At 71.3% G+C, this 911,292-nt stretch carries 838 protein-coding genes, 9 tRNA genes, 1 other RNA gene, 3 pseudogenes and 6 riboswitches (2 of these 857 running past the window's edge); of the genes and pseudogenes, 467 read left to right on the forward strand and 384 right to left on the reverse strand.

Annotated features, from left to right (window positions below; translation table 11 throughout):
• Window positions 1–1,287: the 3' portion of an FAD/NAD(P)-binding protein gene (locus NYF13_RS06975; protein ID WP_315655000.1), read on the forward strand. 612 nt of this gene lie to the left of the window's left edge; only the last 1,287 of its 1,899 coding nucleotides appear in the window; its start codon lies off the left edge, out of view; the stop codon is at window positions 1,285–1,287.
• A gap of 40 nt (window positions 1,288–1,327) precedes the next feature.
• On the opposite strand, the gene NYF13_RS06980 is transcribed toward NYF13_RS06975, so the two are convergent.
• The 3 genes from NYF13_RS06980 to NYF13_RS06990 form a co-directional block, all read right to left on the reverse strand.
• Window positions 1,328–2,227, reverse strand: coding sequence for a glycosyl hydrolase family 18 protein (locus NYF13_RS06980; protein ID WP_315655001.1), 900 nt, complete (start codon window positions 2,225–2,227; stop codon window positions 1,328–1,330).
• A gap of 127 nt (window positions 2,228–2,354) precedes the next feature.
• Complete coding sequence (locus tag NYF13_RS06985; RefSeq protein WP_315655005.1) at window positions 2,355–2,993, reverse strand: HNH endonuclease family protein; 639 nt, start codon at window positions 2,991–2,993, stop codon at window positions 2,355–2,357.
• A 108-nt stretch (window positions 2,994–3,101) separates the two neighbouring features.
• A complete protein-coding gene (locus NYF13_RS06990; RefSeq protein ID WP_315655008.1) occupies window positions 3,102–3,779 on the reverse strand; it encodes a hypothetical protein in 678 nt (225 codons plus the stop codon).
• 75 nt (window positions 3,780–3,854) lie between these two features.
• Between NYF13_RS06990 and NYF13_RS06995 the strand changes: the two genes are divergently transcribed.
• Window positions 3,855–5,141, forward strand: coding sequence for an adenylosuccinate synthase (locus NYF13_RS06995; RefSeq protein ID WP_315655010.1), 1,287 nt, complete (start codon window positions 3,855–3,857; stop codon window positions 5,139–5,141).
• A gap of 32 nt (window positions 5,142–5,173) precedes the next feature.
• On the opposite strand, the gene NYF13_RS07000 is transcribed toward NYF13_RS06995, so the two are convergent.
• A complete protein-coding gene (locus NYF13_RS07000; RefSeq protein ID WP_315655012.1) occupies window positions 5,174–5,743 on the reverse strand; it encodes a TetR family transcriptional regulator in 570 nt (189 codons plus the stop codon).
• A gap of 118 nt (window positions 5,744–5,861) precedes the next feature.
• Here NYF13_RS07000 and NYF13_RS07005 point away from each other — a divergent pair, with 118 nt between their 5' ends.
• The gene (locus NYF13_RS07005) at window positions 5,862–6,851 is read left to right on the forward strand and encodes an NADP-dependent oxidoreductase (protein WP_315657243.1); all 990 of its coding nucleotides are present in this window, start codon (window positions 5,862–5,864) and stop codon (window positions 6,849–6,851) included.
• A 46-nt stretch (window positions 6,852–6,897) separates the two neighbouring features.
• On the opposite strand, the gene NYF13_RS07010 is transcribed toward NYF13_RS07005, so the two are convergent.
• The 3 genes from NYF13_RS07010 to NYF13_RS07020 all read right to left on the reverse strand — a co-directional run bounded on the left by NYF13_RS07010 (window position 6,898) and on the right by NYF13_RS07020 (window position 11,458).
• Window positions 6,898–8,532, reverse strand: a complete 1,635-nt coding sequence (locus NYF13_RS07010; protein ID WP_315655013.1) for a Na+/H+ antiporter — start codon at window positions 8,530–8,532, stop codon at window positions 6,898–6,900.
• A gap of 141 nt (window positions 8,533–8,673) precedes the next feature.
• Entirely contained in the window at window positions 8,674–10,218 is a 1,545-nt protein-coding gene (locus NYF13_RS07015; protein ID WP_315655015.1) for an amino acid permease, read from the reverse strand.
• A gap of 103 nt (window positions 10,219–10,321) precedes the next feature.
• Complete coding sequence (locus NYF13_RS07020; RefSeq protein ID WP_315655016.1) at window positions 10,322–11,458, reverse strand: glycerophosphodiester phosphodiesterase; 1,137 nt, start codon at window positions 11,456–11,458, stop codon at window positions 10,322–10,324.
• Window positions 11,459–11,668: 210 nt separating this feature from the next.
• On the opposite strand from NYF13_RS07020, the gene purD reads away from it, so the two are divergent.
• The 9 genes from purD to NYF13_RS07065 all read left to right on the forward strand — a co-directional run bounded on the left by purD (window position 11,669) and on the right by NYF13_RS07065 (window position 19,833).
• Window positions 11,669–12,934, forward strand: coding sequence for a phosphoribosylamine--glycine ligase (gene purD, locus NYF13_RS07025; protein ID WP_315655018.1), 1,266 nt, complete (start codon window positions 11,669–11,671; stop codon window positions 12,932–12,934).
• A gap of 123 nt (window positions 12,935–13,057) precedes the next feature.
• Window positions 13,058–13,447, forward strand: a complete 390-nt coding sequence (locus NYF13_RS07030) for a PE domain-containing protein (RefSeq protein ID WP_315655019.1) — start codon at window positions 13,058–13,060, stop codon at window positions 13,445–13,447.
• A gap of 13 nt (window positions 13,448–13,460) precedes the next feature.
• Window positions 13,461–14,081 carry a DUF3558 domain-containing protein gene (locus tag NYF13_RS07035; protein WP_315655022.1) on the forward strand — a complete coding sequence of 207 codons (621 nt, stop codon included), beginning with the start codon at window positions 13,461–13,463 and terminating at the stop codon, window positions 14,079–14,081.
• A 9-nt stretch (window positions 14,082–14,090) separates the two neighbouring features.
• Window positions 14,091–15,728 (forward strand): hypothetical protein, encoded by a 1,638-nt coding sequence (locus tag NYF13_RS07040; RefSeq protein WP_315655023.1) that lies wholly within the window; start codon window positions 14,091–14,093, stop codon window positions 15,726–15,728.
• A gap of 2 nt (window positions 15,729–15,730) precedes the next feature.
• Window positions 15,731–16,489 (forward strand): ESX secretion-associated protein EspG, encoded by a 759-nt coding sequence (locus NYF13_RS07045; protein ID WP_315655025.1) that lies wholly within the window; start codon window positions 15,731–15,733, stop codon window positions 16,487–16,489.
• Between the two features lie 221 nt (window positions 16,490–16,710).
• Complete coding sequence (locus NYF13_RS07050) at window positions 16,711–17,028, forward strand: hypothetical protein (protein WP_315657244.1); 318 nt, start codon at window positions 16,711–16,713, stop codon at window positions 17,026–17,028.
• 34 nt (window positions 17,029–17,062) lie between these two features.
• A complete protein-coding gene (locus NYF13_RS07055) occupies window positions 17,063–18,205 on the forward strand; it encodes a WXG100 family type VII secretion target (RefSeq protein WP_315655027.1) in 1,143 nt (380 codons plus the stop codon).
• A gap of 149 nt (window positions 18,206–18,354) precedes the next feature.
• Window positions 18,355–19,521, forward strand: coding sequence for a pyridoxal phosphate-dependent aminotransferase (locus NYF13_RS07060; RefSeq protein ID WP_315655029.1), 1,167 nt, complete (start codon window positions 18,355–18,357; stop codon window positions 19,519–19,521).
• A gap of 126 nt (window positions 19,522–19,647) precedes the next feature.
• A complete protein-coding gene (locus NYF13_RS07065) occupies window positions 19,648–19,833 on the forward strand; it encodes a hypothetical protein (RefSeq protein WP_315655030.1) in 186 nt (61 codons plus the stop codon).
• 52 nt (window positions 19,834–19,885) lie between these two features.
• On the opposite strand, the gene NYF13_RS07070 is transcribed toward NYF13_RS07065, so the two are convergent.
• Together NYF13_RS07070 and NYF13_RS07075 are read right to left on the reverse strand one after the other, a co-directional pair.
• Entirely contained in the window at window positions 19,886–20,410 is a 525-nt protein-coding gene (locus NYF13_RS07070; RefSeq protein WP_315657245.1) for an HAD-IA family hydrolase, read from the reverse strand.
• A gap of 71 nt (window positions 20,411–20,481) precedes the next feature.
• Window positions 20,482–21,504 carry a GntG family PLP-dependent aldolase gene (locus NYF13_RS07075; RefSeq protein WP_315655033.1) on the reverse strand — a complete coding sequence of 341 codons (1,023 nt, stop codon included), beginning with the start codon at window positions 21,502–21,504 and terminating at the stop codon, window positions 20,482–20,484.
• Between the two features lie 136 nt (window positions 21,505–21,640).
• On the opposite strand from NYF13_RS07075, the gene NYF13_RS07080 reads away from it, so the two are divergent.
• The 3 genes from NYF13_RS07080 (at window position 21,641) to NYF13_RS07090 (ending at window position 23,522) form a co-directional block, all read left to right on the forward strand.
• Complete coding sequence (locus NYF13_RS07080; protein WP_315655035.1) at window positions 21,641–22,150, forward strand: SigE family RNA polymerase sigma factor; 510 nt, start codon at window positions 21,641–21,643, stop codon at window positions 22,148–22,150.
• Window positions 22,143–22,835, forward strand: coding sequence for a hypothetical protein (locus NYF13_RS07085; RefSeq protein WP_315655037.1), 693 nt, complete (start codon window positions 22,143–22,145; stop codon window positions 22,833–22,835). Before NYF13_RS07080 ends, NYF13_RS07085 begins: the two co-directional genes overlap by 8 nt.
• Before the next feature lie 78 nt (window positions 22,836–22,913).
• Window positions 22,914–23,522: a TetR family transcriptional regulator gene (locus NYF13_RS07090; protein WP_315655038.1), complete on the forward strand. Its 609-nt coding sequence runs from the start codon at window positions 22,914–22,916 to the stop codon at window positions 23,520–23,522.
• Window positions 23,523–23,640: 118 nt separating this feature from the next.
• Here NYF13_RS07090 and NYF13_RS07095 read toward each other — a convergent pair whose 3' ends face one another.
• Complete coding sequence (locus NYF13_RS07095) at window positions 23,641–24,645, reverse strand: beta-propeller fold lactonase family protein (RefSeq protein ID WP_315655040.1); 1,005 nt, start codon at window positions 24,643–24,645, stop codon at window positions 23,641–23,643.
• Window positions 24,642–25,259 (reverse strand): bifunctional 4-hydroxy-2-oxoglutarate aldolase/2-dehydro-3-deoxy-phosphogluconate aldolase, encoded by a 618-nt coding sequence (locus NYF13_RS07100; RefSeq protein WP_315655041.1) that lies wholly within the window; start codon window positions 25,257–25,259, stop codon window positions 24,642–24,644. The genes NYF13_RS07095 and NYF13_RS07100 overlap by 4 nt, the downstream gene beginning before the upstream one ends.
• Before the next feature lie 225 nt (window positions 25,260–25,484).
• Between NYF13_RS07100 and NYF13_RS07105 the strand changes: the two genes are divergently transcribed.
• From NYF13_RS07105 to NYF13_RS07135, 7 genes are all read left to right on the forward strand, one after another.
• Window positions 25,485–26,174 carry an SDR family oxidoreductase gene (locus NYF13_RS07105; RefSeq protein WP_315657246.1) on the forward strand — a complete coding sequence of 230 codons (690 nt, stop codon included), beginning with the start codon at window positions 25,485–25,487 and terminating at the stop codon, window positions 26,172–26,174.
• 10 nt (window positions 26,175–26,184) lie between these two features.
• Window positions 26,185–27,333 carry a galactonate dehydratase gene (gene dgoD / locus NYF13_RS07110; RefSeq protein ID WP_315655043.1) on the forward strand — a complete coding sequence of 383 codons (1,149 nt, stop codon included), beginning with the start codon at window positions 26,185–26,187 and terminating at the stop codon, window positions 27,331–27,333.
• Window positions 27,334–27,580: 247 nt separating this feature from the next.
• Window positions 27,581–29,008, forward strand: coding sequence for an adenylosuccinate lyase (purB, locus tag NYF13_RS07115; RefSeq protein ID WP_315655045.1), 1,428 nt, complete (start codon window positions 27,581–27,583; stop codon window positions 29,006–29,008).
• Window positions 29,009–29,147: 139 nt separating this feature from the next.
• A complete protein-coding gene (locus NYF13_RS07120; protein ID WP_315655047.1) occupies window positions 29,148–29,948 on the forward strand; it encodes a transporter substrate-binding domain-containing protein in 801 nt (266 codons plus the stop codon).
• A gap of 110 nt (window positions 29,949–30,058) precedes the next feature.
• A complete protein-coding gene (locus NYF13_RS07125; protein ID WP_315655049.1) occupies window positions 30,059–30,832 on the forward strand; it encodes an ABC transporter substrate-binding protein in 774 nt (257 codons plus the stop codon).
• Window positions 30,833–30,876: 44 nt separating this feature from the next.
• Window positions 30,877–31,635 (forward strand): amino acid ABC transporter permease, encoded by a 759-nt coding sequence (locus NYF13_RS07130; RefSeq protein WP_315655052.1) that lies wholly within the window; start codon window positions 30,877–30,879, stop codon window positions 31,633–31,635.
• Window positions 31,632–32,378 carry an amino acid ABC transporter ATP-binding protein gene (locus tag NYF13_RS07135; RefSeq protein ID WP_315655053.1) on the forward strand — a complete coding sequence of 249 codons (747 nt, stop codon included), beginning with the start codon at window positions 31,632–31,634 and terminating at the stop codon, window positions 32,376–32,378. The genes NYF13_RS07130 and NYF13_RS07135 overlap by 4 nt, the downstream gene beginning before the upstream one ends.
• Window positions 32,379–32,402: 24 nt before the next feature.
• Here the strand turns inward: NYF13_RS07135 and NYF13_RS07140 are convergent, their stop codons facing one another.
• On the reverse strand, window positions 32,403–33,191 hold the full coding sequence (locus NYF13_RS07140) for an SAM-dependent chlorinase/fluorinase (RefSeq protein WP_315655055.1): 789 nt from the start codon (window positions 33,189–33,191) through the stop codon (window positions 32,403–32,405).
• Window positions 33,192–33,239: 48 nt separating this feature from the next.
• On the opposite strand from NYF13_RS07140, the gene NYF13_RS07145 reads away from it, so the two are divergent.
• From NYF13_RS07145 to NYF13_RS07165, 5 genes are all read left to right on the forward strand, one after another.
• Window positions 33,240–34,130 carry a phosphoribosylaminoimidazolesuccinocarboxamide synthase gene (locus tag NYF13_RS07145; protein ID WP_315655057.1) on the forward strand — a complete coding sequence of 297 codons (891 nt, stop codon included), beginning with the start codon at window positions 33,240–33,242 and terminating at the stop codon, window positions 34,128–34,130.
• A gap of 64 nt (window positions 34,131–34,194) precedes the next feature.
• Complete coding sequence (locus NYF13_RS07150; RefSeq protein WP_315655059.1) at window positions 34,195–35,016, forward strand: helix-turn-helix transcriptional regulator; 822 nt, start codon at window positions 34,195–34,197, stop codon at window positions 35,014–35,016.
• A gap of 82 nt (window positions 35,017–35,098) precedes the next feature.
• On the forward strand, window positions 35,099–35,935 hold the full coding sequence (locus NYF13_RS07155) for a patatin-like phospholipase family protein (protein ID WP_315655061.1): 837 nt from the start codon (window positions 35,099–35,101) through the stop codon (window positions 35,933–35,935).
• 632 nt (window positions 35,936–36,567) lie between these two features.
• Complete coding sequence (locus NYF13_RS07160; protein WP_315657247.1) at window positions 36,568–37,035, forward strand: NAD(P)H-dependent oxidoreductase; 468 nt, start codon at window positions 36,568–36,570, stop codon at window positions 37,033–37,035.
• Window positions 37,036–37,354: 319 nt separating this feature from the next.
• A complete protein-coding gene (locus NYF13_RS07165; RefSeq protein ID WP_315655063.1) occupies window positions 37,355–38,062 on the forward strand; it encodes a DUF2334 domain-containing protein in 708 nt (235 codons plus the stop codon).
• Between the two features lie 43 nt (window positions 38,063–38,105).
• Here the strand turns inward: NYF13_RS07165 and NYF13_RS07170 are convergent, their stop codons facing one another.
• Window positions 38,106–38,741 (reverse strand): MBL fold metallo-hydrolase, encoded by a 636-nt coding sequence (locus NYF13_RS07170; RefSeq protein WP_315655065.1) that lies wholly within the window; start codon window positions 38,739–38,741, stop codon window positions 38,106–38,108.
• A gap of 266 nt (window positions 38,742–39,007) precedes the next feature.
• Between NYF13_RS07170 and NYF13_RS07175 the strand changes: the two genes are divergently transcribed.
• Window positions 39,008–40,510, forward strand: coding sequence for an aldehyde dehydrogenase family protein (locus NYF13_RS07175; RefSeq protein ID WP_315655067.1), 1,503 nt, complete (start codon window positions 39,008–39,010; stop codon window positions 40,508–40,510).
• 29 nt (window positions 40,511–40,539) lie between these two features.
• Window positions 40,540–41,718, forward strand: coding sequence for an alpha-hydroxy-acid oxidizing protein (locus tag NYF13_RS07180; protein WP_315655070.1), 1,179 nt, complete (start codon window positions 40,540–40,542; stop codon window positions 41,716–41,718).
• Here the strand turns inward: NYF13_RS07180 and NYF13_RS07185 are convergent.
• A complete protein-coding gene (locus NYF13_RS07185; protein WP_315655072.1) occupies window positions 41,658–42,569 on the reverse strand; it encodes a LysR family transcriptional regulator in 912 nt (303 codons plus the stop codon). The two genes, NYF13_RS07180 and NYF13_RS07185, sit on opposite strands and share 61 nt — an antisense overlap.
• A 116-nt stretch (window positions 42,570–42,685) precedes the next feature.
• Here NYF13_RS07185 and NYF13_RS07190 point away from each other — a divergent pair, with 116 nt between their 5' ends.
• Window positions 42,686–43,609 (forward strand): MBL fold metallo-hydrolase, encoded by a 924-nt coding sequence (locus NYF13_RS07190; RefSeq protein WP_315655074.1) that lies wholly within the window; start codon window positions 42,686–42,688, stop codon window positions 43,607–43,609.
• Here NYF13_RS07190 and NYF13_RS07195 read toward each other — a convergent pair.
• Window positions 43,606–45,174 (reverse strand): GMC family oxidoreductase N-terminal domain-containing protein, encoded by a 1,569-nt coding sequence (locus NYF13_RS07195; RefSeq protein ID WP_315655076.1) that lies wholly within the window; start codon window positions 45,172–45,174, stop codon window positions 43,606–43,608. The two genes, NYF13_RS07190 and NYF13_RS07195, sit on opposite strands and share 4 nt — an antisense overlap.
• Before the next feature lie 196 nt (window positions 45,175–45,370).
• Here NYF13_RS07195 and purS point away from each other — a divergent pair, with 196 nt between their 5' ends.
• Both purS and purQ read left to right on the forward strand, forming a co-directional pair.
• A complete protein-coding gene (purS, locus tag NYF13_RS07200) occupies window positions 45,371–45,610 on the forward strand; it encodes a phosphoribosylformylglycinamidine synthase subunit PurS (protein ID WP_091625235.1) in 240 nt (79 codons plus the stop codon).
• On the forward strand, window positions 45,607–46,284 hold the full coding sequence (gene purQ, locus NYF13_RS07205; RefSeq protein WP_315655080.1) for a phosphoribosylformylglycinamidine synthase subunit PurQ: 678 nt from the start codon (window positions 45,607–45,609) through the stop codon (window positions 46,282–46,284). The genes purS and purQ overlap by 4 nt, the downstream gene beginning before the upstream one ends.
• 87 nt (window positions 46,285–46,371) lie before the next feature.
• Here the strand turns inward: purQ and NYF13_RS07210 are convergent, their stop codons facing one another.
• Entirely contained in the window at window positions 46,372–48,114 is a 1,743-nt protein-coding gene (locus NYF13_RS07210) for an ABC transporter ATP-binding protein (protein ID WP_315655081.1), read from the reverse strand.
• Window positions 48,111–49,745, reverse strand: coding sequence for an ABC transporter ATP-binding protein (locus tag NYF13_RS07215; RefSeq protein ID WP_315655083.1), 1,635 nt, complete (start codon window positions 49,743–49,745; stop codon window positions 48,111–48,113). Before NYF13_RS07215 ends, NYF13_RS07210 begins: the two co-directional genes overlap by 4 nt.
• A 134-nt stretch (window positions 49,746–49,879) precedes the next feature.
• Between NYF13_RS07215 and purL the strand changes: the two genes are divergently transcribed.
• Window positions 49,880–52,183, forward strand: coding sequence for a phosphoribosylformylglycinamidine synthase subunit PurL (gene purL / locus NYF13_RS07220; protein ID WP_315657248.1), 2,304 nt, complete (start codon window positions 49,880–49,882; stop codon window positions 52,181–52,183).
• A 103-nt stretch (window positions 52,184–52,286) separates the two neighbouring features.
• Here the strand turns inward: purL and NYF13_RS07225 are convergent, their stop codons facing one another.
• From NYF13_RS07225 to NYF13_RS07240, 4 genes are all read right to left on the reverse strand, one after another.
• Window positions 52,287–53,207 carry a hypothetical protein gene (locus tag NYF13_RS07225; RefSeq protein WP_315655086.1) on the reverse strand — a complete coding sequence of 307 codons (921 nt, stop codon included), beginning with the start codon at window positions 53,205–53,207 and terminating at the stop codon, window positions 52,287–52,289.
• A 177-nt stretch (window positions 53,208–53,384) separates the two neighbouring features.
• Window positions 53,385–54,242, reverse strand: a complete 858-nt coding sequence (locus tag NYF13_RS07230) for a lysozyme (RefSeq protein ID WP_315655088.1) — start codon at window positions 54,240–54,242, stop codon at window positions 53,385–53,387.
• A 174-nt stretch (window positions 54,243–54,416) separates the two neighbouring features.
• Window positions 54,417–55,229 (reverse strand): lysozyme, encoded by an 813-nt coding sequence (locus tag NYF13_RS07235; protein WP_315655089.1) that lies wholly within the window; start codon window positions 55,227–55,229, stop codon window positions 54,417–54,419.
• Window positions 55,230–55,913: 684 nt separating this feature from the next.
• Entirely contained in the window at window positions 55,914–56,585 is a 672-nt protein-coding gene (locus NYF13_RS07240) for a type VII secretion system-associated protein (protein ID WP_315655091.1), read from the reverse strand.
• A gap of 54 nt (window positions 56,586–56,639) precedes the next feature.
• On the opposite strand from NYF13_RS07240, the gene NYF13_RS07245 reads away from it, so the two are divergent.
• The 7 genes from NYF13_RS07245 to arfB all read left to right on the forward strand — a co-directional run bounded on the left by NYF13_RS07245 (window position 56,640) and on the right by arfB (window position 62,329).
• Window positions 56,640–57,020, forward strand: a complete 381-nt coding sequence (locus NYF13_RS07245; protein WP_315655093.1) for a sterol carrier family protein — start codon at window positions 56,640–56,642, stop codon at window positions 57,018–57,020.
• A gap of 172 nt (window positions 57,021–57,192) precedes the next feature.
• On the forward strand, window positions 57,193–58,074 hold the full coding sequence (locus NYF13_RS07250) for a helix-turn-helix transcriptional regulator (RefSeq protein WP_315655095.1): 882 nt from the start codon (window positions 57,193–57,195) through the stop codon (window positions 58,072–58,074).
• Between the two features lie 322 nt (window positions 58,075–58,396).
• Window positions 58,397–58,636, forward strand: coding sequence for a DUF397 domain-containing protein (locus tag NYF13_RS07255; protein ID WP_315655097.1), 240 nt, complete (start codon window positions 58,397–58,399; stop codon window positions 58,634–58,636).
• Window positions 58,623–59,024: a hypothetical protein gene (locus NYF13_RS07260; RefSeq protein ID WP_315655099.1), complete on the forward strand. Its 402-nt coding sequence runs from the start codon at window positions 58,623–58,625 to the stop codon at window positions 59,022–59,024. The genes NYF13_RS07255 and NYF13_RS07260 overlap by 14 nt, the downstream gene beginning before the upstream one ends.
• 181 nt (window positions 59,025–59,205) lie before the next feature.
• Complete coding sequence (purF, locus tag NYF13_RS07265; RefSeq protein WP_315655101.1) at window positions 59,206–60,738, forward strand: amidophosphoribosyltransferase; 1,533 nt, start codon at window positions 59,206–59,208, stop codon at window positions 60,736–60,738.
• A 31-nt stretch (window positions 60,739–60,769) separates the two neighbouring features.
• On the forward strand, window positions 60,770–61,840 hold the full coding sequence (gene purM, locus NYF13_RS07270) for a phosphoribosylformylglycinamidine cyclo-ligase (RefSeq protein ID WP_315655103.1): 1,071 nt from the start codon (window positions 60,770–60,772) through the stop codon (window positions 61,838–61,840).
• Between the two features lie 60 nt (window positions 61,841–61,900).
• On the forward strand, window positions 61,901–62,329 hold the full coding sequence (gene arfB, locus NYF13_RS07275) for an alternative ribosome rescue aminoacyl-tRNA hydrolase ArfB (RefSeq protein WP_315655105.1): 429 nt from the start codon (window positions 61,901–61,903) through the stop codon (window positions 62,327–62,329).
• 15 nt (window positions 62,330–62,344) lie between these two features.
• On the opposite strand, the gene NYF13_RS07280 is transcribed toward arfB, so the two are convergent.
• A complete protein-coding gene (locus NYF13_RS07280; RefSeq protein WP_315655107.1) occupies window positions 62,345–63,088 on the reverse strand; it encodes a GNAT family N-acetyltransferase in 744 nt (247 codons plus the stop codon).
• Between the two features lie 329 nt (window positions 63,089–63,417).
• A complete protein-coding gene (locus tag NYF13_RS07285) occupies window positions 63,418–64,314 on the reverse strand; it encodes a Gfo/Idh/MocA family oxidoreductase (RefSeq protein WP_315655109.1) in 897 nt (298 codons plus the stop codon).
• Between the two features lie 43 nt (window positions 64,315–64,357).
• Window positions 64,358–64,493, forward strand: a riboswitch (cobalamin riboswitch).
• 14 nt (window positions 64,494–64,507) lie between these two features.
• Between NYF13_RS07285 and NYF13_RS07290 the strand changes: the two genes are divergently transcribed.
• From NYF13_RS07290 to NYF13_RS07305, 4 genes are all read left to right on the forward strand, one after another.
• Complete coding sequence (locus NYF13_RS07290) at window positions 64,508–65,167, forward strand: hypothetical protein (protein ID WP_315655112.1); 660 nt, start codon at window positions 64,508–64,510, stop codon at window positions 65,165–65,167.
• The gene (locus NYF13_RS07295; protein WP_315655114.1) at window positions 65,148–66,254 is read left to right on the forward strand and encodes a CbiQ family ECF transporter T component; all 1,107 of its coding nucleotides are present in this window, start codon (window positions 65,148–65,150) and stop codon (window positions 66,252–66,254) included. The genes NYF13_RS07290 and NYF13_RS07295 overlap by 20 nt, the downstream gene beginning before the upstream one ends.
• A complete protein-coding gene (locus NYF13_RS07300) occupies window positions 66,251–67,852 on the forward strand; it encodes an ATP-binding cassette domain-containing protein (RefSeq protein ID WP_315655116.1) in 1,602 nt (533 codons plus the stop codon). The genes NYF13_RS07295 and NYF13_RS07300 overlap by 4 nt, the downstream gene beginning before the upstream one ends.
• Window positions 67,853–68,009: 157 nt before the next feature.
• On the forward strand, window positions 68,010–68,816 hold the full coding sequence (locus NYF13_RS07305) for an ECF transporter S component (protein ID WP_315655118.1): 807 nt from the start codon (window positions 68,010–68,012) through the stop codon (window positions 68,814–68,816).
• 48 nt (window positions 68,817–68,864) lie between these two features.
• Here NYF13_RS07305 and NYF13_RS07310 read toward each other — a convergent pair whose 3' ends face one another.
• Window positions 68,865–69,725, reverse strand: coding sequence for a 3-hydroxybutyryl-CoA dehydrogenase (locus NYF13_RS07310; protein ID WP_315655120.1), 861 nt, complete (start codon window positions 69,723–69,725; stop codon window positions 68,865–68,867).
• A gap of 106 nt (window positions 69,726–69,831) precedes the next feature.
• Window positions 69,832–70,017, reverse strand: coding sequence for a DUF3073 domain-containing protein (locus NYF13_RS07315; RefSeq protein WP_315657250.1), 186 nt, complete (start codon window positions 70,015–70,017; stop codon window positions 69,832–69,834).
• Window positions 70,018–70,224: 207 nt separating this feature from the next.
• On the opposite strand from NYF13_RS07315, the gene NYF13_RS07320 reads away from it, so the two are divergent.
• On the forward strand, window positions 70,225–71,121 hold the full coding sequence (locus NYF13_RS07320; protein ID WP_315655123.1) for a hypothetical protein: 897 nt from the start codon (window positions 70,225–70,227) through the stop codon (window positions 71,119–71,121).
• On the opposite strand, the gene NYF13_RS07325 is transcribed toward NYF13_RS07320, so the two are convergent.
• From NYF13_RS07325 to NYF13_RS07335, 3 genes are read right to left on the reverse strand one after another with little or no spacing between them, the layout of a single operon-like run.
• Window positions 71,102–72,040: an asparaginase gene (locus tag NYF13_RS07325; protein ID WP_315655126.1), complete on the reverse strand. Its 939-nt coding sequence runs from the start codon at window positions 72,038–72,040 to the stop codon at window positions 71,102–71,104. The two genes, NYF13_RS07320 and NYF13_RS07325, sit on opposite strands and share 20 nt — an antisense overlap.
• Complete coding sequence (locus NYF13_RS07330) at window positions 72,037–72,624, reverse strand: aerial mycelium formation protein (protein WP_315655128.1); 588 nt, start codon at window positions 72,622–72,624, stop codon at window positions 72,037–72,039. The genes NYF13_RS07325 and NYF13_RS07330 overlap by 4 nt, the downstream gene beginning before the upstream one ends.
• Before the next feature lie 49 nt (window positions 72,625–72,673).
• The gene (locus tag NYF13_RS07335; protein WP_315655131.1) at window positions 72,674–73,822 is read right to left on the reverse strand and encodes a folate-binding protein; all 1,149 of its coding nucleotides are present in this window, start codon (window positions 73,820–73,822) and stop codon (window positions 72,674–72,676) included.
• Window positions 73,823–73,932: 110 nt separating this feature from the next.
• On the opposite strand from NYF13_RS07335, the gene NYF13_RS07340 reads away from it, so the two are divergent.
• Window positions 73,933–74,778: an aminodeoxychorismate lyase gene (locus tag NYF13_RS07340; protein WP_315655134.1), complete on the forward strand. Its 846-nt coding sequence runs from the start codon at window positions 73,933–73,935 to the stop codon at window positions 74,776–74,778.
• Between the two features lie 163 nt (window positions 74,779–74,941).
• Here NYF13_RS07340 and NYF13_RS07345 read toward each other — a convergent pair whose 3' ends face one another.
• From NYF13_RS07345 to NYF13_RS07380, 8 genes are all read right to left on the reverse strand, one after another.
• Complete coding sequence (locus NYF13_RS07345) at window positions 74,942–75,790, reverse strand: biotin-dependent carboxyltransferase family protein (protein ID WP_315655136.1); 849 nt, start codon at window positions 75,788–75,790, stop codon at window positions 74,942–74,944.
• Complete coding sequence (gene pxpB, locus NYF13_RS07350) at window positions 75,790–76,392, reverse strand: 5-oxoprolinase subunit PxpB (RefSeq protein ID WP_315655139.1); 603 nt, start codon at window positions 76,390–76,392, stop codon at window positions 75,790–75,792. Before pxpB ends, NYF13_RS07345 begins: the two co-directional genes overlap by 1 nt.
• A gap of 29 nt (window positions 76,393–76,421) precedes the next feature.
• Window positions 76,422–77,039, reverse strand: a complete 618-nt coding sequence (locus NYF13_RS07355) for an FABP family protein (RefSeq protein ID WP_315655141.1) — start codon at window positions 77,037–77,039, stop codon at window positions 76,422–76,424.
• A 277-nt stretch (window positions 77,040–77,316) separates the two neighbouring features.
• Entirely contained in the window at window positions 77,317–77,634 is a 318-nt protein-coding gene (locus NYF13_RS07360; RefSeq protein WP_315655143.1) for a DUF1416 domain-containing protein, read from the reverse strand.
• Window positions 77,634–78,470 (reverse strand): sulfurtransferase, encoded by an 837-nt coding sequence (locus tag NYF13_RS07365; RefSeq protein ID WP_315655144.1) that lies wholly within the window; start codon window positions 78,468–78,470, stop codon window positions 77,634–77,636. Before NYF13_RS07365 ends, NYF13_RS07360 begins: the two co-directional genes overlap by 1 nt.
• A 30-nt stretch (window positions 78,471–78,500) precedes the next feature.
• Window positions 78,501–78,935, reverse strand: coding sequence for a DUF4395 domain-containing protein (locus NYF13_RS07370; protein ID WP_315655146.1), 435 nt, complete (start codon window positions 78,933–78,935; stop codon window positions 78,501–78,503).
• Between the two features lie 293 nt (window positions 78,936–79,228).
• Window positions 79,229–79,750 (reverse strand): thioredoxin family protein, encoded by a 522-nt coding sequence (locus NYF13_RS07375; RefSeq protein WP_315655148.1) that lies wholly within the window; start codon window positions 79,748–79,750, stop codon window positions 79,229–79,231.
• 7 nt (window positions 79,751–79,757) lie between these two features.
• On the reverse strand, window positions 79,758–80,657 hold the full coding sequence (locus tag NYF13_RS07380; RefSeq protein WP_315655150.1) for a DUF2993 domain-containing protein: 900 nt from the start codon (window positions 80,655–80,657) through the stop codon (window positions 79,758–79,760).
• A 152-nt stretch (window positions 80,658–80,809) separates the two neighbouring features.
• Here NYF13_RS07380 and NYF13_RS07385 point away from each other — a divergent pair, with 152 nt between their 5' ends.
• From NYF13_RS07385 to pstB, 6 genes are all read left to right on the forward strand, one after another.
• Entirely contained in the window at window positions 80,810–81,574 is a 765-nt protein-coding gene (locus NYF13_RS07385; protein ID WP_315655152.1) for a response regulator transcription factor, read from the forward strand.
• Window positions 81,575–81,649: 75 nt separating this feature from the next.
• Window positions 81,650–82,546 carry a mycothiol synthase gene (mshD, locus tag NYF13_RS07390; RefSeq protein WP_315655154.1) on the forward strand — a complete coding sequence of 299 codons (897 nt, stop codon included), beginning with the start codon at window positions 81,650–81,652 and terminating at the stop codon, window positions 82,544–82,546.
• A 243-nt stretch (window positions 82,547–82,789) separates the two neighbouring features.
• Window positions 82,790–83,914, forward strand: a complete 1,125-nt coding sequence (gene pstS / locus NYF13_RS07395; RefSeq protein ID WP_315655156.1) for a phosphate ABC transporter substrate-binding protein PstS — start codon at window positions 82,790–82,792, stop codon at window positions 83,912–83,914.
• A 200-nt stretch (window positions 83,915–84,114) separates the two neighbouring features.
• Window positions 84,115–85,035 (forward strand): phosphate ABC transporter permease subunit PstC, encoded by a 921-nt coding sequence (gene pstC, locus NYF13_RS07400; protein WP_315657251.1) that lies wholly within the window; start codon window positions 84,115–84,117, stop codon window positions 85,033–85,035.
• A gap of 2 nt (window positions 85,036–85,037) precedes the next feature.
• Entirely contained in the window at window positions 85,038–85,952 is a 915-nt protein-coding gene (gene pstA / locus NYF13_RS07405) for a phosphate ABC transporter permease PstA (protein WP_315655158.1), read from the forward strand.
• Window positions 85,953–85,955: 3 nt separating this feature from the next.
• On the forward strand, window positions 85,956–86,732 hold the full coding sequence (pstB, locus tag NYF13_RS07410; protein WP_315655161.1) for a phosphate ABC transporter ATP-binding protein PstB: 777 nt from the start codon (window positions 85,956–85,958) through the stop codon (window positions 86,730–86,732).
• 150 nt (window positions 86,733–86,882) lie between these two features.
• Here pstB and phoU read toward each other — a convergent pair whose 3' ends face one another.
• The 5 genes from phoU to NYF13_RS07435 all read right to left on the reverse strand — a co-directional run bounded on the left by phoU (window position 86,883) and on the right by NYF13_RS07435 (window position 93,682).
• Window positions 86,883–87,554: a phosphate signaling complex protein PhoU gene (phoU, locus tag NYF13_RS07415; protein ID WP_315655163.1), complete on the reverse strand. Its 672-nt coding sequence runs from the start codon at window positions 87,552–87,554 to the stop codon at window positions 86,883–86,885.
• A gap of 83 nt (window positions 87,555–87,637) precedes the next feature.
• Window positions 87,638–89,503 (reverse strand): LCP family protein, encoded by a 1,866-nt coding sequence (locus NYF13_RS07420; protein ID WP_315655166.1) that lies wholly within the window; start codon window positions 89,501–89,503, stop codon window positions 87,638–87,640.
• A 1,837-nt stretch (window positions 89,504–91,340) separates the two neighbouring features.
• Entirely contained in the window at window positions 91,341–92,021 is a 681-nt protein-coding gene (locus NYF13_RS07425; protein WP_315655169.1) for a GGDEF domain-containing protein, read from the reverse strand.
• A gap of 93 nt (window positions 92,022–92,114) precedes the next feature.
• Window positions 92,115–92,699: an isopentenyl-diphosphate Delta-isomerase gene (idi, locus tag NYF13_RS07430; protein ID WP_315655172.1), complete on the reverse strand. Its 585-nt coding sequence runs from the start codon at window positions 92,697–92,699 to the stop codon at window positions 92,115–92,117.
• Between the two features lie 149 nt (window positions 92,700–92,848).
• On the reverse strand, window positions 92,849–93,682 hold the full coding sequence (locus NYF13_RS07435) for an alpha/beta hydrolase (RefSeq protein ID WP_315655174.1): 834 nt from the start codon (window positions 93,680–93,682) through the stop codon (window positions 92,849–92,851).
• A gap of 376 nt (window positions 93,683–94,058) precedes the next feature.
• Here NYF13_RS07435 and NYF13_RS07440 point away from each other — a divergent pair, with 376 nt between their 5' ends.
• The 14 genes from NYF13_RS07440 (at window position 94,059) to NYF13_RS07505 (ending at window position 133,244) form a co-directional block, all read left to right on the forward strand.
• Window positions 94,059–94,397 (forward strand): WXG100 family type VII secretion target, encoded by a 339-nt coding sequence (locus NYF13_RS07440; RefSeq protein ID WP_315655176.1) that lies wholly within the window; start codon window positions 94,059–94,061, stop codon window positions 94,395–94,397.
• 36 nt (window positions 94,398–94,433) lie between these two features.
• Window positions 94,434–94,733, forward strand: a complete 300-nt coding sequence (locus NYF13_RS07445; RefSeq protein WP_315655177.1) for a WXG100 family type VII secretion target — start codon at window positions 94,434–94,436, stop codon at window positions 94,731–94,733.
• 90 nt (window positions 94,734–94,823) lie between these two features.
• Complete coding sequence (locus NYF13_RS07450) at window positions 94,824–95,363, forward strand: type VII secretion target (RefSeq protein ID WP_315655178.1); 540 nt, start codon at window positions 94,824–94,826, stop codon at window positions 95,361–95,363.
• Window positions 95,364–95,419: 56 nt separating this feature from the next.
• Window positions 95,420–96,352 (forward strand): hypothetical protein, encoded by a 933-nt coding sequence (locus NYF13_RS07455; protein ID WP_315655179.1) that lies wholly within the window; start codon window positions 95,420–95,422, stop codon window positions 96,350–96,352.
• Entirely contained in the window at window positions 96,274–99,549 is a 3,276-nt protein-coding gene (locus tag NYF13_RS07460) for a hypothetical protein (protein ID WP_315655181.1), read from the forward strand. The genes NYF13_RS07455 and NYF13_RS07460 overlap by 79 nt, the downstream gene beginning before the upstream one ends.
• A 31-nt stretch (window positions 99,550–99,580) precedes the next feature.
• On the forward strand, window positions 99,581–103,582 hold the full coding sequence (gene eccCa / locus NYF13_RS07465) for a type VII secretion protein EccCa (RefSeq protein WP_315655182.1): 4,002 nt from the start codon (window positions 99,581–99,583) through the stop codon (window positions 103,580–103,582).
• 40 nt (window positions 103,583–103,622) lie between these two features.
• Window positions 103,623–105,011, forward strand: coding sequence for a type VII secretion integral membrane protein EccD (gene eccD / locus NYF13_RS07470; protein WP_315655183.1), 1,389 nt, complete (start codon window positions 103,623–103,625; stop codon window positions 105,009–105,011).
• 16 nt (window positions 105,012–105,027) lie between these two features.
• The gene (locus NYF13_RS07475) at window positions 105,028–105,297 is read left to right on the forward strand and encodes a type VII secretion protein EccB (protein ID WP_315655185.1); all 270 of its coding nucleotides are present in this window, start codon (window positions 105,028–105,030) and stop codon (window positions 105,295–105,297) included.
• Window positions 105,298–105,361: 64 nt separating this feature from the next.
• Entirely contained in the window at window positions 105,362–108,544 is a 3,183-nt protein-coding gene (locus NYF13_RS07480; RefSeq protein ID WP_315655186.1) for a hypothetical protein, read from the forward strand.
• 31 nt (window positions 108,545–108,575) lie between these two features.
• Window positions 108,576–111,896: a right-handed parallel beta-helix repeat-containing protein gene (locus NYF13_RS07485; RefSeq protein WP_315655188.1), complete on the forward strand. Its 3,321-nt coding sequence runs from the start codon at window positions 108,576–108,578 to the stop codon at window positions 111,894–111,896.
• Between the two features lie 19 nt (window positions 111,897–111,915).
• Window positions 111,916–112,314, forward strand: coding sequence for a YbaB/EbfC family nucleoid-associated protein (locus tag NYF13_RS07490; protein WP_315655189.1), 399 nt, complete (start codon window positions 111,916–111,918; stop codon window positions 112,312–112,314).
• Window positions 112,311–113,378, forward strand: a complete 1,068-nt coding sequence (locus NYF13_RS07495) for a hypothetical protein (RefSeq protein ID WP_315655190.1) — start codon at window positions 112,311–112,313, stop codon at window positions 113,376–113,378. Before NYF13_RS07490 ends, NYF13_RS07495 begins: the two co-directional genes overlap by 4 nt.
• A gap of 41 nt (window positions 113,379–113,419) precedes the next feature.
• Window positions 113,420–132,106, forward strand: coding sequence for a hypothetical protein (locus tag NYF13_RS07500; RefSeq protein ID WP_315655191.1), 18,687 nt, complete (start codon window positions 113,420–113,422; stop codon window positions 132,104–132,106).
• Window positions 132,107–132,749: 643 nt separating this feature from the next.
• Entirely contained in the window at window positions 132,750–133,244 is a 495-nt protein-coding gene (locus NYF13_RS07505) for a type VII secretion system-associated protein (protein WP_315655192.1), read from the forward strand.
• A gap of 358 nt (window positions 133,245–133,602) precedes the next feature.
• On the opposite strand, the gene NYF13_RS07510 is transcribed toward NYF13_RS07505, so the two are convergent.
• Both NYF13_RS07510 and dusB read right to left on the reverse strand, forming a co-directional pair.
• Window positions 133,603–134,433, reverse strand: a complete 831-nt coding sequence (locus tag NYF13_RS07510; RefSeq protein WP_315655193.1) for a hypothetical protein — start codon at window positions 134,431–134,433, stop codon at window positions 133,603–133,605.
• Window positions 134,434–135,474: 1,041 nt separating this feature from the next.
• On the reverse strand, window positions 135,475–136,611 hold the full coding sequence (gene dusB / locus NYF13_RS07515) for a tRNA dihydrouridine synthase DusB (RefSeq protein ID WP_315655194.1): 1,137 nt from the start codon (window positions 136,609–136,611) through the stop codon (window positions 135,475–135,477).
• A 173-nt stretch (window positions 136,612–136,784) separates the two neighbouring features.
• On the opposite strand from dusB, the gene NYF13_RS07520 reads away from it, so the two are divergent.
• Both NYF13_RS07520 and NYF13_RS07525 read left to right on the forward strand, forming a co-directional pair.
• Window positions 136,785–137,750, forward strand: a complete 966-nt coding sequence (locus NYF13_RS07520; RefSeq protein ID WP_315655195.1) for a Gfo/Idh/MocA family oxidoreductase — start codon at window positions 136,785–136,787, stop codon at window positions 137,748–137,750.
• A 127-nt stretch (window positions 137,751–137,877) separates the two neighbouring features.
• Complete coding sequence (locus NYF13_RS07525; protein ID WP_315655197.1) at window positions 137,878–139,911, forward strand: DUF2339 domain-containing protein; 2,034 nt, start codon at window positions 137,878–137,880, stop codon at window positions 139,909–139,911.
• A gap of 43 nt (window positions 139,912–139,954) precedes the next feature.
• Here NYF13_RS07525 and NYF13_RS07530 read toward each other — a convergent pair whose 3' ends face one another.
• Complete coding sequence (locus tag NYF13_RS07530; protein ID WP_315655199.1) at window positions 139,955–140,452, reverse strand: Lrp/AsnC family transcriptional regulator; 498 nt, start codon at window positions 140,450–140,452, stop codon at window positions 139,955–139,957.
• Window positions 140,453–140,690: 238 nt separating this feature from the next.
• Between NYF13_RS07530 and NYF13_RS07535 the strand changes: the two genes are divergently transcribed.
• Entirely contained in the window at window positions 140,691–142,211 is a 1,521-nt protein-coding gene (locus tag NYF13_RS07535; protein WP_315655201.1) for an APC family permease, read from the forward strand.
• Here NYF13_RS07535 and lysA read toward each other — a convergent pair.
• The 6 genes from lysA to NYF13_RS07565 form a co-directional block, all read right to left on the reverse strand.
• Complete coding sequence (lysA, locus tag NYF13_RS07540) at window positions 142,208–143,545, reverse strand: diaminopimelate decarboxylase (RefSeq protein ID WP_315655203.1); 1,338 nt, start codon at window positions 143,543–143,545, stop codon at window positions 142,208–142,210. The two genes, NYF13_RS07535 and lysA, sit on opposite strands and share 4 nt — an antisense overlap.
• Before the next feature lie 274 nt (window positions 143,546–143,819).
• Complete coding sequence (locus NYF13_RS07545; protein ID WP_315655205.1) at window positions 143,820–144,014, reverse strand: RGCVC family protein; 195 nt, start codon at window positions 144,012–144,014, stop codon at window positions 143,820–143,822.
• On the reverse strand, window positions 144,011–145,060 hold the full coding sequence (locus NYF13_RS07550) for an acyl-CoA desaturase (protein WP_315655207.1): 1,050 nt from the start codon (window positions 145,058–145,060) through the stop codon (window positions 144,011–144,013). The genes NYF13_RS07545 and NYF13_RS07550 overlap by 4 nt, the downstream gene beginning before the upstream one ends.
• Before the next feature lie 216 nt (window positions 145,061–145,276).
• Window positions 145,277–146,179, reverse strand: coding sequence for a dihydrodipicolinate synthase family protein (locus NYF13_RS07555; RefSeq protein WP_315655209.1), 903 nt, complete (start codon window positions 146,177–146,179; stop codon window positions 145,277–145,279).
• Between the two features lie 100 nt (window positions 146,180–146,279).
• On the reverse strand, window positions 146,280–146,738 hold the full coding sequence (locus NYF13_RS07560) for a heme-degrading domain-containing protein (protein WP_315655210.1): 459 nt from the start codon (window positions 146,736–146,738) through the stop codon (window positions 146,280–146,282).
• Window positions 146,739–146,776: 38 nt separating this feature from the next.
• Window positions 146,777–148,009 carry a M20 family metallopeptidase gene (locus NYF13_RS07565; protein ID WP_315655212.1) on the reverse strand — a complete coding sequence of 411 codons (1,233 nt, stop codon included), beginning with the start codon at window positions 148,007–148,009 and terminating at the stop codon, window positions 146,777–146,779.
• A 72-nt stretch (window positions 148,010–148,081) separates the two neighbouring features.
• Between NYF13_RS07565 and NYF13_RS07570 the strand changes: the two genes are divergently transcribed.
• The 4 genes from NYF13_RS07570 (at window position 148,082) to NYF13_RS07585 (ending at window position 150,109) form a co-directional block, all read left to right on the forward strand.
• Complete coding sequence (locus NYF13_RS07570) at window positions 148,082–148,564, forward strand: tRNA adenosine deaminase-associated protein (RefSeq protein ID WP_315655214.1); 483 nt, start codon at window positions 148,082–148,084, stop codon at window positions 148,562–148,564.
• Window positions 148,565–148,587: 23 nt separating this feature from the next.
• Complete coding sequence (locus NYF13_RS07575; RefSeq protein WP_315655216.1) at window positions 148,588–149,028, forward strand: nucleoside deaminase; 441 nt, start codon at window positions 148,588–148,590, stop codon at window positions 149,026–149,028.
• A gap of 43 nt (window positions 149,029–149,071) precedes the next feature.
• Window positions 149,072–149,159: transfer RNA gene (locus tag NYF13_RS07580), tRNA-Ser, on the forward strand.
• A 146-nt stretch (window positions 149,160–149,305) separates the two neighbouring features.
• Window positions 149,306–150,109, forward strand: coding sequence for an SAM-dependent methyltransferase (locus NYF13_RS07585; protein ID WP_315655217.1), 804 nt, complete (start codon window positions 149,306–149,308; stop codon window positions 150,107–150,109).
• A 26-nt stretch (window positions 150,110–150,135) separates the two neighbouring features.
• Here the strand turns inward: NYF13_RS07585 and NYF13_RS07590 are convergent, their stop codons facing one another.
• Together NYF13_RS07590 and NYF13_RS07595 are read right to left on the reverse strand one after the other, a co-directional pair.
• The gene (locus NYF13_RS07590; protein ID WP_315655218.1) at window positions 150,136–150,705 is read right to left on the reverse strand and encodes a hypothetical protein; all 570 of its coding nucleotides are present in this window, start codon (window positions 150,703–150,705) and stop codon (window positions 150,136–150,138) included.
• 866 nt (window positions 150,706–151,571) lie between these two features.
• Window positions 151,572–151,871 (reverse strand): hypothetical protein, encoded by a 300-nt coding sequence (locus NYF13_RS07595; RefSeq protein ID WP_315655219.1) that lies wholly within the window; start codon window positions 151,869–151,871, stop codon window positions 151,572–151,574.
• Between the two features lie 348 nt (window positions 151,872–152,219).
• Between NYF13_RS07595 and NYF13_RS07600 the strand changes: the two genes are divergently transcribed.
• Both NYF13_RS07600 and NYF13_RS07605 read left to right on the forward strand, forming a co-directional pair.
• On the forward strand, window positions 152,220–153,146 hold the full coding sequence (locus NYF13_RS07600) for a TauD/TfdA family dioxygenase (RefSeq protein WP_315655221.1): 927 nt from the start codon (window positions 152,220–152,222) through the stop codon (window positions 153,144–153,146).
• 23 nt (window positions 153,147–153,169) lie between these two features.
• Complete coding sequence (locus NYF13_RS07605; RefSeq protein WP_315655222.1) at window positions 153,170–153,616, forward strand: limonene-1,2-epoxide hydrolase family protein; 447 nt, start codon at window positions 153,170–153,172, stop codon at window positions 153,614–153,616.
• A 654-nt stretch (window positions 153,617–154,270) separates the two neighbouring features.
• Here the strand turns inward: NYF13_RS07605 and NYF13_RS07610 are convergent.
• From NYF13_RS07610 to NYF13_RS07620, 3 genes are all read right to left on the reverse strand, one after another.
• Window positions 154,271–154,879 (reverse strand): DUF3558 domain-containing protein, encoded by a 609-nt coding sequence (locus NYF13_RS07610; RefSeq protein WP_315655223.1) that lies wholly within the window; start codon window positions 154,877–154,879, stop codon window positions 154,271–154,273.
• The gene (locus tag NYF13_RS07615) at window positions 154,880–155,023 is read right to left on the reverse strand and encodes a hypothetical protein (protein ID WP_315655224.1); all 144 of its coding nucleotides are present in this window, start codon (window positions 155,021–155,023) and stop codon (window positions 154,880–154,882) included.
• A 453-nt stretch (window positions 155,024–155,476) separates the two neighbouring features.
• Window positions 155,477–156,514 (reverse strand): CapA family protein, encoded by a 1,038-nt coding sequence (locus tag NYF13_RS07620; protein WP_315655226.1) that lies wholly within the window; start codon window positions 156,512–156,514, stop codon window positions 155,477–155,479.
• A gap of 182 nt (window positions 156,515–156,696) precedes the next feature.
• Here NYF13_RS07620 and NYF13_RS07625 point away from each other — a divergent pair, with 182 nt between their 5' ends.
• Window positions 156,697–159,147 (forward strand): endonuclease/exonuclease/phosphatase family protein, encoded by a 2,451-nt coding sequence (locus tag NYF13_RS07625; protein ID WP_315655228.1) that lies wholly within the window; start codon window positions 156,697–156,699, stop codon window positions 159,145–159,147.
• 103 nt (window positions 159,148–159,250) lie between these two features.
• Window positions 159,251–159,829 (forward strand): hypothetical protein, encoded by a 579-nt coding sequence (locus tag NYF13_RS07630; protein ID WP_315655230.1) that lies wholly within the window; start codon window positions 159,251–159,253, stop codon window positions 159,827–159,829.
• Here the strand turns inward: NYF13_RS07630 and NYF13_RS07635 are convergent, their stop codons facing one another.
• The 6 genes from NYF13_RS07635 to NYF13_RS07660 form a co-directional block, all read right to left on the reverse strand.
• Complete coding sequence (locus tag NYF13_RS07635) at window positions 159,830–160,201, reverse strand: hypothetical protein (RefSeq protein ID WP_315655231.1); 372 nt, start codon at window positions 160,199–160,201, stop codon at window positions 159,830–159,832.
• Entirely contained in the window at window positions 160,198–162,960 is a 2,763-nt protein-coding gene (locus NYF13_RS07640; protein ID WP_315655232.1) for an FtsK/SpoIIIE domain-containing protein, read from the reverse strand. The genes NYF13_RS07635 and NYF13_RS07640 overlap by 4 nt, the downstream gene beginning before the upstream one ends.
• Before the next feature lie 26 nt (window positions 162,961–162,986).
• Entirely contained in the window at window positions 162,987–163,235 is a 249-nt protein-coding gene (locus tag NYF13_RS07645) for a hypothetical protein (RefSeq protein ID WP_315655234.1), read from the reverse strand.
• Between the two features lie 7 nt (window positions 163,236–163,242).
• Window positions 163,243–163,503, reverse strand: a complete 261-nt coding sequence (locus tag NYF13_RS07650; protein WP_315655236.1) for a hypothetical protein — start codon at window positions 163,501–163,503, stop codon at window positions 163,243–163,245.
• A 494-nt stretch (window positions 163,504–163,997) separates the two neighbouring features.
• Window positions 163,998–164,082: transfer RNA gene (locus NYF13_RS07655), tRNA-Ser, on the reverse strand.
• A 50-nt stretch (window positions 164,083–164,132) separates the two neighbouring features.
• Window positions 164,133–164,885 carry a protein phosphatase 2C domain-containing protein gene (locus NYF13_RS07660; protein WP_315655238.1) on the reverse strand — a complete coding sequence of 251 codons (753 nt, stop codon included), beginning with the start codon at window positions 164,883–164,885 and terminating at the stop codon, window positions 164,133–164,135.
• Window positions 164,886–164,962: 77 nt separating this feature from the next.
• Here NYF13_RS07660 and NYF13_RS07665 point away from each other — a divergent pair, with 77 nt between their 5' ends.
• Together NYF13_RS07665 and NYF13_RS07670 are read left to right on the forward strand one after the other, a co-directional pair.
• Window positions 164,963–166,717, forward strand: a complete 1,755-nt coding sequence (locus tag NYF13_RS07665) for an N-6 DNA methylase (protein WP_315655239.1) — start codon at window positions 164,963–164,965, stop codon at window positions 166,715–166,717.
• A gap of 25 nt (window positions 166,718–166,742) precedes the next feature.
• Window positions 166,743–167,633 (forward strand): serine/threonine-protein kinase, encoded by an 891-nt coding sequence (locus tag NYF13_RS07670; protein ID WP_315655240.1) that lies wholly within the window; start codon window positions 166,743–166,745, stop codon window positions 167,631–167,633.
• On the opposite strand, the gene NYF13_RS07675 is transcribed toward NYF13_RS07670, so the two are convergent.
• A complete protein-coding gene (locus NYF13_RS07675; RefSeq protein ID WP_315655241.1) occupies window positions 167,630–168,136 on the reverse strand; it encodes a hypothetical protein in 507 nt (168 codons plus the stop codon). The two genes, NYF13_RS07670 and NYF13_RS07675, sit on opposite strands and share 4 nt — an antisense overlap.
• Window positions 168,137–168,373: 237 nt before the next feature.
• On the opposite strand from NYF13_RS07675, the gene NYF13_RS07680 reads away from it, so the two are divergent.
• Window positions 168,374–169,057, forward strand: coding sequence for a L,D-transpeptidase (locus tag NYF13_RS07680; protein WP_315655242.1), 684 nt, complete (start codon window positions 168,374–168,376; stop codon window positions 169,055–169,057).
• Window positions 169,058–169,175: 118 nt separating this feature from the next.
• On the forward strand, window positions 169,176–169,748 hold the full coding sequence (locus NYF13_RS07685; protein ID WP_315655243.1) for a L,D-transpeptidase: 573 nt from the start codon (window positions 169,176–169,178) through the stop codon (window positions 169,746–169,748).
• On the opposite strand, the gene NYF13_RS07690 is transcribed toward NYF13_RS07685, so the two are convergent.
• From NYF13_RS07690 to NYF13_RS07700, 3 genes are all read right to left on the reverse strand, one after another.
• On the reverse strand, window positions 169,741–171,261 hold the full coding sequence (locus NYF13_RS07690; protein WP_315655244.1) for a 3-hydroxyacyl-CoA dehydrogenase: 1,521 nt from the start codon (window positions 171,259–171,261) through the stop codon (window positions 169,741–169,743). The genes NYF13_RS07685 and NYF13_RS07690 overlap by 8 nt on opposite strands.
• Before the next feature lie 176 nt (window positions 171,262–171,437).
• Window positions 171,438–171,638, reverse strand: a complete 201-nt coding sequence (locus tag NYF13_RS07695) for a hypothetical protein (RefSeq protein WP_315655245.1) — start codon at window positions 171,636–171,638, stop codon at window positions 171,438–171,440.
• Between the two features lie 215 nt (window positions 171,639–171,853).
• Window positions 171,854–172,468 carry a hypothetical protein gene (locus tag NYF13_RS07700; RefSeq protein WP_315655246.1) on the reverse strand — a complete coding sequence of 205 codons (615 nt, stop codon included), beginning with the start codon at window positions 172,466–172,468 and terminating at the stop codon, window positions 171,854–171,856.
• 186 nt (window positions 172,469–172,654) lie between these two features.
• On the opposite strand from NYF13_RS07700, the gene NYF13_RS07705 reads away from it, so the two are divergent.
• The 3 genes from NYF13_RS07705 to NYF13_RS07715 all read left to right on the forward strand — a co-directional run bounded on the left by NYF13_RS07705 (window position 172,655) and on the right by NYF13_RS07715 (window position 176,895).
• Complete coding sequence (locus NYF13_RS07705; protein WP_315655247.1) at window positions 172,655–173,404, forward strand: response regulator transcription factor; 750 nt, start codon at window positions 172,655–172,657, stop codon at window positions 173,402–173,404.
• The gene (locus tag NYF13_RS07710) at window positions 173,382–174,896 is read left to right on the forward strand and encodes a HAMP domain-containing sensor histidine kinase (RefSeq protein WP_315655248.1); all 1,515 of its coding nucleotides are present in this window, start codon (window positions 173,382–173,384) and stop codon (window positions 174,894–174,896) included. The genes NYF13_RS07705 and NYF13_RS07710 overlap by 23 nt, the downstream gene beginning before the upstream one ends.
• A gap of 121 nt (window positions 174,897–175,017) precedes the next feature.
• Window positions 175,018–176,895 (forward strand): glycosyltransferase family 39 protein, encoded by a 1,878-nt coding sequence (locus tag NYF13_RS07715; protein WP_315655249.1) that lies wholly within the window; start codon window positions 175,018–175,020, stop codon window positions 176,893–176,895.
• Here NYF13_RS07715 and NYF13_RS07720 read toward each other — a convergent pair.
• Window positions 176,879–177,805 carry a serine/threonine dehydratase gene (locus NYF13_RS07720; protein WP_315655250.1) on the reverse strand — a complete coding sequence of 309 codons (927 nt, stop codon included), beginning with the start codon at window positions 177,803–177,805 and terminating at the stop codon, window positions 176,879–176,881. The two genes, NYF13_RS07715 and NYF13_RS07720, sit on opposite strands and share 17 nt — an antisense overlap.
• Before the next feature lie 52 nt (window positions 177,806–177,857).
• On the opposite strand from NYF13_RS07720, the gene ffs reads away from it, so the two are divergent.
• Window positions 177,858–177,952, forward strand: an RNA gene (gene ffs, locus NYF13_RS07725) — signal recognition particle sRNA small type.
• A gap of 23 nt (window positions 177,953–177,975) precedes the next feature.
• On the opposite strand, the gene NYF13_RS07730 is transcribed toward ffs, so the two are convergent.
• Window positions 177,976–178,848, reverse strand: coding sequence for a fused MFS/spermidine synthase (locus NYF13_RS07730; RefSeq protein ID WP_315655251.1), 873 nt, complete (start codon window positions 178,846–178,848; stop codon window positions 177,976–177,978).
• A gap of 148 nt (window positions 178,849–178,996) precedes the next feature.
• On the opposite strand from NYF13_RS07730, the gene NYF13_RS07735 reads away from it, so the two are divergent.
• Window positions 178,997–181,261 (forward strand): DNA polymerase III subunit gamma and tau, encoded by a 2,265-nt coding sequence (locus NYF13_RS07735; RefSeq protein WP_315655252.1) that lies wholly within the window; start codon window positions 178,997–178,999, stop codon window positions 181,259–181,261.
• 94 nt (window positions 181,262–181,355) lie between these two features.
• On the opposite strand, the gene NYF13_RS07740 is transcribed toward NYF13_RS07735, so the two are convergent.
• Complete coding sequence (locus NYF13_RS07740; protein ID WP_396286736.1) at window positions 181,356–182,198, reverse strand: N-acetylmuramoyl-L-alanine amidase; 843 nt, start codon at window positions 182,196–182,198, stop codon at window positions 181,356–181,358.
• Between the two features lie 131 nt (window positions 182,199–182,329).
• On the opposite strand from NYF13_RS07740, the gene NYF13_RS07745 reads away from it, so the two are divergent.
• Together NYF13_RS07745 and recR are read left to right on the forward strand one after the other, a co-directional pair.
• Window positions 182,330–182,692, forward strand: coding sequence for a YbaB/EbfC family nucleoid-associated protein (locus NYF13_RS07745; RefSeq protein ID WP_315655254.1), 363 nt, complete (start codon window positions 182,330–182,332; stop codon window positions 182,690–182,692).
• 3 nt (window positions 182,693–182,695) lie between these two features.
• The gene (gene recR / locus NYF13_RS07750) at window positions 182,696–183,292 is read left to right on the forward strand and encodes a recombination mediator RecR (protein WP_315655255.1); all 597 of its coding nucleotides are present in this window, start codon (window positions 182,696–182,698) and stop codon (window positions 183,290–183,292) included.
• A 56-nt stretch (window positions 183,293–183,348) separates the two neighbouring features.
• Here the strand turns inward: recR and NYF13_RS07755 are convergent, their stop codons facing one another.
• A complete protein-coding gene (locus NYF13_RS07755) occupies window positions 183,349–184,458 on the reverse strand; it encodes a UDP-N-acetylglucosamine 2-epimerase (RefSeq protein ID WP_315655257.1) in 1,110 nt (369 codons plus the stop codon).
• A 72-nt stretch (window positions 184,459–184,530) separates the two neighbouring features.
• Between NYF13_RS07755 and NYF13_RS07760 the strand changes: the two genes are divergently transcribed.
• The 12 genes from NYF13_RS07760 to NYF13_RS07815 all read left to right on the forward strand — a co-directional run bounded on the left by NYF13_RS07760 (window position 184,531) and on the right by NYF13_RS07815 (window position 197,772).
• Entirely contained in the window at window positions 184,531–185,547 is a 1,017-nt protein-coding gene (locus tag NYF13_RS07760) for a glycosyltransferase family 2 protein (RefSeq protein ID WP_315655258.1), read from the forward strand.
• An 8-nt stretch (window positions 185,548–185,555) separates the two neighbouring features.
• Window positions 185,556–186,842, forward strand: a complete 1,287-nt coding sequence (locus NYF13_RS07765; protein ID WP_396286739.1) for a lipopolysaccharide biosynthesis protein — start codon at window positions 185,556–185,558, stop codon at window positions 186,840–186,842.
• A 69-nt stretch (window positions 186,843–186,911) separates the two neighbouring features.
• Window positions 186,912–188,888: a DUF6541 family protein gene (locus NYF13_RS07770; RefSeq protein WP_315655261.1), complete on the forward strand. Its 1,977-nt coding sequence runs from the start codon at window positions 186,912–186,914 to the stop codon at window positions 188,886–188,888.
• 10 nt (window positions 188,889–188,898) lie between these two features.
• Window positions 188,899–189,651, forward strand: a complete 753-nt coding sequence (locus NYF13_RS07775) for a glycosyltransferase family 2 protein (protein ID WP_315655262.1) — start codon at window positions 188,899–188,901, stop codon at window positions 189,649–189,651.
• A gap of 9 nt (window positions 189,652–189,660) precedes the next feature.
• Window positions 189,661–190,098, forward strand: a complete 438-nt coding sequence (locus tag NYF13_RS07780) for a DUF2304 domain-containing protein (protein WP_315655263.1) — start codon at window positions 189,661–189,663, stop codon at window positions 190,096–190,098.
• 44 nt (window positions 190,099–190,142) lie between these two features.
• Window positions 190,143–190,655, forward strand: a complete 513-nt coding sequence (locus NYF13_RS07785) for a uridine kinase (RefSeq protein ID WP_315655264.1) — start codon at window positions 190,143–190,145, stop codon at window positions 190,653–190,655.
• A 320-nt stretch (window positions 190,656–190,975) separates the two neighbouring features.
• Window positions 190,976–192,646: an ABC transporter substrate-binding protein gene (locus tag NYF13_RS07790; RefSeq protein ID WP_315655265.1), complete on the forward strand. Its 1,671-nt coding sequence runs from the start codon at window positions 190,976–190,978 to the stop codon at window positions 192,644–192,646.
• A gap of 91 nt (window positions 192,647–192,737) precedes the next feature.
• Complete coding sequence (locus NYF13_RS07795) at window positions 192,738–193,739, forward strand: ABC transporter permease (protein WP_315655267.1); 1,002 nt, start codon at window positions 192,738–192,740, stop codon at window positions 193,737–193,739.
• A complete protein-coding gene (locus tag NYF13_RS07800; protein WP_315655269.1) occupies window positions 193,736–194,671 on the forward strand; it encodes an ABC transporter permease in 936 nt (311 codons plus the stop codon). Before NYF13_RS07795 ends, NYF13_RS07800 begins: the two co-directional genes overlap by 4 nt.
• 5 nt (window positions 194,672–194,676) lie before the next feature.
• Window positions 194,677–195,672, forward strand: coding sequence for an ABC transporter ATP-binding protein (locus NYF13_RS07805; protein WP_315657255.1), 996 nt, complete (start codon window positions 194,677–194,679; stop codon window positions 195,670–195,672).
• On the forward strand, window positions 195,669–196,796 hold the full coding sequence (locus tag NYF13_RS07810) for an ABC transporter ATP-binding protein (protein WP_315655271.1): 1,128 nt from the start codon (window positions 195,669–195,671) through the stop codon (window positions 196,794–196,796). Before NYF13_RS07805 ends, NYF13_RS07810 begins: the two co-directional genes overlap by 4 nt.
• A gap of 334 nt (window positions 196,797–197,130) precedes the next feature.
• Window positions 197,131–197,772, forward strand: a complete 642-nt coding sequence (locus NYF13_RS07815) for a DedA family protein (protein ID WP_315655272.1) — start codon at window positions 197,131–197,133, stop codon at window positions 197,770–197,772.
• Window positions 197,773–197,824: 52 nt separating this feature from the next.
• Here the strand turns inward: NYF13_RS07815 and NYF13_RS07820 are convergent, their stop codons facing one another.
• Complete coding sequence (locus NYF13_RS07820; protein WP_315655273.1) at window positions 197,825–198,727, reverse strand: EamA family transporter; 903 nt, start codon at window positions 198,725–198,727, stop codon at window positions 197,825–197,827.
• An 88-nt stretch (window positions 198,728–198,815) separates the two neighbouring features.
• Between NYF13_RS07820 and NYF13_RS07825 the strand changes: the two genes are divergently transcribed.
• Window positions 198,816–199,721, forward strand: coding sequence for a LysR family transcriptional regulator (locus NYF13_RS07825; RefSeq protein WP_315655274.1), 906 nt, complete (start codon window positions 198,816–198,818; stop codon window positions 199,719–199,721).
• Window positions 199,722–199,787: 66 nt separating this feature from the next.
• Here NYF13_RS07825 and leuA read toward each other — a convergent pair whose 3' ends face one another.
• The gene (gene leuA / locus NYF13_RS07830) at window positions 199,788–201,575 is read right to left on the reverse strand and encodes a 2-isopropylmalate synthase (RefSeq protein ID WP_315655275.1); all 1,788 of its coding nucleotides are present in this window, start codon (window positions 201,573–201,575) and stop codon (window positions 199,788–199,790) included.
• A 241-nt stretch (window positions 201,576–201,816) separates the two neighbouring features.
• Here leuA and NYF13_RS07835 point away from each other — a divergent pair, with 241 nt between their 5' ends.
• Entirely contained in the window at window positions 201,817–202,197 is a 381-nt protein-coding gene (locus NYF13_RS07835; RefSeq protein WP_315655277.1) for a hypothetical protein, read from the forward strand.
• Between the two features lie 15 nt (window positions 202,198–202,212).
• Here the strand turns inward: NYF13_RS07835 and NYF13_RS07840 are convergent, their stop codons facing one another.
• Window positions 202,213–202,806, reverse strand: a complete 594-nt coding sequence (locus NYF13_RS07840; RefSeq protein WP_315655278.1) for a nitroreductase family protein — start codon at window positions 202,804–202,806, stop codon at window positions 202,213–202,215.
• A gap of 248 nt (window positions 202,807–203,054) precedes the next feature.
• Here NYF13_RS07840 and NYF13_RS07845 point away from each other — a divergent pair, with 248 nt between their 5' ends.
• The 4 genes from NYF13_RS07845 (at window position 203,055) to NYF13_RS07860 (ending at window position 207,118) form a co-directional block, all read left to right on the forward strand.
• Entirely contained in the window at window positions 203,055–204,320 is a 1,266-nt protein-coding gene (locus NYF13_RS07845; protein WP_315655279.1) for an aspartate kinase, read from the forward strand.
• Window positions 204,320–205,360, forward strand: coding sequence for an aspartate-semialdehyde dehydrogenase (locus NYF13_RS07850; RefSeq protein WP_315655280.1), 1,041 nt, complete (start codon window positions 204,320–204,322; stop codon window positions 205,358–205,360). The genes NYF13_RS07845 and NYF13_RS07850 overlap by 1 nt, the downstream gene beginning before the upstream one ends.
• Window positions 205,361–205,533: 173 nt before the next feature.
• Window positions 205,534–206,724: an RtcB family protein gene (locus NYF13_RS07855; protein WP_315655281.1), complete on the forward strand. Its 1,191-nt coding sequence runs from the start codon at window positions 205,534–205,536 to the stop codon at window positions 206,722–206,724.
• A 16-nt stretch (window positions 206,725–206,740) separates the two neighbouring features.
• Entirely contained in the window at window positions 206,741–207,118 is a 378-nt protein-coding gene (locus NYF13_RS07860) for a hypothetical protein (protein ID WP_315655283.1), read from the forward strand.
• A 28-nt stretch (window positions 207,119–207,146) separates the two neighbouring features.
• On the opposite strand, the gene NYF13_RS07865 is transcribed toward NYF13_RS07860, so the two are convergent.
• Window positions 207,147–208,304: an MFS transporter gene (locus NYF13_RS07865; protein ID WP_315657257.1), complete on the reverse strand. Its 1,158-nt coding sequence runs from the start codon at window positions 208,302–208,304 to the stop codon at window positions 207,147–207,149.
• Window positions 208,305–208,488: 184 nt separating this feature from the next.
• Here NYF13_RS07865 and NYF13_RS07870 point away from each other — a divergent pair.
• Window positions 208,489–208,920: pseudogene (locus NYF13_RS07870) on the forward strand (catalase); the annotation flags it as partial.
• A gap of 140 nt (window positions 208,921–209,060) precedes the next feature.
• On the opposite strand, the gene NYF13_RS07875 reads toward NYF13_RS07870, so the two are convergent.
• Window positions 209,061–210,140 (reverse strand): alpha/beta hydrolase, encoded by a 1,080-nt coding sequence (locus NYF13_RS07875; protein ID WP_315655284.1) that lies wholly within the window; start codon window positions 210,138–210,140, stop codon window positions 209,061–209,063.
• 167 nt (window positions 210,141–210,307) lie between these two features.
• Between NYF13_RS07875 and NYF13_RS07880 the strand changes: the two genes are divergently transcribed.
• The 4 genes from NYF13_RS07880 (at window position 210,308) to NYF13_RS07895 (ending at window position 213,496) form a co-directional block, all read left to right on the forward strand.
• Window positions 210,308–210,880 carry an NAD(P)H-dependent oxidoreductase gene (locus NYF13_RS07880; protein ID WP_315655285.1) on the forward strand — a complete coding sequence of 191 codons (573 nt, stop codon included), beginning with the start codon at window positions 210,308–210,310 and terminating at the stop codon, window positions 210,878–210,880.
• Window positions 210,881–210,987: 107 nt separating this feature from the next.
• Window positions 210,988–211,410, forward strand: a complete 423-nt coding sequence (locus NYF13_RS07885; RefSeq protein WP_315655286.1) for an organic hydroperoxide resistance protein — start codon at window positions 210,988–210,990, stop codon at window positions 211,408–211,410.
• Window positions 211,411–211,456: 46 nt separating this feature from the next.
• The gene (locus NYF13_RS07890; protein ID WP_315655287.1) at window positions 211,457–212,848 is read left to right on the forward strand and encodes a glutamate decarboxylase; all 1,392 of its coding nucleotides are present in this window, start codon (window positions 211,457–211,459) and stop codon (window positions 212,846–212,848) included.
• Between the two features lie 21 nt (window positions 212,849–212,869).
• Entirely contained in the window at window positions 212,870–213,496 is a 627-nt protein-coding gene (locus NYF13_RS07895) for a TIGR03085 family metal-binding protein (protein WP_315655288.1), read from the forward strand.
• 62 nt (window positions 213,497–213,558) lie between these two features.
• Here the strand turns inward: NYF13_RS07895 and NYF13_RS07900 are convergent, their stop codons facing one another.
• Window positions 213,559–215,406 (reverse strand): prolyl oligopeptidase family serine peptidase, encoded by a 1,848-nt coding sequence (locus NYF13_RS07900; protein ID WP_315655289.1) that lies wholly within the window; start codon window positions 215,404–215,406, stop codon window positions 213,559–213,561.
• Window positions 215,407–215,445: 39 nt separating this feature from the next.
• Here NYF13_RS07900 and NYF13_RS07905 point away from each other — a divergent pair, with 39 nt between their 5' ends.
• Window positions 215,446–216,135, forward strand: coding sequence for a methyltransferase domain-containing protein (locus NYF13_RS07905; protein WP_315655291.1), 690 nt, complete (start codon window positions 215,446–215,448; stop codon window positions 216,133–216,135).
• A 201-nt stretch (window positions 216,136–216,336) separates the two neighbouring features.
• Here NYF13_RS07905 and NYF13_RS07910 read toward each other — a convergent pair.
• The 3 genes from NYF13_RS07910 to NYF13_RS07920 all read right to left on the reverse strand — a co-directional run bounded on the left by NYF13_RS07910 (window position 216,337) and on the right by NYF13_RS07920 (window position 219,666).
• Window positions 216,337–216,410, reverse strand: a tRNA-Pro gene (locus tag NYF13_RS07910).
• A gap of 29 nt (window positions 216,411–216,439) precedes the next feature.
• On the reverse strand, window positions 216,440–217,420 hold the full coding sequence (locus NYF13_RS07915) for a metallophosphoesterase (protein WP_315655292.1): 981 nt from the start codon (window positions 217,418–217,420) through the stop codon (window positions 216,440–216,442).
• Window positions 217,421–217,524: 104 nt separating this feature from the next.
• Window positions 217,525–219,666 (reverse strand): transglycosylase domain-containing protein, encoded by a 2,142-nt coding sequence (locus NYF13_RS07920; RefSeq protein WP_315655294.1) that lies wholly within the window; start codon window positions 219,664–219,666, stop codon window positions 217,525–217,527.
• 341 nt (window positions 219,667–220,007) lie between these two features.
• Here NYF13_RS07920 and NYF13_RS07925 point away from each other — a divergent pair, with 341 nt between their 5' ends.
• Window positions 220,008–220,304 carry a WhiB family transcriptional regulator gene (locus NYF13_RS07925; protein WP_315655295.1) on the forward strand — a complete coding sequence of 99 codons (297 nt, stop codon included), beginning with the start codon at window positions 220,008–220,010 and terminating at the stop codon, window positions 220,302–220,304.
• A gap of 32 nt (window positions 220,305–220,336) precedes the next feature.
• On the opposite strand, the gene NYF13_RS07930 is transcribed toward NYF13_RS07925, so the two are convergent.
• Genes NYF13_RS07930 through NYF13_RS07940 form a run of 3 tightly spaced genes read right to left on the reverse strand, consistent with a single transcriptional unit; the run spans window position 220,337 to window position 222,739 of the window.
• Window positions 220,337–221,464 carry an ArsA family ATPase gene (locus NYF13_RS07930; protein ID WP_315655296.1) on the reverse strand — a complete coding sequence of 376 codons (1,128 nt, stop codon included), beginning with the start codon at window positions 221,462–221,464 and terminating at the stop codon, window positions 220,337–220,339.
• Window positions 221,464–222,468 (reverse strand): ArsA-related P-loop ATPase, encoded by a 1,005-nt coding sequence (locus NYF13_RS07935; RefSeq protein ID WP_315655298.1) that lies wholly within the window; start codon window positions 222,466–222,468, stop codon window positions 221,464–221,466. The genes NYF13_RS07930 and NYF13_RS07935 overlap by 1 nt, the downstream gene beginning before the upstream one ends.
• A 22-nt stretch (window positions 222,469–222,490) precedes the next feature.
• Complete coding sequence (locus NYF13_RS07940; protein WP_315655300.1) at window positions 222,491–222,739, reverse strand: hypothetical protein; 249 nt, start codon at window positions 222,737–222,739, stop codon at window positions 222,491–222,493.
• 189 nt (window positions 222,740–222,928) lie between these two features.
• On the opposite strand from NYF13_RS07940, the gene NYF13_RS07945 reads away from it, so the two are divergent.
• The 7 genes from NYF13_RS07945 (at window position 222,929) to NYF13_RS07975 (ending at window position 227,337) form a co-directional block, all read left to right on the forward strand.
• Complete coding sequence (locus NYF13_RS07945) at window positions 222,929–223,096, forward strand: hypothetical protein (protein ID WP_315655301.1); 168 nt, start codon at window positions 222,929–222,931, stop codon at window positions 223,094–223,096.
• Window positions 223,097–223,107: 11 nt separating this feature from the next.
• A complete protein-coding gene (locus tag NYF13_RS07950; RefSeq protein WP_315655302.1) occupies window positions 223,108–223,563 on the forward strand; it encodes a RidA family protein in 456 nt (151 codons plus the stop codon).
• The gene (locus NYF13_RS07955) at window positions 223,563–224,192 is read left to right on the forward strand and encodes a hypothetical protein (RefSeq protein WP_315655303.1); all 630 of its coding nucleotides are present in this window, start codon (window positions 223,563–223,565) and stop codon (window positions 224,190–224,192) included. The genes NYF13_RS07950 and NYF13_RS07955 overlap by 1 nt, the downstream gene beginning before the upstream one ends.
• 38 nt (window positions 224,193–224,230) lie before the next feature.
• A complete protein-coding gene (locus NYF13_RS07960; protein WP_315655304.1) occupies window positions 224,231–225,376 on the forward strand; it encodes a hypothetical protein in 1,146 nt (381 codons plus the stop codon).
• A gap of 109 nt (window positions 225,377–225,485) precedes the next feature.
• Window positions 225,486–226,310 (forward strand): NUDIX domain-containing protein, encoded by an 825-nt coding sequence (locus NYF13_RS07965; RefSeq protein ID WP_315655305.1) that lies wholly within the window; start codon window positions 225,486–225,488, stop codon window positions 226,308–226,310.
• Between the two features lie 2 nt (window positions 226,311–226,312).
• Entirely contained in the window at window positions 226,313–227,086 is a 774-nt protein-coding gene (locus NYF13_RS07970) for an MBL fold metallo-hydrolase (RefSeq protein WP_315655306.1), read from the forward strand.
• The gene (locus NYF13_RS07975) at window positions 227,083–227,337 is read left to right on the forward strand and encodes a glutaredoxin domain-containing protein (protein ID WP_315655307.1); all 255 of its coding nucleotides are present in this window, start codon (window positions 227,083–227,085) and stop codon (window positions 227,335–227,337) included. The genes NYF13_RS07970 and NYF13_RS07975 overlap by 4 nt, the downstream gene beginning before the upstream one ends.
• Window positions 227,338–227,392: 55 nt before the next feature.
• On the opposite strand, the gene NYF13_RS07980 is transcribed toward NYF13_RS07975, so the two are convergent.
• Complete coding sequence (locus NYF13_RS07980) at window positions 227,393–227,728, reverse strand: hypothetical protein (protein WP_315655309.1); 336 nt, start codon at window positions 227,726–227,728, stop codon at window positions 227,393–227,395.
• Window positions 227,729–227,871: 143 nt separating this feature from the next.
• On the opposite strand from NYF13_RS07980, the gene NYF13_RS07985 reads away from it, so the two are divergent.
• Window positions 227,872–228,006 carry a hypothetical protein gene (locus NYF13_RS07985; protein ID WP_315655311.1) on the forward strand — a complete coding sequence of 45 codons (135 nt, stop codon included), beginning with the start codon at window positions 227,872–227,874 and terminating at the stop codon, window positions 228,004–228,006.
• A 110-nt stretch (window positions 228,007–228,116) separates the two neighbouring features.
• On the opposite strand, the gene NYF13_RS07990 is transcribed toward NYF13_RS07985, so the two are convergent.
• The 4 genes from NYF13_RS07990 to NYF13_RS08005 all read right to left on the reverse strand — a co-directional run bounded on the left by NYF13_RS07990 (window position 228,117) and on the right by NYF13_RS08005 (window position 232,155).
• The gene (locus tag NYF13_RS07990; RefSeq protein WP_315655313.1) at window positions 228,117–229,184 is read right to left on the reverse strand and encodes a DNA polymerase III subunit beta; all 1,068 of its coding nucleotides are present in this window, start codon (window positions 229,182–229,184) and stop codon (window positions 228,117–228,119) included.
• Window positions 229,185–229,349: 165 nt separating this feature from the next.
• On the reverse strand, window positions 229,350–230,606 hold the full coding sequence (locus NYF13_RS07995; protein ID WP_315655314.1) for an MFS transporter: 1,257 nt from the start codon (window positions 230,604–230,606) through the stop codon (window positions 229,350–229,352).
• Window positions 230,607–231,068: 462 nt separating this feature from the next.
• Window positions 231,069–231,743: a Crp/Fnr family transcriptional regulator gene (locus NYF13_RS08000; protein ID WP_003081747.1), complete on the reverse strand. Its 675-nt coding sequence runs from the start codon at window positions 231,741–231,743 to the stop codon at window positions 231,069–231,071.
• Between the two features lie 160 nt (window positions 231,744–231,903).
• Window positions 231,904–232,155 carry a hypothetical protein gene (locus NYF13_RS08005; RefSeq protein WP_037369289.1) on the reverse strand — a complete coding sequence of 84 codons (252 nt, stop codon included), beginning with the start codon at window positions 232,153–232,155 and terminating at the stop codon, window positions 231,904–231,906.
• A 235-nt stretch (window positions 232,156–232,390) separates the two neighbouring features.
• Between NYF13_RS08005 and nth the strand changes: the two genes are divergently transcribed.
• The 4 genes from nth to NYF13_RS08025 are packed head-to-tail and all read left to right on the forward strand — an operon-like array spanning window position 232,391 to window position 235,560.
• Window positions 232,391–233,074, forward strand: a complete 684-nt coding sequence (gene nth / locus NYF13_RS08010; protein WP_315657258.1) for an endonuclease III — start codon at window positions 232,391–232,393, stop codon at window positions 233,072–233,074.
• Window positions 233,071–233,676 carry a TlpA disulfide reductase family protein gene (locus NYF13_RS08015; RefSeq protein ID WP_315655329.1) on the forward strand — a complete coding sequence of 202 codons (606 nt, stop codon included), beginning with the start codon at window positions 233,071–233,073 and terminating at the stop codon, window positions 233,674–233,676. Before nth ends, NYF13_RS08015 begins: the two co-directional genes overlap by 4 nt.
• Complete coding sequence (locus NYF13_RS08020; protein WP_315655330.1) at window positions 233,673–234,389, forward strand: CoA pyrophosphatase; 717 nt, start codon at window positions 233,673–233,675, stop codon at window positions 234,387–234,389. The genes NYF13_RS08015 and NYF13_RS08020 overlap by 4 nt, the downstream gene beginning before the upstream one ends.
• Entirely contained in the window at window positions 234,376–235,560 is a 1,185-nt protein-coding gene (locus NYF13_RS08025; protein WP_315655331.1) for a MarP family serine protease, read from the forward strand. Before NYF13_RS08020 ends, NYF13_RS08025 begins: the two co-directional genes overlap by 14 nt.
• A 68-nt stretch (window positions 235,561–235,628) precedes the next feature.
• Here the strand turns inward: NYF13_RS08025 and NYF13_RS08030 are convergent, their stop codons facing one another.
• The 3 genes from NYF13_RS08030 to nhaA form a co-directional block, all read right to left on the reverse strand.
• Entirely contained in the window at window positions 235,629–236,561 is a 933-nt protein-coding gene (locus NYF13_RS08030; RefSeq protein WP_315655332.1) for an alpha/beta hydrolase, read from the reverse strand.
• 38 nt (window positions 236,562–236,599) lie between these two features.
• A complete protein-coding gene (locus tag NYF13_RS08035) occupies window positions 236,600–237,097 on the reverse strand; it encodes a phage holin family protein (RefSeq protein WP_315655333.1) in 498 nt (165 codons plus the stop codon).
• 68 nt (window positions 237,098–237,165) lie between these two features.
• Window positions 237,166–238,371, reverse strand: a complete 1,206-nt coding sequence (gene nhaA / locus NYF13_RS08040; RefSeq protein WP_315655335.1) for a Na+/H+ antiporter NhaA — start codon at window positions 238,369–238,371, stop codon at window positions 237,166–237,168.
• Between the two features lie 210 nt (window positions 238,372–238,581).
• On the opposite strand from nhaA, the gene NYF13_RS08045 reads away from it, so the two are divergent.
• A complete protein-coding gene (locus tag NYF13_RS08045) occupies window positions 238,582–240,036 on the forward strand; it encodes a peptide MFS transporter (protein ID WP_315655337.1) in 1,455 nt (484 codons plus the stop codon).
• 74 nt (window positions 240,037–240,110) lie between these two features.
• Here the strand turns inward: NYF13_RS08045 and NYF13_RS08050 are convergent, their stop codons facing one another.
• On the reverse strand, window positions 240,111–240,776 hold the full coding sequence (locus NYF13_RS08050) for a DUF2848 domain-containing protein (RefSeq protein ID WP_315655338.1): 666 nt from the start codon (window positions 240,774–240,776) through the stop codon (window positions 240,111–240,113).
• A 56-nt stretch (window positions 240,777–240,832) separates the two neighbouring features.
• Between NYF13_RS08050 and NYF13_RS08055 the strand changes: the two genes are divergently transcribed.
• Window positions 240,833–242,119, forward strand: a complete 1,287-nt coding sequence (locus NYF13_RS08055) for an MFS transporter (protein ID WP_315655339.1) — start codon at window positions 240,833–240,835, stop codon at window positions 242,117–242,119.
• Window positions 242,120–242,371: 252 nt separating this feature from the next.
• On the opposite strand, the gene NYF13_RS08060 is transcribed toward NYF13_RS08055, so the two are convergent.
• From NYF13_RS08060 to NYF13_RS08070, 3 genes are all read right to left on the reverse strand, one after another.
• The gene (locus NYF13_RS08060) at window positions 242,372–242,899 is read right to left on the reverse strand and encodes a DUF6319 family protein (RefSeq protein WP_315655340.1); all 528 of its coding nucleotides are present in this window, start codon (window positions 242,897–242,899) and stop codon (window positions 242,372–242,374) included.
• Between the two features lie 138 nt (window positions 242,900–243,037).
• Complete coding sequence (gene acs, locus NYF13_RS08065; RefSeq protein ID WP_315655341.1) at window positions 243,038–245,017, reverse strand: acetate--CoA ligase; 1,980 nt, start codon at window positions 245,015–245,017, stop codon at window positions 243,038–243,040.
• 97 nt (window positions 245,018–245,114) lie between these two features.
• A complete protein-coding gene (locus NYF13_RS08070; RefSeq protein WP_315655342.1) occupies window positions 245,115–245,696 on the reverse strand; it encodes a GNAT family protein in 582 nt (193 codons plus the stop codon).
• Window positions 245,697–245,812: 116 nt separating this feature from the next.
• On the opposite strand from NYF13_RS08070, the gene NYF13_RS08075 reads away from it, so the two are divergent.
• The gene (locus tag NYF13_RS08075; protein ID WP_315655343.1) at window positions 245,813–246,310 is read left to right on the forward strand and encodes a phosphoribosyltransferase; all 498 of its coding nucleotides are present in this window, start codon (window positions 245,813–245,815) and stop codon (window positions 246,308–246,310) included.
• A complete protein-coding gene (locus NYF13_RS08080; RefSeq protein ID WP_315655344.1) occupies window positions 246,307–247,029 on the forward strand; it encodes an oxidoreductase in 723 nt (240 codons plus the stop codon). The genes NYF13_RS08075 and NYF13_RS08080 overlap by 4 nt, the downstream gene beginning before the upstream one ends.
• 16 nt (window positions 247,030–247,045) lie before the next feature.
• Here NYF13_RS08080 and NYF13_RS08085 read toward each other — a convergent pair whose 3' ends face one another.
• The 7 genes from NYF13_RS08085 to NYF13_RS08115 form a co-directional block, all read right to left on the reverse strand.
• The gene (locus tag NYF13_RS08085) at window positions 247,046–248,140 is read right to left on the reverse strand and encodes a HoxN/HupN/NixA family nickel/cobalt transporter (protein ID WP_315655345.1); all 1,095 of its coding nucleotides are present in this window, start codon (window positions 248,138–248,140) and stop codon (window positions 247,046–247,048) included.
• A 176-nt stretch (window positions 248,141–248,316) separates the two neighbouring features.
• On the reverse strand, window positions 248,317–249,246 hold the full coding sequence (locus NYF13_RS08090) for an N-acetylmuramic acid 6-phosphate etherase (protein WP_315655346.1): 930 nt from the start codon (window positions 249,244–249,246) through the stop codon (window positions 248,317–248,319).
• A 17-nt stretch (window positions 249,247–249,263) separates the two neighbouring features.
• Window positions 249,264–250,175, reverse strand: coding sequence for a MurR/RpiR family transcriptional regulator (locus NYF13_RS08095; RefSeq protein WP_396287253.1), 912 nt, complete (start codon window positions 250,173–250,175; stop codon window positions 249,264–249,266).
• Between the two features lie 301 nt (window positions 250,176–250,476).
• The gene (locus NYF13_RS08100) at window positions 250,477–252,243 is read right to left on the reverse strand and encodes a serine hydrolase (RefSeq protein WP_315655349.1); all 1,767 of its coding nucleotides are present in this window, start codon (window positions 252,241–252,243) and stop codon (window positions 250,477–250,479) included.
• Window positions 252,244–252,253: 10 nt separating this feature from the next.
• Complete coding sequence (locus NYF13_RS08105) at window positions 252,254–253,534, reverse strand: exo-beta-N-acetylmuramidase NamZ domain-containing protein (RefSeq protein ID WP_396287255.1); 1,281 nt, start codon at window positions 253,532–253,534, stop codon at window positions 252,254–252,256.
• Entirely contained in the window at window positions 253,528–255,351 is a 1,824-nt protein-coding gene (locus NYF13_RS08110; protein ID WP_315655351.1) for a glycoside hydrolase family 3 N-terminal domain-containing protein, read from the reverse strand. Before NYF13_RS08110 ends, NYF13_RS08105 begins: the two co-directional genes overlap by 7 nt.
• A 1,130-nt stretch (window positions 255,352–256,481) precedes the next feature.
• Window positions 256,482–257,327: an HAD-IB family hydrolase gene (locus NYF13_RS08115; protein WP_315655352.1), complete on the reverse strand. Its 846-nt coding sequence runs from the start codon at window positions 257,325–257,327 to the stop codon at window positions 256,482–256,484.
• 921 nt (window positions 257,328–258,248) lie between these two features.
• Here NYF13_RS08115 and ssd point away from each other — a divergent pair.
• The 4 genes from ssd (at window position 258,249) to NYF13_RS08135 (ending at window position 262,723) form a co-directional block, all read left to right on the forward strand.
• Complete coding sequence (gene ssd, locus NYF13_RS08120; RefSeq protein WP_315655354.1) at window positions 258,249–259,319, forward strand: septum site-determining protein Ssd; 1,071 nt, start codon at window positions 258,249–258,251, stop codon at window positions 259,317–259,319.
• Window positions 259,320–259,479: 160 nt separating this feature from the next.
• Complete coding sequence (locus NYF13_RS08125; RefSeq protein ID WP_315655355.1) at window positions 259,480–260,616, forward strand: TadA family conjugal transfer-associated ATPase; 1,137 nt, start codon at window positions 259,480–259,482, stop codon at window positions 260,614–260,616.
• The gene (locus NYF13_RS08130; protein WP_315655357.1) at window positions 260,613–260,984 is read left to right on the forward strand and encodes a hypothetical protein; all 372 of its coding nucleotides are present in this window, start codon (window positions 260,613–260,615) and stop codon (window positions 260,982–260,984) included. Before NYF13_RS08125 ends, NYF13_RS08130 begins: the two co-directional genes overlap by 4 nt.
• Window positions 260,981–262,723, forward strand: coding sequence for a recombinase family protein (locus NYF13_RS08135; protein WP_315655358.1), 1,743 nt, complete (start codon window positions 260,981–260,983; stop codon window positions 262,721–262,723). Before NYF13_RS08130 ends, NYF13_RS08135 begins: the two co-directional genes overlap by 4 nt.
• Window positions 262,724–262,995: 272 nt before the next feature.
• On the opposite strand, the gene NYF13_RS08140 is transcribed toward NYF13_RS08135, so the two are convergent.
• The 8 genes from NYF13_RS08140 to NYF13_RS08175 form a co-directional block, all read right to left on the reverse strand.
• Window positions 262,996–263,259, reverse strand: coding sequence for a hypothetical protein (locus NYF13_RS08140; RefSeq protein WP_315655360.1), 264 nt, complete (start codon window positions 263,257–263,259; stop codon window positions 262,996–262,998).
• A gap of 148 nt (window positions 263,260–263,407) precedes the next feature.
• Window positions 263,408–264,364 carry a LysM peptidoglycan-binding domain-containing protein gene (locus NYF13_RS08145; RefSeq protein ID WP_315655361.1) on the reverse strand — a complete coding sequence of 319 codons (957 nt, stop codon included), beginning with the start codon at window positions 264,362–264,364 and terminating at the stop codon, window positions 263,408–263,410.
• A complete protein-coding gene (locus NYF13_RS08150; protein WP_315655362.1) occupies window positions 264,361–264,678 on the reverse strand; it encodes a hypothetical protein in 318 nt (105 codons plus the stop codon). The genes NYF13_RS08145 and NYF13_RS08150 overlap by 4 nt, the downstream gene beginning before the upstream one ends.
• 13 nt (window positions 264,679–264,691) lie before the next feature.
• Window positions 264,692–265,102 carry a hypothetical protein gene (locus tag NYF13_RS08155; protein ID WP_315655364.1) on the reverse strand — a complete coding sequence of 137 codons (411 nt, stop codon included), beginning with the start codon at window positions 265,100–265,102 and terminating at the stop codon, window positions 264,692–264,694.
• Window positions 265,103–265,183: 81 nt separating this feature from the next.
• Window positions 265,184–267,985: a hypothetical protein gene (locus NYF13_RS08160; RefSeq protein ID WP_315655366.1), complete on the reverse strand. Its 2,802-nt coding sequence runs from the start codon at window positions 267,983–267,985 to the stop codon at window positions 265,184–265,186.
• A 28-nt stretch (window positions 267,986–268,013) separates the two neighbouring features.
• A complete protein-coding gene (locus NYF13_RS08165; protein WP_315655367.1) occupies window positions 268,014–270,935 on the reverse strand; it encodes a hypothetical protein in 2,922 nt (973 codons plus the stop codon).
• A 32-nt stretch (window positions 270,936–270,967) separates the two neighbouring features.
• Entirely contained in the window at window positions 270,968–271,276 is a 309-nt protein-coding gene (locus NYF13_RS08170) for a hypothetical protein (RefSeq protein ID WP_315655368.1), read from the reverse strand.
• Between the two features lie 113 nt (window positions 271,277–271,389).
• Window positions 271,390–271,668 (reverse strand): hypothetical protein, encoded by a 279-nt coding sequence (locus NYF13_RS08175; protein WP_315655369.1) that lies wholly within the window; start codon window positions 271,666–271,668, stop codon window positions 271,390–271,392.
• Window positions 271,669–271,766: 98 nt separating this feature from the next.
• On the opposite strand from NYF13_RS08175, the gene NYF13_RS08180 reads away from it, so the two are divergent.
• On the forward strand, window positions 271,767–272,234 hold the full coding sequence (locus NYF13_RS08180) for a hypothetical protein (protein WP_315655370.1): 468 nt from the start codon (window positions 271,767–271,769) through the stop codon (window positions 272,232–272,234).
• A 3-nt stretch (window positions 272,235–272,237) separates the two neighbouring features.
• Here NYF13_RS08180 and NYF13_RS08185 read toward each other — a convergent pair whose 3' ends face one another.
• The 9 genes from NYF13_RS08185 to NYF13_RS08225 all read right to left on the reverse strand — a co-directional run bounded on the left by NYF13_RS08185 (window position 272,238) and on the right by NYF13_RS08225 (window position 278,158).
• A complete protein-coding gene (locus NYF13_RS08185; protein ID WP_315655371.1) occupies window positions 272,238–272,888 on the reverse strand; it encodes a hypothetical protein in 651 nt (216 codons plus the stop codon).
• 23 nt (window positions 272,889–272,911) lie between these two features.
• Window positions 272,912–273,337: a hypothetical protein gene (locus NYF13_RS08190; protein ID WP_315655372.1), complete on the reverse strand. Its 426-nt coding sequence runs from the start codon at window positions 273,335–273,337 to the stop codon at window positions 272,912–272,914.
• The gene (locus tag NYF13_RS08195) at window positions 273,334–273,657 is read right to left on the reverse strand and encodes a hypothetical protein (RefSeq protein WP_315655374.1); all 324 of its coding nucleotides are present in this window, start codon (window positions 273,655–273,657) and stop codon (window positions 273,334–273,336) included. The genes NYF13_RS08190 and NYF13_RS08195 overlap by 4 nt, the downstream gene beginning before the upstream one ends.
• Before the next feature lie 3 nt (window positions 273,658–273,660).
• Window positions 273,661–274,005 carry a hypothetical protein gene (locus tag NYF13_RS08200; RefSeq protein ID WP_315655376.1) on the reverse strand — a complete coding sequence of 115 codons (345 nt, stop codon included), beginning with the start codon at window positions 274,003–274,005 and terminating at the stop codon, window positions 273,661–273,663.
• Window positions 274,002–274,475 carry a hypothetical protein gene (locus tag NYF13_RS08205; protein WP_315655377.1) on the reverse strand — a complete coding sequence of 158 codons (474 nt, stop codon included), beginning with the start codon at window positions 274,473–274,475 and terminating at the stop codon, window positions 274,002–274,004. Before NYF13_RS08205 ends, NYF13_RS08200 begins: the two co-directional genes overlap by 4 nt.
• Window positions 274,472–275,368, reverse strand: coding sequence for a P22 phage major capsid protein family protein (locus NYF13_RS08210; RefSeq protein WP_315655378.1), 897 nt, complete (start codon window positions 275,366–275,368; stop codon window positions 274,472–274,474). The genes NYF13_RS08205 and NYF13_RS08210 overlap by 4 nt, the downstream gene beginning before the upstream one ends.
• Window positions 275,369–275,419: 51 nt before the next feature.
• Entirely contained in the window at window positions 275,420–275,887 is a 468-nt protein-coding gene (locus NYF13_RS08215) for a hypothetical protein (RefSeq protein WP_315655379.1), read from the reverse strand.
• 140 nt (window positions 275,888–276,027) lie between these two features.
• The gene (locus NYF13_RS08220) at window positions 276,028–276,807 is read right to left on the reverse strand and encodes a hypothetical protein (protein ID WP_315655380.1); all 780 of its coding nucleotides are present in this window, start codon (window positions 276,805–276,807) and stop codon (window positions 276,028–276,030) included.
• Window positions 276,808–276,811: 4 nt separating this feature from the next.
• A complete protein-coding gene (locus tag NYF13_RS08225) occupies window positions 276,812–278,158 on the reverse strand; it encodes a phage portal protein (RefSeq protein ID WP_315655381.1) in 1,347 nt (448 codons plus the stop codon).
• Between NYF13_RS08225 and NYF13_RS08230 the strand changes: the two genes are divergently transcribed.
• Both NYF13_RS08230 and NYF13_RS08235 read left to right on the forward strand, forming a co-directional pair.
• Window positions 278,127–278,372, forward strand: coding sequence for a hypothetical protein (locus tag NYF13_RS08230; protein ID WP_315657354.1), 246 nt, complete (start codon window positions 278,127–278,129; stop codon window positions 278,370–278,372). The genes NYF13_RS08225 and NYF13_RS08230 overlap by 32 nt on opposite strands.
• Before the next feature lie 65 nt (window positions 278,373–278,437).
• Window positions 278,438–278,656, forward strand: a complete 219-nt coding sequence (locus NYF13_RS08235) for a hypothetical protein (protein ID WP_315655382.1) — start codon at window positions 278,438–278,440, stop codon at window positions 278,654–278,656.
• Window positions 278,657–278,677: 21 nt separating this feature from the next.
• On the opposite strand, the gene NYF13_RS08240 is transcribed toward NYF13_RS08235, so the two are convergent.
• From NYF13_RS08240 to NYF13_RS08320, 17 genes are all read right to left on the reverse strand, one after another.
• Window positions 278,678–280,354, reverse strand: a complete 1,677-nt coding sequence (locus NYF13_RS08240) for a Terminase (protein ID WP_315655384.1) — start codon at window positions 280,352–280,354, stop codon at window positions 278,678–278,680.
• Entirely contained in the window at window positions 280,344–280,787 is a 444-nt protein-coding gene (locus NYF13_RS08245) for a hypothetical protein (RefSeq protein ID WP_315655385.1), read from the reverse strand. The genes NYF13_RS08240 and NYF13_RS08245 overlap by 11 nt, the downstream gene beginning before the upstream one ends.
• An 18-nt stretch (window positions 280,788–280,805) precedes the next feature.
• A complete protein-coding gene (locus tag NYF13_RS08250) occupies window positions 280,806–281,966 on the reverse strand; it encodes an ABC transporter ATP-binding protein (RefSeq protein ID WP_315655386.1) in 1,161 nt (386 codons plus the stop codon).
• Window positions 281,963–282,145, reverse strand: a complete 183-nt coding sequence (locus tag NYF13_RS08255; protein WP_315655387.1) for a hypothetical protein — start codon at window positions 282,143–282,145, stop codon at window positions 281,963–281,965. The genes NYF13_RS08250 and NYF13_RS08255 overlap by 4 nt, the downstream gene beginning before the upstream one ends.
• A complete protein-coding gene (locus NYF13_RS08260) occupies window positions 282,129–282,737 on the reverse strand; it encodes a protein Mom (protein ID WP_315655389.1) in 609 nt (202 codons plus the stop codon). The genes NYF13_RS08255 and NYF13_RS08260 overlap by 17 nt, the downstream gene beginning before the upstream one ends.
• An 82-nt stretch (window positions 282,738–282,819) precedes the next feature.
• Window positions 282,820–282,975 (reverse strand): hypothetical protein, encoded by a 156-nt coding sequence (locus NYF13_RS08265; RefSeq protein WP_315655390.1) that lies wholly within the window; start codon window positions 282,973–282,975, stop codon window positions 282,820–282,822.
• Between the two features lie 142 nt (window positions 282,976–283,117).
• The gene (locus NYF13_RS08270) at window positions 283,118–283,336 is read right to left on the reverse strand and encodes a hypothetical protein (RefSeq protein WP_315655391.1); all 219 of its coding nucleotides are present in this window, start codon (window positions 283,334–283,336) and stop codon (window positions 283,118–283,120) included.
• 451 nt (window positions 283,337–283,787) lie between these two features.
• Window positions 283,788–284,399 (reverse strand): hypothetical protein, encoded by a 612-nt coding sequence (locus NYF13_RS08275; protein ID WP_315655392.1) that lies wholly within the window; start codon window positions 284,397–284,399, stop codon window positions 283,788–283,790.
• A 151-nt stretch (window positions 284,400–284,550) separates the two neighbouring features.
• Entirely contained in the window at window positions 284,551–285,318 is a 768-nt protein-coding gene (locus NYF13_RS08280) for a DUF2786 domain-containing protein (protein ID WP_315655394.1), read from the reverse strand.
• Between the two features lie 165 nt (window positions 285,319–285,483).
• Entirely contained in the window at window positions 285,484–285,852 is a 369-nt protein-coding gene (locus NYF13_RS08285) for a hypothetical protein (protein ID WP_315655397.1), read from the reverse strand.
• Complete coding sequence (locus tag NYF13_RS08290; protein WP_315655399.1) at window positions 285,845–286,558, reverse strand: hypothetical protein; 714 nt, start codon at window positions 286,556–286,558, stop codon at window positions 285,845–285,847. The genes NYF13_RS08285 and NYF13_RS08290 overlap by 8 nt, the downstream gene beginning before the upstream one ends.
• Window positions 286,559–286,636: 78 nt before the next feature.
• Window positions 286,637–287,014: a hypothetical protein gene (locus NYF13_RS08295; protein WP_315655401.1), complete on the reverse strand. Its 378-nt coding sequence runs from the start codon at window positions 287,012–287,014 to the stop codon at window positions 286,637–286,639.
• Window positions 287,015–287,243: 229 nt separating this feature from the next.
• Entirely contained in the window at window positions 287,244–288,236 is a 993-nt protein-coding gene (locus tag NYF13_RS08300) for a hypothetical protein (protein ID WP_315655403.1), read from the reverse strand.
• Window positions 288,233–288,811 carry a hypothetical protein gene (locus NYF13_RS08305; protein ID WP_315655404.1) on the reverse strand — a complete coding sequence of 193 codons (579 nt, stop codon included), beginning with the start codon at window positions 288,809–288,811 and terminating at the stop codon, window positions 288,233–288,235. Before NYF13_RS08305 ends, NYF13_RS08300 begins: the two co-directional genes overlap by 4 nt.
• Window positions 288,811–290,043, reverse strand: a complete 1,233-nt coding sequence (locus NYF13_RS08310) for a hypothetical protein (RefSeq protein ID WP_315655405.1) — start codon at window positions 290,041–290,043, stop codon at window positions 288,811–288,813. The genes NYF13_RS08305 and NYF13_RS08310 overlap by 1 nt, the downstream gene beginning before the upstream one ends.
• A 95-nt stretch (window positions 290,044–290,138) precedes the next feature.
• The gene (locus tag NYF13_RS08315; RefSeq protein WP_315655406.1) at window positions 290,139–290,564 is read right to left on the reverse strand and encodes a hypothetical protein; all 426 of its coding nucleotides are present in this window, start codon (window positions 290,562–290,564) and stop codon (window positions 290,139–290,141) included.
• The gene (locus NYF13_RS08320) at window positions 290,561–290,752 is read right to left on the reverse strand and encodes a hypothetical protein (protein ID WP_315655407.1); all 192 of its coding nucleotides are present in this window, start codon (window positions 290,750–290,752) and stop codon (window positions 290,561–290,563) included. The genes NYF13_RS08315 and NYF13_RS08320 overlap by 4 nt, the downstream gene beginning before the upstream one ends.
• 435 nt (window positions 290,753–291,187) lie before the next feature.
• Between NYF13_RS08320 and NYF13_RS08325 the strand changes: the two genes are divergently transcribed.
• From NYF13_RS08325 to NYF13_RS08345, 5 genes are read left to right on the forward strand one after another with little or no spacing between them, the layout of a single operon-like run.
• On the forward strand, window positions 291,188–291,604 hold the full coding sequence (locus NYF13_RS08325; protein ID WP_315655408.1) for a hypothetical protein: 417 nt from the start codon (window positions 291,188–291,190) through the stop codon (window positions 291,602–291,604).
• A 58-nt stretch (window positions 291,605–291,662) separates the two neighbouring features.
• Window positions 291,663–292,181, forward strand: a complete 519-nt coding sequence (locus NYF13_RS08330; RefSeq protein WP_315655410.1) for a hypothetical protein — start codon at window positions 291,663–291,665, stop codon at window positions 292,179–292,181.
• Between the two features lies 1 nt (window position 292,182).
• Window positions 292,183–293,361, forward strand: a complete 1,179-nt coding sequence (locus NYF13_RS08335; RefSeq protein WP_315655412.1) for an MAB_1171c family putative transporter — start codon at window positions 292,183–292,185, stop codon at window positions 293,359–293,361.
• Window positions 293,339–293,977 (forward strand): hypothetical protein, encoded by a 639-nt coding sequence (locus NYF13_RS08340; RefSeq protein WP_315655413.1) that lies wholly within the window; start codon window positions 293,339–293,341, stop codon window positions 293,975–293,977. Before NYF13_RS08335 ends, NYF13_RS08340 begins: the two co-directional genes overlap by 23 nt.
• Before the next feature lie 51 nt (window positions 293,978–294,028).
• On the forward strand, window positions 294,029–295,060 hold the full coding sequence (locus tag NYF13_RS08345) for an NAD-dependent epimerase/dehydratase family protein (protein WP_315655414.1): 1,032 nt from the start codon (window positions 294,029–294,031) through the stop codon (window positions 295,058–295,060).
• Between the two features lie 3 nt (window positions 295,061–295,063).
• On the opposite strand, the gene NYF13_RS08350 is transcribed toward NYF13_RS08345, so the two are convergent.
• The gene (locus NYF13_RS08350) at window positions 295,064–296,368 is read right to left on the reverse strand and encodes a hypothetical protein (protein ID WP_315655416.1); all 1,305 of its coding nucleotides are present in this window, start codon (window positions 296,366–296,368) and stop codon (window positions 295,064–295,066) included.
• 570 nt (window positions 296,369–296,938) lie between these two features.
• Here NYF13_RS08350 and NYF13_RS08355 point away from each other — a divergent pair.
• From NYF13_RS08355 to NYF13_RS08395, 9 genes are all read left to right on the forward strand, one after another.
• Window positions 296,939–297,538: a hypothetical protein gene (locus tag NYF13_RS08355; protein WP_315655417.1), complete on the forward strand. Its 600-nt coding sequence runs from the start codon at window positions 296,939–296,941 to the stop codon at window positions 297,536–297,538.
• Window positions 297,539–298,017: 479 nt separating this feature from the next.
• Window positions 298,018–299,073 (forward strand): radical SAM protein, encoded by a 1,056-nt coding sequence (locus NYF13_RS08360; RefSeq protein ID WP_315657260.1) that lies wholly within the window; start codon window positions 298,018–298,020, stop codon window positions 299,071–299,073.
• A gap of 35 nt (window positions 299,074–299,108) precedes the next feature.
• Entirely contained in the window at window positions 299,109–299,639 is a 531-nt protein-coding gene (locus NYF13_RS08365) for a CYTH domain-containing protein (RefSeq protein WP_315655418.1), read from the forward strand.
• Between the two features lie 123 nt (window positions 299,640–299,762).
• A complete protein-coding gene (locus NYF13_RS08370) occupies window positions 299,763–300,191 on the forward strand; it encodes a hypothetical protein (RefSeq protein WP_315655420.1) in 429 nt (142 codons plus the stop codon).
• A gap of 256 nt (window positions 300,192–300,447) precedes the next feature.
• Entirely contained in the window at window positions 300,448–301,134 is a 687-nt protein-coding gene (locus NYF13_RS08375; protein ID WP_315655422.1) for a type II secretion system F family protein, read from the forward strand.
• 33 nt (window positions 301,135–301,167) lie between these two features.
• Window positions 301,168–301,332 (forward strand): DUF4244 domain-containing protein, encoded by a 165-nt coding sequence (locus NYF13_RS08380; protein ID WP_315655424.1) that lies wholly within the window; start codon window positions 301,168–301,170, stop codon window positions 301,330–301,332.
• On the forward strand, window positions 301,332–301,772 hold the full coding sequence (locus NYF13_RS08385) for a TadE family type IV pilus minor pilin (RefSeq protein WP_315655425.1): 441 nt from the start codon (window positions 301,332–301,334) through the stop codon (window positions 301,770–301,772). The genes NYF13_RS08380 and NYF13_RS08385 overlap by 1 nt, the downstream gene beginning before the upstream one ends.
• 95 nt (window positions 301,773–301,867) lie before the next feature.
• The gene (locus NYF13_RS08390; RefSeq protein ID WP_315657262.1) at window positions 301,868–302,251 is read left to right on the forward strand and encodes an Rv3654c family TadE-like protein; all 384 of its coding nucleotides are present in this window, start codon (window positions 301,868–301,870) and stop codon (window positions 302,249–302,251) included.
• A 531-nt stretch (window positions 302,252–302,782) separates the two neighbouring features.
• On the forward strand, window positions 302,783–303,403 hold the full coding sequence (locus NYF13_RS08395) for a bifunctional DNA primase/polymerase (protein WP_315655426.1): 621 nt from the start codon (window positions 302,783–302,785) through the stop codon (window positions 303,401–303,403).
• Between the two features lie 40 nt (window positions 303,404–303,443).
• On the opposite strand, the gene NYF13_RS08400 is transcribed toward NYF13_RS08395, so the two are convergent.
• The gene (locus NYF13_RS08400; protein WP_315655428.1) at window positions 303,444–306,365 is read right to left on the reverse strand and encodes a DEAD/DEAH box helicase; all 2,922 of its coding nucleotides are present in this window, start codon (window positions 306,363–306,365) and stop codon (window positions 303,444–303,446) included.
• Between the two features lie 283 nt (window positions 306,366–306,648).
• Here NYF13_RS08400 and NYF13_RS08405 point away from each other — a divergent pair, with 283 nt between their 5' ends.
• The 3 genes and pseudogenes from NYF13_RS08405 to NYF13_RS08415 form a co-directional block, all read left to right on the forward strand.
• On the forward strand, window positions 306,649–308,910 hold the full coding sequence (locus NYF13_RS08405; RefSeq protein WP_315655429.1) for a sodium-translocating pyrophosphatase: 2,262 nt from the start codon (window positions 306,649–306,651) through the stop codon (window positions 308,908–308,910).
• 160 nt (window positions 308,911–309,070) lie between these two features.
• On the forward strand, window positions 309,071–309,655 hold the full coding sequence (locus NYF13_RS08410) for a hypothetical protein (RefSeq protein ID WP_315655430.1): 585 nt from the start codon (window positions 309,071–309,073) through the stop codon (window positions 309,653–309,655).
• Between the two features lie 87 nt (window positions 309,656–309,742).
• A pseudogene (locus tag NYF13_RS08415) lies at window positions 309,743–310,339 on the forward strand (hypothetical protein); the annotation flags it as partial.
• 395 nt (window positions 310,340–310,734) lie between these two features.
• Here the strand turns inward: NYF13_RS08415 and NYF13_RS08420 are convergent.
• On the reverse strand, window positions 310,735–311,550 hold the full coding sequence (locus NYF13_RS08420; RefSeq protein WP_315655431.1) for a serine protease: 816 nt from the start codon (window positions 311,548–311,550) through the stop codon (window positions 310,735–310,737).
• A 317-nt stretch (window positions 311,551–311,867) separates the two neighbouring features.
• On the opposite strand from NYF13_RS08420, the gene topA reads away from it, so the two are divergent.
• The 6 genes from topA to NYF13_RS08450 all read left to right on the forward strand — a co-directional run bounded on the left by topA (window position 311,868) and on the right by NYF13_RS08450 (window position 321,576).
• The gene (gene topA, locus NYF13_RS08425) at window positions 311,868–314,768 is read left to right on the forward strand and encodes a type I DNA topoisomerase (protein WP_315655432.1); all 2,901 of its coding nucleotides are present in this window, start codon (window positions 311,868–311,870) and stop codon (window positions 314,766–314,768) included.
• 67 nt (window positions 314,769–314,835) lie between these two features.
• A complete protein-coding gene (locus NYF13_RS08430) occupies window positions 314,836–315,990 on the forward strand; it encodes an MFS transporter (RefSeq protein ID WP_315655433.1) in 1,155 nt (384 codons plus the stop codon).
• A 64-nt stretch (window positions 315,991–316,054) separates the two neighbouring features.
• Complete coding sequence (locus tag NYF13_RS08435; RefSeq protein WP_315655435.1) at window positions 316,055–316,900, forward strand: ESX secretion-associated protein EspG; 846 nt, start codon at window positions 316,055–316,057, stop codon at window positions 316,898–316,900.
• A gap of 570 nt (window positions 316,901–317,470) precedes the next feature.
• Window positions 317,471–318,070, forward strand: a complete 600-nt coding sequence (locus tag NYF13_RS08440; RefSeq protein WP_315655437.1) for a hypothetical protein — start codon at window positions 317,471–317,473, stop codon at window positions 318,068–318,070.
• A gap of 195 nt (window positions 318,071–318,265) precedes the next feature.
• Complete coding sequence (locus NYF13_RS08445; protein ID WP_315655438.1) at window positions 318,266–320,380, forward strand: dTMP kinase; 2,115 nt, start codon at window positions 318,266–318,268, stop codon at window positions 320,378–320,380.
• A complete protein-coding gene (locus tag NYF13_RS08450) occupies window positions 320,377–321,576 on the forward strand; it encodes a DNA polymerase III subunit delta' (protein WP_315655439.1) in 1,200 nt (399 codons plus the stop codon). Before NYF13_RS08445 ends, NYF13_RS08450 begins: the two co-directional genes overlap by 4 nt.
• A gap of 60 nt (window positions 321,577–321,636) precedes the next feature.
• Here the strand turns inward: NYF13_RS08450 and NYF13_RS08455 are convergent, their stop codons facing one another.
• Complete coding sequence (locus tag NYF13_RS08455; protein WP_315655440.1) at window positions 321,637–323,340, reverse strand: hypothetical protein; 1,704 nt, start codon at window positions 323,338–323,340, stop codon at window positions 321,637–321,639.
• A 138-nt stretch (window positions 323,341–323,478) separates the two neighbouring features.
• On the opposite strand from NYF13_RS08455, the gene NYF13_RS08460 reads away from it, so the two are divergent.
• A tRNA-Thr gene (locus NYF13_RS08460) sits at window positions 323,479–323,555 on the forward strand.
• 277 nt (window positions 323,556–323,832) lie between these two features.
• The gene (locus tag NYF13_RS08465) at window positions 323,833–324,603 is read left to right on the forward strand and encodes a serine protease (RefSeq protein ID WP_315655442.1); all 771 of its coding nucleotides are present in this window, start codon (window positions 323,833–323,835) and stop codon (window positions 324,601–324,603) included.
• Between the two features lie 77 nt (window positions 324,604–324,680).
• Here the strand turns inward: NYF13_RS08465 and NYF13_RS08470 are convergent, their stop codons facing one another.
• Entirely contained in the window at window positions 324,681–325,139 is a 459-nt protein-coding gene (locus NYF13_RS08470; RefSeq protein ID WP_315655444.1) for a GreA/GreB family elongation factor, read from the reverse strand.
• 122 nt (window positions 325,140–325,261) lie between these two features.
• Here NYF13_RS08470 and NYF13_RS08475 point away from each other — a divergent pair, with 122 nt between their 5' ends.
• From NYF13_RS08475 to NYF13_RS08490, 4 genes are all read left to right on the forward strand, one after another.
• The gene (locus NYF13_RS08475; protein WP_315655446.1) at window positions 325,262–325,849 is read left to right on the forward strand and encodes a TetR family transcriptional regulator; all 588 of its coding nucleotides are present in this window, start codon (window positions 325,262–325,264) and stop codon (window positions 325,847–325,849) included.
• Between the two features lie 19 nt (window positions 325,850–325,868).
• Entirely contained in the window at window positions 325,869–326,390 is a 522-nt protein-coding gene (locus NYF13_RS08480; protein WP_315655447.1) for a gamma carbonic anhydrase family protein, read from the forward strand.
• Between the two features lie 147 nt (window positions 326,391–326,537).
• Window positions 326,538–327,806 (forward strand): serine hydroxymethyltransferase, encoded by a 1,269-nt coding sequence (gene glyA / locus NYF13_RS08485; protein ID WP_315655448.1) that lies wholly within the window; start codon window positions 326,538–326,540, stop codon window positions 327,804–327,806.
• Between the two features lie 142 nt (window positions 327,807–327,948).
• On the forward strand, window positions 327,949–329,595 hold the full coding sequence (locus NYF13_RS08490) for an MDR family MFS transporter (protein ID WP_315655449.1): 1,647 nt from the start codon (window positions 327,949–327,951) through the stop codon (window positions 329,593–329,595).
• 67 nt (window positions 329,596–329,662) lie between these two features.
• On the opposite strand, the gene NYF13_RS08495 is transcribed toward NYF13_RS08490, so the two are convergent.
• Entirely contained in the window at window positions 329,663–330,178 is a 516-nt protein-coding gene (locus NYF13_RS08495) for an inorganic diphosphatase (RefSeq protein ID WP_315655450.1), read from the reverse strand.
• 680 nt (window positions 330,179–330,858) lie between these two features.
• A complete protein-coding gene (locus NYF13_RS08500) occupies window positions 330,859–331,785 on the reverse strand; it encodes a hypothetical protein (RefSeq protein WP_315655452.1) in 927 nt (308 codons plus the stop codon).
• Window positions 331,786–332,037: 252 nt separating this feature from the next.
• On the opposite strand from NYF13_RS08500, the gene dacB reads away from it, so the two are divergent.
• The 20 genes from dacB to NYF13_RS08600 all read left to right on the forward strand — a co-directional run bounded on the left by dacB (window position 332,038) and on the right by NYF13_RS08600 (window position 352,487).
• On the forward strand, window positions 332,038–333,741 hold the full coding sequence (dacB, locus tag NYF13_RS08505) for a D-alanyl-D-alanine carboxypeptidase/D-alanyl-D-alanine-endopeptidase (RefSeq protein WP_315655454.1): 1,704 nt from the start codon (window positions 332,038–332,040) through the stop codon (window positions 333,739–333,741).
• A 249-nt stretch (window positions 333,742–333,990) separates the two neighbouring features.
• On the forward strand, window positions 333,991–335,007 hold the full coding sequence (locus NYF13_RS08510; protein WP_315657263.1) for a zinc-dependent metalloprotease: 1,017 nt from the start codon (window positions 333,991–333,993) through the stop codon (window positions 335,005–335,007).
• Window positions 335,004–335,969, forward strand: a complete 966-nt coding sequence (tilS, locus tag NYF13_RS08515; RefSeq protein WP_315655455.1) for a tRNA lysidine(34) synthetase TilS — start codon at window positions 335,004–335,006, stop codon at window positions 335,967–335,969. Before NYF13_RS08510 ends, tilS begins: the two co-directional genes overlap by 4 nt.
• Before the next feature lie 3 nt (window positions 335,970–335,972).
• Window positions 335,973–336,524, forward strand: a complete 552-nt coding sequence (gene hpt, locus NYF13_RS08520) for a hypoxanthine phosphoribosyltransferase (RefSeq protein WP_315655456.1) — start codon at window positions 335,973–335,975, stop codon at window positions 336,522–336,524.
• 218 nt (window positions 336,525–336,742) lie between these two features.
• Window positions 336,743–337,108 carry a hypothetical protein gene (locus NYF13_RS08525; RefSeq protein WP_315655457.1) on the forward strand — a complete coding sequence of 122 codons (366 nt, stop codon included), beginning with the start codon at window positions 336,743–336,745 and terminating at the stop codon, window positions 337,106–337,108.
• A gap of 22 nt (window positions 337,109–337,130) precedes the next feature.
• Window positions 337,131–338,549 carry a hypothetical protein gene (locus tag NYF13_RS08530; protein ID WP_396286781.1) on the forward strand — a complete coding sequence of 473 codons (1,419 nt, stop codon included), beginning with the start codon at window positions 337,131–337,133 and terminating at the stop codon, window positions 338,547–338,549.
• A gap of 83 nt (window positions 338,550–338,632) precedes the next feature.
• The gene (locus tag NYF13_RS08535) at window positions 338,633–339,433 is read left to right on the forward strand and encodes an ESX secretion-associated protein EspG (RefSeq protein WP_315655458.1); all 801 of its coding nucleotides are present in this window, start codon (window positions 338,633–338,635) and stop codon (window positions 339,431–339,433) included.
• A 212-nt stretch (window positions 339,434–339,645) separates the two neighbouring features.
• Entirely contained in the window at window positions 339,646–340,470 is an 825-nt protein-coding gene (locus NYF13_RS08540) for an ESX secretion-associated protein EspG (RefSeq protein ID WP_315655459.1), read from the forward strand.
• A 202-nt stretch (window positions 340,471–340,672) separates the two neighbouring features.
• Window positions 340,673–343,087, forward strand: coding sequence for an ATP-dependent zinc metalloprotease FtsH (gene ftsH, locus NYF13_RS08545; protein ID WP_315655460.1), 2,415 nt, complete (start codon window positions 340,673–340,675; stop codon window positions 343,085–343,087).
• Entirely contained in the window at window positions 343,059–343,676 is a 618-nt protein-coding gene (gene folE, locus NYF13_RS08550; protein WP_315655461.1) for a GTP cyclohydrolase I FolE, read from the forward strand. The genes ftsH and folE overlap by 29 nt, the downstream gene beginning before the upstream one ends.
• 32 nt (window positions 343,677–343,708) lie before the next feature.
• Window positions 343,709–344,515, forward strand: coding sequence for a dihydropteroate synthase (gene folP, locus NYF13_RS08555; protein WP_315657267.1), 807 nt, complete (start codon window positions 343,709–343,711; stop codon window positions 344,513–344,515).
• The gene (gene folB / locus NYF13_RS08560; RefSeq protein WP_315655462.1) at window positions 344,508–344,867 is read left to right on the forward strand and encodes a dihydroneopterin aldolase; all 360 of its coding nucleotides are present in this window, start codon (window positions 344,508–344,510) and stop codon (window positions 344,865–344,867) included. The genes folP and folB overlap by 8 nt, the downstream gene beginning before the upstream one ends.
• On the forward strand, window positions 344,864–345,358 hold the full coding sequence (folK, locus tag NYF13_RS08565; RefSeq protein ID WP_315655463.1) for a 2-amino-4-hydroxy-6-hydroxymethyldihydropteridine diphosphokinase: 495 nt from the start codon (window positions 344,864–344,866) through the stop codon (window positions 345,356–345,358). Before folB ends, folK begins: the two co-directional genes overlap by 4 nt.
• Before the next feature lie 47 nt (window positions 345,359–345,405).
• A complete protein-coding gene (locus NYF13_RS08570) occupies window positions 345,406–345,867 on the forward strand; it encodes a DUF3180 domain-containing protein (protein ID WP_315655464.1) in 462 nt (153 codons plus the stop codon).
• Window positions 345,868–345,936: 69 nt separating this feature from the next.
• Complete coding sequence (locus NYF13_RS08575) at window positions 345,937–347,817, forward strand: DUF6779 domain-containing protein (protein ID WP_315655466.1); 1,881 nt, start codon at window positions 345,937–345,939, stop codon at window positions 347,815–347,817.
• A 198-nt stretch (window positions 347,818–348,015) separates the two neighbouring features.
• Window positions 348,016–349,137, forward strand: coding sequence for a PrsW family intramembrane metalloprotease (locus tag NYF13_RS08580; RefSeq protein ID WP_396287258.1), 1,122 nt, complete (start codon window positions 348,016–348,018; stop codon window positions 349,135–349,137).
• 217 nt (window positions 349,138–349,354) lie between these two features.
• Window positions 349,355–350,257, forward strand: a complete 903-nt coding sequence (locus tag NYF13_RS08585) for a DUF2520 domain-containing protein (RefSeq protein WP_315655469.1) — start codon at window positions 349,355–349,357, stop codon at window positions 350,255–350,257.
• Entirely contained in the window at window positions 350,254–351,162 is a 909-nt protein-coding gene (gene panC / locus NYF13_RS08590) for a pantoate--beta-alanine ligase (protein ID WP_315655470.1), read from the forward strand. Before NYF13_RS08585 ends, panC begins: the two co-directional genes overlap by 4 nt.
• A gap of 13 nt (window positions 351,163–351,175) precedes the next feature.
• The gene (panD, locus tag NYF13_RS08595) at window positions 351,176–351,670 is read left to right on the forward strand and encodes an aspartate 1-decarboxylase (RefSeq protein ID WP_315655472.1); all 495 of its coding nucleotides are present in this window, start codon (window positions 351,176–351,178) and stop codon (window positions 351,668–351,670) included.
• 43 nt (window positions 351,671–351,713) lie between these two features.
• Window positions 351,714–352,487 (forward strand): type III pantothenate kinase, encoded by a 774-nt coding sequence (locus NYF13_RS08600; protein WP_315655473.1) that lies wholly within the window; start codon window positions 351,714–351,716, stop codon window positions 352,485–352,487.
• A gap of 26 nt (window positions 352,488–352,513) precedes the next feature.
• On the opposite strand, the gene NYF13_RS08605 is transcribed toward NYF13_RS08600, so the two are convergent.
• On the reverse strand, window positions 352,514–352,828 hold the full coding sequence (locus tag NYF13_RS08605; protein WP_315655474.1) for an SMR family transporter: 315 nt from the start codon (window positions 352,826–352,828) through the stop codon (window positions 352,514–352,516).
• Window positions 352,829–352,859: 31 nt separating this feature from the next.
• A riboswitch (guanidine-III (ykkC-III) riboswitch) is annotated at window positions 352,860–352,921 on the reverse strand.
• A 29-nt stretch (window positions 352,922–352,950) separates the two neighbouring features.
• Complete coding sequence (locus NYF13_RS08610) at window positions 352,951–353,718, reverse strand: class I SAM-dependent methyltransferase (protein WP_315655475.1); 768 nt, start codon at window positions 353,716–353,718, stop codon at window positions 352,951–352,953.
• A 93-nt stretch (window positions 353,719–353,811) separates the two neighbouring features.
• Here NYF13_RS08610 and lysS point away from each other — a divergent pair, with 93 nt between their 5' ends.
• Window positions 353,812–355,320 (forward strand): lysine--tRNA ligase, encoded by a 1,509-nt coding sequence (gene lysS / locus NYF13_RS08615; RefSeq protein ID WP_315655476.1) that lies wholly within the window; start codon window positions 353,812–353,814, stop codon window positions 355,318–355,320.
• A gap of 146 nt (window positions 355,321–355,466) precedes the next feature.
• Window positions 355,467–355,820 (forward strand): Lsr2 family protein, encoded by a 354-nt coding sequence (locus tag NYF13_RS08620; protein WP_315655477.1) that lies wholly within the window; start codon window positions 355,467–355,469, stop codon window positions 355,818–355,820.
• 419 nt (window positions 355,821–356,239) lie between these two features.
• Here NYF13_RS08620 and NYF13_RS08625 read toward each other — a convergent pair whose 3' ends face one another.
• Entirely contained in the window at window positions 356,240–357,064 is an 825-nt protein-coding gene (locus NYF13_RS08625) for a (2Fe-2S)-binding protein (protein WP_315655478.1), read from the reverse strand.
• Between the two features lie 368 nt (window positions 357,065–357,432).
• Between NYF13_RS08625 and NYF13_RS08630 the strand changes: the two genes are divergently transcribed.
• On the forward strand, window positions 357,433–359,991 hold the full coding sequence (locus tag NYF13_RS08630; protein ID WP_315655479.1) for an ATP-dependent Clp protease ATP-binding subunit: 2,559 nt from the start codon (window positions 357,433–357,435) through the stop codon (window positions 359,989–359,991).
• A gap of 151 nt (window positions 359,992–360,142) precedes the next feature.
• Here the strand turns inward: NYF13_RS08630 and pcp are convergent, their stop codons facing one another.
• Together pcp and NYF13_RS08640 are read right to left on the reverse strand one after the other, a co-directional pair.
• Window positions 360,143–360,772 carry a pyroglutamyl-peptidase I gene (pcp, locus tag NYF13_RS08635; RefSeq protein WP_315655481.1) on the reverse strand — a complete coding sequence of 210 codons (630 nt, stop codon included), beginning with the start codon at window positions 360,770–360,772 and terminating at the stop codon, window positions 360,143–360,145.
• 68 nt (window positions 360,773–360,840) lie between these two features.
• Window positions 360,841–362,283, reverse strand: a complete 1,443-nt coding sequence (locus NYF13_RS08640) for a M1 family metallopeptidase (protein ID WP_315655483.1) — start codon at window positions 362,281–362,283, stop codon at window positions 360,841–360,843.
• Between the two features lie 164 nt (window positions 362,284–362,447).
• On the opposite strand from NYF13_RS08640, the gene NYF13_RS08645 reads away from it, so the two are divergent.
• Window positions 362,448–365,624 (forward strand): BTAD domain-containing putative transcriptional regulator, encoded by a 3,177-nt coding sequence (locus NYF13_RS08645; protein WP_315655485.1) that lies wholly within the window; start codon window positions 362,448–362,450, stop codon window positions 365,622–365,624.
• Between the two features lie 97 nt (window positions 365,625–365,721).
• Here the strand turns inward: NYF13_RS08645 and NYF13_RS08650 are convergent, their stop codons facing one another.
• Window positions 365,722–366,519: an ABC transporter permease gene (locus NYF13_RS08650; RefSeq protein ID WP_315655486.1), complete on the reverse strand. Its 798-nt coding sequence runs from the start codon at window positions 366,517–366,519 to the stop codon at window positions 365,722–365,724.
• Window positions 366,516–367,493 (reverse strand): ATP-binding cassette domain-containing protein, encoded by a 978-nt coding sequence (locus tag NYF13_RS08655; RefSeq protein WP_315655487.1) that lies wholly within the window; start codon window positions 367,491–367,493, stop codon window positions 366,516–366,518. Before NYF13_RS08655 ends, NYF13_RS08650 begins: the two co-directional genes overlap by 4 nt.
• A gap of 182 nt (window positions 367,494–367,675) precedes the next feature.
• On the opposite strand from NYF13_RS08655, the gene NYF13_RS08660 reads away from it, so the two are divergent.
• On the forward strand, window positions 367,676–368,641 hold the full coding sequence (locus NYF13_RS08660) for an endonuclease/exonuclease/phosphatase family protein (protein WP_315655489.1): 966 nt from the start codon (window positions 367,676–367,678) through the stop codon (window positions 368,639–368,641).
• An 85-nt stretch (window positions 368,642–368,726) separates the two neighbouring features.
• Here NYF13_RS08660 and NYF13_RS08665 read toward each other — a convergent pair whose 3' ends face one another.
• The 3 genes from NYF13_RS08665 to NYF13_RS08675 are packed head-to-tail and all read right to left on the reverse strand — an operon-like array spanning window position 368,727 to window position 371,333.
• Window positions 368,727–369,557: a Sir2 family NAD-dependent protein deacetylase gene (locus tag NYF13_RS08665; RefSeq protein WP_315655490.1), complete on the reverse strand. Its 831-nt coding sequence runs from the start codon at window positions 369,555–369,557 to the stop codon at window positions 368,727–368,729.
• Window positions 369,550–369,858, reverse strand: a complete 309-nt coding sequence (locus tag NYF13_RS08670) for an antibiotic biosynthesis monooxygenase (protein WP_315655491.1) — start codon at window positions 369,856–369,858, stop codon at window positions 369,550–369,552. Before NYF13_RS08670 ends, NYF13_RS08665 begins: the two co-directional genes overlap by 8 nt.
• A gap of 56 nt (window positions 369,859–369,914) precedes the next feature.
• Window positions 369,915–371,333, reverse strand: a complete 1,419-nt coding sequence (locus NYF13_RS08675) for a M1 family metallopeptidase (protein ID WP_315655492.1) — start codon at window positions 371,331–371,333, stop codon at window positions 369,915–369,917.
• 55 nt (window positions 371,334–371,388) lie between these two features.
• On the opposite strand from NYF13_RS08675, the gene NYF13_RS08680 reads away from it, so the two are divergent.
• A complete protein-coding gene (locus NYF13_RS08680) occupies window positions 371,389–372,150 on the forward strand; it encodes an alpha/beta hydrolase (protein ID WP_315655493.1) in 762 nt (253 codons plus the stop codon).
• A gap of 28 nt (window positions 372,151–372,178) precedes the next feature.
• Here NYF13_RS08680 and NYF13_RS08685 read toward each other — a convergent pair whose 3' ends face one another.
• The 4 genes from NYF13_RS08685 to NYF13_RS08700 all read right to left on the reverse strand — a co-directional run bounded on the left by NYF13_RS08685 (window position 372,179) and on the right by NYF13_RS08700 (window position 375,825).
• Entirely contained in the window at window positions 372,179–373,132 is a 954-nt protein-coding gene (locus tag NYF13_RS08685) for an N-acetylmuramoyl-L-alanine amidase (protein ID WP_315655494.1), read from the reverse strand.
• Window positions 373,133–373,185: 53 nt separating this feature from the next.
• Window positions 373,186–374,097 carry an A/G-specific adenine glycosylase gene (locus NYF13_RS08690; protein WP_315655495.1) on the reverse strand — a complete coding sequence of 304 codons (912 nt, stop codon included), beginning with the start codon at window positions 374,095–374,097 and terminating at the stop codon, window positions 373,186–373,188.
• Window positions 374,098–374,120: 23 nt separating this feature from the next.
• The gene (locus NYF13_RS08695) at window positions 374,121–374,612 is read right to left on the reverse strand and encodes a carbonic anhydrase (RefSeq protein WP_315655496.1); all 492 of its coding nucleotides are present in this window, start codon (window positions 374,610–374,612) and stop codon (window positions 374,121–374,123) included.
• A gap of 112 nt (window positions 374,613–374,724) precedes the next feature.
• Window positions 374,725–375,825: a LacI family DNA-binding transcriptional regulator gene (locus NYF13_RS08700; RefSeq protein ID WP_315655497.1), complete on the reverse strand. Its 1,101-nt coding sequence runs from the start codon at window positions 375,823–375,825 to the stop codon at window positions 374,725–374,727.
• Between the two features lie 183 nt (window positions 375,826–376,008).
• Here NYF13_RS08700 and NYF13_RS08705 point away from each other — a divergent pair, with 183 nt between their 5' ends.
• From NYF13_RS08705 to NYF13_RS08715, 3 genes are read left to right on the forward strand one after another with little or no spacing between them, the layout of a single operon-like run.
• The gene (locus NYF13_RS08705; RefSeq protein WP_315655498.1) at window positions 376,009–376,929 is read left to right on the forward strand and encodes a metal ABC transporter solute-binding protein, Zn/Mn family; all 921 of its coding nucleotides are present in this window, start codon (window positions 376,009–376,011) and stop codon (window positions 376,927–376,929) included.
• A gap of 20 nt (window positions 376,930–376,949) precedes the next feature.
• A complete protein-coding gene (locus NYF13_RS08710; RefSeq protein ID WP_396287260.1) occupies window positions 376,950–377,765 on the forward strand; it encodes a metal ABC transporter ATP-binding protein in 816 nt (271 codons plus the stop codon).
• Window positions 377,766–377,768: 3 nt separating this feature from the next.
• Complete coding sequence (locus NYF13_RS08715; protein WP_315655500.1) at window positions 377,769–378,653, forward strand: metal ABC transporter permease; 885 nt, start codon at window positions 377,769–377,771, stop codon at window positions 378,651–378,653.
• A gap of 7 nt (window positions 378,654–378,660) precedes the next feature.
• On the opposite strand, the gene NYF13_RS08720 is transcribed toward NYF13_RS08715, so the two are convergent.
• Both NYF13_RS08720 and NYF13_RS08725 read right to left on the reverse strand, forming a co-directional pair.
• A complete protein-coding gene (locus NYF13_RS08720) occupies window positions 378,661–379,977 on the reverse strand; it encodes an alginate O-acetyltransferase AlgX-related protein (RefSeq protein WP_315655501.1) in 1,317 nt (438 codons plus the stop codon).
• A gap of 52 nt (window positions 379,978–380,029) precedes the next feature.
• The gene (locus NYF13_RS08725) at window positions 380,030–381,253 is read right to left on the reverse strand and encodes a DUF445 domain-containing protein (RefSeq protein WP_315655502.1); all 1,224 of its coding nucleotides are present in this window, start codon (window positions 381,251–381,253) and stop codon (window positions 380,030–380,032) included.
• Window positions 381,254–381,557: 304 nt separating this feature from the next.
• Between NYF13_RS08725 and NYF13_RS08730 the strand changes: the two genes are divergently transcribed.
• Window positions 381,558–382,505 (forward strand): hypothetical protein, encoded by a 948-nt coding sequence (locus NYF13_RS08730; protein WP_315655503.1) that lies wholly within the window; start codon window positions 381,558–381,560, stop codon window positions 382,503–382,505.
• A gap of 49 nt (window positions 382,506–382,554) precedes the next feature.
• The gene (locus NYF13_RS08735; protein ID WP_315655504.1) at window positions 382,555–383,205 is read left to right on the forward strand and encodes a class II aldolase/adducin family protein; all 651 of its coding nucleotides are present in this window, start codon (window positions 382,555–382,557) and stop codon (window positions 383,203–383,205) included.
• A 6-nt stretch (window positions 383,206–383,211) separates the two neighbouring features.
• Here NYF13_RS08735 and NYF13_RS08740 read toward each other — a convergent pair whose 3' ends face one another.
• From NYF13_RS08740 to NYF13_RS08785, 10 genes are all read right to left on the reverse strand, one after another.
• Window positions 383,212–383,916 (reverse strand): HD family phosphohydrolase, encoded by a 705-nt coding sequence (locus NYF13_RS08740; RefSeq protein ID WP_315655505.1) that lies wholly within the window; start codon window positions 383,914–383,916, stop codon window positions 383,212–383,214.
• A 73-nt stretch (window positions 383,917–383,989) separates the two neighbouring features.
• Window positions 383,990–384,628 (reverse strand): hypothetical protein, encoded by a 639-nt coding sequence (locus NYF13_RS08745; RefSeq protein WP_315655506.1) that lies wholly within the window; start codon window positions 384,626–384,628, stop codon window positions 383,990–383,992.
• 6 nt (window positions 384,629–384,634) lie between these two features.
• Window positions 384,635–385,573, reverse strand: a complete 939-nt coding sequence (locus NYF13_RS08750) for a hypothetical protein (RefSeq protein ID WP_315657268.1) — start codon at window positions 385,571–385,573, stop codon at window positions 384,635–384,637.
• A gap of 389 nt (window positions 385,574–385,962) precedes the next feature.
• The gene (locus tag NYF13_RS08755) at window positions 385,963–387,396 is read right to left on the reverse strand and encodes an MBOAT family protein (protein WP_315655507.1); all 1,434 of its coding nucleotides are present in this window, start codon (window positions 387,394–387,396) and stop codon (window positions 385,963–385,965) included.
• Window positions 387,397–387,723: 327 nt separating this feature from the next.
• Window positions 387,724–388,680, reverse strand: a complete 957-nt coding sequence (rlmB, locus tag NYF13_RS08760; RefSeq protein WP_315655508.1) for a 23S rRNA (guanosine(2251)-2'-O)-methyltransferase RlmB — start codon at window positions 388,678–388,680, stop codon at window positions 387,724–387,726.
• Window positions 388,681–388,711: 31 nt separating this feature from the next.
• Complete coding sequence (gene cysS, locus NYF13_RS08765; RefSeq protein ID WP_315655510.1) at window positions 388,712–390,097, reverse strand: cysteine--tRNA ligase; 1,386 nt, start codon at window positions 390,095–390,097, stop codon at window positions 388,712–388,714.
• A gap of 141 nt (window positions 390,098–390,238) precedes the next feature.
• On the reverse strand, window positions 390,239–390,925 hold the full coding sequence (locus NYF13_RS08770; protein ID WP_315655511.1) for an HAD family hydrolase: 687 nt from the start codon (window positions 390,923–390,925) through the stop codon (window positions 390,239–390,241).
• Between the two features lie 94 nt (window positions 390,926–391,019).
• Window positions 391,020–391,493, reverse strand: coding sequence for a 2-C-methyl-D-erythritol 2,4-cyclodiphosphate synthase (ispF, locus tag NYF13_RS08775; protein ID WP_315655513.1), 474 nt, complete (start codon window positions 391,491–391,493; stop codon window positions 391,020–391,022).
• Window positions 391,490–392,119 (reverse strand): 2-C-methyl-D-erythritol 4-phosphate cytidylyltransferase, encoded by a 630-nt coding sequence (locus NYF13_RS08780; RefSeq protein WP_315655514.1) that lies wholly within the window; start codon window positions 392,117–392,119, stop codon window positions 391,490–391,492. Before NYF13_RS08780 ends, ispF begins: the two co-directional genes overlap by 4 nt.
• A gap of 95 nt (window positions 392,120–392,214) precedes the next feature.
• Window positions 392,215–392,706 (reverse strand): CarD family transcriptional regulator, encoded by a 492-nt coding sequence (locus NYF13_RS08785; protein WP_004559016.1) that lies wholly within the window; start codon window positions 392,704–392,706, stop codon window positions 392,215–392,217.
• A gap of 285 nt (window positions 392,707–392,991) precedes the next feature.
• Between NYF13_RS08785 and NYF13_RS08790 the strand changes: the two genes are divergently transcribed.
• Both NYF13_RS08790 and radA read left to right on the forward strand, forming a co-directional pair.
• Window positions 392,992–393,696, forward strand: coding sequence for a hypothetical protein (locus NYF13_RS08790; protein ID WP_315655517.1), 705 nt, complete (start codon window positions 392,992–392,994; stop codon window positions 393,694–393,696).
• A 32-nt stretch (window positions 393,697–393,728) separates the two neighbouring features.
• Entirely contained in the window at window positions 393,729–395,090 is a 1,362-nt protein-coding gene (gene radA / locus NYF13_RS08795) for a DNA repair protein RadA (protein WP_315655519.1), read from the forward strand.
• A gap of 123 nt (window positions 395,091–395,213) precedes the next feature.
• Here radA and NYF13_RS08800 read toward each other — a convergent pair whose 3' ends face one another.
• The 4 genes from NYF13_RS08800 to NYF13_RS08815 all read right to left on the reverse strand — a co-directional run bounded on the left by NYF13_RS08800 (window position 395,214) and on the right by NYF13_RS08815 (window position 401,532).
• Window positions 395,214–395,747, reverse strand: a complete 534-nt coding sequence (locus NYF13_RS08800) for a hypothetical protein (RefSeq protein ID WP_315655521.1) — start codon at window positions 395,745–395,747, stop codon at window positions 395,214–395,216.
• A gap of 162 nt (window positions 395,748–395,909) precedes the next feature.
• Window positions 395,910–398,444: a trehalose-phosphatase gene (gene otsB / locus NYF13_RS08805; protein ID WP_315655523.1), complete on the reverse strand. Its 2,535-nt coding sequence runs from the start codon at window positions 398,442–398,444 to the stop codon at window positions 395,910–395,912.
• Between the two features lie 40 nt (window positions 398,445–398,484).
• A complete protein-coding gene (locus NYF13_RS08810) occupies window positions 398,485–399,924 on the reverse strand; it encodes a trehalose-6-phosphate synthase (RefSeq protein WP_315657270.1) in 1,440 nt (479 codons plus the stop codon).
• 96 nt (window positions 399,925–400,020) lie between these two features.
• Window positions 400,021–401,532 carry a threonine/serine exporter ThrE family protein gene (locus NYF13_RS08815; protein WP_396287262.1) on the reverse strand — a complete coding sequence of 504 codons (1,512 nt, stop codon included), beginning with the start codon at window positions 401,530–401,532 and terminating at the stop codon, window positions 400,021–400,023.
• A gap of 199 nt (window positions 401,533–401,731) precedes the next feature.
• Between NYF13_RS08815 and NYF13_RS08820 the strand changes: the two genes are divergently transcribed.
• From NYF13_RS08820 to NYF13_RS08830, 3 genes are all read left to right on the forward strand, one after another.
• Window positions 401,732–401,804: transfer RNA gene (locus NYF13_RS08820), tRNA-Thr, on the forward strand.
• A gap of 149 nt (window positions 401,805–401,953) precedes the next feature.
• On the forward strand, window positions 401,954–402,325 hold the full coding sequence (locus NYF13_RS08825; RefSeq protein ID WP_315655525.1) for a hypothetical protein: 372 nt from the start codon (window positions 401,954–401,956) through the stop codon (window positions 402,323–402,325).
• On the forward strand, window positions 402,326–402,949 hold the full coding sequence (locus tag NYF13_RS08830; RefSeq protein WP_315655526.1) for a DUF3558 domain-containing protein: 624 nt from the start codon (window positions 402,326–402,328) through the stop codon (window positions 402,947–402,949).
• Window positions 402,950–403,207: 258 nt separating this feature from the next.
• Here NYF13_RS08830 and NYF13_RS08835 read toward each other — a convergent pair whose 3' ends face one another.
• Entirely contained in the window at window positions 403,208–403,912 is a 705-nt protein-coding gene (locus NYF13_RS08835; protein ID WP_315655527.1) for a hypothetical protein, read from the reverse strand.
• A 214-nt stretch (window positions 403,913–404,126) separates the two neighbouring features.
• Here NYF13_RS08835 and shbA point away from each other — a divergent pair, with 214 nt between their 5' ends.
• Window positions 404,127–404,774, forward strand: coding sequence for an RNA polymerase sigma factor ShbA (gene shbA, locus NYF13_RS08840; protein ID WP_396286802.1), 648 nt, complete (start codon window positions 404,127–404,129; stop codon window positions 404,772–404,774).
• A 78-nt stretch (window positions 404,775–404,852) separates the two neighbouring features.
• Here the strand turns inward: shbA and NYF13_RS08845 are convergent, their stop codons facing one another.
• Complete coding sequence (locus NYF13_RS08845) at window positions 404,853–405,272, reverse strand: MarR family transcriptional regulator (protein ID WP_315655528.1); 420 nt, start codon at window positions 405,270–405,272, stop codon at window positions 404,853–404,855.
• A gap of 58 nt (window positions 405,273–405,330) precedes the next feature.
• Between NYF13_RS08845 and NYF13_RS08850 the strand changes: the two genes are divergently transcribed.
• The gene (locus NYF13_RS08850; RefSeq protein ID WP_315655529.1) at window positions 405,331–405,888 is read left to right on the forward strand and encodes a DUF6790 family protein; all 558 of its coding nucleotides are present in this window, start codon (window positions 405,331–405,333) and stop codon (window positions 405,886–405,888) included.
• Window positions 405,889–406,077: 189 nt separating this feature from the next.
• On the opposite strand, the gene NYF13_RS08855 is transcribed toward NYF13_RS08850, so the two are convergent.
• Window positions 406,078–406,305, reverse strand: coding sequence for a hypothetical protein (locus NYF13_RS08855; RefSeq protein ID WP_315655530.1), 228 nt, complete (start codon window positions 406,303–406,305; stop codon window positions 406,078–406,080).
• 227 nt (window positions 406,306–406,532) lie between these two features.
• Between NYF13_RS08855 and NYF13_RS08860 the strand changes: the two genes are divergently transcribed.
• A complete protein-coding gene (locus NYF13_RS08860; protein WP_315655531.1) occupies window positions 406,533–407,093 on the forward strand; it encodes a hypothetical protein in 561 nt (186 codons plus the stop codon).
• 19 nt (window positions 407,094–407,112) lie between these two features.
• On the opposite strand, the gene NYF13_RS08865 is transcribed toward NYF13_RS08860, so the two are convergent.
• On the reverse strand, window positions 407,113–407,946 hold the full coding sequence (locus NYF13_RS08865) for an acyl-CoA thioesterase II (protein WP_315655532.1): 834 nt from the start codon (window positions 407,944–407,946) through the stop codon (window positions 407,113–407,115).
• A 202-nt stretch (window positions 407,947–408,148) separates the two neighbouring features.
• Window positions 408,149–409,843 (reverse strand): alpha/beta fold hydrolase, encoded by a 1,695-nt coding sequence (locus NYF13_RS08870; protein ID WP_315655533.1) that lies wholly within the window; start codon window positions 409,841–409,843, stop codon window positions 408,149–408,151.
• 153 nt (window positions 409,844–409,996) lie between these two features.
• Between NYF13_RS08870 and NYF13_RS08875 the strand changes: the two genes are divergently transcribed.
• Window positions 409,997–410,560, forward strand: coding sequence for an RDD family protein (locus NYF13_RS08875; protein WP_315655534.1), 564 nt, complete (start codon window positions 409,997–409,999; stop codon window positions 410,558–410,560).
• On the opposite strand, the gene NYF13_RS08880 is transcribed toward NYF13_RS08875, so the two are convergent.
• The 3 genes from NYF13_RS08880 to NYF13_RS08890 form a co-directional block, all read right to left on the reverse strand.
• On the reverse strand, window positions 410,498–411,148 hold the full coding sequence (locus tag NYF13_RS08880; RefSeq protein ID WP_315655535.1) for a response regulator transcription factor: 651 nt from the start codon (window positions 411,146–411,148) through the stop codon (window positions 410,498–410,500). The two genes, NYF13_RS08875 and NYF13_RS08880, sit on opposite strands and share 63 nt — an antisense overlap.
• 22 nt (window positions 411,149–411,170) lie before the next feature.
• Window positions 411,171–412,340, reverse strand: a complete 1,170-nt coding sequence (locus NYF13_RS08885; RefSeq protein ID WP_315655536.1) for a histidine kinase — start codon at window positions 412,338–412,340, stop codon at window positions 411,171–411,173.
• A 240-nt stretch (window positions 412,341–412,580) separates the two neighbouring features.
• Window positions 412,581–413,567: a small ribosomal subunit Rsm22 family protein gene (locus tag NYF13_RS08890; protein WP_315655538.1), complete on the reverse strand. Its 987-nt coding sequence runs from the start codon at window positions 413,565–413,567 to the stop codon at window positions 412,581–412,583.
• A 149-nt stretch (window positions 413,568–413,716) separates the two neighbouring features.
• Between NYF13_RS08890 and NYF13_RS08895 the strand changes: the two genes are divergently transcribed.
• The 4 genes from NYF13_RS08895 to NYF13_RS08910 are packed head-to-tail and all read left to right on the forward strand — an operon-like array spanning window position 413,717 to window position 416,410.
• Window positions 413,717–414,142 (forward strand): YciI family protein, encoded by a 426-nt coding sequence (locus NYF13_RS08895; protein ID WP_315655540.1) that lies wholly within the window; start codon window positions 413,717–413,719, stop codon window positions 414,140–414,142.
• Entirely contained in the window at window positions 414,142–414,495 is a 354-nt protein-coding gene (locus tag NYF13_RS08900; protein WP_315655541.1) for a YciI family protein, read from the forward strand. Before NYF13_RS08895 ends, NYF13_RS08900 begins: the two co-directional genes overlap by 1 nt.
• A 54-nt stretch (window positions 414,496–414,549) precedes the next feature.
• Window positions 414,550–415,809, forward strand: a complete 1,260-nt coding sequence (locus NYF13_RS08905) for an RNA polymerase sigma factor (RefSeq protein WP_315655542.1) — start codon at window positions 414,550–414,552, stop codon at window positions 415,807–415,809.
• A 16-nt stretch (window positions 415,810–415,825) separates the two neighbouring features.
• The gene (locus NYF13_RS08910; protein WP_315655543.1) at window positions 415,826–416,410 is read left to right on the forward strand and encodes a dienelactone hydrolase family protein; all 585 of its coding nucleotides are present in this window, start codon (window positions 415,826–415,828) and stop codon (window positions 416,408–416,410) included.
• 68 nt (window positions 416,411–416,478) lie between these two features.
• Here NYF13_RS08910 and NYF13_RS08915 read toward each other — a convergent pair whose 3' ends face one another.
• The gene (locus NYF13_RS08915) at window positions 416,479–417,255 is read right to left on the reverse strand and encodes an IclR family transcriptional regulator (protein ID WP_315655544.1); all 777 of its coding nucleotides are present in this window, start codon (window positions 417,253–417,255) and stop codon (window positions 416,479–416,481) included.
• Window positions 417,256–417,494: 239 nt separating this feature from the next.
• On the opposite strand from NYF13_RS08915, the gene NYF13_RS08920 reads away from it, so the two are divergent.
• The 4 genes from NYF13_RS08920 to NYF13_RS08935 all read left to right on the forward strand — a co-directional run bounded on the left by NYF13_RS08920 (window position 417,495) and on the right by NYF13_RS08935 (window position 422,226).
• Entirely contained in the window at window positions 417,495–418,721 is a 1,227-nt protein-coding gene (locus tag NYF13_RS08920) for a MurT ligase domain-containing protein (RefSeq protein ID WP_315655546.1), read from the forward strand.
• The gene (locus NYF13_RS08925; protein ID WP_315655547.1) at window positions 418,714–419,427 is read left to right on the forward strand and encodes a glutamine amidotransferase-related protein; all 714 of its coding nucleotides are present in this window, start codon (window positions 418,714–418,716) and stop codon (window positions 419,425–419,427) included. Before NYF13_RS08920 ends, NYF13_RS08925 begins: the two co-directional genes overlap by 8 nt.
• Before the next feature lie 676 nt (window positions 419,428–420,103).
• Window positions 420,104–421,555 (forward strand): ATP-binding protein, encoded by a 1,452-nt coding sequence (locus NYF13_RS08930; RefSeq protein WP_315655548.1) that lies wholly within the window; start codon window positions 420,104–420,106, stop codon window positions 421,553–421,555.
• 2 nt (window positions 421,556–421,557) lie between these two features.
• Window positions 421,558–422,226, forward strand: a complete 669-nt coding sequence (locus NYF13_RS08935; RefSeq protein WP_315655549.1) for a response regulator transcription factor — start codon at window positions 421,558–421,560, stop codon at window positions 422,224–422,226.
• A 490-nt stretch (window positions 422,227–422,716) separates the two neighbouring features.
• On the opposite strand, the gene NYF13_RS08940 is transcribed toward NYF13_RS08935, so the two are convergent.
• Together NYF13_RS08940 and NYF13_RS08945 are read right to left on the reverse strand one after the other, a co-directional pair.
• A complete protein-coding gene (locus NYF13_RS08940) occupies window positions 422,717–423,118 on the reverse strand; it encodes a CoA-binding protein (RefSeq protein ID WP_315655550.1) in 402 nt (133 codons plus the stop codon).
• A 320-nt stretch (window positions 423,119–423,438) separates the two neighbouring features.
• A complete protein-coding gene (locus NYF13_RS08945) occupies window positions 423,439–423,942 on the reverse strand; it encodes a VOC family protein (RefSeq protein ID WP_315655551.1) in 504 nt (167 codons plus the stop codon).
• A gap of 90 nt (window positions 423,943–424,032) precedes the next feature.
• Between NYF13_RS08945 and NYF13_RS08950 the strand changes: the two are divergent.
• Window positions 424,033–424,335: pseudogene (locus NYF13_RS08950) on the forward strand (4-oxalocrotonate decarboxylase); the annotation flags it as partial.
• 525 nt (window positions 424,336–424,860) lie between these two features.
• Here the strand turns inward: NYF13_RS08950 and NYF13_RS08955 are convergent.
• Window positions 424,861–425,730 (reverse strand): alpha/beta hydrolase, encoded by an 870-nt coding sequence (locus NYF13_RS08955; protein WP_315655552.1) that lies wholly within the window; start codon window positions 425,728–425,730, stop codon window positions 424,861–424,863.
• Between the two features lie 75 nt (window positions 425,731–425,805).
• The gene (locus tag NYF13_RS08960; RefSeq protein WP_315655553.1) at window positions 425,806–426,270 is read right to left on the reverse strand and encodes a DUF1579 family protein; all 465 of its coding nucleotides are present in this window, start codon (window positions 426,268–426,270) and stop codon (window positions 425,806–425,808) included.
• A 53-nt stretch (window positions 426,271–426,323) separates the two neighbouring features.
• On the opposite strand from NYF13_RS08960, the gene NYF13_RS08965 reads away from it, so the two are divergent.
• The 7 genes from NYF13_RS08965 to NYF13_RS08995 all read left to right on the forward strand — a co-directional run bounded on the left by NYF13_RS08965 (window position 426,324) and on the right by NYF13_RS08995 (window position 436,358).
• Entirely contained in the window at window positions 426,324–426,782 is a 459-nt protein-coding gene (locus NYF13_RS08965; protein WP_315655555.1) for a MarR family transcriptional regulator, read from the forward strand.
• Window positions 426,783–427,723: 941 nt separating this feature from the next.
• Window positions 427,724–430,144 carry a glycoside hydrolase family 3 C-terminal domain-containing protein gene (locus NYF13_RS08970; RefSeq protein WP_315655557.1) on the forward strand — a complete coding sequence of 807 codons (2,421 nt, stop codon included), beginning with the start codon at window positions 427,724–427,726 and terminating at the stop codon, window positions 430,142–430,144.
• Between the two features lie 207 nt (window positions 430,145–430,351).
• Window positions 430,352–430,801 (forward strand): hypothetical protein, encoded by a 450-nt coding sequence (locus NYF13_RS08975; RefSeq protein ID WP_315655559.1) that lies wholly within the window; start codon window positions 430,352–430,354, stop codon window positions 430,799–430,801.
• Window positions 430,802–430,820: 19 nt separating this feature from the next.
• Window positions 430,821–432,476 carry a 2,3-epoxybenzoyl-CoA dihydrolase gene (boxC, locus tag NYF13_RS08980; RefSeq protein ID WP_315655561.1) on the forward strand — a complete coding sequence of 552 codons (1,656 nt, stop codon included), beginning with the start codon at window positions 430,821–430,823 and terminating at the stop codon, window positions 432,474–432,476.
• Between the two features lie 4 nt (window positions 432,477–432,480).
• Window positions 432,481–433,902, forward strand: coding sequence for a benzoyl-CoA 2,3-epoxidase subunit BoxB (boxB, locus tag NYF13_RS08985; RefSeq protein WP_315655562.1), 1,422 nt, complete (start codon window positions 432,481–432,483; stop codon window positions 433,900–433,902).
• Window positions 433,903–433,911: 9 nt separating this feature from the next.
• A complete protein-coding gene (locus tag NYF13_RS08990) occupies window positions 433,912–435,507 on the forward strand; it encodes a benzoate-CoA ligase family protein (protein ID WP_315655563.1) in 1,596 nt (531 codons plus the stop codon).
• Window positions 435,504–436,358, forward strand: a complete 855-nt coding sequence (locus tag NYF13_RS08995) for an amidohydrolase family protein (RefSeq protein WP_315655564.1) — start codon at window positions 435,504–435,506, stop codon at window positions 436,356–436,358. Before NYF13_RS08990 ends, NYF13_RS08995 begins: the two co-directional genes overlap by 4 nt.
• A 4-nt stretch (window positions 436,359–436,362) precedes the next feature.
• On the opposite strand, the gene NYF13_RS09000 is transcribed toward NYF13_RS08995, so the two are convergent.
• Window positions 436,363–436,851, reverse strand: coding sequence for a sigma-70 family RNA polymerase sigma factor (locus NYF13_RS09000; protein ID WP_315655566.1), 489 nt, complete (start codon window positions 436,849–436,851; stop codon window positions 436,363–436,365).
• Between the two features lie 102 nt (window positions 436,852–436,953).
• Window positions 436,954–437,406, reverse strand: a complete 453-nt coding sequence (locus NYF13_RS09005) for a MarR family transcriptional regulator (RefSeq protein ID WP_315655567.1) — start codon at window positions 437,404–437,406, stop codon at window positions 436,954–436,956.
• 109 nt (window positions 437,407–437,515) lie between these two features.
• Here NYF13_RS09005 and NYF13_RS09010 point away from each other — a divergent pair, with 109 nt between their 5' ends.
• Together NYF13_RS09010 and NYF13_RS09015 are read left to right on the forward strand one after the other, a co-directional pair.
• A complete protein-coding gene (locus tag NYF13_RS09010) occupies window positions 437,516–438,652 on the forward strand; it encodes a dipeptidase (protein ID WP_315655568.1) in 1,137 nt (378 codons plus the stop codon).
• A gap of 45 nt (window positions 438,653–438,697) precedes the next feature.
• On the forward strand, window positions 438,698–439,132 hold the full coding sequence (locus NYF13_RS09015; protein WP_315655570.1) for a lipopolysaccharide assembly protein LapA domain-containing protein: 435 nt from the start codon (window positions 438,698–438,700) through the stop codon (window positions 439,130–439,132).
• Between the two features lie 30 nt (window positions 439,133–439,162).
• Here NYF13_RS09015 and NYF13_RS09020 read toward each other — a convergent pair whose 3' ends face one another.
• On the reverse strand, window positions 439,163–440,014 hold the full coding sequence (locus NYF13_RS09020; RefSeq protein WP_396286815.1) for a maleylpyruvate isomerase family mycothiol-dependent enzyme: 852 nt from the start codon (window positions 440,012–440,014) through the stop codon (window positions 439,163–439,165).
• 87 nt (window positions 440,015–440,101) lie between these two features.
• On the opposite strand from NYF13_RS09020, the gene NYF13_RS09025 reads away from it, so the two are divergent.
• The 7 genes from NYF13_RS09025 (at window position 440,102) to NYF13_RS09055 (ending at window position 448,798) form a co-directional block, all read left to right on the forward strand.
• Window positions 440,102–440,875: an Abi-alpha family protein gene (locus NYF13_RS09025; protein ID WP_315655572.1), complete on the forward strand. Its 774-nt coding sequence runs from the start codon at window positions 440,102–440,104 to the stop codon at window positions 440,873–440,875.
• Window positions 440,875–442,119: a DUF445 domain-containing protein gene (locus NYF13_RS09030; RefSeq protein WP_315655574.1), complete on the forward strand. Its 1,245-nt coding sequence runs from the start codon at window positions 440,875–440,877 to the stop codon at window positions 442,117–442,119. Before NYF13_RS09025 ends, NYF13_RS09030 begins: the two co-directional genes overlap by 1 nt.
• A 176-nt stretch (window positions 442,120–442,295) precedes the next feature.
• Window positions 442,296–442,799, forward strand: coding sequence for a diaminobutyrate acetyltransferase (gene ectA / locus NYF13_RS09035; protein WP_315657273.1), 504 nt, complete (start codon window positions 442,296–442,298; stop codon window positions 442,797–442,799).
• Between the two features lie 39 nt (window positions 442,800–442,838).
• Window positions 442,839–444,092, forward strand: a complete 1,254-nt coding sequence (gene ectB / locus NYF13_RS09040; RefSeq protein WP_315655577.1) for a diaminobutyrate--2-oxoglutarate transaminase — start codon at window positions 442,839–442,841, stop codon at window positions 444,090–444,092.
• A gap of 30 nt (window positions 444,093–444,122) precedes the next feature.
• Entirely contained in the window at window positions 444,123–444,512 is a 390-nt protein-coding gene (locus NYF13_RS09045) for an ectoine synthase (protein WP_315655578.1), read from the forward strand.
• Between the two features lie 80 nt (window positions 444,513–444,592).
• On the forward strand, window positions 444,593–445,486 hold the full coding sequence (gene thpD, locus NYF13_RS09050) for an ectoine hydroxylase (RefSeq protein ID WP_315655579.1): 894 nt from the start codon (window positions 444,593–444,595) through the stop codon (window positions 445,484–445,486).
• A gap of 531 nt (window positions 445,487–446,017) precedes the next feature.
• The gene (locus NYF13_RS09055; protein WP_315655581.1) at window positions 446,018–448,798 is read left to right on the forward strand and encodes a BTAD domain-containing putative transcriptional regulator; all 2,781 of its coding nucleotides are present in this window, start codon (window positions 446,018–446,020) and stop codon (window positions 448,796–448,798) included.
• Between the two features lie 64 nt (window positions 448,799–448,862).
• Here NYF13_RS09055 and NYF13_RS09060 read toward each other — a convergent pair whose 3' ends face one another.
• From NYF13_RS09060 to NYF13_RS09090, 7 genes are all read right to left on the reverse strand, one after another.
• A complete protein-coding gene (locus tag NYF13_RS09060) occupies window positions 448,863–449,693 on the reverse strand; it encodes a bifunctional 5,10-methylenetetrahydrofolate dehydrogenase/5,10-methenyltetrahydrofolate cyclohydrolase (RefSeq protein ID WP_315657274.1) in 831 nt (276 codons plus the stop codon).
• A 92-nt stretch (window positions 449,694–449,785) separates the two neighbouring features.
• Window positions 449,786–449,873: riboswitch (ZMP/ZTP riboswitch) on the reverse strand.
• A gap of 470 nt (window positions 449,874–450,343) precedes the next feature.
• On the reverse strand, window positions 450,344–451,009 hold the full coding sequence (locus NYF13_RS09065) for a DUF4190 domain-containing protein (RefSeq protein WP_315655582.1): 666 nt from the start codon (window positions 451,007–451,009) through the stop codon (window positions 450,344–450,346).
• A 252-nt stretch (window positions 451,010–451,261) separates the two neighbouring features.
• Complete coding sequence (locus NYF13_RS09070; RefSeq protein WP_315655583.1) at window positions 451,262–452,146, reverse strand: hypothetical protein; 885 nt, start codon at window positions 452,144–452,146, stop codon at window positions 451,262–451,264.
• Window positions 452,143–452,622 (reverse strand): DUF6932 family protein, encoded by a 480-nt coding sequence (locus NYF13_RS09075; RefSeq protein WP_315655585.1) that lies wholly within the window; start codon window positions 452,620–452,622, stop codon window positions 452,143–452,145. Before NYF13_RS09075 ends, NYF13_RS09070 begins: the two co-directional genes overlap by 4 nt.
• Window positions 452,623–452,694: 72 nt before the next feature.
• Window positions 452,695–453,120, reverse strand: coding sequence for a LapA family protein (locus tag NYF13_RS09080; RefSeq protein WP_315655586.1), 426 nt, complete (start codon window positions 453,118–453,120; stop codon window positions 452,695–452,697).
• A 6-nt stretch (window positions 453,121–453,126) separates the two neighbouring features.
• Window positions 453,127–453,885, reverse strand: coding sequence for an OmpA family protein (locus NYF13_RS09085; RefSeq protein ID WP_315655587.1), 759 nt, complete (start codon window positions 453,883–453,885; stop codon window positions 453,127–453,129).
• A 143-nt stretch (window positions 453,886–454,028) separates the two neighbouring features.
• Window positions 454,029–454,856, reverse strand: a complete 828-nt coding sequence (locus NYF13_RS09090; protein ID WP_315655589.1) for an SGNH/GDSL hydrolase family protein — start codon at window positions 454,854–454,856, stop codon at window positions 454,029–454,031.
• A 288-nt stretch (window positions 454,857–455,144) separates the two neighbouring features.
• On the opposite strand from NYF13_RS09090, the gene NYF13_RS09095 reads away from it, so the two are divergent.
• Window positions 455,145–455,813 carry a DUF3159 domain-containing protein gene (locus NYF13_RS09095; RefSeq protein WP_315655591.1) on the forward strand — a complete coding sequence of 223 codons (669 nt, stop codon included), beginning with the start codon at window positions 455,145–455,147 and terminating at the stop codon, window positions 455,811–455,813.
• Between the two features lie 107 nt (window positions 455,814–455,920).
• On the opposite strand, the gene NYF13_RS09100 is transcribed toward NYF13_RS09095, so the two are convergent.
• Window positions 455,921–457,024, reverse strand: coding sequence for a BadF/BadG/BcrA/BcrD ATPase family protein (locus NYF13_RS09100; protein ID WP_315655592.1), 1,104 nt, complete (start codon window positions 457,022–457,024; stop codon window positions 455,921–455,923).
• On the reverse strand, window positions 457,021–458,064 hold the full coding sequence (locus NYF13_RS09105) for an SIS domain-containing protein (protein WP_315655593.1): 1,044 nt from the start codon (window positions 458,062–458,064) through the stop codon (window positions 457,021–457,023). Before NYF13_RS09105 ends, NYF13_RS09100 begins: the two co-directional genes overlap by 4 nt.
• A 145-nt stretch (window positions 458,065–458,209) precedes the next feature.
• Here NYF13_RS09105 and NYF13_RS09110 point away from each other — a divergent pair, with 145 nt between their 5' ends.
• Together NYF13_RS09110 and NYF13_RS09115 are read left to right on the forward strand one after the other, a co-directional pair.
• Window positions 458,210–458,965: a GntR family transcriptional regulator gene (locus NYF13_RS09110; RefSeq protein ID WP_315655594.1), complete on the forward strand. Its 756-nt coding sequence runs from the start codon at window positions 458,210–458,212 to the stop codon at window positions 458,963–458,965.
• A 70-nt stretch (window positions 458,966–459,035) separates the two neighbouring features.
• Entirely contained in the window at window positions 459,036–460,592 is a 1,557-nt protein-coding gene (locus tag NYF13_RS09115; protein WP_315655595.1) for an MFS transporter, read from the forward strand.
• A gap of 17 nt (window positions 460,593–460,609) precedes the next feature.
• Here the strand turns inward: NYF13_RS09115 and NYF13_RS09120 are convergent, their stop codons facing one another.
• Window positions 460,610–461,554 carry a threonine/serine dehydratase gene (locus NYF13_RS09120; RefSeq protein ID WP_315655597.1) on the reverse strand — a complete coding sequence of 315 codons (945 nt, stop codon included), beginning with the start codon at window positions 461,552–461,554 and terminating at the stop codon, window positions 460,610–460,612.
• A 154-nt stretch (window positions 461,555–461,708) separates the two neighbouring features.
• Here NYF13_RS09120 and NYF13_RS09125 point away from each other — a divergent pair, with 154 nt between their 5' ends.
• The gene (locus NYF13_RS09125; protein WP_315655598.1) at window positions 461,709–462,521 is read left to right on the forward strand and encodes a hypothetical protein; all 813 of its coding nucleotides are present in this window, start codon (window positions 461,709–461,711) and stop codon (window positions 462,519–462,521) included.
• 19 nt (window positions 462,522–462,540) lie between these two features.
• Here the strand turns inward: NYF13_RS09125 and thiE are convergent, their stop codons facing one another.
• Window positions 462,541–463,206 carry a thiamine phosphate synthase gene (thiE, locus tag NYF13_RS09130; protein ID WP_315655599.1) on the reverse strand — a complete coding sequence of 222 codons (666 nt, stop codon included), beginning with the start codon at window positions 463,204–463,206 and terminating at the stop codon, window positions 462,541–462,543.
• A 30-nt stretch (window positions 463,207–463,236) separates the two neighbouring features.
• Window positions 463,237–463,342, forward strand: a riboswitch (TPP riboswitch).
• Between thiE and thiO the strand changes: the two genes are divergently transcribed.
• The 4 genes from thiO (at window position 463,336) to NYF13_RS09150 (ending at window position 465,989) form a co-directional block, all read left to right on the forward strand.
• Entirely contained in the window at window positions 463,336–464,412 is a 1,077-nt protein-coding gene (thiO, locus tag NYF13_RS09135; protein ID WP_315655600.1) for a glycine oxidase ThiO, read from the forward strand. (Overlaps the previous riboswitch by 7 nt.)
• Window positions 464,412–464,612, forward strand: a complete 201-nt coding sequence (thiS, locus tag NYF13_RS09140; protein WP_315655601.1) for a sulfur carrier protein ThiS — start codon at window positions 464,412–464,414, stop codon at window positions 464,610–464,612. The genes thiO and thiS overlap by 1 nt, the downstream gene beginning before the upstream one ends.
• Complete coding sequence (locus NYF13_RS09145; protein ID WP_315655602.1) at window positions 464,609–465,376, forward strand: thiazole synthase; 768 nt, start codon at window positions 464,609–464,611, stop codon at window positions 465,374–465,376. Before thiS ends, NYF13_RS09145 begins: the two co-directional genes overlap by 4 nt.
• Before the next feature lie 181 nt (window positions 465,377–465,557).
• Window positions 465,558–465,989, forward strand: coding sequence for a MarR family transcriptional regulator (locus tag NYF13_RS09150; RefSeq protein WP_315655604.1), 432 nt, complete (start codon window positions 465,558–465,560; stop codon window positions 465,987–465,989).
• 13 nt (window positions 465,990–466,002) lie between these two features.
• On the opposite strand, the gene thiD (NYF13_RS09155) is transcribed toward NYF13_RS09150, so the two are convergent.
• A complete protein-coding gene (gene thiD / locus NYF13_RS09155) occupies window positions 466,003–466,839 on the reverse strand; it encodes a bifunctional hydroxymethylpyrimidine kinase/phosphomethylpyrimidine kinase (protein ID WP_315655605.1) in 837 nt (278 codons plus the stop codon).
• A gap of 113 nt (window positions 466,840–466,952) precedes the next feature.
• On the opposite strand from thiD (NYF13_RS09155), the gene NYF13_RS09160 reads away from it, so the two are divergent.
• Window positions 466,953–467,972 carry a phosphatidylinositol-specific phospholipase C domain-containing protein gene (locus NYF13_RS09160; protein WP_315655606.1) on the forward strand — a complete coding sequence of 340 codons (1,020 nt, stop codon included), beginning with the start codon at window positions 466,953–466,955 and terminating at the stop codon, window positions 467,970–467,972.
• A 126-nt stretch (window positions 467,973–468,098) separates the two neighbouring features.
• On the opposite strand, the gene NYF13_RS09165 is transcribed toward NYF13_RS09160, so the two are convergent.
• From NYF13_RS09165 to thiC, 3 genes are all read right to left on the reverse strand, one after another.
• Entirely contained in the window at window positions 468,099–468,311 is a 213-nt protein-coding gene (locus NYF13_RS09165; protein WP_315655607.1) for a hypothetical protein, read from the reverse strand.
• Between the two features lie 17 nt (window positions 468,312–468,328).
• Window positions 468,329–469,147: a bifunctional hydroxymethylpyrimidine kinase/phosphomethylpyrimidine kinase gene (thiD, locus tag NYF13_RS09170; protein ID WP_315655608.1), complete on the reverse strand. Its 819-nt coding sequence runs from the start codon at window positions 469,145–469,147 to the stop codon at window positions 468,329–468,331.
• Window positions 469,144–470,787 carry a phosphomethylpyrimidine synthase ThiC gene (thiC, locus tag NYF13_RS09175; protein ID WP_315655609.1) on the reverse strand — a complete coding sequence of 548 codons (1,644 nt, stop codon included), beginning with the start codon at window positions 470,785–470,787 and terminating at the stop codon, window positions 469,144–469,146. The genes thiD (NYF13_RS09170) and thiC overlap by 4 nt, the downstream gene beginning before the upstream one ends.
• A riboswitch (TPP riboswitch) is annotated at window positions 470,781–470,912 on the reverse strand. (Overlaps the previous gene by 7 nt.)
• Before the next feature lie 170 nt (window positions 470,913–471,082).
• Between thiC and NYF13_RS09180 the strand changes: the two genes are divergently transcribed.
• Window positions 471,083–473,251 (forward strand): glycoside hydrolase family 15 protein, encoded by a 2,169-nt coding sequence (locus NYF13_RS09180; protein ID WP_315655611.1) that lies wholly within the window; start codon window positions 471,083–471,085, stop codon window positions 473,249–473,251.
• Window positions 473,252–473,367: 116 nt separating this feature from the next.
• Here NYF13_RS09180 and NYF13_RS09185 read toward each other — a convergent pair whose 3' ends face one another.
• Entirely contained in the window at window positions 473,368–473,934 is a 567-nt protein-coding gene (locus NYF13_RS09185) for a peptide deformylase (RefSeq protein WP_315655612.1), read from the reverse strand.
• 140 nt (window positions 473,935–474,074) lie between these two features.
• On the opposite strand from NYF13_RS09185, the gene NYF13_RS09190 reads away from it, so the two are divergent.
• Both NYF13_RS09190 and NYF13_RS09195 read left to right on the forward strand, forming a co-directional pair.
• Complete coding sequence (locus tag NYF13_RS09190; RefSeq protein ID WP_315655613.1) at window positions 474,075–474,383, forward strand: DUF3263 domain-containing protein; 309 nt, start codon at window positions 474,075–474,077, stop codon at window positions 474,381–474,383.
• A complete protein-coding gene (locus NYF13_RS09195) occupies window positions 474,380–475,051 on the forward strand; it encodes a LytR C-terminal domain-containing protein (protein WP_315655614.1) in 672 nt (223 codons plus the stop codon). The genes NYF13_RS09190 and NYF13_RS09195 overlap by 4 nt, the downstream gene beginning before the upstream one ends.
• A 54-nt stretch (window positions 475,052–475,105) precedes the next feature.
• Here the strand turns inward: NYF13_RS09195 and NYF13_RS09200 are convergent, their stop codons facing one another.
• From NYF13_RS09200 to NYF13_RS09210, 3 genes are all read right to left on the reverse strand, one after another.
• Window positions 475,106–477,385 (reverse strand): AAA family ATPase, encoded by a 2,280-nt coding sequence (locus NYF13_RS09200; protein WP_315655615.1) that lies wholly within the window; start codon window positions 477,383–477,385, stop codon window positions 475,106–475,108.
• Between the two features lie 68 nt (window positions 477,386–477,453).
• Window positions 477,454–478,440: a CDP-diacylglycerol--serine O-phosphatidyltransferase gene (pssA, locus tag NYF13_RS09205; RefSeq protein ID WP_315655616.1), complete on the reverse strand. Its 987-nt coding sequence runs from the start codon at window positions 478,438–478,440 to the stop codon at window positions 477,454–477,456.
• A gap of 2 nt (window positions 478,441–478,442) precedes the next feature.
• Entirely contained in the window at window positions 478,443–479,156 is a 714-nt protein-coding gene (locus NYF13_RS09210) for a phosphatidylserine decarboxylase (protein ID WP_315655617.1), read from the reverse strand.
• Window positions 479,157–479,408: 252 nt separating this feature from the next.
• On the opposite strand from NYF13_RS09210, the gene NYF13_RS09215 reads away from it, so the two are divergent.
• Window positions 479,409–479,579 carry a hypothetical protein gene (locus NYF13_RS09215; RefSeq protein ID WP_315655618.1) on the forward strand — a complete coding sequence of 57 codons (171 nt, stop codon included), beginning with the start codon at window positions 479,409–479,411 and terminating at the stop codon, window positions 479,577–479,579.
• Between the two features lie 44 nt (window positions 479,580–479,623).
• On the opposite strand, the gene NYF13_RS09220 is transcribed toward NYF13_RS09215, so the two are convergent.
• Window positions 479,624–479,911, reverse strand: a complete 288-nt coding sequence (locus tag NYF13_RS09220; RefSeq protein WP_315655619.1) for a GlsB/YeaQ/YmgE family stress response membrane protein — start codon at window positions 479,909–479,911, stop codon at window positions 479,624–479,626.
• A 73-nt stretch (window positions 479,912–479,984) separates the two neighbouring features.
• Here NYF13_RS09220 and NYF13_RS09225 point away from each other — a divergent pair, with 73 nt between their 5' ends.
• Window positions 479,985–480,548 carry a winged helix-turn-helix domain-containing protein gene (locus NYF13_RS09225; RefSeq protein ID WP_315655620.1) on the forward strand — a complete coding sequence of 188 codons (564 nt, stop codon included), beginning with the start codon at window positions 479,985–479,987 and terminating at the stop codon, window positions 480,546–480,548.
• A gap of 68 nt (window positions 480,549–480,616) precedes the next feature.
• Window positions 480,617–481,786 carry an MFS transporter gene (locus NYF13_RS09230; RefSeq protein ID WP_396287265.1) on the forward strand — a complete coding sequence of 390 codons (1,170 nt, stop codon included), beginning with the start codon at window positions 480,617–480,619 and terminating at the stop codon, window positions 481,784–481,786.
• Between the two features lie 6 nt (window positions 481,787–481,792).
• Here the strand turns inward: NYF13_RS09230 and glp (NYF13_RS09235) are convergent, their stop codons facing one another.
• On the reverse strand, window positions 481,793–482,998 hold the full coding sequence (gene glp, locus NYF13_RS09235; RefSeq protein ID WP_315655623.1) for a gephyrin-like molybdotransferase Glp: 1,206 nt from the start codon (window positions 482,996–482,998) through the stop codon (window positions 481,793–481,795).
• A gap of 75 nt (window positions 482,999–483,073) precedes the next feature.
• Here glp (NYF13_RS09235) and NYF13_RS09240 point away from each other — a divergent pair, with 75 nt between their 5' ends.
• The 5 genes from NYF13_RS09240 to groL all read left to right on the forward strand — a co-directional run bounded on the left by NYF13_RS09240 (window position 483,074) and on the right by groL (window position 488,144).
• On the forward strand, window positions 483,074–483,754 hold the full coding sequence (locus tag NYF13_RS09240; protein ID WP_315655625.1) for a TIGR00266 family protein: 681 nt from the start codon (window positions 483,074–483,076) through the stop codon (window positions 483,752–483,754).
• 1 nt (window position 483,755) lies between these two features.
• Window positions 483,756–484,373 (forward strand): AIM24 family protein, encoded by a 618-nt coding sequence (locus NYF13_RS09245; RefSeq protein WP_315655626.1) that lies wholly within the window; start codon window positions 483,756–483,758, stop codon window positions 484,371–484,373.
• Window positions 484,374–484,452: 79 nt separating this feature from the next.
• Window positions 484,453–484,662 carry a cold shock domain-containing protein gene (locus tag NYF13_RS09250; RefSeq protein WP_315655627.1) on the forward strand — a complete coding sequence of 70 codons (210 nt, stop codon included), beginning with the start codon at window positions 484,453–484,455 and terminating at the stop codon, window positions 484,660–484,662.
• A 55-nt stretch (window positions 484,663–484,717) separates the two neighbouring features.
• Window positions 484,718–486,271, forward strand: a complete 1,554-nt coding sequence (locus NYF13_RS09255; RefSeq protein WP_315655628.1) for a serine/threonine-protein kinase — start codon at window positions 484,718–484,720, stop codon at window positions 486,269–486,271.
• A gap of 244 nt (window positions 486,272–486,515) precedes the next feature.
• Complete coding sequence (groL, locus tag NYF13_RS09260) at window positions 486,516–488,144, forward strand: chaperonin GroEL (RefSeq protein WP_315655629.1); 1,629 nt, start codon at window positions 486,516–486,518, stop codon at window positions 488,142–488,144.
• Between the two features lie 56 nt (window positions 488,145–488,200).
• Here groL and NYF13_RS09265 read toward each other — a convergent pair whose 3' ends face one another.
• Complete coding sequence (locus tag NYF13_RS09265) at window positions 488,201–488,530, reverse strand: hypothetical protein (protein WP_315655631.1); 330 nt, start codon at window positions 488,528–488,530, stop codon at window positions 488,201–488,203.
• Window positions 488,531–488,790: 260 nt separating this feature from the next.
• Complete coding sequence (locus NYF13_RS09270) at window positions 488,791–489,051, reverse strand: PspC domain-containing protein (RefSeq protein ID WP_315655632.1); 261 nt, start codon at window positions 489,049–489,051, stop codon at window positions 488,791–488,793.
• 303 nt (window positions 489,052–489,354) lie between these two features.
• Between NYF13_RS09270 and NYF13_RS09275 the strand changes: the two genes are divergently transcribed.
• The 5 genes from NYF13_RS09275 to NYF13_RS09295 all read left to right on the forward strand — a co-directional run bounded on the left by NYF13_RS09275 (window position 489,355) and on the right by NYF13_RS09295 (window position 492,930).
• Window positions 489,355–489,753: a hypothetical protein gene (locus tag NYF13_RS09275; RefSeq protein WP_315655633.1), complete on the forward strand. Its 399-nt coding sequence runs from the start codon at window positions 489,355–489,357 to the stop codon at window positions 489,751–489,753.
• Between the two features lie 50 nt (window positions 489,754–489,803).
• Entirely contained in the window at window positions 489,804–490,142 is a 339-nt protein-coding gene (locus NYF13_RS09280; RefSeq protein WP_315655634.1) for a hypothetical protein, read from the forward strand.
• Complete coding sequence (locus tag NYF13_RS09285) at window positions 490,142–491,359, forward strand: putative T7SS-secreted protein (protein WP_315655635.1); 1,218 nt, start codon at window positions 490,142–490,144, stop codon at window positions 491,357–491,359. Before NYF13_RS09280 ends, NYF13_RS09285 begins: the two co-directional genes overlap by 1 nt.
• Entirely contained in the window at window positions 491,356–491,703 is a 348-nt protein-coding gene (locus NYF13_RS09290; protein ID WP_315655637.1) for a hypothetical protein, read from the forward strand. Before NYF13_RS09285 ends, NYF13_RS09290 begins: the two co-directional genes overlap by 4 nt.
• 624 nt (window positions 491,704–492,327) lie before the next feature.
• Window positions 492,328–492,930: a transporter substrate-binding domain-containing protein gene (locus NYF13_RS09295; RefSeq protein ID WP_315655639.1), complete on the forward strand. Its 603-nt coding sequence runs from the start codon at window positions 492,328–492,330 to the stop codon at window positions 492,928–492,930.
• Window positions 492,931–492,936: 6 nt separating this feature from the next.
• Here NYF13_RS09295 and NYF13_RS09300 read toward each other — a convergent pair whose 3' ends face one another.
• Window positions 492,937–493,872 (reverse strand): o-succinylbenzoate synthase, encoded by a 936-nt coding sequence (locus NYF13_RS09300; protein WP_315655640.1) that lies wholly within the window; start codon window positions 493,870–493,872, stop codon window positions 492,937–492,939.
• Window positions 493,873–493,955: 83 nt separating this feature from the next.
• Here NYF13_RS09300 and NYF13_RS09305 point away from each other — a divergent pair, with 83 nt between their 5' ends.
• Window positions 493,956–496,733, forward strand: coding sequence for a BTAD domain-containing putative transcriptional regulator (locus tag NYF13_RS09305; protein WP_315655642.1), 2,778 nt, complete (start codon window positions 493,956–493,958; stop codon window positions 496,731–496,733).
• Between the two features lie 1,006 nt (window positions 496,734–497,739).
• Here the strand turns inward: NYF13_RS09305 and NYF13_RS09310 are convergent.
• The 3 genes from NYF13_RS09310 to NYF13_RS09320 form a co-directional block, all read right to left on the reverse strand.
• Window positions 497,740–498,600, reverse strand: a complete 861-nt coding sequence (locus tag NYF13_RS09310) for a DUF72 domain-containing protein (RefSeq protein WP_315655643.1) — start codon at window positions 498,598–498,600, stop codon at window positions 497,740–497,742.
• Window positions 498,601–499,408: 808 nt separating this feature from the next.
• On the reverse strand, window positions 499,409–500,170 hold the full coding sequence (locus tag NYF13_RS09315; protein ID WP_315655644.1) for a DUF4253 domain-containing protein: 762 nt from the start codon (window positions 500,168–500,170) through the stop codon (window positions 499,409–499,411).
• A 210-nt stretch (window positions 500,171–500,380) separates the two neighbouring features.
• Window positions 500,381–501,118 carry a TetR/AcrR family transcriptional regulator gene (locus NYF13_RS09320; RefSeq protein ID WP_315655645.1) on the reverse strand — a complete coding sequence of 246 codons (738 nt, stop codon included), beginning with the start codon at window positions 501,116–501,118 and terminating at the stop codon, window positions 500,381–500,383.
• Between the two features lie 82 nt (window positions 501,119–501,200).
• Here NYF13_RS09320 and NYF13_RS09325 point away from each other — a divergent pair, with 82 nt between their 5' ends.
• Window positions 501,201–502,667 (forward strand): MFS transporter, encoded by a 1,467-nt coding sequence (locus NYF13_RS09325; protein ID WP_315655647.1) that lies wholly within the window; start codon window positions 501,201–501,203, stop codon window positions 502,665–502,667.
• 1 nt (window position 502,668) lies between these two features.
• Here NYF13_RS09325 and NYF13_RS09330 read toward each other — a convergent pair whose 3' ends face one another.
• Complete coding sequence (locus NYF13_RS09330) at window positions 502,669–504,315, reverse strand: DNA repair helicase XPB (protein ID WP_315655648.1); 1,647 nt, start codon at window positions 504,313–504,315, stop codon at window positions 502,669–502,671.
• Between the two features lie 89 nt (window positions 504,316–504,404).
• Between NYF13_RS09330 and NYF13_RS09335 the strand changes: the two genes are divergently transcribed.
• Entirely contained in the window at window positions 504,405–505,007 is a 603-nt protein-coding gene (locus tag NYF13_RS09335; RefSeq protein ID WP_315655649.1) for a hypothetical protein, read from the forward strand.
• A gap of 11 nt (window positions 505,008–505,018) precedes the next feature.
• Here NYF13_RS09335 and NYF13_RS09340 read toward each other — a convergent pair whose 3' ends face one another.
• A complete protein-coding gene (locus NYF13_RS09340) occupies window positions 505,019–505,984 on the reverse strand; it encodes an ABC transporter substrate-binding protein (RefSeq protein WP_315655651.1) in 966 nt (321 codons plus the stop codon).
• Between the two features lie 210 nt (window positions 505,985–506,194).
• Between NYF13_RS09340 and NYF13_RS09345 the strand changes: the two genes are divergently transcribed.
• The 5 genes from NYF13_RS09345 (at window position 506,195) to NYF13_RS09365 (ending at window position 514,711) form a co-directional block, all read left to right on the forward strand.
• Window positions 506,195–509,104, forward strand: coding sequence for a nitrate- and nitrite sensing domain-containing protein (locus NYF13_RS09345; RefSeq protein ID WP_315655652.1), 2,910 nt, complete (start codon window positions 506,195–506,197; stop codon window positions 509,102–509,104).
• Window positions 509,105–509,116: 12 nt separating this feature from the next.
• Complete coding sequence (locus NYF13_RS09350) at window positions 509,117–509,794, forward strand: copper homeostasis protein CutC (protein ID WP_315655653.1); 678 nt, start codon at window positions 509,117–509,119, stop codon at window positions 509,792–509,794.
• Window positions 509,795–510,057: 263 nt separating this feature from the next.
• Window positions 510,058–511,695, forward strand: coding sequence for a S53 family serine peptidase (locus NYF13_RS09355; protein ID WP_315655654.1), 1,638 nt, complete (start codon window positions 510,058–510,060; stop codon window positions 511,693–511,695).
• Window positions 511,696–511,840: 145 nt separating this feature from the next.
• The gene (gene mdlC, locus NYF13_RS09360; RefSeq protein ID WP_315655655.1) at window positions 511,841–513,430 is read left to right on the forward strand and encodes a benzoylformate decarboxylase; all 1,590 of its coding nucleotides are present in this window, start codon (window positions 511,841–511,843) and stop codon (window positions 513,428–513,430) included.
• A 63-nt stretch (window positions 513,431–513,493) separates the two neighbouring features.
• Complete coding sequence (locus NYF13_RS09365) at window positions 513,494–514,711, forward strand: acyl-CoA dehydrogenase family protein (protein ID WP_315655657.1); 1,218 nt, start codon at window positions 513,494–513,496, stop codon at window positions 514,709–514,711.
• Window positions 514,712–514,749: 38 nt separating this feature from the next.
• Here the strand turns inward: NYF13_RS09365 and NYF13_RS09370 are convergent, their stop codons facing one another.
• From NYF13_RS09370 to NYF13_RS09385, 4 genes are read right to left on the reverse strand one after another with little or no spacing between them, the layout of a single operon-like run.
• Window positions 514,750–515,604 carry an ABC transporter ATP-binding protein gene (locus NYF13_RS09370; protein ID WP_315655658.1) on the reverse strand — a complete coding sequence of 285 codons (855 nt, stop codon included), beginning with the start codon at window positions 515,602–515,604 and terminating at the stop codon, window positions 514,750–514,752.
• Window positions 515,605–515,623: 19 nt separating this feature from the next.
• A complete protein-coding gene (locus NYF13_RS09375; protein WP_315655659.1) occupies window positions 515,624–516,454 on the reverse strand; it encodes an ABC transporter permease in 831 nt (276 codons plus the stop codon).
• Complete coding sequence (locus tag NYF13_RS09380; RefSeq protein ID WP_315655660.1) at window positions 516,451–517,218, reverse strand: ABC transporter permease; 768 nt, start codon at window positions 517,216–517,218, stop codon at window positions 516,451–516,453. The genes NYF13_RS09375 and NYF13_RS09380 overlap by 4 nt, the downstream gene beginning before the upstream one ends.
• Before the next feature lies 1 nt (window position 517,219).
• Complete coding sequence (locus NYF13_RS09385) at window positions 517,220–518,182, reverse strand: ABC transporter substrate-binding protein (protein ID WP_315657275.1); 963 nt, start codon at window positions 518,180–518,182, stop codon at window positions 517,220–517,222.
• A 711-nt stretch (window positions 518,183–518,893) separates the two neighbouring features.
• Here NYF13_RS09385 and NYF13_RS09390 point away from each other — a divergent pair.
• The 6 genes from NYF13_RS09390 (at window position 518,894) to NYF13_RS09415 (ending at window position 526,036) form a co-directional block, all read left to right on the forward strand.
• On the forward strand, window positions 518,894–521,986 hold the full coding sequence (locus tag NYF13_RS09390) for a nitrate- and nitrite sensing domain-containing protein (protein ID WP_315655661.1): 3,093 nt from the start codon (window positions 518,894–518,896) through the stop codon (window positions 521,984–521,986).
• Entirely contained in the window at window positions 521,983–522,459 is a 477-nt protein-coding gene (locus tag NYF13_RS09395; protein WP_396286839.1) for a roadblock/LC7 domain-containing protein, read from the forward strand. Before NYF13_RS09390 ends, NYF13_RS09395 begins: the two co-directional genes overlap by 4 nt.
• Window positions 522,460–522,486: 27 nt before the next feature.
• Window positions 522,487–523,248: a DUF742 domain-containing protein gene (locus NYF13_RS09400; protein ID WP_315655663.1), complete on the forward strand. Its 762-nt coding sequence runs from the start codon at window positions 522,487–522,489 to the stop codon at window positions 523,246–523,248.
• Window positions 523,229–523,837 carry an ATP/GTP-binding protein gene (locus NYF13_RS09405; RefSeq protein WP_091617305.1) on the forward strand — a complete coding sequence of 203 codons (609 nt, stop codon included), beginning with the start codon at window positions 523,229–523,231 and terminating at the stop codon, window positions 523,835–523,837. The genes NYF13_RS09400 and NYF13_RS09405 overlap by 20 nt, the downstream gene beginning before the upstream one ends.
• A gap of 405 nt (window positions 523,838–524,242) precedes the next feature.
• Window positions 524,243–524,671, forward strand: coding sequence for a roadblock/LC7 domain-containing protein (locus NYF13_RS09410; RefSeq protein ID WP_315655665.1), 429 nt, complete (start codon window positions 524,243–524,245; stop codon window positions 524,669–524,671).
• 3 nt (window positions 524,672–524,674) lie between these two features.
• Entirely contained in the window at window positions 524,675–526,036 is a 1,362-nt protein-coding gene (locus NYF13_RS09415; RefSeq protein WP_315655667.1) for a DUF742 domain-containing protein, read from the forward strand.
• An 86-nt stretch (window positions 526,037–526,122) separates the two neighbouring features.
• Here the strand turns inward: NYF13_RS09415 and NYF13_RS09420 are convergent, their stop codons facing one another.
• On the reverse strand, window positions 526,123–528,363 hold the full coding sequence (locus tag NYF13_RS09420; protein WP_315655668.1) for a helicase-associated domain-containing protein: 2,241 nt from the start codon (window positions 528,361–528,363) through the stop codon (window positions 526,123–526,125).
• Window positions 528,364–528,491: 128 nt separating this feature from the next.
• On the opposite strand from NYF13_RS09420, the gene NYF13_RS09425 reads away from it, so the two are divergent.
• The 4 genes from NYF13_RS09425 (at window position 528,492) to NYF13_RS09440 (ending at window position 531,763) form a co-directional block, all read left to right on the forward strand.
• Entirely contained in the window at window positions 528,492–528,674 is a 183-nt protein-coding gene (locus NYF13_RS09425; protein ID WP_315655670.1) for a hypothetical protein, read from the forward strand.
• Between the two features lie 141 nt (window positions 528,675–528,815).
• A complete protein-coding gene (locus tag NYF13_RS09430) occupies window positions 528,816–530,207 on the forward strand; it encodes an NAD-dependent malic enzyme (RefSeq protein WP_315655672.1) in 1,392 nt (463 codons plus the stop codon).
• A 162-nt stretch (window positions 530,208–530,369) separates the two neighbouring features.
• Window positions 530,370–530,843 carry a cyclic pyranopterin monophosphate synthase MoaC gene (moaC, locus tag NYF13_RS09435; RefSeq protein ID WP_315655673.1) on the forward strand — a complete coding sequence of 158 codons (474 nt, stop codon included), beginning with the start codon at window positions 530,370–530,372 and terminating at the stop codon, window positions 530,841–530,843.
• Window positions 530,840–531,763 carry a molybdenum cofactor biosynthesis protein MoaE gene (locus NYF13_RS09440; RefSeq protein WP_315655674.1) on the forward strand — a complete coding sequence of 308 codons (924 nt, stop codon included), beginning with the start codon at window positions 530,840–530,842 and terminating at the stop codon, window positions 531,761–531,763. Before moaC ends, NYF13_RS09440 begins: the two co-directional genes overlap by 4 nt.
• Before the next feature lie 224 nt (window positions 531,764–531,987).
• Here the strand turns inward: NYF13_RS09440 and NYF13_RS09445 are convergent, their stop codons facing one another.
• From NYF13_RS09445 to moaA, 3 genes are all read right to left on the reverse strand, one after another.
• Window positions 531,988–532,632, reverse strand: a complete 645-nt coding sequence (locus NYF13_RS09445) for a transglycosylase family protein (RefSeq protein ID WP_315655675.1) — start codon at window positions 532,630–532,632, stop codon at window positions 531,988–531,990.
• 755 nt (window positions 532,633–533,387) lie between these two features.
• Complete coding sequence (locus tag NYF13_RS09450; RefSeq protein WP_315655676.1) at window positions 533,388–533,639, reverse strand: MoaD/ThiS family protein; 252 nt, start codon at window positions 533,637–533,639, stop codon at window positions 533,388–533,390.
• A 25-nt stretch (window positions 533,640–533,664) separates the two neighbouring features.
• Window positions 533,665–534,738 carry a GTP 3',8-cyclase MoaA gene (gene moaA, locus NYF13_RS09455; protein WP_315655678.1) on the reverse strand — a complete coding sequence of 358 codons (1,074 nt, stop codon included), beginning with the start codon at window positions 534,736–534,738 and terminating at the stop codon, window positions 533,665–533,667.
• Window positions 534,739–534,905: 167 nt separating this feature from the next.
• Between moaA and NYF13_RS09460 the strand changes: the two genes are divergently transcribed.
• The 7 genes from NYF13_RS09460 (at window position 534,906) to NYF13_RS09490 (ending at window position 540,206) form a co-directional block, all read left to right on the forward strand.
• Window positions 534,906–535,364, forward strand: coding sequence for a MarR family winged helix-turn-helix transcriptional regulator (locus NYF13_RS09460; RefSeq protein WP_396287267.1), 459 nt, complete (start codon window positions 534,906–534,908; stop codon window positions 535,362–535,364).
• 33 nt (window positions 535,365–535,397) lie between these two features.
• Window positions 535,398–535,802: a helix-turn-helix transcriptional regulator gene (locus tag NYF13_RS09465; protein ID WP_315655680.1), complete on the forward strand. Its 405-nt coding sequence runs from the start codon at window positions 535,398–535,400 to the stop codon at window positions 535,800–535,802.
• Window positions 535,799–536,602: a molybdate ABC transporter substrate-binding protein gene (modA, locus tag NYF13_RS09470; protein ID WP_315655681.1), complete on the forward strand. Its 804-nt coding sequence runs from the start codon at window positions 535,799–535,801 to the stop codon at window positions 536,600–536,602. Before NYF13_RS09465 ends, modA begins: the two co-directional genes overlap by 4 nt.
• A 55-nt stretch (window positions 536,603–536,657) precedes the next feature.
• The gene (locus NYF13_RS09475; RefSeq protein ID WP_315655683.1) at window positions 536,658–537,425 is read left to right on the forward strand and encodes an ABC transporter permease; all 768 of its coding nucleotides are present in this window, start codon (window positions 536,658–536,660) and stop codon (window positions 537,423–537,425) included.
• Window positions 537,422–538,501 carry an ABC transporter ATP-binding protein gene (locus NYF13_RS09480; protein ID WP_315655684.1) on the forward strand — a complete coding sequence of 360 codons (1,080 nt, stop codon included), beginning with the start codon at window positions 537,422–537,424 and terminating at the stop codon, window positions 538,499–538,501. Before NYF13_RS09475 ends, NYF13_RS09480 begins: the two co-directional genes overlap by 4 nt.
• Before the next feature lie 78 nt (window positions 538,502–538,579).
• Window positions 538,580–539,374, forward strand: coding sequence for an HAD-IIA family hydrolase (locus tag NYF13_RS09485; RefSeq protein ID WP_315655685.1), 795 nt, complete (start codon window positions 538,580–538,582; stop codon window positions 539,372–539,374).
• A gap of 37 nt (window positions 539,375–539,411) precedes the next feature.
• Complete coding sequence (locus NYF13_RS09490; RefSeq protein WP_315655686.1) at window positions 539,412–540,206, forward strand: metallophosphoesterase family protein; 795 nt, start codon at window positions 539,412–539,414, stop codon at window positions 540,204–540,206.
• A 493-nt stretch (window positions 540,207–540,699) separates the two neighbouring features.
• Here the strand turns inward: NYF13_RS09490 and NYF13_RS09495 are convergent, their stop codons facing one another.
• The 6 genes from NYF13_RS09495 to NYF13_RS09520 all read right to left on the reverse strand — a co-directional run bounded on the left by NYF13_RS09495 (window position 540,700) and on the right by NYF13_RS09520 (window position 545,523).
• Window positions 540,700–541,074, reverse strand: a complete 375-nt coding sequence (locus tag NYF13_RS09495) for a YccF domain-containing protein (protein ID WP_315655687.1) — start codon at window positions 541,072–541,074, stop codon at window positions 540,700–540,702.
• Window positions 541,074–541,829, reverse strand: coding sequence for a PhzF family phenazine biosynthesis protein (locus NYF13_RS09500; protein WP_315655688.1), 756 nt, complete (start codon window positions 541,827–541,829; stop codon window positions 541,074–541,076). The genes NYF13_RS09495 and NYF13_RS09500 overlap by 1 nt, the downstream gene beginning before the upstream one ends.
• A gap of 184 nt (window positions 541,830–542,013) precedes the next feature.
• Window positions 542,014–543,495: a hypothetical protein gene (locus NYF13_RS09505; RefSeq protein WP_315655689.1), complete on the reverse strand. Its 1,482-nt coding sequence runs from the start codon at window positions 543,493–543,495 to the stop codon at window positions 542,014–542,016.
• Window positions 543,496–543,497: 2 nt separating this feature from the next.
• A complete protein-coding gene (locus NYF13_RS09510; protein WP_315655691.1) occupies window positions 543,498–543,980 on the reverse strand; it encodes a hypothetical protein in 483 nt (160 codons plus the stop codon).
• A gap of 106 nt (window positions 543,981–544,086) precedes the next feature.
• Window positions 544,087–544,632, reverse strand: coding sequence for a hypothetical protein (locus tag NYF13_RS09515; RefSeq protein ID WP_315655692.1), 546 nt, complete (start codon window positions 544,630–544,632; stop codon window positions 544,087–544,089).
• A gap of 123 nt (window positions 544,633–544,755) precedes the next feature.
• Entirely contained in the window at window positions 544,756–545,523 is a 768-nt protein-coding gene (locus tag NYF13_RS09520; RefSeq protein WP_315655693.1) for an ESX secretion-associated protein EspG, read from the reverse strand.
• Window positions 545,524–545,657: 134 nt separating this feature from the next.
• On the opposite strand from NYF13_RS09520, the gene NYF13_RS09525 reads away from it, so the two are divergent.
• Complete coding sequence (locus NYF13_RS09525; protein WP_315655694.1) at window positions 545,658–547,316, forward strand: AMP-binding protein; 1,659 nt, start codon at window positions 545,658–545,660, stop codon at window positions 547,314–547,316.
• A 47-nt stretch (window positions 547,317–547,363) separates the two neighbouring features.
• Here NYF13_RS09525 and NYF13_RS09530 read toward each other — a convergent pair whose 3' ends face one another.
• Window positions 547,364–548,335 (reverse strand): R2-like ligand-binding oxidase, encoded by a 972-nt coding sequence (locus tag NYF13_RS09530; RefSeq protein ID WP_315655695.1) that lies wholly within the window; start codon window positions 548,333–548,335, stop codon window positions 547,364–547,366.
• Between the two features lie 16 nt (window positions 548,336–548,351).
• A complete protein-coding gene (locus tag NYF13_RS09535) occupies window positions 548,352–548,954 on the reverse strand; it encodes a TetR family transcriptional regulator (RefSeq protein ID WP_315655697.1) in 603 nt (200 codons plus the stop codon).
• Between the two features lie 107 nt (window positions 548,955–549,061).
• On the opposite strand from NYF13_RS09535, the gene NYF13_RS09540 reads away from it, so the two are divergent.
• Window positions 549,062–549,682, forward strand: coding sequence for an HAD family hydrolase (locus NYF13_RS09540; RefSeq protein WP_315655699.1), 621 nt, complete (start codon window positions 549,062–549,064; stop codon window positions 549,680–549,682).
• Between the two features lie 476 nt (window positions 549,683–550,158).
• Here NYF13_RS09540 and NYF13_RS09545 read toward each other — a convergent pair whose 3' ends face one another.
• Window positions 550,159–550,401 (reverse strand): hypothetical protein, encoded by a 243-nt coding sequence (locus NYF13_RS09545; protein WP_315655700.1) that lies wholly within the window; start codon window positions 550,399–550,401, stop codon window positions 550,159–550,161.
• Window positions 550,402–550,532: 131 nt separating this feature from the next.
• Between NYF13_RS09545 and NYF13_RS09550 the strand changes: the two genes are divergently transcribed.
• Window positions 550,533–550,919 carry a cold-shock protein gene (locus tag NYF13_RS09550; protein WP_315657278.1) on the forward strand — a complete coding sequence of 129 codons (387 nt, stop codon included), beginning with the start codon at window positions 550,533–550,535 and terminating at the stop codon, window positions 550,917–550,919.
• A 135-nt stretch (window positions 550,920–551,054) separates the two neighbouring features.
• On the opposite strand, the gene NYF13_RS09555 is transcribed toward NYF13_RS09550, so the two are convergent.
• The 3 genes from NYF13_RS09555 to NYF13_RS09565 are packed head-to-tail and all read right to left on the reverse strand — an operon-like array spanning window position 551,055 to window position 554,399.
• A complete protein-coding gene (locus tag NYF13_RS09555; protein ID WP_315655703.1) occupies window positions 551,055–551,531 on the reverse strand; it encodes a DUF2771 family protein in 477 nt (158 codons plus the stop codon).
• Window positions 551,532–551,541: 10 nt separating this feature from the next.
• Complete coding sequence (locus NYF13_RS09560) at window positions 551,542–553,587, reverse strand: MFS transporter (protein ID WP_315655704.1); 2,046 nt, start codon at window positions 553,585–553,587, stop codon at window positions 551,542–551,544.
• A 14-nt stretch (window positions 553,588–553,601) separates the two neighbouring features.
• On the reverse strand, window positions 553,602–554,399 hold the full coding sequence (locus tag NYF13_RS09565; protein ID WP_315655705.1) for a glutaminyl-peptide cyclotransferase: 798 nt from the start codon (window positions 554,397–554,399) through the stop codon (window positions 553,602–553,604).
• 50 nt (window positions 554,400–554,449) lie between these two features.
• Here NYF13_RS09565 and NYF13_RS09570 point away from each other — a divergent pair, with 50 nt between their 5' ends.
• A complete protein-coding gene (locus NYF13_RS09570; RefSeq protein ID WP_315655706.1) occupies window positions 554,450–555,754 on the forward strand; it encodes a DUF3027 domain-containing protein in 1,305 nt (434 codons plus the stop codon).
• A 50-nt stretch (window positions 555,755–555,804) separates the two neighbouring features.
• Window positions 555,805–558,570: a sacsin N-terminal ATP-binding-like domain-containing protein gene (locus tag NYF13_RS09575; protein ID WP_315657279.1), complete on the forward strand. Its 2,766-nt coding sequence runs from the start codon at window positions 555,805–555,807 to the stop codon at window positions 558,568–558,570.
• Here NYF13_RS09575 and NYF13_RS09580 read toward each other — a convergent pair.
• Both NYF13_RS09580 and NYF13_RS09585 read right to left on the reverse strand, forming a co-directional pair.
• Complete coding sequence (locus tag NYF13_RS09580) at window positions 558,567–559,526, reverse strand: aldo/keto reductase (RefSeq protein WP_315655707.1); 960 nt, start codon at window positions 559,524–559,526, stop codon at window positions 558,567–558,569. The two genes, NYF13_RS09575 and NYF13_RS09580, sit on opposite strands and share 4 nt — an antisense overlap.
• A 99-nt stretch (window positions 559,527–559,625) precedes the next feature.
• Window positions 559,626–559,853 (reverse strand): DUF2530 domain-containing protein, encoded by a 228-nt coding sequence (locus NYF13_RS09585; protein ID WP_315657281.1) that lies wholly within the window; start codon window positions 559,851–559,853, stop codon window positions 559,626–559,628.
• 113 nt (window positions 559,854–559,966) lie between these two features.
• Here NYF13_RS09585 and NYF13_RS09590 point away from each other — a divergent pair, with 113 nt between their 5' ends.
• The 3 genes from NYF13_RS09590 (at window position 559,967) to NYF13_RS09600 (ending at window position 563,320) form a co-directional block, all read left to right on the forward strand.
• Window positions 559,967–561,436 (forward strand): NCS2 family permease, encoded by a 1,470-nt coding sequence (locus tag NYF13_RS09590; protein ID WP_315655709.1) that lies wholly within the window; start codon window positions 559,967–559,969, stop codon window positions 561,434–561,436.
• A 64-nt stretch (window positions 561,437–561,500) separates the two neighbouring features.
• Window positions 561,501–561,932, forward strand: coding sequence for a MarR family transcriptional regulator (locus NYF13_RS09595; protein ID WP_315655710.1), 432 nt, complete (start codon window positions 561,501–561,503; stop codon window positions 561,930–561,932).
• Between the two features lie 128 nt (window positions 561,933–562,060).
• Window positions 562,061–563,320: an MFS transporter gene (locus NYF13_RS09600; RefSeq protein ID WP_315655711.1), complete on the forward strand. Its 1,260-nt coding sequence runs from the start codon at window positions 562,061–562,063 to the stop codon at window positions 563,318–563,320.
• A gap of 250 nt (window positions 563,321–563,570) precedes the next feature.
• Here NYF13_RS09600 and NYF13_RS09605 read toward each other — a convergent pair whose 3' ends face one another.
• The 5 genes from NYF13_RS09605 to NYF13_RS09625 form a co-directional block, all read right to left on the reverse strand.
• A complete protein-coding gene (locus NYF13_RS09605; RefSeq protein WP_315655712.1) occupies window positions 563,571–564,398 on the reverse strand; it encodes an arylamine N-acetyltransferase in 828 nt (275 codons plus the stop codon).
• 97 nt (window positions 564,399–564,495) lie between these two features.
• Window positions 564,496–565,119 carry a superoxide dismutase gene (locus NYF13_RS09610; RefSeq protein WP_315655713.1) on the reverse strand — a complete coding sequence of 208 codons (624 nt, stop codon included), beginning with the start codon at window positions 565,117–565,119 and terminating at the stop codon, window positions 564,496–564,498.
• A gap of 208 nt (window positions 565,120–565,327) precedes the next feature.
• The gene (locus NYF13_RS09615; protein WP_315655714.1) at window positions 565,328–565,996 is read right to left on the reverse strand and encodes a biliverdin-producing heme oxygenase; all 669 of its coding nucleotides are present in this window, start codon (window positions 565,994–565,996) and stop codon (window positions 565,328–565,330) included.
• 72 nt (window positions 565,997–566,068) lie between these two features.
• Window positions 566,069–566,686, reverse strand: a complete 618-nt coding sequence (locus tag NYF13_RS09620) for a TetR/AcrR family transcriptional regulator (RefSeq protein ID WP_315655716.1) — start codon at window positions 566,684–566,686, stop codon at window positions 566,069–566,071.
• Between the two features lie 54 nt (window positions 566,687–566,740).
• Complete coding sequence (locus tag NYF13_RS09625) at window positions 566,741–568,240, reverse strand: glutamate-cysteine ligase family protein (RefSeq protein ID WP_315655717.1); 1,500 nt, start codon at window positions 568,238–568,240, stop codon at window positions 566,741–566,743.
• A gap of 211 nt (window positions 568,241–568,451) precedes the next feature.
• On the opposite strand from NYF13_RS09625, the gene NYF13_RS09630 reads away from it, so the two are divergent.
• From NYF13_RS09630 to NYF13_RS09640, 3 genes are all read left to right on the forward strand, one after another.
• Entirely contained in the window at window positions 568,452–569,258 is an 807-nt protein-coding gene (locus NYF13_RS09630) for an RNA methyltransferase (protein ID WP_315655718.1), read from the forward strand.
• An 84-nt stretch (window positions 569,259–569,342) separates the two neighbouring features.
• On the forward strand, window positions 569,343–569,957 hold the full coding sequence (locus NYF13_RS09635) for a DUF2537 domain-containing protein (RefSeq protein ID WP_315655719.1): 615 nt from the start codon (window positions 569,343–569,345) through the stop codon (window positions 569,955–569,957).
• Window positions 569,958–570,021: 64 nt separating this feature from the next.
• Entirely contained in the window at window positions 570,022–570,378 is a 357-nt protein-coding gene (locus tag NYF13_RS09640) for an MmcQ/YjbR family DNA-binding protein (protein WP_315655721.1), read from the forward strand.
• Here the strand turns inward: NYF13_RS09640 and sepH are convergent.
• The gene (gene sepH, locus NYF13_RS09645) at window positions 570,375–571,241 is read right to left on the reverse strand and encodes a septation protein SepH (RefSeq protein ID WP_315655722.1); all 867 of its coding nucleotides are present in this window, start codon (window positions 571,239–571,241) and stop codon (window positions 570,375–570,377) included. The two genes, NYF13_RS09640 and sepH, sit on opposite strands and share 4 nt — an antisense overlap.
• A gap of 267 nt (window positions 571,242–571,508) precedes the next feature.
• Window positions 571,509–572,645 (reverse strand): phosphoserine transaminase, encoded by a 1,137-nt coding sequence (gene serC / locus NYF13_RS09650; RefSeq protein WP_315655723.1) that lies wholly within the window; start codon window positions 572,643–572,645, stop codon window positions 571,509–571,511.
• Between the two features lie 67 nt (window positions 572,646–572,712).
• Here serC and NYF13_RS09655 point away from each other — a divergent pair, with 67 nt between their 5' ends.
• Window positions 572,713–574,011, forward strand: coding sequence for a hypothetical protein (locus NYF13_RS09655; RefSeq protein WP_315655724.1), 1,299 nt, complete (start codon window positions 572,713–572,715; stop codon window positions 574,009–574,011).
• Here NYF13_RS09655 and NYF13_RS09660 read toward each other — a convergent pair.
• Genes NYF13_RS09660 through NYF13_RS09680 form a run of 5 tightly spaced genes read right to left on the reverse strand, consistent with a single transcriptional unit; the run spans window position 574,008 to window position 578,813 of the window.
• Complete coding sequence (locus tag NYF13_RS09660) at window positions 574,008–575,354, reverse strand: serine hydrolase domain-containing protein (RefSeq protein ID WP_315655726.1); 1,347 nt, start codon at window positions 575,352–575,354, stop codon at window positions 574,008–574,010. The genes NYF13_RS09655 and NYF13_RS09660 overlap by 4 nt on opposite strands.
• A 27-nt stretch (window positions 575,355–575,381) precedes the next feature.
• Window positions 575,382–576,005 (reverse strand): response regulator transcription factor, encoded by a 624-nt coding sequence (locus tag NYF13_RS09665; protein WP_315655728.1) that lies wholly within the window; start codon window positions 576,003–576,005, stop codon window positions 575,382–575,384.
• Window positions 576,002–577,165: a sensor histidine kinase gene (locus NYF13_RS09670; RefSeq protein WP_315655729.1), complete on the reverse strand. Its 1,164-nt coding sequence runs from the start codon at window positions 577,163–577,165 to the stop codon at window positions 576,002–576,004. The genes NYF13_RS09665 and NYF13_RS09670 overlap by 4 nt, the downstream gene beginning before the upstream one ends.
• Window positions 577,162–577,977 (reverse strand): ABC transporter permease, encoded by an 816-nt coding sequence (locus NYF13_RS09675; RefSeq protein ID WP_315655730.1) that lies wholly within the window; start codon window positions 577,975–577,977, stop codon window positions 577,162–577,164. Before NYF13_RS09675 ends, NYF13_RS09670 begins: the two co-directional genes overlap by 4 nt.
• On the reverse strand, window positions 577,974–578,813 hold the full coding sequence (locus NYF13_RS09680) for an ABC transporter ATP-binding protein (RefSeq protein ID WP_315655732.1): 840 nt from the start codon (window positions 578,811–578,813) through the stop codon (window positions 577,974–577,976). The genes NYF13_RS09675 and NYF13_RS09680 overlap by 4 nt, the downstream gene beginning before the upstream one ends.
• Before the next feature lie 230 nt (window positions 578,814–579,043).
• Here NYF13_RS09680 and NYF13_RS09685 point away from each other — a divergent pair, with 230 nt between their 5' ends.
• Entirely contained in the window at window positions 579,044–580,750 is a 1,707-nt protein-coding gene (locus NYF13_RS09685) for an SDR family oxidoreductase (protein ID WP_315657282.1), read from the forward strand.
• A gap of 14 nt (window positions 580,751–580,764) precedes the next feature.
• Window positions 580,765–581,373 (forward strand): TetR/AcrR family transcriptional regulator, encoded by a 609-nt coding sequence (locus NYF13_RS09690; RefSeq protein WP_315657284.1) that lies wholly within the window; start codon window positions 580,765–580,767, stop codon window positions 581,371–581,373.
• Between the two features lie 31 nt (window positions 581,374–581,404).
• Here the strand turns inward: NYF13_RS09690 and NYF13_RS09695 are convergent, their stop codons facing one another.
• Window positions 581,405–582,550 (reverse strand): citrate synthase 2, encoded by a 1,146-nt coding sequence (locus NYF13_RS09695; protein WP_315655735.1) that lies wholly within the window; start codon window positions 582,548–582,550, stop codon window positions 581,405–581,407.
• Between the two features lie 304 nt (window positions 582,551–582,854).
• On the opposite strand from NYF13_RS09695, the gene NYF13_RS09700 reads away from it, so the two are divergent.
• From NYF13_RS09700 to NYF13_RS09765, 13 genes are all read left to right on the forward strand, one after another.
• The gene (locus NYF13_RS09700; RefSeq protein WP_315655736.1) at window positions 582,855–583,157 is read left to right on the forward strand and encodes an urease subunit gamma; all 303 of its coding nucleotides are present in this window, start codon (window positions 582,855–582,857) and stop codon (window positions 583,155–583,157) included.
• 11 nt (window positions 583,158–583,168) lie between these two features.
• Window positions 583,169–583,474, forward strand: coding sequence for an urease subunit beta (locus NYF13_RS09705; protein ID WP_315655737.1), 306 nt, complete (start codon window positions 583,169–583,171; stop codon window positions 583,472–583,474).
• A gap of 2 nt (window positions 583,475–583,476) precedes the next feature.
• Complete coding sequence (locus tag NYF13_RS09710) at window positions 583,477–585,198, forward strand: urease subunit alpha (RefSeq protein WP_315655738.1); 1,722 nt, start codon at window positions 583,477–583,479, stop codon at window positions 585,196–585,198.
• A gap of 14 nt (window positions 585,199–585,212) precedes the next feature.
• Window positions 585,213–585,899: an urease accessory UreF family protein gene (locus tag NYF13_RS09715; RefSeq protein ID WP_315655740.1), complete on the forward strand. Its 687-nt coding sequence runs from the start codon at window positions 585,213–585,215 to the stop codon at window positions 585,897–585,899.
• Between the two features lie 37 nt (window positions 585,900–585,936).
• Window positions 585,937–586,620 carry an urease accessory protein UreG gene (ureG, locus tag NYF13_RS09720; RefSeq protein ID WP_315657286.1) on the forward strand — a complete coding sequence of 228 codons (684 nt, stop codon included), beginning with the start codon at window positions 585,937–585,939 and terminating at the stop codon, window positions 586,618–586,620.
• Window positions 586,617–587,318 (forward strand): urease accessory protein UreD, encoded by a 702-nt coding sequence (locus tag NYF13_RS09725; protein ID WP_315655742.1) that lies wholly within the window; start codon window positions 586,617–586,619, stop codon window positions 587,316–587,318. The genes ureG and NYF13_RS09725 overlap by 4 nt, the downstream gene beginning before the upstream one ends.
• 355 nt (window positions 587,319–587,673) lie before the next feature.
• A complete protein-coding gene (locus tag NYF13_RS09730; RefSeq protein ID WP_315655744.1) occupies window positions 587,674–588,294 on the forward strand; it encodes a TetR/AcrR family transcriptional regulator in 621 nt (206 codons plus the stop codon).
• A gap of 245 nt (window positions 588,295–588,539) precedes the next feature.
• On the forward strand, window positions 588,540–589,223 hold the full coding sequence (pdxH, locus tag NYF13_RS09735) for a pyridoxamine 5'-phosphate oxidase (RefSeq protein WP_315655745.1): 684 nt from the start codon (window positions 588,540–588,542) through the stop codon (window positions 589,221–589,223).
• Between the two features lie 153 nt (window positions 589,224–589,376).
• The gene (locus tag NYF13_RS09740) at window positions 589,377–590,642 is read left to right on the forward strand and encodes an MFS transporter (protein WP_315657288.1); all 1,266 of its coding nucleotides are present in this window, start codon (window positions 589,377–589,379) and stop codon (window positions 590,640–590,642) included.
• Between the two features lie 23 nt (window positions 590,643–590,665).
• Window positions 590,666–591,220 (forward strand): DUF3558 family protein, encoded by a 555-nt coding sequence (locus NYF13_RS09745; RefSeq protein WP_315655747.1) that lies wholly within the window; start codon window positions 590,666–590,668, stop codon window positions 591,218–591,220.
• A gap of 623 nt (window positions 591,221–591,843) precedes the next feature.
• Window positions 591,844–592,749, forward strand: coding sequence for an aldose 1-epimerase family protein (locus tag NYF13_RS09755; RefSeq protein WP_315655748.1), 906 nt, complete (start codon window positions 591,844–591,846; stop codon window positions 592,747–592,749).
• Window positions 592,716–593,228: a GNAT family N-acetyltransferase gene (locus NYF13_RS09760; RefSeq protein WP_315655749.1), complete on the forward strand. Its 513-nt coding sequence runs from the start codon at window positions 592,716–592,718 to the stop codon at window positions 593,226–593,228. The genes NYF13_RS09755 and NYF13_RS09760 overlap by 34 nt, the downstream gene beginning before the upstream one ends.
• 11 nt (window positions 593,229–593,239) lie before the next feature.
• Window positions 593,240–594,460 carry an amidohydrolase gene (locus NYF13_RS09765; RefSeq protein WP_315655750.1) on the forward strand — a complete coding sequence of 407 codons (1,221 nt, stop codon included), beginning with the start codon at window positions 593,240–593,242 and terminating at the stop codon, window positions 594,458–594,460.
• Window positions 594,461–594,491: 31 nt separating this feature from the next.
• Here NYF13_RS09765 and NYF13_RS09770 read toward each other — a convergent pair whose 3' ends face one another.
• Entirely contained in the window at window positions 594,492–595,100 is a 609-nt protein-coding gene (locus tag NYF13_RS09770; RefSeq protein ID WP_315655751.1) for a Uma2 family endonuclease, read from the reverse strand.
• A gap of 90 nt (window positions 595,101–595,190) precedes the next feature.
• A complete protein-coding gene (locus NYF13_RS09775; RefSeq protein ID WP_315655752.1) occupies window positions 595,191–596,336 on the reverse strand; it encodes an acyl-CoA dehydrogenase family protein in 1,146 nt (381 codons plus the stop codon).
• A gap of 97 nt (window positions 596,337–596,433) precedes the next feature.
• Here NYF13_RS09775 and NYF13_RS09780 point away from each other — a divergent pair, with 97 nt between their 5' ends.
• From NYF13_RS09780 to NYF13_RS09795, 4 genes are all read left to right on the forward strand, one after another.
• Entirely contained in the window at window positions 596,434–597,039 is a 606-nt protein-coding gene (locus tag NYF13_RS09780; RefSeq protein ID WP_315655753.1) for a TetR/AcrR family transcriptional regulator, read from the forward strand.
• 59 nt (window positions 597,040–597,098) lie between these two features.
• Complete coding sequence (locus NYF13_RS09785) at window positions 597,099–598,070, forward strand: carbohydrate kinase (protein ID WP_315655754.1); 972 nt, start codon at window positions 597,099–597,101, stop codon at window positions 598,068–598,070.
• Window positions 598,071–598,262: 192 nt separating this feature from the next.
• On the forward strand, window positions 598,263–599,579 hold the full coding sequence (locus tag NYF13_RS09790) for a citrate synthase (RefSeq protein ID WP_315655755.1): 1,317 nt from the start codon (window positions 598,263–598,265) through the stop codon (window positions 599,577–599,579).
• Window positions 599,580–599,646: 67 nt separating this feature from the next.
• Window positions 599,647–601,008, forward strand: a complete 1,362-nt coding sequence (locus NYF13_RS09795; RefSeq protein ID WP_315655756.1) for a deoxyribodipyrimidine photo-lyase — start codon at window positions 599,647–599,649, stop codon at window positions 601,006–601,008.
• 93 nt (window positions 601,009–601,101) lie between these two features.
• On the opposite strand, the gene NYF13_RS09800 is transcribed toward NYF13_RS09795, so the two are convergent.
• The 5 genes from NYF13_RS09800 to NYF13_RS09820 form a co-directional block, all read right to left on the reverse strand.
• A complete protein-coding gene (locus NYF13_RS09800) occupies window positions 601,102–602,283 on the reverse strand; it encodes an ABC transporter permease (protein ID WP_315655757.1) in 1,182 nt (393 codons plus the stop codon).
• Window positions 602,280–603,194: an ATP-binding cassette domain-containing protein gene (locus tag NYF13_RS09805; RefSeq protein ID WP_315655759.1), complete on the reverse strand. Its 915-nt coding sequence runs from the start codon at window positions 603,192–603,194 to the stop codon at window positions 602,280–602,282. Before NYF13_RS09805 ends, NYF13_RS09800 begins: the two co-directional genes overlap by 4 nt.
• A 73-nt stretch (window positions 603,195–603,267) precedes the next feature.
• Window positions 603,268–603,537: a helix-turn-helix transcriptional regulator gene (locus NYF13_RS09810; RefSeq protein WP_315655761.1), complete on the reverse strand. Its 270-nt coding sequence runs from the start codon at window positions 603,535–603,537 to the stop codon at window positions 603,268–603,270.
• A 107-nt stretch (window positions 603,538–603,644) separates the two neighbouring features.
• Complete coding sequence (locus NYF13_RS09815; RefSeq protein ID WP_315655762.1) at window positions 603,645–605,255, reverse strand: glycerol-3-phosphate dehydrogenase/oxidase; 1,611 nt, start codon at window positions 605,253–605,255, stop codon at window positions 603,645–603,647.
• Window positions 605,252–605,815, reverse strand: a complete 564-nt coding sequence (locus tag NYF13_RS09820) for a TetR/AcrR family transcriptional regulator (RefSeq protein WP_315657289.1) — start codon at window positions 605,813–605,815, stop codon at window positions 605,252–605,254. The genes NYF13_RS09815 and NYF13_RS09820 overlap by 4 nt, the downstream gene beginning before the upstream one ends.
• 97 nt (window positions 605,816–605,912) lie before the next feature.
• Here NYF13_RS09820 and NYF13_RS09825 point away from each other — a divergent pair, with 97 nt between their 5' ends.
• Window positions 605,913–607,523, forward strand: coding sequence for an FAD-binding oxidoreductase (locus tag NYF13_RS09825; RefSeq protein ID WP_315655763.1), 1,611 nt, complete (start codon window positions 605,913–605,915; stop codon window positions 607,521–607,523).
• A gap of 57 nt (window positions 607,524–607,580) precedes the next feature.
• Here the strand turns inward: NYF13_RS09825 and NYF13_RS09830 are convergent, their stop codons facing one another.
• From NYF13_RS09830 to NYF13_RS09865, 8 genes are all read right to left on the reverse strand, one after another.
• Window positions 607,581–608,141: a gamma-glutamylcyclotransferase gene (locus NYF13_RS09830; protein ID WP_315655764.1), complete on the reverse strand. Its 561-nt coding sequence runs from the start codon at window positions 608,139–608,141 to the stop codon at window positions 607,581–607,583.
• Window positions 608,142–608,206: 65 nt separating this feature from the next.
• Window positions 608,207–609,304, reverse strand: a complete 1,098-nt coding sequence (locus NYF13_RS09835; RefSeq protein ID WP_315655765.1) for an S-(hydroxymethyl)mycothiol dehydrogenase — start codon at window positions 609,302–609,304, stop codon at window positions 608,207–608,209.
• An 84-nt stretch (window positions 609,305–609,388) separates the two neighbouring features.
• Entirely contained in the window at window positions 609,389–610,651 is a 1,263-nt protein-coding gene (locus tag NYF13_RS09840; RefSeq protein WP_315655766.1) for a peptidase C39 family protein, read from the reverse strand.
• A 127-nt stretch (window positions 610,652–610,778) separates the two neighbouring features.
• The gene (locus NYF13_RS09845; protein ID WP_315655768.1) at window positions 610,779–612,506 is read right to left on the reverse strand and encodes a TIGR03767 family metallophosphoesterase; all 1,728 of its coding nucleotides are present in this window, start codon (window positions 612,504–612,506) and stop codon (window positions 610,779–610,781) included.
• A 185-nt stretch (window positions 612,507–612,691) separates the two neighbouring features.
• Window positions 612,692–613,507 (reverse strand): carbohydrate ABC transporter permease, encoded by an 816-nt coding sequence (locus NYF13_RS09850; RefSeq protein WP_315655769.1) that lies wholly within the window; start codon window positions 613,505–613,507, stop codon window positions 612,692–612,694.
• Window positions 613,504–614,415 (reverse strand): sugar ABC transporter permease, encoded by a 912-nt coding sequence (locus tag NYF13_RS09855; protein WP_315655771.1) that lies wholly within the window; start codon window positions 614,413–614,415, stop codon window positions 613,504–613,506. Before NYF13_RS09855 ends, NYF13_RS09850 begins: the two co-directional genes overlap by 4 nt.
• A complete protein-coding gene (locus tag NYF13_RS09860) occupies window positions 614,412–615,716 on the reverse strand; it encodes a sugar ABC transporter substrate-binding protein (RefSeq protein WP_315655772.1) in 1,305 nt (434 codons plus the stop codon). The genes NYF13_RS09855 and NYF13_RS09860 overlap by 4 nt, the downstream gene beginning before the upstream one ends.
• A 99-nt stretch (window positions 615,717–615,815) precedes the next feature.
• A complete protein-coding gene (locus NYF13_RS09865) occupies window positions 615,816–617,456 on the reverse strand; it encodes a long-chain fatty acid--CoA ligase (protein WP_315655773.1) in 1,641 nt (546 codons plus the stop codon).
• 460 nt (window positions 617,457–617,916) lie between these two features.
• Between NYF13_RS09865 and mihF the strand changes: the two genes are divergently transcribed.
• Both mihF and NYF13_RS09875 read left to right on the forward strand, forming a co-directional pair.
• On the forward strand, window positions 617,917–618,228 hold the full coding sequence (gene mihF, locus NYF13_RS09870; RefSeq protein ID WP_026468624.1) for an integration host factor, actinobacterial type: 312 nt from the start codon (window positions 617,917–617,919) through the stop codon (window positions 618,226–618,228).
• Between the two features lie 103 nt (window positions 618,229–618,331).
• A complete protein-coding gene (locus tag NYF13_RS09875; RefSeq protein WP_315655776.1) occupies window positions 618,332–619,489 on the forward strand; it encodes an isochorismate synthase in 1,158 nt (385 codons plus the stop codon).
• A 48-nt stretch (window positions 619,490–619,537) separates the two neighbouring features.
• On the opposite strand, the gene NYF13_RS09880 is transcribed toward NYF13_RS09875, so the two are convergent.
• From NYF13_RS09880 to NYF13_RS09900, 5 genes are all read right to left on the reverse strand, one after another.
• Complete coding sequence (locus tag NYF13_RS09880) at window positions 619,538–620,227, reverse strand: 4'-phosphopantetheinyl transferase superfamily protein (RefSeq protein WP_315655777.1); 690 nt, start codon at window positions 620,225–620,227, stop codon at window positions 619,538–619,540.
• 149 nt (window positions 620,228–620,376) lie between these two features.
• The gene (locus NYF13_RS09885) at window positions 620,377–620,700 is read right to left on the reverse strand and encodes a hypothetical protein (RefSeq protein ID WP_315655778.1); all 324 of its coding nucleotides are present in this window, start codon (window positions 620,698–620,700) and stop codon (window positions 620,377–620,379) included.
• Window positions 620,701–620,758: 58 nt separating this feature from the next.
• Window positions 620,759–621,394 carry a TetR/AcrR family transcriptional regulator gene (locus tag NYF13_RS09890; RefSeq protein WP_315655779.1) on the reverse strand — a complete coding sequence of 212 codons (636 nt, stop codon included), beginning with the start codon at window positions 621,392–621,394 and terminating at the stop codon, window positions 620,759–620,761.
• The gene (locus NYF13_RS09895) at window positions 621,391–622,923 is read right to left on the reverse strand and encodes an ATP-dependent acyl-CoA ligase (protein ID WP_315657291.1); all 1,533 of its coding nucleotides are present in this window, start codon (window positions 622,921–622,923) and stop codon (window positions 621,391–621,393) included. Before NYF13_RS09895 ends, NYF13_RS09890 begins: the two co-directional genes overlap by 4 nt.
• A 14-nt stretch (window positions 622,924–622,937) precedes the next feature.
• Window positions 622,938–623,681, reverse strand: a complete 744-nt coding sequence (locus NYF13_RS09900; protein WP_315655780.1) for an enoyl-CoA hydratase/isomerase family protein — start codon at window positions 623,679–623,681, stop codon at window positions 622,938–622,940.
• Between the two features lie 47 nt (window positions 623,682–623,728).
• Here NYF13_RS09900 and NYF13_RS09905 point away from each other — a divergent pair, with 47 nt between their 5' ends.
• The 6 genes from NYF13_RS09905 (at window position 623,729) to NYF13_RS09930 (ending at window position 628,971) form a co-directional block, all read left to right on the forward strand.
• Entirely contained in the window at window positions 623,729–625,309 is a 1,581-nt protein-coding gene (locus NYF13_RS09905) for an amidohydrolase (RefSeq protein ID WP_315655781.1), read from the forward strand.
• A 61-nt stretch (window positions 625,310–625,370) separates the two neighbouring features.
• Window positions 625,371–625,811 carry a GNAT family N-acetyltransferase gene (locus NYF13_RS09910; protein ID WP_315655782.1) on the forward strand — a complete coding sequence of 147 codons (441 nt, stop codon included), beginning with the start codon at window positions 625,371–625,373 and terminating at the stop codon, window positions 625,809–625,811.
• Between the two features lie 28 nt (window positions 625,812–625,839).
• The gene (locus tag NYF13_RS09915) at window positions 625,840–626,523 is read left to right on the forward strand and encodes a metal-dependent transcriptional regulator (protein ID WP_315655783.1); all 684 of its coding nucleotides are present in this window, start codon (window positions 625,840–625,842) and stop codon (window positions 626,521–626,523) included.
• A gap of 337 nt (window positions 626,524–626,860) precedes the next feature.
• Complete coding sequence (locus NYF13_RS09920) at window positions 626,861–627,199, forward strand: transcriptional regulator (protein WP_315655785.1); 339 nt, start codon at window positions 626,861–626,863, stop codon at window positions 627,197–627,199.
• A gap of 51 nt (window positions 627,200–627,250) precedes the next feature.
• Entirely contained in the window at window positions 627,251–628,348 is a 1,098-nt protein-coding gene (locus NYF13_RS09925) for an alcohol dehydrogenase catalytic domain-containing protein (protein ID WP_315655786.1), read from the forward strand.
• A complete protein-coding gene (locus NYF13_RS09930; RefSeq protein WP_396286872.1) occupies window positions 628,348–628,971 on the forward strand; it encodes an alpha-ketoglutarate-dependent dioxygenase AlkB family protein in 624 nt (207 codons plus the stop codon). Before NYF13_RS09925 ends, NYF13_RS09930 begins: the two co-directional genes overlap by 1 nt.
• 24 nt (window positions 628,972–628,995) lie before the next feature.
• Here the strand turns inward: NYF13_RS09930 and NYF13_RS09935 are convergent, their stop codons facing one another.
• The 3 genes from NYF13_RS09935 to NYF13_RS09945 are packed head-to-tail and all read right to left on the reverse strand — an operon-like array spanning window position 628,996 to window position 631,812.
• Window positions 628,996–629,745, reverse strand: a complete 750-nt coding sequence (locus tag NYF13_RS09935) for a 5-oxoprolinase subunit PxpA (RefSeq protein ID WP_315655788.1) — start codon at window positions 629,743–629,745, stop codon at window positions 628,996–628,998.
• Between the two features lies 1 nt (window position 629,746).
• Window positions 629,747–630,541, reverse strand: a complete 795-nt coding sequence (locus tag NYF13_RS09940; RefSeq protein ID WP_315655789.1) for a putative hydro-lyase — start codon at window positions 630,539–630,541, stop codon at window positions 629,747–629,749.
• Complete coding sequence (locus NYF13_RS09945; protein WP_315655790.1) at window positions 630,538–631,812, reverse strand: MFS transporter; 1,275 nt, start codon at window positions 631,810–631,812, stop codon at window positions 630,538–630,540. Before NYF13_RS09945 ends, NYF13_RS09940 begins: the two co-directional genes overlap by 4 nt.
• Before the next feature lie 121 nt (window positions 631,813–631,933).
• Between NYF13_RS09945 and NYF13_RS09950 the strand changes: the two genes are divergently transcribed.
• Window positions 631,934–632,635 carry a GntR family transcriptional regulator gene (locus NYF13_RS09950; protein ID WP_315655791.1) on the forward strand — a complete coding sequence of 234 codons (702 nt, stop codon included), beginning with the start codon at window positions 631,934–631,936 and terminating at the stop codon, window positions 632,633–632,635.
• 366 nt (window positions 632,636–633,001) lie between these two features.
• Here the strand turns inward: NYF13_RS09950 and NYF13_RS09955 are convergent, their stop codons facing one another.
• The 3 genes from NYF13_RS09955 to NYF13_RS09965 form a co-directional block, all read right to left on the reverse strand.
• Window positions 633,002–634,360, reverse strand: a complete 1,359-nt coding sequence (locus NYF13_RS09955) for a ricin-type beta-trefoil lectin domain protein (protein WP_315655792.1) — start codon at window positions 634,358–634,360, stop codon at window positions 633,002–633,004.
• 28 nt (window positions 634,361–634,388) lie between these two features.
• Complete coding sequence (locus NYF13_RS09960; RefSeq protein WP_315655793.1) at window positions 634,389–635,627, reverse strand: family 16 glycosylhydrolase; 1,239 nt, start codon at window positions 635,625–635,627, stop codon at window positions 634,389–634,391.
• 297 nt (window positions 635,628–635,924) lie between these two features.
• Window positions 635,925–637,163 carry an ROK family protein gene (locus NYF13_RS09965; RefSeq protein WP_315655794.1) on the reverse strand — a complete coding sequence of 413 codons (1,239 nt, stop codon included), beginning with the start codon at window positions 637,161–637,163 and terminating at the stop codon, window positions 635,925–635,927.
• A 120-nt stretch (window positions 637,164–637,283) separates the two neighbouring features.
• Between NYF13_RS09965 and NYF13_RS09970 the strand changes: the two genes are divergently transcribed.
• The 8 genes from NYF13_RS09970 (at window position 637,284) to NYF13_RS10010 (ending at window position 646,940) form a co-directional block, all read left to right on the forward strand.
• On the forward strand, window positions 637,284–638,489 hold the full coding sequence (locus NYF13_RS09970; RefSeq protein WP_315655796.1) for an ROK family protein: 1,206 nt from the start codon (window positions 637,284–637,286) through the stop codon (window positions 638,487–638,489).
• A gap of 217 nt (window positions 638,490–638,706) precedes the next feature.
• Entirely contained in the window at window positions 638,707–640,374 is a 1,668-nt protein-coding gene (locus NYF13_RS09975) for an ABC transporter substrate-binding protein (RefSeq protein WP_315655798.1), read from the forward strand.
• A gap of 21 nt (window positions 640,375–640,395) precedes the next feature.
• The gene (locus NYF13_RS36670; protein WP_396286876.1) at window positions 640,396–641,511 is read left to right on the forward strand and encodes an ABC transporter ATP-binding protein; all 1,116 of its coding nucleotides are present in this window, start codon (window positions 640,396–640,398) and stop codon (window positions 641,509–641,511) included.
• Entirely contained in the window at window positions 641,508–642,488 is a 981-nt protein-coding gene (locus tag NYF13_RS09990) for an ABC transporter permease (protein ID WP_315655799.1), read from the forward strand. Before NYF13_RS36670 ends, NYF13_RS09990 begins: the two co-directional genes overlap by 4 nt.
• Window positions 642,489–643,481: an ABC transporter permease gene (locus NYF13_RS09995; RefSeq protein ID WP_315655800.1), complete on the forward strand. Its 993-nt coding sequence runs from the start codon at window positions 642,489–642,491 to the stop codon at window positions 643,479–643,481.
• The gene (locus NYF13_RS10000; RefSeq protein ID WP_315655801.1) at window positions 643,478–644,524 is read left to right on the forward strand and encodes an ABC transporter ATP-binding protein; all 1,047 of its coding nucleotides are present in this window, start codon (window positions 643,478–643,480) and stop codon (window positions 644,522–644,524) included. The genes NYF13_RS09995 and NYF13_RS10000 overlap by 4 nt, the downstream gene beginning before the upstream one ends.
• Before the next feature lie 23 nt (window positions 644,525–644,547).
• Entirely contained in the window at window positions 644,548–645,954 is a 1,407-nt protein-coding gene (locus NYF13_RS10005) for a GH1 family beta-glucosidase (RefSeq protein WP_315655802.1), read from the forward strand.
• Window positions 645,955–646,181: 227 nt separating this feature from the next.
• A complete protein-coding gene (locus NYF13_RS10010) occupies window positions 646,182–646,940 on the forward strand; it encodes a DUF2306 domain-containing protein (protein ID WP_315655804.1) in 759 nt (252 codons plus the stop codon).
• A 3-nt stretch (window positions 646,941–646,943) separates the two neighbouring features.
• Here NYF13_RS10010 and NYF13_RS10015 read toward each other — a convergent pair whose 3' ends face one another.
• The 3 genes from NYF13_RS10015 to NYF13_RS10025 are packed head-to-tail and all read right to left on the reverse strand — an operon-like array spanning window position 646,944 to window position 651,236.
• On the reverse strand, window positions 646,944–647,681 hold the full coding sequence (locus tag NYF13_RS10015) for a dienelactone hydrolase family protein (RefSeq protein ID WP_315655806.1): 738 nt from the start codon (window positions 647,679–647,681) through the stop codon (window positions 646,944–646,946).
• A 10-nt stretch (window positions 647,682–647,691) separates the two neighbouring features.
• On the reverse strand, window positions 647,692–648,888 hold the full coding sequence (locus NYF13_RS10020; RefSeq protein ID WP_315655807.1) for an acyl-CoA dehydrogenase family protein: 1,197 nt from the start codon (window positions 648,886–648,888) through the stop codon (window positions 647,692–647,694).
• On the reverse strand, window positions 648,885–651,236 hold the full coding sequence (locus tag NYF13_RS10025) for a bifunctional salicylyl-CoA 5-hydroxylase/oxidoreductase (RefSeq protein WP_315655808.1): 2,352 nt from the start codon (window positions 651,234–651,236) through the stop codon (window positions 648,885–648,887). The genes NYF13_RS10020 and NYF13_RS10025 overlap by 4 nt, the downstream gene beginning before the upstream one ends.
• Window positions 651,237–651,303: 67 nt before the next feature.
• Between NYF13_RS10025 and NYF13_RS10030 the strand changes: the two genes are divergently transcribed.
• A complete protein-coding gene (locus NYF13_RS10030; RefSeq protein WP_315655809.1) occupies window positions 651,304–651,696 on the forward strand; it encodes a RidA family protein in 393 nt (130 codons plus the stop codon).
• Here NYF13_RS10030 and NYF13_RS10035 read toward each other — a convergent pair.
• The gene (locus NYF13_RS10035; RefSeq protein WP_315655810.1) at window positions 651,686–652,564 is read right to left on the reverse strand and encodes a PaaX family transcriptional regulator C-terminal domain-containing protein; all 879 of its coding nucleotides are present in this window, start codon (window positions 652,562–652,564) and stop codon (window positions 651,686–651,688) included. The genes NYF13_RS10030 and NYF13_RS10035 overlap by 11 nt on opposite strands.
• 252 nt (window positions 652,565–652,816) lie before the next feature.
• Between NYF13_RS10035 and NYF13_RS10040 the strand changes: the two genes are divergently transcribed.
• Entirely contained in the window at window positions 652,817–653,428 is a 612-nt protein-coding gene (locus NYF13_RS10040; protein ID WP_315655811.1) for a GNAT family protein, read from the forward strand.
• Window positions 653,429–653,441: 13 nt separating this feature from the next.
• Here the strand turns inward: NYF13_RS10040 and NYF13_RS10045 are convergent, their stop codons facing one another.
• Window positions 653,442–653,909: a MarR family winged helix-turn-helix transcriptional regulator gene (locus NYF13_RS10045; RefSeq protein ID WP_315655812.1), complete on the reverse strand. Its 468-nt coding sequence runs from the start codon at window positions 653,907–653,909 to the stop codon at window positions 653,442–653,444.
• A 140-nt stretch (window positions 653,910–654,049) separates the two neighbouring features.
• Here NYF13_RS10045 and NYF13_RS10050 point away from each other — a divergent pair, with 140 nt between their 5' ends.
• From NYF13_RS10050 to NYF13_RS10060, 3 genes are all read left to right on the forward strand, one after another.
• A complete protein-coding gene (locus NYF13_RS10050) occupies window positions 654,050–654,454 on the forward strand; it encodes a nitroreductase family deazaflavin-dependent oxidoreductase (protein ID WP_315655813.1) in 405 nt (134 codons plus the stop codon).
• Between the two features lie 243 nt (window positions 654,455–654,697).
• Complete coding sequence (locus NYF13_RS10055; protein WP_315655814.1) at window positions 654,698–655,243, forward strand: DUF4232 domain-containing protein; 546 nt, start codon at window positions 654,698–654,700, stop codon at window positions 655,241–655,243.
• A gap of 232 nt (window positions 655,244–655,475) precedes the next feature.
• The gene (locus NYF13_RS10060) at window positions 655,476–656,438 is read left to right on the forward strand and encodes an ATP-dependent DNA ligase (protein WP_315655816.1); all 963 of its coding nucleotides are present in this window, start codon (window positions 655,476–655,478) and stop codon (window positions 656,436–656,438) included.
• 10 nt (window positions 656,439–656,448) lie between these two features.
• Here NYF13_RS10060 and NYF13_RS10065 read toward each other — a convergent pair whose 3' ends face one another.
• Window positions 656,449–657,054 carry a TetR/AcrR family transcriptional regulator gene (locus tag NYF13_RS10065; RefSeq protein ID WP_315655817.1) on the reverse strand — a complete coding sequence of 202 codons (606 nt, stop codon included), beginning with the start codon at window positions 657,052–657,054 and terminating at the stop codon, window positions 656,449–656,451.
• 411 nt (window positions 657,055–657,465) lie between these two features.
• Here NYF13_RS10065 and NYF13_RS10070 point away from each other — a divergent pair, with 411 nt between their 5' ends.
• From NYF13_RS10070 to NYF13_RS10090, 5 genes are read left to right on the forward strand one after another with little or no spacing between them, the layout of a single operon-like run.
• A complete protein-coding gene (locus NYF13_RS10070; protein WP_315655819.1) occupies window positions 657,466–659,121 on the forward strand; it encodes a fatty acyl-AMP ligase in 1,656 nt (551 codons plus the stop codon).
• Window positions 659,114–659,374 carry an acyl carrier protein gene (locus NYF13_RS10075; protein WP_315655820.1) on the forward strand — a complete coding sequence of 87 codons (261 nt, stop codon included), beginning with the start codon at window positions 659,114–659,116 and terminating at the stop codon, window positions 659,372–659,374. The genes NYF13_RS10070 and NYF13_RS10075 overlap by 8 nt, the downstream gene beginning before the upstream one ends.
• Before the next feature lie 14 nt (window positions 659,375–659,388).
• Window positions 659,389–659,709, forward strand: a complete 321-nt coding sequence (locus tag NYF13_RS10080) for a hypothetical protein (RefSeq protein WP_315655821.1) — start codon at window positions 659,389–659,391, stop codon at window positions 659,707–659,709.
• Window positions 659,709–663,023, forward strand: a complete 3,315-nt coding sequence (locus NYF13_RS10085; RefSeq protein ID WP_315655822.1) for a WXG100 family type VII secretion target — start codon at window positions 659,709–659,711, stop codon at window positions 663,021–663,023. Before NYF13_RS10080 ends, NYF13_RS10085 begins: the two co-directional genes overlap by 1 nt.
• A 7-nt stretch (window positions 663,024–663,030) precedes the next feature.
• On the forward strand, window positions 663,031–663,507 hold the full coding sequence (locus NYF13_RS10090; RefSeq protein ID WP_315655823.1) for a hypothetical protein: 477 nt from the start codon (window positions 663,031–663,033) through the stop codon (window positions 663,505–663,507).
• Between the two features lie 174 nt (window positions 663,508–663,681).
• On the opposite strand, the gene NYF13_RS10095 is transcribed toward NYF13_RS10090, so the two are convergent.
• The 14 genes from NYF13_RS10095 to NYF13_RS10155 all read right to left on the reverse strand — a co-directional run bounded on the left by NYF13_RS10095 (window position 663,682) and on the right by NYF13_RS10155 (window position 687,618).
• Window positions 663,682–665,076: a hypothetical protein gene (locus tag NYF13_RS10095; protein WP_315655824.1), complete on the reverse strand. Its 1,395-nt coding sequence runs from the start codon at window positions 665,074–665,076 to the stop codon at window positions 663,682–663,684.
• Between the two features lie 654 nt (window positions 665,077–665,730).
• A complete protein-coding gene (locus NYF13_RS10100) occupies window positions 665,731–667,854 on the reverse strand; it encodes a DEAD/DEAH box helicase (RefSeq protein WP_315655826.1) in 2,124 nt (707 codons plus the stop codon).
• A 33-nt stretch (window positions 667,855–667,887) separates the two neighbouring features.
• Window positions 667,888–668,157: a hypothetical protein gene (locus NYF13_RS10105; RefSeq protein ID WP_315655827.1), complete on the reverse strand. Its 270-nt coding sequence runs from the start codon at window positions 668,155–668,157 to the stop codon at window positions 667,888–667,890.
• Window positions 668,154–668,663 (reverse strand): hypothetical protein, encoded by a 510-nt coding sequence (locus NYF13_RS10110; RefSeq protein ID WP_315655829.1) that lies wholly within the window; start codon window positions 668,661–668,663, stop codon window positions 668,154–668,156. Before NYF13_RS10110 ends, NYF13_RS10105 begins: the two co-directional genes overlap by 4 nt.
• Complete coding sequence (locus NYF13_RS10115; protein ID WP_315655830.1) at window positions 668,660–669,307, reverse strand: putative T7SS-secreted protein; 648 nt, start codon at window positions 669,305–669,307, stop codon at window positions 668,660–668,662. The genes NYF13_RS10110 and NYF13_RS10115 overlap by 4 nt, the downstream gene beginning before the upstream one ends.
• Complete coding sequence (locus NYF13_RS10120) at window positions 669,300–669,620, reverse strand: hypothetical protein (protein ID WP_315655832.1); 321 nt, start codon at window positions 669,618–669,620, stop codon at window positions 669,300–669,302. The genes NYF13_RS10115 and NYF13_RS10120 overlap by 8 nt, the downstream gene beginning before the upstream one ends.
• 16 nt (window positions 669,621–669,636) lie before the next feature.
• Window positions 669,637–670,851, reverse strand: a complete 1,215-nt coding sequence (locus NYF13_RS10125; RefSeq protein ID WP_315655833.1) for a 5-methylcytosine restriction system specificity protein McrC — start codon at window positions 670,849–670,851, stop codon at window positions 669,637–669,639.
• On the reverse strand, window positions 670,848–672,650 hold the full coding sequence (locus NYF13_RS10130; protein ID WP_315655834.1) for a DUF4357 domain-containing protein: 1,803 nt from the start codon (window positions 672,648–672,650) through the stop codon (window positions 670,848–670,850). The genes NYF13_RS10125 and NYF13_RS10130 overlap by 4 nt, the downstream gene beginning before the upstream one ends.
• Window positions 672,650–676,699 carry an Eco57I restriction-modification methylase domain-containing protein gene (locus NYF13_RS10135; RefSeq protein ID WP_315655835.1) on the reverse strand — a complete coding sequence of 1,350 codons (4,050 nt, stop codon included), beginning with the start codon at window positions 676,697–676,699 and terminating at the stop codon, window positions 672,650–672,652. The genes NYF13_RS10130 and NYF13_RS10135 overlap by 1 nt, the downstream gene beginning before the upstream one ends.
• A complete protein-coding gene (locus NYF13_RS10140) occupies window positions 676,699–679,590 on the reverse strand; it encodes a DEAD/DEAH box helicase (protein WP_315655836.1) in 2,892 nt (963 codons plus the stop codon). The genes NYF13_RS10135 and NYF13_RS10140 overlap by 1 nt, the downstream gene beginning before the upstream one ends.
• Window positions 679,591–679,612: 22 nt before the next feature.
• Window positions 679,613–683,023, reverse strand: a complete 3,411-nt coding sequence (locus NYF13_RS10145; protein ID WP_315655837.1) for a helicase-related protein — start codon at window positions 683,021–683,023, stop codon at window positions 679,613–679,615.
• A 78-nt stretch (window positions 683,024–683,101) separates the two neighbouring features.
• On the reverse strand, window positions 683,102–685,837 hold the full coding sequence (locus NYF13_RS10150) for a protein kinase domain-containing protein (RefSeq protein WP_315655839.1): 2,736 nt from the start codon (window positions 685,835–685,837) through the stop codon (window positions 683,102–683,104).
• Window positions 685,838–686,626: 789 nt separating this feature from the next.
• On the reverse strand, window positions 686,627–686,890 hold the full coding sequence (locus NYF13_RS36675; RefSeq protein ID WP_396286888.1) for a WhiB family transcriptional regulator: 264 nt from the start codon (window positions 686,888–686,890) through the stop codon (window positions 686,627–686,629).
• Window positions 686,887–687,618, reverse strand: coding sequence for a hypothetical protein (locus tag NYF13_RS10155; protein ID WP_315655841.1), 732 nt, complete (start codon window positions 687,616–687,618; stop codon window positions 686,887–686,889). Before NYF13_RS10155 ends, NYF13_RS36675 begins: the two co-directional genes overlap by 4 nt.
• Window positions 687,619–687,759: 141 nt before the next feature.
• Between NYF13_RS10155 and NYF13_RS10160 the strand changes: the two genes are divergently transcribed.
• The 6 genes from NYF13_RS10160 to NYF13_RS10185 all read left to right on the forward strand — a co-directional run bounded on the left by NYF13_RS10160 (window position 687,760) and on the right by NYF13_RS10185 (window position 696,565).
• Window positions 687,760–689,292 (forward strand): DUF2397 domain-containing protein, encoded by a 1,533-nt coding sequence (locus tag NYF13_RS10160; protein WP_315655843.1) that lies wholly within the window; start codon window positions 687,760–687,762, stop codon window positions 689,290–689,292.
• The gene (gene hsdR, locus NYF13_RS10165; RefSeq protein WP_315655845.1) at window positions 689,289–692,342 is read left to right on the forward strand and encodes an EcoAI/FtnUII family type I restriction enzme subunit R; all 3,054 of its coding nucleotides are present in this window, start codon (window positions 689,289–689,291) and stop codon (window positions 692,340–692,342) included. The genes NYF13_RS10160 and hsdR overlap by 4 nt, the downstream gene beginning before the upstream one ends.
• An 83-nt stretch (window positions 692,343–692,425) precedes the next feature.
• On the forward strand, window positions 692,426–693,025 hold the full coding sequence (locus tag NYF13_RS10170; protein ID WP_315655847.1) for a hypothetical protein: 600 nt from the start codon (window positions 692,426–692,428) through the stop codon (window positions 693,023–693,025).
• On the forward strand, window positions 693,022–693,900 hold the full coding sequence (locus NYF13_RS10175) for a nucleotidyl transferase AbiEii/AbiGii toxin family protein (RefSeq protein WP_315655849.1): 879 nt from the start codon (window positions 693,022–693,024) through the stop codon (window positions 693,898–693,900). The genes NYF13_RS10170 and NYF13_RS10175 overlap by 4 nt, the downstream gene beginning before the upstream one ends.
• Window positions 693,900–695,420, forward strand: coding sequence for a class I SAM-dependent DNA methyltransferase (locus NYF13_RS10180; RefSeq protein ID WP_315655850.1), 1,521 nt, complete (start codon window positions 693,900–693,902; stop codon window positions 695,418–695,420). Before NYF13_RS10175 ends, NYF13_RS10180 begins: the two co-directional genes overlap by 1 nt.
• A 26-nt stretch (window positions 695,421–695,446) precedes the next feature.
• Entirely contained in the window at window positions 695,447–696,565 is a 1,119-nt protein-coding gene (locus NYF13_RS10185; RefSeq protein WP_315655851.1) for a restriction endonuclease subunit S, read from the forward strand.
• Here the strand turns inward: NYF13_RS10185 and NYF13_RS10190 are convergent.
• Together NYF13_RS10190 and NYF13_RS10195 are read right to left on the reverse strand one after the other, a co-directional pair.
• A complete protein-coding gene (locus NYF13_RS10190) occupies window positions 696,549–697,217 on the reverse strand; it encodes a DNA repair protein RadC (protein WP_315655852.1) in 669 nt (222 codons plus the stop codon). The two genes, NYF13_RS10185 and NYF13_RS10190, sit on opposite strands and share 17 nt — an antisense overlap.
• 13 nt (window positions 697,218–697,230) lie before the next feature.
• Complete coding sequence (locus NYF13_RS10195) at window positions 697,231–698,961, reverse strand: DUF262 domain-containing protein (protein WP_315655854.1); 1,731 nt, start codon at window positions 698,959–698,961, stop codon at window positions 697,231–697,233.
• 134 nt (window positions 698,962–699,095) lie between these two features.
• Between NYF13_RS10195 and NYF13_RS10200 the strand changes: the two genes are divergently transcribed.
• Window positions 699,096–699,260, forward strand: coding sequence for a hypothetical protein (locus NYF13_RS10200; RefSeq protein WP_315655855.1), 165 nt, complete (start codon window positions 699,096–699,098; stop codon window positions 699,258–699,260).
• A gap of 206 nt (window positions 699,261–699,466) precedes the next feature.
• On the opposite strand, the gene NYF13_RS10205 is transcribed toward NYF13_RS10200, so the two are convergent.
• Window positions 699,467–699,542: transfer RNA gene (locus NYF13_RS10205), tRNA-Arg, on the reverse strand.
• Between the two features lie 239 nt (window positions 699,543–699,781).
• Here NYF13_RS10205 and NYF13_RS10210 point away from each other — a divergent pair.
• The 7 genes from NYF13_RS10210 to NYF13_RS10240 all read left to right on the forward strand — a co-directional run bounded on the left by NYF13_RS10210 (window position 699,782) and on the right by NYF13_RS10240 (window position 706,955).
• A complete protein-coding gene (locus tag NYF13_RS10210; protein ID WP_315657296.1) occupies window positions 699,782–700,435 on the forward strand; it encodes a response regulator transcription factor in 654 nt (217 codons plus the stop codon).
• Entirely contained in the window at window positions 700,436–701,062 is a 627-nt protein-coding gene (locus NYF13_RS10215; protein WP_315655856.1) for a TRIC cation channel family protein, read from the forward strand. It abuts the gene before it with no gap.
• Window positions 701,063–701,124: 62 nt separating this feature from the next.
• Window positions 701,125–701,817 (forward strand): response regulator transcription factor, encoded by a 693-nt coding sequence (locus tag NYF13_RS10220; protein ID WP_315655858.1) that lies wholly within the window; start codon window positions 701,125–701,127, stop codon window positions 701,815–701,817.
• Window positions 701,814–703,229: a HAMP domain-containing sensor histidine kinase gene (locus NYF13_RS10225; protein WP_315655861.1), complete on the forward strand. Its 1,416-nt coding sequence runs from the start codon at window positions 701,814–701,816 to the stop codon at window positions 703,227–703,229. Before NYF13_RS10220 ends, NYF13_RS10225 begins: the two co-directional genes overlap by 4 nt.
• Before the next feature lie 189 nt (window positions 703,230–703,418).
• The gene (locus NYF13_RS10230; protein WP_315655863.1) at window positions 703,419–704,219 is read left to right on the forward strand and encodes a DeoR/GlpR family DNA-binding transcription regulator; all 801 of its coding nucleotides are present in this window, start codon (window positions 703,419–703,421) and stop codon (window positions 704,217–704,219) included.
• A complete protein-coding gene (gene galT, locus NYF13_RS10235) occupies window positions 704,216–705,298 on the forward strand; it encodes a galactose-1-phosphate uridylyltransferase (protein WP_315655865.1) in 1,083 nt (360 codons plus the stop codon). The genes NYF13_RS10230 and galT overlap by 4 nt, the downstream gene beginning before the upstream one ends.
• 82 nt (window positions 705,299–705,380) lie before the next feature.
• Window positions 705,381–706,955, forward strand: a complete 1,575-nt coding sequence (locus NYF13_RS10240; protein ID WP_315655867.1) for a trypsin-like peptidase domain-containing protein — start codon at window positions 705,381–705,383, stop codon at window positions 706,953–706,955.
• Between the two features lie 220 nt (window positions 706,956–707,175).
• Here NYF13_RS10240 and NYF13_RS10245 read toward each other — a convergent pair whose 3' ends face one another.
• From NYF13_RS10245 to NYF13_RS10265, 5 genes are all read right to left on the reverse strand, one after another.
• Window positions 707,176–707,664, reverse strand: coding sequence for a hypothetical protein (locus NYF13_RS10245; RefSeq protein ID WP_315655869.1), 489 nt, complete (start codon window positions 707,662–707,664; stop codon window positions 707,176–707,178).
• On the reverse strand, window positions 707,661–708,833 hold the full coding sequence (locus NYF13_RS10250; protein ID WP_315657297.1) for a molybdopterin-dependent oxidoreductase: 1,173 nt from the start codon (window positions 708,831–708,833) through the stop codon (window positions 707,661–707,663). The genes NYF13_RS10245 and NYF13_RS10250 overlap by 4 nt, the downstream gene beginning before the upstream one ends.
• A 401-nt stretch (window positions 708,834–709,234) precedes the next feature.
• Window positions 709,235–709,867, reverse strand: a complete 633-nt coding sequence (locus NYF13_RS10255; protein ID WP_315655871.1) for a class I SAM-dependent methyltransferase — start codon at window positions 709,865–709,867, stop codon at window positions 709,235–709,237.
• On the reverse strand, window positions 709,864–710,550 hold the full coding sequence (locus tag NYF13_RS10260) for a DUF2064 domain-containing protein (protein WP_315655874.1): 687 nt from the start codon (window positions 710,548–710,550) through the stop codon (window positions 709,864–709,866). The genes NYF13_RS10255 and NYF13_RS10260 overlap by 4 nt, the downstream gene beginning before the upstream one ends.
• Window positions 710,547–711,206: a glycosyltransferase family 2 protein gene (locus tag NYF13_RS10265; protein WP_315655876.1), complete on the reverse strand. Its 660-nt coding sequence runs from the start codon at window positions 711,204–711,206 to the stop codon at window positions 710,547–710,549. The genes NYF13_RS10260 and NYF13_RS10265 overlap by 4 nt, the downstream gene beginning before the upstream one ends.
• A gap of 154 nt (window positions 711,207–711,360) precedes the next feature.
• Between NYF13_RS10265 and NYF13_RS10270 the strand changes: the two genes are divergently transcribed.
• From NYF13_RS10270 to NYF13_RS10280, 3 genes are read left to right on the forward strand one after another with little or no spacing between them, the layout of a single operon-like run.
• The gene (locus NYF13_RS10270; RefSeq protein ID WP_315655878.1) at window positions 711,361–712,773 is read left to right on the forward strand and encodes a hypothetical protein; all 1,413 of its coding nucleotides are present in this window, start codon (window positions 711,361–711,363) and stop codon (window positions 712,771–712,773) included.
• Between the two features lie 7 nt (window positions 712,774–712,780).
• Window positions 712,781–713,479 carry a response regulator transcription factor gene (locus NYF13_RS10275; RefSeq protein WP_315655880.1) on the forward strand — a complete coding sequence of 233 codons (699 nt, stop codon included), beginning with the start codon at window positions 712,781–712,783 and terminating at the stop codon, window positions 713,477–713,479.
• The gene (locus NYF13_RS10280) at window positions 713,479–714,528 is read left to right on the forward strand and encodes a HAMP domain-containing sensor histidine kinase (protein ID WP_315657298.1); all 1,050 of its coding nucleotides are present in this window, start codon (window positions 713,479–713,481) and stop codon (window positions 714,526–714,528) included. Before NYF13_RS10275 ends, NYF13_RS10280 begins: the two co-directional genes overlap by 1 nt.
• Before the next feature lie 8 nt (window positions 714,529–714,536).
• Here the strand turns inward: NYF13_RS10280 and NYF13_RS10285 are convergent, their stop codons facing one another.
• Window positions 714,537–715,370 carry an MBL fold metallo-hydrolase gene (locus tag NYF13_RS10285; protein ID WP_315655882.1) on the reverse strand — a complete coding sequence of 278 codons (834 nt, stop codon included), beginning with the start codon at window positions 715,368–715,370 and terminating at the stop codon, window positions 714,537–714,539.
• 53 nt (window positions 715,371–715,423) lie between these two features.
• Window positions 715,424–716,485: an NAD-dependent epimerase/dehydratase family protein gene (locus NYF13_RS10290; RefSeq protein WP_315655884.1), complete on the reverse strand. Its 1,062-nt coding sequence runs from the start codon at window positions 716,483–716,485 to the stop codon at window positions 715,424–715,426.
• 124 nt (window positions 716,486–716,609) lie between these two features.
• Here NYF13_RS10290 and NYF13_RS10295 point away from each other — a divergent pair, with 124 nt between their 5' ends.
• Both NYF13_RS10295 and NYF13_RS10300 read left to right on the forward strand, forming a co-directional pair.
• Window positions 716,610–717,110, forward strand: coding sequence for a MogA/MoaB family molybdenum cofactor biosynthesis protein (locus tag NYF13_RS10295; RefSeq protein ID WP_315655886.1), 501 nt, complete (start codon window positions 716,610–716,612; stop codon window positions 717,108–717,110).
• 48 nt (window positions 717,111–717,158) lie between these two features.
• Window positions 717,159–717,326, forward strand: coding sequence for a hypothetical protein (locus NYF13_RS10300; protein ID WP_315655888.1), 168 nt, complete (start codon window positions 717,159–717,161; stop codon window positions 717,324–717,326).
• A 3-nt stretch (window positions 717,327–717,329) separates the two neighbouring features.
• Here the strand turns inward: NYF13_RS10300 and mscL are convergent, their stop codons facing one another.
• The 4 genes from mscL to NYF13_RS10320 all read right to left on the reverse strand — a co-directional run bounded on the left by mscL (window position 717,330) and on the right by NYF13_RS10320 (window position 719,808).
• Window positions 717,330–717,743, reverse strand: coding sequence for a large-conductance mechanosensitive channel protein MscL (gene mscL / locus NYF13_RS10305; protein ID WP_315655890.1), 414 nt, complete (start codon window positions 717,741–717,743; stop codon window positions 717,330–717,332).
• 80 nt (window positions 717,744–717,823) lie between these two features.
• On the reverse strand, window positions 717,824–718,492 hold the full coding sequence (locus tag NYF13_RS10310) for an SAF domain-containing protein (RefSeq protein ID WP_315655891.1): 669 nt from the start codon (window positions 718,490–718,492) through the stop codon (window positions 717,824–717,826).
• Window positions 718,493–718,609: 117 nt separating this feature from the next.
• Window positions 718,610–718,960 carry an FmdB family zinc ribbon protein gene (locus NYF13_RS10315; protein ID WP_315655893.1) on the reverse strand — a complete coding sequence of 117 codons (351 nt, stop codon included), beginning with the start codon at window positions 718,958–718,960 and terminating at the stop codon, window positions 718,610–718,612.
• 221 nt (window positions 718,961–719,181) lie between these two features.
• A complete protein-coding gene (locus NYF13_RS10320) occupies window positions 719,182–719,808 on the reverse strand; it encodes a 5-formyltetrahydrofolate cyclo-ligase (RefSeq protein WP_315655895.1) in 627 nt (208 codons plus the stop codon).
• A gap of 24 nt (window positions 719,809–719,832) precedes the next feature.
• On the opposite strand from NYF13_RS10320, the gene NYF13_RS10325 reads away from it, so the two are divergent.
• The 5 genes from NYF13_RS10325 (at window position 719,833) to NYF13_RS10345 (ending at window position 723,872) form a co-directional block, all read left to right on the forward strand.
• Window positions 719,833–720,738: a UTP--glucose-1-phosphate uridylyltransferase gene (locus NYF13_RS10325; protein ID WP_315655897.1), complete on the forward strand. Its 906-nt coding sequence runs from the start codon at window positions 719,833–719,835 to the stop codon at window positions 720,736–720,738.
• A complete protein-coding gene (gene glp, locus NYF13_RS10330; protein ID WP_315655899.1) occupies window positions 720,735–722,024 on the forward strand; it encodes a gephyrin-like molybdotransferase Glp in 1,290 nt (429 codons plus the stop codon). The genes NYF13_RS10325 and glp (NYF13_RS10330) overlap by 4 nt, the downstream gene beginning before the upstream one ends.
• A 12-nt stretch (window positions 722,025–722,036) precedes the next feature.
• Window positions 722,037–722,696 carry a GNAT family protein gene (locus tag NYF13_RS10335; protein ID WP_315655901.1) on the forward strand — a complete coding sequence of 220 codons (660 nt, stop codon included), beginning with the start codon at window positions 722,037–722,039 and terminating at the stop codon, window positions 722,694–722,696.
• A gap of 175 nt (window positions 722,697–722,871) precedes the next feature.
• Window positions 722,872–723,726 (forward strand): gephyrin-like molybdotransferase receptor GlpR, encoded by an 855-nt coding sequence (gene glpR / locus NYF13_RS10340; protein ID WP_315655903.1) that lies wholly within the window; start codon window positions 722,872–722,874, stop codon window positions 723,724–723,726.
• Window positions 723,727–723,799: 73 nt separating this feature from the next.
• Window positions 723,800–723,872 (forward strand) — tRNA-Ala (locus NYF13_RS10345).
• 115 nt (window positions 723,873–723,987) lie between these two features.
• Here NYF13_RS10345 and NYF13_RS10350 read toward each other — a convergent pair.
• Window positions 723,988–724,590, reverse strand: coding sequence for a hypothetical protein (locus NYF13_RS10350; RefSeq protein ID WP_315655905.1), 603 nt, complete (start codon window positions 724,588–724,590; stop codon window positions 723,988–723,990).
• A 212-nt stretch (window positions 724,591–724,802) separates the two neighbouring features.
• On the opposite strand from NYF13_RS10350, the gene NYF13_RS10355 reads away from it, so the two are divergent.
• From NYF13_RS10355 to NYF13_RS10375, 5 genes are all read left to right on the forward strand, one after another.
• Window positions 724,803–725,324 (forward strand): hypothetical protein, encoded by a 522-nt coding sequence (locus tag NYF13_RS10355; RefSeq protein WP_315655907.1) that lies wholly within the window; start codon window positions 724,803–724,805, stop codon window positions 725,322–725,324.
• Window positions 725,321–725,911: a DUF3558 domain-containing protein gene (locus NYF13_RS10360; protein ID WP_315655909.1), complete on the forward strand. Its 591-nt coding sequence runs from the start codon at window positions 725,321–725,323 to the stop codon at window positions 725,909–725,911. The genes NYF13_RS10355 and NYF13_RS10360 overlap by 4 nt, the downstream gene beginning before the upstream one ends.
• Before the next feature lie 1,199 nt (window positions 725,912–727,110).
• The gene (locus tag NYF13_RS10365; RefSeq protein ID WP_315655911.1) at window positions 727,111–727,260 is read left to right on the forward strand and encodes a hypothetical protein; all 150 of its coding nucleotides are present in this window, start codon (window positions 727,111–727,113) and stop codon (window positions 727,258–727,260) included.
• 9 nt (window positions 727,261–727,269) lie between these two features.
• Complete coding sequence (locus tag NYF13_RS10370; protein ID WP_315655912.1) at window positions 727,270–728,016, forward strand: ESX secretion-associated protein EspG; 747 nt, start codon at window positions 727,270–727,272, stop codon at window positions 728,014–728,016.
• A gap of 94 nt (window positions 728,017–728,110) precedes the next feature.
• A complete protein-coding gene (locus NYF13_RS10375; RefSeq protein WP_315655913.1) occupies window positions 728,111–729,010 on the forward strand; it encodes an oxidoreductase in 900 nt (299 codons plus the stop codon).
• A gap of 39 nt (window positions 729,011–729,049) precedes the next feature.
• On the opposite strand, the gene NYF13_RS10380 is transcribed toward NYF13_RS10375, so the two are convergent.
• Both NYF13_RS10380 and NYF13_RS10385 read right to left on the reverse strand, forming a co-directional pair.
• Window positions 729,050–729,553: a VOC family protein gene (locus tag NYF13_RS10380; protein WP_315655914.1), complete on the reverse strand. Its 504-nt coding sequence runs from the start codon at window positions 729,551–729,553 to the stop codon at window positions 729,050–729,052.
• A gap of 16 nt (window positions 729,554–729,569) precedes the next feature.
• Entirely contained in the window at window positions 729,570–730,532 is a 963-nt protein-coding gene (locus tag NYF13_RS10385) for a LysR family transcriptional regulator (RefSeq protein WP_315655915.1), read from the reverse strand.
• Between the two features lie 84 nt (window positions 730,533–730,616).
• Here NYF13_RS10385 and NYF13_RS10390 point away from each other — a divergent pair, with 84 nt between their 5' ends.
• The 3 genes from NYF13_RS10390 to NYF13_RS10400 are packed head-to-tail and all read left to right on the forward strand — an operon-like array spanning window position 730,617 to window position 731,952.
• Window positions 730,617–731,228: a hypothetical protein gene (locus tag NYF13_RS10390; RefSeq protein ID WP_315655917.1), complete on the forward strand. Its 612-nt coding sequence runs from the start codon at window positions 730,617–730,619 to the stop codon at window positions 731,226–731,228.
• A complete protein-coding gene (locus tag NYF13_RS10395) occupies window positions 731,225–731,575 on the forward strand; it encodes an SgcJ/EcaC family oxidoreductase (protein ID WP_315655919.1) in 351 nt (116 codons plus the stop codon). Before NYF13_RS10390 ends, NYF13_RS10395 begins: the two co-directional genes overlap by 4 nt.
• Complete coding sequence (locus tag NYF13_RS10400; protein WP_315655921.1) at window positions 731,572–731,952, forward strand: VOC family protein; 381 nt, start codon at window positions 731,572–731,574, stop codon at window positions 731,950–731,952. Before NYF13_RS10395 ends, NYF13_RS10400 begins: the two co-directional genes overlap by 4 nt.
• Window positions 731,953–732,324: 372 nt before the next feature.
• Here the strand turns inward: NYF13_RS10400 and NYF13_RS10405 are convergent, their stop codons facing one another.
• Window positions 732,325–733,059, reverse strand: a complete 735-nt coding sequence (locus tag NYF13_RS10405; RefSeq protein WP_315655923.1) for a DUF2786 domain-containing protein — start codon at window positions 733,057–733,059, stop codon at window positions 732,325–732,327.
• A 195-nt stretch (window positions 733,060–733,254) separates the two neighbouring features.
• Here NYF13_RS10405 and NYF13_RS10410 point away from each other — a divergent pair, with 195 nt between their 5' ends.
• A complete protein-coding gene (locus NYF13_RS10410; protein WP_315655925.1) occupies window positions 733,255–734,682 on the forward strand; it encodes an NAD(P)/FAD-dependent oxidoreductase in 1,428 nt (475 codons plus the stop codon).
• 166 nt (window positions 734,683–734,848) lie between these two features.
• On the opposite strand, the gene NYF13_RS10415 is transcribed toward NYF13_RS10410, so the two are convergent.
• The 3 genes from NYF13_RS10415 to NYF13_RS10425 all read right to left on the reverse strand — a co-directional run bounded on the left by NYF13_RS10415 (window position 734,849) and on the right by NYF13_RS10425 (window position 737,331).
• A complete protein-coding gene (locus tag NYF13_RS10415) occupies window positions 734,849–735,412 on the reverse strand; it encodes a TetR/AcrR family transcriptional regulator (RefSeq protein WP_315655927.1) in 564 nt (187 codons plus the stop codon).
• Window positions 735,409–736,194: an SGNH/GDSL hydrolase family protein gene (locus NYF13_RS10420; protein ID WP_315655929.1), complete on the reverse strand. Its 786-nt coding sequence runs from the start codon at window positions 736,192–736,194 to the stop codon at window positions 735,409–735,411. The genes NYF13_RS10415 and NYF13_RS10420 overlap by 4 nt, the downstream gene beginning before the upstream one ends.
• Before the next feature lie 84 nt (window positions 736,195–736,278).
• Window positions 736,279–737,331, reverse strand: coding sequence for an aldo/keto reductase (locus tag NYF13_RS10425; protein ID WP_315655931.1), 1,053 nt, complete (start codon window positions 737,329–737,331; stop codon window positions 736,279–736,281).
• A gap of 71 nt (window positions 737,332–737,402) precedes the next feature.
• On the opposite strand from NYF13_RS10425, the gene NYF13_RS10430 reads away from it, so the two are divergent.
• Window positions 737,403–737,939 (forward strand): TetR family transcriptional regulator, encoded by a 537-nt coding sequence (locus NYF13_RS10430; protein ID WP_315655933.1) that lies wholly within the window; start codon window positions 737,403–737,405, stop codon window positions 737,937–737,939.
• A 145-nt stretch (window positions 737,940–738,084) separates the two neighbouring features.
• On the opposite strand, the gene NYF13_RS10435 is transcribed toward NYF13_RS10430, so the two are convergent.
• Complete coding sequence (locus NYF13_RS10435) at window positions 738,085–739,557, reverse strand: GAF domain-containing protein (protein ID WP_315655935.1); 1,473 nt, start codon at window positions 739,555–739,557, stop codon at window positions 738,085–738,087.
• A 104-nt stretch (window positions 739,558–739,661) separates the two neighbouring features.
• Here NYF13_RS10435 and NYF13_RS10440 point away from each other — a divergent pair, with 104 nt between their 5' ends.
• From NYF13_RS10440 to NYF13_RS10450, 3 genes are all read left to right on the forward strand, one after another.
• On the forward strand, window positions 739,662–741,185 hold the full coding sequence (locus NYF13_RS10440; protein ID WP_315655937.1) for an aldehyde dehydrogenase family protein: 1,524 nt from the start codon (window positions 739,662–739,664) through the stop codon (window positions 741,183–741,185).
• The gene (locus tag NYF13_RS10445; RefSeq protein WP_315655940.1) at window positions 741,185–741,571 is read left to right on the forward strand and encodes a DUF779 domain-containing protein; all 387 of its coding nucleotides are present in this window, start codon (window positions 741,185–741,187) and stop codon (window positions 741,569–741,571) included. Before NYF13_RS10440 ends, NYF13_RS10445 begins: the two co-directional genes overlap by 1 nt.
• Before the next feature lie 110 nt (window positions 741,572–741,681).
• Window positions 741,682–742,377 (forward strand): MOSC domain-containing protein, encoded by a 696-nt coding sequence (locus NYF13_RS10450; RefSeq protein ID WP_315655942.1) that lies wholly within the window; start codon window positions 741,682–741,684, stop codon window positions 742,375–742,377.
• Window positions 742,378–742,381: 4 nt separating this feature from the next.
• Here the strand turns inward: NYF13_RS10450 and NYF13_RS10455 are convergent, their stop codons facing one another.
• Window positions 742,382–743,959, reverse strand: coding sequence for a family 20 glycosylhydrolase (locus tag NYF13_RS10455; RefSeq protein WP_315655943.1), 1,578 nt, complete (start codon window positions 743,957–743,959; stop codon window positions 742,382–742,384).
• A 151-nt stretch (window positions 743,960–744,110) separates the two neighbouring features.
• Window positions 744,111–745,031 carry an NADP-dependent oxidoreductase gene (locus tag NYF13_RS10460; RefSeq protein WP_315655944.1) on the reverse strand — a complete coding sequence of 307 codons (921 nt, stop codon included), beginning with the start codon at window positions 745,029–745,031 and terminating at the stop codon, window positions 744,111–744,113.
• Window positions 745,032–745,111: 80 nt separating this feature from the next.
• Here NYF13_RS10460 and NYF13_RS10465 point away from each other — a divergent pair, with 80 nt between their 5' ends.
• Window positions 745,112–745,690: a helix-turn-helix domain-containing protein gene (locus NYF13_RS10465; RefSeq protein ID WP_315655946.1), complete on the forward strand. Its 579-nt coding sequence runs from the start codon at window positions 745,112–745,114 to the stop codon at window positions 745,688–745,690.
• A gap of 181 nt (window positions 745,691–745,871) precedes the next feature.
• Here NYF13_RS10465 and NYF13_RS10470 read toward each other — a convergent pair whose 3' ends face one another.
• Entirely contained in the window at window positions 745,872–747,746 is a 1,875-nt protein-coding gene (locus tag NYF13_RS10470; RefSeq protein WP_315655949.1) for a propionyl-CoA synthetase, read from the reverse strand.
• A gap of 192 nt (window positions 747,747–747,938) precedes the next feature.
• On the opposite strand from NYF13_RS10470, the gene NYF13_RS10475 reads away from it, so the two are divergent.
• The gene (locus tag NYF13_RS10475) at window positions 747,939–749,738 is read left to right on the forward strand and encodes a serine/threonine-protein kinase (protein WP_315655951.1); all 1,800 of its coding nucleotides are present in this window, start codon (window positions 747,939–747,941) and stop codon (window positions 749,736–749,738) included.
• Between the two features lie 18 nt (window positions 749,739–749,756).
• Here the strand turns inward: NYF13_RS10475 and NYF13_RS10480 are convergent, their stop codons facing one another.
• Window positions 749,757–750,314, reverse strand: coding sequence for a TetR family transcriptional regulator (locus tag NYF13_RS10480; RefSeq protein WP_315655953.1), 558 nt, complete (start codon window positions 750,312–750,314; stop codon window positions 749,757–749,759).
• Window positions 750,315–750,429: 115 nt separating this feature from the next.
• Here NYF13_RS10480 and NYF13_RS10485 point away from each other — a divergent pair, with 115 nt between their 5' ends.
• On the forward strand, window positions 750,430–750,759 hold the full coding sequence (locus NYF13_RS10485) for a muconolactone Delta-isomerase family protein (protein WP_315655955.1): 330 nt from the start codon (window positions 750,430–750,432) through the stop codon (window positions 750,757–750,759).
• A 50-nt stretch (window positions 750,760–750,809) separates the two neighbouring features.
• On the opposite strand, the gene NYF13_RS10490 is transcribed toward NYF13_RS10485, so the two are convergent.
• Window positions 750,810–751,400 carry a class I SAM-dependent methyltransferase gene (locus NYF13_RS10490; RefSeq protein WP_315655957.1) on the reverse strand — a complete coding sequence of 197 codons (591 nt, stop codon included), beginning with the start codon at window positions 751,398–751,400 and terminating at the stop codon, window positions 750,810–750,812.
• Between the two features lie 82 nt (window positions 751,401–751,482).
• Between NYF13_RS10490 and NYF13_RS10495 the strand changes: the two genes are divergently transcribed.
• The gene (locus NYF13_RS10495) at window positions 751,483–752,196 is read left to right on the forward strand and encodes a helix-turn-helix transcriptional regulator (RefSeq protein WP_315657299.1); all 714 of its coding nucleotides are present in this window, start codon (window positions 751,483–751,485) and stop codon (window positions 752,194–752,196) included.
• A gap of 10 nt (window positions 752,197–752,206) precedes the next feature.
• Here NYF13_RS10495 and NYF13_RS10500 read toward each other — a convergent pair whose 3' ends face one another.
• Window positions 752,207–753,775, reverse strand: a complete 1,569-nt coding sequence (locus NYF13_RS10500) for a phospholipid carrier-dependent glycosyltransferase (protein WP_315655959.1) — start codon at window positions 753,773–753,775, stop codon at window positions 752,207–752,209.
• Window positions 753,776–753,838: 63 nt separating this feature from the next.
• Between NYF13_RS10500 and rsmI the strand changes: the two genes are divergently transcribed.
• Window positions 753,839–754,678 carry a 16S rRNA (cytidine(1402)-2'-O)-methyltransferase gene (rsmI, locus tag NYF13_RS10505; protein ID WP_315655961.1) on the forward strand — a complete coding sequence of 280 codons (840 nt, stop codon included), beginning with the start codon at window positions 753,839–753,841 and terminating at the stop codon, window positions 754,676–754,678.
• On the opposite strand, the gene NYF13_RS10510 is transcribed toward rsmI, so the two are convergent.
• Window positions 754,648–755,199 carry a QsdR family transcriptional regulator gene (locus NYF13_RS10510; RefSeq protein WP_315655964.1) on the reverse strand — a complete coding sequence of 184 codons (552 nt, stop codon included), beginning with the start codon at window positions 755,197–755,199 and terminating at the stop codon, window positions 754,648–754,650. The two genes, rsmI and NYF13_RS10510, sit on opposite strands and share 31 nt — an antisense overlap.
• Before the next feature lie 131 nt (window positions 755,200–755,330).
• On the opposite strand from NYF13_RS10510, the gene NYF13_RS10515 reads away from it, so the two are divergent.
• The gene (locus NYF13_RS10515; protein ID WP_315655966.1) at window positions 755,331–756,290 is read left to right on the forward strand and encodes an NADPH:quinone oxidoreductase family protein; all 960 of its coding nucleotides are present in this window, start codon (window positions 755,331–755,333) and stop codon (window positions 756,288–756,290) included.
• A gap of 88 nt (window positions 756,291–756,378) precedes the next feature.
• Here NYF13_RS10515 and NYF13_RS10520 read toward each other — a convergent pair whose 3' ends face one another.
• Window positions 756,379–756,993, reverse strand: coding sequence for a GH25 family lysozyme (locus NYF13_RS10520; RefSeq protein WP_315655969.1), 615 nt, complete (start codon window positions 756,991–756,993; stop codon window positions 756,379–756,381).
• Between the two features lie 253 nt (window positions 756,994–757,246).
• On the opposite strand from NYF13_RS10520, the gene metG reads away from it, so the two are divergent.
• The 8 genes from metG (at window position 757,247) to NYF13_RS10560 (ending at window position 768,753) form a co-directional block, all read left to right on the forward strand.
• Window positions 757,247–759,040, forward strand: coding sequence for a methionine--tRNA ligase (gene metG, locus NYF13_RS10525; protein WP_315655971.1), 1,794 nt, complete (start codon window positions 757,247–757,249; stop codon window positions 759,038–759,040).
• Between the two features lie 57 nt (window positions 759,041–759,097).
• Window positions 759,098–759,931: a TatD family hydrolase gene (locus NYF13_RS10530; RefSeq protein ID WP_315655972.1), complete on the forward strand. Its 834-nt coding sequence runs from the start codon at window positions 759,098–759,100 to the stop codon at window positions 759,929–759,931.
• Between the two features lie 418 nt (window positions 759,932–760,349).
• Window positions 760,350–761,732, forward strand: a complete 1,383-nt coding sequence (locus NYF13_RS10535) for a transglycosylase family protein (RefSeq protein ID WP_315657300.1) — start codon at window positions 760,350–760,352, stop codon at window positions 761,730–761,732.
• Between the two features lie 23 nt (window positions 761,733–761,755).
• Window positions 761,756–762,598, forward strand: a complete 843-nt coding sequence (rsmA, locus tag NYF13_RS10540; protein ID WP_315655974.1) for a 16S rRNA (adenine(1518)-N(6)/adenine(1519)-N(6))-dimethyltransferase RsmA — start codon at window positions 761,756–761,758, stop codon at window positions 762,596–762,598.
• A gap of 111 nt (window positions 762,599–762,709) precedes the next feature.
• Window positions 762,710–762,816: riboswitch (SAM riboswitch) on the forward strand.
• Window positions 762,817–763,011: 195 nt separating this feature from the next.
• Window positions 763,012–764,025 (forward strand): ATP-binding cassette domain-containing protein, encoded by a 1,014-nt coding sequence (locus NYF13_RS10545; protein WP_315655976.1) that lies wholly within the window; start codon window positions 763,012–763,014, stop codon window positions 764,023–764,025.
• A gap of 205 nt (window positions 764,026–764,230) precedes the next feature.
• On the forward strand, window positions 764,231–765,199 hold the full coding sequence (locus NYF13_RS10550; protein WP_315655979.1) for a 4-(cytidine 5'-diphospho)-2-C-methyl-D-erythritol kinase: 969 nt from the start codon (window positions 764,231–764,233) through the stop codon (window positions 765,197–765,199).
• A 34-nt stretch (window positions 765,200–765,233) separates the two neighbouring features.
• Window positions 765,234–767,009: an ABC-F family ATP-binding cassette domain-containing protein gene (locus NYF13_RS10555; RefSeq protein ID WP_315655980.1), complete on the forward strand. Its 1,776-nt coding sequence runs from the start codon at window positions 765,234–765,236 to the stop codon at window positions 767,007–767,009.
• A gap of 55 nt (window positions 767,010–767,064) precedes the next feature.
• Window positions 767,065–768,753, forward strand: a complete 1,689-nt coding sequence (locus tag NYF13_RS10560; RefSeq protein WP_315655982.1) for a fatty acyl-AMP ligase — start codon at window positions 767,065–767,067, stop codon at window positions 768,751–768,753.
• Window positions 768,754–768,888: 135 nt separating this feature from the next.
• Here NYF13_RS10560 and NYF13_RS10565 read toward each other — a convergent pair whose 3' ends face one another.
• The 3 genes from NYF13_RS10565 to NYF13_RS10575 form a co-directional block, all read right to left on the reverse strand.
• A complete protein-coding gene (locus NYF13_RS10565) occupies window positions 768,889–769,251 on the reverse strand; it encodes a DivIVA domain-containing protein (protein WP_315655984.1) in 363 nt (120 codons plus the stop codon).
• A gap of 191 nt (window positions 769,252–769,442) precedes the next feature.
• On the reverse strand, window positions 769,443–770,036 hold the full coding sequence (gene pth / locus NYF13_RS10570; protein WP_315655986.1) for an aminoacyl-tRNA hydrolase: 594 nt from the start codon (window positions 770,034–770,036) through the stop codon (window positions 769,443–769,445).
• A gap of 10 nt (window positions 770,037–770,046) precedes the next feature.
• Window positions 770,047–770,667: a 50S ribosomal protein L25/general stress protein Ctc gene (locus tag NYF13_RS10575; RefSeq protein WP_315655987.1), complete on the reverse strand. Its 621-nt coding sequence runs from the start codon at window positions 770,665–770,667 to the stop codon at window positions 770,047–770,049.
• Window positions 770,668–771,000: 333 nt separating this feature from the next.
• Here NYF13_RS10575 and NYF13_RS10580 point away from each other — a divergent pair, with 333 nt between their 5' ends.
• Complete coding sequence (locus NYF13_RS10580) at window positions 771,001–772,128, forward strand: hypothetical protein (protein WP_315655989.1); 1,128 nt, start codon at window positions 771,001–771,003, stop codon at window positions 772,126–772,128.
• Between the two features lie 102 nt (window positions 772,129–772,230).
• Window positions 772,231–772,875: an NAD(P)H-binding protein gene (locus NYF13_RS10585; RefSeq protein WP_315655991.1), complete on the forward strand. Its 645-nt coding sequence runs from the start codon at window positions 772,231–772,233 to the stop codon at window positions 772,873–772,875.
• Window positions 772,876–772,953: 78 nt separating this feature from the next.
• On the opposite strand, the gene NYF13_RS10590 is transcribed toward NYF13_RS10585, so the two are convergent.
• Together NYF13_RS10590 and NYF13_RS10595 are read right to left on the reverse strand one after the other, a co-directional pair.
• Window positions 772,954–773,820, reverse strand: coding sequence for an alpha/beta fold hydrolase (locus tag NYF13_RS10590; protein WP_315655993.1), 867 nt, complete (start codon window positions 773,818–773,820; stop codon window positions 772,954–772,956).
• A 58-nt stretch (window positions 773,821–773,878) separates the two neighbouring features.
• Entirely contained in the window at window positions 773,879–775,600 is a 1,722-nt protein-coding gene (locus NYF13_RS10595) for an AMP-dependent synthetase/ligase (RefSeq protein ID WP_315655994.1), read from the reverse strand.
• An 82-nt stretch (window positions 775,601–775,682) separates the two neighbouring features.
• Here NYF13_RS10595 and NYF13_RS10600 point away from each other — a divergent pair, with 82 nt between their 5' ends.
• Window positions 775,683–776,336 (forward strand): TetR family transcriptional regulator, encoded by a 654-nt coding sequence (locus NYF13_RS10600; RefSeq protein WP_315655995.1) that lies wholly within the window; start codon window positions 775,683–775,685, stop codon window positions 776,334–776,336.
• A gap of 63 nt (window positions 776,337–776,399) precedes the next feature.
• Here NYF13_RS10600 and NYF13_RS10605 read toward each other — a convergent pair whose 3' ends face one another.
• The 4 genes from NYF13_RS10605 to NYF13_RS10620 all read right to left on the reverse strand — a co-directional run bounded on the left by NYF13_RS10605 (window position 776,400) and on the right by NYF13_RS10620 (window position 780,787).
• Window positions 776,400–777,380: a ribose-phosphate diphosphokinase gene (locus NYF13_RS10605; RefSeq protein WP_315655997.1), complete on the reverse strand. Its 981-nt coding sequence runs from the start codon at window positions 777,378–777,380 to the stop codon at window positions 776,400–776,402.
• Window positions 777,377–778,870: a bifunctional UDP-N-acetylglucosamine diphosphorylase/glucosamine-1-phosphate N-acetyltransferase GlmU gene (gene glmU / locus NYF13_RS10610; RefSeq protein ID WP_315656000.1), complete on the reverse strand. Its 1,494-nt coding sequence runs from the start codon at window positions 778,868–778,870 to the stop codon at window positions 777,377–777,379. Before glmU ends, NYF13_RS10605 begins: the two co-directional genes overlap by 4 nt.
• A gap of 49 nt (window positions 778,871–778,919) precedes the next feature.
• Window positions 778,920–780,602, reverse strand: coding sequence for a diguanylate cyclase domain-containing protein (locus tag NYF13_RS10615; protein ID WP_396287273.1), 1,683 nt, complete (start codon window positions 780,600–780,602; stop codon window positions 778,920–778,922).
• 113 nt (window positions 780,603–780,715) lie between these two features.
• Window positions 780,716–780,787: transfer RNA gene (locus NYF13_RS10620), tRNA-Gln, on the reverse strand.
• A 205-nt stretch (window positions 780,788–780,992) separates the two neighbouring features.
• Between NYF13_RS10620 and NYF13_RS10625 the strand changes: the two genes are divergently transcribed.
• Both NYF13_RS10625 and NYF13_RS10630 read left to right on the forward strand, forming a co-directional pair.
• On the forward strand, window positions 780,993–781,958 hold the full coding sequence (locus NYF13_RS10625; RefSeq protein WP_315656002.1) for an acyl-CoA desaturase: 966 nt from the start codon (window positions 780,993–780,995) through the stop codon (window positions 781,956–781,958).
• Window positions 781,959–782,064: 106 nt separating this feature from the next.
• On the forward strand, window positions 782,065–782,655 hold the full coding sequence (locus tag NYF13_RS10630; RefSeq protein WP_315656003.1) for a TetR/AcrR family transcriptional regulator: 591 nt from the start codon (window positions 782,065–782,067) through the stop codon (window positions 782,653–782,655).
• 136 nt (window positions 782,656–782,791) lie between these two features.
• Here NYF13_RS10630 and NYF13_RS10635 read toward each other — a convergent pair whose 3' ends face one another.
• From NYF13_RS10635 to NYF13_RS10650, 4 genes are all read right to left on the reverse strand, one after another.
• Window positions 782,792–783,184, reverse strand: coding sequence for an NUDIX domain-containing protein (locus tag NYF13_RS10635; RefSeq protein WP_315656004.1), 393 nt, complete (start codon window positions 783,182–783,184; stop codon window positions 782,792–782,794).
• Window positions 783,181–783,696 (reverse strand): isochorismatase family protein, encoded by a 516-nt coding sequence (locus NYF13_RS10640; protein ID WP_315656005.1) that lies wholly within the window; start codon window positions 783,694–783,696, stop codon window positions 783,181–783,183. The genes NYF13_RS10635 and NYF13_RS10640 overlap by 4 nt, the downstream gene beginning before the upstream one ends.
• Window positions 783,697–783,893: 197 nt before the next feature.
• Window positions 783,894–785,060, reverse strand: coding sequence for a PQQ-dependent sugar dehydrogenase (locus tag NYF13_RS10645; protein ID WP_315656006.1), 1,167 nt, complete (start codon window positions 785,058–785,060; stop codon window positions 783,894–783,896).
• A gap of 84 nt (window positions 785,061–785,144) precedes the next feature.
• Window positions 785,145–786,140, reverse strand: a complete 996-nt coding sequence (locus NYF13_RS10650; protein ID WP_315656007.1) for a cyclase family protein — start codon at window positions 786,138–786,140, stop codon at window positions 785,145–785,147.
• 139 nt (window positions 786,141–786,279) lie between these two features.
• Here NYF13_RS10650 and mfd point away from each other — a divergent pair, with 139 nt between their 5' ends.
• From mfd to NYF13_RS10690, 8 genes are all read left to right on the forward strand, one after another.
• Complete coding sequence (gene mfd / locus NYF13_RS10655) at window positions 786,280–789,876, forward strand: transcription-repair coupling factor (RefSeq protein ID WP_315656008.1); 3,597 nt, start codon at window positions 786,280–786,282, stop codon at window positions 789,874–789,876.
• Window positions 789,877–790,745: 869 nt separating this feature from the next.
• On the forward strand, window positions 790,746–791,753 hold the full coding sequence (locus tag NYF13_RS10660) for a hypothetical protein (RefSeq protein WP_315656009.1): 1,008 nt from the start codon (window positions 790,746–790,748) through the stop codon (window positions 791,751–791,753).
• 11 nt (window positions 791,754–791,764) lie between these two features.
• Window positions 791,765–792,703, forward strand: a complete 939-nt coding sequence (locus tag NYF13_RS10665; protein ID WP_315656010.1) for a MazG family protein — start codon at window positions 791,765–791,767, stop codon at window positions 792,701–792,703.
• A 61-nt stretch (window positions 792,704–792,764) separates the two neighbouring features.
• Window positions 792,765–793,322 carry an RNA polymerase sigma factor gene (locus tag NYF13_RS10670; RefSeq protein ID WP_315656011.1) on the forward strand — a complete coding sequence of 186 codons (558 nt, stop codon included), beginning with the start codon at window positions 792,765–792,767 and terminating at the stop codon, window positions 793,320–793,322.
• On the forward strand, window positions 793,319–794,107 hold the full coding sequence (locus NYF13_RS10675) for a zf-HC2 domain-containing protein (RefSeq protein WP_315656013.1): 789 nt from the start codon (window positions 793,319–793,321) through the stop codon (window positions 794,105–794,107). The genes NYF13_RS10670 and NYF13_RS10675 overlap by 4 nt, the downstream gene beginning before the upstream one ends.
• 19 nt (window positions 794,108–794,126) lie before the next feature.
• Entirely contained in the window at window positions 794,127–794,930 is an 804-nt protein-coding gene (locus tag NYF13_RS10680; protein ID WP_315656015.1) for an ABC transporter ATP-binding protein, read from the forward strand.
• Complete coding sequence (locus NYF13_RS10685; protein WP_315656016.1) at window positions 794,924–796,306, forward strand: hypothetical protein; 1,383 nt, start codon at window positions 794,924–794,926, stop codon at window positions 796,304–796,306. Before NYF13_RS10680 ends, NYF13_RS10685 begins: the two co-directional genes overlap by 7 nt.
• Window positions 796,303–796,869, forward strand: a complete 567-nt coding sequence (locus NYF13_RS10690) for a hypothetical protein (RefSeq protein WP_315656018.1) — start codon at window positions 796,303–796,305, stop codon at window positions 796,867–796,869. Before NYF13_RS10685 ends, NYF13_RS10690 begins: the two co-directional genes overlap by 4 nt.
• A 58-nt stretch (window positions 796,870–796,927) precedes the next feature.
• Here the strand turns inward: NYF13_RS10690 and NYF13_RS10695 are convergent, their stop codons facing one another.
• The 4 genes from NYF13_RS10695 to efeU form a co-directional block, all read right to left on the reverse strand.
• Window positions 796,928–797,338 carry a PPOX class F420-dependent oxidoreductase gene (locus NYF13_RS10695; RefSeq protein ID WP_315656020.1) on the reverse strand — a complete coding sequence of 137 codons (411 nt, stop codon included), beginning with the start codon at window positions 797,336–797,338 and terminating at the stop codon, window positions 796,928–796,930.
• 84 nt (window positions 797,339–797,422) lie between these two features.
• Window positions 797,423–798,688 carry an iron uptake transporter deferrochelatase/peroxidase subunit gene (gene efeB / locus NYF13_RS10700; protein WP_315656021.1) on the reverse strand — a complete coding sequence of 422 codons (1,266 nt, stop codon included), beginning with the start codon at window positions 798,686–798,688 and terminating at the stop codon, window positions 797,423–797,425.
• Window positions 798,685–799,827, reverse strand: coding sequence for an iron uptake system protein EfeO (efeO, locus tag NYF13_RS10705; protein WP_315656022.1), 1,143 nt, complete (start codon window positions 799,825–799,827; stop codon window positions 798,685–798,687). The genes efeB and efeO overlap by 4 nt, the downstream gene beginning before the upstream one ends.
• Window positions 799,824–800,666, reverse strand: coding sequence for an iron uptake transporter permease EfeU (gene efeU, locus NYF13_RS10710; RefSeq protein ID WP_315656024.1), 843 nt, complete (start codon window positions 800,664–800,666; stop codon window positions 799,824–799,826). The genes efeO and efeU overlap by 4 nt, the downstream gene beginning before the upstream one ends.
• A gap of 255 nt (window positions 800,667–800,921) precedes the next feature.
• Between efeU and NYF13_RS10715 the strand changes: the two genes are divergently transcribed.
• Window positions 800,922–801,737, forward strand: coding sequence for a murein transglycosylase (locus NYF13_RS10715; protein WP_315656026.1), 816 nt, complete (start codon window positions 800,922–800,924; stop codon window positions 801,735–801,737).
• 224 nt (window positions 801,738–801,961) lie between these two features.
• Here NYF13_RS10715 and NYF13_RS10720 read toward each other — a convergent pair whose 3' ends face one another.
• Window positions 801,962–802,177 (reverse strand): hypothetical protein, encoded by a 216-nt coding sequence (locus tag NYF13_RS10720; RefSeq protein ID WP_315656027.1) that lies wholly within the window; start codon window positions 802,175–802,177, stop codon window positions 801,962–801,964.
• 173 nt (window positions 802,178–802,350) lie between these two features.
• Window positions 802,351–802,962, reverse strand: coding sequence for a TetR/AcrR family transcriptional regulator (locus NYF13_RS10725; protein WP_315656028.1), 612 nt, complete (start codon window positions 802,960–802,962; stop codon window positions 802,351–802,353).
• 124 nt (window positions 802,963–803,086) lie between these two features.
• Between NYF13_RS10725 and NYF13_RS10730 the strand changes: the two genes are divergently transcribed.
• Both NYF13_RS10730 and NYF13_RS10735 read left to right on the forward strand, forming a co-directional pair.
• A complete protein-coding gene (locus tag NYF13_RS10730) occupies window positions 803,087–804,493 on the forward strand; it encodes an amidohydrolase family protein (protein ID WP_315656029.1) in 1,407 nt (468 codons plus the stop codon).
• Between the two features lie 25 nt (window positions 804,494–804,518).
• Window positions 804,519–805,103 (forward strand): nuclear transport factor 2 family protein, encoded by a 585-nt coding sequence (locus NYF13_RS10735; RefSeq protein ID WP_315656031.1) that lies wholly within the window; start codon window positions 804,519–804,521, stop codon window positions 805,101–805,103.
• A 65-nt stretch (window positions 805,104–805,168) separates the two neighbouring features.
• On the opposite strand, the gene NYF13_RS10740 is transcribed toward NYF13_RS10735, so the two are convergent.
• Window positions 805,169–805,573, reverse strand: a complete 405-nt coding sequence (locus NYF13_RS10740; protein WP_315656033.1) for a tetratricopeptide repeat protein — start codon at window positions 805,571–805,573, stop codon at window positions 805,169–805,171.
• 72 nt (window positions 805,574–805,645) lie between these two features.
• On the opposite strand from NYF13_RS10740, the gene NYF13_RS10745 reads away from it, so the two are divergent.
• From NYF13_RS10745 to NYF13_RS10795, 11 genes are all read left to right on the forward strand, one after another.
• Window positions 805,646–806,128: a VOC family protein gene (locus tag NYF13_RS10745; RefSeq protein ID WP_315656035.1), complete on the forward strand. Its 483-nt coding sequence runs from the start codon at window positions 805,646–805,648 to the stop codon at window positions 806,126–806,128.
• Window positions 806,129–806,229: 101 nt separating this feature from the next.
• Window positions 806,230–807,516 carry a phosphopyruvate hydratase gene (gene eno / locus NYF13_RS10750; RefSeq protein ID WP_315656038.1) on the forward strand — a complete coding sequence of 429 codons (1,287 nt, stop codon included), beginning with the start codon at window positions 806,230–806,232 and terminating at the stop codon, window positions 807,514–807,516.
• A 192-nt stretch (window positions 807,517–807,708) separates the two neighbouring features.
• Window positions 807,709–808,071 carry a septum formation initiator family protein gene (locus NYF13_RS10755; protein WP_315656039.1) on the forward strand — a complete coding sequence of 121 codons (363 nt, stop codon included), beginning with the start codon at window positions 807,709–807,711 and terminating at the stop codon, window positions 808,069–808,071.
• Window positions 808,072–808,311: 240 nt separating this feature from the next.
• The gene (locus NYF13_RS10760; protein WP_315657302.1) at window positions 808,312–808,833 is read left to right on the forward strand and encodes a DUF501 domain-containing protein; all 522 of its coding nucleotides are present in this window, start codon (window positions 808,312–808,314) and stop codon (window positions 808,831–808,833) included.
• Window positions 808,834–809,721: 888 nt separating this feature from the next.
• Window positions 809,722–810,792: a lytic transglycosylase domain-containing protein gene (locus NYF13_RS10765; protein ID WP_315656040.1), complete on the forward strand. Its 1,071-nt coding sequence runs from the start codon at window positions 809,722–809,724 to the stop codon at window positions 810,790–810,792.
• Between the two features lie 18 nt (window positions 810,793–810,810).
• The gene (locus NYF13_RS10770) at window positions 810,811–811,764 is read left to right on the forward strand and encodes a Ppx/GppA phosphatase family protein (protein ID WP_315656042.1); all 954 of its coding nucleotides are present in this window, start codon (window positions 810,811–810,813) and stop codon (window positions 811,762–811,764) included.
• A gap of 164 nt (window positions 811,765–811,928) precedes the next feature.
• The gene (locus NYF13_RS10775; RefSeq protein WP_315656044.1) at window positions 811,929–813,548 is read left to right on the forward strand and encodes an ABC transporter substrate-binding protein; all 1,620 of its coding nucleotides are present in this window, start codon (window positions 811,929–811,931) and stop codon (window positions 813,546–813,548) included.
• A 106-nt stretch (window positions 813,549–813,654) separates the two neighbouring features.
• Window positions 813,655–814,581, forward strand: coding sequence for an ABC transporter permease (locus tag NYF13_RS10780; RefSeq protein ID WP_315656045.1), 927 nt, complete (start codon window positions 813,655–813,657; stop codon window positions 814,579–814,581).
• Window positions 814,574–815,527: an ABC transporter permease gene (locus tag NYF13_RS10785; protein WP_315656046.1), complete on the forward strand. Its 954-nt coding sequence runs from the start codon at window positions 814,574–814,576 to the stop codon at window positions 815,525–815,527. The genes NYF13_RS10780 and NYF13_RS10785 overlap by 8 nt, the downstream gene beginning before the upstream one ends.
• 6 nt (window positions 815,528–815,533) lie before the next feature.
• The gene (locus tag NYF13_RS10790) at window positions 815,534–816,535 is read left to right on the forward strand and encodes an ABC transporter ATP-binding protein (RefSeq protein ID WP_315656047.1); all 1,002 of its coding nucleotides are present in this window, start codon (window positions 815,534–815,536) and stop codon (window positions 816,533–816,535) included.
• Entirely contained in the window at window positions 816,528–817,526 is a 999-nt protein-coding gene (locus NYF13_RS10795) for a dipeptide ABC transporter ATP-binding protein (protein WP_315656048.1), read from the forward strand. Before NYF13_RS10790 ends, NYF13_RS10795 begins: the two co-directional genes overlap by 8 nt.
• Window positions 817,527–817,583: 57 nt before the next feature.
• Here NYF13_RS10795 and NYF13_RS10800 read toward each other — a convergent pair whose 3' ends face one another.
• A complete protein-coding gene (locus tag NYF13_RS10800; RefSeq protein WP_315656050.1) occupies window positions 817,584–819,080 on the reverse strand; it encodes a S10 family serine carboxypeptidase-like protein in 1,497 nt (498 codons plus the stop codon).
• Between the two features lie 287 nt (window positions 819,081–819,367).
• Here NYF13_RS10800 and NYF13_RS10805 point away from each other — a divergent pair, with 287 nt between their 5' ends.
• The 3 genes from NYF13_RS10805 to NYF13_RS10815 all read left to right on the forward strand — a co-directional run bounded on the left by NYF13_RS10805 (window position 819,368) and on the right by NYF13_RS10815 (window position 821,589).
• Window positions 819,368–820,696: an NAD(P)/FAD-dependent oxidoreductase gene (locus NYF13_RS10805; RefSeq protein WP_315656052.1), complete on the forward strand. Its 1,329-nt coding sequence runs from the start codon at window positions 819,368–819,370 to the stop codon at window positions 820,694–820,696.
• 89 nt (window positions 820,697–820,785) lie between these two features.
• Window positions 820,786–820,862, forward strand: a tRNA-Leu gene (locus NYF13_RS10810).
• 322 nt (window positions 820,863–821,184) lie between these two features.
• The gene (locus NYF13_RS10815) at window positions 821,185–821,589 is read left to right on the forward strand and encodes a hypothetical protein (protein ID WP_315656053.1); all 405 of its coding nucleotides are present in this window, start codon (window positions 821,185–821,187) and stop codon (window positions 821,587–821,589) included.
• Between the two features lie 128 nt (window positions 821,590–821,717).
• Here the strand turns inward: NYF13_RS10815 and NYF13_RS10820 are convergent, their stop codons facing one another.
• Window positions 821,718–823,145, reverse strand: coding sequence for an FAD-dependent monooxygenase (locus NYF13_RS10820; protein ID WP_315656054.1), 1,428 nt, complete (start codon window positions 823,143–823,145; stop codon window positions 821,718–821,720).
• Between the two features lie 84 nt (window positions 823,146–823,229).
• Between NYF13_RS10820 and NYF13_RS10825 the strand changes: the two genes are divergently transcribed.
• On the forward strand, window positions 823,230–823,835 hold the full coding sequence (locus NYF13_RS10825) for a TetR family transcriptional regulator (RefSeq protein ID WP_315656055.1): 606 nt from the start codon (window positions 823,230–823,232) through the stop codon (window positions 823,833–823,835).
• Window positions 823,836–823,884: 49 nt separating this feature from the next.
• On the opposite strand, the gene NYF13_RS10830 is transcribed toward NYF13_RS10825, so the two are convergent.
• Genes NYF13_RS10830 through NYF13_RS10840 form a run of 3 tightly spaced genes read right to left on the reverse strand, consistent with a single transcriptional unit; the run spans window position 823,885 to window position 827,229 of the window.
• On the reverse strand, window positions 823,885–824,640 hold the full coding sequence (locus NYF13_RS10830) for an SDR family NAD(P)-dependent oxidoreductase (RefSeq protein WP_315656056.1): 756 nt from the start codon (window positions 824,638–824,640) through the stop codon (window positions 823,885–823,887).
• A 32-nt stretch (window positions 824,641–824,672) separates the two neighbouring features.
• Window positions 824,673–825,665, reverse strand: coding sequence for an LLM class flavin-dependent oxidoreductase (locus NYF13_RS10835; protein WP_315656057.1), 993 nt, complete (start codon window positions 825,663–825,665; stop codon window positions 824,673–824,675).
• A 31-nt stretch (window positions 825,666–825,696) separates the two neighbouring features.
• Entirely contained in the window at window positions 825,697–827,229 is a 1,533-nt protein-coding gene (locus tag NYF13_RS10840) for a long-chain fatty acid--CoA ligase (RefSeq protein ID WP_315656058.1), read from the reverse strand.
• Between the two features lie 262 nt (window positions 827,230–827,491).
• Here NYF13_RS10840 and NYF13_RS10845 point away from each other — a divergent pair, with 262 nt between their 5' ends.
• Window positions 827,492–829,276: a glycoside hydrolase family 76 protein gene (locus NYF13_RS10845; RefSeq protein ID WP_315656059.1), complete on the forward strand. Its 1,785-nt coding sequence runs from the start codon at window positions 827,492–827,494 to the stop codon at window positions 829,274–829,276.
• A 26-nt stretch (window positions 829,277–829,302) separates the two neighbouring features.
• Here NYF13_RS10845 and NYF13_RS10850 read toward each other — a convergent pair whose 3' ends face one another.
• A complete protein-coding gene (locus tag NYF13_RS10850) occupies window positions 829,303–829,890 on the reverse strand; it encodes a TetR family transcriptional regulator (RefSeq protein WP_315656060.1) in 588 nt (195 codons plus the stop codon).
• 136 nt (window positions 829,891–830,026) lie between these two features.
• Here NYF13_RS10850 and NYF13_RS10855 point away from each other — a divergent pair, with 136 nt between their 5' ends.
• Both NYF13_RS10855 and NYF13_RS10860 read left to right on the forward strand, forming a co-directional pair.
• On the forward strand, window positions 830,027–830,905 hold the full coding sequence (locus tag NYF13_RS10855) for a cyclase family protein (RefSeq protein WP_315656061.1): 879 nt from the start codon (window positions 830,027–830,029) through the stop codon (window positions 830,903–830,905).
• Window positions 830,906–830,923: 18 nt separating this feature from the next.
• Window positions 830,924–831,811, forward strand: coding sequence for an aldo/keto reductase (locus NYF13_RS10860; protein ID WP_315656062.1), 888 nt, complete (start codon window positions 830,924–830,926; stop codon window positions 831,809–831,811).
• Window positions 831,812–831,820: 9 nt separating this feature from the next.
• Here NYF13_RS10860 and NYF13_RS10865 read toward each other — a convergent pair whose 3' ends face one another.
• A complete protein-coding gene (locus NYF13_RS10865) occupies window positions 831,821–832,186 on the reverse strand; it encodes a helix-turn-helix domain-containing protein (RefSeq protein ID WP_315656064.1) in 366 nt (121 codons plus the stop codon).
• A 138-nt stretch (window positions 832,187–832,324) separates the two neighbouring features.
• Here NYF13_RS10865 and NYF13_RS10870 point away from each other — a divergent pair, with 138 nt between their 5' ends.
• On the forward strand, window positions 832,325–833,050 hold the full coding sequence (locus NYF13_RS10870; RefSeq protein ID WP_315656065.1) for an alpha/beta hydrolase: 726 nt from the start codon (window positions 832,325–832,327) through the stop codon (window positions 833,048–833,050).
• Here NYF13_RS10870 and NYF13_RS10875 read toward each other — a convergent pair.
• Window positions 833,040–833,579, reverse strand: a complete 540-nt coding sequence (locus NYF13_RS10875) for a TetR family transcriptional regulator (RefSeq protein ID WP_315656066.1) — start codon at window positions 833,577–833,579, stop codon at window positions 833,040–833,042. The genes NYF13_RS10870 and NYF13_RS10875 overlap by 11 nt on opposite strands.
• 69 nt (window positions 833,580–833,648) lie before the next feature.
• On the opposite strand from NYF13_RS10875, the gene NYF13_RS10880 reads away from it, so the two are divergent.
• A complete protein-coding gene (locus NYF13_RS10880) occupies window positions 833,649–834,650 on the forward strand; it encodes an amidohydrolase family protein (protein ID WP_315656068.1) in 1,002 nt (333 codons plus the stop codon).
• Window positions 834,647–835,330: an SDR family NAD(P)-dependent oxidoreductase gene (locus NYF13_RS10885; protein WP_315656069.1), complete on the forward strand. Its 684-nt coding sequence runs from the start codon at window positions 834,647–834,649 to the stop codon at window positions 835,328–835,330. The genes NYF13_RS10880 and NYF13_RS10885 overlap by 4 nt, the downstream gene beginning before the upstream one ends.
• Before the next feature lie 32 nt (window positions 835,331–835,362).
• Here the strand turns inward: NYF13_RS10885 and NYF13_RS10890 are convergent, their stop codons facing one another.
• The gene (locus NYF13_RS10890; RefSeq protein WP_315656070.1) at window positions 835,363–836,469 is read right to left on the reverse strand and encodes an NAD(P)/FAD-dependent oxidoreductase; all 1,107 of its coding nucleotides are present in this window, start codon (window positions 836,467–836,469) and stop codon (window positions 835,363–835,365) included.
• Window positions 836,470–836,615: 146 nt separating this feature from the next.
• Window positions 836,616–837,206 (reverse strand): class I SAM-dependent methyltransferase, encoded by a 591-nt coding sequence (locus tag NYF13_RS10895; RefSeq protein WP_315656071.1) that lies wholly within the window; start codon window positions 837,204–837,206, stop codon window positions 836,616–836,618.
• Window positions 837,207–837,263: 57 nt separating this feature from the next.
• On the opposite strand from NYF13_RS10895, the gene NYF13_RS10900 reads away from it, so the two are divergent.
• Window positions 837,264–837,908, forward strand: a complete 645-nt coding sequence (locus NYF13_RS10900; RefSeq protein WP_315656073.1) for an XRE family transcriptional regulator — start codon at window positions 837,264–837,266, stop codon at window positions 837,906–837,908.
• Window positions 837,909–837,926: 18 nt separating this feature from the next.
• On the opposite strand, the gene NYF13_RS10905 is transcribed toward NYF13_RS10900, so the two are convergent.
• Window positions 837,927–838,490 carry a carbonic anhydrase gene (locus tag NYF13_RS10905; RefSeq protein ID WP_315656074.1) on the reverse strand — a complete coding sequence of 188 codons (564 nt, stop codon included), beginning with the start codon at window positions 838,488–838,490 and terminating at the stop codon, window positions 837,927–837,929.
• A 52-nt stretch (window positions 838,491–838,542) separates the two neighbouring features.
• Complete coding sequence (locus NYF13_RS10910) at window positions 838,543–839,259, reverse strand: alpha/beta hydrolase (RefSeq protein WP_315656075.1); 717 nt, start codon at window positions 839,257–839,259, stop codon at window positions 838,543–838,545.
• A 99-nt stretch (window positions 839,260–839,358) separates the two neighbouring features.
• Between NYF13_RS10910 and NYF13_RS10915 the strand changes: the two genes are divergently transcribed.
• Together NYF13_RS10915 and NYF13_RS10920 are read left to right on the forward strand one after the other, a co-directional pair.
• Window positions 839,359–840,327: a helix-turn-helix domain-containing protein gene (locus tag NYF13_RS10915; protein WP_315656076.1), complete on the forward strand. Its 969-nt coding sequence runs from the start codon at window positions 839,359–839,361 to the stop codon at window positions 840,325–840,327.
• Between the two features lie 434 nt (window positions 840,328–840,761).
• Complete coding sequence (locus NYF13_RS10920) at window positions 840,762–841,904, forward strand: thioester domain-containing protein (protein WP_315656077.1); 1,143 nt, start codon at window positions 840,762–840,764, stop codon at window positions 841,902–841,904.
• 142 nt (window positions 841,905–842,046) lie between these two features.
• On the opposite strand, the gene NYF13_RS10925 is transcribed toward NYF13_RS10920, so the two are convergent.
• A complete protein-coding gene (locus NYF13_RS10925; RefSeq protein ID WP_315656078.1) occupies window positions 842,047–842,949 on the reverse strand; it encodes a M56 family metallopeptidase in 903 nt (300 codons plus the stop codon).
• The gene (locus NYF13_RS10930) at window positions 842,946–843,317 is read right to left on the reverse strand and encodes a BlaI/MecI/CopY family transcriptional regulator (protein WP_315656079.1); all 372 of its coding nucleotides are present in this window, start codon (window positions 843,315–843,317) and stop codon (window positions 842,946–842,948) included. Before NYF13_RS10930 ends, NYF13_RS10925 begins: the two co-directional genes overlap by 4 nt.
• Before the next feature lie 106 nt (window positions 843,318–843,423).
• Between NYF13_RS10930 and NYF13_RS10935 the strand changes: the two genes are divergently transcribed.
• From NYF13_RS10935 to NYF13_RS10945, 3 genes are all read left to right on the forward strand, one after another.
• Window positions 843,424–844,059: a TetR/AcrR family transcriptional regulator gene (locus tag NYF13_RS10935; protein WP_315656080.1), complete on the forward strand. Its 636-nt coding sequence runs from the start codon at window positions 843,424–843,426 to the stop codon at window positions 844,057–844,059.
• A gap of 115 nt (window positions 844,060–844,174) precedes the next feature.
• Window positions 844,175–845,191, forward strand: coding sequence for a Dyp-type peroxidase (locus NYF13_RS10940; RefSeq protein WP_315656081.1), 1,017 nt, complete (start codon window positions 844,175–844,177; stop codon window positions 845,189–845,191).
• Window positions 845,188–845,985, forward strand: coding sequence for a family 1 encapsulin nanocompartment shell protein (locus NYF13_RS10945; protein ID WP_315656082.1), 798 nt, complete (start codon window positions 845,188–845,190; stop codon window positions 845,983–845,985). Before NYF13_RS10940 ends, NYF13_RS10945 begins: the two co-directional genes overlap by 4 nt.
• Here NYF13_RS10945 and NYF13_RS10950 read toward each other — a convergent pair.
• Both NYF13_RS10950 and NYF13_RS10955 read right to left on the reverse strand, forming a co-directional pair.
• Window positions 845,969–847,426: an FAD-dependent monooxygenase gene (locus NYF13_RS10950; protein WP_315656083.1), complete on the reverse strand. Its 1,458-nt coding sequence runs from the start codon at window positions 847,424–847,426 to the stop codon at window positions 845,969–845,971. The two genes, NYF13_RS10945 and NYF13_RS10950, sit on opposite strands and share 17 nt — an antisense overlap.
• A 55-nt stretch (window positions 847,427–847,481) precedes the next feature.
• Window positions 847,482–848,678: an MFS transporter gene (locus tag NYF13_RS10955; protein ID WP_315656084.1), complete on the reverse strand. Its 1,197-nt coding sequence runs from the start codon at window positions 848,676–848,678 to the stop codon at window positions 847,482–847,484.
• 66 nt (window positions 848,679–848,744) lie between these two features.
• Between NYF13_RS10955 and NYF13_RS10960 the strand changes: the two genes are divergently transcribed.
• The 3 genes from NYF13_RS10960 (at window position 848,745) to NYF13_RS10970 (ending at window position 851,622) form a co-directional block, all read left to right on the forward strand.
• Window positions 848,745–849,716, forward strand: coding sequence for a helix-turn-helix domain-containing protein (locus NYF13_RS10960; protein WP_315656085.1), 972 nt, complete (start codon window positions 848,745–848,747; stop codon window positions 849,714–849,716).
• A gap of 291 nt (window positions 849,717–850,007) precedes the next feature.
• Window positions 850,008–850,538 (forward strand): DUF4232 domain-containing protein, encoded by a 531-nt coding sequence (locus tag NYF13_RS10965; RefSeq protein WP_315656086.1) that lies wholly within the window; start codon window positions 850,008–850,010, stop codon window positions 850,536–850,538.
• A 232-nt stretch (window positions 850,539–850,770) separates the two neighbouring features.
• Complete coding sequence (locus tag NYF13_RS10970) at window positions 850,771–851,622, forward strand: ion transporter (protein WP_315656087.1); 852 nt, start codon at window positions 850,771–850,773, stop codon at window positions 851,620–851,622.
• 6 nt (window positions 851,623–851,628) lie between these two features.
• Here NYF13_RS10970 and NYF13_RS10975 read toward each other — a convergent pair whose 3' ends face one another.
• The gene (locus NYF13_RS10975; RefSeq protein ID WP_315656088.1) at window positions 851,629–852,210 is read right to left on the reverse strand and encodes a helix-turn-helix domain-containing protein; all 582 of its coding nucleotides are present in this window, start codon (window positions 852,208–852,210) and stop codon (window positions 851,629–851,631) included.
• A 53-nt stretch (window positions 852,211–852,263) separates the two neighbouring features.
• On the opposite strand from NYF13_RS10975, the gene NYF13_RS10980 reads away from it, so the two are divergent.
• Entirely contained in the window at window positions 852,264–853,157 is an 894-nt protein-coding gene (locus NYF13_RS10980) for an NADP-dependent oxidoreductase (RefSeq protein WP_315656090.1), read from the forward strand.
• Between the two features lie 126 nt (window positions 853,158–853,283).
• Here the strand turns inward: NYF13_RS10980 and NYF13_RS10985 are convergent, their stop codons facing one another.
• A complete protein-coding gene (locus NYF13_RS10985; protein WP_315656092.1) occupies window positions 853,284–854,246 on the reverse strand; it encodes a helix-turn-helix domain-containing protein in 963 nt (320 codons plus the stop codon).
• 259 nt (window positions 854,247–854,505) lie between these two features.
• On the opposite strand from NYF13_RS10985, the gene NYF13_RS10990 reads away from it, so the two are divergent.
• A complete protein-coding gene (locus NYF13_RS10990) occupies window positions 854,506–855,210 on the forward strand; it encodes a GAF and ANTAR domain-containing protein (RefSeq protein ID WP_315657304.1) in 705 nt (234 codons plus the stop codon).
• Window positions 855,211–855,394: 184 nt separating this feature from the next.
• Complete coding sequence (locus NYF13_RS10995) at window positions 855,395–855,649, forward strand: hypothetical protein (protein WP_315656093.1); 255 nt, start codon at window positions 855,395–855,397, stop codon at window positions 855,647–855,649.
• Window positions 855,650–855,689: 40 nt separating this feature from the next.
• Here the strand turns inward: NYF13_RS10995 and NYF13_RS11000 are convergent, their stop codons facing one another.
• From NYF13_RS11000 to NYF13_RS11025, 6 genes are all read right to left on the reverse strand, one after another.
• Complete coding sequence (locus tag NYF13_RS11000; RefSeq protein WP_315656094.1) at window positions 855,690–855,929, reverse strand: hypothetical protein; 240 nt, start codon at window positions 855,927–855,929, stop codon at window positions 855,690–855,692.
• 146 nt (window positions 855,930–856,075) lie between these two features.
• Entirely contained in the window at window positions 856,076–857,410 is a 1,335-nt protein-coding gene (locus NYF13_RS11005; RefSeq protein ID WP_315656095.1) for a ricin-type beta-trefoil lectin domain protein, read from the reverse strand.
• A 490-nt stretch (window positions 857,411–857,900) separates the two neighbouring features.
• Window positions 857,901–858,785 carry an alpha/beta hydrolase family esterase gene (locus NYF13_RS11010; protein WP_396286940.1) on the reverse strand — a complete coding sequence of 295 codons (885 nt, stop codon included), beginning with the start codon at window positions 858,783–858,785 and terminating at the stop codon, window positions 857,901–857,903.
• A gap of 204 nt (window positions 858,786–858,989) precedes the next feature.
• Window positions 858,990–859,586: a DUF3558 domain-containing protein gene (locus NYF13_RS11015; RefSeq protein WP_315656097.1), complete on the reverse strand. Its 597-nt coding sequence runs from the start codon at window positions 859,584–859,586 to the stop codon at window positions 858,990–858,992.
• Complete coding sequence (locus NYF13_RS11020; RefSeq protein ID WP_315656098.1) at window positions 859,583–860,089, reverse strand: hypothetical protein; 507 nt, start codon at window positions 860,087–860,089, stop codon at window positions 859,583–859,585. Before NYF13_RS11020 ends, NYF13_RS11015 begins: the two co-directional genes overlap by 4 nt.
• A gap of 144 nt (window positions 860,090–860,233) precedes the next feature.
• Window positions 860,234–861,418, reverse strand: coding sequence for a glycoside hydrolase family 3 N-terminal domain-containing protein (locus NYF13_RS11025; RefSeq protein ID WP_315656099.1), 1,185 nt, complete (start codon window positions 861,416–861,418; stop codon window positions 860,234–860,236).
• A gap of 168 nt (window positions 861,419–861,586) precedes the next feature.
• On the opposite strand from NYF13_RS11025, the gene NYF13_RS11030 reads away from it, so the two are divergent.
• Genes NYF13_RS11030 through NYF13_RS11045 form a run of 4 tightly spaced genes read left to right on the forward strand, consistent with a single transcriptional unit; the run spans window position 861,587 to window position 865,213 of the window.
• Window positions 861,587–862,180, forward strand: coding sequence for a LuxR C-terminal-related transcriptional regulator (locus NYF13_RS11030; protein WP_315656100.1), 594 nt, complete (start codon window positions 861,587–861,589; stop codon window positions 862,178–862,180).
• Between the two features lie 14 nt (window positions 862,181–862,194).
• Entirely contained in the window at window positions 862,195–863,463 is a 1,269-nt protein-coding gene (locus tag NYF13_RS11035) for an extracellular solute-binding protein (protein WP_315656101.1), read from the forward strand.
• A gap of 5 nt (window positions 863,464–863,468) precedes the next feature.
• Window positions 863,469–864,389 carry a sugar ABC transporter permease gene (locus NYF13_RS11040; RefSeq protein WP_315656102.1) on the forward strand — a complete coding sequence of 307 codons (921 nt, stop codon included), beginning with the start codon at window positions 863,469–863,471 and terminating at the stop codon, window positions 864,387–864,389.
• The gene (locus NYF13_RS11045; protein ID WP_315656103.1) at window positions 864,386–865,213 is read left to right on the forward strand and encodes a carbohydrate ABC transporter permease; all 828 of its coding nucleotides are present in this window, start codon (window positions 864,386–864,388) and stop codon (window positions 865,211–865,213) included. Before NYF13_RS11040 ends, NYF13_RS11045 begins: the two co-directional genes overlap by 4 nt.
• Before the next feature lie 61 nt (window positions 865,214–865,274).
• Here NYF13_RS11045 and NYF13_RS11050 read toward each other — a convergent pair whose 3' ends face one another.
• Together NYF13_RS11050 and NYF13_RS11055 are read right to left on the reverse strand one after the other, a co-directional pair.
• Window positions 865,275–868,961 (reverse strand): BTAD domain-containing putative transcriptional regulator, encoded by a 3,687-nt coding sequence (locus tag NYF13_RS11050; RefSeq protein ID WP_315656104.1) that lies wholly within the window; start codon window positions 868,959–868,961, stop codon window positions 865,275–865,277.
• A gap of 195 nt (window positions 868,962–869,156) precedes the next feature.
• Window positions 869,157–872,426: a BTAD domain-containing putative transcriptional regulator gene (locus tag NYF13_RS11055; protein WP_315656105.1), complete on the reverse strand. Its 3,270-nt coding sequence runs from the start codon at window positions 872,424–872,426 to the stop codon at window positions 869,157–869,159.
• A 258-nt stretch (window positions 872,427–872,684) separates the two neighbouring features.
• On the opposite strand from NYF13_RS11055, the gene NYF13_RS11060 reads away from it, so the two are divergent.
• The 4 genes from NYF13_RS11060 (at window position 872,685) to NYF13_RS11075 (ending at window position 875,456) form a co-directional block, all read left to right on the forward strand.
• Window positions 872,685–872,924 (forward strand): WXG100 family type VII secretion target, encoded by a 240-nt coding sequence (locus NYF13_RS11060; RefSeq protein WP_315656106.1) that lies wholly within the window; start codon window positions 872,685–872,687, stop codon window positions 872,922–872,924.
• Between the two features lie 2 nt (window positions 872,925–872,926).
• Window positions 872,927–873,244, forward strand: a complete 318-nt coding sequence (locus tag NYF13_RS11065) for a hypothetical protein (protein ID WP_315656107.1) — start codon at window positions 872,927–872,929, stop codon at window positions 873,242–873,244.
• Between the two features lie 153 nt (window positions 873,245–873,397).
• Window positions 873,398–874,033, forward strand: a complete 636-nt coding sequence (locus NYF13_RS11070) for a response regulator transcription factor (protein WP_315656108.1) — start codon at window positions 873,398–873,400, stop codon at window positions 874,031–874,033.
• A gap of 97 nt (window positions 874,034–874,130) precedes the next feature.
• Window positions 874,131–875,456 carry an amidase family protein gene (locus NYF13_RS11075; protein ID WP_315656109.1) on the forward strand — a complete coding sequence of 442 codons (1,326 nt, stop codon included), beginning with the start codon at window positions 874,131–874,133 and terminating at the stop codon, window positions 875,454–875,456.
• 121 nt (window positions 875,457–875,577) lie between these two features.
• On the opposite strand, the gene NYF13_RS36680 is transcribed toward NYF13_RS11075, so the two are convergent.
• The 4 genes from NYF13_RS36680 to NYF13_RS11095 all read right to left on the reverse strand — a co-directional run bounded on the left by NYF13_RS36680 (window position 875,578) and on the right by NYF13_RS11095 (window position 882,340).
• Window positions 875,578–877,446: a cell division protein DivIVA gene (locus NYF13_RS36680; RefSeq protein WP_396286945.1), complete on the reverse strand. Its 1,869-nt coding sequence runs from the start codon at window positions 877,444–877,446 to the stop codon at window positions 875,578–875,580.
• A 120-nt stretch (window positions 877,447–877,566) separates the two neighbouring features.
• Entirely contained in the window at window positions 877,567–879,558 is a 1,992-nt protein-coding gene (locus tag NYF13_RS11085; RefSeq protein WP_315656110.1) for an SDR family oxidoreductase, read from the reverse strand.
• Between the two features lie 510 nt (window positions 879,559–880,068).
• Window positions 880,069–880,770 carry a class F sortase gene (locus NYF13_RS11090; RefSeq protein WP_315656111.1) on the reverse strand — a complete coding sequence of 234 codons (702 nt, stop codon included), beginning with the start codon at window positions 880,768–880,770 and terminating at the stop codon, window positions 880,069–880,071.
• 16 nt (window positions 880,771–880,786) lie between these two features.
• A complete protein-coding gene (locus NYF13_RS11095) occupies window positions 880,787–882,340 on the reverse strand; it encodes a hypothetical protein (protein WP_315656112.1) in 1,554 nt (517 codons plus the stop codon).
• 323 nt (window positions 882,341–882,663) lie between these two features.
• On the opposite strand from NYF13_RS11095, the gene NYF13_RS11100 reads away from it, so the two are divergent.
• The 3 genes from NYF13_RS11100 (at window position 882,664) to NYF13_RS11110 (ending at window position 885,960) form a co-directional block, all read left to right on the forward strand.
• Window positions 882,664–883,527 carry a Bax inhibitor-1/YccA family protein gene (locus tag NYF13_RS11100; protein WP_315656114.1) on the forward strand — a complete coding sequence of 288 codons (864 nt, stop codon included), beginning with the start codon at window positions 882,664–882,666 and terminating at the stop codon, window positions 883,525–883,527.
• 400 nt (window positions 883,528–883,927) lie between these two features.
• A complete protein-coding gene (locus NYF13_RS11105; RefSeq protein WP_315656115.1) occupies window positions 883,928–884,536 on the forward strand; it encodes a hypothetical protein in 609 nt (202 codons plus the stop codon).
• Window positions 884,537–884,685: 149 nt separating this feature from the next.
• The gene (locus tag NYF13_RS11110; RefSeq protein ID WP_315656117.1) at window positions 884,686–885,960 is read left to right on the forward strand and encodes a YeeE/YedE family protein; all 1,275 of its coding nucleotides are present in this window, start codon (window positions 884,686–884,688) and stop codon (window positions 885,958–885,960) included.
• 303 nt (window positions 885,961–886,263) lie between these two features.
• Here NYF13_RS11110 and NYF13_RS11115 read toward each other — a convergent pair whose 3' ends face one another.
• Window positions 886,264–887,484, reverse strand: a complete 1,221-nt coding sequence (locus NYF13_RS11115; RefSeq protein ID WP_315656119.1) for an acetyl-CoA C-acetyltransferase — start codon at window positions 887,482–887,484, stop codon at window positions 886,264–886,266.
• Window positions 887,485–887,605: 121 nt separating this feature from the next.
• On the opposite strand from NYF13_RS11115, the gene NYF13_RS11120 reads away from it, so the two are divergent.
• The 6 genes from NYF13_RS11120 to NYF13_RS11145 all read left to right on the forward strand — a co-directional run bounded on the left by NYF13_RS11120 (window position 887,606) and on the right by NYF13_RS11145 (window position 894,500).
• Window positions 887,606–888,373 (forward strand): pentapeptide repeat-containing protein, encoded by a 768-nt coding sequence (locus NYF13_RS11120; protein ID WP_315656120.1) that lies wholly within the window; start codon window positions 887,606–887,608, stop codon window positions 888,371–888,373.
• 49 nt (window positions 888,374–888,422) lie between these two features.
• The gene (locus tag NYF13_RS11125; RefSeq protein ID WP_315656121.1) at window positions 888,423–889,793 is read left to right on the forward strand and encodes a cystathionine beta-synthase; all 1,371 of its coding nucleotides are present in this window, start codon (window positions 888,423–888,425) and stop codon (window positions 889,791–889,793) included.
• A gap of 233 nt (window positions 889,794–890,026) precedes the next feature.
• Entirely contained in the window at window positions 890,027–891,541 is a 1,515-nt protein-coding gene (locus tag NYF13_RS11130; RefSeq protein ID WP_396286949.1) for a hypothetical protein, read from the forward strand.
• A 317-nt stretch (window positions 891,542–891,858) separates the two neighbouring features.
• On the forward strand, window positions 891,859–892,350 hold the full coding sequence (locus NYF13_RS11135; RefSeq protein ID WP_315656125.1) for a hypothetical protein: 492 nt from the start codon (window positions 891,859–891,861) through the stop codon (window positions 892,348–892,350).
• Between the two features lie 74 nt (window positions 892,351–892,424).
• Window positions 892,425–893,243, forward strand: a complete 819-nt coding sequence (locus NYF13_RS11140; protein WP_315656127.1) for a hypothetical protein — start codon at window positions 892,425–892,427, stop codon at window positions 893,241–893,243.
• A 99-nt stretch (window positions 893,244–893,342) separates the two neighbouring features.
• On the forward strand, window positions 893,343–894,500 hold the full coding sequence (locus tag NYF13_RS11145; RefSeq protein WP_315656128.1) for a cystathionine gamma-synthase: 1,158 nt from the start codon (window positions 893,343–893,345) through the stop codon (window positions 894,498–894,500).
• Window positions 894,501–894,621: 121 nt separating this feature from the next.
• On the opposite strand, the gene NYF13_RS11150 is transcribed toward NYF13_RS11145, so the two are convergent.
• Entirely contained in the window at window positions 894,622–894,912 is a 291-nt protein-coding gene (locus tag NYF13_RS11150) for a hypothetical protein (protein ID WP_315656129.1), read from the reverse strand.
• A 95-nt stretch (window positions 894,913–895,007) separates the two neighbouring features.
• Between NYF13_RS11150 and ilvA the strand changes: the two genes are divergently transcribed.
• Window positions 895,008–896,210 carry a threonine ammonia-lyase gene (ilvA, locus tag NYF13_RS11155; protein ID WP_315656130.1) on the forward strand — a complete coding sequence of 401 codons (1,203 nt, stop codon included), beginning with the start codon at window positions 895,008–895,010 and terminating at the stop codon, window positions 896,208–896,210.
• A 155-nt stretch (window positions 896,211–896,365) separates the two neighbouring features.
• On the opposite strand, the gene hppD is transcribed toward ilvA, so the two are convergent.
• Window positions 896,366–897,565, reverse strand: a complete 1,200-nt coding sequence (gene hppD, locus NYF13_RS11160; protein ID WP_315656131.1) for a 4-hydroxyphenylpyruvate dioxygenase — start codon at window positions 897,563–897,565, stop codon at window positions 896,366–896,368.
• A gap of 121 nt (window positions 897,566–897,686) precedes the next feature.
• Between hppD and NYF13_RS11165 the strand changes: the two genes are divergently transcribed.
• Entirely contained in the window at window positions 897,687–898,160 is a 474-nt protein-coding gene (locus NYF13_RS11165) for an Lrp/AsnC family transcriptional regulator (protein ID WP_315657306.1), read from the forward strand.
• A 188-nt stretch (window positions 898,161–898,348) separates the two neighbouring features.
• Here the strand turns inward: NYF13_RS11165 and greA are convergent, their stop codons facing one another.
• Both greA and NYF13_RS11175 read right to left on the reverse strand, forming a co-directional pair.
• Window positions 898,349–898,849, reverse strand: coding sequence for a transcription elongation factor GreA (gene greA / locus NYF13_RS11170; protein ID WP_315656132.1), 501 nt, complete (start codon window positions 898,847–898,849; stop codon window positions 898,349–898,351).
• 200 nt (window positions 898,850–899,049) lie between these two features.
• Window positions 899,050–899,487, reverse strand: coding sequence for a DUF4307 domain-containing protein (locus NYF13_RS11175; RefSeq protein ID WP_315656133.1), 438 nt, complete (start codon window positions 899,485–899,487; stop codon window positions 899,050–899,052).
• 178 nt (window positions 899,488–899,665) lie between these two features.
• Here NYF13_RS11175 and mca point away from each other — a divergent pair, with 178 nt between their 5' ends.
• The 6 genes from mca to NYF13_RS11205 all read left to right on the forward strand — a co-directional run bounded on the left by mca (window position 899,666) and on the right by NYF13_RS11205 (window position 908,442).
• On the forward strand, window positions 899,666–900,577 hold the full coding sequence (gene mca, locus NYF13_RS11180) for a mycothiol conjugate amidase Mca (protein WP_315656134.1): 912 nt from the start codon (window positions 899,666–899,668) through the stop codon (window positions 900,575–900,577).
• A complete protein-coding gene (locus tag NYF13_RS11185) occupies window positions 900,574–900,894 on the forward strand; it encodes a hypothetical protein (protein WP_315656135.1) in 321 nt (106 codons plus the stop codon). The genes mca and NYF13_RS11185 overlap by 4 nt, the downstream gene beginning before the upstream one ends.
• A 54-nt stretch (window positions 900,895–900,948) precedes the next feature.
• Window positions 900,949–902,943 (forward strand): thioredoxin domain-containing protein, encoded by a 1,995-nt coding sequence (locus tag NYF13_RS11190; RefSeq protein WP_315656136.1) that lies wholly within the window; start codon window positions 900,949–900,951, stop codon window positions 902,941–902,943.
• Between the two features lie 93 nt (window positions 902,944–903,036).
• Window positions 903,037–903,591 (forward strand): hypothetical protein, encoded by a 555-nt coding sequence (locus tag NYF13_RS11195; RefSeq protein ID WP_315656137.1) that lies wholly within the window; start codon window positions 903,037–903,039, stop codon window positions 903,589–903,591.
• 202 nt (window positions 903,592–903,793) lie between these two features.
• Entirely contained in the window at window positions 903,794–905,689 is a 1,896-nt protein-coding gene (locus tag NYF13_RS11200; RefSeq protein WP_315656138.1) for an acyl-CoA dehydrogenase, read from the forward strand.
• A gap of 635 nt (window positions 905,690–906,324) precedes the next feature.
• Window positions 906,325–908,442 (forward strand): hypothetical protein, encoded by a 2,118-nt coding sequence (locus NYF13_RS11205; protein ID WP_315656139.1) that lies wholly within the window; start codon window positions 906,325–906,327, stop codon window positions 908,440–908,442.
• A gap of 19 nt (window positions 908,443–908,461) precedes the next feature.
• Here NYF13_RS11205 and NYF13_RS11210 read toward each other — a convergent pair whose 3' ends face one another.
• Together NYF13_RS11210 and NYF13_RS11215 are read right to left on the reverse strand one after the other, a co-directional pair.
• Window positions 908,462–908,932, reverse strand: coding sequence for an NUDIX domain-containing protein (locus tag NYF13_RS11210; protein ID WP_315656140.1), 471 nt, complete (start codon window positions 908,930–908,932; stop codon window positions 908,462–908,464).
• An 8-nt stretch (window positions 908,933–908,940) separates the two neighbouring features.
• Window positions 908,941–909,684 (reverse strand): DUF5919 domain-containing protein, encoded by a 744-nt coding sequence (locus NYF13_RS11215; protein ID WP_315656141.1) that lies wholly within the window; start codon window positions 909,682–909,684, stop codon window positions 908,941–908,943.
• A gap of 236 nt (window positions 909,685–909,920) precedes the next feature.
• Between NYF13_RS11215 and NYF13_RS11220 the strand changes: the two genes are divergently transcribed.
• From NYF13_RS11220 to NYF13_RS11230, 3 genes are all read left to right on the forward strand, one after another.
• Window positions 909,921–910,145: a hypothetical protein gene (locus NYF13_RS11220; protein ID WP_315656144.1), complete on the forward strand. Its 225-nt coding sequence runs from the start codon at window positions 909,921–909,923 to the stop codon at window positions 910,143–910,145.
• 22 nt (window positions 910,146–910,167) lie between these two features.
• Window positions 910,168–910,638, forward strand: a complete 471-nt coding sequence (locus tag NYF13_RS11225; protein ID WP_315656145.1) for a hypothetical protein — start codon at window positions 910,168–910,170, stop codon at window positions 910,636–910,638.
• Window positions 910,639–910,735: 97 nt separating this feature from the next.
• A protein-coding gene (locus tag NYF13_RS11230) for a helix-turn-helix transcriptional regulator (protein WP_315656146.1) crosses the window boundary here: on the forward strand, window positions 910,736–911,292 show its 5' portion. 361 nt of this gene lie beyond the right edge of the window; only the first 557 of its 918 coding nucleotides appear in the window; the start codon lies at window positions 910,736–910,738; its stop codon lies off the right edge, out of view.

The raw sequence follows: 911,292 nt of genomic DNA on the forward strand, positions 1-911,292 counted from the left end.
GGACGCCACGGTCTGGCCTACTACCCGGCCGGCTACACCGCCGACGTGGACTACTCCGCCGTGCCGGCGGGCGAGCCCGTGCTGGTGCGCGGGCTCGGGCTGGCGTTCGTCGACCTCATGCTGCTGCTGACCGAGGGCCGCGGCGGCCGGTTCGAGGAACGGCCGGGCGGCGGCCTGCGCTACCACCCGAGCGGCGCGGAGCCGGTGCTGCACGTCGGCTCACGGCGCGGCGTGCCGTACCACGCCAAGACGGGCTACCGGTTGCGCGGGAAACCCCTGCTGCTGCCCCGGTTCTTCGACGCCCACGCGATCGGGGAGCTCGCCGGGCGCCCCGGTCCGCTCGACTTCCGCGCGGACGTGTGGCCGCTGATCGCCAAGGAACTGGCCTGGGCGTACTACACCGAGCTGTTCACCGGGCACCCGGACCGGGTGCGGGTGGAGCACGAGGTGTTCGCCGACGCCTTCGCCGGCACCGCCTGGGGAACGTCCGCAATGGACGATCTGATCGCCGCCGCCGTGCCGGCCGCCGAGGACCGGCTCGACCTGGAGCGGCTCGACCGCCCGCTGGCCGGGCGGCGCTACGATTCGGCCGAGGAGTTCGGCAAGGCCGTGCGCGAGTACGTGGAGGCCGACCTGGCGCGGCGCGCGGACGTCCGGCACAGTGCCGACCTGGGCGCGTTCATGGCTCTGCTCTCGGTGGTCGGCCAGCTGCCCGCGCTGCTGGCCACCGGACGGCTGTCCGCTGCTTCGCAGGTGTCGGAAATGGATGGGTGGTTCCACGGGTTCTTCTCCTACTACGCCAGCGGGCCGCCGCCGCGCCGGCTGGAAGAACTGCTCGCGCTGGCCGACGCCGGGCTGATTTCCTTCCTGGGCACGGAAACCCTGGTCGCCGCCGACGAGCAGACCGGCCGGTTCACCGCGTCCAGCGCGAGTTTCCCGGAGACCGTGACCGCGCGGACCCTGATCGAGGCCCGCCTGCCGGAGCCGAGCATCCCCCGCGCCGCCGACCGCCTGCTGCGGCAGATGCGGGCCGCGGGCCAACTGGCCGAGGAGACCGTGCCCGACCCCGCCGGTGCCCCCCTGCCCTCGGGCCGGATCGCCACCCGCATCCAGGATTCGCGCCTGCTCGACGCCGCGGGCGAGCCGCACCCGCACCGGTTCGCGATGGGCCCGCACACCAGCATCCGCTCGGCCGGCGCGTTCACCCGGCCGCGGACCAACGCCATCTCGTTCCGGCAGAACGACGCCCTGGCCCGGAAGATCCTGCAACTCGCTGCGGACGGGTGAGGGGAACCTCCACGCTTCGGCGAAAGTCCCCCTCGCCGCCTCAGCCCTTGACCGCCGGCGAGATCTGCTGCGCCCACTGCCACGGCGCGCTCGTGCCACCGGGCAGGGAGTTGAAGTACTCCCAGCCGCCGACGCCACCGAAGTCCGGGTACTCCCGCACGAGGCTGCCGACGGTCGACTTCAGCGTCGGCAGGTCGACGTAACCACTGCAGTTGGCCGGGTTCGTCACCGTCCCCGCGACGACCTTGCTCGCCGGGATCACCCCGCGGCCGATGATGCCCTGGTAGCCGCCGGGGCCCGAGAGCGAGCCCCAGCCGCAGTAGAACTGCGCGTTGAACCAGGAGATCTGCGCACCGCGGTCGCGGTAGAGCCGGTCGTAGTCCATTCCGGACAGTCCGCCGCCGCCGCTCAGCTCGGTGGCCACCGGGGCGAGGGTGATCAGGAAGCCCGCGCCGAAGTCCGCGCGCAGGGCGTCGATCAGCCGGTTCGCCGCCGCGTTGGACAGGTGCTCCTCGACGTCGAGGTCGAGGCCCGAGAGCGAGTGGTCCTCGATCAGCCCGCGCAGCAACGGGTAGTAGGTGCCGAAGTCGTTTTCCAGCCGCTGGAAGCTGCCCTGCGCGGCGCCGCCGAGGAAAGCGAGCGTGGGCACGCCCTGGCCGCGCAGCGTGCCCAGGTCCTTCCACAGCGGCGTGAACTTCGCCGCGCCGGGCGGATCGTCGTTGAGGTGCACGACGCCGCCGTCGTCGAGGTGGATCGCGCCGACGATCAGGTCGGTCACGCCGGTGGTGTTCCGGGTCAGCTCCAGCGGGGAGACGTAGGTGCTGCCGTTGTAGACGGTCTGGTAGTAGACGATCACCCTGCGCCCGGTGGCGGCCGAGGCCGGCACCGCACCGAGGAGCACCAGGAGCACGGCCAGGCCGGCCGCCGCGAGCTTCTTCATGGTTCAGACCATAGGTTCACTTCCGGTGCCCGCGGTACCACTGTCGGTGGGACTCGGGCCCCCGGGGCGGGACGGGTTCAACCCCGGCTCCGCCGGAACGATCCCGTCCCGTCCGCGAGAGCGCAGGTCAGCAGCGGCCGAGCATGTCGGTCAGCGCGGACTTCTCGGCGGTGTTCACGGTGAGGTCGAACTTCGCCTTCACGGCCACCCACATCTCCGCGTAGGTGCACCAGTAGCCGGTCAGCGGCGGCTTCCACTGGTCGGGCGACTTGTCGCCCTTCTGCTGGTTGACGTTGTCGGTCACGGCGATCAGCTGCGGGTCGCTCAGGTCGTTGGCGTAGGCCTGCCGCTGCGCCGTGGTCCAGGCCGAGGCGCCGGTGCGCCAGGCGTCGGCCAGCGGGACGACGTGGTCGATGTCCACATCGGACGCCGCGGTCCAGGTGGCGCCGTCGTAGGGCGAGAACCAGCTGCCGGAGGTGGGCGCGCAGTCCGAGCCGGTCTTGACGTTCGTGCCGTCGCGCTTGAGCACGACTTCGCGGGTGTTGCAGTTGTTGCCCTGGTCGATCCAGTGCGGGAACTTCGCCCGGCTGTAACCGTCGAGCGAGCCGTCGGCCTTCACGGTCAGCCCGGCGAGGTCGCTCTTGGCCGTCGCCGCGGACGGGATGCCGGGCGGGGTCGCGCCGGCCACGCCGACGAGCGTTCCGGCGAGGACGGCGGCACCGGCCAGCACGGTCAAGGAGTTGCGAACAGTACGCGTTGTGGGCATATTGCTGCCTCCGGGTCAGGTGGGGGGACGGATTCACCTTCGACCACGGAAGTGGCGTACGCAACACCTATGGGTGACATGTAACCGACCTTTACGAGGCGGCTGCGGTCACCTTCCGGCTGGTCGCACCAGGCGCAGGTCCTCGACGTGGCGGTACCAGGTCCACTTCGTCACCTCGCGCGGATGGCGGACACCATCGCTGACCAGCGACACCGGGTGGCAGCCGAGCTGGAACGCCCGCCCGCGCAGGGTGGTGGTCCGGTTCAGCAGCTGGCCCCGGGTGACGCGGGCGGCGATGCCCTCGGGATCGGGCGAGACCTCGATGGCCCGCACGGTGCCGTCGAAGGCGACCTCCTCGTCGCAGTAGCCCTGGCCGTGGACCTTCCGCAGGGTCGCGCGGCCGACGAGCACCCCGCCGTTGTCCTCGCGCACGAGGGGGACCGCCGCGGCCTCGCCCGTCCGGGCGAGTTCGAGGGCCTCGGCCGGGTCGGTGGGCAGCTTCCAGAGCGCGGCGACGGCCGAACCGGCCTTCGACGGCACGAAGCCGACCGACACGCCGGAGACGAGGTCCTTTCGCAGCAGCCGCAGCACCACGGCGGCGAGGTCGGCGTCGGTGCCCATGATCACCAACCGGTCGTATTCCCCCAGCAAGGGGTCGATTTCCGCCCGGCCCGGCCGGCTCGGGACGCGGATCACGGGCCCGCCGCCGAAGCCGGTTCCGGTGTGCTGATCAGCACCGCAGGCCACCACGATTCCGCGCACCCCGGCGACCTCCGTTACAGTCATGCACCGGCATTTACCAGCGCCACCCGTGTCCCACCGGGGACACTTTTCCCTGTTGCCGAACACCTGGAGTGTCACATGCCGGCCATCGTGCTCATCGGTGCCCAGTGGGGGGACGAAGGCAAGGGCAAGGCCACCGACCTGATGGGTGACCGAGTCCAGTGGGTCGTCCGCTACCAGGGCGGCAACAACGCCGGTCACACCGTCGTCCTGCCCAACGGTGAGAACTTCGCCCTGCACCTCATCCCGTCGGGCATCCTGACCCCCGGGGTCACCAACGTCATCGGCAACGGTGTGGTGGTCGACCCGGGCGTCCTGCTCGACGAGCTCGCGGGTCTGGAGGAGCGCGGGGTCGACACCGGCAAGCTGCTCATCTCGGCCGACGCGCACCTGATCATGCCCTACCACGTCGCGATCGATAAGGTCACCGAGCGTTACCTCGGGAGCCGCAAGATCGGCACCACCGGCCGCGGGATCGGGCCCTGCTACCAGGACAAGATCGCCCGCGTCGGCGTCCGCGCGCAGGACCTGCTGGACGAGAAGATCTTCCGGCAGAAGGTCGAGGCCGCGCTGGAGTTCAAGAACCAGGTGCTGGTCAAGGTCTACAACCGCAAGGCCCTCGACGCCGACCAGGTCGCCGACGAGGTGCTCGCCGCGGGCGAGAAGTTCGCGCACCGCATCGCCGACACCCGGCTGCAGCTGAACCGGGCGCTGGAGCGCGGCGAAACCGTGCTGCTGGAGGGCTCGCAGGGCACGCTGCTCGACGTCGACCACGGCACGTACCCGTTCGTCACCTCGTCGAACCCGACCTCCGGCGGCGCCAGCGCGGGATCGGGCATCGGCCCGGGCCGGATCACCACCGTGCTGGGCATCCTGAAGGCGTACACCACCCGTGTCGGCTCCGGCCCGTTCCCGACCGAGCTGGACGACGAGTCCGGCGAGTACCTGCGCAAGCAGGGCGGCGAGTTCGGCGTCACCACCGGCCGCTCGCGGCGCACCGGCTGGTTCGACGCGGTGATCGCCCGCTACGCCGTGCGCGTGAACGGGATCACCGACTACTTCCTGACCAAGCTCGACGTGCTCTCGGGACTGGAGAAGGTGCCGGTCTGCGTGGGCTACGAGGTGGACGGCTTCCGCACCTCCGACATGCCGATGACGCAGACCGACGTGCACCACGCCATCCCGATCTACGAAGAGCTGCCGGGCTGGTCCGAGGACATCTCGGCCTGCAAAACCTTCGAGGAGCTGCCGGCCCAGGCGAAGTCCTATGTGGAGCGTCTGGAGGAGCTTTCGGGCGCCCGCATCTCGGCCATCGGCGTCGGCCCGGGGCGTGAGCAGACGATCGTGCGGCACCAGTTCGTCTGAGGTCTCGGCCCCCGGAGGCCCGCCGGCCCGCGTCAGGGACGGCGGGCCGCTTCTTCCGGCCCGGCCAGCACCGCGCTCATCACCACGTCGAAGAGGTGCCCGGCCCGTGGCCGGAGTGCGGGCTGGTCGCCGAGCCAGGCCAGGGAGGCGCCCAGCGCGAACAGGTCCGCGCCGTCGAGGTCGGTCCTCGCCACGCCCTCGGCCTGCGCGCGGGTGAGCAGCCGGGTGCCGGCCGCGCGCATCGCCACGCAGGAGGAGTGCAGTGCGGACTCCGGGTCCTCGATGGCGCTGACCATGGAATTGACCACGCCGCGGTAGTCGGTCGTGCAGGCGACGAAGGCACGCAGCCAGTCCAGGAGGGCCTCCTCGGCCGTTTTCGCGGTCTCGACCTCGGCCGCCCGGTCGGTGAGCTCGTCGAACTGCGAGCGGAGCAGGGCTTCCAGCAGTGATTCCCGGGTCGGGAAGTGCCGCAGCAGCGTCGCCAGCCCGACGCCGGCCTGCCGGGCGATGTCCCGCATCGAAGCGTCCACGCCCCGTTCGGCGATCACCGGCCCGGCGACGGCGAGCAGGTGGTCGTGGTTCGCCCTGGCGTCCGCCCTCATCCACGTCCTCCTTTGACATCCGGATCACTGATCCATATTATCGGATCAGTGATCCGGATAACCGGACCATTGATCCGTTCAGGGTACCCGGGAGGAGAAAGCGGTGTCCGCACCGACGATGGGGGCGATCCGGCTGCACGAGTTCGGCGGCCCGGAGGTCCTGCGTTACGAAGAGCTGCCGGTCCCCGTGCCGGGTCCGGGCGAAGTGCTGGTCCGGGTGCACGCGGCCGGGGTCAACCCGCCCGACTGGTACGCCCGCGAGGGCATGCCGGATGTGCCGCCCGAGCTGAAGCCGCCGTTCGACCTGCCGCTGATCCCCGGCACGGACGTCTCCGGCGTGGTCGAGGCGGTCGCGGACGGGGTGACCGATTTCGGTGTCGGCGACGAAGTCCTCGGCCTGCTGCGGTTCCCGGACCGCCTCCAGGGCGGCGCGTACGCCGAATACGTGACGGCGCCGGTCACCGACCTGGCCCGCAAACCGGCCGGACTCGACCACGTCAGCGCCGCCGGCCTGCCGATGGCCGGGCTGACCGCGTGGCAGTTCCTGATCGAACTCGGGCACGACCACCCCTCGCCGTTCCAAGCGGCGCGGCACAGTCCGAGGCCGCTCGACGCGAACACCACGGTGCTGGTCAACGGGGCCGCGGGCGGGGTCGGCCACCTCGGCGTGCAACTGGCGAAGGGGAAGGGTGCGCGCGTCGTCGCCGTGGCTTCGGGCTCGCACGAGGCGTTCCTGCGCGAGCTGGGCGCCGACGAGTTCATCGACTACACGAAGGAGCGCCCGGAGGAGGTCGCGCACCACGTCGACCTGGTGCTGGACACCGTCGGCGGCCCGGGCAGCCGACGCTTCCTACGCACCCTCAACCGCGGTGGCGCCCTGTACCCGGTCTACTTCGGCGAGTTCGACGAAGCGGAGAACGAGCGCCTGGGCGTCACGGTCACGGCCACCCAGGTCCGTTCGAACGGCGCCCAGCTCGCACGGTTGCTCGAAACCGGCGCCCTCCGCGTCGCGATCGACAGCACGTTCCCCCTCGCGGAGGCCGCCGCGGCTCACGAGCGGGCGGCGCGGGGGCACCTGCGAGGCAAGATCGTGCTGACCGTGGCCTGATCCGCCCGGGGTCTCGCCGCGGAGCAGGCCCGGCGCCGGGCCGGTTTCAGCTCAACCGGTTCGTGAGCGAGTTCGTCACCGACAGCTCCTCCAGGTCCAGCTCGCGCAGCACCTTGCGCAGCACGTCGTCGTCGAGCCGGCCCGCGCGGTTCTCCGCGATGATGGCCGCGCGCTGGGTGAGCAGCAGCTCCTTGCGGGCCTTCGCGAACTGGGCCTGCGGGCTGGCGCCGCGCTCCTCGCCGGACAGGGTGATGGCGGCCTTCGCGAAGCGGTAGCGGGTGTCGATCACCCGTTCCAGCCGCTGCCGCATCCGCGCGGCCTTCTCCTCCGGTATGTCCATTGTGGCCAGTCGTTCGGTGGTGATCTCCCGTAGCCGTTCGTGGGCGGCCGTCTGCGCGACCTCGCGCGCGGCCAGCTCCTCGGCCTCGTCCCGGGCGGCCTCGCCCGGGTCCTGCACCTTGAGCAGCCGGATCAGCGGCGGCAGGGTCAGCCCCTGGACCAGCACCGTGCCGATCGCCACGGTGAAGGCGAACAGCTGGATCTCCTCACGCCCCGGCGTCCCGATCGGCACCCCGGAGGCCGCCGCGAGCGTGACCACCCCGCGCATGCCCGTCCAGGAAACCACGGCCAGCGCCCGCCACGACGTGCCCTCTCGGGCGCGGCCGAACAACCGCAGCGTCCGGGGCAGGTAGCTCGACAGGAAGACGGCCGGGATCCGCACCAGCATGGTCACCGCCAGCACCGCGAGCGCGACCAGCGCGAGCGTCCCGTCGTCGCGGGCCGCGTGGTGCGCGCCGTCGAGCACGAACGGCAGCTGCAGGCCCATCAGCGCGAACACCAGCGCCTCCAGCAGCACGTCGATCGACGCCCAGACCGAGCGGTCCTGCATGCGCGTGGCCGGCGACGCGGTCAACGCCCGGTGCCCGAGGTAGAGCCCCGCGGTGACCACGGCCAGGACCCCGGAGCCGCTGAACTCCGGGCCGAACGGGTGCAGGTGCTCCGCCGTGACGTAGGCCGCGAACGGGACGATGATGCCGAACGCCGACTCCAGCAGCGGGTCGTCGAGCCGGCCGCGGAGGAACACCACCACGAACCCCGCGGCCAGCCCGACGGCGATGCCCAGCCCGGTCGCCACGGCGAACACGGCGAACCCGTGCCCGATCGACCCCGCGGTCCCGGCGACGGCGGCCAGCGCGACCTTGTACAGCGTCAGCGCGGCGGCGTCGTTGACCAGGCTCTCCCCGGTCAGCACGGTCATGATCCCCCGCGGCAGGCCGAGCTTGCGCCCGATCGCCACCGCCGTCACCGCGTCCGGCGGCGAGACCACGGCGCCGAGCACCAGCGCGGACGCCCAGGGCAGATCCGGCAGCAGCAGGTGCACGACCACCGCCACCACCACCGCCGTCAGCGCCACCAGCAGCACGCCGAGCGAGACGATCGGGCGCAGGCTGGCGCGGAAGTGCGTCAACGAGCTTTCCAGCGAAGTCGAGTACAGCAGCGGCGGCAGGACGACGGTGAGGATCAGCTCGGGCTCCAGCTCGATCCGCGGCATCCCGGGGATCAGGGCGACCCCGAGCGCGACGACCACGATCAGCAGCGGCGCGGACAGGTTGTACCGGCGGGCCAGCGCCGTCAGCCCGAGCGCTCCCGCGAGGACGCCCACCAGCGTCAAGGTCTCCATACCCCGCATCTTCACCCAAGCGCCGGGCTCGCGCTCGGCCCGGCCGCCCGCGAACCGGCCCGGGAGCGCCCGGCCGGCCGCGGGAAGTCCACAGTGGATCCGCGAACCCGATCCGCTCGCGGCCCCTCGGACCCCGATGGGTCAGCCGAGTTCCTTCAGCTCCTGCTCGACCGCTTCGAGTTCCGCGGCGGAACCCTGGACCTTCGGGCCGGTGAACCACTTCCGGGCCGAGAGCACCCACCACAGGCCGGCGCCGCCGAGGACGACCAGGAAGGCGATCGGCGTGTAGTTGAACGAGTCGACCGTGACCGGGTAGGCCTGCGGCAGCATGAACAGCACGAAGATCACCACGACCCACGCCGTGGCGATGATGCCGATCGGCTTGCCCCAGCGACCGAGGTTCCAGGGGCCCTTCTCGAAGCTGTCGCCGCGACGTACGCGGAGGAACACGGGGATCACGTACGCCACGTACAGGCCGACTGTCGCGATCGACGTCACTGCCGCGTACGCCGTGGCGCTCCAGAGGTACGGCAGCGCCAGGATCAGCGCACCGCCCGCGGCCAGCCACACGGCGTTGGTCGGCGTCTGGGTGCGCTGGTTGATGCGGTGCCAGAACTTCGAGCCGGGGACGGCGCCGTCGCGGGCGAAGGCGTAGATCATCCGGGAATTGGCCGTCACCGACGCCATCCCGCAGAACAGTTGCGCGCCGATGCAGATCAGCAGCAGGAACTTGCCGGTGACGGCCCCGGTCGCGTCGATGAAGATCTGCGCCGGCGGCACGCCCGTGGCCGAGGTGACCGCGCCGCCGTAGTCCTGGATCGCGAAGGTCAGCCCGATCAGCAGGATCCACCCGGCGACCAGTGAAACCAGGATCGAATTGATGATCCCGCGCGGACCGGCCTTCGCGGCGTTCTTGGTCTCCTCGGTCATGTGCGCCGACGCGTCGTACCCGGTCAGCGTGTACTGCGCCAGCAGCAGCCCGAGCGCGAACACGTAGATCGAGGAGCCCCAGCCCGTCTGGTTCACGAAACTGCCGAACACGAACGACGCTTCCTGGTGCTTGCCGGGCACGAAGACCAGCACGCCCACGATCACCAGCACCCCCGCCAGGTGCCACCAGACGCTGACGCTGTTGAGGACCGCCACCACCCGCACGCCGAAGGTGTTCAGCGCACCGTGCACCACCAGGATGATCGCCAGCAGCAGGATCGTGTGCCCCGGCGTCGCGCCGAAGCCCCACTGCAGGTCCAGGAACGCGTTCAGGAACAGCGCCGCGCCGAAGTCGATGCCCGCGGTGACGGCGATCTGGCCGATCAGGTTGAACCAGCCGGTGAACCACGACCAGGCCGGACCGTTGCGCGTCGCCAGCCGGGCGGCCCAGTAGTACAGACCGCCCGCCGTCGGGTAGCTGGAGCACACCTCGGCCATGCCGAGCCCGACCAGGACCACGAACACCCCGACCAGCGGCCAGCCCCAGATCATCGCCGCCGGCCCACCGGTCTTCAGGCCGAACCCGTAGAGGGTCAGGCACCCCGACAGCACCGAGATGATGGTGAACGACACCGCGAAGTTCGAGAACGAGGACATCGTCCGCTTGAGTTCCTGCGCGTAACCGAGCGCGTGCAGGCGTGCGCTGTCCTCATCGGTTTCGTCGGGCTCGGCGGTCTGCTGGTCGGAGACATCCATCGGGCACCCACCTGAAAGGTATGTGGACAGACCATTGAAGTTCCGGAGAAGCTAGCCCGGTCGCTCGACGGGTGTCAAGGTCGTGTCCCGGCCGTGCGAGGAGTCAGCGACCGAGGAAGTCGTGCAGCGACTCCAGCGCCGTGTCCGGCTGATCCGCGAAGAACCCGTCGACCCCGGCCTTCAGGAACGCGGCCTCCTCGGCGAACACGTTGCCGAACGCGGTGGGATCGGCCGAAGAGCGCAGGTTGGCCGGCAGGAACGGGTTCTCGTTGCGGAAGGTGTACGGCTGCACCTCGAGGCCCGCCCGGTGCGCGTCGGCGACCAGCGCGCTCGGCTCGGTCAGGTTGCCGGCCGCGTCGAGCGGGATCACCTGCGACTTGTCCGGCCCCAGGTACTTCGCGTACTTCGCCACCTCGCGCAGGCCCGCGGGCGTCACGAGGTCGGCGTAGGTGCGCTTGTCCCCGGACGCGACGAAGTCGGCCGGTGCGCCCGTCGCCGAGGTGAGCTGGAGCAACGGCACCCGGACCTGCCGGTGCAGCGCGATCAGGTTCGACACCTCGAACGACTGGATGGCCACCGGCGCGTCCGGCCGGTTCAGGCCGTTGCGGTTGAGGATGGCCACCAGCTTCGGTTCGATCGGGTTGCCGAGCTGCCGGAAGTGCGTCGAGTGCTTGACCTCGGGATAGGTGCCCAGCGTCCGGTGCAGTTCGCGGCCCAGCCGGCGGGTCAGGTCCAGCACCTGCTGGTACGTCGGCACCTCGAACCGCCCGTCGTAGAGCCGGTTGTTCGGCCGGTTGCCCGGGATCCGCTCCTTCGCGCGCAACGTCTTCAGCTCGGCCAGGGTGAAGTCCTCGGTGAACCACCCGGTCAGCGAAACGCCGTCGATCACCTCGGTCTTCTTGCGCGAGGCGAACTCGGGGTGGTCGGCGACGTCGGTCGTGCCGCCGATCTCGGGCTCGTGCCGGGCGACGAGCTGCCCGTCCTTCGTCGGCACGAGGTCGACGTCGACGAAGCCGACGCCCATCCGGAAGGCGAGCTCGTAGGAGGCGAGCGTGTGCTCGGGGCGGTAGCCGGGCGCACCCCGGTGGCCGATGATCACGGGGTCATCGTGCCCGCGGCCCTGGGCCACCGCACCCGCTGCGACCGGCTCGCTCGCCGCGGCGGGGCCGATGGCCAGTCCCGCCACGCCGAGCAGGGCCAGTCCGGACAGGGCGAGCACGCCCACGCGTTTGCGCTTCATGGGAAACCTCTCTTCACCCGGCACCCCGCCTGGACGACGGGCCGCTCACGACATACCGCGCCACCCTCACAGCCGCAAGCGTCGGGAGCGAGGTGGAGGAGGGGACGATGGGTCGACAACCGGGTAAACGACGCATGGAATCCCGTTCGGGGCCGGGCCGGGCGGACGGCGGCATGGTCGGCCCGAGGGCACCCGGTTACCCTGTTCGGCGTGCGCGTACTGGTAATCGGGTCCGGCGCCCGTGAGCATGCACTCGTCCTCGCGGTGTCCGGCGATCCCGCCGTCACCGCGCTCGCCTGCGCGCCCGGCAACGCCGGCACCGCCGCGGTCGCCGAGCAGATGGGTGTCGAAGCGGCCGAGCCCGAGGCGGTCGCCGCCCTGGCCAAGGAGTGGCAGGCCGACCTGGTGGTCGTCGGCCCCGAGGTGCCGCTGGTCGCGGGAGTCGCGGACGCGGTGCGCAAGGCCGGTATCGCCTGCTTCGGCCCGTCCGCGGCGGCGGCCCGGATCGAGGGCTCCAAGGCGTTCGCCAAGGACGTGATGGCCGCCGCCGGGGTCCCCACCGCCCGCAGCGAGGTGGTCGACACCCCGGCCCGCCTCGACGCCGCGCTCAACCGCTTCGGCCCGACCTGGGTGGTGAAGGACGACGGGCTGGCCGCGGGCAAGGGGGTGGTCGTCACCGAGGACATCGAGGTGGCGCGCAAGCACGCGCTGATGCTGCTCGACGGCGGTCACCCGGTGCTGCTGGAGTCCTTTTTGGACGGCCCGGAGGCCTCGCTGTTCTGCTTCGTCGACGGCCGCACCGTGGTACCGCTGCTGCCGGCGCAGGACTTCAAGCGCCTCGGCGACGACGACAAGGGGCCGAACACCGGTGGCATGGGCGCCTACGCGCCGCTGCCGTGGGCTCCGGGGAACCTGGTGGCCGAGGTCGTCGAGAAGGTCGTGCAGCCCGTGGTCGACGAGCTCGACGAGCGCGGTGCCCCCTTCTCCGGCCTGCTCTACGCGGGCCTGGCGCTGACCTCGCGGGGCCCGCAGGTGATCGAGTTCAACTGCCGCTTCGGCGACCCGGAGACGCAGGTCGTGCTGGCCCTGCTGCGCTCGCCGCTCGCGGCGCTGCTGCACGCCACGGCCACCGGCAAGCTGGCCGAGCACCCGCCGCTGGAGTGGTCGGGCGGCGCGGCGGTCACCGTGGTCATCGCCGCCGACGGCTACCCCGGCAAGCCCCGCACCGGCGACGTGATCAGCGGCGGCGAGGTCGAAGGCGTGCTGCACGCCGGCACGCGGCGGCGGGACGACGGCGCGGTGGTCTCCTCCGGCGGCCGGGTGCTCTCCGTGGTCGGCACGGGCAAGTCGCTGAAGTCGGCGCGCAAGCACGCGTACGAGGCGGTGGACCGCGTGCGCCTCGCGGGCTCGCACCACCGCACCGACATCGCGCTGAAGGCCGCGAGCGGCGAGGTCGACACACCCGTCGGGGCCTGAACTCCCCGGGCCCGAACTTCCCCGGGCCCGAACTTTGCGGCGGACTTCGCCTCGGCGGTACGCGGTCGTTGGTAGCCTCTTACCGGGTCCGTCCGATCACCGTCCGTGGGTGAGGGGTAGCGCATGGCAGGAAGCAGTCCGCTGTCCGACCTCGCGTCGTCCGTGCCGGCGGCGCCGGGGGTCGCGGACATCGTCGTCGCGCCCGGCAAGCTGCTGGACGTCGCGCGCGTGGTCGAAGAGCAGGTCAGCGCGTTGGAGGACAAGCTGCTGACCCGCCTCGGCGAGTTGCGGATCGACACCCCGGCGGCCGACGCGGTGAGCGTGAACGCCACCGCGGCCTGGAACACCGTCGTCGCCGAGGGCGACCAGTCGTACGTGGCCCAGGTGCGCCAGTACGTCGCCAACCTGCACCAGCTCGTCGCCCAGCTTCGGGACGCGGCCGAGAACTACCAGGCCAGTGACGCGGACAAGGCCGCGGCGTTCGGGGATCGCGGTGCCCACGGCATCCACTAGGCGGTCATCCACCGTGCGGGCATCCACCGGGCGGTCATCCGGGCGATGGGCCGCGGCGGCCGTGGTCCTGGGCTCGCTCGGCGTGGCCGGTTGCTCCGCCGGCGACTCCGGCACGGCCTTCCCGGTGGAGACGGCCGCGACCGCGATGTCGCAGGCGGCCAAGGCCTCCGAGCTGCCCCCGCGCCCGGCCGAGCTGTCCTTCACCGGCCTCGACCCCTGCGATCTGCTGGCCCAGGTGCAGCTCGACGAGCTGGAGGTCACCGGCGTCCCGCGCCGGGCCGCCGACCCACCGGACGGGCCGACCTGCGTGTTCGACGTCGGCAAGACCCCGCCGTTCCGCGCCTACCACCTGCGGACGGTCGGCGCCGACCTGCAGCAGTGGCTGACCGGGGCGCGGCGGAAGAGCAGCATGACCACGACGCCGGTGACCGTCGCCGGCTACCCGGCGCTGACGAACTACCGCGCGGGTGGCGACCCTTCGGACTGCGAGACTCTCGTCGGGGTCGCGAAGGGGCAGACTTTGGCCGCGCAAGCGTTTGCGATCAGCGCCGGCGCGGACAATCAGCAGCAGTTGTGCACCATGTCCACCCACGCCGCCGAGCTGGCGGTGCAGAACCTGAAGTCACGGAGCTAGGGAGGGCGTGTGGAGATCTCCGACCTCGCGGGCAGGATCCGCGACCACCGTTTCGACGGCTGGACCGACACCGCCATCGCCACCGAGATCGAGCGGTTCGGCACCGGCGACGGGATCGGCAGCATCGGCACCGCGGTCGACGCGCTGAAGGCCGTCGCGACCGCGCTCGCCGACACCGACCACACGTTGCGCACGCAGCTGACCCAGCTCGGCGTCGAGTGGCAGAGCGAGGCGGGCGGCGCGGCCGGGCAGGTGTTCACCGAGCAGGCCGGTTTTTCCCACGACGCCACGACGAAGGTTTCGCACACCGCGGAGATGCTGTTCGCGCAGGGCGAGGCCTTCAACCGCACCAAGTACAAGCTGCCGGACGCCGACACCGTGCTGAAGGGTGCGGGCGGGTACACCGTCGGAGATTCGCTGGCCAGCCTGATCGGCTTCGAGACCGACCACGCGGCGCAGGTGGACGCGGCGCAGGACGCGCGCAGCCAGGCGCTCGAAGCGTTGAACGCGTACGCCCAGCAGAGCGGCGAAAACCTGCTCTCGACCGAGACGCTCAACCCCCCGCAGGCCCTGACCATGACCGATCCGGGTGCGCGGCGGAGCGTGACCGACCTGGCCGGGTCCGTGGTCGACGTGACCCCGGACGGGAGCGTCAAGCCGGCCTCGGCCTCGGTGCGGTCACGCCACGTCGAGCCGCCGGTGGTGCAGCCGGTCGGCAATTCGCCGGTCGACCCGCCGACGCCCGCGTACGGGATCGCGGTACCGCGGCCGGCTACCCGGCCCGGAGCCGGACCTGGTGGCGGTGCCGGTGCCGGGTCGGGCTCTAGCTCGGGTTCCGGCTCGAGTTCGGGTTCCGGCTGTGGTGATCGCACGAGGCCGTCTTCGACCCCGGACCCCGGAGGGCGGGGGCCGGTTCGGCCGCCGTCGTCCGGCGGCGGGGCCGAGCCGTCGCCGGGACGCGGGACGGCGCACGAGCCCAGCAGCGGTCCGGGCCGCTCCGGCGGTCATTCCGGTCCGCTGTCCTCCGGCGAGCCCGGCCCCGGCTTCCCCGGCTCGGGTCCCCGCTCCAGCGCCGGTGGCGCCGTCGGCCGTCCGCCGATGAGCGGTTCGGCCGCGCCCGGCGGGTCCGGGACCGCCGCGGACGAGGTGTTCGGCCGGGCTCCGGCGGGCGGGACCGGCGGGGGCGGCTCCCCGCTCGGGCGCGGCCGGATCGTCGGCAGCGGGCCGGAGTCGGCGATGCCGTCCGCCGCGAGCGTGAGCCCGCCGGCGGTGCCCGAAGGCGGCGAATCGGCGGGTGAGCTGGGCGCGGGCGCCGCGGTGCTGGGCGCGGGCGCGGTGGGCGGCGCGCTGAGCGGTGAGCCGGAGCGGCCGGGCCGTGGCTTCGGCGGACCGCCGGGCAAGGGCCCGGTGCGGCCGCTGCCCGTCGACGACCTGCCGGAGGAGGAGGCGATCGCGCTGCGCAAGACCGAGCAGATCACGCCCGGGCCGCCGCGAGGCGACGCGAGGTTCCTCGCCCCGGCCGCCACGAAGGGCGAAGAGGACGAAGAGCACGTGCGCCGGTTCGGGGTCGAGGACAAGGACCTGTTCGACGACCGGCGGATGGTCCCGCGCCACATCATCGGGGACAAGCAGGGGGATGGGCACTGACCGTGAGCCTGGTGCTGTCGGCGCTCGAGTTCGAGGTGTTGTGGGAATCGCTGGAGCTGCCCCGGCGCCCGGCCGCGCTGAGCGTGCCGTCGCCGGGGCGGGCGCACTCCGAGCGGGCCGAGCTGGTCGATTCGGCGTGGCGTTCGCTGGCCTCGCGCCGGCTGGCCCGCGGCCGTCGCGCCTCGGGTGAGCTGATCGACCAGCTGCACCTGCTGGCGCGTCCGCAGTACGCGGTGGACGCCTGGGTGTGGGCCGAGCGGGAGATCCACGGGCGCGCGGTGAGCCAGGGCAGCCAGGCCGTGCTGGCCGTGGTGGACGCCGACCAGGTCTGGCTGATCCCCGCGCGCGAAGGCGCCCTGGCCGAGGCCGCGGTCCCGGTGGCGGGCGAGCTGGCCCCGGGGGTCGGCCAGTCCATCTCCGTCCCCCACGACCTGCTGGTCGCCGCGGACGCCAAGGCCCAGGGTGACCCGAAATCCCTGGTCACGGCGTTGGAAGACCGTGGGCTGGCGCTGTGGGAAGCCCAGGAGCTGGCCGGCATGCTGATGGGCCAGGAGGCCCGCGGCCAGTTCTGCGCGGAGCGCACCCTGCGCGACGGCACGGTGCGCCGCTCCCCGGAGGTGGCGGCGTTCTTCGACACGGACGCGGGGCGCTACCTGTTCCAGCTCACCGCCGACGCCGACGGCCGCCACTGGGCGACGGTGGCGCCCGCGGACAACGCGTTGCTGGTGGCCCGGGTGCGGGAGTTGCAGGCCGGTCTGTGAACGGCCGTTCGCCGGGGCCGGCCCCGAATTTCGCCGAGGCCCGTTCGACCCGCGGAGCTGCGGTTGCGCGCTTGTCCACCGCCGATCGCACTCGGGGGTGGAAGTTGCGGGAGATCCGTACCCCGGGCGGGATCGAGGTCCTAGAGTAATCGGGGGAACCGGCCTGGTTGCGCCCACGTCCGAGCAGCCGGGGAGAAGACTTTCAGAAGGGGATGACAACCGTGCCTGTCTACGACGCCGATTCGATGGCCATCGCGGCCCGGCAGGTGGAAAAGCTGAAGGACGAGTTCGAAAAGTCCAAGCGCCACCTCACCGGTGTCGACGACGAGCCGGACAGCCCGTTCGGCACCATGGGCGGTTCGAAGGACGTGCACGGCGCGGTCGGTTCGTTCAAGTACGGTGTGCACACGGAGTTCGACGCGGCCGGAAAGCTGATGGAGGCGACCAGCTTCGTGCTGCGCAAGGCCGCGGGCCTGGTCGAGGACATGGACCAGGTGGCGAAGAGCGACGTCACGCTGCACGTGACCGGGAACCAGTGAGGGCAGGCGGAATCGTGGTTGAGGGGGGAGCAGGGTGGCGCTGATCGATTTCCCGCCGAACTGGCCGACGGTGATCCAGGAGACGGCCAAGGTCGACGGGATCAAACCCGAAGCGATCGACAAGGCGGCGCAGCAGTTCAAGGACTCGGCCGGGCAGGCGGGCGATCACAGCGCCGCGCTGAAATCGTCCACCGATTCGCTGGCCGGCGGGGTGTGGAAGGGCGAAGCGGCGGACGCGTTCGTCGCGTACGTCCGGCAGATCACCACCGCCGGTGACCAGGTGCAGTCGCACCTCAAGGAGGTCGGCGACGACCTCAGCAACCTGTCCTCGGACCTCGGCACGCTCAAGACCAAGGTGACCGGCGCGCGCGACGACGCGCAGAAGGCGATCCAGAAGGTCATCGACAACACCACGCCGAAGATCCAGGCCGCGCAGAGCGCCGAAGCCGCGTACGCGAAGTCGGACAAGAAGGGCCCCGCGCCCAGCCCCACCGCGCAGTCGCTGATCGACCAGGCCAACACGGCCAACCAGAAGACCGCGGCCGACGCGGCGGCGACGATCAGCCCGTTGCTGGAGCAGGCCGACACCCTGGTCAAGAAGTCGCAGACGCTGATGCAGACCCAGATCAGCGGCGGGTACAAGGACGTTCCGCTGCCCGCCGGGGACGGCACCGTCCCGCAGAGCACCGGCGGCATCCACAGCAACGGCTCCTCCGGCCACCACGGCGGTGGGGGCGGCGCAAGTGGCGGTGGTGGTGGTGGCGGGGCCGGTGGGGGTGGCCTCGGCCCGAGCGGCGGTCCGCCGTCCTCCCCGCCGCCGGGGAACGTGCAGCAGTGGATCGAGGAAGCGATCAAGGAGCTGCAGGCCGCCGGGGTGAACGTGACCGAGGCCGACATCCCCAACATCTGGGCGATCATCCAGCACGAGTCCGGCGGCAATCCCAACGCGATCAACAACTGGGACTCCAACGCCGCCGCCGGTCACCCGTCCAAGGGCCTGATGCAGTGCATCGACTCGACGTTCACCTCGAACAAGCTGCCGGGGCACGACAACATCTACAACCCGGTCGACAACATCATCGCCGGGGTGCAGTACTCGATCCACCGCTACGGCTCGGTCGGGAACGTGCCCGGGATCCAGGCCATGGCGCACGGCGGCGCGTACCGCGGCTACTGAGCGACCACGGCGAACCCCCGGCCCGGGCGAACTGGCCGGGGGTTTCCCTTGTCCCCCTTCGCGAAGGGCCAGGCGGGCTACCGCCACCGCACGCATCCCGTTCGACGAGGACGCCCGGACCGCTCGCCCGGGTTGTTAGCCTGACGGGCATGGTCGACCTCGCCGGTTTCGCCGGTCCCGCGCAACGCTCCGGCGTGCCGCCCTTCCACGTGATGGACGTGCTGTCCGCGGCGCAGGCCCGGCAGCGCAGCCACGGTGACCTGGTCTCGCTCGCGGCCGGGCAGCCCTCGGCCCCGGCGCCGGCCGCGGTCCGGCGGGCGGCGGCCGAAGCGCTGGGCCGCCACCACCTCGGCTACACCGAGCAGCTCGGGCTGCCCGAGCTGCGAGAGGCCGTCGCGGGGCACTACCGGCGGACCTACGAACTGGAGCTCAGCGGGCAGGACGTGGTGCTGACCACCGGCTCCTCCGGTGGTTTCCTGCTCTCGTTCCTCAGCGCGTTCGACCCCGGCGCGCGGGTCGCGATGGCGCGGCCCGGCTACCCGGCCTACCGGAACCTGCTGAAGGTGCTCGGCTGCGAGGTGGTCGAGTTCGAAACCGGACCGGAGACCGGCTTCCAGCCCACCGTGGCCCAGCTGGACCGGCTCGGGCCGCTGGACGGGCTGATCGTCGCGAGCCCCGGCAACCCCACCGGCACCGTACTGGCGCCGGGTGAGCTGGCGGCCATCAGCGGGTGGTGCGCGGCCCACGGCGTCCAGCTGATCAGCGACGAGATCTACCACGGCATCTCCTACGGCGGCGGCCTCGACTGCGCCTGGCAGTACGGCCGTGAGGCGCTGGTGCTCGGCTCGTTCTCCAAGTACTTCGCGATGACCGGCTGGCGGCTCGGCTGGATGCTGGTGCCGCCGCGGCTGCACCGCGCGGTCGACGTGCTGACCGGCAACTTCACCATCTGCCCGCCCGCGCTGTCGCAGTACGCGGCTCTCGCGGCCTTCACCCCCGAGTCCTACGCGGAGGCCGACGCGCACGTCGAGCACTACCGCCGCAACCGCGACCGGCTCTTCACCGGGTTGAAGAGCATCGGCATCCAACGGCTCGCGCCCGCCGAAGGCGCCTTCTACGCCTACGCCGACGTCTCCGAGTACACCTCCGACAGCCTCAGGTGGTGCCAGCGCCTGCTGGCCGAAACCGGGGTCGCGATCGCGCCCGGCATCGACTTCGACCCGGTCGACGGTGGCCGTCACGTGCGGTTCTCCTTCGCCGGCGCGGCCGAGGACATCGACGAGTGCGTGCGCCGCCTCGGGGCCTGGCTGCCGTGACGGCGGTCAGGGGGAACCCCGATATCCCCCTGAAGTCCGGCCGGGAAGCGAGAGTTTTCGCCGCGACGGTGGCAGGCTGGAGTTCACCGGGCCGAGAGCGGCTGCGGAAACGGCATCGGAGGAGCCATGTTCTGGAAGATCGTCGGAGGGCTCATCGTCGCCTGGATCGCCTTCATGGTGCTCGGCGCGGTGATCGGCTTCCTGTTCAAGGCCGTCCTGTGGATCGCCGTGATCGCCGGTGCGGTTTTCCTGGGCACCGCGGCCTACGGCGCGATCAGCGGCAAGAAGAACGCCAAGCAGGTGGGCCGGTAGTCCCCAGCTTTCGGTGAGGGCCTGGCCGGAAGGCCCTCACCGCGTCGGAGACTCAGCCCAGGGCCGCGCGGGCGGCTTCGGCCCCGTCCCACCGGTGCGCCTGGATGCCGACCGACCGGGCACCGTCCACATTGGTCTGACGGTCGTCGAAGAACAGGCACTGGCCCGGCTCGGCCCCGAGCTTTTCCAGCAGCAGGAGGAAGATCTTCGGGTCCGGCTTCGCGCAGTGGACGTCGCCGGAGAACAGGGTCTCGCGGAACACCCGGGACCAGTCCTGCGCCCGCACCCAGCGGCCGAACGAGGTGGGCGCGTTCGAGAGCAGGGCCAGGTTCGCGCCCGCTTCCGAAAGCGATTCCAGCAGCTCCAGCGAAGACGGCGCCAGGTTCGACCAGCCCGCCACGTCGATGCCGGTCAGCTCGTCCGAAAGCGCTTCGTCCACCTTCGCGCCGAACCGCGCGCCGACGGCCGTCCAGTACCCGAGGTCGGCTTGGCCGCGGTCGTACGCGTCGCGCTCGGCCCAGTACGCGGCTTCGAACGCGTCCACGGCCACGCCCATCGTCGCCGCCAGCTTCGGCATGGCCGTGGTGCGGGTGGAGAGCACCTCGCCGTAGTCGAACACGATCCAGTTCGTCACTTCGCCCCCAGTTCTCACACGCCGGTCCTGATCCGGCGCACCGCTTCTTCGACGTCGGCGGCCGAGACGTCCCGGTGCGTCACGAACCGCACCTTGCCCGCCATCGGAACGACCCGGATGCCCAGCGACTCCAGCCACTCCAGCGCCGTGCGCAGATCCGGGACGTCGGCCAGCACGATGTTGGTGTCCGGGGTCTCGACGCCCCAGCCGTGCTCGGCCAGCCCGACGGCCAGCCGCCGCGCCAGCTCGTGGGTCTCGGCCAGCTCGTCGATCCGGCCCAGCGCGACCAGGCACGCCGCGGCGAGCACCCCGCCCTGGCGGACGCCACCGCCGAGCATCTGGCGCATCCGGCGGGCGCGCTCCACGAACTCGACGCTGCCCGCGACGACCGAGCCGACCGGCGCGCCGAGGCCCTTGCTGAAGCAGGCCGAAACGCTGTCGACGCCGACGGTCAACGCGGCCGGAGGCACCTCCAGCGCCACCGCCGCGTGCCAGATCCGCGCGCCGTCGAGGTGCACGGTGAGCCCGGCCTGCTTCGCGACCGACATCAGCTGCGCGTGCTCGTCGGGTGGGGTCACCGCGCCACCGGCCGAGTTGTGGGTGTTCTCCAGGCACAGCAGCCTGGTCCGGAGCGTGTAGTACGGACCGTCGGGGCTGATCGCGGCGGACAGCGCGTCCGGCGTGCAGCGGCCGGGGCCGGCGTCGTGCTCCAGGATGTCCGGCATGCCACCGGCCAGCCAGGCGGCCGAGCCCAGCTCGCTGGTCAGCACGTGGGCGCCGCGCATCGCGAGGAAGCGGTCGCCGCGCTCCAGGTGGAGGCTCAGCGCGATCAGGTTGGCCATCGTCCCGCTGGGCGTCCACAACGCGGCCGGCATGCCCAGCACCTGGGCGGCGCGCTGCTCCAGCTCGGCGACGGTGGGGTCGGTGCCGATCACGTTGTCGTCGACCTCGGCCTCGGTCATGGCCCGGCGCACGACGTCGTCCGGGCGGGTGACGGTGTCGGAGCGGAAGTCGAGGGGCTGCGGAGTCCAGGTCACGTTCCGATCACATCACACCTGCGGCCCGGCGATCAACGTGAGGCGGGGGTGGAGGGAATCCGGGGACTAGTGCAACCTGGGACGCCCCCGGTTCCGTCCTCCAGGGCGGACAGAGAAGAGCGGAGCGCGAAACCGCGTGGACCAGCGCGACGAACAGGAGTTCGCGGAGTACTTCGCCGCGAGGCGGGACGCCGTGCGCCGGACCGCGTACATGCTCTGCGGTGACTGGCACAAAGCGGACGACCTGGCCCAGACGGCCTTCGTCGCGCTGCACCGGAGGTGGAAGAAGATCAGGGATCGCGCGGCGACCGACGCGTACGTGCGCAAGACGCTCGTGCGGGCGGTCATCGACGAGTCGAGGCGGCCGTGGCGCCGGGAGTGGCAGACCGAAGTGCTGCCCGAACCGCGGCCGGACGAACCCGGGCTCGACGAGCGGGTCGCGGACCGGGAAGCGCTGCACACGGCATTGCGGGAGGTCCCGCCGAAACAGCGCGCGGTGCTGGTGTTGCGGTTCTTCGAGGGACTGGACGTCACCGGCGCGGCGAAGGTGCTGGGCTGCAGCGAAGGCAACGTGAAGAGCCAGACCGCCCGCGGGCTGGCCAACCTGCGTCAGGTCCTGGACCGGGAGGTGGAGGCCAATGGATGAGCGGGACATCGCGAAGGTGTTCTCCGGCGCTCCCGACGACGCGCCGCCCGCCACGTTCACCAAGGAGGACGTGGTCCGCGAGTCGCAGCGCCAGACCCGGCGCCGGCGCACCCGCATCACGGCCGGGGCCGGGGCGTTCGTGCTGGTCGCCGTGGGATTCGGCGGTTACGGCCTGTTCTCCGGGCCCGGGGGCGGCGAGAGGGTGAACTCGGCCGTGGGACCCGCGCAACCTGGCGTGTCGGCCGCACGTCCTCTGGGTACTGGGGAAGCACCAAGCTTCCCGGCCCAGCCGTCTCAGCAGGGAGACAGCGGGGTCGCGAAGACCGGCCCTCGGGTCGAAGGCGCCTCCGGGTGCGAAAGGGTGGACTGGGAGCTCGCCACAGCCCTCGCTGGCGAGCTCCCAGGCCACTTCGCCGCCGGTCAGGCTTCTCCGGGCAGCGTCTGTACGACGGCGACGCGCGCGGCTGGGTTCCCCCTGCCGGACGGCATGGTTTCCGCGGCGGTGTTCGCCCGCGGCGCTCCGGTGGCCGTGCCCGAGCAGCCCGCGGACGCGGTGACCGTGCGTCAGCCCACGGCTTCGGGGGGGACTCTCGTGCTGGTCGGGGTGCCCGGGACGACCGGCCACCCGGCCCCGTACGCCGATCGGCTGGGCACGATGGCGGCGGCGCTGGCGGCCCGCTTCTGATCGAGGCTCGTGGGCGACTGCGGTGGTGAAGGCCGTACCGGCCCCTCGCGGGTGCTCGAACTGGCAGAATTCACCGCCATGACGGCAGCAGCGACCACCCCCAAGGGCGAGCGGCGACGGGCCGCGCTCGTCGAGGCCGCGGCGGGTCTGCTCGCCGAGGGCGGGTTCGACGCCGTGCGCCACCGGGCCGTGGCCGAGCGCGCGGGGCTGCCGCTGGCGTCCACCACCTACTACTTCGACTCGCTGGAAGACCTGGTCACGGCCGCGGTCGAGCACCATTCGACCGTCGAGCTGGCGAACGGGCAGCGCCAGCTCGAGGAGCTGGCCACCCGCAACCGCGGGGTCCAGGCGACCGTGGAGCTGGTGCTGGACCTGCTGCTCGGCCCGTCGAGCGGCGATCCGGAGGCCGACGCCGAGGCCGTGCTCCTGCGGTACGAGCGGCTGGTCGCCACCGGTCGGCGGCCCTACCTGCGGCCGTTGATGCGCACGCTGTCCGCCCGGCTCAACGAGCTGCTGACGGCGATCTTCGCCCGCTCCGGCACCCCGGTCGGCGAGGCGGAGCTGGAGAAGCTGGTCGCGCTGGTGGACGGTGCCGTGGTGAACGCGCTGATCGCCGTCGACCCGGCCCCGCGCGCGGCGGCCGCCCGCATGTTGCAGACGGCGCTGGCCGAGTCCGGCCAGGACTGAGACGGGCCTGAGACGGGACTGGGGTTCACCGGTCCGCAATCCGGTTCTGAGTCCACTCAGGACAGTCGTTGGGAACGACGCGGGCCCGGGAGCCTGACCCGGGCTCGGGGGAGCGCGCTCACACCGTTGCCGCCAGTACGAAGCTGGGCGAGCCGGAGGGGTAACGCTCCGGTTCCGCTTCTCCCAGTTCGGACAGGGGGAACGCGATGATCGCGTCCTCGTCCTGCGCCGCGACGTAACACCGGCCGTCCACCAGGGCGAAGTGGCGCGGCCCCGCTCCGCACGCCTGGTCGGCCACCGCCGACGGCGTCGTGCCGGTGAAGGCGGTGACGCAGTCCGGCCCGCGGTTGGACAGGTAGAGCGCGTCTTCGACGATTTCCAGGTGCGCCGCCAGATTCTTCACCTCGGGCTCGGCCCAGCTCGACCGCACGGAGTCCGTCACCTCGAACGCGCCCGGCGCGGTCTCACGCAGGGTCAGCAGCGTGCCGGCCAGCTCGCCGACGACGTACGCGGTCGTGGTTCCCGGCCGGCGCACGAGCTGGCGCGGTCCGGTGCCCGGCGGCAGGGCGGTGACGGCCAGCGGGGTGAGGCGGCCTTCGGTGGAAAGCGCGTAGCTGCGGATCTCGTCGGTGCCCAGGTCCACGGCGCTGACCACGGAGCCGTCCGGGGACGGCACCGCCATGTGCACGTGGGCGGCCGCCTGGCGTTCGGCGTCCGGACCGTGGCCTTGGTGCCGAACGAGGTCGGTGCGTTCGTCGATGCGGCCGTCCGGGCTCAGCGCGAACACGGCCAGGCTGCCGCCGGTGTAGTTGGCGCAGACCAGGAACCGGCCGCCGGGCGTGACCGCGAGGTGGCACGGGTCCGCGCCGCCGGTGCCCACGACGTCCAGCGCCTCCAGTTCCCCGCCGGCGAGGGAGACCGAGGTGACCTCGCCGCTTCCGGTCTCGTTGGCGGCGTAGACCATCGGCACCGTCGGGTGCTTGACCAGCCAGGACGGCGAAACCATCGGCAGCGTCGTTTCGAGGGTCAGCGCGCCGCCGATGCCACGGCGGAAAGCGGAGATTCCGTCGCCGTTCCCACCCGTTTCCGCGGTGTAACAGCCGACCAGCACGAGTTCGGTCATTCCGGTTCCTTCCTGACCAGTGCGGCGACCCGCGCGCGGATGTCCTCCGCGGTGCCGCGGGTCAGCGCGGAGCCGAGGCCGCACGCGACCGCGCCGGCCGCGAGCCAGCTCGGCACGGCTTCGAGCGCGACCCCACCCGTCGGCACCAGCGGCGCCTGCGGCAGCGCGGCCCGGACGTCGGTCACCCACTGCGGTCCCAGCGCGGACGCGGGGAAGACCTTGACCGCGTCGGCCCCTTCCTCCAGCGCGCGCACGATCTCCGTCACCGAGCCCGCGCCCGGCAGCGCGGCCGCGCCGTACCGGCGCGCGGCGCGGATGACCCCGGTGTCGACGGATGGCGACACCAGGAACCGGGCCCCCGCGCGGATGGCGAGCACCGCGGCGGTCTCGTCGAGCACGGTGCCGGCGCCGATGATCGCGTCCGGGTAGGCCGCCGTCAGCTCCTCGATCGCGGCCAGCGCGCCGGGGTTCGTCAGCGGGAGCTCGACCGAGTGCAACCCCGCGTCCAGCACGGAACGGGCGGCGGCCACCGCCGAAGCCGCGTCGGGGGTCCGCACGATGCCGACGACTCCCTGCCGCAGCATCGCGTGGGTGATCTCCCAGCGGTAGCTCATCGTGGTGCCTCCAGTGCGGTTCGTCCGACCGGGGCCGGCTCTCGCGCGGCCTCGTCGCGTTGCTACACCACCACTGTGGCCACCCCGCTGTCCACCTCGGCGGTCGCGGCACGGCGGGGGGAGAACGTGCGCCAGGGCACATGCCGGCCTGCTGGTCCGAATCCCCGGGTGCCCGTCCGGCAGGGTGGTCGGGGGTTCGGAGCGAAAGGCGGGATGGCGATGTCCATGCGGACGGCGGTGGTGACCGGGGCGGCTTCCGGGATCGGGGCGGCGACGGCCCGGCGGCTGGTCACGGACGGGTACCGCGTGATCGGCGTGGATCTCGCCCCGCTGCCCGAGGGCCTGGGCAGCATCCAGGGCGACGTGACCTCCGACGACACCTGGCAGCACGTGATCGACGTGGCCGGCCCGGTGGACGCGCTGGTCAGCAACGCCTACGCCCCCGCCACCGGCCCGCTGCACGAGCTGACCCGCGAGCAGTGGCAGCACCAGATCGACGTGAACCTGACCGGCTCGTACCTCGCGATGAAGGCCTGCCTGCCGTCGTTGCGGAAGCGGCGCGGGTCGGCGGTGCTGGTCTCCTCGGTGCACGCGAGGTTCGGCCTGCCCGGGCATCCGGCGTACGCGGCGAGCAAGGGCGCGCTGGTTTCCCTGGCCCGCCAGCTCGCCGTCGAGTACGCCCCCGACGTGCGGGTGAACGCGGTGCTACCCGGCCCGGTGCTGACCCCGGCGTGGGACGCGATCAGTCCCGAGGACCGCGAGCGCAGCGCGCGGGCGACCCCGGCCGGGCGGCTCGGTGACCCGGCCGAGGTCGCCGCCGCGATAGCGTTCCTGCTCTCCCCGGCGGCCTCGTTCGTCACGGGCGCCGACCTGACCGTCGACGGCGGCTGGTCGGCCGCCAAGGACTCCGCCTGAAGGGGGCAGCGTGAAGATCACCGGTGTCGAGACGTTCCTGGTCGCGCCGCGCTGGCTGTTCCTCAAGGTCAGCACCGACGAGGGGATCAGCGGCTGGGGCGAGCCCGTGGTGGAGGGCCGCGCCGGTACCGTGCGCGCGGCCGTGCACGAGCTGGCCGAGCTGGTCCTCGGGCGGGACCCGCTGCGCATCGAGGACCACTGGCAGGTGTTGCGCCGCGGCGGTTTCTACCGCGGCGGACCGGTGCTCTCCAGCGCGCTCGCCGGCTTCGACCAGGCCCTGTGGGACATCGCGGGCAAGGTCCGCCAGGCCCCGGTGCACGAGCTGCTCGGCGGGCCGGTGCGCGACCGCGTGCGGGTGTACTCCTGGGTCGGCGGCGATCGCCCGTCCGGCCTCTTCGACGCGGTGTCCGCGCAGGTGGAAGCCGGTTTCACCGCGGTCAAGATGAACGTCGCGGGCCCGCTCACGCCCATCGCGTCACCGGCGGAGGCGAACGCCGCGCTGGCCCGCGCGCGGGAGGCCCGCGAGGCGCTGGGCCCCGAGCGGGACCTGGCCATCGACTTCCACGGCCGGGTCTCGCCCGCGATGGCGCGGCGGCTGGTGCGGATGCTCGAAGAGGTGCAGCCGATGTTCGTCGAGGAGCCGGTGCTGCCCGAGACCCAGGGCGGCGCGCTCGCCTCGGTGGTGGCCGCTTCGACCGTGCCCGTCGCGGTCGGCGAACGGCTCTACTCACGCTGGGAGTTCAAGCCGGTGCTCGACGCGGGGGTCGCCGTGGTCCAGCCGGACCCCTCGCACGCGGGCGGAATCTCGGAGCTGCGGCGGATCGCTTCGCTCGCGGAGGTCTACGGCGCCCACCTCGCGCCGCACTGCCCGCTGGGGCCGATCTCCCTGGCCGCCGCGCTGCAGGTCGCGTTCGCCACGCCGAACTTCCTGATCCAGGAGCAGAGCGTCGGCATGCACTACCACGACGGGCTGGAGCCGCTGCGCTACCTGATCGATGCCGAGCTGTTCCGGTTCACCGACGGTCACGCCGCGCGCCCGACCGGTCCCGGCCTCGGCATCGAGGTCGACGAGGCGGCCGTGCGCCGCGCCGACGAGACCGGCCACACCTGGCGCTCCCCGGTCTGGCGCCACGAAGACGGCGGCCTGGCCGAGTGGTGAGCAGCGCCCGACCGCCCGGGCCGCTCCGAGTACACAATGGACGGTAATCGGCCGCGTGTGCCGCACCGGCACTGTGAGCGTCGACACCCGGGCGCCGATGCGAGCAGGGCGTCCGCGAAGAAATGCTTCGCGCCCGGACCTGGTTCGGCGTCCGGGGTGGGCGAGGCTTGCACGAGGCCGGGCCGGTCAGGGGCGCGCCGCTCCCACCGGCCCCGCCCCCGCTGACCTGCACGGGTATCGTGGGCTCGTGACGGACAAGCCCCGCATTCCGAACGTGCTCGCCGCCCGCTACGCCTCGCCCGAGCTGGTCCTGCTGTGGTCGCCCGAGCGCAAGGTCGTGCTGGAGCGACAGCTGTGGCTCGCCGTGCTCCGCGCGCAGGCCGAGCTCGGCGTCGAAGTCCCCGAAGGCGTGGTCGCCGACTACGAGCGGGTGATCGACCAGGTCGACCTCGAGTCCATCGCCGCGCGCGAGCGCGTGACGCGCCACGACGTGAAGGCGCGCATCGAGGAGTTCAACGCGCTGGCCGGCCACGAGCACGTGCACAAGGGCATGACCTCGCGCGATCTCACGGAGAACGTCGAGCAGTTGCAGCTGCTGCGGTCCCTGGAGCTGATGCGCAACCGCGTCGCCGCGGTGCTCGCCCGGCTGGCCGCGCTGGCCGTGGAGCACTCGGACCTGGTGATGGCCGGCCGTTCGCACAACGTCGCCGCGCAGGCCACCACGCTGGGCAAGCGGTTCGCCAGCGCGGCCGACGAGCTGCTGGTCGCGTTCGCCCGGCTGGGCGAGCTGATCGAGCGGTACCCGTTGCGCGGGATCAAGGGCCCGGTCGGCACCGCGCAGGACATGCTCGACCTGCTGGGGGACAAGTCCACTTTGGATGAGCTGGAGTCGCGGATCGCCGCGCACCTCGGCTTCGGCCACCACTTCGTCAGCGTCGGCCAGGTGTACCCGCGTTCGCTCGACTTCGACGTGCTGTCCACTGTGGTCCAGCTCGCCGCGGCGCCCTCCAGCCTGGCCAAGACGATCCGGCTGATGGCGGGCAACGAGCTGGTCACCGAGGGCTTCAAGCCCGGCCAGGTCGGCTCGTCCGCGATGCCGCACAAGATGAACACCCGCTCGTGCGAGCGGGTGAACGGGCTGGCCGTCGTGCTGCGCGGCTACCTGTCGATGATCGGCGAGCTGGCCGGCGACCAGTGGAACGAGGGCGACGTCTCCGACTCGGTGGTGCGCCGCGTCGCCCTGCCGGATTCGTTCTTCGCGCTCGACGGGCTGCTGGAGACCTTCCTCACGGTGCTGGACGAGTTCGGTGCCTTCCCCGCGGTCGTCGAGCGTGAGCTGGATCGCTATCTGCCGTTCCTGGCCACCACCAAGGTGCTGATGGCCTTGGTGCGCCGGGGCGTCGGGCGGGAGTCGGCCCACGAGGCGATCAAGGAGAACGCCGTGGCCGTGGCGCTGGCGATGCGCGAGCGCGGCGCGGAGAACGACCTGCTCGACCGGCTGGCCGCCGACGAGCGCCTGCCGCTCGACCGTGGTGACCTGGACGAACTGCTCGCCGACCGGGTGTCGTTCACCGGTGTGGCCCCCCAGCAGGTCGAGGCGGTCGCCCGCCGGGTCGAGGACGTGCTGGAGCGGTTCCCGGAGGCCTCGACCTACGCGCCGCAGCCCATTCTGTGACCCCGCGCACGAAGTCCACGCATTGGGACGAAGTTACTCGATCGGGCGACTTGCCTAATCTCTGACGCTGTACCCGGAAAGCGCCAGGCCGCACCCCGCGGCCTGGCGCTTTCTTGTCATGAGCAGCCAGGAAGAAGCGATGAGAAAGCTCCTCAGCACCTTTGCCGTACTGGTCACCGCCGCGGTCACGCTCACCGCCTGCGGTTCGTCCTCGTCCGCCGACACCCTGCGCGTCGGCACCCTCACGGACGCGCCGCCGAGCATCTACGTCGACCACGGCCGGTTCACCGGTTACGACAACGAGCTGCTGCGGGACATCGCCAAGCGCGAGGGCTTCGAGGTCGAGTTCGTCGGCACCGAGTTCGCCGGACTCCTGGCCCAGGTCGCGGGCGGCCAGCTCGACATCGGCAGTTCGACGATCTCCGCGACCGTCGCCCGCAAGCAGACCGTGGCGTTCACCAACGGCTACGACACCAGCTACACCAGCGTCGTCACGAAGAAGGGCGCGAACCTGAACGGACCCGGCTCGTTCGGGGGCAAGCGGATCGGCGTCGTCCAGGGTTCGGTGCAGGACGAGTTCGCGGGCAAGCTGGCCGGTGCGGCGGTGGTGCGCTTCCCCGACTACAACGCCGGGTTCGGGCAGTTGAAGACCGGCGGCCTCGACGGCTGGGTGGTGCCCAAGGACATCGGCCGCAAGTACCTGGACCAGAACCCGGACGTGCCGCTGGAGTTCGGCTACACGGTGCTGGACAAGGACACGCCCTCGGCCTACGTGGTGGCGAAGTCCAACCGGGACCTGCTGGGCAAGCTGAACGACGGACTGGCGAAGGCCATCGCCGACGGCACCGCCGCGCGCCTGCACGCCCAGTTCTTCAAGCAGGCTCCGGTGGCGAAGGAGCTTTCGCAGGGCGGACCGGGCCTTCCGGTGACGAACCCCTGATGCGCGCCACGCCGTTCAGGGTGAGCAGGGGCCGTGACTGGCCTAAGCTGCACCGGCAGTTCCCGCCGACCGCTCCGGTGCCGGCCGGGCCCGGAAGCTGAGGAGTGACCATGAACCGGACGAGGACCACCGCCGTCGCCGCTGTGGCCGTCGCGCTGATCGGCGCGCTCACCGCGTGCGGCGGGGACAGCACGGACACCCTGCGGGTCGGCACGCTGACCGACTCCAGGCCCAACGCCTACCAGGAGAACGGCCAGTTCACCGGCTTCGACAACGAGCTCCTGCGCGACATCGCGGCCAAGGAGGGCCTGAAGCTCGAATTCGTGGGCGTCGACTTCTCGGCGCTGCTCGGCCAGGTCGCGGGCGGCCAGTTCGACATCGGCAGCGCGGCGATCGCGCAGACGGACGCGCGCAAGCAGACGGCGGACTTCTCCGACCCGTACAACTACCAGTCGCTCGGCCTCGAGACGACCGGCGCCGGCGGGGTCACCGACGAGAACTCGTTGGCGGGCAAGCGGATCGGCGTGGTCCAGGGCACGGTCTCGGACACCTGGCTGGCCGCCAACGCGCCCGCGGCGCAGGCCGTCCGGTTCCCCAACGACGCGGCGGTGCTGAGCGCGCTCAAGAGCTCGGCCATCGCGGGCGCGGTGTTCGACCAGGCTTCGGCCGAGGACTACGCGAAGAAGAACCCGGGCCTGAAGGTCACCAAGGAGATCACCACCACGATCCCGCACGGGTACGCGGTGAAGAAGGGCAATTCCGAGCTGCTGGCCAAGCTGAACGACGGGATCAAGAAGACCGTCGCCGACGGGAGCTGGGAGCGGGTGCACCAGCGGTTCGAGCCGAACGCGCCGGTGCCCGCGGACTTCAAGGCGGGCCGGTGAACGAGCTTCCCGGCGCTTCGAGGCCCGGCGGGGGTGCATGAGCGGTGGACCAGTTCTTCACCACCTTCCTCAACTGGCCGATCATCTGGCAGGTCTTCCCCGACCTGCTCAAGACCGGCCTGGTCAACACACTGATCCTGGCCGTGGTCTCGTTCGTGATCGGCACCGTGCTGGCCGTGCCGCTGGCCCTGATGGGGCTCTCGGCCAAACGCTGGCTGCGGTGGCCGGCGCGGGTGTACACCGACATCTTCCGCGGTCTGCCCGCGATCCTGACCATCCTGGTGATCGGCCAGGGCCTGTACGCGCTGGTCAAGCCGATCGTCGGCAGCAGCCCGTACCCGCTGGGCATCCTGGCGCTGAGCCTGATCGCCGCCTCCTACATCGGCGAGATCTTCCGCTCCGGCATCCAGAGCGTCGAGAAGGGACAGCTGGAGGCCAGCCGTGCGCTCGGCATGAGCTACCGCCGGGCGATGCTGCTGGTGGTCATCCCGCAGGGCGTGCGGCGGGTGCTGCCGGCGCTGGTGAACCAGTTCATCGCGGTGGTCAAGGACACCCCGCTGGTGTACTTCCTCGGCTTCGTGATCGACCAGCGCGAGCTGTTCCGGATCGGGCAGGACCTGGCCGCCAACACCGGCAACCAGTCGCCGCTGGTCGCCGCCGGGTTCGTCTACCTGGTGATCACCGTGCCGCTCACGCACCTGGTGAACTTCATCGACAAGCGGCTTCAGACCGGGCGCAAGGTGCGGCCCGTGGACAACGGCGGTGAGCCGGCCCCGGCGGCCGGCGGGAAGGTGGCCGCGTGACCACGGCGTCGCCGGTGCGCTCCTCCAGCGTGGAGCTGCGCGACATCCACGTCAGCTTCGGCACCCTGGAGGTGCTGCGCGGGGTGGACCTCGAGGTCGGGAGCGGGAGGACGACCTGCGTGATCGGGCCGTCCGGCTCGGGCAAGTCGACCCTGCTGCGCTGCGTCAACCGGCTCCAGGAGCCCGCGAGCGGCGACCTGCTGCTCGACGGCGAGAGCGTGATCCGCTCGGACCCGGACGCCCTGCGCCGGCGCGTGGGCATGGTGTTCCAGCACTTCAACCTGTTCGGCCACCGGACGGTGCTGGACAACATCGTGCTGCCGCTGCGCAGCGTGCGCCGGCTGTCCAAAGAGGACGCGATCGAGGTCGCCCGGGCCCGGCTGGCCGAGGTCGGCCTCGCGGACAAGGCGCCGTACCGCCCGGCCGCGCTCTCGGGCGGCCAGCAGCAGCGCGTGGCCATCGCGCGGGCGCTGGCGATGGACCCCGAGGTGATGCTGTTCGATGAGGCGACCAGCGCGCTGGACCCGGAGCTGGTCAAGGGCGTGCTGGACCTGATGGCGGGCCTGGCCGCGCGCGGGCTGACCCTGATCGTGGTGACCCACGAGATGGGCTTCGCCCGCAACGTCGCCGACGAGGTCGCGTTCATGGACGCCGGCCGCATCGTCGAGCAGGGCAGCCCGGACGCGATCTTCGACGCCCCCCGGAACCCGCGGCTCCAGCACTTCCTTTCGCAGGTGCTCTGAGGTCCCGTCCGCACGCCGTTGCGGTCACGAGGGCGAGGTCGTGATCGTGCACTCCTGCCCGGAGTCCAGGTCCAGGGCCGCGGCCGCCGAGCCGCCGTTCACCGCGATGGCCAGCCGGCCCGCGGAGTCGGGGTAGAGCAGGGCCGCGCCCGGGGCCACGTCGCCGAAGGTGCGCCCGATCGTGGCGGGCACGGCGAGCCGCGCGCTGTGCACCGTGACCTCGGCGGCCAGCCCGGTCAGCTCCAGGTCGGCGGGGGTGGCGGCGAGCTGGACGTTGCCGAAGTGGTCGACCGTGACCACATCGGCCACCAGCTTGCCCGGGAACGCCGCCACCAGCGGGTCCGGCAGCCGGACCGGGTCGGTGACCGGTGGGCCGAACGACGCCGGGTCCGCACCCAGCGCCAGCTGCGCGGCGACAGGCGCGAAGACGTCTCGCCCGTGGAAGGTCGCGTACGTCGGCTCCGGACCTTCGATCGCGTACGCCGCCTCCACCCCGCCTAGCGCCTCCGCCGCGGGCAGCAGCAGGCCGTTGTCCGGGCCGACCAGCACGCCGAGCCCGGCCACCACGACCAGCCCGCGTCTCCCGGTGCCGACACCCGGGTCCACCACGGCCAGGTGCACCGATTCGGGCAGTGAGGACACGGTCTGCGCGAGCACCGCCGCGCCCGGCCGCACCTGCTGCGGCGGTACGAGGTGGGTGACGTCGACGACCCGCACGTCCGGCGCGATCCGCGCGATCACGCCGTGGCAGGCCGCCACGAACCCGTCGCGCAGTCCGTAGTCGGTGGTGAACGAGATCCAGCGATAGGGCATGACCGGCATCATCCTCGCTCCGGGGCGCGCACGGGTTAGGGTGCTGCCGTGACGACGCTCGCCGAATACCCGAAGATCGCCGCCGGCAAGGTCCGTGAGTTGTACGCCGTCGGCGACGACCACCTGCTGCTGGTCGCGTCCGACCGCATCTCCGCGTACGACTTCGTGCTGGACACCCCGATCCCGGACAAGGGCCGCGTGCTCACCGCGATGAGCGTGTTCTGGTTCGGGCAGCTCGCCGACGTGCTGCCCAACCACCTGCTCGCCCACGACGACCCGCGCATCCCGGCCGAGGTGCGCGGCCGCGCGCTGCTGGTGCGGCGCCTGGACATGCTGCCGGTCGAGGCCGTCGCGCGCGGTTACCTGACCGGCTCCGGCTACTCGGACTACCGGCGCACCGGCGCGGTCTGCGGGGTCGAGCTGCCCGCCGGTCTGCTGGAATCGGCGAAACTGCCGTCGCCGATCTTCACTCCGGCGACGAAGGCCGAACTGGGGGAGCACGACGAGAACGTCAGCTTCGAGGCCGTCGCGGCCGTCCTCGGGCGTGCGCGCGCCGAAGAGGTCCGTGAAGCCACGCTGGCCGTCTACCGCCGTGGGGCCGAGCTCGCCGCCGAGCGGGGAATCCTGTTGGCGGACACCAAGTTCGAGTTCGGTCTCGACGATTCGGGCGCGCTCGTGCTGGCCGACGAAGTGCTCACGCCGGACTCTTCGCGCTACTGGCCCGCCGAAGGCTACGAAGCGGGCCGCGCACAGCCTTCCTTCGACAAGCAGTACGTGCGAGACTGGCTCACCGGACCGGAGTCCGGTTGGGACCGGGCCTCGAACACCCAGCCGCCGCCCCTGCCGGATGCCGTGGTTTCCGCCACCAGGGCCCGTTATGTGGAGGCCTACGAACGAATTTCGGGACTGTCCTTGAAGGACTGGCCGACCCCGGGGTGAGGCGTTTGCAGGACGCAACGGTCCACCCCCGAAAAGTGTCAGATCCCCGTGACACACTGCACACATGGTCGTACCCTACGCAACACCCCGGGCCAGAGCGCTCGGCCTGGAACTTCGCGCTGCCAGGGAAAAACGCAAACTCGGCGTGCGCGAACTGGCCCGGTTGCTCGGCATCGCACCGGGCTTCCTGTCCAACTGGGAGCGCGGTGTCCGGCTGCCCAAGCTCGAGGACGTCGGCGCCGTGCTCGCCCACTGCCGCGTCATCGGTGAAGAGCGCGGCCGCATCGTCGAGATGGCCAAGGGCGCCCAGGAGTCCAACTGGCTCGACACCGGCACCACCGGCGCGTACCTGGAGTGGGAGAAGACGGCGACGACCCTGTTCGCCTGGGAACCGCTGCGGGTGCACGATCTGCTGCAGACCAGCTCGTACTCGCGGGTAGTGCTGCGCAGCCCCGGCGTGGAGAACGTCGAGCGGCTGGTGGCCGCTCGGCTGGCCCGCCGGGAGGTCTTCGAGCGCGGCCGCCTCACCGAATGCGTGATCGTGCTGGGGGAGTCCGCGCTGCGCAAACGCGTCGGCGGCCGCGAGGTGATGGCCGACCAGTTGCGGTACCTGCGCTCGGTGCTGGAGTACGACCACATCGACCTGCGGATCATGCCGATCGACACCGACCACCACCCGGGCCTCAGCGGCGCGTTCTCGATCCTCGACTTCGCCGACCTGCCCACGATCGTCTACGAGGAGCTGTCCAAGGAGAGCGCGCACAGTTCGAGCGCGGTGCGGGTGCGGCACTACAAGTCCGCCGCGAAGTCCATTGAGGACCTTTCCCTGTGCGGCGACCGGGCCCGCGAGCTGATCGACGGGATCTTGGATGAACTGGCCGGTTGAGCGCCGCCGGGCGCCCGCGTGGCCGAAAATTGTCGGTGCCCGCCGGCACACTGGACGCCGTGGAAAGCCGGAAGGAGCGGACATGAGCGAGGCGTTGGTACTGGGTGGCGGCGGAGTGGCCGGGATCGCGTGGATCACCGGGCTGCTCGCCGGGCTGGCCGAAGCGGGCCGGGACGTCAGCGGTGCGGGCCTGCTGGTGGGCACGTCCGCGGGCGCCACCGTGGCCGCGCAGCTGGGTAGCGGGATGGGACTGGAGGAGTTGTACGCGCGCCAGGCGGAGCCGGGCCGGCAGAATGCCGAGCTGATGGCCGAACTGGACCTGGAGGACTTCGGCCGGCAGATGGCCGCCGCGATGCCGGACGCCGCCACCCCGGGCGAGTTGCGCCGCGCGGTCGGTGGGTTCGCGCTCACCGCGGCCACGGTGCCGGAGCCGCAGCGCCGGGCGGTGATCGAGGCGAGGCTGCCGTCGCACGAGTGGCCGGCCCGGGCCGTGAAGCTGCTCGCGGTGGACGCCGAAACCGGCGAACCGCGGGTGTTCGAGCGCGCGTCCGGGGTGAGCCTGGTCGACGCGGTCGCGGCGAGCTGCGCCGTGCCGGGCATCTGGCCCCCCGTCACGATCGAAGGCCGCCGCTACGTCGACGGCGGCGTCCGTTCCGGGGTGAACGCCGACTACGCGAACGGCGCGTCGCGGGTGCTGCTGATCGTGCCGATGGGCCAGACCGACCTGTTCCCGGTCGAGAAGTCCTTACCGGACACCATCGCCGCACTGCGCGCGTCCGGCGCCGAAGTCGCCGTCCTGGAACCGGACGAGGCCGCCCTGACGGCCATCGGCACCAACCCCCTGGACCCCGCGACCCGCACCCCGGCCGCAGCGGGCGGCCGCGCACAGGGCCGGACGACGAGGATCGACTGGGCCTGAGCCCACCCGAGCTTGCGCCGGGGTTTCGCCAGCCCGCCCGAGCTTGCGCCGCCGGGCTTTCGCCAGGCCGCCCGAGCTTGCGCCGGATTTTCGCCAGGCCATCTGAGCTTGCGCCGGACTTTCGTCAGGCCGTCCGAGCTTGCGCCAGACTTTCGTCAGGCCGTCCGAGCTTGCGCCGGGGTTTCGCTAGCCCGCCCGAGCTTGCGCCAGACTTTCGCCAGGCCGTCCGAGTTTGCGCCGGGGTTTCGTCAGGCCGTCCGAGCTTGCGCCGGACTTTCGCCCTCCGCGCCGCCACCTTGTTTCTTCTCGCTGTCGCCCGGCGGTTCTTCTTGCTGGTGCCCGGGGCTCCCGGTGTTGTCCGGCTGTCGCCCAGCGCGCTTGGCTTGCCTTTCCCGATCATCCGCCTGTCGCCTGTCGCCCGACGAATTTGACTTGGCTTGAGGTTGGCTGGCTTCGCCGCTCGGTTGACCCCGCCTCCTTCGCCCACCCAGGGCATCCCACCCGTTGCACCCCGCCCGGATTTCCACGGGCTCCCAGCCGGATCGGCCTCAAGCGTCTTCGCTGGCACACTGGCCTTCGTGATCCTGCTCATCAGCGGCAGTCTGCGCTCGGGTTCGGGCAACGCGGCGGTTTTGGCGACCGCCGGGTGCTTCGCCGAGTCGAAGCTCTACACCGGACTGGCCGAACTCCCCCACTTCAACCCCGACGACGACACCGAGCCCCTGCCCCCGGCCGTCGTCACCCTCCGTGCCGAACTGGCCGCCGCCGAAGCCGTGCTGATCTGCACCCCCGAATACGCCGGCGGCCTGCCCGGCTCGTTCAAGAACCTCCTGGACTGGACCGTCGGCGGCGGCGAGGTCTACGGCAAACCGGTCGCCTGGATCAACGCCTCCTCCGTCGCCGCCCCCACCGGCGGCGCCGACGCCCACGACTCCCTTCGCAAAGTCCTCACCTACGCCGGCGCCCGCATCGTCACCAAGGCCTGCATCCGCCTCCCCGTTCCCCGCGACGTGGTGAACAACGGCGAAGTAGCCGACCCCGACCTTCGCGCCCGCATCGCCACCGCCGTGCAGCACCTGCTGGAGGGTGCGAGGGCTTGATCATTGGCCCGTCCTGCAGCGCCCTCCGCCCAAGCCTCCCGCCCGCCGCTTCGTCGACCCGGCCCGGCCCGGCCCCCAGCGCTTCGCCGAGCCAGCCCTTCGCCCAGACCGCCCCGCACCCGACGTCGTCGCCGAGTCGACCCGCCGCTCGGCCGGCGTTTCGCCAAGGCAGCCAACCGCCCTGCTCTCCGCTTCGCCCGGACACCTGCACTCACCCACCGCGCGCCCGTCACCCACCCCGGCGGTGGGGTAAAGCCTCACGTGGCCTTTCTGCGCAGTTCACGAGGTGGCCAGTCGGGCGCCACCGACGTCCGGCTCAATGGTGGTCGTGGAAGCACGCCTGCTGGTATCGCTGTCCGGGACCACCCCGCGCACGCTGCACCGCTGCGCCGACCTCGCGGCCGAGTTGGAGCGGCGCCGCGTGCCGCTGTCGATCCTGCACGTCGCCCGGACTGAGGACGGGCCCGTCACGGCCTGGGTCCGCGGCCGGGGCGCCGCCGGGGATTCGGTGCTGCTGCACGGTTACGACCACCGCGTCGCACCGACGCACCGCGCCGTGCAGCTGGGGCGGAGGGCCGAGTTCGCCGCCCTGCCCGCGCACGAGGCGCGCCTGCGGCTGATCGCCGCGAAAGCCGCGTTGGCCGCCACCGGCGTGACCGTCGACGGGTTCGCGCCGCCGCGCTGGCTCGCGTCCCCGGGCACCCTGCAGGCCCTGCGCGAGCACGGGTTCACCCTCTGCGCGGACCTGGTCTCGGTGCGCGACCTGGTGACCGGGGAGGTTCGCCGGGCCCGCGTCCAGGAGTTCACCAGCCAGTCCCACCGCACCGAAACGGTGCGCTGCTTCGCCCTGGTGCTGGCCGCCGCCCGCGCGGCCCGCCGAGGCGGGCTGGTGCGCCTGGACATCGACGCCCTGGACCTCGCCCGCCCGGGTCTGCGCCAGGCCTTCCTGGACGCGATCGACGTCGCGCTGGAAAACCACGCCTTCGGCAGCACCTACGGCTCGCTGCGCCACCCCGCCGCGGCCTGAACGGCTCTCCTCGCGGTCCCGGCGCCCGAGGGGAACCGCCGGATCAGACCTGGGTGAGCCCGCCGCGTTCCAGCACCTTCACCTCGGTGCCCTCGGGCGAGAGGCGGCCGAACAGCCCGTAGTGCATGGCCGGATCGGCGAGCACCGCCTCGTGGATCGGCACCGCCCGCCGCGGCGCGACGGCGCGCAGGAAGTCCACGGCCTCCCCGGCCTTGAGCCAGGGCGCCCCGGTCGGCAGCCCGAGCACGTCGATCTTCTGCTCGGGGACGAAGAACGAGTCACCCGGGTGGTAGAACGCCCCGTGGTCCACCACGTAACCGATGTTCGGGATCTGGGGAAGGTCGCCGTGGATCACGGCGTGCTGCCCGCCCACGACGTTCACCGCGGTCGAGCCGACCTCGAACGCGTCACCGGGGTGGGCGACCTCGAACCGCAGCCCCAGCTTCTCCGCCGTCTCGACCGACCCCGGGTCGACGATCAGCTTCGCGTCCGGATTCGCCGCCAGCACCTTCGGCAGCCGCTCCTCGTCGAGGTGGTCGAAGTGCTGGTGGGTGATGAACACGGCCGACAGCTCGCGCTCGCCTTCGAAGCCGGTCGAGAAGGTACCCGGATCGATCAGAATCCGCTCACCGTCGGTCTCGAGCAGTACACAGGCGTGTCCGAAATGGACGATCTGCATCAGGATTCTCCTCCGCGCATGGTCACTTTCAGCTTAGGCCCGGGCCCCGGGCGTCGCCACGCCCTCCCGCCCCGCCGGAGGAACGACGGGCCGCGCCGGCGGCTCACGGCTCATACCTGACAATCAGGACGAAAACCCAACGGGCGATCACCCTTTCCCCCGGCGTCCCGCGGTGCGATGCTGGCCGGAAGTGTCCGGGCAACCATTGGCACTGCGTCAGCAACCTCGTAGCCTGGGTATCAGCCGAGACGCAAGGGGAGACGCCGATGACCGCCGTCCAGCCGAAGCCGGAGCCGACCGCGGTCGGTGAGACCTTCGATTCGCTCAGCCCGGCGACCGACGAGGTGGTGGGCACCTACCCGGTGCACAGCGCCGAGGACGTGTGCGCCGCCGTCGAGCGGGGGCGGGTCGCGAGCGAGTGGTGGGACGGGCTCGGGTTCGCCGGGCGCGCGGAGCGGCTCCGGCAGTGGAAGGGCGTGCTGACCCGGCGTCTGCCGCAGCTGTGCCAGGTGGTGCGCGACGAGACCGGCAAACCGGTGGCCGACGCCCAGCTCGAGTGCGTCCTGGCCATCGAGCACATCGCGTGGGCGGGCAAGCACGCGCGCAAGGTCCTCGGCCGGCAACGCCGCTCGGCCGGCCTGCTGATGTCGAACCAGGCGGCGACGGTGGAGTACCGGCCGCTCGGCGTCGTCGGCGTGATCGGACCGTGGAACTACCCGGTGTTCACCCCGCTCGGCTCGATCGTCTACGCGCTCGCGGCCGGCAACGCCGTGGTGTTCAAGCCCAGCGAGTACACCCCGGGCGTGGGCCGGTGGCTGGTGGACGCGTTCGCCGAGATCGTGCCGGAGCAGCCGGTCCTCCAGCTGGTCACCGGCTTCGGCGAGACCGGCGCGGCGCTGGTCGGCGCGGGGGTGGACAAGATCGCGTTCACCGGGTCCGCCGCCACCGGCAAGAAGATCATGGCCGCCGCGGCCCGGACGCTCACCCCGGTCGTGATCGAGGCCGGCGGCAAGGACCCGGTGCTGGTCGACGCGGACGCCGACCTCGACGCCGCCGCCGACGCCACCGTGTGGGGTGCCTTCTCGAACTCGGGCCAGACCTGCGTCGGCGTCGAGCGCGCGTACGTCCACGAGCGGGTGCACGACGAGTTCGTGGCCAAGGTGGTGGAGAAGTCGCGCGACGTCCGCGCGGGCTCGGACGAGGACGCGCAGTACGGCCCGATCACCATGCCCTCGCAGCTCGGGGTGATCCGGCGTCACATCACCGACGCCATCGAGCGCGGCGGCCGCGCGGTCCTCGGCGGTGTCGACGCGGTCGGTGACCGGTACGTCCAGCCCACCGTGCTGGTGGACGTCCCCGAGGACGCCGAGGCGGTGCGCGAGGAGACCTTCGGCCCGACCGTGACCATCACCAAGGTCCGCGACATGGACGAAGCAGTGGACAAGGCCAACGCCTCCAAGTACGGCCTGGGCTCGACCGTTTTCTCCAAGGCGCGCGGCATGGAGCTCGCGGCCCGCCTCCGGACGGGCATGACGTCCATCAACGCGCCGCTCTCCTTCGCCGGAATCGCCTCGCTGCCCTTCGGCGGCGTCGGCGACTCGGGCTTCGGCCGCATCCACGGCCCGGAGGGGCTGCGCGAGTTCGCCCGGTCGAAGGCCATCGCCCGGCAGTGGTTCACCGCGCCGATCGCGTTGACCACCTTCAACCGCAAGGAATCCACCGACAAGCTGGTGGCCAAGCTGATCACCGTCCTGCACGGCAAGCGCTGAGCGCACCCGGACCGAGCGGAAAGACCACGATGACCCGCCCCGACTTCGGCGACTTCCAGAACGAGATCTACTTCGCCGGGCTCACCGGCCGGCTCCCCGCCCTGCCGATGGTGTACCGGGAGCTGGAAACCCGGGCGGCGCAGGCCCTTCCGCCGTCGGTGCTGTCCTACGTGGCCGGAGGGGCCGGGGACGAGGCCACCCAGCGCGGCAACGCCGAGGCCTTCGGCGACTGGGGGCTCGTCCCGCGGATGTTCGTCGGGGCCAAGGAGCGGGACCTCTCGGTCGACCTGTTCGGGCTGAAGCTGCCGACCCCGCTGTTCCTCGCGCCGATCGGGGTCATCGGGATCTGCTCGCAGGACGGCCACGGCGACCTCGCGACCGCCCGGGCCGCGGCGCGGACCGGCGTGCCGATGGTCGCGTCGACCCTCACCGCCGACCCGCTCGAACAGATCGTCCCCGAACTGGGCGAAACCCCCGGGTTCTTCCAGCTCTACACGCCGACCGACCGGGACCTGGCCGCGTCGCTGGTCCAGCGCGCCGAGGCGGCGGGGTTCAAGGGCATCGTGGTCACGCTCGACACCTGGGTCACCGGCTGGCGCCCACGCGACCTGTCCACCGCCAACTTCCCCCAGCTGCGTGGCCACTGCCTGGCCAACTACACCTCCGACCCGGTCTTCCGCAAGCTGCTCGGCCCGGCGCCGGAGGACGACGTCATGGCGGTGGTCGGCCTGTGGGCGCAGGTCTTCGGCAACCCGCTGACCTGGGAAGACCTGCCCTGGCTGCGCTCGCTGACCAAGCTCCCGCTGATCGTGAAGGGCATCCAGCACCCCGACGACGCCCGCCGGGCCATCGACGGCGGCGCGGACGGCATCTACTGCTCCAACCACGGTGGCCGCCAGGCCAACGGCGGCCTCCCGGCGCTGGCCTGCCTGCCCGGGGTGGTCGAGGCGGCCGGCGAGGTCCCGGTCCTGTTCGACTCCGGGATCCGCTCGGGTGCCGACGTGGTCAAGGCGCTGGCCCTGGGCGCCACCGCGGTCGGCATCGGACGCCCGTACGCCTGGGGCCTGGCGCTGGCCGGGGCGGACGGGGTCGTCCACGTCCTGCGCACCCTGCTGGCCGAGGCCGACCTGATCATGGCCGTCGACGGCTACCCGACGCTGGCCGACCTGACCCCCGACGCGCTGCGGAGGCTCCGTCCGGCGCCGTAGACGGACGCGGCGACCTCGGCGAAGGAGCGGATGAGCGGGCCGGGGTCGGTGCCGCACCAGGCGACCACCAGCGGGCTCGGCGGCATGTCCGGTAGTGCCACCGCGACGAGCCCTTGGGGCAGCGCGTGCGAGAGCGGCGCCACCCCCACGCTGCCGTTCCACAGCACGGCCTGGAGGCATTCGTGGGCGGTCCGCACGACCGGGCCCTCCGGGTTCGCGCCGGGCCCGCGCCAGTACGCGCGCCAGATCGGGTCCGTGCCTTCCGGCAGCCGGAACCACGGGCGGTCGGCGAGGTCGTCCGGGTGCAGGCTTTCCCGGTCCGCCAGGGGATCGTCGGCGCGCAGGACCACGCCGACCGGATCGGTGCGGAGCACGTGCGTGACGATGCCGGTCTGGTCGAACGGGGCGCGGGTGAGGGCCACGTCCACCTGCCCGGTGCGGAGCCCGGCGGTCGGGTCGGTCAGGTCGGCCTCGCGGATCCGGACGGCCAGCCCCGGGTGTCGCGCGCGGTACGCCTCGGCCAGGCGGGGGCCGGACCGGCCGGCTTCCCCGGTGCCCTCGGCGAGGGTGCCGATGGTGATGGTGGCCGCGCCGGCGGCCGAGGCCACCCGGGTGCGGACCTGGTCGGCCCGGGCCAGCAGGGCGCGGGCCTCTTCGTAGAGCGAGGAGCCGGCCGCGGTGAGGGTCACCCCGCCGGGGGAGCGGTCGAGCAGGACGTGGCCCAGCTCGGTCTCCAGCCGCTTGATGGCCCGGCTCAGCGGCGGCTGCGTCATGTGCAACCGCGCGGCGGCCCGGCCGAAGTGCCGCTCGTCCACGACCGTCACGAAGTACCGCAGCTCACGCAAGTCCATCACCAGTGACGATACCCGGAAAGTATCGGCAGTGCGGGATCGGACTTGGACGCGTCGGCGGACGAGGCGGTGGACTGGACCCGAGGCAGTCCCCCCGGTCGTGGAGAGAAGTGATCATGGTGGAGCGCGTGCAGGCCGACCCGGTCGTGCAGATTTCCGGAGCGCGGGAAATCGCCCGGGACCTCCTGGTCGTCCCGGACCGGAACGTGGAACTGGTCCCGAACATCGGCCTGATCGGCGGTCGTGAAGCGGTGCTGGTCGTCGAAACGGGGATGGGCCCGCGCAACGCCGAAACCGTGCTGGAGTTCGCGGAAGAGTACGCGCGGGGGCGCAGGTTGTACCTGACCACCACGCATTTCCACCCGGAACACTCGTTCGGCGCGCAGGTCTTCGCGGGTTCGGCGACCTACCTGGTGAACCAGGCCCAGGCCGAGGACCTGAGCCGGAAGGGCCCCGGCTACCTGGAGATGTTCCGCGGTCTCGGCCAAGCCGTCGCCCGCCGGCTGGAGGGGGTCGAGCTGGTGCGGCCCGACGTGGTCTACCCGCGGGAGCACCACCTGGACCTGGGCGGGCGGGTGGTGCGGCTCCGGGCCACCGGACGCGCGCACAGCCGCGGTGACCAGGTGATCCAGGTGCTCGACGCGGACGTCCTGTTCACCGGGGACCTGGTGGAGACGGGCCGGTTCGCGATCTTCCCGTGGTTCCCGCCGCACGACACCGACGTCTCGGGCCCGCGCTGGCTCGCGGTGCTGGAACGCCTGGCCGCCGAGCCCCCGCGGGTCGTCGTCCCCGGGCACGGTGCCGTCGGCGACGCCGGGCTGCTGGCCGACGTCCGCGACTACCTCGCCCTGCTCCGCGACGAAACCTGGCGCCGCCGGGCTTCGGCGATGTCCGAAGAGTCGATCGTCGCGGAGATCTCGGCCTTGATGATCCAGCGCCACCCCGAGTGGGCCGGCCGGGAATGGCTCGAGCGCGGCGTGCGGTGCCTGTGCGCCGAGCCCACCGAGCCCACCGAGCCCCCCGAACGCGCCGGATCCTAAGCCGACCGGATCGCCTCCGCCGCCTTCTCCGCCACCATGATCGTCGGGGCGTTGGTGTTCCCGCGCGGGACCACCGGCATCACCGAAGCATCCACCACCCGCAAGTTGTCCACACCCAGCACCCGCAGCGACGGGTCGACCACCGTGCCGATCGCGCAGGTGCCGACCGGGTGGTACAGCGTCTGGGTGTTCTCGCGGACGTGCTCGGCCAGGGCCTCTTCGCTCAGCTCGTGGGTCGAGGGGAGGAAGGGCCGGTCCAGGAACCGCGCCAGCGGGCCCGAGCGGCCGATCTCGATCAGCGAGCGCAGGGCGGACTTGACCGCGTCCAGGTCGACCGGGTCCGAGTAGTACGCCGGGTCGATTTCCGGCTTCCACAGCGGGTTCGCCGACTTCAGCCGCAGCCGGCCGCGGCTGGCGACGTCCACCAGGGTGGCCGCGGAGGTGAAGCCGGCGACGGTGGGCTCGCGCAGACCGTTGTCGTGGAACAGCGTCGGGGCCACGTGCACCTGCATGTCCGGCGCGGCCAGGCCGTCGCGGGTGGAGAAGAACGCGCCGGACTCGCCGATGTTCGACGCCAGCGGGCCGCGCCGGGTCAGCTGGTACCGCACGAGCCCGGCCGGGGTGGCCCCGTCGACCAGGTCGGTGGTCCCCCTGGTGGACCAGATGATCCCGGCCGCCGGGTGGTCGTGCAGGTTCTCGCCGACCTCGGCCAGCCCGGCCACCACGTCGATCCCCAGCTCACGCAGGTGCTCGGCCGGGCCGACCCCGGAGAGCATCAGCAGTTGCGGCGAGTTCACCGCGCCGCCGGACAGCAGCACCTCGGCCGAGGCGCGCACCGTCACCTCCCGGCCTTTGTCCTGATAGGACACACCGACCGCGCGCTGGCCCTCGAAGACCACGCGGGTGGCCGGCGCGTGGGTGCGCACGGTCAGGTTGGGCCGCGAGAGCGCGGGCCGCAGGTAGGCGTCGGCGGTCGACCAGCGGCGGCCGCGTTTGCAGGTGACCTGGTAGAGCCCCGCGCCCTCCTGCGATTCGCCGTTGAAGTCCTCGTTGCGCTCGAGGCCCCAGTCCACGGCGCTGTCGACCCAGGCGCTCGACAGCTCGTGGGTGAAGCGGCGGTCCTCGACCAGCAGCGGGCCGTCGGTGCCGTGCAGGGGCCCGCCGAAGCGCTGGTTGCCCTCGGCGCGCTTGAAGTACGGCAGCACGTCGTCCCAGCCCCAGCCGGTGGCGCCGTGGGAATCGCGCCAGCCGTCGTAGTCGGCGCGGTTGCCGCGGATGTAGATCATCGCGTTCATGGACGAGCTGCCGCCCAGCATCTTGCCGCGCGGCCAGTAGGCGGACCGTCCGGTGTGCTTCTGCTCGACCGTCTCGTAGTTCCAGTCCCAGCGCGTCTTGAACAGCGACGCGAACGCGGCCGGGATGTGGATCTCGTCGGCCGAGTCCTCACCGCCGGCTTCGAGCAGCAGCACCTGCGCCGACGGGTCCTCGCTCAGCCGGGCGGCCAGCACGCACCCGGCGCTGCCCGCTCCGACGATGACGTAGTCGAAGGACTCCTGACCGGCCACGATGCCTCCAGCTGGTTGTGTTGGCGTACCGCCAATGGGCTCATCATGGCCCAGCCCACGGCCCGGGGAAAGACCTTGTCCGCAGCATCCTCCGGATACCGGCCCGGGGCCAGTCGCACCGGTCGGGCAGTCGCCGCCCCCGGTCGAGTAGGCTCAGGCGGTACCCACGACCTGCGTGAATAAGGAGCAGCCAGCCGTGGCCCGAGTCGTCGTCGACGTCATGCCGAAACCCGAAATCCTCGACCCGCAGGGCCAGGCGGTGGCCCGCGCGCTGCCGCGGCTGGGCTTCAGCGGGGTAGCGGACGTGCGCCAGGGCAAGCACTTCGAGCTCGAGGTCGACGATTCCGTCGACGACGAGACCCTGGCCAAGATCGCCGAGGGGTTCCTGGCCAACCCCGTGATCGAGCAGTGGACGATCCGGCGGGTGGACGCGTGAGCGCACGGATCGGCGTCGTCACCTTCCCGGGCACGCTGGACGACGGTGACGCCGCGCGCGCGGTCCGCTACGCCGACGCCGAGGCCGTGCCCCTGTGGCACGCCGATGAGGACCTGCGCGGCGTCGACGGCGTGGTCGTCCCCGGCGGCTTCTCCTACGGCGACTACCTGCGGGCCGGCGTGATCGCGCGCTACGCCCCGGTGATGACGTCCGTGATCGAGGCCGCCCGCAAGGGCCTGCCCGTGCTCGGCATCTGCAACGGCTTCCAGATCCTCTGCGAGGCCGGCCTGCTGCCCGGCGCGATGATCCGCAACGTCGGCCTGCACTTCGTTTGCCGCGACCAGTGGCTCCGCGTCGAGAACAACGAGACGGCCTGGACCACGCGCTACGACCGGGGCGCGGAGATCCTCATCCCGCTGAAGAACATCGACGGCTGCTACATGGCCGAGCAGTCCACTCTGGACATGCTGGAGGCCGAGAACCGCGTCGCGTTCCGCTACGTGGGCGGCAATCCCAACGGCTCCCGCAACGACATCGCGGGCGTCCGCAGCGAGAACGGCCGCGTGGTCGGCCTGATGCCGCACCCCGAGCACGCGATCGACGCGCTCACCGGCCCTTCGGACGACGGCCTCGGCCTGTTCTACAGCGCGGTGGACGCGCTCGCGAAGGTCTGAGCCACCCGGTGGGCGGCCTCGCGCGAGGCCGCCCACTTCGGGTTTCCCGGGTCAGCCACTTCCTCCGGCGGCCCGGCCGGGCTCGCCTCAGCCCGCGGCCGACACCAGCCGGGCGTAGGGCCCACCCGCGGCCAGCAGTTCCGCGTGCGAGCCGAGCTCGGTGATGCGCCCGCCTTCGACCACGGCGACCCGGTCCGCGGCGGCCGCCGTGTGCAGCCGGTGGGCGATCGCGATCACCGTGCGGCCCGCGAGCACCGCGTTCAGCGAACGCTCCAGCTCCCGCGCCGAGCCCGTGTCCAGCAGCGACGTGGCCTCGTCCAGGACCAGCGTGTGCGGGTCGGCCAGCACGACGCGGGCCAGGGCCAGCTGCTGCGCCAGGCCCGCGGGCACGGCGTAGGCACCGGAACCCAGCTTCGTGTCCAGCCCGTCCGGCAGCGCGGCGGCCCACTCGGCCGCCCCGGCCGAGGCCAGCGCGGCGGTCAGCTCCTCGTCGGTCCAGTCGCCCCCGCCGCGGCGGGCGGGCAGCGCCAGGTTCTCCCGCAGCGTGCCGGAGAACGTGTGGTGCTCCTGCGTGAGCAGCAGGACCTCGCCGCGCAGGACGTCGTCCGCCAGGGTCGACACCTCGGTGCCGCCCACCCGGATGGAGCCCGCGGTCGGCGCCGAGATGCCCGCCAGCAGCCGCCCGAGGGTCGACTTGCCCGCGCCCGAGGGCCCGACGATCGCCAGCCGCTCACCGCGCGGCACGCGCAGGTCGATGCCGTGCAGCACCTCGCGGTCCTCGGTGTAGCCGAAGCGGACGTCCTCCACGGTGAGATCCCGCCCGCGCGGCACCGACGAGTCCTTCTCGACGCTCGGCGAAGCCGGCTGCACGCCGAGGATCCGGCGCAGGGCGGCCATCGCCACCTGGAGGTCCTCCAGCCAGAACAGCGCCTCGTTCAGCGGCGCGATCATGGCCTGGGCGTAGGCGAGCATGGTCGTGATGGTGCCCAGCCCGGCCCAGCCCCGGCTGTAGGCGAAGGCGCCGATCAGCAGCATCACCGCGATCGGCAGCACGTAGCTGATCTCCAGCGACGGCAGCCAGCGCAGTTGCAGTGCCCGCATCCGCCGTTCGCCGAGCACGGCCTGCTCCAGCGCGGCGGTGCCGGTGCGGATGCGCCGCTCGGTCAGCCCCAGGGCCTCCGTGGTCCGCGCGCCCTCGACCGTCTCGTGGGTGGCCGACTGCAGGTCGCCCCAGCGGTCGAGCATCCACGCCATCCGCGAAGGGATCCGCCGCTGGTACCAGACGTTCACCGGCACCAGCAGCGGCAGGGCGACCAGCAGGCCCAGCGCGAGCGGCGGCGACGTGACGATCATCGCCACGGTGGTGAGCAGCACCGTGACCGCGGCGATCAGGATCTCCGGCGCGGCGAAGCGCACGGCGTGGTCCAACCGGCTGATGTCGCTGGTCGCGCGGCTGAGCAGGTCGCCGGTGCCGGCCGCCTCGACGGTGCCGAGCGGCAGGTCCAGCGCGCGGGTCACGAACCGTTCGCGGGTCTGGGCGAGCACGCGCTCGCCGAACACCCGCGCCCGCAGCCGCGCCGCCTTCTTGGCCAGCGCCTGCAGCACGAGCGCCACGACGAAGCCGGCCGCGAGCAGGTCCACCCGGGTCGTGCCGCTGCCGCGGACCACGCCGTCGACCAGCAGGCCGAGCAACTGCGGGCCGGCCAGCCCGATCAGCGTGGCCAGGAAGAACAGGCCGAGCATCACGGTGAACTCGCGCCGGTGCTCGGCCGCCGTGCGCAGCGCCCAGCGCCGGACCTCGCGCCGCGAGGCCAGGGGAAGCCGCTTCACACCGTCACCGCTTTCGCTCGTACCACTTCGTCCGCCACGTGTATCCACAGTGGACTCTGACTGAAGACCACGGTGGTCCGCCCGCGCCGCAGCTCGGCGACGCGTTCGGTGATCCGGGCCTCCGTGTGCGCGTCGACGGCCGAGGTCGGCTCGTCGAGCAGCAGCACGTCGGCGTCCACGGCCAGGGCCCGCGCCAGGCTCAGCCGTTGCCGCTGGCCCCCGGAGACCTCCCGCCCGCGTTCGCCGATCAGCTCGTCGACGCCTTCGGGCAGGGCCTCGATGATGTCGTCGGCGTCGGCCGCGTAGAGCGCCTCGGTGAGCCCGACCCCGCCGGGCCGGGCCGGGGCGAGCTGGTCGCGCAGCACCCCGGAGAACCAGATGTCCTGGTTGTGCGCGAACACCACGCGAGCGCGCAACTCGGCCAGCGCGACCTGGTCCGCGGGCACGCCGCCGACCAGCACGCGCTCACCCTCGCCGGCATCGGTGAAGCGCGCCATCCGCTCGGCGATCGCCTCCGCCTCGGCGCCCAGGTCGACCACGGTCAGCCGGCCGGGCGCGGCGCGGACCCCGCTCTCGGTGTCGACCAGGTCCAGCCGCCCCTCGGGCAGCGGCACCGGCGACGCGGGCTCGGCCAGCTTCGGCCGCAGGGCCAGCAGGCCGCAGACCTTCCGCGCGGCCACCGTGCCCGAGCTGAGCGAGCTGACCGCCTCCGTCGCGGTGTCCACCGGCACCACCAGGAACGCCGAGACCCCGTAGAACGCCACCAGCTCGCCGACGCCGATGGTGCCGTCGAGCGCGAGCCGCGCGCCCAGCCAGGTGATGGCCACGGTGACCAGTCCCGGCAGCACGATCGCCGCGGCCGCCAGCCACGCCTCGCTGCGCCCGACCTCGACCCCGGACCGGCGCACCACCTGGCTGGCCGTGCGGAACCGCTGGAGGAACCGGCGTTCACCACCGACCCCGCGCAGGATCCGCAGCCCGGACACGATGTCCGCGCCCAGCGCGTTGACCTCGCTCAGGTTCTCGCGCTGCACGGCCTTGCGCTTCTGCAGCGGGCGCAGCAGGGGACCGATGCCGAGCACGGCCAGCGGCACGCCGACCAGCGCGACGACGCCGAGCAGCGGGGAGGAGGACAGCATCGCGACGCCGACCACCACGAACGCGACCACCGAGCCCACCGTGCGGCCGATCACCTCGAAGGTGTTGCCGATCCAGTTGATGTCCGAGGAGGTGACCGCGACCACGTTGCCGGTGGTGGTCGCCTCCCGCAGCACCGCGCCGAGCCGGGTGGTGTGCGAGGTCACCAGCCGCTGCGTGCTGCCCGCGCCGTGGATCCACAGTCCGTAGGAGGCGAAGTGCAGCCAGGTGCCGAAGCCCGCTTGCACCACGCCGAGCCCGGCCGCGACCAGCGCCCACTTCCACAGCGCGCCGGTGTCGCCCGCGGCGATCGCGTCCACGCCCCGCCCGACCACCAGGGGCAGCAGCGCGCTCGGCAGCGTCCACAACGTGCCGGTCACGGCCGCGACGGCCACCAGCCAGGGCCGCGCGCGCAGCATCGAGAGCAGGAGGCGGCCGGCGGTCAGCCGCTCGGGCAGTCGCAGGTCCGGGAACGGGTACGGGGCGGAGAGCACGGTCGCCAACGGTAAGCGGCCCGACACCGGCAGCGCGACCGATTTATCCCCTGGCGAACGCCGAGCCACCTGCGGGGGTGACCGGCCCGGCCCGTACTCTTGGACCCGTGGCGAACCCTGACCCCGATACTGGGATGAACACGGTGACCAGCAACTCTGTCGTCGAGACGGACACCACCGCGCGGGCCGCGGCGACCCCGGGGACGGCGCAGCCCTACGTCGAGCTCGGCCTCGCCGAGGACGAGTACGCGCGGATCCGCGAGATCCTCGGCCGCCGCCCGACCGACGCCGAGCTGGCGATGTACTCGGTGATGTGGAGCGAGCACTGCTCGTACAAGTCCTCGAAGAAGCACCTGCGCTACTTCGGCGAGACGGCCACGGACGAGATGAAGTCGAAGATGCTCGCGGGCATCGGCGAGAACGCCGGCGTGGTCGACATCGGCGAGGGCTGGGCCGTCACGTTCAAGGTGGAGAGCCACAACCACCCGTCCTATGTGGAGCCGTACCAGGGCGCGGCCACCGGCGTCGGCGGCATCGTGCGCGACATCATGGCGATGGGCGCCCGTCCGCTCGCGGTGGCCGATGCGCTGCGCTTCGGACCGGCCGACGCGCCCGACACCAAGCGCGTGCTGCCCGGGGTCGTCGCGGGGGTCGGCGGCTACGGCAACTGCCTCGGCCTGCCCAACATCGGCGGCGAGCTGGTGTTCGACCCCTCCTACGCGGGCAACCCGCTGGTGAACGCCCTGTGCGTGGGCGCGATGCGGGTCGAGGACCTGCACCTGGCCTTCGCCTCGGGGGCCGGCAACAAGATCATCCTGTTCGGCGCGCGCACCGGCCTCGACGGCATCGGCGGCGTCTCGGTGCTGGCCAGCGACACCTTCTCCGGCGACGAGTCGGCGGCCGGGCGCCGGAAGCTGCCGAGCGTGCAGGTCGGCGACCCGTTCACCGAGAAGGTGCTGATCGAGTGCTGCCTCGACCTGTTCGCCGACGACCTGGTCGTCGGCATCCAGGACCTCGGCGGCGCCGGGCTGTCCTGCGCGACCTCGGAGCTGGCGGCCGCGGGGGACGGCGGCATGCAGATCCACCTCGAACGCGTTCCGCTGCGCGCCACCGGCATGACCCCGGCCGAGGTGCTCTCCAGCGAATCGCAGGAGCGCATGTGCGCGGTGGTCGCGCCGGAGAACGTCGAGGCGTTCATGGCCGTGTGCCGCAAGTGGGACGTGATCGCCACCGACATCGGCGAGGTCACCGACGGCGAGCACCTGGTGATCACCTGGCACGGCGAGGTCGTGGTCGACGTCCCGGCGCACACCGTGGCGCACCAGGGCCCGGTGTACGACCGGCCGGTCCAGCGTCCGTCCACTCAGGACGCCCTGATCGCCGACACCTCGGCCGGCCTGCCGCGTCCGTCCACTTCGGACGAGCTGCGCGCCGACCTGCTGAAGCTGATCTCCTCGCCGAACCAGGCGTCGAAGGAATGGGTCACCTCGCAGTACGACCGCTACGTGCGCGGCAATTCGGTGCTGGCCCAGCCCTCGGACTCCGGCATGATCCGGATCGACGAGTCCAGCGGCCGCGGCGTCTCGGTGGCCACGGACTGCAACTCGAAGTTCGTCTACCTCGACCCGTACCGCGGGGCCCAGCTCGCGCTGGCCGAGGCGTACCGCAACGTGGTGACCGGCGGTGCGACCCCGGTGGCGGTTTCGGACTGCCTGAACTTCGGCGCCCCGACCGACCCGGCCGTGATGTGGCAGTTCGAGCAGGCCGTGCACGGCATCGCCGACGGCTGCGTGGAGCTGGGCATCCCGGTCACCGGCGGCAACGTGAGCTTCTTCAACCAGACCGGCTCCACCGCCATCCTGCCCACCCCGGTGATCGGCGTGCTCGGCGTGATCGACGACGTCACCCGCCGCATCCCGACCGGCATCGGCGCGGAGGCCGGCGAAACCCTGCTGCTGCTCGGCGACACCCACGACGAGCTGGACGGCTCGGCCTGGGCTCGCGAACTGCACGGCCACCTCGGCGGCGTCCCCCCGCGCGTCGACCTGGCCCGCGAAAAGCTGCTGGGCGAGATCCTGGTGGCCGGCTCCCGAGACGGCATGATCTCCGCCGCCCACGACCTCTCCGACGGCGGACTGGCCCAAGCCCTGGTCGAAACGGTGCTGATCGGCCAGTGCGGCGCCCGGATCTTCCTCGACACCGAGCAGGATCCGTTCGTGCAGCTGTTCTCGGAATCCTCGGGCCGGGTGCTGGTGGCCGTGCCGCGGACCGAGGAGCTGCGGTTCACCGAGATGTGCACCGCGCGGGGCCTGCCCTGGCGCAAGACCGGGGTGGTCGACCCGGAATCCGGGGCGCTGGAGCTGCAGGGGATCACGGAGTTCACCCTGGACGAGCTGCGGACGGCCTTCGAGAGCACGCTGCCGGCGCTGTTCGGCTGAGGTTCCGGCCGAAAGAAGAGGGGCCGTTCCCGGGTGTTCCGGGAACGGCCCCTCTTCTCTGGCCGTACGGTGCTGCCGCTCTCGCGGAACGGGACGCGCCCGGTCAGAAGGCGATGACGAAGAACCCGCCGATGCACCACTTGCCCTGGAACGAACTCGCGATCACCGAGCCGTTGGCGTCCTTGCCGGAGACCGAGCCGCCGATCGAGGCGGTCACGAGGGCGGTGCCGGAGTACTCCCCGGCCTTCAGCGCCGGGGTACCGCCGGTGGTCTCGCTGATGCTGTCCTTCGAGAAGGACTCGCTGCCCTGGCAGACCATCGAGGTCGCGCCGGCGGCGTCCTTGGCGTTGATCTTCGCGATGAACTCGTCGATGGTCGTCTTGCCCGCGCCCGGGTCGCTGCTGCCGCCGGGGCCGGGCGGCAGGGTGGACTCGCCGGTCGGCGGCGCGGGCTCGTCCGACGGCAGTCCGGCGCCCGTCGACGGGCGGGGCCCGCCGGTCGACGGGCTCTGGGCGGCGGTGGTGGTGTCGTCCTTGCTCAGGAAGAACCCGGGCGCGACGAAGCCGGTGATGCCGAGCGCGACGACCAGCACCACCGCCACGGCGATCCCGATCCACAGCGCGGTCTTGTTCTTCTGCGGCCCCGGTCCACCCGGTCCGCCCGGTCCGCCGTAACCCTGGCCGTACTGCTGCTGGTTCGGGTCCCAGCCCGGCTGCGGGTACTGCTGGGTCGGGTGGGGCTGGCCGTACGGCTGCGCGTTCGGGTCCCACCCCGGCTGCGGCTGGTTCGGATCCCAGGCCGGCTGCTGCTGATGGGGGTCCCAGCCCTGCTGCTGCTGGGCGTTCGGGTCCCAGCCCTGCGGCTGTTGCTGTTGCGCGTTCGGGTCCCAGCCGTGATGCTGCTGTTGCGCGTTCGGGTCCCAGCCCGGGTGGGGCTGGGGGACCCCGCCCGACGGCGGCTGCTGCCAGCCCTGGCCGTACGGGTCCGGCTGGCCGCCCTGCCCGGGCTGCGGTGGGTAGGTCATCTACGGTTCCGCCTTCCTGCTGCACCGATTCGCGCCGCGGTCTGACGCCCGGTGAGCGCCGGCGGTTCCTCCGCCCCACAGGCCTGCATTCTGCAAGGTCGGGCGGCCCGGCACAAAAGCGGCTCCCGGCCCGCCCGGCCTCGATGGGCGGGACGGGCCGGCAGCCGACTGCTGCGTTCAGCCGTTGGCGAGAGCCTGCACCCGGTCCAGGCCACCGTTGAAGGTGTCCTGGTCGAGCGGGCTCGAGGTGTACTGCCACACGGTGTAGTAGCCCCAGCCGTTCGGCAGGGCGCCGACCGTCGAGGCGTAGCGCGCGACCCAGAGCGGGACGGTGTCGCCGAAGCTCTGCGACGTGCCCACGCACTGGCCCCACCAGTTGGCCGAGGTGTAGATCACGGGCCAGCGGCCGGTCCTGGCGTGGTAGGTGTCGTGGAAGTCGCGGATCCACGCACCCATCGACGACTGGCTCAACCCGTAACAGGTGTCGCCGTAGGGGTTGTACTCCATGTCCAGTGCACCCGGCAGGGTCTTGCCGTCCCCCGACCAGCCACCGCCGTGCGCCACGAAGTACGTGGCCTGCGTGGCGCCGCTGGAGGTGTTCGGGGTGGCGAAGTGGTACGCGCCGCGGAGGAAGCCCTGGTTGTACGAGCCGTTGTACTGCTGGGCGAAGTACGGGTTGGTGTAGTTGGTGCTTTCGGTCGCCTTGGTCCAGACGAACCGCTTGCCCTGGCCCCACCAGTTCGCCCAGTCGACGTTGCCCTGGTAACTGGCGACGTCCATGCCGGCGGTGGTCGCCAGCGCCTGGTCCGGGGCGGCGACCGCGGCGGAGGCATCGCCTTCGACCCGCCGGATCTGGGAGCCCAGCTCGTGGTTGTGGATCAGGATGTCGGCGTTGATCGCGTCGACCTCACTGGCCGACGCCGGGTTCGACCGCGCGGCCATCGCCGGGGCCGTGGTGCCGAGCAGGAGCGCCACGGTGGGAATGGCCAGGACGGAAAGCAGAGTCGAGCGCCGTCCTCTTCGGGAAGTGGACATCGTTGAATCCCTTCACAGATACCCTCGCTGAGAGCGGCTATGTGCAGGTAGCCGCCCGTGGGGAGATTCTTGAGGACGGACTCGCGTTTGTCACCAAGTTCCGCGAAGTTAAAATTTCACGTGGGTGATTTTCCTCAGTGGACGTTCGTCAATTCGTTATCCGATAACAAAAGTTCACCCGATTGCCAGATCGCGCAGGAGCGTGAGCGGGCCGTTCAGCCAGTTCTGGTCGCCCGGCAGCACCCCCTGGTCCGCGAACTGCCAGATGGATTGGCGGGGCCAGCCGGCGGGCAGCTCCCCGACCTGGCTGTTGTAGCGCGCGAGCCACAGCGGGTTGGCGCCGAACGCCGGGCTGTTGCCGAGGCACTTCTTCCACCAGCTCGTGGACGTGTAGATGGTCGGCAGCCGTCCGGTGCGCGCGCGGTAGGTGTCGGAGAAAGATCGGATCCACGCGACGAGCGTGGCCGAATCCTTGCCGTAACAGGTGTCGCCGTAGGGGTTGTACTCCGCGTCGAGCGCGCCGGGCAGGGTCCGGCCGTCGTTGCTCCAGCCGCCGCCGTGCGCGAGGAAGTACTCGGCCTGCGAAGCGCCATCCGAGACGTCGGGCCGGGCGAAGTGGTACGCGCCGCGCACGAGCCCGGCGGAATAGGACCCGTTGTACTGCTGGGCGAACTGCGGATTGACGAAGCCGGTGCCCTCGGTCGCTTTGACGTACACGAACTTCGCGCCCGCGCCCGCCGTCGACGGCCAGTCGACCGCGCCCTGGTGCCCGCTCACGTCGTGACCGAGCACCTGGTCTTCGGCCGAATACCGGATGTGCGGCACCCCGCCGACGCCCTCGTGCTTAGCGATCTGCGAACCGGCGTAGTTGTCCTCGGCCCCGGCGTAACTCGGCGCCGCTTGGGCGGTCGGCCCGCACAGGGCCACCGCGGCCACTCCGGCGAAGAGAACGGCGCTGCCGCGCAGCAACGGATGACGACGCTTCACCCTGCACTCCCAACCGGACGCGTGTACTCCATTACCGGGGCCACGATGCCCGCCTACCGCCGTTCCGGCGAATCGGTGATCACTCGACCGGGTTGTTCGCCCTGGTCAGAGTGGGGTCTGGGGTTGGCGGTGTTCCTGTGGGTGAGTCGGACGGACGGATCGCGACCGCCCGAAAAAGCCCCCGCCCCCGGCGAACCGGGACGGGCAGGGTCACCCGAGCAGTCCGGTAACCCGAGCGAGGGGCCACCTACTCCGAGCAGAGCCACTCACCCCGGCAGGACGCTGCCTCGAGCGGAAGGTCACTCACCGGAGCAAGCCCACCGTCGCCGAGCAGGAGGTCACTCACCTCAGCGAGAGGTCACTCACCCGGGCAAGCCCACCGACCCAAGCGATGAGCCATCGACCCGGGCGGGGCTGCTCAGCCGGGCAAGCCATCGACCCGAGCGGCACCGCTCACCCGGGCAAGCCCGCCGACCCAAGCGATGAGCCACCGACCCGGGCGGAGCTGCTCAGCCGGGCAAGCCATCGACCCGAGCGGCACCGCTCACCCGGGCAAGCCCAGCGACCCAAGCGATGAGCCACCGACCCGAGCGCGAGGTCACTAACCCCGCCGACCCGAGCGGCGCCGCTCAGCCGGACAAGGCACTCGCCCGAGCAGCGTCACCGGCTCGGGCGCCTGGGAGTTCAGCGCCGCTCGTCCGCCAGCGCTTTGATCAGGTGCTCGGCCGGCACCACCGCCGTGATCCGGTCGTGCGGGTTGACCGCCACCGGGTGGCCGGCCAGCAGTTCCACGATGTCGCGGCCCAGGACGGCGCGGGCGTGCGGCCATTCGGCCGGGACCAGTGACTTGCGGGTGTAGGCCGGCACCATCACGCGGCCGTCGGTGTTGTGGAAGCCGATGATCGTGCGCTGGACCGGGGACATCGCGTAGACGAACAGCGTCGCGTCCAGGATGACCGACGGCAGGTCCTCGGCCGGGCGGTGGTCGGTGCGCACGAGTTGCAGCAGCCGCTCCAGGTCGTTGCCGGGCTCGGGGAAGCCGAGCGCCCGGGGGCTGGGCCGGTAGCGGTCGTTGGGGTGGAAGTCCTCGACCACCTCACCCGCGCCGCTCACCGGGTACGCGCCCACCACGGCCCACGACGGGACCGGGCCGTGGGGGTCGAAGGCCTCGTCGATGACGTAGAGCCAGCTGTTGGGGTTCGCCCGCGCGTTGGCCCGCATCTCCTCGGTGATCTCCGGCTTGCCCTGCGGTCCGCGCCGGCCGTGCCGCCCGCCCGATGACTGTTTTCCGCGACGTCCCGCAGGGGTGGTCCGGGAAGCCATCCGGTCTGCCTCGTCCCGCTGCGCCATCGCCATCCCATCGGTGCCGGGTGCCTGAAATCTGGTGTGCGGCCACTCTACTGTTCTCCCATGGCCCCATCGCGTTCGGTCGACCCCGCTGAGTTACGAGCCGCGGTGCGGGCCGTTTCCGGCTGGCTGCGCGGTGAGGGCCCCGATCCGGCCCGGTCCGAGCTGGCCGCGGCGGTCCGGCTCAGCCTGCGGACGCTGGCCCAGGACGCGCCCGGGCACACCGTCGAGGTCCGGGTCCCGCCGTTCGCGGCCGTGCAGTGCGTCGAGGGTCCGCGCCACACCCGCGGCACGCCGCCGAACGTGATCGAGACCGATCCCCGGACCTGGCTGGAACTGGCCACCGGCCGGCTCGCCTGGGAGGACGCGGTGTCGGACGGCCGGGTGACCGCTTCGGGCACCCGGGCCGATCTCGCCCACTGGCTCCCGGTAGTCCGAATTTGATCCACTCGGGTCAGGACCAGCCAATACTCACCTGACTGTGTCTTTCGGGGCCAACTCTCCGTAGAATGGCCGCACGGAGCTTGAGCCTTTCTCCACGGCGAGGCTCCGGGCGTGTACTTTGGGTAGTCGGGCTGAATTCCAGGTCAACCAGCGGAGCACGGAAGGTCCGGTCATGAACGCGGTGAGCGCGTCCGGCAGTGGCGAGCAGAGTCTCGGACCCACCGCGCGTCGCATGATCCTGGGTTCCCAGCTGCGCCGCCTGCGTGAGGACGCGGGCATCACCCGCCAGCAGGCCGGCTACAACATCCGTGGCTCGGAGTCCAAGATCTCGCGGCTGGAGCTGGGCCGCGTCGGTTTCAAGGAACGCGACGTCACCGACCTGCTGACCATGTACGGCGTTTCGGACGCCGACGAGCGCAGGTCGTTCCTCGAGATGGTCAAGCAGTCGAACGAGGCCGGCTGGTGGCGGAAGTTCGGCGAGACGGTGCCGAGCTGGTTCACCGACCTGGTCGGCCTGGAGGAGGCCGCGTCGCGGATCCAGATCTGGGAGCCGCTGTTCGTCTCCGGGCTGCTGCAGATCGAGCCGTACGCGCGGGCGATCTTCAGCCACGGCCGACTGGAGATGGCCGACGAGCGGGTCGACCAGCTGGTGGCCCTGCGGATGCGGCGGCAGAAGATGCTGGCCCGCCCGGACGCGCCGCGCATCTGGGCCGTGCTCGACGAATCGGTGCTGTACCGGCCGATCGGCGGGACGAAGGTGCTCAAGCAGCAGCTGGAGTACCTGCTCGAGATGACCACGCTGCCGCACGTGTCGGTGCAGATCCTGCCTTACGAGCGCAGTGGCCTGTCGGCCGAGCACGCCTTCTCCCTGCTGCGCTTCGCCGAGACCGAGCTGCCGAACATCGCGTACGTCGAGTACCTGACCGGCGGTCACTACCTCGACAAGCGCGACGAGATCGAGAAGTACGGCCGCGCCCTCGACCTGCTGGCCGTCGACGCCGAGACCCCGGAACGCAGCCGGGCCCGTCTGGGCAAGCGCCGCCAGGAGATCTGACCGGCGGTTGCGTCCCACGGTGCGACCCGCGTCCGCCTGGACGTCTGCGCCGTGCCCGATCCATCGGGGCCTTCTTCGCCCCCAGCGTCGGTGAACGCGGCGCGACCGCTGGCCACCACTCACCGTCACTATTCACCTCATCGGGTAGAGGTGTAATCGCCTGGTCGGGATTTTCTACTGAACTGTGTCGTCACGTAGCGAGAAACTTACCAAAGTTTCTGCACGTGCATTTACCGCTGCAGCCGCGCGTGCTAGCGTCGATCTCACAGGCAGATGCACATGCATATTCCTGAGCTTTTCACCGTCCTGGAAGGTGGGGATCATGGCTGAGCGGTTCGAGAACGGTGTTCCGGCCGATCGTCTGACCGGCGCCGCATGGCGCAAGGCGAGCTACAGCGGCTCGGTCGGCAACTGCGTGGAGGTCGCCCCACTCGCGTCCGGCGAGATCGCGATGCGCAACTCCCGCTTCCCGACCGGTCCGGCGCTGGTGTACACCCAGGCCGAGATGGCTGCCTTCCTCGCGGGAGCGAAGGACGGGGAATTCGACGATGTCCTCCAGTGACGTCCTCGACTCCCATCGCGACTCCGAGCCCGCGCTGCTCGACCTGGAAACCGGTCTGCAAGAGCTGATCGCCCGCGGGTACCAGTTCGTGCACCCGGCGGACGAGCGCGGCGAAGTGCTCGCGGTGGTCGGGGTCCGCGTCCACGACGACGTGGTCGACGTGGTCCGGCTCAACGGCGAGGACGACGTGGTCGCGCTGCGCGTGCCCGGTACCGAGGAGAACATCCTCGACCCCGAGACCTGGCTGTGGCGCTCCGAAGGTGCGGCCACGGAGGTTCTCGTCGAGGTCCTGGCCCTGCCCGACGAATCCGCGGCGGCCGAAGCCCGCGTCAAGGGCTGCTGGGTCCCCGGCCGGGGCGGCACGTCGAAGTGGCTCGCCGCCCGCTGAGCCGTCCGGCCAAGAGTTTCAGGCTCCGCACGAAGTGTCCCAATGCACTTCGTGCGGGGCCTGTTTCACGTCCGCGGCCAGGCCGGCGGAGTGGGCAGAACCACTTTCCGCCCGCCGTTTATCGGCTTGACACCGTTTACACTTGCGTCTGGCCTGACCACGTCTTCCTGGGAGCACCTCGGTGGTTTCCGACCCGTCCAGTCCTGATCAGCCCGAACCGGAACCCCGCGAGGAGTGTGGCGTCTTCGGCGTCTGGGCTCCCGGGGAAGAAGTCGCCAAGCTGACCTACTACGGCCTCTACGCCCTGCAGCACCGCGGGCAGGAGGCAGCGGGCATCTCGGTGTCCGACGGCTCGCAGATCGTGGTCTTCAAGGACCTCGGCCTGGTCAGTCAGGTGTTCGACGAGCAGGTGCTGCAGTCGTTGCAGGGCCACATCGCCGTCGGGCACTGCCGCTACTCGACCACCGGCGCGACCATCTGGGAGAACGCGCAGCCGATCTTCCGCACCACCCCCACCGGCAGTGGCCTGTCCTTCGCGCACAACGGCAACCTGGTGAACACCTCGGAGCTGCGTGAGCGGACCGTCGCCGCGGGCCTGAAGCCGCACGCCGGGCTCACCGGCTCGTCGAGCGACTCGGACCTGGTCTGCGGGCTGCTCGCCGCGAACGCCGCCGACAAGGGCATCGAGGCGGCCGCCCTGGAGCTGCTGCCGACCCTCGTCGGCGCGTTCTGCCTGGTCTTCGCCGACGAGAACACGCTGTACGCCGCCCGCGACCCGCACGGCGTGCACCCGCTCGTGCTCGGCCGCCTGGAGCGCGGCTGGGTCGTGGCGAGCGAGACGGCCGCGCTGGACATCTGCGGTGCCTCCTTCGTGCGCGAGGTCGAGCCCGGTGAGCTGATTGCGATCGACGCCTCGGGCCTGCGCTCCTCGCGGTTCGCCAACCCCGAGCCCAAGGGCTGCGTGTTCGAGTACGTCTACCTGGCCCGCCCGGACACCTCCATCGCCGGTCGCAGCGTGCACGCCACCCGTGTGGAGATCGGCCGCCGGCTGGCCGGTGAGCACCCGGCCGACGGTGACCTGGTGATGCCGGTGCCGGAGTCCGGCACGCCCGCCGCGATCGGCTACGCGCAGGGCTCGGGCATCCCGTACGGCACCGGCCTGGTGAAGAACGCCTACGTCGGGCGTACGTTCATCCAGCCCTCGCAGACCATCCGCCAGCTGGGCATCCGGCTCAAGCTGAACCCGCTGCGCGACGTCATCCGCGGCAAGCGCCTGGTCGTGGTGGACGACTCGATCGTCCGCGGCAACACCCAGCGCGCGCTGGTGCGCATGCTGCGGGAGGCCGGCGCGCTGGAGGTCCACGTCCGGATCGCCTCGCCGCCGGTGCGCTGGCCGTGCTTCTACGGCATCGACTTCGCCTCCCGGGCCGAGCTGGTGGCCAACGGCGTCGACCTCGACGGCATCCGCCGCTCCATCGGGGCCGACTCACTGGGCTACATCTCGCTCGAAGGTCTGGTCGCGGCGTCGGAGCAGCCGAAGACCCGTCTGTGCACGGCGTGCTTCTCCGGCGAGTACCCGATTCCGCTGCCCGACGACGCGCTCATCGGCAAGCACCTGCTGGAGAGCATGGGTTCGGCGGACGGCGCGACGGTGTCTCCACTCGCAGTCAGCCCCGCGGGGTACGGTGCCGAAGACGCCGTCCGGCGTCCCTAGTCGCAGCTTGTCCAAGAGGGAGTCCGCTTCCGTGAGCGAGTCCACGAGCGCCACGTACGCCGCCGCCGGAGTCAGCATCGACGCCGGTGACCAAGCCGTCGAGCTGCTCAAGCCCCATGCCGAGCGCGCCACGCGACCCGAGGTCCGCGGTGGGGTCGGTGGCTTCGCCGGGCTCTTCTCGCTGAAGCTCGACCGGTGGAAGGAGCCGGTGCTCGCCTCGTCCACCGACGGGGTCGGCACCAAGATCGCCGTCGCCCAGATGCTGGACAAGCACGACACCGTCGGTATCGACCTGGTCGCCATGGTGGTCGACGACCTGGTGGTCACCGGGGCCGAGCCGCTGTTCCTGCAGGACTACATCGCCGTGGGCAAGGTGGTGCCGGAGAAGATCGCGGCGCTGGTCGGCGGCATCGCCGAGGGCTGCGTGCAGGCCGGCTGCGCGCTGCTGGGCGGCGAGACGGCCGAGCACCCCGGGCTGATGGGCGAGCACGACTACGACATGTCGGCCACCGGCGTCGGCGTGGTCGAGGCGGCCTCGCTGCTCGGTCCGGATCGCGTGCGCCCCGGCGACGTGGTGCTGGCCATGGGCTCCTCCGGACTGCACTCCAACGGCTATTCGCTGGCCCGGCACGTGCTGCTGGACATCGCGCGCATGCCGCTGGACGGGCCGGTCGAGGAGTTCGGCCGCACGCTCGGTGAGGAGCTGCTGGAGCCGACCCGGATCTACGCCAAGGACTGCCTGGCGCTGGCCGCCGAGACCGAGGTGCGCACGTTCGCGCACATCACCGGCGGCGGCCTGGAGGCCAACCTCGCGCGCGTGATGCCGCGCGGGCTCATCGCCCGGCTGGAGCGCGGGTCCTGGACCCCGGCGCCGGTGTTCGCGCTGGTCGGGCAGCGGGGCAAGGTCGAGCGGGCCGAGCTGGAGAAGACGTTCAACATGGGCGTCGGCATGGTCGCGATCGTCTCGGCCGAGGACGTGGACCGGGCGCTGGCCGTGCTGACCGCGCGGCACGTGCCGGCCTGGATCCTCGGTGACGTGCGGCCGACCGAGTCCCCGGACGGCCCGCGCGCCGTGCTGTCGGGCGACCACCCGAGGTTCTAGCCCCGGTCCCCGGGCCACACAGCCGGAAACGCGGTTGCCGCCTGCTGCCAGACTGGACGGGTGGCAGAGGACGTGGTGATCGGCACCCGGTTCGTGGTGCCCGGGGCCGAGCTGAGCGAGCGCTTCTCCCGGTCGTCCGGACCGGGTGGGCAGGGCGTGAACACCACGGACTCCCGGGTCGAGCTGTCGTTCGACGTGGCCCGGTCGGCCGCGATCCCGCCGCCGCTGAAGGAGCGCATCCTGGCGCGGCTGGCGGGGCGGCTGGTCGACGGGGTGCTGACCATCGCCGCCAGCGAGCACCGCTCCCAGCTGATGAACCGCGACGCGGCCCGTGAACGGCTTGCCTCGGCGTTGCTGGCCGCCTCCGCGCCGCCGCCGGCCAAGCGGCGTCCGACCAAGCCCTCCCGGGGCTCGAAGGAACGCCGCTTGGCCGCGAAGAAGCGCCGTGGCGACGTCAAGCGCGGCCGCGGCGGCCGGTTCGACGACTGAAGCGCTCCGTACTGCTCAGCCCAGGCAGAAGTGCACGCACTCGCCGGCCCGCTGGTAGCCGACGCGGCGGTACACGGTGGCGATCCCCTCGTCGCCGGGAGTGAGGAAGACCGTGTGCGCGCCCCGGTCGTGCCCCAGCCGCGTGAGGTGCGCGGTGATGGCCGACGCGATGCCGCGGTGGCGGTGGGTCGCCGCGACGCCGATGCCCGCGATCTCGGCGGTGCCGTTCTCGATCTCCAACGCCACGCCGCCGCCGACGATTTCGCCGGTCACCGTGTCCTCGACGAGCACGGCCCGCTCTCCGTGGGCCAGCGTGCCGGCCAGCTCGGCGTCGGACACGTCGGGGGACTCGCCGAAGGCCACGTTCTGCGCCGCGCGCAGGCCGCGCGCTTCGGACTCGTTCGACGGCGCGCGCAGCCCGATGCCGGCGGGCGCCGGGCGGTCCACGAAGTCGGCCGGGGTGCAGGTCATCAGCGGGATGCGCCGCTCCACGGCGTAACCCTGGTCGATCAGGCGCTCTTCGAGGTCCGGGGCGGCCTCGGTGAAGAACTCGAGCCGCGGCAGCAGGCCGCGGCGACGGTAGGCCGCGGTCAGCCGCACGATCTCGGCGGCCGAGGGCACGGCGTCGTCGTCGGGGATCGCGTAGTTGAGCATCGGGTGGCCGGTGTCCCGCGCGAAGGTGGCGAGGAACGGGCCTACGCGTTCGGTGTCCCGGCCGCGGGGCGCGGTCGTGCGGACATAAGCCTGGATGACGGACATGAGCCGGGTGAACCCTTTCGGGGTCGAGGGAGGAGCGCGTGCGCGGAGCACGCGCCGGGGGCGACGCGGAGGTGCTCGCGTCCGGCCTGGCTTCGGCCGACGCGGGCAGCGGCGGCGAACATAGGCGTTCCTTCGTCCGAAACGGGTTTGGCCCGAGTCTCGCACCTGGGGCAAGGGGTTTTCCGGCGCGGCGCCGAGGGGCGGGCAAGATCCCTCCGACCGGCCTCGACCGTCCACAGTGGATGCTGTGGACAACCCTGTGGAAGGATTTCCACGACTTGGCCGGAAGCCTTATTTCACAACGAAAAGTAGTGGGACTGCCCTGTGTACTACTTGGCCAGCTCGCGGGCCCGTTCGATGATCCAGGACAGGTGCAGGCCACGCCGGACGTCGCACGGGTGCGTGGTGGTGCCGCTCGCGATCATCGCGGCGAAATCGTCGAGCAGGGCGGTGTAGGACGCCCCGGCCGTGCCCGCTCTGCGGCCGAGCGCGCGGTACCCGTGCTCGCCGTAGACGGCGACCTCCACGACGGTGGGCTGGATCGGCAGGTGCAGGGAGAGCGTCGCGGTGCTGATCGCGCCCCCCTCGTGGGCCAGCATCAGCTGCCAGAGGTCGCCTTCCCCGTGGTGCGCCGCGAGCACCTCGGTGATCCGGCCGAGGGCGGCGTCGAGCAGGTCGAACGCGTGCGGGCCGAGGTCGGAGATCGAGCCGCCGGCGTCGTCGCGGCGCCAGGGCGAAGCCGCGTACTGGCCGCCGAGCAGGGCGCCCGAGAGCCAGCGGGCGCCGCCGCCGCGCCAGCCACCCGCGCGGGTGATGTCGTCGAGCCATTCGCGGGTCGGCGTGGCGAACCGCAGGGTGAGCACGACCAGCGACGCCACCTCGTTCGAGGTCACGGCGTCGGCGAGCCGCTGCGCGCCGGCCAGGTCGGCGGCGATCGGCTTCTCCAGGATCACGTGCTTGCCCGCTTCGGCCGCCTTGACCGCCAGCTCGGCCTGCACGGCGGGTGGCACGGCGAAAGCCACCGCGTCGACCTGCGAAAGCAGCTCGTCGAAGTCGCCGGTGCCGATCGCCCCGTGCGCGTCGGCCAGCTCCGAGGCGGCGCCGGGACGACGGGCCCAGACGGCGGTGAGGGTGGTCCCGGGGTGGTCGGCCAGCCCGGGCGCGTGCACCGTGGTCGCCCACGGACCGGTTCCGACGAGTCCGACGCGCAGCTGTCCGATTCCCACGCCCGGAAGTGTAGGTGTGGCCGGTCTCGCTTCCGGCGGCTCCCTCCGGTGGGTTAACGTCGGTGGGTTCTTCGCCACGAACGGGGGAATCCGGTGCGAGTCCGGCGCTGGCCCGCAACCGTGATCGGCCCTGGCCGGGGCCGTGAGCCGGATCGCCCGCCGTGGTCCGATCCGATGCGAGGTTCGTCGACCGATGTCTGTTCCACCGCCCGCCTGGGGGCGCGTGCTCGCCGCGTGCGCGCTGCTGTTCACCTTCGGCCTGGCCGGGGCCGGCCCCGCCGCCGCGACCGTGCCCGGGAAGGGCGCCGCGGGCTACTGCCCGGACGCCACCGGGGTCACCGTGGTCGTCGACTTCCAGGACCTCGGCGGCGAACCGCTGATCCGGTGCGCGCCCGGGCCGCAGGAGAACGGCGTCACGGCCATGCAGAACGCGGGCCTGGACCTGGTCGGCGCCGGCAAGTACGGGCTGGCGCTGATCTGCCGGATCGAGGGCCGGCCCGCCGACCAGTCGTGCACCGGGCTGCCGCCGGAGAGCGCGTCGTGGAGCTTCTGGACCGCGGCCGACGGAGGCCGGTGGGAGTCGAGCCAGGTCGGCGTGCAGGGCTGGAAGCCGCCGGCGGGCAGCTTCGAGGGCTGGTCGTTCGCGCACAACAAGGCGTTCGCGGACTACCCGCCGCCGCGGACCGCACCCGTGCGAAAGGCGAACGCGCCGGCCGCACCGTCTGAGCCGACTGCCTCGTCCGACGGAGGTTTCCCCTGGGGTCTGGTGATCGGCATCGCGGTGATCGTGGTGATCGCGGCCGCCGGGATCGTGACCGGGCTTCGGCGACGGCGTGGCGCGGACCGCTCGTGAGCCGCGCGGCCGGCCGTTGACCGGTGTCCCGAGAGCGCTGCACCCGGGTGCGTGGTGGGTCTGGGCGCTCGCGCTCGCCGTCGCGGCCAGCCGGACCACGAACCCGCTGCTGCTCGGACTGGTGATCGCGGTGGCCGGGTTCGTGGTCGCCCACCGGCGCACGGACGCGCCGTGGGCGCTCTCCTTCCGGATGTACGCCTACGTCGGCGCGGTGATCGTGGTGTCGCGCGTGCTGTTCCGGATCCTCATCGGCGGCGAGGACGGCGGGCACGTGCTGTTCACGCTGCCGGCCATCCCGCTGCCCCGGGGCGCCGCCGGGATCACCCTGCTCGGCCCGACGTCGGCGGAGGAACTGCTGGGCGGGTTCTACGACGGGCTCCGGCTGGCCGCGATCGTGCTCTGCGTCGGCGCCGCGAACGCCCTGGCGAATCCGAAACGCCTGCTCAAAGCGGTTCCCGGGGCGTTGTACGAGGTGGGCACGGCCGTCACGGTCGCGCTCTCGGTGGCCCCGCAACTGGTGGAGAGCGTGCAGCGGGTGCGGCGCGCGCGACGGTTGCGAGCGGGCCGTTCGCGCGGCCTCCGGGCCGTGAAGGGGATCTTCGTGCCGGTGCTCGCGGACGCGGTGGACCGCTCGCTCCTGCTGGCCGCGGCGATGGACTCGCGGGGCTACGGGCGGCGGGGCTACCTCGCGCCGCGGGTGCGCGTGCTGATCGCGGTGTGCGTGCTCACCGGGATGATCGGGGTGGCCGTGGGCGTGTACGGAGTGCTCGACGGGACGTCGGCCTGGCTCGGCGTGCCGATGCTGGCGGTGGGGCTGGTGGTGGCGGGGGCCGGGTTCGTGCTCGGCGGCCGTCGCGTCCAGCGCACGGCGTACCGGCCCGACCGGTGGCGACGGCCGGAGACCCTGGTGGCGCTGTGCGGCGTCGGCGGGTGCGCGCTGCTGTTCGCGGCCGGGCCTTCGGGGTTGTACCCGTCCGCGCTGGAATGGCCCTCGCTGCCGGTCCTGCCCGTGTTGTCCGTGCTGATCGGGGCGCTGCCCGCGTGGCTGGCGCCGCGCCCCGCACCAGTGCCGGAGGTCGCCCGGTGATCAGGTTCTCCCGCGTCGGGGTGGCCTACGACGGGGCCGCGCGGCCGGTGCTGTCCGAGGTGGACCTCGTGGTCGAGGAGGGCGAGCTGTGCCTGGTGGCCGGCCGGACGGGGGTCGGCAAGTCGACTTTCCTCGGCGCGATCAACGGGCTGGTCCCGCACTTCACCGGCGGCCGGCTGACCGGCCGGGTGCTCGTGGCCGGACGGGACACCCGCACGCACCCGCCGCGTGAGCTGGCGTCCGTGGTCGGGGTGGTCGGCCAGGACCCGCTGGCCGGGTTCGTCACGGACACCGTCGAGGAGGAGCTGGCCTACGGCATGGAGCAGCTGGCTGTGGCGCCGGAGGTGATGCGCAAGCGGGTCGAGGAGACGCTGGACCTGCTGGGCGTCGCCGACCTGCGTCACCGTCCACTTCGGACGCTTTCCGGCGGCCAGCAGCAGCGCGTGGCGATCGGCTCGGTGCTCACGGCGCACCCGCGCGTGCTGGTCCTGGACGAGCCGACCTCGGCCCTCGACCCGACGGCGGCCGAGGAGGTGCTGGCCGCGATCACCCGCCTGGTGCACGACCTGGGGACGACGGTGGTGGTGGCGGAGCACCGGATGGAGCGCGTCGCGCAGTACGCCGACCGGGTGCTGTACCTGCCGGGCGACGGCTCGGTGGCTTCGGGCTCGCCCGCGGAGGTGTTCGCATACGCGGACGTCGCCCCGCCGATCGTCGAACTGGGCCGGCTGGCGGGCTGGTCGCCGCTACCGCTCTCGGTGCGCGACGCGCGCCGTCAGGCGGGGCCCTTGCGGGCGCGATTGGCGGCTCACCCACGTCCTTCCACCGCGGTCGAGCCTGGCGCTTCGGTGGTGCGGGCGGCGGGGGTGCAGGTCCGCTACGGCGACGTCCTGGCCGTGCGCGGGGTGGACCTGCGGCTGGCGCGGGGCGAGGTGGTGGCGCTGATGGGGCGCAACGGATCGGGCAAGTCTTCGCTGCTGTGGGCCGTGCAGGGCAGTGGCCCCCGCTCGGGTGGCACGGTGGAGGTGCTGGGTGAGGACCCGGCCCGCCTGAAGCCCCGGGCGGCCCGGGCACTGGTCGGCCTGGTGCCGCAGAGCCCGGCGGACCTGCTGTACCTGGAGACGGTGGACGCCGAGTGCGCCCAGGCGGACGAGGAATCGGCGGCCGCGGCGGGCACGACGCGTTCGCTGCTGGACCGCCTGGTGCCGGGGATCGAGGGGAAGCTGAACCCGCGCGACCTGTCGGAGGGTCAGCGCCTGGCGTTGGTCCTGGCCGTGCAGCTCGCGGCCGCGCCCCCGGCTCTGCTGCTCGATGAGCCGACCCGGGGCCTGGATTACCCGGCCAAACGCCACTTCGCGTCGGTGCTCGCTTCCCTCGCGGCCTCGGGTCACACGATCCTGCTGGCCACCCACGACGTGGAGTTCGTCGCCGTGGCGGCCCACCGGGTGGTGGTGCTGGCCGAGGGCGAGGTGGTGGCGAACGGCCCCACCGCGGAGGTCGTGGTGTCGTCCCCGGCGTTCGCGCCGCAGGTGGCCAAGATCCTGGCTCCGGAGCCGTGGCTGACGGTGGACGAGGTCGCCGGAGCGCTGGGCCCATGAGCGTGGTGCTGGATCTCCGCCCGTGGGCGAGGGGGGCGAGCGGCCCGGTCGCGACCGAATCGGCCGGGAGCGGTCCCCGCGTGACCGAGCCACCGGTGGTGACGGGCCGTGGGGTCAGCGCGGACCCGCTCGCCGGAGCCACCGGGGCGGTGAGCCGGTGACCGACTTCCTCGGGCCCGCCGTGCGCATCCGGTGGCGGACCGGCCTGATCCTGGGGGCGGCGGTGGTCCTCGGGGTGGTGATGTTCTGCTGGCCCCTGCTCGTCCGCACCACCCCCGGTACCGGGGCGACCGCCGCCGGGCACGGTGTCGACGCTCCGTTCGTGTTCATGGCCACCCTCCCCGTGCTCATCCTGATCGTGCTGGCCGAGTTGTCCAGCGGGGGACTGGACGCCAAAGCCCTCGCCCTCCTCGGCGTCCTCTCCGCCGTCGACGCCGCCCTGCGTCCGCTCGGCGCCGGGACCGGCGGGATCGAGCTCGTCTTCTTCCTGCTGGTCCTCGCCGGACGGGTGTTCGGGGCCGGGTTCGGCTTCGTGCTCGGGGCGACGTCGCTGTTCGCCTCGGCGTTGCTCACCGGCGGGGTCGGGCCGTGGCTGCCGTTCCAGATGCTCGCGTCCTCGCTGGTGGGGATGGGGGCCGGGCTGCTGCCGAAGCGGGTCCGCGGGCGGTGGGAGATCGCCGTGCTCTCCGGCTACGGAGTGCTGGCCGCGTACTTCTACGGGCTCGCCATGAGCATGTTCACCTGGCCGTTCCTCGCCGGGGGCTCCGCGCTCGACTTCGTGCCGGGGGCGCCGCTCGGGGAGAACCTGCACCGCTTCCTGGTCTTCACCGTGCTGACCTCCACGCTCGGCTGGGACACCGGGCGCGCGCTGACCAACCTCGCCGCCATCCTGCTGCTCGGGCCGGCGATCCTGGTGGTCCTGCGCCGTGCCGCACGGCGGGCCGCGTTCGAGCCGGACCGCTGAGGCCACGGGTCACGGTCGCCGACCGGGGGCTGGGGGCGGCGGAAGTTCTCAGGAGTACGAGTAGAACCCGCGGCCGGTCTTCTTGCCCAGCAGGCCCGCGTCGACCATGCGCAGCAGCAGCGGCGGCGAGGAGTACAGCGGCTCCTTGAACTCCGCGTACATCGAGTCCGCGATGGCCTTGATCGTGTCCAGCCCGATCAGGTCGGACAGCCGCAGCGGGCCCATCGGGTGCGCGGTGCCCAGCTCCATGCCGCGGTCGATGTCCTCGGCCGAGGCGAAGCCGGACTCGATCATGCGGATCGCGGACAGCAGGTACGGCACCAGCAGCGAGTTCACGATGAACCCGGCGCGGTCCTGCGACCGGATCACGGTCTTGCTCAACGCCTCGGTGGCGTGCTCCTCGGCCCGGCGCGCGGTCCCTTCACTGGTCAGCAGTGAGGGCACCAGCTCCACCAGCGGCAGCACGGGCACGGGGTTGAAGAAGTGGATTCCGACCACCTGCTGCGGGCGGGCCGTGGCCATGCCGAGCTTCATGATCGGGATGGACGAGGTGTTGGACGCGAACAGCGCGTCCTCGCGCTCGACGATCTTGTCCAGCCGGCGGAAGACCTCGACCTTGGCCTGCTCCTGTTCGAGGATCGCCTCGATCACCAGGTCGCGGTCGGCGAACTCGTCGATCTCGGTGCTGAACCGCAGCCGGCCGAGCGCCGCTTCGGCGTCCTCGGTCGAGAGCTTGCCGTTCTTCACCCCGCGTTGCAGCGACTTCTCGATGCGAGCCCGGCCGGCGTCCAGCGCGGGCCGGCTCACCTCCGTGACGATCACGTCCAGGCCGCACCTCGCGTGCACCTCGGCGATCCCGGACCCCATCAGGCCAGCACCCACCACGCCCACCCGCTGGATGTCGCTCACCGGTTCGCTCCTTCACACCTTCGTGAGTACGAAAAATGGGCAGCACGCGACGCGCGAGGGCGGGCCCGGGTTCGCACCCGGAACCACCCTCGCGCGTCACGCCTGCTCAACGACGGTATTCGTCGTACCCGTCGTCGTACGGGTCCTCGTACCGTGTGTCGTCCTCGTGGCTGTTCTCCGAGGAACTACTCGACAGCTCGCGCTGCAAAGCATCGAAATCGGTGTCGTGGGAGCTGTACTTGAGCTCGCGCGCCACCTTCGTCTGCTTGGCCTTAGCCCGGCCGCGCCCCATGGCTCGACCCCCTCGCACAGGGGCGGGGCGGCCGGGGGAATCGGCGGCCCCGCATCGTCTCGACAGTTCTTTCCTGGTCACACCGTACCGTGTCCCGGGGGGTCGATGCGACGTGGCACGGTGTGCCGGTGGCGACAGTGTCCGCCGGACGCCGGTTACCGGCCTGTCGATGGCGATCCGCGCAGGTGGGCGTGCCACGATGCACTCGTGCTCCGTCCCTTCGTGGCCTATCTGCGGGTGTACGAACCCCTGCTCGCCTTGGGTGACCCGCCGGACGACCGGCTGCGCGCCGCGGTCGCCGCGGCGAAGCTGCGCCGGTCCGCCATCGGCGAACGGGAGCAGCGCATGTGGCTCAAGTCACAGGTGGCCGCGCCCGTGCGGCTGCTGCCCGCTGAGCTGTCCGACGGCCGCCCCGCGCCCAGCCTGCTCGACGACGTCCTGGTGCTCGACGCGGCCGAAGTGCCGTCCGGGCACCCGGTGGAGGGCCCGTTCGTCTGCCCGCTCGAACTGCGCGCCCGCTCGGCCGCCGCGCTGGTGACCTTCCTCGGCGACGCGCACCCGGCGTTGAAGAGCGCGGTGCTCGACGCCGGCGGGGTCTCCGCCGATCGGGCCCGGTCCCGCACCAAGGCCGCGATGGCCGACCTGACCACCGTGGCCGCGCACACCCTGACCACCACGTGGACGGTGCCGCTGCCGTGGTTCGTGCTGGTGGACCCGGACGAGCGGCGGCTGGTCCTCGGCGACGGTCCGGACGACCCGGTGCGCGAGCTGTCCTGGCGCACGTCCATGTCCGACGCCCTCACGCGGGCGGCGGAAGCGGGCGAGCTGATCGAGGCCGCCTTCGGCGAGTCCGGACCGGCTCGGGTGCTCTCGCAGACCCGCCAGTGGCTGGAGAGCTTCAACCCGTCCTCGGTCGTCGAACTCGACTACGGCGGCTTGGTCCAGCTGTTCGCCGATTCGATCATGGAGGCCGACACCACGGCCGAAGAGGTGCACGACATCGTGGACGCGCTGCGCACCGGCAACGTCGAGGAGCTGGCCGAGCTGTTCTCCGAGCTCCGCGAGTTCTGGGGCGGCCTGGCGGCTAGGGAGCGCTCCAACTGACCCGCAGCCGGCCGACCGGCTCGCCGCCGCCCAGCACGGCGGGCGCGGACAGCTCAGCCAGCTCGGAGACGTCGACGCCGAGGTGGCGCAGCACGGCCACGCCCACCGGGCCACGGCCGCGCTGGTTCCCGTCGTCCAGCTTCAGCGCCAGCGCGGTCCCGTCCGGCAGCGCCACGGCCCAGACCCCCTCGGCCCCCACCTTCGACAGCAGGCCGGGTCCGGCTTTCATCAGCTCGGTGTCTTCCCGGTCGGTGCCGGCGACCAGCCACGGGTGGACGCGCATCGCGTCGGCCACCCGCCGCTCGGGCGAACCCGGCTCGGCCTGCACCAGGCGGCCGAACGAGCGCGCCAGCCCGGTCAGGGAGAAGGCGAACAGCGGGGCGCCGCAACCGTCGACGCCGGTGGCGGCGATCGGCTCGCCGGTGAGCGAGACCACGGTGTCCGCGAGCGCCTGCTGCAGCGGGTGCGCCGGGTCCACGTAGCCGTCGGCCGGCCAGCCCGCCGCCACGCAGGTGGCGAGCATGGCCGCGTGCTTGCCGGAGCAGTTCATGGTGATCCGCAGCGGGCCGGCCGCCGCGCGCATCGACGCCTCGTCCAGCGCGTACTGGGGCGGGCAGGCCAGCGCGGTCTCGTCCAGGCCCACGGCCGCCAGCATCGCCGCGACGCGCTCGGTGTGGCCGGGCTCGCCGGAGTGGGAGCCGCAGGCCAGAGCCAGGTCGGCGCCCTCGTAGGACAGTCCGGAGTGGAGCATCCCGGCGGCCTGCAGCGGCTTGTTCGCCGAACGGGGGAAGATCGGGCTGGTGACGTCGCCGGTGGCCAGCACCACCGAGCCGTCCGGCGCGGTGACCACCACGGCGCCGCGGTGCGCGCTCTCCGTGAAACCGGAACGGACCACCTCGACCAGGACCGGGTTGGTCACCGCGGGGGGCCCTCGGTACCGGGGTCGGACCGGCCGCGCTCCGAGTCGAGCAGTTCGTCGACCGTCGCCGCGCCGCGCTGGTAGCGGGCGGCGATCTCGGCGTTGAGCGCGTCCATCACACCCTGCACCTGCCGGCGGAACGTCGACACGGACGTCTCCTCCGCGGCGTAGGTGTCCAGCGCGGCGGCGAGCTTGCTCTCGGACAGCGAGCCGACGTCGGTCAGGTCGGTGTCGCCGATCAGGGCCTCGGCGTGCCGCCGGTGCTCGCCCGCGCGTGACGGTTCGAGCCCCTGGTGGCGGCCGGAGCCCATGGCCGGGCCGATGGCGTTGTCGGCCAGGATGCTGGCCAGCTGGTCGACGATGCTGCGCTCACCGCCGGAGGACCGGCGCTGCTGCTCGGCGCGCACGATGTCGATCCGGGCGTGCAGCAGCCGCCGCAGGTAGGACAGGTCGGTTTCCTCCTGCGCGGCCTCGTCCCGGCGTTCGCGCAGCACCGGAAGCGGCAGGTCGCCGAGGCCGGTGAGGTATCCCGGGGCGAGGACGCGGTCGATCCGCCTTCGCCCGCCGGGACGAACTTCGATCACGGGCACATCCTGCTCTACATTCCCCGCCGACGCTACCGTCGAGTTCACTTCAGCCCCGAAGCCGCGAAGCGGCCTCTCGACCGGGGGCGGCGTGCTCGCCGGGTACCGAATCGGGGTCGACGGTGGCCTGGACCACCCGGTCGATGCCGGCTTCCTCGTCACGGGCACCGGCCAGCAGCTCCGCCCCCGCCGGGGTGGAGCGCTTCACCAGCGCCAGCGCGATCGGCCCCAGCTCGTGGTGCTGCACCACACTGCCGACCCGACCGACCACCCGCTCGCCCAGCCGCACCGGGTCACCGGTCTCGGGGGTGATCTCCGGGGAGCCGTCTAGGTGCAGCAGCGCGAGGTAGCGCGGCGGGCGGCCGACGTTGTGCACCTTCGAGACCGTCTCCTGGCCGCGGTAGCAGCCCTTCGCCACGTGCGCGGCGGAGCCGACCCAGCCCAGCTCGTGCGGGATCGAACGCTCGTCGGTGTCCGTGCCCAGCCTCGGGCGCAGCGACTCCACCCGCAGCGCGTCGAAGGCCCAGCTCCCGGCCGGGCGCGCGCCCGCGTCGGTGAGCCACCGCCACCAGTCCGCGAGCTGCCCGCGCGGCACCGCGAGGTCCACACTGGACCGGGTCGGCCACGGCATCCGGCGGGCGAAACCGCCGCCGGGCAAGGCGGCCACGGTGTACGGCGCGGGCCCGACCTCGGCGCCGGCCGCGGCCAGCACCCGCTCGGCGTCCGGGCCGAGCACGGTCAGCAGTGCCAGTTCCGTTGTGGCGTCGCGGATTTCCACTTTCGACCAGAACTTCATCGCCTCGAAGTACTCGAGCAGCGTCTGCTGGCCGCCCTTGGGCAGCGCACTGGTCGCGACCGGCTCCGGGTCGCTGTCGATCCAGACGGTGCCGTCGAGGTGCGCCAGCACGAAGTGGGTGTCGATGTGGCCCTGGCTGTCCAGCACCAGCGCCTCGGTGCCGGTGCCCTCGGCGAGCCCGGTCACGTGCTGGGAGATCACCAGGTGCAGCCAGGACAGCCGGTCCGCACCGGTCACGGCCAGCACCTCGCGGTGCGAACGGTCGATCACGACCACGCTGCGCGCGGCGGTGCGTTGCTCGGCGAACGGATCCCCCCAGTGCCACGGCACACCCGATTCCGGGTGTCCTTCGGGCGGGGCGATCGCGCGGGGGGCTTCCAGCAACGGCGAGCGATACGGCATGAGCACCAGACTAGCTCCGCTTCGCCACCTCGCAGCGCGCTCAGCGGTCTCACCCGGCGTGCCGGTGCGGGCACTCCCGGGTACTCACTGCCGGGTACTACGGTGTGCTCATGCGCGTTCTCGCCTTCCTCGACGGAAAACTGGCCGACCCCGAAGCCGCCCACCTCCGGGTGGACGATCTCGGGCTGCTGCGCGGCGACGGGGTGTTCGAGACCATCCTCGTGACCGGGGAGAAGCCGCGTGAGCTGCGTCCGCACCTCGACCGCCTGGCCCGCTCGGCCGCCATGCTGGAGCTGCCGGAACCGGACCTCGAAGGGTTCGAGCGTGCGGCGCGCGCGGTGATCGACCACTGGACCGGCGGCCGGGAGATCGCCCTGAAACTGGTGTACACCAGGGGAATCGACGGCGATCCGGCCGGTGGGCCGACCGCGTTCGCGGTGGGCCTGGAGATCGACGAGAAGGTCCAGCGCGCCCGCGCCGAGGGCGTGGCCGCCGTGCTGCTGGAGCGCGGCTTCGCCCCCGACGTCGCCGAGCGCGCCCCGTGGCTGCTGCTGGGTGCGAAGACGGTGTCGTACGCGGTGAACATGGCGGCCCTGCGCGAGGCCGGCCGCCGCGGCGCCGACGATGTGATCTTCACCGCCGCGGACGGCTCGGTGCTGGAGGGGCCGACTTCCACAGTGGTCATCGCGAAGGGCCGCACGCTGTACACCCCGCCCTCGTCGGTCGGCATCCTGCCCGGCACCACGCAGCACGCGCTGTTCCGCGGGGCCGAGAAGGCCGGCTGGACGGTGAAGGTCGAGCCGCTGGAGGCGGCCGACCTGACCACGGCCGACGGGGTGTTCCTCGCCTCCTCGGTCCGGCTGGTCACCCGCGTGCACACCCTCGACGGCGCACCGCTGCCGGATTCGGCCGCCCTGCACCGCGAGCTGGTCGAGATCTACGAGTCGGAGTACTGAGCTTTCGCCGGAGCACCGGGCTCGGCCGGTCCGCTCGATCGAAACGGCCGCCCGGGCGGTGCCCAGGACTGGGTGGCGCTAAGCCCCGGCGTCCGGCTGGGTCATCCGGCGTCCGGCGCCAGGAAGCTCTTGCCGCCGATGACCGTCGGCGGTTCCACGGTGGTCAGGCCGGGTGGAGTCGCACCTGGGTTCCGGGCCGGGCCTGCGCGAGGGCGTCAAGCGATTCGCGTCTCACCACCGCGACCACGGGATAACCGCCCGTGGTCGGGTGATCGGCGAGGAACACCACGGGCCGGCCGTTCGGCGGGACCTGGACCGCGCCGGTCACGATCCCTTCGCTGGCCAGCTCGCCCGGACGCGAGCGGCGCAGCGGCGGCCCGTCGAGCCGCAGGCCGACGCGGTTGGAATCCGCGGTCACCGTCCACCACCGGTCCAGCCCGGCCCCGGCACCGGCCAGCCAGTCGTCCCTCGGACCGAGGGTGACCCCGGCGATCAGCCGATCCGGTGCGGGCGGCGCGAAGACCACGTCGGCTCCCGCCGGCACGCCGGTCACCGGTCCGAGCGGGACCTTCGCGCCGGGCGTGAGCGGCTCCGGGCCGATCCCGGACAGCACGTCACGCGATCGGCTGCCCAGCTCCGGCGCCACGGCGATGCCGCCGGAGACCGCCAGGTAGCACCGCAGTCCCCGGACCGGCGTGCCGATTTCCAGCGTCTGGCCGGCGCGCAGCGCGACGGCGGCGTGGGACCCGGCGTCGCGCCCGTCCACGCTCACCTCGACCACCGGCCCGGTCACCGCCACCGTGCACGATGCGGTCGCGCGCACCGACAGCCCGCCCAGCAGGGCTTCGATCCCGGCGGCCTCCTCGGGGTTGCCGGCGAGCCGGTTCGCCAGCCGCAGCGCGCCGACGTCCAGTGCGCCCGAAGGCGGGACGCCCAGGTGCGCGTACCCGGGGCGGCCGAGGTCCTGGACCAGGGCGAGCGCGCCCGTGGTGAGCACTTCGAGCGCTCGCATCACACGCTCCGGAACCGGACGTGGTCACCGGGCGCGAGCAGGGCCGGCGGGTCCGCGGCCGGGTCGAACAGCGTCGCCGAAGTGCGCCCGAGCAGCCGCCAGCCGCCGGGCGACGCACGCGGGTAGACGCCGGTGAACTCGCCGGCGATCCCCACCGCGCCGGCCGGCACCCGGGTGCGGGGGGACTCCAGGCGCGGCTGCCGCAGTGCTTCGGGCAGCCCGGTCAGGTAACCGAAGCCGGGCGCGAAACCGGTGAACGCGACCGCGTAGACGGTGCCGGTGTGGAGTCCGACAACGTCCTGTTCGGACAGTCCGGCCGCGTGCGCGACCATGGCCAGGTCCTCGCCGTCGTACTGCACGTCGAGCGTCACCTCGCGCGGTGAGCCGGCCGGCGGACGGGCCAGGTCGGCCCGGTCGAGCAGTGCGCGCACCCGGTCGAGCACGGCCGGCTCGGCCACCACCAGCAGGCTCCGCGCCCCCGGCACCAGCTCGATCAGGCCCGGGACCGCGGCGGCCTCGACCGTGGCGCGCGCGGCGCTCATCTGGTCGAGCGAATCGCAGTCGAGCAGGGCGGCCTGCTCGCCGTACCGCCGCCAGTGCACGGCGTCGCCGTCCTCAGCCGCTCGGTCGCTCAGCCGGCGACGCGGTGCAACAACGCCGAAGCGTGCGGTTGCAGCTCGTGGCCCACCATCGCGCGCTCTTCGACGTAGCCGAGGTCGCCGTTGATCAGGCCGTACAGCCGCTTCGCGCCGGTGACGTCCTTCGCGGTGGCCGTGCGGATGACCGCGTCGGTGCCCAGCTCCCAGGACGTCTGGTTCAGCGGCTTGCCGTAGTACAGCTCGACCACCCCGGAGCTGTGCGTGAGCAGCAGTTCGAGGGTGTCGTCGGCCTGCGGGCGCCAGAAGCCGGTCTCGCGGGCGGCCGGGCGGAGGATCGAGCCGTCCTCGTTCAGCAGCCAGGAGCGGGCTTCGTGGTAGAGGAACGGCCGCCCGTCGTGCGCGACCGTGAGCTGCTGCGCGAACTTGCGCGGGCCGTCCTCGATCGTCGGGTAGTCGATCTCGCCCTCGCCCCGCCACACCCCGACGAGCGGCAGCAGCGCGAGGCAGGCCTCGTTGAGGTCCGGGCCCTCACGCAGGTTCGCCGTGTCGTTCGGGATCGGCAGGTCGTCCCAGACCGGCAGATTGCGCGTGCGGGTGCTCGCGGCCCGCTCCTCGGCGGCCGCGATGGCCTCGTCCCCGCTGGAAGTCATCGCTGGTCGGCGTACAGCCGGTAGACGACGTAGCAGGCGAACCACACGATGGCGACGGCCGCGAGGGCCAGCAGGATCGTAAACAGGGTCTCCACGCGAAGCAGAATAGTCCGGCCCCGCTGATCCGGCCCTGCGCAGGGTCGCCGCGGTGAGGACGGTCACCGCGGCAGCGTCGCGCCGGGTCACGGGGTCGGGCGGTGGCCGAAACGCGTGAAGACCTCCTTCGCCGCGGGTGAACGCGGGTCAGGAGGTCTTCACGGGTGCGGCCGGAAGAGCGTCAGGCGACCGAGATCGCCAGCCGGTGCAGGCCGGGGCCCTCCGCGGTGACGGTGGCTTCGCCGTTGCCGGTGCGGTGCAGGGCGCGAACGGTCCAGTGGCCCGGTGCCGCGTAGAAGCGGAAGTCACCGTCGGCCGAGGAGACGACCTCGCCGGTGAAGTCGCCGCCACCGTCGAGCAGGCGGACGAACGCGCCGCCGACCGGCCCCGCGTCGCCGGTCACCTTGCCGGCCAGCACGACCTGTCCCGAGGTGTCGAAGTCGGCGGGGGTGGCCTCCTGCGCAGGGGCGCCGCAGCCGTCGTCCGGGGTGGCCCCCATCACTTCGCTCCCAACTCGACCGGCACGCCGACCAGCGAGCCGTATTCGGTCCACGAACCGTCGTAGTTCTTCACGTCGCGGTAGCCGAGCAGTTCGTGCAGCGCGAACCACGCGATGGACGAGCGCTCGCCGATCCGGCAGTAGGCGATGGTGGCCTTCGACTCGTCGATGCCCGCGTCGGCGTACAGCTCCTTGATCTCTTCTTCGGACTTGAAGGTGCCGTCCTCGTTCGCCACCTTGGCCCACGGCACGTTCAACGCACCCGGGATGTGGCCCGGAACCTGCGCGACCTCCTGCGGGAGGTGGGCCGGGGCGAGCAGCTTGCCGGCGAACTCGTCGGGCGAGCGCACGTCCACGTAGTTCTTCGCGCCGATCGACTGCACCACCTCGTCGCGGAACGCGCGGATCGAGGTGTCCGGGTCCTGCGCCCGGTAGTCGGCGGCCTCGCGCTTGACCTCGTCGGCGTTCAGCTCACGACCGTCGAGCTCCCACTTCTTGCGGCCCCCGTCGAGCAGCTGCACGTTCTGGTGGCCGTAGAGCTTGAAGTACCAGTACGCGTACGCGGCGAACCAGTTGTTGTTGCCGCCGTAGAGGATCACGCGGTCGTTGTTCGAGATGCCCTTCCCGGCGAGCAGCTTCTCGAAGTCCTCCTTGCCCACGAAGTCGCGGCGCACCTTGTCCTGCAGGTCGTTGCGCCAGTCAAGCTTCACCGCGCCGCGGATGTGCCCGGCGTCGTAGGCGGTCGTGTCCTCGTCGACCTCGGCGAACACCACACCGGGGGTGTCCAGGTTCTCCTCGGCCCACTGGGTGGTGACCAGGACGTCTTCACGGCTCATGGAGCGAACTCTCTTTCTGGGGTGGGTGGTTCAGGATGCGCGCGGGCTGGGGCCGAACCGTTTGAACAGCAGGAACATCTCGCAACCGAGGCAGAAGTCGAACGCCGCGTTGAGGAAGGCGGCGAACAGCGCGAACGCCGTCGCCACGATGGCCAGCGGTGCCACCCCGGCGGCGAAGCCGATCGTGCCGACGAGGGCGAACACGAACCCCACGGTCTGCGCGAACCGCAGCGGCGCCGCGTCCTCGCGTGCACTGGCCGGGCCGAGCCGCGGCGCCACGAAGGCCCGGTAGAGGATCGAGTACGGCGCCGGCCGCAAGCCGATGAACGCACCGATCGCGAACACCACGGTCTGCGCGGCCAGCAACGGCCACCACTGCGTGAGCAGCACGACGGCGAGCACCACCGTGGTCACGATCGCGGCGAACCGCGGCCCACGCGGGTCGACGGCTTCTCCGGCGGACATGGTTCCTCCTGCTGCGGCTGGTGCCCGAGGCGGGCGAACACCACGCCGCGGGGGCTTACCTCGAGCTGGGGCCTGGGCGCGAGACGGGCTTCAGCGCCGACCGGGAGAACGCGGACACAAGCTGCTGCGCACGCGGCACAGGTCCACTGCGCGGCGCTGCGTCAGGAGGGTGATGGGCAGCTCGTCCACGCCGCCGAGGGTACCGATGCTCCCTGGGGGTGGGAACTGGTTTCATCCCTTGGGACAGGTCTCGGCGGCTGGGAATCAACGCGGTGAGCTGCGGTGGGCGCAGGTCAGCTTCGGGGGCCGGGATCGCCTCGGCGCGCGGCGGTCCCGGGCAGGTGCGGCTCCAGCGCCGTCAGCAGCTCGGCGCCCTTCGGCACCCCGCCGACCCGCAGCAGTTCGCGGCCGTCCGGGGTCAGGGCCAGCGTGGTCGGCGTGCGGAGCACCGACAGCGCCTGAGCCACCTCGGGCTGCTCGGTGACGTCGAGGTCCACGTGGTGCAGCCCTTCGGTCTTCCCGGCCAGCGCGGACAGGATCGCGCGGGTGTGGCGGCACGGGGCGCAGAACGTGGTGGAGATCTGGACCAGCGTCACGGCGGACGCCGGGTCGAGCGCCCCGGCGACCGGAGCGGGCAGGGCGCGGGCGGGGACGGACCGGCCGGCCTCGTCGGCGAGAGCCCCGGTCCGGACTCCCGCCCCCGCCGGAGCACCGGCACCGGTGGGAACCCGGATGCGGCCGTCGCGCGACTTCAGCAGCAGTCCGACGGCGGCGGCGAGCACCAGCGTCCCCAGCAGCACCCAGGCTCCGATCACCGGCGGCTCACCCCTTGTTCGTCTTCAGGTCCGAGAACTTCACGTCGTCGGCCTCGCCCTTGATGGTCACCGAGCCGCTGTTCACGTGCACCGCGGTCGGGGTCACCGACAGCGGCAGGCGCGAGGTGTCGATCTTCGCGCTGAAGTTCGGCAGCAGGACCTTCTGCACCGAGGCCGGGACGATGGTGGTCTCGTGGTCGTTCCCGAACTGCAGCCGGTTGGGCACGATGGTGATGGTCTTGGCCTGCAGCTCGATCAGCGCGAAGCAGAACAGCTCCACCTTCTGCCCGGCGATCTGGACGTTGCCGGACAGCCGGATGCCGGCCGTGTTGCCGTCCTGCGGCTCGCCGTTGGCGTTGTTCGTCGTCGGGTCGGGCTGCTTGCCCTGGTCGGTGTCGCCGTACTTGACGTAGGCCACGGTGGACTGGTCGATCTTGAGGTTCTGCACCTTGTCCAGCGGCGAGATGTGCGCGATGTCGCTGGCCTTGATCGTCACGGCGCCGGTCAGCTTGCCGACCTCGACCGCGGCCATTCGACCGGCGACGAGGTCGGAGAGCGGGGCGGTGACGTCCTCCAGCTCCGCGCTCACGCCGAGGTCGCGGAGGTCTTCGCCGACCGGAACCCCGTCGGCCGAGACGCTGATGTGACTGTAGTCACCGGCGAGGGCCTGGGTGAGGAACGGGAAGCCGTGGATCTGCACCGAGGGGTCGTCGGTCAGGCCGAGCTGGTCGCGGGCCTTCTGGGAGATCGTGTGCTCGGCGAAGGCGGCCGCGCCGAAATCGGCCCCGACCAGCACGATCGCGATCACTCCGAGCACGATCACCCAGCGGCGGATCCGCCGTCCGCGCGTCCGGTGGTCCGGCCGCGGGGCCGGTCGGTCGTCCCGCGTCACGGGCCTGCTCACCATCGCTTCGGTTCTCCTGTCGGTCGGGGCCGGGTGTTTGCCCAGGTGTGATCGATCCAGCACGCACTAGGTACCGGGGGTGCGCACCCGCTATTCTCACTTAGCACCGACCGAAGCCCTGTTCGAGGCGACGATTTGTGAAGGCGGTGCGGCTCATGAGCCTGGACCTTCTCGTACTGACTGCGGAAGCCGACCCCACCTCGGTACTGCCCGCGCTGGACTTGCTCCCCCACACCGTACGCGTTCGGGCCCCCGAGGTGACCGCGCTGCTCGACGCCGGGCACCGCGACGTCATCCTGCTCGACGCGCGCAGTGACCTCGCGTCCGCGAAGAGCCTTTGCCGGCTGCTCAAGGGGGCCGGCGAGGACGAGGCGACCACCCCGATCGTCGCGGTGGTCGGCGAGGGCGGCCTGGTCGCGGTGAGCGCCGAATGGCGCACCGACGACATCCTCCTGCCCACCGCCGGCCCGGCCGAGGTGGACGCGCGGCTGCGCCTGGTCACCACCCGCGACGGCAGCTCCGCCCAGGTGGACGCCGAACTGCGCGTGGGCGAGCTGGTGATCGACGAGGCCACCTACACCGCGCGGCTGCGCCGCCGCACGCTCGAACTCACGTACAAGGAGTTCGAGCTGCTCAAGTACCTCGCGCAGCACGCGGGCCGGGTCTTCACCCGTGCCCAGCTACTCCAGGAGGTCTGGGGTTACGACTTCTTCGGCGGCACGCGCACGGTGGACGTCCACGTGCGGCGGCTGCGCGCGAAGCTCGGCCCCGAGCACGAGCAGATGATCGGCACCGTGCGCAACGTCGGCTACAAGTTCGAGCGCCCGGCGAAGTCCGGTGGCGGTCCCGCGGTCAAGCCGCCGCCTTCGGCCGGGCCCGTGGTGGCGCCGGTCGAGGCGCCGGAGCTTTCGACTCGCTGACCACCGGGGCTCGTGGGTGCGCCCGGCGGTTCCGACCGGCCCGGGCCCGCACGAGCCCCCACTAGGCTGGACCGCATGGAGCCGGCTGACTGGACGAGCGAACCCGACGTCGAAGCGATCCGCGCGATCCTGCTCGCCGCCAAGGCGGTAGACGGGCGGCCCGAGGTGTCCGGGTCCGGCCCGTTGCCGCGCGAGTTCGGCGGCGGGCTGCACCTGCTCGCCGCCGGATCGGACGCGCCGCGGGGTTACCTCCACCTCGATCTCGACGGCGATTCCCACGGCCGCCAGGTCGCGGAGCTGGTGGTGCACCCGGAGCACCGGCGGCAGGGCGTCGGCACGGCCTTGGCGCGCGCGCTGGCCAAGCGGGCTTCCGCGGGTTACCGCGTCTGGTCCCACGGCGACCACCCCGGTGCGGCCGCCCTCGCCGCGAAGCTCGGCCTCGAACGGCGGCGCGAGCTGTTGATCCTGCACGTCGACGTCGAAGGGGCCGACTGGCCGGAACCCGTGCTGCGAGACGGCGTCCGGCTGCGCACCTTCGTGCCGGGCCAGGACGAGGCCGCGATGATCGCGGTCAACGCGAGTGCATTCGACTGGCATCCCGAGCAGGGGGCGCTGACGGTCGAGGACCTGCTCGAAGAGGAACGACAGGGCTGGTTCGACCCGGAGGGCTTCTTCCTCGCGCAGGACGCCGGCGGCGAAGTCGTCGGTTTCCACTGGACGAAGGTGCACGAACCGGTGCCCGGCCGCTTCGGTGGCGAGGCGGTCGGCGAGGTTTACGTCGTCGGAGTTAACCCGGCTACGCAGGGTGGCGGCCTGGGCCGGGCCCTGACCCTCGCCGGACTCCGTCATCTACGGGCGAAGGGCTTGCGCCAAGTGATCCTTTACGTCGAAGGGGACAACGCTCCGGCACTGGCGGTCTACGGCAAGCTGGGGTTTACCCGTTTCGAGACCGACGTTCAGTACGGTGAGTGATCACCGTGGACTCTTGATCCCACGCTGTGTTACGTTTTGCGCACCGGCTGGTCACGACGGGGACACGACCCCCGTTCGGAGTAGTCGCCCTCCTCACAACCGGGCCCTTGTTCACCTCGCGTTCAACTGGACAAGGGGGACCGTCCACCGTGGCTGCCTAATGTCCGGATCCGGCACGGCGCGAAAGCGTGTCATCCGGCGAAGGTCTCTTCTCGACTTGAGAAAGCCAGTGGAGGAAATGCAGTGAAGATCATGCGGCCCTTGGGCGCCGTGGGCGTCGCGGCGAGTGCGCTCCTGCTCGCCGCCTGTGGCTCCGACCCCGCGGCGAGCAACAGCAGCGCCGGCTCGTCGGCCGCGCCGGCCGCCTCCGGCACCGCGCAGGTCGACTGCGGGGGCAAGAACCCGCTCTCGGGCGAGGGCTCGACGGCGCAGAAGAACGCCATCGACGTGTTCACCCTGGCCTACGGCAAGCAGTGCAGCGGCCAGCAGGTGAACTACACCGCCAGCGGCTCCGGCGCGGGGGTCAAGCAGTTCAACGCCAACCAGGTCGACTTCGGCGGCTCGGACTCGCCGATCACCGGCGCCGACCTCGAAGCCGCGACCAAGCGCTGCGCTTCCCCGGCGTGGAACATCCCGATGGTGGTCGGTCCGATCGCGGTCGGCTACAAGCTCCAGGGCGTCGACAAGCTGACCCTGACCCCGACCGTGATCGCGAAGATCTTCAACGGCGGCATCAAGAAGTGGAACGACCCGGCCATCAAGGCGGTCAAGGGCAACGAGGCCGTCTCGCTGCCGGACAAGCCGATCCAGGTCGTCTCCCGCTCGGACGAGTCGGGCACCACCGACAACTTCCAGAAGTACCTCGGCGCGGCCGCCAAGGGCGTCTGGACCCAGGGCGCGGGCAAGAAGTTCAACGGCGGTGTCGGCAACGGCGCCGCGGGCTCCAACGGGGTCGCGGGCGCGGTCAAGGCCGCCGACGGCGCGATCACCTACGTCGAGGGCGCGTTCGCCAAGGACGGCATCACCCCGGCCCTGATCGACAGCGGCTCCGGCGGCGTCGAGCTGAGCGCGCAGAACGTGGCCAAGTCGCTCGACACGGCCAAGTTCCTGCACGAGGGCTCGAACGACCTCGCGCTGGACCTCAACGGCATCTACGCCAGCAACACCCCGGGTGCGTACCCGCTGCTGCTGACCACCTACGAGATCGTCTGCTCGAAGTACGCGAGCCCGGACACCTCGAAGGCCGTCAAGGCGTTCCTGAACACCGCCGCGACCTCCGGCCAGCAGCAGCTGTCCAGCAAGGGCTACGTGCCGATCCCGCAGAGCCTGCAGGACAAGGTGCTGACCGCCGTCAAGGCGATTTCCTGACCGCACGCCCGCTGGAAGAAGAGTCAAGACCGACTGGATAAGCAACCACCTCGATGAGCGAGTCACCCTCGACGCGAACGCCCACCGGCGACCCCGGTGGGCGTTCGTCGTCCGCCCGAGCGTTCCCGGAGGATCCGATTTCGGACACACCAGCCGCGCCGGCGCCCGAGTCGCCGCCCGCGAGCAACCAGCCGAAGAAGGTGCGGGCCGGTGACCGCATCTTCCAGAACCTGACCACCGGGGCCGGCCTGTTCATCGTCGCCCTGATCGCCCTGATCGGGATCTTCCTGATCGTGCAGGCCATTCCGGCGCTGCGGGCGGACAAGGTGAACTTCCTGTTCAACCACGGGTGGTCCACCAACGATCCGGCGAACATGGCGTTCGGCATCCTCGACCTGCTCGAGGTGACCGTCGCGACCTCGCTGGTCGCGCTGGTGATCGCGATGCCGGTTTCGCTGGGCATCGCGCTGTTCCTCACCCAGTACGCGCCGAAGCGGCTGGCCCGCCCGTTCGCCTACGTCATCGACCTGCTCGCGGCGGTCCCGTCGATCATCTTCGGCCTGTGGGGCATCCTCGTGTTCGCGCCCGCGATCGAGCCGTTCGCGCAGTGGGTGAACGACACGTTCTCGTGGATCCCGATCTTCGCGCCCGGCAACGTCGCGCCCAGCGTGCGCGGCACCATCTTCACCGCGGGCATCGTGCTCGCCGTGATGATCCTGCCGATCATCACCTCGCTCTCGCGCGAGATCTTCGAGCGCACGCCGACCACGCACATCGAGGGCGCGCTGGCGCTCGGCGCCACGCGCTGGGAGGTCATCCGCACCACGGTGCTGCCCTTCGGCAAGGCGGGGTACATCGGCGCGTCGATGCTGGGCCTCGGCCGGGCGCTCGGCGAGACGATCGCCCTCGCCGTGATCCTGCTGATCCCGGTCGGCCGGAACTTCGACTGGAGCGTGTTCGACGGCGGCGCGACCTTCGCCTCGAAGATCGCCGCCAACTACAGCGAATTCAACAACGCGACCTCGGCCGGCGCGTACATCGCGGCCGGGCTGGTGCTGTTCGTGCTGACCTTCCTGGTCAACTTCGCCGCCCGGTCCATCATCGGCAAGAAGGGGGACTGAGCATGTCCACGACGCTCGAACGCCCCGCCACCGCGCCGGCCTTCCAGCAGGTCAGCCTGGCCCGCAAGGCGAAGAACACCCTCGCCACCGTGCTGGTCTGGCTGTCGTTCCTGGTCGCCGTGGTGCCGCTGGTCTGGGTGCTCTACACGGTGATCGCGAACGGCGTGAAGCGGATCCCCTACTCGAACTGGTGGACCCAGGACTTCGGCGCCGTGCTGAGCGACGAGGTCGGCGGGGGCGTGCTGCACGCCATCATCGGCACGCTGCTGCAGGGCCTGGTGTGCGCGGTGATCGCCGTGCCGATCGGCATGCTGGTCGCGATCTACCTGGTCGAGTACGGCCGCGGGAAGCTCGCCAAGGCCACCACGTTCATGGTGGACATCCTCTCCGGCGTTCCGTCCATCGTGGCCGCGCTGTTCATCTACGCGCTGTGGATCACCACGCTGGGTCTGCCGCGCAGCGGTTTCGCGGTTTCGCTGGCGTTGGTGCTGCTGATGATCCCGGTGGTCGTGCGGTCCTCGGAGGAGATGCTCCGGATCGTGCCCGACGACCTGCGTGAAGCCTCCTACGCGCTGGGCGTGCCGAAGTGGAAGACGATCGTGAAGATCGTGCTGCCGACGGCGATGTCCGGCATCATCGGCGGCATCATGATGGCCCTGGCCCGCGTGATGGGCGAGACCGCGCCGCTGCTGGTGCTGGTGGGCTACTCGTCCTTCGTGCACTGGAACATCTTCAGCGGCGAGCAGGCCGCCCTGCCGCTGGTGATGAACAACGAGCGCGTCACGAACTCGATGGACCCCGGCAGCGTCGGCTTCGACCGGATCTGGGGCGCGGCCCTGACCCTGGTGCTGATCATCGCCGTGATCAACCTGCTCGCCACCCTGATCTCCCGCATCGTCGCCCCGAAGAAGAAGTGAGTCATGGCCAAGCGAATCGACGTCAAGGACGTAGACATCTACTACGGCAAGTTCCACGCCGTGGACGGCGTCACCCTCCAGGTGCCGCCGCGCAACGTCACCGCGTTCATCGGGCCGTCCGGCTGCGGCAAGTCGACCGTGCTGCGCACGCTGAACCGGATGCACGAGGTCATCCCGGGTGCGCGGGTGGACGGTCAGGTGCTGCTCGACGGCGAGGACATCTACTCGTCCACTGTGGACCCGGTCTCGGTCCGCCGCACGATCGGCATGGTGTTCCAGCGGCCCAACCCGTTCCCCACGATGTCCATCAAGGACAACGTGGTGGCCGGACTGCGCCTGGGCGGCACCAAGAACCGCAAGCAGCTCGACGAGATCGCCGAGCGCGCGCTGCGCGGGGCCAACCTGTGGAACGAGGTCAAGGACCGGCTGGCCAAGCCGGGCGGCGGCCTCTCCGGCGGCCAGCAGCAGCGGCTCTGCATCGCCCGCGCCATCGCGGTGCAGCCCGACGTGCTCCTGATGGACGAGCCCTGTTCCGCGCTCGACCCCATCTCCACGCTCGCGATCGAGGACCTGATCAGCGAGCTGAAGAAGGAGTTCACGATCGTCATCGTGACGCACAACATGCAGCAGGCCGCCCGGGTCTCGGACCAGACGGCGTTCTTCAACCTGGCCGGCGTCGGCCAGCCCGGCCGGCTGATCGAGCTGAACGAGACGGAGAAGATCTTCTCCAACCCTGACCAGAAGGCGACCGAGGACTACATCTCGGGCCGCTTCGGCTGAGCCCCCGGCACCGGTGGCGCAACGGCTCCTCTGTCCTTCGTGGACGGAGGAGCCGTTGTGCGGTCTCGGCCGGGGGAACACGAACGAGGGCCGCCGGGGAAGGTGCTCTCCCGGCGGCCCTCGTTCAGCCGGCCCTCGTCCGGCCCCGGCTCAGAGGTTCAGGTCCTCGTCCGTGCCGTAGCCCGGCATCCGGCCGGTGACCACGAAGATCATCCGCTTGGCCACGGAGACCGCGTGGTCGGCGTAACGCTCGTAGAAGCGGCCCAGCAGGGTGACGTCCACCGCGGCGGCGACGCCGTGCGGCCACTCGCGGTCCATCAGCACCGTGAACAGGTGGCGGTGGATGTCGTCGACCTGGTCGTCCTCGGCCTCGAGGTCCTTGGCCGCGTCCACGTCCTTGGTCTTGATGACCACCTCGGCCTGGCGCGCCAGCTTGACCGCGACGCGGCCCATCTCGGCGAAGTCCGGCTTCACCGCGTCCGGCAGCACCGGCTCCGGGTGGCGGCGCCGCGCGGCCTTGGCGACGTGCAGGGCCAGATCGCCCATCCGCTCCAGGCTTTCCGCGGCGTGGATGGCGGCCAGCACGGTCCGCAGATCGGTGGCGACGGGGGCCTGGAGGGCGAGCAGCGCGTACGCCTGCTCCTCGCATTCGGCGCGCGCGTCGTCGACCTTCTGGTCGTCGCTGATCACCTGCTCGGCGAGCCCGAGGTCGACCTCGAGCAACGCCCTGGTCGCACGCTCCATCGCATCGGCGACCTGCACCGACATGGCCGCCAGGTTGACGGCGAGCTGGTCGAGTTCGACATGGTAGGCCTCACGCATGGGCTCAACCCTACGGCGCGCGCGGTTCGAACACCGCATCGCCGGGTGAACCCGAAGTGAACCCGGCCTAACGAATTCGCAGGTCAGCCGGAGTTGCCGGCCTGGTTCGAAGCGGACTGCGGTGCACCGGCGTTCGAGGCGGCCGAAGGGGGCGCGGCGGCGGTCTTTTCGCCGGGCAGCGCGGTGTTGTCGCGCAGCGCGGCGAACAACGCGTCGTTCTGGCTCTTGAGGAGCACCTCGTTGCCACGCTTGTTCGCGATGCCCACGGTGGGCGCGGTCAGGAAGTTGATCTTCGACGGATCGAGGCCGCGCATCGACTGCGCGAGCGTCATCATCTGCTGCACCCCGAGGTTGTCGCCGAAGGTGGCGCCCGCGAACGCGGTGATGAAGCTGGACAGCTTTCCCGGGTCCAGCACCACGTCGGAGGACATCACCTTCTTGAGCAGCGCGCCGATGAACTGCTGCTGGCGCTTGATCCGGCCGTAGTCCGAGGTCGGGTCGCCGATGACGTGGCGGGCGCGCACGTAGCTCAGCGCCTGGTCGCCGGAGATGGTGACGTCGCCGGTCTCCAGCAGGACCTTCCCGAGCGTCGTGTCGTCGATCGGCTTCTCGTTGTGCACGGTGACGCCGTGCACCGCGTCGACCATGGCCTTGAACCCGTTGAAGTCGATGCCGATGAAGTGGTTGATCCGCAGCCCGGTGAGCTTCTGGATCACCTTGGTCATGCACTGCGGGCCGCCGACGCCGAACGCGGTGTTCAGCTTCGCGATCTTCTGCTCCTTCACCACTTCGTCGGTGGTGGCGGATTTGGCCGGGTCCCAGCGGTTGCAGTCCGGGCGGTCGATTTCGAGGTCGCGCGGGAAGGAGACGACGACCACGCGCTTCCGGTCGGCGGGCACGTGCGCGACCATGACCGTGTCGGACCGCGCGCCGGGCACGCCGTCGGCGCTGCCGACGTTCTCCTCGGACGACGCGCCGTCGCGGCTGTCGGAGCCGACCATCAGGAAGTTCTCGTCGTTGGCCTGCGCGGCGGCGTTCTGGATGTCCGAGGAGTTCTCGTCGAGCGCGGAGACCTGGGTGAACTTGGCGTCGAACCAGTTGATCGCACCCCAGGCCGCCCCGGTGCCGACGAACACCAGCACGGACAGCACGATCAGCGCGATCCGCCCGATGCGCGCCGTCCGATCGTTGTGGCGCTGCTTCTTCTCCTGCAACCGGGTCTGCGGCGCTTGCTCGGCCTCGTCCTCTTCGGGCCGGTCGCCGGTCGTGACCACGCGTTGCAACGCGGTCCGCGTCTGCTCCAGCAGCGCCACCGGCCGCGAGGTCAGCCGTTCCCGCCGCTCGCGCCGCTTCGCCTCCTCCGCCGCCATCTCGTCGTGAGCGGCGGAGAACCGGGCGAGCGTGTGGTCGATCTTCCGCCGCGACTGCGTCGCCTCGTCGATGACCTCCATCTCGTCGGTCATGGTGAGCGGGTCCATTTCGGACCGCGGCGGCACCCCCTTCGCCGGCCGCGCCGGCGCCCGCCGAGTCCGGGGCCGGCCGTCGGCCGGGGCTTCGGCACCGACCGCGGGGGTGACCTGGGTGTGCTCGGCCGGGTCGGCGGGTGTGACGGCCGGGGTGAGCTGGGTGCGGTCGGCCGGGGCGCCGCCGGTGACCGGACGCTCGACCGCGGGGGTGAGCTGGGTGCGGTCGGCCGGGGCGCCGCCTGTGACCGGACGCTCGACCGCGGGGGTGACCTGGGTGTGCTCGGCGGGCTTGCCGCGGGGACCGGGGCGTTCGGCGGGACTGCCGTTGCGTTCGAGCGGTTTCCCGGGGGGGCCGGGGGTGAGCTGGGTGCGCTCACCGTTCGCCCCGGCGCCGGGCTCGGGCCGGCCGGGGGACGGGTCCGGACCACCGGCGGCCGGGGCGAGCACCGTCCGCTCACCGGTCTGGCCCGGGCCCCGCTCCATCGCCCGGTCACCGGTCCCCGGGCGCGGACGGTCACCCGCGGCGCGCTCGGCCGGTGTCCCCTGAGGACTGGGCCGACCGCGTCCGGCCGGAGGTGCGCCGTGGGAACCGAGGACAGCGCGGTCGGCGCGGTCAGCGGGCGGGGCTCCGTTCAGCGCCTCGGGGGCGCCGTTTCGGGGTTTGCGGGGGCGGTCGGCGGCGGGGTGGCCGTTCGGGGCCGGGGGTGGTCCGCCGACGGTGGCACCGGTTCGGGGACGTCCGGGCGAGCCGTTGAGAGGGCCGAGTCCGGAGCGGTCCGGCTGGTCGCCGCGGTCCGTGGAAGCCGAGCCGGTGGTGGTCCGGTCCAGGGCGGCGGGCGAGCCGCCGGGGTCCGGGGTCGCGTGGGCGCCGGTGGACTGGACCGGTCCCGGCGAATCCGGCAACGCCCGGCGACGGCCGGGGCGTGCGCCCACCGGACCCGGTGCTGCTGAGCCCGGACCGGCTGCGCCTGGGCCCGCTAAGCCCGGACCGGATGAGCCGGGTGCTGCCGAACCTGGACCTGCTGGGCCCGCCCCGGCCAAGCCTGGACCGGCTAGGCCCAGACCTGCTAAGCCCGGACCGGCCGAGCTTGGACCCGCTGAGCCAAGACCTGCTGCGCCCGGACCGACTGGGCCTGGACCGGTCGAGCCTGGACCTGCTGGGCCTGGGCCGGCCGAGCCTGGGCCTGCTGGGCCCGGACCGGCCAAGCCTGGACCGGCCAAGCCTGGGCCTGCTGGGCCTGGACCGGCTGAGCTCAGACCCGCTGAACCAGGACCGGCCGAACCCGGGCTCGCCGGGGCGGTCGAGGTGTGTCGTTGCGGCGGAGGGCCCGGAACCGGCGAAGCCGAGGTCGAGCGGCGGGGGCGTGGGGGGCGGGGTGGGACCTCGGCCACCGGCTGGATCGGTGCCGGGCGGGTTCGTCGGGCGGGTGCTTCCGCGCGGTCGGTGGAGTAGGGCTGCTCGTCCGCGTGAACGGGCGAGTGTCCCGGTTCCTCTGCGTGAGCACCGCGACGTCCGGACCGCTCCGCCGGAACGGAGCGGGGCCCGGTCGGCTCGGCCTGGTGGCTGCCCGTGTTCCGCGGTCGGGCGCGGCGTCCGGATCGCTCGCCGGCCGGATGAGCGCCGGAGTCCGCCGCGCTGAGGTGGTGGCCGTTGGTGGCGGCCGGCAGGTCGGGTGCGACCGGGAGGTGGGCGGCGTCGGCCGCTCGGTGGCCGTTGGTTGCGCCGTTCGGGTCCGGCCGGCTGGAGCGGCGCCCCGAAGTCCTCTCCGGGAGATCGGTGTACCGGTGGCCGTTGATTGCGCCGTTCGGCGCCGTTCGGCTCGGGCGGCGGGTCGTCGGCTCGGGGGGTGCGTGACCGCCGACCGTCTCGCCCGAGCGGGGGCCGGACCCGGCTTCGGTGTCGGGGGCTTCGGTGTCCGGGCCGGTTTCGAAGATCGGACGTTCGCCGGTGTGCCGGGCGACCACGTCGGACACGCTGATGCCGCCGTGGGTGTCCATCGAGCGGCGCCGGCCGGGGCGGGAGGGGGTACCGCCGTCCGAGTGGCGACCGGTGCCGTGGGTGTGGTGCTCGTCGGGCACTCGGTCTCCTTTCGCACTTCAGCACTGGTCAAGCGGTTCCCGTACTGGGCGACGCCGGCTCCAGTACGCGCCCTCCCCGGACATGTCGCACCTCGGCGGGCTTTCGTTATCGTACGGATACCCAGCGTTCGTGACGACACCCTCCCGCGATTTTCTTCACCATGCGTCTATCTGGCCCGGGCTGAAGCGGACGAACAGGTGAAGCTGGCGTTCGGTGAACGGAAGTGACCCCGGCTTTACGTTACTCAGAGTGGGTAATTACTCGAGCCGTCCCACGGTCGTGATAGGCGATCCGATTGCGTCCGGCGCGCTTGGCCGCGTAGAGCAGGTTGTCCGCGCGCACGAGCTGCCGCTGGACCGCCTCCTGATCGGCGGACGCATACGCCACCCCCACGCTTATGGTGACCCGCAGCCCGGGCTGGAGTTCTGACCAGGGGTGACGCGCGACGCGCACGCGGGTCGCTTCGACCAGGCGGATCGCGCTGGGCGCATCGATGCCCGGCAGCACGAGCGCGAACTCCTCGCCGCCGTAGCGCGCGCAGAAGCCGTCCGGCGGCAGGTCCTCCTGGAGCAGGTCCGCGACGCGGCACAGGACCCGGTCGCCCAGCAGGTGACCGTACGTGTCGTTGACGTGCTTGAACCGGTCCAGGTCGATCAGCGCCAGCGCGAGCCCGCGGCCGGAGGGCAGTCCCGGCAGCCGCTGGTCGAGGTAGCGCCGGTTGTAGCTGGAGGTCAGGGTGTCCCGCAGACTGCCGGCCCGGGCGATGTCCAGCGCGGAGCGCAGGTGCTGGTAGGCGCGCTGCCACTCCCCCTGGGTGGCGAACATCCCGGCGATGGATTCGTGCAGGGTCAGCAGGTCCGGCGGGACCACCGTGGGCCACGCCTGGAGCTCGTCCTCGGCCGCCACACCCACCTCCGCCACCTCATGGTTGTCGACCTACAGGAGCGGTCGCTTGAGGTATCGGTACGGGCGAAGGCGAATATCGCTCAAGTGGACGACGCCGGAACGAGGTGATCACGCACCGAAGTTCTGCGGTCCCAGCGACGAGAACGGTTCCTCGGCCTGGAGCTGCGCGTACTGGTCCTGGGCCCAGTAACTCACACCAGCCCCAGGATCTTGCAGCAACTGTGCGTAGTCGGCCCAGGAAATCCAGCGCCAGCCGCCGACTTCGGCCGGGTTGGGCTCCGGATCGCGGTCGGCCCAGGCGACGAACACCGGGCAGAACTCGTTCTCCACGATCCCCTCGAACGGCGGGGTCCGGTAGCGGTAGGACGGCAGCACGCAGCGCAGGTCCGCGAGCTCGGAGAGCCCGATCTCGTAGGCCGCCCGCCGCCGCACGGCGTCTTCCAGCGCCTCGCCCGGCGCCGGGTGCCCGCACACGCTGTTGGTCCAGACCCCCGGCCACACCTTCTTGTCGAGCGCCCGCTGCGTGATCAGCAGGGCCTGGTCGGATCGGCGCAGCACGTAGCAGGAGAACGCGAGGTGCAGCCGGGTGTCGGCGTGGTGGCTCGCGAGCTTCGGCCCGGTTTCGCCGGTGGGCACGCCGTCCTCGGTGACGAAGACGACGCGTTCGGACTCGGTTTCGGTCATGGTGTCCACCCCGAAACTGAACACCAGAGCGGACGGGCGGCGGTACCGCGATGCGGGTGGCCGCGGTTTCCCCTCTCCGGGGGCCGACCGGGAACTGTGCGTGACCATCCGGCGTGAATGTCCACAGTGTACACAGCAAATTGGACGTACATAGTGGACTAGAGCGCCGAGAGGTGCTCGACGATCAGGGTGGTGAGGGCCTCCGGGGCCTCCTCCGCCACCCAGTGCGAAACGTCCTCGAGCATCTCGAACCGGTACGGACCGGCCACCCACTTCTCCGTGCCGAATGCCGCCACCGAGCCGAAAGCCACGTCTTCGGTGGACCAGACGTACATGGTCGGCACGGAGATCTCGCCGATCTTCCCGCCCGGCCTCCCGGCCCGGTACCAGTTGAGCGCGGCGGTGAGCGCACCCGGCTCGGACAACCGCTGCACGTACTCGTCGATCTTGCTCGGCGGGACGCGGCGGTCGAAGACGTCCCGCAGGGCCCGGGCCCCGTCGGCCAGCATGCGCTGCTCGGTGACGCGGGTCTGGCGCCATTCGGTCAGGTAACCCGAGCGCAGGTGCTGGTCCTCGTCGGTCTTCATCGCCGCCGCGAGCGCCGCCGGGTGCGGGGTGGAGACGACGGTGAGGCTGCGCAGGCGCTCCGGGTGCGCGTCGGCCGCCCACCACGCGACGGCGCCGCCCCAGTCGTGGCCGACGAGGTCGAACTCGCGCCACCCCAACCGGTCGGCCATCGCGACCACGTCCTCGACCAGGGTGGTGATGCCGTACTCGGCCGGCTGCTCCGGGCGGACCGACGGCGAGTAGCCCCGCTGGTCGGGGGCCACCGCGCGGTAGCCGAGCACGCCGAGGGTGGCCACCTGGTGCTCCCACTCGACGGCCGCCTCGGGGAAGCCGTGCAGGAGCAGAACGGGGCGGCCGTCCTCGGGCCCGGCGGCGATCGCGTCGAAGACGCCGGCTTCGGTCGGGATGCTGAGCTGCTCGATCACGACTGGCACTCTATCGCCCGGCCCCGGCCGGCCCGGTCGAGTCCGGGCAGGCAGACCTCGGCGGACAAAGGGGCAGCCAGGCGGTCCGGGAGGCCCGGCGTGACCACCCTGGTCAGGGAGAACCCCTATCTTGTCCGGTTTTGTCGGCGTTTGCCCCGGCAACCGCGCAGACGTGTTCAGAAGGGAACAGAGTGGCGACAAGCAGCCGGGGTCTCACTTACCGTCACCCTCGTCGTCTCCGACCGGTTCTCCCAGGGAGAGTCCACGCCGGTCACGACAACGCAGGAAGCCGCCCTGGCGGGCCAGCCCGTGTGGACGGTGCACGGTTTCGGCTACAAGTCGACAAATCTGGATCAGATCGAACCGAGGAGACAATATGGCTTCGCAGAACGGCGCAAAGGTCGACTCAGGCGTAATGCGCCAGGGTGCGGCCGTCATCACCAGCACGGGTGACGGCATCACGAGGGTCAACGGCCAGGTCGACTCGACCATGCACAGCCTGCGCGCGACCTGGCAGTCGGACGCCGCCCTGGTGTTCGACCAGGCGATGGCCTCCTTCGACCAGACCGTGAAGACGATCGTGCAGCGGCTCGGCACGCTGTCCGAGCACGTCACCACGGGTGCGGCCCAGTACGACTCCCGGGACGAGGACAACACCTCGCAGGCCAAGGCCCAGGCCGCGGTCATCGGCGGCGGCGGCCTCGCCGGCTTCTGACCGTCCTCCCACCCGTTTTCAGGAAAGGAAATCCCCATGGCTCTGGGCCAGTTCACGATCAGCTTCACCGAGATGCAGAGCACCGTCGAGCAGGCGAAGCAGCAGTCCAACCAGATCACCGACCTGCTCGACGAGATGCGCAACAAGATCATGGCGCAGCGTGAGCACTGGACCGGTGCCGCGGCCGACGAGTTCCAGTCGACCTACGAGTGGTGCCACCAGCAGGCGCTGACCCTGCCGCAGGCCCTCGACGCCGCGGGCCGCACGCTCGCCACGATCAACGAAGGCACCTCCTCGACCGAGGGCAGCAACGCGCAGCGGTTCGCCCAGCGCTGATGCCGGCGGCGCGGGCCCCGGGGGCGCGGCGCACGCTTGGCCGCGCCCCCGGGGCTTCGGCCTTCAGACCCGAAAGGACAGTGAGCAGCCATGACCTACGGCACTCTGGACGGGACGCTCCCACCCCCGGCCGACACCAAGCCGAAGGGCCCGTTCACCAGCCCGGGGGACCAGACTCCCCCGGACCCGGGCAAGCAGTGGATCCCGACCGGCGACGTCGGCAACGCGCCGCCCGTGCCGGGCGGTTCCGAGCACCCCGGCAAGGGCGTGACCGCGGTCAACACCGCGGCGATGCGCACGTTCGCGGCGAACATGCGGACGCTGGCGGAGGGCCCGTTGTCCAAGCTCCCCGCGGACCTGGACACGGTGAACGTCAAGCCGGGCGTGTTCGCCACGGCGCACGACAAGCTCATCCAGCCGATCGTGGGCACGGGTGGCCTGCGGGACACCACCCGGTCCACGGTGCAGGACCTGGTGACCGCGCTGAACGACGTCGCGGACGCGGTGACCAAGGCGGCGAACGCGTATGACAACGCGGACGAGGCCAACAAGATGACCACCGATGAGTACAACCAGTACTTCGGTCAGCTCAGCTCGGAGATCACCGGGGCGGGGCAGAAGCGCAGCTGATCCGTCCAGCGGCTGGACGGTGAGTTTCCAGGTTGTTTCGAGGCTGACGAGGGACAATGGGCGACGACAACAACAACCACGGGTTCACCAGCGACGACAACGGTGTCTGGCCGGACTCCAGCACCACGCCGACGAACTCGACCGGTGATCCGAGCAAGGACTTCGCCGGCATGACCTGGAAGCAGATCGAGGCGGCAATCCTCGGCGGCGGCTCGATGGCGCCCGGCCAGGAGCAGGCCGACCAGGCCTACTCCAACGTGAACTGGCAGTCGTTGCAGGCCGCCGCCGGGGTTTTCCAGACCACCCAGCTCAACCTGGCCATGGTCTCCCAGGCGATCAAGGACCAGGCCCTGGCCCTGGCCGGCGGGGACGGCCCGTGGAAGGGCACCGCGGCCAAGAACTTCAAGTCCATGATGGACAACATGGCCGCCAAGTTCGACGGCCTGGTGCACCAGATCACCGACGGTGGCAATGGCGGGCGCAACGTCCCGAACCAGCTCGTCAACTCGGCCGCGTACCTGCAGTGGGCCCAGAACACCCTGCGCTACATCGACAGCTACTACGCCCAGCAGGTCATCGAGCGCGGCAAGGTCCTCAACGACGGGCGCGCGTACATCTCGCAGTTCCCCGACGCCGTCGAGATGATGACCAACGACATGCGCAAGGTCGGCAACCAGCTCTCCGGCAAGTACCACTCGTTCAGCACGGCCAGCAACACCTCCTCGACCCCGCCGCCCAGCACTGGTGGCGGGGACGTGCCGCCTCCGCAGGTGCCCCCGCCGCCGGCGGTCCCGCCGCCGCCCGCCGTGCCGCCGCCCCCGCGGTGCCGCCGCCGACCACCCCGCCGCCGGCCGCCCCGCCGCCACCCGCCGTGCCGCCGCCCGCCGTGCCCCCGCCCGGCGGGGGCAAGGTGCCGCCCCCGAACGTCCCGCCGCCGCCCGGTGGCACCGGTGGCGGCCCCGGCGGCACCGGCAACCCGCCGCCGTTGAAGAGCGCCGCCGTGCCGCCGCCGCCCGGTGGCGCCGGAAGCGGCCCGGGCAGCGGCAACGGCTCGCCGCCGCCGTTCAAGAACCTCGCCCTCGCGTCCCCGCCGGGGTCGAACGGTGGGAACGACCCGGGCACCAACCCGCCGTCGATCCCGCCGCCGCCCGGTGGCACCGGCAGCGGGCCCGGCTCCGGTCCGGGCGCGATCCCGCCGCTGAGCTCGCCGAACATCCCGTCGCCGCCCGGTGGCAGCAACGGCAGCGGTAAGGACAACGCCAAGAACCTCGGCTCCATCAAGCCGCCCGCGCTGGACGGTCCTCCCGGCGACAGCACCGGTACCGGTGGTCCCGGTGGTGTCGGTGGCCTCGGCGACATCAAGTCGCCCTCGCTCGGCGGTGCCCCCGGCGACGCCAACGGGCTCGGGGGTGCGAACGGCCTCGGGAACCTCAAGTCGCCGTCCCTGGGCGGTGCCCCGGGTGACACCAACGGCCTCACCAACAACGCGCTCAACCCGGCCCAGCTCCCGCCGAGCCTGCAGGCCCCGCCCGGGGACACCAAGGGCGGCGGCCTCCCGATGATGCCCCCGGGTGGCATGGGCACCGGCGGCGCGGGCGGGGCGAACGGCTCCGGCGCCGAGCGGCCCGACTCCTCGGGCCTGCTGGGCGGTATCGACAAGCCGTGGATCCCGGACCCGCCGCAGGGCATCGGCGACCCGAACGCGCTGGCGCAGACCCCGCCGCTCACCTCGGCTTCGTGGGCTCCGCCGCCGGGTGACGTCGGCACGGGCGGCAGCGGTTCCAGCGTCCCGGGCCTGGACTCGAGCGGGATCGGTGGCCCCGGCGGTACCGGCTCCGACCCGTCCGGCCTCGGCGACATCAAGGGTCTCGACCCGAGTCAGTTCGTGGCTCCGCCGGGGTTGTCGGCGCAGAATCCGGGTGGGTCGCAGGTGCCGGGGGTTCAGCAGCCGGGTTCGCCGATGATGCCCCCGGGTGGTATGGGTACCGGTGGTGCGGGTGGCGCGAACGGCTCCGGGGCCGAGCGTCCGGATTCCGCCGGTCTGCTGGGCGGGGTGAACGAGCCGTGGAACGGCAGCACCCCGGACGGCATCGGCGACCCGAGTTCGCTCGGCGAGACTCCGGCGTTGAACCCGGCTTCGTGGGCTCCGCCGCCGGGTGACATCGGTGGCGTGGACCTCAACGGTGCGGGTACCGAAGGACTGGGTGGGGCCGGCGGCGAAGGCCCGTCGAGCCTCGGCGGTGTCGGCGGTGTCGATGGTTCCGGGGGCCTTGGCGACATCAAGGGTCTCGACCCGAGTCAGTTCGTGGCTCCGCCGGGGTTGTCGGCGCCGAACCCGGGTGGGTCGCAGGTGCCGGGTGCTCAGCAGCCGGGTTCGCCGATGATGCCCCCCGGTGGTATGGGTACCGGTGGTGCGGGTGGGGCGAACGGCTCCGGTGCCGAGCGGCCGGATTCGGCCGGTCTGCTGGGTGGCGTGGGTGAGCCGTGGACTGCGAGCACTCCGGATGGCGTCGGGGATCCGAGTTCGTTTGGGGAGACTCCGGCGTTGAGTCCGGCTTCGTGGGCTCCGCCGCCGGGTAGTTCCGGTGCGGATCTGACGGGTGCTGGTGGTGCGGATCCGGGTGAGATCCAGGGCTTGGATCCGAACCAGTTCGTGGCTCCGCCGGAACTGTCGGCCCCCAACTCGAACGGGTCGCAGGTGCCGGGTGTTCAGCAGTCGGGTTCGCCGATGATGCCCCCGGGTGGTATGGGTACCGGTGGTGCGGGTGGGGCGAACGGTTCGGGGGCCGAGCGGCCGGATTCCGCGGGTCTGCTGGGCGGGGTGGGTGAGCCGTGGACTGCGAGCACTCCGGATGGCGTCGGGGATCCGAGTTCGTTTGGGGAGACTCCGGCGTTGAGTCCGGCTTCGTGGGCTCCGCCGCCGGGCAGCTCGGGTGCGGATCTGACGGGTGCTGGTGGTGCGGATCCGGGTGAGATCCAGGGCTTGGACCCGAACCAGTTCGTGGCTCCGCCGGAACTGTCGGCGCCGAACGCCAATGGGCAGCAGGTGCCGGGCGGTCAGGCCCCCGGCTCGCCGATGATGCCTCCGGGCGGCATGGGCGCGGGTGGCGCGGGCGCCGGGGCGAACGGGGCCGAGCGGCCGGATTCGGCCGGTTTGCTGGGCGGGGTGGGTGAGCCGTGGACCGCGAGTACTCCGGACGGCGTCGGGGACCCGAGTTCGTTCGGGGAGACACCGTCCTCGCCGGCCACGTCGTGGTCCTCGGGCGGCTCGCCGAGTGAGCTGACCGCGCTGCCGGACGGCCCCACCAGCACGAACGGGACGGCGACGGCCCCGGGCGGGATGCCGATGACCCCGCCTCCGGGTGGGGCGGGCACTCCGCCGGTGGCGGCCGAGCGGCCGGATTCGGCGGGGCTGCTCAACGGCGGCTCCGAGCCGTGGTCGGGCGGGTCGGTCCCGGCCGGGGTCGGTGACCCGGACGTGGTGTCCGAGACGCCGTCCGCGGCGCCGGCTTCGTGGGCGACCGCGCCGGCCGAGACGCCCGCCGAGGCTCCGGCCTCGTGGGCCACGTCGTCGGCCGAGGCGCCCGGATGGTCCACTCAGGACTCGGGTGGAACTGCGGCACAGTCCACTTCGGACGTTCCCGCAGTGCCGTTCGGGCCGACCGGGTGGGGTGTGGCGGATCCGGGGCAGCCCACGCGAGAGCGGGAGAAGGACAAGGCCGCGCCAGGGGCGACGCCCTTCGCCGACCAGCCCGACGACAGCGTGCGGATCGCCGTGGTCGAGCCCGCGGAGGCGGCGGACACCTCGGCGTGGGACGTCGGCACGGCGGCGTTCCTGCCCGGTCTGCTGCCGGTGACGGCGCCGGCGCAGGAGCGCGAAGAGGACCTCACCACCGATCTGGTGGAGCGCACGGACGAGCCGTGGCGGCCCGTCGAAGACCCGGACGAACCGCGGCGCGCGACCTACCAGCGGCTGCGCTCGGGCCAGGGCGAGTTCATCCCGGATGAGCTGCCCACCTGCGGTGACGGCCCGCCGCCGGAGCCGGAAGCGGCCGAAGAGGACACCTCCGCCACCGAAGACGGCGAGGAGGAGGAAGAAGAGGAACGCACCATGGCCGACCTGCTGAGCCAGGACGGCACCGCGTGGGGCGGTCCGGTGAACCGGCCGTCCGGCGTGCTGGAGTGACGGTTCGAGTGATGACGGAGGAGGTGCACCGGTGAGCACGGAGACGGTCAAGCGCGGCCCGCGGACCGCGGGTCCTGAGCTGCCCGAGGGAACCGAGGAGCTGCAGGAGCCGCCGGTGCTGGCCGAGCCGGCCGCGCGGGACTTCAACTCGCTGCTGATGATGCTGCCGATGGGCATCGGTTCGATGGTCATGGTGCTGTCGTTCTCGGGGGTCGGCGGCAGCTCGCCGATGACCTACGTGCTCGGTGGCGGCATGGGCGTGTCGATGATGGCGATGAGCCTCGGGCAGCTGACCCGGTCGGCCGGTGAGCGCAAGCGCAAGATGCGGGCCGAGCGCCGGGACTACCTCCGTTACATCACTCAGGTGCGCGGCCGGGCGCGGTCGACGGCCGAGCAGCAGCGGCGGGCGGTGGCGTGGAACAACCCGTCGCCGGACTCGTTGTGGTCGCTGGCGATGGGGCCGCGGCTGTGGGAGCGGCGGGTTTCGCACGACGACTTCGGCCGGGTGCGGATCGGGCTCGGCTCGCAGCAGTCGGCGCTGGAGCTGGTTCCGCCGGTGACCAAGCCGATCGAGGACCTGGAGCCGCTGTCGGCCATTTCCCTGCGGCGGTTCACCGAGACCTACCGGACGTTGTCGGGGATTCCGACGGCGGTGGGGCTGCGCAGCTTCACCAGCGTGGAGTTCGACGGTGACCCCGAGGCCGCGGTGGGCCTGGTGCGGGCCATGCTGGCGCAGCTGGTGACGTTCCAGTCGCCGGACGAGCTGCGGGTGGCGGTGCTGACCACGGAGGCGGCGCAGTCGCAGTGGGACTGGGTGAAGTGGCTGCCGCACAACAACCACCCGACGCTGCGGGACGCGGCGGGCCCGCTGCGGCTGCTGGCGGCGGACCACGACGAGCTGATGGACATCCTGGGCGAGGAGGTCGCCGACCGCGACGACCACGACAAGTCCGTCGGCCCGACCACGACCGAGCCGATGGTGGTGATCGTGGCGCACCTGGCGACGTTGCCGGAGTCCTCGCGGCTGCTCGGCGCGGGCCTGCGCAACGTGGTGCTGCTGGACGTGACCGGTGCGCTGCCCGGTGGCCCGAAGGTGCTGCGGCTGACCACCAAGGACGATCGGGTCGAGTTCCCGGCCGGCACCGGGGTCGGCTCGGCGGTGCGGGACGAGCTGTCGGTGATCCAGGCCGAAGGGCTGGCGCGGTTGCTGGCGCCGAAGCGCACGAGCGGCACGCTGGAGATCGCGGACCAGCCGTTGGAGAGCGACTTCGGCCTGACCGCCCTGCTGAACATCCGGGACGTGCACTCGTTCGACGTGCCGGCGCAGTGGCGGCCGCGGGCGGTGCAGCGGGCGCGGATGTCGGTGCCGATCGGGGTGACCGAAGAGGGCGAGATCGTCGAGCTGGACCTGAAGGAATCGGCGCAGGGCGGGATGGGCCCGCACGGCATGCTGATCGGCGCGACCGGCTCGGGCAAGTCCGAGCTGCTGCGGACGCTGGTGCTGGGGCTGGCGGCGACGCACTCGTCGGAGATCCTGAACTTCGTGCTGGTCGACTTCAAGGGCGGCGCGACCTTCCTGGGCATGGACCGGCTGCCGCACACCTCGGCGATGATCACCAACCTGGCCGACGAGCTGCCGCTGGTCGACCGGATGCAGGACTCGCTCAACGGTGAGATGGTGCGGCGCCAGGAGCAGTTGCGCGCGAGCGGGCACCCGTCGTTGTACGAGTACGAGAAGGCGCGCGCGGCCGGTGAGCAACTGGCGCCGATGCCGACGTTGTTCCTGGTGGTGGACGAGTTCTCCGAGCTGCTGAGCGCGAAGCCGGAGTTCATGGAGCTGTTCGTCTCGGTCGGGCGGCTGGGCCGCAGCCTCGGGGTGCACCTGCTGCTCGCCTCGCAGCGGCTGGACGAGGGCCGGATCCACCGGGTCGAGGGCCACCTCTCCTACCGGATCGCGCTGCGCACGTTCTCCTCGATGGAGTCCCGCAGCGTGATCGGGGTGGGCAGCGCCTACGAGCTGCCGTCCGAGCCGGGCAACGGCTACCTCAAGATCGACACCACGAACCTGGTCCGCTTCAAGGCCGCTTACGTCTCCGGCCCGGTCCCCGCGGGCGGCGGCGAGGGCGGGCTGGTGGACGCCGCGCGGGTCAGCCGCGAGGTCGTGCCGTTCTTCACCCAGGCGCGCCCGGTCCGGCTGATCGTCCGCGACGACCAGGTCGACGACACCGCCGAGCAGGCGCCGGAGGACGTCCACGAGAACACCGGGCCGACCGGTCCGACCCTGGCCGACGTGTTCGTCGAGCGCCTCGCCGGGGCCGGCCCGGCCGCGCGCCAGGTGTGGCTGCCGCCGCTGGCGGAGTCGCCCTCGCTGGATTCGCTGCTGCCGAGCGTGCTGCCGGACCCGGTGCGCGGCATGACCGTGCAGGACCCGGCGCACCACGGTCGGCTGCGCGTGCCGATGGGCATGATCGACCGGCCGTTCGAGCAGGTGCGCGAGCTGCTGCTGGCCGACCTGTCCGGCGCGGCCGGGCACGTGGCCGTGGTCGGCGGTCCGCAGACCGGCAAGTCGACGCTGGTGCGCACCCTGGTGCTGGCGCTGGCGATGACCCACACCCCGGACGAGATCCAGTTCTACGGACTGGACTTCGGCGGCGGCGGGATCATGTCGATCAGCGGGCTGCCGCACGTCGGCTCGGTCGCCACGCGGCTGGAGCGCGACCGCGTGGTGCGGACCATCGAAGAGATCTCGCAGATCATGGAGTACCGCGAGAACGTCTTCTCCGAGCGCGGCATCGAGTCGATGGAGGTCTACCGGCAGCTACGCCGCCGCGGCCAGCTCGAAGACGCGTTCGGCGACGTCTTCCTGGTGATCGACGGCTGGTTCTCGCTGAAGAACGACTACAACGAGCTGGAAGCGAAGATCGGCGAGCTGGCCTCGCGCGGGCTGTCGTTCGGCATCCACGTGGTGATCGCCTCGACCCGCTGGTCGGAGATCCGGCCGTACCTGCGCGACCTGCTCCAGACCCGGTTCGAGCTGCGCCTGGGCGACCCGATGGAGTCGGAGATCGGCTCCCGCAAGGCCAAGACCGTGCCGAACCAGCCGGGCCGCGGCATGACCCCGGACGGGCTGCACTTCCTGGCCGGACTGCCGCGGATGGACGGCAGCTCGGCCACCGACGACCTCGCGGCCGCGACCAAGGCCGTCGCCGAGGAGGTGCACACGTTCTGGCCCGGCCGCCGGGCCCCGGCCGTGCGGATGCTGCCCTCGACGCTGCCGATCGGCGAGCTGCCGCGCCCGGACGGCGACCTGCGGATCGCGCTGGGCCAGGACGAGCAGCGGCTGCTGCCGGTGTGGCAGAACTTCGAGGCCACCCCGCACCTGCTGGTGTTCGGCGACAACGAGACCGGCAAGACCAACCTGCTGCGGCTGTCCCTGCGCTCGATCCTCGCGCGGTACTCCCCGGCCGAGGCGAAGGTCGTGCTGGCCGACCCGAGCCGCACGCTCGACGCCGAAGTCCCGGAGGCCTACCGCGTCGGCTACGCGACCACTTCGGAGTCGTTGCAGGAGCTGGCGACGCAGGCCGGCGTCTCGCTCTCGCCGCGGGTGCCCGACCAGAGCATCACCGCCGACCGGCTCAAGCGCCGCGACTGGTGGACCGGCCCGCGCCTGTTCTTCGTGGTCGACGACTACCAGCTGCTCACCACGGGCATGGGCTCGCCGCTGGAGCCGCTGCTCTCGCTGCTGGCCCAGGGCTCCTACATCGGCTTCCACCTGATCGTCGCGCGCAGCACCTCGGGGGCGATGCGGGCGCTGAGCGACCCGGTGATCCGCCGGATCTGGGAGCTGGGCAGCCCGGGCGTCGTGTTCTCCTACCCCAAGGAAGAGGGCAAGTTCCTCGGCGAGGCCGCCCCGCGCAAGCTGCCCGCCGGTCGCGCCCAGCTCGTCACCCGCCGCGGCGTGAAGCTCATGCAGACCGGTTACGTGCCGACCGGGGCCGACGCCGAGCAGCAACTGGTCGGTGGTCTCCGGTGACGGCTTCCCCCCACCCCCCAAGCGAAGGAAGGAGCGGACGTTGACCACCACGCAACAGGGCGAACTGTGCCGGATCACCGTGTACGGCCCCCAGGGCCGCGCCGACCTGGCCGTGCCGATGGCGGTGCCGGTCACCAGCCTGCTGCCGGTGCTGCTGCGGCACACCGGCGGCCGGGAGGAACTGCGCGAGTCGTGGGTCCTGCAGCGGCTCGGCGACGCGCCGCTCGACCCCGCGGGCACGCCGGAGTCGCTGGACTGGAAGGAGGGTGAGGAGTTCCACCTCCGCCCCCGCCAGGACCCGCTGCCGGAGCTGGACTTCGACGACATCGCCGACGGCATGGCCACGGCCGTGAGCCGTCAGCCGGGACGCTGGCGGCCGGAGTTCAACCGGTTCCTGTTCCTCGGGTTCGCCATCTTCGCGCTGGTCGTGCTGGCCCGCGTGCTGCTCTACCCGGACCTTTCGGTGTTCCCGGCCGCGAGCGCGGGGGTCGTGGCGCTCGGGCTGCTGGTGGCCGCGGTGGCCACCGGCGTGCGGTCGGAGGACCGGGCGCTGCTGGTGCTGCTGGGCCTGGGCGGCTGCGGGTTCGCCGCAGTGGCCGGCGCGGTCGGCGTGGCCGGCCTCGGACCGGCGTTCGACCTGCAGGGCGCGCCGGTGCTGGTCGGCTGCCTGACCTTCGCGCTGGCGGGCGGGCTGGTGATCGGCGGCCGGGCCGCGTGGTCGCCGTCGATCCCGTTCGTGCCCTTCGGCGCGGTGGTCGCGACCGGCGCGCTGGGTGCGCTCACGCTCTGGCTGCACCTGGGCCCGGGGTTCTCCACGGTGCAGGCGGCCGGACTGGTCTCCACTGTCCTCATCGGACTGCTGGTGTTCGCGCCGCGGATCGGCATCCGCTTCGCCCGCATCCGGGGCCCGCAGCTCCCGCGCACGGCCGACGAGCTGCAGTACGACATCGAGCCGGCGCCGGCCGAGCAGATGGTGCGCCAGACCGCGTACGCCGACGGCTACCTCACCATCGCCTCGATCGCCACCGCCGTCACGTTCACCGTGTGCTTCCCGTTCCTGATCGGCGAGGGCCTGTACCCGGGGCTGCTGGCCGGGCTGGTCTCCGCGGCGGTGCTGATGCGCTCGCGCAGCCTGCTCGGCGCGTGGCAGCGGGTGCCGCTGGCGGTCGCGGGCTCGATCGGGCTGGTGCTCCTCGCGCTGTCGCTGATCGAGCCGCTCGCGACGGACTGGCGCGGCGCCAGCGCGTTCGGCCTGGCCCTGGTGTTCTTCCTGTTGGTGCTGGCCATGCTGCGACCGCCGCCGCGGCGACTGCTGCCGATCTGGGGCCACCTGGCCAACTGGCTGGAGACGCTCAGCGCGGTCGCCGTGGTGCCGATCCTGCTGGAGCTGTTCGGGGTCTACTCCTGGGCCGTCGGGCTCACGGCGTGAACGGGGCGAGCTGAGCATGGTGCAGACGCAGAAGGACCACGTCGAGGCGTATTCGTTCCTGATCGGGCGGATGACCTCGGCCCTGGTGCTGGGCGACGCGAGCCACCTCGACGTGCCGGCCAAGCGGGCGTGGACGGGACTGCTCGTCGGCGTCGCGCTCGGCGTGCTGATCGCGGTCGGGTTCTTCGTCTACGGGCTGATCGTGCATCACACCGGCGGCGCCGCGCCGTCACCACCCGTGGGAGGGACGGGCGGGCCGTCGCACACGGTCCGCCAGGCCACCTGAGCTCGAACCACCACCACGGCACCGCGGTGCCGGGCCGGTGCCGGCAGGAAGGACGAAGGGGATCATGGACCTCTCGCTGACGCGTCGCGGGCACGGTGCCTCCGGCGCCCCCCTCGACAAGCAGACGATCGGCAACGCTCTGGTCGTCCACCCCGCCGACGGGATGACCGAGCAGGCCCAGGCGCTCGCGCTGGGCGTCGCGGCCGACACCGAGCACGACCTCGTGGTGGTCGACCTGCCGGTGGACTCGCCGATCTCGATGTGGGAGTCGGTGGCCAAGGTGCTGCCGCGCCGCCGCCGGGGGGTCCGGCTGGTGATCGGCGGCCGCTCGCGCGAGACGACGGCGCTGGCCGGGCAGTGGCTGGCCGAGCGGATCAACCGCACGGTGCTGGCCCCGGACGGCTCCGTGATCCCGAACGCCGGCGGCACCCTGTTCGTCCACTCCGGACGCGGCAGCGGCTGGGTCAAGTTCCAGCCCGGCCGCACGCCGAAGTGGGAGGCCAAGCGCTTCCCCCGCCCGTCGTGGGACTCCGGGCTGACCGCGGAGCTGACCTCCACCAGCTCACGCGGCGTCGCGGAGCCGCTGCCGGGCGGGCTCTGGGTGCGCCCGGTCGGCTTCGACCAGCAACAGCGTGAGCACCGCGTCGCGCTGGCCCACGGTCTGCCCGCGCTGCCGGACGCCATGACCATCGTGCTGGGCTGCCCCGGCTGCCCGCCGCTCACCCTCGACGACGTCGCCCGCCTGTGGGCCCGCCTGCCGGAGAACGTCCGGGCCGGGACCCGGTTCGTGCAGTACGGCCCGATGTCCATGCCGGGCGGCACGACCCTGGGCCAGGCGATCGCGGACCTGCTCGGGCGGGAGATCGCGTTCTACCCCGGACTGCCCGTCCTGGCCGCCCGCGCCCTCGACGTCCGCACGGTGCTGTTCGACGGCCGCCTCGGCTGGTCCACCTTCGTCCGCGAGATCGGCTACCGCCCGCGCGCCGCGCAGGACTCGCCCACCTCGCCCCGGCTGCTCAGCCACCGCACCCCGATCACCGGCCTGGACGAGATCGCCCCGGCCGTGTACTGGTACGCCCCCGACGCCGTGATCGAGGTCGTGCAGTCGGGCCTGCTGGTCCGCCCGCCGAAGGACGGCCCCGACACCCCGGCGGTCCGCGCGATCACCCTGGACCATTCGATCAACAACCTGACGTTCGACGCCCCGAGCGCGGACGCGGTCGACCGCATGCGCCTGCTGGCCGAGGACGTCCTGGCCCGCCTGGACGAGCACACCCGCGCGATGAGCCGGGTGCTGCCGGCGGCCGCGTTGCTGGCCGAGCGCTCCCGGGGGCAGATCCGCACCCGGGCGCTGGGGGAGATCGAGGCGGGGGGCCCGGAGTTCTCGGGTTCGGCGGCCCTGGGTTCGGTGTCCCTGGGTTCGGTGGCCGCGGACACCAGCGCGATCCCGGCCTACCAGCCGGCCACGGACCTGGGCTTGGACGCGGCCTCGGAACCTTCGTTCCTGCGCTCGGAGCCGACGATCACGCAGCGGCTCGACCCCGGGCTGAGGGCTTCACTGGCCGCCGCCGGCGCGCCGATCACCATCACCTCGGCCCGGCTGCCGATGACGGGGATCGAGGACGAGCCGGCCGGGGAGGCCGACCCGGTCCCGGCTCCTCCGGTGCCGGTCTCCGGCCCCACCGCGGTGCCGGCCGTGGGCTCGGCCGCGGCGCCGACCACGGTCTCCACCGCCGCGTCGACCCCGGGCCCGGCCCCGGTCGTCGGCGCCACCACGGCTCCCACCGGCTCGGCCTCCGCCGCCTGGACCCCGCCGCGGCTTCCGCCGTCGAACTTCACCCCGCCCAGCTTCACCCCGCCGGACTTCTCCACGCCCCCGGCGCCGCCCTCCTCGTCCGCGCCGGTGTTCCCGGTGACGCGGCCCGCCCCGATCCCCCCGGCCCTGCCACCGGCCGGGATGCCGATGACTTCGGCGCCGGTCGCGGTTCCGCCGGCCACCCCGCCCGCGGGGATGCCGTCGACCCCGACCCCGCCGGCTGAGGGACCGTCCGCCTCCGCGTCGGTTGCGATGCCGCCCGCTACTCCGCTGTCGGGCATGCCGATGGCCTCGGCGCCGGTTGCGGTTCCGCCGGCCACCCCGCCCGCGGGGATGCCGTCGACTCCGACCCCGCCCGCCACTCCGCCCGCGGGCCTGCCTTCGGTGACCGCCGTCCCGCCCGCGGCGCCGTCCCCGGTGGCCCCGCCCGTCCCGCCTGCGGTCGCCCCGCCGTCCCTGCCGGTCGCCGACGAGCCCGAGCCCGTCGCCGAGGCGGCCACGCCCACCTCCGTCCCGCCCGCAACCCCGGCCACGGCCGGCACCGACCACCCCACCGGCACCACTGCGGACCCCGTCACCAGCAGCGGCGAAGCCACCAGCACCGGCAGACCCGCCACCACCCACCGTCCCGCGGCCCTCCAGCCCACCCCCGGCCCCGAGTCCACCGCCCTGCTCCCCAAGCGGGGCGTGGACAAGGAGCGCGAGTGGCTCCGCAAGTCCCTCGGCGCCGAGTACGGCCTGATGTCCAACTCGATCGCGCGCATCCTTTCCGAGCACCCCGGCTTCCAAGGGGCGCTGTCGACTTCGTCGGTGGAGGTCCTCACCGACGCCGTCGCCGTGCAGCTCTACCTCTCGGCCAAGGGCACCGCGATCGACGCCGGGCTGCGCAGCGGGGTCAACGGGCCGCACGTGCCCATCGCGCGCTGCGTGGTCGCCGGGTTGGCCCGGCTGCCCTCGCACCGCGGGCCCGCGACGTTCGCGACCTCGCTTTCGAGCGCCGCCACCGCGCTCTACCGGTCGCAGAAGGTCCTCACCGAGTGGGGTTTCCTGAACACCCTGACCCAGCCGTCGTCCACCCTCGACGGGGACACCGACGTGCTGGTCTGGTCGATCACCGCGCGGCGCACGAAGCTGCTGGAGCCCGCCGACGCCGGGGTGGACAACCGGGTGCTGTTCGTGCCCGGCACCAGCTTCAAGGTGCTGGAGCTGCGCGAGCCCGCCGACGGCGCGCGCGGCTTGGTCCTGCTGCGCGAGCTGACCTCGAGCGAGGTCGACGAGACGGGCAAGGTCGCCTCCGATCGGATCTCGCTGGACGAGCTGGCGCTGGTCTCGCTGCGCCGCGAACTCGAGGTGCAGGCCGAGGCCGAGGGGCGCAAACCGATGGACAAAAAGGCAGCGGAACGGTTCAACGCGCTCCCGGGGCTGGTGTGAGTGCGATGTTGAGCCGGGAGAGGCGGATTCGATGAACCGACAGTTGCTCGTGGTCGCCGGAGACCGGCAAGGTGCGTTCCCGACCATCGGCGCGGCGCTGGCGCAGGCCCAGCCCGGCGCGACGATCAGCGTGTACCCGGGCCGCTACGAGGAGAACCTCGTGGTGGACCGCATGGTGTCGCTGGTCGCCGAGGAGGGGGCCGGCACGGTCGAGGTGGTCGCGCGTGAGGGCAGTGTGCTCGTCGCGAACTCCGAGGCCGTGCAGCTGCGCGGGTTCACCCTGATCAGCGAGGACGACAAACTGGTGGCCGTGGACGTGGTCCGCGGTGAGGCGGCGCTCGACGGCTGCCGCGTCGTCGGTGCGTCCTGGGCGACGCTGCTCGCGCGGCTCCAGGGCTCGCTCGCGGTGCGTGGCTGTAGCGTCACCAGCAGTGCCGGTGCGGGCGTGGTCATCGCCTCGCCCTCGCAGAGCACGATCGAAGACACCGAGATCTCCGACGCCGCTTCGTCGGGGGTCGTGGTGGCCGAGGTCGGGTCGGTGGTGCTGCGCCGGTGCCGGGTGACCCGCCCCCAGGGCAACGGCATCTGCGTCAACGGCGAGGCGGTCGCCGTGGTCGAGCAGTGCGAGATCTCCGGCGCGCAGAAGCCCGCCATGGTGGTGGAGCAGCAGGGGCAGGCCACCGTCACCGGCTTGACCGTGCGGGAGAGCGCGAACGTCGACCTGTACCTGACCAGCCAGGGCCGCATCTCCGTGGCCGGCTCGCACTTCCTGAACGCGCCGATGCAGGCCGCGCACGTGGCGGCCTCGTCCGCGCCGCTGCTGCGCGAGTGCGTGTTCTCCGGGGCCGAGCGCAACGCCGTGCAGGCGACGGGGAACGCGGCCCCGCAGTTCGTGGACTGCACGTTCGAAGGCTCTCCGGTCGCGATCATGGCCGACGGGGAGGCCGCGCCGCGGTTCGAGCGCGCGACCGTGCGGGGCTCGTCGCAGACCGCCGTGCTGGTGACGGCCGAGTCGGCGGCGAAGATCACCGGGCTGCGGCTGTCCACGGACTCCGGTCCCGGGATCGTCCTGACCGGACAGTCGCGATTGGACCTGGCCGACGCCTCGATCGAGACCGGCCGCGAGGTCGGCATCGAGGTCACGGAGTCGGCGCGGATCACGGTCACCGACATCCGGGTGGGCTCCACCGCCGAGCACGCGGTGAAGCTCGGCGGGAGCACGCCGGCCTCGCTGAAGTCCGTGCTGGTGCGCGGCGGTGGCGTCCAGGTGGCCGGTGAGGTCGAGATCTCGCTCCAGGACTGCGAGATCGCCGACGCGAAAGCGGACGGCATCACCGTCGCGCCGGGTGCGGTGCTCACCGCTTCCCGCTGCCGGGTGCGCAACGCGGGTCGCAACGGTGTCGCGGTCGAGGAGCGCGCGCGGGTGTCGCTGGTCGAGTGCGAGGTGCTGGGCGCGGGTGAGGACGGCTTCCGGCTCGACACGCGCGAAGCCGTCACGATCCGCGACTGCGTGGTCAACGACGCGTCCGGCGAGCCGGTGCACCGCTTCGGCGAGGACCAGGTGACGGTGGACAACCTGAGCACCGATCAGGCGCGCGCCACCGCGGAGCCGATGATGCCGGCCGGCTCCTTCCCCGAGCCCGGCGAGCCCGTCGCGGAGACGACCGTGAGCGAGGCGGCGGGCGAGGTGGTCGACGGTCCGCTGGGCGAGCTGGAGTCGCTGGTCGGGCTGGCCGGGGTGAAGAAGGAGGTCACCGGCCTGATCAACCTGATCAAGATGTCCCAGATGCGTGAGCGGATGGGGCTGCCGATGCCGCCGATGAGCCGCCACCTGGTGTTCGCGGGCCCGCCCGGTACCGGTAAGACCACGGTCGCGCGGCTGTACGGCACGGTGCTGGCCGAGCTGGGCATCCTGTCCAAGGGCCACATGATCGAGGTCGCGCGGGCGGACCTGGTCGGGCAGTACATCGGCTCGACGGCGATCAAGACCACCGAGGTGGTCGAGAAGGCCATCGGCGGGGTGCTGTTCATCGACGAGGCGTACACGCTGGCGGCGGGCTCGGGCGGCTCCGGGCCGGACTTCGGCCAGGAGGCCATCGACGCGCTGATGAAGATCATGGAGGACCAGCGCGACTCGCTGGTGGTCATCGTCGCCGGCTACTCCGAGCAGATGGTGCAGTTCCTCGACTCGAACCCCGGTCTGGCCTCGCGGTTCACCCGCACGATCGAGTTCCCGAACTACAGCGTCGACGAGCTGGTCACCATCACCACCGGGCTGACCCGCAAGCACTACTACGAGCTGACCGACGACGCGATGGCCACGCTGCGCGAGTACTTCGAGCGGGTGCCGAAGAACTCGACCTTCGGCAACGGCCGGGTGGCGCGCAAGCTGTTCGAGGCCATGGTGAACAACCAGGCGTCACGGCTGGCGCTGCAACCGCCGTCGAAGGACTCGGAGCTCAACCGGCTCACCGCCGAAGACCTGCGCGCGGAGCTGGCGCTGCTGCCTTCGGCCGCCGCGGCGGCGGTGTCGGTCGGCTCGGACCCGGCCGCGGCCGTCGGCGCGAGCGCGGGCTGGAACCGGCTGCGCACCCTGGTCGGCCAGTCCACCGTGCGCCAGCACGCGCAGAACCAGCTGGTCCGCCTCGGCGGCCTCAAGCAGACTCGCCAGCCACTGGGCCAGCTCGCGAACGTCGTGATCGGCGGCCCGCGCGGGTCCGGCCGGGCCGAGTTCGCCAAGCTCTACGCGCAGACCCTGGCCGAGCTGGGACTGGTCGGCGTCGGTCATCTGGTCCGCTGTTCGGTGGCCGAGGACCTGTTCCCGCGCTGGCCCGGGCAGGCCGAGGCCCTCGTGCGCACGGCCATGGACGACGCGAGCGGCGGCGTGCTGGTCCTCGACCTCGACGGCGACTGGGAGGCTTCGACCCACACCCCCGGCGTCGAGGTGGTCGAGGCGGTGGCCGAAGCCGTTTCGCGCCGCCCGGCCGACCCGGTGGTCGTGCTGACCGGCGAGGCCCGGCGCGTGTCGGCGCTGCTGGGCCTGGTGCCGACCCTGCGCGGGTTGTTCACCGTCGGCTGGGAGCTCGGCGAGTACACAGTGGACGAACTGACCGAGGTCGCGGTGCGGCAGCTGGCTCGGCGCGGCCACGACGTGCCCGACGAAGTCCGCGACGCGCTGGCCCACGAGCTGGCCGCGGCCTCCGAGCACACGGTGCACGCGGCGCACGAGCTGGCGCGCACGCTCTCGGCCACCGCGGCGTCGCGCACGCTCGCGGCGGCGGACCTGCGCGGCCTTCGCCCGCTGGACACCGGGGCGCTGGCGCTGGGACCGGGATTGGCGTCGGTGGGATGACGGACCAGGGAGGTTCCTGATGGCTTCGCCGTACGAGAAGATGCTCGAGGACGCACTCGGCGCCTACCAGCGTCAACGCGAGCACCTGACCGAGACCAAGGAGCGGATGGACTCGCTCACCAGCACCGCCACCTCGGCGCGGCGCGAGGTGACGGCCACCGTCGGGCGCACCGGTGAGCTGACCGAGCTGTCGTTCCCGACCAGCGCGTACAAGCGGATGGCCCCGGCCGAGCTGGCCTCGGTGATCGTGCGGACCATCTCGGAGGCGCGGCAGGCTTCGATCGCCGCCTCGGCCGAGGAGCTGGCGCCGATGCTGCCGCCCGGGTTCTCCGCGCAGGACATGATGAGCGGCCAGGTGGACGTGCGGGCGCTGATCGCCGCGCGGATGCCGGGCCTCGAAGAAGGGAACCGGTCATGAGTGAGTTCTTCGTCGACGCCGACGGCCTCGACACCGGTCGCAACGGTTTCGGGGAGAAGGCGTCCGAAATCGAGAGCCTGGCCCAGCTCATCTCCTCGCTGGGTGATCCCGGCCGGGTCGCCGCCGCGGCCGGGAACGACAAGAACGGCACCAACTTCACCCAGACCCACGTCAAGTCGGTCGGCGAGATCCACGACGGGATCAAGGCGTGGTCGCGCGCGGTCGAGGGCACCAAGGAGGCGATCGGCGACATGGCCGGCTCGTTCCGCGAGGCCGACGCCGGCGCGTTCGACATGACCACCCAGCTGCGCGACAACTTCGACCAGCTCAGGGACGGCTCCGGCGGTTCCGGCGGGGACGGCTCGAACCCGCCGTTGCAGCGGACGCAGTCGTTGCGGGCCGAGCGCCGCGAGGTGGAGCCGTCCAAGACCGCGGAGCGGGGCACGCTGACGCACCGGATGCTGGGGGAGTCGGTCCAGCCGGCGCGGTTCGACGGCATGGTCTCGGCGAAGCGGATGGAGGCGCTGCCGGCCGAGCCCGGGGTGCCGCTGATGTCGGCCGAGCGGGGGGCGCCGGTGGAGCAGAGGGCGCTGACGGAGCGGATGCTGGGGGAGCCGGTGCAGCCGGCGCGGTTCGACGGCATGGTCTCGGCGAAGCGGATGGAGGCGTTGCCGGCCGAGCCTGGGGTGCCGCTGATGCCGGCCGAGCGGGGGGTGCCGGCGGAGCAGGGGACGCTGACGGAGACCATGCCGGGCGAGCCGGTGCAGCCGAGCCGGCCGGCGGAGTTCGTCCGCAGCGAACGCGCGGAGCGGATCCCGGCCGAACCGGTCGAGCCGAGGCAGTTCGACGGAATGGTTCCGGCCGAGCGGATGGACGCGTTGCCCGCGGACCGCGGGGTGGCGCCGACGTGGGACGGCGAGCAGGCCCCGTTGCTGCCCGAGGTCGGCTCGGGCGAGGTGGCGCCGCTGCAGCCGACCCAGGTGTGGGCGCGCGCGGACCGGGCGGAGCCGGCCCCGGGCGTGGTGACCGAGGGCGTGACGACCAAGCCGGTGCCGACCGACTGAGTTTCACGCCGTACCGCCAGTGGAAGTGAGGTGAACCCGCGATGAGCCTGATGGTCGATCCCAGTCTGAACTGGATCTTCTACATCATCGCGGGTGACGCCTGGCCGCAGGGCGACGAGGACGCGTTGCGCGAGCTGGCCGCCGAATGGGACGAGGTCGCGCAGCGGATCGCGTCCGCGGGCCAGGGCTTCAACCAGCTTTCGCAGCACGTGACGGCCAACGTCGGCGGCGACGTGCAGACGAACTTCATCGGCTTCGCGAACAACCTGAGCACGATGGGCGCGACGTTCGTCGCGCGGGCGCAGCAGCAGGCCGCCTCGCTGCGTGAGCAGGCGCTGAACATCGAAAACGCCAAGTACGGCATGTTGATCTCGATCGCGGTCACCGCGGCCGAGGTGCTGTGGGCGCTGTCGAACCCGTTCACCGCGGCGCTGGCCCCGGAGATCATGGCGGTCGGGCGTGAGGTCGTCAACGAGGTCGAGCGGACCCTGATCCAGCGCCTGATGAACCTGCTCTCGCGCATCGCGCGCGAGGCGGCGGAGGAAGCGGCCGAAGAGGTCGCGGAGGACATGCTCGCCCAGGGCATCCAGATCGCGCAGGGAAACCGCAACGGCTTCGACTGGAACTCGATCAAGCAGTCCGCCATCCTCGGCGGCGCGGGCGGCGCGTTCGCCCACGTCGCGGGCAAGGGCCTGGGCCGGTTCGACAACAAGTTCGGCACGAACTTCGCGAAGAACGTCTTCGGCGAGGCCGGCATCGAAGCCGCCACGGAGGTGGTGGTCGGCGGACTGGGCGCAGTCGCCTTCGGCGGTGACACGGACAGCCTGGGCTGGGCCGCCCTCAACGGCGGTCTGAGCGGCGCCGCCACCCACGGCGCCCACCACGCCGGCGAGTCGCTGGCGGACAAGATGAAGGACGGCGGCGACAGCGGCAGCAAGGGCGGCGGCCCGAACGATGTGGGGGACACCGGGTTCCACGGCGGCGAAGTCGGGAACATCAAGGGCCCGGGCGGCGCCGGCGGGGGCTCGGGTGTGTCCACAACGGACGGTTTCGGCAGCGGTTCCGGCGCCGGTTCCGACACCGGCGGGAGCCAGGGCTCGGGTGGGCATTCGAGTGCCTCCGGCGGCGGCCCGACGGGTACCACCGGCACGGGGCCGTCCGGTGCGGGTTCCCCGGGGAACGGCTCCTCCGGCTCGGGTGCGGGTTCCCCCGGCAACAGCTTCTCTGGCTCGGGCGCGGGTTCTTCTGGGAACGGTTCCTCCGGCTCGGGTGCGGGTTCTTCCGGAAACGGCGCTTCCGGCACCGGTTCGGATGCGCACGGCAGTGGCTCCTCCGGCACCAGCCAGCCGAGTCCGGGTGGCCACGACAATGGCCAGTCCGACACCCGTTCGGTCGACGCCCCCACGAACCAGAGCCCCGGCAACTCGACCTCGCCGGACACCCACCAGACCGGCGCTCCCAACGGCCACCCAACCGGCACCGCCGCTCCGAACCCCGGCGGTACGAACAGCGGCGGCTCCGCCAGCGCAACCCCCGGCGCCGCGAACACCGACTCCACCGCGGGCGGCACCCACAGCAGCGCAACCCCCGGCGCCGCGAACACCGACTCCACCGCGGGCGGCACCCACAGCAGCACGAACACCGGCGCCGCGAACACCGACTCCACCGCAGGCGGCACCCACAGCAGCACGAACACCGGCGCCTCTGACACCGCGAACGGCCCCGGCCCTGGCTCTGCCAACTCCGGTGCTGTCAACCCCGGCGGTTCCAACCCGAGTTCCGCGCAGGGAAGCCCGAGCACCGGCACCGCCAACCTCGGCGCCACGAATTCCAGCGGCGCGCATCCAGTCGGCACCAACCCCGGCGGCACGAATTCCAGCGGCGCGCATCCAGTCGGCACCAACCCCAGCGGCGCGAATCCGGGTGGCACGCCCACCAGCGGCGCGAACCCGGTTGGCACGAACCCAGGCGATTCGCACACCGGCGCCCCGAACACCGATGGCTCCACCTCCGGCGGCACGAACATCGCTGGCTCTACCTCTGGCGCCTCGAACATCGCTGGCTCCACCTCCGGCGGCCCAAACACCTCCGGCGGTACGAACGTCGCCGCATCCACCGCAGGCTCCACCACCGGTGGTCCGAACACCGCAGGCTCCACCCCCGGCGGCCCCCACTCCAGCCCCGGCGGCGCCACAACTGGCCCCACCAACCCGGGCGGTTCCAACTCCGGCGTCACCAACCCGGGCAGCCCCAGTTCCGGCGGTACCAACTCCGGTCCCACCAACCCCAGCAGTTCGACCTCGAGCGGCACCAACCCCGGCAATTCGACTCCTGGCGGCGGCAACTCCGCCAACTCGACTTCCGGCACCACCAACCCCAGCGGCCCGAATTCCGGCACCACCAACCCCAGCGGCTCGAATTCCGGCACCACCAGCTCCGGCACCAGCCCCGGCAGCAATTCGGGACCCCGAGAGCCCGGCTCGACCACCTCCGGCCCCGGCACCACCAGCACCGGCTCCCCCAACGCCAACGGCCTCGGTACCCCGAACACGTCCACCCCGCCACCGGTCACTCCTGGCCACTCCGGCAGCGTTACGACCGGCAACCCGGTCCCCCCACCGGCCACGCCGGGCAGCCCGAACGCAGGCTCGGTCGACCCGGGCCACACAGCCCCACCGCCCGCCACGGTCGGTGGCCCGACGTCCACCCCGCCGCCGGTGACCACTGGTAGCTCCACCTCGACTCCGCCTCCGGCCACGGTTGGCGGCGCCTCACCCACTCCGTCACCGGTGACCACCAGTGGCACGGCGTCGCCTCCCTCGCACGTGAGCACCGGTGGCACGACGTCTCCCACCTCGCACGTGACCACCGGGGATACGACGACCACTCCGCCGCCGGCGACCACTGGTGGCTCCACCTCGCCGTCATCCGTTACCCCTGGTGGCGCCAAAGTCTCTCCGTCGCCCGTGACCACTGGGGATGCGACGCCGACTCCGCCGCCAGCGATGACCGGTGGCCTGACCTCGACCCCCTCGCCCGTTACCCCTGGTGGCACTGCGTCGACCCCGTCGCCGGTGACTACCGAGGGTGCGACGTCGACGCCGTCGCCGGTGACCACCACGGTTACCCCGTCGCCCGAGAACACCGGGGGTGCGACGCCGAGTCCGCCGCCTGCGTCCGTCGGGGGTCCCGCGTCGACCCTTTCGCCCGTTGCCCGTGGCGGCACCACGTCGACCCCGTCTTCGGCGACGGTCGGTGGCACGACGCCGAGCCCGTCGCCGGGGAACACCGGGGGCGCCACAGTCACCCCGCCCGGGCGCGCCGGCTCGTCGGTGGACGTGGGCTCGACTCCGTCCTCGTCGCCGGTTGATGCTGGTCCGGCCACGTCGGCGAATACCGGGATCGCCACTTCGACTCCGCCGCCGAACCACACCGGGATCGCGACCCCGCCGCCGGTGCGTGGTGGCGGGAATTCCTCGCCCTCGGTGGAGGGCGGGGTCAACTCGGCGGGGAACGGGAACGTCGGGGCGAACCGCAACGACAGTGGTCTGCCTGGGCCGGTGGGCCGTCCGAGCAACGGTTCGCCGAGCACATCACCGAGCCCGGGGGCCAACTCCACTCCCGCGCCGAGCGCGAACCCCAGAACGAATCCCAGCACGAATCCCACCGACGTCGCCAAGCCGGTGCCCGCGGCCGGGGTGGGGAGCGTCGGCGGGGTCAAGCCGACGGCCGGGCCCGGCGTCACGGCGACGAACGCAGGTGCCAACGTCAAGGGTGACCCGAACGCCGGCGCCACCACTGAGCACGACCCCCGCCCGGACAGCAGTGGAAAGACCGCCACCGACGGGCCCGCCAAGAACCTCCACACGCCGGCGCGGGCGCTTCAGCCTCAGCCGGCGGCCAAACCCGGGAACGAGACCGGTCCGCAGCCCGAGAAATCCACAAAGGACAACAACGGCCGGCGTGATTCCGCGCCCCCGGCCCGGCTTTCTTCGGAACGGTTCGATCCGGCCAAGACGGTGGCCGACCAGTTCAGGGGCGATCGCAAGGGACTGCAGGGCGGCCAGCTCGCCGGGGCGATCACGCAGATCCGCTACGACGTCCGGCGGTTCGAGGAGTCGCGGGGGAACTGGGTGCGGGAGTTCACCGTGCCGCTGGACCTCACCTCGAACTCCGGCTCCGTCTCGATCGACGCGCGTGATCGGCTGACGGCCGACCTGCAGAGCCACCTCGACGCCACGATCAACCACCAGCAGTACCGGCTGCCGGGCGGCGACCGGCTCCAGGTCCGGGTGGACGCCCGCGCCACCGACGACCTCAAGCCGGACGACGACCGCTGGCAGTTTGACCAGTCCCGCAACGTGCCGGTCAACGTGCACGACTCCACTGTGGACAAGGACGCGCCGCCGACCAACCAGGTCAACTGGGACCTCCACGACCCCCGGGGTGGCCTCGCCCACGAGGTGATGCACTTCGTCGGGCTGAGCGAGGGGTACCACGATCCGCGGCTGTTGTTCCAGCGGCCGGAGACCCCCGGGGTGATGGGGCCCCACGCCTGGACCGACTCCTCGTTGACCCCGCAGAACCTGAACCAGATCGAAGAGATCTCCACCACCGCGAACATCCACGACCACCACCTCGGCGACCCGGGCACGAACCACACGCCCACCCCCGCCCCGGGCACCCACCCCACCCCGAACGGCGACCACACCCCCGGCACCGGTCACGATCAGCACAACGGCCAGCACACCGGCCACCCCCCCGGCACCGATCACGACCAGCCCACCGGCCACACCCGAACCGAGTCCCCCAACCTCCACTTCCCCGTCTCCGCTCCCACGCGCGTCACCGTCAACGGCAGCCGCACGGTCGACGCCAGGCCGGGCACCGTCGTCCGCCGGGACGCGTTCGACCCGGACCAGCACACCATCCTCGGGGTCCACGGCCTGGACGCCGTCGTCGCCGGCGGCGAGACCCCGCACGACAACTTCCGCCAGGCCGTGATCAAGAGCCTCCCGGACAACACGCCCCGTGAGACCGCCCGTATCACCTCGCAGCTGGAGAGCAACCCGAACCTCACCGACCCCGGCCAGATCGCGCAGGCCGGTGGTGTGCGGGTGCACGTGCTCGAACCGGGCGGGGGCTGGACCAGCCACGGCCCCGAGAACGGCCGGCCCGTCCACATAGTCCAGTCCACGGTGGACGGCAAGGAGACCTACCTCGGCACCCGGGAAAACGTCCACATCGGACGCCAGGGGGTCAGCTACCCCGGCTCCACCGTGCTCGGCGGCGATCGCAAGGTCGTCCACCGCGGCGAGTTCGAGGTGGAGACGGTGCGCGGCGAGCACTACGTCCGGATGTACACCGCCGTCCTCGATCCGGCTGTGCGGTCTTCGGACTTCAAGGACGTGCACCAGAACCCCGACGGCACCGTGGAGGTGTTCGCCGGCCGGAGCGGGCAGACGTTCTGGGTCGGTGGCGGACGGCCGATGCGCGCCGTGCAGTGGGCCGCCAAGTACGAGCACGACACCAACCGCACCGGCGACATGCAGCCCGTGCTGCGCTCCTTCCTGGTTCCGCTCAAGACGTTCAACCAGGTCAGCCGCGAGGCCACCGTCGAGGCGCTGTCCAAGGACAACTCGCTGGCGGTCAACGTCGACCAGGCCGGTGACACCAACCAGTTCGGCCTTCGCGGCGAGCACTTCGAGCAGATGCGCGTCAACGCGCTCAAGGGCTCGCTCGTCACCTACGCCCCCGGCGGCAAGGACTACAAGCTCCCCGACCTGGCCGGCCGTCGTGAGGACATCTCCGACCTCTACGTCCGTCTCGGGCTCAGCCCCGACTTCGACTCCTCCGCCCTCGGCCGCGAGAACGACCCCTGGTTCACCTGGAGCAAGGACGGCAAGTACTTCCGCAACGACCCCGGTCAGCTTCGGGCGCTGGCCAAGACCCTGGGCGAGCACTACCACACGTGGAAGGGCTCACCCGAGGCGTTCTTCAACCCGCGCACCGATTCCGTCCCGGGCACCAGCAGCCGCCCGGTCACCGGCTCGCCGGAGCAGCGGCAGCAGGACCTCAACGTCTTCCTCAACACCCACGGCCCCTCCGGCCAGGTGGTCAGCCAGCTCACCGACGGCATCGGCCACGCGCTGACCACCGCCGTCGACGCCGGGCCGCACACCGTGCCGCTGGACGGCCGCGCGGTCCGCGACCACGTGGTCACCGAGGCGAAGAACCTCAACAACGCGCTGACCACCGCGGTGCACGACGTCGTGCGCGAGCGCGCCGCCGGGCCGGACGGCACCATCCCGCCCACCGCCAAGATCGACACCATCCAGAAGCTGCGCGACGCGATGAGCGATCCGTCCGTTGTGGACGAAGTGGCCAGGCGATCCGCTGAGCAGATGGTGGACAACGTGGTCAGCTCCATCGGGGCGACCCACGGCACCTTCGATTTCCGCGCCGGGCTCAGCACCATCGTGCAGGACGCGGTGAAGCACCAGTTCTCCCTCGATGACGGGAAGTTCAGCCCACAGGTCGAGCAGGGTTTCCAGAACAAAACCGGTTCGAAGCGGGGCTACTTCACCGGCCCGCGCGTCGACGTCATCGGTGGCGAGGTCGCCAAGCACCTGAAGAACGGTGGCGAGATCGAGAGCCTGGTCCACCACAGCGGCCTCGGCCTCGACCGCGACACGGTCAAGCAGCGCCTGACCGACGGCGTGGTCCCGTCTTCGGTATCGGAGGTGACCAAGCAGAACCTCGTCGACGTCGGTCCGGACCAGCTCAAGACCACCTTCCACAACGCTCTGCGGGGTGGCGCCGACCGGCTGCGGCGTGGCCTCGACGCGGACCCCGTGCTCAAGTTCGTCCAGTCCGGCGAGCGCGCCCGTCTGGGCGACGCGGCGGCCCAGGTGATCGACGACCCGCACACCGTCGACCGGATCACCTTCACCCCGGTCACGCACGAGCAGGCCGACGCGTTCATGGAGAAGGTGCCCGACTACGCCACCCAGGCGGAGATCGGCGCGGCCATCGCCACCGACGAGCGCCGGGTCAAGGCCGACTTCAACACCCGGGAGAACCAGCTCGACCCGTCGAACACCACGGTCGAGTCGAAGACGTTCGAGAACGAGTACGGCCGCTGGGGCCAGGGCGCGGTCGACGGCCACACCCGGCAGCACCCGGCCGGCGTGTTCGAGCGCCACCAGCAGATCGGCCACGCGCTCGACACCACGATCGGCGACCGGCTGTCCCGGCCGGACGAGCGCTCGGCCAAGGCCATCCTCGACCAGCTGATCCACGAGTCCGACCAGGCTGGTCAGGACCAGCACGACACCCTGCGCCGCAAGTTCGACGAGGTGGTCAAGGCCGATCCGAAGAACCCGCGTTACCGGACCGGTGACACCGCCAACCCCAACACCTTCGGCGAGCACGCGCAGATGGTGCTCAACCAGTACCTGCGCCTCACCCAGGGGCAGAACGACAACGGCCGCTTCGTTCCGAGGAACGCGCTGGCCAAGGCGATCCTGTTCCACGACATGGAGAAGGTGAACTCCAAGAACCAGTTCGGCGACGGGCAGGGCCGCCACGACCAGGAGCCCGAGCACCGCGGCGCGGTCGACCAGATGAACCGGCACGAGGGGCTGTGGGACACCAGCCGCGACTTCGAGATCGCGCGGGCCGTGGTGGACGCCGACCCGTTCGGCTTCTACTTCCGCCCCGGCAAGGGCCTCGACGTCGAGGGGGTGCACGGGTTCATCAAGGGCCTGGCCCACCAGGTCGGCAGCCCGCGCGGCGGCACCCCGACCGCGGTGGACGTGCGCAACCTGTTCGACGAGTTCCACGAGTACTACCAGGCGGACTTCTCCTCCTACTTCTCCGACAGCCACTTCGTGCACGAGCAGCACGGCGACGTCCGCTCGTTCGGCAAGTCCGCGCTGTCCGGCCTGCAGACCGATGCCGACGGCAAGCTGGTCACCACCGACGGCGGCCGCCGGTTCGCCTACCTCGACGACCCCAAGGGCAAGTCCACCAAGCCTTCGTACGAGCAGAAGTACCGTGACCTGCGGGCCCGCTTCGACCAGGACGTGGCGAAGGAGGAGCGCGAGCGCGTCGTCTACGTGAACGACGACTCGGACACCGGAGTCCACCACGATTCCGACCGCGGCGTGCAGGCGGTCCGGGAAAGCAACCCCAACGGGAAGCCGTCCGCGGTCGCCCGGGTGCGCAAGCGCGACTTCACCGAGGACGAGAAGGGCGCGATCGACGACGCGCTGGCCCACTACGCGCCGATCATCGGCGACCAGCGGGCCCACTCCAGCCGGGCCGGTGTCGAGCAGGAGGTGCAGCACATCGGCGCGGTCAACCTCGGGCTGGAGCGCGGTGAGCTCTCCTACGGCATGGGCGGGGAGTACATCGCTTCGCACCGGACGGTCAACCTCTACGCGCCCGCGACGCTCAGCCGGGAGTTCGGCGGCGGCCGGCGCGGCCTCGAGGGCACGGTCACCCACGAGCTCTCCCACGGCCTGCTCAAGTACGCGCTCGACGACTACGGCAAGCACGTCGGCTCCTGGAACGAGGACGGCTCCCCGAACCGCGGCCCCGGCGCCGAGCCGCCGAGCGACGGCAAGGCCCGCAGCGCCCAGGCCGACTTCAAGGCCGCGATCAAGTCGCACCTGCTCGGCCGGGCCGGGCTGGAGCAGAAGGCCCCGCGCCGCGCCGAGTTCGTCGCGCAGCTGGAGCAGCAGCACCCGGAGGTGTTCGCGCGGCAGGAGAACGAGCTGTCCGGACCACGCTCCGAGCGCATCTACCAGGCGGTGAAGGACCGGCAGGGCGATTTCAACGAGCACAGCGGTTACTGGGACCGCGACGGCTTCCCCTCGTTCACCGGCGAGCGGCCGATCACCCAGTACGGCGCCACCAACGTCAACGAGGACATGGCCGAGACGGCCAAGTACTACTTCCTGGACCCGGACGGGCTCCGCGCGCAGGCGCCGCACCGGGCCGAGTTCTTCGACCGGCTGGTGGCCGGCTGGAAGAAGCCCGGCGAAGACACCGTGCTGGTCGCCGACCCCGCCACCGACACCGAGCCCGACGACCGGCCGTTGCGCGACCGGCTGCCGGAGTACGCGCGGGACGGCCAGGCGCTCGGTGCGCTGGTGCCGGTCGACGTGCAGGGCAGCCGGGACGTCGGCACCACCATCGAGCGGCTGATCCACAACCTCGACCCCGGCCGGGTAAACCCGCCGAAACCGGTCGGGATCGACGCCATCACCGGCACGCTCGACGGCCCCGGTTTCGAATCGTTCCTCGGCCAGGGCCGCCGCTCCATGGTGCGGGTCGGCGAGAAGTGGTACGAGGTGCACGTCAAGGCCGAACCGGACCTCGCCTCGGTCGGGGCCGACCAGGTGACCAAGCAGCCGCAGCCGAGCACCGGCGACGTCAACGACCAGAACCAGGTCACGCACGCCCAGCCGCAGACCGACTCGACCACCGGCACGGTCGGCACCTCGTACTTCGGGCTCTTCCCGGCCGGGCCGTACGCCTCGGTCGGGGCCACCGGGCAGCTCGCGCTGCCCTCGGCGGAGCACACGTCCACCGTCACCAGCACCGAGCAGCGGGTGATCCGCTCGGCCGGGGACAACGACCGCGCCGACGTCCCGGTCAAGTACACCGTCACCGTCACCGACCAGAGCGGCGGGCTCACCGGGGCCACAGTGGACGGACGGGTCTCGCTGCTGGTGTCCCAGGACCTGGCCAACCTGAAGCCGCACGTGGCGCCGGAGGTCCAGGCCCCGCCGAAGCCGGACTGGTCCGAGCAGATCGAGTTCCTCACCCCCGAGGCCGTGGTGCTCGACGAGCACGCCCTGTTCAAGCAGGTCAGCGGTCTGCTGCACCCGTCGGTCACGAAGTTCGGCGCACCCGGGCGGGACGCGCTGGGGGAGTTCGTCAGCCGCGGCGGTATCCGCAGCGTGCTGGGCTCGGCCCTGCAGGGCAGCCCGGTCGTGTCGAACGACCTGCTCAGCCCGCACGGAACCCACCGCGACGCCGTCCAGTTGCAGGCGCGGCCGACGGAGGTCGAGCTGCTCGGGGTCGTGCCGGGGGACTCGGAGCTGCGGTTCAACGACTCCTCGGTGAACGGCGGCAGCACCGCGGCGAACTCGAAGTCCGGACTGGACGTGAACGGCATCTTCGGCGGCGGCGCGACCGTTCCGGGCGCCGTCGGCGGGGTCGGCGGCGTGAGCGTCAGCGGATCGGCGAAGGTCACCCAGACCTCGACCAGCGGGACCAGCGTCACGGCGAAGTCCACGGTGAACGCGAAGGGCGACGTCGGGCTGTACAAGGTCAAGGTCGACGTCGACGTCACCACCGCCAGCGGTGAGAAGGCGACCGTCGAGGCGACCGCGTACGTCCGAATGGGACTGCCCGAGGCGAAGGCCCAGGGCCTGCCGGTGCCCGAAGGCACGAAGGACAAGTTCACCGACGTCGGACGGCGGTACGAGCCGCCGTACCTGGCCTCGGCCGTCGCCGCCGGTCAGGCCCGCCCCGGCTCGTTCAGCGCGGCCGCGAAGGTGCAGCCCCAGGTCGAAAACGCGCTGCGCGACCGGCCCGGGTTCGCGAAGTTCCTGCCGCGCTGGGACAAGTTCCAGCGCGACCCGAACCGCTCCAGCCGTGACGTGGCGGAGCGGCTGGCGAACCTGCGCAAGCTCACCTCGGCCTTCTCCCCGGCCGCACTGAAGTCCAAGATGGACAGTCTGGTCGGCCCCGGGGTCTCGGTGCAGCTCAAGCGGCGCGGGCTGTTCACCGACGAGTACATCAACGTGACGGTGAAGGCCAAGCTCGGCCCGGGCCGGCACCTCGGGCAGGCCACCGGGCGCTCGGTCAAGGGTTCGGTCGCCACCAGCCCGGCGCTCAACAGCAGCACGACCACGGAGAAGGGCTGGTCCGTCGGACTCGAAGGCCGGGTCATCGTCCCGGTCTCGACCGCGGTCACCTCACTGGGGATCAGCCCGACCGTCACCCCGGTGCAGTACTCCGACGCCACCACCCGGAAGAACACCGGCGGCCCGACCGTCACGACCACCACGTCGGCGGGGGGCAGCCCGGACGCGCAGGTCTTCCAGCACGACGTCGAGTTCGAGGTCGAGGTCACCAGCTACACCCGCAACCGCCCGTGGGTGAAGCGGCTGACGCCGGGCTCGCCGTTCCGCGTCACGCCGACGGTGTCCACAGTGGCCAAGACCGGCGACCCCGGCCGTACCTCCCTGCCGAAGATCTCCGGACAGCTCGACCTGTGGGTCAACGACGGCTCGGCGTTGAAGAAGGACCCCACTGAGTTCGCCCCGGGCCGATCGGGCACGGTCGCGCTCACCCCGTCCGAGACCCCGCGCATCGACGAGCTCACCGGCTCGCGGCAGCCGAACCAGCCGAAGTTCCTGCACGTCGAGGCGGTCGCCAACACCGAGGTGCTGCGGGACGAGGCGTTGCGGCAGTTGCAGCGCGCGGCCGGGGGCGACGGGGTGCTCGGCCTGCCCGGCGGGGAGGCCCGCAAGCGCGTGGACCGGATGTTCGCCCCGGAGACGTTCCGAAGTGGACTGCCGAGGCTCCTGAGCCAGGGCGTGCGCTCGGGCGGGTTCCGGTACGAGCGCCGGGTGGCGAACCGGGTCGGCGGTCTCGGGATGGGCCTGGGCCTGAGCAACCCGAAGCTGGTCGTCACGTCCGATGCGGGCGGCAGCGACACGACGTACGCGGGTGGCGGCAAGGCCGGCTACGAGAAGTCGCGCAAGCAGGCCGTCGAGGCGAACGCGCAGCTCGGCCTCACCGTCCGGCCGGACGGCAGCGACACCCACGGCCAGGGGCAGCTCTACGGTTCGCTCAAGTGGAGTCCGTGGACCCGTACCTCGGGCGGTTCCCGAGAACTGAGCGCGAGCGTCGACCACGTCAACCGCGCGCCGTCGGGGAGCCGGACCGTGCTCGTGCAGTACGACGCCGACGTGCGGCTGGTGGCCGAGAGCCGTCAGGAGTCGCTGGTCAACGGCTCGACCTCGCGCTCCGGCGCCGACGTCAAGCTGCCCGGCGCGGTGTTCGTGCGGATGACCGAGGACCAGGCCCGCGAACAGGGCCTGCTGCCGCCGCTGGAGCCGCGGACGGCCCCGCCCGGCGATCTGACCAGCCCGGCGCTGGTCGGCGCGCAGTCCAGCTCGCTCGGTGCGGCCGTGGTCGAAGACGCCCCGGACCTCTCGCGGCTGATCCGCGACGCCCGCGCGCAGCTCGGCCGGACCGGCGACAAGCTGCTGCCCAAATCGGTGCTCGACGACTCGATGAACAACCTGCAGCGCTCGCTCGACCTCACCACGCCGGAGAGCATCACCTCCCTGGTGGACGGTGCCCTCGACGGCGGGGTGCCGCTGGTCCTGCACGACGCGGGGATCGTCTCCACCGACAGCTACCAGGTGCTGCTCCGGGCGTCGGTCACCAGCAGCGAATTCCTCGATGTGGTGCACGACGGCGGCGAAGTCGACCACGTGGTCAACACCGGCGGCACGGCCAAGGAGAACTCCGGGCACGGCTCCTCCTACGGCGGCCAGTTCCGCGGCGCCGGGCGCGGCCTGTTCCAGAGCAACCCGTCGAAGGTCAGCGGTTACGACGGCGCGTACGCCGGGATCACCGGGAGCAAGTCCAAAACGGACCAGACGGTCACCACCGACACCAAGACCACCGCGCGCACGGCCTCGGCCGGCGGCCCGGCCGTGCGCCACCGCCACGACGTGCGGTTCGAGCTGGTGGTGCAGCGCGGCGGTCGCACTTACCCGATCGTGCACCAGGACACCCGGCTGACCGTGCGCTCCTCGGCCGACGACCAGAAGATCAGCTTCGAGAACCAGCCGGCGCGGCCCGCGTACGCGCCGCGCACCAGCGAGCTGACGCCCGCCCAGTCCACTCCGGAACGGATCGGCGAATGGCAGCGGCAGGGCACGGGCCCGCTGCCGCCTTCGGCCCTCACCGAGGGACTGCGCGGGGCGGGCGCCGTCCGGGCCGGAGCCGTGCGCGCGCTGCGGCTCGCGGGCGCGGGCGACGGGCTGACCGGCCCGGGCACCGGCGCGCACAACACCCTCGTCTCCTCGGTGACCAACGAAATGCTGCAGGGCAACCTGCCCGGCATGCTCTCCGGCCCGCTCGACGCGCCGGAGCTGCACGAGTCCGCGGTGCTGAAGAACGGGCACGGCAGCGTGAAGGTGTACGCGCGGCTGGTCAACCCGGACCTCACCGGGCTGAGCGATTCGGTCAAACTGGAGCACTCCGACCAGTCGAGCAGCACGTTCACCGGCGAGGCCAAGCAGACGGTCAGCGGGGAGAACCAGTACAACCTGGGCAACGGCGGCCTCACCGACCCGGACAAGAACTCGCACTCGTGGGGCGGGGTCGACGGCCGTTCGCCGGTCGGCATCTCCGACGCGACGTCGAGCGCCGCCGGCGGCCAGCGGTCGGTGACCGACAAGCCGAAGGGCCGCACCGGGCTGGTCGGGTTCGACGTCGAGTACCGGGTGGTGGCCGACCTGGGCCACGGCCGGACCGCCGCGGTCGAGGTGCGGGTGCCGGCCTCGACGCTGGTCCGGATGTCGGACGCGGACCTCGAGCGGCTGCTGGGCGAGGCGCTGCCGGACGACCTCACCCGGGCGCAGGACGCGGTGAAGGACGCGGCCACCGGGTGGCGCACCGCGGAGGAGGCCGTGGAGACGGCCCAGCGCGAGGCCGACGACCGGTGGCTCGACCAGCGCGACGACGAGAAGAACCTGGCCAAGGGCGCCGGTGACCTGAAGGTCGACGTGGCCACCGACCCGGCGCGCGAGCTGCGCCGGGCGCTGTCGGACGCCGAGCACGACGCCCGGGAGGCGGGCCGGGAGCTGCGGGACGGCAACGCCGAGATCACCCGCCGGCAGGACCGCGCCGGCCAGGCCCTGGCCATGGCCGCCGCGACCGACGAGGGTTCGCCGGAGCGGCAGAGCCTGCTGGACCAGGTCACCCGGGCCGAGCAGCGGATCCAGGACATCCGTGACGCCCAGCCCGCGCTCGTCCGGCGGCGTTCGGAGGCGCAGGACCGCGCCGCGCGCCTGGCTGGGGTGCTCGACGAGTACCGCAACGACCACTCCGACCACACGGCCCGGCGCGACAGCGCGCTGGAGGAGGTCCGGCAGGCCCGGGCGAAGGCCGACGAGGCGCGGCAGAAGTGGTGGAACGCCAAGCAGCGGGCCGACCAGCAGCTCGGCGCGCACCGGTGGCCCCGCCCGGCGTCGGCTCTGGACCCGAATTCACGGCCGCCGCGGCCGGTGATCCGCCGGAAGCCGGTGCCCTCTTCCGCGACGACGGTCCGGCAGTCCCCGACCCCGTTGCCGGTCATCCCGCGCAAGGCCGTGCCGACGAGCCCGCAGCCCAGCACCGCGGCGGGACCGTCGATCGAGCCGAATCGCGACGGAATCGTCGAGGCGCGCGACACCGGCCCCGCCACGGTCTCCGGCTGGGACGCGAGTTCCGGCCGTCCGTACGACTTCGACGTCTCCGAGATCGAGCTGCGCCCGGTCACCGACCAGTCGGGCCGGGTCGTGGCGGTCTCCTTCCTGCCCGCTTCGGAGCAGACCTCGGGCGTGGAGCGGGACTGGGTGACCACCAACTCCGGCACGGTCAGCTCGCTCGACCAGGGCGTGACGCCGAAGGGGTTCGACCCGCAGCTGCGGCAGGCGCGGGAAGACGGGTCCACTCCGGACCTGGGCGGTCGCCGTTTCGGCGAGTGGGCTTCGAATTCGCCGGCGCCGTGGAGCACCGATGCCGGGGACTCGTTCTTCGTGTTCGCCCACGGCCGTCCGCAGTCGGTGAAGCTGACGCTGCTCGGCGGGCGGACCGTGCGGGTGGACGGCGCCGCGTTCGCGCGGATCGTGGCGCAGTCCGGTCCGTTCGTGCAGGCCGGACGCAAGTCCTCGGTCACGCTCATCGCCTGCAGCACCGGCCGGACCGAGGGCCCCGGCGGGGTGGCGCACGACTTCCAGCGCGCGTTGAGCGAGCTCGACGGTCCGACGACCGTGCACGCGCCGACCGAACCGGCGCTGTTCGGCCGGGACACCTCGACCCTCGGCCAGGCCGTGGGCGCGCGGGGCGGCTTCACCGCGGTCACCGACGGCGGTCACTTCCGGACCTTCGGCGAGTCCGGCGAGCCCACCCCGACGCACCCGTCGCCGTCGCCGCCGGCGCACACGCCCGTGACCGGTCAGCCCGATGACCACGTCCTGACCCAGGACGGCACCTACGAATCGGCGCCCGAGCTGGTCCAGGACCTGCACACGGCCGCCGCGGACCGCGGACCCGCGCCCGCGCCGTTGCTCGGCCCGGACCTGTTCGGTCTCTACCGCGCGCCGCAGCCGCCGGAGTTCCTGCGCGGCCACGACTTCAGCCGCCTGAGCGCGGGCCAGGGCCTCGAACTGCTCTCCGTGCTCGACCTGGCCAAGGGCTACCAGCTCGGCCCCGAGCACACCGACCCGGCGAACCTGCCGGACAATCGCGAGTGGACGATCGAGACCGAGCGAGCCGACGAGAAGCGGTCCACCTGGGCGCCCGGTGACGTCGAGCCGCTCGCGCAGGTCACCGCCACCCCGTTGCTGATGCACGCCATCTGGCTCGGCGGCCCGCTGCGCGACGCGGGCACCATGCACGCGTTCCGGCAGAACTTCGGCGGCGCGGCCGACCGGCTGCACGAAAGCATCGTCCCGGTGCTGTGGACGGACGTGCCGCGGTGGCAGACCGACCTGGCCTTCACCACCGAGCCGCCGGCCGACGGCCCGGACCCGCTGGCCGACGTGCGTGACTTCGTGGCCTGGGCCCGGGAGCACGGGATCGGGCTGGTCAACATCGACGAGGTGTTCACCAGCGAGCACCCGATGCTGCTGCAGGAGTTCTACAACTCCGAGGCGGCCAAGCAGGCCGGCCCGGGTTACGCCGCGGCCAGCGACATCCTGCGCATGGAGCTGATGCACCGCTTCGGCGGCCTGTACACCGACGGCGACAACGTGGTGCACAACCTCAACGACGTGATCCTGGCCGCGCGGTCCGACGAGGGATACGCCACCCACCGCGTCGGGACCAAGATCGCCAACTCGGCCTTCACCATGTCGAAGGGGCACCCGTTCGCCCGCGCCTACCTCGACCAGCAGCGGGAGAACTACGGTCAGACGCAGAAGAACCTGATGCCGGCCGCGGTCAACGCGCTCGGCCAGGAGTTCTTCGCCACCCCGCTCGGCCGGGTGCACCGGAACTCGATCATGCACCGCACCGGGCCCGAAGCCCTCTCGCGCACCGCGCGCCGGATCGGGCTGCCGTCCGCGCAGCACCTGCCGGGGATGTCGGAAATCCGGATGAACAGCGACGCCAGCTGGCTCAAGCCGCCGCCCGCGGGCGAGTCCGCACCGCCGTCACCGGACCGCGGAGAGACCCTGGAGCTGACCAAGCGCGTGGTGCAGACGCTGGTGCGCGGGCTGTACAACCGCGAGGGCGACCTGCACCTGACCGCGGTCGAGTCCGTGGTGGAACGGCACCCGGAGCCGGACCTGATCTGGCACGCGGCCCTGTCCTACCTGGCCGCGGACCCGACGCTGGCTCCGCTGGTGCGGACGGTCACCGATCAGCGCGGGTACACCGGCGAGCTCCACGACGTGCGGCTGCCGGCCGCCGCGCGCGCTCTGCTGGACATCGACCCCAGCCGGGTGCACCGCAACCTCGGCGAGGTGCAACGGGTCGCGACGATGCGTGACCCGGGCACCGTGCTGGTCTCCGACGAGGACACGACGATCGAGGCCGTGGCCGAACGGCTGGCCCACGCGCTCGTCGAAGCCGGGGAGCGGGGTCCGGCGCTCGCCCCGATCCAGGTCACCGGCACCGGTCCGGAGGCCCGGGTCCGGGCCGCGGAGGCCGCGAAGGAGCTGGCCGGGCACCTGGGCCGGGAGCTCGGCTCCGAGCGCCGCGAACTGCTCGCGCGGGTGCCGGTGAAGATCCGCGCGAACGAGGGCCCTTCGGCCGGGGTCACCGTGTCGTTCCGGCCGGAGCACGGCGCCGCGGTCGAGGTCGGCCTGGACCGGCCGCCCGCCGTTGCGCCTCGGCCTTCGGTCTTCCACGGTCTCAGCTCGGCGGTCGAGTCGGAGTCCCGCTCGTGGTCGCACGAGGGGCGGACGATCGGCGCGTTCTACGGTCCGAGGGCCCTGTTCGCCCGTCCGGAGTCCGTTGTGGACTCTCGGCCGGATTTCGCCGAGCAGGTCCGCGCCAACGGCTTCGATCTTCCGCTGTCGGTGGATCCCCTCGACGGGGAAACCGCCCCCGGCGTCGCGTACCTGGTGTCCGGCGACCACCCGGTGTCCGCTGAGGACGGTCGGATGCTGACGGAGCTGGCGCGCTCGGCGGAGCTGGACTGGTGGTACCGCCCGCCGTCGCCCTCGGGCCCGGTGCGGCTCGAGGACCGCGAGGGCACGCTCAAGCTGCTGAGCGGGGTGCTCGGCCGGTTGCGTCACTCGGGCCCGGCGCTCGACCTGACGGCGGTGGCCGAGGACGTGGCCCGCCACGAGCGGCCCGAGCTGGTCTGGACCGCCGTGCTGGAGCTGGCCACGGCGTCGAAGACCATCAGCGGGGGCACGACCCACGTCGTCGACCGCCGGCTGGACCCGGCCACCGGCCGGTGGGCGCAGGTGGAGCTGCCCGAGGCCGCGCGCGAGCGGTTCACCGTCACCGGCAAGGCCACCTGGCGCGACGGAGCCGTGTACCGCCCGGTGCGGCTGCACGCGGAGCCCGGCCGCCTGCGCGACCTCGACGAGCCGCCGCCCGGCCCGTGGCCGCGCACCGACGAGCCAGCCCTCGCCCGGTGGGTCGCGGAGTCCACTGTGGAGCGAATGGCCGACGGCCTGCCCGCCCCGCGCGTGGCCGTGAGCGGATCGCCGGACCGGCTCGTCGCGCTGATCCAGGCGGAGCTGACCGCGGTGGGTGCCACCGGGGTGGCGGCGGCCGAACTGGTGACCGTCGCGCCGGGTGACGAGGGCGTGGCCACGATTTCGCTGCCGCTCACGCCCCCGCCAGCCACGTTGTCGCCCGCCTCGGCCGCGGAGGCCATGGGCTTGGGTGAGGAGTTCACCCGGCTCCAGTTGCACGGCGTGACCGACACCCTGCTCGGCAAGGACAACCCGGCCGCGGTCGGCGCGTTGCTGGACGTGGCCGCCGAGGTCGCGCGCGGTGCCGACGTCGGCCAGGCCGCGGACGCCGTCGAGGTGCTCGACCGGCACGGCGCTCTTGACGCGGCGCTGTCCGCACCCGGAGGGCGTTCGTTGCTGCTCGGGCACTTCCGCGGAATCCTGGGGCGTTCCGACGTCGAGGGCTATGCGCGCGACCTCGCCACGGCGATCCGCAGACTGGCCCCGGGCTCGCTCTCGCCGGACGTCGTGCGCGAAGCGGTTCGCGGCGCGATGAACGGCTGGCGCGGCGACGAAGTCGGAGAGAACGGAACGCTCGAACAGCGCGTGGAGCGCACGCGCGAGACGCTCTGGCTGATGCGGCGCTTCCGCGTCACGAACCTCGCGTGGCTCTACCGGTGGCGCATCGCCGCAGCCGTGCGACGCTACCAAGAGCAGGAGAAAGCCGCTTCGGCCCACCAGGCGGCCCAACTCGCGACCCTGACCGGAGGAGGCACCGGCGATGACCGATGACCAGTGGGTGCTGCTCGTCGACCCGGTGTGGCAGGCCTCTGCCGGCCCGGCCGCCGCGGCCGGCCCGAACCCGGCCGGCGCGGAGGAACCACGCCCGGCCGCGGGTTCCAGCACGACTGGACCGGGTTCGGTGGCGGATGCTGGGGCTGTAGCCGGATCGGGTCTGTCGGCGGATGCTGGGGTTGTGGCTGGATCGGGTTCGGTGGCGGATGCTGGGGCTGTGGCCGGATCGGGTGCGGCGGTGGACGCGAGCCCGGCGATTGGAGCGGGTTCGGCGGCGGATGCCGGGGTTGTGGCCGGATCGGGTCTGTCGGCGGACGTTGGGGCTGCGACTGGATCGGGTTCGGCGGCGGATGCTGGGGCTGTGGCCGGATCGGGTCCAGCGGCGGACGCGAGCCCCGCGACTGGGCCGGGTTCGGCGGCGGATGCCGGGGTTGTGGCCGGATCGGGTCAGGCGGCGGCGGCCGCGAGCCTTGCGACCGGATCGGGTTCGGTGGCGGACGCTGGGGCTGCGACTGGATCGGGTTCTGCGGCGGACGCTGGGGCTGTAGCCGGACCGGGTCCAGCGGCGGAGGCGAGCCCTGCGGCCGGACCGGACTCGGGCTCTGCCGGGCCTGGCTTGGGCGGCGGCTCAGGCGCTGTCGTGGACGAGGACCCGGCCTCGCCCGGCTACGGCACCGAGGTGGCGACCCCGCCGCTGACCGCCGTGGTCGGGGGCTGGCTGGCGCGGGCGGACGGTTCCGTCGGCCGGTTCGAGGCGAATCCCGCCTACGAGCCTACGGGCCCCGGCTCGCCGACCGATCCGCTGGACGCCGCGCTGCGCCTGGCCGCGCGGGCGGAGGCGGACTTCGACCAGGTCGCGGCGGTGCTGCGGGAGTCGGCGTTCTCGGTGGCGCTGGACGTCGACCAGGAGCCGCTGGTCGCCCAGTCGCCGGACAACGTGCCGTGCCTGCTCGTGGTGACCGCGCCGGCGCACCGCAATCGCGTCCGGGCGGCCGGCTGGCAGCCCGCCTCGGCCGAGGACCTGCTCCCGCTGCTGTCCGCGCACGAGGGCACGGATCTGCTGCTGAACCCAGGCGCGCCTGGCTGCACCCGGCTGCTGGCCGACACCGTCCGCGCGGCCGTGGTGGAGGGCTAGTCCTCCCGCGAGCGGCTGAACACCGGCGTCACCGCGAAACCGAGCACCAGCACCCCGAGGTTGGCGAACGCCCAGGATCCACCGAGGCCGAACGGTTCCAGGGTCTCGCCGACGCTCTGGTCACCAGTCCTCAGCCCAGCGCCGTCCCGACGGCGACCAGCGTGATCGGGCCGAGCCGGACGTCGGCGAGCGCCACGCCGCACCAAGCGGCCGCCGGTACGCCGAGCGTGGTCAGTAAGCCCCGAAACGGGCTGAGGAAGGCGCCCCCTCGGAATCACCCGGCGTGCTGTCCGTGTGCGGGAGCGCCGGGAAGGACAGCTACGCGCGCACCGATGCCATTCGGAGTGTCACCTCGGGGTCAGCTCGACGATGTGCCGTCCGAGCTGCCGATCCAGCCCGTCTCCACCAGGCCGCCGACCAGTTCACCGGCGTCGGCGGCCTGCTTCAGCAGCGTGGTGAGCCAGGTGAACGGGCGTTCGTCGGATTCGGGGTAGAGGCCGATCGCGCCGATCAGCACGACGCATCGGCGGGTGCGGGTGATCAGCCTGCGCCACTGACCGGGTTGGTCTTGGTCCTGGCCCCAGATGAGCGACCCGTCCGGGGCGGTCAGTCGTTGAATACGGCGCCCGGCCAGCTCGAATCGCCATCCGGCGGCCGACGGAACGTCCCAAGGCTCGGGGTCGCCTGGCTGGTTGTCCAAGGCGTCGGCGAGCTGCTGGCTGATTGTGGTGATCGGGGTTAGACCGCTGTCACGCAGGGCGGAGATCGAGCGGGTCACGTGCTCGTCGGGGCCACCGCGCACGGCCATGGTGGGCCGCAGGTCGAGGATCAGCAGTGGTAGGAACCCGTTCTGGACAGGAAGGTCCGCCCGCATGGGGCGCCAGTGCACCGCGCCGTCCACTCCGGCAGTTGCTGCACCGGCCTTCAGCTCGGGCAATGCCGCCAGTGCCGCGGCGCCGGTGTCGACCACCTGAGACGGTGAGCACTCGGCATGCGCGAGGGCCGTCCGGACGGGCCCGTCGACAGGACCTGCTTCGGCGATCACTGTGGCGGCCTCGGTGTTCGCATCGGCTCGCAGACCGCAGTGCCAGCAGTTGAAGGTGCTGTTTCCCGGACTGTGCCGCAGGCGGTCCAGCTTCTCGGTGCCGATCAAGGCGGCCACCTTTGCGCTGGCCTGGATGTCGCTCATCAGAGTCAGCTCCTCCCGACGATCCGTCGCATGCGTTCCTCGGCACGCGCATACCGTCGAACCTACCGGCTGGGCGGAGGCCGAAGCCCGACCTTGCGCTCCCACGACCACGAGTCAGGTTCGGTCGGGTTTGTCCCAGCTGGGCCCGCTCAACTCTTTCTCAGCCAAGCTGGTCGGCTCGCTCAGTTTGGCTTCGCCCGGCATCGTTGGTTGCAGTCAGCCTCGTTCGTCCACTGTGTTCTGTCCACTGTGGTCAATTTGCATCCAGATCGGCCACGGGTAACTCGTCTGGCATCCCTAGAGCCGGGTCGTCCACATCTTGTCCCCAGGTTATCCACAGGGCCCTGTGGATAACCTGGGGACAAGATGTGGAGGGATCTCACCCTTTCGAGTGTCCACACCTGGGGATCGGCGGCAGGTGGACAACTCATTGATCCACATATGCACATCACCCACAAGGGGTGGTTCCACAGGTAGCGTGCGTCGTTCACCGTGGGTGGTGCCCCGTGCGCGGAGGGCAGTGCACCTCGTGCAGCGGGCGGTGCATCGCGCGCGGTGGTTGCGGTGCTCGAAGGGCGCGGGAGCGGCGTTGATACCCCCATGCGCCGCCACGAACAAATCTCCGCTCGATCCCGAGTGGGGGAAGAAATCCTTTGAGGCAGGGAAAAGTCATCAAAGTAGGCACCGCCGACGACTGGGTCTCGTTTCTCGTTGAAGCACCTGGGCGGTGGAACCGGCTAGGGGAGAACGAGACAGTTTCACGTCTCGGTCGCCGTCGTGGAGGCCGGTGGCGACGTCTGCGAGACGGGGGCAGGGTGGGTGCGGGAGCAACCCGGGAGCGGCGGGCGAGGCCGGGAGTGGCGGGCGAGGTTGGAGGACGAGAGGTCCGAAGGCCGTACGGAGCAGCCCGCCGACCAGCGCCGCGGGCACTAGGCCGACCAGCACCGGCGGGTACCGGGATGGCACCGGGGAGGCCAGCTAACGGCCAGCCCTCGGAGTTATCCACAAGGCCCGATCAAGGCTGTGGGCAACTTCGGTGGATCAGCCGCCGGAGTGCATGTCCTCGGTTTCGGGGACGCAGTCGTCGTCGGGGTCGTTGAGCCAGCCGTGGGGGAGGGTGACCTTGCCGGGGGAGCCCTGGCGACCGCGGGGGCCGTCGGCGTTGGGGGGGAACGGGGTGTCGTGGTCGAGGCGGGCGAGGAGGTCGTCCAGCTCGTCCAGGCTCGACACCATGGCGAAGCCGCGGCGCAGTTCGGAGCCGACCGGGAAGCCCATGAAGTACCAGGCCATGTGCTTGCGCAGGTCGCGCATCGCCTTGACCGGGCCGTCGTGGGCGACGAGCAGTTCGGCGTGCCGGCGCAGCACGCGCGCCACCTCGCCCAGGTTCGGCGGTGTCGGCAGCGGGCGGCCCGCGAAGGCGGCCTCCAGCTCGCCGAACAGCCACGGCCGGCCGAGGCAGCCGCGGCCGACGACCACGCCGTCGCAGCCGGTTTCCGCGACCATCCGGAGTGCGTCGGCGGCGGAGAAGATGTCACCGTTGCCGAGGACCGGGATGCTGGTGACGGCCTCCTTGAGGGCCGCGACCTTCGACCAGTCGGCCTGTCCGGAGTAGCGCTGCGCGGCCGTGCGGGCGTGCAGGCTGACCGCCGCAGCGCCTTCGGCCTCGGCGATGCGCCCGGCGTCGAGGTAGGTCAGGTGGTCGTCGTCGATCCCGACGCGGAACTTCACCGTGAACGGCACCCCGGCCTCCGCCGCGGCCGAGGCCGACTCGCGCACGATGTCGGCGAACAGCCGCCGCTTGAACGGCAGCGCCGCGCCCCCGCCCTTCCGCGTCACCTTGGCGACGGGGCAGCCGAAGTTGGAGTCGATGTGGTCGGCCAGTCCCTCGCCGATGATGATCTTCACGGCCTCGCGCATGGTCTTCGGGTCCACCCCGTAGAGCTGCATGGACCTGGGCTTTTCGTGCTCGCCGAAGGTCATCATGTGCATGGTCCCGGGATGCCGCTCGACCACCGCGCGGGCGGTGATCATCTCGCACACGTAGATCCCGGCGCCGTACTCCGCGCAGAGCTGGCGGAACGCGACGTTGGTGATCCCGGCCATCGGCGCGAGCACCACCGGCGGATCGACCTCGTAGGGGCCGATCTTCAGGGCGGGCTTGCTCAGGGTCGCGGTCACCTCTCCATTGTCACCTGTGTCGGAGACCACGTCGACCAGGGGCTCATCAAGGCGGCAGCGTCGGGGAGGAGGTCGGCATGATGGCCGCGTCTTCGCGTAGGTCCGAGGTAAGTGACTTCTAAGATCGCGTTGCTGTCCAATACGGGCACAGCCGGAAGAGCGAGGAGTTCGACGTGGCCGAGAAGCCGGTGCGGTGGGGGATCATGGGCACGGGCGGTATCGCCGGGGCGTTCGCGGAGGATCTCGGGCTCACCGATTCCGGGGTGATCTCCGCCGTCGGCTCGCGGAATCGGGAAAGTGCTGACCGGTTCGCGGATCGTTTCGGGGTCGGTGTGCGGCACGGTAGTTACGCGGACCTGGCGAACGACCCGGATGTCGACGTCGTCTACGTCGCCACGCCGCACCCGATGCACCACGCCAACGCCCTGCTGGCGCTGGACGCGGGCAAGGCGGTGCTGGTGGAGAAGGCGTTCACGATGAACGCCGGGGAGGCCCGCGAACTGGTCGCCGTCGCGCGCGAGCGGGGGCTGTTCCTGATGGAGGCGATGTGGACGCGGTTCCTGCCGCACGTCCGGCGCATCCGGGAACTGCTCGGGGACCTCGGCGACCTCGTCACGGTCCTGGCGGACCACGGGCAGTGGTTCGCCGAAGACCCCGCGTTCCGGTTGTTCGCGCCGGAGCTGGGCGGGGGCGCGCTGCTCGACCTCGGCGTCTACCCGGTGTCCTTCGCTTCGATGGTGCTCGGCGCGCCGAACCGGGTGCTCAGCCTGTCCGACCCAGCGTTCACCGGCGTGGACGCGCAGACGTCGATGCTGCTCGGCCACGCGAGCGGCGCGCAGGCCGTGCTCAGCTGCACGCTGCGCGCGGTCGGCCCGACCACGGCGACGATCGTGGGCACCGAAGCCCGTCTCGAGATCGAGGGCGCGTTCTACGCGCCGACGTCGTTCACGCTGATCCCGCGGCGCGGCGAGCGAACCCGGTTCGAATACACCGACGAGGGCAGCGGCCTGCGTCACGAGGCCGACGAGGTCGCGCTGCGCCTGCGCGCCGGCGAGACCGAGAGCCCGCACATGCCGCTGGACGAGACCGTCTCGATCATGGAGACCATGGACGAGGTGCTCGCGCAGTCCGCGGGCTGACCGGCGGCGGCCGGGGTGGCTGAACGGGGCCCGGCCGGCGTGGTCAGCCGGGATCGCAACTCTCCTGTGTCCACGGTTGAGTAGTGCTACGGATCCGATCATGGCCGTTGTGCCCGAATCTGGCCGCATGACAACCGAAGGCGAAACCCTCCACCGCCTGGCCGACGAGATCAACGCCCTCGGCCGGCGCCTGACCGTGGTCGGGGCCGAGTTGCGTGGCGTCGAGGCCGCGCTCGGCGGTGGGGAGGCCGCGGAACCGGACGCTTCGGCGGAGAACGTCGGCGTCCGGCCCGAGGTGGCATCGCCGCGGGACTCCGCCACGCCCGGGAATTCGGATGCGCCGCCGCGGGAGCCGCACGTCGATCCGCGAGTACCGGCCGCCGGGCCGGGTCAACCGTGGGTGCCCCCGCAGGAGGCGGTTGCCGTGCCGGGGGACCCGCGATTCGCCGGGGCGGCGGCGTTCGGTTCGGCGGCCGCTGGTTACGGGGCGGGCTATCCGTATCGCCATCCCGGCGCGCAGTCTCCGTACCACCAGTCCCCGTACCGCCAGACCCACTCGCAACCCTCGTACGGTCCGCAGCCCTTCGCGATGCCGCAGCCGCCCTCCGTGCCGCGGACGACGTTGGGGGAACGGCTGCGGAGAGAAGGCGCCGGGGCTCGGGTGCTCGCGTGGGTCGGAGGTGCGGTCACCCTGCTGGGGATGGTGCTGTTGCTGGTGCTCGCGGTGCAGCGGGGGTGGCTCGGGCCGCTGCCGCGGGTGCTGCTGGGGGCGGCGTTCGGGGCGGGGCTCGTCGGGATGGGGGCGGGGCTGCACCGCCGGCCGGCCGCGCGCACGGGCGCGTTCGCGCTCGCCGCCACGGGCCTCGCGACGCTCTACCTCGACGCTGTCGCCGCGACCTCGCTCTACGACTTCCTGCCCACTCCCGCGGGGCTCGGCGCCGGGCTGGCCATCGCGGTGGGCGGCCTGCTGCTCGCAGTCAACTGGGACTCCTCTCTGCTCGCGACCGCGGTGGTGGTCGGATGCGGGGTGTGCGCACCCCTGACCGCCGGGGGCTTCACCTCGGAACTGGTGCTGTTCCTGCTCATGCTCCAGATCGCGACCACGCCGGTCCAGTTCCGGCGGCGGTGGTGGGCCCTTTCGCTCGCCGCGGCCCTGCCGCCCTTGACCACGTCGCTCATCGGCAGCGCGCTGCACCCGCAAAACGTCCCGGTCGCCGTGGCGGCCAGTGTCGTGAGTGCGGCGCTCGCATTGATTTCCTTGCGGCGCAAAGAGAACGAACCGTTCTCGATGGCTGTGCTCGCTTCCGCGGCTTTGCCCGTCCTGGTGGCCGCCGCGCTGCTGCCGAAGACCGAGTCGGCGCTGCTGGCGGGAGGCGCGGCCCTGGTTCTCGTCGCGACTGGGCTCCTCGTGCGGGGCCACGCCGGCAACGTCGCGGTGATTGCCGGACTGGTGGCCGCGTTGCAGGCCACCGTCACGCAGTTCGACGGCGGCGCGGTACTGCTCGGCGAGGCCGTGGTGCTCGCCTTCGCCGCACGGTGGACGCGAAGCCGCTTCGTGCTCGGCGGCGCGCTGGTGTTCGCCGTGATCGGCTGGCTGTACACGCTCGTCGCGGACGTCACGCCGTCGCTACTGATCGTCGCCCGTCCGCGCACAACGGCGGACCTGTCGACCGCCCTCGCCGCGGCCGTCCTGCTGCTGGCCGTGGCGGTCGCGCTGCCGTGGGCCGCGGTTCGGCTGAACGTGCTGAAACCCGCCGGCCTCACGCCGTGGCTGCCGGCGGGACTGGCCGCGCTGCACGGGGCCGCCGGAGTGGTGCTCTGCGCGTCACTGCTGGCCATCCCCGGCCGGCCCGGCTTCCTCACCGGTCACGCGCTGATCACCGTGTCCTGGACAGTGGCCGCGCTCGTCCTGCTCCTGCGCGGAATCGACGTCGTCGCGCTGCGCGTGGTCGGGCTGGTGCTGGTGGCGGCGGCGGTGCTGAAGCTGGTGCTGTTCGACCTCGCCGCGCTGGACGGCCTCGCGCGGGTCGCCGCGTTCCTCGGCGCCGGGCTGGTGCTGCTGATCGCGGGCGCTCGTTACGCGCGGGTGGTGGCTTCGCGTCAGCCCGCGGCGGTGGCCGTCGGTCCGGCGGGGCCGGCCGCGCCCGATCGAGCCCGGTGAGCCCCGGGGGCCGCCCGGACCGTGGGCGGCCTCCGAGGCGAAGTCACGCCGTCAGGTTTCCCCAGGCGTAGCTCTGCTTCGCCCGCTTCAGATACACGAACAGCTCCGTCGACGTCACCCCGGGAATGGCGCGGACCTCTTCGCCCAGCACCTCCAGCAGGTGCTCGTCGTCGCGGCAGATCAGCTCGGCCAGCAGGTCGAAGCGGCCGGCGCAGAGGACCACCTGGTGGACGTTGGCCAGGCCGGACAGGCGCTTCGCGATCTCCCGCGGGTCGCCGTTCACCGTGAGGCCGATCATGGCTTGGCGGCTGAGGTCCACATTCTCCGGGGCGGTCACCGCGACTATCTGCATCATGTCGTCGCGCAGCAGCCGCTGGACGCGTTGCCGCACGGCCCCCTCCGAGAGCCCGACCGCCTTGGCCAGCGCCGTGAACGACGCCCTCCCGTCGTGCTGCAACAAGGCGATCAAGGTTCTGTCGGTGCCGTCCAGTGCCTTCGGCGCACGCTGGTCTTCGACCTTCGTGCGGTTTTCGTCACCCATGCCGTCCCTCCCTGTGTTTCGGCATGTGATTCCTTGGATGCGCAGCGTATCGGCCATTGGGCCCGAGCAGGAGGGAGTTCGAGCCAAAAATGCCGGTCAAGCCGCTGGTCCGGTGAATTCACCCGGACGCCGCGGGTGTGCGCCCGGGCACAGCCGCTGCCGCCGCGACCCGGTTCCCGGGTACCGTCGCCCCGGCCCGCCACCGGCGGAAAACCCACGCTGAGAAGGAGAAACGGTGATGTCCTCAGCCGTCGCGGCCGTTCCGGCCAAGGGCCTGCGCGGCGGGGCGCTCGGCACGGTGTCGTCGACGGTGATCGGGATGTCCTCGACCGCACCCGCATATTCCATTGCCGCGACACTCGGGTTCATCGTGCTCGCGGGCCCGGGGTTCAAGGCCGCCGCTTTCGTCCTGTTTTCGTTCGTTCCGGTGCTGTTCGTGGCTTTCGCGTTCCGCGAGCTGAATGCCGCGGAGCCGGACTGCGGCACCAACTTCACCTGGGCGACCCGCGCGTTCGGCAGCCGCGCCGGCTGGATGACCGGGTGGGTGGTCACCGTCGCGCAACTGCTGGTGATGAGCAGCCAGTCGGCGCTCACCGGCCGGTACACCCTGCTGCTCCTCGGCGCCGACGGGCTCGCGGGCAACCGCGCCGTGACGACCGCGATCGGCGGCGGGTGGCTGCTGGCACTGTGCTGGCTCTGCTACCGCGGCATCGAGGTGTCCGCGCGGGTGCAGTGGATCCTGCTCGGCATCGAGCTGGCCGTCCTGATCGTGTTCTCCGTGGTCGCGCTCGGCCGGGTCTACCGCGGCAGCGCCGGTCCGCAGTCGAGCCCGCCGCAGTGGAGCTGGCTGTGGCCGAACGGGGTGAGCTCCGGGGCGGCCGTCTCCGCGGTGCTGCTGGCCGTGTTCATCTACTGGGGCTGGGAAAGCTCGCTTTCGGTGAACGAGGAGTCCGCGGACCCGAGGCACGCCCCGGGCCGCGCCGCCGTGCTCTCGACCGTGCTGCTGGTGTTGAACTACCTGCTCGTGACGGTCGCCGCGCTCGCCTTCGCCGGCGTCGGCGCGCACGGGATCGGGCTGGGCAACGAGGCCAACTCCGGCGACGTGCTGGCCGGGCTCGGCGGCGCGGTGTTCGGCTCCTCCGGGCTGGGGCGGGCGTTCGGGCTGCTGCTGATCGTCTCGGTCCTCACCAGCGGCGCCGCGACCAGTCAGGCCACGATCATGCCCGCCGCGCGGACCACCCTGTCGATGGCGACGCACGGCGCGCTCCCGAAGGCGTTCGCCCGCGTGCACCCGAGGTACCGGACACCGACGGTGGCGACTTGGACCTTCGGGCTGGTCTCGCTCGCGTTGTACGTGCTGCTGGCGGTGTGGAGCGACAACGTGCTGTCGGATTCGGTGGACGCCGTCGGGCTCACGATCGCGATCGAGTACACGATGACGGCCCTCGCGTGCGTCTGGGTGTTTCGCCGGACGTTGCTCACGAGCGTGCGCAACTTCTTCTTGCGGGGACTGCTCCCGCTCGCCGGCGGGCTGTTCTTCCTGGCCGTGCTGGTGCTGGCGGTGCGCGAGTACGCCGAGCCGAGTGCCGGGGAGACCACGGTCTTCGGCATCGGCGGCGTCGCGGTGATCGGCGTGGTGTCGATCGTGCTCGGAGTTCCGCTGATGTTCGCGGTGGGGCACTGGTGCCGTGACTTCTTCGACGGCCGCCGCCTGCCGCGCGGTTCGGTGCCGCGCGGCGGCGACGTGATCGAGGTCTAACAGCGCCGCAGCAGGTCTTCCTCGGTCTCCCGCGGGACCAGCAGCGTTGCCACGCCCTCGCGGACGCCGACCAGCGGCGGGCGGCCCACGAGGTTGTAGTTCGAGGCCAGCGAATGGTGGTACGCGCCGGTGCACGGCACGGCCAGCAGGTCGCCCGCGTGGACGTCGCCGGGCAGGCAGACGTCGGTGGCCAGCACGTCGCCGGACTCGCAGTGCCGCCCGACGACGGTCACCGGCCGCCGCGCCGCCTTCGAGTGCCGTCCGACCAGGCGCGCGGTGTAGCGGGCGCCGTACAGCGCGGGGCGCGCGTTGTCGCTCATCCCGCCGTCGACGGCGACGAACGTGCGGCTGCCGCGCTTCACCGCGCACACCCGGTACACCGTGATGCCGGAGGGCCCGACGATCGCCCGGCCGGGCTCGATCGTCAACCGGGGCAAGGGAAATCCGTGTGACGAGCACTCGTACCCCAGGGCGACCCGCAGCCGGCGCGCGTACCCGTCGAGGTCGAACGCCGCCTCCCGGTCGAGGTAGGGCACGGCGTGGCCGCCGCCCAGGTCCAGTTCGCGCAGGGTGACGCCGTGGGTGTCGCGGATGCGCACGAGCACCTCGACCATCCGGCGCGCGGCCTCCTCGTACCGGTCCACGCGCGAGACCTGCGAGCCGATGTGGCAGTGCAGGCCGACCAGCCGCAGACCGGGCTGGGCGAGCACGGCGGCGACGGCGCGGTCCACGTTGTCGTGGACGTCGTCGCGGAGCGAGAAGCCGAACTTCTGCCCCTCGGTGCCGGTCGTGATGGCCGCGTGGGTGTCTCCGGTGACGCCGGGCGTCACGCGGATCATCACCTGCTGCGCGCCGTGCGCGAGGGCGCCGAGCTGCTCGACCTCGTCGAGCGAGTCGAGCACGATGCGGCGGACGCCGTACTCCAGCGCGGCCTTGAGGTCTTCGGGGGTCTTTGCGTTGCCGTGCAGGAGGATTCGCTCAGCGGGGAAGCCGATCGAGCGGGCGACGGCGATCTCGCCCGCGGAGCAGGTGTCGAGCGACAGCCCCTCCTCGGCGACCCATCGCAGCACGGCGCGGGTGCACAGCGCTTTGCTCGCGAAGGCGACTTCGGCCTCCGGCAGCGCACGACGGTAGGCGCGGGCCGTGTCGCGGACCTGGGCTTCGTCCAGCAGGTACGCAGGCGTCCCGAAGCGAGCGGCCAGGTGGCTCACCGGCGCTCCGGCGAAGATCAGCTCACCGCCTTCGCCGAGGGAAGTGCTCCGCGGCCAGAGCCCCGGTTCGAGGTGGTCGGCGGCCTCACAACCGAGGCTGGGCAGGAGCTCGCTGAGCGTCACGGTTACCTCCGTGAGTGGGTCATTCGGACCCGTTCAGCAGACTTCCGGGCCGATCGTTCCGGCTCGGCCGTGCACACCACGCTGACGCCGCCGGGCCGGTCGCTGACGGGTTGTTAACGCGCGGGTAACTTGCGCCACACCCCGGCTGACCTGCGTTGCGCTCAGTTCTCCTGCCTGCGTGACCCGGACGTCGCGGCGGTCTCGCGCGAACGGCAGTGGATTTCCGGCCGGTGACCCCCGTCCCGCGCCGGCCGACTCCGTGAACGGTGCGCGGTCAGGTCGCCGTGGTCGCGGTCGTGGCTTCTTTCGGCTTGGGCGGTGCGGCGGGCCCGCCGCAGACGCAGCCGCGTTCGAGGTGGCCGGTCGAGGTCGCGGCGCAGAAGCGGCGCGCGATCACGTCGTGCGAGTCCAGCGGGTGCGGGCAGCAGGGGCAGGCGTTCTCCGGCTCGGTCTCCGGCCCGGTGGTCATGCCGCGACCCGTACGGGATTGCGCAACGGCTCACCCACGGAGTGCAGGTGTTCCAGCACGTAGCCGTAGGAGCGGGCCCAGCCGCATTCCGCGTAGGAGATCCCGCGCTCGGCGCAGAACTCCCGCACGATCACCTGCGCGTGTCTGAGGTTGGGCCGGGCCATGCTCGGGAACAGGTGGTGCTCGATCTGGTAGTTGAGCCCGCCGAGGACGAAGTCGACCACCGGGCCGCCGCGGATGTTGCGCGAGGTCAGCACCTGCTTGCGCAGGAAGTCGAGCTCGTGCCCGCTGGTCAGCATCGCCATGCCCTTGTGGTTGGGCGCGAAGGAGGAGCCCATGTACAGGCCCCAGAGGCACTGGTGCACCGCGATGAACACGAGTCCGGTCAACGGGGTCAGCACGATGAACACCGCGGCCACGTAGGCCACCAGGTGACCGATCAGGAGTGCGGACTCCAGTTTGTGCCGGCGGACGTCACCCGCCCACACCGCCTTCACGCTCGACACGTGCAGGTTCAGCCCCTCCAGCAACAGCAGCGGGAAGAACAGGAAGGCCTGGTACTTGGCCACCCAGCGCAGGAAACCGCGCTTCTGACCACTCTGCGCCCGGCTGAAGGCGAGGGCGGCGATGTCGACGTCGGGGTCCTCGTCCTCGTGGTTCGGGTTGGCGTGGTGCCGGTTGTGGGTGCCGATCCACCAGCCGTAGCTGAGGCCGGTCAGTCCACCGTGGACGAGACCGGCGGCGTCGTTCGTCCTGCGGGTGCGGAAGATCTGACGATGCCCGGCGTCGTGGCCGATGAAGGCCAGCTGCGCGAACATCATCGCGAAGAACGCGGCTAGCAGCAACTGCCACCACGAGTCCCCGAGGAACACGAAGGCCACCCAGCCGGCCGCGAAAGCCGTCAGGTTGAGCACGATGCGCGTGGTGTAGCTGCCGCGACGACGGTCGAGCAGGCCGGCCGCCTTGATCAGGCGTGACAGCTCCGCGAATTCACTTCCCTTGGGGGGTCGGGGATCCGGTGCATCGGAAATACGGGACGAGGTCATGACGACACCGCTCTGGTTCAGGCGAGATGCTTGTCCAGCGACGGTGTCCGGCCACGACGGGTCCGGGTCCAGTCCGGGAGAAGGGCTCTGGAGCCTGGTCGCGGTGGCACCGCGGCCTGACCCCAGCCTCCCACTCCTGTGCGGCGATGGCAATTCCCCGCCGGAGCCGGGATCGGCGGGGACTTGATCGAGAACGCCGGTTCATACCCGGCAGTTTCAGGAAAGTCCCCACGAGGACAGCAACCCGAACAGCCGCTCGCGCTCGGCCGCGGTGAGCAGGCGGCTCGGCGGCCGGACGTCGGGGCGGCACAGACCCAGTTGCGAGAGCGCGTCCTTCACCACGCTGACGTTGTTGGCGTTCCCGTCGGCCGCACGCAGCTGTTCGAACGGCCGGATCCGCTCCCAGATCACCATCGCGCCCGGGAAATCCCGGTGGCTGAGCCGGTTGAACAGGTTCAGCGAGGTCCGCGGGTCGACGTTCACCAGTCCGGAGGTGAATCCGGTCGCGCCGACGGCGAAGTAGCCGGGCGCGGACAGCTCCGCCAGGCCGGCGATCCACACGAAGCGTTCGTAGCCTGCTTCGCGCGCGACAGTGGCGAACTGCACGGGGTCGGGCACCGCGTACTTCACGCCGATGACGTTTGGCGCCGCTTCGCCGAGGCGCGCGATGTCTTCGCCCTTGATGGCGGGGTTGCGGACGTACAGGACCACGCCGAGTTCGGGCACCGCGTCGGCGATCACCCGGTGGTATTCGATCCAGCCCTCGCGGGAGACATACGGGTGCACGGGCTGGTGGATCATGATCATGTCCGCCCCGGTGTCGCGGGCGTGTCGCGCGGCTTTGACCGCAGAGCGCGCGTCGTGCCCGACGCCCGCCAGCACGCTCGCACCGTGCGCCCGCTTCACGGTCAGCTCGACGCACAGCCGCGTCTCGTGCCCGTCGAGCGCGTAGAACTCTCCGGTGTTGCCGTTGGGGGTGATCACCTCGATGCCGCTGGTGGTCAGCCGCTCGACCAGCCGGCCGTAGGTCTCCCCGTCGATCCCGCCGCCGCGGCCGAACGGCGTCACCGGGATCGCGACCACGCCGGCGAGCCGCCGTCGTTGGGCTTCGAACCGCACTGGCCTGTCCGATCTGATATATGATGTGCTTCGACGTGGGCAGGTTAGCACGGGGCGGTTGTCCTGAGGGTTGGGTCGTCCGACCTGATTTCGCCGGAGGTCAGCCGGCCAGGAACGAAGTCAGGTGCTCGACGACGAAGGCGTGGTCCTCGGCCTGCGGCAGTCCCGAAACGCCGACGGTGCCGACCGGCCCGACCCCCGCCACGATCACCGGGAACACGCCTCCGTGGGCCGCGTACCGGTCCGGGTCCAGCCGGGAATCGGCCTCGAACGAGCCGCCCTTCTCGCGAAAGCGCGTGCCGACCAGGAACGAGCTGTGCCCGTAGCGGTCGACGACGCGGCTCTTGCGCTCGATCCACGCGTCGTTGTCGGCGGACGTGCCGGGCAGTGCGGCGTGGAACAGGCGCTGGCCGTTCCGGCGCACCGAGATGGTCAAGGGCAGCGCCCGGGCGCGGGCCCCGGCCAGCAGGTGCTCGCCGAGCGCCAGCGCTGTCTCGTTGTCGAACCGGGTGAAGGTGAGCCGGTTTTCCTGCTCCAGGAGCTCGGTCGTGGTGGTCATGCCGTCATTGAATCAACACGGTGGGGCAACAGCGAGCCTCAGCTTCCGAGCGCGGCCAGCGCGAAGGCCGTGTGCATCGCCACCCCGCTGGGCATCGCGGCCTCGTCGAACACGACGCGGTTGGAGTGGTTGTTCGGGGCCGTCTCGGCGGGCACGCCCGGCGGCCGGGCGCCGAGGAACGCAAACGCCCCCGGAACCCGTTGCAGCACATAGGAGAAGTCCTCGGCCACCATCCCCGGCACGGCGAGCTCTTCGGCGTTGTGCGGGCCCAGCACCTCGGCGGCGAGCGCCAGCACGTGGGCGGCGACGGCCTCGTCGTTCACCGTCACCGGGTAGCCCGGGTCGACGTCGGCCAGCACCCGGCAGCCGTGCGCCTCGCCGATCGCCTGGCAGACCTTCGGCAGCTCCTCGCGGATCAGCGCGCGCGTGGGCTCCGACAGGGCGCGGATGGTCCCCTCGAGCACGGCCGACTCGGGGATGATGTTGGTGGTCGTGCCGGCCTCGAGGCGGGTCACCGAGAGCACCGCCGGGTCGAACACCGGGACGCGGCGCGTGACCATCGTCTGCAGGGCGCCGACCATCGCGGCCGCCGCCGGCACCGGGTCGATCGCCTCGTGCGGCATCGAGCCGTGGCCGCCGCGGCCGGTCACCTCGACCCGGAACGTGTCGGCCGAGGCCATCGTCGTCCCACCGCGCACCCGCAGCACGCCGCTGGGCACCGTCGCCATCGAGTGCAGGGCGAAGGCGCGCGACACCCGCGGGCCGGCCGCGTCCAGCACGCCCTCGTGGATCATGTGGCGCGCGCCGTGGTCGCCCTCCTCGCCGGGCTGGAACATGAACACCACCGAGCCGGCCAGCTCGCCGGCGCGGGCGGCCAGCAGCCGCGCGGCCGAGGCCAGCATCGCCACGTGCGTGTCGTGCCCGCAGGCGTGCATCGAGCCCTCGACCTCGGAGGCGAACTCCAGGCCGGTGTCCTCGGGCACCGGCAGCGCGTCCATGTCGCCGCGCAGCAGCACGGCCGGGCCCGGTCGGGCGCCGCGCAGGACGCCGGTGAGCGACGTCGTCGCGCGGCCCTCGGTGAATTCGATCGGCAGGTCGGCCAGCGCGGCGCGGACGGCCTGCTGGGTCCGCGGCAGGTGCAGACCCCGTTCCGGACGGCGGTGCAGGGCGCGGCGGAGGTCGACGGTGCGGTCCTGCAGGGCCCGCGCGTCGGCGAGCAACCCGGCGAACGGGGCGCCGGGGAGCGTGGGCAGGTCGGTGGGTCCGGTCATGATTCGATAGTGGCACGCTCCTTCGGGTGCACCGTGCGTGCGCGCGTTTCCCCGGCGGAATACGGTGTGCCCATGGCGGTGCAAGAGCCGGTCACGGGCTTCGCGGTAGCTGTGGTCCGAGAAGACGGTCGGTGGCGGTGCAGTGCGCTGGATTCCGCGGCGCTGACGGAGCTGGACGCGGCGATCACCGAGCTGGGGAAACTCCGCTCGACCGGGGCCGCGTTCGGGCTGCTGGCCGTGGACGACGAGTTCTTCGTGATCGTCCGGCCGAGCCCGCGGGGCCCCGCGCTGCTGCTCTCGGACGCGGCCGCGGCGCTGGACTACGACATCGCGGCCGACGTGCTCGACGTGCTGCGCGTCGACCCGCCGGACGAGGACGACGAGGCCGTGTGGCCCGAGGGTGACCTCGAGATCCTCACCGATCTCGGGCTGCCGGGCGTCGAGCTGGAAGTTATCGTCGGAGAGGTGGACCTCTACCCCGACGAGCAGCTGCAGATGGTGGCCCAGAGATGCGGGTTCGCACCCGAGTTCACGAAACTGCTGGACGAGCTCTGAGACGCCCGGCCGACACCGAAGCCGTGCAGGCCGCCCTCGAAGCGGCCCGCGGTCCCGGCGCCGATGTGCCCATCGGCGCCGTGGTGTTCGGCCCCGACGGCCGCCCCCTCGCGGCGGCCCGCAACGCCCGCGTGGAGCTGGGCGACCCCACCGCCCACGCGGAGATCCTGGCCTTGCGCGCCGCCGCCCGGGTCCACGGCGACGGCTGGCGCCTGGAGGACTGCACCCTCGCCGTGACCCTGGAGCCCTGCACGATGTGCGCGGGCGCCCTGGTGCTGGCCCGGGTCGCCCGCCTGGTGTTCGGCGCCTGGGAGCCGAAGACGGGCGCCGTGTCCTCCCTCTGGGACGTCGTGCGCGACCGCCGGCTCAACCACCGCCCGGAAGTCCGCGGGGGCATCCTGGCCGAGGAGTGCGCCGGAGTGCTGGAAACCTACTTCGCGACCCGCCGCCCGCAGCTGTCCTGAACCCCCTGCGGACGGCGGATGGCGGTCCGGTATATTCCTCGGCGGTGGCGTGTCCGAGCGGCCGAAGGAGCACGACTCGAAATCGTGTGACGGCTAATAACCGTCCGTGGGTTCAAATCCCACCGCCACCGCTCAGCCGAGGCGCAGTGGTCCCGTGGAAATCGCGGGCTGCTGCGCCTCGCTGCTTTTCCGGGGTGCGACCCCGAGTCGGCCCGGGGGCCTCCGCTTCCCCGCCGGTGGTCGCCACGGTGTCGAGGTGCGGCCTAGGCTGACGCTCATGAGCAGTTCACCGGAAGCGCTGCCGCCGGTCAGCCGGACGGCTGTGGGAGTGGCCGGGTTGCGGGCGGTGGAGAGCGGGCGGCCCGACCGGCTGTTCGAGGATCCCTACGCCGGTGCGTTCTTCCAGGCGGGGCAGGCGTTGTTCCCGGCCGAGGCGCGCGGCGGCGGGCTCGGCCGGGTGTTCGCCGAGCAGGTGGCGATCCGGACCCGGTTCTTCGACGAATTCCTCGAAGGTGCGGACCAGGTGGTGCTGCTCGCGGCGGGGCTCGACGCGCGGGCGTTCCGGCTGGACTGGCCCGAAGGCGCGCGGGTGTTCGAGCTCGACCTGCCCGAGGTGCTGGAGTTCAAGGACGCCGTGCTGGCCGCCCGGTCCGCCCGGCCGCGGTGCGAGCGCGTGGTGGTCCCGGTGGACCTGCGCGAGGACTGGCCCACGGCGTTGCGCGAATCCGGGTTCGCACCCGAGCGGCCGACGGCGTGGCTCGCCGAGGGGCTGCTCGTGTACCTCGACCACGACGAGGCGGCGCGGCTGCTCACGGACGTCACTGCGTTGTCCGCGCCCGGCAGCCGGATCTCCTTCGAACACCGGTCCGAGGACGACGAGCTCCTCCGACGCGCCCGCGCGGTGCCGAACAGCGCGGACGTCACCGGTCTGTGGAAGGGCGGTCTCGGCCGCACCGCGCCGGAATGGCTGACCGAGCACGGCTGGCGGCCCGAGACGCACTCGCGCACGGAACTCGCCGCGGGGTACGGACGGCCGTCGGAGGAGACGACCAGCGGCGGGTTCCTCGTCGGGACCCGCTGATCGTCCTCAGTGGACGATCGGGGGGCTCAGCCCGGGATCACCGGCGTGCCGAACGGCTCCAGGACCGGGATGGTCTCGACGATGGTCGAGACGCCCGTCGCCACGGCGCGCGCGATCGAAGCGCAGGCCGCGGTCACGGGGTAGACGACGTCGGTCGAACGGTCTCCTGCCAGGACGGCTTCGGCCGCTGCGCGCGCGGTCGCCCCGATCGCCGTGACCTGCTCGGCGGTCTGGACGGCGAGCCGGTCCAGGAGATCGGCCAGGTCGAGCCCGACGGCCGCGGTCCGGGCTGCGGCCTCCGCGGCTTGCCGATAGTGGGCGTCCAGCTCGTCGGCTCGGCCGCGGAAGAGTGCGGCGGGTTCACCGCCCCAGCGCCGTTCCGCGCGGTGCGCCCCGCGCTCGAACTGCAACCGCGCGGTGACCAGCACGTCACGGCCGCTGGAGAGCTTGCGCGCGGATTCGCGGATGGCCTGCGGTGAACAGTCGATCTGCCGCAACGCCGCGACCGGATTGGGCGCCCCGAGCCGCGCCCCCGCGCCCCGCAACGGCTCCAACGCCGCGGCGGCCCGCTCCAGCGCCGGGTGGAGGAACGGCATCAGGAAGCCTCCGCTCGGGGCTTCTTCGCCGTGGACGAGACCGACCCGGCCGACACTACGGGTGAAGCGGGCTTGACTGTCCTCGCACGCTTCTCCCGCGAAGGCGATTTGGCCGACGTCGCGCGGGTAGGGGGGAGACGCGGCTCGGCTGCCCCTGGGCGTGACGCAGGTGCGATCGGCCTGCTCGCTGCCACGCGTGTCGTGGGCGAAGCAGTCGCAACCGCTGCCATGCGCGTCGCGGACGAAGCAGTCCTAACCGCGGTCACGCCTGTCGCGGGTGAAGCAGCCGTAACCACGGCTACACGCGTCGTGGGTGAAGCAGTCGTAACCGCGGTCACGCCTGTCGCGGATGAAGCAGCCCTGACCGCGGCTACGCGCGTCGCGGGTGAAGCAGCTGTAACCGCGGCTACATGCGTCGTGGGTGAAGCAGCCGTAACCACGGCCAGGTGCGTCGCGGGTGCGATCGTTTTGCTCGCCGCAGCGCGTGTCGCGGGTGAACCAGCCCTGACCGTGGCTATGCGTGTGGTGGGTGAAGCAGCCGTAACCACGGCCACGCGCGTCGCGGGTGCGATCGTTTTGCTCGCTGCCGCACCTGCTGCGGGTGAAGCAGCCCTGACCGCGGCTATGCGTGTGGTGGGTGAAGCAGGTCCGGCCGCGGCTAGGTGCGTCGCGGGTGTAATCGGCCTGCTCGCCGCAGTGCGTGCCGTGGGCGAAGCAGCTCCGACCGTGGCCACGCGCGAAGCAATCGAGCCTGGCCCAGGCACCGCCGCACGTGTCGTGGGCGAGGTAGCCCTGACCGCGGCCACGCGCGTCGCGGGTCTGAGCGGTTCAGCCGGCTCCGGGCGTGGGAACGGCATCGGTGCCTCTCAGCTGAACAGTGCGGTGGCCGTGATCGGGCGGAGGCGGTCGGCGTGGCCGCCTGCGGCCATGCGGAGCAGGCCGGCCAGGTCGGAGGTGGCGTCGCCGAGGACGCGGGCGTCCACGTCGCGGGCGGCGAGGGCGGCTTCCCAGCGGGCGGCGAGCTCGCGGGCGGGCGCGGAGATGCCGAAGGGCGTCGACTCGATGCGGGCTTCGGCGAAGCGTCCCGCGGCCTGGTCGGCGTCGGCGGCGGCGTGGTCCAGTGCGTCAGCGGCGGTGCGCAGCCGTTCACTCGTCGAGCCTGGCATGGGACTCCCCTCCCTGGGCGCCGCTCCCGACGAGCGGCCGGTCACCGGGCCGGCCCCCCACCCGTCACCCTGTAGGGGGAGATCTAACCCCATCACCTCCTGTGTGGTCACCCGGCCGGGCGGTGGCCGGTTCCACATCGTGAAGCGGCTTGACCGCCCGAGCGGGGCGTGACGATCATCGGGCCATGTCAGTGACCCGGGATCTGCCGTCGGCCGGACGGGCCCCGGCCCGGTCGGCCGACGAGGGCGTGACGGCTCTCCTGCGGCGCCGCGGCCGGCTCGGCTCCCCGCCCGCGTAGGCGAATTTCCGCTCAACCAAGCCGAATTCTCCGAGCATCGGGAGTGACCGTGTCGATCGAGCTTCCTACCCGCCTCCGCTCCGCCCCAGTGCCCGCAGACGGCATCGTCGAGGGTCCGCGCACCCTGCGCCGCCTCCCCGAAGGTGCCGAGGACCGGTCGTACGAGCTGTTCGGGCTGCGGCCGCTCAGCCGGGTGATCGGGGCCGAAATCTCCGGCGTCGACCTCGGAGCGTCATCGGCCCCCGCGCTGCGCGCCGAGCTGAACCGCGCGCTGCTGGAGTGGAAGGTGCTGTTCTTCCGCGACCAGCGCATCACCTCGGCGCAGCAGCGCGCGTTCGCCGCGAACTGGGGCGAGCTGGAGACCAACCCGTTCCTCGAGCGCGGCGAAACCGATGAGGTCGTCCGGTTCACCCGCAGCGCGGGCCTGCCGGGGTACGAGAACATCTGGCACACCGACGTCACCTGGCGCCCGAACCCGGCGCTCGGCTCCGTGCTCCGCCTGGTCGAGGTCCCACCGGTCGGCGGCGACACGATGTGGGCCGACATGGCCGCGGCCTACGACAACCTCCCGGCCGACGTCCGCGAGCGCATCGACGGCCTCACCGCCGTGCACGACTTCATCCCCGGCTTCGACCGCTTCACCGACCCCGACCTGCTGGCCCGCTGGCAGGAGCGGTTCCCGCCGGTCGAGCACCCCGTGGTCCGCACCCACCCGGAGACCGGGCGGCGCACGCTGTTCGTGAACCAGTCGTTCACCACGCACATCACCGGGCTCGACCGCGCGGACAGCGACCGGCTGCTGCGCTACCTCTTCCAGCAGGCGCACACCCCGGAGTTCCAGGTCCGCTTCCGCTGGGAACGCGATTCGGTGGCGTTCTGGGACAACCGCGCCACCCAGCACTACGCGGTCAACGACTACCACCCGCACGCCCGGGTGGCCGAGCGCGTCGCGATCGTCGGGGACAAGCCGTTCTGAGCCCGACGGCCTAGCCTGGGGGCATGACTGAACCGAAGGCCGTGGTCACCGGTTTCCTGCAGGCACTCGAAGAACTCGACATCGACCGCGCGCTCGGCTACGCGGCCGTCGACATCACCTACCAGAACGTGCCGCTGCCGCCCGCCCGCGGGCTCACGGCCGTGGAGAAGCAACTGCGGACGATGGCCCGGTTCGGGTCCGGGTTCGAGGCGCGGACCCACCACATCGCCGCGGACGGCGACGTGGTGCTCACCGAGCGCACCGACGTGCTGCGCAAGGGCTCGTGGGAAGCGGAGTTCTGGGTGTGCGGCACGTTCGAGGTCCGCGACGGCCGCATCGTGCTCTGGCGCGACTACTTCGACTGGACGACGGTGCTCGCGGCCGGGGCGAAGGGCGCGGGCCGGGCGGCGATCGCCGGCGCGCGCACGCTGATCGGGAAGTACCGCCCGGTCAACGAGATCGGCCGCTGAACCGGCCGGGCCCGGTCCGAAGTGGACGGACCGGGCCCCACCGCACCCCCCGGGGCGGGCTCAGGTGCCGCGGTCGCGGACTGCGCGGGAAGAGCCCGCGCCCGCGGCGTTTCCCGAACCGCACGGACACGCAAGCCGAGCACGATCAACCCCCACATGATCGTGTCGCCTCCCCCCGCGCCGAGCGGCCGGTGAGCGCCGGCGCGATCCGGACGAATGTGGTCTGGGCCACTTTCCGGCCGCTCGCAAGTAAGGTACCTCCGCCCTCACCCGCCCGGACCCGGGCTTGAGCTGCATTTAACGCAGATGGGCCGGATGGGGGATAGGACCGAACCATGCCACCTGGTCCCGTCTGGCCCAGTTCAGACGTGCGGACCCGGTTCACCCCGATCCAGGTGGGGCGGTGACCGGCACGGTCACCGCCCGTCACGACGGCTGTGGTCACGCCCCGAAACCGCCAGAACCTCATCCGGCTGAGACCGCAGTGGCGCATCACCAGCCACACCACGCCCACAGACGGGCCCGGAACTTCCGGTTACCGCACCCGGGCGGCCGGGTTGCGCGTTCACCTTCGGGTGATGGGTTGGCACCCAGGCGATTTCCCGGACGCCATGGCGTCCGGTTAGCCGTTGCGAGGGTAAGGACGAGGGAGGGTCAGGCGGCGCCCTTCAAGTGCTCGATGACCGCTTCCCCCACGTGCTGTGCGCTCGTGCAGGAGTTCGCTTTGTTCTCCCCGGTCGTGATGCTGGTCGCGACGGCGAAAGCGAGCTGGTCCGTGATTCCGACCCACAGCGTGCAACTGCCGGATGCGCGGCCATCCTGAGTGTCCGCGAGGACCCCGGGATATCCACCGACGGTGACCGGCTGGAAGTACGCCTGCCTGGACTTCTGGTCGTAGATGTCGCTGATACCGCGGTTGTTCTGCGGCACTGCCCCTACGTTCACGTGGTTTTCCTGAATTTCACCACTCCACCCGCACAGAGCAGGCTGTCCCTGTGTGGCCTTGCCCGGGGAGACCAGCCCGAGGTCCTTCAGCTGCGCATCGGTCAACGCGCTGCAAGGATTCTCCAGCAGTCCTTGCGTCGGCAGCGGGGCGGCCACTTTCAACGACGGATCGACCGATGGCGACGCATTGGGTGTGTAGGACGAGTTGTCGCTGGCTGAGCCACCACCCCCACCACAGCCGGCAAGCAACCCTGCGGCGACGGCCGTCAAGATCAACACAGCACCGGTTCGATGCGGGTACGAGCTGTATGCAGGCACTCAGAAGTCACCTTTCTTCTTGACGGCGTCGTGGGCTTCCTGCTCCGCTACCGTGATCTTGTTCTTGGCGTATTCGTCGGACGGCGCTTTGACGTTCGCGATGATGCGCGCTTGCCCGAGATCGTTTTGCAGTTCGGACAGCAACTCCTCCCACTGCTTGATGACCCCGTCGACTTCATCGATGCTTAATTCGCGAGATCAGCGGTCCTGATGCTAACGCAACAGTCCATGTCCACCCCGAAACGAAAGAGGGAGCTCCGCCGCCCACGCGACGCAGACAACGAAGGCTCGATCGTTGACCAGTGTTGTGAACTCAGGAAGGGTGCTCAACCTGGCTTGCGAGCCTGGTGGTCCAGGTGGGTTCGCAGATCTGGACAGCGTGCTGGCCGGTCATTGACAGTCCGCCATCGCGGCCGTGTCGAGGGTCGGATACGCGGCCATCCGGTAGGTCAACTCAGCAGACCGCCGAGGGCACTTTCGATCGATGTCGTGGGTATGAGGCTGCGGAAAAAATCGGCACCGGCGTCCCACCGGACATGCGCCGGTAGGCCGAGCTGCATTTGACGCAGATGGGCCGTCCGGGTGACGAACCGGATTTCAGCGTCGGGGGGCGCTCAATCCCGGCACTGAGCCGATGCCGTCGCGCACGGTGATTCGCGTCGAGCGGGCTGCGGACAGCGCCGCGACGTGGTGCAGTGCCGCGTCTGCCGGTGCTGCGGCCAGCGGTGCGCACGTGTTGTCCTCGCCGCGGCGCACCGGGATCAGCTCCAGCCGCGGTTCGGCGCCGAGCACGCAGCCCGCCATCAGCCCGTCGAGGTGCCGCCCGCGCATGGGCGGCCAGTCGAAGACGAGGTTGCCCAGGCTGTAGAGGATGCCGCGGCCGCGGTAGACCTCGACCGCCTGCACGGTGTGCGGCCCGTGGCCCACCACGAGGTCGGCGCCCGCGTCGACCAGCGCGTGCGCGTACGTGACCTGGTACTCGGCGAGTTCGTCGCCCGGCAGCCCCCAGTGCATCGAGACGACCACGTGGTCGGCCGCGGCCCGGGCCCGGTGCACGTCGGCGACCACGCGCTCCAGGTGCTCCTGCACGGGGGTGGTGCGGACGATCGGGGGACGGCCGGGCACCTCGGACACCCGTGGGTCGGGCTGGTACGAGGTCAGCGCGCCGGCCACCGCGACCCCCGGCGAGTCCGCCGTCGCCGCCTGCCCGACCGGCCAGCAGATCGAGGTGTAGGCCAGGAAAGCGACCCGGCGCCCGGACCGTTCGAGCATCGCCGGGGTGTGGGCGCCGGTCAGGTTCGCGCCCGCGCCGCAGTGCGCGATGCCGGCGCGGTCGAGCACGGACAGACTGGCCATCGCCGCCGCCGGTGGGTAAGTCACGTTGTTGGCCGAGGAAACGACATCGATTCCCGCGGCGGTCAGCGCGCCGACCATTTCGGGCGCGGAATGCCGCCAGTTCGGTTTGTGCGGGATGTCCGCCCCGTCGCGGTCACCGGCCGAGCCGGACAACGGCCCTTCGAGGTTGACGAACCGCAGGTCCGCGCCCTTGAGCAGCGGCGCGAGCGCGTCGAACGCCCGGGCGGGCTCGGTTCGGCCCTGGAGGTTCACGTCGCCGCCGAGAACCAGAGTGATCACCGAGTCAACCCGTCCAAAGGAGGAATTCCCTCACGTCCGTCACGAATTGTTGCCTTATCGTCTTCCTCCCCTTCGCTTGTCCGGGGGACGATGCGTCGACCGTTCAGTTGCAGAGGGGACTCAGGGTGACCATATCCCGCCGCTCGGCCGGGGGTAGCACCACCGGCGCCAGAAGAGCCACGTTGTCCGTGGCGGTAGTAACGGGTGTTGTGCTGAGCGGCGTCGCCGCACCGGCCGCGCTCGCCGCGCCCAGCGCGGACGCGGTCATCGCCGAGGTCTACGGCGGTGGCGGGAACTCGGGGGCCACGCTCACCAACGACTTCGTCGAGCTCGGGAACCGTGGGGGCACGGCGTTCCCGCTCGACGGCTACAGCGTGCAGTACCTGCCCGGCTCGGCGTCGCCGAGCAGCACCTGGCAGGTCACCGGACTGACCGGCAGCATCGGCGCCGGGTCGCGTTACCTGGTCGCCGAGGGCAAGGGGGCCGGCGGCACGGTGGCGCTGCCGACGCCGGACGCGACCGGCACGATCGCGCTGTCCGCGACCGCGGGCACCGTCGCGCTGGTCAGCGGCACCACGGCGTTGACCTGCAAGACCTCCGCCGACTGCGCGGCCGACCCGCGGGTCAAGGACCTGGTCGGCTTCGGCGCCGCGACCGTCCGCGAGGGCAGCCCGACCGCCGCCACGGCGAACGGGACCTCCGCCGCGCGGGCCGCGTCGCTCGCCGACACCGACGACAACAGCGCCGACTTCACCGTCGGTGAGCCGACGCCCACCAACTCGAAGGGCGAGACCACCGGCGGCGATCCGGGCCAGCCGCCGGTCGATGCGAAGATCCACGACATCCAGGGGATCACGCGGATCTCGCCGTTCAAGGACAAGAAGGTCGGCGACGTCACCGGCATCGTCACGGCGGTCCGGGCCTTCGGCTCCTCGCGCGGGTTCTGGATGACCGACCCGAAGCCGGACAGCGATCCGCGCACGAGCGAGGGCCTGTTCGTGTTCACCGGTTCGACCACCCCCGCGGTGGCGGTCGGCGACGCGATCACCGCGACCGGCACGGTCAAGGAGTACTACCCGGACGCCCCGGCGACCTCGAACTACCAGTCGCTGACCGAGCTCGGCAGTGCACAGTGGACGGTCGACTCGCACGGGAACCCGCTGCCCGCCCCGACCGTCATCACGCCCGACCAGGTGCCGGACGTGCTGGCGCCGAACGCGGGCGGCAACATCGAGCCACTGCCGCTGGAGCCGGCCAAGTACTCGCTGGACTTCTGGGAGTCGCACGAAAGCGAGATCGTCAGCGTCTCGGACGCGCGCGTCGTCGGCCCGAGCAACGACTACGACGAGCTGTACGTGACCACGAAGCCGCAGCAGAACCCGACGCCGCGCGGCGGCACGGTCTACACGGGCTACGACAAGATCAACACGGGCGTGCTGAAGGTCCAGTCGATCATCCCGTTCGGCCAGCAGCCGTTCCCGAAGGTCAACACCGGCGACGTGATCACCGGGGTGACCTCCGGCCCGCTGGAGTACAGCAGCTTCGGCGGCTACACGCTGTTCGCGTCGCAGCTCGGCGCGGCGAAGGACAACAGGCTGCAGAAGGAGGTCACGCGGCGGCAGCGCCCGGGTGAGCTCGCGGTGGCGACGTACAACGTGGAGAACCTCTCGCCGGCCGACCCGGACACGAAGTTCGCGCAGCTGGCGCACGGCATCGTGGACAACCTGGCCGCGCCGGACGTGGTGAACCTGGAGGAGATCCAGGACAACGACGGTCCCACCGACGACGGCGTGGTCGCGGCCGACGTGACCCTCAAGAAGTTCACCGACGCCATCGTCGCGGCGGGCGGTCCGCGCTACCAGTCGCGCGAGATCGACCCGGTGAACGACCAGGACGGCGGCCAGCCGGGCGGCAACATCCGGGTGGGCTTCCTGTTCAACCCGGCTCGCGTGTCCTTTGTGGATCGGCCCGGCGGTGGCGCGCTGTCCGCGGTGGACGTGGTCACCGACCACGGCAAGGTGCACCTGACCCAGTCGCCGGGCCGGGTGGACCCGACGAACGAGGCCTGGACCACCAGCCGCAAACCCCTGGCCGGCGAGTTCGTCTTCCAGGGCCGCACGGTGTTCGTGATCGCCAACCACTTCAACTCGAAGGGCGGCGACCAGCCCACGCACGGCCGCTACCAGCCGCCGACGCGCAGCTCGGAGGTCCAGCGGCAGAAGCAGGCCACCGTCTTGCAGGCTTTCGTGGGCAAGCTGCTGACCGCGGATCCCGGCGCCAACGTGGTGGTGGCGGGTGACCTGAATGACTACCAGTTCTCGCCGGCGTTGGCGAAGCTGACTTCGGGCGGGTACCTGAAGGACCTGATCTCGACGTTGCCCGTCGCGGAGCGGTACAGCTACGTGTTCGAGGGCCAGTCGCAGGTGCTGGACCACATTCTGGCTTCGGCCGCCCCGCGGGGGGTGGACTACGACGTGGTGCACATCAACGCGGAGTTCGCGGACCAGGCCAGCGACCACGATCCGCAGATCGTCCGGTTCCGGCCCTCGACGGGGAACAAGCTGGCCGATTTCGGGTACGACCTGCTGGACTACGTGGATCAACTGCTGGGGAGAACCGCGCCGCGCAAGTAACTGCTCGTCGCAGACGTCGGAGGCCGCCACGGATTTGCCCGTGGTGGCCTCCGACGTGTGGGTGGTGGTCTAAGCTCGGGCGCTCACGAGGAATGGGGGCGGGGTGACGGAACAGGGTGGCACCGGGAAGAAGGCTGGCTGGGGAGCACTCGGTCACCAGTGGATCACCGCGATCGCCGCATTGATCACCGCGCTGACCGGAGCCGGGTTCTTCATCGGCCGGGCCAGCGTCCCGAGCGGCGGGGTGCAACCGGCCCCGGTCACGACCACGGTCACGGTCCGGGCCCCATCTGGAGACGGACCTGTCGCACTGCCATCGAGCAGCAAGGTTCAACCGGATGCTGATCCGAATGTCTATTACTCCGGCCCGTTCACCTGGGGCACCGCCAACATGGACCTGAGCCCACCAGCGGCCACGGGCAGTGGTGACATCCAGGCGATCGGCGCTGATGATCTTTATACGACCGGCGGTAGCGTGTTGAAAGTCTGGGCGGACAGCGGTACTCCGGGAAAGGACGATTGTAAGAATCTCGCTCTTTCGGAGGGCACCAGCGAAGCCTCCAAACTCCACCCGGGCAGCCTGGTCTGCGGAGTCACCGTGAAGGGCCGCCCATTCAGGCTGACCGTGAGCGTCGCGGGCAGCAATGGCATCATCACCGATGTCACCGTCTGGAACAAGTAGTCAGCGCTTGGCCCGCCACCCCAGCCCCAGCACCGCCTGCACCAGCTCCTGGTAACTGGGCTTCACTTCCTCCAGGTACCGCTCCAGGTACTGCGGCCGAGCCGTGGTGACCGCCCGCGGTTCCTCGGAAGTGTCCACAAAGGTCAGACGAGAAACGTTGTGCAGGGCCATTTTCCACCAGCGCGAGGCGCGTTCCGCGGCCTTCTGCTCGCGTTCGGCCGCGGCGGCGACGGCGGCGTGGGCTTCGGCCAGCTGGCGCTCGATCTCGTCCGCTCGGGCGAGTTCCCAGGCGCGCAGGTTTTCCGCCGAACCGCGGGCCATGCCCACGACCTCCTTGTAGCGCATGGCCGCGCCGGGGTTCTCGCCGGTCATGGGGTGCCTCCCGCGGGGTCGGGGTCGGGGCGCTGGAACGGGATGATGACCTCGGGTGCCCCGTGCGTCGTGCGGTCGAAGAACAGGGCGCGGCCGGGGCGCGGGGACCAGTGCACCACCAGGCCCGCGGCGAACGGGGAGAGCTCGTTGCCCTGCACGTCCAGCGCGGCCCAGGTGCCGATGTCGTCCGTGCCGCCGAAGCCGAGGGTGTCCTTCAACCGCGCGATGCTGCGCCACCAGCCGATGGTGTGCACGCCGTGGCCGGGGCCCTGCTTCAGCACCGCGCGCAGGTGGTCCAAGCCGCTCTTGAGCTGGCCGGCCGCCTTGGCCTCCAGGGCCGGTAGCGCCGCGTCCACTCCGTAGAGCAGCAGGATTTTCGTAGCTACGTCCGAAGTGGACATCGATTCCGCCACCGACTCCAGGGTGGCCGCCAGATCGCCCAGTTCTTCCGTGAGGGTGGCGACGTGGCCTTCGGCGCGTAACCGTTCGGTCAGCTCCAGCACGGCGGGCGCGCAGGCGTCGATGGGGCAGCTCAGCACGAACTCCACCTCGCCCACGTCGAACTGGCGGCTCAGCGACCGGGCCGCCGAGTCCATGATGGACAGGGCCTCCGCCGTCGCGCCGCCCAGGACCGCGACGTTGCGGCCCGGGGCGCGCGGCAGCTCCACGCCGCAGGCCGCCTCCGTGACGTCGATGGACTGGCCCAGCAGCGCGCGCGGCTTCGAACTCGGCTTGAGCTCGGTGTAGGCCGGGAACTGCTCCAGCACCGGCGAGTGCGCGCCGTCGAACAGGCGCGGGCGCGCGAACCGACCGGAATAGCGCTCCCACAACTGGTGCTGCAGGTTCACGAACACGTTGCGACTGCTGGAATCCGGCACGTGCGCGAGCATGTTGCCGTGCGCGACGCCGGAATCGTGGTTGATCACCGCGTGCCACTTGGGCGCCGAGACCGCCGCGTTGTTGGTCTCCGCCAGCACGCGCCGCGCCTTCGGCATCGCGATGCGCAGCGTGCACTGCTCGAACACGGCCGGCTTGCCCCAGAACGCCTCGATGCCCGCGACGTCCTGGCTGGCCAGCACCAGGTGGATGCCCTGCGAACGCCCGCGCCGTGCGATGTCCTCGAGCAGTTGCGTCGCCTGGGCGGTCACCTGGTCACGGCCCGCGAACAGGTACTGGAACTCGTCGATCACGGCCACGATCCGCGGCCAGTGCCCGCCCGGGTCCTGCTCGCGCAGGTCGGCCAGGTTGGTCACCTCGTGCTCCTTGGCCGCGGCCGAGCGCCGGCGCAGCTCGTCGGCCAGGAACCGCAGCAGGGCCAGGCCGAACTCGCGGTCGGTGTTCACGTTGACGCCGACCAGTTTCGCGTGCGGCAGCCAGCTGGCGTCCTTGCGGCCGGGCGCCAGCCCCGCGAACGAGACGCCCTCCTTGAAGTCCAGCAGGTACAGCGCCAGCTCGTCGGGGGTGTAGCGCGCGGCCAGGCTGCCCAGCAGCGCGTAGAGGAAGTTGGTCTTGCCCGACCCGCTCGGCCCGCCGATCAGGGCGTGCGGGCTGGCGTCGCCGATCACCACCTCCACGCCGTCGCCCTCGTAGAACCCGACGGGCGCGCGCAGCTCCCGCGCCGAGCTCTCCCGGCCCAGCTCGGTGGGCAGCAGGTCGGCGAACGAGCGCGGCCCGCCCTGCTTGGCGATCAGCGCCTCCGCGATCCGCCCGGCCGCGCGGATGACCTGACCCGAGGGCAGGGCCGGGTCGAGATCCACGACCAGGTCGGAGCCGGTCATGCTGCTGACCGCGCGCCGCTCGTCGAGCAGGCTCAGCGTTTCGATGGACGCGCTGACGGCCGTCGGCACGTCGACCAGGATCAGGCAGATCCCGGCGTCGAGCGCGCCGCTGGCCACGCGCTTGAGGTCCCGCGCGCGCTCGGGCTCCAGCGTCTCGCCGTTGCCGTACAGCACCGCGATCCGGTACGGCTCCACGCGCTGGCCGGTGGCTTTCCTCAGCTCCCGCAACGAGGTGTGCCCGGCCTGCATGCCGGTCGCGTGGATGCGGCGGATGTGGCCGGCCAGCTCGTCGAGCAGGTCTTCCAGCCGCGTCGGGTCGTAGAGCGACAGCGCGCTGGTGCGGCTGAGCGGGTAGAGGTCGGGCAGGATCGCGGTGAGCTGCCCGACGTCCCACAGGTGCACCTTCACCGCACCCGGCTCGAGCGTGGAGAGCACCCGCATCAGCAGGTTCTGCACGATCCCGTCGACGACCGGCCGCGTCTTGGGCGCCGAGGAGATGGCCAGGTGGGACTCGTCCAGCAGGGGGACGGCCACGTCGAAGGTGCGGGAGATGTCGCGTCCCGCCGCCGTCGCCGAGCCGACCCGCCAGAGCCCCGGGGCACTCACGCCGGGGTTGGTGCCGACGCGTCCGAGCCATTCACCGGGCGGGCGCCCGGCGGGGCCCGGAGCGTTCGCCGCGACCAGCTCGCGCAGGGCGTTCGGCCCCTCGCTCCAGTCGGTGTAGAACGCGTTGCGGACCCCGCCGAGCGACGCGAACACCTCGTGCGCGGCCGGGTGCCGCGCCCACTCGGTCTGCTGCTCGGCGTCGGCGTGGTTCATGCCGATCCGGACGATTTCCTGCTCCAGCGTCAGCCGGGACAGCTCGGCCTCCGCCATCTCCCGCGCGCCCGCCGCCGCGCCGAGCACGAGCCCGATCTGGTGGCGGACCCGCTCCAGCGCGGTCTGGACGCGGTTGCGCTGCTCGGTTGCCTTGTTAGCCATCGGTTTCGCTCATGACGCGGTCGTCCCTACAGGCGTGACTGGTATCCGCCCACCAGTTCGTCGGCGGCGGCTAGACGGGTGAGCAGGTGGTCGAGTCCCTCGACGGCCACCGCCAGTTGCTGCGGCAGCCACGGATCGGCCTTCGCCTGCGCATCGACGAGCGCCTGCCGGGCGTCGCCGAGCAGGCTCTTCGCCCGCTCGGCCTGTGCGCGCCCGGCAACGAGGCCCGCCCGTGCGGCGCTGAGCAACTGGTGGATCTCGCCGAGTCCCGACACGGTGGGGTCAGAGCCGGGCCGAGTAGGAGTCGGCCGAGGAGATCCCGGCCTGGATCGTGCTCTGCATCCCGCTGATCCCGTTCAGCGCTTCGGCGAGCAGGCCGTGGGCCTGGTTGACCTCGTGCTGGCTGCTGCCCTGCGTCGCCTGCGAGAGCGACATCTGGGCCTCCTCGAGAGCTTGCGCGGCCTGCTGTAGTGCGGCGATGCTCGCGGAAGCCTTCTCGTTCGCGACGGCGATACCAGCGCGGATTTCTTCCACTCCGGCCATGTGGGCGGACTCCTCGGGATGTCGGGGGTGAAACGACCACACACAAACTTAGCGTGATCAGGTGTTTTCGGTAAGTGAGTGAGAACAGAAGAATCGACAAGGCCCCGGACGTGGTGACGTCCGGGGCCTCGCGGGCGGCGGCGGACCGGGTCCGGAAACGGCCGGCCCGACCCCGCGCACCAGCTTGTCTACCTGCGTGAATCGAGCCGGTCGCGCTCTGCCGCGCCCAGGTCAAGCCGGTATTCGTGACACCGAAGAACCTCTCCGAGCGGGTACGAACAAGTCTGTCGCGAAGCCTAGCGGGTGCCTGCGGATAGCCGAGTCCTGACCCGTCCGGACGCCGCGAATTCGGGTATCGGGGTTTTCGGAACGGGCTTTTGCGTATGCGTGGGCGGCGATGGGTCGGCTTCGCGGCCCGCATTGACTTCTCCGGCCCGGAACGACCGAACGCCGGACTGCTCACGAAGAGCAGCCCGGCGTTCGGGGTAATGCGGCGGAGGATACAGGATTCGAACCTGCGAGGGCGTGAACCCAACACGCTTTCCAAGCGTGCGCCTTAGGCCGCTCGGCCAATCCTCCGTGGAGAAGGGTACCGGACGGGGTGTCGCGGTCCGGCAGGTGGTCCGGTGTCAGGGGGCTTCGAGGACGTCGGCGACGACGACGGTGATGTTGTCCGGGCCGCCGCCCTCGTTGGCCAGCGCGATCAGGGCCGGGACGACCTCGGCGGGGGTGCCGGGTTCCAGCACGTCCCGGATGGCGGGCTCGCCGGCGCCGGCGGTGAGCCCGTCGGAGCAGAGCAGGTAGCGGTCCCCAGCCTGGGGGGTGAACGTCCAGAGGTCAGGTTCGCCCGAGCCGGTGCTCAGCAGGGCCTTCATCAGCAGGGAGCGGCGCGGGTGGTCGGCCGCGTCGGCCTGGGAGATGCGGCCGTCTTCGACCAGCGCCTGGACCAGGGTGTGGTCGTGGGTGAGGCGGTGCAGGTCGCCGTCGCGCAGGAGGTAGGCGCGCGAGTCGCCGATGTGGGCGGCGGCGAAGCGGGTGCCGTCGAACAGGAACGCGGTCATGGTGGTGCCCATGCCCTGGGTGGCCGGATCGGCCTCGGCCACCTCGGCCAGGCGCGCGTCGATGCGCCGCACGGCGTCGGACAGGGTTGCGCCGAGATCGAGGGTGGCCAGTTCGAGTCCGGCCAGCTCCGCGTCCAGGCTCGCGAGCACCCCGACCGCCGTCGCGCTGGCCACCTCTCCGTGGGGCTGGCCGCCGATGCCGTCGGCGACGGCGAGCAGGCGCTCGCTGGCGTAGACGGAATCCTCGTTGATCCGGCGTCGTCGTCCGGTGTCGGAGCCCGCGGCGTACCGCAGGGTGAACCGGGACTGCTCGTTAACCATGACTCCATGAAACCATTGGTTGATTGAGTTAACAAGCAAGATGATGGAAACCACGGTCATCAGCTAGGGTGCTGGCCATGGAAGACGACGCGGCAGTCAGCGCCGCTGACATCGCCCGGCTGGCGGGTGTGCGCCGGGCCGCGGTGAGCAACTGGCGGCGGCGCCACGGCGACTTCCCCCGCCCGGTGGGCGGCACCGCCTCCAGTCCGCTGTTCTCCCTGCCCGAGGTCCAGACCTGGCTGCGCGGCCGCGGCCGCCCGTTCGAACTCGCCCCGATCGACCGCGCCTGGCAGCAGCTTCGCGCGCTCGGCGACGACCTGGAGCTGGGTGCCCGGGTCGCCTCCGCCGGAGATTACCTGGTGCACGCCGCCCCCGGGCCCGGCGACGATGCCGACCTGATCACGATGCTGGCCGGGCTGGCCGGGGACCAGGGCGCGGCGTGGACGTTCGAGCAGCTCTGCGAGCGTTACTTCGAGGCCCACTCCCGACGGCTTTCGCCCACACCGCCCGAATACGCCGACCTGATGGCCCGGCTCACCGGGGCCAGGGGGACCACCGTGCTGGACCCCGCGTGCGGCTTCGGCTCGCTCCTGCTCGCCAGCGGCGCCGCCCGCGCGCGCGGCCAGGACAGCGACGTCACCACGGCGAAGATCGCCGCGCTCCGGCTGCGGCTGCGCGGCGTCGACACCGAGGTCCACGCCACCGACGCGCTCCGGGACGACGCCTTCACCGGCCAGGAGGCCGACGTCGTGCTCTGCGACCCGCCGTTCAACGAGCGCGCGTGGGGCCAGGAGGAGCTGGTCGGCGACCCGCGCTGGGAGTACGGCCTGCCGCCGCGCGGCGAGCCCGAGCTGGCGTGGGTCCAGCACTGCCTGGCGCACGCGAAGCCCGGCGGCACGGTCGCGATCCTGATGCCGGGCGCCGCCGCGGGACGGCGCAGCGGCAAGCGGATCCGCGCGAACCTGCTGCGGGCCGGGGCCCTGCGCGCGGTGGTCACCCTCGCGTCCGGCGGCCCGGACCTGTGGCTGCTGACGCGTCCGGCCGCCGGGCAGCGCCCGCCGGCCACCGCGCTGATCGCCGAGGCCGAGGTCGCCGAGGTCGAACCGCTGTGGCGCGCGTACACCGAGAAGCCGGACGTCACCGGTGAGCGGATCATCGACCTGCTCGACGACGACGTGGACCTCACACCCGCGCTGCGCCGCACCGTGCGCGAGGACGTGGGCCAGGCTTTCCTGGCTGCGCAAAAGCTTTTCGACAACGCCGGGTTGCGGCTGCCGCCGCTGGAGCCGGCCTCGGCGGAACTCGCGCACACCACCGTCGGCGAGCTGGTGAAGTCCGGCGCGCTCGAGATCTGGCACGCCCCGCCGCGGACCGCCGAGGGGGACGAGCCCCTGCTCACCGCCGACGACGTGCTGGCCGGGGGGCCGCCCACCGGTCGCGCGGCGCCCGACGAGGCGGCCGTGACCGCGCACCCGGGTGACGTCGTCGCATCCGTCACCGGAGCCGTCGGGGTCCACGACGGACCGCCGGTGCGGCTGGGCCCGTCGCTGTCCCTGTACCGGGTGGACCCGCAGCGGCTCGACGCCGAGTTTCTGGCCGGCTGCCTGCGCGCGGCCGACTTCCCCGTGCACAGCGCCTCCACCCGCATCGACGCGCGCCGGCTGAAGGTGCCGCGGTACCCGCTGGAGACGCAGCGGGCGTACGGGGCCGCCTTCCGTTCGCTCGCGGAATTCGACCGGGCGCTGCGGACGACGGCGGAAATCGGCCGTGACCTGGTCCGGCTAGGCTTTGCCGCGCTCGCCGAAGGACGGCTCCGGCCCGGTGCCGGGTGAGCGCCGCGACGCCGTGAGGGGACCCATGCTCATCGCCGATCGTTACGAGGTCGACGAGCTGCCGCTGGGCCGCGGCGGGATGGGCGCCGTGCACCGCGGGCACGATCGTCGGCTCGGCCGGCGCGTCGCGATCAAGCTGTTGAGGCTGCCGGGGCGCGACGAAGAGCTTGAAGAACGCTTCGCGCGCGAAGCCCGGATCCTCGCGACGCTCGATCACCCGGGCGTCCCGGCGCTTTACGACTTCGGCACTTACGACGACCGATTGTTCCAGGTCATGCAGTTCGTCGAAGGCGCGACGGTGGCCGACCTGCTGGCCGAGCACGGTCCGCTGCCGGTCCCGTGGGCGGCGGCGATCGCGGCCCAGACCGCCGCCGTGCTGTCCGCGGCGCACGCGCGCTCGGTCTGCCACCGGGACCTGAAACCGGCCAACCTGATGCTCGGCCCCGACGGCAGCGTGAAGGTGATGGACTTCGGCCTGGCTGTGCTGCGTGAGACCGACGTCGCCCGCTTCACGCGCGCGGGGCAACTGCTGGGCACGCCGTCCTACATGGCGCCGGAGCAGATCCAGCGCGGGCTGGCGGAGCCTCGAAGCGACCTGTACGCGCTGGGCTGTGTCCTACACGAGATGCTCACCGGCTCCCCGCTCTTCACCGGCCCCACGGCGTACGCGGTCTTCGACAAGCAGGTGAAGGACGCGCCGTCAGCCGTGCAGGGGGTGCCGTCCGCGCTGAACGCCGTGCTCTCCGCGACGCTGGCGAAGGATCCTGAAGAACGGCCTGCCGGCGCGGACGTGTTGTACGCGCGCCTCACGCCGTTCGTCCGCGATCTGCCGCCGTTGCCCGGTTTCCTCCAGCCGGCGGCCGGGCCGAGCCCGGCCCGGATGTACGCGCGGGTGGTCGGGCGGATGCCGTCCTAGGCCCGGACCGGACGGCGGTCCTGCTCGGCCAGCGGCAGGCCGAGGCGCTGGATCCGCAGGTAGGTCAGCGCGTTCTGCACGCCGATGCTGATGCCGAGGGTGAGCATGATCGTCGACGAGGTCAGGGTGCCGCTCACCCCCAGGGCGAGGCCGAGGAAGCCGAAGCCGACGCGGACGGCGATCGTGGCCAGCCACAGGACCAGGGTGAGGGCCGAGCCCTGCTGGAAGGTCGTGCCGTCCCGGCGGGTCAGGGTCGTGGTCGAGCTGCGCAGCGCCCCGAGCGCGCCCAGCACCACGATGTCGACCGCGAGCAGCGCGAGTTCGCCGGCGCTCGCCTGCGGCAGGGCCTTGAGCGCGGTGAAGAAGCCGATGGCGACCAGGATGGCCGGCAGCACCAGCAACCCCCGGCGGCTCAGCAGCGTGCCGCGCAGCTGGCGGTAGATCACGCGGTAGAAGACCAGCGCGGCGAGGGCGACGTAGAGCAGGATCGTGGCCGGGTTCATCGGGGCTCCTTGATTTCCGTGGTGGGTCCAGCTTCGGCCGGACGGCCCCGGATCTCATCGGCGCTCGGGCTGGTACCGGGTGGATCTGCCGCCTCCACCCACGGGTGGAGGCTCACCCACGAGGGGGAGTGGCTACCCGATCGTGACCTTCCGTTCGCAACCGGTGGTGGGTGACGATCGTCTTTTCCGGTGACAGCGGTCGCCTGACCGTTCGACGGACTTCGGGGGTGCCGGATCGTGAAGAGGATCTTGATGGGTGCGGTGGTGCTGGCCGGCGCCTTCGCACTGGCCGCGTGTTCCGGTTCGCCCGGCGCCGGGTCCACGACCGGCGGCGGCGCGGTGGCCGCGGGGGCGGGTGGCGGGGCGCCCTCGGCCACGGCCGTCACGCCCTCGGCCACGGCCGTCACGCCCTCGGCCACGGCCGTCACGACCCCGGCCACGAGCAGTTCGCCGAGCCCGGTTTCGAGCCCGCCGTCGAGCCCGGCCGGCTCGCCGAAAACCACCCCGGCCACCAAGACGACGCCGCCGAAGCCCAAGCCGGCGGCGAGCACCGCGAACGTGCCGTGCGCGAAGGCCGCTTCGGCCGGCGGTACCAGCGCCTGCGTGGACCTGTCCGCGCACCGCGCGTGGCTGCTGCAGGACGGAAAGATCGTCTACGGGCCGGTCTCGATGCTGCCCGGCCAGAAGGCGAACCCGACCCCGACCGGCACGTTCCACGTCCTTTCGCGGGAGAAGATGCACTACAGCCGCGAATTCGACGACGCGAAGATGCCGAACTCGGTGTTCTTCTACCCCGGCGACGCCTTCCACACCGGCAGCCTGAAGGCGTACTCCCACGGCTGCGTGCACCTGTCGGCGACGTCCTCGCTGAAGTTCTTCAACACCCTGGCCGTCGGCGACCTGGTCCAGGTCGTGCCGTAAGGGGACGCGCGGGCCGGGTCGAGGTTGCGGTGAGGTTCACCGCCCCGGCGAAGTCAACCTCGGCCGGGCCCGGCACGTCTTGATCCCGTAAGGCGAAACCGAGCTTCGGGGGTACGACGTGCGGGTCAAGAAGATCCTGATGGGACTGTCCACTGTGGCCGCCGCCGCGCTGGTGGGCGCGTGCTCGGCCGCGGGCGCGACGACGGCGGGGACCGCTCTCCCGTCCGCTCCGGCCACCCCGGCGACCTCGTCGGCCGCGCCCTCGACTCCGCAGAGCCCGCCGGCGCCGCCGAAGTCCTCTTCGGCCGCCCCGGTCAAGGAGAAGAAGGAGATGGCGCCGGGGGTCCCGTGCACCGTCACCGCGAAGGCGTGCGTGGACCTCTCCAGCCACCAGGCCTGGCTGCTCGAGGACGGCAAGATCACCTACGGCCCGGTGAAGACCATGCCCGGCAAGGCGGGCAGCACGACCCCGCTCGGCACGTGGAAGGTGCTGTACAAGGAGAAGATGCACCTGAGCCGCGAGTTCGACAACGCGCCGATGCCGAACTCCGTGTTCTTCTACAACGGCGTCGCGTTCCACCAGGGCTCACTCAGCCGCTATTCGAACGGCTGCGTGCACCTCTCGCCGAGCGCTTCGCTGAAGTTCTTCACCACCCTCGACCGGGGCGACGAGGTCCAGGTGGTCAAATGAGGTCGGCCGGCCGGGTCCCCACGCTGGTCAGCGGCAGTCCCAGCGCCACGCGCTCGGTCAGCCAGCGGCTCGGCCGGTACCGGGGGTCCCCGGTGGACTCGGTCAGGCCGGTGAGCACGCGAAGCACCTTCTCGGGGCCGACGAGGTCGCCCCACTCCAGCGGGCCGCGCGGGTAGCCGAGGCCGAGGCGCACGGCGGTGTCGATGTCCGACGGTGCGGCCAGGCCCTGGTCCGCGAGGTAGCAGGCGGTGTTGACGATGGACGCGAGCAGCCGCTGGGCGATGGGGGCCGGGCCGTCGCGCACGATGGTCACCGGGCGGCCGGTCGCGGACAGCGCGCCCCAGGCGGCCCGGCCCGCCGCCGGTTCGAGCCCGGGGTGCACGGACAGGGTGAAGCGGCGTTCGCAGACGCCGAGCGCGTCGACCCCGGCCACGCGGCCGGCGGGCAGGCCCGCCCGCGCGGCAGCCTCCACAGTGGACTCACCGCGCAGCGTCAGCAGCAGCACGGCGTCGGGGTGGGCGTCGGAGACGACCTGCACCCCGGCGCCGGCCAGCTCCCGGCCCAGCCGCTCGTCCGAGGTGAACACCGGCCGGTCCGGGACCGGCGGCGCGGCCGGCTCCGGCGGGACCTCCTGCTTCCCGTCCGCGTAGCGGTAGAAGCCCTCGCCGTTCTTGCGGCCGAACAGCCCGGCCGCCACCCGCGGGCGGGTCAGCCAGGACGGGCGCAGCCGCGGCTCGGAGTGGAAGCCGCTCCAGATGCTCTCCAGCACGGCGTGCGAGACGTCCAGGCCGGTCAGGTCCAGCAACTCGAACGGGCCGAGTTTCAGCCCCAGCACGTCGCGCGCGACGCGGTCGACGTCCGCCGGCTCGGCCAGCGACTCCGAAAGGATCTGTAGCGCTTCGGTGTTCAGCCCCCGGCCGGCGTGGTTGACCAGGAACCCCGGAGCGTCCCGCGCGAGCACCGGCTCGTGGCCCCAGCGGCGGACCAGCTCCAGGGCCTCGCCGGGCAGCCAGTCGTGCGTGCGCACCCCCGGCACGACCTCGACCAGCCGCATCAGCGGGACCGGGTTGAAGAAGTGCAGCCCGATCACCCGACCCGGGTCCGCCAGTCCGGCCGCGATCGCGGTGACGGACAGGGAGCTGGTGTTGGTGGCGAACACGGTTTCCGGTGCGCAGACCCGTTCCAGGCCGCCGAACAGCGCGCGCTTGGTCTCCAGGTCCTCGCGGACGGCCTCGATCACCAGGTCCACGTCCTCGGCGGGCGCGTCCGGCGCGGACACGGGCACCAGCCGCGCCTTGGCCGCCCGGGCCTGCTCGGCGGTCAGCCTGCCCTTCGCCGTGAGCCGGTCGAGCATGCCGCCGACGAACTCGATCGCCTCCGGCACGGCCTCCGCCCGCAGGTCCGCGAGCTCGACGGTGACCCCGCCGACCGCGGCCAGCTGGACGATCCCGCGGCCCATGACCCCGGTCCCGATCACCCGGATCCGGCCGACCCGCCCGGCCCATCCCGTCACGTCGAACCCGCCTTCCCGCGATTTCCACCCTCGGCAAACCTACCCGGTTCGCCCGGCTTCAGCGGGGCCGACGAGTTCTCCCGGGCGGGCGCCGCGCCGTGGCCGCGGCGCCGAACAGCAGCGCGACGACGCCGGGTGGGTGCCGCAGGGCCGAGGCCGACCCAGCGGGCCACGCCTCAGTCCGTCTTCTTCCTCGACCGGCGCACGCCCGTGACCAGGAGAGCGAGGCCCACCACGATCGCGGCCAGGCCGATCAGGAACCACAGCTTCTGCCCGGACATGCCGCTGCCGGTGATCACGTTGGACCCCTGCAGGGTCCACAGCACTCCGATCAGCAGCACGACCACTCCGGCCACCGGTGAAATCCAGCGTGGCATCGGTATCCCCATTCCAGGTCCGGGCGAGCGTGCGCAGGCCGAGCCTCGCCGGCACGCGGGAGACGTGCGTCTTCACAGTCTCCTCCTCGACCTGCTCCCGGGCACCGCAGGTCCCGATAGCCAGGTCCCGATGGCCGCTTCGCGGGGTGCCGAGGACCACGGGGAAAGCGGCGGCACGACGTGAGGGGAACGCCGTGCCGCCGCCGGGAGCCGGGTCAGCTGCCGTAGCGGCGGCGGCCCTGGCCCGGCTGGCCTTGCCCGCCGCCGGGGCCCTCACCGGGCTGGACGGCGGCGGCTTCGCCGAGGGTGGTGGCGGTGGCCGTCGTTCCGTCGACCTTGGCCACGACGGTGAGGTCGGCGCCCGACTCCACCTCGCCCGTCTTCCGGGTGGAGGAATCGATGGTGTAGGTCTGCTTGTAGCCGTCCTTGCTGGTCAGCGTCACGGAAGTGGCGCTGAGCTCGGAGGCGGCGCCGGTCTGCAGGCGTTCGGTCACGTAGCCCCCGGACGGGTCGGCGACCACGAAGTCGCCGTGCAGGGCGCCGCGGAGGGCGGCCGCGCCGCCGAAACCGCCCGCCCGGCCGCCGAAACCACCCTGGCCGCCCGGTCCACCGGGAGCCCCGGGGCCGCCGGGCCCGGACCGGGTCGAAGTGTCGCCGGAGCTGGTGCCCGCCCAGATGGCCAGGCCGCCGCCGGCGGCGATCACCACGGCGACTCCCGCGGCGATCGCGGTCTTGCGGCCGGACCAGGGCTTCTTCTCCGTGGGGGCGGGGGTACCGGGCGCGGCGCCCCAGGTGGGGCCCGGTGCTGGGTCGGTGGGCTGGGTCGTCATGGTTCCTCCGGTGCTGCGGACTCGTCCGCACCGAGGTTCGGCCGCCTCGCTGTGCCGGAGCTGTGCCCGGAGTGGGTGGGTGCTGTGCGGTCCGACCGGCGGCCCCGGCTCCGGCCGGGTGATTCGCACAGGAAACCCACAGCCGCGCCACAGCTCGTGCTGACCCCGGCCCCCGAAGATGTCACCATGAGCAGTGTGAACGCCACGTCGCCGGGCCGGGGTAAGGCCGATCTGCGCCGGGCCGACGGCAGTCCGGTCCGGGTACTGGTGGTCGACGACGAGTCCACCCTGGCCGAGCTGGTCTCGATGGCCCTGCGGATGGAGGGCTGGGAGGTCCGCAGCGCGGGTGACGGCTCCGAGGCCGTGCGCGTCGCGCGCGAGTTCCGGCCCGACGCCGTGGTCCTCGACGTGATGCTGCCCGACTTCGACGGGCTCGAAGTGCTGCGCCGCATGCGCGCGGAAGCGCCGTACCTGCCGGTCCTGTTCCTCACCGCGAAGGACGCCGTGGAGGACCGGATCGCCGGGCTCACCGCGGGCGGCGACGACTACGTGACCAAGCCGTTCAGCCTGGAGGAGGTCGCGCTCCGGCTGCGCGCGCTGCTGCGCCGGGCCAGCGGGGTGACCGGTGCGAGCGGCTCGCAGCTCGTGGTCGGCGACCTGACGCTGGACGAGGACAGCCGCGAGGTGCACCGCGGCGGCGACCTCGTGCCGCTGACCGCCACCGAGTTCGAGCTGCTGCGCTACCTGATGCGCAACCCCAAGCGCGTGCTGTCGAAGGCGCAGATCCTCGACCGCGTCTGGAGCTACGACTTCGGCGGCCAGGCCAACATCGTCGAGCTCTACATCTCCTACCTGCGGAAGAAGATCGACGCCGACCGCGAGCCGATGATCCACACGATGCGCGGCGCGGGGTATGTCCTCAAGCCCGCCGGCTGAGCCCGCCGCGCCGCGGGCGAGGCGACGGCCGTGGTCGCTGCGCCGCCGGCTGATCGTGCAGCTCGCCGCCCTGCTGGCGCTGGTCTGCCTGGTCGTCGGCGTGGTGACCGAGCTGGCGTTGCACGACTTCCTGGTCAGCCAGGTCGACAAGCGGCTTTCGGCGACCAGCGACCGCGGCTTCCGCCACGGTGGCGGGCCGCCGCCGTGGAACTGCGGCGGCAAACCACCACCGGATCCGCTGGGGGTGCTCGGCCAGGGCGAGGGCACGCTCGCCGTGCAGGTGCACAAGAACGGCGTGGTGAGCGCGAACGTGCTCAACTTCGAGTCGGGCCCGCCCTCGTCGCGGTGCCGCTCGCCGTTGCAGAGCATCACGCCGACGCAGCAGGACGTCCTGCTCGGACTGCCGCCGGACGGACGGCGCCGCACCGTCGACCTCGGCGGGACGCTCGGCGACTACCGCGTGGTGTCCTCGTTCTCCCCGGCCGGTGAGTTCTCGGTGGTCGGGCTGCCGCTCGCGGACGTGACGGAAACCTTGTGGCGCTTGGGTTTCATCTTCGGCGGGGTGGCGCTCGGCGGGCTGCTGATCGCGGGCTTCGCGGGCGCGGTGACGATCCGGCGGACGATGGCGCCGCTCGACCGGCTGGCGGCCACGGCGTCCCGCGTCTCGGAACTGAAGCTCGATCGCGGGGAGGTCGCGCTGTCCGAGCGGGTGGACGAGGTGGACACCGACCCGCACACCGAGGTCGGCAAGGTCGGTTTCGCGCTCAACCGGATGCTCGGCCACATCGCGAACGCGCTCTCGGCCCGGCAGGCCAGCGAGAGCCGGGTCCGCCAGTTCGTCGCCGACGCCAGCCACGAGCTGCGCACCCCGCTGGCCGCCATCCGCGGCTACGCCGAGCTGACCCGGCGCAGCGGTGAGCAGGTGCCGCCGGACGTCGCGTTCGCCATGAGCCGCGTCGAGTCCGAATCGGCGCGGATGACCACGCTGGTCGAGGACCTGCTGCTGCTCGCGCGGCTCGACTCGGGCCGCGCGCGGGTGCACGAGCGGGTCGACCTCTCGCGCCTGGTGGCCGACGCCGTCGCGGACTCCCACGTCGCGGGCCCCGGCCACAAGTGGCGGCTGGAGGCGCCGGGCGAGCCGCTGAGCGTGCTCGGCGACAGCGGCCAGCTGCACCAGGTCGTGCTGAACCTGCTGGGCAACGCCCGCACCCACACCCCGCCCGGCACCACGGTGACCACCACCCTGTCCACCCGCGACGGCTGGGTGACGCTGTCCGTGCTCGACGACGGCCCCGGCATCCCGCCGGAGATCCTGCCGGAGGTCTTCGAACGGTTCGCCCGCGGGGACAACTCCCGCTCCCGCGCGGCCGGCAGCACCGGCCTGGGACTGGCCATCGTCGCCGCCGTGGTGGGCGCGCACCAGGGCCGGGTGATGGTGACGAGCCGGCCGGGCCGCACGGAGTTCACCGCGGCTTTCCCCCAGGTGCGGTGATCGCTTTCGCGCGGTGTGTCCGTTGTGGAGCGGTTTCCGGTGACCCGAGCACGGGTTTCTCACAGCCCGCGCACAGCGGGCGCACATCCACGCCACACGCGGCGCCGAAACCATGGAGCCCATGTCGACCGCCGTTGTCACGCCCGCGAACACCACCGGCGAACCCGGCCCGCCGGGCGAGCGGCCGCGGTGGGTGCGCCCCGCCGTGGCGCTGCTGCTCGCCGCGACGGCCGCGCTGTACCTGATCGATGTGGCGATTTCGGGGTGGGGCAACAGCTTCTACGCCATGGCGGTGCAGGCCGGCACGCAGAGCTGGAAGGCCTGGTTCTTCGGCTCGCTCGACCCGGGCAACGTCGTCACCGTCGACAAACCGCCGTTTTCGCTGTGGATGATGGGGCTTTCGGGGCGGATCTTCGGTTTCGGAAGCTGGAGCCTGCTGGTGCCGGACGCGCTCGCGGGCGTCGCCTCGGTCGGGCTGCTGTACCTGGCGGTGCGGCGGCTCTCCGGTCCCGGCGCGGGGCTGCTGGCGGGCACCGCGCTCGCGCTGACGCCCGTGGCGGCGCTGATGTTCCGCTTCGACAACCCCGACGCGTTCCTCGTGCTGCTCATGGTTGCCGCCGCGTACTTCCTGGTCCGCGCGCTGGAGCGGGCGGGCACGGGCTGGCTGCTGCTTTCGGGCGTGGCGCTCGGGTTCGGGTTCCTGGACAAGATGCTGCAGGCGTTCCTCGTGCTGCCCGCGTTCGTGCTCGTGTACCTGGTGGCGGCGCCGACCCCGTTCGGCCGCCGAGTCGGGCAGCTGCTCGCCGCGGCGGGCGCAGTGGTGGTGTCGGCGGGCTGGTGGGTGGCCGTGGTGGCGATCTGGCCCGCGGCCGACCGGCCCTACATCAGCGGCTCGACCGACAACAGCGTGCTGGAGCTGGCCTTCGGCTACAACGGGCTCGGCCGCATCTTCGGCGAAGGCCACGGCGGCGGTGCCCGGCCGGAACTGCGCCTCCCGGCGGGCGGACACGGTGGCTCTCCCGGCTTCGGTGGTTTCGGTGGGCAGACCGGCTTGACCCGGCTGTTCACCCAGCAGTTCGGCGGCGAGGCGTCCTGGCTGCTGCCCGCCGCGCTGATCGGGCTGGTCGCGGGGCTGTGGTTCACCCGTCGCGCGCCGCGCACGGACCGGACTCGCGCGGCGCTGCTGCTGTGGGGTGCCTGGACGGTCGTGACCGTGGTGGTGTTCAGCTACATGAGCGGGATCATCCACCCGTACTACACGGTGGCGCTCGTGCCGGGCATCGCGGCGACGCTGGGGGTTTCCGGGCGTGAGCTGTGGCGGGGCCGGGCCTACCCCGCGCCGCGCGCCGTGCTCGCGCTGATGCTGGCCGCCACGGTGGTCTGGGGCTTCATCCTGCTCGGCCGTGCGCCGCAGTGGCAGCCGTGGGTGCGGTACACCGCCCTCGGACTCGGCGCGATCGGTGTGCTCGTGCTGCTCCTCGGCTCGGAGCGGCTGCGGCGGATCGCGCCGCTGGCCGCCGCGCTCGGGCTGGTGGCGGCCCTGCTGGGCACGGCCACCGCCACGATCGCGACGGCCGCCACCGCGCACACCGGGGGCCAGCCTTCGTCCTCGCCTTCGGACAGCCGTGGCGGTCGCGGTGGCCGAAGCGGCTTCGGCCGGACCACGCAGTCCAATGTGGAGGTCGACCGGCTGTTGCAGGCCACCACGAACCGGTGGGCCGCCGCGCAGACCGGCGCGATGCAGTCCGCCGGGCTGGCGCTGGGCAGCGGGAAACCGGTGATGGCCATCGGCGGGTTCAGCGGCAGCGACCCGGCGCCGACGCTGCGGCAGTTCCAGCAGTACGTCGGCGCCGGCGAGGTGCACTACTTCGTCGCCGGGGGCCGCGGCTTCGGTGGCGGCCGTGGCTCCGCGGGCGAGATCACCACGTGGGTGGAGCGGAACTTCCGGTCCGAGATCGTCGGCGGGACCACCGTTTACGACCTCACGAAGGGAAGGTGACGGCGGCGTTCGCTCCACAAAGGACCAGAGCGGGTAACTCGGCCTCGATCCGCCCGGCGAGCCACGCGGCCAGCGGGACGGCCGCGGCCGGCTCCACGACCAGCCGGAACCCGTCCCACAGCCGGTCGCGCGCGGCGAGCAGCTCGGCGTCGCTGACCAGCACGGACGTCACGGCGGGCGAGTTCAGGAGCCGGAACGGCAGCTGACCGATCCGCGTCGCGCCCAGCGCCGAGGAGGCGACGGAGCCGAGGGCGACGTCCACCGGTTCACCGGCTTCGAGGGCGGCGTTGAGCGCTCGGCAGCGCTCCGGCTCCGCGGCGAACACGCGCCGTCCGCCGGACGCGAGCGCGGCACCGGAAGCGAGGCCGCCCCCGCCGACGGCCACCACCACGGCGTCCACGTCGGGGCTGTCCTCGACGATCTCGGCCGTCACCGTGCCCTGACCGGCGATCACGTCCGGATCGTCGTAGGCGTGCAGGTAGCGCGTGCCCTCCTCCTGCGCGACGCCCAGCGCGGCGGCGGCCGCCTCGGCGTACGTCGCGCCGTGGCGGACCAGCTTCACCCCCGTCGCTTCGATACCCGCGGCCTTCGCCTCCGGCACCGACTCGGGCACGTAGACCACCGCGGGCACGCCGAGCAACTGCGCCGCGGTGGCGACGCCGAGTCCGTGGTTGCCGCCGGACGCCGTGACCACCCGTGCGGGCATCGGGCCGGCCAGCAGCGCGTTCACCGCTCCGCGGAGCTTGAACGAACCGCTCCGCTGCAGGTGCTCCAGCTTCAGCACCACCGGACGCCCGTCGATCTCCGCCCGCAGCAGCGGGGTGCGCCGGACGTGGGCCCGGATGCGCTCGGACGCGGCTTCGACGTCGGCCGGAACGGGGGTGCGCGGCGGGGTGCTCATGCCGTCCATTGTGCTGAACCCCCGGCGCCTCGGCGGTGGCCGACCACCCGCTACACTGGTCCACGGACCCCGCGCGGCGTCCACCCTGTGAACTTCCCCAGGGCCGGAAGGCAGCAAGGATAAGCAGGCTCTGACGGGTGCGCGGGGTCCCCTTTTTTTGGCCGGAGACGGCCAGTCGCTCAGAACACCCCGAGCACGTCCTCCGGCGGGTTCGGCGAGGCCAGCGGCGCCGCGTCGTACACCGGTTGGGCCTTCCCCCGCAGCGCTCGCAGGTCATCGCCGTGCACGCAGCGCGCCGGGTAGGCCGAGGACGCCGCCCGCCGGGTCAGCTCGGCCGTGGGCAGCTCGTCGGCCGAGGCGGCCAGCACCAGGTTGCCGAAGCGGCGCCCGCGCAGCACCCCCGGCTCGGCCAGCAGCACGACCTGCGGGAACACCTCGGCCAGGGTGGCCAGGAACCGGCGCGCGAACGGCAGCCCCGGCCCGTCGGTGATGTTGGCCAGCATGGTGCCGGTGGCCTTGAGGACCCGGCGGACGTCGGCGGCGAACTCCACCGTGGCCAGCCCGCCGGCCAGCGTCGCGCGTTCGAAGGCGTCGACCACGACCAGGTCCGCCGTCGCGTCGTGCCGGCTGCGCACCCCCTCACGACCGCCTTCGATGCGCACCCGCAGCTTGGGCACGCCACGCAGGTCCAGTTGCTCGCGGACCAGGTCGATCAGGGGCGCGTCGGCGTCGAAGACCAGCTGCCGGGAACCGGGGCGCTCAGCCGCGATGTAGCGGGGGAGAGTGCACCCGGCGCCGCCGACGTGCAGCGCGTCGAGCGGGCCCGCGGGCAGACCGTCGACGACGTCGCCGAGCCGCCGCACGTAGTCGAATTCGAGGTGGGTGGGATCGTCGAGGTCGACGTAGGACTGGGCCACGCCGTCGACCGAGATCAGCCAGGCGTTCGGGCGGTCGGCGTCGCGCAGCAGCTCGGCGGTCCCGAACCGCACCGGGTAGCGGCCCGGCCGGGGGCCGTCCTGGGCCCGGGCGCGACCGGAGCGGGCGTGGCTCACCAGGGGCTCCCCTTCTCTTCGCGGACCGGGCCGAGGCTACCGGTGCGGGTGCCCGCCGGGGCGGCTGACCAGCCGCGCTTCCCGGGGCGGGCGGTGACGGGGACACGGCACCGGCGAGGTTGTCGGCGGGTGCCGGTAGTCTCGCTGCGTGGCTCTCGCGCTGTACCGAAAGTACCGTCCGGCGACCTTCGCCGAGGTCGTCGGCCAGGAGCATGTGACCGAACCGCTGCGCACCGCGCTGGCCGCGGGCCGGATCAACCACGCGTACCTGTTCTCCGGGCCGCGCGGCTGCGGCAAGACCTCCAGCGCGCGCATCATGGCGCGCTCGCTCAACTGCGTGGAGGGCCCGACCCCCGATCCGTGCGGCCAGTGCAACTCCTGCCGCGCGCTGGCGCCCGAGGGCTCGGGCAGCGTCGACGTCACCGAGCTGGACGCCGCGAGCCACGGCGGCGTGGACGACGCCCGCGAGCTGCGCGACAAGGCGTTCTACGCGCCCGCCGAGTCCCGCTACCGCGTGTTCATCATCGACGAGGCGCACATGGTCACCACGCAGGGCTTCAACGCCCTGCTGAAGATCGTGGAAGAGCCGCCGGAACACCTGATCTTCATCTTCGCCACGACCGAGCCGGACAAGGTGCTCACCACCATCCGCTCGCGCACGCACCACTACCCGTTCCGGCTGATCCCGCCGGGTTCGATGCGGGCGCTGCTGGAGCGCAACGTCGCGGCCGAGGGCGCCGAGGTCGAGCCGGCCGTGTACCCGCTGGTGATCCGCGCGGGCGGTGGCTCGGCGCGGGACACGCAGTCGGTGCTCGACCAGCTGCTGGCCGGTTCCGGGCCCGAGGGCGTCACCTACGCGCGCGCGGTCTCGCTGCTGGGCGTCACCGACGTCGCGCTGATCGACGACATGGTCGACGCCCTCTCGGCCGAGGACGCGGCCACGGTGTTCAGCACGGTCGAGCGCCTGGCCGACGCCGGCCACGACCCGCGCCGCTTCGCCACCGACCTGCTCGACCGGCTGCGCGACCTGGTCATGCTGCGCTCCGTGCCCGAGGCGGGCGAGCGCGGTCTGGTGGCCGCGCCGGAGGAGGAGCTGGGCCGGATGAGCGCGCAGTCCGAGCGCATCGGCCTCGGCACGCTGTCCCGCTACGCCGATATCGTCCACAGTGGACTCCTGGAGATGCGCGGCGCCACCTCGCCCCGGCTCGTGCTGGAGCTGCTGTGCGCGCGGATGCTGCTGCCCTCGGTCACCGACGGGGAAAAGGCCCTGCTGGCCCGCCTCGAACGCTTGGAGCGCCGGGCTTCCCTGGCCGGCGGGGGCGGCGGCGAGGCCGGGGTCGAGCCGCCCGTTCGCGGGGCTCAGGAGCGTGAGTTCCAGCGGCCTTCGCTGCGCCCGGCCGGGGCGACCCCGGTCGCGCCGGTCCGCTCGGAGGGCACGGGGGCCCAGGCCGCACCTGCCCCGGACGCGCCGGTCCGGGCCGAAGCCCCGCCCGCGCCAGCGCGGGCCGAAGCCGCTCCGTCCGTGCCCGCCCCGGCCGGTTCGGCAGCCGCGCCGGTTCCGGCCGCCCCGGCTCGTGCGGAAGCTGCCCCGGCTCGAGCCGAGACGGCGACCGCCCACTCGGCCGCGCCGACTTCCTCGGAGGCCACGCCCGCACCCGCCCGTCCGGAAGCCGCGCCGCCCGCTCGCCCTGAGCCCGCGCCGACGCCGGAGCCGGTCGCGGCCGAGCCTCCGGAAGCGGCGGCCGGATCCGAAACGCCGTCCGAGACCGGCGGGATCGACGCCGCGGCCATCCGGACCGTCTGGCCGCAGCTCCTGATCTCCCTGCGGAAGTTCTCCGGCGGCCGAAGCCTGGAGGCCATGCTCACGCAGGCGACGGTGGTCGAGGTCGAGGGCTCGGCCGTGACCCTGACGCACAAGTCCGAACCGCTGGCCCGCCGCCTCGGCGACCAGGACAACGCCCGCAAGATCGCCGGCGCCCTCTCCGACGTGCTGGGCGGCGAATGGCAGGTCCGCTGCGTCTACGGCGCCGTGCCCGCCGTGACCGCCCCCCGGGCGGCGGCAGCGGCTCCGGCCGCCGCACCGGCCCCGGAGCGCTCGTTCACCCGCCGCTCGGCCTCCGCCCCCGCCGAACCACCGGCAGCCCCGGCCGAGCGCCCGGCCCCCGAACGTCCCGCGATCGAGCGCCCGCCCGAGCCTTCCCGCCCGCCGGAGCCCCCGTCCCGCCCGAAGGTGGCCACGTCGGAGCCGGACATCCCGCTCCCGCCGGAACCCAGTGACGAGGAAGACGACGACATCTACTCGGAGGATTCGAGCCCCGCGCCGCCTCCGCCGCCGCTGCCCCCGGACCAGGACCCGGACGAGATCGCCCGGAAACTGCTCTCCGACCACCTGGGCGCCCGGCCGCTGGAATGAGCCTCCCGGCCGCACCGGGGCGAACGTCCCAGGGCCGTGCGGCGCGTCGTGGCCTCGGAGGCGAGGTGACCGGCGGTGGGGTGGGAAACAGCCGTCAGCCCAGGTACGCCTCGATGGCCGCCGCGATGGCGGTCGCGTAGTGGGCCCGGCCCGCGGCCGAGGACATCGCCGCGGCCTCGGCGGTGTTGCGCATGTTGCCGCACTCCACGAGGACCGTCGGGCGGGTCGAGAGGTTCAGGCCGCCCAGATCGGAGCGGGCGGACAGGCCGGCGGAACCGATGTAGGTCGAAGTGGTGAAGCCGTCGGAGCGCAGTCCGTCGCGCAGGGCCCGGGCCAAGGCCATCGAGGGGGCACCTTGGGCTTTGTTCAGCGGCGGTGACGAGTAGGCCACGTGGAAGCCGTGGGCGCCCTCGGCCGTCGAGCCGTCGGCGTGGATGGAGACCACCGCGTCGGCTTTCGCCTCGTTGCCGATCTCGGCGCGGCGATCCACGCACGGGCCGACGCCGGAGTCGTCGGAGCGCGTGTAGACGACCTTGATCCCCTTGGCGGACAACGCTTCCCCGACCTGCCGGGCCACGTCGAAGTTGAACGCGTGCTCGGTGTAGCCGGCATTGGTCGAGGTGCCGGTGGTGTTGCACGGCTTCATCTCGCCGCGTCCGGCGGGCACGCTGCGGTTGATCTCCTTCGGGTGGGCGCCGTTTCCGCCGTTGTGCCCGGGGTCCAGCACCACGACCTTGCCCGCGGCCGAAGTGGAAGGCGGCGGCGAAACCGGGGAAGAGACCGGAGCGGTCGAGGAAGACGGCGGAGCCGAAGATGGCGGCATCACTGAAGAAGGCGGAGCGGGCGAAGACACCGAAGAGGCCGCGGGCGCCGCCGTGCCACCGCATCCCGTGAGCAGGAAGGCGCCGGCCAGCAGCAGGAGAGGGTTCACGCGCACGTCGACCACGGTGCCACAGCCGGGCCGTCATCCGGCGCCACGGCGCGCCACGGCCCGCCGCCTGACCGGGCGAACCACCCACGCGGCTACGCTGGTGGAGACCCACATCAGCGGAAGGATCGAGTGCGATCATGGTGCAACCCGGCGGCGGCTTCGATCTGTCGCAGATCATGCAGCAGGCGCAGCAGATGCAGCAGAAACTGGTCGAGGCCCAGGAGGAGCTGCAGTCGACCGAGGTGACCGGCTCCGCGGGCGGCGGACTGGTCACGGCGACGGTGTCCGGCGACAGCCAGCTGAAGGGCCTGGTCATCGACCCGAAGGTGGTCGACCCCGAGGACGTCGAGACGCTGGCCGACCTCGTGGTCGCGGCGGTGCGCGACGCGTCGGCGAACGCGCAGAAGCTCACCGAGCAGAAGCTCGGTCCGCTCGCGGGCGGCCTCGGCGGTGGCGGCGGCGCGATGCCCGACCTGGGCGCACTCGGCTTCGGCGGCTGACCCTTGTACGAGGGTGTGGTCCAGGACCTGATCGACGAACTCGGGCGGCTGCCCGGGGTCGGCCCCAAGAGCGCGCAGCGCATCGCGTTCCACCTGCTCGCGACCGACCCGGTCGACATCGGGCGGCTGCAGGACGTGCTCGGCAAGGTGGCCGACGGCGTGCAGTTCTGCGAGATCTGCGGCAACGTCTCCGAGCAGCCGAACTGCCGCATCTGCCGCGACGAGCGCCGCGACCTCACGGTGATCTGCGTGGTCGAGGAGCCCAAGGACGTGCTCGCGGTCGAGCGCACGCGGGAGTTCAAGGGCCGCTACCACGTGCTGGGCGGCGCGCTGGACCCGCTCTCGGGCATCGGCCCGGAGCAACTGCGGATGCGGGAGCTGCTCAAGCGCATCGGCGAGGCGGACGTCAGCGAGATCATCATCGCCACCGACCCCAACACCGAGGGCGAGGCCACGGCCACCTACCTGGTCCGCATGCTGCGGGACTTCCCGGGGCTGACCGTGACGCGGCTCGCGTCCGGCCTGCCCATGGGCGGCGACCTGGAGTTCGCCGACGAGCTGACCCTCGGCCGGGCGCTGTCCGGCCGTCGCGCGCTCTAGCCCCGGTGGGTGTGCCGGAAACGGCGGGAACCGTTTCCGGCACACCCACGGGACTTTCAGCAGTAACCGAGCTGGGCCAGCGAGTTCACCACGATGTCGGCCGGGTGGTACTTGTCCATCCAGGACTCCCCGCGCCGGTTCGGGTAGGTGGCCAGGAAGTCCTGCAGCTTGTCCGCGCGCATTTCGGTGAGCACGACGGTCTCGCCGAGGTGCTGCGGGGTCTCGGTGCGCTCGCGGTGCACCGCGCAGGGCAGGCCGAGGTAGTAGCACTCGGCGGCCAGCCCGCCCGAGTCGGTGACCACGTACTCCGCGCGCGCCACCAGCGGCAGGAACTTCAGGTACCGCATCTTGGGCCGCACGATGAACCGGTCGTCGAACAGGTGGTCCAGGCCCAGCGAGCGGATCTTCTCGCGCTCCGGCGCCCCGGCCATGTACAGGATCGGCATCTCGCGGCTCTGCTCGCGCAGGATCTCCAGCGCCTCGCGGTACTTGTCCGGCCGCGAGAGCAGCTCGAAGCGGTGCAGCGTGGCCAGGCCGAACTTCTCCGGCAGGTCCGGCACGTCCAGCGGCTGGTTGATGGCCAGGCGCATCGCGTCGATCGCCGTGTTCGCCTCGGTGTTGACCACCACGCCGCGCGCGTGGCGCAGATTGCCCACCTCGAGCTCGGTCGGCGCGAAGTGCAGGTCCGCGATCTTCGCCGTGAGCTTGCGGTTCAGCTCCTCCGGCAACGGTGACATGATGCTGCCCGAACGCTGCCCGGCCTCGATGTGCCCCACGCGCGCCTTGAGGATCCGCTTGCCGATCAGGGAGCCGTACGGCGTGGTGAACGTGTCGCCGTGCACCAGCACCAGCGGGGGGCGCCCGTCCTCGGCCAGCGCGGCGCGCAGCTCGTGCCGGCGGCTCCACGCGGTGCGCAGCACCTGGGCGCCCCAGCCGGGCACCTGCGCCGGGGACTCCAGGTTGCGCGCCTGGTCCTTCGGCACCAGCCAGACGTCGGGCTCCGGCAGGTTCAGATCGGCGAGCGCGTCCGCGACCTCGTCCACGTGCTGAGCGGTGAACCAGATCTTCGGTCGTACCCCGCGTTCGGCTATCCCGTGGTAGACCGGCGCGATCTTGATCAGTTCCGCCGTGGTGCCGAGAATGAAGGAAATCACCGTGAGGCCCATTTCTGCTCGGATAACGGTGCCCAAAGGATACTGGGGACCTCTGGCCGGGGGGCACAGGGTAGCCTCGGCCCGGTGAGTGCGAACCCGCTCCTCCCTTCGCTCAGCGTCGTCATTCCGGTCTACAACGAGCAGGACTGGATCGCCCGCAGCGTCGGCGCACTGGTCGCGGCCTGCGCCGCCGCGGACTGGCCGGCCGAGATCGTCGTGGTCGACGACGGCAGCACGGACGGCACGCCGGAAACCCTGTCCCGCCTGGCCGAGGCCCACGGGATCACCGTGCTCAGCCAGCCCAACGGCGGCCGGTTCGAGGCGCGCCGCGCGGGCCTGGCCAAGGCGTCCGGACAGCAGGTCCTGCTGCTGGACAGCCGCGTGATCCTCGACGAGGGTTCGCTCGTCTTCCTGCGTGACCAGTTGCTCGCGCACCCCGAGCGCACGGTCTGGAACGGCCACGTCGACGTCGCCTCCGAGAACAACCCGTACGCGGGTTTCCTGGCCGGACTGGTGAAGATCCCGTGGCGCCGCTACTGCGCCGATCCGCGGCTGATGTCCTTCGGAATCGAAGAATTCGACGTGTTTCCCAAGGGCACCGGATTCTTTTCCGCGCCGCGTGACGTTCTCGAGCCGGCCTGCGCGGCGTTCAAGTCGTTGTTCGACGACCCCCGCTACGCCAGCGACGACACCGGCGTGCTGCGCTGGGTCGCCGAACGCCACCGGATCTTCCTGGCCCCCGGGCTGTCCGCGACCTACCACGGGCGCGATTCGTTCCGGAAGTTCGCCGCCCACTCCTACTTCCGCGGCACCACGTTCGTCGACTCCTACCTCGCCTCACCCGGCCCGGCGCGCAACGGACTGTTCGCGGCGTTCGCGGTGGGCGCCCTCGGTCTCGGCCTCGCCGTCCGCCGGCCGAAGACCGCCGTCGCGCTCGCCGCCGCGGGCTCGGCCGCCGCCGGGGCCGCGGTGACGCGCTTCGGCGCCACGAAGTCCGAGGCCCGCGCGGTCGCCCTGCTCGCGCCGGTGTTCGGCGCCGGGTTCGGCGCGGGCGCCATCCGCGGGCTGATCCTGGCCCTGCGCGCCCGGTCGGGCCGATGAGCGCGTCCGTGACCGACGAGGATCGGCGCGGGCTGGCCAAGGAGACCGGCCGCTCGGCGGGCAAGATCGGCCTGTCGCTGCTGGTCGCGATCGGTCTCGGGTACGTGCTGACGCTGCTGATCGGGCGCTGGCTCGGACCGGCCGACAACAAGGTCTTCCTTTCCTTCTGGGGCATCCTGATGGGGTTGGGCAGCGCCCTGTCCCCGCTGGAGCAGGAGCTCTCGCGCCAGTCGGCGGTCGCCGCGCTGGAGGGCCGCAAGCCCGGGCGGGCGGCGCTGCGGGCGCTGACCGTCGGCGCCGCGATCGTCGCGGTGATCGCCGGGCTCACGCTGGTGGTGCCGGTGCTCGACGAGCGCCTGTACTCGGGCCGCACCGAACTCGGGGTCATCGTGTTCTGCGGCGCGCTGTCGTTCGCCTTCCAGTTCGCGGCCCGGGGGCTGCTGGTTGGGGCGCAGCGGATCACCCAGTACTCGTGGCTGGTGTTCACCGAGGCCGCGGTCCGCGTGCTGGTGCTCGCCGGGGTGTTCGTGGCCGGGCTGACCGGGATCGTGCCCTTCGCCATCGCCGCGGCGGTCGGCTCGTTCGCTTGGCTGCTGTTCGTGCGGCCGATCCGCACCCTGATCGACCCGCACCTCGACGGCGAGGCCTGGCGGCCGGTGACGGCCCGGATCGTGCTGCTGATCGCGGGCGCCGGACTCACCGCCAGCGTCATCACGGGCTACCCCGCGCTGGTCAGCCTGCTCGCTCCGGCCGGCGACGCGGCGAAGGTGGGCGTGCTGTTCGCCGCGCTGCAGGTCTCGCGGGTCCCGCTGCTGCTGCTGTCCCCGCTGCAGGCGCTGGCCGTGCCGACCGTGGTGCGGCTCTCCGGCACCGAGGACGGCATGCACCGCCTCCGCCGCCTGCTCGCGCTCGGCACGCTCGGCACCCTCGTCGTGGGGGCCGTCGGCGCGCTGGCCGGGCTGCTGATCGGTCCGTGGCTGGTGCGGCTGCTGCTCGGGGCCAAGTACGCCTCCGCCCAGGGCTGGTGGCTCGGCGGGATGGTCTGGGGGGCGGTGCTGCTCACGGCGATGCAGCTGATGACCGCCGTGCTCGTCGCCCGGACGCAGGCCAACAAGGTGCTCGTCACCTGGGCCGTGGTCGCCGTTTCGACCGTGTTGGTGCTGTTGTTCCTGCCGGGTGACACGATCCTGCGGGCGGTCGTCGGGCTGGGGGTCGGGCCGACGGCCGGCCTGGTGGTCGCGGCTTCGTTCGTGCTGCGCCGCCCGGGCAACGTGCGGAGCGGGTCGAACGTCTGAGTAGTGTGCACGCGGATGAGGCCGCGGAGGTCGGCGTGAAGAGCCGGTGAGGGTTGGACAGCGAATCCGATGAACGTAGTACTGATCTTGCTCGCCTTCTGGGTACCGGGGCTGGTGTTCGGCACCGCCATCGGGTTGCGCGGCTGGACGCTCGCCGCGGCCGGGCCGCTGCTGACCTTCGGCCTCGTCGCGCTCGGCATTCCCGTGCTCGGCGGGCTCGGCCTCCGCTGGAACCTGCTCCACGTGGCCCTGTGGGTGGTCCTGCTCGCCCTGGTCGGCTTCGGCCTGGGGTTCGCCGTCCGCCGCTTCACCGCCCGCCGCCACCCGGAATGGGCGGCCGATGAACCCGAGCCGGACCGGTCCGTTCGCGACCACGGGCTGATCGGCCTCGGCGTGCTGGGCGGTATGACCGTGGGCGTCGTCACCTTCCTGCGCGGCTCGCACGGGATCACCACCGTGCAGCAGGGCTGGGACGCGGTCTTCCACGGCAACCTGGTGCGCTGGATCGCCGAGCACGGGGACGCGCGGCCGTCCACTGTGGGCACCATCGCGAACCTGCCGGACCAGAAGAACTACTTCTACCCGGACACCTACCACGCGCTGCTCGCCCTGGTCTTCGGCAAGGGCGGCCTGACCATGATGCCGACGCTGAACCTCGCGGCGATGGCCGTGATCATCAGCGTGCCGCTCGGCGTGGCCGCGATGGGCCGGGCCTGGAACCTGACGCCGCTGGCCACGGCCGCCGCGGCCGCCGTCACCACCTGGTTCACCGCGTTCCCGTACGACTCGCTGCAGCGCGGCCCGCTGTGGCCCTACGTCGCCGGCGTCGCGATGATCCCGGCCATGCTCGCGCTGGCGAAGTACCTGCTCCGGCCGCGCGGGATCGCCGGGCCGATCGCGATCGGCGTCGGGGTCGCGGGCCTCACCGGGCTGCACACCAGCGTGGTGTTCGTGATCGCCGTCTACTTCATCCTCATCCTGGGCGCGGTGCTCTTCGGCTGGGAGAAGATCGACTGGCGCCGGTCCGCGCCCTCGCTGGTCGCCTCCGTGGTGCTGGCCGCGGTGCTCGGCTTGCCGCTGGTGCTGCCCTCGCTGTACAACGCGAGCGGCGTGACCAGTGCGTTCTGGGCCTCCGAGGCGACGGTGAGCGGCGGTGTCGGCGAGACGATCACCTTCTCCCCGATGGCCGACTACCCGCAGTGGTGGGTCGGCATCCCGGCCATCATCGGGATCTTCCTGCTGGTCAAGCACCGCCGGATGATGTGGATGGTGGGCGCCTACGTCGTGTTCGGCGGCCTGTTCGCGGCCACCGTCTCGCTGGAAACGCCGCTGGTGCACACCCTCACCAGCATCTTCTACAACGACCACTGGCGGATCGCCGCGCTGGTGCCGCTGGCCGGTGCGGTGGCGTTCGGCGAGTCGGTGGACACCGCGGGCCAGTGGTTCGCCCGCCGGGCCAAGGCGCTGGCCCCGCGGGTCAAGCTGAAGCCCGCGACGCTGACCCTGGTCGGCGCGGTGCTGCTCGGCCTGGTCCTCGCCGGGCTGAGCCGCGGCGGTTACATCGGCCGCAACACCAATCGTCTGGAGTTCAACTACTCCGACGGTCCCACCGTGTCGAAGGCCGAAGAAGCCGCGTACGCCTGGCTCGGCCGGCACACGGCTCCGGGCGAGCGCGTGATGAACGACAAGGGCGACGGCTCGTCCTGGATGTACGCGCTGTCCGGGGTGATGCCGGTCGAATGGACCTTCTACGGCGCCGACGCCGGTACCGAGGCCGCTTACCTGAGCACGTGGCTCGACAACATCGACCTGTACCCGAAGGTGCGCCAGGACCTCACTGCGCTGAACGTGCGGTACGTGATCGTCGGCCAGGGCGCGGTGACTACGACCGCGAAGCATTCGGTCGGCGTCCGGCTGGTGCGGAACGGATCCGATTTCCGCGAGGTGTTCCACAACGAGGGCGCCACGATCTACCAGATCGAGGGTCAGCCGGGCGTGGTCGCTTCCGGGGCCGCACCCGGGTCCGGCCGCTCGGCCGGCCACTGACTGGAATAGGATGACCGCCGTGTCCGAGACTTCCGTGAGCACTCGCCGGGTGCTGATCGTGATGCCCGCGCTGAACGAGCAGGCGAGCGTGGCCTCGGTGATCGGCCAGGTCAAAGCCGCTCTTCCGGAGACCGACGTGCTGGTCGTCGACGACGGTTCGGTGGACGAGACGGCCCGGCTGGCCCGGGCCGCCGGGGCCCAGGTCGCGCGGCTGGCGGTCAACCTCGGGGTCGGGGGCGCGATGCGCACCGGCTTCCGGTACGCGGTGGCCCACGGCTACGACGTCGTCGTGCAGGTGGACTCCGACGGTCAGCACGACCCGGAAGAGGTCGCCAGCCTGCTTCGCGGCCTCGACCAGGCCGACATCGTGATCGGCTCGCGGTTCGCGGGCAAGGGCTCGTACAAGGCCAGCGGCCCGCGCAAGTACGCGATGGTGGCGCTTTCGCTGGTGTTCTCACGACTCGCCGGCCGCAAGATCACCGACGTCACCTCCGGGTTCAAGGCCATGGGTCCGAAGGCCATCCGGCTGTTCGCCGCCTACTACCCGGCCGAGTACCTCGGCGACACGGTGGAATCGCTGGTGATGGCCATCCGCGCCAAGCTGGTCATCGCCGAGGTCCCGGTGCTCATGCGGGAGCGCACGGGCGGCATTCCCAGTCATTCGCCGGTGAAGTCGGCCGTGTACCTCAGCCGCGCCGGGCTCGCCCTGCTGCTCGCACTCGTCCGTCGCCGTCCGTCCGTCGACTCGTCCGACGCAGCGTAAGGGGATTCCATGGCCGGCTGGCAGATACTCAGCATCGTCGTCGCGTGCCTGGTGCTGTTCGTCGTCCTCGAGATGATGCGGCGCCGGAAGCTCCGGGAGAAGTACTCGGGCGTGTGGCTCCTGGTCGCCGTGGGCGTGGTGGTGCTGGCCGTCATCCCGCAGGCCGCCGAGTTCCTGGCCCGGATCACCGGCGTGCGGACGCCGTCGAACTTCGTCTTCCTGCTGGCCGGATTGGTGCTGGCGCTGGTCGCGCTGCACCTGTCCACCGAGGTCGGGCACTTGGAGGAGGAGGTCCGGACCTCGGTCGAGGAGATCGCGCTGCTGCGCTGCGAGCTCGAGGACGCCAAGCGGGAGCTCGAAACCCGGATCAGCGCGCTGGAAACCACGAACGCGACCCCGGACAGCGTCGCGTCGCTGACCGGATCGAGCCCCGCACGCGCACGCTGATCGCCACCCTCGAGGCCGCCCCGCCCCGGCTGGGCGACGTTCGGGTGCTCGCCTTCGACGGGCCGTCCGGCTCCGGGAAGTCGACCGCCGCGCTGGAAGCGCTTTCGCTGCTGGGCTCGCGGGCGGCGCTGGTGACCACGGATTCCTTCGCCACCTGGTCCTCGCCGGTTTCGTGGTGGCCGCGGCTGGTCGCGGGGGTGCTGGTACCACTCGCGGCCGGGCGAAGCGGCTCCTACCGGCGAACGGACTGGTCCACCGGGGTCCCACGACCGGGTGAGCGCGTGACCGTCGAAGTCCCGGAGATCCTTGTCCTGGAAGGGGTCTCCTGCGGCCGCCGCTCGATGCGGCCGCGGCTTTCCCTGCTGTGCTGGGTCGAAGGCGGCACCGAGGCCGAACGCCTGGCCGCTGCCGTGGCCCGGGACGGCGAGGCCCACCGCGCCGAACTGCGGAAGTGGCAGCTCTTCGAACGCGGCTGGTTCGCCGTGGACGGCACCCGGTCCGCGGCCGGAGCCCGGATCCCGGGCGCCACGCGGCTTTCCGGCGCGGCTGGTTCCTGACCCGGCGTCACCACGCCTCGATCGCCCGATGTGGTCCGAATCGATCCAGCCCAGTCATCCTGGCGCGATCGGCTCATTAGGCCATTTGGGTAGCCAATGCACCACTCCTCGTACCAAAAGGCCGAAAACGGCTACCCAGCGTGCACAATTCCGGACTGTTTGCGCTTATTTTGGCCGGTAAGTAGCGCGATCGTAACCTCACGTGCTTAAGTGCGGGCCGAGTTCCCGCTAGTGTCGGCGAACACACCGATCGTCCGGGGCCGTCCCGACCGACCGACCGGACGGTGACTACGAACCCGAACATTCCCAAGGGGTGCCAGATGCAGTTATTGCGGCTGACCCGAACGCGCCGTGCTGCCCTGATCGGGCTCGCCGGGGCGATCGCGGTTTCGCTGACCGGGTGCGCGCAGTCCCAGCGCGACGAGGCCGGAGGCGGTGGCACCGGGGGGACGATGGTCTTCGGTGACACCGGCAACCCGAAGATGTTCGACCCGGTCTTCAACGACGACGGCGAGACGTTCCGGATCACCCGGCAGATGCTGGACACGCTGATCCAGAACAAGCCCGGTTCCGCCCAGCTCGAGCCCTCGCTCGCCACCAAGTGGGAGCCGAGCAACGACAGCAAGACCTGGACCTTCACCCTCAAGCAAGGGGTCAAGTTCAGCGACGGCACCCCGTTCGACGCCGCGGCGGTCTGCTTCAACTTCAACCGCTGGTTCAACATGAAGGGCGCGGCCGCCCAGAGCCAGATGATCTACTACGGCGACGTCTTCGAGGGTTTCGCCAACAACGAAGGCGACGCCAGCGGCCAGCCCGTGTTCAAGAGCTGCGACGCCCCGAAGGCCGACACCGCGGTGCTGAACCTGAACAAGGCCAAGGGTGCTTTCCCGGCCGCGTTCACGCTGCCCTCGTTCGCGATGCAGAGCCCGGCCGCGCTGAAGCAGTTCAACGCGGACCAGGTCACGCAGTCCGGGGACTCGTTCTCCTACAGCGATTACGCCTACAAGCACGTGACCGGCACCGGCCCGTTCAAGTTCGACAACTGGGACCAGGGCAAGGGCGAGATCACGCTGGTCCGCAACGACACCAGCGCCGAGCCGGCCAAGCTCGACAAGCTCGTGTTCAAGGTCATCCCGGACGAGAACGCCCGCAAGCAGGCGCTGAAGGCCGGTGACATCCAGGGTTACGACTTCCCGGCGCCCGCCGACTACGGCCTGCTGCGCAACGAGGGCGAGCAGGTGCTCATCCGCCCCTCGTTCAACGTGCTCTACCTGGGCATCAACCAGTCGGGCAACCCGAAGCTGCAGGACGTCCGGGTCCGCCAGGCGCTGGCCTACGGCATCAACCGCGACCAGTTCGTGAAGTCCAAGCTGGCCGAGGGCTCCGAGGTCGCCACCGAGTTCGTGCCCAAGGCGGTCGAGGGCTACACCGACGACGTCACCAAGTACCCGTACGACCCGCAGAAGGCCAAGCAGCTGCTGGCCGAGGCGGGCGCGTCGGACCTGACGCTGAAGTTCTACTACCCGACCGAGGTCACCCGGCCCTACATGCCGAACCCGGCCGACACCTTCACCGCGATCTCCGAGGACCTCAAGGGCATCGGCATCAAGATCCAGCCGGTCGCGGAGCCGTGGAACGGCGGGTACAAGGACGACGTCCAGAAGTTCCACAAGCAGGACATCCACCTGCTCGGCTGGACCGGTGACTACAACGACGCGGGCAACTTCGTCGGCACGTTCTTCGGCCGCGAGAAGCCGGAATTCGGGTTCAAGAACCCGGAGCTGTTCTCCGCCCTCGCCGCCGCCGACGCGGCTCCGGCCGGCGACCAGCACACCCAGGCCTACCAGACGGCGAACAAGCAGATCATGCAGTTCCTGCCCGCCATCCCGATCGCGTACCCGACTCCCGCCATCGTGGTCGGACCGAAGGTCAAGGGCGTGGTCGCCAGCCCGCTCACCGACGAACGATTCAACAACGTCACTCTCGGCTGACGTGGACCGCTGAGCAGCCAGGCCAAGGGGCAGGTGCGAGGAGCGCCTGCCCTTTGGCCACGTTCCCGGGCTGGTTTACAAAGGACTGAAAGTGCTCCGTTTCCTCGTGCGTCGGGTGCTGCAAGCCATTCCGACGCTGCTCATCCTGTCCGTTCTGGTGTTCGCCTGGTTGCGTTCCCTGCCCGGCGGCCCGGCCGCCGCGCTGCTGGGTGACAAGGCGACGCCGGAGAAGATCGCCAACCTCAACCACGTGCTCGGCCTCGATCAGCCGATCATCCTGCAGTACTTCAAGTTCCTCGGCCGCGCCGCCACCGGCGACTTCGGCAATTCGCTGGTCTCCGCGCAGCCGGTGATGTCGGAGATCGGCACGTTCCTGCCCGCCACGATCGAGCTGGGCTTCTCGGCGATGATCATCGCGATCGTCCTGGGCGTGCCGTTCGGCTACCTGGCCGCGCGCTACCGCGGCGGGATCGCGGACAACATCATCATCGTGCTGACCCTGATCGGGGTCGCGGTGCCGGTGTTCTTCCTCGGCTACACCATGCAGGACCTGATCTCGGCCCCACTGGGTCTGCCGTCGCAGGGCCGCCAGGCGCCGGGTATCGACGCCACCAGCATCACCAACTTCGCCATCCTCGACGGCATCATGACCAGCGAGTGGGACGCGGTCTGGGACGCGATCAAGCACCTGGTCCTGCCGGCGTTCGCGCTGGCCACGATCCCGCTCGCGGTGATCACCCGGATCACCCGGGCCTCGGTGCTCGAGGTGTTCAACGAGGACTTCATCCGCACGGCCAACTCCAAGGGCCTGACCCAGCAGGTGGTCCGGCAACGGCACGTGCTGCGCAACGCCCTGCTGCCGGTGGTCACCACCATCGGCCTGCAGACCGGCGCGCTGCTCGGCGGTGCGGTGCTGACCGAGCGGGTGTTCAACTTCCGCGGCCTCGGGTTCCTGCTCGCCGAGGGCATCGAACGGCATGACTACCCCCGGCTGCAGGCGTTGCTGTTGTTCGGGGCACTGGTCTACGTGCTGGTGAACATGCTGGTCGACGTCTCGTACGGGATCATCGACCCGAGGGTGCGTGTGCGATGAACACTCTGCTGAACAAGAAGAAGGAACCGATCGACCAGCTCGCCGCGGCCAGTGCGAGCGGGCGCAGCCTCGGTGCCGAGGCCTTCCGGCGGATGCTGCGCAGCCCGGTGGCCATCACCGGCGGGGTGATCACCCTGCTGTTCGTGCTGCTGGCGATCTTCGCGCCGCTGCTGGCCCCGAAGGACCCGCAGACGCGGTACCTGCAGGACCAGGTCCAGCTCGGCCGGGGGATCATCCCGGGCGCGCAGCCCGGCTTCCCGCTGGGCGTGGACGACTTCGGCCGCGACTTCCTGTCCCGGCTGCTGGTCGGCGCGCAGCAGACGCTGCTGGTCGGCGTGCTGGCCACGCTCATCGGCGTGCTGCTGGGGGTGATCATCGGCGGTCTGGCCGGTGCCTTCGGCGGCTGGGTCGACACCGTCCTCATGCGACTGGTCGACGTGCTGCTTTCGTTCCCGTCGCTGCTGCTGGCCGTGTCGATCGCGGCGCTGTTCGCGAAGCCGAGCCAGTGGACGGTCATCCTGGCCGTGTCGATCATCGGCGTGCCGATCTTCGCGCGGCTGCTGCGCGGCTCCATGCTCGCGCAGCGGGAGGCCGACCACGTGCTGGCGGCGACCTCGCTGGGGGTGAAGCGCACGACGATCGTCTTCCGGCACATGCTGCCGAACTCGCTGGGACCGGTGATCGTGCAGGCCACGCTCACCCTGGCCACGGCGATCCTGGAGGCCGCGGCGCTGTCGTTCCTCGGCCTGGGCGACCCGGACCCGACCCGCTCGGAGTGGGGGCTGATGCTGGGCAACGCCGCGCGCCAGTTCCTCGACATCCGCCCCGAGCTGGCGTACTACCCGGCCGTCGCGATCATCGTGGTGGCCCTCGGGTTCACGCTGCTCGGCGAGTCCCTGCGTGAAGCCCTCGACCCGAAGAACCGGCGGTGAACCCCGTGGCCCTGCTCGAAGTCCGCGATCTCAAGGTCGTGTTCCAGCGCCGTGGTGAGGATCCGTTCACCGCGGTCGACGGCGTCACCTTCGACGTCGAGCCCGGCCAGACGGTCGGGCTGGTCGGCGAGTCCGGCTGCGGCAAGTCGGTGACCTCGCTGGCGATCATGCGGCTGCTGGCCAAGCGCGGCAACCAGGTCAGCGGTTCGGTGTCGTTCGAGGGCACCGACCTGATGAAGATCTCCGACCGCGAGATGCGGGACCGGCGCGGCCGCGACCTGGGCATGGTGTTCCAGGACCCGCTGTCCTCGCTGAACCCGGTGATCCCGATCGGGCTGCAGATCACCGAGGTGCTCGAACGCCACCGCGGTCTTTCGCGCAGCAAGGCGAAGATCGAGGCGACGGAGCTGCTGGACAAGGTCGGCATCCCCGACCCGTCCCGGCGGCTGTCGGAGTACCCGCACCAGCTCTCCGGCGGGATGCGCCAGCGCGCGCTGATCGCGATCGCGCTGGCCTGCCGGCCGCGGCTGCTCATCGCGGACGAGCCGACCACCGCGCTCGACGTGACCATCCAGGCCCAGATCCTCGCGCTGCTGCGGGAGCTGGTGCAGGACACCGGCACCGCGCTGATCATGATCACGCACGACCTCGGGGTGGTCGCCGGGCTGTGCGACCAGGTCAACGTGCTCTACGGCGGGCGGATCGTGGAACGGGCCGAGCGGCACGCGCTGTTCGCCGAGCCGCGCCACCCCTACACCCACGGCCTGCTCGCCTCGATCCCGCGCCTGGACCAGGGCCGGGGCGAGAAGCTGGTGCCGATCCAGGGCTCGGTCTCGGACAACATCCCGTGGGACGGCGGCTGCGCGTTCGCGCCGCGCTGCCCCAACGCGCTGCCGGTGTGCCGGGAGCGTTCGCCGGAGCTGACGGCCGAAGACCACCGCCTGCTGCGCTGCCACAACCCGGTCAAGCCCGCCGTGGCTGCCGGAGGGGGGACCCGATGACCGAGTCCAGCACCATCGAGCCGAGCCCCGAGGTCCTGCTCGAGGTCACCGGCCTCAAGGTGCACTTCCCGATCAAGCGGGGGGTGGTGGTCGACCGCACGGTCGGGCACGTGTTCGCCGTGGACGGCGTGGACCTGGCGATCCGCCGCGGCGAGACCTACGGGCTGGTGGGTGAGTCCGGCTGCGGCAAGTCCACGCTCGGCCGGGCGATCCTGCGGCTGAACGAGCCGACGGCGGGCCAGGTCGTGTTCGACGGCACCGACGTGGCCCAGCTCAAGGGCGAGAAGCTGCGCAAGGCCCGGCGGCGGATGCAGATGATCTTCCAGGACCCGATGTCCAGCCTCGACCCGCGCCAGTCGGTGGAGTCGATCCTGCTCGAGGGCATGCACGCGCACGGCCTCGACCAGGACGAGGAGACCACCCAGGCGCGGCTGCGGGAGCTGCTGGGCGCGGTCGGGCTGCCCGAGACCTCGTTGCGCAAGTACCCGCACGAGTTCTCCGGCGGGCAGCGCCAGCGCATCGGCATCGCGCGGGCGCTGGCGGTCGAGCCGGACCTGATCGTGGCCGACGAGCCGGTGTCCGCGCTGGACGTGTCGGTGCAGGCCCAGGTGGTCAACCTGCTGGAGGACCTGCAGAACGAGCTGGGCCTGACCTACCTGGTGATCGCGCACGACCTCGCCGTGGTGCGCCACATCTCCGACCGCATCGGCGTGATGTACCTGGGCGCGCTGGTCGAGGAGACCACGGCGGCCGAGCTGTACGAGAACCCGCTGCACCCGTACACCCGGGCGCTGCTCTCGGCCATCCCGGTGCCGGACCCGGTCGTGGAGGACACCCGCGAGCAGATCCTGCTGGCGGGCGACCTGCCTTCGCCGGCCAACCCGCCGACCGGCTGCCGCTTCCACACGCGGTGCCCGTGGCGGCAGGCCAGCCTGTGCGACACCGACCGCCCGCAGTTGCGGGAGATCGGCGCGGGTCACCGCGTGGCCTGCCACTACGCCGAGGACATCCGCGACGGCCGCATCAGCCCGCACGAGGTGAAGCCGGAGCTGGTGGAGGTCACCGGTGCGGTGAGCCCCGACGTCGGCCCCCCGGACGTCGGCTCGGTGACGGAAATCCTCTAGCCCCGGCGAAATCGGCGGCCGGTCCACAGTGGACCGATCGCCGATTTCGGCCGGGCGGGTCGGCCGCGGCGCGGCAGCGGGCCGCCCGGGGGGCGAGGGCGAGCCGAACCCGCCCGCGGGCACTCCGGCCGCTCGGCCCGTAGCGGCTGCCGGTCGCGCTCGCCGAGGCGCCGCCGATGCCGGACTTCCCGTGAATCGTTCCGTTTTGCGGTTTTTGTCCGGAAAACCGGGTTGACGGAAGACCCCAACCCCGCCCCGAGGCGGACGCCAGGCCGGGCGGGCCCCGGTAGGCTGCGAGGACCAGGCACGAATCCGGCGAGTTGGGAGCAGGCGAGTGAGCATCGACCACGTGCTGGAGGCGATTCCTCCGCTGTCGGTCTATCTGGTGGTGGGCCTCGTGGTGATGGTGGAAAGCCTCGGGATCCCCCTGCCGGGTGAAGTCGTGCTGGTCAGCGCCGCCCTGCTGGCCTCGTCGCACAGCGGCCTGAACCCGTTGTGGATCGGGGCGCTGGCCAGCGCGGGCGCGATCATCGGCGACAGCATCGGCTACCTGATCGGCCGGAAGGGCGGGAAGCGGCTGTTCGACTGGGCCGGGCGCAAGTTCCCCAAGCACTTCGGCCCGCAGCACGTCGCGAACGCCGAGCGGATGTTCCACAAACGCGGAATGTGGGCCGTGTTCTTCGGCCGCTTCATCGCGGTGCTGCGCATCCTCGCCGGCCCGCTCGCCGGCTCGCTGAACATGCACTACCCGCGCTTCCTGATCGCGAACGCCCTCGGCGGCATCATCTGGGCCGGCGGCACCACGGCGCTGATCTACTACCTGGGCGTCGTCGCGGACAAGTGGCTGAAGGGCTTCCAGTGGGCCGGTCTCGGCCTCGCGCTGGTCGTCGGCGTGGTCGTGACGCTGGTGCTGAAGAAGCGCATGTCCCGCAACCACGACGAGACGCCGACGGAGAAGGACGACGCGGTCGCCTGAAAGCCGCGCGAGCGGCCGGCCACGATGGCCGGTGGGGCCGGACCTGAACCCTTCAGGCCGGCAACAGCTCCTCCTCCGGGGCCAGGACCGGCTTGCGGCGCAGGGAGCCGATCAGCACCCCGCCGATGACCACAGCCGCGGCGACGATCTCCAGCCGGCTCGGCTGCTCGTCCAGCACGAGGTACGAGGCGGTCAGCCCGACCACCGGCACCAGCAGGGAGAACGGCGCGACCACGCCCGCGGGGTTGCGGCGCATCAGGGTGGTCCAGATGCCGGAGCCGGCGACGGTGCCGAGCAGCACCACGTAGGCCAGCCCGGCCACCCCGACCAGGCCGGTCGGGGTGGCCAGGGTGCTCAGCGAACGCCACTGCGCGGCCGGGCCCTCCAGGACCAGTGAGAGGCCGAACATCGGCAGCGGCGGCACCACCGACATCCACAACGTCAGGTGCAGCGGGTTGTCCGGCTCCGCGCGGCGCAGGCTCAGGTTGCCGAACGCCCAGCTCAGGGCGGCCAGCAGGGTCAGGATCACCGGCAGCAGCGCGGCGTGCCCGGCCTGCTGCCAGGCGATCGCCGACAGGCCGGCGACGGCCAGCAGGATGCCGGTCAGCTGGCGGCCGGACACGCGTTCGCGCAGCAGGACCGCACCGAGCAGCACGGTGAACGGCGCCGAAGCCTGGAGCACCAGGGAGGCCAGCCCGGTCGGCATGCCGGTGTCCATGGCGATGAACAGGAAGGCGAACTGGCCGGTGCCGAACCCCAGCCCGTAGCCGAGCAGGTGTCGCAGCTTCACCCGCGGCCACGGCACGAACAGCACGGTCGGCAGCGCGATCACGGCGAACCGCAGCGCGCCCGCGAACACGGGCGGGAACTGGCCGAGGGTGGCGTGGATGGCGAGGAAGTTGCCGCCCCACAGGACGGCGACGAGCACGGCGAGCAGACGGTCACGGGCGGGCATGGCCCCCACTGTGCCGACCACGACCGTGAAGCACCAGCGCGAATATCTGCACTGACCGTGCAGTTCTGCTTCAACTACGCTGACCGGCGTGGACCTCGGAAGACTGCGGATGCTGCGTGAGTTCGCCGACCGCGGCAGCGTGACGGCGGCGGCGCGGGCACTGCACTGCTCGCCGTCCGCGGTTTCCCAGCAATTGCGGGCGTTGCAGGGTGAGGTCGGCGTGACCCTGACCGAGCCGGCCGGGCGGGGGCTGCGGCTCACCGACGCGGGCCGCGCGCTGGTCGCCCGCGCCGACGAGGTGCTGGCGGCCTTGGACCGGGCGGAATCGGAGCTGGACGCCTATCGCCGCGCGCCGCGGGGCCGGGTGCGGATCGCGATCTTCCAGTCGGCCGGCCTGATGCTGCTGCCGGGGCTGCTCCACCGCATCGCGGCGCACGACGGGCTCGAAGTGGACGTCCGCGATGTCGACATGACGCCCCCGGAGGTCCCCGGCCTGCTCGCGGACTACGACGTGGTCGTGGCCCATCGCGACGAGCACGCGCCCGAGTTCCGGTCCGACCGGCTGGAGTTTCTCCCCTTGCTGCGCGAACCACTCGACGTCGCGCTCCCGACCGGGCACCGCCTGGCTCGTCACCGCCGGGTGGACCTGGCCGAACTGGCCGAAGAACGGTGGATCAGCGTCGACCGCGGCTTCCCGGTCGACGACGTGCTGCGCTCACTGACCGTCCGCACCGGCGTGCGCCCGCGGATCGTCCAGCGCATCAACGACTTCCGCATCACCGAACGCCTGGTCGCGGCCGGCCACGGGATCGCGCTGCTGCCCCGCCACACCATGGACACCCGCCGGGGCAGCGGCCTGGTCGGCCGCCCGCTGGCCGGCATCCGCGCCGCCCGCCTGGTCGAAGCGGTCTGCCGCACGGGGGCGACCTCCCGCCCGGCGGTGGTGACGGTGCTGGAGGAGTTGCGGGCGGAGGTGGCGGAGCTGACCGCGTGAGGGAACCGGAGGGCGGCCGCCCCCCGGTTCGGGGTCGGCCGGAACGGTCCGGCCGACCCCCGGCGGCTACCGGTTGGCGCGGTTGACCGCGCTGACCACCGCGCGCAGCGAGGCGGTCACGATCGACGGGTCGACACCGATGCCCCAGAACACCCGGTCCGAGATCGCGCACTCGATGTACGACGCGGCGCGCGCGTCGTCACCCGGGGTCAGGGTGTGCTCGCTGTAGTCCAGCAGCCGCAGGTCGAAGCCGACGGTCGAGAGCGCGTCGAAGAACGCCGCGATCGGGCCGTTGCCGCGGCCGGTGATGTCGTGCTCGTCGCCGTCGACCTTGACCGTGGCCTCCAGGTCGTACTCGCCGCCGCCGTTGTCCGTGACCCGCTGGCGGATCAGCTCCAGCGGCGTCTTCAGCTCCAGGTACTCGGCGGCGAACGCGTTCCACATCGTCGCCGGGTCGACCTCGCCGCCCGCGGTGTCGGTGTGGCGCTGGACCACCTTCGAGAACTCGATCTGCAACCGGCGCGGCAGGTCGAACTGGTGCTCGGCCTTCATGATGTAGGCGACCCCGCCCTTGCCGGACTGCGAGTTGACCCGGATCACCGCCTCGTACGTGCGGCCGACGTCCTTCGGGTCGATCGGCAGGTACGGTACCTCCCAGGGGTACTCGTCCAGCGGTACGCCCTGCTGGCCGGCCGCATCCTTCAACGCGTCCAGGCCCTTGTTGATCGCATCCTGGTGGCTGCCGGAGAACGCGGTGAAGACCAGGTCACCGCCCCACGGGGAGCGCTCCGGCACCGGCAGCTGGTTGCAGTACTCGACCGTGCGCTTGATCTCGTCCATGTCGGAGAAGTCGATCTGCGGGTCGATGCCCTGGCTGTAGAGGTTCATGCCCAGCGCGACCAGGTCGACGTTGCCGGTGCGCTCGCCGTTGCCGAACAGGCAGCCTTCGATCCGGTCGGCGCCGGCCTGGTAGCCCAGCTCGGCGGCGGCGATGCCGGTGCCGCGGTCGTTGTGCGGGTGCAGCGACAGGATCACCGAGTCGCGGCGGGCCAGGTTGCGGCTCATCCACTCGATCGAGTCGGCGTACACGTTCGGCGTCGCCATCTCGACGGTCGCCGGCAGGTTCAGGATCACCGGCTTCTCCGGCGTCGGCTGCCAGATCTCGGTGACGGCGTCGCACACCTCGACCGCGTACGACAGCTCGGTGCCGGTGTAGGACTCGGGCGAGTACTGGAAGCGGAAGTCGGTGTCCGGCTGCTTCGCGGCCAGCTCGAGGACCATCTCCGCGGCCTGCGTCGCGATCTTCTTGATGCCCTCGCGCTCCTCGCGGAACACCACGCGGCGCTGCAGGATCGAAGTCGAGTTGTAGATGTGGACGATCGCGCGGGGCGCGCCCTCCAGCGATTTGAACGTGCGCTCGATCAGCTCCGGGCGGCACTGGGTCAGCACCTGGATGCTGACGTCGTCCGGGATCGCGCCCTCTTCGACGATCTCGCGGACGAAGTCGAAGTCCGTCTGCGAGGCGGCCGGGAAGCCGACCTCGATCTCCTTGTAGCCCATGCGGACCAGCAGGTCGAAGAACTTGCGCTTGCGCGCGGGCGACATCGGGTCGATCAGGGCCTGGTTGCCGTCACGCAGGTCGACCGCGCACCACAGCGGCGCGCGCTCGATGCGCCGGGCCGGCCAGGTGCGGTCGGGCAGGTCGATGTCCTCGACCAGCTCGTGCCACGGGCGGTAGCGGTGCACCGGCATCGACGTGCCGCGCTGCGGGTTCCAGGCCGGCTGGCCGGGGGCGCCGGGACGCGAAGGGGTGCGGATGCGGCTGGTGGACGTACGAGGATCGGGCGCGCTCATGGGGAAGGGTCTCCTGAGGATGGGTGCTTACGACCGGCACCACCAAGCCCCGCGACGAGGAGCCGGTCCTGGTCAGGCCCCGTCGCGGCAGCGAAGCAGGAGAGCACGCGCCACGCGCCCACTTTAACCACGGACCGCCACCGTTGGGAAGCCGCCTCCGGGATCGAACTGTTACCCCTGGTGGGCCGTGGGTGTTACCAGCGGGTAGCGGCTGGGCGCCCGACGTGTCAAACTGCGCGGCATGGCCGAGCATGCCGAAGCGGAACCTGAAGAGGTGGCCGAGCCCAAGCCGAAGCGGGCGCCGATCGACTGGCGCCGGGGCCGTGAACAGGTCTTTTCCCCCCTGGCCTCGATCGTGCGGTGGATCGGGCTGATCTTCGCCGCGCTGCTCGTGCTGCACGTGATCTTCGTGATCGGCGAGGCCAACGCGGCCAACGGCATCGTGTCGTTCGTCCGGAGCTGGGCCGACGGGCTGTCCCTCGGCTTCAAGGACCTGTTCACCCCGAGTGACGCCAAGCTGCGGGTGCTGGTGAACTACGGCATCGCGGCCGTCTTCTGGCTGGTCGTGTCCGCGATCCTGGCCCGGATCATCCGCCGGATCGGCGGCATCGGCGCCGCCTGAGCCGCCGGTCTCCCGTCACGGGGTGACGGGCTCGCCCCAGCGGTCGCCGAAGGCGAATTCCTCCAGTGGCAGCCGGTGTCGAGCGGCCCGTTCGCGCTCGACCCCTCGCTCGTCCTCCAGCACCGACGCGTCGGCCAGCGTGCCGACGGCGATGGCGATCCGGGGCACGGCCTCGTCCGGCAGCCCGAACGAAGAGCGCACCGCGTCCGCGGAGAAGCCCGCCATCTGGTGCGCGACCAGGCCCAGCTCCACGGCCTGGAGCACCAGGTTCTCGCTGGCCAGGCCCAGTCCGTAATCGGCGTACGGGACCTCGCCCTTTTCGTTCGAGGTCACCGTGACGCCGATCAGCAGCGCGCTCGCGCGGAACGCCCAAGCCTGGTTCCCCGGGTTCAGCGCCTCGAGGATCAGGGTGAACGCGCGGTCGCCGCGGCGACCGGCCAGGTACCGGGCCGGCTGGGTGTTGCCGAAGGACGGCGCCCAGCGGGCGGCCTCCAGCAGGGCGGTCAGTTGCGGGCCGGTCAGCTCGGCCGCGGCGTCGAAGGCGCGGGGGCTCCAGCGCTCGGCGACGGCCGGCAGCAGGGGGACACTCGTCTCGGCGGATTTGCGCACAGGCCCACCGTAGTGCCGCCGGTGGGGAGCACCGCCGGTAGTGCTTTCCATCACTCCGGCGGAAGGGCTCCGAGCATTTCGGCGGCGTCGAGGAAGTTTTACCGGGAACCGGCCCTCCTTCGGTGGCCGCCGCCACTCGATGGGGTGGCGGGTGGCTCCCGCCCCGGTAGGCTTTTCCCAAATGAAGGGGTGCGGGGGCTCCTGGGTGCCCATCAGGAGCTGACCCGGCCCGTCTAGGAGGTTCGGGCGTGGCCCTCGTGGTCCAGAAGTACGGCGGATCGTCGCTGGAAAGTGCCGACCGGATCAAGCGCGTGGCGGAGCGCATCGTCGCCACCAAGAAGGCGGGCAACAGCGTCGTCGTGGTGTGCTCGGCGATGGGTGACACCACCGACGAGCTGCTCGACCTGGCGCAGCAGGTGAACCCGGCGCCGCCGGAGCGGGAGATGGACATGCTGCTCACCGCCGGTGAGCGCATCTCGAACTCGCTGGTCGCCATGGCCATCGCGGCCCAGGGGGCCGAGGCCTGGTCGTTCACCGGCTCGCAGGCCGGCGTGGTCACCACGTCGGTGCACGGCAACGCGCGCATCATCGACGTCACCCCGAGCCGCGTCACCGTGGCGCTCGAACAGGGCTACGTCGCGCTGGTGGCCGGTTTCCAGGGCGTGGCCCAGGACACCAAGGACATCACCACGCTCGGCCGCGGTGGCTCGGACACCACCGCCGTCGCGCTGGCCGCGGCGCTGAACGCGGACGTGTGCGAAATCTATTCCGATGTGGACGGTGTGTACACCGCCGACCCGCGGATCGTGCCGAACGCCCGGAAGCTCGACACCATCCCGTACGAGGAGATGCTGGAGCTGGCCGCGAGCGGGTCGAAGATCCTGCACCTGCGCTCGGTCGAGTACGCGCGCCGCTACGACGTTCCGATCCGAGTCCGTTCTTCCTACAGCGACAAGCCGGGCACCACCGTGGCCGGTTCAATCGAGGAGATCCCCGTGGAACAAGCGCTGATCACCGGTGTGGCGCACGACCGCTCCGAGGCCAAGATCACGGTCACCGGAGTGCCGGACACCGCCGGCGCGGCGGCCCGGATCTTCCGGGTGATCGCCGACGCCGAGATCGACATCGACATGGTGCTGCAGAACGTGTCCAGCACGGTGTCGGGCCGCACCGACATCACCTTCACCCTGACCAAGTCCAACGGCGCCAAGGCGGTCAAGGAGCTGGAGAAGGTCAAGGCCGAGATCGGTTTCGATTCGGTGCTCTACGACGACCACGTCGGCAAGGTCTCGCTGGTCGGCGCAGGCATGCGCTCGCACCCCGGCGTGACCGCGACGTTCTGCGAGGCGCTGGCCCGCTCCGGGGTGAACATCGAGATCATCAACACTTCGGAGATCCGGATCTCGGTGCTGATCCGCGACTCGCAGCTCGACGAGGCCGTGCGCGCGATCCACGAGGCGTTCGAGCTGGGCGGCGACGAGGAAGCGGTGGTCTACGCGGGGAGTGGTCGCTGATGGCCGGCGAGCTTCGCGTCGGTGTGGTCGGGGCGACCGGCCAGGTCGGTGCCGTGATGCGGAAACTGCTGGCGGAGCGGGACTTCCCGGTGGCGGAGATGCGGTACTTCGCGTCCCCGCGCTCGGCGGGTAGCACCCTGCCGTGGCGGGACACCGAGATCGTGGTCGAGGACGCGGCCACCGCGGATCCGTCCGGTTTGGACATCGCGTTGTTCTCCGCGGGCGGCGCGACTTCGCGGGAGCAGTCGCCGCGGTTCGCCGCCGCGGGGGTGACGGTGATCGACAACTCCTCGGCCTTCCGGCGCGACCCGGACGTGCCGCTGGTGGTCAGCGAGGTGAACCCCGAAGCGATCAAGCTCGCCGGGCGGGGGATCATCGCGAACCCCAACTGCACCACCATGGCCGCGATGCCGGTGCTCAAGCCGCTGCACGACGAGGCGGGCCTGCTCCGGCTGGTCGCCAGCACCTACCAGGCGGTCTCCGGCAGCGGACTGGCCGGTGTCGACGAGCTGGCGGCCCAGGTGAACGCCGTCGCCACCCGCGCGGCTTCGCTGACCCACGACGGCTCCGCGGTCGAATTCCCCGCCCCGGCCAAGTACGCCGCCCCGATCGCGTTCAACGTCCTGCCGCTGGCCGGATCCATTGTGGACGACGACTCGTTCGAGACCGACGAAGAGCAGAAGCTGCGCAACGAGAGCCGCAAGATCCTCGGCCTGCCGGACCTGCTGGTGTCGGGCACCTGCGTGCGCGTCCCGGTGTTCACCGGCCACGCGCTCTCGGTGAACGTGGAGTTCGAGCGCCCCCTCTCGGTCGCCCGCGCGACCGAGCTGCTCTCGCACGCGCCGGGGGTCGAGCTGTCGGACGTGCCGACCCCGTTGCAGGCGGCGGGGGCCGATCCCAGCTTCGTCGGGCGCATCCGGTCGGACCCGGGGGTGCCGGGCGGACGAGGGCTGGCGCTGTTCCTGACCGCGGACAACCTGCGCAAGGGCGCGGCGCTGAACGCGGTGCAGATCGCGGAGTTGATCGCCGCCGATCGCTGAACCCGGCCACCTCGAAGGGGCTCTCGGCCACATCCGGCCGGGAGCCCCTCGGTGCGTCCGGACGAGGAAGTCTCGTCGTTGCCGCGGGCTCCTCCCTCCCGGCAAACCGGTTGTCCACATCGGCCTGCTCGAGGATGCTGGGACGAAGTTGTTCTTCTTAGGGAAGGAAAGTCATGTACACCGCGGTCGAAGGCGCACGCGTGCCGATCCGGATGTGGGCGGACCCCGCGTCGGTCGAAGAGCAGGCGATGCGACAGCTGCGCAATGTCGCCAACCTGCCGTGGGTGCACGGCGTCGCGGTCATGCCCGACGTCCACTACGGCAAGGGGGCGACCGTCGGCAGCGTGATCGCCATGCGTGACGCGGTGTCCCCGGCGGCGGTCGGCGTCGACATCGGGTGCGGGATGAGCGCGGTCCGCACCTCGCTCACGGCCGCGGACCTGCCGGACGACCTGAGCCGGCTGCGCCGTCGCATCGAATCGGCCGTGCCGGTCGGGTTCGGGCTGCACCGGACGCCGGTGAACCCGGCCAAGGTGCACGGCGTCGGCGGCTGGGACGCGTTCTGGAAGTCCTTCGGCGAACTGCACCCCTGTGTGCAGGAGCTGGGCGAGCGCGCGGCGCGGCAGATCGGCAGCCTCGGCGGCGGCAACCACTTCATCGAGGTCTGCCTCGAACAGGGCGGTGCCGACGCGGGCCGGGTCTGGCTGATGCTGCACTCTGGTTCGCGCAACATCGGCAAGGAGCTGGCCGAGCGGCACATGGCCGTGGCGCGGAAGCTGCCGCACAACCGCGACCTGCCGGACCCCGACCTGTCGGTGTTCATCGCCGGCACGCCGGAGATGCAGGCCTACCGGCGCGACCTGTTCTGGGCGCAGGACTACGCGGCGCGCAACCGCGCCACGATGGTCGCGCTGGTCGAGCTGGCCGTGGCCGAGGTGGTCCCCGGGACCACGTTCGACGACGCCATCTCCTGCCACCACAACTACGTGGCCGAGGAGAACTACGACGGCGTCGACCTGCTCGTCACCCGCAAGGGCGCGATCCGGGCGGGCTCCGGTGACCTCGGGATCATCCCGGGCAGCATGGGCACGGGCTCCTACATCGTGCGCGGGCTGGGCAACCGGTCCTCGTTCGAGTCGGCCTCGCACGGCGCGGGACGGCGGATGTCGCGCAGCAAGGCGAAGAAGACCTTCACCGCGGCCGACCTCGCGGCGCAGACCGAGGGCGTCGAATGCCGCAAGGACTCGGGGGTGGTCGACGAGATCCCGGCCGCCTACAAGGACATCGAGACGGTGATCAAGGCGCAGACGGACCTCGTCGAAGTGGTCGCGCACCTCAAGCAGGTGGTCTGCGTCAAGGGCTGACCGATATCCTGGCGCGATGACGAGGCGGACAGCAGCGGCGACCCTGGTCGCGGCCGGCGTGCTACTGGCCGGCTGCGACCAGGTCACCACAGCGGTCGACACGGCGAACTCGACGGCCGATCGGGTGGGCGTGTGCACCGACGCCCTCGGCCTCGCGGAGCTGAACCCGCTGGCCGACCCGGCGAAGCTCAAGGCCCGCGCGCAGGACAAGGCGCAACGCCTGCGCTCCCTGGCCACGGACGTGCAGGACGACGACGTGAAGAACGCCCTGCTCGGCCTGGCCGATTCCTACGTCCAGGTCCAGAAGGAACGCATCGAGGACGCCGGCGTGGTCGCCGGCTGGGCCAAGCGGAACGTCGCGAAGCTGGACGCGCTGCGCAAGGCTTGTAGCTGATCCACGGCGCGCGCGGTCTGCCCCCACCTCACCGCCGTGCGCGCGCGGCCGAAGCCAGGGCCGGCGCCGAAGCGGAGCGGCGCCGCCGCGTCCACAGCAGCCCGAACGCCGCCAGTGCCAGCCCGCCCGCACCGGCGGTGAAGAAGCCCCACGCCGGGCTCGAGTGGTCGATCGCGAAGCCGACCACCGGGCTGCCGAGGGCAAGGCCGAGCCGGGTGGACGCGTCCTGCAGGCCCATCGCCTCGCCGCGGACGGCCGGGGGTGCGATCTCGCTCACCGTCTCCGTGGTGGCGGCCAGGGTCGGGGCGCACAGCAGGTTGGTCGGGATCAGCACCAGCATCAGCAGCCACCACGGCTGGTCCGCGAGGCCGATCGGCAGCACCAGCAGGGCGAGCAGCAGCATCAGCACGCCCTGCGGCAGCGAGCGCTGCACGGCGCCGTGCACGATGCCGCCGGCCATCGAGGCCGCGCACATCACGACGATGACCAGCCCGGTCCAGCCGATGTCGCCGTGCGCGCGCAGGGCCGCCAGGGTCGCGAGCTCGGTGCCGACCAGGCAGAACAGCGTGCCCGCGGCGATCAGCAGCGTCGCCGCCAGGTGGCCGGAGAGCCACGAGCGCAGCGGCGGCCGGACCGAGCCGACCGGGGCGAGCTCGTCCTCGTTGCGGATGGGCGGGTTCAGCAGGAAGATCAGCAGGGCCGTGGCGCCGAAGACCACCCCGATCGCGCTCAGCGTCACCGTCGCGGACAGCGAGGTGATGGCGGCGATGCCCGCCGCCGGGCCGATCATGAACGAGGCCTCGACCAGGATCGTGTCCAGTGAGTAGGCCGCGCGCCGGTGGTCGGCGGGCACCAGGGCCGCGAGGATCTGCCGGGCCAGCGAGCCCGCGGGCACCGACAGGACACCCGCCGGCAGCGCGCAGGCGACCAGCACCGGGTACGACAGGTGCGGCACCGCGATCCAGAACACCGCGGACGTCGCCCCGCACCCCGCGACCACCGGGCGCAGGCCGTACCGGTCGATGGCCCGCCCCAGCAGCGGCGCGCCGAGGGCCATGCCCAGCGTGGAGGCGGCCCCGACGATCCCGGCCGCGCCGTAGCCGTGGCCGAGGTCGCTGACCACGTACAAGGTCAGCGTCACACCCGTCATCGTCATGGGCAGGCGGGCGAAGAACATGAGCGCCATCGAGGGACGGACCCGAGGCAACGAGAGGACCCGGCGGTACGGCGTGAACGGCACGTACTTCATGAGAACAAATCCTGGTACGTGCGTGCAACTTCTTAACCGGGCGGGAGTTCCGGATCGTGGCTTCGGGAGCCGGTCAGGACGGGGCGGGGGCCACCACCTCGTCGAGAAGAACGCGCAGCTCAACCGCGAGATCCGATGGGACTTCTGGACCCTGCGCCCGGAGTCGGCGCACCAGGTCACCTGGCTGATGGGCGATCGCGGCATCCCGTCGAGCTGGCGGGAGATGAACGGGTACTCCTCGCACACGTTCCTGTGGGAGAACGCCGGCAGCGAGAAGTCCTGGGTGAAGTACCACTTCAAGACCGGCCAGGGCATCGGCTACCTCGGCCAGGCCGACGCCGACCGGCTGGCCGGGGAGAACGCCGACCACCACATCGCCGACCTGTACCGCACCATCAAGCGGGGCGACCACCCGAGCTGGACGCTGCTCGCCTACCCCGACGCGCAGCTGCCGGTCAACGCGCCGAAGGCTCCGGTGAACAGCTACTCACGCGATGGCGCGATGCGCTACGACAACCCGGGCGACCCGGTGCACGCGCCCAACTCGTTCGGCTTCCGCATCCAGACTCCCACCGCGGAGCGAGCGGCCCGGTGCGCGACCACGCACCGGGCCGTTCCGGGTCGGTGCGGTGGGCGTCGAGGTGGTCCGCCGGCCACGAGGCCGGGTGCGGGCCGAGGGCCGTCCGGCCGAAATCAGCGGCCCGGCTGGGTGGACGGCGCCTTCTTCGTCTCGGCCAGCCCGAGCCGCAGCGCGCCGGTCATTTCGGCGACGGCCTCGCGGAAGCGGCTGCCGACCCCGGTGAAGTTCAGGAAGCCGTGGATCAGGTCGGCCTGGCGGCTCAGCCCGACCTGCACTCCCGCGGCCCGCAGCTTTTCGGCGTACGCCTCGCCCTCGTCGCGCAGCGGGTCGAACCCGGCGGTGACGATGAAGGCCGGTGGGAGTCCACTGTGGTCGGGAGCGAGCAGCGGTGACAACAGCGGGTCGGTCAGTTCCGTGCCCTCGGGCACGTAATGGCTTTCGAACCACTTCATGCCCTCGTCGGTGAGGAACAGGTCGGCGCCGAACAGCTCACGAGAGCGCCGCCGGGTGGTGAAGTCGACCGCGGGGTAGATCAGCAGCTGGAACGCCGGCGCCGGTCCGCCCGCCCGGGTCGTCGCCAGGGCCACGACCGCGGCCAGGTTGCCGCCCGCGCTGTCGCCGCCCACGGCGATCCGGTCCGGGTCCGCGCCGAGCTCGCCAGCCTGGGCGTGGGCGTGGGCGAACGCGGCGAGCGCGTCCTGCGCCGGCACCGGGAACGGGTGCTCGGGCGCCAGCCGGTACTCGACCGACAGCACCCGGACGCCGGTGTTCTTCGCCAGGTAGCGGGAGGCGTTGTCGTGGGTCGCGCGGCTGCCCACGACCCAGCCGCCGCCGTGGAAGAACACCAGCAGACCGGACGGCTCGGGCAGCCCGGCCGGCGTGTACAGCGTCGCTTCGAGCGCGCCGCCGTCCACGGGGATCTCGACCTCACGCGTCGAAACGGGCTCGATCCGCTTCCCGCTGACCAGCTGTGTGCCCAGTTCGAGCAGGGCCCGGGACCGCGCCACCGAGCCGCTGACCAGTCCGCCGCCGTTCAGCTTCTGCAACCGCAGCAGCAACTGGGCGTCGAGGGCGAGCTCCTGGCCGTCGAGCCGCAGCGCCGGACCGGCGATCAGCCGCCGCAGGGGCCGCGGCAGCCAGAACAGCAGCTGGGCGGCGGCGGCCTGGACGCGGACCTGGGGCTGGATCGCCATCGTTCCTCCTCGGCGTCGGAAAGCCGAGGTTACTAGCGAGTAGGCTTCAGGTCCAGCTCGGTCCCCCGGAGTCGGCCCGCTCGTTTCCGCCGCTGGTCGCGGTGTGACCGAGGACTCCGTTCCCAATCCTGGTCCTCCAGTTAAGTGGAGTTGTTAACCTCGGAAGCGTGACTTCAGCCAACACGGTCAGGGTGCTCGGGATCGGCGGATCGCTGCGGGAGGGTTCGCAGTCCGAGCGCGCTCTGCGGATCGCGCTCGACGGGGCGGCCGTACTCGGTGTGACCACCGAGCTGATCCCGGGCCCGGAACTGGTCCTGCCGTTCTACGACACGGTCGTGCGCGAGCGGGACGAACGAGCGACCCGGCTGATCGAGGGGATCCGGCGGGCCGACGGCATCATCGTGGTCTCGCCCGGCTACCACGGCGCGCTGTCCGGTCTGGTCAAGAACGCCCTGGACTACGTCGAGGACCTGCGGGAGGACACCCGCCCGTACCTCGACGGCCGCGCGGTCGGCCTCGCCGCCGTCGCCTTCGGCTGGCAGGCCGCCGTGACGACGCTCGACCAGCTGCGCACGATCACGCACGCGCTGCGCGGCTGGGCCACCCCACTGGGTGCTTCGATCAACTCCGCGGAGACCAAGTTCGACGAGAGCGGCGGCGCTTCCGACGAGAAGAGCGTGCGCACGCTGCGCCTGATCGGGCAGCAGGTCGCGGAGTTCGCGCTGACCCGCGCGCGCTGAGCCCCCGGCGTGATGCCCGCCATGTGACGGCAAGGTTCCGCCGGTGCCCGACGTTGGCCATGCTGAAAGGCCGGAGACGGCACCCCGACCAGGAAGCAGGCAGAACCATGGCTGACGCGATCTACACCGCCGCGGCGACGGCACGCGGCGCGGGCCGCAACGGCGAGGTCACCTCGTCCGACGGCGTCATCGACGAGGCGCTGGCGGTTCCCCGGGAGATGGGCGGCCCTGGCGGGGACAAGACCAACCCGGAGCAGTTGTTCGCCGCGGGCTACTCGGCCTGCTTCCACAGCGCCCTGCAGGCCGTGGCGCGCGAGGCCAAGGTGAAGCTGCCCGAGTCGACGGTGGACGCCGAGGTCAGCCTGTACAAGCAGGAGGTCGGCTTCAAGCTCGGCGTCGCCCTGCACGTCACGGTGCCCGGCCTGGACCAGGCCGAGGCCGACCGGCTGGTGGAGCAGGCGCACCAGGTGTGCCCGTACTCCAACGCCACCCGCGGCAACATCGAGGTCACGCTGTCCGCGTCGGTCTGAGCCCGGCCGGGATGTCGTGACCCGCCCGGCGCAGTACGGTCGGTCCATGGTGCTGCATGAGGGGCGACAAGACCGGCCGGAACGCCAGGCGGGCACGAATCCGTTGTACGCCGGGGCAAATCCGGCATTGGCGGCGGAGTTCGTGCTGCCGCACGACCGGCTGCGCGAGGATTCGCTGCCGCCGGACGCCGCGTTGCAACTGGTCCGCGACGAGCTGATGCTCGACGGCAACGCCCGGCTCAACCTGGCCACGTTCGTCACCACGTGGATGGAGCCGCAGGCCCGCGAGCTGATGGCCGAGTGCGTCGACAAGAACATGATCGACAAGGACGAGTACCCGCAGACGGCGGAGCTGGAGCGCCGCTGCGTGAACATCCTGGCCGACCTGTGGCACGCGCCGGACCCGGCCGAGGTGATGGGCTGCTCCACCACCGGCTCGTCCGAGGCCTGCATGCTCGCCGGGATGGCGTTGAAACGGCGCTGGTCGAAGCTCGGCCGTCCGGGCCGGCCGAACCTGGTGATGGGCGTGAACGTCCAGGTCTGCTGGGAGAAGTTCTGCGAGTACTGGGAGGTCGAGCCGCGGCTGGTGCCGATGGACGGCGACCGCTTCCACCTGTCCGCCGAAGAGGCGGTCGAGCGCTGCGACGAGAACACCATCGGCGTCGTCGGGATCCTCGGGTCGACCTTCGACGGCAGCTACGAGCCGGTGGCCGAGATCGCCTCGGCGCTCGACGAACTGCAGGAGCGGACCGGCTGGGACATCCCGGTGCACGTGGACGGCGCCTCCGGCGCCATGGTCGCGCCGTTCCTCGACCCGGACCTGGAGTGGGACTTCCGGCTGCCGCGGGTCGCGTCGATCAACACCTCCGGGCACAAGTACGGGCTGGTCTACCCCGGGGTCGGCTGGGTGATCTGGCGGGACAAGGCGGCGCTGCCCGCGGAGCTGGTGTTCAACGTCAACTACCTCGGCGGCGACATGCCGACGTTCGCGTTGAACTTCTCCCGTCCCGGCGCCGAGGTGGCCGCGCAGTACTACACGTTCGTCCGGCTCGGCCACGAAGGCTTCCGCGCCGTGCAGCAGGCTTCGCGCGACGTCGCGACGCACCTGTCCGACCGCATCGCCGCGATGGGCCCGTTCGAGCTGCTGACGCGCGGTGACCAATTGCCGGTGTTCGCCTTCACGACGAAGAAGGACGTCAAGGGTTACGACGTGTTCGACGTCTCTCGTCGGCTTCGCGAGCGCGGCTGGCTGGTGCCGGCGTACACGTTCCCGGACAACCGCACCGACCTCGCGGTGCTGCGCATCGTGGTCCGCAACGGGTTCACCCACGATCTGGCCGACCTCCTGCTGGCCGACCTGGGCCGCATCCTGCCCGAGCTGGAACGCCAGGCGGGCCCGCAGCACGACGCCGCGACGTCGACGGCGTTTCACCACTGACCACGGGGGTATGTCGCCGGTATGGGTCTTGCCGCGGACGAACGCCAGGCGCTGAGCGCACTCTTCGAGGAAATCGGGCCCGACGCGCCGACGTTGTGCGAAGGCTGGTCGGCGCGGGATCTCGCGGCGCACCTGGTCGTGCGGGAGCACCGGCTGGACGCTGCGCCGGGCATCGTGGTGCCCGCGCTGGCCGGCTACACCAAGCGGGTGCAGGACGGCTACGCGACGAAGCCGTGGCCGGACCTGGTGGACCAGGTCCGGCGCGGTCCCGCCCGGTACTGGCCGATGGCGGTCGGACCGCTGAACGAGGTGGTCAACGGCGCCGAATTCCTCGTCCACCACGAGGACGTCCGCCGCGCCCAGCCCGGCTGGGAGCCACGCCCGGCGGACGCGACCCGCGACGAGGCGGCGTGGCGCCTGGCCCGTCAGTCCGCGAAGCTGAACCTGCGCAAGTCCCCGGTCGGTGTCGGGCTGAAGACCACCGACGGCCGATCCGCCGTGGTCAAGACGGGCACCCCGGTGGTTACCGTGACCGGCGACCCGGTGGACCTGCTCCTGTTCGTCTTCGGCCGCGACGCCATCCACGTCACGTATGAGGGCGACGAGTCCGCAGTCGCCCGGCTGCGCGGGTTCAGCCCGGGTCTCTGACCTCGCCCACCGCAGCCCGCAGAGCCAGGCGCCCCCGCCGTGGGGACGCCTGGCTCCCGCGTTCAGCGCAGTCCGAGGGCCCGCAGCGCGAAGTGCACCTCGATCGACGTCTGCTTGATCGTCTCGGCGATCACCAGTGAGCCGTGGCCCGCGTCGTAGCGGTAGAACTCGTGCGGGGCGTCGCGCTTGCCCAGGCGGTCGAGGTAGTTCTCGATCTGCCGGATCGGGCAGCGCGGGTCGTTGTCGCCGGCCAGCACGAGCACCGGGGCGTCGACCGCATCGACGTAGGTGATCGGCGAGCACTCCTGGTACACGGCCGGCACGTCGGTGGGGGCGCCGCCGAACAGGGCGCGGTCGAACGAGCGCAGTTGCTCCATCTCGTCCTCGTAGGCGGCGACGTAGTCCGCCACCGGCACGCCCGCGACCCCGGCGGCCCAGCGCGCCGGCTGCGTGCCCAGCGCGAGCAGGGAGAGGTAACCGCCCCACGAGGCGCCGTTGACCACGCACTTGTCCTTATCGGACAGTCCACTGTCCACGGCCCAGTCGTGCACCGCGGCGACGTCTTCGAGCTCGGTCAGCCCGGGGCGGCCCTCGATCGCGTCGCGCCAGGCCGAACCGTAGCCGGTCGAGCCGCGGTAGTTGACCTCCACCACGGCGAACCCGGCGTCGAGCCAGGTCGCGCGATAGGCGGAGAAGCGGTCCTCGTCGGCGGCGTGTGGACCGCCGTGCAGGGAGAACACCGTGGGCAGCGGTCCCTCGGGCGCGTCCGGCGGCCGCGAGACCAGCGCGTGGACCTGCCCGCCGACCCCCTCCACGAACGCGTCGGTGACCGGCGCCGAGCCCGGGGCGCGCTCGCCCGGCGGCTCCAGCAGCACGGAGTTGGTGCCGTCGGTGGCGCGGGCGCGCACCGCCGCCGGCTCCGCCGCGCTCGACCACGAGTATTCGACCGTGCCGTCCGGGCGCACGCCCGCGCCGCCGATCCGGCCCGCCGGGGTGTCCAATGAGGACAGCCGGCCGGTGTCGAGGTCGTAGCGGTGCAGTGAGCTGCGGCCCTGGTGGAAGTGCACCACCAGCAGCGCGCGGCCGTCCGGGTACCAGTCGGCGACGACCTCACCGGGCAGGTCGATCTCCAGTTCGGTCTCGGCGTCCGCGCGGACGTCCCAGACCAGCAGCTCCTCACGGCCGCGGCGCTCGTGCAGCACGAGCAGGCGCTGGTCGCCGGGCTGCGGCGAGAACTCCAGCGCGGAGAGGCCCTTGCCCTCTCCGTCCCACTTGTCCGCGACGACGGTGAAGCCGTCCGTCGCCAGCACGCGCAGCGCCGGGTGCCGCGAGTCGCCGTGCTCGGAGTGGGAGATGGCGACCAGGCTCTCGTCGTGGGAGAGCGCGGCGATGCCGGCGTCGTCGGGATGGCGGTAGAAGCGCTGGGTGGTGTCGCCGATCTTCGCGAACAGCTCGCTGCCGTCGTCGGTCGAGACGCCGGCCACGATCACGCGCTCGCCGATCTCGAGCCCGGCCGGGTAGCCGTCGTGGACCTCCGGCAGCGCCGGGACCGCCGCCGAGCTGTCGGCGTCGAACGGCTGGCGCATCCAGGCGCCGAACTCGTCGCCGTCGGTGTCGTTGAACCACCAGACGGCCGAGCCGTCGGGTGCCGGCGTCGCGTGCAGGGTGCCGTTCGGCCGGTCGGTGACCTTGCGGTGCTCGTCGGTGGCGCGGTGCCAGGCGTACACCTCCCAGACACCGCTGGCGTTGGAGACGTAGACGTTGGCGTCCGGGGAGTCGCGGGCCCATTCGGGCACGGAGATGCGCGGGGCGCGGAAGCGGGCTCGCCAGCGGGTCTCGGCCTGGTCGTCGCCGAACAGGCGGTCGGGGACCACCGCGGGCGGATATTGGTTGGCTGACTGCGTGCTCACCCCTCGATCCTGCCACCTACTGGCCGTACTGTGTGCGGGGTGCTGGAGGGATACCCGCGGGAAGCGGCGTTGAGACGGGTGGCGCGCGCGGCGGCGGAGCGCTCGGAGTTCGCGCGGCCGCTGTTCGCCCCGAGCCGGCGGGTGATCGACCTGGGGTGCGGTCCGGGCTCGCTGACGGTCGCGTTCGAGGCCCCAGCGTCGTCCACAGTGGACTACCTGAAGGCGGCCCCGGGCGCGCTGCCGTTCCCGGGGGAGTCGCTGGACCTGGCCTTCGCCCCCGCGCTGGTGGAGCGGCTGGCCGATCCGGGCCCGCTGCTGGCCGAGCTGCACCGGGTGCTGCGCCCCGGCGGCCGGCTGGCGTTGTCCACTTTGGATTGGAGCCGGGCCCGGCTGCGCCCCAAGACGGCGAACGTCGACGCCGCCCTCCGCGGCTACTACCTGTTGCTGCGCCGCGCGGGCGGCAACCCGTTCGCCGGCCGCCGCATCGCCGAACACGTGGCGGCCGCGGGCTTCACCGCCGTCACCGCCCGTACCCGGTACCGGGCGGACCTGGCCTACCGCGACCTGGCCGCGCACGTGGAACGAGCACTGGCGAAGGCGCTGGACGAGCCCGGCCACCCGGACCGCGACCAGCTGACCTCGGCCGCGCGCTCGGCCTGGTCCTGGACCCGCTCGGCCGGATCGGGCGACTTCACGCAGTGCTGGACGGAGCTGCTGGCCACCCGGTGACCCCGCCGCCCCGCACCTCGGGCGCGGAAAGGCGACGCCCTCCTGCCGGATGACCTCCCGGATTTACCCAGCCACGCAAGCCAGGGGTCCAGGGGGCGGAGCCCTCCTGGCGGGGGCCTGGGGGTTCGACCCCCAGAAGACACACGAAGAAAGACCCCCGTTCGCGTGTTGTGCGAACAGGGGCCTTCCCGTCTTACTGCGTCGGGGTGGCGGGATTCGAACCCACGACCTCCTCGACCCGAACGAGGCACGCTACCAAGCTGCGCCACACCCCGAGGTACTGCTTAACGGGTCGTGGAGAAGTCTAGCGGACGCTCCTGGAAGGTTTACGCGGGGTTGTCTTCCGGGTTTCCCCGGCGCTCGAACCGCGCGGAACCAGGGTCAGCAGGCTGGCCTCCGGACGGCAGGCGAAGCGGGCCGGCGCGTACGGAGAGGTACCGAGACCGGCCGAGACGTGCAGCCACATGTGCGCGCCCCAGCGGGAGGCACCGCGGGCCCGGGTGCGGTCGAGTTCACAGTTGGTGACCAGCGCGCCGTACCCGGGCAGGCGTAGCTGCCCGCCGTGGGTGTGCCCGGCCAGGACCAGGTCGTAGCCGTCCGTGGCGAACGGGTCGAGCACCCGCGGCTCGGGGGAGTGCGTGATGCCCAGGCGGACGACGGCGTCGGCGTCGGCCGGCCCGGAGATGTCGGAGTAGCGGTCGCGGCGCAGGTGCGGGTCGTCGACCCCCGCGGCGAAGACCGGCCGCCCGGCCACCTCGATCGTGCGGCGCACGTGGGTGACGTCGGTCCAGCCGTGCTCGAGGAACGCCGCCCGCAGGTCGCGCCACGGCAGGTGGTTGCCGTGGATGCGCTTCTTCTTGCCCTTCGGCATCAGGTAGCGCGCGGGGTTCTTCGGCTTGGGCGCGTAGTAGTCGTTGCTGCCGAAGACGAACAGCCCGGGCCGGTCGAGCAGCGGCCCGAGCGCCCGCAGCACCGACGGAACGGCCGTCCGGTGCGAGAGGTTGTCCCCGGTGTTCACCACGAGGTCGGGCGCCAACCGGTCCAGCGCGGCGACCCAGCGCTGCTTGGCGCGGTGCCCGGGCAGCATGTGCAGGTCCGAGACGTGCAGGATGGTGAACGGCTTCGCCCCGGGCGCCAGTACCGGCAGTTCGGCGGTGCGCAGCGTCCACAACCGCCGCTCGATGCCCACGGCGTAACCGAGGGTCGCCGCCCCGAGCGCGACTGTCCCCACGGCGAACCGCCTCGCCGTCGCCGCGAAGGTGCTGGTGTTACTGAGCGTGCTCACGTTGTCGAGGATACGTGTTCGAAGGTGTGGCGCGCCGCCGCGGTGAACCTTAACTCTTGGTGACATGTGGTCACGCTGATCGCCGGGCGACGCGCTGCCCGGCTTCAGCGCGTGTACTGCGGATCCTCCGCCGGCAGTTCGGCGATCGGCTGGTCCGCCATGATGTTGGTCATCGCGCCGAACCAGGTCTGGGCCGGGGTGGTTCCACCGAACATGTTCTGGCAGCCCGTCGTGGTCACGTTGCCGACGCCGCGGTAGCAGAGGCCGCCGCCGCCGTCGGTGCGGAAGACCATGGCGGCGCCGGCCATCTGCGGGGTGCCCGCGACGAACGTGGCCGAGCCGTTGGTCTGCGTGGTCCCGGTCTTGCCGAGGATGGGCCGGTTCCAGTTGGCCTCGCCGGCCGCGCGCGCGGACGTGCCACCCGGTTGGTCGTCCTTGCTCATGCCGACGACCATCGTGTTCGCCAGGCCCTCGGGGACGACCTGCTCGCACTTGGCTTCCTTGACCGGGATCGGTTTGCCGTTGCGGTCGGTGACCGACGCCAACGGGGTGGGCGGACACCAGACGCCACCGCTGAGCAGGGTGGCCGCGACGTTGCCCAGTTCGAGGCCGCTGGTCGGACTGAAGCCCAGGGTGAACGCTCCGGTACCGGGGTTCCGGCCCTTCGGGCCGTACGCCTGGGCCTGGGTTTCGCTCTTCGCCGGATCCTTCGGGTTCACGACGCCGCCGCCGGTGTTGCTGGCCATCGTCTCGCGCATGCCCAACCTGGTGGCCATGTCGATGCCCGGCGCAGTGCTCCCGAGCTTGTCCTCCAGCGCGACGAACGCGGTGTTCGGCGAAGTCGCCAGGGCCATCTGCAGGGTGCTCGACGCCGGGGAGCTCTTGCTCGCGTTGCTCACGCAGTACCAGCGGGTGTTCGGCGCGCCCGTCGCCGGGCAGTGCGGCTGGCTGCCGGTGAACACGTGCGAGGTGTAGCTGTCGCCGACCGGGATGTTGCTGTAGATCCCGGCGATCCCCTTTTCCAGCGTGGCGGCCGTGGTGAAGATCTTGTAACTCGACCCCGCGCCAGTGGTGTTGAACACGCCCGAAGGCAGCGCATACGTGGTCTGGCCCGAATCCGCGTCGTTGCCGTAGTCGCGGTTCGCGGCCAGGGCCACCACCTCGTGGCGGTCCTTTCCGGGGCGCACCAGGGAAAGCGTGTTCGCCACGTTCTTCTGGGTCTTCGAGACCTGAGTCTCCGCCGAGACCTTCGCCTCGTGGTTGGCCTTCTCGTCCAGGGTGGTCTTGATCGTGTAGCCGCCGGTGTAGAGGTCGTCCTTGTTGAAGCCGGCCTTGACCAGGTAGTCCTCGACGTACTGGCAGAAGAAGCCGTTCTCCGGGCCGGCGCCGGTGCAGTTCGCGGCGGGCTTGGCGGGAGCGTCCGGCACCACGCCGAGCGGGGTGGCCTTGAAGCGGTCCGCGTCGGCCTTCGCCAGCTTCTTGTTGTCGACCATGCGGTCCATCACCAGGTTCCGGCGCACGGTGGCCTTGTCCGCGTGCTTCCACGGGTCGTAGCTGATCGGGTTGTTCACCAGCCCGGCCAGCAGCGCGGCCTGCGGCACGGTCAGCTGCTCCGGCGTGGTGTTGAAGTAGGCGTGCGCGGCCGCGCCGATGCCGAAGATCTGGCGCGAGAACTCGACGATGTTCAGGTAACCGGCGAGGATCTGCTGCTTCGACAGCTTCGTCTCGAGGTTGATCGCGATCCGGGCTTCCTTGAGCTTGCGCGCCAGGGTCTGCTCCTGCGCCTTCTCCTGCCCGGTCTTGTTCCCCCGGTAGACCACGTTGATCAGGTAGTTCTTGACGTACTGCTGCGTGAGCGTCGAGGCACCCTGCGTGTCGCCGCCGGCGCCGTTGGACACCGCGGCGCGCAGCGTGCCCTGCCAGTCGACGCCGTGGTGCTCGTAGAAGCGCTTGTCCTCGACCGAGACCAGCGCCCACTTCGTGGCTTCGTTGATCTGGTCGGCGGCCACCGGGATGCGGTACTGGTCGTACAGCGTCGCGATCGGCTTGCCGCCGGAGTCGGTGACCGTGGTCACCAGCGGTGGCGGGATGTCCGCGAGATCGGTCGAAGTCTTCTCGACCGTCTCGCTCGCCTGGTTCGACGCGACCCCGGCTGCCCCCACGACGGGGAACAGTATTCCGGCCACGAGCACCCCCGCGAGCAGACAGAGGCCGATGAGCTTGAAGAGACCGTCCGTTTTGCGCACGGACGCCAGGGTACTGAAGGCCCGTCATGCACTTGTGACCTCACACCCGTCAGTGTCGGCCGAGAGTGACAAAAGGCAGCTTCTGCGTGACTTCCGGTAACGGAATGCCGCACAGGTCTTGGCGGGGGGAACCGGGGACCCCTACAGTCCGTCAACGTTCCACGATGAATGCCGACGGACGGTGCAGGGCGGGTGGGAGCTCGGCTGGGCCGGACGGGGGCAGCGGCGCCGGGGAGGTGCCGTGGCCGACGTGGGAGCTATGAGGGAGGGACGCTCGCGGGGGTGGGAGTGGGAACTTCGCCTTCGCTGGTGTCGGGAAACCAGGGTAGGGAGCTGGGGGTATGGAAACCAACCGGTCGAGCTGGCGGGTCAGTGCGTCGTGCCGCGACGCCGATCCGGACGGGCTCTTCGTGCGCGGGGCCGAGCAGCACCGCGCGAAAACGGTGTGCACCGGCTGCCCGGTCCGCACCGAGTGCCTGGCCGAGGCGCTCGACGGCCGGATCAACTTCGGCGTCTGGGGAGGGATGACCGAACGAGAGCGGCGTGCACTGCTCCGCCGCCGGCCGGACGTGCTCAGCTGGACCGATCTGCTGGAGACTGCGAAGCGGGAGTCGCGGGAAGGCGCCCGCGCCGGCTGATCCCGGCTCGTGGGTGGCCGGACCGAACCGGGCTAGCCACCCACGAGCTTGGCGCCGATGTCCCGCAGCCCGTTGAGGTCGTGCACGTCACCGGCCAGCGCGGGCACGCGGACCAGCGGCACCTCGGGGTGGGCCCGGGTGAAGCGCGCCAGCAACCGGTCCTCGCGGTCGGCGAGGGCCACGCGGTCGGCGTGCAGCCGCAGCACGGCCTCGGCCAGCGGGGCGGACGTCTCGCTCTTGACCAGCGATTCGGCCGCGGCCAGCGCCTCGGCCGCGGAAAGCCGCGCCAGCACCGGGTGGGTGCGGTTCGCCACCAGCCCGGCCAGCGGCATCGCCTCGCCGGCCAGCCGTTCGACGAAGTAGGACGCCTCCCGCAGCGCGTCCGGCTCCGGCGCGGCCACCACCAGGAACGAGGTACCGCTGGAGCGCAGCAGCTCCGCGGTGCGGCGCGCGCGCTCGCGGAACCCGCCGAAGGTGCTGTCGAAGGCCTGCACGAACGAGGACGCGTCGGCCAGTAGCTGGCCGCCGATGATCGTCGACACGGCCTTCGCGAACATCGAGAACCCCGCGCTGACCACCTTGCGCAGGCCCCAGCCGCCGGCCTTGGCCGGGCCGGTGAGCAGGCGGATCATCCGGCCGTCGAGCGCGCTGGACAGCCGGGTCGGCGCGTCCAGGAAGTCCAGCGCCGACCGGCTCGGCGGGGTGTCCACCACGATCAGGTCCCACTCGTCGGTGGCGGCGAGCTGGCCCAGCTTCTCCATCGCCATGTACTCCTGCGTACCGGAGAACGACGTGGAAATGGTCTGGTAGAAGGGGTTCTGCAGGAGCTGCTCGGCCCGCTCCGGGCCGGCGTGCACCCGCACCATGTCGTCGAACGTGCGACGCATGTCGAGCATCATCGCCCACAGCTCGCCCTTGGGCTCGAAGCCCTCCACCTGCACCTGCTTCGGGTGGTTGCTCAGCTCACGCAGACCCAGCGCCTGCGCCAGGCGGCGCGCCGGGTCGATGGTGAGCACCACGGTCCGCCGGCCGCGCTCGGCCGCGCGCACGGCCAGCGCCGCCGCGGTGGTCGTCTTGCCGACGCCGCCGGAGCCGCAGCACACGATCACGCGGCTGTCGGCGTCGTCCAGCAAGGCGTCGATGTCGATGTCCGTGCTCATCAGCGCACCCCCTGGTCCAGCAGTGCTTCGGCGAGTTCGTAGAGGCCCGCGACGTCGACGCCGTCGGTGAGCTCCGGCACCTCCAGCGTCGGCAGGTCGGCCTCGGTGAGCTGCTCCTGGGCCCGCTGCTCGGCGGCCACGCGCACGGCGTGCTCCACGGTCTCCTCGACCAGTGCGTCCAGGGTGTCGTCCGGCAGCTTCACCCCCGCCGACGCCAGCCCGCTGCGCACCCGCGCGGCGTCCACCCGGCCGTCCGCGGCCGCGGTCACCGAGCGGGCCGGCAGCCGCGGCGGCCGGACCCGGTTGACCAGCACCGCGCCCGGGCGCAGGTCGGCCCCGTCGAGCTCGGACACCGCCTCCACCGTCTCGCGGACCGGCATCTCCTCCAGCAGCGTGGCCAGGTGCACCGCGGTCTGGCCGGAGTGCAGCAGCCGCACGACGCCGTCGGCCTGGCCGCGGATCGGGCCGGTCTTGGCCAGGTCGGTCAGCGCCTTGGTGACGTCGAGGAACTTCACCACGCGGCCGGTCGGCGGCGAGTCGACGACCACGGCGTCGTAGGTGTGGCGCCCGTCGGACTCGGTGCGTCCGACGCACTCCTTGATCTTTCCGGTGAGCAGCACGTCTCGTAGACCCGGGGCGAGCGTGGTCGCGAACTCGATCGCGCCCATCCGCCGCAGCGTCCGGCCGGCGAAGCCCAGGTTGTAGAACATCTCGAAGTATTCGAGCAGCGCGGCCTCGACGTCGATGTGCAGCGCGCGCAGCTCGCCGCCGCCGGGGACCGACGCGAGGCGCTGCTCCGCGTAGGGCAGCGGCTCGGTGTCGAAGAGCTGGGCGATGCCCTGGCGCCCTTCGACCTCGATCAGCAGCACGCGGCGGCCTTCCCGGGCGAGGGCGAGTCCCAGCGCCGCGGCCAGCGTCGTCTTGCCGGTACCGCCCTTGCCGGTGACGAAGTGCAGCCGAGCCCGGGTGAGCTCGTCGGTCCAGCCGGCGGAGGGTGTGGTCACGGGGTCAACCCTAAACCGGGTTTCAGCTGGCGAGCATCATGACGCCGACCGCAGCCGCCACCACGGCCACGACGATCCAGGTGAGCAGCCCCGGCAGCACGGTCAGCGTGAGCACGGCCACCACGGCCACCGCGGTGAACGTCACCGCCCCGCCGACCGCGACCCGGGCCGAGCTGTCGACCCGGTCACGCACCTTCGCCATCACCACCAGCACGAGCGGCAGACCGGCCACCGCGAGCAGCGCCGTCGCCACGATCCGCCAAGCCTCCACGGCGGGCACGTTAGCGGCCCGGCTCCGCGCGAGGGGCGGGTTCGGCGGGAACCGGCGTAGGCATTCACGACCGGGTGTGAGGTCGAACACAGTGGTCGACGAGCGGTGAGTCGTTCACCTGGACGGGTGGAGACCGGTTAGGCGGAGTGGACCGGACCCGGCCTTGCCGGCTTGGTTACGCTCCCCGGCATGAGCGCCACCGGTGTGAAATTCGAGTACGCCACCGTCCCCCTGCTGATCCACGCGACCAAGCAGATCCTCGACCAGTGGGGCGAGGACGGCTGGGAACTGGTGACCGTGCTGCCCAACCCGAGCGGCGAACAGCACGTCGCCTACCTCAAGCGCGCGAAGAGCTGAAGGGGACCGTCATGACCTGGAGTTCCCGGCTCGCCGAACTCGGTGTCGAACTGCCCGGCGTCGCCGCGCCGCTGGCCGCGTACGTGCCGGCCGTGCGGAGCGGTTCACACGTCTACACCTCCGGCCAGCTCCCGTTCGTCGACGGCGTGCTCGCCGCGACCGGCAAGGTCGGCGCCGAGGTCAGCCCCGAGGAGGCGAAGGGGCACGCCCGCACATCGGCGCTGAACGCCCTGGCCGCGGTGCACGCGCTGGTCGGCATCGACGAGGTGGTCCGCATCGTCAAGGTGGTCGGCTTCGTCGCCTCCGCGGACGGCTTCACCGGCCAGCCCGCGGTGATCAACGGCGCTTCGGAACTGCTGGGCGAGGTCTTCGGCGACGCGGGGGTGCACGCGCGCTCGGCCGTCGGCGTCGCGGAGCTGCCGATCGGGGCACCGGTGGAGGTCGAACTCATCGTGGAGGTGCGGTAGTGGATCCCGACATCGAACAGTCCCTGCACGAACTGCTGATCCGGCTGGCCGGCCGCACGCCCGACCAGCTGCTCTGGCGGTTCCGGGACTGGCTCGGCGAGGGCGCGATGGGCACGCTCGCGCGCACCCTCCCCAGGTCTTTGCTCAAGCACAGGATCGACCTGGACCAGACGGAGTACCGCCTGCTCGTCGCCGGTCTGATCCCGCACGGCGCCGACTGGCACCAGGTGAGTTCCACCCTGGGGGTAGACGACGTCACCGAGACCAGGTACACATTCACGCAGAGTGCGCCCGAATGGGTGAACTCCGTCGACTCTGTGTCCGTCCTGCTCCACGCGACGTTGCGTGGCCGGGTGGACGTGGGGGAAGTGCGGCAGAGCTGGCGGCACCTCGGTGTGGTCGGTGAAGGCGGGGCCAAGCGGGTCCTGCTGGTGACGGCGACGTCCGGGCAGCCGAGGCTCACCGGTGAGCTGCAGCGCGTGCTGCGGGTCCTGGGGGACGAGGAACCCAGCGTCGAGGTCATCCCGCCGCGCTTCGACCTTCCCGGGTACCACCGGGCCGCGCTCGCGAACTCCGAGCTGGTCTGCGTCGGCGCCGCGGGTTCGGGCAATCGACCAATCGCCGCTTAACGCTCGTGCCGCCAGGCGAGCCGGGAGGGAGCAGAGCAATGGTGGAGGTCCACGACGGCCCGCCCATGGACGGGTTCTCGGTGCCACTGCGCCTGCACAACCTGTTGCTGGCCCTGGCGGGCCGGATCGACGACAGCGCGCTCACCGAGGCGCGGGAGCTCATCGCCCGCGCGCACATCGACGAGGCGGTCGAGCTGACCACCGGCACGCTGATCGCGGGCCGGATCACGGTGAGCTCGACCGAGCAGCGGGAGCTGGCCCTCGTGCTCGAGATGAGCCGGTCGGACGCCACGCTGGCCAACGACCTGCTGGTCGACGAGGCCGAGCCGGTGCACAGCCACCGGTTCACCGGCGACAACCAGCCGGAGTTCGGGCTGGCCGAGGCGCTCGACCGCACGCTGCAGGTACTGCCGGACGTGCGGTCCGTGCACGCGGTGTGGCGCAACACCCCGGCGGGCAGCGTGCCGGGCGCGCTGCCGCAGCGGGTGGTGCTGGTCGAGCTCGGCCCGGAGGGCAACCCGCCCGCGGTCGCGTTCCGCGTCGACACGGCGCTGCGCCGCGCGGGCATCCGCTCGGTCGTCGAGGTCAGCGGACCCGGCGTCGCGCGGTCGTCCTACCACCAGTCGGCCGGTGCGGTCGCGAGCCCGGTGTGGGTCACGGGGGCCACGCACACCTCGTCGGCGGAGTACCACTCGCCCGAGCCGGTGCCGCCGCCCGCCCCGGCCCCCGTGCCGGAGCCGGTCGTCGAGTCGCCGAGCCGGCACAGCATCCGCGCGCAGGCCGCGGCCGAGCCGATCGCGCCCGTGGTGCCGGTCGTGCAGAGCCCGCCGCCCGCGCCGGCGACCCCGCCGCCGTCTTCGGACAGCTCGCGCCCGGAGCGGTCGGACAACGAGTCCCGCGCGGAGCGCACCGCCGACCTGTCGCCGGCCGAAGTCGCACAGTTGCGGCAGGCGCTGGCCGAGGACCCGGAGAAGGGCCGCGAGATCGCCGCGGGCAAGCCGAGCATGCACGAGGTCGTCGACCTGCCCGCGCTGGACCTGGAGGACCCGAGCCTGTCCGAACGCGACCGCGCGCTGCTGCGTGAGCTGCACGCGGAGCTGGCCGAGCGCGAACGGGCCGAGGCGGCGAAGCTGCGTCTCAACGGCGCGTCCCGCAGCGGCGGCGACCAGCGATGGAACTCCTGAAGCCTTTCCGCTCGTGACGACGGCGGACCGGGACTCCCGGTCCGCCGTCGTCGTATGAGATGCCGCAAGTGCTCTGCTGCCCGCCCGGGCCGCGAGGTATGTTGCCGGGGTGGATCGGCCGCGTGAGTACGTCTTCGACATCCCCGTGGGGGCCGGCATCGCGACGCGGGAGAACGCCGACGGACCGCCCGCCCGCCCCAAGGACTCCGCGACGGTGATCCTCCTGCGCGACGGCGCGGACGGGCTGGAGGTCTTCCTCCAGCACCGGGTCAAGGGCATGCCGTTCGCCGGCGGGATGACCGTGTTCCCCGGCGGCGGGGTGGACCCGCGGGACGCCGACGCGTCCGTGAACTGGGCCGGGCCGCCGCCGAGCTGGTGGGCCGGGCACTTCGGCGGTGACGACGCCCTCGCCCGAGCCCTGGTCTGTGGCGCGGTTCGCGAGACGTTCGAGGAGTCCGGTGTGCTGCTGGCGGGCACCGAGGACCAGGTGGTCGACGACGTCTCGCCCTACCACGATGCCCGGAAAGCCTTGGAGCGCCGGGAAATCTCGCTCGCGGGCTTCCTGGCCGACGCCGGGCTGACGCTGCGCGCCGACCTGCTGCTGCCGTGGGCGCACTGGGTCACGCCGGTGCAGGAGCCCCGCCGGTACGACACCCGGTTCTTCGCCGCGAAGCTCCCCGAAGGCCAGCGCGCGGACGGCGCGACCTCCGAGGCCACCGGCACCGCCTGGCAACGCCCGCAGGACGCGATCGCGGACGCCCGCGAGGGCCGTCGCATGCTGATGCCGCCCACCTGGCTCACCCTCAGCGAGATCGACGCGTTCGCCACGGCGGACGAGGCCCTTTCGGCCTCCCGCGAGATCGTCCGGACCATTCCGACGCTGATCCGCGAGGGCGAACAGATCCGCATCGTGCTCGACGAGTCGGAGGAGTGACAGTGACCGCGCCCGCGTACGGCGAGCTTCGCCGGGTTTCCGAAACCGCCTCGGTGCTGTTGGAGAACAACCCGTCGATGATGACGCTGGAGGGCACCAACAGCTGGGTGCTGCGGGCGCCGGACGCGCCCGCCGCCGTGGTCGTCGACCCGGGCCACCGCGACCTGGAGCACCTGGAGCGGCTGGCCGCCGCCGGGGCGGTCGAGCTGATCCTGCTGACCCACCACCACCCGGACCACGCCGAGGGCGCGCCCTGGCTCGCCGAGCAGGTCGGGGCGCCGGTGCGGGCGTTCGACGCCTCGCTGTGCCTGGGCGCGGAGCCGTTCGCGGACGGCGACGTGCTCACCGCCGGCGGCCTGCGGTTCGAGGTGCTGCACACCCCCGGCCACACCGACGACTCCGTGTCCCTGCACGTGGCCGGCCAGATCCTCACCGGGGACACCATCCTCGGCCGCGGCACCACGGTGCTGCACGACCTCGGCGACTACCTGCGCTCGCTGCGCCGGTTGATCGGGCTGCCGCCCGGTACCCCCGGCCTGCCCGGGCACGGCCCCGAGCTGGCCGATCTGCCCGCGACCGCGCGCGCGTACCTGTCCCACCGGGAACAGCGGCTGGACCAGGTGCGTTCTGCCCTGGGGGTGCTCGGCGCGGACGCGAGCCCGCGTCAGGTGGTGGAGGTCGTCTACGCCGACGTCGACCCGAGCTTGTGGGCGCCTGCCGAGCTGAGCGTGCAGGCGCAACTGGACTACCTACGTTCTTCGGAGGACGCGCTGTGACTGAGATCGAGGTCGAGTTCTACTGGCGCCCGGGCTGTGGCTTCTGCGCGTCGCTGCGGCGGCCGCTGCTGGCGAGCGGCCTGAACGTCAAGGAGATCAACATCTGGGAGGACCCGGGTGCGGCCGAGCGGGTGCGCGCGGTGGCCAACGGCAACGAGACGGTGCCGACCGTGATCATCGGCTCGACCGCCCTGGTGAACCCGAGTTTCGACGAGGTGGAAGCGGCCGTGAAGGCCGAATCCGCCGCCTGAGCCGTCGTCGGCGGACCGGGGCCGCTCGCCTTCCCGGCGAGCGGCCCCGTTCGCTTCAGAACCCGGTGAGCATCGGGTTGTCGATCCGCGGGCTCGCCCCGCAGGAACCGGATCCAGACGCGGCGCAGGCCGGTGTCGTCTTCCAGCCCGGAAGGGTTCGCGCCCGTGCCGGGGGGTGCGTGCCGAACCGGAACGGGATGTCGATGCAGTGGCAGGCCCCGTGCGGATCGGCCGGGGCAGCCCAGTCGAACCGGTAGAGCGTGTGGTCCGGGCCGAACCGCTCGGCCAGCCGCGGCAGCGCGCCGGCGAAGAAGGACTCGGTGGTTTTGTCCACTTCGGACGGTGATGCGCCCGGCGCGAACGCGCGCACCTCGTCGCGCGTCCAGCTCATCAGCGCCGGCCCGGGCCCGGCGCGCTCAGGTCCGGTGCGACCAGATCGCCCTCGGACACCAGTTGCACCGGCGGCGCGATCGACGGGTGCCTCCGGGCCAGTGCCGGTCGTCCGTCTCGAGTCGGTGTTTGTCCTTCTCGTGGGTGACGATGACACCCGCGCGCCTGGACGCGGTCGCCCGCGAAATTGCCCCCTACCCCGAAGCGCTCGTCGCGGCGACGACCGGGCCGACCAACCTGACGGTCACCGTCGGCTGTCGCGACGACGACGCGCTGTAAGACTTCCTCGCCACCCGCCTCGGCGCTCTCGAAGGCGTCCGCCGGCTCGAGACCGCGCCGATGATCCGCACTCTCAAGCGCTCCGGCTCCTGGCGTCCACCGCCCGACGCTCATCGGGGCAGCATCGGCATCAGGTAGTACGTCAGCTCCACCTCCCGAGGTTCGGGGGAGCGCAGGACGCACGCCCGCATCCCGGGCTGCAGGGCGAGCCGGACCCGGCCGCCGGAGAACGGGGCCAGCGCATCGAGCAGGTACTTCGCCTGGAAGGACGGCGAGGTGCGACCCCCGCAAACGTTTGCCTTGAGGGTTTCCTCCGCTTCGCCGGTGTCCTCACGCGAGCTGGCCAGCCGGACCTGCGCGTCGCCGACCTCCAGCGTGAGGATCCGACGGTCCTCGGAGTAGACGCCGACCCGCCGGACCGCGGCGGCGAGCGCATCGGCATCGAGCTCCACCTCCGTGTCGACGGCGCCGGAAGGGATCGCTTCCGCGGACAGGAAGCCCGCGTCGAGAACCGCGGTGGTGACAGCGCTGTCGGCCCAGCTCAGACCGAAGCGGCCGGCGTCACCGTGCAGGCCGAGGATGCCGTGGGCCTGCCGCGCGGCCTCGATGAGCAGCCCGGCCGGGACGAGCACGTCGAGTGGCGCTTCGGCCCGCCGCAGCGGCAGCCGCGCGACCGCCATCCGGTACCGGTCCGATGCGGTGAGCCGCAGCCCCTCGGCGCCGGCCTGGACCCGGACACCGGTGAACAGCGGCAGCGGATCGTCCTTCGCCGCCGTGCCCGCCACGGTGCGCAGCGCGATCGACAGCAGCGACCCGTCCACTTCGGACACCTGCGGGGGTGCCGGTGGCTCCGGCCGCAGTTCGAGGTCGAGCAACGGCAGCGCGAACCGGGCTCCCTCGACCCGCAACGCCAGCCGGCCGCCCTCGACGACCACCCGGACCACTTCGGTGTCTAGCCGGCGCAAGGTCTCGGCCAGCGGCGCCGCGGGCACCAGCGCCTCACCATCGGTGTGGGTGGTGGCCGCACACCGGAACCGCACGGCGAGGTCACGGTCGCTGCCCGCGACCACGACTCCGCCCGCACCGGCGCGCAGCCGCACCGGCGCCGGCCCTGACAGCAGCCGAACCGCGGCGTTGACGGCCGCCGACAGCGGCCGCACGGGGGAGGTGAGATCCATGCCTGCAAGCTAGCTCCGCCCACCGACAGTTTTGGCGATCGAGCGGAAAAATCGCGGCTGAGCTGGGGGAACGCGGATGGGGTGACGGGAGGTTTCCGGGACGGCGGGCGGATTGGGCCCGGGCGGTGACCGAGGCTGGTGGGCGGCCGGGCCGGTTCGCCCCGGCTACTGCCCCACCCCGACCAGCCGCGCCGGAGCCGCCGTCGTCTGGGGGTGGACCGTGCCGCGCAGCGCCCACACGACGACGGCCAGCACGATGCCCACCGCGCCCGCCGCCAGGAAGGCCGAGCCGGTGCCCACGTGCTCGACCAGGTAGCCGCTCACCGACTGACCCGCGGCCAGGCCCAGGGTCATCGCCGTCAGCACCCAGCCGAAGGCCTCCGCCGCGGTGCCGGACGGGGCGACGACCTCGATGGCGGCCGAGTGGGTGGTCGACTGGGGGGTGATCATGGCGCCGGCCAGGAGCATCAGCAACGCCAGGGCCCACAGCGAGGACGGCAAGGCCAGCAGCGCGACCAGCGCACCGAAGCCGCCGAGCAGGGCGGGCAGGCGCAGGCCCAGCCGTCGCGGCCACGGGTGGAGGCTGTAGGCGACACCGAACGCCACGGAGCTCAGCGACCACGCGGACAGGAGAAGGCCGCTCAGCGAAGAGTGACCGGACTCGGTCGCCGCGGCCGGGACGGCGACCTCGACGAAGCCGATGACCACGCCGAAACCCAGCGCCGCCAGGGCCAGCGTGCGCATGCCCGGACCGGCGAGCGCGCCCATCAGGGGTGCCTTCGCCCGGGGCGCCGGTCCCCACGCCCGGACGGCCGGGCTCAGCGCGAACAGCGTCGCGCCGGTGACCATCGCCGCCGTGCCCGCGACCATGCCGGTACCCGGCCACGGCGCCGTCACCAGCAGACCCGCGATGCCCGGGCCGAGGACGAAGAACACCTCCATGCTGATCGCCTCGTACGAGAAGGCGGCGTTGCGGGCGCTGCCCGCGGGCAGCAGCCTGGTCCACAGCGCCCGCGAGGCCGAGCCGACCATCGGCTCCGAGAGGCCGGTCAGCGCGGCCAGCGCGACCAGCGCGATCGTGGCCGCGTGGGCTTCGATGGCCAGCGCCAGCGAGGTCATCGCACCCGTGAGCACCAGCGCCGTGACCAGCAGCGGGCGCGTCGGCCCGAAGCGGTCGATCAGCCGGCCCTGGATCACCGCACCCACCGAGACACCGGCGAGCGAGCTGGCCGAAACCAGCCCCGCGGTGGCGAACGAACCGGTCTCGCGCTGGACGTACAGCAGGGCCGAGATGCCGATCATCGCGATCGGCAAGCGGGCCAGCACGGACGCGAGGACCGTGCGCCGCGAGCCCGGGACGGTCAGCGCGGTGCGGTAGTCGGCGAGGGTGGTCCGGCCTTCGGAGCGAGCAGAGTGGGACACGCGTACCAGTATGCCAAAGAATGGTACGCCGGTACCACTCGGCTCCCGGTCAGGTGCGTCACGGCCGGGTCCGACGAGGCAAAGGTCTCGATCCTGTAACACCGGGTGGATTCCCGGTGAACTCGCGCAACGAAACCGTGGGGGCGGCGTCCTTGAGAGTGAATGGCCTTGAATTAGTGGGTATGGGCCACGATGGTTGTACAACAGCACAACTCCCAGCTCCCTCTGGCTTTCGGGTCGGGGCCTGGTCCAGAGGGCGGGAGCGCGGGTCGTCGGGGGATGGTCCGCGCACGAGCGAGGAGCCGGTGCGCCACGTCGGGGGTGGCGCCCGGCTCCTCGTTTGGTTTTCACCGGAGTTCCTGGCCCAGAGCCGGAAACCCGCCGGAACGACCGAGGCCACCCACCGCGCGGTGCGGGGGTGGCCTCTGTGGAGCCGGGCCGGGGATCACCCCGCGCCGGGGATCAACGGGCGCGTCGCGCCAGCCGCTCCGGGTCGAGGATCAGCACGCTCTTGCCTTCGAGCCGCAGCCAGCCGCGGTGCGCGAAGTCGGCCAGTGCCTTGTTCACCGTCTCACGGGAGGCGCCGACGTACTGCGCGATCTCCTCCTGCGTCAGGTCGTGCGTGACCCGCAGCAGGCCCGCCTCCTGGCTGCCGAAGCGCTGCGCGAGCTGCAGCAGCGCGCGGGCCACGCGGCCGGGGACGTCGGTGAAGATCAGCTCGGCGACCATGTTGTTCGTCCGGCGCAGCCGGCGGGCGACCACGCGGAGCAACTGCTCGGCGATCTCCGGTCGGGTCGAGATCCACTGGCGCAGGGCCGGACGGTCCATGGTGACCGCGCGGACCTCGGTCACCGTCGTCGCGCTGGACGTCCGGGGGCCGGGGTCGAAGATGGACAGCTCGCCGAACATGTCGGACGGGCCGAAGATGCCCAGCAGGTTCTCGCGGCCGTCCGGGGACTTGCGGCCGATCTTCACCTTGCCGGACTGGATGATGTACAGCTTGTCGCCGGGCTCGCCCTCGTTGAAGATGACGTGGCCGCGGGGGAACTCCACGGACTCCAAGGTCTGGGCCAGAGCCTCCGCGGCCGCCGGCTCAACACCCTGGAAAATGCCCGCACGGGCCAGGGTTTCGTCCACCTCGGGTGCCTCCTCGTCGAGAAACGATCACGCTCCTCCGCTGGTGGAGGCCCGTGTCGCCGATCACTTTCGCGTCAGTCTAGGGCGTGTCGGCAAGATCGCCCGTCGGCTCGCCGCGCGGGGCGTGGCGGTCGGCGACGATCTCGCACGAACGTGGAGCCTAACTCCGCACCTTGCGCGCGCGAAGCCTGGCCGCCCTTCCGCCGAGCCGACGCAGCCGGAACAGCTCCAGGGCCCGGCCGATCCCGTGCCCGTAGAGGGCCCGCACCTCGTTGGGCTGGGCCTGCTCCAGGAACTCTTCGACCTCGTTCTCCTGCACGGCCACGTGCTTGAGCCGGCTTTCCACCCGCTCCATGAACAGCGCGAAGAACATGATCACCAGCGGGACCAGAATCACGAACCACACGGTCATGACATCCATCCACTACTGTCGGTGACAAAGGTAAGCATGGACTCCAGATCCTCGCTCATGGCGGACACGCGTGCGCCGAGGTGGTGCTCTGGCGTGTCGGCCGCCTTCCGGCGGGTGCTCCCGCCCGGCTCGTCCGACTCGCCCGTAGGCTATCGGGGTGCCACCTGCCGCCACCAACGCCCCCCGCAAGGGCGCCGGGGAAAGCCGGCTCGCCTTGGTGAGACGCGCCCGGCGCATGAAACGTTGCCTCGACGAGGTCTACCCGGCCGCCAAGGCCGAGCTGGACTTCACCACTCCCCTGGAACTGCTGGTCGCGGTCGTCCTCTCGGCACAGACCACCGACGTGCGGGTGAACCTGGTCACCCCCGCCCTGTTCAAGCGCTACCCCACGGCCGCGGACTACGCCGGGGCCGACCGGGCCGAGCTGGAGGAGTACCTCCGCACCACCGGGTTCTTCCGCGCGAAGGCCAATTCGGTCCTGGGCCTCGGCGCCGCGCTCACCGAGCGCTTCGGCGGCGAGGTGCCCGGGCGGCTGGAGGACCTGGTCACGCTGCCCGGCGTCGGGCGCAAGACCGCGAACGTCGTGCTCGGCAACGCCTTCGGCGTGCCGGGGATCACAGTGGACACCCACTTCGGCCGGCTGGTGCGGCGCTGGGGCTGGACCACTGAGGAGGACCCGGTCAAGGTCGAGCCCGCGATCGGCGAGCTGATCCCGCGCCAGGAGTGGACGATGCTGTCCCACCGCGTGATCTTCCACGGCCGCCGCGTCTGCCACGCCCGCAAGCCCGCCTGCGGCGCCTGCCCGCTGAAGCGGGACTGCCCGTCCTTCGGCGCCGGGCCGACCGAGTTCGAAGCGGCCGCGAAGCTGGTCAAGGGCGAGGAGCGTGCGCACATTCTCGAGCTGGCGGCGCGCGGGTGACCACGGTCACCAAGTGGGCTCTCGGGGTCGCCGTCCTGGTGGTCGCGCTGCTGGTGGCCCTGCTGACCACGCGGGGTGGCGACGCGAAGAGCGCGGAGCGGGCCACCGGCGACCTCACCGCGGTTCGCGCGCAGGCCGCGCTACGGCCGTGCCCGGCGCCGTCCGCCGCAGCGGCCGCGCCGGACCTCGACGGGATCCAGGCCGACTGCCTCGGCGACGGCTCCCGGCTGGACGTCGGCCGGGTGCTCGGCGGCGGACCGGTGCTGGTGAACGTCTGGGCTTCGTGGTGCCAGCCGTGCCGCGCCGAGCTGCCGGTGCTCGACCGGTACGCCACCCAGCCCGGTGCCGTGCGGGTGCTCGGGGTGCAGGTGGCGAGCCCGGCGCAGGACGGCCTCGGGCTGCTGGCCCGGCTCGGGGTCCACCTGCCGTCGGTGTTCGACGGCGCCGGCCCGGCCGGGCCGATCCGCACGGCGCTGAAGGTCCCGGCCACGATCCCGGCCTCCTACCTGGTGACCGCGGGCGGACAGGTCCGGTTCGTCGCGAACCCCCGCTCGTTCCTCACCACCGACCAGGTGCGCGCAGCCGTGAAGGACTATTCATGACCGGACCGCTCGTCGGCCTCGAAGCCGTGCCCGGCTGGCTGCGGCCGCTGCTCAAGGTGTCGGCCGAGGTCGACAGCCGGGCGTTCTCCCGGTTCACCCCGCCCCAGGACCGGCCGACGCGCCCGGCCGCCGTGCTCATCCTCCTCGGCGAGCGTCCCGACGGTCCGGACGTGCTGCTCCAGCGCCGAGCCGACACCCTCGGCGCGCACGCGGGCCAGGTCTCGTTCCCGGGCGGCGGCGCCGAGGACGGCGACGGCGGCCCGGTCGGCACGGCCCTGCGCGAGGCCGAGGAGGAGACCGGTGTCGACCCGTCCGGCGTGCTGCCGATCGCGGTGCTGCCGGAGCTGTTCGTGCCCGTCTCGCGCTTCGCGGTGACGCCCGTGCTGGCGCACTGGCGGACGCCGTCGCCGGTGCACGCCGTCGACCCGGGGGAGACGGCGGCGGTGGCGCGCGTCGCGCTGTCCGAGCTGACCGATCCGGCCCACCGGTTCCAGGTGCGCAAGTCCGGTGCGCCGTGGCGGGGCCCGGCGTTCGACGTCGGGGGCCTGTTCGTCTGGGGCTTCACCGCCGGCCTGCTGTCCGCGCTGCTCTCGCTCGGGGGCTGGGAACGGGAGTGGGACACCGGCGATGTGCGCGACCTTGACGTAGCGTTGGCCGAACACCAGGCCCGGATCGCGGCCGGAAGCCAGGGGGTGCCGAGTGAACTGGGTTGATGTCCTGGTGCTGCTGCTCGCGGTGCTGGCCGCCGTCTCCGGGGCGTTCCAAGGGGTGATCGTGGCCCTGCCCGCGCTGATCGGCGTCGGCATCGGGGCCGTGCTCGGGGTGAAGGTCGCGCCGTACGTGGTGGAGCTGGTCGAAAGCCCGGTCGCGAAGCTGGCGTTCGCGTTCGGCACCGTGGCGTTCCTCGTGGTGCTCGGCGAGACCATCGGGGTGTGGGCCGGTCGGCGGCTGCGCTACAGGATCAACCCCGACAAGCTGTCCGGAGTGGACAAGACGCTGGGCGCGGTCGTGCAGGCGGTCGCGGTGTTCGTGGTCGCGTGGCTGGTGGCGAACCCGCTGACCACCGTCTCGGCCGTGCCGGGGCTGGCCAAGTCGATCAACTCCTCGGTGGTGCTGGGCAAGGTCAACGACGCGATGCCCGCCGCCGCTCAGGGCTTCCCGGCCGACCTGCGCAAACTGCTCGACGCGTCCGGCTTCCCGTCGGCGGTCTCGCCGTTCCAGAAGGCCCCCTCGGCGGACACCTCGCCGCCGGACAGCACGCTCGACGCCAGCGCGGTGGTCACCCGGGTGCACCCGAGCGTGGTGAAGATCCGCGGCAACGCGCCGTCGTGCTCGCGCGCGCTGGAGGGCAGCGGTTTCGTGATCGCGCCGCAGCGCGTGATGACGAACGCGCACGTGGTCGCGGGCACCGACGAGGTCGGCATCGAGTCCACCGCGGGCGACTACCGGGCGCGGGTCGTGTACTTCAACCCGGAGGTCGACGTCGCCGTGCTGGCGGTGCCGGGCCTGCGCGCCCCCGCCCTGCCGTTCGCCCGGGAGACGGCCGGCGCCGGGGACAGCGCCATCGTGCTGGGTTATCCGCTCGACGGCCCGTACAAGGCGACGCCCGCGCGCGTCCGCGGCCGGATCAACCTGCGCGGCCCGGACATCTACGAGGCGAACACCGTGCAGCGCGACGTGTTCACCGTCCGGGCCGGCATCCGCAGCGGCAACTCCGGCGGCCCGATGCTCACCCCGGACGGCGAGGTGATCGGCGTGGTCTTCGGCGCGGCGGTGGAAGACCCGGACACGGGCTTCACCCTGACCGCGGAGCAGGTCCGCTCGGAGGTCGACGCCGCGCCTTCGCAGACGACGAACGTGAGCACGGGGGCCTGCGCGAGCTAGGGGGGGCGCCTGGTCATCCCTGGCTGCCCGGGTGCGGACCGGCAGCCGGCCGGATCCGCCCCGGCTCCTCAGCCGATGAAGTCCACAATGGACTTGCTCACCCGGTCCGGGTCCTCCAGGTGCGGGAAGTGCCCGATCCCGTTCCACACCTGCGGCTCGCGGTGCGGTCCGGCCCAGTCCACGGACTCGAGCGCGGTTTCCGGGACGATGCAGGTGTCGAGCGCTCCGTGCAGTTGCAGCAGGGGCGCGGCCACGCGTCGGTCCACGGCGTCGGTGAACCGGCGGCCCTCGCCGCGGAACTGCGCGCGAAAGGCCCAGCGGTAGTACTCCAGCGCGGAGTGCGCCACGCCCGGTACCAGCATCGCCTGACGGAAGCGGGCGGCGCTGTCGGCGAAGTCCGTCGAGGACCGCCACTCCGGACCGGACCAGGAGTGGAAGAGGGACTCGACCGCGGCGGCGTCGTCGCGCACCAGCCACTTCTCCGGGGCCATCGGCACCTGGAAGCGGAACAGGTGCCCGGCGGCGCGGGCCTGTCCGTAGCGGATCCGCCAGGCCGAGCGCTTCACCGCGGACTTCAGCGCCAGCGGGTGCGCCGCACCGACGGCGGTCACGGAGGCGACCAGCCGGGGGTGCAGGGCGGCCACCGTCCAGGCGAGCATCCCGCCCCAGGCGTGGCCGACGAGGTGGGCCTGGCGGACGCCGAGGGTCTTGATCAGGCCGCCGACGTCACCGGCCAGCGTCCACGCGTCGTAGCCGCGCGGGGGTTTGTCGGAGTCGCCGTAGCCGCGCAGGTCGACGGCGACCGCGCGGAAGCCCGCCTCGGCCAGCGCGGGCAGCTGGTGGTGCCAGGACCACCAGAACTCGCCGAACCCGTGCAGGAACAGGACCAGCGGCCCGTCGCCGGCCTCGGCGACGTGCAGCCGGATGCCGTTGGCGGAGACGTCGCGGTGCGTCCACGGGCCGTCGGTGCGGACGATCGACGGATCGGGCCTGGACGACACCGCGTGCACCGCCTCAGCGAGGGAACGCCGACGCCGGTTCAGGCGCGGGTCGCGGGCAGGTCGCCCTCGGAGGCGCGGTGCGGCTTGAGGGCCGCGGCCGTCTCCTTGACGCTGTCGATGGTGCGCTCCGGCGCCCTCAGCTTCTTCACCTTGCGCCAGCCGAGGAACGCCGTGACCAGCGTGGTCACCAGCATCAGGCCGAACACGGTGAGGAACGCCGGCCAGCGCACGCCCCACCAGTCGGACAGGATCTCCGCCACGAACAGGAAGAGGAAGTACGTGCTGTAGAGCAGCACGGCCAGCGCGATCAGGAAGAAGACCGCGCCCTTCAGCGCCTTCTTCACCTCGCTGATCAGCTCGGCCTTGGCCAGCTCGACCTCGGCCCGGACCAGGGTGGACAGGTGCTGGGTGGCGTCGCCGACCAGCTTGCCGATGGACTGCTCGCCCGCCGCGGCCTCCTCGTCGCTGGAGAGGGGCAGGTAGGGCACGGCCCCCACGCCGTCGGGACCGGTTCGCTCGTGTTTGGGGCTGCTCACCGGGTCATCGTGCCACGGACCCGATCCCCGGGCGCGGCGGACCGCCGGGAGTGTCGTGATCGGCCGGTTCAGTTTTCGCCGGCGTCGGCTCTCGCGTGGGCCCGGCTGCGCCGCAGCAGCAGCGCCGCGGAGGCCAGCGACGCGATGGCCGAGGCGATCAGCACGGCCGCTTTCGCGAGTTCGGCGGCCTCGCCGGCGAGCGCCAGGTCGGCGATCAGCAGGCTCACGGTGAACCCGACTCCGCCCAGCAGGGCCAGCGCGGCCAGGTCGCGCCAGTTCGTGTCCCGTGGTCTTTCCGCGAGGCCGAACCGCACGGCCAGCGCGCTCGCGCCGAGGATGCCGATGAACTTCCCGCCGATCAGCCCGGCCAGCACCGCCAGCGGCAACGCCGTGGTGAACACCTCGCCCAGCGCGTTGCCGCTCACCGAGATGCCCGCGGCGAAGAGGGCGAAGAGGGGCACCGCGACGGCCGCCGACCACGGCTGCAGCCGGTGCTCCAGCCGCAGCGCGGGTGCTTCGGCCTCACCCTCGTCCGGACGGACCCGCGTGAGCAGGCCGAGCGCGACGCCGGCGATCGTCGCGTGGATGCCCGCCGAGTGCACCGCGACCCACACGACCAGCGCGAGCGGCACGTACAGCCAGGCCGTGCGCACGCGCTTGTGCTGGAGGAAGGCGTACAACGCGAGCGCGGCGACGGCGACGGCCGCCGCGACCAGGTTGAAGCCCGTGGTGAACACGATGGCGATCACCAGGATCGCGCCCAGGTCGTCGACCACCGCCAGCGAGAGCAGGAAGACCCGCGCGCTGCTCGGCAGGTTGGACGCGGTCAGCGCGAGCACCCCGAGGGCGAACGCGATGTCCGTGGCCACCGGGATGGCCCACGCCCGGTCGGCGCCCGGCGCGCCCCCGGCGATGGCCAGCGCGAACAGGGCGGGCACGATCATGCCGCCGAGCGCCGCGACCACCGGCAGCACGGCCTGCTTGAACCGGGACAGCTCGCCGACCACGAGCTCGCGCTTGAGCTCCAGCCCGGCGACGAAGAAGAACAGCGCGAGCAGGCCGTCCTTGGCCCAGTCGCCGACCGACAGGTTCAGGTGCAGCAGCTCGGGGCCGAAGCGGAAGTCGCGCACCGCGCGGTAGACCTCGGCGATCGGCGAGTTGGCCCAGATCAGCGCGACGGCGGTGGCCACCAGCAGGATGACCCCGCCAGTGGTCTCGGTGCGCAGGTAACGGGCGAATTCCGCGGCCACGCGGGCCGGGCGGGAAGCGGGCACGGGAGAAGTCCTCCGGGAGGTGGGCAACACGAACACCGTTGCCGACCAGACTTCCCGGCGCACCTTTAACACCATCTTAACGCACGATCGGGCAAGTCCATGATCGTCATGACGCTCCCCACACCGGATGCCGGTGTCCCGCTGACCGGTTCTGCTTCTAGCATGCGAATCAAGCACGACAGCGTTGTCTAGAGCAGGGAAGAAAAACTTGTGAGCACCTCCAACGAGGTCCAGCAGGACACGAGGTTCTTCGGGCACCCACGAGGGCTGGCGAACCTCTTCGGCGTCGAGATGTGGGAGCGCTTCTCCTTCTACGGCATGCAGGGAATCCTCGCGATCTACCTGTACTACAAGGTCGACCAGGGCGGTCTCGCGCAACCCGAGGCGACCGCGACCAGCATCGTCGGTGCGTACGGCGGGCTCGTCTACCTCTCGACGATCGTGGCCGCCTGGGTGGCCGACCGCGTGCTCGGCTCGGAGCGCACGCTCTTCTTCAGCGCCGTGCTGGTGATGATCGGCCACCTCGCGCTGGCCCTCGTACCGGGCCTGCTCGGCGTCGGGATCGGCCTGGTCTGCGTCGCGGTCGGCGGTGGCGGCATCAAGGGCAACGCGACCGCCATGGTCGGCACCCTCTACCGCGCGGACGACAGCCGCCGTGACGGCGGGTTCACCCTGTTCTACATGGGGATCAACATCGGCGCCCTGGTCGGCCCGCTGCTGACCGGGCTGGCGCAGCAGGAGGTCGGCTTCCACCTCGGGTTCGGGATCGCGGCCGTGGGCATGGCGATCGGGCTGGTGCAGTACGTGCTGGGCCGGCGCAACCTGCCGGACGAGGCCCGGACCGTGCCGAACCCGCTCCCGCGCGCCCACCGGCCCGCCGCGATCGGCGTCGGCGTGCTGTTCGTCGTCGTGGTGGTGGCCGCGGTGCTGGCCGGCTGGGTGACGGCGGCCAACCTGGCCACCGTGACCGCCGCGGTGATCGCCGTGGCCTCGGTGATCCTGTTCGCCGTGGTGCTCAGCAGCAAGCGGATCACCAAGGTGGAGCGGCGCCGGGTGCTGTCGTTCATCCCGATGTTCGTGGCCAGCGCGGTGTTCTGGTCGCTGTACCAGCAGCAGTTCACCGTGGTCACGATCTACGCGGACAAGCGCCTCGACCGCGGGCTGTTCGGCTGGACCATGCCGGTCAGCTGGGTCTCCTCGATCGGCCCGGTGTTCGTCATCCTGCTGGCCGGGGTCTTCGCCGCGGTGTGGACGCGCCTCGGCGACCGCCAGCCCTCGACCCCGATCAAGTTCGCCGCCGGCACCGCGCTGATGGGCGTGGCCTTCCTGCTCTTCCTGCCGACGGCGGGCAGCAGCACGCAGACCCCGTTGCTGCTGCTGGTGCTGATCCTGCTGGTGTTCACCATCGCCGAGCTCAACCTGTCGCCGGTCGGCCTCTCGCTGTCGACCAAGCTGGCGCCGCGCGCGTTCCAGACCCAGATGGTCGCGTTGTTCTTCCTGTCGGTCGCGCTCGGCAGCGCGCTGTCGGGCTCGCTGGCGGAGTACTACTCGGCCGAGCACGAAGGCGCGTACTTCGGCGTACTGGGCGGGATCGCGGTCGTCGTCGGACTGATCATCGCGGCCATCTCGCCGTGGATCCGCAAGCTGATGTCGGGCGTGCGCTGACCCGTGGCGGTGCTCGCGCCGCCGTCCACGGGCCGGCGAGGGGACCCGGCCGGCCGCCGGGTCTCCGAGCCGGTCTATTCGGTCGGTTCCGGCAGCAGCCGCACGTCGTAGGCCAGGTTCAGCACCGCGTTGGATGACGGGTCGGTCAGGCCGACCTGCCAGTGGGTGCCGAACTGGTCCACGGCCGGGTCCATCGGGATGGTGCCCGAGAGCAGGACCGTGCCCGGGGTCGCCAGTTCGCGGGCGCGCAGTTCGGCGAGCCAGTACGCCGGGGTCAGCAGCTCGGCCAGGGTGCCGTCCTGGAGGAGGACGCCGTCCACGTGCGCGGTGAGGCGCAGGGTGTCCAGGCGGTCCTCGACGTCGGACAGGCGCCAGGCGCGGCGGGACAGCACGTCCGGGCCCGCGTTCTTGCTCCACGCCACCCCGTGCACCTCCAGGGCCCGGTCGGTGTGGTCGCAGGCCGCGGTCAGCAGGACGTCGGACGGGGTGAGCACCAGCGCCCACTCCGCCTCGCCGGAGGTGCGGGCGTGCTGGGCCGGCACGGAGTCCGTCTGCATCGCCAGATAGGGCGCCACCGGGTACAGCGCGGGCGTGGCCTTCGGCGCGGGCACCCCCAGCTCGGCCAGCTCCTTCACGTGCGCCGCGACGTCGTCCTGGCTGCGGCCCGCGTAGCCGGCGTTCAGCAGGGTGTGCACGGGCGTTTCCACTTCCGTGCCGTCGGGCAGGGTGAAGCGCAGCATCCGAAACCTCCGGGGGTCTTGCGTCCGATGGTGTATACATGGAGTATATCTGCCCTATGACACCAGAAGTCACCACGGCGCCGGGCACCGACCACCGCTCCCTCCGCCGCGCGTTCGCGGCTAGCCTCGCCGGTACCGCGCTCGAGTGGTACGACTTCGCGGCTTACTCGGTGGCGTCGGCGACCATCTTCGGCCACCTCTTCTTCCCCTCCGGCGACGCGCTCGCGGGCACCATGGCCGCCTTCTCCACGTACGCGGTCGGCTACCTCGCGCGGCCGCTGGGCGGCTTCGTGTTCGGACGGCTCGGCGACCGGCTGGGGCGTAAGCGCGTACTCGTCGTGACGCTGGTGCTCACCGGCGTGAGTACGTTCCTCATCGGCCTGCTGCCCACGTACGCGGCTGTCGGCGGCTTCGCGGCCGTACTGCTCGTCGCGCTGCGGTTCGCGCAAGGTGTGGGCATCGGCGGTGAGTGGGGTGGCGCCGTGCTGCTGTCCAGCGAGTTCGGGGACCCGGCGAAGCGCGGGTTCTGGGCGTCGGCCGCGCAGATCGGCCCGCCGGCCGGAAACCTTCTGGCCAACGGCGTCCTGGCCCTGCTCGCCGCCCTGCTCACCGACGCGCAGTTCACCTCGTGGGGCTGGCGCGTGGCGTTCCTGCTCTCCGGCGCGCTGGTCGGCTTCGGCCTGTGGATCCGGCTCAAGCTGGAGGAGACGCCGGTGTTCCGCCGCATCGCGGAGCTGGGCGACCGGCCGTCCGCGCCGATCTCGGAGGTCTTCCGCGACGAGCGCCGCGCGCTGGCCGCCGCTGTGCTGGTGCGCGTGTGCCCCGACGTGCTGTACGCGCTCTTCACCGTCTTCGTCCTCACGTACATCACTTCACACACCACGCTCTCGCGCGGACAAGGTCTTGCGGCGGTGATGATCGGCTCGGCCCTGCAACTGGTGCTGATCCCGGCGTTCGGTGCGTTGTCGGACCGGGTCTCGCGGCGCCGGCTGACCCTGGTGGCGGTGATCGCGGCGGGGATCTGGCCGTTCGTGTTCTTCCCGATGGTGGGCGACGGCTCGTTCTCCGCGTTGATCATCGGGGTGCTGCTGGCGCTGGTCATCCACTCGGCGCTCTACGGCCCACAGGCCGCCCTGGTCACGGAGCAGTTTTCGGAACGGCTGCGCTACACGGGCAGCTCACTCGCGTACACGCTGGCCGGCGTGATCGGCGGGGCCCCGGCGCCGCTGTTGTTCACCGCTCTGCTCGCCGGTTACGACACCTGGGTCGCGGTCGCGGGTTACCTTGCGGTCACCGCCGTGGTGAGCCTGGCCGGGGTGCTGCTGGCCCGGGACGCGAAGTGAGCGGGGGCGCCCTCTGTCTACTACCTGACCGAAGGCCGTCTGAGGAACACGGTCGACGGGGTCGAAACGTCACTGCGGGCAGGCGAATCGCTCCTGCGCCCGCCCGAGGTCGAGACCATTGTGGACAGTACGTGGGTGGAGTTCGAGTCACCGCGGCCGAAACGGCCGCCGCCGGCCGGAAATCGAGCGGCGATGAGAAAGCCCGGTACCCCTCATCAAGGACACCGGGCCTCCTCGCGCACCACCGGACGATCAGGCGTCGAGATCGGCCAGGGCCTGCTTGGCGGCCTCGAGCTCGGCCTCGAGCTGCGCGACCTTCGCGGCCTGCGCGTCACGGGCCTGGTTGATCACCTCGTCGATCGGGCCGGACAGGTCGGAGTGCAGCTCCTTCGCCGCGCGCGAGACGGCGGCGGCCGGGATCTCCAGTCCCTTCGCGACCCACTTGCTGCCGTTCTTGAGCTCGGCCTGCCACTCGCCGTCGGCCGTGCCGGTGACGGTGAGGATCAGCTCGACCGTGCGGGTCTTCTTCGCCGACGACGCGGCGGTGGCCTTCGGGCGCCCGCGCTTCGGCTTCGGCGCCTCCTCCTCGGCCGAAGCCGAGTCGGAGCCGGAGTCCGAGCCGGGGGCCGGGGCCGAGCCGGAACCCGAGGCCGGCTGCGGCGAAGCCGAGGTCGGCGACGTGGGCCCGGCGGCTGCCGGGGCCTCGGCGGCCTGCGGTGGTGACGCCGTCACCGCTTCGGCCGCGGTGTCCTCGTCGTGCGTCAAGGCTTCCACGGTCATACGTGTCGTCTCCTTGCCCGGATCTGGGGTGGGTACAGCGGCACATCTTAGAACACGCGTTCGATGGCCGCCATTCGGGGTAATCGGGCCCGCAGGGGCGCCCCCGAAGCGGGAGCGCCCCTGCGGGCCGCGGAGAACCTACTCCTGCTTGCCGGACTGCAATCCGGTGGAGATGAGGTCCATCACCGAGGAATCGGCCAGCGTGGTCACGTCGCCGACCTGACGGTTCTCGGCGACGTCGCGCAGCAGGCGCCGCATGATCTTGCCCGAGCGCGTCTTCGGCAGCTCCGGCACCACCATGATCTGCCGCGGCTTGGCGATCGGGCCGATCTCCTTGGCCACGTGGTTGCGCAGGGCCTGGATGGCCTCCTCGCCGCCGTCCACCGCGTTGCCGCGCAGGATCACGAAGGCCACGATGCCCTGCCCGGTGGTCGGGTCGGAGGCGCCGACCACCGCCGCCTCGGCCACCGTCGGGTGCGAGACCAGCGCGGACTCGACCTCGGTGGTCGAGATGCGGTGGCCGGACACGTTCATCACGTCGTCGACGCGGCCGAGCAACCAGATGTCGCCGTCGTTGTCGTACTTGGCGCCGTCGCCGGCGAAGTAGAAGCCCTGCTCGGAAAAGCGCGACCAGTACGTCTCGCGGTAACGCTCGTCGTCGCCCCAGATGCCCCGCAGCATCGACGGCCACGGCTGGTCCAGCACCAGGTATCCGCCGCCGCCGTGCGGCACCTCCGCGGCCTGGTCGTCGACCACCTTCGCGGAGATGCCCGGCAGCGCCCGCTGGGCCGAGCCCGGCTTCGTGGCGGTGACGCCGGGCAGCGGCGAGATCATGATCGCGCCGGTCTCGGTCTGCCACCAGGTGTCGACGATCGGCGCCCGGTTCGCGCCGATGGTCTCGCGGTACCACATCCACGCCTCGGGGTTGATCGGCTCGCCGACCGAGCCCAGCACCCGCAGGGAGGACAGGTCGTACTCGGCCGGGATCTGCGCGCCCCACTTCATGAACGTGCGGATCAGCGTCGGCGCGGTGTAGTAGATGGAGACCTTGTACTCCTGCACGATCTCCCAGTGCCGCCCCTCGTGCGGGGTGTTCGGCGTGCCCTCGTAGACGACCTGCGTGACGCGGTTCGCGAGCGGTCCGTAGACGATGTAGCTGTGCCCGGTGATCCAGCCGATGTCGGCGGTGCACCAGTAGACGTCCTCGCCCGGCTTGTGGTCGAACACGGTGTGGTGGGTGTACGCGGTCTGCGTGAGGTAGCCGCCCGAGGTGTGCAGGATGCCCTTCGGCTTCCCCGTGGTGCCCGAGGTGTACAGGATGAACAGCGGGTGCTCGGCGTCGAACGCCTCGGGTGCGTGCTCGGCCGGCTGGCTGTCCACGAGCTCGTGCCACCACAGGTCGCGCCCGTCGGTCCACGGCACCTCGCCGTCGAGGTCCGAGCCGGTGCGGCGCACCACGAGGACCTTCTCCACGCTCTCGGCGCCTTCGAGGGCCTCGTCCACGTTGGCCTTCATCGGCGCGGCCTTGCCGCGGCGGTACTGGCCGTCGGAGGTGACCACGATCTTCGCGGCGGCGTCGTCCACCCGGGCCCGCAGCGCGGTCGGGGAGAACCCGCCGAAGACCACGCTGTGCAGCGCGCCGATCCGCGCGCAGGCCAGCATGGCGAAGATGGCCTCGGGGATCATCTGCAACTGGATCGCGACGACGTCGCCCGCGTTCACGCCCAGCGAGATCAGGGCGTTCGCGGCCTTGGACACTTCGTCCTGAAGCTGCGCGTAGGTGATGTCGCGGGTGTCGCCGGGCTCGCCGACCCAGTGGATCGCCACCTGCTCGCCGTGGCCGGACTCGACGTGCCGGTCCACGCAGTTGTACGCGACGTTCAGCTTCCCGCCGACGAACCACTTCGCGAACGGGGCATTGGTCCAGTCCAATACCTGGGACCACTTCGTGTCCCAGGTCAGGCGTTCGGCCTGCTCGGCCCAGAACTGCTCCCGGTCGGCGTCCGCCTTCGCGTACAGCTCGGCCTGGGCATTGGCCTGAGCAGCGAATTCGTCGCTCGGGGGGAACGTACGGCTTTCGTTGAGCAGATTGTCCAACGCTGGGGACTGCTCGGTCATGGTGCAAGGCCTCCTGTAGTGCGAACCCGCGGCTCACGGCACGCTAGCGACGGTAGTCCGCCCAGGACAAGGGTGCAGCGACCCGGCTCGGGCGGGTTCAGCCGAGCCGGGCCCGCAGCCGTGCGCGGGCGCCGGGCCATTCGGCGTCCGTCATCGAATACAGCACCGTGTCGCGCGAGCTGCCGTCCGGGCGGACGCGGTGGGCCCGCAGCAGGCCCTCGCGCAGGGCCCCGAGCCGTTCGAGGGCGCGCTGCGAACGGAGGTTCCGGCTGTCGGTCTCCCACGCCGCGCGCTGGGCCCCGAGCACCTCGAAAGCGTTGCGCAGCAACAGGAACTTCGCTTCGGTGTTGATCGGTGTCCGCTGCCACCGCGGCCCGAGCCAGGTGAACCCGATCGACAGGATGCGGTGCTTCGCCACCATCTGGTAGTACGAGGTGGAGCCGGCGACCCGGCCGGTCGCGACGTCGATCTGCGCCCACGCCAGCCGGCCCGGCTCGGCCCGCGCGGTCTCGATCATCGATTCCGCCGCGGCCAGGTCCTCGGGCATCCGCTGGCTCATCCAGGACCAGATGCCGGGGTCCTGCGCGGCCTCGAACAGGCCCTGCGCGTGCTCCGGGGAGAGCGGCTCGAGGCGCACGTGCTCGCCGGACAGGGTCGGGTGTTGGCTCCAGTCGCTCATGGACACCAAGCTACGGCCGGAAGTGGCTTCCCACGATAGCCATTTTTCGATCATGTGAAAAGTCCAATTCTCCGGTGCTTATGCTCGCGGGAACGATCTAGCGAGAGGGCGCGGGGATGGCCGGAGAACGGGAAGACCTCACCTGGGAGTTGTTCGGCTCGGCCAGCCGGGAGCTGGCCGAGGCGGTGGCCGCGGACGGGTTCGCCCCCGACCTCATCCTCTCCATCGCGCGCGGCGGCCTGTTCGTCGCCGGTGCGCTCGGCTACGCGCTGGACGTGAAAAACCTGCACGTGATGAACGTCGAGTTCTACACCGGCGTCGACCAGCGCCTCGACCTGCCGGTGATGCTGCCGCCGGTGCCCAACGTGGTGGACCTCAGCCGCAAGAAGGTGCTGGTCGCCGACGACGTGGCCGACACCGGGGCCACGCTCAAGCTGGTCCGTGACTTCTGCGCCGACCACGTGGCCGACGTCCGCTGCGCGGTGATCTACGAGAAGCCGCACTCGACGGTGAAGGCCGAGTACGTGTGGCGCCGGACCGACCGGTGGATCAACTTCCCGTGGTCGGTGCTGCCGCCCGTGGTCGAGCGCGCGGGCCAGGTGCTGGACGCATGACCGACCCGTTGAAGCCGCTGCTGGCCCTCGAAGGCGTCGCGACGGCGGCGAAGTCCGCGCAGGACGCGGTGTTCGCCGTCCACCGGCTGCCCGCGAACCTGCGTGGCGGAGCGGAGACGGCGGCCGAAGCCTCGGTCCGCGCCGCGCGCGCTTCGGCCGGCATCGACGGTGCCAATCCCGAACTGCCGGTCGGCGGAGAGGTGACGGATCCGCTGCTGGCCGGCGCCCTGCGGGTCGCCGAGTCGCTGGAGGCGGTGCTGCCGACCTGGCGCCGCGCGCCGTTGCAGGCGTTGGCCCGGCTGCACGTGCTCGCGGCTTCGGACCTCGTCGAGGACTCCGACGCGCTGGGCCGCCCGCGCACCGGCGGTTCACGGCTGGAGCTGCTGGCCCAGCTCGTCACCGGCGCGACGTCGGTGCCCGGCCCGGTCCTCACGGCCGTGGTGCACGGGGAACTGCTGGCGCTGCGGCCGTTCGGGACGGCGGACGGGGTGGTCGCCCGCGCGGCGGCCCGGCTCTCGATGATCGCGACGGGTCTCGACCCGAAGGCGCTGACCGTGCCGGAGGTGGCGTTCTTCCGGCGCGTGCCCAAGTACGTCGAGCTGGCCGCCGGGTTCGCCGAAGGCACCGAAGACGGCGTGCGCGCGTGGCTGCTGTTCTGCTGCGAAGCGTTCGAGACCGGGGCGAACGAGGCCCGCGGCATCTCCTCGGCGGCCGGGTGACCAGGACGCCGGGTGACTAGGACTCGGTCAGCCGCGCGGACCACTTCTCCTCGATCCGGCCGAACCGCCAGACCGCCAGCGCCACCAGCCAGGTCAGCACGAACAGGCCGATGATGGCGAAACCAGCGTAGTCCAGGTCCACCTCGGCGATCGCGGCGAGCGGGCCGTGGGTGATGCCCAGCCGGTCGGCCAGGATCGAGGCCAGCTCGATGGTGCCGATCACCAGCGCGACCGCCACGGACAGCGCGGTCACGGTGAGGTTGTAGAAGATCTTGCGGATCGGCCGGGCGAACGCCCAGCCGTAGGCGAAGTTCATGAACACCCCGTCGGCCGCGTCGAACAGGCTCATCCCGGCGGCGAACAGGATCGGCAGCACCAGGATCGCGTACCAGGGCAGGGCGAACGCCGCCGCGCCCGCCGCGAGCACGAGCAGCCCGATCTCGGTGGCGGTGTCGAAGCCGAGCCCGAACAGCAGGCCCACCGGGTAGATGTGCCACGGTTCGCGCACGGCCTTCGTCGCGCCGCTCAGCAGGCGGTTCAGGAAGCCGCGGTGGTCGAGCTGGCGTTCGAGGGCGGCCTCGTCCACTTCGCCGCGGCGCACCTTGGCGAACACCCGGACGATCCCCACCAGCACCACCAGGTTCATGGCCGCGATGAGGTAGAGGAACACGCCCGAGACGGACGTGCCGATCAGCCCGGTGGTCTCGTGCAGCGTCGAGGAGCCGTCCTCCAGCGGCCCGGCCAGCGCGCGCACGCCCAGCGACAGCAGCAGGCACAGCGCGAACACGATCGTCGAGTGCCCGAGGGAAAACCAGAACCCGACCGAGAGCGGGCGCCGGCCGTCGGACATCAGCTTGCGGGTGGTGTTGTCGATGGCGGCGATGTGATCGGCGTCGAACGCGTGCCGCAGGCCGAGGGTGAACGCGGTGACGCCGAGCCCGATCCCGAACCCGCCGGCCGTCCCGAGCGCGTAGTGCCGCGGTGCGATGACCAGCACGAGCAGCCCCCAGCCGACGAGGTTCAGCAGCAGGACGAAACCGGCCATACCGGCGATCGACGCCCATTCCGCCCGGGACAGCCGTGGTTGCCTGCCGGTGCCCGCCTCACCCATCGCCCGCCCGTTCCTCTCGGTGAAACCGCTGAAAGGCTAAGCAGCCGACCAGATGGACCGCAACGGCGTCCGCTGCGCCTCGGACGCCACGAAGGCCTCCTCGCCCGCGTCCGACGCGGTGAAGGAGGCCTTCGCAGCTCGCCGCGCCCCTGCGCGGTTTCGCCGTTGGCTCTGGGTCAGCCGGCTCGCAGCTGGAGGGCGTCCAGCGCCTTGCGCACGTGCCCGCCGTTGGCCGCCAGTGCTTCGGCGGCGTGGCCGACGTCGCAACCGGACAGCAGGTGCACCAGCGCGGTCTTGAGGTCACCGCCGGACTCGGTCAGCGCGTCCGAGCAGTCGGCCATGGTCATGCCCGTGGCCTCCTGCAGGATGCGGATCGTCCGCCCGCGCAGCTTCGCGTTGGTCGCGCGCATGCTGACCATCAGGTTCGAATAGGTCTTCCCCAGCTTGATCATCGTCGCGGTGGAGAACGCGGTCAGGATCAGCTTCTGCGCCGTGCCCGCCTTCATCCGCGTGGAGCCCGCGAGCACCTCGGCCCCGGTGGCCACGGCGATCAGCACGTCGACCCCGGCCGGCTTGGCCGCCCTCGGGTTGGCCGAGACCAGACCGGTGTGCGCGCCGGCCCGGCTGGACGCCTCGAGCGCGCCCAGCACGAACGGCGTGCGCCCGGACGCCGCCAGGCCGAGCACGAAGTCACCGGAGCGGACCACCGCGGACAGCTCGGCCGCGCCCGCCTCGTCGTCGTCCTCGGCGTTCTCCACGGCCTGGCGCAGGGCCTTCGCGCCCCCCGCATGGTGGGCGACGAACCAGTCCGAAGGCACGTTGAAGGTCGGCACCAGCTCGGCCGCGTCCAGCGTGGCCAGCCGGCCGGACGTGCCGGCCCCGACGTAGTGCACGCGCCCGCCGCCGCGCAGGGCTTCGACCGCGTAGTCCACCGCGCGCGCCAGCTCCGGCAGCACCGCGGCCACCGCGTCGGGCACCCGGCGGTCCTCGGCGTTGATCGCGCCGAGGATCCCCATCGTGGACATCAGGTCGATGTCGGTCGTGCGGGGATTGCGCTGTTCGGTCGGCGAATCGACGTGCACCGCCTGGCAGGGGACGGACATCATGCGCCTCACTTCTCGCTTCACTTACCGGTTTCCCGCGGACGGCGGCGACCGTCGGGCCTGACCCCGAGCCGGTGCGAGCCGACCGCGTCCCTCGTCGCGTCCAGCGCGTTGACCGAGGCGTCCATGTGCCGCTGGGCCACCCCGATGAACAGGCAGTCGATCACGGTGAGCTGGGCGATCCGGCTCGCCGTGGCCCCGGAGCGGAAGGTGGTCTCCCGCGCCGCCGTGGTCAGCACGTAGTCGGCGACCTCGGTGATCGGGGAGCGCGGGAAGTTCGTCACCGCGACGGTAATGGCGCCGTGTTCACGGGCGACCCGCAGGGCCTCCACGGTGTCGGTGGTCGCGCCCGTGTGCGAGACGCCGATCGCCACGTCGCCCGGGCTCAGCACCGCGGCCGAGGTCAGCATGATGTGCGTGTCGGACCAGGCGAAGCAGACGCGGCCGATGCGGTGCAGCTTCTGCTGCAGGTCGGCGGCGACGAAGGCGCTGGCTCCCACGCCGTACACGTCCGCCCGGCCGGCGCCGGCGAGGGCTTCGATCACGTGCTGCATGGTCGCCACGTCGAGCTGCTCGGCGGTCTCCTCGACCGCGCGCGCGTCGGCGAAGCTGACCTTGCCGATCACCGCGGCCAGGTCGTCGTCCGGGCCGATCTCGCCGCCGAGGTTGCGCGTGGTGCGCGCCTCGGTGCGGGCGGTGTCCGCGGCGAGCGCGATGCGAAGCTGCGGGTAGCCGCCGACGCCGACCGCCTTGCAGAAGCGGGTCACCGTGGTCTCGCTGGTGTTGGCGGACAGCGCCACCTCGGTGATGCTGCGTCTGGCCACCGCGGCCGGGTTCTCCAGCACGACCTGAGCCACCCGCTGCTCGGCGCGCGCCAGACCCGGCAGCAGCGACCGGATGCGGACCAGCGGGCTCGAGTCCGCGTCACGCACGGTGGCCTGAGCTGCGATGGGCTCGGACGGTACCGCCACGATTACCGATTCGGCACCGTCCACCGTCGGAAAGTCACCAACCGTTGGCATTTGCGACAAGGCTACCCACATCCTTCAGCAGGATCGCGACCCGTCCGTGTCTGCGGACTTCGATTTGCGATTAATCGTTGTCAAGAAAGTCGCTAACCAGGTCGTGGTTGTTAACGAGCTCAAGCTAACGACTTGGCAACACAGTGTCGCTACGTCAGGGTGGGTTCGGCGCTCAGCGGGACGAAGAAGTGAACGCCCGGTGATGATCCGGTCACCGGCTGGTCAGAACCCAGCCGGAAGCGGTCAGGGCGGCCGGGTTCCGCTCACCATCGAGCACCGTCCGGCCGCGTTCGGTGACTTTCACACCGTCGACGGAAACTCCGCGGCCGGTGTAATCCGGATCGGTGCTGTAACGCCAGCGCAGGGTCGTAACGCCGGTCGCCGGCACGTCGGCGGTGACACGCCACCAGGCGCGGTGCCCGTGCCCGGAGAGCGACGTCACTTCGCCGGACGGCGCACCCGGGCCGGTGGCCCGGAGCTGAACCGGTTGCCAATAAACCCCGTCGGTGGTCGATTCGAGCTGTAGTGGATCGCTCGGCCCCTCCGTGTCCACGAAGGCCGAGAAGGCCACGTGCAGTGGTCCGCCGGCCCGAGGCGCCAGAGGCTGTGTACTCAGCGTGGCTGTCGCGCTGTCGCCGAGGCCCGCGTACCAGGCGTCGCGGCCTTCGACGGGCCTCACGGCCATGGCCTTGGCCAGTGAAGTCGCCCAGACCTGCCGCGCGGTGTTGATGGAGCCCCAGTTGCGGGTGGGGTGCACGCGATTGGTGAGCAGCAGCGCGAACGAGCGCGACTCGGGATCGATCACCAGCGTCGTCCCGGTGAACCCGGTGTGGCCCGCGGTGACCGGCGAGGAGAGCGCACCCATGTACCAGGGCTGGTCCAGCTCGAAGCCCAGGCCGTGGGAGTCGTCCGGGAACTTCTGGTTGTAGTTGGTCAGCATCGACTCGACCGTGTCCGGCCGGAGGATCCGGTGGCCGCGGTAGGCGCCGCCGTTGAGGATGGCCTGGGCGAGCCCGGCCAGGTCGCCCGCGGTGGAGAACACGCCCGCGTGGCCGGCCACACCACCGAGCGACCACGCGTTCTCGTCGTGCACCTGCCCGCGCACGAGGCCGCGCGGCGGGTTCGACTCGTACTCGGTGGCGGCGATCCGGTCCAGTTTCGACGCGGGCGGGTTGTACCCGGTGTCGGTCAGGCCCAGCGGCGCCGTGATCCGGTCGTGGACCACCTGGTCCAGCGGCGCGCCGGCGACCTTCTCGACCAGGAAGCCGAGGTTGAGCAGGTTCAGGTCGGAGTAGAGGTAGGTGGTGCCGGGCGCGTTCTTCAGCGGGCTGTCCAGCACGGCCTTGCGGCGCGACGGGATGTCGGGGTAGCCCTGCCACAGCGAGGGCACGGGGTCGGCGTCGAAGCCGGACGTGTGCGTGAGCAGTTGCTCGACGGTCACCGCGGCCTTGCCGTTCGCCGCGAACTCCGGCAGGTACCGCGCGACCGGCGCATCCACGTCCACCTGGCCCCGCTCCACCAGCTGCAGCGCGGCGATCGAGGTGAACAGCTTGGAGATGGAGGCCAGGTCGAAGATCGTGTCGTCCCGCATCGGAACCTGCTGGTCCGGGGGCAGTTCGGTGCCGTTCGCGTCGGCGTAGCGCAGGGCCCCGCCGACGGCGTACCGGTCCACGACCACGCCGTCGTGCGCGAGCAGGCCCACGGCGCCGGAGAAGTGCGGGTGCCCGGTCGCGTCCGGCTGCGTCCAGTTCTTCAGGAACTGCTCGGCGTCGCGGATCGGCCGGCGGTCGAGGCCGACGTCGGACGGCCTGCCCTCGCGCAGCGTCGTGGCGGGCGAGGCGAACCCCGTGCGGGGCCGGTCGAAGCGCCCGGCCAGCGGGTCGTGGTGGTCGGTGATGGCGGCGGCTCCCGCGCTGGTCAAGGTGGCGGCCGCGACCAGTGCGCTCAGGGTCGCGACGAGCACTTTTCTAGCACGCATGGCGGTCTCCTCAGCGGTAGATCAGGTAGCGGCGGCGGGTCCGGTCGAACTGGGCCAGCTCGGCCCGCCAGGCGCCGGTGATCTCCTCGACGTTCGCGCCGGCGTCGACCATGGTGCGCAGCCGGTCGGAGCCGGACAGCTTGTCGATGGCGAGGTCGGGCCGCCAGCCGAACTGCTTCGGCGCGATCCGCCTGGCCGTGACGAACATGGTCACGGCGGTGCGGATCGCGTCGAACGAGCGCGGGTCGGTGACCGTGAGCTGGACCCCGCCGCAGGTCTCGTTGACGAACTTGCCGAACGTGGGCACGAAGTAGGTCTCGCGGAACGCGGCACCGGGCAGGTGCTGCTGCTCCAGCGCGTCGCGCCAGCGCCAGTCGAGGCCGGGCGCACCGATGATCTCGAACGGGCGGGTGGTGCCGCGGCCCTCGGTGAACAGCGTGCCCTCGAACAGGCCCGTGCCGGGGTAGACGAGCGCGGTGTCCGGTGTCGGCATGTTCGGGCTCGGCAGGACCCAGCGCTGGCCGGTGTCCGCGAAGAACGTGTCACGCCGCCAGCCGCGGACCTGGACGACTTCGAGGTGATCGAGCCGCCCGCCCTCGGCGGGCAGGAATTCGGCGGCGAAGAAGCGGGCCAGCTCCCCGACGGTCATCCCGTGCTGCTGCGCGATCGGCTTGAGACCGACACCGGAGGCGAACTTCGGGTCGAGCACCGGCCCGGCCGACCGGCCGCCGATCGGGTTCGGCCGGTCCAGCACCACGAAGGCCGCGCCGATCTTCGCCGCCGCCACCATCGCGGTGTAGAGCGACCAGATGTAGGTGTAGAAGCGGGCGCCGACGTCGGCGATGTCGAAGACGACCGTGTCGAGTCCGGCCTTGGTGAACAGCGTCGCGAGCTTCGCGGCGCTGGCGCCGTACGCGTCGTACACCGGGATGCCCGTGCGCGGGTCGGTGTAGTCGCCTTCGGAGCCGCCGGCCTGCGCGCTGCCGCGGAAGCCGTGCTCGGGCCCGAAGGCCGCCACGGGACGGACACCCGCGGCGACCATCGAGTCGACGATGTGATCGCCGTTGGCCAGCACGCCCGTCGGGTTTGACAGCACGCCGAGCTTGCGACCGGCCAGCGGACGCCAGGACTGGGCGGCCAGCTGTTCGGCTCCGGTGAGGACCCGCGGGTACCGCTGCTGAGCCGGTAACTGGGCTGCTGGCTGGGCGCGGGCGACGGCCGACCCACCCGCGAGGACGGGCACGGCCAGCGCGGGGACGGCGAGGAAGCGCCTGCGGTCGATGGTCACCAGGTCAGCCCGTGGCCGAAGGGGTACTTGACGGTCTGGGTGTCGGCGCCCGCCGGAATGTCCACCGGCAGCTTCCCGGTCGGCTTCGTCTCGCCGAGGACCACCTTGGCCAGCGCCTCCAGCGACGGCCCGATGTAGCCGTAGGTGGCCAGCCAGGTCGGCACCGGGTTGGCGTAACCGGCGTCGTACGGGATCTGCGCGGCGACCGCGACCACGGGTTTTCCGGTGTCCATCAGTGCCTGCAACAGCTGGTTCTGCCGGGGGAAGCCGCCGAGGTTGTTGGTCAGCACGACCACCAGGTCGGCGCTCCTCGCGGCGGTGGCGGCCTGCGTGACGAGGTCGTCGGACGGGGTCTGCCCGGTCGGCAGCGCCGAGGCCCTGGTCCCGTGCGCGGTCAGCTTCCCGGCGAGCGTCTGCGTGCTGGTCACGCCCCAGCCGGTGACGAGCGCGGTCGCGGGCTTCTGCTTGAGCGGCAGCACACCGGCGTCGTTGGCGATCGCGGTGACGGAGCGGTCCGCGATGCCCTGCGCCGTGGCGAGGTGGGCGGGGGTGCCGACCTTCTGCGGGATCGCGGCGGGGTCGGTGAACGGCGCGTACAGGATCCCGCGCTTGAGCTTCAGCTTGAGCACCCGCAGCACGCTCTGGTCGATCCGCCGCATCGGCAGTTCGCCGGACTTCACGGCGGCCAGCACGGCGTTGATCGCGACGTCGAGGTGTACCGGCATCAGTAGCTGGTCGATGCCGGCCTGCAGGGCGAGGACGGGGATCTCGGCGTCGCTGTGCAGCTCGCGCACGCCCTGCATCTCCAGCGAATCGGTGATGACCACGCCGTCGTAGCCCAGTTCGCCGCGCAGCTTCCCGGTGATGATCGGCTTCGACAGCGTCGCGGGCTCACCGGACGGGTCGAGGCTCGGGAACTGGATGTGCGCGCTCATGATCGAGTCGATGCCCGCGGCGATGGCGGCCTTGAACGGCGGCACGTCGATCGCGCGCCACTGCTGCTCGGTCCGGTCGATGCGCGGCAGCCCGGTGTGGCTGTCGGTGGCGGCGTCGCCGTGTCCGGGGAAGTGCTTCGCGGTGGCCGAAACGGTGGCCGCGGGCAGCCCCGAGTCCTGGTAGCCCTGGACTTCGGACGTGACGAACTGGCTGGTCAGCCCCGGCTGCCCGGAGAACGAGCGGACCCCGATCACCGGGTTGGCCGGGTTGGAGTTGACGTCGGAGTCGGGCGCGAAGTCCTGGTTGATGCCGACCGCGCGCAACTCGTGGCCGATGATCGTGGCCGCCTGGTCCGCCCGGCCGGGATCCCGGCCGGCGGCGATGGCCATCGAGTTGGGGAACTCGGTGGCCGGCGCGCCCATCCGGGTGACGGTGCCCCCCTCCTGGTCGGTGCCGATCTGCAACGGAATGTGCGCGCCGCTGGAGATGGCGGCCTGCTGGAGCCCATTGGAGAGCTTCGCGACCTGGGTGGGGCTGTCGAAGTTGTCGCGGCTGTCGTTGTTGAAGTAGATGACCCCGCCGAGGTGGTACTTCGCGACCGCCTGCGCCGCCGTGTCAACCCCGAAGTCCGCCTGGTTCTTGGCGTTGACCTCATCGGCGGACTGGCCGTTGACCCAGGTGACGAACAGCTGGCCGACCTTCTCCTCGAGGCTCATACCGCGCATCGCCTGCCCCGCGGCCGCGTCGAGCCGGACGTCCGCACTCATCGGCTGCTGCCGCTCCGTCGTCCCGGCCGCGGCGCCGACACCACCGAACGCCACCAGTCCGGCCAGGGGTACGGCAAGCGCATGAATCCTCCGCGGGCGCGCGAGTCGGGTCGTCACGATGGCCTCCCAGTGTCGTGCGCCCGCGGTGGTCAGAAGTCCACTCGGAAGCGCCGGTATCGGGAAGCTACTCACCGCGCCCGGCGTTGTCCATCGGCCGAGCGCAGGAATCACCGCGCTGATCAGGGGTTCTTGTCCTCCCCGAGAGCGCGGGCACACTCTCGTGGCCTACTCCTCACTGACAACCAGCGCGGCGCCGCCCCTCTTGCGGTCGTTCTCACCGCCACGCCGGACCGCCGGGCCTACGGGTGGACCCACCCAACTCCCGCGATGACGACCGCCGCAACCGAGGTCGCCCCGCCCGCCGTTCGGCCAAGCTCACGCCACCCGCCACCCGCCACCCGCCACCCGCCATCTGCCACCCGCCACCCGCCACCCGCCACCCGCCATGCGGCCAGGCCCGCGGCCCACGCCGTCTCCCGCTAAGCCAGGCCCGCAGCCCACGCCACCCGCCGCCCGGCCAGGCTCGCAGCCCACGCCATCTGCCGCTCGGCCAGGCCCGCGCTGCTCGGCCAGGCCCGCGCTGCTCGGCCAGGCCCGCGATCCACGCCACCTGCCGCTCGACCAAGCCGCCTCCCGCTCGGCCAGGCCGCGATCCACTCCACCCTGCCCCGATCATGGCCACTGCGGTCCAACTCGCCAGCAGCCCGGCCCTCTCCGCGGGCGAATCGCGCCGAAGATCGTGTCACGCACCCTTCATGCGTCCCCGGACAGCTTGGCCATACCCGCAAACACTGGCGGCGCCCGTCAGCCAATGGCCAACGGGCGCCGCCAGTCAAGCGCGGAACATCTCGGGCGACCAAGCGTGCAACTCTGGTCGTACCTTCATGGACTCGGCGTCCGGCGTCCCGGTACGCAGTCCCTAGACGACGAGCCTCCCGCGGCGTGCTGCGCGTGGGTACCCGGAGTCCGCGCACGGAGGTTGCTCGGGGTGGCAGAGGCTTCTCTTCTACCTCTGCCCTGGCCGACTCAACGTCCGCACCTTCTTTCTACGCCGTGAGCCCGGTCACTTCAAGTGCGCGTACGGGTGCACCGGTACAGAGGCTCGATCTAGTGACAGGAGAACCCTGCGCGACGGATAATCGTTGGCTGCACAGGAAAACTACCGTCCGGTACCGCCGGGCGAGTGCTCACTCCCGGACTCCCCGGGACCGTCGTCGCCGACCCAGGCCGTACCAGGTCGCGCCGGCCGCCACGGCGCCGACCCCGAGGGCCACCATCCCCGCCGAGCGAGCCGGAATCCGGCTGCGCAGGGACATGGGCCGCTCGAACGCGAGGATCGGCCAGCCGCGTTCACCGGCCTCCCGGCGCAGCAACTTGTCGGGATTCACCACGTGTGGATGTCCGACGACCTCCAGGAGTGGGACGTCGGTGCTCGAATCGGTGTACGCATAGCACTCGGCGAGGTCGTACCCGTACGTCGCAGCTTGCTGCTTGGCGGCGACGGCCTTGTTGTCGCCGTAGCAGTAGAAATCGACCTGACCGGTGTAGCGCCCCCCGGCGATCTCCATGCGGGTGGCAACACAGCGCGTGGCCCCCAGCATCGCCGCGACGGGCGCCGCCACTTCCTCCCCGGTGGCCGAGAGGACCACCACGTCGTGTCCGTCGGCGAGGTGCTGGCCGATGAGCTCGGTGGCCTCCACGTAGACCAGCGGGTCGACGACGTCGTGCAAGGTCTCCTGCACGATCGCGGAAACCTGGGCGACGTCCCACCCCGCGCACAGTGCGGAGACCTCGGCGCGCATCCGCTCGGTCTTGTCCGCGTCGGCCCCGGCGAGTGAGAAGACGAGCTGCGCGTACGCGCTCCGCAACGCCGCCCGCCGGTTGATCAGACCTTCTCTGAGCAATGGTTTGCTGAACGCCAGCGCACTGGAAGAAGCGATGATCGTCTTGTCGAGATCGAAGAACGCCGCGACGGCGCGCGGGGGCTCTGGGGGACGTGATTCGCGCGGCGGCGCGCTGCTGGGTTCGGCCACGTGATCAGGATAGGAGAAGGGGCCGACAGGATTGCGTTGATCGACCACCGACGCGCCCACCCGGTGCGAAAATCCATGACAGGACAGCACTTCTGGCCTCGGATGCCGTTACCGAATCGTAGGTGTCGCCGAACGCGCCAACCGGCGCCCGGCGGAGCTACAGTGGAGGAGTCCGGTGTCCGACCGGGCCAGGTTCAGTCCGACCCCCCGGGGCTGAGCCCTTTGGCGGCCCTCGTCCCTCCCCCCTGGCGAGGGCCGCCCTCTATTTCGCTCCGGAATACGCTTTCCGCCTCTTTCAACCCCTGTAGGCCCCGTTTTACGCACGCCCGTTTTCTCACCTTGACCGGGACTACTCCACGATCGTGCCAGATTCCGGATTCTGCTCGACTCGCCTGCTATCCGCCTCCACCGGCTCGAATCACGGCACCACCGCACTCCCCAAGCCGGTGCGCACGGTCCACTACCTGAGCTACCACAGACGGCCGCTTTCCCACCCTACGCACCTACCCGCGAGCCCGGTCCGGTCAGCCGCACCGGACTTTCGGAAATCGCCTCAAAATTGCTACTCCGCCCAAATCCAGCGCACCCATCTTACTGTTCACCCCCGCCAGTCCCCCTCCGCCCATCCCAGCCCCTTCGGCATCCCCCGAACCTCCACACCACCTCGATCTCACACGATTTTCTTTCCATGTCAACCCAATCTCGGACTATCGCCACCCCACCCGGCCCGCTCCGAAATACCCACGCCCCCCTGGGGCGGATCCTCCCGCATCACCCCGACAATCCCACGCTCGAATCAAATCCACCGCCGAAGTTGTCCACAGGATCCCGGTTGTCCACAGATCGGCCCGACGGTCATTGCGGAGGACCCGAGCGCTCGGCGACGGTGGTGGTCCGGCCCACTATTCCCGGGGAGGGACCATGGCCACGCAACGTCCGCTCGTCATCGCCACTGATGAGACGGTGCTCGACGAGATCCTGCGGGTGGCCGCGGTCGCGGGCTGCGAACTCGACCGCGAGCCCGACCTGGTGGCCGCCCGCGCCCGGTGGGCCCACGCGCCACTCGTGGTGCTGGACGAGGAGGCCGCGATCGTCCGCGTCGGTCTCCGTCGCCGCGCCGGAGTGCTGCTGGTGTGCAAGGGCACGCCGGGGGAGGAGACGTGGCGTCGTGCGGTCGCCGTCGGCGCCGACAAGGTCGTCCGCCTGCCGGACGGCGAGGACGAGCTGATCGCCGCCTTCGCCGACGTGGTCGACGGTCCAGCCGGCCCGCCGGGCCCGGTGATCGCCGTGGTCGGCGGTCGTGGAGGTGCGGGTGCGTCGGTGCTCGCGGCCGCCGTCGCGCTCGAAGCGGTGCGCTCGTCGCCGGCGCTACTGGTCGACTGCGACCCCCTCGGCGGCGGGCTGGACCTGCTGCTGGGCCTGGAGAAGACGGAGGGACTTCGCTGGCCCGAGGTACGCCTGACCGGTCGCGTCTCGATCCCGAGGCTCGTCGAGGCGCTGCCCTCCAGCGGTGCGCTTCCGGTGCTCTCGTGCGGTAGCGAAGGCGCCGGTCCGTCGCCGGACGCTTTGTCCGCCGTCGTGACCGCCGGCCGTCGAGCCGGGCGAACCGTGGTCTGCGACCTGCCTCGTTCGCTGGGCGAAGGGGCAGTGACGGTGAGCGCCACCGCGGACCTGGTCGTGCTGGTCGTCCCGCAGGAGTTCCGTGCCTGCATGGCGGCCAAGCAAGTCCTCCGCCGCCTGTCCGCTCACTCCGACCACCTGGCAGTGGTCGCAAGTGGACGTTCGATCACCGGCGCGTCTCCCGCGAAAACCGCAGCCCTCCTCGGCCCGCCCCTGCTGGCCACCCTCCCGCCCGAACGCCGTCTGGCGGAGTCCCTGGAGACCGGTGAATTCGCCCTGCACCCCCGAGGCCCCCTGACCACTACGGCCCGCGCGATCCTCGCCGCCGCGCAGGACCACGCCCCCGTCTCACCGGGCTACGCCGCCGCATAACTCCGGATAACCCCGGCCCACACCGTTCAACTCCCGACCCCGGAGCCAGTTCGATGCCGTCACCCACCCACTCCAGAACCCACCAGAGCGCTACGGCCCGTCGTCCACTCGCGACAGTCCCGCGTAGCCGTCCGGCCCACGACCGGTTCACCACCGAATCATGACCACCGAATTCGTCGAACGAGTCCGGCACCGGCTGGCCGGGGAGAGCCGTCCGGCCGATCCGGTGGCCGTCGCCGAGGCGGTGCGGGCGGAGGCCGGCGGCGCGCTCAGCCACGACGCAGTCCTGGACGCGGTTCGCCAGGCCCGCGACGAATTCGTCGGCGCGGGCCCGCTCGCACCGTTGCTCGAAGACCCGGCAGTCACGGACGTCCTCGTCACCGCACCCGATCAGGTCTGGTTCGACGGTCCCGAAGGCCTCAGCCGCTCGGCCGTCCGGTTCGCCGACGAGGAAGCCGTGCGCCGCCTCGCGCAGCGGCTCGCGCTCGCCGCGGGCCGTAGGCTCGACGACGCCCAGCCGTATGTGGACGGCTGGCTCCCCGGCAAAGGCGCCCGCATCCGCCTCCACGCCGTCCTGCCTCCCATCGCCGCGAACGGCACCTGCCTCTCCTTACGCGTTCTCCGCCCCGTGACCCACGACCTCGACTCGCTCCGCACGCTTGGTGCGTTCGACGCTTCCGGCGCCCGCATCTTGCGCTCCGTCCTCTCGCGTCGGCTGGCCTTTCTCGTCACGGGCGGCACCGGAGCCGGCAAGACGACTCTCCTCGGCGCGCTCCTGGGCGCGGTCTCGGCATCGGAGCGCATCGTCTGCGTCGAGGACGCGGGTGAGCTGCACCCCGCGCACCCGCAGTTCGTCAGCCTCGTCGCCCGCCCGGCCAATGTGGAGGGCGCCGGGGCGGTCGAACTACCCGAGCTGGTCCGCCAAGCCCTGCGGATGCGTCCGGACCGCCTGGTCGTCGGCGAGGTCCGCGGCGCTGAGGTGTGCTCACTGCTGAACGCGCTGAACACCGGACACGAGGGCGGCGCCTGCACCCTGCACGCCAATTCTCCGGCCGAGGTTCCCGCCCGCCTCGAAGCACTGGCCGCCCTCGGCGGCCTGGGCCGCGCGGCGCTGCACAGCCAGCTCGCCGCAGCCGTCCGCATCGTCCTGCACATGCGCCGCGCCGCCGGTGGAAACCGCAAGCTCGCCGAAGTGGCGGTTCTCCGCCCGGTCGACGGCGTGGTCGAGGCCGTCCCGGTCTGGCGGGCCGGCCGCTGGACACCCGACCGCGACCTCTTCCGAGAGGAGGCGCCGTGATCACCCCGTGGCCCCTCTTCTGTTTCGGCATCGGGCTGCTCTGCTGGCCGGAGCTCCCGAGCCGCCTGCAGCCGCCGGCCCGTCTCCGACTCAACACACGAGCGCTGCCGTCGTTGGTCCGACGCTGGCGCTGGCTGATGCCGACGCTCATCGCCCTTCCGCTGATCGGCCTGGGCGGCGCGGTCGCCACGCTGCTGGTCAGCATCGCATTCCGCCAGGAATGGCGCAGCAGAAAGGAAGTAACTCGTGCCTTGACCCGCTCCCAGCGGATGTCAACCGTTCTCCGCACCATGGTCGCGGAGCTTCGTGCCGGCGCGCACCCCGTGCACGCGGCCGAGGAGACCTTCAGTCTTAGGGTAGTTGTATGACCGGTTCTGAGTTGCCAAAATGGGCGAAGAACCAGCGTGCGCTACAGACGACGCTGGTGGGGATCAAGTATCTAAGGGCATCGCAGGATGCGTCGGGACGTCGAATCTCACTGGGGTCTCAGCGAGATGAGGGTGACGAATTTTTCGATGAGTACGGCATCGTTGATGCTGGGGAGTTCAGCGACAACGACCTGTCGGCCTCGATGTATGCGACCGAGGTTCGGGAGGGCTACGAGCAGGCTTTGGAGGCGCTGCGGTCGGGCCGGGTAAACCTGTTGTGGACGTTCGACCCGTCGCGGGCACAGAGAGATCTTGAGGTCTACGTCAAGCTGCGCCGAATTTGCATCAAAATGGGCGCCTTCTGGGCCTACGGTGGCCGGATCTATGACATGACTGATCCGGCCGACCGGAAAACCACTGCCAGGGATGCGCTGGAGGCCGAGGGGGCTTCGGACAACCTGTCCGGGCACGTCCGGCGTGGCAAGCGTAAGCGGGCTAAATCGGGTCAGTACGCGGGGCCATTGCCTTACGGCTACGTGCGCCGGTTCGATCCGTCCACTGGCGAGTCTATGGGTCAGGACATCCATTGGGCGCAGGCGAAGGTGGTACGGCGCATCGTGGGCTGGTGCCTGGACGGCAAGGGCCTGTCGTGGATCGCACGGCAACTGAATGAGACTGGTGTGCCGTGCGCACGGGAAGGCCGCTGGGAAGTCCGGTTGGTCCGCGGTCTGGTCGAGGAGCATCAGCACGAGCATGAGTGGCGGCGGTTGCTGGCTCGGCTATCGCCGGAGAATGGCGAATTGATTGAGAGTCTGGTGGCGCGGGTCGCAGGCGGTGAGTCGCCGAAGGAACTGGCCCGGGAATTAAACCGAGATGGCATACCCTATATTTTTGCGTCGCTTTGGGACGAGCATAAGGTCCGCAATATTGCTTTGTCGAAGCCTGCGGCCGGTATCACGGTTCACCGAGGTGAGCCGGTGATGGTGGAAACGATGGACGAGTCGGGTAAGTCGGTACAAGTGCCGGTCCAGGCGCGGTGGAAGGCGATTATCAGACCGGACGAGCGCACGAAACTGGTAGCGATATTAACCGCTAGTGGGCGGAGGCACGTCAGGGACGGGTCGCGGGTGAAACACTTCTGGTCCGGCATCGCACGATGCGGAATTTGCGAGGCCGGGGTGGGGACAAGAGAGACCCCTAAGAACGGAAAATGGCCGATCTATCGGTGCCCGAATGGTCATGTGTCACGTCATCGGGTTCGTCTCGATGCGTGGCTACTGAATCAGGCGATGAGTCAGCTGGAACGCAGTGACGCGGTCGCGCTTTTCCGGTTGGACGCCTCGCGGGGCGAAGCTGCCACTGCCGCCGATGAGGCACGAGGGTTACGGGCGGAGTTGGAGGGCTGGAAGGTGGACGTGATCGCTGGGCGGGTCTCGCGTCCGAGCTTCATCGACATTGAGACTGGTCTGCTGGAGCGTATTGCGAAGGCCGAGAGGGAGGCAGAGAGGACGGCGTTACCGCCGATGCTGGCCGGGGTGATCGGACCCGACGCGCGGCAGGCGTTCGCAGCCTTGGACCGGGCGGCTCAACGGGCGATTCTGCGGGCGATCATGCGGCCCAGGATTTATCGCACCCGCAGTCGGCCCCACAGCCGGTTGGACACCGACACCATTGACCCTGGGTTTCTCTTCATCGATCGGCCTGGGGTGGACAGCGTCGAGCAGGCTGCTGCGACCTGACCAACGACGTTGAGCCCCCGGCCAGCCAAACGGGCTGGCCGGGGGCTCTGTCATGTCTTGTGAGATCGGTCAGAAGGTGTGTCCGGCAGCCCACTGCCGGGTGATCGGACGGAAGACAGCTGAGATCCTGTCAAGCTGGGGAGCCGACAGTGGCGGGACTTTGGCGACATTTGCCCGGCCTGCGTCCAGTTCTTCCGCCGACAGCACAAGCCCAGGGTTGAGGATGAGATCTCGGGTGCTGAGCGTCTGCGCAGTTTCGGAGGACGGGAGACTCACTGGCCGAGCTCACTCCCGGCCGGGGTGTCAGAGGTCAGCGAGGCGCCGTCAGAGCCGCGCGGGTCTACTAGCGGGGTGACCTTATGCTCGGTCGAGACGACGAGGCCGAACGCGGCCAGCAGGGTCACCAGGCCGGTGATGACGCCGGTTACGGCGTTTCCCTGGTCGGTGGTGAACAGGCCGGAGCCGACGAGGCCGGAGACGACGGCGGTGAGAGCGCCGACGATCGAACCGGCGATGCGGAGCGGGTAGCGGGACATGTTTTTCCTTCGGGGTTGCGAGGCTGCCGGGGCGGCAGGGTGTCGAGGTAGCCGTAGAGGCGGACGAAGCCGTGGGCGACGTGCCAGGCCGCCCAGGCGATGAGGACCAGGAGCAGCAGCGTGCCGCCGCTCCCGTCGCTGGTGGTGGTCATGGCAGGTCGAGCCACTGGCCCGCGTTGATGCGGTTGGGGTTGGTGATGCCGTTTCGGGCGGCGATGGCGCCCACGGTGGTGCCGTTACGTGCGGCGATGGCGGAGAGCGTGTCTCCCGGTCGGATCTGGTATCGGCGGCCTGCCGCGCCGCTGCCGGCCAGGCGGAGGGTCTGGCCCGCGTAGATGCGGTTCGGGTCGCTGATCGAGTTCAGCGAGGCCAGCGCGGCCACGGTGGTCCCGAACCTCGCGGCGATGCCGGAGAGGGTGTCGCCGCTGCGCACGGTGTAGCTGCTGCTGCCGGGCGGCTGGGACGGAGCTGGCCCGGGTGAGGGCGCGGCCCCGTCAACGGTGAGGTTGGCCAGCGTCCACGGGCCCATGGTGACGTCGCGGTCGACGGTGCCTTTGACGCCGGGCACGTTGCCGTGCTGGGTGTGCTGGTGCACGGCGAGACGCGGGTGGCTCCATCCGGGGTTGCCGGGGTCGCCGTTGTACCGGGCGATCCACAGGAGTACGTCATCGTCGGCCCAGCGGCCGGGGTCGAGTACGTGGGTGAACCAGTCGATGTTCGCGTACACCAGGACCTTGCGGATGCCGGTGGCCGCGCGCAGGCGGCTGATGAAGTCGGAGACGAAGGCGTTCGCGCCGGGCCGCAGCTCCGCGGCTTCCATGTCGAGCATCGGGGCGAGCGAGCCGCCGCCGAGTAGCCCGCAGGCGCGTAGCTGCCCGGCGAAGTGCGCGACCTGCCCGGCGACGTTGCCGGGGCGGGCGAAGTGGTAGCCGCCGGGGACGAGGCCGGCCGAACGGGCGGGCTGGATGCGGGCGGCGCTGGTGGGGTCGGTGTAGTCGGTGCTCTCGGTGAGCTTGAAGGAGGCGAACGAGATGTTGTTGCCTCGCACTGCTTCCCAGTTGGTGATGGTGTTCCAGTGGGAAACGTCGATGCCGTAATCGGTCACGAGTGGGTGGGTCCTTCGAGTGGGTGTCCGAGCTGGGCGCGCAGGGCGCCGACTTCGACGAGCAGCCGTGCGTTCTCCTGGCGCACGGCGATCAGTTCCGTTTTCACGGCGGTGAGTTCGGCGAGCACGTCGCGGGTGTGGGTGGCTCGGTCGTCCAGCAGGGCTTGGTAGCCGCTGTGCAGGGCGGTGAGCGCCTGCTGGTCGGAGCTGGTGCGGGCGGTCCGCACGGCCCGGCGCGCGGCCAGCAGGCCGGTGAGCGCGCCGGTCGTGGGGCCGAGAAACGCGGCGAGCGCGGTCAGCAGTTCGGGAGTCACGGGTCCTGGCTCCTCACGCGGCGGTCAGGAGCATGGTCACGCTGGTGAACACCTCGGTGCCGTGCTGCCAGCCGTCGCCGTTCCCGCCCTTCCACTTGGTGATGGCCAGTGACACCGACCGGGCTCCGGTCAGGGGCGGGCTGGTACCGGTGATGGGGAACGGGAGTTTGCCGCCCTGGTTCCCGACCATGCCGCCGTCAATGGAGGTGATCAAGGACAGGACTTTGCCGCCGAGGGTCGCGCCGTCCCTGATCGTGACGTCGACTCCGGCCGGGGTGCCGAGGGACAGCCAGATCTGGCCGGAGAAACTGAGCTGGTAGGGGTACCCGGGATCGGGTATGTCCGTGGTGGACAGGATCATCCCGACGTACTGGCCGGTGTCGGGGCCGGTGATGGCTCCGGTCTTGTAGATCTTGGGGTTCATCTGGTTGAGGCGGGCGGCGGTGATCGCTTCCCCGGCCCGCCAGGGTGGGGCAGGTATCGGTGTCCTCCGTGGTGTGGGTGGTCAGCGCGCGGCCGGGGCCGGGTTCGCCACGGCCACCGCGCTGCCGGTGGCGTGGCTTCGGGTGAGCCCGTCGACGCCGCGTGTGACGGTGAATTTCTGCGGGGAGCTGGTGCCCGTGATCGCGGTGACGCGCATGGTTTCGCCGTTGATCGTGATCAGGAACGGAAATTGGTCTCGGTGCGTCGCGGTGGTGATCCACAGGGGCCCTTGGTCGGTCCGTACCGAGAACGTGGTGTTGGCGGGGCCGATCGGCCCGGTGATGGCTGCGCCTGCGGTGTCGGCCCGCCACAGGAGCGCGTCGGGCGTGGTGGGTGTGGTGGCCACGTGCCAGGGTCGGCCGGGTGAGGCGTTGACGTCGGTGTCGATCCGGTACGGGCGCAGGGTCTCGGTGTAGCCCTGCATCAGCAGCCCGACCGTGCCGGGCGGGTGCTGCGGGGGCAGGCCGGTGACCTCGATCCGGTCACCGATCTCGGCGTCGAGCCACGGCCGCAGCAGCGCCGGGTTGGCGGTCAGCGCGGGCGAGACCTGCGGGTACCGCATTCCGGATTCGGTGCCGAGGTGCACTTGCCACCACGCGATATCGGGTAGCTGTGCCTCGGTGGCGACGTTGACGTCCAGTTGCGTGTCGTAGCGGCTGTGGGTGTGGACGTGGTCGGTGTCGGTGGCGCGGGTGATGCCCCCGGCGGTGCGGGTGACCGTGACGTCGTTGTGCGCGCCTCGGTCGTCCAGCACCGGCGCGAAGCCGGGTTTCAGGTCGCCGGGCCCGGATCGTCCGTCGAGCACGAGCGCGGGCGGCTGGGTGTAGAGGGAGGCGCGGGTGCGGTAGGCCAGGCCGGGCAGGATGCGGCGTTCGTAGAGGATGCCGCCGTCGGCGTCGGCGCATTCGCGCAGCAGGTCCGGCAGGGTCGAGCGGGACCGCTGGGGACCCATGGGTTCCGTGCCGCTGCCCGGTCCGGTCAGGACCAGGGGGATGTGGTTCTCCGCGCAGAGGCGGCGCAACCGGACCCCGGCCCGTTCACCGAGCCACGCGCGGGTGGCGTTGAGCAGCGGCGCGTCCAGCTCGGTGCTGGTGTCGTCGCAGTAGACGTGGCCGATGCCGGTCCCGTTGAGATCGGCGTATCCGCTGGGCTGGCCGACCCACCAGCCGCCGCCGATGACGATGCCCCGTGGCGGGTTGTAAGCCGACTTGAACGTCATGCTCAGGCCGTAGCCGAAGGGGGCATCGTCGTTCACGATGCTCAGCGCGGCGCTGGTGGTCGAACCGACTCTGGTGACGGAGAACCGCGCCAGTTGCGGGGTGCCGTTGAGGGGGAACGGCAGCGCCGGGAACGAGGAGGTTTCCAGCGTGCCGCCCAGGGCGCTGCGGCTGCGCATCGCCAGCCGGCCATCTGGCTGGGCCTCCAGCGAGTAGTAGGCGGCCGGTCCCGGGCCGAGGCCGTAGAGGGTGATCAGCGGTGTGTCCGCTGCCTTGACCCCGTTTTTCGGTAGCCGCAGCAGGAACACCGCGCTGAACACTCCGGTGTCGTTGTAGGCCGGGAACAGCCCGGACGCCTGCCCGGCGCCGAAGGCGGGCATTCCCGCGCTGGACGGAACGTCGGTGACACCGCCTTCGGCCACCTCCCCGGCGATCGTGAGCACGGGGCCGTCAGAGACGGGGGCGAAGGTCGCGGACCCGTTGGGCTCCTCACACGGCCAGTAGGTCAGCGGCGCGGGACGGTAGAGCTGTGTCAGCTCGGCGCGCATCGCCGAGGGTGGGGTGACGCGGTTCTGGTCGAGGCGGCGCAGCACTCCGGCCGCGGTGACCGACGTGCGGGACTCGCCCGGGTAGCCGTCCGGGGTGGACAGGTCGCCGTAGGGCCAGTCCGGCGCCCACTCGACGATGTACCCGGCGAACCGTGTCCTGCGGGCCACGATCCCGGAGGCGACCCCGGACACTGTCCATACCCGCCCGGCCTCGTCGGTGAACGTGGACGCGCCGGGTGCCGGCCGAGTGAAGTCGGGCGCGGCGACGAGCGGCCCGGCCGCAGTGCGCCGGACCTCCATCCGGATCATTTCGTCCAGCGCGGCGTCCTGGGTGGGGATGATCCGGCCGATACGGAGCGGCTCGTCGGTGGCGAAGATTGTGGTGGTGATCTGCGCGATCACCGGGTCGCCCAGGACGGTCCACGGTCCGGCCAGCGATTCGGCGGTGTAGAGGGTGACCGACAGCCCGCCCGCGCCGTCGTCGGCCAGGAGCGTGGCCCGCACCGCGCGGTGACGGCGCGACGGCATGGGGACCCCGGAGCCGACCGGGAAGGAGTGCGTTCCGTCCGGGCTCCACGAGAACATCAGTTGTTCATCGGCCGTCGTGCTCAGCAGCCACGAGTAAGTGCCGTCGCGGGCGCCCCACTTCCCGGCCAGGGGGATCCCGGCCCAGTCGTCCAGCACGGCCTCGAATCGCACATCGATGCTGCCCGTGATCGCCGAGGCGGCCGGGTCGGGTGTCGAGGCCAGGCCGTTGCGCTTGGCGGTGAAGAACGTCCGCTCGGACGCGACGCTGACCCGGACCGGGGTCCCGAGCGTGACGTTGGGGTACCAGCGGGACGCGGGATGGTTCGGGGTGTAGGCGGAAGCCTGGTTGTCCAGGGTGAACCGGCAGGACGAGGACGCGTCGTGCGCGGCCTCGTCCTGCCGACCCCGGGTGATCGAGATCGGTTCTGGCATCAGGTCGCCGGTCACGTCGGACCAGATCCAGTTCGTCGGGTCGATATCCAGATTCGCGCCGAACGCCAGTTCCACCCGGGCGTCCACCAGCTCATCCACGCTAGCTACCTCCGTTGCTGGTCGGGGCTCAGTAGCCGAACGCGAGCTGGACGTTGCCGCCGCCTTGGGCGTGCACGGCACCGCGCAGCCACGCGGTGAGGTGCCGGTCCAGGCCCGAGGCGTCGATCACGACCGTGACCCCGCCGTCTGCGGTACCGCCGGGCGTGCCCGCAGCCGGCACCGGGCGCGACGAGGACGTGGCCGCGCCGGGCGCGCGCGTGGTGGCGGGGGTGGTGACGGTGCCGGACACCTCGAGCGGCAGGGCGGCGGTCAGGCCGGTGAGGTAGTCGCGGATCTGCGGTTCGCCGTCTTCCAGGCCGGTGAGCAGGCCGCGCATGATCAGGCGGCCGTTGCCGGTGAGCAGGATCTTGTCCCGCGCGGGCGGGCCCTTCCAACTGGTGATCCACCCAGTCAGCTGGCCGAGCCGGTCCTTCACCCACCCGAATCCGGCGGTCAGCCCGTTGACCAGGCCCCGGATGATGTTCTTGCCCGCGTCCACCAGCAGGCCGCCGAGGTTGCCCAGCAGGCCGACGATCTTGCCTGGCAGCGAACCGATCCAGCCGAGAATGCCGCCGATGCCGTCAGAGATCAGCCCGGTGATGGCGTCCCAGATGCCGCCGACGACGTTCTTGATCCCTTGCCACGCCCGGCTCCAGTCACCGGAGAGCAGGCCCATGACGATCTCGATCACGCCCTTGACCGTGCGCATCGCGCCGGAAATGACGTCAACGATCGCGCCGAAGACCGGCTTCACCAGGTCGAACAGCGCTTGGATGATCGGCATGAGCAAGTCCGCGATGATCTGCACTAGGGGCGCGATCGCGGTCACCAGCGTGGCGAAGAGCGACGCGCCTTGCGTGATGATCGGCAGCAGCGACGTGATCAGGTCCAGCAGCGGCGGCAGCAGCGCAGACACGATTTGCAGCAGCGGCGGCAGGATCGGCAGCAGCGCGGTCACGATCGACAGGAACGCCTCGGCCAGCGGCGGCAGGATCGGCAGCAGCGCCGAGAGGACCTGACCGGCGATCTGCCCCAGCAGTGCCCCCACCTCGGTCAGCACGGGCGTGGCCGCGTCCAGCGCGGTCCCGATGACCTCGGCGAGCTGCTGGACCACCTGCACGATCACAGGAAGCACCGGCATGACCGCGTTCAGCGCGGCCAGCAGCACCGAGGTGAAGACCCCGGCCAGCGCGGAGATCAGCGGCATCACGGCGGACAGGACGCGCAGCAGCGCGCCGCCGATCTGCGCGATGAACGGCGACAGCGCGGACACCAGTTGTGCCACGGCCGGGGCCGCGAGTTGCAACGCCTGCACCAGCAGCCCGCCGAATCCGGAGATGAGCGGCGCGAGGGTCTGCGCGAGCTGCACGAGCGCGGGCGTGATCGCGGTGACCGCCGCGCCGAGCGCGCCCCCGAGCAGGCCGGCCACCTGAGCGATCACCGGCGCGAGCGCGGCGACGATCGGTGCCAGCGCGCCCAGTGCGGGCACCAGGACCGCGACGAGCGCTTGCGCTGCCGCCCCGAGGACCGGGGCGAGCGAGGCGAGAGCTTGCCCCAGGGGCGCGAGCGCCGGGGCCAGCGCAGTGAACGCGGCCCCGATGGTCGGGCCGAGGGCGGCAATCGCCGGGGCGATCGAGGTCACGATGGCCTGCCCGACCGCGCCCAGCACGGGCAGCAGGCCGGTGATGATCGCGTGCAGGCCGCCGAAGATCTGCGACAGCGCGCCCGCACCCTCGGCGGAGCGGACGAACGCGAGAACTTGACCGGTGACCGCGACCAGCGTGGACAGCAATCCGCCGCCGGAGGCGTTGGCGGCGGTGAACACCGCGCCGACGATTCGCGCGACGTTGCCCAAGACCTCCCCGAGCTGCGTGAGCGCGGCCAGCCCGTTCGAAATCCAGGTACCGAGCTTGCCGGACTCCCGCGCCTGGGCGATGAAGTCGGCGAACCGCTGCGCGCCCTCGGCCAGGCCACGGCCGAAGCCGGGAAGGAACTGGGAGCCCACGGCCGCGATATCCCGCAGTGCCTGCAGCAGCGGCCGGACCCCGGCCGCCGCCGCGCTCAGCGACACCGAGGTGTTGGCGAGAATGTCCCGGACGTCGCCGACCGTGCGGCCTTCCCGGGCAAACGCAGTGAACCCCAGCGCACCCGTGTTCAGCCCGGCCGCGATCCCGCCCAGCTCGGTGCGCAGCAGCGGGAAGTACGTCGTGGCCAGGCCGGTGATCTCCCCGGCGAGCCCGGCGAACAGGCGTTGCTGCACGGCCTGGCGCAGCCCGGCCAGTTCCGGCCGCAGCGCTCGGGCGGCGTTCGCGGCCGCCGCCATCGCCGGCGGAAATCCGGCGATGGCCTCGGCGTACTTGGCCGGGTCGCTCTCGGTGAGCGCGTCGGAGAACCCGGCCATGCCGAGCTTGAGCGTGCCAAGCACGGCAGCGGCGGCCAGCCCAGCCGCAGGCACCACCAGCAGCGCGCCCGACGCGGTGGCCGCAGCCGAGCCGATCCCCCCGAGGGCGGTCACGGCCTGGCCCACGGCGGCTGCCATCGCGCCGTACTTGAGCACCGACGCCCCAACTGACAACGTCATGCGGGTGAACTGGGCGGTGGTGCGGTTCAGGCCGTCGTCGAGTTCGCCGAGGCCGCGCACGGTCGAGCCGATCGACTTGTCCGCCACGGCCTTGATCGAGACGGATTTGCCCGACAGCTCCCGCACGAGACGCTGGAACCGGGTTTCGGCTGGGACGGCGTCCAGCTCGGCCAGCAGCCGCACGGCGCTGTCGTTGCCCTCCCGGGCCGCCGCGCGGATCTGCTCCTTGAGCAGCGCCGTCTGAACCTGCGCGGTCAGGGTGATGGCGGGCGCGGCGCGCTCGTTGTCCCGGACCTGATCGCGGATCTCCCGCCCGAGTCCTTGCAGGCTGGGCAGGAGCTTGAAATAAGCGTGACCGACCGTCGCCACCGGACGCTCACCCCCGCCCAGTCCCGGGGGTGCTACCCGTTACGCATCCATACCGCGATCTCGCGCAGCGATTTCACTTCTGCCTCGCCGGTGCCGGCCGATTGCTGCGGCGGCGGGGACGACGGCCGCCCGGCGGCGGGACCGGTGAAGGTGTCGATGGGGTTCGCCAGCTGGGCGTCGGTGACCTCCTGGCCCAGCGCGGAGGCGACCGTGGCCCACAGGGCGGTGATGCGGCGTTCGGTGACCGAGGCCAGCAGATCGGCCCGCGTCCACCCGCCGTGCGGGTCCAGGACACGCCAGACAGCCGCGTCCTCGGGCAGGTGGGTTACCAGCGCGCACACGCGCCGGTAGCTCAGGGTGCCCCGGTAGAGGTCGAGCAGATCGACCCCCTGCCGGAGCAGGTCCGTTTCCAGCGCTTCGCCGGTCGCCTCGTCCGCTAGGAGCAGGGCGACCGTCAGGGGTTTCCCCGGCCCAGCTCCTTCATCACAGCGGCCGAGAACTCCTCGGCGTCCGCGGCTGTGGCGGCCAGGCCACGCCACTCCTTGTACTGCTCGGCCCCGAGGATGAGCTTCAGAGCTGTGAGGTGCTTGCCCTCTTCCTCGGCTTCGAGCGCTTCGAGCGGGAACTTCTCGGGAGCGGGCAGGGTGAATCGCTTGCCTCGCCAGGCCACGGCCAGTTCTGAGCCAGGAGACGCGGGTTTTCCGGTCGCTTCCGCGCGCTGTCGAGTCGTCATGGGGTGGTGGTCTCCTTGGGTACGGGGTGTTCGGATGAGGAATCGAGGGTGCGGTGTGGATACTGGGAGGGCGAGCCAAACGGACGAGGGAGACGCACGTGGGCGCGTTGCTGGAAGCCACACCTGAGATGGGCGAGTGGTCGGTAGAGGTCCGGCGGGAATCGGCCTATCTGATCGGCTCGGGCTACAACGAGCACGTTTTCGACAGCGGCCCTGAGCCCCGGCACGTGCTGCGTGTGCTCTGGGACCCGGAGCAGCCGTTCGGCCGGGCCGACGCGCCGCACGAGATCGTGCGAGCCGTGGCCTTCGCGGTGCCGGTGGAGGACACGGGTAGCGTGCTCGCCGCGCTCGACCAGGTCCTTGCGCACCCCGGTTACGCCACGTTCATGCATGAGATCGAGCCACAGGCCGGCGTCTGGCGGGCCGAGCCCGCCGCCAACGTCATCCGGTTCTACGGGCCGGTGATCGCGTTCGGTTCCCACAAGCCGTGGGCGCTGCACCACTCGGTGGAGCTGGAGTACCGCGCCTTGGCCGACCTGCGCGCCGTCGTCGCCGAGCGAGCTTGAGCCTCATGCCGTGGGTGGCAGATCCCCGGTGATGACGTCGAGCGCGGCCGTCGCCACGGCTGGTGCGCCGAGCAGAACGGCGGGGTCGTTGGTGAGCCAGACCGCGACGTAGGTCCGGCCCTTGGTCGGAGCGAGTGCGGAGAACGTCATCCCCCACTGTGCTTCCTTGGTGCGGGAGAACTGGGAGTCTTGGGTCTCGGACACTTCCGCGCGCGGCAGGTAGAGGCGGTGGCTGTAGACCTCGGTGTCGGACACGGTGTCGGTCCAGTCGATGCACAGCGCGCGGGCGTCGCCTCGTGGGGTCGAGCTGATCTCGGCCCGGTAGTTCTTCGGGGTCCCGGTGCCGACCGTGGCGAACTTCATCCCGCCGAAGTAGGCGGAGAGGACGTCTCCCTTGGTCTCCTGGAACACCGATGCCACGGTCAGTTCCAGCGACTTGTAGATGAATCGGGCCGGGGTGAGCTGCTGCCAGTGCTCGGTGCCCTCCTTCTCTACCTTGCGGGTGAGGGTGGTGCCGTCCGGTGTGGACAGGCCGAGCCCGGTCCACGCGGCGGCCAGTGGGGTGGTGGCGTCGGGTGGCTCCGGGGTGTCCGGTGCGGCGAGCGACACTTCCCCGGTGCCGGGGACGCGCACGAACGCGCTGTTCATGGCCATGTGAGGGGTTCCTTCGTGCGGAGTCAGGAGCGGGTGGGGGTGCGGGCGTAGACGGTGAGGCTGGTCGTGGCCAGTGGGGCGGCGGTGTAGGGGTCGATATCGGAGATGGGGGCGGCGACGGGTTCGCCGGACAGCGGGGTTCCGGCCGGCACGGGCGCGCACAGCAGCCCGAGCGCGATCCCGGCGAGGCGCTTCGCGGTGTGGGCGTCGTGGTGCCAGCAGGTCAGGCGGATCACGACCCGCTGCACGGCGGGCCAGTCCCAGCCGTGTCCGTCCTCGGCGACCAGCAGCCACGGTAGCGCCGGGGGGCCGCCGTCGTGGCCGCGCCCGGTCTCGGTGGAGACTTTCACCCGGGCCGCGGCCGGGTCGGTCACCGTGGCGAGCTGGGCGCGCAGTCTGCGGACAACCAGCTCGGCGACGTCGGCCGGTACCGGCGGCAACGTGCTCACCCGGCCTCATCGGGGTGGAGGCCGGTCACCTCGAACCCGTTCGCCTCGGCGGCCCGTTTGAGCAGCCCGTAGCGGGCTTCCATGCCGACCCCGGCGGAGTGGGCAACCGCGACGGTGGCCGAGGCGCGATCGGTCGGGGGCTCGGTCAGGACCTCCACCGGCAGCGTGGTCCCGCCGGTGACGCGGTGCCCGTGCGCACGGGCGGTGTCGGCTACGCGCTGCGCGGCCGTGCGCAGGGCCTCGGCGACCTCGGGTGAGGTCAGCAGCTCGTGTGCGCCGTCCGAGTCGATCGTGACGCCGAAGATGCTGGGCAGTGCCACGGGTCAGCCCTCCGTGTGGGTCAGGACGGTTTCGTAGTGGGTGAACCCGGGCCGGGGCGCGAACTGGGCGGGTTCGCCGTCCACGGTGAACGTGCGGCCGTCGAACAGGACGCGTTCGCGGGCCCGGATGGGGTCGGTGGTCAGCAGCCACCAGGCGCCGGTGACCGGTGCTCGCCCCGGTGTGGGGTCGGTGCCGCCGCTGCCGCGTGCGGTGTCGCGGGGCAGCAGGAGGCCGGCCACGGCGCGCCGGGGCGCGTCCGGCCCGTAGTCCAGGGCCGGGGCCGGGTTGTCGTAGGCGTCGGGAACCTCCCGGGGCGTGATGACCACCAGTTGGTGCGGCAGGTTCACGGTGGCGGGTTCTCCCAGGGGAACGGCTCGGCGAGCTGGCCCTCCGGCCCGAGCACCGGCAGCGAGACCGGGCCGAGGTCGCCGGGTTCGGCCGCGTAGGGCGTCCGGACCGACCGCAGGCCGCTGCGACGGGCCAGGCGCCGCAGGACCTTGTGATCGTGCTCGGTGAGGTAGACGCCCGAGGTGGCGTCGTCGCCGTAGCGGTAGGTGTATTGGCCTGCGGTTTCGGAGGCGTATCCCTCGGGGTTGCGCACCGCCCGGCCCGCCGCCTGGCACACGATGGTGACGACGGCGGGCGGGACGGCCGGGGTGAGCAGCGCGGGCGGCAGCTCGGCGCGCACCAGGTTTGACGCGTCGATGAGCGCGGTCAGCGCTCGAGCCTCGGCGTCGGGACCGGTGAGGGTGATGCCGGGCCGGGCCTTGAGCTGGTCCACGGTCGCCAGCGGGGCCGGTTCCGCGGCTGAGGTCACGCGGCCGGGGCGGTGGTGAACCGCACGGCCCGCTTGACCGTGCCGTCGTCCACGGTCGTGTTCGCCCCGGCCAGGGTCGAGACCACCGAGCGGTCCTGCTGGAACCCCGGGTCGTAGTCGCGGATCAGCCGCATGGCGAACCCGCCGTAGCTCATGGCCTGACCGAACGTCGCCCCGGCCGGTACATCCAGGGCGCGGGTCACCAGCGGGAACGCCGAGGTGTGGTACGCAATGCCGGACCCGTCGGCCAGGTAGTTGCTCGGCAGCACCGTGAAGCCGTAGAGGCGGCCGATGATCGCCTCCCGCAGTGCCTCGGGCGAACCGGACGCGTCGACGGGGACCAGGCGCTTCTGCGGGTCGTTGAGCAGCATCGATTCCAGCTCGGCCGACACGGCGAACCAGCGCTGATCGAACGGCACGCCCGCCTTGTTCAGCAGCGCGCGGGCCCGGATCATCTGGGCGTGAATGTCGGTCCCGTCGCCCTTCACTGTCAGCCCGGAGGGCAACGCGTTCATCTGGGCGGCGACCATCGTTTCGATCCCGATGGCCACGGACTTGGCCTGTGGCGTGGAAATCTGCTTGGTGAAGTCCTTGATCTGCAACGTCAGTTGCTCGTCAGGGAGGTTGATTCCCTTGTACAGGTAGGTGTCCAGCTTGACGTCCACGGACTTCTCTTCGACGTCGTCGATGACGATGGGCTTGTTCTCGGCCCGGTTGAACGTCCGGGCCGGGCCCACCACCGTGTCCGTGCGCACGGTCACGGTGTCGCCCTGCTTGCCCTGGAAGTCGGTTTCGGCGTCACGCCAGGTGGTTCCGGCCAGGACGGTTTGCTGGGTCAGTGCCGCGATGGACGCGGACGCGATCTGCTTGGGGGTAAGAAGCTTGTTGACCATAGGCGGGTGCGGTTCTCCAAAGGTGTCGGCACGGGAGGGGAGAGGCCGGGGCTACTTGCCCCAGACCAGGCGGCTGATCTGCTCGGGGGTGTCCTCCACCGGCTCGGGGCGGGCGCTGGCGGCGGGCCGCAGCGCCTCCACCGGGGGACGCCCGGCCGGGGTTCGTGGAGCCGGGGTGGCGGCGGTGATCAGGCCGGTGATGATCTCGGCCAGCGCGGTGGCGTCGGCGGTGAGTTCGTCGGTCGTGGAGCCCCGGAGCCGGTCGGCGAGGGAGTCCGGGAGCTGCGCCGTGCGGATCACGGTCAGCCGGGCCAGATCCAGTTCGGCCGCTTCGGCGCGCTGCTGCGCGGCCTGGGCCTGGTCGGTGAGGCTCTGGGCCTGCTCGCGCAGGCTGGCCAGTTCGGCAGGCTCGGTCGCCGGGGCCGGCTGCGGGACGCCCGGCGCGTCGGGTTCCGCTGCGGGAGCTGCGACAGGGGTTTCGGCGGGCTGGCCGGTCTCGGCCGGGGGAGCATCGGGCACTGCGGGACCTCCACAAGGGGGATAGGGAATGGTGACGGGGTGGGAGGCCACCCGCCCGGTTTCCTCATGTGCGACAGCGGGGAGAGGGCTGTTGTCGGGCTGTCGTGGGAATCCGGGCGGGCGGCCGGTCTAGGGGGTGCTCAGCCGCGATGGGCGGCGGCGTGAGCGCGGCGGAAGGCGTTGCGGGCGGCCTTGCCGGACAGCCCTTCGGTCGAGGTCTCCCACAGTGCGGCGAACCGCTGGGATGCCTCGGGGAGCACGACGCGGCCGAACACCGGCTCGGCCTGGCAGCCGCACCCGTCGTGGTATTCCTCGCCGGTGGCGGCCGTGGTCGTGGCCGATCGCTCGGAGCGGTAGAGCACGGGTGTGCCGAAGGCTCCGCGGCTGGCGAGCATCGCGCAGAACGCGCACGGGTCACCATCGGTGACGCGCAGCCAGCCCCGCGCGGCCGGGTCCGCGCGCAGCGAGGTCTGCACCACGGCGCGGCCCGACTCGAGTACGTGCCGGGAGCTGGCCGCCGCGACTCCTGGCCCGGCCCGGTCGAGCGCGGCTTCGGGGGCCAGGCCGCCGAGGATGAGCCGGGCCACGGTGCGGGTGCCGGTCACCCGTAGCGAGGTGGCCGCCCGGTTTCGCCACGGCGCGGAGGTGCCGGCCGGAGCGGGGCGCGGCGGGAGCGGGGCAGCCGCGGGGGCCTCGGCCCGGCGGAAGTCGCGGTAGTAGCGCGTGGCCAGCGCGGCGGAGTCCTCGCGGTGCCGCGCCAGCGCGGCCAGGACCTGCGCTGACCATCCGGGGTCGGTCAGCCGCAGCGGGTCCAGCGACCGCCACAGGCCGAGGACTTCGGCCACGACCCGCGCGGAGATGCGTCCCTGCGCGAGCCGGTGCGCCGTGGTGGCGGCCCGGCCTGCGGTAGTGGCGGCCATCGGCTCACCCCCCGCCCGGGTCGGCGGTGGCGCGGGCCAGGGTGTCGGCCAGCAGCGCGTGCCCGTCGAGGGCCGGGGGCATCTGCTCCCAGCGGCGCACGTCCTGATCGGTCACCCCGGGCAGGCGTTCCCAGGTCGCGCGGGCGGGCACGTCGAGCATCTGCACGGCCTTGCCCCACGCGTCCACCACACCCGCCAGAGAGCGGGTCGAGGTGTCGCGCCAGCGCACCACCGCCGTGGTGTCGAGCCAGCCGGCCTCGTCCCCGGCGGCGAGGCAGGACAGCCGTAGCGTCTGCTGCCAGGACTCCCCGTAGGAGGTCTTGCGTTCCCCGACCCGGCGCTGGAGCCCGGCGTCGGCGGCGTCGATCGTGTCGGCGGCGAGGTTGGACAGCGACCCGTGCAGCGCCCAGGCCGGGGTCTGGGTGATCGCGGCCAGGTGCCGGAGGATCTGTTCCAGCACGGCGACGTAGCCGGTCATGTCGGTGGAGTCGAAGGTCCCGAACCGCGTCTCCGGCGAGTCGGAGTGCAGCAGCCGATCCGGGCCGATCGGAGGTTCCTCGTCCTCGTCCAGCTCCAGCCCGGCGGCCCAGCGCTGCCGGTGCGCGCCGTGCTCACCGGTCGTCATGAGCAGGAACGTCTGGTAGTTCAGCCGGTCCTGGATATCGAGCACGGGGGCGACCACGCCGGGACTGTCGGCGTCGAGGTCGTCCTCGTCCAGGAACCGCACCACGGGGCAGACACCGAGGCCGTGGTCGGCGTGGTCGAGGTAGGCCGGGCCCTGGCCGGGGTCGTTCTCGGCGAGGGTGTAGACGGCCGTGTCGTCAAAGAGCCGGTAGACCGAACGCGGCCCGTCCGGGGTCCACGAGGTCTTGCGGTGCAGGGCGTAGAGGGGCCAGTGGTCGGCCTCGTCGGCGTAGACCGCCGTCATGTCCCGGGGCGACACACCCCGGATCACCGGACCGGTGTCACCAGGCAGGACCGTGACGTAGGACCAGCCGTACTTCAGCGTGGCGCGGTGCACCGCAGCCTGGCGACGCGCCAGGCCGTTGATCTGCCAGTGCGACCACCCCAGCGGTTCCTCCGCCTGGTCGTCGCCGAGCGCGCGGTAGCCGTCCACGAACAGGTTTTGCGCCAGCAGTTGCATGAGCAGGCGGCACCAATTCGTCCGGGACCGGTCCAGCAGCCACCGGTAGGCAGCACGGGCCGAGCGGGGCGCGAACGGCAAGTCATGCTCGCCCTGGACGTAGCGGTGAATCCGGTTGTTCCGGGCCTGGTCCGGCCAGACAGCCTCGATCCGATGCGCGATATCGACTGCTTCAGTGGGCGAAAGATGCGGCAAGCCCTTCCCCAATCAGAAGATCTTATCAAGCGTTGAAGTGGCAAAATGGTTAAATGGCAATACGTCATTCGCCGAGCGGCAAAGTGGGAAAGTGGGAAAGTGGGAAAGTGTTATTTATCAGGCCGCGTCCAAGGTGGGTGTTGCCGCCGATTTCGGCGTCGGCAATGTGCGACACCAACCACCCAAACGAGCAATAGCAAAATTCGACGCCTGCGACGCATACTGAGAACACGGGGCCGGATCTGCTGCTGGCCTGCGAGATGACAGCCCGCGTTGTGAAGGAATCGATCTTTGAAGCTTGCTGAGGTGATTGCCAGTTACGCGCTCGTCGGACTGCTGATCAGCGCCGGAGCAGTCGCTCTGTACCGGGGGATAGAGCCGGTACGCGTGCTCATTGTCACGGGGTTCATGTTATTGACCTTGATTGTCATTGAAAACGGTGATACGGCGATGCTGCAAGCTCTGGCCGATGTGATCGGTCGCCTGGTCGACAGCCGACAATTCGCCTGACCCGCGTCAGCGAACGTCGGCTCAGGTGAAGACACGGAGCTTGCCGGTCCGCTTGCGTCCACGCTTGGCCCATTCCGGCGACGCCAGAACCAGGCGGCGGACGTGGCGGGCGCCGATCAGGCAGATGGCAAGGTCGATCTTGTGCGGGGAGTCTCGCGCTTCCTTGCGGATGAGCACGCCGTAGCGGGTCGGCAGGCGGCGGGCGTTGAGTACGTGCCGGGTCAGGCGGGTGTCGCCGTCGTGGGTCAGGGCTTTCTGCCTGATTTCGGCCAGGGTGCGTTCGACGGCGGGAGTGAACTCGGGGACCTTGGCGCGCATGTCGAATGCGACGGCTGCGCGGCTGCGCCCGGTGGTGGCGTCGACCAGCAGCCGGTCACCGAACTCGAATCCCCACGCATCCACGTAGGACTCGAACTCACGGACGTCGGCGAAGAACCCGACCACGTCGAACCGGTCGAACGCGGTGCGCACGGCCAGGTCGGCCGCCGCGCGGTCGACTTCCCAGCCGGCACCGGCGGGGCCTTCGGGTTTCTCCTGGCAGTGCAGCACGGCGGCGTGCCCGTCGGACATGCGTACCGCAACCAGGCCGGTGGCGTCGTCGTTCTTGGAGCCGTCGAAGAACATCACCACCGTGTCGCCGTCGAGCAGCGGGGGCCGTTCGGGATCGAGGCAGGCCGACCACTCGGGGGCGGTCGTCCACGCGGTGGCCGCCGAGGAGCGCTGGTTGAAGAAGTACCGGCGGGACTCTTCCGGGGCTTTGGTGAGGTCCCAGAACTCGTTCTCCACGATGCCGGGCAGGTCCATCCACTCGGCGGCCGGGCCGTAGACCTCCCGCAGGGCGGCCACCATCGCGTTCAGGTCGGTCAGCTCGACCTCGGCCGGGGCTTCGCGGTGGTCCCACAGCAGCCGGGCGGAGCGGGTGCGGCCTTCCCGGATGGCCTTGGCCTGCCGGTCGAGGGCTTCGAGGATCGAGTCTTCCCCGGCCTGGTACATCGTGGAAGTCAGCAGGCCCCACGGCTGCGCGGCCTTGCGCTTGCGCAGGTTGCGGTCCACGGTCTTGAACATCCGCCGCAGCTCGGGTGTGATGTACAGGTGCGGCTCATCGAAGATGGCGAGCGATTCCTTGCCGCCGTCCTTCGCCGACGAGCTGGCCGTCGACGGGACGATCTCGCCGCCGCCGGGCAGCAGCACGCGGGTGAGCCCGGCCGCGCCGTTGGGCAGGTCCTCGCCGAGCGGGCCTTCGGTGAGGTTGAAGTGGATGACGTCGAACGTGTTGCCGGTCTGGCTTTCTTCGGTGGCCAGGCACCGGATATAGGGGTAGACGAGCGGCTGGCCCATCGGCTCGCCGGGTTCGTAGGTGTAGGTGAAGTCCCGCCACCGGTAGGTCTCGCCGCCGGTGGCCCAGCCGGAGAACCGGCACGGGCCGAACGCCTCGAACAGCCCGACGAATCCGGCGATCTCCGACTTGGCCCGGCCCTTCGCCCGGGAGAGCACGGCCCGGCTGTACTGGCGGCGGCCGTGTCCGTCGAGGGCGTAGGAGTCGACCAGGAACCCGGCGAACTCGTCGTCCAGGTCCACGTCGTCGCCCTGGACGTCGCCGGGGCCGTGCACGGTGAAGTGCTCGATCCACGCGGCGGCGAGCCAGCCGAGCGAGCGGGTCCGGTCGTGGCCGGGGGCGTAGACCAGCTCACGCGTCACCGGACAGCCTCCGGCGCCGCTCGTCCAGGCGGGTCACCGCCGCCGCGTCCGGGGCCGGCGGGGCGTCGGTGTCTTCGCCGGGGGTGGTGTAGCGGATGCGCAGCTTGAGCCGGTCCTCATGGGTCAGGCCGAGCTTTGCCGCGCGCAGCCGCAGCTCGGCGGCGCGGTTGGCTTCGCCGCGCCAGAACGCATCGACCAGCACCGCGGTTTCCATTGCGAACCGCCAGTCGGTCTCGGTCCAGAGGCGGCAGTGCGGCATCCGGCGGACCGCATCCCACCAGGCCAGCGTCTCCGCGTGCCACTTCTTGCGGCCGTTGCGCGGCAGCTCCGGCGACGGTCCCTCGAACGCGGTCGCCTCGATCGGGGTCCAGTCGTAAGCCTTGGCGTTGCGGTTGCGCGGGTTGGCCGAGGGTGGCCGCCCGGTGATTGCCACGGCTCACCTCCGCCCTGTTCAGGCTGGTGGGCCGTAGTAGCGGAATCCCTGGATGGCGCGGAAGTGCCCGCCGTAGCCGGCATCAGCCACGCGCCCGCGTGTCCGGGCGATCGAGTCACGGCTGCGCTGCTTGTTGACTCCGTGCAGGGCCGCGGAGATCTGCCGCCATAGGGGGTCCTGGCGCAGGGCCACGCACAGGTGCGGGTGCGAGGTGTGAAACAGGGTGGTCATCGCGCGGCCGGGCAGGACGCCCTTCCCGGCGTACTGGAGCGCGGCTACGTGATTGAGAAACCGGGTCCCGAGACCGATGCCCTGCCACTCGGGCATGACGACCAGGCGGGCGGCGCGGGCCTCGACGGCGGTACGGCTTCCTGCACGGGTGCGGAAGTACAGGCCCCGGGTGGACACGCCGAGGTGGGCGACGGGTTCGCCGTCGATGAATGCGGCGTAGACCTTGGCGGCGATCATCGGGCCGACGTCTAGATAGTGATGCGGCTGGAAAAGCGGCCAAAGACCCCACCCGCCCAGCCGGACTTCCACGCTGATCCTCGGCCGCCGGAGTTGAACCGACCCCCGGGTGAACGTGCCGGTCGCGGTGTCGTACACCCAGTCCGGTGCGAGCCAGTCGAGCACGTCGTAGTGGCAGGTAAGCAGCACGGCCTGCCCGGTTCCGCGTCGCCAGGACTTGGCAAACGCTGCGGCCCCGACGCGGGCGATCTGACGGTCGACCACCGACGTGAACTCGTCCACGACGACCCGGGCAGGTCGTTCGGCCAGGATGCGTGCCAGGTCGGCGCGGAACCGCTGCCCGGTGGAGAGCACCCGGTAGGGCCGAAGCCAGGCGGGCACGTCGCCGAGCCCTGCCTGCGACAGCGCGGCCGTCACCGCGTCCACGTCATCGCCGGGTGCGATCGCATCGACGATCGGCGCGTCGTCGGGCCAGCCCTCGCCGACGTAGAGCGGAGTGTCGTCCCAGATCCGCGCGCCGATGCTGGACTTCCCCGAACCGGACGGGCCGACGATGACGCCGAGGCGCCAGGCGTCGTCCTCGATATCCAGATCGGCGTCAAGGTCGAAGCGGGTGGCCTGTTCGTCGGTGGCGTTGAACAGTGACTTGACCCGCGCGGCACGGTAGCTGTCGGAGGTCGGCGAGCGGTGCCGAACCGCGATGCGCCTCACACGGTCACCACTTTGCATCGCCATCCCCGGTCCCGCATTTCGAGGTAGACGGCCTCCTGCATGGCGGCGTCCGTGCACACGACGAGCACGCCGAAGCGTTCGCGGTAGCGGTCCTTCTCCGGGCGGGTGAGCAGCCCGGCGCTGCCGGGGATCTCGCCGTTCTCAGTGCGGGTGGTCATGGTGCGGGGTCCTTCCTGGAGGGGGAGTGGCCGGAGCCCCGTCTGGCTGGGGCGGGTAGGGCTTGGCCATCGGAGTCACCGTGCGGCGCATGGCTCGGTCCAGCGGGTAGAGGTACCGGTGTTTCACCGTGGTCTCCAGTACCCGGCGCACGTGCGGGTCCATGGTGCGCCGCACGAATTGCTCGGCGGTCTCTCCGGCCGGCCGATTGACCGCCATGTGGCGCAGGGTCCGGCCATGCACGAGCTGCCCGTGCACGACGTAGGAGGCGTTCGTGGGGTTGGTGGTGCCGGTGTAGATCCAGTTCCCGGCTTGGTAGATCGCGCCTCGGTGGCCCTGGGCGGTGTCGGCGTAGGACACAATCAGCCGCAGTCCGGGGCAGGCGGCACGGAGCTGGCGCAGGCTGGCCGCGACCATCTGCGTCACCGGATGCTCGTGTGGCCGGAGCGCGACGCGCAGCAGCTCGACGCACTCGGTCTGGTCCAGGCCGTAGGGGCTGCCGAGCGCGGCCGTGGCGGATCGGCCGAAGACGATCACTCCGGCGAACTCGCCGCGCTCCCAGACCCCGAACGGGGCGATCTTGCTGCGCGGCATCTTCTGCGAGTAGTGCCAGCGCAGTACCGCGTACTGCGCCGCGTGCCACGTGCAGGGCGCAACGAGCAGCGGGACGGCCGGGTCAGTCCAGGGGCCGCCGGGCGGCGGTGGGCGCTCCGCGGCACCGGCGGGCCAGGGTGCGGGCGGAGAGCTGGTCGAGGCGGGGGACGTCGGTGGTCGGGCGGAAGTCGGGTTGGCGGGCATCCTTGGTCCGGGGACGGGGTGAGGCGGCGGCCATGGGCGCGTCACCTCCCAGCAGGTCAGGGGCGCGCCGGGGGCCGCGGGTGCCGGCCGATTGGACGCAGGGCGTAATCGCCGGAGTTTCGTACACACCGCGAGGTGCTATGCCTAACCGGTAGGGCGCACGAGCCCGGCAGGGGTCACCCCCCAGGGGTGGCGGCGCGTGCTGGACGTCGACCGGGCCGGGTGGATTCGCTGGCCACCGGTACGGCGGGCTCGGCCTCGGCCGGGCCGGTCGGCTCGGCGTCTGCGGCGACGGCCAGGCCGATGGACAGCAGCCAGTCGGCGGCGGCCTGGTCCTGTTCGATCACGGTGCGGGCGGGATGCCCGCCGAGGGAGCGCAGCAGCAGCACGCGCATGGGTTCACCTTCCGATCAGTCCGGGGTGCGGGTCGGGGGGACGGCGGGCGGGTGGGCGCCGGGCAGCGGCGGCCCGGCCGCCTTCACGTCCGGATTTGGTGGCGTGACACGGCCCGCAAATTCCGCGCAGGTTCGCCTCTGAGTGGTCGTCACCGGGGAGGACGTGATCCACCTGGGTCGAGGGTGCGAGCTGGCAGACCTGGCACACAGGGTCACGCCGCAGGATGCGTGCGCGACGTCGAGCCCAGTCCGGGGGAAGCCGTGCGGCGCGGTCGCTGCCGTGCCAGGGGCGCATGACTCACCGCCTCACCGAGGTCGGGTACGGGTCACGCGAGGTGGCGTAGAGACTGCGAACACGGGAGAGCCCCGGCTACCGAGGGGGAGGGGGTAACCGGGGCTCTCGACCGAGACTGAGAGGGGTTCGCAGTGCGGACACACGAGCCCAACATGATTAATCTACCGTTCGGTCCTGCTCAGGCGCAACCGGGTTCGCATTTCGCGCGGCGGTGACGTACCGCAGAGCGGTGCGGTAGTGCACGCCGAGCCGTTGCGCGATCTCCGGGACGGACAGCGGTTTGCCGTCGTCGGTCCGCTTGTCCTGCAGTTCGGCGATACGCGCGGCCAGTTCCTTCTGCGGCACGGTGTCGGTTCGCCCGGCGGGTCGCCCGCCGGCACGGTTGCCGACTGGGTCCGCCCGGCTGGCGCGGTACGTCTCGACCGTGGCGCGGTACCAGAACGGCACCCCGCCGTGTTCTTCGTCCGGGGCGGGAACAAGGGGGCGTTCCCCCTCGGCCCGGGTCCGGTGTCGTTCCAGACCTTCGTACTTCGACCAGGTGGACGTGCTCATGCCTGCCTTGTGCGCCGCTTCGGGCCGGTCCAGCAAATCGCGGGGATCGCCGAGCGGGGGTAGCGCGGGTACTGGCTCGCCGCGTGCGAACGCTTCGGCCTGCTCGGCGTCCCAGAGCCGCCGGTGGGTCTTACCCCGGCTGGGGTTGAGCTGGGCTGGGTGGCCGGGCTGGTCCCAGGGGGCGGGGTCGGCGCGTTGCGCGGTGCGCAGGGTCATGCCGTGTAGCGCGGCAATGTCCTGCTGAGTGATCAGCGTGCGCCCCGCCGGTATCAACGTGTCCTCCCTAAAGCCGCTCGGCCTGCCGTGGTGCTGCCAGGATAGCCAGCGGCCCCGGCTCCTGTAGGGAGCCGGGGCCGCTGCTCGCTGCTCAGCCGTTGACGGCTGCGCGGGCGGTCTTGCCGACCTTGGTCTGTCCGGTGTCGACGTTGCGGCCGTCACGGTGACCGGCGGCGGCACCGGCCGCGTTGTACTTGTCCCCCCGTCCGGCCTTGAGCTCGGGGAAGTTCTTCTCGAACGCGGCCTTGGTGCGCTCGGCGTCGGAGACCAGGACCAGCTCCCCCGCCTTGCCCTTGACCCTCTCCGCCATCGCTTCGCGGGATCGGGCGATCTTCTCGGCCACCCCGCGCCCGTAGGCGTCCAGGTAAGTCCGGTAGAAGGTGCGGCGCTCGATGTTCGCGTTCGCCGGAGTGTCGATCCGGTCCCGGACCTCGTTCAGGTGCGCCTTGGCTGCCGCGACGCCCTGCGACTCGGCCTGGAGCAGGATCGAGGGCAGCAGGGCTTCAAGTCCCTTCAGCGTGGCCGCCGGGCCCATGATCAGCACCCAGCGCGTCTTCCCATTCATCAGGTTGCCCATGGTGCACACCGAGCAGCCGTGGGCCTCGGCGACCCAGCAGGCCAGTGCCGCGCGAGCCTTGCCGTGCCAGCCCTGCCCGGAGACCTCGAACTTCAGGAGCTTGATCGGCTCCGGGCGCTTGCCCTCGCGGTGGCGCACGGTGGCCTGGTCAAGGTTGTGCTTGGCGATCAGCTCGGCCGCTTTCGCCGCGTAGGTCTGCGCCTCCTCGGGGGTGACGGCGGAGTCCTCGGCCTTGTCCAGCAGCTTGCGGACTCGTTCGGTGACGGCGGCGGTGGTGGCCATGGTGGTGATTCCTTCCGGTCGATCACGGTGGTTGTGGTGGCGGGGCGGGGGTTCTAGTTCCGTTCCCGACAAGAAGAATACTATCTAAAGTTAACGACAGGCGGAAGGGGGTCCGGGGTGACCCGCCCCACACCATGCAGGCGAGTCACCCCGGACCTGTTGCTGTTACGCCCTTTCGTCGGCCGGACCATCGCCAGGCGGCCGGTTCTCCTTGACGCGCCGGACAATCAGGCCGTACAGGTTCGTTGCGCACGCCTGGACGGACACGTGCGGAGGCAGTTCGAACACGTCCACCTCCAGAGGGCCGAAGGTCGCCCGCGTGCTCAGCCACGCGTGCTGGGCGAACGCGTGCGCCTTCCCGCCCGGGCAGGCACCTTCATTGCCCACCCGGGTGCACCACCGGCACGAGGCGGCACCGATGGTGCTGTCCGGCGCGGTCCACAGCACGAGGGGTTCCGGCATCGACGGGGGTTGGGGAAGGTAGTAGACCGCCCACACCCGCTCAGGAGTCTCGCGTCCATTGTGGTCAGTCATCGGATCCCGCCTCCTGGTCACCTCGGGTCGCACGTTCTTCCCTGTGCCGCTTCATCAGTTGCTCTTCCAGTTCTTCCATATAACTGATCGGGCTGCCGTGATAGGGGACGTTAAAGACGTCCACGTGAAGCGACTGGATCTCTCCCTTTATGCTCAGCTTTTCGTGCTGGTCATAGGCATGAGCCTTCGCGCCCGGACAGGCCCCGTCGTGGCCGCCCCGTCGGCATTGCCAGCAGGGCGTGGAGTAGGCGGGGCTGTCGTGCATGGTCCAGAACACTTCGAGCTTGTCCGATTCGCCCAGCCGGTAGACGAGCCAGAGCGGCGGCGGGATGAACCACCCGTCATGGTCGGGCTCTATCTCGCCGCACGCGGGCAGGCAGCTGTGGACGTGCCAGAAGATTTCACCCAGCAGGTGCTCAGAGGTGACCCCGGTCTGAGCGTAAGCAGGCAGGTCGAAGGCTCCTACGAACAGCTCCTCTTGCGCCGTAATCGATTTGAACATCCGCGCGTATTTCGCGTAGGCGTGCGAACGTGCGCCGGGACATGGCCCTTCGGCGCACTCCGCCATACACACCCGGCACGGCTCGAAGCTGCCAGCAGGACTGTCCGGCAGGGACCAGTACAGGACGATGGCGCCGGACGGTTCACGGACGCGGTATACCGCCCACACCCGGACGGTATCGTCATGTCTACTGTGTACAGTCATTTTTACCTTCAGGATCAGTGGTTGGCGGGGCGGCGGTTCGGGTTCCGTGCCCGCCGCCCCGCGTGGGATGGTGCTCGGCTACGGCTGGTGCACGAACTTCCGTTCGAGGATCAGCCGCTTGACCGTGCGCAGCGCCGGGCGCCAGCCCAGCCCTTCCGGCAGCTCGACGACCGCCGTGGACACCAGCGCGCCCGCTTCCAGCTCGGCCCGCTCACGTTCGACCGCCACATGCAGCTTCATGCCAGGGCACCGGGCCTGCTGGCGTTCGATGCAGTAGCCACACGGGCCGCCGGATGTGGTCAGATCCGCCATCAGCCGCGCGATCGACGGTTCCCACAGGGATGCCGCGCCGTGGATCGGGACGCGGGGAATCGCGCCCTCGGGGTAGCCGTCCAGGAAGTTGCCCAGTGCGGCGTACCGATACAGCACCCACCACTGAATCATGTTGTCTTGCAACGCTTTTCCTTCCAGTTGTGATCACGGTGTGTGTGTGCTGGGACGGGGTTCTAGGTCCGTGCCCAACAACAAGAATACTATCTAAAGTTAGCGACAAAGGGAAGTGCTGACCGGGTTGTGTGACCCGCCCCATATACTGGCGGTGCCCTTCCGTTTGATCACGGTGGAGCACGCGGGACCGGCGGGTTCTAGCCTCCCCTCGGGGAGGTCGCCGGTCCCGCACCCCCGTTCAGCCGGCCAGCAGGCCGCCGCGGCGGCGCTGCCAGGAGGTCAGCACCGCGTCGCGTTCGTAGAGCGGCCGACGCGGGGAGCCGTGGTTGGTCCACCCGTCCTCACCGCGCCAGCGCCGCAGCGTCCCGGCCGGGACGCTGAGCCATGCGGACAGCGCGGCGACGTCGGACACCGGGGTTCCCTGCGCGTCGCTCAGCTTGTCCCAGGTCGCGCGCGGCCATCGGGTCCGGCACTTCGGGCAGGTGATCCGGTCGGCGTCCGGGCGCACCCGTAACCGGGCTCCGCACGGGCGCTGCGTGCTCTCCTCCGTGGTGGGACAGGTGCCCACGGGGACGCTGGACTCTGCGGTGCCGGTGGCGGCGCGCACCAGGGGGAGCAAGCCGCGGATCTCGTCGGCCAGGTCGCTCACCCAGTACTGGCGGGTGATGTAGTCGAACCACTCGACCAGGAACGCGGCTTCCCCGGCGACCGTGCGCGGGGCAAGGCCGAGCTGTTCGGTGATCTCGTCCCGCAACTGCCCCAGCGGGGTGTCCAGCCTGCCCGCCCACGGCTGGCGTGCCGTGAAGTCCAGCCAGCCGACCAGCAGCCGCCCCTCGCGCTGGGCGCCCGGGTCCGGAACGCTCATGCCGGTGTCCTCGCGGATGTTGTCCGCCCAGCCCGCCAGCACTTCCAGCACCGCGTGCGGGTCGCCGTCGTCTTCGGCGCGGGTCCGCCGGTCGGTGAGGACCAGGACGCTGTCGCGGGCGGGAGAGCGGGAGCCGTAACCGGGCGCGCCCAGCCCGCCGGCCGGGGCGCCACCGCTGGGGACGACGGCACGGGCCAGCTCGGGGTACAGCCGGGCGAGTTCCTGAATGTCGGCGCGCAGCTCGTCCGCGCACGGATCGCACGTGCGGTAGCCGTGCTGGGCCGGGAACGGCTCGCCCGCGCGGGTACGGCAGCCCAGCAGGCATGTGACGTCCCGCTGCTCGGCCTGGTCGGTGCGGGTGGTCATCGTGCGTTCTCCTGATCGTGGGTGGTGGTCTCCCGGCGGGCGAGCTGCGCGCGGGCGGACTCGAGACGGGAGGGGTGCATCCGGGTGGCCGTGTCGCGCAGCTCCCGGACTCCGGCGCGGTTGCGTGAGAGCGGGCCGCACACGGCCCACGCCTTGGCCTGGCAGAACGGGCACGCCACGCTCCGGGCCAAGTCGTGATCGGCGTTGCGTACCCAGCCCATGACCTCGTATGCGGCGCGGATGCCGCGCATCCCCGCCTGCCGGTGGTAGTCCCGGTCCGCGCCGGACGTGCGGGGCCGCCAGCCGCGCGCCGGGGCAGCCGCAGCCGGCCCCGGCGGGCTGGACCCGGCAGCCCGGTCTCGCGCCGCGTCGCAGCTCCCGGCCACCGCAGACGGAGTGATCCGGCGTGCACCGGGGCCCATCGCGCTCATGGCCGCGTGGCACTCGGCCAGGCTGTACCCGGCCAGGCCCGACAGCCACGACGTCACCAGTTCCTCGGTGACCTGCGCACCGGTGTGCCGCATGAGCAGGCCGCGCACGTCACTGCGGCTCATGACGGCGTGCATCGTGCTCATCAGGCCGCCCGCTCGTCCGCAGCGGAGGTCAGCGCGGCGTCCAGGATCGCGTGGAGCTGGTCGGCGTCCGCGTGCTGGGGCCGGGCCAGCCGGACCGCCAGCCCGACCCCGTGCTGGTCGTCCTCGGCGATCGCGGACGCGCGCAGATCCTCGAAACGCTCGGCCATGTCCGCGTCCCGAGCCCTCTTTTTCGCGTCTGTACCCACGACGCGGCTGGCGCGCATCCGCTCACCGACCAGCATGGGCAGGAAGCTGGGCGGCAGGGTCTTGGTCGACCAGGCCGCCAGCCCGGAGCCGACCACGGCCCCGGAGATGCCTTCGCGCAGCAGCGGGATCACCTCGGCCACCAACTGTGCCCGGACACGGGCCGGGACCGACTCCGCGTAGAACTCCACCAGCCGCTCGGCCTCGGTCCGGCGCTGCTGGCGAGCCGATCCGCTCCCCGGCCGATCCGCGTCCGCAGGCTGCGGCGCGCTGTCCTCTTGCGCCCCGGGGGTGCCGACTGGTAGTCGCGCGGCGCGGGCGTCGCGCGGCGCGCGCGGGGGTAACCCCACGTTCCCACCACTCGAAGCAAGAACAGGTTCTCCAGTCTCCCGCTCCCTACTCCCTTCTCCCAGGTCCTTCGGCGAAGGCACCGGGGAAGGGGTCGGCGAAGGGTTCGCCGGGGCCTGGGCAGCGTCGGCTGGCGCCGGTCCGGCCGCCGGGGCCGGCGTCCGGGCCGCCACGGGCGGCCGGGCCGGGCCGCGGACGGCCATCGCCGCTTTAGCCTCCGGCGGCAGCTCCCGCGCCCCGGCCTCCAAGGCGTCGGCCGTCACGAGCGGGGCCGCGCCGGTGACCTCGACCGGCAGGCGCCGCAGCTCGGCCGCCAAGGCGGCCCGCAGGATCGGCGACTCGATCTCGAACGCGACCCGCAACGCGCCGCGCAGCATGTTCGGCTGCTTGTACAACTCGTCATTCCGGATGAAGGTGCGGACCAGCAGCTCCTCGGTGTCCTGGTCGATCACCACGAACCGGGCGGCGTCCAGCTCCGCCAACGCGGCACGCACCTCGGCCTGGTCCAGGTCAGGGTGCGGCCGGGCCCAGCGCTTGGCCGCCAGGTCCAGCGCACCGGCGTAGGACAGTTTCCGCTGCGACACCAACTGGAGGTATAGAAGCTTGGCCGCGAGCGAGAGCGCGCGGAAATCGTCGTTATCCCAGATTTTCAGATCGAGGCGTGCGTGATCACGCGCCATGGAGCATCCCCTTACGGGCCAGAAAAGTAGGCGTGACTAGGTCCCACCACGCACGCGCGGCGGGACAAGATGCGGGCTCGGGTGGCCCGTGGACGTCAGGACGCGGCGGCCTGCTCGGTGGCGTGGTGGCCGTCCAGCGCAGCGGCGTCGAAGGCGTAAACCGGCTGAAGCTTGCCGATGTTGCGGCCTGCGGAGTCCGTCGAGCGGACGTACCGTCCCGTGGACACCAGCAGCCCAGCCGCGCGCAGCCGGTTCACCGTCGAGCCGACCAATTGCGGCTGCACCCAGGCGGGCAGCAGCGTCCGCCACCGGTTCGCGGTCGTCTCGCGGAACGGGTCCGCCAGCGCGTCACGCACGATTACCGTCACGATGGCGAGGACCTGCGCCTCATTCCGAGGCTCCGCCACCAGCAGCGCAGCGACCGTGGCGGCCGTCTCGCCATCGGCCGGCCGACTAGCCCCGCGAGCCTGGACGACCATTGCCCCGGCCAGCGAGACCAGCTCAGCGAACGGGACCGTCACGCCGCGTCGAGCAGCCGGAAGGTCCAGACCTCCGAAATGTCGCTGCACTCCTTGGCCACCTCGGGGTAACGCTGCTTGACCGCGCCCTGGTCCAGCGCGATTCGCATCGTGCTGTCGAACGACACAACCGGCACACCGCCGACCGTCCCGACACTGGCACCCACAGCCTTCAGTGCGGCCTTGATCACAGCCTCATGCTCCTTGCGTTCCTTCGACAGCCGGGCCTGCCTGTGCTTGATCCGGCGAAGGGAAGCCACCAGGTGAGCGAGGGAATCTAGCGGCGATCCTGCGGGCCGATCAGTAGCGCCAAACGGACATTCGGGTGTGTTGTGGTTCACTGAAGTAACTCCCTGGAGCAGTAACGCGCATCCAAGACCTCACGATGGAGGGTCTTGGGTGCACATCTCCACGGCGCGGCTGCTCAGGCGGAACGGCCACACGTGGAGGACATAAGTTAATGACTGTAAACATTTTCTGGTCGAGCGTTTGTGCTGGCTGGCAGCGTGGCGTGAGTCGACTCTATCCAGATCGACTCATCGTTTGTCAACACGGAAACGGGAGTCCTGGTGGAAACTGTTTACAGGTGTAAGCATGAGGGGGGAATGGTGGCCGGAGAGGGGGCCGTGTCGTTCGCGGAGGCGTTGAGCTTCCTGTACGAGCAGCGACCACGTGATGACGGTAAGCCATACAGTGACCGCAACGTAGCGGAAGCGCTGGAAGCATCGGGCGTGGAAGCTTCGTATTCGTACCTGTGGATGCTGCGCAAGGGACGCAAAAACAATCCACGAGCCGACGTCGTGACGGGTCTCGCAGCGTTTTTCCGCGTGCCTGCGGGGTTTTTTCTCGACCGGCCAGTGTATGAGGCGTGGCGCAAAAGAATTGAGAATGACGCAGATCTTCCGATGCCCCGGGGGCAGCATTCGATACTGCGGCGCAGTTTTGACGGCATGTCCGACCGAAGTCAGCAGCTACTTGCAGCCCTCGCCGCACACGTCAGCTCGCTGGAGGGAGAGGACGGCACGGGGACTGCGCATGGCTGAACATCGCGCTCGGCGAAGCCTGATGAGACGCCTTCGTCGTTTCCGAACAGCAGAACCCGTGAACGACAGGGAGCCCGTAACCGACGTCGACGCCGTTCGTGATCTGGTCGAGAGGCTTGACTTGCCTGCGACCGTCGAGATTGACGAGCTGGCCGAGAAGTTGTCGCGTATACGCGGCAAGCCAATCAACGTGATGCCATACCCCGAAACGATCGTCGCGGAGTTTCGCCAAGCAGACGATGCGCTGCCTTATGGCGTCTGGCTGAACACGTGGGTTGCGGAGTACATCTTCTACCGAACCGACACCACGCCGTCTCATCAGCGCCACATCATCCTGCACGAACTCGGCCACATCTCGTGTCGGCATCTTGGCGACTCGATCGCCCAGTCATTGGGCGACGATGGCGATCTCGGCCCGGCTGAAATGGTGAGCGTCGTGAAGCGCGCAGGCGGATTCGCCGCGGACCAGGAACGAGCCGCGGAAAGCTTCGCCTATCTGGTCGAACGCCAGACACGTCCCAACCTCAGCGCGACCGGCGAGACGCCGGCCGCCCGCTACCGACTGCTGGAAGACTGAAATGTCCCTCATCGTCTCGCAACTTCAATCACTGGTGGTCTGCATCGCCGTCACCGGCGCCCTGGCTTACTGGTTCCTGTCGTGGCGCCGCTCTCGCACCCCCAGCCTGCTGGCCATGGTCAAGGCACTCGCTGCTCTAGACCTCGCGTTGCTGCTCGGTCTGGACCTCGGCATGGGTAGCTGGCTTTTCGGCATCGCTGCGCTCCCGAACTACCTCGTGCACGTCTTCGCATTGCTCGCCGCATATTGGCTTCAACTTTTCGTCCTTCACCTTGCCCATCCGGCCGCCGACGTCCAGGCCAGGGCTCGTGTCCGCACGCGAATCCTTATCGTGACGCAAGTGGCCCTGCTGGTGTTCTTCATCCTCGGGCCCGCCCACGGCGACAAGACGGCGATCGACGGCAGCACTGGTAACCCCGTGCTAGCTGTGCTCTACCTCGCCGTCTTCGAGGTCTACCTCGGGATTGCGATGTTCGACGTCTTCCACGTTGCGCGCCACGCCCGCCAGCTACCGCGCGGCTACCTGCGGCTCGGCCTGCGGTTGCTGCGGTGGGGCGGCATCGCTGGCCTCGCTTTCGTCGTGGAGAAGGCGCTCTATTCCTTCGCTGTCGCACTCGGGTTCCCCTCGGACCTCGCCTTTTCGATCAACGGTGTCATCGCTGGCCTGCTGACCACAGTCAGCATCTTGCTGCTCATGGCGGGCGTGACGGTGCCCGCGGTGGGGCCTCGCAACCGGATGCGCCGCGACCACCGGGACATGGAACCGCTCTGGCGGGACCTGACCACCTACGCCCCGGAGGTCAAATTCCCGGGCCGCCCAACACGACGTGCCGATATCAGCGATCGCGTTCGGCAACGGATCACGGAGATCAATGACGTCTTGGTCGGGCCGCTACAGCCCTACCTGGACCCGGCGGTCTACTCCGCCGTCCTGCAGTCCGCCAATCGGGATGCCGGCCATATGACGGCCTCCGCCGCCACAGCTCAAGCAGCCACTATCGCCACAGCGCTGACCAGTGCCGATCCAGTGGTGACGGAGAAGCCGGTAACGTTCTCGTCTGCCAACACCGAGGACTTCCGCGACGAAGCCTCGTGGCTGGCCAACGTCGCCACGGCCTACGCACAGCTCACCGGCAGCCTGAAGGAGCCTTCCACCCATGTCGCCAACCACGCCTTCTGAAGCGGACGCCGGGCGCCTACGGCAACGCCTTGCACGCGTGGCCACAGAACTTCTCGCGCCCTGGGTCTGGGTCCTTGGCCTGCCGCTGGTCGTGGCCTGGCAGGTTACCGGCCACCACTTCGGCGAGACGCTGCTGTGGGGCCTGCTCGTCGGCGTCACCGGCTCCCTGATCCCCATGGCCGTGATCGTCCGGGGCGCGAAGAAGGGCAAGTGGGACGGCCACCACGTCACCAACCGCGCCGGACGGCTCGTGCCCTTCGCCGCCTGCATAGGCTCCCTGGCCCTCGGCTTCATCGTGCTCCTGGTCGGCAACGCCCCGCACGAAATGATCGCGCTCGCCGCCGCCGAGCTGGCGTGCCTCGTCGTCGCCCTGGCAATCACCTTCGCGCTGAAGTACAAGATCTCCATGCACGCGATCGTCGCCGCAGGCGCCACGGTCATGCTGATGAAGGTCTACAACCCATGGCTGGCTGTGCTCTTCCTGGCCGTCGCATGGGTGTGCTGGTCGCGGGTCGAGCTGAAGGATCATACGACCTCCCAGGTCACAACGGGCGCCGTGACCGGAGTCGTGCTCGGCGGCGGTGTGTACCTCGCACTCGCGGCGGCCCTGGCCTAGCCAGTCCACCTCCGGGTTGAGCTTGCCACCGACCACCGCCAAGATGGATACGTGACACGTGTACTGGTTTTGGGCGGGTCCTGGTTTCTCGGCCGCGCGGTCGTTGACGCCGCTCTGGCGTCTGGGGCCGAAGTGACAACCTTCCGACGCGGCCAATCCGGAGAGGACGCGCCTGGTGTATCGGCGATTCGGGGCGATCGGACCGTCACTGGCGACCTACGACGGCTGGCCGATGCCGGCCCCTGGGACGCCGTGGTGGATACGTCGGGTTTCGTGCCGAGAGAAACGCTGGCGGTTGCGCAGGCATTGGAACGGGTCGTGGCACGCTACGTGTTCGTGTCATCGGTGTCCGTCTACCAAAGCTGGCCGATTGAGCCGCTGACGGACGACTCGCCGATCTTGGAAGCCCCTGCGGACGCGGGTCCGAAGTTCGGTTATGACGGGGACCCTGGCCCCTCTGTCTACGGTTTCACTAAGGCCGGGTGCGAACGAGCGGTCGCCGAGGCGTTCGGCTCTGCTCGTACCGTCGCCCTCCGACCCGGTGTAATCCTTGGCCCCCGCGAGTACGTGGGCAGGCTGCCCTGGTGGTTGCATCGTGTCGCACGTGGCGGCCAACTCCTCGCACCCGGTCGGCCCGATCGCAGCATTCAGCCGGTTGACGTGCGTGACGTTGCCGCCTTCGCCGTGCAGGCTTCCACCACAGATCTGGCTGGGAGCTTCAACCTGACTGCGGCCGGGGACGAGACGATGGAAGACTTGCTCACCGCATGTCGCCGCACCGTTGGCTCAGACGCCCAATTCGAGTGGGTCACCGACGAGGATTGGCTTGTGTCTCAGGGCATTGCTCAGTGGACGGAGCTCCCGCTGTGGCGCACCTACGCGGGGGCATGGGACGTCGATGCTGCCCGTGCACGTGCGGCAGGGTTTTCCGCCCGGCCGATTGCGGAGACGACCGAGGACACGTGGAGGTGGCTCAACTCGGGTGCGGCGACCGTAGCTCACGAACGAGCTGGCGAGCAGGGCATCGAAGCGAGCAAGGAGGCCCGGGTCCTGGCAGCGTGGCGGAGAAGACAATCTCGCTAGGGATTACTGAACGTCGGTGATGAGCCGGACGGTGCTGGTCCGGCTCAGGCTATGGGCGGTAAAGTCCTCGATCTCATCACCTAATTGCAGCGCCTCGCCCGCGCCACGATACCGCGCAGTGCTGAGCATCGCTCGCAGTTTCTGCATACGGAGGGAGATAGCTTCAGTCCGGCGGGAGGAGTCGAGGTCAAGGACTGGACGCAGAGCTTCTTCGGCTCCGGCAAGGTCGCCACGCAGAACCCTGGCGGCGCCAAGGTCGATACGGGCGCCCGACTCACCAGCTCCCCACCTGGACAATTCTGGCCTTTCGGCGAACAAAACGAGAGCATCTAGCGCCTCTATCTCCGCCTGATCACCGTCTCCGAGAGTTACGAATGCTGCCCCGGCGCACAAAGCTCGCCGCGACCGGTCGAAACCTAGCTCGCCGCCGACCTCATCCAGGAAGGTGTCGCCACCGGCGCGATCCAGTTCTTCGGCAGCCTTCGCTAGTTCTTGCTGGACTTCTTGCCGGGCACCGCGTAGTGCGAGTGCACGGGCCTTGACTGAGTGGAGCCGAGCGCGAGCCGTTCCGGACGGCGCAGTCTCCAGCGCGGTGTCCGCGATGGCGATCGCTTGCCGCGGCCGGCCGTCCCAGAACGCCACTGTGACCTGGAGGGCGCGGGCCCACGCCTGAAGCGACCGATGGTCGATGACGCTCCCGTAGGTGTGCGCTGCGCGCGCCTGCTCCTCGGAAACATGGGGGCGCCCGAGATCCCAGGTCACCGAGGCAAGCAACCCGCAGACCTGCCCGGCGATTAGGTAGAGCTCGGCCTTCTGGCGTGGCTTGTTCGTCCGGTCCAACTGCTCGTACACCGTGTTTCGCAGCCTAACCAGGTCCGTCAGCATCTCGCCCGATGGCGTCGTGTAGTACTCCACAGCGGCGCGGTCAGCCATGGCGACCAGGTTCTCAAGCGCCGACGGGTCGAGTGCTGACGACGCGTCGAGAGCGTGTTCGGACGACTCACGGGCAGTACTCACGAGTAGTTCCTCCTCTGTGATCGCGTGGCCAGCGACCTCGAACTTGGGAGGGCCGAGCAGGTGTTTAACGGGTTCGCCGAACCAGAATTCCAGGACTCGGCACGACACCGAACGAGGCACGGGTGCGCCGCCGCGGAACCAGCGCTTGGCTTGTCGCTCCGACACGTGGACCGAGTTTCCCTCTCCTGCGCCTTTAGCTTGCCTGGGGAATTCCCGCAGGAAGTCTGCTAGCGACAGATGCCGAGCGCGAGCGAGCTGTTCAAGTCTCGTGCGGGGGTCCTTACTCACCATGTCGTTCCCTCCTTGCGTCTACGGTAGCGAGCTTTAAGCCAAATGGGGGTCTGACCTGGTCCTCTGTCCCCTATATGGCCCCTTATGGCCCCTCAGTGGCCTCCCTGCGCCTGGTGACAGCGCGTGAAGATCAGTTCGCACCACTTCCGATGCGGGGAGGACACGATGGCCATTCCAGAGCAGTCCCGGGTCGCCGGTACCTCGCATTCAGACAGCCTGGTGGACGTGTTGGACCCCGACCCCAGCCCGTCCACCAGGTACCGAACCGGCCGACGACCAAGCCCCTTACCGCCGGGCATGGAGTCGGACGGGCGCGGTCGGTCGATGAAGGGCGACCGCGCTAGGTAGGAACGCAGGAAGGGTCGGCTTGCACCCCCGACCACTTGCGTCGCTGGTCCGCGCAATCGCTTAAAAGCCCCCCTTTCCGGTTGCGCGGGCCAGCCCTTACCTAAGAGGAAACCCCGGGCATCCCCTTCGGTCCCGCCCGTTCCAGTCTCTTAGCCATTCGACGACCAAAGGCGCTGAGTCGCAATGTTCCCAGAGGTGTCAAACCCTCGGCATCTTCGCCTCATGTATGCAGCAATTGAGTATGCTCGCAACGGCTGGTCGGTGATCCCGGGATCCGTCTGGGATGGTCACGCCTATACTCTGGGAACTACTCCCACGAAAACAGATGGACTCGTGCCGTCTATGGTTTCCCAGCGTTCGTATCGAAATGCAAGAGAAGTTCATTCATGGTGGAATGTTGCGCCTTATAGCATTCTGTCCAGAGTTGCTGAAGACTTTGACGTAATTCAAATTCCTGCTGGCTTACTGGCGACGTCAATTGAGTTTGCACGTCAGTCCATAATCAAAAGCCCTGTCGTGATCGGACCGTTTGGCGCGCGAATCTTGGTGTCACGCGGGGCCGAGTTGCTTCCAGGTCTGTGGAACGATCTTGGAATCGACATCATGCCACCTGGCGTGTTCATTCCTCTGCCGCCCACAACCATCCGAGCCGGGTCAACACGATGGTTACGCGAACCCTCCGAGCTGAACTATCAACTTGGAGACCAGAAAGCTGTGCAAGAGGCACTGCTGGAGGTGCAACAGCTTTGGAAGATTCAGAGAGTTTTCGAGTTTGATGCGCGGTCGAACTCTTCCGTCAGCGATAGGTTCGACTCTGCTTGAACTGGCAATAGCCGCCACTTGAGATATTTCGGCAATACTTTTCTCGCTTGGGAATTTCTATGTCCTGTAGATGGCAGTCAGGGTCAGTCAAAGTTTGGCGCGGGATGCTACACGAGACAGTCCTGCACGACGTTGACGATTCACCGAAGCGCCTCGCAGCGAGAGGCAAATTATTTGGAATAGCAACCTGCGGAGTTGTCTGCATCTTTGGTTCGGATGGCTCTGGTTCTGTCAAATGCGGGACGTGCTTTCCACCTTGGCCAGACGAGGAAGAGACGCAAGTAACTCCTAAGCCTCCCCGATTGCCCAAAAGAGTGCCAGGAATCGTTCCACCGAGAAGGCCGCGTAAATCAAAATATCGAGGCGGGTGGTTTGACGTCACGTCCACGGCTAATCCATCGCAAAAAAATAAAATCGGCGATTTTAAGCCTTGAGCGAAAGGGGTTGCAGTGCCGTCCATCCTGTCGCTTCCCACCCATGTGAGTCCGGATTCAACTCTCCGCATAAAAATCGGCGATGCTTGTGGTCTGACGTGTACTTTCTGTCATAACGAGGGAACTCCCGTCGCACAAGATAATTTTGGGCGACGCCCGGGCAACTTCCTGGCGGCTGGTCCTTCGGGACGAGTCTCGATCTACTCGACAAGCAATCGTGCCTCGTTCGTACCCGCCCGGATGCCGGCCGATGAGACGTTCAGCGATGCCCTCGCCGCTATGAGCCGCGCCCTGGGGTTCACCGAGGTGCACCTGACTGGCGGAGAACCAACTCTCCACCCTGAAGTCGACGGCCTCACACGCCTGGCCGTCGAGGCCGGGTTCACGGTCGGTATGACGTCCAACGGTGAGAACGGCGCGGCGGCCCTCCCGTCATGTGCTGCGGCCGGTCTCGACCGGGTGAACTTCTCGATCTTCGGTACCACGGCTGGCGAACTGGCGGAGGTGCAGGACGCTAGGTTCCGTAGCCCAGCTCGTGCAGGTCGGAAGATCGCGGCTCTGAAGGAATCCATCCGGGCCTGTTCCGAGGCCAGTGTAAGAGCCACTGCGAACATCGTGGTGCCGGACTATGGCCACGCGGCGCGAGTCCACCGACTGCTGGACGAGTACTCGCCTAACCTGTCGGTCCGCCTCCTGAACTCGTTGGACCACGGTTCGAGTTCCATCGAAGCGATCGAGCGAATCCTACGAGAGCGCGGCGCGGTGCCAGTCGCTCGCTACATCACCGCGGGGGCGTCCGGCACTCGCACCGCCTATCAGCTACCTGACAAGCGCCGGGTCTTCTTCAAGCAGATCCGGCCCGTGCGCCTGCCAGACACGTGCAAGGGCTGCCCGTTCAACAACGGGTCTGACTGCCAAGAGGGCTACTACGGCGTCCGGCTCTACTACGACAACCGCGGGCGGTATCAGGTCGGGGTGTGCATCCAGCGCATGGACCTGTGCCTGCCGATCGAAGAGTTTCTCGCCAGCAGCTTGGTCGGCGAGATCAAGGCGCTCCGCGACAGTGAGTGGGACCGGCTCACTGCTCGTCGAGCCGGATAACCTAACCGCACGAACAGCAGGAAGAAGGGACCGCCGTGCCGATCGAGCACGAAGCCAAGATCCTCAACATTGACCCGGCCGCCGTCGTCAAACTGATCCGCGAGCAGGGCGGAGCCGAGTTCGGCGAGCAGTCCATGCGCCGCCGGGTCTACGACATCACCCCGGGTGACCAGTCCAAGTGGATCAGGCTCCGCGACAACGGGACCAAGACGACGCTCGCGGTGAAGCAGATCATGAGCGACGCCATCGACGGCACCCATGAGTACGAGGTCGTGGTGTCCGACTTCGACCAGACCGATGCGCTGCTCGGCATCATGGGCTTCACAGCGAAGTCCTACCAAGAGAACAAGCGGGAGACCTTCAACCTCGAAGGGGCCGAAGTCAGCATCGACACGTGGCCCCGCATCCCCCCGTACATGGAGATCGAGGCCGAGTCGGAAGCCGAGGTGGTCAGAGTCGCGGCTCTCCTGGGTTACGGCCCCGAGGCCCTGACCGGGGAAAACACGATCAAGGTCTACGCGCGCTACGGCATCGACCTCACGGCGATCCCCGACTTGAGGTTCTGACGCCGGATCGATCATGTGAGCCCATGCCGGTTGACGAGCCACCTGGAATGGCGACTCGTCAACCGGTCCGGTCTTCTGACCTGCGCAGATTCGACGTTGCCTCTATGTACCCTGAGTCAGAACTTGACTGAGGCGGCGGCTGACGTGGTCCCCGAATTGTCTGGTGAACTGCGCAACTTGTCGACGGCCGCACGCCTCGACGGTGCCTTGGAGTCGACGGTGATCCCGGCGCTGGCGTCCGCCTGGGCCCTCGTCCGTCGCCACGGCCTGCCGATGTCCGACGTCCTGGACGCCACCCGTCGAGACGTAGACGCGACAATAGCCTTCGCGCGCCGCCTGAACGCGAAAATGGCGGGCCCGCGCATGAGCGCCACCGTGCTCACCGGTCTGCCGCTGCTGTGCCTGCTCCTGGGACAGGCGATCGGGGCCGACCCATTGACGGTCCTGACCCGGACCCTTCTGGGGCAGGCCCTCCTGATCACGGGCGCGGCTTTCCTGTGGGCAGGCACGGCCTGGTCGCGCGCCCTCACCACCCGGACGGCCCCACGATGACCGCCCCGTCGTTCCCAGCGGTCCTGCCCGATGATGCTGGCACCTCGGTGCAGGGTCCGCTGCATCCCAGCGCCACCGGCGTCCGGCTCTGCCGACCCGGCACCGTCAAGAATGGTCCGCCAAACCGAGAAATCTCCGTCGCGCCAGACAGCAGCGGTCGCTCTGTCTTCGCCTCGGCAGGTCGTCTTTCGAGTGGGTGCGCGATTGCCACCAATTCGAAGGCGGTGCCGAAGTGACCTGGCCTGCCGGAGCGGTGATGGTGCTGGTCGCCGCCGCGCTCATGATTTGGCCGAGCGCCGTCCGCCCACGTCACCTGGCCCCGCCGCCCGCGGTGAGACTGAGGTTGCCCAGGCCGCCCGCTATTCACCTCGCCACTGCTGTCGCCGCGGGCGTCTCCGTGATGGTCTTCGCGGGAGTGGTGGCCGGCGCGATCGTCGGCCTCGGTGGCTGGTGGGCATTGCGCCGTTCCCACCGGCGCAAAGACCCGGATACTGACGTCGCCGAACGTCTTCGGTCCGCCGCCACCCTGGACACGTTCGCCGCTTGTCTGCGCACCGGCTTGCCCGTGCCCGTTGCCCTCGAAGCGGTCAGCCGAGGCGCGCCACCCGAGACGGCCAAGGCACTCCGTTCCACGGCGAGCCTGCTTGCGCTCGGCGCCGAACCGGCACAGGCCTGGGCCCCGACCCGCGCGCGACCCGGCCTGGACGAATTGGCCGTCGCCGCGACCCGCACCGCACGGTCGGGCACCACGCTGGCCACGACCGCGGACGAGCTGGCCCGTCGCTTGCGCGATGGCCTCGGTGTCGAAGCCGAGGAGCGCGCGGAACGAGCGGGGGTCGCGCTGGCACTGCCCGTCGGCCTCTGCTTTCTGCCCGCGTTCTTCTGCCTCGGCGTGCTGCCCGTGGTGCTCGGCCTGGCCGAGCGGATCGGCAGCCGGTTATGAAAAATCTACAATGGACGGAAAGGAACCAGGGAGATGCACTTCTTGCGCGGAGACGAGGGTACGACCACGGCCGAGTACGCCATCGGCACGGTCGCGGCGGCGGCGTTCGCCCTCGCCCTCTACACGTTGCTGACCGGGGACTCGATCTCGACCGCGCTGTCGGGTCTGGTCCAGCGAGCCCTGACGGTAGCCACCTGATGCCCGGCCGTCGCCGGGACGGCGGTTTCGTCACGGTCGAAGCGGCCATCTCGCTGGGGGCGCTCACGTTCGTGCTGGCGATGGTGATGACCGGCATCGCCGCGCTGAGCGGGCACATTCGCTGCCTCGATGCTGCCCGCGAGGCCGCTCGGCTGACCGCCGCCGGTCAGCCGGGTGCCGCCGAAGCCGTAGTACGGACGATCGCCCCGCCTGGTGCGAAGCTGAACGTTCGCCGCTCCGGCGACGGCATCACCGCCGAAGTGACGACCGACGCCTTCACCGGCTTCCTCCCCAACCTCCATCTCGGCGGCACGGCTTACGCGATCGCGGAGCCCGGCACGGACGCCAATTCACCGACTTCGTCGTCGTTGTCCCCGCCCACAGGGCCGCCGGGCAACGAAACCACGGCAGAGTCCACTGGGCCGGAAGGGCCGACCTGATGCCCCACTTCATCGAGACCACTCTGCGCTCGGCTGCCGCCCCGCCGATGCACCGAAGCTGGGGCTGCGGCCAACCGACGGGAATCGGCCGGCCTATGGGACGCGGACATGGTGCCGATCGGCCGGGGGGACAGGCGGACGCTGGAGTGGCGACTGTCTGGACGGCGATCGCGGTGGCGGCACTCGTCTGGCTGGGCGCGGCCGTTTGTTGGCTGGGTGCGGCCGTCGCTGCGCGTCATCGGGTCGAGGCGGCGGCCGACCTCAGTGCTCTCGCGGCTGCAGCCCACGCCGCCGACGGTCCGGTCAAAGCCTGCGACCGCGCCCGTGAGGTGGCCGATCACCAGGGAGCGGAGATCACCGGCTGCCACTGGGACAGGCGCGACGCCCTGGTCGAGGCCCGTGCCACCCGCGCACCCGTCCCCGGACTGCCACCACCTACGGCCCACGCCCGGGCCGGGCCCGTCGCCTTACCCGGCTGACCGGCGTCGTCCGTGCCCTGATGGTCGGCGAACCGGGTGGTGTCAGGCCGAGGGGCCGGCTTGACCAGGCCGGACCCGGCGGGAGCCGCTGGCCGCCGGTGCGTCTTCGGCCGGGGTGGGACGGGTCTCGGCGTGTGTGGGAGATCGAGTCGATCATTGTGGAGATCACAGAGAGGGGATGGCGACGAGCGGTGGCGACCGCGAGCAGCGGTCGGTGGGAAACGGCGAGCGGTCGAAAGGCCAGGTCAAGGTAGGTAACGGCGGCTCTGCGACAGCCCGTGGGCAGCGGGGCCTGAAAGCACCGCACCCGGTGGTGAGACCGATGAGCGGGGGCTGAACCGGTCGTCCGCGGACGGTGATCGGCTCGCCGGTATCGGCCGGGCGGGTGGACTACCTGGCGTTCATCGCCCGATAACCACCGGTTGTCGCGCGACCCTTCCACGCAATGTGCAAATTGCCGTTTAGTGAGACATGCGCCACCACGGCCCCGACCCGGACGGCGCGAGAACCGAACCTGAAGGCAGGAAAGCAATGTTGGACGCGAATTGGCCGGACAGCTGGCGGAGCGCCTTCCGCATCGAGATGCGGGCGGAGGCGATCGGCCTCGCTTGGCGCGGCTGGCCGGTGCTCCCGGGAGCGACCCCGGCGCGGATCACCGGTGATGGGAACGATCTGGCCTGGCAGTGCCCGGTGCCCGTGCGGACCGACTGGCGCGAGCTGATCGGCACCCACGCCCACGAGGTCGCCACCTGGTTCTCCGACCGTACCCACAGCCTCCTGGTGGCCACCGGCACCGTGCTGGACGCCATCGAGGTGGACGACGAACTGGGCAAGCGCGCCGCCCGTCTGCTCCGCGCCCTCGGGCACCCCGCCCCGATCGTCGCGATGCCGAACGGCCGGTGGCTGTTCCTCACCACCGCAGCCGACCGCATCCCGGCCGAGCTCGCCGAGTACTCGACGGTGCAGTGGCACGGCCTCGGCAGCTACATCCCGCTGCCGCCGTCGCCGCTTCAGCACGGTGTCGTGCACTGGCGGGTCAAGCCCGAAGTCTGTGGCTGGCGGCTGCCGGACGCCAACGAGGTGCACGCCGTCCTCGTGCGCGCACTGGCCGACGAGCGGGCACACCTGCTCGTGCAGCCCTCGGCCGCCTGACCGGTCCCAACCCGGCAGCCTGCCCGCACCACCCGAAGTTTCACGCACCACCGTGGCCACACTGGATCCCGTGCCGACGCAATGCCCCGAGCACGGTATCCAGTACGGCCACTGCCCCTGTCTTGTCCAGCGGATCGTTGCCGTTCCCGCACTTCGGCGACTGAACGCAGGACGGGCAGCCCGTCGGGCACTCGCAGGAGACGATCGCCTCCCGCGTAGCGGCCAGCCACGGGACAATCGCGGCATAACCGCGGTCGGCAAATCCCGCACCCCCGGGATGCCCGTCGTGCACGAACACCGTCGCCTCCCCGGTGTCTTCGTGCCACGCGGTAGACACCCCGCCGATGTCCCAGCGGTCGCACGTAGCGAACAGCGGTAGCAGGCCGATCGCCGCGTGCTCGGCGGCATGCAGGGCACCGGGGACGCGTGCCGGGACCAACCCGGCACCCCCCGGTGCTCTGCCGGCGCCCCCGGTCCCCACCGGCGCCACGACTCCGATCCCCACCGGCGTCGAAACTTCGGTCCCCACCGTCGCCACCACTTCGGTCTCCGCCGAGGACTCGGCTCCGACTCCAGCGGAGGCCGGGGTGTTCCCGGTCCCCACCGGCGTCGAAACCTCGGTCCCCACTGTCGCCACAACTTTAGTTCCCGCCGACGTCGAGACTTCGGCTCCTACCGTTGCCGCAACTTCGGTCCCCACCGGAGTGAGGACTTCGGTCCCCGCCGGGGACTCGGCTCCGACTTCAGCGGAAGCCGGGGTGTTCCCGGTCCCCACCGATGGCCCGGTCGCAGCCACGTCGGGCGTCTCGGTCTCCTCGGTCCCCGCCGATGGCTCGACTTCGGTCGCCGCAGGTTCCACGGTCCCCACCGCAGCGGTTTTCCCGGTTCGCGCCGATGGCTCAGCTCCGGCCGTGGCGAGCTGCGCCGGGTTCCCGGTTAACGCCGAGGGCTCGACCATAGACTCACCATCAGCGATCGTTGCCACCGAAGCCACCGAAGCCGAGCCGCGTTTCGGGCCCGTGGTTTCCGGCGGGCCCAGCAGCTCGCTCGACACCGTGTACCAGACCGCCCGGGTCCGGAGGCTCTGTTCCGGCAGGTCCAGCGGGGTGTGGTCCAGCACCTCACCCGACGGGCGGCGGCGGAGGTAGCCCACGACCTGCGAGGTCACCGCTACCTCGCCCAGAGACACCGTCACGCCGTCGTGGGTGCACTGCTCCTGTGTGCTCATCACCGAGATGTCCACGATCTCGCGGGGCGAGGTGTTCCAGTCCGGGTCCTCGGCGTGCACGAGGGCCAGGCCGGTCTCCAGATCCAGCTCGTCGACCACGTAGGAGGAGCCCTGGTGCAGGTAGATCGCGCCCGGGTGGACGGCGAAGCAGGCCGAGCCCGGGTCGACCGTGCCGAGCATGCGGCCGGAGTCCGCTTCCACCACGGCGATCTGGTCGCCGCCGGAGCCGCGGATGCCGACTTCGGCGTGCGGGCGGTCCCGGGACGTCCAGTACCAGCCGCTCGAACGGCGGCGCAGCAGCTTCTCCTCGGCCAAGTCCGCGAGGACCGCGCGCGCCGCGTCGCCGCCGAAGGTGGGCAGCTCGGGTTCGGTCAGGGGTAGCTCGGCGACGGCGCACGCCAGTTGCGGGCCCAGGACGTACGGGTTCGTCGGGTCCAGCACCGCCGTCTCGACCGGGCGGTCCAGCAGTGCCGCCGGGTGGTGGACCAGGTAGGTGTCCAGCGGATCGTCCCTGGCCACGAACAGCACCAGCGCCTCGTCGCCCGAACGGCCCGCGCGGCCCGCCTGCTGCCAGAACGACGCCAGCGTGCCCGGGTACCCGGCCAGCACGACGGCGTCCAACCCTGCGATGTCGACCCCCAGCTCCAGCGCGTTGGTGGTCGCCACCCCGAGCAGCCGGCCGGACAGCAGCGCCGCCTCCAGCGCCCGCCGCTCCTCCGGCAGGTAGCCCGACCGGTACGCCGCAACGGTTTCGGCCAGGGCCGGATCTACTTCAGACAGCAAGCGGCGCGCGCCCAGCGCCGTGAGCTCCGCGCCCCGCCGCGAGCGGACGAACGCCAGCGAACGCGCGCCCTCCACCACCAGCTCCGTGAGGATCCGCGAGGCCTCCGCGCCCGCCGAGCGCCGCACCGGCGCACCGTTTTCCCCGGTCAGCTCCTCGAGCAGCGGGGGCTCCCAAAGCGCTACCGTGCGTGCACCTCGGGGCGACGCGTCTTCGGTGACCGCTTGACACCCGACGCCGGTCAACCGCGACGCGAACGCCGCCGGGTCCGCCGTGGTCGCCGAGGCCAGCACGAAGACCGGATCGGCCCCGTAGTGCGCCGCCACCCGCCGCAGCCGGCGGAGCAGCAGCGCCACGTGGGAGCCGAACACCCCGCGGTAGCTGTGGCATTCGTCGACCACCACGTACGACAGGCGGCGGAAGAACCGCGCCCACCGGCCGTGCGCGGAGAGGATGCCGCGGTGCAGCATGTCGGGGTTGGTGAACACCCAGTTCGCGTGGGCCCGGACCCAGTCGCGCTCGGCCATCGGGGTGTCGCCGTCGAACGAGGCCGCGCGCACCCCGGGTACGTCCAAAGAGGACACCGAGCGGAGCTGGTCGGCGCCGAGTGCCTTGGTGGGCGCGAGGTACAGCGCCGTCGCGCCCGAAGCGCCCGACAGCTCCGACAACACCGGCAGCTGGTAGGCCAGCGACTTCCCGGACGCCGTGCCGGTGGACACCACCACGTGCTCGCCCGCCCTGGCCAGCGAGGCGGCCTCGGCCTGGTGCGCCCACGGCGTTCGCACGCCCGCCGCCGTGAACGCGGACACGACTTCGCCCGCGGCCCACTCCGGCCACGGCGCGAAGACCGCCGCGCGCGCCGGCAGCTCGGCCACGTGCGTCACCGGGTTCTCGCTCGCCGGGATCCCGGCCGTGACCCGGCTCAGCAGCCTCCGTCCTCGCTCGCCCACCACGCGCAGAGCTTCGCACAGGACACCGACAGAACCGGTCCGGTGCCGACGAGATCGATCCAGTGACCGATCACACAAGGTCACGGAACGTACTGTGCCCGGGACGCCCTGCCGGGCCGCTGAGCACTACCAATAGACTCCCGCAATCCACACCGTCTGTGGCGAGAGTCATGTGAGACGTGCGTTGCCGCACGGCTAGCGTGTCGCTCGGTACAGATCCCATGCCAGCGCGGGCCCGCCGGGGACGACGAGTCCGCGCCGGCCAACGGCGTTCCCAGGAGGACGAATGTCCCGGCAGTTCCTCGCGGAGGGCGGCATCACGCTCACCGGGGGTGGCTACACCATCGTCGGTGTGGTCGCCGTGGTCGCCCTTGCCGCACTCGCCATCGGTTACGTGCTGCTCAAGGAGGTGCTGGCCGCGGGCCAGGGCACCGCCAAGATGCAGGACATCGCCAAGGCGGTGCAGGAAGGCGCGGCCGCTTACCTCAAACGGCAGCGGAACACGCTGGTCGTTTTCGGCGTGATCGTGTTCCTGCTGCTGTTCGCGCTCCCCGCCGACGACTGGAGCGAGCGCATCGGGCGCTCGGTCTTCTTCCTCGTCGGTGCGGTGTTCTCGTTCACCATCGGCTACCTCGGGATGTGGCTGGCGACGCAGGCGAACTTGCGCGTCGCGGCCGCTTCGCGCGAGGAAGGCGGGCGCGAGACCGCGATGCGCGTGGCGTTCCGCACCGGCGGCGTGGTCGGCATGATCACCGTCGGCCTCGGCCTCTTCGGTGCCGCGGTCGTCGTGCTGGTCTACACCGGCCAGGCGCCGAAGGTGCTGGAGGGCTTCGGGTTCGGGGCCGCGCTGATCGCGATGTTCATGCGAGTCGGCGGCGGTATCTTCACCAAGGCCGCCGACGTCGGCGCGGACCTGGTCGGCAAGGTCGAGCAGGGCATCCCGGAGGACGACCCGCGCAACGCCGCGACCATCGCGGACAACGTGGGCGACAACGTCGGTGACTGCGCGGGCATGGCCGCAGACCTGTTCGAGTCCTACGCCGTGATGCTCGTGGCCGCCCTGATCCTGGGCAGCTCCGCGTTCGGGGCACACGGCCTGATCTTCCCGCTGATCGTGCCGGCCATCGGCGTGATCACCGCGGTGATCGGCGTCTACATCACGAAGGCGCGCGTCGGTGAGGGCGGCCTGGTCACGATCAACCGCTCGTTCTACATCTCCGCGGTGATCTCCGCGGTGCTGTCGGCGATCGCCGCGTTCGTGTACCTCCCGAGCAGCTTCTCCGACTTCGGGCCCGAGTACGCCGGCACCTCCGGCAACCCGGCGGTCATCGCCACGGTCGCCGTGATCATCGGCATCCTGCTCGCCGCGATCATCCTGAAGATCACCGGTTACTACACCGGTACCGAGTACAAGCCGGTGCAGGACGTCGGCCGGACCTCGGAAACCGGTGCGGCGACGGTCATCCTGTCCGGCATCTCGGTCGGCTTCGAGTCCGCCGTGTACACCGCGCTGGTGATCGCCGCGGCCGTGTTCGGCGCGTTCCTGCTGGGCGGCGGCATCGCGCTGTTCGCCGTCGCGCTCGCCGGCACCGGCCTGCTGACCACCGTGGGCGTCATCGTCGCGATGGACACCTTCGGCCCGGTTTCCGACAACGCGCAGGGCATCGCCGAGATGTCGGGCGACGTCGACGAGAAGGCCGCGCAGATCCTCACCGAGCTGGACGCGGTGGGCAACACCACCAAGGCCATCACCAAGGGCATCGCGATCGCCACCGCGGTCCTCGCGGCCACGGCGCTGTTCGGGTCCTATTCGGACGCGATCACCAAGGCGGTCGGCGGCACGGGCGAGTTCATCGCGAACGTGGTCAACCCGTCCACGCTGGTCGGCGTCATCATCGGCGCGGCGGTGGTGTTCCTGTTCTCGGGCCTGGCCGTCAACGCGGTTTCGCGGGCGGCCGGCGCGGTGGTGCAGGAGGTGCGCCGCCAGTTCCGCGAGATCGCGGGCATCATGGAGGGCACCACGCGGCCGGAGTACGGCAAGGTCGTGGACATCGTCACGCGCGACTCGCTGCGTGAGCTCGCCACCCCGGGTCTGCTCGCGGTGTTCGCCCCGATCGCCGTGGGCTTCGGCCTCGGCACCGGCGCGCTCGCCGGCTACCTGGCCGGCGCGATCGCGACCGGCACGCTGATGGCGATCTTCCTGGCCAACTCCGGTGGGGCCTGGGACAACGCCAAGAAGCTGGTCGAGGACGGCAACCACGGCGGCAAGGGCTCGGACGCGCACGAGGCCACCATCATCGGTGACACCGTGGGCGACCCGTTCAAGGACACCGCCGGCCCGGCCATCAACCCGCTGATCAAGGTGATGAACCTGGTCTCGGTGCTGATCGCGCCCGCGGTCGTCAGCCTGACGCTGGGCGGCGGCGCCAACACCACGTGGCGCATCGTGATCGCGGTGGTCGCGGTCGCGGTGGTCGTCTCGGCGATCGTGGTGTCCAAGCGTCGCGGCACGGTGATCGCCGACACCCCGGCGGCGGCGAAAGCCTGACCGGCCAAGGCAAAACCCGGACCGGGCCCGGCGCGCACTGCGTGCCGGGCCCGGTTTCGCCGGGGGGAGCTCCTTCCCGCACTGTGGTCGGAGACTTGCCAACGGTTTCCGGCTCGGTACCGTCGAGGGCACTGGACGTCCACCGGCGGGAGGTGCGCGAGTGCGGCCGCGGTTCACCGTTCTTGCCGCGCTGGCAACGGGTATCGGGATCGGTCTGGCCGGCTGCGGACAGCAGCCGGCGGCGGTTTCCCCGGCCCGCCAAGGCGGACAGGCCGACACCTCGAGCCGCGCCGACCCGGCTGCCGGGTGGGCGGGCGGCTACTGCGGGGCAGTCACGCACCTGGTGCGCACGCTTTCCACCCTGCCGGCCGTCGACCCCTCCTCCCCGGCTCGGGCCTCGTCGACGTCCAGCCGGATGCTCGGGTCGGTGGTCGGCGGGATCGACCAGACCGTGGCCGGCCTCGATCGGCTCGGCTCGCCGCCGGTCGGCGCCGACCAGGCCCGCGAGGAGCTGGTGCACGATCTCGTCTCGGTGCGGCGGCGGGCCGATGACGTGCGGCGGCGGATCGATTCGGCGCGGAACCCGGCCGCGATCAGCGTCGCGCTCGGCGAAGCCCGCGGCACCCTGGACGAGGTCGGGCGGCTCGATCTGCTCAAGGCCCTCCAGGCGACGCCGGAGCTGAGCGCGGCGGGCAAGCGCGCGCCCGAGTGCCAGCCACTCGTGGTCCCCCCGGCGCCGCGGTAACCGGCACCGGCGTCCACTCACTCTTCCGGCGAAAAACCACCGCGCGCCCCTCGCGTCCAATCGAACTTGTGTTCTAGTATGGCCGGCGTGGATCGGACGATCTCGCTGTTCTCGGCCGAGGCCAGCGGCCCGGGGCTGCCGGACCTGGCCGGGCTGCTGTGCGGCCAGGGTCAGATCACCGGCTTCGGGCGCACGGCGGCGCGGCTGTCGGTGGTGGTCGAGGAGCCGTGGCGCGCGCACGTGCTGGCGCGCGAGTGCCGTCGGCGGGGTGCGGACGCGCAGGTCGCCGTGGCCGAATGCGGCAGCCCCCAGGTGCGCACCTCGTTCCGGGTCGATCTGCTGCCCTTGGCCCTGCGCTGGCTGCGTGCGGGGTGCACCGGCCCGGCCGAGGACGATTCGGGCAAAGCGGTCCCGGACGGGTTCCGCCTGAGTGGTGCGATGCTGCGCATGTGGGTGCTGGCCAGCGGACGGCCGGGGCCCTCGGGGTATCTGCTCGGCGTCGACCCGCTGGCGCCGCAGATGCACGAGGGGCTGCTCGCGGCGCTGGCCCCGCTGGGCGTCCACGCCCGGCTGCTGGGGCCGAAGGCGGAGGCCCCCGCGGTCCGGCTGAACGGCCGCCGCCGGCTGGACAGCCTGGTCGAGCTGATCGGCGATCCGCCGGCCGGGGCCGAGGCGGCGTGGCCGGACCTCAGCCGTGACCTGGGCGCCGAGCAGGATAACGGGCTGAAAGCGTCCGAGAGCTGCGTAGGGGACGAAGCGCGCGAAGGGGCCTCGGACGGCGAACCGGGGGGCGGAGAGACGGGCACCGGGGGCGGGAAGGGCCGTCGTGGCGCGGGGCGGCGGACCGAGGACGACGGGCCGGGTGGCCAGGTCGGGATCGGTCCGGTCGCGGACGGCGATCCAGGCGTCACCCCGGCGGGCGGGGAAGCTCCTCGTCGGGGGTCGAAGGAAGCCGGTCGGCGCCGGGCTCACCGTGGTGAGAGCGTTCGACGAGGCCGGGCCGCGCGTGCCGAAGGGGACCCGCGTCGCGAGCAGAGCAGCGACGAGAGTCCCCTTCAGTACTTGCTGGGGGTGGCCGGCTAGGGCTTGGGCAGAGTGCAGCCGGACTGGTTCAGGGCGATTTCGTTCGCCGGGCTCAGGCAGGCGGGAATACCGTAGGTCTCCTCGCCGTACTTGGTGTCGGGGTGCACGGTGACGTTGCCGGACGCGTCGACCTCGCACGGGTTGTTCAGCGTGCAGCGCTGGCCGTCCTCGTTCGAGGTGTTGTTGATGCCGATGACCTTGCCGGTGGCGGTCTCGACGATGGGCGAGCCCGAGGTGCCGCCGATGGTCTTGCACTCGGGGGTGTAGCGGATGGAGTCCTTCCAGACCCAGCCGTTCTCGTGCAGCTCGTGCACGAACCCGTCGACCGAGCAGGAGTAGATCTTCTTCCAGTACCCCGAGACCACGTCGATGTGCGTGCCGGCGGTCGGGTGCGAGGTGACCAGCTCCAGCGGCGAGACGCCGTACCGCTGCTTGATCTGGGCGTAGGTCGAGGTCAGCTGGTAGAGCGACACGTCGGTGTCGGTCATCGTGGCGTAGACGATCTTCCTCGCCTTGAGCGTGCCCAGCGTGCTCTGGCCGTTGGCCGACAGCAGGCTGAAGCTGCGGGTCGAGGACTGGTTGGTGATGACCTCGCCCGGATCCGGGAAGCCGGACTCCAGGCAGTGGCCGTTCGACATCACCAGCGCGGGCGAGGTGTCGGGCGTGCCGGCCGGTTTGACCACCGAGCCGGAGCAGTTGGACAGGGCCACCGTGCCGGAGAACGTGGTGGTCGCGGCACTCGCCTCAGGTGCGGTGACCAGGGCGAACGCGGCCATCGCGGCGAGCACGCCGCCGAGGAGGCGTCGGGTCATGGTGGTTCCTTTCGGCTCGAGGAGGTAGTAAGTGAAGCGTCGCCGCCCTCGGGTCCACCACCGTCGAACGGAGGGTATCCGGTCGCTCACCCGATACCCTGCGCGGCACGTGTCGGACATCACGTGCTAGGTGTGGAAAGGAAACATCACCGAGGTCAGCGGCGATCCGGTGAGCAGGGACAGAACGGCGTGTCAGGCCACCTAGCCGCTGCGGCGCTCTTCGGAGCGTGCACACTGACAGGCCGAGACGCGGGCGCGGCACCCCTCGTCGAGGGGTAGGGATGGTGTCGCCGCCACCGAGGCGGCGACACGCGGAGATGAGCGGAGAGCAGGGCAGCGTGGCAGCAGCACGGACCAAGAAGAACGGCACCGGGTCGGACGCCGGGCGCCGGCGGCTGGTGATCGTCGAGTCGCCCACGAAGGCCCGGAAGATCGCCCCATACCTGGGCAGCGACTACGTCGTCGAATCGTCCGTCGGGCACATCCGCGACCTGCCCCGCGGTGCCGCCGACGTCCCGGCCCAGTACAAGGGCGAGTCGTGGGCGCGGCTCGGCGTCGACGTCGACAACGGCTTCAAGGCGCTCTACATCGTGACCCCGGACAAGAAGTCCAAGGTCACCGAGCTGAAGGGGCTGCTGAAGGACGTCGACGAGCTCTACCTCGCGACGGACCCCGACCGCGAGGGCGAGGCCATCGCGTGGCACCTGCTCGAGACGCTCAAGCCCAAGGTGCCGGTCCGCCGCATGGTGTTCCACGAGGTCACCGAACAGGCGATCCTGGCGGCCGCGGCGGCCACCCGCGAGCTGGACGCCGACCTGGTCGACGCGCAGGAGACCCGCCGGATCCTCGACCGCCTGTACGGCTACGAGGTCTCGCCGGTGCTGTGGAAGAAGGTCATGCCGAAGCTCTCGGCGGGCCGCGTGCAGTCGGTGGCGACCCGGATCGTCGTGCAGCGCGAGCGCGAGCGGATGCGCTTCACCTCGGCCTCGTACTGGGACATCTCGGCGACGATGGAGACAAGCGCAGCTGCCGGCGCTCCGGAAGACACGGCCTCGCCGCGGAGCTTCCCGGCCCGGCTGATCGCCGTCGACGGCGCCCGACTGGCCACCGGCCGCGACTTCGAGCCGACCGGCCGCCTGAAGGCCTCCGCCGCCGACGTCCGCGTGCTGGCCGAGCCCGACGCGCGGGCGCTGGCCCAGGCGCTGGACCAGCGTGACTTCAAGGTCGCCAGCGTCGAGGAGAAGCCGTACACGCGGAAGCCGTACGCGCCGTTCATGACCTCGACGCTCCAGCAGGAGGCGGGCCGCAAGCTGCGGTTCACCTCCGAGCGGACGATGCGGATCGCGCAGAAGCTGTACGAGAACGGTTACATCACCTATATGCGTACCGACTCCACGACGCTGTCGGAGTCGGCGATCACGGCGGCGCGCAGCCAGGCGACGCAGCTGTACGGCAAGGAGTACGTCTCGCCTTCGCCGCGGCAGTACACGCGCAAGGTCAAGAACGCGCAGGAGGCCCACGAGGCGATCCGGCCCTCGGGCGAGGTCTTCCGCACCCCCGGCCAGGTCGCGGGCGAGCTGGACTCCGACGAGTTCCGGCTGTACGAGATGGTCTGGCAGCGCACGATCGCGTCGCAGATGACCGACGCCAGGGGCACCACGATGTCGGTGCGCATCGTGGGCACCGCCACCTCGGGCGAGGAGTGCACGTTCGCCGCGTCCGGGCGCACGATCACCTTCGCGGGCTTCCTGAAGGCCTACGTCGAGGCGGTCGACACCGAGGCCGGTGGCGAGGCCGACGACAAGCAGAGCCGGCTGCCGGTGCTGGTCAAGGACCAGGACCTGAACGCGGTCGAGCTCTCGCCCGACGGGCACACCACTTCGCCGCCGGCGCGGTACTCCGAGCCCAGCCTGATCAGCAAGATGGAGGAGCTGGGCATCGGGCGGCCGTCGACCTACGCCTCGATCGTCAAGACCATCCAGGACCGCGGCTACGTGTGGAAGAAGGGCTCCGCGCTGGTGCCCTCCTGGGTCGCGTTCGCCGTGATCGGATTGATGGAGCAGCACTTCGAGCGGCTGGTGGACTACGACTTCACCGCCGGCATGGAGGACGAGCTCGACCGCATCGCCAACGGCGACGAGCAGCGCGCGCAGTGGCTGTCGAAGTTCTACTTCGGCGGCGACATGGGCGTCGACGGCTCGATCGGCCGCCTCGGCGGGCTGAAGAAGCTGGTCGACGGCAGCGTCGAGGACATCGACGCGCGTGAGATCAACTCGATCCCGCTGTTCAACGACGCCGACGGGCACAAGGTCGTCGTCCGGGTCGGGCGGTACGGGCCGTACCTCGAACGCGAGGTGGACGGCCAGTCGCAGCGCGCGAACCTGCCCGAGGACCAGCCGCCGGACGAGCTGACGCCGGAGGTCGCGGAGAAGCTGTTCGCGACCCCGCAGGAGGGCCGGGTCCTGGGTACCGACCCGGTGAGCGGGCACGAGATCGTGGCGAAGGAAGGCCGCTTCGGGCCGTACGTCACCGAGCTGCTGCCTGAAGCGGAGCCGCTGCCCGAAGACGCGACGGCCGCGCAGAAGAAGGCCGCCAAGGCGAAGCAGCCGAAGCCGCGTACGGGTTCGCTGTTCAAGTCGATGGCGATCGAGTCGATGACGCTCGAAGACGCGCTGAAGCTGCTTTCGCTGCCGCGTGTGGTGGGCAAGGACCCGGAGTCGGGTGACGAGATCACCGCGCAGAACGGGCGCTACGGGCCGTACCTGAAGAAGGGCACGGACTCGCGTTCACTGTCCACTGAGGACCAGTTGTTCTCGATCACGGTCGAAGAGGCGCTGAAGATCTACGCGGAGCCGAAGCAGCGCGGCCGTTCCGCCACGGCGAAACCGCCGCTGAAGGAGCTTGGTGACGACCCGGTCTCGGGCAAGCCGATGGTGGTCAAGGACGGCCGCTTCGGCCCGTACGTGACCGATGGCGAGTACAACGCGACCCTGCGCAAGACCGACAGCATCGAGGAGCTGACGGCTGAACGCGGCGCCGAGCTGCTGGCCGAGAAGCGGGCGAAGGGCCCGGCGCCGAAGCGCAAGGCGCCGGCGCGCAAGCCCGCGGCGGCCAAGTCGACCGCCGCGAAGTCCACCGCCACGAAATCGGCGGCGGCCAAGTCGACCGCGGCCAAGAAGGCGCCGGCCAAGCGGGCGAGCCCCGCGAAGGCCAAGTAGGTACGGTCTTTCGGGGCCACCCGGGTTCGCTCGGGTGGCCCCGTTTTCGGTATCCGGGGGCAGGGTCTTGGCTGAGCGGCAGCGGGCGCGAGCCGGGGTTTCGGTGGTCTTCGCGGTGTGCGGCGCGGGATTCGCGACCTGGGCCGCGCGGGTGCCCGCGGTGCAGGCCAAGCTGGGCCTGAGTGCCGGTGAGCTGGCCGCCGGGCTGTTCGGCCTCGCGGCCGGTTCGGTGTTCGCCCTGGTGGCGGCCGGACCGCTGCTGACGAAGATCGGCAGCCGGCGGGGGGTCGTGTTCGGTGGTGCGGTGCTCTGCGCGGGCCTGCCGCTGGCCGCGTTCGCTCCGGGGCTCCCGCTGTTCGTGGTGGCGCTGGCCGTGCTGGGTGTGGGCAACAGCCTGCTCGACGTGTCCATGAACGCCCACGCCGCGCGGGTCGAAGAGGCCTACGGGCGGCCGATCTTCGCGGGCTTCCACGCTTTCTGGAACGTCGGCGGGCTGGTGGGCTCCGGGGCTGGGGCGCTGATGGAGACGTGGCAGGTGCCGGTGCAGGCGCACTTCGCCGCGTCCGGCGCGGTGCTGCTGCTGACCCTGTGGTGGGCCTCGACGCGGTTCCTGCCGGGCGCCGACCGCGGTCAGGGCGACGCGGCTTTCGCGTTGCCGAGCAAGGCGTTGATCCCGCTCGGGGTGATCGCGTTCTGCGGATTCCTCGCCGAGGGCACGGTGAACGACTGGAGCGCGGTGTACTTGCGCGACGTCACCGTCGCTTCGGCGGCCTTCGCGTCGCTGGGGTACTTCGCGTTCTCGATCACGATGATCGGCGTGCGGACGGTGGCCGACCGGCTCGTGACGCGCTTCGGGGCCGTGTCGTTCACTCGGTGCGCGGCGGTGGTGACGGTGCTGGGCTTCTTGGTGGTGGTGGCCGTGCCGGTGCCCGGGGCCGGGGTCGCCGGGTTCGCGGTGATCGGGCTGGGCGTGGCCGGGATCGTGCCGCTGGCGTGGAGCGCGGCGGGGCGCCGGGAACCGGACGCGCCGGGCCGGGCGATCGCCGCCGTCGCCGCGTGCGGGTACTTCGGCTTCCTGGCCGGGCCCGTGCTGGTCGGCGGGCTGACCGGCGGAATCGGGCTGCACTGGACGCTCGCCGTGGTCGGACTGCTGCCGGCGAGCGTGTACTTCCTGGCGCCTTCCCTGAGGATTGTTGAACGATCCGACGTCGCCGAAGACTGAATCGACCGTTCGGCGCAAGGCGGCCGACACTCGAACACAAGTTCGAGAAATTGTCGGTGCCCGGGTGTTCAATGCAGGGGTGAGCAGTTCAGCGCCTGTCGTCTTCGACGTCATCGACGAGGTCATCGAGCCACTCCGGGCCGAGGTGCCGGAGCGGCCTTCGGTGATGGAGTTCTACGACCCGCACTTCAAGATCCCCCCGGCGCTCGTGGTCTCGGAGGACGGCGAGCCGGAGGAGCTGACGCTGGCCGACGAGGTGGGCCAGCGCTTCGGACCCGCTCTCGGGGCCGGGCTGGCCGAGGAGGTGGAGCAGTACACGCGGTTCGTGGCCGGAATGGCCGCGCTCGGGCTGGTGCCGGAGGGCCAGGTGACCCCCGAGGCGGTCGGGCTCTACCGGGTGCTGCGCGGCGGGTTCATCCGCGGCGTGGTGACCGGGGTGTTCCCGGCCCGCCCGGAGCCGTGGGAGGTCCGGTTCTTCGGCGACGCGGACTACACCACGGTGATGAGCAAGCTGGGCCGTCGCGCGCGGCTGCGGTCCGGACTGCTGAGCGCCCTGCCGGGCTGGGTCTTCGACGGGCTGCCGGACCGCCCGCCCGGACCGGGCCCGGCCGTCCGCATCGAGACCGACGACAGCGGCCTGATCCCGAGCCCGGCCTGGGGCGATCTGGATGTGATCCGCTCGGCCGTCGCCCGTCCCCGCCTGGGCACCGTCCTGGTCGACCTGGCCGTGCGCGACGCCGTGCTGGCGGAGTACCCGCACGGCGCCTTCGGCCTGGTCGACAACGATCTGGGCCGCTACCAGTTCAGCGCCGCGCCCCGGCCGGGCGGCGGCTGGGTAATCACCTGGAAACCGGCGACCCGCGGGACGGCCGAGGCCTGGATCGTGAAGGCGGTGCGCAGCCATGCTTGAGGCGTGAAGCCCGGCGGTACCGGAGCGACCGCCTCCGGAGCCGACTGCCGGAGCCGACTGCCGCCGGAGCCGACCGTCGCCGAAGCCGACTGCCGTCGGAGGCGACCGCCGTCGGAGGCGACCGTCGCCGAAGCCGACTGCCGGAGCCGGGCGTCGGAGCCGCCGGAGTCGGATGGGAGTCGCGAATTCGCTGGGCTCGGAGGAGGCCCGGTCGCGCGGAGGTCCGCGAAACTCCGCGATGCTCGCCGTGCGCATTCGGGCCAACCCGGGTTCGTCGTCCCGAGCGGAGGGAATGTCGACTCGTGGACACCGGAGCCCCGGAGCCGCTGCCCCACCCAGGCGACGACGACCCCGGAACAGCCCAATCCGTCCGGGCCCGGGCCACCGGAAGGTGAGCGGGCTCACCCGGCGCAGATCCCGTCCGGCGGTCGACCCGGGAGCGGGCGGTTGGGAGACTTCGGCGGTCGGGTGCCACTCCCGGGTGGTTTTCTGCGGCCATTGGGCGGATGCGGGAGCGACCGCTGTCGTCGAGACTGGAAGGCGAGGACATTCCGTAGTGAGGTGGTCACCATGGGCATGAACGGTGGGGCTCCTTTCTTCAATGCCCCCGATCCGGACCGCGACGGCACGCTGGCCGAGCCGATCGGCGGTGAGACGTTCGCCGATCCGCTCTCCGGGCTGGTCACGGCGGACCAGGCGCCGCCCTCGGCCGACGAGGGCCACCGGTTGCCGACCGCCGGCCCGGTGAAGCACGACCCCGAGGCCGTCAAGCGGATGGTCGAGGAGGCGCTGCGGGAGGACGAGGTCCAGCGCGGCGCCCGCGCGTCCGGGGACGGGCCGCCGGCCGGGATCCGGCCCGACGGCGTGCCGCTCGGATTGCTGCCGCGGCAGCGGACCTGGCCGACGCGGGCGCCGGAACTGCTGAAGAGGGTGCCGCGGCCCCGCCCGAGGTTCCGGTCCGGGCAGGCCGAAAGCGACCTCGACGCCGAGCCGGCCGGGCGGCGGGCGCGCCGGCGCGGGGGGCCCGGCCTCGGCGTGCCCAGTCTCGGGCGCCCTTCGACGAACGCGGCGGGCATGGTCGTCGCCATCGCCCTGCTCGTCGTCTTCGGGGTGGTCGCGATCACCATGGTGTCGAGCCTGGTCAGCAGTGTGGCCGGGCTGTTCGACTGACCTCCGTCCGGCCGCGGCCCAGCCGGGCCGGTGCCGTGAGGGCATCGGCGACCGGTCTACCCTGGCGACACGGTCGGGGGATCCGATGGGGTCGCCCGGCGCCGCCGTGACGAGTGGGGTGGGCGTATCAGCGAGGGCGTACAGGCCGTGCCCGGGGCCGATCCGGGTGGGTCGGCGGGTGCCGAGGCGTCCACGATGCACCGGGTCCGCCGGGTGCTGGCGATCAGGCCGTTCCGCCGGCTGTGGGGCGTCACCTACCTGTGCAGCGCCGCCGACTGGCTGAACCTGCTGGCTCTGACCAGCCTGAGCACCAAGCTGCTCAGCAACTACACGGCGCAGAACTTCGCGTTCGTCGGCGTGGTGCTGACCAACCTGCTGCCCGGGCTGCTGTTCGCCCCGCTGGGCGGGCTGCTGGCCGACCGGTTCGACCGGCGCAAGGTGATGGTGGTCTGCGACTTCCTGCGCTGCGGCTTCCTGCTCTCGATCGCGATCGTCGGGGCGCCGTGGTGGATCTTCGTCGGGAACTTCTTCGTCGGCTGCTGCTCGATCATGTGGATCCCGTCGAAGGACGCGGCGGTGCCGAACCTGCTGCGCCGCCCGGACCAGGTCGAGACGGCCAACCAGCTCGGCCTGGTGATGACCTACGGCCTCGCGGTGATCACCGCGGCCGGGGCGAACGCGCTGATCCTCAGCGTGAACTCGACGTTCCACCTCTTCCCCGGCCCGACCGCCGACCTCTACATCGCCAAGCTGGTCGTGGTCGTCACCGGTCTGCTGTACCTGACCAGCGGCATCCTGATCGCGACCCGGATCCCCGAACTCTCGCTGCGCAACGTGCACACCGTGGCCCAGCCCAAGGTCAAGCCGGCGGACGAGGAGAAGTTCGGCTTCGGCGCGATGGTCCGCGACGGCGTCAAGTTCGTCCGCAGCACGCCGCTCGTGCGCGGGCTGCTGATCGGCGCGTTCGGCGCGTTCGCGGCCGGCGGGGCGGTGATCGGCTCGGCCAAGCCGTACTCCTCCTCGCTGCTGGCCGGCGACGCGGCGTTCAACCTGCTGGTGCTGGCCGTGTTCCTCGGCCTGGCCACCGGCATGGCCGTGGCGCCGAAGCTCGCGCGGCGGCTGGCCCACGATCGGCTGTTCGGGATCTCGATCATCGCGGCCGGGTTGTCGCTGGTGGTCGTGGCCCTCTCCCCGCACCTCGCGGTCTCGCTGATCGCCGTGGCCTCGGTCGGGATCTGGGCCGGCACGGCGTTCCTCACCGGCGTGACCATCATCGGCTCCCGCGTCGAGGACGCCATCCGCGGCCGGATCAACGCGATCTACCAGTCGATGCTCAAGATCGTGCTGTTCGGTTCCACCATCGCGGCGCCGCTGCTGATCGGGCTGGTGAAGCCGCGGCGGGTCGACGTCTGGGGCAGCCTGCTCACCATCGACGGCACGCGCCCGGTGATGATCGGCGGCGGGGCGCTGGCCGTGCTCCTCGGCATCATCGCCTACCGGCAGATGGACGACCGCCGCACCGAGAAGATCCTCACTGACGTGCGCAACGCGCTTCGCCGCAGCCCGCGTCGCGTCAACGGCTTCCTCATCGCCCTCGAAGGCACGACGGCGATCAACACCTCCAGCCAGGCTTCGCGGCTCTCGCGCTGGCTCGGCACGGGCACGCGCCCAGTGGTGCTGGCCGCCGACCCGGCGCTCGACGGCGATCGGTTCGCTTCGCTGGTCTCGAGCGCTTCGCTCTCCGGCGCCCGGGCAAAGGCACTGGTGGCCGCGGCGGTCCGGGCCGATCTGGTCGAGCGCGAGATCGAGCCGGCGCTGGCCGCGGGCTCCGTGGTCGTGATGGAACGGTTCGTCGATTCGCCGCTCGCGCAGCTCTCGGCCGTCGCCGGGCTGGGCAGTGGCGAGCTGGAGAACCTGGCCGACTGGGCGACCGGCAAACTGCGTCCGGACCTCACCGTGCTGCTCGACGCCGACCCCGGCGCGCGTGATTCGGGCGCCTCACCGGCCTCGCTGAACGACCAGTGGCGCATGCAGCACCTGCTCGCCGAGATGGCCGCGGCCGACCCGGACCGTTACGTGGTGGTCGACGCCGATGGCACCGACGACGAGGTGGCCGAACGCGTCCGTACGGCCGTGCGCGCGGTGTTCGTCGGCCGGCTCTCCGGGCTGGCCCCGACCGAACCCCTGGAGGCCACCGAAGAAGCCGCCGCTGACGTCGCTGAAACCGGCGAAGCTGCCGCGAAGGCGGACGAGGCCGAGGCCGCGGTGTCCGAGCGAGCATCGGAAGCGTCGGAAGTGGAGGCGAAGTGAGCGAGCCGATCGGCGTCTGGACCGAGCTCGTCGGCCAGGAGCCGGCGATGGAGACGTTGTCCTCGGCGGCCCGGGCGGCGGCGAAGATCGTGGCCGGTGAGCCCGTCTCGCCGGGGGCGATGACCCACGCGTGGCTGCTCACCGGGCCGCCGGGCTCGGGCCGGTCCGTCGCCGCGCGGACCTTCGCCGCGGCGCTGCAGTGCAGCACCGGCACCGGTTGCGGCGCCTGCCCCGGCTGCCGCACCACGATGGCGGGCACCCACGCCGACGTGCGGCTCGTCGTGCCGGAGGGGCTGTCGATCTCGGTCGCCGAGATGCGCGCGCTGGTGCAGGCGGCCGCGCGCCGACCGTCCACAGGGGACTGGCAGGTCGTGGTCATCGAGGACGCCGACCGGCTCACCGAAGGCGCGTCGAACGCGTTGCTGAAGGCCGTCGAGGAGCCGCCGGAGCGAACCGTGTTCCTGCTGTGCGCGCCCTCGGACCACCCGGAGGACGTCTCGGTGACGATTCGCTCCCGGTGCCGGTTGGTGCCGCTGCGGACCCCGCCGCCCGAGGCGATCGCGCAGGTCCTGATGGCCCGCGACGGCATCGACGGAGAACGAGCGCGCTGGGCGGCTTCGGTGTGCGGCGGCCACGTCGGGCGAGCGCGCCGGCTCGCCACGGACGAGGCCACGCGCCAGCGTCGCGCCACCGTGCTGCGCATCCCGACCGGCCTGCGGCGCCCGAGCGACGTCTTCACCTGCGCCGACCAGCTGATCAGCGCCGCGGAGGCGGACGCGGGGGAGGAGAGCAAGGTCCGGGACGAGTCCGAGCGCTCCGAACTGCGTACGGCGATGGGCGGTGACGGCGTCGGCAAGGGGGTGGCCGGGGCCAAGCGCGCGGCCGAGGCCGCCGTGAAGCAGCTCGAAAAGCGTCAGAAGTCCCGCTCGACCCGGACCCAGCGCGACACGCTGGACCTCTCGCTGGTCGACCTGGCCGCCTTCTACCGCGACGTACTGGTCACCACCGCGCGCTCGGGCGCCACCCTGAACCACCCGGACCACGCGTCGGAGATCGAGTCCGCCGCTTCGGCGTGGACGCCGGAGTCGACCCTGCGCCGGCTGGAAGCCGTGCTGGAGTGCCGCGAGGCGATCGGGCTGAACGTCAAGCCGCGGATCGCCGTCGAGGCCATGGTGACGACGCTTCGCCAGGGCTGAAACGCCGAGCGGCCCGAGCCTCGGGGGCACGGGCCGCTCGGTACTTCGGCGGGACTCAGCTCACTCGCGGGGCCGCGGTGACGGTTTGAACGGCTTCGGCTCGTCCGGCTCGGGGCCGGTGCCCGGGGCCGGGTGCAGCGTCAGCCGGGCGGGCAGCCGGCGGCGGCTCGGGAACGCCGCCACCATCACCACGCCCATCAGCAGCATCGCCGTGCCGGCCCAGAACAGCGGCACCGTGTCGTACGCGCCGGTGTAGGCCAGGTTCTTGGTCGGCCCCTGCGGCTGCGCGCCACCCGCGGGCGGGGCGGGGGTGGTGGTGCTGCCGCAGACGACGCCGCCGGTCGGGGCGTAGGCGCGGGCGATGGTCTCGCCCAGGGAAAGCTGCGCGAGCGAAGACGGGAGGTTGTTCCCGGCTCCGGCCGGGAGCAGGTCCTTCAGGTTCTTCGTCGGCAGCACCTGCAGGTCGAACAGCCGGGCCGAGGCACCGAGCTGGTAGCCCTTGAACGGCGTGGCCGCCTCCGCGCCCTTCTGCTCGAGGCCCGCGATGCTCAGCCGCAGCACGCCCAGGTCCAGCACGGTGCCGGCGGTGCTGCCGACCTGCTGGATGCCCTTGGTCACGGTGGACACCAGGCCACCGACCACCGGGATGTTGTTCAGCGCGCCGAACTGGTCGCTCAGCCCGGCCAGCGGCAGCCCGATCGGGATGTCCTTGGTCGGGTGCGCCGCGTCGAGGGTGTACAGCGTCTTGCCCGCGGCCCCGATGGTCAGTACAGGCGCGGTGTATTCGACCTTCGAGGTCTTCTCGTCACCGGTCGAGGTCACCTTGAGCGTCGGCTGGCTGGCGACCTTGATGCTCAGCTCCAGCGGCGTGCCCTTGAGGATGTCGATGTCCGCGGCCTGCAGCGTCGAGGTCGACTCCACGGCCTTGTTCTTCGAACCCGGCAGGTCCACCAGCCGCACCTGCGAGCGCGAGGACAGCGTGTTCGGCAGGCTCAGCAGGGAGCCGGTGCCGCCGGCCGCGGTCTGCCCGCCGCCGGTGAGCAGGCCGCCGAGGCTCTGCAGGCCGCTGGCCGGGTCGAAGCCCTGCGCGAGCTTCGTGCCCTGCGGAAGCTGCAGTCCACCGTTGCCGAGCAGCGGGATCTGCGGCAGCGACGGGATCACGTTCAGCAGCGAAAGGTTCGCGACCGACGTGCCGGCGTCGGCGATCGTGTCGACGCACGGGCCCAGGGTGTCGCTCCAGCGGGCGTGCGCGGTGCCGTTCAGCAGGCCGATGTTGAGCAGCGGGTTGGACGGGGCGTTGAGACCGCCGCTGGTCTCCTTGGGGTTGTCGGGCAGTGCGGTCTGCACGACGCTGCCCGGCGTCTGCGGGGCCTGCCCGCCGACCGCGATCCCGAACGGCGAGGCCTGCGCGACCGAGCGCTCGTAGCTCAGGTAGGACTCCGAGTTCGCCGACGCGCTGGACAGGCCCAGACCGGCCTCGAACGCCGACTGCTTGGGCAGCGTCTGGCCGAAGCCGGGCAGGATCGTCCGGGTGGTCACCGCGTTCGGCAGCAGCCGGAGCACGCCGAGCGCCGTGCCCGCGTCACCCACGGCGTGCCCGAGCGGCTGCGGCCCGATCGGCGCCGACGCCGGGGGCTGGCTCGGGTTCCCCGGCTGCGGGATCGGCGTCGTGGGTATCTCCTGCGCGCCCGCGGTGCCCGCGGTGAGCAGCAGCAACGCCGCGGCGGCCGGCAGGGCCACCACACGGGGCAGTCTTCGCCGCATATGCCGAGTCCTCCAGAAGGTAGGCCGATCGCCAGGTGAGACCGGGGTCATAGGACCCTAACGACCCTGCCCCCGCAAGGTGACGCCGAGCGCCTCCGCTACACTTGGGCGCGTCGTCGGGCGCAAGCCACGGGACACGCCGCCTTAGCTCAGTCGGCCAGAGCGATTCACTCGTAATGAATAGGTCAGGGGTTCGATTCCCCTAGGCGGCTCCATCAAGTCAGGCCCCATCCGAGACACCTCGGATGGGGCCTGACTCGTCTGGTGGATGACCGAGCAAGGCTGGCGAGGCCCGACCTCGGTTGTCAGTCGGCTGAGGCACGGGGCCGGCGGACGGAGAAGGCGGCTCCACCAGATCAGTGCGGCGGGGGCTTTCGGCCAATGGCTGCACGATCTCGGGGCCGGTGAATAATCGAATCGGTGGTGGCACTCGTATCGGTGACATCGGTTTCCTCCGCGGCGGATTAAAGTGGCCGCGACGAGAGGGGAATCATGTCCGTCAGCTCGGTTCGTCTGGCGGCGGCTGCGCTGTTCGCAGTCACCGCGTTCACCTCGGCCTCGGTGGGCCCGGCCGGGGCCCAGCCCCGGATCATCGGCGGCGACCAAGCCGCCCTCGCAGCTTATCCGTACGCGGCTTACCTGGTGGACAACGCGGGTAACCAGTACTGCGGGGCGGTGATCGTCAGCCCCTCGGCGGTGGCGACGGCGGCCCACTGCGCGCTCGCGGTGAAAGCCAGTGAGACCAGGGTGGTGGTCGGGCGTCAGGACAAGCGCACTTCCGCCGGGGCCGAATTCCGCGTGACGAAATCGTGGGTGAATCCGCGTTACACCAATTTCCCCCAGGGCGACGACATCGCGGTGCTGACCGTGCGCGGACCACTGCCCTACGGGCCGCCCAAGCTCGCCGATTCCGGGGACGACGGGCTGTACCGCCAGGGCACCAAGGCGACAGTGCTGGGCTGGGGCCGGCTCGAAGAGGGCGGCGCCCGCTCGGACGTCCTGCGCAAGGCCGTGGTCCCGATCGTCGGCGACTCCTGCGCGTCGAGCTACAGCACCTACGACCCGGCCATCATGACCTGCGCCGGGTACCCGCAGGGCGGCATCGACGCCTGCCAGGGCGATTCGGGCGGTCCCCTGCTCGTCGGCAACACCCTGATCGGCATCATCTCCTTCGGCGACGGCTGCGGGAAGCCGGGCAAGCCCGGCGTGTACACCCGCGTGTCGGCCTTCGCCGACGACGTCAAGCAGCAGGCACGGGGGTAGCGAGTTCCCCGGCCGGGCCCGCGTAAAAGGCCGGGGCCGCCCCGTCTCGGGCGGCCCCGGCCTGGGGTCCACTGTGGTCAGTCCTTCGGCGGGGTCAGCTCCAGGACGGTGGCCTTGGTCTGGCCCCGCGGGGTGCGGTAGGTGATCTCGTCTCCGGCCTTGGCGTCGACCAGGGCCAGGCCCAGCGGGCTGTCCGAGGTCAGCGAGTCCGCGTCCTCACCCGGCAGGGTCACCACGTTCAGCACCTCCTCGTCGCCGTCGGCGTAGCGGAGGGAAACGCGGGTCCCGTCGGGCAGCAGGTTGCTGTTGTACGCGCCGTGCTCCAGCTTCGCCGACATCTCGGCGATCTGCCGTTCCAACCGGGCGGCGGACTCCGCGCGGTCGATCACGTCCGCCTGGTCCGCGGCGTCCCCTGTGCGTTCCTGCTCGCCCGGCTGCGGCGCGAGTGCCGCCCGTTGTGCGCGAAGGTCGGCTATTTCCTTCTCCAGCTGCCGGCGCGCTGCCGGGCTGAGCCCCTTGTCCCCTGAGATCACCATGCCGCGCATTGTCCGCGTTGCGGACCGGGGTGGCCAATCCGGTTTTTCACCCGAGAGGGCAGGACGGGACGTCTGCCCTAGGATTCGGGCCTATCGTCCTGAATAACGTAACGAGGATCACCGTGAGTGCCGTACCCGGTCGCAGCGCCGAGCTGTCGCCCAACCAACTCCAGAAGCAGGAGCAGATCGTCGAGGCCGCGCGCGTGGTGCTGGCCCGAGACGGGCTCGCCGGGTGCACGGTCCGCGCCATCGCCGAAGCCGGCCCGCTGACCAAGAGCGCGGTCCACTACTACTTCGCCGACATCGACGTGCTCATCGACCGCGCGATGGCCGCGCACATCAACACCTTCGCGGCCGGCCTGCGTGCCGTGGCCGAAGCGCACGACGAGCCGCGTGAGCGCCTGTTCGCCGTCACCGAGTCGTACCTCGCGGAGTTCGCCGAACGGCCCAAGAGCGCGTTCCTCTGGTTCGAGTACTGGATCGCCGCCGGACGCGCGCAGCACCCGCAGGCCATCGACGCGATGCTGACCTCGATCACCGAACTGCTCACCGAACTGCTGTCGCCGCTGAAGGTCGACGATCCCCGGGCCCGGGCCCGCGCGCTGCTCTCGTACCTGCTCGGCGCCGTGGTGCAGCAGCGAGTGCGGCCGAGGCCGTTCGAGAGCCTGCGCGCGGACGTCGAGGCGCTCTGCTTCGCGAACTACCGCTGACCCCGCCTAGGGTGCGGGCATGCCTCTGTTCTCCTTCGAGGGCGTCAGCCCCCAGGTTCACCCGGACGCGTGGATCGCCCCCACCGCCACCCTCATCGGCGACGTGACGGTCGAGAAGGGCGCCTCGGTCTGGTACGGCGCCGTGATCCGCGCCGACCTCGGCCCGATCCTGATCCGCGAGGGCGCGAACATCCAGGACAACTCCGTGGTCCACTCCGGCGGCGGGGTGCCGACGGAGGTCGGGAAGAACGTCACCGTCGGGCACCAGTGCCTGGTGCACGACTGCACCGTCGGCGAGCAGGCGCTGATCGGCAACGGTTCGACGGTGCTGGACAAGGCCGTGATCGGCCCGCGCGCGCTGGTCGCCGCGGGTGCGACCGTGACGCCGGGCACCGAGGTCCCGGCCGAGACCATCGCGATGGGCAGCCCGGCCAAGAAGTTCGTGCCGCTCACCGACACCGCGCGGATGTGGGTGGAGTACAACGCCGGGGTCTACCAGGAGCTCGCGCGCCGCCACCGCGAAGGTTCCGAGCCCGTGTGACCGAGCTCCAGGCCGGGCCCGGCTTCGACTAAACTCCGCCCCGCAGCTGCGACTGGCGCCATTGAAGAGGTGGAGCACCACCGGGAAGCGACGACGAGGCCGGCACCGCGCGCCTGGGTGAGGGCCACAGCAGAGCCGGAGCACGCCATGACCCACCAGCCCGCCCTGTCCGCGCTCGTCGCGAAGGACCCGCGGATCGCGGAACTCGTCGAGGACGAAGCCCGGCGCCAGCACGACAAGATCCGCCTCATCGCGTCGGAGAACTACGTATCGCAGGCTGTGCTCGAAGCCACCGGAACGGTGCTGACCAACAAGTACTCCGAGGGGTACGCCGGCCGGCGCTACTACGAGGGCCAGCAGTTCGTCGACCCGATCGAGACGCTTGCCATCGAGCGCGCGAAGGCCGTCTTCGGCACCGAGCACGCGAACGTGCAGCCGTATTCCGGCTCGCCGGCGAACCTGGCCGCGTACCTCGCCTTCGCCCGGCCCGGCGACACGGTGCTCGGCATGGCGCTGCCCGACGGCGGCCACCTGACCCATGGCTGGGGCGTCTCCGCGACCGGGAAGTGGTTCAACCCGGTGCGCTACGGCGTGCGCGAGGAGACCGGCCGGGTCGACTTCGACCAGGTCCGCGACCTCGCGCTGGAGCACCGGCCGAAGCTGATCTTCTGCGGGGGCACGGCGATCCCGCGCACCATCGACTTCCCGAAGTTCGCGGAGATCGCGCGGGAGGTCGACGCCGTGCTGGTCGCCGACATCGCGCACATCGCCGGGCTGGTGGCGGGCGGCGCGCACCCGTCTCCGGTCGGCCACGCGCCGGTGATCACCACCACCACGCACAAGACCCTGCGCGGCCCGCGCGGCGCGATGATCCTGTCCGACGCCGAGCACGCCAAGGCCGTGGACAAGGCGGTGTTCCCCGGCTTGCAGGGCGGCCCGCACAACCACACGACGGCGGCCATCGCGGTGGCGCTCGGCGAGGCCCAGCAGCCCTCGTTCGCCGAGTACGCGCACGCCGTCGTCGCGAACGCCAAGGCACTGGCCGCCGCGCTGATCGAGCGGGGCTACGACCTCGTCTCCGGCGGTACCGACAACCACCTGCTGCTGATCGACCTGACCGGCAAGGCCGTCGCCGGGAAGCCGGCCGCGCAGGCGCTGGACCGGGCGGGCATCGAGCTGAACCACAACACCGTGCCGTTCGACCCGCGCAAGCCGTTCGACCCCTCGGGCATCCGGCTGGGCACCTCGGCCATCACCACGCGCGGGCTCCGGCCGGAGCACCAGCCGCAGGTCGCGGCGTGGATCGACCGCACCGTGACGGCCGCCGCCACCCAGTCCGAAGGCGCCCTCGACATGATCGCGGACGAGATCCGCGAGTTCCTGACGCCGTTCCCGATCCCGGGCTACTCCGCCTGACGCGGCTCTTTCGGCTGGTCAGCGCCAGGAGACGAGCGTCACAGGGAATTTGCTTGTCGGATACAAGCTTTTCGGGAACAGTTGTGCGAGGCAAGTAGTTGAGGGGTACAAGCAACTACTCCGGAACACTCAGGGAGACCCGATGAGCGACACCACCACCGCGGAAGGGGGCACCGCGACGAACGGCCGGCTTTCGCACCGCCAGATCCTCACCGTGCTGTCCGGGCTGATGCTCGGCATGTTCCTGGCCGCGCTCGACCAGACCATCGTCTCGTCGGCGATGAAGACGATCGCCGACGAGCTGCACGGACAGAGCCTCCAGGCCTGGGCCACCACGGCCTACCTGATCACCGCGACGCTTTCGACGCCGCTGTACGGCAAGCTGTCCGACCTCTTCGGCCGCAAGCCGATGTACCTGACGGCGATCTCGCTGTTCCTGGTCGGCTCACTGGCCAGCGGGATGGCGAGCTCGATGTACGAGCTGGCCGCGTTCCGCGCGTTCCAGGGCCTCGGCGCCGGTGGCCTGATGTCGCTCGCGCTGGCGATCATCACCGACATCACCGCGCCGCGTGAACGCAGCAAGTACCAGGGCTACTTCATGGCCGTCTTCGGCATCTCGAGCGTAGCGGGACCGGTGGTCGGCGGGTTCTTCGCCGGGCTCGACTCGTTCGCCGGCATCACCGGCTGGCGCTGGGTGTTCCTGGTGAACGTGCCGATCGCGCTGGCCGCGCTGGTGGTCGTGAGCAAGGTGCTGAACCTCCCGCACGTGCGGGTCAAGCAGCGCGTGGACTTCCTCGGCGCCGGTGCGCTCACCCTCGGGCTGGTGCCGCTGCTGGTCGTGGCTGAGCAGGGCCGCGAATGGGGCTGGGGTTCGCCCGCCTCGCTGGCGATGTACGCGGTGGGCCTGCTCGGGGTCGCGCTGTTCATCCTCCAGGAGCGCCGCATGGGTGACGCCGCCCTGCTGCCGCTGCGGCTGTTCAGCCGCCCGGTGTTCCGCGTGGCCACGATGGTCACGGTGATCCAGGGCATCGGGATGTTCGGCGCGATGATGTCGCTGCCGCTGTACCTGCAGATCGTCAAGGGCGCCTCGCCCACCCAGGCGGGGCTGCAGATGCTGCCGCTGACGCTCGGGATCATGGTCGCCAGCCTCGGCAGCGGCGCGCTGATCTCGCGGACCGGCCGGTACAAGGCGTTCGCCGTGGCCGGGCTCGGCCTGATGGCGGCGGCCCTGTTCGGGCTCGCGACGATCGGCGTCGACACCCCGCTGGGCGTGGTCATGGCCATCGCGTTCGTGATGGGCCTCGGTCTCGGTTCCTCGATGCAGACGCTGCAACTGGCGGCCACCAACGACGTCTCCCCGCGGGACATCGGCGTGGCGACCTCTTCGGCGACCTTCTTCCGGCAGATCGGCGGCACGGCGGGCACCGCGGTGTTCCTCTCGATCCTGTTCGCCACGGTCGGCGACCGGATCGCGGCGGCCGTCCGCTCGGCGCTGGCCACCCCGTCCTACGCGGCGGCGCTGGCACAGCACCCGGAATTCGCGAAGCAGATGGCGGGCGGTGTCGACGTCAACGACACGTCGTTCCTCTCGACGCTCGACCCGGTGCTCGCCCGGCCGATCCTGGAGGGGTTCTCCAGCTCGATGAGCACGGTGTTCGTGGCCGGCGGGATCGTGCTGACGATCGGCTTCGCGCTGGTCTGGCTGCTCAAGGAGAAGCCGCTTTCGGACAAGTCGGCGATGGAGCAGCGGTCCGAGGAGGACGCCGCCGCCCTGGCGCTGGCGCACTGACCGGACCGACCGGAGAACAGAACAAGGGCCGTTCACTCGTCGGAGTGAACGGCCCTTGTTTTCGCGGCTAGTGCCCTTCGCCGTCGATCTCCAGCTTGGCCAGCCGGTCGGTCTCACGCTCGTAGGAGCGCTTGATCTCGGCCTCGGCCTCGGACCGCCCGACCCACGACGAACCCTCGACGCTCTTACCCGGCTCCAGATCCTTGTAGACCTCGAAGAAGTGCTGGATCTCGAGCTTGTGGAACTCGTTCAGGTGGTGGATGTCCCGCAGGTGCTCCAGGCGCGGATCGTTCGTCGGAATGGCGAGGACCTTGTCGTCCGGGCCCTTCTCGTCGGTCATCCGGAACATGCCGATCGCGCGGCAGCGGATCAGGCAGCCCGGGAAGGTCGGCTCCTGGACGAGGACGAGGACGTCCAGCGGATCGCCGTCCTGACCCAGGGTGTCGTCGATGAAGCCGTAGTCGGCCGGGTACTGGGTGGCCGTGAACAGCGTCCGGTCCAGCTTGATGCGGCCGGTCTTGTGGTCGACCTCGTACTTGTTGCGCTCCCCTTTGGGGATTTCGATCGTGACGTCGAACTCCACGGCCGTCCTCGCTGCTTCTCGAATCTCGGTATCCCACGCGTCGTGGGCGGCAACCGTAATCACCTCGTTGACGTCACTAGTGTGGACTACGCCCAGCCGGTCGGTCCCGTGGATGTCGGCTAGGCGGCATGTGAGCTTGGCCCCTCCCCGGGGCAGGTGAGAAGGAGTAGTGGGTGCCGGACAACGACCAGCCGATGTGGCCCGAAGGTGACGAGGACACGTCGTCACGCGGCGACGGCGCGACGTCCCGCCTCCCGCTCCCGAAACCCGGACCACCCGCCACCGACCGTCTCGCTGTGCCGAACGTCACACCCGGGTCGCCCGAGTCCTGGTTCAAGCCGATCGTGCCGCCGGACCTGATTCCGGGGGTGAACACCCCCGGCGACGGCCGGGGCGCGACGGGGCCGGGCTCGCCGGCTTCGGGCTCGGGCTCGCTGGGTTCGGACTCGCGCTCGTCGGCTTCGGGTTCGGGTTCGGGTTCGCCGGGTTCGGACTCGCGGGGTTCGGATTCGCCGGGACCGGCCCGTCCGGGTGCGGGTGGTCAGCCGGGGCCGGGTGCGCCGAGCCCGAGTGGCCAGCCGGAGTGGCTTCCGCCGGGCCAGGGTCCTGCGGGGCGAGGTTTGACGCAGCCCTGGGGATCGCAGGGGCGGCCGGCGTCGGCTTCGCAGTCCTCGGCGGGGTCACAGGCGCAGCCACCCCAGCAAAGCCAGCCACCCCAGCAAAGCCAGCCACCCCAGCAAAGCCAGCCACCCCAGCAAAGCCAGCCGTCTGAGCAAAGCCGGCAGTCCCAGCAGTCCCAGCAGGACCGGCAGGCTCAGCAGAATTGGCAGGCCCAGCAAGAGCGGCAGGCGCAGCAGGACCGGCCGGATCGGTCGACGCAGCAGGCGCCGGTGCGTCCGGCGCCGGTGCCGTGGGTTCCGGTTGAGCGGCCGGCGCTTCCGGATGAGGCCGGGGCCTCGCGACCGTCGTCGATCTGGACTGATCGGCGTGAGGAGCTGACGAGCGAGTCGCAGGACCGCGGCGAGCAGTCGGCGGAGGCCACGCGGACCGATCTCCCGGCCGGACGGCTGGGCCAGGACGCCCCGCGCCGTCCGGACTCCATCTGGATCGACCACCACAGCGAACCCGCCGACGAGCAACGGTCGGACAGCGCCCGCGGTGAGGACCAGTCCCGCGGCGACGGCCGAGACCAGCCCGGCCGCAGGTCCGGCGAGGACGCTCAGCAACCCGCCCGACGCCCGGTCGACGCGCCGGGCCAGGCGGACCCCTGCCCCGATGGCGAGCGTGACCCGGCGGACCGGTGGCCTGGCCCCAGCCAGGACCAGCCGGGGTACCGGCCCGGTGACCAGCACCAGTCCCCAGGGACTGGCCACCAGACCGGCAGCCAGGACCAGTTCCGCGGGGACGGCCACCAGAACGGCGGCCAAGACCGGTTCCGCTCGGACGGCCAGCGGCCTGGTGGCCAGGACCAGGTCCGCGGGGCTGGCCAGCGGCCCGGCGATCAGGACCAGCTCCGCCGTGACGGCCACCAGACCGGCGGCCAGGACCAGTCCCGTGGGGACGGCCAGCGGTCTGGCGATCAGGACCAGTCCCGGGGGAGTGGCCACCAGGATCAGTTCCGCCGGGACAGCCACGAGACCGGCGGCCAGGACCAGCTTCCTGATGGGAGTCGGCGGCCTGACGGCCCGGAGCAGTTCCGTGGTGACGGCCAGCCGGGGCTCCGGCCCGATGGCTGGTCACAGCCAAGCGACTCGCGGGAGGGGCGCGGGGACGAGCCCGGGGATCGGCGGGGGTTGCCGCCCGAGCCGCCGCGGGGGACTGTGCCCTCGGCGTCCGGAGCGGTCAACCTGGCGCGGCCGATGCGGATCGAGCCGTCGGGGGAGCAGTTCCCGGCGGAGGCCACCGTGGGGATCGAGCGGCCCAGTACGGGCTTTCCGCTGCTTTCCGGCCAGCCCGGCCAGCCTGGTCAACCGCATCAGCCCGGCCGGCCCGACCCGAGCGGCCGGCCCGATCAACCAGGTCAGCCCGGCCCGTACCCCCAGTACAACCAGGACCACGACTCACCCGACGACCGCGGGTACGGATCCGAGGGCTCCGGGCACGGGGACGAGCCGCCCCACGGGCCCCCGCATGAGCAGGCGGCCGCCGCGGAGCCGCCGAACAAGCGCAAGCGGGGCAAGAAACTGCTGATCGTCGGCGCCGTTGTGGTGCTGCTGCTCGCCGCGGCGGGGGTCGCGGCGGCGACGCCCACGGTGGCGGCGCGGCTGGGGCTGCCCTGGGCGCCGGCGAACGCGCCCAAGGGTGACATCCCGGACCCGGCGTCGGTCAGCCTCGCCCTGCACGGGCCGGACACCTCGGGGCAGGGGCCGACGGCGGGTGGGGTCGGGTCCGCGCTCTCCGGACCGGCCGGGGCCGCCGCGCTCAGCGAGCTCACCGGCAGCGTGATCGACCCGGCCACCGGCGACGTGTTGTGGGACCACGCGTCCAGCACCGCGCTGACCCCGGCTTCGACCACCAAGATCCTCACCGTCTCGGCCGCGCTGCTCTCGATGGAGCCGACCAAGCGGCTGAGCACGAAGATCGTCGCGGGCGCGCAGCCCGGCACGGTGATCCTGGTCGGCGGCGGGGACCCGACGCTGACCACGCTGCCGATCGGCACCGATTCGCCGCTCTACCCCGGTGACGCGCACGTCGACGATCTCGTCGCGCAGGTCAAGAAGGCCACCGGCGGCGAGGTCGGCAAGGTGCAGCTCGACCTGAGCGCCTACACCGGCCCGCAGACCGCTCCCGGCTGGGAGCCCGGCGACGCGCCTTCCACCTACGGAGCGCCGATCGTCCCGGTGATGGCCGACGGTGGCCGCACCAACCCCAAGGTCGACGAGACCCCGCGCTCGGGCACGCCCGCCGTCACGCTGGCCCAGCTGATCGCCGGCAAGCTCGGCGCGCAGTCCGGCGGCACGGCCAAGGCGCCGGACGGCGCGAAGGTCCTCGGCGAAGTCCAGTCGGCCCCGTTGCCCGACCTGTCCTACGCCCTGCTCCAGATCTCCGACAACGTGCTCGCCGACGCCCTGGGCCGCCAGGTCGCCATCACGGCCGGCGCCGAGCCATCGTTCACGGGCGCGGGCGCTTCGGTGAAGAAGGTGCTCCAGGAGCACGGGTTCGACGTGAGCAACCTGCAACTGTTCGACACCAGCGGGCTGTCGAACCAGAACCGGGTGCCCGCGCGCCTGCTCGCGCAGATCCTGGCCGCGGCCGCCGCGCCGGACGGCAAGTCCGCCGACACCGCCAAGCTGCGTCCGCTGCTCGCGGGCCTGCCGGTGGCGGGCAGCCCGGCCGGCACCCTCGGCCCGCGCTACCAGTCCGGCGCGTCCGCGGCGGGCAAGGGCTGGGTCCGCGCCAAGACCGGCACCCTGACCTCGGTGAACACCTTGGCCGGCTACGTGCTGGACCAGGACAACCGCGTGCTGGTCTTCGCGTTCATGTCGAACGGCTCGGACAAGAACCCGGGCCAGGCCGCGCTGGACGTGCTGGCCACGACCCTGCGCAACTGTGGTTGCCGATAAAGCCGTGGCTGCCGGTGAAGCCGTGGCTGCCATCGGCCTGACCCCCTCTCGAACGACCCGATCTGGACACCTGGTAACCCCTCGTCTCGACCATGGCCCCAGTGCACCACCCGGGTACGACATTTTCGGCGCCGCGGGATTCGAAACGACCACATCCACGTCCCGGATCCCCCGCTCGGGCTGGGAAACGGGCCCGGGCCGGGTAGCGTCGTCGGGGTGAGCCAGGAAACCGAGACCAGCCGCCGGCCGATGGTCGACTGGGGCCTCGCGGCGTCCACCGGGGCGCTGCTCGTGCGGGGCGGCCCGCAGGTCCCCCGGGACGAAGCCGCGCAGGCCGTGTCCGACCTGCGTGAGCTGACCGCCGAGGCCGAGGGGCACGTGCGGGAGCTCACCGGGCTCGGCCGCGAACTGCCGCTGCGGCCCGGCACCGTGGTGGACCGGGCGGGCTGGGTGCGCGCGGCCGCGTCCGGGCTCGACGCGCTCACCGGGCGGGCGCTGCCCGAGGCCCAGGGCGGTCCGCTCGGCCCGATCCTCGCGGGTGGCGCCGGTGTGCAAACCGGGCTGGTGCTGTCCTTCCTCGCTTCGCGGGTGCTCGGCCAGTACGACCCCTTCGGCGGCCCTGAACGCGGAGGCGAGCTGCTGCTCGTCGCGCCCAACGTGGTCGCCGCGGAGCGGGCGATGAAGGTGTCCGGCCACGATTTCCGGCTGTGGGTCTGCCTCCACGAATGCACCCACCGCTTGCAGTTCACGGCCGTGGGCTGGCTGCGCGACTACTTCGCCGACGAGGTCGAGCGCCTGGTCTCCGGCATCGCCGGTCGCTCCAACGACGGTCTGTCCGAGCTGGTCGGACGGCTACCGGAAGCGCTCAAGCAGCGGGGCAAGGGCGTCGGCATCGCCGAACTGCTCCAGTCGCCGAAGGACCGCGCCGTCTTCGACCGCCTCCTTGCCCTCTCGACGCTGCTGGAGGGCCACGCGGACTACGTGATGGACGCCGTCGGCCCGCAGGTGGTGCCCAGTGTCGACACGATCCGCGCGCGCTTCTCCGCGCGTCGCAAGGGCGGTGGCCTCTTCGACCGGATGCTGCGCGCGTTGCTGGGCATGGACGCGAAGATCCGCCAGTACGAAGAAGGCGCGAAGTTCACGAAGCACGTTGTCGACGCCGTCGGCATGGAGGGCTTCAACGCGGTCTGGCGCTCGCCGAACACGCTGCCGACCCGAGCCGAGATCACCGATCCCGCGGCCTGGGTGCGGCGTCTGCACGGGTGAAGGCCGTCGCGGCGGTCCGCAAGGCGGTGCGGGACTTCCTGAACGCCGTGGAACCGCCGGTCGAGCTGTGCGTCGCCGTCTCCGGCGGCGCGGACTCGCTGGCGCTGGCCGATGCGACCGCGAACGCCGGACGGCTTCGACGCGTCCCGACGCGCGCCCTCGTCGTCGACCACGGCCTTCAGCCTGGCTCTGCGAAGGTGGCTGAAAAAGCGTCGGAGCAGGCGAAACAGCTGGGCGTCGAAAGCGCGGAAGTGCTGACGGTCTGCGTAGACGGCCGAGGTGGTCCCGAAGCGGCCGCGCGCACCGCGAGGTACGCCGCGTTGCGCGAAGCCCGGGGAGAAGCCCTCGTGCTGCTCGGCCACACCCTCGACGACCAGGCCGAGACGGTCCTGCTGGGCCTCGGCCGCGGCTCCGGCCCGCGTTCGCTCTCGGGGATGCGGCCGCACGACCCGCCGTGGGGACGGCCGCTGCTGGGCATCACCCGCGAGCAGACCCGGCTGGCCTGCGCCGAACTCGGCGTCGAGCCCTGGCAGGACCCGCACAACGCCGATCCGCGCTTCACCCGCGTCCGCCTCCGGGCCGAAGTGCTGCCGCTGCTGGAGGACGTCCTCGCCGGCGGCGTCGCTCCCGCGCTCGCCCGTACGGCCGCGCAACTGCGCGAAGACACCGAGGTGTTGGACACACTGGCCGACCGCGTCCTCGCCCGCGCGGACGCCTCCCGGGGCCTGTCCGTGGACGTGCTGGCGGCCGAGCCCGCGGCCCTGCGGAGGCGGGTTCTCCGCAGGTGGCTGCTCGACTCCGGCGTGCGTGAACTCACCGACGCGCACCTGCGCTCGGTCGACGCGCTGGTGGCCCGCTGGCGCGGTCAGGGCGGCGTCTGGTTACCGGGCAACTTGGAGGCGCGCCGGGGCCATGGCAGGCTCTCGCTGAACGGACCCGAACCCACCACCCGAGGGGAATGACCCGTGTACGAGGGCGAGATCGCCTCCGTGCTCATCACCGAGCAGCAGATCAACGACAAGATCGCGGAGCTGGCGGCCAAGATCGCCGCGGATTACCCCGAGAACGGGCAGGGCGAGCTCCTGCTGGTCGGCGTCCTCAAGGGCGCCGTCATGTTCATGACGGACTTCGCGCGGGCGCTGCCGTTGCCGACACAGCTGGAGTTCATGGCCGTGTCGTCCTACGGCTCGTCCACGTCGTCTTCCGGGGTGGTGCGCATCCTCAAGGACCTCGACCGCGACATCGCGGGACGGCACGTCCTGATCGTCGAGGACATCGTCGACTCCGGGCTGACGCTGTCGTGGCTGCTGAAGAACCTGGCGAGCCGGAACCCGGCTTCGCTCGAGGTCGTCTCGCTGTTGCGCAAGCCCGACGCCGTCAAGGTCGACGTGCCGGTGAAGTACATCGGCTTCGACATCCCCAGCGAGTTCGTGGTCGGTTACGGCCTCGACTACGCCGAGCGCTACCGCGACCTGCCCTACATCGGCACCCTGGACCCGCGGGTCTACACGTCGTGACGCGAACGCCCGGTGAACCCCACCGGGCGTCCGCGCGGGTGGCCGGCCGGGAAAACTTGGTCCACAGGTTCGCGGAACCGGTTGCGGCGATCACGCCGGGTGCGGAACCCTGGGTCCATCGATCGCGTCATACGTGCCGACCTGGTGCGTTAACCTATGCGAAGACCTAGAGCCATGCGGGCGGGGCCAGCTCGCGCGGGGGAACGGAGAGAGGGCAGATGGGCAACAGCAGCTTGGCCGACGCCAACGCGTTCAAGCACGCCGCCGCCGACGGTCAGGTCGGGATCGACCCCGACGCGGCACAGACCGTGCTGAACAAGATCCGCACCGGCAAGGACGCGATCGAAGCCCTGCTCAGCGGCTCGGGCTCGCTGGCCCAGCCGCCGAAGCTCGGGGCCAACCCGGTCGGCCAGGCGATGGCGGAGAAGTTCGTCCAGCGCGCCGACGGCGGCGGGGACTCCTACGCCTCCGCGCTGAAGAACCTGCTCGGCCAGTACGAGGCCGCCGAGCAGGGCATCGTCACCGCGATGTCGAAGTACCACGAGATCGACCAGTCCGCCGCCGACCCGTTCCGCAAGGCCTGACGTCCGAGGGGGATCACCAGTCATGGCATCGAATCACGACAGCAGCGGCACCGGGTCGCAGCAGGCGCCGCTCTCGCCGGCCGCCCAGGAGGCCTCCGCCGTGCCGATGGGCGACAACGTCGCCGCGCAGAACATCGTCGCGTCCGCGCGGGCTGACGCCGGCGGCTTCGAGATGGGCGGCGACCGCGCCATCCCGAACCCGCCGAACTGGAACTCGCAGCAGAGCCAGGAGCTCTACCACGGCGCGGTCACCGACAACGACCCCGGCACGGCCGAGGCCACGGGCCAGCAGTGGACCAAGCACGGCGTCGAGCTGAAGCAGGCCTCGGACAACCTCTACAACGCGATCGCCGAACTGGGCAACGCCTGGGTCGGCCACGGTGCCGCGGGTGCGCAGGGCGCGCTGGTGTCCATCGCCAACTCCGGCTCGCAGGCCTCGGACGCCGCCCACACGATGGCCGACCGCCTGAGCAAGCAGGCCGCGGCCGCCGCCGAGGTCAAGAAGATGCCCGCCCCGCGGGACTTCGACCCGAAGCAGGCGATGGCCGCGGCGCTGGCCGGTGGCCCCGCCGCGATGGCCGCGGACCAGAAGGCCCAGTCCGACGCGGCGAACGACGTGAAGGCGCAGCAGGTCGCGTTCTTCAACGCGTACACGCAGTCGATGAGCGAGGTCGACGGCTCGACCCCGAGCTTCGGCCCGGACTCGCTCGGCATGAAGCCGACCGCCTCGCACTTCAACGGCAACTCGTTCCACTCGCTCAACGGCGGCTCGCACCCCGGTGGCAGCCTCCCGGGCGTGGGCGGTGTGGGCACCCCCGGCGCGGGCGCCCCGATGGCGTTCGGCCACGGCGGCCACAGCGGCGCGCCGGTCAGCGGTGGTGCGCACGTCACCGCCGATTCGGGTACCTACGGCACCTCCGGTGCGGCTCCGACCGCCCTTCCCGCGGCAGCCGGCCCCGGCCTCGGTGCTCCTGGCGCTGCCGGTGCCGGTACGGGCGCGGTGAGCGGCGCGGCCGCTCCGATCACGACTTCGGCCCCGGCCGGCGGGAGCGGCAGCAGCGTCGGTGCGGCGCTCGGACTCGGCGTGGTGGGCGGCGGAGCCGGTTTCGCCGGCGCCAAGCTGGGCCAGGGCACCCGCAGCGGGGCCCGCAAGGACGAGGAGAGCACTTCTTCGGCCGCCGCGGAGCACCAGAACGGCCAGAGCGCCGCGTCGGTGGCCCCGCAGCAGGGCGTGGTCCCCGCGGGCGGCACGATCGGCGGCCAGGCCGGTGCGGCCCCCATGGGCGGCATGGGCGGCGGTATGGGCGGGCAGCGGCCGGAGGACGAGGAGCACACGCACGCCTCGTTCCTGATCGAGCCGGATCCGGACGACGCCTTCGGGGCCAACCAGGCCACCCCGCCGCCGGTGATCGGCGCGTGGTCGGACGAAGACGACGACTGAAGCCTTTTCCACGGGCGCGCGGCCTTCCCGGGCCGCGCGCCCGTGTTTCGTCCTGGAACGCTGGTGTGACGAGGGGTTGATCGATGCCGAACGCGGAGCTGCTCACCCCGATCGAGCTGGACTTCCTGTGGGAGTCGGCCGGGCTGGGTGAACTGCCGTACCCGCTGCGGGCGCACTCGCACGGGAGCACCGTGGCCGAACGGGCCGCGCTGCGCGGGCAGACGCTCAACGGGCTGGCGCGGCGCGGGCTCGCGGACGGGCGCGGGCGCCCGGAGCCACACGTCGAGGACTTCTTCGGGGTGCTCGCCTCCCCGGACCTCAGCCTGGACGCGGTCCAGCTGACCGACCCGAACGAGGAGCCGCTGCTGGCGCTCGCGGGCGTGCTCGGCGGCCAGGGGCTGCTGGCCGTCCAGGACACCCGTGGGCTGCACCTGCAACCCTGCCCGGTGGACGGGCTCGCGACGGCGATCGTCTCGCTGCTGCCGGGCGCGGCGCGGGGCAGCGAGAAGTCGATCACGGTGCCGCTGGAACAGCTCGTGGGTGCCTCGGGCGTGGACTTCATGCAGCGCCGGGGCAACCAGGTGGACGCTTCGGGGCGAGCGAGCGTGGACGAGGACCGCAAGGCCCTCGCCCGGCTGCACGCCCAGCCGAGGCTGCGTGGCGGCCAGGTCGGCGCCAACGCGCGCAACCGGCTGGGCGGCCGGAGCCGCTCCCCGGTGCTCAGCTGGTTCGACACCGAGAGCGGCCGTTATTTCACGCAGGCCACCACCGGGCGCGACGGCCGGGACTGGATCACCATCGCCCCGGCCGACGCCGCCACCCTGCGCCACCGCCTCGGCGAGATGCTCTCCGGGGCGGCGCAGGCCAGCACCGCGTCCTTCTGACCGTCCGGCGCCGACCGGTGCGGTTGATCGGCGCGGGCCCGTCGGTCGTCGACCCGGGCAGTGGCGGCGGTCCGGGGCGAATCGGCGGGTGTGGCCCGGTCGCTCACCACCGCCCGGCGGGCCCGGCCGGAACCGGCTGAATCGTTGACCCCGGCCCGGCGCCCCGCGCTACGCTGAGCCAGAGTTCGATCCTGGAGAGTGAGCAGCACCGCATGCAGCAAGAGTTCTTCACCCCGCTGGCGTTCGACTTCCTCTGGGAGTCCATGGGGCTGGGTGAGCTGCCGTACCCGCTGCGGGTCCGGTCGCACGGCGCCACCGAAGACGAGCGGGTGTCGCTGCGGCATCGGGTCGACGTCGAGCTGAAAGCGCGCGGGGTGCGCGATTCCCGCGGCTACGTCGCACCGCGCCTCGACGACTGGCTGGGGCTGCTCGCGCGGGGCCGGGGATCCATCGACGCGGTGCACATCCCGCAGTTCCAGGCGCACCCGGTCGCGATCCTGGCCGCGGCCGACGATCGGACCGGTGTGGTGGCAATCCAGGACGGCGACGGCATCTGGCTGCGCGAGGTGCCGTCGGATGGTCTGGTGTCCGCCGTGGTCGACCTGCTGCCGGCGGGGCCCCGCGGCACCGAAGCGCCCGTCACGCTTCCGCTCGACGAAGCGCTCAGCACCCGCCCGATCCGCGTGCCCGTTTCGACCGGCAGCGGGTCCGCCGAGGCCGAGGAGAAGGGCCGCCGGGGGAGGCGTCAGTCACTCAGCGAGCGGGTGACGGTCGACCCCAAGGAGACTTACGGGCTGATCTCGGGGCAGCCGCGGCTGCGCGGCGGTCAGCTGGCAGCGAACAGCCGGTCCTCGCTCGGGGTCCGGCAGCGGTCCAGGGTGCTGGGCTGGTTCGACACCGCCACCGGGCGCTACCTGAGCCTCTCACGTGCGGGTTCGGACGGCCGGGAATGGGTGACGGTGGCGCCGGCCGAGCCCAAGACGCTGCGGAAGCGGCTGGATGAGATGGTGGCCTCTGTGGCGGTTGACACACGCTAGGGTGACCGGGACCGGAACGGTCCGGGAACCCTGGTGCGGTATCGCCCGTTGACCTGCGTGTGGCTCATCGGGGCCCATGGTCCGCCCGGACGGTACCCTGATGTGACAGGTGCGGGAGCACCATGGGTTGTCAAGATCGTGATGGCGGGTATCACAGGAGCCGCCCAACCAGGGAGGGTCGAGGCCAGCAGGGCCGAGTCGTATGAACCGGAAGAGCGTGCTCAGGAACCCACTGCTGTGGATCGTCGCGGGGTTGCTGGCGTTGTTCGCCTACAACACGATCTTCGACAGCGATCGTGGATACACCCAGGCTCCCATCTCAGTGGCTGATCTCCAGATCAAGCAGAACCACGTCAAGGAAGCCAGCCTCGAGGACAAGGAACAGCAGGTCAAACTGCTGCTCACGCAGAAGATCGACGTCGACGGGACGCAGACGGACCAGATCGTCGCGCAGTACCCGGCCAACGCCGCGCAGGAGATCTACGACAACATCCTGAAGGCGAACAACGGCGGTCAGCCGGTCAAGTTCACCACCAAGGTCACGACGCAGAGCTTCCTGACGCAGATCCTGATCTTCGCGATCCCGCTGGCGCTGGTCCTCGGCCTGCTGATGTGGATGATGAACAACGCGCAGGGCGGCGGCAACCGCGTCCTGAACTTCGGCAAGTCCAAGGCGAAGCAGCTGAACAAGGACATGCCCAAGACCACCTTCGGCGATGTCGCGGGGGCGGACGAGGCCGTCGAAGAGCTGTACGAGATCAAGGACTTCCTGCAGAACCCGGCGCGGTACCAGGCGCTCGGGGCGAAGATCCCGAAGGGCGTGCTCCTCTACGGGCCGCCGGGCACCGGTAAAACCCTGCTCGCGCGGGCCGTCGCCGGTGAGGCGGGGGTGCCGTTCTACACGATCTCCGGCTCGGACTTCGTCGAGATGTTCGTCGGTGTCGGTGCCTCGCGGGTGCGCGACCTGTTCGAACAGGCCAAGCAGAACGCGCCGTGCATCATCTTCGTCGACGAGATCGACGCGGTCGGCCGCCAGCGCGGCGCCGGCCTCGGCGGCGGGCACGACGAGCGCGAGCAGACGCTGAACCAGCTGCTGGTCGAGATGGACGGCTTCGACGCCCGCGGCGGCATCATCCTGATCGCGGCGACCAACCGGCCGGACATCCTGGACCCGGCGCTGCTGCGCCCGGGCCGGTTCGACCGGCAGATCCCGGTCTCGGCGCCCGACATGCGCGGGCGCCGCGCGATCCTCGAGGTGCACGCCAAGGGCAAGCCGATCGCGCAGGGCACCGACCTGGGCAGCCTGGCCAAGCGGACCGTCGGCATGTCCGGCGCCGACCTGGCCAACGTGCTGAACGAGGCCGCGCTGCTCACCGCCCGGCAGAACGGGCACGTGATCAGCGAGGCCGCGCTGGAGGAGTCGGTCGACCGCGTGGTCGGCGGCCCCGCCCGCAAGAGCCGGATCATCTCCGAGAAGGAGAAGAAGATCACGGCCTACCACGAGGGTGGGCACGCGCTCGCCGCGTGGGCGATGCCGGACATCGAGCCGGTGTACAAGCTGACCATCCTGCCGCGCGGCCGCACCGGTGGGCACGCCCTGCTCGTCCCCGAGGACGACAAGGAGCTGATGACCCGCTCGGAGATGATCGGCCGGCTGGTGTTCGCCATGGGTGGGCGCACGGCGGAGGAGCTGGTCTTCCACGAGCCCACCACCGGTGCGTCCTCGGACATCGAGCAGGCGACGAAGATCGCCCGCGCGATGGTCACCGAGTACGGCATGAGCGCGCGGCTCGGCGCGGTCAAGTACGGCCAGGAGCAGGGTGACCCGTTCCTGGGCCGCTCGGCCGGCCGCCAGGCCGACTACTCGCTCGAGGTGGCGCACGAGATCGACGAGGAGGTGCGCAAGCTCATCGAGACCGCGCACACCGAGGCGTGGCACGTGCTCAACACCTACCGCGACGTGCTCGACGAGCTGGTCATCGAGCTCCTGGAGAAGGAGACGCTGACCCGCAAGGACCTGGAGCGGATCTTCGCGACGGTCGAGAAGCGCCCGCACATCACCGTGTTCAACGAGTTCGGTGAGCGGACGCCCTCGGACAAGCCGCCGATCAAGACCCCGGGCGAGCTGGCGATGGAGCGCGGCGAGCCGTGGCCCCCGCCGGAGAAGAAGCCGGTCCGCCAGCCGGAGCCGACCCCGGTCGGCACCGCGCCGGGGGCCGGCGACCTGCCCGGCGGGCCGCCGTACCCGGCCCCGGACCCGAACGCCAATCCGTACGCCCCGCCGCAGCCGGGCGGGCACCCCAACGGGGGCCGTCCCCACGGTGGGCCGAACGGCACCGGGTACTGGCCCCAGTCGTATGGTGGTCAGCAGCCGGGCGGTCCGGCAGGCGGCTACTCCCCCGGTGGCCCGGGTGGTGCGCCGAGCGGACCGCCGAACTACGGTGCCCCGCCGGGGTGGACCCCGGCGACCTCGCCGGGCGGCAACCCCGGGCAGCAGGCGTGGCGTCCCGCCGACGACCGTCCGGCTGAGGACGGCTGGTTCGCCGATGGGGCGAGCGGCCGGCAGCCGGACGAGGGGCAGCAGCGGCGTGACGTGGACGGACCAGACAAGCACTGACAACGGCGTGGCCCGCCCGGTCTTCGATCAGGACCGGGCGGAGAACGCCATCCGCGAGCTGCTGCTCGCCTGCGGCGAAGACCCGGACCGGGATGGCCTCAAGGACACCCCGGCCCGGGTCGCTCGCGCTTACCAGGAGATGTTCGGCGGCCTCTACCTCGATCCGGCCGAGGTGCTGGACAAGACCTTCGACGAGTCCCACGAGGAGCTCGTGGTGGTCACCGACATCCCGATGTTCTCGACCTGCGAGCACCACCTGCTCTCCTTCCACGGGGTCGCGCACGTCGGCTACATCCCGAACGCCGACGGCAAGGTCACCGGTCTGTCCAAGCTCGCCCGGCTGGTCGACCTGTACGCGAAGCGCCCGCAGGTCCAGGAGCGGCTGACCTCGCAGGTGGCGGACGCGCTGGTGCGCAAGCTGGAGCCGCGCGGGGTGATCGTGGTGATGGAGGCCGAGCACCTCTGCATGTCGATGCGCGGGATCCGGAAACCGGGCGCGCGCACCACCACCTCGGCCGTGCGGGGGTTGCTGCGGACGTCCGCGTCCTCCCGCGCCGAGGCGATCGAGCTGATCAGGGGGCGCCGGTGAGCCCGTTGCCGTCGCCCGGGCGGTGCGCGGTCATGGGCATCCTCAACGTGACCCCCGATTCGTTCTCCGACGGCGGCCGGTACCTCGGCCTGGACCAGGCGCTCGACCACGCCCGGCAGATGTGGGCGCGGGGCGCGGACCTGATCGACGTCGGCGGGGAGTCCACCCGGCCCGGTGCGCTGCGCGTCGACGCCGAGACCGAGGTCGCGCGGGTGCTGCCGGTGATCCGGCAACTGGCCGGCGAGGGCGTGGCGCTGTCGGTCGACACCACGCGGGCCGCGGTCGCGGAGGCCGCGCTGGAGGCCGGCGCGCAGGTGATCAACGACGTCTCCGGCGGACTGGCCGACCCGGGCATGGCGCGGGTCGCCGCGGAGGCCGGGGTGCCGTGGGTGCTGATGCACTGGCGCGGGCCCAGCCAGGACATGAACGCGCTGGCCCGCTACACCGACGTCGTCGCCGAGGTGCGGGCCGAGCTGCTGTCCCGGGTGGACGAAGCCGTCGCGGCCGGGGTGAAGACCGAGGCCATCGTGCTGGACCCCGGCATCGGCTTCGCGAAACGGGCCGAGCACGACTGGGCCCTGCTGCACGGTCTGGACTCGGTGCGGTCGCTGGGCTTCCCGGTGCTGGTGGGAGCCTCGCGCAAGCGGTTCCTCGGCCGGCTGCTGTCCGGGAAGGACGGTGAGCCGCGTTCGCCGTCCGGCCGGGAAGACGCCACCGCCGCCGTTTCGGCGCTCGCCGCCGCGGCGGGCGCGTGGGGGGTGCGCGTGCACGAAGTGGGTGCTTCGCTCGACGCGGTCGCGGTCGCGGCCGCCTGGTCACAGGGGAGGGCCGATGGCTGACCGAATCACGCTCACCGGGCTTCGGGTGTTCGGGCGCCACGGCGTCTTCGAGCACGAGAAGCGCGACGGGCAGGAGTTCGTCGTCGACATCACGGTCTGGCTCGACCTCGGCCCGGCCGCGGCCTCGGACGACCTGACCCAGACCCTGCACTACGGCGAGCTGGCCGAGCTCGCGGCGGGCATCGTCGCGGGCGAGCCGTACGACCTGATCGAGAGCGTCGCCGGCCGGATCGCCGACGAGGTGCTGCTCGACCGTCGGCTGGGGGCGGTGGAGGTCACCGTGCACAAGCCGTCCGCGCCGATCCCGCTGACCTTCGACGACGTCGCCGTCACCGTCCGGCGGGAGCGGTGAGCCGCGCCGTCCTCTCGCTCGGCTCGAACCTCGGCGACCGCCTCGGGCACCTGCGCGGCGCGGTGGACGCCGTGCGGCCGTGGCTGGTCGCGGTTTCGGGCGTCTACGAGACGAAACCGTGGGGCGTCGAGGACCAGCCGGACTTCCTGAACGCCGTCTGCGTGGTCGACGACCCCGCGCGCGACCACTGGGCGTGGCTGCGCACCGGGCAGGCGGCCGAGCGGGCGGCCGGACGGGTGCGGGAGCAGCGCTGGGGGCCGCGCACGCTGGATGTCGACATAGTGACCGTCGACGGCGTCAGCTCGGCCGATCCCGAGCTGCTCCTGCCGCACCCGGGCACCCCGGACCGGGCGAGCGTGCTCGTGCCGTGGCTGGAGATCGAGCCGGCCGCGGTTCTGCCCGGCCACGGCCCGCTGGCCGGGCTGCTGGCACTCCGGCCCGAGTCCGACCGGCTCGGGGTGGTCCGGCGGCCGGAGCTTTCGCTCGGCTGAAGCCAGGACGCGGCGGTGGGGCCGGTGCTCCTCGGTACGGTGGGAGCATGCACTTCACCCGGCCCCGCGAGCTGGCGGTGGCCGCGGTACTCGGCCTCGTTCTGACCTACGTGGTGTTCCAGCTCGTCTACGGCGATCTGCCGCCGCTGCCGTTGCTGGCCGGGGTGACGTTCGCGGTACTCGCGGTGATCGAAGCGATCCTGGCTTACTCGATCCGGTCGAGGATCCGGGCCGGGCGAGTGGTCGGCGCGATCCGGATCGCGCGATCGGTCGCGCTCGCCAAAGCTTCCTCGTTGGCCGGGGCCTTCATGACCGGGGCTTGGGTGGCCGCCTTCGCCTACGTTTTTCCGCGACGTGACGAACTCGTCGCGGCCGGCTCGGACAGCCGTTCCGCGGTGGCCGGGGCGGTGTCGTCCGCGCTGCTGGTAGCTGCGGGTTTGTGGTTGGAGCACTGCTGCCGGACCCCGCCGGGCAGTGATCGGGACCGCGGCCGCGGAGCGACCGGTTAACGAGCCGAACCGGCCGCTCGAAGTACCGACTGGGTCTCGTTCGGGTCACCAGACGGTACGGTGTCAGGCATGACCGGCGTGGGTGACGACTCGCCCGGCCGCCTTCTGGGGCGGCCGTGGCTCGTCGTCGGATTCCTCCTCGCCATCGGAGCCACTCTCGCACTGGTGCTCAGCGACGACCTCCGGTTCCTCCGGCTCGGCATCGTCGCCGCCCTCTGGGCCGCCCTGATCGGCGCCTTCCTGGCCGTGAGGTATCGCAAGCACGCGGCACACAGCGAGGACACGGTCGCCGAGGCGCAGGCGGTGTACGAGTTGGAACTGGAACGCGAGATCGCGGCTCGGCGGGAGTACGAGCTGGAGATCGAAGCCGAGACGAGGGAGGCCGCTCAGGCGCATTCGCGCGAGGAGCTGGAAGCTCTGCGCGCCGAGGTGTCGGCCCTGCGGGAGAGCCTGCAGTCGCTGTTCGGCGGCGGCGAGGTGCTGCTCGAACGGGTCGCGCTGACCGCGCAGGCCACGCGCATGCGCTCACTGGGCGACGACCAGCGGCTGGTCGCGGCCGCTCCGGAGACCAAGAACGGCTCGCAGGCCAAGAACGGCAACGGCAAGAAGCCGGCCCAGCTGATGGCGCCGAAGAAGGTCGAGGTCAACGAGCGGCCGACCGAGATGATGGACCGCGTGCTGGAGCCTTCCGTGGCCGAGCGGCGGCGCAAGCCGTCGAACGGCGTGGTGCCGCACGGCCCCGGTCCCGGCGGTCCGCCGGGGCCGAACGGCAAGCCGCCGTCCACCGTCACCACCCAGCGCACGCAGCAGCTTTCGCGGCCGAAGCCGGTGAACCGGCCGCAGCCGGAGCCGCAGGAGTCGCCCGCCGCCCGCGCGGTGAAGGCCGCCGAGCTGCGGGCCGAGGCTTCACGGCGGGACGCTCCCGAACCACACTCGCGCCGCGAGGTCCCGGAACCCCAGCCGACCCGCACTGTCGCGCCGGTCGCGAAGCCCGAGCCCGCACCCGCCGAGGTGACGCGGCACGCGTCACGCCCGCAGCCGCGTCCGGAGGACCGGCCCGCCGACGAGCCCCGGTCCGCGATGCGGCCGGCCTACCGGCCGGAGCCGGACCCTCGTCGCGCCGAGGTGCCGCAATCGGAGGTGACCCGGGCCGAGCCGCGCACCGGGGCGTCACCGTCGGCCCCGCGCCGGAGCGACGCCCTGGCGGACTCGCGCCGGACCGAGCCCTCCGCCGCCCGCGCCGAAACGCCCCGGTCGGAACCGTTGCAGGTTCCGCCGGTCGCGGTCGAGGCCACGACCACCTGGAAGCCGGCCTGGGACGGCGGGCGCAAGCCGGCCGAGACGTTCCAGCCGCGGGACGACTTCGCCGAGCGGCAGCGCCCACCGGCCAAGGAGAACCCGCCGAAGCCGCGTGAGGCGTCGAACTCGCGCACGGACCTGCCGTCGCTCGACGCGCCGGCGCACGTGCCGGACTCGGGCCCGCGCCAGCCTTCGCGGCTGGAGCAGTTCTCCCGCCAGGACCTGTCGCCGCTGTCGGCCGAGCCGGCCCCGGCGTCGCCGGCACGCCACGGCGCGCACCACTCGCCGGCCGAGGAGCCCCCCGAGCCCCCGGTGAACCCGACGCTCCCGGAGGCGGTCCGCAGCAGTGTCTCCGCGCCCCAGCCCGGCGGCCGGCGCCGCCGGGCCGAGGACGAGCCTGCTCCCGAGCCCACCGGTGGCGGACGGCGCCGCCGCGCGGACGGGGAGCCCCCGTCCTGGCAGGGAGTGGCTTCGGGTAGCCACCGGGAGGCCGAGCCGGTCGAGGAGGCCGAGCCCGCCCGCGGCCGTCGCTCCGCCGAGGACGCGCCGTCGAGCGGCTCGCACACCGCCGGGCGCTCCGTGACGGAGCTGCTGGCCGCCAACGGGGCCGACGCCCCGAGCCCGCGTCGCCGCCGCCGGGCCGAGGACTGAGCCGCCTCGAAGCCGTCGCCTACACCGGGCGAGGTGGGCCGCCTCACCTCGGCCCGCCTCGCCCGGTGGGTTTTTCTCGGCCGGACCAGGCGATTCCGACCGCCGGGTGACCAGACAAGACAGCCCCGGCCCACCCCCGTAGGGTGACTGCCCGTGAGCGGATCCCCCTCCAGCGCGCCGGGTGCTGCCCGGAACCGGCTGCCCCGCCGGGTCACCGTCCTGCTGCCGGTGCTCGGGCTGCTCGTGGTGGCCCTGTGCGGGCTGTTCCTGTTCGGACTGGCGACCGCCCGGGTCGGCTGGCTCGCGGTGGCCATCGGGGTCGTCGCGGCGCTCGTGCCGGTCGGTGTGGTCGTCACCGGGTTCCTGTGGGTGGACCGGTGGGAGCCGGAGCCCGCGAAGCTGCTCCTGCTCGCCTTCGCCTGGGGCGCGTGCATCGCGACGATCACCGCGCTGCTCATCAACAGCGGCGCCGAAGCCGTGGGCGACCTGCTGCTCGGCAGCGGGGCCGGCAGCAAGGTCAGCGCGCTGGTCTCCGCGCCGCTGGTCGAGGAAGCCGCGAAAGGCGCCTTCGTCCTGTTCATCTTCTGGCGCCGCAGCCACGAGTTCGACGGGGTGGTCGACGGCATCGTGTACGCGGGCTTCAGCGCCGCCGGCTTCGCGTTCACCGAAAACATCTACTACTTCGGCCGCGCGTTCGCGGACTACGGCTTCGGCAACGGCGCCAACGCCGGTGTCCTGGCCGCCTTCTTCCTGCGCGGGGTGCTTTCGCCGTTCACCCACCCGCTGTTCGGCGTGATGACGGGCATCGGGTTCGGCGTGGCGGCGCGGAACACGCAGAAGGCGGTCCGGATCTTCGCCCCGCTCGGCGGTTACGTCGTCGCCGTGGGCCTGCACGCGCTGTGGAACAGCTCGGCCGTGCTCGGCGGTTCCAAGGCGTTCCTGACCGTGTACTTCCTGATCATGGTCCCGCTGTTCATCGGGGTGTCCTACGTGATCGTGCTGCAACGGCGGCGGGAGCAGCGGATCGTCGCCGCCGCGCTGCCGAAGATGGCCGCGGCGAGGTGGATCTCGCCCTCGGAGGTCGAACTGCTGGGCAGCCTGTCCGGACGGCGGGCGTGGCGCCGTCAGGCCCGCCAGGAGTCCGGCAAGGCCGCGGCGAAGGCCGTGAGCCAGTACCAGTCGAGCGTCACCGAGCTGGCCTTCCTGCGGCGGCAGCGGCTCCGGACCGACGCCGACCGGCAGCGCCAGGAGGAGCTGCTGCACACGTTGAAGACCGCGCGCGCCGAAGCCGTCCGGCTGGCCACGGACGGAAGTTCGTGATGAAGGCCATCACGGAGCCGGGTGAAGCTGGTCACCTTCAACTCGGTCCACCGGCCGGATCGGGGCTACTCTCGCGCCGTCGTCCGGTACCCGAGCCCGCGAGCGGGACTGGAACGAGCCAAGGGAGTCGAACGAGCCATGAGCGTCCACCGGCGAACGCCGTGACCAGCCCGATCGGTGCGGTGCGCCCCGCCCCGGACCGCTGCGAAGTGGCCTGGTGAACCGGCCCGCGAGGCTCGCCGTGGGCGTGGTGTCGACCGGCCGGGTCGGCAGCGTGCTCGGGGCCGCGCTGGCCCGCGCGGGCCACACCGTGGTCGCCGCTTCGGGGCTGTCCGCGGCGTCGGTCGCCCGGGCCGAGCGCCTGCTCCCCGGGGTTCCGCTGCTGCCGCCCGACGAGGTCGTCCGGCGCGCGGACCTGGTGCTGCTGGCGCTGCCCGACGACGCGCTCGCGGGCATGCTGCGCGGCCTGGTGGCCACGGAGTCGCTGCGGGCCGGGCAGATCGTCGTGCACACCTCCGGCGCCCACGGCGTGGACGTGCTCGCGCCCGCCGCCGAGGTCGGCGCGCTGCCGCTGGCCCTGCACCCGGTGCTCACGTTCACCGGCCGCGCCGAGGACCTCGAGCGGCTGGCCACCGCCAGCATCGGCGTCACCGCGGCCCCCGAGGACGAGGCGGCGTGGAACGTCGGCGAGGCGCTCGCGGTCGAGATGGGCGCCGAACCGGTGCGGATCCCCGAGCCGGCCCGCGCGCTCTACCACGCGGCGCTGGCCCACGGGGCGAACCACCTGATGACGCTGGTCGCGGACTGCACGCAACTGCTGCGCCAGGCCGGGATCGGGCCGGCGGAACGACTCGTCGCCCCCCTGCTCTCGGCCGCCCTGGACAATGTCCTCCGGCACGGCGACCGCGCCCTCACCGGTCCGGTCGCGCGGGGCGACCTCGGCACCGTCCGCCGGCACCTGGCGGTGCTGACGGAGGCTTCGCCGGAGATCGCCCCGGCCTACCGGGCCCTGGCCCGGCGCACGGCGGAGCGATCCCGGTCCGCCGGGACCCTCGACCCGGCGGCCGCCGCCGAGCTCACCGAACTTCTCGACGACCCCGCCGAAGGACAGACCCCGTGACCACACCGAAGTTCCAGCGCGGCACGCTGAACACGTTCCAGCCGCCCGAGCACGTCAGCCAGGTCAGCCACGCGCTGCACGCGGTCGGGCGCAAGGTCGCGCTCGTGCCGACCATGGGCGCCCTGCACGACGGCCACCGCGAGTTGCTGCGCCGCGCGAAGCGGCTGCCGAACATGGTCGTGGCGGCGTCGATCTTCGTGAACCCGCTGCAGTTCGGCGAGGGCGAGGACTTCGAGGCCTACCCGCGTCCGCTGGAGGCCGACCTCGCCACGCTCGCCGAAGCCGGCGTCGAGCTGGCCTTCACCCCCAAGGCCTCGGACCTCTACGCCGAGGGCGCGGCCGTGACCGTGCACCCCGGCCCGCTCGGCGACGAGCTGGAGGGCGCCGTGCGGCCCGGGCACTTCGCGGGTGTGCTGACCGTCGTGGCGAAGCTGTTCAACCTGGTGCGCCCGGACTACGCGTTCTTCGGGGAGAAGGACTACCAGCAGCTCGTGCTGATCAAGCGGATGGTGAAGGACCTGAACCTCGGCACCCACGTGATCGGGGTGCCGACGGTGCGCGAGCGCGACGGGCTCGCGCTCTCGTCCCGCAACGTCTACCTGACGCCGGAGCAGCGGGAGGACGCCGTGGTGCTGTCCGCGGCGCTGTCCGCGGGGGCGCACGTCGGGCGCGACGGGGCGGATGCGGTTTTGGACGTGGCCCGCCGGACTTTGGCCGCGCGTCCCCAGGTGGTGGTGGACTACCTGGAATTGAGGGGAACCGATCTCGGGCCGGCGCCCGTCGACGGTGAGGCACGGCTGCTGATCGCCGCCCGGGTGGGGAGCACCCGGCTGATCGACAACGTGGGACTGCTGCTCGGAGCCGCGGTTGAGCATCCGAGCGTGGAGCTGGACGCAGGGGAATGAGGGAGAGTCCACGATGTACCGCACGATGCTGAAGTCGAAGATCCACCGGGCCACGGTGACCCAGGCGGACCTGCACTACGTGGGGTCGGTGACCGTCGACGAGGACCTGATGGAGGCGGCCGACCTGCTGCCGGGCGAGCAGGTGTCCATTGTGGACGTCACCAACGGGGCCCGGCTCGAGACCTACGTGATCAGGGGTGAGCGGGGCAGTGGCGTGCTCGGCATCAACGGCGCCGCCGCGCACCTGGTGCACCCGGGCGACCTCGTCATCCTGATCGCCTACGGGCAGATGGACGACGCCGAGGCCCGGGCGTACGAGCCGCGGGTGGTCTTCGTGTCCGAGGACAACCGCGTGGTCGAGCGCGGCGCGGACCCGGCGCACGTGCCGGAGGGCTCGGGCCTGTTGTCCGGCACCGTCCTGCTGAGCGACGAGGACGTCATTGCGTTCCCGGTGGCCGAGACGGCCGACGCGCGCCGCCTCGACGCGCTCCTGCACGCCGAAAGCTGAACCAACCCACCGCCGCCGGCGGGCCGGCAGTGAAGGAAACCGCGTGCTGCTCACCGTCGACGTCGGCAACACCAACATCGTGCTCGGCCTGTACCGGGGGCAGACGCTGATCGGCGACTGGCGCATGCGCACCGACGCTCGCATCACCGCCGACGAGCTCGCGCTCACCGTGCGCGGCCTGCTCGGTTCGCACGCCGACGAGGTCACCGGCATCAGCGCGCTGTCCACGGTCCCGGCCGTGCTGCGCGAGCTGCGGGTGATGCTGGACCGCTACTACCCGCGGCTGCCGAAGATCGTGATCGAGCCGGGCGTGCGCACGGGCGTGCCCCTGCTGGTCGACAACCCCCGGGAGGTCGGCGCCGACCGGCTGGTGAACACCCTCGCCGCCCACCACCTGCACCCCACGGCCTGCGTGGTGGTCGACTTCGGCACGTCCACCAACGTCGACGCGGTCTCCGCCAAGGGCGAGTTCCTCGGCGGCGCGTTCGCGCCCGGCATCGAGATCTCGGTGGACGCGCTGGCCGCGCGCGCCGCGGCGCTGCGCAAGGTGGAGCTGGTGGCGCCGCGATCGGTGATCGGCAAGAACACCGTGGAGTGCCTCCAGTCCGGCATCCTCTACGGGTTCGCGGGCCAGGTCGACGGTCTGGTCCGGCGGATCGTGCGCGAGCTGGAGCCCGGCGGCGCCGCGCCGGTCGCGGTGATCGCGACCGGCGGACTGGCGCCGCTGGTGCTCGGCGAGTCGGAGACGATCACCGAGCACGTGCCGGACCTGACCCTGATGGGCCTGCGGCTGGTGTACGAGCGCAACGTGCGCTGAACGGCGCCCGGGTGGGCCCCGCCGCCCTAGTGGAGCACCTTCAGCCCGACCACCCCGGCGACGATCAGCACCAGGCAGAAGATCCGGCCGAACGAGGCTGGGTCGTGCTGGGCCACGATGCCGTAGACGGCGGTGCCCACCGCGCCGATCCCGACCCACACCGCGTAACCGGTGCCGAGCGGGATGGTGCGCAGGGCGTAGGCGAGCCCGCTCATGCTGAGCAGCAGGGCGACCACGAAGGTGATGATCGGGATCGGGCGGGTGAAACCCTTCGCCGCGCCGAGGGCGGCGGCCCAGACGGTTTCGAGGACACCGGAGACGACGAGTACGAGCCAGGACATGATCGGAGCCTTTCGCAGTGACTTCCAGGGCACTGCGTCGTCTTGTCCTGACCGGGTACGACGCTCTCGTCCGGGACGCTTCGGCGTCGCTTCCGACGGTAGCACCGCCCGGTCGCCGGCGGTCAGATCCGCCGGGCGCGGAACGCGGTGGTCAGCAGCGGCAGGTCGAACTCGCCGTGCGCGGTGGCCGGGTTCGAGAGCAGGTACCCGCGCGCCGCGGTGAGGATCCGTTCGCGCTCGACCGGCTCGGCCACCAGCAGGTGGGAGTGGGTGGCGATGGTGGCCACCATCGAGTCGACGGTCCGCCGTTGCGCGTGGTGGAACCGGTTCTCCTCGAACGGCGTGAACCCCGGGGGCGTGTCCAGCGTCCGCTCGCCGCTGGCCCAGCCCCGGCTCACCCCCGTGCGCGCGAGGGCGCCGAACCCGTCGACCCAGGGCACGCTGACGTCGTCGTGGTTCCACAGCGGCAGCACGACCCCGCCGGGCCGCAGCACCCGCGCGATCTCGGCGAAGGCCGGTCCCAGGTCGAACCAGTGCAGGGCCTGGCCGATGAACACCGCGTCCACCGACGCGTCCGGCAGCGGGATCTCCTCGGCCCGGCCCAGCCGCGCGGTGACCCCGGGCAGCAGCCGGGACAGCTCGGCCAGCATCCCCGGGTCCGGCTCCACCGCGGTCACCGAAAGGCCGAGGCCGACCAGCCCCTGGGTGAGCTTGCCCGTGCCCGCCGCCAGGTCGAGGGCGTCCTTCGGTTCGTGGGCGACGCCTTCGAGGGCCCATTCCAGCGCGGCGCGCGGGTAGTCGGGCCGGTGCTCGGCGTAGGCGGCCGCCTCTTCGCCGAACGACGAGGCTCGCCGGGCGTGCAGTTCCGGGTCGTGCGTGGGTTCGGTCACGAGCGGCCAGCCTAATACTCGAAAGACCACGCTCGCGGGGCGAAGGGTAATCCGGTTGGCGTAGCCGACCAGCGGCTTCGTACGCTGTGCGCCATGACCGAATTCCCCGCGTCCGACGCGCTGCCCGATGACGACCTGCCCGAACAGATGCGGGTGCGCCGGGACAAGCGCGACCGGATAATCGCGGAGGGTGTCGACCCTTACCCCGTAGCGGTTCCCCGCACCCACTCGCTGGTCGAGGTCAGGGCCGCGCATTCGGATCTCCCGGCCGACACCGCCACTGGTCAGACGGTCGGGGTCACCGGCCGGGTGATGTTTCTCCGCAATACGGGCAAACTGTGTTTCGCCACTCTTCGTGAGGGTGAGGGCACGGAACTGCAGGCGATGATCAGCCTGGCGAAGGTCGGCGAGCAGGCGCTCGCCTCGTGGAAGTCCGACGTCGATCTCGGTGACCACGTATTCGTCGAAGGTGAGGTGATCACCTCCAAGCGCGGTGAGCTTTCCGTGATGGCGGACAAGTGGCAGCTCACGTCCAAGGCGCTGCGCCCACTGCCGGTCGCGCACAAGGAGCTGGCCGAGGAAACGCGAATCCGGCAGCGTTATGTCGACCTGATTCTGCGGGACCGGGCCCGCGATGTGGTCCGCACCCGCGCCGGGGTGGTGCGCTCGCTGCGCGAGTCGTTCCACCGGCGTGGATTCACCGAGGTCGAGACCCCGATGCTGCAGACCCTGCACGGCGGCGCCGCGGCCCGGCCTTTCGTGACGCATTCGAATGCCTTCGACCTCGACCTGTACCTGCGGATCGCGCCCGAGCTGTACCTCAAGCGCTGTGTGGTCGGCGGGATCGAGAAGGTTTTCGAGATCAACCGGAACTTCCGGAACGAGGGCAGCGACTCCTCGCACTCGCCCGAGTTCGCGATGCTGGAGTACTACGAGGCCTACGCCACCTACGACACCAATGCGGTGATGACCCGCGAGTTGATCCAGGAGGCGGCCGAGAACGTGCTCGGCACCCAGATCGTCACCCTCGCCGACGGAACCGAGTACGACCTTTCCGGCGAATGGACGACGCTTGGCATGTATGAGTCACTGTCGGCTGCGCTCGGTGAAGAAGTGACTCCGGAGACGCCGGCCGCGGCCCTGCACGAGTTCGCCCGAGCGCGGGGTATCGAGGTCGATCCGAAGCTCGCGCACGGCAAACTCGTGGAGGAACTGTGGGAGCACCTCGTCGGTGACGATCTTCGGGCCCCCACTTTTGTCCGTGATTTTCCGCTCGAGACCTCGCCGCTGACCCGGCAGCACCGCACCCGGCCGGGCGTTGCGGAGAAGTGGGACCTCTACGTCCGCGGATTCGAACTCGCCACCGGTTACTCCGAACTGGTGGACCCGGTGGTGGAACGCCAGCGCTTGACCGAACAGTCCCGGCTGGCGGCCGAGGGTGATAGTGAGGCCATGCGTCTCGACGAGGATTTCCTCCGCGCTCTGGAGTACGGAATGCCCCCGAGCGGCGGTGTCGGAATGGGGGTCGACCGGCTGCTGATGGCGCTGACCGGGCTCGGTATCCGGGAGACCATCCTCTTCCCGCTCGTCCGGCCCGAATAGCCGTCACGCAGAACGGGCGAGGTTTATCTCAATCGAGATTTGCACAGGCCGGGGTGAGCGGGTATTAATACAGGTGTCAAAGACTTCTGTCCCGGGGCTCGCCCCGTACCCAGATCATTCGCGTAAGCCCCCGCAGGAGGAAACAGATGGCACAGAAGGTGCTGGTCTCCCTGGTTGACGACCTCGACGGCAGTGAGGCCGAAGAGACGCTGGAGTTCGGTTTGGACGGCGTGAGCTACCAGATCGACTTGTCCTCGGAAAACGCCGAAGAGTTGCGCGACGCGCTCGCCCAGTACGTCGAGCACGCCCGTCGCGCCGGTGGGCGCAAGCGCGCCGCCCTTCGCCCGGTCGCCGGGGGCAAGTCGGCGGCACGGCCGGCCACGGTCGACCGTGAGCAGAACCAGGCCATTCGCTCCTGGGCCCGCAAGAACGGCTACCAGGTTTCCGATCGCGGACGCATCCCGTCCGAGGTCGTCGAGGCTTACCACCAGAAGAACTGAGGGGTTCTCGCGCTTCGAAGCGGCCGCCGGGTTATCCCCGGCGGCCGTTTTGCTGTCCGCTTTCTGTCCGGCTCCGACGGGGAAACCACGGGTGAAGTGTGGTTGATCGCGATAGCGCGCCGGACGGGTGAGTGCGGCTTAATCGGCACCGAACGTGTCGGCGATCACTCGGGCCCGTCTCGTTCAGGCGGTATACCCGGATCGCCCACTTCGGTAACGCAGCCGAGACATCCGAGCCGTTCGAGGCGTTCGAGCCGTCCGGGAACGGCCGCGATTGTTTCCACCGCTTCGGCGACCGAGTGCGGGCTGCGCACTCGGTACGCGCTTTGCGATCAGCAACTTGTCGTTTGCAGTGACCATTTCCCCGTCGCCGGACGATTTTCGCGCGGATTCCGCCCCCGCGCTCCGGCCGGACCGGATCAGCGGGCGCAGGTCCGCGGGCACTCCCCGCACTCGGACTCGCCGGGCAGCAGGTAGGAGAAGCAGCAGCTCTCCCGGCGCCGGGCCCACTCGCGGTGCCCGTCCGGGCCGTCGGTCAGCCGCAGGGTAGAGGCCGAGGTCAGCGGCCGGTGGCGCTCGTCGAGGACCAGGGCCGCGTCGGCGACGCCCGCGCCCTCGGCGTCGGGGGTGCCACCCTGGCGGCCCGCCCACCAGAGTGAATTGTCGAGCGCGTCGGTGGCCGCGGCCCACAGCATCCGGCGGCCCAGCCGGCTGCCGGGCGCGTACGCGCGGACGAACTCGGCCGCGTGGGCCACGTACTGGGCTCGCAGCACGGCGGCCAGCGCGCGCTCGTCCCGCACCACCGTGGCCTCCGGGCGGGCCGAGCCGGGGTCGGTGGGCAGGCAGTAGAAGGCCTCGCCCAGCACCGCCATGCCCTCCGGGTGGGGCCGGTCCTCGCCCAGGCCGAAGGCCAGGCGCTCCGGTTTCAGCGAGGGCACCCGCCGCTCGTGGTGCAGCAGCAGCGAGCCGACGTACGCGGGCACGTGCAGGTACCAGGACATGACGTAGCTCGCGGTCGTCCGCGCCGGGGCCGAGCCGTGCTCCGCGGTCAGCCACGAAGCCAGCAGCTCACGCCACTCCTGGAACAGCCCGGGCCGGGCCAGCAGGTCGGCGCACCGGAACCAGCCGGCCGGCACGTCCCTCCGCAGCTCCCCGCGCTCCTGCAGTGCCCCGACCCGCAGCAACGAGGAGGTGAGGTCGTCGCCGATCTCCCGCGCGTCGCGGAAGGACCGCTGCTGGTTCACCGCGGCCCTCCTGTTCCGCCGGGATCGTTAGGTCTGCCTAACCTTACATGCGGCGCGAGGCTACGCCAATCGAGTGGCCAGTCGGTGGAACTCGCAGCTCCCCGTCGTGTTCGCGGTGAGCGGACAGGGTGGTCCGGGTGGAATCCTGGTGGCCGTCCGCACGTTCTGCTTGACGTAAAGGTGCAGGGCAACCGGATGATGAGGGGTGACCGGACGGGTCACCGGCCGGGTGCGAAAGGGCCACCGAGAGCAGTAGTGGTACGTCAGCGCGACCGCGCGGCTACTACAGTGGTCTGCACGGTGCTGTCCGTCGTGGGTGCGTTCCACGAAGGAAACGGGCCGCCGACGCAGCAGTCGAGGGAGTGCGCATGTTTGAGAGGTTCACCGACCGCGCGAGGCGGGTGGTCGTCCTGGCCCAAGAAGAGGCCAGGATGCTCAACCACAACTACATCGGCACCGAGCACATCCTCCTGGGTCTGATCCACGAGGGTGAGGGTGTCGCCGCCAAGGCGCTCGAGTCGCTGGGCATTGCCCTCGAGGGGGTGCGCCAGCAGGTCGAGGAGATCATCGGCCAGGGCCAGCAGGCGCCGAGCGGGCATATCCCGTTCACGCCGCGGGCGAAGAAGGTGCTGGAGCTGTCGCTGCGCGAAGCGCTGCAGCTCGGCCACAACTACATCGGCACGGAGCACATCCTGCTCGGCCTGATCCGCGAGGGCGAGGGCGTTGCCGCGCAGGTGCTGGTCAAGCTCGGCGCGGACCTCAACCGGGTGCGCCAGCAGGTGCTGCAGCTCCTGTCGGGCTACCAGACCGAGGGCAAGTCGACCGAGTCCGGCACCGGCCGCGGCGAGGGCACGCCGTCCTCCTCGCTGGTGCTCGACCAGTTCGGCCGCAACATGACCGTGCTGGCCCGCGAGGGCAAGCTCGACCCGGTCATCGGGCGCGGCAAGGAGATCGAGCGGGTCATGCAGGTGCTGTCCCGCCGGACCAAGAACAACCCGGTGCTGATCGGCGAGCCCGGCGTCGGCAAGACCGCCGTGGTCGAGGGGCTGGCCCAGTCCATCGTCAAGGGCGAGGTCCCGGAGACGCTCAAGGACAAGCAGCTCTACACGCTGGACCTGGGCTCACTGGTCGCCGGCTCCCGCTACCGCGGTGACTTCGAAGAGCGCCTGAAGAAGGTGCTCAAGGAGATCAAGACCCGCGGCGACATCATCCTGTTCATCGACGAGCTGCACACGCTCGTCGGTGCCGGCGCGGCCGAAGGCGCGATCGACGCGGCCTCGATCCTGAAGCCGATGCTGGCCCGGGGCGAGCTGCAGACGATCGGCGCCACCACGCTCGAGGAGTACCGCAAGTACATCGAGAAGGACGCCGCGCTGGAGCGCCGGTTCCAGCCGATCCAGGTCGGCGAGCCGTCGCTGGAGCACACGATCGAGATCCTGAAGGGCCTGCGCGACCGGTACGAGGCGCACCACCGCGTCTCGATCACCGACTCCGCGCTGGTCGCGGCGGCCACCCTGGCCGACCGGTACATCAACGACCGGTTCCTGCCGGACAAGGCGATCGACCTGATCGACGAGGCCGGCGCCCGGATGCGGATCCGCCGCATGACCGCCCCGCCGGACCTGCGTGAGTTCGACGAGAAGATCGCCGACGTCCGCCGGGACAAGGAGTCGGCGATAGACGCACAGGACTTCGAGCGCGCGGCCCGCCTGCGGGACGAGGAGAAGACGCTCCTCGGGCAGAAGGGCGAGCGGGAGAAGCAGTGGAAGGACGGCGACCTCGACGTCGTCGCCGAGGTCGACGACGAGCAGATCGCGGAGGTGCTGGCCAACTGGACCGGCATCCCGGTGTTCAAGCTGACCGAGGAGGAGACCACCCGGCTGCTGCGCATGGAGGAGGAGCTCCACAAGCGCATCATCGGCCAGGAGGACGCGGTCAAGGCCGTGTCGCAGGCCATCCGCCGCACCCGCGCCGGGCTGAAGGACCCGAAGCGGCCGTCCGGCTCGTTCATCTTCGCCGGTCCCTCGGGTGTCGGTAAGACGGAGCTGTCGAAGGCGCTCGCGGCGTTCCTGTTCGGCGAGGACGACGCGCTGATCCAGATCGACATGGGCGAGTTCCACGACCGGTACACCGCGTCGCGGCTCTTCGGTGCCCCTCCCGGCTACGTCGGGTACGAAGAGGGCGGGCAGCTCACCGAGAAGGTGCGGCGCAAGCCGTTCTCGGTGGTGCTGTTCGACGAGATCGAGAAGGCGCACCAGGAGATCTACAACACCCTCCTGCAGGTGCTGGAAGACGGCCGCCTCACCGACGGCCAGGGCCGCACGGTGGACTTCAAGAACACGGTGTTGATCTTCACCTCGAACCTGGGTACTTCGGACATCTCCAAGTCCGTGAGCCTCGGCTTCTCCTCCGGAGCGGATGTGACCAACCGCTACGAGAAGATGAAGCAGAAGGTCAACGAGGAGATGAAGAAGCATTTCCGGCCGGAGTTCCTGAACCGGATCGACGACATCATCGTGTTCCACCAGCTCACCCAGGACCAGATCATCCAGATGGTCGACCTGATGATCGGGCGGGTGGAGAAGCAGCTCAAGGCCAAGGACATGGACATCGAGCTGACCGGCAAGGCGAAGTCCCTGCTGGCCAAGCGCGGGTTCGACCCGGTGCTGGGTGCGCGGCCGCTGCGCCGCACGATCCAGCGCGAGATCGAGGACCAGCTCTCGGAGAAGATCCTCTTCGGCGAGATCGAGGCCGGCCAGATCATCCTGGTCGACGTCGACGGCTGGAGCGGCAACCCCGAGGACCGCGACGACGAAGCGCACTTCACCTTCCGCGGTGAGAAGCGCCCGTCCTCGGTCCCGGACGCGCCGCCGGTCTCCATCGGCGCCGCGAGCCACGACGAGAACGGCGAGACCGAAGCAGACTGACGGTTCGGCTCGGCAGTCCCGGTAGTCCATCAGGAGGGCGGTTCCCCATCGGGGAGCCGCCCTCCCGGCGGTTTCGCGGACCGGGCTCGGCGGGCGCGGTTTCGAAGCTGATCGGTGACGACGGGTACCGGCCGCCGCGCGGCGCTGACCCCTAGTTCAGCGTCCCGGCCGATACGTCCAAGTCCTCGCGCACCGAAAGGACCGTCTCGACCACTGCTTCCAGCGCCGCGGCCGACTTCTCCACCGGCAGGCTCGGCCCGGCGTCGGGTACCTGCTCCGGGGAGGAGGGCACGTGCACGAAACCGCCGCGCAGTTCCGGGAAGTCCGTGGCCAGCAGGTGCATCAGACCGTAGAAGACCTGGTTGCACACGTAGGTCCCGGCGGTGTGCGACACCGAACCGGGCAGGCCGGCCGCGTGGATGGCCGCCACCGCGGCCTTCACCGGCAGTGAGGTGAAGTACGCGGCCGGGCCGTTCGCCACCACGGGCACGTCGACCGGCTGGGCGCCGGCGTTGTCGGGGATGCGCGCGTCGACGAGGTTGATCGCGACCCGTTCCGGGGTCACGTCGGTGCGGCCGCCGGCCTGGCCGACGCAGACGACGACCGCCGGCCGGTACTGTTCGATCGCCGCTCGCAGCGCCGGAAGCGACGCGTCGAACTCACACGGCAGCTCCACCGCCACCACGTCCTCGCGCCGCGCGGCCACCAGCGAGACCGCCTGCCAGGACGGATTGCTCGCCGAACCACCGAAGGGTGCGAACCCCGTCAGCAACACCGTCATGCGTGTACTCCCTCCGAACGCCGTGAAGGCCCCCCACCAGCGTAGGGAGCCTTCACGAACGGGACGGGTCAGGCGGCCGGCTTGAGGTCGCCCGGGTAGAGGTACTGCTCAGCGGGCTTGCCGTTGCCGTAGATCCAGGCGTCGAAGAACCCCTGCAGATCCCGGTGCGAGACCTGCTCCGCGTAGTGCTGGAACTCCTGCATGCTCGCGTTGCCGTTGTGGTGCACGGTGTTCCAGGTCTTGAGCACCCGGTCGAAGGCGGCCTGCCCCATGTACTTGCTCAGCGCGTGCAGCGCCATCGGGCCCTTGGAGTACACGTAGGTGAACTCGTTGCCCGGACCCATGTCGTACAGCTTGCCGTTCCAGAACGAGGTGCTCGCCCGCTTGACCTGGTCGAGGTACTGGGCGTCGAGGTCGACCCCGTTCTTGGCCTCGTCCCACAGCCAGGTGGCGTAGGAGGCGAAGCACTCGTTCAGGCAGACGTCCTTCCAGTGGTCCACGGCCACGGTGTCGCCGTACCACTGGTGCGCGTTCTCGTGGACGATCGTGTCGACGTTGCCCGCGCGGCCGGAGTAGATGGGCCGGCTCAGCGTCTCCAGGGAGAAGCCGATGGGCTCGGCCAGGAAGATGCCGCCCGCGGCGTCCACCGGGTAGCGGCCGAACTTCGACTCCAGGAAGTCGAGGATCTCCGGCAGCCGGGCCTCGGCCTGCTTCGTGCTGTCCGGCGTGCCGGGCGCGAACGCGCTGACGATCGGGGTGCCGTCCTTGCGCTTCTGCCGGTCGAAGGTCCACTTGTCGATGGCGACGGTGGTCATGTACGGCGCCACGGGCGTGGTCTCGACCCACTGGTGGGTGGTGCCGTTCGCCGTCTTGCGCGAGCCGGTCTCACGGCCGTTCGCGATCACGCCCCACTCGTCGGGCACGGTGATGGCGAGGTGGAAGGTGGCCTTGTCCCGCGGGGTGTCGTTGACCGGGTACCAGGTGGTGGCCGACTTCGGCTCACCGGCGGCGAACGCGCCGCCGGACTTGGCGAACTGCCAGCCGTTGGCGCCCAGCGCCGGGTCGTGGATCGAGGCCGGCACGCCGTGGTAGGCGACGACGGCCTGGAACGGCAGTCCGCGCAGCAGCGGGAACGACGGCTTGATCACCAGTTCGTGGTCGCCGGTGCGGCTGAACTGCGCGGTGCGCCCGTTGACCTTCACCGAGTCGACGGTGAGACCGCGCAGGTCGAGGTCGAACGAGCTGAGCGACTGGGTCGCCCGCGCCGAGATGGTCTGGAGGCCGGTGAGCTGGTGGGTGTCCGGCGCGTAATCGACCTTCAGGTTGTAGTCGGCGACGTCGTAACCACCGTTGCCGTCCTGGGGGTAGTAGCTGTCGCCGGCGCCGTCGGACCCGGGGGAGGGCACCCAGCCGCCCGGGCCCGCCGAGGCGATCCCGCTGCTCAGGCTGAGTGCGGCCAGCGTGGCCGTGGCCAGCACAGCCGGGCGGTGCCAACGGTGGTGCGAAGTCATGAACGCTCCTGTCTGCACGTGTGCGTGGAACCGGCTGCAACGTATCGCCCGATGCGCATAAGACCGCCCGATTGACGTGTTTTGTCACAAAAGTCCAAACTTCCGTCGGTTCCGGCCCGGCCGTCCGCGTCCGGCCCCGACCGCGCGTCTGGAAAGCTGGGGGCATGCGTCTGGCGCTGCTGGGACCGCTGCACGCGGCCGGTGAGGACGGCACGCCGATCGACATCGGCGGGGCCCGGCTTCGCATGCTCTTGGCCCGGCTCGCACTGGAGGTCGGCCGGTCCGTCTCCGTCGAGACGCTGATCGACGGACTGTGGGGGGACCAGCCGCCCGCGGACGCCGCGAACGCGCTGCAATCGCTGGTCTCGCGGTTGCGCCGGGCGCTGAGGCCGGGTGGCACCGAACTGGACTCCGGCCCCGGCGGGTACCGGCTGGCGCTCGAACCGGCGGCGGTCGACGTACACCGCTTCGAACGTCTGGCCGCCGAAGGACGGCGTGAGCTGTCCGCGGGCAACGACATCCGCGCGGCCGAGCTGTTGCGCGAAGCCCTTGGCCTGTGGCGCGGTGCCGCGCTGGCCGACGTGCTCGACGCGCCCTTCGCTGCCGCACCTGCGACGCGGCTGGAGGAGCTGCGCGTGGAGGTCGCCGAAGACCGGTTCGAGGCCGAACTCCGGTTGGGCGGGCACGCCGAAGTGCTCGCCGGCCTGGCCGCGGAGGCCGAGGCGCACCCGTTGCGCGAGCGCCTGGCCGGTCTTCGGATCCGGGCCCTGTGCGCGGCCGGTCGGCAGGCCGATGCCCTCGCCGTGTACGCCACGCTGCGGGCGACACTGGTCGAAGAGCTGGGCGTCGACCCTTCGGCCGAGCTGCAGGAGGTGCACCTGCAGGCGTTGCGGGGGGAGCTCGCCCCCGTGGCCCCGGTCCTCGACCGGCTGCCGGTGCGGCTGACCAGCTTCGTCGGCCGCGGGGACGAGCTCAAGCTGCTGGCCGAGCTGCTGGCCGGATCCCGGCTGGTGACGCTGGTCGGGCCGGGCGGCGCGGGCAAGACCCGGCTCGCCACCGAGGTGGCGGCGAGGCATCCGGCGCACGATCGCGGCCGCGTCTGGTTCGTGCCGCTGGCCGGTGTCCGGGACTCGCACGACGTGCTGGGCGCGTTGCTCACCGCGCTGGGGGTCCGTGATCTCCGCAGCGGCGAGGCCGAGGTGCTGCGGCGGCCGGTGGACCTGCTCCAGCACGCGGTGGAGGCGCTGTCCGGCGGGGATTCGCTGCTGGTGCTGGACAACTGCGAGCACGTGGTGGACGTGGCGGCGCGGCTGGCCGACGACCTGCTGCGCCGCGTGCCCGGGCTGCGCGTGCTCGCCACCAGCCGGGAGCCGCTCGCCATCACCGGGGAGGCGCTGTGCCCGCTCGGCCCGCTGCCGGTGCCGGCGGAAGCGGCTTCGCCGGGCGAAGTGGGCGCGCTGGACTCGGCCCGGCTGTTCCTGGGCCGGGCGGCGGCCGCCCGGCCCGACTTCACCCTGAACGAGTCCACAGTGGACTCGGTCACCCAGATCTGCCGCCGGCTCGACGGGATGCCGCTCGCGCTGGAGCTGGCCGCGGCCCGGCTGCGGTCCATGCCGGTGGCGCGGATCGCCGAACGCCTCGACGACCGCTTCCGCCTGCTCACCTCCGGCAGCCGCACCGCCGTGGCGCGCCAGCGGACCCTGCGCGCCGTGGTCGAATGGAGCTGGGACCTGCTCACCGGCGCCGAGGTGGTGCTCGCCCGCCGGCTCGCGGTGTTCGCGGCGACGTTCGACGAGGCCGCGGTGGAGCAGGTCTGCGCCGACGAGGGGCTGGCCGTGGGCGAGATCGGCTACGTGCTGGGCTCGCTGGTCGAGAAATCCATTGTGGACACCATCGACGTCGGGGGCGAGCCGCGGTACCGGATGCTCGAAACGCTGCGGGTCTACGCGTCCGAGCGGCTGGCCGACGCGGGGGAGCGCGAGGCGCTGCGGGCCGCCATGGTGGGTTACTACCTGGCCATGGTCGAGCGGCTCGACCCGATGCTGCGCTCGGCCGCCCAGCTCGAGGCGATCGCGGTCTACGAGCTCGAGAACGACAACCTGACCGGCGCGCTGCGTGGCGCCATCGAAGCCGCCGACGCCGAATCGGCCGGCCGGCTGCTGTTCGGCCTGGTCTGGTACCTCACCATCCTCGGCCAGAGCGAGCGGGCCCGGGGGTTCTCCGACGAGGTGCTGGCCTTCGGCGACCGGCTGCCCGCGGACATTTCGGCGGGTCTGCGGCTGGTCCGGATGATGATGCGGGCGGTGATGGGGCCGGAGCAGCTCAACGGCGCGGCCGAGCTGATCGAGGAGTGCGTGGCGACCCGCGTGACGGAGCGGAGCCCTTGGCTGTGCGTCGCGCTGCCGATGGTGGCCTTCCTCAGCGGCCACCGGGAACTGGCCCGGCGCGAGATCGGGCGGGCGCTGGCCGGGCCGGACGAGTGGGGCCGGGCCGCGGGCCGCTGGGCCGAGAGCTTCCTGCTCAGCGACCTGGGCGAGCTGGCGGAGGCCGAACGGGCCCGCGAGGAGGCGAACGCCGGGTTCAAGCTGGTCGGCGACCGGTGGGGGCTGGCCATGACGCTGAGCTTCCGCGCGAACAGCCTCTCGGAGACCGGTGACCGCGAAGGAGCGATCGCGGCCTACACCGAAGGGCTGCGGCTGGCCCTGGAACTGCGCTCGGACGACGACGCGGTGCAGCAGTGGTGGCGGCTGGCCGTGGAGCGGTCCCGGGCCGGGGACTTCGCCGGGGCCTGGCGTGAGCTCACGGCGGCCGAGCGGTACGCCCAGGGCAACCGCCAGCTGGTGAAGCTCCTGGCCTTCGGCCGGGCGGAGGTGCTGCTGCGCGAGCGGCGGCTGACCGAGGCCCGGGCCGTGGCCCGCGAGATCGAGACGATGACCGGGACCGGGCCGTTCCCCACCGAGTTCGAACAGGAGTGGCTCGGGCTCTACGACGCGTCGATCCACCTGGCCGAGGGCCACCCGAACCGGGCCGAGCCCGGCGCGCTGGCGGCGCTGCGGACGATCGGGCGCCGCTCGGACATGCCGGACCTGGCCCGGGTGGTGGAGCTGTTCGCCGAGATCCGCTTCCAGCAGGGCCGGACCGAGGTCGCCGCCCGGGTGCTCGGCCTGTCGGCGGTGGTCCGCGGCCGGCTCGACCTCGGCAACCCCGACGTGATCGCCCTGATCGCCGGGCTGGAGGCCGCCCTGGGCCCGCGGTACGAAGGGATCCTGGCGGAGACCGGGGCGATGAGCCGGGACGAGGGGATCGCGTGGCTGATGTCCGAAGTGGACGCCGACGCCTGAGCGCCGGGGCCGGTGGACGCGAGAGGGCGGGCGGGCTCCCCGGCACCCCCGTGCCGGAAAGACCGCCCGCCGCGGCAACCCCCGCTGCCGCCCCCTTTCACACCCGCCGGCGGTAGGCCCAGGTGGCCAGCGGGAAGAAGACCAGCACCGCGCCGGCCATCCAGGCCAGTGCGCCGGCGAGCGGGCCCGCGACCGGACCGCCGTTCATCAGCCCGCGCAGGGCGTTCGCCATCAGGCTGACCGGGCTGATGTCGGCCCAGGCCCGCAGCCAGCCGGGCATCGTGGCGGTGGCGACGAACACGTTGCTGCCGAAGGTCAGCGGCATGATGAACACGAACATCAGGCCCTGCGCGGCCCCCGGGGACTTCATCAGCATCCCGACGAACACCGAGCCCCAGCAGAAGCTCAGTCCGAAGGCCAGCACCAGCAGGATCGCGGCGACGAACTGGAGCGGGCCGGTCCCGATCCGGTAGCCCATGATCGTCGCGACGACCATCAGCACGGTCAGGCAGACCAGGTAGCGCACGATGTCCGCCAGCACCGCGCCGACCAGCGGCGCCGACCGGGCGATCGGCATGCTGCGGAAGCGGTCGAACACCCCCTTGGTCACGTCGGTGTTCAGCCCGACGCCGACCGACAGGCTGGCCTGCAGGATGTTCATCACGATCACGCCGGGCACGAGGCCCTGCAGGTAGTTCGAGATCGAACCGCCCAGCGCGTTGCCGAACAGGTAGGTGAACATGAGCAGGAAGATGATCGGCATCAGCGTGACGTCGGCCAGCTGCTCCGGGTTCTTCCTGATCTTCAGGATTCCGCGCCACGCCAGCGAGAGCGCGTGCTGGAGCCCCTTCACCGGGCTGATGTGCCGAGGTGGTTCCAGTGCCAGTGTCGTCACGACCGGGCCCCTTCCAATTCACGGTCCTGTGTGGACTCTGCGGTGGCGTGGCCGGTCAGCGCCAGGAACACCTCGTCGAGGCTCGGCAGGCGCAGGGCCAGTTCGTCGGAGGTGATGCCGACCTCGTCGAGCTTGCGGACCAGCGTGGACAGCAGCACCGGGTCCCCCACCGGCGCGGTCAGCAGCCCGGTGTCGTCGTCGCGCGTCGGCCGGACGCCGGTGAGCTCGCCGAGGATGCGGAACACCGCGTCCAGGTCGGCCGGCGAACTGGGCCGGACCTGCAGGGTCTGCCCGCCGACGCGCCGCTTCAGCTCGTCCGCCCGGCCGTCGGCGACCACCCGGCCGTGGTCGATCACGGTGATCTTGTCGGCCAGCTGGTCGGCCTCCTCGAGGTATTGCGTGGTGAGCAGCACCGTCGCGCCCTCGGCGACCAGGTTGCGCACCACGCCCCACACCTCGTTGCGGGCGTGCGGGTCGAGCCCGGTGGTCGGCTCGTCGAGGTAGAGCACCTCGGGCCGGCCGACCAGGCTCGCGGCCAGGTCGATCCGGCGCCGCATACCGCCGGAATAGGTGCGGACCGGGCGCTTCGCCGCGTCAGTCAGCTCGAAGCGCTCCAGCAGCTCCTTCGCCCGGGCCCGCGCATCGGCCCGGGAGTAGTCCAGCAGCCGGCCGATCAGCACCAGGTTCTCGGTGCCGTTGAGGTCCTCGTCCACGGACGCGTACTGGCCGGTGAGCCCGATCAGGCGGCGGACCCGCACCGGGTCCTCGACCACGTCGTACCCCCCGACCGTGGCGTGGCCGGCGTCCGGCTTCAGCAGCGTCGCCAGGATGCGCACGGCTGTCGTCTTGCCCGCGCCGTTCGGCCCGAGCACCCCCACCACCTTGCCGAACGGGACCTCCAGATCCACCCCGTCCAGCGCCTTCGTCTCCCCGAACCGCTTGACCAGGCCTTCCGCCCGGATCGCCTGCGACATCGTGTGCCTCCTCGTCCGCGATCGTCTGGGGGACCGCATTCCTTGCTTGAGGACGACTGTGGACCGAGTCGCTGTCAGCCCGCGCACAGCGCGCTGTCAGCCGCTGTCAGCCGCGGTGGAGGTCTGGTGGAGCAATCGTGGGTTCCCGCTCGGGGGGCGCCGGGATCGGCATACTCGAAGCCATGGCGATCAACGACGAGGTGCGGGTGCGCCGGCCGCGCAACCGGGTGGTCACCGGCTTGCTGCTGCTCGCCGGGGTGCCGTTGGCACTGGTCACGGCCTTGCGCACGGTCGGTTACGACGGTGGCTGGTACACGCTGGTGCTGCTCTCGCTCACGCCGTACGCCGTGGTCTACGGGTTGGTGCTCGGCGGGCTGGCGCTCGGGCTGCGCCGCCGGTGGACGGGCGGGATCGCGCTGGCCCTGGCGGTCCTGCTGGCGGTCTTCGTCATCCCGCGGGCGCTGGCCGGCGAGCCGCCGGCCGCCACCGGCAAGACCCTGCGGGTGATGTCGTCGAACCTCTACCTCGGCCGGGCCGATCCGCAGGCGGTCGTGCGGCTGGTCCGGGACCACCGGGTCGACGTGCTCGACCTGCTGGAGATGACCCCGGCCGCGGTCGCCGGACTGGACCGGGCCGGACTGTTCACGCTGCTGCCGAACCGCGTGCTGCACCCGGACTCGGGCGCGAACGGCTCCGGCATCGTTTCGCGCTTCCCCCTCACCGAGGAGAACTACGCCGGCGACTCCGCGGCCAAGCAGCCCGGCGCGCTGGCCGACCTGGGCGACGGGGTCACGGTGGAGCTGGTCGCGGCGCACCCGCTTTCGCCGGACAGCGGCTCGGACGAGTGGGAGGCCCAGATCAAGGACCTCTCCCGCGCGGCCGGCGAGCACGGGCTGCGCATCCTGGCCGGCGACTTCAACGCGACGCTCGACCACGCCGCCCTCCGGACGGTGCTCTCCCGCGGCTACCAGGACGCGGCCGACCAGCGCGGCGAGGGGCTGCGGCCCACCTGGCCGGCCGGTCACGCCCCGCTGGTCACCCTGGACCACGTGCTGGTCGACCGGCGGGCCGCGGTGCGGGACTACGACGTGCTGGACGTGCCCGGGACCGACCACCGCGCGGTCTACTCGGAGGTGCAACTGCCCTGAGCGTCGAGCTGAGGCCGGTGGAGCCCGGAGGAGTTCCCGAGGAACGGGTTCGTCGTCGAGGGCGGGCCGGGGCCGCCGCCGCACCTCAACCGAGGCGAAGCAGTGTCTCCAGCGCCCCGGCCGCGATCGGCACGCCCCGGCCGTGCCGGATCCGGGGCTCGCGCGGGTTGATCCGGACCAGCGCGCCGTTCGCGGCGCTGGCCAGCTCGGCGTACCGGCGGACGGTCGGCACGGCCTGCCCGGCCCCCAGCTCGACCACCACCAGGTCCCGGTTCGCCCGCCGCCACGCGGTCAGCTCGTCGAGCTGCTCCTGGCTGCGGTGCGGCACCCAGGAGGAGTCGCCGAACATCAGGATGTTGGGCCGGGCCGGGCCGCCGCAGTGCGGGCACGAAGGCAGCGGCGGCCGGGCGCGCATCGTCGCCTCGTCGACCGCGACGTCCACATCGGACGCCGGCCAGATCTCGTCCGTGCAGCCGTCCAGGCACTGCAGGTGGTGGATCGAGCCGTGCGCCTCGGCCACCCGCGGGAAGCCGGCGGCCTGGAACTGACCGTCCACATTGGAGGTGAACACCCGGACCCCGCCGGGCTTGGCCTCGCCCCACTCGCGCAGCCGCCCGAAGCCGCGGTGGGGCACGGTTCGCCGGTACAGCGCGAGCCGGTGTCCGTAGAAGCCCCACGCCAGCTCGGGGTCTTCGGCGAAGTGCCGTGGGTCGGCCAGCTCCTCGAAGCTCAGCCCGAGGCCGGCGTAGGGCGGGTAGGCCCGCCAGAACCCCTCGCCGCCCCGGAAATCGGGCAGCCCGGAATCCACGCCCATCCCGGCGCCGGCGCAGACGAGCAGCGCGCCGGCGCCGTGGATCAGCTCGGCCGCCTGGTTCAGCGGAGCGGTTCCGGCCGGGCGGGAGCGTTCGTCACTCACCCGGCTTGGACGCCTGGACCACCTCGAACTCCAGCAGGTTCGCACCGGAGGAGACCGGCTTCGCCCGCTCGCCCGCGTGGGCCTCTCGCGCCGGGCCGGCCGCCCAGGCCTGGTAAGCCTCTTCCGTCTCCCACTTCGTGTACACGAAGTAGCGCGTTTCGCCGGAGACCGGGCGGAGGAGTTCGAAGCCGAGGAAGCCGGCTTGGCCGTCGACTGCGTGCAGCCGTGCGGCGAAGCGCTTCTCCAGTTCGGGGCCGGCGCCCTCGGGGACCTCGATTGCGTTGATCTTGACCACTGCCATGCCCCCAGACTACTGATCCGGGGCCGCGCGGGTTCGGGATCGAGGTGGCGGCTCGATCAGGGGTGCAGGGAGCCGGGGTGGAGATCGGCGTCGACCGGCCGGTTCGCGCCCCGGAACCAGTCGTCGACGAACGCGGTCAGGTTCTGCCCACTGAGCCGGGACACGAGCTGTTCGAACTGGTCCCAGGTCGCGTTGCCGTGGCGGTGCTCGGCCGGCCACTCGCGCAGCAGCCGGTCGAACGCGGGTTCGCCCATCCGCCGCCGCAGCGCGTGCAGGGCGAGGATGCCCTTGTCGTAGACGCCTTCGAACTCGTGGCCGGCCCCCATCCCGGTGAGCTTGCGGCTCCAGAACGAGCTGCTGTCGTGGGTGATCTCGACGGCCGCGCGGTAGCGGTCGTCGAGGTTGTCGCCCTCGCGCTCGGCCCAGAGCCACTGCGCGTACGACGCGAAGCACTCGCTCAGGCAGATATCGGACCAGGACTCGAGCGAGACCGAGTCGCCGAACCACTGGTGCGCGTTCTCGTGCACCAGGGTGAGCACCTCGGCCCACTTCGCGTAGGTCGGGCGCGTCTGCGTTTCCAGCGAGAAGTGGAGGTCCTCGTTGAGGTAGATCCCGCCGGCCGCGCTCTGCGGGTACGGGTCGAACTTGCCGGACAGGAAGGCCAGGACGTCGGGCAGCTGGCTCCCGGTCCCCTCGCGGGCCTCGGCGCCCGGCGCGTACGCGGACACCACCGGTGTGCCGTCCGGCAGGGTGGAACGTTCGACGGTGAACTTGTCGATCGCGATCGTGGTGAGGTAACTGGCGATCGGGTTCGGCTCGGTCCAGGTGGTCGTGGTCTGCCCGGCGGCCGTCGAGCTGCCCCGCTCACGGCCGTTGGAGATGACCGTCCAGCCGGCCGGCACGTGCGCGGTGAGGGTGAAGGTGGCCTTGTCCCGGGGGGTTTCGTTGACCGGGAACCAGAACGCGGCCGAATGCGGTTCACCCACCACGTAGGCGCCGCCGTCGGCCGAGCGGCTCCAGCCGGTCTCACTGCCGCCTTCGTGCGCGGACTTCGACGGGTCGCCGCCGTAGCGGACGCGGGTGTGGAACGTCGTCCCCGCGCGCAGTGGTGACGGCGGCGTGACGACCAGCTTGAGCGCCCCGTCCCGGCTGAACCGCGCGGGCTTCCCGTCGACCTCGACCGACCGCACGTCGAGGCCACGCAGGTCGAGGTCGAAGCGGCTGAGGTCCTGGGTCGCCCTCGCGGTCACCGTGGTGTCGCCGTCGAGGTGCCCGGCGGCCGGGTCGTAGCCGACGCCGACGTGGTAGTCCAGCGCGTCGTACCCGCCGTTGCCGTCGCCCGGGTAGTACGGGTCGCCGGCGCTCGCGGCGCCGGGCGAGGGGTGCATCGGCGGTGGATCGTCGGTACTGCACGCGGGCAGCGCGAGCACGCCGGTGAGGGCGAGGACGGCGAGTCGGCGGCTGCGGCGCATCATCCCACCCTAGGGGCACCGATGTGATTGGGTGGCGGTCGAGCGGGCGGGAGACACCATGCGACCAGGGCTGATCCACTTCGGCGGCGAGACCGGCACGGGCGTGTCGGTGCTGTTGCTGCACGGGCTGATGGGCCGGGCCCGGACCTGGTGGCGGGTCGCGCAGTGGCTCAAGCCCTACGGCGAGGTGTACGGCCTCGACGCGCGGGGGCACGGCCGCGCGCCGCGCACCGGGCCGTGGACCACGGAGCAGTTCACCGCCGACGTGGCCGAGGTGCTGGACGGGATCGGCCCGAGCGTGCTGATCGGGCACTCCATGGGCGGACTGCACGCGTGGGCGACGGCGGCGGCCCACCCGGGTTTGGTGCGCGCCGTGGTCAGCGAGGACTTCGCGCCCGACCAGCGCGGCCGCACCGTGGAGACCTGGCGGGGCTACTTCGAGAGCTGGCCGGCGGCGTTCGAGTCGCTCGCGCACGTCCGCGAGTTCTTCGGCCCGGCGGGCGACTACTTCACCGAGTGCGTCGAGGAGCGCGAGGACGGTTATCACCTGATCGCCGAGCTGGAGGACCTCTACGGGATCGCCGCCGAATGGGGCCGCCGGGACTACTGGTCCATTGTGGACGCGATTCGCTGCCCGCTGCTGGTCGTGGAGGGCGAGGACACGGCCATGCCGGCGGGCCAGCAGGCGGCCCTCGCGCAGCGGGTGCCGGGCGCGCGCCACCTCGTCGTCCCCGGTTCGGCGCACCGGCCGCACGCCGAGGCACCGGAGACCTACCGCGGGGCGGTGGAGGCGTTCCTGTCCGGGCTCCCCGGTGAGTGACCAGGACGGTGCCGGTCGTCCCCGGTCCTCATGAGCCCAGTTCGGTCCGCCAGGCCGCCGCCGAGCGTCCGGACGGTACGAGCAGCGGCCAGACGTCCGAGCCGAGGAAGCCGGATTCGTCGGCCGCTCGCGCCGCCGTGCAGCTGTCCCGGGAGAGCCCGTGCGCGGCGGCCAGCGTGGCCACGGCGTCCTTCGTGGACGGGCCGAACACCCCGTCGGCCGGCACACCGAAGCCCGCGGCCCGCAGGAAGGTCTGCGCGGTTCGCACCTTCGGTCCGGTGTCGCCGGGTTTGAGCAGCGGCCACTCCGGCGCGTCCGCGCGCGACACGGCCACGCCCAGCACCCCGCCGACGGCCTTGCGCAGCTCCGGGAGCCGGTTGTAGAGCACCTGGCCGCAGCACTCGGTGGAGTTGAAGTCGCGGTGGCCCTTGATGAAGTCCGGGGTGATGCCGTACTGGCCGGCGATGTAGGCGATCAGCCCGACCAGCGAATTCCACAGCGCCGCCGGCACGTCGACGCTGGTGTAGAGGCCCTCGTTCTCGATGCCCAGGCATTCGCTGTTGTGGTTGCCCACGTTCGCGCCCTGCACGTGCTGCCGGCCGCCGCGCAGGATCTCCAGGCTGCGGTGCCGCCCCTCGGTGACGTAGCCGCCGCGGCTGTTCGTGAACTGCTGGCCGGTGTCGATCCAGCCCCGGGTGTCCATGTGCAGGTTCTGGATGTCGCGCGAGATCTGCAGCGCGTGGGCCAGCGAGTAGTCGGTGTTGTTGCCCGGGTCGACGGTGTGGTGCACCACGATGTAGGTCGGCTTGTGGTTCTCCACCACGATCGGGCCGGTCGCGGGCCGGGCGTTCCACTCCGTGGTCGGATGGATGTCGGGCCCGGCCACGGCCGGTCCGGCGGCGTTCGCGGTGCGCGCGGCGGCCAGGCCCAGCGCCCCCACCGCGGTGGCCGTGAGCACGGCGCGACGAGTCGGCTCACCCATGTGGCATCCCTCCGCCGGAATCGGGTCGGGGGAAAGCTAACCCGGCGGCAAGATCATGACAACTTTTCACCGGCTTTTGGCCTAACGCGTGAGTGTTCCCCGGGAAGGGAGAACAGCCCGGCGTCGGTCTGCTCCAGCAGGCCGTCGGTCAGCAGGGAGTCGAGGCACCGGTCGCGTTGCCCGGCCTCGGGCCAGACCAGGTCGAGCCGGTCCTTCTCCACCGGACCCGCGCTGCCGCGCAGCACGTCGAGCAGCAGCCCGCGCACCTGCCGGTCGGTGCCCGCGAACTTCTGCACGGGTTTGGCCGGCCCGGCGTAGGCGGGCCGGCCGGCGTGCTGCCAGGCGCAGTCGGAGTAGATCGGGCAGTCGGCGCAGCGGGGCGAGCGCGCGGTGCAGATCAGCGCGCCCAGCTCCATCAGAGCGGCCGACATCTTCGCCGCGGGCGCGTCCTCGGCCGGCAGCAGCACCTCCACGTCGGCCAGGTCACGGGTGGTGGACGCCGGTCCGGCGTCCCCCGCGCCGTGCACGGCCCGGGCGACCACGCGGCGCACGTTCGTGTCCACCACCGGCGCCCGCAGGCCGTAGGCGAAGGCCGCCACCGCCCGCGCGGTGTACGCGCCGATGCCCGGCAGCGCCAGGAGAGTGTCCACATCGGACGGGACCACGTCGCCGTGCTCGGCCGCGACCACCGTGGCCGCCGCGTGCAGCCGCAGCGCCCGGCGCGGGTAGCCGAGCTTGCCCCAGGCCCGCACCACCTCGCCGGTGGTCTCCGCGGCCAGCGAAGAGGGCAGCGGCCAGCGCGCCATCCACTCCAGCCAGATCGGCTGCACCCGGGCGACCGGCGTCTGCTGCAGCATGATCTCGCTGACCAGCACGCCCCAGGCCGTGCACTCGGGCTCCCGCCACGGCAGGTCCCGCCCGTGCGTGGAGAACCAGTCCAGCATCACATCCGCGTCCACAGCCACCCGGACATTGAAGCCGACGCGGTTCACGCCACCTCGGTCAGGCTCCCCGTCTTCACGTCGTAGACGAAACCGCGCACGTTGTCGGTGTGGGGCAGGAAGTCGCTGCGCCGCACCCGCTCCATCGAGACCCGCACGCTGTCCTCGACCTTGCGGAAGGCCTCCACCGACCAGGTCGGGCGCAGTCCGCTGGCCTGCTCCAGCTCGTCCTTGAAGTCGTCCTCGGTCACCATCGACAGGCCGCATTCGGTGTGCTGCACGATCAGCACCTCGCGCGTGCCGAGCTTGCGCTGGGACAGCGCCAGCGAGCGGATCATGTCGTCGGTGACCACGCCGCCGGCGTTGCGCAGCACGTGGGACTCACCCTGGATCAGGCCGAACACCTCGAACACCCGCACCCGCGCGTCCATGCAGGTCAGGATGGCCACCTGCAGCGAAGGCTTGGGCGAGGAGCGGTCGCCGGGCACGACGTTGCCGAGCTGCTGGTTGCGCTTGAGCAGGACTTCGATCGAGGTCATGGTCATCCTCCGGCCACAGGTCCCCGACTACGCGGGCGGTAGACCCCATCGAACCCGGCCGGGGGCCGCGGCACAATGCGATAATCGCCATGTCACGGTCCGTCCGGGGGGTTCAGCCGCCGAACCAGGGCTCCTCGACCGTGCGCGGCGGCGCCGAGGTCCGGCCGATCTGCAGCTCGGTGGGCAGGGTGATCACCTTCGGCCCGACCCGCTCGGCCGAGCCGAGCAGCAGCCGTCCGGCCACCTTGCCCTTCTCCAGCACGGGCTGGTGCACGGTGGTGAGCCCGGAGCGCTCGGCTTCGGAAATGCCGTCGAAGCCGGTGACGGTGAGGTCCAGCGGCACCCGCAGGCCACGGCGCTCGGCCTCGGCCAGCGCGCCCAGGGCCAGGATGTCGGAGGTGCAGATCACGGCGGTGACCTGCGGGTAGGCGTCGAGCAGCTGGCGGGCACCGGAAGCGCCGTCGTCCACCGTGTGGTCGAAGCGCTCGACCACCGGGACGCCGGCCCAATCGACCCCGGCGGCGGAGAACGCCACGGCCAGCGCCTCCAGGCGGGTGCGCTGCACGTGGAAGTGGGCGCCGCTCTGGCGCTGCGGGTCGACGAAGTCGTCGTTGCGCTCGCGGGCCAGGCGCATGCAGAGGACCCCGACCTGGCGGTGGCCGAGGGCGACGAGGTGCTCGGCCAGCTCGGTCACGGCGGCGGCGTCGTCCGGGCCGACCCGGTCCACGCCCTCGACCCGGGGCTGGTCGATGATCACCGTGGGCACGGGTCTTTCCAGCACCGCGGCCAGGTGGGGGTCGTCGTCCGGCACGGAGTAGACGACGAAACCGTCGACCCCGGCGCGGTGCACGGCGGCGACGTCCTCACGGCCGGGGCTCGCGGGCACCAGGTGCAGGCCGACCCCGGCGTCCTCGCAGGCCAGCGCCAGGCCCTCCAGCACGCCGACGGCGGCCGGGTCGCGGAAGGCGTACGACAGGTTTTCGGTGAGCAGCAGACCAACGGCGCCCGCTTTGCGCGTGCGCAGTGACCGGGCGACCGGATCGGGACCGGGGTAGCCGAGCCGCCGCGCGGTCTCGAGGACCCGGCGGCGCAGCTCCGGGGACAGCTGGTCCGGCCGGTTGTAGGCGTTGGAAACGGTGGTCCTGGACACCCCGAGTTCCGCCGCGAGCGACGCCAGTGTCGCCTGCCTCCGGGTGCGAATAGGACGTCCCATCAGCAAACCGTAACGGTTCAGATCGTTTTCCTGAAGCGACACCCCTGTGGTGAGGGTCTCGATCCGCACAGTAACAACGGGCGGTCGCGGCACCCGGTCGAGCGCGTGCTTCACACGGATGGGGTAAAGTGAATCTGACAACGGTTTCCATTAACAACTCGGCTCGACCCAGGAGAGTGCTCGATGAGTTCCCGCCACACCAGGAGCGTGCTCGCCGCCGCTTCGGTTCTGACCTTGTTCGCACTCAGCGCCTGCTCCGGCACCGACGCACCGGCCGGCTCCAGCTCCGGTTCCGGTCCGGGTTCGGCCGAGGTGATCAAGGCGGTCGCCGCCACGGATGTGTGGGGCAGCGTGATCACCGCGGTCGGCGGGGACAAGGTGCAGGTCAAGTCGATCATCCACGACCCGTCGGCCGATCCGCACTCCTACGAGTCGACCGCCGAGGACGCGCTCGCGGCGCAGAACGCCCAGCTCACCGTGGCCAACGGCGGCGGCTACGACAACTTCTTCGACAAGCTGACCGGCCAGGCGACCGGGGCCAAGAAGCTCATCGCCTACGACATCGCCGCGACCGGCGACGAGAACGAGCACGTCTGGTACGACCTGCCCGGCGTCGAGAAGGTGGCCGACCAGGTGGCGGGGGCCCTCGGCGACATCCAGCCCGCGTCCAAGCAGCTCTTCCAGGACAACGCCACCAAGTTCAAGGGCCAGGTCGACGGACTGCTGAAGAAGGCGGCCGACCTCGGCGCGGCGCACCCGGGCACCAAGGTGGTGGTGACCGAACCGGTCGCGCACTACCTGCTGGGCAGCGCCAAGATCACCGACGCCACGCCCAAGGCGTTCTCCGACGCGGTGGAGAACGACACCGACGTGCCCGCCGCGGCCGTCAGCGAGTTCACCCAGCTGATCAAGGCCAAGCAGGTCAAGGCGCTGATCAACAACGTGCAGACGGTCACCCCGCTGACCCAGCAGGTGGCGGCCGAAGCCAAGTCCTCCGGGGTCGCCGTGGTCGACGTGGCCGAGACGCTGCCGGCCGGTGTCACGGGTTACATTGACTGGATGACCAAGGAAGTGGACTCGCTGTCCACGGCGCTGAACAGCTGATGTCCGCCGCCCTGTCGCCGATGCCGCCCGCCGTCCGCGTCCGCGGGGCGGGGCTGGCCTTCGGCCGCCGCACCCTGTGGTCGGGTCTCGATCTCGACGTCGAGCCGGGCGAGTTCGTCGCCGTCCTCGGCCCCAACGGCTCCGGCAAGAGCAGCCTGCTCAAAGCGCTGCTCGGCATGCAGGGGCTGTCCTCGGGCAGCGTGGAGATCGCCGGCGGGCGCCCGGGCGGGGCCAACCGCAAGGTCGGCTACATCCCGCAGCAGCGCGCGATCGACGAAGCGCTGACCCTGCGCGGGGTCGACCTCGTCGGCCTCGGCCTCGACGGGCACCGCTGGGGACCGGGACTGTTCGGCCACGGGGCCCGGCGGCGTCGCGTGGCTGAGGCGATCGAGGCGGTCGGCGGCACGGCTTACGCGCGCCAGCCGGTCGGCCGGCTCTCCGGCGGTGAGCAGCAGCGGTTGCGGGTGGCGCAGGCGCTGGTCGGTGACCCGTCCGTGCTGCTGTGCGACGAGCCGTTGCTCTCGCTCGACCTGGCGCACCAGCGCGCGGTGAGCGAGCTGATCGACCGTCGCCGCCGGGAGGCCGGCACCGCCGTGTTGTTCGTGACCCACGAGATCAACCCGGTGCTGGCGTTCGTCGACCGCGTGCTGTACCTGGTGAACGGGCAGTTCCGCGTCGGCAAACCGGACGAGGTGATGAACACCGAGGCGCTGTCCGAGCTGTACGGAACCCGGATCGAGGTGCTCCGCGTCGGCGGGCAGATCCACATCGCCGGCGCGCAGAGCGCGCTGTGCGAGGAAGAACCGCACCACCACGAACAGGAAGCTGTGGGCTGAGTTGTGGACGGCATGTTCGACTTCGCCAAGACCTGGCAGCTGATCGTCGCGCTGCCGAGCGTGCAGACCGCGCTCATCGCCGCCGCCGTGCTCGGGCTGGTCGCGGGGATCCTCGGCCCGCTGATCGTGATGCGGCGGATGTCCTTCGCCGTGCACGGCACTTCGGAGCTGGCGTTCACCGGCGCGGCGGGCGCCCTGCTGATCGGCGTCGGCGTGGAGTACGGCGCGCTGGCCGGTGCCGTGGTCGCGGCCCTGCTGCTCGGCATCCTCGGCACCCGCGACGCCGACCGCGACTCCGTGATCGGCGTGATCCTGTCCTTCGGCCTCGGCCTGGGCGTGCTGCTGCTGTCGTTCTACAAAGGACGGTCGGCGAACAAGTTCGGCATCCTGACCGGGCAGATCATCACCGTGGACAGCACCAACCTGACCGCGCTGGTGATCTCGGCCGCGGCCGTGCTGCTGGTGCTCGCGGGGGTGTACCGCCCGCTGCTGTTCGCCAGCGTGGACCGCAACGTCGCCGTCGCGCGCGGCGTGCCGGTGAAGACGCTGACCGTGGTGTTCGCCCTGCTGGTGGGGGTCTCGACGGCGCTGAGCGTGCAGATCGTCGGCTCGCTGCTGGTGGTCGCGCTGATGGTGACCCCGGCCGCGGCCGCCGCCCGCGTCACGGCCAGCCCGCTGCGCGCCACGGTGCTTTCGGTGGTCTTCGCGGAGGTCGCCGCCCTCGGCGGGATCGTGCTGTCGCTGGCCCCGGGCAAACCGGTGAGCGCCTTCGTCACCGCGATCTCGTTCCTGATCTACCTGGTCTGCCGCGTGATCGCCTGGGCCCGCGACCGCCGCACCGGCGTCCGCACCGCCGGCGTCGAACCGGTGCCGGTGCCGGTCGGCTGAGCGGGCTTCAGCGCACCGGGTGCGCCGCCAGCGCCGCCTTCACCGCCGCGATGAACCCGTCGTCGGTGAACGGGACCAGGCCGCCCGCGACGTTGCGCTCCACCGCCTCCAGGACGACCACCCGCGAGTTGACGAACTGCTCCACCGCACCGGCCTGCGGGGTCTTGTCGGTGGAGTAGGCCAGGTAGGTCAGGTTGGTGAACGCCGCGTCGAGGTAGCGCGAGGACGCCATGCTGAAGGAATCGCCGTAGATCAGGGTCGGCTGGTTCACCGTGCCCACGAGCGGGGCGGACCGGCGCGGCACCGGCTGGTCGATGGTGCCGATGAACCCGGTCGTGCGGTCGGTGACGCCGTCCGGGCGCAGGCTGTACTGCGTGTTCGTCTTCACGCCCGACTTGCCCAGCAACAGCGGCAGGTCGGCCAGCGCGTCGTACTGGCCGGCCGGGGCGGACGTCCAGGTGCCGGTGCTGCCCGGCTGCACGGCCTCGGCCAGCGCACGGGTGAGGACGAGCCCGCCTTCGTCGCGCCAGTGCGTGTCGTTGGGCGCGTAGATCGGGTGGCCGACGCGAGCCGCGGACGCCGCCAGCGCCGGGCGCAGGTCCAGCGAGTGACCGGTGGTGGTCATCTTGTACCAGTCGTTCGGCGCGGCGGCCTGCGAGCACTCCTTGCCCGGGTAGCTGCCGGGCAGGAACTGCGGCACCATCGTCGACTTGTCCGGCGCGACCACGAACTCGAACTTGCGGCCGGACGCCTCCACCGCTTCGCGCAGCTCGTTGATCTTCTTCAGCGTGGTGTCGAGGTCCTGCGTCGGCGTGCACTTGCCTTCGGCGTCGTAGCCGTAGTACAGCCAGCCGTCGAGGCCCTGCACCACCTTGCGGTAACCGGCCTGGTTGCTGCCGGGCAGGCTCGGCTCCGGGCCCGCGTTGGGCGCGCCGGGCTGCTGCAGCGGCGGTGCCGGGATCGGGCCCGCGCTGGCGGCCGGGCCCTGGTCGAGCGGGGCGTCCTCGCCGAAGAGCGAGCGGCTGATGCCGTCGGCGGCCTCGATCGCCCCGGCCCGGAACGAGAGCTGGTCGGTGGCCCAGGCCGGCAAGTCGGTGAAGAAGTCGAAGCCGCCGGACAGGCTCGGGAAGCCCGCGAGCTTGTGGTTCTCGATCTCGCCCGGCCGGACCCCGAACACCCACAGCAGCGTCGGCGTGGTGAAGAACAGCAGCGCGGCGACCAGCGCGGTCAGCTGCCGCCGCCCGTGGCGCGGCCGGTGGAGCGCGTGTTCACGGGGCAGGTAGGCCTCGTGCACGGCGGGCAGCGGCTGGGGTTCGGACGGCACGCGTCCACGGTAGCCACTTCGGGTGAACCCGGTGCGGGCAACCGCCGAAAACTCAGCCGAGCATGAGCAGCACCTGCAGCTCGCCGACCAGGAAGCCGATCACCCCGCCGACCGCGATCAGCTTCCACTCGTCCTGCCGGAACGCCGGGCGCAACAGGCCCTCGAACTCCAGCGGGGTCAGCGCGAGCATCCGCTGCTCCACCATCTTCGCCACGTCCATCGCCTCGGTCAGGTAGCCCTCGGCGTACCGGACGGTCAGCGGCAGGTCGCTCAGCGCCCGCGTCGCCGCCGCGTGCTTCATCTCCTGCAGCCGCCGCCCGCCCACGGCCAGCGCCAGCACCGGCTTCGCGACGCTGGCCTGCTCGTCCACGGCGTGCCCGACCGCCCGCTCGACCATCGCCACCAGCCGGTCGGACTTCGGGCCGCGCAGCAGCGCTTCGAGCAGGTTCGGCACGGTGAGCACCTCGTTGGCGATCAGCTCGCCGTACTGCCGGGCGACCTCGGCGCGGCGGCGCTGGAACTTGCCCTGCAGGATCACCCGGCCCACGCGCACCGGCTCCCGCGGCACGAAGATCAGCTTGATCGCCAGCCAGTCGGTGAACAGCCCGATGCAGCCGCCGAACACCGGCAGCACGAGGGGTTCGCGGGTGAGCGCCCAGACGATGGCCTGGACCAGCCCGAGCCCGAAGCCGAAGAAGATCCCGGCGCGGGCGATGAAGGTCATCTCCGGCCGTGAGGTCTCCCGGATCAGCCGGACCAGCAGGGCCTTGTCGCGGGTCAGCCGCTCGACCGTCATGTGCCGGACGTCGAGGACCTCCTCCAGGTTGCCGCGCACCTCGTCGAGGAACTCCTGCACCAGCCGCGGGGCCGAGGACTGCACCTGCTTGATCAGCATCTCCTGCGCCAGCGTCGGCAGCACCTCCCACAGCCGGGGGTGGTGCTCCTCCAGCACGTCGCGCGCGATGCCGTCGACGGCGCGCAGCAGCGGCTGCTCCAGCTCGCGGGTGATGATCACCGGGTCGATCTGGCCGACCACCTCGTTGATGTCGAGCAGGTTCGCGGTGAGCAGGTCGGTGGCGACCGCGGCCATCCGCCCGCCGTGCTTCGGGACCACGCCCTGCCAGCCCAGGAACGGTTTGATCCCGACGAACTCCAGCGGCCGGAACATCATCTCGATCGCGACGCGCTTGGTCACGTAGCCGATCAGCGCGGCGATGAAGGGCATCGTGGCGTACACCGGCCAGTGCCGCGCGAGGTCGTCCAGGACCGCGTCCACCCGGCCTCCTCCCACCTCCGCCGGACGAACCGTATCGCACCGGCAGGGGTTCGGTGCGGTAGCCGCAACGCCGGGCGCCGCCGCAATTCCCCTTCCCGCGGATCCGGTCATTTCCGGACGGCGGCCGGGTTCGTTTCCCGAAATCGTTTCGGGTCGGCCGCGACCCGTAATCGCGTCGGGCGCTTCACGGGCCGGTGCGCCGCGATGCCGCCGAGGATGCCATGCGTGACGGGGGGTTGGGCGCTTCGTAGTGCAGCCGTTTGGCGGTACGCGCCGAAGGACCCCGGCTCACTAAGGTGGCCCGATGGCCGCGCCCGAGAAGTCCGAGCCCACCCCGAAGAGCGCCCCCTTCGCCGCCGCGGTCAGGGGCTACGACAAGCGACAGGTGGACGAGCGGCTCACCGAGCTCGGCCGTGAGCTGAAAGAGGCCGCCCGCAGCCGCGACGAGGCGATCGCGACGTCCGGCGAGTTGTCCAAGGCGCTGGGTTATGCGCAGAGCGAGCTCACCGAGACCAAGGCCGCGCTGGTCCGCCTGAGTTCGAGTCCTTCCGGCGCCGGTGCGATGGCCGAGCGCGTCCGCATGATGATGCAGCTGGCCGAGGAGGAGATCGACGACCTCCGCACCGCCGCCGAGGCCGATGCGGCCTCCACCCGCTCCGAAGCCGACAAGTACGCCCACGAGACCCAGCGTGCCGCGGAGAAGGCGGCGAAGGACGCCGAAGCCGAACGCGAGCGACTGCGGGCCGAGGCCGAGGCGGACATCGAATCCCGCAGGGCCGCTGCGGACGCGGAAATCGAATCGCGGACCGCGGCTGCCGACCGAGCCCGCACGGAGGCGGACGAGACCGCCACCGCAGCCCGCGCCGCAGCCGACGAAGCCGCCGCCACGGCCCGCGCTTCGGCCGACGAGGCCGCGGAAACCACCGCCGCCACCCAACGCGCCGAAGCCGACCGCCGGGCCGCCGAAGAGATCGCGGCCAAGAAGTCCCAGGCCGACGCCGCGCTCGCGGACGCCCAGCAGAAGCAGGCCGAGGCGACCGAGCAGCGCACCCAAGCCCTGGCGCTGCGCACGAAGGTCGCCGACCGCCTGGCCGCCACCGACGCCGCCGTCCAGGAAGCCATCCGCCTCCTCGCCCCGTCCGAAGACGCGCCGGATCCTGCGCCGAAGTCCGGCGACGCGCCGGATCCTGCGCCGAAGACTGGCGACGCGCCGTCGCCCCGGCCCCGGTCCTCCGAGCCGGCCGCCCGTTGACGGATCCCATGATGTCCACAGTGGACCAGCCGGGCGTGGGCGGCCGGGCGTGATCCTGGCGCGGGAGCGGGCGGCGGTCTGTGCCCACGCCCGCCGGATGGTGGCCGACGGGCTGGTGGTCGGCACGTCGGGCAACGTGTCGGCGCGGAACGGGACCCTGGTCGCCGTCACCCCCACCGGCGTGGACTACGCCGGGCTCGAACCCGCCGACATCCCCGTGGTCGGCCTCGACGGCGAGCTCGTCGACGGGGAGCTGAAGCCGACCAGCGAGCTGCCCATGCACCTGACCGTCTACCACCGGGCGGTGGACCCGGACGGGACCGCGGTGACGGCCGTGGTGCACACGCACTCGGTGCACGCCACCGCGGTCTCGACCCTGCTCGACGAGGTGCCGCCGATCCACTACATCCTCGCGTCGATCGGTCCGAGCGTGCGCGTCGCCGAGTACGCGACGTACGGCACGGAGGAACTGGCGTCGGCGATGCTCAAGGCCCTCGACGGGCGTCGTGGCTGCCTGCTCGCCAACCACGGCACCGTGGCCTACGGCGACGGTCTCGCCGCGGCCTACCACCGGGTGCAGCAGCTCGAGTGGGTCTGCCGGCTGTGGCTGCTGGCCCGGTCCGCGGGCAGCCCGGCGTTGCTGCCGCCCGCGGAGATCGAGCGGGTGGTCGAGAAGCTCAAGGACTACGGCCAGGGCTGAACCGGCTCAGGACGCCGCGAGGGTGCGGTCCACCGCGTGCACGGCGTCCAGCAGCTGGACGACCGTCGGATCGTCCACGGCCTCCTTGATGCAGCGCCACAGCTGGAGGTTCGCGGTGGCCCAGCGGGAGTAGGTGGCGGCGGCCTGCGGGTTGTAGAAGTAGTAGCCGCTGTCGTGGACGTCGCACTGCTCGCCGACGATCTTGTGCGCCAGGTCCCGCAGGCTGACGTCGTTCTCCTCCAGGTAGCGGTGCGCGAGCACCACGGGGGTCACGGGCAGTGACTTGAAGAGCGTGTCGGCGTCGCTCAGCGCCTGCGCCTCCAGGGAGATGTGCGGGCCGCGGTTGGCCATCTCGGCCTCGTCGATGAGGTCGTCGATCCGGTCCGCGACCTCGTCGGGCACGCCGCAGTCGGCGAGCAGGCCCCGGCGCAGCTCGCTGCCGGCCGCGGCGGGCGAGTTGCGCAGGACCAGGTAGTTCACGTCGTGCACCAGGGCGGCCACCTCGACCACGGCCGGGTCGGCGCCGTTGGCCGTGGCGAAGTCGACCGCCTTGGCGCGGACGAAGCTGACGTGGTGCCAGCCGTGGAACGGCAGCCGTTCGGCGTACCGCCAGCACAGCTGCTGGACGCGGTTCTCCACCGCGCTGATGGTCACGGGGGCGATCGTGGCGGTGGCGATCGTCGGCGGGACAGTGCTCTTTTGCGCGCGCATACACCTCTCCGATCCCGGCTTCGGCATTCAAGCGGGTGGAGCAATGGTAGGCGCCCGTGACGGCGGGGTGTAGCTAGAGTCGGTCGGCCAGTTCCCCCAATCGGACCTCCACCGGAACGTGACGATGGCCGATTCCCGTGCCCGGGTCGTACGAAAGGCTGGAAATGGTCACCGGGCGTGATTTCACGAGGAAGGTCATGGTCCCGTCGCCCGCCTCGGGAATGCGGTGGAATTCGTCGGCGAGCATGACCGAGCAGGCGCCCGCCTGGCACAGCGTCCGGCGCCGGAGCTGCGCGGAGGTGATCAGGCCGCTGTCCCGGTCGCAGGTGGTGGAGTAGCGCTCGTGCAGGTAGTTACCCCGGAGAATGGTGGTGCAGAAGTGGTACCTGTGGTTGTGCACGGAATCGGCGTAACCCTCGCGCCAGTCCTCCTGCGGTTTGTACTCGTGCAGCCAGAACGAGAACGGTTCGTGCGGATCGTCCCGCAGGCACCAGGCGAAATGGGTGGTCGTCTCGCGAGAGCCGCGAAGCAGCACCGCGGTGTTTTCCGGGCTCGGCGTGCGTAGCAGCGAGCGCAGCTCTTCGCGCAACGCGGTTTGCGAGGCCCATTCCCGGAACCAGACGTCCACGGTCCGCCAGTCCTGCTCCAGCGGGAAGCCCGCCGCGCGCAGCCGGGCGGCCAGCTGGTTGAGGGGGGACAAGCGAGTGAGCAAGTCGGCTCAGCTCCCTAGCTCGGCTCGTGCGGAGAACTCGGCCCGGAAGGCGTGGAACCTTCCCTCCAGGTCGCGGAAGTTCTCCTCGGTCAAGTCGGATCCGGTGATCTTGTGGAACAGGGCGAGGAAATCGGCCCGCGTCGTCGCGGAGGTGATGCGGAAGTGGCGGCCGGTCCGCGACTGCGAGAGCCGCAGGAACTCGGCGCGTTCCATGTTGTAGATGAAGGAGCCTTCGGTGAACCGCAACGACCTCGGGTACAGCTTGGTCGCGCCGTGCACGTCGCTGTACAACGTGACCCACACGCTGGCGTCGAACATCTCCAGCCGGTCCAGCGGCGGGTCCGCGACCACGGTGATGTCCACCTGCGCGCACCGGCTGCGGGCCAGGAACAGCCCGACGAGTCCGATGTGGATCTCCTCGTGCAGGCCGCTCTGGATGGCCTCGTAGTCGACTTCCGCGGACTCGCGGCGCAGCAGGTAGCGCGCGCGGCCGCTGATGGACCCGGCGTCCCGCGGGTCGGCGATCACGGCGTGCAGCTCGCGATCGGTGCGGGTCAGCAGCAGCCGGGCCGCCGCGTGCCGCCCGGAGAAGCCGCGGAAGAAGTACTGGCGCGTGTTGTCGAGGTCCGACATCAGCACCCGGTTGAACGCCGGGTCGGGGTCGGTCGTCGCCTCGAACACGTGCGTGGGGAAGAACTCCTTGTTGAGCGAGCGGTATTCGGCGCTGAGGTCTTCGAGCGCCCGCCGGCTCTCTTCGATCAACGGCGTGACCATCGCGCGCTGCGACGCGCTGGCGGTGATCAGGGTCTGCCCGAAGCCGACCAGCGCGGAGATGAGCGTGCCGGTGCCGAGTGAGGTGACCAGGGTCTTGCCCGTGCCGGCGTCCATCATGCTGGAGATCCACAGGCTCAGCACCGCGACCACGACGAGCACGGTCAGTAACAATGTGGTCCGGGTCCAGAAGATCTCCTGCAACGAATTTCGACGAGGGCGGCCGGCTTCCGCGACCACAGTCCACCTCCTTGAAAATCACTCGAACGGACGAGTGCAATGCGTATCGGTTCGAGCGCGGGGAGTTACTTTACGCGCTTGGCCGGAGCCGCGAAATAAGAAATTCGGGGGACAAAGTTTCGCGATGGAGGTGACTCTGGGCAAGAATTTTCCCGTTGAGCGGTTTTCGCCTGAGCGCCGAAACCCCGGAGGGCGCATCCCCCGCGCGGGCGGTGTCCCGGTGTCACCGAACGCAGACAGTCACCTGGGGGTTGCTCCGGCGACTGATCAGGACGGTGTCGCCGGGACGCACGCACCCGCGCCGCGCCGTTCCAGCCCCGCGGCTAGAACTGGTAGTAGAGGAACGGGCTGAAAGTCCCGGTGGCGACCAGGATCGCCGCGTAGACCAGGCCGACCGTCATCACGCCGACGCGCAGGACGGCCGCGCCGCGGCTTCGGGAGGATTCCAGCAGCGGGCCCGTGACCGGGTGGGCCGGGAGGACGAACACCGCCAGCGCGGCCAGCAGGATCACCAGCCGCTGGTTGGTCAGGGCGCTGGCCACGACGTCGCCGAGGCCGCCGAAGTCCGGGAGGAGCATGTGGCCGATCATGGCGAGCGCGTGGCCCAGGTCGGCGGAGCGGAAGAACACCCAGCCGAACACCACGAGCAGCAGCGTCACGGCGCGGCGCGCGATCCGGCCGGCCGGGCCGGCGGGCGTCTCGGCCAGGTCGAAGCGGCGCTCGATCACCAGCAGGGCACCGTGGTAACAACCCCAGATCAGGAACGTCCACTGCGCGCCGTGCCAGAAGCCGGTGAGCACGAAGACGATGCACAGGTTGCGGTAGGTGCGCCCGGCGCCGGAGCGGTTGCCGCCCAGCGGGATGTAGACGTAGTCGCGGAACCAGCGGGACAGGGACATGTGCCAGCGGCGCCAGAACTCGGTGATCGTCACCGAGGAGTACGGGCGGGCGAAGTTCTCCGGCAGCCGGAAGCCGAGCATGCGGCCGAGGCCGATCGCCATGTCCGAGTAGCCGGAGAAGTCGAAGAACAGCTGCAGGGTGTAGCCGATGGCGCCGAGCCAGGCCGTCGCGAAGGTCATCTGGTCCGGTGGCGTCGAGAAGCACGCTTCGACCATCGGGCTGAGCGAGTCGGCGACGATGGACTTCTTGCACAGCCCCAGCGCGAACCGCGGGAAACCGGCCGCGATGTCGTCGATCCGGTGGGAACGCTGCTGCGGCAACTGGTCGGCGATCTCGCGGTACCGCACGATCGGTCCGGCCACCAGTTGCGGGAACATCGCGATGTAGGCCGCGAACGCCACCGGGTTGCGCAGCGCCCGCCGCTCGCCGCGGTAGATGTCCACCACGTAGGAGATGTGGTGGAAGGTGTAGAAGGAGATCCCGATCGGCACCACGATGCCGGCGACCCCGAGGTCCCCGCCGAACCAGTGCGAGACCGCCGCGATCTGCTGCGTCGCGAAGCCCGCGTACTTCCAGACCACCAGCACCAGCACGTCCAGCGTGACGACGCCGATCAGGATCCGGCGGCGCCGCTTCCCCCGCAGGTCCCACGGGCTCGGTTCGAGCGCGGGCCCGGCGAGGAAGTTGGCGGCCATGCAGAGCAGCAGCAGGAACAGGTAGGGACCGGCGCCGATCGTGTAGAACAGCAGGCTCGCGACCGCGACGATGCCGTTGCGCCAGCTCCGCGGGCACACCAGCACGGCGACCAGCACCGTGGGCAGGAAGTACCACAAGAACAGCGGTGAAACGAACGACATCGGTGATGGACCCCCTCGGTTCCGGAGCTGACCTTAGCCCGAGTGGGTGGCGCGGGGGGAGCGAAGCCCGCAGGATCACGGCCCGGATGCACCGCTGGTGCCCGCCGGTCCGGGCTGCGGGTCCGAAGGATGCCCGGCGGTGGCCCTTCACCTCGTCCGAGGGTGCGGCGTTCCCGTCCGACCGGCGACGGACGACGGAACCGCGGACCGCGGCGTCGAGTCGTCCACAATCGGTGCGGGCTGTGGAGGAACTGTGGAAGAACCTGGGGAGCGTGCGGCGCTCCGGCCGCCCGGGTCAGGCGGATCGGCCGGAGCGCGGGACCGGCGTCAGATCCGCCCGGTCAGGCGGCGACGGCGGGCGACCTCGGCCAGCAGCACCCCGGCGGCGACCGAGGCGTTCAGGGACTCCACCCCGGCGGCCATCGGGATCGAGACCGTGGCGTCGCAGGTCTCGCGGACCAGGCGGGACAGGCCGCGGCCCTCCGAGCCCAGCACCACGACCAGCGGTTCCGCGGCCAGCTCCAGCGCGTCGATGTCCACGGTGCCGTCCGCGTCCAGGCCGACGATCATCAGGCCCTTCGACGCCCACGCCTTGAGCTGGCGCGTCAGGTTCGTGGCCACCGCGATGGGCAGCTTCGCCGCCGTGCCCGCGCTGGTGCGCCACGCCACGGCGGTCATGCCCGCGCTGCGCCGCTCCGGCAGCAGCACGCCGTGCGCGCCGAACGCGGCGGCCGAGCGGATGACCGCACCCAGGTTGCGCGGGTCGGTCACCCCGTCGAGCGCGACGAACAGCGGGGTGTTGCCCGAATCGCGCGCGGCGGTCATCAGGTCGTCCGGGTGCGCGTACTCGAACGGCGGCACCTGCAGGCCGAGGCCCTGGTGCATGGCCCGGTTGGTCTTGCGGTCGAGCTCCTCGCGCGGGATCTCCAGCAGCGAGATGCCCTTGTCGCCCGCCAGGCGGACGGCTTCGTTCACCCGGTCGTCGAGGTCGATGTTCAGCGCGACGTACAGCGCGGTGGCCGGCACGCCGGCCCGCAGCGCCTCGACCACCGGGTTGCGGCCGGCGATCAGCTCCGGCCGGTCGGCCTTCTTCTGCCGCGACTGCTCACGCGTCTTGGCGGCGTTCGCGGCGCGGTACGCCTTGTGCCCGGGGCGGTCCTCGGCCTTCGGCGTGGGGCCCTTGCCCTCCAGCGCCTTGCGCCGCTGCCCGCCGGAGCCGACGACCTGGCCCTTCTTGGTGCCGGTCTTGCGGATGGCGCCCTGACGCCGTGAGTTGCCTGCCATGTAACGAGTCCTTAATCCGCCGCAGCGGCGATCAGGAGTTCCTGACCGTCCACTGCGGACCGTTCGGGGTGTCCTCCACCACGATGCCCGCCTGCACGAGGCGGTCACGGGCGGCGTCCGCGCGCGCGAAGTCCTTCGCGGCGCGGGCCTGCTGCCGTTCGGCGAGCAGGCTTTCGACCAGCTCCGCGAGGGCCTCGCGGACCGGGGTGTCCGAGCCGCCCTCGGACCAGTGCGCCGACAGCGGGTCCAGGCCGAGCACGTCGGTCATCGCGCGCACCGAGGCGGCGAGTTCGAGCGCCTTGGGGGTGTCGCCATCGTCGAGGGCGGCGTTACCGTCGCGCACCGTGTTGTGCAGCACGGCGAACGCGGCGGGGGTCGCGAGGTCGTCGTCCAGCGCGGCGGCGAACTCTGGCGCCATCCGGCCGATCGGCACTTCGCCGGCGGCCACCGCGCGCCGCACGAAGCCCTCGACCCGCCGGTAGCCCTGCGCGGCCTCGGCGACCGCGCCGTCGGAGTACTCGATGGTGGACCGGTAGTGCGGCTGCACCAGGTAGTACCGCAGTTCGGGGGCCCGGTAGCGCTCCAGCAGGGCCGGGATCGACACGGTGTTGCCCAGCGACTTCGACATCTTCTCGCCCGACAGCGTCACCCAGGCGTTGTGCAGCCAGTACCGCGCGAAGCCGTCTCCCGCCGCATTCGACTGGGCGCGCTCGTTCTCGTGGTGCGGGAAGACCAGGTCGACGCCGCCGCCGTGGATGTCGAACTCGGCGCCGAGGTAGTTCGTCGCCATCGCCGAGCACTCCAGGTGCCAGCCCGGGCGGCCGGCGCCCCACGGCGTCGGCCACGAGGGTTCGCCCGGCTTCGCGCTCTTCCACAAGGTGAAGTCCCGCGAATCACGCTTGCCGCGCGTCGGCGTCTCGCCCTGCTGGACCTCGTCGAGCTGCTGACCGGACAGCGCCCCGTAGCCGTCGAAGGACTTCACGGAGAAGTAGACGTCGCCGTCCGCCGGGTAGGCGTGGCCGTCGTCGATCAGCCGCTGGATCAGCTCGACCATCTGGGTGATGTGCCCGGTCGCGCGCGGGTTGACCGAGGGCGGGAGGCAGCCGAGCGCGTCGTAGGCCCGCTCGAACTCGAACTCGTGCTTGGTCGCCCACTCCCACCACGGCCGGCCGGCCTCGGCCGCCTTGGTGAGGATCTTGTCGTCGATGTCGGTGACGTTGCGCACCAGCAGCACGTCGAGTCCACTGTGGAGCAGCCAGCGGCGGAGCACGTCGTAGTTCAGCACCCCGCGCACGTGCCCGATGTGCGGCACGCCCTGCACGGTGGCCCCACACAGGTAGATGGACGCCGTTCCGCTGCGGACGGGAACGAACTCCCGGGGGGCACGGGTCGCGGTGTCGAACAGGTGTAGGGCCACCCCAAGAGGGTACGGGGCGGCCTGTGCGGATAGGTACGGGCCGTCCGTACCCGTCCTCTACCCCGCCGGTGGCCCCTGCCGCGAGCAGGTGTGGGCCACGTCTCGCGCGGGTCCGGTACGGTTCCGCCCGGCCCGAGCCGGTCAGCGCAGGCCGTGCTCCCGCAGCGCGCCGAGCAGGGCGTCCGGCCGCTCGGTGGTGGGCAGCGGTTCGACCAGCGCGAACGCGCAGCCCAGCGCGCGGGCGCCGCCGTCGGCCTCCTCGCTGTCGCCCACCATCAAGGTCTCTTCGGCGCGCACGCCGAGCTTGTCCAGCGCGTCCCGGAAGATCGCCGGCTCCGGCTTCACCGCCCCCACCTCGAACGACAGGGTGAACTCGTCCACGCGCGCGTCCCACCCGCGCTGCGAGAACGCCGGGCGGATGTCGAAGGCGATGTTGCTCAGCACCCCGACCTTGCGGCCCTGGCCCGCGACGGCCTTCAGCGCCGCCTCCGTGTCCGGGTACGGCGTCCACTCGCCCGGGGTGATCAGCCGCTGGTAGAGCGCCTCGGCCTGCTCCGGGCGCGGAACACCGGAGCGGCGCAGCACCTCGAGGTAGACCTTCCGGTGCAGCCGCGGGTCGCGATCACGCTCGCGCCACGCGTGCTGGTGCTCTTCGTCGAGCTCCACGACCTGCCCGACCGGCGCGGTCATGCGCCGCATCAGCTCGGTCTGCGCCTCGACGTCGAGCGCCGTGCCGTCGGCGTCGGCGAGCCCGTCGAGCCAGAAGGCGTTCTGCTCGAGCCGGAAGAGCGTGCCTGAGAAGTCGAACAACACCGCGTTGATGGCCACGGTCCCAGCCTAGCCAAAACCACCGGCCGGCCAGGAGACCGGGAGTTGCACCCCGCCCCGGCGGCGAGCCCGGTCCGGGCGGTGGTGCCGGTGATCACGGCCGGACGAGCAGGGCGGTGGCCACCGCCGCGATGCCTTCGCCGCGGCCGGTGAGGCCGAGTCCGTCGGAGGTCGTGCCGGCGACGCTCACCGGTCCGCCGACGGCCTCACCGAGCACCTTCTGCGCCTCGTCACGTCGCTTCCCCACGCGCGGGTGGTTGCCGATGACCTGCACGGTCGCGTTGGCCACCCGCCACCCGTCCGCCTCGATCAGCCCGCGGACCTCCGCGAGCATCTGCGCGCCGTGCGCGCCGTCCATCCGCGGGTCGCCGGTGCCGAAGACCGCGCCGAGGTCGCCGAGCCCGGCGGCGGACAGCAGCGCGTCGCACAGCGCGTGGGCCGCGACGTCGCCGTCGGAGTGGCCGGCGCAACCGTCGACGTCCGGCCAGCGCAGCCCGGCGATCCAGCACTCGCGGCCGGGTTCGATCGGGTGGACGTCGACACCGTTGCCGACCCGGAGGTCGTTCACAGGGGCTCCTCGTGACCGTGCAGGGCCACCAGGGCCTCGGCGAGAGTGAGTTCGAAGGCGCTCGCGACGCGCATGGCGTCGTGATGCCCGGGGACGGTGGTGGCCCCGGCGCGGGCGGCCGCGTCGAGCACGTCGTCCTCCGCGAGCGCGGCCCGGAACTGCGGGAGCGGGAAGCCGACGGGGGTCTGCGCGGTGCGGAGCCCGTCGCGGTCGACGGTGCCGGTGATCCGGCGGGCCCGGTCGGTCGACTTCACCGTGTCCGCCATCGGCAGCACCGGGACGACCACACCCGCGCGGGCCGCGCCCAGTACGTCACGGATCGTCCCTTGTGGAGTGAACGCCCGGAGCGCGTCGTGCACCAGAACGGTCGCGTCCGGGGAGAGCTCGGGCTCGACGGCGGCGAACGCCTGCCGGAGCGCGGGGCCGGGGACCACCCGGCAGCGGTCGGCCGGGAAACCGGTGAGAGCCCCGGAAAACGAAGCGGCACACCGCTCGGGGGCCACCACGGCCACCAGATCGATCTCCGGCAGGCCGAGCAACCCCCGCGCGGTGTGCGCGAGGAGAACTTCACCGTTCACCACGGCCAGAGCTGACTCCGGATCCGTGGTACGGGTTGCGACAGTCACGAACACGACGTTCTGCACCGGCTGGCTCATCGAATCGTGATCGTAGAGCGGCGGCTGCCCGGTGCCTCCGCCGGGCGAACCGATCGACCCAGGGGTCAGACCGTCGCGGTTTCCAGCACCTCGTCGAGAAGGACTTCCGCCTTGTCCTCGTCGGTGCCCTCCGCGAGCGCGAGCTCGCTGACCAGAATTTGCCGCGCCTTCGCCAGCATCCGCTTCTCACCGGCTGAAAGTCCGCGGTCCTTCTCTCGCCGCCAGAGGTCGCGCACCACTTCGGCCACCTTGTTCACATCGCCGGAGGCGAGCTTCTCGAGGTTGGCCTTGTACCGACGAGACCAGTTCGTGGGCTCCTCGGTGTGCGGCGCACGCAGTACGTCGAAAACCTTGTCCAGTCCTTCTTGCCCGACGACATCACGAACACCGACGATCTCGGCGTTGTCAGCGGGCACGCGAACCGTGAGATCCCCTTGCGCGACTTTGAGGACGAGGTACTTCTTTTCCTCGCCCTTGATCACGCGGGTTTCGATGGCTTCGATGAGTGCGGCACCGTGGTGCGGGTAGACGACGGTCTCTCCGACCTTGAAAACCATGTGTCCTCTGCCCCTTTCGCTGAGTCCATCTTAGCACGGTCCTCCGAGGTCCACCTACTGCCTGGGATCGTCGTCGCAGGTCAGCGGCCTGGGCGGGGGTTGACAAACCCGGGGGCCGCGTGCTCATGCAGGTGACGGGAATGCGCTGATCGACCCCAGTGGATTCCTAAGTGGACGGTTGATCTTGAACGGGCGGCGCGGGCGCAAGGCGGACCGGTTCCGCGCGCGCGGGCATCCCCGGCTAGTCTTCGTCGTGACGAGGCCGTGAGATGGAAGGACTCCGACGTGAGGCTGCAGAATCGCCGCGTGCTCGGCGCAGGTGTGTCGGCGCTCGGCGCCGCGCTCGTGCTCGCCGGCTGCGGAGCCGGTCAGATCACCCAGACCGACACCCAGCAGCCCGCGGTCAACGGCACCTACGCGCAGGTGAAGACCCTGGTCCTGCGCGACGCCGCCGTCGTCTACCCCGCTCAGGGCGCCGGCTACTCGGCCGGCCAGTCCGCCCCGCTCACGCTGACGCTGGTCAACCAGGGCGCGCAGGACGACCAGCTCGTCTCGGTGACCTCGGACGCGACCGGCGGCCCGGCCACGATCAGCGGCTCCACCGCGATCGTCGCCGGTCACTCGCTGGTCATCGGCCCGTCCGACGCGGTCGAGTCGACCAACCAGCAGGGCCCGTCCTCTTCGGCCCCGGCCTCCCAGACCTCCGCCCCGCCCACCGAGACCGGTTCGCCGTCCAGCAGCTCGGGTGCTCCGACCTCGGGCAACGACGTCGCGACCTCGGGTCCGGCCTCGCCCTCGCCCTCGCTGCTGGTGCCGACCGAGGTCGGCGTCGGCACCGTGGTGCTGCCGAACCTCAAGCAGCCGCTGTGGCCGGGGCAGACGATCAAGGTCACCTTCACCTTCCGCAACGCCGGACCGGTGGTCGTCGAGCTGCCGGTCGCCGCCCCGGCCCACGACCAGGCCCAGGGCAACGCCGCGGCGGGTCACTGATTTCTGTCGGGGCCCACCGCTAGCCTCGGCGCGTGGTGAAGAAGAGCAACACGGTCTACCGGTGCGCCGAGTGCGGGCACGAGGCGGCCAAGTGGGTCGGGCGCTGCGCCGAATGCCAGGCCTGGGGCACGCTCGAGGAGCGGGGCGGGGCCAATCCGGCGATCGCGCGGGTCGCGGCCGGTGCGCCGAGCGCGCCCGCGCGGCCGATCGCCGAGGTCGACGTCGAAGCGGCCCGGGCCAAGGCCACCGGGGTGCCCGAGCTCGACCGGGTGCTCGGGGGCGGTCTGGTGCCGGGCGCGGTGGTCCTGCTGGCCGGTGAGCCCGGTGTCGGCAAGTCGACCCTGCTGCTGGAGGTGGCCTACCAGTGGGCGGTCACGGCCGGGCGGTCCCTCTACGTCACCGGCGAGGAGTCGGCCGGCCAGGTGCGGTTGCGCGCCGAGCGCACGGGCAACGTGCACGGTGAGATGTTCCTCGCGGCCGAGAGCGACCTGGCGGCCATCCTCGGGCACGTCGACGCGGTGAAGCCGGGCGTGCTGATCGTCGACTCGGTGCAGACCATGGCCTCACCGCAGGCGGAGGGTGCCCCGGGCGGGGTCACGCAGGTGCGCGCGGTCACCGCCGGGCTGGTCGCGCTGGCCAAGGAGCGCGGGCTGCCCGTGGTCCTGGTGGGACACGTCACGAAGGACGGCTCGGTGGCCGGCCCGCGGGTGCTGGAGCACCTGGTCGACGTCGTCCTGCAGTTCGAGGGCGACAAGCACTCGACCCTGCGGATGGTGCGCGGGGTCAAGAACCGCTTCGGCGCGGCCGACGAGGTCGGCTGCTTCGAGCTGACCGAGGGCGGCATCGTCGGGGTGCCGGACCCGTCCGGGCTGTTCATGAGCCGCACCGCCGAGCCGGTGCCGGGCACGGCGATCACCGTGGCCGTCGAGGGGAAGCGGCCGCTGCTGGGCGAGGTGCAGGCGCTGGTCTCGAGCACCGGCATGCCCCAGCCCCGGCGCGCGGTCAGCGGGTTGGACTCGGCGCGGGTGGCGATGGTGCTGGCCGTGCTGGAGAAGCGCGGGAAGCTCAAGCTGGGCGACAAGGACGTGTACGTCGCCACCGTCGGTGGAATGAAGATCACCGAGCCGGCCATCGACCTGGCCTTGGTGCTGGCCCTGACCTCTTCGCTGCACGAAGTGGCGTTGTCGCCGAGGCTGGTGTCGCTGGGCGAGGTCGGCCTGGCCGGTGAGGTCCGGCGGGTGCCGAACGTCGCCCGCCGCCTGGCCGAAGCGTCCCGGCTCGGGTTCACCCACGCGTTGGTGCCGCCCGATTCGGGCAAGCTGCCGGACGGGATCCGGGTGCTGGAGGTCGGCGACGTCGCGAGCGCGCTGAACGCCGCCAACCACGCGCAGTAACCCGGCTCAGCCGCCGGTGATCTCGCGTAGCTGGACGTCGAATTGCTGATGGTCAGCAGCGCACGCCTCGCGGGTAGACCTACTTTGGTCGTTATCCGGACTTCGCAGACTTTTCGCCCGGAGTTACCAAATCGGGTGATCGCTGAAGCGTTCCAGCGTGGCGACCGAGGGGCGGACGTAGAAGAGGCCGACGCCGTAGCCGAGGACGCCCAGCGCGAAGTTGGCGCCGGTGGCCAGCAGGTCGCTGACCCCGAGGTGGTTGTGGTCGTGCCACAGGTCGACCAGCGCCGAGGTGGTCAGCGCCAGCAGGCAGGCCGTGACCAGCGCGGTGAAACAGCCGCGCAGCAGGGTGCGGGTGAACCGCGCCCGGGTGATGACGAGGTAGTCGCCGAGCAGGCAGCGACGGGCGCCCAGCACCACGACGGCGGTGGCCAGCACGGCCAGCACCGGCAGCAGCAGCGCGACCCGGCCGAGGACGGCATCCGGCAGCGCGTGCCCGTGCAGAGGACCGTTCACGAACACGGTCAGGCCCAGCACCAAAGTGGTGCCGACGGCCAGCGCAACCCCGGTGACCAGGGAACCAGCGCGAACTCGGGCGGCGAACAGCGGGGGAAGCGGCGCGTACCCCTCGGCTTGCTGACCGTAGAACTGCTTCACCGCCCACCTCCGTACCGAGACGAAACGAACGTGCAGATGCCCGTGAATCCCAGCTTAGGGGACCGACCGGCGAGCGGCTCACCCGTGTCACCGGGCCGTGGTAACACCGACGGGCCCGTTCCGCCGGTTGGCGGAACGGGCCCGTTCGGGTGAAGAGGGACGTCAGGCCCGCTCCGCCAGCAGGTTCGCGCAGCGAATCAGCCCGAGGTGCGAATACGCCTGTGGGTGGTTGCCCAGCGACCGTTCCGCGATCGGGTCGAACTGCTCCGGCAGCAGGCCGGTGGGGCCGGCCGAGCTGACGATCTGGCTGAACAGCTCCTCGGCCTCGTTGCGGCGCCCGGTGTGCAGGTAGGCCTCGATCAGCCAGGCCGCGCAGATGTGGAAACCGCCCTCCCCGCCGGGGAGGCCGTCGTCGCGGCGGTAGCGGTACACGGTCGAACCGCTGCGCAGCTCGGCCTCGATCGCCGTGACGGTGGACTGGAACCGCTCGTCGGCCGGATCGATCAGCCCGGTGAGCCCGACGAACAGCGAGGCCGCGTCCAGGTCGGTGCCGTCGTAGGCGGTGGTGAACGCCTGGACCTCGTCGTTCCAGCCGTGCTCCAGCACGTCGGCCTTGATCCGGTCGCGCAGCTCGGGCCAGGCCTCGGGCACCTCCCGGCCGTAGACGGCGCCGAGCTTGACCGCGCGGTCGATCGTCACCCAGCACATCACCCGCGAGTACACCCGGTGGCGCGGTACGTGCCGCTCCTCCCAGATGCCGTGGTCGGGCTCGCTCCAGCGCCGCGTGACGGCTTCGGCCATCGCGCGCACCATCTGCCAGTCCTCGTCCCGCAGCCCGCCGCGCACCTCGGCCAGTGTGCCGACCAGCTCGACCACCGGGCCGAACACGTCCAGCTGCACCTGGTGGTTGGCCAGGTTGCCGACGCGCACCGGCCGCGAGCCGGCGTACCCGGGCAGCGACTCGATCACCGCCTCGGCCCCGATCACGCTGCCGGACAGGGTGTACAGCGGGTGCAGCCGCTCGGGACCGGCCAAAGTGGACAGCACCCCGTGCAGCCACTCGAGGTAGCCCTCGGCCTCCGCGGTGGACCCCAGGTGCACCAGCTCGCGCACGGTCATCGCGGCGTCGCGGACCCAGCAGTAGCGGTAGTCCCAGTTGCGGACGCCGCCGATCTCCTCGGGCAGCGAGGAGGTCGCGGCGGCCAGCACGCCGCCGGTGTCGGTGTTGACCAGTCCGCGCAGGGTCAGCGCGGAGCGCCGGACCAGCTCGGTCTGCACCGTCGGCAGCTTCAGCTTGTCCGCCCAGTCGCTCCAGTAGCGGCCCGCCCGGTCCCGGCGCTCCAATTCGGACAGTTCGTGGCCGGCCAGGTCCGTGGTGCCGCAACGCAGCTCCAGCACCACCGGGTTGTCCGGCTTCGGCTGCACCAGCGCGGTCGCGGTGTCGTGCAGGCCGTCGGAGCTGATGGTCCAGTCGATGCCCGGCGCGCGCAGCACGAACGGCTCCGAGGTGCCCAGCACGCGCAGGCCCTCGCCCTCGGCCACCAGCTTCACCGGCACGCCGCCGAACTCCGGTCGCGGCGCGAACACCACCTGCGCCGCCGCTTCGCCCGAGATCACGCGCACGATGTCCGTGCGGTGCGCCGGGCTCTCCGGCTCCAGGTAGTCCGTGACCAGCAGGCGCGACCAGCGCGTCTCCACCGTCATGGTGTTCGGCAGGTAGCGCTGGCCCAGCGGCAGGCCGTTGCGGTGCGGTTTGATCGAGAAGTGCCCGGCCCCCGGTCCGCCGAGCAGGTCGGCGAACACCGCGGGGGCGTCCGGGGCCGGGTGGCAGAGCCAGGTCAGCTTCGCATCCGGCGTGACCAGCGCGACCGAGCGCTCGTTGGCCAGCATCGAGAGCCGCTCGATCGGCGGCGCCGACTCGCCGTAGAGCCAGTTGCGCCGCTCCTCCAGCACGAACGCCAGCACCAGCGCGACGTCGACGGTGTCCGGCACGCGGTAGCCGGCCAGCGTCTCACCGTCGCCCACCTTGATGCCCAAGTCCGGTCCCGACAGCCGCGCGAACGCCTTCTCGTCGGTCACGTCGTCGCCGAGGAAGATCGCGGCGGTCGCACCGACCTGGTGGCGGAGGGTGTCGAGCGCGTTGCCCTTGTCCGTCTGGACGACCGCGAGCTCCACCACCTCCTTGCCGTCGGTGGTGGACACCCCGGGCCAGGTGGACGGGCCCTCGTGCACGGCCCCGAGGACCCGGCGACCGGCCTCGTGCTCGGCCCGGCGCACGTGCACCGCGATGCTCGCGGGCTTCACCTCGAGCGACACCCCGGGCACGTCGAGCACCAGCGCCTCGAGCTCCGATTCGAGCCGGCGGTGCAACGAGCGGGCCTGTTCGTCGAGGGCGTGGATGAACCCGATGTCGAACTCCGACCCGTGGCTGCCGACCAGGTTCACCTCGGCCGGCAGCCGAGACAGGGTCGCCAGATCGCGCAGGGCCCGGCCCGAGATGACCGCGGTCGTCGTCTCGTGCAGGCCGGCGAGCGATCTGAGCGCCCCGACCGACTCCGGCAGCGGCCGGGCTTCGTCCGGGTTCGCGGTGATCGGAGCCAATGTGCCGTCGTAGTCGCAGGCGACCAGCAGACGCGGGGTACGGGCGATCTGCACGATCGTGCGCCGTAGCTCCGCAGGCAACGCCTCGGCGGTCAACACTCCTCCTCAGGAGGTCCAGCGCGGTACGGGGGGAGGGTCAGTCGACCGGCTCCGCACCCAGCGCCTGCAGGAACGAGCGTGCCCACCGGTCGACGTCGTGGGTGAGGACCTGGCGACGCATGGCGCGCATCCTGCGTCGGCCCTCGGCGGGGTCGAGCGTAATGGCAGCCTCCATCGCGTTCTTCACCCCGTCCAGGTCATGCGGATTGACCAGGAACGCACTGGTCAGTTCGGCCGCCGCGCCGGCGAACTCGCTGAGCACCAGAGCGCCGCCGAGATCGTGTCGGCAGGCGACGTACTCCTTGCACACGAGGTTCATCCCGTCGCGCAGCGGAGTCACCACCATCACGTCCGCGGCGGAGAAGAACGCGGCCAGCTCGGTCCGGTCCACCGACTGGTGCAGGTAGTGCACGACCGGGTGGCCCACGCGGGCGAACTCGCCGTTGATCCGGCCGACCATCTGCTCGATCTCGCCGCGCATCCGCTGGTAGTGCTCCACGCGCTCACGGCTCGGGGTGGCGAGCTGCACGAAGGCGACGTCCTCCGGGCGCAGCCGCTCCTCGTGCAGCAGCTCGTGCATCGCCTGCAACCGCAGGTCGATGCCCTTGGTGTAGTCGAGGCGGTCGACGCCGAGGATCACCGTCTTGGGGTTGCCGAGGTCGCGGCGGATCTCCTTGGCGCGCTCGATCACGCCCTTGGTGCGGGTCAGGCTGTCCAGGCCGGTGGCGTCGATGGAGATCGGGAACGCGCCGACGCGCACCGTGCGGTCGCCGACCTGCACCAGGCCGGGCCGGGACCGGACGCCGACGGCGCCGCGGGTCGGCTCCAGGCCGACCAGCTGGCGGGCCAGCCAGAGGAAGTTCTGCGCGCCGCCCGGGCGGTGGAAGCCGATCAGGTCGGCGCCGATCAGCCCGCGCACGATCTCGGCGCGCCAGGGCAGCTGCATGAACAGCTCGACCGGCGGGAACGGGATGTGCAGGAAGAAGCCGATGCGCAGGTCGGGGCGCAGCTCGCGCAGCATCGCGGGGACCAGTTGCAACTGGTAGTCCTGGATCCACACGGTGGCGCCCTGGGCGGCCACCTCCGCGCTGGCCTCGGCGAAGCGGCGGTTCACCTTCACGTAGCTGTCCCACCAGGCCCGGTCGAACACCGGGCTCTCGACGACGTCGTGGTAGAGCGGCCACAGGGTGGCGTTGGAGAAGCCTTCGTAGTAGTCCCGGACCTCGGCCGAGGAGAGCGACACCGGGTGCAGCACCAGACCGTCGTCGTCGAACTCGTCGACGTCCACGTCGGGTACGCCGGGCCAGCCGACCCAGGCGCCCTTGCGGGATCTGAGGAACGGCTCCAGCGCCGACACCAGCCCACCCGGGCTGGCCGTCCAGCGCTGGCCGCCCTCCGACGTGCGTTCCAGGTCGACCGGCAGCCGGTTGGCCACCACGACGAAGTCGGCGGAGGGCGTGCTCTTCTGGTCTGCCATCGCTTCGGTCACTACAGCTGCTCCCTCGTTTTCCTCGGGTCGCGGCCCCGGCCCAACCCTATCGCGAGCGCAGCGAGCCGGATGGTGACCAACCGGTTACTCCAGCCACCGGTCCGAAGGCTCCATCGGCCCCGCCATCCGCGGCCCGGCGAACTTCCGCTCCAGCCGGCCGAGCCCCGTGCGGACCGGCTGCGCCAGGTATTCGCCCAGCACCACCCCGGCGGCCAGCGCCAGCCCGACCGCGACCGCCGTCATCAGGGTGGAGATGTTGCCCCCCGGCTCGACCCCTAATTGGTATAGACCACGATAGGTGGAAAGGCCGGGCAGCAGCGGCGTGATCCCGGACACGGCCACGACGAGCGGCGTGACCTTGAGCCGCCGCGAAAGCACGCCGCCGCAGAAGCCCACGAGCGTCGCCGCGATCGCCGACGCGCTGACCGCCTGGAAGTGGAGCAGGATCAGCCCGCCGTAGACGAACGTGCCGATGGCCCCGGCCGCCGCGGCGACGAGCAGCGCGCGCAGCGTCGAATACGAGGCGAGCGCGAAGCAGGCGGCCGCACCGGCGCCGCCGATCACGACGACCGGCAGGTACCGCAGGGTCGTGGTGGTGACTTCAAGCAGCGGCTTGCCGGACAGCTGGAACATCCTCGCGAGCTTCAACGCGAACACCACGCCGGTGATCAGCCCGGCGCTCATCAGCGCGGTCTCCATGGTGCGGCCGGCGGCCGTGACGTAGTAGCCGGTGATCGCGTCCTGCACCGCCGAGACGGTGGAGAGCCCGGAAAGCAGCACGGTGACCGCCGCGGCGACGACCAGCGTCGGTTTGTCCGTGGTGAGGATGCCGCTGCTCACGATCACCATCGCGGACAGCGTCGCGACCAGGCCGCCGACCACCTGCTGGAAGAAGAACGGGAGGTTGAAGCGGTTGAGGTACCGGCCGAGGCGGTCGATCACCGAGGAGATCACGAAGGCCACGGCGGCGATGTCCGGCCCGCCGCCGAGCAGAAGCGCGACGAACGCGGCCAGCCCGCCCCACGCGACTGTCGCGACCCAGCGCGGGTACGGGTGCTTCGCGGTGGTGACGCGTCGCAGCTCGGTGTACGCCTCCTCCGCGCCCATGTGGCCGCGGACGATCTTGCGGACCAGCATCTCGGTCTCGGTCAGCCGCGTGTAGTCGAGGCTGCGGGAGCGGACCACGCGCAGTGCGGTGACGGGGGCGAGGTCGGTGCCGCGGTGGCAGGTGACGGTGATCGAGGTGAAGATGACGTCGACCTCGCAGTGCGGCAGCCCGAGCGCGGCGGCGAGCGCGATGATCGTGGCGGTGACGTCGGACGCGCCGGCGCCACTGGACATCTGCACCTCCCCGATGCGCAGCGCGAGGTCCAGCACGAAGTTGACGGTCGCGTCGTCCGGCGGCTGCGGCCCGAGCGCTTCGCCCGCGTCGACGGCGGGCTGCTCGGCCGTCGGCGCCTCCAGGATGTGCCAGGCGCGGCGGCGCAGCAGGTTCGGCCGGGGTTGATGCCGTTCGGAGCGGGGCTGCGGGGACTCCAGGATCGGCCACCGTCTGCGCTGGGCCCCCTGGTCGGCGCGCTCGTTGATCTTCCTGATCGATCCCACCTCCTCGTCGTTTCCCGGAGACCATCGGCCGACCGGCCCCGGCCGTTGCACCGTCGCGCAAGTGGCGTGCACCACGTTCTGCGACGATCGTGCCGCAGCCGCCCGGACGCCGCCGTCCCGCGGCCGGGGGCTGGGAGCCGACGAGGGCCCACCGGTGCCGATATACTCCGTCCCGCGTCCGTCGACGCAGGCCGACATAGCTCAGCTGGTAGAGCAGCAGTCTTGTAAACTGCAGGTCAGGGGTTCGAGCCCCCTTGTCGGCTCTCTTCCGACCGGTCCTGGAATCGGCCCCGACAGCTCGTCAGCCTGCCTTCCACGACTGGCGGCAGGGGTTGCCTCGTTCGTTAGCATCAGGGCTGCTGACCTCGCTGCACCGGGGTGGCGAGACAACGCATCGAGGGGGCTATTCGACGTGTCCGAGGTACCGCCCATACCGCCTGTCCAGGTCGGCGGCTACGGCCCGGCCGGGGGCTACAAGTTCAGCGCCGATGAAGTCGACGGGGTCATCAAGCAGTGGGAAAATCTGCTGGTCGAGGCGCGGAAAGATCTCGAACATGCCCGCACTGTCGCAAATGTCAAAGCGCCTGCGAACGAGTTCGCCAGCGATGACTTCATCGCCAAGGGTGCGAACCCGTCGGGGCAGTCTTTGCTGGAGCAGCATCAGCGGATGGTCGACTACACCACCAACTTCATCACGGCGCTGAAAGCCGCGAAGAACAAGATCGCCGTCGCGGAGCAGGAAGCCGCTGATGCTGCCGACATCAAGAACACTGGAGGAGTCTGAGTGCGCGTCGAAGCTTCCCGTCTTCGCCAGGTCAGGGACGTTGTCGCTCTGGTGGTCGTCGCTGCCGTATCGCTCACCGCCTGCAGCGGTGGGGGTGATTCGACCGGCAACGGGTCTTCCCCATCGAAGACAGCACCGGACACGTCCTCACCGGGAGGCGACCCGGCTCTGAAGGTGCCCGCGCCGCTCCCTGCGCAAGCGCTGCTGAGCAACCCGTGCAGCGCGTTGACCGACGCTGAACTGAAGGATGTCGGGTTGACGCCGCCGGGCGAGCTCACACAGGGACCTCCAGCGCTGTGTGACTGGTCCTCGCTCTCGACCAAGCAAAACGGGGTCGGAGTGGGAGCGGTGCCGCAGAACAAGGGTGGGATCAGCGACATCTACGACCAGAGGGCGAAGCAAGCCTACTTCCAGCCGGTCACGGTCGACGGTTATCCGGGGGTTTTCGCCGACACCCAGGACGGCCGGCCTTCGGGCAGTTGCAGTCTGTGGGTGGGGATCACGGACCAGCTCGCTTTCACCGTGGTCACCAGTATCACCATTGGCCCGAACAAGGCTCAGCCGTGCGACGTCGCCCGGAAAGTGGGCACGGCGGTGGTCACGCACCTGAGGGGCGCTGCCTGAGCGGTGGTGAAATCCCCGGGGAAGGGCCTTGCCCCGCCGTCGCGCGGTTCGGCTGACCGAACACCACCGTGGTCACCTGTCCGTTGAAGTCGACCGGTGTCCGGCAGCCGTTGTCTGCATCGGTGTGGTGGTTGTCGGACACGGGAGAGCCGGGCACGGTCCCGGGCCGAGGTGGGCCGCGCCGAGGCGCCCGGGAGGAGCGGCGGACCCCGGACGCCTGCGGCGGCGACCGCCACCACCGACGTGTGGGCTCTCGCTTCAGCGGATCGGGAAGCGGACCGCGACCTCGGCCAGCGCGTCCAGCGTGCTGTCGTCGAGGTGGCCGGTGGCGGGGTCGGTCTCGGCCACGATCATTCCCGTCCGGTCCGGGCGTGAGTGGTAGTGCCGGCCGGTGAGGTGGACGCCGGTGAGGCCCAGTACGGCGGCGATCTCCAGCGGGCGCACGTCGCCGCTGCCCTGGATCCGCTCGACCTTCTCGAACGCGGTGGCCTGCTTCGCGGTGCGGAATCCGACGCGCACGACCGAGATCACCGCGGCGTCGCCCCGGCCGTCACCGACGGCCAGGAGCATGCGGTTCAGCGTGGTGCAGGGGGTGTGGGTCAGGAACTCGCGCACTTTTCCGCTCGAGGCGGTGAGGCAGTCGGTTTCCCGTTCGGCCCGCTTCTCGAGGCGTTTGAGCTTGAACCGGCTCAGGGCTTCGTCGGTTTTTCCCCGCTCGGCCGACTTCCGCGCTTCGGCCTTGCGGGTCTTGAGGGAACGGCCGGGCAGCGAGTCGACGACGTCACCGGCGGTGTTGCCCGCCAGGGCCTCCGAGCCGGCCCCGGCTCCCGCGCCGAGCCCGGTTCCGGTCAGTGCCGTGCCCCCGATGACCACAGCGGTCGCGGCGGCGACGACTCCGCCTTTTCGGCGCAGCTTGACGCGGCGGCCGTCCGGCAGGGTGCGCCACCCACTGTCCTGCGCCACCGTTGATCCCCCTCGATCGATCCGTGAACCAGTACCTTCGTGTTCCTATTCTGGGTGCTTTCCCGTCGGGTGAACTCGTCGATTAATGGACAGAAACGCGACAGTGGCATTGTCCGTGCAACGACCCCGCGCCCGGCACCGATTACTCGTTCACCAGTGGCGGAAATCGTCGGGGAGTGAGTATGGGAATCCACTGCAGTGGCGGGAGCGACCGGTGAGCGCGCCGGCTCGAACGGCCCGCGGCCCGGCCGGGACCGTCGACGGTTACGTCGCGCTCGGGTCCGCGCCGCGGCCCGGGGCGCTGGAGGACGAGCTCGCGCCGGCCGTGGCCGCGGCCCGCTCGGGTGATCCGGAAGCCGTGCAGGAATTGCTGCGCCTGATCAAACCGACGGTGGTGCGGTACTGCCGCGCCCGGCTCGGCGGCCGGGACCTGTCGTACCTCTCCGCCGACGACGTGGCGCAGGAGGTGTGCCTGGCGGTGCTCAAGGCGCTGCCGGGCTACGAGGACCGCGGGGGCTCGTTCCTCTACCTGGTGCGGGCGATCGCGGCGAACAAGGTGGCCGACGCGTTCCGCGCGGTGGCCCGGGACCGCTCGAACCCGGTGCCGGAACTGCCGGACCACCCGCTGGTCTTCAACGAACCGGAGGCCCACGCCCTGCACGGAGACCTCGGCGCCCGGCTGGGCCGGCTGATGTCGTCCCTGCCCCGGATCCAGCAGGAGATCCTGGTGCTGCGGATCGTGGCCGGGCTGTCCGCGGCCGAGACCGCGCTGGCGCTCGGAATCTCCCCGGGGAACGTGCGGATCTCCCAGTTCCGGGCGCTGACGAAGCTGCGCGGGATGATCGAGGACCAGGAGCTGTGAGCGCCGCGCTGTTCGGGACCGTGCGCTGACCGCGGTGGTCGCCATCGGTTCCCGGCGCTGCGCCCCGCCCGGTCCCGCCTAAAGCGATTCGATGATCTCGGCCAGCCGGAGGGTGTCGGCCAGGTACTGGTCGTAGGGGAAACCCCGTTCCAGCAAGGCGAGCCGGAACGCTTCGGCCAGTGGTCTCCCGTTGGTGTGGTAGGCCTCGCGGCCGGTGTCGGTGAGCTCGACCAGCCGCCGGCGCGCGTGCTCCGGGTCCTGGGTGACCCGGAGCAGCCCGTCCTGTTCGAGCGGCCGCAGCGCCCGGCTGATCGCCGGGTCGGAGACGCCCACGGCCAGGGCGAGCTGGTGCTGGGTGGCCGGCTCGACCTCTTCGAGCGCGCCCAGCAGCCGGAGCTGGCTGTAGCTGAGCTCGCTGTCCGGCCCGGCATTCCGGCGGCTGGCCTCGCCCAGCAGGGTGACCACGCGGTGCAACAAGTCTGAAAGTCCATCGTCCACGAGCATCAGCCTACATCAGTGTTGACAAGTTAATATTAACCATGCAAGACTCATTCCCATGAGCACAACGAGCTACCTCGCCCAAGCCGCCGTCCCTCTCATCTGGCTGGTCATCGCCTGCGTCGGAGCGCTGGTGCGCACCCGCGGCGTCCACGACCGCGTCGCCCGGCTGGAAACCTGGCAGCGGTGGTGGTCCATCGCCGCCCTCGGCTGCGGCAGCCTGTGGATGTTCGTGTCCTTCATGGGCGTCCCGGATGTCATGGCGGAGGCGATCGGCTTCAACCGCACGCCGTTCATGTTCGAGATCGGCTTCGCCAACCTCGGCCTGGCCTACCTGGGCCTGCGGGCTGCTTCGGGCTCCTACCGCGAGCGCATGACGGCGGCCATCAGCTCCGGGCTGTTCCTCTGGGGCGCCACGATCGGCCACCTCTACCAGGCCGCCGCCAACGGCGACAACCACCCGGGCAACGTCGGCGGGGTCCTGATCTACGACGTCTTCATCCCGGCGGTCATGATCATCCTGGCCCGGCGGTGGCGGACCGCGCAGAACCACGCCGACCAGGCCCGGTCCGGCGATCACGCTCCCGTGGACCAGCGCCATCCCATCGCCGGGTGACCGGGCGGCGCGAAGCCACCCCGTTCGAACCCCCAGCCCCTCCATCGCCCCGCTCGTCCGGCCCCCACACCGTCCGAGCCCCAGCTCGTCCAACCCCCCCAGCTCGTCCAACCCAGTCGTCCGACCCCCAGCGCTCCGGAACCGCGAACCGTGGTCCCGGAGCGCTTCGTCCGTTCCGGGGGAAGAAGCTCAGGAAGCCGCGGCGAGGCGGACGCGGCGGGTGCGCGCGTAGGAAACCTGCTCGCGGACTTCGTCGGTGGTGAGGATGCGGATGGCGTCGGCGGTCAGCTCCGCCTCGGCGACCTGCAGCGGCCAGGACTTCAGGCCCGGCGCCGGCTCGTGCCAGAACCACTGGCCCCGCGTGAGGTCCTCGGCGGCCACGGTGGTCTCGGCCACGGTGGTCTCTTCGGTGTTCATGTCCGGAGCCTAACCAGCACCACCGACAGAAAACGGCCCGGCCGATCCGGTTCGCCGGGGTGGTGACGCCGGTCACTTTCCCGGTCCGAACCGGCCCGGCCGCACCCGCCGGGATCCGGGGATTCCCCCACCGCGGCCCGGTCCGGTGACCGGTTTTTGCGACCCACCCGCCCCTGCCCTAGGCTGCGCCGCACCACCGGAAGAACCGGAAGAACAGGAACGGCGCGATGCCCCTGCCCGACTCCGGGTCGTACCGAGACCTCGACCTGCCGACGATCCTGCGCATGGAGCGCCGGCTGCCCTGGCTGGGCTGGCCGCACCTGCCGCTGGGCCTGCTGGTCTGCGTGGCCGCGATCCTGGCCGCCTACCGGGTTCCGGTGGCGTTCCAGACGACCACGGCGCTGGTCGCCGGGGCCGGCGCCGCGGGCGGGTTCTGCGGTTACGTCTGCGGGCTGGTCATGGTCAGCCAGCCCGACCTGGTGAAGACCGGGCGCCTGCGCTGGCGCCGGACCCGGTTCCTGCGGGCGGTGCTGTTCCTGATGACGCTGCTTTCCGCCGCGTCCGTGGTGGTCTTCGTGGTCTGCCACATTTCGCTGCTGGCGGGCTCGACCGCGACGCGGCCGTTCGCGCTCTCCCTGCCCGCCGGGGCTTACCTCGGGCTGGCGCTGGCCAGCACGGTGCTCGCGGGGGTCGAGACGCGCCAGGTCTCGCGCGTGCTCGGCCGCACGGCGCTTCAGGCGGTGGAGCCCGCGCCCGTCCCGGCCCCGCGGGTGCGGCTCGGCAACTAGTCCTCTGTGGACCCGAAGCTCAAAGCCGTTGCCGCAGCAGGACTTCCTGCGTCACGGACGCGACCAGGCGCCCGTCGGTGGTGAAGAACTCACCGTGGGCCAGCCCGCGGGTGCCGGCGTAGGTGGGGCTCTCCATGTCGAACAGCAGCCACTCGTCCGCGCGGAACGGGCGGTGGAACCACACCGCGTGGTCGAGCGAGGTCAGCTGCGGCCGGCCCGGGTCGCCGCGGTGGGGGAGCCAGGCCGTGCCGGCCAGCCGGATGTCGGAGATGTAGGTGAGCGCGCAGACGTGGGCCAGCGGGTTGTCCGGCAGGCTGTCCTTGGCCCGCACCCACACGCGCTGGCGCGGGCCGTGACCGACGTCCGGCAGTCCGGCGACCGGGTCGGAGATGAACCGGACCTCGATGGCGGCCAGCACGACCGCCGACTCCTCGGTCTCCACCGTGGCGATCTCGTCCGGGCCCGGCACCTCCGGCATCTGCGCCTGGTGCTCGCTGCTTTCGGCCGCCTTCTGGAACGAGGCGGACAGGCTGAAGATGCTTTCGCCGTTCTGGATCGCCACCACGCGCCGGGTGGTGAACGAGCCGCCGTCCCGGGTGCGCTCGACCTCGTAGACGATCGGCATGTCGGTGCGGCCGCCGCGGATGAAGTACCCGTGCAGCGAGTGAACGCCGCGCTCGGCGGGCACCGTCGCGCCGGCCGCGGTGAGGGCCTGGGCCGCGACCTGGCCGCCGAACGCCCGTTGGGGCGAGCCCTGGTGGCAGGAGCCGCGGAACAGGTTCTCCTCGAGTCGTTCCAGCTCGAGCAGCTGAGCCAGGCCGAGGTGCGCGGGGTCGGTGATCACGATACCCATCCTAAGCGCCCGCTCAGGCTGCGCTCGGGAGAGCCGTGACACGATGATCACCGGACTCGGCGACCCGGCGGCGTGGACCGCGGAGAGGGCGACTTCGCCGAGGAAGCGGCCGCCGGCCTCCTGCGGTGCACCGCCGGGCCGGACCGGCCGGGCGGGGTCCGCCTGGTCGCGGACCCCGCCCGGCTGCGGCCGATCGGGTCGGTCAGCGCTGCTCGTTGAGCCGGCTGACCTTGTCCTGCGTGCTCTCGCGCAGGGCGGAAAGCCGGTCCGGCGCCGGCGCGACGGCCAGACTGTGCGACGCACCGCCCACCGGTCCGGCCACCGGGTACACCTGGTGCTCGCCGACCAGCGGGACCCCGGGGCAGGTGGTGGCGCCCGGGCGGGAGTTCTTGGTGAGGAAGACGTTCACCAGACCGTCGACGCACGGGTTGCCGCTCAGCGCGTACTGCCCGTGGAACGGCGAATCGTCCACCGAGACCAGCGGGACCCCGGCCGAGCGCGCGCCCGACTTCGCCTGCTCGTACCCGGTCTGCGGGTCGAACTCGCCCTGCACCACCAGCACGTTCGCCCGCACCTGGGCCGGCAGGTTCGGCAGCTCGTGCTGCGGCGCCTCGGACCAGTAGCCGCACGGCTCGGTGATCCCGTAGGCCCAGCCGTAGATCGGGTCCACCGGGCCCTGCCGGTCGCTGAGCCGCTTGTACCAGCTCGCCGAGCGCGTCGGCTGATCGCCGCAGGCCACGGAGAAGCGGGTGCCGGGCACCTGCGAGTAGTCGGGCGCCGGGAGGCCGGCCACGACCTTCGCGACCGTCAGTTCGGCCGCCGGGACGCCGAACGTCGTGCGCGACTGCGCGTCCAGCCGGTCGGCCAGCGCGGCCGGGGCGGGGGAGGCGGTGCCATCGAGGGCGTCTGCACCCAGCTTCAGCAGCAACGCGCCGAGGAGCCACTGGAGCGCGCTCCCGTTGCCGACGAAGAAGTGGTCGAAGTTGTCCGGCGAGATGCCGTTCGTCCGGTAGTAGTCGCGGATCCGCTCCACCTTCTGCCTGACCTGGGCCGGGGTCCGGCCCAACTGGTCCGGGAACTGCCGGGACAGCCAGGGCAGGTAGACGTCGTCGGTCTGGCGCTGGTCGATCACCGGGAACGCCTCGAAGTCGGCCTGCAGGCGGCCCTGGAAGTTCACGCTGGAGTCGAGCACGATCTTGCCCACGTGGTCCGGGAACATCGACGCGTACTTCGCGCCCAGCCAGGTGCCGTAGGAGTAGCCGAGGTAGTTCAGCTTCTCGTCACCCAGCAGCGAGCGGATCAGGTCCATGTCGTGGGTGGTCTGCCAGGTGGTGATGTACGGCGCGAGCGCGTCGCTCTGGCAGGCTTCGGCGATGGCTCGCGGGGTCTGCTGGTGCAGCGCGATGCTCTGGGCCGAACGGTCCCGCGCGTCCAAGGGGGTCTGCGGCAGCCGCCCGGTGGGCACGTTGCACTGGAAACCCTTGTCCGGACTGCCTTCCTGGCCGGTGCCGCGCGGGTCCATGCCGATCAGGTCGTAGGTCTGGCCGACCGAGGGCTCCAGCCCGGCCAGGATGCCGGCCAGCGAGGTGCCCTGCCCACCGGGGCCGCCGGGGTTCACCAGCAGCGCGCCCTCGCGTTCGCCGGTCGCCGCGGCCCGGCTGATCGACACCTTGAGGTCGACGCCCGCGGCCGGGTCCGCCCAGTCCCGGGGGACGGTGATCTGCGCGCACTGCGAGGGTTTCGCGCCGTCGGCGGTCTTGAACGCGCAACTGCCCCAGGTGACCGGCTGGCTGGTGTACGGCGCGAGCGGGTCGTCGGCCGCGGACGCCGTGGCGGGCACCGAGGCCGCCACCACGGCCGCGGCGAGCGCGACCAGCCCTGCTCTGGAAGTTCGCACCGGAGTTCCTTTCGTCCATGGACGGATCGGCTCCGAGTTTCACGGGCCCGGGCGGCCGGGCGATCAGCCCGAAGTACGAACTTCGGCTGCCCCATCGACCCTGAGTACGAGGACCGGCGCGCATCCGGTGGCGGCAGCGGTGATGATGGGGGAATGACCGCTTCCCGGCCTTCACGCACGCGCGGGCTCGGCCTGGTGGGCCGGCGGATCGTCCAGTACGCGCTGGACCAGCTGATCGTCACCATCCCGCTCCTGGTGCTCATGGTGGCGGTGGTGTGGCTGTTCCATCCGACGGGGCGGACCCCGCTGCTGGACTTCCTGCGCGTTGTCCTGATCACGGTCCTGGTGCTGGACTTCGCCGGGCTGTGGTTCTTCGCGATCTGGTGGCCGCACCGCCACGGCGGGCAGACGCCGGCGATGCGCTGGCTGCGGCTGCGCGTGGTCACGCTGGACGGCGGCCGGCCGCCGTTGCGGGCCTACGTGATCCGGGAAGTGCTGATGCTGGTCGACGGGTTCGTCTGGGGGCTGGCCGGCATCGGGCTGATGCTGTTCACACCGCGGCACCAGCGGCTGGGCGACCTGGTCGCCGGGACCGTGGTGGTGAAGGTGGCGCGGGCGCCGGAAATCGAGCCCGAACCCGGCGAACCCGCGGAGTCAGCGGACCAGGCCGCTCTCCCAGGCCCAGATGGCCATCTCGGTGCGGTTGCGCGCCCCTAGCTTGCGCTGGGCCGCCGCCAGGTGCGTTTTCACCGTGGAGAGCGAGACCACCAGCGAGCCGCAGATCTCGGCGTTCGTCTGGCCTCGCGCGACCGCCTTGACGACGTCCATTTCTCGCTGCGTCAGCGGGCTGTCCGGCTCGGAAGGTTGACGCGGGACGCTTCCGACGAAGTGCGACAGCAGTCGCGTTGTGATGGCGGGTGAGACGAGTGCTTCGCCGTGTGAAGCAGCGTGCACGGCTTCGATGAGCAGCGTCGCTCCGGCGTCTTTCAGCAGGAAGCCGCACGCTCCGGCGCGAAGGGCCGCGTGCACGTTCTCGTCCAGCCCGAAGGTGGTCACCATGACCACGTGCAGCGGATCGGTGACGTCCGGCCCGGCCAGCAGCTTCGTGGCCTGAAGCCCGTCGATGCCGGGCATCTGGATGTCCATCAGCGTGACGTCCGGGCGCAGTTCGCGCGCGAGGCGCACGGCGTCCTGGCCGTCGGCGGCCTCGCCGACCACCTCGATGTCCGGCTCGCCCTCCAGGATCAGCCGGAAGCCGGTCCGGACCATCGACTGGTCGTCGGCGATCAGGACTCGAACGGGCACGAGAGGCTCCTCGGAGACGGGTTCACACGGGTTCCAGCGGGAGCCGGGCGGCGACGCGCCAGCGGTGCCCCGCCTCCGGCCCGGCCTGAACCGTACCGCCGACGGCGCTGACCCGTTCGGTCATGCCGATCAGGCCGTAACCGCCGGGGCGCGCGGGCCGGGCGGCGCCGTCGTTGACCACCTCGACGGTCAGGCCGTTGCGCTCGTCGTGGCCCACCCGCACGCGCACCTCGGTCGCGCGCGGGGCGTGCCGCCGGACGTTCGTGAGCGATTCGGTGATCAGCCGGTGCACGGTCGTGACCACCTCGGGGGTGGCGGCGAGGTCCGCGAGCCCGTCGGGGACTTCGAGCCCGACGCTGCCGTCATCGGGCACCGCGCGGTCCACAGCCGAAGCGAGCCCCGACGGCGGGGTGAACAAGTTCTCCTCGTCCGTGCGGAGAGTGCCGACGAGCCGGCGCATCGACGCCAGGGCTTCCGCGCCGGCCGTTTCGATCTCGGCGAACGCCGCGGTGTCGCCGCCTTGGCGCTCGGTGACGCGATGAGCGGCCTGGACCCGCACGACGATGCCGGTGATCTGGTGGGCCACCAGGTCGTGCAGCTCGCGGGCCAGTCGCAGCCGCTCGGCGGTGCGGACCTCGACGACCTCGGCGCGGGCGCGGGCGTCGGCGTCCCGCTGGATCAGCCCGATGGCCAGCGCGACGCCCCAGGCCAGCGCGGCGGCCGCGGCGAAGAGGGCCTCGGGCGAACCGCCCCCGTAACGCAGGATCGGCGCGGCCACGGTGGCCAGCCCGCCCAGCGCGGCCTGGCCGAAGGCCGCCCTCGGCGCGAGCCGGTGGCAGGAGGCGCCCACGACCAGCGCGATGGCCAGCGCCTCGGCCGCGCTGGGCTGGGGCGGGAAGCGCTGGCCGAGCGCGCCGATCCCCGCCGTGATGGCCGTGCCCAGCAGGGACAACCCGGAGACCGCCGTGGCGACGGTCGCGGTGTGGTCCGGGAACCGCCGCCGCAGCACGGCCAGCACGGCGACCACCGGGGCCAGCCCGGGGACGAACATCGCGGCGAGCCCGGCCAGGGTGCCCTCCGCCGGTCCGGAGCGGAAGAACAGGACGGTGTCGAGCACCACCAGCACGCCGAGCGTGGCCGACTCGGCGAACAGCGGACCGCGACGGCCGGTCCAGGGGAGTGGGCCGATCATGGGGCTCCGGGCGTGGTCATGGCGTCGATCGTGCCCGCTCCACGGTCCGGCTGCCTCCTGCGGGCGACCGAAACCGGGTCGGCCGGGGGTACGAGTTCAGCCGAAGCTCACCCGAGCCGGTCGCCGGTGAGGTCGATGGGTCCAGCCGGGGTGCCGGTCGGCCGGTGCCAGGTGGACGGCCCGCGATTCCGGACCCGGTTCACGAGGGAGTGCGAAGCCGCTTCCCGCCGGTGGACCCGCTCACTCCGTGCGCCACGCATCGCCCCATTCGGCGTCCCGGGCCGCCCGGTAGCGCGGGCCCTGCCGCTTCGACACCGCCACGCCCGGGGCGAGACCGTCCACAGTGCACAACTCGAGCTGGACCCACCCCTTGTTCTTGCGCGGGTGCCGCAGGATCCGCGCGGACGGCCGGACCGCCGGAGCCGGCTCGGCCGAGGCCACGACGTAGGAGAACTTCTCGTCCTCGAACCCCAGCGTCCCCGCCTTGATCCGCCGGTGCACCCCCGAGCGCGGCAGCCGGGCGGCGAAGTGGCACCAGTCCTCACCGGGGCGGATCGGGCACTCGTCGTCGTGCGGGCAGGGCGCGACCACGTGCCGGTCCAGCCCGCGCAGCACGTCCCGCGCGGCGCGGATCCGCGCGAAGCCCGCGGGCGTGCCCGGTTCGATCAGCGCCACGGTGCCGGCCTTCGCGGCGAGCCAGCGGACGGCCTCGTCGCGGCCGCGCTCGGGCAGCTCGCCCAGCACGTACGACAGGGTCACCAGGTCGGCCTCCGGCGCGGCGGAGGTGGGGTCCACGAGCCCGCGCCGCCAGGTCGTGCCCCGGACCGCCGGCGAAACGGCCGTCGACGCGAGCTTCCGGCCCAGCGCGAGCGCCCCGTCGACCTGCTCGATCACCGTGCACTTCTCCAGCGAGGGCCAGACCTGGGCCGCGGCCCACACCGCCGCACCCGTGCCACCGCCGATGTCGATCTGAGTTCGCGGTGCGAAGCCGGGTGCGGCTGCCGCCGCTTCGCCGAAGGCTGCGGCGACCGCCGCGTACGTGGCTGGCATGCGGTAGCCCGCGTACGCGGCGATGTCGATCTCCGACGAGAGGATCGGTGACGTCGCGGCTTCGCCCTGCCGGTAGCGCGTGCTGAGTTTGTCGACCGCCTGAGCGAGCCGTGATTCGGGGAACCGGCCCAGTTCGCCGTCGAGGGACGAGCGGAGGTCGTCGGGGAGTAGCGCCACGAGCGGAAATTCTCCCACGCCCGTTTCGTCCCTCGGTCAGCCGTCTGACCTGCTAGTTTCGGCGCCGGGAAAAAGTTCGGCCGAGGTGTCGATCCGGGGGCGCGTCGATCGACGCGTAGGTGGAAGCAGACGAGAGAGAGGATCTTCCGATGCGGTTCATGGTGATCATGAAGGCCAGTGAAGAGAGCGAAGCGGGCCAGTTGCCGAGCACGGAGCTGCTCACGGAGATGGGCAAGTTCAACGAGGAGCTGGTGCGCGCCGGGGTGATGCTGGCCGGTGAGGGTCTCACCTCCAGCGCCGAGGGCGTGCGCGTGAAGTTCGACGGCAAGGCCGAGCCCACCGTGGTCGACGGGCCGTTCGCGGAGACCAAGGAGCTGATCGCCGGCTTCTGGATCCTGCAGGTGCGCTCGAAGGAGGAGGCCATCGAGTGGATCAAGCGGGTGCCGAACACCGACGGCGTCCACCACGAGATCGAGATCCGGCGCGTCTTCGAGGCCGAGGACTTCGGTGACAACCTGACCCCCGAGCTGCGCGAGGCCGAGGCGGGGCTGCGGGCGGAGAGCGGGCAGAACTGATGCGGTTCATGGTGATGGTGAAGGCCAGCCCGGAGAGCGAGGCCGGCCGGCTCCCGAGCGAGCGGCTGATCGCGGAGATGACCGAGTTCAACGACAAGCTGGCCGCGTCCGGGCACCTGCTCAGCGCCGAGGGCCTGACGCCGAGCTCGCAGGGTGCGCGGCTCTGGTTCTCCGGGGAGGGCGCGCCCGAGGTGATCGACGGGCCGTTCGCCGAGACCAAGGAGCTGGTGGCCGGCCTCTGGATCCTGCGGGGCGAATCGCTCGAGGAGATCGTCGAGCTGATGAAGCGCGCCCCGAACCCCGACGGGCAGCCGGGGACGGTGGAGATCCGGCCGCTCGTCGAGGTGGGCTGACGGCGCGCCCGCCCGAGGGTTGCCCCCGGGCGGGCCACCCGGTGTGATGGGCCGGTGGAACGACAGGGGACGCGCGGCGTCGTCGAGGCGGTGTGGCGGATCGAGTCCGCGCGGGTGATCGCCGGGCTCGCGCGGATGGTGCGCGACGTCGGGCTCGCCGAGGAGCTGGCGCAGGACGCACTGGTCGCCGCCCTGGAGCAGTGGCCGGAGGCCGGCGTGCCGCGCAACCCCGCCGCCTGGCTGACGACCACGGCGAAGCGGCGCGCGATCGACCACTTCCGGCGCGCCGAGAACTTCGGCCGCAAGCTCGACGAGCTGGGCCGCGAACAGCGCGTCGGCGAAGGCGTGCTGCCGGACTTCGACGCGGTCCTCGACGAAGAGCACATCGAGGACGACCTCCTGCGCCTGGTCTTCACGGCCTGTCACCCGGTGCTGTCCACCCCGGCCCGGGTGGCTTTGACCCTCCGGATGCTCGGCGGGCTGACCACGGACGAGATCGCGCGCGCGTTCCTGGTCAAGGAGTCGACGATCGCGCAGCGGATCGTGCGGGCGAAGAAGGCGCTGGCCGAGGCGAAGGTCCCGTTCGAGGTGCCGGTGGGCGAGGAGCGCGTCGCGCGGCTCTCCTCGGTGCTGGAAGTGATCTACCTGGTCTTCAACGAGGGTTATTCCGCCACTCGCGGCGAGGACTGGATGCGCCCCGCGCTGTGCGAGGACGCGCTGCGCCTCGGCCGGGTGCTGGCCGGGCTGATGCCGGCCGAGCCGGAGGTGCACGGGCTCGTCGCGCTGCTGGAGATCCAGGCTTCGCGCTCGGCCGCGCGCACCGGGCCGAACGGCGAGCCGGTGCTGCTGCTGGAGCAGGACCGCGGCCGCTGGGACCAGTTGCTCATCCGCCGGGGCCTGGCCGCGCTGTCCCGTTCGGAGGAACTGGCCGGCGGCGCCTACGGCCCGTACTCGGCGCAGGCCGAGATCGCCGCCTGCCACGCGCGCGCCCGGACCCCGGAGGCGACGGACTGGACCCGGATCGCCGCGCTGTACGAGGGCCTGGCCCGGATCACGCCGTCGCCGGTGATCGAGCTGAACCGGGCCGTCGCCGTGTCCATGGCGGCCGGTCCCGCGGCGGGCCTCGAACTGGTCGACCGGCTGCTCGACGAACCCGCGTTGAAGACCTACCACCTGCTGCCCAGCGTCCGCGGGGATCTGCTGGTGAAGCTGGGCCGCCCGGCCGAGGCCCGCGCGGAGTTCGAACGCGCCGCCGGGCTCACCGGCAACACCCGCGAACGCACCCTGCTGCTGGACCGCGCCGCCACCTGCTGAGAACCGGGAGAAGAAGATGGCCGAAGTCGTGCTGTTCCACCACCTGCACGGGCTGACCCCGGGCGTCCGCGATTTCGCCGCGACGCTGGAGAAGTCCGGCCACACGGTGCACACCCCGGACCTCTACGAGGGCCACGTCTTCGAAACCTTCGACGAAGGGCTGGCGTACGCGCAGGAGACCGGGTTCGGCACGGTCCGCGAACGCGGGAAGCAGGCCGTCTCGCCATTGCCGGGCGAGCTGGTCTACGCCGGGTTCTCACTCGGCGCGATGCCCGCCCAAGAGCTGGCCCAGACCCGTCCCGGCGCGGCGGGCGCGCTGCTGTTCCACGCCTGCGTCCCGGTCGAGGAGTTCGGCGGGCCCTGGCCGTCCGGCGTGCCGGTGCAGGTCCACGGCATGGACGCGGACGAGCTCTTCGTCGACGGGGGCGACCTCGAAGCGGCCCGCGCCCTGCGGGCCGAGGTCGCGGACGCCGAGCTCTTCCTCTACCCCGGCGACCGGCACCTGTTCGCCGACCGCAGCCTGCCCGACTACGACGGGGCCGCGGCCGCGCTGCTCACCGAGCGCGCGCTGGCTTTCCTGGAGCGCGTCAGGGGAGCATGAACCGAGCGCGGGTCACCGGCGTGAAGGTCTCGAATCAGCTCATTTGCCGCTCCGGCAACGAAAAGGGGCTACCGGGTGCGGACGTAACCGAGCCGCAGCGACAGCGCCGCGGCGGTGCCGGCGACGGTCGCGCCGAGCTCGTCGACGCGTCGCAGCACCCGCTGGGCCGGGCCCGCGACGCTGATCGCGGCGATCGGGCGGCCGGAGTGGTCGCGCACGGCGGCGGCGACGCAGCCGACGTCGGGTTCGTTCTCCACGTCGTCGATCGCCCAGCCGCGGCGGTTCGCCTTCGCGAGGTCGTCCAGCAGCCGGACGGGATCGACGATGGTCTTGAAGGTCAGGCTGTCCAGCTTCATCCGGCGGATGCGCTCCAGCCGGTCCGGCTCGGGCAGCGCGGCGAGCCAGGCCTTGCCCAGCGAGGTCGCGTGCTGCGGGCGCCGGGTGCCCAGCCGGCAGGCGAGCGTGACGGCGTTGGCGCTGCGTTCGGTGGCCACGTAGACCATCGCGTCGTTGTCCGGCACCGCGAGGTAGGTCGTCTCACCGGACCGCTCGGCCAGCGAAGCGAGGTAGCGCGGGGCGCAGCGGTGCAGGTCGGTCGCGGCCATCGCGCGAGCGCCCAGCTCGACCAGCCGGGTGCCGAGCCGTACGCGCCCGGTGATGCTGTCGGCTTCGAGGTATTCGAGCTTCTTCAGGGTGCCGACGATGCGGTACGCGGCGCTGCGGGAGAGCCCCAGCTGCCGGGCGATCGCGTTGGTGGAGATCTCCTGGTGCTGCCCGACGTGCTCGAGCACCGCGAGGCCGCGCTCCAGGGTGCCGCTCTGCTCCAGCCCGCGCTCCGTGTCCACGTCGGCCTCCACCCGGCTCGGTTTCCCGGTCAGCGGTAGGTGTTTCCGCTAAACGGGGTTGGACGGTAACACCTCGGATGTATATGCGGAAGATCTTTCACGTATGTCCTGTGCTCTGCACCGGGAGTTGCCCTGAATGGTTCAACCTCCGATCGTTAGGAAGGCTGGCAAATGATAACTGAGACCGGGGTCACGCTCTCAGCGAAATCACAACACCCGCGGGTCAGGGTTCGGCCCCGATGTCCCCCACCCAGTTGCGCACCCGCATGTCCATCGCCACCGGACGGCTCACCGCCCGGCTCTCCCGCGCCGCCGGCCTCGGCCAGGGCGGGGTGATCGGCGGGCGGGTCACGTTGAAGCTCGATCCGGACGTGCTGCACCGGCTCGGCCGGGAACGCACGGTCGTGCTCGTCACCGGCACCAACGGCAAGACGACCACGGCGTTGATGCTCACCCGCGCGCTCGAGGCCCTCGCCGACGTGGCGTCGAACAGCGACGGCGCGAACATGCCGGACGGGGTGGTCGCGGCGCTGGCCGCGCGGCCGGACGCGCCGTACGCGGTGCTGGAGGTCGACGAGGGGTACGTGCCGTGGGTGGCCGCGCAGGTGCGGCCCGCGGTGCTCGTGCTGCTGAACCTGAGCCGCGACCAGCTCGACCGCGTCGGCGAGGTCCGGGGCATCGAGCGCGACCTGCGGGCGGCCATCGCTTCGCTGCCGCGGACGACGGTGGTCGCGAACTGTGACGACGTGCTGGTGACGTCGGCGGCGTCGGCGGCCGCGCGTCCGGTGTGGGTGGGCACGGGCCGCCGCTGGTCGGGCGATGCGACCACGTGCCCACGCTGCGGCAGCGCGGTGACGCACGCGGCGGCGACCTGGAACTGCGAGTGCGGCTTCGCGCGACCGCAACCGTCGTGGGTCCTGGACGGCGAGCTGGTGACGACGCCCGGAGGTCGCGAAGTCGACCTGGACCTGCGTTTGCCCGGCGAGGCGAACCGGGCCAACGCGGCCCTGGCGCTGGCGGCCGCGCACTGCGTCGGCGTCCCGCCGCACACGGCCGCGGCCCGGCTGCGCACGATCACCGACATCGGCGGCCGGTACCGGACCGTGCGCCGCACCCGCCATTCGGTGCGGCTGATGCTGGCGAAGAACCCGGCCGGCTGGGCCGAGACGTTGCGCGTGCTGGACGAGGACACCCCGGTGGTCGTCGCGGTCAACGCGCAGGAGGCCGACGGCCGGGACATGTCGTGGCTGTGGGACGTCCACTTCGAACGCCTGCGCGGCCGTCAGGTGGTGGTCGCCGGGGAGCGTTCGGCGGATCTGGCGGTGCGCCTGTGCTACGCCGAGGTGGCGCACTGGGCCGCGGCGGACCCGGTGCGGGCCATCGACTCGCTGCCGCCCGGCGGGGTCGAGATCGTGGCGAACTACACCGCCTTCCGCGACCTGGTGGACCGGCTCCCGAGTGGCTGAGTCGACCGTCCGGATCGGGCTGTTGCTGCCGGAGGTCCTCGGCACCTACGGGGATTCCGGCAACGCGCAGGTGCTGTGCAAGCGACTGCAGTGGCGCGGCCACGAGGCCGAGGTCGTGCCCGTGGCACTGGACAGCGAAGTTCCGTCTACATTGGACATATATCTGCTGGGCGGTGGGGAGGACTCGGCGCAGGTCCTGGCCGCCCGTCGCCTGCTGGCTTCCCCCGGGCTGACCCGCGCCGCTTCCGCGGGCGCGCCGGTCTTCGGCGTCTGCGCGGGCCTGCAGATCCTGGGCACCCGCTTCCGCGGCTTCGACGGCGCCGATCATCCCGGAGTGGGCCTGCTGGACGTCGTCACCGCCCCGTCCCCCCGCCGAGCCGTGTCCGAACTCGCGGCGATCGGCGACCTGGTCGACACCCCGTTGACGGGCTTCGAAAACCACCAGGGGACGAGCACTCTGGGCCCGGGCAGCGTCGCGCTGGGCCGCGTGGTCCGCGGCACGGGCAACGGCGACGGCACCGAGGGCGCGGTCACCGGGCACGTGGTGGGGACCTACCTGCACGGCCCGGCCCTGGCCAGGAACCCGGCTCTGGCGGATCTGCTGCTGTCCTGGGTTCTGGGACGGGACCTGCCGAGCTTGGCGATGCCGGAGGTCGAGCTCCTGCGCTCGGAACGCCTGGCCGCACTACCCCGCCGAATCCGATGAGCCCCCGGGCGGCCGTCCCCGCGGCTGCCCGTGCTGCGGTGGTCTCTGGTGCCGTGACCAGGACCACCACCATCGCTGCCGCCACTGCTGGTGCGGTGCCCACCGTGGCGATGGCCGCCGTGGCGATGGCCACCTCCTTGGCGACTACCTTCGCGTCGGTCACCTTCGCGATGGTCACTTTCGCGTCGGCGACCTCCCCGGTGGCCACCGTCGCGTCGGCCACCTCCGCAATGGCTACCGTCGCGCCGGCCACCTCCGCGATGGCCAACTTCCCGATGGTCACCTTCGCGATGGCCCCGACAGCCCCGCCCCGACCGACACCCGCGGTCCTGCCATCGACACCCCCCACCGACCCCCACCTGCCGCGGCCCCCGACCCCCTCACCCCCGACCGGCTACGAATCCCACCCAGCCTTTCGCGGCCCCCATCCCCCTCACCGCAATCCCCACCCGCCTCGACTCCGCTCGCGCCCGGCTCAGCCCGGAACCCTCCTGCCCCAGCGCCGCCACCCCGCAGTCCCGCCCGACCCAGTCCCGCCCGACCCAGTCCCGCCCGACCCAGTCCCGCCCGACCCAGTCCCGCCCGACCCAGGGGGCCAGCCCGAACCCAGTCTATCGCCGCCCCCCGACGAAACCCGCCGTCCGCCGGAGTTGTCCACAGAGGTGCCCAGATGTGGATGAGTGAGCCGCTGCCCGCCGATCCGGCCGATCCCGCCGGCCCGGGCAGTTACGCTGCGTATGTGAAGATTCTCGCCGCTACCGGCGTTCGGATGCGCACCACCGCGGTGGCCGTGATGGCGTTGGCGCTCGCCATCGCGACCGCGTGCGTCGTGGTGGTGCTGCTGCTCGAGGAGTCGCTCGACCGCAGCGTCACCGAGAGCGCGCGCAGCACGGGCCGGCAGGTGGCGATCCAGCTCGTCCGCGAAGGAACGCGAGACCTGTCCTCCAGCGACGTCGCCAGCACCGGCGACACCGAAGCCGTCACGCAGGTGCTCGACGCGAGCGGTAAGCCCATCGCGAGCGACCCTGCCATCACCGGGCAGCCGCCACTCACGATGGCGCGGCCCGAGTTGGGGCGCGAGACCGTCGAGACCCTGCCGCTCGGGCTCAACGGCGACGGCAGCGAATACCGCGTCGTCTCGCAGGAGGTGAGGGGGCCAGGCGGCCCGTTCACGGTCATCTCCGCCCGATCGCTGGAACCCGTCACCGAGGCGTCCACCCGGCTGACCCTGCTGCTCGCGGTCATTTCCTTGCCACTGCTGGGTATCGCGGGGCTCGCGGTGTACCGCGCGGTCGGCTCGGCGCTGCGGCCGGTCGAGCGGATGCGCCGCACCGTCGCCGAAATCTCCACCCGCGACCTCGCCGCGCGCGTGCCGCTGCCACCCGGCGGGGACGAGGTGCACCGCCTCGCCGTCACCCTCAACGGAATGCTGGGCCGTCTCGCGTCCGCGCAGTCCGCGCAGCGCCAGTTCGTCGCCGACGCCAGCCACGAGTTGCGCTCCCCGCTTTCGACCATCAGCACCGCGCTCGACGTCGCCCATCAGCACCCCGAGACCACCGGCGAGCTGGTCCCCGTGATCACCCGCGAGACCGCGCGGTTGCGCGAACTGGTCGACGACCTGCTGGTGCTCGCCCGCACCGACGACACCACCGACCGCCCGTCCCGAACCGAAGTCGACCTCGACGACATCGTCCGGGCCGAGGCCGAGCGCGTGCGTGCGGAAGGGCCGGTCGAGATCGAGGTGCGGGCCGGTCCCGCGAAGGTGCACGGCAGCGAGGCGCAGCTTCGACGGGCCGTGCGCAACCTCGTGGACAACGCTCGCGGCCACGCCCGCAAGCGGGTCCGCGTCGCCAGTTCGGTGCAGGACGACAAGGTCGTGGTCGAAGTCAGCGACGACGGTCCTGGCATCGCCGAAGCGGATCGCGAACGGATTTTCGAGCGTTTCGTCCGCTTGGACGCCTCTCGGCAGCGCGGGCACGGCGGCACCGGCCTCGGGCTGCCAATCGTCGCCGGCATCGCCGCCCGTCACGGCGGTTGCGCGCGTTACGCCGACGTCCACGACCCCAGTTACCCCGGTGCGCACTTTCGCATTGAGCTGCCCCGGTTCGATCTGTCGGAGGAGGACTGACCATGCGGTTGTTGATCGTGGAGGACGAGCGTGAACTCGCGGAAACCTTGCGCCGCGGTCTGCTCGCGGAGGGTTTCACCGTGTCCGTCGCGCACACCGGGCCGGACGGGCTGTGGTCGGTCACCGAGCACGACTACGACGCCGTGGTGCTGGACATCATGTTGCCCGAACTATCCGGGTACGAGGTGCTGAAACGCCTTCGCGCCGCGCAGAACTGGACGCCTGTCCTAATGCTGACTGCCAAGGACGGCGAGTACGACGAGGCCGACGCCTTCGACCTCGGGGCGGACGACTACCTGTCCAAACCGTTCTCGTTCGTCGTGCTCGTCGCCCGCCTGCGCGCGCTGCTCCGCCGTGGCGCGCCGGCCCGTCCCGCCGTCCTCGAAGCCGGTGACCTCCGGCTCGACCCGGCGGCCCGGACCGTCCACAGGGGAGAGAAGCGGATCGAACTGACCGCGCGCGAGTTCGGCCTGCTGGAATTTCTGCTGCGCCGCCAGGGCGCGGCGCTGACCAAGAACGAAATCCTCGGCCACGTCTGGGACGCTCATTACGAGGGCGACGAGAACGTGGTGGAGGTCTACGTCGGCTACTTGCGGCGCAAGATCGACGCACCGTTCGGAACCCACACCATCGAGACGGTCCGGGGGGTGGGCTATCGCCTGGTGACCTGACTCTGTCGCCGGCCAAGAGGTGCAGGCTGTGGGCATGAGCACGCCGCCGCGGCGTCCGTGACCGGCGACAGAACGTCGCCCACCTGCGTGCTGGCCCAAGCTGACCAGCAACCAGCGTCTCGCCGGGCCAGCGGACCCTGCGCCACCGGCCCGGATCGTTAGCCGACATGGTCTGACTGCCTAGCCGAAGTAGCGTGGCCGACCAGTGGTTTAGCCTGGTCTTCGAGCAATGCGTCCGGACGTGCGAGCGGTTGCGGGCGGACGCGGCCTAGTTGCGATCGGGCGCGACTGGACTTGTGCATGGAACTGCCCCGGCCACGAGCGGACGCGGCCCGACTGGTGAGCGAGCACAGATCCAGGACGGGTCGACCGCGGCCCGATTCGCAAGCGAGTGCGATGCGGCCCTGCGCGATTGCGATGCGGCCCAGCCTCGCCCGAGTGCGGCTGAGCACCAATCCAGGTCTCACCGCGACGTTCGCCGGGGGCGGGTTCAGTTCTTCGAGATTGCCGCGACGGCTCGGACCACTGCGGTGCAACGGTTCTCGACGTACTCCAGGCCCGCGTCTTTGGCGATCCGGCGGGCCTCGGCCGAGACGAGGCCCTGCTGCAGCCACAGGGCTTTCGCGCCGATGGCCACGGCGTCCGCAGCGATGGCGGGGGCCTCGGGAGACGGGCGGAAGACGTCGACCAGGTCGACCGGTTCCGGGATGTCCTTCAGCGACCGGTAGACCTTCTCGCCAAGGAGTTCCGTCGCCGAGGGGTGGACCGGGATGATGCGGAAGCCGTGGGCCTGCAGGGTCGCCGGCACCCCGTGCGCCGCCTTCGCCGGGTCACGGCTGAGGCCCACGACCGCGATCGTCTTCGCGCTCGCCAGGATCTCTTCGGGTTTCATGTTGGTGGAACGCTCCGGGCGCAGCGAGGATTCCGCGGACGGTCAAAGTTGCACAGTCGCAGCCCGCGGACCCAGCGCACCGGCCAGGGGTTGTGCCGCAGGAACGCGTCCGTGCTGGTGAGGACGTTGCGGGCTGAGCGGGCAGCCACGTCCTGCCCGTCCGGTCACACCTCGCCCGAGGTACCGAGGGCGAGCCGGACCACCGTGACGAGGCTGCGGCTCTGAAGGTGCGGCGGGCGCCTTTTGGCCGGAATTCGGGGTTGAACAGGCGAATTGCCGTCGGGCTACCGGCTGTGGGGGGAACCGCGCCGACCGTGGTTTCAGCCAATCTTGGAGCCGTACATCTCTCCGAGGTCGTCGGAGATCAGCTCGATGCGGGCGCCGTCCGGGTCGGGGAAGTAGATCGAAGTCTTGCTTTCCAGCTGGTAGGCGACGCCGGCGTCGTCGAGCCGGGCGCGCAGCTCCTCCCAGCGCGCGGGCGGCACGGACAGCGCGAGGTGGTGCAGCCCGCCGAGTACCTCCGCGTACGGGCCGAGTTCGAGGCCCGGCAGGTCGAAGAAGGCGAGGGCGTTGCCGTTGCCGACGTCGAAGAAGAAGTGGCTGGACCCGGGATAGTCGCGGTTCTCGAACAGCTCGGTGAGGGGAAAGCCGAGAATGCCCTGGTAGAAGTCGATGGTCCGCTCGACGTCGCTGGAGATCAACGCGGTGTGGTGAATGCCCCGCCCGGGAGTGACGGGTCGCTGGTCGACGGGGTGGAGGTGCTTGCTCCGCAGCCGGTCGCGGTCTTCGGCGAGCTTCGCGACTTCGGACTCGGTAGGTGCCATCGGGGTCACGTCCTTCCTGGAGCCTGTGCGGAAAACGGTACGCCGGTAAACTCTCGCACGCAAGAGTTTTTCCAGCGAGAGAGATCGTCCGTTACGGACAACGCTTCCTCGGCGGCGTTCAGCCTCGGCCCGATTGGCTTGCCCCCGTCCTCACCGGACCTCTCACTGGAGGTCGACGGCCAGATCGTCGGCACCGCGACGGGTACCGCCGTCCAGGGGCACCCCGCTGAGGCCCTCGCCCTCGCGGCGAACGCGCTCGGCGCCCGCGGCCTCGCCCTTGAATCCGGCTGGCTGGTGTCGACCGGCGGCCTCACCGATGCCGTGGACCTACGCCCGGGTCCTCGCATGGCGGCTCACTTCTCGCACCTGGGCTCGGTGACGCTGTCTGGTTGACCCGGCCGGTGGTGCCTGGATGACCCGGTGGGTGACGCTCTCTGCGGGTTGGCGGGCGACGCACACTGGCGGGTGGCCGCGCCGGGCGGTAATCCGGCTCGCCGTGGGTGCTCCCCGGGGAGCAGTCCGGTCCGCCGCGTAGTGCTCCCCGGGCGTCGGTCCGGTTCGCCGTGTGGTGCTCCCGGGGCGTGACCCGGTTCGTCGTGTGGTGTTCCCTGGGTGGCGGCCTGGCTCACTTCGTGCTCCCCGGGCGGCGATCCGACTTGTCTGGTGCTCGCTGCGCGGCGACCCGGCTCGCCTGGTGACGCTTCCTAGACGGTCGGACTGGTGAGGTTCGCCGCGTAGCCCAGCCGGAGACGGTGTGTGAGCAGCGGTCGCCGGGTGGGACCCGGCTTGATGAAGAGCGCATGGTCGGCCCGTTGGGTGGCGCTCCTTGCGCGAGTTGGTGGGGATGCCCGGCGCCCGTCGTTGGCCGGTGGTTGGCTCGGGGTCAGGCCGGGTGGCGGTCGAGATCGCAGTAGTGGGTCAGGTGGTGGCGGACCGATCGGCGATGCGGCTGATGCCGTCGGTGACCCGGGGCCAGGTCTCGCGGGGGAGGTCGTGGCCCATGCCGGGGATGATGTCCAGGTCGGCGCGGAGGGCGCGGGCGGTGGCGCGGCCACCGGAGACGTGGACCAGCGGGTCGCGAGCGCCGTGGATGACCAGGGACGGGAGGTTCAGGCGGCGCAGGGCCGAGGTGCGGTCCGGGGTGGAGACGATGGCGGCCAGCTGGCGGATGGCCCCGCCGGGGTGCACGCCGCGGTCGAAGGTTCGCTCGGCGCGCTCGCGCATCCGCGGCTCGTCGAACGGGTAGCCCGGCGAGCCGATCAGGCGGAACGTCTTGAGCAGTAGCGCGACGTACTCTTCGCGCGAGTGTGGTTGCGTCGCCAGCATCATCGTCGCGGCACGCAGACTGGGCCGGCCCACTAGGCGGTTGCCGGTGGTGGACATGATCGACGTCAGTGACTGCACGCGTCCGGGGTGCCGGATGGCGAGGGTCTGCGCGATCATGCCGCCCATCGAGGCGCCGGCCACGTGGGCTTGCTCGATGCCGAGGGCGCCGAGCAGCCCGGCGGCGTCGTCCGCGAGGTCGGCGATCGTGTAGGGCGCGGACCGCAGCAGGTACGCCTGTGGCAGGTTCGCGCGGCCGGTCATGCGCGAGGACCTTCCGACGTCCCGGTTGTCGAAGCGGATCACGCGGAAGCCGCGCTCGGCCAGGCCCTCGCAGAACTCCTCGTCCCACCAGATCATCGGCGCGGCCAGGCCCATGACGAGCAGCAGCGGCCGGCCCGAGGGGTCGCCGAACGTCTCGTGGCAGAGCGTAATGCCGTTGACTTCGATCAGGGACTCGGTCATCACTCCAGTGTTTCCGGTCGGTCCCGCGCCCGCAGGTCGAGGTGACGGCATTCACCCTTGGCCCGGGCCGTGGCGCTAGGACTGACGCCGGTAACGGGCGCGCAGGAACGGGGTGAACTCGGTGGCCTCGCCCAGTTTCACGTCGATCTCGTGGATGAGTACCTCGCTGCTCGGGGTCAAGCGGTGCCGGGCGACGCCACGCGGGGTGGTCTTTTCCAGGCGCGGGGTGCCTTCGGCCCATCCGCCGCGGCCGGGTGAGCCGGGCGGAAAACCGTAGCTGTCGAAGCCGTACCAGAGAGTCTCGCCGGTGGCTGGATCGACGGTGAACACATTGTGACCCAACAGATGTGAGCCGTCCTCTCGTGTTTGGGCGTAGTCCTGGAGAACGGCGAAACCATCGAGCGCCGACCGGTACCGGCAGGTGGCCGTCGCGGTGGCGGCGGGCGCCCACGGCGACGCGGCGAGCTCTTCGGTGCCGGCCCAGTCGCCGACGAGTGCGGTGAGGGCTTGGTGTGCCTCGCCTCGGGTGGGGGTGTTCACCGGCCACTCCTTCGATATCGACAGGGTCCTGTCGATATGGAAGGCTAGCACGCATGACGCAGAGGTCCGGCCGCGCCGAAACGCTCACCCAGCTCGTCAACGAGGTCTTCATCGTGAACGGCGCGCTGCTGACGGCCGGGGACGCGTTGGCGGACGTGGTCGGGCTGACCGCGGCGCAATGGCAGGTGATCGGCTTTCTGGAGGACGGGCCCGCCTCGGCCGCCGACCTGGCCCGCCGCCGCGGTCTGCGACGGCAAAGCGTGCAGGAGACGGTGAACCGGTTGCTGCGCAAAGGAATGCTGAGCCGCGCCGACAACCCGGCCGATCGCCGGGCGCCACTGCTGCACCTGACCTCGACGGCCCGCGAGGCCCTGGCGACGCTGGGCCGGCGCCAAGTGAGCTGGGCGGACGAAGTGGCGTCCGGTATCGCGCCTGGCGATCTGGCGGTGACCTTGCGGACGTTGCGGAAAGTTCGGGAGCGGCTGGGTGACGGGGTGATCGAGCCGGGGTAGGGGTGGTGCAGTGGTTCCGGTGCCGTGAAGGGTGGGCGCGGTTCGGCGATCGTAGGGGCAGGTGGGTGCGGGCTCGGATCGAGCGAACCGTGTGGGGGGTGGGGGTCCGGCGTGGTGGCGGGTGCGGTGATTTGGGTTGTGGGACCGGATGGTGCGGGGTCGGCAAGTTCGATGAGTCGGCGAATTTGCGGGCGGTGGAGATCCGGTTCGAGGAGCGGGGTGGTTGCGGGGTGGGGAAGTTCGGCTCGGTTGCGGGTGGCGGATGTCTTGGGCTGAAGGGCGGGACGGTGCGGGGTGGAAAAGCTCGGTGCAACGGCGAGCGGTGGAGGGCCGGGCTGGGGATCCAGATGGCGCGGGCTGGGGAAGTTTGGTGTGGTGGCGAGCAGTGGGGAGCTGGGCGGGAGTGTCTGGGTGTCGCCAGGCCGGATGGTTCGGTGAGGTGAAGGCATGGGAGAGCCGGATTGTGGGGTCGGATAGAGGAAAGCTGGGTGGGTTTGGCTGGGTGGTGGGTTGTCGGTGAGCTGGATTGTGGACTGGATGACGCAAGGTTGGCGAGTTCGGTGAAGGGGTGGGTATCGGAGGACTGGGCTGTGGGGCCGGATGGTGCGGGGCTGGATGGCGTGGGGCCGGGCAGCGCGGCGAGGTGGAAAGGCGGCAGGTTGGGAGACGACGGAAGACGGGGGTAGGAGACGGGGAAAGCGGGGGTAGGAGGCGGGGGAGAAGAGGGAAGATGGGGTGTAGGAGGGTGAGGAGACGAGGGAAGGCGGGGTATAGGAGGGTGGGGGGGACGAGGGAAGGCGGAGGGTGGGAGACGGCGTGGGGCGGGGATGCGGTCCGAGGGGGCCGAATGGCGCAAAGGCGCGAAGGCCTAGGTGGGGGCCGGATGGGTGTGAGGTTTCGGCCGTGGTGACTGGGCGGGAACTTGGGCTAGTCTCCGACTGGTGACTCGTGACCTGGACGCGCTGCTGAACGAGCTGGATCTCGACACCAAAACGCGGTTGCTCGCCGGGGCCGCGGTTTGGTCGTTGCCCGCGGTGCCGGGGATCGGGCTCGGGGCGGTGGTCTTTTCGGACGGGCCGGTCGGGGTGCGGGGTGAGCACTGGAGCGCTGAGGATCCTTCGGTGACGTTGCCGAGCCCGACGGCGCTGGCCGCGACCTGGGATCCCGCGCTGGCTCGGCGGGTCGGCGGGTTGCTCGCGCTCGAGGCGCGGCGCAAGGGGGTGCACGTGGTGCTCGCGCCCACGGTCAACCTGCACCGTTCGCCGTTGGGCGGGCGGCACTTCGAGTGCTACTCCGAAGATCCTTTGCTGACCGGGCTGATCGGCGCCGGTTTCGTGATCGGGGTGCAGGAGGGCGGCGTGGGGGTGACCGTGAAGCACTTCGTGGCCAACGATTCCGAGACCGAGCGCTTCACCGTCGACGTGCACGTGTCCGAGCGCGCGCTGCGCGAGCTCTACCTCGCGCCCTTCGAAACCATTGTGCGCCAAGCAAGGCCCTGGGGCGTGATGGCCGCCTACAACAGCGTCAACGGCCGCACCATGACCGAGCACGACGCACTGGTGAACGGGGTGCTCCGCCGCGAGTGGGGCTTCGACGGGGTGGTGGTCTCGGACTGGCTCGCCGCGCGGGACACGATCGGCGCGGCCAAGGGCGGGCTCGACATCGCGATGCCCGGCCCGAACACGGTCTACGGCGAGCGCCTGGCCGAGGCCGTGCGCGCCGGGCAGGTCAGCCCCCGGCGGGTGGACGACATGGTCCGGCGGGTGCTGCTGCTGGCCGACCGCACGCACGCGTTCACCGATCAGAAGCCGCCGAAGCAGTCCGAAGTAGACGGAGAAGCGCTCGCGCAAGAAGTCGCGCAACGGTCTTTCGTGCTGCTGCGCAACAAGAAAACCGTGCTTCCGCTGAAGTCGCCGAAAAGCGTAGTGCTCATCGGCGCGCTCGCCGCCGAGCCCAAGATCCTCGGCGGCGGCAGCGCCACCGTGTTCCCCGACCACGTCGTCTCCCCTCTGGACGGCCTGCGGGCCGCCCTTCCTCACGGCACCGAATTGCGCTACACCGTCGGTGCCGACCCGCGGACGACGCTACCGCCGGCCACCGACAATTTCCGGCTCCGTGCGATGGTGCACGACGCGGGCGGCTCCGAACTCGCCACTTTCGCCCTCCGGGAAGGAAAAATCGACTGGATCGGGGATCTGCCGCGCGGGCTCGACCTCGCCACGCTGGAATCGGTCGACATCGCCGGCACGTTCACCCCGGCCGTTTCCGGACGGCACACCTTCGGCCTCACCGGCCTGGGCCACCTGACGCTGACGGTCGACCGCCAGACCCTCTTCGACGGCCCCAGCACCCCTTCCGGCGACCTCTTCGCCGCGATCATGAAGGTGCGGGAGCACCGCCGCGAAATCGAGCTGGAGGCGGGGCGGACGGTCGACGTCCGGCTCACCTACCGCGTGCCCGAGGATCTGCGCGCCTTCGCGCAGGGTTCGTTCGCCTGGCTCGTTTTCGGCCTCGGCCACCAGGCGCCGGGGCCGGACCCGGACGCCGCGATGAAGGAGGCCGTGCGGTTGGCCGGGCTGTCCGAGGTCGCGGTGGTGGTGGTCGGGACCACGGCCGAGGTCGAAAGCGAGGGCTTCGACCGCGCTTCCCTGCGGCTGCCCGGCCGTCAGGACGAACTGGTGGCCAAGGTCGCCGCGGCCAACCCGAACACCGTGGTGGTGCTCAACGCGGGCGCGCCGGTCGAGTTGCCCTGGCGCGAGGACGTCGCGGCGATCCTGCTGACCTGGTTCCCCGGCCAGTCCGGCGGGGCGGCGCTGGCGAATGTCCTCTTCGGACACGAGGAGCCCGGCGGACGCCTCCCGACCACCTGGCCCGCGACGCTCGCGCGGAGCCCGGTGACGAACGTCCAGCCGCACGAAGGAGTTCTCGAGTACGACGAGGACGTGTTCATCGGCTACCGCGCAGCCCAGCCGGACGCCGCGTACCACTTCGGCCACGGCCTCGGCTACACCACCTGGAGTTACGACGACCTGGCCGTCGCCCCGACGCCGGAGGGCGGGGCGGCGGTCCGCGTGCGGTTGCGCAACACCGGCGACCGCGCCGGCCGCGAAGTCGTGCAGGTCTACCTCTCCCCGGTGCCGCCCGACGCGGAGCGACCGGCCCGCTGGCTCGCGGGCTTCGCGACCGTCGAGGCGGGCCCGGGCGAAGAGGTCACGGCCCTGGTCCACGTCGAGCCGCGGGCGGTGGAGACCTGGCGGGCCGGCGCCTGGCGGCACAACGGGGGCGAGTACGTGTTCGAAGCCTCCCACTCCAGCACCGAACCCCGGCGCGGCCTCACGGCAACGCTGGGAAAGACCTGCTGACGCCAGGGCCCGGGTAGCGCTGGTCCAAAGCGCCCTACGGACCGGAAGTACCGAGCGCTACGGCCACGAACGTCCCCATGGCGGTCGCGTCCGCCCAAGCCGGTCATCCCGGGGTGAACTATAGAAATCGACCTGGTCCGACGGCCCGAGCAGCGGGTATCCTCCTCGCTAGAGCGATCTATCTAGAGCGCGGAAGGGGCGAAGACCGTGGACGTCCTCAAGGAAAAGGGCCTTGTCCCCCTTCGGGTGATCCTGGGGTTCACGCTGCTCACCACGGTCCTGCACTACTCGCACAACGTCCTCCGGGCGCAGGACTACCCCCAGGTCCCGGGTGTCGGCGTCCCGGCCACGCGGGTGCTGGTCGCCTTCGGCTGGGTGCTGTTCACGGCGTTCGGCGCGCTCGGTTACCGCGATTACCGCGCCGGGCGGTATTGGCGTTCGCTGGCTTTCCTGCTGGTCTATTCGCTTTCCGGGCTCGCCACGGCGGGCCACTTCCTGGTTGGCCCGGTGCGGATCCCGGCGTTCTGGTACGCCACGGTGTTCACCGACGTGGTGTCCGCCTTGGCGCTGTGGGTCTTCGTCTGCTGGGCCGCCGCCCGGCTCAACCGGGTGAGGGACGCCGGTCAAGTCCTACACAACGTTGACGCTGGTCATTAATGTGTAGACAATCGACGGGGTGACGACCCCCGCACCGGTGACCTTCGAGCGCCACCCGGACCACTACCGGCACTGGCGCCTGACCGTGGACGACGACGTCGCGTGGCTGGAGATGGACGTCGACGCCGACGGCGGCATCGTGCCCGGGTACGAGCTGAAGCTCAACTCGTACGACCTCGGGGTCGACATCGAGCTCTACGACGCCACCCAGCGGCTGCGGTTCGAACACCCCGGGGTCCGCGCGGTCATCCTGACCAGCGCCAAGGAGAAGGTGTTCTGCGCCGGCGCCAACATCCGCATGCTGGCCGCCTCGGAGCACCACTGGAAGGTGAACTTCTGCAAGTTCACCAACGAGACCCGCAACGGCATCGAGGACGCCACCGAGCACTCCGGCCAGCGGTACCTGGCCGCGGTGAACGGGAGCTGCGCGGGCGGCGGTTACGAGATCGCCCTGGCCTGCGAGCAGATCCTGCTGGTGGACGACAATTCCTCGACGGTCGCGCTGCCGGAGGTGCCGCTGCTCGGCGTGCTGCCCGGCACCGGCGGGCTGACCCGGGTGGTCGACAAGCGCCGCGTGCGCCGTGACCGGGCGGACGTGTTCGCGACGCGGGCCGACGGGATCAAGGGCCGGACCGCCGTCGACTGGCGCCTGGTCGACGAGCTGGTGCCGCGCCAGGAGTTCCGCGAGACCGTGCTGGCCCGGGCGCGGGACCTGGCCGACGGCTCCGGCCGCCTGCCCGCGGAGGCCGGGGTCGAGCTGACCCCGTTGACCTGCGAGGTCACCGAACGCGGACTGGAGTACCGGTTCGTCGACGTCGTCTGCGACCGGGCCGGCGCGCTGGCCACGATCACCGTCCGCGGTCCGCGGACGGACCCCGGCGACCTGCACGAAGAGGGGGCCGAAGGCTGGCTGCTGGCGATGACCCGGGAGCTGGACGACGCCATCCTCCGCCTGCGCACCAACGAAGACGAGCTGGGCACCTGGGTGCTGCGCACCGAGGGCGACCCGGCCAAGGTGCTCGCCTGCGAACAGGTGGTGCTCGGCGCGAAGGACTGGCTGGGCAACGAAATCCTGCACTACTACAAGCGCACGCTCAAACGCCTCGACGTCACCAGCCGCACGCTCGTCGCGCTGATCGAGCCGGGGAGCTGCTTCGCCGGGGTGCTGCTGGAGCTGGCGCTGGCGGCCGATCGCCAGTACATCCTGGACGGTCCGCCGATCGACGATGAGCAGAGCGGGCAGCGGGCGTCGATCATCCTGTCGGAGGCCAACTTCGGCCCGTTCCCGATGGGCAACGGCCTCACCCGGCTGCAGTCGCGCTTCTACGGCGACGACGACCACCTGGACTGGCTGACCCGCGAGCGCGGCCACGCCCTGAGCCCGGCCGAGACCGTCGAGCTGGGCCTGGTCACCGACGCCCCGGACGACCTCGACTGGGAGGACGAGATCCGGATCGCGCTGGAGGGCCGCGCCTCGCTGAGCCCCGACGCGCTCACCGGGATGGAGGCGAACCACCGGTTCGTCGGCCCGGAGACCATCGAGACCAAGATCTTCGGCCGGCTCACGGCCTGGCAGAACTGGATCTTCACCCGACCGAACGCCTCCGGGCCCGAGGGCGCCCTCCGCCGCTACGGCACGGGCCAGAAGGCGGTCTTCGACAGGAAGCGGGTCTGAGCAGATGCCCGAACGGATCGACTACGACGCCAAGATCCCCAACAACGTCAGCCTGGCCGACGACCGGCGGCTGCAGCGGGCCCTGGAGGGCTGGCAGCCGAAGTTCATGGACTGGTGGGGCGAGATGGGCCCGACGCTGCGGACCGAGGGCGTCTACCTGCGCACCGCGGTCAGCGTCGGGCGCGAAGGCTGGGCCCACTTCGACCACGTGAACGTGCCGGACTACCGCTGGGGCATCTTCCTGGCCGAGCGCGACCCGGACCGCCGCATCGGCTTCGGCGAGCACCGGGGTGAGCCGGTGTGGCAGCAGGTGCCGGGCGAGTACCGCGCGGACCTGCAGCGGCTGATCGTGATCCAGGGCGACACCGAGCCCGCCTCGGTCGAGCAGCAGCGCCGGCTCGGGCTGACCGCGCCGAGCCTGTACGACCTGCGCAACCTGTTCCAGGTGAACGTCGAGGAGGGCCGTCACCTGTGGGCGATGGTCTACCTGCTGCACGCCCACTTCGGCCGGGAGGGCCGGGACGAGGCGGAAAGCCTGCTGCTGCGCAACTCCGGCAGCCCGGACGCGCCGCGCATCCTCGGCGCGTTCAACGAGGAGACGGCCGACTGGCTGGCCTTCTACATGTTCACCTACTTCACCGACCGCGACGGCAAGTACCAGCTGGGCACGCTCAAGGAGAGCTCGTTCGACCCGCTCTCGCGCACGTGCGAGTTCATGCTGAAGGAGGAGGCGCACCACATGTTCGTCGGCACCACCGGCGTCGACCGCGTGGTGCAGCGCAGCGCCGACCTGGTGCGCGAGCACGACACCCTCGACATCGGCTCGCACGGCGGCATCCCGCTGGACCTGATCCAGCGCTACCTCAACTTCCACTACACCGTCTCGCTGGACCTGTTCGGCAGCGAGACCTCGACCAACGCGGCGAACTACTACACCGCCGGGCTCAAGGGCCGCTGGCAGGAGGGCCGCCGCAAGGACGACCACAAGCTCACCGACGACGCCCGCACGCTGGACCGCCCGCTCGGCGACGGCACCTGGACCACCGACGAATTGCAGGCCATCCTGCTGCTCAACCTCGACCTGCGCGGGGAGTACGTGGCCGACTGCCAGACCGGCGTCAAGCGCTGGAACAAGATCCTCGACGACGCCGGCATCGGCTTCCGGTTCGAGCTGCCGCACCCTGGCTTCAACCGCGAGGTCGGCATAAACTCCGGCCACCACGTCACTCCCGACGGCACCATCGTCGACGAGGCGACGTGGTCGGCCGCGAAGCACCGGTGGCTGCCCACGACCGAGGACCTGACCTTCGTGCGCTCGCTCATGCACCCGGTGTACGAGCGGGGCAAGATCGCCGGCTGGGTCGCGCCGCCGCGCCAGGGCATCAACGGCAAGCCGTTCGACTACGAGTACGTGCACCTCACCTGAGGGGGGCCAGTGACGGTTCCGGCGACCGGCCGGTTCAACGCCGCCGAGTACCTGCTGGGCGGGGGGCGGCCGGACGCGCCCGCGGTGGTGTCCGCACGGCGGACCCTCAGCTACGCCGAGCTCACGGCGGAGGTGCACCGGTTCGCGTCCGGACTGCGGACGCTGGGCGTGCGGCCGGAGGAGCGGGTGATGCTGTGCCTGGTCGACGACGTCGAGCTGCTCACCGGGATCCTCGGGACGATGCTCGCGGGTGCGGTCGCGGTGCCGGTGTCGACCATGGTCACCGGGCTGGAGCTGGGCCGGGTGCTGGCCGATTCGCGGGCGCGGGTGCTGGCGGTGTCCGGCGAGTTCGCCGGACCGGCGGTGGCGGCGCTGGGGGTCGCGCCGGAGGTGACCGACGTGCTGCTCGACCGGGCGGACCCGGCGCAGTTCCCGTCGCGGGTCCGGGCCCACCACTGGGCCGAGGTGACCGCGGCCCGCGATCCGGACCTCGCCCCGGCGCGCACCGGGGAGGATTCGCCGGCGCTGTGGCTGTACACCTCGGGTACCACCGGGCAGCCGAAGGGGGCGATGCACCGGCACGCGAGCATCCGCGCGGTGTGCGAGACCTACGCCCGGCACATCCTCGAGACCACGCCGGAGGACCGGTTCCTGTCCGTGCCGAAGCTGTTCTTCGCCTACGGTCTGGGCAATTCCGCGTTCTTCCCGCTCGCCGCCGGTGGGACGACGCTGCTGGAGCCCGCCCGCCCGACGCCCGAGCTGTTCGCGGCGCGGGCGAAGGCCGACCGTCCGACGTTGTTCTTCGGCGTCCCCACCTTCTTCGCCGCGGTGCTGGCGAGCGAGGTCCCGGACGATTCGTTCGCCTCGGTGCGGTGCGCCGTCTCGGCCGGAGAACCGTTGCCGGCGGGCATCTTCGAGCGTTTCCGGGACCGGTTCGGCGTGGCGGTCCTGGACGGGATCGGGTCCACCGAGGCGTTGCACATCTTCCTGTCCAACCGTCCGGGGGCGATCCGGCCGGGCAGCACGGGGGTGGCCGTGCCCGGGTACGAGGTGCAGTTGCGGGACGAGGCGGGCGCGCTGATCGAGGCGAACGGGCAGGCGGGCGAGCTGTTCGTCTCGGGTCCGTCCACGGCCTCGGGCTACTGGGCGCGTTACGAAGCCACGAAGCGGGTCTTCCAGGGGGAATGGCTGCGTACGGGCGACAGCTACCTGCGCAACGAGGACGGTACGTACACCTGTCTCGGCCGCTTCGGCGACATGATGAAGTCGGGCGGGATCTGGGTGTCACCGTCCGAAGTGGAGGAACGGCTGCTGGAGCACCCGGCCGTCGCCGAGGTCGCGGTGGTTTCGGCGCCGGACTCCGACGGCCTGGACAAACCGGTGGCGTGCGTGGTCGCGGCGCCGCGGCAGCGGGTGGACGCCGACGAGCTGATCGAGTTCTGCCGCGCGGGGCTGGCGGCGTTCAAGCGCCCGCGCGGGGTGGTGGAGCTGGCCGAGCTGCCGAAGACGGCCACCGGCAAGGTCCGCCGGAACGTGGTCCGCGAGCTGGTCCGCGAGTCGCTGGTCGCGGGCGCAGCGCCGGCTGTGATCGACTGGCGCGCATGATCGACGGTCGTTTCGTGGTGGACGCCCACGTCCACGCCCCGCGCCTGCCCACGCTGAAGCCGGCCTGGCTGGACTGGGCCCGCGACTTCGCCGGCTCGTACCCGTGGCGCACGGTGTACGACGAGGACGGCGCGGTGATCCCCGCGGCCATGGACGAGCTGATGGACGCCGAGGGCGTCGACCGCGTGCTGCTGTTTTCCGAGTACAGCCCGCGGGCGACGGGTATTCAGCCGATCGAGGACAACCTGCCGCTGGTGGCGCACAACCCGGAGCGGTTCCGGCTGGTCGCGAACATCAATCCGCACCTGCACCACCCGGCCCGTGACGAGGTGGCGCGCCAGCTCGACCTGGGTGCGGTGGCCCTGAAGCTGCACCCGGTGCACGGCGTGTTCTCCCCGGCGGACAAGGAGCTCTACCCGGTGTACGAGCTGTGCGCGACGCGGGGCGTGCCGGTGATCCTCCACTCGGGACTGAGCCGGTTTCCCGGTTCGCGCGCGAGTTATGGCGATCCGATGCTGCTTTCGGACGTGGTGGAGGACTTCCCGTCGGTGAACTTCGTCTTCGCGCACGGCGGCCGCGGCTGGTGGTACGACGTCGCCGCGTTCATGGCGCAGGCCAAGGCGAATGTGTGGCTGGACCTGGCCGGGTTGCCGCCGAAGAAGCTGCCGGAGTACTACGCGCGCTTCGATCCGGTGCGGCTGGCGCGCAAGTGGATCTTCGGCACGGACTGGCCGGGGGTGCCGGGGACCGCGGTGAACGTGCGGGCGGTCGCGGAACTGGGGCTGCCGGAGGACGTGCTGGAAGGCGTTCTTTCGGGTAATGCACTGCGGTTGATGCCGGGGCTGCGGTAGTTCTTCAGCGGCCGCCGAAGCCCTCGGCGACCAGGTGCCGTCGAAGGGCGGCGAGGCACCGGCGGCGCAGGGTCGAGACGCTGGCCGGGGCGATGCCCAGTTCGCGGGCCAGCTCACCCGGCGAGAGCTCGGGGTAGTAGGCCAGCATCACCACCAGCCGGCGGTGCCGCTCGGGCAGGCGGGAAACCGCGCGCCACAGGGCAGTGGCCTCTTCGGCCGCCAGCGCGGCGGGCTCCGGTGACAGCGGTGGCCGGTGGTCGGGTCCGGTCTCGCCGCGGGTGCGGCGGGCGATCGCGCGGGCCGCGTGGCGGCGGGCGACCGTGGTCAGCCAGCCGCCGAGGCGGGTCTGGTCGCGCAGCGCCACGGGCCGCCGCAGGAGTTCGAGCCAGGCGGACTGGCAGGCGTCCTCCGCGTCGGCGCGCAGGCCCGGATCGGCGGCCAGGGTGCGGACCACGAGCGCGGAAAGCGTCTGGAGATCGGTCTCGCCCCACATCGTGGTGTGTGTCCCTTCTTCGCCGTGTCACCGGAGGCAGACGGGGCTCCCCGGCGGGCGGATCCGGGTAAAAGGGACGAAGCCCGGAACGGGTGAACCCGCTCAGCCGTTCACCGTCCGCAACGTGCGCATGGCTTCGGCCAGGGCCGGGGCGTCGTCGGAGAGGGGGGTCAGCACGATGCGGCGCAGGATCTCCGCGCAGGCCGTGCGGGCGCGTTCGGCGACGTCGAGGCCGTGGTCGGTGAGGGCGGCGAAGGTGACGCGGCGGTCGTCCGGGCTGGGGACGCGGCGGATGAGGTCCGCGGCGGCCAGGCGGTCGGCCACCTTGGTGAAGCCGCCGCTGGAGAGGGCGGCCTCGGTGGCCAGGCGGGTCATCGGCATGCGGTGCTCGGGGGAGCGCACCAGGCGCAGCAGGATGTCGAACGACGCCGGGGCCAGGCCGAACCGGTCGGTGATCTCGCCCATGAGCCGGTTCTGCGTGGCGAGGTAGCCCTCGATCACCAGCCCCCACCAGGTCACGATCTCGTCGTCGTCCGTACACGGGTCAGGGGTCACGGGAACCACGGTACCGCTATTTCTTACGCGCGAGAGACTGTGCGGTGACCGAGCCGGCCCACCGGCGACCGCCGGGGCCGCCGCCCCGCTCGGCGCTAGGGTCGGGGCCATGACTTCCGGGGCGCTCGAACGGGCGAAGAACCTGCTGGACACCACCATCCTGGCCGACGGCCACAACGACCTGGCCTGGGCGCTGCGGATGCAGGGCGGGCCAAACCCGGTCGAGGCGGCCGCCGCGCTGGACCTGACCGCGCGGCAGCCCTCGTTGCACACCGACTTCCCCAAGCTCGCGGCGGGAAAGCTCGGCCTGCAGTTCTGGTCGGTGTACGTGCCCTGCCAGTTCGAGGGCCACAGCGCCGTGACGGCCGTGCTGGAGCAGGTGGAGCTCGTGCACCAGCTGGCCGAGCGGTACCCGGACCGGCTGCGGCTGGTGGACACGGCGACCGAGGCCGAGGCCGCGTTCGCCGAGGGGCGGATCGCGTCGCTGCTGGGCGCGGAGGGCGGGCACAGCATCGGGGAGTCGCTCGGGGTGTTGCGGAGCCTGCGCCGCCTCGGCGTCCGGTACCTGACCCTGACCCACAACTTCAACACCACCTGGGCCGACTCCGCCACCGACGAGCCGGTGCACGGCGGGCTCACCGAGTTCGGCCGCGAGGTCGTGCGCGAGATGAACCGGATCGGCATGCTCGTGGACCTCTCGCACGTCGCGCCCAGCACGATGCGAGACGCGCTGAAGGTGTCCAGCGCGCCGGTGATCTTCAGCCACTCCTCGTGCGTTGCGGTCAACGACCACCCGCGCAACGTCCCCGACGACGTGCTGGGGCAACTGGCGTCGAACGGCGGCGTCGCGATGGTCACCTTCGTGCCCGGCTTCGTCTCCGCCGCGGTCACGGCCTGGGACGAGCAGCTCAAGGCCGCGATGGCCGCCGCCGGGCAGGACTTCCTCGACCTCGGGCAGCGCGGCCGGTTCGCCGGGACCTGGGACGCGCCGCCGAAGCCCGCGGCGACCGTGGCGGACGTCGTCGCGCACGTCGAGCACGCGCGTGAGGTCGCGGGCATCGACCACATCGGCCTCGGCGGTGACTACGACGGAGTGGGCGCGCTGCCGGAGGGACTCGAGGACGTTTCGAAGTACCCGGTGCTGTTCGCCGCGCTGATGGAGCGCGGCTGGAGTGACGAAGAGTGCGCGAAGCTCGCGGGACTGAACACGCTGCGCGTTCTGCGGGACACCGAACTCACCCATTAGGGCAACAGGCCAGCGTTCGTGCGCGTCCGGGCGGACAATCGGGGCATGGCCCACGCGCGAGACGACCACCCCACCGGTGCCGCGATCCCCGAAGTCCACGAAGTTCCCGAAGCGGCGCCCGTGGTGGTCCCGGGTGCGGGAGAGCCCGCGGTGGACCGGGCCGGCGACGTCCGTCCCGGTCCGGAGGAGGTGAAGCCGGTGCCGACGCCGTCGGCCCGGCCCTCGAAGATCAAGCCGACCCGGATCAGCGGCACCTGGGTCGCGGTGATCGTGGCGATCGTCGTGCTGGCGTTCCTGCTGGTCTTCATCCTGCAGAACCTCGACACGGTGACCGTGCACTTCCTCGGCGCCGAAGGCAGCATGCCGCTGGCCGTGGCGATGCTGTTCGCCGTGATCGCGGGCGCCGCGCTGGTCGCGCTGATCGGCGGCGCGCGGATCCTGCAACTGCGCAAGCAGGCCCGCCGCCCGCGCCGCCGCTGAGCCACCGAGCCGCTGAAACCGGCCGACCACTCAGCCGACGAGGATCGAAACCATCCCGAGCATCGTCGCGCAAACGTTTTCGTCCCCGCTGAGCTCGACTTTCGCCGAGACCTCCGCGGGCTGCACCGCACGGGTGCAGAGCCGCCAGAAGGTGTCCGGATCGGTGGTCACGGTCGCCAGCGGCGAGCGTGAGCCGGGTGCGCCGCGGTCCAGCACCCAGCCCGTACCGGTCGAACGCGCGGTCCAGCGGCCGCCCGAAGGCCCGGTCACGGTGTAGCCGACCTGGCGCCCGGCGCGCGCGGTCACCGAGCGCAGGGTGAACGGCAGCGCGCGCACGAACGTGTCCACCACCGGCGCCCGGAACTCCGGCTCGTCGAGCGGCTCCGCGCCCACCGCGGCCCGGATCTGCTGCTGGTGCACCCAGTACTCGGTGTACTCCCGCGCCACGTCCAGCCAGAGCGGCGCCGGCTCCGGGCCGGCCCAGCCGATCGGTCCGCCCGGCTCGTCGAGGTCTTGGCGCTTCCACAGGTCGGTCAGTTGTGAGGTGCTGTCCACCAGCATCGCGAACAGCACCTCGGGCGAAAGCCGGCGCAGCGCGAGCACCCACTCGGCGTTGATGCGGTCGACGAACGCCGGGACGGTCTCGCCCGGGTGCGGCTCGTCGACGCGGTAGCCGTCGCGGTCGCGGGAGAGGCGGCCGAGCTTGCCGCCCAGGACGTGGGCGACCAGGTCGTGCACGGTCCAGCCGGCGCAGGCCGTGGGCGCGGCCCACTGGGCGGCGTCGAGCCCGGTCAGCACGTCCACCAGGGCCTGCTCCTCCCGCGCGAGCAGCGGCAGGACGTCGATCGGCGGACCCCAGTGCGGCGCGGTCATGGGCGTCATCCAAACAGCCGGCCCGAGCTGTCCGTCACAGGGCTACCCGGCCTACTCGCAGGTAGCATCAGCGCGAGCACAGAGGGGAGCCCGCCCGTGGACCACCAGCGACCGAACGAAGTCGTGGATCTGGCGCGCCGGGCCGGGCGAGTGGCCGGCTGGGCCGCGCGCACCGGTTTCCAGTTCGGCCGGAAGCTGCCGGGGGTCGACACCGCCGAGCGCGGCATCCGCCAGGTCGAGCGCACCCTGCTCGGGGAACTGCGGCGCCGGCTCGACGACGTCGACGACCCGTACCACGCGGCGCTGGCCGCGGCTTCCGCGATGAACCGCAACGACGGCAACCCACGGGTGGTCGAGGCGGGTGCGACGCTCGTGCCCGTCCGCCACCACGACGAGCCGCTGCGCGCTGCGATGGCCGAACTGCTCAACCACTCCATCGGCTTCGGGCGCGAGCGGGCCCGCGAGTACCTGTACGCGACCATCCTGCGCCAGCTCACGCCCGACGAGGCGCGCATCCTCTCGGCGCTGTCGGACGGCTCGCCGTTCCCGGCCGTCGACGTCGCCGAGCGCACGGGCGTGGGCGCCACCGGGCGGATCGTGCTGCGCAACGCCTCCACCGTCGGCAAGTCGGCCGGGGTGTCCCTGCCCGACCAGGTGCCCGGCTACCTCACCCGGCTGATCGGGCTGGGCCTGGTCGAGCTGGACGAGGAGGTGCCTTCGCTGGAGACGCAGTACGAGATCCTGCTGACCGACGAGACCGTGCGCGAGGTGGAGAAACGGGTCAAACGGGTCAAGGTGATCCGCCGGACCGTGCACATCTCACGGCTCGGCGCGCAGTTCTGGCAGGCCTGCGACCCGAGCCTCGCCTAGTGGGCGCCTTCGTCTCCGGCGTCTTCGACGACTTCACCCGGCACTGGGGGCTGTACGTCTCGATCCCCGTGGTCGCCGCGCTGATCGGCTACGGCACCAAGCTGGTCGCGATCCGGATGATGTTCCAGCCGGTGGAGTTCATCGGGATCAAGCCGTTCCTCGGCTGGCAGGGCATCGTGCCCAAGCGCGCCGCGCGGATGGCCAGCATCGCCTGCGACACGATGACCGAGCAACTGATCCAGCCGGCCGAGGTCGTCGCGCGGCTGGACGCGGACCGGATCGCCCGCGAGATCGAAAAACCACTGCTCGCCGCGGTCGAGGACATCGTGCGCGAGGTCGCCGGGCACTACCAGCCGGGGCTGTGGGAGTCGCTGCCGGTCAGCGTGCAGCGGCTGGTGATCCAGCGGGTGCAGGCCGAGTCGCCGCACATGGTCAAGGCCGTGCTGGAGCTGATCAAGTCCGATGTGGACAGTGTGTTCGACCTCAAGGGCATGGTGGTCGCCAGCCTGGTCAAGGACAAGCGGCTGCTCAACCGCATCTTCCAGGAGGCCGGGGCCGAGGAGTTCAAGTTCATCGCGCGCTCCGGGCTGGTCTTCGGCGGGCTGATCGGCGTGATCCAGATGATCGCCTGGGTGTTGTTCAAGTTCCCGCCGATCATGCCGGTGTTCGGCCTGTTCACCGGCTGGTTCACCGACTGGCTGGCGCTGCGGATGATCTTCTACCCGCTGGAGCCGAAACGGTACTTCGGCGTGCAGTGGCAGGGGCTGTTCCTCAAGCGGCGCGCGGAGGTGGCCGAAGCGTACGGCGAGCTGATCGCGAAGGAGATCATCACCCCGCACAACGTCATCGAGGCCGTGCTGCGCGGACCGCTGTCCGACCGGGTGCTCGCGCTGATCCAGCGGCAGCTCGACGCCGAGCTGGGCCGCGCGGCGAACGTCGCCAAGCCGCTGCTGGTGTTCGCCATCGGCGGGCGCCGGTACCAGGACGTGAAGCTGTCCATCGCCGAGCAGATCATGACCCGGCTGCCGGAGACCATGCGCTACATCGAGGACTACGCCACCGATGCGATGGACATCCGCAACGTGCTGGTGGACAAGATGAAGGAGCTGTCACCGGAGGAGTTCGAGCAGTTGCTGCGCCCGGCCTTCCAGCAGGACGAGTGGATCCTGATCGCGACCGGCGCGATGCTGGGCTTCGCCGTGGGTGAGGCCCAGGTGCTGATCCTGGAGCAGCTGGCCACCTGAATCCGGCGCCGGACGTTCCCCGGGAACTCGGGACGCAGGCACTTGCCCCGGTCCCGGAAAAGCCAAACGGCTTTGTGGGGCTCCTCACCACGGGGCTCGCGTTCCCCCTGGTCGACGGGGGTGGGTGTGGCCCGCGTCGCTGGCGACGGGAAAATTCTCTGTTACGTTTCCTCATTATGTCCGGAAAGCACTTGATCGAATCCCCGACCAAGGCCGATGGCGCCACCCTCTGGCGAATCGCGCGCGATTCGCAGAAGCTCGATTTGAACTCCGCATACGCGTACCTGTTGTGGTGTCGCGATTTCTCGGAGAGTTCGGTGGTGGCCCGGGTCGATGGTGCGGCGGTGGGATTCGTCATCGCCTACCGGAAGCCGGCGGAACCCGAAGCCGCGCTCGTGTGGCAGGTGGCCGTCGACTCGTCCCAGCGGGGGCAGGGCCTGGCCGGGCGGCTGCTCGACCAGCTCGGCGAGCGGCTGGTGGACAGCGGGGTCCGCTACCTGGAGACCACGATCACCCCCGACAACGAGGCCTCGATCCGGTTGTTCGCTTCGTTCGCGAAGCGGTGGAACACCGATTTGGCGAGCAGTCGCCTGTTCGAGGCCGGGGATTTCCCGGAAGACGGTGAAGGCGGACACGCACCCGAAGACCTTTACCGGATCGGACCGTTGGCCCGCCAGTAATCCGTGCCATTCGGGGCGAGGCAGGAGCAAGGAAACGTGATGAGCATCTTCGAAGAGCTCGAATCGGAAGTGCGCAGCTACAGCCGCAGTTGGCCGGTGGTCTTCGACCGCGCCCAGGGCAGTTGGCTGCACGACGAGGGCGGTCGGCCCTACCTCGACTTCTTCGCCGGGGCCGGCGCGCTGAACTACGGGCACAACCACCCGAAGCTCAAGGCCGCCCTGATCGACTACCTCCAGCGGGACGGCGTCACGCACGCGCTGGACATGTTCACCGTGGCCAAGCGGGACTTCCTGGAGACGTTCCAGGCCAAGATCCTCGAACCGCGCGAGCTGGACTACAAGGTCGTCTTCCCCGGCCCCGGCGGCGCGAACGCCGTGGAGGCCGCGCTGAAGCTGGCCCGCAAGGTGACCGGCAAGGAATCGGTCATCAACTTCACCAACGCCTTCCACGGCATGACCCTGGGCGCGCTGTCGGTGACCGGCAACTCGATGAAGCGCGGGGGCGCCGGCATCCCGCTGGTGCACGCGACCCCGATGCCCTACGACCGCTACTTCGACGGCGCCATGCCGGATTTCCTGTACTTCGAGAAGCTGCTCGAAGACTCCGGCAGCGGGCTGAACGAGCCGGCCGCGGTGATCGTCGAAGGCGTGCAGGGCGAAGGCGGCATCAACGCCGCGCGCCTCGACTGGCTGCGCGGGCTGTCCGAGCTGTGCGAGCGGCACGGCGTCCTGCTGATCTTCGACGACGTCCAGATGGGCTGCGGCCGCACCGGCGCGTTCTTCAGCTTCGAGGACGCCGGCATCACCCCGGACATGGTCTGCCTGTCCAAGTCGATCAGCGGCTACGGCCTCCCGATGGCGCTCACGCTGATCAAGCCGGAGCTCGACGTGTGGGAGCCGGGTGAGCACAACGGCACCTTCCGCGGCATCAGCCCCGCGTTCGTCACCGCCACCGAAGCGCTGCGCACCTTCTGGAGCGACGACGAGCTGGAGAAGTCCACCAAGGCCAAGGGCGAGCGCATCGGCGCCGCCTTCACCGACCTCGTCGAGGCCCACCCGGACGCCAACCTGGTCGCCAAGGGGCGCGGGCTGGCGCGCGGCATCGAGTTCGCCGACGGCGACCTGGCCGGCGCGGTGTGCCGGGCCGCGTTCGAGCGCGGCCTGCTGATGGAGACCTCCGGTCCGGACGGCGAGGTGGTGAAGTTGCTGCCGCCGCTCACCCTGACCGACGACGAGCTGACCCAGGGACTGTCGATCGTCGACGAGTCCGTCGCCACGGTCCTGGGCCAGTAGCCTCGGACCGGAACAAGTTAGGAGCCGCCCGTGCTGGTCCGCACCCTCGACGAGGTCACCGACACCGAGGCCGACATCAAGACCCCGAACTGGCGCAGCAAGCGCATCGTCCTGGCCAAGGAGGGGGTCGGGTTCTCGGTGCACGAGACCACGCTCTACGCGGGCACGGTGAACGACTTCTGGTACGCCAACCACATCGAGGCCGTGTTCATCACCTCCGGTGAGGGCGAGATCGAGGACCTGGCCACCGGCGAGGTCCACCCGCTGCGGCCGGGCACCCTCTACCTGCTCGACGACCACGACCGGCACCAGGTCCGGCCGAAGACCGAGATCAAGTGCGTGTGCGTGTTCAACCCGCCGGTCACCGGCCGCGAGGTGCACGACGAAAACGGCGTGTACCCGCTGGTCACCGAGGACTGAGCCCGGCCGGGCCCCCGCTCCCGTCCCCGCCACGCCGAGCACACCACAAGACGATCAGGAGGCGAGTCACTGTGAGGCCGATGGGCACCCAGGTCGAAGACCGCTACCCGACCCGGATCACCGGAACGCCGGACCAGCTCCCCCGCGTGCACCCCACGGTGTGGGGCACCGAGGCCGACGGTCCGCTGGATGCCGCCGCGCTGAACCACCACGAGGTCACCGGCTACACCATCGACGGGGGACTGCTCTCACCCGGTGAGGTCCACACCTACTGGCAGGAGCTCACGCGCCTGTCCTCCGGCGAGTCGCTGCGCGACGACGAGCGGGTGGTCACCGAGGCGAAGACCGGCGAGGTCCGGTCGGTCTTCGAGGTGCACGAGCTGTCCGGGCTGATCCGCGAGCTGGTCCGCGACCCCCGGGTGCTGGACCGGGCGCGGCAGATCCTCGGCTCCGAGGTCTACATCCACCAGAGCCGGGTGAACTACATGCCCGGCTTCCGGGGCACGGGGTTCTACTGGCACTCGGACTTCGAGACCTGGCACGCCGAGGACGGCATGCCGTCCCCGCGCGCGGTCAGCTGCTCGATCGCGCTGACCGACAACCACCCGTACAACGGCGGCCTGATGATCATGCCGGGCTCGCAGCGCGCCTTCGTGCAGTGCGCGGGCGAGACCCCGGAGCAGAACTACAAGGAATCGCTGAAGGACCAGCGGGTCGGGGTGCCGGCCGAGGACGACATCACGAAGCTGGCGGCCGAGCACGGCATCGACCAGTTCACCGGACCGGCCGGCTCGGCGCTGTGGTTCGACTCGAACATCATGCACGGCTCGGCCAACAACATCACGCCGTTCCCGCGGTCGAACATCTTCCTGGTGTTCAACAGCGTCGAGAACCCGTTGCAGGAGCCGTTCGCGGCGAAGGCGCCCCGGCCGTCGTTCATCGCCGCGCGGGACAGCACGCCGCTCGAACGGTGACCGTCCCGGACCGTGGGCGCTCCCGCTGCGGCCGGATTTGTGATCAACAGCGCAGCATCGGTCCCCGGCGGCGGGTCGGAAGTAGCGGGCGATGCGCGCCCTGTTACCTTCTTGCCACTCCGCTCCGGCCCTTCGGGGCCGCGGCGGAAGAGTTGTCCGCGGCGGTCCGGGTTTTCAGCTCGGGGTGAGCCCACCCGACCGCCCGGGGACGACCCGAGGTCGGGCAGACCGCGCCCCCTGGCGGCCTGGCTGACGCGTATCGAGTCCGGCCCCGCACCATCAGTTCGGGAACTGATGGCGCGGGGCCGGATTCGTTTTTTCCGCTCCGCCCCCGTCGCTGCGTTACGACATTCGGGGCAACACCGAGGTCGAGCTGCCGAAGTTGCGCCACGCACGGTGAGACGAGGGCCGATCGGTGGTCGCCCGAAGGGCATCGTCCACGAAAGAGCTGTATCTGTCAGCTCTCGATCACGGTAGGTTGACGTTCCTGGCGGGGGAGACGCCGGAACAGCCGGGGAGGTGCGCTGGAGCATGGCCGAAATCGGGGCCGGCGCGCGCGTCGAACTGCTCGGGCCGGTGCGCCTGCTCGACGGCGACCGCGCCGTGGCCATCGGCGGGCCCGGGGTGCGCGGACTGCTCGCCTTGCTGGCCCTGCGGGCCGGCAAGGTCGTGGCGCTGGAAGAGATCATCGACGCGTTGTGGGGCCACGATCCGCCCGCCACCGCGCGGACCATCGTGCACGGCAACGTCTCGCAGCTGCGCCGGATGCTGCGTGACATGCCGGACGGGCCGGTGGCGCAGATCCTGACCAGCCCGCCCGGCTACCGGCTCTCGATCGACCTGGAGCGGATCGACGCGCACCGTGCGCGGGCGCTGCTGGAGCACGCCGCGCTGGAGCCGCCGAAGCGGGCCGCGGTCCTGCTCGCGGAAGCGCTGGCCCTGTGGCAGGGGCCCGCGCTGTCCGGTGTGCCCGATTCCGTGCGGGCGCCCGAACTCGAGGACCTCCGCCTGGCCGTGCACGGCGCCCGGGTGGACGCCGACCTCCGCCTGCGCCGCCACAACGAACTGATCGTCGAGCTGAGCCCGATCGTCCGGGCCGACCCGCTGGCCGAGCGCACCGCGGGCCAGCTCATGCGCGCGCTGTACCACGCGGGCCGCCGCGGCGACGCGCTCGAGCTCTACCGCACGGTTTCGCGGGCCACGCTGCGCGTGCTCGGGGTCGAGCCCGGCAGCGAACTGCGCGGGCTGCACGAGCGGGTGCTCAACGACGACCTGGGCCTGCGCGAGGTGACCGGGCCGCAGCGGGCCGAGCCGGGGCCGGCGCCTTTGCAACTGCCCGCCGCGCTGCCGGCGCTGGCCGGGCGGGACGAGGAGCTGGCGTGGCTCGACGGGCTGGCCGGGACGGCCGGGAGCACGGTCGCCGTGGTCTCCGGCACGGCCGGGGTCGGCAAGAGCGCGCTGGTCGTGTGGTGGGCGCACCGCGCGGGCCGGTTCTTCCCGGACGGCGTGCTGTTCGCCTCGCTGCGCGGGTTCGACGCCCGGGAAGCCCCGCTGGCGCCCGCGGACCTGCTGACGCAGTTCCTGCTCGGCCTCGGCGTCGCGTCCAGCGAGGTGCCGGAACGGCTGCACGAGCGGGTCGCGCTGTACCGCTCGCTGATCGCCGGGCGGCGGATGCTCGTGCTGCTCGACGACGCGCGCACGGTGGAGCAGGTCCGCCCGCTGCTGCCGCCCGGCTCGCGCTCGATGACCGTGGTGACCAGCCGTTCGCGGCTGGAGGGGCTGGCCGTTTCGAACGCCGCCCGGGTGCGGGTGCTGGGCACGCTCGCGCCCGAGGCCGCCGTGCGCGTGATCGAGGAGCTGGCCGGCCCGGGCGACTTCGACCTGAACCACGCGCTGGCCCGGCTCTGCGGCTACCTGCCGCTGGCGTTGCGGATCGCCGGCGCCCGGCTGTCCTCCAGTCCACAGTGGACCCGCAAGGACCTGGTGGACGAGCTGGGCAACGAGCGCACCCGGCTGGCCGCGCTGCAGGTCGACGGCACCGACGGCACCGACAGCGGGGTGCGGGCGGCGTTCGACGTCTCCCTCCGCGGTCTGTCCCCGGACCTGGCGCGGCCACTGCGGTGGCTCGGCGCCCTGCCGGTCGAGTCCGTGGGCCCGCAGCTGATGGCCGCGGTGGCGCGGATCCCGGTCGGCCCGGCCCGGCGCGCGCTGCGGGCGCTCGCGACGCACAACCTGCTGGCCGAGACCGCGCGTGACGTGTTCGCCCCGCACGACCTGGTCCGGCTGTACCTGCGCGAGCTGGCCGAGTCCGAATTGGACAGTGACGAGCGGTCCGCGGGGCTGGGCCGGGCGGTGTCCTACTACCAGGCCGCCTCGGACACGGCGCGGCGCCGGATGCTGCGGATCGTGGATTCGCTCGACTTCACCGGTTCGCGCCCGGCCGACGAGCTGCCCCCGTTGCGGACGTTCGACGAGGCCCAGCGCTGGTTCGCCGCAGAATGGCCGAACCTGCTGGCGGTGCTCGACGCCGCGTACGCCGCCGGCCGGTACTCCGACGTCTGGCGGCTGGCGCGGGTCGCGCACACCTACCGGGTGGTCCACCCGCTCTCCGACGACTGGAACCGCCTGGTCGACCTCGGACTGGCCGCGGCCGAAGCCGCCGGCGAGGTGCTCGGGCAGTGCTGGATGCTCATCTCCCGCTGCGCCATCGCGCTGACCTTCGAGCTGCCGCAGGGCTGCCTCGCCGACGCCGAGCGCGCTCTCGACCTGGCGTCCGAACTGGGCGACAAGCGGCTGGTGACCTCGGCCAACATCCACCTCGGTAGCGCGCTTTCCCTGCTGTCGCACCACGACGAGGCGATCGAGCGGCTGCGCGAGGCGGTGGCCGAGACCGAGCGGACCGGCGACCTCGAGCTGCGCGGTCAGGCTCTGGCCAACTGCGCCGAGACGGAGAAGCGGGCCGGGCGCGTCCAGGAGGCGATCGCCCACCAGCTGGGTTCGCTGGAGATCGACCGCGAGCTGGGTGACGACAGCTACGCCGTGGTGTCCCTGAACAACCTGGCCGAGCTGCACCTGCGCGCCGGTGATCGGGCCGCGGCCGAGCGCTACACCCGCGAAGGCGTCGAGCTGGCGACGGCGCGTCAGCTGGAGCTGCAGGAGGGCGTCCTGCGCGCCACGCTCGCGCGCATCCTCCGGGCCGGGGGGAGCGTGGGCGCGGCGCGGGAACAGTACGCGCTGGCCGTGCGGCTCTGCGAATGGACGAACCCGGGCCGGGTCTCAGACCTGCGGACGGAAGCCGCGGAGCTGGACTAGCTCGTGAGTGGCTGGGCGGGTGAAAGGCTGGGCGGGGGCGGGCCCAGCCACTCACGAACCGCTGCTACTGCGCGGTCGCGGACCGGGCGGCGGCGACGGTCTGGGCCAGCAGCACCGCAACGGTCATCGGGCCGACGCCGCCGGGGACGGGGGTGATCAGGCCCGCGCGGTGCCGCACGCTTTCGAAGTCGACGTCGCCGACGTTGCCCGGGTTGTAGCCGGCGTCGATGACCACCGCACCCGGTTTCACGTCCGCACCGCGGATGAACCGCGGCTTCCCGACGGCGGCGATGAGGATGTCCGCCTCCCGCACCACTTCCGCGAGGTCCCTGGTGCGCGAGTGCGCGTAGGTGACGGTGGCGTCACGTCCGAGCAGGAGCAGGCCCATCGGCCGCCCGAGGATCGCGCTGCGCCCGACGACCACGGCCCGCCGCCCGGCCGGATCCACGCCGTACTCGTCGAGCAGCCGGACGATCCCGCCCGGCGTGCACGAGGTGAAACCGGGCGTCCCCAGCGCCATCGCGGCGAACGAGCGGGCGGTGACCCCGTCGACGTCCTTGCCCGGCGCGATGGCCTCGAACGCGGCGCGCTCGTCGAGGTGGGGGCCGACCGGGTGCTGGAGCAGGATCCCGTGCACCCCAGGGTCTTCGGACAGTTCGGTGATGGTGGCGACGAGCTGCGCGGTGGAGGTGGCCGCGGGCAGCGCGACGGGCCGGGAGGAGATCCCGGCCTTCGCACACCGGGCCTGCTTCATCCGCACGTAGGTGCGGGACGCGGGATCGTCACCCACCAGCACGGTCGCCAGGCACGGCGCGCCCCCGGTGCGCTCGGTGAACGCGGCGGCCTCGGCGGTGGCCCGCTCGACGATGCGGCGGGCGAGTTCGCGCCCGTCCATCAGACGGGCCGTGGTCGGTGTGGACTCGGGCGGTGTGAACGCGGTAGGTGTGGACGCAGGCGGTGTGGACACGGGCGGCTCCCGGGGATCGCATCGGATGCCCAGGCGCGCGGCGGTGGCGGGATCGCCGGGCCGCTCCCCGGTGGTGACTCCACCCCAGCGCCAGTCACGGCCCGCGGCCAGGATAGCCCAATCCGGGGTGGACCGGTCCGGGAGCGCGCCGCACGGACCCGGCGCAAGGATCGGTTTGATCAAGGTTTTCGCAGGTGGAGCATACCCTGGACGGGCATCCTTAGTGGTTTCTTAGCGGCTTCGCGACGGGCCCGCGTAGGGTCCGTCCAGTGCCGGTGGAGCCCTAGGGGAGGGGCAGTCGGAGAAGCCGGCACCACGGACCCGCGACCGCTCGCGGCCGGGTCCGGGAGAGCCGCCAGGAGCGGCTCGGTGGCGGTTGGCCGGCCGAATTGGGGGTAGGCCGGCCGGCCGCCAGGCCCCTCGCCGCGTCCTGGCCGGACCTGGGACCTCGCGCCGCTGGACTTAGAGCGGTGGGACCTCGCGCTGTGGAACTCCGCGCCCTGGGATCGGCGCGCGGCCCACCCGCTCACCTCGCCGCGGATCGCCGGTGGCCGAAGCGACTCCGACCGGGCCCTCGGCTACTCCACGTTGGCCGTGCACAGCGCGATCGTCGTCCCGCTGTTCTCCGCCACCACGCGGCCGTCGACCGTGATGGTGCAGCTGATCTGGTTGCTGGCGCCCGTGTTCGAGCTGTCGGCGGTGAGGGACAGGATCGGGGTTCCGCCGTTGTAGGAGGCTTTGCCGTGCCACTGGTCGGTGCTCGGGGGAGCGTCGTCGGTGCGCTGGTCGTTCAGCGTGCCGTAGCGGACGGTCGCGCCGCCGGCCGAGGTCACCACGTAGTCCACCGTGTGCTTGTCGCCGGAGAGCGGCGGCAGGTGCAGTCCGCTCGAACCGGTGGCGCCGAACGCCGTCGGGAACAGCATCGTCGCGCCGGACAGCAGGGCCGCGGTCACCGAGGCCAGCAGGGCGAGCACGGCCAGGGACCGTCCGCCGAGCACCCCGCGGCCGGACTGCACCAGGCCGGCGATCGCGAGGACCAGGCCGAGGCCCGCGAGCGGCCACGCGAGATACCCCAGGTTCGCCGTGAAGGCCACCGCGATGGCCGCGAGCCCGCACAGCAGCGCGACGACGGCGAAGAAGTTCGGCTTCGGCTTGGCCGGGGCGCGGCGCTGCGTGACGGAGACGGGAGCGGGTGGGCGGCTGTGGCGCGCGGGGGCGAGGGGATACCGCTGATCGGACGTCATGCGTGGGGCCCTTCGGGTCGAAGTGCGACGACGTTAACCCAGAAGTGCGACCCTAGCCGAAATCGTTACCTACTGGAAAATGTCACCATTTCACCGCATCCGACGGTCTCCGGTCATTCACTGTCCCCGTACCCGGCCTCGACCTGCTGGTTTACTGGAAAGTTCAACGAAAAATCATGATCGAAAAAGGCGTGACGCAGGGCCGGGGGAAATACCCGTGGAATGCCCGCGGACGAATTCGCGCCAGTGGGTTCAGTGATCGAAGAGGTTCACTTCGGGGGTGATCTCCAGCAGCTCGTGCACCGGGCGCCCGCGCCGGCCGTCGATGGTGGTCGTGCGCACCACCCGGAGCCGGGCGGTCACCGGGCGGTCGAGGTTCTCCTTGATCTGGTCCAGCAGGTCCGGGGCGACCGCGCCCTGGATGGTCCCGCCCGATTCCCGCTCCAGGTAGAAGATCCGCCGCCGCGTGCGCACGCCGTCGAGCCGTCCGCTCACCGTCTCGTAGCCGACGGCCTCGCGGGATTCACGCAGGCTGCCCTGCAGCACCCGCGCCTGCTCCGTGGTCATGCTGCGGGTCAGCTGCTCGCCCGCCGTCGGCGTGAGCGCCATGCCGATGCCGGCGTGCTTGCTGACCGCGTTGACGACGTCGCTCACCGCGTTGCGGACCGTGTCGCGCTGTAGCAGCACGGCGTCGAGCGCGCCGTCGTCGGAGCCGTTCGCCGGGAGGAAGTCGCACAGCTCCTTCACCGCGCGCTCGGACAACGTCTCGATCCCGTCGTGGATCAGCGCGTCTTCGAGCGCGGGCTCGGGAAAGCCGAAGAAGATCGCGTTGCCCGCCTGGCCGCGCTGGATCAGCGGCGCCTTGTCCCGATCGGCCTGCTGGACGAAGGTGACCTCGTTGGACGGGTTGCGGATGATGTGGCCGATCTTCGCCGTCGCGTCCTGGAGCGCGCGGCTGATGTCGGAGAAGGTGTAGGCGTCTATGTGCGTCTCGCCGATCACCGACACGTGCAGCAGCGGCGAGCGCGAGGTGCGCTCGAACTTCGCGTTGGCCGCCATCGCGGACGCGCGGGCCAGGTCGTCGAGCCAGGTGCCGCCGGGGACCTCGTCGGCGATCCGCCGGAACTCGTTGCTCACCAGACCATCTCCGGGAACCCCTTGCCGCCGTCGGCCCACACGGCCTCCCACACGTCCTCGTCGCCCGGGCGGCACAGGAAGCCGTCGAGCATGCCGCCGACCGGCTGCACCTGGTCGAGGTACATCGCGGGCTGCCCGACGATGATGCCGCGCAGGGTGAGCAGTCCGTACAACGCGGTGCGCCCGTGCTCGTCGAGCCGCTTGAGCGCGCCCCACTCGTCCGGGATCAGCACCACGTCGAGGCCCTGCGGCGGGTGCGGCGTCGTCCGCGTGACGAACGCGCCGCTGACCCAGGCACGCCCGGAAGAGATCACCCGGCGGGCGACCCCGAGGTAGCTGTTGAGGGCGCTGAACAGGATCTCGCGCTCGTTCTGGTACGGCGCGTCGAAGACCAGCCGCTCGTAGACGTCGGCCAGGTCCGCGGGGTGCCGGCCCGGGGGCAGCAGGTTCTGCGACGTCCAGTGCGGGAGCGCCATCGGACCTCCTGACCTCGTCCGGGGCTCGCCGGCTCCCGCTCACAGTGCGTAGCCGAACTTACCAGGCGGGTGTCAGCCACCGCGCCCAGGCCGCCGCGGCGCGGGCCGGCCCGCCCGCTCCCACCCACCGGTCGTCTCCGCGTCGGCGGGCCAGCCGAGATCACCCGACAGCCGGGCCTCGGGCTCGGGCAGCCGGCCGTCGGAGCGGTGCTCCGGCTCGTAGGGCTCGTCCGGGTCGACCTGGGGGTAGTCGTTGTAGACCCGCTCGGGTTGCTCCTCGTACTCGTAGTGGCCGACCGGCGGGATGTACTGCGTCCGCTCGGCCTCCAGCGGCGCCGGCACGTCGAGCGGCTCGTCCTCGGCCTCGTCGTGCTCGTAGACCTCGGGCTCGGCCACCGGCTTCGGCCGCGTCGCGCGCATCAGCAGCCACATCACCGCGGCCCCGAGCAGGAACGCGATGAGCAGCCAGAGCCAGATCTGTCCGAAGAGCCAGAGCATCCGCCATCACCTCTCTTCGACTGTGATCTCGACGCGCCGGTCGTCCCCGCCGTTTTCACCGGTGCCGGGTGCGGTCGCGCTGGTGCCGCGGGCCAGCAGCCGGTCGGCCGGCACGCCCTCGCCGGTGAGCAGCCGCACGACCGTGCGCGCGCGGTTCTGCGCGAGCCGGAGCGCGGCCGTGCGCCCGCCCGGGCTGTCGGCGACGTATCCGGTGATGCGGTAGCGCAGGCTGTCCGGCGCGTCCGTGAGCAGTTTCGCCAGGCCGCGCGCGGCCTGCTCGCCGTCGTCGGTGAGCTTCGCGCTGTCGGGCTTGAACGTGATGGGGGTGTCGCCGAGCTGCTTGTCCAGCGCGTCCTGCAGGCCCGCGCGGTCGGTCGGCGGCGTGGACGGGGTGGTGCTCGGGCTCGGCGGCGGTTCGCTGGAAGGCGGGGGCGGCGTGCTCGGCGGCGCGCTGCTCGGTCCGGGCGCGGGTGGGCTCGGCGCGCCGCCCCCCGAGACCTGTGCGGATTCGACCCCGTCCACTCCCTGGACCACCCCGAGCGCCCGGCCGGCCTGCTCGGCGGGGAAGCCGGACAAGGTGGCCTGACGGCCGGAGAACGCCACGTCGCCGCCGGTGATCCCGGCCGCGGTGAGCGCGGAGCGTGACCGCTCGCCGAGGTTCGACTCGATACCGGACCCGCCGATCCAGGTGGCCAGCCCCGCGAGCAGGGCCGTCACGACCACCGCTACGGGGATCAGGCGGAGCCAGCCGCGGGTACCGGACATACGCCGACCTTAGGCCGGTGCCTGTCCCTTGGCGACCTGGTCGGGCCCCGCCGTCCGGGCGGGCAGGACCGATGGGGGCGACCGGACGCGCAAGTCCCGCTCACCCCCCGGGGTGAGCGGGACCTCCGGGCGAACGGCAGCGGTCAGGAAGCGGTGGCGTTGTCCTGGAAGTTGCGCACCTCGAGCTCCAGGGCGGCGGCCTCGGCCTGCCCGAGCGGGGACAGCTGCGGGCGCTTGGGCACCAGCCCGTCACCCATGGACTCGCCCCTGATCTGGCGGCGGATCCACGGCAGCAGGTGCGTCTTGGTCCAGGTGAGGTCGGAGCGGCGGGAGCTCATCCAGGTGAGCGGCTCGGTGCCCTCCGGGTACGGCTCGCGCCAGTTCTCCTCCACCGGCACGCCCAGCACCTCGGCGGTGAGCAGCGCGATGCGGCGGTGCGCGTCCGGGGTGAAGTGCAGGCGGTCGTCGCTCCAGGCGCGGCGGTCGTGCAGCGGGGCCATGGTCCAGAGGTCGACCATCTTCGCGCCGTGGCGCTCGGCGATCGCCCACAGGTGGGTGTTGTAGATGCCGACCTTGCCGCGCAGCACGCTCATCACGGACAGCGTCTTGAGGTCGGGGCCGTTGAACATGACCACCGGGATGCCGGCCGCGCGCAGCTTCGCCACCCCGTCCTCCAGGTGCGCGGCGACGGCGTCCACGTCCGCGCCCGGCACGATGATGTCGTTGCCCCCGGCGCACACCGTGACCAGGTCGGGCTGGAGCTCCAGGGCGATCGGGAGCTGCTCGGCCATGATCTCGTCGAGCATCTTGCCGCGCAGGGCCAGGTTGGCGTACTGGAAACCCGGCTCACCCCCGGAGAGCACCTCCGCGAGCCGGTCCGCCCAGCCCCTGAAGGACCCGTCCGGCAGTCCGTCGTTGAGGCCTTCGGTGAAGCTGTCACCGATGGCCACATAACTGTCGATTCCGTACACGCTGGGTTCCCCTTCCCGCCTTGCCGCGCCTGCCCCGGTATGTAGTTGTACACCCCAACTAACGATCGGACGTCCCCGTATCCTTCCCGGAGGCCACCCGTGAATTCAGGTGGAGGACACAGTCTCGTCTCTTGTCGGCCCCGTCCGCGCGGACATTACGCAAACTTCACCAGGTGGCGAACAGGTGAATCGCCAGCGCGAGGGGCTGATCGGGTCCTTCTCGCGGCCGAGGTGTGGTGAAGGTCTCCCCGCCGGGAGCGCCCGGCCGGGATCCGGCAGGCTGGGAAGGTGACGGAAGACCAGACACCGGCGCGCGAATCGCTCACGCAGATCCTCGGCGGCCACCGCGGGGCGATCGACGCCAGCGTCCCGCCGGTCGCGTTCGTGGCCGGCTGGCTCGCCACCGGCCGATCGATCGGCTGGGGCGCCGGCGTGGCCATCGTGGTCGCGGTGCTGCTCGGCGGCTACCGGGTGGCGCGCGGCGGCAAGGCGCGCGCGGTGGTGGTCAGCCTGGCCGCCGTGGTCATCGCCGCGCTGATCGCGCTGCACACCGGCCGCGCGCAGGACTTCTTCCTGCTCCAGCTGCTGTCCAACGCGGCGAGTGCGCTGCTCTTCGCGGCCAGCATCGCGGTGCGCTGGCCGTTGCTCGGGGTGATCGTCGGGCTGCTGGTCGGCCAGAAGACCCGCTGGCGCCGCGACCCCGCGCTGCTGCGCGCCTACTCGTGGGCGAGCTGGGTGTGGGTGCTGCAGTACCTGGCGCGGGTGGTGGTCTACGGGCTGCTGTGGTGGTCCGGGCAGGTGGTCGCGCTCGGCATCGCGCGCAGCGTGCTGTCCTGGCCGCTGGTGGCGGCGACGATCGCGGTGAGCGGCTGGGTGCTGTACAAGGCCCTGCCGGCGGATCATCCGGGCCTGCGCGTGATCCGGGAACCCGGAGCCGACAACCGGCCCGGGACATAAGGCGGCCCCCGGCGAGGGGGGAGGGTCCGGGGGCCGGTTCCCACGGTACCCGGATCACCGGTCCTTAGTCGACGGTTTCGGCTCTTCGAACCAGTTTTCGGTGGTATTCACGATCGGGAAGGCCGCGGGGCGGTCTCGCCCCAGACCTCGACCGCGGCCAGCCAGGCCGCCCCCAGCACCCCGTCGGAGCTGGTCAGCACGTCGAGACCGGGGAGGCCGGCGCGCACGGCGGCCCCCACCGGACTGCTTCCGGACAGCACGCTGCCCACCAGAACCAGCGGGGTCGACTCGCCGGGTTCGCGCGTGGCGAGCGCCAGCGCGACGAGTGAATCGGCCGCGCGGGTGACGATGTCGGCCGCCGCCGGCTCCCCGGCCGCCGCCGCGGCGCTCACGAACGGGGCGAACCGGGCCAGCCGCACGGGCGGTTCGGCGTTGGCCTTGGTGATGAGCGCGTTCGCGGCGGCGGCTCGGCCGGCCTCGGTGGCCAGTCCCCTGTGGAGAGAGTGGAAATCCGGGTGACCGGAATCGGCTCCAGCGCCGTCCGCGCCCGCAGCGGTCACCATCGCCGGGTGCGTCGCCTTCGTGCTCCCCTCGGCCGCGTCCGGTCCCGGGTCGCCCGCCGCCCGGCCCAGCCCGGCGTCCACAGCGGACGGTTCCGCGGCGGCCGCGAGCACGGCGGCCGCCAGCCCGGTCAGTTCGGCCCCGCCGCGCAGAGCCGCCAAAGTGGACCGGACCGCCTCGCGGCCGAGCCAGTAGGCCGAACCCTCGTCGCCGAGCAGCCAGCCGTAGCCGCCGGCCCGGGCCGTGGTGCGGCGCCCGCGGATGCGGCAGGCGATGGAGCCGGTGCCGGCGACGAGCACGGTGCCGTCCGGGGCCGAGGTGGCCGAGGCGTACGCCACCTCGGCGTCGGCCACCGGGCGGACCAGGCCGCCGAGCCCGATCCGCCGCCACGCCGCTTCGAACACCGCCGCGACGGCCGGGTCGGAGAGCTTGCTCACCCCGGCCAGGCCGACCACCCCGGCGGCCACCCCGGTCCGCCCGTCCAGCGCGGTCGCGATGGCGGCCGCGATCCGGCCGGCCGCGACCTCGGGCGAGTGGGCGTTCGGGTTCGCGCCCTCGCCGGCCGCCGAGCCCAGCACCACGCCGGCGGCGTCGACCACGATCGCTCGGGTCGAGGTACCGCCGGCGTCGACGCCGACCACCAGGCTCACCGGGTCTTGGTGACCTTCAGCAGTCCGCGCGGGCTGTCCGGGTCGCCGCCGCGGGCCAGCGAGAGGCCCAGCGCGATCCGCTGGACCGGCAGGATCTCCAGGATCGGCGCGAGCTCCTCGGCCGAGGGCGCCACCGGGATCCGCAACGCGGCCGGCACCTCCGCGGCCGCCGAACCCACCGCGAGCACGTCCGCGCCGCGCTTGCCGACGGCGTCGAGCACCTCGGCCATCGCCCGGCCGCCCGGCCCGGCGCTGGTGACCGCGAGCACCGCGGTCTCGCCGTCGACCGCCGCGACCGGACCGTGCAGCAGGTCCGCACCGCTGTAGGCGCGGGCCGCGAGGTAGCTCGTCTCGGCCAGCTTCAGCGAGCCTTCCAGCGCGGTCGCGTACGAGTAGCCGCGGCCGGTGGTGAGCACGCGGTCGACGAAGCGGTAGCGGTCCACCGCGCGCTGCACGCCCTCGGCCGCGCCGTCGAGCGTCTGCTGGGCCAGCTCGCCCAGCTTCTCCGCGTCGGCGCCCTGACCGCCGCGGATGGCGTCGATGAACAGGTACAGCGCGAGCAGCGTCGCGGAGTACGTCTTGGTCGCCGCGACGGCCTTCTCCACCCCGGCGCCGATGTCCACGCCCAGCTCCGCCGCCGCGCGCAACGGCGAGTCGAGGGTGTTCGTGACCGAAACGGTCAACGCGCCCTGCCGCCGCGCCGCCTCGGTCACCTCGATGAGGTCCGGCGAACCGCCGCTTTGGCTTACGGTGACGAAGAGCACGTCACGCAGGTCCGGTCGCGCGCCGTAGAGCGTCGCGGTGGACGGCGACACCAGACCCGCGGGCAGGCCCAGGAGTACCTCGATCAGGTACTTCGCGTACAACGCAGCGTGATCACTGGAACCACGGGCGGCGAGCAGAGCGAAACGCGGGGGATTTTGTGAAACCTTTTCGGCTACTTCCGCAATTCCGGCCTGCCGCTCGACCAGTCCGGCCAGTACGGCAGGCTGCTCCGAGATTTCCGCGGCCATGTGCTCGCCGGGGTGTTGTTGGGTCATCACTTTCCTCTCCGCCGGGACCGGGGCCCCGGGTGGTGCTGAGCGGCGTGCGGTTAGGTCTAGACCAATGCTAGCCGGGCGGAGCGTTTGTGGTGAAGGGTACGTTTCCTGGTGGGCAAGTGGCGCGTTAGTGAGGGAGCCGTTCATGTTGGAGACATCCCCCGCGGGTGAGGCGGGAACCACGGCGGGTGTGCGCGGGCAGCGTGAACCCAAGTACTGGGCGCTGAAACAGCACCTGCTGGACCTGCTCGACGCGGTGGCGCCGGGTTCGCCGATCCCGACGGAACGGGCGCTGGCGGGCGAGTTCACCGTGTCCCGCACCACGGTGCGCCAGGCGCTGGCGGACCTGACCGCCGAGGGACGGCTGCACCGCGTGCAGGGCAAGGGCACCTTCGCCGCGGAACCGAAGCTGGCCCAGCGGCTGCAGCTGTCCTCCTACACCGAGGACATGCGCAAGCAGGGCCTGAAGCCCTCGTCGAAACTGCTCGAGGTCGAGGAACTGGCCGTCGAGGGCGAGATGACCAAGCTGCTGGCGATCCGCGCGGGCGCGAAGATCCTCCGGCTGCGCCGGCTGCGGCTGGCCGACTCCCAGCCGATGGCCCTGGAGACCACGCACCTGCCGCTCGGCCGGTTCCGCGGGCTGCGCAAGCACATCACCGCGGGCGGTTCGCTGTACGCGGTGCTGCGCGAGCACTACGGGGTCGAGCTGGAGCGCGCGGAGGAGACGATCGAGACCTCGCTCGCCGGACCGCAGGAGGCCGAGATGCTCGGCGCCGACGTCGGCATGCCGGTGCTGATGCTGACCCGGCACTCCTTCGCCACCGACGGCAAGCCGGTGGAGTTCGCCCGGGCGATCTACCGCGGCGACCGCTACAAGTTCGTCACCACGCTGCTGCCGTGATCCCGGATCGGGTGCTTGCGCCCGGACCGCGGCCACGCCACCGTGTGCGCATGGACTCGAAGCAGCACCGGTGACCGCGGCCGAAGCCACCGGGATCCGCTGGGGCACCCCCGTGGCCCGGGGCGTGCTCTGGACGACCATCCTCGGCTCGGGCATGGCGATGCTCGACGGCACGGTGGTCAACGTCGCGCTGCCGCGGATCGGCGAGGAGCTGCACGCCTCCGTCGCGGGGCTGCAGTGGATCCTCGACGGTTACCTGCTCGCGCTGGCCGCCCTGATCCTGGTCGCGGGCTCCCTCGGCGACCGGTACGGGCGGCGGCGGGTGTACCTGGTGGGCGTGGTCTGGTTCGGCGTCGCCTCCGGGCTGTGCGCCGCGGCGACGTCCACGGAGACGCTGGTGGCGTTCCGCGTGCTGCAGGGCGTCGGCGGCGCGCTGCTCACCCCCGGCTCGCTGGCGATCCTGCAGTCCGCCTTCGCGCGGGACGACCGGGCGCGCGCGATCGGCGCCTGGTCCGGGCTCGGCGGCATCGCCTCGGCCGTCGGCCCGCTGGTCGGCGGGCTGCTGGTGCAGCTGTGGTCGTGGCGGCTGGCGTTCCTGATCAACCTGCCGCTGGCCGTGGTGGTGGTGCTGATGGCGCGCCGCTACGTGCCCGAGTCGCGGGACCCGGACGCCACCGGCCACCCGGACTTCGGCGCCGCCGCGCTCGGCGCCGCCGGCCTGGCCGGGGTGACGGGCGCGCTGGTGGAGGCGCCCGGACGCGGGATCGGCGACCCGGTCGTGCTGGTCGCGCTGGCCGTCGGGGTGCTCGGGCTCGCCGCGTTCGTCCGGCTCCAGCACCGCTCGCGTGAGCCGCTGGTGCCGCCCGCGCTGTTCCGCGACCGCACGTTCACCCTGTCCAACGGGCTGACCTTCGTGGTCTACGCCGCGCTCGGCGGCGTGTTCATGCTGATGGTGCTGCAGTTGCAGGTCTCGCTGGGCTATTCGCCCACCGCGGCCGGGCTCGCGGGGCTGCCGATCACCATCCTGATGCTGCTGCTCTCGGGCCGCTCCGGCGCGCTCGCGCAGCGCATCGGCCCGCGGACCCAGCTGGTGGTCGGCCCGATCGGGCTCGGCGCCGGGATGCTGCTGCTGACCCGGGTCGGTCCCGGCTCCTCGTACCTCGGCTCGGTGCTGCCCGGCGTGATCGTGTTCGGGCTCGGCCTGGCCACGGTGGTGGCCCCGGTGACCGCCACGGTGCTCGCGGCGGCCCCGGACCGCTACGCCGGGGTCGCCTCGGGGGTGAACAACGCGATCGCCCGATCGGGTGGGCTGCTGGCGGTGGCGGTGCTGCCGGCCGCCGCCGGGCTGACCGGTTCGGGTTACCGGGACCCGGTCGCGATGACCACCGGCTGGCGGACGGCCCTGACCATCTGCGCCGTGCTGGCGGTGGCGGGCGGGCTGATCGCGCTGGGCATCCACAACGGGGTGCTCGGCGGGTCCGGGGCCACCGCGGCCGAGACCGGCGACGGGGCCGAGGCCGAGCCGCCGGCCCCCACCGGCGGCGAGCGCCCGGCCGGGGAGTCGCCGCACCCGGGTGACCGCTACCACTGCGGGGTCGAGGGACCGCCGACGCACGTCCGGCCGTGAAGGGCTGGTGAGCTGGTTCAGGCCAGCAGCTCCGCCAGCAGGGCGGGGTCGATGTTGCCGCCGGAGAGCACGGCCACGGTGCGCCCGCCCGGCAGCTCGCCGGAGCGGTGCAGGAACGCGGCGACGGCCGTCGCCCCGCTCGGCTCGGCGACCAGGCGGGCCCGGCGGGCCAGCTCTCGCACGGTGTCGCGGATCTCGTCCTCGCTCACCGTGACGATGCCGTCGAGCACGGCCTTCAGGTGCGCGAAGGTGAGTTCGGACGGCTGCGCGCGCAGGCCGTCGGCGATCGTGCGGGCCCGTCGCGACATCGGCCAGTCGACGCGGTGGCCGGCCCGGAGGCTCTCGGCCGAGTCCGCGGCCAGCTCCGGCTCCACGCCGTAGACCCGGGCGCCCGGGCACCGCGCCTTGATCGCCGTGCCGACGCCGGCGGCGAGGCCGCCCCCGCTGACGGGCACCAGCACGGTGTCGACCTCCGGCAGGTCGGCGGCGATCTCCAGGCCGATCGTGCCCTGCCCGGCGATCACGTCGCGGTGGTCGAACGGCGGGATCAGGGTGAGTCCGCGCGCCTCGGCGATGGCGTGGGCGGCGCTCTCCCGCTCGGCGATGGGCACCTCGACCACCTCGGCGCCCCAGCCGAGGGTGGCTTCCACCTTGATCCGCGGGGTCACGTCCGGCACCACGATCACGGCCGGGATCCCGAAGGACTGCGCCGAGCAGGCCACCGCCTGCGCGTGGTTGCCGCTGGAGTAGGCGACGACGCCGCGCCGGCGCTCGGCCTCGTCCAGCGCGGCGATCGCGTTGTGCGCACCGCGGATCTTGAACGCGCCGACCGGCTGGAGGCTCTCGGGTTTCACCCACAGCTCACCGGAAACCCAGGACTGGCGGAGCAAGGGCGTGCGCACGGCGGTGCCGGCGACCCGCTGGGCCGCCGCTTCGATTTCGGGGATCGTCACGAGTTGCATGTGGTGATTATGTCAGGGGATGGTGAGCTTTAGACCGTCCACTATGGATAGTCAACGTGGCGTCGCTCACCTCTGGGCAACGAAGGGAGTGCTCCGGACGACTTACTCGTTGGAACCGGTAAGGAAAAATGGGCGGGACAAGCAGATCGGAATCATGAGCGAGGAGCAAGAGAAAACGTCCGGGACGGAGACGAAGAAGGGGCTGCGGCTGACGCCGGTGCTCGCCGCCGCGCTGGCCGCGGTGACGGCGGCCCTGCTCGGATCGACCCTCGGCGTGGCCGGGACCGTGGTCGGCGCCGGGGTGGCCAGCATCGTCACCACGGTCGGCAGCGAGCTGTACCTGCGCTCGCTGCAGCGCACGCGCGACGCCGCGCTGAAGGCGCGCTCCGTGCTGGCCACGGCCGGGCAGCGGCGCGCGACCGGCGTCGGCGGGCTGGAGCCGGTGGAAGACCCGGCCCAGCTGCCGACCCAGTACCTGTCGACCCGCGTTCCCGATCCGTCCGAGATGCCGACGGTGCGGCTCCCCAAGCCCTCCGGGCCGGAGGAGACCGAGCCGGAGGCGGGCGGCTCACTGGCCGAGCGGCTCCGGAAGCTGCGCTGGCCCCTGGTCATCGGCACCAGCGTGATCGCCACGGCCGTCGCGATCGTCTTCATGCTCAGCCTGGAGGGCGTCACGGGGGGCCGGGCCGGGGCGAACTTCTACCACGACCCGGGCACCAGCCAGCAGCAGAAGCAGGACGACCGCACCCCGGACACGACGCAGAACACCGCGCCGCCGCGTGAGACCTCGTCCGGCGAGCCGACGTCTTCAGCGGAGCCGACCTCTTCGTCCACGCCCACGAGCCGGCCGTCGTCGGACAGCGAACCGTCGACCAGTTCGACGCCGAGCACCGGCAGCTCCCAGTCGCCGACCCAACGGAGCCAGCCCACTTCGCCGGGCGGCCAGCCGACGAAGGCCAATCCCTGACGGTTTCGGCCCTGACGGTTCAGCCCAGGCGGCGCTTCAACGCCTGGGCGGCCGCCTTCGGGTCTTCGGCCCCGGTGATCGCGCGGACCACCACGATCCGCGTGGCGCCGGCGTCGAGGACCTCGGGCAGCCGGTCGGAGTCGATCCCGCCGATGGCGAACCACGGCCGCCGCGGCCCGTCCGCCGCGGTCGCGCGCACCAGGTCGAGGCCGGGGGCGAAGCGGCCGGGCTTGGTCGGCGTCGGCCAGCACGGACCGGTGCAGAAGTAGTCCACGCCGTCCTCGGCGGCGGCCGCGCGAGCCTGCTCGACCGAGTGCGTCGAGCGGCCGATGACCACCTCTTCGCCCAGGATCCGGCGCGCGAGCGGCACCGGGATGTCGTCCTGGCCCAGGTGGAACACGTCGGCCTCGACGGCCAGCGCGACGTCGGCGCGGTCGTTCACCGACAGCAGCGCGCCATGGCGCCGGCAGGCTTCGGCGAGCACTTCCAGCGCCGCGATCTCCTGCTTGGCTTCGAGCGGCGCGCCGTCCGTCTTGTCGCGAAGCTGGACGACGTCGACGCCGCCGGCGAGCGCGGCGTCGACGAACTCGGCCAGGTCGCCGCGGGACGAGCGGGCGTCGGTGCACAGGTACAGGCGGGCTTCGGCCAGACGGGCGCGGATCCGGTCTCCGGTCAGGGCGGGCATGGCGGCGACGTTACCCGCGCGCTACGGTGGAGCCGTCCGCACGGGAGCCCGGGCACGGGCTGAGAGGGAGCTGAGCGCTCCGACCGTGGAACCTGATCCGGGTCATGCCGGCGCAGGGAGCGTGATCCCTTGAGCGAGAACCTGACCGTCGTCGGCGGCGGCGTGATCGGGCTGTCCGCGGCCTGGCGGGCGGCCCGGCGCGGCCACCGGGTCACGGTCTTCGACCCCGAACCCGCGCGCGGCGGGGCGTCCTGGCTGGCCGGTGGCATGCTGGCGCCGGTGACCGAGGCGTGGCCCGGTGAAGAGCACGTGCTGAGCCTCGGCGAGCAGTCGTTGCGGCGCTGGCCCGAGTTCGCCCGCGAGCTGGCCGCCGAGGGCACCGATCCGGGCCTGGCCGCGCACGGGACGCTGGTGGTCGCGTTCGACCGCGCCGACGCCGGGCACCTGGACATCCTGGCCGGCTACCTGCGCTCGCTGGGCCGCGACGTCGAGCGGCTGACCGGGCGCGAGGCGCGGCGGCGGGCGCCGGGGATCGGCGCCGTCCGCGGCGGCCTGCACGTGCCGGGTGACCTGGCCGTGGACAACCGCGCCCTGCTCACCGCCCTGCTCGACGCGTGCGTCCGGCGGGGGGTGGAGTTCCGCCGGTCCCGCGTGGACCACCTCGACGGTCTCGGGCCCGTGGTGCTGGCCGCCGGGGCCTGGACCGGGCGGCTGCACCCGCGGCTGGCGGAGGCGGTCCGGCCGTTGAAGGGCGAGATCCTGCGGCTGCGCCCGCGCCGGGACTGCCTGCCGCCCCCGCCCTGCACCGTGCGCGCGGTGGTCGAGGGGCGGCCGATCTACCTGGTCCCGCGCGCCGACGGCGAACTGGTGCTGGGCGCGACGCAGTACGAAGCGGGCTTCGACCGGGCCGTGACCGCCCGTGGGGTCCGTGAGCTGCTGGAGGGCGCGGAACGGATCCTGCCCGGCATCACCGAGTACGAGCTGGTCGAGATCGCGGCCGGGCTGCGGGCCGGGAGCCACGACGCGCTGCCGTACGTCGGGGAGCTGTCCGACGGGGTCTTCGCCGCGACCGGGCACCACCGCAACGGGCTGTTGATGGCGCCGGTGACCGCGGACGCCGTGGTCGCGTGGCTGGACGGGCAGCCGCCGCCGGAGGCGATCCGAGTGGCCACCCCCGCCCGTTTGCCGGACAAGGAGCGAGTCTGATGGAGATCGAGGTCAACGGGAGCCGGTGCGAGTTCCCGGACGGCGCCACGGTGGCCGACGTGCTCGACGCGCGGGGGATCGCGCGCCCGGGCGTGGCCGTCGCGGTGAACGGCGAGGTCGTCCCGCGCGGGGCGTGGCCGGGCTCGGTGGTGCCGAAGGGCGCGAGCGTCGACGTGCTGACCGCGGTGCAGGGGGGATGAGCGTGGCGGACGGGGACCAGCTCGTCATCGGCGAGCACAAGCTCTCTTCCCGGCTGATCATCGGCACCGGGGGCGCGGCCAACCTCGCGGTGCTGGAGCGCGCGCTGCTCGCTTCCGGCACCGAGCTGACGACGGTCGCGATGCGCAAGGCGGACACCGGTGGCGGCTCCGGGGTGCTGGCCCTGCTCCGCCGCCTGGGCATCGGCCTGCTGCCGAACACCGCGGGCTGCCGGACGGCGGCGGAAGCGGTGCTGACCGCGCGGCTGGCGCGCGAGGCGCTGGAGACCGACCTGGTGAAACTGGAGGTGCACGCCGACGACCGCACCCTGCTGCCCGACCCGATCGAGACGTTGGACGCGGCGGAACAGCTGGTCGCGGACGGGTTCACGGTGCTCGTGTACACCAACGACGACCCGGTGCTCGCGCTGCGCCTGGAGGAGGCGGGCTGCGCTGCGGTGATGCCGCTGGGCGCCCCGATCGGCACGGCCCTGGGCATCCGGAACCCGCACAACATCGAGCTGATCGTCTCGCGCGCGTCGGTGCCGGTGGTGCTGGACGCGGGGATCGGGACGGCCTCCGACGCCGCGCTGGCCATGGAGCTGGGCTGTGACGCGGTGTTGCTGTCGACCGCGGTGACTCGCGCGACGGATCCGGAGCGGATGGCCGCGGCGATGCGCTCGGCCGTGGTGGCGGGGCGGCTGGCCCGGGAGGCGGGCCGGGTGCCGCAGCGGTTCTGGGCCCGGGCTTCCAGCCCGGACCGGTGAGGGCTCGCCCACCCGGGGCCGGGCGGGAACGGGAAGCCGGGGGGTGCGTCCGGGCCGCGTCGGTGGACCGCGGTGGTGATTTTGTCCGCGTTTAACGCGGAGCGAGCACGGTCAGGCCGTATGGTTGACGGCACCTTTCCGGCGCACCAGCGGCGGGCAGAGCGGGGAGAAGGAGCCAGCCGTGACCCTCACTTCGGTCCAGGACGTCTCGGGCAGGTTGTACCTCGCCGTGGGCCGGCTTTCGCGGTCGCTTCGGCAGGCCGGGGTGCCGGGGCCCGGGCACGGGGCCATCTCGGCCCTGGCCACGCTGGTGCACTCCGGGCAGTTGCGGCTCGGTGACCTCGCGGCCAAGGAGGGCGTCGCGGCGGCCACCATGTCGCGGATCGTCGCCACGCTGGTCGAGTCGGGCTACGTCACGCGTGAATCCGACCCCCTCGACCGGCGGGCCTGGCTCGCGCGGGCGACGGAAGAGGGCGAACGGCTCGTCTCCGGCGTCCGGTCCACCCGGGTGCAGGAGCTGAACCGGCGGCTCGACCGCCTGGCCCCCGAAGACCGGGACGCCCTCACCGCCGCGCTGCCCGCCCTCGAGGCCCTGCTGTCCGACGAAGCCTGACCGGGCGGGGTCTCTACCGCTGCTCCGGCGCCAGCCGCCAGAACGCCGACACCGGGCCGACCTTCGCGCCCATCGGGTACGCGTGCTCCACCGCCTGGGAGACGAACCACTTGCCGTACCGGGCAGCCTCCACCACCGACAGGCCCTTGGCCAGGCCGGCGGTCAACGCGGAGGCCATCGTGTCGCCCGCGCCGTGGGTGTGCGGGGTGCGGTAGCGGGGGCCGGGCAGCTCCACGAAGGTCGAACCGTCGAAGAGCAGGTCGACGCACTCGGGGTCGGCGAGCAGGTGGCCGCTCTTGACCAGGACGTACTTCGGGCCCAGGCGGTGCAGCACCACGGCGGCGGCGTGCATGCCTTCGCGGTCGGTGACCCGCAGTCCGGTGAGCAGGCGCACCTCGTCCAGGTTCGGGGTCAGCACGGTGGCTCGCGGGAGCAGCTCGTCGCGGACCGCGGTGAGACCGGCTTCGTCGAACAGGGGCTGGCCGTGCATCGACGCGGCGACCGGGTCGACCACGAACGGGACCCTCGCGTCCCGGCCGATCTCCGCCCGGTCGCAGGCCGCGGCCACCGCGTGGATGATCTCGGCGGAGGCCAGCATGCCCGTCTTCGCCGCGCCCACGCCCATGTCCGAGGCCACCGCCTCGATCTGCCCGGCCACGATCCGCGGCGGGATGTCGTGGCGGTCGTGCACGCCGAGGGTGTTCTGCACCGTCACGGCGGTGACCGCGACGAGCCCGTGCACCCCGCAGGTGAGGAACGTGCGCAGGTCGGCCTGCAACCCGGCGGCGCCGCCGGAGTCGGAGCCGGCGATGGTCAGCGCGGAGGGCGGGGCGGGGGGCTCGGGGTTCACGGGCGGGTTCCGACTTCTGGTCTAGTCCATCTGGTCAGCTGTCCTTCATCCACAGTCCACCACGGTGGCACAGTGTGGGAGCCATTGCACTTCCGGTGGGTGAAAGGGCCAGGATGAAGATTTCCTCAGTGGTCGTGGCGGTCGGTGCGCTCGTCGCGGCGACGCTGTCCGGGGCGGGCGCGGCGAGCGCGGACAGCCCCAAGATCTCGCACGTGACGACGGTCGGCGTGCACAACACCTACGACCCGGCGGCGTACCCGTACCTGGCGCAGGCGCTGGACAACGGCTCCTCGCTGATCGAGCTGGACGTCTGGCCGGACGTCATCACGCACGAGTGGAAGGTCAGCCACTCCAACCCGCTGGGCAACGCCAACAACTGCGTGGCCGCGTCCTCGGCCGCCGACCTGTACTCCGGCGGCGCGAACAAGGACCTGGACAACTGCCTCGACGACATCCGGATCTGGCTCGCCGCCCACCCCGGGCACACCCCGCTCACCCTCAAGCTGGAGATGAAGACCGGCTTCTCCGACAACCACGGCCTCGGCCCGGACGAGCTGGACGCCACCTTCCGCGCGCACCTGGGCGGCGCCGTGTTCAAGCCCGCCGACCTGCTCGGCGGCTACGCCACGCTCGACGACGCGTCGAAGGCGGACAACTGGCCGAGCGTGGACTCCCTGCGCGGCAAGGTGCTCACCGAGATCATCCCGGGCACGGTCGAAGAAGGAAACCCGACCGACACGCTGCACACCGACGTCGAGTACGCGAACTACCTGCTGGCGCGCAAGGGCGCCGGGAAGCTGGGCGAGGTCCAGATCTTCCCGACCGTGCACGGTGCGGCCGCCGGCGACCCGCGCGACAAGTACAGCGCGAACCTCAAGCCCTGGTTCGTGGTCTTCGACGGCGACGCCAATGCCTGGGTCACCCAGACCGGCCCCGGCTGGTACGACGGCAACCACTACTACCTGGTGATGACCGACGCCCAGAACGTCGCCCCCGCGATCGACGACCACAACCCGACCGTGGAGCAGGCCGGCCAGCGCGTGGCGGACCTGGCCAAGCAGCACGCCTCCGTGGTCACCTCGGACTGGACCGGGCTGACCACGGTCCTGCCGCAGGTGCTCCACCGCGGCTGACCCCGGGCTCGCGGACCGGGGCCATCGCTGCGCGCGGTGGCCCCGGCCGGGCCGAAGACAACTGTCCACTTCGGACTCGGAATCCGCTGCGGCGGCTCGTGCCGCCGGGCCGGCTTCGTCACGGGATCAGTCGAAGCGCGGGCCGATGTTCAGCTCGCGGGCCCGCAGTTCCGCGAGGTCTCGGCTGGTCCCGATGCCCGGCTTGGGGCTCAGGCCCCAGTTCCGGACGAGCTTGATCACGGCCGCCGGTCGGTGCTCGGTGACCAGCCGGTCGACCTCGGTGCGCAGGGCTTCGGGCAGGCTGTCCCACAGGGCGCGGGTGCTGGTTTCGTCGGTCACCGTGCCAGTCTGGCCGCTCAGTCCGCGAGCCGCCAGAACGGCGAGACCGGGCCCACCCCCGCGCCGAGGGGGTAGGACTCCGCGACGCACCGTTCGATGAACCGCTTCGCCTGCTCCACCGCCGTCGGCACGTCGGCGCCCTTCGCCAGCGAAGAGGTGATGGCCGAGGCCATGGTGTCGCCGCCGCCGTGGGTGTTCTCCGTCGCGATGCGCTCGCCGCTCAGCTCGATCAGCTCGGTGCCGTCGTAGAGCAGGTCCACGCAGGTATCGGTGTCCTGCAGGTGGCCGCCCTTCACCAGCACCCAGTCCGGGCCGAACTCCAGCAGCGCCTCGGCCGCCGCGCGCCGGGTGGCCGCGCCGGTGACCGTGATCCCGGTGAGCAGCCGCACTTCGTCCAGGTTCGGCGTGACCAGAGTGGCCAGGGGGAACAGCTCGGTGCGGATCGCCTCCAGCGCCTCTTCGCGCAGCAGCGCGTGCCCGGTCATCGACGCCGCCACCGGATCGACCACGAACGGCGTCCGCGTGCCCCGTCCGATGTGGACCTCGCCGAGCGTCTTCGCCACCGCGCGGATGATCTCGGCGGTGGCCAGCATGCCCGTTTTCGCCGCGTGCACGCCCATGTCGCCCGCCACGGCCTTGATCTGCGCGGTGACCACGTCCGCCGGGATCTCGGTGAAGCCCAGCACGCCCATCGAGTTCTGCACCGTGACGGCGGTGAGCGCGACCAGGCCGTGCACCCCGTTCGCGAAGAACGTGCGCAGATCGGCCTGCACGCCCGCACCACCGCCGGAGTCGGATCCGGCGATGGTGAGGGCGGTCCTCGGTACGACGGTCATCGATCGACCACGGGCAGGTACACCTGGTTGCCCTGCTCGCCGAACTCGGCCGACTTCTCCGCCATCCCGGCCTCGATGGCCTCCACAGTGGACAGACCGTGCTCCTCGGCGTACTTGCGCACGTCCTGGGTGATCCGCATCGAGCAGAACTTCGGCCCGCACATCGAGCAGAAGTGCGCGGTCTTGGCCGGCTCCGCGGGCAGCGTCTCGTCGTGGAACGAGCGCGCGGTGTCCGGGTCGAGCGCCAGGTTGAACTGGTCGGTCCAGCGGAATTCGAAGCGCGCCTTGGACAGCTCGTCGTCCCACTCCTGCGCGTGCGGGTGGCCCTTGGCCAGGTCGGCGGCGTGCGCGGCGATCTTGTAGGTGATCACGCCGGTCTTCACGTCGTCGCGGTTGGGCAGGCCGAGGTGCTCCTTCGGCGTCACGTAGCAGAGCATCGCCGTGCCGTACCAGCCGATCTGCGCCGCGCCGATGGCCGAGGTGATGTGGTCGTAGGCCGGTGCGATGTCGGTGGTGAGCGGGCCGAGGGTGTAGAACGGCGCCTCCCCGGTCAGCTGCTCCTCGAGTTCGACGTTCTCCTTGATCTTGTGCATCGGCACGTGGCCGGGGCCCTCGATCATCACCTGCACGTCGTGCTCGCGCGCGATGTGCGTCAGCTCGCCCAGCGTCTCCAGCTCGGCGAACTGCGCGCGGTCGTTCGCGTCGGCGATGGAGCCGGGGCGCAGCCCGTCGCCGAGGGAGAACGTGACGTCGTACTTCCGCAGGATCTCGCAGAGCTCGGAGAAGTGCGTGTACAGGAACGATTCCCGGTGGTGGGCCAGGCACCAGGCGGCCATGATCGAGCCGCCCCGGCTGACGATGCCGGTGACGCGGCGCGCGGTGAGCGGGATGTAGCGCAGCAGCACGCCGGCGTGCACGGTGACGTAGTCGACGCCCTGCTCGCACTGCTCGACGATGGTGTCGCGGTACACCTCCCACGAAAGCTTCTCCGGGTCGCCGTCCACCTTCTCCAGCGCCTGGTAGATCGGCACGGTGCCGACCGGCACGGGCGAGTTGCGCACGATCCACTCGCGGGTCTCGTGGATGCGCTTGCCGGTGGACAGGTCCATGATCGTGTCGGCGCCCCAGCGGGTGGCCCACACCATCTTGTCGACCTCCTCCTCCACCGAGGACCAGACGGCCGAGTTCCCCATGTTGGCGTTGACCTTGACCAGGAACTTCTTGCCGATGATCATCGGCTCGGACTCGGGGTGCCTGCGGTTGGCCGGGATCACCGCCCGGCCGCGCGCGACCTCGTCGCGCACCAGCTCGGGGGAGCAGCGCTCGCGCGCGGCGACGTACTCCATCTCCCGGGTGATCACCCCCGCCTTGGCCCAGCCCAGCTGGGTGTCGTGCGTGCGCCCGTCGGCCCAGCCGGTGCGCAGCGGGTGGAGTCCATTGTGGACGTCGATCTTCGCTTCGTGGTCGGTGTACGGGCCCGAGGTGTCGTACACGTCGAAGTGCTCACCGTTCGAGAGGTCCACCCGCCGGGCCGGGACCCGGAGCCCGGACTCGGTCCGGTGGTAGACCTTGTGCGAACCGGTGATCGGCCCGGTGGTCACGCTCGGTGCGATGGCGGCCTTGTTCTCCAGCGTCGTCAACGACGTTCACTCCCTACGCCGGCATTACCCGGTCAGGTTCATGCGGTCGGCGACACCGGGTGTCCACAGACAGACACCAGTCACCCTCTCAGCCCGCCAAGGCGCGAGCTCCCGCGTTTGTTGAGTTGGGGTTGCGCCACCGACCATGCCACGACGGGGGCGGGCGACACAACCCTGTCACTTTGTCGACCGGTGGCCGGTTCACCGGATCGGACCATGCGGGCGTCAGGGATCGACGTGACAATCGCAGTGCTCCGCGCAACCGGGCGCGAAGGATTCCCACCTGGGGGTGGACATGCGAAAAGCCCTGCCGCTGGCGCTGGCCGCGGTGCTGGTGACCGGCCTGGTCCCGGCCGTCGCGAACGCCGCCGGGGGTGCGGCTCCCGGGGCGCCGGGCACGCGCCCGAGCTGGCTGCCCGCGGACAAGACCGGCTTCGGCACGGCCCGGGAGCGCGGCAGCGACGTCTGGTTCACCCTGCAGGCCGGGCGGATGTCGGAGGTCTACTACCCCGATCTGTCCACGCCCGGTGTCCGTTCGCTGGAACTGGTGGTCAGCGACGGGCGCGGCTTCGCCACGGTGGACTCCTCCGCCCGCGCGCAGCAGGTGCGCCGCGTGGACGGCGACAGCCTGACCTACCGGCAGACCATCACCGACGATCAGCACCGCTGGCGCCTGAGCAAGACCTACGTGACCGACCCGGCCCGCGCGAGTGTGCTGGTGGACGTCGACTTCACCTCGCTGACCGGGCGGCCGTACCAGCTCTACGCGGTCGCCGATCCGGACCTCACGAACGACGGCTCCGACGATTCGGCCCGCGCGTCCGGCCCGCTGCTCACCGCGAGCGACGGCAAGACCGCGGCGGCGCTGACCGCTTCGCCGTCGTTCACCGGCACGAGCGTGGGTTACGCGGGCGCGTCCGACGGCGTCACGCAGTTGACGAAGACCCATCGGCTGGTGCCGTACACCAGTGCGGACAAGGGAAACGTCGTCCTGACCGGACGGACGGCGGCCGACGGAGTGCGGTCGCGGCACGTCACGCTCGCGCTCGGGATGGGCGCGGACCGAGCGGCCGCGGCGGACCATTCCCGCGCTTCGCAACGGCGTGGTTTCCGCGACGCCGAACGGGCTTACGACCGCGGCTGGCAGGCGTACCTGAGGACGGTGAGCCGGCCCCCGTCTTCGCTGAAGACGGGCAGCGAGCGGAACCTCTACACCGCCTCGGTGCTGACCTTGGCCGCCAGTGAGGACAAGCACCACCCCGGCGCCTTCATCGCCTCGCCCAGCATGCCCTGGCGGTTCGGCGACAACGATCCCGCGTACTCGCCTTCGGGCACCTACCACCTGGTGTGGCCGCGTGACCTCTACCAGATCGCGACCGGTCTGCTGGCCGCCGGGGACCGCGCGGCGGCGAACCGGTCCGTGGACTACCTGTTCGGCACCCAGCAGCTACCGGACGGGCACCTGCCGCAGAACAGCAACGTCGACGGCAAGCCGTACTGGACCTCGGTGCAGCTCGACGAGACGGCGTTCCCGATCGTGCTGGCGCAGCAGCTCGGACGCGCCGACGTGTGGCCGGGGGTGAAGAAGGCGGCGGACTTCCTGCTGGACTACCGCGCGGACAACGGGAAAGCGTCGCCGTACACGCAGCAGGAGCGCTGGGAGGAGCAGGACGGGTACTCGCCGTCGACGATCGCGGCGGTGATCGCCGGACTGGTGTGCGCGGCCGACCTGGCCGCCCGCAACGGCGCCGCGGCCGACGCGCGGCGTTACCTGGCGGCGGCCGACGCGTTCAAGGCCGGGCTGGTCAAGCAGACCGTCACGACCGACGGGCCGCTGTCGAAGGACCCGTACTTCGTACGGCTGACCAAGGACGGCGACGCGAACGCCGGGACGCGGTACAACCTCGGCAACTCCTCGGTCACGGCGGACCAGCGCGCGGTCACCGACGCGGGCTTCCTCGAACTGGTGCGGCTCGGCATCTACGCCCCGGACGACCCGGTGATCCGCACCAGCGTCGAGGTCACCGACGCGGACATCTCCTACCTCACGCCGAACGGCCGCTTCTGGCACCGCTACACCCAGGACGGCTACGGCGAGCAGACCGACGGCGCCCCGTGGGACTACACGTTCCCGGCCGGGAGCCGCAGCACGTACGGACGGCTCTGGCCCCTGCTGGCCGGGGAGCGCGGCGAGTACGAGCTGGCGGCCGGCGACCGGCGCGCGGCGGCCGGACGGCTGCGCGACCTGGGCCGGGTGGCGAGTCCGGCGGACACCATGCCGGAGCAGGTCTGGGACGAGAACCCGCCTTCGGGCGGTCCCGGGTTCGCCCCGGGCACACCGACCGGTTCGGCCACCCCGCTGGCCTGGACGCACGCGCAGTACGTGCGGCTGGCCTGGGCGGTGCGGGAAGGCTCGGTGATCGAGCAGCCCGCGGTGGTGCGCTGCCACTTCCTCGGGTGCTGACCGGCGGCTGGTGAACTTCTGGTGAACGCCGTCGGGCCCGCTCGCCCCGCCCCACTCGGGTCGTGCGGGCCTCAGGGCCCGGCTGGCGGGGTTTCGAGGACCCCGGGGGCCGAGCCTCAGGCGTCCGCGGGCTCCACGGGTGGCGTCCAGCTCAGGCCGGGCTCACCCCACTTGTTCTTCTTCAGCATCTTCTTCGCCGCGCGGGCGTGGCGGCCGACCAGGCGGTCGAGGTAGATGTAGCCGTCGAGGTGGTCGGTCTCGTGCTGAAGGCAGCGGGCGAAGTAGCCGGTGCCCTCGATCTCGATCGGGTTGCCGTCCAGGTCGAGGCCGGTCACCTTGGCCCAGGCGGCGCGGCCCGTCGGGTACGACTCGCCGGGGGCCGAGAGGCAGCCCTCCCAGTCCTCGTCCGGGTCGGGCATGGTCTCCGGGACCTCGGAGGTCTCCAGCTTCGGGTTGACCACCGCGCCGCGGTGCTCGACGCCCTCGTCGTCCGGGCAGTCGTAGACGAACAGCCGCAGGTCGAGGCCGATCTGGTTGGCCGCGAGGCCGACCCCCTCGGCGGCGTACATCGTCTCGAACATGTCGTCGGCGAGGGTGCGCAGCTCTTCGTCGAACTGCGTGATCTCGCGGGTCGGCTGGTGCAGCACCGGGTCGCCGGCGATGCGGATGGCGTGGACGGTCACGAGCGGCGAGTTTAGTCGGACCCTTCTGCTACACCTGGATCGGACCGTGACGCGCCGGTTCGGATGCCCCGGCCGGGATGGGCTTCCGTGGTTGAATGGCGCCCGCGGAAGGACAGCCGAAACCGAGCACGAGGAGCCACATGGACGCCGCGGAGTCGATGGCTGAGGACCAGCCGTCGCCGCCGGAGACGGTGGGTGGCCTGACCGGGCGCGAGGTCGAGATCCTCGCCTTCGAACGTCAGTGGTGGCGCCACGCCGGCGCCAAGGAGAACGCCATCCGTGAGCGCTTTTCGCTGTCTTCGACCCGCTATTACCAGCTGCTGAACACGCTGCTGGAGAAGCCCGAGGCGGTGGAGGCCGATCCGATGCTGGTGAAACGGCTTCGCAAGACCCGGGCTGCGCGGCAGCGCAAGCGCGGCGCCCGGCGGCTGGGGATCGAACTGTCATGAGCTTCCTTTCCGGACTTTCCCGGCCGATGCGGGCCGCGGGCGTCGCCCTGATCGGGGTGGCCGTGGTCGCCGCGGTGATCGGCGGTGTCACCCTGGCGACCAGTGGCGGGTCGAACGACACCGCCGGTCCCAGCCCCTCGGCCGGACCCTCGTCCCCGCCCTCGACCGGCGAGCCCTCTTCCTCGGCCCCGGTCTCGTCGAGCGCGCCTTCGTCTCCCAGCGTGCCGCCCTCCTCTTCGACCGCACCGGGTTCTTCCCCGACGGCCCCACCGGGCGGCCAGACCACCGGCCAGCCGGGGCAGCCGGGGCAGCCCGGCAGCCAGCCCGGTCAGCCCGGCCAGCCGGGGGTGGGCCAGCAGGCGTCCAACAAGTGGGTCACCGTGCGGGTGTTCAACAACTCGCTGATCAAGCACCTGGCCGAGCAGGCCGCGGACGACTTCCGCGCCGCGGGCTGGAACGTGCCCGTGGTCGACAACTACTCCCAGGGCGTGATCGACCACACCACGGCCTACTTCCGCCCCGGCACCGACGAGGAGGCGGCGGCCCGGCAACTGGCCACCGAGTTCGGCCTCCAGGCGCTGCCGCGGTTCCAGGGCATCCAGGACGCCAGCCCCGGCGTGGTGGTGATCATCACCAAGGACTACCAGTCCGGGCACAAGGGCAGCTGAGCCGACCCGGAAAAGGGGGGCCGCCGGAATTCCGGCGGCCCCCCTTTTTTTCTTTCAGCGTTCCCGCTGCGCCTGGGCATAAGCCTCCAGCGTGGCCAGCTGCGCCGGGTCCAGCGACGGCCGCACCGCCGTGCGCGCCGCGGCCAGGTGCGCCGAAGTGACCTCGTGGGCCGACAGCGACTCGCGCATCGCGGTGAGCGCGGCCTCGCGGATGAGCGCGGCGCAGTCGGCGGCGGAGTAACCGTCCAGCGTGGACGCCAGCTCCGTCAGGTCCACATCGGCGGCCAGCGGGGTGTTCTTCGAGCTGGCGACCAGGATCGCGGCCCGCGACCCGGTGTCCGGCGGCGGCAGGTAGACGCGCCGCTCCAGCCGCCCGGGCCGCAGCAGCGCGGGGTCGACCAGCTCGGGCCGGTTGGTGGCGCCCAGCACCACGACCTCCCGCATCGGCTCCACCCCGTCCAGCTCGGTGAGCAGGGCGGCGACCACCCGGTCGGCCACCCCGGAGTCCGAGGACTGCCCGCGCCGCGGGGCGAGCGCGTCGATCTCGTCCAGGAAGATCAGCGAGGGCGCGGCGTCGGCGGCCCGCCGGAACAGCTCGCGCACCGCCCGCTCCGACTCGCCGACCCACTTGTCCAGCAGCTCGGCCCCCTTGATCGCGAACACGTTCAGCGCGCCCGTGCCCGCCAGCGCGCGGACCAGGAACGTCTTGCCGCCGCCGGGCGGGCCGTAGAGCAGCACACCGCGCGGCGGGTCGACCCCCAGCCGGGCGAACGAGTCCGGGTAGCGCAGCGGCCAGAGCACGGTTTCGGTCAGCGCCTGCTTGATCTCGACCATGTTGCCGACGTCGTCCAGGGTCAGCCCGCCGGTGGCCAGGTTGTCCGAAGTGGACAACGAGATCGGCCGGACGGTGGCCAGCGCGTCCAGCAGGTCCTGCTGGGAGATCCGCGGCTCCGCGGCGTCGCGCTGGCGCAGCGCGGCCCGCAGCGCCGCGTCCCGGCGCAGCGCGATCAGGTCCGCGGCGACGAACCCGGGCGTCCGCTCGGCCAGCGCGCCCAGGTCGGCGCCGGTCTCCACCGGCACGTCACGGAGCAGGATCCGCAGCAGCTCGGTGCGGGTCTTCGCGTCGGGCAGCGGCAGGCCCAGCTCGCGGTCGAGCAGTTCGGCGGTGCGCAGCCGGGGGTCGGCGGACTCCGCGCGCTGGGTCGTGGCCACCAGGGCGACGCCCTCGCGCCGCAGGCCCGCGCGCAGCTCCTCCAGCAGGACGGTGGCCACCGGCGGTGGCTGGGTGGCGGGCAGCAGGGCGTCGACGTCGTTGATCAGCAGCACCGCCGGACCGTCACCCCCGGCGGCCTGGGCGATCGCCTCGCGCAGGCGGGAGTGCGCGGCGTTCGGCTCCAGCACGGCGATGTTCGGCCCGGTCAGCGACACCACCCGCACGTTCTCGGCCCGGGCCACCGAGCGCACGAGCGTGGCCTTGCCCACGCCCTCCGGACCGGACAGCAGCACCCCGAGGTGGGCCGTGGTGCCGAGCCGCGCGAGCAGGTCCGGCCGGTGGAAGGCCAGGTCGAACCACTCGGCCAGCTTGCGCGCCGCGGTCTCCGCACCGGCCAGGTCGGTCACCGGCGGCACCGGCTCGGCCGACTCCGGCTCGGCCTCTTCGATGATCTCGGCGTCGATGTAGTCCTCGGCCGCGGTGACCGCGGTGCTGCGGACCAGCGCCGTCGCGCTGCGCGCCGGGGGTTCGCCGCCGGCCGGCTCGCCGGTGCGCGCGCCGTCCCGCCAGCTGACCACAGTGGACGGTCCGATCGCGACCACCCCGGCCGGCTCGGTGGTGGTCACGGTGAGCAGCTCGTTGGTCCAGGTCGCGCCGATCGCGCGGGAGAGCTGGCCGCGCACGGCGATCACGTCGGAGCCCGGAGCCGGGGAAAGGTCCTGCGGGAGCAGGGAAACCGCGTCGCCGAGAGTGACCACCTTGCCGGTCAGCGCCAGCCGCAGGGTCTGCGGCGGCACCGACGCACTGGCCATCCGCGAACCGGCGACCGTCACCGTCCTGGCCGCGGCCACCTCGGCCGGCGCGACGACGATCTCGGCCCCCTCGGTGACGCCGAGGTTCGACATGGTGACGTCGTCGGTCAGCACCACCCCGGGCGTGCCCGCCTCGTCCGCCGGTGCCGCCAGCGCCACGCTGCGGCGGGCGCCGGTGAGGTGCACGGCGTCCCAGGCCCGCAGGCCCAGCGCGTCGAGCACCTCGGGGTGCAGCCGCACCACGCCGCGCCGGGCGTCGAGGACGGACGGGGTGTGCCGGACGGTCAGCGTGATCTGCGGGTCGCTCACCCTGCTCACCCTAGCCACGCGAGCGCCCGCGAGCGCTCAGGACGTTCCGGCCGGCCCGACCGGCGGGCTTACCGGCGCCGGATCCCGATCCGCCGCCAGCTTCGGCGGCGCTGACCGGGCCCGGTGGCCGAACTCGGGGCGGCCGAGTTCGAACCCGGGGTGCGGGTCCGATGGGGGTGGACGTAGTCGGTGCCGTTGCGGGGCAGCCGGACCGCCCGCCTGGCGGCACCCGCGACGCGGCGAGAGGCCGGGCGGAGCCGGAGGCGGCGCTGGCTGCGGGCGCGGCGGATGGCGCGGCGCTCGCGCGGCGGGACCGTCCAAGCCTCGGGGTGCGCCGCGAGCCAGCGGTTGCGGTAGACCGCGTACGGGATGTGCAGCAGGTACAGCACCATCGCGGCGGCCAGCGCCACCAGCGGGAACTGGATGATCGCCGCGGCCAGCAGGCCGACCCCCACCAGCAGGGGCGCGATCGCCTTGGCCGGGGCCTTCACCGTCTTGAGCGACAGCGTGGGGATGCGGCTGATCAGCAGGGCGGCCACGGCGATCGTCCACACCAGCACCACGTACTGCTCGGACCACCAGCCGCGGCCCCACTGCAGGGTCAGGATCAGCGGCAGCATCGCGACCAGCCCGCCGGCCGGGGCGGGCACGCCGACGAAGAACTCGCTCGCGTAGGCCGGCTGGTCGGTGTCGTCGAGCAGGGTGTTGAAGCGCGCCAGCCGCAGGATCATGCAGACCGCGAAGATCAGCGACGCGACCCAGCCGATGCGGTCGCCGCCGGACTGCCACACGTACAGCACCAGCGCGGGCGCGACGCCGAAGGAGATGCCGTCGGACAGCGAGTCGAGTTCCGCGCCCATCTTCGACGTCGCGTCGAGCAGGCGCGCGATACGGCCGTCGAGGGCGTCCAGCACGGCGGCGATGCCGATGGAGGCGATCGCCATGGCGTAGTTGTTCGTGAGCGCGAACTGCACCGAGGAGAGCCCGGCGCACAGCGCCAGCACGGTGATGGCGTTCGGCAGCAGCCGGATGCCCGGGGTGGTCACGCGGACCATGGTCAGCCTTCTCCCAGCGCGGGCAGCTCGGCGATCACCGTCTCGCCGCCGACCGTGCGCTGGCCCTTCGAGACCAGGACGCGGCTGCCGGGCGGCAGGTACAGGTCGACCCGGGAGCCGAACCGGATGATGCCGTAGGTCTCGGCGGCGGACACCGCGTCACCCGCGCGGACCTCGCACAGGATGCGGCGCGCGACGAGCCCGGCGATCTGCACGACGACGAGCTCGTGGCCGTCGTCGGTGCGCATCTGCACGGAGTTGCGCTCGTTGTCCTCGCTCGCCTTGTCCAGGTCCGCGGACAGGAACTTGCCCGGGCGGTAGGCCACCTTCTCGATCACGCCGGTGGCCGGCGCGCGCTGGACGTGCACGTCGAACACGGAGAGGAACACGCTGACGCGCATCCGCGGCACGGCGGGCAGGCCCAGCTCGGGCGGCGGCACGGCCTCCTCGATCAGGGAGACCAGCCCGTCGGCGGAGGCCACCGCGACGTGGTCGCGGGCGGGCGCCACGCGCTTCGGCTCGCGGAAGAACGCCGCGGTGGCCGCGGTCGCGAGTGCGCCGGCGAGGCCGAGGCGCGAAGAGAACCGGCGCAGCACCAGCGTCGCGGCCAGTCCGCCGAACACGAACGGGCGGCCCGCCGGGTGCATCGGCGGCACGGTCTCCCGGGCCAGCTGGACGGCGTGCGCGAGGGGGTTGCCGGTGGGCTTGCCGCTCATTGGTCGGTTTCCCCGCTGTTCGTCGTCGGAGGGGTGGAGGGACGGGATGCGTCCGAATCGGGCTTCACGCTACCGCTCGTCGCCGGGCGGGGACGTTCGCCCCTGGTGGGTGCGGTTCCGCCTCCCCCGGCCGGGCTCCCCGGCTCGGGTGGCGGTGGCCACTGAGCGCTAACGTTCGGTCGAGATCTTCGATGACTCCGGGTAGTTGACGCCGCTCGGGGCCGGTCCCCGGGCCGACCGGCCGAGGTGATGATGGGAGTACCGGATCCGCTGACCGAGCTGCTGTGCGCCTGGTGCCGCGATGTCGCTTCGGTGCCGGTGCCGATCCTGGTCGACCCGGCCCGCGCGGTGCGGGTGCTGCGCCACGCAGCGCGGGTGCATGCGTCCCCCGACGACGCACGCACCCGCGTGCGGGACCGCTGAGCTTAGTGGTCCGCGGTGGTCGCTGACCAGACGTGGGCAAACCGTTACAAACGGTCACGGTCGCGGCGCCGGCCCGCGAACCCGGCCAGCCGCAGGACCGCCAGCAGCACGATCGCGCCGAGGATGGCGACGCCGAAGCTGGGGAAGTCGAAGCCGAACCGCTGGTGCTCGCCGGTGGCGACCTGGTAGACGAACCCGCCGAGGGCCGCGCCGAGCACCCCGACCAGCACGCTGACCAGGCAGCCCTGCTGCCGCCGGTCCACCCCGCCGACCACGAGGTTGGCGATCCAGCCGACCAGCGCGCCGAAGATGATCCAGGTGAAGAAGCCCATGGGCTGAGGATACCGGGGCCGATTTAGACAAGAACAGTTGTACAAGAGACGTTGTGCAACTACTCTTGTGCGAATGGCCGACCTCGAGATCCACGCGATCCGCGACTCCCGGGTACTGGCGGCGATGTCGCACCCGCTGCGCCGCCGCCTGCTCGACCTGCTGAAGCTCGACGGCCCGGCCACGGCGTCGGCGCTGGCGGAGAAGACCGGCCAGGCGGTGGGGAACGTGAGCCACCACCTGAAGGTGCTGGCGGGCGCGTCGCTGGTGGAGGAGGCTCCCGAGCTGGCGCGCGACCGGCGCGAGCGCTGGTGGCGGCGGCCTTCGAGCGCCCTGTCGTGGTCTTCGGCGGACTTCGTGGACGACCCCGTCGCCGACGCGGCGGAGACCTTGAACCTCGACCGGCAGTCCTCGCTGGCCCGCGCGTGGCTGGCGTCGGCCGAGACGGAGCCGCCGCTCTGGCGCTTTTCGTCGTTCAGCAACGAAACCTGGGCCCGGCTGTCCGCCGCGGAGCTGGCGGAGCTGAACGAGCGGGTCATCGCGCTGTTCGGCGAGTACGCCGGGCGGGACCAGCTCGACGACGGCGTCGAGCGTCGTCCGGCGTTCCTCTACGCCCGCGGTTTTCCGGCCCGGCCGTGACGGTCCCGGCCGGTCCGAAGCACCTCGGCCGGGACTTCCGGCTGCTGTGGGCGGGCGAGACGGTCAGCATGCTGGGCAGCGCGGTGGCCGGGACGGCGCTGCCGCTGGTGGCCGTCGTGGGCCTGCGGGCCTCGACGTTCGAGGTGGCCCTGCTGACGGCGGTCGCGTGGCTGCCGTGGCTGGTGGTGGGGCTGCCGGCCGGGGCGTGGGTGGACCGGATGCGGAAGCGGCCGGTGATGGCGGCCTGCAACACCGCGTCCATGGTCGTGTTCGCGAGTGTCCCGCTCGCGCTGCTGGCCGGGGTGCTTTCGATGCCGTACCTGCTCGGCGCCGCCCTCGCCGGGGGCACGGCGAAGGTGTTCTTCTCCGTCGCCTATCGCAGCTTCCTGACCGTGCTCGTGGACCGTGAGCAGCTGCTCGTGGCCAACACCCGGTTGCTGGGCAGCGAATCGGCCGCGCAGGTGGGCGGGCCCGGGCTCGCGGGGCTGATGGCGGGGTTCTTCGGACCGGTGAGCGGGGTGCTGGCCGACGCGCTCAGCTTCGGGGTGTCCGTGCTGTTCCTGCGCGGGATCCGGGCGCGGGAGGAGAAACCCGTCGCCGGGTCGCGGGTGCGGCTGCGGACCCAGGTCGCCCAGGGACTGCGGTTCGTCGCCGGGGATCCGTACCTGCGGGTGCTGGTGGTGTTCGGCGCGGTGTCCAACCTCGCGCTCAACGGGTACGCCTCGATCCAGGTCGTCTTCCTGGCCCGCCGGCTCGGGGCCGGGGCGGGCACGATCGGTCTCGTGCTGGCGCTGGCCGAAGTCGGCGGCGTCGCCGCGGCGCTGCTGATCGGGCGGCTGTCCGGCCGGTTCGGCACGGCCCGGGCGTTCCTGCTGTGCCAGGCCCTCGCCGCTCCGGGCATGCTGCTCGGGCCGCTGGACGGACTGGGGTTCTTCGTGCTCGCCGGGATCGCGGTCTGCGCCGGGATCGTCGGGTCCAATGTGCTCACCGGCACCTTCCGGCAGCGCTACTGCCCGCCGGAGCTGTTCGGCCGGATCACCGCCTGCTCGGCCGTGGTCAACTACAGCACCATCCCGCTGGGCGGCCTGCTCGGCGGGGTCCTCGGCCAGACGCTCGGGGTACGGGAGACGATGCTCGTGATGGGCGTGGTGCAACTGGCCTCGCTCGCGATCCTGGTCTTCAGCCCGCTGCGCCCGCTGCGGGACTTCCCCCAGTACCGACGGGAACCCGCCCGCTGAGCCCGGTCACAGCAGCAGCACGTCCACTTCCGTCCCCTCGCCGGCCTCCGTGACGTCCTCGGGCAGCACGATCAGGCAGTTCGCCTGCGTGAAGGCGGCCAGCAGGTGCGAGCCGGGACCGCCGCGGGGGCCGACCACGCCGGTGACCTCGCCTTCGGACGGGGTGTAGTGGCCGCGGCGGAACTGGCGGCGGCCGCGGGGGGAGGCCATCGCCTCGGTGAGCCGGGCGCGGACGCGGCGGCGGTCGACGTCGGTGTGGCCCATGGCCGAGAGCAGGGCCGGGCGCAGGAACGCCTCGAACGACACCAGCACGCTCACCGGGTTGCCCGGCAGGGTCACCACCGGCACACCGTTCCACCGCCCGTGGCCCTGGGGGCCGCCGGGTTGCATCGCGACCTTCCCGAACTCCACGCCCTGCCCGCTCAGCGCGTCCTTCACCACCTCGTACGCGCCCGCGGACACGCCGCCGGAGGTCACCAGCAGGTCGGCCCCGGCCAGTTTCGGCTCGATCACCGCGCGGAACTCGCCGACGTCGTCCACCACGCTGCGCACCACCTCGACGCGGCAGCCCAGCCCGCGCAGCGCGGCGGCCAGCATCACGCTGTTGGACTCGTAGATCTGCCCGTGCCGCAACGGCTCCGGCGCCTCGATGAGCTCCGTGCCGGTCGAGGCCACCAGCACCGACAGCGGCCGGTGCACCGCCAGCTCGGCCATGCCGACGGCCGCGGCCAGACCGAGCTGCGCGGGCCCGAGCACGGTCCCCGCGGCCAGCGCGAGCGTCCCCTTCACCACGTCCTCGCCGGTGCGCCGCACGTGCGTGCCGGCGGCGGGCGCGGCCGAGACGGACACCGTCGAGGTGCCGCCGTCGGTGTTCTCCACCATCACCACCGCGTCCGCGCCGGGCGGCAGCGGGGCGCCGGTCATGATCCGGTGCGCCGTGCCCGGCTCCAGCGGGGCGACGTCCACGCGGCCGGCCGGGATGTCGTCGGCCACCGGCAGCGTCACCGGCCGCTCCGGTCCGGCCCCGGCCACGTCGGCCGCGCGCACCGCGTACCCGTCCATCGCGGAGTTGTCGAACGGCGGCAGCGAGACCCCCGCGTGCACGTCTTCGGCCAGTACGAGGCCGGTGGCCCCGGCCAGCGGGACGATGGTCACAGGGGAACGACCGAGCAGGTCGGACACGGTGGCGCGGTAGGAGTCGACGGAGATCACGCGGACCATCCTCCCCCGCGGCGCCCGCCGTGCAACACTCTCCCGCGGCAGGAGTCCGGGATCAGGGGAGTGCTCATGCAGGTCGGGGTTCGCCACCAGCCGTCCTTCGCGGTGGCGCGGTTGACGCTGGCGGCCGGGGAGCCGGTCCAGGTCGAGTCCGGCGCGATGATGGCGACCAGCCCGGGCGTGACCGTCCAGTCGCAGGCCAAGGGCGGGATCATGAAGGGCCTCGGCCGCGCCTTCCTGGGCGGCGAGTCCTTCTTCATCTCCACCTTCACCGCTCCGCCGGGCGGCGGCTGGGTCGACGTCGCCCCGAACCTGCCCGGCGACGTCCGGACCGTGACCCTCGACGGCCGCACCGGCTGGTGCGTCACGCGCGGCAGCTGGCTCGCCTCCGCCCAGGGCGTGCGGACCGACACCAAGTGGGGCGGGATGAAGAACCTGATGGGCGGCGAAGGCGGTTTCCTCAGCCACGCCACCGGCCAGGGCGAACTGCTCGTCTCCTGCTACGGCGCGATGGAGGCCGTGACGCTGCAGCCGGGCGAGGCCATCACCGTCGACACCGGGCACGTCGTCGCCTACGCCGACTCCGTGCAGTTCCAGATCCGCAAAGCGGCGGCGGGCGCCATCCAGTCCGTGAAGAGCGGGGAAGGCCTCGTGTTCGACTTCACCGGTCCCGGCCAGGTGCTGCTCCAGTCGCGCAATCCGGCGTCGCTGGTGAGCTGGCTCGCCGCCCGTCTGCCGTCGCGCTCCTGACATGCGCGTCCACACCAGGCACACGCCCAACTTCGGCGTCGCCCGAGTCACGCTGGCACCGGGCGAAGCCGTGCAGTCGGCGGCCGACACCATGCTGGCGACCAGCTTCGGCGTGACCGAGTCCACGCCCTCGCGCGGCGGGGCGCGCAAGCCGGGCCTCTCGCTGTTCACCGCCCCGGCCGACGGCGGCTGGGTCGACCTCGCGCCGATCGGCCCCGGCGACGTCTACCCGCTGGAGCTGACCGGCACCACCGGCTGGTCGGTGCACCACGGCGCCGTGCTCGCGCGGCCCGCCTCGGTGCGCCACGACCAGGGCTGGGCGCCGTTGCAGCAGCTCTTCGGCGCCGATTCGGGCTTCCTCGCCCACTACAGCGGCACCGGACCGCTCGTGCTCACCGCGCCCGGGCCGGTGGACTCGTTCAAGCTGGCCGCGGGCGAGATGGTCACCGTGCGGTCCGACTACGTGCTGGCCTACCCGGACACGGTGCAGTGCCGGCTGCGGGCGGTCGACCCGAGCGGGCCGCAGTCGGTGAAGACGGGCGAAGGGCTGGTCCTGGACTTCGCCGGACCCGGCATCGTGCTCGTGCAGGCCCGGAACCGGCGGGTTTCGCACGTCTGACCGACCTGGTGATTGCCCATTGCCGAAGGCCGTCGTTCCGGTAGCGTGAAGCGCACTTTCCGTCGCTGAGGGAGGCGCCGTGGCTGCCGGCACCGTCAAATGGTTCAACTCGGAAAAGGGCTACGGATTCATCGAATCCGCCGAGGGCCCGGACGTCTTCGTGCACTATTCGGCGATCCAGGCCGACGGTTTCCGCACGCTCGACGAAGGCGATCAAGTGGAGTTCGAAGTCCAGTCCGGCCGCGACGGCCGCAGTCAGGCCGCGGACGTCCGGAAGGTCGGCCCCTGAGCCGGTTGGCCGAACCGGCAGTGGCGGCGGATTCCCGGGCGTTAAGCTGCGCACCGTGACAGGCGAAGTGTCGGGGGACCTCACCGGTCGACGGCTGGGCAACTACCGGATCGACTCGGTCCTCGGCCAGGGCGGCATGTCCGTGACCTACCAGGCCACGGACGTCCGGCTGGGCCGCAAGGTGGCGCTGAAGGTCATCGGTGACCACCTCGGGGCCGACGCCGAGTTCCGCGAGCGCTTCGTCGACGAGGCCCGCAACACCTCCGCCATCGACCACGCCAACATCGTGCCGCTGTACGACTTCGGCGAGCTCGAAGGCATGCTCTACATCGCCATGCGCATGGTCGACGGCGGTGACCTGGCCGGCCTGATCTCCGGCGGCCCGGTCGCCCCCGCGCGGGCGCTGTCCCTGCTCGACCAGGTGGCCGACGCCCTAGACACGCTGCACAACCGCGGTCTGGTCCACCTCGACGTCAAACCGGCCAACGTGCTGGTCACCAGCCGCGAGACCTCGCGCGAGCACGTGTACGTGGCCGACTTCGGCCTGACCCGCCGCGGCGCCACCGGCCACCGCACCCGCGGCGGCGACTTCCTCGGCTCGCCCACCTACGCCGCGCCCGAGCACCTGCGCGGGGAGCCGCTGGACGGGCGCACCGACCAGTACGCGCTGACCTGCGTGCTCTTCGCCTGCTTGACCGGCAGCCCGCCGTTCAAGGGCGATGTGCCGACCGTGATCAAGGGCCACCTCAACGGCGAGCCCCCCTCGGTCTCCCGGGTGGTCGGGCTGCCCGCCGCCCTGGACGACGTGGTCCGCCGGGGCATGGCCAAGAACCCGGCCGACCGCTACCCGAACTGCGTCGCCCTGGTCGCCGCCGCGCGCACCGCGTTGGGGCCGATGGCCGCTTCGGACACGCCGCCGGGCCCGCCGGGTTCGCCGCCGGTCGCCGGGGTGGCCCCGTCCGCGGCGCAACCGGGGGCCGGTCAACCGGCAGCCGGTCAGCCCAGTGCCGTCCAGTCCAGTGCCGGTCGGCCGGTTACCGCCCAGCAAGGTTCGGTTCCGCAGAACGCCGGTGCCGGTGGTCCCGGGTCCGGCTGGGGCGCTCCCGGCCAGTCGAACGGCTCCGCGCTCACCAGCCCGCTGGTCCAGCCGAACAGTGCCCTGGGCCAGCGCCCCGGCGCCCCGTACGGCCAGCCCTCCGGCTACGGCGGTCATCCCGGCCGCCCGGCGATGGCGTCCCCGGGCTTCCCGCCGCAGAACTACGGCGGTTACCCGGGCCAGCCGGGTTACGGGCCGCCCCAGAACTACGGTCCGCCCGGTGACCCGATGCGGCTGCGACCGCCGTCTCCGGCCGGCGGGCCCAGCGCGTTCCAGCAGCCGAAGGGCGGCGGCGGGCTGAAGTGGCTGTGGATCGGCCTGGGCGTGCTCGTGCTCGCCGGGGTGGTCGTCGGCGCGATCTTCCTGTTCGGCGACACCAGCGACAGCGGCGGGGACGTGACCCCCACCACCGCTCCCGAAATCCCGGTCGGCCCGGGCGGCTCGCCGCCCACCGCGCCCTCGTCCGCGCTCCAGGCGCCGCCGACCTCGATCTCGATCCACCCGAGCCACTGAACTCTGACCTGCACTTCTTGCACTCTCACCCGGTGAGTGCTAAACACGGCATTGGCACTCGACGCCGTTGAGTGCCAGGCGGGTGGTCACCGACTGCTCGCCTGAAGGTCGGGACGGTGAGGCTGGCCCCAGTGGCCGGTCGTCCGTCGCGGGCACCGAGCCTGGCCGAGGAAAGAGTCCTGCTGCCGCCGCTGCTGTCACCAGAGCGCGGCGGTGGCGCCCAATACCGGAGGACCACACCGTTATGGCCAAATTGATCGCGTTCGACGAGGACGCCCGCCGCGGTCTTGAGCGCGGCCTGAACACCCTCGCCGAAGCCGTCAAGGTGACGCTTGGCCCCCGTGGCCGCAACGTCGTGCTCGAGAAGAAGTGGGGCGCGCCGACCATCACCAACGACGGTGTCTCCATCGCCAAGGAGATCGAGCTCGAAGACCCGTGGGAGAAGATCGGGGCCGAGCTCGTCAAGGAAGTTGCGAAGAAGACCGACGACGTCGCGGGTGACGGCACCACCACCGCCACCGTGCTGGCCCAGGCGCTCGTGCGCGAGGGTCTGCGCAACGTGGCCGCGGGTGCCGACCCGATCAGCCTCAAGCGGGGCATCGAGGCGGCCGTCGAGGCCATCACCGAGCAGCTGCACAAGATGGCCGTCCAGATCGAGACCAAGGAGCAGATCGCTGCTACCGCCTCGATCTCGGCCGCTGACCGCACCATCGGCGAGCTGATCGCCGAGGCGCTGGACAAGGTCGGCAAGGAAGGCGTCGTCACCGTCGAGGAGTCGAACACCTTCGGCCTGGAGCTCGAGCTCACCGAGGGCATGCGCTTCGACAAGGGCTACATTTCCGGCTACTTCGTCACCGACCCGGAGCGTCAGGAATCCGAGCTGGAGGACCCCTACGTCCTGCTCTTCGGCTCCAAGATCTCCAACGTCAAGGACGTCCTGCCGCTGCTGGAGAAGGTCATCCAGTCCGGCAAGCCGCTGCTGATCATCGCCGAGGACGTCGAGGGCGAGGCCCTGGCCACCCTGGTCGTCAACAAGATCCGCGGCACCTTCAAGTCCGTCGCGGTCAAGGCGCCGGGCTTCGGTGACCGCCGCAAGGCCATCCTGCAGGACATCGCGATCCTGACCGGTGGCCAGGTCATCTCGGAAGAGGTCGGCCTCAGCCTGGACAAGGCGGACCTGTCGTGGCTCGGCCGCGCTCGCAAGGCCGTCATCACCAAGGACGAGACCACCATCGTCGAGGGTGCGGGCGACGCCGACCAGATCCAGGGTCGCGTCAACCAGATCCGCGCGGAGATCGAGAACTCGGACTCCGACTACGACCGGGAGAAGCTGCAGGAGCGGCTCGCGAAGCTGGCCGGCGGCGTCGCCGTCATCAAGGCCGGTGCCGCGACCGAGGTCGAGCTCAAGGAGCGCAAGCACCGCATCGAGGACGCGGTGCGCAACGCCAAGGCCGCCGTGGAAGAGGGCATCGTCGCCGGTGGTGGCGTGGCCCTGATCCAGGCCGCCGAGGCCGCGTTCGCGGGCCTGAAGCTCGAGGGCGACGAGGCCACCGGGGCCAACATCGTCAAGGTCGCCGTCGAGGCGCCGCTCAAGCAGATCGCGATCAACGCCGGCCTCGAGGGCGGCGTCGTGGCGGAGAAGGTCAAGTCCCTCCCGCAGGGCCACGGCCTGAACGCCGCCACGGGTGTCTACGAGGACCTGCTCGCCGCCGGCGTGCCGGACCCGACCAAGGTCACCCGGTCCGCGCTGCAGAACGCCGCCTCCATCGCGGCGCTGTTCCTGACCACCGAGGCTGTCGTGGCGGACAAGCCGGAGAAGGCTTCCGCCGCTCCGGCCGACCCGTCCGGTGGCATGGGTGGCATGGACTTCTGAGTCCGGCCCTTTCACCTGGGAAAGCCCGGTCCGCTTCGGCGGGCCGGGCTTTTCCTTCAGTAGGCCACCAAAACGAACTCCACCACCGGTATGGCCAGACCGGCGGCGAGCAGCCCCAGGCCCCAGCCCCAGGCGACCCCGGCCTGCCGGCTCCGGCCGACGACGACGATCGCGGCCACGGCCGTCGGCAGCACGGCCGCGATCGGGCTGAGCGCCATCGCCATCTCGCCCGCGCACTTGCCGGTGTGCCCGCTTTCGTCGCACGACGAGCCGAGCACCAGAAACAGCAGCGAGACCGCCCCGGCCACGAGGATCAGCAGTCCGCCGAGCGTGCCCACCACCACCCGAGCGGCGACGACGGAGCGCGGAACCGCAGAAGGGGTCATACCGGTAGGACGCGGCGCACGAGTCGTCGTTCCGCCTGGCTTCCCGGGAACGGCCGAAGTGCTTTGCCGGCGTACGGCGCGGAGAACTACGCCGGGCCCTTCTGCGCGCGCGAAAGGGCCCGGACGCTCCCCAGCATCCGGGCCCTTCCGTCTTTCCCCCGCTGGGGCGTGCACCCCGTTCTCCCCTGCGTTTCCTTGCCGCGAGCCCCCGCTCGCGGTGAGGAGGGCGCCGAACCCCCTGCGCCCGGCGCCCGGCTGGGTCAGGCGGCCGTAGTGGCCTCGGTTTCGGTGGCGGTGGCGGTGCCGGTCTCGGCCGAGTCCGGTGTGAGAAAGGCAGCCGCGGCGTAGACCGGGAGGACCACCCCGGCCGAGAGCACCACTCCGGCCACGGCGGCGATGCGCACCATCGACGGGTCGACGCCGAGGTAGTCGGCCCAGCCGGCGCACACGCCAGTCAGCTTGCGGTCGGTGCGGCTACGGAAGAGCTTCCTGGCGTTCGGGGGGCGCACGCTGTTCGTCATGGCTCAATCCTGTGCCACCGCGGATGCCAGCACATCGGGGAACGGCCCGGAGGTCAACCCTGGACTCCAACCCTGAGCCCGCCTCGGGGAACCGGACCGCCCTCGCGCCGGTACGACCTCTGCCCGTGGAGCACTGCCTGGACTTCGCCGAGCGCGACACGATCCTGGCACGGCCAGACGGTCTCCGACCCGCGCGGGCGACCTCGACCTGATCGTCTGACAACGGCACCGTCCGGTGCGTGAAGGATGTAATGGTTCCCGAGCTTTCACCTTGCATTCGCGCAGTTACCTATAGTGTCGACTGTGGGTGAGCGGAAGGCAGAAGTGGCGCTTGCGGTCCTTGCCGGTGAAGTGTGGCAGGGGTACCGCGGCCTGAATGATTTCATGAACGGCTTCGCCGAGGCTGTGGTGTGGGCTCGGCGAAGCGAGCAGCCGGGTTTGCTCGTGACCGACACGGGTTCGCGGGGTCGTTGGATGCCGGTGTTCTCGACTCCGGATCGGCTCGCCGCACACGTCGGCGAAGGATGGTTTTTCTCCGCGACGGGAGCGGAGCTGTTGAGCCTGGTGCCGCCGGGAGTCGGGTCGATGCTCGACCCGGAAGACGGGCACCGGTTCCCGATCTTGGCCCGGATGGCTCCGCCTGGCGATATCGCCGGCGCGTGGGCGCGGCTCGTGGGAATGAGGCGTCGGCAGAACGGTTGAGGGCGGTTCGGCTGGGCTGTGGGGCCGGCCGAGACGAGGAGGGGGAAGCTGTGGACGGTCCTGGATTCCATGTCGACATCGATGTACTGGAGGCTGCGTCGAAGAACATGCAGGACCTCTGGCGCAGCCAGGACGATTTCGAGTTGCGCGGGTTGTGTGGCGAGCCGGAGCTCTACGGGCACGGCGGGGTGCATGACGCGCTGGCCGATTTCTGTGCGCAGTGGAGTGTAGGGCTGGATGCTCTGTGCGATCGCGCAAACGACCTCGGTGACCTGCTGGGTAAGGCTGCGCAGGCGTACCGTGCCGTCGAACGCAGCAGTACGGCTGCGGTGAAGGTCGATCCGGGTACGAACGCGGACACGCCCGATGTGCCCATGGGCGGCTACTGATGAGTGAGCTCGGTCAGACCTCGGACCCGAAAGCGCTGGTCCCCGGTGATCCGGCTGCGGTTTTCGAGAACGCGCGGCTGCTGAAGGGACGCGCGAACACCGTCACGTCGGTCGGAGACGCGCTGAAGCGCATCGACACGGGCGGCTGGACGGGGCCGGCGTCGGACGAGTTCCACGAGAAACACCAGACCGAGGTGCCGCGGTGGCTTGAGGGTTCGGACTCGCTCTCCAGCGCCGCCCAGGCCCTGGAAGACTTCTCCAGTACTTTGCAGTGGGCCCAAGGCCAGGCTTCGGAAGCCATTGCCAAGTGGCAACAAGGCGACGCAGCGACTGTCCAGGCAAAGACGGCTCATGACCAAGCCGCCGCCGAGGTCGAGGCCAAGACGAGAGCGAACCGGCAGAAGGGCGATCCGGCGGTGGTCCCGTCTCCGGCGTTCGCCGACCCCGGTGAGGCGCAGCGGCAGGCGGCGCGGGAGATCCTGGGACGAGCACGTCGGCAACTCCAGGACGCGGGGAACCGCTGCGCGGATACGCTTCGTCTCGAAGCCTCTCTCGCTCCGCAGGACTCGCAGAAGCAATCGGACGGCAACTTCTTCGGCGGTATCTGGGATACGATCTCCGGCGCGGGGGAGGGGCTGTGGACCTTGGTTTCCGATCCCGCCGAAACCGTCGTGGCGATGGCACACAACGTCACGCATCCTGTCGACACATTCAAGAACATCATCGCCTGGGACGACTGGGCGAGCGGACACGGAGACCGCGCACTTGGAAAAATTGTCGGCGGCCTGCTCTTGTTCGGCGCGGGCAAGACAGCTAAAGACCTGCTCGGAAAAGACGAGCACGCGGGAGGTGGGCGTGTTCCCGAGGCCAAGACCGCGAGGATCGGCGAAGAACGAACGGCTGCGATCCGGGACATCGTGACCGATGAGGACGGATCGGTTCGGGGTGCTAAAGGGAGGAGCAAGGGGGTTCGAATGGTCGACAGGGCGGATTTTGACAGTATATTGAACGAGATTCGAATGAAGCTCGGCGAAGCGGACGCCGTAGAAAAAACCTCCAAGGGAATCGTTGAGACGTGGAAGATCAGCGACGACCCCCGAGCCTACGCAGCGTTTCGCACCTACAGCGGAACGGGTGGCGAAACTATTGACATCAACAATGTCGAAAACCTCAAAGGAGTTCGAAGAATTCATATTTCAAGCGAGGAAAGTCGATGAGTATCGCGCCCGAGTTCGCGGAAGAATTTCAATATCTCATGGAGTACGCCAGTGAAGACTGGGTGGGAATGGCGCCTTTGTCGGCGGCCGCGTCTGCAATGGCGGGCAAGCACCCCACGTTGGAGCAGGAAATAACGTCGTTACTCACTCTGATCAGTGAACTGATGGATCACGGGGCGGTCCCAGGGGATCTCATCAAGGATCACCCGGACTTTGTTCCGTGGCCTGGAACGAAAGAAGAAATATTGGAAAGGATCGAGCGCGAGACCCGCGCTCTCGGTGACATGCCGATTTCCGGTCAAGTTGCGTGGCTGCACGTGGTCGACGAAAAGCTTCGCGTTTGACGAACGGATCACCGAGGTGTGAATTCCGGCTGCTGGGGCTTGTGGCGGTCGTGGCCCTGCTTGCTCAGTGACCGGAGCCGGTGCCGGGCGTCGGGGTGGTGGCTGGTCACTGCGGCGGGTCGGCCGGAGAGGGTGCAGAGACGGTTTTGCGCAGGTAGGGCTCGGTATTCCGCCAGTTGGCGCCGTAGCCGCGCTGGACGGTGGTGCCTTGGTGCTGATCGCTGTTTCGGTGTTGCCCGGATGGGCAGTGTCCGGGGAGCAGGCCCGACAGGTCCCGAGAGGCGCAGAGTGAGCGGTCGATGCCGCGGCCGACTGGAGGTGAAGCTCGAGACACTGACCGCGTGGGCGTCGCCGCTGCCGGAGGCGGCGGTCCGCGAGTGGGCCGAAACGTGGCTGGTGCGGGCGCCCGTGGAGGCGGGGAAGATGGCCTGATGGGTAAAACGAGGGTCGGCGCGCTCGGGGTGGTCCTGCTGGTCGTGCTGGGTATTGGCTCGGCCGCGGCGGCCCCCGGGCATGACGGCGCCGGCCGGCTCGGTGAAATCCTCGCGCGCGGCGAGCTGCGGGTGTGCAGTACCGGCGACTACCGGCCGTTCACCTACCTCGGCCCGGACGGGGGTGGGTGGAGTGGCGCATCGCGGCGTCGAGCGGGCGGCCGACCTCGCCGCGGCCGGCGTCCGCCGGGTCATGGCCCAGACCACTTGGGCCAAGGTGGCCGACGACGTCGGCCACCGCTGCGACCTGGCGATGGGCGGGGTCCCCGTGACCGCCGCCCGCGCCCGGGTGGCGCGGTTCAGCACGCCGTACCTGCACGACGGCAAGACCCCGATCACCCGCTGCGCCGACGTCGTGAAGTACTCGGCGCTGCGGCAGATCGATCGCGCCGGGGTGCGGGTGATCGTCAATCCCGGCGGCACCAACGATCAGTACGCGAGGGCGAATCTGCACCACGCGACCGTTGTTCGGTACCCGGACAACAACACGATCTTCGAGCAGCTCCTCGAGGGTCGCGCAGACCTGATGATCACCGACGCGTCCGAAACCCGTTGGCAGGCCCGGCAGCACCCGCAGCTGTGCGCGGTGCACCCGGACCAGCCGTTCACGCACGAGGAGAAGGCCTACCTGCTGCCGCGAGGTGAGGACGGCTTCCGGCGGTTCGTGGACCAGTGGCTGGCGGACGTGCGCGAGGACGGGACGCACGCGAGGGCGGCGCGATCTTGGCTTGGCTAAGCCGTCTCAGAGCAGCTCGCGGACGCGGGCCAGCCGGTCCTCCCAAGCCGCCGCGACCTCGGGCGGGGCCGCGAACGCCGGGAAGCGGTCCGGTTCCGGTGCCTGTGGCCGGACCGGCAGGTAACCGTCCACAGGGGACAGTGAGGTGCTGCTGACGTCCCCGGTCAGCAGGGGCATCGTGCCGAGGCCGCAGGCGAAGTCCAGCTCGGGCAGGGCCCCGGCCAGGGCCAGGCCCGCGGCCAGGCCGACGCTGGTCTCCACCGCGGACGAGACCACGCACGGCAGGCCGCAGGCCTCGGCCACCTCCAGGGCGCGGCGGACGCCCCCGAGCGGCGCGACCTTCAGCACGGCGATGTCCGCGGCCCCGGCGACGGCGACCTTCAGCGGGTCCTCGGCGCGGCGGATCGACTCGTCGGCCGCGATGCGCACCGGGACCCGGCGGCGGACGGCGGCGAGGTCCTCGATCGTCGGGCACGGCTGCTCGGCGTACTCCAGGCCGCCCGCCGCCCGGTCCAGCTCGGTGAGCGAGCGCACGGCGGTGTCGACGTCCCAGGCCGTGTTCGCGTCGACGCGGATGGCGCCGCCAGGACCGAGCGCGTCTCGGACCGCTTCGACGCGCGCGCAGTCTTCGGCGAGGGGAGAGCGCTTGTCGGCGACCTTCACCTTCGCCGTACGACAGCCGGAGGCCCGGACCAGCTCGTACGCGCGTTCCGGCGAGACGACCGGGACGGTGGTGTTCACCTCGACCCGATCGCGCACCGCGGCTGGCCAGCCCGTTTCGCTCGCCTCCAGCGCGGAGGCGAGCCACGGCGCGCTCTCGGCGTCCGAGTAGTCGGCGAACGGGCAGAACTCACCCCAGCCGGCGGGCCCGTACAGCAGCAGGCCTTCACGGACGGTGATGTCCCGGAACCGATTGTGCAGTGGTAGCGCGTAAACCTTCATCACCCGCGATCATGCCACCGAAGACGGCGGGCACCGCGGACAACTCGGATGCCGATCGGCCGGGGACCCACCAGAATGGGGACGTGGACGGCCCGGACTTTCGCGTGCTCGGCCCGGCCGGGTTCGTGGCCGGGGGCCGCGCCGTGCCGCTGGGCGGCAGCCGTCCGCTGATCGTGCTGGCCGGCCTGCTGCTGCGGGCCAACCGCGTGGTCTCCGTGGAGGAGCTGGGCCGCTGGCTCTGGAACGACGACCAGCGGCGGTCCAAGGGCGCGCTCCAGACCTACGTGCTGCGGCTGCGGCGCGGCCTCGGCGACGAGGCGGTGATCCGCACCGAGCGCGGCGGCTACCGGCTGGAGGTCGACGAAGAGCTGGTCGATCTCGGCCGGTTCCGCGCGTTCGCCGCCCGCGGGCGCGCGGCGGCCGAGCGCGGGGACCACCGGGGCGCGGCCGAGCGGTTCGCCGAGGCGCTCGGCGAGTGGCGGGGCCCGGCGTTGCAGAACGTCGAGTCCGAGGCCCTGCACCGGGAGGAGGCCGGTCAGCTCGCCGAGGAGCGCACCCGCGTGCGCGAGCTGTGGGCCGACGCGCTGCTGGCGGTCGGCGAGCACGCCGCGGTGATCCCCGTGCTGGCCCGGCTGACCCGGGAGAACCCGCTGCGGGAGCGGCTGCACGAGCAGTTGGTGCTGGCGCTGTTCCACTCCGGCCGCCAGGCCGAGGCGCTGGAGGCCCACCGGCGGATCCGGGACGTGCTGGCCGAGGAGCTGGGGCTCGACCCCGGCGCGGGCCTGCAGCGAGCGCACCGGCTGGTGCTCAGCGGCGCGGAGCCGGCCGATCCCGGTCCGCAGTCCCCGGTGCCGCGCCAGCTCCCGGCCGACCTCGGCGCGTTCGCCGGGCGCGAGGCCGACCTCAAGGCGTTGCACGCACTCCTGCCCGAGGCGCTGGACGACGGCTCCTCGACCCCCATCGCCTCGGTGGAAGGCATGGCGGGTATCGGGAAAACCACGCTGGCGGTCCGCTTCGCCCACCGGATCGCGGAGGAGTTCACCGGTGGTCAGGTGTACCTGAACCTGCGGGGGTACGGGCCGGGGGAGCCAGTGGAGCCGATCGCGGCGCTGGAGTCGATGCTGCTGGCCCTCGGCGTGCCGGGTGACCGGATCCCCGCGGATCTCGACGGGCGCGCGGCCACCTGGCGCACCCACACCGCGGGCCGCCGCCTAGTGCTGGTGCTGGACAACGCGAACCGCACCGAGCAGGTCCGCCCGCTGCTGCCGGGGCCGGGCTGCCTCGTGGTGGTGACCAGCCGCTGGCAGTTGCGCGCGCTCGTCGCGACGCACGGTGCCCGGCGGATCGCGCTGGAGCAGCTCGGCCGGGAGGAAGCGGTGGAGCTGCTGGCCTCGACCATCGGCGTCGACCGGGTGAACGCCGACCCGGCGGCGACCGAACGGTTCGTGCGCTACTGCGGTGGGCTGCCGCTGGCGATCCGGATCCTCGCCGTGCGCGCGGCGCAGTTCCCGGACCTCCCGCTGGGCGAGTTCGTGTCCGCGCTGGACGCGGAGCCGGACCGGCTGGGCTCGTTCGACCTCGGCGACGGTGAGGAGACGAACATCCGCTCGGTGTTCTCGTACTCCTACCGGGCGCTGACCCCGCCGTCCGCGCGGCTGCTGCGGCTGCTGGGCCTGCCCACCGGCCCGGACTTCGCGGCCGGGTCCGCCGTCGCGCTCGCGGGCGGGGACCCGGTGGGCACGCGGACGGCGCTCGACGCGCTTGTTTCGGCGCACCTGCTTTCCCAGCCGCAGCCCGGGCGGTACCAGTTCCACGACCTCATCCGCGCGTACGCGGCGGAGTTGGCGGCGCACGTCGACGACCCGGAGTCCCGCGTCGCGGCGCTGGACCGGCTGCTGGACTGGTACCTCGGTTCGGCGCTCAACGCTTCACGCGCGATGCGGCCGGACCGGTTCTACCGCTCGCTCGGTCTCGGAGACCGGGCCGGCGGGGTGGAGTTCGGGGACTACCACTCGGCGCTGGACTGGTTCACCGCCGAGTGCGGCAACCTCGTGGCCGCCGTGCACCTGGCGTTCGGGCAGCGGCGGTACGCGCACTGCTGGAAGCTGGCTTGGATTCTGCAGACGTATTTCGCCGGACGCACGCGGATCGACGAATTGCGCGGCGTGTACGAACTGGCGCTGCGAGCCACGCGGATGTCCGGCGATCGCGACGGCGAAGCGGGGATCCTGAACGGCCTCGGCGTGGTCGAGGGGGTGATGCGTGACTACGCGTCTTCGCGGCGGTACCTGGAGCAGGCACTGGCGATCCAGCGGGAACTCGGCTCGCGCGAGGGTGAGGCGCGGGCGCAGTACAACCTCGTGATGGCGGCCAACGACCAGGACGACTTCCCCGCCGCGTACGAACACGGCGTCCAGGCCCTGCAGATCGTCCGCGAACTGCGCCTGGGTGGTTTCGAGGCGAACGTGCTGCGCGCTTTGGGCGACCTCTGCGCCACCATGGGTGATCACCCCCGGGCCCTCTGCCTGGCCGATGAGGCCCTGGCCCTCCTGCCACCCGGCGGCGACCCACGGGAGGGCCGGTATTCCCTGCACACCCGCGGCCGGGCCCTGCTCGGGCTCGGGCGCCACGGGGAGGGAATCGAGTGCATGTCGGACGCGGTCGACATGTTCTTCGCGATGGGGGAACGGTATGAGGCCGGGGACGTGCTGGCCCAACTCGGGTCGGCCCACCTGCGCCTGGGCCACGTGGCCGCCGCGCGGGACTGCTGGCTCCGGTCGGTTCGGCTGCTGACCGAAATCGGCCATCCGGACGGGGACGACGTGCGGGCGAAGCTGGCCGCTCTGGTTTCTGTCCATTGAGGACATTTCTGGGGTCGGGGTGGTGGTCGAGGTTGGCCCGGGTTGGCTGGGGTGGAATCGGGTTGGCCCGGGGTTGGCTGGAGTTGGCGGGGTTGGCCGGGGCGGTGATCGGAGTTGGTGGGGTTTGGCTGAGGTGGTGATCGGAGTTGGCGGGGTTTGACTGAGGTGGTGATCGGAGTTGGCCCGGGTTGGTTGGTGTGGTGATCGAGGTCGACCGGGTTGGCTGAGGTGGAATCGGGTCGGCCCGGGTGGGTGCTGGAGCGCTCAGGGTGCGGCGGCGTGGCGGGGCTGAGGTGCTGGGTGGCGGGGTGCGGGTGGTGGTCGCGGCTGTGTTTGGTGGCGTCGGCGCAGGCGGTGGATGGGGCTGCGCTTGGCTGTGGGGCGTAGGTGACGGCCGCGGTCGTGCTCGGACTCGGGGGTGGGGTCGCGGCGGTGTTGAGCGGTGGCGAGGTGGCTGCGCTCGGAGGGGCACGGGCGATGGCTGTGGTCGTGCTTGGCGGGTGGGGGTAACGGCGGGGATGCGGCTGCGCTCGGAGGCGCGTGGGTGGGGATGGGGCTGCGCTCGGGGCGTGGGTGATGGTTGTGGTCGTGCTAAGCGGTGGGGGCGCGGGTGGTGATACGGCTGCGCTTGGAGGTGGGTGATGGTTGTGGTCGAGCTGGGCGGTGGGGGCGCGGGTGGTGAGGTGGCTGCACTCGGGGGGCGCGAGTGGTGAGGTGGCTGTGCTCGGGACGTGGGTGGCGGTGGTGGTCGTGCTGGGCGGTGGGGGCGCGGCCGTGTTTGGGGGGAGCGCAGGTGGGGATGCGCCGGGCGGCGGGGTCGTGGTTGCGGCCGCGGTGCTCGGTGGTTGCGCTCGTGCGGGGCTGCGCGTGGGAGTTCTCCGGGGCGAGCTGGGCGGTGGGTGGGTGCGGGTGGCCCGGAGGAGGCGGTGCGGCGGTCTGCGTGCCTACCCCCAGAGACGGCAGGCAGACCGCCGGCACCCGTACGCCCCACTCAACTCGAAGCCGCTCACTGTTCGCTCACTGTGGGCGGGGTGGGGGATGCCAGACCGAGGAGCTGGGACAGTTCGCGGGCGTTGCGGGGTGCTTCCACCTTGACGTCGTTGTCGAAGTAGACGTGGACGTCGCGGTGGCCGTGGTCGTGCCAATCGGTGATCTTGGCGGCCCAGTGGCGGAGGGTGGGAGTGGGGTAGCCGCTGGTGTACAGCTCGGTGTCACCGTGCAGGCGGACGTAGGTGAAGTCGGTGGTCTGGTCTTCCGCGTAGGGCCATCGGCCGGCGGTGTCGGCGACGACCAGCGCGATGTCGTGCTCCCGCAGCAGGGCCAGGGCTTCGGGGGCGGTGAAACTCGGGTGGCGGACTTCCAGCGCGTGCCGGATGGGCCGTTCCGGTCCTGGCTTCAGGTACGGGTCGGACTTCAGCTTGGTGTCGTGGCGGGCTCCGAGCCTCGCCGCTTCGGTGGTGGTGCGCGGCAGGGACGCGAAGAAGCTCGCGACGCGGTCTGGGTCGAAGGCCAGCCGTGGGGGCAGTTGCCACAGGATCGGGCCCAGCTTCGCCCCGAGCGCGAGTACGCCGGAGGCGTAGAAATTGGCCAGCGCCGTCTCGACGTCACGCAGTTGCTTGAGGTGCGTGATGAACCGCCCGCCCTTCACGGAGAAGACGAACCCGGCCGGCGTCTCGTCGAACCACGCCCGGTACCGCTCCGGCCGCTGCAGCGAGTAAAACGACCCGTTGATCTCGACGGCGTTCAGCTGCCCCGAGAGGTACTCCAGCTCACGCCGCTGGACCAGCCCGGCGGGGTAGAACTCCTTGCGCCACGCCGGGTACCGCCAGCCCGAAGTGCCGACCCGAATCTCGCCGATCGCGTTCACCGCCCTTCCCCGCCGGGTGTTCCCGCGTGGCCGGTTGCGGTAAACCCGGCCCCGCGGCTCCCGCCCGGACGCCCGCACCACATTTCGGGACGGCTGACCCAAACGCGAGGACGCTCGTCTTGGGGACATCGGGCCTCCAGTCGTGAGGGGTCGGTGGCGGACATGGATGCGATGACTGCCGCACTCGCAACGGGAGCCGAGGCGAGCGCTGCCGATGGTCACGGGTCAGCCGCGCCGCAGGTTGGGGCCGCGCTGGAGCCGAGGCGGTCAACGCCCGTCGCCGCCCGCTCGCTGCCCGGCACCCGCCGCCCGGCCACCGTCCGGCACCCGCCGTCGGTCGGCCGCCGCCCGGTACTTGCCCCCGGTCAGCGGCGCGGCCGGAGACCGGAGCACGCCTTCTGCCGAAGCCGCTGTCCGCCGCTCGCGACTCGCTGCCCGCGACCCACTGCTCGCGACCCGCTGCCCACGGCTCGTTGCCCGCTGCCCGCGACTCGTCTCTCGCGACCCCCTGTCCACGGCTCGTTGCCCGCTGCCCGCTGCCCGCTGCCCGCGACCCGCTGCTCGTTGCCCGTTGCTCGCGGCCTGCGACCGGCCGCTGGTCAGCCGCGGGGCCGGAGGCTGGGGCACGTCTTCTGCCGAAGTCGTTGCCCGCGATCCGTTGCTCGCGGCCCGCGACCGGCCGCCGGTCATCCGCGGGGCCGGGGGGCAGGGGCACCCCTCTCGTCGAGGCCGTCACCCGCGAACCGGTGCCCGTGGCTGGCCGTAGAGCCGGAGACCGGGGCGCCTCTTCCGTCGGGATCACCGTCACTCACGCCCAGGAGAAGTGCCACCGGCGGGCCTGGACCAACCCGCTGGCGTACTCGCGGAGGTTCCCGGGCTGGGTCAGGTAGGTCGGCAGGCTGAAGGCCCGGTGCTCGGCCGCCACGGTGAGGGCCCGGGCCTGGTTGCGGGGTGGGGCGGAGACGGACAGGACCAGGGAGTCGAAGCCCAGGCTCAGCAGGGTGGCGCCGAAGCGGTCTTCCCAGCTTCGGAGGACGGCGGAGAGCTCGGCGACCTGGTCGGTCGACTTGATCATGCCCGTCCAGCCCAGGTGGGCCGGGATGTCGGCCGGGCGGGCGGTCTGGACCAGGCCGAGGCGGTGCGGGGCGCGGGCGGACAGGACGGAGCCGGTGTTGCCCGCCTCGGCCAGTGGGTCGGAACGGCGGTGGGAACGGCGGGCCAGACCGGGGAACCGCGCGCCGAACGGGCGCAGGCAGGCCCCGTCGCAGCAGGAGGAATCCCACCAGCGGGCCAGCACCTCGGCCGGGTCGGCCGAGCCGACGCGGTGCGCGGCGGGGGCGAGGTGGCCGCGGTCGTCCAGCCAGTCCTCACCACGGACGGCGAAGCGCTGGTCGTGCGGGATCAGCACCGGCCAGAGACCGGAGCGGTCGAACTCCGCGACGCAGCGGAGGTACCGCTCGGGCCGGGCCAGCGGCTCGTCGGACACCCAGATGTGGCCGTGCCACCGACCGGGCGGCAGGGTCTGGACCGGCGGGGCCCCGAGGCCGGGGCGGAACGGTGCGATCGTCATGACTTCCCCTCGAACTGGTGTTCGGTAGTACGGGTCGAACAGTAGTTCGAGGGTCCGACAATTTCCAGCGTTCTGCTCGCTCGTCCGTTCGAGTGAAACCGGAAAAGGCCAGGTCGGAGTGAATGCCATCGCGGCGAGGCGGCGAAATCAGTGTCGGGTGGGACTCCTGTGATTCCTGGGGGAGATGCGGCAAGCGAGTGATCGGGAGATCTACGAAGCGGCCGGGCTGAGCCCTCGGAGCAGCAGTTCGAGCGTGAAGTCGAACCGGTCGTGCTCGTCGCCGTGGGTCAGCTCCCGGGCGTACGCGACCGTGTTCGGGAAGCGGCTCACGGGCAGCATCTGGAACCGCTCCACGATCTCGTCCGCCTCGATGGCCGGCTCGCTGCCCTCGCCGGACTGCCGCAGTGACACCTCGAAGCTGTGGGCGCTGACGTACAGGAACGCGGCATCGCTCGCCCACGCGGCGGACTGCGGCGCCACGCCACCGGTCAACAGGATCGTGAGCAGCCCTTCACCGATGCGCAGGGTGTCGAGGCTGTTCGGCGTGCCCGCCAGTGCGGCGCGCGAAACCCCTGGGTACTGCCGGAACAGGTCGCGCAGCTGCCGGCAGACGTCGAGGAACTGCTCCCGCCACCGCTCGGGGTCCGGAGTGGGCAGCGTCACCCGAGCGCACAGCTCGCCGATCAGCAGGTCGTCCAGCTCGGCCTTGTTGCGCACGTGCGCGTAGAGCGAGGACGGACCGGTCTTCAAAGCCGCGGCCACGCGACGCATCGTCAGCGCCTCGAACCCCTCGGCCTCGACGAGCTGGAACGCGGTGTCCACGATCCGGCCGACGGTGATCGGGGCCTTGCGGGACCGCGAGGTGGCTCGCGGGTCGTCCAGGGCGGCGATCCGGGCCGCCCACTGGTCACGGGAAACGGTGCCGCGCGAAGCGCTCCTGTCTGCCATGACCTGGACTATACCCTTGACACGAACACTGTTCATAGATAGAACAGTGTTCGTACCGCTTGACTCGACGAAAGGAGCGCTCATGAGTGCCCCCAGCACCGACCGGCCGGCCACCGGGACCGGTCCGCAATCCCTGCGCGACGCCTGGCCCGCGCTGGCCGGGCTCGCCGCGGTGTTCCTGTTCGAGATGCTCGACAACTCGATCCTGAACGTCGCGCTGCCCACCATCGGCCACGATCTGCGGGCCTCGACCACGGCGCTGCAGTGGGTGACCGGCGCCTATTCGGTCGTCTTCGGCGGTCTGATGCTGGCCTTCGGCGCGATCGCCGACCGGTTCGGCCGCCGCCGGGTCATGCTCGTCGGCCTGACCCTGCTGGGCGTCGCCAGCCTGGCGACCGCCTTCGTCGGCAGCGCCGCGCAGCTGATCGGCGTCCGGGTGGTGATGGGCGTCGCCGCGGCGATGACCACCCCCGGCTCGATGGCGCTGGCCTTCCGGCTGTTCGACTCGGACCGCCTGCGCGTGCGCGCGCTGACCCTCATCTCCACCATCGGCATGATCGGGCTCGCCTTCGGGCCCACGGCGGGCGGCCTGGTGCTGGCCGTCGCCCCGTGGCAGGTCCTGCTGCTGGTCAACGTGCCGATCGCGGTGCTCGCGATCCTCGGCATCCGCGCCGGCATCACCCGCGACGACGCGGCCGGCCTGCACCGCGACCCGGTCGACTGGCCCGGCGCGATCCTGGGCACCGCGACCGTCGTGCTCGCCCTGCTCTCGCCCACGCTCTTCGTCGACGAGGGCACCGGCTCACCGCTGCCCTGGCTGACCGCCGGCGCCGCCCTCGCCGCCGTGGTCCTGTTCGTCCGGCGCCAGCTCTCCGCGCGCCACCCACTGCTCGACCTCAAGCTCGTCGCGCGCCCGCTCGTCTCCAGCGGCCTGGCCTACAAGGCCGCGGCCGGACTGGCCACCGGTGGCCTCGGCTACCTGGTCACCCTGCAACTGCAGCTCGCCTGGGGCTGGACCCCCACCCTGGCGGCGCTCGGCCTGCTGCCGCAGGTGATCGTCCTGCTCGCGGGCGGCCGGTTCGTCGACCCGTTCGTGCAGCGCGTCGGCATCGAGCGCGCCGCCTGGCTCAGCGCCGCCGCCGTGGTGCTCGGGCTCGCCGTGTACGCCGTGATGAACAGCCACGGCTACGTCTGGATCGCCGTCGCCCTCGCGATCGAGGCCGCCGGGATGCGCGTGGTCGGCGCGGTCGCCGGCGTCAACGTGCTCCGCGGCCTGCCGAAGAACCGCAGCACGATCGGCGCGGCCCTGGTCGACACCGCCACGGAGGTCACCTCCGCGGTCGGCATCGCCGTGACCGGCACCATCCTCGCGGCACTGTTCACCGGCAGCATCGCCACCCCGCACTGGAGCGTCCAGCAGTCCGGCCAGTTCCAGTCGGCCGCGACCGTGTCCGGCCTCTCGCTGACCTTCGTGGCCGCGGCGCTGGTCGGCTGGGCCGTCAACCGCATGCGCGGTGCCGCCCAGCCGGCCGAGGCCGGAGCGGCCTGAGCTACAGCGGCCGGCGCAGGTCTTCGGCGTCCACGATGTGGTAGGCGTAGCCCTGTTCGGCCAGGAAGCGCTGCCGGTGCGCCGCGTACTCGGTGTCGACGGTGTCCCGCGAGACGATCGAGTAGAAGTGCGCCTGACGGCCGTCGGTCTTGGGCCGCAGCAGCCGGCCCAGCCGCTGGGCCTCCTCCTGGCGGGAGCCGAACGTGCCGGAGATCTGGATCGCCACCGAGGCCTCCGGCAGGTCGATCGAGAAGTTCGCCACCTTGGACACCACCAGCGTGCGCAGCTCGCCGCGGCGGAAGCGGTCGAACAGCTCCTCGCGCTCCTTGTTCCGCGTCGAGCCCTGGATCACCGGGGCGTCCAGCTCGTCGCCCAGCATCTCGAGCTGGTCGAGGTAGGCGCCGATGACCAGGGTCGGCTCGCCCGCGTGACGCTCCACAATGGACTTGATCACCGGGGTCTTGGTCATGGCCGTGGCGGCCAGCTTGTACCGCTCGTCGGCCTCCGCGGTGGCGTAGGCCAAGCGCTCGGCGTCGGTCAGGGTGACCCGCACCTCGGTGCACTCCGCGGGCGCGATCCAGCCCTGCGCCTCGATGTCGCGCCACGGCACGTCGTACCGCTTCGGGCCGATCAGGGAGAACACGTCGCCCTCACGGCCGTCTTCGCGGACCAGCGTGGCGGTGAGGCCGAGGCGGCGGCGCGACTGCAGGTCCGCGGTCATCCGGAAGACCGGGGCGGGCAGCAGGTGGACCTCGTCGTAGACGACCAGGCCCCAGTCGCGGGAGTCGAACAGCTCCAGGTGGCGGTACTCGCCCTTGCTCTTGCGGGTGATCACCTGGTAGGTCGCGATGGTGACCGGGCGGATCTCCTTCTTCTCCCCGGAGTACTCGCCGATCTCCTCCTCGGTCAGCGAGGTGCGCGCGATCAGCTCGCGCTTCCACTGCCGTCCCGCGACGGTGTTGGTCACCAGGATCAGCGTGGTCGCCTCGGCCTTGGCCATCGCGGCCGCGCCGACGAGCGTCTTGCCCGCGCCGCACGGCAGCACGACCACGCCCGAGCCGCCGGCCCAGAACGCCTCGGCCGCGCGACGCTGGTAGTCGCGCAGCTCCCAGTCCCGCTCGTCGAGGTCGATCGGGTGCGCCTCGCCGTCGACGTAGCCCGCGAGGTCCTCGGCCGGCCAGCCGACCTTCAGCAGCGCCTGCTTGAGCCGCCCGCGTTCGGACGGGTGCACGACCACGGTGTCCTGGTCGACGCGGGCGCCCAGCATCGGGCTGATCTTCTTGTTCCGCGCGACCTCCTCCAGCACCGCGCGGTCGGTGGTGGACATCACCAGCCCGTGCGCCGGGTGGTTGGCGATCTGCAGCCGGCCGAACCGGCCCATCACGTCGACGACGTCGATCAGCAACGGCTGCGGCACCGGGAAGCGGGAGTAGGTGGTCAGCGCGTCGACCACCTGCTCCGCGTCGTGCCCGGCGGCCCGCGCGTTCCACAGGGCCAGCGGGGTGATCCGGTAGGTGTGCACGTGTTCGGGGGCGCGTTCCAGCTCGGCGAACGGCGCGATGGCGATCCGCGCGTCGTCGGCCTGCGCGTGGTCGACCTCGAGCAGCACGGTCTTGTCGGACTGGACGATCAGGGGGCCATCAGTCACCCGTCCTTTATACGTTCCCCCGCGCCCGTCCCTCCCGCCGCGGGCGTCCGGGTGCCAAGATGGCCACCCGGACCATTGGGAGGGGCCCCTTGAGCACACCACCGTTCGGCGGCCCGCCGGCCGCGAACCCGTTCCGGCCCCCGGCCCCCGCGCCCCGGCCGGGACCGCTGAGCACCACGACGAAGGTGCTGCTCGGCGGCGCCGTGGTGGTCGCGGTGGGGCTCGGCTCGCTGGCCGCGTTCGGGGTCGCCGCGATCACGCGCTCGGCCGGGCCGCCGGTGGCCGGTAGCTGCGTCTACCTCAGCGACGACAACCTCGACACCGGCTACCACGGCGTCGGCTGCTCGGACCGGCGCGCGACCTACAAGGTGGACGACGTCGCCACGGGCGGCTCGGCCTGCCACGGCAGCGACTACGTGCGGTTCCAGGTGTTCACCGGTTCCTCCCGTCGCGGCGGGGAACCGGATCGGACGCTCTGCCTCGCCCTCAACGTCGTCTCCGGCGACTGCCTGAGCGACGTCGACGACGACGCCTCGGTGCGCAAGGTCACCTGCGCCGACCCGGCCGCCGAGGCCCGCGTGACCGTGCACGACGGCGACGACGGCCAGTGCGGGGATGCCGACACCGCCCTCGCGTACGCGGGCCCGCCGGCGAGGACGGTCTGCCTGGCCCCGGCCGGTGCGAACATCTGAGGCGCCCCGGGTTACGGCTGGTCTTCCGCCGGGAGCATCGACTGCACGTCCAGCCGGTTCGACAGCCGGCCCGCGGTGTGCATCAGGTCCGCGACCCGTTGCAGCCGGGTCGCGGACAGCGTGGTCGGGTAGCTGCCCAGCGCGATCAGCGCCGCCGTGGTCGCGTCGATGTCGGAGAAGGTCGGCAGCGCGTCGCGCACCTTCGCCGGATCGGCGGCGGCGAGCTGGGCCTGGGTCAGCACGCGGCGGAAGACGGCGAGCACGTGCGGGTTCGTCTGCGCGAACGCACCGGTGGCGGCGTAGCTCGAGGCCGGGAAGCCCAGGGTGGCGCCGCTGGAGCCGTCGGCGAGGATCTGCGCGCCCAGCTCCTTCTCCGCGCGGGTGATGAACGGCTCGACCATCAGCGCCGCGTCGGCCGCGCCGGACTGCAGGGCCTCCGGCATCTGGTCGAACGGGCGGGTCACGTACCGGATCCGGCCCCGGTCGACGCCGGCGGTCGCGAGCACCGAGCCCGCGGTCAGCGCGCCGAGGTCGTCCGGGGCGTCCACCGCGATCTTCGGCGACTTCTTGTCCGTGGGCTTGGTGTAGTCGGATCCGGGCAGGGTGACCAGCGCGATGGTGTTTTCGCCCGAGGCGTAGGCCTCGCCCTGCAACTGGAGCGCGGTGCCGGTGCCGGCGGCGCGGAACAGCGAGACGTCGCTGCCGAAGGTCACGTCCAGCCGGCCGGAGGTCAGTTCCGCCGGGCCGTCGGCCGGGCCCAGCTCCACCAGGTCTACGTTCAGCCCCGCTCGACGGAAGTCCCCGGCGGCCACGGCGATCCGCAGGGGGGCCGTGTCGATCGGGTTCGCGACGCCGACGCGCAACGTGGTCCGCTCCAGCGCCGGGGTCGGCGCTGAGTCACCGGATCGGAACAGAGAGCAGCCACTGGTGGCCAGCAGAACCGCCACCAGGGCCAACGCCAGTCCGCGTGTGTTCATCCGCTCTCACCTACCGGGAGAATCTGCTCATCATGCTGGAGCTTATGGTCCGCTGCCCATACCATCGCGGACAGGGCCATGGCCCCGCCACTGTTTCACCAGACCCGTGGCTTCCCGAACGCATCCGGTGCGACCTACCCTCCGGTGGGCCCGAGGTGCACAACCCGACGCCGTCCGCGGGTGAGGTCCCGCGGTGAAAAGGAAGCCCAGGTGACCCGTCGCGACCAGCGCCCCCGGCCGGGCGGCGTGGCGGATCCCGCTGCCCAGCCGAAGGCCGGCGGCCGCTGGCGGCTGCGCAACTGGCGGTTGCGCACCAAGCTCTTCGCGGTGCTGCTGATCCCGGCGCTGGCCGTGATCGGGTTGGTCGGTTTGCGCGTGAGCAGCGACTTGCGCGAAGCCCAGCAGCTCGCCGAGTTCGCCGCGCGCGGCCGGGTGGACAGCGCGGTGGCCGAGCTGCTGCACCAGCTGCAACGCGAGCGTGACGTCACGGTCCGGTTCGTGGCCGGCAACCGGCAGGGCAACCCGGCCGACCTCGCGGGGCAGCGCACGCGCGTGGACCGGGCCGTCGGGCTGTTCGAGAAGACGCTGGCCGACAGCAAGCCGCGCCTCGCCCCTTCGGCCGCCGACGGATTACAGCAGAGCGACGACCGGCTCCGCGTGCTCGGCGGGCTGCGGTACTCCGCCGAGCACTCCGCCTACCCGGCCGACGCCGTGCTGCGGTCCTACAGCGCGTTGATCTCCGGTCTGCTCGACATCAGCGACACCGCCGCCGCCGACGTGTCCGACCCGCAGCTCGCGCGGCTGCGCCTGGCCGGCAACGCACTGGCGCGGATCAAGGACCAGATGTCGGTCAAGCGCGCGATCATGGCCGAGGCGCTCGCCGAGGGGAGCCTGAACAGCGACCGCAACCGCGCGCTGCTGGGCGCCGAGGCCGAGCTGGCCGCCGCCCGCAACGACTACCGCACCTTCGCCACGGCCGACCAGCAGCGGATGTACGACGACACGGTGCTCGGCCAGATCGTCGACATCGGCAACGACCTGGTCGAATCGGTGCTCACCCGGGCCGAGAACGGGCAGTCGCTGGCCGGGCTGGACGCCGACCAGTGGGACACCGCGTCGACCTACACGGTGAACCTCGCGCACCAGGTGCAGCAGGCCCTGCTGGTGCAACTGCAGGAGCAGACCGACGCGCTGGCCGCCCGCGCCCGGACCTCGACCATCTGGGACGGCGGCGTGGTGCTGGCCGTGCTGCTGGTGGCCGGGGTGCTGTCGGTGATCATCGCGCGGTCGCTGCTGCGGCCGTTGCGCGTGCTGCGGCGGACCGCGCTGGAGGTCGCCGACCACCGGCTGCCCGAGGCCGTGCAACGGCTGCTGACCGAACCGGACCCGGCGCCGGAAAAGATGCGGCACCGCGCGGCCGTCGCGCCGGTGCCGGTGTTCACGCGCGAGGAGGTCGGCCAGGTCGCACGGGCCTTCGACCAGGTGCACGGCGAAGCGGTGCGGCTCGCCGCGGAGCAGGCGATGCTGCGCGAAAACGTCAACGCGATGTTCGTCAACCTCTCGCAGCGGAGCCAGGACCTGGTCGAGCGGCAGTTGGCGGTGCTCGACCGGATGGAGGCCGGCGAACAGGACCCGGACACGCTCGCGGGCCTGTTCGAACTCGACCACCTGGCCACGCGCATGCGGCGCAACAGCGAGAACCTGCTGGTGCTCTCGGGCACCGACCTGGTGCGCGAGGACAACGGCGCGGTGCTCGCCGATGAAATCATCGGCGCGGCGCTCAGCGAGGTCGAGCACTACCAGCGGATCGAGCTCGGCCCCGGTCCCGCGCTGGCGGTGCGCGGCGAGGCCGTGAACGACCTCGTGCACGTGGTTTCGGAGCTGCTGGAGAACGCGACGCGGTATTCGGACGAGCGCACCACCGTCACCGTCGGGAGCGCGCGAACCCCGGACGGGGCCTGGCGGATCGACATCACCGACCGCGGCGCGGGCATGCCGCAGGCCGAGATCGACCGGACGAACGCCCGGCTGGCCCACCCGCCGGACGTCGACGTCGAGGTGTCGCGCCGGATGGGTCTGTACGTGGTGGCGACGCTCGCCGAACGCCACGCCATCGACGTCCGGCTGCACCCGGCCGAGGGCTCCGGGCTGCGCGCGACGGTGCTGGTGCCGGGGGCGTTGATCACCGAGGCCCCGGTGCCGGTCGGGTCTTCGGACCCGTCGGTGCCGCCGGCGGCCGAGCCCGCGCCGGAGTTGCCGGCTCCGCTCGCGCCGCTGATCCCGGTGGCCGTGGGGGATCCGGCTTCGGCGGTTCCCGCGGTCTCCGGGGTCTCCGGGGACTTCGAGGACACCGCGTCCTCGGCGGACCCCGAGATCTTCGCTGCTCCCGAGACCGCCAAAGCCTTCGAGGAACCGGAAGCTGGTTCGGAGTCTTCGGCGGAGGTCCTGCTCACGCCGTCGCTGGAGCCGGGCCCGCCGCGGCGGGCGCCGGTGGTGGAGAGCCCGCCGCCGTGGCCGCCCGCCGCGGAACAGCGTTCCCACCTGGACTTCGACGCGCCGACCGAGCGGATGCCGGCGTACCGCGACGTGCTCTCGCGCTGGTTCGACGCCGTCTCGCCGTCCCTCGACACTCCGATGCCCACGCCTCCGGAGCCGCTGCCGGTCGCGGAGTACGAGATTCCGGTGGCCGAGGCCGAGCCGACGCGGCCCGCGCGGACGGCGCCGGAGCAACTGCTGTTCCCGGTGGCCGAGCCGGAGCCGGAGTTCTCGGTGGAGCCGCAGCAAGGGGAGCCGCAGCAACCCGAAGCCGGGCCGCTCGCGCCGGAGGAACCGGCCGAGGAACCCCAGTACCCCACCGAAGAGCCCGACTTCCACGCGTTCACCTCGGAGGCGGATCCGCAGTGGCCGACGTCCGAGGAGCTGGAGCAGGAGGACGGGGCCGAGGACACCTGGCCGTTCCTGCGGGTCGCGGACGTCGAGCACGGCCCCGGGCGGGTGCCGGAGCAGCGGCCGATACTCTCGCTTTCCCCCGAAGCGGTGCGCGAGCGGATGACGAGCCTTCAAGGCGGGTTCCGCCGCGGTCGCCACGCGCGGGGGGAAGACACCCCGCACCCTGAGTGAAACGGATGAGGCATGAGCTCGAAGACCGCCCTGCTGGAAGTGATCGCGCTGGGCGCCGAGGACGCGCAGCGCGCGCAGGAGGGCGGGGCGGATCGGCTCGAACTGGTCGCCGACATGGCCAGCGACGGGCTCACCCCCGACGAGGCGACGGTGCGCGAGGTGCTCGCCGCGACCGACCTGCCCGTGCGGGTCATGCTGCGCAACGCCGACTCGTTCGCCGCCGGTGACCTCGACGCGTTGCGGTCCGACGCCGCGAAGCTGGTGGAGGCCGGGGCGCGCGAGTTCGTGTTCGGCTTCCTGACCGAGGACGACGAGGTCGACGTCGAGGCCTGCCGGGCGTTGCTGAAGGAGATCGACGGGCTGGCCTGGACCTTCCACCGCGCCATCGACCACGCGCGCGACCCGATCGCCGCGTACGAGGTGCTGGCCGAGCTGGGCTGCGACACCGTGCTGGCGGCGGGGCACCCGGCCGGCGTGGGCCGCGGACTGTCCGTGCTGCAGCAGCTCGCGCGCCGCGAACCCGGACCGGCCCTGCTCGTCGGCGGCGGCCTGCGCGCGCAGCAGGTGCACCTCCTGCGCGCGGGCGGGGTCCGCGGGTTCCACGTCGGCAGCGCGGTGCGACCGGGCGGCTGGAAGTCCACTGTGGACGCCGCCGCGGTCGGTGAATGGGCCGCGCTGGTCGGGGGCTGACCCGGCCGCACCGGCCCCGCGGCCGGAGCAACCGGCCACGGGGGAGCCCGGCAAGACCGACATTTCCGAACCCGCAGCCCATTCGGGAGCTACGGATCGGTAGCGGTCAAAAGCCTCGACAATTGCGCTCACGAGTTATGCGCAAGCTCAGACAAAAGTAGGTTACTTGATGGCTCAAGAATTTCTTATGCTCCTCTCATTGCCGGGGCACGGGGCCCTGATTGTGTTCCGGCGCGGTCCCCCACCGTTCGAGAGGAATTGCCATGCGCTTGCGCAAGCTCGTCGCTGCAGCGGTCCCGCTGCCGGCTTTGCTGTGCCTTTCCCTTGCCCCCGCCGCCCAGGCGGACCCACTGGTCACGATGGCCGCGGGCGCCGCCCCGCTGGCCCAGAGCGCCCGCATCGGCGACGTCGGCGCCGACCAGCAGATCCCCGCCGCGCTGTCGCTGAAGCTGCACAACCAGCAGGCGCTCGGCCAGTTCCTTTCCGACGTGCAGAACCCGGCCTCGCCCGAATACCACCGCTTCCTCACCCCGGCTCAGTTCAACGCGGCATTCGGCCCAACGCAGGCCGAGGTGAACCAGGCTGTTTCATTCCTGAAACAAAACGGTGCCTCCGGGATCGAGGTTTCCGGCAACCGGCAGGCGATCAACTTCACCGGTTCGGCCGCTCAGCTCGAATCGGCTTTCCACACCCGGATCGGCAATTACCGGGACCAGGTCACCGGCCGGGAGTTCTTCGCGAACGACGCCGCTCCTTCGCTGCCCGCCTCCGTCTCGTCGGTGGTCGGCGCCGTGGTCGGCCTCGACAACCACGCGGTGAAGAAGCACTCCACCGCCCAGGCCGCACCCCACGTGGTCAAGGCCGTGACCCCGCCCATCCTCAAGAGCGCCTACGGCACCAGCGGCCTCTCGGCCACCGGCGCGGGCGTGAACGTCGGCTTCGTCGAGTTCGACGGCTACCGGAAATCCGACATCACCAGCTACGACTCGAAGTACGGCCTCAAGGCCGGCTCCGTCTCGACGGTCTCGGTCAGCGGCGCCAACTACGACTCCAGCCCCGGCGAAGGCGAGACCGAGGTCGACCTGGACATCGAGGTCGTGCACGCGCTGGCCGCCCCGGCCAACGACTACGTGTACGAGGCCCCGAACACCAACGCCGGTGAGCTGGCGATGTACCAGAAGATCGCGTCCGACGCGAAGGTCAAGGTCGTCTCCATCTCGTGGGGCTCGTGCGAGGCGGCCGAGGGCTCCTCGGCGGCCAACAGCGTGAACTCCGCGCTGGCGTCCGGCACCGCGGAGGGCATCAGCTACTTCGCCGCCGCGGGCGACGACGGCACCACCGACTGCGCCCGCCAGACCGGCAGCGACGCCCGGGCGGTCGACTTCCCGGCGTCCAGCCCGAACGTCTCCGGCGTCGGCGGCACCCAGCTGAGCGTGACCTCGTCCAACGGCTACAGCAGTGAGAAGGCCTGGAACGACGGCTCGAACGGCGCGGGCGGCGGCGGCATCTCCACCGTGTTCACCGCCCCGTCCTGGCAGTCGAAGCAGAGCACCACGAAGCGCAAGGTCCCGGACGTCGCGGGTGACGCGGCCATGGGCTCGGCCTACACCATCGTCAGCGGCGGCACCACCGGCAACGTCTGGGGCACCTCGGGCGCGGCCCCGCTGTGGGCCGGCTTCGCCACGCTGCAGAACCAGGTGCACGGCGGCGGGCTGGGCAACCTGAACCCGACCTTCTACAGCATCGGCAACGGCAGCTCGTACGCCACCGGGTTCCACGACGTCACCACCGGCAACAACAGCCTCAACGGCACCACCGGCTTCACCGCCGGCCCGGGCTACGACCAGGTCACCGGCTGGGGCTCCTTCAAGGGCACCGGGCTCTCCGGCCTGATCGGCTGAGCACCTTCCGCCCGACCGCCGGGCCCCGCCTCCTCCGGGAGGGGGGGCCCGGCGCCGTTTTCGGCGGAGACGGGACCGCGGCACCGGTCCCGTCACCGGAGGATCCCGGGCCCCGCGGGCCGATCCGGCGGGTTACCGTGATCCCATGCCCCCTCGCACGGTCCGGGACGTCACCCGCGAGCTGCTCCGCAACCTCGGCCTGACCACGGTGTTCGGCAACCCCGGCACGACCGAGGTCGCGTTCCTCACCGACTGGCCCGACGACTTCACCTACGTGCTCGGGTTGCAGGAGTCGGCCGTGGTCGCGATGGCCGACGGCTACGCGCAGGCCACCCGCCGGCCGGTGCTGGTCAACCTGCACTCGGCGGGCGGGGTGGGGCATTCGCTCGGGCACGTGTTCACCGCCTTCCGCAACCGGGCGCCGCTGATCGTGCTGGCCGGGCAGCAGACGCGGTCGCTGCTGCCGGACGAGCCCTTCCTCGGGGCGGTCGAGGCGGTGGACTTCCCCAAGCCGTACGTGAAGTGGAGCGTGGAGCCGGCCCGGGCCGAGGACGTGCCCGCGGCCATCGCCCGCGCCCACCACATCGCGACGCAGGCGCCCCAGGGCCCGGTGTTCGTCTCGGTCCCGGTCGACGACTGGGACCACGAGGCCACCATGCCGATCCCGTCCGGGCACCCGGTCCGCGGTTTCGCGCCCGACCCGGACGCGCTCGCCGAACTGGCCGCCGCGCTGGACGGCGCCGAGCGCCCCGCCCTGGTGGTCGGCGCGAGCGTGGACGCGGACGGCGCGGTCCCGCAGCTCGTGGCGCTGGCGGAGAAGCTCGGCGCGGGGGTGTGGGCCGCGCCGATGTCGTCGCGCTGCTCGTTCCCCGAGGACCACCGGCAGTTCCTCGGCTTCCTGCGGCCCGAGCGCCGCGCGGTGGCCGACGCGCTCGAAGACCACGACCTCGTGGTGGTGCTGGGCGCGCCCGCGTTCACCTACCACGTCTACCGCGGCGAGCCCGACATCGCGCTGCCGCCGCTGTACGTGATCAGCGACGACGAGCAGGTCCTTTCGCGCGTCGCCATCGGCACCGGGATCCGTTCGACGCCCGGACCGGCCATCCGGGCCCTCTCGGACCGGGTCCTCCCGGCCGCCCGCCCGGTCGCGGCCCGGCCCGCGCGGGCGGCCAAGCCCGCCGAGGTCACCCCCATCTCCCCGGACTACGCCTACTCGGTCGTCGCGGAACTGTTGCCGGACAACACGATCCTGGTCGAGGAGACGCCGAGCCACCGCACCAGCCTGCACGAGCACCTGCCGATCACGGCCACGGACACCGGCTTCCTCACCGTCGCGAGCGGGACACTGGGCTACGGTCTGCCCGCAGCGGTCGGCGCGGCCATGGGGCGGCCGGACCGCAAGGTGGTGGCGGTGCTGGGTGACGGCTCCAGCATGTACTGCGTGCAGGCCCTGTGGACGGCCGCGCGCGAGCACGTGCCGGTGACCTTCGTGGTCCTCGACAACGCGCAGTACGCCGCCGTGCGCATCCTCGGTGAGAACGCGGGCGGCCGGAAGATGCCGGGCACGGAGCTGGGCGGCATCGACTTCGCGCAGCTCGCGCGGAGCATGGGCTGCTCGGCCGTCACCGTCGACCAGCCGCAGGAGCTGCGGCCCGCGCTCGCCGCCGCGCTGGCTTCGGCCGGGCCCAGCCTGGTGCACGTCAAGGTGGACCCGAATCCCCGGACCATCTACTGAGGCCCGGTTCGCCCGGGGCCCGGCCGCATTGACCCAACCGGGTGACGCTGTTTGGATGGCCGGGTGCAGCCTCTACTGACTCCCGGACAGCAGGAACTCGTCGACCGGGCCGGAAAGCTCGCGGACGTGTTCGCCGAGCGCGCGGCCCTCCACGATCGCGAGAACACCTTCCCCCACGAGAACTACGAGGACCTGAGGGAAGCGGGTTTCCTGCGCCTGTCGGTGCCCGAGGAGCTGGGCGGGGCGGGCGCCGGGCTGCCTGAGATCCTGCCGGTGCTGGAGCGGCTGGCCCGGGGCGACGGCGCCACGGCCCTGGCCTTCACCATGCACCTCTCGCCGCTGGGGCAGTGGGCCAGCGTCTGGCGCCGCACCCGGGCGCCGCGGCTGGCCGAGCTGCTCACCAAGGCGTGCGAGGGCGAGCTGATCTGGGCCTCGATCACCAGCGAGACCGGTCTGCGCAACGACATGACCGACTCGAAGACGGTGGCGGTCAAGGTCGACGGCGGGTTCGAGCTGTCCGGCCGCAAGAGCTTCGCGACCAACTCGGCCGTCGCCACGCACTGCTCCACCACCGCGCGCCACGAGGACGCGGACGGCGGCCCGCGGCTGCTGCTCTGCCAGATCGCCCTGGACCAGCCCGGCGTCACGATCCACCGGACCTGGGACACGATGGGCATGCGCGGCACCCAGAGCAACGACGTCGAGCTGGACCGGGTGTTCGTCGAGGACGCGGCCGTGGTGCACTCGCTGCCGGTCAGGCACCTCGACGCGCGCGTGCTGGAAACCGTTTGGGCGTGGGCCATGCCGGCCTTCTCGGCCGTCTACACGGGAGTCGCGGCGGGCGCGCTCGACTGGACCGTGAATTCGCTGCGCCGGCGCGGGAAGACCGAAGACCCGGTGCTGCAGGACGCGATCGGGGAGTGCCAGATCCTGCTGGAGTCCTCCCGCGCGCTGATCCACCGCCACGCCGAAGAGGTGACCAGCCGCCGGCTGTTCACCGGTGACGTGCAGGACGGCGTCGCGCGCTGCTCGATGGTGAAGTACGTGGCCGCCAACAACGCCGTGCAGGTGATGCAGCGCCTGGTGGACGTGCTGGGCGGCATGTCCTACACCAAGGCGCTGCCGTTCGAGCGCATGTGGCGGGACGTGCAGGCGAGCACCTTCATGCCGATGGGCAACCTGGCCACGCGCAAGCTGGTCGGCGCCCACGTGCTCGGCGTGCGGACCCTGCCCGAGATCAGCCCGGAGGACACCGGCCACGACTCAAGGGCGAAGGGCTGAACGACTCGTGCGGGCCCGAACCGGCCCGCACGATCGGTTCAGCGCTTGGCATCCTCGGTGACGGCCGCCTGCTCGGCGGCCGAGGCCAGGTCCCATTCGGCGGCGTCCGCGGCGGCGGTGCGCGCCGGGGCGCTGTGCAGCAGCCGGGCCACCTCACCGCGCAGGGTGACGAACTCGGCCGACTCGCGGGTGGTGATCTGGTCGCGCTGCGCGGGCAGGCCGACCGGCAGGTCCGCGACGATCGAGGCCGGTGACTTCGACAGCACCAGCACCCGGTCGCCCAGGTAGACGCTCTCGTCGATGTCGTGCGTGACCAGCAGCACGGTGGTGCCCTGCTCGCGCTGCACCCGGCGCAGCAGGTCCTCCAGCTCGAACCGGGTCTGCGCGTCGACCGAGGCGAAGGGCTCGTCCATGATCAGCAGCGCCGGGCGACGGGCCAGCGCGCGGGCGATGGACACCCGCTGCTGCATCCCGCCCGAGAGCTGCCACGGGAACTTGCCGCCGACCCCGGAGAGCCCGACGGCGGCCAGCGACGCCGCGGCCCGCTCACGGCGTTCGGCCTTGCCCAGCTTGCCCCAGCGCAACGGGAACTCGACGTTCTTGGCCACGCTCAGCCACGGGAACAGCGAGCGGCTGTAGTCCTGGAACACCACGGCCAGGTCCTCGGGCACCCCGTCGACCGGGTCGCCGTGCAGGCGCACAGTGCCCGAGGTCGGGGGGACGAGCCCGGCGATCGCCCGCAGCAGCGTCGACTTGCCGCAGCCGGACGGCCCGACGATGCACGCCAGCTGGCCGGCCTCGACCGTGAACGACAGCTCGTGCACGGCGGTGTGGGACTGCGCCCCGGTGCCGTAGCGGTGGCTGAGGCCGGAGACCTCGAGCATGGTCGACATGTGACTACCTTCCGAAACGCTAGTGGCGGCCGGGCTGCCACGCGAGCACCCGGCGCCCGACGGCGAGCAGGGCCGCGTTGAACCCGTAACCCAGGAGGCCCAGCAGCACGATCCACGCCCACATCTGGTCGAGGTCGTAGGACCGCTGGGCGTACAGCAGCGCGTAGCCGATGCCGTTGAGCGCGCCGACGAGCTCGGAGATGGCCATCAGGATCAACGCGATCGACAGCGAGAGCCGCAGCCCGGCGAAGATCTTCGGCAGCGCCGCGGGCAGCACCACCAGCCCGAGCCAGTACCGCCGCGGGGTGCGGAACGCCCGCGCGGTCTCGGCCTTCACCTTGTCCACCGAGCGCGCGCCGTCGACCGTGTTGAGCACGATCGGCCAGAGCGCGCCGAAGATGATGGTGGCGGTCTGCATGCCCGGCCCGACGTGGAACAGCACCAGGAACACCGGGACCAGCGCGGGCGGCGGGATCGCGCGGAAGAACGCGAACAAGGGCCCCACGTAGTCCATCCCGGTGCGCGAGCGGCCGAGCGCGAGCCCCAGCGCGACGCCGAGCACCACCGAGATCAGCCAGCCGCCGAGCACCCGGGCGAGGCTGGGGAAGATGTGCTCGAACACCGCGTCGCCGAGGAACCCGTGCGAGGCCGGCCCGGAGAACCAGAGCCGGGCCGCCGCCACGGCGATCTGGCTCGGCGGCGGGAAGAACACGTTCTGGCTCAGCCGCGTCGCGATCTCCCAGAGGAGCACGAGCACGACGAACAGCAGCCACTTGCGGGCGAACCCGTTCAGCCCGCGGCTCACGCGGCCGCGCACGGTCACGGCCGAAGGCTTCTCGACGACGGTCATGCGGCGGCCCCTTCGTCGGCGGTGCTCCAGCCGAACAGCCGCCGGCCCAGCCGCTCCAGGCCCTCGTTGACCACGAAGCCCAGGAGGCCGGCGACCACGGTGCCCGCGAGCACCAGGTCCATCCGGTTCTCGCCCGAGGAGGCCTCGAGGATGAACTGCCCGATGCCGAGCTTGGCCCCGGCCAGGAATTCGGTGCTGATCACCAGGATCAGCGAGATCGACGCGGACATCCGGATGCCGGTGAACACGAACGGCGCCGCGTGCGGCAGCGACACCGAGGTGAGCACGCGCGAGGGGGGCGTGCCGTAGGCCCGCGCGGTCTCGGCCAGCAGCGGGTCCATTTCGGACAGTGCGTAGACGGTGTTGAACAGGATCGGCCACACCGCCGCGTACACGGCCAGGGTGATCTTCGACTCGGGCCCGCCGCCGACCAGGATCAGCACCAGCGGGATCAGCGCGACGGACGGGATGGGCCGGAGGAATTCGACGATCGCCTTCGTGGCTTCGCGCAGCCAGCCGATGCTGCCGAGCAGCAGGCCGGCGGGAACCGCGATCGCGGTGGAGATGACCATCGCGATGGCCCAGGCGAGCACCGACGCGATGACGTCGCGGACGAAGTCGGTGTCGCCGAGCAACTCGCCGATCCGGGCGAACACCACGGTCGGCGGGGGCAGGTCGTTCGGGTCGACCAGGCCGGCCCGCACGACGATCTCCCAGATCAGGAGGAAGCCGAGCAGACCGGCCAGATTGCGGACGATCCTCACGTCAGGATGCGCTCGCCGTCGGCACGATCATCGAGGACACGTCGATCTTGCTGGTGATGCTGCCGAACTGCTGCAGCAGGTCCGGGACCCGCTGCAGGCGCCGGGCGTCCAACGCCGACTGGAAGGTCAGCAGCGCGGTCAGCGAGGCGGTGGCCTGGTCGACCTTGGAGAACTGCACCATCAGCGGCTCGATCTTCGAGCGGTCCGCCGCTTCCTTGGTGGCGCGCAGCATCGCGCGCTGGAAGGCCGCCACGGTCTTCGGGTTCGCCGAGGTGAACTTGCCCAGCGAGCCGTAGCCCGCGGTCGGGAAGTCCTGCGTGGCCCCGGAAGCGGTGTCCACGATGGGCACGGTGCCGTTGGCCTTGGCCGAGCCGGTGATGAACGGCTCGGTCAGGAAGCCCGCGTCCACGTCGCCGCGCTTGACCGCGCCGCCGATCTGCGGGAACGGGAAGGGGACCCACTGGACCTTCGTGTAGTCCACGCCGTTGTCGCGCATGACCGACTTGGTCAGGGTGTCGCAGATCGTGTTCTGCGCGGTGATGGCGATCTTCTTGCCCGCCAGGTCGTGCACGCTCTTCACGCTGCCGTTGGGCATCGCGACGATTTCGGTGCTCTTCGGGCCGGCCGAGGAGGCGTCGGCGACGAACTTGATGTCGGCGTTGGTCTTGTTCTTCACCACGAAGAACGGCGTGTAGCTGGAGTAGGCGATGTCGACCTCGCCGGCCTGCAGCTTCTGCAGGGAGGCGTCACCGCTGGCGGCGTCGACGGTCTCGACCTCCAGGCCCTCGGCCTTGAAGTAGCCGTTCTGCACCGCGAGGTGGAACGGGGCCACGTCGATCGTCGGCATGATCGACACCTTGATCTTCGGCTTCTCCAGGCCCGAGGCGTTGTTCGCGCTGCCCGAGTCGTCCGAACCGCCCAGCAGACCGCAGCCGCTCGCGGTCAGCGCGACGCCACCGGCCATGGCGAGCGAGAGGAAGCCCCGGCGCCCGAGTCTGGGCTGGCCGCTCCCGGCTGAATCAAACAAGGCCGCTCCTTGGAGAATGAGGTCACCACATGGCTGACCGATGGGTTGGGGTGTGGCTCATTGTCCGGAGTCACGCGGCTACTGTAGAGAAGCGATCTGGCGATCACAATGGGTGGCCAAAAACGTTGTCTTCGTGGTCTGCATCACTCGTACAGGTGAGCGAAGACCTCGTTGTGTGGCCGATACGACCCGTGGCGCCGGTGCCCGAATGGTCTTGATCGGCTGTACGGGTGCTCCTGCGAGGCGATCAAGAGGGTTACAAATCGGCTGGCCGTTCGCTACCCTCTGCTCCTGCAGTGTGCGGTATGGACCACCGATTCAGTGAGGGACTGCCTCGTCAAGGGGCACTCTGCGCGGGCCGTTGCTTGTCGGCGACCTGGTGGCTTAGGCCGAACGGACCAGTGATCGACCAGTGCGGGGACCGAACGTCATGCTAGTGCTGAACCGATTCCGCGCCGGGAGTGGCGGGGAACCGCACCGGGAAGTCGATCTTCTCGCTCGACCGGGTGTAATGGCGCGGTCCTGCCCGGTCCTCCGACTCCTCGGAGAGCCGGGCCGCTTGCCGGGAGTGTGCGGATAGTGGTCCCGGGCTCGGCAGGCTTCAATTCACAAGGCCCTTCGGGGCCGGACGACGATGGTGGTGCGGCGGTGCCGGACGAAGACACCGCGGGGTCGGGCGGGGCTTCCGCGACCGAAGGCGGGACGGCTCCCGCGCGGAAGGGCTCGATCTTCGCGCTGGGCAACTGGCGGCTCAGGTCGAAGCTCGCCCTGATCCTGATCATCCCGACGCTGACCGCGCTGGTGCTCGGCTCACTGCGCGTGGTGGACGACGCCCGGCAGGCGGTGCAGTTCGGCCACACCGCCGACCAGGTCGCGTTCGCGGTCAAGGTCACCACCGTGGTGCACGACCTGCAGGGCGAGCGCGCGCTGGCCGTGGCCCGGGTCTCGTCGAACGACCCGCTGCGCCAGACCGGCCTCGACGCGCAGATGGCCAAGGTCGACCGGGACGTGGACGACCTGCGCAACGCCGTCGTGACGTTGAACACCGACGACCAGGCCACCAGCGACCGGTACGCCCGCGGACTCCAGCGCCTCGACGCGCTGCAGCCGCTGCGCGCGGCCATCAGCTCCTCCTCCTACTCCGACATCGCGGTGCTCGACACCTACTCGTCCGTCCTCGACGCGCTGATCCAGCTGGGCCGTGAGGTGACCACCGCGGTCACCGACCGGGAGCTGCTGCGGCTGGGCAACAGCGCGCAGTCGATCAGCGAGGCCAAGGAGTTCATCGTCCGGGGTGACGCCGCCGTGCAGATCGCGGCCGTCCGGTCCGGTTTCCCCGGCGACCTGCTCGACGAGGCCCGGGCCTCGGAGGCCAGCGGTGACGCCGCGATCGCGGCGTTCCTCGCGAACGCCACCGACGACCAGGTCCAGCTCTACAACGACACCGTCTCGGGCCCGGAGGTCGACGACCGGCGCCGGCTGCAGGCCTCCGCCTTCGCCTTCGCCCAGCAGGGCGAGGGGCTGAACCTCAACGCCGTCGAACTCGCCCAGGCCAGCACCGTCGCGGCGGACAAGCTGCACGCGGTGGAGAGCAGCCTGCTGTCCCAGCTGCGCTCCCAGGCCGACGGCCTGGCCTCCGACGCCGTGCGCTCGGCCTGGATCGGCGGCGCGATCGTGCTCGCCGCGCTGCTCGCCGCCCTGGTCCTGATGCTCGTGGTCGCCCGCCTGATGCTGCGTCCGCTGCGGGTGCTGCGGACCACGGCGCTGGACGTGGCCTACACCCGGCTGCCGGAGACCGTGCAGTCGATCCTGGACGACCCGGACCCGATCAGTGCCTCGAAACGGGCGGTCGACCCGGTGCCGGTCGCCTCCCGCGACGAGATCGGCGAGGTGGCGCGCTCGTTCGACGTGGTCCACGAGCAGGCCGTCAAGATGGCCGCCGAGCAGGCCCTGCTGCGCGAGAACGTCAACGGCATCTTCGTGAACCTCTCCCGCCGCTCGCAGCGGCTGGTGGAGCGCCAGCTGGGCGTGATCGACCGGCTGGAGGCCGACGAGCAGGACCCGGACCACCTGGCCAGCCTGTTCGAGCTCGACCACCTGGCCACCCGGCTGCGCCGCAACGGCGAGTCGCTGCTGGTGCTCTCGGGCGCCGGCCTGGCCAAGTCCGTGCCCAAGCCGGTGCCGGCCGGTGACGTGATCGGCGCCGCGGTCTCGGAGATCGAGCAGTACGCCCGCATCGAGGTCGGCATCGTGCCCGAGGTCGCCGTGCAGGGCCTGGCCATCCACGACCTCGTGCACGTGCTCGCGGAGCTGCTCGACAACGCGACCTACTTCTCCGAGCCGGAGACCAAGGTCACCGTCCGCGCGGTGATCACCCGCAAGAAGGCGCTCGCCATCCAGGTCACCGACCACGGCGTCGGCATGGGCGAGGACCGGCTCGCGGAGATCAACCAGCGGCTGGCCGACCCGCCGGACCTGGACGTGTCGGTGACCCGGCGGATGGGCCTGTACGTGGTCGCCCGCCTGGCCCAGCGCCACGGCATCGAGGTCCGGCTGCGCGAGAACGAGGACATCGAGGGCGGGGTGATCGCCCGGGTCGTGGTGCCGGCCGAACTGCTCACGCAGATCCGGGTGGCCACGCCGCCGCCGCGGCACACCCCGCCGCCGGTCAACCGCAACGAGGTTTCGCACCCGAGCTTCCCGCCGGTGAACCGGCCGGTCGAGCGCGGGCCCGAAACCACGCCGCCACCTCCTTCGATGCCCCCGCCGGCCCCACAGCCCGCGGCTCCGTCGAACGGCGGCCTGGTCCCGCTCGACCAGCCGATCAGCCTCGACGACCTGGTCTCGGGCAACCGCGCCGCCGGCCCGTTCCTCAGCCCGGAGATGCCGGTGCCGGACACCCCGGCCTGGCCGACCGCGGAGGATCTGGCGCCGCTCACCCAGCAGCCCAACGGAGACGGTGCGAGTCTGGCGGAGGCGGAGTTCCAGCCGCTGGTGCTGCCGAAGCGCGAGCCGAAGTACCTCGCGCCGGAGGAGCCCCAGCGGGCGGAGCCCGCGGCCGAGGACAGCGCGTCGGCCCTGGAGGACGACGTGCCGACCCGGCGGCTGCCGATCTACCAGTCGGTGCTGTCGCGGTGGTTCAGCGAGGGCAGCGACGGAGCCGGCGACGGCGAGCCCGGTCCGGCCGAGGACCTGACCGCCACCGCGGAGCGGTCCGGGGCGCCCGAAGCTCCGGAGCACCCCGGTCGCGTCCCGTCCGCCGCCGAGCTGTCGGCGGAGCGCGGCAACGGCACGCACGAGGCCCGTCAGGAGGAACCGATCGAAGCGACACCGCTCTACCCTGGTTCCGACGACGGCTCGGACGAGAGCTGGAGCAGTGCCTCCGACGAAGGCTGGCAGGCCGCGCAGTCGTTGCTCGAGACCAAGAACGAGGAGGTGACGACGGCCGGGCTGCCCAAGCGCGTGCCCAACGCGTACCTGGTCCCGGGCTCGATCGGCAGTCCCTCGGAATCCTCCGAGCCGCACAATTCCTTCACCGACGCCACTTCCGGACTGCCCGGAAAGGGCGCGATGACCCGCTCGGCCTCCGCGGCTCGCAGCAGGATGGCAAGCTTCCAGCGTGGGTACACCTCCGGGAGGCACGCGTTGCAGGACCGGCCGGGCGACGACCGGCCGATCGACGACGGCGTTCCGGTGAGTGGATCCGGGTACTTGAGCGACAGCAGTGAGGAGCGACAGTGACACGGGCGGGTGCAGTGCAGCCGGGAGGCGGCTCGGCGCAGCCGAACGGCAGGGCGGCCGGCGGCGCGGCGGGTAGCTTCGCGTGGCTGATCACGGACTTCGTGCACCGGGTGCCGGGCGCGGCCCACGCGGTCGTCGTCTCGGCGGACGGGCTCCTGCTGGCCGCTTCGCGCGGCCTGCCGAAGGACCGGGCCGACCAGCTGGCGGCGGTCGCGTCCGGGCTGACCAGCCTGGCGCGCGGGGCGGCGAAGGTGTTCGAAGGCGGCCCGGTCGCGCAGACCGTGGTCGAGATGGCTAACGGCTTCCTCTTCCTGATGTCGGTCTCGGACGGCTCGTGCCTCGCGGTGCTGGGCTCGCCGGAGAGCGACATCGGCTTGGTGGTGTACGAGATGACCCTGCTCGTCGAACGGGTCGGCCAGCAGCTGACCCCGGAGATGCGCGCGCAACTGCAGGGCTCGGCGGTCCGCCGCTAGGCGGGCCGGGAACTTCAGGAGCAGACCGTGGACGACGGGCGCTTGAGGGGCGATGGCCGGCTCGGTGACGACTTCACCGGCGGGTGGGCCGAGCGGGAGGACGGGCGGGAGGACTGGAAGTCCTTCCGCGACCGGGTCGACCGCGAATGGCGCGCCCGCCGCGTCCAGGGGGCGGACACCGACCCGGTGCGGGAGCCGCCGAACTGGCTGACCGACAGCAACGCCGGGCAGGGACCGGACGTCGGCGGCGGGCCCGGCTACCGCGACCGCCTGCTGGGCGGTCCCGGGGCCGAGCTGTTCGGCGGCGCCAGCGGTCCGCTGTACGACTCGGCCGAGTTCGCGGCGTTCAGCGCGGAGCACGACGGCTCGCCCGGGCCCTCGTCGAACGAGCTGGCGGCCGCGCTGCCGATGCAGTCCTCGGTCGAGCCTCCGGTGACCGAGGTGGAGACCTCCGGGCTGGTCCGGCCCTACTTCCGGACCCGCGGCCGGACCAAACCGACGTACGACCTCGCGATCGAGGCCCTGATCTCGACCAGCGAGCAGGGGCGCGTGCTCGACCGGGTGCGCGTGCCCGAGCACCGGTCGATCTGCGATCTGTGCCTCGACACCCGTTCCGTGGCCGAGGTGGCGGCGCTGCTGCGGCTGCCCCTGGGCGTGGTGCGGGTGCTGATTGGTGACGTGGCGGGGCTCGGCCTGGTGCTGGTGCACTCGACCAGCGACACCGCCGTGGGCGACCGCCCGAGTATCGAGTTCATGGAAAGGGTGCTCAGTGGGCTTCGGAGAATTTGACTCCGACGCGAACGCGCCGCAGGTGACCGGCCCGACCTCGTCGGCCAAGATCGTGGTCGCCGGTGGGTTCGGTTCGGGCAAGACGACGATGGTCGGGGCGATCTCGGAGATCGACCCGCTGACCACCGAGGCCATGATGACCGAGGCGAGCGTCGGCCACGACGACACCACCGCCACGCCGAACAAGACCACCACCACGGTGGCCATGGACTTCGGCCGGATCTCGCTCGACTCGGACCTCGTGCTGTACGTGTTCGGCACGCCGGGCCAGCACCGGTTCTGGTTCATGTGGGACGACCTCGCGGTCGGCGCGATCGGCGCGGTGGTGCTGGTGGACACGCGGCGGCTGGCCGACGCGTTCCCCTCGATCGACTTCTTCGAGAACCGGAAGCTGCCCTACGTGGTCGCGATCAACTGCTTCGACCGGTTGCTGCACCACCAGATCGAGGACGTGCGGCACGCGCTGACCATCTCGCCGTCGGTGCCGATCATGGCCTGCGACGCGCGTGAGCGGGATTCGGCCAAGCAGGTGTTGATCTCGGTCGTGCAGCACGCCATCGCCCACGATTCGGCACTGAGGGCGGGCTAGCCCCGGAGAACCCGCCGGAGGGGTGCGGCCGTTGGAGTGAACTCGACGGTCTTCACCCGCTTCGGGGAGTGGTGTATCCGGCCGGAACCGGGTCGACTGGACCTGGTTCGCCCGAGCCGGGCCCGATCCAGCCGGACCGGCCGATCGGAACGGCGGTGACCTGCGCGGACATCCGTCCGCCGTGGGTAGCCGCGGCCACCACGGAGTGACCCACGATGGCGTGGTCCCGGCGGGGTTCACGCGGTGCGCACTCGGCTGAGTACGTACGGTGCCCACCACCTCGGCCGACGGGGCTCGACACCGTCGGCCAGGTGAATACGCTGGGAACGGCATCTTCACGGGTGGGCCGTGATCATGGCGGACGGTGAGATTCGGGTTCGGCAGCAGCGGCAGCGAGGAGGGGCAGTGACCGGGTCCGGCCAGGAAGAGGGCCAGCGCACGTTCGGCTGGTTGATCACGGACTTCGTGCGCCGGGTGCCCGGCGCCGCGCACGGGGTGCTGGTGTCGGCCGACGGTCTGCTGCTCGCGCCCTCGGAGGGGCTGCCGCAGGACCGGGCCGACCAGCTCTCGGCGGTCGCCTCCGGGCTGATCAGCCTGACCCAGGGCGCGGCCCGCTGCTTCGAGGCCGGCGGGGTGAACCAGACCGTGGTCGAGATGGAACGCGGGTACCTGTTCCTCATGTCGGTCTCCGACGGCTCCTCGATGGCGGTGCTGGCCGCCCCGACCTGCGACATCGGCACGGTGGCCTACGAGATGACGCTGCTGGTGGAGCGGGTCGGCCAGCAGCTCACCCCCGAACTGCGCGCCCAGCTCCAGGGCGGGGTGCGGGGTTAGCGGATGAAGATCTCGGGATTCGGTGAGAGCGACACGGGGGCTTGGGACGCGCTGCACCGCGGCACCGAGCGGGAGTCGTTCGACTCGCCCAGTCACTACGAGCTGAGCACCTTGAAGACGATGCTGCCGCACCGTCGTCCGAGCCCCCCGCCGCCGCCGATCCCGGCGCTCCCCGTGGCCTCGCCGCCCTCGGCGCCCGAAGAGTGGACCGGCGCCTCGGACCACTACTACGAGGACGACGGCCGCACCTGGCCGGAGGACCCCCGGCCCGAGGTCCGGGACCGCGGATACCACCCCGCCCCGGCTGGCCACCTCGGGCAGTTCGGCCACAAAGGACAGACCGGCCAAACCGGTCAGTTCGACCACGTCGGGCCGACCGGTCACGCGGCGCCGACCGGTCACGCCGCCGCGAGCCGCCCGTCCGGCTACCCGGCGCCCCCAGCCGACGAGCACCGCCGTCCCAGCCGCTCGGGCCACCGCTCGACCGCCTACGACGACGAAGCCCCACGCCCGTCCTACGAGGACCACCAGCCCGGCCGTCGCCGCCGTTCGGCTCCGCCGCCGGAGACCGGGTACGCGCGTTCGCCGTACGACTCGGGCTACCGGCCACCGCCCCTCGCCCCGGAGCGGCCCGGCTACCCGCCCGCGGTCTACGACCCGGGGTACCACCAGCCCCCGGCCGAGACGGATTACCACTCCGCCCCGGCCGACTCCGCGTACCGTCCTGCGCCCGAGTCCGCGCGGTACGCCCAGCACCGCCTGGCCGATCCCGCGGAGGCCGACTGGGCCGAAGCGGCCGGCGACTGGTCCGAGACCGAAGCCGCCGACCAGGACCGGCCGCCCGAGCCGACCGGTCGCCGGGCCCACGCGGCCGAGGACCGGCCGGCCACCGCCGGTCGCGCCCGGCCCGCCCACGCCGCCGAGCCCGAATGGGAGCCCGAACCGGACCCGGCCCAGCCGGAATTCCCCACCGCAGAACCGGAGTGGGCCCGGGAGCCGACCTTCGAGGCCGCCTCGGCGAAACCGGCCCGCTCCCGGGTCCGCCCCTACGCCCGTACCGGCGGCCGCACCCGGTCCGACCACAACCTCGCCCTCGAAGCGCTCGTCTCCACCAGCGACGACGGCCGCCGGTACCGCGGGGTCCGGTCGATGGAGCACCGCCGGATCTGCGACCTCTGCCTGGACACCCGCTCGGTCGCCGAGATCGCCGCGCACCTGCGCCTCCCGCTGGGCGTGGTGAAGGTGCTGGTCGGCGACATGTCCGACCTCGGCCTGGTGCTGATCCACCAGACCGAGCTGATCCTCGGCGACCGCTCCTCGCGCGAGTTCATGGAGCGCGTGCTGCAGGGCTTGCGCGCGCTGTAGCGCCTCGACCGCTCGCGCCCGTCCCGGCCATCCGGACGGGCGCGGTTCCCCCCCCCCCCCCCCCCGGGGCACCCCCGGCCGAGTGGTCAGTCCTCGACCAGAGCCACGGAAGTGATGCGGTGCAACGGATACCGCTCGTGGTCCGTGCCCTCCAGCACCCCGCCGCCGACGCGGACCGGGCGCACCACGCGCTGGCTGGCCGTGCCCCGTGAGTCCACGAAGCCGATCCACACCTCGCGGCGTTCCAAAGTGGCGCGGGACAACAGTTCCAGCGTCGCCGAGGTGTCCGCGCCCCCGCCGGTCGGTGCGCTCACGGTGGAGCCGCGTCGCCGGGCCGAAGCCGCGTCGCCCGCGCGCAGGTTCGAAATGATCCGCGACGCCTGCTCCGGCGACAGCACCGCTTGCTCACCCGGGCGGGCCCGGGTGGTGCGGGCCCGCCCGGGCAGCCGGCGCCCGCTCGGCCGGATGTCGACCACGCGCCCGTCCGGGCCTTCCGCCGCCGGGGCGAAACCCGCTGCCCGCAAGCCTTCCAGCACCTCGCCCAGCGGGGCGGAGCTGATCAGCACGGTCGAGGCGATCATCCGCAGGTCGTACTCGGCCGCGACCGGGTGGGCGAGCACCTCGGCGAGCAGCGCCTCGTCGTCGCAGCGCAGGAACGAGGCCGCCGCGCCGCCGCGGAGCCGCCCGTGGCGGCGGGCGACGTCGTCGATCAGGTAGGTCAGGCCCTGCGGAACGGGGGTCGCGGACTTCGCGCGGAACATCGCGTGCAGCTCGTCCGCCGTGCGGCCGATGTCGAGCGCGCGGCGCACCGAGGCCTCGGTGACGCGGTAGACCGTGGCGTGCCCGGCCGATTCGACGTCGGCCACCGCCGCCATGTCCGCGGCCAGCTCGGGCTCCAGCGGGCCGGGCGCGACCACGGTCAGGTCCGCCTGGACCAGCACGTGGGCCACCGGCGCCGGCAGTGCGTCGTGCATCGCCTCGACCGCGCCCGAGCGGTCGTCCTCCAGCAGCAGCCGGGTCGCCGTGGTCAGCCCGCCCAGTCCGACCAGGCCGAGCGCGGTCGCCTCCGCCATCGTCCAGCGCACGGTCTCGTCCCGCAGCCGACCGCCCCGCCGAGGCGCGCGCCACGCGAGCACGGCCACCAGCTCGTCCACGCTCTTCACCCCGGAGCCGGGCGGTAGCTGCGCGAGCGCCGTCAGCACCCGCCGCCGGCCCACCGGGGCCAGCGGGCGCCGTAGCTCCTCGGACAGCGGCGCGATCGGCTTGTCCTTCGCGTCCCGGCCGCCGGCCAGACCGGGCAGGCGCGGCAGTTCGAGCCAGGACTGGGCCAGGGTCATCCAGCGCTGCACGGTCGGGGACGCGAGCCAGGAGTCGGTGAGGGTGGTCGGCACCCATTCCGGGGCCGTCGTCTCGCTGTCGGCGACCAGCCCGGCACCGACCGCCAGCTCGGCCACCAGCATCGCGCGCGGCTCGTCGACCTCGAGGTCCTTGGCCAGCTTCCGCAGCTCCCGCACGCCGAGACCACCGGCCTTCAGCACCGGGGCGGGCGCGGCCGACCAGGAGCGCAGCAGCGCCTCGGTCTGGCGCAGGAACTCCATCGCCTCGCCGGCCGCGGTCTCGTCCACAGTGTCCGTCCGGTGTGGATGGACGGGCAGGCCGGGCTCGGCCAGCGTCGCCGGGTCGAACGCGAGGCCGCCCCTCAGCACGAGCCCCAGCTCGCGCGGCAGCTCCACGGTCTGGTTGTCACGGCGCAGCAACAGGCCGCGGGCCAGCAGCTTCTGCACCGGGGTGGCGGCTTCGTCGAGCGCCACGTCGAAGCTCGCGTCACGGGTGCGCCCGATCGGCGGGCCCGCGGCCAGCTTGGCCAGCACCGCCCGCTCGTCTTCGCCCACCTCGGCCAGCCGCGCGGCGACGTCCGTGGCGGCCAGGGCGCGGGACGGCGCGCCCAGACCGGCCGGGAACGGCCCCAGCGCGTCACGCGCGGCCGGGGGTACCCGCAGCCCGTCGTCCGCGCCCCAGACCAGGGCCCGGGCGCGCAGCCGCGCCAGCTCGTCGGTGAGGTCCACGCCGATCAGGGCGCCGACCTCGGACGACGGCGCGGGCGCGGTGTCGGCCCCGGCCACCAGCAGCGCGTCGAGCACCGCGAGGGTGCGCGTGTCGAGGTCTTCGCAGGCGCGCGCCACGGAGCCCGGCGTGCCGGCGCGGGTGGCCAGCACGGTGCTGTCGGACGGCGGCGGGGTCGACAGGTCGCGACGCGTGCGTAGGAGCTCGGCCAGTGCGTCGTCGGATTCCGCACGCAGCCAGTCCGCCAGTGAGGTCGCGGGCATAGAGGACCAGGATACCGGGCGCGGTCGCGGGCGCCGCCGGGTCGGGCGGCCCCGGGCGGGTGCGCGGCCACCCGGGGGGTTCGGGCACACTGGGGGCGAACGGGTTGGACCGGCCAGTGGAGGGTGTTGTGGCGAAGGCCGAGAACGGCAAGAAGAAGGGCATCGACCCCACCTGGCCGGCGGAGGACGGTGAGCACCCCGTCTCGGAGCTCGCCGCCGACCGCCAGGGTGCGCTGTCGCCGTTCGGCGACCTGACCTTCCCGCTCGACACCGTGCCGTACGTGCACCCGGAGACCGAGATCAACCGCTGAGCCCGCGCGGGCCGGGAGCCGGACCCGCGCGGAAAGCCTGAAGTTACTGGTCGGTCACCCGGTGGGGATCGGGTGTCGGCGGTCACGGGACTAGGGTTCCGGGCGTCCCAGTAACAGGTTGTCCAGCGGGGAGTTAGTGCCATGCCGGTTCCCGGTCCCGGGTATTCCATCACCGTCCGGGTCGAGGCCCCGGCTTCGTCCACGGCCGCCGGTGACCTCACCACCGCGGTCGGCCGCGTGGGCGGGGTGCTCACGGCGTTCGACGTGGTCGAGTCGCACCCCGAGTCCATCGTGGTCGACATCAGCGCGAACGCGTTGTCCGAGAGCCACGCGCAGGACATCACCCGGACGCTGGACGCGCTGCCGGGCGTCAAGGTCCGCAAGATCTCCGACCGGACCTTCCTGATCCACCTCGGCGGCAAGATCGAGGTCAGCCCCAAGGTCGCGCTCCGCAACCGTGACGACCTCTCCCGCGCCTACACCCCGGGGGTCGCCCGGGTCTGCCAGGCGATCGCGGCGAACCCCGAGGACGCGCGCCGGCTGACCATCAAGCGCAACACCGTCGCCGTGGTCACCGACGGCTCCGCCGTGCTGGGCCTGGGCAACATCGGCCCGGCCGCCGCGCTGCCGGTGATGGAGGGCAAGGCGGCGCTGTTCAAGAAGTTCGCCGGCGTCGACGCCTGGCCGGTGTGCCTGGACACCCAGGACACCGAGGAGATCATCAAGATCGTCAAGGCGATCGCCCCGGTGTACGCGGGCATCAACCTCGAGGACATCGCCGCGCCGCGCTGCTTCGAGATCGAGGCGCGGCTGCGCGAGCAGCTCGACATCCCGGTGTTCCACGACGACCAGCACGGCACCGCGATCGTGGTCGTCGCCGCGCTGCGCAACGCGCTGCGGGTGGTCGGCAAGAGCATCGAGGACTGCAGGATCGTGGTCAGCGGGGTGGGCGCGGCCGGCTCGGCGATCATCCGGCTGCTGCTGCGCAAGAACCCGGGCGACATCGTGGCCGCCGACATCGACGGCATCGTCCACCCGGACCGCGGCAACCTCGACGACAACCTGACCTGGATCGCCGGCCACACCAACCGGGAGAAGCAGGCGGGCACCCTGCACGAGGCGCTCGTGGGCGCGGACGTGTTCATCGGCGTCTCGGCCCCGAACCTGTTCGGCGCCGCGCAGGTCGCGACCATGGCCGAGAACGCGGTGGTCTTCGCGCTGGCCAACCCGGACCCGGAGATCGACCCGCTGGAGGCGCAGCAGCACGCGGCCGTGGTCGCCACCGGCCGCAGCGACTTCCCGAACCAGATCAACAACGTGCTGGCCTTCCCGGGCGTCTTCCGCGGACTGCTCGACGCCGCCGCCCGCAACATCGACGACACCATGCTCCTGGCCGCCGCCGACGCGATCGCCGACGTGGTCGACAACGGCAAGCTGAACGCCTCGTTCATCGTCCCGAGCGTGTTCGACACCGCGGTCGCCCCGGCCGTCGCCGACGCGGTCCGCACCGCGGTCAAGGCCGAGGCCCGCTGACTTTCCGCTTGGTGGAAGAGGAACTCGGCTCGTGAAAAAAGGGGACTCGGCTTCGGCGGGTCCCCTTTTTTCACGGAACCGGCGTCGTCGCGCCCACCAGCGCGGCGGGCGCTCGGGCGGTGACCCTGCCGCCCGCTCGGCCCGCGCAGTAGCCTCCTCGAGGTGAGTGAACTCAGCCACGTCGACTCCGCCGGCACCGCGCGGATGGTCGACGTCTCCGCGAAGACCGCCACCGCCCGGACCGCGCTCGCCGGGGGCACCGTGCGGACCACCGCGGAGGTGCTCGGCCTGCTTTCGGCCAACGGCCTGCCCAAGGGCGACGCGCTGGCGACCGCGCGGATCGCCGGGATCATGGGGGCCAAGCGGGTGCCCGAGCTGATCCCGCTGTGCCACCAGATCGCGCTGTCCGGGGTGCAGGTGGAGTTCGAGCTGGACGAATCCGCCGTGCACATCACCGCGACCGCCAGGACCACCGACGTCACCGGCGTCGAGATGGAGGCGCTGACCGCCGTGGCGGTCGCCGGGCTGACCCTGCACGACATGATCAAGGCGGTGGACCCGGCGGCGACGCTCGATGACGTCCGGCTGATCCGCAAGGACGGCGGCAAGACCGGCACCTGGGAGCGGCAGTCATGACCGAGGCCCGCGTGATCGTGGCGTCCCACCGCGCCGCGAACGGCGTCTACGAGGACCGGACCGGTCCGGTGATCGTCGCGTGGCTGGCCGAACGCGGGTACGAGGTGCCCGCGCCGGTGGTCGTCGAGGACGGCGATCCGGTCGGAAAAGCCTTGCGTGCCGCCGTTTCCGACGGGGTCGCGGTGGTGCTGACCACCGGCGGCACGGGCATCTCGCCCACCGACCGGACCCCGGAGGCCACCCGCGCGGTGCTCGACCACGAGCTGCCGGGCGTCGCGGACGCGATCCGCGCCGCGGGACTGCCGAAGGTTCCGACGGCCGTGCTGTCCCGGGCGGTCGCGGGCGTCGCGGGGCGGACGCTGGTGGTGAACCTGCCCGGTTCGAGCGGCGGGGTCAAGGACGGCCTCGGCGTGCTGGAGCCGATCCTGGCCCACGCGGTCGACCAGCTGGCCGGCGGCGACCACCCGCGCCCGGCCGAGGGCCCGCCGGCGGGCCGGGTCCGGGTCCGGCGGGCGGAGGTCAGCGACCGGCCGCTGTCGGTGGAGGAGCACGCGCGGCTGGTGGAGGACGACGCGGCCGGAGCCGTGGTCACGTTCTCCGGCGTGGTGCGCGACCACGACGGGGGCAAGGGCGTGCGCGACCTGACCTACGAGGGCCACCCGAGCGCGGGCGAGGTGCTGGCCGAGGTCGTGGCCGGGCTGTCCGGCCGCTGGACGGGGGTGCGCGCCGTGGCGGTGAGCCACCGGGTGGGCGCGCTGACCGTCGGGGACGTCGCGCTGGCCTGCGCCGTCGCCGCCGAACACCGTGGTCAGGCCTTCGCGGCCTGTGCCGAACTGGTCGACGAGGTGAAGGCCCGCCTGCCGATCTGGAAGCACCAGCACTTCACCGACGGCAGCGACGAATGGGTCAACTCCCCCTGAGCGCGGCGGTCCGGCCCGCTGAGCGCGTCGCTGAGCGGGCCGGACTGGTCCAGACCGCCCGGAACCAGTGCGGACCGGTCTCGATGCGCCTGAGCGGGTCTCAGCCCGTGCGCCGGACCCGGAGACGACGAAGGGCCCCACCGCCGGGGGAAAGTCGCGGTGGGGCCCTTCGGTGTCACAGTCGAAGCTGTGCCAGGTGCCGCAGTGCCCTCAGCGGGCCTGGATCACTTGGTGGCGAGCTTCTGACCCACGACGATGAAGTCGGGGTTCGACACGAACTGCTTGTTCAGGTCCTGCAGCTTCTGGAAGCCACCCGGGACGTTGAACTGCTTGGCGATCTTGGACAGCGTGTCGCCCGCCGCGACGGTGTAGTCACCGTTCGGGTTCGAGTTCGCCACGTTGGCGGCCGGGGCCGGGGCCGAGGCCGGAGCCTGGGTGACCTTCTTCGGCGCGCTCTGCTTCGGGGTCGCCTTCTTGCTGGTCTTCGGGGTGGAGCGGTGCGAGGACGACGCGGTCGAGCCGCTGCCGCCGTGCTTGCCGCACACCGGCCAGGCGCCGATGCCCTGGCCCTGCAGGACCCGCTCGGCCACGGCGATCTGCTGCTCGCGCGACGCGTTCTGAGCGCTGCCGGTGCCGCCGTAGGCCTTCCAGGTGCTCGGGGTGAACTGGAGACCGCCGTTGAAGCCGTTGCCGGTGCTGGTGCTCCAGTTGCCGCCGCTCTCGCACTGCGCGATGGCGTCCCAGTTGGTCGCCGACGCGGGGGTCGCGGCGATAGCCAGGGGCGCGCCGACCGCGATGCCGGCGACAGCGACGCGGGCGATGGTGCGGGTGGCGGCGGACATCTTGCGGTGCTTGCCTCGGTAAGACATGTGAATGCTTCTCGGCTTCCTGCGCCTACGAGCCCTGGTGGGCTGAGGGCCGGGTTGGGAGCCCGTCCGCCCGTTGCCGGGCGGCCGACGCGGATGACGCTCGGTGCGTCGTCTTCGTCCCCTCGTCCCTGTCCTGGAATGCTTTCGCTCGGGGTATGGGTCCGGGATCCGGTGGACAGGGCTAGGCGCTGCGGATTCCCGGTCTTGCTTCGGTCGGTTCGGGGCCAACCGAAAAGCGACGGTACGTAACGACGGGCGTGATCGGAAATCATTCGCCACGTGACCTACGTCACAGTAACAGCTCGGAACCGACTGCGATCCCCTTGTTCATGCAGGTCAGAGCCCCGTTATCTGTCCGTTTTCTGGTCGAGATATTTCGCAGATCGTGAGGCTTGGGTCACGTCCATAAGGCGTGAACGGGCCTTTCGCACCGCCTTTGAGCGCGGCACCCTAAACCACCATCGGCAAAGTCCGCCACTGCACTTGGAGTGGTTCTGCGTAGTCGCTTGAATACGCCGTGAGCGAACCACTTCGGTGGGTGGTGTTTATCGAGAATAGCCACTCAAAGCAGCGAACCGACCGCTGAGCGTGGTATGGACGAAACTCCCGAACGGGAGGTTTCGACGGCCCCTGAGCCGCTGAGCAGCGCAGACGGGGTTCGAGCGTGATCACGCAGGTCCACCGGTGGATCGGGGTGCACGGGTGGTCAGCCGCACGGCGGGCGGGGGAAGACCGTCGGCGACGGCAGACGGAATTCAGCCGCCGGCGAACGGCGGGAGCACGTCGAGTTGCGAGCCGTCACCCAGCGCGCGAGTCTGGTCACGGACGGCGACCTCATTCAGCAGGAAGCTCGCCGAGTCGAGGATGCGGGGGAGCCGGTGCGGGTGCAGTTCGCGCAGCACGCGGGCCGCGTCCGCGACGGTGGCTCCCTCGGGGAGCTTCACCTTCTCCTCTTCCACGCCGGCCGCGGCGCGCGCGGAGGCGAAGTAGCGGACCAGGAGGGTCATCGGTTCCAGGGACTGGGGTGCCATCTCAGCCGCCGATCGCGCTCATCGGCCGGATCGGCTGCGCGAATCCGGCGTCGTTGATCTCATGGCCCGCCAGCTTGCCCCACATCGTCGCCCGCCAGGCGTCCGCCACCTCTTCGTCGCGCGCGCCCGCGCGCACGAGGGCCCGCAGGTCGGTCTCGTCGTTGGAGAACAGGCAGGAGCGGACGGCGCCGTCGGCGGTCAGCCGGGTGCGCTCGCAGGAAGCGCAGAACGGCCGCGTCACCGAAGCGATCACGCCGACGTCGCCGGGCCCGCCGTCGACCAGCCAGCGCTCGGCGGGGGCGCCGCCGCGGGCCACCGGGAACGGCGACAGCTCGAACTCCTCGCCCAGCACGGCGAGGATCTCCGCCGCGGTGATCATCTCGCCGCGGTTCCAGCCGTGCTGGGCGTCCAGCGGCATCTGCTCGATGAACCGCAGGTGGTAGCCCTCGGCCAGGCAGAAGCGCAGCAGCGGCCGGGCCTCGCCCTCGTTCAGCCCGCGCATCAGCACGGAGTTGACCTTCACCGGGTCCATCCCGGCGTCCCGGGCGGCGGCCAGCCCGGCCAGCACGTGCGGCAGCCGGTCGCGCCGGGTGATCCGCTCGAACCGGGCGCGGTCGACGGTGTCGAGCGAGACGTTGATCCGGTCCAGCCCGGCCGCGGCCAGCCCGGCCGCGCGCTTGGCGAGGCCGATCCCGTTGGTGGTCATGGAAATCCGCGGCCGGGGGCGGAGCGCCTTGACCCGGCCGACGATGTCTTCGAGGCCGGCCCGCAGCAGCGGTTCGCCACCGGTCAGCCGGATGTCGGTGACCCCGAGCAGTTCCACGGCGATCCGCATCAGCCGCACCAGCTCTTCGTCGGTGAGCACCTGCTCGCCCGGCATCCAGTCGAGTCCCTCGGCCGGCATGCAGTAGGTGCAGCGCAGGTTGCACCGGTCGGTCAGCGAAACCCGCAGATCGGTGGCCACCCGGCCGAAGGTGTCGATCAGCCCCGGGTGGTCCGGGCGGGGGGCGGAGGGCGCGTTCGACGGACCTCGTGTACCGGGGACGCGAGGAAACCCGAGATCTACTGCCGTCATTACCGTCCAGGGTAACCCCGGAAGCGGACGCGGACCCGGGGCGCGGCTGCGACGGAAGGGCACGACGGGCTCGCTAAAATCCCCGGCGCAGCGAGCCGCTCAGCGGCCGTACCCTCTCGGCTACGTCGGTGGAGGCCCTCGTGAGTACCGCGGAGAAGACCTACCCGGTGCCGGACGGGGAACTCGCCCGGTTCGCCCGGCTCGGCCGCGAGACGAGCACGATGACCGTGCTGCGCCACGCCCGGATCGCCGAGCGGATGGGACTGTCCGGAAGCGACCACAAGGCCCTGGACCTGGTCGGACAGTCCGGTGGACCCCTTACCGCAGGCCGGATCGCCGAGCTGACCGGACTGTCCACGGGCGCGGTGACCGGCGTCATAGACCGGCTCGAAGCGGCCGGTCTGGTGCGCCGGGTGCGGGATCGGGAGGACCGGCGCCGGGTGCTCGTGGAGGTCGTTCCCGGGGGCACGGACCGGTTCGCCGGGCTCTTCGAGTCGGCCTTCGACCAGATGAAGGGGATCCTGGAGCGGTTCTCCCCCGGCGAGCGAAAAGTTCTCGAGCGTTATCAGAACGCAATACTCGAGGAGTTGCGATACGAGATCCTCGACAATTCCCGTTTGACATAGCTTTTCCTCAACTGCGGAGATAATCTTCCGGCCATGCCGCAATTTCGGTTGTCCGAGGCCGCTCGGCTCCTCGGCGTCAGTGACGACACCGTCCGGCGCTGGGTCCGGGCCGGTCAGCTGACCGCGACCGACGACGCCGCCGGCCGGAAGGTCGTGGACGGTGCTCAGCTCGCCGGGTTCGCCCGCGCGCAGGCCGTCGGTCTCGAAGACCCCTCCTCGGTCGGGCGCTCCGCCCGCAACCGGTTCGTGGGGCTCGTCACAGAGGTCATCACCGACAAGGTCATGGCCCAGGTCGAGCTCCAGTGCGGCGCGCACCGCGTGGTGTCATTGATGAGTTCGGAAGCCGTCCGCGAGCTCGGGCTGCGCCCGGGCGTCCTCGCGGTCGCCGTTGTGAAGGCGACCACCGTCGTGGTGGAGACCCCGGAAGGAAACAGATGAAGAAGCTCGCCATCGCCGTGGCGGCGGTCGCGTTGTTCGCCGGCGCGTGCAGCTCGAACGACCAGGCCAGCACCGACCCCAACCCCGGCTCGGCCTCCGCGCCGGCCCCGGGGGGCAGCGGCGGGGGCACCCTCACGGTGTACGCGGCGGCGTCGCTGACCGAGTCGTTCAACGCGCTCGGCAAGCAGTTCGAAAGCGCCCACCCCGGGGTCACCGTGAAGTTCGACTTCGAGGGCTCGTCCGCGCTCGTGCAGAAGCTCGACAACGGCGCGAAGGCCGACGTGTTCGCCTCGGCCGACCAGACCAACATGGACAAGGCCGTGCAAGGCGGGGTGATCGACGGCCAGCCCACCGTGTTCGCCACGAACAAGCTGACCATCGCCGTCGGCCCGGGCAACCCCAAGGGCATCAAGACCTTCGCCGACCTGGCCAAGAGCGGGCTGACCGTGGTCGTCTGCGCACAGCAGGTGCCGTGCGGCTCGGCCACGGGGAAGGTGGAGAAGAACACCGGCGTCACGCTGAAGCCGGCCAGCGAGGAGCAGGACGTCAAGCAGGTGCTGGCCAAGGTGGCCTCGGGGGACGCCGACGCCGGCCTGGTCTACGTGACCGACGCCACCTCGGCCGCGGGCAAGGTCGACAAGGTGGACTTCTCGGACGCCTCCGGCGCGATCAACAAGTACCCGATCGCCGTGGTGAAGGGCGCCCCGCAGGCCGCGCTGGCCAAGCAGTTCTCCGATTTCGTGCTCGGCGCGCAGGGCAAGGCCGAGCTGGCCCAGATCGGGTTTGGCCCAGCCCAGTAGGGGACGGCGACGTGCGGCGGCCGGCTCGCGGCCGCCGCACTCGCGGATCCCCCTCGTGCTCTGGCTCCCCGCCGTCGTGGCGCTGGCGCTGGTCGTACTGCCCGTCATCGGGTTGCTGGTGCGCTCGGACGTCACCCGGTTCCCCGCGCTGCTGATCACCTCCTCTTCGCTGAACGCGCTGAAGCTCTCGCTGCTCACCGCGGCACTGTCCACAGTGGCCTGCGTGCTCCTCGGCGTGCCGCTGGCCGTGGTGCTGGCCCGCTCGCGCGTGCCCGGCGTCCGGCTGCTGCGCTCGATCGTGCTGCTGCCGCTGGTGCTGCCCCCGGTGGTCGGTGGTCTGGCCCTGCTGTACCTGCTGGGGCGCAAAGGTTTTCTCGGCATGGTGATCACCGCGCTGACCGGGCAGCAGGTGCCGTTCACCACCGCGGCCGTGGTCATCGCGCAGACCTTCGTGGCCATGCCGTTCCTGGTGGTCGGCCTGGAGGGCGCGCTGCGCGGCTCCGGCGACCGCTACGAGCAGGTGGCCTCGACCCTCGGCGCCCGTCCGTGGACGGTGTTCCGCCGCGTGACGCTGCCGCTGCTGCTGCCGGCGCTGGGCTCGGGCGTGGTGCTCAGCTTCGCGCGGGCGCTGGGGGAGTTCGGCGCGACGATCACCTTCGCCGGCAGCCTGGAGGGCGTCACGCGGACGCTGCCGCTGGAGGTCTACACCCAGGCCGAAGTGGACATCGACAGCGCCGTCGCGCTCGCGCTGCTGCTGATCGTGGTCGCGGTCCTGGTCATCGCGGTGGCCCGGCCGCGATCGTGGGAAGGCGGGCTCCGATGACGCTCTCGGCCCGGCTCGCGCTCTCCCGCGGATCGTTCGACCTCGACGTCGACTTCACCGTGCCCGAAGGCGGGGTGCTCGCCCTGCTCGGGCCGAACGGCTCGGGCAAGTCGACCGTGCTCGGCGGCCTGGCCGGGCTGGTGCCGGCGGGCACCGCCGAGATCGCGGTCGGCGGCCGGGTGCTGGCCGGCGACGGCGTCGACCTGCCGCCGCACGCCCGGGGCATCGGCCTGCTCTCGCAGGACGCGCTGCTGTTCCCGCACCTGTCCGCTTTGGACAATGTCGCTTTCGCGCCGCGTTCGGCCGGGGCCGGGCGCGCGCGGTCGCGGGAGATCGCGAAGCACTGGCTGGCCGAGGTGGACGCGGCGGAGTTCGCCTCCCGCCGTCCCGGGCGGCTCTCCGGCGGCCAGCAGCAGCGGGTGGCGATCGCGCGGGCACTGGCCTCCTCGCCTTCGCTGTTGCTGCTGGACGAGCCGTTCGCGGCGCTGGACATCGACGCCGCCCCGGCCATCCGCGGACTGCTGCGGCGGGTGCTGCGCACGGGACCGACCACGGTGCTGGTCACCCACGACCCGCTGGACGCGCTCGCGCTGGCCGACCACGTCGCGGTGCTGGCCGGCGGCCGGATCGTCGAGCGCGGCCCGGCCCGCGAGGTGCTGGCCGCGCCGCGCACGCCGTTCACCGCCCGGATCGCCGGGCTGAACCTGGTCGCCGGGCTGGCCGAGGAGGACGGCCTGCGAACGGCGTCCGGCCAGTTCGTCGCGGGCCTGCGCGCCGCGGACGCCGTGGTGGGCGAGCCGGCCGTGGCGGTGTTCGCCCCCGGCTCCGTGGCCGTGCTGCCGGCCGGTGAGCGGCACCGGGGGAGCCCGCGCAACTCCGCCGAGGCCGAGATCGCCGTGCTCGAACCGCACGGACCGGTCATCCGGGTCCGGGTCTCCGGCGCGGGCTGGGCCGAGGGCGTCTCGGCCGACCTGACCCCGGCCGCGGTCGCCGAGCTGGCGCTGGAGCCGGGGACTCCGGTGACGCTGTCGGTGAAGGCCGCGGCGGTGGCCGTGCACCCGGCCGCGACCCCGTGATCCCCCGGGTTTTCCCACCCGCTCGTGATACCGTGCGGCTGCTCTGACCTGCTGATCAAGAAACGAGGACGGGCGACGGTGACCGAAGGCCGCTGGACCTACCTGAGCGACATGGACGGCGTGCTGGTCCGCGAGGAGCACCTCGTCCCGGGGGCGGACGAGTTCCTCGCCGAGCTGCGGGACAACGGGATCAAGTTCCTGGTGCTGACCAACAACTCGATCTACACCCCGCGTGACCTGCGGGCGCGGCTCGAGCGCACCGGACTGGACATCCCGGAGGAGTCGATCTGGACCTCCGCGCTGGCTACCGCGAAGTTCCTGGACTCGCAGCGCCCGGGCGGCTCGGCCTTCGTGATCGGGGAGGCCGGCCTGACCACGGCGCTGCACGAGGTCGGCTACGTGCTGACCGACCGCGAGCCGGACTACGTGGTGCTGGGCGAGACCCGCACGTACAGCTTCAGCGCGATCACCCGCGCGATCCGGCTGATCGAGGGCGGCGCCAAGTTCATCGCCACCAACCCGGACGCCACCGGCCCGAGCGTGGACGGCTCGATGCCGGCCACCGGCTCCGTCGCGGCGCTGATCGAGAAGGCCACCGGGCGCTCGCCGTACTACGTCGGCAAGCCGAACCCGCTGATGATGCGCTCGGCGCTGCGGCGGCTGGGCGCGCACTCGGAGTCGACGCTGATGATCGGCGACCGGATGGACACCGACGTGCACTCGGGCATCGAGGCCGGGTTGCAGACCATCCTGGTGCTCACCGGGATCTCCACCCGGGAGTCGGCCGAGCGTTACCCGTACCGGCCGACCCGGGTGATCGACTCGGTGGCCGACCTGATCGGGCGAACCGCCGACCCCTTCGGTGAAGGCTGACCGGCAGCGGCCCGGGAACAGGGCATATCGTCGAGCGATGAGCGTGTATGTGGTGGGCGACGTCCACGGGCACCGTGAGGCCCTGGCCGACGCGCTCCGCGCCGAGGGCCTCGTCGACGACGAGGGCAACTGGGCCGGCGCGGAGGACCAGCTGTGGTTCCTGGGGGACTTCGTCGACCGCGGCCCGGACGGCGTCGGGGTCATCGACTTCGTCCGTGAGCTGCACGAACAGGCCCCGGAGGCGGGTGGCTCGGTGCAGATGCTGCTGGGCAACCACGAGATCCTGCTGCTGGGCATGTACCACTTCGGCGACCGCCAGGTGCCGTCCGACTTCGGCCCGCGCAGCTTCGCGCGCAGCTGGGAGATCAACGGCGGGCTGCTGTCCGACCAGGACCGGCTGACCCCGGAGCACATCGAGTGGTTGACCGCGCGTCCGCTGCTCACGCTCGCGGGCGATCACCTGCTGATGCACTCCGACACCCTCGAGTACCTCGACTGGGGCGAGGACATCGACTCGATCAACGCGACCGCGCACGCGATCCTGTCCGGCAGCGACATCGAAGCCTGGTGGGAGGTCTGGCGCCGGATGACCACGCGGTACGCCTTCCGCGGCCCGGCCGGCGAGGAGAACGCCCAGCGGTTGCTCGACGCCCTCGGCGGCGAGCGGATCGTGCACGGGCACAGCGTGATCGCCGACCAGCTGGGCATCCACCCGGCCCAGATCGAGCGCCCGTTCCTCTACGCCGGCGGCAAGGCCCTCGGCATCGACGGCGGCCTGTTCGTCGGCGGCCCCTGCCTGGTGGTCAAGCTGCCGTTCGAGCCGGAGGACTAGCGGCCGGGTGTCCGCCCCGGTGCGGATCGGTGCTGGGGCAGGTCCTTGGAGCCAAGGGGGCAGCGTGGCCAGATTGGTCGTGTCTCGGTAGGAGATAGCGGTCTTGTCGAAGCGGGTGGCGATGGCGCAGAGCTGGGTGAGGCGGTTGAAGCACCGTTCGATGATGGTGCGGCGTCGTTAGACGGCACGGTCGAAGGCCGGTCGGCGAGCGCCGGCGGCGTGCTGATGGCGCGGACGAAGCCGGAGTCGGCCGGGACTTCGCGGTCAAGTTCGTCGAGGGCCTCGGCGATCACCCGGACCCGCGTCATCAGGGCCGGACCCAGCGTTCCGGCAGGCCCCGCCGCAAACCCCGGTCTCGGCTTTCAACAGCATTCCGTCGATCATCTGCCGCCTGACACCGGCAGCAATGACCGGATCACCTGCCCCTGCCCAATGTCTACGCACCACAACCCGAGATCACAGCAGATCGACGCACCAGCTTCGAGGACACGCCCTAGGGCAGGTCCACGATCTCCTTGCCCAGCGGCATGAGCGAGACCGGGACGAGCTTGAAGTTCGCCAGCCCCAGCGGGATGCCGACGATGGTGACGCACAGCGCGATGCCGGTCAGGACGTGCCCGATGGCGAGCCACAGACCGGCGAAGACGAACCAGACGACGTTGCCGAGCAGTGAGCCGACCCCGGCGTCACGCCGGTCCACGACGGTTCGCCCGAACGGCCACAGCGCGTAGCTCGCGATCCGGAACGACGCGATCCCGAACGGGATGGTGACGATCAGGATGCAGCAGACGACGCCCGCGAGCACGTAGCCGATGGCCATCCAGAGGCCGCAGAGCACGAGCCAGATGATGTTCAGCAGCAGGCGCATCAGACGTGCAGCTCCCCGCTCACGATGGTGACGGCCTGGCCGCGCAGGAGCACGCGGTCGCCGTCGAGCTCGGTTTCGACGATCCCGCCCCGCGCGGAGACCTGCTCGCCGGTGAGCCGGGTCCGCCCGGTCCGTCCGGCCCAGTACGGCGCCAGCGTGCAGTGCGCGGACCCGGTCACGGGATCCTCGTCCACCCCGACGCCGGGTCCGAAGAAGCGGCTGACGAAGTCGGTGGCCTGGTTCGCGGCGGTGATCACCAGCCGGCCCTTCCCGAGCGCGCGCAGGGCTTCGAGGTCGGGCTGCGCCTGCCGGACCGCGTCGGCGCTTTCGAGCACGGCGAACAGGTTTTCGCGCCCTCGCCCGGTGAAGGTGACGGTGGTGCCGGGCAGGACCGGCCGGAGGTCGTCGTCGGTTTCGCAGGGCGGGTCGGCGGGGAAGTCCAGCTCGATCCAGCCGTCTTCGCGGGCCTCGCAGGCGAGCAGGCCACTGCGGGTGGCGTAACGCTGACGCCCGCCGAGCACGTGGGTGGTGGCGATGGTGGCGTGCCCGCAGAGGTCGACCTCCGCGGCGGGGGTGAACCACCGGAGCGGCTTGGGGTCTCGGGTGGTCACCACGAACGCGGTCTCGGAGTGCTTCATCTCGGCGGCCACGTCCTGCATCCACCGCGCGTCGGCGGGCTCGTCGAGGACCACGACCCCGGCTGGGTTACCGGCGAAGGGCCGGTCGGTGAAGGCGTCCACGAGGTGGAAGCGCACCGGGCGACGGCTCGGGCCGGGTACGGGGGAAGGCTGGTCTGGATCGGCACCGCTCATACCGGAGATCTTGCTGGACGGCTGCGGGCGGGCGCATCGGGGAAGGCCCCTGATTTCCGGGCCGGGGGTGCGGGCCGCGTTCGTCGACCCCAGCCGCCTTCACCCGCCGGCTGGGCCGGTCCGGATCTCAGCCGCCGATCACCGGTGGGGTGATCTTCTCGCCGTCCGGTCCGCGCTCGGGGCGGACCTCGAAGACCTCGTCGGGGTCGACCTGGGTCGGGATCTTGTTCTTGTGCTCCTTGTCCTCTTCCTTCTTCTTGCCGGCGCCGGTCCCCGCCGCCGCGGCCTCGCCCGCCTTACCGCCCTTGCCCGCGTTCGCGGCGGCCGTGGCCCCGCGTTCGAGCCGCTCGCCGGCGCCGCCCTTACCCGCGCCGGCGCCCTTGCCGGGCTCCTCGACCTCGCCGGGCTTGTACCCGCCACCGGAAACCCGGCTCCCGGCGAACCCGCCGCCGGACCGCCCGGTCCCGATCCCCGGCCGGCTGCGGGTGGTTTCCCCGCCGCCACCGCCGGCGCCACCGGCCGGCCCGCCCATCGCCAGCGCGTCCGGGCTGACCCGCCCGAACCCGCCGCCGCCACCGGGGCCGCGCAACCCACCGCCACTCCCGATCGGCCCGCCCACGGTGCCGGACCCGGTGCTGGCCCCGGCCCCGGGAGGCGCGTACGAGGACCCGGCTCCGGTGCCCACGCCGGGCACCCCGCTACCGGGTACTCCGCTGCCAGGCACTGCGCTGCCGGGCTGCCCACCAGCGGAGTTGTAGCTGCTACCCCCGGACACCCCGACCCCGGACCCGTGCGGGCCGACACCACCGCTGGGCTGGGCACTGCTGATGTGGGTGCTGCTGTCAGGCGCGTCGATCGGCGGCGGCGGCGCGAAGGCGGGCTGAGTGGTGGCTGTCCCGTGGTAGGTGTTGTCGAGCCCCTGCAGGACCTGAACCGCCTGAGCGTGGTCGGCCTGCGCCTGCTGCTGCTTCACGGCGAGCGCGTTCATCGTCTGCGCACCGGCGGCCGGATCACCCGTCGCGTACTGCACGGTCGCTTTTTCGATTTCCGCCTGCTGGTCGAAGCCGGAGGGCTTCGGCATGCTCTTCTGCGCGTGGTCCGCGGCCGCGGCCTGCTGGGAGTAACGGTTGGAGCTCAGCTGCGCGGCGCTGGCGGTTTGGGCGGTGTAGGTGGCGGTGCTCTGGAAGAAGCCGTGGGCCTGCGAAGCGCCCGCGCCTTGCCATTCCGCACCACTTGTAGTGGCCGCCTCTTTTGTCGTGTTGGAGAGGTCGGCGAGCCAGTTGCCCACCTTGTTGGAGACCCGACCCTTGGCGTCTATGTCGCGGGCGTCCAGATTGGTGTGAACCATGTCGTAGAGAGCTTGGTGGTCGTGGGCCGCGTAGTTCGAAGACGGGGCAGGTGCGTCGCCGCGGGTGGCCTGATCCTGCAGGAGCTGGTCGCCCTGGGCGACCGAGTACTGTGCGGCGGCCTGCTCGGTGCGCCCTTGGATTCCTTTGCTGACATCGGTTTTGTCTTCGTTACCGAAGTTCTTGAGACCTTCTTCTTGCTTGTGCTGGGTCTCTGCGTAGTAGTCGCCCTCGTACTGGCGGTGCTCTGCCGGTTCTGCCATGACTAGTGATCTCCGTGCAGCTTGGTCAGGGACTGCTGGTTCGCGTCTTCGGCGGAATCGTAGTTCTTGCGGGCGATCGCCAGGGCTTCTTTCACCTGCTCGAATCCGTTCTTCAGGAGTTCGAGGTTGGGAAGGAGGGCTTGATCGTCCCCGGTCGCGACCTTGACGTTGAAATTGGCAATATGTTTCGCGTAATCACTCGAACCCATTTGGGCGGCATTTGCCAGGGCTTGCAACTCTCGTCGAATGTTGCTGTAACCGTCGAGGAATTCGTCGCAGACTTTCTCGTATGCGCGAAATCCTGCTTCGTTGACGGCAAAGCTACCGTTTTCGGCCAGTTTCTTGAACTGCTGTGCGCCTTCGTTGAGTTTTTGGGCCCCAGCAGTGTCCAAGGGGTTGTCGAGCAGACTCGAAAGGTAGTCCTGGCCGGCGTCACCCGATGCGGCGACGGCCGGAGGGCCGCCGAACTCGGATCCTGTACTCATCGTGACGCACCTCGCCCCTTCTGCGCACACTGGGTGCTTGCGTCCCTACTCTAGAGCGACCCTGGCGGCCTGTCAGGGGGTTCCGGTCAAAAGGACGAACTGCCGGTCAGCGGTTCTTGGGCAGGAGGGGTTCAACGGCTTCGGCCGCGGTCCTGGTGAAGGTGCAGGCCTGATCGGTCGTTCCCGTGGACAGGCTGCCGGTCACGATCGCCCGGGACTTGGGCTTGACCTCCATGATCACCGAGCAACCCCCGTCAGTGCCGAGGATGCCGGGTTCGAGGATCGCGGCCCGGTCGTGCACCCGGCCGGTCTGGGTCTTGGACGGGTCGGTCAGGTTCTCGTTGATCGCCCGGCCATCCTGAAGCTGCAGCGTCAAGCCGCCGGTCTGGGGCTTGTCCGTGGCACAACTGTGTTCGGGATCGGCGGCGGTGGGAGCCGCGGCGGGGAAGCCCTGCCCGGTCAAAGCCCGATCGAGGGTCGCGCACGGATTCATGCCTGCCAACGGGTTGTCGCCGCCCGTCGCGGACGAGCTGCTCGGATCGGCCGAGATCGGAGCAGGCTGGCCGCCGAGTTGGTCGCTGCAGGCCGTCAGGACGCACAGGAGGGCGAGAGTGGGGATGATGGCCGAGAGGCCGCGAATCGGTCCGGTCACGGGGTCAACACTACGGGCAGACCCAGGTGCGGTCCTTCGCGTAGGGCCGCCGCCCGCTCTGCTTGGGGTCTGGAAGCCGCTCGGGGACTTGCGATTCGCCCCGAAACCGAATGCCGGCACCGCTCACCGCCACCCTTCCGCGATCCGGTCCAGCAGCCACCGCCGCAGGTGTGAGCCGTCCGAGGGCGTGAACCGCAGCCGGGTGTGGCCGTCCGGGAGGGTTTCCGTGAAAGTCAGGTACCGCCCTCCGTCCGTGTCGACGAAGGTCGTCGTGCCGGCGGGGCGGAGCCGGCCTTGGCCGTGGCGCAAGGACAGCTCCACCGTGCCGTGGCGGTGCAGGGGCCAGCGCGAGTACGGGGCCAGCGCATCGCGGTCGCGGCGCGTGGGGGTGTCATCGGTGAAGTCGCGGTCGGAGTTGTCCGGTGGCTCCGCAGGGCGGGCCGCGCCGTCGCCCTGGGTGATCGTCACCGGGGGCACGGGCAGGGAGGCGTACGGCGGGAACATGCTCAGCACCGTCTCCACCAGGCGCTCCGGGCGGACCTGCCGGAAGCGGATGCCGTCCGGCAGCGCCTCCGAGAACACGCCGAGGCCCTCGCCCGCGCAGGCTCGGTACAGCACCGTGCCGCCCGCCAGCTCGGCCGCGCGGACGATGACCAGCACCTCCGGGCGGGTCCAGGTCCGCAGCGTGGCCGCGACCTCGTGGTCCAGCTTGTCGGCGTCGGCCAGGCCGCGGGCGCGCATGGCGTCCCAAGCGGCGTCCGACAGGCGTTCGTGCTCGTCGAGGGTGTAGCCCGCGCTGCGGATCTCGAAGGGGTGCCACGAAGCGGGCAGCCCGGTGCGCCGCACCGCGACGTCGACCTCGGTCCAGCCCAGGGAGAACTCCTCCGGCACGGCACTGATCCCCTCGTGGACGACGAACCCGCAGACCGAGGGTAGCGGAACCGGGGCCCCTGCCCGCTGGTCGAGCGGACCGCGGCTTCCTAGACTCGGGCCGTCGACGAAGACCCGCCCCACCGGAGGCACCCATGCCCGATGCGCCCGCCCTGCCCAGCTACGCCTCCGGGACCTCCGACGTCCCGCTGCTGGGCGACACCATCGGCGACAACTTCGACCGCACCGTCGCCGCGTTCGGCGACCGCGACGCGCTCGTGGACCGCGCGGCCAGTCTGCGCTGGACCTACCGCGAGCTGGCCGAGGACGTCGACACCCTGGCCCACGGCCTGGTCGCCACCGGCATCACCAAGGGCGACCGCGTCGGCATCTGGTCGCCGAACCGCGCGGAGTGGACGCTGCTGCAGTACGCCACCGCCAAGATCGGCGCCGTCCTGGTCAACATCAACCCGGCCTACCGCTCGCACGAACTGGAGTACGTGCTCAAGCAGGCGGGCGTCCGGATGCTGGTCGCCGCCGAGCGGTTCAAGACCTCCGACTACGCCGGCATGGTCGCCGAGGTCCGCCCGAACTGCCCGGACCTGGAGCACGTCGTGCTGCTCGGCACCGACTCCTGGACCGCGCTGGTGGACGCCGGTCGCGGCGGCGACCCGGCGGTGCTGGCCGAGAAGCAAGCGGCGCTCTCGGCCGACGACCCGATCAACATCCAGTACACCTCCGGCACCACCGGCTTTCCCAAGGGCGCCACCCTGTCCCACCACAACATCCTCAACAACGGCTACTTCGTCGGCGAGCTGGTCGGCTACACCGAGCAGGACCGGGTCTGCATCCCGGTGCCCTTCTACCACTGCTTCGGCATGGTGATGGGCAACCTGGCCTGCACCAGCCACGGGGCGTGCATGGTGATCCCGGCGCCGGCGTTCGAGCCGAAGGCCACGCTCGAAGCGGTCGCCGCCGAGCGGTGCACCTCGCTCTACGGCGTGCCGACGATGTTCATCGCCGAGCTGAACGATCCCGGCTTCGCCGACCACGACCTGTCCACCTTGCGCACCGGGATCATGGCCGGGTCGCCCTGCCCGGTCGAGGTGATGAAGCAGGTGATCGACCGGATGGGCATGACCGAGGTGTCCATCTGCTACGGCATGACCGAGACCTCCCCGGTGTCCACGCAGACCCGGGTGGACGATTCGGTGGAGCGCCGCGTGTCCACCGTCGGCCGCGTCGGTCCGCACCTGGAGTCCAAAGTGGTCGATCCGGAGACCGGGCTGACCCTGCCCCGCGGCGAGCCCGGGGAGCTCTGCACCCGCGGCTACTCGGTCATGCTCGGGTACTGGGAGCAGCCGGACAAGACGGCCGAGGCCATCGACTCCGCACGCTGGATGCACACCGGCGACCTCGCCGTGATGGACGACGAGGGCTACCTCAACATCACCGGCCGCATCAAGGACATGGTCATCCGCGGCGGCGAGAACGTGTACCCGCGCGAGATCGAGGAATTCCTCTACACCCACCCGGACATCCTCGACGCGCAGGTGATCGGTGTCCCGGACCAGAAGTACGGCGAGGAGCTGATGGCCTGGATCCGCGTGCGGGAGGGCGCCGAGGCGCTCACCGGGGAGGCCGTGCGCGAGTTCTGCACCGGCAAGCTCGCGCGGTACAAGATCCCGCGTTACGTGCACGTCGTGGACGAGTTCCCGATGACGGTGACCGGCAAGGTGCGCAAGGTCGAGATGCGCGCGCAGTCGGTCACCCTGCTCGGCCTCGAAGCCGCCGCGGCGGCCAAGCACGCCTGAGCTGCGGTGGGAAGGCCCCGCTGGAGGACCGGGGCCTTCCCCCGCCGTCAGGAAGCGGCGGCCGCGGCGGCCTCCGCCAGCGCCTTCTCGTCCTCCTCGCCGAAGGTCTCCTCCAGGTGCTCCGGCGAGTAGTCCAGGTCGATCTGCCCGACGGGCGTGCCGCGGGCCGACTCGATGGCGCCCAGCCGCCGCTGCGCGCGGTCGGCGGCGTAGGTGATCAGCTCCTGCGGGTCGTCCTCGAACGGCGACTCCTCGAACTGGTCGGTCACCCACTGGATCATGCCCAGCGCGTGCGGCAGCAGCTCGCCCATGCGCTGCTGGACCGCGTCCCACAGGGAATCGTCCGCGGCCACGTGGCGGCGGCAGGTGAACGTGCCCCAGGCCATGTGCCGCCGTTCGTCGTCGCCGATCCGGCGGACCAGCTCCTGCATGCCGGGCAGGATCTGGTGCTGCGTGCAGATGAGCTGCCACGAGTAGTAGCCGGTGAGCGCCAGGCTGCCCTCGATCACGTGGTTGTAGGTGACACTCGCGCGGATCTGGTTGAGCGGGCTGGGATCGTCCTCGAGTGCGCGCAGCGACTGCGGCAGCTCCTCGTAGAACAGCTTGCGGTAGTGCGGGTTCTGCGCGACGTAGGGGTGCAGGTCGGAGTCCAGGCCCACGGCGTCCATCCAGCGCCGGAACACCTCGACGTGCTTGGCCTCCTCGAAGCAGAACTGCGTGAGGTACATCTCGTCGCCGAACCGGCCGGTGGAGGACATCGCCCGCATGAACGGCTGGATGTCCTCGGTGACGGCCTCCTCGCCCGCGATGAACTGCGCCACCAGGTAGGTGGTGGACCGGCGCTGCTGCTCGGTCAGGCTCTCCCAGCCCTCGCGCTCCCGGCTGAAGTCGAGGTCGGCCGGGTTCCAGAACTTCTTGTTGCCCTTGGCGAACAGGCGCAACGGGAACGAGTCCCAGTTGAGCCCGCCCTCGCGCAGCGAGGAGAACCCCGTGCGGAGCTCGGGCAGGGTGTCGGTCATCGCTGGCCCCTTCGTGTCACTCCATTGTGGACGAACTGTGGACGAACCGGTCGACGGCGGGGGCCAGCACCGCGAGCACGGCGTCGGCGGCCTCCGCCGCGGTATGGGTGGGCAGCACCAGGTGGCTGAGCGAAAGCCGCACGACCGTCTCGGCCAGCAGCGCGGCGGCTTCGGGCGGGAGGGCGGGTTCGAGCGCCAGGTACTGCTCGGTGACCAGCTGGGTCGCGGCGGTGAGGATCGGCTCGCCCCGGGTGGTCAGCAGGGGCAGCAGGTCCTCGGCCGCCTCGGTGCCGAGCGCGGCGGCGACCAGCCGGTCTTCCCGGGCGTGCTCGATGGTGTAGACGACGGCCAGGCGGATGCCGGCCCGCAGCTCGCCGGCTTCGGCGAACCGCTGCCGGATGCCGTCGAGGAACTCCGAAGTCGTGCGCAGGGCGACGGCCTGGGTGAGCGCGGCCTTGGTGCCGAACTCGTTGTAGACGGTCTGCCTGCTCACGCCCGCGCGCGCCGCGACGTCGGCCATGCGCAGCGCGGCGTGACCGCGGTCGGGCAGCAGCTCCGCGGCCGCGTCGAGCAGGGCTTCGCGCAGGGACGCCTTGGTGCGCGTGGTGAAGCTGGTCACATTTCCACCTTGACACAGAACGTCACCGTGTCAAGGAACTTTACCGCGAAGGAGCACCTGTACAGCGGTGCGAAAAGCTGTCGGTGGGGGCCGCTACCGTGGCGGACGTGGGCATCACGGTGGGGTTCGACCTCGACATGACACTGATCGACCCGCGGCCCGGCATGGTCGCGGCGATGAACGCGCTCGGCGCGGAATCCGGTCTGCCGCTGGACGGCGAGAGCTTCGCCGCCAACCTCGGCCCGCCGCTCGACGACATCCTGCGCGGCTTCGAGGCGCCGGAGGAGCGGATCCCGGGGCTGGTCGACCGGTTCCGCGCGCTGTACCCGGAGATGGTGGTGCCGATCACCGTCGCGCTGCCGGGCGCCGCGCAGGCGCTTCGGGCGGTGCGGGCCGCGGGTGCGCGCACGCTGGTGGTCACCGGCAAGTACGGGCCCAACGCCCAGCTGCACGTCGACGCGCTGGGCCTGGAGGTCGACGAACTGGTGGGCGAGCTGTGGTCCACCCGGAAGGCGGACGCCCTGCTGGCCCACGGCGCGCAGGCCTACGTCGGCGACCACCTCGGCGACGTCCGCGGGGCGCTGGCCGCCGGGGCGATCGCGGTTTCGGTCGCCACCGGTCCGTGCACCCGCGAAGAGCTGGCCGCGGAAGGGGCGGCGGTGGTGTTCGACTCGCTGGAGGAGTTCCCGGACTGGTTCACCCGGACGTTCGCGGGAACCACGGCCTAGGGGAGCTGGGTGGTGGGAGTTTGCCGGGGTGCGGCCGGGTGGAGCGGCGTGGCCGGGCAGGGCCGGACGGTCGGGTAGAGCAGTGCGGCGGGGTGGAGCAAGCCGGATGGGAAGGGCGGCCGGGTGGAGCGGAGTGGCCGGGCGCGGCAGGGCGGTCGGGGTGGAGCAGGGCGGCCGGCGGTGGGTGGCCGGGCGGAGGAGTTCGGCCGGGTGCAGCGGGTAGGACGGAGAAGGGCGGCAAGGCAGGACCGCCGGGCCGGGCGGCCGACCCCGACCCCGACCCACTGATGGGGCAGCCGGGCCGTCCCCACCGGGCCGGGCGGGGCCAGAAAGACAAAGCCGAAGCGACCGGTGGAGGCGTCTCGGCGAGCACTCGTAGGCGCAGCCAACGCACCCGAGGGCCCGAGGGCCGCATCAGCGAGTGAGGGGAAACCCCAAAGCGGCTGGTGGATCAGCCGCCGCGGCGTCGTGGGAGGTCAGCCGTGCTTGCCCGCGCGGGCTTCGCGGACCAGGGCGATCAGGCCGAGCAGCAGGCCGAGCGGGGTGACGACCCCGGCGACCGCGCTGAGCCAGACCGGCAGGTTCTCCAGGCCGGCGGCGAACATCACGAACACCGCCAGCACCGCGAGCATGCCGAGGGCGAAGAGGCCGATGCCGATCCGCATGAGGATCGGTTTGCCGGTCGTAGCCACGGCGGTCTCCTTCGCAACGCTGTCCATGGGGCTGAGCGTATCCGCCGTATCCGCTTCTCCCCAGAGCATGTGGCGAGATACGCTAGGCGGACGCGCGCCCTGGGTACGCCCGGGGCGCGTTCGTCGTGAGCAGGACAGCAGAAGGACTGGTGAGGGAAGTGCCGACCGGCAAGGTCAAGTGGTACGACACGGAGAAGGGGTTCGGGTTCGTCACGCAGGACGGCGGGGCCGACGTCTACATCCGCAAGGCCGCGCTGCCCCACGGCGTCGAGGGGCTCAAGGCCGGGCAGCGGCTCGAGTTCGGCGTCGCCGACGGCCGTCGTGGGCCGCAGGCGCTCTCCGTCCGGCTGCTGGACCCGCCGCCCTCGGTCGCGGAGGCGCGTCGCCGGCCCGCCGAGGAGCTGCACGGGCTGATCGAGGACATGATCAAGCTGCTCGAGCTGAAGGTGCAACCGGACCTGCGGCGCAACCGCTACCCGGATCGCAAGTACACCAAGCAGATCGGCGAAATCATGCGCGCGGTCGCCCGGGACATCGATCCCTGAACAGCCGTCGTGCCCAGCGGATCCGCAACGGCCCTCTCGCTCGGCGAGGGGGCCGTGCTGCTGGGTCGTGAAAGCGATCATCGGCCAGAACCGGCGTGAACGAGGAGAGGGCCCCACCGGAGCCCCGCACCCGGTTCAGGCCGGGCGCACCTGCAGTGACCACAGTGCGGTCGTGATCGGCTCCGCGTCGTTCGGGTCGCCGGTGCGGCTGATCACAGTGGCCTGCGCGATCTCGACCACCACGATCTGGTCGTCCTTGGCCGGGGGCGCCGCCGTGTACGCGTAGCGGTCGCGGGAGGTGATGATGTCCTCCTTCAACGGCTGCGGCCTGCCCTCGCCGTTGACGTACTGCACGGTGATCTTCCACGGGGTCTCGGCGACCTCCTTGGGCACCGAGACCTGGATCGACCGGCCCGGTCGCACCTTCAGCGTGCCCGCCGCGCCCGGGTCGGCCGAGCAGACGCCGGTGGTGACGTCGCAGTTGCCGATCGGGCCGACGCGGATCGTGTGGCCGTCGGCGTAGAAGGTCACCTCGGCCGGTCCGGGCGCGGAGCAGCCGGCCACGGCGAGACCACCGGCCGCGAGCACGGCCACCACACGGGAACGTCGCATGATCCGAAGGCTACCGGCGCGTCCCCGCCGTGCCCTGCGCGGGGAAGCTGCCGGTCGGCTCGGGGCGCAGCGGCCGGTCGCCGCCCAAGCCGGGGACGAGCGAGCTGCCGCGGCGCACCAGGTACGTCTGCGTCAGCCCGACCGCCAGCAGCACCGTGACCACCAGGAACCCGATCCAGTAGGTCGGGGGCAGCAGCAGCCCGACCGCGCCGCCGAAGCACCACGCGAGCTGCAGCACCGTCTCCGACCGGCCGAACGCCGAGGCGCGCGACTGCTCGGGCAGGTCCTCCTGGATCACGGCGTCGAGGCTGATCTTGGCCAGCGCGCTGGCCGTGGCGCCGACCAGGCCGACGACGGCCGCGGTCGCGAGCCCGGGCAGCAGCGTCGCCACCAGCGTGGTGACCACGCAGGCCGCCACGCAGAGCACGACCACCTGGTCCGGCGAGCCGAAGTGCAGGCGCGAGCCCAGCGCGTTGCCGACGAAGCCGCCGGCCCCGGCCGCGGCGCCGATGATCCCGAGCAGCAGCAGTTGCGTGAACGGGCTGTGCCCGGTGCCCTCGGTCTGCTCCTTGACCGCGAACGCGGCGAACATCATCAGGAAGCCGGTCAGCACGCGCACGGAACCGTTGGCCCACAGGGCGACCACGATGTGGCGCCCCATGGGCTGGCGCTGCCGCCGCTGCTTCGGCTCCGGTTTCGCGGACAGCGAGGTCGGCACCTCGCCCTCGGTCACCTCGACCCAGGACGGGATCCGCATCGACTGCACGGCCGCGGCCACGCAGATGGCCGCGGTGAACCACAGCGCGCCCGCCGAGCCCCAGATGCTGTTGACCCCGCTGGCCAGCGCACCGAACACCCCGGCGGCGGCCAGGCCGAACACGGTGATCCGGGCGTTCGTCTTCGACAGCGTGATCTCCGGCGGCACCACCCGCGGGGTGATCGCGGCCTTGAGCACGGTGAACGACTTGGACAGCACCATCATGCCGAGCGCGGCCGGGTAGAGCAGCCAGTCGTCGAAGTGCAGGGCCATCACCACGGCCATCAGGCCCTGGCCGATCGAAGCCACGCCCATGGCGAACCGGCGGCCGTGCTGGATCTTGTCCAGCGCCGGTCCGATCACCGGCGCGACCAGTGCGAACGGGGCGATGGTGATCAGCAGGTAGAGCGCCACCTTGCCCTTGCTCTCCCCGCTGGTGGCGGCGAAGAACAGGGTGTTCGCCAGCGCGATGGCCATCGCCGCGTCGCTGGCGTAGTTGAGCATCACCGCGTACATCAGCGCCGTCAGGCCGGACTTGTCCGCGCCGTCGGCCTTGGTGGCGCGTTGGAACAGGCCGATGGCCCGGCCGCTCAGCTGTCGGCCGCGCAGCGCGGCCACCCTCGTGACGGTCAGCTTCTTCGGCAGCTTCGGGATCGAGCCCGCACCGGGAACGGCCGCGGTGCGAAGATCTCGATCGGCGTCCGGGTCGATGCGGGGCTCACCCGCGTAGCCGCCGGTGTCGTAGTGCTCGTACTCGTCACTGCGGGGCCGGTCCTGGTAACCGCGCGGGCGCACCGGCTCGGTGCGCTGCTCCGGCGACGGGTAGGGCCGGGCTACTCGCGGCGGCGGACGGCGCCCACCGGGTTCGTGGGGTGCCGCGTCGTCGTAGAAGCGGCTGCTTCGGGGCGCGTCTTCGGCGGACCGGGGGCGTTCCGGCGGCCGGTGCTCGGCGCGCGGGGCCGGTTCGGGCCGGAGCCTCGCCGGGGCGGGCTCGGGCCGCGCGCGTGGCGGCTCGGCCGGGTACGGCCGGGGTCGCGCCGGCGGTGACTCGGCCGGGTACGGCTGCGCCCGCGGTGGCTCGGCGGTGTGCGGCCCGGGCCGGGCCCGGGGCGGCTCGACCGGGTGTTCGACCCTGGTGGGCTGCGGGTTCGCGGCCGGGGGCGGGGCCTCCCGCCAGGAGCGGGCCGGGGTGGAGCCGGGCTCCGGCGTCCAGCGTCGCTTGGACTTCCGGCCGCGCCCCTGACCCGGACGGCCGGAACTCGGGCCGTCGGGATCGGAGCGGGAACCGAAGAGTGCCACCGGTCAATCCTGCCTCATCCGGACGGCGTTCCGCCCGCTCCTGAGCGGTTTCGCGGAGTTTCGGGGACGAACCTCACCCGGAACGTGGCCGGCCACAGCTTGCCCGTGACCAGGAACTCGTCGGTGCCGGGGATCGCGGCGATGCCGTTGAGCACGTCTTCGCCCGGGTGGAGCGGGGTGCGCAGGCCGCTCGCGTCGATGCTGCCGGTGACGTGGCCGGTGTTCGCGTCGATGCGGAGGATCTTGCCGGTCTGCCACACGTTCGCATACACCGTGTCACCGACGCACTCGAGTTCGTTGAGCTGGTCCACGCCCACGTCGACACTGCCGGTTACCGCAAACGTCTGCGGGTCACGGAAAGTGAGCTTGGCGGTGCCGTTGCTCATCACCAGCCGGCCGTCGGGCTGGTGGCACAGACCCCAGCCCTCACCCTCGAACGGCACCCGGCGCAGATCGGCGAGGGTCTTCGAATCACGCTCGATGGCGAAGCCGTCCTGCCAGGTCAACTGCCACAGCTTGGTCCCGAGCACGGTGACGCCCTCGCCGAACAGCGGCGCCGGCAGGGCCACGCGGGTGGCCGGCGACTGCCCGGCCGGTCCGGCGGTGAGAGCCGACTGCCCGGCGAGGCCGCGGCTCTCGTACAGCGTGGTGCCGGAGAACTCGAGCCCCTCGGTGAACGCGGAGGTGTCGTGGGGCAGCGTGCCCAGCACCTGGACGGTCAGCCGCTCCGGCGCGGCCGGCTCCGCCTGGGTGCCCGCGCAGCCGCTCGCGAGGGCGACGGCCAGCAGCGGCCAGATGATCGGGTTTCGCACTAGCACAGCCTGGCACGGGCGGCGCGGATGCGTGCGGCACAATTGGGGGCATGACGCTGCTGTTGACCCTGGACGACGGCTCGATCCACCGCAAGCTCGCCGACGCCGCCGACGTGGCGCGCGCCGCCGTGCTGGCCGACGCCCCGGCTGACCAGGTCGGCGAGCACGCCGGCGTGGAACGGGAGGACGCCGTCTCGGCGAGCCACCTGTTCGAAGCCTCGGTGCCCGGCTACCTCGGCTGGCACTGGTCGGTGACGGTCGCGCTGGCCGGGCCCGACCAGCCGGTCACGGTCAGCGAGCTCGCGCTCGTGCCCGGTCCGGCGGCGCTGGTCGCGCCGACCTGGGTGCCGTGGGAGCAGCGGGTCCGCGCCGGCGACCTCGGGGTCGGCGACATCTTCCCGGCCGACAAGGACGACGCGCGGCTGGTGCCGGCGTACCTGCAGTCCGACGACCCGGCGGTCGAGGAGGTCGCGCACGAGGCCGGGCTCGGCCGCGTGCACGTGCTCTCCCGCTTCGGCCGCCAGGACGCCGCGGCCCGCTGGCACGAAGGCGAGTTCGGCCCGCGCTCGGACATGGCCCGCAGCGCCCCCGGCACCTGCGGCGCGTGCGGCTTCTTCGTGCCGCTCGCGGGCTCGCTGCGTGGTTCGTTCGGCGGCTGCACCAACGACATCTCCCCGGCCGACGGCCACATCGTCGACGTCGAGTACGGCTGCGGCGCGCACTCGGAGGTGGAGGTCGAGATCACCTCCTCGATCCCGGTCGCGGAGCTGGTGTACGACGACTCGCTGCTGGACTTCGCCCCGGCGCCGGGCGTGGCCACGGCTGCCGCTGCCGTTCCGGTGGAGGCCGAGACGGTCGCCGAGACCGAGGAAGCCGTGACCGCCGAGACGGTGACCGCCGAGACGGTGGAGCCGGAAGCGGCCGCCGCGGTCGCGGTGGAGGAGGTCGCCGAGGACAAGGCCGCCCCGGCCGACGAGGAGACCCCTGCCCCGGCCGAGGCCCCCGAGGGGATCGAGAAGACCGAGTCCGCCGAGACGGAGTCGGCCGCCGCCGAGACCGAGCCCGTGGAGACCGGGTCCTCCGAGGCCAAGTCCGTGGAGACCGGCCCTGTGGAGATCGAGTCCGCGGAGGCCGAGCCCGCTGAGGCCGAGTCCGTGGAGACCGAGTCGCCCGCCGCGGAGATCGCGCAGTCGGCCGCGGTGCCGGACGCCGTCGTGGCCGAGCCGCTGGTCCAGCCGGTGGATCCGGTGGCGAACGCCGCTGAGGTCGAAGAGGCGGCCACCGGCACTGCCGTTCAAGACGCTCCCGCCGATGCCACCTCCGAAGGCACCGACGCCGCCGACACCGGCCGGTGACGAGCGCGGCTGACCGGGATCCGTTCGGGACCGAGCGGCTGCGCGCGGCGATGCTGCGCGCGTGGCGGGACTCCCCGACGCGGTTCACCGAGGACACCAACGCCGAGCGCGACCTGCGGGTCGGCGCGTACCGGGACCGGCTGTTCGTCGAGCTGGCGCAGAACGCGGCCGACGCGGCCTTCGCGGCCAAGGCGCCCGGGCGGGTGCGGGTGTCCGTTGTGGACGGTGAGTTGCGGGTGGCGAACACCGGGACGCCGCTGGACCCGCGAGGCGTCGAGTCGCTGGCTTCGCTGCGGGCCTCGGGCAAGGAGCAGCAGGACACGGTCGGGCGGTTCGGCGTCGGGTTCGCCGCCGTGCTGACCGTGACCGACGAACCGCGGGTGGTTTCGACCACCGGCGGGGTGGTCTTCTCCGCGAGCCGTACTCGCGAGGCGGCCGAGCGCGAAGGCGAAGTCCCCGTGCTGCGCCTGCTCTGGCCGACCGACGAGCAGCCTCCGGCCGGGTACGACACCGAGGTTCGGCTGCCGCTGCGGGACCCGGAAGCGGCCCGAAGCCTGCTCGGCGGCCTCGCGGCCGAACTCCCGGACCTGCTGCTGGCCCTGCCGTGGCTGGCCGAGGTGGAGGTCGACGGCCGGGTCTGGATGCGCAGCGGCGATCAGCTCGTCGAGATCCGCGGCCCGGGTGGCGACCGTCGCTGGCTGACCCACGAGGGCTGGGCCGTCCCGGTCGACGGGGACGGGGTGCCCTTGCCCCTCGAAGAGGACGTCCTCCACGCCCCGACCCCGACCGACGACGCGCTCTCGCTGCCCGCGCGGCTCATCGCGACGGTACCGGTCGAGCCGTCGCGACGGCGCGTGCTGCCCGGCGCGGCCCTCACCGCGGCGCTGGAAGCGGCGGCGAAGGACTACGTCGGACTCGTCCGGGCCATCCCGGCCGAGCACCGGTTCGCGCTCGTGCCGGTGGCCGGTTTCCCCCGCTCTACAGTGGACGCCCAGCTGCGCGACCTGGTCTTCGCCGTGCTGGCCGAGGAGCCGTGGCTGTCCACTCAGGACGGTACGGAGATCAGCGGACGGCAGGCCCGGGTCCTCGACGTCGACGTGCCGGGTCTGCCGCCGCTGCTGGCCGACCTGGTGCCCGGGCTGGTGCCCGCCCCGCCGGGCGCGGCCCGCGTGCTCAAGCCGGTGTTCGCCCAGCCGCTCTCCGTCGCGGAGGTGCTGGACCGGTTGACCGGTATCAGCCGTGAACCCGAGTGGTGGCACCGCATCTACGCGGCGCTCGCCATCGCCGTCGACACCCACGATGTCTCGCCCGCGCAGCTCGACGGGCTGCCCGTCCCGCTGTCGGACGGCCGCACGCTGCCCGGCGCCCGCGGGGCGCTGCTCGTGGACGGCTCGAACGAACTGCTGGCTCTGCTGTCCGATGTGGACGTTCCGGGGCTGCGCCTGGTCCACCCGGCCGCCGCGCACGCGCTGCTGGAGCGCTTGGGGGCCAAGCACGCGGACGCCCGGCAGTTGCTCGAGGCCGATCAGGTGCGTTACGCGGTGGAGCGCAGTGTCGAGGACGTCCGGTCCGGTTCGGACGGGATGAACCTCGCCGGCGCGGTGCTGCGGCTGATCGCCGAGTGCGGCGACCGGGCGCCGGAGTGGGCGGGCGCGCTCGCGCTGCCCGCCGAGGACGGCTGGCGGCGCGCGGACGAGCTGGTGCTGCCCGAATCCCCGCTGCTGGACGTGTTCGACCCCGAGGTGTTCGAGCCCGACGGCGCGATGTCCGTGCTCGACGACGAGTTCGCCGGGGACTGGCCGCAGGCCACCCTGGTGGCGACCGGGGTGCTGGATTCGTTCGCCGTGGTCCGCGACGAGGAGCCGCACGAGCCCGACCACGGCCTGCCCGACGAGGAGTCCTGGTGGGACTCGCTGGAGCCGCAGCCGCCGACCGTCGTGGCGGTGCGCGACCTCGACCTGGTCGCCGACGACGCCTGGCCCGCCGCGCTCCGGCTGCTGGCGGCCCGGCCCGAGACCTGGCAGGCGCTGCACACGCCGGAGGGGCACGCCCGCTGGTGGCTCGCCCGCTATGCGCTGCTGGCCGGCGAAGCGCCCGGGTCGTGGCGGCTGTCCGAGGCGGTCGAGCTGTCCGGGCTGTACGACGTGGTGCCCGATCTCGGCCTGACCGAAGACCTCCTGCTCGCCGCCGGTGTCCGGACCGGACTGACCTTGTCCACTGTGGAGGACGCCGCCGATCTGCTCGACCGCCTCGGCGACGCCGGCCGCACGGTTTCGCCGGGCCTGGCCGCCCGGGCGCACCGGGCCCTGACGGCGTCCGATGTGGACGTCGAGGAACTGGGTGCGCCCGTGCGCGTGCGGGTCGCCGACGGTTCGGTGGCCGAGGCCGAGCTCGCCGTGGTCCTCGACGTGCCCTGGCCCGCCGCGGCGCTGGACCCGGCCCGGGTCGTCGCCGCGCCCGACGAGCCCGAGCGGCTGGCCGAACTGCTCGACCTGCCGCCGGCCAGCAGCCTGAGCGCCGAGGTGACCAGCGTGGGCGAGTACGTGCCCTGGGCCGAGCTGCCCGCGCTGCGGCTGGTCGCCGACCAGCTCGGACTGGTGCTGCCGGACGGCGGCCCGCTGCTGCACGACCCGCTGACCGTCACGCTCGACGGGGCCGCCCACGACGTTCCCTGGTGGTCGGACGGGCGGCTGCACGCGGCCGACACCTCGGAGGGCCTGGCGCGGGCGTTCGCCTGGGCCACCGGGCGCTGGGCGGAGCGCTACCGCATCACCGCCCTGCTCGACGACCCGTCTCCGCGGACGCTGCTGAACTAGAAGGCCGAGGCCGTGTCCAGGGTCTCCAGCTCGCCGTCGGACAGGCGCAGGTCGTCCAGCGCGAACAGCGCCTTCAACTGCTCGACGGTGCGGGCGGACGCGATCGGCGAGGCGACCGTCGGCTGCCGGGCGAGCCAGGCCACGGCCACCGTGGCCAGCTCGACCTCGTGCGCGGTCGCGACGTCCTCCAGGGCCTGGAGCACCTTCACCCCCCGCTCGGTGTCGGCGTAGCCGCCGGCCATGCCCGGGATGGCCCGCGGGTTGTCGACCGTCTCACCGGGACGGTACTTGCCGGTGAGGAAGCCCGAGGCGAGCGCGAAGTACGGCACGCAGGACAGCCCCGCACGCTGCACGATGTCCCGCTTCGGGCCTTCGTAGGTGTCCCGCGAGACGAGGTTGTACTGCGGCTGAAGCACCTCGTAGCGTGCCAGGCCCTCACGCTCGGAGAAGGCCAGCGAGGCCGAAAGCCGTTCGGGGCTGATGTTGGACGTCGCGATCGTGCGGACCTTGCCGGCCTTCACCAGGTCGTCGAGCGCGGTGATGATGTCCTCGACCGGGATGGTCTCGTCCCGGTCGAAGTGGGTGTAGTAGAGGTCGATGTGGTCGGTGCGCAGCCGCCGCAGTGATTCGTCCGCGGCGGCCTTGATGGTGGCCGGCTTGAGGCCCAGGTACTGCGGGTGGTCGCCGACCTTGGTCGCGACGACCACGCTGTCGCGGTCCCGGCGGGCCAGCCAGCCGCCGATGATCGTCTCGGACTGGCCCGGCTGGTTGCCCTGCTCGGGGAAGTAGTTCATGTACGAGTCGGAGGTGTCGATGAAGTTGCCGCCGGCGGCCGTGTAGGCGTCGAGCACCGCGACCGACTGCTCCTGGTCGGCGGTCCAGCCGAAGACGTTGCCGCCCAGGCAGAACGAGGAGACGCGGAGCGCGGAGCGGCCGAGGGCGCGGAGTTCAGTCATGATCCGATGATACGAAGATCGACCTGGGCCGCGCCCGCGTGAACCGCCGCCGGGGCCCGTCGACCGGCGAGGTGTGACCCGAAAGTCCCTGCGCCGGGCTCAGACCCGCTGCGCCGACTTCGACCCGCGCCGGGCCGCCGCGCGCTGCCAGAAGACGATGCCGAAGCCGATGAACCCGAGCACGATCCCGCACAACGCGGTCCACACCCACACGCCCCGGGCCACGACCAGCAGGACGACCAGCGCGACCAGCCAGGCCGAGGTGCCCACGACCACCACCGGGGTCAGGTCGGTGAGCCGCTTCGGCAGGTCGGGCGTGGGCCGCAACGAGCCCGTAACCTCCGGGGAATTGATCGGTTCATCCACATGGGGAAGGGTACCCCCGGGGTCACGCCCGCGAGGCGTGTCCGTGGTGGCGGTCGGGAGAGATGGGCAGGCGGATGTCGGAGCAGGCGCAGCGGGCGCGGGACGTGTCCAAACTGGACCGGTTCTTCAAGATCACCGAGCGGGGTTCGAGCGCGGGCCGGGAGGTCCGGGGCGGGGTGGTCACGTTCGTGACCATGGCCTACATCGTGGTGCTGAATCCGCTGATCATCGGCAGCTTCTCGGCCGATACCCCGTCGGCGCACCGGGACGTGCTCGGCGCGATCCTGCCGGTGCCGCAGGTCGCGGCCGTCACCGCGCTGGTCGCCGGGGTGCTGACCATCCTGATGGGCCTGGTCGCGAACTACCCGTTCGCCATCGCCACCGGGCTCGGCATCAACAGCCTGCTCGCGGTCACCATCGCCCCGCAGATGACCTGGCCCGAGGCCATGGGCCTGGTGGTGATCGAGGGCGTGATCATCGTGCTGCTCGTGCTCACCGGCTTCCGCACGGCGGTGTTCCGCGCGGTGCCGCCGGAGCTGAAGTCGGCCATCGCGGTGGGCATCGGCCTGTTCATCTGCCTGATCGGGCTGGTCGACGCCGGGTTCGTGCGCCGGCTGCCGGACGACGCGCACACCACCGTCCCGGTCGGGCTCGGTCTCGGCGGTTCCATCGCGTCCTGGCCGACGGCCGTGTTCGTGGTCGGCCTGCTGCTCACCGCCGTCCTGGTCGCGAAGAAGGTCAAGGGCGCGATCCTGATCGGCGTGCTCTCCTCGACCGTGCTGGCCATCGTGGTCGAGGCGATCGTGAAGGCCGGGCCGTCGAACGGCACCGACCCGAAGGGCTGGAACCTCGGTTACCCGGCGCTGCCCGGCCGGGTGGCCGGCCTGCCGGACCTGTCGCTGGTCGGCGACGTCTCGTTCGGCGCCTGGAGCCGGCTGCCGGTCATCACCGTGGTGCTGCTGGTGTTCACCCTGGTGCTGGCCGACTTCTTCGACGCCATGGGCACGATGACCGGCCTGGGCCAGGAGGCCGGGCTGATCGGCGAGGACGGGCAGCTGCCGAGGGTGGGCAAGGCGCTGTTCGTCGAGGGCCTCGCGGGCGCGGCGGGCGGGTTCGGCTCGGCCAGCTCGAACACGGTGTTCGTGGAGTCCGCCTCGGGCATCGCCGAGGGTGCGCGCACCGGGCTGGCGAACGTCGTGACCGGCGTGCTGTTCCTCGCCGCGATGTTCTTGACCCCGCTCTACCAGGTGGTGCCGGTGGAGGCGGCCGCGCCGGCGCTGGTGGTCGTGGGCGCGCTGATGATGACCCAGGTCAAGTCGATCGACTTCACCGATTTCTCGATCGCGCTGCCGGCGTTCCTGACCATCGTGGTCATGCCGTTCACCTACTCGATCGCCAACGGCATCGGCGCCGGTTTCGTGAGCTACGTGGTGATCCGCGCGGCCACCGGCAAGGCCCGCCAGGTCCACCCGCTGATGTGGGTCATCGCGGTGGCCTTCGTCGCCTACTTCGCCGTCGGCCCGATCCGGTCCCTGTTCGCCTGACGGTGAGCGCCGGTCGTGGCGGGGTTCACCCGGGGACGGTATTTTCGTAAGGTATGCTAACTATATGTCCGGCGACCCGCACGAGCGCTCCCTCGCGAGCCGCCTGCGTCTCGCGGTGGTCCGGCTCAACCGCCGGCTCCGGGCCCAGCGGGTGGGCGACGACGTCACGTTGACCCAGGTCGCGGCGCTGTCCACCCTGCACAAGTGCGGTGCGCTGACCCCGGGTCAGCTCGCCGCGAAGGAAGGCGTCCAGCCGCCCTCGATGACGAGGGTGATCGCCGCGCTCGAGGAGATGGGCTTCGTCGAGCGGCGCCCGCACCCGACCGATGGCCGGCAGGCCATCGTCGAGCTGTCCGAGAACGGGCTCGCCTACGTGCGGAAGGCCATCTCGGTGCGGGAGGCGTGGCTGGACCGGCAACTGGCCGAACTCGGCGAGGAGGAGCTGGAAGTGCTCTCCCGCGCCGCTGAGATCATCGACAGGATGGCGGGGAACTAACACCGGTGACCACCACGGGTAGCGAAACAGAGCGTACGGCCGAAACCACTGCTACCCGGGAAACGGCACCGGTGCCGTCGAGCCCGCCGACATCCGCTCCACCGGGCGCGCCCGCCGGCCGGCGCGGCATGTTCTCCTCGCTGGGCGTGCGCAACTACCGGCTGTTCTTCAGCGGCCAGGTGATCTCCAACATCGGCACCTGGATGCAGCGCATCGCCCAGGACTGGCTGGTGTTCACCCTCAGCGGCAACAACCCGCTGGCGCTCGGGATCGCCGTCGCCCTGCAGTTCACCCCGACCCTGCTGCTCTCGCTGTGGGCCGGGGTGCTGGCCGACCGGGTCGACAAGCGGCGGATGCTGATCGGCATCCAGATCGTGAACACCGTGCTGGCCGCCTCGCTCGGCCTGCTCGACCTGACCGGCGCGGTCGCGCTCTGGCACGTCTACCTGCTGTGCGTGCTGCTCGGCGTGACCTCCGCGATGGAGGTGCCGACCCGGCAGTCGTTCGTGGCCGAGATGGTGGGCCGCGACCAGGTGACCAACGCCGTGGCGCTGAACTCCTCGATCTTCAACATGGCGCGCATCGTGGGCCCGGCCGTCGCCGGTTTCGCGATCACCTGGGTGGGCACCGGCTGGCTGTTCGTCGCGAACGCCGTGAGCACCGTCGCCGTGGTCACCGGGCTGGCCCTGATGGACCCGGCCAAGCTGTTCCGCGGCCCGGCCGTCCCCCGCGCCAAGGGCCAGCTGGTGGAGGGCCTGCGCTACGTGCGCCGCCGCTCCGACCTGGTCACCGTGATGGTGCTGATGTTCTTCGTCAGCACGTTCGGCATCACCTACTTCACCTCGCTGCCGATCGTGGCCGCGAACGTCTTCCACACCCAGGCCGACGGGTACGGGCTGCTGTCCACGCTGGTCGCGGTGGGGACCTTCACCGGCGCGCTGGCCTCCGCCCGGCGCGGGACCAGGAGCCGGCCGCGGGTGCGGCTGATGCTGATCTCGGGCGCGCTACTGGGCCTGTTCGAGCTGATCACCGCGTTCATGCCCACCTACCTGGCGTTCGGGCTGGGCCTGATCCCGCTCGGCTTCGCCACGATCACCTTCCTGAACACCGCGAACGCGCTGGTGCAGACCTCGGTCTCGCCGGAGATGCGCGGCCGCGTGATGGGCATCTACGTGCTGGTCCTGATCGGCGGCAACCCGATCGGCGGGCCGATGACGGGCTGGATGGCCCACGCCTTCGGCGGGCGCTCCCCGTTCTACATCGGCGGCGCGCTCTCGCTGCTGGCCGCCGTGGTCTGCGCGCTGGTGCTGATCCGCCGCGGCGGGGTCAGCCTGCCGGTCCGCCGGTTCGGCAACGGGCTCCGGGTGCTCAAGCGCGAACGCGTCTGACGGCCGCACGTCCGTCGAAGGCCCCCTTACCGCTGGTGAGGGGGCCTTCCGCAGTTCGGCCCGAGACCGGCGGTGTCACTCGGACGAGTGAGACACGCGTCTCTTACCGGACGGGGTTGCGGATCTTGATGAGGTTAGGCTAACCTCATACACGTCCGCTTCGTGGTGGGAGCGGCAGTCAGTTCGGGAACGGACGGAGCCCCACAACCGGGAACCCCGGGGGTGGGGCTCCGTTCACGATGCGGGCCGTTCACGGGCTGGGTTCGTTCACGGGCCGGTTCATGGTCGGGCCCGGAACCGGCGTCGTCAAGGGGTGCTCACCCGGTGGCAGCGGCAGCCGGGTCAGTTCGAGACCGAAGTACACCCGGTACGCCATCCGCACGGCGGATTCCGAAGGCAGCAGCACTTCGTGGCGCACACCGTCCACGGTCTCGATCAGCCGGTCGCCCGAGAGGGTCACGCGGCCCTGCGAGGTGGGTCGCGAGCAGGTCAGGCTCCGGGTGAAGTGCGAAGACGGCGAAGTCGACTGCCACCAGGCCATCGGCTCGAAGTCGGCGAGCGGTCGTGGGCGGTGTTCCAGGCGGTACACGGCTTTCCCGTCGCACAGCACGTCGATGTCGCCGTACGGGGCGTCCAGGATGAGGAACTGGCCGTCGCGGTCCTCCTGCGGTGCGACGGCGCAGAGGCGCAGCGGTGCCCGGCTGAAGCGGCCGAAGCCGACGTCCACCAGCCACGGCTCGTCCAGCTCCACCACGATCGCGGCGTGGTCCAGCGGCGGTCCGGGGGTGCCGTCCTGGCCGAAGACCTGGGCTCCGCGCAGGGTGGCGTCGTAGCCGAGCTCGCGCAGCAGCGCCGTGAAGAGGCCGTTGAGCTCGTAGCAGAAGCCGCCGCGACGGCGGTTCACGATCTTGTCGAACAGCGCTTCCTCGGTGAGCTCGATCGGCTCGCCCAGGTGCACGCTGAGGTTTTCGAACGGGACCCGTTCGAGGTGGCGCGCTTGCAGCACCCGCAGCGCGGCCAGATCCGCGGCCACGGGCCGGGTGAGGTCCAGGCGGGCGAGGTAGGCGTCGACGTGCATGCCCCCACTCTCACACCTCGAGTGCACTCCAGGTCAAGCGAAAACCGGGGCCCTCCCACTGAAGGGAGGACCCCGGTTCGGGACGAGCGGTGCGAACTCAGCCGAGCAGCAGTCCGTTGCCGCCGGCCACCGCGTTCTCGAAGCGCCTGCTGATCTCGGCCCAGTTGAAGATGTTCCACAGGGCCTTGACGTAGTCCGGCTTCACGTTCTTGTAGTCCAGGTAGAACGCGTGCTCCCAGACGTCGACCAGCAGGATCGGCACGGTCGGCAGGATCAGGTTGTTGTGGTGGTCGCGCAGCTGCTGGGTGATCAGCGTCTTGCCGATCGGGTCCCAGGAGAGCGCCCCCCAGCCGTTGCCCTGGATCGTGGTCGACACCGCGGTGAACTGGGCCTTGAACTTGTCGAAGGACCCGAACGCCTCGTCGATCGCGGCGGCCAGCTCGCCGGTCGGCTTGTCGCCGCCCTCGGGCGAGAGGATCTTCCACCAGACGACGTGGTTGGCGTGGCCGGCCAGGTTGAAGGCCAGCGTGGTCTCCAGCCCGACGATGCCGCCGAAGTCGCCGGCCTCACGGGCCTCGGCGATCTTGTCCAGCGTGTCGTTCGCGCCCTTGACGTAGGTCGCGTGGTGCTTGCTGTGGTGCAGCTCGTTGATCTCGCCGGAGATGTGCGGCGCGAGCGCGCTGTAGTCGTAGTCGAGATCGGGCAGCTCGTACCGGGCCATTGGCCCTCCTTCTGTCTTCGACACAAGTTCCTGGTATCGAACCTAGTGGCAGATCCACCTCCCCGGCGAGCGGGGGCGGTGCCCTCACCACAGGGTGGAACCACCGGTTCGTCAGGGACCTACCCGGGAGCAGGCCCTGCGAAACCGAGCCTTCTACCTCGACCAAACTGGAGGTCAACCGGCTGTGACCGGGCTCATCGGGCCGCGGTCAGGCCACCCGGTAGCGGTCGAGGTCCCGGGCCAGCTCGTCGAAGACGGCGACGTTGCACTCGAACGCCGCCGCTGTCTCGTCGATCACCCGTTCGCGCTCCGGTTCACCCCAGGGCGCGGCATCGAGCTTCGCGCGATAGCGGTCCCGGAACGCGGGCGCGCTGCCCATCAGGTCGAAGTGGTAGAAGCGCGTGCCCGCTTCCCCGAGGCCGAACTTCTTCTCCAGCAGCCGCCGGATGATCTGGCCGCCGGCGATATCGCCGAGGTAGCGCGTGTAGTGATGGGCGACGTAGCCGCCGGCCCACGAAGCCGCTTCGGCGATGCGGGCCGCGTACGCCTGAGTGCTGGCGAGAGGCTGGATCTCGGTGCGCCACCCGGGGCCGACCAGGTGGGCGAGGTCGCGCTCCAGCGAGGGCAGCCGGCGCAGCTCGTCGAACACGAACCCGCCGCCGACCGCGTCGCCCGCCATCCGGTCGCTGACCCGCTCGATCGCCTGGTAGATGAAGTAGTACTGGACGACCAGGCGGGCGTACCCGGCGAGTGACACCTCCCCGCCCAGCAGCGCGTTCATGTACCGGGAGTGGTTGGCCCGCTCGTGCAGCACCTTGGTCGAGGCGCGCAGCGTCGCGGAGAACGGGCGGGTGTCGAGGTCCGCGGTCACCGACATGAGGACGCCTCCAGCGATCGTTCTGACAGCCTGTCAGAAAGAGCCTAGGGCACGCGATCGTCTTAGGCTACCCTAAATCGGACGGGAATCCGGAACCTCGCCCGCGCCCAGCGCTCGCAGGACGAAGCCGACCGCGGCCTCGATCGCGTCGTCCAGCCGTTCGGCGGGCACGTCGATCACCTGACGGCTGCCCAGCGCGGCGGTCACCATGGGGACGATGGCGTCGAAGTCCTGGGCCGGCCAGCACCCGGCGTCGACGCCCGCGAGCAGCACCGCGTGCAACTGCCCGGTGATCGGGTCGGCGTGCGCGCTGATCCGCCGGTACGCCGAGGGCGCGAGCGCCGACTCCAGCGCACCGCCCGGCGGCAGGTGGTACTCGGCCAGCACCCGAAGCTGCAGCCGGACGAAGGTGGCGAGCTGCCGGACCGGATCGGCCTCGGCGTCGACGGCTTCGCGCAGCCGCGTGACGTACCGCGCGGCCTCGTCCTCCACGAAGGCGACGAGCAGGCTTTCCTTGTCCGGGAAGTGGTTGTACAGCGCGGTGCGGCCGAGCCCGGCTTCGGCCGCGATGCCGGACAGGGTGATCGCGTCGAAGCCGCGCTCGTAGAGCTGCGCGCGCAGCACGTCGAAGACCCGGGCGCGGACCTCGCGCCGGTGAGCCTCGATCGAGCCACCGAGCACCTTCGGCATCCGCCTCACCCCCGCCTGAGTACTCCTCACTCTAAGGGGAAGAGCCGGCTCCGCTCAGTCGGCCAGCGGCCAAGTGTGCACCGGCTCGCCGATCGCCGACAGCTCGAGGTAGCGGCCCAGCATCCGGTTCAGCGCCGTCTCCCGGTCGTCGCCGCGGTCCTGCGCGCGCCGCACGAACTCGCGCTGCCAGGTCGAACCACTGCGCCGCGCCAGGCACCGGCGCTCGATGACGCCGAGGTACTTGACCCGGGCCTCGTCGGAGACCTCGGAGCGGCGCAGGCCCTCGTGCGCCAGCGGCAGCAGCACGCGCAAGGCCAGCTCGTCCGGCGGGATCCAGCCGATGCCCGGCCAGTACAGCTGCGCGTCGAAGCTCTTGCGCGCGCCCGCGTACAGGTTCTCCTCCGCGGCCTGGAACGACATCTGCGTCCACACCGGCCGCTCCTGCTCGGCCAGCGCCCGCTGCGCGCCGTAGAAGAACGCCGCGTTGGCCACGATGTCGACCACGGTCGGGCCGGCCGGCAGCACCCGGTTCTCGACCCGCAGGTGCGGCAGCCCGTCGACCACGTCGTAGACCGGGCGGTTCCAGCGCCAGACGGTGCCGTTGTGCATCCGCAGCTCGGTGAGCTTCGGCGCGTGGCCCGCCTCCAGCGCTTCGATCGGGTCCTCGGCATCGGTCTCCGGCAGCAGGCCCGGGAAGTACCGGACGTTCTCTTCGAACAGGTCGAAGATCGACGTGATCCACCGCTCGCCGAACCACACGCGCGGGCGCACGCCCTGGTTCTTCAGCTCCTCCGGCCGGGTGTCGGTGGCCTGCTGGAACAGCGGGATGCGGGTCTCGTGCCAGAGCGCCTTGCCGAGCAGGAACGGGGAGTTCGCGGCGAGCGCGATCTGCACGCCGGCCAAGCACTGCGCGGCGTTCCAGTGCGCCGCGAACTCCTCGGGCGCCACCTGCAGGTGCAACTGCACCGAGGTGCAGGCCGCCTCCGGGAGGATGGATTCCGAAAAGCTGCGCAGTCTCTCCGGCGGCGCGCCGGGCAGGGCCGCGCCCTCCATGGAAAGCGCGATCCGCTCGCCGCGTGCGGCGAAGATCTCGTCGTTGAGCAGCGAATAGCGCGCTTTGTTGGTGAGCCACTTCTGGTCGAAGTGCTCCTGGCGCAGGGTGGGCAGGATGCCGATCATGGCCAGGGCCGAGCCGGTGTCGGTGGCCTTCGCCGCCGCCTTGCCCAGGTAGGCGTGCAGGTCGTCTTCCAGTTGCAGCGCCGAATCCCCGGCCAGCGGGCGCGGGGGCACGTTCAGCTCGAGGTTGTGCTGACCCAGCTCGGTGGTGAACGAGGGGTCGTCGAGGGCCTCCAGCACGGCGGTGTTCGTCATGGACGGACGCAGTCCGCCGTCGACCAGGTTCAGCTCCACTTCGAGCCCGATGTTCTTGCGGGGGAAGGAAAAGCTTCCGTCCGTGAGCATACGGGCCAGGGTGTCGAGGCAACGCTGGACCTTACGGCGGTACCGTCCGCGGTCGAGTTGCTCGGACGATGTGGCCGAGAGATCCGTACCCATGTGTGACGCGCTCCTTGGCTGCGATCCGCGGGTGTCCGGGCGGGGAGTGCAGGGCGCCACCGTTGCACAGTGCGTCGGCACCGGCTAGCGGCCAAACTGGTGCTCTCCGTCACGGTGGGTTGACCGACAGCAAAATGCGCCCGTTCGTACCAGGCCGCACCGGTCGTTCGGACCAGTCGGGCGGACTGCGGGTGGGTGTCAGACTGTGCGGGTGGCTGAACTGATCTTCACCGAGGACGCGGCCGATCCGCGGCTCGACGACTTCCGCGACCTGTCCACAGCGGACCGGCGCCCGGACCGCCCCGGCGGCCGCGGCCTGGTGATCGCCGAGGGCACCGTGGTGGTTTCGCGGATGCTGGCCTCGGGTTACCCGGTGCGGGCCCTGCTCGGCGTGCCGCGGCGCCTGCAGGAGCTGGCCGGGGAGCTGGCCGGGGTGTCCGCCCCGGCCTACGTCACCTCGGCGGAGACCATGGCCGAGGTGGTCGGGTTCCACCTCAACCGCGGGGTGCTGGCGGTCGCCGACCGGCCGGGGCCGCCCACGGTGGCCGAGGTGGTCGCGGGCGCCGGTGTGCTGGCCGTGCTGGAAGGGGTCGGGGACCACGAGAACCTCGGCTCGTTGTTCCGCAACGCCGCCGCGCTCGGGGTCGACGGGGTGCTGCTGGCGCCCGGCTGCTCGGACCCGCTGTACCGGCGGAGCGTCCGCGTTTCGATGGGGCACGTGCTGCGCGTCCCGTTCGCGACGTTCGAGGAGTGGCCCGGCGGACTGGAACTGCTGCGGGAAAGCGGTTTCCGGATCGCGGCGCTCACCCCGCGCGCGGATTCGGTGCCGCTGCGAGAGCTGCCCGGCCGGGCAGCGGGCCGGATCGCGCTGCTGCTCGGCGCCGAAGGGCCGGGCCTCTCGGACGAGGCCATCGCGGCGGCCGACCTGGCCGTGCGGATCGAGATGGTGCCGGGCGTCGACTCGCTGAACGTGGCCACCGCGGCCGCGGTCGCCTTCCACGCGGTCGCCACGCGGTGAAGGATGCTCCCGCGAAGATCTCCGTGCGTCCGGCGCCCACCCACTAAGGTGACACGCTGAGGGCGGCCGGCGTGGAAGGACACTATGGAGCTGCGGATCCGCGGCGAGCGCGCCGTGCTCGCCGGTCCGGGCGGTGAGCACGCGCGCGAGGTCGACCCGCGCCGGCTCGCGATCGGCGCCGACCTGGCGCAGGCGTTGCACGAGTGGGCGCGCGTCGCGTCGGCGGTGTCCCGGACCGGACCGGACGCGGAGGTCGCGGGCTCGGTCGTTTCGCAGCGCGGACGCCAGCTGGCCGGGCGGCTGGCCGCGGTGATGGGGACCACGGTGCGGTTCATCGACCCGGTCTCGGGGGTCGAGACGGTGGTCGAGCCCCCGCCGCGCGACCCCGCCTCGCCGCCGCGTCCACCCGGCGAACCGCGCCTCGCGCGTCACCGCCGCGAGCCCACTCCGTGGTTCACCGGCTTGACCGTGTCGGCGTTCGCCGCGGTGCTGGTGGTGGTGGCGATGCTCGCGCTGACGACCACGCTGGCCCGCGAGACCAGCGGCTGGCTCGCGGTGCTGGCCGCTGTCGTGGTCACCGGCGGGATCACCCCGTCGCTCTGGCTGGGCCGCAGCCTGCCGATCCTGCGCTGGGCGGTGTTCGGCGCGGCGGCGGGCCTGGTGGTGGCCTGGGCCGGGGTGCTGGCCATCGTCTTCTGAGGGCCTGGTCCCCGGTCGTCGCCGAGGACTGGCGCTGCGCCGCGGTCCGGCCGATACTGGCCCGATGGCTCCGGTGGACGAACTGCGGCGGCGCTGCCTCGCGCTGCCCGAGTCCTGCGAGCGGATCAGCCACGGCGAGCCCGCTTGGTTCGTCCGGGAGAAGAAGTCGTTCGCCCGGTTCGCCGACCACCACCACGACGACGGGCGGCTCGCGTTCTGGTGCCCGGCCCCGCCCGGCGCCCAGGAGGAACTGGTGCGCGCCGAGCCGGACCGGTTCTTCCGGCCGCCGTACGTGGGCCGCCACGGCTGGCTCGGGGTGCGGCTGGACGTGGACGTCGACTGGGCCGAGGTGGACCGCATCATCCGGGACGCCTACCGGGTGGTCGCGCCGAGGTCCCTGGCCACGCTGGTCGGGGGCTAGCCCCGCTGCGAGCGGACACCCAGCAGGACGTCCTCCCACGACGGCACGATCGGGTGGTTCTTCTTGGCCTTCGTCCGCGGCTCGTCGGAATCCGGGTCGGCGGCGGCGTCGTCGTCGGACGGGGGGACGCGGGGGATTTCGCGGGTGTCGTCCTCCTCCCCCTCCTTCGGGCGGGACGGCGCTTCGATGGCGAGCACTTCGTCGGCCGAAGCCGAGTCCAGCGTCGGCTGGATCACGGCGTCGCGGGTCGGCTCCAGGGCGCGGACCGTGCGGGGGGCGCGGTAGGCGTTGGGGTTGAGCAGGACCTCGGCGTTCTCGTCCAGGGCCGTCACGGTGCCGCCGTGCGCGCCGGGGGCGAAGGACCAGTGCGCGCGGTTGTCCGAGCGGCCGGCCTTCCAGCGCAGCACGACCACCCACTTGCCGTCGTCGCCGCGCCAGGAGTCCCACCGGGCCTGTCCGTAGTCGTGGCCGCGGACGCCGAAGGCGTACGCGATCACCTCGCCCAGCGTCTGCACGTCGGGGCCGTCCTCGCGAACGGGGTGGGCGCTCTGCGCCAGCTCCGCGGTGCGGGAGCGTTCGAGCAGCACGGGATAGGCGAAGCGCTCGACGCGCTGCATCGAAACGCCCGAACCACCCGCCACCTGCTCGACGGACTCCCCCGCGCGGATTCGCGCCTGGATCTCGCGTGGCCGCATCTGGCTCTCCAACTCGATTTCGATCTGGCCCAGCCGGGCGATGTCACCCCTCGCCGCCGCGCGCAGCCTCTCATCGGCCGGGAGCAGGAAGCGCGTACGGCTCGCCGGGTCTTCGAGCACAATGGACTTGCCGTCCTCGTGCAGCCCGATCACCCGTAGCGCCCGCATTTCTCGCCTCCCCGAACTTCACCTTTGTGGGTGCTCACGTTAGAACGGCGCGTCGACTTGACGTGCGAGGCGCGCCGATACTGCACCCGCTTGCTGTCATTCATTTCGATCTTCACCATCCTCTCAGCCCAACCCCGGCCGCGGATCGCGTGACACGCCGACCACGTTCTGTCACGAATGAGTGGAATACCGATGGTGGCTTCCGGGCCGCACGAGCGACGGCCCCCTTCCGCGGGGGAAGGGGCCCGTCGCTTTCACCGGTGGATTTCAGCCGAGGCGTTCGACCACGTACTCGATGCTGCGGGTCAGCTGGGTGACGTCGTCCGGGTCGATGGCCGGGAACAGCCCGACGCGCAGCTGGTTGCGGCCCAGCTTGCGGTACGGCTCGGTGTCGACGATGCCGTTGGCGCGCAGTGCCTTCGCCACCGCGGCGGCGTCCACCTCGTCGCTGAAGTCGATCGTGCCGACGACCGGCGAGCGCAGGCTCGGGTCGGACACGAACGGCGTGGTGTAGGAGGTCTTCTCGGCCCACTCGTACAGCCGGGTCGAGGAGTCCTTGGTGCGCGCGGTGGTCCAGTCCAGGCCCCCCTGGCCGTTCATCCACTCGATCTGGTCGGCCAGCAGGAACAGCGTGGCCACGGCCGGGGTGTTGTAGGTCTGGTCCTTGCGCGAGTTGTCCAGGGCCGTGGTCAGCGACAGGAATTCCGGGATCCAGCGGTCGCCGCCGCCGATCTCGCCGATGCGCTCGACCGCGGCCGGCGAGGCCAGCGCGATCCACAGGCCGCCGTCGGAGGCGAACGACTTCTGCGGGGCGAAGTAGTAGACGTCGAAGTCTTCGGCCTTGACCGGCAGGCCGCCGGCGCCGGAGGTGGCGTCGATCGCGACCAGCGTGCCGTCGCCGGCGGTGAGGCCCGCGGGGCGGCGGACCGGCACCGCGACCCCGGTGGAGGTCTCGTTGTGCGCCCAGCCGACCAGGTCGGCGCCGGACTGGTAGGCGATCTCCGGCGCGCTGCCGGCGTCGGCCTTGACCACGATCGAGTCGGACAGGAACGGCGCCCCGTCGGTCACCGCGGCGAACTTCGAGGAGAACTCGCCGTAGGTGAAGTGCTGGGCGCGCTCGCGGACCAGCCCGAACGCCGCGGCGTCCCAGAACGCGGTGGTGCCGCCGTTGCCCAGGATGACCTCGTAGCCCTCGGGCAGTGAGAAGAGTTCGGACAGCCCCGCGCGCACGCGGCCGACCAGCGACTTCACCGGCTTCTGGCGGTGCGAGGTGCCGAGGTAGGTGGAACCGGACTCCGCCAGCTTGGCGAGCTGCTCGGAGCGGACCTTCGAGGGTCCGCAGCCGAAGCGGCCGTCGGCCGGCTTGAGGTCGTCAGGGATGCTCAACTCCGCTGCGTCGGTCATGTGGGCAGTCTCTCAGGTCGGGACGCACCTGCTAACGGCGGTGGCCCGGTGTCCGACAGGTGGAACCGTGAGCGGACAGCCGATACGGAACGATCCCGGCGAACGGGACGGCGAGCGCTACCGGCCACGGTGGTGGTGGTTCGCGCTGTTCGGCTTGACGGTGCTGGTGCACCTGCCCATGGGCTGGGACTCCTCGGCCGCGATCGGGCTGCCGCTGGGCTTCGCGGTGACGCTGGTGCTGGTGTTCGTCCCCGACCTGCCGCGATGGCTGACCTGGCGCGGGGCACCTTTGCGCGCCGACGACCCCGACGACCCCGGCCGGCCCGGTGAGCCTCGGAATCTCGTGGAACTCCCGGATTCCGGCGGCCGCAAGCGTTCGCGGCCCCGCCCGGTGGGGCGCTGGTGCCTGGCGGCCGTGGCCGTGGCCGTGGTGCTGTTCCTCGCGGGCGCGATGGTGGCCGAGCCGCCGGAGCCCGACGAGGTGTCGGCGGCGGTGGGCGTCTGGGTGGTGGCCGCCGTGTTCCTGCTGTTCTCGGTCGGGTGGCTGCTGCTGGCGTTCCGGGCTCCGCGAGCGGTGGTCCCGTCGAAGCCACCGCGGGGCTTCGCCGTGCGCGCGCGGATCGAAGACGGCGACACCCGCCAGTGGGACTGGACGGGGGAGATCGCCCGGGCCCGGCTCACGCTCTCCCTCCGGGACGGCCGTCGCGGCTACCTGATCCTGTCGGAGTTCGCCGGTCCGCTCGCCCGCGCCGTGGTGCGTGACGGGAAGCTGTGGCTCAGCGGCGAAAGGCTCGATGGGGACGACCCCGGTGGCCTGGTCACCGTCGAAATCGGGGGGTTGTCCGCGACCGGGCTGCTCACCACGGATCCGGTCGGCCGGGTGCCCGGGCGCCGGACCCGGCCGCGGGGCGCCTCGCTGGCCCTGCTCCGGTGGCAGTACCGGCTGCGGATTCCGGTGCTGGTCCTGGCCGGGGCCGCGGTCGTCGCGGTGCCGGTGGCCGGGATCGTCCGGTCCGGGTGGCTGTGGCTGCTGCTGCTCCCGGCCCTCATCCTCGCGGGGGCGACCGCCCTCTGGGCGTCGGAGATCCGGGACGAGCGCCGCGACGTCGGCTCGGGGCCGCTGACCCCGGTCGACGTGCGGATGGTCGAGGACCACCTCTGGCCCGACCGGGAGGTCCGGGCCTGGGTGGTGCTGGGGCCCGGCCGGCCCGCGAGCCTGTACATCGATGGCTGCCCGCCGGAAATCGCCGCCGAACTCGTGGCGCACCACCGGGTGTGGGTGTTCGGCGAGCCGCGCCCCGGCCCGGTCGGCCTGGGCCTACCGGGCCGGGGGGTCTACACCGCCGCGTCCTTCTGGGTCCGCTAGCGCCAGCCGGCCTCGTCGACGCCGCCGGGCACCGGGGCCGACGGGTCGTAGGGCGTCCGGGTGAAGATGAACGTGGCCAGGTCGAGGTGGTTCGCGACGCCTTCGGCGGTTCGCCCGACGGTGAGCGTTTCGCCCGCGTAGTAGCCGTCCAGGCCCAGCCAGGTGTCCGGGCCGGTCGGCCGGAACCGCGACGCCCGCCCCGTCCCCTGCATCGGGTCCAGCGAGATCATCCCGTCGGCCAGCACGCGCAGGGTGTACGGCGAGGGGCCCCAGTGCCACAGCCCGGTCAGGGCCAGCAGCCCCGGGTCCACCGCGGTGGGCTGCCACTCCGGCACCACGGCGGGCTCCAGCTCGTCCACGGTGTTCATCAGGTCCAGGGTGAGCGCCACGATGCCGACCCCGGCGGTGGAGTTGGCCAGGCACAGCGCGCCGGTACCGGTGTTCGCGTCGACCAGCGTCGTGGCCAGGAAGCCCGGCATCGAGCCGGTGTGCCCGGCCAGGTGGCGGCCCTGGTGCCGGACCACCATCAGGCCCAGGCCGAACCCGGTGGTCCACACCTCGGTGTCGTCGACGGTGTTCATCACCCGCATCTCGGCGACGGTGTCCTCGCTCAGCACCCCGCCGGTGTGCCCGCCGAGGAAGGCGGTCCAGCGGCCGAGGTCGGTGACCGTGGACCACAGCTGACCGGCCGGGGCCATCGCCCCGGCGTCCGGGGACGGCTCGGGGTGCAGCACGTCCGCGAACGGGTGCACGGCGAAGCCCTCGGCGTGCGGGGCCTGCGGCTGCGGGGTGGTGCGGTTCATGCCCAGCGGCGTCAGGATCTCTTCGTCGATCACCTGGAGCCACGGCCGGCCGCGGTGGCGCGCGACGAGTTCGCCGAGCACGCCGAAACCGACGTTCGAGTAGTGGAACTTGAAGCCGGGGCGCAGTTTCGTCGCGCCGGTGCCGAGGCTGGCCACCAGCGCGGCCCAGTCGGCGCCGGGCGCGCGCTCCCACCACTGGCCCGGCGACTCCGAGGTCAGTCCCGAGGTGTGCGAAAGCAGCTGGGCGATCGTCGCGGAGCCGAAGGCCGTGCCGGGCACGTGCCGCTCCAGCGGGTCGGTCAGCTCGAGCCGCCCCTCGTCGCGCAGCCGCATCACCGCGGTGGCGACCATGGTCTTGGTGATCGAGCCCAGCCGGTACTGCGTGTCGGCGTCGGGCCGGGCGTCGCCGACCCGGCCGCGGCCACCCGACCAGACGACCTGGCCGTCGCGCACCACGGCGGCGACCAGCGACGGGGCCCGGCACACCGCCTGCTCACGGGCGAGCCGGCGGTACAGGGCGAGTTCGGTGGAGTCGAGCATGACGGCCATTCTGCCTGGCCGCCTCCCTCAGCCGAGCAACCGGCGGTCCAAAGCCGTGGTGACCGCCGCGGTGCGGTCCGAAACGCCGAGTTTGCCGAACACGCGCAGTAAATGGGTTTTCACCGTCGCTTCGCCGATGTGCAGGGCGCGTCCGATTTCCGCGTTCGTGTGCCCCTTGGCGACCAGCCGCAGCACCTCGACTTCGCGGGCCGAGAGCGGCGACGCGGGCGGCGGGTTGCGGACGCGGTTCACCAGCTTCCCCGCCACCGAAGGCGCCAGCACGGTCTCTCCGCGGGCCGCGGCCCGGATCGCGCCCGCCAGCTCGGCGCGCGAAGCGTCCTTCAGCAGGTAGCCCGCCGCGCCGGCCTCGACCGCGCGCAGGATGTCGGCGTCCGTCTCGTACGTGGTGAGCACGACGATCCGCCGGGCCGGGGTCTCCTTCAGGATCCCGCGGATCGCGCCGACCCCGTCGAGGCCCGGCATGCGCAGGTCCATCAGCACCACGTCCGGCTTCGCCACGCGGTCCAGCGCGATCGCCTCGGCGCCGGAGCCGGCTTCACCGACCACGGTCAGGCCGGGCTCGGCTTCGAGCATGCCGCGCAGGCCCTCGCGCACCACGGGATGGTCGTCCACCAGCATGATCGTGATCACGCGGGCACCTCCAGCTCCAGTTCGGTCCCGTCGCCGCGGGCGCTGCGCACGGCCAGCCGCCCGCCCACCTGCTCGACCCGCGAGCGCATCCCCCGCAGGCCGAAACCCTCGGTGGGCCCGGCGGGGGAGAAGCCCGCGCCGTCGTCGCGCACCAGCAACCGCACGCCGGAGTCCGCGGCGGACAGCCGGACCAGCACGGTGGTGGCCGCCGCGTGCTTGCGGACGTTGGTCAGCGCCTCCTGCGTGGCCCGCAGCAGCACCACCTCGGCCGCCGTGCCCAGCGCGGGCAGTGGACTGTCCACTTCGCACTCGACGGTCAGCGCGGTCTCGTCCGCCAGCCGGGCGGCCTGCCGCCGCACCGCTTCGGCCAGCGAGCCGGCGGCCAGTTCGGACGGGGTCAGCGCGGCCACCATCGCCCGCGCCTCGGCCAGGTTCTCCCGCGCGGTGCGCCCGGCCAGCGCCAGGTGGCGGCGCACCGCGTCCGGATCGGTGTCCAATTCGGACTCGATGGCCTGGGTCAGGGTGACGATGCTGGTGAACCCCTGCGCTAGGGTGTCGTGGATCTCCCGCGCCAGCCGCTCCCGCTCGGCCGCGGTGCCCGCCTCCCGGGAGAGCCGGGAGACCTCGGCCTGGCTGTCCTCCAGCCGCCGGATCAGCTCGCCCCGCTCGGTGCTCTCCTGGATGACGTCGGTGGTGAACTTCCCGGCCAGCACGCTGAACACGACCAGGATCGCGGTCATCGGCAGCAGGATGGGCAGGCTCGGGTTGTCCCAGCCGCCGCGCGTCACGGCCGAGACCGGCTCCATCAGGATGACCAGCGCGGTCACCGCCGAGGCCCAGCGCACGTCCAGCAGCATGAACAGCAGCGGGCACACGATGAACAGCGCGAAGCTGGCGGTGGTGTCGGCGAACACCGCCGTGCCGAGGCAGACGACCAGCACGGCGACGTAGGCCCAGTTCGCGGGACTGTTGTCCGCCCGCTTCACCACGTGCCGCCCGGCCACCGGGTAGGAGAGGGCGAGCGCGGCGAGCGCGACCTCCGCCACCACCTTGGGCCCGGTGGCGAGGTCGTCGAACAGCACCAGGAGCGCGGTCGCGGCGTAGGCGACCGCGAACAGCAGCTCCCAGAACCAGAACGAGCGCTGCCAGGCGTCGGTCACGGCTTCTCGTTCGTCCACCGGAAGCTCAGCCGGGCCAGGGCCAGCCCGGCCACGCACCACGCGGCCAGCACCAGCGCCACCACCGGAAGTTCCCACGACCCCGCCATTTCCTGCGTCGCGGCGCCCGCCGGCAGGAACACCGAGCGGAAGCCCTGGCAGATCCATTTCAGCGGGAAGAACGACGCGATGTCCACCATGATCTTCGGCAGGTGGGTGATCGGCGCGACGAACACCCCGGAGATGAACTGCAGCACCAGGTACACCAGCTGCACCACGGCCACCGTACCGGTCGCCGAGCGGGTGAGGGAACCGATCGAGATGCCCAGCAGCGTGCACGAGACGATGCCGAGCAGCAGCACCCAGACCAGCGTCAGCCACCGGGCCGGGTCGCTCGGCAGGGACAGGCCGAACAGCAGCACCGCGACCGCCGCCATCAGCACGGTCTGCGCCACGCTGGTCACCGCCACCATGATCATCTTGCCGATGAAGTACGAGGCCGGTGGCATCGGCGTGCCGTGCAGCCGTTTCAGCGCGCCCACCTCACGGTCGGCCGCGATGCCGATACCGACGCCGGTGAACGAGGTCGACACGATGCCCGAGCCGATCATCCCGGCCGCGAGCAACTGTCCCGAAGAGACGCCGCCCGCCCCGGTGGGACCGTCCAGAATGGACCCGAGCAGGATCATCAGCACCGCGGGCAAGGAGAAGGTGAACACCACCTGCTCCCGGTTGCGGAAGAACTGGCGCAGCTCGGCGCCGCCGCGGGCGAGCCCGAGGCCGAAGGGGCCCGGCAGGGCGAGGGTGGTGGTCACGACTGCTCTCCGATCAGTTCCAGGTAGACGTCCTCCAGGCTCGGCCGCGTCACGGTCAGGTCGGCCAGCTCCCGGCTCCCGCCGGAGAGCTCGGTGACGACCTTGGTCGGGAACGCGGTGCGCTCCACGTGCCGGCCGCGCTCGTCGGTCCACCGCACGGTGGCCTCGGCGTGGCCGCGGCCGCCGAGGGTTTCCGGGGTGCCCTGCGCGACGATCCCGCCCCGCGCGATGACCACGAGCCGGTCGGCCAGCGCCTCGACCTCGTCGAGGTAGTGCGTGGTGAGCAGGATGGTGGTGCCCTCGGCCGCGAGGTCGTCGATCAGCGCCCAGAACCGGCGGCGCGCCTCGGGGTCGAAGCCGGTGGTGGGCTCGTCCAGGAACAGCAGTTCGGGACGGCCGACGATGCCGAGCGCGACGTCCACGCGCCGCCGCTGGCCGCCGGAAAGCGACTTCACCCGGGCCCCGGCCTTCGCGGTCAGGCCGACCTTGTCGATCACCTCTTCGGGGTCACGCGGGTTCGGGTAGAACCTCGCGAAGTGCCGCACGGTTTCCGCCACGCTCAGCTCGGCGGCGTCGGTCGCGGTTTGCAGCACGATGCCGATCCGCGACCGCCACGCGCGCCCGGCCCGGCCGGGGTCCTCCCCGAGCACCTCGGCCTCCCCCGCCGTGCGCTGCCGGTGCCCCTCCAGGATCTCGACGGTGGTCGTCTTGCCCGCGCCGTTCGGGCCGAGGAGCGCGAACACCTCGCCCTGGTGGATGTCCAGTTCGAGCCCGGCCACGGCGAGGTGCCCCGGGTACTCCTTGCGCAGTCCGCGCACTCTCACTGCTGTGCTCATGGGTAGATCCTGCGGTCGCGGACCGGGCCGGCGGGACGACCGGCCAGTGGAACCCGGCTGTCCACCGAACGGTGGACAGCCGGTCCGTGGTTTCCCGTGGAACCAGCGAAAACACCGTCATGAACAGCGAAAAAGTCCCGCGGCACGAAGACCGGCCGGAGGGGAACCGCCAGCGCGGTGAACCGGTTTGTTGACAAGTTGTCTAACATGACGGAATGTCTCACCTGCAGGTGACCGCCAGTGACGGTGTCCGCCTTTCGGTCCGCGTGACCGGGGCCGAGACCGGGCCCACGGTCGTGCTCGTGCACGGCTACCCGGACAACGGCTCGATGTGGGACGGGGTGGCCGCCGAACTCGGCCGCCGGCACCGCGTCGTGGTCTACGACGTGCGCGGCGCGGGCGAGTCCGACAAGCCCCGCGGCCTCGCCGCCTACCGCCTGGACCAGCTCGCTTCGGACCTCGCCGCCGTGATCGACGCGGTGCGCCCGAGCGGCCGGGTGCACCTGCTGGCGCACGACTGGGGCTCGATCCAGACCTGGCACGCGGTCACCGGCGACGGGCTGCGCGGCCGGATCGCGTCGTTCACCTCGGTCTCCGGACCGAGCCTCGACCACGCCGGCGCCTGGTTCCGCGCGCAGGTGCGCCACCCCTCGCCCCGGCGGCTCGCCCACGCGGCCCGCCAGTTCCTGCACTCCGGGTACATCCTGTTCTTCCAGCTCCCGGTGGTGCCGGAGCTGCTGTGGCGCACCGGGGTGATGCGCGCGCTGATCGGGCGGCTGGAGCCGGCCGAGGCGCCACCGTCGACAGTGGACGGTGTGCACGGGCTGAAGCTCTACCGCGCCAACATGATGACCCGGCTCAGCCGCCCGGCCCCACGGCCCGTGCCGGTGCCGGTGCAGGTGCTGGCCCCGACCCGCGACGCCTACGTCACCCCGCCGTTGCAGACCGAGGTGGAACGCTGGGCGCCGGACCTGCGGGTGCGGCGGATCACCGGCTCGCACTGGGTCACCCGCAGCCGGCCCGAGGTGATCGCCGCGGCGGCGGCCGAGCTGATCGAGCACGCCGAGGGCGGCGAAGAGTCCCGCGCGCTGAAACGGGCACGGGTCGGGCGGAGCCGTGGGCGGTTCGCGCACCGGCTGGTGGTGGTCACCGGCGCGGGCAGCGGCATCGGCCGGGCCACCGCGCTGGCGTTCGCCGACGAGGGCGCGGACGTGGTGGTCACCGACCTCGACCGGTCCGCCGCGCGGGAGACGGCGAAGCTGCTGCGGGACAAGGGGGTGAGCGCGGGGGAGTACGCCGTGGACTCCGCCGACGGCGCGGCCGTGACCCGGTTCGCCGAGCAGGTGCGGGCCGAGTTCGGCGTGCCGGACATCGTGGTGAACAACGCGGGCATCGGCCTGTCCGGGCCGTTCCTCGACACCTCGCCGGCCGACTGGCAGAAGGTGGTGGACGTGAACCTGTGGGGGGTGATCCACGGCTGCCGCGCCTTCGCGCCGATGCTGAAGGAGCGCGCGGAGGGCGGCCAGATCGTCAATCTCGCCTCGGCCGCGGCGTTCCTGCCCTCGAAGGTCCTCACCGCGTACGCCACGACGAAGGCCGCGGTGCTCGCGTTGAGCATCGGACTCCGTGCCGAACTGGCCGCCGACGGCATCGGGGTCACCGCGATCTGCCCGGGCATCGTGAAGACGAACATCACCGGCACCACCCGCTTCGTCGGGGTCGACGCCGCCGAGGAGGACCGTCGGCGGAAAGCGTCCACGAAGCTCTACGCGCGGCGCGGGTTCGGGCCGGAGAAGGTCGCCCGGGACATCCTGCGCGCGGTCGAGAAGGACGTCGCGATCCAGCCGTCGACCCCCGAAGCCAAGGTGGCGCTGGTGCTTTCGCGGCTGACCCCGGGCCTGCTGCGCGCGGCGGCGAAGCTGGACCTGACCCCGTGAACCGGCCGCGCCGGATGTCGCGGCAGGCCCGGCGGGACGACCTGATCTCCGCCGCGCTGGAGCTGTTCGGCAGCCGCGCGCCGGAGCTGGTGACGGTGGACGACATCGTCGCGCGGGCCGAGGTCTCGCGGCCGCTGTTCTACCGGTACTTCTCCAGTCTGCGCGAGCTCCAGGTGGAGGCCCTGCGCACGGTGACCGTCGGACTGGTCGACGGGCTCGCCGGGCTGGAGGAGGGCTCCCCGCGGGAGCGGCTGCGCGCCGCCGTGCGCGGGCTGGTCGACGTCGCCGACCACTACCGCGCCGGTTATGTCGCCCTGCTGCGCAGTGGTTCCGTGATCGCGACGTCCGAGACCGACGCGGCCATCGACGAGGTCCGCAACCGCGCGGTGGAGCTGATCCTCGACGCGCTGGCGATCACCGAGCCGTCCCCGCTGGTGCTGCTGACCCTGCGCTGCTGGACCGCCGTGGTGGAGGGTGCGCTGCTGAGCTGGCTGCAGGAGCGCGCGGTGCCCCGTGAATCGCTCGACGGCTGGCTCGTCGACCAGCTGACGGCGATGCTCTCGGCCACCGCCGCCCACGAGCCGGGTGTCCCGGAAACCCTGAGGGCCTCCTTCTCCACGTAGAACGCGGGGAAGGAGGCCCTCAGGAACGGGATCAGTGCTTGGTGACGCTTTCCCAGCCCTCGACGTCCTCGGGCTTGCGCGGCTCGGGGCCGACGTACTTGGCCGACGGGCGCACCAGGCGGCCGGTCTGCTTCTGCTCCAGGATGTGCGCGGCCCAGCCCGCGGTGCGGGCGGAGGAGAACATCGCCGGCATCATGGTCGGCGGCACCTCGGCGAAGTCCAGGATCACCGCGGCCCAGAACTCCACGTTGGTCTCGATGGGGTGGTCCGGGCGCCGCTCGCGCAGCTCGGTCAGCGCCGCCTGCTCCAGTGCCGCCGCCACCTCGTAGCGCTCCGCGCCGAGCTCCTGGCAGGTACGGCGGAGCACGCGGGCGCGCGGGTCCTCCGCGCGGTACACGCGGTGGCCGAAGCCCATCAGCCGTTCCTTGCGGTCGAGGATGCCCTTGACCAGGCCGCGGGCATCGCCGGTCCGCTCGACCTCTTCGATCATCGGCAGCACGCGCGCCGGGGCGCCGCCGTGCAGCGGTCCCGACATCGCCCCGATCGCGCCGGACATCGCGGCCGCCACGTCGGCGCCGGTCGAGGCGATCACGCGGGCGGTGAAGGTGGAGGCGTTCAGGCCGTGCTCGGCCGCGGAGACCCAGTAGGCGTCCAGCGCGCGGACGTGGGCCGGGTCCGGCTCACCGCGCCAGCGGACCATGAAGCGCTCGGTGATCGAAGCGGCCTCGTCGACCCGCGACTGCGGGACGGCGGGCCGGTCGATCCCGCGCGCGGACTGCGCGACGTAGGACAGGGCCATCACCGAAGCCCGCGCGAGCTGCTCGCGGGCGTCCTCGTCGCTGATGTCCAGCAGCGGCCGGTAACCCCAGATCGGGGCCAGCATGGCCAGCGCCGACTGGACGTCCACCCGCACGTCGCCGGTGTGCACCGGCAGCGGGAACGGCTCGGCCGGCGGCAGTCCGCGGCCGAAGCGGCCGTCGACCAGCAGCGCCCACACGTCACCGAAGGTCACCTGGCCGGCGAGGTCCTCGATGTCCACGCCGCGGTAGCGCAGCGCCCCGCCGTCCCGATCGGGTTCGGCGATTTCGGTCCGGAAAGCGACCACACCTTCGAGGCCCGGTCGGAACCCGTCGTCGGCTTGGTCGGAACCCGTCTTGCTGATAGTGGAGGTTGTCACTCTCGCAAAACCTTTCGATGCGCATTTCCCCGGCTTGGTCGTACTCGCGCGGACGGGATACACGCTGGCGGTGGCGCGCCTCATCGCACGGTTGGACAAACCTTGCTCCTCCGCGGGCCCCCGGGCAATGAAAGATGTGGTGGTTTCGGTCACGATTACGAGAACGATTCAGCCCAGTCCGTCCGGTTGCGGCAAGTTCTTCGGCGACGGGCGGTGACCGAGGCGGCGGACACCCGGTGGACCGCAGGTAAATCCTGTGTTTCGGAAACGGGCGCGCGCGCCCGCGCGGTGATAGACCTAGCCCATGCACCTCAGTCCTCAGGAACGCGACAAGCTGCTGGTCCACGTCGCCGCCGACGTGGCCCGCCGCCGGTTGGACCGGGGACTGCGGCTCAACCACCCCGAAGCGGTCGCGCTGATCACCGACCACGTGCTCGAAGGCGCCCGCGACGGCCGCACGGTGAGTGAGCTGGTGAGCAGCGGGCGCACCGTGCTGGGCCGCGCGCAGGTGCTCGGCGGGGTGCCGGAAATGGTGGATTCGGTCCAGGTGGAAGCGACCTTCCCGGACGGCACCAAGCTGGTCACCGTGCACGACCCGATCGTTTAGGAGGCGGGCGGATGCGGCCAGGGGAGATCATTCCGGGTGAGGAGCCCGTGGCGCTGAACCCCGGACGGGCGCGACTCCGGCTGCTCGTGCGCAACCTCGGCGACCGGCCCGTCCAGGTCGGTTCGCACTACCACTTCGCGGCGGTGAACCCCGGGCTGGAGTTCGACCGCGACGCCGCGCGCGGGCACCGGCTCGACGTCCCGGCGGGCACTTCCGTGCGCTTCGAACCGGGTGTCGAGCGCGAGGTGGACCTGGTTCCGCTCAGCGGGAACCGGCGGGTGCCGGGACTGCGCTCCGAATACGCCGGGGAGTTCTGAGGATGCCGCAGATCGACCGCGCCCGCTACGCCGAGCTGTTCGGGCCGACCACCGGCGACCGGATCCGGCTGGCCGACACCGACCTGCTGATCGAGGTGACTGAAGACCGTTCGATGGGCCCGGACGGCTCGGGCGACGAAGTGCTCTTCGGCGGCGGCAAGGTGATCCGCGAGTCGATGGGCCAGGGGACGGCCACCCGGGCCGAGGGCGCGCCGGACCTGGTCGTCACCGGCGCGGTGATCCTCGACCACTGGGGCGTGGTGAAGGCCGACGTCGGCGTGCGCGACGGCCGGATCGTCGGCATCGGCAAGGCGGGCAACCCGGACACGATGAACGGGGTCGACCCGGCGCTGGTGCTCGGCCCGTCGACCGAGGTGCTGTCCGGCAACGGGAAGATCCTCACCGCGGGCGGCATCGACTGCCACGTGCACTTCATCTGCCCGCAGCTGGTGGACACCGCGCTGGCCGCCGGGCTGACCACGCTGGTCGGCGGCGGCACCGGGCCGAACGAGGGCACCAAGGCCACCACGGTCACCCCCGGCGCCTGGAACCTGGGCCGGATGCTGTCGGCCATGGACGCCTACCCGGTGAACGTGCTGTTGCTGGGCAAGGGGAACACCGTCCGCGCCGAGGCGCTGCGCGAGCAGCTGGCGGCCGGCGCGGGCGGGTTCAAGCTGCACGAGGACTGGGGCTCCACCCCGGCCGCGATCGACGCCTGCCTGAGCGTGGCCGACGAATCCGGGGTCCAGGTGGCGATCCACACCGACACGCTCAACGAGGCGGGCTTCCTGGAGTCCACTGTGGAGGCCATCGGCGGCCGGTCGATCAACGCCTACCACACCGAGGGGGCGGGCGGCGGGCACGCGCCGGACATCATCCGGGTGGTCGGGCTGCCCCATGTGCTGCCGTCCTCGACCAACCCGACCCGGCCGCACACCGCGAACACCCTCGACGAGCACCTCGACATGCTGATGGTCTGCCACCACCTGAACTCGTCGGTGCCCGAGGACCTCGCCTTCGCCGAGAGCCGCATCCGGCCCTCCACCATCGCCGCCGAGGACGTGCTGCACGATCTGGGCGCGATCTCGATGATGAGCTCGGACGCCCAGGCCATGGGCCGGATCGGCGAGGTGGTCATCCGCACCTGGCAGACCGCGCACGTGATGAAGCGCCGCCGCGGGGCGCTGCCCGGCGACGGCGCGGCCGACAACCAGCGCGCCCGCCGTTACGTCGCGAAGTACACGATCAACCCGGCCATCGCGCACGGGATGGAGGCCGAGATCGGCTCGGTCGAGGTCGGCAAGCTGGCCGACCTGGTGCTGTGGGAGCCGAAGTTCTTCGGCGTCCGGCCGCACGTGGTGCTCAAGGGCGGGTTCCCGGCCTGGGCGGCGATGGGCGACGCGAACGCGTCCATCCCGACCCCGCAGCCGGTGCTGGCCCGGCCGATGTTCGGCGCCGTGCCCGCGGTGGCGGCCGCTTCGAGCCTGCACTTCGTGGCCCCCGAAGCGCTCGGCTCCGGATTGGCCGAACGCTTCGGCCTCGGCCGCCCGCTGGTCGCCGTGTCCAACACGCGCGCGCGGACCAAGGCGGACATGGTGCTCAACGACGCCACCCCGGACGTGCGGGTGGAGCCCGACAGCTTCGCCGTGCACGTGGACGGCGAGCTGGTCGAACCGCAGCCGGTGACCGAACTGCCCATGGCCCAGCGGTACTTCCTGTTCTGACGGAGCCCGTTCTGATGAACCTGTCCACCCTGATCCTGGCCGACTCGCGGTTCCCGGGCGGCGGCCACGTGCACTCCGGCGGCCTCGAAGAAGCGGTGAACCGCAGGCTGGTGACCTCCGAACGCGACCTGCCGGGATTCCTCTTCGGACGGTTGCGCACCGCCGGTTCGCTCGCCGCCGTCTTCGCCGCGGCCGCGGCCCACGCCGCCGCCCGGAGGGTCCGGAGCGGGTACTGGCGGCAACTGGACGCGGAGCTGGACGCGCGGACCCCCTCGCCCGCGCAACGCCAGGCGCCCCGTGCGCAGGGGCGGGGGACGGCCCGCGCGGGCCGGGTCGCGTGGCCCTCGCCGGTGCTCACGGACCTGCTGGCCGAAACCCCGCGGCCGCACCACCCGATCGTGCTCGGCGCGCTGGCCGGGGTGGCCGGCGGGGCACCGCTCGACGCCGCGACGGCCGTGGCGTACCTGGCGGTCAGCGGTCCGGCCGGCGCCGCGGTCCGGCTGCTGGGGCTGGACCCGTTCGCGGTCAACGCCGTGGTCGCGCGGCTCGGCGACGAGGTGCGGCGGGTGTCCGAGCACGCCGCCGCGGTCGCGGGCCTCGACCCGGCCGAGTTGCCGGCGCCGGGATCACCGGCGCTGGATCTGTTCGCCGAGGCGCAGGCCCGGCATCACGAGGAGGAGGTGCGTCTCTTTGCCAGCTGACGAGCACACGCACGAGCACGGTCACGGTCACGGCCACGTGCACCCGGTCAACTTCGACCCGACGGTGGCCGAGCCCGACCACCACGAGCCCGCGCCGGCGGCCGGGCGCGCGTACCGGATCGGCATCGGCGGCCCCGTCGGCAGCGGCAAGACGGCGCTGACCGCCGCGCTCTGCCGCGCGCTCGGCGGGGAGGTGAACCTCGCCGTGGTCACCAACGACATCTACACCACCGAGGACGCCGACTTCCTGCGCCGGGCCGGGGTGCTCGACCCCGAGCGCATCGAGGCCGTGCAGACCGGCGCCTGCCCGCACACCGCGATCCGCGACGACATCACCGCGAACCTCGACGCGGTGGAAAGCCTCGAGGAGCGGTTCCCCGGTCTGGAACTGGTGATCATCGAAAGCGGCGGGGACAACCTGACCGCGGTGTTCAGCCGGGGCCTGGCCGACAGCCAGGTGTTCGTGGTCGACGTCGCGGGCGGGGACAAGGTGCCGCGCAAGGGCGGACCCGGGGTGACCACCGCGGACCTGCTGGTGATCAACAAGGTCGACCTGGCCCACCTGGTCGGCGCGGACATGGGCGTGATGACCTCCGACGCGCACCGCATGCGGGGCGAGCTGCCGGTGGTCACGCAGTCGCTTGTGGACACCCCGGACGCGCCGGTGGTGGCGGACTGGGTGCGCTCGCTCCTGCCCGCGGGACCGGTGCCGCGGGCGTGAAGGCCCACGCCCGGGTCGTCGCGGTCTTCGAGGACGGCCGCACGATCCTGCGCGAGCTGCGCTCGAAGGCGCCGCTCACGCTGTTCCCGCGCCGCCACACCGGGCGGGCGGCGGTGGTGCACCTGGTCAGCTCGGCCACCGCCCCGCTGGGCGGGGACGAACTGCTGCTGGAGGTCCGGGTCGGGCCCGGCGCCGCGTTGCGCCTGGCCGGCGTCGCCGCGACGCTGGCCCTGCCCGGGCTCCACGGCGAGCCGAGCACGTCCACTGTGGACATCGAGGTGGCCGGTGGCGGCTCGCTGGAGTACCGGCCGGAGCCGACCGTGGTGACCGCGCGGGCGAACCACACCGCGGTGCTGCGCGCGGCCCTGGCGGAGCAGTCCTATTTCCACACCCGCGAAGTGCTGGTGCTCGGCCGGGCCGGGGAGCGGCCGGGCCGGCTCACCTCAACCGTCGCGGTGACCCGAGGCGGGCTCCCGGTGCTGCGCCAGACGCAGTCCACCGGGGACGCGGCCCTCGACGCCAGCCTCGCGGTGCTGGCCGGCCGCCGGGTGCTCGCCACCGATCTCGAGGTCGGCGGCGAACCCCGGCCCGCGGCGTCCGGGGAATGGTGGTCACGAGTTCCGCTCGCAGCCGGGGGAATGATCACCACCTCGCTGGCCGCCGACGCCGTTGTTGCCTTGAACGGCTTGGACTGCTAAAACTTCGTCCCTCGGATCGTCGGTTCCGGACCGGAATCGGCGGACCGGGACACGTGCGGCTGCACGTGCGAATGAGTAATGCGCCTCAAATCGGGGAAAAGGCGACCGATTTGAGGCGTTTTCCTGACCGGTCAAGGACTTCAGGGCTGGTCAGAAGCCTGCCGGACGAAGGAGAGGGCCTGAGCGCGCACCGTCCGGCCCCGCTCGCTAATGTCGGCTCGCGCGGGAGAGGCGACGCCGTGATCGGGGTGGCGCCGGGACCCGTCGGGGAGTCCGTCCGACGCTGATTCGGTAATCGTTTTTTTCGGAATTCAGACGTTCCTTGGGCGCGCCCGGGAACGGGAGGGAGGGGCCGGTGGCCCGCACCTATGGCGGCGTCCCACCCGAACAGAGACGGGCCGAGCGCCGCGAGCGCCTGCTGGCCGCGGCGCTGGAGTTGTTCACCTCGGTCGGCTTCCGGCAGGCCAAGATCACCCAGTTGTGTACCCAGGCCGGGGTCTCGACCCGCAATTTCTACGAGGAGTTCGGCAGCAAGGAGGAGGTCCTGCGCACCCTGCACGACCGGATCAACGCCCTCGCGCTCCAGCACGTGGCCGCCGCGCTCGACGAGGTCAGGGAGGCCGACTCGATCACCCGGATCGCGCGGCTGCTGGACGTCTTCGTCGCCGCCGTCACCCGCGACCCCCGGATGCCGCGGCTGAACTACGTCGAGGCCGTGGGCGTCAGCCCGGAGCTGGAGGCGCAGCACCAGGTCTGGGTCGACCGCTGGGCCACCTTCATCGAGCAGGAGGCCCAGCGGGCCGCCGAAGCGGGCGCCGCGCCCGCCCGCAGCTACCGCCTCACCGCGATCGCCCTCGTCGGAGCCGCGACGGGCCTGCTGCGCGAATGGCAGGCGCACGAGCCTCCGCTTCCGGTCGACGACATCGCGAAGGAGCTTCGCCGCGTGATGCTGTCCGCGATCACCTGGACGGGATGAGCCGAGCCGGAACCACCGGCCGGGCCGGCACGGCGCACCGGGCGCCGGGGCCGCCGGACGCCCAGGACTCGACTTGATCGATTCGGGTCCAGCGGGGCCCCGCCGGTTGCGGTTCGCGGTCCGGCGGGTGGCCGCCGCCGGGGTGGCAGGAGTCACCGTTCGGTGGGTTTCGCTGCGCCAGAAGAGTCAATAACGTCGGCTGAACACCCCGATTGTCGAACGCCCGCGGGCACGGAGGTTGGCGCATGAGGCCGGAGATCGACGAGGTGGCCGACGCATCGGACGCGGTCGTGCGGCTGCCCGGGATGCGGGTGGCCTACGACGGGGCCCCGTTCGACGAGGCGGCGCTCGCCGCGACGTGGACCGAGCAGCTCCAGAACTGGCTGGGCCAGGCCGTCTCCGAGGGGATCGCCGAGCCCAACGCGATGGTGCTGGCCACCGCGGACCCGGACGGGCGGCCGTCCTCGCGCACGGTCCTGTGCAAGGGGCTGGACGAGCGCGGGGTCGTCTTCTACACGAACTACACCTCGGCCAAGAGCCACGACCTCACGGCCACGCGCTACGCCTCGGCCACCTTCCCCTGGTACGGGCTGCACCGGCAGGTCACCGTCCGCGGCGAGGTGGAGAAGGTCGGCTCGCGCGAGACCGCCGAATACTGGGCCCAGCGCCCGCGCGGCTCGCAACTGGGCGCCTGGGCTTCGCCGCAGTCGCGGATCGTCGACGGCCGGCGCGCCCTCGACAACGCCCTGCGCGGCATCGAGCGCCGGTTCGCCGACGTCGAGCGGATCCCCGCGCCCCCGCACTGGGGCGGCTGGCGGATCCGGCCGGACTTCGTCGAGTTCTGGCAGGGCCGCGGGGACCGGATGCACGACCGGCTCCGGTACCACCGCACCCACGACGGCTGGCACGTCGAGCGGCTCGCTCCCTGAACCCGGGTGGCACTTCGCCCGAACGGCCCTTTTCCCGGCGAAAAGGGCCGTTCGCGGTTTTTCGCCCGGTTTCCCTCCGGGAGGGGAAAATCACGCGCGGTGAGTTGCTTAGCACAGCTAAAGTAGCTGGTTGTGAGTTCTGACCCGGGGACGCTGCCGCCCCGCACTGGGGCCCGGAAGCTGCTCAGCCGGATCGTCGTCGACACCCGGCCGCTCAAGATCCCGGCCTTCCGCCGGCTCTGGATGTCCACCGCCGTCACCGCCGTCGGCTCGCAGCTGACCGCGGTCGCGGTGCCCAAGCAGATCTTCGACCTCACCGGCTCCTCCGGCTACGTCGGGCTGACCGGCGCCGTCGCACTCGTCCCGCTGCTGGTGTTCGGCCTGTGGGGCGGCGCGATCGCGGACGCCGTCGACCGCCGCAAGCTGCTCCTGGTCACCAACGCCGGTGTCGCGATCACCTCGGGCCTGCTGTGGCTGCAGGCTTTCGCGAACCTCCGCTCGGTGTGGGTGGTGCTCGTGCTGCTCGCGGCCAACCAGGCGTTCTTCGCGATCAACATGCCCACCCGCGGCGCCGTGGTCGCGCGGCTGGTGCCGGCCGAACTGCTGCCCTCGGCCAACGCGCTCAACTCCACGATGTCCACCTTCGGCGCGGTGTTCGGCCCGCTGTTCGGCGGGGCGCTGATCCCGGTGATCGGCCTGTCCACGCTGTACCTGGTGGACGTCGGCGCGCTGCTGATCACGCTGGTCGCGGTGTGGCGGCTGCCCTCGATCCCGCCGCTGAACGGGCCGTCGCGGCGGGCCGGGCTCGGTGACGTGGTCGACGGCTTCCGGTACCTGGCCAAGCAGAAGGTGCTGCTGGCCTCGTTCGTCGTGGACATCATCGCGATGGTGGCGGGCATGCCGCGCGCGCTGGTCCCGGAGATGGCGGAGCGCACCTTCGGCGATCCGCCCGGCGGCGGCCCCGCGCTCGGCTTCCTCTACGCGGCCCTGCCCGCGGGCGCGATGCTGATCGGCCTGTTCTCCGGCTGGCTGCACCGGGTGCAGCGCCAGGGTTTCGCCGTGGTCATGTCGATCTGCGCCTGGGGCGCGGCCGTCGCGGCCTTCGGGCTCACGCACTCGCTGTGGCTCGCGGTGGTCTTCATGGCCATGGCCGGGGGTGCCGACATGGTCAGTGCCGTGTACCGGCAGGCGATCCTGCAGACCGCCACCACCGACGAGATGCGCGGCCGGCTGCAGGGGGTGTTCACCGTGGTGGTCGCCGGCGGTCCGCGGATCGCCGACCTGACCCACGGCTGGGCCGCGGCGCTGTGGGGCACCGAGGCCGCCGCGAGCGGCGGCGGGGTGCTGACCATCGTGCTGGTGCTGGGAGCGATGCTGCTGCTCCCGGGTTTCTGGCGGTACCGGGCGGAGGTGCACTAGGCCGTTCGGTCTAGTGTGCGGCCATGCGTGCCCACCCGGTTGCCCTGTTGCTCGCCGCCGCTGTCCTGACCGCCTGCTCTTCCGGGGACCAGCCGGCCGCAGCACCCTCGAAGCCGGCACCCTCGAAGCCCGCTTCTTCGCCCGCGCCGGCCAAGCCGGAGCCGGACCCGTGCGCGCTCCTGTCCGCGAGCGAGGTCGGCCGCGCGATCGACCTCCCGGGCGTCACCTCGGAGAAGGGGCCGGAACAGGCGAACGCGGCCAGCGGCGGACAGGCCCGTAGCTGTGAGTACCTGGTGGGCGGCAAGCAGGCGGGCGCCCTCGCCGTCACCCGGTACGAGGGCCGCCGGGCCCGGCCCGCGGACATGATCGCGGCGATCAAGAAGGCCAAGCCCGGCGCGGTCGACGTGCCCGGCTTCCCCGGCGGCGCCGTCTACTACCTCGACGGGCGGAAGACCGCGACGCTGGCCGCGGCCAAGCTCTCGGCCGGGGTGCCGACGCTGGCCAACTACACCGGCCCGGCGAAGATGACCCAGGAGATGATGACCCCGCTGGTCAAGACCGCGATCACCGCCGCCTGAGCCGAGCGGTCACCGGCGCCGCGCGCGCAGCTCGACCGGGCTGTGCGAGCAGAACACCGTGACCCGGTCCGCGTGGTCTCGGGCCAGGGTCCGCAGCCTGTCCTCATCGGACAGGCAAAGGCAGCAGCCGGCCCTCGCCGGTGTCGACGGCGACGCCGCAGTGGCCCCGGATGTGCCCGGCCAGTGGGACGAGCAGGATCTCGGTGGCCGTCCGCGCAGCGGGCGCACGGCTTCGAAGCCGAACCACCGCTCGCCCGCGCCTTGTAGGTGATCCACAGTGGACGGTGGACGAGCTGCGCGGACCTGTGGCGGGTCTTCTCCGCGAAACCTCGCGGCGCCGAGGCGGAGGCCCGCTCGAGCGCGGAACCGTGCACCACGGCCTGCGGGAATCCGGCCAGGTCAAGGTCCAGCGCCCGGGTCTGCGTCACAAGTGGACACCCGCGCTCGAAGCCCGGGTCGGCGAGTGCCTCGACGACCCGGTCGGCTGCCGTCGCGGGATCGGGTGGAGGGCTGCTTCTTGCCCCGGGGAAGTGGAAGTACCGCGAGCCCTTCGGAGCGACCGACCGGTCTGGTCGGTCTCGCCCCCGCTTCCGCTCCGCCGCGGCGCCGGTAATCTCTGCGCCATGGCGAACCCCACCGGAGAGCAGTTCGAGATCACCCGCGGCAACGCCCGCGCCGTCGTCACCGAGATCGGGGCCGGTCTGCGGGTGTTCGAGGTCGGCGGCGTGCCCTACGTCGAGGAGTTCGAGGCGGACCAGCAGCCGCCGAAGGGCCTCGGCCAGGTGCTGCTCCCGTGGCCCAATCGCACCAAGGGCGGGCGGTGGGAGTTCCAGGACGAGCCGCAGCAGCTGGAGATCACCGAGCAGGCCCGCGGCAACGCGATCCACGGGCTGACCCGGCACCTGGAGTGGGAGCTGCTGGAGCACGCCGAATCGTCGATCACCCTCGCGGTGGACGTCGAGGTGCAGCCCGGCTGGCCGGTGCCGCTGCGCGCCACGACCACCTACGAGCTGGCGCCGCGCGAGCTGACCGTGACCCACGAGATCCGCAACGAGGGCGAGCAGCCGATCGGCGTCGGCGTCGGCACCCACCCGTACTTCCGGATCGGCGACGTGCCCACCGACGAGCTGACCCTGACGCTGCCCGCCACCCGCGTGCGCCCGTACCTCGCCGACGAGCAACTGCCCTACGCCGAGGAGCGCGACGTCGAGGGCACGGAGTACGACTTCCGCGGCGGCCGGCTGCTCGCGGGTGTCGACCTGGACACCGCGTTCGGCGGGCTGTCCGCCGCCGAGGACGGCAACCACCACGTCGAGCTGGCCCACGGCGAGCAGCGGCTGCTGGTCTGGACCGGCCCCGACTTCCACTGGGCCCAGATCTTCACCCCGGACGAGCTGACCGGCCGCGGCCGCGCCGTCGCGATCGAGCCGATGACCTGCCCGGCCGACGCGCTCAACACCGGCACCGACCTGATCGAGCTGGAGCCCGCCGCCTCGTGGTCGGGAAGCTGGGGCATCCGCGTCCGGTGAAGCCGCTGCTGCTGGACGAGTCCGCGGCCGGCGAGCTGCTGACGCTCCAGCGCGCCGCGTTCCTCGTCGAGGCCCGCGCGCACCGCAACTTCGAGCTCCCGCCCTTGGTGGAGACGCTGGAAGAGGTGCGCGCGGCGCTGGCCGACCCGGCCTGCCCGGTGTGGGGAGTGCGTGAAGCCGGACGGCTCCTGGCGACGGTGCGGCTGCGGGTGAGCGGCGAAGCCGGGGAGATCGGGCGGCTGGCCGTCGTGCCGGACCGGCAGGGCGAGGGGCTGGGCCGGGCGCTGCTGCTCGCCGCCGAGACCGCGGCGCCCGCGGCCGTCACGCGGTTTCGGCTCTGCACGGGCGAACGCTCCGCCGGACCGCTGCGCCTGTACGCCGGACTCGGCTACCGCGAGACGCACCGCAGCCCGGAGGCCGACTACCAGCTCGTCCACTTGGAAAAGCCCCGCGCGGCCGGATCGGGTGAACATCGTTAGCGTGTCGAACTATGGTTGATAAGGCGATTGTGGGGGGCTACGTCGTCCCCGTCGACGCTCCTCCCATCGAGGGCGGCACCGTGCTCATCGAAGACGGCCGGATCATCGCGGTCGGCCCCGAGGCCGACATCGACATCCCCGAGGACGCCGAGCTGGTCGACGCGTCCGGTAGCTGGGTGCTGCCGGGCTTCGTCGAGGCGCACGCGCACCTGGGCGTCCACGAGGACGGCGAGGGCTGGTCCGGCAACGACACCAACGAGATGACCGACCCGAACGGCGCCCGGTTCCGCGCGATCGACGGCATCGACCCGTACGAGCCGGGCTTCGACGACGCGCTGGCCGGCGGGGTGACCAGCGTGGTGATCAAACCGGGTTCGGGCAACCCGATCGGCGGGCAGACCATCGGCGTCAAGACCTGGGGCCGCAGCATCCTGGACATGGTCTTCGCCGAGCACGTCAGCGTGAAGAGCGCGCTGGGCGAGAACCCGAAGCGGGTGTACGGCGAGAAGAAGCAGACGCCCTCGACCCGGCTCGGCGTGGCCGCGATCCTGCGCGAGGCGTTCACGAAGACCCGCAACTACCAGGCCAAGCGCGAGCACGCGGCCGGTGAGGGCAAGCCGTTCGAGACCGACCTGACCCACGAGACGCTGGCGAAGGTCCTCGACGGCGAGCTGTACTGGGACCAGCACGTACACCGCGCCGACGACATGGTCACGGCCATCCGCCTGGCCGACGAGTTCGGCTACAAGCTGGTGATCAACCACGGCACCGAGGGCCACCTGATCGCGGACCTGCTGGCCGAGCGCGACGTCCCGGTGATCCTCGGCCCGCTGTTCACCACGAAGTCGAAGGTCGAGCTGCGCCACCGTTCCCTGCGCTCGGCCGGCATCCTGGCGCGCGCGGGGGTGAAGATCGCGATCACCACCGACCACCCCGTGGTGCCGATCAACTTCCTGGTCTACCAGGCCGCACTGGCCGTGAAGGACGGACTGGACCCGGAGACGGCGCTCAAGGCGCTGACCCAGCACCCGGCCCAGATGCTCGGCCTGGACGACCGCGTGGGCACCCTGACCCCGGGCCTGGACGCCGACGTGGTCCTCTGGTCGGGCGACCCCCTGGACGTGATGAACCGCGCGATGCGCGTGTTCGTCGGCGGCCGCGAGGTCTACCACTTCGACGAGTCGGCCGGCGAAGGCGTCGTGGCGGACCGGCGCTACCGCGAAAACCGCTGACGACCGGCGCTCACCGCTTGGGGGTCGAACCTCAGGCGGTGAGCGCGGTGAGGTCCAGCTCGACCGGGAACGGCTCGGTGGTGGTGAACCGGCCGGTCGCGGCCGGGGCGTCCTGGTAGCCCAGTTCCCCGGCCTGGTGACAGGCGACCAGCGAGACGGGCTCGTCCAGGTCCACGATCCAGTAGAACGGGATACCGGCGTCGGCGTACTCGTCGTGCTTGGTGACGTAGTCGGTCCGCTTCGAACCGGGGGAGACGATCTCCACGACGAGCAGGACTTCGTCGGCGTGGAACATCCGGCGTTCCTCGTCGACCCTGATATTGGCTTCGCGGTAGGTGATCATCATGTCCGGACGGCGAGAGAAGCCGATCCGGGGGGACGGCACCAGCCCGAGGTTGACATCGAGGTCGAGGTTGAAGTCGAGTTCCGGTGGCAACTGCGGCTCCAGTTGCCGGGTCAGCCGGTAGGCGGCCTTGTTGTGAATTCTGATGGGGCTGGGCGACATCACGAGGCGGCCTTCCACCAGCTCAGTGAAGCCGGATTCGGGTTCACCGAGGGCCGCGTACTCCTCGATCGACAGCAGGTGGTCCGGGATTTCCCAGGGGAAATCACCCTGCGTCGGTTCGGGAAGGGCTGTCACAGCGTCTCCTCACGTCACCGGCATTGTCTCACGTCCGCAATCTGACTGCGGGTGATCGTATCGATGCTGCCGGTTGCTCCGGTCGAGCGATCATGTCGCCCGTAGAGAACGGGCGATCAGCATTCGCTGGATCTGGTTCGTCCCCTCGAAGATCTGGGGCACCTTGGCCTCCCGCAGGTACCGCTCCACCGGGAAGTCGCGTGTGTACCCGGCGCCGCCGAGTACCTGCACCGCGTCCGTGGTCACCTTCATCGCGCCGTCGGTGGCCACCAGTTTCGCGATGGAGGACTGGCGCTGGAAGTCCAGGCCGCGGTCGCGGCGGCGGGCGGCGTCCAGGTAGGTCGCGCGGGCCGATCCGACCGTCGCGGCCATGTCGGCCAGCAGGAACTCCACGCCCTGGAACTCGATGATCGGGCGGCCGAACTGGCTGCGGCCCTTCGCGTACTCCACGGCCTCGTCCAGCGCGGCCTGGGCCAGGCCCACCGCGCAGGCCGCGATGCCCAGCCGGCCCGAGCTGAGCGACGACAGGGCGATGCGCAGGCCCGCGCCCTCGTCGCCGATCCGGCGCTCGGCCGGCACGGGCGCCCGGTCGAAGATCAGCTGGGCCGTGGGGGAGCCGGTGAGGCCCATCTTGCGCTCGCGCGGCGCGGCCGAGAGGCCCGGGGTCGACGAGCCGACCAGCAGGCACGAGACGCCGTGGCCGCCGTCGTCGCTGGTGCGGACCATGGTGGTGTAGAAGTCCGCGACCCCGGCGTGCGTGATCCACGCCTTGGTGCCGGTGACCAGGTAGTCCTCGCCGGTGAGCCGGGCGCGGGTGGCCAGCGCGGCGGCGTCGGAACCCGCCTGCGTCTCCGACAGGGCGTACGCGCCCAGCAGTTCGCCGCCCAGCATGTCCGGGAGCCAGCGGTCGCGCTGCTCGTCCGTGCCGTAGTGCGCCAGCGCGTAACAGGACATCGTGTGCACCGAGAGCCCCACGCCGACCGTCATCCACGCCGACGCGATCTCCTCCAGCACCTGCAGGTACACCTCGTACGGCAGCTCCGCCCCGCCCCAGCGCTCGGCGTAGGGCAGCCCGAGCAGGCCCGACTTGCCGATCAGCGTGAACAGGTCCCGGGGGAAGCGCTCCGCCTCCTCGTCGGCGGCGGCGCGGGGCTTCAGCTCATCGCGGGCGATCTCGGTGACCAGGGCGAGCAGGTCCTCGGCCTCGGCGGTGGGCAGCAGTCGTTCGGCCGGCATCGTTCCTCCAGGCTGTACTGAAAACAGTACTGTGGGCTGAGCGAGAGTACCGTAAGGAGGCCGGGGTTGTCCCGGACTCGTGAGAGATAGTGGTCCGATGCCCGCACTCGAAGCCCGACGCCGCCCGACGGCCCGGCAGCAGGCGTTGCTGGCCGAGCTCGAAACGCTGTTCCTCGCCGAGGGCTTCGCCGGGTTCACCCTGGACGACCTGGCCGCGCGCCTGCGGTGCTCCAAGTCGACGCTCTACGCGCTCGCCCCCAGCAAGGAGCAGCTCGCGGTGAGGGTGGTGGCCCACTTCTTCCGCGGCGCCGCCGAGCGGATCGAGGAGCGCATCCGCGGCATCGACGACGCGCCCGGGCTGATCGGGGAGTACCTGGCCGGCGTCTCGGCCCACCTGAACCGCGCGTCGGCCGCGTTCATGACCGACATCGCCGAGTTCGCCCCGGCCCGCGACACCTACCAGCTCAACAGCCGGGTGGCCGCCCGCCGCATCCGCGCGTTCATCGACCAGGGGGTGGCCGATGGCGTCTTCCGCGACGTGCACGCCCGGCTGGTCGCCGAGATGACCGGGCTGATCGTGGAGGGCATCCAGACCGGGGTACTCGGCCGCCGCACCGACGTTTCCGACGCCGAGGCCTTCACCGCACTGGGCGAATTGCTGCTCGGCGGCTTGACGAAAGACCGCTCGGCGAAAGACCACTGACGCCGGTTGTCCGCCTCGGGACAGGAATTGTCACCGGCGCGTCCTCTACACTCGCGCTCGTGATCGTGGTGGGTGGAGAAGCGCTGGTCGACCTCGTTCCGGGTGAACCGATCGGCCGCGCCGGGAACGGTTCCCCGAAGTCTGATTCTACAGTGGACAGTGGCTTGCGCGCGCTGCTGCCTCGGCTGGGCGGTGGTCCGTACAACGTCGCGCTGGCCGCCGGAAGGCTCGGTGTGCCCACGTCGTTGCTCTCGCGCGTGTCCACCGACCGCTTCGGCGGGGCGCTGGTCGACCGGCTGGTCGACTCCGGGGTCGACACCTCGCTGGTGCAGCGCGGGGACGAGCCGACGACGCTCGCCGTGGTCGCGCTCGACGAAAAGGGCACCGCGCACTACACGTTCTACGTCGAGGGCACCGCGGACCGGCTGGTGCACGATCCCGGACCGCTGCCCGAAGAGGCCACCGCGCTCTCCCTCGGCACGCTGGGCCTGGTGCTGGAGCCCGGGGCCGGGGCGTATGAAGCCGTGCTGCGCCGCGAGTCCGCGCGCGGCACGCTGACCGTGCTGGACCCGAACATCCGGGCGGCGCTGATCGACGACCCGGCCGCGTACCGGGAGCGGTTCCGGTCCTGGCTGCCCGATGTCCGGTTGCTGAAGATCTCCGACGACGACGCCGCGTGGCTCACCGAGGGCGCGGACCCGGTGGCCGCCGCGAAGACCTGGGTCGAGTCCGGAGTGGACGCCGTGGTGCTGACCCGCGGGGCCGACGGGATCTCGGTGATCACGGCCGCGGGTGAGCTGGCCCACGTGCCGGCCCGGCGGGTGCCGGTGGTCGACACGATCGGCGCCGGCGACACCGTCCAGGGCGCCCTGCTGGCCTGGCTGCACCAGCGCGGGGTGCGTGAGCTGGCCGCGCTGGGGGCCGAACAGTGGCGCGAGGCGCTTTCTTTCGCGGCGAAAGCGGCTTCCATCACCGTTTCGCGCAGTGGCGCCGAGCCGCCGACGGCCGCGGAAATGGCAACCACCGTGTGAACCTGGTCCCAAAGGGGCCACCCAAGGCAACGCATCGAGTGCGCGCGGGTCCCGGTCTCGACTAACGTAGGGGCGAATTCATACCCCAGCGGGGCGGTGTGCAGCGAGGTGCGTGCTTCCTCGCGTGAACACGTGGCTACCTGTGAGATCTACAGGCGCCGCCGGCCCGTGCCCAACGTGAGAGGGACCTGCATGTCCGACGCGACAGATGCGGGGCAGTCCGGCGGCGAATCCGCGACGCTGCGCCTGCCGAGTGGTGAGCACGAATTCAAGGTCGTCCGCCCGGTGGAGGGCGCGCCGGGGATCGAGCTGGGGAAGCTGCTGGCGACCACCGGCTACATCACCTACGACCCCGGGTTCGTCAACACCGGTGCCGCGTCTTCGGCGATCACCTACATCGACGGCGACGAGGGCATCCTGCGCTACCGCGGGTACCCGATCGAGCAGCTGGCCGGGAAGTCCACCTTCATCGAGGTGTCCTACCTGCTCATCTACGGTGAGCTGCCGACCGAGGCCCAGCTGGCCGACTTCACCGGGAAGATCCAGCGGCACACGCTGCTGCACGAGGACCTGAAGGCGTTCTTCTCGGGCTTCCCGCGCGACGCGCACCCGATGCCGGTGCTCTCCAGCGCGGTCTCGGCGCTGTCCACCTTCTACCAGGACTCGCTGAACCCGTTCGACGAGCCCAACGTCGAGCTGTCGACCATCCGCCTGCTGGCCAAGGTCCCGACGCTGGCGGCGTACGCGTACAAGAAGTCCGTGGGCCAGCCGCTGCTCTACCCGGACAACTCGCTCGGCCTGGTGGAGAACTTCCTCCGGATGACCTTCGGCTTCCCGGCGGAGCCCTACGAGGTCGACCCCGAGGTCGCCAAGGCGCTCGACCTGCTGTTCATCCTGCACGCCGACCACGAGCAGAACTGCTCGACCTCGACCGTGCGCCTGGTCGGCTCGTCCGAGGCGAACCTGTTCGCCAGCATCTCGGCGGGCATCAACGCCCTGTTCGGCCCGCTGCACGGCGGGGCGAACGCCGCGGTGCTCGACATGCTCGAGGGCATCCGCGACGACGGCGGTGACGTCACCCAGTTCGTGAACCGGGTGAAGAACAAGGAAAAGGGTGTCAAGCTCATGGGCTTCGGGCACCGGGTCTACAAGAACTACGACCCGCGCGCGAAGATCATCAAGAACACCGCGGACGAGATCCTCGGCAAGCTCAGCGGCGGCGACCAGCTCCTCGAGATCGCCAAGAAGCTCGAAGAGACCGCGCTGTCCGACGACTACTTCGTCGAGCGCAAGCTGTACCCGAACGTGGACTTCTACACCGGTCTGATCTACCGGGCGCTCGGGTTCCCGACCAAGTACTTCACCGTGCTGTTCGCGCTCGGCCGGCTCCCCGGCTGGATCGCGCACTGGCGCGAGATGATCAACGACCCGCAGACCAAGATCGGCCGTCCGCGGCAGATCTACACCGGTAACGCCTCCCGTGACTACGTGCCGATGTCGGAGCGCTGAGCTCCGCACCACCTGGTGAAACGCCCCGCCGTGCACCTGCCCGGCGGGGCGTTTATCGTGGTGCGCCATGACGATGGAAGCGCCTGTGGTGCTCTGGTTCCGCCGCGACCTCCGGCTCGGTGATCACGCCGCGTTGCACGAGGCGGCGGGGCACAGCAAGCACGTGCTGGCGCTCTACGTCCTCGACCAGGCGCTGATCAAGCCTTCCGGTGCGCCGCGGATGGCCTTCCTGCTCGGCGGGCTGCGTGAGCTGGACCGGGCGCTGGGCGGGCGGCTGATGGTGGTCACCGGTGACCCGGTGCGCGAGGTCGCGCGGGTGGCCCGCGAGATCGGCGCCTCGGCCGTGCACGTCAGCTCCGACACCGGGCCCTACGGCCGGCGCCGGGACGCCGAAGTGGCGAAAGCACTGGCGGACAACGACATCGAGTGGGTCGAGACCGGTTCGCCGTATGCGGTGACGCCCGGGCGCGTCACGAAGCCGAACGGTGATCCCTACCGGGTCTTCACCCCGTTCCACCGCGCCTGGACGCGGCACGGCTGGCCCCGCCCCGCCGACACCGGACCGTCCCTTGTGGATTGGCTGAAGCCGCGAAAGTCCGAGAAGCTCCCGAAACCGCCCGCACTGGAGGGCAAGGAGCTGCCCGAGCCCGGGGAGAGCGCGGCCCTGGACGCTTGGCACTCGTTCCTCGACGAAGGCATCGGCACCTACAGCTCCGATCGAGATCGCCCCGACCGCGAGGGCACCACGCGGCTCTCCCCGTACCTGCGCTGGGGCAACATCCACCCGCGCACGATGCTTGCGGATTTGGCGGGCGACGAGCGTGAGGGTGCGAAATCACTACGCGCCGAGCTGTGCTGGCGCGAATTCCACGCCGACGTCCTGTGGCACCGCCCCGAAGCGGCGCGGCGGAACTACGACACCCGCTTCGACGGGATGACCCAGGAAACCGGCGCGGCCGCCCGCCGGGCCTTCGACCAGTGGTGCGAGGGCCGGACCGGCTTCCCGGTGGTCGACGCCGGGCTGCGGCAGCTGCTGGCCGAGGGCTGGATGCACAACCGGATCCGCATGGTGGTGGCGAGCTTCCTGGTCAAGGACCTGCACCTGCCGTGGCAGTGGGGCGCGCGGCACTTCATGCGCCACCTGGTGGACGGCGACCTCGCCTCGAACCAGCTCAACTGGCAGTGGGTCGCCGGGTCCGGCACCGACGCCGCGCCGTACTTCCGGGTGTTCAACCCCACCACCCAGGGCGAGCGGTTCGACCCGGCGGGTGAGTACGTCCGCAAGTACGTGCCGGAGCTGCGCGGGATCGCGGGTAAGGCCGTGCACCAGCTCAAGCAGCGGCCGGCGGACTACCCGGAGCCGATGGTGGAGCACGCCCACGAACGCCAGGTGGCGTTGCAGCGGTACGGCGCCATCACCGGCCCCTGAGTCGCCCCGGGGTCCGCCGGCTCGGCTGCGCCACCAGGGCCGCCACCTCGCCGAAGACGCGCAGCGGCGCACGACGCGAAAGCCTGGAGCCGGTCAGCGGCGGAGGGCTTCGGCCAGTTTCACCCGGCGGCCGACGCGTAGTACGCCGTTGCGGTGGATCCGCGCGCCCAGCCAGGCGACCAGCACGATGGTCGCGAGCGTCAGCACCAGCGAGGTCGCGATCTCCCACGGGGGCGCCGCACCGGTGGCGATCCGGGCCGGCATCAGCACCGGGGAGAGCAGCGGGATCAGCGAGACGATCCGCGTCGCGGTGCCGTCCGGGGACCGGATGAGCAGGCTGATGCCCCCGATGAAGCCGATGACCAGCGCGATGTTCACCGGGCCCACCACCGACTGCGTGTCCTCCGGCCGGGAGACGAGCGAGCCGGCGGCGCCGTAGAGCCCGGCGTACACCAGGAATCCCAGCAGGTACCAGACCAGGCCCCAGGCCACGGCGCCGGCCGCGACGCCGGGCAGCGAAAGCACTCCGGCCGCGGTGGCCACGGCCGGCCCCACCACGGCGATCACCCCGAGCTGCACCAGCCCGACCAGGCCGAGCCCGATCACCTTGCCCAGCAGCAGCGGCCACGGCCGCACGGTGGACAGCAGCAGCTCCACCACCCGGCTGGACTTCTCCTCCACCACCCCTTGGGCGACGAGCAGTCCGTAGGTGGTGATGCTCAGGTACAGCAGCACCGCGACCACCAGCCCGATCACGAGCTTCTGCCCGTGCTGCGGGTCTTGCGGCTCCAGCGGCGGCGCGACGTCGACGTGGGCCGCCGAGACGGTCTGGTGCACCTGCACCGGATCGAGGTGGGCGGCCGACAACTGGGCGTCGAGCACCTGCTGCTGCACGATGGCGTCGAGCACGGCGTTCAACTTCGCGTCCACTGTGGACTTCACGGTGACCCGGAGCCGTGAGGCGCTGCCGGAAACGAGCGCGTCCGCGTCCCCGGCGCGGACCAGTGCCTTACCGTCCTCTTCGGACGCCACCGGGACGATCTCGAACCGCTCGCCGGCCGCCTGCAACTGCGGCGCGATGCCCTGGGCCTGCCCGGTGAGCGCGACCGCGGTGGTGCCGGCGGAACCGGTCAGGAAAGCCTGTAGTGCGACGTAACCGCACAGCAGCACCAGGAGTACGGCGGTGCTGACCACGAAGGACCGCGTGCGCAGCCGGGTGTTCAGCTCGCGCCTGGCCACCAGCCGGACGGCGCGCGCGGCCCGGATCCGGTTCACGCCGCGCCCCCCGCCGTCGCGCCGGTATCGCGGAACAGCTCGGTGAGCGAACGGCGGCGGTGGCTGAACTCCGTGACCGGACCGGTGGCCAGCGCGGCGGCCAGCACGGCCTGGTCGTCCGCGCCCGGTGCCAGCTCCAGCACGGTGGTCGGCCCCCGCACTTCCAGCACCCGCACCCCCGCCACCGCCGAAACCCAGCCGGGGCGGGTGCCCGGGGCCGTGACGACCAGCCGGCTGCCCGCCCCGCCGGTCAGCTCGGCCACCGGGCCCACCGCCGTCATCCGCCCGTTCCGGATGACCCCGACGCGGTCGCACAGCCGCTCCACCAGATCGAGCTGGTGGCTGGAGAAGACCACGGGCACCCCGTGCGCGGCCTTCTCGCGCAGCACCCCGCTCATCACGTCCACCGCCAGCGGGTCGAGCCCGGAGAACGGCTCGTCGAGCACCAGCACGTCCGGATCGTGCACCAGCGCGGCGGCGAGCTGCACCCGCTGCTGGTTGCCGAGGCTGAGCTTGCGCACCTCGTCCTCGCGCCACTCGCCGAGGCCGAGGCGGGCCAGCCACAGCTCGGTGCCGCGGTGCGCGTCGTTGGTGCTCAGCCCGTGCAGCTCGGCCAGGTAGACGAGCTGGTCGTGCACCTTCATCTTCGGGTACAACCCGCGTTCTTCGGGCATGTACCCGATGCGCGCGCGGGTCTCGTGGGTGATCGGCCGCCCGCCGAACCGGACCTGCCCGGAATCGGCGGCCAGCACCCCCAGCACGATCCGCATCGCGGTGGTCTTGCCCGCGCCCTTGCCGCCGACGAAGCCGAACAGCTCACCGGCGCGCACGTCGAAGGTGACCTCGTCGAGCGCCACTTTCGTCCCGTACCGCTTGGAGATCCGGTCGATCTCCAGCACCGTCCCGCTCACGCGAAGACCCCCGGCCCGCCCCAGCCCCGCGAGGCCGCGAGCCGCCGGTCCGCCGAGACGCCCCGTTTCGTCGTCATGCTCCCGCCTCCCGGTAGACCTGCGTGGACGACGGCGCGAACGGCGCGCGGCTGAACACCGCCTCCACCGGCAGCCCGAACACCGCGCACAACCGGAACGCCAGATCGAGACTCGGGTAGTGGTCCCCGCGCTCCAGCGCCCCGATCGTCTGCGGATTGACCTCCACCGCATCGGCCAGCGCCGCCCGGCTCAGCCCCCGCTCCGCCCGGAGCGCGGACAACCGGTTGTGGATCGGCAGCTCGGGGCCGCGTCTGACCGGGCTCATGAACCGCACTGTTGCAAAAACCCAATGAGCCGTCAAGATCGGGCAGCGGGGTGGGTCAGGTGGGGGTGACGTGGTCGCGCCGGTGCGGCAGCACCCGGGCGAACCCCTCAGGCCAACCCGGCCAACGCCCTCGCGACCAGCTCCCGCACCCGGTCGCGCGCCGCGGCCGCGTCGGCGGGGACGAGGGAGAGGCGGGTGCGGCGTTCGAGCACGTCCTCGGCGTTCAGGGCGCCCTCGTGGCGGACGGCCCAGACCACCTCGGCCGCGGTGATCTGCGTGGTCTCGGCGAGGGGGGCCGCGAACTCCGGCTCGACCTGGCCCAGCGCGGCGACCCGGGGGGCTTCCGTGCCGTACTTGGCGACGAGCCGCGCGGGAGCGTCCACCAGGGACAGCCGATCGCGCGGGGCGGCCCCCAGCAGGGGCAGCCGCGCGGTGCGGGACGGCCCGGCGTGCAGGCCGGCCCGGACCAGGGCCGCGTCGACGGCGTCCTCGGCCATCCGCCGGTACGTGGTCAGCTTGCCGCCGACGACGGTCAGCACCCCGTCCTCGCCGGTGACCACCGCGTGCTTGCGCGAGAGGTCGGCGCTGCGCCCGCCGGCGCCCGCGACCAGAGGGCGCAACCCGGCGAACGAGCCGATCACGTCGTCGCGGGTCAGCGGCCGGGCGAGTACCGAGGAGGCGACCGTGAGCAGGAAGTCCACATCGGACTCCGGGACCACGGGCACGGGCGGCACCGCACCGTCGACCGGCTCGTCGGTCAGTCCCAGGTAGACCCGGCCGTCGGGCTGGGGCAGCAGGAACACGAAACGGCTGGTCTCACCCGGCACCGGCACGTTCACCGAGGTCGCGCCGATCGACGCCGAACCCGCCCCCAGCACCAGGTGCGAGCCGCGGGAGGGGCGCAGCCGGACCGAATCCGTGAGGGTGCCGGCCCAGACGCCGGTCGCGTTGATCACCTGCCGGGCGGGCAGCTCGTACTCCACAGTGCCGTTTTCCACAGCGCCGCTTTCCACAGTGCCGTTTTCCCCTGGGCCGTTTTCCCCTGGTCCGTTCTCGAGTGGGCCCTCGCGGACCCGGACCCCGTCGGCGGCGAGCGACACCGCCTCCACCCGCGTCAGGATCCGTGCGCCCAGCAGCGCGGCCGTCCGCGCGAGGCTCACCACCAGGCGGGCGTCGTCCACCAGCGCGCCGTCGTAGGCCAGCAGGGCGCCGCGCAGCCCGCTCGGCGTGAGGCCCGGAGCCAGCGCGAGCGCTTCGGCCACCGGGACCGTGCGCGGCCGGGGCAGCACCGAAGACGGCGTCCGCGCGGCTCGGCGCAGGGCGTCGCCCGCGTGCAGCCCGGCGGCGATCACCGCCTGCTGGGCCCGGGAGGTGCCGGGGTACAGGGGAAAGAGCTGCGGCATGGCCCGCGTCAGGTGCGGCGCCGTGCGGGTCATCAGGAGGCCGCGCTCGACCGCGCTCTCGTGCGCCAGCCCCAGCTCGCCCTGGGCCAGGTACCGCAGTCCGCCGTGGACCAGCTTGCTCGACCAGCGCGAGGTGCCGAACGCCAGGTCGCGCGCCTCCACCAAGGCCACCGACAGCCCGCGGGCGGCCGCGTCCAGCGCGATCCCGGCCCCGGTGACCCCGCCGCCGACCACGAGCACGTCCACCCGCTCGCCACCGGTCAGCCGGTCGAGCTCGCGTTCGCGGCGGCGGGCGTTGAGGGAGCCGGTGCTCACGGGCGAAGCGAAGCGTCGAGGATGTGCCGGAACTCGGTGAGCAGGGCCTGCTCCTCGACGTCCGCGGTGGCCGGGCGCAGCGAGAACGCGTACGACTGCACCACCAGCAGGATCGAGCGGGCCTGCGTGCGCACCTCGGCCCGCCGGATGGAGCCGTCCTGGTGGCCGGCCTCCAGCAGTTGCCACAGCACCTGCTCGGCGAACTTCTGCGTGCCGCCCAGCCGCTCCACGACGTAGGGCAGCACCAGCTCCGGGTCGACGTCGAGCAGCGTGCGGAACAGCGGGTCGGCGGACAGCACAGCGATACCGGCCGCGGCGATACGCACCAGGCGCGCCCGCGTGTGCGCCGCGTCGGCGCCCGCGTGGCTCGCCTGCTCCAGCAGGCCGCTGAATTCGCGCGTCATCAGCGCGGTGAGCACGCTGCGGACGTCCGGGAACCGGCGGTACACCGTCATGCGGCTGACGTGCGCGGTCCGGGCGATCTCGGCCAAGGTGGTGCGGCGCACGCCGACGGCCAGCACGCACTCGCGCGCGGCGTCGAGCAGCACGTCGTCGGACACGCGCGCCGAAGTCGACCGGCTGCGGGCGCCCGCCAGCGCCGAGGCCGCCTCTTCCCGCTGAGAGTGACGTTTCACGTCCATGTGTCACACTGTAGTCGTGAGTGAGCTCATTGACCACCGCGTCCGGGACTCCTGGGCCGGCCGCGAGGCCGGGGCCGCCGCGCTGCCCGATCGGGCCGTCCGGTGGCTCGGCCAGCGTATCGGCCGGGTGGGGGCGGATCGAGGGCCTAGCGGGCAGACTGTCCCGAACCTGACCGGGTCGACGCTGGCCGAGCCGGCGCGGGCCGCGCTCGAAGCGGTGGTCGGGCCGGAGAACGTGCTGGTGGACGACTCCCAGCGGTGGGCCCGCGCCAGTGGTCTGTCCTACCTGGACCTGCTTGGCCGCCGGACCGGCCGGCCGGTGCCGGTGCCCGACGCCGTGGTGCTGCCCGCCGGCCCGGACCAGGTCCAGTCCGTGCTGGAGACCTGCGTGCGCCACGACGTGGGGGTGGTCCCGTTCGGTGGCGGCACTTCCGTGGTCGGCGGGGTGAGCGCGCTGCGCGGGGACAAGACCTCGGTGATCGCCCTCGATCTGGCCCGGCTCGACGCGCTGGTCTCGCTCGACCCGGTTTCGCACCTGGCCGTGCTGCAGGCCGGGGTGCGCGGGCCCGAGGCCGAGCGGCTGCTGGGCGAGCACGGGTTCACCCTCGGGCACGTGCCGCAGTCGTTCGAGCGGGCGACCATCGGCGGGTTCGCCGCGACCCGCTCGGCCGGTCAGGCTTCCTCGGGCTACGGCCGGTTCGAGGACATGGTGGCCGGCGTCCGGCTGGCCACCCCGCGGGGTGAGTGGAAGCTCGGGGTTGCGCCCGCTTCGGCGGCCGGTCCGGACCTGCGGCAGCTCGTGGTCGGCAGCGAAGGCACGCTGGGCGTGATCACCGAGGTCACCCTGCGCGTCCGCCCGGTGCCTTCGGAGCGGCGATACGAGGGTTACGTCATCGACGGCTGGGCGGCCGGCGCCGCGGCGGTGCGGCGGCTGGCGCAGGAGCACGTGCTGGCGGACGTCACCCGGCTGTCCGATGTGGACGAGACGACGGTGTCCTTCGCACTCAACGCCGGGTGGAAAACGGCCCTGTTGCGCGGTCTTCTCGCCGCTCGCGGGATCCGGCAGCCCTGCCTGCTGATCGTCGGCTGGGAGGGCGACGTCCGGGCCCGGCGCCGCCGGACGGCCGCGGCGCTGCGGCGGGCCGGCGCTCTCCGGATCGGCCGGGCGCTGGGCGAATCGTGGCGCCACGGCCGGTTCACCGGGCCCCGCCAGCGAGACACGTTGATGGACCTCGGCGTCTGCGTCGAGACCCTGGAGACGGCGGCGTACTGGTCGAACCTCGACGAGCTGCGCGACGCCGTCCGTGCGGCCCTGACCGCGGCGCTCGGCCGCGCGATCGTGATGTGCCATGTATCGCACGCGTACGAAACGGGCGCTTCGCTGTATTTCACCGTCCTGACCTCCCGTGACGATGCCGACCCGGTGGGCCAGTGGGTGCGCGCGAAGCGGGCGGCGTCGGAGGCCATCACCGGCCTCGGCACGATCTCCCACCACCACGCGGTGGGCGTGGACCACGCGCCGTACCTGGCGGCGGAGATCGGTGCACCGGGGGTGGACGTGCTGCGCGCGGCCAAACGGGCGGTGGACCCGACGGGGATCCTCAACCCCGGAAAACTGATCGGCTGAACCAGGCCGGGGCGATCCCTCGCCCGGCGCGCGGTGCCGCGCCGTCGACCCCGCCGGTCAGCGAAACGTGCGCTCCGGCTCCAGCACTTCGCACGGCACACCGTGGCCGGCCGCCGGGAAGCCGCTGAGCGCGGCCGCCCGCGCCTGCCCCACGTCGGCCACCCGCACCGGACGGCCGTCGACGAGCAGGGGCAGGCGGATGGCGGAGTTCGCCACGTAGGCGTGCACGCCGTCGAGCCGGCTGCCGTCTTCGAGGCGGATGTCGGCGCCGGTCAGCCGGGCCAGGTCGTAGCGGTGGCCGCGGCCCTCGCACACGTCCAGGACCGCGAGCTGCTCCGGGGTGGCGAACCAGACCGCGTGGTCCTCGGCCACGCCCGGGAGCGCCGCGAGGGTGGCCGGACGCTGGCCGTCGCGTTGACGCAGGCCCGAAGCCCACACCGCGGCCAGGCCGGCGCAACGCACCTTCAGCACGACCACCGGCCCGGCCAGGCCGAGGTGGGCCCGCAGCCAGCTGATCTTCGACGGGCAGGCGTTGGAGCCGTAGGCGAGCACGGGCGTGCGCGCGCGCCAGCCCGGCGGTGCCGTGGCCAGCTCGTGACCGGCGCGGTCGAAGTGCACGTACGAGCGGTCCGGCCGGATCCCGGGGTACGGGTCGGCCGGGTACTCGTCGTCGGTGAAGAGGGTCAGAACTGCACCACGCTGCGCAGGACGTCGCCTTGGTGCATGCGCTCGAAGGCCCGCTCGACGCCGTCCAGCGCGATCCGCTCGGTGACGAACTTGTCCAGCGGCAGCCGGCCCTGCAGGTACAGGTCCACCAGCACGGGGAAGTCGCGCGAGGGCAGGCAGTCGCCGTACCAGGAGGACTTGAGCGAGCCGCCGCGGGAGAAGAAGTCGATCAGCGGCAGGTCGTTCAGCTTCATCTCCGGGGTCGGAACGCCGACCAGCACCACGGTGCCCGCCAGGTCCCGGCCGTAGAAGGCCTGGCGCCAGGTCTCCGGGCGGCCCACGGCGTCGATCACCACGTCCGGGCCGAACGAGCGGGTGGCGTCCTGCATGGCGGTGACCACGGCGTCTTCGCTCAGGCCCTTGCTGTTCACGGTGTGCGTGGCGCCGAAGCCCTTGGCCCACTCCAGCTTCCGGTCGTCGGTGTCGATCGCGATGATCGTGGTCGCGCCGGCCAGCTGCGCGCCCGCGATGGCGGCGTCACCCACACCGCCGCAGCCGATCACGGCCACCGTGTCGCCGCGGCCGACCGCGCCGGTGTTGATCGCCGCGCCCAGCCCGGCCATCATCCCGCAGCCGAGCAGCCCGGCCACCGCGGGCTCGGCCTCGGGGTTCACCTTCGTACACTGTCCACTGTGGACCAGGGTCTTCTCCAGGAAGGCGCCGACGCCCAGCGCCGCCGACAGCTCGGTGCCGTCGGTCAGCGTCATCGGCTGCGCGGCGTTGAAGGTGGAGAAGCAGTACCACGGCTTGCCGCGCTTGCAGGCCCGGCAGGTGCCGCAGACCGCGCGCCAGTTCAGGATCACGTAGTCGCCCGGCGCCAGGTCGATGACCCCGGCGCCGACCTTGTCCACCCGGCCCGCGGCCTCGTGACCGAGCAGGAACGGGAACTCGTCGTTGATCCCGCCCTCGCGGTAGTGCAGGTCGGTGTGGCAGACCCCGCAGGCCTCGACCGACACGACCGCCTCGCCCGGCCCCGGATCCGGCACGACCACCGCCTCCAGCGTCACCGGCTCGCCCTTCGCCCGCGACACGACTCCCTGGACCTCGTACGGCATGCGCACACCCTTTCCGGCACCGTTGCTCTTCCGGGGCAGCTAATCACGGATCATGCGCATGTGGCCATAGCACGGACCGGTGCTTCAGGCGGGCGTCACGATGTACACCACCCCGCCCGGGCCGCCGGCCACGCTGCCGGTGTCGGTGTGGCGCTTGGTGCGCTGCCAGATCTTTTCGAACTGGTCGCGCCGGTACACGGTGCGCACCCGCGGATCGGAACTGGACGCGGGGTCGTTCACGATCACGTCGCCGGCCCGGGTGAAGCCGACCACCACCATGATGTGCCCGGACGTGCCGTACCCGGCCCCGTCGAGCTCCGAGGCGAGGAACGACTGCGAGGTGATCACCGGGATGCCGCGGGCGATGTAGCCCTCGAGCTCGTTGAGGTCGTGCAGCCGGGTGATGTGGCCGCGCAGGCCGAGCGAGGCGGCGTAGGCGGTGTTGAACGGCCAGTTGCCGGTGCCGTCGTAGGCGTAGTCGTAGGTGGTGCGGGCGGCGTAGACCACCGCCGGGTCGGCGTAGTCCGGCGGGATCCAGCTCAGCTGCTGCGCGGTCGGCTTCCGGCCCCAGTACTCGGCGACCATCTCGGTCGAGGTCGGGCTGCACCAGGCCTCACCGCCCCCGCCGTACTGCGGGAATTGTCCTTTGTGGATGTTCTGCGCGTATGCCGGCACCTTCAGCTCGATCCCGCGGGCGACCCCGGGCCGGGTGGTCCGCACGTCGAACCGGTCCGGCACGTGGGAGGTCATCGCGCCCAGGGTGGACAGCGTGGGGGTGACGCGGGTGCCCGCCTCGCGGTAGAGGCTCACCCGGAGCTGGTAGGAGCGCAGCGTGACGCCGGTCTTGGTGGCGAGCGTGTCCACGTCGACCGAGGCGTTGTCGTCGCTCTGACCGTCGACGCTGGTGCGCTGGATGTCGCCGTCGCCGCTGGCCCAGCGGCCCATCACGTACCAGCCGGTCTCGGCCCCGGCGGAGGTGCGGCCCCTGGCCTCGACCTGCAGCCAGGTCTTGGCCGGCGTCCGCGCGTTCCACGAGGCGATGAGCTGCGTGGCGTCGAAGCCCGGGCGGAACACCGGCGAGGTCCAGGTCCCGTAGTCGTAGGCCCGGGTGGTGCCCAGGCCGGGCTCGCGGTGCTCGACCGTGCCGACCGGGCGGGTGATCCGCAGCCCGCCGAGGCCCGGCCCGAGCCCGTCGAACCGGCCGGTGACGTACCCCGGCCCGGACCATTCGTGGTAGTTGATCGCCTCGTCGTCCGCCGGGTGGGCCGGCGACGCTGCGGCGTACGGCGCCGCCCCCGCGGTCAGCAGGGCGATCGACATCAGTGTGACCAGTCCGCGTGCTCGCATTCCGGCTCCGTCCCCAGGCTCGGTCGATAGCCAGAGATTTTCACCTGCCGCGGCGATTAAGTAAACAGGTGCCCGCGCCGCGGCCGGAGTTCGTGTCGCTTTCGCGACGCGCGGGTGCTCGCCGCCCTCAGCGGAGCGGGTCGGTCAGCACCAGCTCGGTGTTGTGGTCACCGTCCGCGCCCACCCGGCCCAGGCTCGCGTGGATGTCGTTGTACGCCAGCTCCCGGTACAGCGAGGCCAGCGCCGCCGGGGTCCGGGCGGAGTAGTCCACCGCGTACGGGGACTCGGCCTCGATCAGCGTGGTGAACACCGAGAGGGTGCCGTCGCCGTTGTTCGCGAGTTCGATGATGCGCGCGTGGTGCGGGAAGTCGACGTGGGAGGCGGTGTTGCTCTCCCAGAAGCTCCGGGCCGGGGTCGGGCCGACGTGCGGGGTGACCCGGTTGCGGTGGGTGTGCCCGTTGACCCACGCCACCACGTTCGGGAAGCGCTGGAGCAGGCCGACGAGCGCGTCGCCGTTCAGGCGGGGTTCCAGCAGGTGGCGGGCGTCGGGCAGGAGGTTGCCCATGGTGTCGCTGGTGTGGTGGCTGAACAGGATGAACAGCTCGTCGGTGACCGGGTGCGTGAGCTTGCGGCCGAAGTAGTCGTAGTACACCGAGGTGCCGCGCTTGAGCGCCGACTCCAGCCAGGTGAACTGGCCGAGGCCGATCGAGCCGTCCGCGAAGCCGCCCTGGGTGGTGGTGTCGATGCTGATGCCGGTGACGCCGGGGGCGATGCGGAAGGAGTAGTGGACGTCGCGGCCGTCCGCGTTGTCCTGGGTGAAGCCGTGGCCGTGCGGGCCGGGGCCGTCGTGGGCCGGGTCCAGGTGGGCCTGCACGAACTGCGCGGTGCTGAACGGGTGGCGGCGCGGGTCCGGGGTGACCTCGCGGATCGTGCCGCTGCCACCGAACAGCTCGCCCAGCGGCACGCTCCGGCCGTTCGCGATGGCCGTGCCCAGCTTCTCCCTGCTGCTCTCGTCCTTGCCGATCACCTTGTACCGGCCGGTGTACCAGCCCTCGATGCCCGGGATGCCCTCGGGCAGCGTGCCGACCACGCTGTCGTCGTGGTTGCCGAACGTGCAGAACCACGGCACGTCCAGCCCGGGCGCGGTGAACGGCGCGATCGCCGCCTCCAGCAAGCCCGGCAGCGACGGGAAGCCCTTCTTCGTGTAGTCGTCGCCGAGCGGGGTGGCGGGGTTCCAGAACTCGGGGTTGCCGGAGTCCTGCACGCCCTCGTACCGGCCCGGGTCGCCGGAGTTCGGGGTGACGGCACCGCCGTTGAGGGTGGTGAGGAACCAGTCCAGCTCGATCAGCTCGTGGTTGTCGCTGTTGTCGCCGGTGGTGACCACGAAGTCGAACGGCCGCCCGGTGAACGGCCCCGCGCCGACCCGGTTGACCCGCTGCACGAGCGCGCTCGTGGCCACCGGGCCGAGCACCTCCTGCGGCCGGTGCGCCGAGCCGATGAACGGGTGCAGGTACTCGAACCGCGCGGGCGACTCGGTGTCGGTGATGTGCAGGTCGGTGAACTGGACGAACGAGCCCAGGGCCTGACGCCGGTCGTCGCGGCCGGACTGCGGCGCGGCCAGCTCGGAGCGCACCACCAGCGGCCAGCCGGGTCCGCCGGTGAGCCGGGTGTAGGCCGTGGTCCCGGGGCTGACGGCGGTGGCCACCTGCTCCAGCGTGGTGCCGGCCGTGCGGACGGCGCGCGAAGCGGTGCGTCGCAGGGCCCGGTCCAGCGCGTTGGCGGTCGGCGTGCACAGCAGCAACCCCGCGCCCGCGACGCCCGCCGCGGTGAACGCCCGCCTGGTCAGCTCGGCCATCTTCGCTCCCCGGTTTCCTCGACTGGTCCGGCCGGTGAACAGGGGCGAAAGAAATGTGAAGTTCGCTCATGTTCATCGTGACAACGCGAGTGACTTTGTCACAGAAGGCCGGGGGAGGCATAGGGCCGAGGGCCGCCGTCACCTCTCCGGCGCAACGCCGGGGCGCGGCCCCCGCCCTGAGCGGCTCAGCCCTTCAAACCCGACTCCGTCACCCCGCGCACCAGGTACCGCTGCAGGAACGCGAACAGCAGCACGATCGGCAGGATCGACAGCGCCGCGGCCAGGAACAGCAGGTTCAGCTGGGGGTTCTGCGCGGTCAGCAGGCCCGAGAGCGCGACCTGCACGGTCCACGAGTCCGGCGACTGCGCGATGATCAGCGGCCACAGGAACGCGTTCCAGCTGCCGATCACGGTGATCACCGCGATCGCGGCGAAGAACGGGCGGGAGTTGGGCACGACGATGCGGCGGAACACGCCCCAGCGGGTCAGCCCGTCGATCCGGCCCGCCTCCTCGAGCTCGCGCGGGAAGTCCAGGAAGTACTGCCGGAACAGGAACACGCTGAACGCGCTGAACAGGCCCGGGACGACCAGCCCGCGGAAGTCCGAGAGCCAGCCCAGGGTCGACACGACGACGAAACTCGGCACGAACGTCACCGAGGTCGGGATCATCAACGTCGCGATCACCGCGTACAGCACGGCTTTGGAGTGGCGGTACGGGATCCGCGCCAGGCCGTAGCCGGCCAGCGAGCACACCACCAGCAGGCCGACGGTCTGGAGCACCGCCACGATCACCGAATTCAGCAGGCTGCGCGCGAAGGGCACGTCCTCCTGCGCGAACAGCTTCGAGAAGTTCTCCCAGTGCAGCCGGGAGGGAAACAGCGTCCAGTCCGGCGCGGTGATCTCCGAGCGTGACGCGAGCCCGTTGCGCAGCAGCAGGTAGAACGGCACCAGGAACAGCACCGTCGCGACGACGAGCGCCGTCCAGCGCAGCGCGGCCCTCATGCCTCGCTCCCGCCGAAGCGGAACAGCCTGCCCTGCAGCAGGGTCACCACGGCGATGATCAGCGCCAGGATGACCGCCCCCGCGCTGCCCCGCCCCAGGTCCTGCCCGCCGGAGCCCAGCGACGTGTAGTACAGGTACACCAGCGGCGGCCGCGCGAACGGCGGGTAGCCCCGGGAGTCGCCCATGATGTTGTAGAACTCGTCGAAGGCCTGGTAGGCGTTGATCAGGTTGAGCAGCAGCACGGCCACCGAGGTCGCGCGCAACTGCGGCAGGGTGATGTGCCGGAACACCGGCCAGCCGGGCTTGGCGCCGTCCAGCCACGCGGCCTCGTAGAGGTGCTGCGGGATCCGTTGCAGCGCGGCCAGGAACAGGATCATGTAGAAGCCCAGTTGCAGCCACAGCCGCGCGGTCACCAGCACGATCCAGTACAGCGGCGGGTGGACCGTGCCCGTCCAGGCGATCGGATCGACCCCGAACCGGCCGAGCACGGTGTTCACCAGCCCGTACCGGACCCCCGAGAACAGCGAGGTCTTCCAGATCAGCGAAGCCACCACGTACGAACAGGCGAAGGGCAGGAAGAACACCGAGCGGAAGAACGCGCGCGCGAACTCGAGCTGGTGCACGCCGACCGCCAGGGCCAGTGACGCCGCGAAGGTCAGCGGAACGATGAACAGCGCGAACACGCTGAACGTGCCCAGACTGCTCAGGAACGGCCCGTCGGTCAGCATGTGCGCGTAGTTGTCGAGCCCGACGAACACGCTCGGCGTGACCGTGTTGCGCGCGTCGAAGAACGACAGGTACACGCTCCAGCCGATCGGCAGGTACGCGAACACGGCCAGCCCGATCAGGAACGGCCCGACGAACCCCCAGAACGAAAGCGCGTCCCGGGTCTTCCGGGACCGCGTCATCCGAACAGGCGCTTCAGCTCGGCCTGCGCGACGCCCACCGCGGTCTTGGTCTGCGCCGCCGGGTCCGCCCCCTCCTTGGCGATCTTCGCGACGGCGTCGGACAGCGCCGTGTTCGCCTGCTGCGTCCACACCGGACCGCCGATGAGGTGGCTGTTCTGCTGCACGAACCTCGCCACGTCGGCACCCACGCCGGAGCGGAGGCGCTCGGCCCGGGCGACCAGGCTCTGCCGCGCCGGCAGGTGGAAGCCGAAGCGGGTGGCGAACTCGAGCTGCTTGTCGGTCTGGTCGATCCAGAGCCACTTCACGAACGCCTTGGCCTCGTCCACGTGCGCGCTCTTCGCGTTCACCATCGCCCCGTACGCGCCGACCGGCACCGAAGGCGCGCCGCTGTCGTCGAGCTTCGGGAACGGCAGCACGCCGAAGTCCTCGTCGAGCGCGTCGCGGATCTTCGGCAGGTTCCACAGCCCGGTCCACTGCATGGCGGCCAGCCCGTCGACGAACGCGCCGGGGTCCGACCAGTCCGCGGGCGCGCCGAGCAGCAGGGAGCCGTTGGCGTTCAGGGTGTGCAGCTTGCCGAACGCGGTGGCCGCGCGCGGGTCGTCGAAGCCGACCTCGCGGTTGCCGTTCTTGAGGTAGTCGAGCCCGGCCGACCACATCAGCGGGCCGGTCAGGGTGGAGACGCCGCCGTCGTTGCCGACGAACAGCCCCTTCACCCCGTCCTTGGACAGCTTGCCGGCCGCGTCGATCAGCTCGTCCACGGTCTGCGGCGGCTGCACGCCCGCCGACTGGAGCAGGCTCTTGCGGTAGTAGAGCACCTGCGTGTCGACGGCCTGCGGGATGCCGTAGACCTTGCCCTCCACCGTCTGCGCGGCGAGCACGGCGGGGCTGAAGTCGTTCTTCACCGGGGCGAGGACGTCGTCCAGCGCCACCACCTGGTTCTGCCGCACCCAGTCGATCTTGACCTGGGCCTCGAAGACGTCCGGCACGGCGCTGTTCTGCAGCGCGGTGACGATCTTCGAGTCGTAGTCGCCCGGGTTCCACTGCACCTTGACCAGCGCGTTCCGGTACGAGGCGGCGTAGTTCTTCACCGCGTCCTGCACGCCGTCCTCGCCGTAGGCGTGGTACCACTGCTGCAGGGTGGCCTTCGGCGCGCTGCTGGTGGGCGGCGGCCCGGCCGAGGCCGCGGTGGACGGCGGCGGGTCACCCGGCCGCCCGGTGTTCGAACCGCACGCGGCCGCCACGGCCCCGACCGCGCCCATCCCCGCCAGCGAGAACAACGATCGTCTGCTGAGCTGCTGCATCCCCAGAACTCCTCCGACGTGCGTGGGGTCACCTTGAGAGACCACAGGCTCTCTCAAGGTGACCCTCGGCGTGGAAACGACTCGCCGGAGATGTACCGGTCAGAGTTGTGAGATGTCGAGCTTTCCCTCGGAGTAGGACGCGCGGAGCCGCTTCTTGTCGAACTTGCCCACGCTGGTCTTGGGCACCTCGTCCACGAACGTCCAGTTCTCCGGCAGCTGCCACTTGGCCACCTTGTCCGCCAGGTACTCCCGCAGCTGCTCGGCGGTGACGCTCTGGCCCTCCTTGACCACGACCGCGACCAGCGGCCGCTCGTCCCACTTCTCGTCCGGGATGCCGACCACGGCGGCCTCGGCCACCGCGGGGTGGCCCATCACCTGGTTCTCCAGGTCGACCGAGGAGATCCACTCGCCACCGGACTTGATCACGTCCTTAGCGCGGTCGGTCAGGGTGAGGAAGCCGTCCGCGCTGATCTTGCCCACGTCACCGGTGCGCAGCCAGCCGTCGTGGAACTTCTCGGGATCCGGGGTGGGGGCACCGTCGTCGCCCCCGTAGTAGCTCCCGGCGATCCACGGGCCCTGGACCTCCAGCTCGCCCACGGCCTCGTTGTCCCACGGCAGCACCTCGCCGTCGTCGCTGATGATGCGGGCGGACACGGAGGCGGGGAAGCGGCCCTGGGTGTAGCGGTAGGCCCAGCGCTCGTCGCCGGTGGCGCGGGCCGGCGGGCGGGCCACGCTGCCCAGCGGCGAGGTCTCGGTCATGCCCCAGGCGTGCAGGATCGGCACGCCGTAGCGCTCCTCGAACGCGTGCATCAGCGAGGGCGGGGCCGCCGAGCCGCCGACCACGACCTCGCGCACGTGGGAGATGTCCTGCGGGTTCGCGTCGAGGTGGGCGAGCAGGCCCTGCCAGATGGTCGGCACGGCGGCGGCGAAGGTCGGCTTCTCGGCGGCCAGCAGCGCGGCGATCGGGGCGGGCTGCAGGAAGCGGTCCGGCATCAGCAGCGAGGCGCCGACCATCAGCGCGGCGTAGGGCAGGCCCCAGGACATGGCGTGGAACATCGGCACGATGGCCAGCGCCGTGTCCTCCTGCGCCAGCCGCATGCTGTCGGTCATGCAGACCTGCATCGAGTGCAGCCAGATGGAGCGGTGCGAGTAGACGACGCCCTTCGGGTCACCCGTGGTGCCCGAGGTGTAGCACATCGCGGCGGCGGAGCGCTCGTCCACCTCGGGCCAGTCGAACTCGTCGGACTGGGCGGCCAGCAGCTCGTCGTAGGCGTGCACGGTGACGCCCTCGGGCGCCTCCAGCGCCGAGGCGTCACCGTTCGCGACGATCACGTGCTCGACCGTGGTGAACGTCGGCAGCTGCTTGGCCAGCAGCGGGACCAGGGTGCCGTCGACGATCACGACCCGGTCCCCGGCGTGGTTGGCCACGAAGGTCAGCTGCTCCGGGAACAGCCGGATGTTCAGCGTGTGCAGCACCGCGCCCATGGCCGGGACGGCGAGGTAGGCGGCCAGGTGCTCGGCGTTGTTCCACATGAACGTGCCGACGCGCTGGTCGCCGGTGACCCCCAGGGCCCGGAGGGCGTTCGCGAGCCGCGCGGCGTGCTTCCCGAGCTCGGCGTAGGTCTCGCGGCGGGCTTCTGAACCGGTCCAGGTGATGACTTCGGACTTCGCGTGCACCGTCGTGCCGTGGCGCAGCAGCCTCGCCAGCGACAGCTGCCCGTCCTGCATCGTGCTCAACATGGGTACTCCCGGGGGTCGTTCGCCGGTGAACTGGGGTGCCGCCGACTCTAATCGGGATCGGGTGAAGCGGGCATGGTCAACTTCGGTGGCCCCTCCCGCGCGCCCGTCGCGCGATCGGGTGGCCGCGAAGCCGGCACCACGATCCCCTTTTCCACCGGCTTTTCCTTGCTGGGCAACAAAACGCATTGTGCCGACCGGGCCGGAATGGCGGCTCTTTCGGGTGACCTGAGGGAGCCGGAAAGGCGGGTCGTCCGACGTTTCCGCAGGCTGCGGGGGTCCTCCGGTGGCTCGTCTCACGGGTGGTCGGCGGGTGATAAGTGCGTGTCGGTTGCGCGCGCTCGGGACGCGTGGCGTTTACTGGGGCCGTGGTAAGAGACGGCTGGCCAGCGCTTGCACTTGCAAGCAACGCGGAAAAGCCGTCGGCCGCGTAAGCGGAGACCTGAGAGGAAAGGACACTACGTTGGCTCTGCCCACGTTGACTCCGGAGCAGCGCGCCGACGCCCTCGCCAAGGCGGCAGAGGCTCGTAAGGCACGTTCGGAGCTGCTCGCGTCGATCAAGTCCGGCAAGGAGAGCATCGAGAAGGTGCTCAAGCAGGCCAAGGAGAACAAGACCATCGGGAAGACGAAGGTCACCCAGCTGCTCAAGGCCGTGCCCGGCCTGGGCGCGGTCAAGGTCGCCGCCCTGCTCGAGCAGGCGGGCATCGACCCCGACCGCCGGGCCGCGGGCCTGGGCGAGCGCCAGCGCGAAGCGCTGATCGACGCGCTCAAGTAACCCGGTTCCACCGAACCGCGGGGAAGGTGCGGCCGGACGCCGGAAGGTGTTCTTCTGGCAACACTTTCCCCGCGGGGCTCCCGGATCCTGGAACGCTGGGGTGGTGACGACCAGTACCGCACCGGCGAGCCCGGTCGAAACCACGGCCCGTTACCAGCGGGGCGACTTCCTGTTCGCGACCGCCCGGCGGGCCGTGCTCGCCCAGGGCGCGAACGGAACCGTCACCGACACCGACCCGCGGCGGCTGGCCCGTGCGGTGGCCGCGGAGCTGGAGCGATCCGGCGCGCCGCTGGCGGTCGGGGCGCTGCCCTTCGACACCGGCCCGGCCAGCTGGACGCCGGGCCACCTGGTCCTGCCGCGGACCGTGCACCGCGCCCAGGCCGAATCCATCGCGCCTGCCGAAGACACGCGCACCGAAGACCTCCCCGCCCCCTCGGCCACCCGCGAGGTGCCCTCCGAGGCGGGTCACAAGGCGAACGTGCTCGCCGCCGTCGCCGCGCTGCGCGAGCGTGACCTGCGCAAAGTCGTGCTCGCCCGGGCGCTGGACCTCGATTTCGACGCCCCGATCCCGGTCGAGCGGATCGTGCGCAACCTGGCCGCGGGCAACCCGCGCCACTTCACCTACGCCGCCGAGCTGCCCGGGGGGCGCACGCTGGTCGGCGCCACGCCCGAGCTGCTGCTCTCCCGCGCCGGCCGCTCCGTGTTCACCACCCCGCACGCCGGGTCCATGCCGCGCTCGGCCGACCCCGTCCTCGACCGGGCGAACGGTGCGGCCCTGCTCGCCTCGGGCAAGGACCACGAGGAGCACGCGGTGGTGATCGAGTACGTGGTGGAGGCGCTGCGGCCGTTCTGCCGGAAGCTCGACGTGCCCGACGCGCCCGAACTGGTCTCGACCCCGGCGATCTGGCACCTGCGCACCGCGATCACCGGCGAGCTGGCCGACCGAGAGGTCACGGCGCTTGACCTCGCGGCCGCGCTGCACCCGACTCCCGCCATCTGCGGCACGCCGACGGCCGTCGCGCGGGAGCTGGTGCAGGAGCTGGAGCCGTTCGACCGCGGGTACTACGCCGGTACCGTCGGCTGGGTCGACGCCGCGGGCGACGGGGAGTGGGCCGTCGCCATCCGCTGCGCCGAGATCGCCTCCTCGACCATGCGGCTCTACGCCGGCGGCGGCATCGTCGCGGCCTCGGACCCGCAGGCCGAGTTCGACGAGACCGTGGCCAAGCTCCGCACCCTGCTGGCCGCCATGGGCCTGGACTGAGCTCGGGACCGGGTCCGGGCCGGTCGTCACCGGCCCGGACCCGAGCGGTCAGGGCAGCCAGTTCTCCTCGGTGACCACCAGCTCGTCGGACGCCAGCGCGGCGACGGCGGCGCGGTGGCCGTCGGCGGCCTTGAGATCGGCCAGCCGCGTGGTGGCCGGGTCCAGCGCCGGGTCACCCGAGGCGAGCAGCTCCGCCGGGGCGTCGTACGGCGAGAAGGTGATGCTCTGCAGCGGGATCTTCAGACCCTTGCCGGTGGCCTTCATCACGGCCTCCTTGCGGGTCCAGTAGATGAAGAACGCCGCCGAGCGCTCGTCTTCCGACAGCCCCGCCACGGCTTGGCGCTCGGCCGGGCTGAGCGCGTAGTCGATCAGCCCGGCGTCGGCCGGGCGGTTCGAGCGCTCCACGTCGAGGCCCACCGGCACGCCACCGGTCGCCGCGACGCCGATCAGTTCACCGGAGTGGGAGATCGACAGCACCAGGTCCGCGCCCGGCACCCGGGGGCGGCCGTGGGGCTTGCCGCAGTCTTCGCAGGTGGCGTCGAACACCACCGTTTCCACCGGCACCCCCAGCCGCTCGGCCGCGAGCGTCTTCGCCAGCACCCGGCCGGTCAGGAACCGGCGCTGGTCCAGCTCCAGCCGGTACGCCCCGTGCCGGCCGCGCTCGACCTCGTCGAGCAGCCGCAGGAAGCGGTCCTCCTCGGGCAATGGCCGCGACCAGCGGACCACGATCTCCGTCACCTGGCACCCTCCTCGTCCACCCCCTGATCCTCCCGGGCCGGACGCCGGTTGTCACGGTGACCTACGAGGTACTGGGGGACCCCAGTCGTCCCGGGCACGAAGCAGGCCCCCGTCCACATCGACGGGGGCCTGCTCCGGGGTCCGTGGGGCTAGTCGGTCTTGTTGCGCATGGCGATCGGCACGCCCGCCAGGTCCTCCTCGTTGCAGAGCACCTTCAGGTCGTAGTAGGGCGATCCCTGCCGGTCGTCGTAGTCGAGGTGGATCGCGAGCACGTCGAGCGGTTCGCCGAGCCACTCCTGAGCCTGACGTAGCCACACGGCGCAACGCTGCAGTGCGGTCGGCAGATCGTCGTCGCGAAACTCGACCGGGCGATACGGCACGTCCTGGACCTGATCGCGGGGGTGGGCCGGGGCGGGCAGACCTGGTGCGAGACCCGAGTCGTCCAGTTCGAGTTGGATCGTTTGCTCAGTCACCCTTCGAGCGTCCCCCACGTTCGCCGTTCGAGCAAGGCGTAGGCCGCTAAAAGCGCCGCTAAACAGGCACGTCCCACACCTGGGCGACCACTTCGAGGCAGGGCCGCAACTCGGCCACGGTCACCGAACCCCCGAACCCCAGTGCCCGTAACGCCAATTCCGCGTAGTGGGCGGCCAGTCCTTCCAGCGGCAGCGGACCGCGGGGCGAGTACCAGCGCGCCACCCCGTTGCACATCTCCAGCAGGGCCAGCCTGGTCACGGCCGGGTGCCCGGTGTGGAACACCCCGGCGGCGGCACCGTCCTCGATGGCCTGGGCCCAGAGGTCCTCGTACTCGTCCCGCAGCGCGACGACGCGGGCACGGGCCGCGTCCGAGAGCGCGTCGACTTCGTTGTCCACCACCCGGGTTTCGGCCGGCTGGACCGCGTGCGCGAGCACGTGCAGCGCGACCAGCGTGCGCAGCCGGGACACCGGATCGCCCGCCCCGGCGGTGGCCTTCGCCGCGGCGTCGAGCAGGCGCCGCAGCGAGGTCGTCATGATCTCGACGAGCAGGTCCTCCTTCGTGCCCATGTAGTGGTAGAGGCCAGCCGAAGACAGCTCGGCCTCCTGGGCCAGGTCCCGGATCCCGGTGCCGTGGAATCCCTTGGCGGCGAACAGTTTCACCGCCGCCGCGTGCACCCGCCCGGCGCTGCTCACCGCCACTGCCCGGTGCTGCGGTCCCAGGCCCCGGCGCGCAGGTCCGGCGCTTTGCGCAGCTCGCCCTTCGCCACCCGCTCGGAAGGCGTCATGGGCAGGTCTTCGGCGAAGGCCCAGAAGCGCGGCACCTTGAAGTAGGCCAGCTTCTCCGCGCAGAACTCGGCCAGTGCGGCGGGTTCCGGCGGATCGCCTTCGCACACGACGTACGCCTTCACCTCTTCACCCCGCAGCTCGTCCGGCACCGCGATCACGGCGGTGAGCCGTACCGCCGGATGGAGCAGCAGGGCGCGCTCCACTTCGTCGGCCGAGACGTTCTCGCCGCTGCGCCGGATCATGTCCTTCGTGCGGCCGACGAAGTACACGCGGCCTTCGGCGTCCATGCTCGCCAGGTCGCCGGTGTGGAACCAGCCGTCCGCGAACGCGCGCGCGGTCGCTTCGGGGTCTTCGTGGTAGCCGTGCATCAGGCCGAGGCCGCGGATGAGCAGCTCACCGGTTTCCCCGCGCGGCAGCGGTTTTCCGTCCTCGCCGGCGATCATCACCTCCCGGTCGCGGGTCGGGCGGCCGATGCAGCCGGTGCCGACCGCGGCATCGTGATCGGCCTCGGACACCCGGAGGTCGCCGCCGGTCTCGGTCATGCCGAACGCCTCGTACCACGGCACGCCCCAGCGCTGTTCCAGCTCCGCGTGCAGCTCGCGCGGGATGGCGGACGCGCAGACCGCGCGCACGCGGTGGTGGCGGTCGTCCTCGTGCGGCGGCTGGCGCAGCAGCAGGGCCGGCATCAGGCCGAGGCAGTAGAACCAGGTGACGCCGTGCTCGCGGACCTTGGCCCAGAAGGTCGACGGGTGGAACCGGTCGGCCACCACGAGGGTGGCCCCGCCCGCGAGCCCGAGCGCGACGTTCCACTGTGGATCGATGTAGTGGAAGGGCTGGGCGGTCAGCAGCACGTCGTCCTCGCCCACCGCCGGGAAGTCGCCGGCCAGCCCGATCGCCAGCGTGGTCCAGTAGCGGTGCGGCAGCACGCAGCCCTTGGGCGCGCCGGTGGTGCCGGAGGTGTACTGGAGGTTGACCGGCTGCTCGGCGACCACCGGCCCGGGCTCGACCGGCCCGGCGGCCGGCAGCTCGTCCGGGGTGAGCACGTGCTCCAGCGCGGTGTCCGGCGCGATCCGGCGCAGCAGCTCGACGAATTCACCGGAGGCGACGGCGAAGCGCGCGCCGGAGTGGCGCAGCACGTGGGCGCCGTCGAATTCGCGGTAGCTGGTGTTCACCGGCACGAGCACCGCGCCGAGCTTCGCCAGCGCGAGCCACAGCAACGGGAACTCGGGCTGGTTGCGCAGCATCACCGCCACCCGGTCGCCCGGGCGCACGCCCAGCCCGTGCAACGACGCGGCGAACGCGCTGCTGCGGGCGTCGACCTCGGCGAAGGTCAGGCGCTCGCCGGTCACGTCGAAAACCCACGCGGTGCGCTCCGGCCACAGCGCGGCGGCTCGCGTGACCAGCTTCACCAAGGTGTCGGCCTGGGTGAGCGGCATCACCTGTGCGGGCGTCACGAACGGCTCCGGAACGCCTCGGTGGACGCGCGGACGGCGGCCGAGTGCTCGGTCACCAGCGCGTGGTTGACCTCCAGCTCCAGCGCCGACTCCAGGGCGTGGTCGACGCCGGCGTCGAGCGCGCGCTTGGCCATGGTGGCGGCCTCCGGGGGGTGGTGCGCGATCTTCTCGGCCCAGCCCTGGGCCAGCGTCATCAGCTCGGCGGCCGGGACGGCGGCGTTGACCAGTCCGAGGTCGTGCGCGCGGCGGCCGTCGAACCGCTCGCCCAGCAGCAGCAGTTCCTTCGCCTTCATCGGGCCGACCAGCAGCGGCAGCAGCCGAGACGCGGCGCCGGTGACGCTGAGCCCGAGCGAAACCTCGGGGAACGCGAACACGGCGTCCTCGGCCGCCAGCACCAGGTCGCAGCCCAGCGCGAACTCCGCGCCCGCGCCGATCGCGTACCCGTGCACGGCGGCGATCACCGGCTGCGGCAGCGCGCGCAGCCGCCGGGTGACGTCCTGGAGCCGGTCGAGCCGGGCGCGCGAATCGCCCTCCGGCGCCGGCTCCTTGAGGTCGTGCCCGGCGCAGAAGGCCCGCCCGTGGCCGGACAGCACGGCCACCCGGGCGTCGCTGCGGGCGACGCCGTCCAGCGCGGTGAGGAAGTCGTCCACCAGGACGGGGGCGACGGCGTTCAGCCGCTCGGGCCGGTTCAGCCGGATCTGCGCGATGCCGCCTTCGACGGTCAGGTCCACGGTGCTCATGGGGGCGAGCCTAGACGTTCGATCGATCGATCGATAGTGTTCCCCGCATGCGGGTCGACGCGGTTTACGAGAACGCCCACGTGATCACCGGCGAGAGCGCGCTGGCCGTGCTGAACGGCCGGGTGGTGGCGCTGGGCGAGGAGGCCGAGGAGCTTTCGGCGCGCCGCCGGGTCGACCTCGGCGGCGCGTACGTGGTGCCCGGTTTCCACGACGCGCACAACCACATGGCCTGGTACGGCATGGGCCTGGACGACGTGCCGCTGAGCGGCTGCCGCAGCGTCGAGGAGGTCTACGACGCGGTCGCGCGCCGGGCGGCCGAGCTGCCCGCCGGGAGCTGGGTGATCGGCAGCGGGTACGACCAGAACAAGCTGGCCGGCGGGCATCCGGACCGGCACGGCCTCGACCGGGCCGCGCCCGGGATGCTGGTCCGGCTCAAGCACACCTCCGGGCACATGACGGTGGTCAACTCGGCCGTGCTCGACCGGCTCGACCTGGCTCACGTGCCGGTGGGCGGCGACGTGGTGTTCGACGCCGGAGGCGACCCGACCGGGCTGCTGCGCGAGCAGGCCCAGTTGCTGCTGCGCCCGCTGACCTACCCGACGCCGGTCGAGTCCGTGGTCCGCGGACTGGACCGGGCCGGGCAGCAGTTCCTGGCCGAGGGCATCACGAGCGTGCAGGAGGCCGGGATCGGCGGCGGCCTGGTCGGCGAGACCCCGGCCGAGCTGGCCGCCTACCAGCTCGCGCGCTCGCGCGGGGTGCTGCGGGTGCGCAGCACGGTGATGGTGGCCGCGAGCGTGCTGCACGAACTGCCCGACGGCGCCGGTTTCGGCCTGGACCTGGGCCTGCGCACGGGTCTGGGGGACGACTGGCTGCGCATCGGCCCGATGAAGCTGTTCGCCGACGGGTCACTGGTCGGGCGGACCTGCGCGATGCACTCGCCGTTCGCGGGCGAGCCGGAGAACCGCGGCTACTTCCAGGTCCCCGAAGACGAGCTGGCCCGCACCATCCGCCGGGCCCACGACGCCGGCTGGCAGATCGCGACCCACGCCATCGGCGATCGAGCGGTGACGGTGGTGCTCGACGCGTACGAAGCCGCGCTGGCCGCTTCGCCACGCGCAGACCACCGCCACCGCATCGAGCACTGCGCGGTTCTACAGCCCGCGGAGCTGACGAGGCTGGCTTCGCTGGGCCTGATCGCTTCGCCCCAGGGCCGCTTCGTGAACGAACTGGGCGACGGTATGCGGGCGGCCCTGGGCGAAGACCGGGTGCCGTGGTGTTACCGGCTGCGCAGCGTCCTGGACGCGGGCGTGGTCCTGCCCGCCAGCTCCGACCGCCCCGTGGTGAACGGCGCACCCCTGCCGGCCCTGGCCGACATGGTCCGCCGCCGCACCTCGACGGGCGCCCCCTTCTCCCCCGAGGAAGCGATCACCCCCGCGGAGGCCCTGCGGGCGTACACCTACGGCTCCGCGTACGCGACCTTCGCGGAAGACCGCCTCGGCACCCTGACCCCGGGCAAGCTGGCGGACTTCGCCGTGCTCTCGGGCAACCCGCTGGAGGAGTCCACAATGGACGAACTTCGCGTACTGGCCACGGCGATCGACGGTGAACTGCGTTACGAGGCACCGTGAACGGTCGTGGCCCAGCTCACCCACCCAACCACCACCGCTGACAGAAAGGGGCTGCTCACCCATGCCCGTGCGCGAAGCCGTGTCCGAAGACACCGAGGAAATCTGCGCCCTGATCGAAGAACACGCCGTCTACGAAGACAAACACGATCTGAAGCTGGACCGCGGGGAGATGGGCGGGCACCTGTTCGGGCCGGAGCCGAAGGCCTGGGTGCTGATCGCCACCCCGCCCGGGCGTCCGGACCTGGTCGCCGGGTTCGCTTTCTGCAGCTGGAACTTCTCCACCTGGCAGGCCCGCCCCGGCATCTGGCTGGACGACCTGTTCATCCGGCCCGAGCACCGTCGCCACGGCCTCGGCCGGGAGCTGCTCGACGCCCTGCGCGCGCGCACCACGGGCCGGGTCGAGTGGGACATGCAGGCCGGCAACGAGAAGGCCGAAGCGTTCTACGCGAAGCTGGGCGCGGAGCCCGTGCCCGGCTGGATCCGGTACCGCTGGCGGCCCTGACCGGGCCGGGCCCCGTATCGTATGCGGCATGGGAGATGGTTCCGGGCGCAGGTCGTCGTCGGTCGAGGACTACGTGCGGGTGATCTACGGGCTGGTCGAGCGGGGTGAGCCGGTCACCAACGCGTCGCTGGCCGGACGGCTCGAGGTCAGCCCGTCTTCGGCCTCGGGCATGGTCACGAAGCTCTCCCAGCTCGGCCTGGTGGCGCACGTGCCCTACCGCGGCATCGAGCTGACCGCCGAGGGGCGGCTGCTCGCGCGGTCCGTGCTGCGCCGGCACCGGCTGATCGAGACCTACCTGGTCTCCGAGCTCGGCTACACCTGGGACGAGGTGCACGCCGAGGCCGACGCCCTCGAGCACGCCGTCTCCGACCGCCTGGTCGAGCGCATCGCGGCCAAGCTCGGCAACCCCGTCCGCGATCCGCACGGCGACCCCATCCCAGCCGCGGACGGCAGCGTCGAGGAGCTGCCGACGCACATCCTCGACGATCTGGAGCCGGGCGCGGTCGGTGAGATCGTGCGCGTCTGGGACACCGACCCCGAACTGCTGCGCTACCTGACCGAGCACGCGATCGGCCTCGGCGAGCGCATCGAGGTGGTCGAGCGCCAGCCGTTCGGCGGACCGCTGGTGGTCAAGGTCGGCCAGCCGCCGGAGGCCGCCACCCACGCCATCGGCAAGGAGATCGCGCAGGCGCTTTCGGTCGCGGTGCGCTGACCCGCGGTCCGGGGGCTGCTGCGCGGTGACGCCGCACACCGGAGGGGCGCGCCGCCGCGCGCCGGGAAACGTGAAGCCGTTTCGCTTCGATGGGCACCGCCGACCGGCCCGGCCGGATCGGCTCCACTGTGGACACCTCTCGGTCCGTGCTGGCGGTGGGAGCAATGGGGGATTTGCTGCGTCACGGGCAATTCCGGCCAGGCGGAACCTCCCGCCGCGATCGTCCGATCACTGCGTGCACCTGGGTGAGGGCCCTTCCGATCAAGCCCGGCACCGGCCTACGCTCCGGTGTTTTCGAAGCGAGGTTTTCGAACCGACGTGGTGCGGAGCGTGGGGCATGACCGGTCAGCGGACACCGACAGCCGACCGGGGGGAGCCGGCGCAACGGGAACTCGGGCGGCTGCTCGAGGCGGGCCCGTTCGCCGAAGCCCTGCGGGCGGCCATCCGGGCCCGCGGGCTCGGTTTGGAGCGCATCAGGTACCGGCTGCGGGGCCGCGGGGTGTCCCTGAGCCTCGCGACGCTGAGCCACTGGCAGTCCGGGCGCTGCCGCCCGGAGCGCCCGGAATCGTTGCTGGCACTGGGATATCTGGAGGACATCCTCGGCGTGCCGCCCGGAGCGCTGCGGCGGCTGCTGGGCCCGCCCCGGTCCCGCGGGCCGTACCCGCCACCCGGCTGAGGCACCGGCCGGACCGCCGCCCGGCCCGGCCGCCGTCCTACCATCGGGCGTATGCGTGCCGTGGTGATCGAGGAGTTCGGACGGCTGCCCCGGGTGGCCGAGGTGGCGGACCCGGTCGCGCCGCCGGGCGGGGTGGTCGTCGCGGTGGAGGCGACCGGGGTCTGCCGCAGCGACTGGCACACCTGGCAGGGGCACGACCCGGACGTCTCGCTGCCGCACGTCGCCGGGCACGAGCTGGCCGGGCGGATCGCCGCGGTCGGCGAAGGGGTGCGCGGCTGGGCGGTCGGTGCGCGGGTGACCGTCCCGTTCGTGTGCGCCTGCGGGGTCTGCGCCCAGTGCGCCCGCGGTGACCAGCAGATCTGCGACGACCAGTTCCAGCCCGGGGCCACGCACTGGGGCTCGTTCGCCGAGCTGGTCGCCATCGAACACGCCGGAGCGAACCTCGTCGCGCTGCCGGACGGGCTGTCCGCGCTCGCGGCGGCGGCCCTCGGCTGCCGGTTCGGGACGGCGTTCCGCGCCGTGCTGCGCCAGGGCGGCGTGCGCGCCGGGCAGTGGGTGGCGGTCTACGGTTGCGGCGGCGTCGGCCTTTCCGCGGTGCTGCTGGCCGCGGCTGCGGGCGCGAAGGTCGTGGCCGTGGACGTCTCGCCGCCCGCCCGGGCGCTGGCGCAACGCTCCGGCGCCGTGCTCAGCGTCGACGCGAGCGCGTTCGACGGGCCGGAGACGCTGGCCGCGCACGTCCGCGACCTGACCGGCGGCGGCGCGCACGTTTCGCTCGACTGCCTCGGGGCGCCGCAGACGTGTGCCGCGTCCGTCGGCAGCCTGCGCAAGCGGGGCCGCCACGTGCAGGCCGGGCTGATGCCGCCGGAGCAGGGCGTCGCGCCGATCCCGATGCACCGGGTGATCGGCGGTGAGCTGGAGATCGTCGGGATCCACGGGCTGCCGGCGCACGAGTACCCGGAGCTGCTGCGGGTGGTCGAGACGGCCGGCATCGACCTCGCGGCGCTCGTCGGACGGCGGATCGGGCTCGACGACGTGCCGGCCGCGCTCGAGGCGATGAACGATCCGGTGCCGGCGCAGGCGGGGGTCACCGTCGTCGAGTTCCCGGTAGCCGAGTTCCCGGTCGTCGAGTTCCCTCGGGAGGCGAAGTGATGGAGCTGCTGCCCCGCCCCCGCCGGGAGGTCGCGCCGGGCGCGGTCCACGTGCCGGACTGGCTGGGCTTCGATGAGCAACGCGAACTGGTCGCGGCCTGCCGCGGCTGGCGCGGCTACCGCGCGACGCGCCTGCCCGGCGGCGGCGTGATGTCCGTGCGGACGGTCTGCCTGGGCTGGCACTGGCGCCCGTACCGGTACACGCGCACGGTGGACGACGGCTCGCCCGTGCTGCCGTTCCCGGGCTGGCTGGGCGAGCTCGGCAGGCGCGCGCTGGCCGACGCCTACGCCGGCCCCGCCGAGGACTACCACCCGGACGTCGCGCTGGTGAACTTCTACGACGCCACCGCGAAAATGGGCCTGCACCAGGACAAGGAGGAGCGCTCGCCGGCCCCGGTGGTGTCGCTCAGCCTCGGCGACGCGTGCGTGTTCCGGTTCGGCAACCCGGAGCACCGCAACCGGCCGTACACCGATGTCGAACTGCGTTCGGGCGATCTGTTCGTCTTCGGCGGCCCTTCGCGGCTGGCGTACCACGGTGTGCCGAAGACGCTGCCCGGCACGGCGGAGCCGGAGCTGGGACTGACGGGGCGGCTCAACCTGACGTTGCGGGTTTCGGGGTTGTGAGCCGTTCCCCGGGCCGATGCGAAGTCAGGCGAACGGCGCCAGCGTCACGCCCGCGGACTCCAACGACTCCCGGATCCGCCGCGCCAGCTCCACCGAGCCCGGTGTGTCCCCGTGCACGCACAGGGAAGCTGCGCGCACGGTCAGCTTTCCGCCGGAAACGTCCAGCACTTCGCCGCTCGTCGCCATCGTGACGGCGCGCGCGGCCACCTCCGAAGCGTCGTGCAGGACCGCGCCCGGTTCCTTGCGCGACACCAGTTGTCCCGAAGGGGTGTACGCGCGGTCCGCGAACGCCTCGGCGTGGCCGGTGACACCCGCGGCCACGGCGGCGTGCAGCATCTTCGAATCCGGCGGGCCCAGCAGGGCCAGGTGCGAGTCGTACCGCCGCACGCCCTCGACCAGCGCCGCCGCCTGGTCCGGGTCCACCGCCGCCGTGTTGTACAGCGCCCCGTGCGCCTTCACGTAACGGACCCGGCTGCCCGCCGCGCGCGCGAAGGCGTCGAGAGCGCCGATCTGGTACAGCACGTCGTCGGCCAGATCCTCCGGGGCGATGTCCAGCGCGCGCCGGCCGAAGCCCGCCAGGTCGCGGTAGCCGACGTGCGCGCCGATCGTCACGCCTCGCTCGGCCGCGCGCTCGCACACCCGGCGCATCACCCCCGGGTCGCCCGCGTGGAAGCCGCAGGCGACGTTCGCGCTGGTCACGATGTCGAGCAGGGCTTCGTCGTCGCCCATCTTCCAGGCGCCGAAGCCCTCGCCGAGGTCGCTGTTGAGATCCATTTCAGTCCACCCGGTAGTCGCGGTCGAGTTTGTCCGTCACGAGCATGTACCCCGGCGCGTGCGTGATGGCGAACGGTGGCCGTGTGGCCATCAGCGCCGCCTGCGGAGTCACCCCGCAGGCCCAGAACACCGGCACGTCCCCCGGCTCCGGTACCGCGTACTCACCGAAGTCCGGCCGCGTCAGGTCGTCGATGCCCAGCTCCGCCGGATCCCCGAGGTGCACCGGCGCGCCGTGCACCGCGGGCATCACGGCGGTGAGCCGCACCGCGTCCGCGACCCGCTCGGCCGGGATCGGCCGCATCGACACCACCAGCGGCCCGTGCAACCGGCCCGCGGGCTCGCACGGCCGGTCGGTCACGTACATCGCGACGTTGCGGCCCTGCTCGATGTGCCGGAGCGGCACGCCACCGGCCCGCAGCGCGCTTTCGAACGTGAAGCTGCAGCCGATCGAGAACGCCACCATGTCGCTGCGCCACAGCCCGGTCGTGTCCGTGACCTCGCCGGTGAGCACGCCGTTGTGCCAGATCCGGTAGCGCGGCAGATCGGTGCGCAGGTCCGCGCCGGGCGCGAGCCGCGTGGCCGGGTCACCGGGATCGCTGACGTCGAGCAGCGGGCAGGGCTGCGGGTTGCGCCGGCAGAACCGCAGCACGTCCTCGGCCCAGTCCTGCGGGACGGCGATCAGGTTCGTCTGGGTGTACCCGTCCGCCCAGCCCGTGGTGGGCTGTTCGGCGCCGGCGCGGAACCGGGCGCGAGCGGCCGGCGGCGTCAGTTTCGCCGGATCGTCCAAGGCGGTCATGATCCCTCCTGGGCCGCGGGGCTCTCCGGGAGTTCGGTGCCCCGCGTCTCGGGCAGCCCGAGCAGCGCGAGCGCCGCGATGGCGTAGCCGACGGCGCCGAGCGCGATCGCGCCGCCCGCCCCCATGAACCCGACCACGGCCGGGAACGCCGCCCCGACCGCGCGGCCGAAGTTGTACGTGAAGCCCTGCCCGGTGGCGCGCAGCTCGCTCGGGTACAGCTCCGCGAGGTAGGCGCCGAAGCCGCTGAAGATCGCCGAAGTCGAGAAGCCGAGCGGGAAGCTGATCAGCAGCATCAACCCGTTCGCCCCGTAGGGCAGCTGGACGAACAGCAGGATCAGCGCCGCCGAGAGCACCGAGAAGAGCAGGAAGGTCTTCTTGCGCCCCAAGAGGTCCGTGAGGTACCCGCCGCAGACGTAACCGGCGAACGCACCCGGGATGAGCAGTGCGAAGTACCCGCCGGTGCCGACCACGGACAGGCCGCGGCCGGCCTTCAGGTAGTTCGGCAGCCAGGTGAACAGCGTGTAGTACCCACCCTGGACACCGGTCGTGAGCAGCGCGGCGAACAACGTCGTGCGCAGCAGGCGCGGGCGGAAGATCCCGGCGAGCGAGCCCCGTACCGGGGCCCGCTCCCGGCGTTGCGTGACCGCCGGGGCGTCCTCCACGCTGCGGCGCACCCACAGCACGAGCAGCGCCGGGATCACCCCGGCCCAGAACAGCACCCGCCACGCGACGGCTTCGTCGAGCACGCTGAACAGCACCGTGTAGACGACCACCAGCAGGCCCCAGCCGACCGCCCAGGCGCTCTGGACGAACGCCACGGTCCGGCCGCGGTACCGGGGCCGGCAGTACTCCGCGACCAGCGCGGCGCCCACCGCCCACTCGCCGCCGAAGCCGAGACCCTGCAATCCGCGCAGTACCAGCAGCGTTTCGAAGTTCGGCGCGAACCCGCAGAGCACGGTGAAGACCGTGTACAGCGCGATGGTGAGCTGGAGGGTGCGGACGCGGCCGATCCGGTCGGCCAGCACGCCGGCGCCGATGCCGCCGATCGCGGACACCACCAGCGTGGTCGTGCCCAGCAGACCCGCCTCACCCGAGGAGAGGCCGAAGTAGGCGGTGATGGCGGCCAGGCCGAAGGGCAGGGTCTGGTAGTCGAACGAGTCGAGACCGTAGCCGCCGAAGGCGCCGGCGAAGGCACGTCGGCCCTTGCGCCCCAGCGAATGGAACCACGGGAACGGCCGGACGGCGGCGGTGGAGCTGGCTGTCGCGTTCATGGGCACCTCGCTGGATGGGCACATCGTGGCTCGGATCACATGGCTCTTACCGTACGGATCGTTCAACAATCCCACAAGTTGCTGGTTCGATCGTTCCCGAAGGCCGGGTTAGGCTGGCTTCGTGGTCAACGAGGACGCCCGGCTGGGCCTGGAAGCCGACCGTGGTCTGCTCGGCCGCACGAGCACGGCCGAGCGGGTGGCGGGCGTGCTGCGCACCCGGATCGCCGAAGGCTTCTTCCTGCCCGGCGGCCGGCTCTCCGAGCTGGACATCGGCACCGCGCTGGGCGTCTCCCGCAACACGCTGCGCGAGGCGTTCCGCCTGCTGACCCACGAGCGGCTGCTCACCCACGAGCTGAACCGGGGGGTGTTCGTGCGGGTGCCGACGGTCGAAGACGTGCGCGACATCTACCGGGTGCGCCAGATCGTCGAATGCGCCGCGGTCCGCGGGATCACCGCCCCACCGGACTCCTACGCCGAAATCGCCGCGACGGTGGCCGACGGCGACCTGGCCGCCCGGCACGGCCGCTGGCAGGACCTCGGCACGGCCAACATCCGGTTCCACCGGGAGCTGGTGGCGCTCGCCGGCAGTGCGCGGGTGACCGAGCTGATGCAGGGGCTGGCCGCCGAGCTGCGGCTGGTCTTCCACGTGATGGCAGACCCGCGGCGGTTCCACGAGCGATACCTACCGCGTAATCACGAAATACTGGTTCCGCTGAAGAGTGGCGACGGAATTCGGACGGCTGAGCTGCTGAACCAGTATCTGGTCGACGCGGAGGCCCAGCTCGTGGAGGCGTACGCGGAACGCGCGGCTGCGGTGCGCTGAGTCATCCGGCCGGCGCAACTGCGTGGTGCTGATCGGACCGGGCCGGCCCCGGCGTCGGTGGCTTGCTCTCCGGACTCCAGTCGCGGGGGCACGGCTGCTGTCCGATCTTCTCCTCTGCGCGCCGCGAAGGTGTTGCGGGCGGCTCGGATTGGCTACGGTCTACGGCGGGTCGCGGGTTCGAAGCCGTCCCACGCTCGGTCCCCCAGCCCGGCGTGGGACTTCGAGGACCGGACCGGTCCGGTCTCGCCGGGCCGGTCCGGCGCCTCGGGCCCGGCGATGGGCGGAGGACGGCGGCGGGTCGTGCTCCCCGGGGGGTGAGCACGACCCGCCGTGTCTACAAAGGACATCTGGCGGGGCCCGCGGGCGTCACCCCGCGTACCGGGCGAAGACCTTGGTGTAGTCCCAAGCCTGCTGGGAAACCCCGGAGCAGCTGTCCGCCGGTCCGCCGCTGCAGGGGCGGTCGCGGTTGGCGGACCAGAAGGTCAGGCGGGCCAGGTGGTGCTGGTTCGCGTAACCCAGGATGGTGCCGAAATCGGCCACGGTGACGATCTCGTTCTGGTCGGTCACCCCGTTCATGGACGAGATGCCCAGGTGCCGGTAGGCGTTGTCATCGGTGTAGCCGTAGGCGTTCTTGACCACCGCCTTGAGCCCTTCGGCCGCGCGGGTGGTCAGGGTGCCCATGTTCTGCCCGGCCCCGCCGAAGTCGAACGGCATGATCACCCAGCCGTCGACGCTCAGCCCGGACGAGGCGGCCCGGTTGACCAGGCTCGCATCCGGACCGCTGGTCCCGGTGCCGAAGGTGATGTAGATCTTCAGCCCGGAGTTGGCGGCGCGCACGGTCTTCAGCGCGTCGACGGTGCGCTGCTGCACCGTCGGGTTGCTGTAGGCGTCGGCCTCGATGTCGATGTCGATCGCCTTCAGCCCGTAGGCGTTGATCACCTTCTGGTACGCCGCGGCCAGCTCACCCGCGCTGCCGCAGGAGGACTCCAGCTTGTTGCCGCTGTAGCCGCCGAACGACGGGATGATGTCACCGCCCCCGGCGCGCACCGCGTTGACCGTGCCCTGGTCCACGCCGCCGGTCAGCGCGCGCGAACCGTCCCACTGGGGGTTGCAGTAGCCGTTGGACAGGACGAAGGCGAGGGTGAACCACTTGACCCCGGTCGCGTTGGTGATGGCCGCCGGGTCGGGCGGGCTGCCCCAGCCGTTGTAGAGGTACGGGGCGACGGCCATGGCGCCGGCGGACGGGGGTGTGGTGCCACCGCCACCGGGGGTGGTCCATTTCTGGTTGGTGCCGCCGGTGCAGGTCCAGATTTGGAGGCGGGTGCCGTTGGCGGAGTTGTTTCCGGTGGCGTCGAGGCATTTGTTGGCGGACGGGTTGACGATGTCGTGGGCGGAGCTGATTACCCATTGCTGGGCGCTGGTGTTGTTGCAGTCGTAGAGCTGTACTGCGGCACCGTCTGCTGTGGACGCTGCGGTGACGTCCATGCACTTGCCGAGGGCGCGGAGGGTGCCGTCGCTGCCGATGGTCCAGTTCTGGGCGGCGTTGCCGTTGCAGTCGGTGATCTGGATGGGGGTGGTGTTGGCGGTGTTGGCTCCGGCCACGTCGACGCACTTGCCGCCGATACCGGTGATCGTGCCGGTGGCGGCCTGGGCGCTCGCCGGGGCCAGGGTGACGGCGAGCGCGGCCAGCAGGCCGCCGATCGCCGCGAGGGCTCTTCGTCTCATCGGATCCTCTTCGCCGGGCGGAGCGGGGTCAGGGGGTGGTCCATTTCTGGTTGGTGCCGCCGGTGCAGGTCCAGATTTGGAGGCGGGTGCCGTTGGCGGAGTTGTTTCCGGTGGCGTCGAGGCATTTGTTGGCGGACGGGTTGACGATGTCGTGGGCGGAGCTGATTACCCATTGCTGGGCGCTGGTGTTGTTGCAGTCGTAGAGCTGTACTGCGGCACCGTCTGCTGTGGACGCTGCGGTGACGTCCATGCACTTGCCGAGGGCGCGGAGGGTGCCGTCGCTGCCGATGGTCCAGTTCTGGGCGGCGTTGCCGTTGCAGTCGGTGATCTGGATGGGGGTGGTGTTGGCGGTGTTGGCTCCGGCCACGTCGACGCACTTGCCGCCGATACCGGTGATCGTGCCGGTGCGCCCGGTTGGCGGGGTGCCGCTGTCGGTGGTCACGTGCACGTAGTCGACCACGAGCTGCTGCGGGAACTGCGTGCTGCCGTCGGGGTTGCCCGGCCAGTCACCGCCGACGGCCAGGTTCATGATGACGAAGAAGTTGTGGTCGTAGACCCAGCGGTTGCCGTTGAGGTCGGCCGGGGTGCGGGTCTGGTAGACGTGGCCGTCGACCGACCAGCTGAGCTTGTTCGGCGACCAGTCCACCGCGTAGGTGTGGAAGTCGTCGGAAAAGTTCGGGCCGTTGTAGGCGGCGCCGATGCCGTTGGCGCCGGAGTAGCCCGGGCCGTGGATCGTGCCGTGCACGGTGTTCGGCTCCTTGCCGATGTTCTCCATCACGTCGATCTCGCCGTCGGTCGGCCAGTTGCCGCCGCCGAGCATCCAGAACGCCGGCCACATGCCCTGCCCGCGCGGCAGCTTCATGCGGGTCTCGAAGTGGCCGTAGGCCTGGCTGAACCGGCCGGAGGTGTTGAGCCGCGCCGAGGTGTACTCGCAGCGGCCGTACCAGCAGTTGTAGTTGCCGGGGTTCTCCTTCCGGGCGGTGATGACCAGGTGGCCCTGGCCGTCGAGCGCCGCGTTGGCCGCACCGGCGGTGTAGTACTGCCGCTCGTGGTTGTTGCCGCTGTTGTCGCCGGTCTCGTAGTTCCACTTGGCGGCGTCGGCGGCGCTGCCGGCCGGTCCGTTGAAGTCGTCGGTGAAGCTGGCCGCGGCCGACGCCTCGGGTGGGGCGAGCGCGGCGGGCGTCACCTGCGCCGCGAGGGTCAGCAAGGCGGTGGCCGCGAACAGGCCGGCCCGGCGGGTGCGTCGGAGTGGGCGCGAGAAGGACATCGTTGTCACCTCGGTCTGCGGAGGGACCGCGCTTTCACGCGCGCAGCACGAAAACGCGGCGGGGCGGAACAGGGGCACGACCGGGATCGGGTCGTGGGGGTGCGCAGCCGGGCGCTTCGTGTCCACTCCGGGGGTGGACCGCAGGCGGGCGGCCAGGGGGACCGATGGAAAGCTTGCTTTGTGTTTGCTGCCACCAAAGCAAGAGAAGTATGCATGGTTCGGACCACTGGCGGCAATGCTCGGCTGGCTGAAAGTTTTTAACTCGAATTAAGGCCGGGAAGTTACCGGCGGCGTGGCTCAGGCCGCTCCGGTGCGGGCCGGGGACCGGGTCCGCAGCCGGGGGTCGGCGCCCTGTTCCAGCAGGTCGGCGACCGGGAGGGTGGCGGCGCCGGTGGCCACCGCGTCCAGGCCGAGCTGGGCCGGCCGGATCGTGGTCTGGCCGAACGGGTGGCTCAGCGCGTGGGCGGCCGCGGTGGAGCGGACCAGCGGCAGCGACTCCTCGCCCAGGGCCAGGCCGACCCAGCCGCCGACCACGATGCGCTCCGGGTTGAACAGGTTGATCAGGTTGGCGATGCCCGCGCCGAGGTAGCCGGCCGTCTCCTCGACCACCTTCTGCGCGGACTTCGACTTCGGCGCCGCGGCCAGCAGGGCGGCCAGTTGCTCCTGCTCGTTCTCGCCGTCGGCGGGTTTGCCGCGCGCGCGGCGGTACCGCTCGAGGATGGCCTCCGCGCCGATGTAGGCCTCGAGGCAGCCGTGGGAGCCGCAACGGCAGGCCTGCCCGCCGTAGACGATGGTGGTGTGGCCCCATTCGCCCGCGCTGCTGGTGGAGCCACGGTAGGTGGCGCCGTCCGCGATCACCGCCGCGCCGACGCCGGAGCCGATCAGCACTATCACCGCGTGCCGGGCCCCGCGGCCGGCGCCGAACCACATCTCGGCCTGGCCCTGGGTCTTGGCGCCGTTGTCGATGAACAGCGGGAGGCCGATACCGGCCGCGCGCAGCTCCTCGCCCAGCGCCACGGCGTCCCAGCCGATGGTCGGGGCGTGCACCAGCACCCGCTCGCCCTGCTCCACGGTGCCCGGCACGCCGACTCCGACGCCCAGCACCGCGCTCTCCTCGACCTCGGCCGTCGCGATCACCTCGCGCAGGCCCGACACCACGGCGGCGACCACGGCGCCCGGCTCGGTGCGCGCCGGCGACAACTCGTGCTCGACCAGGGCCAGCCGCTGCATCGCCAGGTCGAACAGCTCCACCCGCACGCCGGTCTCGCCGATGTCGACCCCCGCGACGTGCCCGTACGCCGGGTCCACGCGCAGCAGCACCCGCGGCCGCCCGCCGTCGGACTCCACCAGCCCGGCCTCGGTGATCAGCCGCTCCTCGCCCAGCTCCGCGGTCACGTTGCTGACCGTGGCGGCCGACAGGCCGGTGAGCCGGCTGAGCTCGTGTCGCGAAAGCGGGCCGTCGAAGTACAGTTTCGACAGCAGCAGGGAACGGTTGTGCCGCCGCAGATCGCGGACGGTGGTGCGCTTACTGACCATGTCTACCCATCCGGCCCTTGAGGTGTCCGCTACCAGGATGCCTGATCACCGTAAGTTGTCGCCATGTATTAACTAGTGAACTAAGTCCCGAACGCCTGATCGTCTGGCAGAATCCCCAGGGTGACGAGGGTGCTGCGGCAGACGACGAGGGATCTGAGGCGGCACAACCGGTCCGTGCTCCTGTCCTCGCTCTACCTGCGGGGCCCGGTCAGCCGGCTGGAGCTGGTCGCCGAGTCCGGGCTCAGCCCGGCGACCGTGACCAACGTGGTGGCCGAGCTGATCGGCGACGGGGTGGTGGCGGAGGCGGGCTCGGTCGAGTCCGACGGCGGCCGCCCCCGCACGCTGCTGCGCGTGCGGCCCGAGTACGGCCAGGTCGTGGGGGTGGACGTCGGCGAGACGCACGTGCGCGTGGGCCTGTTCGACTGCGCCCTCGAGACCCTCGCGACCGTGCAGCACCCCTTGGACGGCACGCGGCTGGACCCGGTCGAGGTCGTGGAGCTGGTGCGCGTCGGCGTGGCCGAGGTGCTGGCCGGCAGCGGCGCGGACGCGGCGGGGATCTTCGGCGTCGGCGTCGGGGTACCCGGCGCGGTGCGCGACGGCGGTATCGTGCACGCGCCGACGCTCGGCTGGGCGGGCGTCGGGTTCGCCGAGCTGCTGCGCGCGCACCTCCAGATCGCTTCCGCGCCACTGCACCTGGACAACCGGGCCCGCACCCTCGGCCAGGCCGAGATGTGGCGCGGCGCGGGCCGCGGCTCGGAACGCGCGGTGATCGCCCTGCTCGGGGTGGGCGTCGGCGCGGCCTTCGTGACCGGCGGCGGATCGTTCCCCGGGATCACCACCAGTGAGTGGGGGCACACCGTGGTCCAGGCGGCGGGCGCGGACTGCCGCTGCGGCTCGCGCGGCTGCCTGGAGGCCTACGTCGGCGCCGAGGCGGTGGTGCGCCGTTACGGCCGGGCGCCCGGCGCGCGGCCGGTGCGCGGGGTCGAGAGCGAGGACCGGCTGGCCGAGGTCGTGGCCCGCGCGGCGGAGCCGGGACCGGCCGCCGACACCCTCGCCGAAACCGGCGAGTACCTGGGCATCGGCATCGCGAACCTGATCAACCTGCTGGCCCCGGACCGGGTGGTGCTGGCCGGGTCGGCCGGGGCGGTGATGGGTCCCGCGATCCTCCCGCACGTGCGGTCCGCCGCCGCCCGGCACGCCCTCGGCTACCTGGCCGAGGGCACCCTGGTCGAGCTCGGCCAGCTGGGCCCGGAGGCCGTGGCGCTGGGTGCGGCCACCCTGCCGGTCGCCGCCCTGCTGGCTTCGGGGGGCCGGTCGGCCGGCTGAGATTTCCTTGCCGGACAACGGGATCATCTGTCGGACACCGAGCGTGAGCCTTTCTTTCAGTACTTAAACTTAGGTACAAAAAGTTACCCTCGTGTTATTGACGTGACCCGAGTCACCCGGGTTGACTCCTCCTGTCGTGCGGCCGGTCCGAGCCCTGGAAGCAGGTGGCGGGGGCGGGGCGACGCCCACAGCACCCGTTCCGGATCTAGGAGGACGAATGCGAGTCAAGCGCTCCATCGTCGCAGCGCTCACCGCCGTGGTGGCGATGTCCGTGCTCGCGGCCTGCGGCGGCGGCTCGACGAACGCCGGGAGCGGCAACGCCGCGGCCGTGCTCAACGTCGGCATGCCGAACGGCCCGCAGGCCGAGAACAACAACCCGTTCCTGGAGACCTCGGCCGCCGCGTCGCTGGGCTACCGGTACGTCATCTACGAACCGCTGGTGATGCTCAACCGGGTCAAGCCGCAGGAGCCCGGCAAGCCGTGGCTGGCCACCAAGTGGGACTGGTCGGACAACTACCGGAAGCTCGCGCTGACCGTCCGTGACGGGGTGAAGTTCTCCGACGGCACGCCGATGACCGCCGAGGACGTGGCCTACACCTTCCAGTTGCTGCGCGACAACAAGGCGCTGAACATCGACTCGGTCCCGTACCAGGACATCACGCCCAGCGGGAACACGGTCACGCTGAGCTTCGGCGCCTCGCAGTTCGTCAACCAGGTCAAGATCCTCCAGACCATCGTCGTGCCCAAGCACCTCTGGTCCGCGATCAAGGACCCGACCACCGACACCGTGAAGAACCCGGTGGGCACCGGCCCGTACACGCTGAAGTCGTTCACCCCGCAGACCATCACGGTCGCGCAGCGCCCCGGCTACTGGCAGGACGCGCCGAAGGTCAAGGAGATCCGCTACACCTCCTACAACGACAACAACTCGCAGGTCGCGGCGCTGACCAGCGGGGCGGCGGAGTGGAGCTTCGTCTTCATCCCGAACTACAAGACGGTCTACCTGAACAAGGACCCCCAGCACTACAAGCTGTGGTTCCCGGCGCAGCTCGCCGTGCACGGACTGTGGTTCAACACGGAGAAGGCGCCGTGGAACAACCCCACGCTGCGCCAGGCGGTCAGCAAGGTGATCAACCGCGACGACATCTTCAACCAGGGCGAGGCCGGGTACTTCTACCCCAAGGTCGACCAGCTCACCGGCATCCCTTCGCCCGCGGGTGACTCGTTCATCGCCCCCCAGTACCGGGGCCAGACGGTCAAGGTCGACGTGCCCGCGGCCAAGGCGCAGCTGACCGGCGCCGGTTTCAAGCTGGGCGGCAACCAGCTCGTGGACCCGACCGGCAAGCCGGTCGCGCTCAAGCTCTCGGTGCCTTCGGGCTGGTCGGACTACAACACCGACCTGGAGATCATCAAGGACAACCTGGCGCAGATCGGCATCACCGCCACGGTGGACAAGATGAACCAGGACGCGTGGACCAAGTCGGTCGACACCGGTGACTTCGAGGGGGTCCTGCACTGGACCAACGACGGGGCCACGCCGTACGACATGTACCGCGACGTGATGGACGGCAACCGGTACAAGCCGACCGGGACCGGCGGCATCAACGGCAACTACGGCCGGTACAAGAACGACGCCGCGACCGCCGCGCTGGAGACCTACGCCAACGCCCCCGACGACGCCGGCCGCGCCACCGCGATGTCCACCCTGCAGCAGATCATGATCGAGCAGCAGCCGATGGTCCCGCTGATGGCGGCCAACTCCGGCGGCGAGTACAGCACCCGCAACTGGACCGGCTGGCCGGACGAGGCCAACCCGTACGGACCGGCGCAGCCGACCCTGCGCAACGCGCTGGACATCGTCATGCACCTGAAGCCCGCGGCCTGAGCTGTGGCCGAAGACAACTCAGTGGCCACCGAAGAGTCCGTGGCCGCCGGGGAAGCCGTCCCCGCTCCGGCGGGGGCGGCCGTCCCGGGCCCCGAATCCGGCGCCGTGGTGCTCGAAGCGGCCGGGCTGACCAAGCACTTCGCCGTCCGCCGGCGCGGCCGGGACGTGCTCACCCGGACCCAGCGCAGCGTGCGCGCGGTCGACGACGTGGACCTGGTCCTGCGCCGCGGCCGGGTGACCGCGCTGGTCGGTGAGTCGGGCTCGGGCAAGTCCACCGTCGCGCGGCTGCTGGCCCAGCTCCACCCCCGCACCGGCGGGGACATCCGGCTGCACGGCCGGTCGGTGACGGTGAAGCGCGGCCGCGATCTCAAGGGACGGGCCTTCCGGGAGTACTGCCGGCGGGTCCAGATGATCTTCCAGGACCCGTTCGCCTCGCTGAACCCGGTGCACACCGTGCGCTACCACCTGACCCGCGCGTTGAAGATCCACGACCGCGCCGGCCAGGACGTCGACCAGGCGCTGCACGAGCTCCTCACCCGGGTGCAGCTGACCCCGCCGGAGCGGTATGTCGACAAGTTCCCGCACGAGCTGTCCGGCGGGCAGCGCCAGCGCGTCGCGATCGCGCGGGCGCTCGGCGCCGACCCGGAGGTGCTGCTGGCCGACGAGCCGGTGTCCATGTTGGACGTCTCGATCCGGCTCGGCGTGCTGAACCTGTTGCGCGACCTCAAGGAACGGCTGCACCTGGCCATCCTCTACATCACCCACGACATCGCCTCGGCGCGGTACTTCGCCGACGAGACGCTGGTGATGTACGCGGGCCGCATGGTCGAGGGCGGCGACAGCGAGACCGTCACGCAGTCACCCGCGCACCCGTACACGCGGCTGCTCATCGAATCCGCGCCCGACCCGGACCGGCTGGACCCGGGCACCGGCGCGGAACCGGGCGAGGTGCCGGAGGAGAAGGGGACCGGCGAACCGCCGAGCCTGATCGCGCCGCCCTCGGGCTGCCGGTTCCACCCGCGGTGCCCGGTGGCCCTGCCGCGGTGCGAAACCGAACTGCCCCCGCGGTTCGAGGTGGACGACCGTCCCGGCCACTGGGCCGCGTGCTGGCTGTACGACTCGGCGGTGACCCGGTGAGGTACCTGCTCCAGCGGCTCGGCTTCTACGTGTTCACCGCCTGGGCCGCGGTCACGATCAACTTCTTCATCCCCCGGATGATCCCCGGCGACCCGGTCCAGTCGCTGATCACCAAGAACCAGGGCAACCTCAGCGCGGACGCCATCCAGTCGTTGTACGTCCTGTTCGGACTGGACAAGAACGAGAGCCTGCTCACCCAGTACTTCCACTACTGGGCCCAGCTCTTCCGCGGCGACCTCGGGCTGTCGTTCACCTTCTTCCCGACCCCGGTCACCGAGGTGATCGGCGACAGCCTGCCGTGGACGATCATCCTGGTCGGGATCACCACGGTGGCCGGCTTCCTGATCGGCACCTCGCTCGGGGTGGTGGCGGGCTGGCGGCGCGGGTCCTGGGTGGACGGCCTGCTGCCGGTGACCACGTTCCTGTCCTCGGTGCCGTACTTCTGGCTCGGCCTGATCGCCATCACCCTGCTGGCCGGACCGGGCAGCTTCTTCCCGGCGTCCGGCGGCTACGACCCGGGCCTGGTGCCCGGCTGGGACGGCACGTTCGTCGGCAGCGCGGTCCAGCACAGCCTGCTGCCCGCGCTGACCATCCTGATCAGCTCGATGGGTAGCTGGATCCTGGGCATGCGCAACATGATGGTGACGGTGGCCTCGGAGGACTACATCACCGTCGCGCACGCCAAGGGCCTCAAGGAACGCCGGGTGATGGTGAGCTACGCGGCGCGCAACGCGCTGCTGCCCAGCGTCTCCGGGTTCGCGCTGGCGCTGGGTTTCATCGTCGGCGGCACGCTGCTGGTGGAGATCGTGTTCTCCTACCCCGGCGTCGGCTACGAGTTGTTCCAGGCGGTCGGCTCGCAGGACTACCCGCTGATGCAGGGCATCTTCCTGATCATCACGCTGTCGGTGCTGGTGGCGAACCTACTGGCCGACGTCGCCTACCTCGTGCTCGACCCGCGCACCCGGAAGGAGGGCTGAATGGCCCTGCCCGCAGCCGACTTCAAGGCCGTCACCCCGATCCCGGCCGAACCGCTCGCCGGGCCCGCCGCGAAACGACGGCGGTTCCGGTTCCTCACCGGCGGCAAGACGATCACCGGCATCGCGGTGCTGGCCTTCTTCGTCGTGATCGCGGTGATCGGCCCGTGGATCGCGCCGTTCGACCCGTCGGCCCGCAGCAACGACCTGCTGGAGGCGCCCTCGGGCCGGCACTGGTTCGGCACCACCCACCTCGGCCAGGACATCTTCAGCCAGGTGCTCGTCGGCACCCGCAGCGTGATGCTGGTCGGGCTGACCGCCGGGATCGTGGCGACCGTCCTGGCCGTGCTCGTCGGCGTCACCTCCGGCTACCTCGGCGGAACGCCCGGCGAGGGTCTTTCCGCGCTGTCCAACGTGTTCCTGGTGATCCCGGCCCTGCCGCTGATCATCATCATCGGCACGGCGCTGCCCAGCGGCGGCGACTACCTGGTGGCGGTGATCATCGGCCTCACCTCGTGGGCCTGGGGCGCGCGGATCCTGCGGGCCCAGACGCTTTCCCTGCGGCGCCGGGAATACGTCGAAGCGGCGCGCGCGAGCGGCGAGTCGACGGGGCGGATCATCTTCTTCGAGATCCTGCCCAACCTGACCGCGGTGATCGCGTCGAGCTTCGTCGGCACGGTGGTGTTCGCGGTGATGTCGGAGATCACGCTGGCCTTCGTCGGCGTCTCCAGCTTCTCGGAGTGGAACTGGGGCACGATCCTGTTCTGGGCGCAGAGCCAGCAGGCGCTGGCGCAGGGCGCCTGGTGGTGGTTCGTGCCGGCCGGGCTCGCGATCGCCGTCCTCGGCACCGCGCTGTCGCTGCTCAACTTCGGCATCGACGAGTTCGTCAGCCCGCGGTTGCGCTCGGGCGGCAAGACCAAGGCGAAGACCGCGGCGGGCCGGACGGTGCGCCTGCGCGTCGGCTTCACGCCGGTACTGGGCCGGGAGGAACGATGAGCGAACCCGTGCTGGAGATCAAGGGGCTCGACGTCGACTACGGCGTGGGCGCCGAGGCCGTGCACGCCGTGCAGGACGTGCACCTGACCCTGCACCGCGGCGAGGTGCTCGGGCTGGCCGGGGAGAGCGGCAGCGGCAAGTCCACCCTGGCCTACGGGCTGACCCGGCTGCTGCCCCCGCCCGGCGTGATCCGCGGCGGCCAGGTGATCTACCACCCCGAAGCCGGTGAACCCTACGACGTGCTGCGGCTGACCCCCGCGCAGTTGCGGGACTTCCGCTGGGCCGAGACGTCCATCGTGTTCCAGGGCGCGATGAACTCGCTGAACCCGGTGCACAAGGTGTCCACGCAGCTGGTGGACGTGATCAAGGCGCACGACCCGCGCAGCACCCGGGCGACGCGGCTGGCGCGGGCGCGTGAGCTGCTGCGGCTGGTGGGCATCGCGGGCGACCGCCTCGACGCGTACCCGCACCAGCTCTCCGGCGGGATGCGCCAGCGCGTGATGATCGCCATGGCGCTGGCCCTGGAGCCGCGGGTGGTCATCATGGACGAGCCGACCACCGCGCTCGACGTGGTGATGCAGCGCCAGATCCTGGCGCAGCTGGTGGAGCTGCGGGAGCGGCTGGGCTTCTCCGTCCTGTTCATCACCCACGACCTCTCGCTGCTGGTGGAGTTCTCCGACCGGATCGCGATCATGTACGGCGGCCGGATCGTGGAGCAGGCCCGTGGCGTCGAGCTCTACCGCGACGCGCTGCACCCCTACAGCGACGGCCTGCTGCACTCCTTCCCCGCCCTGCGCGGACCGCGCCGCGAGCTGACCGGCATCCCCGGCTCACCGCCGGACCAGCGGTCGCTGCCGCTGGGCTGCGCGTTCGCGCCGCGCTGCCCGCACGCGTTCGAACCGTGCTCCGGCCACGTGCCGGTGCTGACCGCGCCCGCCGGCCGGACCGGCACCACCCGCACCGTCGCGTGCTGGCTGCACCCGGCCGAGGACGACCCCACCGTGACCGTCATGCCCGTCATGCCCAGCGTGCCGCTGTCGTAGTCGCTTGTAGATGAGGAGAACCCTTGACCGAGACCACTGACGCCGCGACCCGTGAGCAGCGGCAGCTGATCGACTCGCTGCCCCAGGACTTCCGGTGGGGGGTGGCGACCGCGGCGTACCAGATCGAAGGCGCGGTGGCCGAGGACGGGCGCACACCGTCCATTTGGGACACTTTTTGCCGGGTGCCCTCGGCGATCGACAACGGCGACACCGGCGACGTGGCCTGCGACCACTACCACCGGATGCCCGGCGACGTCGCGCTGGTCAAGGAGCTCGGTGCCGACACCTACCGGTTCTCCGTGGCCTGGCCGCGGGTCCAGCCCGGCGGGCGCGGACCGGTCAACGAGGCCGGGATGGCCTTCTACGACCGGCTCGTCGACGAGGTGCTGGAGAAGGACCTCACCCCGTGGCTCACGCTTTACCACTGGGACCTCCCGCAGGAGCTGGAGGACGCGGGCGGCTGGCCGGAGCGCGACACCGCGTACCGCTTCGCCGACTACTCGATGCTGGTCTTCGACCGCCTGTCCGACCGCGTCCGGCACTGGACCACGCTGAACGAGCCGTGGTGCTCGGCGATGCACGGTTACGTGCACGGCGTGATGGCCCCGGGCCGCCGCGACTTCGGCGCCGGCATGCGCGCCGTCCACCACCTGCTGCTCGGCCACGGGCTGGCGACGCAGCGGATGCGCGCGGCGGCGGCCGACGGCACGCAGTTCGGCATCACGCTGAACATGAGCACCTCGGACGCGGCGACGGACAGCGCCGCGGACCGGGAAGCCGCCCGCCACGCCGACGGCCTGGGCGTCCGCATCTACCTCGACCCGCTGGTGCACGGCCGGTACCCGCCGGACGTGGTCGAGGACCTCGCGGTCCGCGGCGCGACCCTGCCGATCGAGGACGGCGACCTGCCGGTGATCTCGACGCCACTGGACTTCCTGGGCGTGAACTACTACTTCGGCCAGCAGTACTCCGGCGTCGACGAACAGGGCCGCACGACCGGCGAAGACGGTTTCCCGGTGCAGCGCGAGATCCCGTTCGGCGAGCCGACCACGGCCATGGGCTGGGAGATCCTGCCGGGCAAGTTCACCGAGCTGCTGACCCGCATCGGCCGCGACTACCCGAACCTGCCGTTGTTCGTCACCGAGAACGGCTCGGCGTTCGACGACGAGCCGGACGAGTCGGGTTACGTGGCCGACGACGGGCGCACCGCCTACCTGGCCTCGCACCTGGCCGCGGTGGCCGCGGCCCGGCAGCGGGGCGCGGACGTCCGCGGCTACTTCGCCTGGTCCCTGCTGGACAACTTCGAGTGGGCGTACGGGTACGCGAAGCGGTTCGGGCTGATCCGGGTCGACTACGAGACCCAGCAGCGCACGGTCAAGCAGAGCGGGTTGTTCTACCGGGACACGGTCCGCCGGGTCCGCGGGGCCTGAGCCGGGGGAGAAGGGCGTCCTGCGGGGCGCCCTTCTCCCTTCCCGGAAGTGGTCTCCGGCCCACCGTGCCCGTCGCCCGTCAAATCGACAGCCAAGATCCACCCGTCCGAAGGTAAGGATTTCCCCACCGCCGGGACGCAGGCGCGCACCAGTGCCGTCCACCCCTACCCGCCCCTAGCCTTCGTGGTGACCAGGAGTCACAACCAGCCAGAGGGAGCGTGGCCGACATGACGGCGGGGACAGATCTTCGACCACCGCGCGTGGGGCCGCCGCGGGCGCGGACACCGGAGCGGGCGTGGTGGCGCCGGCCGTGGATCGGGCCGCTGGGGCTGGTCGTCGTCGCCTTCTTCGCCTACTCGCTGCCGCCGTACCTGGCGCTCGACCCGGCGCGGTCGCGGGTTCCGGCGCCGGAGGGGTTCGCCGCGCACTACTGGTTCCTCGTCGCCCACGTGCTGTTCGGCTCGATCGCGATGCTCGGGGCGCTGGTGCAGGTGTGGCCGTGGGTCCGGCGCCGGTACCCCGGGGTGCACCGGTTCGCGGGGCGGGCGTACGTGTTCGGCGGGGTGCTCCCGTCCGGGCTGATGGCGCTGACCATCGGCGCGGACAGCCCGTTCGGCCCCGCCACCCGGGCCAGCGACGTGCTGCTCGCCGTGCTGTGGCTCGGCGTCACCGGGGCCGGCTGGCGCGCCGCCCGCGAACGCCGCTTCGGCGACCACCGGCGGTGGATGGTCCGCAGCTTCGCGCTGACCATGTCCATCATCCTGAACCGGATCATCTCGGCGGTCGGCGTGATCGTGCTGGAACCGCAGATCGCCACCACCTTCGGCGGCAGCGAGGTCGCGTTCACCCAGTCCGTGGCGGCCATCGCGTCCTGGGTGAGCTGGACCGTCGCGCTGATCGGCGCCCAGTTGTGGCTGGACCGCCGGCCCGCGAGCCCGCGGGCCCGGCCGGAGAAGGCCCGGCCGGAAGCGCTGGACGCGCGCTGAACCTCAGCCGTTCAGGTTCTCCGCGTACAGCTCGGCCAGCGCTTCCCAGTGGCGCCGGCCGGCCTCGGGGTCGTAGGTCGGGTTGTCGGCCACGGCGAACCCGTGCTCGGCGGGGTAGGTGACGAGGGTGTGCCGCACCCGCGCGCCGGCCAGCGCCGCGCCCAGCCGCTCGTACTGCTCGGGCGGGAACGACTTGTCGTTCTGCGCCGCGGCCACGTACACGGTGGCGCGGATCCGATCGGCCAGCCGGTACGGGCTCTCCGCGTCGTCGGCGGCGGCCAGGTTCCCGCCGTGGAAGGACGCGGAGGCCGCCACCCGCTCCGGGTGGTGCGCGGCCGCGAGCAGCGACAGCCTCCCGCCCATGCAGTACCCCGTCGTGCCCACCGCGGAGCCGGAGACCTCGGGTCGCCCGGCCAGGAATTCGAGGTAGGCGCCCATGTCGCGCACCGCCTGCGCCGTGGTGAGGCTCGCGCTCAGCTCGCTCAGCCGCTGCCGCTCCTCGGGCACGGTGAACACCGTGGCCACGTCGAACGGCGCGAACGGCGTCCGGTAGTACGCGTCCGGCAGCAGCACGGCGTAACCGAAGGCGGCCAGCCGGTCCGCCATCTCCGCGAACGTCTCCCGCACCCCGGCGGCGTCGGCGTGCAGCACCACCGCGGGGTGCGGGTGCGGGTCCGGGGTGTGCAGGGTGGCCGGGCAGCTGCCGTCCGGAGTCGGGATGGTGACCGGGGTACGAGGCATACCCCGCAAGTTACCGGCCCGGGGTCCGGTTCGGCCGGGATATCGCTGTGCGCGAACCACCCGGCCGGCCCCGCCGCAGCGACCGCGCGATGATCGTCCGCTGGATCTCCGAGGCGCCTTCGTAGATGCGCGGTGCCCGGACCTCGCGGTACAAGTGCTCCAGCAGGTGCCCGCGCCGCAACGCCCGGGCGCCGTGGAGCTGCACCGCCGAGTCCACGACGTACTGCGCCGACTCCGTGGCGAACAGCTTCGCCATCGCCGCGCGGCCACTGAGGTCCGGCTCTCCCTCGTCGTAGGCGGAAGCGGCCGCGTAGACCAGCAGCCGGGACGCCTCCGTGCGGGTGGCCATCTCGGCGAGGGTGTGCGCCACCGTCTGCTGGTTCGCCAAGGGGCCACCGAAAGCGTGGCGTTGCGCGGTGTGCTCCACCGTCGCGTCCAGGGCCGCCTGCGCCATGCCGACGGCGAACGCGCCGACGCTCGGGCGGAACAGGTCCAGCGTGCGCATCGCGACGGCGAAACCGTGGTTCTCCTCGCCGAGCAGTTCCTCGCGTTGCACGCGGACGCCGTCGAAGGTCAGGGTGCCGATCGGGTGCGGGCTCACCAGGTCGAGGTGCTCGCCGGACAGACCCGCGCGGTCGCCCGGCACGACGAACGCGCTGACCCCGCGGGATCCCGCGTCCGGGGTCGTGCGCGCGAACACGGTGTAGAAGTCCGCCTCGGGCGCGTTCGAGATCCACATCTTCTCGCCGGTCAGGCGCCAGCCGTCGCCGTCGGGCTCCGCGGCGAGGGTGAGCGCGGCCGCGTCGGAGCCCGCGTCCGGCTCCGTCAGCGCGAACGCCGCGACCGCGTCACCCGCCGCCACGGCCGGCAGCCAGCGCCGCACCTGTTCGTCCATTCCGGACTGGAGCACGGGGTAGCTGCCCAAGCCCTGCAACGCGAGCGCCGTCTCCGCTTCGGTGCTCCGCGTGGCCAGCGCCTCCCGTAACAGGCACAGGTCGGTGGCCGCGGCCTGGCGCGTCGGCTGTCCACTTTCGACCCCGGGGAACAGCCGGGCGAGCAGGCCGAGTGAGCCCATGGCCTTGAGTAACGGCCGGTTCACCGCGCCCTCGGCGCCGGCCTCGGCGAGCGGACGCAGCCGCTCCGCGGCGATTTCCTGCACCGAGGCGGCAAAAGCCTGCTGCTCGGGGGACAGGGCGAAGGCGTTCACCGGTCACCCCCCGGGCGCCAGCGGGCGTGGGCGGTCCGGGGGCCGCCGGTGCGGACCAGCTCCAGCCGCGGCTCGGGCCCGTCGGTGCGCCCGGTCTGCGGTTTGCGCTTCCCGGCCGCCCACGGCTGGGGCCAGGCCACCGGGTACTCCTGCTCGGCCGCCGCGTGCAATGTCCACTGTGGATCATAGAGGTGGCTGCGGCCGATCGCGCACAGGTCCGCGCGCCCGGCCAGGAGCAGGGAGTTCACGTCGTCGTAGGAGGAGATCGCGCCGACCGCGATCACCGCCATCCCGTAGGGCAGCCCGACCTCGTTGCGGATCCGGTCGGCGTAGGGGGTCTGGTAGCTCCGGCCGAACCGCGGCCGCTCCTCGCTCACCACCTGGCCGGTGGACACGTCGATCGCGGCGGCCCCGTGCTCGGCGAAGGCCCGCGCGACCGCCACCGCCTCATCGGCGCCGATCCCGCCGTCGTGCCAGTCGGTGGCCGAAATGCGGACGGTCACCGGCCGGTCCGAGGGCCACACCGCGCGGACGGCGTCGAACACCTCCAGCGGGAACCGCAGCCGGTTCTCCGGTGACCCGCCGTACTCGTCGGCCCGGTGGTTGGTCAGCGGGGAAAGGAACGAAGACAGCAGATAACCGTGCGCGCAGTGCAGTTCCAGCAGGTCGAACCCGGCTCGCGCGGCCGCCCGCGCGCTGGTGACGAACTGTTCGCGGATCTCCGCCAGCTCGGCGGCGCCCAGCTCCCGCGGCGTCTGGTTCTTCGCCGAGTACGGCAGTGGCGACGGCCCGCAGACCGCCCAGTTGCCCTCGGGCAACGGCTCGTCCATGCCCTCCCACATCAGCCTCGTCGAGCCTTTGCGCCCGGAGTGGCCCAGTTGCAGCCCGATCTTGGCCGGCGTGTGGTCGTGCACGAAGCCGACGACGCGCGCCCACGCCCGCTCCTGCTCTTCGGTGTAGAGCCCGGGGCAGCCCGGGGTGATCCGGCCCTCGGCCGAAACGCAGACCATCTCGGACATCACCAGCCCGGCCCCACCGAGCGCCTTGCCGCCCAGGTGCACCAGGTGGAACTCGCCCGGCACCCCGTCCACGGCGGAGTACATGTCCATCGGGGAGACGACGATGCGGTTCGCCAGTGGCAGCTCGCCGATCCGCACCGGCTGGAACATCGGCGGCGCCACGGTGGTGCCGAGCGTGCCGGCGAACCACTCGTCCAGCGCCGCGGCGAACTCGCGGTCACGCAGCTTCAGGTTGTCGTAGGTGACCCGGCGGCTGCGGGTGAGCAGGTTGAACGTGAACTGCTCGGGCTCCTGACGGGTGTACTGCGCCAGGTTCTCGAACCACTCCAGGCTCGCCTGGGCCGCGCGCTGGGTGGAGGCCACCACCGGACGCCGCTCTCGTTCGTACGCGCCGAGCGCCTCGGCCACCGACGGCTGCTCGTGCAGGCAGGCGGCCAGCGCGAGCGCGTCCTCCATGGCCAGCTTCGTGCCGGAGCCGATGGAGAAGTGCGCGGTGTGCGCGGCGTCGCCCAGCAGCACCACGTTCTCGTGCACCCAGCGCTCGCAGCGCACCGTGCCGAAGGTGGCCCACCGGGAGTTGTTGGCCAGCACCCGGTGCCCGTCGAGCACTTCGGCGCACAGCTCGCGGATCAGCTCGATCGACTTCTCGTCGCTCTCGCCCGGCGCCAGCTCCGTCGCGGCGATCGGGGCGAACGCGCGCTGCCAGACGTCTTCGTGCAGCTCCAGGATGAACGTGCTGCCCTCGCGGCCGTAGGGGTAGCCGTGGATCTGCATGATCCCGTGCGGGGTCTCGAGCACGTGGAACTTGAACGCGTCGAAGACCAGGTCGGTGCCGAGCCAGATGTAGCGGCAGCGGCGGGTTTCGACGTCCGGGGCGAAGGTCTCCGCGAACCGGGCGCGGGCGGCGGAGTTCAGCCCGTCGGCCGCCACCACCAGGTCGTGCTCCCGGGCCAGCCCGGCCACGTCCGGCGCGCCGGTGCGGAAGCGGACGTCGACGCCGAGCTCGTGGCACCGCTGCTGCAGGATGGCCAGCAGCCGTTTGCGGCTCATCGCGGCGAAACCGTGGCCGCCGGAGGTGGTGACGGTGCCGCGGTAGTGCACGTCGATGTCGTCCCAGCGGGCGAATTCGCGGCTCATCGCCTCGTGCACGTGCTCGTCGGCGTGCTCGATGCCGCCGAGCGTCTCGTCGGAGAACACCACCCCGAAGCCGAACGTGTCGTCCGGCGCGTTGCGCTCCCAGACCGTGATCTCGTGCCCGGGCCCGAGCTGCTTCGCGAGGACGGCGAAGTACAGGCCCGCCGGGCCGCCGCCGAGAACCGATATCCGCACGCCGGACAGGTTATGTCGTCTGGACTACGATCGTCAAGAAGGCGATAGATGGGCTAGGATCGGCGGCATGGAGCGTTTCGACCCGCCCGGGCTGGGCCGTCCGTCGGGCTTTTCCCACGCGGTCGCGGCCGAGGGCCGGTTGGTCTTCCTGGCCGGGCAGACCGCCCTGGACGCCGACAACAGGATCACCGGCACGACCGTGGTCGAGCAGTTCGAGCGCGCGCTCGGCAACCTGCTGACGGCCCTGCGCGCGGCCGGCGGCGAGCCGGCCGACCTGTGCAGCGTGACGATCTACATCGTCGACATGGACGATTACCGGGCCCACGCGCGGGAGCTCGGCCAGGTGTGGAAACGCTTGGCCGGCCAGGAATACCCGGCCGTGGCGGGGATCGGCGTGAGCCGGTTGTGGGACGTCGAAGCGCTCGTGGAGGTGCAGGGCTTCGCGGTCCTCAGCCGCTGATGCCCCGGCCGCCGGGTGCTCGATCACCGAGCGTCTCCAGCAGGTACGCCCGCGCGGGGTCTTCGAGGCGTTCGTGCAGCGTGAAGAACACCTCGGCCGCGCGAAGGCCGGACCAGTCCGCGGGCAGCAGTTCGGCGGGCAGCCCCGGGTCGAGGTAGGGCATGCGGCGCCAGCCGGTGAGCACCCGCAGGTAGTCCGCGAACGCCTCGGCGCCCGGGGTCGCGCGGCGGCGGCGCCAGCGCTCCAGCACGGGCGCGTGCTCGTCGAGGAACGCGGTGTACAACTCGTCGAGCCGGTCGAGGTCCCACCACTCGCGGACCTTGCCGGCCGGATCGCCGAAGGCCAGGTGCTCGGCGCGGAACAGGTCGGCGTACTCGGCCAGGCCCAGCCGGGTCAGCGTCTCGGCCGTGACCTGGTGCAGGTGGGCCGGCGCGATCCAGACGCCCGACGCCGCGGTACCGAAGCCCAGCCGCGCGAGCTGGGTGCGCAGCACGTGCCGCTTGGCCCGCTCGGCCTCGGGCACGGAGAACACCGCGAGCAGCCAGCCCTCGGCCAGGGTGGCGCGGTCGCGGCGGAAGATCCGCTCGTCGCCCTCGCCCAGGATGTCCAGCGCGGTCCCGGAAAGCTCGTACCCCGCGGTGCTTCCGTGGCGGACCGCGTCGAGGATCCCGCGGCGCTTGAGCCGCGAGATGGACGACCGCACGGCCGGCTCGTCCACCCCGACCGCCGCCAGCAGCCCGATCAGCGCCGCGACCGACAGCCAGCCGCCCCCGCTGCGGTGGTAGAAGCCGTACACGGACACGATGAGCTGCCGCGGCTGGGCCGCCCGCCCCGCCTCCGGCTCGGTTGACTCCGCCACGACCGTCACCCGCTCACGATAACAACCGGCCGCGGAGGCCCCGGAGGTCCGCGGGCCCGGCCCCGGCCGGCGCCAGCGGCCGCGTGACCGGACCGGCGCAGGCCCTTGGTGATGGGCAGGTCTTGCCCACCCACCGCTCGAATCGGGCCCACGGGTGCGCGTTCTTCCGGCCCCACCTGGGCGCGAGTAGCATTTCGCCCCGAGATGGCGAACGTGTCCCCAGCCCCCTTTTTCGGTCGGCTGACCCGGCGTGGCCGCTTGATGGCGAAGCGCACCTGCGACCGGCGGGGGCACGCGTTCACCCTCGGGCGGTTCCTGTTCCGCACCCCCACGGCGTGGGAGTACGCGTCCGCGGTGGCCGGCGGCAGCGACCCGGCCGCGCAGCGCTGGCTGGGCTGGCTGCCGGATTCGGTGGTCGAGGAGTCCCTGCGCGCGGAGGCCCTGCGGGTGGTCCCGGGCACCGGTCCGGACTGGACCACCCCCGATCCGCAGTCGGTGGACGTGGTGGCGATCGACCTCGGCCCGAACCGGTGCGCCGGTCTGGTGAGCGTCCACTCCGGCGAGGACGGCACCCCCGAGACCGGCGGCTACCTCGCCCCGGACTACCGCGGCCGGGGGCTGGGCCGCGAGCTGTTCACCGCGGGCCTGCTGCTGGCCCACGAGCACCTCGGCCTGTTCCGCGTCCGCGCCGGCGCCGAGGTCGGCAACGTGGCCAGCGGCCGTTCCCTGTCGGCGGCCGGCCTCCGCCGCGCACCCGGCCCACCCCGGTACACCCTGCCGAACGGCCGCGTCGGCGAAGCCTGGTGGTTCCAGCACGACCACCCGCGGCCGCACCGCTGCCCCGGGCCCCAAGCCCGATGGCTGGCGAACTGAGCGGCCGCGGCTCTCACCGGTCGGGGCAGCACTCCTCGACGTTGCGCTCGTAGGCCCGCAGGGTCCGGATCACCAGCCCCCGCTCGGCCGGGGTGAGGGGGGTCAGCGCGCGTTCCCAGGCCCGGGCGCCGTGCGCCAGCCAGGCGTCGACGGCGCAGCGCTTTTCCTCGTTGACGCTCACGATGGTGCGACGCCGGTCGTGCGGGTCTTCGGCGCGGTCGAGCAGGCCCTGGCGCGAAAGGTCGCCGACCATCAGGCTGGCCGTGGTCGGCGCGACCTCGAGCCGCCCGGCCAGCTCGGTGACCGTCATCGGTCCGTCGAACAGCAGGCAGGACAGCAGCGAAAGGTGCCGCGGGGCGAGGGACAGCTCGGCCAGCTGCGCCGGTACCGGCAGCTTCTTCGCGCGGGCGACCAGGCGCGGGACCAGCAGGAGCAGCTCGCGGACCCCGTCGGCCACGGTCGGACCGGATCCGGTGGTCATGCCACCCCCTTTCGGGTTCACCGCGGTCGGTTTTCCCGCCCGGGACCCTACCGTTTCGGGGGTCGGCCCCGGTGATCGTTGACAGTGGGTTTGATGGCAAACTAAATTTGTTGTCAACGTCAACAACTTGGAGAGCGCGCATGTCGGACTGGAACCAGCAGATCATCGACGAGTTCCACGCGAACGGGGGCAAGGTCGGTGGCATGTTCGAGGGCAAGAACATGATCCTGATCACGCACACCGGCGCGAAGAGCGGCAAGGAGCGGGTCCTGCCGCTGGTCTACAGCACCGACGGCGACCGGATCGTCATCGCCGCGTCCAAGGGCGGCGCCGACACCAACCCGGACTGGTACCACAACCTGGTCGCCCACCCGAAGATCAAGGTCGAGATCGGCACCGAGAAGTTCGACGCGACCGCGAAGCTGGTCGAGGACCGCGCCGAGCGCGACCGCCTGTACGCCGGCATGGTCGCCCACAGCGAGGGCTTCGCCGATTACGAGAAGAAGACCGAGCGGGTCATCCCGGTGTTCGTGATCGAGCGCTGAACCCCGGCGGAGCTGAAGGAAGCGGCCTCCCCGTGAGGCCGCTTCCGGCGTTCCACGGGTCTTTTCGCCGGTGTGGACGTCCGGGTATCGGTTCGGTTGCCTTCCTGGGGTCGATCCCACAGGCACGCATACAAACGGCCCCCGTGGGCATCTTTCCCTGTGAGGGCGATCGAGGTGAACGAATCACCACCGGATCGCCCGCCGGACGGAGACTCCGCCCGCGACTCGCAGGAAGGAAGCACGATGAACACTCGCACCACTGTTCGCCGCACCGTTACCGCCCTCGCCGTCGCCGGGGCCGCTGCCGGGGCGAGCGCGCTGGCCGCCGGGACGGCGAACGCGATGCCCACCGACTTCAACTGCGCCTCCAGCCAGATCAGCACCAAGCTGGTCTACGGCGGGGCCGGCGCGGGCAACCGCCAGGCCGCCCTCCAGTTCACCGCCAACCCGGGTGAAACCTGCACGCTGCCCGGCTCGCTGCCGGTGAACCTGGTCGGCGCGCACGACGTGCTGGTGAACCCGCAGGCCCCGGCCGACGCCCCGAGCGTGCAGCTGACCGACGGCTCCTCCGCCTACATCCCGCTGCACTGGACCGCGATCGACGCCTCCTCGCAGCAGCAGACCCCGCTGGCCATCGACGTCACGGCGCCGCAGACCACCACCCCGCGCGGCGACCAGAGCGACCCGGAGATCTCGGTGCCGTGGTCCCTCGGCGGCGTCGACACCTCGCAGGTGAGCCACTCCATCGATGTCGGCGCGGTGACGCCGGGCCTCGCGCCCTCCGTGTGACGCTTTTCCCGTGAGCCCCTGGACCTGGCTGTGGTCCGGGGGCTCACGCCTGCGCCGAGCGCGCAACGGGCCCGACCGGGTGGTTGACCAGGCGTGATGGAGTGGGCATGGTTGGCCGATGAGCCCCGCCGACGTATTTCCTCCCGCGGAGGCGGCATGAGCTCCGCCGATGCACTCCTTCCCGCGGAGGCGGCATGAGCCCCGCCGACGTATTCCCTCCCGCGGAGGCGGCATGAGCCCCGCCGAAGTGCGCGAGGGGGTGTCGCTGACCAACCTCGACCAGCCGCTCTTCCCCGACGCCGGGGCGACCAAGCGGGATCTGCTGGACTACCTCGACGCCGTCTCCGCGCGGCTGCTGCCGGTGCTGGCCGACCGGCCGTTGTCCGTGGTGCGGGTGTTGCGCGGGCAGGACGAGTTCATGCAGAAGAACCTGCCGAAGTACACCCCCGGGTGGGTGCCGCGGGTGAAGCTCTGGGCGGAGACCTCGAAGCGGGACATCTCGTACGCGTTGTGCAACGACCGCCGCACGCTGCTGTGGTTCGGGAACCAGCGCGCGATCGAATACCACCCCACGCTGACCCGGGTCGGCCACGAGGGGCCCACCCACCTGATCCTGGACCTCGATCCGCCCGAGGGCGCCGCGTTCGGGACCGCCGTCGCGGGGGCGCGGCTGGTGCGCCGGGCGCTGGCCGACGCCGGCCTCGCGGGCGCGTTGAAGACCAGCGGTGCCAAGGGGGTGCACGTGTTCGTGCCACTCGCGCCGGGGCAGGCGGTGGAGGACGTCGCCGCGGCCACGCGTGCCGTCGCGGCTCGCGCCGAGCGGCTCGACCCGGACCGGGCGACCACGGCGTTCATCCGGGAGGACCGGCACGGCAAGGTGTTCCTCGACTCCACCCGAGCCGGGGGCGCCACCGTGGTGGCCGCCTACAGCCCGCGGGTGCGGCCGGGCGTGCGCGTCTCGTTCCCGGTGCCGTGGTCCGACGCGGACGACGTGACGCCGGCGGACTTCACCGTCCACACGGCACTGAAGCTGCTCGGCGGCGAAGATTCCTGGGTCGCGGAAATGCCTGCGCCGCAAGAGCTTCCGGCTGACCTGGTCGAGGAGGGACACACCATCCCGGTCGCCCGCGTCGCCGCGATGCACGAGGGCAAGCGTCGCGCCCGGGCTCGGCGTGAGTCCGGGGAGGGTGGGTGAACGCGGCCGGTCAGCTTCCGGAGGCGGCTTCGGCTTCGGGGTGGGCCATCCCGTCGGTCAGCACCTTCGCCCACTCCGGCACCGGGGTGCCGTCTTCGGTGTGGCCGGTCAATCCGGCGGCGACGATGAGGTGGCAGAGCTGGCCGTAGGCGAGGAACTGCTGGATCGCGGGCCCGGGGGCGCCGGTGCGCTCCTGCAGGAGGGTGACGGTCCGCTCGATCCCGCGGCGGGTGGCCGCGGCGATCTCCGGCACGTCCACCGAGCTGAGTGCGTGGACCTGGAGCATCAGCAGGTCGCGGTCGGAGATCAGCCGGGCGTACGCGTCGCCGATCGCCGAAAGCACCACGCCGGGCTCCTCGCCGCCCATCCGGTCCGCGACCTCGCTCATCGCGGCCAGCACGCGGTCGTGGCAGTGCTCCAGCGCGGCCAGGAACAGGCCGAGCTTGCCGTCGAAGAGCCGGAACACGTACGCCGGGGAGATGCCCGCCGCCTCGGCCACGTCGGCGACCGGCGTGGCCCGGTAACCACTGCGGGCGAACACGGTGATCGCCCGCTCGGTGATGATCGAGCGGCGGGCGTCCGCGGTGGACCGGAACGTTCCGGGCTCGTTGGCCATGAAGCACCCCTCTGGTGATTGACTAGTCACAAACCATATAACCGGCTGGGCTCCAGACTGTCAACGGACGGCCGGGCCCAAGGAGGCGGCGCCCGTGGCCGGTCCGGCGTTGTTCGGCCGCTCCATTCCCCGTCCCCGAAACATCTGTTTACTTTCGCGAAGTCATCGGCGACCGCTGTTAACAATTGCTAATTTCGCTTAAGCGAATGCGGAAAAAGGTCTTCGGGAACGTGTGCGGGAAACATTCGGGCAGGTTCCCATCGGTTTTCGGCGGTGGTGTTCGAGCGTCCGACCAGTGTGTGGTGAGGTGGTCCACGCAGGCGGTAAGGTGGTTCGCAGATCGCGGCCGGGCGGGTGCGGGAGCGCCGTCCGGATTTCTTTCGCCGGTGCTCCCGGTGCGTGGTGAAGCCGTTGTCCCCCGTTTCCCGGGCGCCCGTCCAGGCGCCCGTTTCCGTGCCCGAGGACGTCCTGGGCGTTTCTCTGGTCGAGCTGTTGTTCTCCCGGTCCGACGACCACCGGCCCGCCTTCACCCACCAGGACCACACCGCCGGGGTGGACGAGACGCTGACCTGGGCCGAGCTGGTCGCGCGCGTCGCCGTGGTGGCGGCGCGGCTGCGGGAGGTGGCGGCGCCGGGCGACCGGGTGGCGGTCATCGCGGCGCAGGAGCTGGCCTACCCGGTCGCGTTCTTCGGGGTGCTCGCCGCCGGGATGACCGCGGTGCCGCTGATGGACCCGGCCGGCGCCGGACTCGGGCGGCGGCTGGCCGGCACCCTGGCCGACTGCTCCGCCTCGCTCGTGCTGACCTCGCGGCGCGCGGTGGACCGGGTGCGCCCGATCGCGGCGTCCCAGCGGCTGCTGGTGGTCGACGAGCTGTCCGGGCCGCCCGCGGAGCCGGTCCGGCCCGATCCGGAGGCCCCCGCGTACCTGCAGTACACCTCCGGTTCGACCCGTGACCCGGCCGGTGTGGTGATCCCGCACCGGGCGCTGGCCGCCGCCTGCTGGCAGGCCTGCCTGGCCTACTCCGTCGGCCCCGGCACCACCTGCGCGGGCTGGATCCCGTTCTTCCACGACATGGGGCTCGTCCAGTTGCTGTGCGTCCCGGTGTACGCGGGCTGCCACTCGGTGTTCATGTCGCCGGTGGAGTTCGTGCACCGCCCGGAGCGCTGGCTGCGACAGCTCTCGGATCACCCCGACGTGTTCACCGCGGCCCCGAACTTCGCGTTCGACCTGGCCGCCGCGGCGCCCCCGCCGGCGGACCTCGACCTCTCCGGCGTGCGCATCGCGCTGAACGGCAGCGAACCCGTGCGCCCGGCGACGGTCGAGCGCTTCCAGGAGGTGTTCGGCCCGCTCGGCTTCCGGCGCGAGGCGCACCGGCCTTCCTACGGCCTGGCCGAGGCGACGGTGTACGTCACCAGCGCCGGTCCGGAAGGGCCGACCAGCGCCGTTTTCGACCGTGAGGCACTGGCCGCGGGCCAGGCCGTGGTGGTCGAAGGCGGCCAGGAACTGGTGTCGGTCGGCCATCCGGTCGGGCAGCGGGTGCGGGTCGTGCGGGACGGCGAAGTCGCCCCGGACGGTGCGGTCGGCGAGGTCTGGGTGCACGGCCCGCACGTCGGCAGCGGGTACTGGGGGCGCGAGGACGACACGTTCGACGCCTCGCTGGAGGGCCACGGCGGCTGGCTGCGCACCGGCGACCTCGGCGTGTGGCACGACGGCCGGCTGTTCCTGACCGGACGGCTGAAGGACCTGATCGTGGTCGACGGCCGCAACTACCACCCGCAGGACCTGGAACTGACCGCGGAACAGGCACACCCGGCCGTCCGCCGCGGCCGGGTCGCGGCCTTCGGCGTCACCGGCGGCGAAGGCGAGGGCGCGGTGGTCGCGGCCGAGTGGACCGGCGACGCGGACGAGACCGAAGTGCGCCGTGCCGTGCTGCGTGCGGTGTCCCGTGAATACGGCCTCACGCTGCGGAGGGTCACTTTGGCCGCTCCCGGCAGTCTTCCGCGCACATCGAGCGGCAAAGTCGCGCGGTCCGCCGCGCGGGCGAGGTACGGTGACGGCCGTGGATGATCTCTGCGCCGAGGTCGCGAAGGTGCTGGTGGACACCTTCCGGCTCGACCCGGACCGGGTGAAGCCCGACAGCCCGCTCGAGGAGCTGGGCATCGACTCCAAGGGCCGGGTGCGCCTGCTCGCCGCGCTGGAAGTCCACCACGACGTCACCATCGACCTCGGGCAGCTCGACCGGTTCACCGACATCGCCGCGGTGGCCGAGGTACTGGCCGAAGCCTTGAACGAACCGACCGGCGCCGGCCGGGCCAGCTAGGGAGAGAAGCGCACATGAGCGGCAGCGGGGGCTACACCGCGGGGACCGAGGCGATCGCCACAGCCTCGAAGAACATCACCCAGTACAGCAAGGACCTGCTCGACGCCAACCCGGACCTGGCCACCACCCTGGTCACCAAGGAGGGCTTCGGCAAGGCCCACGGGGACAAGGCGCAGAAGTACCTGGACGGGGCCAAGGCGCTTTCGGACGCGGTCACCGGCTACAACAGCACCCTGGCCACGTTCGGTTCGAGCCTCGAGTCGGCCGGGTCGAAGTACGCCATCAACGAAGACGACCAGTACGGCCAGATCAACGGGGCCGGGGGCGAGCTCTGATGGCCAAGAGCTGGGACGAAGTCAAGAAGCTCCTCGACGACCCCGCGGTCCCGAAGGACAAGAAGGCGTCGCTGCTCTACAGCGCCAGCACGGACGGGACGAAGATCCCGGACGACGAGCTGAGCAAGTACCAGGCGGCTTATCCGGCGAGCACCGACGACCTGTTCAACCCGAAGAAGACCGACGACGTCTACAAGGACGCCCAGGGCGCCCGCGACGAAGCTGCATACAACGAGGACATGCAGAAGAAGGCGGTCGACGACGGCAAGGGAAAGCTCGACGGGAACAAGCCGCCGACCACCGACGGCGGCGGCACCAAGACCTCGGACGAGATCTTCGACGCCGCGGCGCCCGCGCTCAAACTGTTCGAGACCTTCGGCTCGCTGATCGCCAAGTTCCCCGCCGACTGCGTGGGCACCACCCACCCGATCGACATGGAAAAGGACATCAACACCCCGTACAACGAGCAGCGGGGAATCTCGTTCAAGAACTTCATGGACGACGCGGCGCACTTCAAGACCGGTGCGACCAGCGTCGACAAGACCATGGACGACAGCAAGACCGCGCTCACCACCCTGCAGCACGACTGGCAGGGCAAAGGGGCCGACGCGGCCTGGGACCACTACAACGACGACATCCAGCCCAAGGCGACGAAGCTCCAGCAGTCGCTCGACGGCGCGAACAAGGCCACCGTGATCGCGGCCACCGCGGTGTTCACCCTGTGTAAGACCAAGGCCGACCAGGTCATCTCCGACTACAAGGAGTACGTGGCCAAGGCCGACTTCACCATGGCGCAGAAGATCGTCAACGTGGCGAACGGCTCGGCCGCCAGCGACGACGATCTCGCCGCCATCGCCGGCTTCCTCGACCAGAACTTCGGCACGAACCTGGTCGCGACGCTCAACGACCAGGGCTGCTGCGACAAGAACGACATGAAGGCCGAGGGCGAGAAGCTCGCCAAGCAGTGGATCACCAAGTACTTCATCCCGGACCTGTGGGACACGCACTTCAAGAACTTCGGCGAGAACTGCAAGAACACCAAGGAATTCGTCGACCAGGCCTACGACGAGCTCGACACGTTCATGGGCAAGATCAAGAACGAGTTCGGCACGGGGACCGGCGGGCCGGGCTCCGGTGGTTCGGGCAGTGGCTCGGGCGGGGGACCCGGTGGTGGTTCGGGCGGTGGCTCGGGCTCGGGCAGCGGTTCGGGTTCGGGCAGTGGCTCGGGTTCGGGTAGCGGTTCCGGCTCGGGTTCCGGTTCGGGCAGCGGCTCGGGCTCGGGCAGTGGTTCGGGTTCCGGTTCTGGCTCGGGCAGCGGTTCGGGTAGCGGTTCCGGTAACGGCGGCGGGAACGTGCCGCCGATCCCGGACACCACCACACCGGAAGGGGCGCCCGGTGGCGGCTCCGGCGGTGGCACCGGTGGGGGCACCGGCGGTCCGCCGCAGGTGCCGCCGGTCGACCTGGGCGGTGGCGGTTCCGGTTCGGGCAGTGGCTCGGGCTCGGGTTCGGGTTCGGGCAGTGGTTCGGGTTCCGGCGACGGTTCGGCCGGCAGCCCGCCCCCGGTGCCGAAGGTGCCGCCGATCGACCTGGGCGGTGACTCGGGTTCCGGGTCGGGCTCGGGTTCCGGTAGCGGCTCGGGTTCGGGTTCCGGCTCGGACCCCGGCGGCGGCTCGGGCGGCGGCTCCGGCTCCGGCAGCGGTTCCGGTGGTGGTTCGGCCGGTAGTCCGCCTCCGGTGCCGAAGGTGCCGCCGATCGACCTGGGCGGTGACTCGGGCTCAGGCTCAGGCTCGGGTTCCGGGTCCGGCAGCGGCTCGGGCTCGGGCGGCGGCGACGTGCCGCCGGTCCCGGACTCGACCACCCCGGAGGGGGACGAGCCCCAGGGCAGTGACTCCGGTGGTGGCTCGGCGGGCAGCCCGCCCCCGGTGCCGAAGGTGCCGCCGATCGACCTGGGCGGCCCCGGCGACTCCGGCTCGGGCTCCGGTGGCGGCTCGGGCTCCGGCGGTGGTGGCGGCGACGTGCCGCCGGTCCCGGACACGGACCTGCCTCCGGGCGACACCGGCGACGGCACCTCGGGTGACGGCGGCTCCGGCGACGGCAAGGACCCGTCCGGTCACGACGGCAGCGATCCGTCCGGGCACGGCGGCGGTGGCAGCAGCGGTGGCGGCGACGGCGACGGGAAGGGCGACGACCCGCAGGAGACGCTCAAGGTCGAGCAGAACGGCAAGACCTTCGAGATGACCGAGCCGGACAAAGACGGCCACATGGACATCAAGGTCGGCGACGACAAGGGCGGCGACTCGAAGGACTTCAAGCTCGACTGGTCTCCCGACGACAAGAGCGGCATACCCGGTCACCACGGTGACGGTCCGGCCGGTGGCGGCGACGGTCCCGGCGGCCACACCTACCACCCGGGTGCGGACGGCAAGATCCACATCAAGGACGGCGATCTCAGCATCACCGCGGAGCGCCCGGACGGTCCGGACGGGCCGACCAAGGTGACCGTGGACGACGGCACCGGCCACCCGTCCACGTACACGCTGGGCGAGACCGGTCACAAGGCACCGCTGAGCGACCACGGCCCGGCGACGGGCGGCCACGACCCCGCGCACCCGGGCATCCCGAAGCCGGTGGACACCACGCCGCTTTCGTCGACGTCCGGCGGCGACACGCCGATGCACACGTTCGACGGCACGGACATGCCCAAGGGGACCGACGCGGACGCGCCCTCGTTCGAGCCGGTCGACGGTGTCCCCGGAGGCGCTTCGGGCGCACCGCTGCCGACGTTCGACGGCACCGAGATGCCGGCGGACGCCACGGGGACGGACCACGCCGAGCCGTTGCAGCCGGTGATGCACGGCGACGGTGTGCCCGCGGGTGACCCGGGCGCGCCGGTCCACGCCGGTGCGCCCGACGGTGGTTCGGTGCCGGCCCACGGCGGGGCCTCGGGCGGGGGTGGGGGCGCGGCCGTGCCGTCGCACCTCACCGACGCGGGCGCTCCGCAGTCGCTGGGCGCGCCCTCGATGACCGGGGGGAGCCAGGGGATGCCGCAGCACGCCGTCTCGGACGTCTATTCGGCCCCGGCCGCACCGGCCGGAGCGCCGGGCCAGCCCGCCGGTGGCGGCGGCATGATGGGCGGAATGGGCGCGATGGGCGGCGGCCAGGGTGGTGGCGGCGGGGACCACGAGCGCGGTTCCCGGGCCTATAGTGTGGATGGCGGGGTCCTGTTCGACGCGGGCCCCGAACCGTCCCAGCGGATCACCGGGTCGCTCGACGACGACGAGGACCTGTCGCCGGCGTTCCGGACGAGGAGGTAGTCCGGCGATGGACGACATCGACGCCATGACCGCCCGGATGGACGCGCTGGTCCGCGAGCAGGCCGACCGCCGGACCCTGGCCGAGCAGCGGGCCAAGGAGACCAGAGCCAACGCGCACGAGTACATGACCAAGCAGGCGAAAGCCGCCGAACGCTACGTCATGCACCGCCGTGAGCTGGGCAAGCGTGAGGACGAGAAGGGCCGGCCGAAGCCGCAGGGGGTCTCGGAGTTCGACTTCGAGCCCGAGGGCCACCAGGCCGAGAACGGCTCGCAGGGCATCGAGGACATCGTGCCCACGGGTCCGCGGCCGGGCCGTCACGCGGAGCCGGCGCCCCCGGTCCCGCCGGCGCCGGAACCCACGCCCCCGCCGGCCCCACTGCCCCCGGCCCCGTCGGCCCGTCCCGCCGCGGGCCGTCGCCGGATGAGGACGGAAGAAATCGACGACGAGGACGACGCCTTCCTGAACAACCGCTGGCGCGGCTGAGCCGAAGCCACGAAGAAGCGGGTACGGCCGGTGGCCGTGCCCGCTTCCTCGTTCCCGGACCGCGTTGTGCTCTCGCGCGAACCGGCCCCGGGAGACAGACGCGGTGTGAAACCGGGCGGCCGGTTCCGGCGGAACCTGACCGTGGCGTGCGAGGAGCAATCGCGCCGGTACAGCTCAGCCCTGCGTGAGCAGGTGCAGCGCGTCGGGCTGGCAGGCGAGGAACGCCGTACGCAGCGCGCTGAGCCGTCGTTGTTGTTCGGCGGCCGGCAGGGCGTGCAGTGCGGGCCAGAGCTGGGCGGCCTGGTGGACGTACTGGAAATCGGGTGTCGGCTTTCCGAGCAACAGCGCGGCCGAAAGCACTCGCGCGGTGAACTGACGTGTGCTTCGCTCGGCTTCCGCCCGGTCGAGGTAATCGTATGACCCCTCCGGATCGCCGCACTGCACCGTCCCGGCGCCCTGCAACATCCGGTTCAGCAGCTTCTCGTCGGAAATCGTCAGGTGGGACTTCGCGTCCAGCTCGCCGGCGTGCACCTGGACCAGCAGCACGTCCGACGCCTGGCTTTTCACCTCCGGAGCCCACGAGCTCGTGGTGTCCTCCTCGACCGACTTCGGCGCGTCGGCCAGCGGCGCCAGCCTGCGCAGCGCCTCCCGGCCCAGGCCGGTGAAGGCGGCCAGGGACGGTGCGTGGACCTTGGCGACACAGACGCGGGGTGCGTCCGCGGTGCAGACCGGGGCCGCGGCGGCTGCGTCGGCCAGGTAAGTCTCGTAGCGGTTCGGCGGGAGCAGCGGCAACGATCCCGCCAACCCGATGGCGATCACCGCCACCGCCAGGTAGCGGCGCCGCCCGTGGGCCATCGCGAGCACCAGACCGCCGGCGGCCAGGCCGCCGAACCAGAGCAGCTGGCCCCAGGAGACCGAAGCCGCGAGGGTGCTGAAGTCGTCGCGAAGATCCAGCCCGGGGCCCAGCAGCATGCTCCGCCCGGAGACCCCGTACGCCAGCGTCCGCAGGGTGATCAGGCCGAAAGCCGCCAGCAGCGGTGTGGTGAACACCGAAGGCGCCACGGTACCGATGCCGAGTCCGAGCCAGGCCGAGGCGATCAGCGCGAGCACGCCCACGAGCATCGCCGGGAGCCAGCCGAGGTGCTGGTAGGGGGTGTTGACCGAGACCTGGACCGCGCCGAAGGCGAACAGGACCAGGAAGGCCGCCGTCGGCGCGAGCGCGAGCGCCCCGGCGGTCGGGAGCACGCGCTGCCAGGCGGGCCGCGCGGTGGTCGAGATCAGCTCGGCCGCCCCGGGCCGCGCGGCCCGGCGCCCCTGCCAGGCCCCGACGGCCAGCGCCACCGGGCAGACGATCTCCAGGGTGGAGCGCAGGGCCGCGGTGAACCCGGTCCACTGCGAGAACGGCGAGCCGAAGCCGCTGAACAGGTACAGCAGCGACAGCAGCCCCAGCACCAGCGACAGCCCGCCGGCCAGTGGCGCGGTCGAGCGCCGCAGCTCGAGGCGAAGAATCCAGGTGCGGCCGCGCGGCCGGAGGGCCCTGGAGTCGGTGTCGAGCACCCGTGTGGTCACCAGCCCACCCCCCGCCCACCCGTCCGCCGCGCGAACGGCGCCGAGCCGCCCCCCACTGTGCTGACCACCCGCATCGATCACTCCTAGCCCCGTCGCCCCGGCGAAATCCCCGCCAACACCCGGCAAGACGCCGCCCACACTCGACTGGTTCTCGTCGCGGTGTGTCCTAAGTCACTTACGTCTGCTGGTGGCTGCGTAGACGAGCAAATTCACCGGGTCCTTCCTTGGACCGTGATCGCTTCACCGTTCACCACCGAACGCACCGACTTGCTAGAGCGGCACCGCCCAACGACGCCGAGTTCACCAAGGCCCGGCCCGACGTGGGGCTGGCCAGCCACTCCGCCCGGCCGTCGACAGCGTGCATTCGCTTCACTCTCGTCGAACCCGCCGTGACGGGAGTCAACCTCAGGTTGCGTCGAGTGCGAAACGGCGCCTGTGGCGCTGATGCTGTGGTTATAAACTGAGCGTGTCAGTCCGGCCGCGAGGGAGGCAGTACGGACCTGGACCGGCAACGGCTCCGGGTGCCCCGTTCCGCCGGATCGCGGCCTTTCCAGACCAGCCTGCGACAGCCTCCGATCTTGGTACGGACATGGCGGTCACACTGGTCGAAGTCCTCGCCGACGACGGTGGAACCGAGGGGCTGACGTCCACTCCCTACGGCAGGAACGGGCTCGGGCTGCCGCTCCACGACACCGCCAGCGCGTCACGAGCTCGGGTGCACGCCACGAAAAGCAGACAGCGTTCCTTGAGGAGGTCACTTTCGCGCTGGCGCGCGTCCACTTCGGCGGGCGTGATCTCCTTCGCGAACGGAACGGCTTTGTCGTTCACCCCAACCACCGTGACACACTGAAATTCCAGACCCTTCATGGCGTGCATGCTCGCCAGCCGCACCCCCTCGACATCCGGTGCGGGCTGATCTTTGACGCGCACCGACGGGATGCCGTCGGCCTTGAGCTGGTCGTGCACCTTGTCCAAGGTCAGGTTGAACCGGGCACAGACGGCGATCTCGGCCGAGCCCACGCCCTGCTCGATCCAGTCGCGCACGCGTTCCGACACCGCGGCGGCCTCGTCCTGTGCTGTGGGAAAACCGGTGCTGACCGGCCTTCTGCCGTGCAGCAGCGAACGGTAGCCGGCCAGGTTGTCCACGCCGTCCCCACCGAGATCGTCGACCGCGGTCCCGTCGATCACGGCGGTCGCCCACGCCAGGATCTCCGCGGTGCTGCGGTAGTTGATGCGCAGACGGCTGCTGCGGCCGGTCACCGAGATCCCGACCGAGCGCAGCGACACGCGGGAGTCGTAGATCCGCTGGTGCGGGTCACCGGTGATGAACAGGTCGTCCGCGCCGGGCGTGACGGCGGCGCGCAGCACCCGCCACTGGGCCGGGTGAAGATCCTGGGCTTCGTCGACGACAACGTGATCGAAGCGGTGGTTCTCGGACGCGCTGAGCAGTTCGGCAGCACGGTCACAGATCTGCAGGTGCGTGGTGGTTCCCGCGGCACGCAGTTCGGCGCGGAATTGGTCGATCGTCCGCCAAATCTGTTCTCGTTGCGCCGAGCGCAGAGCCGCGCCGCGCCCATGACGTTCGACGTGGAGGTAGTCCTCGCGGGTCTTCACCTGTTGCGCGAGCACGACGTGGCGGAACTCTTGGGCCAGGAACTGCTCTGACCACGGCAACTCGAGTTTGCGCGCGATTCGACGCCACATCTGGCGTTCGTCGGCGTCGGTGATCGGAGATTGCGACTGACCCGAACCCTCGCGGACGACCCGGTTCGCGTAGGCATCCACAGTGGTCACTTGCACCCGGGCCAGCAGGCCCTCGTCGTCGAGCAGCAGTGCGAGGTTCTCCCGCAAGGTCTTGGCCAGCGCGTTGGTGAAGGTCGTCAGCAGAATCCGGCTGTCCGGAGAGCGGGACAGGAGGTGCTTGACCCGATGCAGGGCCACGACGGTCTTACCGGTGCCCGGTCCACCGGTCACCTGCGCCGGCCCGTGGTAAGAGACTCGGTAGGCCACGCGCCGTTGTGACGGATGCAGGAAGACCCGCCAAGCCGCAAACGGCTTTTCCAGGATCTCGGCGAGCTCGTCCGGGCTGGTGACCAGGGTGATCCGGTTCCGGGTGTTGATGATCGCCCGGGCCAAGCTGTCGTCGCTGTCGTCGCTTTCCGCCGGACGCCGTTCGGCCACAACGTCGCGGTAGACGTCTTCCGGGGTGAATCCTTCGGCGAGGAACTGCAGCACCTCGAATTGGTCCTCGGGCAGCAGCCCGCCGAACGCGTCCAGCTGGCTTTTGTCAGTCATCGCCCGCGCAGCGCGCAGGACCCCGTCGTCGATCCCGAGATCGCGCAGCACGGTGTCGGAGTGCCTCGCGAACAGCCGGACCGGTGCCTGGCTCGCGGCCTGTTCCAACGGCGGGGTGAGCTGCTCGATAGCGACGACGTTGCGGACCTCGACCGCCCGGGTCGCGGTGTTGACGGTGTAAAGCCGCTTCGCCGCCCACGCATACGCATCATCGTGGGGAACGACGTAGACCAGCAGGAAGATCTCGCTGCCGTCGTCCGGTGCCAGCACCACCCCGCGCCAGAAGTTGGTGATGCGGATGGTGCGCATCCGCGGATCGCGGGCGTTGTCGACCGACTCCAGGTGCAGGCCCTTGTCCGCGTACAGCTCGGCGACGGTCAGTTCCTGGAATTTGCGCATCGCTTTCTTGACCCCGGCCTTGACCTGCTTCTCAAGGGTGTCGTAAGCGTCCCAGAAGGTCTGTGCGAACCCGAGCTGCGGCATGGTCGTGAATCATACCGACCCGATCGGAACAAGTCAGTGATCTGAAAGTTCTTCCGCAGGCCACCTCGTCAGGAACGCGCCAAGGGCGTTGTCGATGAGGACGCCTCGGGCAGTGGGTTCGTGGCCGGTGCCGAGATGTTCCGTGAAGGCGTCTCCCAGAACGTCGATGACTGCTTCCTGCTGCTCGAGCGTCGGCTTCGGCTGCTTTTGGAGGGCGCCCAGCAGCTCAGGATCGCGCTGACCGAGCACCTCGACGACAACGTCCCGGAATTCTGCGGGGAGTTCGTCGAACACGGTGGTCACTCGGTCCTCCAACCGGCCCGTGACCGCGCCCAGGCGGTGACAATCTCGCCCTTCTCGTTGAGATTCACGATCGCATCCTTCCCTGTGAAACGGTACGTGCCACCATATCGGTCGGGTTTGTACCGCGGGGCCTTGACCGGGTTGTTGACCGCATCGTGAGCAGCGGCATCGTTCACGCCGTGCCCGTCGCGGCCGGCCATCTGGGTCTCTCCATGTTCGGTCTTACCGGATATTCCCTTGGGTGGCTCGAACGGCGGCTCCGCAGCTCCGCCACCGGTCGCACTCTGGTTGGTCTGCATCGGCGACACGTGGTCGTCGCCGGCCGCGTTCTTCGCGATGTTCATGGCTCCGGCGGCTGCCATGCTGCCTCCGGCAACCATCCCGGCAGCAGACACGACGTTCAGCGGCACGCCCGCGATCGCGCCGACCCCGGTGGCGTCGAGGACAAGTCCTGCACCCTCGCCGGTCGCGCTGATCATGGTGAGCCCGATGCCGGCGGCCGTCATAACCGCATCACCTGGATGGTTGACGACGGCGTTGAGGACAGACGCGGCGCCGTTGAGCAGGTGGCTGCCGGTGTCGGCGAAGAAGTTTCCGACGTCATCGAGCCAGCTCGAGCTCTGGGGCGCTCCTTCGGTCGCGTCCTGGATGGCACCGGAGACCACGTGCCGACTTCGTTGAGTTGTCCGCGGGCTCGGCTGAGGGTGTCCCAGGCAGCCTGGCGGGCCGCTGCGCCGGGGTCGTTGAACGTCGGGACAGGCTGGCCGCTCGCCGCCGCTTGAGTGACGTCCTGGTCGTGCTTGGCTTGCGCCTGCCGAGTCGCAGTTTCGGCTTGTGCCCAGGAAGCGATGGCCTCGGTCGCTTGCCCCTGGGCCCAGCGCAGCGTGGTGGCGTAGTGCTGCAAAGCATCGGCCGTGGTCAGCAACGCGTCTGCCGCTTTGTACCATTTGCCCGGCTCATAGGAGAACTTCTCGTGGAAGGTGCGGGCGGCTGGACCTTGCCAGGCACCCGTGTCAATGGCCTTCAGGCCCTCGGACGCGCGGCCGGCCTGGTCCGCCCGGGTGCGCAGTACGCGAACGTTCTCCTCGATCGCCTCGGGCGTGCCGACGACCAGCTCAGCGGGATCTTGCGTCTGACCGAGCTCAGCCATCGCTGACCACTGGCTCGCCGGGGTCGATCTTCAGGGTCCGAGCTGCAGCGTCGTCGTTCGTCCGGTACGCCTGAGTTGCTTTGGTGAGCACGTCACTGATCGCCTCGGCGTCATCGGTGAGCGTGTCGAGACCATCGCTCCACCGCACACAGAAGGCCATCAGCGAGTCGTGCAGCCCGGAGTGTCCGTACATGTCCGAGTTGCCACACAGGTTGCGGAGCTCGAAGCTCTCCTGGCCCTCGATGCTCTGCCGGATGCCGGTCGCCGCTTCATCGAGCTTGTCGAGCTCTACATGGAATCCTGGCCCGTCCACTGCGCCGCCCTCCTCGTCAGTGCCGCAGATACCGTATCTCCGGATGGAGGAAGCCGGCCAGTTCGTCCACCGACCGGCGCAGTTCATCAGGTGATTGATCGAGGTCCAACACGTGCTGATGAATCACGACGCCCGCGTGCCGGACGCGGTGCGTCGCGACAGAACCGCTGCCCGCGGCGTAAACGAGATGGCCGGCGGAAACGCCAAGTGCGGTGCAGTAGGCGAGCATCTGGTACAGATCGGCGTCCGGGAACCCCGCCGGTTTCTCGGCTTTGTACTTCGCGTCGGCGACCGCGAGCGGCGTTCCGTCGTCGGCATAGCGGACGAAGTCCGGGATGATCCGGATCGCGTGCTGTTCGTCGAGATGGTGCCGCGCCTGACTTCGGCAATATCCAGGCAGCGGGGCCAACGACTTGCCGAGTGCGGTGGTCACGAAATCCTCGAAAACGCGTGCCATGTCGAAAAGAAATCCATTGACGGTGACCTCCCCAGGCCCGCTCTCGACGGACGAACCCCGCAGCACAATCTCGGCGAGCCGGAGGGCGGGGTGATAGCGGGCGTTGAGCCGGCTGGGCTGCCACACCGGGATCTCGGTGCCTCGCCGGACCGCGGTGATCTCACTCAGCCGGGCGCGCAACCGGAGGAGCCGTCCGCGGACGTCGTCGGGGGTCCCTCCCGGAGTCCGGAGCAGGCTTGCACACGCCGCACGCAACAAGCGGTTCTCGGCGATGTCCTCGGTGAACTCGTCGTGCGTCAGCTCCAGCGGCACGAGCCGTCCGTGGTGCCGGCGGGCCTGTTCGCCCATCCGAACCCGGCCGCGCATGACGAGCGCGGTTTCGTCCACGCTGATGTAGCCCTTGAGCAGCCCCTGGCGAAGCGCGGTCTCGGCCTGCATCGCGAACAGCCGGGCGAGCGCGGGCACCAGATCCTCGTCGGGACGCACCTGGACGTCTTCGTCACGCCAGCCCGCGCCGTTCCGGCTGAAGCCCAGCAGGTAGAGCAGCCTGCCGATCGGGACCTTGGGCGTGATGCGCAGGTCCAGCGAGCCGCCGCCGGGCAGGTGCACCGCGGCGACACCGACCGTGCCTTTGGCCCGGATCCGCCAGTGTCCGGGTACGAACGGATCGGGCGCTGCCTCGACAACCTTCGACGCCGCGAGCGCGCGCCCCGCAGCGTCGTCGAGCGCGACCGACACCGCGGTCCCGTACTCGACGAGCGGCGGGATGATCACGACTTCGCGATGCTCGAGCGCAGGCCGGGCAAGCCGTACAGCTTCTCGATGCCGACATTCTCGCCGTAGTGGTGTTCTTCGAGCAGCGGGAGGATCTTCGTGCGCCACGTGCGTTCCAGGCCGCCGTCGCGATACACGCCGCGCTTCATCAGATAAGACGGCCCGATCTGGAAGTCGGGATCGCCGATGCGAGCGTTGAGTGAGTCGAGCAGATCGGCAGGCTCGGCGTCCCGGCCTTCGCGCTTCAACCACCGTCGCAGCAATCCACTGGTCGGTTCGAGCCGCGGCGAAAGCTCGACGAACGCGAACCGGCGGCGCATCGCGGCGTCGACCAGCGCGATCGACCGGTCGGCGGTGTTCATGGTCCCGATGATGAAGAGGTTGGACGGCAGCGCGAAGTTGTCGGCCGAGTACGTGAGCCGAACCGACCGGTTGCGATATTCCAGCAGGAAGTACAGCTCGCCGAACACCTTGGCGAGGTTGGCTCGATTGATCTCGTCGATCACCAGGAAGTGCGGTATGTGCCGGTTGCCTTCGCTCGCCGCAAGATCGGCGAGTTCACGCAGCGGCCCGGCAGTGATCCGGAACGCGACGTCGCGGGTCTTGGGGTCCTCCTGAGGCCGGAAGCCCTCGAAGAAGTCCTCGTAGGCGTAGGACGGGTGGAACTGGACGAGTTTGACCTGTTCGGGGCCGCCGCCGAAGAACTCGGCCAGCTTCAGCGCCAGGTACGTCTTACCCGTTCCGGGCGGACCGTAGAAGATCAGCTGACGATCGTCCCACAACAGGTCGCGGACCTCTCTGAGCCAATTGACGTCGTGGACCAGCAAGTCCTTGGCCAAGGCATCGTCCGGCTCGGGCAGCTCCAGTTCACGGCGGGCGAGCGCCGCCAGCTCCAGGCTGGAGTCGCCGCTCGCATCTTCGGCGAGTTCCTCATTGCTGCGCCCGAGCCCGGCGACCAGCCCGGCGACCGACGTGAGGTCGACGACATCCTGCTGGATCGAGAGCTTCTGCTGGAGTTCCTCGGGAAGTTCCGCGTAGTGATAGCCGACGCTCTGCCATTCCGCGGGCCGTCGTAAGTTCGACCGCCCGCCGTCCGAAGCGATCTGGGTGGCGTCGCCGGCGATCTCTCCGACGTAGAGATCGCCGTTGGAGATCGCGCAGATCGTGTCACCTGGCTTCATCTTCGACAGGAAGGCGTGCAGTTCGTCCACGAGCTGCTGCAACGGGGTGTAGGCGAGGATCGACTCGTAATCCTCTTCGACGACCGCGCGAAGCCGGTCTTTGGTCAAGCCGTCGTCGATCCCCTCACGCAGCCGACTTCCGGCGAGGCTGACCAGGCCGTCCGGCAACCACAGCCGCTGAACGAGGTCGAAACCGGCCACATTGGACCCTCGGACGAGCCAGGTTCGCTGGGCCGTTTGCCATGACGACTTGAGGTAGTCGGACAGCGGGAATCCATCGGCAGACGTCCATTCATGCCACCCGTTCGCGCTCCGCCCCAGCAGGATCTCCGCCGCAGCCGACGGGGAGTTGCATTCGATGTCTTCAGTCGTCTCCAAGTACCCGTGCCACTTCTCGGACTCGCGCATGCCGCCCGCGACGATGATGCGCTCGCGGCTCGTGTTCGACGACTTCATGTGCACCCGGAACGACGGCACCGTCTCAGACCGCGCTGGCGAACCGGCGAGCACGACGAACTTCTGACTGCCGTTGGTGCCTTTTTCCTGCAGCAAACGCCCGTGTGCGAGTGGCCCACCGCGGGGAAGCTGGAGCTGAAACTCGGGATACTCCTCGGCCATCAGGCCTCCTCACTCGACGCGGTGGCTGCAGGGTGGCGGGGACCGTGACCGGGCGGAGGGTTGAGGGTGGAGGTGTAGTTCTCGCCGTCGATGAGGGGGTTGTCGAGACTGACACCGGCTTCGGCCATGCGGTCGTACTCGGCGAGGATCAGATCCTTTGTGCGGTAGGTGCCGTACTTGGCCTCGTCCTTGCGCTTGACAATGGGGAAGGTGTCCAGGATGTAGTCTACGTCTTCGCGGGAGATGCCGTAGAGATGGAAGAAGAGAGCATCAAGTTCTGCGCGGATCACGACACGCCGCTCGTCATCCCAACGGAACGGCGCGCCCACACTTCCGATATCACGAGCAAACGGGGTCATATCATAAGTTGTATAAATTAATTCCAATACGCGGGCACGTACATACGACTCATGGAATCGCAGGTCACCCATTGCTGGCACTGGAATCTGATGCGACGTCCCCTTTGGTATGCTCGGCTGACTCAGACTATTGCGAAGTGCATAATCATACGAGAAAGCATTAAATACCGCCAGAAGTAGCACTAAGTCACTACTTTTTGGGCCAGTGCACAATATGATGCCATACGAGGCTGCGCCATATGGAATAATCGAAGCAATACTTGTCCGCTCATCATTATTTCGAGCCACACGCCTATGGCCAAGGAGTCCTGATTTGCAGTGAACCCCTTTTCTTCCAAGACGATTTGCAGTCACCTCGGCATCGGCCCAGTATTGCGGTTGAACGACTCGTTCGGGGCGACGAAGCCGGTCGTCATGGGGCTCTTTCTCCCCCGCAGAGTAGGAAAATTGGTGATCAAACTGGTGTATCATGCGCCCCTCATACAAAGGAAGGAGCTTATCCTCATCTTTAGTGAAGACTTTACCAGAAAGAATCCACCCATCTTTTACGAGCACTTCGCGCGCATGCAAGAAGTGAGCATCGTGAGTTAAGTTAAATAAGCCTTGCGACAACAAAACACCCCACGGGTTCCAGTCACCTTGGCCATGTTCGTCGGGCTCCTTGATGAGGACTGGGACGCGACGGTAGATGCCTAGAGTGATTTCGGCATCGCGACGCGAGCGGAAGATGGGGCACGTTCCGGTGTTCGGGTTGAGAAGCGTGATCTCCTCGGGAGTCAGCGTGAATGCTTTGTCAGCATCGTCCAGTTCGGCAGGATCGCGGAGGAAGAAAGCGAACGAGGCCGAAGGCTCTCGGAGCGCTTGGCCGACGACGGACAAGATGCAGAACTTATACGAGCGATGAACCTCCGGAAAAATCGCTGCTGCGTTCTCGAAGTCGTAGAGGGCGGCAAGGGAGCCATGCTGGACCAGGTTCTTGAAGAAGTACTGGGTCCGGGCGTCGGTGGCGATGCCGGTCGGCACGATGACACCTGCTCGGCCGCGGGAACCGGTCATGAGCTGCGTGGTCTCGGAGAAGACGGCATACGTGTTGAGGTTGCCTTGACCGGTGAGCGGTACGCGGCCTGACCGGCGCAGGAAGTGACTCTCGGCGTAGACCGCACGCTTCGCGTCCGAGTAAGCCTTGAAGAGCGGCTGCGTGTCGGGGTCATCGCTGAGTTCCGCGATGAGCTTCTTCCGGGTGTCCGCTTTGCCGACCGCGGCGATCGCCGGCGAGCGCTGGGCGAAGAACTCCTGCTCCTTCAGTTCGACGCTGTCCCACGGCGGATTGCCGAGCACGCAGTCGAAGCCGCCGCGCCATCCGGTCGCCATGGAGTGATCGCCCTCGGAGACTTCGAAGACGTCAGGAAACTCCAGATGCCAGTGGAAGAACCGGTACTGATCACGCAGCCGGACGATCTCCCCGTGCGTCGCCCGAGGCACTTCGGAGGTCGCGGAGTTCTCGAGTGATCGAAAGATCTTGTATGTCACCGCGCGCGGGCTGTCGGCGGCCTTGATCCACATGAACGCCGAGCACCAAGCATCCGCGAGATGCAAGGCATCAGTGTACTCCGCCGCCCCGGTCCACGAGGCGTAGTCGGCGGCTTGCCGACGCACCTCGCGAAGCTTGTCGGCGCTCTTCGCGGTGATGCGTCGCACGTTCGCGGCGAAAGCCTGGTTGGTGACCGTCACCGAGGTGTCCTCGATGTCGAAGAGACCGAACTGGCCGTCTCGCTCCTCGATGTGGGTCTTTTCCAGCAGCTTGGCAAACTTCTTTTCGTCGCCTTCGGTGGCAATGAACGCGCTGTCCGGGATACCGCCGCGCAGCAGGGCCGGAGTCGCACCGATCAGTGCGTTCCCGCACTTGATGTGGACGTCCAGGAAGTCCAGCGGCTTGCCGGGCTCCAGAGCCTCCAGCCACAGCGAGACCTTGGCCAGCTCGACCGCCATCGGATTGAGGTCAACGCCGTAGATGCACTTCGCGATGACCTCGTGCAGTGCGTGCTGGACCGCGCCGAACGTCGGCTCGGGGTTACGCTCGCGAACAGCCGCCACACGCTTCGCGATCCGGCGGGCAGCGGCGACGAGGAAGTGGCCCGAGCCGCAGGCCGGGTCGCAGACCGTCAGGGACAGCAGCTCGGCCACGATGGAATCTGAGGGATCCGGATGGCTGGCGTTGGTCGCAGCCTCCTCACCGCGCTTGACGGCGTCGTCGAGGACGGGGTCAAGCGTGGTGTCCAGCAGGCACGCGATCAGCGACGACGGCGTGTAGTAGGACCCTGTCGTCTTCCGAGCGTTCCCGGCGATCGCGACCAGCTCGAACTCGCGGTCCACCGCACTGTGCCGTGGAACGAGCTCCAGCAGCGACTCGTAGATCGAGCCGAGCTCTTCGGCATCGAGGTGACGGTAGTCCACCGAACGCCATCGACGGGAGCCCGCGTCCTGGACCTGCGCGAGGTGCCGAACCGCCGACAAAAGGAACTCATTCGACAACGACAGGTCGTGCAGAGGAGCGTCGGCCGGCGTGTCGTCGAAGATTCCGCCGAGGCCCGGCAGCCCAAGCTCGGGTCGGCCGTCCTCATCGCCCAATGCGTCAAGGACGATGCGCAGCGCACGGTAGAGGTCGTCGTGCGCAGTGCCCTTCCGCCGTCGGGCGTGAGCACGAAGTTTGGCCGTCGAGAAGTACCGCGCGTACCGTTCGCGAGTCTCGTCACCGGCCGCAGGGATGTGCAGGGCGTCGCGGTCGTCGGCGACGAATACGAACAGCAAGCGATAGACCAGTCGCAGCAACGCGCTGTGCAGTGCGCCAACGTCGATGTTCTCGCGCAGCGTGGAGTTCGCCGGGTGGCGAAGGAAGCCGGTGCCGAGGGTGGTGATCGCGTTTTGGACGCCGTCGCGCAAGCTGTCCAGCGCGCGGGTGCCGGACGCGATTGCGTCCACCCGCCACTTCTCCAGCCAGCACGTCGACGGCGCCGCGTCCTCCGCGACATCGAACCGCGAGACGTGCAGCAGCCGATACAGCAGGACGAACTCGCTGAACAGCTCACCGTCGAAGATGGCGTCCAGGTCGAACTCTACGTAGGACGCGGCCGCCAGGGCACTGGAGTCGCGCAGCAGTCGCAGCTGCCGGCCATTCGTGACGACGCCCCACAGGTGGGCGTCCGTGCGGTTCAGCAGCTCCTGGACCAGTGACTGCGCCGGGACGCTGCCAGCGCCGTCCGGCCGCTTGTCCAGCGAGACGTTCCACGGCGCCAGGTGGATGGGCACGTGGTTCCAGCGATGACTGATCGCGAACGCCTTGGTGCCGTCGTCTGACACGAGTCCGGCGGCGCCCAGCCGGGTCAGCCGGCCGAAGCCGAGCTCGTCGAACAACGGCAGCAGCCATTGCGATACGGCCAGGCCGGTGGGGTCCGCGGGTGTCTCGGCATCCGGAGCGATCGGGAGCTGGGAGCGCAGCTCGGTCCACAGCGACTTCAGGTAGTCCCAGTGGCGTTCCGCATCGTCGCGCACGGAACGTGATCCGATGACCCGGTAGTCGGCCGGCGTGGAACCGGCGACGCCTTTGCCTTCGGAGATGCGAAGGAGCATGTCGGCGGGCAACAGGCTGTTGACCGGGTGGACCGCGTCGAAGTTGCGAGTGGTGCTGGACATCAGGCGGCACCTCCAGAGACTGGCAAGTAGACGTAGGCGCCGAGGATGTCGGCCGGCCTCTGCGCGACGACGTTGACTCCGCGGACGATCTCCGCGGCGGCGCGGCGGGCATCGCGGTGGGATTCGAGCAGGTCGGCGGCGAGTTCGTCGCCGTAGTTCTCCAGGTACGACTTCGTCTCGTCGAGTGCATCCAGCACCCGGCCCATCGTGCGGATGGCGAACTCGCGGTCGGTGTTTTCGTCCGCTGCGAGGTCGGCCAGCTCCAGTGCATCCTCCGGAGAGAGCCAGACGGCCTTGGCCGGTGCACCCTGGAACGCGACCAGCCGGGCGTCCTCCGCCACCAGCTGCCGCTCGCCTGCCCGGGACGGCAACGTCAAGTGGAACCGGTAGCGCACGAGCAGCAGCGTGGTCCGGACATCGACTGCCCTTGTACGGATCACCCCACAGCGGCGGGCGGGGCGCGGGCCTTCGGTCTGGTCGTCCAATGCCGCGTTGAGGACGTAGCCCGCGATCGCACCGACCACCGGGTCGGTACGCACCAGCGCCGCTTCGCCGCGTGCCACGGCCGAAGTGGCGCGAAACGGCACCGGACGACCGGACTCGACGGCGTCGCCGCCGACAACCGGTGCGACGGCGTCACGGAGGCCGACCGGCGTGCCGCTCAGGTCGGCGGTGAATCCCTCATCGTCCTTGCCCAGCACCGCCTCCAGCGAAGCCAAGGCTTGCCGGGTGAACTCGCGTACCTCGTCCGCCCGGCCCAGGGTGTCGCGGATCGCCAGGACCTCTTTGGCGACTTCTTCGGGGCGGATCGTGCGCTGCGCGAAACGTGACCGGGACGCCTTCTCTCGTTCAGCGGCCGACTTCCAGTCCGCCTCCAGTTTCCCGGTCATCTCGCTGATCGTCTCAATGTCGAACAGGCTCGCCTGTTCCGGCTTTTCGTTGCGCATCAGCAGCCACTCGACGACCGCGTTCGTCACCCCGGATGACGATTCGTCCGGCACCGACACCGAGATGCCCAGGTCCTTGCGGATCTGCCGGTGCTTCTTGATCAGCACTTCGAGGACCTTGCCGTCGATGCCGTTGTCGCTGCCGTACAAGGTGATGACCTTGACGGTGTCGCGCTTCTGACCGAACCGGTCCACCCGGCCTTCACGCTGGTCGTGGCGGGTGGGGTTCCACGCCAGGTCGTAGTGCACGACGGCGTCGAAGTGGTGCTGGAGGTTCACGCCTTCGGAGAGGCAGTCGGTAGCCACCAGCACGCGCCGGGCCGCCGGTTCCTCGCCCGCCAGGTCGGCCAGCTCCTCGATGCGCTGCAGTCGCTGCTGCGGCGACAGCGTCCCGGTGACCGCCCGCACGACGGTCTTGCGTCCGAGCTTGCCTTCCAGCCGATCCGCGACGTATTCGGCAGTCGGGATGTACCGGCAGAAGACGATCGGGTGGTACCCGTCGGCCAGGAGCGTCTTGAGGTGCTTGATCAGCGTCGCCAGCTTCTTGTCTTCCTCTGGACCCTCCAACTCGGCTGCCCGCTCGGCGAGTTCGGCCAGCCGGGCACCGGCGTCCTCGGTCTCGGCGCCCGGGGCGACGTCGAGGCCTTCCAACGCATCGGTGTCACCCGAGTCGCGGGTCAGCGGAGCGCCCAGCCGGTCAACCTCCTCCGCGGTCGCGGCAGCCGCCGTCGCGGACCGGGTGCGCAGCGTCTGCGCGGCTGCGCGCGGTGAGGAAACCAGCGAACGCAGCAACGCGATCGCCGACCACCAAGCGATCCGGGCCTCCCGCTTGCCGCGGTCGCCGGCAGCGGAGACGCGCTCGCTCGCGTAGGCGATCGAATCCTCGAGAAGCGATCGGTAGGCTGGCGAGAGCTTGTACGTCTCGTCCTTGAAGTACCGGTCGGCGGGGAACTTCTTGTCCTCTCGGAGATTGTTGTCCGTCAGGCCGTCTTCGGTTGTGAGGAACTGGCGCACGTCCGCCCGCTTGCGCTGCACAAAATGCCCGGCGAGCAGCCGTCGCCCCGCGTCGCTGTCCAGTTGGACACGGGCGAGTTCGGGCTTGAGCAGCCCGAGCAGCGCACGGAACGCGCTTTCCTTGCCGCTGTGCGGGGTGGCCGTGACGAGGAGCAGGTTACGTTCTTCGTCCGCCGCGACCTTTTGCAGCAGCTCATAGCGAAGCTGGTTCTGGGTGGACGTGTTTTCCTCGGCAGCGACACAGGTGTGCGCCTCGTCGACGATGACCAGATCCGGGCAGTGCTTCACGAAGTCGTCACGGTGCCGGGTGGACTTGATGAAGTCGGTGGACACGATCACGTTCGGGTACTTGTCGAACAACGACTGCCCCAGCTCAAGCCCACGCTCCAATTTGGACACCGTGGAGGCGAGGACCAGCTCGGCGTCCATGCCGAACTTCGTGCGCAGTTCCTCCTGCCACTGCTCGGCGAGCGCGGGCGAGCAGAGTACAGCGAGCCGGCGCGCGCTGCCCTGGGCTAGCAACTCGCTCGCGATCAGCCCGGCTTCCACGGTCTTCCCGATCCCGACGTCGTCGGAGATGAGCAGCCGGACCACCCGCTGGCGCAGCGCCATCATGAGCGGGACAAGCTGGTATGCCCGGGGCTCGACCGCGATGCCGGCCAAGGATCGGAACGGCCCGGCACCGGAGCGAAACCCGATCCGGAGGGCGGAGCGGAGCAGACCCGCTGCTTGCGAGTCGCCCAGGTCGTCCGGCGACGGCGGCTGGAACTCGGCCCCACGAACGTCCTCGAACGCCGGGAACACGGCGGCGATGTCGTCGTCGGCGCCGCCGAGCGGGCGCAGCACCAGCATGTCTTCGGCGCTTTCGGGCAGGACCACCAAGTCCCGTCCGCGAGCGGAAACCAGTGAGCCGGCGGTGTAGGTCGTCATCAGTCAAAGTCTCTTTCGTCGCTCAGATTCCCACGCCGGTACCGAAAACACACTGGTATTTCTTGACGATCGTCGCCCAATCCTCGTCGTGCCTGAACCGCACAACATCCCAGCCATGGTCGTACAGCCGTTCCTGTGCTTCCGAGTCACGCTGCGCCACGACGGCGTCGTCGTGCACCGGGCCGTCGAGGAAGATCGCGACCGGCCCATTGGCGAAGCGGTAGGTGAAGTCGGGCCGGGCCAATGCGCCGGCTTCGAAGGTCTGGGTCTCGTCCGGCAGGCGGAGGCCGTGTTCCTTGAGCCAGTCCACAAACTGGCGTTCCAGATTGGTCTCGACTTGCCCGGAGATCCTGATCTGCTGCTCGGAGCGGCTTTCGCCGCGCCCCGTTGATTCGGCGTCCGCGCCGGCCAGCCGCACCAGTAGGTCCCGGATCAGGTGCCGGTCGATCACCCCGTGATTCGCCTGATTCCCGTAAGTGAGCAGGCATTCGTAGCATCCGCGCGCGCATTGGCGCTCAGGGCTGGGACCCCTGCGGTCAGAGCCGTCCGGAGCGAAGTGACAGATGTCCAGCGCGACGGCCGCAGCCCTGCGCAGTGCGTCCTTTTCGGACTCGATGAGTCGCAGGACGCCGGCGCCGCCTTCTGCCGCTTCGGTAAACAGAAGCCGGTCACGGGGTCCGTCGTCAGGCGGCAGTAACTCACTCGTGAGCTCGGAGTCCTCCAGCTCGAACGCGGCTTCGATCCCGCGTTCCAGCGCATACATGAGCGAGAGCGCGACCGGTTCTTCGAGCGGACCGGCCAGCTTGACCACGAGAATGTTGCGGCGGTCCTCGACGTACGGGAGCACCCGCTTCTTGCGGCGCGACTCGTTGCCATCCGCGTCGACGACCGGCAGTTCGCTCGAATCGCCGGACGCGTCGGCTGCGTCGCGCTCGTTCATCCAGCGGCCGTCGGCCGGGTCGAGCCAGAAGCCGTCCGGCTCGTTCTCCTTCACGCGGATGCGTCCGACGTTGGTGATCCGCACCGTCGCCGAGTCGCCGTAGGTGACCGTGGCGATCTTGCCCGCGCTGTCGGCGATGGATGCGTCACGGCGACCGGGCCGCGCGCCGTGGTCGTGGAACCGGTAGGAGGTCACGAGCCGGAACCCGGCACGCCGTCGCTCTTCCTCGTCGGACGAGATCCGTTCCCGCTTGCGGGTGTAGAATGTGTGCAGTTGCAGCAGGCCGACCGTCTTCTCGCGCAGCGGTTCCTTGCACATCTCGCACTTGTCGGCGTTGTCCTGCTCGTTGTGGTGATAGCCGCAGGTGGAGCAACGTTTGGCCGTGGTCGTAACTACATCGCCGGTGGCGTCCGGGGGCAGCTGGATCCGGGTGACCTGGTATCGGGCGCCCTCGTGGTAGATCAGTGCCCCGGGCCCGAACTCGCGGATGGCGAGGAACCGCGGGCGCTGCAGGTAGTCGCCATCACCGAGGCGCCGCGCGGACGTCGGGATGTAGGCGGCCAGCGGCAGCCGGGGGAAGGAATAGCCGGGCAGGAACCCCTCACTGGCGAGATAGCGGTAGGGGTTGAAGTCGGACAACACCGAGTTGCTGTCGACGCTCTCGTTCTTGAGTAGTTTCAGCTGGGTCTCGGCCTCCCGGCGGCGCCCGACCGCGATGTCCTGGTCGCGTTTGGACAACGTGTGGTCCAGGACCCGGCGATTCTGCTCGGCCTGGTCCTGGAGCGCGGCCGTGTACAGCTTGCGCCAGCGTCCGAAGCTGCGGTCGAACTCCTCGGTAGCGCCGCGGACGGTCTTCTCCAGCCACCCGTCCTCCCACCAAGTGGTGTCCGCGAAGTCCGTAATCAACCCGCCGAAGATCTCCTGGGCGGCAATTGCCGCCCGTCGCTGTGCGCCGGAATCTCGGCGGGCCCGGTCGACGTTGTCGAGCAGCGGCAACTCAGGCTGGGGGATGCGAGCACTCTCGTCATGGCTGATGTCGATGAGGTGCGGGATGGTGTTGCCGAGTTTGAGATCGATCTCGGCCAGCCAGATGGCCTGGACGTGCGATCGCACCAGGTCCTCGTTGGTAAGATCCAGGCGCGGGCGGGTGATGATCCCGGCGACCATCCGGTCCGACCGCCGGAAGTAGTACTGGTCGTGACTGTTGCCGGTCGCGCAGTAGGTGGTGACCAGCGCGGGCTGGCCAGATCGGCCGGCCCGCCCACTGCGCTGCGCGTAGTTCGCGGGCGTAGGTGGCACGTTCCGCATCATCACCGCGTTGAGCTCGGCGATGTCGACGCCGAGTTCCATCGTCGGGGAGCAGTAGAGCAGCTTGAGGTCACCCTTGCGGAACTCGTCTTCCCGCTTTTCGCGCTCCGCCGGGGCGACCTGTGCGGTGTGTTCTCGCGCGGCCAGCCCGCCGAGCGCACCCGCGGCGCTCTTGTACAGGTCGCGGAAGAAGGTGTTCACCCGCGGACCGTCACCACTGGCGTAGGTCCGGGTCAACGGGTCACGGGCCCCCGTCTCGCCGGTCCCGGCCTTCCAGATGAGGCTCGAGGCCGCGACGCGGTACCCGGTGATGGTCGAATCGATCGCGCGCTGGAACCGGCGGGCACGCTGGGGCACCGACTGGAATTCGGTCACCAGACCCGCGTCCGACAGCACCTTGAGCAGATCGGCGATGACCTGTTGCGCGTCCTCAGTCGAAAGGTCACTGAAGTGCGCACGCTTCAGGTACTTGCCGAATTTCCCTCGGCCGGAGCCGAACAGGCCGGTACGATCCATCCCTGGCCGGGAACCTTGGGGGTAGGCGATTCCCACCTGCGGACGGTCACCGGGCGAGGCCAGCACCCACGGGTCGACCAGGCGTTCTTCACTGGCACGCTGCAGTGTGTCGAAGTCCTCCCGGAAATACTGGACATCGATGGCGAGGCCACGGCGCATGTGGTCCAGCAGCACGTGCATGATCTCCGCGCGCTGCTTGGGATCGGCGCCCTGCAGGCTCGGGTGCGTCTTGGCCCAACGATCCTTCTCTTCGGCCAGCCAGTCGAGATCCGCGTAATGGATTTCCAGGAGCCCGGTCTGCTCGAGGTTGGGCATGGTGATCCGCCAGCCGCGCTGCAGATCGGTGTATAGGCGGAACGCGATCACGTCCTGCAGAGTCTTGGCCGCGTTGCGTTGCTGCGTTGGCGACAGGCCTGCCTTGCCCATGTAGTCCGTGATCGCCAAACCCAGCGCGGCCGCGACCCGCGGGGCGAGCTCCTCGTGCAGGATGCCATCGTTGCCCGCATCGGAAACCGCCCGGTAGAGCGCGGACCGCAGCTGCGTGATCTGCACGAAGTCGTTGAAGTGACCTGCTTGCAGGGAGGCATCCTGCCGGTTGTCGACGAAGGTGAGCAGCTTGCGCGCTTTCTTGTCCAGCGCCCCAGTGGGGATCTCCTTGAGCGAGCGCACGATCGACGTCGAAACCAGGGACGTCGCCGACGAACGGCCCTCCTGGTCGAGGGTTGCGAGCTTGGCGAAGTCCTTGCCTCAGGTCTGCTCATAGCTGACACTGCAGTGCAGGCAAAACAGGAAAGGCGCCGGGATGAACGCCGCGGCCAGCTCGCCGGCATCTTCGTTGCCGTAGGGATCGACGGTGACGGCAACGGGCAGCCGGGGCACGTACGAGTCCCGGACGACCTCCTCGCCCTGGTCGTCGAAGGTCAGCCAGGAATCGGGCAACCGGCGGTCGGCGACGGCCTCCTTGGCGTGGGCCGGCCACGGACGTTCGGCGTCGAGGTAGAGGTAGCCATCTCCGGCGCGGCCGCCGCTCGCGGCCGTGTCCCGGCGGGGTTCGTAGCAGAAACCGCCGTCCCGCGTTTCCTTGCGCCAAACGGTCAGGTACTCCTGGCCGCACTCGCGGCAGAACGCGATCGGCAGCAGGACCTTGCCGTCCGAGCCCGGTTGGATGCGTTGGTAGTCCCGGGTCAAGTGGCGGCTTTCCTTGTCCTCCAGGGTGACGTAGACGGTGTCCCCCTTGGAGAGGAACTGGTGCAGCCGGAAGGCGAACAGCGGACGCTCGGTGTTCGGGTGCCGTGCTTCGGAACCGGCCCTCAGCGTTTCGCGGATCGCGTCACGGCAAACCTTTTCGTCCACTCCGCCGGCCGCTGAAAGTTCCTTTGCCGCTTCCTCGATCTTCGCGGGCCTGCTCCGGATCAATCGTCCGGATTCGTCGGTCGCAAGGCCAAAACGGGTTTCTATCCACCGCGCCAGCGGATCCGCCACCAGGTCGGCATAGGCCCGTGGGGCATTCCGGACGCGCAACCGCTCGGCCGAAACCGACGTGGGGGTCTCTTCGGTGGCACGCACGAGCGTCTCACCGATCACGTGCTCCGGGCTCACCTCGACGCCGAACAGAGTGCTCGCGACCGTCGCAACGACGTTTTTCTGATCCGCCACGGTGTCCTCGCTGGACATCGTCGCGGAGGTTCCCACGCACTGCAGGCGCTCGGCCTCGCACGCCTGTCGGACTCGGCGGATCAGCAGGGCGACGTCGGCACCCTGACGGCCGCGATAGGTGTGCAGCTCGTCGAAGACCAGGAATTCCAGGCCCTTGGCCATCCGGATCAGCGAGCGCCGGTCGTCGGGCCGGGTCAGCATGAGCTCGAGCATCACGTAGTTGGTGAGCAGGATGTCCGGCGGATTGTCGCGGATCTCCTTACGCCGTTCGTCGCCCTCCTGCCCTGTGTATCGCGCATAGGTGACGGGTTCGCGGCCCTCGCCGTACCCGTCGAGAAGGAACTTGTCGAGCTCCTTCAACTGGCTGTTGGCCAGCGCGTTCATCGGATACACGATGATCGCGCGCACACGTTCGCGGGCCTCCGAACCCTCGCGTTCGCGCTTCTTCAGCACCCGGTCGACGATCGGCACGATGTACGAAAGCGACTTCCCCGATCCGGTCCCCGTGGTCAGCACGTAGGACTCGCCAGTCTGAGCGACATCGATCGCCTCACGCTGGTGCCGGTGGAGCGTGAGCGGACGGCCGTCACAAAGCGCGCCACCAGGGGTTTTACCGGCCTGGAAGATCCGGGCGCACTCTTGGTGCAGCACGCCGGAAGCCGTCAATTCGAGAAGTGTTCCGCCCGTCGCGAAGAATGGGTTCAACGAGAGCCAGGGATCAGGCCACTGGGATTTGGCGTCCAGGTCCTTTTCGACGAATTCCTTGATCCGCCCGTTGCGGATGATGGTCCCGCCCTCAGTGAATTCGCGGTAGTCCTGGATGAGCTTCCGGTGCACCGCGAAGACGTCCATCCCTGAGGCCGTCGGGCGGGCGACAGGCTCCGCCGCGGGCCTGACCGGCTGTGTTCGCTGAAACCAGGTGAGGGGATTCAAGTCGTCCCAGCCCGGCACTGTCGCCGAGCCGGTGACCAGGCGCACGAGCTCGTCACGCACAGCAACAGCGTCCTCTGGCCGGTCGGCTGGATTCTTCTCCAGAAGCCTGGCGATCAGGCGGGCCAGCTCGTCCGGCACGTCCTTGCGGATGACCTTGACCGACGGAGGCGTCTCGTCCAGGTGTTTCTGCCCGAGCTCGTGCGCGGACGTGCTGGCGAACGGTGGAATCCCGACGAGCAGCTCGAACAGCACGCAGCCGAGTGAGTAGAGGTCGGCCGCCTGGCCGACCGTGGAAGCATGGAACTGCTCGGGCGCCATGTAGCGGGCCGTTCCCACGGTGACGCCCGTACTGGTGATCCGGTCGTCTTCGCCGCTGTCAATCATCCGGCCCATGCCGAAGTCGAGGACCTTGACCGCGCCGCCTGGCAGCAGCATGACGTTGGCCGGCTTGAGGTCACGATGGACGACGTCCTGGGCATGTGCCGCGGCCAGGCCGTCCGCGATCTGCGCCCCGAGTGCGGCGACCCAAGAGACCGGCAGCTGCGGTTGTTCGCGGGCGAGGTCGGCGAGTGTGCGCCCGTCGAGCAGTTCCATCACCAGATACGGCAGGCCAGAGGCGTCCACGCCGCCGTCGATGAGACGCGGAAGATTGGCATGGCGCAGCTTCCGCATGATCCGTATTTCGCGCGCGAACCGTTCGGTCGCTTTGTCGATAGCGGCGGCGTCGATGGCTGAACCCGAAAGGCTGCGGAGGATGAGCTTGACTGCGACTTCATGGTCAGACAGCTCGCTGGCCTGGGCGTCTTCAGCGCGATGGACCTCGCCCATGTTGCCTCTGCCGAGCGGAGCGAGCAACCTGAAGCGTCCTGCCACGACGTCCACGTCTTCCAGCAACTGGTTCCTCCCCGCGATGCTTGATCAGGCTTGCTCGCTCTATGTCGATCTCAGCACGCCCAGTGCAACACGTTACCTAGGTAGATTTTTCAGACAATGGGCAAGCTGCCGAGACTCATGCCTGTGAATCCGCAAAGTGGACTCAGCGAGGGCCGCTCTTGCCCGTCCCTTTGGGCAAGGTTCTGGTCGGGCCATCCGACGGATGGGCCGCGGCTCACTCGACAGTCAGCTGTTTCGAGCAGTGCAAGGAACTGTTCGCTCACACCGGGCAGGCCAGCTGATGCATCCCAGATCTTCGACGGCCAGCAGTAGTGGCGACAACCAGTTCGGCCGCCCGGGGGCTCCCGCAACAGCTACGCCTGACCTGCTCAGGCGATCCTCGAGCCGCGTCGCGGAGTAACCACTGACAGCCGCACTCCGGATCAGGCCAGGTGTTGTCGTCAAGCATGAATCCGAAGCAACGCATAGCCTCAATCACTCTTGTGACCAGGACTGAGGTGCCCCCGGCGGGAGCACCAAAGGATGGGAACAGGGCTGACCAGCAGTTTCAGAGCGGGTGCATGGTGGTGCAAGCCAGTTTCGTCGTGTAATGGTCAGGTGGCGCTCGCGTTCGGTGAGGCGCGGGTGTCGTTCGTCGGTGCCACTGCACTACGTCACGGATGACCGCCGCCTGCTGTAGGCCAAGGCGCTCAGCCTCGGCGCCGTCAACGAGGTTGATCTCGAAGACAACGTCCGGGGCTTCACCCTTGCTGCTGGCGGCGGGTCCGCTACCCGAAGTGGCTGTCGTGTTCATGCCGCGATCTGAGCATCAGCGTGTCTCAGTGCTTCGCGGTCGACCCGGTCCATGCCGCCCCACACACCATGACTCTCGTCAGTGGTGAGTGCCGTGATGGCGCAGGTGAGGCGTACCGGGCATAGGCGACAGGTCTCTTTGCAGTCCTCCGCAGCCTTGCTTCCTGGCTCGGCGTCGGTCCAGTCGTGTTCTCGGTCTGCGTTTCGGCATGCTGCGTACACGTGCCACTTCGGTGCACGCAGCGCGACGAGCGTGGTCACGCGGCCGGACGAAGGGGGTCGCCGAGGAGGTAGTCGGCGAGGTGGCGGGAGGCGGCGTTGAGCTGCGCTGCCACTTTGTGGCGACTCATCCCGCGCCGCTTGGCCGCGGTTGACCGGTCTCCGTGGTCGAGGAGCACATCGGAGACGAGGTCGGCTTCGTGGGGTGTGATGACACCCGAGAGCATGGCTCCGGCGAGGACGAGGTCTGGGTGCCCGCTCGCTGCGCGGGTGTCGACGGCGGTGTCGGTGAGTTCGGACCGGGACATCGCTCGCCGCCTTTCACTGTTGCAGGCTTCGTGGCCGCGCCGGAATGCGGCCCAGTAGAGCTGTCCGAAGATCTTCGGCGAGCGGGCGTCGGTGATATCGAGTGCTTGGAGGAAGCCTTCGAGGATTTCGGAATCCAGGTCGTTGCGGTCACCGCAGAAACGGGAGCCCAGTTTCCCGGCGATGGCCTTGAGGCCGGGCATCATCATGGCGGCAGCGATGGTGGTCCATGGCTCCGGCTCCGCATGTGCCCGTCGGACAAGTTCCTGCCATACGGCGTCTTTGCTCACCCAGCTCGTCTGCCGCTTCAGCAACAGCACGCGCACATCGTCCAGCGGCAGCACCTTGGCGGGCAGTCCGCATCCCAGCGCCGCGCAGTCGAGGGTGAGCGGCTGTGGTCCGGCGGTCATCGCCAGGAACCGGCGCTCGATCATGTCCAGGTGCGAAGGGGAGAATGAGGTCATCGGAGAAGAGCCTTTCCGGGGGACGGGGACATCTCACTGCCTAACCCGCCCATAGCGCCGTTCGATGGGAAGGATTCACCAGAACGGGTGACGTGTCGCTGTTGTCCTCGGCTTGGCACCTTGTGTTCGTACCCTGAGTGCGTGATCGAAGACGGCGAGATGCCGGAGGCGGAGGCCCCCGCTGATCCGTGGTCAGCTCTGCTTCCAGGACAGGAACTCGTCCCGGCGTACCTGACCTCGCGGTTCGCGGCGCAGTACCGGGTGATCGTTGATGTCCTGTTGGCCGAGCAGGACACGAGCCTGACCGGGTTGTCCTATGACGAGGTGGCTGCCGGGGTTCGCGCTGGCCTCGCCGGACAGGTGCCGGCAGACGTGGTCGACCGTCTGCTCGCTCCCGAGGTCCTGCACCTCGACGCGCGGTTGGAGCGGTTGGTGCAGTGGCGGGTTTTGACCCGCTGGCAGGAACCCGCACGCTCTGGGGAGGACTTCCTGCGTCGGCGTGACCGGTACCAGCTCACCCCGAGAGCAGCCGGTCTGCACGTCTTCTGGTCGTCGGTCGACGACACCGAGGAGGCCGCGGGTGATCTCACGTTGGCGCCGCGTGCCATCCACGAACGGCTGATCGCCTTCGCGGAGTCGATTCGCCAGGCGGTGTACACCGTCGCGGCGACGGAGTTCCAGCAGGTCGGAGCCATGCACCAGGCGATGGCCACGGCGGCTCGCGGGTGGCAGCGCACATTGGCACACGCCCTGTCGGGTGGCCCGGACCAAGCCAAGCAGGACCTGTTGTGGCAGACGTTGCGTTCCTACATCGGCATGTGGGGTGAGCAGGTCGATGTCCACACACCTCGGATCGCGGAGCTGGTGGTCGAGCTCGACCCGCTGTTGACCCCTGACGTGTGGCGGGCGTGCGTTCGCGCCGCACTGGACACCGATGCGGACGACGAGGTGGTGGCCTCCCAGGCACGCCGCTGGGAGCACACCTGGGAGGCCCTTGGTTCCTGGTTCGGTGGTGCGGACAGCCAGGCCCGGAGGCTGCGGCGCCAGCTGCGTGACCTAGTCGCTCCATGGGCGCGCAACATGAACCTCCTGTTGGACACCAGCGGCGCGGTCACCCGCCGCGCTGAACTCCTGGCCTTGGCCGTCGCAGTCGAACGCGCTCCCGACGACGAGAGCGCCTGGCGGATCTGGGACACCGCAGTGAGTGCGTTCTCCGCACGCCACCTGCTGCTGGTGCCGGACTCCGCCGACGACAGCGACTTGAGCTGGACCAACGCGCCGCCCGCGCCGGTCACGGCCCGCTTCCGCGAACAAGGCCCTCGCGCCGCGGCCGGCAGGCGGACCAAGATCCCGGACTACTCGACCGGCAAGAGTGCCGCCCGCCGAGCAAGACTCGCCGCCCAAGCCGCCCGCAGCGGCGCGGAGGCGACGCTGCGTCAGCGTTCCGGAACGCACCTGGCCGACTGGGGCGAGATCACCGACGCCGAACTGAACCTGTTGTTGGAGTTCGTCGGCGTCGTGCGGCGGACACGGTCGGAGAGTGCGGTAACCGGAGACGGTCGGTGGCGGATCACGCTGCGTCGACCAGCACAGGCGCACGACACCACGAGCCTGCGCGCCGACAGCGGCAGCATGACGACCTTGAACTGGTACTTCGGAATGGAGTCTGCGTGAACCGCGAAGCTACCGACCGGCAACGGGCGTTCACCGCTCTCCTCCGCTCGCCGGTGCTCGACCGGCGCACCCACCCCGAGACATGGCCGCTGGTGCGGGTACACCGGGCGACGCTGGGCGAGTGGTTCGCCCAGCGGCTCGGCTACCGACTGGTGGTGACCGACTCCGCAGCCCGATTGTTCAGGCTTCCTGTCGACGGTGCCGTCGTCGCGCCCCGACGGTTCAGGCCGCCGACACGGCGGGTGCTCGTGCTGACCATCTTGGCCGCGGCTGCGGCCGAGGACGCTGAGGACATCACCACCACCCAGGACCTGTCCGACCGGGTTCGCGTGCTCTCCACGCACGAGGACGTCGAGCTCGCACACTACGACCCCGACCTGTTCGCCGAGCGCACACTGTTCGTCAAAGCTGTCCAGCTACTGGTGTCCGTGGGGGCGCTGCGGCCGACTGTGAACCTCACCTCGAGAGCTTCCTTGGGGGTTTCTCCGCCGACGGTGCCGCAAGGATCGCGGTCACATGTGCGGACGCCGTCCGGGTGCGCATCCAGCAGCTCGCCCGTGCCGCAGATTTGCACCACACGTGCCGTGTTCGTAGTGTACGAATCTCTCATGCGTAGCGGAGCAGGGATGAACGAGCAAGAGACCTGCAGGACTTTCGTCGTACCGGCTTTGGTTGCCTCCGGATGGATCGAGAAGCAGCAGATCCGCGAGCAGTACCCGATCAACGACGGGAAGATGAGTGTCTCGGCCCGCCGGCATCGCCGCGGCCCTGCCATGGTCGCCGACTACGTGCTTGAGTACCGCGATGAGGTGCCGGTGGCTGTAGTTGAGGCGAAGCGGGCAAGCTCCGAAGTGGCTACGGGCATCGAGCAGGCAAAGCGGTACGCACGTCACCTCGGTGTGCCGGTCGCCTATGCGACCAACGGCCACGAGATCTGGGAGATCGAGATCGGCGGAAATCAACGCCGAGTCCAGCGATTCCCCTCGCCGGAGGAGCTCTGGGCGCGATACTGCGAAAGGAATTCGATCACCACGCACCTGGAGCGCGAGTTCCTGCTTGCGCCGTTCAACACCACGCTCAAGAACACCAATCTCACACCCAAGCGACCCAGGTACTACCAGCGCCGCGCGGTCAACGCCGCCCTGCTGGCAATCGCGCGCGGCCAGAAGCGAATCCTGTTGACGCTCGCCACGGGCACGGGGAAGACCATGGTCGCGTTCCAGCTTGTGGCCAAACTGCGAGAGAGCTCCTGGACGGGTGACAGGAAGCCCCGCGTCCTCTACCTCGCTGATCGCAACATCCTGGTCGACCAGCCAAAGAACGACTACTTCACACCGGCGTTCGGAGACGTCGTCCACAAGATCGGCGGAGGTCGTGCCCAGCGGGCTCGTCAGATCTTCTTTGCTCTCTACCAATCATTAGATCAAGGCGATCAGCAGACGCTGTTCAATCAATACCCCGAGGACTACTTCGACCTCATCATCGTCGACGAGTGCCATCGCGGGAGCTCGAATGCTGACTCGCAGTGGCGTGCGATCCTGAAGCACTTCGCGCCTGCGACTCAACTGGGCCTCACCGCCACGCCGATTTCCGAGAAGGAACGGGACACCTTCGGGTACTTCGGAGAACCGGTGTACGAATACTCGCTCAAGGACGGTATCGAGGACGGCTTCCTTGCTCCCTATCGTCTTCGCCGCGTCCATATGAATGTCGACCTCACCGGCTTTCAGCCGGCACCCGGCCAGCTTGACAGCGACGGTGATGAGATCCCAGACAAGGTCTACACTCCGCGTCACTTCGAGAAGGTGCTCGCGATCCAGGAGCGCACCGAGGAAGCCGCCCGCTACATCACCGACTACCTGCGTCAGACCGATCGGATGGCCAAGACCATCATCTTCTGTGAGAACAACGATCACGCGCACCGGATGGTCGTGGCGCTGAACCAGGCGAACCTGGACATGGTGGCGCAGTTCCCGGACTACGTCTGCCGGATCACAGACGACGACGGCCCAGCAGGACGGGAGAACCTGGACAGGTTCCAGAAGATTTACACGGATGAGCCGGTAATCGCCGTCACCAGTCAGATGCTGACCACCGGCGTGGACATCCCCCCTGTGCGCAACATCGTGATCCTGCGGCGCGTCCTGTCGATGCCGACCTTCAAGCAAATGATCGGCCGCGGTACCCGTCTCTGCGAGGACGTGCAGAAGGGGTCGTTCGACATCATCGACTTCGTCGAGGCGACCACCCTCTTCAATGACCCGGAGTTCGACGGTCCGCCGCTGCGCATCATCGATGACAAGACGGACGAACAGGGCCAACTGATCGAGAGCGCGGACGACGCGGTGCCTGAGGTCGCCGAACCGGAGGCGACATACGTGACAGAGGACAGCGGAGCCCTGCTGGAGGACGACGAGGATGCTGACGGAGCCGTCGTCAACGACGAGGACCTTGCCGATGCGATCAAGAGCAGCAAGAAGCGCATCTATGTGAACGGCGTCGAGGTGTTCGTCTGGAACGACGTGCACTACCAACTGCAGTCAGATGGCATGACCTTGAAGATGGTCCGGTACCGCGAATTCGTGCGGGGACAGGTCTTGGAACTCAACTTGTCGCCCACCGACCTGCGGACGCAGTGGGCAACTGTCAAGAGCCGCGAGGCGCTGCGCAAGCAGCTGGAGCAGACCTACTTCATCACGGAGGAGGACCTGCTGCGCAAACTGGACCATCCGGAGGTCGATCCGATCGACCTGCTGATCAACGCGGCCTGGGAGTTGCCGCTCGTAAGCCGGGCCGAGCGGGCGCATCGCGTGCGCCGCGAGCGACAGGAGTTCCTCAGCAGATTCGCGCCTGATGCGAGGGCCGTGCTTGACATGCTGTTGGAGATGTTCACAGAACATGGCGCGTCCGAGCTGGCGCCGAACGCCCTGCGCGTGCCTCCTATCCAGCAGATGGGCACTGTGACGCAACTGGCGAAGCGCTTCGGTGGGGCACAGGCGATGCACGAGGCGATCGACGAGCTCGGCAAGCATGTCTTCGATGTAGCATAACTCTAAGTTAACTTTAGTTTCGAGCATCGGACTTGCGTAAAACTAAAGGAAAATTAGAGTGATGCGTCTGCTAAACTGTCGAGATGCTCGGCGATGACACGGTCCGTGACCGACTATGGCGGAAAGCTGGCCAGCAGCGCGGGTACTTCACGGCCGCCCAAGCGATGGGAGCCGGCTACTCCTATCAGGCACAGCACTTCCACGTCCAACGGCGCAACTGGATCCGCGTCGATCGGGGCATCTATCGCTTCCGGGAGTATCAGGATCTTCCCAGCTTTGACACGGACAACCTGGTCCGCTGGTTCCTGTGGAGCAAAGAGAAGGCCATCGCCTCTCACGTGACGGCCCTGACCGTCCATGATCTGGGTACGGCCAACCCTGCCGAGGTGCATCTCACCGTACCTCCCGGCTTCCGACAAAAGGATCCTGCCCTGGTCCTGCACCGGGCCCCGCTGAGGGCCGACGAGATCGAGCGACACGAAGGCTTCCGAGTCACCACTCCCGTGCGGGCCATCGTCGAATGCGCTGTGGTGGGAGTGGACCAGGACGTGCTCGATTCCGCTGTGGCAGAGGCACTGGGGCGTGGGATGTCATCCAGCCGCCGCCTGCTTCATGCCGCACAGGAACTAGGCCCCCGAGCTGAACTTGCCGTAGAGCGCGCTATCAGGGCGGAACTGTCGTGAACCGGTACGAGAATGCCATCGCTCTCCGGCGTGCCCTTGAGGTCAGGCTAAAGCGACAGTCGGAGACAGAGGATATGGAACTGGGACGGCTGCGTCGACGGGTGGTCTTCGACCGTCTCGCGGCGCGTCTGTCCGCCGATCCGGAAGGGGAATGGATCCTCAAGGGCGGGGCTGCGCTCGAGTTCCGGCTCCGGAACCGGGCGCGCGCGACCAAGGATCTTGACCTGGCCGTGCGCGCAGGCAACATGGGCGGAAACTCCATGAGGGACGCACTGCTCGACGCCTTGACTGTGGACCCGGATGGAGACTGGTTTACGTTCCGAGTGGCACCCCCGATGGAACTGGCCGCGGACGGCGCCGGGCGGCCCGCTTGGAGGTTCTCCGTTGAAGCGGGATTGGCGGGCAAGCCATTCGCGGGCGTCCGGCTGGACATCGCAGCCCGCGGCGAAGAGGTGGCCGCCACGGAACCACTAGCGCTGCTCGGTGTCCTGGACTTTGCGGGGATTCCGCCACGTATGATCGAGGCCGTGGACCGGCGGCAACACTTCGCTGAGAAGTTGCATGCCTTAACCCGCGATTACGGGGACCGTCCAAACACCAGGGTCAAGGATCTCGCCGATCTCGTCCTGCTGATCGAAAGCGGCCTGGCCCCCGACCGCGCGTTGTGCGGTGTCGTGCAGCACGTCTTTGCCGTCCGGGACACCCATCCATTGCCCGACGTCCTGCCGGACCCGCCCCCACTGTGGCGCGAGATGTATCCACCTCTCGCTGCCGGCTTGACCGACACTGCAGCTGACCTCGATATCGCACTCGACCTGCTGCGCACTTTCTGGACCAAGGCCCTACATGACACCATTACCGGAACGGATCTCTGATGCCCCGTTTGGACACGGCTGGCCAGTTGGCCATCGACGTCCCCGTCCAGCCCAAGAAGCAGACGCGCGCTGAACTCCAGTCGGCCATCAAGTCGGCCCGCGACATCATGCGCAAGGACGCTGGCCTCAACGGCGACCTCGACCGGCTGCCGCAGTTGTCCTGGATTCTCTTCCTCCGCGCGTTCGACGTCTGCGTGGAACAGGAAAGAGAAGCGGAGAACCTGGACTACGAGCGCGCTATCGCCAAGCCGTACGACTGGGAGAGTTGGGGCTCGACGACGGAATTCACCGGCGACGAGTTCCTGGCATTCGTCAACACCGAACTGCTGCCGTATCTGCGGGGCCTGAAGAGCGATGACGAGGGTGACCCGCGCAACGTGATCTCCACGATCTTCCAGGAGGTCAACAACCGGATGCTTTCCGGGACACTGCTCCGCGACCTGGTGAACGTCGTCAACGACATCAGCTTCGAGTCCAGTGACGACATCCACACAATGGCCACTGTCTACGAGTCCATCCTCAAGGAAATGCGCGACGCGGCAGGAGATTCCGGCGAGTTTTACACGCCCCGTCCGGTCATCCGATTCATGGTCGAACAGTCGTTCCTCAAGTTGGGCCAGTCGATCCTCGACCCCGCGTGCGGGACGGGCGGCTTCCTGGTGGAGGCGTACGACGAGTTGAAGGAGCTTCCCTCCTCCCGGATGGAACTGGCTCAGCTTCACCGCAATATCCGGGGCATCGAGAAGAAGCCATTGCCCTACCTGCTTGTCATGATGAATTTGTTGCTCCACGGTATCGATGTCCCCAATGTGGTGCGGGCAAATGCCCTGCTGAGGATGCGTGAAGAGAACAGTCCCCGGCACCGGGTCGACGTCGTGCTCACCAACCCGCCGTTCGGAGGGGAGGAGGAGAAGTCGGTAGCGGCGCGCTTCGACAACGCGGGTGTGGCCACACAGGAGACGGCGTGGTTGTTCCTGTACTCAGTGATCGAACGACTCAAGCCTGGGGGACGGTGCGCGATCGTGCTGCCGAACGGCTCACTGTTCGGGGGAGGTGTCGGCGCGAAGATCAAGGCGAAACTGATGAAGGAGTGCAACCTGCACACCATCGTCCGTCTCCCGCAAGGCATCTTCGCGCCGTACACCCAGATTCCGGCGAACCTTCTCTTCTTCGACAAAACCGGCCCAACGAAAGAGATCTGGTTCTACGAGATCCCCCTCCCGGAGGGACGGCGGGGCTACAGCAAGACAAAACCCATGCATTATGAAGAGTTCAAGAACTGCGCGAATTGGTGGGGTAGCGAGGCTCGAGAGAGCCGCGAGGAGAACAATTTCGCTTGGCGAATCCAGGCTGCAGAAATCAAAGCGGGCGGCTACAACCTCGATCTCGCAAACCCGCATGCGGGTGACGACCTAGACCACAGGCCGCCAGTCGAGCTCATAAACGACCTGATCAAGACAGAAGAGGATATTCTTTGCCTGCTGAGCGAGCTTAAGGCGAGTATGGGAGAAGGAAATTGAGAACGCGTCTCACGAAACTGGGGGAAGTGCTCGAACTCGAACGTTTTCCCATCAATATCGATCCACAAAAGACATACACCCTGATTGGCATGAGATCCTTCGGTCGAGGAATCTTCCATCGCGACAAGACTCATGGTTCAGAGCTTGGTAAACTCAACTTTTTCGAAATCATTTCAGGCCGACTCATCTTCAGTAATATTATGGCCTGGGAAGGGGCAATCGGCCTCTCTAATGAGGCTGACCGCGGATGCATTGGATCGAACCGATTTCTGAGCTATCGATCGACGGAATCTGTTGATCTTAGATATCTCAATTATTTTTTTCAGTCCAAGGCCGGCAATGCATTGGTGAGAAATGCGTCACCTGGCTCGGCTGCGCGGAATAAGACGCTATCCCGTGAGAACATCGAGCGACTAAAAGTTCCGCTTCCAGATTTTCTGGATCAACGCCGCATTGCAGACAAGCTGGACGAGTTGCTGAATCGCGCAGACACAGTCCGCGCACTCCGCACGAAGATGACCATTTTGCAAGCGGGGCTCGCTGCTTCCCTGACCGCTTCAGCACGCGAGACTGCAACTGAGACCGTTCGCATCGATGATGTGCTCACGCTTGCGCGAACGCCTTTCGATCTCGATCCCGCCGTCGAGTACCGGGTCATTGGCATGCGCTCCTTCGGTAAGGGAGTAATCCGGTACCCCAGCGCGCTCGGCTCCGAGGTCAGCCAGATGAAGTACTTCACCTTCCCGCGCGACGCGCTCATCCTGAGCAATATTAAGGCTTGGGAAGGGGCAATTGGAGTCACTAGTGACGAAGAGGCGAACAACTACATCGCTTCCAATCGGTTTCTCACGTATTTGCCCGTAGATGGTCGTGCGAACGTCAGCTACCTTCGTCACTACCTGCTCTCCCGCGAAGGGCTCGCGAAGGTGTCGGCTGCATCACCCGGCGGCGCGGACCGGAACCGTACCCTCGGACGTAAACGGTTTGAGGCGTTGACGTTCCCACTGCCCCCGCGACCGGTTCAGGATCAAGTCGCGCGGACGCTCGACGCGCTCGCCGAGAAGCTGAAGAGCGCCTATTCCGAACCTGCGCTCGACGCGCTTCGGCCTTCGATCCTCAATGCCGCGTTCACGGGTCAGTTGTGACGCGACGCCACGCGGTGTCCGTCACCACTACATGATCGAGGAAGCCCAGTCCGACCGCTGCGGCCGCCTCCCGGAGACGGGTGGTGGCGTGGCGGTCGGAGGCGCTGGGGGTGGGATCGCCGGTGGGGTGGTTGTGGGCGATACCGAAGGACGCACCGCCGGATGACAAGGCGAGAGCCAGAACATCGCGGACGGGGATCAGGCTGCGGTCAGTCGCCCCATCGGTGAGGCGAGACGCGCGGAGAACCGCCCCGGACGTGTCGCAGACGACCACTACGACTCGCTCGTGGCGCAGCCCACGTAGCAGCGGAGCCGCGACAGCAGCCAGGTCCGCGGTCGTGACAATGCGTTGCCGATCGGCCGCGCCTTGATTCGCGATACGCCGCGCGAGCTGGAAAGCCGCGGCAACGCGGACTGCCTTCGCCGGTCCCATGCCCGGCAAGGTGACCAGCGCCTGTGGATCCGCTCGGGCCAACCCCGGCAGGCCGCCATGCGCTGCGATCAGCCGGCCGGCTAATTCGACCGCGTCACATCCTGGGGTTCCGGACCCCAAAAGAAGTGCCAACAGTTCGCGGTCGGCCAGAGCCTCCGCGCCCAACTCCCACAACCGCTCGCGCGGCCGGTCGCCAATTGGCATGTCCGTGACGCGCATCGTCGACTACCTTTCAGTCTGCAGAATCCCGGTCCACGGGTTCGTCGTTGGCAACGCCCTCGTTCTCGGCTTCGTCCGGAACCGAGACGTACTCGCCCACCTCGCCTACCGACGGGCCAATGAGTTGCATCAGCCGCTGGTGGAGGGTCTCCGACCTGGCCTGTAAGAACCCCTCATAGTCGTCTTGTAGTGCTGCATCGAACGCTGCGTCATTCACGAGACAGGAGGCGAGGCGTTGGCGGATTGTCGCCGTACCCTGGGTCTCGCACAGATCCTTGAGGTAGACGGACGGCGGCTGGTCGCTCACGTAGATGTTCGTCACGGAGCTCAGCATGATCAGATTTGCGCAGACGTTAGCCTGGCTGAACCCAAGTCCCTTCTTCTTCAGGAACGCCTTGGGAAAGAAGTGGTGGAACTCTTTGTCGTTCTGCCAGGATAGAGCCTTGTCCGTATCAATGCGCCGACCGTGGCGCAGGTCCACGGGGTGAGCGTCCGCAAGCATCAAGCCGAGCAGCTTGGACGGTGCGTTGGTGGTGCGGAACTGGCTACGCCGCCACAGCACACTCCGCGGCAGGCCAGCGCCAACTTCGACCTCAGTACTCTCACCTCGGGCGAAGGCCCTGACCGCCTCGCGGTCGTCGGCCATCTGGCGGGCGTTCCAGCCCTTGTAGTAGTCGCCGCTCGCCGTCAGCCAGAACCAGCGCTCGATGGCGTCGAACTGAGCGGTCATCGGCTTGGGGAGCTGGTGGAAGATCTCAACGAGGACTGCGAACTGGTTGAGATACGGCAGGGCGTTTGCCCGTGGCGTGCCGATCTGCGTGGTCAGGAAGTCCACTGCCAGCTTGGCCGCTTCCCCTGCCGCTTCGACGGCGCATTCCAGCTCTTCGTGGGAGAGGTCCCGCAGCCCGTTCATGTCGTCCCGGGAGAACCCGAAGCCCGCTGCCGTCGAGACCGTCCGAAGCATGGTCTTGGTATCGACACGACCGTATTTCTTGCGGTCCAGCACTCCGAGCAATTTGTCGATCTCGTCTTTGAGGTCAAACTCGGGGCTCCACGTCGCTGCACGCATCAGGTCGACCACTGTGAGCTGGGTGGCCGTGCTGTTGATCCGCTCGAAAACTTTAGCAACTTCGCTGGACGGCATCCCACGCAGTGTGATGACGGCGATCTGATAGTTCGAGAAACGGTTGTAGAGGGCCTTGGCCCGCTCCTGGAGCTCACTGGACCCGGCCCGCGACACACGATCCGCGAACGCGAAGCCATCAGAGAGTAGACGCACCGGGATGACGTGCGGCGGTGGGTCGTCGAGCGTTCCAGCGTGCTTGAACTCCTGCTCCGTCAGGTCGTAGACGATGTTCCAGGGACTCTCCGGGTCATCGCCGGGTTCCCAGTGCAGGGCGCCGCATATGCTGGCCAGGCGTTGCTGCCCGTCAAGGATGTAGTTGACCGGATACCCATGCCGTGGTTCCTCCACCGCCAGGCCAGCCACCGTGCGCTCGCTGGCCAGCTCCTCCGTGCTCAGCCACAGCAGGACACTACCGATGGGGTAGTTGCGTGAGACGGAATCTAGGAGATCGAGGATCTGCTGCCGCGTCCACACGAAGTTCCGCTGGAACTTCGGCAGTACAATGTCACCCTCAAGCACCCGATCCACCACCGTAACCAGCCGGGGCACAGTGGAATCCGGGTCCTGCGGCTTACGCTTCTGTACAGGACTGACGGCCATACACATCCCCTCGTCCACGATTGCCGACAGTGTATGAGGCCCCTCTGACAACCGGGAGGCGGTGAAGCCGCGTGATGCCGACGACCTACCGGTCAACCCGCCGGGCCAGGATTGACATGGCAGGCCGCCTCTCTCCCTGCGAGCGTGCTGGCATGAAGGCCGTCAAACTGCTTGACTATGTCAGTCGTACCGTTGAGGACGCTGGCGGCGTCGCCGCCGGACGAAGCGCAGGTGGCGTTCTTCGGCCGAACGTGACTGAGGGCCGGCAGGATCCGCAGCAGTCGATGTTGCGGAAGTGCCTCGACCTCTTCTCCTGAGGATCCCAGGGGGCACGATCGGGGCGTGGTGTTTCGGCTGCTTTGCCTGATCTTTGTCCGCCTGGTCGGCTGCCCAACTGGCCTGCGCGGGCCGCACCCTGGTAGGAGACCAACGGGAACGGGGCTGACCTGAGGATGTCCGTTTCCGCCTCAATGTCGATCTCAGAAGAGGAACAGGGCTGACCTGCGGAAATGATTGATCAGGTTGGTGCCCCCGGCAGGATTCGAACCTGCGACACCCGCTTTAGGAGAGCGGTGCTCTATCCCCTGAGCTACGAGGGCATGTGTAGCCACTCAAGAGAGTACCGGCTGGCCGACCGGGGGTGAGCACCAGGGCATACGACCCAAGTAGTCGCCCATGTGGGGGACCCTGGGTGGGCTGGACCAGGCCACGGGGCCGCCCGTGCGGACCAGTCCCATCACCTGGTCGTGTCTGGTTTCGAAACCCTGAACAACAGTAGGTAATCTTCCTTAACGGGATGCGGGGAGCCGCCTCCACCACCGGCTGCCGGAGGGCTTCGTTGATCAAGCTCATGTTCGCCGACGACGAGGAACTGGTTCGTTCGGGGCTGCGCGCCATGATGGCCGGGGCTGCGGACATCGAAATCGTGGGTGAGGCGAGCGACGGCAGATCCGCGGTGGAGGTCGCGCGCCGGTATCACCCGGACGTGGCGCTGCTGGACATCAAGATGCGGGCGCCCGACGACGGCATCCGGGCGCTGCGGGCCATCCTCGCGCTGCCCGACCCGCCCACGGTCGCGATGCTGACCACGTTCGACATCGACGAGTACGTCAGCCTCGCGCTGCGGCTCGGCGCGAACGGGTTCCTGCTGAAGGACATCGACCCCGCCGCGTTGCTGCGCGCCGTGCGTGACCTGGCCAAAGGCGGGGCCGTGCTGGATCCCGGGGTGGCCGCGCGGATGGTGCAGACCCACCGGGACGAGCAGCGCGCCGCCCAGCCGGCGCGCAAGCTGCTGGCCTCCCTCTCCGAGCGCGAGCGCGAGGTCGTCGCGCTGATCGGGCAGGGGCTGTCCAACGCGGAGATCGGCGGGCGGCTGCACCTGTCCGAGGCCACGGTCAAGGGGTACGTCTCCGCCGTGCTCTCCAAGATCGGCGCCGCCAACCGCGTGCAGGCCGCGCTCCTGGCCTACCGCGGCGGGCTGCTCGACCAGTAGATGGCGCTCACCGCGCTCGAGTTCCTCGGGCTCGTGGCGTTCGCGGCGTCGGGCGCGCTCGCCGCGGTGCGGGCGCGGCTCGACGTGTTCGGCGTGGTCGTCGTCGGCCTCACCACGGCGCTGGGCGGCGGGGTCATCCGCGACGTGCTGCTCGGCATCCACCCGCCGACCACGCTGCGCAACTGGCCGTACCTCGCCGTGTGCGCGGCCACGGCACTGATCGTGTTCGCGTTCCACCCGCAGGTCGCGCGGTTGCGGCGCGCCGTGCTGCTCGCCGACGCGCTGGGGCTCGGCGTCGTCGCCACCAGCGGGACCACGATCGCGCTCAACTCCGGCGCCACCGTGTACGCCGCGTGCCTGATCGGCATGACCACCGGTATCGGCGGCGGAGCGGTGCGGGACCTGCTGCTGCGGGAGATCCCGCTGGTCCTGCGCAAGGAGATCTACGCGGTGGCGGCGCTGGCCGGGGCGGTGCTCGTCGGTATCGGTCACGCTCTGCGACTGCCGGCCGGTCCGGTCACGATCGTGGCGGCCGCTGCCGTGGTCACCGTCCGCGTGCTGGCGCTGTGGCGGCACTGGAACGCGCCGGTGGCCCGGCCGACCGGACCGGACCCGGAGCCGGACTGATCCTTTGTGAGTTCTGAGTGTGTTCTTAGGCGAGTCTCAGCACGCTGCGTAAGACTGAGGTCATGCGCATCCTTGTGGTGGACGACGACCGCGCCGTCCGTGAATCGCTCAGGCGATCCCTGGAGTTCAACGGCTACCAGGTGGAACTCGCCAGTGATGGTGCGCAGGCCCTGGAGACGATCATCGCGAACCGGCCGGACGCGATGGTGCTCGACGTGATGATGCCGCGCCTCGACGGGCTGGAGGTGGCGCGCCGCCTGCGCAGCACCGGCGACGACCTGCCGATCCTCGTGCTGACCGCCCGCGACACCGTCTCCGACCGGGTCTCCGGGCTCGACGCCGGCGCCGACGACTACCTGCCCAAGCCGTTCGCGCTGGAGGAACTGCTGGCCCGGCTGCGCGCGCTGCTGCGCCGCGCGGTCCCGGACAACGAGCCGGGCGAGACGTCGGAGGCGCTGTCGTTCGCCGACCTGACCCTGGACCCGGGCACGCGCGAGGTCCGCCGCGGCGGCCGCGAGATCAGCCTCACCCGCACCGAGTTCGCGCTGCTCGAGCTGTTTCTCTCCTACCCCAAGCACGTGCTGACCCGGGGACGGATTCTGGAGGAAGTATGGGGTTACGACTTCCCGACGTCGGGCAACGCGCTGGAGGTCTACGTCGGTTACTTGCGCCGCAAGACGGAGGCGGACGGGGAGCCGAGGCTGATCCACACGGTGCGGGGCGTGGGGTACGTCCTGCGCGAAACCCCGCCGTGACCGGCACCGTGCCCGTGGTCGACGTCGGCGACCCGCGCGGCGAACGCTGGAGCACCCGCCGGTTCTCGCTGCGCGGCCGCGTGACGCTGCTGGCCGCGGCCTGCGTGGCCGGCGCCGTCGCGCTCGTTTCGCTCGGCGCGTACATGATCGTCTCCAGCAACCTCTACCAGCAGCTCGACGACAACCTGCTGGCCCGGGCGCAGGCGGCGGTCAACTCGCCCCAGGTGCAGACGCAGCTCAAGCAGGTCCCCGGCGCCTTCCTGGCCAGCGCGGACCTGCAGATCGGCCAGCTCAACGCCTGGCCCGTCGAGCTGACCTACCCCCAGGCCGGCTCGCCGCCGCCGTACGGGGCCTCCGAGCTGGCTGTGGCTTTAGGGGCTTCGCCGCAGTCGCTTCGCACGGACCTCGCGACCGACACCCGCGTGGTCGCGCTCCCCTCCGGGCACGGGGAGGCCATGGTGCTCGCGCAGTCCATGGAGCCGACCAAGCGAACCCTGAACGAGCTGGCCGTGGTGCTGTTCCTCGTGGGCGGCGCCGGGATCGTGGTGGCCGCGGGCGCGGGCACGGCCGTCGCGCGGGCCGGCCTGCGACCGGTGGACCGCCTGACCTCGGCCACCGAGCGCGTCGCCGCCACCGGCGACCTTCGGCCCATCCCGGTCAGCGGCGACGACGAGCTCGCGCGGCTGACCCAGAGCTTCAACACCATGCTCGGCACGGTCGCCGACTCGCAGGAACGGCAGCGGCAGCTCGTGGCCGACGCCGGGCACGAGCTGCGCACTCCGCTGACCTCGTTGCGCACCAACCTGGAGCTGCTGCTCTCGGCCAGCCGGCCGGGCGCCCGCACGCTGCCGGAGGAGGACCGCGCCGACATCGAGGCCGACATCCGCGGGCAGATCGACGAGCTCACGCAGCTCATCGGCGACCTGGTGGAGCTGGCCCGGCAGGACGAGCCGCGCGAGCACACCGAGCGCGTCGAGCTGGTCGAGGTCGTGGAACGTGCGCTGGACCGAGCCCGCCGCCGCGCCGGCGAGATCGAGTTCGACGTGGCGCTGGAGCCGTGGGTGCTCACGGGCGACAACAGCGGGCTGGAACGAGCGGTGCTGAACCTGCTGGACAACGCCGTGAAGTTCTCCCCGCCGGGCTCGCGAGTCCGGGTTTCGCTGCGCGCTCTGGGCGACGGAACGGCGGTGGTCGAAGTCGCCGACGCCGGTCCGGGCATCGCCGACGAGGATCTGCCCAAGGTGTTCGACCGCTTCTACCGCTCGTCCGAAGCCCGCACGCTGCCCGGCTCCGGGCTGGGGCTGGCGATCGTCAAGCACGCGGCCGAACGCCACGGCGGAACGGTCTACGCCATGCGTGCCCCGGAAGGCGGGGCCCTGCTCACGATCCGGCTGCCGGGCGCGCCGGGCTGAGCTCCCGGCGGGCCGAAAGCACCGCGAGCGCCGCAGGGAAAGGGGCGTCCGTCGTGGCAGCTCGCCTCGCCCGCGCGGGGGACGCCATGCGAGTGGCGCCTCCGTCGCCGGGCATGTTGAATCGTGTAGGATTTTGTGTAGTTGTTGATTTCCTTGGAGCGGACGGTTCCTGGTGGCGGAGGAGTGGCGGTGCTCGCGCGGCAGCGACAGGCGGTGATCCTCGAAGAGGCACGCCGGACCGGCGCGGTCCGGGTCAGTGACCTCGTGACGAGGCTGGGCGTGTCCGACATGACGGTGCGCCGCGATCTCGACGTGCTCGCCGGCCGCGGGCTGGTCGAGAAGGTCTACGGCGGCGCCACCTCCGTGGTCGGCAAGAGCACCGACGAGCCCGGCTTCGAGGCGAAGTCCGTGCGCCAGCGCGCGCAGAAGGAGGCCATCGCCGCGCTCGCCGCCGGACTGGTCAAGCCCGGCACCGCGATCGGCATCTCCGCCGGCACCACCACCTGGACGCTCGCCCGCGCGCTCGACGCCATTCCCGGCCTCACCATCGTCACGAACTCGATCCAGGTCGCTGACGTGCTGCGGGCCTCGACCCAGCCCGAGCGCACCGTGGTGCTCACCGGCGGCGTGCGGACGCCTTCGGACGCGCTGGTCGGGCCCGTCGCCGTGCACAGCCTGCGTTCGCTGCACCTCGACCTGGTCTTCCTCGGCGTGCACGGCATGGCCGAGGGGGCGGGCTTCACCACGCCGAACCTCACCGAGAGCGAGACCGACCGCGCGCTGGTCGAGGCGGGCCGCCGGCTCGTCGTGCTCGCCGACCACACCAAGTGGGGCACCGTCGGCATCTCGACCATCGCCGACCTCGACGAGGCGCACGTGGTGGTCACCGACGACGGTCTTTCCGACTCCGCGAGGGAGATCCTCGCCGAACGCGCAGGAGAAGTCATGATCGCCGAGACGGCGGAGAATCTCGAGGCTGAAGAAGCGTGAAGCGCACTTTGCGGCACCTGGCCGACGGCCGGGAGATCATCTACTTCGACCGGACCGGCGCGCCCGAGCGCGTCGCCGAGGACACCCGGGACCTCCCGCCGGTGGCCGCCGCCTCGGAGATCCGACTCGACCCGCTGACCCGGGAGTGGGTCGCGATGGCGGCGCACCGCCAGACCCGCACGTACAAGCCGCCCGCCGACCTCTGCCCGCTGTGCCCGACGCGGCCCGGCAAGCCGAGCGAGGTCCCCGAGGCCGACTACGACGTGGTCGTCTTCGAGAACCGGTTCCCCTCGTTCTCCCAGAACGTCACCGGCGATCCGTCCAGTGTGGACGGTCTCGGCCTGGTGCCGACGGCGCCCGGCCGGGGCCGGTGCGAGGTCGTCTGCTTCACCAGCAACCACGACGGCGCGTTCTCCCGGCTCGCCCCCGAGCAGGTGCGCCTGGTCCTCGACGCGTGGGCCGACCGCACCGCGGCGCTGGCCGGGACCCCGGGGGTCGAGCAGGTCTTCCCGTTCGAGAACCGCGGCGAAGAGATCGGCGTGACGCTCTCCCACCCGCACGGCCAGATCTACGGCTACCCGTTCGTCACGCCGAAGACCGAGCGGATGCTGGACGTCGCGCGCGCGTACGCCCAGGAGCACGGCCGCCCGGTGATGGGTGACGTGCTGGCGGCCGAGCAGAAGTCCGGCGCCCGCGTGATCGCCTCGGGTGAGCACTGGACCGCGTTCGTGCCGCCCGCGGCGCGCTGGCCGGTGCACATCCAGATCGTGGCGCACCGCCAGGTGCCAGACATCCCGTCGCTCACCGACGCGGAGCGTGACGACTTCACTCACGTGTACCTCGACGTTCTCCGCCGCTGCGACGCGCTGTACGACCGCCCGCTGCCCTACATCGCGGGCTGGCACCAGGCGCCGGTGCACCGTGACCGCGAACTGGGCTGGCTGCACCTCGAGCTGTTCTCCGTGCTGCGCTCGAAGGACAAGCTGAAGTACCTGGCCGGCTCGGAGTCGGGCATGGCCGTGTGGATCAACGACGCGACCCCGGAGCAGATCGCGGAACGGCTGCGCGCAGCGGGCTGAGCGGGCGCGGGGGTGGCAGACTCATCTTCGAAACACAGGTTCGGCTCAGGAACCTCTCAGGACCACCCGCTTAGGTGAGGACATGACCGAGAACGACCCCCACGCGCCGGACTCCGCGGCGGGTCGCCAGAACCCGAGTGCCCAGCCGGGCACCGAGGGCCAGGCGGCCTGGAGCCAGACCTCCGGTACCCAGCCCGCTTCGGGCGAGCCGTCATCCGCCCCGTACCAGGCTCCGGCCGAGCCGGCCCACCACGCGCCCACCAGCGGTGACGCGGGGTACGGCGCGCCGAGCCCGTGGTCGCCGCAGGGCGCGCAGGCCCAAGCCGGCGCCCAGCCGGGCCAGGCTTCCACCGGCCCGAACTCGGCTCAGTCCGGCCACCCCGGCCTGGGTCAGGCCGGCACCGGTCAGACTCCGGCCCAGCCGGGTTCGGCCCAGTTCGGCACCGGTCCGACCCAGGCCCAGTACAACCCGTACCCGGCCACCGGCGGCCAGCCCGCGAACCCATACGCGGCTCCGGGCGCGCAGCCACTGAACCCCTCGGTCTACGCCGCGGCCCCGGCGCCGCCGAAGAAGACCGGCGCGGGTCGGCTCATGGTCGGTGTTGCCGCGATCGCGCTGGTGATCGGTGGCGTGGCGGGCGGCACCGTCGGCTACCTGACGGGTGGCTCCTCCGGCCCCTCGGTGAACGCCCTCGACCAGCCGAAACCGGCCGAGCAGACCGGGAACGCACCGGCCGGCTCGGTCGAAGCGGTGGCGCAGAAGCTGTCGCCGAGCGTGGTCGAGCTGCAGGTCTCCGGCCGCCAGGCCGCGGGTGAGGGCTCCGGTTTCGTCCTCAGCAGCGACGGCTACATCCTGACCAACAACCACGTGGTCGAGGTCGCCGCGAACGGCGGTCAGATCCAGGCCGTGTTCCCGGACGGCAAGAAGGCGACCGCGCAGGTGGTGGGCCGCGACCCGACCACGGACATCGCCGTGGTCAAGGTCAGCGGGGTCAACGGGCTCACCCCGGTCGAGCTCGGCCGCTCCGACGACCTCAAGGTCGGCCAGCCCGTGGTCGCCATCGGCTCGCCGTTCGAGCTGACCGGCACCGTGACCTCGGGCATCGTGAGCTCGCTGCACCGGCCGGTGCAGGCGGGCGGCGACGAGACCGACCAGACCACCGTGATGGACGCCGTCCAGACCGACGCGGCGATCAACCCGGGCAACTCCGGCGGCCCGCTTTCGAACATGAGCGGCCAGGTCATCGGGATCAACTCGGCCATCTACAGCCCGCAGACCGGTCAGGGCAGCCAGAGCGGTTCACAGGGCGGCAACGTCGGCATCGGCTTCGCCATCCCGATCGACCAGGCCCGTCGCACCGCCGACGACATCATCAAGACCGGTCACGCCAACCAGACCTACATCGGCGCCAAGGTTCAGGACGCGCAGAACGGCGGCGCCCAGCTCGGCGACGTCACCCCGGGCAGCCCGGCGGAGAAGGCCGGCCTCAAGTCCGGTGACGTGATCACCAAGATCGGCGACCGCACCATCGACAGCGCGAACACGCTGATCGCGGCCATCCGCACCCGCGCCCCGGACGAGAAGGTGACCTTCACCCTCGCCGACGGCCGGACGGTCCCGGTGACCCTGGGCGGCCAGCCCGTCTCGCCCAACTGATCGCTCGGCCGCCCAGTCGCGGCCGAGACCAGCCAGGCTCGACCCCCTGACCGGGGCCGGACCCCAACGAGCCGCGCGCGACCGGGCACTCCAGGCCGGTCGCGCGTGGCTGTGTTCTTCCCCGGTGTTCTTTCCCGGTCCAGGCCGGCGACCGATGAGCGTGCCGGTTTCGAAAGATTCGTGGGCGGTTCACGTTTGAACCGGCTGGTTCGGGGGCACCTCACGCCCCACGGAGGTCTTCCCGTACCGAGTCGGAGGCGGCACGGGAAGACCTCCGGCCTTGCTTCCCGGACTTGCCGCTGCCGAAGACCGTGCGGGCGGCGCCAGTCAGCAGCACGAGCGCCCACACCACGGCGAGCGTGACCAGCAGCCCCAGCCACGTGTTGCCGTCGTGCAGACCGGGTTCCGGTGCCGCGCCGTAGGTACGCCACAGCAGCGGGAACGCGAGGATGCCGAGAATGGCGGTCAGCACCGCCCCGGCCACCACCGGTACCTTCCAGGCGACCGGCACGACGCGGCTGAGCAGCAGCCCGCCGACCCCGACCACGGGGGCGATCACGGCGTCGTGAACCACCGGTGCCCCGACGAGCCAGACGAGCGTCTTGATGGCATCCGGCCGCAGCGGCAGCGCGTAGTCCAGGAACAGCGACACCCCGAAGACCAGCGCGGCAAGCCCGCACAGGGCGAGCAGGATCCGGATCGCTTTCACCGCACCTCCAGCTTCGAGACCCACTTGGTCTGGAGCACCCCGGGACGGCTCGGCGCGATGATCCGGCACGGGAAACCGTGGTCGAGGTCGAGCACCTCGCCGTTGAGCTCCAACGCCAGGAGCGTGTCGTCGTCGCCGGTGTGCTCGCCGGGCAACATGGTGACGCGGTAGATCCCGGCCTTTTCGAGCGAGGAGACCTGGAGATTCACCCCCGGCCGGCTGCCCGCCGCCCGCAGCAGTGACGGCATGGTGATGCCCCGCCAGACCGCGGACTGGCTCCATCCCTCGACACAGGCGATCGGCAGTTCGACGGTCGTCTGCGGTAGCGCGCGCAGTTCTTCGAGCGAGAACTTCTTCGTGCCCGCGGGCGTGACGATGGACAGCTGCCACGACGGGTCCCGTGCCGTCTGCATCACTCCGGCCGCCACTGCGGTGCGGTTCACCGGGAGACCCTGGGTGCCTTTACCGGTTCGCCAGGAGAGCCCGGAGACGTTGCGCAGCAACGGAACGGTGGCACCCGCGGTCGCGATCACAGCCGCCCCGGTGGCGATCCAGGTGGTGCGCAGAAAACCCCGGCGGGACAGGCCGTCCGGGTGGTCGGCGTGGAGCGTGGGTGCCGGGGGACTCGGATGGTCCGGTGGCGGGATGCCGGACTCAGGGTCCGCGTCGGCCGGGGATGCCACGGCGGCCCCGGCTTCGTGGTGAGCGGTGAGGGACTGCGGCCCGGCGGCGGGTTCCCGGGTCAGGGCCCGCCGCACGACCGGCAGCTTCACGGCGATGTGCACCAGGATCGACCCGATCGCCAGCCACGCCACCGCGTAGTGCACCTGGGGGAAGTAGAAGCCCCACGGGTAGTTCTGCGCGACGTTCAGCAGTCCCGTGCTCAGTTCGAAGAACGCCGACCCGGACAGCACCAGGATCGACAGCCGCTCCAGCGCGTGCGGCAGCGAGCGGACGACGGGCCGGCCGAACAGCTTCGGGAACACGCTCCACAGCTTCGCCAGCAGCAGCGGGATCGACGCGATGCCCGAGATCACGTGCGCGCCCTGCGTCACCCGGTACAGCCAGATTGGCCGGCTGGGCCAGGAGAACCACTCCGGCGGGTGCTGGATGAGGTGGCTCAGCAGCCCGGTGACGAAACAGACGCTGAAGGTCAGGGCCAGCATCATCCCGATCCGCGCGGTCACGCGCTCGTCGTGCGCCGCGGCCTTGAACTGCTCCTCCCGGGGGATCGGCAGCCGCTCGAGCCGCTCGTCCAACCGCGCCCGAGCTTCGGCGATGCGGTTGCGGGCGCGGGGCTTGGCCGCCACGGCGACCGACCCGGTGGCGCCTGACTCCGTGGCCCCGGCTGGTTCGACCGGCTCCGGGCCGGATTCCAGCTCCGGCGCGGAGTCCGGCGACCGGACGGGTTCCGATCCCGGCGCGGAAGGCTCCGACGCGGGTTCCGGCTCCGATGCGATCTCCGGCACCGGCGGGCTGTCCGGTGCCGGGTCGGCGGTCTCCGGCGCGACGGCCTCCGCTGCTGTGGGCGGAGAGTCCTCGGGCGGTGGCGCGGGGGCTTCCCGGTCCCTCACGTCCGCTCCAGGCGGGCGAACCAGCGGTGGCCGCGGCTCGCGGTCCAGCTCACCTGGAAACCGGCGCGGGAAGCGACCTCCGCGATCGCGTCCGCGCCGACCCAGGCCCAGGTGAACCAGGTTCCGGCGGGGTTCGGGCGGAGCCGGACGTGGTCGTGGCGCAGCCCGTGGCCGGGCGGATCCAGCTCGACCACCGCGTCGCCGCCCGGGGCCAGCAGGGCGCCGATCCGCGTCAGCAGCGCGACGGGGTCTCCGCCGATGCCGATGTTGCCGTCGGCCAGCAGCGCGTGATGCCACCGGCCTTCACCGGGCAGCCGGTCGAAAACGTTGCGCAGCAACGCCACCCCGCCACGCTGGCGCGTCAGCCGGACCGCCGTCGGGGAGCTGTCCACACCCAGCGCCGCGACCCCGCGCTCGGCCAGCGCCGTGGTGAGCCGGCCCGGGCCGCAGCCGATGTCCAGCGTCGGGCCGGTGCACGCGTCGAGCAGCACGGTGTCACCCGGGCCGCAGCCGTCCCTCCAGCGCTCGACGGGCAGCTCGATGCGGTCGCCGTTCTTCAGCTCCAGCCAGCAGTGCCGGCCGAGCAGGCCCTGGTCGAACTCGCGGCCGTGCGTCAGCTGCGCGGTCATCGGACGGCCGCCGTTCCCGTGACGGCCCCGACCGCACGGGCGAACCGGCGGCCCGGCCTCGTCGCCGCGACCCGTTCGGCATCGGCCATGGTGTCCACATCGGACAGTACGACCAGCGTCCCCGGCTCCGGCCCCGCGGCGGAGAGCGCGCGGCGGGTCAGCTCACCGGTGTCGTCCTGGGACATCGGCACGTCCACCAGCACTTCGGAACGGCGCGGGTCGCGAAGCCCCAGCGCCCACCAGCCGCCGTCTTCGGCTCCGCCGAGCACGGCGTCGTGCGTACCGGCCAGCACCGGTTCGATGGCCGCCGCCAGGAGCTCCGGCGTCACCTGCGGAGTGTCCATGCCGATCTGCAGCACGGGCAGGCCGGCGTGCACGGCCGCGGTGTCGGCGTGCGCGTTGGCGAGCCGCTCGCCGAAGCTCCAGCCGCGCTGCGCGATCACGGTCGCCCCACGCAGGGCCTGGCCGATCTCCTCGCCGCGAGTGGCCGCGCCGAGGTCACCGGTCATCGCCACGACCGGCAAGGCGCCGGGAGTGGCGGACACGGCCTCCAGCGTGTCGAGCAGCGCCGCCGCCGCGATCTCCGCAGCCTGTTCCGGGGTGGCGGGCGGGCACAACCGGGTCTTGGCGAAACCCGGGACGGGCGCTTTCGCCACCACCAGCAGGCAGAACCGGTCGCTCATCGGGCCAGCACTTTCCCGAAGTCGCGGACCGCGCGCAGCGTGCCCCGCAGCGAACCCGACACCTTCGACTTGGTGCCCTTCGCCCGTTCGCCGTAACCGACGTCGAACTCCTGTACCCGCCAGCCCGCCCGCTGTGCCTTGATCAGCAGCTCCAGCGGGTAGCCGAAGGCGCGATCGGTGACGTCGAGGTCGAGCAGCGCCCGCCGTCGCACCGCCCGCAGCGGCGCGATGTCGCGGACCGGCAGCCCACGGCTGCGCAGCAACAGCGACAGCACCGCGTTCCCCGCTCTCGCGTGCCACGGCCAGACCCCGCGATGAGTCGGCACCCGGCGGCCCACGGCCAGGTCGGCGCCCGCGTGCACGGCGGCCACTAGCCGTGGCAGGTCGGCCAGGTCGAGCGAGCCGTCCGCGTCGGCGAAGCACACGATGTCCGCGGTGGCGGCTTCGAGGCCGGTGTGCACCGCCGCGCCGTAGCCGCGCCGAGGTTCGCTGACGACCTTCGCCCCCAGTCCGGCGGCCACCTCGGGCGAGCCGTCTTCCGAGCCGTTGTCGACCACGATCGCGCGGTACCCGGACGGCAACACGGCCAGCACCGCCGGCAGGGCGCCCGCCTCGTCGAGGCAGGGGAGTACGACGTCTACCTGAAGATCGCTCACAGGGCGTACCGTAGGTCCGGAGTGGAGGGCCCAGAGGCTTTACGCTGCTTACGGTTTCCTGACACCAACCGGAAGAGTGACAAGTTCTTACCGAGTTCTCACGGCTCGTCGCCCAGCCCCGCGCGCCCGCGCCCGCGAAGCTACCCTGCCAGGGATGAGCGAGTCGACTTCTGCCGCTCGGCTCGCCGAGCCGCCTGCGTCCGAACCCCCCGCCGGCTCCCACCGCGGCCTGCGGCCCGACCTGATCGCGGTCGGCCTGGCGGTGCTGCTCATCGCCGCGGCCGCGGCGGTCGGCCTGTACTACAACCGCCCGAACTCCGGCGTGGTCATCTACGCGTCGACCCCGCCGCTGTTCGCCCTCTGGATCCCGCACGTGGGCCCGGGTTCGGTGTTCGCCGTGCTGATCGCCGCCGGTACCGTGCTCTGGGGCCCGGCCGTGGCGGCGCGCCTGCCCTGGCGGCTCACCCTCACCATCGCGTACGTGGCCTCGCTCGCCTGGATCTTCTCCCTCGCGATGGTCGACGGCTGGGCGCGTGGGTTCACCGAGCGGCTCACCACCCCGCAGGAGTACCTGCACGAGGTCCCCGGCATCACCGACATCCCGCAGTTCCTGCGCGAGTTCTCCTCCCGGATCCTCGACTTCCAGCCGCACTCCTGGACCACCCACGTGTCCGGCCACCCGCCGGGCGCCACCCTCGTGTTCGTCTGGCTCGACCGCCTCGGCCTGCAGGGCGGGGCGTGGGCGGCCACGGCCGTCGTGCTGATCGGCTCGCTCGCCGCGGTCGCGGTGCCGGCCGCGGTCTCCCTGCTGGGCCGGCCGGACGCCGCGCGGATCGTGCTCCCGTTCGCCGTCCTCTTTCCCGGCGCGGTGTGGATCGGCGTCTCCGGTGACGGCATGTTCACCGGCGTCACGGCCACCGGGGTCGCGCTGCTCGCCCTGTCCGCCAACGGTTTCAAGCGTGGCCGCGCCTATGCGGTGCCGGTCGGGTTCGGCGCCGGCGTCCTGCTCGGCTTCGGCATCTTCCTGTCCTACGGCTTGGTGCTGCTGGGCCTGGTCGCGCTCGCGGTGGCGGTCGTCGGCGGCCAGTGGCGGGCGGCGGTGTCGGCCATCGTCGGGGCCCTCGCTGTGGTCGCCGTGTTCGCGCTGGCCGGGTTCTGGTGGGTGGAGGGCTACCACCTCGTGGTCGAGCGCTACTACCAGGGCGTCGCGCTGGTCCGGCCGTACTCGTACTGGGTGTGGGCCGACCTCGCGGCGGTCGCCGTCGCCGCCGGACCGGCCGTGATCGCCGCCGCCCGCCGTGGCGTGACCGGGGCCTTCCTCACCCAGCCCCGGCGCGAACTGCTGCGCGACCCCCTGCTGCTGATCGGCGTGGCGGCGCTGGTCACCATCCTGTTCGCCGACCTCTCCGGCCTGTCCAAGGCCGAGACCGAGCGGATCTGGCTGCCGTTCGCGGTGTGGCTGCTGCCGATGACCGCCCTGCTGCCGGTGCGCGGTCGCCGCTGGTGGCTGGCCGCGCAGGCGGTCACCGCGCTCGCGGTCAACCACATCCTGCTGACGAACTGGTGAGGTGAGCATGGACGATCAGGCCGGCCGCGTTCTCGTGGTCGATGACGACGAGACGGTGCGCGACGTCGTCCGCCGCTATCTCGAGGTCGCCGGCTTCACCGTCGACGTGGCCGGGGACGGTGCCGCCGGGCTGGCCCTGTTCGCCGACCGCGAGCCCGACCTCGTGGTGCTCGACGTGATGATGCCGGGCATCAACGGCCTGGAGGTCTGCCGCCGGTTGCGCCAGATCAGCCAGGTGCCGATCGTGATGCTGACCGCGCTGGGCGAGGAGGAGAACCGCATCGCCGGCCTCCAGCTCGGCGCCGACGACTACGTCACGAAACCCTTCAGCCCCAAGGAACTCGCGCTGCGCGTGGCTTCGGTCCTGCGCCGCGCCCGGATGCCGCGGCCGGCGCCGCCCGCGGCCGAGCTGGCCGACGGCGAGCTGCGCCTGCAGATGACCGCCCGCCAGGCCACCCTCGCCGGCGCCGAGCTCCCGCTCACCACCCGTGAGTTCGACCTGCTCGCGTTCTTCCTGGCCCACCCCGGAGTCGCCTTCTCCCGCTCGGACTTGCTGGAGAAGGTGTGGGGCTGGGACTTCGGCGACCAGTCCACGGTTACCGTCCACGTGCGACGGTTGCGCGAGAAGATCGAACGCGACCCGGCCAAGCCGTCGAAGGTCGCGACCGTGTGGGGCGTCGGCTATCGCTACGACCGGGGTCAATGATGATCGAATCCGGCGAATCGTTCCGGGGCATGGTTTCGCACGTCCTGAACATCCTCCCGCTCGCCCTGCTGTTCGCCCTGCCCGTCGCGGCCCTCGGCGGACTGGCCCTCTACTTCCTGCGCCGGCGCGCGCTGGCCAGCACCCTGACGGTGCTCGTGCTGGTGCCGGTGGCCGCCACGCTGGCCGGGGTGCTCGGCATCAGCGGATTCATGTTCACCCCGGCCCTGACCACCATGCTGGTCGTCTGCCTGCTGGTCGCGTTGGTCACGGTGCCCGCCGCGATCATGCTCGGCCGGGTGATCGCCCGCCGCAGCGTCTGGGAGCGCGAGGCCCGCGAACGCGAGCGCGCGGCCGAGCAGTCGCGGCGCGAGCTGGTCGCCTGGATCAGCCACGACCTGCGCAGCCCACTGGCCGGTATCCAGGCCATGGCCGAGGCCCTCTCCGACGGCGTGGTCTCCGAACGCAGCGAGGTCGCGGACTACGCGCACCGCATCAGCGGTGAGAGCACGCGGCTCTCGGGCATGGTCGGGGACCTGTTCGAGCTCTCCCGCATCACGGCCGGCGCGTTGCGGCTGACCATGTCGGCCGTGCCGCTGCGGGACGTGGTGAGCGACGCCGTGGCCGCGCAGTCGCCGGTGGCCGAGCGCAAACGCGTGCGGGTGCTGGAGAACGGTGAGGCCTGGCCGGTGGTGTCCGGCAGCGATCCGGAGCTCGCGCGGATCGTGCGCAACCTGGTGTCCAACGCCATCCGCCACACCCCGCCCGACGGCACCGTCGCCGTTCAGATCGACATCGACGGCGACCAGGCCCTGCTCGCCGTGGACGACTCCTGCGGCGGCATCCCGGACGACGAGATCGGCCGGGTCTTCGACGTCGCCTTCCGCGGCACCCAGGCCCGGACCCCCGAGCGCAGCGGTACCACCACCGGCGGCGGGCTCGGCCTGGCCATCGCGAAGGGGCTGGTGGAAGCCCACCGCGGCCAGATCGGCGTGCACAACCACGGCCCCGGCTGCCGCTTCGAGGTGCGGCTGCCGCTCGCCGCGTCCTGAACCCGTCCTCAGCCGGCGGGCACCGCCGACACCGGCTCGGCCACGCGGTCCGCGGTGATCCGGAAGAACTGCAGGCCCGGGAAGTGTGCGGGGGCGACGACCGTGTCGGTGCCTTCGACCTCTTGCAGCCACCGCTGGCGCGTGCGGTGGGTGAGCGACGGATCGGTATCGGAGGCAGACCGGATGCCGGGATCGGCCAGCTGCGCGGGCGTGTGCAGCACGTCGCCCAACAGCACCGCGCGCCTTCCCTCGGAGACGAGGTCCAGCACGTAGTGACCCGGGGTGTGCCCGGGCGCGGCCCGAGCGGTGATGCCCGGCGCGAGTTCCACGTCACCGTGCAGGGGGCGCAGCTGCCCGGTGGCGCGCACGGCTTCCAGGCTGATCCGCGTCCAATCGTGCCGTCCGGAGGTTTCCACCAGCTCCGCCCAGTCGGCCTCGCCGTAGACCACCTCGGCGTTCGGGAAGTACGGCACCCCGTGCGGGGCCACCCAGCCGACGTGATCGGCGTGCAGGTGGGTCAGGACCAGGGTGTCGATGTCCGCCGGCCGGACACCGGCCTCGGCCAGCGCCACGGGCAACCCGCCGCCCGAGCCCGTGACGCCGTCGGACTGCCCACCTTCGGCGAACCCGATCTCCCGCGGGCCGAATCCGGCGTCGACCAGGATCGTCCGCCCGCCGCCGCGGACGAGGTACGCGCCGGTCGGCACGTGGACCTTGCCGTCCGGCGCGATGGCGTCGGAGTGTCGCTCGGCGTCGAGCCCCGGGAAGAACGACGTGGGCAGCCGCAGCAGGCCGTCGGCCAGTGCGTGAATCTCGATGTTCCCCAGCTCGATGGACCGCATGCCCTCCACCAAGACCGGCCTGCCCGAGTTGATTCCGGGAAGTGACCTTCGTCTCAGCCGGCGACCGGTGCGCGCAGCTCCGCCGTCGCGAAAGCGGCGATGCCCTCCTCGAACGAGGTTTCGGCGGAAAACCCCAGCAGGTCCCGGGCCCGGGCCGGGTCGGCGACCACGTGCCGGACGTCGGCCGGCCGCGCGCCGCCGGCGACCCGCGGGGCCGGGCCCTCGCAGGCGCGGGCCAGCTCCGCCGCCAGCTCACCGACGGTGTGCGGCTGTCCGGAGCAGACGTTCAGCGGCACGATCTCGCCCTCCGGGCCCGCGGTCCGCAACGCCAGTACGTTCGCCCGGGCCACGTCGTGGACGTGCACGAAGTCCCGCTGCTGCTGTCCGTCTTCAAGCACCGTCGGCGCTTCGCCCCGGACCAGCGAGGAACGAAACAGCGAGGCCACCCCGGCGTAGGGCGTGTTCTGGGGCATCCTCGGGCCGTAGACGTTGTGGTAGCGCATCGCCCAGACCGTGCCGCCGGTCTGTCGCGCCCACGCGCCCGCGAGGTGTTCCTGCGCCAGCTTCGTCGCCGCGTAGGTACTCCTGGGCATCAGCGGCGCGTCCTCCGGTACGAGCCGCCAGCCGAGCTCCGCGCCGCACTCCCGGCAGGTGGGCTCGAACCGGCCCGCGTCCACATCGGACTGACGCCGCGGTGCCGGTGGCACGATCCCGTGGGACGGGCATTCGTACCGGCCTTCGCCGTAGACCACCATCGACGACGCCAGCACGAGTTTGCCGATCCCGGCCGCGTGCATGCCGGCCAGCAGCACCGCCGTGCCGTAGTCGTTGTTCAGCGCGTAGGAGGGCGCGTCGGACGGGTCGATGCCGTGCCCGACCACCGCCGCCTGGTGGCAGACCGCCTCCACGCCGTCGAGCAGCTCGGCGACCAGCTCCGGATCGGTCACGTCCCCCCGCAGGAACCGGTGCCGGCCGGTGTAGGCGGGGGGCACGGTGGAGCCGTGGGCGGTGGGCAGCAGGCTGTCCAGCACCACGACCTCGTCGCCCGAGTCGGCCAGCTGGTCGGCGATGTGGGAGCCGATGAACCCGGCCCCGCCAGTGATCAGTACACGCACTTCTCCGACGGTATTGCGGGTGGTGGACACCCGGCGCGGCCGAACCGGGCCACGTCACCGAATCGTCAGAAGTCACCGCGCCCCGCGGCGGCGCCGGAAAGCCCGAACCGGATACGGTGTCGGTATGGAACGGAGCGCACAGCGGCTGGGGCGGGCCCTCGTGGTGATCGTGGACGACCGGGTCGCCCACGGGGAGCACGAGGACAACACCGGGCCGCTCGTCACCGAGCTGCTCGAAGAGGCCGGGTTCATCGTCGACGGCGTGGTGGTGGTCGAGGCCGAGACCGCCGGCATCCGCAACGCGCTCAACACGGCCGTGATCGGCGGCGCCGACCTGGTGATCACCGTCGGCGGCACCGGGGTGTCGCCGCGCGATCGCACCCCCGACGCCACCTCCGGCGTGCTCGACCGGCCGATCCCGGGCATCGGTGAGGCACTGCGCGCTTCCGGCCTCGCCGCGGGCGCGGTCGACGCCGGGATCTCCCGCGGCCTGGCCGGCGTGTCCGGCAGCACCCTGGTGGTCAACCTGGCCGGTTCGCGCGCCGCGGTGCGCGACGGCATGGCCACGCTCTCCTCGCTGGTGCCCCACGTGATCGACGAGCTCTCCGGCCTCGACGAGGTCTAGAACCGGATCTCTCTGCAGTTGTCAACCAGCGGGTGGGACCATGGACCCATGCCGCGCGACGATCGACGGGACGCCCGGGCCGCACGCCGGCTCGACGAAATCTTCGGCGACGTGCTGCCCGAGACGACCTCTGACGAACGGGACGAGGGTGACCAGGACCGGGTCACCCCGGACTCCTGGTACCTCGAGAACCGGCCACCGCACCACGACCGGTGACGCTCAGTCGCCGGTGCGGCCGGTGGCGGACTGGGCCCGCAGCAGGTCGCGGATCTCCGTGAGCAGCTCCACGTCGGTCGGCTCGGCCGGGCCCGGCTCCTGGCCGCGCTTGCGCCGCTCCTGCAGGTGCTTGACCGGCAGCACGAACAGGAAGTAGACGATCGCGGCCACGATCACGAAGTTGATCGCCGCGTTGATCACGCTGCCGAAGTCCATGAAGGTGGACTGGTTCGGGCCGAGGATCCGGAAGCCGAGGCCGTCCGCGGCATTGCTGCCGCCGATGGCGTTGATCAGCGGTTTGATCAGGCCGGTGGTGAACGCCGTGACGATCGAGGTGAACGCGGCGCCGATGACCACCGCGACCGCGAGGTCCACGACGTTGCCACGCATCAGGAAGTCTTTGAAACCTTTCAGCACTGCCTCTCCTCAATGGCTGGGGCGGGGTTCAGCCGCTCGCTGCGATGGGCACGGCTTCGCCCGCCGGAAATCGGACCGGGCTAGCGGAGAGTAACCGTAACGGGCCGTTCCAGCGAAGTGGCGGCCACCTGTGTGGCCACGCTCACGGGCAGCGAAAGCAGCACCAGCGGACCCTGGGTGGACGGACCGGCGGCCCGGCCGCCTCCGGCTTCCGGACGGCTGACGGTGACCACCGCGACGTCCTCGGCCAGCACAGATGCCGGGTGCAGGGCGTCCGGTGCGGCCACGACGTCGACGTGCTGGCCGGACCGGAGCAGGTCCGCGACGCCCGCGTCGGCGAGCCGGACCGGCACCGACGCCCGGCCGGTCTCACCCGTACCGGGGATGCCGAGCACCCGGGCGTCGGTGAGGGGTTCTCCGGCCCGCGCGGCGCCGGTCAGCAGCCGTCCCACGGCCGTTTCGACGCTGCCGAGCGCTCCCTGCGGCCGGACCGGCTCCGGTAGATCGGCGAGCCTGAGGTCGGCGGCGCGCAGGGTGGCCCCCGCGGGCAGATCGCGGGCGGAGACGACCGTGGCCGTGCCGGGCGTGCCCCGAGCGGAGGCCGGGTGGATCAGAACGATCAGACCGGCCAGCAGCAGGGCGGCAGCGAGCCAGCGGCGGACGAGCCGGGCCCTTCGGCCGCGCAGCCGGCTCAGATCGGGCAGCGCGGGAAGGCGGCTGAGCAAGGTTTCCACGATCGTCCCCCTCATCGGTCTCCGTGCGGCTCGGGTGCCGCACGAAACCGACGTTAGGGACGGGGGCCGGGACGGCGAAAGGGGTGGATCCGCCGGCTGTGGACAACTGCCCCGATGTGGACGAACCGGGGGTCAGGAAGCGGCAGCAGTCGTTTTCGTCGTACCCGAGGAGGACGATGAGGAGGAGCTACCGCTGTCCGAAGAAGACGAGGAAGAGGACGACTTGGCGTCGGACTTCGATTCGGTCTTGGTTTCCGACTTGCTCTCGCTCTTCGCCGGCGTGGCCGAGGTGCTCGACTTGGCGGCGTCGCGGGAGTCGTTGCGGTAGAAGCCGCTGCCCTTGAACACGACGCCCACCGAGCTGAAGACCTTGCGCAGCGGGCCGGAGCACTGGGGGCAGACCGTCAGGCTCGCATCGGAAAAGGACTGCACTGCCTCGAACCGGTGGTCGCATTCCTTGCAGGCGTACTGATACGTGGGCACTGGTGCTCCTCCATGCGCTGGCACTCGTCCGACGAGAGTGCTAGCAATAGACGGTACCGGCGTATTCCCGCGCTGGTCAAACGTGGTATCGGCGCACGGCCGGGCTGCCCGTACGGGCGTGCTGCTCCGGGCCTGATCCGCGCCCGAAGGCCCCGGGCGCTGCTTCCAGGACGTGACGAAGGTAACGCCGTGGGTCGCCGTCAAGCTTCCCTGCGGCCATTTTAGAGGTCCGGATCCCGCGCGACGCTGTCCGGCGCCTCACACCGGGGCAGGCGGATCACGCCCGCCGGGGTCAGCGCGCCGTTCATCGGCACGTCGTGCGGCTGTCCCGGCAGCTGCTCCACCAGCTCGGAAGCCCGCACGACGGCCAGCAACAACGAGCGCGGGTCCGCGAAGACCAGCGAACGGTCGTAGTAACCGGCGCCGCGGCCCAGGCGGGTCCCCCGGCGGTCCACGCCGAGCGCGGGCACGAGGGTGAGTTCTGCCGTGGTCACCGCCTCGACGCCGAGCCGGGGACCGGCGGGTTCACGAACGCCTCGAAGCCGCCCCGGGACCAGCTCGCCGGCACCGGTGTAGACCGCCCAATCGAGCGGCCCCGGGACGTCGGGGACCACCGGCAGCAGCACCCGGGAACCGGCCTTGACCAGGGCATCGAGCAGCGAAACCGTGCCCGGCTCGGTACCGAAGGGCAGGTACGCGCAGACCGTCGGGGTGGCCACCGGCACGGCCGAGGCGGCCAGCGCGGCCGCCTCCTCGGCGTGCTCCGAACGGCTCAGCGAAGCCCGCGCCCGGAGAACCCGGGTACGCCACTCCGCCTTGCTCAGGTGCTCATTGCCCGGCGCCCGCATGCGACCAGGTTAGGCTTTGCGCCCATGACGGGCGCCGCATCCACCCAGACGTTCAGAACCGCCATCGTGCCTGCCGCCGGACTCGGCACGCGATTCCTGCCGGCCACCAAGGCCGTGCCGAAAGAGCTGCTGCCCGTGGTCGACACCCCGGGGATCGAGCTGGTCGCCTCGGAGGCGGCCGCCGCCGGGGCGACGCGGCTGGTGATCGTCACCTCGCCGGGCAAGGAAGCCGTGGTCAAGTACTTCGAGCCGCAGCCCGAGCTGGAGAAGACGCTCGAAGAGAAGGGCAAGACCGAGCTGCTGGAGAAGGTGCGTCGCGGTCCGGAACTGCTCGACGTCGAAGTGGCCATCCAGGAACAGGCACTGGGTCTCGGCCACGCCGTCGCGCAGGCCGAGCCGAACCTGACCGACGAGGACACCGCCGTCGCCGTGCTGCTGCCGGACGACCTGGTCCTGCCGGCCGGCGTGCTGGACCGCATGTCCGCCGTGCGTGCGCAGCACGGGGGCAGCGTGCTCTGCGCGTTCGACATCCCGAAGGAGCAGATCTCGCCGTACGGCGTCTTCGACGTCTCCGACACCGACGATCCCGACGTGAAACAGGTGCACGGGATGGTCGAGAAGCCGAAGCCGGAGGACGCGCCTTCGACCTACGCCGCGGCCGGTCGTTACCTGCTGGACCGGGCGATCTTCGACGCGCTCCGGCGCATCGAACCGGGCAGTGGCGGCGAGCTGCAACTGACCGACGCCGTGGCCCTGCTCATCGAGGAAGGGCACCCGGTGCACATCGTGGTGCACCGCGGTGGACGACACGACCTGGGGAATCCGGGTGGTTTCCTGCGCGCCGCCGTCGATTTCGCGCTCGAAACGCCCGACTACGGGCCATCGTTACGCGCGTGGCTGACCGAACGGATCAGGACCGAACGCCCATGACGGACTCCCTCGACGCCCCCCAGGCCGGTGAGAGCGCCGAGCCGGCCGAGGCGTCGGCGGAGTTTCGCTCCGTCGACGCGCAGATCGCGCTGACGCTGGACGCAGCCGTGCGCCCGCAGCCTGTACGCGTGGCGATCTCGGAGGCGCAGGGCTTGCTCTGCGCGGAAGAGGTCGTCGCGGAGCACGCGCTGCCCGGGTTCGACCAGGCCGCGGTGGACGGTTACGCGGTCCGCAGCGTCGACGTCCGCACGGCCGGGGAGGAGCCGGTGCAACTGCCCGTGGTCGGGGAGATCCCGGCCGGCTCACGGCAACCGCGGCGGCTGCAGCCGGGCCAGGCGGTGCGGGTCGATACGGGCGCGCCGCTGCCCACGCTCGCCGACGCCGTCGTGCCCACCGCTTACACCGACGGCCACCAGGCCAAGGTCACCGTGAACCGTTCCGTGCCTTCGGCGGGTTACGTGCGCCGCGCGGGCGAAGACGTGCAGATCGGTGACGTGGCCGTGCGCAAGGGCGACACGATCGGCGCCGCTCAGGTCGGCCTGCTCGCGGCCGTCGGCCGGGCGAAGGTGCTGGTCTACCCGAGGCCGCGGGTGTCGATCGTGTCCGTCGGCGACGAGCTGGTGGACATCGACCGCACGCCGTCGGTCGGACAGGTCTACGACGTCAACTCCTACGCGCTCGCCGCGGCCGCGCGCGATGCCGGGGCCGAGGTCAGCCGCGTCGGCATCGTGTCGAGCGAGCCGAAGCGGCTGCGCGAGATCGTCGAAGGCCGCCTGCTGATGTCCGAGATCGTGGTGGTCGCGGGCGGGGCCGGCGGCATGAGCGGCGACGAGGTGCACGCCGCGCTGTCCGAGCTGGGCCGCATCGACCTGACCCGGGTCGGCATGCACCCGGGTTCGGTGCAGGGCTTCGGCCGGCTCGGTCCGGACTCGGTGCCGACCTTCCTCATCCCGGGCAACCCGATGAGCGCGCTGGTGGTGTTCGAGGTGCTCGTGCGGCCATTGATCCGCGCTGCCCGCGGCACCCGCAACCCGCACCGGCGGATCGTCGGCGCGCGCCTGCTCTCGCCCGTCACTTCGACGAAGGGGCGACGTGGCTACCTGCGCGGTCAGCTCCTGCGTGACGAGGCGAACGGCGAATACCTGGTGCAGCCGCTCGGTACGTCCGGGGCCCACCTGCTGGCTTCGCTGGCGGAGGCGAACTGCCTGATCAACGTCGACGAGGACCTCACCGAGGTCGCGGCGGGCGAACAGGTCAAGGTCACCTTCCTCGCGCAGCGGGCGTAGCGGGGGCCCTCGGTGGCTCCCGTGACCTACCCGGTGGAGAGCCGGCATCCCGGCTGGCCGGGCCACCCCGGCCGGCTTCGGGTGCCGGCCGGGATCGTCGAGGTGCGCCCGGTGCGCCTGCGCGACGCCGGCGAGTGGAGCCGCATCCGGCTGCGCGACCGCGGGCACCTGGAGCAGTGGGAGCCGACAGGGATCGGTCCGTGGCCGGACCGCAACGCGTTCTGGTCGTGGCCTTCGCAGTGGGCGGCGCTGCGAGGGCTCGCGCGGAGGGGGCAGTGCCTGCCGTTCACGATCACGGTCGACGGAAGGTTCGCCGGCCAGATCACGGTGGGTAACGTGATCCGCGCCTCACTGCGCTCGGCCTGGATCGGGTACTGGGTCTCGTCGGAGATCGTGCGGGGCGGGGTGGCCACAGCGGCCGTCGCGCTCGTGACGGATCACGCCTTCGAAGCCGCGGGGCTGCACCGGCTCGAGGCCACCGTCCGGCCGGAGAACAACCCCAGCCTGCGCGTGCTGGTCAAGGCCGGCTACCGGCAGGAGGGTCTGTTCGAGCGGTACCTCGACGTGGCCGGCGCGTGGCGTGACCACCTCTGCTTCGCCGTGACGAAAGAGGAGATCGGCGACGGTCTGGTGTCCCGGCTCGTGTCGACCGGTCGCGCCGGTTACGCCTGACCGTGACGCTTCGTGGTGACTGCGGGTCGGGCTCCGATCACGCGTTACCACATACTGTGAGATTCACCTAATCCGGTGGCGGTTTTTCGTGATCGAAGTCGGCGAGTCTGCGCTTCCTGTGTGACTGTTGTGGCTAGCGTGACTACAGCAGAGGATTTCGGGGGAGGTGGCGGGGATGCCCAGTTCGGTGATCATCGTCGCGCTCGCCGCGGCGTGGCTGGTCGTTCTCGTGCCCATGGTGGCCCGGAAGCGCCAGCAGGTCGCGCGAACGCCCACCTCCGCGCTGGCCGCGCGGGTCGTGCGCAGCGGGAGCTCTCGCGACGAGGGACGGGAGAAGTTCGCCATGTCCGAGAATGCGAAGCCTTCGGTGGAGGAGGACCTCGCCGAGCTCGAGGCGGAGCTCGACGCCGACCTCGAAGAAGAGGAACCCGCGCCTGAGCCGCTGCCGCAGCCGGCCCGGGCGGTCCGGGACGAGCCGAGGCGCGAGCGCCGGGCGAGCTACCGACCCGGCCGCGGGGGGTTCGACCCCGAGGCGGCGGACATCGCCGCGCGGGCCAAGTACGCCTTCCGGCAGCGGATCGTGGTGATCCTGCTGGTGGTCGCGGTCGGTTCGGCCATCTTCGCGGGATTCGTGCTGCCCGTCGTGTGGTGGGGGCACGCTGTGGTGGACGTCGTCCTCATCGGCTACCTCGGTTACCTGCGTCGTCAGGTCCGGATCGAAAACGAGATCCGGCAGCGGCGGATGGCCCGCTACAGCGGTACGCGCACGGCTGAGCCCCCGCCGGTCAAGGTGCCGTCGGCCGGGCCCATCGCAGTGACCCAGCCCGCCGCGAAGCCCGAGCCGACCCGAGAGCAGGACGACGTCGAAGTGGTCGCCCCGCAGCGCCGCGAGATCGTGGAGCGCAAGCCGTCTCCGATGTCCCGCATCCGCCGCCAAGCCGTCGTGGTCGACCTGGACGACGAGGACCCGGCCTTCGAGGAGCTGGACGAGCCCGGAGCCAGCCCTTACCGGCGAGCCGTGGGGGAGTGACCCCCGCTGGCGGGTGCTCGTGGGGCGCTGATAAGCTCTGCGAGCACCAAGTAAGGGTCAACAGGTTTTGCCAGGGGCTGTAGCGCAGTTGGTAGCGCGTCTCGTTCGCATCGAGAAGGTCAGGGGTTCGATTCCCCTCAGCTCCACCGAAAATTTTACGATCCGCGGTTTATTTGCCCGGAAAACACCCTCTCGCTCTGCATCGGAGTGAGAGGGTTTTTGTTTGGCTGAGCCGCGGCAGTACCCGGTCGTGGGCCTCGGCTACGGCTCGTTGTCTATGGACGGCTCGATGGTCAGCGGGGCCGCAGATGTTCCTTCGAGCTGGTTGAAGTAGGTCATGGTGTGGTCGAGCTGCCTGGCCAGCCGCGGGATGTCGCTGGGTGGGAGGTAGGTGTCGGCGCCGGCGTCGAGAAGCCGGCGGACGGGGCCCTCGTAGCTGATTCCCAGTTCCTTGTCCTCGATCTCGGCGATGACCACCCGGGCTTGCGGGAAGGCTTGACGAAGGCTTCCGATCAGTTGCGGGCTGAGCGGCGGGATGAGCAGAACGTCCACGCTGGACTTGGGCGCCGAGTACATGTCCACGACGATGTATCCGGGGCCCAGCTGCTCGGACAGCGAGGTTCGGGCGGACTCGGACAACTTCGCGGCGGTGGCCACGACCGATACTTTTTCGTAGTCGGTGCCAACGTTGTCGGAGGCCGCTTCGGCTTGGGGTAGCTCGCGCGCGAAAGTTACTTTCGCGACCGTCTGCCCCTCTCGGGTGACCAAGATTTCTTCGCCGGGCAAGAGACTGTCGATGGCGGCCAGGAGGTCTGGGGAGAGGTGATCGGCGCTGACCCGCCGTGACGCCTTTCCGCGCCCCATCAGGAAACGAACCCGTCCGGGGCGATGGCGGTGGGTGGCATGGTCCGGATTCTGCCACGGTTCGCGGGGGCCTGGAGCGGCGTCGGACGGTCGTGCCGCGTTTGCGGCGTTTGGCCGGTGGGGGTGAGGCTGCGGTGTTCGGGGGACACAAGGTCGCGAGTTGGTTACCATCGGTTGGTTGTCGCAGCTGGGAGCCGCAAGGGGAGGGTGCAGTGGGGAACGGGCAGCAGCCGGCTGACGGTGGGGGCAGCGCGGCGTCGGCGCAGGAGCCGCCGAACCGGGCCGGGTACCTGACGCCGGAGGAGCAGGCGAAGCGGAAGGCTCAGGACGACCGCTACAACGAGGCCATGAATTCGGCCGGGGTGAAGGTCTACCAGCAGCGTCAGCGGGAAGACGCGGCGGCCAACGCGGCGGCCGCGGGCGGCTCGTTCGTCATGGACGCGGATGCGATGCGGGCCTTGCAACCACAGTGGCAGTCGATCGCCGACAAGCTCGGCAAGGCCGTTGACCTGGGGCGGCAGCTCTCCAGTGTGGAGAAGCCCGCCGAAGACGAGGGCAGCACCATCCAGAAGAAGGCCGCCGATGCGCACGCTGACGCCTACGTGGCGAACGTGAGGGCCCAGCAGCAGTATGCACAGGCGTACGCCAATCGGCTCAGGGATTCGATCGCGGCGTACGAGAAGCAGGAGCAGGCGGCTCGGGACGCTGTTCACGGGCAGGGGGGTCGACAGTGAAGCGGATCATCGTCGGGTCTGCGGCGGTGGGGCTGCTCGCGTTGGCGGGTTGTTCGACGTCGGCGAGTGATCAGACACCATCGGCATCGGCCGCGCCGTCGACGTCGGTTGTCAGCAAGCTGACCGCGCCGCCGGTACCGAAGCCCCTGGACGTGTCCAAGTTCGAGCAGAACCCCTGCGGCTTGCTCAGCCGTGATCAGGCCATGCAAGTCGCCAATCTGACGACCAGCGACAAATCCGAAGGCAACGTCGCACCGATCTGCACCTGGATGGACAGCGACCACAACCGGGTCACCGTCGGTTTCGTGCCCGGAAATGGCGGTCTGGCCACCGTTTACAAGAACCAGGACAACGAATCAGGGTACTTCGAAGTCGCGCCGGACGTCGAAGGCTACCCGGCCGCTTATTTCGGACCTCATGACGATCGCAACGATGGTGCCTGCCAGTCGGCGATCGGGGTCAGCAACGCCGAAGTCTTCACCGTCAGCGTGGACTTCCAGAGCTCGTCGGCGCACTATTCCGATCCCTGTTCGGTTGTGGTTCAGGCGGCTGGGGCCGCGATGACGACGGTGAAGGCTGGTGCGTGATGGCGTACTCCCCGCAGCAGATCATTGAGTTGGTGAAGCAGGGCAAGGGCCCGACCGGGATGTATTCGGGTGGGGACCAGTCGGGGCAGTTGTCCAAGCTGCACGAGGAGATCGCTGACGACATGCTGCGGCTGCAGGGGGCGATGCAGCAGCACTGGCAGGGTGACGCGGCGGGGCAGGCGTACGCCGGGGCCGGGCCGTTGGTGCAGGCGTCGCAGGTCAGCGGAGAGCACTTGACGCAGGCGCAGGGGCTGTATGCGGGGCAGGGGAGTTCGTTCAAGGACCTTCAGGGGAAAGTCGCCGCGGTCGGGGACTTGGGGAACAAACCCCAGGACGACTGGGTCAGCGACACGCCGTTGTCGTTCCTGTCCAACCGGTCGGACGAGATCGATGCCTGGAACCAAAAAGCGCAGCAGGTCGTCGACGGTTACAACACTTATCACGGGCAATCCACCGACAATTCCGGACGGTGGGCGGCGCCCTCGCAATACGGGGAGTTGGGATTGCCCCCGGGTGGGGCGGACGTCAAACCCGCCGAGGTCGGTGTGGGGAGCGGGAAGCAGCAGTCTGGGGTCGAGGCTGGTACGCAGCCCTCATCCGTGGCGGTCGGCGGCAGTGGGCGCCACGCGGTGGCCGACAGTGGTGGTGGTTCCGGGAGTGAGGTGGGGCAGTCCGGGAGGCACGGGGCCGGGCCTTCGGTGGGTCCGGGCGGGTCTGGGGACCCGATTTCGTCGGGTGGGTCGGGGACCTCGGTGAGGCCGGGTGGGTCCGTGGCCCCGGTGCCGGAGAGTGGGACGACCACGGCGGGGTATGTGCCGGCGGCGGCCAGCAACGGGTCCGGTGGTGCCGGGTTCACCCCGGGTGGGAGTTCCGGGGCGGGCGCCGAGGGGGTCGGGCCGGGTGGGTTCGGACCGGGTGGAACCGGACCGGGTGGGTTCGGGCCAGGTGGCGGCTACAGCCCCGGCTACGGCCCTGGCGGCGGGTTCGGTTCCGGCAGCGGGTTCGGTTCCGGCGGTGGGTGGGGGTCCGAGGGGTCGGGCGGGGGCTCGGGGGCCGGTCCGGGTGGCGGGGCCAAGGCTGGTTCCGGTGCAGGTGGGCTCGGTCCGGGGAAGGGCTCCGGCGTCGGTGGTCTCGGTGGTGAAGCGGGCTCGGGCGGACGGTTCGGCGGCGCGGCCGGTGGGGCCGCCCGTTCCGGGGGCATGGGGGTGGCCGGCGGGCCGATGGGCCGCGGCGGCCGGCGCGAGGAGGACTCCGAGCACAAGACCGCCGACTACCTGCTGGAGGCGGACCCGGACGACGCGCTGGTGGGCGAGCTGCCGAAGTCGACGCCGCCAGTCATCGGACTGTAGGGATCCGCGGTGCTGGTGATCGATCGTGAGCTGGTCCTGCCGGCGGACTGCCTGCGCTTCGGCGCGGAAGTGGCCGGAGTGTCGCTGCCGACCGCCCTGGCGCCGGATCCGGTGTGGCGGAGCCCGGACGAGGACCGGGCGCACCGGAACGGGGTCGAGGACCTGCTGGCCGAGCACGGCGTGTGGCGGGACGGGCGGTTGAGCGACGAGTTCCTGCGAACGATGACGGTGCTGGGCCGCGCGGACCGGGAGGTTTCGGCGACGGTGGAGGCGCCGGGCCGCCAGTACGCCCTGCAGGTCGCGGCCAGCGGCCGGGACGCGGTGCTGGCCTGCCACGTGCCGTCGGCCGGGAACGTGGTGCTGCGGCCGGCCCGCGCGGAGGCGCTGGCCGAGGACCTGGTGGCGGAGCTTCCGCAGGCGCAGCCGGGGGCCGGGCCGGCGCTGTCGGTACCGGAGTCGGATCTGCGTCAAGCGGTGAACGGCGCCTCGGCCCGGCGGGACGTGCGGCGGGTGCTGGAGATCATCGGGCTGCCCCGCTCGGGTGGTGGCCAGATCCACGCCGGTTGCCGTGACGGACTGGGCGGCCACCGGACCAGCGGTGGCAACTGCTGCACCTTCTACGACACCGGATACGGGCGGTACCTTTTTTCGTTCACCGAAGAGCCCGGTTGCGAACGGTACATCAACGTCACGCCCGGCCGTGCGGACGTGACGATCGACAAGACCTGCGAACTCCTGGACCAGGTTTGCGCGTAGCGGGTGCGCAATTCCGCGCATCGGAAACCCGCGTGCACCCTCATCCTCGCCCGTCGTGTTGATGAGGTGGTTTTCAGGGGCTACTTTGTGGCTCGTGGCTGCTTTCAGTGCTTCGGCGATTCCGTCCATGGCCGGCCAGACCGCGATCGTCACCGGGGCGAACAGTGGGATCGGGCGCGTGACCGCCCGTGAGCTGGCGGCCAAGGGCGCCCGCGTGGTGCTGGCCGTGCGTGATCCGGAGAAGGGCCGTCAGGCCGCCGCGACGATGACCGGCGAAGTCGAGGTCCGGCAGCTCGACCTCGCGGACCTCGCTTCGGTCCGCGCGTTCGCCGAGGGTTGCACCGAGCCGATCGATGTGCTGGTCAACAACGCGGGCATCATGATCCCGCCGCTGCGCCGCACCGCGGACGGTTTCGAATCGCAGTTCGGGACCAACCACCTGGGCCACTTCGCGCTGACGAACCGGCTCCTGCCGCGGATCCGGCGGCGGATCGTCACGGTCTCGTCCATCGGGCACCGAGCGGGCTCGATCGATTTCAGCGACCTCAACTGGGAACGCAAGGCGTACCAGCCGATGGCCGCGTACGGGCAGTCCAAACTGGCCAATCTGCTGTTCACTTCGGAGCTTCAGCGACGGCTCACCGAAGCCGGTTCGCCGGTGCTCGCGAACGCCGCGCACCCCGGGCTGTCGGCCACGAACCTGGTGCGGCCGGAGGGCCGGCCGCGGGTGCGGCAGTTCGTGGACGCGGCCGGGTTCAGCCTGTTCGGGCAGAGTGGTGACCAGGGCGCGCTGCCACTGCTGTACGCCGCCGTGGCCGACATCCGGGGCAACAGCTACGTCGGCCCGAAGCACCTCATGGAGCTCCGTGGCGCGCCGAAGCTGGTCGGCCGTTCGAGGCGGGCCCGCGATGCCGAGGTGGCGCGCCGTCTTTGGATGGTTTCCGAGGAACTGACCGGCGTGAGCTTCCCGGCGGATTCTCTTCGCTCCGCCTGACCCGCGGCGGCTGCGACTCGACGCTGCCGGGCATCGTGATCAGCGCGGGTCGGGCGCGAGCCGCGCGCAGGCGCCCAGGGTTTGCTCGCCGTACGCGGTGATCTCGGCGTCGAGGTCCAGTGGGCCGTTCTGGGACCGGCTCTGCTCGGTGAGCCGCTCGTGCGGGACCAGCCAGCAGACTTCGAACTCGAGCCCGTCCGGATCCTTGGCGTAGAGCGCTTTCGTGGTGCCGTGGTCCCTGGAGCCGACCAGGGCGCCGGCGGCTTCCAGGGATTGGGCGCACGTGCGGAGGTCGCCGAGGGTGGGGACCTCCCAGGCCAGGTGGTACAGGCCGACCTCGCCCCGGCCCGCGCGGCTGCCGGTGGCGTCGCCGATCTGGAACAGGCCGAGGTCGTGGTCGTTCGCCGACTCCGGGGCCTGCAGGAACGCCAGCTCGGGGGTCTGGTGGACCACGCGGAAACCGAGGACGTCGACGTAGAAGGCGGCGCTTCGGGCCGCGTCGCGGACCCAGAGGACGGCGTGGTTCAACCCGCGGATCGGCACAGGCGCTCCTTCGGTTTCACGGCCGGGCGAAGGTGGACCCTCCATGATGCCACCACTTCCGGTAGAACCCGGATTCCTCCACCAGGGCGGAGTAACCCGCCTCGATCCGGGCGCACAGCTCGTCCACCAGCGCGGCCACCGGCGAGTCCGTGCGCCAGGCCAGAAGCAGCTCGCGGTACAGCGGCGTCCCGGTGAGCGAGAGGGTCGCCAGGCCGGTGCGCGTGGTCCCGATCGGGTAGAGCAGGCAGATCCCGCGCCCCTCGGCGGTGAGTGAGAACGCCACGTGCGCTTCGGTGGTCAGGTGCGTGATGCGCTGGTCGAAACCGGCGGCCGCGCAGGCGCGGGCGAAGTATTCGTTCATCCGGCTGTCGTCCGGGTCCGGCATCACCCAGTTCTCGCCGGCCAGCTCCGCGAGCGGGATTTCTCCGCGTGCGGCCAGATCGTGGCCCTCGGCGACGCCGACGAAGATCGGTTCGCGCAGCAGCAGCCGGTGCTCGGTGCCCGGCGGCGGCGTCACCGGAAAGCCGGGGAACTGCCGCAGCACGGCGATGTCCAGCTCGCCCGAGCCCAGCAGGGCGGTCAGCGTGGCGGTCTCCCGGATCGTCCGGCTGGTCACCTCGCGCCGCGGCAGCGTGGCGGTGAGCGTGTTGACGAGCAGGCTGAACTGCTGAGCCGGGATGCCGCCGACCTTGACCGGCGCGCCCGTCTCTTGTTGCGCGTTGAGCCGCGCCGATCGTTGCAGGGACTCGAAGTGGCGCAACAGGCTCTGCGCGTCGCGGACCAGTTCGGTGCCCGTGTGGGTGGGCAGCACGCCCTCGACGGAGCGGACGAACAGCGGGCCGCCGAGCACTTCCTCGATGCGCTGGAGCTGCGTGGTGACCGCCGGCTGCGTCAGGTGCAGGCGAGCGGCGGCCCGGCGGAGGCTGCCCGCTTCGGCGATCGCGAGGACCAGTTCGAGATGCCGGATCTCCAGGCGCATGGGAAGACATTATCGCCGAATGCAATAGGGCCGTTCCCGTGACGATCATGGCCGCGGCCCGGGGCCCGCGGATACGTTCCCGGCGTGACGTCCACCGTGCCAGTCCCGATGATCGGGCCGGCCGCGCCCGAGGTGCTGTTCTCCGACGAGGTCCTGAGACAGTTCCTCGACGCCGCGGCCGTCGAATACGCCTCCATCACCCCGGAGGCGCCGCGACCCTGCTTCGGTGTGCTGCTGGGAGTGATCGCCGAGGACGCGCTGCTGGTCACGGACCTCGCGTTCGGCCGCAACGTCCGCAGCACCGATCCCGGGGCGCGCGCCGAATTCGCGGACGCGATCGTTCCGCGGTTCGGCTCGGCGTACGAAAACGAGGTGCGCGCGTGGTGGCTGGCGCCCGGGGACCTGCTGCGGATCGCGCGGGATGCGGACGCTCGTGGTCTCGACGTGCTCGGTTCGGTCCACCTGCACCCGGACTGGCACCGGCTCGGGCCGGAGTGCGAGCGCGGGCGGCCGTTGAGCGAGCGGCCGACGCCGATGGACTCCTACGTCTTCCGCAGCACGGGCTGGCCGCTGAACGTCGTCTGCTACCTGGAACGGCGGCACGGCGGCTTTTACTACACGCTCGCCGCGTGGGACGGTGACTGCTCGCCGCTACCGCTGCGGGTGCACACCCCGGCCGGGGCGGAGATCGCGTGATCCACGAACTGTGGCGGGCAATGGCGCGCGGCTGGGCCGAAGGTGACGCTTCGCTTTTCGCTTCCGTCTTCGCCGAGGACGTCGACTTCGTGACTGTGCGCGGTGAAGCGCTCTCCGGTCGCGAAGCCGTTGAAGCGGGCCACGCGCGCCTCTTCGTGACCGCCTACCGCGACACGACGTTGTCCGCGACGGTCGTCCTCATTCGGCCTCTCGCGCCAGGGCTTTCGCTGGTGCACGCGACTTCGACCATCACTCCCGCAGGCGTCACGACGCACGCCCAAGCGGTGGTCCAGGACCGCTCGATCCTGGCTTTCCACAACATGATCACGGAAGGACCCCGCCGATGACCCGGCCCCGGCTGCGCCACCTCGCCTTCGTCGTCCAGGACGCCGAAGGGATGGCCGAGTTCTACTGCTCGCAGTTCGGCCTGGAGCTGTTCCACACCGATCCCGACGGCAGCCGCTTCGTCACCGACGGGTACCTGAACCTGGCGCTGATCCAGCAGCAGCTCGACGGCGACGTGGCCACGGGCTTCAACCACTTCGGCTTCCAGGTGCCCGAGGTGGCGCCGATCGCCGGTAGGCTGGCCGCCGCCGGCCTCCCGCGCCCGGTGGTCCGGAGCGGCGACCGGCCGTTCGCCGAGTACCGCGCGATCGACCCGGAGGGCAACTGGTTCGACCTCTCGGAGCACGGGTTCCTGCCGCCGCAGCGGGCAGAAGGCTGAGCCGGATCCCTCGCCGAGGTACCCGCTCCAGACCCGAGGGGTGACGGGCATGGGACAGCCTCGTTCGCCAGGTCCGGTCACGCGGCCGAGTCCTTCGGGGATGATCCTTAGGCCGCTGCCCGGGGGTTATCCGTCCCCGGTACCGCCGTGCGGCTCGACCGGGCCGCAGCCCTGGATGGGTCCGGTTCCGCCTACGGCGCCGTACCTCAGCTCGACCCAGGGCAGTTCCCGCCGGGGCACTGTCTTCCGGTTTCGCTGCACCCCAGGGCAGCAATATCCCTCAGGACCGCAACATCCGCCGTACCATCAGCACCCGCAGTACCCGACCGGCCAGTAGCCCCGACCGCCCGAAGGGTCCACAATGGACCTCCGTCAGCGCACCGGTAAGGCCTGCCGCCTTCGCCCGAGCGCCGACGGGTCCAGGTTGGCGCGGGTGCCGGCCTGGTGGCCGTCGCGGTAGCCGGAGCCGGAAAGGCGGCGGGGGGTGGCGGAGCGCAGGTCGCCGTACTCCCGGTCGAAGGCGTGCTGGACCACGGCTGTGCGGTCGCGGACGACCAACTCGGCCGGGCGCTGGCCCGGGCCCGAGGGCCGGTGGTCGCGGGCGGCGCTCTCCTCCGCGCGGATCAGGCGCTCGTGGACGGCGCCGGCGAATCCGTGCAGCCAGGTGCGCCGGTACGCGGCGAGGGATTCGCGGAACACCCGGCCGTCCGGGCGGACCCGGCTGAGCTGGGTGCCGGCCTGCAGCAGCAGGCTGGTGAACAGCAGCTCGACCCGCGCGAGGTCGGAGCGGAACCCGAACACGGTGACGGCGACGACGCCCTGGCCCTCCCGGTGCAGAAGGGTGCGGCACCGCAGCGGGTACGCGACGTTCGTGAGCAGGCTGGCCTTGTCGCGGCTGTACGGGTTGTCGATCGGGATCCTGAGCACGGTGAGCTCGTCGGCGCTGCGGCCTTCGGCGGCCAGCATCGCGTTGTCGATCCCGTACCGGGCGATCAGCTCGGCCGCCTTGGTGTTGTACAGCTCGGCTTCGGCCTCGGTGACGGCCGGGTCCTCCGCCTTGGCGAGCAGCTTGCGGATGCGTTCGAGCTGGGTGTCGTGGTCGGGCATGATCCCCCTCTCCTGCTGGGCCGGGCCGGGGCGGCCGGCGTGGGGTACACGGTAGGCGTGGGGTACGACAATATTCGATCAGATGTTCGGAAGGCATCCGGGGCGGCCCCACGAGCCGGTCGTCCGGGGCGGGAACGGGCGGTAGGGTCGGGTGATGGGCAGCACGGGGATCGCCGAGGCCGGGCCGGGCCGGTCGTGACCGACGCCGCCGTGGTCGGCTCCGGGCCGAACGGGTTGGCCGCCGCGGTGCTGCTGGCCCGCTCCGGGTTGTCGGTGGAGCTCCACGAGGCCGAAGCCGAGCTGGGCGGGGGCGCGCGGTCGGCCCGGCTGTTCGACTCCGACGTGGTGCACGACCTCTGCTCCGCCGTGCACCCGATGGCCGCCGCCTCCCCGTTCTTCCGCGGGTTCGACCTGGCGGCGCACGGGGTCGAGCTGTGCTACCCCGAAGTCGCCTACGGCCATCCCGTCGACGAGCACCGCACCGGGATCGCCTACGCGGATCTCGAGCGCACCTGCGAGCGCCTCGGCCCGGACGGCGGGCGGTGGCGCCGGTTGATGGGTCCGCTGGTCGAACACAGCCGTGAGGTCACCGACCTCCTCCTCGGCGACCTCCGCCACCTGCCCGCGCTCGGCCCGGCACGGCTGCTGCCCCCGCGGGTGCTGGCGCTGACGGCCGACCCGTTCCGCGGCCCGGAGGCGGCCGCGCTGGTCGCCGGGGTCTCGGCGCACACGATCGGACGGCTGCCCTCGCTGGTCGGCGGCGGGATCGCGGCGTTGCTCGGGCACCTCGCGCACGCCACCGGCTGGCCGCACCCGCGGGGCGGCACGCAGGTGCTCACCGACGCGCTGGCCGCGGACCTGCGCGCGCACGGAGGCCGCATCCACACCACCAGCCGCGTGACCGACCTCCGCCAACTCGCTCACGCGCGCGCGGTGCTGCTCGACCTCGCCCCGCGCGGTCTGCTCGACATCGCGGGCGCGCACGCGCCGGCGGGCTACCGGCGCGCGCTGGAGAAGGTCCGCTACGGACCGGGCGCGGCGAAGGTCGACTTCCTCGTCTCCGAAGCGATCCCTTGGCGGGAAAAGGAACTCGTGAAGGCGGGCGTCGTCCACCTCGGCGGCACGCGGGCCGAGGTCCACGCGGCGGAGAACGCCGTCGCGGCCGGACGCCGGGCGGCTGAGCCGTTCGTGCTCCTCGCCCAGCCGATGGCCGCCGACCCCACCCGCGGCCGGCCGGGCCGCCAGCCGGTCTGGGCCTACGCCCACGTGCCGAACGGGGATCCGCTCGACCCGACCGAAGTCGTCCGCCGCCGGATCGAGCGGTTCGCACCCGGCTTCGCCGACACGGTCCTCGCCTCACGGGCGGTCCCGGCGAGCGCGCAGGAGGCCCACAACGCGAACTACGTCGGTGGTGACATCGCCGCCGGGGCCGTAACGCTGCGGCAGGTGCTCGGACGCCCGGTTCCGCGCTGGAACACCTACCGCACCCCGCTTTCCGGCGTCTACCTCTGCTCCGGCGCGACCCCACCGGGGCCGGGCGTGCACGGGATGGCGGGACTGCACGCCGCGAAAGCCGTGCTGCGCCACGAGTTCGGCATCCGGCAACTGCCGCCGGGCTGGTGAAGACCGGTCACGGCCGGTGGCGACCGGCCCGCCAGGGTTCACTCGGGGCTGCGGTCGGATTCGGCGGGCGCGGTATCCGGTAGGCAATGGTCACCCATTCCCGCTGCTCGGCGGAGAGCGCGCCCAGGGCCTGGGAAGGAACCACGGTGCCGACCTTCCCCGAGTGTCAGCCCAAGTACGCGTCGAGCGTCACAGCGAGCGCGGATTCCGGCGAGGGCGCGAAGCTGGCCCCGGCCAGGCCGCCCCACAACCACAGTTGCGCCAGCCCGTGCAAGGCCGCCCAGAGCGAGGCGGCGACGAGCCGTGAATCGGTTCCTTCGCGCAGGCGGCCGTCCTTCTTCGCTTCTCGGTCTTCGTGGACCAGCTTGGCGAAGAAGTCGAAAACGATGCTGCTCGCGCTGGCCAGACCGGGCTCGCCCGGGTCGGTCAGATCACGGCGGAACATCAGCTCGAACATCGCCGGGTTGTTCAGCGCGAAGTCGACGTACGCGTGACAGGCGGCCGTGAGGCGTTCTCGCGGGGTGCCGTCGGGGAGTTGGGAGCCGCGTTCGAGTAGCTGCGTGAAGCCCCTGGTGGCGACGACGGACAGAAGCTCGGCGCGCCCGGCGAAGTGCCGTAGCGGCGCGCCGTGGGAGACGCCTGCCGCCTTCGCGATGCCGCGCAACGTCACGGCTTCGACGCCGGCGTCGGTCAGCAGAGCGGTGGCGGTGCTGATCAGCCGCTGTCTCACTGCGGGACCTCGCTGAAGGCCACGGGCAGCAGTTCGGGGCGCTTGGGCAGGAAGCCGTCTCCCGGGGAGCGCCCGATGAGGCGGTTGCGCAGCCGGGTGACGCCGACCGGCAGCACTTCCTGGTACAGCCAGCGCAGGTCGGCGCGGACGCCGGAGCGCTCGGGCGACCCGGGCAGCGGACGGAGCCAGCCGCCGTCGTGGCCGACGCCGAGCCGGTCGAGCACGTGCCCGGCGACGCGGAGGTGCCCGGTTTCGGACAGGTGCAGGCGGTCCGGGCCGAAGTAGCGGGAGTCGTGCGCGGCCTGGTCGGGCCAGAGGTCCACGAGCTTCGCGCCGTAGCTGACCGAAGCCTCGCGGATGGCGTCGTTGAGCGCGGTGACGCGGGGCCGCATCCGGGCGCCGAGCGGCATGCGGTGCGAGATGTCGCTGAGGGTGAACGTGACGACCGCCGGGGCGATACGCGTGCAGCGCCGGATGGCGGCATCGACGCGGCGGGCGACCGTGCGCGCGTCCCAGCCACGGCTCATCACGTCGTTGCCCCCGCCGAACAGGGCGATGAGATCGGGCTCCAGCCGTTCGGCGGTCGGAAGCTGCTCGGCGGTGATCTGGTCGAGGCGCCGCCCGCGCACGGCCAGGTTGGCGTACCGGAACCCGGCCTCGTCCCGAGCGAGCCGTCCGGCGACGAAGTCGGCCCACCCGCGGTACTGGCTGTGGTCGGGGTACGGATCGTCGAGCCCCTCGGCGCAACTGTCGCCGACGGCGACGAATCTCTGGAAGCCCATTTCGAATCTCCGTAACCCCTGGTTCATGTTGTGGACACTGTCTATCAAACTTGAGTAGACGGTGTCTACACGGGGCTCGGCCGGTCAGATCACCGGGACCAGCGGGGGGTCGAGGAGGCTGCGGTCGCCGTCGAAGCCGTGGGCCAGTGCGGCCGCCACGTCTTCGTGGGGTGTGCCCGGCCGGATCGCGCTGACCCGGTCCAGCCGCTCGTAGTGCTCCGGGCTGAGCTCGAACTCCAGGGCGTCGAGGTATCCCTGGAGGTGGGCCGGGGTGCGAGGGCCGACGATGGGGATCATCGTGGTCCGCGCCCGGGCGGCGCGCCGGCGTAGCCAAGCCAGCGCGACCTGCACGGGGCCGGTCCCGGCTTCGTCGGCGACGGCGAGGACCGCGTCCAGCACGGCGGAGCGGTGCGCGGTGCCCTCGGTCTCCGTTGCCGCGGACCGGGCGCTGAGCCGTCCCGGTTCGCCGCGCCGGTACTTCCCGGTCAGCAGTCCGCCGGCCAGCGGGGAGTACAGGACGACCCCCAGCCCGTGGGCCTGGGCCATCGGCAGGAGTTCCCGTTCCGCGGAGCGCTCGGCCAGGCTGTACTCGGTCTGGAGGCCGGCCAGCCGCGAAGCCCCGCCCAGCTCCGACTGGACCGCGGCGCCCGCGATCCGCCAGGCCGGGAAGTTCGACAGTCCGCCGTGGCGGATCTTGCCGGCGCGGGCCAGGTCTTCGAAGCCGGCCAGGATCTCCGCCACCGGGGTGACGCCATCGGGGAAGTGGGGCATGAGGACGTCGACGTAGTCGGTCTTCAGCCGCCGCAGGCTCTCCTCCAGGGAGCGGATCATGGTCTTGCGGCTGTTGCCGGTGGTCCCGGGCCGGGGCTGGGCCTGCCTGGTCCCGCTGTACTTGGTGATCACCACGAATTCTTCGCGTTCGCGGCCGAGGAGGTCACCGAGGACGGTCTCGGCCTCGCCGTCCTGGTAGACGTTCGAGACGTCGAAGGTGGTCCCGCCGGCCGCGACGAACGCCTCGAAGATCGCCTTGGCGCCGGCCGGGCCCGTGGCGGCCGGGGCCGAGCCGAAGTTGGCGGTGCCGAGCACGTACTCCGAGACCCGCAAGCCGGTCCGCCGACCGAACGTCTGGTAGCGCATGGAGTCTCCTCCTCGGGGGTGGGTGGGGTATGGTTCGGACGCTACCACAGAAAAACGAATGGTCGTTCTTTATGCCGAGAGTCACGCAAGCCCACCTCGACTCGCGTCGCCAGCAGATCCTCGACGCGGCCCGCGCCCGGTTCGCCACCCACGGTTTCGCGCGCACGTCCATGACCGACCTGGTCGAAGCATCGGGCCTGTCCACCGGGGCGATCTACCGGTACTTCAAGGGCAAGGACCAGATCGTCGCCGCGATCTGCGAGCACTCGAGCCAAGCGCTCCCCACCGAGCTGACGGCCGGGTCCGTCCATGGTTTCCTCGAGCACATCCGCGCCATGGCGCGCGAGGAGGACCACGCCCGGCTCGTCGCCCAGATCTACGCCGAGGCCGCCGTTTCCCCACCGCTCGCCGCCCTCGTCCGCCGGCAGCTCGACGAGCTGCGCACCGCGGTCGCCGGGTTGCTGCCCGACCACGAGCCGGCCGAAGCGGAGCGGATCGCCGAAGCCTTCGTGACCCTGTGCGGTGGCTACACGCAGCAGCTCGCCATCCGTGGCGACCTCGACCCGGCCCCGTTCGCCGCCGCCCTCGTATCGATCATCGAGTCGTGACGCCCGGCCCGGGTGGTGGCCACGCCGCGGATGCAGCGCGATCATCGAGACGAACGAGCCGACACGCCAACGCACGCTGAAACCGACTGCGGGGCGAACAGGGGCTCTAAGTGGTCGCGCGCCAGGAAGTCCCGACCGAGACGGCCTAACCTAGCCGGTTCCGGTGGGTGCGCGCCGCGGCCAGGCGTGGGTCGTCGGCCGGGAGGCGGGCGCACAGGGCCGCCAGGACCTCGTGGTCGTCCGAGCCGGAGGAGGTCTCCCAGAACGACCACAGCACCGCCGGGTCCGGGCTGTTCAGGGCCAGCTGGCGGACCTGGGCGGTCAGGGCCTCGCGCTCCTCGAGGATCGCCGGTGCTTCGGATTCCGGGAGCAGCGGGCCGCGGAAGGCCTCGACGGCTTCGGCCGCCGAACCGCGGCGCAGGGCGGCGCGGATGCGCAGGAAGTCCGCGTCGACGTCGGCGGCCAGGCGGTACGGGCGGGTCTGCACCACCCCCGTGCCGAGCTGCGTGCGCAACCGGTGGATCTCCGCCCGCACGGTGACCGGGTTGCCGCTCTCGCCGTAGAGCTGCAGGGCCAGGCGCTCCGCCGACAGCCCACGCGGGTGCAGGGCCAGCAGGGTGAGGATCTCCGCGTGGCGCAGGGTGAACGGGATCGGACGACCGTCCACAGTGGTGATTTCGGGGTTGTCGGCCAGGTACTCCAGCTTCAGCCGGCGCCGGTGCGCCGGGCCGGAGGTGGCCAGGCGCAGCAGGAAACCGTCGTCGAGCGGGTCGACCACGGCGATCCGGCCGTCCGGCAGGGTCACCGTGCCCCCGCCGCGCCGTACCTCCACAGTGGACGGAAGTGAGCACGATTCCGCGGCCAGCACCCGTCCGCCGGCCGAGAGCAGGGCGCCGGGACGGCCGTGCAGCGCGTCGAGGTGCCGCATGTTCCGGCGCCGCACCTGCTCGTCGCGGACCGCCAGCCGGGCGCGCAGCTGGCCCTCCGCGAGCTGGGCGGTGGCGGTGACCAGCGCGAGCATCGCCGGGTGCACGGTGCGCAGCGGACCGCTGACGTCGATCGAACCCAGCAGCAGTCCGGTCTCCGGGTCGCGCACGGGCGCCGCCGCGCAGGTCCACGCGTGGTAGCGGCGGACCAGGTGCTCGGCCGAGTAGATCTGCACCGGCTGACCGGTGGCCAGCGTGGTGCCCATCGCGTTGGTGCCGATGGCCGCCTCGCTCCAGCGGGTGCCCTCGGTGAGCGCCACGCGGTCCGCGCGGACCAGCACGCCGGACGCGCCCTCGCGCCAGAGGACCAGCCCCTCGGCGTCGGTCACGATCATCATGTGCTCGGCGTCCTCGGCGATGCTCACCAGGTTCTGGCGCAGCAGCGGCAGCAGCGGCGCCAGCGGGTGCTCCTCGCGCAGTCCGGACACCTCACCCGGTTCGCAGACCATCGGGGCCTCGCCCGAGTCCGGGTCGACGTGCGCGGCCAGGGAGCGCTGCCAGGAGTCCGAGACCACCGAGCGGGGGGAGCGCGGGGCCGGGACCCCGGAGAGCACCGCCTCGCGGACGTGTTCGAGCAGCCGCGCGTACGACTCCGGATCGCGCAGCAATTCCGGCTCGGGCAGCTCCGCCACCCTCCCAGAGTAGAGACCCGGCTCACAGCGGCGCAACGTCGGTGCAACCTAGCCCGGCCTAACGTTCGCAACCGTCCGTCACCCCCGGCAACGAGGCAGGAAAGATGGCCGTTTACGCCGCACCGAACACCGACGGCAGCGTCGTCGACTACGAGACCCGCTACGACCACTACATCGGCGGCGAGTACGTCGCCCCGGCCAGTGGGCAGTACTTCGAGAACCCCACCCCGATCACCGGCAAGACGTTCACCGAGATCGCCCGCGGCACCGCGGCCGACATCGAACGGGCCCTCGACGCGGCGGAGGGCGCCGCGCCGGCGTGGGGCCGCACCTCCGTGGAAGCGCGCTCGGGCCTGCTGCTCAAGATCGCGGACCGGATGGAGCAGAACCTGGAGAAGATCGCGGTCGCCGAGGCGTGGGACAACGGCAAGGCGGTGCGGGAGGCGCTCGCCGCCGACATCCCGCTGGCCATCGACCACTTCCGCTACTTCGCCGGCGCCCTGCGCGCGCAGGAGGGCGGCATCTCGCAGATCGACGAGAACACCGTCGCGTACCACTTCCACGAGCCGCTGGGCGTGGTCGGGCAGATCATCCCGTGGAACTTCCCGATCCTGATGGCGGTCTGGAAGCTCGCCCCGGCGCTGGCCGCGGGCAACGCGATCGTGCTCAAGCCGGCCGAGCAGACCCCGGCCTCGATCCACCTGCTGCTCTCGCTCATCGGCGACCTGATCCCGCCCGGGGTGCTGAACGTGGTCAACGGCTTCGGCGTCGAGGCGGGCAAGCCGCTCGCGTCGAGCAACCGCGTGCGCAAGGTCGCGTTCACCGGTGAGACCACCACCGGGCGGCTGATCCTCCAGTACGCCAGCGAGAACATCATCCCGGTGACGGTGGAGCTGGGCGGCAAGAGCCCGAACATCTTCTTCGACGACGTGGCCGCCTCGAACGACGCGTTCTACGACAAGGCCCAAGAGGGCTTCACGCTCTTCGCGCTCAACCAGGGCGAAGTCTGCACCTGCCCGTCGCGCGCGTTGATCCAGACCGGCATCTACGACTCGTTCCTCGGGGACGCCGTGGAGCGGGTGAAGAAGATCAAGCAGGGCAACCCGCTCGACACCGAGACGCAGGTCGGCGCCCAGGCGTCGAACGACCAGTACGAGAAGATCATGTCCTACATCGACATCGGCAAGCAGGAGGGCGCGAAGGTCCTCACCGGTGGCGGGAAGGCGGACGTCGGCGACGAGTTCAGCGGCGGCTACTACGTGCAGCCGACGGTGTTCGAGGGCGACAACAAGATGCGGATCTTCCAGGAGGAGATCTTCGGCCCGGTCGTCTCGGTGGCGAAGTTCGACGACTACGCCGACGCGGTGAAGATCGCCAACGACACCCTGTACGGCCTCGGTGCCGGCGTCTGGTCGCGGGACGGCAACACCGCCTATCGCGCCGGTCGCGACATCCAGGCCGGCCGGGTGTGGGTGAACAACTACCACGCCTACCCCGCGCACGCCGCGTTCGGCGGGTACAAGGCCTCGGGGATCGGCCGCGAGAACCACAAGATGATGCTGGACCACTACCAGCAGACGAAGAACATGCTGGTCTCCTACTCCGACCAGGCCCTCGGGTTCTTCTGATGGACCAGCCACGACGGGTGGACCTCACCGAGTCCGCGGGCGACCTGCTGCGCAAGCTGGCGGCCGTCCACGGCCCGGTGATGTTCCACCAGTCCGGTGGGTGCTGCGACGGCAGTGCCCCGATGTGCTACCCGCTCGGTGAGTTCAAGATCGGCGAGCGGGACGTGCACCTGGGCGATCTGGCCGTCGACGGCGTCGGCGCCGTGCCGGTGTGGATGTCCGGACCGCAGTTCGAGTACTGGCGGCACACGCACCTGACCATCGACGTCGTGCCCGGGCGCGGCAGCGGGTTCTCCCTGGAGGCACCCGAAGGGGTGCGGTTCCTGATCCGCTCGCGGTTGTTCAGCGACGAGGAGTCGGCGGCGCTGAACGGCCCGCCCGGGTGACCGATGACGGCGGGGCGGGGCCTCCGGTAGCGGAGGCCCCGCCCCGTTCTCGCGTCTGCCTGCGAAAACACGGTCGAGACCGGACCGGCGCCGTGTTACGTTCGCACCCTATGAGCGACCTCCGACTCGCCGCCGTCTTCGTCGGCCGCCCCAGTGTGCTCGGCCACCGCCGCGACCAGCCGATCCTCAGCGCGATCGTGAAGGAACCGGTGACCGCGCCGGAGCTCGCGCTCACCGAGCTCAACCTCGACGGCGACGAGCAGGCCGACCTCAGCGTGCACGGTGGCGTCGACAAAGCGGTTTACGTCTACCCGTCCGCGCACTACCCGGCGTGGACGGCCGACGGCTTCGACGTCGAACTAGGCCACTTCGGCGAGAACCTCACCGTCTCCGGCGCGGACGAGGCGACCGTGCGGATCGGCGACGTCTGGGCCTGGGGCCCGGCGCTGCTGCAGGTGTCCCAGCCGCGGAGGCCGTGTTTCAAGCTGGCCATGCGGACCGGGCGCAAGGACGTGGTGCCCGCGCTGATCGACTTCGGCCGCTGCGGCTGGTACCTGCGGGTGCTGCGGCCCGGCCCGGTGCCGACCAGCGGGGCGCTCACCGTGGTGGAGACCGACGAGGCCGCCCCGACCGTCGGCGAGGTGCACCTCATCGCGTCGGCCAACTTCGCGCGGCTCGAACGCCCGCAGGCCGAGGCGGGCATCCGGCTCGCCGAGCGGGTGCTGGCCACCCCGGCGCTCTCCCCGGCCTACGGCGGCGGCATCCGCTCGGCGGTCGACCGCTGGCGCCTGCAGCACGCCGGCTGACGGCTCACTTCCAGTCGACCTGCGGGGAGCGGTAGAAGTCGATCCCCTGGGCCTCCCAGCGCGGGGACTGCTTCGCCAGCCGCACGCGGTAGGTGTCCCAGCTGCGGGCGGACCGGGGCGACCAGCCGATCTCCGCCATCCCGGGCAGCCGCGGGAAGGCCATGTACTCCAGGTTGTCGCTGGTGCGCAGGGTCTCCGTCCACAGTGGAGCCTCGACCCCGGCCACGGAGCCCTCGCCCACGCCGTCCACCAGGGTGGCGGGATCCCAGTCGTAGGCGTCCTCGACCTCGACCAGACCGGCCCAGGCTTGGCCGAGCGGGGTCTGGGCGTTGTACTTCATGTCGAGGTACGCGTGGTTCGACGGCGACATCAGGATCTTGTTGCCGCGCGCGGCGGCGGCCGCGACGTCCGCGTTCGCGCCGCCCTGGTCCCAGTACTGCGGAACGGCCGAAGCCGGCGGCCGGCTCTTCGCGATCTCGTGCCAGCCGGTGATCAGCTTGCCGTACTTGGCGACGAGCGGGCTCACCTTCGCGTAGAACGCCTTGTAGTCGGCGTCGGTGGTGGAGTGCGCTTCGTCGCCGCCGATGTCGATGTAGCGGCCGGGTGTGATGGCGGCGAGCTCACGGATCACGTCCTCGACGAACTTGTACGTCGTCGGCGAGTCGATGCACAGCGAGCTGTAGCCCACCTCGGTGTCGGTGCGCGGCGGCACCGCCACCCCGTCGCAGTTCAACTCGGCGTACGTGGCCTGCGCCGCGTTGGTGTGCCCCGGCATGTCGATCTCGGGGACGATCGTGATGTGGCGCGAAGCGGCGTACGCAACGATCTCCTTGTACTGCGCCTGCGTGTAGTAGCCGCCGGGGTCGCCGCCCGCCGCGCCCTTCCCGCCTACGGTGGCCAGGCGCGGCCAGCTCTTGATTTCGATGCGCCAGCCCTGGTCGTCGGACAGGTGCAGGTGCAGGGTGTTGATCTTGTACTGCGCGATCTGGTCGAGGTACAGCTTCACCTGGGCCGGGGTGAAGAAGTGCCGCGCCACGTCCAGCATCGCGCCCCGGTAGCCGAAGCGCGGGTAGTCCAGCACCGAGCCGCCCGCGACCGTCCAGGAAGCGCGCCACCGCACGGACTTGCCCTCGATCGCCGAAGGCAGTAGCTGCCGCAGCGACTGCACGCCCTCGAACAGGCCGATGGAGGTGTTGGCCTTGAGCGTGACGCCGGACCGGGCCACGTTCAGCTGGTAGCCCTCGGTGCCGACGCGCGGGTCGGCGTGGCCCACCTCCAGTGAGATGGCGGGCAGCCCGACCGGGCGCGGGACCACCGGCAGCGGGTAGCCGGTCGCGGTCCGCAGCAGCCCCCGCAGGTACCCGGCGACCTCGCCCGCGCCCTGCCCGGCGCGGATCACGGTGAACGGGGTGAGGGCGAAGTTCGCCTTCGGGTCGGCCTGGGCCCGCACGGGCGCCGGCACGATGTCGGTGACACCGCGCTCGGTGCCCGAAGGCGCCGCGGAGGCGGCCCCGGGCAGTCCGAGCGCGGCGAGACCCAGCACGGTCAGTCCGAGCACGGCCCTGGAGAGGGTCTTCCTCACGGCAGCCTCCATGGGGGAGAAGGTGGACCCTTAGAGGTATAGACCATTCGCAAGGGCGGGACAACGCCCGAAGGGCTGGTGGTCCGGTCGGCGGAAGGCAACCGGGCCGATCAGCCGGGCCCCCTCTGGTTCGTGGCGCGGCTCCGGTGGTTCACAGCGTCACCACGATCTTGCCGTGGACGTGGCGCCCGGACTGGAGTTCGACGGCTTCGCGGATCCGCTCGACCGGGAAGCTCGCGGCGATCGGCACGGTGAGCCGCCCGGCGAGGATGGCGTCGGTGAGCTGCTTCGCCGCGCCCGCGGGGGCCTCGTAGCCGCTGGTGGCCCGGACGCCCTCGACCGGGTTGGCGGTGGCGGCGATGGTGGAGATCCGCTCGGGTGCGACGCCGAGCGTGAGCGCGGCCTCGGCGGTTTCGGTGCCGAACAGGTCGGTCGCCGCGGTCACGCCCCCGGGCGCCAGCGCGTGGACGCGGTCGGCCAGCCCGGGGCCGTAGGCCACCGGCTCGGCGCCGAGCCGCCGGAGGAAGTCGAACGTGCCCTCCGAGGCGGTCCCGATCACGCGGGCTCCGGCGGCCTTCGCGAGTTGCACGGCGAACACGCCCACGCCGCCCGCGGCTCCGCCGACCAGCAGGGTGTCACCGGAGCGCAGGCCGATCACGTCGAGCGCGGCGGCCGCGGTCATCCCGGCCACCGGGATGGTGGCCGCGACCTCGTCGCTGATGCCTTCGGCGATCGGCCAGACCTCCTGGGCCGCCGGTGCGACCACCACGAAGTCGGCGACGGCCCGGCCCAGCGCGCCGCCGTGGACCCGGTCGCCGACGGCGAACCCGGCCGCCCCGGGCCCGACCTCGTCCACCACGCCGGCGAAGTCGTAGCCGAAACCGGCGGGCAGGGTGATGCCGAACCGCCCGGCCGTCTCGGGCGCCGAGGCCAGCAGCCAGTCCATCGGGTTCAGCCCGGCCACCGTGACCCGGACCCGGATCTCGTCCGGACCGGCGTGCGGCTCCGGCACCTCCTGCACCTCGAGGACCTCGGGGCCACCGAACTTTTCGTAGCGGACCGCGCGACTCATGGGAACCTCCGGACAGCGATGGGACTTGGTCCCTTCACCATACACAGATTCACGGGACCAAGTCCCGTACACTGGATCACATGGCTCGCTGGTTACCCGACGCCCCCGGACGGCTCGCCGTCGCCGCGCTCGAGCTGTTCGCCGAGCGGGGCTACGAGGACACGACGGTGATCGAGATCGCGGAGCGCGCCGGACTGACCAAGAGCACGTTCTTCCGCCACTTCCCGGACAAGCGGGAGGTGCTCTTCGGCGGGACCGCCATGGCCGGTCTCCTGGCCGGCGGAGTCCTCGCCGCCCCGGCCGGAGCCACCCCGCTCGAAGCGGTGGCCCACGCCCTGGACACGGTCGGCGCCGAGGTCTTCACCCCCGAGCGCCGCGAGTTCGGCGCCCGCCGCCGCGCGGTGATCGCCGCCAACCCGGAGCTGAAGGAGCGCGAGGCGCTGAAGGGTCTCGGCCTGGTGGCGGCGGTGATCGACGCGCTCGAACGGCGCGGCGTGCCCGAACTGACTGCCCGCGTGGCGGCGGAACTCGGCGGGGTGGCCCTGGCGATCGCGTACGACCACTGGACCGAGGCCACCGAAGGCACCGAGGCCACCGGGTTCGGGGAGATCGCCCGGCGGACGCTCGAGCAGGTGCGGGCGGCCACGGCCCAGTGCTGAGCGGTCACGGCCCGGCACTGAGCGGGCCATTGCTGAGCGGCCCGGTGCTGAGCGGGCCATTGCTGAACGGCCACGGCCCAGTGCGGAGCGGGCCAGCGCCTGCCCGGACCGGCCGAGGGGCGCGTTGCGCGCCGGGAGCCCGGCGGGCCGCAGCCGGGACCGAAATCCCCGCGGTGCGGGATCAGCCCCGCAGCACCGTCCGCAACGCGTCCAGCACCGCCGGGTCCTCGATGGTCGAAGGAACCGCTTCCTCCCGCCCGTCCGCGATGCCGCGCATGGTCTTGCGCAGGATCTTGCCCGACCGGGTCTTCGGCAGCGCCGCCACCACCGACACCTCGCGCAACGCCGCCACCGGGCCGATGTCGCGGCGGACCAGGTCGACCAGTTCCTCCCGCAGTTGCCGCTCCGGGGTGTCCACGCCCGCCTTCAGCACCACGAAACCGCGCGGCACCTGCCCCTTCAGCTCATCCGCCACCCCGATCACCGCGCATTCCGCGACGGCCGGGTGCGCGGCCAGCACCGCCTCCATCGAGCCCGTCGACAGGCGGTGGCCGGCCACGTTGATGACGTCGTCCGTGCGGCCCATGACGAAGAGGTAACCGTCCTCGTCGCGGTACCCGGAGTCGCCGGTCAGGTAGTGGCCGGGGTAGCGGGACAGGTAGGCCTCGCGGTAGCGCTCGTCGGTGCCCCACAGGGTGGTCAGCGAGCCCGGCGGCAGCGGCAGTTCCAGCGTGATGGCGCCCTCCTGGCCGGCGGGCAGGTCCTCGCCGTCCGGGCCGAGGACGTGCACGTCCCAGCCCGGCACGGGTTTGGTGGCCGAGCCGGGTTTCACCGGCATCGGCTCCAGGCCGCGCGGGTTGGCGGCGATGGGCCAGCCGGTCTCGGTCTGCCACCAGTGGTCGAGCACCGGCGTGCCGAGGATCTCGTGGGCCCAGCGGTAGGTGTCCGGGTCCAGCCGTTCTCCCGCCAGGAAGAGCGCGCGGAACCCCGACAAGTCGTACTTCTTCAGCTCCGCCGCGTCCGGATCGACCTTCTTCACCGCGCGCAACGCCGTGGGCGCGGTGAACAGCGCCTGCACGCCGTGCTCGGAGATGACCCGCCAGAACGCGCCCGCGTCCGGTGTGCCGACCGGCTTTCCTTCGTAGAGCACGGTTGTCGCCCCGACCAGCAGCGGCGCGTACACGATGTACGAGTGCCCGACGACCCAGCCGACGTCCGAAGCCGTCCACCACACGTCGCCGGCGTGGACGTCGTAGAGCGAGCTCATCGACCAGGCCAGCGCGACGGCGTGGCCGCCCGTGTCGCGTACCACGCCCTTCGGCTTTCCGGTGGTGCCGGACGTGTACAGGATGTACAGCGGGTCTGTCGCCTTCACCGGCACCGGGTCCACCGGCTGCGCGCTCTCGACCAGGTCGTCCCAGTCCAGGTCGGTGCCGGACAGTTCGGCGCCCGCCCGCTCTCGCTGCAACACCACCACGTGCTCGGGCTGGTGCTCGGTGAGGGCGAGGGCGGCGTCGACGATCGGCTTGTACTCGACCACGCGCGTCGGCTCGATGCCGCACGAAGCGGCGATCACGAGCTTCGGTTTCGCGTCCTCGATGCGGGCCGCCAGCTCCTTCGGCGCGAAGCCGCCGAAGACGACGGAGTGCACGGCGCCGATGCGCGCGCAGGCGAGCATCGCGATCACCGCCTCCGGGATCATCGGCAGGTACAGGATCACGCGGTCGCCGAGCGTCACGCCCAGCGACGCCAGCGCGCCCGCGAACACCGCCACCTCGTCACGTAGCTCGCTGTAGGTGTAGCGCCGCTTCTGCCCGGTCACGGGCGAGTCCCAGATCAGCGCGTTCTGCCCGCCCCGGCCACCGTCGGCGTGCCGGTCGAGCGCGTTGTACGAGGTGTTCAGCTCCCCGTCGGGGAACCACCGGTAGAAGGGTTCGTCCGAGGCGTCCAGCGCCCGCGTCGGCGACTTCGACCAGTCGATCTCCCGCGCCGCGTCCAGCCAGAAGCCCTCGCGGTCGTCCAGGCTGCGCCGGTAGGTCTCGGAGTAAGCGCCCATGCTCGGTGTCTCCTCGTCGCCGGATCCCCACCCCAATCATGGCCCCGGCGGCAGCGTGACGCAGGTTTCACCGGCCGCCCAGGCGAACGGACCCGGCAACCCCGGCGAACCCGTGCGCGTCCTAAGCTGGACGGCGGGGAACGGGCCACTCGGCGGTACCCCGGCACCACCGACAGTGAGGGGAACCAGGCGGTGAGCGGATTCGCGAGCGCGCTGCTCTCGCTCGCCCACACCCTGTTCGGCCCGGCCTTCTGTCCGGGTGACTGGGTCTGGGCGACGACCACGGCCGGTGCGCTCGTCGCGCTGTTCCCCGCGCTGGGCGCGCTGGTGGTGGCCATCGTCCGCAAGGGCACCGGCAACCGCTACGACGCGACCACGCTGACGGTGTTCGGCCTGATCGGCTTCGTCACCGTGCTGCTGCTGCCGTGGCTGCTGTCCAACGGCATCTCCGGGACCTTCCGCGCGATCAGCACCGGCACCGGCACCGGCGGGCTCTCCAGGGCCGAGATCTCCTCGATGAGCCAGTCGTTCTGCTTCATCGACGGCTCGCAGTCGAAGTACCTGGGCGGCGGCAGCAACGTCTTCGAGACGCTCTTCTACTCCAAGGGCCTCAAGCTTTCCTACGGCCTGTACCTGCTCGCGTTCACCGTGCTGCCGGTCGGTTCGCTGCTGTTCGTGATGCTGCAGGCGCGCACCGCGTTCCGGCGCGGGCCGAAGTGGCCTTCGCGGTTCTTCTGGATCCCGTTCGTCGTGATGGCGCTGGCCAGCGTCGGGATGTCGGCGAACACGGCGGTGCACTTCTGGCTCGGCTTCCTGCCGTTCAGCGTGCTCGGGCTGATCCCGGTGGGGCTGGTCGGCCCGCCGCCGTGGTCGGTGATCAACCGGCCGGAACCGCGGCGCGAGCCCGAGCGGCCGCCGGTCGCGCCGGAGCCGGCGCCTTCGCAGCAACTGCCCCCGAGGCCCCCGCCGCCGGTGAACCGGCCGTACCCGGCCACGGCGCTCGCTTCGGCGCCCGAGCCGATGGGCCTGGCCGCGGCGCCGGGCCCGATCCCGCCGCCGCCCGGTTCGCGCACCGCCGGCGGCAGCCGGTACCGCCGGGTCCGCCGGCTCGGCCACGGTGGGTTCGGCACCGTCTGGGAGGCGGTGGACACCCAGCTCAACCGCACCGTCGCGCTGAAGATCGCGCACGCGCCGGACCGCGACACCGAAGAGCGCATGCAGCGCGAGGCCCGCGCCCTCGCCGTGGTGAACCACCCGAACTGCGTGAAGGTCTACGACCTGGCCGAGGAGCCGGACGGGCTCGCGCTGGTGATGGAGTACCTGGAGGGCCGCCCGCTGGCCGAGGTGGTCGACGGCCAGGGCCCGCTCGACGACGTCGCCGCCGGACGGCTGTGGGCCACCATGGCGGGCGCGCTGGTCGCCGCCCACGAAAAGGGGGTGCTGCACCGCGACCTCAAGCCGTCGAACGTGATCCTCGACCCGGCCGGTCTGGCGCACCTGATCGACTTCGGCATCGCCCGCAGCCAGGGCGACTCGAAGATGACCGCCACCGGCATGATGATCGGCACCCCCGACTTCGTCGCCCCGGAGCAGGCGATGGGCGCGCCGGCCAGCCCGGCCTCGGACGCCTGGCAGCTCGCCGCCACGGTCAGCTACGCCTTGTCCGGCCAGCCCCCGCGCGGCACCCGCGAGACGCCGATGGCGGCGCTGATGGCCGCCGCGCGCGCGGAACCGGTGACGCACCTGCCGCGCCGGTCCGCGCACGCCCGCATCCTCGCCGCCTCACTCGACCCGGAGCCCCGCCGCCGCCCGACCCTGGCGGCGGTCAAGCGTGAGGTCGAGGGCTGGCTGAGCCGCGCGGGCAAGTCCGCGGACGGCCCGGTCACCCAGATCGTGCCGCGTCGGCCGCGTCAGGCGCCCCAGTCCCAGTCGCCTCAGTCCCAGCCGCCCCAGTCGCCTCAGCCACCCCGGTCGCCCCAGTCGCGCCGCTGAGCCGCGCCCCCGGCCGGTTCAGGTCAGGGTTCGAAGCTGGGCGAAGGCCTGGCGGGTGACTTCGCGCAGGTCCAGGTCTTCGGCGGCCTCGACCCAACGCTGGAACGCGACTCGGTACACCGCGGCGCCGGTCTCCGTGGCCAGGCTGGCGCCGGGCTCGTCGACGCCGCGGCGGCGAAGCCCGTCGGCGAGCGCGGACGACAGGTGCGCGAGCTTGCTCAGCTCTCGTTCCCGCAGTTCGGCGTTCGCCGTGATCACCGTGTGCCGCTGCCGGACGAGTTCGCGGTCGTGCCCGATGACCTCGGCCGCCGCTTCGAGCGCAATCGCGACCACTTCGAGCGGCGACGCCGTGGCGGGCGCCGCTTCCAGCGCGGCCAGCGCTTTCTCCTCCAGCTCGGCCGCGGCGTCGAACAGGACTTCGCGCTTGTCGGCGAAATAGCGGAAGAAGGTGCGGGCGGTCACTCCGGCCCGTTCGGCGATGTCGGCCACCATGGTCTGCTCGAAACCACGTTCGAGGTACAGGGCCAGTGCGGCTTCACGCAGCCGGCCGCCGGCCCCCGGCTCCCATCGTCCCATGCCGCCCAGGGTACGGAGTGCTCCCGGCGCCGGACTCCGGCCGCGATGTCATCTGGTGACATCGCCGTGCTAGGGTCATGTCATCAGATGACATCAACGGGTGGAGGTACCGGCCATGGCCCCGATTTCCGATTCAGCCGCGGTGCAGACGTTCATGGTGGCCGCCGTGCTGCGCGAAGACGCCGACCTAGCGGAGTTCGCCGCACTCCGCGGCGAAGAAGAGAAACAACTGGAACGGCTGCGCGCCGAAGGCCGGATCGGCGCCCACTACGTCTCGCCCGCCCGGCGGGCCACGTTCGTCGAGGTCATCGCCGCCGATGTGCCGCAGGTCGAGGCGACCCTGGCGACCTTGCCGTTCGCCCGGTTCTTCGAAGCCGACATCTACCCGACCACGCCCCCGGACGCCGCGGAACTCGCCCACCGGGCGCGATTCGGAACGGCGTGACCAAGCAGGCCCCCACGGATGGAGGGACCCTGTTACCTGCTCCGGCGGCCTCACCCCGTCCGGTCCGCGGGCTGAGCCGGTTTGACCGCCGAGAACTCGACCCGCTCCTTCGGCTGGTGCCGCACCTGCACCTGCTCGAACCCCGCCGTGCGCAGCCGTTGCGGCAGCGTGGCCGGATCGACCACGTTCATCGTGTCGCCCAGGTGCAGCAGGCGGAAGCGGAAGCTGAGCTGGCTGTCCGTGCCGCAGTAGGTGCCGCCCGGGCGCAGGACGCGGGCGGCCTCGCCGAAGATGGCGTCCTGCAGGGCGTTCGTCGGCACGTGATGCAGCATCGTGAAGCAGACGACGGCCGAGAAGCGCCCGGTGTCGAACGGCATCTGCGCACCGCTGCCCTCCGCCACCCGGGCCCGGTCGCCGAACTTGGCGCGCAGCAGTTCGGTGGAAGCGTGGTCGATCTCCAGCACGGTCAGCTCGGGCACCACGTCGAGCAGCACGCTGGTGGTCGCGCCGAAGCCGGGGCCGATCTCGAGGACGTCGTCGCCGAGATCGTGGCGCGCGAGCCAGGCCGGCAGCACCCGGGCGATCATCGCGGCCCATTTCTGCGAGCTGCACAGCTTGCGGTGGACCAGGTTCATCGGCATGGCCGCCACGCTAGGAGGCTCCGCTCGTGACCGTAAGGCGATAGGCTGACAAACCGTGTCGCCGGACGGTCAGCCGGGCGCCATGCTGCTGGCCGATCTCGAACTGCCCGCCGGAGCCTGGTTCCCCGGGCACGAGCACCCCGTGCACCAGCTCGTGTGGTCGGCGCGCGGGGTCGTCGCGGTGACCGCGGGCGACGCGCACTGGGTGCTGCCGACCACTCGCGCGCTGTGGGTGCCGGCCGGGGTGTGGCACCGCACCGGCGCGGTCGGCAACGCGGTGCTGCGCGGGATCTACGCCGCGCCGCAGCGATGCCCGGTGAGCTGGCCCGAGCCGCGGATCGTCGCCGTGGGGCCGTTGCTGCGGGCGTTGCTGGACCACCTCACGGGCGGGCAACTGGCGGACGGCCCGCGCCGCCGGGCCGAGGCCGTGGCCTTCGACCTGCTGCAACCCCTCGACCTCGCGCCGATCGTGGTGCCTTCCCCGCTCGATCCGCGCGCCCGTGACGTCCAGGCCGCGGTGCTCGCCGACCCCGCGGACCGGCGGGGGCTGGCCGAGCTGGGCCGCGCGGTCGGGGCCGGTGAACGGACGCTGGCGCGCGCGTTCACCCACGACTGCGGGATGACCTTCGGCACCTGGCGCACGCAGGTGCGGCTGCGCGCGTCGCTGCCGCTGCTAGCCGCGGGGCAGCCGATGGAGGCTGTCGCGCGCCAGGTGGGCTACTCGACGGCGAGCGCGTTCGTAGCCGCGTTTCGGCGGTCGGTCGGGGTCACGCCGGGGGCCTACTTCGCGAGCTGAGCCGATTCGGTCAGCGCCAGGAGGGCAGCCACATTTCGGACTGCCACTGAGCGTCGGTGATCGGCACGCCGTTCAGGATCGGCCACAGCCAGACGAAGTTGGCCACCACCAGCCCGGTGTAGAGCGCGACGACGAGCAGTCCGGTGCCCCGGCGTTCGAACCCGAGCTTGGCGCTGCCGAGGATCTGCCCCAGCACGAGCACCAGCCCGAGCACCAGGAACGGCGCCATCGGCGTCGCGTAGAAGAAGTACATCTGGCGGTCGATGTTGGTGAACCAGGGCAGCAGCCCGGCGAAGTAGCCGACCAGCACGGCGGCGTACCGCCAGTCGGCGCGGAAGAACCAGCGCCACAGGCCCCAGCCGAGCATCGGCAGCGAGACCCACCACATCGCCGGGGTGCCGATCAGCATCGTGGCGCCGACGCAGCGGGACTCGCCGCAGCCGGTGACGCTGCCGTCGTAGTAGTAGAGCATCGGGCGCAGGCCCATCGGCCAGGTCCACGGCTTGGACTCCCACGGGTGCGGGTTGTCCTTGGGGGTCAGCAGGGTCTCGTGGAAGTGCAGGACGTTGGTCATGTAGTCACCGAGCGAGCGCAGCGCCGGCGGCACCCAGGCGAACAGGCCGGGCGCGATGTCCTTGATCTCGGTGTAGTGCCGGTCGGTGGCCGTCTCGCTGGCGAACCAGGCCCAGAACGCGGCCAGGTACATCAGCACCGGGACGGCCAGGATGGCCCACAGCGCCGGGGCCACGTCACGCCGGATGGTGCCGGCCCACGGCCGCTCGACCCCGGCCGCGCGCCGCGCCGCGACGTCGAAGAACACGGTCAGCAGGCCGAACGCGGCGATGTAGTACAGCGCGGACCACTTGACGCCGAAGGTCAGGCCGATCATCAGCCCGGTGGCGAAGCGCCACCAGCGGAAGCCGAGCTTCGGACCCCACGGCGATTCGGTCACCCAGCCCTCGCGCACGGCCAGGGCGAGCCGTTGCCGCACCTGGTCGCGGTCGCAGAGCAGGCAGGCGAACGCGGCGAGGGAGAACAGCGCGATGAAGATGTCCAGCATGCCCATGCGCGACTGCAGGTGCAGCACGCCGTCGCTGATCACCAGCACCCCGGCGATGCCGCCGAGCAGCGTGGAGCGGGTCAGCCGCCGCGCGATGCGGATGGTGAGCAGCACGATCAGCGTGCCGGCCAGCGCGGGCATCACCCGCCAGCCCCAGCCGTTGTAGCCGAACAGCCATTCGCCGATCGCGATCAGGTCCTTGGCCAGCGGCGGGTGCACGATCAGCTCGTAGCCGGCGTTGTCCTCGTAACCACCGTTGCGCAGCATCTGCGCGGCCTGGGGCACGTAGTGCTTTTCGTCGAAGACCGGGGTGCCGTGGTCGGTCGGGACGCCCAGGTTCTGCAGCCGGACGTACCCGCCGATCAGCGTCAGCACGATCGTGACGAGCCAGCCGCGCAGCCGGTCCTGCGGCAGTCCGCGGCCGAGCAGGGTGGCTTCGCGGTCGGTCGGCGGCCGGAGCGCGTCGACCGGGTCCGGCCGCACGCTCTCGTCGTCGGGACGGGTCAGCAGTGCGGTCACGGGGCCTGATACTAGTGGCTCGGCCGTGATCGGCGTGGTGCTGATGTCGTTAGGGTGGACCGCATGACCCCTTCGCCCGGACGGCTCGTCCTCGCCGCGACCCCGCTGGGCGACCCCGGTGACGCGTCCCCGCGCCTGGTCACGGCGCTGGCCACCGCGGAGGTCATCGCGGCCGAGGACACGCGCCGGCTGCGGACGCTGACCTCGGCGCTGGGCGTGACGCCCTCGGGCCGGGTGGTGAGCTTCTACGAGGACGTCGAGACCGCGCGCCTGCCGAGGCTGCTGGAATCCCTGCGGGCCGGCGAAACGGTGCTCCTGGTGACCGATGCCGGAATGCCCAGCGTGTCCGATCCGGGCTTCCGGCTGGTGGCCGCCTGCGTCGCCGAAGACCTGCCGGTCACCTGCCTGCCCGGCCCTTCGGCGGTGACGACGGCGCTGGCGCTTTCGGGGCTGCCGTGCGACCGGTTCTGCTTCGAGGGCTTCGCCCCGCGCAAACCGGGCGAACGCGGGAAGTGGCTCGCTTCGCTGGCTTCGGAGCCGCGCACCGCGGTGTTCTTCGAATCGCCCCACCGAGTGGCCTCGACGCTGGCCGACGCCGCCGCGGCACTCGGTGGCACTCGCCGGGCCGCCGTGTGCCGCGAGCTGACCAAGACCTACGAAGAGGTGAAGCGGGGCACGCTGGCTTCACTGGCGGAGTGGGCGGCCGACGGCGTGCGCGGTGAGATCACCGTGGTGCTGGAGGGCGCGCCGCCCCGCGCGGTGAGCGTCGCGGACCTCGTCGGTGAAGTCTCCGCCCGCGTCTCCGCGGGCGAACGCCTGAAGTCCGCGGCGGCCGAGGTGGCCGAGGCGGCGGGAGTGTCCAAAAAGGAGCTCTACGACGCGGTGCTCGTCTCGCGCGGGTGAGGCGGGTTCGCCGACAGCAGTGCCGTCACCGCGGCGTGGGCCTTCGACGCGTCCGGCTCCTCGCCGGTGATCATGTCGGTGTAGATGAACGACTCGCCGATGCGGACCAGCAGGTAGGCCAGGTCCGCGACCGGCAGCGGGGTGCTGAGCCGTTCCGCCGCCAGCAGGTCGGCCAGCCGCGCGATGGTGCGTGACTGCACCAGGCTCGCCTGGGTGGTCAGCAGGCGCAGGGCCCGCTCCGGTTCGCGCCGCAGGAACGAGCGGAACGCGCCGGAGGCGTTCACCGTGCGCACGAACGCGCCGATCGTGTCCGCGATGCCCGCCGCGCCCCGGCCGGTGGAGGTGACGCGGTCCAGCACCGAAGCCGTTTCCGCCCAGAGGATCTCGGCCAGCAGTTGATCGCGGCGGCCCACCCAGCGGTGCACCGTCGCGCGGCTCACCCCCAGCGCCGTGGCCAGTTCCCGCAGGTCCACCCGGCGACCCGCGAGGAACCAGGCCCGCGCCAGTTCGAACGCCGCCACGGCGTCGGGCCGCGGCGAGGCAAGGGATCGGGTGAGTGGCGTGTCGATGGGGTGAGACGTTATCACGTACTGTCGCACCGATGAGACATCTGAGAAAGTGTCTCATCAGTCGGCCCGAGGAGGAGACGAAGATGCGTGCAGTTCAGGTGACCGAGTTCGGTGGCCCCGAGGTGCTCAAGCCGGTCGAGCTGCCGGATCCGGTGGCCGGGCCCGGGCAGGTGCTGATCGAGGTCGAACGGATCGGGCTGAACTACGCCGACACGCACCAGGCGGAGAACTCCTACCTCGCGCCCAGCCGGCTGCCGCTCGTGCCCGGGGGCGAGGTGGCCGGGCGCACGCCGGACGGGCGCCGGGTCGTGGCGCTGCTGGGCGAGCTGGGCGGCTACGCGGAGCGGGCGGTGACCGCCGAGGCCACGGTCTTCCCCCTGCCCGACGCGATCGACGACCTCACCGCGCTGTCCATGCTGGTCCAGGGGGCCACCGCGGCGATCCTGCTGCGCAGGAACACCCACCTGGCGGACGGCGAGTCCGTGGTGGTGCACGCCGCGGCCGGCGGGGTGGGCACGATCGCCGTGCAACTGGCCAAGGCCTGGGGCGCGGGCCGCGTGATCGCGACCGCCAGCACCGAGGAGAAGCGCGCGCTGGCCCTCGAACTCGGCGCCGACGTCGCCGTCGACTCGCGCGCGGAGAACCTGACCGAGACCCTGATCGAGGCCAACGGCGGCCGGCGGGTCGACATCGTGCTCGACATGGTCGGCGGCACCACCACCGACCAGAGCATCGCGGCGCTGGCCCCGTTCGGCCGGCTCGGCTTCTACGGCATGGCCGGGCGGGAGGAGCCCAAGCCGGTCCGGCTGCGCAACCTGATGGGCCACAGCACCACGGTCTCCGGCATGTGGCTCTCGCACGTCTTCCGCCTGCCCGGCAACGTCTACGGCACCACGCTGACCGAGCTGTTCGACCTGGCCGCCCGCGGCGTCATCCGGGCGATCCCCGGCGGCGAGTACCCGCTGGCCGAGGCACGCGCCGCACACGAGGCCCTCCGCTCGCGCGGCACCGTCGGCAAGCTCCTGCTCGACCCCACGCGCTGACTCACGAGCCGGGTCCCGCCGCCTCGACCGCCCGCGCCGGCCGCGGCGCTCGTTCCACAGTGGACGACCGGGGCCCGGCCGAACGGGATCAGAGCAGCACGTCGGACAGCTTGAACGGGTACACCACCGCGTCCTGCGCGACCGGCCCGCTGATCCCCGGCACGTCCGCGGCGCTCGCGTACTGGTGCAGTCCCAGTCGCGAGTGGAACCAGCCGGCCCGGCCCGCGATGCCGTTGTGCCGCACCAGCCAGAGCACCACCTCGGGATCGGCCCAGCGGTCCGGGTGCAGCCGGTGCGCCCAGCAGTCGTGATCGGCGTAGACGAGCACCCGCTCGATCCGCGCCGCGTGCCGCACGTGCTTGATCCACGCCTTGACGAACCGGTCGTCGACGTTCTGCGCGTCCACCTCCAGCGCGGGCGCCAGCGAACCGGGGGCGAAGGCGCCGAGCCGGCTGGCCGTGCGGACGAAGTGCTCGGCCTGGTCGTGCACGGCGCCGGGCCGCGCGTAGTGCCGCGCGCCGGTGTGCAGGCCGACGTGCTGGGCCCCGGCCAGGGTGCGCTCGGCGCCCGGGTCGCTCCAGTTCACGTTCTCGCTCACGGTCACCGAGGCGAACCGGACCTCGGCCTCGCGGACCGCCGTCCAGTCGAGCACCTGCTCTCGATGGGTGAGGGTGAGCCCTCGCTCGGTCTCCGGTTCGGTCACTCTGCGCCCCTAGCAGCCCCACGACGGGTGAAAGGCCACCCTACGTCCCCGGCCGGTACGCAGGGTGACCTCGCGCCCGGCGTGTCCCGCCTTTGATCAGGCGTTTTCCCGCCGGACGGTGCGGGTCCCCCAGGGGAACCCCGCCGGCCGCCGCCACGCGGTCCGTGACCCCCGCGCGAGCGGCCGCGGCGCCGGCCCCCGCACACCGACCGGCCACGGAACGCCGTGGACCGCATCCGTAGGCTAAACCGGTATGAGCACCCCTGTGTTGACCGCGGTGGCCTGGCCCTACGCCAACGGTCCCCGCCACATCGGCCACGTGTCCGGATTCGGCGTCCCGTCCGACGTCTTCTCCCGCTACCAGCGAATGGCCGGCAACCGGGTGCTCATGGTGTCCGGGACCGACGAGCACGGCACCCCGATCACCGTCCAGGCCGACAAGGAGGGGATGACCCCCCAGCAGACCGCGGACAAGTACACCCGCCAGATCGACGAGGACCTGCGCGGCCTCGGCCTGTCCTACGACCTGTTCACCCGCACCTCGACCGGCAACCACGCCGAGGTGACCCAGCAGATCTTCCTGGCGCTCGACCGCAACGGCTACGTGGTGCCGAAGACCACGCGCGGCGCGATCAGCCCGTCCACCGGCCGGACGCTGCCGGACCGCTACGTCGAGGGCACCTGCCCGATCTGCGGGTACGACGGCGCGCGCGGCGACCAGTGCGACAACTGCGGCAACCAGCTCGACGCCGCGGAGCTGATCAACCCGAAGTCGCGGATCAACGGCGAGACGCCGAAGTTCGTCGAGACCGAGCACTACTTCCTCGACCTGCCCGCGTTCACCCGGGTCCTCGGCGACTGGCTGGCGACCAAGACCGAGTGGCGCCCGAACGTCCTCAACTTCACCCGCAACCTGATCGACGACATGCGGCCCCGCCCGATCACGCGGGACCTCGACTGGGGCGTGAAGATCCCCCTCGACGGCTGGAGCGACCAGCCGATGAAGCGGTTCTACGTCTGGTTCGACGCGGTGATCGGCTACTTCTCCGCCAGCGTCGAGTGGGCCCGGCGCTCGGGCGACCCCGAGGCGTGGCAGCAGTGGTGGACCAACCCGGACGCCCGCGCGTACTACTTCATGGGCAAGGACAACATCACCTTCCACGCCCAGATCTGGCCCGCGCTGCTGCTCGGCCACAACGGCGAGGGCGATCGAGGCGGCGAGCCCGGGAAGTACGGCCGGCTGCGGCTGCCGGACGAGATCGTGTCCAGCGAGTTCCTCACCATGAGCGGTTCGAAGTTCTCCACCTCGCGCGGCACGGTCATCTACGTGCACGACTTCCTGCGCGAATACGGCCCGGACGCGCTGCGCTACTTCATCTCGGCGGCCGGCCCGGAGACCCAGGACACCGACTTCACCTGGGACGAGTTCGTCCGCCGGACCAACTTCGAGCTGGCCAACGAATGGGGCAACCTGGTCAACCGGTCGATCTCGATGGCGCACAAGAACGTGGGCGCCATCCCGCGCCCGGACGCGCCGACGGCCGCCGACGAGGAGCTGAAGGCGTTGTCGCGCAAGGCGTTCGAGACCGCCGGGGCGCACCTCGCGCGGTCCCGCTTCAAGGCGGCCTCCTCGGAGGCGATGCGCGTGGTCACCGCGGCCAACCGGTACCTGTCGGACCAGGAGCCGTGGAAGCTCAAGGACGATCCGGCGCGGCGCGACAGCGTTCTCCACACGGCGTTGCAGGTGGTCAGTGACGCGAACACGCTGCTGACGCCGTTCCTGCCGCATTCGGCGCAGAAGGTGCACGAAGCGCTCGGCGGCACCGGCGTCTGGGCCGCGCAGCCGGAGCTGCGGGAGGTCGAGGACCTCGACCTCCCGGGCCGGGTCAACCCGATCCTGACCGGTGACTACGCGGGTGAGCAGGCCCGGTGGGAGTCGAAGCCGATCGAGGTCGGCCGTCCGCTGCAGAAGCCGACGCCGCTGTTCACCAAGCTCGACCCCGAGCTCGGCGAGACCGGCCCGGAGTGGGCCCCGATCGTCAGGTGATGCCCCGGTGGTGTCCGGTCCGGATCGGCCCGGACACCCCCGGGTATCTTTCGCGGCATGGGTGACCAGAAGCGAGAACTGCCGCCGATCCCGGACCGCCTGCCCGCCTCGGTCGTGGACGCCCACACCCACCTCGACGCCTGCGGGGCCGCCACCCCGGCCGACGTCACGGCCATGGTCGACCGCGCCGAACGGGCCGGGGTGGCCCGGGTGGTCACGGTCGCCGACGACCTCGCCTCGGCCCGGTGGGTCGTGGACGCGGCCGGTTGGGACGCCCGGGTGTTCGCCGCCGTCGCCGTGCATCCCACGCGCACCAAGGACTTCGGCGCGGCCGAACGGTCCGAAGTGGAGCGTCTGGCCGCGGCCGGGCGGGTGGTCGCGGTGGGGGAGACCGGCCTCGACTACTACTGGGACTACTCGCCGCACGACGCCCAGCAGGACGCGTTCCGCTGGCACATCGACCTGGCCAAGCGCATCGGCAAACCGCTGATGATCCACGACCGCGAGGCGCACGAGGACGTGCTGCGCATCCTGGACGAAGAGGGTGCGCCGGACGACGTCGTCTTCCACTGCTTCTCCGGCGACGAGGCCATCGCGCGCCGTTGCCTCGACGCCGGCTACGTGCTGTCGTTCGCCGGCACCGTCACGTTCAAGAACGCCCGCGGCCTCCACGAGGCGGCGCGGATCTGCCCGGCGGGTCAGTACCTGGCCGAGACGGACGCGCCGTTCCTGACCCCCCATCCCTTCCGCGGGCGGCCGAACGAGCCGTACTGCGCCGCGTACACCGTCCGCCACCTCGCCACGCTGAGGGGCGAAGGCGTCCACGAGGTCGCCGAAGCGGTCCGGACCACGGCCGAGCGGCTGTTCCGGCTCCCGGCCGATGGCGCGTGATCTCCCAGCGTGACAACCGGTTCCACGCATTGCGACATTCGGGTCTCCCGATTCGTCCACCTGATGAGTGACACAGGTCACGACACTCCGGGGGGTGTTTGCGCAACCCGCTCACCTCCGTTACTGTCCCGTGATCGTGCCGGTCGGCACCGCGGAAGCGGAGCCGGCCGATACGCCCACAGTCACGTCAGTGCACGTCGGGGAAGCGGGACCGCGGCCGGTACGGTCCGGACCCGTGACGATGGCGCTGACTGGGGGTGTCGGACTTGAGAGGCGCGTCGTCTGGCGTGTCGCGACGAAGGCCGGGAGTGGAGACACGCCCGGCCCGGGAAAGGGAACGACCCAAGTGACTGGTAGTAGGCCGGGCGTCTCGCGCCGTGGCACCGAGGACACCTTCTTCGCTTCCGCCCCCGTGGCCGTGCTCGACCGCGAGCTCGAGGACACCGCCTACGGGCACCTGGACTTCTCCGACGAGCTGCACGTCACCGAGCAGGACGTGCTGGCCGCCCTCGGCCCCGACGCCGACCTGCTGATGGCCGAGATCGACGTCGACGTGGACGAGCTGATCCGGCTGATCAACGCCGAGACCACCATGCTCCCGCCGCTCGTCCTGCCGGACGAGGTGGCCGAAGACCGCACCGCGACGCCGCAGACCCAGAAGGTCGCCGTCGAGGACGGCCTGATCGAGGCCACCCGCACCTGGAAGCGCCGGTTCCTCAAGGGCGCCGTGCTGGCCGTGCTGATCTCCGTCGGCGGCGGCGGGGCCGCGGCGCTGGCGATGAACAAGAGCGTCACGGTCGACGTGGACGGCCAGCAGCGCACCGTGCACAGCTACGGCGACACCGTGGGCGAGGTCCTGGAGGACGCCGGGCTCTCGGTCGGCGCGCACGACTCGCTCTCGCCCTCCCCGCAGGCCGAGGTCGGCGACGGCGGCGTCATCAAGCTCGAGCGCGGCCGCCAGCTGAACCTGGTCGTCGACGGCGTCTCGCGCTCCTCCTGGGTCCGCGCGAGCAGCCTGGGCGACGCGATGAACCAGCTGGGCCTGGCCGACCTGGTCGCCAAGGGGGCCTGGACCTCCATGCCCTCCAGCGGCCAGCTTTCGCTCGAAGGCTCGACCGTGCAGGTCAAGACCCTCAAGCACATCACGCTCTACGACGGCACGAACGCGCCGAAGCCGGTCACCACCACCGCGGTGAGCACCAAGGAGTTCGTCTCCGACCTCAAGCTGAACCTCGGCCCGGACGACGCGGTCGACGGTGGTCTGGACGTTTCGCTCAAGGACGGGGCCGAGGTCCACGTCAGCCGCATGGGCGTCTCGATGGTCAACCAGCAGGAGACCATCGACCCCGACGTGCAGAAGGTCGACGACCCGACGCAGCTCAAGGGCCAGCAGTCGGTCGATGACCCGGGCACCCCGGGTTCGAAGATGGTCACCTACAAGGTCACCAAGAAGAACGGCGAAGAGGTTTCGCGCGAGCAGGTCTCGGAGAAGGTCCTGCAGGAGGCCAAGCCGAAGATCATCAAGGTCGGCAGCAAGAAGCCGCCGGCCCCGGCCATCGGCGACACCTCGGCCTGGGACCGCATCGCGCAGTGCGAGTCGAGCGGCAACTGGTCGATCAACACCGGCAACGGCTACTACGGCGGCCTCCAGTTCGACAAGCAGACCTGGAACGCCTACGGCGGCCAGCAGTACGCGCCGACCGCCAACCTGGCCACCCGCGAGCAGCAGATCGACATCGCGAACAAGGTCCGCGACGCCCGGGGCGGGTACGGCGCCTGGGGCTGCGGCAACAAGGCCTGAGCCCCGCTGGGTAGGCTCTCCCGGTGGTTGAACTGCTGGGACCGGTCGAGATCCGCGGGATGGCGGCCGAGCTCGACGTCCGCCCGACGAAGAAGCTCGGGCAGAACTTCGTGCACGATCCGAACACGGTTCGCCGCATCGTCGAGCTGGCCGGGGTGGGCGCGGGTGACGTGGTCCTCGAAGTCGGGCCCGGGCTGGGTTCGCTGACGCTGGGGCTGCTGGATTCGGGCGCGGACGTGGTCGCCGTCGAGATCGACCCCGTATTGGCCGCCCGCCTGCCGCGGACCGCGGCCGAGCGGGCGCCCGAAGCGGTGAGCCGGCTCTCCGTGCTGGAGGCCGACGCGTTGCGGGTCAAGGCCGCCGATCTGCCGGCCGCGCCCGGCTCGCTGGTGGCGAACCTGCCGTACAACGTGGCGGTGCCGGTGGTGCTGCACCTGCTGGCCGAGCTGCCCTCGCTGCGGCGGGGGCTGGTGATGGTCCAGACCGAGGTGGCCGACCGGATGGCCGCGGGCCCCGGCAGCCGCATCTACGGCGTGCCGAGCGTGAAGCTGGCCTGGTACGGACCGGCCCGCAAGGTGGCCGCCGTGCCCCGCACCGTGTTCTGGCCGGTGCCGAACGTCGATTCGGCCCTGGTCTCCTTCGAGCGGTCCGCGACACCGGTGACCGACGTCGACCGCACGACCTTGTTCGACCTCGTGGATGCCGCGTTCTCCCAGCGCCGCAAGACCCTGCGCGCCGCGCTGGCGGGCTGGGCCGGCTCGGCCGACCGCGCGGGTGAGCTGCTCACGGCCGCGGGCATCGACCCGCGGACCCGGGGCGAGCAACTGGACGTGACGGCCTTCGCGCGGCTCGCGGCCCAAGCCTGATCGCCGGCCGCCCGGCCACGCCCCCCGGCCGGACTGGATCCGGGCGCCACCACTCGTGTGATGTGCACCAACGCGCTTGCGTTCACCCAATGGGATCGGCTTTACTCGGTAGGTCCATCCCGAGCGACTGAGAGACCTGGCTCGCCGAAGTCGCAGCAACCACCCTCCGCAGGGCAGGTGCTACCGCCAGGACCGATGGAGGCTGTTTCCGATGAAGAGGGTCACCCGGCCGCTCCTGCTCACCAAGCGGCGCGTAGTCGACGAAGGTCGCCGCTCGGTATGTGCGTGTCGACGCTCCACGGTCATCGCCTGATCTTCTCCTCCTCTTCTTGACCACCGTCCTTCTTGGACGGTCAATCGGTGACGCCCGGCGCGCCCGTGAACGGTGCTGCGCCCCTGCTTGGAGCCTCCCTGTGATCACTGTCGAAAACGTGTCCAAATCCTTCCCCCACAACGGAAATCCGGTGTCCGCCCTGCGCGACGTGAGTGTCGACGTGCAGGCCGGCTCCCTGTTCGGCGTCGTCGGCCCGGCCGGCTCCGGCAAGTCGACCCTGGCCCGCTGCATCGCGCTGCAGGAGCGCCCCGACCGCGGGGTCGTGCGGCTCGACGGGCTCAACACCGGCACCCTCGACGGACGGCGGCTGCGTGAGGTCCGCCGTCAGCTCGGTGTGGTGGGGACCAAGCCGGAGCTGCTCGCCGAGCGCACCGTGGCCGGCAACATCGCGACCCCGCTGGAGCAGCTCGGGGTCGACGGCCCGCAGCGCCGCAGCCGCGTCGGCTCGTTGCTCGACCTGGCCGGCCTGACCGCCCGGGCCGGCCAGCGGCCGGGCGAGCTGACCGACGGGCAGCGTCGTCGCGTCGCCGTCGCCAAGGCGCTGGCGGCCGGTCCGGCCGTGCTGCTCGCCGACGACCCGACCGCGGGCGTCGCCCCCGAGGAGGCCGGTGCGGTGCTGGCCGTGCTCGACCGGGCGCGCGCCGAGCTGGGGGTGACCGTGCTGGTGACCACGCAGGACGCGGGCGTGGTGCGCCGGGTCTGCGACGACGTCGCGGTGCTGGACCAGGGCGTCATCCTCGAGCGCGGCACGGTGCTCGACCTGATCGCTTCGCCGGAGAGCTGGACCGCGCAGGCGGTGCTGCCCGCGATCGAGACCACCCGCGCGCAGACCGCGAAGTACGACCGCGCGGCCGACGTCGTGTTGATCGGCTTCGCCTCCGTGGGCGCGCTGCTGCCCGAAGCGGCCGGCCGCTTCGACGTCGAGCTGGCCACCATCGGCGGTGGTCTGACCCGCATCGGCGACACCCCGATCGGCCGCTTCCGCCTCGGTGTCCGCGGTGAGCGCGCGGACGCCGCGCTGGCCTGGATCGCCGACCGCGGCGCCCACGTGACCCACCCGGTGCGTGGCCCGCAGGCGGTCGCCGCCGCCTGATCGACCGGTCCGCGAGGCCGTCCCGGAGCGTTCGGCCGGGGCGGCCTCCCTTCGTGTCCGGGATTTCGGGACGGCTGTCCGGAAAGCGGGTACGGCTGTCCGGACCCGGTGCTCGCGCCCGGCGCGGCCCGGTCCGCGAACGTCGGGTGGTGCCGTGCTTTCTCCTGGTGGGGAGCCCATCGGCCCGGCCACGTAGGCTGGGCGGGTGCTCGCAGTGGTTCCTCCTCCAGTCACCGTCCGGGTCCCGGCCAAGGTCAACCTGCACCTGGCGGTCGGCGATCAGCGCGCGGACGGCTTCCACGAGCTGGTCACGGTGTTCCAGGCGCTGTCGCTGACCGATGAGGTCACCGTCGTGGCCACCGACGATCCCGGGCTCGAGGTCTACGGCGAAGGGGAGGGCTTGGTGCCCACCGACGCCACGAACCTCGCCTGGCGGGCGGCGCGGGAGCTGTCCGCGTACGCCGGCCGGGCCGACGCCGAAGCCCCGAAGGTGCGGATCGTGCTGCGCAAGGGGATCCCGGTCGCGGGCGGGATGGCGGGGGGCAGCGCGGACGCGGCGGCGACGCTGGTGGGCCTGGCCTCGCTGTGGAAGCTCGACATCACCCGTGACGAGCTGGCCGCGATCGCCGGCCGGCTGGGCAGCGACGTGCCTTTCGCGCTCTACGGCGGCACGGCGCTGGGCACCGGCCGCGGCGAGCGGCTGGTGCCGGTGCTTTCGCGCCACACGTTCCACTGGGTGCTCGCGTTCGACCACGCGGGCCTTTCGACGCCGAAAGTGTTCGGCGAGCTCGACCGGCTGCGCGCCGAGGGCAACCCGCCGCGCATCGGCTCGCACACCCCGGTGGTCGAGGCGCTGGCCTCCGGTGACCCGCGCCAGCTCGCGCTGCTGCTGGGCAACGACCTGCAGGCCGCGGCGGTTTCGCTGCAGCCGGGCCTGCGGCGCACGCTGCGCGCGGGCGTGAACGCCGGAGCGCTGGCCGGCTGCGTCTCCGGCTCGGGCCCGACCTGCGCCTTCCTCTGCGCGGACGCGCAGACGGCGGTGGAGGTGGCGGCCGAGCTGTCCGGCGCCGGGGTGTGCCGCACGGTGCGCGTCGCGCACGGGCCGGTGCCCGGGGCGCGCGTGGTGGGCGGGGACGACGCGCCCCGCACCACGCCGCCCCGCGTGCACGCCTGAATCTGCCTCAACTGTCCACTGTGGAAGGGATCGGATGGCCAACCTGGTCAACCTGGAGTCGGTGAGCAAGTCCTACGGGGTGAAGCCGCTGCTGGACAAGGTTTCCCTCGGCGTCGCCGAGGGGCAGCGCATCGGCGTGGTCGGCCTCAACGGCGGGGGCAAGACCACCCTGCTGGAGGTCCTCTCCGGACTGAGCGAGCCGGACGCCGGACGGGTGAGCCACGTGCGCGGGCTGCGGATGGCCGTGGTCACGCAGCGCACCGAGCTGCCCGAGGGCAGCACGGTCGGCGACGTCGTGCTGGCCCGCTACGGGGCCGAGCACGAATGGGCCGCCGACGCCCGAGTCCGGTCCATTGTGGATGGTCTGGGGATCACCGCGATCGGGCTGGACCAGCCGACCGCCACGCTGTCGGGCGGGGAGCGCCGCCGCGTCGCGCTCGCCGCCGCGCTGACCGGGGAGCTGGACCTGGTCGTGCTGGACGAGCCGACCAACCACCTGGACGTCGAGGGGGTCCGCTGGCTGGCCGACCACCTGCTGGCCCGCCGGTCCGCCGTGGTGGTCGTGACCCACGACCGGTGGTTCCTGGACACGGTCGCGGGCCTCACCTGGGAGGTGGCCCACGGCCGGGTCGAGCAGTACGAGGGCGGGTACGCGGACTGGATCTTCGCGCGCGCCGAGCGGGCGCGGCTGTCCGCGACCGCGGAGGAGAAGCGGCAGAACCTGGCGCGCAAGGAGCTGGCCTGGCTGCGCCGCGGCCCGCAGGCCCGCTCCTCCAAGCCGCGCTACCGCGTGGAGGCCGCCGAGGCGCTGATCGCCGACGTGCCGCCGCTGCGCGACACCGTCGAGCTCCAGGCGTTCGCCAAGCGGCGGCTGGGCAAGACCGTGCTGGAGCTGGAGGACGTCACGGTGGACGTCGGCGGCCGGCGGCTGCTCGACCACGTGACCTGGCGGATCGGCCCCGGCGACCGGATCGGCCTGGTCGGGGTGAACGGCTCGGGCAAGACCACCCTGCTCAAACTGCTCGGCGGCGAGGTCGAGTCCTCGACCGGGCGGCGCAAGCAGGGCACCACGGTCGCGCTCGCGCACCTGCGCCAGGAGCTCGACGACCTGCCCCGGGACCTGCGCGTGCTGCAGGCGATCGAGCAGGTCGCGGGACGGGTGGTGTTCGGCAAGCAGGAGATGACCGCGTCGCAGCTCGGGGAGAAGCTGGGCTTCCCGCAGGCCCGCCAGTGGACGCCGGTCGGCGACCTCTCCGGCGGCGAGCGGCGCCGGCTTCAGCTGTGCCGGCTGCTGATGGCCGAGCCGAACGTGCTGCTGCTCGACGAGCCGACGAACGACCTGGACATCGACACCCTGCAGCAGCTCGAAGACCTGCTCGACGGCTGGGCCGGCACGATGGTCGTGGTCTCGCACGACCGGTACCTGGTCGAGCGGGTCTGCGACACCACGGTCGCGCTGTTCGGCGACGGCGCGGTGACCGATCTGCCCGGCGGGATCGAGGAGTACCTGGACCGCCGGCTGAAGGTCCGCGAGGCCGCGCCGCGCCGTGAAGCGGCCGGGGCCGCCCCGGCGAAGGCGGAGGCCAAGCGCGACGCCGCCGAGGTGCGGGCCGCGCGCAAGGAGCTGGGCCGGCTGGAGCGCAAGCTCGACCAGCTCTCCTCGCGGGAGGAGAAGATCCACGCGGCGCTGGCCGAAGCGGCTACGGACCCGGTGAAGCTGATCGAGCTGAACACTGAGCTGAAGTCGCTCCAGGCGGAGAAGGACGACGTCGAGGCGCGCTGGCTGGAGACCTCCGAAGCGGCCGAATGACCGGCGGACCGGCCACGCGGGCGGGCGTTGACAACCAGACAGTAATCTGACGCCCATGAGTCGGTTCGTGGACACGCTCGTCGGCACGGCGGCCGGGCGAGGTCAGCAGCGGGGCATGGTCACCGGGGAGCCAGTGGAACCGGTGCGACGGACGTGGGCCGAGGTTCACGAGCAGGCGTTGCGGGTGGCCGGGGCGCTGGTCGCCGGTGGTCTGGCGCCGGGCAGCGCGGTGGCGGTGCTGGCCGCGGCGCCCTCCCTGATCGCGCCCATGGTGCAGGCGGTCTGGCTGGCCGGGGGCAGCGTGACCATGCTGCACCAGCCCACCCCGCGCACCGACCTGGCCGAGTGGGCCGACGACACGGTCAAGGTGCTGGGCATGATCGGCGCGGAGCTGGTGGTGCTCGGCGAGCCGTTCGACCAGCTCGCCCCGGTGCTGGCGGAGAAGGGCATCGACCACCGGCTGATCACCGAGCTGGCCGGCGGCGAACCGCTGGCCGAGATCGTGCCCACCGCCGAGGGCGACACCGCGCTGCTGCAGCTCACCAGCGGGTCCACCGCCGAGCCGAAGGCCGTGCGGATCACCTACGGCAACCTCTACACCAACGTCAAGGCGATGGTGGAGCGCGCCGAGTTCGACTTCGACACCGACGTGATGGTGTCCTGGCTGCCGACCTTCCACGACATGGGCATGGTCGGTTTCCTGACCGTGCCGATGACCTTCGGCGTCGAGCTGGTCAAGATCACGCCGGTGGAGTTCCTGTCCGGCCCGTTGATCTGGCCCGAGCTGATCACCAAGTACCGCGGCACCACCACGGCGGCGCCGAACTTCGCCTACGCCATCGTCGGCCGCCGCATGGCGCGCGTGGACGACGACGGGGCGTACGACCTGTCCACGTTGCGCATCGCGCTGAACGGCGCGGAGCCGGTCGACGAGACCGCCGTGAAGACGTTCGTCGAGGCCGGGGCCCGGTTCAAGATGCCGGCCGAGTGCGTGTTCCCGGCCTACGGCATGGCCGAGGCGACCCTGGCCGTTTCGTTCGCGCCGCTGTTCACCGGACTGACGCTCGACGTGGTGGAGGCCGGCGCGCTGGAGTCCGGCAACCGCGCCGTGCCGGTGCCCGAGGGCGACCCGCGGCGCGGGACCGACTCGGTGCGCTCGTTCGCGGTGCTCGGCCGCCCGCTCGACGGCCTCGAAGCGGCGATCGTCGACGACCGGGGCCACCGGCTCGGCGAGCGGGAAATCGGTGAGATCCGGCTGCGCGGCGAGGCCGTGACCCCGGGCTACCTGACGGTCGACGGACCGGTCGGCACCCAGGACGCCGAGGGCTGGCTCGACACCGGCGACCTCGGTTACCTGGTGGACGGCCAGATCGTCATCTGCGGCCGGCGCAAGGACGTGATCATCATGGGCGGCCGCAACCTCTACCCGACCGACATCGAACGCGCGGCCACCTCGGTGGAGGGGGTGCGCGCGGGCAACGCCGTGGCCGTGCGCCTCGACGCGGGCAGCCGCCGCGAGCGCTTCGCCGTGGTGCTGGAGTCCAAACTGGCCGGTGACGCCGAAGCGGAGCGGGCACTGTCCAAAGAGGTCGCGGCCCGGGTGCGGGACGCGGTCGACATGCGGCCGTACGCCGTGGTCGTGCTCCCGGCGGGCAGCCTGCCGAAGACGCCGTCCGGGAAGGTCAAGCGGGCCGCCACGGCCACGCAGTACGCCGACAAGATCTTGCGCAACGCGGCTTCCTGAAGCCGCCACGGGAACGCCCCGGCCCGCGACGAGGATGGAGTCGGGGGACGGGGCGTTTCGCTTGGTCAGGGGGCGGTGAAAGCCCGAAGGCGGGCAGCGCCGCGCGCGGGATGCACGCTCCGGCGCCGAGCCGGGTTACCGGTCCTGGAGGTGTTCGGCCGCTTCCCCGGCCGGACGGGGCGCGCGCTGGGCGGTGGCCTCGTGTTCGTCGCGGGCGCCGGGGACGCTCGGAGCGCGCCGGCCGGAGAGCTCGGCCAACTGGTCCTCGGCCTCGTCGAGGAACTGGTCCACCTCACGCTCGTCGTAGCCGCGCTTGCCGATCAGCGGCTTGTTGAACAACACGTGGTGGACTTCCGCGGCGGTCAGGTCGTCCTCGTCGGCGATCGTCCGGGCGATGCGCCGCACGTACTCGTCGACCTCGTTCTTCGCGTAGCCGCGGCGGCCGATCGGGGCGTTACCGAAAGCGACCTCGGCGAGATCCTCGGCGGTGAACGACATGAAAGATTCTCCGATTCAAGGTCGGTGGGCGAACTCCCACCCCCCGTCCTAACCGGTCGCCGCGGCTCCGGGAAGGGAAAGCACCTCGGATCGACTCGATCGGGGAGGTAGAAGCCGCCCATCGAGTGAGCGGAGATCACTCAACGAAAGCGAACACCACTCGGCCTCGCTCAGGGAGCACCGGGAGCCGGTCAACCCGCGTGGAACTCGTTCTGCGCGTCCGCGAGGCCCTTGACCAGCAGCGCCTCGGTGGCGTCGGCGCAGCGGTCGACCTCGAAGGCCAGCTCCTTGCGCTCGACCGTGGAGAAGTCCTTGAGCACGAAATCGGCCGGGTCCTGGCGGCCCGGCGGGCGGCCGATGCCGAAGCGCACGCGGTAGTACTCACGCGTGCCGAGCGATTTGGTGATCGAGCGGAGGCCGTTGTGGCCGTTGTCGCCGCCGCCGAGCTTGAGCTTCAGCGCGCCGAAGGGCACGTCCAGCTCGTCGTGCACGACCACGACCCCCGAGGGCTCGACCTTGAAGAACCGGGCGGCGCCGACCACGGGGCCGCCGGAGAGGTTCATGAACGAGCGGGGCTTGACCAGCACCACGCGCCGGCCGGACAGCCGTCCCTCCAGCACCTCGGCCCCGCTCTTGTGGGCCTTGAACCGGCCGCCGATCCGGCCGGCCAGCTCGTCGAGCACCATGAAGCCGACGTTGTGCCGGTTGCCGGCGTACTGGGGCCCGGGATTGCCGAGGCCGGCGAGCACGATCAGCTCGCCGGCCCCAGGCAGGTCTTCACTCACGGAAGTGAGTCTATTCGGCCTCTTCTTCGGCCGGCTCGGCGGCGGCTTCGGCTTCGGCGGTCTCGTCCTCGGTTCCGAGATCCTCTTCACGCGGGGCCTCGTTCACCGCGACGACCAGCGCCTCGGCGTCGGTGACCAGCTCCGCGCCCTGGGGCAGGGTGAGCTGCGAGGCGTTGATCTGGATGCCGGCCTCGAGGCCCTCCACCGAGACCTCGAACTGCTCGGGGATGTGCAGCGCCTCGACCTCGACCTGGATGGTGTCGAGGTCCTGGGCGACCAGGGTGCCCGGGGCGGCGGCGCCGGTGACGACCACCGGGACGTCGACGACGATCTTCTCGCCGCGCTTGACGACCAGCAGGTCGACGTGCTCGATGTAGTTCTTCAGCGGGTGCACGACGATGGTCTTGGTCAGCGCCAGCTCGTCGGAGCCCTCGAGGTCGAGGGTGATGACGGCGTTGCTGCCGTTCTCGCGGACCACGCGGGCGAACTCGAGGGCCGGCAGCGCGAAGTGCCGCGGGTCCGAGCCGTGCCCGTACAGGACCGCGGGGATCTTGCCGGCACGGCGGGTGCGCCGCGCGGCACCCTTGCCGAACTCGTTGCGCGGCTCGACGGAAAGACGTACCTCGGACACGGTGTAGCACTCCTTCAAATCACAATGCGGTGCAGCAGGTGGCGGCGGGGACGCTTCGACCTGGAGCTCGGGGCGGCTGTCCACGGCGGCGAGTACCCGGGCGCGACGCTTCACGGGGGCTTCTCGAGCCGCCGCGTCGATCACGCCGGGCACCGTCCGGTGCACCCGCCTCGCCGAGACAACTCGAGAATTGTAGACCAGCCGGTGCCGATGCGGTAACGACGGGTCGGCCCGCGACCGGCGGACCTTGGGCCGGGCGGTGGGTGAGGACACAATCGAGGTGCTCCCGGCGTCGCCGCGAGGATGAGATGATCCCGGCGGAAAGAGGGTGGAATGCGGGCTCGATGGACCGTCGCGGCGGTGGTGCTGGTGGGCGGGCTGCTCGCCGGCTGCCAGGTGGCGGTGTCCGGCGCGGCCGGGGTTTCGGCCGCCGACGAGCAGAAGGCCGAACGGCTCGCGGCGCAGCGGACGGCCGTCGACTCGGCGGTGGACGCCCTGCGCGAGGCCCCGGCCCTGCAGTACGACACCACGGTCAAGGACGCCTCCGGCCGGCCCGCCGACCTCAGCTTCCGGATCACCGGCGACGGCGACGGGATCGGCACGCTGCCGTTCGAGGGCCGGCCGGTGCGGATCGTCCAGGTCGGCGGCGAGCTGTACCTCTCGGCCGACGAGGACTACTGGAAGGCGCACGGCCTGGAGCAGGACAGCGCCCAGTTCGGCACCGGCTGGGTGCACACCGTCGGCAGCGAGCTGCCGGTGGACCCGGCCGCGAAGCTCTCGCCGGGCCGGCTCGCGGACGCGCTGGGCGCCACGCTCGCGGCGCTGAACCAGACGGCCGAGCCGGTGCGGCAGAAGGGACCGGACGGCCCGGAGGTCTACCAGCTCGGCGGTGGCCTCGGCGCCCTGCAGGTGACCGCGGCGGCGCCGTTTCGCGTGGTCGGCGTCGCGCCGGCGCTGATCGACCCGCGGGGCGGCCCGCAGCTGGGCACCGGGTTCCGGGTCCGCCCGGTCCTCGGCGACGACCTGAAGCGGTTCCGCGCCGATTTCGACAGCGCCGTGGACCAGCTGGGCCAGCCGTTCGAGGGTCTGGCGCAGGCGAGCGTCGCGGTGCTGAACGACAAGCTCGACTGCCAGAACTTCGTCGGCTCCTGCACCACCTCGGTGGACGTCTCGGCCAACGTGGTCGGCGGGGCCGCGAACCCGAAGCCGACGGTGCACGTGACGCTGACCGTCGAGATGAGCGCCGGGGCGCTCGGCTCGCGCAATTGCACCACGCAGGCCGACGCGGCGGCCGACGCGACGATCACCATGTCCTGCTCGGTCAAGTTCTCGTTGCCGAACCGCACGGCCAGCTACCAGGTGCTGGCCAAGCCGTCGGCCGTCGGCGAGGTGCGGGTGCCGTTCGACGCGAACGCGGTGAAGCAGCGGCTGGCCGCGTCGTTCGCCAAGCTCGGCGCCTGACCTGCACGCCTACCCGGGGGTGCGCCGCTTTCGTTGAAGTAGCCGCCGACCCGTCCCTACCATCGGTGCGGCAAGCACGATTTCCCCTGATGAGGAGCGGTCATGAGCAAGCTGGTGGTGTTCGGCGCGACGGGGTACGCCGGCGGCCGGATCACGGACGAGGCGCTGCGGCGTGGTCATTCGGTGGTCGGGGTGGCCCGCAAGGCCGAGGGCCTGCCGGACGGCGTCGAGGCGCGCACGGGCTCGATGCACGACGCCGGCTTCGTCGCGGACGTGACCCGCGACGCCGACGTGATCGTGATCGCGACCCCGGGCCGCGCGGACGACGAGGGCCGTCGTCTGCTGGACGCCGTGCCGACGCTGGTGGACGCGGCCCGCGCCGCCGGTGCGCGCCTGTCGTTCGTCGGCGGGGCCGGCTCCCTGCACGTGGCCGAAGGCGGACCGCGGCTGATCGACACCCCGGACTTCCCGGACGCGTACAAGCCGGAGGCGGGCAGCCACGCCGAGGTGCTCGACGCGTTGCGCGCGCTGCCCGAGGGCGTCGACTGGTTCTACCTCAGCCCGGCCGCCGAGTTCGGCGCCTGGAACGCCGGCGAGCGCACCGGCGAATTCCGCGTGGGCGGCGACGTCCTGCTTTCCGACGCGGACGGCCACTCGCGCATCGGCGGCGCGGACTACGCGATCGCCTTCGTCGACGAGATCGACGAGCCGAAGCATTCGCGGGCGCGGTTCACCGTCGCCTACTGACCCGCCGGAGCCGCCGAGGCCCCCTTGCCCGCGTGCGGCGCGGACAAGGGGGCCTCGGCGGGCTTTCGGCCGGGGAAATCAGCCCGGGGAGCCCACGGTGCACAGGAACTTCCTGGCGTGCGCGGGGTCGAGCGCGTTGCCGACCAGGTTCCACACGTTCAGGTCGTAGGCCTCGCCGATGTGGCCCACCGGGTCGAGCGGGCAGGTGTCCTGGACGTACTGGTTGTCGACCCCCGGCTCGCGGACGAAGGCGGTGTCGGTGGGCGTGACCAGCTCGTCGGCGCGCGAGGTGATGATCGTGTAGCGGACACCGGGCTGGGCGACCGGACCGGCGTTCAGCGTGGCGATGGCCGAGCCGCCGGTGATCAGGTTGTCGCAGGCCGGGCAGCCGAGGGTGGACAGCGCCCGGCCGACGGCGTCGCGCTCGCCCTGGCCCAGCAGGTAGGCCAGCTTGGTCAGCCCGGCGAAGGTGGTGCCGTGCGTGGGCGGCGCGATGGCCACCACGGTGCCGATCCGGCCGGCGATGCCCTGGGTCTTGGTCACGTAGAGGGACTGGAGGCCGCCCTCGGAGTGCCCGACCAGGTCCACCTGCGAAGCACCGGTCTCGGCCAGCACCTGGCCGATGAACGCCTTGATCTCGGCCGCGGAATCGGCGATCGGGCGCAGTCCGCCGACCACGGGGAAGCCCGGGTAGGCGCCGTAGGTCCGGCTGAACGTGCAGTAGCCCTTGGCCGCGACGGCCGCCTGCATGAAGTTCAGGTCCTCGTAGTAGGTGGCCCCGAGCCCGTGGAGGAAGACCACCGGGTGGGGGTGCGCGGCGCTGGGCCGGCACGACGGGTCGTTGTTGCCGCCGGTCGCCGCCTGCGCCGGGGCGACGGTGAACGCCGCCGTCACGAGCGCCGCGGCGGCCAGCACAGCCGCTTTGGTCCGCAATCGCATCCTCATCGAGAAGCTTCCTTCCTCAGGGGCACACCGGCGCCGTTGCCGGTGGATCAGGGGCCCGTCACGGGGCGGGGTAGAGCGTTTCGACCAGCGCGGCGTGGCGGCGGGCGACGACCTCACGGCGGATCTTGAGCGTCGGGGTCAGCTCGCCCCCGGCCACCGAGAACGGCTCCGGCACGATCGCGAACTCCCGGATCCGTTCGGGCGGAGAGTAGCGGGCGTTGACGGTCTCGACCTCCCGGGCGATCAGCGCGCGCAGCCGCTCGTCGCCGCACCAGTCCTCGGCGCCGGGGTCGAAGCCGGTTTCCGACGCCAGTTCGGGCAGCTTCTCCGGGTCGAGGGAGAGCAGCGCGACCGGGTACGGGCGGCGGTCGCCGAGCAGCACGGCCTCGGCGATCCACGGCGTCCGGCGCAGGTCGTTCTCGATCGCGGCGGGGGACAGGTTCTTGCCGGCCGAGGTGATCACGATGTCCTTCTTGCGCCCGGTGATGGTGAGGAACCCGTCCTCGTCGAGCGAGCCCAGGTCGCCGGTGTGCAGCCAGCCGTCCACAACGGACTCCGCCGTCGCCGCCGGGTTGTTCCAGTAGCCCGCGAAGACCCCGGCCGAGCGGCCGAGCACCTCCCCGTCCTCGGCGATCGCCAGCTCGACGCCGGGCACCGCGCGCCCGACGGTGCCCACGCGCCAGGCCTGCGGGGTGTTCGCGGTGAGCACGGCGGTCGACTCGGTCATCCCGTACGCCTCGTAGATCGGCACCCCGCAGGCGAAGAAGAAGTCGAGGATCTCGGGCGCGATCGGCGCGGAGCCGGTGAGCGCGCGTTCGAGCCGCCCGCCGAACGCGGCACGGACGCGGCCGAAGAGCTGCTCTTCGGCCGCGGCGAGCTGGAGCTCTTCCTGGTCGTCCAGCGGCTCGCCGCGCCGGGCGCGCAGGCCCAGCTCGACCGTCGGCCCGAGGTCCGGGGCCAGTCCGCTGACCACGGAGTAGATCTTCTCGAACAACATCGGCGCCGAGGGCAGGTAGGTCGGCGCGACCTCGGCCAGCTCCCCGAGCACGGCGCGGATCTCGCCCGCGGAGTAGGCGATCGTGGCCCCGGTGCGCAGGCAGTAGACCTGCAGCATCCGGGTGAGCAGGTGGGCCAGCGGCAGGTAGGCGAACAGCACGTCGCCGGGCCCGGTCCGGTCGATCCGGCGCAGGGAGGCGAGGATCGCGGTGAAGTTGCCGTGGGTCAGCACGCAGCCCTTGGGCTCGCCGGTGGTGCCGGAGGTGTAGACGATGGTGAACGGGTCGTCCGGCGCGGGCTCGGGCCACGGGCCGGCGTCGGCCGGTCCGGAGCCGGCGGCGATCACGGTCGCGAGCGGTTCGGCGGTCGTGTCGATGCCCCGCACCAGCTTCAGCGCGGGCAGGTCCTCGCGCAGCGCGTCGACGTCCGCCAGGTGCTCGGCGGTCTCGACCAGCACCGCGGCGGCGCCGGAGTCGTGCAGGACCCAGCGGAGCTGGTCGCGCGAGCCGGTGGGGTACACCGGCACGCAGATCGCGCCCAGCCGCCCGATGGCGAGGTCGCAGACCGTCCACTCAGGACTCGTCCGGCTGAGCAGGGCGACCCGGTCGCCCGCGCGCACCCCGCCTTCGCGCAGCAGCGCGGCCACCCGGCTCGCCGCGTCGTGCAGCTCGGTGAAGGAGCGCTCCCGCCAGTGGCCGCCTTGGGGGTAGCGTTGCGCCACCGCTTCACCGAACGCAGCCGCCGCTTCGGCGCCCAGACCGCACAGGCCACGCTCGGTTGACATTCAGTACCTCCGGGTATTGGATACCTGAAGGTATTGAGTGGGGATCGCCGAAGTCAAGAGCCCGACCAGGAGGACCATCCCGATGGCCCCGTCCGAACCCGGAGCCGGCCGAACGCGGCCGACGCGGGCCGAAACCCGCCGCCGCATCCTCGAAGCGGCGTTCACCGTGTTCGGCGAGCGCGGCATCGCGGCCTCGAAGCTGACCGAGGTCGCCGCGGCCGCGGGGCTGACCAAAGGCGCGGTGTACTCGAGCTTCGCCTCGAAGGACGAGCTGGTCCTGGCGTTGATGGAGGAGCACGCCGCGCACCGCCTGGAAGCCAGCCTGGCCGGCTTCGCCGAGGCGGGCGACGGGGGTGCGGGGTTGGCGAAGGTCGCCGCGGTGCTGATGCACGAAATGCGCGCGGACGCGGTCTGGCACCGGCTGCTCGCGGAGTTCTTCGCGCTGGCCCATCACGACGAGAACCGGCGGGAGGCGTTGAAACGGCGCCGCCGCGAGGTCCGGGGGACCATCACCCGGGCGCTGGAGCGGCTGGCCGAGGGGCTGGACCTGGAGCTCCCGCTGCCACCGGCGGAGTTCGCCGTGATCATGCTGGCGTTGAGCAACGGCCTGGCCGTGGAGTCGGACATCGACGAGGAGGCCGTTCCGGACGACCTGCTCGGCCGCGTGCTGACGCTGATCGCCGCCGACGCGGTCGCGAAGGTGCGTTCAGCGGCGGAAAGCGTTGCGGGGCAGTGAGATTCCCGGATGAGCACCGGTCCCCTCCGCCAGCGCGGAGGGGACCGGGACGAGCATCGGAGCTCAGGCGGCGCCGTCGAACAGCGAGGTGACCGAACCGTCCTCGAACACCTGCTGGATGGCTTCCGCGAGCATCGGCGCGATGGAGAGCACCGTCAGCCCGGGGAAGCGCTTCTCCTCGGGGATCGGCAGGGTGTTGGTGACGATGACCTCGCGGGCCTTGCACTGCGAGAGCCGCTCGGTCGCCGGGTCGGACAGGATGCCGTGGGTGGTCGCGATGACCACGTCCGCCGCGCCCTCCTGGATCAGCGCCTCGGTGGCCTTCACGATCGTGCCGCCGGTGTCGATCATGTCGTCGATCAGCACGCACAGCTTGCCCTGCACCTTGCCCACCACCCGGTTGGCCACGGCCTGGTTGGGCTTGTCCGGGTCGCGCGTCTTGTGGATGAACGCGATCGGCCGGTCGCCGAGCTGCTGGGCCCACTTCTCGGCCAGGCGCACCCGGCCCGAGTCCGGCGAGACCACGGTGATGTCCGCGTCGCCGTAGGTGGCCTTGATGTGGTCGGCGAGCACCGACTGGGCCATCAGGTGGTCGACCGGGCCGTCGAAGAAGCCCTGGATCTGCGCGGTGTGCAGGTCGACGGTCATGATCCGGTCCGCGCCCGCGGTCTTGAACAGGTCGGCGATCAGCCGGGCCGAGATCGGCTCGCGGCCCTTGTGCTTCTTGTCCTGGCGCGCGTACGGGTAGAACGGCATCACCACGGTGATCCGCTTCGCACTGGCCCGCTTGAGCGCGTCCACCATGATCAGCTGTTCCATCACGTACTCGTTGATGGGCGTGGTGTGCGCCTGGATCACGAAGGCGTCGGTGCCGCGCACGGACTCCTCGAACCGGACGAACAGCTCACCGTTGGCGAACGTGTGGGCGGTCTGCGGGGTGATCGTCACGTTGAGGTGCTCGGCCACCTCTTCGGCGAGCTCCCGGTACGCACCGCCGGAGAAGAGCATCAGATTCTTCTTCGGCGTACCTGACTTCGGACTCATGCTGGCGACTCCCCGTCGGCTCCTGCTTCTGACACGGACACGGCGGTGTCCTCACTCGCGGCGAGCGCGGCTTCCGCCGCCTCCGCCGCGGGCGTGCCCGGCCTGCGCCGGGACGCCCAGCCTTCGATGGTGCGCTGCGGACCGGCCGAGACCGCCAGCGCGCCGGGCGGGACGTCGCTGCGGATCACCGCACCCGCTCCACTGTAGGCGCCGTCGCCGATCCGCACCGGCGCGACCAGCGTGTTGTCCGCGCCGAGGCGGACGTGGGAGCCGACCACGGTGTGGTGCTTGCCGACGCCGTCGTAGTTCACGAACACGCTGGAGCAGCCGATGTTGCTGTGGTCGCCGATCCGCGCGTCGCCGACGTAGGTCAGGTGCGGCACCTTGGTGCCGGTGCCGATCTCGGCGTTCTTGGTCTCGACGAACGCGCCCAGCTTGCCCCCGGCGCCAAGCTTGGTGCCCGGCCGCAGGTAGGTGTACGGGCCGACGTTCACCCCCTCACCCAGCTCGGAGCCGGAGCCGTGCACCCGCACCACCGAGGCGTGCGCGCCGACGGTCACGTCGGTGAGCGTGGTGTCCGGGCCCACCAGCGCGCCTTCGCCGACCGAGGTGGTGCCCTTGAGCTGGGTGTTCGGTTCGAGCAGCACGTCACGCGAGAGCGTCACGCCCGCTTCGATCCAGGTGGTGGCCGGATCGGTCACGGTCACGCCCTCGCGCTGCCAGCGGCGCACGATCCGGCGGTTGTACTCCGCGCCCAGCACCGAAAGCTGCACCCGGTCGTTCACGCCCTCGGTGAGCCACGGGTCGTCGACCACCAGCGCGCCGACGCCCTTGCCGTCCTCGCGGGCGATGCCGAGCACGTCGGTCAGGTACAGCTCGCCCTGGGCGTTGTCGGTCGACAGGCGCGAGAGGCCGTCGATCAGCACCGCGGCGTCGAAGGCGTAGACGCCCGAGTTGATCTCGCGGATCTCGTGCTGTGCCGGCGTGGCGTCCTTGTGCTCGACGATCGCGCTCACGCCGCCCGCGTCGTCACGCACGATCCGGCCGTAACCGGACGGGTCGGCGACCACGGCGGTGAGCACGGTGACCGCGTGGCCCGAGCCGGTGTGCTCGGCCAGCAGCGCGGCCAGCGTCCCGGTGTCCAGCAGCGGCACGTCGCCGTAGCTGACCAGCACGGTGCCGGTCAGTCCCGCCGGCAGCTCGCGCAGCGCGCAGGACACGGCGTGCCCGGTGCCCTTCTGCTCGGCCTGCACGGCGGTGGTGACCGCGCGGCCCAGCCCCTCGCCGACGCGCGCCAGCTCGGCGCCGACGGCTTCCCGGCCGTGCCCGATCACCACGACCAGGTGGTCGGGGTCCAGTCCGGCCGCGGCGCGGACGGCGTGCTCCACCAAGGGGCGCCCGGCGATCGGGTGCAGCACCTTGGGCAGGGACGAACGCATGCGGGTGCCTTCACCCGCGGCGAGGATCAGCGTGCTCAGCGGGCCGCTCAACGACACTCCCAAAAGAATTCATCCGGTGTGGCTTGCTCGGCCCACGATCCTACGTGGGCTCTTCGGCATCCCACGCGGGGTCGGTCGGGCTGGTCCCGTCGGGCCAGCCGGCTCCCGCGTCGGTGGCCATCGAGTTGGCCGAGGCCACCTGGTTGCCGCCACCGCGTTTTGCCTGGTACATGGCGGCATCCGCGCGGGCGAGCACCTGCTCGGCGCGCTCCTGTGGGCGCAGGGAGACCAGCCCGATCGACAGCGTCACCCCGTGCGAAAGGTGGTGCGGGAGCTGTGCGACGGACTTCACTGCCCGGCCCAGCGCCATCTTCGCCGCGGAAGCCGGCGCTCCGGGCAGCAGCACGACGAACTCGTCGCCGCCGTAACGGGCCACGACGTCGTCTCCGCGCAACGCGTCACGAAGCGTGCTCGCGACAACACGGAGCACGTTGTCGCCCTCGGCGTGCGACTGCTTGTCGTTGACACCCTTGAAGCCGTCGAGGTCGACCAGCCCGACGGCGAGCGGCTGCGCGTCGGCCGAGGACGCCAGCGTGCGCAGGCGCTCGTCCAGCGCGCGGCGGTTCGGCAGCCCGGTGAGCGGGTCCTGCAGCGCCTGCTGGGTGATCGCGCCGTGCTCGGCGGAAAGGCGCTCGTGCTCGCGACGGGCGTTGAGCGTGGCGATCTGCGACTCGCGCAGCGTCCACATCTCGGCTTCGAGCGTGGTGGCGTAGTCGACCAGTGACCGGTTGGAGTGCTCCGCGGTGTCCAGGCGCGCCAGCTCCCGGGCCACGTTCAGCCGCATGGCCGGCTGCAACGACTCCTCGGACATCGCCGCGCTGACCTCGCGCAGCACCTCCAGCGCCTCGTCCCGGCGCGCGGACCGGTCCAGGCAGCGGGCCAGCGCGATGGCCACGATCTCCTGGTCGTGCGGGAAGTGGTGGCCGGTGTTCAGCTCCCGCAGCCGGGCCACGTGCTCCTCACCCGGGTGGTGCAGCGCCAGCGCGGAGGCGAGCACGCCGACCTGGTCCACGGCCGCGACGCCGGCCTTGCGCGGGAACAGCGATTCGGCGAACGGGCCCTCGGCCGCGACGGCCATCGACGCGGCCGTGCGGAACTTCTCCTTGGCTTCGTCGTACCGCTCGATGCGCTCCAGCCGCAGGCCCCAGCCCAGCAGCATCTTGACCCGGTTGATCAGCTGAAGGGTGATCTCGTGCGGGCTCGCGCTCTCGCGGATCGCCTGGTGCGCGCGCCCGATCACCTCTTCGGCGGCTTCGTAGACACCGAGCTGGTTGAGCACGATCCAGCAGTCGATCAGCGCGTTGGACTGCATGCGGTTCCAGTTGCGCACGCCGACCTGGCGGTCCGGGATGGTGGAGTCGTCGAGGATGGCCAGCGCGCGGGCGATCTCGGTGAGCGCGGCGTCCTCCTGCGCGGCCAGCACCAGCCGGCGCCCGCGCAGGGCGTGCGCGTCGGCGCGCAGCAGGGAGAGGCCGTGGCGGCGGGTGTGCGCGAGCATTTCGTCGAGCCGCGGCTCGGCCTCGGCGGCCAATCCGCGGGTGACCAGGCGGGCGAAGGCGGAAGCGCGCAGGAGCTGCGCGACCAGCGTCGGCTCACCGCGGCGCAGGGTCTCTTCGAGCAGCTCGTCCATGATCGCGACGATGTCGAGCTGCTGCTCGTGCGGCTGCCGCTGGACCGCCGCGATCAGCTCACGGGCCCGGCCCACCAGCCACGCGTCGGACATCTCGGCGAGGGTCGGGCGCCGGGCGCCGGTTTCGTCGCTCGTCTCGTCGGTCAGCCGCACCCACCCCCATCACCATGGCCGCCTGATCACCCTGCTGCCCTGTCGCTCAGCCGCTCCGCCGCCAGGATTCGAACCTGAACCGTCAGAACCAAAATCTGAAGTGCTGCCGATTACACTACGGCGGATCGATCCTGGTCAGGATAGCGATGATCGCCCATCGGGGTTGCGGGAGGGTGAGCCCGCTGCCCCATCGTCTCCCAGGTGAAGCCCGGGACGCCCCGGGAACGGGCAAATCGGGCCTCCCCAGGGCGCGAAACCTCCTGTACCGTAACTTACGGCATCGTAGGTAAGGTGACCCTTCGCCAGAGCTCGTAGGAAGAAGTGAACTGTATGACGGCCACCCTTGACCGTTCCCAGCCCGCGGGGGAGCCACCGGCCCCCAAGGGGCCGAAACCGATCATCGACGGGCACCGGTCGATCGGAGTGCAGTTCTCGGTGTACTTCGGCGTGATCGCCCCGCTGGTGGCGCTGCTGGTCGCCGTTCCGTTCGCCTGGGGCTGGGGCCTGAGCTGGGTCGACGTCGGGTTGTTCGTGGTCTTCTACGGGATCAGCGGGCTCGGCATCACCGTGGCCTACCACCGGTACTTCACCCACGGTTCGTTCAAGGCCAAGAAGTGGCTGCGCGTGGTGCTCGCCATCGCGGGCAGCATCGCCCTGCAGGGCCCGGTGATCACCTGGGTGGCCGATCACCGGCGCCACCACGCGTTCTCCGACCGCGACGGCGACCCGCACTCCCCGTGGGCGTTCGGCACCTCGCCGATGGCCATCGCCAAGGGGTTCTGGCACGCGCACATGGGCTGGCTGTTCGAGCGCGACACCAGCAACCAGGGCCGGTTCGCGCCCGATCTGGTCAAGGACGCGGCCATCCGCAAGGTGGACGACCTGTTCTGGCTCTGGGCCCTGGTCAGCCTGCTGCTGCCGGCGCTGCTGGGCGGGCTGATCTCCTGGTCGCTGTGGGGCGCGGTCACCGCGTTCTTCTGGGCCGGGCTGGTGCGCATCTGCGTGCTGCACCACGTGACCTGGTCGGTCAACTCGATCTGCCACATGATCGGCGAGCGCCCGTTCAACGCGCGGGACAAGTCGGCCAACTTCTGGCCGCTGGCCATCTTCTCCTTCGGCGAGTCCTGGCACAACCTGCACCACGCCGACCCGACCTCGGCGCGGCACGGGGTCAAGCGCGGCCAGATCGACATGTCCGCCCGGCTGATCTGGATCTTCGAGAAGTTCGGCTGGGTGCACGACGTGCGCTGGCCGACCCCGCAGCGGCTGGCGCGGATCGCCGCCGAAGCGAAGTGACCCCGCCGGTCCGGCGTAGTCTGCCCCGGTGGCGGGGAGACGACGGGCCAAGCGTGAGGCGGCCGTCACCGGAGCGCGACCGACCGCTCCGGTGACCCGGGTCCGCATGACGGGCAGCGAGCGCCGGCAGCAATTGCTGAACGTCGCGCGCGCCCTGTTCGCGGCGAAAGGTTTCGACGGCACCTCGGTGGAGGAGATCGCGGCGCGGGCCAACGTCTCCAAACCGGTGGTGTACGAGCACTTCGGTGGCAAGGAAGGCATCTACGCGGTCGTCGTGGACCGCGAGACGCGGGTGCTGCTCGACCGCATGGTCTCCACCCTGCACGGCGGCCACCCGCGCGTGATGCTGGAGCAGGCGGCCTGCGCCCTGCTCGGCTACGTCGAGGACTCCCACGACGGCTTCCGCATCCTGGTCCGCGACTCCCCGGTGGCCAGCTCCACCGGCACGTTCTCCACGGTGCTCAACGACATCGCCAGCCAGGTCGAGCACATCCTGGCCCAGCAGTTCGCGGCTCGCGGCTACGAGGAGAAGCTGTCGGCGGTCTACGCCCAGGCCCTGGTCGGCATGGTCGCCCTGACCGGGCAGTGGTGGCTCGACGCCCGCAAGCCCAAGCGCGAAGAGGTGGCCGCGCACCTGGTGAACCTGGCCTGGAACGGGCTGTCCCATCTGGAGCACAAGCCCGAGCTGCTGGGCTGAGCGGGATCCCCTCGTCCGGCGGCGCGCGGCCGGGTCCACCACGCAGAACCGGTGGCCGGCTCCGGCGGGTGGTCCGCCCGGCGTCCGCGGCCGTCCCCGGTCCGATGTGGACCGGGGACGACGCGACCGGCGCCCCTCAGTCCAGCCGCCCCTGCGAACGCAGATCGTCGAAGATCAGCCGGCAGACCGCCGAAACCCGGGGCCGGTCGGCATAACCGAGCCACGCGAGCTCCGCGATCTCGCTGTTCGGGGCGAGCGTGCCGGTGTGCTCGGCGGTGTAGCAGGTCATCCGCACCACCGTGCCGTCCGCGCGGCCGTCCGCCTGCGCCTCCCACGCCCCCGCCGGGGCGATGGACGCCGGGACCAGCGCCACGGTCAGCTCCTCGGAGATCTCGCGCACCAGCGTTTCGACGTCCGACTCGCCCGGTTCGCGCTTGCCGCCGGGGAAGTACCAGGTGTCCTTGCCCTTCGAGCGGGCGCCCAGGACGCGGCCGCCGGCCAGGTGGAGCCAGGCGATCTTGTCGATCACGCGAGCGCCGCCAGCACCTCGTCGGTCGTGGCCACGGTGCCGAGACGGGGGAAGATCTTGGTCAGCGCGGATTCGTGGGAGATCTCCGACAGCCCGGTCATCGCGTCGGACACCGCGACGGTCGCGTAACCGTGGTCCGCGGCGGCCCGCAGCGTCGACTCGACCCCGAACTCGGTGGCGATCCCGCCGAACACCACCGTGCGCACCCCGGCGTCGCGCAGGTGGGCGTGCAGCCCGGTGCCGTAGAACCCGCCGATGGTCCGCTTGACCACCAGCTTCTCGCCGGCCCGGGGCTTGACCTCGGGCACCACCTCGTTGCCCTCGTCTTCGCGGCCGGGGCGCCGCACCTCGACGACCACCACCTGGGCGCCGGCCTCGGCGAACGCGTCGCGCAGGCGCACGGCGTTCGCCACGACCTCCGGGCCGGACAGCGGGGTGGTCGGCAGGGCCACGATCCGCTCCTGCAGGTCGATCAGCACGAGGGCGGAGGACGCCGGGTCGATCTCGGTCATGGTCTCGATCCTAGGCCCGGCCCACCCGGTGGTCGAGGCCGGTGAGCCGCGCCCGCCACCGGTCGGCCGGTGGCGGCCTGGCCGCGGTCAGCTCGGCGGACACCGGGCGAACGTCCTCTGTGGACTCACTCCGGTGGGCGCCCCCGGGTGTGGCCCGGGCCGGTTCCCCCGCGCCGACGAGCGCCGCGCACCTGGGCTCAGGCGGGCGTGACGCGCAGCAGCTTGTCGTTGTCGCCGTTGGAAGTCGTCACGTAGAGGGCGCCGTCCGGGCCGCTGCGCACGCCGCGCAACCGGCCGAACTTGTCGTCGAACTCCTTCGGCAGGGTCACGCCCGTGACCTTCGCGGCGGCGTCGAGGTGCAGCAGCAGGAGCTTCTGGCCCTTGAGCGCGGCGACGGCCAGCGCGCCGTTGTTCTCGCCCCACTGCTCGCCGGTCAGGAAGGCGTCGCCGCTGGTCGCCTCGGTGATCGAGCCGGTGGTCCACAGTGGATCGATGGCGTCCGGGAACCGCTTCTTGTCGGTCATCGGCACGCTCTCGTCGTAGTTCGGGTCGGTGCCGCCCTTCGACGGGTCCCAGCCGTAGTTGCCGCCGGGCCGGATCAGGTTCACCTCGTCGTCGAAGGCCGGTCCGTGCTCGGAGGTGATCACCTGCCCGGTGCCGGGGCGGATGGCCACCCCCTGGACGTTGCGGTGGCCGTAGGTCCAGACCCGCCGCTCGTTCGCGTCGGACGAGGCGAAGAACGGGTTGTCCGGCAGCGCTTCCCCGGTCTTGGCGTCGATCCGCAGCACCTTGCCGCCGAGCTGGTGGCGGTCCTGCGAGACCTTCGAGTTCGCGGTGTCGCCGGTGCCGACGAGCAGCGCTCCGTCCGGGGCCAGGGTCGGGCGGCAGCCGGAGTGCCGCCCGCTCGGGTTCACCGGCAGCCCGGTCAGCAGGTCGCGCGCCTTCGCCGCGCTCGCACCGTCCTCGGCCAGCCGCCAGGTGACCAGCCGGATGTCGACCGCCTGGCCGTTCTCCTGGTGGGTCTGGCAGGTGGTGAACTCGCGGGACGAGGCGAAGTCCGCGGCCAGGGCCAGGCCCATCAACCCGCCTTCGCCCTGCGCGAAGACGTCGGAGAAGTCGGCCCGGACCTCGGTCGCCCGGCCGCCGCGCACGAGCGCGAGCCGGCCCGGGCGCTGGGTCACGAGCAGGTCGCCGCCGGGCAGGAAGCCGATGTCCCAGCCGTGCTGCAGCCCGCCGGCGACCTCCTCGACGCGGAAGCCACCGGCCGTCGGCGCGGCGCCGGGCTGGGCGACGCTGGGCGGGCTGGCGCAGGCGGAGACGAGTACCACGAGCGTCGCGAGCAGGGCGGGTCCGGACGGGCGCATGGGTCCCAGCATGCCGGACCCACCGGCAAGATCGCCGGTTCACCGCCGGAGGTGACCCGTCCGGGTGCCCGAGGGCCGGTGGTTTCAGACGGTCGCCACGCCGCTGACCGGTGAGCCGACGGCGCCGGGCAGGCGCAGCGGAGGCGCGGTCAGCAGGAACCGGGACCGCCCGTGCGCGCGCAGCCAGGCGTTCAGCTCGGACAGGTACCACATCTCCCCGAGCGGGATGCCCTGCTTGAACAGGCAGTGCGCGTGCAGCGGGAGCAGGTGCTCCGCGCCGGGTGCCGGTTCGCCGCCGAACGACTCGACGGCCAGGTTGTCGGCCACGATCGCCGAGACGCCGCTGTCGGTGATCCACCGCAGCAGCCGCTCGTCGCCGCCGTCGAGCCCGGCGCCGTGGCCGGCCAGGTCCTCCCGGGTCAGGCGCTCGCCGAGGTCGAGGATGACCGCGGCCGTGCCGGTGTGCAGGCAGAGGATGTCCCCCGGCTCGACGACCACCTCCTGCTCCTCGAGGATCCCCATGAGCTGCTCGTGACCGACGGCCGCGCCCCCGCGACCGGCCGCGCGTTCCAGGTCGACCATCACCCCGCGCCCTTGCACGGAGGTCTGGGCGAGGGTTTCGATGCCGAGCGCGTCGGCGTGGGGCGTCACCGAGCCCTCCGGATCGCCGATCACGTCCGTTCCGGCGCGGTAGCCGTTGTAGTAGGCCATCACCGGCTCGCCGGTGCCGTCGAGGTCGAACCGGGCGCCGACGTGGGCGAGCGAATCCCACTGCGTCGAGTACTGCAGGTGCAGGACCGCGTAGTCGTCGTTGACCACGTCGCTGGTGGCGCCGGGCCGGATCAGGCGGTTGTGCCCGAGCTCCGCGCTCGCGAGCAGCGGGGGCTTGCGGAAGCCCTGGGCGTACTCGCCCTTGGGGAAGTCGAGCGGCAGGCTCAGCGGGAACGCGAGCCCCTCGCGGACCTCGGCCACCGCCGCCCGGCGGCGCTCGGGCGTGATCAGGTTGAGCCGGCCGATCTGGTCGTGCTCGCCGAATTCGCCCCAGTTCGAGCCGTCGGGACGGTTCTTCCAGCGCTGCATCGCTTTCCTCCCGGGAATGGTGGGTACGCCCAGGACCCTACGCAGCGTCCGGCGGTCACCGCGCCCGTCGCCGCCGGTGTCGCGAGCGGCCCACTCGTGCGGTGAGCGGCATCTTGTCGGTGCCGCCCCGTACCCTGGGATGGTGACCGACGCTCCACTGTCCGGACTCCTCCAAGCCATCCTTCCCGACCCGGCCCTGCGCGGGGTCGTCGAGCGGGCGGGTGCCCCGCTGCTCGAACTGCAGGGCCCCGTCGCCGCCCGCCAGCTCGTCGCCGCGGCCCTCGCCGAGGCACCCGGCGCGGGCGGCGGGGGCCGGCCCGTCCTGGTGGTCACCGCCACCGGCCGGGAGGCCGACGAGCTGACCACCTCGCTCTCGGCGCTGCTCGGCCGCGAGCGGGTCGCCGACTTCCCCTCGTGGGAGACGCTGCCCCACGAGCGTCTTTCACCGCGCGCCGACACCGTAGGCCGCCGGCTGGAGGTGCTGCACCGCCTGCACACGGGCGGGGACGAGCTGAAGGTCGTCGTTTCGACCGTGCGCAGCCTGATCCAGCCGATGGCGCCGGGGCTCGGCGCGCTGGCTCCGGTCGATCTCGTGGTCGGCGAGGAGCAGGGCTTCGAAGAACTGCTGGAGCGGCTGGTCGAGCTGGCCTACAGCCGGGTCGACATGGTGGAGAAGCGCGGGGAGTTCGCCGTGCGCGGCGGCATCCTCGACCTGTTCGGGCCGACCGCGCAGCACCCGGTGCGGATCGAGTTCTGGGGTGACGAGGTCAGCGAGATCCGCGCGTTCGCGGTGTCCGACCAGCGCTCGCTGCCCGGGGAGATCCAGCACGTCACCGCGCCGCCGTGCCGGGAGCTGCTGCTCACCGCGGCGGTCAAGGCCAAGGCGGCCGAGCTGGCCGGCACCTACGAGGCGGATGCGCACCTGGCCGAAATGCTCACCAAGCTCGCCGACGGCATCCCGGCGGAGGGCATGGAGGCGCTCATCCCGGTGCTCTGCGAGGGTGAGCTGGAGCTGCTCACCGACGCCATGCCGGTGGGCAGCCACGTGCTGCTGGCCGATCCGGAGAAGATCCGGGCCCGCGCCGCCGACCTGGTGCGCACCGGTCAGGAGTTCCTGGAGGCGTCCTGGACCACCGCCGCGGCGGGCGGGCAGGCGCCGATCGACCTCGGCGCCTCGGCCTACCGCGACCTGGCCGAGATCGCCCGGCACGCGCAGGACACCCGGCGCTCGTGGTGGACGATCACCCAGCTGACCACCGAGGCCCCGGACGTGCTCCGCGTCGCGATTGAGCCCGCGCCCGCGTACCGGGGTGAGCTGGAGCGCGCGATGACCGACCTGCGCGCGCACATCGCCTCGGGCGGCACCGGGGTGCTGGTGGTCGCCGGGCAGGGCACCGCGAGCCGTGCGGTCGAGCAGCTGACCGGGGCCGAGGTGCCGGCCACGCTGGCCGGGGACGGGCTGGCCGCGGTCCCGCCGGCCGGGGTCGTCACGGTCACCTGCGGCGGGCTGTCCGACGGCTTCGTCTCGCCGGAGCGGGCGCTCGTGGTGCTGTCGGAGGCCGACCTGACCGGCCGCGGCGCGAACGCCGGTGTGTCCACAAAGGACCTCAACACCAAGATGCCCTCGCGGCGGCGCAACGCGGTCGACCCGATCGCGCTGCGCGCCGGCGACTACGTGGTGCACGAACAGCACGGCATCGGCCGGTTCGTGGAGATGGTGCAGCGCACGTTGAAGGATTCCGGCGGCGCCTCGGTGACCCGGGAGTACCTGCTGCTGGAGTACGCCTCGTCCAAGCGCGGCCACCCGGGCGACCGGCTGTTCGTGCCGACCGACCAGCTCGACGAGGTCTCGCGCTACGTCGGCGGCGAGCTGCCCACGCTGAACAAGCTGGGCGGCTCCGACTGGAAGAACACCAAGGCCAGGGCCAAGAAGGCGGTCAAGGAGATCGCCGCCGAGCTGGTCCAGCTCTACGCCGCGCGCCAGGCCGCGCCGGGCCACCCGTTCGGCCCGGACACCCCGTGGCAGCACGAGCTGGAGGACGCCTTCCCGTTCACCGAGACCAACGACCAGCTGGCCGCCATCGACGAGGTCAAGTCGGACATGGAGCGCGGCGTCCCGATGGACCGGGTGATCTGCGGCGACGTCGGCTACGGCAAGACCGAGATCGCCGTGCGCGCGGCGTTCAAGGCGGTGCAGGACGGCAAGCAGGTCGCCGTGCTCGTGCCGACCACGCTGCTGGCCCAGCAGCACCTGAACACCTTCGCCGAGCGCATGCAGTCGTTCCCGGTGACCATCAAGGGCCTCTCGCGGTTCACCAACAAGACCGAGTCCGACCTGGTGCTGGAGCAGCTGGCCGAGGGCGAGATCGACATCGTCATCGGCACCCACCGGCTGCTGCAGACCGGGATCCGCTACAAGGACCTCGGCCTGGTGATCGTCGACGAGGAGCAGCGCTTCGGCGTCGAGCACAAGGAGCACATCAAGGCGCTGCGCACGCACGTCGACGTGCTCACCATGTCGGCCACGCCCATCCCGCGCACGCTGGAGATGTCCCTGGCCGGCATCCGCGAGATGTCCACCATCCTGACCCCGCCGGAGGACCGGCACCCGATCCTCACCTACGTCGGCTCCTACGACGACAAGCAGGTCGGCGCCGCCGTCCGCCGCGAGCTGCTGCGCGACGGCCAGGTGTTCTACGTGCACAACCGCGTCTCCTCGATCGAGAAGGCGGCGCGGCGCATCCGCGAGCTGGTGCCGGAGGCGCGGGTGGTGACCGCGCACGGGCAGATGAACGAGGACAAGCTCGAGAAGATCATCCAGGGCTTCTGGGAGAACGAGTACGACGTGCTGGTGTGCACCACCATCGTCGAGACCGGTCTGGACATCTCCAACGCCAACACGCTGATCGTCGAGCGCGGCGACCTGCTCGGGCTCGCGCAGCTGCACCAGTTGCGTGGCCGCGTCGGGCGTGGCCGCGAGCGCGGGTACGCGTACTTCCTGTACCCGCCGGAAGCGCCGCTGACCGAGACCGCGCACGACCGGCTGGCCACCATCGCGCAGAACACCGAGCTGGGCGCGGGCATGGCCGTGGCGATGAAGGACCTGGAGATCCGCGGCGCGGGCAACATCCTCGGCGCGGAGCAGTCCGGCCACATCGCGGGGGTCGGGTTCGACCTGTACGTGCGGCTGGTCGGCGAGGCCGTGGCCGCGTTCCGCCGCCACGCCGGCGCCGAGCCCGCCGACGACGGCGAACTGGCCGAGGTCCGCGTCGACCTCCCGGTGGACGCCCACCTCCCACACGACTACGTACCGGGGGAACGCCTGCGCCTGGAGGCCTACCGCAAGATCGCGGCGGCCCCGGACACCGCGGGCCTCGACGCGGTCCGCGAGGAGCTGATCGACCGCTACGGCCAGCCCCCGGCCCCGGTCACCCGCTTGCTCGCCGTGGCGGCCTTCCGCCACACCTGCCGGACGGCGGGCGTCACCGAGGTCGCGGTGCAGGGCACCACCATCCGCTTCGCCCCGCTGCCCCTGGCCGACTCGCAGCTGGTCCGCCTCAAGCGCCTGTACCCCAAGGCGAACTTCAAGGCGATCACCAACACCGTCTCCGTGCCCAAACCGACCGAGGGCCCGGCCGGCGGCCGCATGGGCGCCCCCACCCTGCGCGACGAAAACCTGCTGGAGTGGTGCGCCAAACTGCTGGGCCACCTGACGAAGACCCCGGCGCCGGTCTGAGGGCCGGCTCGGGCCGCGGAGCACCGCGGAGCACCGCGGAGCGCACGACCGGGGAGCGCAGCAGCCGAGCCGGAAGCCGCGTCGCCCCGGTCGACCGGACGCTCGGATCGACCGGTTCCGCACCGACCGGTTCCGGTCCGCGACCGAATCCGCACCGACCGGTTCCAGATCGAGACCGAATCCGCACCGACTGATTCCGGTCCGAGACCCAGTCCGGATCGACTGGTTCCGGATCGAGACCGAATCCGGATCGACTGGTTCCGGATCGAGACCGAATCCGGATCGACCGGTTCCGGGCCGAGACCGAATCCGGATCGACTGGTTCCGGATCGAGACCGAATCCGGATCGACTGGTTCCGGGCCGAGACCGAATTCGGATCGACCGGTTCCGGCCTAGAATCGACCGGTTCCCGGCCTAGACCGGACCGCTGGTCGGCCTCCCGTGGCTAGGCCCCGGCGGTGACCTTCGGGAGTCCCGGCGGGCGGATGGCCGTGGCGTGGTCGGCCGCGGCATCCGGCCGTGGCGAACGGCGGGGGCGGTGCACGGTTCCCGCACCGGCTCCGCCGAAAGCACCCGCTGAGCCAGCTCGGGCCGGGCCGGTTCACCCGCCGCCGTCACCGGCTGGGCGCCCGACGGCCACCGGCGAACCGTGGGCAACCGGCACTCCGGGCGTGAACCCGGCGCGGGCGCGGGCCGACATCGATCTCGTGCGGGGGCAGGACGGCGGCCGACCGGCCCGTCGCGAGTCAGCCGCGGGTCAGCGTGGGCGCTGGGCGGATGCCGGAGCCGGCCCGAGCGCCCGGGTATCGAACCCGGTCTTGTGTTTCGGGGGCGGGCGTGTGAGAGGGTAGGGCCTGTGATGCGGATCATGGGGCGCCCTCGCGCGCTGATCGCTGTGGTGGCCGGCGCGTTCCTGCTCGCCGGGTGCGGGACCGGGCCCAGTCAGGTGAGCGCCGCGGCGATCATCGACGGGCAGGTCACCTCCATCGACCAGGTGCAGGGCCTGCTGGACCGGGCCGTCCGGGAGCAGCCGTACGCCCGGCAGCTCGCGGCGCAGCACAAGCTGGACCTCGTCGGCCGGGAGATCGTGCGCCAGCAGCTCCTGCACACGGCGGTCGGCAAGGCCGCGCAGAAGGAGAACATCACCGCCGACCAGAGCGCGATCGGCGCGGCCATGCTCCAGGACCCGCTGGCCGGTCCGCTGCCGCAGTCGGTCACCGCGAGCCAGGACGCCGCCGTGACGCAGCTCGTCTGGCGGCTGCGTGACCACCGCGAGGCCCTGACCGACCAGTACCTCGAGCAGAAGCTGGCGATCAAGTACCTGCCGACGCTCACGGTCAACTTCGACTACACCACCGTGGGCGCGCCGAGCGCCGATGGCACGGCCTCCTCGACCGACCCGGCCACCGCGCGCGCCGACGCCGTGGCCAAGGCCCGGCAGTTCGCCGCCGATCCGAAGTCCGTGACCGGCGAGATCCAGCGCGGCGCGCAGGGCGGGGTCGAGGGCAACGTCGGCACCCAGGTGCCCGCGCTGTCCTCTCCGCAGGACGCCACGACGGTGCTGTTCGGCGTGCCGGCCGGCACCGTGATCGCGTTCCAGCCGAACCCGACCGGCGGCAACCCGACCTGGGTGGTCGCGGTCGTGCGCCAGCGGGCCACCGGTAAGCCGGTCGCCACCGACCAGGCCCAGCAGCCGACCCCGGACCAGCTCAGCGGCATCGGCGTCCGCCTGGTGCAGCCCTACGTCGGCGAAGTCGACTACCGCATCAACCCGCGTTACGGCGTGTGGGACGCGGTGGGCATGGATCTCGCGCCGAACGCCGGCTCCACCAAGGGGATCGTGCTGCCGACGACGGGCGCCCCGGCCCAGCAGTGACCGGCCCAGCCGTGACCGGCCCGTCGACCGGTTCCGTGGTCGTCGTCGCGCGGGGGGCGACGCTCCCGGCCGCCGCGGTTCCGCTCCTGCGCACCGCGGCGGCGGTGTACGCGGGGTCGGACGTGGACGCGGCCGCGTTCGGCCTGCCCCCGGTCGCCGAGGCGCCGCCCGGGTCCGAATTCGTGCTCGTCGTGGGCTCGCCGGCCGAGCCGAGGGCCGCCGCCCTGCTCGCGGGCGGGGCGCGGGTGCTCGGTCCGCCGTCCGATCCGCTGGCCGAGGCCGTGCTGGTGGTGGACCGGCTGCGCTCACCCGGCGGCTGCCCGTGGGACGGGGTGCAGACGCACGATTCGATGCGCAAGTACCTGGTCGAGGAGACCTACGAGCTGCTCGAGGCCATCGAGGAGAACGACCGCGAGGCCCTGCGCGAAGAGCTCGGCGACGTGCTGCTGCAGGTGCTCTTCCACGCGCGCGTGGCCGCCGAGGACTCCGGCGATCCGTTCACGATCGACGACGTGGCGCGCGAGCTGGTCACCAAGCTCGTCGGCCGGCACCCCACCGTCTTCGCCGGAGCGGCCGAGGTGGCGACCGCCGAGCACCAGGAACTGAAGTGGGAAGAGCTCAAGCAGGTCGAGAAGCAGCGTAAGTCCATTGTGGATGGTGTTGCGCTCGGCCAGCCCGCGGTCGCGCTGGCCGGGAAGCTCGGCCAGCGCAGTGGCCGGGCCGGTCTCCCGCCGGACCTGTTCCCGGCCGGCCCCGATCCCGCCGCCCGGCTCTTCCGCATCGCGGCCGTGGCGCGCCGCGCGGACATCGATCCCGAGGGCGAGCTCCGCGCGGTCGCGAAGCAGTTCGCGCGCGACATCCGCGCGGCCGAAGCCGCCGCCCGCGCCGAGGGCGTCGAGCCCGCCACCCTCGAAGCCGACGGCTGGCGCAAGTTCTGGCCTTCCGCCTGAGCTGTGACGCAGCACACAGCAAGGGGAGAACCGGATCGCGGCTTCCGGCGTCTTGCCCGGTGTGAAGCACAAGCCACCAGCGGAGGCGGACGAGGAGCAACTCGTCCGCCGGACTGCGCGGGGTGACCGGGCGGCGTTCGAAGAGTTCTACCGCCGCACGTCGCCCTGGCTCGCCGTGCGGCTGCGGCGCCGCTGCGCCGACGAACAGGTCGTCGCGGAGGTCATGCAGGAGACCTATCTGGCCGTCTGGCGGGCCGCAGGCTCGTTCTCGGGGGCCGCGGCCGGGGGGACGGCCGTCGGATGGGTGTGGACGATCGCGGCCCGGAGGCTGGTCGACGCGTTCCGCCGGCGGGCGCACCACGCCCAGCCGCCGCCCGCCGCCGTGAACGTGGCCGTGACGGCACCCGCCGCCGAGGAGGAGGCGCTGGCCGCCACGGTCGGTGACCACGTCGGCGACGCCCTGCGCGAACTGGCGCCGGAACTGAGCCAGGTGCTGCAGGCGATGGTGCTCGACGGGCTCTCCGTCCGCGAGACGGCCGTCCTGCTCAGGCTCCCGGAAGGAACTGTGAAAACACGGGCGCGCCGCGCGCGGATCGCCATGCGAGAGGCACTGTCATGAACCACGTCGCCGATCGGCTGCTCACCGGTTACGCCGGCGGGCAGAACCTGCCCGCCGACCAGGCGTGGGCCGTCGAAGCCCATCTCGAACTCTGCGCCGCCTGCCGGGCCCGGCTCGCCACACTGTCCACACCGGACGTCTCGGCGCTGGTCGAAGGCGTGTGGTCGGGTCTCGAACCGGGGCTGGCCTCGCGCCCGCAGCCGGTGGCCGCCCGGTTCCGGGTCGCCCTGAGCCGCTGGACGACGCCGGTGATGCTGCCGTGGCTGCTGATGGTGCTGCTGGTCTCCGGTTTTTCGGTCTGGCTGGACGCGACGGTCGTGCGGACCGGGTCGTTCGTCCAGCTGTTCGCGCCGGTGCTGCCGGTGCTCGGGGTCGCCGCCTCGTGGTCGGGTGGGCTGGACCCGGCGTACGAGCTGGTCACCGCGAGCGCTCGGGCCGGGCTGGACCTGGTGCTGCGCCGGACCACCGCGGTGCTGGTGGCCGTGCTGCCGGTGCTGCTGATCGCGGGTGGGCTCACCGGGTCCGCGGTCGGGCTGTGGCTGCTGCCGAGCCTCGCCTTCACCACGGGGACGCTCGCGATCGGGCTGCTGATCGGGGTGGAGCGCGCCGCCGGGGCGCTGGTGGTGGTGTGGCTGGCGGTGTTCGCGGTGCCCACGGTGGTGACGGGCAGTTCGTTCGCGCTGCAGAAGGGGGCCGTCGCCGTCTGGGCCGGGATCTTCGCGTTGACCGTGGTGGTGGTGGTGCTCCGCCGGAGCGCCTTCACGCGGCTCATCGCTCGTCGCTAGGGAATGAGGGGAAATGGACATGCGAGCAGTGGAAGCCGCGGAGATCGCGCCGTCGACCTACGCCTGGGAGATCCAGGCCGAGGCGCTCAAGGTGCGGGTGGGCCGCCGGAAGATGGCGGTCGACGGCCTCGATCTCTCGCTGGGCCCGGGCGTGCACGGGCTGCTCGGGCCGAACGGGGCCGGCAAGACCACGCTGATCCGGGCGCTGGCCACGGTGCTGCGGCCGGCCGAGGGCAGCCTGACGCTGCTCGGTGTGTCCGTCGGGGGACACATCGACCAGCGCGGCCTGCGCCGCCGGATCGGGTACCTGCCGCAGAACTTCGGCTACTACAAGCGCTTCACCGTGCGCGAGTTCGTGGAGTACCTGGCCTGGCTCAAGGAGATGCCCAAGCCGGACATCCCGGGGGCGGTGCAGCGGGCGATCGAGCGGGTCGGGCTGGCCGACCGCGCCGAGCACAAGCTGAAGACGCTCTCGGGCGGCATGGTCCGCCGGGTCGGGATCGCCCAGGCGATCGTCAACGACCCGCGGATCCTGCTGCTCGACGAGCCCACCGCCGGGCTCGACCCGGCGCAGCGCGTGCGCTTCCGCGAGCTGCTTCAGCAGGTGGGGCAGGACGCCTGCGTGGTCGTCTCCACCCACCTGGTCGAGGACGTGGCCGCGGCCTGCCACGACGTGGTCCTGGTCGCCGAGGGCAAGCTGGTCTTCCAGGGCACGCCCGGGCAACTGGCGGCGGCGGGCGGGCCGGACGACGTCGGCGACAGCCCGATCGAACGCGGCTACTCGGCCCTGCTGAACCACGAGCGGGGGCAGGAGGCGTGGTAGCCGTCGTCCGGACCGAGCTGCGGCGCACGATCGCGCCGTGGATGGCGCTGGTGGTGGTGCTCGTCGGGCTCGGCTTCTTCTTCGCCTTCGTCCGCTACGGGCCGTGGTTCAAGGAGCCGGCGGCTTGGGACGGGCAGTGGGCGGCCTCGGTGCAGTGGACGCGCTACCTGCTGGTGCTGCTGTGGCCGATCATCGTCGGCGCCTCGGCCATCCAGGGCATGCGGGACCGCCGGTCCGGCACCGTGGAGCTGCTCGCCGCGACGCCGCGCCCGGCCCGTTACCGCCTGACGAAGCTGAGCTTTGCGCTGGGCCTCGCGGCCGTGCTGGCCTACGTCGTCATCCTGCTGACCGGGCTGGCGCAGGTGGTGGCCCACGACGGGTTGTTCACCTTCGGCTGGGTGCTGCCCGCGCTGGTCGGGTCGACCACGGTGGTCGCCGGGGTCGGGCTGGGCCTCGGCGCCGGGCGGGTGCTGCCCCACCCGGTCACCGCGCCCGTGCTCACCGTGGCGGCGCTGGTGGGCTGTTTGCTGTTCCAGTTTTCGTCCGGGCCGGGCAGTGTCGTGAGTGGACTGCTCCCGAACCGGCTGGCTCTGCTTTCGGTGGCGCCGGACGCGCCACGCAGCCCGTTCCTCGTGCCGGCGGTGACTGTCAGTGCCGGGCAGCTGTGCTGGCTGGCCGGTCTGGCCGCCACGGGATTCCTGCTGCTCGCCGCGGCCACGGCCCGGCGGCGGCTGCTCGCGCTGCTGCCGGTGGTGGCGGGCCTGGCGATCGCGCTGTCGCTGTTCCCCGCGTCGCCGGCCGGCTACCTGACCGTCGACCAGGCCGCCGCCACCCCGGTGTGCGATGGTCCGGTGTGCGTCACGAAGATGCACGCGGCTCGACTGTCCACTTTGGCCGGACCGGGCAAGGAAGCCCTGCGGCGGCTGGCGAAGATCCCCGGCGCGCCGACCGGTGTGGTGGAGGCGACCGACCCGGCCCGGACGACCGCCCGGCTGGCCGGTCCCCAGGACCCGTCGAAGATCGTCGTGCACCTGGACGACGGGCCGTACCTCAGCCGGCGCGGCGACGACCTCGTCACCGAGCTCACCGCCGGGGGCGGGACCCAGGCCTGCGGCGGCCCGAGCTACGGCGGCCTCCGGGAGAGCCGGGAGGCCGCCGCGCGCTGGGTGGTCTCCGCCTGGCTGTCCGAGGGGCGGAAGCGGCCCAGGATGAGTACCTACTACCAGCGCTTGCCGGAGCTGGCCGAGCCGGCGTGGGCGGGTCTGAAGGCCCTGCCACCGCAGGAGCAGGTGGCCCGCGTCGTCGCCGTCCGGCAGGCCGAGCTGAGCTGCCAGGGCGACGCGCTGACCGCTCTCACCCAGGGGGCCGGGCGATGAGCTGGGCAAAGCTGTACGCGCGTTCGCGGCAGGTGCCGGTCGCGCTGCTGCTGATGGCGGTCTGCACGGTCGGGATGCGGGTGCTGGTCCGGGACCGGTGGTCGGTGGTGTTCGCCGAGCTCACGCTCGCGGCGGGCATCGCGGTGGCGGCCGCCGGGTTGTCCGGCCAAGACCTCGACCTCGACCGGACCGCCGCGTTCGGCTGGCTCCCCCGGCGGTTCGGGCACCTGCTGCTGATCGGGGTGCTCGCGGCCGCGCTGCTCCTGGTGGTCCAGGCCCCCGGGCCGGTGCAGGTGGAGACCTCGGTGGTGCTGCGCGACGGGGCGGGCCTGCTCGGTCTCGCCGGTCTGGCCGCGACCTTGTTCGGCGGCCAGTTCGGCTGGACGTTCCCGCTGTTGTGGGCCATCGTGGCGCTGTTCGTGCCGGGTGGCGGCGATTCCACGGCCGCACTCGTGGCCGGGTGGCCGGTCCAGTCCGCCGAATCCCCGGTGGCCTGGTGGACGGCGGGCATCCTGTTCGGCGCCGGCACCGCGGGGTACGCGGTGGCGGGCGCCCGCCGGTGAAAAGAGGGAGCGAAGGCCGCCGTACCGCCCCCGGGCCGGTAGGGCGGCCTTCGACGCTTCAGACGTTCCGGTTGTTCGGCTTCAGCTCGAGCGGCTCGTGGTCCGGGTCGTCGATGCCCAGGCTGATGATCCGTTCCGGGTGGATGCGGATCACGGCGCCGTCGAGGTGGCCGTCGGTCTCGAACACGTCGGTGAGCACCTCGGCGTGCCCGCGGATCTCCAGGCAGCGGATCCGCATCGGCTCCAGCGAGGGCCGGTCGTCGACCACGAACGCGACCCGCCCGTTGTCCGCGACGTTGCGGTACTTCCGGCTCCGCGTCAGGTTGTACCCGGTGACGTCGACGGCCCCGGCCTCGGCGTTGTAGCTGAACGCGACCGGGCTGACCTGCAGGGTTCCGTCCGGCTGCTGGGTGGCGATGCGGCCCAGGTCCTGCTCGGCCAGGTAACGGATTTCGGCTTCGGTGAACATGACCCCAGTCTGGGAGCTCCAGTGCGCTCGAAGTCAAGCCGATCCCGGACCGGTGGGCGGCGACCGGCCCATCCCGGGGAGGGGTCAGCCGAACAGTCCGTCGCCCCAGTTCGACGCCGGGGTCAGGCCGGGCGGCACGGCGAAGTGCGCCGAACCGGTGTGCTGCACGTACTCCATCATCGCGTCCTTGGCCGAGAGCATCTGCTGCATCGGGACGTACTGCGTGCGGGTGTCGCGGTTGAAGGCCAGGAAGAACAGGCCCGCCTCCAGGTGCCCGACCCCGTCGGAGCCGTCGACGAAGTTGTAGCCGCGCCGCAGGATCCGGGCGCCCTTCAGCGTTTCGTGCGAGGCCAGCCGGATGTGCGCGTCGTCGGCGATCACGGGGACGCCGCCGGCCCCGGCCACGGTCAGGTCGACCTGGTCGAACTCACCGGCCTGCCCGAGCGCCGCCCCGGAGCCCTTGGCCCGCCCGACGACCTGCTCCTGCCCGTCGAGCGTCTCGCGGTCCCAGGTCTCGATGTGCATCCGGATCCGGCGCGCCACCAGGTAGGTGCCGCCCGCCATCCAGGCCGGCCCGTCGCCGGCGCGGGCCCACACCTGCTCGCCCAGCACGTCGGTGTCCTCGGACTTGATGTTGTTCGTGCCGTCCTTGAAGCCGAACAGGTTCCGCGGCGTGGCCTGCGCCCGCGACGTCGAGGAACTGCGCCCGAAGCCGAGCTGGGACCAGCGCACCTCGGTGACGCCGAAGCCCAGGCGCACCAGGTTGCGCACCGCGTGCACGGCCACCTGCGGATCGTTGGCGCAGGCCTGGATGCACAGGTCGCCGCCGCTGCGCGCCGGGTCGAGCTTGTCCTTCGGGAAGGGTGGCAGGTCGATCAGCTGCGGCGGGCGCCGGGCGGCCAGGCCGAACCGGCCGTCGAACAGCGAGGGCCCGAATCCGATGGTCAGCGTCAGTTCCGAGGCGGGCAGGTCCAGCGCTTCACCCGTGTCGCCGGGCGGGGCCTCGGCCGCACCGTCGACCGCGCCGTTCGGCACGACCTCCTGGCCGGTGGTCATCCGGCGGGCCGCGGCGGTCCAGGTGCGCAGCAGCTGCCGCAGCTCACCGGCGTCCTTCGTGGTCACGTCCAGGGCCGCGAAGTGCAGGTTCTGCTGGGTCGAGGTGACGATGCCGGCCTGGTGCTCCCCGTGGAAGTCCACGGTCGACACCGCGGCGCCGGCCGTGGACCCCCCGCCGAGCCGGTCGAGCCCGGCCCCGGCCGCCGCGCCCGCCCCGGCCAGCGCGACCCCGGCCCCGGCCAGCCCGAACAGCCTCCGGCGGGAGACCCGGGCGCCCTCGGCTTCCCCGGTCACTTCGACACGACCTCCGCGACCTTGCTCAGCGGCTCGCTCAACGCGTCGACCGCCGAGGCGAACGCTTTGATCTCGTCCGGCGAGAGCTGGTTGTAGTACTTGAAGCCGTCACCGGCGCGGGTCCGGTCCAGCAGCGACTGCACGTTGGCGAACTGCTTGTCCAGAGTGGACACCAGTGCCGGGTCGCGCTCCTGCAGGACCGGCCGCAGCGCGGCGATCGCGCCCTTGGACCCGTCCACATTGGCCTGGAAGTCCCACAGGTCGGTGTGGGAGAAGGTCTCCTCCTCGCCGGTGATCTTGCCGGTGGCGACCTCGTCGAGCAGGCCCTTGGCGCCGTTGGCCAGGTCGAGCGCGGTCAGCTGCAGGGTCTTGGTCTTGGCCACCAGGTCCTTGACGTCGGTGAGCAGCTTGTCGGCGACCTGGCCGCTGTCGGGCTTGAGCCCGGTGACCCAGAGGTCCTTCTCCAGCCGGTGGAAGCCGGTGAACTGCTGGCCCGCCTCCAGATCGGCCTCGCGGACGTCGATCAGCGGGTCGAGGTCGCCGAACTTCTCCGCGACCGGCTCGATCCGCTCGTAGTACGCGCGGGTGGTGGCGTACTGCGCCTTGGCCTCGGCGACCTTCCCGGCCTTCACCGTTTCGACGAACTTCGCCGTCTCGGTCTCCAGCGCGCTGGTGTTGTTGGCGACGTAGGTGGCGTAGCTCTTGGTCGCCTCGGACTTCTGCGCGTTCACGTCGTTCTGCTTCGCCGCACCGCCGGTGACGGTGAAGTCGCCGCGGATGCCGTTGCCGACCATGCCCGGCTTGCACGCGGTCTGGTACTTGCCGGCGTCGGGGACCTCGACGATCAGCCGCCGGTTCAGCCCGGGCGCGATGTTCTCCACCTCGCCCATGATCCGGTCGCCCTCGGCGTAGAGGTAGAACTCGGTGACCTTGCTGCCCTTGTTGGTGATCTCGAACGTCACGTTGCCGGCGTCCGCCGTGCTGGTCGCGACGGCGCAGGTGGCGTCGGAGGCTTCGACCTTGATCGGCCCGCCCGTGCCCGAGGCCGAGTCCGTGCTGTCGCAGGCGGACAGGGCGACGAGGGCACCGACGCCGGCCAGCACGGTCAGCGGGGTTCTGGGGGACTTGGGCACGGTCACTCCTTGACAGCGGCCGCGGCGGGCGCCGGGACGGTTTTCTTGGTGGGCTTGAGGAACAGCGGCAGCACGATCACGACGTAGGCGACCCAGGCGATCGCCTGCAGCACCGTCGTCTGCTGCGAGTAGTTGAGGACGCCCTTGAGCAGCGCGCCGTACCAGGAGGTCTCCGGCAGCACGGTCGAGGCGTCGAAGGCCAGGGTGGTCAGTCCCGGCAGGAAACCGGCCTCCTGCAGATCGTGCAGTCCGTACCCGAGCACGCCCGCGGCGACGAACACCAGCAGCACGCCGGTGATGGTGAAGAACTTCGCCAGGTCGAACCGGACGGCACCGCGGTAGAGCAGGTAGGCCAGCGCCACCGCGAGCACGATGCCGACGACGAAGCCGATCAGCGGCTTGATGGTGTCCGACTGCGCGGTCTGCACAGCGGAGTAGAAGAACACGGCGGTCTCGAGTCCTTCGCGCCCGACGGCGAGGAACGACAGCAGCAGCACGGCCGCGGGCCCGACGTTCAGCGCGTTCTCCATCTTGCCGCGCAGCTCGGCGGCGATGTGCCGCGAGGCCTTGCGCATCCAGAAGATCATCGCCGTCACGAAGCCGACGGCCACGATGGAAAGGCTCCCGCCGAGCAGCTCCTGGTGCTCGAAGCTCAGCTGCGCGGTGCTGTAGGTGAGGATCGCGCCGACGGCGATCGAGAGCAGCACCGCGGCGGCGACGCCCGGCCAGACGTAACGCAGGGCGTGCCGCCGGTCGGTCTTCACCAGGAAGGCGACCAGGATGCTGACGACGAGTGCGGCCTCCAGGCCCTCGCGCAGCCCGATGAGCGCGCTCGAAAACACCACGGTTCAGCCCTCCTCGTATTCCCTGACCTGATGTTTTTAGGTAAGCCTTGCCTTTAAGTCCAGCGGCGAGGCGGGGGCGGGTGCCCGTTTTGCCGGGGATCGACCGGGGTGGACAGTCATAACCGCAGGTCAGCGCGCCACGATGCGACTCGATAACGAAATTTGTGATGTCCGCCGGGTGGCATCCGAGTTAACCGTCCGCTTGCCATCCCCCGATCCGGTGTTCTCCGGTGGAAGGAGAAGTAACCTGTCCGGGTGGCCGATACCACTCAGCCGACCGAGGACGCGCCGGCCGCTCACGCGGGCCCGCCCCGCCGTTACCTCAGCCGGATCGCGTTGACGCTGGGCCTGGTCGGCACGGGGGTGGTGCTGGTGGTGACGATCGGGGTCCGCGACCCGTCGTCCGGTGGGGTCCCGGCGGCCGCGCCGCCGTCGCCGTCGCCGTCGTTCGTGGTCCAGGAGCAGCGTCCGCAGCCGGGGGTTCAGGTGCCGCGGGTGGGGCTGGCGGCGCCGCCGGACCGTCCGACGGTTTCGGACGAGGCGGAGCTGGAGACCTGGGCCCGGCGCGTCGCCGGCAAGACGCAGATCCCGCAGCGGTTGGTCGCCGCGTACGGTCGCGCGGAGATGTGGATGACCCGCCAGAAGCCGGCCTGCCACCTCTCCTGGGCGACGCTGGCCGGCATCGGCCACACGAACTTCGGCGAGATCGCCCTCACGGACAGCGGCGACGCCACCCCGCCGGTCATCGGCCCCGCGACCGCTGCGGACACCGACCACGGCGAGCTCGACGGCGACCGTCGGGCCGACCACAAGGTCGGCCCGATGCAGTTCCTCCCCGCGACCTGGTCGAAGTACGCCGAACGCGCCACCAGCGACGGCAATCCGCCGAACCCCCAGAACATCGACGACGCCGCCTTCACCGCCGCCCGCTACCTCTGCTCCGGCGGCGACGACCTGGGCACCCCATCCGGCTGGTGGCGGGCCGCCCTGTTCTACGACCCGGCCGTGGACCACGCCCAGACGGTCTTCGACGCGGCGGACGCCTTCGCGGCCGCCAGCGTTTCGGTCTGAGCCGCGTTCACCCTTCAGGTGATCGGTCCGCTCGGCGCGGTTCCTGCGGGTTCGAGCTGCCGCTTCGCTCTACGCGGTCGCCTGGGAGCTGTCGCTTGATCGCAGACGGGGTCCGCCCGCCTCGGTTGTGCTGCCCCGGGGGCGTCTGGGACTGGCCACCCTTGTGCGTCGGCCCGGTGGAGGCGATTTCCGGCCCGGATCGGCCGCTACCGGGCAACCTCGGGTCAGGCGTGCGCTGTGATTCGAGTCCCGCGCGTCGCCCTGGTCACCCCCGGCGTCGGGCGGGCCGCCCTCGGGGTGCGCGGGGCCTTCGCCGCCGGACCCTGTTCGCGCTGGGCGACGGGGAATCGTGCGTCGAGCTCCACCAGTGCCGGGGCCAGCGACATCAGAACGAGAACCAGCAGGCCCAGGCAGGCCCCAACCGTGGTGAGGATCGTCATTTCCGCCTCCTAGTTCGAACTCGGTGACCCCAGATTCGCTCCCGGACCCCCGTTCGCGGATCGGTCATCCGGCCGATCCGGGCAGCCGGATGGCCAAATGGCCCAAGGCCGTCCACCCGGGCCGCATCATTCCGGCTGTCCGAAGGGGGCGAACGGGCCTGGCGCGCCGACCTTCAGGTGGTGTCCCGGGGCGTGGCCAGGGGCACCAGCACCTCGTCCACGATCGCCTCCACCTCGGCCTGGCGGACGGCCGCCTTCTCCAGTGATTCGGCGATGATCAGGCGGGGGCCCACGGAGGCCACGCGCGGGGTGACGCACCGCGGGTCGGCCTCACCGCGGTCGGCGGCAGCCTGCAGGACCGCCAGCAGGAGGCGTTGGTGGGGGAGCACGACCAGGCGGCGGACCTCATCGAACAGCTCGGGGTAGCGGGCGCGCTGGGTCACCAGTGCGCGCAGGGCCCGGCCGCGCGGCTCGTCCAGGACGCGGGCGAACCGGCCGAGCAGCGTGGTCAGGTCGCCGCGCAGCGATCCGGTACCGGGGGCGACGGGCTCGCCGAAGCCGGTGGACGGGTCGTTCAGGGCGGCGAGCACCAGCTCCGCGGGGGTGGACCAGCGGCGGTAGAGGGCCGACTTCCCGGTGCCCGCGAGCGTCGCGATCTTGTCGAAGGCGAGTTCCTCGAAGCCGGCGCGAGCCAGTTCGTCCAGAGTGGCCTGGTAGATCGCGCGAGTCAGCTCCACGCCACGGCGCCGGGCGGGGGCGGCGGAAGCGCGGGAGGGGGCGGGCACGTTCCCGGTTATAGCCGCCGGACGGAAGACCGTCGAGCGGCAAGCCGGGCGCGGCGGCCGTCGAACCGGGGTACAGTCTAGTTAGTGGACAAAACTGTCCACTAAATCAAGGAGGGACTACCCCTTGACCGTCCCAGCCACCATCGCGCTGACCAGGATCGCGCTGACCAACGCCCGGGTCTTCGACGGCCACCGGCTCACCGAACCCCGCACCGTGGTCATCGACGGTCCGCTGATCGGCGACGACCCCACCGGTGCACGGGAGGTCGACGCCGGCGGCGCGGTGCTGCTGCCCGGCCTGATCGACGCCCACGTCCACCTGCACAGCCCCCAGGCCCTCGACGCGCTCGCCCGCTGGGGCGTGACCACCGGGCTGGACATGGCGTGCTGGCCCCACGAACTGGTCACCGCCCTGCGCGCAACCACCGGCACCGCCGATTTCCGCACCGCCGGCCTGCCCGCGATCGGCCCGGGCGGGAACCACGCGCGAATGCCGGGCATGCCGGCCGAGGCGGTCATCCTCACTCCCGAAGCCGCGCGCAGACACGTCGAAGCCCGCGTCGCCGAAGGCGTCGGCTACATCAAGGGGGTCGCGGAGGCCCCGGGCGACGGCGGCCCCACCGCGGAGGCGCTCCAGGCCCTGGTCGTGGCCGCGCACGCCCACGGGCTGAAAGCCGTGATCCACGCCGCCACGATCGGCGCGTACGCCATCGCCGTCGGCTCGGGCGCCGACTTCATCACCCACCTCCCGGCCAACGGCCCGATCCGGCCCGAGGACATCACCACGATGCAAGCCGGCGGCCAGACCGTGATTCCCACCGTCACCATGATGGAAGGCGTACTGGCGAACCGGGCTCGCTCGAACGTCCGGACCCCGCTCGATGACCTGACCCCGTCGGATGACCGGGCCCCGTCGGATGACCGGACCCTGTCAGATGGCCGGGCGCCGCTCGACGATCGGGCCCCGCTGGACGGCCGGGGCCCGTCGGACGGGCGACCACCGTCGGACGGGCGACCACCGTCGGACGGGCGACCACCGTCGGGCCGCCAGACTCCGTCGGATGATTGGGAGCCGTCGGACGAACGGGCACCGTTGGAAGATCGGGCCCCGCTCGATCCCCAGACTCCGCCGGATGACCGGGCACTGTCGGGCGGGCGGGCGCGGTCGGCGACCCGGGCGCCGCTGTCGGGTCTGCTCGACAGCGTGGCCGAACTGCGTCGGGCGGGCATCGAGGTCCTGGCCGGCACGGACGCCAACACCCAGCCCGGTTCACCCCACCCCGTGCCGCACGGCGAGAGCCTCCACCACGAACTCGAACTGATGGCCGCCGCCGGTCTCAGTCCCGTGGACGTCCTGCGCTCGGCCACCGTGCTCCCGGCCCGCGCCTTCGGCCTGGCCGACCGTGGCGCCGTCGAACCGGGACTGCGCGCCGACCTCGTCCTCGTCGAAGGCGACCCCACCACCGACATCACCGCCACCCGCCGGATCCGCGCCGTCTGGTGCGCCGGCCACCAGGTCTTCGGCGCATGACATCCCTACTGGCAAAGGAAAAAACGTGAGCAGTGACGTCACCCAGATCGCCCAGCTCGTGCTCCGCGAACGACAGGGCCGCGACCGTGGCTGGTGGGATCAGATGCGGTCCTGCTTCGCCGAAGACGCGACCGTCCGGCTGAGCTGGTTCCGCGGCAGCGGCCCCGGCTTCGTCGCCGAGTCCCGGAAAATGGCCGAACGCGGGGACACCGCGGTCCACCGCCTCAGCCCTCCCGTGGTCCACTGCCGCGGCGACCGCGCGCTGGTCGAGCTGCCTGCCGTCATCGAGATGCGCACCGACCTCGACGGCACCGAGGTCGACCTCGCCTCCACCGCCCGCCTCTGCTACCGCATCGAACGCCGCGACGGCGGCTGGCTCGTGCTCTCCCTCGACCCCGTCTACGAACGCGATTCCCTCACCTCCGCGCACCCGGGCGTCCCGCTCGCTGTCGGCCCGCAGGAGGTCGCGGTCTACCGCCCGTCCTACCGGTTCCTCTCCCACGTGTTGTCGCGTCGCGGTTACGCCATCGGCGACGACCTCTACGGGGACGACCGTCCCGATCAGGCCGACCGCTTCTACCGGGACGCCCACGCCTGGCTCGACGCCTGACGTCTCCGCCGCGAGATTTCCTCGGCACACAACGGATCTCCGTCGTGTGCTGAGGTTCGCCGCGGTCAGTTACCGCCGAGGGTGATGCGGGCGTTGACTTCGCTGATGGCTTCCAGGTACTCCGGGACGGGGTTCATCGCCGACGCCATCCGGAGCTGTGCCAGCGCCTCGGCGAAGCGGCCGAGGCGTTGCAGCGTCCGGCCGAGCACGAAGCGCGCGTAGTGGTCGGTCGGGTCGAGCTCCAGGACTTTGGTGAACGCCCGCTCCGCCCGCCGCAGCTGCGCCGAGTGGAAGTAGGCGCGGCCGGCCAGGAGCTGCACGCTCGGCTTGTCCTGCTCGACGTCCAGCAGGGGCTCCAGGGCTTTCAGCGCGTCCAGGGGACGACGGCGTTCGACCAGATCCTCGGCCCGCCGGAAGGCGTGGAACCGGGCCTCGCCGTCGGGCAGGGGTGCGGGTGCGGCGTCCGTCATGGTCACTCCGACTTTACCCCGAACCGAGGGGGTTTCACGACCGTGGGAAGCGCCGTGATGAACTGTTCGGTCATGAGCAGCGAACAGGAGCCCGGCTACCTGGGGCTGGCGCCGTACCTCTACTACACCGACGCGACCGCCGCCCTGGCCTGGCTGACCAGGGTCTTCGGCTTCACCGAAGAGGTGCGGTTCGAGGACGCCTCCGGCGAGGTCTTCCAGGCGACGCTGTGCGCGGGCCCCGGACGCGTCCAGCTGGCGGGCGTCGGTCCCGAATACTGGACAGCCAAGGGGGCGGAGGGGCCCGTCGGGCAGCTCAACATCGTCTACGTCACCGACGTCGACGCCCAGTACGAGCGCGTCCGGTCCGCCCTCGGCGAGGAATTCGAACCCGAACCACCCCAGGACCAGCCCTACGGCGCGCGGGTGTTCACCGTCGCGGACCTCGGCGGCAACAGCTGGACGTTCTGGCAGCAGACCTCCGACACCGTCGAACTGCCGTCGGGCTGGCGCGAAGTGCGGCCGGAAGACCGCGAGGAACACCAAGCGGAACACTGAGCGGAACCGCACCGGACCGGCCGTGCCTCCAACGGGTGAACGTGGCGGACGGCTACGCTGGGCGGCGTCACCGCAGGCACGACCCCATTGAGGAGCATGGCGTGGCTCTCATCGAGCAGGTAGGCGCGCGCGAGATTCTCGACTCGCGCGGGAACCCGACCGTCGAGGTGGAGGTGGCACTCGACGACGGCACGCTGGCGCGGGCCGCCGTCCCGTCGGGCGCGTCCACCGGCGAACACGAAGCCGTCGAGCTGCGGGATGGGGACACCGGCCGCTACAACGGCAAGGGCGTCGAGCGCGCCGTCGCCGCGGTGCTCGACGAGATCGGCCCGGAGATGGTCGGCATCGAGGCCGTCGACCAGCGGATCGTCGACCAGAAGCTGGTCGACCTCGACGGCACCCCGGCCAAGTCGCGCCTCGGCGCGAACGCGATCCTCGGCGTCTCGCTGGCCGTCGCCAAGGCCGCCGCGGACTCGGCCGAGCTGGAGCTCTTCCGCTACCTGGGCGGCCCGAACGCGCACGTGCTGCCGGTGCCGATGCTGAACATCCTCAACGGTGGCGCGCACGCGGACACCGACGTGGACGTCCAGGAGTTCATGATCGCGCCGATCGGCGCCGAGTCGTTCCGCGAGGCCCTGCGCTGGGGCACGGAGGTCTACCACGCGCTGAAGTCGGTGCTCAAGGGCCGCGGCCTGGCCACCGGCCTCGGCGACGAGGGCGGCTTCGCGCCGAGCCTCGCCAACAACCGCGAGGCCCTCGACCTGATCCTGCAGGCCATCGAGAAGGCCGGCTACACCCCGGGCCGTGACATCGCGCTCGCGCTGGACGTCGCCGCCACCGAGTTCTTCTCCGACGGCGCCTACACCTTCGAGGGCTCCAAGCGCAGTGCCGAGCAGATGTCCGCGTACTACGCCGACCTGCTCCGCGACTACCCGCTGGTGTCGATCGAGGACCCGCTGAACGAGGACGACTGGGACGGCTGGGTGCAGCTCACCGCCGACGTCGGCGACAAGGTCCAGCTCGTGGGCGACGACCTGTTCGTCACCAACCCGGACCGGCTCGAAGAGGGCATCGCCCGCCGCGCCGCCAACGCTCTGCTGGTGAAGGTCAACCAGATCGGCACCCTGTCGGAGACGCTGGACGCGGTTTCGCTGGCCACCTCCTACGGCTACAAGTCGATGATGAGCCACCGCTCGGGCGAGACCGAGGACACGTTCATCGCCGACCTGGCGGTCGCCACCGGCGTCGGCCAGATCAAGACGGGTGCCCCGGCGCGCGGCGAGCGGATCGCGAAGTACAACCAGCTGCTCCGCATCGAGGAGACCCTCGCGGACGCGGCCCGCTACGCCGGCGACCTCGCCTTCCCGCGGTTCACCGCGGAGGCCTGATCGCGCATGGCTGACCGGGGGAGGGCGCGTAGCCGCCGCGGCGGCCGATCCGAAGGGGGCGGGTCCACCAGGGCCCGTCGCCCCGCTTCGGCCCGGCGCCGCACGGGCGCGGGGAACGCGGAGACGACCAGGTCCCGGCTTCGCCGTGGGCTGGCGGCCAAACGCGCTTCCGGCGCCGCCAAGGTGCTCGGCATGTCCACCACGCGCCGGGCGGCCGTGGTGGCGATCGTGGTGTGCGCGCTCGCGTTCACCGTCGCCGTGCCGCTGCGCACCTACCTCAGCCAGCGTTCGGAGGTGCGCGACCAGGAGGCGCAGCAGTCGCAGCTGCAGCAGCAGGTCGCGCAGCTCCAGAACCGCAAGGCCGAGCTGAGCGACCCGGCCCAGATCGAGGCCGAGGCTCGGCGCCGGCTTCGCTACGTGAAGCCCGGCGAAGCGCCGTACATGGTGCAGGTGCCCGAGGACCAGCCCGCGGCGCAGGCGCCTTCGCCCGGGCCGCAGCAGGTTCCGCAGGGTTCCTGGTACGAGAAGCTGTGGGACCAGGTTTCGGGCGGTTGAGTTCGTGCTGGACGGGTTTCCGTCCAGAGGCGTCTGTCTCAGGTTCCGTGGACGGCGGGCCGGCCCGAGTTCGCGGGCGGCCCGCCGTTTCGCGTCGGCGGTTCGCATGGGACCGAGGTTAAGTCGGTTCGGCCGACCGCCGGGCGGTGCCGGCGGGGTTGTCCACAGGAACGGTCAGTTGTGGACAACCGGGCCCGAACAGCGGAGGTCCCGGCGGGCCGGACCGCTGCCGGCATTAGCCTGGGACCCGTGAACAGCAGCACGGAAACACCCCGCTTCGAGCCGGTCACCGAGGTCGACCGGGAGGTCATCGCGGAGCAGCTCGGGCGGCCGCCGCGGGCTCTGCGCGCCGTCGCGGCGCGGTGCCCGGGCGGGCACCCGTCGGTGGTGCAGACCAGCCCGCGGCTGGAGAACGGCACGCCGTTCCCCACGCTGTACTACTTGACCTGCCCGCGGCTCAGCTCGCTGGTCGGCACGCTGGAAGCGTCCGGGATCATGAAGGAGATGACCGAGCGGCTCACCACCGACCCGGAGCTGGCCGCCGCCTACCAGCGCACGCACGACGGCTACCTGGCCGAGCGCGACGCCATCGAATCACTCGGCACCCAGGTGACCGCGGGTGGCATGCCAGGTCGGGTGAAGTGCCTGCACGTCCACCTCGCGCACACCCTCGCGGTCGGCCCCGGAGTGAATCCGTTCGGTGACGAGACACTGGAGTGGCTCCACGCCAACGGGTGGCCATCGGGCGAATGCGGCGAGTAACGTCGTGCCCCCGTGCGCAGATAGTTCCGATAGGCGGGTAATTACTGCCCCCGTGATCACCTGGACGAATGATCAGGGTTGAAGCCGACTACGGAGTCTTCACACGGGCTGGGTGAGCATCGGACCACCATCGAGTGAGCCGAGGAGGGTTCGGACATGCGGGCGCCACGCGGTATGAGGCACGTTGCCCGTCGAGCTCGCGCGGTGAATCGGGGTTCCGAGGACGGTGGTCCGGTCGAGGCCGAGACGGTGGCTGGGGCCGGAACCGCGGATGTCGTGGAGAACGAGGCCGAGATCGGCGAGGTTGACGCCGCTTCGGCTGAGGACGGGATCTCAGGTGCCGCTGAGTCCGAGGGCACCGGGGCTGCGGATGCCGAAATCCCGGGTACGGAGGAGGCCGAGGCAGCGGAGAGCGGGGCAGCCGAGACCAGCGCTGAGGAGACTGAGGCAGCCGAGACCGAGACCTCGGTGACTGAGGCTGCGAAGACCGAAGCCGCGGAGACCGAAGCCGCGAAGACCGGGGCTGAGGAGACCGAAGCCTTGGAGACCGAAGCTGCGGGGACCGGCGCTTCGGATGAGGCGGAGTCGGCTGTGGAGGAGGGATCCGGCTCGGCGGTCGTCCAGCCCGAGCGGGTAGGCGACTGGGGTGAACGGCCGAGCGGCGAATCTGGTCAGCCAGCCGGTACGCCCATGCCGCCGGACCATGATGAGCACGGCCCACCGGATGTCGTGCCCGAGCAGCCGACCGGCCAAGCCGAGCGGAGACCTGCCCCGGACCGCTCCGGCTCTGGAACCGGAACCACGGTGCGGCGGCGGGTGCGGGTCGCGTGGCGGAAGGCGAGGGTGCGGCGGCGGGGGATCGGGACTCGGCACCGGACGGTGGTCGCCGTGGTCACGGGGGTGTTGGCGGTGGGACCGGCCGCGGTGGGGGTCGGGGCCGTGGTGACGTGGGTGGGCCGGATGCCGGGCGTGCACACCGAGAACGCGGCGCTCGCCCAGGGGTACGACCCCAAGAATCCGCAGGTGGAGTCAGTTGCCGTCGACGGAAGCCTGCCGGATTCGCCGGTGCCGCTGCCGTTGCCCGCCTACGAGCTGCCGAACGGGCCGCTGGGCATTCCGGTCACCGCGCTCGCGGCTTATCGGAACGCCGCCGGTGTGCTGGGGCGGGAGCAGCCCGGCTGTCACATCGACTGGGCGCTGATCGCCAGCATCGGGCGGATCGAGTCCAACCACGCGCGGGGTGGGTACCTCGACGCGGCCGGGAACACGCTGGAACCGATTCTCGGGCCCGAGCTCAACGGGACCGGGCCCTACGCCGCCATCCCGGACACCGACCACGGGCTGCTCGACCGCGACACGGTCTGGGACCGGGCCGTCGGGCCGGCCCAGTTCATCCCCGCCACCTGGCGGGCCTACGCCTCCGACGGCAACGGCGACGGCATCGCCGACCCCAACAACATCTTCGACTCCTCGCTCGCCACCGGGCGGTACCTGTGCTCCGGCGGGCTCGACCTCGCCAACCCGGACCAGTTGCGCACCGCGATCTACCGCTACAACAACTCCGACGCCTACGTGAACACCGTCGTCCTCTGGGCCGAGGCCTACCGCAACGGCGTCGCGCCCACTCCGGACAGCCAGGTTCCCGTGGGGGCGCCCAACGCGGCCGCCGTGCCGGCCCCGCCCGCCGTGCCGCCGCCGCCCGTGCCGCCGTCCTCGCCGGCGGCTCCGCCGGCCAGTTCGCTGCCGCCGTCCGGCGAGCCCAGCAAGAGCCGTTCGTCGTCGGTACCGGTCACCGGCAGCTCGTCGTCGACCTGCACCGGCACGTCTTCGCCCACCACCAGCGTGAGTCCGAGCGAGACGACCAGCCCGACCCCGTCGCCGTGTGACGCGACGACCAGTGCGACGCCGGGCACCGCCGACTCCGCACCCGGCACGACGGGCGGCAAGCCGGGGAGCTGAGCAAGTAAAGTCGAGGCCATGCCTCGTGTAGCCGCGATCGACTGTGGGACCAACTCCATCCGCCTGCTCGTCGCCGAGGTGACGCCGCGCCACGACGGCACCGTGGACCTGCGCGACCTGCACCGGGAGATGCGCATCGTCCGGCTCGGCCAGGGGGTCGACGCCACCGGGCGGCTCGCGCCCGAGGCGCTGGAGCGCACCCGCGCTGCGCTCGCGGACTACACGATCGCCGCGCGGCGCAAAGGCGTGGAGAAGATCCGCATGGTCGCCACGTCGGCGACCCGTGACGCGAGCAACCGCGACGAGTTCTTCGCCATGACCCGCGAGACGCTCGGCGTCGAAGCCGAGGTGATCAGCGGCGACGAAGAGGCCCGGCTGTCGTTCACCGGCGCCGTCGGCGAGCAGGATCCGGACGACGGGCCGTTCGTGGTCGTCGACATCGGCGGCGGCTCCACCGAACTGGTGCTGGGCACCTGGGACGGGCGCCGGGCCGAGGTGCTCGCGGCCAAGTCCGTGGACATCGGCTGCGTCCGCCTCACCGAACGCGCGCTCAAGGGCGATCCCCCCACCGCAGCGGAGATCGCCCAGGCCCGCGCGCTCGTCGAGGGGGTGCTGGCCGAGGCCTTCGACGTGGTCGACGTGGCCAAGGCCCGCACCTGGATCGGCGTGGCCGGCACGGTGACCACGTTGTCAGCCGTGGCCCAGGGACTGGTGGAGTACGACTCCGAGCGCACGCACCTGTCGAAGCTCTCCCACGCCGATCTCGACCGCCTAGCCGACGACCTGCTGGCGGCCGACCACGCCACCCGCGCGGCCAACCCGGTGATCCACCCGGGCCGGGTGGACGTGATCGGCGGGGGTGCGGTGATCGTGCAGGCGCTCGCGGACGGGCTCGCCGCCCGCGGCGGTCCGGATCAGCTGGTGGTCAGCGAGCACGACATTCTGGACGGGATCGCCCTCGCCTTAACCTGAACGGAGCAGTGCGAGCACGCTCGGTGATCATCGCGACCTTGGTCGTACGCTTTCCGGGTGAGTAAAAGGGTTGTCACTCATTTGCAACATGCGGACCCGGTTACAAACCCCGCACTCCGGCTAACGTGCGTTTCACTTTTCGGGAGCACGAAATGGAGTGGAACATGCGTCGTTCACGCAGGCTCTGGGGAGCCGCCGCGGTGGTGACAACCTTGTCAGTGGTGCTCACTGCTTGCGGGGGTGGCTCCAGCAGCGGCTCGAGCGGGGAGGTCGATCCGAACGGGACCTTCACCGTCTACGGCACCGAGCCGCAGAACACGCTGATCCCCACGAACACGAACGAGCTGGGCGGCACCAAGGCCGTCGACGCGATGTTCTCGGAGCTGGTGGGCTTCAAGGGCGCCGACGCCCAGCCCTACAACGAGATGGCCGAGTCGATCACCACGAGCGACTCCAAGGTCTACGACATCAAGATCAAGCCGGGCTGGAAGTTCCACGACGGCACCGAGGTCAAGGCCAAGAACTTCGTCGACGCCTGGAACTACGGCGCCTACGCCCCGAACGGCCAGATCAACACCGACTTCTTCTCCAACATCCAGGGCTACGCCGACGTCCACCCCTCGGACAAGGCGGCCAAGCCGGCCACGGACAAGATGTCCGGCCTGGTCGTCAAGGGCGACTACGAGTTCCAGGTGACCCTCGGCGCCCCGTTCTCGGTCTTCACGACCAAGATCGGCTACACCGCCTTCGCGCCGCTGCCCGACGCGTTCTTCAAGGACCCCAAGGCCTTCGCCGACCACCCGATCGGCAACGGCCCGATGAAGTTCGTCAGCCGGACGCCGAACACCGAAATCAAGCTGACCCGCTTCGACGACTTCAAGGGCCAGGACAAGGTCAAGTTCAAGGACCTGGACATCAAGATCTACTCCAGCCAGGAGACCGCCTACCAGGACCTGCTGAGCAACAAGCTCGACTTCATCGAGACGCTGCCGCCGTCCGCGCTGGCCGGCAGCAAGTACAAGACCGACCTGAAGGACAACCTGGTCAACGGTCACCTGCTGGGGATCAGCACGATCGCGATCCCGTACTACGTGCCGGGGTACAACAACCCCGACCTGCGCAAGGCCATCTCGATGGCGATCGACCGCACCCAGATCACCAAGACCGTCATGAACGACACCTACGTGCCGGCCGACGGCTACATCTCGCAGGGCATCCCGGGCTACCGGCCCGGCGTCTGCCAGTTCTGCAAGTTCGACCCGGCCCAGGCCAAGCAGCTGTTCGCGCAGTCGGGCTTCAAGGGCAAGCTGACCATCGCCTCGAACGCCGACGGCGGCCGCAAGGAGCCGCTGGTGGCCGCGTGCAACAGCATCAAGAACGTGCTCGGCGTCGAGTGCGACTTCGTGCCGGCCACGGACTTCGGCCAGTGGCGCAGCATCGTGGTCGGGCACAAGCTGACCGGCATGGGCCGCTCCGACTGGTCCGCGGACTACCCGTCGATCGAGGACTTCCTGAACCCGATCTACAAGACCGGCGCCTCGTCGAACGACTCGACCTACTCCAACCCGGCGGTGGACCAGCTGCTGGAGCAGGCCGACGCGACCGCGGACAAGGACGCCGCGGTCAAGATCTACCAGCAGGCCGAGGACCTGATCGCCAAGGACCTGCCGTCGATCCCGGTCTGGGACGAGAAGGGCGTCGCCGCCAAGTCGAAGCACGCGAAGACCGTCGGGCTCGACTTCCGCCGCCGCGCGGACCTGTCCACGGTCGAGGTCACCAAGTGACGCGCTGATCTTTCGTCCCACCACCACGGCCCGCGAGTGGCCGCGCACCGGTCGAACACCGGCGCGGCCACTCCCGGGCCCGGCGCGCACTCCTAGGAACTGACGCATGATTCGCTACGTCCTGCGACGCCTGCTCCAGCTGATCCCGGTGTTCTTCGGAGCCACCTTCCTGATCTACACGCTGGTGTGGGCCGTCCCCGGTGACCCGTTCTCCGGCAAGTGCGGCCAGACCGCCTGCCCCCAGGCCTACGTCGACCTGATGACGGAGAAGTTCCACCTCAACGACAACCTGATCGTCCAGTACTTCAAGTACCTGGGCAGCCTGTTCACCGGCGACTGGGGCGAGACCTTCAACGGCAACTCGGTCGGCGAGCTGATCGGCAACGCCTACCCCATCACGCTGCGCCTGGCGTTGATCGCCGTGCTGATCGAGGCCGTGATCGGCTTGACCGCCGGCGTGCTCACCGGCCTGCGCGGCAAGGGCTTCCTCGACAACCTGGTGCTGGTCTCCACCACGTTCCTGATTTCGCTCCCGGTGTTCGTCACCGCGATCGTGCTGCAGATCGTGCTGGGCACCGAGCTCGGCATCATCGACACGAGCGTGTCCGACGATCCCGGGTTCGGTGAGCTGATCGTGCCCGGCATCGCGCTCGGCAGTCTTTCCATGGCCTACATCGCCAGGCTGACCAGGACCTCGATCGCCGAGAACCGGCACGCCGACTACATCCGCACCGCGATCGCCAAGGGCCAGCCGCGCAGCCGCGTGGTCGGCGTCCACCTGCTGCGCAACTCGGTGATCCCGGTGCTCACCTTCCTGGGCACCGACCTGGGCGCCCTGATGGGCGGCGCGATCGTCACCGAGGGCGTGTTCAACATCAACGGCCTCGGCGGGCTCATCTTCCACGGCATCCAGAACCGCGAGAGCGCCACGGTCACCGGCGTCGTGGTGCTGCTGGTGCTGGTCTACCTGCTGATGAGCCTGATCGTGGACCTGCTCTACGCCGTTCTCGACCCGAGGATCCGTTATGACTGACCCCAACCTCGTCGGTGGCGGCGGCGTCGACCCGGCCCAGCTGTCGCGCATCGACGATTCGGCCACCGCGGCCAAGAAGCCCCGCAGCCTGTGGGGCGACGCCTGGCGCCAGCTGCGCCGCAAGCCCGCCTTCGTGATCTCCGCGGTGATCATCGTGGTGATCGTGGTGATCGCGATCGCGCCCGGCCTGTTCTCCCACCGCGACGGCGGTTTCAGCGATCTGACCAAGGCCAACGAGGGCCCGTCGGGCGACGCCTGGTTCGGCTACGACAACCAGGGCTACGACGTCTACGCCCGCACCATGTACGGCGCCCGCGCGTCGCTGCTGGTCGGGGTGTTCGCGACGATCCTGACCGTCCTGTTCGGCTCGCTGGTCGGCATCGTCGCCGGCTACTACGGCCGCCTGATCGACAGCCTGCTCTCGCGGCTCGGCGACATCTTCGCCGGCCTGCCGTTCGTACTGGGCGCGATCGTCATCCTCACCACGTTCAACGCCCCCGGCTCGAACCCCGGCGCGGTGACCATCATCACGCAGGTGGTGTGCTCGATCGCCGTGCTGACCTGGCCGGTGGCCATGCGCATCATGCGCTCGGCGACGCTGGTGGCCAAGCAGCTCGACTACGTCAAGGCGGCCCGCGCGCTCGGCGCGAGCACCCCGCGGATCGTGTTCCGGCACCTGCTGCCGAACACGCTCGCCCCGGTGCTGGTCTACGGCACGATCGCGCTCGGCGCGGCCATCGGCGCCGAGGCGACGCTGGCCTACCTCGGCATCGGCGTGCGGCCGCCGGTGGTCTCGTGGGGCGTGATGATCAGCGATTCACGCGACTACTTCCGGGCCGATCCGCACATGCTCCTGTTCCCCGGTGCGTTCGTCACCATCACCGTGCTCGCCTTCGTGATGCTCGGTGACGGTATCCGCGACGCGCTCGACCCGAAGTCGAGGTAGCAGTCGATGTCCGAAACAGAGAACGAGCTGCTGCTCGAGGTCGAAGACCTGCACGTCGAGTTCCGCACCTCCGACGGGGTGGCCAACGTGCTCAACGGCGTCAGCTACTCCGTGCACGCCGGGGAGACACTGGCCGTGCTCGGCGAATCCGGCTCCGGCAAGAGCGTCACCGCGCAGACGGTGATGGGCATCCTCGACGTACCGCCCGGCGTGATCACCGGCGGCGCGATCCGCTACCGCGGCGAGGACCTGCTCACGGCCACCGAACAGCGGCGGCGCGAGCTGCGCGGCGCGGAGATCGCGATGATCTTCCAGGACGCGCTCTCGGCGCTGAACCCGGTGTTCACCGTCGGGTTCCAGATCGAGGAGCAGCTGCGCGTCCGGCAGGGGATGTCCAAGAAGGACGCCCGCAAGCGCGCGATCGAACTGCTCGACACCGTCCGCATCCCGGCGGCGCAGCGGCGGGTCAAGGACTACCCGCACCAGTTCTCCGGCGGGATGCGCCAGCGCGCGATGATCGCCATGTCGCTGGCGCTGGACCCGGACCTGCTGATCGCCGACGAGCCGACCACCGCGCTGGACGTCACCGTGCAGGCCCAGATCATGGACCTGCTGGCCGAGATCCAGCGGGAACGGCGGATGGGGCTGATCCTGATCACCCACGACCTCGGCGTCGTCGCGGAGACGGCGGACCGGATCGCGGTGATGTACGCCGGCCGCATCGTGGAGCAGGCCGACGTGCGCGAGCTGTTCCGCTCGCCGGGCCACCCCTACACCGCGGCCCTGATGGACTCCCTGCCCCGGCTCGACCTGAAGGGCCAGACGCTGGAGACGATCAAGGGGCTGCCGCCGAGCCTGCTCGACATCCCGCCGGGCTGCCCGTTCCACCCGCGCTGCCGGCGGGCCGAGCAGCGCTGCACGGACGAGCGCCCGGTCTTGCACAGCCTCGGTTTCGGCCGGGTCAGTGCGTGTCACTTCGCCGAAGAGGTGGTGGAAAGCCGTGGTTGAGCCGATTCTCAGCGTCCACGAGCTGGTGAAGCACTTCCCGGTGCGCCAGGGAGTGCTGTTCAAGCGCACGATCGGCCAGGTGAAGGCGGTCGACGGCGTCTCGTTCGACCTGATGCCGGGCGAGACGCTCGGTGTGGTCGGCGAGTCCGGCTGCGGCAAGTCCACCCTCGCGCAGGTGCTGATGCGGCTGGAGGAGCCGACCTCGGGGACGGCCACCTTCGAGGGCAAGGACCTGTTCTCGGTGCGCGGCGCAGAGCTGCGGCGGTTGCGGCGCGAGATCCAGATCGTGCTGCAGGACCCGTACACCTCGCTGAACCCGCGGATGACCGTCGGCGACATCGTCGGCGAGCCGTTCGAGATCCACGCCGAGGTGGCGCCCAAGGGCTCGCGGGCGCAGAAGGTGCGGGAGCTGCTGGAGGTGGTCGGGCTCAACCCCGAGCACCTGAACCGCTACCCGCACCAGTTCTCCGGCGGCCAGCGCCAGCGCATCGGCATCGCGCGGGCGCTGGCCCTGCGGCCGAAGGTGATCATCTGCGACGAGCCGGTGTCCGCCTTGGACGTTTCGATCCAGGCCCAGGTGATGAACCTGCTCGGCGAACTGCAGACCGAGTTCGGGCTGTCCTACGTCTTCATCGCGCACGACCTGTCCGTGGTCCGCCACCTCTCCACCCGGGTCGCGGTGATGTACCTGGGAAAGATCGTCGAGGTCGGCACCGAGGACGAGATCTACGAGCGGCCTTCGCACCCGTACACGCAGGCGTTGCTTTCGGCCGTGCCGGTGCCGGACCCGCAGGTGCGCGGGCAGCGGCAGGTCATCCGGCTGGAGGGCGACGTGCCCAGCCCGCTGGACCCGCCTTCGGGTTGCCGGTTCCGCACGCGCTGCTGGAAGGCCCAGGACGTGTGCGCGACCGAGGTGCCGGAGCTGGTCACGCGCACCGACGGGCACCTTTCGGCCTGCCACTTCGCCGAAGCCCGCTCAGTCGTGCCCTGACCTTCCCGACGCCCGGGGCCGTCCGCTCCACTGAGCGGACGGCCCCGGGCTCGTCGGTCAGCGGTTCGAAGCCTGCTTCACGAAGTCGGCGAGGTCCTTCGACTGCTGCCGCCGCGTCGGCTCGTGGACGTACATCATGTGGCCCGACGGGTAGTAGGCCGTGTCGATGTTGTCGCGCAGCTCCTCGGGGATCTGGAGCTGGGCCAGCACGTGCTCGGAGGCGAAGTACGCCGTCGCGCCGTCGTAGTGGCCGAACGCGACGTGGATCTTCAGGTGCGGGTTGGCCCGCATCGCCGCGCTGACCGAGTCCACAACGGACACCGAACGGCCCTCGAACTCCTGGTACGACCAGGCCCGGAACGTCTCGCCGGACAGGATCTCGTACGGCAGGTCGTTCTGGTAGCCCAGCTCGGCGCGGACGTAGTGGTTGAACGCCGCCGCGTAGGCGCCGATGACGCGCGAGATCGACGGGTCGTCGCTCATGTGCTCACGACCGCCGTCGACCTCCCAGGTGGTGAAGCGCCCGTCCATCCGGCCGACGGTCAGGCCGCGGTCGCGCAGCAGCTCGGTGAAGAAGCGCACGTGCTCGATCCGCAGGTTGACCCGATCCACGTAGGACTCGCTCAGCCCGGTCAGCGAGGCCAGCGTGGCCACGGTCTCGGCCCGGTCCTGAGTGGACAGCCGGGCTCCGCGCGCGAGCGCCCACGGCAGCTCCTTCGCCGCGAAGTCCTCGGCGTCGGCCAGCACGTCGTCGAGCGGGCGGTCGCCGTGCAGGCCGTGGTAGTGCGCGATGGCGGCGTAGGTCGGCACGAACAGCGAGTACGGCAGGTCGTTGCCCTCGTCGAAGCGCAGCGTGCCCAGGTCCAGCACGGACGAGATGAGCAGCAGGCCGTTGAGGTAGAGGCCGTAGCGCTCCTGCAGGTGCCCGGCCAGCCCGGCCGCGCGCAGCGTGCCGTACGACTCGCCGGCCAGGAACTTCGGCGACAGCCAGCGCTCGTGGCGCGAGACCCACAGCCGGATGATCTCGGCGACCGACGCGATGTCGCCCTTGAAGCCCAGGTAGTCCTTCGCCTCCCCGCCGTCCACGGCGCGGGAGTAGCCGGTGGTGACCGGGTCGATGAACACCAGGTCGCTGTGCGCCAGCAGGCTTTCGGGGTTGTCCTCGAGACCGTAGGGCGGGGGCACGAGGTCGTCGACGTCGCCGGAGAGCACCCGCCGCGGGCCGAGCAGGCCCAGGTGCAGCCAGATGCTGGACGAGCCGGGGCCGCCGTTGAAGGCGAAGGTCACCGGCCGCGTGCCCGGATCGGCGTCGTCGAGGGTGTAGGTGGTGAGGAAGACCTCGGCCTTGGGCTTGTGACCGGCGGACTTGCCGTCCTTGACGACCTCCTCGCGCAGCACCACCCGCCCGGTCTGCGCGGTGTAGGCGAGTTCGCGCTCCTGGACCTTGAGGATGTGATGGGTGGTGACGAGGTCGTCGACCGGTTCCGGGGCGGGGTCGGCGGCCGCCGGCTTCTCGGTCTTGTCTTCGGGCTCTGCGGGGGTGGTGTCGGACATGCCCCCAACCTAGCCGCCGAGCGGGGCAATGGTGAGCAGATGCACTGGTCGGAATGGGTTTTCCGGACGGGCGTTCCCGCGGGCCGGGCGCCGCGGGGTGCGCAGGCGTTTCGGAGGGGAAGGGGGTCCGGGCGCGGTGTGTGAGTCACGCCATGGTGGGTGGTGTTTTCCCCGCCGCGGCGACCGTTGCGAGGGCCATCTGAATCGTTTCGGCCTGCGTGGCGACGCTGGTCACAGCGGGACGGGGTACCCGAGCGGTACCGGCTTGGAGGTGGGACTATGGGAGCATGGCTGCTGCGAAGTCGGAACCGACTCGGATCCTGGTCCTGGGTGGTGGATACGTCGGCCTGTACACCGCGTACGGGCTTCAGAAGATGCTGCGCGCCAACGAGGCCTCCGTGACCGTCGTTGACCCCCAGCCGCACATGACCTACGCCCCGTTCCTGCCCGAGGCGGCGGCGGGCGCGATCGAGCCGCGGCACGTGGTCGTGCCGCTGCGCCGCGTGCTCAAGCGGTGCCACGTGCTCACCGCACGGGTGACCAAGATCGAGAACGACCGCAAGTCCGTCACGGTCGAGGCCGCCGACGGCCACGTCGAGGCGCTCAAGTACGACGTGCTCGTGGTCGCGCTCGGCGCTGTGGCGCGCATCCTCCCGATCCCGGGCCTGGTGGAGCAGGGCATCGCCTTCAAGACCATCGGCGAGGCCATCTACCTGCGCAACCACATCATGACCAAGCTCGACGAGGCGGCCAGCACCCTCGACCCCGAGCTGCGCAAGCGCCTGCTGACCTTCACCGTGGTGGGCGGCGGCTTCGCCGGCATCGAGGCGCTGGCCGAGCTCGAGGACATGACCCGGTTCGCGGTGGAGAACTACTACCCGAACATCAAGCCGGCCGACATCCGCTGGGTGCTCGTCGAGGCCGCCGGGCGGATCCTGCCCGAGGTCCGCGAGACCCTGGGCGTGTACACCGTGCAGCAGCTGGAGAAGCGCGGTATCGAGGTCTACCTCTCGACCGCCGCGAAATCGTTCGAAAACGGTCACGTGGTGCTCTCGGACGGCACCGAGTTCGACACCGAGACCCTCATCTGGACCGCCGGGGTGAAGGCCAACCCGGTGCTCGCCGACTCGGACCTGCCCCTGGACAAGCGCGGCCGGCTCGAAGCCACCGCCGGCCTGCAGGTCGTCGGTCACCCGGACGTGTGGACCGCGGGCGACAACGCCGCCGTGCCGGACCTGTCCCGCACCGAGCAGGACCCGACGGCCACCTGCCCGCCGAACGCCCAGCACGCGGTCCGCCAGGCCCGGGTCCTGGCCAAGAACATCATCCGCGTGATCCGCGGCGGCGAGCCGAAGGACTACTACCACAAGAACCTCGGCGCGGTCGCCAGCCTCGGCCTGCACAAGGGCGTCGCCGACGCGCTGAACCTCAAGATCAAGGGCTTCCCGGCCTGGCTGTTCCACCGCGCCTACCACCTCAAGGCGATGCCGACCTGGAACCGCAAGACCCGCATCCTCTTCGACTGGATGCTGGGCGGCCTGTTCCGCCGCGAGGTCATCTCCCTCGGGCAGATCAACAACCCGAAGGAAGAGTTCGACCGCGTGTCGAAGGGCTGAGCCCCCTCCCGCCGCCGTCCAGCCGGGCCACCGCGTTCCTCACGGTGGCCCGGCTTTTCCGTTCCGGCGCGAAGGCTAAGGTGTGCGGTGCCCCCGTAGCCCAACCGGCAGAGGCAGTCGACTTAAACTCGACCCAGTGCGGGTTCGAACCCCGTCGGGGGCACCACTCAGGCCATCATCGTGGTGACGTTCATCGCTTCGGCGGCGGGGAACGACGTCACCCATCCCGTGGACTTCGGCAAGAAGCGCATCGCATGGGGACGACTGGTCGAATCACCCGGGCCGGGCCTCTGGCCTGTTCATCGGCGGCGAGGTTCAGAAGGCGCCCGAGTAGGAGAGAACCGACCAGGGTGCATCGCTGAAGACCTCCGATCTGGCCCGCTGAGCCGAATCCCGCCGAAGACGGGGTTCGCATCGATCCGCAAGGCAATCCGGTGACCAGGAAGAGCCTGGGAAACCACACACCGATCACCTCGGACCACCAGCACATGACGAACTACACCGACTTCCCCGACCTCGCCAGCGTCTACCTCGAGGACAGCTTCGTCCTCGCTATCGACGAGACACCCACCACGCTGTCCTACCGGCTGGAAGCCGTGCTGACCCAGGCACACCCGCGCTATCACGAGCCACCACCGGATGAAGCGCACTGCTACGCGGACGCCGTGCTGACCATCGCCGACATCACGAAGACCGAATGGATCACGCGGTCGGCTCAACCATTCCGTGACGCCACCGGGGAAGAAGACCTCGGCAATATCGACCGGCTCCAGCGGCACGGCGATCACTACGAGATCGCCGGGGACTGGGGTCACGTCCGGGTCTACTCGACGGCGGAACCTCGGCTTATTTTCGCGGCAGAGAACACGAACACGCCGAACGCGCACGGTTGACTCGGCCGTTTGATCGAACTCGCCTCAGCACGGGACCAGGAGGTGTCAGTGATCCACTCGCGCACGGTGGGCCGTACCGCCGGTCCAACGATGCCCGGATGCCTTCGGGGTGAAGCGAGTTCTCCGGCCTATCCGAGTGCGCTGACGGTGTCGATCGGCGGGATCGGGCCGGTGCCGCGCCAGCCCAGGTGACCGTCGGGGCGGATCAGGATGCGTTCGCCCGGGGTGGGTTCGTAGGTTCGGCGTAGGTGGCCCTCGGGGTCGAGGGTGGTGGCGTCGAGGGTTTGGACGCCCTGGGCGGAGGCGGCGGAGGCTGCGGGGGTGCCGAAGGACAGGATGGTCCAGTCGGCTTGGCGGCGCAGCAGGAACAGGGTGGTGTCGCCGAGCTGGGCGTCCGGGGCGCGGTCGCCTGGTTGCAGGCCGGGGGCGTCGGGGGTGGTGCGGTAGCTGAGGTCCAGTTGCAGGCCCTGGCGGGCCAGGGCGGCCGGGCGGTCGGCGTAGGTGCCGGGGCCGGATTCGAAGATCGGGCGGGACAGTTCGCGGGAGAGGCCGATGACGGCCGCGGCGACCGGTTTGCGCTCGGTCTCGTAGGTGTCCAGCAGGGCGGGCTCGGCGCCGTCCAGCACCGCGGCGAGCTTCCAGCTCAGGTTGACCGCGTCCTGGACGCCGGTGTTCAGGCCCTGGCCGCCGGTGGGGGAGTGCACGTGGGCGGCGTCGCCGGCCAGGAAGGACCGGCCGGCGCGATAGCGGTCCACCATCCGGATGTTGAGCCGCCAGGTCGAGGACCAGCCGATGTGGCGCAGGCGGGCGCGCGGGCAGACGCTGTCGACCGCGGCGCGCAGCGTCGGCTCGTCGGCCTGGGCGCCGGGGTCGGGGCAGCGCAGGCCCAGGGCCCAGGTCGGGCTCGCGGGCAGCGGGCAGAGGGAGAGAAAACCGCCGCCCTCGCGGTCGAACATGTGCCAGTGGTCGCGGTCCAGGCCGTCCAGCTCGACCTCGGCCAGCAGCATCCGGACCTCGTCGTGGGTTTCGCCCTGGAAACCGATTCCAAGCGCCTTCCGGACGGTGCTCGACGCGCCGTCGGCGCCGACGAGGTAACGCGAGCGCAGCCGCCGCCCACCTTCGAGCACGGCGGTGGCCGCGTCCTCGTCCTGCTCCACGGTGACGACGCGCGCGTTCTGCTCGACCGTGACGCCGAGTTCGGCCAGCCGCTCGCGCAGGACCTGTGTCGTCCGCCACTGGGGGATGATCAGCGGACGGGCGAACGGCCGGTCGGGCGTCGGTTCCAGACCGGGGTGGAGGTCTCGGACCCGGGTGGAGCCATCGACCGCGTACTGGCGGAACGGGAGCCGGGACGTGCCCAGCGCCACCAGCCGGTCGGTGACCCCGAGCGGGTCGAGCACCTCCAGGGTCCGCGGCTGGATGCCGTTCCCGCGCGGGCCGGGGAACGCCCCCGGCGCGCCGTCCAGCACCCGCACCCGGCGGCCCCGCCGGGCCAGTTCGCCCGCCAGCACCAAACCGGTCGGGCCTGCTCCCACGATGGTGACCTCGGTGTCCATGGCCACCACCGTAGCAGCAAAATGGGACTCAGTATCAAATAATACCGAGTCGCATTCGATTGGCCGGTGTGCCACACTCCGCGGGTGGATTCCCTGCGCGAACGCAAGAAGGCCCGCACTCGCGCCGAGTTGCAGCGGCACGCGCTGCGCCTGTTCGCCGAGCGTGGTTACGAGGCGACGACCGTGGAAGACATCGCGGGGGCGGCCGAGGTCGCTCGCAGCACGTTCTTCCGGTACTTCGCGACCAAGGAGGACGTCGTCCTGTTCGACGAGGTCGACCCGCTGTTCGAGCGGGCCCTCGCCGCGGTTCCGGCGGGCACCCCGTTCCTGGTCGCGCTGACCGGGGCGATCCGCGCCACTTTCGCCGGGCTGGACGAGCAGCAGCGCGCCCAGGAAGAGGTGCGGATACGGCTCGTGCGCACCGTGCCCGAGATCGCTGCGGCCGCGCGGGCGCGAGGTGCCGGCGATGTCGAGCAGACCTCGAAGCTGGTGGCCTCCGCGCTCGGGCGCGGTCCGGAGGAAATCGAGGTCGTGGCCCTCGCCGGAGTGCTGACCGGCGCCCTCTTCGCCGCGCAGGCCCTGGTCACGCGCGATCCTGGGCGGAGCTACGTGGACACCGTGCTGGAGATCCTCGAGCGGCTCAAGGGCGGGATCCCGCTGTTCGACGCGCCCATCGTCGCCCCCTCGTGACCGACGCAGCGGCGCCGGCGGGCCCAGGAGCACCCGCCGGCGCCGTGGTTCACACCAGGGAGGCCGACAAGCCGCCGTCGAGGACGTAGTGGCTGCCGGTGATCCAGGTGGCGCGGTCGGAGGCCAGGAAGGCGACCACCTCGGCGATGTCCTGCGGGGTGCCGAGCCGGCCCTGCTTGGCGGCGACCAGGTCGCCGAAAGGGACCTGAGTGGCGGCTTCGAAGTCGGGGACCAGGCGCTCCACCATCGCGGTGTCGGCGAAGCCCGGGCAGACCGCGTTGACCCGGATCCCGGCCGGGCGCATCTCCACCGCGGCCACCCGGGTCAACTGGATGACCGCCGCCTTCGTCGCGCAGTACGAGCCCAGCAGCGGACTGCCGCCCACGCCGGCGATCGACGAGATGTTGACGATGTTGCCCCGGGATTCGACCAGGTGCGGGGTCGCGGCCTTCATCGCCACGAACGTGCCGCGCACGTTGACCGCGAAGATCTTGTCGAAGCTTTCGGTGGACTGCTGAAGCAGCGGCGAGGAGACCTCGATCCCGGCGTTGTTGACCAGCACGTCGAGTCCGCCCAGGAGGTCGACCGCCTGCTGGATCGCGGTCTGCACCTGGGCTTCGTCCGTGACGTCGCAGTTGGCGACGCCGGCCGCGCCGATCTCCGCGGCCGTCTGCCCGGCCGAGCCGGGGTCGAGGTCGCTGACCACGACGCGCGCGCCGCGTTCGACGAACAGCGCCGCTATGGCCTGGCCGATCCCGGCACCGGACCCGGTGACGAAGACCCGCTTTCCTTCGAGCTCGGACATACTCGTTCCTCTCACTTCGCGGTGGGGCCGGCTCACCTGGCGTCGAGTTCGGGCAGGATCTCCTGTTTGAGCCGCTTCAGGTCGTCCAGCGTCTTCGACACCGGCACGTCGGCGAACGGCGGCCAGAGGAAGGGCATGGTCAGCCCGGCTTCCTGGTACCGCTTGAGCTGGTCGGTGATCTGCCGCTGCGAGCCGACGAGCAGGTTGGTGCCCTTGCCCGCCGGGGACTGGTCCACGTCCACCGGGGTGATGACGAACCAGATCATGCTGCTGATCTCCAGTTCGTCGACCGTGCGCGCGGTGTCGAGCCGGCCGAGCTCGCCCTGGATCTCGGTGCGCCAGCGCTTGATGTCCTCGGGCGAGTCCTGGATGCCGATCCAGCCCGACAGCCCGTACTGGGCGATGCGGCCGGCCGAGCGCTTCGGGTCCTTGAGCCCGCTGAAGAAGATCGGCGGGTGCGGCTTCTGCACCGGCTTCGCGCCGAACCCGGCCGGCTCGAAGTCGGCGAACTCGCCGTGGTACTCGAAGACCTCGTTGGTCCAGATGCCCTGCATGATCTCGATGGTTTCGCGCACGTGCTTGTGCCGCTTGGGGAAGATGTGCGCGGCGCTGGCGGCGGCGAACTCCTCCGGCATCCAGCCGGAGCCGACGGCGACGTTGAGCCGTCCGCCCGAGAGGTGGTCGATGGTGGCCAGCTCCGCGGCGAGCACGCCGGGCGAACGGTAGGGCGTGTCGATGATGCTCATGCCGATCCGGACCTTGGCGGTCTTCGCGGCGAGCCACGGGAGCAGGGGCATGCCCTGCAGGAACTCGCCCCGCGAGCTCACCGGCAGCTGCTTGCCCATTTCGTCCAGCATCCCGAAGGGGTACTGCATCTCCCCCCGGTCCGAGGACTCCGGGACGATGATCCGGTCGAGGGTCCAGACGGAGTCGAAGTCGAGGTCTTCGGCGAGGGCGGTGAGCTCGGCGAGCTCCGCCACCGTCACCTTGTCCCGGAAGTTCGGCAGGTAGAGCGCGAGTTTCATGGTGGTACAGCCTCCTTGCTGCGGTTTTTGCTCAGCGGCCGGCGAGGGTGGAGCGGATGTCCGCCTTGAGGACCTTGCCGAGGGTGGAGCGGGGGAGCTCGGGCCAGACCTCGACCTGCTTGGGCGCTTTGACACTGCCGATGCGCGCCTTGACGAACGCGATCAGCTCGGCCGGGTCCAGTCCGGCGCCGGGCCGGAGCTGGACGACCGCGGTCACGCGCTCGCCCCACTTGGCGTCGGGCAGGCCGATCACCGCGCAGTCGCGGACGGCGTCGTGGGCCATCACCGCCTGCTCGACCTCGGCCGAGTAGACGTTGAACCCGCCGGTGATGACCATGTCCTTGGCGCGGTCGACGAGGTGGAGGTACCCCTCTTCGTCGAGGAAGCCGATGTCGCCGGTGTGGTGCCAGCCGTGGGCCGAAGCCTCCGCCGTGGCCTCGGGGTCGCGGTAGTACCCGGCCATCACCAATGGGCCGCGCACGCAGATCTCGCCGCGATCGCCCCGGGGCACCGGCTCGCCGTTCTCCCCGAGGATCCCGACTTCGACCAGCGGTGACGGCCGGCCGGCAGAGGACAGGCGTCCGGTGTGGACTGTCCCATCCGGACGGCGGTGCTCGGCCGGTGCCATCGTCGAGATCATCATCGGGGCCTCGGACTGGCCGAACAGCTGCGCCATCGGGCCGATGCGGTCGAGGGCCTCGGCCAGCCGGGCGGTGGACATCGGGGCGGCGCCGTACCAGAAGCACTGCAGGGAGGACAGGTCCGTGGTGTCCAGCGCTTCGTGGTCGAGCACCAGGTAGATCAGCGTCGGCGGCAGGAAGGTGTGGGTGACCCGGTGGCGCTCGATCAGCTCCAGGAACCGGCCGGCGTCGGGCTCGGCCATGATCACGATCTCGCCGCCGCGGGCGAGGATCGGGAAGCACAGGACGCCGGCCGCGTGGGTCAGCGGGGCCTGGGCCAGGTACACCGGGCGGCCGTCGAACGGGTAGCTCATCAGCGTGATCGCCGACATGACCTCCAGGTTGCGGCCGGTGAGCATGACGCCCTTGGGGCGCCCCGTGGTGCCGCCGGTGCCGACCAGCGCGACGACGTCGCCGGGCGGCGCGGCTTCGGCGGCGGGGTCGTCGCGGGCGGCGTCGAGCCAGTCTTCGAAGCCCGGCGCCGTTTCGTCGCCTGCACCGAGCCGGACGAGCGTGGTCAGCTTCGGCAACTGCGGCGCGATCCGGCCGACCAGCTCGTCGAAGCCCGGCTGGAAGATCAAGGTGGTGCAGTCGAAGAGGTCGAGCAGCTCCGCGTTTTCCCCGGCCGCGTTGCGCGGGTTGATCGGGCACCACACCGCCCCCGCCCGGGCGATGCCGAAGACGCAGGCGAACGCGGTCGGGTCGTTGGCCGAGAGGATGCCGACCTTGGTGCCGGGCTCGACGCCCGAGCGTCGCAGCGCCCGGGCGACCCGCTCAGCGAGCGCGCGGACTTCGCCGTAGGACAGCGAAACCCCGCCGAAGGTCAGGCAGGGCGCCATCGGGTCCAGGGACGCGCCCTTTTCGAGGTAGAAGAACAGAGACACCGTCGTCCCTTCGAGACCTCCGCCGGTGGTATCGGCGGTTGGTCCCGACCCTGGCCGCCGTTTGGACGATTGTCAAGATTTTCTTGGACGATTGGTCAGAAAACTGATCCCTGCCGTGATCCGCGCAGCGGTGGCCGAAGACCCGGTCCGGAGGTTGGGACAAGCGTGTGAACCCTTGTCCGGAACGAGCCAGAACCGGGTGGAAGCCCCCGCTGCGCGCCTTATCGTGAGAGGCGACTCCGGCGCGTGGAGAGGGATGTCGATGCGGACATTGCTCGTGCTCCTGCTCGTCCTCGGCGGCCTGACCCCCGGTCCCGTCGCGGCCGCGGCGGCGGACGCGGTGTGCGTGACCTCGTGCGACACCCTGGATCCCTCCCGGGCCGCGCACGAGAGCTTTCCCCTTCCCGACCTGGTGATCAACGGCCGCGTGCTGCGGCTGCACGCCTCCGACCCGGACGACATGGCCTGGGCGAGCATCGACGACGCGAACCCGGGTGACGCCGTGTGGCTCGACCGGTCCTGGGACGGCGGCGCGACCTGGGACGGGTTGCTGGGCCGGGCGACCGTGCCCGGCACCTGGACCGGCACGCGCACGCTGATGTACAACCTCACCGATCCCGCGCACCACCGCCGCGGGCTGCTCCGGGCCTGCGGGGACGCCCACGGGGTCGGCTGCACGGCGTGGATCTACCCGGCCGTCTGCGACACCGCGTGCGACGGGACCGCGCCGGGCACCGGGGACAGCCAGCCGGTCGCGCCGGCCACCCTGTCCGGCCGCACCATCCGGCTGCACTTCGACGGCCGCGGCCTGGGCTGGGCCGGGATCGAGACCGGCGGGGCCGGGGACGAGGTCTGGCTCGACCGGTCCTGGGACGCCGGTTCGAGCTGGCCGGACGGCTCCTCGCTGGGCCGCACCAGCGTCGCTTCGGGGGCGGCCGGAACGCACACCACGGCGTTCGCCACCAGGGATCCGCGCGGCCGGCTGTACGGCGGGTCTGTGCGCGCGTGTGGCCGGGAAGCCGCCCATTCGGAGGGCAGTTGCACCGCCTGGGCCCGCCCGGTGACCACCCGCGCCGCCGCCGCGGCCGACGCGCTGATGTGGTCCTACGAGCCCGCCACGGCGTGGTGGCCGTCGAGCTGGTGGAACTCGGCCGTCGCGGTCACGGCCATGGCCGACGCGGGTGGCGCCGACCCCGAGCTGGCCCGCGTCTTCGACGTCAACCGGGTCGCATTTCCGGCCGGGGCGAGGAGCTCCGACCCGATCGACGGCCACTTCACCAGCCGCGCGATCGACGACACCGAGTGGTGGGGCCTGGCCTGGATCGCCGTCTACGACCGCACGCACGACCAGCGCTACCTCACCGAGGCGACGACCATCGCGGACTACGTGAACGGGTTCTGGGACACCGGGACCTGCGGCGGCGGGGTCTGGTGGGACCGGGAGCGGACGTACAAGAACGCCGTCTCCACCGGGCTGTACCTGCGGCTGGCCGCGTCGCTGCACCGGCGCATCGCCGGGGACGCGGTGTGGGGGCAGCGGGCGAAGACCGCCGGCGACTGGTACCTCGGCAGCGGGCTGATCAACGCTTCCGGCTTGGTGAACGACGGGCTCACGAGTTCGTGCGCGAACAACGGGCAGACCGTGTGGACGTACAACCAGGGCCTCGGCCTCGGCGGACTGGTCGAGCTGTGGCGGGCCACCGGTCAGACGTCCTATTTGGACGCTGCCCGGCGGCTGGGCGACGCGGCGATGACCGGGCTCACCTCGGGCGGGGTGCTCGCCGAATCCTGCGACACCGGCTCGAACTCCTGCGACGACAACCAGAAGCAGTTCAAGGGCATCTTCATGCGCTACTTCGGCGACCTGGCCGACGCCACCGGCTCGGCCCCCTACCGCGCCTTCGCGCAGAAGCAGGCCGACACGCTGTGGGCGGGTGATCGGGACGCGCAGAACCGCATCGGGCAGCGCTGGGCCGGGAGCACGCCGAACGTGACGGACTGGCGGACCCAGGCGTCCGGTCTGGAGGCGGTGCTCGCGGCGGGCTGACCGGCTCGGCCGGACTCGCCGCCCGGCTACCGTGCGCGCAGGCCGTCGAGGATCAGCGCGATCACCGCTTCGGACTCCGCCTTGATCTCCGGAGCGCGCCATTCCGCGGCGTGGATCGGGCTGTGGAACTGCACGGTGGCGTCGAAGACGGCCCGGGCGCGCACTTCGGCGTCACCGCCGGTGAATTCGCCGCGGGTGATGCCGTCGGCCACGATGGCCCGGATCTCGGTGAGCAGGGCGGTGACGTGGGCGGAGGACACGGCACTGTGCTCCGTGGCCAGCACGCGGAAGGTTTCGAACAGCTCCGGGTCTTCCTGCGCTTTCGCCCACTTCGCGGCGAACATGGTGGTGAGCAGGCTGTGCAACCGCTCGGCCGCGGGCAGTCCGGAGTCCGGGAGCAACGCGGTGAAGTCCTGGCGCGAGCGCTCGAGCCAGCCTCGGATCACCGCCTCGCGCAGGGCGGCCTTCGACGGGAAGTGCCGGTACACGCTCCCGTGGCTCACACCGAGGGATCGCGCGACGTCGAGCACCGTGGCCTTCTCCGGGCCGTGGCGGCGCAGCACTTCTTCGGTGGCCGAGACGATCGTGTCCGGGTCGAGCGGCTCTCGGGGCATGGGCCTCTCCCTGGGGCTGACTGGTCCACCATCGAACGTACGGTGACGGAGTGACAAAGGTCAAACTCTGTCATTTCGTACCGGTTGTAGTGACAGATGTTGAAATCTGTCAGTTGATCGTTGTAAGTTGGCGGTCGTGGAGAGCGCAGGTGAAGACGGGCGGACCGGGAACTGGGGCCGCTGGGGCGAGGACGACGAACGGGGCACGCTAAACCTGATCACCGCCGAGGTCCGGGCCCGGGCGGCGGCCGAGGTCCACAGTGGACGCTTCGTTTCACTGGGCCTGCCGGTCCGGCCCTCGCCCGTGCTCAGCGGGCCGTTCGCGCCGGCCGAGGGCGAGCTTTCGCCGGTCCGGCAGACGATGGTGCACACCGGGGTACCGGCCTTCGCCGACGTGATCTCGGTGACCAGCCACCATCCGCTGATGACGCACCTCGACGCGCTGAGCCACCAGGTGCTCGACGGTCGGGTCTACCCGGGCCGGCCCGCGGCTTCGGCGGCGGGCCCGGCCGGCGTGAGCCACGGCTCGACCACGGCGTTCGCCGCCGGGATCGTGACCAGGGGGGTGCTGCTCGACCTCGCCGCCGAGGGCCCGCTGCCGAGTGGGTACAGCGTCACCGGGGCCGACTTCGACGAAGCGGAGCGGCGGGCGGGCGTGCGGCTCGAACCCGGTGACGCGCTGGTCGTCCGGCTCGGCTGGTCCATGGTGCCCGACCCGTCCCGGCCGATGCCCGGCATCACCGCCGACGCGGTGCGGTGGATGCATCGCCGCGACGTCTCCCTGTACGCGGGCGACACCGGCGACGCCCATCCGGCGCTGGACCCCGCGTTCCCGGATCCGCTGCACGAAATCGGCCTCGGCCGGCTGGGCCTGCCCCTGGTCGACGGCGCCGAGCTCACCGAACTCGCCGCGGTGTGCGCCGAGCTGGGCCGGTCCGGCTTCCTGCTCGCCGTCGCACCGCCGAGGATCCACGGCCTGACCGGCGTTCCGGTCAACCCGCTCGCAGTTTTCTGAGATCGAGGAGAATCACCCATGACCACTGCTTCGTTCGCCGGCCGCGCCGTCTCGCGGATCGGCTACGGCGCGGCCCAGCTCGCCCGCCTGTCCGACCGCCGCGACGACGCGGTCTCGTTGCTGCGCCGCGCGATCGAGCTGGGGGTGGACCACGTGGACACCGCGGAGTTCTACGGTTTCGGCTTCGCGAACCAGGTGATCCGCGAGGCCGTGCGGCCCGCGGACGACGTGCTGATCGTCACCAAGGTCGGCGCCGACCCGAACCCGGACGGGCCGCTGCCGCTGCGCGTGGCGCAGCGGCCCGAGCAACTGCGGGCGAGCGTCGAGGCGAACCTGCGCGGCCTCGGACTCGACCGGCTGCCGGTGGTCAACCTCCGCCGCATCGACTCCGGCCCCGGGGTGCGTCCCGAAGCCGACCAGGTGGTGGACTTCGACGATCAGCTGGCGACGATGACCGCGCTGCGCGACGAGGGCAAGATCGGCGCCATCGGGCTCAGCTGCGTCACGCTGGACGGCTTTCGCCGGGCGCAGCCGGCGGGCATCGCCTGCGTGCAGAACGCCTACAGCCTCGTCACCCGCGGCGACGAGGACCTGCTGCGGGCGTGCTCGGCGGCGGGGGTGGCCTGGGTGCCGTTCTTCCCGCTGGGCGGCGGTTTCCCCGGGATGCCGAAGGCAGCCGACGAGCCGGTGGTGCACGAGGTGGCGGCGTCGCTGGGGCTGACGGTGGCCCAGGTCGGGCTGGCCTGGCTGCTGCACCACGACCCGGGGGTGCTGCTCATCCCCGGCACGTCCGACCGGGCGCACCTGGAGGCCAACCTGGCGGTGGGCGAGATCGTGCTGGACGCGGCGGCTCTGGCCACTTTGGACGGTGTCGAGTCCCGGTCGAACGAGGTCCTGCTCGGCTGAGGCCGCCGCTCAGGCCCCGCGGCGGCCGGTCCGCGCGTCGTACTCCTCGCGGGCCTCGTCGATGCGATCGAGGTGGGCGACGCTCCACTCCAGCAGCGGGGCGGTGGCTTCCCGGAGGCTGAGGCCCACCGGGGTCAGCTCGTAGCTCACGTGCGGCGGCATGACGTTGTGGACGGTCCGGGTCAGGATGCCGTCGCGTTCCAGGCTGCGCAGGGTGACGGTCAGCATGCGCTGGCTGATGCCCTCGATCTCGCGCTTGAGCTGGGTGAACCGAAGCGGGCCCAGCCGCAGGGTGCGGACCACCAGCAGCGACCACCGGTCCCCGACGAGGCCGAGCACGACGCGGGAGCGGCAGCCGGTGGCCTGATCGGTCATGGTTACCTCCGGGGAACCGGGGCACCGAAATGTGCCGTATTGCCCCCGGACGGACCGGAGGTCCACGATGATCGTGGTTCCCCGAGGATAGCTGGTTACTAATCGGAACCGCCACTTTCGCACGCTTCGAATCGGGAGATGGTGTTCATCGTGTCCACATTCCTGCTGGTCCACGGCGCCTGGCACGGCGGCTGGTGCTGGGAGCGGGTGATCCCGCGGCTGGAGTCGGCCGGGCACCGGGTGCTCGCGCCGTCGCTGACCGGGTACGGCGACCAGGCGCACCTGCTCGGCCCCGAGGTGGGGCTGGAGACCCACGTCGACGACGTCGTCACCCTGATCGAAACCGAGGACCTGCGCGAAGTGATCCTCGTCGGCCACAGTTACGCGGGGATGGTCATCTCCGCGGTGGTCAACCGGGTGCCGGAGCGGATCGCCCAGCTCGTCTACCTCGACGCGATGCTCCCGCGGGACGGTGAGACCGCGGTCGACGCCCAGCCCGTGTCCCAGCGGTTGATCGACCAAGCCGTCGACGGCTGGCGGATCCCGCCGATGCCGGAGCAGCCGGCCCCGTTCGGGTTGTTCGGCGTGACCGATCCGGACGACCTCGCCTGGCTGCGCGGGAAGCTGACCGACCAGCCGGTGCTCTGCCTGCGCCAGCCGGTGCGGCTGGACAACCGGGCCGCGGACGTGGTTCCGCGCACGCACATCCGCTGCGTCGGCGCGAGGCCGGCGGGCATCGTCGAGCGGCCCATTCCGGAGGTTCAGCCCAACGGCTCGCCGGCCCGGGTCTGGGAGCTGCCCACCGGTCACGACTGCATGATCACCGAGCCGGCGAAGCTCACCGAGCTGCTGCTCAAGGTGTAGGCGGACGGCGGGTCAGCCACGGCCGGACCGTTTCCTCCAGCTGGTCCTCGGAAATCTCCTTGAGCGCTTCGAGTTCGAGGAAGTGCCGCGCGATCGTCAGGCCCAGGATGCTGCTGACGGTCAGCGCGGCTTCCAGCTCGCTCTGGTGCCCGGCGCGGGCGAGGTTGGCCACCCGCTCGTCGAGGAAGTCCCGCATCACCCGCGCGGCCTCCGGCGCGGTGAGCATCGACCGCACGAGCGCGCGGGTTTCCGGCGGCAGCCCGCCCAAGCGGAGGTCGAGGACTTCGCTGAGGTGATCGGCGACGGTGTCTTCGCTGCTTTCGCGGGGCATTTGGATCGCGAGGGCGAAGAGGTCGTTCTTCGAACCGTAGTGCTGCAGGACCAGCGAGGGGTCGACCTTGGCCCGCTGCGCGATCGCGCGCACGGTCGTCCCGTCCCGGCCGTGCTCGCCGAATTCGGCCTGGGCCGCTTCGAGAATGCGCTGGGCGGTGGCGGCCCGCCGGGCCGCGCGGGTCTTCGGCTCGTCCACCCGGCTCACTTTACAGGCGTTGAGCGAACCGGTAGATTCGCTCAACAGAAGATGAGCCAAAGGGAGTCGATGAGAGTAATCGCGATCGAAGAGCACTGGACCACCGCCCGGATCGACCAGGCGCTGCGGTCGGGCGGCCACGACCCGAGTGTGGTCCTGAACGACCGCGGGGACATCCCCGAACGGCTGCTCGACCTCGGTGACGGGCGGATCGAGGCGATGGACGCGGCGGGGGTCGACGTGCAGATCGTCTCGATCGCCCCGCCGGGCGCGCACGGGCTGCCGGCCGAGGACGCGGTGGCGCTCAGCCGGGAGGCGAACGACCTGGCGGCCGAGGCGGTCGGCCGTCATCCGGACCGGCTGCGGGCGATGACCACCCTGCCGATGCCCGATCCGGACGCGGCGGTGGCCGAACTCGAACGCACCGAGGGCCTGCCCGGCCACGTCGGGCTCATGTCCTACGGCCGCAGCGGCGACCGCCCGCTGGACGATCCGGCCTACGACGAGCTGCTCGCGACCGCCGCCCGGCTCGGCCGCCCGGTGTTCGTCCACCCGCAGATCCCGCCGGACGCGGTGCGGGAGGCGTCCTACCGCGGGTTCGAGCCGGTCCTCGAACTCTCACTGGCCACTTTCGGCTGGGGCTGGCACATCGAGGCCGGGCTCGCGGCGCTGCGCCTCATCGTGGGCGGCACCTTCGACCGGCATCCGGACCTGCAGATCGTCCTGGGCCACTGGGGCGAGATGCTGCTGTTCGCGCTGGACCGCGTCGACAGCCTCTCCGGGGTCGCCACCCACCTCGAACGGCGGGTCGCGGACTACTTCGCGACCAACATCCACATCGCGACCAGCGGCATGATGGCCCCGCGGCTGCTGCGCCACGCGCTGGACTACACCGGCACCGACCGCATCCTGCTCTCCGGGGACTACCCCTTCCACCGGTGGGACGCCACGTCCGTCGGCGATTTCCTGGAGAACCTGCCGGACCCGCAGGACCGGCGGCGGATCGCGCACGCCAACGCCGAAGCACTGTACCGATTGGACACTCCCGCGAACATCGAGGAGCGAGCATGACCGTTCTCGTCATCGGCGCCTCGCGCGGCCTCGGGCACGCGCTGGCCGCGGAGTACCTCGGACGCGGCGCGCACGTCGTGGCCACCGTCCGCGGCTCCGCCCGCACGCCATTGCACGAGCTGCTGGACACCGCCGGCGGACGGCTGGAGATCGAGCAGGTGGACATCACCCGGCCCGAGCAGGTGCGGTCGCTGCGCGACCGGCTCGGCGACCGCCGGTTCGAGCTGCTGTTCGTCAACGCGGGCATCACCAACCCCCAGGAGGAAACCAGCGCGGATGTGTCCACTGAGGACTTCACCCGGCTGATGGTGACCAACGCGCTGAGCCCGCTGCGGGTGATCGAAACCCTCGGCGGACTCGTCGAACCGGACGGCACGATCGCCATCATGTCCTCGGGCCAGGGCAGCATCGCCAACAACGAGCGCGGCGGCTTCGAGGTCTACCGGGCCAGCAAGTCCGCGCTCAACCAGCTGATGCGCAGTTACGCCGCCCGCCACCGCGAAGACCGCCGGACGCTGCTGCTGATGGCCCCGGGCTGGGTCCGGACCGAACTCGGCGGCCCGGACGCGCGCCTGACCATCGGCGAGAGCATTCCCGGCCTGGTCGACACGATGGACGCCCAGCGCGGCCGCCCCGGACTGCAGTTCCTCGACTACCGCGGCGAGACCGTCGCCTGGTGAGCCGCCGGTTCTCCCGGAGCCGGGTGCCCCGCTCAGACCTCGATCAGGCCCTCGGCGGCGCCGTCGAGGGTGGTGGCGGTCTCGATCGAACGCGGGAGCATGGTCTTCTCGTAGACCCGCACGGCGTCGTCGACCGTGGCCGCGTTCGCGAGGGCGAGCGCGAGCTCCGAGGCGTCGAGCATCGCGAGGTTGACGCCGACCCCGAGCGGCGGCATGAGGTGGGCGGCGTCGCCGAGCAGGGTCACCGTCGGGTTGTGCGGCCAGCGGTGCGGGACCGGCAGGGCGAGGATCGGGCGGTCGACGTAAGGGCCCTCGTTGTCGGTGATCATCCGGCGCAGCGACGGTGACCAGGCGGCGTATTCCGCCAGCAGCAGGGCGCGGATCCCTTCGGTGTCGGCGCCGGTGAGGCCGTGGCCCTCCAGCCAGTCGAGCGGGCCGCGCCGGATCAGGTAGACGCGGATGTGGTCCCCGCTGTTGCGCTGGGCGAACAGCCCGCGCTCACCGTCGCCCACGAGGGCGCCGCCGGGTCCGACCAGCGCGGCGATTTCGGGGTGCCGGCGTTCGACGTCGGAGAACCACGCCTCCACGAAGCTCAGCCCGGTGTACCCGGGCCCGGCGGCGGAGACGGCCGGGCGCACCCGGGAGTGGGCTCCGTCGGCGCCGATGACCAGATCGGCCTCGACCGTGGTGGCGTCGGTGAAGTGCAGCCGGCGAGGACCGTCCTCCGGACCGCTGACCCGCTCCAGGGCCTGGCCCCAGCGCACGGTGCCCGGGTGCAGGGAATCGAGCAGCAGGGTCCGCAGCTGGCTGCGGTCGATCTCCGGTTTGAACAGGTCGTCGGCCTCCGGTAGCCCTCGCTCGGTGATCTCGCCGGACAGGCTGAGCTTGCGCCATTCCTGACCCTCGGGCCGGGCCAGCTCGAAGAATTCGGTGATCAGGCCGGCTTCGCGCAGGGCGAGCTGGCCGTTGTCGGCGTGCAGGTCGAGGCTGCCGCCCTGGTTGCGGGCGTCGGGGCCCGCGTCGCGGTCGTGCACGGTGACCGTGAGGCCGTGCTGCTGCAGGATGCGGGCGCAGGTCAGACCGCCGGGGCCGGCGCCGATGACGGCGATCCGGGCTTGACGGGGTGCGGGTGAGTTCATGATCGCTCCTCTCTCTGCGTTCCATAAAAGCAGACTCGGTAAAAAAGTGCAATGAGTCAACTTTGTGAGGGGAGCAACTGTTCGCTGTCTTCGGGCTCCGGCGTACGTGTCCCCCCCTCGGGGGCGCGTGCTGGAGTCCACTGTGGTCAGTTCCGGCGGTGGGCGCGCACGACCACGTCGTGCAGCGGGGCGGCCCGGCCGGGCCGGGTGCGGGTCGGCTCGTCGGCGGTGACGACCTGCCATCGGACCGGGTCCAGGCGCGCGGTGGTGGCCGCGGCCGTGGCGGTCGCCTCGGCCGGGTGGTGGCCGTGGCCCGCGCCGGGCCGGTGCCCGACGACGAGCAACGTGCCGCCGGGCGCGACCCAGCCGGCGATGCGCTGGTAGAAGTCCAGTTGCGGGATCGCCGGGTGGGCGTAGTGGGTCATCACCAGGTCGAACGGCGTGGCCGGGGTCCAGGTGGTCAGGTCGGCCCGGACCCAGTCCACCTCCGGCGCCGCCTCGGCGCACCGGGCCAGCACCCCGGCGGAGATGTCCGCGGCCGTCACGGTCCAGCCCCGGGCGGCCAGCCAGCGGGCCTCGGCGCCTTCGCCGCAGCCGGCGTCCAGCGCCGTGCCCGGCGTCAGGTCGCGGGTCTCGCGGGCCAGGTACGGATTGGGCTCCCGGATAGCGGCCCGGTGGGCCGAGTGCCAGTGGCGCTCCCAGTAGGGCCGGTCGAATTCGTGGGTCGGCTCGGGCACCGGTGTCCTCCTGGTGGTGTCGTGGTTCCGCCCCACCGTGCCCCGGGGGTGCACGCGATGGCAAAGAAACTTGCCGAATGGCAAAATGAGGGGGTGGACGAGATCATCGACCGGGCCCTCGACGCGGTCGGGCCGCGGCTCAAGCGGCTCCGCACGCAGGGCGAGATCACCCTCACGGCGCTGGCCGGGCAGACCGGTATCTCGGCCAGCACGCTGTCCCGGCTCGAAGCCGGCCTGCGCCGCCCGACCCTGGAGCAACTGCTGCCGCTGGCCCGGGCGTACGGCGTCACGCTCGACGAGCTGGTCGACGCACCGGCCACCGGCGACCCCCGGATCAACCTGCGGCCGATCGCCGGCCAGGACGGTTCGACGGTGCTGCCGCTGACCCGCCGCCCGGGCGGTGTCCAGGCCTACAAGTTCGTCCTGCCCGCCGGGTCCGGCGACCGGGAGCCCCGCCTTCGCACCCACGAGGGGCACGACTGGGTCTACGTGCTGAACGGAAGGCTGCGCCTGGTCCTCGGCGAGCACGACCTGGTCCTGGAACCGGGGGAGGCGGCGGAGTTCGACACCCGCACGCCGCACTGGTTCGGCGCCGCCGGCTCCGGGCCGGTCGAATTCCTCAGCCTGATCGGGCGGCAGGGCGAGCGGGCCCATCTGCGGGCGACTCCGTCCGGCCCCGCCGGCGAAGACCGGCGGGGCTGAACGCGGTGTGCCCGGGGGTCACCGCCCGGCCGGCACCACCGTGGTGACCAGGCCGGTCTCGACGTCGTAGACGTGCCCGGAAACCTGGACGCGGTCCGGGATGTGCGGGGCTCGGCGCACCCGTTCGACGTCCGCGGCGACGGTCTTCGCCGGGTCGAGCACGGCGACGTCGGCCAGGGTCCGCTCGTCGACGCCCATCAGCTCGGCGTAACCGCGGCGGATCGGTTCGTCGGCGAGCAGTCCCGAGCCGCAGTCGGTGTGGTGGATGACCGCGACCTCGAACCACGGGCCCTCGGGGGCCTTGGCCCCGACGAGGTAGGCGGCGTAGGCGATGTCGCCGAGCACCGACGGCGTCACGCGACCGCCGATGTTGCGCTGCACCAGCGCGTCGCCCAGGCCGATGCCGAGCACCTGCGCCGGGTCGACGCGGCAGTCGAGGCAGGTGATCAGGTACAGCTCCTGCCGGGGCAGGAACGGGAGCGCGGGCACCTCGGTCCGGGCGTCGGTCGCGGCGAACGCGCGGTTGCGGTCGAGGACCCGGTCGAGGTTGGTCGCCGGGCCGGTGACGGTGTGGTGGGACAAGGCTGGCCTTTCCAGAGGATTCAGACGGCGGGGCGTTCAGACGGCGGGGGATTCAGGCGGCGGCCGCGAGGATGAGCGCGGCGGTTTCGGCGGGGTGCGCCAGGGGGACGGCGTGGGAGGAGTCCAGCTCGACCACGGTCGAGCCGGCCCGTTCAGCCATGTCCCGCAAGGCTTCCGTGGGAATCGAGCAGTCCGCGGTCGCGACCAGCGCCCACGAGGGGAGCGTGCGCCAGGTGGCTTCACCGGTGAAGGACTCGTCGAGCGCGGCGGGGTCGATCGGGTGCTGGGCGGCGGCGAACACGGCCGCGGTGACCGGGTCCACGTCGGCGGCGTAGACCTCGGCGAAGTGCTCGGTCCGCAGGTACAGGTCGTTGCCGTCCGGGGTCTCGCGGACCAGCGTGGTGTCCGGGGTCAGCTTGCTGCCGGGCCACCGGTAGTTGAGTTCGCCGGCGGTCTCGCCCCGGTCCGGCTGGAACGCGGCGACGAAGGCGAGCGACCGCACCGCGGGAGTCAGGGCGTCGGGGTCGGAGATGACCGAGCCGCCGTAGGAGTGGGCAACCACGGTGACGGGACCCTCGATCGTGTCCAGGAAGCGGCGCAGGTGGGCGACGTCCGAGGCGAGCCCGCGCAGCGGCATCGCGGGCGCGAGGACGCGGCGGCCCCGGCGCTGCAACTCGGCGATGACGCCGTGCCAGACCGAGGCGTCGGTGAGCGCGCCGTGGACCAGCACGATCGTCGAAGGACTTTCGGGCACTGTGGATCTTGGCACTGAAAATTTCCTTTGCCGGTAGGGATTGTCCCCCGAGTCTGGCCGGGCGGAGCGTGCTCGGACAGTGGCAGGACTGCCATCCGGCGATAGGATGCTGCCATGAGCGAGCGGGCCCGTCATCGGATCGCGGTGGTGCTGCTGGAGCAGGTGCTGCCGCTGGACTTCGCCATCCCCATGCACGTCTTCGCGCGCGAGGCGCCCGAGTTCTACGACGTCACCACCGCGACGGCCGACGGCGGCCCGGTCGGGGTCGCCGGCGGGCTCAGCGTGGTCCCCGACGGTGGCCTCGAACGGCTGCGCCGGGCCGAAACGGTGATCGTCCCCGGTTACGGCGGGGCGGCGGCCGGCGGCCTGGACCGGGTGGTCCTCGACGCGTTGGCGAAGGCGGCCGGGCGGGGCGCGCGGATGGTGTCGATCTGCTCGGGCACGTTCGCCCTCGCGCAGGCGGGCTTGCTGGCGGGCCTGACCGTGACCACGCACTGGTCGCTGTGCGCCGAACTGGCCCGCCAGTACCCGGGGGTGACGGTGGACCCCGCGGCGCTGTTCGTGGACAACGGTTCCGTGCTGACTTCCGGGGGCGTGACCGCGGGGGTGGACCTGGCGCTGCACGTGCTGCGCCAGGACCTCGGCGCCTCGGTCGCCAACCACGTCGGCCGCCGGATCCTGGCGACCCCGCGCCGGGAGGGCGAGCAGGCCCAGTTCATCGAAACCCCGCCCGTCCCCCCGGGCGACGACGCGCTGGCCGCCGCCCAGCAGTGGATGCTGTCCCATTTGGACGAACCGGTCACGGTGGCCCGCATGGCCGCGCGGGCGCACCTGTCCCCGCGGCACTTCCACCGCCTGTTCCTGGAGCGGACTTCGGTGACGCCGTTGAACTGGCTGCACCAGCAGCGCATCGGCCGGACGAAGGAACTGCTGGAGACCACGACCCTGACCGTGGAGGAGATCGCGAACCGCGTCGGGCTCGGCACGCCGGCGAACCTGCGGCAGCACTTCCGGCGGGCCACCAGCTTGACGCCGGTGCGGTACCGGCAGTTGTTCCCGGGGGTGGAGGGGGCGGCTTCCTGACGGTGGCGGCTCGGCCGGGCCGCTGGTTTCCCGCGCTCGATCGGCGGCGCCGCCCTCCCCCGGGCGGGGCCGGATCCGGACATTTCCCCACCCCCGGCCGAATGGCGTCGTGGCCCCTCGGCCGAATGGCTGTAACACCGCGGTCGCTACTGGAGAAAGAACCGGTGAACACCGGTGAACCCGGCGCCGCCCGATGGGGAAATGTCCGTTCGGGTAGATCGTTTTGACCGGTCGGGCAACGGCTCAACCTGCACGAACGGACGTAGACAAGACTGAAGTCATACCCCGAGTAAGCGATTGTCGAGCGCGTGTATGCTCCCGTATCGCTTGAATGGGTGGAACTTCACCCAAATGGTGGCCGGGTGATCGAGGGACGGTGGTCTCACGCGGCCCGTATCGGTCTGGTGGGTTCAGGGCTTCGGATAAGGAGACTCATGCACGGCAGGTCAGGGCTGGTCAAGGGCGGCATCGCGGTGCTCGCCGCCGCCGCGGCGGTGCTGGTGGCGGCTCCGGCGGCCAACGCCGACGACGGTGCGGCTCAGGGCAAGGTGATCAAGGGCGCCAGCACCACGGGCTTCAGCGTCGACTTCGGCGAGCGCCAGCAGCCCGTCGCCACGCTGTTCGGGCTCAAGCTCTCCGACGGCAGCATGCTCAAGATGTACTGCGTGGAGATCGACACCGACCTCAGCTACACGCAGACGATGGTCGAGCGCCCGTGGGACAAGTACCCGAACCCCAAGTCGCCATTCACCAAGAACAACACCAAGCTCAACTGGGTGCTGCACGAGGGCTACCCGGCCCACGACGTCAAGACCCTGCAGAGCACGGTGGCCAAGGGCGGCGTCACCTTCCACGACGGGTTGTCCGAGGAAGAGGCGATCACCGCGACCCAGGCCGCGGTCTGGCACTTCAGCGACGACAAGAACCTGCTGCGCGACAAGCCGCTGCCCTACGAGGACGCCGACACCACGGCCGACGTGCTCGCGGTCTACGACTACCTCACCGGCAGCGCGAACACCGGCATCGGCCAGCAGCCCAAGCCGACCCTGAACATCACCCCGGCCAAGGCCGACGGCACGGCGGGCACCCGGATCGGCCCGTTCACCGTGACCTCCACCGGCAGCATCACCGACCTGGCCGCCCAGCTGCCCGAAGGCGCCAAGCTGACCGACGCCAACGGTGAAGAGCTCAAGACCGGTGACGTCAAGGACGGCAGCAAGCTGTACGTCGACATCCCGAAGGACGCGAAGGCTGGCAACGGCGAGTTCAGCCTGAAGGCCACCGGCCACCTGGACACCGGCCGCCTGTTCGTCGGCCAGGACTACGACAAGCACCCGGCGCAGTCGCTGATCGTGGCGCAGTCGGAGAAGGCGCAGGTCAGCGCCAACGCCGCGGTCAGCTGGACCGTGGTGGCCCCGACCACCCCGGCGCCGAGCACCCCGGCCGGCAACAACTCGGGCCAGGCCCCGCTGGCGAACACCGGCGTCGACGCCTCGCTCCCGATCGGGATCGGTGCGGCGCTGGTCCTCGGGGGCGGCGCCATGCTGCTGCTGGTGCGCCGCCGTCGCAGTGCGTGATCCGAAGTAGCTGAACCGAAAGCGGGGCCGGTCCACTGTGGACCGGCCCCGCTTTCGGCTGTGGGCCGGCGAACCCGGGGCAGTTCGCACCCCGCCCCCTCGTGGCCGAGTCCTGGTTCGGGGGTTCCAGCCGCCGGCGCGGTCAGCGGTCTCCGGCTCGCTGGGCGATTTCGATGCCGGTGTGGAAGTCGGCGGCCGAGTCCAGCGCCGTCGCGGCCGAGCCGGCGGACACGGTCAGCACGGCCGCCGCGGCGAGGACGGCCAGCGACCGTCGGCCGGACTTCGGGGACAGCAGGGCCAGCACGCGCCTCGGCACCGGGCCGCCCGTCGCGGCCAGCGCCGGTGAAGGCTCCGGCGCGGTCGCCAGCGCCGCCTTCGCGACGGCGGTGGCCACCAAGCGCCGGTCGCCCACCTGGTCCGCGGCGGCTTCGTCCGCCCACCGCTCCAGGGAGAACCGAGCCGCGGTGGCGAGCGGGCGGACCAGCGGGTTGAGCGTGGCGGCGAAGGTGACGACCGCGGCGAAGCGGTGGTGGCGCAGCCTGAGGTGCGCGCGTTCGTGGGCCAGCAGCGCCCGTCGCTCACGGGGTCCGAGCGCCGCCAGCATCCCGCTGGACACCGCGATCCGCCCGCCGCCGCCCGCGACCGCGAACGCCACCGGCTCCGCCCCGGGAAGCAGCACGAAACCGGCTTCGCGATGGTGTGCGTCGAGTTCGGCGTGCACCCGCCGGTGCCAGCTCCGGTACCGCACCACCGCCCGGACCAGCGCGAAGCCGATACCGGCCAGGGCCAGCCCGCAGGCGGTGGAGAGCGGCACGTCCGTGCCCCCGAACGCGGCGGGTGAGAACCGGCCCAGCTCGGCCACCGCCGGGACGAGCGAAAGCCCGGCCGCGGCCTGCACGGCGAGCGCCGCCGTGCTCCCGAGCGCGAGCACCAGCGCGCCACCGGCCAGCAGCCAGCTGGCGGCCCGGGGCGGGAGCGGCGCCCGGCGCGCCACCGGCCAGGCGGCCACCGGCAGCAGGAGCGGCACCAGGAAGTCGGGGCTCACGGTCCCTCCCCGTCGAGCAGACCGCGCAGCAGCCGCTCGTCCTCGGCGGAGAGGTTCGAGACGAACCGGGCGAGCACGCTGGTCCGGTCGGCCTCCGCGTCGAGCACGCGGCTCATCCGGCGGGCGGCGAGGCCGGGCTCGTCGTCCACCGGGGTGTAGGCGAACGAGCGGCCCTGCTTCTCCCGGGTGGCCACCCCTTTTTCGAACAGTCGCGAAAGAATGGTCACCACGGTCGTGTAAGCCAGCTCGCGGCCGAGCCGCTGCTGCACCTGCGTGGCCGACACCGGCCCGCCCGCCTCCCACAGCACGCCGAGCACCTCGGCCTCCAGCTCGCCGGCGGCCCGGCGGCCGGCCCGTTCTTCTGCCATGTCTCGAATCTACAGGTCTGTCGAAGGCCGTTGCGGAAATCCGGGCGGGGCTAGAGTCGGGGGGTCCGCGGAGTGCGCGGACCCCCCGAACCGACAGGAACCCCTGGTGACCGAGGCGAGAGAACGGATCTCGCGCCGCAGCGTGGACAAGTTCGCCCAGCGGCGCGCGCAGCTCGGCGAATCGGCGCTCCAAGCGCTTTCCGAGCTGGGCTACGCCCGGACCAGCATGCGGGAGATCGCGCAGAAGTCGGACTTCTCCCACGGCGTGCTGCACTACTACTTCGCCGACAAGGTCGAGCTGCTCACCTACGCGGTGCGCCAGTTCGAAGAGGTCTGCGTCACCCGTTACGACGACGCCGTGGCCGCCGCGCGCTCGGCCGAGGAGCTGAGGCGGGGTTTCGGCGCCGCGATGGCCGCCACCCTGAGCACCGACGCGGTGCTGCACCGGCTCTGGTACGACCTGCGCAACCAGAGCCTGTTCGAAGAATCCTTCCGCGCCGACGTGCTGGACATCGACGAGCAGCGTCAGGCCATGATCTGGCGGGTGGTGGAGCGGTACGCCGAGTTCGCCGGGGTGCCCGCGCAGGTCAGCCCGGCGGTCGCGTACGCCACCTTCGACGGGCTGTTCCAGCGCGCCCTGCTCCAGCACCTCGCGGGCCGCGCAGGGGTCACCGAGCAGCTCGAGCTGGACGTGCCGCGCTTGCTGGAACTGCTGGTCACCGCCGGCTCCCCGCCCGTGTGACGGGGCCGGGCCGGAATCGGGGGCCGGGCTAGGATGCAGGTCGTGGTTTCCGGTGACCAGAGGGGCGTGTGGGGCTGATGGCGCGTGGGACGAAGGCGTGTCGCGGGGGTCTGCGATGACCGCGGCCGCCGCGGACCTGCCACCCGAGTCGCAGGACGTCCTCGGACCGCTCACCCGGGCGGCGATCTTCCTGGTCGTGCGGGTGAACGAGGGCTTCGAGGACACGGCCCGGGAGCTGCTGGCCGACCTGCCCGGCTTGCAGCGCTCGGTCGGGTTCCGGTCGCTGACCGGCGGTCTGTCCTGTGTGGCCGGTATCGGCTCCGAGGCGTGGGACCGGCTCTACGGCGGGCCGCGCCCGGGCGAGCTGCACCCGCTGCCGCGGTTCGCGGGCGACCGGCACCAGAGCGTGGTCAGCCGCGCCGACCTGCTGTTCCACCTCCGGGCCGAGCGGATGGACCTGTGCTTCGAACTGGAGACGCTGATCATGGCGCGGCTCCGGGGCGCGGTCACGGTGGTCGACGAAGTGCAGGGCTTCCGCTACTTCGACGCGCGTGACGTGCTGGGCTTCGTCGACGGCACGGAGAACCCGACCGGCCGCGGCGCGAGCGAGGCCGTGTTCGTCGACGATGACGGGGACTTCAACGGCGGCAGCTACGTGGTCGTGCAGAAGTACCTGCACGACATGACGGCGTGGAACGCGCTGTCCACCGAGCAGCAGGAGCTGGTGATCGGCCGGCGGAAGCTGTCCGATGTGGAGCTCTCCGACGAGGAGAAGCCGGCCGACTCGCACATCGCGCTGAACGTGATCACCGACGAGGACGGCAAGGAGCTCGACATCCTGCGGGACAACATGCCGTTCGGCCGCCCGGCCTACGGCGAGTTCGGCACGTACTTCATCGGCTACGCCAAGTCCCCCGCGGTGATCGAGCGGATGCTGGAGAACATGTTCGTCGGCTCGCCGCCGGGCCACCACGACCGCATCCTCGACTTCTCCACCGCCGTCACCGGCGCCCTGTTCTACGTGCCCACGGCGGAGTTCCTCGAGGACCCGCCGGAGCCGGAAGACGAACCAGAACCCGAGACCGATGCGTCACTCGGCATCGGCAGCCTGCGAAGGAGTGCCCGGTCATGAACAACCTGCATCGCGAACTCGCCCCGATCTCCTCGGCCGCCTGGGCGGAGATCGAGGAGGAGGCGCGCCGCACGTTCCGCGAACTCGCCTCCGCCCGCCGGGTGGTCGACGTGGTGGTGGCCGGCGACCTGACCCTGTCGGCCGTCGGCACCGGCCACCTGGACCGGATCTCCTCCCCGCTGGACGGGGTCCAGGCCCGGCTGCGCTCGGCCCAGCGGATCGTCGACCTGCGGGTGCCGTTCACGGTCAGCCGCGACGCGGTCGATTCGGTGGAGTGGGGCGCGAAGGACGCCGACTGGCAGCCGGTCAAGGACGCCGCGCAGAACGTCGCCTACGCCGAGGACCGCGTGGTCTTCGACGGTTTCGCGGACGCGGGCATCGAGGGCATCCGCCCGGCCTCGTCGCTGAGCCCGATCACCCTGCCGGCCGAGGCGAGCGAGTACCCGGGCGCGATCGGCGACGCCCTGGCCGAGCTGCGGGCGGCCGGCGTGGTCGGCCCGTACGCCGTGCTGATGAGCAAGACCGCCTACACCGCCGCGATCGAGGCGGCCAGCCACGGCTACCCGGTGATCGACCACCTGAACGAAATCGTCGACGGCGACATCATCTGGACCCCGGCCATCGAAGGCGCCTGCGTCCTGTCCACCCGCGGCGGCGACTACGAATTGCACCTGGGGCAGGACCTGTCGATCGGCTACCTGGGGCACGACGCGTCCACTGTGGAGCTCTACTTCCACGAGACGCTGACCTTCCTGGTGAACACCGCGGAGGCCGGGGTCAGCCTGGAGAGCTGAGGCCCGGGGCCGGTCCTCGTCGGCCGGATCCGCCCGGCCGGCGGGTCCACCCGATCCACAGCGCCCGCGCGACCAGGGCCGGATCGGCCAGTGAGTCCGGGTGGGCCAGCATGGTGATCGCCCGGTCCAGCCGCTCGTCGATCCGGACGTCGGTCTGCGCCGCGGCGAACAGCTTCCCGGTGAGCCACCGGGTGAGCCGGTACCCGGGCGGTCGGGGCCCGGCCACGTGCGGGAGCTCGAAATCGGCGAAGGTGGAGATCTGCCAGGCCGCGTCGACGACGACGCGGACCCGCTCGAAGTAGGACCGGGCCGGTTCGGCCACGGAGGGCCCGGAGCGCAGGTAGGCCGAGAGGCAGGAGGCGTGCAGGGCGGCCGAGGTGAGGCCCTGCCCGTAGACCGGGTTGAACGAGGCGACCGCGTCCCCGGCCGCGAGCAGGCCCGCGGGGAAGCGGCGCACGGCGTGGAAGTCCCGTCTCCGGCTGTCGGCCTGGTGGTAGGTCAGCACCTCTCCGAGCAGTTCCGCGCGCTCGGCGATCGCGCCGAACACCGGGGGGAAGTCCCGGCGGCAGCGGGTGATGAAGTCCTGCGGGTCGCGGGTCGGGCGGTCCTCGCCGTAACCGGAGATCAGCATGATCCAGCGATCGCCCTCCACCCGCAGGAAGCCGCCGATCCGGGCCGCGCCGTCCGGGGTGGAGCCGGCCCCGGCCTGGGAGGTGACGGTGTACAGGTCGGTGATGCGCTCGTCGCGCCGGAACATCGCGGTGGCGTAGTTGAGCCGGATCGGCATCCGGCGCATCGGCGGGCGCTCCCAGCCGTGGCCGGCCAGCCAGTCGCCGAGCCGGCTGGACCGGCCGGTCGCGTCGAGGACCAGGTCGGCGGTCACCGTGACCGGCTCGTCGTCTTCGCCGGACCGGTAGGTGGCGCCGGTCACGCGTCCGCCGTCGAAGACCAGTCCGTCCGCCCGGCCGGTCACCTGGCGGACGTTCCCGATGGCCAGGGTCCGGCGGCGCACGTGGGCCTCCAGGAACGGCCGGGTGCCGAGCAGGAACGGCTGCGCCTGCACCCCCGGCGGGTGCTGCCGGACCATCCCGTCCCGGAGCAGTTCGGCCAGCGAGCCGTCGGCCGGCGGGGTCACCGCCCCGTCCGCGACCGCCTCCGCGGTGAAGCCCGGGTACCACCGTTCGAGCTGCACCACCCCGGCCGGCAGCAGGGCGTGCACGTGGCCGCCCTGCGGTACCCCCGGCCTGGGCGCGCCGTCGGTCTCGATCGCGTCGCGCTCCACCACGAGGACTTCCTCGGCGTGGTCGCTCAGCACCCGCGCGGCCATCAACCCGGCCACGCTGCCGCCCAGCACCACCGCCCGGCGGAGGAAGACGCGGCCCGGACCGGGCGGTTCCCCGGTGCTGAGCGCGACGAATCGGCGGGCGGCGGAGCTGGGCACGGCGAGACCCCTCAACTAACGTGAAGAAGATTTCCTACCTACTTCAGAGTAGCCGTCAAGTCTCACGATCGGGTGAAGCTGAGCGGAGCGCGGGCACCAGCACCGGCAGCGCAGCCAGCAGCGCGAGCGCGCGCAGCACGCCCGCCACGGGATACGGCGCGCGCAGCCCGAACGCGTGCGCCACCAGACCGCCGGTCAGGGTGCCGAGCGGGATCAGGCCCCGGCCCAGCAGCTTGTACACGCTGGTGACGCGGCCCCGCAGTTCGTCCGGCACGAGCTGCTGGCGCAGGCTGACCGTGACCACGTTCCACAGCGTGGTGGCCAGCCCGTTGGCCGCGAGCAGCACGCCGAGGGGCACCGCGCCGGGGCTCAGGCCGATGCCGACGAACACCGCGGAGTTGCCGGCCAGGGCGGCGAGCAGGGTGGGCAACGGACCGAACCGGGTCACGGCCCGCGCGTTGACCAGCCCGCCGAGGAGCCCGCCGAGCGCCGCCCCCGCGAGCAGCACGCCGTAACCGGTGGTGGACACGTGGAGGGTCTGCGTGGCCAGCAGGACCAGGGTCGCGGCGGCCAGCTGACCGCAGAAGGTGTTGACCCCCAACAGGATCGCCAGGGTGCGCAGCAGCCGGTGCCGCGCGAGCCAGCGCCACCCGCCGGTGATCGGCGCGCGGGCGCGCGGGTGGCGGGGCCGCCGGGGCAGGGTGGCGAGCAGGCTCGCTGACAGGGCGAAGGAGCCGGCGTCGAGCCCGAACGGCAGCGCGACGGCGAGCGCGAAGAGGGCGCTGCCCAGCGGTGGCCCGAAGAACTGGACGCCGGCGGTGGTGATCGCCTGCAGGGCGCCGTTCGCCCGGGGCAGCAAGGACTTCGGCACGATCTCGGGCAGGAAAGCCTGGCTCGCGTTGTCGAAGACCACGTCGCAGCAGCCCAGCGCGAACGCCGCCGCGGCCAGCGAGGCGAGGGTGGTCCGCCCGGTCGCGGCCAGCACCGCGACGGCGCCGGCCAGCACCGCCTGGACGGCCTGCGAACGCCACATCAACGCAACCCGGTCGTGCCGGTCGGCCAGCGCGCCGGCCGGCAGTGAGAGCAGCAGCCACGGCAGGTACGTCGCGGCGGAAACGACCGAGACCAGCCGCGGGTCACGCGTGATCGTGACGGCCAGCAGGGGAACGGCAACGGCGAAGGCGCCGTCGCCGGCGTTGTCGATACCGGTCGCCCACCACAGGCGCCAGTACGAGGAAGGGAAAGCGGGCATGACGAGATCTTCGGGCGCGACCGCGAGCGTCCGACACGATTTAGCGCTCTGCTACATACTCGGACCGTGGCGACGACGGTGGAGCTCGGGGTGGCCGAGCTGGCGGAGACGAGGTTCGCGGTCTCTCCGCTCTCGGAAACCGTGGCCGCCCTGCAACAACTGGGCGGCCCGGACCGCCGGGCGCTGCACCTGCGGTGGTTCCGCTGGGCCTCGGACGAGCTGGCCGCGCGTCCGCTCGAACTGCCGCGCACCTGGCCGCTGATCACCGGCGACCGGCCGAGCTGGCCCAACTTCCTGGTGCCCGCACCGGCCGGCGCCGGTGCCTCGCTGGACGACGACCTCGCCGCCCTGCGCCGCACCACGGCCCGTCAGGTTCGCGTCAGCCTCCACCGGGTCTTCGGTGACGAGCTGCCCGCCCCCGCGGCCGAGCTGGCCGCGAACCCGGCGGCCGGGCTGCGCGCGATCGCCGCGGAACTGCGAGAGGCCCACGACCGGCTCATCGCCCCGCACTGGCCGCGGATCCGGGCGGTGCTGGACGCGGACGTCGCCCACCGGGCCCGCCGGCTCGCGGCGGGCGGCGCCGCCCGGCTGTTCGCCGACCTGCACCCGGACCTGTCCTGGGCGGACGGCCGCCTGGTCCTCGGCGGGGCCCGGCGAGCGGTGAACCGCGGCCCGGGCGGGCTGGTGCTGATGCCGGTCGCGCTGGGCTCCGCGCGCGTGCTGATCAGAGGGAACACCGCCACCCAGACCACGGTCCGCTACCCGGCGCGCGGCGTCGGTACACTGTGGACGGTGGCTCCGCGTCCGCCGTCCGGCCGCGTGGCCCGGCTGCTGGGCCCGGTGCGGGCCGGACTGCTGGAGGCGCTGCGTTCCCCGGCCACGACCACCGACCTGGCCCGGGCGTCCGCCGTGACGCCGAGCGCGGTTTCGCAGCACCTGTGCGTGCTGCGGGAGAACGGGCTGGTCGCGGGGGAACAGTCCGGTCGCAGCGTGCTGTACCTGACCACCCCGTTGGGCGAGGCCCTGCTCGGACGGTGACCGTGGTCCCCGCGACCAGTTGAGTCCAAAAAGGACTTTCAGCGCCCGGCCGTCCGGTCGGTGAGGGGAATTCGGTCAAGCCGATCTGCCCGAAAAGCCCTGAAGAAAGCTTCATGCAACAAGACGTCTACCGATACTCAAGGTTGCGTCCCTGCGGCTGATCCCACTTATGGCGGTAATTCCATTCAGTGATGGGCACTCTCGTAAGTGAGCGCGCCGGGTGATGGAAACGTCACCACCGGTTGCGCGGCGGACGGATCGTCCGTCCGCCGGACAGGAGGAACGCCGACCATGACCATCGGACTTCGCCACCTCGCCGCCGCGGCCGCGATCGCCGGTGCCACCGCTGTCTTCGCCGGCGCCGGCACGGCGTCCGCGATGCCGACCGACTACCGCTGCACCGCCGGCCAGGTGGACACCACGCTGGTGCCCGGCGACCCGGGGGCCGGGCAGCGGTACGCCTACGTGCAGTTCACCGCCAAGCCCGGCGTGAGCTGCAACTTCGAGGGCGCGCTGCCCGTCACCCTGACCGGCGCGGACGGCATCGCCGTGCAGCCCACGACCGAGGTCTCGCCGGTGGTGACCATCGAGGCGGGCCAGTCGGCCACGATGCTGCTGCACTGGACCGGCATCGAGGCGCCGGAGAACCAGGTGACGCCGGCCAGCGTCACCGTCACCGCGCCCGGCACCACCGACCCGCGCGGGGTCGACTCCGACCCGCACATCACACTGCCGTGGAACCAGGGCCCGCTCGACGACTCCGTCGACACGCACAGCCTGGACGTCGGCGCCGTGACGGCGGGTGCGGCTCCGGTCCGCTGATCGGCGCGAAAACCCGTGGGGCCCGCTCGCCGAGCGGGCCCCACGGTCTTTTCGCGGGTCCGGCGGTCACCGGACCCGACCAGGCCCGCGCGATTTCGCCGCAAGGGTCCGGATGGGCGGAGTCGTGGTGCCCGGCGGGGCGGAACCGGCGCCGTGTCGTGCGGCTGGGGGCAGCGTGACGTGCCATGATCGGGCGACACCGCGCAGCTCCCCGCTGATCACTGGAGAAGGCATGACCACCACCCGCCGCCGGGAGCACGAGCTCAACAGCGGGATCCTGCCCGGCAACGTGCACGCGGACGACTGGGTGCTGTTCGCGCTCGCCGTCGTCTCCGTCGGGCTGCCGGTGTACCTGCTGCTCACCCCGCAGACCTGGGCGGTCGGCCGGTGGCTGTTCCTCGCCGACTGCGTGGTGTGCGGGATCTTCCTGCTGCACTTCTTCTGGCGGTGGCGCAAGGCCGGCTGGCCCGGCGCGTTCATCGTGCGCAACTGGTACGAGGTGTTCGCGATGATCCCGATCGCGCACCCGGGCTTCGTCGCGCACCACCACGTGCTCGCGGTGGTGCTGCTGCTGATCCGGATCGGCCGGGGCGCGGACCGGGCGGTGGGCGAGCAGTTCACCTACCGGCTGGTGGACAAGCTCTCGGAGCCGATCGTGCGCGCGATCAAGAAGCCGATCACCGTGGCGGTGCTGGACGAGGTGGTCAAGGTGCTCGAGACCGGCAACTACCCGGAGAACCTGGCGAAGTCCTTGAACGAGAACAAGGTCGAGCTGCGCTCCATCATCACCGAGAAGCTTTCCGACGACCCGCAGCTGGGCCGGCTCAAGCGGCTGCCCTTCCACGACGAGATCGTGCGCGCCGCCGTGGACACGTCGTTCCGGGTGCTGCTGGAGGTCCTGCTGGACCCGCGCATCGACGACTTCTTCTCCTCGGTCGTCCGGGAGAACCGCGAGCAGATCCGCCGCGCGGTGGAACTCGGCCTGAACGACACGGACGACGAACCGGACGAGGCCGTCCTCCGCACCCGCACCCAGCGCTCGGCCGCCCACGAGTACGACGCGAACCACCGCACGTCGGGCTGACCGGGACTAGCCGGCCGTACTGGCGACGGCCCAAGCCGCCTCGATCAGCCGGAACACCTCGTCCACCGCCGCCGGTGGTTCCGGGGCCTCGCGGGACAGGGAATACGCGTCGATCACGAACCGGGCGATCGTCCGGGCCGCGGTGGTGGTCAGCCCCAGGGCCGGATCGGCGGCCATGGCCGCGGCCAGTGCTTCCGCGTGGCGCAACCGCATCGACTCCTCGTACCGCCGCAGGGCGGGTGATCCGTCGATCAGGACCCAGGCCGGGTTGGCGTCGTCCGCCGTGCAATGGCGTACCAGGGCGTGGATCTCCTGGCGCAGCGCGGGCATGAGCGGTTCCTGCGGCGCCCGGTCGGTGACGGCCCGGATGAGGCGTGCCTCGAAGCCTTCGTCCTGCTCGAACACCAGCGCCTCTTTCGAGGCGAAGTGCGAGAACAGCGTGGTGACGGCGACGTCGGCTTCGGCCGCTACGTCGCGGATGCCCACCTCTTCGTACCCGCGCTCGGCGAACAGCCGCAGGGCGGCTTCGGCGATCTTCTGGCGGGTCGCGGCCTTCTTGCGCTCGCGGCGCCCGGTCGGCGCGGTCATGAGACCACCCTAACAGATACAAAACACTAACGGTTAGTGCTACGTTCGATGGCATGAAGAGAGTGAGCTTCGCCGAGTTCGGCGGTCCGGAAGTCCTGCGGCTGGAAGAGGCCGAGGAGCCCCACGCGGGCCCCGGCCAGGTGCGCGTCCTGGTGCGGGCGGCCGGGGTGAACCCGGTCGACTGGCGGATCCGGGAGGGCCAGGTCCTCGGCGCCCACCCGACCGTGCTGCCCGCCGGGGTCGGGATCGACGCCGCCGGGGTGGTGGACGAGGTCGGCGCCGGGGTGCGCGGCGTCGAGCCGGGCGACCACGTGTTCGGCGAGGGCCGGGACACCTACGCCGAGTTCGCCGTGCTGACGGCCTGGGCCCGGATGCCCGAGGGGCTGGGCTTCGAGGAGGCGGCCGGGTACCCGTCCGTGGTGGAGACCGCGGTGCGGCTCCTCCGGGAGTCCGGTGTGGAACGCGGGCAGACGCTGCTGGTCAGCGGCGCGTCCGGAGGAGTCGGCTCGGCGTTGCTGCAACTCGCCCGGGAACGCGGCGTGCGGGTGATCGGCACGGCCGGCGCGGCGAACCAGGGCTACCTGCGTGGCCTGGGGGCCCTGGCCACGACCTACGGCGCGGGCTGGGTCGAGCGGGTGCGGCGGCTGGGCCCGGTCGACGCGGCGCTCGACCTGGCCGGTTCGGGCGTGGTCCGCGAAATGATCGAGCTGACCGGGGACCCGGGGCGGGTCATCTCGATCGCCGACCTCGGGGCGCCCGGCCTCGGCGCCCGGTTCTCCGGAGTGGCCGGGAGCGTGCCGGACGCGCTGGCCGAGGCCGCCGACCTCATCGCCCGGGGCCGGTTGCACATCCCGGTCGAGAAGTCCTACCCGCTCACCGACGCCGCGGCGGCGCACGCCGACAGCCACGCCGGTCACACCCGCGGGCGCCGGGTCATCGTGATCTGACCGCCCGCGCGGCGGCTGCTCGACGGGTGCCGGCGACCGCTGATCGAGAGAATTCGGCGGAGTGCGCCGGTTCACGCGGCCACCCCGGTGGCGCGACGTCCGTCCACATCGGACGAAAGTGCCCGATCAGCCGACCGCTGCCGGGTCCGGTGCGCGGAAGGCCGTCCGGTAAGCCTGCGGGCTGGTGCCCACCACCCGCTTGAACCGTTCCCGGAAGGCGGTGACCGAGCCGAAGCCCACCTGCCCGGCGATGCGGTCGACCGAGTGACCCGTCACCTCCAGCAGGTACTGGGCCTGGCGGACGCGGGCGCGGTGCAGCCACTGCAGCGGACTGGTCCCGACCTGCTCGCGGAAGCGGCGGTTCAGCGTCCGCGTCGACATCCGGGCCTGGGCGGCGATGTCCTCCAGCGTCAGCTCCCGGGAAGCGTTGTCCTCCAGCCAGGACAGCAGCGGTTCCAGCGCCGAACCCCGCGGGGCCGGCGGCTGCTCGTGGACGATGAACTGCGCCTGACCGCCCTCGCGCTCCAGCGGCATCACCGACAGGCGCGCGCTGTCGGCGGCGACGGCCGAGCCGTGGTCGCGACGCACCAGGTGCAGGCACAGGTCCAGGCCGGCCGCGGCGCCCGCCGAGGTCAGGAACTGGCCGTGGTCGACGTAGAGCACGTCCGGGTCGACCTCGATCCGCGGGTGGGCCGCCGCCAGGGCCGGGGCGGCGAGCCAATGGGTGGTCGCGCGCTTCCCGTCGAGCAGCCCCGTGGCCGCCAGCACGAACGCGCCGCTGCAGATCGACGCGATGCGCGTGCCACGGGCGGCGGCCGCGCGCAGGGCTTCGACGACCTCGGCGGGCACCGGCGCGGACAGGTCCGCGCAGCCGGGAAGTACGATCGTGTCCGCCTCGGCGAGCGCGTCCAGACCGTGGCGCGGGGCCAGGGTGAACGCCGCCGACTCGATCGTCGGCGCCGGGCCGCAGACGCGCACCCGGTACGGCGTGCGCCCGTCGGGCAGCCGGGTGCGGGAGAACACCTCCAGCGGGGTGGCCAGGTCGAAGGCGACAACCCCGTCCAACGCGAGCACGGCGATGGTGTGCATGGCGGTAACTTACCAACCCGACGGATTTCAGCCAAGCCGCTCAGCGGGCAAAAGGCCAGGTCAGAGGCATGGCGAGAACCCGTTGAAGAATGGCAATCAGCCCCTTGGTGATCGTTCGAGCGGTGCCGCCGGTGGGGCACGGGGGACGGTAGCATTCCCCGTGGATCCGTTGAGCTGACCAGCGGCCCTGATCGACCGGGGCCCCGTGCCACGGAAAGAAGGCACGGAAGGAACAGTCGTGGCGACGAGTGGAGACCGCATGGCCGAGCGGCTGGACGAGCTGACCGCGGCGATGGCGGACCTGACCGGCACGCTGGAGACGGCTCCCGACAACGCCGAGGTCTTCGAGGCGATCTGCGGTGAAGCGGTGACCGTGATCGAGGGCGCCGACCTGGCCAGCATCACCCTGGTCGGGGAGAACGGCCCGGAGACCGCCGCATGGACCCACGACACGGCCTACGAGCTCGACCAGGCCCAATACGCCGCGGGCGACGGCCCCTGCCTGCGCGCGGCGGCGAGCGGTGAGGTGGTGCGCCTGGGCGTGAGCCGCGCGCGCGAGACGTGGCCGGTCTTCACCGCGGCGGCCGGGGAAAGGGGCGTCGGCAGCTACCTCGCGGCCCCGCTGTGGGTGGACGAGCGGCTCTCCGGCGCGGTGAACCTGTTCGGCTACGGCGACCACGGGTTCGAAGAGCTCGACACCAAGGTGCTCCGGCTCTACACCGTGGTCGTGGTGTCCGTGCTGCGCACCGCCCGGCGGTACCAGCAGGCGCAGGAGCTCGCCGAAAGCCTCGACGCCGCGATGCGCAACCGGGCGGTGATCGAGCAGGCCAAGGGCATCCTGATGGCCGTGCACCGGGTCGACGAGGAGCAGGCCATGCGCCGGCTCATCACCGAATCGCAGCACACCAACGTGAAACTGCGCGAGGTGGCGGCCCGCTTCGTCCGCGACCTGACCGCGGGGTAGTACCGCCGCTGCGGGACGGCGAGAACCGGGTCAACCGCTGAACGGGTGTCCGGGAGGTCGGCGCCGGAGTTTTCGGCAGGAGTAGGCTGAGCCCCCGTTCCGTTGGTGCGCAAGGGTTGCGTTCCCGGCCGAGTGGGGTGTCCGGGTCGTTCCCGGGGCCGGCTGGGCCGGGAGCCGAGTCACGGTGGGAGTCGCGAACGTGATGGACAGCAGGCAGCAGGAGCAGCCGTGCCGGCGGCTGGAGTGCGCGGAACCGTCGTTGTGGCGCGGGCTGTGCTCCGCGCACTGGAACCGCTGGCAACGCGGCCTCGACGCCCTCGAACTCCCCGACGACGACGTGCCCCCGCCGCCCGCGCAGGTGTGGTGGCCGCCGGAACGGCCGCACAGCCTCCCGCTCAGCAGCCGGGTGCTGCCGAACCCGGGCGGCGGCGGGGCCTGAGCCCGGGCCGCCGGTCCGGGGCCGGTCATCCGGACCGGCCTCACCGCCGCCGCGGGATCCGCACCTCGTTCGCCAGCAGGCGCTGCAGCCGGGTGCGGCTCATGCGGTGCAGCATCTCACCCAGGTCCTCCGGGGCGATCCGGCCTTCGAGGTCGCGGCGGGTCACGCGGACCACCGCGGCGACGGCCGAAGCGGCCAGCCGCCCGGAAAACTCGCCGGTCAGCCACAGGCCGACCTCGCCGACCGCGTCCTCCACGTCGTGGTGGCTCCTGACGGTCATCGCGCTCCTCGCTTCTCCTCGGCGACCCTGACGTGGGTCCGACGCCCCACCGCGTGGGTCATGACGGGGAAAACGAGGAAAAACCGGTGGGGAGCAAGGAAAACACTCCCCACCGGTGAGCTCATCGAGGTCGGTTAATCACCACCTCACCACGTCCACTGCTGGTTCGGAGCCGCCGTGCAGGTCCAGATCTGCAACGGGGTGCCGTCGGCCGAGCTCGGGCCGGTGGCGTCGAGGCACTTGCCGGAACCGGTGTTCACCAGCTCGTTCGAGCCGGTGCGCGTCCACTGCTGCGCGGCGGTGCCGTTGCAGTCGTAGAGCTGGACCTCGGCGCCGTTCGCGGTGCCGGCCGAGGCGACGTCCAGGCACTTCCCGAGCGCCTGCAGGGTGGCGCCGGTCGAGGTCCACTGCTGCGCGATCGTGGCGTTGCACCGGTAGAGGTCCACGGGAGTGCCGTTCGCGCTGTTCGCCCCGGCGACGTCGACGCACTTGCCGCCGTAACCGGTGATCGGCCGGCCGCCGGCCGGCGGGGTGGTGCCGCCCCCGGAGATGGCGCCGAAGATCCGCGAGTACGCGTAACCGGTGGCCCGGTCGTAGTCCTGGACCTCCCAGAACGACAGCTCCTGGACGCCGTTCTGCGCGGCGAAGGTCTCCAGTTGCTGCGCGTCGGACTGGCTGAACTGCGCGCCGTCGTCGTTGCGCCCGGCGATCGGCGTCAGGCCCATCATCCCGTACGCCGCCGAAGCCGAGATCCCGTACAGGCTCGCCAGTTGACCGGCGGTGGCCCGTGCGGCCGCGAGCGCGTCGCCGAGCACCGGCTGGCCGTCGTAGAAGTCCATCACCATCAGGTTGACGACGCTGACCTTCAGTCCTTTGGCCTTGGCGTCGCGCAGGAGGTCGAGCTGCGGGCCGGGCAGCCCGTCCGGGTCCACGGCGAGGGTGTAGCCGACCTGGACGCCCGGGTTCTGCTTCTGCAGCGCGGCGAGCGCGGAGTTGCGGCGCTGGTTGGCCGCGGTGTCCTTGAGCGTGTCCTCTTCGATGTCGAAGTCCAGCCGAGGGGTGCCGTAGGTGCTGACCACGTTGGCGTACGCGGCGGTCAGGTTGGCGGTGTCGGTGCAGGTCTGCGCGACCTCGCCGCCCTGTGCACCGCCGAACGACGGGATCACGTTGCCGCCGGCCGCCTGCAGGGATCTGATCTGCGAGGTGAACGAGCCGACGCCGGTGCCGTTGGCCTCCCACTGCTGGGTGCAGCCGGAGGAGGGGGTGAGGAAGGCCAGCGTGTAGAACTTCGTGCCGGTGGCGCGCTGGTCGGCGGCCAGGTCGCCGATGTCCGAATCGCTGACCTGCAGGTACGGCGCCGAATAGTGGGCGGGGAAGGCACCGTCGGCCTGGGGGGCGGCCGCGCTCACCCCCGGGACGAGGGTGAGCGACAGGATCGGCAGGGCCGCGGCGGCGAGCGTGCGGGGTTTCGTGAGGCGCATGTCCGGGGTCTCCTGGGGAAGTCGGGCCGAGGGGAGAGCACGGCGGTCAGGTCCGGTTCGCGGCCCGACCGCCGGGCCGGCTATGGGCGCGCCGGACCGACCCGGGGCCGGAGTCCGACCCGGCGTGTCGGCTCCGTCGCCGCGTACGCGTGGGGCATCGCGCCCATGGCCGAATCGGGAACGGCAGGGCACCAGATCGAGCCGGCCATTCCGGGGGCGGTGGGAATCTTTTCTTGCCGACTTAATATGTGGTGTGAAGAAAGTGATACCCGCTCCGGCGGGCCGGGGCAACGACATTCACCCTGCCGGTCCAGACCATCCCGCTGACCGGGCAAGATTCGCCGTGGAAGGGAAGAGAACACCGCAAAACCGGCACCGCCACGGGACTTCCCGGGACCGGTCCCGGGCGCCGCGCCTTATCGTCTCCGGCGCAGGTGCGGCGCTGAGCCGGCGGTCGTCTCGGGGTCGGCCGCCGGCGCGAGGCCCGGTGTCACCAGCGGTTCAGCGGGTGCGTTCGGAAGAACTGCCAGATGACCGGTGTGGCGTCGATCGTGGTCGGGGTGGCCGAGTCCGGGTTCGGCTCGGTGCTCGGCCAGACGTGCCCGGCGTGCTGGACCTGGAAGTGCACCAATGAGCAGCCGAGCCACCAGCGCGTCAGCACGTCCTTCACCGGGGAGAACTCCAGCGGACGCGGGAAGCAGCCGTCGCGCGAGGCCCAGCCCGCCAGCCAGTCCGGAATGGACGGAAGGCCCTTCGCCGGGTTGCCGGTGTACGGGATGGTGGTGTCGGCCGTGCCGTGGAAGTCGATCAGCGGCGCCCGCCGTGACGGCGTGCACGCCCCACCCTGCGGGTAGAAGGCGCCCGAGACCGGGGCGAACGCGGCGATCCGGCCGGGCAACCGGCAGGCCAGCACCCCGACGAACCCGCCGCCGTTGGACTTGCCCGCGGCGTAGATGCGGCTCGGGTCCACGCACAGCCGCTGCTGCAGCGAGGTGAGCAGGTCGCTGGTGAACACCACGTCGTCCACCGGGGCGGAGTAGGGCGCGCCGGTCCAGGCCGTTTCGCCGTCCGTGCCGGTCAGGCCCTGGGGGTACACGGCGATGGCGCCGGTCTTCGAGAAACCCGAAAGTTCCTCCTGGTACGCGGCGGTGCGCCCGTGCCCGTGGAACGACAGCACCAGCGGGTAGGACCGCCGCGAGTCGTACCCGGCCGGCAGGTGGATCAGGTACTCGCGGTCGACGCCGCCGGAGCTCACGTGCCCCGTCCCACCGGACGGCGCCGCCCGGCCGCACCCGGTGGTGGCGACCGGGTGGTCGACCACCCCGGGCGAACCCACCTCCGAGGCCGAAGCGGGCCCAGCGACCGAACCGCTCAACCCGAGCAGGACAACGACTCCGGCGAGAACACGTTTACACGACACTCGATCCTCCTCGATCGGCCCGGCAGGCGGGACCAGGATCACCCCACCGGACGCGGAACGAGGAGTTGAGTTCATAGAGTTCACCCCGTACGGGGTCCTGCCGCGATGTTCTCGGGTCACCTCGGCCGCCCCGTTGGCGTCGTTCCACGCATTCGACCTTTACGCGCCGCCCTTGATGGTCACCATCGCGGCTTCCGCTGTCCGGGACGCCACCGGGCAGGGATCCGAGTAGTGCGGGGAAAGATTCTTCCGGAAGCTGACACTGGTGGTGAACACTTCGTCGTCGCTGACGCCGACAGCCACCAGGCAGCCGCCTTCTCCGCGATCGTCATGTGCTGCGGAGTAGACCGCCGGATAGCCTTCGACATCGGGAGCTACGGCGAAGTAACCGTATTTGCTGTCCTGGTTTTTGTACGAGGTGGTCAATCCGCCGTTTCCGGGGACGAAACCGATGGTCACGGTGTTGTGGTCCTTGTCGGCCCAGGTGCAGATCGGCGCTGCATTGCCGTCGGCTTTGCTGCTGGTGGTCCAGTTGGCAATCTCGCCGGCCTGTGCCGGGCTGAGCACGGTGCAGGGGTCCTGTTCGAACTTCGACACGTTCAGCGCATTCGGCACCCGCGGCGCGACCAGCTTGTTGCCGGTGGAAATAGATGGTCCTGCCGATGCCATCGGCGTCTCGTCATGGCTTTGCGGGGAACAGGCGGCTAACACGAGTGCCGTCACCGCAGCCGTCCCGGCCATCAGACTTCGCTTCACTGCCGACCTCCGTGCTCGTTGACAGCGTCTTGAGCCGCTTGTTCCTGCTTCTCGTATGCGGTGATGGAGTCCTTGAGACTGTCGGCGTAGGCCTGCGCATACGCTTGCTGGGCCATTACGCTGGTCACATAGGCGTCGGCGTGTGCGTCGGCAGCCTGTTTTTGCCTGGTGCTGCCTTCGTCCTCGGCGGGCTGATCCACGTGGGGGAGCTGCTGGCCCAGTTGAACCGCCTGCTTGAGCTTGTCCGCGATGGACTGCCACTGCGGCTGCAAGGCCCGCATCGCATCGACATCCATGACGAACGAGCCGCCCGCGGCCGCGGCGTTGGCCGCCGCGTCTTCCTGCTGGCGCTGCTGGTAGACCTTCACGCCGGCCGAATTCATGGCCTCGTTGTAGCGGTCGTCCTGAGCTTTCCGCTTCGCTTGCTCCTCCGGCGTCAGATATCCGGCCCGGTTCGGTGCCTGCGTTGCCCCGTTGTTCGACGGCGGCTGCTCGTTCCCCACTGCGGCATCCCCTCGCGGCTACATCGCCGACCTCACTCGGATGAACTGATCGTAGCCGAGTGGAAACGGTGCGTCTTCGCCATGCCGCAGCCCATGCACGGAATCGGCCCACGACCGAGCCCATGATCGGGTCCCGACCGAACGTCAGCCGCACGCGCCCTTCGACGTCAGTACCCGCTGCACCGAAGCCGCTACCCGGTCCGCCGGCAGGTCGCCGTCTGCGACTGCCTTCACCAACCGGTCCAGCACCTGGCCCACGTCGCCCGACCCGGACGAGAACAACGCCTCGTCCGCGCCCGCCTGCAGGGCCCTGAGCACCGCGTCGGGCAGCGAGTACTGGTCGGTGATGGCCTTCATGCCGCCCAGGTCGTCGGTGATCACCGGACCGGTGAAGTGGTATTCGCCGCGCAGGAGCTGGTACGCCGCGGGGGAGATGGACGCCGGTACGCCGTCGGTCAGGCCCGGCACGTCGAGGTGGCCGACCATCACCTCGACCTGGCCGTACTCCGCGAGGTTGCGGTACGGCTGGAGGTCCACCTGCCGCAGCTGGTCCAGCGGCGGCGTGGTGACCGTGCCCTTGTGCGAGTCGCCGGAGCCGTGGCCGTGGCCGGGGAAGTGCTTGAGCACCGGCGTGATGCCGCTCTCGCGCAACCCGTTCGCGAAGGCCATCGCGTACGCGCGCACCTTCGCCGGGTCCGCGCTGTAGGAGCGGTCGCCGATCACCGCGTCGTCCGGTTCGTCGCTGACGTCCGCGTCGGGCGCGTAGTCGACGGTGACACCGTGAGCGCGTAGCTGCTGCCCACGTTGGACGCCGAGCGCGCGTACTTCATCGGGTGTTTTCGTGGCGGCCAGCTCGCGGGCACTCGGCAGTGATCCGTCGAGATCGTCGATGCGTTGAACTCGTCCGCCTTCTTCATCGACGGCGACCGACACCGGGATCTTCGCGGCCCGCTGGACTTCGGCGAGCGCACCATTCTGCAACAGCGTGGTGTTATTGCCGCCCACGAAGATTCCGCCGATCTGCTGGGCCCGCACCAGGTTCACCGCCGCCGCCGGGTTCGCGGCGTCGACCCCCGGCACGACGAGCTGGGCGACCTGCGAGCGCACGTCCATCGAGGCCAGCACCGCGGTGCAGCCCGAAGCCGGCGGAGCCGACGTTTTCGCAGGTGGGGAAGCGATCGAGGTGCCGCCGTCGGTGGGCGGGGGCGTGGTCGGAAGCGCCATCGCGGTGCCCGAGATGGCCGGTGCGGCGCATCCCGGGACGAGGCCGGACAGCAGCAGGGCCGCGAAGATCCCCGCCGGCCGCCGCTTCCGTGTCTGCGCCTTCATCAATTCCTTGCCCGTCCGCCGTCGGTGTACTCTCGCGACGGTATCCGAAGCCCGGGTGACCTTCGTCTTCGCCTCGTGAAGAATGGGCTTCACGGCGGCTAGAGAATTCATGAAGCCGCCCTCAGCAGACTGACGACACGGGATGGGTGTTTCTCCAGGGAGGTAACGATGGATCAGGTCAGGGTGGCGGCATGGGCTTCGGACCCGATCGCGCTGGCGGGGCTGATCGAGCACCTCCGCTCATATGAGCAGATCCAGGTGGTTCCCGGCCAGCGCCGGGGCGAGGCCGCCGTGCTCGTGTTCGCCGCGAGCCGGGTGACGCCCGACGTGAAGGCCGCGCTGCGGGCCGCCGCGTCCGAGACCCCCGCGGCGATCGTCCTGGTCGCCGGGCACGTCGATGCCGAGGAGCTGCCGGAGCTGGCCGCCTGCCACGTCGCCGCCGTGCTGCCGCGCGAGGCGATCGCGGGCGACAAGCTGGCCAGGAGCATCGTGGCCGCCGCCACCGGCCGGGAGAGCTCGCTGCGCGACCTGCTGGGCCAGGCCCAGAGCCTGCAGCACGCCGCGGGCGGTGCCGCGCTGTCCCCGCGCGAGGTCGACGTGCTGCGGCTGATGGCCGAAGGCTGGGACACGGCCGAGATCGCGGGCAAGCTCTGCTACTCCGAACGGACCGTGAAGAACGTCATCTACGGCATGACGAATAGGCTGAAGCTGCGCAACCGACCGCATGCCGTCGCCTACGCCCTGCGCGCAGGTGTTATCTGAGGGAAGCTCACTCCGTGCGAACGCTGACCCGACGCCCGGCCGTCGCAGTGCTGACGACCGCGCTCCTGCTGCTCACGTCCGCCTGTGGTGGCTCCGGCGCGGCGGGCGGCAAGATCCAGCTTACCGTCGCGACCTTCGGGGAGTTCGGGTACGCGCCGCTGTTCGCGGAGTACGAGAAGCAGCACCCGGACGTCGAGATCAAGGGCCGGGTCACCGACTTCGACACGCACTTCAAGACCCTGGCCACCCAGCTGGCGGCCGGGCACGGCGCGGCCGACGTGGTCGCGATCGAAGAGCAGTACATCCCGCAGTACATCCGGGCGAAGGACAAGTTCGTCAACCTCGCCGACTACGGCGCGGAGCAGCTGAAGAGCCAGTGGTCGCCGTGGAAGTGGGCGCAGGGCACGGACGGGGACTACGTCCTCGGCCTCGGCACCGACATGGGCAGCCTGGCCCTGTGCTACCGCCGGGACCTGTTCGCCCGGGCCGGCCTGCCGACCGACCGCGCGGACGTGGCCAAGCTGATGCCGAACTGGCCGGCCTACGCCGACGTCGCCGACCGGTTCACCCAGAAGCTGCCGGAGGTGAAGTTCGCCGACTCCGCAGGCACCGTGTACACCGCGATGCTCAACCAGTCGCCGCAGAACTACTTCTCGGCCGCCGACGATTCCTACATCGCGGACACCAACCCCGCCGTGCGCGACGCGTTCTTCCTGGCCGGCGGCATCGCGCAGAAGGGCGAGACCGCGGCCGCCACCACGTACACGCAGCAGTGGAACGTGGCGATCAAGCAGGGCTCGTTCGCCACCATCGCCTGTCCCGCGTGGATGCTCACGCAGATCAAGGAGGCGGGCGGCGAGGGCAACAGCGGGAAGTGGGACGTGACCACGGTTCCGGGCGCCAGCGGCAACCAGGGCGGGTCGTTCCTGACCATCCCGAAGCAGGGCGCGCACCCGAAAGAGGCGTACGACCTCGCGCGCTGGCTGACCGCGCCGGAGCAGGAGAAGCGCCTCTTCCTGTCCGACGGGATCCTGCCGAGTGAACCGGCGGCGTACAAGGACCCGCAGGTGGCCGCCCACACCGATCCGTACTTCTCGAACGCGCCGCTCGGGCAGATCTACGCGTCCTCCGCGGACACCCTGCGCCCCAACTACCGCGGACTGCACGACGCCCAGGTGCGTCCCGAGTTCGGGCGCGCGCTCGGGCGGATCGAAGACCAGTCCGAGAACGTGCAGCAGGCCTGGGACGACGCGGTCAAGATGGGCCGCGCGGCGATCAAGTAGCCACGGTGGCGCGCGCACGCCGGCTGGACGGGCCGGCGAGATTCGATCGGAAGGCCACGCCCTTCCTGTTCATCGCGCCGTTCTTCGCGGTTTTCCTGGTGTTCGGCGCGTTCCCCCTGCTGTACACGGCATGGGTCTCGCTGCACCACTGGGACCTGCTCTCCGGGAACGAGGGCGGGTCCGGCCTGGCCAACTACGCCGAGCTGCTCACCGATCCGCGCTTCTACAACGCGTTGTTCAACACCACCAGCATCTTCCTGCTTTCGGCCATCCCGGAGTTCTTCCTCGCGCTCGGTGTCGCGGCCCTGCTGAACCGGCCGCTGCGCGGGGCCACCTGGTGGCGCACCGGCGTGCTGCTGCCGAACGTGGTCTCGGTGGTGGCCGTCGGGCTGGTGTTCGGGCAGTTGTTCAGCCGCGACTACGGCGTGGTCAACGAGGTGCTCGGCTGGTTCGGCGTCGACCCGATCTCGTGGCAGGCCCGGCGGTGGTCCTCGCACCTGGCCGTGGCCACCATGGTGATGTGGCGCTGGACCGGCTACAACGCGCTGATCTACCTGGCCGCGATGCAGGCGGTGCCGCAGGAGCTGTACGAGGCGGCGGAGCTGGACGGCGCGTCGCGCTGGCGCTCGTTCTGGTCGGTCACCGTGCCGGGCATCCGGCCGACGATCGCCTTCACCGCCGTGGCCGGCACGGTCAACGGCCTCCAGCTGTTCGCCGAGCCGCAGTTGTTCGACCCCACGGGCTCCGGCGGCACCGGCGGCAACGACCGGCAGTTCCAGACCCTCACGATGTACCTCTACGAGCAGGGCTTCGGCCGGTTCGACGCCGGGTACGCCGCCGCGCTGTCCTGGGCGATGTTCCTGTTCTGCGCGGTGTTCGCGGTGGTCAACTACCGGCTGGTGCGCCGGTTCGTGAGGGCCTCGTGACCTCCCGCGGCCGGCCCGGCGGCTGGGTCTACGCGGCGCTGGTGGCCGTGCTCGGCGCTTCGGTGTTCCCGCTGTACTGGTCGTTCGTGGTCTCCACCCGCGACGATTCGGCGATCGGCGACACCTCCCCGGTGATGCTGCCGGGCGGGCACCTGTTCGAGAACGTGCGGCGGGTGTTCGACACGGTCGACTTCTGGCTGGCCATCGGCAACTCGCTGATCGTGTCGACCACGGTGATGGTGTCCAATGTGGTCCTGTCGAGCCTGGCCGGCTTCGCGTTCGCGCGGTTGCGCTTCCCGGGCCGCGACAGCCTGTTCCTGTTCGTGGTCGGCTCGGCCATGGTCCCGGCGCAGCTCGGCGTGATCCCGTTGTACCTGGTGGTGGGCGACCTCGGCTGGACCGGGCGGCTGGAGGCGCTGATCGTGCCCGCGCTGGTGAGCGCGTTCGGCGTGTTCTGGATGCGCCAAGCCTGCGAGGGTGCGGTGACCCGGGAGCTGGTGGACGCGGCCACTGTGGACGGTGCCTCGACCCTGCGCACGTTCTGGCACGTGGCCGTTCCGGCCCTGCGCCCGCAGGCCGCGGTGCTGGCGATGCTGACCTTCATGGCCACGTGGAACGACTACTTCTGGCCGCTGGTGGTGCTCGATCCGAACGAGGAGCCGACGGTGCAGGTGGTCCTCTCGCACCTGGCCAGCGGGTACTACACGGACTACGCGCTGATGCTGACCGGGGCGACGCTGGGGGTGCTGCCGGTCATCGTGGTGTTCCTGGTGGTCGGGCGCTACATCGTGCGGGGGATCCTGAGGGGGACCGTGTACGGCTGAAGCCCGGCGGGCGCCATCGACGTGGCCGGTGCCTTCCGCCGGCATCGGGGACGGCTCCCGGTCAGCTCGTCCGGCGCGCCACGGCGTTCGCCACCCCGCTGCGTGAGGGCGACTCCAGCTTGCCGAGCAGCCGCGCCACGTGCGCCTGCACGGTGCGCCGCGGCAGGGACAGTTCCGTGGCGATGTCCGGGTTCGACCGGCCGGCCGCCACGAGCGTCGCGATGCGGACCTCGATCGGCGAGAGCGCGTCCCAGCCGGACCCCGGGCGGACCACGGAGATCCGCGAGCCCTGCCGGACGCCCAGCTCCATCAGGCGTTTCTCCGCCCGCTGCAGGTCCCAGCGCGCGGAAAGGGAGGTGTAGAGCTCGGCCGCCTCGTCGAACGCCGCGTGCGCGCCGACCATGTCGCCGGTCTGCGCGAGCAGCACGGCCGCGTCCTCCAGCGCGCTCGCCAGCTCCGGTTTCCGGCCCACCGCGCGGAAGTGCTCCACGGTCTCCAGCACCGGCCCCGGATCCCCGTCGATCAGCCCGCGGCACCACGCCGTGGCGGCGGACGCGCGGGCTGGCTCGCGCTCTTTCACCGACTCCTCTTCGCAGACGGCCAGCGCCCGTCGCGCGCGTTCGCGGTCGCCCGCGTCGAGGGCGAGCCGCACGAACATCGGCAACCACTGGTGGCGCAGCATCATCTGCGCGTACGTCGGGTTCAGGATCGGCTCGAGCACGGTCAGCGCTTCCTTGACGTCACCGCGCTGCAGCGCCACCAGCGAGTGCGCCACCAGCAGGAAGTCGAAGCTTTCCCGCTCGGCGCCGGTCGCCGGCGCGTACTCCTCGGCCGCGTCGAGGTGCGCCGCGGCCTGGCCCTGCTCGCCCCGGCGCGCCGCGATCAGCGAGGCGACGCCGTGCAGCAGCAACGCCGCCGCGCCCGGCTCGCGCAGTCCGTAGAAGGTGATCGCCGGGCCGTCCTCGGTGACCGTGTCCAGCTCCACCAGCGCCTCGTCCCACCGGCCCTCCCAGTACCGGTGGACGGCGACCGAGACCTGCAACCCGATCGGCATCGAGTGCCGCAGCGCGATCTCGCCCGCGGCGCGCAGGGTCCGGTCGGCCTCGTCGAGGCGGTCCAGGTTCTGCAGGGTGAACACGCGGTTGTCCAGCAGGTCCAGGTGCAGATCGGCCAGCTCGCGCTCGTCGCCGACGGCGCTGATCGCTTCGTCGATGTGCGCCAGCGCGCTCGTGTGGTGGCGTCGCACGGAGTCCACCAGCCACAGCGTCTGCAGCGCGTGCGCGGTCAGGTACCGGTCGCCGTGGGCGTCGGCGCGGGCGGCGTGCGCGTTCGACTCGGCGACGTCGAGGTCGTCCAGCCCGCCGCGGCGGAAGTTGGCCAGCAGGTGCCGGTGCCGGACCCGCCAGATCTCCGGCACGGCCGGGTTCTCGGCCGCTTCGCGAAGCGTTTCCACGGCGAGCGCGCCCTGACCCCGCCGGAACCGGATGGCGGCCAGCACGTGCCGCATCTCGGCCAGGTTCTCCGGGTCCCGGCACAGTTCCAGGGCCTGCTCGGTCAGCTTCTCCGGACTGCGCTCCAGCCGGAACGCCACCTTGACCAGTGCGGTGATCAGCACTTCCCGCCGTGGATCGTCCTGCGCGCACGCGGCCAGTGCCCGTTCCAGCAGCTCGACGGCGATCAGCGGCGCGCGGTTCGACACGGCGGAGTGGTTCTCCGCCAGCCAGTCGAGCACCCAGGGATCCACTGTGGACGGCGCCGCCACCAGTTGCTCCGCGACCCGCTTCACCGGCGCGCCGATCCGCGCCAGTGCTTCGGCGGCCTGCCGGTGCAGCGCGGCGCGCGTGCCCGAGAGCAGCCGGCTGTAGAGCGCCTGGCGCAGCAGGGGATGGCGGAACGCGAGCTGGGTGCCGGTGTCGATCAGCACGTTCGCCTCCACCCCCTCCTCCAGCGGACCCAACAGGTCCGACGGCCGGATGCCGAGCACCGCGGCGATGTCGCCGACCGCGAACTCCATGCCCAGCAGCGCGCCCCAGCGCAGCACGTCCTGGGTCTGCGCGGGCAGGAAGTCGAGCCGCCGGTTGACCGCCGCGACCAGCGAGCGCGGGGTCTCGAACTCCGCCGGATCGTCCACATCGGCCCGTCCGTGGCCGACCTCGACCGCGCCCGCGCGGACCAGTACGTCCACCATCTCCTTGACGTACAACGGGTTCCCGGCGGCCCGGGCGGCCAGTTCGCGCAACCCGGGGCCCGGGTCGGCGCCGAGCAGGTCCTCGATCAGCCGGGTCACGTCGTCGGTGACGAGCGGGGCCAGGTCCAGCACCACGCCGTCGCGCTGCCCGACCCCGCGGCGGAGCTGGGCCAGCTCGGCCCGGTCGGGCGCGGGCCGGGTGGCGGCCACCAGCAGCAGGGGCAGCTGCCGGGTCGCCGCGCAGAGCCGGTGCCACACCAGCACGCTCGACTCGTCGGCCCACTGCAGATCGTCGATCACCAGCACCAGCGGGGCGTCCGCGCACAGCTCGTCGACCAGGGAGAGCAGCCGGTCCACGGCGCCGAGCACCGGATCGCTCGCGCCCCAGGTCCGGCGCGGCGGCTCGTCGCCGGTCAGCTCCTTGGCCACGCGCGCCCGGCGCGGGTCCGGCGAGGCGGGGTCGATGGCCAGGCACTCCAGCATCACCTGCAGCGGGAACCGGATGCTCAGCTCGTCGGCGGCGACCCAGGCGACCTGCAGGCCGGTGCCGGCGGCGGGGCCGAACGCGGCGGCCAGCAGCTCGGACTTGCCGATCCCGGGCTCACCCTCGATCCACACCGCGCGCCCGCGACCGTCCCGGACCTCGGCCAGCAGCTCGGCCAGCCGCCGGGCCTCTTCCGCCCGCCCGAACAGCGGGCCGTCGGCGCCGTTGTTCCGGGCGCCGCTGACCCGGTTCGGCAGCACGGAAACCGGGGCCGGCGCGGCGGGGCGGGGGAGTTCCAGAGCCGGGTCCTGCGCGAGGATCCGCTGCTGCAACCCGCGCAGCTCGGCGCCCGGTTCGACGCCCAGCTCGGCGTGCAACGTCGCGCGGGTCTCCCGGAAGACCTCCAGCGCGTCCGACGGCCGCCCGCTGCGGTAGAGCGCGAGCATCAGCGACTCCCGCAGCGGTTCGTGCAGCGGGTGTTCGCCGGTGAGCACGGTCAGCTCCGCGATGAGGTCCTGGTGCCCGCCCAGTGCGAGCACGGCCTCGGCCCGGCGCGTCAGCGTGTCCAGCCGCAGCTCGGCGAGGTGGCTCCGGTGCCGTTCGGCGAACTCTCCGGGCACGCCGGAGAGCGCTTCCCCGTGCCAGAGTCCGAGGGCGGCGTCGAGGGCGGCCGCGGCCTGCGCGTGGTCACCCTCGGCGGTGAACTGCTGGGCGCGTTCGCGGTGCTGCTCGAACACCGCGGCGTCGAGCGCCTGCGGATCGAGCTCGAGGGCGTAACCCGCCGCCTCGGACACCAGCACGCTGGCCGCCGCCCACCGCGTCCGCTCCGGTTCGAGGGCCCGCCGGAGACCGGAGACGTAGGTGTGCACACTGCCTTCGACACTCGCCGGCGGCGAATCGCCCCACACCCCGGAAATGAGTTCCCCACGGGGCACCGAATGCCCGGCGTTCACCGCCAGCATCGCGAAGATGGCGCGCTGACGGGCGGGCCCGAGCCGGACCTCGGCTCGGCCGCGCCAGGCCCGCAGGGGGCCGAGCACGGTCACCCGCAATGCGCTGTGCCCATCCCCTGGCATGTCGTTCCATTCGACGTACCGGTCCGTCTCGGGCGAGCCTACCGGGAGCGGAACGCGGAACGGCAGGGTGCGAGACCGACATTCCACAGTGTCCGGTGGAATGTCGGCCGAAATGGCCGGTCCGCCCGCTCACATGAGCGGGATCGGCGGGTGGTGGCCGTTTTTCCGTATTGAAGCGATCGCTTCAGCCGCGATTCACTCACCCGCGGCGCGGCGCACCGGGTTGGCCCGGCGGATCCCGAACGGCAGCATCCGCCCCTCGGCCCGGCGCACGTCCCACACCGCGCCCAGCGTGGTGTAGCTCGTCAGCGCCGTCCGGAACGCCGCCCTCGCCTCGTCCAGCCGCCCGGATTCGGCGAGCAGGATGGCCGCGTCCTCGTTCGCCCGCGCGTGCTTGAGCACCCGGCCGGCCAGCTCGTAGTGCGCGGCGGCGCCGAGGATCGCGTCCGGGTCCCCGGTGACCAGTCCCCGCACGTGGGCCGCGGCGGCGGCGTGCGCGGGGGGCACGTCCGCGGTGTCCCCGTCGCCCATCATCCGCACCGCCTGGTGCGCCCGCTGGTCGCCGAGCTGCACGGCCAGGCGGGCCAGGTCCGGCAGCCACTGCTGCCGCGCCGAAGGCGGGTACTCCGGGTCCAGCAACGGCGCGAGCGCCGCGAGCGCCGCCTCCGGCCGTCCCTCCAGCTCCGCGAGCTGGGCCTCGGCCGCCAGCAGGTAGTCGCCGCCGTTGGGCTCCAGGTCGTTGGGCCAGCGCTGGCGCGACGCCGCGTCGAGGTGGGCGCGCGCCTCCTCCGGCTCGTTGCGGTGCCCGGCGATCAGCGCGCCGACCCCGTGCACCAGCAGCGCCGAACCCGGGCTGCGCAACACGTACGACGCCGTCTCCGCCCCGCCCTTGATCACCGTGTCCAGCTCGGACAGCGCCTCCGGCCAGCGTCCGCGCCAGTAGTAGTGCACCGCGCCGGCCAGGTGCATCTCCCCGGGCACGGCGCGGGTCGCGGCGAGGCGGCGGGCGGTGTTCAGCGGCTCGGCCACGTCGTCCAGCCCGTCGAGCACCCCCAGCTCGGACAGGTCCGGCTGGGAGTTCTCGTCGGCGGCCAGCCGCTCGATGGTCACGCGCAGGGTTTCGTGGCGGCCCCGCCACATCTCCGGTACGTCCGGATCGGCCAGCGTCCGCCGGACCTCCTCCGCGGCCTCGGCGAACTCACCGCGCCGGTAGTAGATGTAGGCCAGGATCCAGCGCATCTCCGCGGCCTGCCTGCTGTCCTCGGTGCGCGCGACCACCGACCGCGCCTCGGCCTCGGGTTCGCGGCCGAGCCAGAACAGCAGCCGCGCGAGGGTGGCGGTGAGCGGCTCGCGCGCGTCGGCCGGGAGCGCGCCCTGCGTGACGACGTGGCGCAGCAGGTCCACCGCCATTCGCGGCGAGCCGGTGGCGACCGAGCCGATGTGCTGCAGCAGCCAGCCGGTCACCCACGGGTCGATTTGCACCGGGGCCGCGGCGAGCTGCTCGGCCACCCGTTCCGGGGACGCGCCCGCGCCGTGGAACGCCTCGGCCAGCTGGCGGTGCAGCGCGACCCGCATCGCGGCCGGCGTCTTTTCGTAGAGCACCCGGCGCAGCAACGGGTGCCGGAACTTCAGCCGGTCCGAGGACTCGACGAGCACCCCGGCCGCCAGCGCCTCCTCGACCGCGCCGACCAGCGCCGTGGCCTGGCGCTCGGTGGCGATCGCGATGTCGGCCAGGGAGAACTCCTTGCCCAGCAAGGCCGCCCAGCGCAGCACGTCCCGCGTACCGCCGGAGAGGAAGCTGAGGTAGAGCGTGACGCGCGAGCCCAGCGGGTTCGGGATGGAGCGGCAGTTGTTGCCGTCGACGATGGCCTGCGCGCCGTCCAGCAGGATCATCGAGTTCGTCAGCAGCGTTTCGACGGTTTCCTTGACATAGCGCGGGTTTCCCGCGGAAAAGGAGATGAGGATCCGCAGCACCTGCCCGGGCGGGGCACCGGTCAGGCCGGCCGAGAGGTCGCGCACGGCGCTCTCCGGCAGCGCGGCCAGCTCGAGCACGTCGGCCCCGTCGGCGGACAGCTGCGCGCGCAGGTCCTCCAGCGCGGCGGGCCGCGGGATCGGCCGGCTCGCGCCCATCAGCAGCAGCGGCAGCCGCCGCGTCTCGCGGCTCAGGTAGTGCCAGACGCGCAGCGTGGTGTCGTCGGCCCACTGGAGGTCGTCGAGCACGAGCACCAGCGGTTCGTGCGCGCACAGCTCGCGGACCAGCCCGAGCAGCCCGTCGGCCGGATCCTGGTCCGGGTTCTCCGACAGCGCCACGGCCAGCTCGGCGCGGCGCAGGTCCGAGGCCCGCGGGTGCACGCCCAGCGCGTCGAGCAGCGGTCGCAGGGCGAATCGCTGGTCCAGCGCGTCGGCCGCGGCGAACACCGGTTTGTACCCGGATTCCTGGGCCATGGCCAGGGTTTCGGCCAGCAGCGCGGTCTTGCCGATGCCGGGCTCGCCCTCCACCCAGATCGACCGGCCGAGCCCGCCGGCCAGCCCGGCGACGGCTTCGCGCACCAGCCGCGTCTCGTCGGTCCGGTCGAGGAACACGTCCGGGCGCGGCGGCAGCACCGGCAGCGGGAACCGCGGCACGCGGGCGGGCGCGGGTGCAGGTCGTGGCGTGGACGGCGGAGCGGCCGGCCGGGCCTCGCCGCGCAGGATGCGTTCGTACAGCTCGCGCAGCGCCGGTCCGGGCTCGGTGCCGGACGCCTCGATCAGCCGGTCCTGCACGTCGGTGTAGACGGACAGGGCCTCGGTGCGGTGGCCGCCGGCGTCCAGCGCCCGCATCAGCAGCCCGCGCAGCGTCTCCCGGAACGGGTGCTCCTGGGTCAGCGCCCGCAGCCCGGCGACCAGCTCGTCGTGGCCGCCGTCGTTGAGCACGGCCAGCGCCCGCCGCTCCACCGTGGTCAGCCGCAGTTCCTCCAGCCGGGCCCGCTGCGCCGCCGCGAACGGCCCGGGCAGCCCGGACAGCGGCGGGCCGTGCCACAGGCCGAGCGCCTCGTCGAGCACCTGGCGCGCGGGCCGCAGCTCGTTCGCGGTGAGGTGGCGGTGGGCCCGTTCGCGCAGCGCCTCGAAGTGGAGCACGTCGATGGTCTCCGGCTCCACGCACAGCGAGTAACCGGAGCCGATGGACGCGAGCAGCTGCGGCCCGGCGCCGCGGGCCCGGCCGGGTTCGAGCACCCGGCGCAGGCCGGAGATGTAGGTGTAGATGCTGCCCTGGGCACTGGCCGGGGGAGCGTCGCCCCAGACCGCGTCGATCAGCTCTTCGCGCGAGACCGTGCGGCCCGGGGACAGGGCGAGCACCGCGAAGACCGTGCGCCGGTGGGCGGACCCGAGGTCCAGCTCCGTACCCCCGCGCCAGGCCTTGACCGGGCCGAGCAGCTGGACCGTCGGCGTGGTGAAGCCTGGCGCCGCGCCGTCCGCTGCCGACATGGGTCTCCCTTCACGCGCTGACGGATCGTCACACGCCGGATGCCAGTGGTGAGCTTACGCCCGAAACGGTGACGCGGCGGCCTCGGGGAGGGTTGCCCGCCCGGCCACGGCACCGCGTACCGGGGGCCCGGCAGACACGGATCGCCGAAAAACGGGCACAGCGAGCGGGACCGCAGTACCACCGGAGCCGGTCCCCGGGTCACTCTTGGTAGTGCCCCGCGTGTCCCCACGCGGGCTGGGGAAGTGGCGAGGAGAGGCATGCAGGACACAGCGGGGCAGTTCGCCCGGGCGATCGAATCCGCCAACGCGCACTTGCGCCAGGTCAACAGTGGGATGGCGGCCCTGCAGACTTCGTGGCGGGGCGAGGCTTCGGTCCGCTTCGGCCAGGCGATGAACGAGTGGGAGCAGCAGTTCGACGTGATCGTGGGCCGGCTCGAGGACCTGATGGCGGCCACCGGTGGCACGGGGTCCCGGACCGGCGGCCTGAGCGGGAGCTGAGCGTGGCGCACGGGGCCGGGTCCCCCGGCGGCGCGGACTTCCCCGACGCCGACGACATCCTGGACCGGATGGGGAAGACGACCGGCGGGCTGCGGGCCGTGATGGCCGAGCTGGAATCCACTGTGGAGCAGGAGCTGGCCGGCTGGCCGCCCGAGGCCGCGGCCCGCTACCGCGCCGCGAAGCGGGAGTGGACGGCCGCGCTCGACCGCATGCCGGAGTGCCTGGACCGGGCCCGTGACGCGTTCGAAGAGATCGCGGGCCACCCGGCCTTCGACCCGGCCGCCGAGCCCGAACGGCCGGGTGGCGCCCAGAGCCGGTGAAGGGGCCCCCACGTTCCTCTGGAGCGCTCTGAGCTGGGCGGATGGCGAGATTCTTCACGTCGTTCGCGGGCGGTGGAGCTCGGTGGGGAGAAAACGTGAAGTCACGGGAGCGAGACTGACCGCTGTCAACGCGGATGGTCGGTAGGAGTACTCGTGAAGCTGGTCGAAGTCGCTGTTCTCGCCTCGGACCCGATCACCAAGGCCGGCGCCGTGAGCCTGCTGGGCACCCGCCCCGAGCTGCAGGTGCTGTCCGAGGACTCGGCCGCGCAGGCCGACGTGGTGCTGGTGATGGAGGAGCACGTCACCGACCGCGTGCTGGCGCGGGTGAAGGAGCTGGGCCGGGAGTCCGAGCACCTGGCCGGGCCCGAACTGGTGATCGTCGCCGACCACTTCCGCGAGAGCGACCTGATGACGGCCATCGAGTGCGGCATCGTCGCCATCCTCCCGCGCCGCGAGACCGGGGGCACCGAACTGGTCGCCGCGGTGCTCGCCGCCGGCGACGGCACGGCCACCCTCCCGCCGCGGCTGCAGGGCGCCCTGCTCGGCCAGGTGCAGCGCATGCGCCGCGACGTGCTGGAGCCCAACGGCCTGACCCTGTCCGGCCTGGCCGCCCGCGAGTGCGACGTCCTCCGTCTGGTGGCCGAGGGTTACGGCACCGAGGAGATCGCGTCGAAGCTCTGCTACTCCGAGCGCACCGTGAAGAACGTCCTCTACGGCTTGATGACCCGCTGCGGGCTGAACAACCGCGCCCACGCGGTCGCCTACGCCCTGCGCGCGGGCGCCATCTGAGCCGGAACCACCGGTCCAGGGGCGGCGGCAGGCGCGGAGCCGCCGCCCCGTTTTCCGGGCCTGCGCCGGTCCGGGCCCCGCGGCTAGGGTGCTGATCATGGTGCAGACGGCAGCGGAGATCGCCCGCGGGGTGCGCGCGGGCGAACTGGATCCCGTGCGGGTGACGAACGAGGCACTGGCCCGCATCGACGCGGCGGACGGGGTGGTCGGGGCGTTCCGGCGGGTGCGGCGGGCGGAGGCGCCGGCCGAGGCCGCGCAGGTGGCCCGGCGGCCGGATCTGGGCGAGCTGCCGCTGGCCGGCGTGCCGATCGCGGTGAAGGACGTCCTCGAGGTCGCCGGCGAGTACGCGGGCCACGGTTCGGCCGCGGGCCCGCGAACCCCGTTCACGGCCGATGGGCTGATCGCTTCCCGGCTGCGCGCGGCGGGCGCGGTGATCATCGGCCTGACCCGGGTGCCGGAGCTGTGCATCTTCCCGATGAGCGACGATCCGTCGGGAATTGCCCGTAACCCGTGGGACCCCGCGCTGACCGCGGGTGGCTCCTCCGGCGGCAGCGCGGCGGCCGTCGCGGCGGGCCTGGTGCCGATCGCGCACGGCACGGACGGACTGGGCTCGATCCGCCTGCCGTCGGCGATGTGCGGGCTGGTCGGCCTCAAACCGGGTTTCGGGGTGGTGCGGGAGCCGTCGCCGGGCTGGTTCGGGATGTCCACGCACGGCCCCATGGCCACGACGGTCGAGGACGCGGCCCTGCTGGTGTCGGTGCTGGCGGAGCGTCCGGACCTGGCCGAGCCGACCGTGCCGGGGCCGAGGCGGATCGCGGTGTCCACGCAGGTCCCGGTCGTGCGGGCGAAGCTGCCGAGCTTGCTGACCGCCGCGGTGTCGCGGGCTGCGCAACTGCTGGCCTCGTCGGGTCACACGGTCGTCGAGGCCACCCCGCAGTACAGCGCGGGCGCGATGCTCGGCGCGGTGGCCCGCTGGTCCGCGGGCCCGGCGCGGCAGGCCGAGGAGTTCGACTTCGCGCGCCTGCAACCCCGTACCCGCACCCACGTCCGCTTGGGCCGCCTGTCGCGCCACCTCGTGCGCGATCGCACCCGGACGCGGTGGCAAACCCGCACGGCGGAGTTCTTCGCCGACCACGACGTCCTGGTGACCCCGGTCCTGGGGGCTCTGCCCCCGAAAGCCGACCGCTGGCACACCCGCTCCCACCGGGCGAACACCTCGGCCGCGGCGGGCGTCGGCCTCTTCACCGGCTGGTGGAACCTGGCCGGCTACCCCGCCCTCACCGTGCCGATCACCAACGACCCGGCCCAGGGCCCGCCGGCCGGGGTCCAGCTGATCGCGGCCCCGGGCGGGGAGGGCCTGCTGCTGGGCTTGGCCGCCGAGCTGGAGTCGGTCAACCCTTGGCCGCGCACCACCGCGGGCTGAGGTTTCCCGGGATTGGGCCGCGCTACCAAGAATGCCCCGCCCAGCCGGACGGGGCATTCTTGGTAGCGAGCTTGATCCGGTGCTTCAGGCCCTGGGCTTGCCGGCCGCCGGGGAAAGGTGCTCAGGCCCTGGGCTTGCCGGCCGCCGGGGAAAGCGGCTTGTCGGACCCACCGCCGGAGGTCGCTGTCTTGCCGGGAGTCGCCGTCTTGCCGGGGGCCGCACCGGGTCCGGGAGACGGCTTCGGCTTGGGCGCCCCGGACTTGACCAGGGGATTGCCCGCCGAGGGCTTGACCGTCGGCGAGGCCGGCATGGTCGGCGAGTCCACCGAGCCCGTTTCCGCCCCGGTCTTCGGCTCCGAAGCGGCCACCGGTCCCGCCGCTCGAGCCGAACTCACCGAGCCGGCCGGAGCCCCGCTCCCAGCCGCACCACCCTGGGCCACTGCGGTCGCGCCGCCGTTGCCCGCGCCAGCGGTCGCGCCGCTGCCGTTGCCTGCACCTGCGTTCGCACCGCCGCGGCCGGTCGCACCGGTACCGACCCCGTCGTTGACCGGGGCACCACCGACGGTCGCGCCGCCGTTGGTGGCACCGCCGCCGGTAGCTGCACTGACACCGTTGGCTGCACTACCGCTGTTAGCTGCATTGCCGCTGACCACTGCATTGCCGCTGTTAGCTGCATTGCCGCTGGTGGGAGGAGTGGCGTTGATGGTCGCACCGCCGCGGTTGGCTGCGGTGGCCGCCGTGGTGCTGCCGATGGCTGCGCCGCCGCGGTTAGCCGCTGGGGCGGTGCCGATGGCTGCGCCGCCGTTGCCCGCTGATGCGCCGCCGCCGGTGCCTGCGGCCATACCGCCGTCGGCCGCGCCGGGCTTGGCCGGGCCTGCGGCGGTGCCGCGGTCGGCCGGAGCACTGCCGTTGGTGGCCGGCCCGCGGTTGACCCCGCCGCGGTTGGCCGGGACACCGGACGAAGCGTCCTTGACTCCGGCACCGTTCGCGGAGCCGGAAGCACCGCCGTGACCAGCGGCCTTCGGTGCGGCCCCGGCGGAAGCGCGGGCCGGGCCGGAGGGGAGGTCGGGTTCGTCGCCGCCGACCAGCTTGGACGCGGACGGGATCACGGATTCGGCCGGCAGAGTGGCCAGCAGGCCTTCGCTGCGGCCCAGGACCTCGTCGGCCATCGCGAGGTTCTTGCGGGCCTGCTCGCGGATTTCGGCGAGGCGCTCGACCTTGCGGGTGGCCGCCGTGGTGCGTTGCGCGGCCTGCGTGCTGGCCTCGTCCAGGCGGCGCTTGGCCTCCGCGGTGGCCTCGTCCACGCGGCGCTTGGCCTCGGCCGTGGCTTCCGCGATGCGGCGCTCGGCCTGGTTCTTGCTCGCCGTGTGCTGGTCGGCGATGAGCTTTTCGTGCGCGCTGCGCTCCGCGGTGATCTTGGCTTCGAAGTCGCGCTCGATCTTGCGGCGCTTGCGCTCGGCCTCGTTGTCGAGCAGCTCCCGGCGCTGCGCCGCCTCGACGGTCAGGCGGTGCACCTCCGCCCGCGTCTCCTTCAGCGCCTCCTCGTGCTCGGAGTGCAGCGCCTCGGCCTGCTTGTCCAGCTCGGAGACGAGCCGGGTGTAGCGCTCGCGCAGCTTCGTCGAGGCCTCGGTGGACGACGCCCAGTGCTTTTCCGCCGCCACCTGTGCACGCTTGGTGATCTCCTCCGCGCGCGCCTGCGCCAGCTGCACGGTGCGCTGCATCCGCTCGTCCAGGTCCTCGAGCCGCTCCGGCGGCTTCATCAGCTCCTCGACCCGGCCCTGCAGCTTCGTCACCTCGCCGCGGGCGGACTCCAGTTCACGCGCGAGCGTGCTCACCTGTGCCGCCGCCGCGTCGCGGTCACCCAGCAGCCGGCGTAGCTGCGCCTCCAGATGATCGAGGTACTGGCGCACCTCGTTGCGATCGAAGCCGCGCCAGGCTTCGGTGTACTCACGCCGCACGGGCAGGAGGCCGTTGTCTCGCTCGGGAACCATGCGCCCGACCGTACCCGCGCACATTGAGTCGCCGCCGTCAGGACTGGTGATTCACCGCCCCGTGTCGGGCCCGCCCCGGTGATCTTCCCCTGAACGGCCTCACCCGGGCGGACCTCGTGACTACCAGTGGAAGCCGCGGGACAACCGGGCCAGCGTCATCGCCGCCTTGGAGAGGTGTTTCTCGCCACGGCCGATCTTCAGCTGCCCCGAGCCACCGGCCGCCGCGGAGTCCGGGAAGATCCGGAAACCCTGGTACGCGATCGCGTCGGTGAGGCCCGGCGTGAGCGTGTACGCGAGCCCGATCGCCTGTCCCGCCGGAGTGCCGATGTGCTTGGGGCGGGCCAGCAGCGCCTTCATCACCATGCCGGCCGCCTGCTCCGGGGACTTCGTGGGGAAGGCGTCGTAGATCTTGGTCGGCCGGATCATCGGCGTGCGCACCAGCGGCATGTGGATGGTGGTGAAGGTGATCCCGTCACCGTGCGTCTCGGTGGCCGCGATGCGGGAGAAGTAGTCCAGCGCGGCTTTCGACGCGGCGTAGGCAGAGAAGCGCGGCGCGATGCCCTGCACCCCGATCGACGAGACGTTGACGATGTGCCCGAACTTCCTCTCGGACATGTGCGGCAGCACCGCGAGGATGAGCCGCACCGCGCCGAAGTAGTTGATCGCCATGGCGCGCTCGTAGTCGTGCATGCGATCGTAGGACAGCTTGATCGACCGGCGGATCGAGCGGCCGGCGTTGTTCACCAGCATGTCGATCCGGCCGTGCTCGGCCAGCATCGCGTCCACGGCCTTGCGCACCGAGTCCTCGTCGGTCAGGTCGGCCGGGTACACCGAGGCCGTGCCTCCCGCGGCGACGATTTCGTCGCGTACTTCTTCCAGCTCGTGCTGCCTCCGCGCGACCAACAGCGGGACGCCGCCCGCCTCCGCGACCTTCAGCGCCGTCGCCCGCCCGATGCCCGAGGAAGCGCCGGTAATGATCACGCGCCGCCCGTCGAGCTCACCGCGCGGGCCGTGCTTGCGCGCGCGGAACGGGTCCAGGTGCTCTCGCCAGTACCGCCACAGCGTTGCCGCGTAGTCCTCCAGCTGTGGCGCCTCGACGCCGGTGCCGGCCAGCGCCTTGCGCGTCTCGGCCGAAGCGAACACCGAGGGGAAGGCCATGGTCTCCAGCAGCACCGGCGGGATGCCGAAGCGTTCCATCACCGCGTCGCGCGCGATGGTGAAGCCGGGGATGTGCTCGCTGAGCTTGGCCAGCCCGACGATGCCCTTGGAGAGCCGCCCGCCGAGCTGCGCGGTGATCGTCGGCGCGCCCGCGGCCCGGGCGAAGGCGTTGTAGACCGAGACGACCGGCTGCGGCTCCGGGTTGACCAGGTGGAAGGCCCGCCCGTCGAGCCCGTCGGTGGTCACCAGCTGCAGCAGCGCCTTGGCCACGTAGTCGACCGGCACGACGTTGGTGTCGCCGAGGTCCGGTCCCACGAGCGGCACGTCCGGCAGCCCGGCGAGCCGGCTGATCGCGGGGAACAGGTAGTACGGGCCGTCGACCTTGTCCATCTCGCCGGTCTCGGAGTTGCCGACGACCACGGCCGGCCGGTACACCCGCCACGGCACCTCGTGCTGCTGGCGCACCAGCTTCTCGGCCTCGAACTTGGTGCGGTGGTACGGCGTGACCAGCCGCTGCCCGACGTCGAACATGTCCTCGCTGAACAGCCCCGCGTGGTCCCCGGCGACCGCGACCGAGGAGACGTGGTGCAGACAGCCGGCGCGCAGGTCCGAGGCCAGGTCGACGACGTGCCGGGTACCGTCCACATTGGCCTTGACGCTGGCCTCGTCGTCGGCGGTGAGGTCGTAGAGCGCGGCCAGGTGCACCACGTGGTCGACGCCGCGCAGGCTCTCGCGGTCCCCTTCGGAGACGCCCAGCATCGGCTCGGACAGGTCACCGGTCACCAGGCTGACGCGCTCGGCGTGCGGCCACCCGTCGACGAGCGCGGAAAGCCGCTCCCGCGACGACGACCGCACCACGAGCGCGACCCGATCGGCGTCCGGCCGCGCGAGCAGCAGCCGGGTGAACTGGCGGCCGATCAACCCGGTCGCGCCGGTCACCAAGAACGTCGCCATCTGTCTCACCCTCCGCCGTGCACTGCTGGAACCCTTGCGCATTCTGCTGCATCGATGCCGTGCTGACCACCGCTTGCCCGAGGGCAAATACTCGTAGGTAGCTTTTTGCTCGGCCGGATTTCCGCAGGTCGAACCGCGTTTTTCCGCGGCCACTGGTTCCGGCGAGCGGTGCGAACGGGCCGTTCGCGACGCCTGGGGCGGGTGCGAAAGTCCCCCTCACGACACGGGCTGGTGGCGCAGGTGTGCGCGCGGGTGCCGCCGCAACGGCCCGAACGGGCAGCTGGACCAGCGGCGACCGGGTGGCCGGCCCGGCGGCGACGGAGTGACGACCGGCCGGCGACCGGGTGGGGGCGCCCGGCCGGCGGCCAGGAAATACGCCCGGCCGGCGACCGAGGGATGACGACGGAGGCGGAATCAGCGGTGGACCTGGCCGGGCGGCCGAATTCCGGTCTCGCGAAGCTGGGCCGTAATGGGCTCCCGGCGCCGGGTGGCCCCCATCGGCCCTCGGCATCAAGCCGGGTCGGCGATGACCACCCGGTTCTCCTCGTACCCGTCGCTGCCGCCGACCCAGCGGCCGCCGCAGGTGACCAGGACGACGTGGTGGGGGCCGGCCTGGCCGAACAGGTCGTCGGCGCGGGTGGCGAGGTCGTTCTTGTGCACGGTGACCAGCTGGGAGATGCGGAACCGGGCGGGCCGGCCCGCACTGTCCACTATGGTCACCACGCCGCCGATGCGCTCGTTCCACAGCTCGGCGAACGGGCCCGTCGCCCCGCGCCAGTTCACGTGGCCGGCGAACACGCTGGCCCCGCTCACCGCGTCCAGCGCGGCGCCCCACCAGGCGGCCTGGCCGATGTTCGACGGCACCGGCAGCGTGTTGCCCGGGCCGAGGCCCTGGCGCACCATCGCCGCCGTGCCGCCGCCGGGAAGGCGGATCGTGCCCGGCTGCTGCGGGCCGGGTGACGGCGGCTGCCGGTTCTCCGCCGGTGCGGCCGGGGGCGCGGACGAAGACGGAGGAGCCGGCGGCGCCGACGAGGAGATCGCCGGCGGCGCCGGAGCGTCCTGGCGCGCCGGAGCGGCGGTGGGGGCCGGCTGCGCACTGCCGGCCACCACCGCCGTCGGGGGCGCGCTGATCACGACGGTGACGAGCTCCACCGTGAGGACGCTCGCCGCGCCGAGGACGAAACCGGCGATCAGCCGGCCTTTCGCTGCCATACCCCTACCGCTCTCGTTACCGCCGGGAGGCCCGCCGGGCGGCGAAGCCGACCAGAGCCGAGCCCACGAGCGCGAGCACCCCGAGCCCGATCAGTGCGGGCAGGGAGTAACCCGTGTCGATGGCTCCCTTCGCCATCGCCACCGGCTGGTCGCCGGCGGGGATCGCGTGGGGCACCTCGTTCGGTTTGTTGACCAGTGTGAGCGCCAGTGTGTCGCCCGGCTTCAACGAGCCGCACACCGAGGGCGGGTTGTTCTTGTCGAACGCGTTCTCGTAACCCGGCGGCGGGCTCACCTCGACCACGCAGACGTCCTGCGGGGCCAGCAGGTTCTCCACGGTCACCCCGCCGTCGTCCCCGCTGGTGGTGACCACGACCGGCTGCCCGTCGGGCCCGTTCAGCGGTTTGCCGTCCTGCCCGGTGGCCGCGGTCTTCTTGTCCTGGCCGGTGATCCGCAGCGCGGTGCCGCCGATGCCCTTGCCGGTGTTCGCGTCCGTCTTCGTGACGGCGACCTTGCCCGGCTTCGCCACCGCGACGGTGCCGGTCGCGGTCAGCTTCTTCTCGCCACCGGTCGACACCACGTTCTGCACGCCGGTGTTGATCGTCGGGGCCTGCACGTAGGGCCGGTCCGCCGGCGCGGTGAGCGAGGTCGAGAGCTTCGGCTGGTCGCCGGTCGGGGTCACCTTGACCGAGATCGTGCCGTCCGCGCCGGTGTTCAAGGTGGTCTCGGTCGGCGCTCCCGGCCCGGCCGAACTGCCCTTGGTGTCGGTGCTGCCGGTGTTGTCGGCGCCGTTCGTGCTGTCGGTGCTGTTCGCGCTGTCCGAGGTGGTCCGGGCTTTGGCGTCGTCGCCGGTGGCCAGCGTCCCGTCGGCGGCGGTGATCTTCACCGGTACGTCGGCGATGCCGGTGCCCTTGGCGTTCTTGACGCTGATCGTCCAGGTCGCCGCCTGGCCGAGGTGCTGGACGGTCTTCGGCGGTGTGACCGAGGTGGTCCACGGGCCGCGGTTGGTCTCCGCGTCAGCGGTCATCTTCGTGACGTCGTCCGCCGCCGCCGGGGCCTGGCTCTGCAGCTTTGCGAGGTGGAACGGCGCGTCGTAGCCGATCTTGTCGGCGGTGAGGCTCGGGTTCAGGTCGTCGTGGCCCGGGCGCGGGGCGGAGGTCCACGAGTGCAGCAGGTGCGCCAGCGCGGCGGCCTGGTCGGCGTCCTTGGTGTCGCCGTAGCGCAGCAGCAGGTAGGAGATGTTGGCCGCCTGGTCGGCGGGGATCTTGTCGCCCCACTTGGTCAGCAGCTCGTCACCCGGCTTGTACACCTCGTCGGTGTCCGGGGCCTTCAGCTGGAAGCTGACGCAGAAGACCTGCTTGCCGCCCACGATGTAGGAGCCGAGCCAGTTCCGGCTCGGCGTGCGCGGGGACATCGGCTGACCGGGTGTGACGGCGTGCCCGACGCCTTCCTGGGTCGCCGCGAGCGCGGGCGTGGTGCCCACGGCGGTGACGGAGAGTGCGCCGAGCAGGCCCGCGGCGACCAGGCCGGTGACTGCGCGCAGCCGCGCACGCGGGCGTAAGGTCCACCCCATGGTGTGTTGACTCCTTATTCACGCGCCCCGACCACGCCTTGTGCGTCATCGCAGGCCACACGATCGACTAGCTCCCCGACACGCCTTCGGCTGGATCTCGAACACGCGAAGTGAAGAGTCCCGTCAGTCCACCCCGCATGTCTAGGGTCCATCGGGTGACCTGCGGTGAACGGTCGTGATCCCGGTCGCATACGGTGGGACCCGGCTCGGCTGAGCGGCGACGATCGGGGAACGGGGTAAAGTTTTCTTTACTCGACGGGAACCAGCCGGCCCGGCCGGTCGTTGAACCCGATGCAAGGTGCCAGCAGATCCAGGAGGATCAGGTGCGTTCCAGTAGCAACCCGGCGTTCCGCAACCTGCCGCGCGGCTCGGCCGCGGGTGGGCAGTACGGGCCGAACGTCGGCTTCAACCAGTCCTACGGCGTCCCCCAGGGTCAGGGCGGCGGGCCCGGGTACGGCCCGGGTCAGCTGCCCACCGGCTCCGCCGACCGGCCCATGACGGTCGACGACGTGGTGGTCAAGACCGGCCTCTCGCTCGGGGTCGCGCTGGTCTTCGGCGTGATCACCGCGCTGTGGGCCCAGACCCAGCTGGTCTTCGACTCGCTCGGCCGGGTCGCCGGGATCAGCGGCGCGCTGATCGGCGCGCTGGCCGGTGGCATGATCGTCGGGCTGATCATCTCGCTGGTGATCATCTTCCGGCGCAAGCCGAGCGGGCCGCTCACGCTGGTCTACTCCGCCGCCGAAGGGGTCTTCCTCGGCGCGCTGAGCGGCCTGTTCGAGGTGCTCCACCGCGGGATCGCGCTGCAGGCGCTGATCGGCACCGCGGGCGTGTTCATCGCGATGCTGGTGGTCTACAAGACCGGTGCGGTCAAGGTCACGCCCAAGCTGACCAAGTGGATCGTCGGGGCCGTCGCCGGCGCCGCCATTCTGATGCTGGTCAACCTGGTCACCGCGATCTTCTTCAACTTCAACCCGCTGCGGGACGGCGGGCCGATCGCGATCCTGTTCAGCCTGGTGGTCATCGGCATCGCGGCGTTCAGCTTCCTGCTCGACTTCGACCAGGCCGACCGCATGATCCGCGAAGGCATGCCGTCGCAATGGGCCTGGTACGCGGCCTTCGGCCTGATGACCACGATGGTCTGGCTGTACCTGGAGATCCTGCGGCTGTTGTCCTACCTCCGCGACTGACCCCTCGTCGAGGTTCCCTGAGAAGGCGCTCCGTGACCAACGGGGCGCCTTTTCTGTGTTTTCCTCACCTATTTGGGGATACCGGTGGCCGATCCTGATCACCCTGCGTGTTTGATGACGGAGTCCGATTCCCTTCACACATGTGAGGTCGACGTTGAGCGTCACCCCTCCGGCCCCTGGGGGCCAATCGCCGGTGGGCCCGCCCGATCCCCACGGTCAGCCGTCCGGCGGCTTCCCGTCACCCGGCCAGTACCCACCTCCGGACCCGGCGGCCTACGGCCGGCCCGGCACTGACCAGCCGTATGCCCAACCAGGTCCGTACGGTCAGCAGCCCGGCCCGTACGCACAGCCGCAGCCCGTCCCGTATGCGCAGCCGCAACCCGGCCCGTACGCGCAGCCGGTGCCCGGCGCCCCGGGCCAGCCGGTGCCCGGCCCGTACGGCCCGCCGCCGGGCCAGCCCTACGGCCAGCCCGGCCAGGCCGGCCAGCTCGGCCCTCCGCCGACCGCGCCGAAGTCGAAGTTCCGCTTCCTGCGCCTCGGCATCATCCTGGTCGTGGTGGTGGTGGCCGTGGTGATCGGCATCGTCAGCTACTCCAGCTCGCCCGAGAGCTCGAGTGTCGGCGACTGCCTCAAGGTCGCCGAGTTCACCGACGGGGTCACGCCGGACAAGGTCGACTGCAACGACGCCGCCGCGAACGTCAAGATCGGCGCGCGCCTGTCCAACGCCTCGGACAAGTGCCCCGAGGGCATGTACGACGAGTACGAGGTCACCGGCCGTTCGGACTACCGCCTCTGCCTGGTGATCAACGCCAAGCAGGGCGACTGCCTGAAGGGCTACCAGTCGCAGACCGCCGGCTACCAGAAGGTGCCGTGCACCGACCCGGCCAAGGACGCCGAGCTGGTGAAGGTGGTCGAAGGCCAGGAGGGCGAGGCCGTCTGCCGGGACACCGAGGCGACCGAGTACCGCTCGTACTCCCAGCCGAAGCTGACCCTCTGCATCAAGTCCTGAGCTGAGCACACGGTGGGACGGGGGCGTCCGGAGTCCGTTCGGACGCCCCTGCCCGGCCCGGCGTCGCACGGGGTGGGACGGGCTGCGCCGGATCGTCCGGACGCCCTAACCTGTGTCGCCCTGCTTCCCCGACCGGACCAGGAGCGCTGGTGGCGACCACCGAATCCCCACCCGGGGACCACGATCTTTTCGAATTCCCCACGTCCTGCGCCGCGCCCGTGCCCCAGCCCGAAGCGCCCGTCCGGGTCGTCCCGCTGGTCGTCTCGGGTGTGCTCGCGCTCGGTCTGACCTGGTTCGTCTGGGCCGGCTACGGGGCCAAGGCCGGTGTGCTGCTCGTGCTCGGGCTGCTGCTCGGGCTGGCCCTGTTCCACTCGCGGTTCGGCTTCACCTCGGCCTGGCGGCAGTTGATCGCCGTCGGCAACGGCCAGGGCCTGCGCGCCCACACCCTGCTGCTCGGCACCGCGGCCACGCTGATCGCGCTGATCTGCGGCACCGGCGCCGGGCTGTTCGGGAGCAAGCCGGTGCCGGTGGGGAACGTCGGCCCGATCGGGCTGGCGTTGTTCGCCGGGGCCACGCTGTTCGCGATCGGCATGCAGCTGGGCGGGGCCTGCGCCTCCGGCACCCTGTTCGCGGTCGGCTCCGGCCAGTCGGCGATCGTGCTCACCCTGGGCGGGTTCATCACCGGCTCGGTGCTCTACACCTGGGGTTACCCGCTGTTCGAGGGCTGGCCCCAGGTCCCGGGCCTCCTGCTGTCGGACCACGTCGGCTGGTTCGGCTCGTGGGCGATCACCGTCGTGGTGCTCGCGGCCATCGTGCTGGTCACGCGCACGGTGCAGAAGCGCCGCCTGCCACCGCCGGTCGACGCGGTACCCACCGCCCACGGGTTCGCGCGGGTCTACCGCGGGGCCTGGCCGATGCTCGTCGGCGCCGTGGTGCTCGGGGTGCTGGCCGGTGCCGTTTACCTGGTCTCGGGGGGCATCTGGGGCGTGACCAGCGCGTTCAGCCTGTGGGGGGCGAAGATCCTGCAGGTGTTCGGGCTGCACCCGGAGCACTGGGAGTTCTGGCGGCTCAAGGCGAACGCCGCCGTGTTGAGCGGCCCGATCTGGAAGGACAAGACCAGCCTCACCGACTTCGGCATCATGATCGGTGCCGCGGTGGCGGCCGCCGCGGCGGGAGCGTGGAAGATCCACAGCTCGATCCCGTGGCGCACGGCGGTCGCGGCGATCCTCGGCGGCGTCCTGATGGGCGTCGGCGCGCGGCTGGCCGGCGGCTGCAACATCGGCGCGTACCTCGGCGGCATCTCCGTCGGCAGCCTGCACGGCTGGCTGTGGGGGATCTTCGCCCTCGGCGGCACCTGGATCGGGATCCGGCTGCGCCCGCTGTTCGGGCTGGGCAACCCGGTGCCCACCGACAGCGTCTGCTGAAGCCACAATCGGTCCGAAGTGGACGATTGACGACCCGCTTCGTTCGCCTCGGGCAAAAGCAGTGGAACTCCCCGCGGCCCGACGATTACCCTCTACCCCTCACCAGGGGGTTCCGCCGGCCGGCGACCGGCACCTTCCTGGCCGGCTCGCAGCGGATCGGCCGGGTGGGGTCGGTGCTGGGGGTACCGACGCCGCCGGGCCGGCGCGATCGGCCGGCGCGGGGCCTGGTGCCGGTGCGCTGACCCCGCAACGATCAGGGGGCCGCCCCAGAGCGGGCGGCCCCTTGCCGGTGCTGGAAATCCCTCAGGAAAGGCGCTCCAGCACCATCGCCATGCCCTGTCCGCCGCCGACGCACATGGTCTCGAGGCCGAACTGCTTGTCGTGGTGCTGCAGGGAGTTGATCAGCGTCGAGGTGATGCGGGCACCGGTCATGCCGAACGGGTGGCCGACCGCGATCGCGCCGCCGTTGACGTTCAGCCGGTCCAGGTCGATGCCGAGGTCGCGGTAGGACGGGATGACCTGCGCCGCGAACGCCTCGTTGATCTCGACCAGGTCGATGTCCGAAATGGACAGACCGGCGCGCCCGAGGGCCTGCTTCGACGCCTCGACCGGGCCGTAGCCCATGATCTCCGGCGAGAGCCCGGTGACGCCGGTCGACACGACGCGCGCCAACGGGGTCAGGCCCAGCTGCTTCGCCTTGGTGTCGGACATGACGACCACGGCCGCCGCGCCGTCGTTCAGCGGGCAGCAGTTGCCGGCCGTGACGCGACCGTCGGGGCGGAACACCGGCTTCAGGCCCGAGACGCCTTCGATCGTGACGCCCGCGCGCGGACCGTCGTCCTTCGACACCACCGTGCCGTCCGGCAGCGTGACCGGCGTGATGTCCTTGGCCCAGAAACCGTCGGCGATGGCCTTCTCGGCGAGGTTCTGCGAGCGCACGCCGAACTCGTCCATGTCCGCTCGCGTGACGCCCTTCAGCCGCGCGAGGTTCTCCGCGGTCTGGCCCATCGCGATGTAGACGTCGGGCACGTCGCCCTCGGTGCGCGGGTCGGTCCAGCTGTCCGAGCCCGATTCGGCGGTGGCCTTGGTCCGGTTCTCGGCCCCGGCGAACAGCGGGTTGTGCGTGTCCGGCCAGGAGTCGGAGCTGCCCTTCGAGAACCGCGAGACGGCCTCGACTCCGGCGGAGATGAAGACGTCGCCCTCGCCGGCCTTGATCGCGTGCATCGCCATGCGGGTGGTCTGGAGGCTGGAGGAGCAGTACCGCGTGATCGTGCAGCCGGGCAGGTGGTCGTAACCGAGCTCGACGGCGACGGCGCGGCCCATGTTGAACCCGGACTCGCCACCGGGCAGGCCGCAGCCGAGCAGCAGGTCGTCGATGTCGGCCGGGTCGAGCTGCGGGACCTGGTCCAGCGCCGCCCGGATCATCTGCCCGACCAGGTCGTCGGGGCGCAGGCTGACCAGCGAGCCCTTGCCGGCACGGCCGATCGGGGAGCGGGCGGTGGAGACGATGACGGCTTCGGGCATGGCTTGGACACTTCCTCGGGTCGGCGGCACTAAGCGGTTGCTCACCATAGTGCCGCCTGTCACGCCCGCCGGAAAGCCGAAGGCGACGCGGGCCACTTCCGGCGCTGGCAGGATCGCCCGGGTGACGAACCGGAGCCGGGCACTGCGCACGGGCACGATCCTGTGGTGGGGGGCCGGACTGGTCCTGGTGGCCGTGGCCGCCGCCGTCCTCCTGCTGAGCACGCTGGGCGGTGGCCGACCGCAGGACTCGGCTCGGCTGGACGCCCTGCGCACGGCCGCGAACGTGGTGGTCGGCACCGGCGGAGCCGCCGCGCTGTTGCTCGCCGCGCGCCGCCAGCGTTCGGCCGAGCTGGACCTCGAGCAGAAGGACCACGACGCGACCCAGCGCCGGATCACCGAGATGTACGGCAAGGCCGCCGACCAGCTCGGCTCCGGCCAGGCCCCGGTGCGGCTGGCCGGGCTCTACGCGCTGGAACGGCTGGCCCAGGAGCACCCGTTCCAGCGCCAGACCATCGTCAACCTGCTCTGCGCGTACCTGCGGCTGCCGTTTCGCACCGATCGGGGCGAGCGCCAGGTCCGGCAGGCCGCGCAGCGGATCCTGACCGTGCACCTGCACCCGGCCGAGGACGGCGGGGACGCCTGGTTCTGGCCGGACGTCGACCTCGACCTGACCGGCGCGCGGCTGGCCGACTTCTCGTTCAAGTACTGCCGGGTCCGCTCGGCGGTGTTCGCCGGCGCGACCTTCACCGGGGTCAGCACCTTCCGGGGCGCCGCCTTCGCCACCAAGGCGGACTTCGCCGGGGCCACCTTCACCGCGCCGCCCGATTTCGCCGGCGCCGCGTTCCCACCCGGGGTCGGTGCGCCCCCGCACCGCAGTTCGAGCGTTTAGGCTGGGCGGCGACCGCCGAAATCCGGCGCGGAAGGGCAGGAACGCAGTCGTGGAGTACGCCGAGCACATCGTGGATCTGGTGGGCAACACCCCGCTGGTCAAGCTGAACACGCTGACCGAGGGGCTCAAGCCGCTGGTGCTCGCGAAGGTCGAGTACGTGAACCCGGGCGGCAGCGTCAAGGACCGCATCGCGCTGCGCATGATCGAGGCCGCGGAGAAGTCCGGTCAGCTCAAGCCGGGAGGCACGATCGTCGAGCCGACCTCGGGCAACACCGGTGTCGGGCTGGCCATGGTGGCGCAGCGCAAGGGGTACAAGTGCGTGTTCGTCTGCCCGGACAAGGTCAGCGAGGACAAGCGCAACGTGCTGCGCGCGTACGGCGCCCGCGTGGTGGTCTGCCCGACCGCGGTCGCGCCCGAGCACCCGGACTCCTACTACAACGTCTCCGACCGGCTGGTCCGCGAGATCGAGGGCGCCTGGAAGCCCAACCAGTACGCCAACCCGGAGAACCCGGCCAGCCACTACCACTCCACCGGCCCCGAGGTCTGGCGCCAGACCGACGGCCGGATCACGCACTTCGTCGCCGGCGTCGGCACCGGCGGCACCATCTCCGGCACCGGCCGGTTCCTCAAGGAGGCCAGCGACGGCCGGGTCCGGATCGTCGGCGCCGACCCCGAGGGCTCCGTCTACTCCGGCGGCAGCGGCCGGCCCTACCTGGTCGAGGGCGTCGGTGAGGACTTCTGGCCGGAGACCTACGACCGCGGGGTCGCCGACGAGATCATCCCGATCTCCGACGCGCACTCGTTCGACATCACCCGCCGCCTCGCGGTGGAGGAGGGCCTGCTGGTCGGCGGTTCCTGCGGGATGGCGGTGGCGGCGGCGCTGAAGCTGGCCGAGCGGCTGACCGAGGACGACGTGATCGTGGTCCTGCTGCCCGACGGCGGCCGCGGCTACCTGACCAAGGTCTTCAACGACGACTGGATGTCCTCCTACGGCTTCCTGCCGCCCGACTCCTCGGGCGCCACGGTCGGCGACGTGCTGACGAAGAAGAGCGGCTCGCTGCCCAGCCTCGTGCACACGCACCCGAACGAGACGGTCGCCGAGGCCGTCGCGATCCTGTCCGAGTTCGGGGTCAGCCAGATGCCGGTGGTCAGCGCCGAGCCGCCGGTGATGGCGGCCGAGGTGGTGGGCGCGGTGAACGAGCGCGACCTGCTCGACGCGTTGTTCACCGGGCAGGCGCAGCTGGCCGACCGGCTGGACGCGCACATGTCGCCCCCGCTGCCCACCATCGGCGCCGGTGAACAGGTCGGCTCGGCGATGAAGGCGCTGGAATCCGCGGACGGGGCGCTGGTGCTGATCGACGGCAAGCCGGCGGGCGTCGTCACCAGGCACGACCTGCTGGGCTTCCTGGCCGGGCGGTAGCGGGTCGAATCGGCGGAGCGGGCCGGGGCGTTATGAGCGCCCTGCCCCGCGATCCGATAGCGTGGTCGCGGTAGAACTTTTTCGCGTCCTCGTCAAGGGGGTTCAAGACCCACATGAGTGCTCCGCAGCCACCGAACCAGCCCTGGGACGGCGGACAGCAGCCGCCGCAGGGCCCACCGAGTGGTCCCACACCTCAGCAGGACAGTCCGTTCGGCACGTCGGAGCCGACGCAGGTGGTCCAGCCGGGTCAGCCGCAGCCCGCCTACGGCGGTGGTGCCTTCGGCGAGACGCCGGAGCCGACCCAGGTCGTGCAGCCGGGCGGTGGCCAGCCGGGTGACGCGAACGCGACGCAGACGGCCGGCCAGCACGGCGACGGCGGCGCGGCCGAGGCGACCCAGATGGTCGCGCCCGGCTCGCAGCCGCCCGCCATCCCGTACGCCCCGCCGCCCAGCGCGGCCGACAACCCGGCCGCAGCCGGCGGCTACGGCCAGCCAGGCGGGTATGGCCAGCCCAGCCAGCCGTTCGGCCAGCCCGGTGAGCAGCACGGGGCCTTCGGCCAGCAGGGTCAGTCCGGCGAACAGCACGGGGCCTTCGGCCAGCCGGGCCAGTCCGGCGAACAGCACGGGGCCTTCGGCCAGCCGGGCCAGTCCGGTGAACAGCCGGGCGCGTTCGGCCAGCCGTCCCAGGGCTTCGGCGCCCCGGGTGGCTTCGGCCAGCCGCCGCAGGGCGGGTTCGGTCAGCCGGCCCCGGGCTTCGGCGCGCAGCCCGCGTTCGGCGCCCCGGCCGGTGGTTCCGGTGGCTCCGCGCTGTTCGGCTACATCGCCGGCGGTCTCACCGCGGTGCTCGCGCTGGTGGCGCTGATCATCTCGTTCAGCTACCTCGGCGACGCCAGCGACTACTCGAAGGCCGTGGAAGGCCTGCCGCAGGACACCGTGAACAAGGCGCTCGACGCCGCCGGGCTGGCCAGCCCGGGCAGCGTGATGTTCTACGTGATCCTGATCCTGGTCGGCGCGATCATCGGCCTGGTCGGCGGCGTGGGCCTCGCGCTCGCGGGCAAGCTCGGTGGCGGGCTCAAGCGGCTGGTGCCGATCGTGATCGCGGTCGGCGGCGTGGTGATCGCGCTGTTCTCCATCCTGCTGCTCAACGGCACCACGGTGAGCTCCTCCTACCTGCAGCAGCTGGAACAGGCCGGGCGCAGCACCAGCGGACCGACCAGCACCGCGGGTCTGCCGACGCTGATCTTCGGCATCGTGATCCTGGTGATCGGCGTGCTCGGCCTGATCCCGCCGACCGCCAAGCTCGTCGGCCTCGGCGGCGACGCGGCCGGCCCGCAGCAGCCGGGTGGGTTCGGCGGTCCCGGCGGCTTCGGCGGTCCGGGCCAGCCGGCCGGGTTCGGTCAGCCGGGCCAGTTCGGTCAGCCGGGTCAGCACAAGTTCGGCCAGCCGGGCCAGCCGGCCGGGTTCGGTCAGCCGGGCGGGTCGAACCCGAACAGCGGCGGCTTCGGCCAGCCCGGGTTCGGTCAGCCGGGCCAGCCGCAGCAGCCGGGTTACGGTCAGCCGGGCAGCAGTGGGTTCCCGCAATCGGGCCAGCCGCCGCAGCAGGGCGGTTATGGCCAGCAGCCCCCGCCGGGTTACGGCCCGCCGCCGGGCTACGGTCCGCCTCCCGGCCAGCAGCCGCCGCCGGGTTACGGCCCGCCGCCCGGTCAGCCGGGCGGGTACGGCCAGCAGCAACCGCCGCAGCAGTGGTGAGTACCTGAAATTCCTCGGTCGAAGGGCCCCTTCAGCGTCGAAAGCGCGCTGAAGGGGCCCTTCGCCGTTCACGGCGGTGGATTCGCGAGCAATGGAGAAATGCGGTTTTTCCATAACGTTCCGGTGCGTTGATCTTGAATCATTCTCCCCTCTGGTGGATACGGGCAGAGCTGCTTCATTCCTTTCTCCGGTTCCGGTCCGGACGTGGGTTTCCCGGGCTATGGTGAGCGCCGTCGTTCCCGGTGCGAGCTGATGGGGGAGCAGGAGTGGGTAGCCCGTACGGAGACCCCGCGCAGCCATCGGAGCCCGGAGAACCCGTGGCGGCCCGCCGCCCGTCCGGGGCCACCGCGGGGCTCGCCGCGCTGCTCGGGCTGGCCGCCGCCGGGCTCGCCGGCTACGTCCCGGTCGCGGTGTTCCTCGGCATCCCGTCCGGCTTCAGCCTCGGTGACCTTCCTGTGTGGACACTCGTGGACCTCGGTGCGTACCTCAGTGCCGGACTGGTCCTGCTGCTGGGCGCGCTCGGCACGATCTTCCGCGCGACCGCGGGCGCCGTACTGCTGATCCTCGGCGCGCTGCTCGCGATCGGGGCGCTGGCGATCGAATCGACCCGGGTCAGCGGCGGCGGGTACGAGGTCTACTTCCGGACGGTGTTCGCGCTGCACGGCGCCCCCGGCACGGGCCGGGCGGTGCTGGTCGTGCTCACGCCGCTGGTGCTGGTCCTCTCCGCGGTACCACCGACTTTCGCGTACCTCCGCTACCGGACACCGGCGGCACCGCCGTACGGTCCGCGCTCGCCGGGACAGTGGTGAATTCCCACCCCGAAATGCCCGTTGCCCTGGCACGATGAGCAGCGACACCGCCCGCCAGAGCCCGAGGAAGCCCCGTGACCCACCCCCAGAACCCAGGACCGCCGCCGGGCTCCCAGAACCCGGGACAGCAGCCGGAACCCGGGACGCAGCCGTACTCGGGCCAGCCGTACTCGGGGCAGCAGCCGTACCCGAGCCAGCCCTTCCCGGCCCAGCCGCAGGATCCGGGGGCCCAGCCGCAGCCGTATGCGGGCCAGCCGGGCCAGCCCTTCGGTCAACCAAGCCAGCCCTTCGGCCAGCCGAGCCAGCCCTTCGGCGCGCCGCCGCAGCCCTACGGCCCGCCGTTCCCGGCCTACCCGGGCGGTCCCGGCTCGATCCAGCCGCCCAAGCCGGGCGGCGGCACCGCGATCACCGCCGCGGTGCTGGCGATCCTCGGCGGTATCGCCTCGCTGGTCAGCGTGATCGGCTACATCGCGATCGGCGCGGAAACCTCTAGCCTGCCGGTCTTCGTCATCGTGTCGCTGGTGGTCAACCTGGCCATGGCCGGGTTGCTGCTGTTCGGCGCGATCACCCTGCTCATGCACAAGCCGATCGGCCGGATGTGCGTGACGGTCGGCTCCGGCCTCGCGATCGCGTACACGCTGATCACGCTGGTCCTGCACTTCGCCGACGTGTCGGGTCTGGGCGGGGACACGTCGGCCGTCATGGGGTTCGGCGTGGTCGCTTCGATCCTCTGGATCCTGCCGCCGGTGGCCACGCTGGTCCTGGCGATCGTGAAGCCGACCGCGTGGTGGGTCGGCCGCGGCGGAGTCCGCCCGGGATCTCCGCCGCACCCGGGTCAGCCGTACCCCGGTGGTCACCCTCCGCAGCAGGGAGGCGGCCCGCAGGGCTGGTGACCGCGGCGAAGGGAACTTCCGGCGGCGGGCATCGACGCGTGGTGGCCGAGCCCACTCCCACTTGCCGGGATTGTCAGGGGTGGGTCGTACCCTGGGGGCATGGTCGACGACTACTCCGTTCTGGGCTTCGAGACCCGGGCGATCCACGCGGGCCAGGAGCCCGATCCGCGTACCGGTGCGGTCATCGTGCCGATCTACCAGACCTCGACCTACGCGCAGGACGGTGTCGGCGGCACGCGCGAGGGCGATTACGAGTACTCCCGCACGGCGAACCCCACGCGCACCGCCCTGGAGCAGGCGCTCGCGGCTCTGGAAGGCGCGCGGCACACGCTCGCGTTCGCCTCCGGCATGGCGGCGTCCGACGCGGTGCTTCGCACCGTGCTGCGCCCGGGCGACCACCTGGTGCTGGGCAACGACGCCTACGGCGGCACCTTCCGGCTGATCGACAAGGTGCTGAGCCTCTGGGGCATCGAGCACACCGTGGCCGACCTGTCGAAGATCGACCAGGTCCGCGCGGCGATCCGCCCCGAGACCAAGCTGATCTGGTGCGAGTCGCCGACGAACCCGCTGCTCGGCGTGGCCGACATCGCGGCGCTGGCCGGGGTGGCGCACGAAGCGGGCGCGCGGCTGGTGGTCGACAACACGTTCGCGACCCCGTACCTGCAGACCCCGCTGGCCCTGGGCGCGGACATCGTGCTGCACTCGACCACCAAGTACCTGGGCGGCCACTCCGACGTGGTCGGCGGCGCCGTGGTCACCAACGAGGACGAGCTGCGCGAGCAGCTGTTCTACCTGCGCAACGCGGCCGGTGCGGTGCCCGGCCCGTTCGACGCCTGGCTGACCCTGCGCGGGATCAAGACGCTCGCGCTGCGCATGGAGCGCCACAGCGACAACGCCGAGCGGATCGTGCAGGCGCTCACGAAGCACCCGAAGGTCGCCAAGGTCTACTACCCGGGCCTGCCCGAGCACCCGGGCCACGAAGCCGCGGCCAAGCAGATGCGCCGCTTCGGCGGCATGGTCTCGTTCCGCCATGTGGACGGCGAGGAGGCGGCTCTGGAGGTCGCGTCCCGCACCAAGCTGTTCATCCTAGCCGAGTCCCTGGGCGGTATCGAGTCCTTGATCGAGCACCCGGGCCGCATGACCCACGCCAGTACGGCCGGCTCCACCCTCCAGGTCCCCGCGGACCTGCTCCGCCTTTCGGTCGGCATCGAAGACGGCCGCGACCTGGTCGCGGACCTGAACGCCGCGCTGGGCTGAGCACCGGCCCGGTGCGCCTCCGGCCACGGGAAAACCCCGCGTCTCCGAGGGAGCCGCGGGGTTTTCCGACGACGGGGGTCTGCTGCCGGGCGCGCCCCGTACCCGGGGTGGCCCCGGTGGGTCAGGGGCGGTAGCTGCTGGGCAACGGGTGGGCGCTGCGGGCCGCGTGGCGGGCCGCCGCCTCTTCGCCGGCCGAGGCCGGGGTCAGCTCGGAGCCGTTCACGCAGCCGCCGACCAGTTCGATGTGGTTGTCGTGGCGGATGTACTGGGCCGGGCCGCCGCAGCCGGCCGCGTCCACGGTGAACAAGGCGGCGCCGGTGAGGGCGAGGGCGGAGACGACACCGACCACGAAGGGCACCGAACGGGCCGCACCAGCACGCCGGGCCCTCGGCGCGTCGCTCTCGGCCGCCATAGTCGCACTCCCTGATCACGTGTGGTTGCTGTTATCAGCGTACCGGTCCCCCGTCTGGTGCACCCCGGCCATAGGTGGGTGGCATCATCGCGAACATGGAACTGGTCAGCCTCGAGCGCGTCCAGGAGGCTCGTAAGCTCCTGGAGGGCATCACCCGCCTCACCCCGATGGAGCACGCCCGCGACCTGCGGCGGCTCCACGGCGGCCCGGTCTACCTCAAGTGCGAGAACCTGCAGCGGACCGGCTCGTTCAAGATCCGCGGCGCCTACACCCGCATCCACGGGCTGAACGCGGAGGAGCGGGCCTGCGGCGTCGTCGCGGCCAGTGCCGGCAACCACGCCCAGGGCGTCGCGCTGGCGTCTTCGCTGCTCGGGATCTCTTCGACGGTCTTCATGCCCCTGCGCGCGCCGCTGCCGAAGCTGGCCGCGACCCGCGGTTACGGCGCCAACGTGCACCTGTACGGCGCGGTGCTGGAGGAGACGCTGGCCGAGGCGATCGCCTTCTCCGAGAGCACCGGTGCGGTGTTCATCCACCCGTTCGACCACGTCGACGTGATCGCCGGGCAGGGCACTGTCGGCCTGGAGATCCTGGAGCAGGTGCCCGGCGCGAAGACGGTGCTCGTCGCGGCGGGTGGCGGGGGACTGGTGGGCGGCGTCGCGTCCGCGGTGAAGGCGCTGCGCCCGGACGTTCGCGTGGTCGGGGTGCAGGCCGAGGACGCCGCCGCGTTCCCGCCCTCGCTGGCCGCCGGTGCGCCCGTCCGGCTGAGCGAGCTGCACACCATGGCCGACGGGATCGCCGTCGGCCAGCCGGGCCCGGTCAGCTACGCGCACGTCTCCTCGCTGGTGGACGACATCGTCACGGTCACCGAAGAATCGCTGTCCCGCGCCGTGCTGCTGTGCCTGGAACGGCGGAAGCTGGTGGTCGAGCCGGCCGGCGCGGCGACGGTGGCCGCGCTGCTGCAGCACCCGGGCGCCTTCGAACCGCCGGTGGTCGCCATCCTGTCCGGCGGCAACGTCGACCCGGTGCTGCTCCAGCAGATCATCCAGCACGGCATGACCGCCGGCGGCCGTTACCTGAAGCTGCACCTGCGCGTGCCGGACCGGCCGGGTTCGCTCGTCTCCGTGCTCGGCAGCGTGAAGGACCTGGGCGCGAACGTGCTGGACGTCGAGCACTCCCGGATCTCGGGCAGCCTCGCCCTGGGCGAGGTCGACGTCGCGCTGGCCCTGGAGACCCGCGGTCCGGAACACTGCCTGGCCGTCGAGGCCGCGCTGGCCGACGCGGGGTTCACCATCGTCTGAGCTGTGTCCTGAGTGGACGATTTACCTGCCGTCCACTCAGGACGGTCTAGGGCGGCGGAGGGCCGAACGGCCCGCTCGCGACGTTTCCGTCACGAGCGGGCCGTTCGCCGCAGGGAGTCCCGGCGGCCGGGAACCGCCGCCGGGGCCGGGCGGGATCAGAGGTTCCCGCGGCGCTCCTGCTCACGCTCGATGGCCTGGAACAGGGCCTTGAAGTTGCCCTTGCCGAAGCCGAGCGAACCGTGGCGCTCGATGAGCTCGTAGAACACCGTCGGGCGGTCACCGATCGGCTGGGTGAAGATCTGCAGCAGATAGCCGTCCTCGTCGCGGTCGACGAGGATCTTGTGCTCCTTCAGCGTTTCGATCGGCACCCGCACCTCGCCGATCCGCGCGCGCAGCTCCGGGTCCTCGTAGTAGGAGTCCGGGGTGTCGAGGAACTCGACGCCGGCGGCGCGCATCGCGGTGATCGTCTGGATGATGTCGTTGGTGGCCAGCGCGATGTGCTGGCAGCCCGCGCCTTCGTAGAACTCCAGGTACTCGTCGATCTGCGACTTCTTCTTCGCCACGGCCGGCTCGTTGAGCGGGAACTTGACCCGGTGGTTGCCGTTCGACACCACCTTGCTCATCAGCGCCGAGTAGTCGGTGGCGATGTCGTCGCCGATGAACTCGGCCATGTTCACGAAGCCCATGACGCGGTGGTACCAGTCGACCCAGTAGTCCATCTTGCCGAGCTCGACGTTGCCGACGCAGTGGTCCACGGCCTGGAACAGGCGCTTCGGCGCACCCTCGGGACGCTGGACGGCGCTTTCGCGCGGCTCGTAGCCGGGCAGGTAGACGCCGTTGTAGCGCGACCGGTCGATCAGCGAGTGGCGGGTTTCGCCGTAGGTGGCGATCGCGGCCATCCGGACGGTGCCGTGCTCGTCGGAGACGTCGTGCGGCTCCTCGAGGACGGTCGCGCCCTCCGCGCGGGCGTGCGCGACGCACTTGTCGACGTCGGTGGTCTCCAGCGCCAGGTCGATGACGCCGTCGCCGTGCCGGCGGTGGTGGTCGAGCAGCGGGGAGTCGGGCTGCACGCCGCCGGTGATGACGAAACGGGCCGAGCCCGACTTCAGCACGAACGACTTGCGGTCGAAGCGCCCCGTCTCCGGGCCCGAGTACGCGACCAGGCGCATGCCGAAGGCGACCTGGTAGAACCAGGCGGTCTGCGTCGCGTTGCCGGCGACGAACACCACCGCGTCGAGGGACTTGACCGGGAACGGGTCGGCCGCCGCGTCGTGGTCGACCAGGCCGACGAGCTGGCGGAGCTGGTCGTAGCTGACGTCGTCGAGCGCGCTCTGCGGATCCAGGGTGTTGGTCATGTCAGGAAGCATCCGTGGTGAAGGGCAAGTTGAGCAATGGTCATCGATTACGCTGGACAAGATGACCACTGGTACTGCTCGGTCCAGGGTCATCCTGGACAACCTGCGCAGGGAGACAACGATGCTGGACTCGCTCGACGCCCGGCTCCTGCTGCTGCTCACCGACTCGCCGCGGCTGGGGGTGCTGGAGTGCGCGCGCCGGCTCGGCGTGGCCAGGGGCACGGTGCAGGCCCGGCTCGACCGGCTGACCGAGCGCGGCGTGCTCGGCGGCTTCCCGCCGGAACTGGACCTGGCGGCGATGGGCTACAGCCTCACCGCGTTCGCCGTGCTGGAGATCGCGCAGGGCAAGCGGGCCGGGGTCGCCGAGGCCCTCGCGGCGATCGACGAGGTGTGCGAGGTGCACGCGACCACCGGCCAGGGCGACCTGTTCGTCCGCCTGGTCGCCCGCGACAACGACGACCTGCAGCGGGTGATCGACGACGTGGTGGGCGTGCCCGACGTCCTGCGCACCTCGACCTCGATCGCCCTGTCGACACCGGTGCCCCCGCGCGTGCGCCCGCTGCTGGAGCGCACCGCGCGGCAGGACCCGGTCTAGCTTGCTGCCAGTGCACGGCCGGACCACCTCGAAACGGGGCGGCTCAAGCAGTTCCGTGCGAGGCCGGGCCGGACGAGCCCGGAGCTTTCCGCACTTTCCACGACCCGTAGGCGGGGCCTGGCGATTCGGCACTCACCCCGGACCGGCTGAACGCGCCCGGCCCGCGAAGGCCGGGCGCACCGGGCGGCTCAGGCTTTGATGTAGGGCACGGCCTTGACCAGGGTGACCTTCTGGATCTTGCCGTTGGGCAGCTCGTACTCGCGGGCCTCGCCCTCCTTGGCGCCGAGCAGGGCCTTGCCCAGCGGCGACTCCGGGGAGTACACGTCGATCCCGCCCTCGGCGCCCTCTTCACGGGTGGCGAGCAGGAACTCCTCCTCGTCGTCGTCCCCGTCGTAGCGCACGGTGAGCACCTTGCCCGGACCGGCGGTGCCGTCGTCCGCGGGCGCCTCGCCGACCTTGGCCGAGCGCAGCAGCTCCTGGAGGTAGCGGATGCGCGCCTCGGCCTGGCTCTGCTCCTCGCGCGCCGCGTGGTAGCCGCCGTTCTCCTTGAGGTCGCCCTCTTCGCGGCTGTCGTTGATCCGCGTTGCGATGACCGGACGATTCTCGATCATTTCGTCGAGCTCGTGCTTGAGCCTGTCGTAGGCATCCTGGGTCAGCCAGGTCACCTTGGTGTCGCTCACGGTCACCATCTCCTCGTCGGGCCTGCCAGGCTTGGGTGTGCAAGCCGGCCACCGCGCGGGCAAGGATTGCCCGCGCGGGGTGAGATAAAGGAAAAACACGGCCCGCCTCGGGCCGTGCTGGTGTGTCAGCCTATCACGGCAGAACTGTGCGCCGCCGGTCAATTCCTCCGTGACGAGGTCACTCGCCGCGCACATCACCCCGTTGGCCGCTACGAGGTTGACATGTACCGCGGTATCTCGTAGGAGCAGCCGTAGACGTCGGCGGTCACCGGTGGTCCGATGCTCTTCACCACCGCGCTCACCCGGCTGTGCCCGGCCCCGGCGGGGACCAGGACTTCGCGACGGCCGCTTTCGGCGCCCGCCCGGTCGCGCACGCGGACGACGCAGACCCCGGCCTTGTCGGGGTCGTCGCGCGTGACGTTGATGGTGATCTCCATCGCGTTGCCCGGCCGGTTCTCGAACGCGACGCGCTCGGCGTCGATCGGGGCGTCGCCGAGGTTGACGTAGGCGACCCAGGCGATCACGCAGCTCACGAGCACCGCGACGACGGCGAACAGCCACCGCCGCCAGCGCTTCGACCCGTCCGTGCCGGCCGTGCCGTAGCGGTCCGCGAGCGGGGCCGGACGGGCGCCACCCCCGGTCGTCACGACGTCTCCGGTCTGCAAATCCGGGCCTCCGGTCGTTCTTGTCGTACCCGTGGGGACAATGGGGGGCGGGGCCGACGGCGGGCACCACCCGCTGTCGAGTATCCGCGAGCCGGCCCGGCCTCGCGGACCCGGGGCGGGGTACTGAGGAATAAAGGCACACGAAGGGGTCGTTCCGAGCATGGTGCGAGCTGACGAGCTGACGAACGACGGCAACCGGAACCTGCGTCTCATGGCGGTGCACGCGCACCCCGACGACGAATCGAGCAAGGGCGCCGCCACCATGGCCAAGTACGTGGCCGAGGGCCACGAGGTGATGGTGGTGACCTGCACCGGTGGCGAGGCCGGCAGCATCCTGAACCCGGCGATGGACCGGCCGGACGTACTGGCCAACATGGCCGAGGTCCGCCGGGAGGAGATGGCCCGCGCCGCGAAGATCCTCGGGGTGAGCCACCGCTGGCTCGGCTTCATCGACTCCGGACTGCCCGAGGGCGACCCGCTGCCCCCGGTGCCCGAGGGCTCGTTCGCCGTGGTGCCGCTGGAGGAGTCCACCGAGGCGCTGGTGCGGGTGATCCGAGAGTTCCGCCCGCACGTGATCACCACCTACGACGAGAACGGCGGCTACCCGCACCCGGACCACATCCGCACCCACCAGGTGTCGATGGCGGCGTTCGACGCGGCGGGCGACCCGGACCGGTTCCCCGAGGCCGGCGATCCCTGGCAGCCGCTCAAGCTCTACTACGGGCACGGCTTCTCCCGGGCCCGGCTGACCGCCTTCGACACGGCGCTCAAGGCGGCCGGCCAGCCCTCGCCGTTCGAAGAGTGGCTGAAGTCGTGGGGCCCGGACCGGCCCGACATCATGGAGCGGGTGACGACGCGCGTCGAGTGCGGTGAATACTTCGAGGTGCGCGACGAGGCGCTGAAGGCGCACGCCACGCAGATCGATCCGACCAGCCGCTGGTTCGTGGTCCCGCTCGAGATGCAGCGCGAGCTGTGGCCGACCGAGGAGTACGAGCTGAACCGCTCCCTGGTGGACAGCACCCTGCCGGAGGACGACCTGTTCGCCGGCATCAAGGAGAAGGTGAGCCCATGAGTTTCGCGCTGCCGGCCGTCGCGGTGGTCCCGCTGACGGCGTCGGCCCTGTTCCTGGCCCAGCAGCCGGACAGCGGGGACAACGGCGGCCAGGGTGAGGACTTCGGCAAGTCGTCCCCCGTCGGCCTGCTGGTCCTGATCCTGTTCCTGATCGCCGTCGTCTTCCTGGTGCGCTCGATGAGCCGGCACCTGAAGAAGGTGCCGGCCAGCTTCGACGCCGAGGACAAGGCGGCGGAGCCGGAACCGGCCCCGGCGCCCGAACCGGCCGAGGCCAAGCCGGCCGACACCCCGAGCGCGAGCCCGTCGAAGACCGACTGACCCCCGCGCGGTCCGGCCGCACCGCCGATCCGCGCGGGTGACACCCTGGTCACCATGCCCAACCGACTCGCGGACGCCACCAGCCCGTACCTGCTGCAACACGCGGACAACCCCGTGGACTGGCACCCCTGGGGGCCCGAGGCGCTGGCCGAGGCGGCCCGGCGGAACGTGCCGATCCTGCTGTCGGTCGGGTACGCCGCCTGCCACTGGTGTCACGTGATGGCGCACGAGTCCTTCGAGCACGAGGCCACCGCGGCGCTGATGAACGCGAACTTCGTGAACATCAAGGTCGACCGCGAGGAGCGGCCGGACATCGACGCCGTCTACATGGCGGCCACGCAGGCGATGGCCGGGCAGGGCGGCTGGCCGATGACCTGTTTCCTCACACCCGATGGCGAGCCGTTCCACTGCGGCACCTACTACCCGCCCACGCCGCGGCCCGGGACCCCGTCGTTCAGCCAGCTCCTGGTCGCCGTGGCCGAAGCCTGGACGGAGCGGCCGGAGGACCTGCGCGAAGGGGCGAAGCAGATCATCGGCCATCTCACCGAGCAGGGCGGGCCCCTGCCGGAGTCCGTGGTGGACGCCGGAGTGCTGGCCGCCGCGGTGAAGAAGCTCGGCAGTGAGGCCGACGGGGTGAACGGCGGCTTCGGCGGCGCGCCCAAGTTCCCGCCGTCGATGGTGCTGGAGTTCCTGGTGCGCCACCACGAGCGCACCGGCTCGGCGGAGGCGCTCGCGCTGGCTGAGTCGGCGGCCGAGGCGATGGCCCGCGGTGGCATCCACGACCAGTTGGCCGGCGGCTTCGCGCGGTATTCGGTGGACGCCGGGTGGACCGTGCCGCACTTCGAAAAGATGTTGTACGACAACGCTTTGCTGCTGCGGGTGTATGCGCACCTGGCCCGTCGCGGCTCGGCTTTCGCCCGGCGCGTGGCCGAGGGGATCGCGAGGTTCCTGGCCACCGACCTGCGCACTTCACAGGGTGGCTTCGCGGCTTCGCTGGACGCGGACACGGACGGCGTCGAGGGCCTGACCTACGTCTGGACTCCGGAGCAGCTGCATTCGGTCCTCGGGGCCGAGGACGGCGCGTGGGCGGCCGGGCTGTTCGGCGTCACCGAGGCCGGCACCTTCGAGGAGGGCGCTTCCACGCTGCGCCTGCTCCAGGACCCCGATCCCGAACGGTACGAGCGGGTCCGGCAGGCGCTGCTGGCGGAGCGGGCCACGCGCCCGCAACCGGGCCGGGACGACAAGGTCGTTGCGGCGTGGAACGGTCTCGCGATCACGGCGCTGGCCGAGGCGGGCGTCGCGCTGGACCGGCCACGGTGGGTCGAGCTGGCGCAGGACGCCGCCACCCTGCTGCTCGACGTGCACCTGGTCGACGGCCGGCTGCGGCGCAGCTCTCGCGACGGCGTCGTCGGTGGTTCCGGCGGCGTGCTGGAGGACTACGCCGCTCTGGCCGACGGCCTGCTCGCGCTGCACCAGGCCACGGGCGAGCCGCGATGGCTCACCGAGGCCACGCGGCTGCTCGATCTCGCGTTGGCGCACTTCGCCTCGGACACCGCACCCGGCTCGTACTTCGACACCGCGGACGACGCTGAAGCCCTGGTCCAGCGTCCCTCCGATCCCGCGGACAACGCGAGCCCCTCGGGCGCGTCCGCGCTGACGGGGGCTTTGCTGACGGCGTCGGCGCTGGCCGGGCCCGAACGGGCCGCTCGCTACCGGGATGCGGCCGAGCTGGCCCTGCGCCGCGTCGGGCTGCTGGCCGCGCGGGCGCCGCGGTTCGCCGGGCACTGGCTCTCGATCGCGGAGGCCGCGCAATCGGGCCCGGTGCAGGTCGCGGTGGTCGGCGCGGGTTCCGAGCTGATCGCCACCGCCGCCCGTCACATCCACGGCGGCGGCGTGGTGCTCGGCGGCGCGCCGGACGCGCCCGGGGTGCCGCTGCTGGCCGGCCGCCCGCTGGTCTCGGGGGAGCCGGCGGCGTACGTCTGCCGCGGCTACGTCTGCGACCGCCCGGTGACCTCGGCCGAAGACCTGCTGGCCCGGCTGCGCGGCTGAGTTTCCGCCCCTGGTGAACACCACCCTGCTATGACCGTATCCGGCGTAGCGTCGGTTACGTTGTAATCAAGTAATCGAAGAATGGTGGGGCGCATGAGGCGAGAATGGAAGGGCCGCGGCGGGTCCCAAGGAGAAGCGCCGTCGGCGGAAGACGCGGCCGCCTGGCTGGGCGGGCGCCTCCCGGACGGCTGGTTCACGGGGGCGCCGGAGGTCACGGCCGACCGCGAGGAGATCGTCATCGTGGGCGAACTGCCCGCGCTGACCGGCGAGTACGCCGACGACGCGGCCCGCGCGGCCGCCGAGGACGGCCGGATCAGCCGCTTCCGCGAGGAGACCCGCGAGGAGCGCATCGAGATCGCCCGCCAGGCCGAGCACCGCTACCAGCGGAAGGTCGCCTGGGGCGCGCGGCTCGGCGGTACGAAAGTCCTGTTCACCACCTTGTCGGCGCCGGTGATGACGCGCCTGCGGCAGCCGGAGCGCCTGATCCTCGACACCCTCGTGGACGCCGGCGTGGCCCGCTCCCGCTCCGAAGCGCTGGTCTGGGCCGTCCGGCTGGTCGGCGAACACGCCGACGCCTGGCTCGCCGATCTCCGTGAGGCGATGACCAAGGTGGACGACCTGCGGACCAAGGGGCCCGACCTGGGCTGAACGGTGCGGGTGAAGGGGGCTCTCGGGCGTAACGAGGGTCCCCTTCGCCACGCTGGTGTCAGCGTGAGCCCCGAGCCCGGTCCACTTTCCCCGGCCGAGGACCGGCCAAACGATCGAGTCTTCCTTCTCACCTCGACCTGCGCCGATCCGCGGCCTGGGGCAGGCTTACCGGCGAGTAGCAACGCAGCCGCATGGAGGAGCCGTGGACATCCCTGCCGTTCCAGCCAAAGTGGACCCGGGCGCGCTGACCGCCGTCCTGGACGGGCGATGGGCCGAGCTCCGGCGCGGTGTGCGCACGCAGATGGCGGTCGAGGGCTTCCGCGACCCGGTGGACATCGACATAGAGGCCCACCGCGCACAAGTGCTGGAAGACCTGCGCAAGCTGGCGAAAACGGACCGTCCGGCGCTCGGCTTCGACTCGGCGTACGGCGGCGGTGACGACGTCGGCGGCTCGGTGACGTCGTTCGAGATGCTCGGCTTCGGCGACCTCTCGCTGATGGTCAAGGCCGGCGTCCAGTGGGGTCTGTTCGGTGGCGCGGTGCAACTGCTCGGCACCGAGCGCCACCACGCGAAGTACCTGCGCGGCATCATGGATCTCGACTTCCTCGGCTGCTTCGCGATGACCGAGCACGGCCACGGCTCCGACGTCCAGAACCTGCACACCACCGCGACCTACGACCCGGCCACGCGCGAGTTCGTGGTGCACAGCCCGGATCCGGGGGCCACCAAGGAGTACATCGGCAACGCGGCGCGCGACGGGCACCTGGCCGTGGTCTTCGCGCAACTGGTGACCGGGGGCGAATCCCGTGGGGTGCACGCCTTCCTGGTGCCGATCCGCGGAGCCGACGGCGAGCCCCTGCCCGGGGTCGAGATCGAGGACTGCGGCCGGAAAGCGGGTCTCAACGGTGTCGACAATGGACGGTTGACGTTCGAGCGGGTGCGGGTTCCGCGCGAGGCGCTGCTGAACCGCTTCGGTGACGTCGCGGAAGACGGTACGTACTCGAGCCCGATCGAAAGCGACGGCCGCCGCTTCTTCACCATGCTCGGCACGCTCATCCGCGGCCGGATCAGCGTCGGCGGCAGCGCGGCCAGCGCCACCAAGCGCGCGCTCGCGCTGGCGATCCGCTACGGCGAGCAGCGCCGCCAGTTCAAGCGCCCGGACGGCGACGAGGTGGTCGTCCTCGATTACCTGGGCCACCAGAGGAAACTGCTGCCCGCGCTCGCGAAGACCTACGCGCTGCACTTCGCGCAGGAGGAGCTGGTCGCGAAGCTGCACGACATCCCCTCGGACGCGCCGGAGGAGGAGCAGCGCGAGCTGGAGGCCCGCGCCGCCGGCCTGAAGGCGTTCAACACCTGGCACGCGACGCACACGATCCAAACCGCGCGCGAAGCCTGCGGTGGCGCCGGTTACCTGTCGGAAAACCTGCTGGCCGGTCTGAAGGCGGACACGGACGTGTTCACCACGTTCGAGGGCGACAACACGGTCCTGGTGCAACTGGTCGCGAAGGGGCTGCTCACCCAGTACAAGGAGCACTTCGAGGACCTGAGCCCCCTGGCGACCGCGCGGTTCGTGGCCGAGCAACTGGTGGGCGCGGTCATCGAACGCACCCCCGCCCGCCGCGTGGTGGAGCGCCTGACCGAATCCGCCGACGCCGACGTGCTGTTCGACCGCGAATGGCAGCAGAAGCTGTTCGAAGACCGCGAGGAGCACGTGCTGGAGGGCGTCGCGAACCGCCTGCGCAAGGCCGCGAACGACCCGTTCGGCGTGTTCAACGCGGCCCAGGACCACGTCCTGCGCGCCGGCCGCGTCCACGTCGACCGCCTGGTGCTGGACGCTTTCACCCGCGCGATCCCATCCTGCCCGGACCCGGACGCGAAGACCGTCCTGGACCGCGTCTGCGACCTGTACGTCTTGTCCGCCATCGAGGAGGACCGGGCTTGGTTCCTCGAGCACGGCCGCCTGACCGCCTCCCGCTCGAAAGCGGTGACCGCAGCGGTAAACGGCCTGTGCGCCGAACTACGCCCGCACGCGCGAGCCCTGGTGGACGCCTTCGCGATCCCCGAGCACTTCCTGGCCGCGCCGATGCTGCAGAGCTGAGGCTGGAGCGGGTCTGGACGCGGTTTTTCCCGCAGCTAAGCGTACATGGCCAGCCAGATCGCGATGATCTGCTCTCGGCCTCTTCTCGACCTGGGCTCTGGCGGCTTGTAGGTGCCCTGAGCTGCGGTTTTACCTGTCATCAGTTCTCGCGGTTGCCCGCCTGTTTCTGACCTCTGACGGCCTGGAGACGGCCTGGCGACCGATGCCACACCCTGCCCTGCATCCCGATACGAAGCCTCCACGCGGCCGGTGGTGCCGGGTCAAGACACGCTTCATCGTCTTGACGCGGTGCTACCGGCCGTTGTCACGATCAGGCGTCGGGATGGAGGTCTCTCACGACGATGCGTAACAGGGATCGAGGCACGAACGACCCGTCTGTCACAGCTGCTCGCAGAGGAGGCCGACGTTGACTCTGGGGACCCGTGTGCCGCCGCCGCGCGGTGCTGCGCCAAGTGAACCGCTGGCGGCCGCACCACCTGGCCGGCGGGCGAAGCGGAGCGGCAGCCCGCCGTGTCGGAAGCGGATGCGGCCGCCCAGGCGAGGGGCTACGTAGGCGACAGGCGCGCCGCCACCGGCGGCGCGCCCTTGATTCCATAGAGCCAAGTTCGGCAGGCATAGTTGAATAGTTTGGAGACATGTTGCAAACGATTGGCGAACTGGGAAAGTTTCTCCGCGCCTCTGAGATTTCCTTGAAGTTGGTGAACGAAGACGTCAAGGCCTTGGATATTGAGCCAACTTCCCCTGAGGGTTATGTGTGGCCGAACCTGCATTCGTGGAAGTCATTGGACGACGCGAGAGTAATTCTAATTGAGGCGGCAGGTGCCGTAGGCAAAACCGCTGCGGCTGCGTCGCTTGCTCAGTTCCTCCATTGGCCCTTGATCAACGCGGCGCAAGCTCAGGTCGGTTCTTATTCGCTGACGGGGCTTCTGCACGACGCTTTTGGGCTTGATTCGACTTTCTTAAGTGACCTGGTATGCGGTAGAACGGGTGTGATCGTTGACGCCTTGGATGAGGCGCATCTTCGAGCGGGAACTACAAACTTTCAGGCATTTCTTGAGAATGTTAGTAAGATAGCAGATCGACGTCACACTGACTTGCCGAATATTGTTTTATTATCAAGGCCGGATACGGCCGACCTTGTGCGTGCTTCCTTTGAAGAGGTTGGAACTCCGGTCACCTCTGGCACAATCGACTTTCTTACCTACGATCAAACATGCGGCTTTATTTTGTCTTATATGCAGCGGAAAGCTCGCGAAGGTTCCTCCGGTTATTACGGGGTCGCAGAAAAGCATCCGGAAAAATTTGCCGAGATGCGCGACATGAAAATGGCCGAGATTGCTTCGGTCTTGCTTGGAGAGGAAGTTTTAACTGTTGAGAGTAACTGGTCTAGTGTTAGAGGATTCTTAGGTTACGCTCCGGTTATTTCAGTTATCTGTGAGTATCTCGCTGTGGGAAATCCGCAGGCGATAATAAAGAGAGTTGAAAATAGTCTGGGAAGCACGAGGTCGGTCCTGCTGCAGATTATCTCGAACCTTCTTGAGCGTGAGCAGGAAAAATTTATGAAGCAGGTCGGCGCGAAGCTTGATGCCGAAGTTTCCGTCTCTGAAGAATGGCTGCAGAGAGATTCGGCATACTCTCCATCAGAACAGGCTATTAGGCTGGTTTCACGAACGCTCGACTGGCCAATGGTGGTCGCTCCTCCTGCTACGCTCCCGGGGTCCATCCGACAGTCCTACGAGGGGCATGCAGGTCAGTTCATTGCTGACCATCCATTCTTGGCCGGTCGCGAGCCGGTCAATATCGTATTTTCTGACTTCATCGCCGCAAAGGCTGCGGTCGATTTGGAGTGTTCAAAATATTTGAAAATCGGACGAAAAAATGTTAAAAACCTCGGGCCGTTCTTCTATGAGTTCGTGCATGAATTTGCAGCGAAGGCCGCGGAAGATTCTTACCCGACTATTGATGAGGCTCTAGTTCAGCAGGTAGTCGCCTCTCATGCACAATCTGTGGATGCTCGTAGTGACGGTCAGGTTGTATATGTTCAGAATAATGATAGCGCTCAACTTATGATACCTCGAATGTACGAGGATTCATTTGGTGGAATGTTTTTCGAAATTTCCGGATTGTCTGGCTTGTTGGAATTTCAAGGACAACTGTCGAGAATGCTTGTGGCCACAGACGGGGGCGTAGGCGTATCGTCTGATGATCAGTTTTTGATTGGTCCGAGAACTACCATTATCTGCAAAGAACTTATTGTAGACGCGCCAATAATTTCGATCGCGTCGACTAGGGGGAGGAGTCGGGATGTTACGCTCGTAATCGCGGACGAAATGCAAGCTACGACGAATCTTTCGGTCGACTGCAGGGATCCTAAGGCTTTTCGCATCTTTGGAAGTAGCCTCTTTCCAACTCTTCTTCCTTATTGTGTTCAGGATATGAGCGCAGAGGAGGCAGTATACGGCGCGGGCTATGTGGATCTTCTGGGTATAATACGCGTCTTTCGTCGCAGTATCCAGCATGGACCATCCGTGTTTGTCGATAAGCTCGACAAACGGGTGATTGGCAGTAATGAAACAAAGAAAAAGCTAATCTCATCGCTCATATTCCTTGGTATTGTTGCGCGAGATGGGGTACATTATAGGCTCGACCTGGAAAAGCTTGGTTCGCACGGTATTTCGATGAGTGATATTCTGGCGGGAAATCCTACTAAGAATATCGCCAGCTTCATTAGAATGCTCTTGAGTTTGCAGTAGTGGCCAACTTATTTGCGAGCTAGGAGAAGAATGCTGCGGGGTTGCCGCTCAGTGAATTGCTGATGCGTAGACGTATGGAGGGGTGAATGTTTAGGGTTGCGATGCGTTCAATTGGAGTCCAAGCCACTTCTTTAGTTTCATCGCTTGTGCGCGGTGATCCGCCGACGTAATTGGCGCGAAAGCAGATAGAAAACTCTTGCCTGACCTCGCCGTCGTCGTAGGCGATGACGTGTTTGGGGTCTGAGTACAGGCCGATCACCCCCATGACCTCACACTCGATGCCGGTTTCTTCGCGGACTTCCCGGACTGCCGCTTCGGCCAGGGTCTCGCCGAGCTCCAGCTGGCCACCTGGGATCGAGTACAGGTCGTTGTCCGTGCGCCTGATCATCAAGATCCGGCCTTCGTCGTCCTGAATTAGTGCAGACACCGCCACTGCGATGCTGTTGGCCTTGGGTGCGTTCGGGTTGTTGTAGTAGTCGACCCGGGTCATGCTGCCTCCTAGAAGGTGGCCGGCTTGGCGAGGTTCCAGACTGACTCGAAGCTCTCCGAGTAGGTCTCGAAGAGGTCCCCGGCGGACAGTCTCCGCAGGTGGAGGGACGGGGCGTGGGCTCCCTGGAACCCGTACACGTGCGTGTTGATGATCATCTCGTCGTCGAACCGGAAGATCGAGTTGTAGAGCGTCGTGTTGTGGAACCGCATCTCCACCCCGTTGACTCCGACCAGCGGCCGGTAGGACGCCAGCGCATTGCGGATGCGTGCCGCAAGCGTCCCGTCGCCGAGCTGCTCTTCCTCGCCGCGTAGGGCGACGCTCTCCCCTTCGGGGTCTCCGAACACGAGGCGGATTCGAGCGCCGGCCGCTGCCTTGGCTGTCAGGTCCTTGATGAACCGCGGGCGTTCCACCAGGAACAATGCCGCGTGTACCAGGATCTCGACAGTCTCCGACGCCTCCTTGATCAGCCGGTCCCACAGTTCGACGGGGACGGCGTTGCGGTGCGGGAAGACCTGCACCAGCTCAGCGGCAGCCGTCTCGGCCTTGCGTTCCGGGGCTAACGAGTCCGGCCACAGGTAGGTCTCTGACTCGCGCGCCATGGCGGCGATCTTGTGCCGATGCTTGGGGTAGGGCGTCCGGTTCTTGGTGATCCAGCGTTCGACAGTCTTCTGGTCGACGCCGACAGCCTTAGCGACCTGCTCCAAAGTCAGGCCGTTGCGCAGCAGCGCGTCACGCAGGCGTTCATTTGGCATCGGCACCCCTCAGGACGTGTAGGGACGTCTTCGACGATACCAGGGACGTCCCGAGATGTCCTGCCACGTGGTGATCGCGTCCCGCGTTTTGGCGGAGATTGGGTGTCAGGTTGCCGGGGCAGGCCCGGTGCCAGGACACCGAGGAGGTAGGCGTGACCACTGAAACCGCCGTTCGGCCAGCTGGCTCAGACAAGCGGGCGGTACCTCGCCGACGTGCGGCGTAGGCGCGGCGCGATATGCGCGACACGGTTCAAATCCACGTCACGGCTGATCTGCCGATTCGTGCCCGCGCGCTGACGTATGCAAACCGCGCGGAAGTCCGGTTCGGCAAGGCGTTCCCGGTGGTCCTGCTCGTGGACTCCGACGCCATCGCCGTACTGCGGAGGGAACTGGATAAGGCGAGCGCGGCACTGGACGCCGCAGCGGCACGAGGCGGAGAGACGCCGGAAACTACCAATTAGCGGACGACATAGGGGATTTAGCATGGCTATCGACAAAGGGCATCGGTTCGGCATCGACTTCGACGACGCGTTCACGGAGGGGCTCGTCATGGTGGGTGAGGTGTCGCCGGATAACGAGTACCAGTCGCGTGAGGACCGGGCGGCGAATCGTCCGGTGCGGCAGCGGGTTGACGAGGTGACGGGTAAGCGGCAGTGGAAGGTGATGGTGACGGACCCGGGAGAGACGCGGGCGAAGCGTGCGTCCTTCGAAATCACGTTCCTGGCTGACGTACAGCCGGTGCCGACCGCGGGTGAGGTGTTGCCGGGGATGCGGCCGATCGAGTTGGACGGGTTGACGGCGGAGCCGCGGGTCGGTGGGCAGGGCGAGTTCAAGTACCAGACCTATGTGTTCCGTGCGACGGGGTTCAAGGCTGCCGCTACGTCGGGTGCGTCGGGCCGGTCCGCGCGGCCGGGTGGCGGTTCGGCGGCGGATGACGCGAGCAAGGCGGCGTAACTGTGTCCTGCACGCAGAATTTTACGACGAGGTCGGGTTGTGGGGCGTCTCTGATCGATCACACCGCCGGCCCTTCCGATGAGGAAGCGAGCCAGCGATGAAGAGCACGGAGATGCTGTCTCCGCGTGCCCGGGTTCTGGGTGCGGCGTTGCATGACGCCCGGATGGCTGCTCGGTTCGGGGTGCGAGAACTGGCTCGGCGGCTCGGCCGGGCACCGGGGTATCTGTCGAATTGGGAGAGTGGTTCGCGGGTGCCTGCGGTCGAGGATGTCGGCGCGGTGCTGGGCGCGTTGGGCGTCACTGGCGAGGCGAAAGAACGGATCTTGGCCATCGCGCGCGGGGTCGTCGCTCCGGACTGGTTCACGGCGGGGCCGCAGTCGAGTCCAGGGCACTTCGCCGCGCTGGTGGCCCATGAACGTGCCGCTGCCTCGGTCACGGTGTGGGCGCCTGTCGTGCTGCCGGATCTGTTGCAGATTCCCGATTATGCGCAGCTGACGTGTGATGCCAAGCAGTTCAGCGCCGAACAGATCGGTGAGCAGGTCGAAGCGAGGATGCGGCGGCGGAGTGTCCTGTTCGGCCGCGATGCGGTTCCGGCGGAGTTCTTCATCGGCGATGAGGCGATTCGCCACCCGCTCGCCGATGAGGAGGTCATGCT

Origin of the sequence: Amycolatopsis sp. PS_44_ISF1 (assembly GCF_032335455.1) — a bacterium.
Lineage (GTDB): Bacteria > Actinomycetota > Actinomycetes > Mycobacteriales > Pseudonocardiaceae > Amycolatopsis.

What these genes read in the sequence shown, in the direction of transcription:
- pssA (WP_315655616.1), bottom strand. Translation starts at nt 478,440, where the DNA reads ATGGTCCGCGTGACCACCCCGGGCATCCGGCTGCTGCCGAACGCCATC.
- NYF13_RS07120 (WP_315655047.1), top strand. Translation starts at nt 29,148, where the DNA reads ATGAGAAAGCTCCTCAGCACCTTTGCCGTACTGGTCACCGCCGCGGTC.
- NYF13_RS10660 (WP_315656009.1), top strand. Translation starts at nt 790,746, where the DNA reads ATGGGGCGCCCTCGCGCGCTGATCGCTGTGGTGGCCGGCGCGTTCCTG.
- NYF13_RS09145 (WP_315655602.1), top strand. Translation starts at nt 464,609, where the DNA reads ATGAGCGTGGCGGACGGGGACCAGCTCGTCATCGGCGAGCACAAGCTC.
- NYF13_RS07030 (WP_315655019.1), top strand. Translation starts at nt 13,058, where the DNA reads ATGGCAGGAAGCAGTCCGCTGTCCGACCTCGCGTCGTCCGTGCCGGCG.
- NYF13_RS06995 (WP_315655010.1), top strand. Translation starts at nt 3,855, where the DNA reads ATGCCGGCCATCGTGCTCATCGGTGCCCAGTGGGGGGACGAAGGCAAG.
- NYF13_RS09660 (WP_315655726.1), bottom strand. Translation starts at nt 575,354, where the DNA reads ATGCTCGACTCCACCGAACTCGCCCTGTACCGCCGGCTCGCCCGTGAG.
- NYF13_RS08390 (WP_315657262.1), top strand. Translation starts at nt 301,868, where the DNA reads ATGGGACGCGGACATGGTGCCGATCGGCCGGGGGGACAGGCGGACGCT.
- NYF13_RS09320 (WP_315655645.1), bottom strand. Translation starts at nt 501,118, where the DNA reads ATGGCAGACAGGAGCGCTTCGCGCGGCACCGTTTCCCGTGACCAGTGG.
- NYF13_RS07315 (WP_315657250.1), bottom strand. Translation starts at nt 70,017, where the DNA reads ATGGGGCGCGGCCGGGCTAAGGCCAAGCAGACGAAGGTGGCGCGCGAG.
- NYF13_RS09120 (WP_315655597.1), bottom strand. Translation starts at nt 461,554, where the DNA reads ATGCAACTCGTGACGATCCCCGAAATCGAAGCGGCGGCCCAGCGGGTC.
- NYF13_RS09125 (WP_315655598.1), top strand. Translation starts at nt 461,709, where the DNA reads ATGAGCGAGGAGCAAGAGAAAACGTCCGGGACGGAGACGAAGAAGGGG.
- NYF13_RS09600 (WP_315655711.1), top strand. Translation starts at nt 562,061, where the DNA reads ATGTTCTCCTCGCTGGGCGTGCGCAACTACCGGCTGTTCTTCAGCGGC.
- NYF13_RS09495 (WP_315655687.1), bottom strand. Translation starts at nt 541,074, where the DNA reads ATGCGCCTGCTGCTGAACATCATCTGGCTCGTGCTCTGCGGCCTCTGG.
- NYF13_RS07420 (WP_315655166.1), bottom strand. Translation starts at nt 89,503, where the DNA reads ATGGAGCGGGGCCCGGGCCAGACCGGTGAGCGGACGGTGCTCGCCCCG.
- NYF13_RS10495 (WP_315657299.1), top strand. Translation starts at nt 751,483, where the DNA reads ATGCTGCTGGCCGATCTCGAACTGCCCGCCGGAGCCTGGTTCCCCGGG.
- NYF13_RS08265 (WP_315655390.1), bottom strand. Translation starts at nt 282,975, where the DNA reads ATGGCCGCCGCCTCACCCCGTCCCCGGACCAAGGATGCCCGCCAACCC.
- NYF13_RS08855 (WP_315655530.1), bottom strand. Translation starts at nt 406,305, where the DNA reads ATGAACACCGAAGAGACCACCGTGGCCGAGACCACCGTGGCCGCCGAG.
- NYF13_RS11195 (WP_315656137.1), top strand. Translation starts at nt 903,037, where the DNA reads ATGAGGCGAGAATGGAAGGGCCGCGGCGGGTCCCAAGGAGAAGCGCCG.
- NYF13_RS10180 (WP_315655850.1), top strand. Translation starts at nt 693,900, where the DNA reads ATGCCCCGTTTGGACACGGCTGGCCAGTTGGCCATCGACGTCCCCGTC.
- NYF13_RS09315 (WP_315655644.1), bottom strand. Translation starts at nt 500,170, where the DNA reads ATGACGATCGCACCGTTCCGCCCCGGCCTCGGGGCCCCGCCGGTCCAG.
- NYF13_RS08490 (WP_315655449.1), top strand. Translation starts at nt 327,949, where the DNA reads ATGAGCGACACCACCACCGCGGAAGGGGGCACCGCGACGAACGGCCGG.
- NYF13_RS07355 (WP_315655141.1), bottom strand. Translation starts at nt 77,039, where the DNA reads ATGACTTCCAGCGGGGACGAGGCCATCGCGGCCGCCGAGGAGCGGGCC.
- NYF13_RS09580 (WP_315655707.1), bottom strand. Translation starts at nt 559,526, where the DNA reads ATGACTGAACTCCGCGCCCTCGGCCGCTCCGCGCTCCGCGTCTCCTCG.
- rlmB (WP_315655508.1), bottom strand. Translation starts at nt 388,680, where the DNA reads ATGGCAGGCAACTCACGGCGTCAGGGCGCCATCCGCAAGACCGGCACC.
- leuA (WP_315655275.1), bottom strand. Translation starts at nt 201,575, where the DNA reads ATGAGCGCGCCCGATCCTCGTACGTCCACCAGCCGCATCCGCACCCCT.
- NYF13_RS10065 (WP_315655817.1), bottom strand. Translation starts at nt 657,054, where the DNA reads ATGGCCAACGAGCCCGGAACGTTCCGGTCCACCGCGGACGCCCGCCGC.
- NYF13_RS08675 (WP_315655492.1), bottom strand. Translation starts at nt 371,333, where the DNA reads ATGATGCGCCGCAGCCGCCGACTCGCCGTCCTCGCCCTCACCGGCGTG.
- NYF13_RS10450 (WP_315655942.1), top strand. Translation starts at nt 741,682, where the DNA reads ATGAGCGACCTCCGACTCGCCGCCGTCTTCGTCGGCCGCCCCAGTGTG.
- NYF13_RS08470 (WP_315655444.1), bottom strand. Translation starts at nt 325,139, where the DNA reads ATGGTGATCTCAGGGGACAAGGGGCTCAGCCCGGCAGCGCGCCGGCAG.
- pstA (WP_315655158.1), top strand. Translation starts at nt 85,038, where the DNA reads ATGTCCACGACGCTCGAACGCCCCGCCACCGCGCCGGCCTTCCAGCAG.
- NYF13_RS07790 (WP_315655265.1), top strand. Translation starts at nt 190,976, where the DNA reads ATGCAGTTATTGCGGCTGACCCGAACGCGCCGTGCTGCCCTGATCGGG.
- NYF13_RS08405 (WP_315655429.1), top strand. Translation starts at nt 306,649, where the DNA reads ATGTCCCGGCAGTTCCTCGCGGAGGGCGGCATCACGCTCACCGGGGGT.
- NYF13_RS07945 (WP_315655301.1), top strand. Translation starts at nt 222,929, where the DNA reads ATGAGCGCCACCGGTGTGAAATTCGAGTACGCCACCGTCCCCCTGCTG.
- NYF13_RS08445 (WP_315655438.1), top strand. Translation starts at nt 318,266, where the DNA reads ATGCACCGGGTCCGCCGGGTGCTGGCGATCAGGCCGTTCCGCCGGCTG.
- NYF13_RS08685 (WP_315655494.1), bottom strand. Translation starts at nt 373,132, where the DNA reads ATGGGTGAGCCGACTCGTCGCGCCGTGCTCACGGCCACCGCGGTGGGG.
- NYF13_RS10115 (WP_315655830.1), bottom strand. Translation starts at nt 669,307, where the DNA reads ATGGCTGAGCTCGGTCAGACGCAAGATCCCGCTGAGCTGGTCGTCGGC.
- NYF13_RS07720 (WP_315655250.1), bottom strand. Translation starts at nt 177,805, where the DNA reads ATGGACGGCATGAGCACCCCGCCGCGCACCCCCGTTCCGGCCGACGTC.
- NYF13_RS10985 (WP_315656092.1), bottom strand. Translation starts at nt 854,246, where the DNA reads ATGCACACCATCGCCGTGCTCGCGTTGGACGGGGTTGTCGCCTTCGAC.
- NYF13_RS09775 (WP_315655752.1), bottom strand. Translation starts at nt 596,336, where the DNA reads ATGCCGGCCGAACGACTGCTGCCCACCGCCGAGGCCGAGGACCTGCTC.
- NYF13_RS10555 (WP_315655980.1), top strand. Translation starts at nt 765,234, where the DNA reads ATGGCCAACCTGGTCAACCTGGAGTCGGTGAGCAAGTCCTACGGGGTG.
- NYF13_RS08535 (WP_315655458.1), top strand. Translation starts at nt 338,633, where the DNA reads ATGCCGAACGCGGAGCTGCTCACCCCGATCGAGCTGGACTTCCTGTGG.
- NYF13_RS08350 (WP_315655416.1), bottom strand. Translation starts at nt 296,368, where the DNA reads ATGGTGAGTAAGGACCCCCGCACGAGACTTGAACAGCTCGCTCGCGCT.
- NYF13_RS07015 (WP_315655015.1), bottom strand. Translation starts at nt 10,218, where the DNA reads ATGGATGTCTCCGACCAGCAGACCGCCGAGCCCGACGAAACCGATGAG.
- NYF13_RS08940 (WP_315655550.1), bottom strand. Translation starts at nt 423,118, where the DNA reads ATGAAACCCGAAGAGATCCTGGCGAGCGCGAAGACGATCGCGGTCGTG.
- NYF13_RS07670 (WP_315655240.1), top strand. Translation starts at nt 166,743, where the DNA reads ATGCTCATCGCCGATCGTTACGAGGTCGACGAGCTGCCGCTGGGCCGC.
- NYF13_RS09245 (WP_315655626.1), top strand. Translation starts at nt 483,756, where the DNA reads ATGCGCGTCCACACCAGGCACACGCCCAACTTCGGCGTCGCCCGAGTC.
- NYF13_RS08335 (WP_315655412.1), top strand. Translation starts at nt 292,183, where the DNA reads ATGTCCCTCATCGTCTCGCAACTTCAATCACTGGTGGTCTGCATCGCC.
- NYF13_RS09940 (WP_315655789.1), bottom strand. Translation starts at nt 630,541, where the DNA reads ATGACCGCCTTGGACGATCCGGCGAAACTGACGCCGCCGGCCGCTCGC.
- NYF13_RS07010 (WP_315655013.1), bottom strand. Translation starts at nt 8,532, where the DNA reads ATGGAGACCTTGACGCTGGTGGGCGTCCTCGCGGGAGCGCTCGGGCTG.
- NYF13_RS07070 (WP_315657245.1), bottom strand. Translation starts at nt 20,410, where the DNA reads ATGCCGAAGCTGGCGGCGACGATGGGCGTGGCCGTGGACGCGTTCGAA.
- NYF13_RS09910 (WP_315655782.1), top strand. Translation starts at nt 625,371, where the DNA reads ATGCCCGTGCGCGAAGCCGTGTCCGAAGACACCGAGGAAATCTGCGCC.
- NYF13_RS10400 (WP_315655921.1), top strand. Translation starts at nt 731,572, where the DNA reads ATGACCCGGCCCCGGCTGCGCCACCTCGCCTTCGTCGTCCAGGACGCC.
- nth (WP_315657258.1), top strand. Translation starts at nt 232,391, where the DNA reads ATGAAACGTTGCCTCGACGAGGTCTACCCGGCCGCCAAGGCCGAGCTG.
- pdxH (WP_315655745.1), top strand. Translation starts at nt 588,540, where the DNA reads ATGAGGCCGGAGATCGACGAGGTGGCCGACGCATCGGACGCGGTCGTG.
- NYF13_RS09015 (WP_315655570.1), top strand. Translation starts at nt 438,698, where the DNA reads ATGGCCCACGCGCGAGACGACCACCCCACCGGTGCCGCGATCCCCGAA.
- NYF13_RS09085 (WP_315655587.1), bottom strand. Translation starts at nt 453,885, where the DNA reads ATGTCCGGTACCCGCGGCTGGCTCCGCCTGATCCCCGTAGCGGTGGTC.
- NYF13_RS08100 (WP_315655349.1), bottom strand. Translation starts at nt 252,243, where the DNA reads ATGCGTGCTAGAAAAGTGCTCGTCGCGACCCTGAGCGCACTGGTCGCG.
- NYF13_RS36680 (WP_396286945.1), bottom strand. Translation starts at nt 877,446, where the DNA reads ATGGTTCCCGAGCGAGACAACGGCCTCCTGCCCGTGCGGCGTGAGTAC.
- NYF13_RS10140 (WP_315655836.1), bottom strand. Translation starts at nt 679,590, where the DNA reads ATGACGACCTACACCGCCGGCTCACTGGTTTCCGCTCGCGGACGGGAC.
- NYF13_RS10785 (WP_315656046.1), top strand. Translation starts at nt 814,574, where the DNA reads ATGACTGACCCCAACCTCGTCGGTGGCGGCGGCGTCGACCCGGCCCAG.
- NYF13_RS10745 (WP_315656035.1), top strand. Translation starts at nt 805,646, where the DNA reads ATGAGCAGCGAACAGGAGCCCGGCTACCTGGGGCTGGCGCCGTACCTC.
- NYF13_RS10800 (WP_315656050.1), bottom strand. Translation starts at nt 819,080, where the DNA reads ATGTCCGACACCACCCCCGCAGAGCCCGAAGACAAGACCGAGAAGCCG.
- NYF13_RS08995 (WP_315655564.1), top strand. Translation starts at nt 435,504, where the DNA reads ATGATCGACGGTCGTTTCGTGGTGGACGCCCACGTCCACGCCCCGCGC.
- NYF13_RS10295 (WP_315655886.1), top strand. Translation starts at nt 716,610, where the DNA reads ATGGAACGGAGCGCACAGCGGCTGGGGCGGGCCCTCGTGGTGATCGTG.
- NYF13_RS10645 (WP_315656006.1), bottom strand. Translation starts at nt 785,060, where the DNA reads ATGCGCCCGTCCGGACCCGCCCTGCTCGCGACGCTCGTGGTACTCGTC.
- NYF13_RS10155 (WP_315655841.1), bottom strand. Translation starts at nt 687,618, where the DNA reads ATGACCTCATTCTCCCCTTCGCACCTGGACATGATCGAGCGCCGGTTC.
- NYF13_RS10970 (WP_315656087.1), top strand. Translation starts at nt 850,771, where the DNA reads ATGACCACCACCCGCCGCCGGGAGCACGAGCTCAACAGCGGGATCCTG.
- NYF13_RS08695 (WP_315655496.1), bottom strand. Translation starts at nt 374,612, where the DNA reads ATGACCTCGATCGAAGTCCTGCTCAAGCGCAACCAGCAGCTCGGCAAC.
- NYF13_RS10480 (WP_315655953.1), bottom strand. Translation starts at nt 750,314, where the DNA reads ATGGGACGATGGGAGCCGGGGGCCGGCGGCCGGCTGCGTGAAGCCGCA.
- NYF13_RS07485 (WP_315655188.1), top strand. Translation starts at nt 108,576, where the DNA reads ATGAACCGACAGTTGCTCGTGGTCGCCGGAGACCGGCAAGGTGCGTTC.
- NYF13_RS10170 (WP_315655847.1), top strand. Translation starts at nt 692,426, where the DNA reads ATGCTCGGCGATGACACGGTCCGTGACCGACTATGGCGGAAAGCTGGC.
- NYF13_RS09610 (WP_315655713.1), bottom strand. Translation starts at nt 565,119, where the DNA reads ATGGCCCGGTACGAGCTGCCCGATCTCGACTACGACTACAGCGCGCTC.
- NYF13_RS10085 (WP_315655822.1), top strand. Translation starts at nt 659,709, where the DNA reads ATGGCCAAGAGCTGGGACGAAGTCAAGAAGCTCCTCGACGACCCCGCG.
- NYF13_RS07500 (WP_315655191.1), top strand. Translation starts at nt 113,420, where the DNA reads ATGAGCCTGATGGTCGATCCCAGTCTGAACTGGATCTTCTACATCATC.
- NYF13_RS11190 (WP_315656136.1), top strand. Translation starts at nt 900,949, where the DNA reads ATGCCCAACCGACTCGCGGACGCCACCAGCCCGTACCTGCTGCAACAC.
- hppD (WP_315656131.1), bottom strand. Translation starts at nt 897,565, where the DNA reads ATGACCAACACCCTGGATCCGCAGAGCGCGCTCGACGACGTCAGCTAC.
- NYF13_RS09415 (WP_315655667.1), top strand. Translation starts at nt 524,675, where the DNA reads ATGAAGATCTCGGGATTCGGTGAGAGCGACACGGGGGCTTGGGACGCG.
- NYF13_RS09230 (WP_396287265.1), top strand. Translation starts at nt 480,617, where the DNA reads ATGCTGGGCAGCGCGGTGGCCGGGACGGCGCTGCCGCTGGTGGCCGTC.
- folP (WP_315657267.1), top strand. Translation starts at nt 343,709, where the DNA reads ATGGGCATCCTCAACGTGACCCCCGATTCGTTCTCCGACGGCGGCCGG.
- NYF13_RS10870 (WP_315656065.1), top strand. Translation starts at nt 832,325, where the DNA reads ATGGTGTTCATCGTGTCCACATTCCTGCTGGTCCACGGCGCCTGGCAC.
- NYF13_RS09715 (WP_315655740.1), top strand. Translation starts at nt 585,213, where the DNA reads ATGAACCTGTCCACCCTGATCCTGGCCGACTCGCGGTTCCCGGGCGGC.
- NYF13_RS07895 (WP_315655288.1), top strand. Translation starts at nt 212,870, where the DNA reads ATGGGTCTTGCCGCGGACGAACGCCAGGCGCTGAGCGCACTCTTCGAG.
- NYF13_RS07090 (WP_315655038.1), top strand. Translation starts at nt 22,914, where the DNA reads ATGACGGCAGCAGCGACCACCCCCAAGGGCGAGCGGCGACGGGCCGCG.
- NYF13_RS10625 (WP_315656002.1), top strand. Translation starts at nt 780,993, where the DNA reads ATGACGGCCACCCTTGACCGTTCCCAGCCCGCGGGGGAGCCACCGGCC.
- NYF13_RS07180 (WP_315655070.1), top strand. Translation starts at nt 40,540, where the DNA reads ATGACCCGCCCCGACTTCGGCGACTTCCAGAACGAGATCTACTTCGCC.
- NYF13_RS10630 (WP_315656003.1), top strand. Translation starts at nt 782,065, where the DNA reads ATGACGGGCAGCGAGCGCCGGCAGCAATTGCTGAACGTCGCGCGCGCC.
- NYF13_RS07990 (WP_315655313.1), bottom strand. Translation starts at nt 229,184, where the DNA reads ATGGATCTCACCTCCCCCGTGCGGCCGCTGTCGGCGGCCGTCAACGCC.
- NYF13_RS10865 (WP_315656064.1), bottom strand. Translation starts at nt 832,186, where the DNA reads ATGACCGATCAGGCCACCGGCTGCCGCTCCCGCGTCGTGCTCGGCCTC.
- NYF13_RS09965 (WP_315655794.1), bottom strand. Translation starts at nt 637,163, where the DNA reads ATGGTCAGTAAGCGCACCACCGTCCGCGATCTGCGGCGGCACAACCGT.
- pstB (WP_315655161.1), top strand. Translation starts at nt 85,956, where the DNA reads ATGGCCAAGCGAATCGACGTCAAGGACGTAGACATCTACTACGGCAAG.
- NYF13_RS11225 (WP_315656145.1), top strand. Translation starts at nt 910,168, where the DNA reads ATGGCTATCGACAAAGGGCATCGGTTCGGCATCGACTTCGACGACGCG.
- NYF13_RS09755 (WP_315655748.1), top strand. Translation starts at nt 591,844, where the DNA reads ATGGCGAACCCCACCGGAGAGCAGTTCGAGATCACCCGCGGCAACGCC.
- NYF13_RS08935 (WP_315655549.1), top strand. Translation starts at nt 421,558, where the DNA reads ATGCGGTTGTTGATCGTGGAGGACGAGCGTGAACTCGCGGAAACCTTG.
- NYF13_RS10220 (WP_315655858.1), top strand. Translation starts at nt 701,125, where the DNA reads ATGCGCATCCTTGTGGTGGACGACGACCGCGCCGTCCGTGAATCGCTC.
- NYF13_RS09210 (WP_315655617.1), bottom strand. Translation starts at nt 479,156, where the DNA reads ATGAGCGGCAAGCCCACCGGCAACCCCCTCGCGCACGCCGTCCAGCTG.
- NYF13_RS07190 (WP_315655074.1), top strand. Translation starts at nt 42,686, where the DNA reads ATGGTGGAGCGCGTGCAGGCCGACCCGGTCGTGCAGATTTCCGGAGCG.
- NYF13_RS10640 (WP_315656005.1), bottom strand. Translation starts at nt 783,696, where the DNA reads ATGACCGAGATCGACCCGGCGTCCTCCGCCCTCGTGCTGATCGACCTG.
- NYF13_RS07800 (WP_315655269.1), top strand. Translation starts at nt 193,736, where the DNA reads ATGAACACTCTGCTGAACAAGAAGAAGGAACCGATCGACCAGCTCGCC.
- NYF13_RS07385 (WP_315655152.1), top strand. Translation starts at nt 80,810, where the DNA reads ATGAGCCTGGACCTTCTCGTACTGACTGCGGAAGCCGACCCCACCTCG.
- NYF13_RS09355 (WP_315655654.1), top strand. Translation starts at nt 510,058, where the DNA reads ATGCGCTTGCGCAAGCTCGTCGCTGCAGCGGTCCCGCTGCCGGCTTTG.
- NYF13_RS10325 (WP_315655897.1), top strand. Translation starts at nt 719,833, where the DNA reads ATGACGGGCGCCGCATCCACCCAGACGTTCAGAACCGCCATCGTGCCT.
- NYF13_RS08525 (WP_315655457.1), top strand. Translation starts at nt 336,743, where the DNA reads ATGGGCAACAGCAGCTTGGCCGACGCCAACGCGTTCAAGCACGCCGCC.
- NYF13_RS07365 (WP_315655144.1), bottom strand. Translation starts at nt 78,470, where the DNA reads ATGAGCCGTGAAGACGTCCTGGTCACCACCCAGTGGGCCGAGGAGAAC.
- NYF13_RS10430 (WP_315655933.1), top strand. Translation starts at nt 737,403, where the DNA reads ATGCCGAGAGTCACGCAAGCCCACCTCGACTCGCGTCGCCAGCAGATC.
- NYF13_RS09810 (WP_315655761.1), bottom strand. Translation starts at nt 603,537, where the DNA reads ATGAGCCCGGTCAGACGCGGCCCCGAGCTGCCGATCCACAACCGGTTG.
- NYF13_RS10440 (WP_315655937.1), top strand. Translation starts at nt 739,662, where the DNA reads ATGGCCGTTTACGCCGCACCGAACACCGACGGCAGCGTCGTCGACTAC.
- NYF13_RS10845 (WP_315656059.1), top strand. Translation starts at nt 827,492, where the DNA reads ATGCGGACATTGCTCGTGCTCCTGCTCGTCCTCGGCGGCCTGACCCCC.
- NYF13_RS08620 (WP_315655477.1), top strand. Translation starts at nt 355,467, where the DNA reads ATGGCACAGAAGGTGCTGGTCTCCCTGGTTGACGACCTCGACGGCAGT.
- NYF13_RS07705 (WP_315655247.1), top strand. Translation starts at nt 172,655, where the DNA reads ATGAGCAGTGTGAACGCCACGTCGCCGGGCCGGGGTAAGGCCGATCTG.
- NYF13_RS09575 (WP_315657279.1), top strand. Translation starts at nt 555,805, where the DNA reads ATGCTGCGCGCGTGGCGGGACTCCCCGACGCGGTTCACCGAGGACACC.
- NYF13_RS09545 (WP_315655700.1), bottom strand. Translation starts at nt 550,401, where the DNA reads ATGGACAGCGTTGCGAAGGAGACCGCCGTGGCTACGACCGGCAAACCG.
- NYF13_RS09995 (WP_315655800.1), top strand. Translation starts at nt 642,489, where the DNA reads ATGGCCCTGCCCGCAGCCGACTTCAAGGCCGTCACCCCGATCCCGGCC.
- NYF13_RS08280 (WP_315655394.1), bottom strand. Translation starts at nt 285,318, where the DNA reads ATGGCCACCACCGCCGCCGTCACCGAACGAGTCCGCAAGCTGCTGGAC.
- NYF13_RS07525 (WP_315655197.1), top strand. Translation starts at nt 137,878, where the DNA reads ATGACAACCGAAGGCGAAACCCTCCACCGCCTGGCCGACGAGATCAAC.
- NYF13_RS08570 (WP_315655464.1), top strand. Translation starts at nt 345,406, where the DNA reads ATGCACTTCACCCGGCCCCGCGAGCTGGCGGTGGCCGCGGTACTCGGC.
- NYF13_RS10770 (WP_315656042.1), top strand. Translation starts at nt 810,811, where the DNA reads ATGCCTCGTGTAGCCGCGATCGACTGTGGGACCAACTCCATCCGCCTG.
- NYF13_RS09450 (WP_315655676.1), bottom strand. Translation starts at nt 533,639, where the DNA reads ATGACCCTCCTGGTCCGCTACTTCGCCTCCGCGCGCGCCGCGGCCGGC.
- NYF13_RS09795 (WP_315655756.1), top strand. Translation starts at nt 599,647, where the DNA reads ATGACGATGGAAGCGCCTGTGGTGCTCTGGTTCCGCCGCGACCTCCGG.
- NYF13_RS10600 (WP_315655995.1), top strand. Translation starts at nt 775,683, where the DNA reads ATGGCCCCGTCCGAACCCGGAGCCGGCCGAACGCGGCCGACGCGGGCC.
- NYF13_RS10850 (WP_315656060.1), bottom strand. Translation starts at nt 829,890, where the DNA reads ATGCCCCGAGAGCCGCTCGACCCGGACACGATCGTCTCGGCCACCGAA.
- NYF13_RS09190 (WP_315655613.1), top strand. Translation starts at nt 474,075, where the DNA reads ATGGACGCCGCGGAGTCGATGGCTGAGGACCAGCCGTCGCCGCCGGAG.
- NYF13_RS08705 (WP_315655498.1), top strand. Translation starts at nt 376,009, where the DNA reads ATGAGTTCCCGCCACACCAGGAGCGTGCTCGCCGCCGCTTCGGTTCTG.
- NYF13_RS07875 (WP_315655284.1), bottom strand. Translation starts at nt 210,140, where the DNA reads ATGGCGATCCAGCCCCAGGTCCGCGTCCAGGCCGCCGCCGCCCAGCTG.
- NYF13_RS09835 (WP_315655765.1), bottom strand. Translation starts at nt 609,304, where the DNA reads ATGCCGTACGAGGTCCAGGGAGTCGTGTCGCGGGCGAAGGGCGAGCCG.
- NYF13_RS07340 (WP_315655134.1), top strand. Translation starts at nt 73,933, where the DNA reads ATGCGCGTTCTCGCCTTCCTCGACGGAAAACTGGCCGACCCCGAAGCC.
- NYF13_RS07290 (WP_315655112.1), top strand. Translation starts at nt 64,508, where the DNA reads ATGTCTGTTCCACCGCCCGCCTGGGGGCGCGTGCTCGCCGCGTGCGCG.
- NYF13_RS09265 (WP_315655631.1), bottom strand. Translation starts at nt 488,530, where the DNA reads ATGACCCCTTCTGCGGTTCCGCGCTCCGTCGTCGCCGCTCGGGTGGTG.
- NYF13_RS10530 (WP_315655972.1), top strand. Translation starts at nt 759,098, where the DNA reads ATGGGTGACCAGAAGCGAGAACTGCCGCCGATCCCGGACCGCCTGCCC.
- NYF13_RS08340 (WP_315655413.1), top strand. Translation starts at nt 293,339, where the DNA reads ATGTCGCCAACCACGCCTTCTGAAGCGGACGCCGGGCGCCTACGGCAA.
- NYF13_RS09635 (WP_315655719.1), top strand. Translation starts at nt 569,343, where the DNA reads ATGGAGCTGCGGATCCGCGGCGAGCGCGCCGTGCTCGCCGGTCCGGGC.
- NYF13_RS09510 (WP_315655691.1), bottom strand. Translation starts at nt 543,980, where the DNA reads ATGAGTACAGGATCCGAGTTCGGCGGCCCTCCGGCCGTCGCCGCATCG.
- NYF13_RS09625 (WP_315655717.1), bottom strand. Translation starts at nt 568,240, where the DNA reads ATGGGTACGGATCTCTCGGCCACATCGTCCGAGCAACTCGACCGCGGA.
- NYF13_RS07440 (WP_315655176.1), top strand. Translation starts at nt 94,059, where the DNA reads ATGGCTTCGCAGAACGGCGCAAAGGTCGACTCAGGCGTAATGCGCCAG.
- NYF13_RS08290 (WP_315655399.1), bottom strand. Translation starts at nt 286,558, where the DNA reads ATGACTGTACACAGTAGACATGACGATACCGTCCGGGTGTGGGCGGTA.
- NYF13_RS08465 (WP_315655442.1), top strand. Translation starts at nt 323,833, where the DNA reads ATGTCCGTCAGCTCGGTTCGTCTGGCGGCGGCTGCGCTGTTCGCAGTC.
- NYF13_RS08865 (WP_315655532.1), bottom strand. Translation starts at nt 407,946, where the DNA reads ATGGGTATCGTGATCACCGACCCCGCGCACCTCGGCCTGGCTCAGCTG.
- NYF13_RS07960 (WP_315655304.1), top strand. Translation starts at nt 224,231, where the DNA reads ATGGTGGAGGTCCACGACGGCCCGCCCATGGACGGGTTCTCGGTGCCA.
- boxB (WP_315655562.1), top strand. Translation starts at nt 432,481, where the DNA reads ATGCCCGAACGGATCGACTACGACGCCAAGATCCCCAACAACGTCAGC.
- topA (WP_315655432.1), top strand. Translation starts at nt 311,868, where the DNA reads ATGAGCGGAGAGCAGGGCAGCGTGGCAGCAGCACGGACCAAGAAGAAC.
- NYF13_RS07950 (WP_315655302.1), top strand. Translation starts at nt 223,108, where the DNA reads ATGACCTGGAGTTCCCGGCTCGCCGAACTCGGTGTCGAACTGCCCGGC.
- NYF13_RS11165 (WP_315657306.1), top strand. Translation starts at nt 897,687, where the DNA reads ATGCTGGACTCGCTCGACGCCCGGCTCCTGCTGCTGCTCACCGACTCG.
- NYF13_RS09765 (WP_315655750.1), top strand. Translation starts at nt 593,240, where the DNA reads ATGGTTGATAAGGCGATTGTGGGGGGCTACGTCGTCCCCGTCGACGCT.
- NYF13_RS10755 (WP_315656039.1), top strand. Translation starts at nt 807,709, where the DNA reads ATGTCCACCACGCGCCGGGCGGCCGTGGTGGCGATCGTGGTGTGCGCG.
- NYF13_RS07345 (WP_315655136.1), bottom strand. Translation starts at nt 75,790, where the DNA reads ATGCGAGCGCTCGAAGTGCTCACCACGGGCGCGCTCGCCCTGGTCCAG.
- acs (WP_315655341.1), bottom strand. Translation starts at nt 245,017, where the DNA reads ATGACCGAGCAGTCCCCAGCGTTGGACAATCTGCTCAACGAAAGCCGT.
- NYF13_RS09920 (WP_315655785.1), top strand. Translation starts at nt 626,861, where the DNA reads ATGACCGGTCAGCGGACACCGACAGCCGACCGGGGGGAGCCGGCGCAA.
- NYF13_RS07125 (WP_315655049.1), top strand. Translation starts at nt 30,059, where the DNA reads ATGAACCGGACGAGGACCACCGCCGTCGCCGCTGTGGCCGTCGCGCTG.
- NYF13_RS10270 (WP_315655878.1), top strand. Translation starts at nt 711,361, where the DNA reads ATGAGCGAGTCGACTTCTGCCGCTCGGCTCGCCGAGCCGCCTGCGTCC.
- NYF13_RS08175 (WP_315655369.1), bottom strand. Translation starts at nt 271,668, where the DNA reads ATGACGACTCGACAGCGCGCGGAAGCGACCGGAAAACCCGCGTCTCCT.
- NYF13_RS09225 (WP_315655620.1), top strand. Translation starts at nt 479,985, where the DNA reads ATGGCCGACCTCGAGATCCACGCGATCCGCGACTCCCGGGTACTGGCG.
- ssd (WP_315655354.1), top strand. Translation starts at nt 258,249, where the DNA reads ATGGCCACGCAACGTCCGCTCGTCATCGCCACTGATGAGACGGTGCTC.
- NYF13_RS07835 (WP_315655277.1), top strand. Translation starts at nt 201,817, where the DNA reads ATGGCCGAGCATGCCGAAGCGGAACCTGAAGAGGTGGCCGAGCCCAAG.
- NYF13_RS07455 (WP_315655179.1), top strand. Translation starts at nt 95,420, where the DNA reads ATGGGCGACGACAACAACAACCACGGGTTCACCAGCGACGACAACGGT.
- NYF13_RS08885 (WP_315655536.1), bottom strand. Translation starts at nt 412,340, where the DNA reads ATGATCGGCCCACTCCCCTGGACCGGCCGTCGCGGTCCGCTGTTCGCC.
- NYF13_RS10260 (WP_315655874.1), bottom strand. Translation starts at nt 710,550, where the DNA reads ATGAGCGACCGGTTCTGCCTGCTGGTGGTGGCGAAAGCGCCCGTCCCG.
- NYF13_RS11085 (WP_315656110.1), bottom strand. Translation starts at nt 879,558, where the DNA reads ATGGCGACGTTCTTGGTGACCGGCGCGACCGGGTTGATCGGCCGCCAG.
- greA (WP_315656132.1), bottom strand. Translation starts at nt 898,849, where the DNA reads ATGGTGACCGTGAGCGACACCAAGGTGACCTGGCTGACCCAGGATGCC.
- NYF13_RS07700 (WP_315655246.1), bottom strand. Translation starts at nt 172,468, where the DNA reads ATGACGACCCAGCCCACCGACCCAGCACCGGGCCCCACCTGGGGCGCC.
- NYF13_RS11060 (WP_315656106.1), top strand. Translation starts at nt 872,685, where the DNA reads ATGCAGGACACAGCGGGGCAGTTCGCCCGGGCGATCGAATCCGCCAAC.
- NYF13_RS10990 (WP_315657304.1), top strand. Translation starts at nt 854,506, where the DNA reads ATGGCCGAGCGGCTGGACGAGCTGACCGCGGCGATGGCGGACCTGACC.
- NYF13_RS09065 (WP_315655582.1), bottom strand. Translation starts at nt 451,009, where the DNA reads ATGACGTCCGATCAGCGGTATCCCCTCGCCCCCGCGCGCCACAGCCGC.
- glpR (WP_315655903.1), top strand. Translation starts at nt 722,872, where the DNA reads ATGCCCAGTTCGGTGATCATCGTCGCGCTCGCCGCGGCGTGGCTGGTC.
- NYF13_RS07890 (WP_315655287.1), top strand. Translation starts at nt 211,457, where the DNA reads ATGGTGCTGCATGAGGGGCGACAAGACCGGCCGGAACGCCAGGCGGGC.
- NYF13_RS09845 (WP_315655768.1), bottom strand. Translation starts at nt 612,506, where the DNA reads ATGGCCGAGCTGACCAGGCGGGCGTTCACCGCGGCGGGCGTCGCGGGC.
- NYF13_RS07140 (WP_315655055.1), bottom strand. Translation starts at nt 33,191, where the DNA reads ATGCCCTATCGCTGGATCTCGTTCACCACCGACTACGGACTGCGCGAC.
- NYF13_RS07545 (WP_315655205.1), bottom strand. Translation starts at nt 144,014, where the DNA reads ATGACCACCGGGCCGGAGACCGAGCCGGAGAACGCCTGCCCCTGCTGC.
- ilvA (WP_315656130.1), top strand. Translation starts at nt 895,008, where the DNA reads ATGGAACTGGTCAGCCTCGAGCGCGTCCAGGAGGCTCGTAAGCTCCTG.
- NYF13_RS11115 (WP_315656119.1), bottom strand. Translation starts at nt 887,484, where the DNA reads ATGCCCGAAGCCGTCATCGTCTCCACCGCCCGCTCCCCGATCGGCCGT.
- NYF13_RS07230 (WP_315655088.1), bottom strand. Translation starts at nt 54,242, where the DNA reads ATGTCCACTTCCCGAAGAGGACGGCGCTCGACTCTGCTTTCCGTCCTG.
- NYF13_RS11185 (WP_315656135.1), top strand. Translation starts at nt 900,574, where the DNA reads ATGAGTTTCGCGCTGCCGGCCGTCGCGGTGGTCCCGCTGACGGCGTCG.
- NYF13_RS10720 (WP_315656027.1), bottom strand. Translation starts at nt 802,177, where the DNA reads ATGACGATCCTCACCACGGTTGGGGCCTGCCTGGGCCTGCTGGTTCTC.
- NYF13_RS10320 (WP_315655895.1), bottom strand. Translation starts at nt 719,808, where the DNA reads ATGCGGGCGCCGGGCAATGAGCACCTGAGCAAGGCGGAGTGGCGTACC.
- NYF13_RS10280 (WP_315657298.1), top strand. Translation starts at nt 713,479, where the DNA reads ATGATCGAATCCGGCGAATCGTTCCGGGGCATGGTTTCGCACGTCCTG.
- NYF13_RS11050 (WP_315656104.1), bottom strand. Translation starts at nt 868,961, where the DNA reads ATGCCAGGGGATGGGCACAGCGCATTGCGGGTGACCGTGCTCGGCCCC.
- NYF13_RS10190 (WP_315655852.1), bottom strand. Translation starts at nt 697,217, where the DNA reads ATGCGCGTCACGGACATGCCAATTGGCGACCGGCCGCGCGAGCGGTTG.
- NYF13_RS08385 (WP_315655425.1), top strand. Translation starts at nt 301,332, where the DNA reads ATGCCCGGCCGTCGCCGGGACGGCGGTTTCGTCACGGTCGAAGCGGCC.
- NYF13_RS07490 (WP_315655189.1), top strand. Translation starts at nt 111,916, where the DNA reads ATGGCTTCGCCGTACGAGAAGATGCTCGAGGACGCACTCGGCGCCTAC.
- NYF13_RS08355 (WP_315655417.1), top strand. Translation starts at nt 296,939, where the DNA reads ATGTATGCAGCAATTGAGTATGCTCGCAACGGCTGGTCGGTGATCCCG.
- pcp (WP_315655481.1), bottom strand. Translation starts at nt 360,772, where the DNA reads ATGACGGTGTTGCTGACGGGGTTCGCACCCTTCGGTGGTTCGGCGAGC.
- NYF13_RS07260 (WP_315655099.1), top strand. Translation starts at nt 58,623, where the DNA reads ATGTCCTCCAGTGACGTCCTCGACTCCCATCGCGACTCCGAGCCCGCG.
- NYF13_RS07855 (WP_315655281.1), top strand. Translation starts at nt 205,534, where the DNA reads ATGTACACCGCGGTCGAAGGCGCACGCGTGCCGATCCGGATGTGGGCG.
- NYF13_RS10490 (WP_315655957.1), bottom strand. Translation starts at nt 751,400, where the DNA reads ATGCCGATGAACCTGGTCCACCGCAAGCTGTGCAGCTCGCAGAAATGG.
- lysS (WP_315655476.1), top strand. Translation starts at nt 353,812, where the DNA reads ATGACCGAATTCCCCGCGTCCGACGCGCTGCCCGATGACGACCTGCCC.
- NYF13_RS09505 (WP_315655689.1), bottom strand. Translation starts at nt 543,495, where the DNA reads ATGGCAGAACCGGCAGAGCACCGCCAGTACGAGGGCGACTACTACGCA.
- NYF13_RS08080 (WP_315655344.1), top strand. Translation starts at nt 246,307, where the DNA reads ATGACCGACCCGTTGAAGCCGCTGCTGGCCCTCGAAGGCGTCGCGACG.
- NYF13_RS09915 (WP_315655783.1), top strand. Translation starts at nt 625,840, where the DNA reads ATGGGAGATGGTTCCGGGCGCAGGTCGTCGTCGGTCGAGGACTACGTG.
- NYF13_RS10090 (WP_315655823.1), top strand. Translation starts at nt 663,031, where the DNA reads ATGGACGACATCGACGCCATGACCGCCCGGATGGACGCGCTGGTCCGC.
- NYF13_RS07820 (WP_315655273.1), bottom strand. Translation starts at nt 198,727, where the DNA reads ATGCCCGCCCGTGACCGTCTGCTCGCCGTGCTCGTCGCCGTCCTGTGG.
- NYF13_RS08440 (WP_315655437.1), top strand. Translation starts at nt 317,471, where the DNA reads ATGGGCATGAACGGTGGGGCTCCTTTCTTCAATGCCCCCGATCCGGAC.
- NYF13_RS09530 (WP_315655695.1), bottom strand. Translation starts at nt 548,335, where the DNA reads ATGACCGACACCCTGCCCGAGCTCCGCACGGGGTTCTCCTCGCTGCGC.
- NYF13_RS09325 (WP_315655647.1), top strand. Translation starts at nt 501,201, where the DNA reads ATGAGTGCCCCCAGCACCGACCGGCCGGCCACCGGGACCGGTCCGCAA.
- NYF13_RS10470 (WP_315655949.1), bottom strand. Translation starts at nt 747,746, where the DNA reads ATGGGCGCTTACTCCGAGACCTACCGGCGCAGCCTGGACGACCGCGAG.
- NYF13_RS09955 (WP_315655792.1), bottom strand. Translation starts at nt 634,360, where the DNA reads ATGAGACGAAGAGCCCTCGCGGCGATCGGCGGCCTGCTGGCCGCGCTC.
- NYF13_RS08875 (WP_315655534.1), top strand. Translation starts at nt 409,997, where the DNA reads ATGACCGCTTCCCGGCCTTCACGCACGCGCGGGCTCGGCCTGGTGGGC.
- NYF13_RS09860 (WP_315655772.1), bottom strand. Translation starts at nt 615,716, where the DNA reads ATGCAGCAGCTCAGCAGACGATCGTTGTTCTCGCTGGCGGGGATGGGC.
- NYF13_RS10445 (WP_315655940.1), top strand. Translation starts at nt 741,185, where the DNA reads ATGGACCAGCCACGACGGGTGGACCTCACCGAGTCCGCGGGCGACCTG.
- NYF13_RS10890 (WP_315656070.1), bottom strand. Translation starts at nt 836,469, where the DNA reads ATGAACTCACCCGCACCCCGTCAAGCCCGGATCGCCGTCATCGGCGCC.
- NYF13_RS10885 (WP_315656069.1), top strand. Translation starts at nt 834,647, where the DNA reads ATGACCGTTCTCGTCATCGGCGCCTCGCGCGGCCTCGGGCACGCGCTG.
- NYF13_RS09220 (WP_315655619.1), bottom strand. Translation starts at nt 479,911, where the DNA reads ATGGGCTTCTTCACCTGGATCATCTTCGGCGCGCTGGTCGGCTGGATC.
- NYF13_RS09620 (WP_315655716.1), bottom strand. Translation starts at nt 566,686, where the DNA reads ATGCCGAAGGTGCTCGGTGGCTCGATCGAGGCTCACCGGCGCGAGGTC.
- NYF13_RS09385 (WP_315657275.1), bottom strand. Translation starts at nt 518,182, where the DNA reads ATGGCCGGTGGCGTCGCGCTGACCGCGAGCGGCTGCGGTCTGCTGGGC.
- NYF13_RS07605 (WP_315655222.1), top strand. Translation starts at nt 153,170, where the DNA reads ATGACTGAACCGAAGGCCGTGGTCACCGGTTTCCTGCAGGCACTCGAA.
- NYF13_RS08140 (WP_315655360.1), bottom strand. Translation starts at nt 263,259, where the DNA reads ATGTCCCGCTACCCGCTCCGCATCGCCGGTTCGATCGTCGGCGCTCTC.
- NYF13_RS07225 (WP_315655086.1), bottom strand. Translation starts at nt 53,207, where the DNA reads ATGACCTACCCACCGCAGCCCGGGCAGGGCGGCCAGCCGGACCCGTAC.
- NYF13_RS07185 (WP_315655072.1), bottom strand. Translation starts at nt 42,569, where the DNA reads ATGGACTTGCGTGAGCTGCGGTACTTCGTGACGGTCGTGGACGAGCGG.
- NYF13_RS06980 (WP_315655001.1), bottom strand. Translation starts at nt 2,227, where the DNA reads ATGAAGAAGCTCGCGGCGGCCGGCCTGGCCGTGCTCCTGGTGCTCCTC.
- NYF13_RS10860 (WP_315656062.1), top strand. Translation starts at nt 830,924, where the DNA reads ATGACCACTGCTTCGTTCGCCGGCCGCGCCGTCTCGCGGATCGGCTAC.
- NYF13_RS07930 (WP_315655296.1), bottom strand. Translation starts at nt 221,464, where the DNA reads ATGAGCACGGACATCGACATCGACGCCTTGCTGGACGACGCCGACAGC.
- NYF13_RS11220 (WP_315656144.1), top strand. Translation starts at nt 909,921, where the DNA reads ATGCGCGACACGGTTCAAATCCACGTCACGGCTGATCTGCCGATTCGT.
- NYF13_RS10110 (WP_315655829.1), bottom strand. Translation starts at nt 668,663, where the DNA reads ATGACGGCCGCCGGCATCGGGCTCACCATGATCAGCGCGACCGGCGAG.
- glp (WP_315655899.1), top strand. Translation starts at nt 720,735, where the DNA reads ATGACGGACTCCCTCGACGCCCCCCAGGCCGGTGAGAGCGCCGAGCCG.
- NYF13_RS09850 (WP_315655769.1), bottom strand. Translation starts at nt 613,507, where the DNA reads ATGAGGGCCGCGCTGCGCTGGACGGCGCTCGTCGTCGCGACGGTGCTG.
- NYF13_RS10980 (WP_315656090.1), top strand. Translation starts at nt 852,264, where the DNA reads ATGAAGAGAGTGAGCTTCGCCGAGTTCGGCGGTCCGGAAGTCCTGCGG.
- NYF13_RS10045 (WP_315655812.1), bottom strand. Translation starts at nt 653,909, where the DNA reads ATGACCACCGGATCCGGTCCGACCGTGGCCGACGGGGTCCGCGAGCTG.
- NYF13_RS07560 (WP_315655210.1), bottom strand. Translation starts at nt 146,738, where the DNA reads ATGACCACCACGACCGAGCTCCTGGAGCAGGAAAACCGGCTCACCTTC.
- NYF13_RS07280 (WP_315655107.1), bottom strand. Translation starts at nt 63,088, where the DNA reads ATGTCCGTCATCCAGGCTTATGTCCGCACGACCGCGCCCCGCGGCCGG.
- NYF13_RS10300 (WP_315655888.1), top strand. Translation starts at nt 717,159, where the DNA reads ATGCCGCGCGACGATCGACGGGACGCCCGGGCCGCACGCCGGCTCGAC.
- NYF13_RS10040 (WP_315655811.1), top strand. Translation starts at nt 652,817, where the DNA reads ATGGCGAAGCGCACCTGCGACCGGCGGGGGCACGCGTTCACCCTCGGG.
- NYF13_RS08420 (WP_315655431.1), bottom strand. Translation starts at nt 311,550, where the DNA reads ATGACCCGACGCCTCCTCGGCGGCGTGCTCGCCGCGATGGCCGCGTTC.
- NYF13_RS10465 (WP_315655946.1), top strand. Translation starts at nt 745,112, where the DNA reads ATGGCTCGCTGGTTACCCGACGCCCCCGGACGGCTCGCCGTCGCCGCG.
- NYF13_RS10010 (WP_315655804.1), top strand. Translation starts at nt 646,182, where the DNA reads ATGACGGCGGGGACAGATCTTCGACCACCGCGCGTGGGGCCGCCGCGG.
- NYF13_RS07660 (WP_315655238.1), bottom strand. Translation starts at nt 164,885, where the DNA reads ATGGTTAACGAGCAGTCCCGGTTCACCCTGCGGTACGCCGCGGGCTCC.
- NYF13_RS10805 (WP_315656052.1), top strand. Translation starts at nt 819,368, where the DNA reads ATGGCTGCTGCGAAGTCGGAACCGACTCGGATCCTGGTCCTGGGTGGT.
- NYF13_RS07565 (WP_315655212.1), bottom strand. Translation starts at nt 148,009, where the DNA reads ATGACCGGACCCACCGACCTGCCCACGCTCCCCGGCGCCCCGTTCGCC.
- NYF13_RS09465 (WP_315655680.1), top strand. Translation starts at nt 535,398, where the DNA reads ATGCCGCAATTTCGGTTGTCCGAGGCCGCTCGGCTCCTCGGCGTCAGT.
- NYF13_RS10485 (WP_315655955.1), top strand. Translation starts at nt 750,430, where the DNA reads ATGGCCCCGATTTCCGATTCAGCCGCGGTGCAGACGTTCATGGTGGCC.
- NYF13_RS08700 (WP_315655497.1), bottom strand. Translation starts at nt 375,825, where the DNA reads ATGGGACGTCCTATTCGCACCCGGAGGCAGGCGACACTGGCGTCGCTC.
- NYF13_RS07060 (WP_315655029.1), top strand. Translation starts at nt 18,355, where the DNA reads ATGGTCGACCTCGCCGGTTTCGCCGGTCCCGCGCAACGCTCCGGCGTG.
- NYF13_RS10945 (WP_315656082.1), top strand. Translation starts at nt 845,188, where the DNA reads ATGAACAACCTGCATCGCGAACTCGCCCCGATCTCCTCGGCCGCCTGG.
- NYF13_RS11090 (WP_315656111.1), bottom strand. Translation starts at nt 880,770, where the DNA reads ATGGCAGCGAAAGGCCGGCTGATCGCCGGTTTCGTCCTCGGCGCGGCG.
- NYF13_RS07980 (WP_315655309.1), bottom strand. Translation starts at nt 227,728, where the DNA reads ATGAGCTGGACGCGCGACGAGGTGCGCGCGTTCGCGCCGGGCGCATCA.
- NYF13_RS07170 (WP_315655065.1), bottom strand. Translation starts at nt 38,741, where the DNA reads ATGCAGATCGTCCATTTCGGACACGCCTGTGTACTGCTCGAGACCGAC.
- NYF13_RS08945 (WP_315655551.1), bottom strand. Translation starts at nt 423,942, where the DNA reads ATGGCACCTACCGAGTCCGAAGTCGCGAAGCTCGCCGAAGACCGCGAC.
- NYF13_RS10030 (WP_315655809.1), top strand. Translation starts at nt 651,304, where the DNA reads ATGGAGCGTTTCGACCCGCCCGGGCTGGGCCGTCCGTCGGGCTTTTCC.
- NYF13_RS08895 (WP_315655540.1), top strand. Translation starts at nt 413,717, where the DNA reads ATGCGGTTCATGGTGATCATGAAGGCCAGTGAAGAGAGCGAAGCGGGC.
- NYF13_RS07535 (WP_315655201.1), top strand. Translation starts at nt 140,691, where the DNA reads ATGTCCTCAGCCGTCGCGGCCGTTCCGGCCAAGGGCCTGCGCGGCGGG.
- NYF13_RS07480 (WP_315655186.1), top strand. Translation starts at nt 105,362, where the DNA reads ATGGACCTCTCGCTGACGCGTCGCGGGCACGGTGCCTCCGGCGCCCCC.
- NYF13_RS08090 (WP_315655346.1), bottom strand. Translation starts at nt 249,246, where the DNA reads ATGATGTCCGTCCCCTGCCAGGCGGTGCACGTCGATTCGCCGACCGAA.
- NYF13_RS08785 (WP_004559016.1), bottom strand. Translation starts at nt 392,706, where the DNA reads ATGGTTTTCAAGGTCGGAGAGACCGTCGTCTACCCGCACCACGGTGCC.
- NYF13_RS11150 (WP_315656129.1), bottom strand. Translation starts at nt 894,912, where the DNA reads ATGGCGGCCGAGAGCGACGCGCCGAGGGCCCGGCGTGCTGGTGCGGCC.
- NYF13_RS07445 (WP_315655177.1), top strand. Translation starts at nt 94,434, where the DNA reads ATGGCTCTGGGCCAGTTCACGATCAGCTTCACCGAGATGCAGAGCACC.
- NYF13_RS07175 (WP_315655067.1), top strand. Translation starts at nt 39,008, where the DNA reads ATGACCGCCGTCCAGCCGAAGCCGGAGCCGACCGCGGTCGGTGAGACC.
- NYF13_RS09270 (WP_315655632.1), bottom strand. Translation starts at nt 489,051, where the DNA reads ATGACGAACAGCGTGCGCCCCCCGAACGCCAGGAAGCTCTTCCGTAGC.
- NYF13_RS08395 (WP_315655426.1), top strand. Translation starts at nt 302,783, where the DNA reads ATGTTGGACGCGAATTGGCCGGACAGCTGGCGGAGCGCCTTCCGCATC.
- NYF13_RS08710 (WP_396287260.1), top strand. Translation starts at nt 376,950, where the DNA reads ATGCCGCCCGCCGTCCGCGTCCGCGGGGCGGGGCTGGCCTTCGGCCGC.
- NYF13_RS08125 (WP_315655355.1), top strand. Translation starts at nt 259,480, where the DNA reads ATGACCACCGAATTCGTCGAACGAGTCCGGCACCGGCTGGCCGGGGAG.
- NYF13_RS10365 (WP_315655911.1), top strand. Translation starts at nt 727,111, where the DNA reads ATGGGGGTGGCCGGCGGGCCGATGGGCCGCGGCGGCCGGCGCGAGGAG.
- NYF13_RS08275 (WP_315655392.1), bottom strand. Translation starts at nt 284,399, where the DNA reads ATGACCCTGCGCACCGCGCAACGCGCCGACCCCGCCCCCTGGGACCAG.
- NYF13_RS08300 (WP_315655403.1), bottom strand. Translation starts at nt 288,236, where the DNA reads ATGACCACCCGCACCGACCAGGCCGAGCAGCGGGACGTCACATGCCTG.
- NYF13_RS09420 (WP_315655668.1), bottom strand. Translation starts at nt 528,363, where the DNA reads ATGCCCGCGACCTCACTGGCGGACTGGCTGCGTGCGGAATCCGACGAC.
- NYF13_RS07675 (WP_315655241.1), bottom strand. Translation starts at nt 168,136, where the DNA reads ATGAACCCGGCCACGATCCTGCTCTACGTCGCCCTCGCCGCGCTGGTC.
- NYF13_RS10695 (WP_315656020.1), bottom strand. Translation starts at nt 797,338, where the DNA reads ATGTTCACCGAAGCCGAAATCCGTTACCTGGCCGAGCAGGACCTGGGC.
- NYF13_RS08380 (WP_315655424.1), top strand. Translation starts at nt 301,168, where the DNA reads ATGCACTTCTTGCGCGGAGACGAGGGTACGACCACGGCCGAGTACGCC.
- folB (WP_315655462.1), top strand. Translation starts at nt 344,508, where the DNA reads ATGGCTGACCGAATCACGCTCACCGGGCTTCGGGTGTTCGGGCGCCAC.
- NYF13_RS06985 (WP_315655005.1), bottom strand. Translation starts at nt 2,993, where the DNA reads ATGCCCACAACGCGTACTGTTCGCAACTCCTTGACCGTGCTGGCCGGT.
- NYF13_RS10015 (WP_315655806.1), bottom strand. Translation starts at nt 647,681, where the DNA reads ATGCCTCGTACCCCGGTCACCATCCCGACTCCGGACGGCAGCTGCCCG.
- NYF13_RS07710 (WP_315655248.1), top strand. Translation starts at nt 173,382, where the DNA reads ATGTCCTCAAGCCCGCCGGCTGAGCCCGCCGCGCCGCGGGCGAGGCGA.
- NYF13_RS07570 (WP_315655214.1), top strand. Translation starts at nt 148,082, where the DNA reads ATGGCGGTGCAAGAGCCGGTCACGGGCTTCGCGGTAGCTGTGGTCCGA.
- NYF13_RS08305 (WP_315655404.1), bottom strand. Translation starts at nt 288,811, where the DNA reads ATGAGCACGATGCACGCCGTCATGAGCCGCAGTGACGTGCGCGGCCTG.
- NYF13_RS10675 (WP_315656013.1), top strand. Translation starts at nt 793,319, where the DNA reads ATGAACCACGTCGCCGATCGGCTGCTCACCGGTTACGCCGGCGGGCAG.
- NYF13_RS10055 (WP_315655814.1), top strand. Translation starts at nt 654,698, where the DNA reads ATGAACACTCGCACCACTGTTCGCCGCACCGTTACCGCCCTCGCCGTC.
- NYF13_RS08260 (WP_315655389.1), bottom strand. Translation starts at nt 282,737, where the DNA reads ATGCCGCGCAGCAAGATCGCCCCGTTCGGGGTCTGGGAGCGCGGCGAG.
- NYF13_RS08020 (WP_315655330.1), top strand. Translation starts at nt 233,673, where the DNA reads ATGACCGGACCGCTCGTCGGCCTCGAAGCCGTGCCCGGCTGGCTGCGG.
- NYF13_RS10310 (WP_315655891.1), bottom strand. Translation starts at nt 718,492, where the DNA reads ATGAGGGGGACGATCGTGGAAACCTTGCTCAGCCGCCTTCCCGCGCTG.
- NYF13_RS07925 (WP_315655295.1), top strand. Translation starts at nt 220,008, where the DNA reads ATGGAAACCAACCGGTCGAGCTGGCGGGTCAGTGCGTCGTGCCGCGAC.
- NYF13_RS09905 (WP_315655781.1), top strand. Translation starts at nt 623,729, where the DNA reads ATGCGGGTCGACGCGGTTTACGAGAACGCCCACGTGATCACCGGCGAG.
- NYF13_RS10215 (WP_315655856.1), top strand. Translation starts at nt 700,436, where the DNA reads ATGGCGCTCACCGCGCTCGAGTTCCTCGGGCTCGTGGCGTTCGCGGCG.
- NYF13_RS10915 (WP_315656076.1), top strand. Translation starts at nt 839,359, where the DNA reads ATGAGCGAGCGGGCCCGTCATCGGATCGCGGTGGTGCTGCTGGAGCAG.
- NYF13_RS10590 (WP_315655993.1), bottom strand. Translation starts at nt 773,820, where the DNA reads ATGAGGATGCGATTGCGGACCAAAGCGGCTGTGCTGGCCGCCGCGGCG.
- NYF13_RS07695 (WP_315655245.1), bottom strand. Translation starts at nt 171,638, where the DNA reads ATGCCACGCTGGATTTCACCGGTGGCCGGAGTGGTCGTGCTGCTGATC.
- NYF13_RS10425 (WP_315655931.1), bottom strand. Translation starts at nt 737,331, where the DNA reads ATGCGCTACCAGACGTTCGGTCGGCGGACCGGCTTGCGGGTCTCGGAG.
- NYF13_RS09480 (WP_315655684.1), top strand. Translation starts at nt 537,422, where the DNA reads ATGACGCTCTCGGCCCGGCTCGCGCTCTCCCGCGGATCGTTCGACCTC.
- NYF13_RS09690 (WP_315657284.1), top strand. Translation starts at nt 580,765, where the DNA reads ATGTCGCGGCAGGCCCGGCGGGACGACCTGATCTCCGCCGCGCTGGAG.
- NYF13_RS10940 (WP_315656081.1), top strand. Translation starts at nt 844,175, where the DNA reads ATGACCGCGGCCGCCGCGGACCTGCCACCCGAGTCGCAGGACGTCCTC.
- NYF13_RS08900 (WP_315655541.1), top strand. Translation starts at nt 414,142, where the DNA reads ATGCGGTTCATGGTGATGGTGAAGGCCAGCCCGGAGAGCGAGGCCGGC.
- NYF13_RS07530 (WP_315655199.1), bottom strand. Translation starts at nt 140,452, where the DNA reads ATGGGTGACGAAAACCGCACGAAGGTCGAAGACCAGCGTGCGCCGAAG.
- NYF13_RS09895 (WP_315657291.1), bottom strand. Translation starts at nt 622,923, where the DNA reads ATGCCGCTCACCCAGGCCGACACCTTGGTGAAGCTGGTCACGCGAGCC.
- NYF13_RS07780 (WP_315655263.1), top strand. Translation starts at nt 189,661, where the DNA reads ATGGCCGGCTGGCAGATACTCAGCATCGTCGTCGCGTGCCTGGTGCTG.
- NYF13_RS07650 (WP_315655236.1), bottom strand. Translation starts at nt 163,503, where the DNA reads ATGGCCGGAGTGGAAGAAATCCGCGCTGGTATCGCCGTCGCGAACGAG.
- NYF13_RS09290 (WP_315655637.1), top strand. Translation starts at nt 491,356, where the DNA reads ATGAGTATCGCGCCCGAGTTCGCGGAAGAATTTCAATATCTCATGGAG.
- NYF13_RS10965 (WP_315656086.1), top strand. Translation starts at nt 850,008, where the DNA reads ATGACCATCGGACTTCGCCACCTCGCCGCCGCGGCCGCGATCGCCGGT.
- NYF13_RS07450 (WP_315655178.1), top strand. Translation starts at nt 94,824, where the DNA reads ATGACCTACGGCACTCTGGACGGGACGCTCCCACCCCCGGCCGACACC.
- NYF13_RS10815 (WP_315656053.1), top strand. Translation starts at nt 821,185, where the DNA reads ATGACGAACTACACCGACTTCCCCGACCTCGCCAGCGTCTACCTCGAG.
- NYF13_RS10405 (WP_315655923.1), bottom strand. Translation starts at nt 733,059, where the DNA reads ATGCCCGACCACGACACCCAGCTCGAACGCATCCGCAAGCTGCTCGCC.
- NYF13_RS08810 (WP_315657270.1), bottom strand. Translation starts at nt 399,924, where the DNA reads ATGGCAGACCAGAAGAGCACGCCCTCCGCCGACTTCGTCGTGGTGGCC.
- NYF13_RS07065 (WP_315655030.1), top strand. Translation starts at nt 19,648, where the DNA reads ATGTTCTGGAAGATCGTCGGAGGGCTCATCGTCGCCTGGATCGCCTTC.
- NYF13_RS11075 (WP_315656109.1), top strand. Translation starts at nt 874,131, where the DNA reads ATGGTGCAGACGGCAGCGGAGATCGCCCGCGGGGTGCGCGCGGGCGAA.
- ectB (WP_315655577.1), top strand. Translation starts at nt 442,839, where the DNA reads ATGAGCATCTTCGAAGAGCTCGAATCGGAAGTGCGCAGCTACAGCCGC.
- NYF13_RS07245 (WP_315655093.1), top strand. Translation starts at nt 56,640, where the DNA reads ATGGCCCCATCGCGTTCGGTCGACCCCGCTGAGTTACGAGCCGCGGTG.
- NYF13_RS08680 (WP_315655493.1), top strand. Translation starts at nt 371,389, where the DNA reads ATGCGACCAGGGCTGATCCACTTCGGCGGCGAGACCGGCACGGGCGTG.
- NYF13_RS08630 (WP_315655479.1), top strand. Translation starts at nt 357,433, where the DNA reads ATGTTTGAGAGGTTCACCGACCGCGCGAGGCGGGTGGTCGTCCTGGCC.
- NYF13_RS09595 (WP_315655710.1), top strand. Translation starts at nt 561,501, where the DNA reads ATGTCCGGCGACCCGCACGAGCGCTCCCTCGCGAGCCGCCTGCGTCTC.
- NYF13_RS07155 (WP_315655061.1), top strand. Translation starts at nt 35,099, where the DNA reads ATGAGCGAGGCGTTGGTACTGGGTGGCGGCGGAGTGGCCGGGATCGCG.
- NYF13_RS07360 (WP_315655143.1), bottom strand. Translation starts at nt 77,634, where the DNA reads ATGGGGGCCACCCCGGACGACGGCTGCGGCGCCCCTGCGCAGGAGGCC.
- purL (WP_315657248.1), top strand. Translation starts at nt 49,880, where the DNA reads ATGAACACGGTGACCAGCAACTCTGTCGTCGAGACGGACACCACCGCG.
- mdlC (WP_315655655.1), top strand. Translation starts at nt 511,841, where the DNA reads ATGCCCCCTCGCACGGTCCGGGACGTCACCCGCGAGCTGCTCCGCAAC.
- NYF13_RS09700 (WP_315655736.1), top strand. Translation starts at nt 582,855, where the DNA reads ATGCACCTCAGTCCTCAGGAACGCGACAAGCTGCTGGTCCACGTCGCC.
- thiE (WP_315655599.1), bottom strand. Translation starts at nt 463,206, where the DNA reads ATGCCCGCCCTGACCGGAGACCGGATCCGCGCCCGTCTGGCCGAAGCC.
- NYF13_RS09060 (WP_315657274.1), bottom strand. Translation starts at nt 449,693, where the DNA reads ATGGACGGGCGCGAACTCGCCCGCCGCATCGTCGAGCGGGCCACCGCC.
- NYF13_RS08730 (WP_315655503.1), top strand. Translation starts at nt 381,558, where the DNA reads ATGGCCGCGCCCGAGAAGTCCGAGCCCACCCCGAAGAGCGCCCCCTTC.
- NYF13_RS09945 (WP_315655790.1), bottom strand. Translation starts at nt 631,812, where the DNA reads ATGAACGCGACAGCCAGCTCCACCGCCGCCGTCCGGCCGTTCCCGTGG.
- NYF13_RS09375 (WP_315655659.1), bottom strand. Translation starts at nt 516,454, where the DNA reads ATGACCGTCGTCGAGAAGCCTTCGGCCGTGACCGTGCGCGGCCGCGTG.
- NYF13_RS07770 (WP_315655261.1), top strand. Translation starts at nt 186,912, where the DNA reads ATGAACGTAGTACTGATCTTGCTCGCCTTCTGGGTACCGGGGCTGGTG.
- NYF13_RS08005 (WP_037369289.1), bottom strand. Translation starts at nt 232,155, where the DNA reads ATGACCGTGTGGTTCGTGATTCTGGTCCCGCTGGTGATCATGTTCTTC.
- NYF13_RS09960 (WP_315655793.1), bottom strand. Translation starts at nt 635,627, where the DNA reads ATGTCCTTCTCGCGCCCACTCCGACGCACCCGCCGGGCCGGCCTGTTC.
- NYF13_RS10130 (WP_315655834.1), bottom strand. Translation starts at nt 672,650, where the DNA reads ATGGCCGAGGAGTATCCCGAGTTTCAGCTCCAGCTTCCCCGCGGTGGG.
- NYF13_RS09180 (WP_315655611.1), top strand. Translation starts at nt 471,083, where the DNA reads ATGCGAAAAGCCCTGCCGCTGGCGCTGGCCGCGGTGCTGGTGACCGGC.
- NYF13_RS09000 (WP_315655566.1), bottom strand. Translation starts at nt 436,851, where the DNA reads ATGTGGGGCGAGACCGATCTCCAGACGCTTTCCGCGCTCGTGGTCCGC.
- NYF13_RS10595 (WP_315655994.1), bottom strand. Translation starts at nt 775,600, where the DNA reads ATGTCAACCGAGCGTGGCCTGTGCGGTCTGGGCGCCGAAGCGGCGGCT.
- NYF13_RS10780 (WP_315656045.1), top strand. Translation starts at nt 813,655, where the DNA reads ATGATTCGCTACGTCCTGCGACGCCTGCTCCAGCTGATCCCGGTGTTC.
- NYF13_RS08640 (WP_315655483.1), bottom strand. Translation starts at nt 362,283, where the DNA reads ATGACTTCGCACCACCGTTGGCACCGCCCGGCTGTGCTGGCCACGGCC.
- NYF13_RS10930 (WP_315656079.1), bottom strand. Translation starts at nt 843,317, where the DNA reads ATGGCAGAAGAACGGGCCGGCCGCCGGGCCGCCGGCGAGCTGGAGGCC.
- NYF13_RS09975 (WP_315655798.1), top strand. Translation starts at nt 638,707, where the DNA reads ATGCGAGTCAAGCGCTCCATCGTCGCAGCGCTCACCGCCGTGGTGGCG.
- NYF13_RS09900 (WP_315655780.1), bottom strand. Translation starts at nt 623,681, where the DNA reads ATGAGCACCGTGGACCTGACCGTCGAAGGCGGCATCGCGCAGATCCGG.
- NYF13_RS09445 (WP_315655675.1), bottom strand. Translation starts at nt 532,632, where the DNA reads ATGTCTTACCGAGGCAAGCACCGCAAGATGTCCGCCGCCACCCGCACC.
- NYF13_RS07380 (WP_315655150.1), bottom strand. Translation starts at nt 80,657, where the DNA reads ATGGTGAGCAGGCCCGTGACGCGGGACGACCGACCGGCCCCGCGGCCG.
- thpD (WP_315655579.1), top strand. Translation starts at nt 444,593, where the DNA reads ATGGGCACCCAGGTCGAAGACCGCTACCCGACCCGGATCACCGGAACG.
- NYF13_RS07715 (WP_315655249.1), top strand. Translation starts at nt 175,018, where the DNA reads ATGTCGACCGCCGTTGTCACGCCCGCGAACACCACCGGCGAACCCGGC.
- NYF13_RS07370 (WP_315655146.1), bottom strand. Translation starts at nt 78,935, where the DNA reads ATGTCCGCCGGAGAAGCCGTCGACCCGCGTGGGCCGCGGTTCGCCGCG.
- NYF13_RS07475 (WP_315655185.1), top strand. Translation starts at nt 105,028, where the DNA reads ATGGTGCAGACGCAGAAGGACCACGTCGAGGCGTATTCGTTCCTGATC.
- NYF13_RS10250 (WP_315657297.1), bottom strand. Translation starts at nt 708,833, where the DNA reads ATGATGCTGGCCCTGACCTTCAGCGTCTGTTTCGTCACCGGGCTGCTG.
- glyA (WP_315655448.1), top strand. Translation starts at nt 326,538, where the DNA reads ATGACCCACCAGCCCGCCCTGTCCGCGCTCGTCGCGAAGGACCCGCGG.
- NYF13_RS10920 (WP_315656077.1), top strand. Translation starts at nt 840,762, where the DNA reads ATGCACGGCAGGTCAGGGCTGGTCAAGGGCGGCATCGCGGTGCTCGCC.
- NYF13_RS08060 (WP_315655340.1), bottom strand. Translation starts at nt 242,899, where the DNA reads ATGACCGTGGAAGCCTTGACGCACGACGAGGACACCGCGGCCGAAGCG.
- NYF13_RS10135 (WP_315655835.1), bottom strand. Translation starts at nt 676,699, where the DNA reads ATGTCCAGCACCACTCGCAACTTCGACGCGGTCCACCCGGTCAACAGC.
- NYF13_RS08055 (WP_315655339.1), top strand. Translation starts at nt 240,833, where the DNA reads ATGACACCAGAAGTCACCACGGCGCCGGGCACCGACCACCGCTCCCTC.
- NYF13_RS08955 (WP_315655552.1), bottom strand. Translation starts at nt 425,730, where the DNA reads ATGACCGAGTCCCTGATCGAAGTCAACGGCATTACGCTCTGCCACGAG.
- NYF13_RS08310 (WP_315655405.1), bottom strand. Translation starts at nt 290,043, where the DNA reads ATGGCGCGTGATCACGCACGCCTCGATCTGAAAATCTGGGATAACGAC.
- NYF13_RS11055 (WP_315656105.1), bottom strand. Translation starts at nt 872,426, where the DNA reads ATGTCGGCAGCGGACGGCGCGGCGCCAGGCTTCACCACGCCGACGGTC.
- NYF13_RS08455 (WP_315655440.1), bottom strand. Translation starts at nt 323,340, where the DNA reads ATGCGGCGAAGACTGCCCCGTGTGGTGGCCCTGCCGGCCGCCGCGGCG.
- NYF13_RS09605 (WP_315655712.1), bottom strand. Translation starts at nt 564,398, where the DNA reads ATGCACGTCGACGCCTACCTCGCCCGCCTGGACCTCACCCGGCCCGTG.
- NYF13_RS10820 (WP_315656054.1), bottom strand. Translation starts at nt 823,145, where the DNA reads ATGGACACCGAGGTCACCATCGTGGGAGCAGGCCCGACCGGTTTGGTG.
- NYF13_RS08375 (WP_315655422.1), top strand. Translation starts at nt 300,448, where the DNA reads ATGGTGCTGGTCGCCGCCGCGCTCATGATTTGGCCGAGCGCCGTCCGC.
- NYF13_RS07150 (WP_315655059.1), top strand. Translation starts at nt 34,195, where the DNA reads ATGGTCGTACCCTACGCAACACCCCGGGCCAGAGCGCTCGGCCTGGAA.
- NYF13_RS08480 (WP_315655447.1), top strand. Translation starts at nt 325,869, where the DNA reads ATGCCTCTGTTCTCCTTCGAGGGCGTCAGCCCCCAGGTTCACCCGGAC.
- NYF13_RS10285 (WP_315655882.1), bottom strand. Translation starts at nt 715,370, where the DNA reads ATGCGGTCCATCGAGCTGGGGAACATCGAGATTCACGCACTGGCCGAC.
- NYF13_RS07640 (WP_315655232.1), bottom strand. Translation starts at nt 162,960, where the DNA reads ATGGCTAACAAGGCAACCGAGCAGCGCAACCGCGTCCAGACCGCGCTG.
- NYF13_RS07510 (WP_315655193.1), bottom strand. Translation starts at nt 134,433, where the DNA reads ATGAGCGACATCCAGGCCAGCGCAAAGGTGGCCGCCTTGATCGGCACC.
- NYF13_RS07255 (WP_315655097.1), top strand. Translation starts at nt 58,397, where the DNA reads ATGGCTGAGCGGTTCGAGAACGGTGTTCCGGCCGATCGTCTGACCGGC.
- panD (WP_315655472.1), top strand. Translation starts at nt 351,176, where the DNA reads ATGTACCGCACGATGCTGAAGTCGAAGATCCACCGGGCCACGGTGACC.
- NYF13_RS07665 (WP_315655239.1), top strand. Translation starts at nt 164,963, where the DNA reads ATGGAAGACGACGCGGCAGTCAGCGCCGCTGACATCGCCCGGCTGGCG.
- phoU (WP_315655163.1), bottom strand. Translation starts at nt 87,554, where the DNA reads ATGCGTGAGGCCTACCATGTCGAACTCGACCAGCTCGCCGTCAACCTG.
- NYF13_RS07595 (WP_315655219.1), bottom strand. Translation starts at nt 151,871, where the DNA reads ATGCCAGGCTCGACGAGTGAACGGCTGCGCACCGCCGCTGACGCACTG.
- NYF13_RS08930 (WP_315655548.1), top strand. Translation starts at nt 420,104, where the DNA reads ATGAGTGAGCCGCTGCCCGCCGATCCGGCCGATCCCGCCGGCCCGGGC.
- thiS (WP_315655601.1), top strand. Translation starts at nt 464,412, where the DNA reads ATGGAGATCGAGGTCAACGGGAGCCGGTGCGAGTTCCCGGACGGCGCC.
- NYF13_RS07095 (WP_315655040.1), bottom strand. Translation starts at nt 24,645, where the DNA reads ATGACCGAACTCGTGCTGGTCGGCTGTTACACCGCGGAAACGGGTGGG.
- NYF13_RS09745 (WP_315655747.1), top strand. Translation starts at nt 590,666, where the DNA reads ATGCGTGCCCACCCGGTTGCCCTGTTGCTCGCCGCCGCTGTCCTGACC.
- NYF13_RS07100 (WP_315655041.1), bottom strand. Translation starts at nt 25,259, where the DNA reads ATGAGCTACCGCTGGGAGATCACCCACGCGATGCTGCGGCAGGGAGTC.
- NYF13_RS08605 (WP_315655474.1), bottom strand. Translation starts at nt 352,828, where the DNA reads ATGTCCTGGCTCGTACTCGTCGTCTCCGGTGTCCTCGAAACCGTCTGG.
- NYF13_RS11095 (WP_315656112.1), bottom strand. Translation starts at nt 882,340, where the DNA reads ATGGGGTGGACCTTACGCCCGCGTGCGCGGCTGCGCGCAGTCACCGGC.
- NYF13_RS10605 (WP_315655997.1), bottom strand. Translation starts at nt 777,380, where the DNA reads ATGAGTCCGAAGTCAGGTACGCCGAAGAAGAATCTGATGCTCTTCTCC.
- NYF13_RS09555 (WP_315655703.1), bottom strand. Translation starts at nt 551,531, where the DNA reads ATGCGACGTTCCCGTGTGGTGGCCGTGCTCGCGGCCGGTGGTCTCGCC.
- NYF13_RS10690 (WP_315656018.1), top strand. Translation starts at nt 796,303, where the DNA reads ATGAGCTGGGCAAAGCTGTACGCGCGTTCGCGGCAGGTGCCGGTCGCG.
- NYF13_RS11205 (WP_315656139.1), top strand. Translation starts at nt 906,325, where the DNA reads ATGTTGCAAACGATTGGCGAACTGGGAAAGTTTCTCCGCGCCTCTGAG.
- NYF13_RS07250 (WP_315655095.1), top strand. Translation starts at nt 57,193, where the DNA reads ATGAACGCGGTGAGCGCGTCCGGCAGTGGCGAGCAGAGTCTCGGACCC.
- NYF13_RS08075 (WP_315655343.1), top strand. Translation starts at nt 245,813, where the DNA reads ATGGCCGGAGAACGGGAAGACCTCACCTGGGAGTTGTTCGGCTCGGCC.
- mca (WP_315656134.1), top strand. Translation starts at nt 899,666, where the DNA reads ATGGTGCGAGCTGACGAGCTGACGAACGACGGCAACCGGAACCTGCGT.
- NYF13_RS10460 (WP_315655944.1), bottom strand. Translation starts at nt 745,031, where the DNA reads ATGAGTCGCGCGGTCCGCTACGAAAAGTTCGGTGGCCCCGAGGTCCTC.
- NYF13_RS09370 (WP_315655658.1), bottom strand. Translation starts at nt 515,604, where the DNA reads ATGTCGACCATGCTCGAGGTCTCCGGCCTCAGCCACCGCTACGGCACC.
- NYF13_RS09930 (WP_396286872.1), top strand. Translation starts at nt 628,348, where the DNA reads ATGGAGCTGCTGCCCCGCCCCCGCCGGGAGGTCGCGCCGGGCGCGGTC.
- NYF13_RS07865 (WP_315657257.1), bottom strand. Translation starts at nt 208,304, where the DNA reads ATGGCGCTCATGTTCTTCGCCCGCCTGCCCATGACGATGACGGGTGTG.
- NYF13_RS07165 (WP_315655063.1), top strand. Translation starts at nt 37,355, where the DNA reads ATGGTGGTCGTGGAAGCACGCCTGCTGGTATCGCTGTCCGGGACCACC.
- NYF13_RS08670 (WP_315655491.1), bottom strand. Translation starts at nt 369,858, where the DNA reads ATGGCAGTGGTCAAGATCAACGCAATCGAGGTCCCCGAGGGCGCCGGC.
- NYF13_RS09160 (WP_315655606.1), top strand. Translation starts at nt 466,953, where the DNA reads ATGAAGATTTCCTCAGTGGTCGTGGCGGTCGGTGCGCTCGTCGCGGCG.
- NYF13_RS11025 (WP_315656099.1), bottom strand. Translation starts at nt 861,418, where the DNA reads ATGAAGGCGCAGACACGGAAGCGGCGGCCGGCGGGGATCTTCGCGGCC.
- NYF13_RS11215 (WP_315656141.1), bottom strand. Translation starts at nt 909,684, where the DNA reads ATGCCAAATGAACGCCTGCGTGACGCGCTGCTGCGCAACGGCCTGACT.
- thiD (WP_315655608.1), bottom strand. Translation starts at nt 469,147, where the DNA reads ATGACCGTCGTACCGAGGACCGCCCTCACCATCGCCGGATCCGACTCC.
- modA (WP_315655681.1), top strand. Translation starts at nt 535,799, where the DNA reads ATGAAGAAGCTCGCCATCGCCGTGGCGGCGGTCGCGTTGTTCGCCGGC.
- NYF13_RS09020 (WP_396286815.1), bottom strand. Translation starts at nt 440,014, where the DNA reads ATGACGCCCATGACCGCGCCGCACTGGGGTCCGCCGATCGACGTCCTG.
- NYF13_RS08530 (WP_396286781.1), top strand. Translation starts at nt 337,131, where the DNA reads ATGGCATCGAATCACGACAGCAGCGGCACCGGGTCGCAGCAGGCGCCG.
- NYF13_RS07810 (WP_315655271.1), top strand. Translation starts at nt 195,669, where the DNA reads ATGACCGAGTCCAGCACCATCGAGCCGAGCCCCGAGGTCCTGCTCGAG.
- ftsH (WP_315655460.1), top strand. Translation starts at nt 340,673, where the DNA reads ATGAACCGGAAGAGCGTGCTCAGGAACCCACTGCTGTGGATCGTCGCG.
- NYF13_RS08255 (WP_315655387.1), bottom strand. Translation starts at nt 282,145, where the DNA reads ATGACCACCCGCACTGAGAACGGCGAGATCCCCGGCAGCGCCGGGCTG.
- NYF13_RS09350 (WP_315655653.1), top strand. Translation starts at nt 509,117, where the DNA reads ATGAGCTCGAAGACCGCCCTGCTGGAAGTGATCGCGCTGGGCGCCGAG.
- NYF13_RS08085 (WP_315655345.1), bottom strand. Translation starts at nt 248,140, where the DNA reads ATGGGTGAGGCGGGCACCGGCAGGCAACCACGGCTGTCCCGGGCGGAA.
- NYF13_RS09055 (WP_315655581.1), top strand. Translation starts at nt 446,018, where the DNA reads ATGGCCGAAATCGGGGCCGGCGCGCGCGTCGAACTGCTCGGGCCGGTG.
- NYF13_RS10350 (WP_315655905.1), bottom strand. Translation starts at nt 724,590, where the DNA reads ATGGGGCGCGGAAAGGCGTCACGGCGGGTCAGCGCCGATCACCTCTCC.
- NYF13_RS10515 (WP_315655966.1), top strand. Translation starts at nt 755,331, where the DNA reads ATGCGTGCAGTTCAGGTGACCGAGTTCGGTGGCCCCGAGGTGCTCAAG.
- NYF13_RS07240 (WP_315655091.1), bottom strand. Translation starts at nt 56,585, where the DNA reads ATGGCGATGGCGCAGCGGGACGAGGCAGACCGGATGGCTTCCCGGACC.
- NYF13_RS10385 (WP_315655915.1), bottom strand. Translation starts at nt 730,532, where the DNA reads ATGCGCCTGGAGATCCGGCATCTCGAACTGGTCCTCGCGATCGCCGAA.
- NYF13_RS07335 (WP_315655131.1), bottom strand. Translation starts at nt 73,822, where the DNA reads ATGCCGTATCGCTCGCCGTTGCTGGAAGCCCCCCGCGCGATCGCCCCG.
- rsmI (WP_315655961.1), top strand. Translation starts at nt 753,839, where the DNA reads ATGACCCCTTCGCCCGGACGGCTCGTCCTCGCCGCGACCCCGCTGGGC.
- NYF13_RS08210 (WP_315655378.1), bottom strand. Translation starts at nt 275,368, where the DNA reads ATGGTCAACAAGCTTCTTACCCCCAAGCAGATCGCGTCCGCGTCCATC.
- NYF13_RS09105 (WP_315655593.1), bottom strand. Translation starts at nt 458,064, where the DNA reads ATGACCCAACAACACCCCGGCGAGCACATGGCCGCGGAAATCTCGGAG.
- NYF13_RS07020 (WP_315655016.1), bottom strand. Translation starts at nt 11,458, where the DNA reads ATGAAGCGCAAACGCGTGGGCGTGCTCGCCCTGTCCGGACTGGCCCTG.
- NYF13_RS10740 (WP_315656033.1), bottom strand. Translation starts at nt 805,573, where the DNA reads ATGACGGACGCCGCACCCGCACCCCTGCCCGACGGCGAGGCCCGGTTC.
- NYF13_RS07005 (WP_315657243.1), top strand. Translation starts at nt 5,862, where the DNA reads ATGGGGGCGATCCGGCTGCACGAGTTCGGCGGCCCGGAGGTCCTGCGT.
- NYF13_RS08185 (WP_315655371.1), bottom strand. Translation starts at nt 272,888, where the DNA reads ATGGCCATGAACAGCGCGTTCGTGCGCGTCCCCGGCACCGGGGAAGTG.
- NYF13_RS08575 (WP_315655466.1), top strand. Translation starts at nt 345,937, where the DNA reads ATGACCGGCGTGGGTGACGACTCGCCCGGCCGCCTTCTGGGGCGGCCG.
- NYF13_RS08070 (WP_315655342.1), bottom strand. Translation starts at nt 245,696, where the DNA reads ATGAGCGACTGGAGCCAACACCCGACCCTGTCCGGCGAGCACGTGCGC.
- NYF13_RS08645 (WP_315655485.1), top strand. Translation starts at nt 362,448, where the DNA reads ATGCGTCTGGCGCTGCTGGGACCGCTGCACGCGGCCGGTGAGGACGGC.
- NYF13_RS08755 (WP_315655507.1), bottom strand. Translation starts at nt 387,396, where the DNA reads ATGTCGTTCGTTTCACCGCTGTTCTTGTGGTACTTCCTGCCCACGGTG.
- NYF13_RS08050 (WP_315655338.1), bottom strand. Translation starts at nt 240,776, where the DNA reads ATGCTGCGCTTCACCCTGCCCGACGGCACGGAAGTGGAAACGCCCGTG.
- NYF13_RS06990 (WP_315655008.1), bottom strand. Translation starts at nt 3,779, where the DNA reads ATGACTGTAACGGAGGTCGCCGGGGTGCGCGGAATCGTGGTGGCCTGC.
- NYF13_RS09340 (WP_315655651.1), bottom strand. Translation starts at nt 505,984, where the DNA reads ATGAACACACGCGGACTGGCGTTGGCCCTGGTGGCGGTTCTGCTGGCC.
- metG (WP_315655971.1), top strand. Translation starts at nt 757,247, where the DNA reads ATGAGCACCCCTGTGTTGACCGCGGTGGCCTGGCCCTACGCCAACGGT.
- NYF13_RS09215 (WP_315655618.1), top strand. Translation starts at nt 479,409, where the DNA reads ATGGGAGTACCGGATCCGCTGACCGAGCTGCTGTGCGCCTGGTGCCGC.
- NYF13_RS09705 (WP_315655737.1), top strand. Translation starts at nt 583,169, where the DNA reads ATGCGGCCAGGGGAGATCATTCCGGGTGAGGAGCCCGTGGCGCTGAAC.
- NYF13_RS08510 (WP_315657263.1), top strand. Translation starts at nt 333,991, where the DNA reads ATGGTCGACTGGGGCCTCGCGGCGTCCACCGGGGCGCTGCTCGTGCGG.
- moaA (WP_315655678.1), bottom strand. Translation starts at nt 534,738, where the DNA reads ATGACGGCAGTAGATCTCGGGTTTCCTCGCGTCCCCGGTACACGAGGT.
- NYF13_RS09525 (WP_315655694.1), top strand. Translation starts at nt 545,658, where the DNA reads ATGCCCGATGCGCCCGCCCTGCCCAGCTACGCCTCCGGGACCTCCGAC.
- NYF13_RS07745 (WP_315655254.1), top strand. Translation starts at nt 182,330, where the DNA reads ATGGTGCAACCCGGCGGCGGCTTCGATCTGTCGCAGATCATGCAGCAG.
- NYF13_RS08860 (WP_315655531.1), top strand. Translation starts at nt 406,533, where the DNA reads ATGCCCCTGCCCGACTCCGGGTCGTACCGAGACCTCGACCTGCCGACG.
- NYF13_RS09710 (WP_315655738.1), top strand. Translation starts at nt 583,477, where the DNA reads ATGCCGCAGATCGACCGCGCCCGCTACGCCGAGCTGTTCGGGCCGACC.
- NYF13_RS09010 (WP_315655568.1), top strand. Translation starts at nt 437,516, where the DNA reads ATGACTTCCGGGGCGCTCGAACGGGCGAAGAACCTGCTGGACACCACC.
- NYF13_RS10775 (WP_315656044.1), top strand. Translation starts at nt 811,929, where the DNA reads ATGCGTCGTTCACGCAGGCTCTGGGGAGCCGCCGCGGTGGTGACAACC.
- NYF13_RS08920 (WP_315655546.1), top strand. Translation starts at nt 417,495, where the DNA reads ATGTCCCCCACCCAGTTGCGCACCCGCATGTCCATCGCCACCGGACGG.
- NYF13_RS11210 (WP_315656140.1), bottom strand. Translation starts at nt 908,932, where the DNA reads ATGACCCGGGTCGACTACTACAACAACCCGAACGCACCCAAGGCCAAC.
- NYF13_RS11030 (WP_315656100.1), top strand. Translation starts at nt 861,587, where the DNA reads ATGGATCAGGTCAGGGTGGCGGCATGGGCTTCGGACCCGATCGCGCTG.
- groL (WP_315655629.1), top strand. Translation starts at nt 486,516, where the DNA reads ATGGCCAAATTGATCGCGTTCGACGAGGACGCCCGCCGCGGTCTTGAG.
- NYF13_RS07585 (WP_315655217.1), top strand. Translation starts at nt 149,306, where the DNA reads ATGAGCAGTTCACCGGAAGCGCTGCCGCCGGTCAGCCGGACGGCTGTG.
- mfd (WP_315656008.1), top strand. Translation starts at nt 786,280, where the DNA reads ATGGTGACCGACGCTCCACTGTCCGGACTCCTCCAAGCCATCCTTCCC.
- NYF13_RS10560 (WP_315655982.1), top strand. Translation starts at nt 767,065, where the DNA reads ATGAGTCGGTTCGTGGACACGCTCGTCGGCACGGCGGCCGGGCGAGGT.
- NYF13_RS09440 (WP_315655674.1), top strand. Translation starts at nt 530,840, where the DNA reads ATGACCGAGGCCCGCGTGATCGTGGCGTCCCACCGCGCCGCGAACGGC.
- NYF13_RS10200 (WP_315655855.1), top strand. Translation starts at nt 699,096, where the DNA reads ATGAAGGCCGTCAAACTGCTTGACTATGTCAGTCGTACCGTTGAGGAC.
- NYF13_RS09680 (WP_315655732.1), bottom strand. Translation starts at nt 578,813, where the DNA reads ATGAGCACAGCAGTGAGAGTGCGCGGACTGCGCAAGGAGTACCCGGGG.
- NYF13_RS08850 (WP_315655529.1), top strand. Translation starts at nt 405,331, where the DNA reads ATGAGCACAACGAGCTACCTCGCCCAAGCCGCCGTCCCTCTCATCTGG.
- NYF13_RS10255 (WP_315655871.1), bottom strand. Translation starts at nt 709,867, where the DNA reads ATGACCGCGCAGCTGACGCACGGCCGCGAGTTCGACCAGGGCCTGCTC.
- NYF13_RS07860 (WP_315655283.1), top strand. Translation starts at nt 206,741, where the DNA reads ATGACGAGGCGGACAGCAGCGGCGACCCTGGTCGCGGCCGGCGTGCTA.
- NYF13_RS10900 (WP_315656073.1), top strand. Translation starts at nt 837,264, where the DNA reads ATGGCAAAGAAACTTGCCGAATGGCAAAATGAGGGGGTGGACGAGATC.
- NYF13_RS09840 (WP_315655766.1), bottom strand. Translation starts at nt 610,651, where the DNA reads ATGCGAGCACGCGGACTGGTCACACTGATGTCGATCGCCCTGCTGACC.
- NYF13_RS11000 (WP_315656094.1), bottom strand. Translation starts at nt 855,929, where the DNA reads ATGACCGTCAGGAGCCACCACGACGTGGAGGACGCGGTCGGCGAGGTC.
- NYF13_RS09285 (WP_315655635.1), top strand. Translation starts at nt 490,142, where the DNA reads ATGAGTGAGCTCGGTCAGACCTCGGACCCGAAAGCGCTGGTCCCCGGT.
- NYF13_RS07850 (WP_315655280.1), top strand. Translation starts at nt 204,320, where the DNA reads ATGGCCGGCGAGCTTCGCGTCGGTGTGGTCGGGGCGACCGGCCAGGTC.
- NYF13_RS09590 (WP_315655709.1), top strand. Translation starts at nt 559,967, where the DNA reads ATGTCGGAGCAGGCGCAGCGGGCGCGGGACGTGTCCAAACTGGACCGG.
- NYF13_RS08540 (WP_315655459.1), top strand. Translation starts at nt 339,646, where the DNA reads ATGCAGCAAGAGTTCTTCACCCCGCTGGCGTTCGACTTCCTCTGGGAG.
- NYF13_RS08135 (WP_315655358.1), top strand. Translation starts at nt 260,981, where the DNA reads ATGACCGGTTCTGAGTTGCCAAAATGGGCGAAGAACCAGCGTGCGCTA.
- dacB (WP_315655454.1), top strand. Translation starts at nt 332,038, where the DNA reads ATGCGGATCGAGCCGTCGGGGGAGCAGTTCCCGGCGGAGGCCACCGTG.
- NYF13_RS07550 (WP_315655207.1), bottom strand. Translation starts at nt 145,060, where the DNA reads ATGACCTCGTCCCGTATTTCCGATGCACCGGATCCCCGACCCCCCAAG.
- NYF13_RS10275 (WP_315655880.1), top strand. Translation starts at nt 712,781, where the DNA reads ATGGACGATCAGGCCGGCCGCGTTCTCGTGGTCGATGACGACGAGACG.
- NYF13_RS10880 (WP_315656068.1), top strand. Translation starts at nt 833,649, where the DNA reads ATGAGAGTAATCGCGATCGAAGAGCACTGGACCACCGCCCGGATCGAC.
- NYF13_RS09430 (WP_315655672.1), top strand. Translation starts at nt 528,816, where the DNA reads ATGCCGGTTCCCGGTCCCGGGTATTCCATCACCGTCCGGGTCGAGGCC.
- NYF13_RS10100 (WP_315655826.1), bottom strand. Translation starts at nt 667,854, where the DNA reads ATGCCGCAGCTCGGGTTCGCACAGACCTTCTGGGACGCTTACGACACC.
- NYF13_RS07105 (WP_315657246.1), top strand. Translation starts at nt 25,485, where the DNA reads ATGCGGACGGCGGTGGTGACCGGGGCGGCTTCCGGGATCGGGGCGGCG.
- NYF13_RS10680 (WP_315656015.1), top strand. Translation starts at nt 794,127, where the DNA reads ATGCGAGCAGTGGAAGCCGCGGAGATCGCGCCGTCGACCTACGCCTGG.
- NYF13_RS09935 (WP_315655788.1), bottom strand. Translation starts at nt 629,745, where the DNA reads ATGGATCTCAACAGCGACCTCGGCGAGGGCTTCGGCGCCTGGAAGATG.
- NYF13_RS09780 (WP_315655753.1), top strand. Translation starts at nt 596,434, where the DNA reads ATGCCCGCACTCGAAGCCCGACGCCGCCCGACGGCCCGGCAGCAGGCG.
- NYF13_RS07755 (WP_315655257.1), bottom strand. Translation starts at nt 184,458, where the DNA reads ATGGGCCTCACGGTGATTTCCTTCATTCTCGGCACCACGGCGGAACTG.
- NYF13_RS08285 (WP_315655397.1), bottom strand. Translation starts at nt 285,852, where the DNA reads ATGACTGACCACAATGGACGCGAGACTCCTGAGCGGGTGTGGGCGGTC.
- NYF13_RS07590 (WP_315655218.1), bottom strand. Translation starts at nt 150,705, where the DNA reads ATGCCGTTCCTCCACCCGGCGCTGGAGCGGGCCGCCGCGGCGTTGGAG.
- NYF13_RS08270 (WP_315655391.1), bottom strand. Translation starts at nt 283,336, where the DNA reads ATGCGCGTGCTGCTGCTGCGCTCCCTCGGCGGGCATCCCGCCCGCACC.
- NYF13_RS09570 (WP_315655706.1), top strand. Translation starts at nt 554,450, where the DNA reads ATGACGCTGCTGTTGACCCTGGACGACGGCTCGATCCACCGCAAGCTC.
- sepH (WP_315655722.1), bottom strand. Translation starts at nt 571,241, where the DNA reads ATGCGGGCGCTACGGGTGATCGGGCTGCACGAGGACGGCAAGTCCATT.
- NYF13_RS10050 (WP_315655813.1), top strand. Translation starts at nt 654,050, where the DNA reads ATGTCGGACTGGAACCAGCAGATCATCGACGAGTTCCACGCGAACGGG.
- ectA (WP_315657273.1), top strand. Translation starts at nt 442,296, where the DNA reads ATGTCCGGAAAGCACTTGATCGAATCCCCGACCAAGGCCGATGGCGCC.
- NYF13_RS10240 (WP_315655867.1), top strand. Translation starts at nt 705,381, where the DNA reads ATGACCGAGAACGACCCCCACGCGCCGGACTCCGCGGCGGGTCGCCAG.
- NYF13_RS09300 (WP_315655640.1), bottom strand. Translation starts at nt 493,872, where the DNA reads ATGAAGGTTTACGCGCTACCACTGCACAATCGGTTCCGGGACATCACC.
- NYF13_RS07000 (WP_315655012.1), bottom strand. Translation starts at nt 5,743, where the DNA reads ATGAGGGCGGACGCCAGGGCGAACCACGACCACCTGCTCGCCGTCGCC.
- NYF13_RS09110 (WP_315655594.1), top strand. Translation starts at nt 458,210, where the DNA reads ATGTTGGAGACATCCCCCGCGGGTGAGGCGGGAACCACGGCGGGTGTG.
- NYF13_RS10975 (WP_315656088.1), bottom strand. Translation starts at nt 852,210, where the DNA reads ATGACCGCGCCGACCGGGCGCCGCGAGCGCAAGAAGGCCGCGACCCGC.
- NYF13_RS07885 (WP_315655286.1), top strand. Translation starts at nt 210,988, where the DNA reads ATGGCTGACGCGATCTACACCGCCGCGGCGACGGCACGCGGCGCGGGC.
- NYF13_RS10790 (WP_315656047.1), top strand. Translation starts at nt 815,534, where the DNA reads ATGTCCGAAACAGAGAACGAGCTGCTGCTCGAGGTCGAAGACCTGCAC.
- NYF13_RS10830 (WP_315656056.1), bottom strand. Translation starts at nt 824,640, where the DNA reads ATGTCCGAGCTCGAAGGAAAGCGGGTCTTCGTCACCGGGTCCGGTGCC.
- NYF13_RS10835 (WP_315656057.1), bottom strand. Translation starts at nt 825,665, where the DNA reads ATGAAACTCGCGCTCTACCTGCCGAACTTCCGGGACAAGGTGACGGTG.
- NYF13_RS10060 (WP_315655816.1), top strand. Translation starts at nt 655,476, where the DNA reads ATGAGCCCCGCCGAAGTGCGCGAGGGGGTGTCGCTGACCAACCTCGAC.
- NYF13_RS10080 (WP_315655821.1), top strand. Translation starts at nt 659,389, where the DNA reads ATGAGCGGCAGCGGGGGCTACACCGCGGGGACCGAGGCGATCGCCACA.
- NYF13_RS09195 (WP_315655614.1), top strand. Translation starts at nt 474,380, where the DNA reads ATGAGCTTCCTTTCCGGACTTTCCCGGCCGATGCGGGCCGCGGGCGTC.
- NYF13_RS10650 (WP_315656007.1), bottom strand. Translation starts at nt 786,140, where the DNA reads ATGCAGCGCTGGAAGAACCGTCCCGACGGCTCGAACTGGGGCGAATTC.
- NYF13_RS08965 (WP_315655555.1), top strand. Translation starts at nt 426,324, where the DNA reads ATGACGCAGAGGTCCGGCCGCGCCGAAACGCTCACCCAGCTCGTCAAC.
- NYF13_RS07635 (WP_315655231.1), bottom strand. Translation starts at nt 160,201, where the DNA reads ATGACCGGCGAGAACCCCGGCGCGGCCATGCGCTACAAGGAGGTCGTG.
- serC (WP_315655723.1), bottom strand. Translation starts at nt 572,645, where the DNA reads ATGACCGACGCAGCGGAGTTGAGCATCCCTGACGACCTCAAGCCGGCC.
- NYF13_RS09640 (WP_315655721.1), top strand. Translation starts at nt 570,022, where the DNA reads ATGGCTCCGGTGGACGAACTGCGGCGGCGCTGCCTCGCGCTGCCCGAG.
- NYF13_RS10000 (WP_315655801.1), top strand. Translation starts at nt 643,478, where the DNA reads ATGAGCGAACCCGTGCTGGAGATCAAGGGGCTCGACGTCGACTACGGC.
- NYF13_RS10580 (WP_315655989.1), top strand. Translation starts at nt 771,001, where the DNA reads ATGCGGGCTCGATGGACCGTCGCGGCGGTGGTGCTGGTGGGCGGGCTG.
- NYF13_RS08655 (WP_315655487.1), bottom strand. Translation starts at nt 367,493, where the DNA reads ATGTCGCAGGCGATCCGGGCGGAAGGCCTGGTCAAGCGGTTCGGGGAG.
- NYF13_RS10420 (WP_315655929.1), bottom strand. Translation starts at nt 736,194, where the DNA reads ATGGGCTTCCAGAGATTCGTCGCCGTCGGCGACAGTTGCGCCGAGGGG.
- NYF13_RS10585 (WP_315655991.1), top strand. Translation starts at nt 772,231, where the DNA reads ATGAGCAAGCTGGTGGTGTTCGGCGCGACGGGGTACGCCGGCGGCCGG.
- NYF13_RS07775 (WP_315655262.1), top strand. Translation starts at nt 188,899, where the DNA reads ATGACCGCCGTGTCCGAGACTTCCGTGAGCACTCGCCGGGTGCTGATC.
- NYF13_RS09790 (WP_315655755.1), top strand. Translation starts at nt 598,263, where the DNA reads ATGTCCGACGCGACAGATGCGGGGCAGTCCGGCGGCGAATCCGCGACG.
- NYF13_RS09925 (WP_315655786.1), top strand. Translation starts at nt 627,251, where the DNA reads ATGCGTGCCGTGGTGATCGAGGAGTTCGGACGGCTGCCCCGGGTGGCC.
- NYF13_RS09240 (WP_315655625.1), top strand. Translation starts at nt 483,074, where the DNA reads ATGCAGGTCGGGGTTCGCCACCAGCCGTCCTTCGCGGTGGCGCGGTTG.
- NYF13_RS08660 (WP_315655489.1), top strand. Translation starts at nt 367,676, where the DNA reads ATGGCGATCAACGACGAGGTGCGGGTGCGCCGGCCGCGCAACCGGGTG.
- NYF13_RS09075 (WP_315655585.1), bottom strand. Translation starts at nt 452,622, where the DNA reads ATGGCGCTCCCGCACTGGACGTCGCAGAACCTGCTGCCCCCGGGCCGG.
- NYF13_RS10615 (WP_396287273.1), bottom strand. Translation starts at nt 780,602, where the DNA reads ATGTCCGACGCGTGGCTGGTGGGCCGGGCCCGTGAGCTGATCGCGGCG.
- NYF13_RS10565 (WP_315655984.1), bottom strand. Translation starts at nt 769,251, where the DNA reads ATGTCGTTCACCGCCGAGGATCTCGCCGAGGTCGCTTTCGGTAACGCC.
- NYF13_RS09615 (WP_315655714.1), bottom strand. Translation starts at nt 565,996, where the DNA reads ATGTCGGTGACCGCGGACCTCGACACCCGCCCGTTCTCCGCGACGCTG.
- NYF13_RS08740 (WP_315655505.1), bottom strand. Translation starts at nt 383,916, where the DNA reads ATGCGCGCGCAAAAGAGCACTGTCCCGCCGACGATCGCCACCGCCACG.
- NYF13_RS09490 (WP_315655686.1), top strand. Translation starts at nt 539,412, where the DNA reads ATGAGCGTGTATGTGGTGGGCGACGTCCACGGGCACCGTGAGGCCCTG.
- NYF13_RS08220 (WP_315655380.1), bottom strand. Translation starts at nt 276,807, where the DNA reads ATGGCCGCCACTACCGCAGGCCGGGCCGCCACCACGGCGCACCGGCTC.
- NYF13_RS10955 (WP_315656084.1), bottom strand. Translation starts at nt 848,678, where the DNA reads ATGCCCGCTTTCCCTTCCTCGTACTGGCGCCTGTGGTGGGCGACCGGT.
- NYF13_RS08155 (WP_315655364.1), bottom strand. Translation starts at nt 265,102, where the DNA reads ATGAACCCCAAGATCTACAAGACCGGAGCCATCACCGGCCCCGACACC.
- NYF13_RS09080 (WP_315655586.1), bottom strand. Translation starts at nt 453,120, where the DNA reads ATGCTCTGGCTCTTCGGACAGATCTGGCTCTGGCTGCTCATCGCGTTC.
- NYF13_RS09855 (WP_315655771.1), bottom strand. Translation starts at nt 614,415, where the DNA reads ATGACGCGGTCCCGGAAGACCCGGGACGCGCTTTCGTTCTGGGGGTTC.
- mshD (WP_315655154.1), top strand. Translation starts at nt 81,650, where the DNA reads ATGGAGCCGGCTGACTGGACGAGCGAACCCGACGTCGAAGCGATCCGC.
- NYF13_RS07085 (WP_315655037.1), top strand. Translation starts at nt 22,143, where the DNA reads ATGGATGAGCGGGACATCGCGAAGGTGTTCTCCGGCGCTCCCGACGAC.
- NYF13_RS08910 (WP_315655543.1), top strand. Translation starts at nt 415,826, where the DNA reads ATGGCCGAAGTCGTGCTGTTCCACCACCTGCACGGGCTGACCCCGGGC.
- NYF13_RS09865 (WP_315655773.1), bottom strand. Translation starts at nt 617,456, where the DNA reads ATGTTGAGCACGATGCAGGACGGGCAGCTGTCGCTGGCGAGGCTGCTG.
- NYF13_RS11145 (WP_315656128.1), top strand. Translation starts at nt 893,343, where the DNA reads ATGGTCGACGACTACTCCGTTCTGGGCTTCGAGACCCGGGCGATCCAC.
- NYF13_RS11005 (WP_315656095.1), bottom strand. Translation starts at nt 857,410, where the DNA reads ATGCGCCTCACGAAACCCCGCACGCTCGCCGCCGCGGCCCTGCCGATC.
- NYF13_RS07495 (WP_315655190.1), top strand. Translation starts at nt 112,311, where the DNA reads ATGAGTGAGTTCTTCGTCGACGCCGACGGCCTCGACACCGGTCGCAAC.